Origin of the sequence: Bradyrhizobium barranii subsp. barranii (genome assembly GCF_017565645.3) — a bacterium.
GTDB classification, from domain to species: domain Bacteria; phylum Pseudomonadota; class Alphaproteobacteria; order Rhizobiales; family Xanthobacteraceae; genus Bradyrhizobium; species Bradyrhizobium barranii.
Window position 1 is genome coordinate 6,646,445 of the sequence record NZ_CP086136.1, and the last position, 913,160, is coordinate 7,559,604.

Genomic DNA, 913,160 nt, shown 5'->3' on the forward strand with positions numbered 1-913,160 from the left:
ACCGCTGCGGCGGAGATCCTTACCGAGAAAGGCAGCGACACCTTCCGGATGAGCGACATTGTCGAACGCACCGGCATCGCATTCGGCTCGCTCTATCAATATTTTCCGGACAAGAGCACGGTGATCGGGACGCTCGCCGAGCGGTGCAATGTCATCGGCCGCGAATGCGTCCAGCGCGACCTCGCCGAGATGAAGAAGCTGTCCGACCTGCACGCTGCGCTATGCCGCATCACCGATGGCTATGACCGGATGTTCCGCGAGCATCCCGTGATGCATCACATCTGGATGGCGACGCAGGCCGACCGAAGCTTGCAGAAGATCGACGAGGAGGATGTGGCCTTTCTCGCCGGCCTCTTGCGCGAGGCGCTCAAGCGCGTCGCGCCGAAACAGCCCGCCGCCGCCCTCACCTCGTTTTCGCAACTGGCGATGATCCAGATCGCCGCCGCGGTTCGTCACGCCATCGCCTTGCCGCCGGCGGAGGCGCGGCGTAAGCTCGAGCTGTTCAAGCGAATGCTGCCGAAAGATCTCTCCGCGCTCGGCTGAGGTTCAGCGAAAGCACCCTTCGCGATCCGATTTGCCCGAACCGCCACTCCGTTGGTATGTTTCGTGCAGGCGGCGAAGCCATCCTCCATCTCATGAACGAGACAATGCCCAACCCGATTTTCCCGAGTTCACGACCCGATCGCATTCGCAACCTCCTCGCCGACCTCGTCGGCTTCGACACCGTCAGCGACCGCACCAATCTGCCCTTGATTGCCCATATCGAGAGCTATCTCGCTTTCCTCGGTGTCAAGGGCGAGCGCATCGTCGACGACACCGGCCAGAAGGCCTCGCTCTGGGTCACCATCGGACCGGAGGACCGTCCAGGCCTCGTGCTGTCGGGACACACAGACGTCGTGCCGGTCGTGGGCCAGGACTGGAGCCACGATCCGTTCAAGCTGGTCGAGCGCGACGGCAAGCTCTACGGCCGCGGCACCACCGACATGAAGGGTTTTGTCGCGGTGTGCCTCGCCATGGTGCCGGAGATGCTGGAAGCGAAGCTGACGACGCCGATCCATCTCGCCATCTCCTATGACGAGGAGATCGGCTGCGTCGGCGTGCGGCCGATGCTGCGCGAGGTCGCGAAGAAGAAGATCAAGCCGCTCGGCGCCTTCATCGGCGAGCCGACCGAGATGAAGGTCATCACCGGCCACAAGGGCAAGCACGGCGTGCGCGCGACATTCCGTGGTCTCGCCCGCCACTCCTCGATCGCGCCCGACGGCGTCAACGCGATCGAATACGCGGCCGAGCTGATCACCGAAATCCGTCGCCGTGCCGTGAAGCTTGCGGCCGCGCGATCGAATGACAGCCTCTACGACGTTCCGCATTCGACGCTGCTCACCAGCATCGTGCATGGCGGCGCCGCGCTGAACATCGTGCCCGATACCTGCACGGTGGATTTCGAATGCCGCGGCATCGGCATCACCGAGTCGCGCGAGGTGACGGATGCGATCGTCGCCTGGGCCAAGGCCGAGCTCGAGCCGGAGATGAAGGCGAGACATCCGGAGTGCGGCATCGATTTCGAGGAGATCCTTGATTATCCCGCGCTCGACACGGCGGCCGACGCCGCCATCGTCACACTGGCAAAAAGCCTCGCCGGCCGCAACGACCACGCCAAGGTCGCCTTCGGCACCGAGGCGAGCCTGTTCGCCAGCATGGCGGATATCCCGTCGGTGGTGATCGGCCCCGGCGCGATCGCGCAAGCGCATACGCCCGACGAGTTCGTGGCGATGGCGGAGCTGGAGAAATGCGCAGGCTTCGTGGAAAGGCTGATCGCGCATTGTGTGAAGGGCTGACCCGTAGGGTGGGTTAGCTTAGCGCAGCGTAACCCGCCACTTCTGTTGCGCCGTGCGAATGGCGGACAATGATGCGCCTTTGCCCACCCTGCGGGAGCTGATTTACCCGACAGGCAAGGCTCCCTTCTGCTAGGCTCCAGACTCTCGCCTAACCGAAGGGAGAACTCCATGAAGGCCATCGCACTGGGCGCACTCGGGGCCACGCTGGTTGCGGCCGCCGCTCCCGCCGCGCCGCTCAACGCAACGACGATCGGCTCTGCCGAAATCTCCGACGTCGACCAAGTCGGTCTGATCTGCAACGAGTATTATGGACGCTGCTGGCGGACCCGGGGACGCTATGTCCTGCGCTACTTTGACGACCCCAGCTACTTCCCCGGCAGGGGCTACAACTACTACGCCGGTCCCGGCTATTACGATCGCGGATACGGCGGCTACTACGTCGGACCGAGGTTCACCATTCGCGCCTGGTAGCAGGCCAATCACCATCAGAGCGGCACTCGACGCCGTCGTGTCGAAGAAGAAGGGCATGAACAGCGAGCGCAGGATGTCGACATTGATGGCGTTCATCGCCGCAACCGTTCAGAGCGTAGCCCGCATGAGCGTTAGCAACATGCGGGACCGCCGTCCCGGGTGTCGCTGCGCTCACCCGGGCTACGGGAGCACGCGTTCCTCATCGCTCCTGCAACGCCAGCCGCACGCCGACAGCGCAGTAGATGGTCCCGACCACCTTGCCCTGCCATTTCACCACGGCCGGATGGCGGCGCAGGAGATTGCCCAGACGACCGGCGCCGACGGCGAACACCACGGTGCTGACGAGACCCAGCAGCACGAAGACGGTGCCGAGGATCGCAAGCTGAAGTGCGATCGAACCGTGCTCCGGCCTCACGAATTGCGGCAGGAACGCAAGGAAGAACAGCGCGGTCTTGGGATTGAGCACTTCGGTCAGCACGGCCTGCCGGAAGGCCCGGCCCGCGCCGATCGCGGGCGCGCCGCCGTTCAGCTCGACCGGCGCCTTGTCGAGCATCGCGCGAATGCCGAGATAGATCAGGAACGCAGCGCCCGCATATTTAACGATGCTGAACAGCAGCGCAGAGGTCGCGATGATCGCCGAAAGACCGACGATCGCCATCGAAGTGTGGATCAAGTCACCGGCCGCAATCCCCGCGCCGGTCGCGATGCCGACCTTCGTTCCCGAGCTAACCGCGCGCGCCATGGTGAGCAGCGTCGCAGGCCCGGGAATGAAGACAAAACCGAGTACGATGAGGATGTAGGTGATGAGGGTGGCGTGATCGATCATGTGGCTGGCCGTTCTTTCACTGATGTCGCTACGACAGCGGTGTCATGCCCCGGCTTGATGTTTAGCCCGGACAGATCACTGACGGGTGTTCGGAGACATAGCTGACACATCAACATTGGCTGGATTGGTCCGATTCGGGAGGCCGTCCATGCCTTGGAGCGAGGTGTCAGTGATGGATCAGCGTCACGAGTTTGTGCGGCTGGCTTTGCAGGAGGGCGCCAACCGGCGCGAACTGTGCCGTCGGTTCAACATCAGTCCTGACGTCGGCTACAAGTGGCTGGCGCGCTGGCAGGCCGGCGATCGGGAGCTGGCCGACCGCTCCCGGCGCCCGCATGCGATGCCCAAGCGGAGTGAGGCTGCGGTCGAAGTAGAAGTCCTGGCTGTACGCGACAAGCATCCGGCTTGGGGAGCACGGAAGATTGCCCATTGCCTGAAGCGGGGCGGGCAGACGGTGCCTGTGCCATCAACGGTGCACCAGATCCTGTGTCGGAACGGCCGGGTCAAACCGAGTGAGAATGCGCCGCCCAATCCGGGCCACCGGTTCGAGAAGGAAGCTCCCAATCTGCTGTGGCAGATGGACTTCAAGGGCCACCTGCCGCTGGCCGACGGGACACGATGCCATCCGCTGACCATCGTCGACGATCACTCGCGCTACGTGCTGTGCCTGAAGGCATGTGCCGACGAGCAGCGTCTCACCGTGCAGAATCACCTGTCGACGACGTTCCGCTGCTATGGCCTGCCAGAGGCCTTCTACACCGACAATGGCTCACCCTGGGGCGATACGTCCGGCATTCGTTGGACCGGACTGAAGGTGTGGCTGCTCAAGCTTGGCGTCAGGGTGGTGCACGCCAGGCCATGCCACCCACAGGCCCGCGGCAAGAACGAGCGCTTCCATCGCACCCTGAAGGCCGAGGTGTTTGCAATGCGCCGCTTCCGAACTCTCCCGGAAGTCCAGCGCGCCTTCGACGCCTGGCGGCCGGTCTACAATCTGGAGCGGCCTCACCAAGGCCTCGATATGCAGGTCCCTGCCGATCGCTTCCGGCCAAGTGCTCGCCCCATGCCGGCCCGCGTTCCGAACGTCGAATACGACAGCGGCGAGATCGTGCGCAGGGTCTCATCGACAAGACCCTACATCTCCTTCAAGGGACGCTTCTGGAAAGTTCCCCAGGCCTTCGCCCGCGAACGCCTTGCCATCCGGCCACTGGTTCGTGACGGCCACTACGGAATCTTCTTCGCCAGCTGGCAGGTCGCATCGATCGACTTGACCAATGGCCAACCTGTCAGTGATGTGTCCGAACAGGTGTCAGCCATGTCTCCGGACTAAACACTTGACCGGGGCATCCAGTACGCCGCGGCTCCTCTGCGTCCACGCGCTGTCTCTGGGATACTGGATTGCCCGCTTTCGCGGGCAATGACACCGAAAGTGTGGAGACGGCGAACCACAAAGCGAAAAGGCGCGGCCATCAGCCGCGCCTTTGTGGGTCTACACGGCGCCGGCCTTCTGTGCGTATTCCCATGACGCCTTCGACAGCGGCACGGTGCGCTTGGCTGACTCCAGCGCCTTGGCATTGGCCGCGGTGCCATCGCGAACGCGGCCGGCGATGCCTTGGGTGATGCCGGCGAGGCGGAACAGGTTGTAAGCAAAATACCAGTTGAGATCAGGCACCGTCATCTTGGTGACGTTGCAATAGATCTGCGCGGCCTCTTCCACGCTCGGGATGTTGAGCGCCTTGAGGTCGGCGCCCTCCAGGCCCGGCATGATCCACTGCATCAGGAGATAGGTGAAGTCGGCCATGGGATCGCCAAGCGTCGACAGCTCCCAGTCGAGCACGGCCTGCACGCGCGGTTCCGTCGCGTGGAAAATCATGTTGTCGAGGCGATAGTCGCCGTGGACGATCGAGACGCGCGCCTGCTCCGGCACGGTTTTGGGCAGCCATTCGGCGACCTTCTCGAACTCCGGAATGTGCTGGGTCTCGGACGCCCGATACTGCTTGGTCCAGCGGTCGATCTGGCGCGCGAAATAATTGCCGGGCTTGCCGAATTCACCGAGGCCGATCGCGACGGGATCGTACATGTGGAGTTTTGCCAGCGTCTCGATCTTGCTGGTGAAGATTTTTCGACGATCTTCCGGCGTCTGGCTCGGCAGCGTCGGATCCCAGAACACCCGGCCGTCCTCCATCGACATGATGTAGAAGGCGGCGCCGATGACGCTGTCGTCCTGGCACAGCGCATAGGCGCGCGCGACCGGAAAGCCCTGTTTTCCAAGGGCTGCGATGACGCGGTATTCGCGGTCGACCGCATGCGCCGACGGCAGTAGCTTGCCGAACGGCTTGCGACGCATCACGTAGGAGCGGTTCGGCGTGTTCAGCCGGTAGGTCGGATTGGATTGGCCGCCCTTGAACTGGAGCACGACCAGCGGGCCTTCATAGCCTTCGACGTTGTCGCGCATCCAGGCCTCGAGCCGCATCTCGTCGAAGCGATGACGCTCCTCGACCGGCTTGGTGCCCGAGAACTCTTCGTCTTTCCTGACGCCGTCAGCCACGGTGACGCTCCCTCTTCAGTCCTGACCATTCAGGTCGAGCATGATCCTAATCGGTAACCGCTGACGCACTTGCGTCAAGCGGTCATTCCGAATGCGGATCATGCCCTGTCGTTTCTTCAGATAGGGAGCGCCGCGCGGCCCTCCCTCTTAATGACTGGGAGAGTTGGCATACTTCCGAACTTCGAGCCTGGCAATGGCGCGATTGTGCACCTCGTCCGGACCGTCGGCGAGCCGCAGCGTGCGGATACCGGCGTAGTCCTTGGCAAGACCCGCTTCGTCCGAAACGCCCGCGCCACCAAAGGCCTGGATCGCCTCGTCGATGATCTTCAGCGCCATGTTGGGTGCTGCGACCTTGATCATGGCGATCTCGGCCTGCGCGGTCTTGTTGCCGACCTTGTCCATCATGTCGGCGGCCTTGAGGCAGAGAAGACGCGTCATCTCGATGTTGGTGCGGGCCTCGCCGATGCGCTGCTCCCACACGCTGTGCTCGACGATCTTCTTGCCGAAGGCGGTGCGCGACATCAGACGCTTCACCATCTTCTCCAGCGCTTCCTCGGCCTTGCCGATGGTGCGCATGCAGTGATGAATACGGCCGGGACCGAGGCGGCCCTGCGCGATCTCGAAGCCGCGGCCCTCGCCGAGCAGGATGTTCTCCTTCGGCACGCGCACATTCTCGAGCAGCACCTGGGCGTGGCCGTGCGGCGCATCGTCGAAGCCGAACACCGGCAGCATTTTCTCGACTTTGATGCCGGGGGTGTCGAGCGGAACCAGGATCTGCGACTGCTGCTGATGCTTGGCCGCCTTGAAATCGGTCTTGCCCATCAGGATCGCGATCTTGCAGCGGGGATCTCCGACACCGGACGACCACCATTTGCGACCGTTGATGACGTAGTGATCGCCATCCTTCTCGATGCTGGTCTCGATGTTGGTGGCGTCGGACGAGGCGACCGCCGGTTCCGTCATCAGGAACGCCGAGCGGATCTCGCCGTCCATCAGCGGACGCAGCCATTTGCGCTTCTGCTCCTTGGAGCCGTAGCGCATGAACACTTCCATGTTGCCGGTGTCGGGCGCCGAACAATTGAACACTTCCGAAGCCCAGGAGATGTGGCCCATCTGCTCCGACAGCAGCGCGTATTCGAGATTGGTCAATCCCGCGCCGCGGAATTCATCGTCCTCATGCTCGTTCGGCGGCATGAACATGTTCCAGAGGCCTTCGGCCTTCGCCTTCTTCTTGAGGTCCTCCAGCACCGGAATGACCTTCCAGCGCTCGCCGCTGTGATCCTGCTCGTTATAGATCGGCACCGCCGGACGCACGTGCTTGGTCATGAACGACTGCACGCGGTCGAGCCATTCCTTCTGCTTGGGGGACAGATCGAAATCCATGGGACGCTCCTCGGTCTCTCTTTGCAAAGCTGTTTTGCGCCGGACTGTCCTCCCGCCGCACGCGGTCCGCAAGCACGAATGCCTGCGGACGCTTCGGAACCCGTCCGCGCGCTGCGAACGAGTCTCGATTGCGGATTGACTTTCTCCGGCCTTCAAACGATAGTTTCATACAAGTGTTTGAATTGCAACTCCCTCCCCGAGGGGCATCCATGGCCAGCGATCATACGAGGTCTGCCATTCTCGCCGCCGCCGAACGGCTTTATGCCGATCGCGGCTTTGGCGACGTGACGCTGCGCGACATCGTCGCGGAGGCCAACGTCAACCTCGCGGCGGTGAATTATCATTTCGGCTCGAAGGACGAATTGATCGCAGAGCTGTTCGTCTCACGCTCGATCGCCACCAACCGCGAACGCCTGCGCGAATTGAAGGCCGCGGAAGAGCAAGGCGGCGGTCGCGCGCCGATCGAGGTGATCTTGCGCGCGCTGGTCGGCCCGACCTTGCGCGGCTGCCTGGGTCCGGAAAACCAGCGCTCCACCGCGGCGCGCTTCATGATCCGCGCCTCGATCGAATCCGTGCCGCCGATCCGCCGCATCAAGAACCGCGAGATCGACCATCTGCGGAAATTCGCAGGCGCCATGCGGCGCTCCCTGCCCGACCGCAGCGACATCGATATCTATTGGGGCCTGAACTTCGCGCTCGCCATGGCGCACCACACCATCCGCGAGAGCGAGCGGCTGACGAAGCTGTCGGAAGGCAAATGCGATCTCGACGACGTCGAGGACGTCGTCGCGCGCGTCGTCAGCGTCGCGACGATGGCGCTGACGGCGGGGCGGACCGAGACGAAGGCGCCGTCACGGGTTGTCGCACGTTAGTCAAATAACCGTAGCCACGCCGGCGCTGCGCTCCCTCGCCCCGTTCTTACGGGGAGAGGTAAAGTAACCGCCAGTCCCTCACATCATCGCGATGCAGTCGATCTCGACGTCGAAGGGGCCGAACCATTCCGGGGTGCAGACGAAGATGCGCGCCGGCGGATGGATCGGGAAATAGCGCGCATAGATCGCGTTGAAGACGGCGAAGTGTTTGGTCGAGGTGCAGTAGACGTTGCACTTCATGACATTGTCGAGCGAGGCGCCTGCCGTCTCGAGGCAGAGCTTCATCTGCTCCATGATGATCTCGCTCTGCCGCGCGATTGGCATCTCCCCGATCTCGCCCGTCTCGGGGTCGAACGGCGGCAGGCCGGCGACGAAGATCATGTTGCCGGCGCGCGTGACCGGCGAGGTCGGCGCCTTGACGCGGTCGAGAAAGGACGAGATCGGTTCGACGCGGAGCGCTTCGCGTTTCATCGGCGGCCACCTTCGGTTCGAGCGAGACTGGCGCCTTGCTACATTATTCTGCAGCCGGCATGCTTCGCTAAAGCTCGAAGTGTGGTTGCAGGCCTAAAGCGCGATGAGATCGCGCTCTAGTTTTTGCTTGAGCATGATCTCCGCGCAAACGCGTTCCGCGTTTGTCGCGAGGGAAAACCGCTACGCACTTTTCCGGATCATGCTTTAGACCCGCTGCGGCATCTCCTCTGCCTCTTCCTTGGCGAGCAGCAGCAGCATCTCGATGCCCATCTCGCCTTCCTGCGGCGAGCGGATGAACTTTATCTCGTCGGCGCTTTGCCGCAGCGCTGCAATGATGGCGACGGCCTGATTGGCCGTTGCTGCCTCGGTTGCCAGAACTGCCTTCTGGTTCTTGGCCTGAAACCCGATCGTGTAGGACATTCGTTCCCTCCCGGACTTACGTGGGGAGGATGGCATCAGAGTCGCGCGCAAAGCGGAAGCCTGTGCGAGTACGGACCGGGTTTATCTGGGGATTGCGCGCAAGCCTCAGGCAAGGCCGAACATGGCGCGCGCGTCGTCCGCGGTCGCAACCGTCGCTCCCAGGCTGGTCAGGATCGCTTTCGCATGCGCGCCAGCATTGGTCTTCGCCGGCACGCCCCTGGGAGGATCAGGAAGCGAAGCTAGATAATCCCCTGCTGCTTCAGCTGCTCGATCTTGCCGGCATCATAGCCGAGCTTGCCGCCGAGCACCTCTTGGGTGTGCTCGCCCAGCAGCGGCGGGGCGCGGTAGTTCTTGATCGGGGTCTCCGAGAGGGTCAGCGCGTTGCGGATCAGCGAGAGATCGGGCTCGAACGGATGGTCGACCTTCACCCGCATGCCGCGCGACTGGACGTGCGGATCGGAAAACACCTGCTCGAAATTGTTGATCGGGCCCGACGGCACGCCGGCCTCCTCCAGCTTGTCCAACCAGTAGGCCACCGGCTGCTTCAGGAACAGGCCGGCAAAGATCGCCATGATTTCCTTGCCGTGCACGACGCGGTCGTTGTTCTTGACGAAGCGCTTGTCGTTGGCGAGCTCGGGCTCGCCGAGCACGGCGCAGGTGCGCTGGAACTGGCCGTCATTGCCGACCACCAGCATCAGCTCGCCGTCGGTGCAGCGGAATACGCCGGCCGGCATGCCGCCATTGCCCCAGGTGCCGCGGCGCGGCGGCATCTTGCCGTTGACGAGGTAGATCTGCAGCCAGTGCGACAGCGATGCGATGACGGTATCGAACAGGCAGACGTCGATGTGCTGTCCCTGCCCGTCATTGGCGTCGCGATGGTACAGCGCCGAGAGAATCCCGATCGAGGTGTTCATGCCGGTCATGTAATCGACGATAGACGGGCCGACCTTCATCGGACCCTCGCCGGGCTCGCCGTCGATATGGCCGGTGACGCTCATCAGGCCGCCCATCGCCTGCAGGATCGCGTCATAGCCGGCACGCGGCGCGTAGGGGCCGGTCTGGCCGAAGCCGGTCACCGAGCAATAGATGATGCCGGGGTTGATCGCCTTGATCGTCTCGTAGTCGAGGCCATAGCGCTTGAGATCGCCGACCTTGTAGTTCTCCATAAAGACGTCGACGTCCTTGGCGAGCGCGCGGATGATCGCCTGCCCCTCGGGCTTGGCGATGTTGACGGTGACCGACTTCTTGTTGCGGTTGGCGCAAAGGTAGAACGAGTTGTTGTTGTTGGCCTTGCCCTCGGGGTCGGTCAGATAAGGCGGGCCGAAGGCGCGCGCGTCGTCGCCGGTGCCCGGCCGCTCGATCTTGATCACCTCCGCGCCGAGATCGCCCAGCATCTGGGCCGACAGGGGCCCGGCAAGCACGCGGGTGAGATCAAGGATCTTGATGCCTGAGAGCGGCAAGGCCGACATGTCGATTTCCTCCGGGAACTGATATTGGCGCGGCGGCCTTAAGCCCTGGCCGCGCTCCCTGCGGATACACCATTTTGGAGTTCTGAGCACTGCGTTCGGGGCATACGGCTATCCATCGCCCGGCAGCAGGAGCGGCCCTGCGGCGGGCGAATTTCCGCGCCACGGCTATCGCGCCTGCGCCGGCGCTCCGCCACGGCGATCCGCGCCGCTGATGACGGCTAGAACCTGACGCTGATTCCACCGCGCACGGACTGGAAGCGAGGATGCTGCTCGTAGCTCGCGCCGACGTCGGGCCAGTCGAAGCGGGACGTGCCGAAATCGCTACAGCGATATTCCAGGCGCGCCGTAACCCGATTGGTCAGCGCCGCTTCTCCGCCGACGCCTGCGGTCCATCCGGTCTTCGAAATGTCGGCATCCACCGTGGGAACTGCCAATGTCGACGTCCACCGGTACTTCAGCTCGGTGAACGCCAAGCCACCCGTCACATAGAGCAGCAGGCGCTCAGTCGGTGTAAAGCCGAGCCGTCCGCGAACGGAGGCCTCCCACTCCTTGCGCGCGTCGTATCGGAAAAACGGGATGTTAAATCCGCCGTTCACCGGGCCCACGTCTACATCGGCCTCAAGGCCAACAACGAGTCTGTCCAATTGATGGTTGTAGCCCACATGGACACCGCCGAAGCCGCCGTCCGCGCGGAACCCATGCGTGAAGCCGGTCGGAGGCCCGCCCAAGAAGAATTCGACAGTGCGATCCGGGCTCCACGCGTAACCACCTTGGACACCTGCATAGAAGCCAGTCCATGCGAAGGGTGACACGGCGACAGAGCGCACTGCCTTAACGGGCAAGTCGGCAGCATCCGCAGCGACGGCGGAGCAGGCCAGCGCGGCGAGGCAGATCAGCGTGCGTTTCATTGCAAATTCCAGCCCATCGGATTGACGATTCCAACTCTAGCGGGTTCCCCCCGCTTTTGCTGTGGCGGCCGGGCGACACTCGGTGAAAACGAATAGGAAGCGACCGGCAACTCGCGGCAACCGACGTGCCGCCGACCTCACACCACACCGGCTGCGGCCACCTGCGGTCGGCGGCGGCCGAGCAGAACCAGGATCAGCACCGCTGCGCAGGAACAGACGAAGGTGAGACCGAGCGCGCCGCGGCTGCCGAACTGGGTGAGCAGGCCGGCAAGAACGGGCGGCGAGATCGCGGAGGCCAGATTGAGCGGCAGCGCGATCATCGACGACGCCTTGGCGAACTCGGCCTGATCGTAGAACACCAGCGGTATCGTCGCCCGCGCCACCGCCATGGCACCGCTGCCGGCGCCATAGAGCAGGATGAAGACCGCGACCGCCCAGGTCGCCCCCTCGCTCAGCATCAAGAGCAGCATGGCAACGGGCAGCGCCGTGCCGGCGACAAGCCCCGTCGTGATGCCGTCCCAGCGCCCGCCGCCGAGGAAATCGAGCCCGCGGGCGCTGACCTGGATCACGCCGAGCATCGAGCCGAAGGCGATCGCCTGCGCCGGCGCTAGCCCCTCGGCCCGCAGCAATTCGATGAAAACGGCACTCAGGCCGAAAGTGACGAAGGCATTGACGGTGATCGCGGCGACGACGAGGCCGAACGTGCTCCGCGGAATCGACAGCGCATTGGCCTGTGTTGCGGGAGCGGTGCCCCCCTCCTTCGCGACGGCCCGGCGCGGAGTTGCGAAAGCATAAAGCGGAAGCGAAACGAGAAACAGCATGGCGGCGTAGACGAGGCAGGTGCCGCGCCAACCGAAATGGCCGCTCAGGAACGAGGTGGTCGGCCAGAAGATGCTGCCGGACAGTCCCGTCACCAGCATGAGCGCGCCAATCGCGCTCTTGGCCTGTCGCCCGGCGACCTCGTTGAGCATGATATAGGCGCCGGTCGACAGCGTGGCGCTGCTGCCCATGCCGAGGATGACCCAGGCCACGAAATAGAGCATCGGCTCGTGCGCAAAATACAGAAGGACATAGCCCGGCACGGCCACGACGGTGCCCACCATCATCACCTTGCGTGCGCCGTGCCGCGCAAAAGCCTTCGCTAGCCAAGGCGCGCAAAGGCCCATGGTGACATAGAGCGTCGAGGTGCCCGCAAACACCATCGGGAGGCTCATGCCCAGATCGGCCGCGAGGTCGCGGCCCACGATCGGCGGAAGGCCGATCGTGCCCCATCCAATGAGCTGGGTGATTGCAAGCACCAGCAGGACCCCGATGAGCCTGCCGTCAGATTTCAAGAACCGCATTCCGATCGTCGCCTGCCCCAGCTGCATGCGTGCGCACAGACACGTCATAGCGGGAACCTTGATAACGGAAGTCTTGGCGCAGCGGAACGCCGGCCGCCGAATGGCAGAAGACGGCCGGGAGCATGTCAGCAGGAGGCAGTAGCCCCTACCCCGCGAGCCCGAGCAAGGATCGCGCCTCGGCCGCGGTCGCGACGCGCCGGCCGTGGCGCGCGACAGCCTCGCCGGCGATGGTCACGAGCTCAGCATTGCTGGCGGCCAGGCGGGTCTTGTCGATCCTGATATTGTCCTCGAGCCCGGTGCGCACCGCGTCGGCGCCGCGCGCAAGCGCCCAGCCCATGACCTCGGCCTGATGGCGTCCGATCCCGGCCGCCGTCCACGTCGCTTTCGGGATCAGCCGCTTCAGCTCTCCCAGGAGGATGTCGAGGACATGCTCGTCGGCGGGCATCGCGTTCTTGACGCCCATGACGAATTGCACGTGCGGACGCGAGTCCATCAGCCCTGCCTCGATCAGACGCCGCGCACCGTGTAGATGCGACAGATCGAAGATCTCGATTTCCGGGCGGATGCCATTTGTCTTCATGCCGGTCGCGAGAGTCTCGACCAGGGCGGCGCCGTTCTCATAGACGATCGTCGGAAAGTTCACCGATCCTGTCGACAGCGAGGCCATGTCCGGCTTCAGATAAAGCGATGATCCCCGCGCCGAGGGATCGCGGCCCCGCCCGCCGGTCGAGAACTGAACGATCATCCCCGGACAATGCTTTTTGATCCCCTCCTGCACCTGCGCGAAGCGCGCGGGGTCGGAGGACGGCGTCTCGTCATCGTTGCGAACATGGATATGGGCAAGCGCGGCGCCGGCCTCGAAGGCCTCCTGCGTCGACTCGATCTGCTCGGACGGCAAGATCGGCACCGCGGGATTGTCCTTCTTGCGCGGAACGGAGCCGGTGATGGCGACAGCAACAACAACGGGGTTCATCCCTTGACCTCATGATGATCGCGCTTGCGCGCACAAAGATTCAAATTGGCAATCTCGTAACGCATCGAGCCCTGCCGCTGCAAACATCATCGATCGCAGCGGCAGGCTCCTTGCGTGCCCTTCAGGTCGGAATTGCGGCCGCACCGCTCGCCGCCTCCGCACGCTGCCGCTCATAGTCGGCCCGCGGCATCGGAACGGCCTTGGGATTGCCGAGATCGTCGATACTGACCCGAAAGGTCTCCCGGGCCGTGACGGCCGCCAGCGCCGCGATGACAGTGATACCGAAGGCGATCGCTCCCACCGTCAAGGGGATATTGTCCGAGCCGGGAGGCGCCACGGTCGCAAACAGGGCCGGAAGCAACGCGGTGATGGTCGTTCCGATGTTCTGCGAGATCGCCATCGCCGACACCCGCGTGCGGGTCGGAAACAGCTCCGGGTAGAAGCTCGGGAAGATCGCGTTGTAGCCCTGATAGACGACGCCCCACATCAGCAGCGACACCAGGATCGCCAGCGGCACATTCCTGATGCTGATGGCATAGAGATAGACGAAGGCAAGCAAGCCTGAGAGCAGCGCGCCCACGATGATCGGAGGCTTGCGACCGACCTTGTCGGAGAGATTGCCGACGAAGGGAATGACGAATATGGCCAGCATATTTCCGAGGACCGGGATCCACAGATAGACGTCCTTGGCAAAACCGATGCCATAGGCCGGCTGCACCGCGTAGGCCGCTGTCGCAACGACCGGGATGACGTTCATCAGAGCCATGCAGATGACCCTGAGCATGTCGCGCCAGCTCAGCTTAATGGCCTGAACAATGGGCGACCGCGGCGTTTCTCCCCGTGCGCCCTCTTGCGCAAAGGCAGGGGTTTCGTCGACTTCGCGACGAATGATGTAGCCTGCGACAATGACGAAGAAGCTGAGCAGGAACGGAATCCGCCATCCCCAGCTATTGAATGCGTCGGTCGGCATGTAGGCCGCCAGCGGCAGGAACACGGCTGCCGCGAGGATTTGTCCGGCCTGCACGCCCTGAAGGGCGAAACTGGCATAGAAGCCGCGCCGGCCGAACGGCGCATGCTCCAGGATCATCGAGCTCGCGCCGGAGATTTCACCGGCCACCGCAAATCCCTGCACAAGGCGCAGGATGACGAGCAGGATCGGCGCCAGGATGCCGACCTGCTGATAGGTCGGTAGAAAACCCACCGCCATCGTCGAGATGCCCATCAGGAACATGCAGACGATGAGAACGGTCTTGCGGCCATGGGTGTCGCCCCAATGTCCGAGAACGAAAGCCCCGATCGGCCGGGCCACATATCCCACACCATAGGTCGCCAGCGATGCGACGATGGCGACGGTGGGATTTTCCGACGGGAAGAAGATTTGCGGGAAGATCAGCGACGCGGCGGTCGCGTAGATGAAGAAGTCATAATATTCGAGAGCCGAACCGATCCAGCCGCTGGCAGCGGCCTTCCTGGACTGACTCATGTGACGGATCGTGCGAGTCGTGGTCATCGCAGAAAATTCCTCCACTGGGTTTGCTGACGTCCCGTTGTCGGGCTTCGCTAGAAATTGGGCAGCATTCTCCGGGCGCTCTGCCGACTTCCGCGAGCGCTTGTCACTGCCGATGGGTATCCGATTGGTCGCGACAATAGGCTTTCGCCGGGCTAACACAATTACCCAGTTATGCGATAAACCTAACATGATGTTATTTTCGCCGGACTTGAACAGAGTTGGCGATTGTGCGCCGATCAGCAGCGCTCCGGCGGAGACGCGTCGTCGACATCCGACGCAGAGACGACCAGATATTTTCAGACCGTCCGTTCAAAACACGCTTTTCGCCACAAGCGCACGCTGGGCTCGCTTCTCCCATGCCAGCAAGATTGCCCGCATCAGACAGCGCGACTGTGTGTGGGAGACCGGCCGCCGCCGTCTGCCACGAGAAGAGCTCCCGTGACGACTACACCTTGTTTGGCGTGGGCATCAAAAATCAGGCGGCCCTCTTCAAGCGCTTGAAGCGCTCCATCCGGAAGGGTGCGGGATCTACGCAAGGCGTCGAACCGGTCACGAGATCGGCCATCAGGGCGCCGGCGCCAGGACCGATACCGAAGCCGTGGCCCGAGAAGCCGGTCGCGAGATAGAAGCCTGGAACGGAGCCGACCGGAGCGATAACTGGAACGGCATCCGGCGTGACATCCATCAGGCCAGCCCACATTTGCGTGATCTTGGCGTCGCGGAACGCCGGGAAGGCTTCGCACAGATGGGTGACGCCGCCATGGACGAACCGCAGCGACGGATCGGGATCAAGAATGCGGACATGCTCGAAAGGACTAACCTCATCACTCTTCCAGCTGCGGGCCATTTTCACCTCGCGAACGAACTGACCGCCGATGCGAAGCGTCAGTTCGTTCCAGCTCTTGATGAGCGTCGGCGTATAGTCGCAGAACAATCGGAAACTGTCCGGCGTAATCGGGGCGACGTTCGCGTTGCGCTGGGCGACGGTGAACCCGCCATCCAGACGGCGGCGGAAAGCGAAGTTGCCCGCACCAACGGCAAAATCCGGAACGCCCTCGATCGAAGAAACGCGGGCGACGCTGCCGAGGATCTTCAGGACCGGAAGATCGATGTCCATGTTGCCGGCGAAGAGGCGCGACCAAGCCCCTCCCGCCAGCACGACGGACGAACAGCGGATCTCGCCGCGCTCGGTGACACAGCCGCTCACCCTGCCCGCCGATCGCTCGATGGAACGGACCGCGCAGTTGGTGAGGATATGCACCCCTTTCGCGGCCGCGCCGCGCGCGATTGCAGGGACGGCGATAAACGGCTCCGCCTTGCCGTCGCTCGGCGTATGCAGCGCGGCACGGAACGGTTTCGCCATACCCGGCATGAGCGTCTTCAGCGCCTCGCCCCTTACGAAGCGAGAGTCGAGATCGAAAGACTTGGCGTGTTTCAACCACTCGTCATACATCGCAACGTCGGCATCCGTGTCGCAGAGATAGGCGATGCCGGCCTGCCGAAAGCCGGTTTCGCCGCCGATACGCTCGTTCATGCCGCGCCAGAGCCGAACACTCTCGATCGCGAGCGGCAACTCGGCCGGATCGCGCCCCATTTGGCGTACCCAGCCCCAGTTTCGCGACGACTGCTCTGCTCCGATCAATCCCTTTTCGCACAGGGCAACGGAGACGCCACGCTCAACCAGCGAAAGCGCGGTCGACACGCCGATGATGCCGCCGCCGATCACGACGACGTCCACATACGCAGGCAGCTCCTGCGGCGCGACGACAAGATCGGGAATAATCCTGGACACGTGGTCCTCCTTGAAACGGGTACGCGGAAGGCGAGCCGGGCCGGATGTGCCGCCCGGGCTCAGTGTCCCGGACGGTCGAGGAAATCGCGCAGGCGATACCAGCCGGCAAAGAGCGGCACGAACCAGGGCTTGCCAGAATAGAAGGGCACGGCCGTGAATGTCTCGCGATCGAAGGCCGATGGCATGTTCTGCTCGCCGAGAATTTTGCGTGCTGTCTGGTAGCCGAGAAAGGTCATCAGCGCGACGCCGTTGCCATTGCAACCAGCCGCGAAATCCGCGCCGTCGCGAGCCCCGAGATGGGCTATCTTGTCGACGGTCATGGCCACGCGCCCGCTCCAGGCATGAGTGATCTTCACGCCCGCAAGCTGCGGCCAGATGGCCAGCATGCGCGCATAAAGCCGCTTCGCGGCCAGCTTGTCGGGCATGTCGAAGACGCCCGGGCGTGAACCGAACAGAAGCCGTGTCCCGTCAGGCGACGGCCTGGCGTAGATCAAATCACGGCGTGTGTCGGACACCATGCGGGCCTGCGGAACGAGCTCGGCCAGGAGATCGGCCGGCAGCGGCGCGGTGGCAATCTGATAGCTCTTGACCGGCACGATACGGCTGGCGAGGCCAGGCGTCGCATCGGCGGCGGTGTAACCGTTCGTGGTTGCGACCACGTGGGCAGCCCGGATGGCACCTCGAGCGGTCGGCACGATCTTCTCTCCTTTCGCACCATCCTGCACCATACCCGCGCGCGCATGCGAGCGCAGCATGACGCCGGCGGCGCGCGCCCGGTCGCGCAGCGCCTTGTGATACTTGCCCGGATGCAGACCGCCATATTCGTCGATCACCATGCCGCCGTGATAATAGTCCGAACCGATCGCCGATCGCTGATGCGCGCGATCGAGGAAATGTACGGTCACGCCGGTCTGTTCCGCCAGAAGCATGCCATGCCGCTTCAGGGTTTCGTAATCGCCCGCGGCGTGGGCGCCGAAAAAGCGGCCGCTGAGCGCAAGCCCCGCATCCAGCTTCTCCGTCTCGACCAGCATCTTCAGATACTCGAAGCTCTCGTTGCTCTCGCCGATCAGGCGCGAGAAGAGCACGGGATCGATTCCCTTGATCGCACCACTAACCACCAGCTTCTGGCCACTCGACACCATCCCGCCCGAACGCGTCGAGGCTCCCTCCCCGATCCGGTCACCGTCGATGACGACGACAGAGCGCCCGGCGCGCGCCAGACGAGTCGCTGCATTCAACCCGGCATAGCCCGAGCCGATGACCACGACGTCGGCTCGCTCCGGCAGCGGATCGAGATCGGTCTCCGGTTCCGCGGCCTCCCACCAGTAAGGCGTCTCCTTGAAGTCCTTGGCGTAGATGTCGTCAAAACGAGGCATGATGTATTGGGCCTTCCGGCTCACCTTTCATTTTCATTGCACGTGGGATGGCCGCACCACGCAGCGCGTCCGCCCCGGTGGTGCGATCAGAGAACCTGACCGAGGAATTCGCGCGTGCGCGGGTCTCGCGGATTGTCGAAGAGTTCCGCAGGAGGCGCACTTTCCACGATCAGACCACGATCGGTGAAACAAACGCGTTGCGAGACTTCCCGGGCGAACTTCATCTCGTGCGTCACGAGAATGCAGGTGAGGCCCTCCTCCACCAGTTCGCGGATCGCGAACAGCACGTCCTTTACCGTTTCGGGATCGAACTGCGCCTTGTACATGCGCTGCGACCAGAGCTCCGCGCGCGAGCCTTTGCGACTTGGGGGGCAATGGCAAGCTGGCTATCTACGCGCGCAGCAGCGTAATGACGTTCTTGTTCGGGCGAAACTGACGCGAGCGATTAGCAAGGGGGCGCGCGCGTGTGGAGATGATGTGGAAGTCGTGTTCGGATATCTGGATGACGCCGCCTGTTATCCGAACGAAGCGCTCGCTCCCATTTGATTGACTGGTTTCGCTTCGGCTTTCGCTCTGCGATCCTTGGCTTGTCAGAGAGCCGCATGTTTTCCAGTTGCACGAGGTCAGCAAAGAGACTGGCGAAATCACTAACGTCCAACTCAAGCGCATTCCCGCTTCGTCGTCTCCGCCGCTGATATGAACGTATTGCCAGTTGTGCTCAAAAATCGTTTTCCAACGCCGCAGCCGTCACCTCGTCGAACAGGATCGCTTCCGGCTGCATCGCGAGTGCGCGGGCGATTGCCACGCGCTGCTGCTGGCCGCCGGACAGCTGCCCCGGGTAGCTGTCCGCCTTCTCCGAGAGCCGCACCTTCTTCAGGAGCTTGCGGGCCCGCTCCTCGACTTCGGCGCGATCGTGTCCGAGAACCTGGATCGGCGCCATCATGATGTTTTCCAGTGCCGTACGATGCGGGAAAAGATTGTACTGCTGGAACACCATCGCGACCTGATGGCGCAGCACCCGCATCTGCTTTTCCGACCTCATTTCATGCACACGGTGTGCGCCGACGCGGACAAAGCCTTCGTCCACGGGAATCAGGCCGTTGATGCAGCGCAGAATGGTGGACTTTCCCGACCCGGAAGGACCGATAATGCAGACTGCCTCGCCCTTCTGCACGAACATCGAAATGCCCTTGAGAACAGGGACGTCACCGAAGGACTTGCGGACGTTGTCGAGCTCGATCAGCGCGTCGATGCGGTTCACAGGCTTTCTCCCTTCACGGCGCGTTCCAACCGGCGCGCGACGACCGCGATCGGATAGCAATAGGCGATGAACAGGAAGAGGATGGTCAAATAGAAGTAGACGATCACGCGCTCGTTCTCCATGGCGAGCAAAGTATTCAGAATTGTCAGCACGTCCTGGATACCGGTCACCGTGGCGAGCGCTGTCGCGATCATCAGCAACGCGTAGGAATTCATCCAGCCCGTGATCATGCGCCGCAGCGCCTGTGGCATGATCACGTGGCGATAGATCTGGCCGGTGCCATAGCCGAGCGAACGTGCCGCTTCCCACTGACCGCTGTGAATGGACTGAACGGCGCCCCGGATCACCTCGGAGAAATTCGCCGCCGTCGGCAGCGCAAGGCCAATCACGGCCTTCACGAATGGCGGGAACGCAATGGTCGTGCCGAAGACATGCATCTCAAACGGCAGGAAATAGAGCGTTGCAAAAAGCAGAACGAGCCAGGGTGAATTGCGCAGGAAATTCATCAGCAGAAGAGACGGGACCCGGATCGGTCCGAACCTGGCGAGCGTCGCAAGACCCATGATCGTACCGAGCACCGTCGCCAGTGCCATGGAGGCGATCGAGAGAATGATATTGAGGGCAAAGCCGCCCGTGATCGGCCAGCCGGATGCCGAGCCGGTGAGAAGCAGAGGAAGCCGCGCCAGCACGCGGCTCCAGTGCGCCGAGCCGCCCGCCGCCGCATCGACCCCGATCCAGACGGCCACGCCAAAGGCGATCAGCAGCAGAACGGCGCGCTTCTTTCCGTCATAGGAGAGCATGGAGCCCGCGATCAATGCCCCCTCCCGTAACCTGGGAAGGCCATGAAGGCTTCGAGCCTCGCCATTGCAAATGTGAGGATCGACACCAGCACCACATATATGAGGAGGACCAGAATCATGACCTCCAGCGTGCGGAACGTGTCATTGTAGATCTGCCCGGCGTAGTACATCAGTTCCGGCACGGTGATGACGGATGCCTGCGACGTCGTCTTGAAGAGGTTGGTCAGGATGTTCGTCAGTCCCGGCAGGCAGATGCGGGTGGCGATCGGCGCCTCGATGCGCCAGAAGCGGGCCCATCGGCCGTACCCCAGCGACCGCGCCGCATCGATGATCGACCGCGGCATGGTTTCGATGCCGGAGCGGAAGGCTTCGGTCGCCAGCGCCCCGCCGAAGAGGCTGAGCGAAATCGCAGCACAGGCGAAGGCACTGAGAAGCGGAACCGATAATCCCGTCGACGGATCGGTCACCCTGAGGCCGAGGTTCGAGAAGGTGAAATAGGCAAACAACATCTGCAACAGCGGCGGCGTGTTGCGGAACACCTCGACGAACAGCTCGATCAGGGCATCGAGCCAGAAAATCCGCAGCGTGAGCCCGAGGGCCCCGAGCATCCCGATGAGGATGGCGGCCGCCGATGAGAGCGCCGCCAGATTCAGCGTGTTGACAACACCGGTCAGCAGCCATTGCTGGTACGCAGGATCCGCGAGCCAGGAATAGTCGAGTCCGAACAAAGGCCGCTCCGTGTGCGTCAGTTCTTCTTCGCGACCGCAGCCTTCGCCCGCGCGGCGATGTAGTCGGAGTGCGGCATGCCGAACTCGGTCTCCCACGCAATCAGCTTGCCTTCGGCCTCGGCCTTCGCGATGGCCTTGTCGACGGCTTCGTGGAATTCCGTGTCTCCCTTGCGGAGGCCGCCGGCCATCGGCTGGAATTCATACGGCGCCACCGCGATCTTGTAGCTCGCCCAATCGGGCTCCTTGAGCTTCTGCTGAAGCGTCATGTCGTCAAAGACGAAGCCGATGCAACGATTGTCCTTCAACGCGCGATAGGCTTCCGGCTGGGTCTTGAAGGCCACGAGATTGATGCCGAATTCCTCGGTCATCTTCTTGTTGTAGTAGGAGCCCTGGATACCGCAGACCGACTTGCCCTTCAGCTCTTCCCACTTGGAGACCGTCGCTTCCTTGGCCGCCAGCACGGACGGGCCGGCAGCGGAAACGTATTCCGTCGTGAAGTCGATGACCTTGGCGCGCTCGGCCGTGACGCCGAGCGTGGCGAAGATCGCATCGATGCGGCCGGCGGTCAGGAATTCGATGCGATTGGACGCGACGACAGGCACGAGCTCGATCTTGTCCTCGGAGCCAAGGAGCTCCTTGGCAACGTACTTCGCAAGCGAGACCTCGAAGCCGACGATGTCGCCCTTGTCGTTCAGAAAACCATAGGGCACGTAATCATTCTTCACGCCGACGACGAGCTTGCCGCGCGCCTTGACGTTCTCAAGCGTGCCCGCCACGGCGGCGCTACCAGCGAAAATGGCAGCGAGCGCAACAGCGGAAACGCCCATCATCGTTTTGAAGCCTGTCATCCTGTTCCTCTGGATAAATCACGGCCTTCCAGCGCTGTTGCCACAGCGCCGCGTCAGCCATCAGCTTTGCGAATGCAGAAATCAGGTCGCTCAAAAAATATGCATCAATCTCAAGCGACCTAATTTTCATCATTGGAGACGCATCCTTCTCAATGTACAAGTTATTGAGACCGCTTTTTTCATGATGTGAGATTATATGCCGGTGATCGCCCAACCGCCCTCCGGTGGAGCCCAGTTGCTCGACCGGACCGTCATCCTGCTGGATCTCGTCGCCGATGGCGGCGTCGAGGGCCTATCGCTCAAGGACCTGGCGGCCCGCTCCGGGCTAAACACCGCCACCTGTCACCGCATCCTCAACACGCTGGTCGGTCACAAGCTGCTTGCCCGCGACGACAAAAAACGGCGCTACAGGTTGGGTGCACGCATGGCGATCTACGGCGTCCGCGCGGCTCGCGGCCCCGGCATCATCAGCCGCTGCGAGATCGCGCTGTCCCGGCTCAGGCGCCGCACCGGCGACACGACCCATCTGATGGCCCGCTTCAACCACGATTCCGTTTGTCTCGACCGGCGCGACGGCGAATGCATCGTGCCGACGCTGACGGGATCGATCGGCGGCTTCGTCCCCCTCGGCGTGGGCCCGGGCTCGATCGCAATGCTCGCATTCCTGGACGAGGACGAGCAGGACTACATCATCCGCGCCAACCTCGGGCGCTACGCGTCCTATCGCAACCTCACCGAGAACAAGGTTCGACAGCTGATCGCCGACACCCGTCGCCGCGGTTACGCGGTGGATGTGGGCGAGCTCATTCCCGGCATTGCCGGAGTTGGATTGCCGATCATGACGCCGGGCGAAAAGCCGGGCGCGGCGCTCAGTTTCACGCTGCTCTGCGCCAAGCTGACGCCGGGCGTCCTCGAACATTACGGCGCCCTCCTGAAAGAGGAAATCGACGCCATCGTCGGTCAGTAGGAAGGATCAGGGTGGCGTGGCGACGGCCGGAAACAGGTTAGCGGATCTTGTTCACGTAGGGATGATGCGCAGTCGTGGCGCGGTACTCGCTCAGGATCACAAGCGCACGGGCTTGATCGTATCCCTAGCTTCCCAGCGCATTCTCGCCGGCTTCGCGACCGGGCACGCTGACATGCACCTCATGCCCCTGACGGATCGCCAGGGAGGCGGCAGCGACCGCGGACTCGAACGCGGCTTCCTTGGTCGCGTATTTGCTTTTGACGTCGCCGTCATGCAGCACGCCCCATTCGTCCTCGACCGGCACGATCGCGTATTGAGCAAGGCCCATGGTGCAACTCCTCGATATCCAGCGCTGCGTGACCTGCGGATGGGCCGCCGTCACCCGCCACACGGTGTTGCCGCTGTCGTCGGCGAAGAGCAGTGCGCCAGTCTTGTCGATGGCGACAGCATCGGATGACCCGCGATTTGCGCGGTGGAGCGCACGCGCACGGCTTGTTGCACGGTCGGCCTCGTGTGGCTTTTCGCCCTACCCGACCGGCCAACTCTTGCTTGCGGTGAAGGTTCCTACTCTCGCGCCGCCACCGGCGCGCCGGCCTGATACGCCGCATAGGCGCACTTCAAGCCATCGTGAAGCGAGGTCGTGGCACGCCAGCCGAGCTTGGCGAGACGGCTGACGTCGAGCAGTTTGCGCGGCGTTCGATCGGGACGCGAGCTATCGACTCTGATATCGCCGCACGCATTTGTCGCGGTATCGAGTTCGACGTCGGTATTGACGCAACACCTCACCACCGCAGTAGCCGCGGCCCGAGCGCGGCCCCCGCCAGAGTGCACACCACGATCGTTCCACCATACCAGAGCGCGACAAAGGGCAGCGAATCGTCGGTGCAGTGAAGCGCGTAGCCCACTGCGCTGATGCTGCCAGCGACAAGACCGGCGAACGCCCCTGCGCGGCGCAGGTCGGTCGGTGCCGCCTGACGCACCGCCCACATCGTTAGCGCAAATGGCACAATGGCGATGATCGGGATCGACACCAGACATTCCAACCACGCGTCACCCGCAACCATTCGGTCCCAGTGCGACACCGGCGCCGAACCGATGCTGATGAGCGCCAGCGCCGCGATCAGCAGAAACGGCAGGACGACGACCGCCATGCTGTGCTTCAGGACATGACAGCTCGAAATTTCATGGCCGCAAAATTCCACGGGCGGGACGGATTGAGAAGCCCCCTGGTTCTGAATTCGGCGACGGTCGGCGATCAGTTACATCACGCCCTCGTGAGGATCGACGCGTGTGAGCCGAGAGCGCGAGTCTCTTGGTGACAATTCACGCGTCCGCTTTCTGGTTTGGATGTGGCACACGGCGTTGACACCGCCTAAGCGCTACCATCCAGCGAGCTGTGGCGGCACGAAATTTTCCGCCTTGATGGCTTCGCATCGCGTTGGGAGGCCCGGAAGCGGAGGCAACTTTGCTCCGCTTCCTATCGATGCCGGAATGGGCGCGCTGGCCTAAATCGAAGAGTGATCACGGTCGCAGCGGCTGCATCGCGCTCGCAGTTTTGGCCGCGCGCACCAACTGAAGGAACTCGGAGCGATAGCCGTAAGGATCGTCGCCGCGCGCGGCCGAGGCGATACGGAGCACGTCGTCATAGCCGAACCGGCCGGTGTGCTTTCCGCCACGTAGAATCTCGCCGAACGCGGCAACACTGGTTGCAAAGCGGGCATCGAGTGGCGCGTCCTCGAAGCGGCCATGTTCCGATGCGCGATCGACGGGGGTGCTGACCAGCACGCTTTGATCGGATCGCGGCAGCTTGTAGCGGATCTTGACGAAGGCATATTCGGCCGGCGACGGTGAGTCGCTCGCCGGGGCTTGCGCACCGTATCTGAGATCGTCGACCACGCGAGGCCCGCCGACAGGCACGATGTCGTAGAGCGCCGTCACGGTTTGCCCCGAGCCGACGTCGCCGGCATCGACTTTGTCATTTGAGAAATCGTCGCGATTGAGAAGTCGCGTCTCGTAGCCGATGAGGCGATATTCGGCGACGGTTGCCGGATTGAACTCGACCTGGATCTTCACATCCTTGCCGATCGGAAACAGCGTCGAACTTGCCTCTTCGACTAGCACCTTGCGTGCCTCGTTGATCGTATCAATGTAGGCAGCGACGCCGTTGCCGTTCTGCGCCAGCGTCTGCGCCAGCGCGTCGTTGTAATTGCCGGCACCAACGCCGAGCACGGACAGGAAAATGCCCTTTTCACGTTGACGCTCGACGAAACCTTTCAATTCATCCTTGTTCGTAATTCCGACATTGAAGTCGCCGTCGGTGGCGAGGATGACACGATTGACGCCGCTGGCGTCAAAATTCTGCTCTGCAAGCGCATAGGCTTGCCTGATGCCTTCGGCACCCGCCGTGCTGCCACCCGCCTCGAGCCGATCGATCGTCGCCAGGATTTTCGCTTTCTCGGACACGGAAGTGGGCTCGAGCGCCGTGCCGGCATTTCCGGCATAGGTCACGATCGCGATGCAGTCCTCGGGTTTCAGCTGGGTAACGAGCATGGCGAGCGACTGCTTCACGAGCGGCAACCGGTTCTGCGGCCCCATCGAGCCCGATGTATCGATCAGGAAGACGAGATTCGCGCGCGGTCGGCTCGTCTGTTGCAGCGCATAACCTTTGACGCCAATGCGAATGAGCTTGCGGCCTTCCGCCCAGGGGTTCGGAAACACGGCAACGTTGGCCCGGAACGGTTCGCTCGCCGATGCGGGGGCTTCATAGGCATAGGGAAAGTAATTGATCAGCTCCTCGGTGCGAACGGACGCGGCCGGCGGCAGGACATTGCGGTTGAGCTGTGCGCGGACGAACGCGTACGACGCCGTATCGACATCAATGGAGAATGTCGAGACGGGTGCATCGCGCGCGAGCTTGAAGGCGTTTTCCGGCGCATTCGCAAACTTGTCGCGGCCGACAGGCTCGGACGCAGCAGGAGCGTGCTCGCGCTGGTCCCGAAGGACTTCGACCTGCGACAGCAGCTGCGCAGACGGCGCGCGCGCGTGCATTTGATCGTTCCGGCTTCTAAGAGCGTACATTTCTGACGGTGCCCCCGGCATGAGACCCTGCACCCGGCCGGGCGCCGCCGTGGAAGATGCCTGAGGAGCGAACCGGCCGGCGATCTGATTTTCCACGCGCGGCTTGGCGGGAGGCGGCGCCGCGGCAGCCGAAGGCGCGGCGGCTTCCTGGCTGGGCTTTCCGGCCTGAGTGGCGGTTTGGGTTTGCGTTTGCGGCTGGGCCTGGCTTTCGCTTTCCTGCTTTGCTTGCACTGTCGAAGGAGCTTGAGCGACGTCGTTGCTCGCCACCTTCTGTTCGACGGGTGCAGCGACGTCCTGCGACTGCGGCGACCGCATGAGATGGAGATAGGCGCCCGATCCGGCAACAATGGAGGCCAGGCTGGCGGCCAGGAGATATCGCGTACGCTTCATGACAGTCCTCTCGCGTAACGGCCGCAAGGACGCGGCGGTTCGCTCGATGAGACGGATGTCGGTCGGCATTCCTTGGCTGTCGTCGGCATTTTTTTCCTCGGCGCTTTTTTGATCGAAGCGCAGCAGCGCCTGTTGCACAGCCGAGGCACGCGCGTCCGGCGCAGGCGGCGGAGGCTCGGGCAAACGCATGATGTCGTGATCAGTACTCATCGCCAATGTCCTTCGCGAGACCCGCCTGTCGCCTCACCTCGTGCATGCGGCCGGAGATGGTCGACTCGGAGACGCCCAGGGCTGTCGCCGCCTCCGCGTGCGTCATGCCTTCGCCGACCACAAGCACGACCGTTTCCCGCAGCAGCGGCGAAAGCCGCGCCAGCTCGCTCGCGAGCCAGCTGCGACGAAAGAGATCCCGGCCATCCGGCGGCGCCGCCATTTCGGCAAGAACGGCGAGATGGCCCTTCAGGCGCGTCAACGTCGAATGACGCCGATGGTGGTCATGGCAGGCGTTGCGCACGATACCGACCAGCCAGGTTGTGAACTTCGCCTCCCCCCTGAAAGAAGCGATCCGTTCCACCAGCGCGCAGCAGACATCCTGACAAATGTCCTGCGCGTCAGTCCGGGAGCCGGTCATACGCCACGCAACGCGGTGCATCAGGTCGTAGTGACGCCGCAACAAGGCTTCGAATGCAGCACGGTTGCCCTGCGTGGCCAGACTGACGAGGTCGTCATCCGTGGCGCCGCCATCCGGCGGCTCAGTCACCTCTGCGGTCATAAGCTGAATGGCGCCCCCCATGCCCTTTCCTCAAAGCCGACAGGATTGAGCAAAACAATTGGGACCGTTACCCGGTCCCCCGGGCAGTCCCGTCCTGGACCGCGACCGCATGCGCTTTATCATAGTAGTTCCACCCATAAGCCGGGGCGCCGGGAGGAGATTTTCCGGGCATTCACGAATTGAGACGAACGAGACGCCGGAATCCTTGGCCAGGTTTGAAAAAATTTCCGGACCGCGCAACACCAGGGCCTTACAGCGCTCTGTGGCGGCAGCAACGCAAGCATCGTGGCGGCGAACACGATCCGGGCGACCATGCCCAGGATTTTCAGGCGGGTCGGCGTGGCCCGGTCCAATTAGCCTCGCTTCAGCCGGTCGCACACCGGCGAAGGCCAGGAGGGGGGTCGCCAACCGGGATTCTGACTGGTTGCCTTTCGCGGTTCTTATCCAGTGCGGGGAATACGAAAGCTATCAAGAGAGACGCGAAACAGCCGATCGGGAAGCGAGCATCAGAACGTGTAAAGCAGCCGATTTGTCAGACTGAAATCTGACCCCTCTCGCAAAATCTTCGAAAAATTTGGAGCGGGTGAAGGGAATCGAACCCTCGTATTCAGCTTGGAAGGCTGCTGCTCTACCATTGAGCTACACCCGCATCACTGGCTCCCTAACACGACCGGGCGGCAGTCTCAACTGCTCCGGACCGGACTTTCCCGCCTTGCGGACAGGCTAGAGAGCTGGCCCCGCAAATTCGGACAGTAGCTTGAGTGGATTTTCTGCCTGACAGCGGCGAGGATTCTTGCTGCGAATCAGGAGCGAAGATGACGAAGAAGAGCCGCCGGACGCATTCTCCGGCATTCAAGGCGAAGGTTGCTTTGGCTGCGGTCAAAGGCGACAAGACACTGGCGGAGCTGGCGCAACTGTTTGATGTTCATCCGAACCAGATCACGATCTGGAAAAACCAGCTCCTGGAAGGCGCCGCCGGCGTGTTTGGGCATGACAAGACATCGGCCGAGACGCCGGTCGATTTGAAGGCGTTACATGCCAAGATCGGCGAGCTGGCGTTGGAAAACGATTTTTTGTCCGGCGCGCTCACCAAGGCGGGCCTGCTGAGCGCAAAGCGATGATCGACCGCGATCATGATCTTTCTATCGTGCGCCAGGCGAAGGTCCTGAAGCTGGCTCGCAGCACGGTCTACTATGAACCTCGGCCAGTTTCGGCCGAGGACCTTGCCTTGATGCGTCGGCTCGATGAGCTGCATCTCGATTATCCCTTCGCGGGAGCGCGTATGCTGCGATCGTTGCTGCGGCGGGAGGGCGTATACGCCGGTCGCCGCCACATCGCGACGCTGATGAAGCGCATGGGGATCGAGGCGGTCTATCGTCGCCCGAACACGAGCAAGCCGGCTCCGGGTCACAAGATCTACCCGTACCTGTTGCGCGGATTGAAGATCGAGCGGCCCGACCATGCGTGGGCAATGGACATCACCTACATTCCGATGCGGCGTGGCTTCGTCTATCTCGCGGCGGTCGTCGATGTGTTCAGCCGACGGGTCCTGGCCCATCGCGTCTCGATCACAATGGAGGCGGCCTTCTGCGTCGAAGCGGTCCAGGAGGCGTTGGCGAAGCACGGCAGGCCCGAGATTTTCAACACGGATCAGGGCAGCCAGTTCACCAGCCTCGAGTTCACCGATGTGCTGCTGGACGCGAAGATCGCCATCAGCATGGACGGCAAGGGCGCCTGGCGCGACAACGTGTTTGTCGAGCGGCTCTGGCGCACGGTCAAATACGAAGAAGTATATCTCCGCGCCTACGACAGCGTGTCCGAGGCGCGAGCGTCAATTGCCAAGTATCTGGCCTTCTACAATCAGGGACGCCCTCACTCGAGCCTTGACGGGCGCACGCCCGACGAGGCTTACTTCGGCACGCAAGCTATGGTGATGGCCGCATGACCGTCGCCGACGGTTTTGTCGTCGCTCTGGTCGGGCTACGCCCTCCCGACGCAACGACAAAACCGTAAAGCCCCGCGTTCAGCATAACCCGGCAGGAATCCACTTAAATCCAGCGGGGCGCTGTCCAAACAACCGGGGCCAGCTCTCTAGTTCCCACCCCGGGGCGCCCCTTAACGGCGGCGGGATTTCGTCCTATATTCAGAGTCCCGAAACCAACGAAAGGAGGTGATCCAGTGTCTTATCTCAAGCGCTGTCACCTCGCTGGGATCGCCCGCTAGGCTTTGACGAAAGGCTTGGCATCGGGGCGCTCTCAGCCCTGGACCAGCGAGCAAGAAATCGGGCGCGACGGGGCCTCCCCGCCGCGCCTTTTTCGTGGGTGGCGCCTGCATGGATGAGCTCCGCTCAGGCCGGCGGCTTGCCTGCAAGCACCTCGCGGATCTTCTGCGACAGCTCCGATTTCCGGTACCGCTTCCTGAGCAGTGCCAGGCCGGGATCGAGATGTCCTTCGTGGACGATGGTGTCGTCGGTATAGCCGGAGGTGTAGAGCACGCTCGCCCCCGGCCGGCGGAGCCGGACGGCTTCGGCCAATTCCCGTCCGTTCATGCCGCCGGGCATGATGATGTCCGTGAACAGGAGATCGAATTTGACGCCCTGGTCGACCAGCGCAAGCGCGGCTGCGCCGTCGCTGGCGGCGAGCGTGCGATAGCCGAGGGTGCCGAGCTGGGCGATGACATAGCCCTGCACCAGCGGATCGTCCTCGACCACGAGGATCGTCTCGTGCCCGCGTGCCGCCGCGGGCGGCTGAACCGGCGCCGTCCTGGCCGGCGCCTCGCCCTTCGACCGCGGCAGGAACAGCCGCATCACCGTGCCGCGCCCCTCCTCGCTCTCGATGACGACGGTCCCGCCGGTCTGGCGGGCAAAGCCGTAGACCATGCTCAGCCCAAGTCCGGTGCCGCGGCCGACGCCCTTGGTGGTGAAGAACGGCTCGAACACGCGCTCGCGGATATCTGCCGGGATGCCATGACCGGTGTCGGCCACCGCGATCATCACGAAGGCGCCGCGCATGACATCGCCGTCGCCGGCACCGCTGGTGCCGTCGAGCTCGCGGTTTGCGGTCTCCAGCGTGAGCCGGCCGCCGCCCGGCATCGCGTCACGCGCATTGACGGCGAGATTGACGATCGCCGACGAGAGCTGCGACGGATCTGCCATCGCGGACCAGGCGTCGTCCGCGAGCCGGGTCACGATCTCGATATGCTCGCCGAGGATCGGCTTGAGCAGCTTCGCGGTTTCGACCACGAGTGCGTTGACGTCGATGTCGCGGGGCTCCAGCGGCTGGCGGCGCGCGAAGGTCAGGAGCTGCGAGGTGATCTCGGCGCCGCGCGCCGCCGCATCGTCGATCAGTTGTGCGATCGCGGCGAACTCGGGCTTGTCCGCAAGCCCCTCCTGGATGATCTCGATGGTGCCGGTGATGACCGTGAGCACGTTGTTGAAGTCGTGAGCGACGCCGCCGGTGAGCTGACCGATCGCGTCCATCTTTTGGGATTGGCGCAGCCGCTCCTCGGCCTCGTGCTGCACCGTGAGGTCGGTGGCCGACCCGCGATAGCCCATGAAGCGTCCGTCCGCCGCGAAGATCGGCTGGCCGTTGACGTTGAAATGATGCATGCGGCCGGCCACGTCGCGCCCGCGATACTCGAACTTCCGGAACGGCTCGTGGCGGTCCAAGGTCGCCACGTGCGCGCGCCATTTCTCAGGCTCGGCGTCGCGGTCGGAGGCGGCATCTGTGCGGTGCTTGCCGACCAGCGCCTTGTTGTCCATGCCGAAGGCGCCGGCCCGGTCGGATACGTAGGTGAAGCGATGATCCGGTCCGGTCTCCCAGAACCAGTCGGACGCGGTCTCGGCATAGTCGCGGAAACGCTCTTCACTGGCACGCGCGTCCTCTTCGGCGCGCCGGCGGATATTCAGGTCGCGCTCGAGATTTGCGTTGGCCTCGCGCAGCTCGCCATAGGCGCGCTCGAGGTTCGCGCACATCGCGTTGAAGGCGTCGATCACCTTGTCCAGCTCGTCGGGATCGCGGGGCGGCCGGCGCTCGAGGTGCAAAGGCGGCGGCGGCCGCGACAGGCTGTATTGGCCGACGAACTCGGCGATGGCGGCCAGATGCCGCGTCACCAGCAGATGGAACATGTAGATGATGAACAGCGAGACGACAAAGGTCTTCGCGGCCTGGCTTGCCAGGATGACCAGGGCCCGGTTCAGCAATTGCTGATAGACCTCGGCCAGCGTCGCCTCGACATGGAGCACGCCGATCGGGCGTGACGTCCCCTGGACGCTGTAGTACAGCGGATAGTCGCGTGTCACGGCTGAGCGGGTGCTCGGCTCACCGACCGCGACACGGATCGGATTGGGACGATCGGCGATCTCGCGCACCTCGGCGGCGCGGATGTCGGGCAGCCGCAGGATGCCGTCGAGCTGGAGCTTGAGCTGGTTCTGGTCGAGATTCCACAGGCTCTCGCCGAGGCTGCCGGTCGTGCTGCGGCCGATCTCGTCGAGCCGCGTCTCGATGACACCGACCTCGCGGTCGTAGTCGAGATAGAGCTGAAGGGCGGTCAGCATCAGCGTGACGATCGAGGAGAACAGCAGCACGGCGGCCAGCAGGCGCGGCCCGACGCCGCTGCGCGACCAGTTGAAGATCCGCGACAGCAGCGCTCCGATCATCCCTGGCGCAAATGCAGCGCCGATCCCGTTCAAATCCTGCTTCGCGGCCGCCGGGGGACCGGCGCGACTGCTGCGCTTGGAGTCCTCGTCGCCTGCGTTGCCCATGCACCACGTCCCCGGAATGGCGGCACCCTGCTCCGGACGGCGGATCGCAGCCGCGAGCAATTCGACAGTTGAAATTCTCTCATCACGCGACCTGCGTGGCGATCCTGCCGGCCCATGGGCGGCTTGGCGGGGTCTTGTCTTGCGCCCAGCAGCAGGATTCTCGCGCAAACTATCACTTCGCGTACTGGAATGACATTGGTTAAATTCCGCAGTCGTCTGCAAGACAAGCGAGCGGTGCGGCCGCCACACGGGTGCCACCCCAGGTGGATCGCGGCCATCCGAATCCAATGGGAGCAATGCGAGGTAAAGGAGGCGCGTCATGTGGCGGATCATCGTCGCCTGCCTGTCATTGCTCGCCGCCGGTCCGTCGCACGCGCAGGAGCTCATCCGGCTGGCGCGGATCGCCGACATCCCGGATCAATATGTCGGCGGCGAGATGCTGCGGGCCGTCTACGCCAAGCTGAATATCAAGCTGGCGTTCGAGGACGTCCCCGGCAAGCGCGCGCTGGCGCTGTCGAGCGCCGGCGAGGTCGATGGCGAGATCCAGCGGATCGGAACACTCTCCAGCGACTACCCGACGCTGATTCAGGTGACGCCGGCGATCAACTACATCGAGCCGACGGTCTTCGCGACGAAACTCCGTTTCGACGTCGCCGGCTGGAATTCGATCAGGGAGTACAGCATCGGCATCGTCCGCGGCGTCGGCTCCTCAGAGGCCAGGACGCGCGGCATGGCCCGCGTCACCGCGACCACCAGCCTCGAGAACATGATCAGGATGCTCGACGCCGACCGTTTCGAGGTGATGGTCACCGACCTCTTCAGCGGGCTCGTCGCGGTGAGGAAACTCAATCTGCAGACCAGGATTGTCCCGCTCTCACCACCGCTGGAGCGCATCCACATCTACCATTATTTGCACGAACGCCATCGCGATCTGGTGCCGAAGGTCGGCAAGGTGATCGCGCAGATGGAAGCGAGCGGCGAGCTGGCAACGCTGCGCGAGGCGCTGGTCAAACAGGTCCTGAGCACGCCGTGACGGCGCCGGGTCAGCTCGCGCGAAGCCGCTCACGCAGGGCAACGGCGGCAATCAGCATGCCGACGCACCAGGCCATGACCGCCCGATGAGGCTCGTCTCCGAGCAGCACGGTGATGATGCTCGTCAGCAGGCACGGCGCGATTGCCTTCCCCGTCCGGCTCATCAGCGCAAGCAGGAACGGCATCGCCGCGATCGATATTTGCAGGACGTCCATGTCGAAAGACGGTGGCGCCGAAGACTTCAGAAGCCACATACATTGAGCGCGCGCGGGCGTTTTCCGCGGCGGCTTTCGACGATCCGCTCGCCGCCGTTCTCGGCCGAGCTGCCGTAATAGCGGTGGTGGCCGGACTGGTCGTGCAAATCCGCGGCTTCCGACTTTCCCGCCCGACGCGCGTCGCAGATGATCTTGATGGTCGACATGGCCGCCTCCGAAGTGTTCTTGGTGGCCATCAGTCGCCTCGGCTTTGGGCAGCGTTCACCTCCGAGGGCGGCAATCGGGTTTCAGGACGGTTTCGTCGCAACTTACGCGACGCAATATGTTAGTCTCCGGGATTGTCGGTATCGACCGCGCTCATACATACTTCGGACTACGAGCTCAAAAACAAACGAGGTGATGATGCTTTACGCCATCCTGGCCTATCATGTGGAAGACGAGATTTTGTCCTGGACGCCGGAGCAGGACGCCGCGGTCGTGGCCAAAGTGATCGAGGTTCAGGCACCCTTGAGGGCAAGCGGCCACCTTGGGCCGGCCGCTCGTCTGGATGAGACCCGAAAGGCGCACACCTTGCGCGGCCCCGGCGCGGGCATGGTGCTGGACGGCCCGTTTGCCGAGACCAAGGAGCAGCTTCTCGGCTTCCACCTCGTCGACTACGATACCGATGAGGAAGCGATCGCGGCGGCGCGGAAGCTGCGCGAGATCAACCCGTCGGCGGTCTACGAAATCCGTCCGGTCAAGCTTTACGTGCCGGCCGACGGGTTCGGCGCGACAAAGGGATGAGCCGCCGCCTCACGCATCTGGTTCGGCCCGCCTGACGTAGAAGCGCTGGATCAGCAGCCCGCCAAAGGCGATGAACCACACGTAGGGCGCGACGTGCGGCGCGAAGGCCGCAACGATCGTGCCCGGAATGAACACCAGCAGCGGAAACATCGAGGCCATGATCTCGTGGCGCCAGCCGCCCAAAATCGTCCACCACAGCCAGGCATTGAGGCCGGCGATCGCGGTCAGATGCAGGCCGTAGAGCACGGCCACCGCGCTGCTCATGCTGTAATTGGTGTAGAGGCCGTTGGTCACCGGCAGCAACACAATCGACAGCAGGAAGAACAGGTTGAGGATCACCATGCCGCGGCTGCCCACGGGCTGGCGTGCGAGCCGGCGGTGGTGGCTGATCCAGAACACGCCGGCGATGATAAAGCTGAGCGCGAGACCGGCGAGCTTGCCGGAATAGACATGGGCGAGATCGCTCCAGCTCGGGGCACTGGTGAACACCGCGGCCTTGGGCAGGTCGTAGGCGAGCAGCGTCATGGCGACGCCAAAGATGGTGTTGCTGAGCGACTCCAGCCGCCGCATCTCGAACTGGTCGGGCTTGAGCTCGGTCATGCCGGTTGCGTGGTTCTCGGGCTGGAACTTCGGGCCGTGTTGTCCCTAGGTCTTAACATTGGTTCCGTCCAGCCGCATTGCGATTCGCGCCGGGATCGCCGACTCTCACCCTTTCACCGGGGCGATTCGTGGCGACATATCTGGACACGCTCAATGCGGAGCAGCGCCGCGCCGTGGAGCATGGCGTCGCCGACGGCGCGACCGTGGGCGCCCCCCTGCTCGTCATCGCCGGCGCGGGCTCCGGCAAGACCAGTACGCTCGCCCATCGCGTCGCGCACCTGATCGTCGCAGGCGCCGATCCACGACGCATCCTCCTGATGACGTTCTCCCGCCGCGCCGCGGCCGAGATGGCCGGCCGGGTTGAGCGCATCGCCCGAAAGGTGCTGGGCGAGAACAATGCCGCGATCATGCGCGACGCCCTCACCTGGGCCGGCACGTTCCACGGCATCGGCGCGCGCCTCCTGCGCGAATATGCCGAGCGGATCGGCGTCGATCCAGCCTTCACCATCCACGACCGCGAGGATTCCGCCGACCTGATGAATCTGGTCCGGCACGAGCGCGGCCTGTCGAAGACCGAGAGCCGCTTTCCCGCCAAGGGCACGTGCCTGTCGATCTACTCGCGCTGCGTCAATGCCGAGATGGAGATCGAAAAAGTGCTTGGCCAGCATTATCCTTGGTGCGCCGGCTGGGCCGCCGAACTGAAGGGCCTGTTCGCGGCCTATGTCGAGTCCAAGCAGGCCCAGCACGTGCTGGATTACGACGACCTGCTGCTCTACTGGTCGCAGATGATGAGCGATGCGCTGATCGCCGAAGAGATCGGCGGCCGCTTCGATCACGTGCTGGTCGACGAATATCAGGACACCAACCGCCTGCAATCCTCGATCCTGCTGGCGCTGAAGCCGGATGGACGCGGGCTAACCGTGGTCGGCGACGACGCTCAGTCGATCTATTCGTTCCGCGCCGCCAGTGTTCGCAACATCCTTGATTTTCCGCAAAGCTTCTCCCCCCACGCCGAGATGATCACGCTCGACCGCAACTATCGCTCGACGCAACCCGTGCTGGCGGCGGCCAACGGCGTCATCGGGCTTGCGCGCGAACGCTTCACCAAGAACCTGTGGACCGACCGCAGCTCGTCGCAGAAGCCGCAGCTCGTCACCGTCCACGACGAGGCCGACCAGGCCCGCTACATCGTCGAAGAGGTGCTGGCCAACCGCGAGCAAGGCGCGCTGCTCAAGCACCAGGCGGTGCTGTTCCGCACGTCCTCGCATTCCGGTCCGCTGGAGATCGAGCTGACCCGCCGCAACATCCCCTTCGTCAAGTTCGGCGGACTGAAATTTCTCGATGCCGCGCATGTCAAGGACGTGCTGGCGCTGCTGCGCTTTGCCGAGAATCCGCGCGACCGCGTCGCCGGTTTCCGCATCCTGCACCTGTTGCCTGGCGTCGGTCCTGCCACCGCGCAGCGCGTGCTCGACCAGATGGCGGAGAGCACCGATCCGCTTGCCGCACTCGGCCAGCTTGCGGTGCCGCCACGCACCGGTGCCGAGTGGACCGACTTCGTCCGCACGGTCGGAAATCTGCGTTACTCGGAATGGCCCGCCGATCTCGAGCGCGTGCGGCTCTGGTATGAGCCGCATCTCGATCGCATCCACGAGGATTCCGAGACGCGCCGCGCCGATCTCATGCAGCTCGAGCAGATCGCGAGCGGCTACGCTTCGCGCGAAAAATTCCTGACCGAGCTCACGCTCGACCCGCCGGATGCGACCAGCGACAAATCAGGTCCTCCGCTGCGCGACGAGGACTATCTGATCCTCTCCACCATCCATTCGGCCAAGGGCCAGGAATGGAAGTCGGTGTTCGTGCTCAACGTCGTCGACGGCTGCATGCCGTCGGATCTCGGCGCCGGTACCTCGGCCGAGCTCGAGGAGGAGCGCCGCCTGCTCTATGTCGCGATGACGCGCGCCAAGGACGATCTGCATCTCGTCGTGCCGCAGCGCTTCTTCACCCACGGCCAGCAAGCCAAGGGCGACCGCCACGTCTACGCCTCGCGCACCCGCTTCATCCCGGAATCCCTCGTCTATCTGTTCGAGCGCACCGCCTGGCCGAAAGCGGCTTCGGCTGCGGCCCGCACGGCAGCGCAGGGCCCGAAGATCGATATCGGGGCGCGGATGCGGGGGATGTGGCGGTAGGTGGATCCGAATCCCAGTACATCGATCCCTCGGATTGGCGCGGATCCTGCTTTCGCTGGTTGGTTTGGTGAGCTAGATCATCTGGAAAGAGGTGGCTTTTGCCAGAGGATCGCTTGTCACTGCGGCTTCCGTCGCTCAATGCCCTGAGAGCCTTCGAGGCTGTCGGCCGCACCGGCAGCATCAAGGCGGCAAGCGATGAATTGTCGGTGAGTCCGACCGTCGTCTCCCGACACATCCGCAAGCTCCAGCTCGATCTCAATGTCGCGCTGGTTGCGGCGCACGGACGCGGCCTGCTGCTGACGGCCGCCGGCGAAGCATTCCACGCCCGGGTCACCCGCGCCTTCGACATCCTGCGCCAGGCCAACGAAGATGTTCGTCCGGCCAGCCGCCGAACCCTAACGATCTGGTGCATTCCCGGCATAATCAATCAGCGCCTGCTCGCCTGTTTGCCCGCGCTCATGGCCAGTCTGCCGAACTACGACATCGCCCTGTATCCAACGCTGTCGCGTGCGGACTTCACGCGCGGCGAGGCTGATGCCGAGATCGTTCACATGAACATGATGATCAGCCGCCCGAAGGTCAGGACCGAGCTGATCGCGGCGCCGAAGATTCATGCCGTCGCAAGCCCCGCGTTCAGGGCGCGCCATCCCGTCGTCACTCAGGCTTCCGATTTCCTGAACCTGCCGCTGATCCACGAAGCCTCAACGCTCTATTGGGAGCAATGGTTCGAAAATGCGGGGGTCACCGACCTGCCGATGTTGCGAGGACCGCACCTCTGGCATGCCCATCTGACGATCGAGGCCGCAAGACAGGGACAAGGCGTCGCACTCGCGAACACGCTGCTCGTCGAGGAGGACCTCGCCGCAGGCAGACTGGTCGATCTTAGCCCTCACCCCGTCAGTCTCGGCGGTTACTACTTCGTCGCTGTTGCCAGACGTTGGGGCGACCCCGAACTGGTGGTGCTGCGCCGCTGGTTGAAGGAAGCATTCCAGGGGGGCATCGCCAGGACAATCGATGCGGCGGCTCGTTCTGAATAGGCCGCCTGTCCAGCGACAACGCCGACGCTCATCGTCGGCACACCGAACGCACTGATTGCAACCGTCGGCCACCGGCGGGTCAATCGTTCAAAAAACACACCATACAGATGCAAATTAGATGATTGTTGCGATTTTGGCTCTCGGCCAATCTGCAGGGATACACGGATCTCCGCACGTTCTGCCGCCGTAGCCAGAAGACGAGAATGACCAGCAACAATTTCATAAGTGTGTCAGCTTCCGCAGGAGTTGATCACGATTTGAAGATCGAGAGGCTCGTCAAGTTCTACGGAGACTTCGCGGCGCTGAACGATGTGTCCCTCACCGTCAAGCGCGGAGAATTTCTGACGCTGCTGGGGCCCTCGGGCTCAGGCAAGACCACGCTGCTGATGTCCATCGCCGGCTTCGTCCAGCCCGATCGCGGCGACATCCTGCTGGGCGGACAGAGCATCCTGCGACTCCCTCCCGAGCAGCGGAATTTCGGTATGGTGTTCCAGGGCTACGCCCTGTTTCCGCACATGACCGTGTACGACAACGTCGCGTTCCCGCTGAAGGTGCGCAAACGGCCTGCCGCCGAGATCAAGAGCAAGGTCGATGCCGCCATCGATCTGGTGCAGCTGAGCTCGCAAGCCGGCCGCTATCCGCGCCAGCTCTCCGGCGGCCAGCAGCAACGCGTCGCGCTTGCCCGCGCGATGGTCTTCACGCCTCACCTGCTTCTGCTGGACGAGCCGCTGAGCGCGCTCGACAAGAAGCTGCGCGCAGAGCTGCAAGACGAGCTGAAGCGATTGCACAAGCGGATCGGCCTGACCTTCATCTACGTCACCCATGACCAGGACGAAGCCCTGTCGATGTCAGACCGGATCGTGGTGATGCGAGACGGCAAGATGGTCCAGCAGGGATCGCCGACCGAGCTGTACGAGCGGCCCGCGACAAGCTTCGTCGCCAACTTTCTCGGCAAGAGCAATTTCCTCAAGGGCAGCGTGGACAATCACGTGGCCGGCGGCTTCGTGCTGACCCATCAGGGCGTGCGGATCATCCAGGCGAGCGACGACTGCAATCGCCCGGCGATCGGCCAGCCCGTCGTGATCGCCCTGAGGCCGGAGAAGATCACGCTCGCCGGCAAAACCGGTCAACCCGACAATACGCTCAAAGGCGTCGTCTCCGAGTGGAGCTATCTGGGCTCACAATTCCGGCTCGTGGTCGCCACGCCGGAATTCGGCGACGTCGTCGTGATGATGCCGACCTGGCGACATGGCGAGCCGCCCGTCGCCGGCGACGCCGTAACGATCGGTTGGGACCACAGCGCCGGGACGCTGGTCACCGATGCCTGAACTGCAGTGCCGCAACAGTCGAAACAAACGAATGGGGCTTCCGTCATGAACGAACGCAATTCAATTTTCACCCCGACCCGGCGCGCCCTCCTGAAGGGAGGCGCCAGCCTTCTCGCCGCTCCCGCAGTGCTCGCCGCCGGCGCTGCCCGCGCAGAGGCGCGCAAGGAGGTCGTCGTGGTCAATTACGGCGGCGCCGCCATGAAGGCTTTCGACGAAGCCTATGTGCAGCCGTTCGCCGCGCAGGGCGGCCGCATGGTGCTGGACGGCAGCGGCCCCCTCAACGGCAAGATCCTGACAATGGTCCAGTCGCGCAACGTCACCTGGGACATCTGCGATTGCGGCGTCACGACGCTGGCCGAGCTCGGGCCGCGCAACGCCCTGGAGAAGATCGACTACAGCATCGTCGACAAGAGCAAGGTCGCCACGGAATTCGCCTACGAGAATGGCGTCGTGAACTACATGTTCTCCTCCGTGCTCGCCTGGGACACGGCCAAGGTCAAGGAGACGCCGACCCTCGCAGACTTCTTCGACCTGAAGAAATATCCCGGCCGCCGCATGGTCCGCAAGGATTCCCAGGCCATGCTCGAGCTGTGCCTGATCGCCGACGGTGTCCCGCTCGACCAGCTCTATCCGCTCGACGTCAAGCGCGCCTTCGCCAAGCTCGGCACCATCAAGAAGGATGTGCTCTACTGGAACAGCGGCGCCGAAAGCCAGAGCCTGATGCGGGACGGCGAATGCGTCATGGGCCTGTTGTGGCACACCCGCGCCAACGTCCTCAAAGCCGAGACCAATAACCGCATCGCCTACACCTTCAAGGACGGTCTTCTGCAGCCCGGCTTGTGGGTCGTGCCGAAGAACAATCCGGCCGGCCCCGAGGCCTTCCGCGCCATCGCCTCCATGCAGCAGCCGGAGGGGCAGGTGAAACTTCTGACTGCGATGGGCAACGGTCCCTCCAACCCGGCGGCCCAGTCCATGGTGCCGGAAGCGCTGCGCGCGACCAATCCGGCCGATCCCGCAAACGCAGCGGTTCAGGCCAGGATCAACGCGGCCTGGTACATCGAAAACCATTCCAAGACCTTCCAGGCCTATCTGGATTTCATCTCCTCCTGACGTCCGTTACCGGCGGCGTGGCGCTCCTCGGCGCCGCGCTGCCAAAACCTCGCCAAAACCGCGCAAAGCCCCGAGCGCCCGGGTCCGATATCGATGAGCTCTCCTGCAGATCAGCTGACGCCCTCGCCGTCCCGTCCGGGCTTCGGCGTAACCGCGCGCTACTGGCTGCTGATCCTGCCGGCCCTGGCGCTGATGATCGTTTGTTATATCTACCCGATCTCGAAGGTGCTCTGGTTGAGCGTCACCGAGCCGCGGCCGGGCCTCGACAACTACGCCATGCTTGCGACCAGCGCGTCGATCCAGCGCATGCTGGCGACGACGGCGCGCATCAGCGTCATCAGCACGCTGATCACGCTCGTGCTCGCCTACATCGTATCCTACGCGCTGGTCCATACGAGCGAGCGGGTCCGCCGCTGGATGTTCCTCGGCGTTCTCGTGCCGCTGTGGATCTCTGTCCTGGTGCGCGCCTTCGCCTGGTTTGTGCTGCTGCGGCGCGAGGGTCTCATCAACAACATCCTGATCTCAAGCGGACTGGTTGACGCTCCGCTCAGCCTGATCTGGAACGAGACCGGTGTGCTGATCGGCATGGTCCACTACATGCTGCCCTTCGGCATCCTCCCCATCTACGCCAACATGCGCGACATCGATCAACGATGCGTTGCCGCAGCCCGGGGCCTCGGTGCCAGCCGCGCCGTCGCGTTCCGCCAGGTGTTCCTGCCGTTGTCGATGCCCGGAGTCGTCGGCGCCAGTATCCTCGTGTTCATCTTCTCCCTTGGCTTCTTCGTGACCCCGGCCATTCTCGGCGGCGGCAAGACTCTGATGATCGCCGAATATATCAAGGTCCAGATTCTCGAGATCGTCCGCTGGGGCGTTGGCAGCATGCTGGCCGGCACCCTGCTCATCATCATCGGCGGGCTGCTTGTCGCGCTCGCCCGCGTCGTCGATCTGCGCAAGCTGTTCGGGTCCATATGAGCACCAGCAGCACCGCATTCGAAGGCTCCTCGCCCATGACGCGCTCGATCGCATGGGCGATTATCTGCTTTCTCGTCCTGCCCATCACCATCGTCTTCGCGGTGTCGCTGACCGATCGTCCCTATCTGTCGCTGCCTCGCGACGGCGTCTCGCTGCAATATTATCGCAACCTGCTGACCAGCCAGGCCTGGCTGACGAGCATCCTGCACAGCCTCGTCATCGCGATCTGCTCGACGGTCATCGCGACGGTCGCCGGAACGCTCTGCGCTATCGGATGCTGGCGTCTCGGCAACCGTGCCAGCAATATCGTCCGCCTCGTCATGCTGATGCCGATCATGGTGCCGACCATCGTCTACGCGCTCGGCATCTATCAGGTCTGGGTGGACCTCAGGCTGATCGATACCTACACCGGCGTGATCATCGCCCATGCGGTGACCGGCATGCCCTATGTGATCATCACCGTCTCGACGGCACTCGCCGGCTTCGACCCCAGGCTCGAACAGGCGGCCCTCAACCTCGGCGCCAGCATTGGCCAGACGCTGCGCATGGTCATCATTCCGAACATTCTGCCGGGCATCATCTCCGGTGTGATCTTCGCCTTCATCCACAGTTGGGATGAGCTGGTGATCGTGCTGTTCATTGCCGGCCGCGGGGTTTTCACGCTTCCGCGGCGGATGTGGGACGGCATCAACGAACAACTCGATCCCACCATGGCCGCAGTCGCCGCCGTGCTCATCCTGATCACGGTCAGTCTTCTCTTCATCGATATCGCAGTCCGGGCGTACCGCTCGCGTTGAGCCCGCATGCGCCACACCAACCACTTCCCGCAGGAGACCCTCATGTCGATCATTTCCGAGCCAGAATTTCGCTACAACATGCTGATCAAAGCGTTTCCGTCGCGCGCCGAACCGGCCTTCGAGACGGAATCGGAGCAGGTCGGCGTTTGGGGGCGCCGCTGGGGCTGCAACAACGACGTCGGCCAGATCCGGATGGTGCTCATGCATCGCCCCGGCGCCGAGTTGAATATCGTTGACGCGAACAAGCGCCTGCCCGAGATCGGCGCCTTCGGCGACCCCGAGCAAGGCTGGTACTGGCGCGGCGACGTGATCCCGGATCTGGCCGCACAGCAGAGCCAGCATGACGCGCTCGCTCAGGCGTTACGCGAGGAAGGTGCGGAGGTCGTCTATGTCGATCAATGCGCGCCGGGCAAGATGAAGACCGTCTACACGCGCGACAGCGTGATTGCCGTCGACGGCGGCGCCATCGTCACCCGCCTCGGCCCCCCCATCAGGCGCGGGGAAGAGCTGCCGGTCAGCCGTACCCTGGCCAAGCTCGGGATGCCGATCCTCAGGACGATCTCCGGCACGGGACTCATGGAAGGTGGCAGCTTCGCCTTCATCACGCCCAAGGTCGCGGTCGTGGGGCTGTCGAGCCGCGTCGACGAGGAAGGCGCACGCCAGCTCGAGGAAGTGTTGCGCACGCAGGGCGTGGAGCTGCTGCGCGTCCAGCTGACCGGCTATCGGCTGCACATCGACGGCATGTTCGTGATGATCGACCGCGATACCGCCTTCGTGAACCCGACGTTGCTGCCGTTCTGGTTCCTTGAAAAATTGAAGGAACTCGGGATTCGTCAGATCGAGGTCTGTCCCGATGACCAGAACTGGGTGATCAATTGTCTCGCCGTACGCCCGGGCCATGTCATCGTGCCCGAAGGCATTTCGCCGCGGACCATGGAGAAATTCGCCAAGGCCGGCATCACCACGCGCGTTGTGGCTTACGACAAGGTCGCGCTCGGCGGCGGCGGCATCCACTGCTCGACCTCGCCGCTGATCCGCGATCCGCTCTGACTGTCATGAGCACGAGGCGGCAACGACATCTGCCGCCTCGTGACCGCGCTGAGAGCAAGGGTCTACCAAACGGAAACCAAGCATTTCCGAAACCCGCCTTGTGACCCGGCGGCCATCCACTAGATGTCGTCGATCCTCCCCACAGAGACCTGATCGATGACCGCACCGCTCGAATTCGGACTGGATACCTTTGGCGACGTCACCAGGGACGCGAGCGACGCCATGCTTCCCCATGCGCAGGTGATCCGCAACGTCGTCGACGAAGCCGTGCTGGCCGACGAGCTCGGCATCGACTTCATCGGCCTCGGCGAGCACCACCGATCTGATTTTGCGATCTCCTCGCCCGAGACCGTGCTCGCCGCGATCGCGTCGCGCACCAGGCGCATCCATCTCGGCTCGGCCGTGACGGTGCTGAGCTCGGACGACCCCATTCGCGTGTTCCAGCGCTTTGCGACTCTGGATGCGCTCTCCAACGGACGTGCCGAGGTGATCCTCGGCCGCGGCTCCTTCACCGAGTCCTTTCCGCTGTTCGGCTTCGACCTGCGCGCTTACGAGGCGCTGTTCGAGGAGAAGCTCGACCTGTTCACGGCACTCTTGTCGCAGCAGCCGGTGACCTGGGAGGGCAAGCTGCGTCCGCCGCTGAAAGATCAACTGGTCTATCCGCCGGTCGAGAATGGCCGGCTTAAGACCTGGATCGGCGTCGGCGGCAGCCCGCAATCGGTGGTGCGCGCCGCGCATTACGACCTGCCCCTGATGCTCGCGATCATCGGCGGCGATCCCGCGCGCTTTGCGCCTTACGTCGATCTCTATCATCGCGCCTTCAAGGAGTTCGGCCGCCCGGCGCAGCCGATCGGCGTGCACTCGCCCGGTTACGTCGCCGAGACGGACGAACAGGCGCGCGAAGAGCTGTGGCCCGACTACAAGGCGATGCGCGACCGGATCGGCAAGGAGCGCGGCTGGCCGCCGATGGGCCGCGACGAGTTCGTCAATGAGGCCGAGCACGGCTCGCTCTATGTCGGCTCGCCGGAGACCGTCGCGCGCAAGATCGCCAAGACCGCAAAGGCGCTTGGCATTTCGCGCTTCCAGCTGAAGTATTCGGCGGGGCCTTTGCCGCACGAGAAGCTGATGCGGAGCATCGAGCTTTACGGGGGGAAAGTGGTGCCGCTGGTCAGGGAGATGATGGGGTGACTTACGCTCTGAGCCAGTCCGCCTACGCCCTCCGGGCTACGGCGCGACAGCCTTCGCTAGCTTCGCGTGACGGTGACTTGGTCTGGCTTGCCCAGCCGTAGCTCGCGAAGCGAGCGAAGGCTGGTGGGGGAGGCAGGACTCGAACCTGCGAAGCCATGAGGCGGCTGATTTACAGTCAGCTCCCTTTGCCACTCGGGACACTCCCCCGCTCGACGGCAGCACAATCGGGCCGGACCTTGCCGGCGACCGAAGACGGCCATGGAACGTGAAGGCCGCGACAGCCCGGATGGGGGCGCGACCGGGCGCGTTTATGGGCGATGCGGTGGGGCAAAGTCAACCGAGGCGAACAGCTAAAATCGCCCCCGAAGCCACCCAAATTGCCATATTCCGGGACCCGTGACACAAGCGAGCCCATGAAGGATCGAAAATTTACCCCAAGGGGCCCCCGCGGCGGGGCTAAGCCCTTCAACAGGCCCGGAAAATCAGCCGGCCGGCCGGCCTGGCGCGACCGCGATTCGCAGTCCGACGGACCGGTCATCCTCTATGGCTGGCACACCGTGACCATGGCGCTGGCCAACCCTCAGCGGCAGATCCGCAAGCTGACGCTGACCGAGAACGCCGCAAAGCGGCTTGCGGACGAGAACATCGCGACCCGCGTCGCGCCCGAGATCGTCCGGCCCCAGGAGATCGACCGCCTGCTGTCGCCCGACGCCGTGCACCAGGGCCTGCTGGCCGAGGCCGACGCCCTGCCCTCGCCCGACATCGAGACCCTGGACCAGGAAGGCATGGTGCTGGTGCTCGACCAGATCACCGATCCGCACAATGTCGGCGCCATCCTGCGCTCCGCAGCGGCGTTCGCGGTGAAGGCGATCGTCACCACGGCACGGCACAGCCCCGAGGCAACCGGCGTGCTGGCCAAGGCCGCTTCCGGCGCTCTCGAGCTGGTGCCAATGGTGACCGTGCAGAACCTCGCCCGCGCACTCACTGCGCTGAACGAGCGCGGCTTCCAGACCGTTGGGCTGGACAGTGAAGGCAGCGAGGACCTCTCGAACGTCACGCTGCGCGAGCCGCTCGCGCTGGTGCTTGGTGCCGAAGGCAAGGGCCTGCGGCAACTGACCCGCGAAACATGCAGCGTCGTGGCGCGGCTCGACATGCCCGGCGAGATCAAGAGCCTCAACGTCTCCAACGCCGCTGTGCTCTCGCTCTATGTCGGCGCGAGCCGGCTCGGGCTGATGAAGCGGTAGAGCGTTTTCGAGCGACGTGGATACCGGTTCGCGTAAAGAAAACGCGTCAAACTAAGAATCCAAGCAACAAAACGCCCATCCGCATCGCGCGGACGGGCGCTTCGTCAACTCAACCAATCAAACGATCAGTAATAGCGGCGCAGCACGCGGTGGCCGCCGTAATACGGCGCGCGGTGGGCGTAGCCGTAGCGCGGACCGTAGCCGTAGTGCGTGCGCGGCAGATAGCCGTAGCGCGGGCCATAGCCGTAGCGATACGGACGGTAGTACGGGCGCTGATAGGGATAGGCGGCGGGGGCACGATAGCCATAGCCGTTGCCGTAGCCATAACCACGGCCGTAGCCGTAGTTAGCGGGCGCGACGACCGCGTCCTCACGATAGGTCGGGTACGGCGCGAATGCGCCCGGTCCGGTGTAGGTCGGCCCCTGGTTGACGTAGTAATACTGCGTGGCCGGCTCGGCGAGGTGCTCAAAGCCCCATCCGCCATAACCCGGGCCATAGCCCCAGCTACCGCAACCCGTGTTGCAGCCGCTATAGACCGGCGCAACCGGTGCGCACGTGCTGAAGCCGCAAGCCGCGGCGGGCGCGGTGGCGACGAACATCACGGCAGCCGCCGCAACCAGTCCCGAAATCATCTGACGCATTACTCTCTCCTGTTGATTTTCGTATCTTGGATTTTTTCTTGAATTTTTGACGTTTCTTAAGTTGGCGGCCTTCCGGGCGCCTGTGCATGCGGCCGCGGCCGAGGACGCCGCGGACGGTCGTTGATCTCAGGCGCAAAGATCACCGGCGGCGGATTGACGGGCACGTCCATCTGCGGCGGCAGCGGCGCCGATTGCACACCCCAGCTCTGGTGATAGCTCTCGGCGGGCCTGGGCAATTTGCGGTTGGCGGGCGGCTCGACCTCGAGTCGGCCGTAGCCGGGCCGCAAGCCCATGGTCGGATAATAATGGCCGACGTCCTCGGGCTGCCGCTCGGCGATGTAGCGCCCGCCATAGATGGTCGGCTGCACCTGGACGTTCTTGCCGAGACCCCAGACACCCTCGACCACGCTGTAGGACGCGTCGATGTTGTCGATGATGATGGGCACGCCCGGGCGGCCGGGAACGACGATATCGAAGCCGCCGCCGGCAAACGCCGTCGCGGGCAATCCGATCAGAAAGGCGGCGAGCGCGAGAGCGCGCATGGAAGGATCCCGGTTTATCCGACGCTCAACCTATCCGATCGCCACGCGGAGAGGGTTAAGGCCCGCTCACCAATTTCCGGTAAGCCTAACGTGCAAGGGGCGATAGCGGCTCAAATGCCGCAAGCTGCGCTAGCGAAGCGTTAACGGGACACAAACCCGCCGCACATGCTGGATCGCACGAGGTTGCGTGACACAAACCGCACATCCTCCGCGGGCTCACGTCGATGTGACCCCACATGCGAGAATCCGCGGAACGACTGCCGGATGGCGCGCTTAGCACAGGTCTCAACAACATGGAGCAAATGCCATGACGAGCCTGAAGCTTCTTGGCTTGGCCGCGATCGTCGCGTCCACGCTGGCAACACCGGCCTTCGCGCAAACCACAGTCGACAATTCGGGCCGCTGTACGGGGCTCTTCCAGGATCCCAATTGCCAGAATCTCACCCCCGGCAATCCCACCACCGATCGCGCCTATCGGCGCCGGCACATGGCCCGCGGCCAAGTGAATCCGAATGACGAAACTCGATCGGGCTTCTGGCCGGTCGACACCGCAGGCGCCGTTGCTGGCGCCGCCGTCGGTACCGCGGCAGCCGTTGCATCCGCGCCGTTCCGCGGCTGGGACAACTCCTACGCCTATGACACCTCCGGTGGATATGTCGGCGGCCGCAGCGAAATGGGCTGGTACGGCAATTGGGATACCTATGCGGCCCGCAACGGCATCGTTTGCCGGCCCGGGACCTGGTACAAGGGAGCGGACGGCCTCCAGCACATCTGCCAGTAACACGGCACAAGTCGGGTGAAGAGGATCAGGCGGCCCTACGGGCCGCCTGTTTCATGGCGGCGAAACGCACCTCTGGAAGCATGGAATGCCGAAAAGTTCACTTCGCGGATATGAGGTGACACATGAAACGACTACCCGGCACCGCCGCCATCGTCCTAGCCTCCGCAACACTGCTCGCCCTGACCGGCGCCGCGCACGCGGTCGATCACGGCAAGGCCGCCAGTGACTACGGTTTTGCGAACGCCTCCCTCGAACTCTATTGCAAGGGTATCCTGACCGTGGCCGATGCGAAGGAGAAAGCCAAGCTCGACCGGATGTACCGAAACAATTCACGCTGGAAAAAGGACTACGCCGAGGGTTACGACCACATCGCGGTCGCTAATGCTTTAGCGCGGCGCGTTCGCTAACTTCTTAGCGACCCTTTCTCTTCATGATCTCGTCTATCATCATGAGCGTATCTTGATACGCTTGATCCATCACCGGGCGGCAAGTGCCCTCGAATTGATCACGCAACACTTTGATGTTGTCGCACTTGCGCGACATCTCGTTTGTCATCTTGTCGTTGGCGATAGTAGCCAAGGCTCCAACCGCTTCTTTGGAAACGCCAGCCTGCGCACCTATGCGAATGCTGCGACCGTGCAACACGCCTGCTGCAGTCTTGAGTTTGCCGAGCAAAGGGTCGCTTGGGTCTTTTTGCTCACGACAGACGGCATCAATAGTCGCGTAATTCGCGCAGTTGATTGCATCGTCTAGAGGCGCCGCCTGAGCGTCGGCGGCTGCGAGTGCAGCGGCGATGGCGAGAAAGCGTTTCATGTCTCGTCCTCACTCCAAAGGGACGTATTTGGTTCCGAGACCGCGCAAGGCTTTGACAGCTTTGGAGCACCATCGTTTTGTCAGCCTTAGTCTTCCAAGAATTGATTGACGGTTGCGTCGACGATCATCCGCTCTTTTGGTCTGACATCCTTCGCCCGTACCTCCAACGGGGGCAGTCTGGTTTCACAAAGCGTTCTCCGGCTCTACACATTTTCTGCCAGGCGGCGGTGCGGACAAGAGCGCAAGCCAGTCAGACTAGACCTACACCCCGACTGCGGCTATATCGACGCAAACGCTGCCCGACCGTGCACCCCAACGTGCCGACCGGACAAGTTTCTTCTCGTTAACTGCTTATAATTGTTTGGTTTTGCCGGCTTAGCTCAGCGGTAGAGCAGCGGTTTTGTAAACCGAAGGTCGGGGGTTCAATCCCCTCAGCCGGCACCAAATAATTCATATGGTTCAATATGATATAGCAGTCACCAGTTTGACACGTCGGAAGTTTTGCCCGAAAAAGCCACCGGGAAGCCACGGAAAAAGTTAAACGCCTGCACCCTTCGGAGCGGGCTTCGGCAGCGGATTGCAGTCTCGGCCTGCGCATCATTGGCCGCCTGCTGAGTCACACTCAGGCTGCCACCACCGCGCGCTATTCGCATGTCGCGACCGATCCCGCGAAGCGCGCTGCAGACTTCATCGCTGGACAGATCCCCGACGGATGATTGGCAGAAGGTAAACAGCCTGCCACGTTTGGAGCGAGTTCTACACGCTCGTTCTGGTGGGGCACGGCGGCATTCCGAGTGGCCCTTCCTATAAGATCATCGAAAGCCCGATTAGTTCAACGGGACTACTCTCACTCAACAGGCCAATCGGCCGTGCTGCGGTTTCACATCTGCGAAAGTAGAAACCAGTCGCGAGCTGTGGAATTGGGGGCGGATGGCTGAGTCGTTCGGCAACAGTTTTACTGTCGTTGAGGTAGCCTCGGACGATACGAAAACTGAGATCTGGATTGCGCTGGCTAAGCCGAGCTAGGCGCTGACCTTGGTACTCGCGGCCGTGCCTGAAGGCTGGACGGCGGAAGCGTTGACGGCTGAGCAACAGCGGATGTTCCAAGAAATCGAACTTGATCCTGGTGATGTGTAAAGGTTGACCAAGCCTAAGTAGGCTTGCGCCGTTCGCCTTCGGCTTTATTCACCCCCCTCAGAAGCTCTTCGATATAGGGGGCGATGTCGCCAATTGCCGCCTAAAACTCGGCTTCGGAAATGCCCTGCCCCTTGGCAGCCTCGATGAGACGCCGCGTGAGTTCTGCTACATCCTGCGACGCGCCCGCAGTCTGGTGCTGCCCCACAGCGTGCTGTTCTCCACCCAGAAATCGATTAACTCGCGGGCCTTGTCTGACATGTGACGTTCCCTGCCGATATAGGGTTAGCGCCGTGGGGCAAATAGAGCAAGTAGAACGCCCACTCTACTGCAGCGGCGCGGGCTTGTTACTGACGGGCGCCAAGTAGCACGACCTCGTCATCCGAGGCCCGCTCTGCCCAAACGGTGGGCGCGCGGTCTATGCGCAGCGTACCCCGAGCGCCTGACGCGCTACCGATCAAGAATGGAAGACAGGGCCACCAAGGCATTCGAGCGAAAGCACGGGATCAAGCGGCCGCGCAAAAGCAGAAAGATTTCCATCGGGCGTCGCCATCTGCGGAGAGAAACGACACGCGCCGAGATCCGAGATCTAGTACCCGGAATCAGAGCTGAGTGATACGGCGGCCTTTGAAACGGCGTTGACGGACCTTTTTCTTGGTCCAGACGAAGGGCTCGGCTCTGTCGTTGTATGCGTTGACGTAGGCATCGATGTGTTCCTGAAGCTGCTTGAGGCTCGTGAAGGAGGTGCCGCTGAGCGACTGCCCCTGCAAGATGGAAAACCATACTTCGACCTGATTGAGCCATGACGCACTTGTCGGCGTGAAATGAAATTGCACGTTGGGGTGGGCCTTGAGCCAGTCCTCGTTCTTTTTATGGGTGTTGAGGTTGTCGAGGATGACGTGAAGCTTGCGGTTCGGAAAAGCCGCGGTGACGCTGTTCATGAAATCGAGAAACTCGACGCGGCGCCGGCGTTTTGAATGGGTCGCGATGATCTTTCCGGTGGCGACTTCGAGCGCCGCAAACAATGTTGTGGTGCCATGCCGCTTGTAATCGTGGCTTTGGCCGGTCAAGGCGCGGCCATTGGGCAACTTCAGATAACCCTGCGCTCGCTCCAAAGCCTGGATCGAGGGCTTCTCGTCCACGCACAGCACAATGGCCTTCGCCGGCGGCGCGACATAGAGGCCGACAACATCGGCGGCTTTGGCCGTAAAGTTCGGGTCGTTGCTCTCGCACCAGGACTTGCGAGCCACCAGGTCAATCTTGTGGCTGCGCAGGAACCGCCAGACATATTGGACATCGACATCGCCCAGCGCCTCGGCCAGCAGGGGGCCGGTCCAGCGCGCAAACCCTTGCGGTGGCGGCTTATCCAGCAGCTTCAGAATCCGCTTGTCGGTCGTCTTCGTATAGATCGGCTGCTTGCCAGGCCGCGGCTTGTCTTGCAGCCCTTCAAGGCCATGGTCGGCATAGCGATGCCGCCAAAGGCTGACAATCCGCGGCTGGACCCCAACTTCCTTGGCGATCGACCGGGTGCTGCGCCCATCCGCCGCCAACAGAACTATCCGCGCCCGCTTCAAATCGCGCTGCAACGTCACCGGTGAGCGACAGCACGCCTCAAGCACCTTGCGATCTTTCCTCGAAAGGTGGACTTCTCTTGCTTCGGGTATCATCCCGACCTTGAATCACGACTCACGTTCCAAGAAAAGTGGGTACTAGTTTGGAGTAAGACAATGATCCGTGCGGCCGGCGATCTTGGCATTTCCGAGTTTACCCTGCGAAAGATATGTAAGCGCTGGCTGGTCCTGGTCCCGCCCGCGGGCACTTCAACCACAAAGATCTCAAGAAGCGGCCGCGCAAGCCGGCGCTGCCGCCGATCAGCGCGAGCGAGCCAGCAGACGTTGCCACCTGATTTTGGAAGCTACTTGCAGCCGCCGTAGTACTGCGAGGGGACAAATGTGCCGTTCATGATCGAGTGGCGGCTATGTACCGATCGACCGTCTGTATGACTGATCGTCGTGGTCTGAATTGCGCCTGTGGCCAGTTTTTCTTGAAATGTGATGGCCTGGTTACCGTTGAAAACGTCTAGGTCAGAAACGCCGGCGTTGCCGATCAGCACAGCTTTCTTGGTTAGTGTGTCCAAGACAAACTCGAGCCTAAAGCTCTCTTGCTTTATTCCAGATGGCGATGCCATCGCCTCGTATCTACATACCCAGCGCAGGCTATCAGCACGCGCATTCAGGAGCCCGGCGCCGAAGGTGATCGCAATCGTCAGCGCAGCCAGCATACAATTGAGAGTCTTCATTCCCCTGCCCCAGTTTTGCAGCGCTAGTAGACAGTGGCGCAATTCATACACGGCTATCCCTGCGCGACCTCCCTCAGACATTTGCCTGCATAAGCTCGCAAGCACCATCTGCTGTGGCTCATCCAATAGTCGAACTCGACTGTCGAATGACTTCGTGGTTGCATCCCCAAACTAATAACACTATTTGGGGGACCAGGGATGAAACAGCTTATTTTGACGGCGGCGTTCTTGCTGACCGCTACCGCGGCCGACGCGCAATATTTAACTGGTACCGGCTCTAACCCGAGCACGCACACATCGTCTGGCTACACCCGCAGCAACGGAACTTACGTGGCGCCTTACGTCGCTACAAATCCCAACGGCACGCAGCGTGATAACTTCGGGACCAGCGGCAACTACAATCCGTCCACGGGTCAGAGCGGTCATCGGACGCCTCGATATTGAGTGCGACCGGCGGGCGGATCGCTCGATAAATGTTGCTTCGTCGCGAACCAACTAAGCGGGGCACGCGCCCTCCGCAATGAGCCGACAAGCCTTGTTGGGCTTCGTGGCAGCCAATCCCCTTCGGCCTTGCGTACGCGTCGAGGTTGCGAGACAATGCTCGTCGATTGGGGGGAGTGATGGGCAAATCGCGCTCAAGTGTCTTAATTTCGCTTGTACTTCTTACGTTATCTACTCACGGCCACTCTGCCGAAGTCAAAGTCGGCGTGGGTAAATCTGGGCAAGCGACGATCTGGATCACTGGAGAAATTGTTCCAGGCGACGCCGACAAGTTTTTGCAGTCAGTTCGCCAAGCCAACGATTCCGGGAAGTTTGTCGCGAACGTGAGGCTGGATTCTCCAGGCGGCAACTTGCTCGAAGGTGTAAAGATCGCCGACGCTATCAGGTTTGGCAAAACGTCTACCAACGTTGGCAAAACAGCGGTTTGCGCCTCTGCGTGTTTTCTGATGTTCGCTGCCGGTTCGACCAAGAACGCCGGCTACGGCGCACAAGTCGGCGTCCACGGAGCTTCAGGAGAAAATGGCGAAGAAACTGCCGCGTCAGGTGCTGCAACAGTATCCATGGCGAAAATCGGAAAGGAGCTCGGCGTCCCAGCCGCCATCATTGGTCGGATGGTCGTTACGTCTTCGCAGGATATGGTCTGGCTGAGCCCTCAGGAGCTTCAATCAATGGGCGTCACCATGATGGGCCGTCCATCTCAGGTCACTCCGCCCGTCGCCAATCTGCAGCAAACTCCGCCAAATGCACCTTTGTCGTTGTCCCCATCAGGCAGTGGCGTCACCGCTTCGCGGACCTCCAAGCCTGATACTGCCCCTACTTGGGCGGAAATGGTAAACAAGGCGATGGACCGATCGGCGAGTCAGAATAACGGAAAGCCGCTCCTTCATCGCTCCTGCCAGCCTGAACTAAAGGTGTGCAACATCGGTTTGAGCTACGTCGATAATCAAGGCAAAGTCGCCTTCTTGAAAACGGTCGAGGACATGAACGGCAAGGTCATCGTGCGTGAAGCATGCACCTTGAATGAGTTCAAGGATGTCCGAATCTGCGTCGACTGGGACACCGGTATCTCTCATCGTGACATGAAAGACAGCAGCGGGACTTGGTCCAAGGTCGCGGATCAATAAGTCTTCGTGCCTGTCGGGTCACGGCTAAAGCTAAGCTTGAAGAGACATTCCTGCAAAGCATACCCCTAGGAAAATCCCAGGTCATTCGTTACCGCGGAGCTTCCGAAACTGGATGACCCGACGCCAGCCTGCCGGGCGCGGCTCCGTCCGGGACGGCCGGGGGGATCGTCGTCAAAAGGCGTCCACTCGACGTCTTCCATCCCGTAGGCGATGTACCACCAGCGCTCGGTGAGCGAGGCGCCAGCCCATGGGAATTCCTCTGGCTCGGATTCCTCGTCCTGCGGATCGCCAGCGTCGAGGGGTACCGACTTGGCAGGGCTGTCCCATACCACCCCGCCGTTGGGGAGCTCAACGTATTCGCACTCAGGCGCATTCGTGCATTCGTCATCACGAACGCTAGGTCGTCTTCGTCATCGGCGACGAATAACCCGACCAGGTCGCGGGTCTCGATTATGCGAACGAGGTAAGCCGGCACGCGCTGGGGTATTCCATGAGGGAGCTACCATGCCCGCTAACTCCCAATGTGCCAATGCCCTGTGACCGCTTGCGTTCGCGCTAAAGTTGCGTCAAGCTCATTGTAGGACTGGGAGGACGAGCGTGGCACCGGACTGGCACGAATACGCAAGGGGCATCGAGAAGCAGCTTGAGCAACTGAGGAAAGATCTCGAGCCCCTTGAGTCGGGAAGGATGACGCTAGGTGAGCGCGAGGGAAGCGGCGCCTGGGTAGACGTCACCCAGGAGGCAATTGATCGCAATAAGCAGGTGATTGCGACGTACGAAGCAATTCTGAAAGACGTCCGAGAGAATCGGATCAAAGGCTAACCTCCGGACGGTCCACCTCTCTGCCCATGCTGATTTGCTGAGAGCCATCCCCTTCCGGGGGCCCCTTAGCCCGTCTTATTCGCGAGAGGGCGCCTGAGAGGCTGGCGAGCGTGGTGTAAAGCGCTGATGCGGCGTAGGATTCGGTTGCGAAGCCACCCCATCACCTTCAACCGCGAACGCCACGCCCGCCATGACCGATGATACGATTTCAGACCACTATCGAGAAGCAAGAATTCAACACAAATAAAACCTCTGCCTCGCGCTCGATCTCTTCATGCTTGATAGTCTCGTTTCGGAGGCTGATCACCTACCGCGTCTAATAGGCCGCTCGCGCCGGTTTCTTTGGACGCGGCACGACCGCGACTCCACGTTTCGGCACAGAAATGATCGGGAGTCACTCAATCTTTCTTCAACTTAACCCGTCTTATTCGTAAGAGTGCGCCTGAGGGGTAAAGCGCTGATGCGGCGTAGGATTCGGTTGCGAAGCCAACCCCATCACCTCCAACCGCGAACGCCACGCCCGCCATGACCGACGATACGATTCCGCCCTTCTCGTTTCCAGCCATTCACGCCAAGAAAGTCACAGCTGCCTTCGATGGTGGACGCCTAACCTCGAATGGGGGCGTGATGCTTCTGGCGATGGCCGAGCGGCGTCTCGGTTTGGCCAACAATCTGGCCCGGGTGTTCCCGGATCGGCGCGATCCGACGCGGGTCGTGCACAGCCTGGTCGATATGCTCCGCGCTCGCATGTTCGCGATCTGCTGCGGCTACGAGGACGCCGACGACCTCGATCATCTGAGGTCCGATCCGGCATTCAAACTGGCCTGCGGACGGCTGCCGGACACGGGCCGGGATTTGTGTTCCCAGCCGACGCTGTCGCGGCTGGAGAATGCGCCGCGCCTGCGCGACGTGATCCGGCTGACCTACATTTTGGTCGACGCATGGATGGATAGCTACCCGCGCGAGCCGGCATCCGTCACGCTCGACATCGATGATACCTGCGACGTCGTCCACGGCCATCAGCAGCTCTCGCTGTTCAACGCTCATTATGACGAACGCTGCTTCCTGCCGATCCACGTCTACGACACGGAGAAGAGCCGGCCCGTGGCCGTCGTGCTGCGGCCCGGCAAGACGCCGGGCGGCGTCGAGGTGCGTGCCCATCTGCGCCGCCTGGTACGGCATATCCGGACGCGATGGCACAACACGCAAATTACGTTCCGTGGCGACGGGCACTATGCCCGGCCGGAGGCCATGGCGTGGTGCGAGACCAACGGCATCGACTACATCTTCGGTCTGTCCGGCACCAAGCCTCTCGCCAGAAAAGTCGACGAGGTCGCCGACGACATCCGCACGCGACGCGCCATCGAGAACCTGCCGGTTCTGCGTGGCTATACCGAGACGCGCCACAAGGCAAAGTCCTGGGATCGCGAACGGCGCACTGTCGCCCGTATTGAGGCGACGATGCTCGGCCTCGACATCCGCTTCGTCGTCACCAGCCTCGATGTCGGCTCGGCCGAGTGGATCTACGACAGCCTGTATTGCGCGCGCGGCCAAGCCGAGAATCTGATCAAGCTGCATAAGACGCAGCTCGCCTCCGATCGCACCAGCTGCCGTTCGGCGCTCGCCAACCAGGTCCGTCTCGTGCTCCATACGGCCGCTTATTGGCTGATGCTGACCGTGCGCGACGCCATTCCCAAAGCCCGGGAATTGGCCGCTGCCGAGTTCGCGACGCTGCGTCTTCGTCTCTTGAAAATCGCTGCCCGTGTGGTCGAGACCACGAGCCGCATTCGCCTTGCGTTTGCCGCGGCATGTCCCGAAGCCGACCTGATCCGCGGCTTGCCAGGCGCGTTGCTGCCGCTCGGTCCTTGACCGGCGGGGCGTCCGCCCCCCGTTCGCCCAACCTATACCTCAAGCGCGTTGCAAAGTACGGGTCGTCAGGCGGTGAAAAGCCGAAGGCAATCCTGTGCGCCTCGTCAGACAAGATGTGCGGCCGCATCAATCGGGCCAAAAAGCCGCACTCTCACGAATAGGACGGGTTAGGGCGCCGAGCAAATCTCGCCGGGCCGGACCAGCCTACTGCGTCGTTGACTCAGCCACAGAGGTGCCCCCACCATCCGGGTAGGCCCCATGACCCACTCGCAGCCCATGTCCATTCGATTCGGCGTTCTACTTCTCGGCGCTGTGCCCAGAGCTGGCCCCGGTTGTTTGGACAGCGCCCCGCTGGATTTAAGTGGATTCCTGCCGGGTTATGCTGAACGCGGGGCTTTACGGTTTTGTCGTTGCGTCGGGAGGGCGTAGCCCGACCAGAGCGACGACAAAACCGTCGGCGACGGTCATGCGGCCATCACCATAGCTTGCGTGCCGAAGTAAGCCTCGTCGGGCGTGCGCCCGTCAAGGCTCGAGTGAGGGCGTCCCTGATTGTAGAAGGCCAGATACTTGGCAATTGACGCTCGCGCCTCGGACACGCTGTCGTAGGCGCGGAGATATACTTCTTCGTATTTGACCGTGCGCCAGAGCCGCTCGACAAACACGTTGTCGCGCCAGGCGCCCTTGCCGTCCATGCTGATGGCGATCTTCGCGTCCAGCAGCACATCGGTGAACTCGAGGCTGGTGAACTGGCTGCCCTGATCCGTGTTGAAAATCTCGGGCCTGCCGTGCTTCGCCAACGCCTCCTGGACCGCTTCGACGCAGAAGGCCGCCTCCATTGTGATCGAGACGCGATGGGCCAGGACCCGTCGGCTGAACACATCGACGACCGCCGCGAGATAGACGAAGCCACGCCGCATCGGAATGTAGGTGATGTCCATTGCCCACGCATGGTCGGGCCGCTCGATCTTCAATCCGCGCAACAGGTACGGGTAGATCTTGTGACCCGGAGCCGGCTTGCTCGTGTTCGGGCGACGATAGACCGCCTCGATCCCCATGCGCTTCATCAGCGTCGCGATGTGGCGGCGACCGGCGTATACGCCCTCCCGCCGCAGCAACGATCGCAGCATACGCGCTCCCGCGAAGGGATAATCGAGATGCAGCTCATCGAGCCGACGCATCAAGGCAAGGTCCTCGGCCGAAACTGGCCGAGGTTCATAGTAGACCGTGCTGCGAGCCAGCTTCAGGACCTTCGCCTGGCGCACGATAGAAAGATCATGATCGCGGTCGATCATCGCTTTGCGCTCAGCAGGCCCGCCTTGGTGAGCGCGCCGGACAAAAAATCGTTTTCCAACGCCAGCTCGCCGATCTTGGCATGTAACGCCTTCAAATCGACCGGCGTCTCGGCCGATGTCTTGTCATGCCCAAACACGCCGGCGGCGCCTTCCAGGAGCTGGTTTTTCCAGATCGTGATCTGGTTCGGATGAACATCAAACGCGCCAGCTCCGCCAGTGTCTTGTCGCCTTTGACCGCAGCCAAAGCAACCTTCGCCTTGAATGCCGGAGAATGCGTCCGGCGGCTCTTCTTCGTCATCTTCGCTCCTGATTCGCAGCAAGAATCCTCGCCGCTGTCAGGCAGAAAATCCACTCAAGCTACTGTCCGAATTTGCGGGGCCAGCTCTGAAGGCCGATTGCACAGGAAGCGCGACCGGCAGCGGCTCACGACCTCGATTTGGACTTAGGAAGTTGGGGGTCTAGGGCGTTTGGGATGATGGGTCATTTGGTTCTCTGCCAGGTCCGATTATCAGGCGGTAGCTGGGACCCGAGCAGAATGCCATTTTTCAATTGTCTCGCCGCAGACGGCGCACTCGAAACTACTGAACTCTCGCTCGCAGGCCATGCGTTCGGTACGGCGATAAACCGCACTTGCACGCGTGTGTCCCCACGGCCCCGTCCCGAAACCGAAGAATGCTCGTGCTTATTTAACGAGCCGCTATGACGGCTCAGGAACCTTCTCAGGTACGGAGCATTTTCAAGTCGCTTCTGGCCTATGCCCCGTGGGTCGGAAGCTAAGTGAAAGCACGGCCCCAGCTTGCCAATGGTTGGGGTCGTAGCTTTTTGGCGCCAAGGATCACTCAGAGAGCGCGAGCAGTGTGGCGCTGCCTATGTCGGAAGGCATACAGACCCGATTGCCGAATCTTCCTAGACCTCAGTAAACCTCGGCGACCCCATTACCGCCAAGGCTTCCAACGGCTCTGGCATCTAGTTGTGCTGGGGCCGTTTTCGCGACCTGTAACAACGCGCGCGAGCTACTTCGGTCGTGGTGGGGACAACGCCCGCCGTTTCACACTGGCGGGCCACCTGCACCAATGAATCGACCCCAGGCCGGGGACAGCATCTAACGGCCAAAGGTCCGGATGGTTTTGGCGGATACGGTGTTATCTAGATTGATGCTTGAGATGATCCTGATCACGCTGAGTACAGGCCTCGTCTTGATCGCGGCTATCGTCGCAATCTTCGAGGGCGTGGCTGAGGTGGAGCTTCGGCGGCGATTGAGCGAGTACCTCGGTTGACGACCTCTTCGCCCCGCCCGTCCAAGCTGGCGGCCTGTTCTCGGTTGCCCGGAACGTTCTCACAGCGCTTTTGGTACTGGCCTGTTTCCGACCTCAGTGGCCTCGTTTGAAAACCGCAGTGGCCTAGTTTGCCTTAAACCTCGGCTTTCTGCGGCTCGGTAGATTGGTCTAATATGGGGTATGCCGATCGATCTTAACGACTATTACATCGCCACTTCTCGCACGAGTAGCAGTCCCGAACGGTGGGGTTGGGAGATATGCCGGAAGAGCCAACCGTTGGGCATTAAAATGACCGCAGACGGTTTCCAGTCCGACACTGCCGCTCAATTTGCAGGAAAGAAGGCGCTGGCCGAGTTTCTTTCTGAACTCGAAAAGGAAGACAGGCGTCTGCGGAGAAAGTAGGGCCGCCTCACCTGGCGGCCTTAACCGAACACCGAGCCGCGCGGTAACGCCGATCGCCAACCCTAGCGGGCTCGCTTGGTGGTTTTCTTAGCTTTCTTTTCGACCCGCACGCCTTTGAATTTTGTCGCGGCTTTCTTCGCTGTTTTCGGCTTCTTCACAGCCATGAACTCGCCGGACGTCCTGTCGCGTTTGGTATAGCCGGTAGCGCCCCCGATCGTCGTTTTGGTCTGCGAGCGTTTCTTCACCGCGCCCTTGCGGGCGTTGTCGCCAGTCGGTTTATTGACTGCCATGTTACCTCCGCTGACTGCCCTCACTATAAGGCGCAGCTGTGACAAGCAGTTCCAAGAGCTGGAACGAATTGGCCCAGTTCAAATTGAATCCCGGTTAGTTGCGTGAGTTGCTTATGCGTCAATTCCGATGGCTTTTGTCGATCGCTCCGAACAGCGACGAGACTATCTACCTGGTCGCAGACAACTCCGGCCGCAATGGCAGCGCATGGTGCAAAGCAGACTTGGAGGGGGCGGTGGAAATCGTCATCCAGGATCTGCTTACCGGAAAATATCGCCAGCCGATCCGGGTAGTCGCCTTCAACACGGCCGAACGCTGGTCGGAAGATGTTTCCGAGGACATTGCCCGCGAGATCCAGCGTCGTTGCAATCTTCAACTGACCGATGTGCCGTCGAATCTGCGCGAGTTTGTGGATCGCTACTCACCACAAGACCTGCAGCAATTCAGTCTTCGCCTGGTGTAACCGTGGCGTTTCAACGAAAAAAGCCGGAAGCGCTGGGCGTCAAGGCGCCCTTCCCCGGCTTCATCGAGCCGGCCCTGGCAGCCTCGATCGACCGCGTGCCATCCGGCGAACGTTGGATTCACGAGATCAAGTTCGACGGGTATCGCGTCCAGGTGCATCTCGCCAACGAAGCAGTGAAGATTTTCACCCGCCGCGGTCACGATTGGACCCGCCGCTTCAAGAAGGTCGCCGACGACGCCTGGCACATCAAGGCGAGCTCGGCCATCATCGACGGCGAGGTCGTGGTGCCGGCCGCCGATGGCAGCACCGATTTCTCCGTCTTGCAGAACGAGCTAAAGGGCAACTCGAACAAGATCGTGCTCGTCGCATTCGACCTGCTCTACCTCAACGGCCGCGATCTACGGAAAGTCCCCCTGCTCCAGCGCAAGGCCGCGCTGAAGAAGATCATCGCCGGCAGCGACGTCCAATTTAGCGAAAGCTTCGAGATCGACGGCCGCGAGATGTTCACGCACGCCTGCAAGGTGGGGCTCGAAGGCGTGGTCTCGAAGGTGCGTGACAGCATCTACGCGAGCGGCCGGGGCAACAATTGGGTCAAGAAGACCTGCGCCCAACGCGAGACGCTGACGATTGCCGGCTTCGCGCTCGATGATGGCAAATGGGACGGCATTTATCTCGCACGGCGCAAGGGCGACGACCTGATCTATGCCGGCAAGGTCGACCACGGCTTCGATAAGACATCGGCGGCCGAGTTGCATAAGAAGCTTCAACCGCTCGTCCGCAAGACTCAGCCATATGCCAAGCGGATCGCGCACAGGGGGATCTGGGTCGAGCCGAAGCTGCTTGCCGAGATCGAATACCGCGCCAAGTCCGCCGAAGGGAAGGTGCGGCACCCGTTCTTCAAGGGGTTGCGCGAGGACCTATAACGGCGGCGATCGGTGGCCAATTTTTTTTCCACGCCCTCTTGAAACCAAAACCGGCTTTGCTAATTTTTTTGTCGCCATCTGACGATGGCGTCCGGGCGCCTGACGGGCCCGGGCCAAGAGACGGGCACCGGTTGTGTCCGGTGCCGCTCGTAGACATCTTGCTCTTAGGAGGATTTGGCTATGCGCACCTACGATTTTGCCCCGCTCTGGCGCTCGACCATTGGTTTCGACCGCCTTTTCGACCTCGCAGAAACCGCTCAGCGGGCCAGCGAGGACAACTATCCACCCTATAACATCGAACGTCTGGGCGACGACCGCTATCAAATCTCTTTGGCGGTTGCGGGTTTTGCGCCCGAGGATATCGTCATCACCGCCGAGCAGAACGTGGTGACGGTCGAAGGCAGCAAATCCGACAAGACCGAGCGTGATTTCCTCTATCGCGGTATCTCGCACCGCGGTTTCAAGCGGCAGTTCAACCTCGCAGAATATGTTCAGGTGAAAAGCGCCGCGTTCGACAACGGCTTGCTGACCATCGAACTCGTTCGCGAGGTCCCGGAAGCCATGAAGGCCCGCCGGATTGCGATCGGCGATGTCTCGGCCGGCAACATGCGTAAGCTGGAAGCCAAGGCTGCCGCATAGTGCTGCTGCCCTTGGAGCCGTGCGGCGCATCGTGCGGCTCCATCCATTCGTCAATGAAAAGGAGAGGACCATGCGGCCGACGACCGCCGATGACAACGTTTTCGACTTCAACGCCCTGCTTCATCCCGGCACTGTGTTTGAAACACCCCGAGACGTCGTGAAGCATCCTTGCCTGACAAAAGCGGAGAAACGCGCCATTCTGGCCTCATGGGCGTCAGATGCATCCGCCATCGCCTCGTGCCCCTCTTTGCGCGCGCCGATCGCGCACATCGCAACAACATCAGCCGCTATCGCCGGCTGCTGCGCACTAAGCTCTCCACTCTGGAGCGACAGTATATTGAACGGCGACTTTCCGAGGAGGAGGCTGCTCTGCAAAGCCTTTCCGCTTCGACCTTCCCGATCGTCCTCAAGGAGCCACGGCCTGGTCGACCACTGCCAACGAGAGGTTTGCTGCTCGTGCCGCAGGATGACTTCACGCTCTAACTGAAAGAGGCCGCCAACCGAGGGGTCTTACTTCACGTCCATCGGGTGTGCGGGCGCTTCTTGACGCGCCAGTACCCGACCAACGCGCGCCACTCGAAGGCGATGACTATGATGCCCATCAGAGCTGTACCGAGCCCTGCCATTATCAAAATCATTTGGAGCATCGAACCACCCGCGTGACATGTCGATGTTCCTAAGTATCAAAGTGAACAAATGTTCCGAACTCTCATCTGGGCGGCTGCAGCCGGGGCCGTCTCTCCGCCCTTGTCGATCGGAATAGCGTATGCGTTCGTCGCCCTCGATCGTGCCGGCCGACCGCCTCGATCGCGACATCTATCTGGTGCTTGAAGACTTCGGCGCGCGTGCCGGTTGCGCCTGGCGCGAGACGGATGAGGCGGACACCGGCCTCGAGACCGTCCTGCAAAATCTCCTATCGCTAGAGCCATCCCGGTCCCGATGGAACGAGAACCGGCATGCTCTCAGTCTTTCGTGAAGGCGCGTGAGCCTCAGGCTTCCTTGAAGCGGTAGCCGACGCCGTAAAGTGTCTCGATCATCTCGAACTCGTTGTCGACCACCTTGAACTTCTTGCGCAGCCGCTTGATGTGGCTGTCGATGGTGCGGTCGTCGACATAGACCTGGTCGTCATAGGCGGCGTCCATCAGCGCGTTGCGACTCTTCACCACGCCGGGCCGGGTCGCCAGCGCCTGGAGGATCAGGAATTCGGTGACGGTCAGCGCCACCGGCTCGTTCTTCCAGGTGCAGGTGTGCCGTTCGGGGTCCATGCGCAGCAGGCCGCGGTCGAGCGCCTTGGCATTGTTCTCCTTCGGCGCGACGGTCGGGTCCTTCGGCGCCGAGCGGCGCAGCACGGCCTTGACGCGCTCGACCAGCAGGCGCTGCGAGAACGGTTTGCGGATGAAGTCGTCGGCGCCCATCTTGAGGCCGAACAGCTCGTCGATCTCTTCGTCCTTGGAGGTCAGGAAGATCACCGGCAGGTCGGATTTCTGCCTGAGACGGCGCAGCGTTTCCAAGCCGTCCATGCGCGGCATCTTGATGTCGAGAATGGCAAGATCGGGCTGGGTGGTGCGGAAGCCGTCGAGCGCGGAGGCGCCGTCGGTGTAAGTCATGATGCGGTAGCCTTCCGTCTCCAGCGCGATCGAGACGGATGTGAGAATGTTGCTGTCATCGTCGACCAAAGCGATTGTGGGCATGAGCCTCTGCTTTCTGCTTTCCGTTTGGGTCGTGGCTTTAAACGGCGAGCAATCCACTGATGTGCCGCACACATGGGTGCCGAAGTCGGCGGTCGAACCTTGTCGCCGAGCAATGCAAGCTGGGCTGAGGTGTGACCAAGTTCTACAAAGCGCGGCAGATTCGCCCCGTTTCGCCCCTTAACCTGACCCCCATTTACACGAAAAAAGACCTCCCTTGCAACCACCTGACCCTAGAAAGCTGATGCAACCGACCTCCGATTTCGACGCTCGGGCCAGTACGCCTATCCGGTCCGGATTGTATCCTTCAACCCCGTCGAGGGGCGCTCGCGGGATGCGACTTCCGAAGTCGCCGACGCGCTGGCCCAGCGCGCAGCCGACACCACGCCGAGGTCCCGTCTGCATTGCAAGACTTCATCGCCACTAACACCACAAGGCGCTTCGACATGCAGTTAGCGCTGCCTTTGCGCGGGCTCGCCTGATGTCCAGCGACGAAAAGCCGCTGGCCCGTGGCAGCGCTACAACGTGCGTCAACTGTGACGATCACGGCCGGGTTTGCGAGAACCACCCGGACCGCCCTTGGGACGGCCCACGCCACGAAATCAAATATGACGGCTATCGTCTGCACGTCGAGCGCCAGGGCAAGACCGTGCGTCTCTTCACCCGCAACGGGCACGACTGGACCAAGCGATACCCCTGGATCGTCGAGGCCGCGCCGAAGAACCGCGAGCAGCAATTCGCCATCGACGGCGAGGCTGTGGTGCTCGGCGTCGATGGCGCCTCGGACTTCAATGCCCTGCACTTGCGCAAGCATGATCACGAGGTTCAGCTCTATGCGTTCGACATCCTCGCGCTTGGCGGCGAGGACCTGCGCCAGCTGCCATTGAGACCGATCTGGCGCGGCTGCTCCGCGGCCGGCCTGATGGCATATTCGTCGCGCCGTTCGAGGCTGCCGAAATCGGCCCGGATCTATTCGCCGCCGCCTGCCGCATGGGCCTCGAGGGCTTGGTCTCGAAACGCCGCGACCGGCGTTATGGCGCCGGCCGCTCGAAAGACTGGATCAAGGTGAAGAACCGGACCCATCCGGCAATGACGCGAGAATTCTGAGCGTTCGGTCGCGCGCCTCCTGCCCAATCGGGGCCCAGCGGTTCAATTGCCCCTTTCCGTCCATCCCCTTTCTGGGCCCTTCGGTCGGCTGCGGGCAGCGTTCAGTCTCTCGGCCTCTGCTTCAGCGGTGGAGTGCGACAAGCCAGACAGAGGCTTCCCGCCTTTTCCGATCGCAGGCACATCCAGTGAAAGATCCAGTACGGTGAACCGGCCGGTTACCGGTCGCTCATACCAAACAACGTACCGCGCCTTCATTTCGATCATTCTAGACCCCCTCGGCAGCGGATCGATCCTCGAATAGATCAACGTATCGCGCATGGAGAATCACGTAGCCCTTGACACCGTCTAAAAGCACCTTGACCTGAGTGGCCGTCGCTCCCTGACCAACAACGATGCCTTTCTTACCGCTAAGACGCGGTCCAGCCGAAGCAGCAATGACGATCCGTCGACCAGCAAGAAGCTCGTCCTTGGCGGTCAATAGGTCCGCAGATCGCGGCAGGTTACGGTTTGTGCTCCGAGGCATGGTTCTAAATTAACGCAGCACCGTTGGGTTAGAAAGCCCGTGTGGCGCTAGCCTCAGGCCATCCATCCGCGGCAGCCCCTGTCGTAAACCGGCAGGGGTTGCTTATTGGTGGTAGGCCCGCCAGTGAACCAGCGGGCCTTTGAGTTGGCATCCCAAAGAGGAAAGGGTGACATCCGTTCTTCAAAGGGTTGCGCGAGGACCTGTAATGGCGGCGATCGGAGGCAAAATTTTTTCAGCCCCCTCTTGAAACCAAAACCGGCTTTGCTAATTTTTTTGTCGCCATCGGACGATGGCGTCCGGGCGCCTCATGGGCCCGGGCCAAGAGACGGGCACCGGTTGTGTCCGGTGCCGCTCGTGGACATCTTGCTCTTAGGAGGATTTGGCTATGCGCACCTACGATTTTGCCCCCCTCTGGCGCTCGACCATTGGTTTCGACCGCCTTTTCGACCTCGCAGAAACTGCTCAGCGGGCCAGCGAGGACAACTATCCACCCTACAACATCGAACGGCTGGCGGAGGATCGCTATCAGATCTCGCTGGCGGTGGCGGGTTTCTCGCCCGAGGATATCGCCATCACCGCCGAGCAGAACGTGGTGACGGTCGAAGGCAGCAAATCCGACAAGACCGAGCGTGATTTCCTCTATCGCGGTATCTCGCACCGCAACATCAAGCGCCAATTCAGCCTCGCCGAATATGTCCAGGTGAAAAGCGCCGCGTTCGACAACGGCTTGCTGACCATCGAACTCGTCCGCGAGATTCCGGAAGCCATGAAGCCTCGCCGGATTTCGATCGGCGATGCCTCGGCCGGCAACGTGCCGAAGCTGGAAGCTAAGGCCGCCGCCTAGCGCAGACGCCATTGGAGCCGCGCGACGAATCGTGCGGCTCCCATCCATTCGTCAATGAATAGGAGAGGACCATGCGGCCGACGACCGCTGACGACAACGTTTTCGATTTCGACGCTCTTCTTCATCCCGGCACGGTGTTTGAAGCACCGAGAGACGTGCTGGATCATCCGGCGCTGACGTTGAGCGAGAAACGCGCAATCCTGGCATCATGGGCGTCCGACGCGTCCGCGATCGCCTCTTGCCCGTCGATGCGCGCACCTGCCGGCCTCAAGAAACCGGTATCGATCGACGAGATCTTGGACGCGTTGCGCGCCCTGGACGGTGGCCCCCGGACGCCACCCGGCGGAAAGCCTTACCGTCTCCGTTCGACCGAACGTACGGCCGCCGCTGCGTAGGTTCGGAGGCCCCGATGATGATGATGATGGACGAGAACCTGGCACGCCTTCGTGCCCATCGCAACAACATCAGCCGCTACCGCCGGCTCCTGCGTACCAAGCTTTTGCCTTTGGAACGGCAATTTATCAAAAGGCGGCTTTCCGAGGAGGCCGCCGCTCTGCAAAGCCTTTCCGCTTCGACCTTCCCGATCGCCTTCAATGAGCCAAGGCCTAGTCGACCGCTGCCGATTGCAGAGGTGATGCCATGAGCACGAGCGTCGATCTGCTCGTTCGCGGCAGCGCGAAAATAATCGCTCACTACCGTTGGCTGCTGCAACGGGCAAGGGACAACGGCGAGCGGGCCGCGTATGAACGACGCATAGCCGAGGAGGAACGCCTGGTCCAACAGCTCTTGCAATCGATGCCCGGCACAATACAGAACTAACAGCTCCACCCGCTTGGCGCCCCCAGCGCCAGGCGGGAACGATCCTTAAGAGGATGATGGATCGTGTCGCCCCGTCGCGCGCGGCCATTGGAGGCCGGATAGGTCCCCTGCGGCCGGGCTCGGACTCCCGCGTGGCCAGAGATCCCCGCCGCCGCAAGCGTTGCACCCGACTTCGATCCGCCCTTGGTCACGCCTCGCCTGCCCCTCGAGCACTTCAGGCAGGATGGGCAAGGGGACGCGGCCCTATCCTGGATCAATGAGGGGCCGAACCGGGAAGTCACCCCGCCCGAACTCCGGCAGGCTATCGGTCCCGACGTCCTTCAAAAACTGGAGCACAGACAGGCCTGTCGCATCAGGAGATACTCGACCGCTTATTCGCGAGCTTCCGACAGCCGTGGAGCAATAACGCCCGACAGACATCTTCCGACTCCATCGGCGTGATAACATAGTAAGGCTCGAAGAAAAGGCGGCCCGCCTCGGCGGACCGCCCAAGAACTCACCGCAGTCCGGCTCCGTAGAGTAGGCGCTCTCGCCGGACCTCTTCGGCGTTATACGGTTGGGCTGAAGGATCGTAGCTCTTCCATCCAGCTTTCTGCCAAGCCACGCTCCGGTCGCGCAGATTGACCGCGGATTGGTTCAGGAGCGCTTCGTATCGCGCGCGATCGGCATCGGGGACGCGTGCCGAAACAAGTGTGCCGCCCCTTCGCACGCCTTCGGCGTAGAGCGGAGCTTCCTCATCGGATACACCAGCCTGCGTCAAAGCCCCAACCACGCCACCCGTGGCACCGCCGGCAGCGGCACCCAGCGCGGTCGACGCGAGCCAACCGGCCGCGACGACCGGACCCAAGCCCGGGATCGCCAACAGCCCGAGGCCTGCGAGCAGACCGGCAGCACCGCCGAGACCCGCCCCGACGCCCGCTCCCGTTGCAGCACCTTCGGCACGATCGTCGACCCCGTCGCGGTCACGATCGACCTTCTTGTCCTTGCTGTACCAGTTGTCGGAGTTGTTAGCGACGATGCTCAAATCCGAGTGCGGCACGCCCGCCGCTTCCAGGCTTGTCACGGCGCGTTGCGCGTCAGAATAGTTGTCGTAGAGACGTGAAATTGTAACGGTCATATGGAATCCTTGTCGTTTATCGCTCCTGAGCGATCGGTCACTTGGCTGCGTTCACGTTGCCTTGGAAGTCCAAACTGACATCGGTCGAGGCGCCGCCCTTGCTCGCCTTTCCGCGCCACACGCCATTGTCGTCCTTTTTCAACGAAGTGACGTTTGCGTAGCCTGCTTCCTCAATCTTTGATTTGGCCTGCCCTTCGGTAAAACTGTTGGCGCCCGACACCGGCTTGGCGGAATTGTTCTGGCCCGAGCTATTGACCGCGCTATTGTTCGGCCGATCCGTGGCCGGCGGATTCTGGGCAAACGACGGACCTGCCAGAAGCGAGGCCGCGGTCAGCAGCAGAAGAACTTTCTTGTTCATATCATCCTCCATTGTGGCCGGTCACAACACGCCTGCCGCGACGATGTTCCTATTTTTCCCGTTTCGGGTCGAACGAAACACGCCAGCGCCGGTCTCTCGATCCCGGCGGCCGCAATGGACAGCGCTAAGGCTCTACTCGTCGGCGGCAGAAAGGAGGTTTATGTTTGTGATGCCTCTTGCGCAATCGACGGTCTGATGCACCGTCCAGTCCTGGCAAGACTGTCGCAAGGTCTTGCGCCGAGCCGTTTGGACAAAGGCACAAAGCCCTTGGCAATATCTCAGCCGGGTTCAAGCACCAGCATTTGAGCCTGACTAAGCAAACGGCGAACGTCAAGACTGCACAGGGGGTGGCTCGATAAACGGTTTGCGGGGTCCGACGACGTTATCGCGAAGCAGACCGATCTCGATTACCGCTTCGGCGAACGCGCGATTCTTAAGGTATAACGCGTCCGCACCTTGGACTGCGTCGTTGGAGGTTTCCGCTATGCACAGGACAGTGAGCGCGTCGGCTCGTTTCTTCTCGGCCTGTATAATGACAAGGGGCTACTCGACCATGTCGGCTTCACGTCAGCGTTTGAGAAGGAAGACAGAGAAGCGCTGAGGCCAAGGCGACAGTCCAAGGCGCAAGACAAACGAGCGGTATCGAGCTGACATCACGTAAGGCGGTTTAGACCTGGTCCAGAACCGAGAAGGGCGCATCGATACGCGATCGAAGGGTGGGAGTCGAAAGCGTGGCCTCCGACAGAGCTTCGTAACCGTCTACTGCTTCGCGTCTTCGTCCTGGCGGTCTTTCAAGTCTTGCGCTATCTGATCAACCGACGTCTCGCTTGCAAGCTCATCCGGCCCACCATCCTCGATGTCCTCGACATCCAATTTCTTCGCGATGCGCTGCAATATGCGCAACGACTGGGTCGCCTCCCTCTCTGCAAGGAGATTGATCTGCAGCTCCAGGTGATCGCGCCGTTCCAGAGTTCGGTCGATCAGGCTTTGGCGGATCAGCACGCAGGAGGTGAGGAGAACGGCTTCGAGCGCGAGGATCGTCGCGAGCAGCGGGAACGGATATTCGTCGAAAGCGTGATGCGGAAAAAAGTGGCTGAGGATGATCCAGCCGATCACGAACGCGCATTGAAGAACGATAAACTGAATGGTGCCGACGAACCAGCCGATCCAGTGAAACAGACGGTGATGAACCGCCAGAGTTTCTTCATCCTGCTTTTCAAGGCGAAGGATTGCGTCGATGCTTTGGGCGGCGGGCCTCGCTGACTGAGTGCCCGCCCGCATCAGTCTGCGACCTCTTCTGCGGCCCGTCGCGCCGACTTCCGCGTTTTGTCGACGCTCTTGTCGGCCGATCTTTCAGCGCGCGCCCTCGCCTCGCACTTGCCGCGCAGATCCTCGATCTCGTCGTCCGTCAGGTGTTCGATACCAACCAGTGAATTCCGAGCCGCGCCGACCCGGATCAATTCGTCGAGCTTGACCTGGATCGCGGCGCTATCGCGGTTTTGAGAATTCTGGATGAGAAACACCATCAGGAACGTGACGATGGTCGTTCCTGTGTTGATCACCAGCTGCCACGTATCGGAGAAACCGAACAGCGGTCCGGTTACCGCCCATACGATGACGATGCCGGCCGCGAGAATGAACGTTGAAGCCCGGCCTGCCGCCAGCGAGGTCTTGTTGGCAAGGTCGCCGAAAAACTTCGAAACCGCGGACGGCTCTTTAGCTTTTTCCTTGGCCTTCATGAATGGCGCCCCATGTCAGCGTGTCAGCCGGCGGGACAAATCGGTAGTGCGCCCGAAAGTTCCATCGCCAGGGAACCAACCCCTTACATGCTCATTATTGCGGCAGACGGCGCGCGGCGCGGTCATTTGCGGAGCGAATTGATGATCGATACTGTCGTGGTTGCACCGAGGGGGCCCGCGGGCTCGCCGGGAACGGGCGTGTCCTGGCCTTCCATCATCGCGGGGGCGATCGCCGCATGCGCGATGACCCTCGTGCTTCTCGCCTTCGGCACCGGACTTGGCCTTAGCGCAATCTCGCCGTGGGCAGGCTCAGGCGTTTCGGCCACCACTTTCAAAATTACGACCGGGCTTTATCTGATCGTCATCGCCATGATCTCGTCGTCGATCGGCGGGTATCTCGCCGGGCGTCTGCGGACGGCATGGGAGGGCGTGCACGCGGATGAAGTGTACTTCCGAGATACGGCGCACGGGTTTATCGCGTGGGCTTTAGCTTCGGTACTCGGCGCCGCCGTGCTCGCCAGCCCGGCGACCAGCCTTATCGGCGGCACCGCAGCCGGAGCAAGCCAGGGAGCCGTTACGAGCGCCGCTCAATCAAGCGGTCCGATGGACGGTTATGTCGATACTATCCTGCGAGGCGATCCCGCTGCACAAAACGCTAACCCCGCCGAAGCCCGCGGCGAGGTAGTCCGCCTTTTCACGCGAAGTTTTCGCAACGGCGGCGAACTCAAAGGCCCGGACCGCGATTACACCGTCAAGGTCGTGGCCGCGCGGACGGGCCTGAGCCAGCAGGACGCGGAAAAGCGGGTCAATGAGGTCGTCACGCAGATCAAGGCCGACATCGATGCCGCACGCAAAGCAACCGCTTCGCTCGCATTCTGGATCACGGCTTCGCTTCTTCTTGGCGCCTTTTGCGCCAGCCTTGCAGCCACCGAAGGCGGCGGCCTTCGCGACGGCACCTGGAAACGCCGTCGATAAGCGAAAGGAAACATCATGCCCATTTTACTCTGGCTCCTTGGAATTCCGATCCCGCTGATCATCTTGATTCTTCTATTGCGGTAATGGGCCATTGCGTCAGTGGCGCGCGACCGAGGCGCCGCTGACGCTCGCGTCAGAACTTAAGCACGGTTCGAAGACCGAAGACTTCCGCGTTTTTAAGAGCCTTGCCGGGAAAAGCGGAGAGCGGGCCCGTCGCGCCGCCGCCCGGTCGCACGATGAACTGAAAGTTCGGCTGCAGCGTCCATCCGGCACGCAGCTCGTACTGGTACACGGCGGTGACAAGGCCTTCGAAACTGCGCGGGGGCCAATCAGGCGTCAGTAATCTTCGGAAGTCGAAATCGAGGGCGCGGGCGCGGGGCGAGACGTGAGCGTACGCCATTGCTAAACCGAACTTGTCCTTCGGCCGCCCGTCCGATAGGCCGACGAATTCTAGGCCCGTGTCCGCGTAATAATCGATGACGTTCCGGTCAGGCGGCCTGTATGAAGCGCGCGCGAAAACGCCGATGGCGCGATCGTCGTCCGCACCGACACGATATAGTTTCTGCTCAAACACCGAATATACCCCGAAGTCTCCGCGCATGAGTCCCGGCATTCCGCTCGACGCGGGGTCCGCAAGCGAGACCCCCATCCAGTCGAAGCGCTGATCGCTAAACATCCTGAAATGGCGCCATGCGCCTAGCTTCAACTTTCCGTCCAGTCCCGGGTCGCCTTTTTTCCGTTCCAAAGAAATTGCATTTCGCCGAGCGCGAGCGGCGGGTCGTTGATGCGAAAGTTGACACCATAGCGGTTGCGGAGCTGCGGGTCGTCCGCGCCCGGCCCTGCCGAGTCGCCGTTGAAGATCGCGCCCAGCACCGTCAGATTATCTGTGATGTCGGCGCGCAGCCGGGCACCGAGAGCAGCCAGCGGCGGCGAAGGACCGCCGCTCGGAAGGTAGCGAAAGTCCTGCCGGCCAGCCGAGCGACGCATTCGTGAACACTTCCGTGTATTGCGCGGTCATGAATTCTGTATCGGCCGCGAGCTGCCCCGCACGAAGGGCAAGCATGGTCCCCCATTTGCGTTCGAACCAGGCTTCGTAAAGGCGGGTCGACGGCAACGCCTCGATGCCGCTGACATCCATGAAGTTTAGCAGCGCGCCACGCGATAAGCCGCCGCCGTGGATCTGGAACATGTTGGCATGGAAGGTCAGATCGCGCACGCCCGCGAGCTTTCCAAACTCGACGTCGACAGCGAGATTCAACCGGCCTTCATAGACGGAGCCTCGTTTCAGACCGCCCGACGGATTGCCCAGCGTTTCACCTATGTAGGTCGCCGCAAACTTGATTCCCCGCCCTTCGAGCGGCTGCCCTTGATAATATAGCGCTGACGTAGATCTCAGAGTGAATGGCGGGTCACGGCAGCCTCGATGCGGGGACTGTCGGAGGTGTCGCCAAGCTTTGTGGCGAATGTCTGAAATTCACTGTCAAGGGAATGGAACCAGGCGCCCGCGGCCTGGAGGGGACGGAATAAAAAAACGCCCCGTATTGCGGGGCAGTTTCTAGTTCATCGTAAGTGTTAGGCTGCTTCAGCCTCCTGATTGATCGCTGTCTTTGCGATTTCAGTCAGAGCCTCGTCGGTCGCCTCTTCCTCTTCGAGGGTTTCCTCAAGGAGTGAGACGGCATCGTCGAGGCCAAGCTCTTCGGCCCAAGCAATCATCGTGCCGTAGCGAGAAATCTCATAGTGCTCGACGGCCTGAGCGGCGGCAAGGAGGCCGGCGTCGAGAGCGGGCGAGCCCTTATATTCTTCCATGATCTCGGCGCCCTCTTCTGTGATACCGACGATCGCGGCACAGGTTTTACCCTGCGGTTTCTTCTCGATCACCGCGAACACCTTCTCCAGTCGCTCGATCTGGCCCTCCGTCTCGGTGCGGTGTTTTTCGAATGCTGCTTTCAGTTCTTCGTTCTGAGCTGCCTTTGCCATCTTCGGCAGGGTGGCCAGGATTTTCTTCTCAGCGAAGTAGATATCCTTGAGAGTATCGTGGAACAGGTCGTCGAGAGTCTTCGGCTCTTTCGCCATTTGCGCTTCTCCATTGTTTTGAGTTAATCGCATCACCGCTGTGAAGCTCGGCGGCTAACGGGGCTGCCTTTGAGTCGTTCCAATTCCGGTCGCCCGGCTTCCGCCATTTGCCTCAACCGCTTCTCTACATCTTCGGTCTAGGGTCGCGCCAAAAGCCGCCGCATAGTCAGACCTCCTGCCACATAAACCATTTTTCATTCATCGTCCCCCACCTCGGGGCGAGGCGACCGCGATAAACGCAATCTCCTTCGCACTTTAACGTTGGCTTTCCAACATATTGAAGTTCGCTTGCAACTGGCCTTGAGACCAAGCGTTCCACGTCTGCAGGTGCCAGCCGCATGAGGGTGACATGAGCAAAGAACCCGCATTAACTCCCGATGATTTTCCGATCGAAGCAGACAAGCAAAAGCTACGCAAAAGGCGAGCCCATAGCGACCGCCGACACGGACGAACTTGCGGATCAGCTCGCTGAGAGATTGAACGAGCAGGCTCACCGGGAAGAGCAGGATCGCTGGTCGGCGTGACAGGCACTGGTAGCGCGCATGCGCGCGGACGCTTCGCATGGCAGCCGGGCGGTGCTCGGAAGTGTTCGGGCCCCATGATGATCGCCCGCACGTCTCGGTCCAAAAGTGCACACAGCGCATACCCCTGTTTGAACGTTGGGCCGAACCACGTTTAGGAACGGCAGAGCTTGCCTTGGCATTGCCAGTGTATGCCGGAACGTCCGGCATGCTCATTGCCCGGGCAAGCGGCCCCGGTCTCCCTCCTCTCGGGCCGGCGTCGTGCTCGTCCCTTTGTACCCAGGAACTTTGATCCTGAACGAAGGTTGATCGCGCGATTATCCTCCAGAGGACGACTTTCATGAAAAAAGCAGCCCTTGCATTTGCCGTGCTCGCAGTCTTTGCCTCACCCTCCTTTGCGCAGTCGGTCGGCGAGAAGACCGGCGTGAATTCCACGCTTGGAATTGCGCCGAAGACCGAAGACTTCATCAAGGAAGCCGCCATGAGCGACATGACGGAGATCGAAGCGGCCAAGATCGCGCAGCAGAAGGGCAATGCGGACGAGAAACAGTTTGCGGAAATGATGGTGAAAGACCACACCAAGACGAGCAGCGAACTCAAATCGATGGTCCCCGACACCCTGAAAGCCGCGATCCCGGCTTCGCTCAATGACGCGTCGCAGAAGAAGATCACAAAGCTGCGCGAGGCCAAACCCGAGGATTTTGCGTCGGAATACGACGCCATGCAGGTGAGCGCTCATAAGGATGCGGTCTCGCTGTTCGAGCGTTACTCGAATGGCGGCGACGATGCCAAGCTGAAGGACTGGGCTGGTAAAACCCTGGCGGCACTGAAGCACCATCTCGAAATGGCGCAGACGCTCGACAAGAACCGTAAATAGGTCAGGCAATCACGACACAAACGGAAAGCCCGGCCGAAGCCGGGCTTTTGTTACTTTACGGCTTCTGGCCGCCCTGCTGGCCGCCCTTTTCGCCGCCTTGCTTGTTTTGGCCCGGGTCCTGGTTTTGCTGGCCCGGCTTCTGATTCGGGTTCTGACCTTGCTGGCCGCCCTGATTGCCCTGCTGGTTCTGCTGTCCAGGGGTCTGCTGCTTGTTGGGATTCTGCTCGTCTGCCATGTGAACGTCCTTTCACTTCGTGGATGATGACAATCATGCGCGAAGGTGCTCGTTCCTATTCATGGGATTAACGAGACAAGGATGCTCACCGCTCAGCCGGGCTGACATGCCGCGTCATCCTCGCGGCTTCTCGCGCTCCATGACGACGTCTTTTGCCTGCTTGTCTTTTCTCAGGCCGAGATAAACGGGGGTGCCGCATCTCGCCGGAGCTCGTCCACTCGGTAAATTTTACCTCGGCAACGAGTTGCGGCTTCACCCAGGTGGTGACCGCTTCGTCCTTCACCTTTTTGCCGAAAGGAGATTTGGCGGCTTTGAGCTTGATGAGCCTTTTGTGCAGCTCTCCGAGTGTTTCGTGGCTGAAGCCGGTCCCGACATGGCCGATATAACGCCAGCCATCTCCTTCCCGCAGCGCAAGTGTAAGTGCGCCGAAAAACGGTCTCGTCCTCCGCGGCGCCGTAAATCCCGCGATCACCACTTCCTGGCGTTTCGAGGTTTTGATCTTCAGCCAGTCGTCGGTTCGCGCGCCTGATAGGTACTTGCTGTCGGCGCGTTTTGCCATGATGCCTTCAAGACCCTTGCGCTCGGCCTCCCCGAAAACTTTCACGCCCGAAGTCTTTCGGTCGCGACTGAACCCGATGAGCCTGTGCTTCGGCAGGATACCCTTAAGGCGCTTCTTCCGCTCCGTGAGCGGCAGGCCACGAAGGTCTTCGCCATCCTGAAACATCAGGTCGAAGGCAAAGTACTGCAGCTTTGCTTCATGGCGCAGCGCATTCTGCAGGAGCTGAAAATGCGATACGCCGTCTTTGCCGATCGCTACGAGTTCTCCGTCGATGACGGCATCGCCTTTGACACCTTCGAGGGCCTGGGCGACTTCGATATAGCTATGGCTGATGATCTTGCCGTTGCGGCTGTAGAGAGTAACCTTGCCGCTGTCGATGTTTGCGACCATCCGGAAGCCGTCATACTTGTCCTCGAATATCCAGCCCTTATCGTCGAACGGCGCGTCGGTCAGTGTCGCGAGCATGGGCTGGAGCCGCTTCGGCAATGTGGATACGCGCGCCACTAGGATTCACCTTCTTCGAGCACGTTACGAAACGTGACCGAGTAGCGCAGGCTTTCGACGCCGGGACTGCTGTGCTGCCATTCGGTGCGCGATGGACCGCCGAGAAGGTATATGGAGCGCGGCTCGGCAACGAGAGTGTTCCTCTCGAAGCCCTTTTCAGTTCGTCTGCGCAGCCTGAGGGTGCAGGAAGAGAGCACTGAAATGCCTGCAACATCGCCAAAGACGGGGCGATCCTTGTGCCAGCCGATGCCGGCGCCGGGCGAGTACGCCGATGGAATAATTGAGCCAAAGAGCTCGCTCATCATCCAGAACGCCGTCCTTCTTCTGATCAACGTGCTGGGCGTATGGCGCTGGCTACCGCGCGCCGGTAAGGAAGCAGCCGCGTCCCAGACCGAGGAAGCGATCCGCTTTTGGCTCAGGCCTGTTTCCTATCCGAGATTGCCCAGCGTGCCAGCGCGGCTTCTCCTGCTTCGGTCAAGGCGCCGAGCGTTGTCTGCCCCTTCCTTGCACACTGGACAAGGCTGTCCGCGATGAAAGATCTTAGTTCATGATTGACGCCGTCCGGCCTGCCTTGACAGAGCCGTTCGAGAACGGCTTCCATGCTTGCCAGTGTGCGGCGATCGAAGCTTTCGAGGATCATGGCGCTTCTCCTATTCCGGCTAAACGAACTCCAGAGCCGGACGTTCCAATTTCGGAACTGACCTTCCAAGATCGGGAACCAAGCTGCATCGCGGATTATTGGACCTGAATGCCTCGCAAACTTAAGGTTTTTCAGACGTCACAGGGCTTTTCGACCTCGCGATTGCGGCGTCGTCGATGAAAGCTGCAGCGAGCGGCACAACGTTCGATCGGGATTCGCTAACTGCAGCTCATCGCAATCTGCCGCTCGGCACGCATGTTCGCGTTACTGACCCTAAGAGCAGCAAATCGGTGGTCGTTCGTATCACTGATCGCGGACCATGGATTCGCAGTCGCGTCATCGACCTCTCGCTCGCCGCCGCGCGTAGCTTGGGGTTTACCAACCGTGGCGTCGCCCAGGTTCGTGCTGAGGTGTTGTCACAGACGTCCATTGCCCAGCGAAAACACGCAGGCACGGGGCCTGTGATTTCAGGCCGGGCCTTGCTTTTACCGCTTCACCCGCGTCGGCACTGTGGTCCGCTTCGGTTCAAGATGCGAAGAACTCAACCTGAGCAAATCTAGTCCGCCGTGCCTCACTGAGCGGACCTCAACGAGGTGCGACGCTACTTCGCTGACGGGTCACAACCCGACTACCCCACCTCAGCGACGATGTGGGCTTGTGGTCCGCAGGTGTACCCTCGGCCGACTAGCCGAGGCGCCGCCTATCCCGTGCCTGCCTCAGCAGGTCCCACTTTACGATATCAAAGGGAATGTAAGCGTTGTTGTTGTACCCGCGTCGCTGCTGGTCTGGTCGACGGTACCGCCAATTTGTCTCGCCAGAGAGGTAATCAGCTTAAGGCCCGACCCGTTTTCGTTAGGATGTTGAATGCCGCGACCGTTGTCTGTCACTGTCAATCGGGCCTCGCCGTAGCCGACGCCTCCCACTAAACTTACGCTGATCCTGCCTCCCTCTGCACCGAACGCATGTTTGATGCTGTTCATCGCAGTCTCATTTAAAATGAGGCCAACCGGGAGGGCGCGGTCGATCGCCAACTCGAGTTCGTCACACTCGACGTCTACTTCAACCTCATCCACCTGATTCCGGATCGCGCTGCAAAGAGCCCGGATGTAATGGGAAAGTCTGACGATCTGCCCTTCTTGGCGAGGGGCAAGCTGATCATGTGCGAGCGAGATGGCGTTGATGCGGCTGGCCACGTGGTCCAGAGCGCGGTGTGATTCTGGATCAAGATAGCGGCGCTTCTGGATGGAAATCGAGGACAGGACGAGCTGAAAATTGTTCTTGACCCGATGTTGCATCTCTCGAAGCAAGATCTGCCCCTTTTTAGCTTCCGCGACCGCAGCCATAAGGCTTGCATGTTCGTCCGGATGCGCACCGCGACGGAGCACAGCACCTATCAGCGCGGCGGCGGCGGTCAGAAACTCGGTCGTATCCTGCGAGAAGTCTCTCGGCTTTGTACTGTCCACCTCCAGCACGCCCCATGCGGCGCCGCCGATGAGGATCGGGACGTTGCTGACAGCCACAATGCCATGCTCCGCCAAGAACTCGGAACGAACAAATTCGTTCTGATCGGCGAAATCTCTGATGCTGACAGGCTCGGCCGTTTGGAAGGCGCGGCCAGGCGGCGAGCGGAGGTCGGCCGACAGCGTGGCGGTGCGGACGGCACCATCCTTCCAGCCGACTCCCACAATCAACAGAAGATCGGACGTGTCTGGACGATATTGAAGCACCTTAACATGGTGGATTTCCACGGCGCGGGCAATTTGCAGCACGGCTTGGTCCAAGAAGCGTTCTGCTCCGGGGTCTTCAACCGAAAGACGACCGATATCGACCAAAATGCGGATGTGGCGCCGGAGTTTGTCCAGCACATCGCCCTCAGTGTGTTCGGTCGGGTGGTCCTCCATTCGTTTCTAACGTCGGGCCTCATGAATTGTGCCTAAGCGCCGAGACCATACAAGCTGGCTTGGTCGCTAAAGGAGCCGCGATCCGCAATTTAGCCCTCAACTGGTCGACCGAAAACGGCTTGCCGATCGCCAACGTACCTTTGGGGGCTGCAAAAAGAGATGGGATTTCGAGTCGGAAGGCTTGCTGCGAGCTTCACAGGAACCTCCGCTCCGATGCGGGTTTGGTTCTTGAGACAAACAGCGAGAGCGAAAATGGGAAACAGTGGCGTCGGAATGCTACTCGGCGATACCTCAGTGACGGCGCTCTGGATGATGTTTATTGGCGCCTTCATCTTGGGTGGCACAATTCTGTATGGCGTTATGAAGACGGGAAGGTTGCGCCGCAGCGAGCGTGCGCAGCTCGACCGAAACACAGAGATGGCGCAGCGCCGGGATGACCCGGAGAAAAGAGCCGCTCGTTAGCAATCGGCGTGTCGACCAGTCAAACGTAAGATTTAGGAACTTGGGCCGGAGTGGCGCTAGGGCGTATAATCATAGCCCGCGATGTCCGTAATTCGCTAACGGCCGCGGGGAAGCCAATGCGCGAGGTAGGCTTTAGGCACAGCTGGACCAAAGACCGCAATGATATCGACGGTCGCTGGGGATTCCAACGCTCATATGTAAGCCGTATTGATAAAGCAACAGGTAGATGCCCGTCAGATCCAGTTCATGGCCCTCACGTCAGCGAACATGAGTTGCGCAGTGTCGACCTCGGCAAACTCGCCGGGCACCTGGCGGCACGGAATACTTCCAGTCTGTCAAGTCGGTCGAAACGACGCGTTCATCAGAATGTGGACGGAGTTCAACGAACAACGGGACACGACCACCAACGATCAAAAGGAGGCGACTTACATCGGCTTCAGGATGCGGGCTCAGGCGGTCAGCCAAGCCGGCACGGTCGATGTCGAGGCGGTCCGGCAAGCCATGTACGGACAACGCGTAAGGGGCGCCAAGTGGTTTTGAGCTGGTGATGAATACCAATCATCATCTCTCGAAGCCGGCGGCGACGGGTACCTTCGAGGTCGTTTGGCAGTCCGCCAGCCCGATCAAGGCATCCGTGCGGAGCCGATATCTTCCGGAGAGCGCGAGACGCACCGCCGATTGGACATTTCTCTGGGTTTGCGGTGGATGTGCTGAGCCTTCATTCAAGGACTGGTGATTCTTACATCGCTAGTTGCGTCAAAATCTCACGCCACAGTTAGTGCGCTGACCAGTGCCACGTTCTTGGTCTTCAGATGAGATGTAGTCCGCCTGGGGTCAAAACTAATCGTCGCGGGCTTTCCCAAAAAGGTCGGCTGTGTGCCAAATCGGACGTTGCGCCGGCCTTTCTGTAATTCGGCGCAGCGTTAACCTCACATTCGGCGTTACCCAGCCAGCATCAGCGTGGACTTTGAATATCGTATAGCGTCAATGTTGAAAGCGCATGGGGTTAAGTTGCTTCACCCAGTGAGACCTATCTATTCAGCGACGCTTGTTCATCGCCTGTTCCAAACCCTGACGAAGAGACTTCGGAGTGTAAGGCTTCACGACGAGTATTGCGCCCAATCGCGCGGCTTCAGATTTCAATCCGCTGCCACCTGTCGCGAGAACTAGGCAAAGATCGGGCCGGCGCGCATAGACATTCCTTGCGAGCTCTAGACCGGAAACTCCTGGGAGTCCGACATCGGTAAGTAAGATGTCCACGGGGTGCTCATCCAGGATCTTCAAGGCCTCTTGAGCCGTGCTGGCCTCTTTTACGTTGCATCCAAGATCGTTTAGCATCTCTGTTGTCGTCAGGCGGATGAGGTCGTCGTCTTCGACGAGCAACACGGTCGCGTCCTTGAAAGACTTTTCGTTGGCCGAGTGTTGCGATCCCTGAGCGACGCGCCTTTGAGCTTGATTAGCCAGCAAGTGTCTGATTTTCCGCGCGAGCGCCTCGCGCGTGTAAGGTTTGGCCAGGAGTTCCACCCCGGGATCGAGCCGCCCGCCGTGCACGATGGCGTTCTGAGTATAGCCGGATGTGAAAAGTACGGCGACGTTTGGCAAACGCTCCTTGGCTTTTCTTGCGAAGTCCGGGCTACGCAGGCTGCCAGGCATCATGACGTCGGTGAAGATAAGGTCTATTGGAATGCCGCTGTCGACAACGACGAGTGCGCTCGCTGCATCTCGCGCCTTGACCACGCGGTAGCCGAGCTCGGTAAGCATCGAGACCGCGACCTCGCGAACCTCATCGTCATCCTCAACCACGAGGACAGTTTCCTCTCCGCCTTGAACCTCTCCGGTCGGAGCCCCCACCAGAGTATCTTCGGATGCCATCTCTCGCGGGAAGTACAGCTTCACCGTGGTCCCGGCCCCTACCTCGCTGTAGATTTTCACGTGTCCGCCGGACTGCTTGAGAAAGCCGTAAACCATGGCGAGGCCCAAGCCCGTACCCTTGTCCTCCGCCTTGGTTGTGAAGAATGGCTCATAGACCCGTTCCAGGATATCCGGCGGAATTCCGGTGCCTGTATCGGTCACCGCGATCATCACGTATTGTCCCGCAGACAACTCGTCATGCTGGCGGACATATTCGTCGTCGAGGAAGGCATTACTTGCTTCAATCGTCAGCCGGCCTTCGCCGTTCATCGCGTCGCGGGCGTTGATCGCAAGATTCAGGACCGCATTTTCCAGTTGATCCGGGTCGATGAGGCTATTCCACAGCCCACCTGCGACGACCGTCTCGACTTCGATCTCCCCACCGAGGGCGCGACGAAGCATCTCATCCATGTTCTTGATGAGACGGCCCGCGTTCACTACCCTTGGCTCCAGCGGCTGTCGCCTTGCAAAGGCAAGCAGTTGAGAGGCAAGTTTAGAACCTCGGGCCACACCTCCGAGGGCGTTTTGGACAGAGCTGGCCCCGCAAATTCGGACAGTAGCTTGAGTGGATTTTCTGCCTGACAGCGGCGAGGATTCTTGCTGCGAATCAGGAGCGAAGATGACGAAGAAGAGCCGCCGGACGCATTCTCCGGCATTCAAGGCGAAGGTTGCTTTGGCTGCGGTCAAAGGCGACAAGACACTGGCGGAGCTGGCGCAGCTGTTTGATGTTCATCCGAACCAGATCACGATCTGGAAAAACCAGCTCCTGGAAGGCGCCGCCGGCGTGTTTGGGCATGACAAGACATCGGCCGAGACGCCGGTCGATTTGAAGGCGTTACATGCCAAGATCGGCGAGCTGGCGTTGGAAAACGATTTTTTGTCCGGCGCGCTCACCAAGGCGGGCCTGCTGAGCGCAAAGCGATGATCGACCGCGATCATGATCTTTCTATCGTGCGCCAGGCGAAGGTCCTGAAGCTGGCTCGCAGCACGGTCTACTATGAACCTCGGCCAGTTTCGGCCGAGGACCTTGCCTTGATGCGTCGGCTCGATGAGCTGCATCTCGATTATCCCTTCGCGGGAGCGCGTATGCTGCGATCGTTGCTGCGGCGGGAGGGCGTATACGCCGGTCGCCGCCACATCGCGACGCTGATGAAGCGCATGCGGATCGAGGCGGTCTATCGTCGCCCGAACACGAGCAAGCCGGCTCCGGGTCACAAGATCTACCCGTACCTGTTGCGCGGATTGAAGATCGAGCGGCCCGACCATGCGTGGGCAATGGACATCACCTACATTCCGATGCGGCGTGGCTTCGTCTATCTCGCGGCGGTCGTCGATGTGTTCAGCCGACGGGTCCTGGCCCATCGCGTCTCGATCACAATGGAGGCGGCCTTCTGCGTCGAAGCGGTCCAGGAGGCGTTGGCGAAGCACGGCAGGCCCGAGATTTTCAACACGGATCAGGGCAGCCAGTTCACCAGCCTCGAGTTCACCGATGTGCTGCTGGACGCGAAGATCGCCATCAGCATGGACGGCAAGGGCGCCTGGCGCGACAACGTGTTTGTCGAGCGGCTCTGGCGCACGGTCAAATACGAAGAAGTTTATCTCCGCGCCTACGACAGCGTGTCCGAGGCGCGAGCGTCAATTGCCAAGTATCTGGCCTTCTACAATCAGGGACGCCCTCACTCGAGCCTTGACGGGCGCACGCCCGACGAGGCTTACTTCGGCACGCAAGCTATGGTGATGGCCGCATGACCGTCGCCGACGGTTTTGTCGTCGCTCTGGTCGGGCTACGCCCTCCCGACGCAACGACAAAACCGTAAAGCCCCGCGTTCAGCATAACCCGGCAGGAATCCACTTAAATCCAGCGGGGCGCTGTCCAAACAACCGGGGCCAGCTCTGACCCGCATCTCGGCCCGGGCATTACCAGCGATATCTTTCCTAAGCAGTTGCAGATTTCCGCTGATGACCTGCAGCAAGTTGTTGAAGTCGTGGGCAACGCCGCCAGTAAGTTGGCCGATCGCTTCCAGCTTCTGGGATCGGATCATCGTTGCTTGCGCCGCCTGGAGCGCGGCTTCCGCCTCACGCCGTTCTGTAATGTCCCGGGTCACTTTGGCGAATCCTACGAGCTTCCCGTCGTCGTCTCGAATCGCGTCGATCACGACATGCGCCCAAAAGCGAGTGCCGTCCTTTCGTACCCTTTGACCTTCATGCTCCCACCGTCCGTCACGGGATGCGGTCTGCAGGCCTGTTCGCGGGAGGCCCGCGGCGCGATCCTCTTCCGTATAGAAATTGGAGAAGTGGCGACCGATGATCTCTTCGGGAGCGTACCCCTTGATGCGCTGGGCTCCAGCGTTCCAACTCGCCACGTTGCCTTCCACGTCCAGCATGTAGATGGCGTAGTCCGTCACACTTTGGACCATTAGCCGGAACTGCTGCTCGCTTTCGCGTAATTTGGCCTCGGCAGCCCTTCGCTCGGTCAGATCCCGAGTGATCTTGGCGAAACCTACAAGCTCGCCCTTAGGCGAGCGGATCGCGTCAATGATGACATGGGCCCAGAACTGCGTGCCGTCCTTGCGCACCCGCCAACCCTCTCGCTCGAAGCGTCCGGTTCGCTCCGCCTCCTCCAGCGCCAACGCAGGCACTTTCTGCTCCCGCTCGGTCTCCGTATAGAATGTCGAGAAGTGGTGCCCTATGATCTCCTCGGCCTCATAGCCCTTAAAGCGCTTCGCCCCCGGGTTCCAGCTGGTGACATGCCCGTCGCGATCCAGCATATAGATCGCGTAGTCGGTGATCGCCTCAACAAGTAGCCGATAACGCCCCTCGCTGGATTGTGCAGCATCGAAGCGGTCTGATTTTTCCATTCGGGTCCTATCCAGCCCGCCGACTGCTGGAGGGTTGAGGTAAAACAATACTAAGACGGTTGAGTTCCATCTGGCCTTCGGTCATGCAGCTGACTTCTGGCCTTTGTCCACGGTCACACGGCGTGTAAGGCGTGGCTCATTAGCTCGCAACCAAAGGCGGATTGGTGCGAGTTTGACGAACGCCGGATAGCTGGCTGCGAATTTGAGCATATTGGTGCGCGACATTGGCGGGGCTCAGGCATCACCTTCTCGACCAGCGACAACAGCGACGCAAACACACCGAGCAAACCTATTCACTGACGTGGTGGCAATGATGATAGAGGTCGCCAACTGAGGCGGCCTTACGCCTTGTCCCTCGGGGAATTTGCGGATCTGCGTCGCTGTCGCCAGCAGTCTCGTCCGCGGCCACGTGTCTCATGCAGCCAGCCCCCGAGTCCGCTCGATACCCGCAACCCGACGTTCTGGTCCGAGGACGAACGTTGGCGCGATCCGCAGCGGCCCATTCCCCTCGGCCCTGATGGGCGACGAGAGCGTCCTCCGTCTCTACGAAAATAAGCGGATTCAGGCGGCTGCGGATCGGGCCGCCAGCGGCCGCTATCGTCTCCTCGCGACACCGCCAAGCAACGCGCCGATGTCCTCCGCGGAGATCGATCGGAGACCGCTCCGAGCCGATCGGATCGATTGCTAGCGGCCTCATGAAGGAACTATTATTCGAATACGGAGCGCTGATCTCGGCACACTTACGCGCAGCTCCGATTCTTCTCGTCGGCGCGACTTAGTATACAATGCAACCTAAGATACCCCATATTCTGAAATGCAGATGCGCGAATTTTCGGGGGCCGCCGGTAGCTATGGACGAAGGTCGGAAGGATCTGACCCACCCCCGTCCACGCGTCTACCCCGCGCTCACCCTCAAAACGTTGCTATGGGCTCATAACTGGCCTGCAAAATGCCGGGTCGGCAGTTGCCGGCGTCGTGCAATCGGCGTGCGACGCCCACGCTTCTTGAGCGTGGAAATTCAACGTGCCGGTCGATTGCAGGAAGTGCGTCATTCAAGCTGGCCATGGTGGCCGCCATCCTACGTTCCGGGATTGAGCTGAGGGATGCCGTTTACGAGAAACAGTGGCTGCTAGTTCAGAAACTTCACAGCGAGACGGCGCTTATCGCGCCACACAACCGAACAACTCAAGTCGAGTCCAACGCTTGGAATACGCAAACCGAAGGTCGCTGGCATTAAAGGCGCGTCAAGCGTCTGAACGATTGCGGACGAAGCTGTGAGATGGCGTACCTTGCAGCGCAAAGGAGAGCCATCAATCACGATCTGGCCTATACAGGCACTGATTTTTCGCCCGTCCGCCACGTCTCGCCGCCTCCCCGCTCTAGCGCGCGGGAGATATTGGTTGGCGATTCCAGTCTCAAATGAGGCTAGACCATGGTTTCATTGCTAGGCCGCGAGCTTTTTCTCCATTGCGGCCAACGCCGCTAGCGCGTTGTCCTGTGCCGTGACCGCCCGTCGCTCGCCCGCCTTGCCATTGCCCCAACCATTCGCCACGGCGATCTCACGTGCGGTGTCGCCGTCCAGCGAGCGCTCCAACACATCGCAGTGATCGCCAAGCGCAGCAGCAACACGGGGCATCGAGGCCGGCGAGAATGGCGTATTCAGGGCCGGCGAAGCTGCTCTCCGAAGCGCAGGCATTCCGTAAGCGACGTTCGCGTCCCACTCGCAAAGGTTTGGCGTGGGGATTGCAGTCTGTTGATCAACGTGTTTGCAAATCGTTGGCGGGGGGTATGGAGGCGGCAACGACGGAGAATTACGAGGTGCGGCCGAACGACCAGGGCAGGAGCTCGTCGATCCGGGACTGCGGGTGACCGGTTGCGATCGCTTTGAGCGTCGCTTTCATCCAGACGTAGGGCTCCACGCTGTTGATTTTGCAGGTGGCGATGAGCGAAGCTATGCGCGCCCATGAACGACCACCTTCGTCGTGACCAGCAAATAAACTATTTTTACGCGTCAGAGTCAGCGGCCTGATTTGATTTTCGACGGGATTGGTGTCCATCTCAACGCAACCATCGTCGAGAAACAAGGTGAGGCCATCCCAATGGTTCAGGAGATAGGCGATCGCCTTGCCCATCTCGCTGCCCGGCGACAGGCGAGCGGCTTGCTCGCGCAGAAACCTCTCGAGTTCAGCGACGAGCGGCCGTGATCGCTCGTTACGGGTCGTTTGCCGAGCCGGGGCGTCGGCGCCACGGATCTCCTTCTCGATCGCATAGAGTGCGGCGATGCGCGCGAGAACGGCTTCGGCGATGGGTGAGCCGGCTTTCGGAGTCGCTGCGATGATCTTGCGCCTTGAGTGGGACCAACATGCGGCCAGCCGCAGCGGCACGCCGCCTTTGCGCTTGGGCCGTGCGAGCCGATGATAGCCCTGGTATCCGTCGACCTGAAGGATGCCGTCGAAGCCCTCGAGGATGCGCTCAGCATGGTCACCACCGCGTCCTGGCGCGTAGTGGTAGACCACGATTGGTGGATCAGCGCCGCCGTGGCCGCGATCGTCGCGCAGGACAGCCCACAGATAGCCGGTCTTCGTTCGGCCCCGGCCCGGATCGAGCACAGGCGCCCTGGTCTCGTCTATGAACAAGCGGCCCGATTGCTTCATCACGACGCTCATGCGCTCGACCAGCGGCGCGAGGTGGAAGGCGACCGTTCCCATCCAGTCTGCCAGAACGGCGCGATCGATGAAGATGCCATGCCGAGCCAGAACCTGCGACTGACGATAGAGTGGCATGTGCTCGCTGAACTTGGCGACCGCCACCTGCGCCAGCAGCGCCTCGGTGGGGATGCCACCCTCCACGAGATGGGCGGGCGCCGGCGCCTGAGCAACACCGGTGCAGCCCTTTGCGCAGGCGTAGCGCGGTCGCACCGTCTCGATCACACGATACTGGGCGGCCATGACATCGAGACGGCGGGAGCGATCCTCGCCGATCTGGACCATCCGGCCGCAGCCGCAGGGACACTCGAGGTTCTCGGGTTCGATCACCTGCTCGATGCGCGGCAGGTGCGCGGGAAAGGCACGGGCAGCGCGCCTGGTCCGGCGGCTGGACGGCGCCGTGCCGGCGCGGCGCGCACGATCGTCCTGGCGTTCCTGGACTTCGGCGATGGCAATCTCGATGTCCTCGAGAACCAGTTGCATCTGATCGGGATTGAACTTCTCCGAGCGTTTACCGAAACGTGCGCGCTCGTACTCCTTCACGAGCAGTTCGAGGCGTTCGACGCTCTCTTTGGACGCAGCCAGTTCACTCTCGACATGAAGGCGCGCCGAGCATTCATCGTCTGCGCGACGACGCTCGGCTTCAATCATCGCTTCCTGCGCGCGGAAGAGCGCGCGCACATCGGCGGGCAGCGCTGCAAGACGGGCGGGATCAATGGGGGACGGCGGCACATCCGCAAGCTATCATCCCAAAGCCCCGCGCGAAACAGGTTGTCGGGTCTGAGTCAGTTCGCCGCAGCTGGCGTCGCGACAATCCGTTCGCCCACTCGCTTCCAGTTCAGCCCTTCAAACGAGGGGATTGAGGAATGTCCCTGATAGTGAGTCTGACGAATCATTTCCGGAGGTGGTCGAGGTTGGGGACCCCCACCATCCTTTGTGGGGGCGCTCATATCGAGTGATTAGGAAGATCGGTCAGCGAGGCCGAGGCATTCCCGCTTCGTATGAAGTTGAGTATCGCGCAGGAAGCAGTCTTCTGATTCAAGCAACCGCAATCGAATATTATGAGCAAGAGGCAAATCAGATTAAGCTGAGTATGGAGGCTCTACTCGAGCTTTTATCGACAGCGGATTGTCCCGACGCACATGAGCATGGATCCAGCCGATCTTTGGTCGACGCTGACGCCCGCGCTCCGACGCCAGATCGTCGAAGACGTCGCCGCAATTTTGGCGGAGATCCCTCATGAAGTCCGAGCTGGTCACACCAAGCCACTTGGCGCGCAAAGCCGTAGTCTACATCCGGCAGTCGACGCCCCATCAGGTCGTAAGCAATCAGGAGAGCCTGCGCCTTCAATACGCGCTTCGCCAGCGCGCCCGCGAACTCGGATGGCGTGAGGCGGCCATCGACGTGATTGATGCCGATCTCGGGTTGAGCGGCGCGTCTATAGCACAGCGTAACGGCTTCAAGGAACTCGTTGGCCGTGTTGGCCTGAGTGAAGTGGGACTCATCCTGTCGATCGACGTGACCCGCTTGGCGCGTAATTGTACCGACTGGTATCCGCTCCTGGATATCTGTGGTCTACGTGGCTGCCTGATCGCCGACCGCGATGGTGTCTATGATCCGGGCACTCCCAACGGACGGTTGCTTCTCGGGCTGAAGGGTTCGATCTCCGAGCTTGAGCTACATACGATCCGCAGCCGGCTGACCGCCGGCCTGCTGGCCAAAGCCGAACGCGGCGAACTTGCGGTTATGCTGCCAATCGGGCTGATGCGGGACCCGAGCGGTGTGGTCGTTAAGGATCCCGACATGGCCGTGCAAGGGCGGCTCGGTCTCGTCTTCCAGTTATTCCTGCAGCTGCGCAGCGTTGCCAAGGTCATGCGAGCGTTGAACGAGCGTGACCTGGAACTGCCGCGTCGTGATCGATATGGCGATTTGTGCTGGACGCGCGCGACGCTGGCTGCCGTCGCGGCGATCTTGAAGAACCCCGCATACGCGGGCGCCTTTGTCTATGGACGAACCCGCTTCCGGCCGCCGAAGCGGGAGGGGGCCCTGCCACAAAAGGCTCCGCGGCCGATGGAGGAGTGGCGGATCGTCGTTAAAGATCGATATCCAGCCTATATCGACTGGCCAATTTATGAAAAAATCCGATCCGTCATCAGAGATAACCGAGCCGAATACATGCGCATCAAAACCCGCGGCGCGCCTCGCAATGGCGAGCTCCTGCTCCACGGCATTGCCTGGTGCGCACGATGTGGCCATAAGATGTACGTCCGCTACAAGGGCGGCGGCGAATATGTATGCAATCACCTGCGTACCCAGGAAGGTCAGCCAACCTGCCAACACATCCGCGCCGCCCATATCGATGCAGCCGTTGGCGACGCATTCCTAACCGCACTAGCGCCGGCCGAACTCGATGCCTTGTCGCGCTCCCGCCGGGTGCAGCAGCAGACGAACAATGCGCTACGCTCCAGTGCAGAACGAGAGCTCGAGCGCAAGCGATACACGGCGGCGCTCGCCGAACGGCAGTTCAACCGAGCTGATCCAGATAATCGGTTGGTCGCCTCGGAACTCGAGCGTCGATGGGAAGCGGCGCTAAACGACGTGCGCGCCGCCGAAGAGGCGCTTGCCCGACAGACGCCGCCCAAAGCCATCACACAAGTGGCCATAAGCAAGGAGCTCAACGACAAGGTCATCAGCCTCACCGGCCGCCTCCCGCAGATATGGGGTGACGAGACTATCTCGGATGCGCATCGCAAGGCGTTGTTGCGATGTCTCATCGAAAAGGTCGTTCTCGACCGCGGTGAGCGCGACTTGGCCCTGGCTAGGATCGTCTGGCGGGGAGGCGCCGTGACGGAGCTCGAAGTGAAGATGAGCGTCAACTCCGTCACCAGATTGACGCGAGGCACAGAGATGCGGGAACGCCTTCTGACGCTCGCTCGCGACGGCGTCCCAGACGACAAGATCGCCACAATCCTTACTCGGGAAGGTCACCGCTCTCCCCGTTGCGCCGATAAGGTGCTGCCTATCACCGTTGGGCGGCTCCGTCGTGCCGCCGCCATCAAGGTAACTGCCCAGCGCAGCCGATGGGAGCATGACGACTCATACCTCAGCCCGCCCGAACTGGCCCGAAGGCTCGAGATTCCAGTAAACTGGCTCTATGTTCAGATCCGAACCAAGCGTTTGCTAATTGATCGCCAGCCCAGCGGCGCCTATCTCTTCCCGAATACACCATCCGTTCTTCACGCCATCGGAGACCTTCGAAACCACGTCATCGCGCAACTTGATCTAAGAATCTGTCAGCCTAACAAGGAGGGGCATCAACATGGGTGATCGAACAGCGCTTCGAACTGCACGCGCGTCAGATGCATGACGCCGTCGCTGATCTGCGGCCACTCGAAACGACCATCGCGGCCAAGGCGCTTGTAGACCAAAACGAGGCCCGTGCCGTCCCATAGCAAAATCTTCAGCCGGTCGGCGCGCTTCGAACGAAAAACCACGATCAGGCCCGAATGCGGATCGAGCCCAAGCGTGTTTTGCACAAGACCGGCCAGCGCGTCGTGCCCGCACCGGAAGTCAACAGGACGCACAGCAAGCACAATCCGCAGTCCCTGCGCCGGAATGATCATGCGCCGCGCTCGATCGCAGTCACGATCTCCGCGATCCGCACCGCCGACACGTCCGCATCCAGGCGGACCGAAACCTTGCCAATCGTAATCTCGACGGGCCCCTCGCTCTTGCCTGACGCCACTGGATCGCTCAGCTCGATCGACACGAAATCCGCCGCGTCGTCCGTGACCAATGCGAGCCGGCCAGCACGCGCCAATCTGCGCCACGTCGTCAACTGCTGGGCCTTCACACCATAACGCCGTGCGACATCACATACCCGGGCGTCGGGCTTCATGCTCTCGAAAACAGCGCGCCCCTTGATCTCCGCAGACCATAACCGGCCTCCAGAACGCGTCCGGCGCGTAAGCTTCCCCACAAAGCCATCAGCTTCGGCTTCCTCCCCCGATTGTTCCATCGCCTTCAGTCTCCTCTCGGCTCTCTGACAAGCCAAGGATCGCAGAGCGAAAGCCGAAGCGAAACCAGTCAATCAAATGGGAGAAAAGCTCCGCTTACGGCATTCCGACGAGTCCTACCGGCCATAAACGGCGCGCCACGCGCAATGCCAACCATGTAGCGCGGCACCCGACACGCCGGGTATAGGCCGGCGTTAACCCAGGACTCGTCGAAGCTGTAGACCCCGCTAACGCCAAGCCGGTGCAAGAGCGCAAAGCATGGCCTTCCAGTAGCTTTGTAGATGGTACTCGGAAGTTGGCCTGTGGCGGGCAGCGCCAGATGGCGGGCCGCGTCCTCCTGCTGTTCGGCTTCCGAATGGCGACGTTTGCCACGCTCGTGCCGCTAGTGCGCTCCGCAGAATGCCAACGCCCGTCGCCGCCGAGCCATTGATCAATACGGCCATCCTTGAAACGGATACGTTGCCGGGTTGCCCGGTCAATATCAGTCGGGCTAACGGGACCGTATGGGCCCGCGGCGATTGCGTCCTAAGCTAGCCCTAGCAGTTCAGCAGGCGATGGGCGCACCTCCAGAAGCAGTCCGCGCCAAAGCCGCAAGGCGGGTTGTCGTTGTGATATTCCGGTGTTGGAGGCGCGGCGTAGTCTTGCAGCAGGCGCAAATCTGAGCTCCTGCCTGCGCGGGCAAGACGGGTTGGATTGGAGTATGTTTCATAAAAACCTCAACGTAACGTGACTTGCTGATCTGGCCGTTTGTGCGGCTCTTCGTTTCGTCGACGTCTGCGCGCCGATCGAGTGTTGGGTGGGGTGGCTTCAAACCCTCGGGCGGTTCGTCACCATACCGGTATGGGCACTTGGGGACGCGACGCCGCAGGTTTTCTATTTGTGTCACCGGCCAAAAAATTATCTCGAAATCTGCGGGATAACGCGTCTAATTGTGCGGCCGGAAGTTGAGGCCCACGGTGGGAGAGATCGAGATGGCCCCTACCCCCGCCTTGTCATGCCCTCCGCTTCCGCAGCAACTTGCTCACATCTACTATCGGCGTGTTGTCCCGCTCCGGCAGTGCGCGCGGCTGTCTGGTGCCTGCATCCAGACCACGCCGGATGGTTGCCCGCACCGCACGCTCGCCGTCCAGCGCAATCAACCCGCAGCCGTGCGCGGCATCAAATAGTCCATGTTCAGCCTCGCCACGGTCTAGAGCACCGGCGCCGACGAATGTGCCTAGCGTGAAGGCTGTGCGATTCAGCAGCGTGCCGCGCGTACCGGGTGCGGCGCCGGCTAGCGCGGCAAGCTCTGCGCGCACAGCGGCGTCAACGTAGCGGTCATGGCTTTGCGGCTGATAAGGCTGGCTCGGGCGCGGCACATATGGGCGGGGTCGGATAAGCGTCACCAGCCATTCAGGCGCGTCGGCAGGCGGCATGTCGACATCCAGCGTATAGCCCGGATTGCCAGCAACCAAACAATAGCCACCAGTTCCACGTACATCCCAGCCGTGCGGCAACCTGCCCGGTGAATTACCCAGCCCGACATGACGGAAATAGAAGTGCCTGCCGCCGGAGCGCGTGCGCACGGTCGTGGTCGGCGGCACGTCGTGCGGCAGGTCGGATTCGGTGGCGCCCTTGTGCGCGTCCATGTCCAGCACCCACAAACCCGTGCGCTCGCCGGTTGGCATGCCGACAAGGGCATCGGGCCAATCGGTAAACCAGCGATTGATGATGTATGGGAAGACGGTCGCGGACTTAAAGCCGTTCGACGTATAGGGCCGCTTGTTCTCAGGCCGACAGGGGAATACCGGGAGGCGTGCCGCGGCTAGGGATAGGGCTAGATTGAGCATAGTTGTCCAATCGAAAAAAACGTGGTGATGAGGTGACGACTGGTGACGACTTTTACCATTTTACTTTGCTACGCGCTCGCGTAGGGCCGATTATGGAAAAAGTGATCACTTTTCATCACTCATTACCCTGGCTGTCGTGGTGATTTTCGCGCTCGGCTTTCGTAAGCTGAACGCCGAAATGCATTACTCCACGCTTCGTTGATTTTTTAGCGAAGCCACGATTTTCCAGCGCCTTTCCCAGGGCAATGCGGCTGCCGGGCTTCTCGCCTGCTGCCTCGGCGTATTTCGTCCACGACTCGAACAAATCTGCCTGAAACTCCGACAGACTCCGACTGCCATCGTCGACGCGACACATATCGCGCAGCCACTGCCCAAAGACATCTTGCTCTGCGAAATACGCTTCGGTCGCTTCCACGATTGACGTCGGCCGCACCAGTCCGTTTTGCTGCCAATCAAGACAACCATCAATCATCCATCGCAAAATTCCGGACGCCTCATCGCGAAGCTTGGACTCGAGCTGGCGATCAGGTTTTTCGGGCTTCTGAATGAACGGAATGATGTTGAACCGTCGACGGGCTGCGTCGTCGACATTCTGGAGCCGCGGCTGGTGATTGCCGACGATACACAGCTTGAACAGTGGCATGAAGGTGAAAAAGTTTTGGCGCATGAACCGCGCCGTGATCGGATCGCCGCCGGTCAACGACTTGATGCGGCTTTCCGCCCAGTTCTTACCAGCCTCAGTTTCGCTGGCGGTCACCAGGCGCGCGCCGCGAAGCATGGCAAGATCGGTCGGATGACGATCGCCGCGGGACTCAACGAACGTATCCATTGATGACGTAGTCGCGTAATCCAGCATGATGTGCGACACGGTGTTGAGGAAAACCGACTTGCCGTTTCCGCCGGGACCGTAAGCAAAAACAAGCGCGTGCTCGCGCGTGTCGCCGGTCAGCGAATAGCCGCACCATTGTTGCAGAAAGCGGATCATCTCCCGGTCGCCGCCCGTCGCCTGGTCAAGGAACGCGAGCCACCGCGGACAGTCGGCCCTATCGGACGGAGCAATGGAAGTCACCTTGGTGATGCAGTCGGCAGGATCCGCTGCGCGCAGCTTGCCAGTGCGCAGGTCAACTGTACCGTCCGGCGTTCCCAGAAGGAACGGGTCGATGTCCCAAGCACGGTAGGATCTGGCTAGCATAGGTTCGTTCTTCGCAAAGTTCTCTACGCCACTTGCGAACGACCTCTTCCTGATACTTGCAAGCACCTTCGCACTCGTGCAGGTCTTAGACATCTCGCGCGCCATCACCCGCGCGTAATGGGAGGCGATCCCCGTTTCGTCCTTGCACCAATGCGATCCGGTCCATTCAAACCATGCGCCAGCCGTGTGGCAATAGCGTAGTTGGTTCCGGTAACTGTTGGCGAACACCTTAGCGACCGCGTCCTCGGTCGGCTGTACACCTGCATCTGGCTCACGCCGATTGTCGTTTGCACCGAACCCGGCGTTAATAACATTGTCGTTAGATATGGCAGTGCTGTGCATCGTGCAGTCGCCCCTATAGACTGAGTTAGCTTGTGTTGACACGTTGGCATTCGCCCATGATCAGAGTTGCAATTGACTTCACCATGTCGCGGTTGAACGATGCACCCTGGGCGAAGGCCCGATAGTCGCCATCGTTTGCGCGAAGGATGCGAACACCGAAGAGTGCGAGGCCGGGCAGAACCTCAACGTCGGCTCGGGCAAGATCAGCGCCTAGTCGCGCGTGTGTAGCGACTATCCTCATCAAAATAGTCATCTCCCATCTGAAACATTTTCGTCAGTTCGCGGTCGGTCTGGACGGGGTCGTAGTAAAGGTTGTAAGAACCAGGGATCTTGATCGGCTTGGTGTCGCGGTGGAAGTTTAGTTGCGGCGTCATCCTCACCTCCATGTCTGTGAGTACTAGTGCGAGTTTTGGGACGGGACACTAAAAGCGCGACGAACAAAATATGTGTGGGATTGCTCCTTCGGAACGATGCTCTCGGCTAGAGGCCGATCGAGCTAAGCGGCGCCCCTCAGGCGACGCTTATTCTCAAACAGGTTTGAAAAAGCCAGCCGCCCTCAGTTCGGACTCTTCCACATGACGAGGATAGAGCTGGCCCCGCAAATTCGGACAGTAGCTTGAGTGGATTTTCTGCCTGACAGCGGCGAGGATTCTTGCTGCGAATCAGGAGCGAAGATGACGAAGAAGAGCCGCCGGACGCATTCTCCGGCATTCAAGGCGAAGGTTGCTTTGGCTGCGGTCAAAGGCGACAAGACACTGGCGGAGCTGGCGCAACTGTTTGATGTTCATCCGAACCAGATCACGATCTGGAAAAACCAGCTCCTGGAAGGCGCCGCCGGCGTGTTTGGGCATGACAAGACATCGGCCGAGACGCCGGTCGATTTGAAGGCGTTACATGCCAAGATCGGCGAGCTGGCGTTGGAAAACGATTTTTTGTCCGGCGCGCTCACCAAGGCGGGCCTGCTGAGCGCAAAGCGATGATCGACCGCGATCATGATCTTTCTATCGTGCGCCAGGCGAAGGTCCTGAAGCTGGCTCGCAGCACGGTCTACTATGAACCTCGGCCAGTTTCGGCCGAGGACCTTGCCTTGATGCGTCGGCTCGATGAGCTGCATCTCGATTATCCCTTCGCGGGAGCGCGTATGCTGCGATCGTTGCTGCGGCGGGAGGGCGTATACGCCGGTCGCCGCCACATCGCGACGCTGATGAAGCGCATGCGGATCGAGGCGGTCTATCGTCGCCCGAACACGAGCAAGCCGGCTCCGGGTCACAAGATCTACCCGTACCTGTTGCGCGGATTGAAGATCGAGCGGCCCGACCATGCGTGGGCAATGGACATCACCTACATTCCGATGCGGCGTGGCTTCGTCTATCTCGCGGCGGTCGTCGATGTGTTCAGCCGACGGGTCCTGGCCCATCGCGTCTCGATCACAATGGAGGCGGCCTTCTGCGTCGAAGCGGTCCAGGAGGCGTTGGCGAAGCACGGCAGGCCCGAGATTTTCAACACGGATCAGGGCAGCCAGTTCACCAGCCTCGAGTTCACCGATGTGCTGCTGGACGCGAAGATCGCCATCAGCATGGACGGCAAGGGCGCCTGGCGCGACAACGTGTTTGTCGAGCGGCTCTGGCGCACGGTCAAATACGAAGAAGTATATCTCCGCGCCTACGACAGCGTGTCCGAGGCGCGAGCGTCAATTGCCAAGTATCTGGCCTTCTACAATCAGGGACGCCCTCACTCGAGCCTTGACGGGCGCACGCCCGACGAGGCTTACTTCGGCACGCAAGCTATGGTGATGGCCGCATGACCGTCGCCGACGGTTTTGTCGTCGCTCTGGTCGGGCTACGCCCTCCCGACGCAACGACAAAACCGTAAAGCCCCGCGTTCAGCATAACCCGGCAGGAATCCACTTAAATCCAGCGGGGCGCTGTCCAAACAACCGGGGCCAGCTCTCTGTATCGTAATAATCAGGCACGGGTCATGTCCCCGCCGCAGGGGAATGGGCAGCTGCAAGCGAGATCGCATACGTCTATCGGATCGGTTGACCGATACCTGCCCCCAAGAAACGGGGGTCCTAACGCCGCCGGTTATCAGGGGCTAGCGCTATCGCCTAGAGCCGCGTCCGAATGTAGTCTGACCGGTTGCTCGAAAAGAAGTGCCACTTGATCTGGTTCGCCAAGAATCGCTGCGGCACAACCCAACATGGTCAATGCCCCGGCAACATCCCATAGCGTTACATTTTCTAATGTCGCATTTCCCGACTTTGCCCAAGCCAAGACCGCAGTGATCATCGCGTCTGAGAAAAATAGAATACTGAGCGCTGGTAAGACGAGCTGGGAATCCAGCAGGAGTATCATCAAGAATGCAGGAGCTGCGACCAGTATGCTGAACACCGCGCATGTGCAAAATGCTTGCCGCCAAGAAGCATTCCTGTTTGTCCAACTTGCACGAGAAAGGATCATTTGATCCTCCTGCATAGGAGCATTTTTTAGCGCCACTCACCTGCTGAACTACTCTGGTCTAGCTGATCGTTTTCCGACGTCTCCCCATCAATGTTTTGTCCTATGCCGCTGACTCTCAATTAACGTAAGAATGCCAGCGGTCACCACGGCAATAACGACGACGGCTGCCAGCGCCTCGACAGAGGCCAAGGTCCCGTACCACTTGTTCCAAAGCTCAATCACGTGCTGGCTTCTCGCGAGAGTGCACCCACGATCGACAAGATCTGCTCTCCAAGAAGAACGAACTGGGCGATCAAAAAAGCAATGCTACTCATCGTCGCGCGGTTTTTCACCGCGCGGCAAGGTGACTTATGTGGCAATCTAAGCTGAGCTTCATTGCGGAACCGGAACTAAGAACCTAGCGTTCCCACAGCTCAACATCAGCGCGCGGATAGCCACGAACCACAGCCCCACGAGCGCGAGCACGGCGCCGATGACATAGCTCCGCATGCGTCCCTCCCTATTTGCAGAAACGGTGCGCGAGCGCGATCGACAGCCGGCCATGGCCGCGGCTTCGCGCAAGCTTCTCGGCTGCGGCCTCATTGCCGCCAGCCTCGGCCAGCAGGACCCGCGCGCCGGCACAGAACGCCGGCAGATCCGCGCACTGGAAGCCGGTGCCCATGGCGACGTAACGCGCGCCGCCGAAACAGGCGTATGGATCGAGATCGGCGGCAGGCGCCGGCGCGGCCGACAATGCGCCCCCCGAAGGCGGCCGCGAGCGTGAGCCGCTTCAACCGAGCACCACAAACAGCAGTGCCGCAGTGAACGGGAACGCGCACCACATGCCCAGCGCTGTGGTCAAGCTTCGTAGATCGCCTCGAAGGTCGGGGGTCCAATCCCCTCAGCCGGCACCAGCGCTTGAGGTGGAAACCTCAGCTTGCATTCTTTGGCGCACCGCTTTGCTGAAAGTGCTCCGCACCACTGATTTCGACCCAGCCATGTTTCGACTGCTCGAAAACCGATCTTAGCGGAGCCGGGAAATTCGGATCCGCCATCGCGCCGACGGCGACGCCGATCATCCCTGGCAGATTGTCCGCCTTCCAGTAGACCGTCGAACCGCAATGGGTGCAAAAATAGCTGCGGACGTTGCCGCCGCTCGCGGCCTTGCGAACGTATTCGCTTGGGGTCCCCGAGATCGTGACGGCCTCAGCCGCGTAGAAGGCGCCGACGCCGAAGGGCGCACCGGTTCGGCGCTGGCAGTCCATGCAGTGACAAGCAACGACCGCGCGGGATGGCCCCGCGAGCGACAATGCAACGGCGCCACAACTGCATCGGGCATCGATCATCGCGCCTCCGAACGTCGCGCTCACTCCGTCCCCACCTCGAACGCCAGCAGCACGTTGCCGGCGACGCCGCTCCATTGGCCGTAGCCGGAATTGGTGTAGAGCATGCCGCCGGCGATGACCGGTCCGGGACCGTCGATCGCGCCGCCATGGGCGGGGACGCCGTTGACGGCCTTGTAATCCTGCGCGGTGTCGAACTCCCAGAGCAGCTTGCCGTCGCTGGCATAGGCCCGCAGGAAGCCGCTGACGCCGCCGGAGAACACGACGCCGGGGATCAGGCTCACCGCCGCCGAAAGCGCGGGGCTGCATTGGAGTCGATCGCCACAGGCGACCGGAGGCACCTCCATCACGACTGTCCCGCTGGCGAGGTCGAGCCCGAACAGGCCGCCGCCTTGCGTGGAGTCGAGACGCCTGGTGCCGTCACGCAGGAAACGCACGTCGGAGTTCGCCACATAGATGCGATCCTGATCGGCGGCCGAGCCCCATTCGCTGCCGCCGAGCGCACCGCCCTTCCCGATCCGCGTCTGCCACAGGATCTTGCCGCCGTCGTCGGGATCGAGCGCGTGCACGACGCCGGATTTCTGTGCGATGGCAAGAACGCGCCTGCCGTCGCGCAGAGTTACCAGGATCGGCGACTGGCCGAAATCGTGGTCGGGTCCGTGATCCTCGGGACAATTGGTCTTGTCCACGCCGTAGCATGCCACGACATAAGCGTCCTTCGGCGTGGCCTGCTGGCTCCAGAGCAGCTTTCCGGTCGCAAGGTCGAAGGCGAGAATCGCGTCACTCGTCGCGGATGGCGGATTCGAATAGGAATTGCTGGTCGCGACATAGATCGCGCCGCGCCTCACATCGATCGTCGGCGCCGACCAGATCGCGGCACCGGACGGGCCGAACAGCTGCACGCCCTTCGCGTTCTTGTCGGTCGGATGCGGCACTTCTGGGATCGTATAGGCTTGCCAGACCGGCTTGCCGGTCGCGGCCTCCAGCGCCACCACGCTGCCGCGGAAGGTGCAGCATTCGTAAGAGGCTTGCGAGCCGGCGGCTTCCTCGAGCGAGGACACCGGCACGTAGAGCATGCCGGAATGCAGCACCGGCGCGCCGGTGATGCGCGCGGCCGGATGCTCGTCGACCTTCGTCTTCCAGATCAACGCCCCCGTCAGCGCGTTCACGGCATAGGCGTTGGCACGCAAATCACCGAAGAAGATCGCGAACTGATCGGAGCCGGGAAGCGGTGCGACCGTGATCGCGGCGCGCACCGCCGCATCGATCGCGAACGTCCACAGCGTGCAGCCGGTTCCCGCGTCGAGCGCATGTACCTTGCGGTCGGTGCCGCCGATGAACAGCAGGCCGCCCATGATCGTCGGCGGCGCAAAGGACACCGAGGCGCCGGGAAACGCGTAGGCCCATTTCAGCCGCAGGCGCGGCACCTGCGCCGCGGTCAGCCCCGCCATGTCGGCCGGCTGGAAGCGGCTGTTGTTGAGATCGACGCCCCACCCGTTCCAGCGTGGACCGTCGAGCGGTTGCGGAAAGCCGCTGATCTGCTGCGTGCAGCGGCCCTGCCCGTCAGACGCACTGTTGATTGCGGCCTTGCCTGTGACGAAAGCAGCAATCGCGCGACGCTCGTCGTCGCTGCGCTCCTTCGCCATCGCGGCCATGCTGCCGGAGGTCAGCGTCCCCAGCACGTGATCGAACGACATCGCCTGCATGGCGCCGCGCGCGGGCGCGCGGCTCTGGGCATCGCCGGCATCGTGACATTGCGCGCAATGCGCTGTGTAGAGCGCGGCGCCGTCCTGCTGCGCCAGTGCCGGCGTGGAGCACCAGATCAACAGAGCCGCTACGGCAAAACTCGGCCTCATGGCGTTCTCCGGCATCGTCGACACGCGACCCAAAGATCGCGTCACACAACCTGAAGTGTATCGCCATTGCGATCGCGGACGCAATGGAGTTCCGCCTGCGTCCGTCACGTCGCCGTGGCCATGCGGATACGATCGGGCAGTTCATCCAGACGCCATAGGGCAAGGCTCTTGTCGCGCCAGCCGCCGCTGCCCTCCTCGCAACGCTCGTTGATCAGCGCACGCGGCGACGGCCAGTTGAATGGTGCCTTCTCCATGTTCAGCGCGCGCCAATCGCCATCCGCGCAATCGCGATTTGCATCCCATTCTGGAAATGTCGTGACCAGCAGGAAGCCCGCGCCGCTTTCGGCAAAGCGGGCCACGGCGCGGGCGATGTTGTCGAAGCTCAAATGAACCAGGCAGTCCCGGCACAGAATGACATCCGCGCGCGGCAGCGCATCGCGCGTGATGTCGGCAACGAGAAACCGGCCGGACAATTCGCCGCCGGCCACACGCCGCCGATTGGTCTCGATCAGCGACGGGACGATGTCGATGCCGGTGTAGTCGAGGTCGAGCTTGATGCGGCCGATCCAGCCGGCATCGCCGCAGGGCGCATCGAGCAGCGAGCGCGCGTCGAGCCGTTGCAGCAGAGGAGGAAGCTCCTCCCGGATCGCGGCGGTCGCCGGGTCCTCCGAGCCGAGGCCCGAGACTGATGTGGCCGCGCCCCACAGGTTGGTCCGCTCGATCCGCTCGAACCGCGCGGCGAGATCGAGGCCGTCAAAGCTCTCGCGGTCCGCAACGAAGCGCTCATGGGCGAGCACGGGTGGACGATTGGGGATCATCGGGCGGGACTCGTGTCAAGATTCCGTCGCAAGCACACTATACAGCCGACGCGTCGCCTCCGAAATCTCCCTGGCGCGAGTTCGCTGATGATTACCCGACGAACGGCCATGACCGGCATCGCCGCGCTGCTGACGTCTATCCCTGCACACGGTGCACCAGGCGAACAGTTCAGCGTCACCTCCGGCAATGACAGCCTGCCCGTATCACGTTACGCGGCGACGGTGGCCGGGAAGCGCCCTGCCGTGATCGTGCTGCACGGGTCCCGCGGCATCGAGCTTAGGCTCCGCGCCTACGAGCGATATGCCGATGCGCTGTCCGCCAAGGGCATCGACGTCTATTTTCTCCGCTATATGACACCGGCCGATAAGGCCGCGCTGACGCCGAAGTCCAGCACGCATGAGAGCCGCGATGCCTATGACACGACGCGGTTCGACGATTGGGCCAACACGGTCTCCGCCACCGTGACGGCCATCCTGGGCCGGTCCGACAGTTCCGGGCGCATCGGCCTGCTCGGCTTCTCGCTGGGCGGCTACGTCGCCGCCGACACCGCCGCGCGGGACACGCGTATCACCGCGCTCGCGGTGCTCTATGGCGGCATGCCCGACGCTATGGCCGCCAAGGTCAAGCACCTGCCGCCCCTGATCGCATTGCATGGCGAGGCGGACAGGAACGTGCCGGTCGCGAAGGGACGGCAACTGGTCGAGCTCGGCAAGTCGGTCGGCGCCGAGGCCGAATTCGTGCCCTATCCAGGCAAAGCCCACGGCTTTGATTTCTCCGGCACCGACCCGATGACATCCGATGCGATCGATCGCGTCACACGGTTCTTCCAGCCAAGGCTCGCCGCCTGATCGAGGCGGGTCACGAAGATGGCTCCTGACCGCAGATTGGATCAGAGTTCAACATCAGGTAGCCTGCGCATCCGATGCGCTCGACTACCAGCAAAGAGAAGGCCAAAATCGTTGCCGGCGCCGTGACGGCCGTCGTCATGACGGCCATGCTGTTGGTGTTCGCGCTCGGCCTCTTGCTTCCGCATTAGGCGCGGCGAGCGCGGCGGACGAGTGCCGCCGCACACACTTACGCCGCGCGCACGGTCCGCAAGAATTTTCCGACTTCGTCCTTCAGCCGGTTGCTGTCGGTCGCCAGCATCTTGGCGGTCGAAAGCACCTGCGAGGACGCCGAACCGGTCTCGGCCGCGCCGCGCTGCACGTCGGTGATGTTGGTGGAGACCTGCTGGGTGCCGTGAGCGGCCTGCTGCACGTTGCGTGAGATCTCCTGGGTCGCGGCGCCCTGCTCCTCGACGGCCGCGGCAATGGTGGACGACACCTCCGATAGCCGCTCGATCGTCGCGGAGATGTCGCGGATCGCGTTGACGGATTCCTGGGTCGCGGTCTGGATTCCGGAAATCTGCTGGCTGATCTCGCCGGTCGCCTTCGCGGTCTGCTCGGCCAGCGTCTTCACCTCGGAGGCGACGACCGCGAAGCCGCGGCCGGCCTCGCCGGCGCGTGCCGCCTCGATCGTGGCGTTCAGCGCCAGCAGGTTGGTCTGGCCGGCAATGGTGTTGATCAGCTCGACGACATCGCCGATCCGCGTCGCCGCGATCGAGAGCTCGCTGACCCGCTCGGTCGTGGTGCGCGCCTGGGTGACGGCTTCGCCCGCCATCCGCGCGGATTCCTGCACCTGCCGGCTGATCTCGTTGACCGAGGACGACAGCTCCTCTGTGGCGGTCGCCACCGACTGCACGTTGCCGGTGGCTTCACCCGAAGCGACCGCGACCACCGAGGTCAGCTCCTGCGCGCGGTGCGCGGTGGTGGCCAGCGTCGAGGACGACGCTTCGAGCTCGGTGGACGCCGAGCCCACCGTCTCGATGATCTCGCCGACCGCGCGTTCGAAGCCGTCGGCCAGGTTGACCATGTCACGGCGGCGCTGCTCGGCAGCCTGCTTCTCGATCTCGAGCTGCGCAGCCTTGAGGCGTTCGACCTCGAGCGCGTTGGTCTTGAAGACTTCGACGGTCCTGGCCATGTCGCCGATCTCGTCGCTCCGCTCCTTCTCGGGCACCTCGGTCTTGAGATCGTTGCGGGCGAGACCCTCCATGGCGAGCTTGAGCCGGGCGATCGGCCGGGACATCGCATTGAGGCCGATGAACAGCGCGATTGCGATGCCGACGATCAGGCCGCCGGCGCTGACGCCGATCACGGTCCAGGTCGCGGATCTGGCGTCGCGGTTGATGGCTTCCTTGCGGTTGCTGACCGCCTGTGCGGACTCGGTCACGAACTGGACGATGCGTGCGAGGGCCGCGTCCAGCACCGGATCGCACTCCTTGTGCGCACGTTCGGCGGCCTTGGCATTCTCCTCCACGCTGCTTGCCTGCGCGCCGGCCTGGAGTACCGGATCGCAGCTGGCGAACGCGGCCTTCAGCTGGTCCCCGATGCTCTTGACCTGGCTGGCGCGCGACGGGTCGTCCTGCACGGCCGCATCGAGGTACTGACTGATTTCGGTGCGGTTCTGGTTCGCGATCTTGAGACGGCCAGCGTTGCCCGCCTCCGTCGCTTCGGTGAAGACCGCATAGAGCGCGGCATGATAGGTCTCCGCGCGGCGCTGGGCCCGCGTCAGGTTGAGCGCCGAGGATTGCGCGGCGGAGAGTTCGGTAAATCCGTCGACAGTCGCCGAAAGTTCACGCGCGGCGAAGCCGGCGACGGCGAGCACGCGCATCCCATCACCGCCACGATTAGTGCGACCTTCCACCACGATTTTCAGATTGTTCAAAAAGCTCATAACAGCCGCCCCAATGCTTCTGCCGACGCATAATCCCAGCAACGGGCATTGGAACCGGCGGACGTTAAGATTTGATGCCAAATCCCCCGAGTAGTCTTACGGAAAAATAACTATTCGGGGGGTCGGCGTACGCCTCGTGTAAGCTTCTGCCTGTTTTGGGGGCGTGATCCGGACATGACCGGCCGGAACCGGTCGCCGGCGTCAGTCGTTGTCGGCCCATGCGGATCAAGGAAGAAAACCGAAACATGTTTCTGCTGGCGACGGTGACGCTGTGCTGTGTCGCCGTGGCCGGCACCGTTGCGCTGTTCAAGCTGGCACCAGGGCCGGCTCCGGCAACGCAGGTCGCCGAACGCGCGGCGATCGACGTTACGGCTCCGACACCAGTCCGGGTGGTGGGGGCGCCGTTCGAGCCCAACATTAACCCGCGCGAGCGATAGCGCTCACGTCGGCGATGCCTCTGCGCCTGCCTCGGGCCGGCCTTGGGCCCGCGCCAATTCCTCCACGAACGCGATCACCTCCGCCCGCCTGTCGGGCGGCAGCGACAAGAACGCACGGACGAGCCTCAGGCCCTGCGCTTCGTCCGACTGGTCTGGTTTGACGTCCATTCCTCACTGTCGGGCGGGCGGGAAAAATATGCAATCCCCCGCCGGACACCTCCTTGATTCGGCCGGCCAGCTTTGCTGGAATAGCTCCAACAGAGGTGGACCATGAAGTGGATCAGCGAGCGCGACGCACTGATCGCGCAGACAATGGCCTTCGTCCAATCGGTAACCGGCAAGAAGGGTGACTTCCATCCGCCGGAGAGACCGACGGCTGCACCGGACGTGCCGGTGGGGAGCGTCACCGTCGAGACCGTGGCGGTCGAGACATTGGCGGTCGAGATCAATCCGCCGCCAGTCCCGCTCGCCCCAGCCGTCATGATCCCGCCAGCACGGACAGGCGGCGATTTCCGCTCCGAGATGCAGGCCCGCATCGCCAATTTCCGCAAGCATCAGGAGCGATTCGAGCGTGAACGGGAGGAGTATTGCGCGGCGACCCTGACCAGGCTCCGCGCGGCCATTCGCGACCCCTCCCTCCGTCCGCCAGCCGAAAACTAGGGCCGACGGTCGATCGGACACCTACAGCCAGGACCAGACCAACCAGAGATTGGCCGCACAGGCGCTGAGCAATCCCAGCGTCAGTGGCAACAGCATGTGCCCGCAGCAGGTCTTGAGGTCGGTCGTCATGGCCGAAAACATCCGCTGATTCCGGCAAATGAGTCCCAGGGATTCTTTTTTTGGGGATTCAGGACTCGTTAAAGACTCAGGGCCCGCGGCCCCGATCACGCCCCCGTGATCGCCCCGGAACCCCTTGCCCCATGAAGCCGTTAACGCGCTTTCCGGGAGCGGGAAGAATGCCCTACGCCCTGTTCTGCAACGACGCCCAAATCAGCAAGGCCTATCCCAGCGAGGCCGACGTCTGGCAGCTCGCGCAGCAAAGCGGCCTCGTCGTGGATGTCAGCACCGACGACCAGCGCCACGGGCCGCGCCGGGTCCTGGACAATGATTACGAGATCAAGCCCTGCCGGGCCGCCCAGGGCGAGGACCCCGCCAGGAACAAGGCCGAGGCCGAGCAGCAGTCGAGGATGGAGCTTGAGCTGAATTCCTGAGGTTCGGCCGCAAGCCCAGGGTATCTCAGCAAGGGATCTCTCAGGGGGTCGCGGTCGCCAGCGAGGCCTGCTCGCCCGCCAGCACCACGCACGCCTTGCGACGGTGCAGCCCGCGGATCGCGCCCGTTACCTTCAGCACCTTGCCGGATGGGCAGGAAGCGTCCTTGACGAAGGCCACCTCATAGGGTGCCAGCATCAGAGGCTCGGATTTGAGGATTGTCTGTGCAGCGCACGGCAGGGAGATGAAGCACGAGAGCACTACTGCCGACACAAAGATACGCATGTCCGTCGTCCCACCAGCCCGGTAATTCTCATACAACGCCTTCCGGAGCGCGAGTTCCGTAGGCGGCAAAAATTATTTTTGCTTTACGCCAGTCCCATGACGCGCGTGAGAACGCGCGCGCCAGACCGTTTGCTTGCAAATGACGCGCCAGATGGTTCACGCAAAGCAAACAACAGGCAGGCAAACAAGGGCCTGGCAAACGAAAGGCCGGCGTGAGCCGGCCCTTGTCAGGTCGTGGTCGCTGTTGAGCGTCAGTAGCGCGAGGCCGCCGGTCCACCCCAGCCGAAGCGGTAGTTCACACCGACCTTGACGGTATGCTCGTCCTCCCGGCCCCGGACGCCGACGACGTCGGCCGGACCGGAGGTGAACGTCGTGCTGCCAAAGTTGTAGTACTGGTACTCGGCCTTGGCCGACCAGCTCGGTGCGAACATGTATTCGAGGCCGGCACCGACAGTATAGCCGTCCTTGTTGTTGCCAGTGGCGGTGAAGGGCTGCGCCACGCCGGCGACGTTGACGCCGAGGCCGCCATTACGCCAGGCGTAACCGCCCTTGGCATAGACCAGCGCCGGTCCCCAGGTGTAGCCGATGCGGCCGGTCACCGACCCGAGCTGGTCGGTGTTGGACGTCACCTGCGTCCCCAGCGGGAACGTGACACCGTTGTTGTTGGTCGGCAGCCAGGAGTACTGGGCCTCGATGCCCACCACCCAATTGGGCGCGAACTGGTAGTCGAAGCCGCCCTGCACGCCGCCCAGGAAGCGGGCGTCGCTCGACTGGAAGCTGCTGTCACCGGCGAACGCGCCGCCGACATGGCCGCCGATGTAGAAACCGGTCCAGTTGTAGATCACCTGCGGCGGCGTATAGGCGGGCGCCTTGGTATAGGTGCGCGGCTGCATGTCGGCCGCGGCGGCCGGTGCAGCCAGCGCCAGCAGAGCGACGGCGCCCAGCAAAATCGTCTTCATGATCATCCCCGTTCTTTCAAATTCGACACTCAGGAAACAACGTGGCGTGAATTAGGTTGCTTCGCGGCGATGCCGGAACGTTGATCGTCTGTAACTGTGACGGGTTGGCAACAACGCGATTTTGTTCCGTCACACCTGCTTGCACCGACTGTTTTCGTCGTCTGCGCAAGGCGGGCTGTAACGATCTGTCGCAAGGCAAACCAGCCCCGTTCAAAGCTCGCCAAATTGTGATCCAGCGGCTCCGGCGGCCCCTGTCCTAGCACCTGCCGATGAAGGCCGGCTTTGCGCTACCGCGCCATCTTTTCCAGTTCCGGAAAGGGTGCGTAAACCGCACCGGCGCAGAGCTCGCCGGCGCGATCGACGATGCGGTCGCCCCGCCCGTTGACGAACACGGCGGCCCGTTCGCGCATGCCCTTGTAGCTGCCGTCGGTCTCGCGTGGCGTGAAGTGCAGGCAGGCGACGTAGAACTGCCGTCCGCCGATCTCGCGGAGCACCGGATCGGCCATGGTGGCCTCGCGCACGCCGACGGGATTGTTGAGGTAGGCGCGCACCAAGGCCAGCGTGTCACTGCGAAAATTGTCGGGAAACGGCTGCGGCCCTCCCGCCTGGGTCCCCTCCATCAGGGATGGACGATCACCGTCGCTGCCGAAACATGCCGCGAGCGCCAGCGGCAAGACCAGAACCAACGCCAAGATCACCGCACGCTTCGCCAATCGCCCCACAGGCCACGCTCTCCGCTCGATCAGACTCGGAGGATGTTCTAGCTCCAAGGTTGCACGAAGGGAATTCGCTCCTGCTCGTAGGCTGCGCAAATAACGCACCGCCCCGCCGCCGGCGCCTGCGCTTTCGCGCTGACGCCGAGACGACGGGCCGGGCCTGAATTCCGCACGCGGCAGCGGGCAATGCCAGGGATGCCGCCGCGCCGGATCAGTCGTTAGCTGCGCTTGTCGATGGCCGCCGGCTTGGTCACGTCAGGCTGCGCCTTCAGCGACTTCTTGGCCGACAGATGCTTGTGGTGGTGACGATGCGTGCGCACGGCCTTGTGCTCATCGGGCGTGACCGCGGCATTGGCGTTCATCGCCTTCGACTTGGTATCCACCTTGGCGTCCGCCTTGACGTCGGCGGCCTTCGTGTCGGCCTTGACGCCGGCCTCGGGTTTCACGGTGGTGGTCGACACCTTGGTCTGGCTCTGGTCCGCCTTGATCACCGGCGTGGTCGTGGTGGTCTTGCCGGCTTCAGCGGCGAAGGCCGGGGCTGCGATTACGGAAGCGGCGAGCAAGGCTGCGGAAATGGTCTTCAACATGGTTGGTCTCCTCTTGGAAGGATCTTGAGGCGGCGCCCTCTCGCCTACTCTTCGATCGTGGGTGGGAGCCTAGGCGGCGCGCGCTGAACCCAGTCTGAAGTCCCTTGCAGGCTTCTGTTCATCTCGATGACAAGTTTGTCATCTGCGGAGGGGCGAATAGATCGCGCGAAGCGGGAATGTTTTTGCCCTCTGGGTGTTCCGGTCTTTGGGCAATCGTGTAGGATCGCCACGTTCCATACGGGAGAAGATAGATGCGCAAACTTTCCATGCTTCTGGTACCGGGGCTTGTCTCGATGGCGTTGGCCGCCGGACCGATGCTGACCAGCGCCTACGCCGCGGGCAGCGACGAGCCCTCGCCGCCGCCGAAGTCGGACAGCTCGGCCAAGAAGGGGAAGAAGAAGAGCTCCTCCATCAGCGATCCCAAATTCCTCGCGGCCTATCGCACCGCCTACACCACGATCTACGACGGTCACGACTACACGAGCGCGATCGGCCAGCTGAAGTCGCTCGAGCGCGACGACGTCGCCGACGTCGCCAATTTGATCGGCTACTCCTATCGCAAGCTCGGCGACTACCAGTCATCCAAGGTCTATTACGAGATCGCGCTGAAGGACGATCCGAACCACGTCCGCACCTGGCAGTATTACGGCCTCTGGCAGCTCGAGCAGGGCAACCGCGAACAGGCGCAGTACCACCTGAACAAGATCGCCTCGCTCGCCGGCACTGACAGCTCCGAGTATCGCTCGCTCGCCGCGGCGCTCGACAAGCCGACCGGCGCGACGCTCGTCTACTGAGACATCGCATCCTCGAACGAAACGAACGGGCACAACCTCGGGGTTGTGCCCGTTCCGCTTTCTCGGTTAGCCTCTCGCATCAAGTGCTCCCCTCGCAAATTGGTGCGCAATGGATACGTGGCTGCGATCCGCGATCGACTACATCGGCTCCTGGATCGAATTCCAACAGACGACATTCCAGCAGCCCGGCGTCATCGTCGCATTTGCCCATCGCGGCGAAATCGTCGCCGAGCACGCCTTTGGTCTTGCCAATCTCGACACCGGCGAAAAACTCACCCCGCGCCACCGCTGCCGTATCGCCTCGCATTCGAAGAGCTTCACTTCCGCCGGCATCATGAAGCTGCGCGACCAGCGCAAGCTGCGGCTCGACGACACGGTCGGCCAACATGTCGGCGGCCTGCATCCGCGCGTCGCCGAGACGACGATTGCGCAGGTGCTCTCGCACAGCGCGGGGCTGACGCGCGATGGCGCCGATTCCGGGCAGTTCATCGACAACCGTCCCTATCTCAACGCCAGGGAGTTGCTCGCGGAATTGAAGCTGCCGACCGCGATCGAGCCGGGGACGCGCTTCAAATACTCCAACCACGGCTTTGGCCTGCTCGGCCTCGTCATCGAAGCCGTGTCGAAGGAGCCCTACGCCGCCTGGATCAAGCGCGAGATCATCGAGCCCGCAGGCCTGCGCGAGACTGAGCCGGATGCGCCGCTTCCCAAGGGCGCATCGTTCGCGCGCGGCCACACGCGAAAGGTGCCCTTGGGCGAGCGTTGCGTGATCCCCGGCGACAATCCGACGCACGCGATGGCGTCCGCTACGGGCTTCGCCGCCACCGCCGGCGATACGGCCCGCTTCTTCGCGCAGCTTGCGCCCAACGCCAGGAAGAGCGTGCTCTCAGTCGCAAGCCGCCGCGAAATGACCCGGCATCACTGGCGCATCCCGCAGAGTTTCGAGGCCTATTACGGCCTTGGCATCAACGCCGGCAAAACCGACGGCTGGGACTGGTTCGGCCATGGCGGCCATTTTCAGGGTTACATCTCCCGGACCTGCTCCATCCCCGCTTGCGAGCTCGCGATCAGTATCCTCAGCAACTCCATCGACGGCGCGGCGCCGTTCTGGATGGACGGCGCGATGCAGATCCTGCGCGTGTTCAGGACTCGCGGCGCCCCCGACCGCCGCGTGCGCGACTGGAACGGCCGCTGGTGGACGATCTGGGGCGCAACCGATCTCGTCCCCGCGGGCAACCGCGTGCTGGTCGCCAATCCGCAGTTCATCAATCCGTTCATGGATGCCGCCGAGATCGAGGTCACCGGCCGCGACACCGGCAAGCTCGCCTGGGCTGCCGGCTATTCCAGCCACGGCGAGCCGGTGCGCCGCGTCCGTGACGCGCGCGGCAAGGTCAGCGACATCTGGATCGCCGGCGCCAATATCAAGCCGGAGCGTGTCGTGGCGCGCGAGATCGCGCGGAGATATCCGCCGCGCAAGCGGCGGCCTACTCTCGGATGAGAGCCTCGACCTCGCTCCGAAACGCCTGCCGCGAGCCGTCGCGCGAATAGAACATGTGGCCGCCGGGATAGACGACGAACTTGACCCGCTGCGTGGCGAACGCCGGAAGCTGGTCGAGCACCCGCTTCGATCCGAAATAGGGCGTGGCGAGATCGAATAGGCCGTGCGCGACCAGCACGTTCAGCTTTCCGTCGGTGGCAAGGATCTGGCGCAGCTCCGACACCGACTGGGGCGGGTTGATGCCGCGGCCGAAATCCCAATTGCCCTCGACGGCGCCGTTGAGGACTTCATAGGAGCCATCCGGCCGCCAGTTGAGCTTGCGCGTGAGAACATCGACCGCCGCACTCGTCAGCGGCGCCTGGAGCGCATCGCCCGAGGGATCGCCGAACCGGGAGCTGCTCGAATCCGGATAGGGATCGAAGCCTCGCACCGAGGCGTCGTAGCGCCCTGTCACCTTGCCGTTCTTGCGGTCGAACTCGCGGCGGAATTCACCGACGTCGAAACGGCCGGCGAGCCGGCGGCTCACGGCCTGGTCGATCCCGGTGAGCTCGGCAACCTTGTCGGCAAGGCGATTGGTGGCCTCCTTGTCCGCCTCGCCCTTGACGAGGTCGGCCAGGAACTCGCCCCGCGCGTAAGCCTCGACGTCGGCGAGATCGGCGCGCTTGACCGGCCCCTTGGCTTCGCGCGCCACCGCGACATAGCTCGGCAGCGTCGCGACATATTGCAGGAGGCTGGTGCCGGTGAACTCGCGGAAGTCCAGGAGCGGCGACACCAGGATCAATCCCCTGACGCCGACGCCATGCTGGAGCTGCAACTGGCGCACGACCTTCGGCCCGCGAATGCCGCCATAGCTTTCGCCGCCGACATATTTCGGCGAGGTCAGCCGGTCGTGCTTCTCCAGCCAGCGGCGGATCACGAGCGCGATCGAATTGACGTCGCCGTCGACTGAGTAGAAGGACTTGCGCGCGTCCTCGCCGCTGGCAACGAAACGGCTGTAGCCAGTGCCGACGGGATCGATGAAGACGAGATCGGTGAAGTCGAGCCACGTCTCCGCGTTCGGCTTCACATCGGGTGAGGCGGACGGCGACAGGGCTTCGCCATCGAGCGGCAGCCGCCACGGACCCGCAGCGCCGAACTGGAGCCATGCCGAGGACGCACCGGGACCGCCGTTGAACAGGAACGTCACGGGGCGCGTCGCGCGGTCGGCACCATCGAGCTCATAGGACGTATAGGCGATGTCGGCGAGCGGCTCACCCTTGCCGTCGAACACGCGGATCGAGCCGGCAGTCGCGGTAAAGTCGAGTGCACGGCCCGGCAGATCGAGCGTCTGCTTGGTGGTCGAATCCGACGGAAGGCGATGCGGCTCGGCGGCGGACGATGAACCCTGTGACGCGCCTGGCGTGTTGCCGCCGCGCCCACCACCCTTCTGTCCCGCTGGGGCCGCCGTCTCGGCGCGCGGCTGCGGCGGATCGTCCGCGCGGGCAAATCCCGCGAGCGCGAAAGTCGACACCGCCAGTACCAGGGTCGCGCGGCGGAGCGCCGGCAAACGCATGACCATGATCGTTCTCCTTGTCCGGCTGCGAGAGCCGGCGAGCATCGCAAGGCTAGCGAGAAATTGCGACAGTTTGGGGGATAGCTGGCCCGGCGGCGCCTGAAGAAGCCGGGCGAGCACAAATCGACCCGGATTTGCCCTGAATCGGGATGGACGCTGTTTGCCTTGAACAGCGGTCCTTCTCGACAATGGAGGCCCAGGTCGTATAGACGAGCCCGGCGGAACTTTCTCCAGCCAGCGGCCCTGCCCGGAAGCCATGACCAAGCCAGCGCGATACAACCGGATCGCCTTTGTCGCGAGCCCAAGCAGCGAGGCGCAAACCGCCTTCGGCCAGCTCACTCGGGACTATGGCAATTGCGACCCGAACGACGCCGATGTCGTGGTCGCGCTCGGCGGCGACGGACTGATGCTCCAGACGCTGCACCAGAACATGCACTCGGGCAAACCGATCTATGGCATGCACCGCGGCACCGTCGGCTTCCTGATGAACGAGTACTCGACGGTCGACCTTCGCGACCGTCTCGAGGCGGCGCAGGAATCCGAGATCAACCCGCTCCTGATGCGCGCGACCGACGTGAACGACCGCGTCCACCTGCATCACGCCATCAACGAGGTCGCCCTGTTCCGGCAGACCTACCAGGCCGCGCGCCTGCGTATCCTGATCGACGAGCGCGAGCGCATGGCTGAGCTGATCGCCGACGGCATCATGGTGGCGACGCCCGCCGGCTCCACCGCCTACAATCTGTCCGCGCAGGGACCGATCCTGCCGATCAACGCCGCGCTGCTGGCGCTGACGCCGATCAGCGCCTTCCGCCCGCGCCGCTGGCGCGGCGCGCTCCTGCCCAATACGGCTTACGTCGTGATCGAGGTGCTGGAGGGCGACAAGCGGCCGGTGGCGGCGGTGGCCGACCATGACGAGGTGCGCGACGTCCGCCGCGTCGAGGTGCTGTCCGACAAGACCATCTCGATGCGCATGCTGTTCGATCCCGGCCACAGCCTGGAAGAGCGCATCCTGCGCGAGCAGTTCGGCTATTGAGCGCCGGCGCGGATCACTGGCCGCAAGGCTGAATCGATTCCAGGCCGCCCGCCATGGCGGGATCACCGAGCAGATCGAAATCCCTGACGACGGGAACGAAGCTCTTCGTCTCCGACGTCATCAGATAGATCGTGACAAGCAGCGATCCCTGCGGCGCCGCGTTCGCACGACAGAATTCCTTGGCTGCCACGCCGAGCCCCATCGACCCGCGTTTGCCTTGCTTCCCCTGCTCGACCATCGACGCACGCAGCGCTTCGAAGCGTGCAGCATCGCCCGGCGACAAGCGATAGGCGTAGGTCGAGGAGCCCAGCGGCGGCGCAGGCAGGCCGGCGCGATCTCGCGCGTCGCTCATCTCCATCATGGCGAAGCTCGTCTTGGTCTCGGCCTCGCCGGCCACTTTGGTGACGACGTCGAGCTTGACGCCGCCCGAACGTGGCCGCAGCGCGTCAGGCAACTGCACGGCGACGCGCAGCATCGACAGATCCGTCGTCCTGGCATCGATGCGGGCAAGCGGCGGGATCGATGTCAGCGGCACCGAGCTGCAACCGGCAGGCATGAGCGCAGCCGCGCTCGCAAGAACACGCGCCAGGCGGTTCATCGCAGGCATCTCCAATCTGGACTTGAAGGATTGGCTAGGCCGATTTCCGGCCGGCCCCGCGCGGCTCCAGCGCGTCGTCCGCGCTGTCAGGGACATATTCCAGGATATCACCGGGCTGGCAGTCGAGCACGGCGCAGATCCGCTCGAGCGTGTCGAAGCGGATGCCGCGCACCTTGCCCGACTTCAGCAGGGAGACGTTCGCCTCCGTGAGCTCGATGCGCGCGGCAAGCTCGCGCGACCTGATCTTGCGCCTGGCGAGCATGACGTCGAGGTTGACGATGATCGGCATGGTCAGATGATCTCACTGTTCTCGTGCCACATGCGAACGGCATCGGCCATCACGGTCGCGAAGGCGACGAGCGCGAGGCCACTCAGCACCGACAGCACATGCGACTGCTCGATGCCGAACATGACCACGAGCTGGCCCGGCTGGTTGGCCCGCGTCAGGTTGATCGTGGTGAGCATCTGCACCAGCGGCGACATCAGCGCGTTGGCGATCAGCGCGAGGCCCATCCGGCGGATGCGCCAGGCGTTGTCGGTCACGAAGACCTCGCCGCGCGCGAAGCGGGAGAACAACATCGAGAGCTGCAACAAGGCGTAGAGAACAGGCGCAAGTCCGATCAGGCTGATCAGGGCGCCGGCGAGGCGCGTACTGAAATTGAGCGTGAAGGGCCGCGCCCCCAGCGGGGACTGGGTCGCGATCCAGTGCCGGAGCATCTCGTCGCTCGACCAGAGCAGCGGCACCGCAAGCACAGCGCCGGCGACGCACAGGAGCGCGCCGACGGCCACGATCCGTCCGATGCGCCGCAACCGCGGCTCGACCGGCGCAGGAAAAGGAAACGCGACGACGCTCATCGGACTAGTACCCACTTTTCTTGGAACGTGAGTCGTGATTCAAGGTCGGGATGATACCCGAAGCAAGAGAAGTCCACCTTTCGAGGAAAGATCGCAAGGTGCTTGAGGCGTGCTGTCGCTCACCGGTGACGTTGCAGCGCGATTTGAAGCGGGCGCGGATAGTTCTGTTGGCGGCGGATGGGCGCAGCACCCGGTCGATCGCCAAGGAAGTTGGGGTCCAGCCGCGGATTGTCAGCCTTTGGCGGCATCGCTATGCCGACCATGGCCTTGAAGGGCTGCAAGACAAGCCGCGGCCTGGCAAGCAGCCGATCTATACGAAGACGACCGACAAGCGGATTCTGAAGCTGCTGGATAAGCCGCCACCGCAAGGGTTTGCGCGCTGGACCGGCCCCCTGCTGGCCGAGGCGCTGGGCGATGTCGATGTCCAATATGTCTGGCGGTTCCTGCGCAGCCACAAGATTGACCTGGTGGCTCGCAAGTCCTGGTGCGAGAGCAACGACCCGAACTTTACGGCCAAAGCCGCCGATGTTGTCGGCCTCTATGTCGCGCCGCCGGCGAAGGCCATTGTGCTGTGCGTGGACGAGAAGCCCTCGATCCAGGCTTTGGAGCGAGCGCAGGGTTATCTGAAGTTGCCCAATGGCCGCGCCTTAACCGGCCAAAGCCACGATTACAAGCGGCATGGCACCACAACATTGTTTGCGGCGCTCGAAGTCGCCACCGGAAAGATCATCGCGACCCATTCAAAACGCCGGCGCCGCGTCGAGTTTCTCGATTTCATGAACAGCGTCACCGCGACTTTTCCGAACCGCAAGCTTCACGTCATCCTCGACAACCTCAACACCCATAAAAAGAACGAGGACTGGCTCAAGGCCCACCCCAACGTGCAATTTCATTTCACGCCGACAAGTGCGTCATGGCTCAATCAGGTCGAAGTATGGTTTTCCATCTTGCAGGGGCAGTCGCTCAGCGGCACCTCCTTCACGAGCCTCAAGCAGCTTCAGGAACACATCGATGCCTACGTCAACGCATACAACGACAGAGCCGAGCCCTTCGTCTGGACCAAGAAAAAGGTCCGTCAACGCCGTTTCAAAGGCCGCCGTATCACTCAGCTCTGATTCCGGGTACTAGCTCCCATTTAATTGTATATTTTTATCGTCTTACAATAAAAAATGGCAGAATTACGATATTAACCCCTTCCCTCGTCACTTACTCCGCGAAATGCCGGCAGCAACCCTTCCTTAACCCCCGCCGCGATATGGTTAACGAAAGTTGACCGCTCCGGCCCAGGCGTCATGTTCCGCATCGATTTCAACAAGCTGCGCTTCCTCGTCTGCGACGACAATCCGCACATGCGCCGCATCCTGCGGACGCTGCTGCACTCCTTCGGCGCGCGCGAGGTTTACGAGGCCGAGGACGGCGCCACCGCGCTGGAAATGTACAGCCATTACGTGCCCGACATCGTCATCACCGACTGGGCGATGCCGATCTTCGACGGGCTCGAGCTCGCGCAGATGATCCGGCAGCCGGAATCCAAGGGCAATCCCTACGCGCCGATCATCATGCTGACCGGTCATTCCGAGAAACGCCGCGTCACGGTCGCGCGCGATGCCGGCGTCACCGAATTCCTGGCCAAGCCGATCTCCGCCAAGGGCCTCTACCAGCGCATCCTCAACGTCGTCGCCAATCCCCGGCCCTTCATCAAGACCAAGACCTATTTCGGTCCGGACCGACGCCGCAACACCAACTCCGCCTATATGGGCCCCGAGCGCCGCGTCGGCGAAAAGCACGAGGTGCTCCAGCAACCCTCGCTGCTCGACAAGGCTCGTTCCTCCATCTAGCGCAACGTTTCGATCGGGGCAGACATCATGGCGAAGAACGGCGCAAAGGACATCGAGGTCACGGCCTTCGCCACGCACCAAGTGATCACGCAGCCCAATCCGCTGCGCAAGGTTCTGCGCCGTGTCGAAGAAAAGGACCTGGACGATCCGGTCGCCCGCGCCGAGCAGGCGCTCGCGGGCCTCTCCAGTGAGTTCAAGGACTGGATGACGACCGAGGTCAATCGTCTGTCGGCCGCTTACGTCGCTGTTCGCCATGAGGGCTTCACCAAGGAGCGGCGCGACGAGCTGTTCCGCGCCGCGCATGACATCAAGGGCGACGCTGCGACGTTCGGCTATCCGGCGGCGGCGGGAGTTGCGGAGAGCCTGTGCCGCGTCATCGAGCACGCGCCCGATCTCGACAAGGTGCCGGCCGAGCTGTTCACGCACCACATCAACGCCATCCTCGCCATCGTGCATGAAAACACCAAGCTCGACAGCATCAGCGTCTCGGCCGAGCTCAGCCGCCGCCTGCGCAAGGTCGCCGACGACTACCTCGCCCACGCCAACCGCGACCGCCCCGAGCATCTCGAGGTGATTTTGGCACCGAGCATCGTGCCGGCGGAGTAGCGGCTCCCGCTCTCTCCTCTCGTTATTGCGAGCGCAAGTGTCGTAGGGTGGGCAAAGTGACTCGTCCGCCGTAGCTCGAAGAGCGAAGGCGGAAGCGTGCCCACCTACTAATATAAGCCGTGCGGATCAATGGTGGGCACGGCGCTACGCGCCTTTGCCCACCCTACGGCGTCTCGCTACGCCGCGATCAGGTCGTCATAGATCGGATCGAGCGCGTCATCCGCGACGAGCTCGTCGCAGAACAACCTTGCCTCTTCGCGCGCGGATTCCGTGGCGAAGCGGCGGAGCAGGACCATCAGCGGTTCGGTCGCGCCGCGGTCGGTCTCGCAATGGGTGAGCACGCGCTCGACCATGCGCCGGCGCAGCCGCGCCGCGCCATCATCGGTATCGACAAAACCTTGCTCGTGGCAGGCATCGAGTGCGACCTGGAACGCCGCGAAGGTCGCCTCGGGAAGTCCGGCGCGGCGGAGCAGCGCGTGCAGGCTGTTGCCGCCACGGTCGTGCAGCAGCGCACAGACGCGTGCCAGCGGCAGGTCGGCGAGTTCGGCGAGTGCCGCGTCGAACAGATCGAGATTGCTCGACAGCAGCGCGCGCAGGATGAGGCCGGCGGTGAGCTGGCCCGTGATGCGCAGGTGGCGCACGAGGCCCTGCATGTCCTCGCCGCGCGAGCGCGCTGCGATGTTCATGGTCGAGCGGTCGCGCGCCTCGACCGTGATGCGCTCGGCACGATCGGCGCTCAGCCAGTTCCGCGCCACCACGAATTGTGCAAGGGTCTCGGAGAGCTTGGCCACCAGAGCGGCGCGCGTCGCGGCCGGCAGATCCTCAAGCACCAGCATCGCCTCGCGGATCGCGGCGAGATGGCCGTGGCGCTCGACGATGCGATTCCAGGAGAACGGCGCGAGCTCGGCGTGGGGATTTTCGATCAGCTCGAGGGCTGCCGCCGCGCAGCCGACTTCGGCGATGGCGGCGCAGACCGACACCGGCAACGCGATGCGGCGGGCGACCGCGCATTGCACCTCGTCATTGCCGGTTGCGACGATGTCGACGAGATCGGCGTCGATCAGCAGCGGCGAATGTTCGAGCACGGGCAGCGCGACGGTCGGCTGGTCCGCCGACAGCGCCCGCACGATCGACGCCGGCGCATCCGTGCTGCGCGCAAAGGCCTCGGCCATCGCCTGCCGCACCAGCGGCGAGGGATCGTCGAGCAGCATCAGGAGCGCGCCTTCGGCCGCGATACGGTCGTCATGGGAAAGGTCTGAGATCAGCCAGGCCCGGGCCAATGCCCGCGTCGCCTCGGCCCGCTCGCCGGCGGGCGCCGTCCTGATCCAATTGATGAACTGCCGAACAATCATGCTGCTTCCGGCTTACACAACAAACGAAAACGGTGACGGCTTGTCACCTGCAACACAAAATAAACCACGACGCTTAACAAAGCGTTCACCATAACTGGCTGGTTTTATTGACGTTTTGTTAAGGGAACAAAGGCGCCTGCCACGCGTCCGGGACACGAGAGCGGGTTATTCGCGCGACGATCAGCTCGAGAACGTACCGCTGCGATCGCTGAAGAGATCGAGCGGTTGCGGCGGGCGCACGTCAGGCGTCGCCGATGCGATCGAAGCAAGCGAGGCGTTGTTGCCCCACAATTTCTGCACCGTGGTCGAAACCGGCTGCGTGGTATCGCCGGGCTGATAGATCGAGCGGAATGCGGGCGTGATCGGCGTGTTGTCCGCAGCCGTTGACGACGACGTCGCACTCACCGGCGTCACGCCGCGCGCCTCCGGAAAGGTCTGCAGATAAGCGGCGTTGTCGATGACAGGCGCGGTGGGCTGCACGCCGTTGGCACTTGCGACCTGCGTCGTGGATGGCGAGTCGCCATACATCGCCATTGCGCTGCGGGTCGTTTTCGAATTCGCCGCGCTGGCGTAGCGCGCGTCGAGCACCGAATAGACCTCGGAGACGCTGCGTGCGCGGCCGTCCCTGGCGTAGAAGATCGAGCGGTTGGCGGAGGCCGCATTAGGAAACAGCCGCGCGCCGACCGCTTGCGGATTGTCCTCGGCATTGGCGATCAGCTTTGCGGCGCCGCCGAGACCCATGAAATGCGCCATGTAGAGTTCGCTGTCAGACGGCCTGCGGCCGAGCAGTCCGGTGAGCTTGAAACTGTTCGACTGCGTCAGCGCTGCGGCCATGGTGGAGGCGGCTTCCGGATCGTCGCGCAGCTTCATGATCGACCGCTTCATGGCGGGATCATCGACCGCGTAGCCGCCCGACGACGTCCTGGTGATGGCGTCGGAATAATTGCCATAGCCGAGCTGGGTGCCCGCCTCCTTCACCGTACCCAGCCAGGTCTGGTCGATGAACTGGTAGAGCCCGTGGGCGGACGACGTGGTGGCTCCCGCCGTCGGATCGAAATCCGATTCCATCTTGGCGGTCGTCAGCATGTACTGGAAGCTGACGCCCGTCCGGTTGGAGACCTGCTTGATCGCGCCGGCGACGCGTGCCCGCGACGGATCGAGACCCGTCGTCTGAGAGGCGCTGGAATTGTCGACCGACATGATGGAGTGCCCGCCCCGTGCGGCGTTGAGCGACGCCGGCAATTCGGCGCCTGTCGTCTCACCGTGGGACACGTATGGTTAATGCGGGGTTAATCTGGCCGTTCGCCGTCATTCCGGCCCGAACCCGGCGTGACGACGGGCTATTTCTTGTAGACGGCGTCCGGATCGAACAACCTGTCCGCATCGACAAAGACCAGCTTGGCGCCGCCGCCCTCGGCCTCGACCTTGCGGTAGAAGCAGGACCGGCGGCCGGTGTGGCAGGCCGCGCCGATCTGCTCGACACGGATCCAGACCGCGTCCTGGTCGCAATCGGTGCGGATCTCGACCACGCGCTGGGTCTGACCCGACGTCTCACCTTTTCGCCACAAGGCATTGCGCGATCGGCTGAAGTACCAGGCCTCGCCGGTCGCAATCGTCTTGCGCAGCGCCTCGTCGTTCATGTGCGCGACCATGAGCACATCACCGGTGGCAACGTCGGTCGCCACGCAGGTCACGAGGCCGGCAGCGTCGAACCTGGGCAGGAAGGCGAGGCCTTCCTCGATCTCATGGGAGTGAGCGGACACGGGCGTCCTCGCTTGGAGCATGACGCGGACATAGACCTTCGCGAGGTCAGCGCGTCGTGCCTCGCACCAGGGACAGGAAACGTGCTTGCTCCGCCGGATTGTCGCGGAACATGCCAGTGAAGCGGCTGGTGAAGGTCGAGGCACCATGCTTGGCAACGCCTCGCACCGACATGCAGGTATGCTCGGCCTCGATCAGCACGGCAACGCCGCGGGGCTTGAGGATCTCGTCGATGGCCGCCGCGATCTGCGCCGTCATGTGCTCCTGGGTCTGGAGCCTGCGGGCGAAGATGTCGGTCAGGCGCGCAAGCTTCGACAGGCCGACGACGCGTTCCACCGGCGTATAGGCGATGTGCGCCTTGCCGTAGAACGGCATCATGTGATGCTCGCACTGCGAGGTGAACTCGATGTCGCGCACCAGCACGAAGTCGTCATAGCCGGCCGTCTCGCCGAAGGTGCGGTCGAGCACCTCGGCCGGGCACTGGTGGTAGCCCTGATAGAGCTCGTCGAAGGCCTCGACCACACGGCGCGGCGTGTCGAGCAAGCCTTCGCGCGCGGTGTTCTCGCCGATATAGGCGAGCAGCGTCTTCACCGCCGCTTCCGCCTCTGCGCGCGCGGGGCGCGGCTGGTCGGCGCGGACGGCGGCCGCGAGGAATTCGGCAGGGTCAAGCTCAGCCGGGCGGCTCTCGGGTTGGCGGTCGGAGGGCTTGCCCGGGCGGATGGATTTGATCGTAGCGTCCATGTCTACTCCGTTCGACGGCCTCGCGGCCGGAGTGTCACCGGCAGACGGGGCGGCAAGCCGCCGGACGCCTGAAGAGAACAGTTTTGACGAAAAAGGCCCTTTGGGTCATCACGCTGGCAGCGCAGATCTGGACCGCTGCTGCCGCACCGCTGGACTGTTTTTCCGCCAGTTCCGTCCCTATATAGGACCGTGGGCGGCGCCCGCCAAGGCCGATCCGGTGCGGAAGTGTTGGACTCCATCACATGCTGAACGACATCTATAACAAGCGGATCATCGAACTGGCCGGGAATATTCCACGCCTCGGACGGCTGCCGGACCCCGACGCCACTGCCACCGCCCACTCCAAATTGTGCGGCTCGACCGTGAAGATCGACCTCAAGATGGAGGGCGACAAGGTCACCGACTTCGCCCATGACGTGAAGGCCTGTGCCCTCGGACAAGCCTCTTCATCCATCATGGCAAGTCGCGTCGTCGGCTCGACCGCGAGCGAACTCCGCGAGTTACGCGAAACCGTTCGCAAGATGCTCAAGGAGAACGGCGCGCCTCCTGAAGGCAAATGGGAAGAGATCAAGTTCCTCGAGCCGGTCCGCGACTACAAGGCGCGACACGCCTCGACCCTCCTGACCTTCGATGCCGTGGTCGATGCCATCGGCCAGATCGAGGCGAAAGCCAAGCAGCCGGCCGCGGCGCAGGGCTGATTTGGTCGAGGTCATTCCGACGCCTGCGCCGGCGCGAACCCGGTCGCGCTACGATATCTGAATTCCGGCTTCGTCGCTTTGCGAACGCCCCGGAATGACGATCAGGGAAATCCTACTTTTGCGAGCCTGCGCTTTGCGCCGCACCGGTCGGCACCAAGGCTTCCGCCGTCTTGGTCGATTTGACGGGCTGCGGTTCCGCTTCCGCACCGAACCTCGCCTGCGTCTTCGGTGCAAGTTCCGCCACCGCGGGCGCCGCGACGTCCACATGCGGCAGCACGTCGGCCACCAGATTGGTGGTCACGAGATTGGTGAGCTTCAGCTCGCCAGCATCCAGCTCGTGCAGATCTTCCCACGGCGGCACGCTGAGCGCGAGCGAGAGCAGGTCGCCGGCGCCGCCCATATCGAACGTGTATTTGGCGAGCCGGCCGATGTCGCGCTCCACGATCATCAGGTCCTGCGCGCTGTAGCTCGCCGCCTTGGCATCGTCGGCACGATCGCCCATCCAGATCTGGTGGACCCGGACGTGAGCTGCTTCCGGCACGTAGCGCTTCTTGCCGGCCAGCAGCAGGAACACGCACATGGATTCGCAATAGGCTTCGGGCGCAACCGCCGGACGGGCCGACTGCCCGCTGCGGTTCTGAACGCTGATGCCGACGGTGGTCGAAAGTCCAAGATTGCGGAAGCGCCGGCCGAGCGTGATCGCGTCGTTGACGGAACCGCCGCTGGAGTCGAGCACCACGGTCGCGCCGCCAAGCTGGCGTCCGCGCGAAAACTCCTCGAAATCCCTCGGCGTATCTGCGGTGATGATGCCGACCGCGCTGACCCAGCCGCGGCAGTTCGGGTCGCAGGCGACCCAGTTGAACTTCATCGGCAGCTTGCGCTCTTCGAGGGCGGCACCAGCATGAGCCGTTGTGCCGGTCGTGGCGACAGCTCCGAAGAGCGCGGCGCCAAGCGCGGCTGCCCCAAGCAACAACCAGCCGCGACGGTCGAGGGAGTTCAGAAGTCTCAATCTGGTTCCTTCCCCAAGCCCCAAAGGTTCCCCAACAGTCCTCGGTAGCGCCCTCTGAGTCCATCATACGGGCGTATGTTTCTACACACGGTCGTCATAAAAATGGTATCCGGGGGAATACAGATCGTCCACAGGTACTTGCTGCACTGCTCCCAAAAAGCACGGGAAATATGGCGCAGAAACAACAACTTGCGGTTCCCTGCGCCGGAACCGCGCAATACCTCGCTCACGATCGCAGCACAGCGCCCATGAAGCATTCAACCTGCGAGCACTGTTCCACTCCCATCGAGGGCGCGCTCCGGCTCCCGCGCCGATTCGGCCGCGCACTGATCTGGCTCTACCGCCACACGCTCTCGCCGCTGGTCGGCTACAATTGCCGGCACCTGCCGACGTGCTCGGTCTATGGCGACGAGGCGATCGAACGGTTCGGGCTGTGGGCCGGCGGCTGGATGACGCTCGCGCGATTGCTTCGCTGCAATCCTTTCGGCACATCGGGAATCGACAACGTGCCCCTCAGCGCACCGCAAGGCGCGCGCTGGTATCTGCCTTGGCGCTATGGCAGGTGGCGCGGCGTCAACGCATCCTGAATATCACCAGGAAACGCCGCGGCGCTTCGCGCATCGCTGCCTTGAATGGAACCGGAACTTCCCCCTCGCGTTGTTGTGATGCTCCCACGGGAGGAAACAAGAATGCGCTGGAAAATCAGCCCACATTTTCACTTCAGGCTTGGTCCACATCCTGGTTCCAGAGGGCATCACGACCCAAGAACCCTCGACATGATTGCCATCATTGCGCTGCTGACGCTCGTGGTCGGCTCCGGCTGGTATCTGGCGACGAGCCTTGCCACGGCGCCGAGCACCACGGCCTTCATCGTGCCGAGCCAGAGCGTGCACTGGTAGGCTGGACGTTAGAGACCGAGCACCAGCCGATCTGCACCGGGTTTGGCGACATATTATCAGATGGCGTTCGCGTTCGTACGGCTGGTTGTCATCGCCCGGAGCGCGTGACACCCGCCTCAACAGGCAACCTAACGAAACCAGAAAAAGCGCCCGGGCGGTGGCGGGATCGACTCGGGCGGACGCAGCCGCTTCGGACGTGGCGGCTTTGGCGACGGCTCGGCGGACGAGGTGGTCTCCGCAGCCGGCGCCGTCTCGCTTCCCGGCACCCTCACCGACAGCAGCAAGTTCGATTCATGCGTCCGCCAGCGATAGCCGACGCCGAAATCGATCGGCTGGGCGCGCGTGAACAGTTCGGCGTAGCGCTCCTGGTAGCGGCCGGGGAATTCGTCGATTGGTCCGAGATAGCGGCCGAACGGGAAGAACCGCCACTGTTGCGCATTGTAGTTCGCAAGCGGAATGCCGGAATCGTCCTGGATGATGGTCGCGCTGTTGGCCAGCAGCCAGTTGCGAGCGACGGAGAAGTCGCCCTTGTGCAGGAGATAGGACGCGCTCTTGAGCAGGCTGTTGCCGGGCCCGAGCGTCTCGCAGAATTTCAGAAATCCCGTGTTGCGCGCGCTGGCATTGGAGAGATCGGTCGAGAAATAGTACAGCGTTCGCGCCTCGCCTTCGCTTCCGGCAAAGGTGATGCGGACACCGCGCGTCGCGTTCCGTCCCGGATTGTCGCCTCCCGTATGCACCCCGCCCTTGTCGTCGAGCGCGATCATCTCGACATTGCGGATGGTCTTGCCGGAGCGCGCGAGGAAGACATAGAGGATCGGCAACGTGCCGTTGACCTGGTTGGCGTGCAGGTCGACCTTCATGTGCTTGGTGATGAAGAAGGAGAAGCTCAGGATCGAGCCGAGCGAACGCTCGACATTGTAGAGCGCGGCACCGACCGAGCCGCGCGGCAGCCGCGTCAGGTCAGGCACCGCGCCGACCGGCTCCAGCGCGCCGAGCACGTAGGTGCTGGCCTTGGAGTAGAACGCATCGGCGTAGAGGAAGTCGGGGCCGCTGAACAAGTAGAACATGGTCGGCCGGGGCGCGGCCAGATTGACGTCGGCCCAACTGCGGATCTTCGAGAGCTGCCGCTGCTCGAGCTGGGCGAAGGCGCCGTCGAAGAATTTTGCGTGGCGCTGCCAGCCCGGGTCTTTGGTGAGCGGCACCAGCGGCGAGTCCGGCGAAGGCTGCATGCCCGCGAGAAAGCGCGCGGTATCATCGAAGGTGACGTCGGCGGCACGTGCAGACGAGACGGCCGCGGCCAGCAGGGCAAGAGCGACGGCCGCAATTCTCATGGGTCGAAACATGTCTATTCGCGGTGTGATGACGTACCAGCGGCGACCGGCCGCCTGCGGAAAACAGCATAGATCAACAGGCCCGAGAGCATGAGCAGCATCCCCGCCAGCGACTGCACCGGCCGCTCGGTCAACAGGTAGTACATCATGAACGCGGTCACGAGCAGGAAAACGAGCGGCGTGAACGGGTATCCCCAGGCGCGATAGGGCCGCGGCAGGTCGGGATCGGTGATGCGCAGCTTGACGACGCCGGCGACCGTGAAGAACGAGCAGAACAGCAGCGCGAACTGGATGAAGTCGAGCACCGCCTCGAAGCTGCGCGTGAACAGCAGCAGATTGGCGACGGCAAGCTGAAACAGGATGGCATAGGCCGGCGCGCCGCTCACCGATCGCTTCGAGAACACGCGCAGGGCCGGAATGTCCTCGCCCATCGTCATCATCACGCGCGGGCCGATCCACATCATCGCGCTGATCGAGGAGATCAGGCCGACGCAGATCATCGCACCGACGATCCGGCCGCCGAGGCTGCCGAAGATCGCGCTACCGGCGACGCTGGCAACGTCGAGCTGGCCGGCCAGCGCACTGACCGGCGTGGAATAGAGAAACACCGCGTTCAGCGCGACGTACAGAACCAGCACGATCAGCGTGCCCGCGAGCAGCGCGCGCGGCAGATCGCGCTGCGGCATGTTCATCTCGCCGATGATGTAGGTCGCGGCATTCCAGCCCGAGAACGAGTACATCACGAAGACGAGGCCAATCGCGAAGGGTGCGCTGACGATATGCGCGAGATCACCCGGCTGTGGCGTGAAGACAATCGGCTGCGGCGTGCCGATGACGAAGCCGGCGAGCAGGAAGGCGACGATCAGCACGACCTTGAGGATGGTCGAGATCAGCTGGAAGGTCGATGAGTGCCTGACGCCGGTCAATTGCACGATCGAGACCAGCCACACCACGCCGATGGCAAGCGGGATCGGCGGCAGATCGGGGACGACCGATTTCGCGTATTCGCCGAACGCCATCGCCGCGAGCGCGACGGGCGCTGCGAAGCCAACCGTCGCCGAGACCCAGCCGGCGAGAAAGCCGAAGGCGGGATGATAGGCGCGGCCGAGGAAATTGTACTCGCCGCTCGAGCGCGGAAACATGGCGCCGAGCTCGCTGTAGGAGAACACCCCGCACAGCGCGACGATGCCGCCGATGGTCCAGAGCAACAGGATCGAGAAGCCGGACGGGATGTCCTTGACCTGGAAGCCGAGGCTGGTGAAGACGCCGACCCCGATCATGTCGGCAACGACGATGGCGGTTGCGACCAGAACGGAGACCCCCGGCCCGCCCGTCAGCCGGCCGGTCCAAGGTGCGGGTCCCGCATCTGATGCCGTCATCGGGGTCCTCAACCTCAGGCGTCACGTGTCGTTGGGAGCATCGTGCAGTCTGGTCCAGTCAATTCAAGCAGGGTTAACAAGGGTTAAATGAGGCACACGAAATCGGTATTGCGGCACCTTTGTGCACGATCCTGGGCAATAAAGCCCCGGAAACACCGGAGAATCCCGTTTCGCCCCCCACAATCAGGACACGATTGCATGGTCCTTTTGAGCATTCCGGATTTGGGGAAGTTTCTCCGGACACTTAACGTCGCCTAAACGCCAGTCGGCTCAATTAGCTTCAATATCGCCGCTGGGCTTGTGGACATGACTTGGGGTCATGGGTGGATGGTCGGGGCCGCTCCGAAATTGAGAGCTGACATTCGTGCTGATCGGACGCTGTCCGGCGCGCGCAGTGCTGCGCTCCGGATCGCGCTGGTCTCAGCCTTGGTGCCGCTGTCGCTCACGCTGGTTCAATGCGGCAGGGCCCCCAACCCGGCGGCGCTCGCGGCGAACTCGCAGGCCAACGTCCAAATCGTCGCGAAGACCAATCCTCAGGTCGCAAGCAGCGACACGTTCGAGGATCGCTTCCCCGCCCCGCAATTCAAGGAGCGCTTCCCGTCGGCGAGCGAGAGTCTTCTGCAACGGCAGATGTCGGACTTCTCGCCCAAACGCGCCGTCCAGCAGCAGCCTCAGCCGGAGCAGGCGCCGTACAAGGTCGCCTCACTCGCACCGCAAATCCCCTACCAGCGTCCGGCACGTGAAGACCTGACGACACTCGTCAGCATGAAATCGTCGGCCTTCCCCTATTTTGGCAACAACCCCGCCTCCGACGCGCCATTCCTCAACATCTCCAAGGGCGATCGCCGCGGCCACCGCAGCTATTCCGGGCGCGTCTACTGGCAGGACGAGACTTACAGCGACAGCCGCGTGCTGATGCACGTGCCCGAGCATTTCGACGTGCGCAAGCCGGGCGTGATCGTGGTGTTCTTCCACGGCAACGGCGCAACGCTGGAGCGCGACGTGCGCGACCGCCAACTGGTACCGCAGCAGGTCACCGATTCCGGCGCCAACGCCATCCTGCTGGCGCCGCAGATGGCGGTCGATGCCGCCGATTCCAGCGCCGGCAAGTTCTGGCAGGCGGGCGGCCTCAAGCGCTTCATGGAAGAGTCGGCGGCCCATCTAGCCCGGCTCACCGGCGATCCCAACAACGCCCGCGCCTTCGCCAACATGCCGATCGTGATCGTCGGCTATAGCGGCGGCTTCCTGCCGACGGCCTGGAGCCTCGAGGTCGGCGGCATCAGCGACCGCGTCCGCGGCGTCGTCCTGCTCGATGCCGTCTACGGCGAAATGGACAAGTTCGCCTCCTGGATCGAGAGCCACCGCTCCGGCTTCTTCGTCAGCTCCTACACCCGCTACACCGCGCGGCGCGACCGCGAGCTGATGAGCATGTTGCGGCAAAAGGGCATCAGCGTCTCCGAGGACATGGACGGGCCACTCCGTCCCGGCAGCGTGGTGTTCGTCGAAACCGGCGACGGCATCACGCATCGTGATTATGTGACGCGCGCCTGGACCCGGGACCCGCTCAAGGACGTGCTGGTGAAGATGTCGGCGACGCCGTCGTTGGCGCTGACGCGCGTTGCGTCCACCAATCCAGCCGCATCGAGCCGCTAGCCGATATTGCGCGCGCCGGCATTTGGCCACGCTGCCCGCAATTGCCGCAGGCTTTGATCAAAATGTGATGTTGATGGCCGACATCCCCGGGAGCCACCGGATTGCTTCCGCTGGCAACGATCATAATTTGCCGGCCAAGTTTTAGCTTGAATTCTGCGGGGACAGACGGTGCGTCAGGGACTCTACAAGGTCGACTTCCACACGGTTCATGGAACCGGCTGCGGCGTCGTCTATGTGACGGATGGCAAGATGCGCGGCGGCAATTCCGCCTTCGCTTTCATCGGGACCTACATCGGCGAAGGCGACAGCATCAAGGTCAAGATTTCGACCCAGCGCTACAACGACGATCCGTCCTTCAAGCCGCTGTTCGGGCACGACAGGATCACGCTGACGCTGGCCGGCCGGACGGCGACACGGCGGAATTCGAAGGCACCGCGCTGCAGGTGCCGGGCGTTGCCTTCAGGGCCGTGCTCAGCCGGATCAGCGACTAGCCGTCCGGCTTCCAGACCTCGGCTCTTGATCTTCAGGTATTGATGGTCAGGTCTTGATGTTCAGGTCTTGGGCAGCTTCGGAATGCTCTCGGCGAAGCCGTTGAAGCAGGCCAGCCGCTCGTCCTCTTCCTTGAAGAAGCGGCAATCGGCGTAACCCTTGGCCTTCGCCGGTTTCGGCTTCGGCTGCGGCGCGATCACGGCGTCGTAGCAGTTGAGGCGGTCCTTGGTGCCGTCATCGAGGTCGAGGCAGGCCTGGAGCCGTGCCGCGATCGACTGCGGTTTGCCCTTCGGCGCCGCGGCCGGCTTGGCCGCGGCCTCTTTGGTCCCCTTGGGCGTGACCTGCACCAGCGGCTTGTCCCCCACCATGGGTGGCTTGTCGGTTTGTGCAAACGCGGAGGCTGAATAGAGCACCGCGGCAACCGCCAGAATCATCCTCATGTCAGTCAACTCTCTTTGGTCCCCATGCCTCGCCTTCTAGCGCTCCCGCGCGTGGTTTGCCAAGCACCTTGCGCATAGGAAAACGCACCCTTCAGGCCGTGGTGGCAGCAGCCGGCCGGGGTCGGGTCAGAACCACGAGGATCAGCGCCAGGACGACGAAGCCGACCGCGACGAAACCAAGCGGATGCAGCAGTTCGCGGGCGAACAGCAGCCCGCCGATGGCGGAGCCGACAGCCTGGCCGACATAGAGGACGGAGGTGTTGAGCGCGACGGTCGCCGATGCGAGCGGCGGCGCAGCCGCGACCAGCCGCACTTGCTGCATCGAATTGGTCGAGGCAAAGCCGAGGCCCCAGATCGCGACCGCGAGCGCCATCAACACCAGGCTCCCCGCGCCGAGCGCCCAGCCGGTGATGCCTGCAAGCAGCAGGCAGGTGAACAGCAACGACGTCCGATAGGGCCCCCAGGTGTCGACGATGCGGGTCGCGATGACGACGCCGAGGAAACCGCAAACGCCGTAGATGCCGAACACCATGCCGATTGCATCCGGGCTCGCCTCGGTCAGCTTCTTGAGCAGCGGACCCATGAAGGTGAACACCACAAACTGACCGGACATTTGCAGCATCGTGATCGCAAGCAGCAGCAGGATCGTCCTGCTGCGGCCGACCGCGCTCCAGGTCTTCAGGTCAACAGGCGTGCCCTTCAGGCCCGCCGGCAGGCGCAGCAACAACAACAGGAAGCTGATGCAACCGAGCGCGCCGATCCCGCCATAGGCCGCGCGCCAGCCATAGCGGCTGGCGATGAAAGTGATCAGCGGAAGACCGACGGCCGCAGCTAACGACCAGCCGAGAAAGATGTAGGCGATGGTGCTGCCGCGCCGCTTCACCGGCACGATCAGCGCCGCCGTGCCCGCAGCCTGCGGCGTGTAGAGCGCGCCGACCGCCAGCATCAGCAGGCGAATGATGAGCAGGCTCGTGTAGTCAGGGGCAAATGCCGAGGCGAGATTGCCAAGGGCGAGCACCGCAAGCGTGGTCGCAAGCAGCGTCCGCCGCTCGATGCGGCTGGTCAGCCACGCCGTCAGCGGCGAGCCGATGCACAGCGTAATCGCGCCGAAGGTGATCAGGAGCCCCGCAGCATGGATGGTGATGCCGAGCCCGGTTGACAATTCCGGCAGCATGCCCGCCGGCGCCAGCACCGAGCAGCCGGTGACGAGATTGCCGAGCATCAGGGCGGTTGGCGTGAAACGGCCGGCCACGGGCGGATTTTCCATGCAAGTGCATGTAGAGCAGGCCTGCGACCAGTTAAAGGGCGCGGTGCGAAATAGTTGGAGCATCGCCCAAGCTTTTGCGCGCCACTTTCTTGGAAATGCCGGATTGCACAGGCCGAATCGCCTGATATATCGCTCGTTCCCGCTTACCTGCGCTCGTTCGCAGGAGTGAGCCTCAGGAGAAAAGCATGACCGACCAGCCCAAATCCGAATCCGGCTTTCAATACAGCCTCAGCAATCTGAGACCCGTGACCCCGCCCGAAAAGATCACCCTCACCTTCCCCGACGGCGCCCGGCGCGAATACGCCAAGAGCATCACCGGCCTCGAGATCGCCAAGGGCATTTCGCCGTCGCTGGCCAAGCGCACGGTCGCGATGGCGCTCGACGGCGTGGTCGCCGATCTCGACGATCCCATCGAAGCCGATGCCAAGATCGAGCTGATCAACCGCGACGATCCGCGCGCGCTCGAGCTGATCCGCCACGACTGCGCCCACGTGCTCGCCGAAGCCGTGCAGACGCTGTGGCCCGGCACGCAAGTCACCATCGGTCCCGTGATCGAAAACGGCTTCTACTACGACTTCTTCCGCAACGAGCCGTTCACGCCGGAAGACTTTGCCGCGATCGAGAAGAAGATGCGCGAGATCATCGCGCGCGACAAACCCTTCACCAAGGAAGTCTGGGACCGCGAGAAGACCAAGCAGGTGTTCCGCGACAAGGGCGAGGCGTTCAAGGTCGAGCTGGTCGACGCCATTCCCGGCAACGAACCGATCAAGATCTACTACCAGGGCGACTGGTTCGATCTCTGCCGCGGCCCGCACATGACCTCGACCGGCAAGGTCGGCAACGCCTTCAAGCTGATGAAGGTGGCCGGCGCCTATTGGCGCGGCGACAGCAACAACCCGATGCTGACGCGCATCTACGGCACGGCGTTCGCGAAGCAGGAGGACCTCGACGCTTATCTGAAGCAGATCGAGGAAGCCGAAAAGCGCGACCATCGCAAGCTCGGGCGCGAGCTCGACCTCTTCCACTTCCAGGAAGAAGGTCCGGGCGTCGTGTTCTGGCACGCCAAGGGCTGGACCATCTTCCAGCAGCTGATCGCCTATATGCGCCGGCGCCTCGCCGGCGACTACAGCGAGGTCAATGCGCCGCAGATCCTCGACAAGTCCTTGTGGGAGACCTCGGGCCATTGGGGCTGGTATCGCGAGAACATGTTCGCGGCGCAGTCCGCCGGCGACGAGGCCGAGGACAAGCGCTGGTTCGCGCTGAAGCCGATGAACTGCCCCGGCCACGTGCAGATCTTCAAGCACGGCCTGAAGAGCTACCGCGACCTGCCGCTGCGCCTCGCCGAGTTCGGCGTGGTGCATCGCTATGAGCCCTCCGGCGCCATGCATGGCCTGATGCGCGTGCGCGGCTTCACCCAGGACGACGCGCACGTCTTCTGCATGGAAGACCAGCTCGCTGACGAGTGCCTGAAGATCAACGATCTCATCCTGTCGACCTACGCCGACTTCGGCTTCACCGGCGATCTCACGGTGAAGCTCTCGACCCGGCCCGAGAAGCGCGTCGGCACCGATGCGATGTGGGATCACGCGGAGCGTGTGATGGCGACGGTGCTGCGCGAGATCCAGTCGCAGAACAATCACATCAAGACCGAGATCAATCCGGGCGAAGGCGCCTTCTACGGGCCGAAGTTCGAATATGTGCTGCGCGACGCCATCGGCCGCGACTGGCAGTGCGGCACCACGCAGGTCGACTTCAACCTGCCGGAGCGGTTCGGTGCGTTCTACATCGACCATGACAGCGGCAAGAAGGCGCCGGTGATGGTGCATCGCGCGATCTGCGGCTCGATGGAGCGCTTCATCGGCATCCTGATCGAGCACTATGCCGGCAATTTCCCGCTCTGGCTGTCCCCGGTGCAGGTGGTGGTCACCACCATCACCTCGGAGGCCGACGAGTATGCCAAGCAGGTGCTGGAACAGGTCCGGCGCGCGGGGCTTCGGGCCGAGATCGACCTGCGCAACGAAAAGATCAACTACAAGGTCCGCGAGCACTCGCTGGCCAAGATTCCGGCACTGCTCGTGTGCGGCAAGAAGGAGGCCGAGACGCAGTCGGTCTCGGTCCGCCGGCTCGGCAGCGACGGCCAGAAGGTGATGACAACGGTGGAGGCGCTCGCCGCCCTCGTCGACGAGGCCACCCCACCGGACGTCCGGCGGGCGCGCGACGCGGCCTGATCCCTGAAATCGATCTAAACTCGCTTTCGGTTGCGGGCGTGCATGCTTATCTCGGCATGGCACGCCGGACGACCAGCCGAAGAGGACATCGTAGTGCCCGACGCCATCGAACTCCTGAAGACCCGTCGCTCGGTCAAGCCGCGCGAGATGACCGGGCCCGGCCCCTCCCCCGCCGAGCTCGAAACCATCCTCACCATCGGCGCGCGCGTGCCCGACCACGGCAAGCTCGCGCCCTGGCGCTTCATCATTTTCGAGGGTGACGCCCGCGAGCGGGCCGGCGAGGTCATCGCGACGGTCTTTGCCCGCAAGAATCCGGACGCACCGGCGGCGAACATCGAGACCGAGCGCAAACGCCTCACCGACGCGCCGCTGGTGATCGGTATCGTCAGCTTCACCAAGCCGCATCCGAAGGTGCCGGCGTTCGAGCAGGAATTGTCGGCCGGCGCCAGCGTCATGAACATTGTCACGGCCGCGACCGCGCTCGGCTACGGCGCGTGCTGGCTGACCGGCTGGTTCGCCTTCGACCGCGACGTGCTGGACGGCCTCGGCCTCAAGCCGGACGAAAAGCTCGCCGGCCTCGTCCATATCGGCACGCCGACCAAGCCAAGCGAAGACCGTCCGCGACCGTTCCTTTCGGAAATCGTGACGCGTTTTTAATCGATGTATTGTTGACGCCTCCAGCGTCTTGCGGCTTTGATCCCGGCGAGGGAGGAAGCCCGGATGAAGCGTCGTGAATTTCTGGTCGGGGCCGCGCTGCTGGCCGGCACGATGGGGCGCAGCCGCTCCGCCGACATCCCTGCCCCGTCGGCCGACGGACTTGAGCGCATCACCGCGTATTTTGACAACGAGGTGACGCTTGGCCGCCTGCCGGGCGCGGTGGTCCTGGTCCAGCAGCACGGCAAGCCGGCGTATCTGAAGAACTTCGGCGTGCGCGACACCAGGACCGGCCTTGCGATGACGCCGGACACGATCTTCGCCATCCACTCCATGACCAAGCCGATCACGTGCCTGGGCGCGATGATGCTGATCGACGAGGGCAGGCTCGCGCTCACCGACCCCGTGTCGAAATACGTCCCGCTCTTCGCCGACACCAAGGTGGGCCTGGAGCCGGAGGGCACCTCGAAGGTCGAACTCGAGCCTCCGATCCGCCCTGTCAACATCGAGGATCTGCTGCGGCAAACCTCGGGCATCAGCTACGACTATATCGGCGCCCCATGGGTGATGCAGGTTTACCAGGCCGCCAATATTTTCGAGGGGCCCTTCAACAACAGGCAATTCGCCGACCGCATCGCCAAGCTGCCGCTCACGCGCCAGCCCGGAACGCTGTGGCGCTACGGCCATTCCACCGACGTGCTCGGCGCCGTCATCGAGATCATCTCGGGCCAGACGCTGTATGAATTCCTCAAGCAGCGCATTCTCGATCCGCTCGGAATGAACAGCACCAAATTCGTGCTGAAAACGCCGGAGGAGCGCGCCCGGATGGCGCGGCCGCTGCCGAGCGACCCGGTCCTGCTCGCCGGCGAGCGCGACCGCCTTGACCATCCCGAATGGGAATCCGGCGGCGGCGGGCTGCTCTCGACCATCACCGACTATCAGCGCTTCTCGCAGATGCTGCTCAATGGCGGCGAGTTCGAGGGCAAGCGTTACCTCAGCCCCGCCGTGTTCAAGGCCATGACGACCGATCACGTCGGGCCCGGCTCCGGCGTGGGACGCGACTATTTCTATTTCCCGGGCGACGGCTATGGCTACGGCATCGGTGTGCGCACCGATCCCGGTAACGCGAAGCCGCCGCCGGCCGGATCGATCGGCGAATTGAAATGGGACTCAGGCAGCGGCACCTATTTCGGCGTCGATCCCAAGCTCGACATGGTCTACCTCCTGATGCAGCAGACCCAGAACGAGCGCAGCCGCATCACGCCCGCCTTCAAGGAACTGGTCTACGGCTGCTATCCCGAAGGGCTACGCCGCCCGTGAGGCGCGCTGGCCGAAATCGGCCAGCAGCTTTGCGATCTCGGCGGCGGGCCGCGCCGCGCTGAACAGAAACCCCTGCACCTCGTTGCAGCCTTCGGCGCGCAGCCAGTCGAGCTGATCCTCGGTCTCGACGCCTTCAGCCGTTGTGGTGATGTTGAGGCTGCGGCCGAGGCCGGAGATCGCGCGCACGATCGCGACGCAATCGGGCCGCTGCGCCAGATCCTTCACAAACGAACGGTCGATCTTGATCTTGTCGAACGGGAAGCTACGGAGATAGCTGAGGCTCGAATAGCCGGTGCCGAAATCATCCATGGAGATGCTGACGCCTAGCTCGCGCAATTGATGCAGGATGGCGAGATTGGCATCGGTCTCCGCCAGGAAGATCGACTCGGTGATCTCGAGCTCGAGCCGCTTCGGCGACAGGCCGGACTGCGCAAGCGCGGAAATCACGACCTGGACCAGGTTGCGGCTGCGGAATTGCGCCGGCGACAGATTGACCGCGACCTTGACGTCGACAGGCCATTTCACCGCCTCCGCGCAGGCCTCACGCAGCACCCACTCGCCGAGCTGGGTGATGAGGCCGATGTCTTCGGCGACCGGAATGAATTCCGCCGGCGAAATCATGCCCTTGTCGGGATGACGCCAGCGCAACAGCGATTCGAAGCCGGAGATGCGGTCGGACGCGATCGACACCAGCGGCTGGTAGTGCAGCTCGAATTCGCCATTGGCGAAGGCGCGGCGCAGATCGAGCTCCATGTCTCGGCGCTTCTGCGCCTGGAGGTCCATCTCGCGCTCGAAGAAATGGTGCACGCCGCCGCCATCGGACTTCGCCCGGTACAGCGCCATGTCGGCGTTGCGCATCAGCTCCTCCGACGTCGTGCCGTCGCCGGGCGACAGCGCGATGCCGATGCTGGCGCCGATCACCATCTCCTGGCCGTCGAGGTCGTAGGGCGCCTTCAGCATGTCGATCAGCAAGGTCGCGCAGGCGCTGGCTTCGTTCGGCGAGACGTCGGCTGCCAGGATCACGGCGAACTCGTCGCCGCCAAGCCGGGCCGCGAGATTGCCGCCGCGGACCGCGGTGGTGAGGCGTTCGGCAACTTGCTTCAGCAGGCGATCCCCCACCGGATGCCCGAAGGAATCATTGATGTTCTTGAACAGGTCGAGATCGATATAGAGCACGCCGACCCGTTTTCCGCCGGCCTGATCGAGCGCCTGCTTCAAGCACTGCTGGAAATGTTCGCGGTTCGGCAGATCGGTGAGCCCGTCATGGTGCGCCATGTGGGCGATCCGCGCCTCGGCCTTGCGCCGCTCCGTGATGTCGACCACCGCGACCAGATAGCCGTCGCGATCGTCGAAGGCGACGCGGCGGCCGAAAGTGAGCACCTCGATCTCGCTGCCGTCGGCACACAAATGGCGCCAGTTGCGCGAGGAATGATAGGTGTCGCCGATGCGTTCGAGCGCCTCGGCGTGGCTGTCCCACTCGTCCTCGGGCCAGATCTCGTGCAACTTCATCCGCAGGAAGGTGGCGCGGCTGTAGCCGTAATGCTGGACCGCGGCATCGTTGACGCTGAGGAATTCCTTGGTCTGTGCCTCGAACACCCACATCGGCATCGGGTTGTTGTCGAACAGAAGGCGAAACGAGGCGTCGCGCCGCTTCAACGCGGTGACGTCGGAGATCGTCAACGAGACCAGATCGGCGAAGGCGGTGGCACTGAGCCGAAGGTAACGTCCGTCGTCTTCGATCTCGAGCTGCTCGCCGCGGCCGCCGGAGACGACCTTGAGCAGGAAGTCCATGATTTCGGGCGCGGCCAATAGCGTGTGCCCCTCGCCGATCCGCCGCCACAACAGGCCCGCGCTCGCGACCTTCAACAGCGCACCGGCGCTCTTGTTGTGATGCACGATCTGGAGATCGAACGGCTTGCCTGCGGCATCGCGCAGCGTCGCCAGCGAAACCACCGCGTCATCGGTCGACGAGAAGATCGCGTCCAAGAGATTGTACTGCGCGCCGCGCTCGTTGATGTAGGCGCCAACCAGCGTGGCGCCCCAGCGCGAGGCGGTCGGCAACGCCAGCACATCGTAGATCCGGACCATGCCGTCGCGCACGCAATGCGCGCTGGCCTGGTGCGGACGTCCGTTCTCGAGCGCGCTCGCCACAGCCTCCGACAGCGCCGTGGCGCAATCGGGCGAGAGCTCGGCGACCGGGATATCCCAGCGCTCCTCGCCGAGCCATTTCTGCACGTAACGCCCGCTGCGCGACAATTCGAGCGCGCCATCGTTCTTCAGCAGCGCGATGTGGTCGGCGAGCCGTCCGAGGCTCCCAAGCATCACGTCCTCATAGCGCGGCAGCCGTTCGCCCGGCTTCAACGCGGCACGCCATTTGCGTTGAAGCACCGGGATGTCGTCAAACATTTCGGCGGCCGGTTTTCCCGGCATCTTCTTCGCGGCAGTCATTGCAGTCCCCAACGCACTTTCCCTGGGGCATCCAATGCAGTCGCGCTTAATGCCGTGTAAAAAGGACGCAGCCGCGGGTTCCATTCGGCGATTATGACAGTTTTAAGTCAGGTGTTGGTTAGTGCGCGTTAGAGACTATGACGGTTGCCTAAAATGCGATGCGTGCGCGTGAGAGTGAAGTTATGGCGCACAGCTGCTTCATCCTCGTCATTGCGAGCGCAGCGAAGCAATCCAGACTGCCGCCGCGGAAAGATTCTGGATTGCTTCGCTGCGCTCGCAATGACGGAGTGCATGGATGGCAGCGTTGCTCCTCTCATGTCCCTGACGCGGTGCGGCACGCAGTGACGCTCCGCAGAGCCGGGGCACGAGAGCGTCGTTGAGTGACTGACATGGGCTCGCATCCTCGCGGCGCATTTCGCCCGAGCTTTGCCTGATCGCCTCACCCTCAAATGAAAGAGGGCGCAGGGAAGACCGGGAGCCCGCTGGCACCCGAGGTCCACTGTGCGAAATTGTGGTGAGAAATCTGCACAGCGGCATACAGGTGTAGCCAGGACATCCCGGCCTTCCCTGCGCAGTGGTTGGAACGGCTTATGTCGTGCTCTCCCCGGGGAGCGATGCACTATTGCCCCCGTCGCCTTGCAGATGGCTGATGCGCGCGCCCGGCTGGGCAACACGCACCACCACAAGACTTGGCGCACAGACCCCGGGCGCCAGGACGACACGATTTGGCCGTACGTGGATCACATCGGTCGTGCGTGCGATGTGCTTCGCTCACGGCTGCCCGCCCTGCGATCACCTTCGCACCAGTGTGGCCCACGTCCACCGCCGCCCGGCCCGCGTTCGTGACGATCGCGATACGCCCCTCTTCCTTGGGCCGAAGTGAGGCAACACATACGCCGTTTCCGAATTCTTATAAAGCGAATTATTTTCGTTGAAGGCGATTGACAGCGTTCTGCCCTGAGTTCGGTGTTTTGCCCGTCGGGCAAAACTCGGCAAGCACGATCACCGACAGCGATCGGGCGCGAGAAACCTTCTTACACTGTCCAGAAATACCGACCAGGCCGGCTCGGTCCCCAGCAAGATATGATTGGGACTCTCGAGCGGAACGAATGTTGCGCCTTTAATCCGAGCAGCGAGTTCCTGCCCCTCCGTGAACTTTACGCTCGCGTCGGCACGAGCGTGCAACACCAGGGTCGGCGTTCGTACATCCTGCAGCAGATGCCGCACATCGATTTCGCCGAAGATATTCGTAAGCCTGAAGGCGTTCTGCGGCGACGTCGTAATCCGCTGCAGATCGTTGAACCACTGCGCCTGCTCGGCATTTGCTTCAGGAATGAAGAGGGACGTGAATATCTGGCGAAACACCGGACTTTCTTGCCCCCACCCCTCGAGGACCAGAGTTGTCAATGCCTCCCGGCGGGCCACGTTTGACGGGTCCTGATGGCGCCAACCCTTTGCGTATCCGCCATAAAGAACGAGATGACTGACACGCTCCGGGTGCTTCACGGCGTAGGCTATCGAGATCGCGCAGCCCTGAGAAATGCCAAGCAGGGGAAAACGTTCGAGCCCCGCCGCATCGACGACCGTCTCGAGATCACGCACGAAAGCGTCGAAGGAGATGTCGAAGACATCCCAGTCCGACAAGCCCGTACCGCGTTCGTCGTAGCGCAGGAACGTGTTGTCGCGGCTCAACGCCTCGATCCAGTGCTGCCAGACCGGGCTCGCAAAGTCGAATTCCAGATGATTGAGCCAATTGGCGGCTTTCACCAGCGGCGGCCCGGCGCCGACCGACGCATAGGCGATGCGCACCCCGTCGCGCGCGGTGCAGGTTCGAACGTTCTGCTTGAGCTGCCTCGGCGAAGCCGCCGGCTCAGCGGCGGCCACATCCTCGGGTGGCACCCGATGCTGCGACCGATGTCGCAGGAGTTGCTGGTAGAGCGCCCTCGTCTCCTGATCCGGCTCGACGTTGAGCTCTTTGCGCAGGATCGCCTCGCAGCGCTTGTATTGCCGCAACGCCAACGCGGTCTGCCCCTGCTCGGAGTAGAGCCGCATCAAGGCGCAATCCACCTCTTCCTGCAACGGATCGATCGCCAACAAACGGAGCGCCAACGCGATCGCCTCCTCCCGTGCGCCGATAAGCTGTAATTCCTGCAGCAGCGTATGGAAGGCAGAGGTGGCGACGGCGCGCAACCGGGTCCGCTCGCCCAATAACCACTCGTCGAAAAGATCGGACCGCGCGTTCAGTCCCTCGAGAAAGGGGCCGCGATACAACTCCGCTGCACGTTTCAAATTGGCGATGGACGGATCGGATACCGCATCCTTGAATTCGACGACGTCGGTCGTGACGGCGCCGATATCGAAGCCAAGCAGGTCGTGATCGGCGGACAGCGGCAGCTCGGCGCAATCATGTCGCAGCATGCTGATGCATTGGCGCAAGCTTTGTCGCGCCGCGTCCTCGTGACTGTCGGGCCAGAGCAACGCCGCAAGCCGCTCACGAACATGGACGACCCCAGGGTTCATGGCCAGAAATGCCACGAGGGCCTGCGCCTTCTTGTTGCGCAAGGTGACCGGCCCGCCCCGGTCCATGGAAAACGAACCCAGCAAGGTCAACCGCAGCATTCCCACCCTCTCGGCATCAAATGGCGCAATTCTAGCAGCCTCGACCGCGTTTTTGACGGTTTTTTCACGCCTGCCCTGACGAGCCGCTCACCGCCGTCCTCTAGAAAGGAGACAACGCGCTACCCGGCGCACATTTAAAAGGCACAAACACGTGACCCTGATTTCCCTATCCACATCAAGCCTCGCGGCGCCCTTCGGGCGCCGAGGCATTCCGCTGCTTCTCGCGAGGTTCCGGCGCCTGCTGAACGGTTGGATCGCCGCCGCCATTGCCCATCACGAGCGCCGGGCGGCGCTCGTCGCCCTGCGCCCGCTGGACGACCGGGCGTTGAAGGATGTGGGTCTCTATCGCGGCCCGTTCGATGACCGCATCGAACGCGCTGCACGGTCTCGATGGAGCCGCTTCCGGCAGGCGTGAGACGACCACATCAGTTCAATTCGATCCTCGCCAAAGACCAGGAGAAGATGATGTCTATCACGATTCAAAACGGGCCAGGTACAGCACCCACTCGCCCCTTCGCGCTGGCGATGAAGTCCGCGGCCCTCGTCTACGGGACCAGTGCCTATTTGATCTTTCTGGGCACGTTCCTCTATGCCATCGGCTTCGTCACGCAATATATCGTGCCCAAGACCATCGACACCGGCGCGCCGACCTCGCTAACCAACGCGCTCGCCATCAATCTGCTGCTGCTATCGACCTTCGCGGTTCAGCATAGCGGCATGGCGCGGCAGGGGTTCAAGCGGCTGTTCGCGCGCTTCGCTTCGCCGGTCATCGAGCGCTCCAGCTACGTGCTGCTGGCAAGCCTGACGCTCTTGCTGCTGTTCTGGCAATGGCAACCGATTCCGACGGTCATCTGGAACATCGAGTCTCCCGCCTTGGCCGGGCCCGTGATTGCGGGCGAGTTCCTGGGCTGGCTGATTGTGCTCTACAGCACATTCCTCATCAGCCATTTCGAACTGTTCGGCTTGACACAGGTTATCAGCCATTTCGCCGGCCGGCTCACCGCGCCCGTCAAGTTCAAGACGCCGGGCCTGTATCGCCTCATCCGCCACCCGATCTATCTGGGGTTCATCATCGCCTTCTGGTCAACACCGGTGATGACGCTCGGACACCTGATGTTCGCATCAGTGACAACGGCCTATATCTTCGTCGGCATCTGGCTCGAGGAGCGCGATCTGGTGGCGCTCTTCGGCGACGAGTACCGAAAGTATCGGGAACGCGTCGCGATGCTGTTGCCGGGCCTTTTCTGAACAGATTGGAAAGGCACCATCGTGACCGGACAGGATTTGATCGATCGTGCAAAAGCCTTCGTCGCGGCAGTCGCCGCGGCGAAGCCCCGCCAGACCGTCGAGGCCTTTTATGCCGATGATATCGTGCAGGAGGAATTTCCAAACCTTCTCCTGCCGCAGGGCGCAGTGCGCGATTTCATCAACTTGCGAGCGTCTTACGACAGATCCCGTTACATCCTTGCCTCGCAATCGTTCGAAATCGTCAACGCCCTTGCGTCAGGCAATTGCGTGGTGATGGAGACGATCTGGACTGCAACACTGGCGGTCGGCGTCGGCAAGCTTGCTCCCGGCGACACTATGCGCGCCCGTTTTGCGCAGTTCTTCGAATTCCGTGACGGGCTGATCTTCAGGATTCGCAACTACGATTGTTTCGAGCGAATCTAGTCCGTAGGGTGAGTTACGCCTGTCGACTGAGCTTCGCACGGCCGAAAGGCTAATCCACCCTGCAGGCCGTCATGCCAACCGTTCGATCACGAGATCGAGCAGCGCGCGCAGGCGCGCCAGACGCCTGAGATCGCGGTGATAGCCGACAAACGTGTCGCGGCCGGGCGGCGTTGCGCCGATGTCGAGCGCGACGAGACGGCGATCGCGGTCGCCGAGGGGGCGTGGCAGCACGGCGAACCCGCCGCCGCCGGCACACAGCTCCGCCTGCGCCTGGCGGTTGTTGCTGCGCGAGGCGATCTCCGCATTCGGCAGCGTGCGCTTCAACCAGATCGCATCCGGCATGTCGGCGAATTCGGCATTCATGGTGACGACGCGCGCGCCGCTGCCGTCGCCGGCGCGCGGCGGCTTGCTGCCCTTCCTGCCATACAGCGCGTAGGGAATGTGGAGCAGTTTTCTCGAGATCACCTCGGGCTCGCTGAACGGCATGATGCGGAAGACGAGATCGGCCTCGCGCCGCGGCAGGCTATAGAGGCGCGCATCGGTCAGGAGCTCGACGGTCACCTTGGGATGGCGCTTGCCGAAGGCGGCGATCACCGGCGACAGCATCACCGTACCGAACCAGTCCGACGACGACAGCCGCAGCATGCCGTCGAGCTGCGTCTCCACACCCGAGGCGTGGCGCTGAAGCGCGAGCGCCTCCTCCTCGATCCGCTCGGCGTGGCGCAGCACGGCGGCGCCCTCGTCGGTCAGCACAAAACCATCGGCGGTGCGCTGGAACAGCGTTTGTCCCAGCGCGGTTTCGAGCGCGCGAAGCCGCCGCCCCATCGTCGGCTGGGTCTGGCCGATCTTGCGCGCGGCAGCCCCGAGCGTGCCTTCGCGCGCAATCGCCAGGAAGATGCGCAGATCGCTCCAGTCCATCGAAATGACCTCATACAGAAATGCACGATCATCGTACATTCTTGTTCCTTCTCATGCAAAATTTCATGAGCATATTGGAAGCCGACAACGGAGCAAGACGATCATGACGAGACAATCGACGATGCGGGCTGCGATCCTGGAGACCCACAACGCGCCACTGCGCGTCTCAACCGTCTCCACGCCCGAGGTCGGCCCGCGCGAGGTGCTGGTGCGGGTGCATGCGAGCGGGGTCAATCCGCTCGACACAAAGATCCATGCCGGTGCGGCGGAGCATGCGCGTCATCCGCTGCCCGCCATTCTCGGAATCGATCTCGCCGGCGTGGTCGAGCAGACCGGGCGCGACGTGACGCGGTTCAAGCCGGGCGACGAGGTCTATGGCATGACTGGCGGCGTCGGCGGCGTGCCGGGATCGCTCGCCGAGTTCGCCGCGGTCGATGCCGACCTGCTGGCGCCCAAGCCCGCCAATCTCAGCATGCGCGAAGCGGCCGCCCTGCCGCTGATCTTCATCACGGCCTGGGAAGGCCTGATCGATCGCGCGGCGCTGAACGCCGGCCAGAAGGTATTGATTCATGGCGGTGCCGGCGGCGTCGGCCATGTCGCGATCCAGATCGCGCGCGCCATCGGAGCAGACGTGTTCGCGACCGGCTCGGCAGCGCAGCGCGCCACCATCGAAGGCTTTGGCGCTGTGTTCATCGAACGCGACACTGCGATCGAAGCTTACGTTGCAGAGCATACCGGCGGCCGCGGCTTCGACATCGTCTACGACACCGTCGGCGGCAAGGTGCTCGATGCCTCCTTCGAAGCCGTGCGCCGTTTTGGCCATGTGGTGAGCGCGCTGGGCTGGGGCACGCACGCGCTTGCGCCGCTGTCGTTCCGCGCCGCCAGCTATTCCGGTGTGTTCACGCTGCTGCCGCTGCTATCAGGCGAAGGCCGCGCGCATCACGGTGAGATCATGGCGGAGGCGACGCGCCTGGTTGAAGCCGGCAAGCTCGCGCCGCTGGTCGATGCAAGGCGCTTCACGCTGGAGAGTGTTGGCGATGCCTACGCTCTGATCCGGGATCACGCCGCCAAGGGCAAGCTGGTCGTCGACATCTGAGGTGGGGCTCGTAGCCCGGATGGAGCTGTCTGCTGCACCCGCTGCTAGTCCTCGCTGGCCGCCGCGGAGCGGTTGCGCAGGTAAGCCTGCGACAACAGGAAGAACAGTGCGCGCTCGCCATGATACTTGGCGGACGGCCGGGTGCGCTCGAAGCCATCGGCAAATATCTTGCCGGACTGGCACACCTGCCATCGCCAGCCAAACCGCTTACGCCTGGTGATGATCACTTCAAACATGCCGACGGGCTTGGTCCCCTGCTTCTGCCGGTCTCGCAAGTCATGCGCCTGCTCCGGCCTCCCCCGTTAGACGGATGCCCGACATATAGCGCAGCAGGACGGAAAGAGAATAAAATTGATTATCGGAAATCCGTATCTTCCACCGGCTATGACGAAGTCGCGACGCTTGCGGAATAAGCCTGTGCTGGCGGTGTTAATCGCTTCCTTCAACGCTGCTTGCAACGCTGCTTGCAACGCTGCTTGGTAGCGCTGGCAAAGGTATTCAAGTCGGAACACAAGACGCGTATGCCCGGTAAGCGAACGCTCACCGGGCATTCACGCCGCAGCTCAGCGGCCGACTCGCGCCTGGAGATGCGCAGGATAGCGGTCGCCCTGCACGGCGACCTTGGACAGCGCCCCTGCAATTGCAGTGAGATCCGCGTCCGACAGCGTCACCGCAGCCGCGCCGAGATTTTCCTCGAGCCGGTGCAGCTTGGTGGTGCCCGGGATCGGCACGATCCACGGCTTCTGCGCGAGCAGCCAGGCCAACGCGATCTGCGCCGGCGTCGCTTTCTTCATTGCGGCGATCTCGCCAAGCAGATCGACGAGGGTCTGATTGGATTTGCGTGCGCTGGATGAGAAGCGCGGCACGATGTTGCGGAAGTCGCTCGCATCGAACGTCGTGCTCTCGGTGATCGCGCCGGTGAGAAAACCCTTGCCGAGCGGGCTGAACGGAACGAAGCCGATGCCGAGCTCTTCCAGCTTCGGCAGGATCTCCTGCTCCGGCTCGCGCCACCACAGCGAATACTCGCTTTGCAACGCGGTCACGGGCTGCACCGCATGGGCGCGGCGAATGGTCTGCGCACCCGCCTCCGACAGGCCAAAATGCAGCACCTTGCCGGCCTGGATCAGATCCTTGACCGCGCCCGCGGTCTCCTCGACCGGCACGTCGGGATCGACGCGGTGCTGGTAGAACAGATCGATGCGATCGGTCTTGAGCCGCTTCAGGGCAGCCTCCGCCACCGCCTTGACGTTGGCCGGCCGGCTGTCGAGCCCGGCCTCGACCTTGCCGCCCTTGAAGCCGAACTTGGTGGCGATCACGACCTTGTCGCGGAATGGCTGAAGCGCCTCGCCGAGCAGCTCCTCGTTGGCAAAGGGCCCATAGGCCTCGGCGGTGTCGAAGAAGGTCACACCGCGCGCGACGGCGGTCCTGATCAGCGCGATCGCCTGCGACGTCTCGGTCGCCGGGCCATAGCCGTAGCTCAGGCCCATGCAGCCGAGGCCGAGGGCCGAGACCTCGAGGCCGCTCTTGCCCAGTTTTCGCATCTGCATCGTCAGCTCTCCGTGAAGTTCATGTTCGGCGGCGAATTTAGGCCACGCGCCGGCCCGCGATTAGATGATAAAAGCGGTATGTACTGATGAGATGGATTCATGAATGATCCGCACCAACGTCAATGACCTCCTGGCCTTCCTTGCGGTCGCGCGCGAGCGCAGCTTTACCCGCGCGGCAGCCCAGCTCGGTGTGTCGCAGTCGGCGCTCAGCCACACTGTGCGCGGCCTGGAGGAACGGCTCGGCCTGCGGCTGCTCACCCGCACCACCCGCAGCGTCGCGCCAACGGAAGCCGGCGAACGTCTGCTCCGCAATGTCGGGCCGCGCTTTGTGGAGATCGACGCAGAGCTGTCGGCGTTGACCGCGCTCCGCGAGACGCCGGCGGGCACCGTCCGCATCACCACCGGCGAGCACGCCGCACAGACGGTGCTGTGGCCGGCGCTCGCAAAGCTGCTGCCGCGCCACCCCGATATCAAGGTCGAGCTCGTCATCGACTATGGCCTGACCGATATCGTCGCCGAGCGCTACGACGCCGGCGTGCGCCTCGGCGAGCAGGTCGCCAAGGACATGATCGCGGTGCGGATCGGACCGGAGATGCGCATGGCCGTGGTCGGCGCGCCCGCCTATTTCGCCGCGCGGGGCAAGCCGAAGCTGCCGCAGGATCTCACCGAGCACAATTGCATCAACCTCCGCCTGCCGACCTATGGCGGGATCTATGCCTGGGAGTTCGAGAAGCGCGGACGCGCGATGAAGGTGCGGGTCGACGGCCAGCTCGTGTTCAACACCGGCCTGCTCAGGATGAATGCCGTGCTGGCGGGACTTGGCCTTGCCTATATCCCCGACGATCTCGTGAAGCGCGAGATCGCCGACGGCCGGCTGATCCGCGTGCTCGCCGACTGGTGCGCACCGTTTGCGGGCTATCACCTCTATTATCCGAGCCGTCGGCAGCCGACGCCGGCGTTCGCCGTGCTGGTGGAGGCGCTGCACTATCGGAAGTGAGGGGGCGCGGCCCTCCTCCTCGTCATTGCGAGCGCAGCGAAGCAATCCAGAATCTTTCCGCGGAGGTACTCTGGATTGCTTCGCTGCGCTCGCAATGACGATGTGGAAACAGCTGCGCGTCGAAACTGCGCTCTCGTGCCCCGGACGCAGCGCAGCGCTTCTTCAGCGGTGCGCTGCTGAGCCGGGCCCATCTATCGAGATATGTGCTTGTGGCTTCCTGGGTCCCGGCTCTGCGGAGCGGCATTGCATGCCGCACCGCGCCCGGGACACGAGACTAGCGCGCGACGACTTCCACTTCGCCGTCGACGCCGTTGACGACGTTGAAGCCGCGCTCGTAGACCTTGCCCTCGTTCTTGGCGATGGCGCGGTATTCGCCTTCGGAGAGCACGACGCGCGGGAAGGCGCCGATCGATTCCTTGATTACGTCGCCGCCGGGGGTCAGCACCGACCAGGCGGTGTTGGCGAGCGCCTCGCCGCCCCTGTCGCTGACGAGCTTCAGCGTGATCACGGCGGCGCGGTGGGTGATCGTGACGTCGGTGAGCTTGCCGGCCTGGACGCGGATATCCGAGCGCACCACCGAATTGGCGTCGCCATAATTGGAGACGATGTAGTAGGTGCCCTCCGGGATCAGCACGACGTCGCCGGCGGCGACGTTCGGCACGAGCGAGGCGCGCTCGCCGGACTCGAACTGGCTGCCCTTGTAGATCGCGAACGAAATCTGGTTCTGCGGAATGCGGCTGGTGCCGACGCGCCCCTCGATGCGCAGGCCGCCGGCCGGCAGCACGAAGGATTCGCGGTCGGTCTCGGCCTTCAGGCTGACGGTGCGCACCGCACTGACGAGGCCGAAGGCGACGTGCACGACGTAATTGCCCGGCGGCAGCACGATGTTCGGCGTGGCGTTCCGATCCTCGCGGATCAGCTTGAAGGTGCCGTTCTCGTCAGGACGGTCGGCAAACACGCGCCAGACCAGGCCGCTGGTGATCGCGGGTGTGTCCTTGCCGTATTTCGCGGTCAGCGACAGAACGCCCTGGCCGGGCACGGCCGCGTTGAGCGGCGGGGCCGCCGGCACGGTGCTGACCGCAGGCGGCGGCATGCTGGGCGTATTCGGCTGAAGCAGGGTCGGCGGCAGGCTCGGCGGCGCAGCGCCCGGGCCTGAGGGGGGCGCAAGGCTGACGGCGCCGCCGGGGTCGGGCACCGAGGCGGGCGGCACCGGGGGCGGACGATCGGAGAAAAGCTGCGCCTGGGCAGCATTTTGGCCAAGGATATAGAGGCAGGCAGCAACGATCAGCGCCGGCAGCAGCGATGTGCTGCGCCGCCATCCGATGATGCCGTCACCCCCGAGAGTCATGCCACCTGCTTTTCACCGAAAACGCGGCAAATTCAAGCCTCCGAATCCCCGGGGAATACGGCCGGATACAATTCTTTGGAACCCGGTTGACGCCTGCGTGATTAAACGGGAGGCAGCCGGTCCTCGCCACACTCCTGCCCCCTGCTTCCCGAACGGTATAAACCATGCTTTGCCCTCGTTCTGGCGGAGCGGAAGTACGGCGCCTACTCTGCTGTGAGGGCTGGCCCGGGGTAGGAGGGTTTCGGTGCTTGATATCTTGAAGGGTCGGGGCGCGAACGGCTCCAATGGAGAGAAGGTCGGTCTTGGCAGCGTGCGACGGCCGGTCATCGGCCTGGCGCTCGGCGGTGGCGCGGCGCGCGGCTTTGCCCATATCGGCATCCTGAGAACCCTGGCCGCCAATGGCATTGTGCCTGACGTTGTGGTCGGCACCTCGATCGGCGCCGTGGTCGGCGGCCTCTATGCGGCCGGCCGGCTGGATACGCTGCAGGAGTGGGGACGCAGCCTGCAGGGGATGCGCAACATCCTCGGCTATCTCGACATCCGACTGAGCGGCTCCGGCCTGATCGGCGGTGAGAAGCTGGCAACCCGGCTCGAGGACGCGGTCGGCCAGACCCTGATCGAGGATCTTCCGATCAAGTTCGCCGCCGTCGCAACCGAGGTCCGTACCGGCCACGAGATCTGGCTGACGCGCGGCCGCGTGGTCGACGCCATGCGCGCCTCCTACGCCCTGCCCGGCATCTTCTCGCCCGTCCTGATCGGTGACCGCTGGCTGGTCGACGGTGCGCTGGTGAATCCGGTGCCGGTCTCGGCCGCCCGCGCGCTCGGCGCCGAAATCGTCATCGCCGCAAATCTTTCCAGCGACATCTTCACCCATTCCACGACGATCTATTCGCACGGCGCGGTGCCCGAGACGGTCCCGCCCGCGGCCGAGGCGACCACGGCGAAGCGGCGCTTTCCGCGATTGTTCTCGCCCGAGAAAACCATGAAGCGCGAGTTCTTCGGCGGCGCCGGACGGCCGGGCATCTCCTCGGTGATGGTCGACGCCTTCAACATCATGCAGGACCGCATTACCCGCGCGCGCCTCGCCGGCGATCCGCCCGATCTCCTGATCACGCCGCGGGTCGGTCATTTCGGCTGGTTCGACTTCCACCGCGGCGAGGATCTGATCGCGCACGGCACCCGCGCCGCCGAGCGCGCACTGGAGTCGATCCAGGAGGCGATCGAGGTGCTCGCGCCGGCGCCCGCGGGCAACGCGCCCAAGACCGCCGAGCCCAAGGCAGACGAGTAAGGCCGCTCAGGCCGTCTTGATGTAGTCGCGCAGGGCTTCCTGCTCGGTCTCGTATTCCTGGACGCGGCGCTTGACGATGTCGCCGATCGAGATCAGGCCCACCACCTTGCCACCGTCGACGACCGGCAGATGGCGGAACTTGCCGGTGGTCATCGTCTCCATGAGTTCGGCGACCGTGTCGGTCTCCTTGCAGGTCACCACCTTGCGGGTCATGACCTGAGAGACCGGCTCCTCCAGCGCGACGGCGCCGCGCTCGCCGATCACGCGCACGATGTCGCGCTCGGACAGGATGCCTTCGAGCCGGCTCTGGTTCATCACCAGCACCGCGCCGATCTTCTTCTCGCCGAGCAATTTGACCGCGGCAGCCAGCTTGGCGTCGGGCTCGACGCTCATGATCTGGTCGCCCTTGGTGTTGAGAATGGAACGTACCGTCATTGTCGGCCTCCCTGAATCGGATCCGTCCGCATTTCGCGGACCGGACTTGTTCGTCGAGTCTTCAACTAACAGTTTAGGCGCCGGTTGCACGCTGAGGCGCTTTGCGAAGCATCGCCGCTAGCGGCTTGTCGCTTCGGAACATTCTTCTCGGGAATGATGGATGAATTCGGGCGGCGCCGCAAGCGCCGCTTCAAATGCGGTTCGAAATGTCCTGTGATGACGCATCCGCAGCATCGTTTCGCACGCGCGGCACGGGATCGAACAGCGCGAACAGCAGAAGGCCCGCGAAGAAGCCGCCGATATGCGCCTGCCAGGCGACGCTCGTGGTTTCGGAATCGACGCCGATCGCGCCGACGCCGAAGATGATGTTGACGCCGAACCAAACGGCGAGGAAGCCGACCACCCGCCCGTCACGCAGCGCGCGCGACAGCGGCAGTGCCGGAACCCTTGCGGCGGTATCGGCGTCTGATCGGTTGAACGACAGGAAGCTGCCGCGGACAAAGGCAAAGCGGATCGCCGCCGCCATCGCGCCGGACACCGAGGCCGAGGCGCCGATCATCGGCGCCACCGCGTGCTCATGGGTGACGAGATGGGCGAGCGCGCCGGCCGCTGCCGTCACCGCGAGAAACAGGAAGAACCTGATCGCGCCGAAGCGCCGCGCCAGCGCGCTGCCAAACGGCAGCAGCCACAGCACATTGAAGCCGAGATGGGTCAGATTGGCGTGCAGCAGCGAATAGGTGACGAAAGTCCAGACCTTGGCGCCGGCCCCACCGGGGATTTGCAGATTGAGCAGCGAGGAATCGTAACGCTTCGGGATGAAGCCGAAGACGTCGATGGTCCAGTTCTCGAGTTCCGGCGGCAGCAGCACCCGCAGATGGATCACCGCCAAAAGGAGGATATAGGCGGTCAGCGCGACCGGCAGCGTCAGGATCGGCTCGCGCGGAGCTTCCTCGACAACGGCCGGTATCTCCGGCGGAGAATCTTGCGGGGAATCCAAGGCAGCTTCGCTTTCAGGCGCGATCGGAGCGACAGGCTTAACGACAGCCTTGGAGATAGTCGCCTTTGCCGGCCTTGCGCAAGTGCACAAAAGGAAAAGGCAGGGCCCTGGGAAAGCCCTGCCTGTCCGTGTCGGTCTTCCGGTACCCAGAGGAATAAGGTGTATCCCCACCCCTCCCCGCGGCCCGCGACCAAACTGTTTGACGCCCGTGTACAGGCCCCGCCGAGAACCTGGATGAAAGCGGCGAGGCTTGCGACCGCGATCACCATAGCAGCCGGGCGCCGGACGGAAAGCGCATAGTTAATTTAACGTTAACGAAGCAAAGACAGCCTCCGGGGCCCGAAAACGCCTCCACGGCATGGACGCTGCAAATCCCCTCCTGCACAACAACGAAAGGGATCGCGGGTGCACTGAAGCGGGACAGGTTTGTCCCGCGAGCTAGCGCCCCGGGGTAAGCGTTCAGTCATGAAACATCCGTCGAGCCGCGCGTTCTTCGCGTATTGGGACAAGAAGCGCGGCACTGCGCGGGCCCCTGATCGGGCCGATATCGATCCGGCCGCGGTCCGCGGCCTGCTCGGCGATATCTTCGTGCTGTCCTGCGAGCAAAACCTCGGCTTCCCGTTCCGCGTCGCCGGCACGCGCGTCTGCGCGCTCGCGGGGCTCGACCTCAAGGACCAGAGCTTTGCTGCGCTGTTCACCGAGGCCAGCCGCAGCGAGATCGAGGAGATCACCACCATCGTCGCCGACGAGACGTTAGGTGCGATCGCCGGAATCACCGCCGCGCGCGAGGATGGCAGCAAGGCGCATCTCGAGCTGCTGCTGCTGCCCTTCAACGCCCGCCCGCATACGCCGGTGAGTGTCACCGGCGTGCTCGCACCATTCAACGACGAATGCGGCGCGTTGTCCGCATTCACCCTCACCTCCTGGCGCTATCTGCATCAGCCGGAGAAGCTGCTGCCGCGCGCAATCCGCAAATTGCAGATCGCACGCGGGCTGATGGTGTATGAGGGGCTGAGGTAGTTTTCGTTTCGACGAGGGCGAACGCCGCGACCTCGATACAGTCTCTCACCGGGATGACACAGCCATGTCCGACATCATCAGTTTCGGTACGCTTCAGCTCCGCTTCCTGCACAGCAAGGACGACACCGGCGGCAGCGTCGACATCTTCGAAATGACGCTCCAGCCGAATGCGCGAATGCCGATCCCGCACTATCACGACCGCTGGGACGAAGCCATCTACGGGCTGTCCGGCGTATCGACCTGGACGATCGACGGCAAGCAGAACGATCTCGGCCCCGGAGAATCGGTCTTCATCAAGCGCGGCATCGTGCACGGTTTCACCAACCGTTCGACGGGACCGGCAACATGCCTGTGCATCCTGAGCCCCGGGGTGCTGGGCCCGCAATATTTCACGGAGATGGCCGCACTCCTGTCGGCCGGCGCACCACCCGATCCCGCGAAGATGAAAGAGACGATGCTGCGCTACGGACTGGTGCCCGCGCCGGCAGCGTGAGCCAGGCTCGCGATCCATCATTGGAACCTTACCTGCTGCAGGACGTTTAGCTGTTTGCCGGGCATATGCCTGCACGGCAACGCGGCTCGGCCGGAGACGGTGCGTTTGCTCGCCGCCGGGCCTCCGTCGAGGGACGATTCCCCGTGATGGAGCACGCGACCAGAGTTGGTAATCGCCTGTTAGCTGCATTACCGCCGGCCGACTTCGCTTTGCTTGCACCGTATCTCCGGAAAGTACCGCTCCAGCACGATGCAGTCCTGGTTCGATCGGGCGACCGGGTCGAGCACCTTTGCTTCCCGTGCAGCGGCGCGATCGCTCTCATCATGGAGTTGCCGAACGGACAGGCAGCCGCAACCGCCGTGATCGGCAACGACGGCGTCGTCGGCCTCATGACGGCGCTCGGCCCCGTCCGCTCCCCCCTGACGGCGGTTGTCCGCGTGGCCGGGACCGCACTGCAGATCTCGCCCGCGCGATTTCAAGCGACGCTCGAACGCAGTCCCGCCCTCGCAAGCGCGGTTCAGATCGTCACCAGGGCGATGATGACGCAATTCCTGCACGTCGCGGCCTGCAATGCACTGCACTCCGTCGAGGCCCGCCTCGCCCGCTGGCTGCTTCACATTCACGATCGGACGGAGGGCGGTGGTGACGTCCTGCACCTGACGCAAGAGACGTTGTCGGAATTGCTCGGCGTCCGGCGGACCACCGTCACGCACGTCGTGAGCGCACTTCGAACCTCAAGAGCCCTGAAATCCAGTCGGCGCGGCCAACTCGAGATCGACAGGCCGCGGCTCGAGGTCGTCGCCTGCGAGTGCTACAAGGTGATGAGCCGCAGGATCGATCGGATCGTTTCGCAGGATGCCGTCAGGCGGCTTCACACCGCGCCCGCGCGGAACGGCTGCCCGCCCCCGGACTTCCCGTTCGCCAAGACCGATTCATAGACCCAGGCCTCTCTGGCGAACCACTCGTGCGTCGCCGCGCACATCCCGCAATATGTGCGCGAAAAGAACACCGTACTGCACCGAAATCTTTCGCGATCTATCTCGATGCCCGTCGGAATGGCGTGGCCCGTTTCCGGGCACTTGATCATCACCATACCCATCCTGACTTCCTCCAGCTTGGCATCACCTCACGGCAAGGCTTCTCACGGCAAGGCTTCGCCGCCTCGGCCGGACTGCGTCCCTTCTGGCGAAGACGCTCGTCCAGCCGATCCACGCGGCCAGTAGCCTCGATTCAAGCAGCCCTATGCAGAACCAGGTTGAAACTCTTCTTGATCGGCTCGGCCGTCTCGGTTGCGACCTTCTGGGCGAGGTCCCAAAGCTCCCGGTTTTGGCGAGAAGCCGCTTCAAAGGTCTTGCGGCTGTGGGTGGTGGAGAGGTTCACGACATCCGCAAACGACCTCGCATCCGCAAGCTGGGACAGGAACTCCAGCGCGGAGCTGGTATTGATGTTTGATATTTCGATGACCCTGGTGCCGTAATCGGCGGCACGCGTGGCATTGGTCGAACAGGCTTCGCGGAGCGCTTCGGTGACCTCCTCGGAAGCCGCCCTCATCCGCTCTAAATTTGCCTTGGCCCGGGCGGCGCCCTGCTCGGCGAGATCGCCGAAGATCGCCTGGAAGTTGAAAAATGGCAGGTCGAACCTGGGCATTGCACCGCCATTCGCCGTCCCGTTCAGCGCAGTGGCGTTCGTCTCGGCTTTCAGATTGGCATCATTCATGGTCATTCATCCCCTCACGCGAAACCAGATAATGGATTGAAGACTCCCAGAAGCTCCCAGGTGCGGACCGCACCGGGAAACCAGTGCCCCTACTCTCAAATGGAGGGATGCTGCTGCCGATATGCCGCTTTCACCCCCTGCCGGAACCAACTATGACCAACCAAAATCGGGCCTTCGGTTCGCTTTCGGACTCTCGACTTGAATAAATTCGATTCAAGCGACGGCGCGCCACGGGCGGCGTTTTTACTTCTTCGAAGTTGTCGCGATTACTCCCGCCAACTTGAGATCAGTCCGGCAAGCGGTTCGGAGACGCCGCCGCCGGTAGCCTTCCGCTGGGGGCGCGGCGAGGATTCGGCCGTTTCCAGATGGCGCCCTGTCATTGATTGATTGCGAGTTGATGGAGCCGCTCCGCAGCGCACCGCATTGAACGATACGTCGCATCGCCAATGCGGCGTTGCGCTGCGTCCGAGGCACGAGACCGGTGGCATCTCGTCAATGTCAGACACCACCTCGCATTCCCGCGGCGGATTGTCCGCTCACGGCATCGCCAGATGCCAGGCGCCGTTCAGAAAGCCGTCGCCGGTGATGTCGCCGGGCTTCTGGTCCTTGGCGAAGGTGTAGAGCGGCTTGCCCTTGTAAGCCCACTGCCTGGATCCGTCGTCGCGCGTGATGACGGTGTAGCCGTCGGCCGCGGCATCGCTCGCCTCGGCCTTCAGCACCGGCCAGTTTGTCGCACACGGTCCGTTGCAGGCCGACTTGCCGTCCGCATCCTTGTCGAAGGTGTAGAGCGTCATGCCCTTGGCGTCGGTGAGCACGTTGCCCTTGTCGGACTTGCCGGTCTTGGTCGGCGGCGCGGCGAAGGCAGCGGGGATGATGGCGAGCGATACGGCGAGCGTGAGCGCGAGGCGGATCGAGGACGTCATGGGTTCTCCTGTCATGCAATTGGCTTGCATGGGGTAGGACGCCGCGCAACGCTTCGTATTCCTGAGACGGCGGCAAAGATATTTTTCGCTGCGCGCATCGTCGCGACGGAATAAACTGGAATGGGTGAGACCGACCAACGGACCGACATGAGCAAGCCGTATTGGCGTCCCGCGCGCGCCACCGACCTGGTCGCGATCAGCGCGATCGCAGCGCGGATCCATCCCGATCTCCCTGAGAGTCCCGACGTGTTCGCGGAGAAGATGCGGCTCTGTCCCGATGGCTGCCGTCTGCTCATCGCCGACGAAGAGATCGCCGGCTACGGGCTCGCGCATCCGTGGAAGCAGCACCGCATTCCGCCGCTCAACGGCTTCCTGCAACAACTGCCCGATGATGCGGATTGTCTCTACGTGCACGACGTCGCCGTGCTGCCCGATTTCCGCGGTGGCGTCGCGCGCGATTATATTGCCGATATCGAGAAGCTGGCGCGCGCATCACACATCACAACGCTCGCGCTGGTCTCGGTCTACGCCACGCGGCCGTTATGGGAGCGTCTCGGCTTCCGGCCCGTCGCGGCGGATGCGGAGGCGCGCGCAAAGCTCGCCTCCTATGGCGAAGGCGCGACCTACATGCTTCGCGACCTCGCTGCGACATAACGTCCCCGCCCGGCTCACGCGGGCGTGAAGCCGTCGCTCGAACCGCCTTCGATAACCCCCCGTCGAAGGTGTGCGCGGGCCGTTCCGGTCTCGCCGATCCGAGACTGGAGAATTTCCATGAAACTCACATTGTCGAAAGTTGCTTTGATTGCACTCGCTGCGGCGGCCGCGTTCACGCGACCAGTGCCAACGCGGCGCAGGTCCGGACCTATGGCTGCGATTCCGCCTTCTTCGAGGGCTGCGGTATCCTGGTCGAGACGTCGACCCCGGGTGGCAGAAGCCGCGTCAACCTCACTCACGACACCTCGCCCATCTACATGAAGCAGACCGACCCCCGCTACAGCTCGTCGATGCGTGATGCCGGTGGTGGCGGCGGAGGTGGTGGTGGTGGTGGTGTCGGCGGTGGCGGTGGCCGCTGAGTTCGCAGCTGACTTCTCAGATGATGTCGCCGGCGCAATCCGGCGGCATCATTGCAGTCTGCACGGTCAGGCGCAGTTCAGCCCCGATGCTTTTTCTTCGCCTTCTTTTTTCCAGGCGCGCCCTTCAACGTCCACGGCGTGACCGCCGGCTCGGCATGGCCAGGCTTGTTCTTGTGCTTCTTTTTCTTTCCGAACGAAGGAGCATCGTCGAATTTCGGCCTGCGCTCGCCGTGAGCCTTGTCGCGTGGCTTGAATCCAGCTGCATCGCGCGGGCGATCGTCGCGACGTTCGCGATGATCGCTGTCGCCGCTCTCGCGCCGGGGCGGCTTTGACCGCTCCTCCGAAGGCGCCTGCCGCTGCGGCGCATCGGTCATCGGCTCGAGGCGGATATTGTCTTCCTTGTCCGGACGCTTGATCTTGGCAGCGAAGGATTCCGCGACCCGCTCGGAAATTTCGAACTCGGTCGTCGTGTCCATGATCTTGATGGCGCCGATGTCGCCCTTGTCGATGCCGCCGCGGCGGCAGATCATCGGCAAGAGCCAGCGTGCTTCCGCATTCTTTCTTCGTCCGATGTTGGCCCGGAACCAGACGCTGCCGTCCGCCATGCCGTGTTTCGCCGACGATTTTCCTGATTTGGGTCGGGCTCTTTCGGGGCGATCATCGCCGCGCGAAGTGCGGGCATCGTCGCGCGGTGCGCGGACATTGTCGCGCCCGCGATCGTCGCGCGGCCGGCCGGCTCGCTCGCCGGGATCGATGATGTCTTCGGGAGACGGCAGCCGCGCGCGATAGAGCCGCGCGAGTGCGGCTGCGATATCCTCGGCCGACCGCTCGGCCAGCAGCGCCTGCGCCAGCACCAGATCGTCGGTGGTCGTCTCCTCGGTGAACAACACGTCCTTCATGCGGTCGTGATCGAGCTTGCGGATTTCCTCAGCTTGCGGCGCCGTTCCCCAGACCGCGTCGATCCCCGAGACATTCAGCAGCATTTCCGCACGTCGCCGCCGTACAGGCGGCACCAGCAGGACGCTCGTCCCCTTGCGGCCCGCCCGCCCGGTGCGGCCGGAGCGATGCTGCATCACCTCGGCGTCGTTGGGCAGATCGGCATGGATGACGAGATCGAGGCTCGGCAGGTCGATGCCGCGGGCGGCGACGTCGGTCGCCACACAGACGCGGGCGCGTCCGTCCCGGAGCGACTGCAGCGCCGTGGTCCGCTCGTTCTGCGTCAATTCGCCTGACAGCGCGACCACGGAGAAGCCGCGCTCCAGCAGCGCTGCCTGCAAATGCCTGACGTGATCGCGCGTGCTGCAGAACACCAGCGCGCTCGGCGCCTCGTAGAAGCGCAGCACGTTGACGACGGCATGTTCGACATCACCGGGGGCGACCCTGATGGCACGGTACTCGATGTCGGCGTGACCGCCTTCATCGCCGGCGACCTCGATTCGAAATGCCTGCTGCTGATATTGCTTGGCCAGCGCCACGATGCCGCGCGGGAACGTCGCCGAGAACAGCAACGTGCGGCGTGTCTCCGGCGTGGTCTTGAGGATGAATTCCATGTCCTCGCGAAAGCCGAGATTGAGCATCTCGTCGGCCTCATCGAGGACGACCACTTTCAATTCCGTGATGTCGAGACGGCCGCGACGCAAATGGTCGCACAACCGGCCGGGCGTGCCGACGACGATGTGAGCGCCCGCCGCAAGCTCGCGCTGCTCGCGCCGCGGATCCATGCCGCCGACGCAGGAGACGACCCGCCCGCCGGCATGCCCATACAGCCATGCCAGTTCGCGCTGAACCTGCAAGGCGAGCTCGCGGGTCGGCGCCACGATCAGGGCGAGCGGCGCCCCCGCCTGCTCGAACCGCTCGGCATCGCCAAACAGATCCTTGGCCATGGCGAGGCCATACGCGAGGGTCTTGCCGGAGCCGGTCTGGGCCGAAACCAGGAGGTCGCGGTCGGCGGCTTCATCCGCGAGCACGGCGAGCTGGACGGGGGTGGGTGAATCATAGTTCCGCTCGGCCAAAGCGTGGGCGAGCGGCGGGGTCAGGGCCGGAAAGGACACGGGATGGAGAACCTTGGTTAATGTCAGGCGCGGAACGGTGAACCGGCGGACCTGAGTTGCGTGCGCGGCAAACGGCCCGGCCGCACGCTGGATGTGATCAGGGCGCTCTTTACGCCAAGTGCTCTGGAATCACCATGCCTATGATGCATGGCTTGACGGAAAGAACCGCGCCTGAAGGTTGCAGCGGACGTTCGCGGCCACCTCCGTTAACCTGAAGCCAACCGGCTTAGAGGGAACGACTGCGTGACGCCTTCCGCCAAACGCGCCTGCGGCGATTGCACGCTTTGCTGCAAGGTCATGGCCATCCAGGCGCTGGCCAAACCGGCTGGAAGCTGGTGCCGGCACTGCAAACCCGGCCAGGGCTGCGCGATCTATGCCGAACGCCCGGCCATCATGGGCCAGCGCATGATCCTCGTCACGCCGGACCGCGAGTTCGATCGCGGCATCGTCGGGCCGGACGAGCGGATCGTGCGGGAGCTGGAGGGGACCAAGGTCGTGGGCGCGACGGTGGTGAAGGAACATCAGATCAGCCATGGCTGGTTGGTGAACGTCCCATCAGCCGATGCTAGATTGGTCCGGTAACCTGGCAGAGTTAAGTTCAGGCAAAGCAGCACGGGGAGCACGACGATGCGATTGGCAGTCATTTCCGATATCCACGGCAATCTCGCTGCGTTGGAAGCGGTGCTGGCCGACATCAAGGCGCGCGGCGTCGATCGTACGGTCAACCTCGGCGATTGCGTCACCAGCCCGCTGTGGCCAAAGGAAACTTTCGAGGCTCTCCAGTCGCTGTCGTTGCCGACGGTGCGCGGAAATCATGATCGCTGGATTGAGGAGTTTCCAGACGACAAGCTCTCGCCGGCAGGTCTGTTTGCGCGTAGCGCATTGACCGCGGAGCAGCGCCGCGCACTTCACAGCCTGCCCTCCCAAATACGGCTGGACGACGGGATCCTGGCCTGCCACGGCACACCCGACGACGATACGACGTGCCTGCTCGAAGAAGCGCTCGAGGACGGCCGCTTCGTGCCGGCGCGTCGCGACGTGCTGACCGCGCGCCTTTCGAGCGCGCCAACGGCGCGTGTCGTGCTTTGTGGTCACAGCCACCGCCAGGCGGCTCTTCAGGGCCCGGGCGACCGCCTGGTCCTCAATCCCGGCAGCGTTGGTTGCCCGGTGTTCGCGGACATTCCTTTTGCCGCAAACCTGGAGCATCGCTCGCCTCACGCCCGCTACGCGATCCTCACGAAACGAACAAGAGGCTGGCAAGTCGAACTGCTGGCCCTGGAATACGACTGGGAAGCCGCGTCCGCGCAGGCGCTCGCCAACGGCCGCCCGGAATGGGCGGAGGCCATGTTATCAGGACATGTCAAATAGCTGGCCTTGCCACGTCGGTCATTTGATCCCAAATCGTGCCTCACAAGAGCGCAAAGGGGGAAACATGGCCGACAGCATATCGCTTGCCGACAAGCTCGCGACCTTTGGGGATTATTGGTCGCCGCGCACGGTCACGACCTTCAACGATTGCGACGTGATGGTGGTGAAGGTGAAGGGCGAGTTCACCTGGCACAAGCACGATGACACCGACGATTTCTTTCTCGTCCTGAAAGGCAGTCTGGACATTGAATTGCGGGATCGCACAGTGACGCTCGGTCCGGGCGAACTCTATGTCGTGCCCAAAGGTGTGGAGCATCGCCCGGTGGCACGCGAGGAGGTTCACCTCCTGCTCATCGAGCCCACCGGCACCCCGAACACGGGCGACAAGGCCACAGCCGCAGCACGCAAGCTCGCATAGAGGACAACGCGCTTGGCGCGCGTCTAATCTCTGGAGGTCGCCAGCTTGCTGAAGCGGCCGACCAGCCTCGCCCTTACCCGTGCAACTGTGTCCCTCGCCGCGCGGCTCAGGGCGCGGATGGCGCGCCAGGCGTCAGTCGCCTGCAGCCACGCCTTCACCTCGGAGAACTTGCCGTACGCCCAGGCGAACGCCGGAATCCGCATCAGCTTGTCGCGCGTAAGATGGAACAGGCGCTCGACCAGCACGAGCTTGAGCAATTCGCCGACGATGAAAGTCACGGCGGCGCTCACGATCTGACCTGTTGCAGCGAGGTAGGCCGCCACCGGCTTGATCGGCTCCAGAATGATCACGGGCACGGAAAACAGGGCGAGCGAGGGATAAGGGGACAGCGACCTGATCCAGGTGCGCAACCACTTGAATTCGAAATGCCGCCCAATCCAGCGCGCCATTGGCCGCGCGACGGCCATGAAGACGGCATCCACCAGGAAGTAGATGGCCGCCAGGATGTAAGTAACGGGTTTCAGGATTCGCTTCACGATACCTCTCCCGTGAAGTGAAAGTCGGAACCTGGGCCTAAGTTTCACCTTAACATGGATAGATCGGGGATTCCCGATGGAACTTTTTGGGCGCCTCAGATCTCGGCATAGATTTCCAGCAAATTGCCGTCGGGATCGCGAAAGAACAGCGTCCCGTGTCCGAACGACTGGTTCGTCGGCGGTGACAGCAGCGCCACGCCCTGCCGCACCAGTTCATCGGCACACTGATCGACCTCGGTCGCGGACACCTTGAAGGCCAGTTGCAGCGAAGCGCTGCCCGCCGGCGTCGGCGCGTCGGCCGCGGTCCGGCTCGGTCTCGCCAGCGCCAGCGTGTTGCCGCCCAGGCCGTACTCGATCCAGTTCGGCGAGAGCTCGCGCAGCAGCGGAAAGGCGAGGACGTCCTCGTAGAACCGGCGCATCGCCGCCATGTCGCGCACGAAGATGACGGTGTAGTCGATCGCGCGAATGGCGTTGAAGGGGGAGCGCCGGTTTGGTTCAGGTGTCTGTTTGTCTGTCATATCGTCGTTCATTCCAAACTCTGACTTGTAGCCCGTATGAAGCGCAGCGGAATACGGGGAGCCACGGGCTCGAACCCGGATTGCGCTTCGCTCCATCCGGGCTACGGATCATCTATCGCAGCAGGCCACCGCTATAGTGCAGCTCATGAAGCGGCGCGCCATCATGCCGCGCGATCGTCTCGACGCCATGGAAACGATCGAGCGAACCCTCGACCTCGTTGCGGTAGACCATGCCCGCCTGCTCGAACAGGCGCGGTCCCCGATAAGGCTCCTCGACGCTTACGCCCAACAGCGCCTGGCGCAGGAATTTGTAGATCTCGAGCAGCGTGGACCGATCCGTGATGTCCGCGCGGGCGCCGCCGCTGTAGCTCATCGACCAGATGACACGGTCATCCCGTGACACGGTCTCTTGGCCAACGAAAAACCCCATCCCGAAATAGATATCGCGATAGGCATAAGGTGGCGCGCGATGCTCGAGCTGCTTGGAGCCGGCGAGCAGCGGCGCGGCCACGGTCGCGTCGTCGTCCAGCCCCGCATAGGTGCGCCGCTTGGCTTCGACCAGGAACGCAGCGAGATCGGGTGGAATGGACGGCATTGTCTAGTCCACCAATTCCGGCCACGGCACGATGGTCGATTTCACCGTCTTCATCGCCATCGCATCCCTCACTGCCTGCGCGACGCCCGCTTCCGTGAACGGATAGATCGTCTGCATCTTCAGCCAGGGATATTTGTCACGCGTGCGGTAGAGCATGTCGACGCCGAGCGGCAGATCGTTGCCGGTAAAGCCCCAGGATCCCAGCACGTTGAGGTCCTTGGTGCAGATGCGGTGCCAGGAGGTCTCGATCGAGCCGGCATCGGTGAACTGACCCATCTCGACATAGGTGCCGCCGTCGCGCAGCATCTCGATGCCTTCGGGGCCGGCTGTCGGATGTCCCGAGCAATCCATCACGAGATCGGCGCCGAAGTGACCTACGATCTCGCGGACGCGCGCGATGCGCTCCTGCGGCGATTTGATCTCCTCGATGTTGACCGTCGCCTCCGCGCCGAACTCGCGCGCGAGCTTGAGCCGCGGCTCCTCCGGCGCGCCGACGCAGATCACGCGCCCCGCTCCCATCTCCTTGGCGGCCGCGACCGCGAGAATGCCGATCGGACCCGAGCCCTGGATCACCACCGTGTCGCCCCAGGAAAAACCACCGGCGCGACTGGCGCGGTTGAAGGCGCGGATGCAGGAGGTCAGCGGCTCCGAGAGCGCGCCCAGCCGCAACGACATGTCGTCGGGCAGCTTGTAGATCTTGGTGCCCGGCAGCATCTCGAGATCGACATAGACATATTCGGCCCAGCCGCCCCACATGTGCGGCGCCTTGTCGAAGCCGAGATAGCGGCCGTAATAGACCGGCGTCAGGCACTTGTTGGCGGTCTGCGGATAGTGGATGCAGTAATAGCAATGGCCGCAGGGCATCAGCGGCGGGATCATCACTTTTGATCCGACCTTCAACGGCTTGCTCATGAAGTCCTCGGTGAATTCGTCGCCGCATTCGACGATGATTCCGCCGAGCTCGTGGCCGAGCGTGAACGGCCAGGGTAACGGCTTCGGCCAATGCCCTTTGAGAATGTGCAGATCGGTGCCGCAGACGCCGCAGGCGCCGACCTTGATCAGCGCAGCCTTTTTGCCGACCTTCGGCCATGGCACGGTCTTGATGACGGGCTCCGAGCCCGGTCCTGCGTGAGTGCAGACGCGGATCTGGTCCATGGGTGTGTCCTCGCGGCCTGCTTGTTATGATTGATTGGTGCGGCCGACGATCAGCCTATGACAGCCGTGGGGCGTTGCAAATACCGAGGTGCATACCTCAAATGCACCGGGGCAGAAGGTTCACTGTTCTCTCAACTTGCGCGAGGAGGGGCTCTCTCAAGACCTTCGCTGGTCATGCCCTGCTCGCTCAGGAGCCAAACCGCAGGACTTGCAGTTTCGCTGAACATGGTCGCCAACACGTCCAGACCGCTCGTTTCACGTTTCAGGCTGCGCACGGTCGCACGATGCACCACACGTCGAAATGCAACCGTCGGCGTCGTGTCGCGCTCGTCGCGGATCATCACCCAAGTGCTCAGCTTATCGTCGATATAGGAGACTGTGGTTCGCCTCAGGGCTTCGAGGTCAACCTCGCTGGCCTTCATCACTTCCGAGGCATCCGGATCGTCCAGCAGCGCAAGCAAGAGATGCTCCAGCGTCGCAAACTCGTGCTTTCGCGCTTTGGCGTAAGTGAGAGCCCTGTTCAGAGTCAGATCGAGCTCGCGGGTAAATCCCGAAGGCCATTTGATGCTCGCACGCGGTGGCTGAGCCGAGGCCGTGTCAGACGCCGTCGGTCCGCGTCGGATCGCGGCAGCAAGCGTATTCCAGTCAGCCAAGCCAAACAGCTCGGCGGTCAGCTCAAGGCTTTCGGCGACCGAAATCTTGAGACCTTTGGAGGCGAGAGAGGCGCGCAGCGTGCGCGCCATAGCTTTAGCATCGCGAAAGTCGCGCATGGCTTACTCCTTTGCTTGAACACTTCGGGAAGCCAGTGCTTGCGTTGCTGACCCGTTGTTCGGCAAAGGGGCCAAGACGATGCATGCGATACGTTCACCATCCCGTAAAGGGTGCAAGCGGCAGGTCGTATCCACCTGAAAGAAAGGTGGCTCGACGGCCGCCAAGTGTCAATACTGACGACTCGCGCAAACCCGTAAATGCCTACACCCGGACGCTGGGTTAGGATGAGACGGCTCCTAGCCCGTATGGCGCAGCGTGGAATGCGGGACAGGCGGTCCCGGATTACGCTTACGCTCCATCCGGGCTACGATCGAGGATGATGCCGATGCTACGTGACTATCAGCCGACTGATGCGGAAGCGATCGTGCGCGTCGCTCTCGCGGCTTTCGCGCAATTCGAGCAGGATTATTCCGACTGGCCGTTGTTTACGACCCATGTCGCGAAAATGCCGGAGCTTGCCAAAACCGGCGAGATCATCGTCGCCGAGGATGGCGGCCAGATCGTCGGCGCCGTCGCCTATGTCGGTCCGCAAGCCCCGAAGCCGGCCTTCTTCGATCCGGCCTGGCCGATCATCCGCATGCTGGTGGTTGATCCGGCCGCGCGCAGCAAGGGCATCGGCCGACAATTGACCGAAGAATGCCTGCGCCGCGCCGAGCGCGACCGGTCGCCGGTCATCGCCCTGCACACAACGCCGATCATGACGGTCGCATTGCCGATGTATCAGCGGATGGGATTTACCAGGGTTCGCGAGGCGCCGGATATTCTGGGCGTGCCCTATGCGGTTTACGTCAAGGCGCTGGGGTAGGATGGCGTCGGCGTTGATTCTTTGACAGTCGTTGCGAATGACAAACTGGACGAGCCGAACCTGCGCGGCAAATGGCATCGACATCCATTATTTACGGACCGGGGACGACAAGCCTGCGCTGATTGCGCTGCATGGTCTGACCGGAAGCGGCGCCTGCTGGACACCGCTGGCGCGCGCTCTCGAGGACGGCTACGACGTCATCATGCCCTCTGCGAGAGGACATGGCGCGTCGAGCGCACCGTCCGGCGGGTATCGGTACTGCGATCTCGCAGACGACGTCATCGGCCTCATTGACGCGCTCGGGCTGACTGCCCCGATCCTGCTCGGCCATTCCATGGGCGGCATGACCGCTGCCGTGGTTGCGAGCGAGATGGGTACGGCCATTCGCAGCGTTATCCTCGCCGATCCGACCTTCCTGCCACCGGAGCGCCAGCGCGAGGTTTACGAGAGTGATGTCGCCGAGCAGCATCGCCGGCTTCTGGGGCAGGACAAGGATGAGGTACTGGCCGAGGCCCGGCGGCGGCATCCGCACCGCTCATCCGAGCTGCTTGACCTGATCGTTGATGCGCGGCTGCGGACCGAGATCAGCGCCTTCGAGGTTCTCACGCCGCCGAACCCGGATTATCGCGAGCTTGTCAAAGCCATTGCCGTGCCGAGCCTGCTTGTCATCGGAGACAATGGCGTTGTCTCCGTCGAGACGGCGCGGGAGCTGCAGGGGCTCAATCAACACCTCCGCCATGAGGTGATCGCGAATGCGGGCCATGGGTTGCCATATGACAAGCCGGATGAGTTTGCTGCGGTGGTCAGGTCGTTTCTGGCGACGGAGATCGCGTGACGCGCTGCTTCGTAGCCCGCATGGAGCTCTGCGGAATGCGGGGTCGGCGGTCCCGGGTTGCGGGCTACGGACATACACCCAAGTGTCTTGAGCGGCCGGCGGCGAACGTGTAAGGCCCGAACAGTCCCACCCAGGTGATCGCTTGAACCCCCTTCCCCAAAATCCTGTTGTCGCGTCCGGATCGTTCGCGGCGATGAAGTCGGTGCCGTACCGGCTCCAGTTCATCGCCTACGTGCTGGCGATGATGGCGGACAACATCGAGCATGTGATCAGCTATTGGGTGGTGTTCCAAAAATTCCATTCGCCGACGCTGGGGGGCTTTGCCGTGCTGTCGCACTGGCTGCCGTTCCTGCTGTTCTCGGTCGCGGTCGGCGGGCTCGCCGACCGGTTCGATCCGCGGCGCATCATCCAATGCGGCATGCTGCTGTTCATCGTGGCCTCGGCCGGATGGGGCTTCTTCTTCATCACCGACACCATCCAGATGTGGCACGCGATGTTGCTGCTGGTGATCCACGGCTGCGCCGGCGTGCTGTGGCAGACGCCGAACCAGCTTCTGCTCTACGACCTCGTCGGTCCCGCGGATCTTCCGAGCGCGGTGCGCCTGAATGCGATGGCGCGCTATCTCGGCATCCTGGTCGGACCTGCCGTCGGCGGCGTCATCATGCTCACGCTGGGCACCTCGCACGGCATCATCTTCAACACGCTGTTCTACCTGCCGATGCTGCTGTGGCTGTTCTGGGCGCCGGTGCGCGACAAGAGCGTCGCGGTGCGGCGCTTCGCCATGCGCGGCCTTGCCGACATCGTGCTGACGATGCGTGCCATCGGCACGCAACCGGTGCTGACCGCAATGACGTGGCTCGCCGGCCTCACCTCCTTCATGATCGGCAACGCCTATCACGCCCAGATGCCGGGCTTTGCCGGCGATCTCGGCCACGGCGATCCCGGCGTCTCCTACAGCGTTCTGCTCGCGGCCGACGCCGCAGGTGCACTGCTCGCCGGCATCGCGCTGGAATCATGGGGACGGTTGAAGGGCACGCCGCGCACCGCGATCATGCTCGCCATGCTGTGGAGCGTGGCGCTGCTCGGCTTCGCCGCGGTGCGGATCTATCCGGTCGCGATCGTGCTGCTGTTCTTTGCCGGCTTCTTCGAGCTGTCCTTCAACACCATGGCGCAGGCGCTGGTGCAGTTGAACGCACCGCACGACATCCGCGGCCGCGTCGTGGGTCTTTACAACATGGCCGGCCTCGGCATGCGGGCCTTCAGTGGCATCACCGTCGGCCTGTTCGGCGCGGCGATCGGCATTCACTGGTCGCTCGGGCTCTCGGCCGCGGTGCTGCTGGCGCTGCTGTGCCTTCTCTACGGACGCGCGACGAGGAAGACAGCCGGTTGACTCTCGTCCCTCTCCACCGCACCTTCGAGAGAGGGCTTGGGGAGATGAGACGTTGCGCAATCGCTGGGGCATTCTTGCGATCCTGTTCGTCGTGCGCCTCACCATCGCGTTCCAGTTCCAGAGCGTGGCCGCTGTCGCGCCGTTGCTGCAACAGACTTTTGGCGTCGGGCTCGCCGATATCGGCATCCTGATCGGACTCTATTTCACCCCCGGCATCGTGCTGGCGCTGCCGGGCGGCGCGATCGGCCGGACTCTTGGCGACAAGCCGACGACGATCGCAGCGCTGCTGCTGATGACCGCGGGCAGCCTCGTCATGGCCACCACCGACATCTGGGGCTGGCAGATGGCGGGGCGGCTCGTCTCCGGCGCCGGCGGCGTGCTGCTGACGGTGCAGCTCACCAAGATGGGCACCGACTGGTTCGCCGGGAAGGAGATCGCGACCGCGATGGCGATCTTCGTCAACTCCTGGCCGGCCGGCGTCGCGATCTCGCTGCTGGTGCTGCCGGCGATCGGCACGGCCTATGGCGCGAGCGCGGTGTTCCTGGCGGCGGGCGCACTCACGGCCATCGGTATTGTGCTGGTCACGCTCTATCAGTCGCCGCCGGGTGCCACAGTCAGCGCGGCCGGCCCAGGCCGGCTCGATCCCCTCGCGCTGCTGGCGGTGATCGTCGCGGGCCTGATCTGGGGACTCTTTAATGTCGGCTTCGCCATGATCTTCTCGTTCGGCCCCTCCCTGCTCGCCGAGCGCGGCTGGAGCATTGCGGCGGCAGGCTCCGCGATCAGCCTCGTGATGTGGCTGTCGGTGATCTCGGTGCCGGCAGGCGGCTATCTCGCCGACCGCTTCAAGCGTCCGCTCACGCTCGCGACCGCAGCCAGCCTCATCGTGGCCGGGCTGCTGGCCTGGTTGCCGCGATCGGATGCGGTGATCACGGTCCTCGTCCTGATCGGCCTGATCGGCGGCCATCCGGCCGGCCCGATCATGAGCCTGGCCGCCCGCGTGCTCGCGCCGGAAACAAGGGCGATCGGCATGGGCGTGTTCTACACTCTCTTCTATGCCGCGATGATGCTGGGACCGGCGGTCGCCGGCCGGCTGGCCAAATGGGCCGGGACGGCCGCGGTGGCACTCGACCTCGGCGCGCTGACGGTGCTGGCCTGCCCGCCGCTGATGTGGCTTTTCGAGCGCATTGTGTCTGTCCGTAATCGACGCGCCCAATCCTAACGCGGCGTTAACCCTGTGCACCTTAGGGTCGTCCCGGACTCCGCCAGGCGGGGGGTCGGGTTGTGAAAATGGCGTTGGCGAACAAAAAATTTCTTCCGGCCGCCGAGGAACGACGGCGTTTCCAGCGGGTGAAGGTTCACCTGCTCGGCCGCTACATGCTGCCGGACCGCCGGGAATTCCCCTGCCAGGTGATCAACATGTCGCCGGGCGGACTGGCGCTTCTGGCCCCCGGCATCGGCAATGTCGGCGACCGCGTGGTCGCCTATCTCGACCATATTGGGCGGGTCGAGGGCAAGATCACCCGCATCATCGACAACGGTTTCGCCATGACGGTCGGGGCGACGCCCCGCAAGCGCGACAAGCTGGCGGCCCAGCTCACCTGGCTTGCCAACCGCGACATCCTCAATCTGCCGGAGGATCGCCGCCACGACCGTATCGTGCCGCGCAACCCGATCGCGGTGCTGACGCTCGAGGACGGCACCAAGATGACCTGCCGCATCATCGACCTCTCGCTGTCCGGTGCCGCCATTGCCGCGGAGAACCGCCCGCCGGTGAAATCGATCGTGCTGCTCGGCCGGGTCCAGGGCCGCGTGGTCCGAAACCTCGAGGACGGCTTCGCGCTGGAGTTCATGCACGAGCAGCCGATAGAGACTCTCGAAGAGAGCGTTACCGCGCGGTAAAGCGCAAGGACGCTAAAACGCCTGTATTTCCAGCCCTGAAGGCGGCCTCCGCGATGCGGACGCCGCCTTTTTCGTGTCCGGCGACCGCCTCGCGCGGGTTAACGCGAGGGCTGCGAGCGCGTGCAAACAACAGTTCCGCCAGCGTTTCCGCGTTAATAGATAAAATTTGAATCAATTGAAGTCATTTCAAATCTTAGTCGAATTCGATTCAAGTATAGATCGAATTAATCGCGCCTTTTACTTGTATTCGTCTCGACTTGACTTGGCCGACTTAGCGGCAACTCAAAAGCTCCATGCGAAATGTGGTCCCAACAAGAAACGGGGGCCGCAATGTTGGACTTCAGGGGACAGGGGAAAGGGCTGGCACTGGCTGCCATGCTCTTCGGGATCAGCGCGGCAGCGCAGGCCGGCGAAGGCCGTCTGCTCTACGCGAGCCTCGGCGACACCACGCGTGCGCCGATCGGCTGGGTCGAGTTCTGTGCGGATAATGCCGCTCAGTGCCAGGGCGCGCCGACGCAACCGCGCGACATCGTGATGTCGCAGGCCGCATGGCGCGACCTCGTCAAGGTCAATCGCTGGGTCAACGAGACCGTCAAGCCTTTGACCGACCAGGAGCACTGGGGCGTGATCGAGAAGTGGTCGCTGCCGACCGACGGTTACGGCGATTGTGAAGACTACGTGCTGCTGAAGCGCAAGATGCTGATCGATGCCGGATGGCCGCGCGAGGCCCTGCTCATCACCGTCGTGCGGGACAAGAAGGGCGAAGGACACGCGGTGCTGACGGTGAAGACCGACAAGGGCGAGTTCGTTCTCGACAATCAGAATGAGAACGTCGTTGCCTGGACGGAGACCGGCTACCGCTTCGTCAAGCGCCAGTCACAGAGCGACCCCAATGTCTGGGTCTCACTCGGCGACACCAAGCCGGCGGTCTCCACCGCCAGCGCCAAGAACTAGCAGTCAGGAAAACGAGTTACGCGGCCCGGTCACATCCCCACCCCTCCCCGTCCCAGACCGGTTCGCGCGCGGCCAGCCATCCCCCAATGGCTGGCCGCAACTTTTTTGGGGAGAGCAATCAGCCCTGCGACGACCAGGGCACACGCGCGGCGGTGAAATCGCGCCACGTGCGTTGCAAAGCGGGCTGCACGCCGATCGACGCACGTGCCTGCCAGCCGGCGATCGCCGCGGCCGCGACGGCGCTGTCGGGTTCAGTACCGAGCCCATCGAGCAGCGATGCCGTGACCGCCATGTCGTTGAATGCGCCAAGCTCCTCCTGCAAGGCTGCGAGCCTACGCGAGAAACGTCGCGCCGACTTGCGATCCTCGTACAGCGGCAGCAGGAACTCGCTGAGATAGCGCAGCCGCTTGGTCGCGAGCCGCACCCGGTGCAGCTCCTCGGCGGGAAGCGACTTGAAGCGGCGGCCGCGCTTGAGCACCTTGGCGTATTGCTCCGACAAGATGCGTCGCGCGAAGTCGACGACAGGTTCGGCGAGCTGGCCGAGATCTTCGGCGGCAACGTCGTTGCGCCAGCCTCGCGTCTCGATCCAGTTTCCGAGGCCGATCAGGAACACGGCGCAGCGGCGATCGTCGAGCGCATCATGCGCCTTGCGATAGGCGTCCGACTGGCGCTCGGCCGCAGCCCGGCCCAGCGCATCGAAGCCGGCGACCAACGGACAGGCCTGTGCGATCGTCGGCAAGGTATCGAGCTGGAACACGTCCCAATCACGGGCGGCGGAGAGGTCTTGCGCCAGCCATTTGACCTCCGACCGCAGCGCGTCGAGATTGCTGAGCGCGCCGACCGATCGCATCAGGTCGAGCGCCGATCGCAGCCGGCGCAGCGAGACGCGGAGTTGATGCACGCCTTCCGGGTTGCGCCCGTCCTCGGCCGCCGGCAGCGACTGGAGCAGATGGAGGAAGCAGGAGCGCAGGATCGTCGCGAAGGCCTCGTCGAGCGTGACCGACGCATCGAGGCGAAGTTTTCGCGGGCGACGTGCCGGAGGCGGCTCATCGGCGGCAAGATCAAAGCCGCGCGCCGACTTGGTACGGATGGACGGCTTGACCGCGCCCTGCTCCGCGAGCCGCAGCGCGACCTCGTAGATCGTGCTGGCGCTGCCGCTCTTCAGCTCAAGCTCGATCTCGCTCACCGGTAGCGTGCGATCGCCAGCCGTCAGCTCGCCTTGATCGAAGGCGATTTCGACCGTGCCGGACGGCAAGTCGATCATCCTCGCATGACGACGGATGTTAGCTGTGAAGACGGCTTCGAGCGGCTGCGCCAAGAGGTGGCTACGAAGCTCCTCCGGAATGAAGGGCATCGCCAGAGCGAGATCGGGCGCAAGCGACGACACGCTCGCCTCCCACTCGCCACGGCGCAACGGATCGTCCTCGGCGTCCGTCTTCACGGTCTGCACGAAGCGCGCGCCGCTCTGGCGGACACGCAGGCTCAGGCCATTGCGCCGAAGCAGGCGCTCGGCCGTGTCGTAATAGACCGACTTGAGATGCTTGCGCGTGCCCTTGTTGCGCGCGTTGGCCGTGATGACCGGCGCGGCGTTGAAATGCGCCATGCGATCGGCATCGACGAGCAGCTTGAGCTCGATCTCACCGGCAGGACGCGCAGCAGTGCCGGACTGGGCTGGCTCCGGTGCAGGCGTCGTGTCTTGCGATGGCGTCTGATCAATCACAGCGCCCTCGACGATCGCATGTTCCGGGTCGGGCTCGGCTGCGTCACGTTGCCTGAGGAAGCCGGCGACGACTTGCGTTCTCTTGTTCCTGTCCTTGAGGACAGGATTCCCCTCCGGCGCGCTCATGGTTTTGCGAGCCGGGGTAGCGTCTGATTTCAACATTTCCGGTGACATGACGGTTTGATGACAGAGCGCAGCATATAGCTCGTCAGGCCCGCAAGGAATAGCAACGTTACGTCGCAACGCATCATCGTCCACATGCGCCATGCGCGACGCTAAAGATCGGGCAGGACTGTCATAATTCGTCCGGCGTGACGAATTAAATTGCCGCCGCGTACAGTAAGTGATCGAATTGATAGCGAATCTCGTCGTTCTCGAAACCGAGATGAACGCGTCAGCGAGCTTGACTCATGCTAGCAGAAAAATTCTTTCTGGTTTTGGAGACGCTCAGAAGTCACGCCTCCGATGGTGACAGGCCCGAGATTGTGACAAGCCCCGCGCGGCCTCCTGCGCTCCCGGAGATCGCAAAAGGCTCTCGACCAGGAAAGCCGGTTCCTGACGAGCGCGGCTAGAAGCGATTGAATTTCGCGGGCTCACACCTGCCCAGCGCGCATCAATGCGCGAGCCTGTTCTTGTAGATCCTTCCGTCCTTCATGATCACCACAAAATTCTTCGCGGGATCTTCGACCAGCTTGATGTCGTCGAGCGGATTGCCGTCGACCAGCAGGAGATCGGCGAGCGCGCCCTCCTCGACCACGCCGAGCTTGCCGGGATAGGGATTGCGCAGGCCCGACAGATTCAACAGTTCGGCATTGGTCGACGTCGCCATCGCCAGCGCTTCGGCCGGCGTGTACCAGCGCGTCAGCGCGGCCAGCATCGAGCCCTGCTTGTCCGCCAATGCCTTCGAGAACAGGACGTCAGTGCCGAACGCGGTCTTGATCTTGTACTTCTTCGCCAGCGCATAGACGCGGTCAGTGCCGGCAACGACCTGCCGCATCTTGTCCTGCTCCGACGGTCCCAGCGCCGCGGCGCCGGAGATATCAAGGAATGGTTGCGTGCTCAGCCAGACGCCCTTCTCCGCGATCAGCTTCGCGCTCGCCTCATCCATGAGATGTCCGTGCTCGATGCATCTCACGCCGGCCGCGATCGAGCGCTGGATCGCGACCGGCGTATAGGCGTGCGTGGCGACGTAGGTGCCCCAGTTGTCAGCGGCTTCGACGGCCGCGCGCAATTCGGGCTCGGTGAAGGTGGAGACGTCGAGCGGGCTGAAGGGCGACGCGACGCCGCCACCCGCCGTGAGCTTAACCTGCGAGGCGCCCTGCATGAGCTGCTCGCGCGCGCGCACGCGAACCTCGTCCGGGCTGTCGGCGACCAGGCTGCCGCCGATCAGCTCCATGCGGCTGAGCATGCCGCCGATGGTTCGCGGCAGATCGGTGAGCTGGCGGAAATCGCCATGACCGCCGGTGATGGTGATGATGGCGCCGGACGGATAGATGCGCGGACCGGCGACGAGACCCTCGTCGATGGCCCGCTTGAGGCCGAAACTCGGCCCGCCCATGTCGCGTATGGTGGTGAAGCCGCGCATCAGCGTCGCTGTCGCCTCGCTGGCGGCGAGCAGATTGTTGTAGCCGACATCGCCGAGGGCCGCGGCCGGCGTCGGACGCACCAGCATTGCGTGCCAATGCGCGTCGATCAGTCCCGGCATCAACACCCGGCCGCCGCCGTCGATCACTTGGCCGGTGGCCGCGATGTCGGTGGTGGAAATCTTCTCGATCGTCCGGTTCCTGATCAGGACGTTGGACGCGGCCGAGAGCGCGGCGTTCTTTCCGTCGAATATCCGGACGTTGCGGAACAGGACGCCGGAGTCTTGCTGGGCTTCTAAGGGCAACGGGCTGCCGAGGCTTCCAATCGACACAAGCAATGCGGCGGCTCTGAAGAGTCCGGCCGGCGTGGTCCAACCCCACATGTCCAATCTCCACGCAGATCCGGGCGAACGCCAGCCAGCTGACGCCGCGCGATGCAGCTATGGATTGATGCCTGCAAACCGCATCGAGTCAATTTGCAACCACAGGGAGGTTTTGCAAATCAGCCATACGGACGCGAAGAGAAGCGTCCCCATCAAGTTGGATAGGCGAATGGGTAAGTGCACCTGTCGCACTCGCGTCGAACTCAAATTAAAACGCACTATCGATTTCGACCCGCCAGCAACGGTAGATTGCAACTTTCTCGCTCGGGAGTACGATCCTGCTCGGTCTACGCGATTTGAGCCACTGGGCAGGAGGGGCTTGCGGTCGTCTGTAGAATTCAAATGACGAGGCGTAACATGGTGGCGCAAACGAGTGACGGACGCATCCTGCTGGCCAAGAAGCTCGGCGGGCTCATCGCAATCATCTTGGGATGCCTGCTGACGGCCGTAGGAGTGACGTTCGAATACAGCGGCATGACTTTCGTCGGCGTGTTGTTGCTCGTCCTCGGAGCCGTCCTGCTGGTGCTCAAGATCATGAGGCGAAATCAGGAACGTCCGTTCTGACAGACGGCAGGCGGTCACACGCCCAGCACGTCGGCGAGCCGCAGCTCGTCGGCGGCGGGATCCTTCAAGAACAGCTCGGCCTCGATCTCGTCCAGATGCGACAGCATCTGCACGCGCGCAGCCTGCTTGTCGCGCTTGCGGATCGCGGCGACGATGCCGGCGTGATGATCGGTGCCGCAGGCCGGCGTGTCGTGGCGGCGGTAGAGCAGGATGATGAGCGAGGAGCGCGCGATCAGCTCTTTCAGGAAGCCAAGATAGATGCTGTGGCCGCTCATCTCGGCGACGAGACGATGAAACTCGCCGGAGAGCCGAACCGAGGCGCGCGCGTCACCGCGCAGCTCCGCCTCGCGCTCCTCGACGAGATGCTGATGGAGGCGATCGATCCAGGCCGGTGACACCGCATCGATCGCGTGATCGACGATGGTCGGCTCGATCAGGCGGCGCGCCTCGAACACTTCACGGGCATCGCCGGGCGTCGGCCGCGCGACGAAGGCGCCGCGGTTCTTCTCGATGTTGACGATGCCTTCATGTGCAAGCTGCTGGAGCGCCGTGCGGACCAGCGTACGGCTCGCGCCGTAGATCTCGCCGATCTCGTCCTCGCCGAGCTTCGTACCGGGCAGCAGGCGATGCTCGAGGATCGCGGCGGTCACCCCCTCCCTGATACGGCTGACGCGATCGCTCGCATCTGGCGCGTCGGATTTCGTGCGAGTCTTGGCGGCCATCAGTTCGAAGGGTTGGGTGTGAGGGCTCGATCGGCGACGTTCGGCCTTGAATGTTAGTCGACGACCTGTATCCAATCACAGGCGAAAGTTTATACAATCCGCGCCCGTTTTGTGTGCAGCGAGGCAGACGGGCGCTGGGACGGCCGAAGGCGGCGGATTTGATCTAACGACCTGACTCTGCTGCACAGTTCTGGAATTCAGCCGGCCAAGGGCGGTTGGCACGGACCTTGCGGAGAGACGGGAGCATCGCCCCTCCCTTGGACACGCCATGGCCACTCCCGCCGCTCTCGAACTGGTCGCCGTCACCAAGCGCTACGACACGACGCTGGCGGTCGACACCGTCAATTTGAAGATCCCGGCCGGGACCTATTGCTGCCTGCTCGGCCCCTCCGGCTGCGGCAAGACCTCGACCTTGCGGATGATCGCGGGCCATGAGGCGGTCAGCAAAGGCGACATCATCCTCGGTGCGCAGAACGTGACCGACCTCGAGCCCGCCAAGCGCGGCACGGCGATGATGTTCCAGTCCTACGCGCTGTTTCCGCATCTGACCGTGCTCGACAATGTGGCGTTTGCGCTCAAAATGCGAGGCGTCGACCGCGCGACCAGGCACAGGCGCGCCGGCGAATTGCTCGAGCTGGTGGCGATGACACCCTATGCGGGCCGGCTCCCGGCCCAACTCTCCGGCGGCCAGCAGCAGCGCGTGGCGCTGGCTCGCGCACTGATCACCGAGCCGCAGATCCTGCTGCTCGACGAGCCGCTCTCCGCGCTCGATCCGTTCCTGCGGGTGAGGATGCGCGGCGAGTTGAAGCGCCTTCAGCGCGAGCTCGGCATCAGCTTCATCCAGGTCACCCACGGCCAGGAAGAAGCGATGGCGCTCGCCGACCACATCGTGGTGATGAACCAGGGTAGGATCGAACAGCAAGGCACCGCGCGCGAGATCTTCCACCGCCCCCGCACCGAATTCGTGGCGCGCTTCATCGGCGGCCACAACGTCCTCAGCGATGCCGGAAACCTCATCGCCGTGCGCGCCGATCAGCTCGGCATCGCGCCGTTCGCCGAGGGCGCGTTCGGCGCGCCGGCGCTGCTGACCCAGACCGAGTACCAGGGCTCCTACATCGCCGTCTCGCTCACGCTCGACGACGGCACCGCCCTGTTCTCCCACCTCCCCGAGGCCGCCTTCGACGTCCACCCCTTCCGTCCGGGCGATCGCGTGCTGGCCACCTGGGATCCCGCCAAGGCGCAACGCCTGCAATAGCGCCGATCGATCACTGGAATGCGCAACAGAGGAGTGACTGATATGACCGAGACCATCAGGACGAAAGGCGTCAGCCGCCGCACGCTGCTCAAGGGCACCGCAGGTCTCGCGGGCCTCGCCGCCGGCTCCGGCGCCATCACCGGCTTCCCCTACGTGAAATCGGCCGATGCGAAGGTGCTGCGCTATCTCGGCACCGCCGTGAACGAGGGCGACGACATCTCCAAGCAGTGCCTCAAGGACACCGGCATCAAGATCGAATACATCACCGCGACCACCGACGACGTCACCAAGCGCGTGATGACCCAGCCCAACTCCTTCGACGTGCTGGACACCGAATATTTCTCGCTGAAGAAGATCGTGCCGTCGGGCAACATCCTTGCCCTCGACGCCAGGAAGATCAAGGAATTCGACAACATCACGCCGGTCTTCACCAAGGGCGAGACGCCCGGCGGCAAGAAGATCGGCGGCCAGGGTACGGCGCCCTGGAAGGTGCTCTATCTCGAAGGCAAGGACTCCAAGAAGTTCGCGACGTCGGCGACCGAGTTCGTCACGCTGATCCCGACCGTCTACAACGCCGACACGCTCGGCATTCGTCCCGACCTGATCAAGCGGCCGATCAGCTCGTGGTCGGAGCTGCTCAATCCCGAATTCAAGGGCAAGGCCTCGATCCTCAACATCCCCTCGATCGGCATCATGGATGCCGCGATGGTCGTGGAAGCCACCGGCAAGTACAAATATGCCGACAAGGGCAACATGACCAAGGAAGAGATCGATCTCACCATGAAGGTGATGACCGAAGCCAAGAAGGCGGGGCAATTCCGCGCCTTCTGGAAAGACTTCAACGAGAGCGTCAACCTGATGGCCTCGGGCGAGACGGTGATCCAGTCGATGTGGTCGCCGGCGGTGACCAAGGTGCGCTCGATGGGCATCCCCTGCACCTTCCAGCCGCTCAAGGAAGGCTACCGCTCCTGGGCTTCGGGCTTCTGCGTCTCCAAGGGCGTGTCCGGTCCGAAGCTCGAATGGGCCTATGAGTTCGTCAACTGGTTCCTGTCCGGTTATGCCGGCGCCTATCTCAACCGCCAGGGCTACTACTCCGCCGTGCTCTCCACCGCGAAGGCGCATATGGAGCCGTACGAGTGGGCGTACTGGATGGAAGGCAAGCCGGCCGAGAAGGACATCAAGGCGCCCGACGGCTCGCTGCTCGAGAAGGCCGGCGCGGTACGCGACGGCGGCTCCTACGAGGACCGCATGGGCGGCGTCGCCTGTTGGAACGCGGTGATGGACGAGAACGACTACATGGTCCGCAAGTGGAACGAGTTCATCGCGGCCTAACGTGATGGACACGTCAGAGGACATCCTGCAACAGGCGTCCCCGGGATTGATCCCGGGGTCGGGCACGGCGCGCGCCGCGAAAGCGACGCGCCTGTCGCCGTCCTTCATCTCCTGGCTCCAGGCCGGGCCGATGATGCTGGTGTTTCTCGCCTTCTTCCTGATCCCGCTGGTCTTCGTCGTCATCGTCTCGTTCTGGGACTACAACGAATACCAGCTGCTGCCGGCCTTCTCCGGCCGCGGCTACACCGACACGTTCGAGGGCTGCATCGCGCAGCTCCCCGATCTCTGCACCATCGCCAAGACCTATCTGAAGACGCTGAAGCTGTGCTTCCTGGTCTGGGTCATCACGCTCTTCATCGGCTTCTGGGTCGCCTACTTCCTCGCCTTCCACGTCAAGTCCAAGACCTGGCAGATGGGACTGTCGCTGCTCTGCACGATCCCGTTCTGGACCTCCAACGTCATCCGCATGATCGCCTGGATCCCGCTGCTCGGGCGCAATGGCCTCGTGAACTCCGGACTGGTCAAGAGCGGATTGATCAACCATCCGCTGGAATGGCTGCTGTTCTCCGAATTCTCCGTGGTGCTGGCGCTGGTTCACCTCTTCACCTTCTTCATGGTGGTGCCGATCTTCAATTCGATGGTGCGCATCGACAAGTCGCTGATCGAGGCGGCCTATGATGCCGGCGCCACCGGCTTCCAGACCCTGGTCAACGTCATCATCCCGCTCTCCAAGCCCGGCATCGTGATCGGCTCGATCTTCGTCATCACCATCGTGATGGGCGACTTCATCACCATCGGCGTGATGGGCGGCCAGCAGATCGCCGCCGCCGGCAAGATCATCGAGACGCGGGTGAACGCGTTGCAATTCCCGGCTGCCGCCGCGAACGCCGTGATCCTGCTCATCATCACCTTCCTGATCATCACCATGATGTCGCGCATCGTCGACATCAAGAAGGAGCTCTAGAGCATGAAGGAGGGACGCCTGCGCTCGTTCTACGTGCTCGCGATCTTCTTCGCGGCCTATGTGCTGTTTCTCTACGGCCCGATGATCGCGATCTACGTCCTCTCGTTTCAGGGGCCGCAGGGCGGCCTCACCTTCCCGATGAACGGCGTGTCGACCTTCTGGATCGCAAAACTGTTCCAGGGCACCGGCATCGTCGATCTCGGCGCGGCCTTCCGCCGCTCGCTGCTGCTTGGCCTGATCGTGATGGTTGTGACCGTCGTGCTGTCGGTCGCCGCCGGCATGGCCTTCCGCCGCAAGTTCAAAGCACAGGGCATTCTATTTTACTCGGCGATCGCGAGCCTGATCGTGCCCTCGATCATCACCTCGCTCGGCATCTCGCTTGAATTCCGCATCATCGACGACCTGATCAAAGCGCACTGGAACGAGAATTTCGAGACCTCGATGGGCCTGCTGACCTCGGGCTTAGGTGCGCACCTGACCTGGACGCTGCCGTTCGGCCTGCTCATCATGTTCGCGATCTTCAACCGCTTCGATCCCAGGCTCGAGGAAGCCGCGCGCGATCTCGGCGCGACGCCTTGGCAGGCCTTCCGTCATGTCGTGCTGCCGATCATTCTGCCCTCCGTCATCGGCATTGGCCTGTTCGGCTTCACGCTGTCCTGGGACGAGCTTGCCCGCTCCAGCCAGGCGATCGGGGCGGTGAACACGCTGCCGCTCGATCTCCAGGGCCTCACCACCACCGTGACGAATCCCGACATCTACGCGCTCGGCACCGTGATCTCGGCGGTGTCGTTCACCGTGATCGCCCTTGCACTCGGCACCATCCACATGCTCAACAAGCGGCAGGCGGCCAAGGGCTCGGATGCCGGCCAAGGGCTTGTCTGACAAGGGGCTTGTCTGAACTGATGCGGCTGCACGTCGTCAATCCCAACACCACCGCGTCGATGACGGCGAAGATCGCCGCAGCGGCACGCAGCGTCGCCCTGCCCGACACATTGATCGACGCGCGCCAGCCCGCGATGGGCCCGGTCTCGATCGAGGGCTTTTACGACGAAGCCTTCGCCGTGCCCGGCATGCTCGGCTGCATCCGCGACGCCGACCGCGACGGCACCGACGCCCACATCATCGCCTGCTTCGACGACACCGGCCTCGACGCCGCGCGTGCCGCCGCGAAAGCGCCGGTGATCGGCATCGGGGAAGCCGGCTTCCATATGGCGAGCCTGATCGCGGCGCGCTTTGCCGTGGTGACGACGCTCGGTGTCTCGATCGTGCCGATCGAGCATAATTTGCGGAAATACGGCCTCGCCGAGCGCTGCGCGCGTGTCCGCGCCGCCGAGGTCCCGGTGCTCGCGCTCGAGGAGCGCAATACTGATGCCCTCGGCAAGATCTCCGCGGAGATCACCGCCGCGGTCCGCGACGATCGGGCGGAAGCCGTCGTGCTCGGCTGCGCCGGCATGGCTGATCTCGCCGCCGAGCTAGCCGCCACACATGGCCTGCCCGTGGTCGACGGCGTCGCCGCGGCGGTCGCGCTGGCAGAATCACTGGTGCGGCTGGGACTGAAGACCTCCCGACTCGGGCCCTATGCGGCGCCGCGCTCGAAGACCTATTTGGGGCCGTTTTCGTCGTTCCAGCCTTGATCCCGGCTCTTTTCGGGGACCTTCAGGGGCCTCAAGACCAGCTAATTGCTGGTTTTTTGCCGTTAGCCTCTTTTTGGTCCCATTTGTTGCCGAATGGTAACACTTTCGGGATGTCCCGGCGACCTCTGGTTGCCGCACTTCGCCACTCACCAAGTTTCAATTTGGGTTTTGTCAGCGATGATCGATCTCGCCCAGGACAGGCCGTCCAACCCCCTCTTTCGCCTTGGCGCCCAGCCGATTGCGCTGACCGCCGCAGCCCTCCTGCTCCTCATCGCCGGCGTGACCTCGATCGCGATCTGGCGCGCCTCTACCGGCGCAACTCCTGAAACCGACCGGGTGGTGGCGTCGCGGCAGCTCCAGGCCCGCACGGCCCAGGCATCCGAGCAACTCGTCGAGAAGACCAAGGGTCTGGAGGCGACCCAGCAGGAATCGATCGACCAGCTCCAGGTCGTGCAGGACCAACTCCAGACCATGAAGCGCCTGATGGCGGCGCAGCAGGCCGACACCAAGCGCCTGTCCGAACAGGTCACGACGCTGAACGAGTCCATCGACGGCCTTCGGCAGTCCTTTGCCAGCGTCCGGGCCACGGAAGCGGAGACACCCTCGGTTACCCGCAGGAAACTGTCGCGCCGTGTCCACGCCAGCGCCCGCAAGCGTTCGCGCGGCTAGCCGGGTCAGGGTCCGCGACTTAAATTTTTCCACATGTGAACTGGATCACATTCCCCCGTATGATTCCGCGCCATGCTCCCGGTTACCGGATGGCGTGAGCCGATTTCAATGTCCGGGGCTGGCAAGGTCGTTGACGGTATACTGCGTCAACGGCCTTGTTCTTTAGTGGGTCCAGTCTTTTGGCAGATCTGGCTTCCTAGTCTGGCTGAGCCTCGCGGCCGCTATTCGCAGACATCCACGCGGCGGACACGCCAGCCTGCCGGCGTCATGACCCGCTTCCGCACCACGTAACAGCCGCCGTAACCGCCGTCGTCATAGCCGGTACCATAGTAATAGGGATCGCCGTAGCCGTAGCCGTAATAGCCGCCGTAGTAGCCGGCGCCGGCGATACCTGCCCCGATCGCCACTCCGGGCCAGAAGCCGCCGCCACGCCAGTGGCCGCCATGGCCCCAGCCGCCACCATGGCCCCAGCCGCCGCCGCCGTGGCCCCAGCCACCGCCACCATGACCGAAACCGCCCCGCGCCTCAGCCGCCTGCGGCGCCGACAAGCCGACTGCCGCGACGGCCAGCGCCGCCATCATCATCTTCCGCAACATCACTCGATCCTCCGCGTGGAGACGTTCCACGCTCAAAGCGGGACCAAGCTAACGTCACCCGCGCCTTCCTGACAGCCTCACTGTCTCACTTCCGCGCGAGCATCAGCAGCCGCGATCGAAGCACGTGAATCCGAGGGAAGCTGACGCCGCGGCGCGAGCGGACCGCTATGCGGCGGCCGCCATCTTCTCGGCGGCCCACATCTATTCTCAGCCGATCCGCTTCAGGCCTTTCTTGAAGCGCGGGCCGTTGGCCACGTAGAACCTCGCCGCACTCCCCATCTTCTGCACCTGGGCGTCGTCGAGCGTGCGGATCACGCGCGCGGGCGAGCCGATGATCAGGGAACGTTCGGGAAATTCCTTGCCCTCGGTGATGACCGAGCCCGCGCCGACGATGCTGTTGCGGCCGATCTTCGCGCCGTTCATCACGATCGAGCCCATCCCGACGAGCGCGCCCTCCTCGATCGTGCAGCCGTGCAGGATGACGTTGTGGCCGACGGTGCAGTTCTTGCCGATGACCAAGGGAAAGCCGAGGTCGGTGTGGCAGGTCGAGCCATCCTGCACATTGGCGCCCTCGCCGATCTCGATCCATTCATTGTCGCCGCGCAGCACGGCGCCGAACCAGACGCTCGCACCCGGCTTCAGGCGCACGCGGCCGATCACGGTCGCGGTCTCGGCGATGAAGTAATTCCCGTCGGCGGGAAGATCGGGTGCCTGTCCGTCGAGCTCGTAGATCGCCATGGGATTCTCCTGTCGCGTCAACCCCAGCCATAGCGAAACGGCGACGCTGAGGCAAAGGGCCGCCGCGCCACGCAGGGGACGCAGAGTATCCCGTGCAACGGAAGCGTCAGACCAGAACGCCGGCGGCGCGTAGCGTCATCAGGAAGAAGGTGCCGCTCATCATGCTCCAGAAGCCGGCGATGACGGTCGCCATCATCACGAATTCGACGCGGCGGCTTTCCACCCGCATGCCACGCAACGTGTTGCGCATGATGATGAAGGGCGCCGCGAAGACCAGGAACGGAACCGCGGCAAACGTCTTCGGCGCCACGCCGTCCTGCAACAGGCCAAAACCGGCGGGCCGCTGGGCAAACGCCTGGTATCCGTTCACGAGCGCTCCCGCGAGCGCGAAACCGATGCAGATCGAGAACAGAGAATTGAAGGCTTCAGGTGTCATCGGAACGGTCCGCCCTTACGCAACGCCGGAGCCTTCCTGTGACAAAGAGTGCCGGTTAACGCTACATTATCCTTAAGGGAAGGTTAACGTCGGTGGCCCATCCACGCAGGGCCCTCCCCCGTCCCGGCGGCCGGGAACGCTCCGCGAATTCGCCGCCGCATGGCATATTCGCCGCTGATTCGTCGGCCACCGGCCGACTTCCCGGTTCGACTTGCGCAAGCTCATGACGATGTTTTCGGCAGCTCCCCTTAGGTCCTCCAGGACGCACCCTCGGGCGCATGTCGTCCCGATCGTGCTCGGCGGCACTGCGGCGCTGGGCGCGGTGGCGCTCGTCGCCTACTTGCTATGGCCGACCTGGGGCTCGGGCGGCGCGAATGCTCCGGACCGGCTGCCGGTGAGTGTCGGCGGCACGCTGTTCAACGTTCCCACGACCGCGATCAGGATGAAGATTCAGCGGCACTCCGGGCCGCAGGAGCGCATCGATCTCGACTTCCTCTACCCTTCGCTTGAGCCGCCGGGCGCGCCGAAACATGTCACGGCCGACACCGTGGAAGAGGCGATGCAACCGATCGACCGTGTCTTCCTGTCGATATCGGCGCATCACGATGCGCTGGCGCCGGAGCAGCGAACAGCCACGATCTATCCGCGCTATCTCGACCAGGCCGCGACCAGTGCGGCGGACGGCCTGACGATGCGGATGTTCCGCGCCGACACGCCCTATGGCAGCGAGGACTTCTATTCCGCCGCAAGCCCCGCGCTGACCGCACGCTGCACGCGCGATGCCGCCACGCCCGGCATGTGCCTTTCCGAACGCCGTGTCGGCGGCGCCGATCTCACCTTCCGTTTTCCGCGGAGCTGGCTGTCGCAATGGCGCGATGTCGCGGAAGCGCTGGACCGGCTGTCAGCGCAATTGCGCGGACCGAAGGGCTGACCCCCGATCGCTTTGCGCCGCATTGACCGGCTGATAGGCTCGTCGCCAACAACATCAAGCGCGGTGATCGACGTGACCGATGCAGCAGCAAACCTGCCTCCGGGCGCCCAATTGTTGGGGCGCGAATGGCTCGGCTTTGACGAGGGCGGGCGGGCCTTGATCCGCTTCCAGGCTCAGCCCGCGTTCACCAACAGGCATGGCACGATCCAGGGCGGCTTCCTCGCGGCGATGCTGGACTCCGCCACAGGAATTTGCGCGCTGGCCGCGCTTTCTCCTGACCTGACCGTGGTCACAAGAAGTCTGGATACGCGCTTCCTGAAGCCTGCAGCGGTCGGAGCCATCACGGCACGCGCGCGCGTTGTCGAACGGACGGATCGCGATATGGTCGTGCAGGCCGATCTCGTCGATGCGAACGGCATCACTGTCGCTGATGCCACGGCGCGGCTGCGCATTCTCGCGAAGAAATAGAACTACGGAACCGCGGAGCTAACGTTCGTCATTGCGAGCAGAGCGAAGCAATCCAGAATCCCTCCGCGGAAAGATCCTGGATTGCTTCGCTTCGCTCGCAATGACGGAGAGAGAAACTATTCCTGATCGACGAGATCGTCCTCGAGGATCGCCATCTGGAATTGGAACGAGCGATCATCATCCTCGTCATCGACGAAGAGCACGCCGATGAACTCCTCGCCGATATAAACCTCGGCGGAATCATCCTTCTTCGGCCGCGGCACGACGCGGATCTTGGGATTGCCGAATACGCGCTTCAGATACGCGTCGAGCTTCCTTACTTCCTTGACGTCCACGGCAAGTCTCCAATCGAAATCTGGGTTGGCGGGGTTTTAGGACGAGACGCGACGAACCGCCAGCATGAATTGCCAAAGAATTTGGGGACGAGCAGGGCCGGAGAATCCGGCCCTTTTCTCTCGCTCAAAGTCCCATCGCGTTGATCATCTGATCCATGGTGCGCGACGGCTCGGCGCAGCCGGCCTCACCAACGATCTTGGCGGGCACACCGGCAACCGTGACGTTGTGCGGCACCGGCTTGACCACGACCGAGCCGGCGGCAATGCGCGCGCAATGACCGATCTCGATGTTGCCGAGGATCTTTGCGCCGGCGCCGATCAGGACGCCGTGACGGATCTTCGGATGGCGGTCCTCGTTCTCCTTGCCGGTGCCGCCGAGCGTGACGCCGTGCAGGATCGAGACGTCATCCTCGATCACCGCGGTCTCACCGCAGACGAAGCCGGTGGCGTGGTCGAGGAAGATGCCGCGGCCGATGCGCGCGGCGGGATTGATGTCGGTCTGGAACACCGCAGACGCGCGGCTCTGGAGATAATACGCAAAGTCCTTGCGGCCCTTCAGATAGAGCCAGTGCGCGAGGCGATGGGTCTGAATGGCGTGAAAGCCCTTGAAGTAGAGCAAGGGGTCGATGAAGCGCGACGTCGCGGGATCGCGGTCGTAGACGGCGACGAGATCGGCGCGGAAGGCGTTGCCGAGATCGGGAGCCTCGCGCAGAGCCTCGTCATAGGTCTGGCGAACGAGATCACCCGACAGCGCGGAATGATCGAGCCGGTCGGCGAGACGATGGATCACCGAATCTTCCAGGCGACTGTGATGCAGCACCGTCGAGTAGATGAAGGTCGCAAGCTCCGGCTCGCGATGGACGATGTCCTCCGCCTCGCCGCGGATCCGATCCCAGATCGGATCGAGCGTTGCGAGCTTTCCTCCCGGACTGACCTGATGCACTGCCATAGGATCTGCTCTTTCGAATTGGCTCATTTTGCTGGCTCTATACCACAGTCTAGCCGACGAAGTCCCGACGGGCTTGCCTGAGAGTGAACAGTGAGTTGCTCCGCGAAAGCACGCCAACGCCTTGAAACACAACAGTTTCTTCTGACGCCCCCAGGCGGCGAGGTCGGCTGAAAATGGTCAGGATTTTGCCAAATTCAAGCCGGGCAGCGTCAAACTATTGGTGAATTCCGCCTCGACGGCTATCGCGGGCATGGTCGGGAACACGACGGAGCGGATTTGAGCATCACCACCGATCAATTGCGCGCGGGCGCCGCGGGCTCGCTTTGGCTGCGGCTGGCGGCGGTGGGACTGCCCCTCCTCTTGATCGCGCCGGCGTTCTGGAACGGCTATCCGCTGTTGCAATGGGATACCGGCGGCTATCTGGCGCGCTGGTACGAAGGCTATCTGGTCCCGAGCCGCTCCACCGTGTTCGGCCTCTATCTGCACTACGGCGAGAATTTCGGCTTCTGGATCAATCTCGCGATCCAGTCGCTGGCGACGCTGTGGCTGTTGCAACTGACGCTGCGCGTACTCGGGTTGATGCAGACGTCTCGCTTCGTCGCGATCAGCCTCTGCCTGATCCTGTCGACCGCGCGGCCCTGGCTCGCGAGCATGCTGCTCACGGACATCTTTGCAGGGCTGTCGATCCTGTCCCTGTTCTTGCTGGTCGTCGGCGCGAGCCGGACGTCGGGCCTCGAAAAGATCTCGCTGTTCGTCTTCACCGCCTTTGCCGCCGCAACCCACAGCGCCACACTCGGCGTGCTGCTCGGGCTCTGCGCCGCCGGCTGGATGGTGCGGCCGTTCCTCGGCGCGCGCCTGCCGCTCGCCGGATTGGCGCAGGCGAGCCTCACCATCGTCGCGGGCGGCCTGATGCTGGTCTCGGCAAACCACGCGCTGTCGGGCAAATGGGCCTGGACGCCCGGCGGCTATGGCGTCGCTTTCGGACGCATGATGCAGGACGGTATCGTCGCGCGCTTCCTGAGCGATCATTGCCCGCGCGAGCGCTACAAGCTCTGTCCCTATCGCGACCAATTGCCAGCGACCGCCGACGAGTTCCTGTGGGGCAAGAGCATGTTCAACACGCTCGGCCGCTTCGAAGGCATGAACGACGAGATGGGCTATATCGTCGTGCATTCGCTCGCCGACTATCCGGCGTGGCAGGCCGGCGCGGCGTTGCGGGCGATGGGCCAGCAATTGCTGCATGTGGCCACCGGCGAAGGCACCAGTGTCTGGATCGGGCACACCTACGGCATCATCGAGCGCTACATCCCGGCGCAAGTCGCGCCGATGCGCGCGGCGCGGCAGCAGAATCACGGCCTCGATTTCGATCACATCAACTGGCTGCACGTTCCCGTCGCATTAGCCTCGATGCTGGCGCTGGTCGGGTTGCTCGCGCATGCGCTCGCAAGCCGCAGGCCGACGATCTGACGCTGCTGGCGGCAACCGTCACGCTGGCGCTGCTCGGCAACGCCTTCATCTGCGGCGTGATCTCGGGCCCCCACGACCGCTACGGCGCGCGGATGGTGTGGGTCGCGACCTTCGTGGTGCTGATGGCGCTGGCACGTCGTTTCGGTGACGACTTGCCTGACGACGAGACCTCAGCCGCGGCGTGACAGGAAGTCGAGCACGCCGGTCTTGTAGACCTTGTCGCCGACCGCACGCATGTGGTCGCGGTTGGGGATGTCGAGCACTTCCGATCCCGGGATGATGGCGCCGAGCGCGCTGGCGGATCCTGCGACGTCGTCGGCGCTGCCGACCGCGATCAGCACGGGCACGTCGATGCGCGCGGCCTCTTCCTTCGTCATGAGGTCGCGGGTGCCGCGCAGGCAGGCGGCGAGCGCACGACGGTCGGAACGGGTCTGATCGGCGAAGGCGCGAAACGTGCGGCCGACCGGATCGGTGACGTCGTCGAGCGTGGGCGCCTCCAGCGCCTTCGCGACGTTCTCGCCGGGCCCGGTGCCCTCGATCAGGCCGCCGATGCCGATGCCGCCGAGGATCGCCGAGCGCAGGCGCTGCGACTCGTTGAGGGAGAGCCAGGCCGTCATCCGCCCGCCCATCGAATAGCCCATCATGTCCGCCTGCGGAATCGCGAGATGATCCATCAGCGCGAGCACGTCGCCGGCCATGGTCGGGATCGAGTACTGCGTGGGATCGTAGAGCTTTGCGCTTTCGCCATGGCCGCGATTGTCCAGCGCGATGACACGGCGGCCGTTCTTGCGCAGTTCCGAGACCCAGGTCGGATAGACCCAGTTCACGTTCTTGCTCGAGGCAAAGCCGTGCACCAGGATGATCGGATCGCCCTCGCCTTCGTCGAGATAGGCAATTTCAACGGCGCCGTTGTGAAAGCTCGGCATCAGCAGTTCCGGAAGTCGTTGTGGGGGAGAGATTGATCTTAGGCGGTAAGCGCCGCGTCCGCCAGAGCGGATTGGGCTGCCGCCCGGCGGAGCCGCCGCGCCCGCCTGCGATCGCACCAGGCCTGGGTCAGGCGCTCCGTCGCCGCCTTGATCGAGGACAGCAGGCCGAACAGCGTCAGTGCCGCGCCGAACAGCCAGAGCGCCAGATCGAACATGCCGCCGACGAGCAGCAGCGCGCCGCGGCCGAGCAGCTTCATGATCGCGCGGGTCTTGCCGCCCTCCGCTTCCGCAAGCCGGGCCGCGCGCGCGACGTCCTTCGGGCCTTCGGCGATGCGCAGCGTATCCATGGCGCCGCGCGTGCCGGTCTTTTCGGCAACGCGGGTGACGTCCTTGCCGAGCCGGACCAGGGCACCGACCTTCTCGGCGCGGAACGCGGCCTTGATCGCGCTCGCGGTCTCGCCGGGGCGGAACACCGAACCCTTGACGACGGCGTTCTGGAGCATTGTCGTATCGACCACCTCACGCGCCGACCGGCCGGCCCATGCGGCAAGTCCCTCGCCGAGACGTCCGACCTTGCGGGCATCCTTCACCAGCGTCAGTCCAGCGCGCACGGGCGCGGCGCCGCCGACCGACACGTAGGTCACCGCCGTCACCGCAAGGCCGGCGGTCGCAAGGCCGAGCACCAGATGGTCGGTGTCCTCGCCCATGGCGAGACGCTTGCCCTCGCGCACGACGTCCCTGATGTCGCCGATCACGAAGAGATCGCCGGCGACGGTTCCGGACAGGCTCGCGACATCGTCGGCGTTGCCGGTGACGAGGCCGGTGGCGAACCGTTTGGCGAAATGCTGCGTGGAATTTTCTTCCTTGACCGCATCGCTGACGCGGTTGAGGAGGTCGTCGGGCAGCGCGATGTTACGTTCACGCACCAGCGCGACAAAACTGTCGGCGAGATCAGCGTCGCCGGCGGCGAGCGCGGCCTCGATATTGTCCTGAACCAGGCGGTCGTTCTGCCGCAGCAGCGCATCGAGCTTGAGCTCGGAGAGCGCCGCCGGATCGTCCTGGGCGGAGAGGAGCGCGCCGGCCTCGCGGGCATGCGGCGCTACCTGCGCGAGCATGAAGCTGCATGCTGCAATACCGGTCAACGCCGTGCTGATTCGCAGCCACTTCATGCCAAGAGTCATACCAAGAGTTGTGCCAAGAGCCTGGACGATCCCGAGATCATTGCGCCTGTTGGTTCGTCTTTCGTCGCAATTCCGCGCGTCCAAAGACATAGTATGCCAAAATTGCGACACAACGTCCCCGACGAAAGAAGGGCTTCTCTCAGGCCGCAAGATTGTGTCGAATTTGCATGAGCAAATGAGCATGGGGCAATTGCGAACCTTTCGGTTCCGCTGGACTAGCAATCATCTGCACCCAACAGTATGGTCCGCGGCGCCTCAAAGATGCCGCGTCAGTGTTTGATTGTGTCTGCCGCCATTGCCACTCCAGGATGAACTACGATGTCCGACCATGTCGTCCCGCACTTCCATAACGATGCCGGTGTCCCCGTCATCGAGATCGGCTCGCAAGAGTTCATGTGCGTCGGCGCCAATCCTCCGTTCGATCATCCGCACGTCTTCCTGGACCTCGGCAACGACAACGAGATCATCTGCCCCTATTGCTCGACGCTGTACCGTTTCGCCGCCGACCTGAAGCCGGGCGAAGCCCGTCCGCCGGAATGCGTGCTGAAGGACAAGGTGGCCTGACCGCCTCTCACGGTCAGGGGTGGCGCTCTCCCGAACGATTGTCATCGCCGGTGCCGGCATAGGTGGACTGACGGCCGCGCTTGCGCTCGCAGCCCGTGGCTTCCGCATCGTCGTGCTGGAAAAGGCCGAGCGGCTCGAGGAAGTCGGCGCCGGCCTGCAACTCTCCCCCAACGCCAGCCGCGTGCTGGTCGAGCTCGGCCTCACCGAGGGGCTCAAGCGAAGCGCCGTCACGCCTGAGGCGCTCTGCGTCATGAGCGCGCGGGCCGGCGGCGAACTGCTGCGCATGCCGCTCGGCGAAGCCGCTTCCGCGCGGGCCGGCGCACCCTATTGGGTGGTGCATCGCGCCGACCTGCAATCCGCGCTGGCCGGTGCGGTCTCCGACCATCCCGATATCGATCTGAAGTTAGGTGCGACCTTCGAGGATGTGGCGCCCCACGCCAAGGGGCTGACGGTCGTCCATCGCAGCGGCACGATACGCCGCAGCGATCTGGCCAGCGCACTGATCGGCGCCGACGGTATCTGGTCGACGGTACGCCAGCATCTGTTTCCCGAGGTGCAGCCGCGCTTCTCCGGCCTGATCGCCTGGCGCGGCACGCTCGATGCCACGCAACTGCCGAAGGATTTTACCGCGCGGCGGGTCCAGCTCTGGATGGGTCCGAACGCCCATCTCGTGGCTTATCCGATCGCCGGCGGGCGCCAGATCAACGTGGTCGCGGTGCTGCCGGGGACCTGGAACAGGCCCGGCTGGAGCACGCCGGGCGACCCCTTCGAGGTGATGGACGCCTTCGCGGCACCGCGCTGGCCATCGCAGGCCAGGATGATGCTCACGGCCGTCGACAATTGGCGCAAATGGGCGCTGTTCGGCGTGCCCGACGGCTGCCCCTGGAGCCAAGGACCGGTCGGCCTGCTCGGTGACGCCGTGCATGCGATGCTGCCATTCGCGGCCCAGGGCGCCGGCATGGCGATCGAGGACGCCGCCGTGCTCGCCCGGCATCTGAGCCTCGAGGCTGCCGAGAGCGCGGCCGGTATCGCGGCGGCGCTGAAGCAATATGGCCGCGCGCGGCAGGCGCGGGTGCGGCGGGTGCAGCGGACGGCGCGGCAGCAGGGCCGCATCTATCATCTCGGTGGGCCGCTCGCGATCGCGCGCGATGTTGCGATCCGCGCGCTCGGCCCGGAGCGCATGCTGGCGCGACAGGACTGGATCTACGGCTGGCGGCCCTGAGGCGGGCGCAATCGTGTCAACTCAGCGAACGGCGCTACCGGATTTCGGGGCGGGCTTGATGTCCGGCCGCTGTGGAGCAGAGGCCGCCGGCGTCGCACCGGGCGGCGTTTCCCGGCACTTGTTGCGGCGCCATGCGTCCTCGGCAAGTTGCGACTGCCCGCGCACCGCGATGTAGTCGTTGCGATAGGCGAGCTCGGATACGACAGCGCCGCCGGTCCCGGTCTCCGCCTTGTCCATCAGCTTCTGCAAATCCGCGGTGCGGGTAGCGAGCGCCTTGCGCTCGCCCTCGAGCTGCTTGCAGTCGTACAATTCGTATTTGCCGGGGTCGGCAAAGGCCGGAGCGACCGTCTCGCTCATGCTGGCGCAGCCGGACAGTGCGCCGCCCGCAAGCAGCACAACGAGCGCGCCGCAGAAGCGCAGCGGAGAGGGAAGCGAAGCAGCCATGCCGGATAAATAGTCCCCGTGGATTGAGAATGCCTAAAGCAACAACAGATGTCCGGATTGAGGCTTTGCCTTGCGCAGCCGGCTCGCTTAAGGAAGAACCGCCCATCCGGCCCGCGAAACGCGCCAATTCCAGACGGCCGGAGGTGGACTTAACTAGTTGATCTCGTTGGATCAAGCGGGCATGGCGGAATTGGTAGACGCAAGGGACTTAAAATCCCTCGGCGCGCAAGCGCTGTGCCGGTTCGACCCCGGCTGCCCGCACCATCGGAGCTGACGGGGCGAGCCTCCGCCCAAAGGCGGACGGCAGACCGATGCAGTCACGAACCGGCTGGAGCCCCCGCGGGGGCAAGGCGCGGTCCTTTTCCGGCGGACACGGCGGCATGCGTTATGACTGCACACCGTCCGTCTGCAGCCGCCTCGGTCCGGCGCGAAAGTCGAGCAGCAGGATCCAGAAACTTGTCAGCGCAATGATGAGGAGGATGAAGCTGCCCTCGAATGCCGTCCCAAGAATCGAGATCAGTGCCGGAAAGGCGAGACCGACGGCGAGGAACGCGGCAAGTGACAGGGCCGGAAGATCGACGACGAGGATCGCGGCATAAAGCGCGAGCTCGAAGAAGGCATATTCCTTGAGGCGCGGCGAGCTGAGATAGAGCGCAAACATCGCGAACACCGTGATGCGCATGGCGACGCGGGGATGATCGATCAGCCAGCGATCCAGTCGCGCAAGAAGTGATCCGCCGTCCTGCGCCGGCTGGCTCGCGACCACGCGCAGGATGGACAAGGCGAACGGCACCAGCACGAGCGCGAGTGCTGCGAATGCATAGGTCGCGAACGTCGCCGCCTTGCTGTCACCGAGGCCGGCATGATCCATGAGGTCGCGCGCCGCCAGCAGCAGCGACGGATTGATCTCGAAGAGATCGACGAGATGCTGGTCGGGGATCTTTCCGCCCATCGCCAGTTGCCAGCTCGCGAACAGCTCGGGGTACATCAGCCGCGATATCAGGATCGGCAAGGCGAAGCTGAACGCCGCAACCGCGATCAGCGCGAGCTTGCGACCGCGTGGCAGCGGCAGGAAATAGAGCGCGGCCAGCACGGGAAAGAACACCAGCTTGAACGACGTTACGAGGCCGAGCAGCGCGGCGCCGGCGAGCCGCGGCGGAAAACTGCGATCCTCGGGCGCGCCGGACGCAGCCGGAGAAAGCAGGAGTCTCAGCGCAATCGCGGTCAGCACGCCGCTCAGGATCGCGAAGTTGCCGGACGCCTGCACCCATTCGAAACCGACGAACGCGCCGAGCGTGCAGAGCACCCTCAGCGCAACATCGCGCGCGCCCGCGCGCGTTCGGCCAAGACCGGGCAAGAGGAGCCCGCAAAGCACGGCGAGGACAGGAAAGATGCCCTTGTAGTGATCGACCAGAAGTCCACCCGCGCACAACGGGCGGAAGACATCCAGCGTCACCGGCAGATAGGGATAAGAGAGCTTGGTGCCCTTCAGGTTCTTGACGAAATAGGGATCGAGCCCGCTGGCATAGGCATCGACCGCCGCGCAATTGACGCGAGTGTCCCAGCCATATTTCATATCGAGCACGGCGTCGTTGGCGAGATTGCCGAGCACCAGCAGTGCGGTCAGTGCGATCAGGCAGGCGAGCCAAAAGTTCCGCCGCGAAGCCATGTCGGCCGAGGGGTCCAACCATCGTGCTGCACCGGTGACATCGGACACAATCGGATACCTTGTTGGGCCGGGTTTCTCCGCCAACGCGGCGCCAGGCCGTGCCACCATGGACAGGATGGGTTGCGGATTCATCTCCCCTGTGCGTTGCGCTCGCGCTTATGGTGAATCCCTGGTTGCCAGCCGTCCGTCTGGACGGCGGGAACCGGTTCCCTGTCGCCGCGACCGGCAGATCCGCCGCCCCCTACCGCGACGAGCGGGCGGCAAGCCAGGCATCGAGTGCTTCGCGCGTGTCCCGGGTCGCCGCCATGCGTGCGAACTGCTCGCTCTCGATGGCGAGGCCTTCCGAGATCGAGACGTTGAGGCCCCGCGTGGCGGCGGTGATGACGCGGGCGACCGCCAGGTGCGAATGCCGCGTGATGCGGTCTGCCAGTGCGAAGGCTGCGTCCAGCAGCTGCCCGTGCGGCACGACGTGGTTGACCAAACCGATCTCATGAGCCCGCTGTGGTGAAAAGGAATCTCCTGTCAGGAGATATTCGAGCGCCCGCTTCCGGCCTGCGAGCCGTGGCAGGCGCTGCGTGCCGCCGAAGGTCGGCGTGATTCCGATCGCGATCTCGGGCTTGGCGAAGCTCGCCCGCTCGCTCGCGACGGCGAGGTGCACGGCTTCCGTGATCTCGCAGCCGCCGCCGAAGGCGATGCCGTTCACGGCGGCGATGATCGGCTTCGAAAACGCCTCCATGCGCGCCGTCATCGCCTGCCCGCGCCGCACGAAGGCCTTTACCGCCGCGTCCGGCCCGCATTTCACGCTCTCCGAGAACTCGGCGATGTCGGCGCCGGCCGAGAAGGCGCGGTCGCCCGCCCCGGTCAGGATCACGGCGCGGATATCGGCATCGTCCTCGATACGATCGAGGATCGCCATCAGGCGGTCGACGAGGCCGTAGCTCAGCGCATTGAGCTTGTTCGGGCGATTGAACGTCAGCAGCGCGACAGCGCCTCGCGTTTCGGAGAGTACGAGATCGGACAAGTGCAGGCTCCTTCCAGGTCGAATTCCAGGTCGAACAGGCGCGGAAGTCAGCCACAGCGATCTTGTCGTGTATACTCACTAGGCAGTATACATTGGCGATGTCAGGCAAAGGCGACACCACGCGCGAGCAGATCGTCATCGCGGCGACGCGCCTGTTCTATCAGGGCGGTGAGCATGGACGCGGTCGCCGAGAAGGCCGGCGTCACCAAGAAGACGCTCTATTATCACTTCACCAGCAAGGACGAGCTCGTCGCCGAGACCATCGCGGCCAGGGACCAGCCGACGCTGGAGCTCTATATGCGCTGGTTCGCCGAGACCGAGGGCACGGTGGCCGACAAGGTCCGCGGTCTCTTCACAAGGCTCGGACGCTCCGTGGATACGCCCCGATGGCGCGGCTGCGGATTCCTGCGCACCATCGCCGAGCTCGCAAACACGCCGGCACATCCCGCGGTCAAGGCCGGCGCGGCGCACAAGAAGCGTTTTGAAGCGTGGCTCGAAACCGAATTGCGCGAGCATGGCGTTGCCGGTGCACCGGCGCTCGCGCGCCAGCTTGTGATCCTGCTCGACGGCGCCACGACCGTGATGCTGATCCATCGCGATCTCGACTATGTCGACACCGCGGGACGCTTGGCGCTCGGCCTGGTCGAGCAGGCCCGTAGCGCACGATGATGGACGAGGCGGCCCTTCCCGAGCCGGCGACATCACCAATTCTTGTGCACCCGCCTGTCAGCCATCCCGAAACATGGGTTGTGCGACGCAGCATAACCGATAGAAAAGCCTCTGATTTTCAGAGGTGAGCTTTGTCCGACGTCAATGCCGACGATTGGGTGTCCTCGGGACACCGGCCTATGGGTTTTCCAGAATTCGTCATCGTGATCGCGTCCATCATGGCGCTGAATCCGCTTGCGATGGACATGATGCTGCCGGCGCTGCCCAACATCGGGGCAGCCTTCGCCATTCCCAACGCCAACCATCTTCAGCTGGTGCTCTCGACCTTCCTGATCGGCTTCGGTGCCGGGCAGTTCGTCATGGGCCCGTTGTCGGACCGCTTCGGCCGCCGCCCGGTGCTGCTCGGCGGCATGGCGGTCTATGCGGTGGCAAGCGTGCTGGCGGTCGCCGCGCCCTCGTTCGAGACGCTGCTGCTGGCGCGCGCGCTGCAAGGGCTCGGCACGTCGGCGACGCGCGTGATCGCGACCTCGATCGTGCGCGACTGCTATGTCGGCCGCCGGATGGCGAGCGTGATGTCGCTCGCCATGATGGTGTTCATCGCGGTGCCGGTGATTGCGCCCTCGTTCGGGCAGGCGGTGCTGCTGGTCACGCAATGGCGCGGCATCTTCGTCGTACTGATGCTCTACGGACTGCTCGCGCTCGCATGGAGCGTGCTGCGGCTGCCTGAAACCCCTCCGGAGTCCGAGCGCAGGTCGCTGGCGCCCGCAGACGTGCTCTCGGCGTTCCGGCAGACCGTGACCAACCGCCAGACCATCGGCTATGCAACGGCCGCCGGCAGCGTGATAGGCGCGCTCTTTGCCTATGTCTTCTCGGCGCAGCAGGTCTTCACCGGCGTCTATCATCTCGGCCATTATTTCCCGATTGCCTTCGCCGCGATCGCGGCCGGCACCGCGATCGCCGGCTTCCTCAATGCGAAGCTGGTCGGACGGCTCGGCATGCGCGTGATCTCGCACAGCGCGCTGACGCTCTACACCGCGGTTGCGGGCGTGATGCTGCTGACGGAAACTCTCGGCATGCTGCCGCTCTCCTTGTTCATGGTGCTGTCCGCCCTGATGATGTTCTCGTTCGGCATGATGGTCGCGAACTTCACCGCGCTGGCCATGGAGCCGCAGGGCCACATCGCCGGCACCGCCTCCTCGCTCTACGGCTCGATCACGACGCTGATCGGCATCGTCGTCGGAATGGCGATCGGGCAGAGTTTCGACGGCACGCTGCTGCCGTTCTCGGTCGGCTTCTTCCTGTCGACGCTGGCGGCGCTTGCGATCGTGCTGGTGGTGGAAAAGGGACGGCTGTTCAAGCCGCATCATCGTCCCATCGCATGAGGAACTTCCCGGCCGCATCGATGTTGTACTGCAGCAATTCGAAAGGCCGCCTCATGGAACCGGAACATCGCGAAGACAGCACCACCCCGGATCGGGCGGAAACGGAACGCTCGACGCCGGGCGCCGACCGAACTGCGTTCACTCCCCCCTTCGCGAGCGAAGGCCTTGAAGGAATCCGCGACAGCCACTGCTGAGCGCAAAGCCTAGTCCGTCGGGCGCTTGCTGGCGCTGAAGTCCTGCGCGGCGCTCTCGGGCGTCGCGCTGCTCGTTCGCGGTGGCACGATCAGCACGACCACGTCCCGCGTCAGGCCGGGCTTGCCCCATAGCGTCACCTGCACGGTGAACTGGCGCCTGACGAAATGCTCGGCGCGCGCGGACACGGACTCCATCCACCTGCCGCAATAGTCCTGGCCGCTGAAACAGAGCGCGGCCCAACCGCGATCCAATGTCGTCTTTCGCGGCATGCCCCATGTGTACTGAAATTCGAACGGCCGCGCGTAGTACGGATGGTCCGGACTGTAGAACGCGGTCGCAAAGGCCAGCGAATCGTCGCCACTGACGGCGCTGAGCGGCTCCCCGGTCAGCTCGTGCCATTCGCGAGTAATCTCGTTGGCTACCTGCGCGTAGAAATTCCGGCCCTCTTCGTAGCCGTGATTGTTGCGATAGACGGCGTGAATCGGAGCGGCGACGAAGACAGCGGCGAGCCCAACGATTGCGGTGATGACCGTGACATTGACGGTGTAGAATCTTTCGATCGGGTAGCGCGTGCCGCAGACGATCAGCACGACGAACAGGAACAGCCCTTGCAACGCCCATAGCGACGGCAGATCGGTGCCCATCGCCAGCGACGTCAGGACCGGCAGTACGATCGTGCCGATCGCAACGTAAAGAAGAAGCCGCAGGCCGGAACTCATCGCGGCGAAGTCGGCAGCAAATTGTTTCAGCCGTGTGCCGGCGATGATCACCCAGAAGACGGCCGCTACGCTGATGGCCGCCACGAGTCCGAGCAGGAAGTTCTGCACCTCGCCGAGTGAGCTCACGAAGTTGCCGTTGGCGTGCGCCATCGCGTAGGTGAAGGCCGACGCCCCCGTCGTCGCGAGCCAGTAGATGTGCGGCGACAACACCGCGAGCCCGACCACGACCGATATCCACGGCGAAGCGGACGTGAAATAGGCGCGGCGCGCGGGATGAGCCAGCGCGGCAAATGCAAAGCTCGCCACGAGGAAGACCGAATAATATTTGCCGACCATCGCCAGCGCCGTGGTGCATCCTACCGCGACCGCCCAGGCCGCGCTGCGGGTCTCGAACGCGCGCAGAAAACACCAGGTCGCGAGCGGCCAGAGCGCAAGCAGCACCGCGTTGGCGTTGAAGCGCTGAGCGTGGAATTGATAGGCCGGCGTCAGCATCAGGAGCAGCAGCACCAGGATGCGCTTGTGCCCGGTCACGAACTGCCGTGCGATCCGGTCGACGAAAAACAGGGCGAGCCCGGCATTGGCCATCGCCATCAATTGCAGCGACCAGTCGCTGAGCGGGAAGACGGCGGTCCACACCGCCGTAACCCAGCCCATCAGCGGCGGATGCTTATGGTAGCCCCACGCGAAACGGCGCCCGAGCGTCCAGGCCTCGAGGGTATCAGGGTGCAGGCCGCTGCCGGCATAGGCGACGGCCAGATAGATCGTCCAGAGCGCGACGAAGCACACAATGAGAAGCGGCACGGCCCAGCCCGTCTCGACGCCGTCGAGCCAGCGCAGGAAAGGCCGCCGCCATCGCGCCGGCGCGCGATCGGACCGCTCGGCCATCGCCCGAAATGTAAAATCAATCGACACGGGACTCAAATGCAGGAAGGAAGTGATGTGCGAACTGCGCACATCTATTTCAAGTCAGAAACAAATAGCAATAAATGGACACTGGAAGAGTTAAAAGCTGACGCGAGGCTGACAAACGAAAACGGCGCCGCTGATGACAGCGACGCCGCGCAACAATCGGGGAAGGCGCGCTGGCGCGCCCTCGCTTTACTCGGTCTTGTCGATGTTCCAGAACACCGGCGTCGCGGGGCCGTCGAGCACGCCGGTGAGCGACTTCCGCCACGCGCTCGGCGCCAGATACTGGCCGAGCGGCACGTAGATCACCTGGTCATAGGCTTCCTTCTGGATCTCGGTCGCGATCTTCTTCTGATCGTCGAGCGAGGCGGCGCGGACGAAGTCGTCCTTGAGCTTCTCGATCTTGGCGTTTTCCGCCCAGCCGAACCAGCCCTTCTTGCCCTGCCCGCCGATCGACAGATTGGCGATCGGGTTGGACACGTCGGCGCTGACCCAGTTGGTGAAGAACATGTTCCAGCCGCCCTCCTTCGGAGGCTTCTGGCTGGCGCGCCGGCTGACCACCGTCTGCCAGTCGGTCGCCTGCGCGTCGACCTTGAAGCCGGCCTCGCGGAGCAACTGCACCGCGACCGTCGGCTGCGCCTTCAGCGTCACGACGTCGCCGGGCACCATGACCACGACGGGCGTGCCGTCATAGCCCGACTCGGCGAGCGCCTTCTTGGCTTCGGCCATGCCGTTGCCCTTGACCAGCGATTCCGAGCCGACGTCGGTCGCGAACGGCGTATCGCAGATGAAGAACGCACCGCAGATCTTGTAGTATTTGGGATTGCCGACGAGCGCGTCGAGCACGTCCTTCTGGTTCATAGCCAGAAGTGCGGCACGGCGGATCTTCGGATTGTCGAAGGGCGGATAGAGGAAGTTCATGCGCCCAAGGGTCTGGTAGCCGAACTTGTTCAGCGTCTCGGTCTTGAGGTCGGCATTGCCTTCAAGGACGGGCAGCAGATCCCACGGCGGCACTTCCATGAAGTCGATGTCGCCCGATTGCAGCGCGTTCACTGCGGTCTGCGCATCCGGCATGGTGATCCATTCGACGCGATCAACCTTGACCACCTTGCCTCCGGCAGTCCAGCTCGACGCCTCCTTGCGCGGCACGTAGTCGGTGTTCTTGACGTACACCGCCTTCACGCCGGGCTGGAATTCGCCCTGCACGAACTTGAACGGGCCGGAGCCGATCTGCTCGGGGATCTGCTTGTCCGGCGGCGTTTCGGCGAGACGCTTCGGCATCATGAAGGCGACGCGCGAGGACGGCTTGCCGATGGATTCGAGCACGAGGCCGTAGGGCTCCTTCAGCTTCAGCGTGATCGTCTTGGGGTCGGTCGCCTCGATGCTCGCAGTAAACTGCATCATCTGCTGGCCCATGCCGTCGACCGCGGCCCAGCGCTTCAGCGAAGCGGCGCAGTCTTCCGCCGTCACCGGCGTACCGTCGTGCCACTTCAGGCCGTCGCGCAGCGTGAAGGTGTAGGTGAGCTTGTCGTCGGAGATCTTCCAGTCCGCCATCTGCGGCTGGATCTTGAAGTTCGAGTCCGTCGCGATCAGCGTGTCGTAGACCATGTAGCCATGGTCACGCGTGATGTAGGCGGTGGTGAAAATCGGATCGATGATGCGCAGATCCGAATGCATCACCGCGGTGATGGTCTTGCTGGCGGCGGCAAGTACAGGCGAGGCCATCGCCGTCGAAAGCGCAACGACCGATAGCGCAAGTGTGGAGGCGAACGCGCGACGCCCCCGGCGCATCAAGCTCAACATAAAAGTTTCTCCTGACGTGAAACTGTTCAAAGGCAGGTTATTGGTTGAGCATTCGGTTCGTTCTTTAGGCGAACTAACCTCATGCGATGCCTTTGTCTTTCGAGACTTGCAGACAGTGCTGAGCGCGTCAATCCGGTTTCGCTGCAGCCCCAAGCGGCGCGCTCACGGGCTCCACAAAGATCGGTTTGGCTCTACAACGCTTTCCGCCAGTCCCGTCCGCGCCAATGCAATGCGCGTTCCATCTTTCGAAGCTTGAGAGACATTAAGATGAATCCAGCCAATCTTCCCTTCGATTCCGAGGCGATGCTTGAGGGCCTGCGCACCTGGGTGGAATGCGAGAGCCCGACCTGGGACGCGGGTGCCGTCAACCGCATGCTCGATATCGCAGCGCGGGATATGGCGATCATGGGTGCGACGATCGAACGCATCGGCGGCCGACAGGGCTTCGGCGGCGTGATCCGCGCGCGCTTTCCGCATCCGAAACAGGGCGAGCCGGGCATCCTGATCGCCGGCCACATGGATACCGTCCACCCGGTCGGCACCATCGAGAAGCTGAAATGGCGGCGCGAGGGCAACAAGTGCTACGGCCCCGGCATCTACGACATGAAGGGCGGCAACTATCTCTCGCTGGAAGCGATCCGGCAGCTGGCACGCGCTTCCTTCACCACGCCGCTGCCGATCACCGTGCTGTTTACGCCCGACGAGGAAGTCGGCACGCCCTCGACGCGAGACCTCATCGAGGCGGAAGCCGCGCGCAACAAATATGTGCTGGTGCCCGAACCGGGCCGCGCCGACAACGGTGTCACCACCGGACGTTACGCCATCGCGCGTTTCAATCTGGAAGCGACGGGCCGGCCGAGCCATGCCGGCGCGACATTGTCGGCCGGACGCTCGGCGATCCGCGAGATGGCGCGGCAGATCCTCGCCATCGACGCGATGACGACGGAGGACTGCACCTTCTCTGTCGGCGTCGTGCACGGCGGACAATGGGTCAATTGCGTTGCCACGACCGCCACCGGCGAGGCGCTGTCCATGGCCAAGCGCCAGGCCGATCTCGACCGCGGCGTCGAGCGAATGCTGGCGCTGTCGGGCACGTCCAATGATGTCACGTTCAAGGTGACGCGCGGCGTCACGCGCCCCGTATGGGAGCCCGATGCCGGCACCATGGCGCTGTATGAAAAGGCGCGCGGCATCGCCAAATCGCTCGGCACTGAGCTACCGCATGCGAGCTCCGGCGGCGGCTCCGACGGCAACTTTACCGGCGCGATGGGCATCCTGACGCTCGACGGCCTCGGCGTGCGCGGCGGCAACGGCCACACGCTGGAAGAATTCATCGAGGTCGAGAGCCTGGTCGAGCGCGGGCGCCTGATGGCGGGCTTGCTGGCGACGCTGGAGTAAATTGAATCAACTTTGCACTGCACAATGCGTTGGCAGTCGCGGTTTAAATTTAGCCTTGTCTAAAAATGAGGCGCATCGTACTGCTCGATTGTCCACGCGACGATGCGGGAGAGATCGCAACGAGAGTTCAGGCTTTCGTTGCGGCGCCGACGGAGCAACCGCCCCGGAAACTCTCAGGCAAAAGGACCGTATCGTCAGGACGATCTGGAGAGAGGCGGCACGATCTTGGGATCGTGACGTCCACCGAAGGGGATAGTCCGGAGCTGACCTCGCCGAGGTCCGCGCCGGATCAAGCTCTCAGGTAACCGTGACAGATGGGGCGCCGCCAACGGCCTTTGGCCGGCGGTTAGCCGACTCTAACTCACGGGAGCCCCGAACCTGCCATGACCCATATCGCCATCATCGGCGCCGGCATCACCGGCGTAACGACCGCCTATGCCCTGCTCGAACGCGGATACAAGGTGACGGTGGTCGACAAGCACCGCTACGCCGCGATGGAGACGTCCTTCGCCAATGGCGGACAGCTCTCCGCCAGCAATGCCGAGGTGTGGAACAGCATCGCCACGATCCTGAAGGGCCTGCGCTGGATGTTCCGGCGCGATGCGCCGCTGCTAATGAACCCGCGGCCGAACTGGCACAAATATTCGTGGATGAGCGAGTTCGTCGCCAATATCGGCAACTACCGCGCCAACACGGTTCAGACCACGCGGCTCGCGATCGAAGCCCGCAAGCATCTGTTCGAGATCGCGGAGCGCGAAGGCATCGACTTCGATCTCGAACGCCGCGGCATTCTGCACATCTATCACGACAAGAAGGGTTTTGAATCCGGACTGCAGGTCAATGCGCTATTGAAGGAAGGCGGGCTCGATCGCCGCCCGGTGACGCCGGAGGAGATCCGCGCCATCGAGCCGACGCTGCGCAAGGACTATTTTGGCGGCTTCTACACGCCGTCGGATGCGACGGGCGATATCCACAAGTTCACGCGTGGACTTGCGGAAGCCTGCAAGCGGCGCGGCGCGACCTTTATCCACGAAGTCAACATCGATTCCATTGCCCAGGCAGGTGGCGGCTTCGTCATCGGCTGGGCTGATCTTTCGGCCAGCGACACTGTCGCATCCGCGCGCGGCATGCTGAAGGCGGATGGCGTCGTGATCTGCGCCGGCGTGGCCAGCCGTCACTTCGCCGCCCTGCTCGACGAGCGCGTCAACGTCTATCCGGTGAAGGGCTATTCGATCACCGTGCAGCTCGACACTGCCGCAAGCCGCAATGCGACGCCGACCGTGAGCCTGCTCGACGAAGCCGCAAAAATCGTCACCAGCCGGCTCGGCGCGGATCGTTTCCGCGTCGCAGGCACCGCCGAGTTCAACGACTTCAACCGCGACATCCGCGCTGACCGCGTGCAGCCGCTGGTCGACTGGGTGCGCAGCAACTTCCCCGGCGTCGAAACGTCCAAGGTCGTGCCCTGGGCCGGGCTGCGGCCGATGATGCCGAACATGATGCCGGTGGTGCGCGCAGGACGGATGCCGGGCGTGTTCTTCAACACCGGCCACGGCCATCTCGGCTGGACCTTGTCGGCCGCGACCGCGCAGATGATTGCCGGGACCATCGACGGCTGGCGCGGGCTCAACGCACCGCCGACCGCCCCCTCACTCTGCGAGTTCCGTCATGCATCCTGAGTGGTCGATATCGGAGGCTCGGCGGCCCCTTGCGACCGCCCTGCCCTTGGCACACAATTTGCCCCGAAACGTCGGCTTCCACGGCCGGCTTTCCAGCCCGAGTGACAGGCGTGCATGATAGACAGAACCGATTCCACGGGGGCCTCCCGGCCCCACAAGTTCCGCAGCCGGAGATAGGTGCATGCTAGGTTATCTCATTCGCCGCGTTCTGGCCGCGGTGCCCGTGATGGGCGTCGTCGCACTGTTCGTCTTCCTGCTGCTGCGGCTGACGCCGGGCGATCCCGCCGCCATTCTCGCCGGCGATAACGCGACGCCGGAACGGCTGGAACGCATCCGCGACTCGCTCGGCCTCAACGAGCCGCTGATCGTGCAATTCATCACCTGGGTGAACAAGCTGCTGCACGGCGATCTCGGGACGTCGCTGATCTCCAACCTGCCAGTCATGAAGATGATCAGCCAGCGCGTCGAGCCGTCGATCTCGATCGCGCTCTCGACAATCATTCTGGCCGTCATCGTCGCCGTGCCCCTGGGCGTCATCGCGGCGTGGAAGCACGGCACCTGGATCGATCGTTTCGTGATGGGCCTCTCCGTGCTCGGCTTCTCCGTGCCGGTGTTCGTGGTCGGCTATCTCCTTATCGAGGTCTTCGCGATCGACCTTCGCTGGGGGCCGGTGCAGGGCTTCCGCAGCATCTTCAACGGCTTTGGACCGTTCTTCGAACGCATCATCCTGCCGACCTGCGCGCTCTCCTTCATCTACATCGCGCTGATCGCGCGCATGACGCGTGCGGCGATGCTCGACGTGCTTGGTGAGGACTACGTCCGCACCGCCCGCGCCAAGGGCATCAACGAGGTCGCCGTGATGATGCGCCATGCGCTGCGCAATGCCGCGGTGCCCGTTATCACCGTGATCGGCACCGGCTTTGCGCTGCTGATCTCCGGCGTCGTCGTCACCGAGAGCGTGTTCAACATCCCCGGCATCGGCCGCCTCACGGTGGACGCGGTGTTGGCGCGCGACTACCCAGTCATCCAGGCGATGATCCTGCTGACGTCGCTGATCTATGTCGTCGTCAATCTCCTGATCGACGTCGCCTACACGCTGCTCGATCCCCGGATCCGGTACTAGGGCTAAGGATAACAACAAAAATGTCCGTCGATAGCCTTCCCCAGTCGTCCATTCCGATCACGTCGCCGCTGCGGCCGCGTTTCGGATTCCTCACCTCGACGCCGATCATCGCGGCGGCCACGATCCTGCTCGCGTTGATCGTGCTGGTCTCGATCCTGGCGCCGCTGATCGCGCCGCACGATCCGGTCCAGCTTGCGCCCTCGCAGCGGCTGAAGCCGGCCTCGGCGCAGTTCCTGCTCGGCACCGACGCCTATGGCCGTGACCTCTTGTCGCGCGTCATCTATGGCGGCCGCATCTCGCTCCTGATCGGCATCGGCTCGGCGATCCTGTCGATCGTCATCGGTCTTGCGATCGGCCTCGTCTCCGGCTTCTTCAAGCTGGTCGATGCCGTCCTGATGCGCGTCATGGACGGCCTCATGGCGATGCCGAGCATCCTGCTCGCGATCGCCGTGGTGTCGCTGTCCGGCGCCAGCATCTGGACCGTGCTGGTCGCGATCACCATCCCCGAAATACCGCGCGTGGCACGCCTGGTGCGCTCGGTCGTGCTGTCCGCGCGTGAGGAACCTTACGTCGAGGCCGCGATCTCGGTCGGCTCCAGCCTGCCGAAGATCATGTGGCGACATCTGATGCCGAACACGATCGCGCCGCTGATCGTCCAGGGCACCTATGTCTGTGCCTCCGCGATCCTGACCGAGGCCATTCTCTCCTTCCTCGGCGCCGGTATCTCGCCGGAGACGCCGACCTGGGGCAACATCATGGCCGAGGGCCGTCAGTATTTTCAGCTCAAGCCGACGCTGATCTTCTGGCCGGGCCTGCTGCTTTCGATCGCCATCCTCAGCATCAATCTGATCGGCGACGCCGCCCGCGACGCCCTCGATCCCCGCATGAAGCAGCGGGAGGGCAAGTGATGACGGATCAAGTGATGACCAACCCAGTTCTCGACATCAACAACCTCGTCGTCTCCATCGGCAAGAAGCCGAAGGGCGCAAACATCATCGACGGGATCTCGATCCAGGTGCATAAGGGCGAGACACTGTGTCTCGTCGGCGAAAGCGGCTCGGGCAAGTCGGTGACCTCGCTCACCACGATGGGCCTGCTGCCGAAGGGCACGCTGGTTCCGACCGGCGGCAGCGTCAAGCTGGTCGGCGAAGAGATTCTCACCGCGACCGATCGCCGCCTGCGCCAGCTCCGCGCGACGCAGATGGCGACGATCTTCCAGGAGCCGATGACCGCGCTCAATCCGGTGGTGCCGGTCGGCCGTCAGATCGACGAGGTCCTGCGCGCCCACACCGATCTCGACGCCAAGGCGCGGAAGAAGCGCATTCTCGACATGATGGAGCAGGTCCGCCTGCCCCAGGTCGAGCGCATCTTCGCCTCCTATCCGCATCGCCTGTCCGGCGGCCAGCGCCAGCGCATCATGATCGCGATGGCGCTGGTGCTGGAGCCGAAGCTGCTGATCGCCGACGAGCCGACCACCGCGCTCGACGTCACCACGCAGAAGCAGATCCTGACGCTGATCCGCGACCTCCAGCGCGATCACGGCACCGCCGTCCTGTTCATCACCCACGACATGGGCGTGGTTGCCGAGATCGCCGACCGCGTCGCTGTGATGCGACAGGGCCGGCTGGTCGAGACCGGTCCGCTCGAGACCGTGCTGCGCAACCCGACCATGGAGTACACCCGCAATTTGCTTTCTGCGGTGCCGAGCCTGGTGCCGCGCGCGGCACGGCCCGAGACCAAGGAGCCGGTGGTGCTGGAGGCCAACGAGCTCGGCAAGGTCTATAAGGAGCGCGCCTTCTTCGGCAAAGGCCGCGAGGTCGTCGCCGCCGACAAGGTCACGCTGACGCTGCGCAAGGGCCGCACGCTCGGCATCGTCGGCGAGAGCGGCTCGGGCAAGTCGACGGTGGCGCGGTGCATCGTGCGCCTGATCGATCCGACCTCCGGCGGCGTGCGCCTTGCCGGCCGCGAGATCGCCGACATCTCGCGCCGCCTGCTCCAGCCGCACCGGCAGAAGATCCAGATCGTGTTCCAGGATCCCTACCGCTCGCTCAACCCGCGCATTACCGTCGGCGAGAGCATCGCGGAAGGCCCGATCAATTACGGCACCTCGCATGCCGATGCGATGAAGCGGGCGCGCGAATTGCTCGAGCTCGTCGGCCTGCCCGCGGACGCAGTGACGCGCTATCCGCACCAGTTCTCCGGCGGCCAGCGCCAGCGCATCGCCATTGCGCGTGCGCTCGCGCTCGACCCCGACGTGCTGGTCGCGGACGAAGCGGTCTCGGCACTCGACGTCTCGGTTCAGGCGCAGGTGCTGGAACTGCTCGACGAGATCCAGAACCGGCTCGGCATCGCCATCCTGTTCATTACCCACGATCTCCGCGTCGCAGCCCAGATCTGCGACGAGGTCGTGGTGATGCAGCACGGCCGTGTCGTCGAACAGGGCCTGGCCGCCGAGGTGCTGACGCATCCGAAGGAAGCCTACACCAAGGCGCTGCTGGAGGCCGCACCGGGCCGCGGCTGGGATTTTGCGAACTTCAGGCCGGTGTCGGAAGGCGTCGCGGCGACGGCTTGATCCGCATACTCCGTCATTGCGAGCGAAGCGAAGCAATCCAGACTGCCGCCGCGGAAAGATTCTGGATTGCTTCGCTTCGCTCGCAGTGACGGGTAGCGACCATCATCATTCGAAAATGACTTAAAGCCATGCGCGGCGGCATGGGCTCCTCGCTTGCCCCCGCCTCGAAGCCAAGGCTAACGTCGCGCACTTTCAAACGCTGGACCAGAATTAATGACACGTATCGCCGTCGGCGGCTTCCTGCACGAGACCAACACGTTCGCCCCGACGAAGGCGACTTTCGCGGACTTCCAGCATGGCGGCGGCTGGCCGGCCATGACGGAAGGCGCCGACGTATTGAAGGTGATGCGCCGCATCAATGTCGGCCTCGCCGGCTTCGTCGACAGCGCCGAAGCCAATGACTGGAACCTCATTCCGACGATCGCCTGCGGCGCAAGTCCGTCGGCGCATGTCACCAGGGACGCCTTCGAGCGTATCGTGAAGGTGATGGTCGACGGTATCGCCGCCGCCGGCCCGCTCGATGCGGTCTATCTCGATCTGCATGGCGCGATGGTGACCGAGCATCTCGACGACGGCGAAGGCGAGATTTTGGCGCGCGTGCGCCGCGTCATAGGCAAGGACGTTCCGCTCGTTGCCAGCCTCGACCTGCACGCCAACGTCACGCCCGAGATGATGGAACACGCGGATGCGCTGATCGCCTACCGCACCTATCCGCATGTCGACATGGCCGAGACCGGCCGCGCCTCCGCAAGGCACCTCGCCCTGCTGCTGCAGACCAGGCAGCGCTTTGCAAAGTCGTTTCGCCAATTGCCGTTCTTGATCGCGATCAGCTGGCAATGCACCAATGACTTTCCCACCAAGGGCATCTACGAAAAACTGGCCGCGCTGGAGAGCGACGCCGTTCCGACGCTGTCCTTCGCACCCGGCTTCCCCGCTGCAGACTTCCGCGACTGCGGCCCGAGCGTGTTCGCCTATGGCAAGACGCAGGCCGATGCCGACCGCGCGGCCGATGCGATCGTCAAACTGATCGAAAGCCACGAGGACGATTTCGACGGCAAGATTTGGTCGCCCGACGACGGCGTGCGCCATGCGATGGAACTCGCCAAGGGCGCCAGCAAGCCGATCATCATCGCCGACACTCAAGACAATCCGGGCGCCGGCGGCGATTCCGACACCACCGGCATGCTGCGCGCGCTGGTGCGCAACAAGGCGAGCGCCGCGACCGGCGCGATCTACGATCCGGCCTCGGCCAAGGCCGCGCATGCGGCCGGCGTCGGCGCCACCGTGACGCTGTCGCTCGGCGGCAAGTCCGGCATTCCCGGCGACGAGCCCTATCGCGAGACCTTCATCGTCGAGAAGCTCTCCGACGGACGCTTCATCGCGCCCGGCCCCTACTACGGTGGCCGCGAGATGGAGATGGGTCCCTCCGCGTGCCTGCGCATCGGCGACGTCCGCGTCGTCGTCTCCTCGCACAAGGCGCAGCTCGCCGATCAGGCGATGTACCGCTATGTCGGCATCGAGCCGACCGCGCAGAAGATTCTGGTCAACAAGAGCTCGGTGCACTTCCGCGCCGATTTCGAGCCGATCGCGGAAAAGCTGATGATCTGCGCCGCGCCCGGCGCGATGCCGGGCGACACTGCCACCCTGCCCTGGACGCGCCTGCGGCCGGGCATCCGCATCAAGCCGAACGGCCCCGTTTTCACGCCCCCATCACGCTAACCGGACAGGACACATGCCCACGATCGACCGCATCGACGGCTTTGCCGACGAACTCACTGCTATCAGGCGCGACCTCCACGCCCATCCCGAGATCGGCTTCGAGGAAGTGCGCACCTCCGGCATCGTCGCCGACAAGCTGAAGAGCTGGGGCATCGAGGTGCACCGCGGTCTCGGCGGCACCGGCGTGATCGGCGTCATCAAGGGCAAAGGTTCGGGCAGCAAGCGCATCGGCCTGCGCGCCGACATGGACGCACTGCCGATGGAAGAGAACACCAATCTGAAATGGAGTTCGAAAATCCCCGGCCGCTTCCACGGCTGCGGCCATGACGGCCACACCACCATGCTGCTCGGCACCGCGCGCTACCTTGCCGAGACCCGGAATTTCGACGGCACCGTGCATTTGATCTTCCAGCCGGCCGAGGAAGGCCTCGGTGGCGCCCGCGCGATGATCAAGGACGGGCTGTTCGAGAAGTTCCCCTGCGACGAGCTCTACGGCCTGCACAACGCGCCCGACCTCAACCACGGCGAGATCGCGATCCTGCCCGGCCCCGCAATGGCGAGCGCCGACTTCTTCGACCTGCGCATCACCGGCTACGGCGCGCATGGCGCGATGCCCGAACGCTCCAAGGACGCGGTGATCATCGCGACCACGCTGGCGCAGGCGATCCAGACCATCGTCAGCCGCAACGTCGAGCCGCTGCAGGCCGCCGTCATCTCGATCACGCAGATTCACGCCGGTTCCGCCTACAACGTCATCCCTGGCGAGGCCCATCTCTGCGGCACCATCCGCACCTTCTCGGATGAAGTCCGCGCCCTGATCGCCGAACGCATCCGCACGATCTGCGCCGGCATCGCGAGCGCCTATCAGTGCGTGATCGAAGCCGACATCCGCGACACCTTCGGCGTGCTGGTCAACCAGGTCGAGCAGTCCAAGGTGGTCGAGGAGGTCGCGCGCACCGTCGTCAACCCCGCCAACGTGATCACCCGCGCCCAGCCGAAGATGGGCAGCGAGGATTTCGCCGACATGCTGCAAACCATCCCCGGCGCCTATTTCTGGATCGGCCATGACGGCTCGGTGCCCGTGCACAATCCCGGCTTCGTGCTCGACGACAAGATCCTGCCGATCGGCGCCAGCATGTTCGCCCGGATCATCGAAACGCGCATGCCGGTAGGTTAGCAATGCACAAAAAGAGCGTCGAAGAGGCCGTCACCTCGCTGCACGATCTCTCCGCGGTCGATCTGATCGCGGGCTATCGCGCCAAGCAGTTCTCGCCGAGCGAGGTGCTGGAGGACGTGCTTGCGCACGTCGCTGCGTGGGAACCGCATCTCAAGGCGCTCTACGCGTTCGATCCCGACAGCGCGCGCGAGGCCGCGAAGGCCTCGACCGCGCGCTGGAGTGGGGGCGAGCCATCAGGCGCGCTCGACGGCGTGCCTGTGACGGTAAAGGACAACATCGCGACCAAGGGCGTGCCGGTGCCGCTCGGCGCTGCGAGCGTGAAGCTCGTGCCGGCCGAGAAGGACGCCCCGCCCGCTGCGCGACTGCGCGAGGCCGGTGCGATCATCTTCGCGAAGACCACCATGCCCGATTACGGCATGCTGTCCTCGGGACTCTCCAGCTTCCATGCGCTGGCGCGCAATCCCTGGGATCTCTCCAAGAATCCCGGCGGCTCCAGCGCGGGCGCCGGTGCGGCGGCCGCGGCCGGCTATGGCCCCTTGCATCTCGGCACCGATATCGGCGGCTCGGTCCGCCTGCCTGCGGGCTGGTGCGGCCTCGTCGGCCTGAAACCTAGCTTCGGCCGCGTGCCGATCGACCCTACCTATGTCGGCCGTGTCGCCGGTCCCATGACCCGCACGGTCGACGATTGCGCGCTGATGATGAGCGTGATTGCAAAGCCCGACCGGCGCGACGGCATGAGCCTCCCCGCCGAGCCTCTCAACTGGAAGGGACTGGAGAAATCCCCGCGCAAACTGCGCATCGGCCTGATGCTCGATGCCGGCGTCGGCCTGCCGGCAGAAAGGCCGGTCCGCGATGTTGCGGTCAAAGCCGCAAAGGCGTTCGAATCCGCAGGGAGCGTCGTCACCGAGGTCGACGGCATTTTGACCCGCGAGATGCTCGACGGCCTCGACAATTTCTGGCGCGCGCGGATGTGGGACGATCTGGCCAAGCTGACGCCGCCCGAACAGGCAAAGGTGCTGCCCTACATCTTCAAATGGGGCGCATCCGGCGCAAAGCTCTCGGGTGTGGATGTCATCCGCGGATTCAACCAGACCATGGCGATCCGGGCGGCCGCTTCAAAACTATTCTGCGAGCTCGACTACGTGATCTCGCCGACCGCGCCGAACGTGAACTATGCGGCGGACTGGGCTTCACCCACCAACGATCCCATGCGGCCGTTCGAGCACATCTGCTATACCGTGCCGTGGAATATGTCGGAGAACCCTGCCGTCTCCATCAATGGCGGCTTCGACGCCAACGGCTTTCCTATCGGCGTGCAAATCGTCGGCCGCCGCTTCGATGATATCGGCGTGCTCGGCATAGCCAAGGCTTTCGAGGGCTTGCGCGGTGCACAGAAGCCCTGGCCGAGCCCGCCGGCAAAGTAGGCATTCTGTCATGGCCGGGCTTGTCCCGGCCATCCACGTTCTCGTACCGGCCGCCACATGCCCAGTCCGCGCAAGACGGATGGTGGCGACCATGCATGACGTCTCTTCGAGACAGAATTCACGGCAAGGAAGGAAACCACCATGGCGTATGAGACCATCAAATACGAGGTCGCCGAGCAGATCCTCACCATCACGCTGAACCGGCCCGACAAGCTCAACGCCTTCAACGCGCAGATGCAGGCCGAGCTGATCGACGCGTTCGACGCCGCAGACAAGGACGACGACGTCCGCGCCATCATCGTCACCGGCGCGGGCCGCGGCTTTTGCGCGGGCGCCGATCTTTCCTCGGGCGCGGATACCTTCGATCGCGATGCGCGGCGCGGGCCGGTCAAGCGCTTCGCGGACGGCAAGGTCGATTACAGCGATCCGCAGGTGCGCGACGGCGGCGGTCAGGTGACGCTGCGCATCTTCAAGTGTCTGAAGCCCGTCATCGCCGCCGTGAACGGCCCTGCCGTCGGCATCGGCGTCACCATGCAACTCGCGATGGACATCCGCATCGCCTCGGATGCCGCGCGCTTCGGTTTCGTGTTCTCCCAGCGTGGCATCGTGCCGGAGGCCGCCTCGAGCTGGTTCCTGCCGCGCATCGTCGGCATCTCGCAGGCGCTGGAATGGTGCTATTCCGGCCGCGTCTTCTCGGCCCAGGAAGCGCTCGCCGGCCGCCTCGTCAGCAAGGTCGTAGCTCCCGATGATCTCTTGCCGACCGCCCGCGCGCTGGCCAAGGAATTCGCCGCCAAGACCGCGCCGGTGTCGGTCGCGCTGATCCGCCAGATGATGTGGCGCATGATGGGCGCCGACGATCCCATGGAAGCCCACAAGGTCGACAGCCGCGGCATCTACGCACGCGGCCGCTCGGACGACGTCAAGGAAGGCGTGGTGTCATTCCTGGAGAAGCGCCCGGCGCAGTTCAAGAACAAGGTGTCGAGCGATATGCCGGATTATTTTCCGTGGTGGAGCGAGCGGGAGTACAAGTAGAGGGATCGTAGGGTGGGCAAAGGCGCTCTTGCGCCGTGCCCACCATCTATCAGCAATCGAAACCAGAATGGTGGGCACGCTTCGCTTTGCCCACCCTACGGCACCGTCAATCCATCACGAGCGCCACACGCCCGATCGCCTTGCGGTCGATCAACAGCCGCATCGCCTTCGCGTAGTCGTTCAGCGGCAAACGGTGCGAGACGTTGGGGCGCAGCTTCCCCTCTTCCGCCCATTGCAGCAGCGCCTTCAGGCGCACCTCGCCCAGCGCGGGGTTCTTCCGCACCGCCTCACCCGCACGCACGCCGAGCACGCTGGCGCCCTTGATCAGCAGCAGGTTGGTCTTCGCCGAGCCGATACCACCGGTAAAGCCGATCACCAGCAGCCGCGCGCCCCAGGCGATGCAGCGCATCGAGTTCTCGAACACCTCGCCGCCGACGGGATCGAACACGACGTCGGCGCCACGGCCGTCGGTGATGCGCTTGACGGCATCACGAAACAGCTCGCGATCGTAGCGCACGAGATGATCGGCGCCGCGCGATTTCGCAATGGCGAGCTTCTCGTCGCTGGAGGCGGTCGCGATCACGGTCGCGCCCAGCATCTTCCCGATCTCGACTGCGGCAAGCCCCACGCCGCCGCCGGCACCATGCACCAGCAACACCTCGCCCGGCATGACCCGGCCGCGATCGATCAGCGCGTGATAGGCGGTGCCGTGGCCGGCGAGATAGGTCGCACCTTCCGCATAGTCGAACGTCGACGGCATGGGCGTTAGCTGCGTCGGCGTCACCACCGCTTCGTCGGTGAAAGCGCCATGGCGCATCTTGACGATGACCTTGTCGCCGACGGACACGCCGCTTGCCTCTGCGCCCACCTCGGTGACGTCGCCGGCGGCCTCCATGCCGGGCGTGAACGGCAGCTCCGGCTTGAGCTGATATTCGCCGGCCGCCATCAGCACGTCCGGAAAGTTCAATCCGGCGGCGCGGATCGCAACGCGCACCTCACCCGGTTTGACGGCGCGCGACGGAAATTCCTCGAGCCGCAACGTCTCGGGCGCGCCGAGCGCGCGGCAGACGACAGCCCGCACCATCAGGCCGCACTCGCCTTGCTGCGTTCGAGCGCCTCGCGGATCAGCGGCAGGCGGTCGTTGCCGAAGTACATGTCGGTCTTGCCCACGAAGATCGTCGGTGAGCCGAAGCCGCCGCGTGCCACGACCTCTTCCGTGTTGGCCTTGAGCTGGTCCTTGATTGCCTGCTCGGAGATGCCGGCAAAGAACTTCTGCTCGTCGACACCGACCTTCCTGCAGATCTCGGCGAGCACGGCGTCCTGCGAGATGTCCTTGTCGCCGCCCCAATAGGTCTCGAACACGGCAGTGGCGAACGGCACCATGTCTTTCCCCAGCCAGATGCAGCCGCGCATGACCTTCACGCTGTTCACCGGAAACACCGTCGGCGGCATCTTGATCGCGAGGCCGGCCGAGCGCGACCAGTCGGCGAGGTCCTTCTTCATGTAGCGCGCCTTCAGCGGCACCGGCGTCTCGCGCTGCGCGTAGACGCTCGGATTGACCGTGTTGAAGATGCCGCCGACCAGGATCGGCCGCCAGATGATCTCGGCCCCCAGCTCCTTTGCCAACGGCTGGATGTTGTGGAAGGCGAGGTAGGTCCAGGGGCTGGAACAGTCGAAGAAGAATTCGATCATGGCGTTTCCTTTGCGTCTTGTTTGTCGTGCTCTATCCCCGTCATTGCGAGCGACTTGTCCGCCATAGCTCGAAGAGCGACGGCGGAAGCGAAGCAATCCAGAATCTTTCCGCGGAACCAGTCTGGATTGCTTCGTCGCTTCGCTCCTCGCAATGACGATGGGGCGAGCAGCCTACTTCTTTCCCAGCACTTCCTTGGCACGCTGGCCGAACATGATCTTGCGTGATTCCTCGTCGAACGGCTCTTTCACGAACTTGCCGATCGCAAGCCCCGCCTGCACGGGCGGCCTTGCGCGCACCTCGGCGTACCAGCGTTTCACGTTCGGATAGTCGTCGAGCGTAAAGCCCTGCGCCTTGTGGGTCATGGTCCAGGGGAAGCAGGCGATGTCCGCGATGGAATAGTCGCCGACAACATAGGCGCCGGTCTTGGCCAACTGCCGGTCGAGCACGCCATAGAGCCGCGCGGCCTCGTCGCGGTAACGCTCAATCGCATAAGGGATCTTTTCAGCAGCATAGAGCGCGAAATGGCCGTGCTGGCCGAGCATCGGCCCGAGGCCCGCCATCTGCCACATCACCCACTGGATGGTCGTCGAGCGGCCGCGCAGATCGCTGGCCAGGAAGCGGCCGGTCTTTTCCGCGAGGTAAATCAGGATCGCGCCGGTCTCGAACGCCGAGAACGGCGCACCACCGTCGGCGGGTGCGTGGTCGACGATCGCGGGAATGCGATTGTTCGGGGAGACCGCCAGAAATTCGGGGCCGAACTGCTCCCCGGCGCGGATATTGACCGGCTTCACGTCATAGGGGAGCCCGAGTTCCTCCAGCATGATCGAGATTTTCCAGCCGTTCGGCGTCGGCGCATAAAAGAGGTCGATCATCGCCCTTCCCTGTCGTCGCCAATGGAATAGAGAGCGACTTTTGTTGTTCTGTACCTTGACGTTAAGACATGGCAGGAAGGGGCGCAACACAACCTGCCGGGAGAGCCGCCATGCTGTTTCCAACCACGATCGCCGGCTCCTTGCCGAAGCCGGAATGGCTCGCCGAGCCGAACATGCTCTGGGCACCCTGGAAGTCGCAAGGCGACGAGCTTCTCCGCGCCAAGCGTGATGCGACCATGCTCGCCGTCAAGGTCCAGGAGGATGCGGGCATCGACATCGTCACCGAGGGCGAGCAGGCCCGCCAGCATTTCGTGCACGGCTTCCTCGAGAAGATCGACGGCATCGATTTCGCCCACAAGGTCGAGATGGGCATTCGCAAGGACCGCTACAAGGCGATGGTGCCGCAGGTGGTCGCGCCGCTTCAGCTCAAGGGTCGTGTCCATGCCGACGAGGCGCGCGTGGCGCGCACGCACACGAAGAAGAAGCTGAAGTTCACCCTGCCCGGCCCGATGACCATCATCGACACGATTGCGGACCGTTACTACGGTGATCGCGTCAAGATGGCCTTTGCCTTCGCCGATCTCCTCAACGAGGAAGCCAAGGCATTGCAGGCCGACGGCGTCGATCTCGTGCAGTTCGACGAGCCCGCCTTCAACGTCTACATGGACGAGGTCAACGACTGGGGCATCAAGGCGCTGGAGCGTGCCGCGCAGGGGCTGACCTGCGCCACCGCCGTGCACATCTGCTACGGCTACGGCATCAAGGCCAACACCGACTGGAAGGAGACGCTCGGCGCACAGTGGCGGCAGTACGAGCAGATCTTTCCGGCGATCGACGCGAGCCCGATCCAGCAGGTCGCGATCGAGTGCCGTAATTCCAAGGTGCCGCTCGATTTGCTGGCGCTGCTGAAAAACAAGATCGTGCAGGCCGGCGTGATCGACGTCGCCAGCGACACGGTGGAGACGGCCGAGGACGTCGTGCAGGTGATCGACGCGGTGTCGAAGTTCGTGCCCAAGAGCAACATCATCGCCACCACCAATTGCGGCATGGCCCCGATGCGGCGGGAGATCGCCGAGGCCAAGCTGATGGCGCTCGGCGCCGGTGCCGCGCTGGCGCGCGAGAAGCTGGGGTGATGGTGCTCCGAACGGCACTCGTCGTCACGGCTCTTGCGGGGATCACATTCGCTGCGCGCGCGGAGGATCGCTCCGTGCTGCTGAATTGCAAGGCCATGGTCGAGCGTGCGTCAAAGGATACGGGTACGGCAACCGAGGCCGAGCTCACCCGCTGCCGCCAGATCATGCGCGAATGGGCGCTGCGCGATGCGCGGACGACAGTGGATGAGCAGGGGCGGCCGCTGAAATAGCCACACGCTCGCTGCTTTCCCCCCTTGCGGGGACGGTCAGGCGCGGTGCGCGCTGGGGTGCAATGTGACCTCATAGCCGGCGCTCATCGCGCGCAGCGTCGATGGCGGGGTCAGCAACCGCGCATCGTCAAGCTCTCGCGCGCCTTCAACATAACCCGCCGTCGACCACAGCAGCGCCCCGCCCTGCATCAGCAGAAAGCTTTCCTCGCCCTGCTGCAGCATCGCGCCGTCTGGAAGCTGGTCGAGCGGCACCAGCAGCGCATGAAGCCGCTTCTTGCCGTGATCGAGCCGCTCGTGGTGCAGCACCGTGTCGATATCGTGCATGCGGACATCACGGACGCGGTTGCCCTTCTCCCACGCAGCCCGGAAGCGATTGGCATCGTCACGGCGGCAGTAGAAGCAGGGGCGATGGCCGGCGGCGAGCGCGGTGGCCTCGTCGAGGAAGAACAGCTCGGTCCAGCTGTGCGTCGTCATCACCTCGCGACGGCGGCCGCGGAATTCGCAAACACAGGTGAGCCAGGCCGGCGACGACCACCGCTTCTTGAGCAGCGTCCTGGTCGCGGGATCATGGATGATGCCGCGATTGCCGGTGAACAGGCCCCGGTGCGGCGTGGCGATGATGTCGCCGGTCGGCGTGACACGGTTTTGCAGGGGCATGGCCACCTCCACCTGTCATTGCGAGCGAAGCGAGGCAATCCAGAAATGCGTCTGCGGAAATAGTCTGGCTTGCTTCGTCGCTTCCCTCACGCCGCGCCGTCGCGCAGCGGCGGGTGGTAGGACAGCGCGGTGTCCCAGGGGAAGAAGATCCAGGTGTCCTGCGAGACCTCCGTAATGAAGGTGTCGACCAGCGGGCGTCCCTTCGGCTTGGCGTAGACGGTGGCGAAATGCGCATCGGGCAGCATGTCGCGCACCAGCCTGCCGGTCTTGCCGGTGTCGACGAGGTCGTCGACGATCAGAAGCCCCTTGCCGGTGCCGCCGCCGAGCTTCATCGCCGCCTCGGACATGCCCTTGAGGACCTGGAGCTCGCCCTGCTTGTCGTGGTCGTAGCTGGCGATGCAGACCGTATCGATGATGCGGACACCGAGCTCGCGCGCCACGATCGCGGCCGGCACCAGCCCGCCGCGGGTGATCGCGATGACGGCGTGGAACGGGCCGACCTCGTTGAGCCGCCAGGTCAGCGCCCGGCAGTCGCGGTGGAACTGGTCCCACGAAACAGGAAAGGCCTTGCCGGCCCGCTCCTGCGCGCTCAGTTCCGGTGCTTCGCCAGCCATTGTTGTCTCCTGCCAATCTTCATCCGGCAGCCATTCTGCTACCGGGTGATGTTCAATCCCGCCAGCATTTCCTTCACCGCCGCCATCGCCGCTGCCAGCTTGTCCGCGTCGCGCGAGCGCACCACCAGATTGGTGTTCGGCTTCTGATCTTCGTCCATGAACGGATAGCTGCCGATGATGGTGTCGGGATGGGCGGCGGCGATCGCGCGCAACGGGCTGCCGATGTCGCCCTCCCGCGCATTGGCGCGGACCGATTCGGACAGCATGCGCACGCCCGACTTCAGCTTGGGCGAGACGATGTCCATCATGGCCTGCATGATCGAGGGCACGCCGGCCATCACGATGACGTTGCCGATCTTGAAGCCGGGGGCGAGGATGGTCGCGCTCTGGATCAGCTCGGCGCCGTCGGGGATGCGGGCCATGCGCAGGCGGGCCTCGTTGAGGTCCTGCTCGCTCCAGCGCTCGCGGAAGCGGGCGACGACCTCGGGATGGTGGTCGATGCCGACGCCGAACGCCTTGGCGACGCTGTCGGCGGTGATGTCGTCATGGGTTGGCCCGATGCCGCCGGTGGTGAAGACATAGGCGTAGCGATGCCGCAGTGCATCCAACGCCGCGATGATGTCGTCCTCGTCGTCGGAGACGACCCGGACTTCCTTCAGGTCGATGCCGATATTGGTCAGGTATTCGGCGATGAAGCCGATATTCTTGTCCTTGGTGCGGCCGGACAGGATTTCATTCCCGATGACCAGAATGCCCGCCGTGACGATGTCGCTCATACCTTAAGTCCCTCACCTGTCGGCCCGACTTTGCCGAGGTAACGCGTTGAAGTCACGCGGTTTTGCTGCCGAAATAAGCAGTCCTCAGCCATTTTTTGAGGCACCCTCCCGGCTGTCCCCGGCAAATGCCACAACTCCATGCTTATCGCGCTGGCCCAGCCCTTGCTACCTCCTCAGAGTCATGCACTCTTGCCGCATGGCCAGGACGTTGCGGTCTTCACCAAGGCCTGACGACCTGTCGAATGGCGCAACGCCTTGCGGAGACAAGTCGGGATCTATGGCAGTCGCGTTTGATGAAATGAACATTCCCGGCGGGGACCTTCGCCCCGCCTATCAGGAGCTGGCGCGCTGGCTCAAGGAGACGCCTCCCGAGGCGCTCGAATATCGCCGCCAGGAGGCCGAGCTCCTGTTCCGCCGCATCGGCATCACCTTTGCCGTCTATGGCGATTCCGAATCCACCGAGCGCCTGATCCCCTTCGACGTGATCCCGCGAATCATGTCCGGCAAGGAATGGGCGCTGCTGGAGAAGGGCCTGAAGCAGCGCGTGCGCGCGCTCAACATGTTCCTGCGCGACATCTATCATGGCCGCGACATCCTGCGCGCCGAGGTCGTGCCCGACGACCTGATCTTCCAGAACCCGGTGTTCCGCCCCGAGATGAACGGCCAGCAGGTGCCGCACGACGTCTATGTGCACATCGCCGGCATCGACATCGTCCGGGTCGATGCCGAGGACTTCATCGTGCTGGAGGACAATGCCCGTACCCCGTCGGGTGTGTCCTACATGCTGGAAAACCGCGAGATCATGATGCGGTTGTTTCCGGACTTGTTCGCCCGCCACAGGGTGGCGCCGGTCGAACGCTACCCGGACGAGCTGCTCTCCGCGCTGCGATCGGTGGCGCCGCAAGGCGCCTCCGGTGAGCCGACCGTCGCCCTGCTCACGCCCGGCGTCTACAACTCGGCCTACTACGAGCACTCCTTCCTTGCCGACAAGCTCGGCATCGAACTGGTCGAAGGCCGCGACCTCATCGTCAAGAACAACGAAGTGTTCATGCGAACGACTGAGGGGGTGAAGCGGATCGACGTGATCTATCGCCGCGTCGACGACGATTTCATCGATCCCCTCACCTTCCGCCCCGACTCCGTGCTCGGCGTGCCCGGGCTGATGTCGGCCTATGCGGCCGGCAACATCACGCTCGCCAACGCGGTCGGCACCGGCATCGCCGACGACAAGGCGATCTACTCCTACATGCCGGACATCGTGAAATTCTATCTCGGCGAGGAGCCGATCCTGAAGAACGTGCCGACGTGGCGCTGCCGCGAGCCGAAGGACCTTGCCTATGTGCTCGACAATCTCAGCGAGCTCGTCGTCAAGGAAGTCCACGGCTCCGGCGGCTACGGCATGCTGATCGGCCCCGCCGCGACGAAAGCGACAATCGAGGCCTTCCGCGAAAAGCTCAAGCGCGAGCCGGAAGGTTTTATCGCGCAGCCGACGCTGGCGCTCTCGACCTGCCCGACCTGTACGGCAAGCGGCCTCGCGCCACGCCACGTCGACCTGCGGCCCTTCGTGCTCACCGGCAGCAAGAGCACCACGATCGTGCCCGGCGGGCTGACACGGGTCGCGCTCAAGGAAGGCTCCCTGGTGGTGAATTCGAGCCAGGGCGGCGGCACCAAAGACACCTGGATCCTGGACGAGTAGTCAGATGCTGTCGCGTACCGCCGAAAACCTCTACTGGCTCGCCCGCTATGTCGAACGGGCCGAATATCTCGCGCGCACCATCGATGCGACGCTGCGCGTCACTGCGCTTCCCGCCGCCTATATCGGCAAGACCAATGAATGGGACTCGGCGCTTCTCACCGCCGGCGTCGCCGCGAGCTTCTATCAGCAATACGAAGTCGCCAACGAGCACAACGTCGTCGACTACCTCTCGTTCTCGGCAAGCAATCCATCATCGATCAGGAACTGCATCGAGGCGGCGCGGCTGAACTCGCGCTCGGTGCGCACCGCGCTCACCAGCGAGATGTGGGACACCATCAACTCGGCCTGGATCGAACTCCAGGAGGTCTGGAGCAAGGGCACCTCCACGCGCGAGGATCTCGCAAAATTCCTGCGCTTCGTGCAGGAGACTTCGCTGCGCTTCGACGGCTCGGCCTACCGGACCATGCTGCGCAACGACGCCTACTGGTTCTCGCGGATGGGCGTGCATCTGGAGCGCGCCGACAACACCGCGCGCATCCTCGACGTGAAGTACCACGTGCTGCTGCCCGAGGAGGAGCATGTCGGCGGCCCGCTCGACTTCTATCAGTGGAGTTCGATCCTGCGCTCGGTCTCGGCGCTGACGGCCTATCACTGGGTCTATCGCGAGACGCTGAAGCCGTGGCTGATTGCGGACCTGCTCATCCTCAACGACACGCTGCCGCGCTCACTGGCAAGCTGCTACGGCAATCTCGTGCGCAACCTCGACCAGATCGGCGTCGCCTATGGCCGCCAGGGCCCCGCCCAGCGCCATGCCCGCGGCATCCGCAACCGGCTAGAACACAGCAATATGAACGACATTTTCCAGCACGGCGTGCATGAATTCATTCAGGAATTCATCACGGACAATTCCAGGCTGGGCGAAATCATCACAAAGCAGTATTTGATCTAATGTCCCCCGGCTGACGAAAACGGGATATCGTCATGGCCGGGCTTGTCCCGGCCATCCACGTTCTTGCTTTTGCGCGGCGAGGAAGATCGTGGATGCCCGGGACAAGCCCGGGCATGACGAGCTTCTTCGCAATAGGCAGCGGGTCCAACCACTAACTTCACGGTCCACCATGCGCCTGCGAATCCTGCACACCACGACCTATCGCTACGAGCCGCCGGCCACCAGCGTGATCCAGATCCTGCGCATGACGCCCGGCAGCCATGACGGGCAATATGTGGCGGAGTGGCAGATCGACGTCTCGACCGACACCAAGCTCGACACCCATGAGGACGCCTTCGGCAACGTCACCCATGTGCTGTCCTGCGGACCCGTCGGCGACATCAAGATCACCGCCGAGGGCCTGATCGAAACCCACGACACCGGCGGCGTGCTGCGCGGCGCCGACGAGCGTTTTCCGGCCGGCATGTTTTTGCGCGCCACTGACCTCACCACCGTCAATCCGGCGATGACGACGGTCGCGCGGCAGTTGCGCAGCGAGGCCGAGAGCGACACGCTCGGCTTCCTGCACACGCTGATGACGCAAATCAGCGATCACATGACCTTCGACGAGGATCCGACCAACAGCGGCACCTCGGCGGCCGAAGCGTTCACGCTCAAGCGCGGCGTCTGCCAGGACTACGCGCATATCTTCATCGCCTGCGCCCGCAGCGGTGGCGTGCCGGCGCGCTTCGTCTCCGGCCATTTCCTGCGCTCGGACGGCACGGTGCACCAGGATGCCGGCCATGCCTGGGCGGAAGCTTACGTCGACGGTCTCGGCTGGGTCGGCTTCGATCCCGCCAACTGCATCTGCACCACCGACGCCCATGTCCGCGTTGCGATCGGGCTCGACTATCTCGGCGCAGCCCCCGTGCGCGGCACCCGCTATGGCGGCGGTGCGGAGACGCTGACGGTCGCGGTCAAGGTCGAGCAGGCCGGCCGCGGCGGGCAATCGCAGTCGCAGTCACAGCGGCAGAGCTAGGCGCGGCGGTATCTCGTCACGAGGCATCCGCGGCGCAATCACGTCGCAGCGTTACAGGTGTAATCGACGACGGCCCGCGCTGAAACCGTCCCGTAGCGCCATCTCTTCAACCTCCGTTGTGATCCGTTTCCGCAACAGAGGTTGAGACAGATGCGGCTTCACGAAAAGAACAAGAAGCATTCCGTGCCCCTGCGCGATCCCCACCAGGACATGCTTGCGGGGATCCGGGAGTTGGCTCCCGAGATCAAGGCCCGCGCCGCGGAGATCGAAGCCGCACGCCGCGTCCCGCCCGACCTCGTGGAACGGCTGCGGTCGATCGGACTCTTCCGGATGTTCGTTGCGCGGAGCCATGGCGGGCTGGAGCTGGATTTTCCGGCCGGACTGGAGGTCATCAAGGCACTGGCCCGTCTCGACGGCTCGATCGGCTGGATCGCGACTGTCGCCGGAGCCAGCAGCCTCTTCGTCGCAGCGTCACCCCCGGAATTGTACCAGCGCATCTATCAGGACGGACCCGATACGGCGATCTGCGGCTCATCCCAACCGGGTGGAACGGCAGAGCGCGTGGCCGACGGTTATCGCGTCAAAGGTCGTTGGCCGTTCGCCAGCGGTTGCACGCACGCCGACTGGATCGGCGGGTTCTGCATTGTCACCGAAAACGGCAAGCCGGTCCCCGGCCCGCAGGGCAAGCCGCTGCTTCGCGTCGTTGTGTTGCCGGCGCGCGACTGGGAGATCGAGGACACCTGGCACGCGGCGGGGCTCAAGGGCACCGGCAGCCATCACGTCACGCTGCGGGAGACGCTGGTTCCCGAGGCCAATTTCTTCGATCTCGATGCCGCCCCGCGCCAGTCGGGTCCGCTCTATCGGGCGCTGCGCCAATGGCTGCCATTGGTGCACGGCGCATTCACGGTAGGCATGGCCGAGGGCACCGTCGATGACCTGCTCGCGCTGGCGGGCACCGGAAGGCAGCAATTGTACGCGGCCGTGCCGATGCGGGAGTCCGAGATCTTCCAGTACGATCTCGGCCGGATCTCCGCCGACCTCGGGGCCGCGCAAGCGTTTCATGAGGTCCAGGCCGCCAGCCACTGGCGTCACGCGCTGGCGGGAACGCTGAACGACGAAGACCTCATGATCGAGGGGGCCCGGTCCGCGACCTGGCTCGCCACGACCTGCGTCGGCATCGCGGATGCCTGCTTTGCGCTGGCCGGCGCCAGCGTGGTCTATGACCGCTCGCCGCTGCAGCGGCGCCTGCGCGACCTTCACGTCGCAGCTCAGCACGCTCACGCGCAGCAGCGGCAATATGTCGATGTCGGCAAGCTGGCCTTGCGCCGCTCGGCCGGGCATGCCGGCTGAGCGCTCGAGCCGTGCTACACTCGCGGGATCAGACCTGCCCCCGCGAGGTATCCCATGGCGACCGTAAAGCTGCTTTCGGACGATGAACTCTCCGCCGAGGCGCGCGCCGTTTTCGACGATATCCGCAAGGTGCGGAAGTCGGACTTCGTCAACAATTTCTGGCGCGCGCTGGCGCATGATCCGAAGACGCTGCGGCGGACCTGGGAGAGCATCAAGGAGGTGATGGCACCCGGCGCGCTCGATCCCAAGATCAAGGAAATGCTCTATGTCGCAGTCTCGATCGCGCATGGCTGCAGCTATTGCATCCATTCGCACACCGCGGGCGCACGGGCCAAGGGCATGACCGAGGCCGAATATGGCGAGATGCTCGCCATCGTCGGCATGGCCGCGGAGACCAACCGGCTGGTCACGGCGCTCGGCGTCCCCGTCGACGAGGCGTTTCTCGTCGATGCCGCTGACTGAGCGGCAGAGATAGCTGTTTCGTCGGAGAATGACGACCTCCCCCGGGGAATCGGGGGTTTCATGCCTCCCCGAAATTGGCTAGTAATTCCGCGCAAACGCGTTCGGGGACGGGAAATGACCTATTGTTGCGGAATCCTGGTTCGGGACGGTCTGGTGATGATCGCCGACACCCGAACCAATGCCGGGCTCGACAATGTCTCGACCTTCCGCAAGCTCCACATCTTCTCCAAACCCGGCGACCGCATCATGGCGATCGCCAGCGCCGGTAACCTCGCCATCAGCCAGTCGGTGCTGTCGACACTGACCGAAGGCCTGGAGGACCCCACCACGGGCGAGGTCGAGACGCTGATGAACGCACCGACCATGTTCCAGGCCGCCCAGCGCATCGGCCGGGCGATCCGGGCGGTGCACGCGACCGAAGGACCGGCGCTGCGATCCGAAGACGTCTCCTTCGACGTCTCCTTCCTGTTCGGCGGCCAGATCAAGGGCGCGCGCATGCGCCTGTTCATGGTCTACACCGCCGGCAATTTCATCGAGTGCACCACGGACACGCCCTACCTGCAGATCGGCGAGCACAAATACGGCAAGCCGGTGCTCGACCGCGCCATGCATTACGACGTCGAGCTGTACGAGGCGCTGAAGACCGGCCTGATCTCGATGGACTCGACCATGCGCTCCAATCTCGGCGTCGGCCTGCCGATCGACGTGCTGGTGGTGCGCAGCGATGCCTGCGATGCCGATCTCAACCACCGCATCGAGGCGGGCGAGCCCTATTTCCACGACCTCCGATCGCGCTGGTCGGCGGCCTTGCGCGCGGCGCATCAGAACATTCCGCGGCCGCCCTACAAGAACGAAAAAGAACCAAAAACCTGACAGCCAACTTGAAGAGAGAAAAGGCAGGAAACGATGAGTGAAGCAAACAAGATCGCAGTGGTGACGGGCGCGGGCACCGGTGTCGGGCGCGCGGCGTCGCTGGCGTTGATGAACATCGGCTTCACCGTGGTGCTGGTCGGGCGCCGGCTCGACATGCTCGAGGAGACCGCAAAGCTCGGCCCCGCAGGCAAGAGCCTGTGCGTCACCGCCGACATGACCAAGCCGGACTCCATTGCCGCGCTGTTCGACAAGGTGAAGGCGACCTACGGCCGGCTCGACGTGCTGTTCAACAATGCTGGCATGGGCGCGCCGGCGGTGAACTTCGAGGATCTCAGCCTCGAGCAGTGGCAGGCGGTGGTGAACACCAACCTCACCGGCCCGTTCCTGTGCACCCAGCACGCCTTCCGCATCATGAAGGACCAGAGCCCGCGCGGCGGCCGCATCATCAACAACGGCTCGATCTCGGCGCACGCGCCGCGGCCGTTCTCGGCGGCCTACACCTCGACCAAGCACGCCATCACGGGCCTCACCAAGGCCTCCAACCTCGACGGCCGCATGTACGACATCGCGGTCGGCCAGGTCGACATCGGCAATGCCGCCACGCCCATGACCGATCGCATGGTCAACGGCCCCGGCGTGCTGCAGCCCGACGGCACGACCAAGCACGAGCCGCGCATGGACGCCAAGGCGGTCGGCGACGCCGTCGCCTACATGGCCGGCCTGCCGCTCGATGCCAACGTGCTGACCATGACCGTCATGGCGACCAAGATGCCGTTCGTCGGACGGGGCTGAAGACCTCTCTTCCCTCTCCTCGCTTGCGGGGAGAGGGCCTGACTCAAAAAACTGAAAAACAACCCCATGCACAGTAGGCGTCAAGGCGCCGCGAAGTCTCCCCGCAAGCGGGGTGAGACGGAATAAGTCCTGGCCCCGCCTCGACAATCGTCCTTACACGCGCGCAGAGGCGGGAAACAGCGAGAAAGCATGTCACAATCCCGAACTAAGGTATGATCCACCTAGGGTAGAGCCATAATCCCGGCCATTGCCCGGCGGCTCCGCAAATCGTTCGGAACGGTACAAATGGGTTTGGACATATATCATCTTCACATCGACGATGACGTCACTGATTTTCCTGTCATCATCGACGTCGAGCAGGCTCAATTTCAAAAGATCGTTCAATTCAGCCGCAAGAAAACAAATCAGTACATCGACTTTGAGCGGCTTCTTTCCGATCACGGATTCTCCGCGCAAGACTACTACCAAGCGCTTCATCAACGGGAGATGTCGGGAATCGGAAAATTCTCCGACAGCTTTTATTTCTGCCCCACAGGCGAATTGGATCCGATGAACCCGACCCAGACGGGTCTATACTTTACCGACAAGAGAAGCTTTTTCGCGCCGAGGCCGCAACTGCCGCCAAATGTCTTGAAGAGATTGAAGACCTTCAAGATCAAGCAGTATCCGATGGTCGATCGATTGGAGGATGTCGTCTACACTAAGCAGATCGGGTATCAAAGAAACGCTGTCGCCGACGCCTTTTTCAATGGATTCCTCCCGGACGGGATGTTCGTTGAAAAGTCGTACGCGCAGAGAATATTCGAACTAACGATCGCTGAGGCACAGCAGAATTTCCGAACCAGCTTTCTCGACAACTGGGACGACCAACGCAGTCTCGTCGTGGTCTCCTGGTGAGAGATCACGCCTCCACGGCAAGATTCTGGATTGCTTCGCTGCGCTCGCAATGACGAGAGGGAGAGAGCGGAGCCCCTACTCCAAGCTCTCCACCTGCCGCAGGCTCGGAAACAGCTTCATCCACAGCAGCGCGACCGCGACGGTGCAGACGCCGCCGAGCACGGCCGCAGGCATCGCGCCGAGCAGCGCGGCTGCGACGCCGCTCTCGAACTGGCCGAGCTGGTTGGAGGCGTTGATGAAGAGGAAGTTCACCGCGCCGACCCGGCCGCGCATCTCGTCGGGGGTTGAGAGCTGCACCAGCGAGAAGCGGATCACGACGCTGATCGTGTCGGCGGCGCCCAGAATGGCGAGCGACAACACCGACAGCCACATCCACGACGACAGCGCGAACACGACCGTGGCGACGCCGAACACGATCACAGCCTGGAACATGCGCAGGCCCACATGCCGCGAGATGGCGTGACGCGCGAGCACCATGGTCATCAGCAGCGCACCGACCGCGGGCGCGGCGCGCAAGATCCCGAGCCCCATCGGGCCGGTCTGGAGGATGTCGCGGGCATAGATCGGCAACAGCGCGGTGACGCCGCCGAACAGCACGGCAAACAGATCGAGCGAGATGGTGCCGAGGATCGCCGGATTGCTGCGGATGAAGCGGACGCCGGCGAAGATGTTGTCGGCGTCCGTCCCCTCCTTGGAGACCGCCTGCGGACGCGGCCGGATGAAGCCGGTCAAAATCATCCCGAGAATCCAGAACAGCAGCATCACGGCATAGGCAAGATGCGGCGCGACCGCGTAGGCAAAGCCGCCGAGCGCCGGCCCGGTGATGGTTGCGACCTGCCCTGCGCCGCTCGCGACTGCGGTTGCGCGCTGGAGCGATCCCTGCGGCGCGATCAGCGGCAGCAGCGCAGCGGTGGTCGGGCTCTCGAAGGCGCCGGCAATGCCGAGCACGAAGGTCGCGATGAAGATCTGCACCTCGCTGACCAGGCCGAGATAGGTGATGATCACGAGATAGAGCGCGGTCGCGGCTTCCACGAGCTGGCAGAGCTGGACCACGCGCTTGCGCTCAAAACGGTCGGCGGCGTGGCCGGCGACGAACACCAGAAGCGCGGTGGGCAGGAACTGCACGAGGCCGACCATGCCGAGGTCGAAGGCCGAGCCGGTGAGATCGTAGATCTGCCAGCCGATCGCGACCGCCGCGATCTGGCTGGAGAAGCGCGACAGGCTGCGCGAGAGCAAGAAGAACAGGAAGGCGCGGTGGGAGAGAAGTGCGCGGGCGGTGACCGGCGGATTCGAGGATATCGGCTGCTCTGTCATCGCCTCTTGGGTCACGCTTGGACCGTCCGCCCCCTGATTTCGACCTGCCCCGCGTGGCTGACGCAGGCCTGCTTGTCAACAGCGGGCGGCTTCCGCGGCCTTCCGGCATTGCGTTTGCAACGCACGCGCGGCCATAATCATTGAGGGTTTGGGGACATCATGCTTCGGCTGCAATCGGCACTCGGCGTTTTCGCATTGCTATTGATCGCTTGGGTGCTGAGCGAGAATCGCCGCGCGGCCTCGGCTCGCCAAGCAGCGATCGGGCTTGTCGTAACCTTTGTCACCGCGGTCGTGCTCCTAAAGGTGCCCGTCGTCGCGCGCGCCTTCGGCGCCATCAACGACGCGGTCGGCGCGATCTCCGCGGCCTCGCGCGCCGGCTCCTCCTTCGTGTTCGGCTATGTCGGGGGCGGTCCCCTGCCCTTCGATCTGAAGGTGCCGGGCGCCGATTTCATCCTGGCGTTCCAGGCGCTGCCGATCGTGCTGGTTATGAGCGTGCTGACGACGCTCTTGTTCTATTGGCGCGTGCTGCCGCCGGTCGTGCGCGGCATGGCCTGGCTGCTGGAGCGGACGCTGGGCGTCGGCGGCGCAGTCGGGCTCTCGACCGCGGCCAACATCTTCCTCGGCATGGTCGAGGCGCCGCTGTTCGTGCGGCCCTATCTGGCGCAGATGACCCGCAGCGAATTGTTCCTGGTGATGACCGGCGGCATGGCCGGCATCGCCGGCACGGTGCTGGTGCTCTATGCGACGCTGCTGGCGCCGCTCATTCCCGATGCCGCCGCGCATTTCGTCATCGCCTCCGTGCTGGGCGCGCCGGCCGCGATCCTCGTCAGCCTGATCATGGTGCCGGAGACTTCCGACAAGCGCACCGGCGGCGCGCTGGAGGATCCTGAGATGGACGTCTCCGGCCCGATGGATGCGATCGTGAAGGGGACGAGCGCGGGGATCGAACTGCTGATCAACATCGTCGCCATGCTGCTGGTGCTGGTGGCGCTGGTCTATCTCGTCAACGCCATCCTCGGCCTGCTGCCCAATATCGGCGGCGCCGCGATCTCGCTGCAACGCCTGCTCGGCCTCGTGATGGCGCCGGTGTGCTGGCTGATGGGATTGCCCTGGGACCAGGCGGTGACCGCCGGCAGCCTGATGGGCACCAAGACCGTGCTCAACGAGCTGATCGCCTATGTCGACTTCTCAAAACTGCCGCCCGATACGCTCGATCCGCGCTCGCGCCTGATCATGCTCTACGCAATGTGCGGCTTCGCCAATTTCGCCAGCCTCGGCATCATGATCGGCGGCTTAGGCGTGATGGCGCCGGAGCGGCGCGAGGAGATCAACGCGCTTGGGCTGAAATCGATCGTGTCGGGGACACTGACGACGTGCCTGATGGGGGCGGTCGTGGGGGTGTTGAGTTAGGCTCTCTCCACCCGTCATTGCGAGCGAAGCGAAGCAATCCAGACCGTCTCCGCGGAAAGATTTCTGGATTGCTTCGTCGCCAGCGCAAAATTGCTTCGCAATTTTGTCGCGGGCTCCTCGCAATGACTGCGGAGAAAGCGCGTCTACGCCTTCAACTCCACCGTCCTGAACTCCGCCGGCAGGATCACCTCCAGCAGCTCCACGTCATCCGAATAGTCCAGGATCATGTGCTTGATCTTCGGCGGCTGGGTCCAGGCGCTGCCTTCCTTCATCAAGGTCTCGCCCTGGCCGTCCATGTAGGTCTTCACCCAGCCCTTGAGCACGTAGACCATCTGGAATTCGACGTCGTGGAAGTGCAGCTTCGACACCTCGTTCGGATCGCAGGGGCCTTGCAGGCGGATCACGTGGGCTTGCGCGAGGCCGTGGCTTGCTTCGGCGATGCCGAGGTCGCGGTACTTGGCGTAGGCGCGCAGGCCGTCGGCCTTGAAGTCTTCCTCGCGGTGATGGCTGATGGCGATGCGCTGCTTGGGACGGGCGGCCTTTTTCGGAGCGGCCTTCGCCGGTGTCGTGCGCGCCTTTGCCTTCACCGCCTTGCGCGCCGAGGATCGTGCCACGGCCTTGGCTCCGCTCCGCTTCTTCACCGCGGCCTGGGCTGCACTGCGCGATTTTGTTTTCTTGGCCATGGGCCGCCTCCCTGTTGTTATAGGCGGAGGCTAGCACAGAACGAGATATCGTAGGGTGGGCAAAGCGAAAGCGTGCCCACCATTGCCAGATGCAATCGTGGAGAGATGGTAGGCACGGCGCGAGCGCGCCTTTGCCCACTCTACGATGCCGGCGCGCTGTTCAATGCAGCCGGAACACGCCATCCACGGCGCGCAGCTCGGCCGGCTTGATCAGCTTGGAATGCGCGACGGTCACCGAATGGAGCGGACCGTCGAGCTTCTCCTGCCAGAACGCCAGGAAATCCTTCAGCGCCGGAAATTTCGGAAACATGTCGTAGTTCTGCCAGACGTAGGTCTGGAGAAGCGAGGGATGATCGGGCATCCGATAGAGAATTTGCGCCGTCGTCAGCCCGTAACCCAAAAGCTGTTTCCGGAAATCTTCGGAAACGCCCCCACTCCGCAAGCCCATGCCAACCTCCTTTGCAGGAGCGCATTCAAGGGGCGGCTTGGTCGGTGTGCGCCTTACGAGCCACCCGGTACTGATGCGCTCACATGAGAGAAATGTGACGCAAACTGACAATCCATCTCAAGCCTAAAAGTTTAACAAGCTGTTGAAATTCAATGCTTTAGCAGCAGAGGCGGCTCCGTGCTAATACGGTCACCGGGCGGGTTAACGATGGTAAAGAGATTCTGGCACCCGGGCCTTCAGAGTGCCGATTTTTCTGCTAGAAGCCCTTGCCCCCGCAAAATTCCTGTCCTATTTCAGCGTCGCCTGTGCTAGCACTCGCTGGCACAGACTGCTAACGCCAAAAAATTCCCATACCGTGCAACTACTTAGGAGGACTGCATGAAATTCCGTCCGCTTCACGACCGCGTCGTGGTCAAGCGTATCGACGCAGAAGAGAAGACCGCCGGCGGCATCATCATCCCCGACACTGCCAAGGAAAAGCCCTCGCAGGGCGAAGTCGTCGCCGTCGGCCCCGGTGGCCGCGACGAAGCTGGCAAGCTGATCCCGATCGACCTGAAGGTCGGCGACCGCGTGCTGTTCGGCAAGTGGTCCGGCACTGAAGTCAAGATCGACAACGTCGACCTGCTGATCATGAAGGAAAGCGACATCATGGGCGTCCTCGACGTCCCCGCTTCCAAGAAGAAGGCGGCCTAAGAGCCCCCTCTCCCCACCAGCTAAACACCTAAGGAAAAATCCAGATGTCAGCTAAAGAAGTCAAATTCGGCGTCGATGCACGCGACAAGATGCTGCGTGGCGTCGACATCCTCGCCAACGCCGTCAAGGTGACGCTCGGCCCCAAGGGCCGCAACGTCGTCCTCGACAAGTCGTTCGGCGCTCCCCGCATCACCAAGGACGGCGTCACCGTCGCCAAGGAGATCGAGCTCGACGACAAGTTCGAGAACATGGGCGCGCAGATGGTGCGCGAAGTCGCCTCCAAGTCGGCTGACGCGGCCGGCGACGGCACCACCACCGCAACCGTGCTCGCGGCTGCGATCGTTCGTGAAGGCGCAAAGTCGGTTGCCGCCGGCATGAACCCGATGGACCTGAAGCGTGGTATCGACCTGGCCGTGGAAGCCGTGGTCGCCGACCTCGTCAAGAACTCCAAGAAGGTCACCTCGAACGACGAGATCGCCCAGGTCGGCACCATCTCCGCCAACGGCGATGCCGAAATCGGCAAGTTCCTCTCCGACGCCATGAAGAAGGTCGGCAACGAGGGTGTCATCACCGTCGAGGAAGCCAAGTCGCTCGAGACCGAGCTCGACGTCGTCGAGGGCATGCAGTTCGACCGCGGCTACATCTCGCCCTACTTCGTCACCAACGCCGACAAGATGCGCGTTGAGATGGACGACGCCTACATCCTGATCAACGAGAAGAAGCTCTCCTCGCTGAACGAGCTGCTGCCGCTGCTCGAGGCCGTGGTGCAGACCGGCAAGCCGCTGGTCATCGTCGCCGAGGACGTCGAAGGCGAAGCGCTTGCGACCCTCGTCGTGAACCGTCTGCGCGGTGGTCTGAAGGTCGCGGCCGTCAAGGCTCCGGGCTTCGGCGATCGCCGCAAGGCCATGCTGCAGGACATCGCGATCCTGACCGGCGGCCAGGCGATCTCGGAAGATCTCGGCATCAAGCTCGAGAACGTCACGCTCAACATGCTCGGTCGCGCCAAGAAGGTGATGATCGACAAGGAGAACACCACGATCGTCAACGGCGCCGGCAAGAAGGCCGACATCGAGGCGCGCGTGGCCCAGATCAAGGCGCAGATCGAGGAGACCACCTCGGACTACGACCGTGAGAAGCTCCAGGAGCGTCTCGCCAAGCTCGCAGGCGGCGTCGCGGTGATCCGCGTCGGCGGCGCGACCGAGGTCGAGGTGAAGGAGCGCAAGGATCGCGTTGATGACGCGATGCATGCGACCCGCGCGGCTGTCGAGGAAGGCATCGTCCCGGGCGGCGGCGTCGCCCTGCTCCGTGCTTCCGAGCAGCTCAAGGGCCTGCGCACCAAGAACGACGACCAGAAGACCGGCGTCGAGATCGTGCGCAAGGCGCTCTCCGCGCCGGCCCGCCAGATCGCGATCAACGCCGGTGAAGACGGTTCGGTGATCGTCGGCAAGATCCTGGAGAACAAGACCTACGCTTACGGCTTCGACTCCCAGACCGGCGAGTACGTCAACCTCGTCACCAAGGGCATCATCGACCCGACCAAGGTCGTCCGTACCGCGATCCAGAACGCAGCCTCGGTTGCCGCGCTCCTGATCACCACGGAAGCCATGGTCGCCGAGCTGCCCAAGAAGGGCGGCGCCGGTCCGGCGATGCCCCCGGGCGGCGGCATGGGCGGCATGGACTTCTGATCCAGCCGTTCAGATACGATACGGAATGCGAAACCCCGGCAGCGATGCCGGGGTTTTTGTTTTGGGGCGGCGCCCCGATGCAACGCCTTGTGGCGATCTGCGAGCGCACCTACAATTCAAAGGTGTATCCTTCGGATCACTAATGCTGCAGGATCCCGTGGAGCCCTGACGAGAATTGCAATGCCGCACCGCAAGATACGTCCGCTGCTGGCAGCCCTTGTCATCATCTCCGCTGCGGGCCTTTCCGCGCCGACGCCCGTAGACGCGGCGGACAACAATGACGCGATTGGGAAGATGGAAGGGACGTGGCCGGATTGGCTTCCGCGAGCCGAGCAATGCCCCGCTGACTCCATGCCGGCGAACGCGGGCGCACCTGCTTTTTCGATCGAAGGATGCTCGGCTGCGGCGGAGCAGTGCCTTGATCGCTGTCGGGCGGGCAACGCGAGCGACTGCTACGCAGCCGCACTCGTCGTCCAGCGGATGATCAAGACCGGGCCGCTCTCCGATGCGCTGTTTCTGAGGGCCTGCAAGCTCGGCGTTGCTTCAGGCTGTACGAACGTTGCCGCCAGCATGGAAGACAGCGGCGACTATGCCTGTCCCAATCGGACCTATGAACTGGCATGCGGCCGAGACGATCCCTGGGCATGCACGATGATGGGATTTCACTTGATCAAAGGTATCGGCGTCGAAAAGAACAACGACCGGGCGCGGCGTTTCTTGGCGAAATCCTGCCGCTTTGGCGACACGGACGAAGCCTGCGCAAACGCGAAGGCCTTTCTGAAAGAGATTGGCGACTGAAGGGCTCGGCCCGACGACCTTCGGGAAACGAACCTTGCGGACGAATGAATTCCGGGCTCGGCGCTACGCGCCGCCCCGGAATGACGGCGGCGCCCCTCACCACACCTTCCCCAGCCGCTCCATGTGCGGCTCGCCGTCTTCGTCGAGCGACCAGATGATCCGCGTCACCTTGCCGATGAGATTGTCCATCGGGATGAAACCCATCACTGACATCAGCCGGCTGTCGGACGAGTTGTCGCGGTTGTCGCCGAGCGCGAAGAAATGGCCGGGGGGCACCGTGAAGACGTCCGTGTTGTCGAGATAACCGTTGTCGACGCAGTCGTAGGTTATGTAGGACGCGCCGCTCGGCAGCGTCTCGCGCCAGCGCTTGACCTTCGCGCCATCATCGGTGCCGCAGGCAGAGCCCGCGGGCACCTCCTTCAGAGGGACGCGCGTCACGGGGCGATCGTTCAGGATGAGTTGCCCCTTCCGCATCTGGATGCGGTCGCCTGGCAACCCGACCACGCGCTTGACATAGTCGGCCGAAGTCCCCTTCGACGAGCGGAATACGACGACGTCGCCGTGTTCCGGATCGGCGGCCCGGAAGCGGCCCGAGATCCATGACGGCGCGAACGGAAAGGAATAGCGGCCGTAGCCATAGGCATATTTTGCGGCGAAGACGTAGTCGCCGACGACCAGCGTCGGGGTCATCGAGCCGGAAGGAATGTTGAACGGCTGATACAGGAAGAAGCGAAACAGGAACGTCGGCGACCACAGCACCGGGATCAACAGGATCAGGACGACGATCGCTTTCCATTCCCGCGGCCGGGCCGTAGGGCGGATCGTTTGCTGAAGAGTGGTCATTCGCTTGCCATGATCGAGATTGTGGTCGTCACCGTGAGATTACGCAACCTTTGCGCGCGTGCAATACCCACTCATGGTTTGGTCGCACAGGCGCGCGCACGCGTTCATCGCAAGCGTCGACAATGGAGATGTGAAGGGCCGCCCGTGGGCGGCCCTTCTGCTTCATGCGCTCTCGGGCGCCTTCAGGCGCACGAGCCGGGTCAGGAGGGCATCGAGGCCCTCGCCGTTGCCGGCATGGAGGTCGATGCGGCCGACCTTCTCGACCAGCCGCTCCAGCGACTCCAGCTCCTTGAGCCGCAGCAGCAGGGGGTTCTCCTCCATCAGGCGGGCGGTGTTCAGGAGCGAACGCGTCGCCGCGGTCTCCTCCTGCCGGCGGATCAGGTTCGCCTTCGCGACCCGCTCCGCCTCCACCACCTTGTTCACCAGCTCCCGGATCTCGCCGGGCAGGATCACGTCCTTGACGCCGAGCTCGGTTACCTCCACGCCGGACTCTGCGACGCGTGCCCGCACATAGTCGCGCAGCTCCGCGTCCAGCGCCGCCTTCGCAGACAGCACCTCGTCCAGCGTCCGGCCCGCCACCGCCTCGCGGATCGCGAACTGCACCAGCCGGTACAGCCACGCATCCACGTCGGGCACGGTCGCAACCGTGCGCTCGGGATCGACGATCCTGCGGAACGCCGTCAGCGTCACCCGCAGCGCGATGCGATCCCTGGTCAGCATCTCCTGCGCGGTGATCTCGACCGCCTGGGGCCGCAGGTCGAGGCGCTTCACCTCGATCTTGCGGCCGACGGTCCAGAAGGCGTGCCGGCCGGCCGCAAGCCGCTCCACGAGCCGGCCCTCGACATAGAGCAGGCCCGCCTCGTGGTTCTCGACCACCGCTTCCATCACGACAGCCGAGCGGTTGCGCTCGATCATGGTCAGGCGCCGCGCGCCAACCCGGGGATCGGCGGACACATCGATGCGCTCGACATCGATGCGGGTCGCGACCTTCCAGTAGACGCGCGCCTGCCAGGGCGTCATCAGATGCACGGGCCGGCCGTCGAGGCTGACGATGGCGATCTCGTCCGCCTTGGTCTCGATCGCCTCGAACAGCTCCGCGGCCAGATCAGGCCGCGCAGCCTTCAGCACCGCGTAGCGATCCGCAGAGAATTCGCTGCGGACCACGTCGAGCACCTCGGCCTTCAGCTCGTGCAGGGGATCGAACAGCCGGTGCTTGCCGGGCGCGAGCACGCGCACGAGCTGTCCGTTGCGCGTGAGCAACGCACGCTCGCCATCCTTCACCGTCACGTTCAGCATCAGCAAATGCCAGGTCATGGCACGCCTCCATCATATTGCCTCCGGCTGAACGCGGCCGGATAGCGGGTTTCGATTGCAAAGGACGTGAGGACGCGAACGACGCTTCCCGGGAAAGCGGCGGGCCGGGGCTTGAGCTTGCGCGATGACGGGCGCACGCGCGCGATCGCTCGACGCGTGTCGAGCGGTCATGCGGAGCCACCCGGCATCAGCGCAAGCGGTATCGACCCGCGGCGCAAAGCCGGTCTCACAGTGTCTAGGTTCGGACGGAATGCCTTTCGGCAAAACGGCCGGACTGCGACTGAAGCGCGCGTCCGGTCCTCGTCAGAGGTATCAGCTTTTCAGGCTGAAACGGAGCGCTGGAGCGGGATTCGAACCCGCGACAGGATGAGTAACAGTCATCTGCTCTACCAAACTCCTTTGTGCAAGAGACCGGAATCGAACCGATGCCTTCGGGTGTTCAGCCCGACGCTCTCCATGAGCTACGTCCTGCGTTTGCCCTTCATTCGGCGGAACACGAAACCGCAGAGCGGCTCGCGCCAGTCGGGATCTCAGAGAGCCCGAACCCATGGCCTAGCGAAGGAGGGCGCTAATAGACGAAGCACGTTCGGGTTGCAAGGGGGAAAGCCAAGATTTTTCGTCACGCACTCCGCACTGTGACGCGATGATCACAATGCGATGTGACGTCAACCGTGCGACGTTTCCTGAAAACACGCCCTCACCCAGTCGATCGTGACACGCGTCGCGGGATCGCGCTTGAGGTGGTTTTGCACCAGCAGCCAGGCGTCGCGCCGCTTCGGCAGCAGCGTGGCGCGCAGGCGGCGATCGCCGAGCAAGTCCGCGCAAACATACTCCGGCAACACGCCGGCGGCCCGATGCGCGCGGATCAGGTTACGGATGACGCGAACGTTGTCGGTGACGCAGCGCGCGCGGGCTTGCTTCATGCGCAGGAATTGCATCTCGGGAATGGCACCGAGTTCGTCCGGATAGGCGCACAGCACCGGCTCGCCCTCGGTCGCAACAGGCTCGAAATAATAAAGCTTGACGTCGCCGAGCCTGGAGATCGCGAAGTCACCCTTGTCGGGTTTGCGCAGCCGGATGGCGAGATCGGCCTCCCAGCGCGAGAACTTGACGTTCTCGCTCGAGGTGAGGAATTGCAGCGTCAGGCCGGGATTGGCGCGCAGGAAGTCGCTCGCGCGCGGCGACAGCACCTCCTCGGCGAACGTGTTGGTGGAGGCGATGCGCAGGCGGCCCACCGGACCTGCCAGGCTCGCGCCAACGCGACCGATCTCGGCGGCATGTGCGGCCATCGCCTCGACATGCGCCAGCACCGCCTCGCAACTCCGCGTCGGCCGGCGGACGCCGTCCGCGGCCTCGAACAGACGCAAACCGAGCGCACGCTCGATGCGCGAGAGCCTGCGCCCGACCGTGGTTTCGTCGATGCGCAGCCGCGCGCTGGCGCCCGCGTAGGTGCCCTCGTCCCTGACGGCAGCGATGATGCGCAGATCGTCCCAGTTCATTGCGTCAGGTTATACCGGCCGGCAGCAGCCTGCAATATCGCAGCCACCCGCTGCAATATCCCTGCATATCGGCAGGCCTTCCCGGGGCTATGTTCGTTGCGCCTTTTGCCCCGGAGATTTCCAGACCATGACGACCGCAAAGACCCTGCTGCAGCTCGCCGGTGCCGATCTCAACCCGCCGCGTCTTGGCGACGCCGCGCTGGTGCTGATCGATATCCAGAACGAATATCTCGCGGGTCCCCTCGCTTTGCCCGACGCCCGGCTCGCGATCGCGCGGGCGGCTGCGCTCCTGGCACGGGCACGCGAGAGCGGAGCCGCGATCATCCATATCGCCCATCGCGGCAAGGCCGGCAGCCTGTTCGATCGCGCCGCCGACCGCGGTGCCATCGTCGCCGAGCTGAGCCCCCGTGCCGGCGAGCTGGTGATCGAGAAGGAGTTGCCGAATGCGTTTGCCGGCACTGATTTGCAGGCGCGCCTTGCCGCAACCGACAGGAAGAACATCGTACTGGCCGGCTTCATGACGCATATGTGCGTCAGCTCCACCGCCCGTGCCGCGCTCGACCTCGGTTTTCGCACGACCATCGACGCCGATGCCTGCGCCACGCGCGACCTGCCCGACGGCCGCGGCGGCACGCTGGACGCCCGGGCCATCCACGAGGTTGCACTCGCCGAGCTGTCCGACCGCTTCGCGATCATCGCGCGCGGCGATGCGCTGAAATAACGGAGCAACGCGATGCTGCAGCTCTATTTCTCGCCGATGGCCTGCTCGCTTGCGAGCCGCATCGCGCTGATGGAGGCCGGCCTCGATGCGCGTTATCATCTGGTGCATCTCCGGACCAAGGCGGTCGCCGACGACGACGGCGATTTCCGCGGCGTGTCGCCGAAGGCCGCGGTGCCGGTCCTGGTGCTGGAGAACGGCGAACGGCTGACCGAAAGCGCGGCTGTGCTGCAATACATCGCCGATGTGAAGCCGGAGACGGGTCTCGCGCCCCGGTTCGGCGATCCCGACCGCTACCGCCTGCAGGAATGGCTGAGCTTCATCGGCGCCGAGATCCACAAGGCATTCCTGTTTCCGACCTTCTGGTACGAGTCCCATGATTGACGTCGGCGCCGGCCGGCGAAAGGCTGGGCAAGTCGTAATCATGGGGAGCGAGTACAGATGAAAGTGATGTCTCAGCAAGCAGCGGAAACCCGGATGGATGTAGCCAAGGCAATTTACGTCTCGGTGGAGTTGAGCCAGTCAACTTGGCTGGTGACTTCATTCGTGCCGGCCATCGATACCAAGATGGCGCGGAAGGGTCTCCCAGCCGGCCAGATCGGACGGCTGCTCAGCTTGCTCAACGAGCTCCGCGCCAGGGCGCACCGTAAGACCGATTCTTGGCTCCCCGTGATCGTTATCCAGGAGGCAGGCCTTGATGGGTTCTGGGTCCATCGCGTCTTGGCCGACGAAGGTGTTGAGAGCCATGTGGTGGATGCGACATCGATAGCGGTGCCCAGAAAAGCACGCCGAGCTAAAACCGATCGTATCGACGGAGAAACACTCGTCCGCGCACTTATGTCGTTCAAACGGGGTGAGCCACGAACATGTGCGATGGTTCGGATTCCATCCCATGACGAGGAAGACCGGCGTCGGCTCGTCCGGGAAAGGAAAGCCCTGGTTGTCGAGCGACTGACGCACGTCAACCGGATTGAGGGACTTCTGTTCGCACAAGGTATTTCGGGCTACCGACCACTGAATCGCGATCGACGATCTCGCCTCGAAGAGCTTCGCACTGGCGATGGTCGGCCGCTCGCACCTTTCTTGAAAGCCCAGATATCGCGAGAACTTGACCGTCTTGAATTGGTGATCGAGCAGATCAAAGTGATCGAGGCGGAGCGCGATAAGCTTCTGGCGTCCGAACGGAAAGAGGCAAATAGCGCCATTTCCATGCTCGAGAACGTGCGTTGTATCGGACCTGAGTTCGCATCTCTGCTCTGGACGGAAGGCTTTTACAGGCACTTTGACAATCGCCGACAAATCGCGGCTTACGCGGGATTAGCACCAACACCGTGGCAGAGCGGATCCGTTGATCGTGATCAAGGAGTGTCGAAAGCTGGCAACCCGCGATTACGCACCACGATGATACAGCTGGCCTGGCTCTGGCTGCGCCATCAGCCTGATTCTGCGCTAACCCGCTGGTTCCGGCAGCGAGCAGCATCGAGTGGTTCTGCCCAGCGCAAGAAAATCGTTGTCGCACTCGCCCGCAAACTACTCGTTGCTTTGTGGAAATATGTGACGGTTGGCGTCGTGATTGACGGGGCGAAGCTGAAGAATGCGTAGAAACTGCTCCACATCGTCATCTACTGAAGCCTGATCAGCTTCAGCAGATCCAGGCGGGCGAACCGGAAGTCTTCTTTGGCTTAAACAGCCGAGTATGAGGATGGTAGCGCCTTCCTGAGCCCAGCCCATCGAATGCGGGAATGTGGTGCCGCTGCTTGGCGCAGCGACCGGATATAAGGTTGTCCCGGCTGTTTACCGGTCGAGGAAAGACCTGGGTTCACCTGGATACTGGAGGCCAAACTAATGGAGCAAAACAATGGAGAGCCGATGGCTTGACCAATCATCATATAAGGACGACGGCTCGCTCGCCAAGCCGCGTGCACGGATCGCACAGACATTGGCGGTGCCATCAGAACATCTCGCGGACCGCGAATTCCTCGTCGGTGACAGCTTCACCGTCGCGGATGCCCATCTCGCCTGGGCCCTGCTGCTGCTCCGTCCCGCGGGCGTCGACATCGCGCAATGGCCAAGCCTGTCGGCCTATCTCGCGCGCATGCAGGCGCGGCCCGCCGTGCGGGATGCGATTGCGACCGAGATGGAGCTGCGCAAGACGGTGGCGGCAAACCCGGCGTGACAGGATGTCACGGTCGCCAAATCTGACGGGTCCACAGCGAGGGCATTGATACCGACGCGGCATGCGCTAATCTGGGGGATATTTTTCGAAATTTCCCCTGGAAGGCATTCATGCGTGCTCTTTCTGGAATTTTGCGTCAGTTTTTCCTGACCCTCCTCGTTCTCTGGCTGAGCTTTGGGCTGAGCCTTGCCCCCGCATCGGCGGACACGCGGGTCGCGCTGGTGATCGGCAACGGCGCTTATGTCTCTACGGCGCAGCTACCCAACCCGTCGCACGATGCCGAAGACGTCGCAGCCTCGCTCAAGCGCAGCGGTTTCGAGGTGTTCCAGGGTATCGACCTGCGCCAGGCCGACATGCAGGACCTGACCATCCGCTTCGCGCGCGCCGCCAGCCGCGCCGATGTCGCGATGTTCTATTACAGCGGCCATGCGATGCAGTACAACGGCGTGAACTATCTAATGCCTGTCGACGCCGTGCTGACGGATGAAGCAGACCTCAAGCGCTTCGTGCGGGTCGACGACATCGTGAACGATTTGCAGCAGGCCAAGAATTTGCGCATCCTCGTGCTCGATTCCTGCCGCGACAATCCGCTGGCCGAAACCTTGAAGCGCTCTGCCGGCTCGACGCGCGCCGCCTCGATGGGACGAGGCCTGTCGAAAGTCGAGGCGCCGCGCGGCACGATCGTGTCGTTCTCGACGCAATCAGGGCAGGTCGCGGCCGACGGCACCGGCCGCAACAGCCCCTACACGACCGCGTTCCTCAAGCACATCGAGGAGCCGCAGGAAATCGGCGACGTCTTTCGCGACATCAGCAGCGACGTCTATGACTCCAGCGGCAAGACCCAGCTACCAGAGCTGTCGCTGTCGATCATCGGCAAGTTTTACCTGAACGGACCTGTAACGGTCACGGTCGCGCCGACGGCACCCCAAGCTGCACCGAAGGCCGATCCCTGCGCGGCCGCCGAGGCGCACTGGAAGGCTGCTGAGGGCATCGACACGCTGGGTGCCTTTGAGGATCATCTCGCGAGATTCCCGAACTGCATCTTCGCCACCCTCGCCAAGGCACGCATTGAAGGCCTGAAGCAGAAAGTGGCGGTCGCGCCTTCCGGTAACGCCAGAACCACCGGCAGCAAGGATTTTGACGGCAGCTGGGACGTGACGTTGAACTGCCCGGCTTCCGGCAAGGCGCAGGGCTTCACCAGGCCCCTGGTCGCCACCGTGACCAATGGCGTGTTTCACGCCGAGGTGCAGGGTCCGGGCGGTGTCAATCGGCTGGAGATCGACGGCCAGATCCCCGCGGACGGCAAGACGACCTTGAGCGCGCGCGGCACGACGGGGGCGAGCACCTACACACTCAACAACCTCGCGCCCGGCTCTCCTTACGCCTTCACGGTCGATGCGCAGTTCGATCGCACCCGAGGCAGCGGCAAGCGCAACGAGGCGCGGGCCTGCAACCTGGTTTTCGTCAAGCGCTAAGCCGCGCGATGATCGCGCGGCCTCGCGCGCACGCCCGCTCACACGCCCGTCTGGCTGATGAACTTGGTGTTGAAGTAGCCTTCCATCGCCTCGGTGCCACCTTCCGAGCCATAGCCGGAATCCTTGATGCCGCCGAACGGCACTTCGGGCAGTGCCAGACCAAAGCTGTTGATCGACATCATGCCGGCCTCAACCGCCGAGCCGATGGCAGCCGCCGTCTTGGCCGAACTGGTGAAGGCGTAGGAGGCAAGACCAAAGGGCAGCCGGTTCGCCTCCTCGACCACGTCGTCGAATGTCGAGAAGCGGGAGATCAGGGCGAGCGGGCCGAACGGCTCCTCGTTCATCGCGCGCGCATCCTTCGGCACATCGCTCACCACGGTCGGCTCGAAGAAATGGCCCTTGTTGCCGACACGCTTGCCGCCGGTCTCGAGCCTGGCGCCCTTGCCGACGGCATCCTGCACCATGCCTTCGATGGCGGTGACGCGGCGCGGATTGGCGAGCGAGCCCATTTTGGACTCGGGATCGAGGCCGTTGCCGACCTTGAACGCCTTGGCGCTGTCGACGAATTTGTCGACGAATTCGCGGAACACGTCGTCCTGCACCAGCATCCGCGTCGGCGAGATGCAGACCTGGCCGGCGTTGCGATATTTCGCCGCCGCCAGGATCTTCGCGGCCGACGCGACGTCGGCATCCCCAAACACGATCGCCGGCGCATGGCCGCCGAGCTCCATGGTGGCGCGCTTCATGTGCAGGCCGCAAGCGCATTGAGCTGCTTGCCGACATGGGTCGAGCCAGTGAAGGAGATTTTTCGGATCACCGGATGCGGGATCAGATATTCGGAGATCTCCGACGGCACGCCGTAGACGAGGTTGATGACGCCATCGGGCACGCCCGCATCCGCAAACGCGCGGATCAACTGCGCAGGCGAAGCTGGTGTCTCCTCCGGCGCCTTGACGATGATCGAGCAACCGGCAGCGAGCGCTGCGGAAAGCTTGCGCACGACTTGGTTGATCGGGAAATTCCAGGGCGTGAACGCGGCGACCGGGCCGACCGGCTCCTTCATCGCGATCTGGTAGATGCCGGGGCCGCGCGCGGGGATCAGACGGCCAATAGGCGCGCTTGGCCTCTTCCGCGAACCACTCGATCACGTCAGCGGCGGCCATTGCCTCCATCCTGGCCTCGCCCAGCGTCTTGCCCTGCTCCATCGTTAGCAGCGGCGCGATCTCGTCATTGCGCTCGCGCATGATCGCGGCGGCCTTGCGCATGATCCGGCAGCGCTCGAAGGGGGCAACGTTACGCCAGACCTTGAAGCCGGCGGAAGCGGCGGCGAGCGCCTCGTCGAGATCGGACTGGCCAGCACGCGCGACGGCGCCGATCACCTCCTCGGTCGCGGGATTGCGCACCTCGATCGCTTTGCCCGAATGGGCCGGGCGCCATTTGCCGGCAATGAAAAGCTGCGTATTCGAATAGGCCAACGGAGTCTCCTTTTAGGTCGAGCTGTGACAGATGGCGTCCGCGGCGCGCGTCATCTCCGGTCCGAGATAGAGCCGGAAGCGCGGTTCGGCGGCGAGCGTGCGGAAGTCCGCCATCCGCGTCACCCCGCCGCCGGCGACGAACAGGAATTGCCCGGCGATCTCGGCGAGGATGTCGAGGTGCCAGCCAGCTGTCGGATGCATGCAGAGGATGACCAGCCTGCCCTCGTCGCGCAGCTTGCGGAAGAAATCGAGCATGAAGCCGATATAGCCGTCCTGCAGGTTGAACTGCGGTTCGTCGAACAAGTGAACCAGCGGCGTTTTTGTCGGCGACGGCGCCAGCAAGGCGGACGGAATGCGCTTGCGAAACCGCCTGACCTGATAGGACTGGTGATAGTGGATCGCGAGCCGGTCGCGCTCGCGGTATTTGACACCGTGGATATCGGTGCCCGCGACCAGCACGCGGCCCGAAGTCGGCGCGTTGGAACCGGTCATCATCTCGAACAAGGTCGTCTTGCCGGCGCCGTTCGGCCCGACCACGCCGACGATACCCGGCTCCTCCAGCGACAGGTTCGCCTGAAGCGTGAACGTCGGACGGCGGATGACGCGGCCCCTGGTGTAGACCTTGCGAACGTCATCGAGGACGAGCAGCGGTGCGGCCACTTATTGTACTCCCAACAAGCGCTGACGAAGGGCGCGGTCATCGCGCAAGGTCGCGGCCTCGCCGGACCAGACGATCCGGCCGCGATCGATCACCGCGGCATGGTCGGCCACCGACAGCGCGATCTCCGCATTCTGTTCGACAACCAGCGAGGCGATCCCCTCCTCTTTCATGCGCAAAATGGTGGCGAGCACGTCGCCGACGATCTTTGGCGCAAGACCCTGGCTCGGCTCGTCGAACAGGACCAGTCCCGGCGAGCCGACCAGCGCGCGCGCAATCGCGACCATCTGCATCTCGCCGCCCGACAGGTTCTCGCAGTCACGCTCCATGAGATATTCGAGCGGCGAGAAGATCGCGGCCGCCTCCTTGACGCTCCAATTGTGAAAGCGCGTGCGCTTCTGCGCGATCGTGAGGTTGCGCGCCACCGACAAGGTCGGGCACAGCCGCCGGTCGTCGGGCACCCAGCCGATGCCGGCGCGCGCGATCTCGTGGGTCGGATCGCGCGTCACGTCATGCCCGTCGAAGCGAACCGCGCCGCGGCGCGGGCGGGTCAGACCGAGAATCGAACGGAGCATGGTGGTCTTGCCGGCGCCGTTGGGCCCGAGCAGTGCAAAGACCTTGGCGTGCTCGATGGCGAGGGAGGCGCCGAACAGCGCCTGGGTCTCGCCGTAGAAGGTATCGACGCCGTCCACTTCGAGGATCATGCGAACTTCCCGAGATTGGAGCGACGTACCCATTCGTTCTGCTGCAGCTCGTGCGGCGTGCCGCGCGCCACCACCTGGCCCCAATGGATGACCGAGATGCGATCGGCGAGCGAGAACAGGAACTCCATGTCGTGCTCGATGGCGACGATGGTCAGCCGGCCCTTCAGGCGCGCCACCAGAGCGGCCAGCCGCTGCACGCCGTCGGAGCCGAGGCCGGAGGTCGGCTCGTCCAGGCACAGCACGCGCGGGGCCTGCGCCAGCGCGACCGCGATCTCGAGTGCGCGGCGGTCGCCATAGGACAGGTCCTTGGCGCGGACATCGCCCTTGTCGGCAAGCCCGACCGCGGCGAGCGCTTCGGATGCCTGCTCGGCAAACCTGCGGTCACCGGCTGCGGCACGGGCGATATCGAGGCCGCGGGCGCGAAACGCGGGCAGGCCCATCATGACGTTGTCGCGGGCGGAGAACTCGTCGAACAGGGTCATGATCTGGAACGACCGGGCGATACCCTTGGCGGCGATGCGGTGCGGGCTCAATCCCGTGACGTCCTCGCCGCCGAGCAGGACTCGGCCGCGGCTCGGCTTCACCCGGCCGGTGAGGACGTTGAAGAAGGTGGTCTTGCCCGCGCCGTTCGGGCCCATCACGCCGTGAAACTCGCCCTCGGCAACCGCGAGATCGACGCTTTCCAGCACGACGCGATCGCCGAAGCGGACGTGCACACCCGCGGCCTCTAACATGCTCATCGCCCGCCCCCGACCAGCAGTCGCATCGCGGACGAGCCGCGCCGCCGCAGCGCGTTGAGTGAATGCTGCTGCACGGCGGCCGAGAGCGCGCCGGCGATGCCTTCCGGGCGGAACAGCACGATCGCAATGAACAGCAGACCGAAATAGAGCATCCAGGCATTGGTCAGCGCGCCGATCACGTCGCGCGCGGTGAGGAAGAGAAACACGCCGATCACCGGCCCCCAGAAGCTGACGAGCCCGCCACCGACCAGCGTCATCATCACGACGTAGCCGGATTGATGCAGGCTCATGACATCGGGGAATGCGGCGAGTTGCGCCATCGCGAACAGTCCGCCGGCAAAACCGGACACGGCCGCCGACAGCGCGAACACCGATGCCTTGTAGAGCCACACGTTGTAGCCGAGATGGGCGGCGCGAACCTCGCTCTGCCTGATCGCAGCGACCACGCGGCCATAAGGCGAGTGCACCAGCCGCCACAATACGGCGGTACCGACCGCGAAGACCGCGAGCACGAAATAGTAGAACGCGACATTGTCGGTGAGATCGAACGACACCAGCCCGAAATCGGCCGGCAAACGCTTGATCTTGAGAAGCCCATCCTCACCGCCGGTGATCCGGTGCGACTTAATCGCCAGCGTCCAGAAGATCTGGCCGAATGCGATCGTCATGAAGGCATAGTAGATGCCGCGCCGGTGCGAGATGAACAGCGCCACCAGCACGCCGGCAAGCCCCGCGACCACGGCAGCAGCAGCGAGGCAGATCCAGAGATTGGCGACGATGTCGAGCTGGCACAGCCCGAACGCATAGGCGCCGATGCCGAAATAGGCGCCATGTCCGAACGAGGGAAGTCCGGCCGTGCCCAGCACCAGGTTGAACGCAAGCGCGTAGAGCGACCAGATCAGGATCTCGATCCCGAGATAAGGATAGAGCCCGACCCGCGTGATCCAGAGCGGCACCGTTGCAAGCACCAGCCAGAGCACCAGCATCGTCGGCGTGACGAGGCGCGCGGCGTCGGATGAAGAATTTGCTCCCACAATCATTCCCTAGGCCTCGAGCACGCTTTTCTTGCCCCACAAACCGCGCGCACGGAACGTCACGACGGCAACGAGCAGGATGTACATCGACAACAGCGACCATTCGGACGCGTAAGCGCCGGCAAGGCCGACACAGAGCCCGACCAGCAACCCCGCCACGACCGCGCCCCAAAAGCTGCCGACGCCGCCGAGCACGATCACCAGGAACGCGGGGATGACGGCATCGACGCCCATATGCGGACGAATGCCCCAGATCGGCGCAACGATAATGCCCGCGATCGCGGCCAGCATCGTGCCGAACACGAAGACCAGCAGCCGCAATCGCGACAGGTTGATGCCGAGCGCGCGGACGATCTCGCTGTCATGCGCACCGGCCTTGACCGTCGCCCCGAACGACGTCTTTTCGATCAACAGCCAGACCAGGCCGATGATCCCGGCCGCGATGCCCGCCGCGTAGAAACGATAGGTCGACCAGATCAGATCGCCGAACAGGAAGCCGCCATTGATGGCGGACGGCACCTGCAGCACATAGTCGCGCGTCCCCCAGACCAGGCGGATCAGCTCCTCGATCACCATCGCCGCACCGAAGGTCAGGAGCAGTCCGTACAGCGGATCCTTGCCGTAGGTCCGCCGCATGCAGAGCTCGATCAGCATGCCGACGAGACTCACGATCACGGGCGCGATCACGAGCGTCGCGGCATAGCGCCAGCCCAGCGGCAGCGTGAGCCACGCTTTCGCAAGATCGGCCGGCAATGGCGGGCGCGGTCCGGTGAGCTGCATGGCGACATAGGCCCCGAGTGCGAACAGGGACCCATGCGCGAGGTTGATCTGCTCCATCAGCCCGACAATGAGCATGAAGCCGAGCGCGATCAGCGCGAACAAAAGGCCAAGCGTCAGGCCATTCAGGAGATGCGGAAGAAGGTCGAACAAGGTTTTGACTCTCGCAACTGGCATTGCTCCCCCAAGCCCTCGAAGGCCCGGGCTGCGGCGCGCGACATACGCGCCGCTCGTTCCACGACGCGAAGCACCGTCTCTAGGAATCGACGGTCGGCACCTGCTCGTAGGGCGTGAGCTTGCACTTGCCGGGTGCTGCGTCATCGGCGGCCGATTTGGGCTCCGTCCAACTGATGATCTCGAACAGATCGGTGTTGTCGGCCGGCTTGGCATTGCGCCGCGCCAGATAGATCGTCTGCTGCATCTGATGCGTCACGGGATCCATGTAAGCGTCGAAGTGCTGCATGCGATCGGTTGCCGAGACCTTGAGGTTCTCGATCTCCTTGATGATCTTGACGTTGTTGGTCGACCCTGCTTGCTCGATCGCGCGCAGCAATTCGCGCGTCGACATGTAGCCGTTGTAGGAGACGTTGCCTGGCACCGGGATCGGGCCGTTCTTGTTGGCGGCCTGCCATTTCTTGACGAACTCAGCGACGCCGGGCAGTTGCAGCTTGTGATACCAGGTGGTGCCGAACACGCCGAACAGGCTGTCGGGCGCGCCCCAGACATCGGGCCAGTCCTGCTGGTTGTTGATCCAGGCCGGCTTGCCGTCGAGCTTGAGCTGCGCCACCTGCTCGCGCAGCGCCTTGATGTCGTCGCCGCCGATCGCAGTCGCGACCACGTCGGGTTTTGCCTGCTGGATCTTCAGGAGGTAGGCGGTGAAGTCGCGCGTGTTCTGAGGCACAAACAGATTGTCGATGATCTTGCCGCCGGCAGCCTCGACCTGCGCCTTGGTCGCGGCAGACGTGGTGTGACCCCAGACGTAGTCATTGGTCAGCAGCATCCAGTTCTTGCCGACGGAATCGACCGCGTTCTTGACCGACGCCTTGGAAAAATGGGTGCCGTTGCCGTCCCAAACGAATTTCACGCGCGAGCAGTTCTCCCCGGCCTCGCTCGGCGCGGAGGAATTGGTGTTCATGTAGATCACGCCGTATTTGCTGGCGACCTGGGTGATGGCGTTGGCGACGCCGGAATGCAGCGCGCCGATCAGGATGGTGCAGTCCTCGCGGGTGATGAAGCGTTCGGCGACGCGGCTGCCGGTGGCCGGGGTCGTCTCGGTATCCGCAGTGATGAACGAGACCTGGCGGCCGAGCACGCCGCCTTTGGCGTTGACCTCGTCGATCGCCATCTTGATGCCGCGGAAATCGTCCTGGCCGCTGTTGCCGTATTGGCCGCTGGCGTCGCAGGTCAGGCCGAGCTTGATCGGCTTCGCGCCTTGCGCCCACGCATGATTCTCTTTCCACGGCCCAAAGAAGCTGCCGGTGCCGCCGATGACGCTGGCCATCAAACTGCCCTTCAGAACGCTTCGCCGTGAGATCTGACGCCCTCTCATCGTTTCCTCCCGTTTTCGAAGTCTTTTGCTTTTTTCTGCGATTAGAATATTCATTCCAATTCTTATGTAAAGTGGAATATTTGATCCAAACGGTGAAATGCCGTTAAACAGGCGACCGATCCGGAGACCCGAGACGATGAACAAGGCACAAGGCGCGATGAGCTACGACGAGCTGCGCGGCGCCATTGCGCAGCGGCACCGGGCGCTATCCGGCCGGCTGCAGCAGATCGCGGAGTTCGTGCTCGATCACCCGACCGATGTCGCGCTCGGCACCGTGGCCGAGGTGGCGCAGCGCTCGGGCGTGCCGCCCTCGGCGATCGTTCGCTTCGCCCATGCGCTCGGCTTTGGCGGCTTCACCGAGATGCAGCAGGTATTCCGCTCACGCCTCGTTGCCGGCGTCGCGCCGAGCTACAAGGCGCGGCTCGCCCGCATGAAGAGCGAGGAGAAATCGGTACTCGGCCGCCAGCCGGCCGCGGTGCTGTCCCGCTTCGTCTCGGAGGCGCAATCGTCGCTGGTGACGCTGAGCCAGTCGGTGCATGCGCGCGAGCTCGACGCGGCAACTGCGATCCTTGCGAAAGCGCGCGACATCTATCTGCTCGGCCTCGGCGGCTCGTTTCCGGTTGCGACCCACCTCGCCTACGTGCTGCGCAAGCTCGGACGCCGCGTCGTCCTGCTCGACGGCACGGGCGGCAGCATCCACGAGCAGTCGCATGCCGCAACCACGGAGGACGCGCTGGTCGCGATCAGCTTCCGGAACTACTATCCGGATACGGCGCGGCTGTTTCCCGAACTCGTTGCGCGAGGCGTGCCCACGATTTCCATCACCGACAGCCTCTTGAGCCCGATCGTCGAAGGCGCGAGCGTCGTGTTCGAGATCCAGGACATGCCCGAGCCGGCGCTGCGCACGCTGGTCGCACCGATGTGCCTCGTGCAGGCCATGGCGATCGGGCTCGATCTCGCGGCGGACTGACGTTTCATAACAGGAGAAGATCATGGCTGCACATGACGGGAAAGTATTGTCAGGACAGGTGGCGTTGGTGACCGGCGCGGGACGCGGGCTCGGACGCGCCTTTGCAGAGAAGCTCGCCGCGCTCGGCGCCGATGTCGCCATCCACGGCATGCGCGAGAACGGGCCGGCGGAGTATGGCGAGGGCACCACCCTCACCGCGGTCGCCGCAGAGATCGGCCAGCAATTCGGCGTCCGCAGCCAGCGCGTGCTCGGCGATCTCACCAAAGGCGATGACATCGCGCGCGTGATTGCCGAGACGGAAGCAGTCCTCGGCCCGATCGATATTCTCGTGCACAATGCCGGCGGCGACATCGCAGCCGTCGGCGGCAAGCCCGACCCGAACGACGCGGTGAACATCAAGGAGGCCGATGTGCGCGCGGTGCTGGAGCGCAACCTGCTCTCGACCATCCTGACCTGCCAGGCGGTCGCAAAGGGCATGATGGATCGGCGCCGCGGCCGCATCGTCACGCTCGGTTCGGTCGCCGCCTTCAAGGGCCGCACCCAGGGCTCGATCTACGCGGTGTCGAAGGCCGGCGTGACCCACTACACGCGATGCCTGGCCGACCAGCTCCGCGCCTACGACATCGCCGTCAACTGCATCGCGCCCGGCGATACCCGCACCGGCCGTTTCCTCGGCACGCGCGCGGTGGACCCTGACAGGATGGTCGAGACCGGCACGCTCGACCGCATCGCGACCGTCGACGAGGTCGCGCGCGTCGTCGAATTCTTTGCAGGTCCCATGGGCGCCTTCGTCTCGGGCCAGGTGCTCAGGATCGACGGCGGCGGACAATGCTGGCCGGGCTAAATCAGAAAAGAAAAGGGCCGCTGCAAGCGGCCCTTTGAGATCATCGCGAATTGACTGAGATCACTCGACCCGCGCCAGCACCGCGAGCTTGCGGATGCCCTTGTTACGGTAGGCGTCGAGGAACGCGTAATAGTCCTTGAACGACACGCAGCCGTTGGAGTCACCGTTCGGCCCGAGCATAAAGGTGTGGGCGAGCAGGCCGTCGCGGCCGTAGATCGCGCTCTCGCCGCCGATCGGGGTCAGGCGCAGCGCCGGCACACCATGGAACAGCGCTTCGCGCGGCTTCAGCATGTAGATGTGCGGCGGCGTCACGCCGCGCATGCGGACACGCGAGGAGCGCGGATCGTCGAGATTGGAGCCAAGGCCGGAATGCGCCTCGAGCTTGGTACCGTCGGGCAGGTAAACCATCTTGGCGGTGATGTCGTAGACCGCCGTGTCGCGCTCATAGGGCGCCGAACCGCCGAGCATGGGGTTCTGCTCCCGCGGCGCGATGGACGCGGTCACGCTGGCATCAGCCGAGGCATAGGCCAGCAGCCCGCCGGACGGCTCGCGCTTGCCCCAGAGCTTCTCGACCATCGACTGGCGCGGACCGGTGATCGACATCACCGCGGCCTTGGCGCGATCGGCAAACGATTTCGGCTTCGCCTCGGGTGCCGGCACGATCTCGGCCGGATCGGCCGAAGCCAGTTGCATCTGCGCATCCGGTGCGCGCTTGGCCTTCTCCGCGGACTTGTCAGCAATCTTGGCCGGCACCGCCGGCTTCAGCGCGTCCGCGACCTTCGCGATCACGCTCTGCTTGGGGGCGTCCTTCGACGCTTCCTTGGCGACGGCGACCTGGGTTGCGGGCGCGGCGCTCGCGTTCGACGCAACGCCCTGGGTCGCGGCCGCGGCAAAGCGCTCGTTGAACATCTCGCGCGAGATCGGGGCTGCGACCTGAAGCCGGTCGGGCAGCAGCGCAAAGGTGTCCCTGATGGCCTCGCCAGCCTCACGCAGCGCCACCCTGGGCGCGCGCTTGATCACGGGCTCGTCGTAGCCAATGCTGCCGACGGTCGGATAGACGCTGGCGCCGAGGACGTTGCTGTAGATGGTCCAGCCGGCGCCCATCACGACGCAGCCGATCGCCGCGGCGCCCAGCCAATTGGTGGTGGTCATTTTCCGGGAAGGCTTCCGAAGAGAATTCTTGGACTTCCGTGCCGCGTTACTCTGCGCAGCGATACTCGTACTCATTCGCCTTGCGTCCAGGACGGTGTCACTCAGTCCCCCTTCGAAGTGCCGCTGGTCACGATCCGGGAACAGCATCTCGCAGGAGGTCGGAGCGTCATTAAGGCGACTTTTAGTTAAATGCAGATTAAGTTCGGGCAGATGTGAGGCACCGCGTTAACGCTGTCCCATTTCGAGAAAAAAGTCCGCAGAACTACGGACTTAGCAGCATCTGTTAACTATAATTCTCGGCCGGTTCGGCGCGTTCGACGGACGTCACAGGCCGCCCCTCTAAGGCCATCCAACCAAGTCGTTTTCGTGGTCTTCAATACCCGGACAATAGCGGGGAAGCGTTGCGCGAGGCTGGTGCGCGCTGCCCTCTCCAGCGGGTGTCAGCAGGGTGGCGGCAGAGCCTGTCCCACATCACACATCGCGCACAGAGTGCTCACGCGGCACGGCGCCCTGACTGAAAGTTGATCGCGTCGGACTGGAAAAGACCGCACCGAGGAAATAGCTGCGAGAGCGGCACTTTTCAGCAGCCTCTGCGTGTGATACGGTACCGTATCAACATCGCTTTGAACTGTGCCAAGCACGCAAACGGAGGCTGGCATGAGAGGGATCGCGGGCGCCGGTATTTTCGCTCTGGCGTGGTTGTTTCAGCTGACCGGGTCTGCGAATGCACAGCCGGCTGTCAACGTCGGCTGCACGGCATCGCCATCGGCTGCGGGCACGCAAGTGTGGCGCTGCGACAACGGCATCACCATCGTTGCGGAAAACGGCGCCAGATTTGAACTTAAGGACGCCAACCGCGACGGACATATTGACTCCGTGGAGTTGAGCAGCAAGGCGCTGCTGATCGAGGTGCCCAAGAAGCCCGGCGGCAATCCCTTCAAGGTGCTGACGCCGCAGGCGATCGCCGCAGTGCGCGGGACCAAATGGGCCGTCGATGTCGCTGAGGCCAAGACCGCGGTCTTCGTTGCTGACGGCCGTGTCGGTGTGAGCCGCAGGGCTCGTGGACGCGGCGTCGTGCTCGGACCGGGCCAAGGCGTCGATGTCGAGGCAACCGGCCCGTTGACCGTCAAGACCTGGGGCCAGCCGCGCGTCGACGCGCTGATGGCAAGACTGGGTCAATAAGGCCTGGACAATTAAGGCCCGCGCAGCAACGCCCGGGCGACAAAGAAGATTGCAGTACGTAATGACTAGACGCGTTCAGATCCTGGTGGCACTCGTCCTCACCGCGCTGTGGGGTGCCGGCATCTATGCCGGCCACGCCAACGGTCATCTGCGCTTTCTTGATCGGCTCGAGGCGACGCTGACGGATTGGCGGACCCAGGTCCGCGGCGTGCAGGCTCCGCCCGATCTCGTCACCATCGTTGCGATCGACGACACCGTCGTGAAACGCGGCGGCAGCTATCCGCTGCCGCGCGCCGATCTCGCGCGCGTCGTCGACACCATCGTGCAGTTCAAGCCGAAGGTCGTCGCGATCGACCTGCTGCTGGTCGACCGCAGCGCTGCGATCGGCGACGCGACGCTGGCCAACACGCTCGCCACCGGTCCCATGGTGCTCGCCGCTGCGGCGATCTTCCCGACCGCCAGCGAGACCGTAGAGCCGGGCACCCAAGGTCCCCTCGCCGCGCTGCCACAGGCCGAGCGCTTCCTGCTGCCGCTGCCCGCCTTCGCCGATCACGCCGAGGTCGGAGTCGTCAACGTCGCGACGGGGCAGTCGGGCTCGCCGCTTTCGGTGCCGATGCTGTTCCGGACCCGCGACAAGGTCGAGCTGTCGTTTCCCTTGCGCGTCGCGACGCGCGCGCTCGACAAGCCGCTGACGATCGCGCCGGATCATCTCATGCTCGGCGATCGCGTGGTGTCGACTGACAGCGATTTCGCGCTGCCGATCACCTATTACGGCCCGCGCCGCACCATCCGCACCGTCAGCGCCCAGAGCATTTTCGACGGTACGCTCAATCGCGCGGCGATCGAGAACCGCATCGTCGTGATCGGCGCCGCGGTCGCCGGCGGCGGCGACTTCTATCCAACACCGTTCGATTCCCTGATGCCCGGCGTCGAGGTGATCTCGACCGCGATCACCCATCTCGTCGCCGGTGACGGCATCGTGCGCGACCGCAAGGTCCACATCGCCGACGCGCTTTTCGCGATCCTTTTGCCGATGCTGCTGGTCGGCCTGCTCGCCTGGCGGCGCAGCGCGCCCGGCATCGTCGCGGCCGCCGCGGTGATGATCGCCTGGGCCGGGCTCAATCTGTTCGCCTTCACGCACGGCGTTTGGCTGAACGCCGCGACGACACTTGCCGCCGCGGTGCCGCCGGTCGCGGTCTTTGCCGGCGTGCAGCTGTGGGCCGGCGGCCGCCGCACGCAATATTTTGCCGCCAAGAGCAGGTCGCTGGCGCAATTCCAGGCGCCCGCCGTGCAGGAATGGCTGACGCGCGATCCGAATTTCCTGTCCAGGCCGGTCCGGCAGGATGCGGCCGTCGTCTTCATCGATCTCTCCGGTTTCACGACGCTCAGCGAACGGATCGATCCGGACGAGCTGCAGCATCTGCTGAGGGCATTTCACGCGCTGATCGACAAGGCCGCGGTCGATTGCGGCGGCCTGATCACCGGCTTTCTCGGCGACGGCGCCATGATCCTGTTCGGACTGCCACACGCGATGCCCGACGACGCGGCGCGCGCGCTGCAATGCTCGATCGACCTGTATCGCAGCGTCGATCGCTGGATCGCTTCGCTGCCGCCTGCCCTTCGCGGCCAGCTCGGTTTCAAGATCGGCGCGCATTTCGGCCCGATCGTCGCCTCCCGCCTCGGTGAAAGCCACCAGCACATCACGGCGACGGGCGACACGGTCAACGTCGCGAACCGCTTGATGGAGGTTGCCGCCCAGAACTGTTCGCGGCTCGCGCTGACCGATACGCTGCTTGATGCGGCCGACTTCCACGGCGCTCCCAACGGCATTCTGTCAGGTCCCCTGCTCACCCAGGTCCGCGGCCGCTCCGGCGTCGTGACCGTCTGGTTCTGGCGCGACCAGAATGGGCCGGGTCAGGCCGCCACCAGGGCCGAGATGATCGACTGATTTTTGGGGCCGCTTACCGCGCCTCGGGCGGCGGCGAGCGGTCGAGCACGTCGCCCTTGGCGCCTTCGAGCAGATCAATGCCGTAGGTCTCGACCACGAGCGGCCCGCGCTTGCGCTGCAATTGCGCAATTTGCGTCACCTTCGCGAAGAGCTCGTCGAGGGCGGTATGGCCGTCCGGGCGCAGCTCGTCGACAGAGATCAGCTTGCCGGCAAGCAGCTTTGGATCGGGCTCGGGCATGTTGACCCAGCGGATGCGCTGGTTCTGCTGCAGCACGCAGGTGCCGCGCGGCAGATAGAAGGCGAGCCAGCCCGTGGTGCCGTAGTCCTGCGCGAGCACGCAGGTCGCGCCACTGCGCGCGCGCACCGCTTCGATCTCGGCGGCGAGCTCGCGCCAGCCGACGCCGACGCTGCGCACCGTCGCGTCGCGGCGATAGCCCGACAGCCAGCCGGTGTTGGCCTGCACGATCAGCGCCGCAAACATCACGATGCCCACGGGCGCGGCCCAGCGCAGGCAGAAATCCGCGAGGCGCCGCGCGCGTGGTTGCCACGGCACGAGATTGGCGGCGGCGGCCGCGGCAACGATGAAGGGCGGATAGACCGGCGCGAACCAGTTGGCCTCGACGCGGGCATGCAGCGAATGCCAGACGAAATAGACGACGATGGTCCAGAACAGCGTCTCGATCAGCACACGCGAGGCCAGCGCGCCGGCCCGGCGCCAGGTCAGCGCGTGCAGGCCCATCGCGCCGAGGATGAAGACGAGCGGCGTTGCGAAGGCGACCTGGGTCGGGATCAGCTCGGCGATGAAGACGGGACGGAAGTCCTCGATCTTCGCGCGGCCGAGCTGCTTTACGAACGAGACCCATTGATGATCCGCATTCCACAGGATCACCGGTGAGAACAGCGCGAACGCAACGAGACCGCCGAGATAGGGCCAGGGCGAGAGGAACCAGCGCCGCAGTTTCGGCACGGCCGCAAGCCAGATCAGGATCGCGGCGCCAAAGAACATCGCGGTGTATTTCGACAGCAGCGCCGCGCCGACCGCCGCGCCGACAGCGAGCCACCAGACGCCGCGGCCGGTCTCCAGCACCTTGGCGAGGAAGAACAGCACGAAGCTGGAGGCAACCAGCAGCGGCGCATCCGGCGTGACGATCAGCGTGCCGACCGAGGCCATCATCGTCACGTTGAGCAGGATGGCGCTGGTCGCCGCCACCCGCACGCCGCCGAACAGGATGGCGGCGGAGCGGTAGATCGCATAGCTCATCGGCAGTGCGAGCAGGATCGAGAACACGCGGACGCCGAGCTCGGTGTCGCCGGCGATCATGGTGCCGGCGCGGATCACATAGGCGACCATCGGCGGGTGGTCGTAATATCCCCCGGCGAGGTTCTTCGACCACATCCAGTAATAGGCTTCGTCGAAAGAGATCGGCGTGAACGCGGCCGCAACCAGCCGCAAGCCGACCAGCGCAACGATCACCAGCGCGGTATTGCGGACAATCCGCGCGTCAGCCCCGCCCATGTCGAGCTATTTCTTGCGCCAGACGAACAGTCCGGACATCGCGTAGTTCCACACCACGCCCATCAGCGCGCCGGCCATGCCGGCCAGCCACCAGATCGGCTCCTGGTCGTAGACCGAGAAGGCGACGCCGACATTGGCGAGCAGGCCGACGCTGCACACGATGTAGAAGGCGATCAGGCCGCGCAGCAGCGCAAAGCCCTTCAGCCGCTGGTCGCGATAGGTGAGGAAGTTGTTGAGGGCGAAGTTGCTGGTCATGGCGACGATGGCGCCTGCGGCCTGCGCCTCCGCGAACGGCGCCTTGAACAGCTGAAGGGCGATGAACAGCGTCGTCAGATGCACCACGAGGCCGATGCCGCCGACCATCGCGAACAGGATGAAGCGCAGCGAGACAGCATCGTTGGTGAACTTGGCCAGCACCAGGCCGAGAAAATCCAGCGCGACCATGGAATCGAGCTTGCTCTCGCCGTGCTGGCGCTCGCCGAACGTGTAGGGAATTTCAACGGCTCGCAAGCTACCGTTCGCGCTCGCGACGAGGTCGAGCAGGATCTTGAAGCCGTGCACCGACAGTTTCGGAGCCAAGTCCTCGAAACGGTCGCGGCGAACCATGAAGAAGCCGCTCATGGGATCGGCGATCTCGACCCGCAGCGCCTTCCTGGCGAGTTCGGTCGCAAGCGCGCTGGCGCCGGCGCGCTGCTTGTTGAAGCCTTCGCTCTTGTAGCCCTCGATGTAGCGGCTGCCGACGACGAGATCGGCCTGGTCGCTTGCGAGCAGCAACAGCATCTTCGGCAGTTGCGTCTCGTCGTGCTGGAGGTCGGCATCGATCACGGCCACATAGGGCGCGCTGGAGGCCAGGATACCCTCGATGCAGGCGCCCGACAGGCCGCGGCGGCCGATGCGGCGGACACAGCGCACGCGGTTGTCGCGCTGCGCCAGCGCGCGCACGACGTCCCAAGTGCCGTCGGGCGAATTATCGTCGACGAACACGACTTCCCAGGCGACGTTGGCGAGCGTCGCCTCCAGCCGCCGGTACAGCACCGTGACGTTGTCGCGCTCGTTGAACGTCGGGACGATGACCGACAGTTCCGGCGCCTCTTGAGCCTGCGGGGGAGTGCCGGAGCCCGGTCTGATCGCTTCATTCATGACGGCAGCGTATATCCGCCGCGTCCTGCGCTGCCAAGACGTTGCGCTGCCAAGATCTACCGAGCCGGGGGTCTGTGGGGAAAGGCCCAAAAAGGGCCCAAAAATGCCAACGACCCCGGAACGGCGGACCGCGCGTACATCCGGCGCAAGCCCAAGCTATTCCAAGGTCGTTCCAGCGCCGGAGGTTTCGCTCAACGTCGCCGTTACAAGCTAGATAGGTACGGCAAAACCGCTTCGCAAGGGGGCATAGCGGCCCTTTTTCAGATCCTTGCTAGTTCGGGACTTCCTTGATCACCGGCCCACGCGGCACGGGGGCGGCCGGGACAGCGGGCGCCGTCGCCGGAGCCGGCTCGGCCTTTGCCGGCCTGGGCGGCTTGCCGTACTGGCCGATCGGCCCCAATACGACGGCGACCGCGAGCACGACCGCCGCGACGATCGCGCCTAGAATGCCACCCACCGACTCAGACGACATGGAAGCGCCCATCCCTGTTCCAGATGCGTCCAGCAATACCATGGATGCGCGCGGAGCTGGAAGAGCCCCCGCGGAGGGGCGAGTAGCGAATGGCTCGTCGCGAATGAGGAGCGCCGGCTTACGTGCCCTCTTCGCGATGGGCCATTCGCGACGGCCCTACTTTGCGGGCGGCCTGTGCTTGACGAAGGCCGTCACGATGTCCTTCTGCGCCGACTCGACCGCCCTGTTCGCGGTGGCGAGATGGGCGCCGGCATCGATGTTCGGATACTGCGTGGTGAGATAGTCGAGCAACGCCACCCGGTAATATTGCCGCTCCGACGGACAGGCGCCCGCGACCGAGCGGCCGAAATCCTGTTCCGACATTCCCTGATTGGAGTCGCGCGAATATTCCCGCGCCAGGCAATGCCAGTAATCGTCGCGGCCCTGCATGGCGAGCTTCTGCGCGCCCTTGGCATCGTCGTCATCGTCGGCCATGGCACCAAACGTCATGGCAGCAGATGTCATCATGACGATCGCCGCTCCCACCATCAGCATCCGCATTCTTGTTCTCCTTTTGCGCGGGTCCCGTTGCGACCTTAGACGGGACGGCGCAACTGGCCAATCACATCTGGTTTGATTAGGATGAGGTCCCTCCCTGTCGATGCGAGACCCTCCCGTGGCCAAAGCAAAAACCGCGTCCAAAAAATCCGGCAACATCTTCATCGGCGTCGGCGGCTGGACCTTCGAGCCCTGGCGCGGCGTGTTCTACCCGGAGAAGCTTACGCAGGCCAAGGAGCTGTCCTATGCCGCCTCGAAGCTGACCTCGATCGAGATCAACGGCACCTATTACGGCTCGCAGAAGCCGGAGAGCTTTCGCAAATGGGCCGGCGAAGTGCCCGATGGTTTCGTGTTCTCGGTGAAGGGACCGCGCTTCGCCACCAACCGCCGCGTGCTCGCCGAGGCCGGCGATTCCATCAAGCGGTTCTATGATTCCGGCGTGCTGGAACTCGGCGACCATCTCGGACCGGTGCTGTGGCAGTTCGCGCCGACGAAAAAGTTCGACGGCGCCGATTTCGGCAAATTCCTCGAGCTGTTGCCGCGCAAGCTCGAGGGGCGCGCGCTGCGCCATGTCGTCGAGGTCCGCCACGACAGTTTTTGCGCGCCGGACTTCGTCGCGTTGATCCGCGAGTTCGAGACGCCTGTCGTGTTCGCCGAGCACGGCAAATATCCGGCGATCGCCGACGTCGCCGGCGATTTCGTCTATGCACGGCTCCAGAAGGGCAATGACGAGATCAAGACCTGCTATCCGCCGAAGCAGCTCGATGCCTGGGCCAAGCGCTTTCAGGACTGGGCCGAGGGGAGCGAACCCGACGATCTGCCGAAGGTCGACAAGGCCAAGCCGAAGAAAGAGCCGCGCGACGTGTTCGCCTATGTCATCCACGAGGGCAAGGTGCGCGCACCGGCCGGCGCCATGGAACTGATCGCACGGGTGAGCTGAGGATGGTTCATGGCAAAGGCGAAAAAGCTCTTCACCATCGGTTATGAACAGACGCCGCCCAAGGCGGTGCTCGACGAGCTGGTAGAGGCCGGCGTCAAGCTCGTGGTCGACGTGCGCGCGGTGACCTCTTCGCGCCGGCCCGGCTTTTCGAAGAAGCAGCTGTCCGCGGGCCTCGATGAGCGCGGGATCGCCTATGTCCATCTCGCCGCGCTCGGCACGCCGAAGGAAGGCCGCCTCGCCGCGCGCAGCGGCCAATACGAAGTGCTGGAGAAGATCTATTCAAAGCACCTGAAGACGCCGCAGGCCAGGGAAGAGATGGACGAGCTCTCGGCGCTGGTGATGAAGGCCGGTCCGGTCTGCCTGCTCTGCTACGAACGCGATCACACCCACTGCCACCGCCAGATGATCGCGGAGATCATCGAGGAGCGCGATGGCGTGGCGGTGAGGAATTTGGCGGGGCGGCAGGTGTAGCGGCCTTCGGGCGGGAGGACGACTTTAACCGTAGCCGTCATCCTGAGGTGGCCGCTTCTTTAGCGGCCCTCGAAGGACGACGGGCGTGCCCAGATGTAGCATCTCCGCCGTGCATCCTTCGAGGCTCGCAAGGGCTCGCACCTCAGGATGACGGATCTGGCGCGAGCTTCGTCTTGGCGCGTGGAGAGAGTTCACCCCTCGCCCGCCAGCCGAAACGTCCCTTCCATCATCTGCACGCAGCTGCCGCCGACATGAGCGGACGTGATCTTGCCATCCTGCTTGCGCACGCGCGTCCGGAGGATGCTTGGCCGTCCCATGTCAAAGCCCTGGCCGACGGTGAGCTTCAACTCGCCATCGCGCGTGGGATCGAGATCGGCAAACAGCGCGGCCGCGGCGACCGTCGCGCTGCCGGTGGCGGGATCCTCGACGAGGCCGCTGGCGCCGCGCATGAACATCCGCGCCTGCCGATCGCAAGGCGCCTCCGCTGGCGGCACATCGCGCGTGTAGAACCATACCGAGCGGGCGCCGTCCCGCGGCAAGACCTTGCCGTAGGCCGCCGCATCGGGCCGGGCGCGCTTGAGCGCCTCGCGCGAATGCAGCTCCATCACCAGAAACGCATTTCCGACGCTGACGATCTGCGGCGCGTGGCTGTCGACCTTGATGTCATCCGCACCGAGCGAGACGCAGCTTGCAGCTTCAGCGGCAGACAATTGCGACAGCCGCGCCAAAGGCTGGGGCGCGGTGAGCTCGGTTCTGACCACCCGGCCCTGCTCTCTCACGATCTCGACCGGCACGAGCCCGGCCTTCTCCTCAAACAGCAGGCGCGGCTTCAGCTCTTTTGCCATCGAGGCCAGCACGAAGGCGGTGCCGACATTGGGATGGCCGGCAAAGGCAATCTCCAGCACCGGCGTGAAGATGCGCACCTCGGCGTCATTGGCCTTGTCGCGCGGCGGCAGCACGAAGGTCGTCTCGGAATAGTTGAACTCGGTCGCGATCGCCTGCATCTGCTGCGTCGTGAGCCCGCCGGCATCGAGCACCACGGCGAGCTGGTTGCCGCCGAAGGCGCGGTCGGTGAACACGTCGACGGTGATGTAGCGGTGCTGCATCTTCACTTCCTCATGAAAGTCGCGGCCTCAACCGGCCGCATCGCCGGCAGTCTACAGGCCGGCGATATCGCTCGTCATGCCCCAAAATTCGGAGCATTCGGAGCAATCGCGCGAGGAGATCAGAAGGGAAACTCAGAAGCGAAACGGCTGATGCGGCGATGCGAGCACCTGCGCGCGCTCGCTGTTATCGACGATCAGCGCATCGAGAAACTGCCGGTTTTTCATGTAAGTCTGCGACGCCTCGAACTGCGTGTGCGGCCAGTCGCTGCCCCACAGCAGGCGGTCGAGGCCGTAAGCCTTGCGCAGCAGCGGATAGGCCTCCTTCGCAAAACTCTCGCCGCTCGCGCCGTTGCGATACGGCGCCGAGATCTTGACCCAGACATTTCGCGTCGCGCCGAGCTTCAGCACCGACTGGAAGCCGGGATCGGCGACGCCGAGTTTCGGATCCGGCAACGCATAGTGATCGAGCACGACGGTGACACCATGGTCGAGCAGCTGCGGCGCCAGCAGTGCGAGGTCGGACGCGTTGCGCTGGAGCTCGACTTGCCAGCCCATCGATTTCACGTTTCCGAGCAGCGCCTTCCATTCGCCGGCAGCGAGATCGGGTAAGGACTGGCCGACGAGATTGAGGCGGATACCGACGACGCCGGCGCGATCAAGCGCGCGCAGTTCGTCCGCGGTCACGGAAGGATCGACCACCGCGATACCACGCAGGCGTCCGCCGGAAGTCTTCAGGCTCTCGACCAGATAGGAATTGTCGGTGCCGAGAAAGCTCGGCTGCACCAGCACGCCATTGCTCATGCCATTGCGGTCGAGCTGCTCCAGATAGAGCGCCAGCGGCGCATCGTAATCGGGGGCATAGCGCCGGCCGGGCGCGAGCTTGAGGCCGCGGTGGAAGACATGGGCATGGGTATCGATTGTCGGCAAGCTCGTCTCACTCTTCGCTCGGCTCGCGACGGCCGTGGCCGACACGAGGGATACAAGGCCTGTGCCGAATTGGCGGCGCGTCAGGCCACGCTCGCGGGATATCATGGTGACTGCTCCCCATCCGGCGTCAGGCGCGCGTCGCCGCGGCTTGTTCGAAAACCTTGCCGCGGGTTTCGGGCAGCAGCACCACCGCGATCAGCACCAGCGAATAGGCGAAGGCCGCATCGATGCCGATCGCCGGTCCGAGCCCGATATGGTCGCTGAGATAGCCCACGAGGAAGGGGAACGCGGCGGAGACGATGCGGCCGAAATTGTAGCAGAAGCCGACACCGGTGCCGCGCACGCCGGCCGGATAGAGCTCGCTGAACAGCGCCGCCATGCTGGCGGGAATGCCGGCCGAGAAGAAGCCGAGCGGAAAGCCGAGCACCAGCATCTCGCCGTTGGTCAGCGGCGCGAAGATGTAGATCAGCACGGTGACGATGCAGGCGCTGGCGAAGAAGGTGACATTGGCCCTCCGGCCGATGCGGTCGCTGATGATGCCGCTCGCGATGCAGCCGCAGAAGAAGGCAACGATGATGACTGCGAGATAGCCGCTGGAGCCCAGCACCGACAGATGCCGCACTTCGCGCAAGTATGTCGGCAGGAACGTGGTCAGGGCCGCGTAACCGCCGTGGGCGCCGATGCCAAACAGGCCTCCGATCAGCGTCGAGCGCAGCACGTCACGATGGAAGATGCCCGAGAGCGTGGCGAAGAATGGCGTCTTGTCGGCTGCGACCGCGCGCGGCGGCTCCTTCAAGCCGCGGCGGATGAAAATGATGAGGAGCGCGGGCAACAGCCCCAGCGCAAACAGCAGCCGCCAGGCGATGTCGGCGGGTGCATAAGTGAACACGAGGGCCGAGAGCAGCACGGCTGCGCCCCACCCCACGGCCCAGGCGCTCTGCACCGAGCCCAGCGCCTTGCCGCGATGCTCGGGGCGGATGATCTCGGCCATCAGCACCGCGCCGCAAGCCCATTCGGCGCCGAAACCGAGGCCCTGGATCGCCTTCAGGATCAGGAGCTGGGTGAAGGTCATCGCGAACGCGCAGGCGAAGGTCGCGAGCGCAAAGGTCGCAACGGTAATCTGAAGTGCCTTGACGCGACCAAAACGGTCGCCGAGTGCGCCGCCGAGCCAGCCGCCGAACGCGCCGAAGAACAGCGTGACCGAGCCAAGCAGGCCAGCGTCCGCCTTGCTGATGCCGAACGCCGCGATCAGCGCGGGGATGGCGAGGCCGAACATCTGCACGTCGAGCGCATCCAGCGCCCAGCCGCCAAAGCTTGCCCAAAACGTCCGCTTCTCAAGCGGCGAGCATTCGCTGTACCAGTTCGACATTGTTTCCCCCTGAATTCTTTGTTGTTTGATGTTTGGTGCTGGAAGCCGCCGCTCTCAGCGGATCTCGGCGTGGTAGCGGAACCGGTCGGCCGGCCCCCGCGACCTGCGCCATTCGATCGGCCGCCGCTCCAGATCGAGCGCGAGGCGCTCGATCACGATCAATGGTGCGTGCGCTTCGAGGCGCAGCAGGCGCGCCTGCATGTCGTTGGCGGTTTCGACCGTCAGAATTTCCTCGGCCGACACCACCACCTCCCCGCAGCGCTCCTCGTAGAGCGGATAAAGCAGGTCGCCGAATTCGGCGGTGTCGATCTCCAGGATCGGCGCGAAGCGCGATTGCTGGAGCCAGATTTCTTCGGCGAGCAGCGGCACATCATCGATCAGGCGCAGACGCGACAGGCTGATCACGGGCTCGCCGACAGGGATGCGCAGCGCCGACGCAACCGCCGAATTCGCCAAAACGCTCTTGCGCCGGATGATGCGGCTCTTCGGCACGCGCCGCTCGCCGCTCTCGGACTGGAATCGGAAGAAGCGGAATAGCGAGGAGTTGAAGCGCGCCCGGCGCACGAAGGTGCCGCGGCCCTGCTGGCGCTCCAGCACGGTATCGGCAACGAGCTGATCGATCGCTTTGCGCACGGTGCCGATGGCGACGCCGTAATGCGCCGCGAGCTCGGCCTCCGACGGGATCGGCTCGCCCGGCCGCCATTCATTGCGGTTGATCCGCGCGGCGAGGTCGTCGCGCAGGCGCTGGTAGCGTGGCAGGCGGTCGTCGTGCGGAGCTGCATTCATATAATCATGTAGATGACTAGATGAGATAGGAGTCAAGAACTACCAAGGTACCGCAATCGAGAACCGCCCCCCGGGGGGACGCGAGGTCGGGCCGGCGGACGTTGCCAACCCGACCTCGCCTTGCGCGTTAGTTCGCTCACTTCGGCGTGCAGGGCGGCTGCTTGTAGGGCGCTGAGGCAAACGCGCCCTGTGCTGGAGCCCTCACGCAATCCGCAGCCGCCTGAGGCGGGGCACGCCGCGGGGCGACGTCGCGAGCGGCTGCGGCCTGGGTTTGATAGACGGCGGCGGCGATCAGGGCGGCCGAGACAAGGGTCAATCGGGTCATGGGTTCTCTCCGCGTGGCAAACGGAAGCCGAGAGGTTTCGGCGTCCTGACAATATGAGCGGAAATCGCCGTGAGATATTTCATCACGCGCCTTCAACGAAACGCGAGCCCCTCACCCCAGTTGAAACACCGCCACCTTGTGCTCGTAGCCGCGAACCGCGACCTCGCCGAGCGCGACGGCGTCCTCACCGTCGTCGCCGAGCGCCTCGCGGACGGACGCGGAGATCAGCAGGTGCGAGCCGAACTCCTTGTTGAGTGCCTCCAGCCGCGAGGCGAAGTTCACGGTGTCGCCGATCACCGTGTACTCCTTGCGCCGGGGCGAGCCGATATTGCCGGCAACGACCTCGCCAAAATGGATGCCGATGCCGATCCGCAGCGGCCAGCTCGTTTGCGCGTTGATGCGGTCCATCGCGGCCAGCATCTCGCGGCCCGCGGCAACCGCGCGGTGCGCGGCGTCGGAAGCCTCCAGCGGCGCGCCGAACAGGGCGAGGAAGCCATCGCCCAAAAACTTGTTCACGATGCCGCCCTGACGATCGAGGATGTCGACCAGCACGGCGAACGCACCGTCGAGCCGGTCAACCACCTCCTGCGGGGTGCGCAACCGCGCGCTGGCGGTGAAGCCGCGGAAATCGACGAACATCACCGCGACGCGGCGAAGGTCGCCGCCCGCGCTGGGCCCCGCCGCCATCAGCCGTTCCACCACCTGCGGCGAGACATGCTGGCCGAACAGGTTGGTGACGCGATCACGCGCGGTGGCGGCCGCGATGCTCGCGGCAAATTGCCGCCGCAGCCGCGCGCCGACGGAGCCGGCGAGCACGCCGCAGATCAGGATGATGGTGCTGCGCACAGCGTGAAAGTAGATCAGCGGTTCGCCAGCCTCGCTGGCCGAATTGTAGTACAGCGCGACGGCCAGGAGTTCGGCTGCGGCCACAAATCCCGTGAAGGTGGACAGCCAGAAATCGAGCCGCAGCGTCGAAAGAATGATGAAGATGAAATAGGCCAGTGGCAGCACGAAACCGAGCGCGGGCCCAGCGCCCATGCTGCGAATCTGCAGAATCAGGATGATCGTCGGCAGCGACGTTTCGATGAGAGCGCCGATATAGCGCCTGATCACCGGCAGGTCGCGATCGAGCTTGAGGTTTCGCCTGATCTGGCTGTGGACCCAGACCTCGAAGAGGATGAAGCCCCCCAAGAGCATGTATTCGCGGACCAAGCCCTCCGTCCCGCGCCAGACCCGGTTCACGATGGCAGGGTCGATCAGGTAGGTTGCGGTGAGGAACAGGATCATGACGCAGCCCGTCGTGATCAGCGCCCTCACCCGCAACAGCTCGGTCCGCAGCACCTCCCGCGTCAGCTCGCGCTCGAACTCGTCCGACATCACGGCATGCTGCCGGGTCTTCCTGCTGGCAAACCTGACCATTTCTCCCCTCGATTCAGGGGCATTGTGCCTCAATCCAGCGTGCGGCGGAAGCGCGTCACCGCGATGGTCATGGCGACCAGCATCAGGATCGCCAGCGCCAGCGCATCGAAGCGCAAATTCTGCATGGTCGCGCCCTTCAGCATGATGGCGCGGACGATCCGCAAGTAGTGGGTCAGCGGCAGGCATTCACCGAGATATTGCGCCCAGACCGGCATGCCGGCGAATGGGAACATGAATCCGGAGAGCAGAATGCTCGGCAGGAAGAACATCATGGCCATCTGCATGGCCTGGAGCTGGTTCTGCACCACCGTCGAGATGGTGTAGCCAATCGACAGATTTGTCGCGATGAACAAGGTCGACAGCAGCGCGAGCAGGAACAGATTGCCGAGCAAGGGCACGCCGAACAAGCCGACACCGATGCCGATGATGAGGAAGGCCTGAAGGAAGCCAACCAGCACATAAGGAACGATCTTGCCGAACATCACCTCGACCGGCTTGATCGGCATCGACAGCAGGCTCTCCATGGTGCCCCGCTCGACCTCGCGGGTGACCGAGAGCGCGGTGAAGATCAGCATGGTCATGGTGAGAATGGTGCCGACGAGGCCCGGCACGATATTGAGGCTGGACGACGCGGCCGGATTGTAGCGCGCATGCGCGCGGATCTCGAACGGCATCTCGGGCGGATTGCCGATATAGAGATCGTGCGCAAGCGCGGTCTGCACGACCATGCCGAGCGAGCCGAGCGCGGCGCTGGCCGCAACGGGATCGGTGGCGTCGGCCGCAACCAGCAGCGCCGGCCGGTCGCCGCGCCGGACCGCCCGCTCGAAGCCGCGCGGAATCTCGACGCCGAACAGCACCTTGCCCGATTTCAGCAGGTTGTCGAAATCGTCGACATCGTGCACCTCGTAGATGAAGCGGAAATAGGCGGTGTTCTCCAGCGCCTTCAACACCGAGCGGGCAAGATCCGAATCCTCCTGGAGCAGCACCGCGCTCGGCAGATTGTGCGGCGTGGTGTTGATGGCATAGCCGAACAGCAGAAGCTGCATCACCGGCAGCATCACGATCATCGCGAACGAGACGCGGTCGCGCTTGAGCTGGATGAACTCCTTGACCAGCATCGCATAGGAGCGCTTCCAGAAGCCGAAGCGCTCGCGGATCTCGTGCGCGGGTGCGGGATGATCGGCGGCGCTCATTGGAAATTGTCCTTGGAACGGCTCATCAATTCGATGAACACGTCTTCGAGCGAGGGCGATGATTTGTGCCAGTGCAGGCCGCCCTTCTCGCGCCATGGCGCGATGCTGGCCTCGAGTGCGGCGACGTCGCGCCCGGAAACGTGCAGCGAAGTGCCGAACGGCGCCACCATATCTACACCGGGCTTGCCGGTGAGCGCGGCCGTCAGCCCGTTGAGCTCCTCGCCCGTCACGGTGTAGGTCGTCAGGGCGGACTTCGCGATCACCTCCTCGACCGTGCCGTGCGCCAGGAGATGGCCGTAGGCGATGTAGGCGATCTCGTGGCAGCGCTCGGCCTCGTCCATGTAGTGGGTCGAGACCAGGACGGTGAGGCCGTCGGCCGCGAGCGCATGGATCTCGTTCCAGAAGTCGCGACGCGCCTTGGGATCGACGCCGGCGGTCGGCTCGTCCAGCAGCAGCAGTTTCGGACTGGGCAGCGTGCAGGCCCCGAGCGCGAGCCGCTGCTTCCAGCCGCCGGAGAGCTCGCCCGCGAGCTGCTCCTCGCGCCCCGACAGCCCGAGCCGCTTGATCATGTCGCGCGCGGCGCCGCGTGCATCGGCGAGGCCATAGAGCCGCGCGACGAATTCGAGGTTCTCGCGCACCGAGAGGTCCTGGTACAGGCTGAAGCGCTGGGTCATGTAGCCCACCTGGCGCTTGATCTTTTCGGCATCGCGCCGGATGTCGTAGCCGAGGCAGGTACCCTCGCCGCTGTCGGGCGTGAGCAGGCCGCAGAGGATGCGGATGGTGGTGGTCTTGCCCGAGCCGTTCGGCCCGAGGAAGCCGTAGATCGAGCCGCGCTTCACCTGCATCGACAGATCGTGCACGACCTCGCGGCCGCCAAACGACTTGGTCAGGCCCTTGACGTCGATCGCGATGCCGTTGCCGCCGCTCATCGCTTGTCCGCCACCGGCGTTTTTGGATGGAGATAGACGTCGATAGGCTGTCCGACCCGCAGGGCATCGGGCCGCGAGGGGCGCGCCTGGATCAAATAGACCAGCTTGTTGCGCTCATCGAGGCTGTAGATGACAGGCGGAGTGTATTCGGCCGAGGTCGCGATGAAATAGATCTTTGCGATGAGATCCGCCGCGCAATTGTCGCAAGAGATGCGCACCGTGTCGCCGATCGCAAGCTTCGGCAACTCGGTCTCCGGAACGAAGAAGCGCAGCTTCATGTTGCCGGGCGGCATGATCGAGAGCACCGGCCGCTGCGCCGCCACCATCTCGCCCTCGCGGAAATAGATCTGCTGGATGGTGCCAGCAACGGGCGCAAAGCCCCTGCGCCGCGCCATTCGCGTCTCCGACGTCGCGACCCGCGCTTCGGCGACACGCAAGGACGACACGGCGGAATCGAGATTGGCCTGCGTACCGGAGCCAGTCTTGTTCAGCGAGGCCGCGCGATCATAGGTCTGCTGCGCATTGGCCAGTGTCGCCTTGTTCTGGTTGAGGTCGGCAAGCTGGAGATCGTCGTCGACGGAATAGAGGGCATCGCCGACCTTCACCTCATCGCCCTCGCGGACATTGAGCTTCGTCACGCGGCCCGCTTCGTCCGGGCTGACGAAGATCATGTCGGCCTCGACCCAACCCTGAAATCCGGGGTCGCGCTTGTCCTTGCAACCGGCAAGGCCGGTTGCAAGCACCAGAACCGCGATCGAACAAAGCCGCGACAGACGCACCGAAAACAGGGTCGTTTGCCGCGGCAGATGCTGCTGTCGACCCCTCACCCTGAGGAGCCGCGAAGCGGCGTCTCGAAGGGCGAGGAGCCACAGCGGAGCCTGCATCCTTCGAGACGCGCGTTCCGCGCTCCTCAGGATGAGGTGAGAGATGCTTCATGACGACCTCATGTCGTCCTCCGTTCGCCAAAAATCAGATCGAGATGGACGCGCAGCATGTCCTGGGCGTCGAGCGGCGCGTGCCGCGCAAACAGGCTCTGCCAGATCACCGCGATCATCGCGGGTGCGACCAGGATCTGCGGATAGCGCGCGAGGTTCTTCTCGCGGATCTCGCCGCGGGCAATGCCGAGCTCGATCAGCGCGCGCATGCCGGCGATCCCGCGCGAGACGACCTCGCGATAGTAGAAATCGGCGACGGACGGAAAGCGCGGCCCTTCCGCCACGATCAATCGCACGAGATCGCCGCGCCTCGTGCCGATGACCTCCTTGAGGAAGTTACCGGCAAAGGCCTCGACGAGATCGCGCACGGAGCCCGTCGGCGGCGGCAGAGCATTCAGCTTCGCCACCACCGGCACGATCACAGTGCGCACCAGCTCCTCGAACATCGATTCCTTGTCCTTGAAGTGCAGGTAGATCGTGCCCTTGGCCACGCCCGCCCGCTTGGCGATGTCGTCGAGCCGCGTCGCGGCAAAGCCGCGCGCGATGAACTCCTCCATCGCCGCTTCCACGATCGCCGACCGACGCTCGGCCGCACGCGTGGCACGGTTCGAAGCGGGCGCAGCGTCGGCGGGCGCACGGCCCTTCGCATCGGCGCGAGCTGCGGTTGGCGTGGCTGCTTTGGTGGGCTTCTTTGTCACCCCCTATTTATGACTGACCGGTCAGTCATAGTCAAGGCAGCGATCCAACCCTATGCAGCCAACAAATTAGTATTGACTAATGCATTAGCGTTTGCTAATCGAATATCCATGATCGAAGCCGCCCCAAATCCCGTCACCACCGTGATGCGTGCCCTCGCCGATCCGACGCGCCGTGCCGTGTTCGAGCGCGTGTTCGAGAGCAAGGAGATCAGCGTGGCCGAGCTCACCCGCGGCAGCGGCGTGACGCAGGGCGCGATCTCGCAGCATTTGAAGTCGCTGAAGCAGGCCGGCCTCGTCGCCGAGCGCGCCGAGGGCCGCAACGTCTATTACCGCGCCGCGCCGCAAGGACTCGAGCCGCTGGTCACCTGGATGGACCATTACGGCGTGTTCTGGCGCGAGCGCTTCCAGAATCTGCGTGACCTCTTGAAGGAGATCGATCCGTGAGTGCAGCCGAGTTCAGAGCCGGGACAAAAGACAGCGTCCAAGACATTGTTTTGGAGGAGGTCTTCCCTCACGCGCCCGAGACGATCTGGAAGACGTTGACCAGCGCCCAGTTGATCGCGCGCTGGCTGATGCAGCCGACCGGCTTCGAAGCCGCCGAAGGCAAGGCCTTCACCTTCCAGACAACGCCGGGCGGCAACTGGGACGGCGTCATCCATTGCCGCGTTCTCGAAGTGATACCGAACCGGCGCCTCGTCTACGCCTGGAAGGGCGGTGACGAACGCAACACCGGCTACGGCGCGCCGCTCGATACCGTCGTGACGTGGTCCCTCACCCCGGTCGAAGCCGGCACGCGGATCCGCCTAGTGCATGCGGGCTTCGTCATGCCCAGGAACGAGTCGGCCTACACGGTCATGAGCGGCGGCTGGAAGAAGGTTGTCCGCCAGCTCGACGAGATCAGTGGCGAGAAGTGAGTGGGAGATATTTCGATGACCAGGCCTTTTACCGGCGGCTGCGCCTGCGGCGCGATCCGCTATTCGATTCTCGGTGAGCCGCTGTTCAGCAATCACTGCCAGTGCCGGGACTGCCAGCGCGAAAGCGGTAGCGGTCACGGCTCGTACATGACCTTCGCGCGCGAAGGTGTCACGCTGACGGGCGAGGCGAAGCATTGGGACATGATCGGCGACAGCGGCAACGTGAAGACGCGCGGTTTCTGCACGCAGTGCGGCTTGCCGGTCTACATGACCTTTGCGGCGATGCCCGACATCTTCACCATCCGCGCCGCAAGCCTCGACGAGCCCGCCCGCTACAAGCCGCAGGTGGTGACCTACGCAGCGCGTGGGTACGATTGGGATCGTCTCGATCCCGACCTGCCGAAATTCGCAGGCATGCCGCCGGGGTGAGGCGGCTGTATTTGGAGTGTCGAAGTCTCGGCATCGTCAAGGCCGGACTGTCCCGAATGTCATTCCTGACGCAATGCTCCGGTCCGCGCATCGCGCGGTACCCGTTGCATCGCCAATGACAGCAAAAGGATTATCCCTTGGCATCGCAGGCCCAGGCGCGGATCACGCATTCCTTGCCGCCGTATTTGTAGCACTCGCGCGTGGCGGCATTGAGCGAGGCCGAGATCTTCGGCTTCACGGCATAGCCATAGGCGCCGCACGGGTTGGCCATATCGACCGACATCGCGGCGCAGGCGCGCTTCATGGTCACGGTCGTGCAGTCGCCCTTGCACTGCTTCTGCGCCGCGGCACGGGCCTCGCGCTCGGCGCCGTAATCAAAAGCCTGGCCATAGGCCCCGCACTTGCCGACCGCAAACGCACCGGCAGCATGCGCATCCGTGATGTAGCGAGCGCCGGCGACACAAACCGACAGCGCAAAGAAAAACATCGCGCAACGGCGCGCGACGACATTCGAAGCCATGGAAAAACCCCTCCCCCCAAGGCAGGTGGAAGGGACTCTAAGCGGTGGTCGTTTCCAGATGGTGAACGAGGGGTTGAAAACGGACGAATGAGGCACGGCCGCAGGCTCAGACCTCATCCTGAGGAGACCGCGTAGCGCGTCGTCTCGAAGGATGGCCGCGAGCGCGATCCGAGCCCTCACGGTTCAAGACCGCGCCTTTTCAATTGCAGCTACGTTTTCTCGGCCTGCCCAGCCACGTACAGGAAGAGAACAACTCCGCTTGGCGCTCTTGCCGAAGGATCAGAACTTGTGCCAGAATTCAACCATAGGATGTTGCGGGAGGCAGATATGCTTTCTACCAACGATCGAATTGTATTGGGCACCTTAATTGTTCTCATTCTTTGGCTCTTTCTTTTCCTCCCGGTCTATCACGAGTCCTTCGAAGGCATAGTTGTCGTCTGGGATTTCGTCAGCGCCGTAATTTGTGCTGGGATCGTGCTGTTGCTGCTGCCGAGTTTGTGGGCCCGCATCCATGGGTTATTCGAGGTCTTTTCCGACCTCGCCGCTCCGATCTTCGTGCTGATTCTGGCAAGCGTTATCTATTCGACGGCGCAAATGCGCGAGGTTCTGTGGATCAAGTTTGCACCGGGCATCGATCCGAACGACCCGCTCGCGCCCTTCAGTCTCATGGCTGGCGTCTTCGGAACTGATCTGTGGGCAACGAGTTCGATGCTGCTGTTAGTCATCGCCCTCGGCGTATGGGGACCAGCCCACTTCTACCCGTATTCCGACGTTGTCTCAGCATTTCGGCTGTATCCCCACGCGCACCGAATAGCGGATCGCCTGCTCGAAGTCATGTCGCAAGCAAACCGTTTCGGCTTTGCTTGGCTGCTGGCGCCACTGCTTCCGGTTGTTATTTTCTACAACGCACTTGTGCCAACCTTTCCGCTGAAGGGTGAGCTGTTTTACGTGGGGTGGGAAATACTCTTCTATGGGCTGTTGCTGGCCTCTATATTTGGCCTCGTCTTCCTCTACACTCTGCTGGTGTACCTTACATCGCGAGACCGATGGCGTATCGATTTCGTCGTCAGAGCTTTTCCCTACTTGCCTTTGATCCCGTTCGTTACGCTATTCAAGAATTTCCCTCGGCTATCGGAAAGCTTTCTCAGTATCAAACTGAACCGCCAACTGTTCGAAGCGGCTCTTTTCTCGCTGTTTGTCCTGGCTATCTTTGCGTTTGTTCTGTTCTGCATCGTACCGATCGTCTACTTGGCCTCCGGGCTCAACATTATGAGCGTGGTGCAAAATGAGATTTTCACGGTAAATGTATTCTTGGCCGCCAGCTTGTCGTTTTCGGCGACGCTGTTCGGTCTGGCCCGTGAAAAGAAGCGATGGCACGGACTTCACGTCATCATCGGCGCGATGCTCGCGTTCGCGTATTTCGACCTTGACGACAACCACGCTATTCGCAGGCTTGCCGGCCAATCGACAGCTGGAACCTACGTGAAGCCATTAACTCTCGAGGACGGGTTTCAAACCTGGATAGCATCGCGCTCTGATCTCGACCGTTTCGAGGACGGCACCTACCCCGTCTACGTGGTGGCAGCTGAAGGAGGTGGCATCTACGCCGCATACCATGCCGGCATGTTCCTCGCCGCAATACAGGATCAGTATCCAGAATTCGCGCAGCACACATTTGCGATCAGTGCAGTCTCCGGAGGCGCTTTGGGCGCCTCGATATTTTCATCCCTCGTCAAGGCAAGAACACGAGTCGATGCGGCCAGAGCGCCTCAGAATTGGTATTGGGACAATGCACAGAGCTTTCTCCAGAAAGACTTCCTCTCCGATCTTATAAGCGCAACTCTCTTCTTGGACGCGCCTGCGCGGATTCTGCCTTGCTGGAATCTCTTATGCCCCGGAGCAAGTTTGAATCGAGCGCGCGCGCTCGAGCGCTCCATCGAAAATGCTTGGCCGGCAGCGGCACAGGATCGGAAGTATCCAAATCCGTTCAAGTCCGGCATTCTCGGCTCTTGGGATCCCAAAAGTGTGGCTCCGGCCCTGCTCTTAAATTCGACCGAAGTCGAGACTGGCGAACGGGTGGTCGTTGCGCCGATGAGCTTGCAGAGCAGTCAAACGCCGGGTCTCTATAGCCTATCTGACAGGAATCCGACGCTCGATATCCCGCTCAGTACCGGTGTTGGATTGAGCGCGAGTTTTCCATTCGTAAGCCCAGCTGGTTGGTATGCAGCGACAGCTCCAACGGGAGAGAGAATACGTACTGAGAAGCGTCGGCTTGTTGATGGTGGTTATTCCGACAATTCGGGAATTGCTACGGCGCTCGATATCATCGCGCGACTTCAAGCATGCCCTGCCACTCGTCCGGTCGACTGCAAGCCTAAAGCGCGATTCATTCTTCTAGCCCTGGTTAGCCCTCCCGCCGACGACGGATTTGACAACTCTACCTACTCCTTTGGTGAATTGGCGACCCCACTGCGAGCCCTGGATAGCATTCGCTCCGAACGCGGCCGGCGCGCCGTTGCGCAGGCTCAACTATTTATGGACCAAAAGACTTGCGCCGACGCCGATCAAGAAAACCATAGTGCATCGTGCACCGAGGGGAGAGTGCGCAAGGTGATCCTCGCGACGGACGATGTGCGCGTCCCGCTCGGATGGGTGCTGTCGGATCGATCCGGTAGAGCGATCGAATGCAGTTTCGGCTTGGAAGCTCATTGTCCTGCAGCACCAATTGGCAAGAACACGGCTAGCATGCGCGAGAACAACAAGAGGATCGCGCTCCAGACGGAAAGGAATTGAAAACCGATCGAATGTCCGAATCTTCTCCGCCCACCAACGATGCTGCGCATCTTGGAACGGGAGCCATTTCTCCGCCGCGGTGAAGAGAATAGCAGCGACCTCCTACGGGCACCACTACCCGCGTCGTGCCGCTTCCAGCGCCTGCGGCGTGTCGATGTCGAGGAAGGCGCTCTCGCCATCCACGGGGACTTCGGCCAGCGCCTCGGTGTGCTTGGCGATCAGATGGCGCGCGCCGACGTCGCCGTCGAGCGTCATCAATTCCCTGAAGAAGCGGCGCGACCACAGCACGGGATTGCCGCGGCGCCCGTCACTGACGGGCACGACGATGAGGTTGCCGCGGTCCGGCGCAAAGCCGTCGATGAGACGGTCGATCAGGCCAGCATCGATCAGCGGCATGTCGCCCAAACAGACCACGGCGCCGTCGCAAGCCTCGGGTACGGCCGCGATGCCGGCCTTGACCGAGCTCGCGATGCCGCCGGCGAAATCCGGGTTGCGGACGAACTTCACCTTCAAGCCTTGCAGCGCCTGCTCGACCAACTCGGTCTGGTGCCCGGTGACGACGATCACCTCGGAGGCCTTGGAGGCCAGCGCCTGCTCGGTCGCGATCCGCACCAGCTTCTTGCCGTCGAGCTCGGCGAGCAGCTTGTTCGGTCCGCCCATCCGGGTCGAGCGGCCCGCCGCGAGCACGATGGCCGCGACCTGGCTGTTGCCCTCGATCGCGGGTTCTGCGCGCGGCTGCGGCCGCGTGACGATCTCCATCAGGAGGCCGCCGACGCCCATGCCCATCAACTCGGAACGCGTCACCTTGATGCCGGCGAGCAGCCGCATCAGCACCCAGTCAAAACCGTTCTCGACCGGCGAGCGCGCGCAGCCCGGCGCGCCCAGCACCGGCACCCCGCCGGCACGCGCGATCAGCAGCAAATTGCCGGGGTCGACCGGCATGCCGAAATGCTCGATCTCGCCGCCGATCCCAGTGACGGCCGCCGGAATCACGTCACGGCGGTCGGCGATCGCGGACGCCCCGAACACGATGACGAGCTCCGCACCAAGCCCGAGCAATTCCTTGATCGCGGCCGACAGCGCCAGCTCCTCATGCTGCACGCGCCGCTCGGCAATGATGCTGGCGCCAGCCGGCGCGAGCCGCTCGGCGGTGACGCGCAGCGTCTTGTCGATCACCTTCGACGAGAGGCCCGGCAGCAGCGTCGAGACCACGCCGACGCGCTTGATGACGTAGGGCGCGATCTTCAGTACGTCCCCGCCCGCCGCCTTCACCGCGGCATCGCGCAAATTGCCTTCGACGCCGAACGGGATGATCTTGACAGTGCCGACCATCTCGCCCTCGACCACCGGCTTGTAGGCGGAGAGCGTCGCAAAGGTGATGGCCTCGTCGACATTGTTGATGCGGTCGACCGCGGCGCGGTCGATCACCAGCACGCCCGGACGCGCGGCGAACAGATTGGCGCGGCCGGTGAAGGCGCGCTCGACATGAATGCCCTCGCCGCCGACGGCCAGCGCGATGCTGGCGGCGGCGACATCCTCGGAGACGTCACCCTCCTCCATGCGCACCACCACGACGTCCTTGATGCCGGCGCGCGTCAGCGCCTCGACCTCGGCCGGGCCGATCGTCGTGCCTTTCTTCAGCACCAGCGGACCCTGGCGCAGGGTGTGGACGGTCACCCCGCCGATCGCATCCTTGGGGCTCGCCGGTCCGAATTTCATGCCGCTTCTTCTTTTTCTTTTGGAGGCAGGCGCAGCACCGCCGTGATCTCGGCCATGATCGACACCGCGATCTCGGACGGCGAGACCGCGCCGATCGCAAGCCCAATCGGCGCGTGGATGCGCGCGATATCGCTGTCCTTGGCGCCCTGCGCGCGCAGCCGGTCGCCGCGCTTGGCATGCGTCTTCCGTGAGCCGAGCGCGCCGATATAGAAGCAGTTGCGCTCAAAGGCGTGCAGCAGCGCGGGATCGTCGATCTTCGGATCGTGCGTCACTGCGACGAAAGCCGTGTAGGCATCGACATTGAGCGGCGGCAGCGCGGTGTCGGGCCATTCGGCGACCAAGGGAACGTCAGGGAAGCGCTCGGGGCTCGCAAACGCCGTGCGGGGATCGACCACGGTGACGTCATAGCCCAGCGAGCGCGCCAGCGGCGCAAGCGCCTGGCTGATATGGACCGCGCCGACGATGACGAGCTTTGCGGTCGGCGCGTAGACGTTGAGGAACAGCTTTTTGCCGCCGGCTTCGACACTGGCGCTCTTGCCCATGCGAAGCTGCTTGTCCAGTTCGGCACGCAACGGGTCCTTGGCGAAATCCGCGGATTTCACCAGACGCTGCTCGCCGCTCTCGGTGTCGGTCACCAAAATCGCCGGCCGGCGCGCGGCGCGCTCGGCATTGAGTTCGTGCAGGATTGCGAGCTTCACGGCTAACCGACCTTCTCGACGAAGACGCGAATGGTGCCGCCGCAGGACAGCCCGACATTCCAGGCCGTCTCATCGGCAACGCCGAACTCCAGCATCCTGGGCTTGCCGCTCTGGATCACGTCCATGGCCTCGGTGACCACGGCGCCTTCGACGCAGCCGCCGGAGACCGACCCCAGAAACGTGCCCTCATCGTTGATTACGAGGCTCGAGCCCGCCGGGCGCGGCGCCGAGCCCCAGGTCTCCACAACGGTGGCCAGCGCGACGCCCCGGCCGGCCTTCTGCCAATTCTCCGCCGCTTTCAGAATATCCTCGTCGCGATCGAGCATGGCTTAACCTCTCAAGCTGCGGAACGGATCAGGCTGCGGTGATGCGGCGGCAGCGGCCGGGAGAGCGTCGTGATCAGCTCCTGGATCGAACTCAAATTATGTACCGGGCGGAATTCGTCAACGTGCGGGAGCATCATTTTGATGCCCTGCGCCTTGGCCTCGAAGCCGCCGAACCGCAATAGCGGGTTGAGCCAGATCAGCCGGCGGCAGGACCGGTGCAGCCGGTCCATCTCGAAGGCGAGCCTGGAATCGGCCTCCCGCTCCAGCCCGTCGGAGATCAGCAGCACGATGGCGCCCTGGCTCAGCACGCGCCGCGCCCACAATTTGTTGAAGTTGTGCAGCGAGGCCGAAATCCGGGTGCCGCCGGCCCAGTCCTCGACCGAGGCCGAGCAGCTCGCCAGCGCCTCATCGGGGTCGCGCTGGCGCAGCGCCCGGGTGACGTTGGTCAGCCGCGTGCCGAACAGGAACACCGAGACGCGCTTTCGCGCATCCCCGATGGCGTGCAGGAAATGCAGGAACAGGCGGGTGTACTCGCTCATCGAGCCCGAGATATCGAGCAGCGCGACGATCGGCGCCGGCTTTTCGATGCGCCCGAGGCGATGGATGTCGATGATGTCGCCGCCGGTGCGCAAGGACGCGCGCAGCGTGCGGCGCAAATCAAGACGAAGCCCGCGGGGATCGGGCCGCTGCCGGCGCGTCAGAAGCTCGGCCTGCGGCAGCCGCATCCGCTCGACGGCGCCGAGCGCTTCGGTGATCTCAGCCGCGCTCATCTGCGCAAAATCCTTCTTCTGAAGGATCTCCTTGTCGGAGACCGACAGGCGCAAATCCTGCTCCTGGTGCTGCGGCGTCTCCGTCATCCGCGGCTGCGACATCGCCTCCTGCACGCGGCGGGAGCCGGCCTGCGGCTTCTTCTTGGCCTGCTCCGGCAACGGCACCGAATCCAGCATGTGCTTCCACTCTTCCGAGGCGCGGAAGAACAGGTTGAAGGCCTGCCTGAAGATCAGCGCATGCTCGTGGCGCTTGACGAAGATCGCCTCCAGCGTGGTGAAGACGTCGGCGCGGTTGCCGATGTCGATCACCTGCAGCGCGCTCATGGCATCGATGACGGCGCCTGGTCCCACCGGCATGCCGGCAGAGCGCAACGCGCGGGCGAAGCCGACGATGTTGTCGGCGAATTGCTCGGTCTGGTCGGGCGCAAGGTGGTTGATGGCCATGGTCTCGTATCCATCCCCTCGTCATTCCGGGGCGCGCCACTTGGCGCGAGCCCGGAATCCATACTCCCGATCGTGGTTATGGATTCCGGGCTCGACGCTGCGCGTCGCCCCGGAATGACGGGAGTACTAGTGACGCAAGATCAATTCTCGCTCGTCGCTTCCTTCAGCACCTTTTGCAGGGTGTCGCCCTGCATGCGGGTGATGTCGTCCTGGTACTTGAGCAGCGCGCCCAGCGTGTCGCCGACCACTTGCGGGGTCAGCGAGCGGGCGTCGAGCTCCGACAGCGCGGTGGCCCAGTCGATGGTCTCGGCGACCCCCGGTGACTTGTAGAAATCCTGATTGCGCAACGCCTGGACGAAACGCACGACCTGCTGCGACAGCTTGGCCGAGATGCCGGGCACGCGCGTCTTGACGATCGCGAGCTCGCGCTCGGCTTCGGGATAGTCGACCCAGTGATAGAGACAGCGCCGCTTCAGCGCGTCATGGATCTCGCGGGTGCGGTTGGAGGTGATGATGACGATCGGCGGATGCGGCGCCTTCACGGTGCCGAATTCGGGGATGGTCACCTGGAAGTCGCTGAGGATTTCGAGCAGATATGCCTCGAACGCCTCGTCGGCGCGGTCGAGCTCGTCGATCAGGAGCACCGGCGGCCCGGCGACGTCAGGCTCCAGCGCCTGGAGCAACGGCCGCTTGATCATGTAGCGGTCGGCGAAGATATCGGACGAGAGCTGATCGCGGTCGGTGTCGCCGGCGGCTTCCGCCATCCGGATCGCGATCATCTGCGCGGCGCTGTTCCACTCGTAGACGGCGGAGGAGACGTCGAGGCCCTCGTAGCACTGCAGGCGGATCAGCTTCCGCCCCAGCGCCGCCGACAGCACCTTGGCGATCTCGGTCTTGCCGACGCCGGCTTCGCCCTCCAGGAACAGCGGCCGGCCCATGCGCAGCGACAGATAGGTCACCGTCGCCAGCGACCGCTCCGCGAGATAACCGCGCGAAGTCAAGAGTTCGAGCATCGCATCGACCGATGCCGGCAGGGCCGTGAGAGTCATGAAAAAGCCAGTCTCGCTACGCCCTCACCGGGGACAAGTTTGGGCCGAGGCGTGAGGTTCACTCACTCCTTGGCGTTGGCGGCATCGAGGGCACGCCGCGTCAGCACCCCGATGAGATGCGCACGGTATTCGGCGCTGCCGTGGATGTCGCTGTTAAGGCCTTCCGCCGGCACCTCGATGCCATCGAGCGCCTTCGCGGCGAAGCGCTTCTTCAGGGCTTCCTCGAACGCGGTGACGCGGAACACGCCTTCGGAGCCGGCACCGGTGACGGCAACGCGCACGTCCGAAGGACGCCGCGCCACGAACACGCCGACCAGCGCATAACGCGAAGCCTGATTGCGGAACTTGATGTAGGCCGCCTTCTTCGGCAGCGGGAACATCACCTTGGTGATGATCTCGTCGGCTTCGAGCGCCGTCGTGAACAGCCCCTGGAAATACTCTTCCGCCTTGAGGCGGCGCTTGTTGGTGACGATGGTGGCGCCGAGCGCGAGCACCGCGGCCGGATAGTCCGCGGTCGGATCGTTGTTGGCGAGCGAGCCGCCGATCGTGCCCTTGTGGCGCACGGCGGGGTCGCCGATCTGGCTGGCAAGATTGGCCAGCGCCGGGATCGCCTCACCGACGATCGCGGAGCTTGCGACCTCGGCATGCCTGGCGGTGGCGCCGATCACGAGCGCGCGGCCCTTCATCTCGATCGTGTTGAGCCCCTCGATGTGGGAGAGGTCGACCAGATGGGGCGGGCTCGCGAGACGCTGCTTCATGACGGGAATCAGCGTGTGGCCGCCGGCGATCACCTTGGCGTCTTCGTTCTTCACCAGGAGGTTGGCGGCCTGCCGCACGGTCCCGGGGCGATGATATTTGAATTCGTACATCTGAATGTCCTGATCGCAGAATGCGCGCGCGGTTAGGCGAGATCGGATTTCGCCATCGCCTTGGCGCCGGCGGAGATCGAAGCGACGATGTTCTGGTAGCCGGTGCAACGGCAGAGATTGCCATCCAGCTCCTCGCGGATGGTGTGGTCGTCGAGCTCGTGGCCCTTGCGATGGACGATGTCGATCGCCGTCATGATCATGCCCGGCGTGCAGAAGCCGCACTGCAGGCCATGGTGCTCGCGGAAGGCCTCCTGCATCGGATGCAGCGGAGCGCCGTCGGCGGCCAGTCCCTCGATCGTCTTGACCTCGTGGCCGTCGGCCATCACGGCCAGCGTGGTGCAGGACTTCACGGCCTTGCCGTCGAGATGCACGACACAGGCGCCGCACTGCGAGGTGTCGCAGCCGACATGCGTGCCGGTCAGGCGCAGATTCTCGCGCAGGAACTGCACCAGAAGGGTGCGGGGATCGACGTTGGCCGTGACAGGATTGCCGTTCACGATGAGGGAGATTTTTGCCATAAGCACTCTCTATCAGCGCCCCGACGGGTCCCGTCGAAGCGGTTCTTATAATTATTCCAACCCATCATATGGGCCATTATGCCCGGGGGCAACATCGCCCCGGACGCAAGGCGCCATGCCGAAAGGCGATAGCCTTCAGCCCTGTACCGCCTTGGCGAAGTTCGCGAAAAATTCGTCGGCCAGTTTCTTGGCGGCGCCGTTGATGAGGCGCTGGCCGAGCTGCGCCAACTTGCCGCCGATCTGCGCCTCGACCTCGTAGGAGAGCAGCGTACCGCCGTCCTTCTCCGCGAGCTTGACCACGGCGCCGCCCTTGGCGAAGCCGGCGACCCCGCCCTCGCCTTCGCCGGAGATTTTGTAGCCGTTCGGCGGGTCGAGGTCACTCAGCGTCACCTTGCCCTTGAAGCGCGCCGACACCGGCCCGACCTTCATTTTCGCCGTCGCGCGAAAGCCGCCGTCGTCGGTCTTTTCCAGCTCCTCGCAGCCGGGGATGCAGGCCTTCAGCACCTCGGGATTGTTGAGCTTCTCCCACACGGCCTCGCGCGGCGCCGCAAGCTGGACTTCGCCGTTCATCGTCATGGCCATGGGGTACCTCCCGGATGCTTCACTATATGCTGCTCAAGTAACGCACGGAGGCCGCAAAGGAAAGGGCACCCCCCGGCCACGTGCAATGCATATTCGCAACTGCAAAAAGCTTTGCGCCGATGGTTTGGGATTGGCAGAGCCGGGGCATGGTGATTAGGTCCCGCGCAACATGAGCACAGCCCTCTCCCCCCTGCTCGCGCCGATGCTGTCGAGCGCAGCCATGCGCGCGGTCTGCGACGACCGGTCAACCCTCCAGAACATGCTCGATTTCGAGGCAGCCCTGGCACGCGCCGAGGCCGCCACGGATGTGATTCCCGCATCCGCGGTGGGCCCGATCGAAGCCGCGTGCAAGGCCGATAGCTTTGACATGGCCGCTCTGGGCGAGGCCGCGACGCGATCCGGCAATCTCGCGATTCCCCTGGTCAAGGCGCTCACGGCCAATGTCGGCAAGGCCGATGCGGAGGCCGCGCGCTACATCCATTGGGGCGCGACGAGCCAGGATGTCATCGACACCGCGACCATGCTCACGCTTCGCGCCGGCATCGATGCACTCGATGCCGATCTCAGCCGCGCCATCAAGGGCTTTGCCGCCCTGGCGCGGAGCCATCGCAACACCGCCATGGTGGCACGGACCTGGCTCCAGCACGCGCTGCCGATGCCGTTCGGCCTGAAGGCTGCGGAATACGCATCGAGCCTCGCCCGCGCCCGCTGCCGCCTGCGGCGGCTCTCCCGCGAGGGCCTTGCGCTGCAATTCGGCGGCGCGGCCGGCACGCTCGCGGCCCTCGGCGACAAGGGGCTCGTCGTTGCAGAGCGATTGGCGCAGGAGCTCAACCTGCCGCTGCCGGAAGCGCCCTGGCACACCCATCGCGACCGGATCGCGGAAGCCGCATCATGCTTTGCGATTCTCGCCGGAAGCTGCGGCAAGATCGCGCGCGACGTCTCGCTGATGATGCAGACCGATGTTGGCGAAGCGTTCGAGCCTGCCGGCGAAGGCCGCGGCGGCTCCTCGACCATGCCGCACAAGCGCAATCCGGTCGCGGCCGCCAGCGCGCTGGGCTGCGCAACCATGGCCCCGCAGCTCGCCGCGACGATCTTTGCAGCCCAGGTGCAGGACCACGAACGCAGCGCCGGCCCTTGGCACGCGGAATGGCCGACGCTGCCGCAATTGATGCTGGTCGCCTCGGGCGCGCTCGCCGCCATCGTCGACATCGCGGAGGGCCTCGACGTCGATGCCGCGCGCATGCGCAGCAACCTCGATGCGACGCATGGGCTCATCATGGCGGAGGCGGTCACCTTTGCGCTGGCCGACAAGATCGGCAAGAGCGATGCGCATCATCTGATCGAGGCCGCCAGCAAGCGCGCGGTCGCCGAGAAGAAGCATCTGCGCGATGTGCTGTCGGCCGATTCGCAGGTCACGGCGCATCTTTCGCCGGAAAAAATTGCGGCATTGTTCGAGCCGATGGCCTATCAAGGGGCTTCCCAAGCCCTGATCGACCGGCTGCTCGACAGCCTCGAGCGCGACTGAAACGGAGACGCCCAGCATGCCCATGATCGATGCCGACGGTTGCCTGATCAACGTCTCCGTCGAGGGCCGCGACGGCGGGCCGACGCTGATGCTGTCTAATTCGCTCGGCTGCACGCTGCAGATGTGGGAGCCGCAGATGAAGGCGCTGACGCAGGTGTTCCGCGTCATCCGCTATGACCGCCGCGGCCACGGCAAGTCCAACGTTCCGCCTGCCCCCTATACGATGGAGCGCTTCGGCCGCGACGTGCTGGCAATCCTCGACGACCTCAACATCGAGAAGGTGCATTGGTGCGGCCTGTCGATGGGCGGCATGGTCGGGCAATGGTTAGGGGCCAATGCGCCGGAGCGCTTCGGCAAGCTCATCCTCGCCAACACCTCCTGCTACTACGCCGAGCCGACCAAATGGCTGGAGCGCATCGACGCCGTGAAGAAGGGCGGCATCGCGGCGGTGGCCGATGCCGTGATCGCGGGCTGGCTGACCCAGGATTTCCGCGAGCGTGAGCCGCAGATCACGGCGAAGATGAAGTCGATGCTGCTCGCCTCCCCCGTCGAGGGCTATCTCGCCTGCTGCGAGGCGCTGTCGACGCTCGATCAGCGCGAGATGCTCGCCAAGATCAAGAGCCCGACGCTGGTGATCGCCGGCCGCCACGACATGGCGACGCCGATCTCGGCGGGTGAATTGATCCGCTCCAACATTCCCGGCGCCAGCATGACCATCATCGACGCCGCTCACATTTCCAATGTCGAGCAGCCGCACGCCTTCACCGACGCGGTGGTGGGTTTCCTGACGCAACGCTAACCACGGCCGTCATTGCGAGGAGCGTAGCGACGAAGCAATCCAGACTGCCTCCGCGGAAAGATTCTGGATTGCTTCGCTTCCGCCTTCGCTCTTCGAGCTTCGGCGGACAAGCCGCTCGCAATGACGAAGGAGGAAATACAAATGGACGACCAGAAACGCCGCGATGCCGGCATGAATGTGCGCCGGAAGGTTTTGGGCAATGCCTGGGTCGACAAGTCGATCGCGGGCCGCAACGCCTTCAACACCGACTTCCAGGACATGATCACGCGCTACGCCTGGGGCGAGATCTGGACGCGGCCGCATTTCGACGAGCGTACGCGGCGCGTGCTCGTGATCGGCACCATGGTCGCGCTGGGGCAATGGGACGAATTCCGCCTGCATGTGCGCGCGGCGCTCGCCGAGGGCGGCTTCACCCCCGACGACATCAAGGAAATCCTGCTTCAGCAGGCAATCTATTGTGGCGTGCCGGCGGCGAACCACGCCGTCAAGGAAGCCTCAGCCATTGTGCAGGAGCTCGGCCTGCTCAAGAGCTAGCGGCGCGGCGGTCTCGACGGTCTCCCGAACGTCCTTGGGCGCCGGCGCGGGCCGTTCGATCACCACCACGATGGCAGCGCCGAGCAGCAGCAGGAGCTCGGTGGCATGCAGCCGGAGCGCGGCCATCTCGCCGACCTTCGAGGCCATCAACATGCTCGTAAACGAGATGAGGCTGCCGATCGCAAGCGCAATGCCGAGCGCCTCGTCGCTGCCGCCATTCTTGCGGACGCGGGGAATGCAAAGAAGCGCGAGATAGATGGCAAAGAACGCCACCACCGTCAGCCGGCCCAGCGCCAGTAGCCAGGCGGCACGCACTGTGCTCATCCCCGCCATCTGAAGATGGTCGCTGAGGAACAGCGCCACCGCGACACTCGGCCGCTCGTAGAGGCCGTGCACCGGTGCCACCATGATGTTGAAGGCCACGAGCGTCCAGGCCGGGATGAAATAGGCCGCCAGCAGGGCGCCGTTGACCGAACCGATCCGCCAATTCCTGAACATGCCGCTTCCCGCTTCGCTCGCTGCGCGCCTTCCATGGAAAGGCTTTGCCGAGGAGCTAACTCGCATCAGACCATGGCGGCAATTTAAACCCTTTGTTTACCTTAACTGGCCCGCCGGTCGTCGCGCCCACGGAAAAAGGCCCCGCCTCCCGGCGGGGCCCTCTTCGCGTCTAGGCTCCGAAACTACTTGTCCTGACCGTGCTGGCCGCCCTGTTGCTGGCCGGGCTTCTCGCCCTGGCGCTGCGGATCCTGCTGCTGCTGTCCGGGTTTCTGCCCGCCACCCTGCTGCTGCCCGGGTTTCTGGCCGGGGTTCTGAGTCTGCTGGCCCGGATTCTGATCTTGCTGCTTCGACATTTGGGGGAACTCCCTTGTTGGACCTCAGAGAAGAGACAACGGCCGGGATTTAGTTTGGTTGCTTTGCGGAACCCGGTTCCTCGCACCTGCGGAACCGAAATGACGTCCGTAACGAAATGACCACTGTACAAGCCTTTGTGCCGAGGCATGGCCAGTTGCAGCCGCCAGTTCCCTCCTGTTACAAAACGGGAAGAATGCTTAGGGGCTGCCGGGGCCCGAGAAGAAACTCGCAGAAACTCTCTCTCGAAGAGCTCCCTTTGAGCCGCGTCAGGTGGTAACGGCAGCCCATGGATTATTTCGCCCAGCAGCTCATCAACGGTCTCGTTCTGGGCTCGATCTACGGCCTGATTGCCATCGGCTATACGATGGTCTACGGCATCGTCGGCATGATCAATTTCGCCCATGGCGATGTCTTCATGATCGGCGGCTTCATCGCCCTGATCACCTTCCTGATCCTGATCTCGCTCGGCCTGACCGCGATCCCGGTGATCCTGCTGGTGGTGCTGCTGGTGTCGATGGCGATCACCGCGCTCTATGGCTGGACCATCGAGCGCATCGCCTACCGGCCCCTGCGTCATTCCTTCCGCCTCGCCCCGATGCTGTCGGCGATCGGCATGTCCTTCGTCCTGACGAATTACTCGCAGGTGGCGCAGGGCGCCCGCGTCAAGCCGATCCCGCCGTTCATCACCGGCGGCTATACGCTGCACGAAAGCGCGGACGGTTTTGTGATCCAGCTCTCCAACATCCAGATCATGGTGGTTCTCACCACCATCGTGCTGCTTGGGATCTTCACCTGGCTGGTGTCGCGCACCCGGCTCGGCCGCGACATGCGGGCCTGCGAGCAGGACCAGACCATGGCGGCGCTGCTCGGCGTCAACGTCGACCGCACCATCTCCATGACCTTCGTGATCGGCGCCGCACTCGCCGCGGTCGCGGGCCTGATGTACCTGCTCTATTACGGCCTGGTGGATTTCTTCATGGGCTTCGTCGCCGGCATCAAGGCGTTCACCGCGGCGGTGCTCGGCGGCATCGGCTCGCTGCCTGGCGCCATGCTGGGCGGTCTCGCGATCGGCCTGATCGAGACGTTCTGGTCGGCCTATTTCTCGGTCGAGTACAAGGACGTCGCGGCGTTCTCGATCCTGATCGTCGTGCTGATCTTCATGCCGACCGGCCTGCTTGGCCGTCCCGAAGTCGAAAAAGTCTGACGGTCGCCGCGTGACAATTCTCTCGAGCAATACGACCAAACCTGCAACGGACATCCCCGCTCTGCTGAAGACGGCCTTCGTCAACGCCCTGATCGCGCTGGTGCTGTTCTCGCTGATGGTCGGCGTCCGCACCGAAGCGGGTTCCGACGGCCAGCTCACCTATTGGACCCGCTTCGGCGAGGTCGCCTCGCTCGTTGCCGCCGTGTTCGGCGGCTCGATCGTGCTCGGGCTGTTGCGACAGTGGATCGGTTCCAGCGGCACCGACAAGCTGGTGCCGCCGGCTATGCGCAGCGGCATGTCGTTGCTGGGCCGTTACTTGGCGCCCGCACTTCTGATCTTCACGGTGCTTGTGCCGGTGATCTTCTATGATCAGCGCTATATCCTCGACCTCGCGATCCTCGTGCTCACCTATGTCATGCTCGGCTGGGGGCTGAACGTCGTGGTCGGGCTCGCCGGCCTGCTCGATCTCGGCTACGTCGCCTTCTATGCGGTGGGCGCCTATTCCTACGCGCTGCTGGCGACCAATTTCGGCTGGTCGTTCTGGGTCTGCCTGCCGCTCGCCGGCATCCTCGCCGCGTTCTGGGGCGTGCTGCTCGGCTTCCCCGTGCTGCGCCTGCGCGGCGACTATCTCGCCATTGTGACGCTCGCCTTCGGCGAGATCATCCGCCTCGTCATCATCAACTGGCAGAGCCTCACCGGCGGCCCCAACGGCGTCTCCAGCATTCCCCGCCCCTCGTTCTTCGGCATCCCGCTGGACAACAGCGACAACGGGCTCGCCGCCAGGCTCGGCATCGAATATTCGCCGACCCAGCGCATCGTCTTCCTGTTCTACCTGATCCTGGCGCTCGCGCTGCTCACCAACTGGGTGACGATCCGGCTGCGCCGCCTGCCGATCGGCCGCGCCTGGGAGGCCTTGCGCGAGGACGAGGTCGCCTGCCGCGCGCTCGGCATCAACACCACGACCACCAAGCTCACGGCGTTCGCGACCGGCGCCATGTTCGGCGGCTTTGCCGGTGCGTTCTTCGCGACGCGCCAGGGCTTCATCAGTCCGGAATCCTTCACCTTCCAGGAATCGGCGCTGGTGCTCGCCATCGTCGTGCTCGGCGGCATGGGCTCGCAGCTCGGCGTCGCGCTCGCTGCGCTCGCCATGATCGGCGGCTTCGAGCTGTTCCGCAGCCTCGAGACCTACCGCATGCTGGTGTTCGGCATGGCCATGGTGCTGATCATGATCTGGCGGCCGCGCGGCCTGATCGGCCATCGCGCGCCGACCGTGTATCTGACCAAGGCGCAGGCGATCTCCTCCGACCTCGTCAAGGAAGGGCACGGATGAGCGGCGACAAGATTAGCGACAAGATTCTTGGCGTCGATCGGCTGACCATGCGCTTCGGCGGCATCGTCGCCGTGCAGGATCTTTCATTCGCTGCCGAGCGGAAGAAGATCACCGCGCTGATCGGGCCGAACGGCGCCGGCAAGACCACCGTGTTCAACTGCATCACCGGCTTCTACAAGCCGAGCGGCGGCGCCATTCGCCTCACCCATGACGACGGCAAGGTGATTGCGCTGGAGCGGCTGAACGATTTCCGCATCGCCAAGCAGGCCAAGGTGGCGCGCACCTTCCAGAACATCCGCCTGTTTCCCGGCATGACAGCGCTGGAAAACCTGATGGTGGCGCAGCACAACGCGTTGATGCGCGCCTCCGGCTTCACCTTTCTCGGCCTCATCGGTGCGCCCGGCTACCGCGACGCCGAAAAGCGCGCGATCGACCTCGCCACCGACTGGCTGAAGCGGGTCAATTTGCTCGACCGCGCCGACGATGCCGCCGGCAATTTCGCCTATGGCGACCAGCGCCGGCTCGAGATTGCGCGCGCGATGTGCACCGAGCCCGCCCTGCTGTGCCTGGACGAGCCCGCCGCGGGTCTCAACGCACGCGAGAGCGCAGCCCTGAGCGAGCTCCTGCTCTCGATCCGCAACGAGCTCGGCACCTCGATCCTGCTGATCGAGCACGACATGTCGGTCGTGATGGAGATCTCCGACCACATCGTGGTGATGGACCATGGCGTCAAGATCGCGGAAGGCTCTCCGCGCGAGATCCGCGACGATCCCAAGGTGATCGCGGCCTATCTCGGCACCGACGAGGAAGAGGCCGTGGCCGTGATGGAGAGCGGGTCGTGACGTCGGCGTCCGCTCCCCTACTCTCGATCCGGGGCCTGCGCGCCGCCTACGGCAAGATCGAGGCGCTAAAGGGCGTCGATGTCGAGATCAGCGCCGGCGAGATCGTCGCGCTGATCGGCGCCAACGGCGCCGGCAAGTCGACGCTGATGATGACGATCTTCGGCAAGCCGCGCGCCCGCGCCGGCCAGATCCTGTACGAAGGCCGTGACATCACCGAGGTTCCCACCCACGAGATCGCCCATTTGCGCATCGCGCAATCGCCGGAAGGCCGCCGCATCTTCCCGCGCATGAGCGTGGCGGAAAACCTCCAGATGGGGGCGGATGCCACCGGATGCACCGACGCCGAACGCGAGGCCACGCTGCAACGCGTGTTCACGCTGTTCCCGCGCCTGAAGGAGCGCTACGCCCAGCGCGGCGGAACGCTGTCCGGCGGCGAGCAGCAGATGCTGGCAATCGGCCGCGCTCTGATGAGCCGCCCCCGCCTGCTGCTGCTCGACGAGCCCTCGCTCGGACTGGCGCCGCTGATCGCGCGCCAGATTTTCGATGCGATCCGCACCCTGAACCGCCAGGACGGCCTGACGGTCCTGATCGTCGAGCAGAACGCCAACCATGCGCTGAAGCTCGCCCATCGCGGTTACGTCATGGTCAACGGCCTGATCACGCTGGCCGGCACCGGCGCCGAGTTGTTGCAGCGCCCCGAGATTCGCGCCGCCTACCTGGAAGGCGGCCGGCACGGCTGAGGTTGCCCGACGGCGGAGCCCGTGCGGCCGAATGTGGCGAGATATCTCCGCCAATGCCCGTATTTTGCCGGTGACTTCTCCCGAGATTCATTCAAGAATGGCGCCGGTTTAGACCGGGCGTACCCGGCAACTTCCACAGTCGACCACCCGCGAGGTATCTCATGAAATCACTGAAGCTCATCGGTCTGGCATTCGGCGCGTCGATCGCGCTATCGAGCGCGGCTTTCGCGCAGGATGTCACCGTCGCAGTCGCAGGCCCGATGACCGGCGGAGAGTCCGCCTTCGGCCGCCAGATGAAGAACGGCGCCGAGATGGCCGTGGCTGACATCAACGCCGCCGGCGGCGTCAACGGCAAGAAGCTCGCGCTCAACGTCGAGGACGACGCCTGCGACCCGAAGCAGGCGCGCTCGATCGCCGAAAAGATCGCCGGCGCGAAAATTCCGTTCGTGGCCGGGCACTATTGCTCGTCGTCGTCGATCCCCGCCTCCGAAGCCTATGCCGACGGCAACGTGCTCCAGATTACCCCCGCCTCGACCAATCCGAAGTTCACCGATAGCGGACTCTGGAACGTGGCGCGCGTCTGCGGCCGTGACGACCAGCAGGGCCTGGTCGCGGCGCAGTACATCGCCAAGAACTACAAGGGCAAGAACATCGCGATCCTCAACGACAAGACCACCTACGGCAAGGGTCTCGCCGACGAGACAAAGAAGGCGCTCAACAAGGCCGGCATCACCGAGAAGATGTACGAGTCCTACAACAAGGGCGACAAGGACTTCAACGCGATCGTCTCGCGCCTGAAGCGCGACAACATCGACCTCGTCTATGTCGGCGGCTATCATCAGGAGAGCGGCCTGATCCTGCGCCAGATGCGTGACCAGGGCCTCAAGACGATCCTGATGGCCGGCGACGCGCTCGCCGACAAGGAGTACGCCTCCATCACCGGTCCGGCCGGCGAAGGCACGCTGTTCACCTTCGGCCCGGATCCGCGCAACAAGCCGACCGCGAAGAAGATCGTCGACGCCTTCAAGGCCAAGAACATCGACCCCGAGGGCTATACGCTCTACACCTATGCGGCGATGCAGGTCTGGTCGCAGGCGGCAAAGAAGGCCGGCACCACGGACGCCAAGAAGGTCATGGCGGCGATCAAGGCCGGCAAGTGGGACACCGTGATCGGCCCGATCGAGTATGACGCCAAGGGCGACATCAAGCAGCTCGACTATGTCGTCTACAAATGGGACGCCAAGGGCGGCTACGCCGAGATCAAGGGCAACGGCACCTAAGACAGGATGCCTGACCTTTTAACCGGATCAATCCAACGCCCCGGTTCGCCGGGGCGTTTTCTTTCGCCGTGCGGTCACACGGCTGCGGAGAGCTCGCCGCCCGCCGCGGCCTGGGCCTTGTGGAGCGCTTGCAGGAGATCGTTCGGCCGAAATGGCTTTTGCAGACATACCACGTCGGCCAGACCAGGCGCCTCGCCCATGAAATCCAGCGCGGTCATGCCGGAGACCGCGACAATCGGGAACCCGGGAACTCGCTCGCGAATGGCCGCCATGACGTCGACGCCGCTGGTGTCGGCCAGGAAAATATCGACGATCGCGGCATCGAAAGCGCCCTCGCTGAAGGCTTTCAGGCCCGCTGCGCCGCTCTCGGCTTCGACGACGTCAAAGCGGTTGACCCGAAGCACGATCGCGACCATCGCGCGGACCTCCTTCTGGTCGTCGACAACGAGAACACGGCGCATGGGAACAACTCCCGGATACGTATCATTATTTGGTTCAATTCACCGCAAGTGCCCGGCAAGGCAGTATGGGTCTGTCCCGGTAAATCACCTCTTACCAGCTACCTGTTCCAAGTCCCACCCCAAGTTAAATAAGCTGTAACCTTCGGTTGAGTCGCATGCGCTTTCTGTCAGGATGCGCGCCCGGAGCGGGCTACCATGCGGGTAGCGGCTTCCCGGCCGGAAGAGATTGACGTAGGAGGTCATCATGCCGGCTTACGAGAGATCGACGTGCTAGCGCCTAACGACCGAAGCACATTCCTGTCGACCTTGCCGGCTACGCGAAGCGATCGCAGGGCTGCGTTGGCGATCGTCGGCATCTCCGCGATCCTGTTCGCACTGGCGGTACCGTTTGCGGGCTTGCCGCTCGCGCAGGTGCCGGCCTTCGTGGCGAGCTACCAGTCGGCGCTCGCGGTCAGCGACATCATCACCGCCGTTTTGCTGCTGTCGCAGTTCGCCGTGCTGCGCAGCCGCGCGCTGCTGCTGCTGTCGATCGGCTATATGTTCACGGCGGGCGCCGCGGTGACCCACGCCCTCACCTTCCCCGGGCTGTTCGCCCCGGCCGGATTGTTCGGTGCAGGCCCGCAGACCACCGTCTGGCTCTACATGATCTGGCACGCCGGTTTCCCGCTGTTCGTGCTGGCCTATGCCTGGCTCAAGGACGGCAACGGCGGCAACAGGGTTGCGGGCGCGACGGCTCCCGCGATCGCACTTTCCGTCGCCGGCGTGTTCGTCGCGTTGACCGTCTTCGCCTGGCTGGTGACTGCGCAGCACGGCCTGCTACCGGTCCTGCTCAAGGACGGCCACTACACCCCCACCATGATCGGCGTGGTGTCGTTCCTGTGGTCCCTGAGCTTCGCGGCGCTGGTCACGCTGTGGTTTCGCAAGCCGCACACGGTGATCGACGTCTGGCTCATGGTCACGATGTGCGCCTGGCTGTTCGACATCGCGCTGTCGGCGATCGTCAACGTCGCGCGTTTCGACCTCGGTTTCTATGCCGGCCGTCTCTACGGCCTCTTTGCGTCGAGTTTCGTGCTCGCGGTGCTGCTCATCGAGAACGTGCGGCTCCAGGCCAACACGGCAGGCATGGTCGGCGCGCTGCAGCGGCAGTCGAGCTCGGAGCGGAACTATTATGCCGAGCGCGAGCGGCTGTTCAGCGCCGTCGTCGAGTCCTCCAACGACGCCATCATCACGAAGTCGCTCGACGGCACCATCACGTCCTGGAACAAGGCGGCAGAGCACGTCTTCGGCTACTCCGCCAGCGAGGCGATCGGCCGCCAGGTCGATATCATCATGCCCGAGGGGCAGCGCGAGGAAGTCGCCGAAATGCTGGCCCGCACCCGCAACGGCGAGGTCATCGACCAGCACGAGACCGTGCGGCTGCACAAGAGTGGCCAGCCGATCGACGTCCTGCTGAGCCAGGTCCCGCTGCGATCGACCGACGGCAAGATCATCGGCGCCTCCAAGGTCGCTCGCGACATCACCGAGCGGAAGCGGGCGGAATCCGCCCTCAACCGCGAGATCGAGGAGCGCCAGCGCATCTTCGAGACCTCGCAGGACCTGATCCTCGTGACGGACGGTTACGGCAATTTCATCCAGATCAGCCCGAGCGTGAAGGACATCCTCGGGTACAAGCCGGAGGACATGATCGGGCACAGCGCCATCGAGTTCATTCACCCCGATGACCTCGACAACACCCGCAACGAGATGCGCGCGGCGCGGCGTGGCGCGGTCAAGCGCAGCTTCGAGGCGCGCTACTACCACTACGATGGTCACGAGGTGACGCTGAACTGGATGGGCACCTGGTCGGAACCGGTGAAGCGCCATTTCTTCATCGGCCGCGACCTCACCGAGAAGCAGGCCGCAGAGGCCCAGCTCAGGCAGGTCCAGAAAATGGACTCCATCGGCCAGCTGACCGGCGGCGTCGCCCACGATTTCAACAACGTGCTGACTGTCATCACCGGCACGATCGGCATCCTCGCGGATGCGGTGGCCGACCGTCCCGAGCTCGCCGCCATCACCAAGCTGATCGACGACGCCGCCGAACGCGGCGCGCAACTGACCAAGCACCTGCTCGCCTTTGCCCGCAAGCAGCCGCTCCAGCCGCGCGAGATCGACGTCAATGCGCTGGCGCTCGAGGCCGCCAAGCTGCTGCACCCGACCCTCGGCGAGCAGATCACCATCATGCCGCAGCTCACCGGGGATGCCTGGCCGGCGCTGGTCGACCCGGGCCAGCTTTCCACCGCGATCCTCAACCTCGCGCTGAACGCGCGCGACGCCATGCCGGACGGCGGCACATTGGTGCTGGAGACCCGCAACATCTTCCTCGACGACGGCTATGCCAGCATGAATCCCGACGTCGTCGCCGGCAGCTACGTGATGATCGCGGTCAGCGACACCGGCACCGGCATTCCACCGGACCTGATGGAGCGGGTGTTCGACCCGTTCTTCACCACCAAGGAGGTCGGCAAGGGCACCGGGCTCGGGCTCAGCATGGTGTTCGGCTTCGTCAAGCAGTCCGGCGGCCACATCAAGATCTACAGCGAGGAAGGCCACGGCACGAGCGTGAAGATCTACCTGCCGCGCTCGAGCGGCGTGCAGGAGAGCGAGTACGAGTCGCTCCAGAACGTGCCCATCGCCGGCGGCGACGAGAAGATCCTGATCGTCGAGGACGACGCGCTGGTGCGCCAATATGTCGTGACCCAGATCAAGAGCCTCGGCTATGCCGCGCTCGAAGCCGCCAACGCGGCCGAAGCCCTCACCATCATCGATGCCGACAAGGGCATCGACCTGCTCTTCACCGACATCATCATGCCGGGCCACATGAACGGCCGCCAGCTCGCGGACGAGGCGGTGCGGCGGCGTCCCGACCTGAAGACGCTGTTCACCTCGGGCTACACCGAGAACGCCATCGTCCATCACGGCCGGCTCGATTCCGGCGTGCTGCTGCTGGCCAAGCCCTACCGCAAATCCGAGCTTGCCAAGATGCTCAGGACCGCGCTGGCGAGTTGAGCGCGCGGCATCGGTGCGCTATCGCTGATGCCTGAAGCGCATGGAGTGCCGGCCTTGAAAAACCTGCTTACCGATATCGCCGGCGTCCGCGTCGGCCATGCCGAGGATGCGAAAGTCGCCTCCGGCACGACAGCGATCATCTTCGATGCCCCGGCGGTCGCGGCGATCGACGTGCGCGGCGGCGGGCCCGGCACGCGCGAGGATGCGCTGCTCGATCTTGCCAGCACGGTCGAGCGCGTCGATGCGATTGCGCTGTCCGGCGGCTCCGCCTTTGGCATCGAGACCGGCGGCGGCGTCCAGGCCTGGCTTGCCGAACAGGGCCGCGGCTTCCGGATTCGCGAGGCGGTGATCCCGATCGTGCCGGGCGCCATCGTGTTCGACCTGCTCAACGGCGGCGACAAGGCCTGGGGCCGCTTCGCGCCCTATCGCGATCTCGGTTACGCGGCAGCTGTGGCCGCGGGCCACGACTTCGCGCTGGGCAGCGTCGGCGCAGGCCTCGGCTGTACCACCGCGACCTTCAAGGGCGGGCTCGGCTCGGCTTCAGCGGTCCTGCCCAACGGCATCAAGGTGGCCGCCATCATGGTCGTCAACGCGGTCGGCAGCGCAACCGTCGGCGAGGGACCGTGGTTCTGGGCGGCGCCGTTCGAGGAGAACGGCGAGTTCGGCGGGCGCGGCCTGCCATCCAAATTCACGCCTGACATGCTGGCGATGCGCATCAAGGGCGGCCCGGCCGCGAGCGCGCGCGAGAACACCACGATCGGCCTCGTCGTCACCGATGCGACGCTGACCAAGGCCCAGGCCAAGCGGCTTGCGATGATCGCGCACACCGGATTTGCCCGCGCCATCTATCCCGTGCATGCCCCGACCGACGGCGACGTGCTGTTTGCGGCTGCGACCTGTGAGAAGCCGATCGAGCCGCTGGTCGGCCTCACCGAGCTCGGCACGGTCGCCGCCAACGTGGTCGCGCGCGCGATCGCGCGCGGCGTGTACAGCGCGACGGCGCTGCCGTTTGCGGGAGCATTACCGGCGTGGAAGGACCGCTTCGGCGCGTAAGCGGCACGCGCCTCTCACCGTATATCGCGCGTCATCGGCCGGCGAAGACCGGGCGATCCAGTATCCCAGAGACAGTTGTGATTGAACCGAGAAGCCGCGGCGTACTGGATGCCCCGGTCCCGGCTCCGCCAAGGCTACGCCGGGGCCACAAGGGTGCTCGGCCGCCGAAGCTTTAGCGAAGGCGGCAAGCCGGGGCATGACAGCGAGTGGGCGTCAGACGCTCATCGACATCGACGAGCCGGCGGTCGCTGAGGCGCCTTGGCCCTGCCCGCCTTGCCGCTGCATCAACTGCGCGAACAGATCGTAGGCCGAATTGCGAGAGGAGCTGGAGGCGCCCGGGACGGTCGTCGACATCTTGAAGCCGTCGGCATAGGTGACGGTGGTGGTGGTCGAGCCGTCCGCAGCGGTCGTCGTGGTCGAGGTCGACCCGCCGCTCGACTTCGAGGCGGAATCCGATCCATCGCCGGAGCCGCTGGCACCGTGGGCATGGCCGTGATGGCCGCTCTTCAGCGCCTTCGACATCTCATCCAGGCTGACGCTGCCGTCGGAATTCGTATCCATCTTCGAGAACACGTCGTCGGCCTGCGCGAGGTTGGTGCCGCCGGCCCCGAGCGCGTTCTCGAATTCGGACTTGGTGATCTTGCCGTCGCCGTCCCCGTCGATCTGCGAGAACAGGTCCTTCAGCGCGGCGTCGCGGCTCGTCGAGGTCGAAGACGTCGAGCTCGAGCTGGCCGTGCTGCCGGTGCCGCTGGACGACTGGTTCTGCGCGGCGAACAGCGCGTTCATCGTCTCCGGCGAGATTTGCGGCGTTTTGCCCGCGTTGACCGACGAGGTCGCGCCGCTGGTCGTGCTGCTGCCGCTGTCGATCGCGAACGGATTGATCGGCGCGTTCTGCGAAGACCCCGTCTTCTGGGTCGAGGAGGACGATTTCGAGTTCGTCAGCGACTGGATCGCGTCGAGCGCGCTCGATACGGCACCAAGGGCAAACAACATTGCACAACTCCAACCGATGCGGCACGCCGCAGCCAATGTTCTGGCGGTGATGTCAGCAAGCGTCGTGCCAGCGCAAAAAGCTCAATGAAATCCGCCTTCGCGACGCCTGGCGCGGCTCCGGAACACCGGCAATTCATGCCGGTCGCGGCAGAAATTTCCGCCCACAGGAAGCACGCCACCCCTGCATTGCCCGGCTGAGAGGCCCATGTTAGGCGAGCATCATCTTTCACGGCCGCCACGGGACACCGCGCCATGACCCAAGCCTTCACTCCCCGCCCCCTGGCCATCGCGCCCTCGATCCTGGCCTCGGACTTCTCCAAGCTCGGCGAAGAGGTGCGCGCGGTGGACGCGGCCGGCGCCGACTGGATCCATCTCGACGTGATGGACGGACATTTCGTGCCCAACATCTCCTACGGCCCCGACGTCATCAAGGCGATGCGCCCGCACACCAAGAAGATCTTCGACGCGCATCTGATGATTTCGCCCTGCGACCCCTATCTCGAGGCCTTCGCCAAAGCCGGCTGTGACCACATCACCGTGCATGCGGAAGCAGGTCCCCATCTGCACCGCTCGCTCCAGGCGATCCGCGCGCTCGGCAAGAAGGCCGGCGTCTCGCTCAACCCGGGCACGCCGATCAGCGTGCTCGAATACGTCATCGACCTCGTCGACCTCGTGCTGGTGATGTCGGTCAATCCCGGCTTCGGCGGCCAGGCCTTCATCCCGTCTGCGATCGGCAAGATCCGCGACATCCGCGCGATGACGGCGGGACGTCCGATCGACATCGAGGTCGATGGCGGCGTCGGTCCCGATGTCGCGGGTCCCCTGGCCGCGGCGGGCGCCAACGCCTTCGTCGCCGGCACCTCCGTGTTCAAGGGCGGCACGCAGGAAGCGTACAAGACCAACATCGCCGCGATCCGCAACGCCGCCGCAGGCGCACGCGGCGAAGCGATCTGAAGCACAAGCAACATATTTGCTGAAAAGCTGCGGGTCTTACGGGCGTTGCGACGCGCAATGCCTAAATTGCACCTTGATCCGTACTCCTCCGGGCTTCCCTGATTCGTGCAAATCACCGCTAGTGATTCTTGCCTGTTTTCGCGGGAGCACATCATGACGACGACCCTGGTTTGGACTGGCGTGGCGTTGTGGCTTGGTTTCAGTGCGTTTGTTGTGTTTGGCCCATCGGCCGGACCGGCGAGGGTGCCGGCACGTTCGGCCCGCATCGTCCGTCGCGACTGGTATCGGGCCTGAGCCCATGCAGATCGCGCTCGTGAAGCGTCAAGCGAAGCGCAGGTGCCGCATCCCGCGGCGCCCGCATCCTGACCTCGACTATTTCTTCGGTCGGCTCGAACGCACCGAAGGCGAGAGGCGCGACGACACCGGGCCCGAGATGGCGGACCCGGATCACCCGCTCCGGTCACCGCGCCGGCATTGAATTCTGTTCTGGACCACGCCCGATGAAACCGCACTGCCCGAACTGCCTGAAGGAAATGACCAAGGCATCCGCGTCGCGTAACCTCTTCAATTGCGAGCCCTGCCGCGAGATCATCCAGTATTTCGGCGGCGGCGCGGATCACGGCGAGCCCGGCCCGCAATTCTGCTGGCCGATCCGCCGCAAGCGCTCCGTCCACGCCGCCCACGCGGCGTGATCTTTCCTAGCCCCACACGACGCCGGCGTCCGGTTTCGCCGCAGCCATCCGCGGCGGCCGCACCACGGTGACGGTGCAGGCCGCCTCCGAGGCCACCTTGGCCGAGACGCTGCCGAGCAGCGTGCGGCGGAACGAGCTCTGCCGTGCGCCGATGATGACGTGGTCGACCTGATTGATCTCGGCGAATTCCAACAGCGCCGCGGCGGGGTCGACGGCCTCCAGCACGTGAACCGACAGCCGGCTCTCGTCCAGCTTGAGCGGCGTCGCCCAATGCCGGAGCGCGACCAGGCGGTCGATATGCTTGTTGGAGCCCTGCTCGTCGAGCGTCCGGTCGATCGCGATGCGGTTGAGCTTGAGCACGTTGACGCAGGCAAGCCGCGCCGACGGCAGCGTCGCGAGAATGCGCTCGGTCGTCACGCGCAGCGCCTCGTTCAGCTCGCCCGCGCCTTCCACCGTGTCGAGCGCGACCGCGAGGATCGGGCTGGAGGCGATTTGCGCGGCCACGTCCGATTTCGCGCGCGGCGCCATGACACCCAGGTTGAAGCGCCGCCGCCAGGCGACGCTCAAGGGGTCGCGCTTCAGCCGTTCCGAACGCGCGGTGAGCTTGACCTGCTCCGGATGAGCGAGATCGAAGGCGAGCTGGGACGCGGTCGGATAGCGCCGCACCGGCTCGATCTCGAGACAGCGCAGCACCACCTCCTGAAGCCAGGGTGGATAGTCCGCGCGCAATTCGCGCGGCGGGTGCGGATCGCGCCACAGCCGGCGACGCATCGCGCGCAGCGTCTCGCCCTCGCCGAAGGGACGCTCGCCGGTGGTGAAGAAATAGAGCAGCACGCCAAGCGAAAACAGATCGCTGCGCGGATCGTCCCGTACCCCCAACAGCCGCTCGGGCGCCATGTAGGGCGCGGTGCCGTAAGGCAGGCGGAATTCCTCCTGCAACAGGTCCGGCAGATGGTTGTGGTGCGACAGGCCGTAATCGATCAGGACCGCCTCGCCGCTATCGCGGAACATGATGCTGCTCGGCTTGACGTCGTGATGAATCACGTTCTGCCGGTGCAGATCGGCCAGCGCGGCGGCGATCTTCGCGACGAGCTGCCGCGCCTCCTCATATGGGAGCGGCAGGTCGGGCAGCCGCTTGTAGAGCGTGGTCCCGGGAATGCGCTCGATCACGGCGTAGGCCTGGTGCGCGAAGTCACCGGTGCCGAAACACGAGGGCACGTGCGGGCCGGCGAGCCGCGGCAAGATCATCATCTCCATCTCGAACGAGACGATCGCGGCGGGGTCCTCGCCCTCCGACACCCGCGGAATCTTCATCAGCAGCGGCACGTCGATGCCGGGATGGGTGACGGTCCACAGCGTCGCCATGCCGCCGGCATGGACGCATTCACCGATGGTGTAGCCGTCGATCTCGGCGCCTGATTTGACCAGGGGTTGCGGCATCGCCGTCAGCGTCCCTGCGACAGCCGGTCGGCGAGCCAGGGCGGCAGGCCGTTTTCGCGAATCTTGTCCGCCGCGCTCGCAATGTCATAGGGCGCGCGGCAATAGGTGATCTGGCACGACACGGTGTCGAACAGCACGAAGGCTGCGGATGGATCGCCATCGCGAGGCTGGCCCACCGAGCCGAGCACGGCCAGCCATTGCCGCCCGCGCAGCAGCGGCACGGAAACGTCGGTCTTGGGCACGAGGCCCGTCATCTTCGCCGTCACCGACATCGAATAGAGCGCCGGGCGATGGATGTGGCCGCAGAAGGTGACATGGGCGGGCGTCGATATCAGGCTCTTGGCGGCATCCGCCGTCGAACGGACATAGTGCCAGCGCTGCGGGCTCGAGGCCTCCGAGTGGACGTAAAGGCGCTCCTTCTCATCCACCAGCATCGGCAGCTCGGCGAGGAACCGCCGCTGCGCGACGTCGAGACGCCCGCGCGTCCATTCGATCGCGATCTGCGCCTCCGCATTCATGGCTTCGGTCGTGGTGTTGACCGCCTCGTCATGATTGCCGCGGACGGCGATGGCGCCCTCCCGGACCAGACCCATCACGGTATCCACGACCCATTCCGGATCGGCGCCATAGCCGACGAAGTCGCCGAGCAGGACGAACCGCTCCGCGCCCTTCGCGCGGGCAACCTTCAGGCAGGCCTCGAACGCCTGCCGGTTGCCGTGGATATCCGAGAAGACAGCGAGAAGCACGCACCCTCCACCCCAAAGGCCTTATCGGAAGCCGATAAGGCCAAATTGAGGGACGTCAAGAAGATGCGCCAGTGCGGGTGCGTTTTCCAGCGTGCCCCTGTGGCGATGGTGAAGAGCCTATTGCTCGTCCTTCGGCGGCATCCGGCGCGGCGGAATCGGGGTGAACACCGCGCCTTGCGCGCCGGCGGGTGGTGCCAGGAATTCGCCGGTCGAGGAATCGCCGCCGCTGGTCTCCAGAATGGTCTTGGGCGTCACATATTCCCGGACCATGTCAATGAGACTGCCATCGCCGCCGCCGAAATCGGCGGCACGGCCGCCTTGCGGATGTCCCAGCGCGATCTCGTTCTCCGCCGCATGGGTCTTGTCGGCCAGCCTGTCATTGTAGGGCACACGAAAGGCGCGCGGGATGCCGCTCGGGCGATTGTCGTCATCCAGCTGCTCGACCCAGAGATAGATCGAGCCGGGATCGCCTTCCAGCGAATGCGGCTCGACGATGCGGGCCTTCAGCAGCTTGAAGGAGGTTGGCAGCCGGTCGGCGCTGGCCCAGCCGAGCAGTCCGCGCATCTCGGTGAAGCTGACGACATAGAAGGCGCTGGTCACGACCACTGCGACCGCCTTGAACGACCAGTGTAGCCGCGCATAGACCAGCACGACCAGCAGCAGCGCGCCGATGACGGCGTAGGCAACCGACAGCGTGAGGATGACCGTCTGCAGGCTAGTCACGGCGCACCCTCACAGCGTTCTTGCTCACCCCCGTCCGCGGGTCGAGATCGGCGCCGTTGCGCCAACTGCTGCGGAACGTCTCCAGCAGCGATTTCGGCCGCTGATCCACATTGACGACCTTTCCTTCCGCATCGAGCCGGAACCGCACCGCGGTCTTCTCGTCGCCGGTGTGATCGAGCGTGAATTTGTTGTCGAAGACCACCTGCGCGGTCGGATTGAGCTTCTGCACCTTCACATTGGCCTGGACCGGTTCGCCGGTCGTCGCCACGAAATGTGAGACGTTGACGGTGTATTCGCCGGCGAGGATGCCGCGCACCGTGACGATCTCCTCGCGGATCGGCGAGGCGATCTTCTTACCGTTGACCATGATGAAGTCGTTGGCCCCGCCCCGGTCGTCGCGATCGAGCGTGAGGAAGCCGGCTTCGCGGTGGCGGTACCAGGCGATGTTGCCGGCGGGATCCTGCACGAACAGGTCGAGATCGTCTGGATGGCTGTCCGGCCAGTCCAGCGTGATCATGAACTCGGCCTTGGAATCGATCTTGCCGTCCTTGGCATCGGGCGACACCGCGAGGAGCGCGAGGAAGAACAGGAAGGCGATCACCTGGAGCGCCTTGAACAGCATCACGCCCAGCGGATCGAACGGCTCCTCGCGCGGATAGAGACCAAAGTCATCCATCATGACGCGGTTCCAGTGCCTTTGCGCTCCAGCACCGGCGTCACATAGGTCTCGGTCAGCACCACAGCATCCGAGAACACCCGCTGGGTCGCGGCATCCAGCATGTAATACTGGATGCGGACCAGGATCGAGCCGACGAGGCCTGCGAGCGTGGTGTACATCGCGACCGCCATGCCGTCGCTCATCAGCCCCATCGAGGAACGCATCGCGACCTTGTCGGCGGCATCCAGCCCCGCGATCGGCGCCAGCATGATGATGAACCCGATGATGGTGCCGAGCAGGCCGAGCTTCATCAGCGTGTCCGAGACGAAGGCACCGAAGCCGTTGGAGCCGCGCAGCCGGTCGGCCAGCGTCCGCAGCAGCAGCGTCTGGTCGACCGCCCGGTAGTCCTGCGCGGACGCTTTCGTCACGAGGCTCTCGATGTGGTCCCGCACCAGCCCGCGTGGCAGCGCGGCCGCGCTGCCGTCGAGCACCTTGCTGCCCCCGGGCGCCGCGAGCACCGCCCGGCACCGCCGCGCCTTCACGGGCGATCGCCCGTGTCCGCAGGAAGCAGTGGCCGCAGGTAAGGACATAGAGCAGCGCGATCACGCTGGAAATGTAGGTGCGGTCCGAGGTCAGCATCAGGCGGATCAGGCCGAAGCGCCACAGCAGCACGACGGCGAAGATCGACAGTCCGGTGAAGATCATCCAGAACAGCAGCGCGCTGCGCTCGGATGGGTCGGCAGCAGACCCCGCGATCGGTCCAATCGTCATCGAACTCATGCTGCACTGCTCCTGGCTTGCAGGGATTGGCCTGCAACGATTCCACCCCGATTAGATCAAAGCCGCCGCGTCCAAAGAGCCATGCCCAATCCGGCTTGGGAAATTTGCCCGAGCTGCAATCCGGCCCCAACCCCGCAATTGGCAAGGCGCGGCGGCGTTGTTAGGCTGACCTTACCAAACGTTGAGGGTGATCGCATGCGCCTCGTGCTTCAGCTTGTCGCCCGTCTGCTTCTCATCGTCGCGCTCTGCCTTGGCGCTGCGACCGTCTGGGCCACGTTCGACGCCTATCGCAACGTCGAACGGGCGACCGCGGCCTCGGCGCAGCGGGTCGCGCAGGCGCTTCAGGCGCTGTACTGGCACGAGTTCTTGTTGCGCAGCAGCAGAACGCGCGAGCAGCTCTTGCCGGTTCCGGAGTGGCGCACCCTGGAGACGATGAAGCTGATCTCGCCCGGCGTCTGCGTCGAGTTCCAGCCGGCCATCGCATTCGAAAGGCCGCTGTGCGGCCAGAGCGTGGGGCTAGGCAAGACGCCGCCGCACTGGTTCACCGCGATCGTACCCATCTTCCTCGGCAGCCACGCCGAAGTGATAAGGCCCGTCAGTCCCCGCGCGGCAGCCGCCGGAACGGTCGTCGCGACGCCGGATGCCGCAGCGGCCATCTCGCTTGCCTGGGAGTATCTCCTCAACGTGGTTGATGTCGCGCTTCTGATGGCGGCGGCGATCGCGCTCTTGGCGTCGCTTGCCATCGCGCACGCGCTGGCGCCGGCGCGCACCATCGTCGCCGCGCTCCAGCGCATGGCGCGGGGCCAGTATCGCACGAAACTGCCGCGCTTCCGCTCCATGGAGCTGGCGATGATCGGCAGCGCCGTCGGCGAGCTCGGCGGCCGGCTGGAGGAAGCCACCGAACAGCGCGCGGCGCTGACAAGGCGGCTGATCGAGATCCGTGACGACGAACGCCGCGCGCTCGCCCGCGAGCTGCACGACGAGTTCGGCCAAAATCTCTCCGCCATCCTCGCCTTCGCCAACACGATCGAGACAGCAAGCGCGAAGGAGAGCAAGGATAACGGAATCGCGCAGGACGCACGCATGATCTCGCAGGCCACCCATCATCTGATGGCCTCGCTGCGCGATGCGCTCAAACGCCTGCGCAATCCCCTCCCCGAGGAGCTTGGGCTCGAGGCCAGCCTGGTCAATTTGGTGGATAGCTGGCGCTCGCAAAGCGCAGCGCAGCCGACCATCCGGCTCGATCTCAGGGGCGACCTCACCGACATCAGCGGCCCGGCCGCCACCACCGCCTATCGCGTGGCGCAGGAATGCCTGACCAACGCACTGCGCCACAGCTCGGCGCGCGAAATCTCCTTGCGCATCGAGCGGCGCGCCGGTGACGACGACGCGTTACTGATCCGTGTCGAGGACGACGGCGGCGGCGACGCGGCACGCGTGGCGCAGTCGACCGGCTTCGGTCTCACCGGCATCCGCGAGCGGGTCGCGGCGGCCGGCGGATCGCTGTCGATCCTGCCTGCGCGAGGAGGCCTCAGCGTCGCCGCCACCATCCCGCTCGCAGCGTGAGGCCGACATGAGCGAGGTCGCGGCAACAGGCATCTCCGTGCTGCTGGTCGACGACCATCCGATCGTCCGGCAAGGCTACCGGCGCGTGCTGGAGAGCCAGGGCGATCTCCATGTCGTGGCGGAGGCCGACAACGCGGCCGACGCCTACGGCGCCTTCAAGGCGCACGACCCTGATGTCGTCCTGCTGGATATCTCGATGCCCGGCGCGAGCGGGCTGGAGGCGATCCGCAACATCCGCGCGCGCAGCCCGCGGGCGCGCATCCTCGTCTTCACGATGCACAACGAGGCCGTGCTGGTGAAAGCCGCCTTCAGCGCCGGAGCCAGCGGCTTCGTCACCAAGAGCAGCGAACCCTCCGTGGTCGTCACCGCGATCCGCAGCGTTGCGCGCGGCGAGCGCGCCATGAGCGACGACATCGCGCACATTTTGGCCGAGGACAGCCTGTCGGCGGGCTCGGCGCTGGACCAACTGGGTGAGCGCGAGATCGAGATCCTGCGCCAATTCGCCGGCGGCGCGACGACTGAGCAGATTGCTGCTCATCTCAATCTCAGCGTCAAGACGGTGCAGAACTATCACTATTTGATCAAGACCAAGACCGGCGCGCGCACCGACGCGCAACTCGTGCGGCTGGCAGCGAGCTGCGGGCTGACGAGGATCTAGAGCTTGGCGGCTGGACGCCTATCTGGTTCCGGCCGGCCGCCCCAACGAAGGTCTCCAGTCGCTCTCGGATTGTGCTAGGCTCGATCGCAGCCACGGCATCCGGCACGAGACCGCCGGTGGATGTCTGTTGGGCTCCGATCTTGACGCGAGCCTCCCGGCTCTTTCGAAGCCGCCCTCGTTCCCGTTGTATGTTTTGCATGACAACAGGAGACGCTTCCATGAACATCAGGGACAGTCTTCTTGCCGCACTGATCGCCTTCAACGTTTTCGCGACCGGAACCACCGAGAGCGCAGCAGCCGACGCGAAAGACCAGATCACCATTCTTTATGACGCCTTCGGCACAAATGACGCGATGACAAAGGACTGGGGTTTTTCCGCCCTTGTCGAAGTCGCGGGAAAACGCATCCTGTTCGACACGGGTAACGACCCCGAGATCTTCGCGGCAAACGTGAAGGCCAGGGGCGTCAACCTCTCGGACCTCGACTTTGTCGTTCTTTCGCACCGCCACTCCGATCATATGGCGGGCTTGTCCTACGTCCTGAGCGTCAATCCGACCGTCAAGATCTACGCGCCGAAGGAAGGATTTGGCATCTACGGCTCTTCGCTGCCTTCCACCTTCTTCCGGAAAGACGAGGCCCTGCCACCGGAGATGCGGTACTACGGAGGCAAGCCCCCAGCGGTGATGAAGTTCGGCTCGGCATGGGCCACCGCAAACTTCGAACTGATCGATCAGACGACCGAGATTGCTCCTGGGATTACGCTGATTTCGCTGATCTCCGACGCGCCCGGGACAAGAGAGCTCAAGGAGCTGTCTCTGGCCGTCAACACCGCAGAAGGCGTAGTCCTTCTGGTCGGTTGTTCGCACCCCGGGATCGAGCGCATTGTCGAAGCGGCGACCGGGATCAATCCCAAGATTCATCTCATCGTGGGCGGATTTCATCTGGTCGTGGCGCCTGACGAGGCAATCGCGAAAGTCGTTACCGCTCTGAAGGACAGGTTCAAGGTCGACACCGTAGCACCGGGACATTGCACCGGTGAACCGACTTTTGCCGCGCTCAAGAAGGCGTTCGGCGACAGCTATCTTTATGCCGGCCTCGGCACGTCGATTCCGGTTGGAACGAGTGGGAATGTCCGACGCGGGGAAGGTCCAACGCTTGACGACCTTGCGACATATCGGAAACTGGCCGGGCGCGAAGACCCGTTCGGCATCTTGCGGTCTCGCGGCCAGCGGTCGGGATCCGCGCTCTAGCGCGGCGGCGCGCAGTTCGCGCCTTTATCCAGCGCGTGAGGCGAGCGGAATGGAACCGACACCGTCGCGCTTTGGTTAGCAGCAGAGTGAAGGAGTTGCGCCATGAGTAAGGCCATGCACCGAACGGTCGTCGATCCTCCGCTCCTCACCGTGGGCGAGCTCATCGACGAACTCTGCCGCTTGCCGGATACGGCCGTCGTCCACTTCCGCTGCCCCGCACTCGACCAGGAGCTTACATTCTACCGCATTCGGAAGCGGTCGAAGGACGCTGTCGAAATCGCGGTGAACACATATCCGGAGAGCCCGCCGGTAGTCCCATCCGCCAACGGAAGGCAATCGACCCACTCGCCTGCCCTTCGCGAGGAGGCCCTTTTGCACAAGGCGAAAGGCTGAATCGACGGTTACACGCTTTGGCGGGACCGTGTCGGTCTAGGCCGCCTTCAACCCGCGCAGCACCAGCGCCAGGGTCGCATCGACACGGGCGGGCAGGTCGGCATCCTTCCACTCGTCGGCGTGGGCCGGGTGGTGAAAGCGGACGGTGGCATCGAAGATGGCGCGGGCGGTGGCCTTGACGTCGCCCACCTCGAACACGCCCTGCTTCACGCCGTCGGTCAGGATCGACGCGATCTGGTCGATCATGGTGTCCTTGTGGCACTTGACGGCGGCGCAAGCCTCGCGCGCCAGCGTCAGATAGGTGTCGAACATCTCGGGATCGTCGAGCACACGCGAGCGCTTGGCGGCGAACAGCGTGCGCAGCCAGCGGTCGAGTCGCGCCGGCGCCGGCCCCTGCTCCTCGGCGATCGCCAGCAACGGCGCGTCGATGCGATCCAGCCAGCGTTTGGCGACGGCCTCGCGCAGCGAGGCCTTGCTCGGGAAATGGCGATAGACGCTGCCGTGGCTCACATCGAGCGCACGGGCAACGTCAACCACGGTGGCCTTGGCAAGTCCGTAACGTCGCAGAACGTCCTCGGTGACTTCGAGGATCCGCTCCGGCGTCAAGATCACGGCTTCATTCATGCCAGCACCATGTTCCCGTTGAGGGCTCAGTTACCCGGCGATGGAGCTGCTTCCGAAGCGCCCGTGCCGGTCGTTTCGGAAAGCTCTCGCCTTAATGAGGCAGTTTTGCAGCCTGCGCCGCGATCTGGCGCGCAACCAGTAAATTGAGCCAATGCCCAATCGTTCCGGTGAAGTTGATGATTTCGGTCGTCATTGTCTTAAGTCTCCATTCGTCCGCGGTCCCCACCTCCTTATGTCCCGCGATCCGCAAGTGTTTCGGACCTCGGGCTCCCCGGGCGGGTCGCCGCGGGACGCCCAATCGGAGCGTCCGAGAACGGATATACACGTCCCGCTGACAGATTTCAATATCTGTCAGTCAATGATCCGTGATTGACAGTTAATTTTTGCGGGCGGCGTCTCCTCGACCTGGGCTAGTTCCTGGGGCGGTGGATAGCTCGCCGATCCCCCTCGCCTGGGGTGTCCAGATCGTTTGTTTCGCCCTGCCCGCTCTGCTAAATCACGGCGTAAAAAGCATTTTGGCCGGTCGCCGCCCCCTTGGGCCGCCCGCCCACCTTCCTGGAGCAGTCTGATGATCCCCCGCTATACCCGCCCGGAAATGGCCTCGATCTGGGAGCCGCAGACCCGGTTCAAGATCTGGTTCGAGATCGAGGCGCACGCGGCGGACGCCCTCGCCGAACTCGGGACCATCCCCAAAGAGGCCGCCAAGACGGTATGGGCCAAGGCCAAGGACGCCACTTTCGACGTCGCCCGCATCGATGAGATCGAGCGCGAGACCAAGCACGACGTCATCGCCTTCCTGACCCACCTTGCCGAAATCGTCGGCCCCGAGGCGCGCTTCGTACACCAGGGCATGACGTCCTCGGACGTGCTCGACACCTGCCTCAACGTCCAGCTCGCCCGCGCCGCCGACCTCCTGCTTGCCGATCTCGACAAGGTGCTGGCCGCACTCAAGAAGCGCGCCTTCGAGCACAAGATGACGCCGACCATCGGCCGCAGCCACGGCATCCACGCCGAGCCTGTGACCTTCGGCCTCAAGCTCGCTTATGCCTATGCCGAATTCACCCGCGCCAAGGAGCGCCTGATCGCGGCGCGCAAGGAAGTCGCGACCTGCGCCATCTCCGGCGCCGTCGGCACCTTCGCCCAGATCGACCCGCGCGTCGAAGAGCACGTCGCCAAGGCGATGGGCCTCGTCCCCGAGCCGATCTCCACTCAGGTCATCCCGCGCGACCACCATGCGATGTATTTCTCGACGCTTGGCGTGATCGCCTCCTCGGTCGAGCGCATTGCCGTGGAGATCCGCCACATGCAGCGCACCGAGGTGCTGGAGGCCGAAGAGTTCTTCTCCGAAGGGCAGAAAGGCTCGTCCGCGATGCCGCACAAGCGCAACCCGGTGCTGTCGGAAAACCTCACCGGCCTCTCCCGCATGGTGCGCGCCTATGTGACGCCGGCGCTGGAAAACGTCGTGCTCTGGCACGAGCGCGACATCTCGCACTCCTCCGCAGAGCGCATGATGGGCCCGGATGCCACCGTGACGCTCGACTTCGCGCTGGTGCGCCTCGCCGGCCTGATCGACAAGCTGCTGGTGTACCCCGCCAACATGCAGAAGAACCTCGACCGCCTCGGCGGCCTCGTGCATTCGCAGCGCGTGCTACTGGCGCTGACCCAGAAGGGCGCAAGCCGCGAGGACGCCTACAAGCTGGTGCAGCGCAACGCCATGCCGGTCTGGCGCGGCGAAGGCGACTTCCTCCAGCTCCTGAAGAAGGACGCTGAAGTGAAGAAGTATCTCACCGACGCCGAGATCGAGGAGCAGTTCGACCTCGGCTATCACCTCAAGCATGTCGACACGATCTTCAAGCGCGTGTTCGGCGAGAGCTGAGCGCGCGTCCGCAGAAGCTGCCGGGTGGTTAGCCGCAGGCATCACCCACCATTCCTCGTGACACGGCGGTGAGTTACGCTACGCTAACCCACCCCACGAACAAGAAACGGATCCCCTCATGCCCATCGTCAACCGCGTTGCCGCCCTCTCCGACGAAATGGCCGCCTGGCGCCATGACTTCCATGAGAACCCGGAGCTGCTCTACGAGGTCCATCGCACCGCCGGCATCGTCGCCGATCGCTTGCGCGAATTCGGCTGCGACGAGGTGGTGACGGGCATCGGCCGCACGGGCGTCGTCGGCGTGATCCGCGGCCGCAAGTCGGCCTCCGGCAAGACCATCGGGCTGCGTGCCGACATGGACGCGCTGCCGATCATGGAGACGTCGGGCGTCGCCTACGCCTCCAAGGTTCCCGGCAAGATGCACGCCTGCGGCCATGACGGCCACACCGCCATGCTGCTCGGTGCCGCCAAATATCTCGCCGAGACGCGCAATTTCGACGGCACCGCGATCATGATCTTCCAGCCTGCGGAAGAAGGCGGCGGCGGCGGCAAGGCCATGGTCGAGGACGGCTTGATGACGCGCTGGAACATCCAGGAGGTCTACGGCATGCACAACATGCCGGGCCTGCCCGAGGGCCATTTCGCGACCACGCCCGGCGCGATGCTGGCCTCGTCCGACAACATCCAGATCACCGTCCACGGCAAGGGCGGCCACGCCGGCGCCGGTCCGCACAAATCCGTCGACAGCGTGCTGATCGGCTCGCAGATCGTCAACGCGCTGCAGTCAATCGTCGCGCGCAACGTCGATCCGCTGAAGTCCGCCGTCATCTCGATCACGCAATTCCACTCCGGCACGGCCTTCAACATTATCCCTGAAGTCGCCGAGCTCGGCGGCACCGTCCGCACGCTCGATCCTGAAGTGCGCGATCTCGTCGAGCGCCGCATCGGCGAGGTCGCCGAGAGCGTCGCCCGTGCCTATGGCGGCTCGGCCGAGACCAAGTATACGCGGATGTATCCGGTGACGATGAACCATGCGCGCGAGGCCGGCCTTGCCGCCGACGTCGCCCGCGACATCGTCGGTGCCGAGCGTGTCAACGACAAGTTCATCCCGATGATGGGCGCCGAGGACTTCTCGTTCATGCTGGAAGCACGTCCCGGCGCGATGATCCTGGTCGGCATGGGCGACGGCAACGAGTGCCATCACCCGGCCTATGTCTTCAACGACAACATCCTCGGCCACGGCGCCTCCTACTGGGCTCGCCTGGTAGAGACGCGGATGCCGGCGGGCTAGCGCCGCTTCGCGGGAGCCGTGGCCCCGGCGCCATTCGCGCCAAAGGGCCACGCCACGCGGAGCCCGTCATCGAGCCGCAGAGCGTTGGCCCGTTGGCTCATCCGCCTCCAGCGGACGAGATGCGGTCTCGTCTGAGGCGAGAGGCAGGGTGAACTGGAAGAAGGCGCCCCGCGGCTCGTTTGCGCCGGCCCACATCCGCCCGCCGTGCGCCTCGATGATCGAGCGGCAGATGGCGAGACCCATCCCCATGCCTGTGGGCTTGGTGGTGTAGAAGGCTTCGAACAGGCGATCCACGTTCTTCGGATCCAGCCCCGGACCGGAATCCCGCAAGGTGACGTGGACGCCGTCGGATGCATCCCGACCGGTGCTGATCAGCAACTCCCGTCCCCCCTCGCCGACCGCGGCCATCGCCTCGATCGCGTTGACGATCAGGTTGAGCACCACTTGCTGAACTTGAACCCGGTCGGCCTGAATCGGCGGCAAGCCCTCGGCAAATTGCATTCGCACCGAGACGCCGTTCTTGAACGCTTCGCTGCGTGTCAGCGCGATGACCTCAAGCACCGCCGGGTTGATCTCCAGAGTCTCCTTTTGCGGGGGCGCGTTCCTGATGAGCGCCCGGATCCGGCCGATGATGTCGCCGGCTCGCATACCGTCACCGGTGATCCAGTCGAGGGTCTGTCGAACCCGCTCCAGGTTTGGCGGTCGCGCCTCCAGCCAATTCAGCCCGGCCTCGGCGTTCGCCACGATCGCGGCGATCGGCTGGTTGACTTCATGGGCGATCGAAGCGGTTAGCTGTCCCATCGTGGTGACGCGATTGGCGTGCGCGAGCTCCATCAGCGCTTCACGGTAGCGCCGCTCGTGTTCGCGGCCTTCGGCTTCCGCCCGCTTGAGAGCCGTCAGATCAAGGACAAAGCCGACGCCATGATCCGTACCTTCTCCGAACATGGTCCCGCCGATCAGCACCGGAACACGGCTTCCGTCCTTCCGCACATACTCCTTCTCGAATGGCTGGGCCGTCCCGATCCGCTTCAGTTCCGCCACGGTATGCAAGTCGCGGTCGCGCCATTCCGGCGGCGTGAGGTCGGTCCGATGCAGGCGCCCTGCGGCGAGATCTTCCCGGTCGTATCCCACGATGCGCAGGAAGGCATCGTTGGCCTCGAGAATGCGCCCCTCGACTTCCCAGATGATGATGCCGATGATGTTGGCATCGAACAGGCGCCTGATCTTGATATCCCGTGCTGCAAGATCACTCTGGAGCTGGATGTTCTCCTCGGTCGCCTCCCGCCGCCGTTTCGCTTCGAGCCGCGCGAGCGCCAGCGCCGCTGCGGCCAGCGCGACGACGAGCACAACGGCGCCGGCGATCAGCCAGGTCCAGCGTTGCTCGAATGCTTCTGCGCGCGCCTCCCGGCCGGCGAGCCGAAAGCGCTCGTGATCCACCATCTGGTCGATTTGCGAGCGGATCTCGTCCATGCTGCGGATCATTGCCAGCGCGGCCAGCCCGGACGTGCCGGCCGTCTTCAGCAGCTCGTCGATCTCGCGCAGCGTGGCTGTAACGGTCAGCGCCAGATGTCCGGCCCGAAGGCCCTGCAACGGATCATCCGCCACCAACATCTGCAGCGCCTGAGCCTCGCGCCGTACGCTTTCGTCAGAGACGCCGTAGGCCTTGAGATAGGCGGGGTCGAGGGTCATGAGATACCCGCGCCTTTCAGTCTCCAGTTCCGCGACGATCGCCCGCAGCCGATCAAGCGTTTCGAGGACCTGGCGGCTATGCTCGATGAAGTGATGAGCTGCTTGCCGCTCCTGCCTCGTGTGACCGCGCGTGTTCTGGTGCCGACGCCAGAGCATGATGGGACAATAGCACGGATAAGGAGGTCGGGAACCCGACATTCATCGGATACGCCAGAGGTCGGGCCGTGATGTCGCAGGACTGCGGCACCGTGCGTGTGCTATGGATGAATGCCCTTGGTTGATTCAAGGAGCATCATCATGGCACAGGGTGAAAACTCATTGAGCCATCCGGCGAGCCGCCGCAGTTTCATCAAGGGACTGGGGGCGGCTGGCGCGGGCCTGACCGCGCTGCCGCGATGGGGCTTTGCCGAGGATTCCGCTGCGGCTAACGCCAACGCCGCGATCGACTGGAAGCAATTTGCGGGACAGACGATCGCACTTTCGGGTGCGATCCATCCGTGGTCGAACGCGATCGCGCCGCTGTTGCCGGAGTTCACCATCCTCACCGGCATCAACGTCACCATCGATTTCCAGCTGGAAACCACCTACCTCGGCGCGCTGCCGATCAGGCTCGCTCGCGGCAGTAGCACGCCCGACGTCTTCATGTTCACGACCTATGGCCAGGGCATCACGAACGGATGGGTGGAGCCACTGAACGGCTATTATTCCATGAAGTCGCTGACCGACCCCGCCTGGTATGACGAGAGCGACCTGCTCAAGACGGCCCGCGCCTTCCCGCTGTGGTCGGACGGCGAACGGTACGCGGTCCCGATTACCTCAGAGGCGACGACCCTGTTCATCAACAGCGATGCGCTGGCAGCCAAGGACCAGCCGGTACCCCGGACTTTCGACGAGCTGCTTGTCACCGCCAAGGCGGTCAAGGGCAACGGGATGTCGGGGATCGCGATGCGGGCCCAGGCGAGCGGCAATTCCTCCCCGCCAGCCATGGGCTTCCTGTTCTCCTACGGCGGGGCCATGGTCGAGCACAACAGGGTCGTTTTCGCGAGCCCGGAGGGGATCGCGGCCGTCGAGATGTACGGACAGTTGCTCGGCCAGGCCGGGCCTGCCGGCGTCGGCAGCTACGAATGGTACCACGTGCTGGACGACTTCCTGCAGGGGCGGACGGCCATGGCGATCGACAGCAGCAACTTCGCGACCGACATTTCCAATCCAGCGAAAAGCCGTGTCGCCAAGCAGGCCGGGTTTGCAACCTTTCCGCATCTCGCTGGTCGCGGCCCCGTCCCCTTCATGTCGCACTGGCAGGCGTGCATCAATTCCAAATCGCGAAACAAGCGCGCGGCTTTCCTGTTCCTGCTCTGGGCGACGAGCAAGGCGACCTCGCTGCAGACTGCTGCAGCAGGGCTGGCGACGACACGCGTGTCGGCCTGGTCGAGCGAGGGCTTCAGGAAGGCGTTCGGTTCGCAGGCCGCCGAGGCGGCGCTGATCAATTTGCAGAATGCCGATGTCGACCGCGCCAAGGCGATTCTTTTCCATCCGCAATCGAGACTGATCCTGGACGCCTTCATGATCGGCGTGAATGAAGTGGTCAACGGGGCGAAATCGGCCAAGGATGCGATGACGGGCGCGGCCGAAAGGGCCAATGCGGCGATCCGCGGGTAGCGGCGAGGCGTCGCCCGATCGGAACAGGTGGCCACGCGGACAAGTCGCCGACTCCCGCTGCGCGGCGATTACCCCTGATATTGCAGCACGTGCATTCCGGCATTCCAGTCCGACACGAACATCAGCCCGTCGGGCCGCACATAGGAATCGCAGGTCTTGGCTGCGAGCGCGACGTTCGGGCGGGGGTCGACGAGTTTTTTCGGTGTCGGCGGCACCCAATACGCGATCTCCTTCGGCGCAAACTGATCCCTGACGTCAAACACCCTGACGCCGGCATTGTTGTAGGTCGCGAAAATCGTCTCCTCGCTCTGGAAGGAGCCGGGGCGGTTCTCGTGCAGATTATGCGGACCGAAGGTGCCCTTCGCACAGAAGTCGCGATCGCGTGGCGTCGGCAGCGTCGCGATCGGCACCGGATTTTGCGGCGCGCGCACGTCAAGCACGAATGTGTGAAACAGGCCCTTGGCGCATTGATCCGCATTGGCTTCATCCGCGACGATGGCGAGCTGGCGCTTGGGCAGCGGCAGCGGCGTATGCGTGCCGCCAGCGAAGGGCGGCGACCAGTTGATGTGCGAGAGCAGCTTCGGATTGGCGGGATCGCCGATGTCGTGGATGGTGAAGCCGCCGTCGCGCCAGGCGGCATAGCCGCGATCGCCCGCCGTGATCATGTGATGCAGCGCAAAGCGCTTGCCCTTGGGCGTCGCCGGCTCGCCGGCCGCGCGGTTCATGCCCGGCAGCCACCATTTCGCGACGATCTCCGGCTTGGTGATGGTCTTGAGATCGACCACGCAAAGGATGTGGTCGGTGAAGCCGTCGAAATGCGCCGACACATAGGCGTAGCGGCCGCCGGGCCACCACAGCCGGTTGATGCCGAAGCCCGGCATTTCGAGGAACGCGACCTCGCGCATCTCGCCCGGTTTCGAGATGTCGTGGATCGACAGGCCGGAGCGGAATTTCTTGGCCTTGGTGATGCTGTCGGCGAGCGAATTCTCGAAATAGCCGCGCATGCTGTCGTAGGACTGCATCGCGACGATGTTGGCGCCGTTCGCAAGCAGCAGCAGGTCTTCCGCCACCTGCAGATGGTGGGTGCGGGTGTATTGCCCGGCAGTGAAGAAATTGACCGGTTTCAGTGCGCGCGGATCGGATGCGTCCAGGATCGTCACGCCGTCGCTGAACATGTGTCCGACATAGACGTGCTGCCGGTTGAACATCACCTGCACGGTGTCGGGCCGGCCGCCGACATCGCTGTACGAGATATGCTTGATGCCCTTGCCGATGCCCTCCGGCGGAATGTCCGGCTCTGACGCCCATACCGGCCGTGGCAATCCGGACAGCGCAGCGGATCCGAACACGGCCGACAATTGTTGAAGGTGACGGCGGCGAGAGAGTTCAGGCATCGGCTTCCCCCCATTTTTTGAGAGGATGATGCGCGCTCGCGGCGAGGCGCGCAAGCCTCGCGTGCCCTTACCTACGCCTGCACCACCTCGTGCCGCATCACGAATGGATCGAGCAGCGTGTGCACCTCGCCAGCGACGAGTTCGTGCTGGTCTGCCGGCAGGCCCGCGAGCGTCACAGTGGCGATCGAGCCGTGGCTGCCATGCGCGCCGACCTTCACCTTGCAGTCGATGCCGCGCGCGATGATCGGCGACAGCACCTTGGTGAACACGCGCTGCGCGGCATCCCAGCGCAGCTGTGGCTTGAACACCTTGCCGACGCCGGTCACCGGCATCGGATCGATCGGAATGACCTGCACCGGAACGGCCGCGCGCTCCGGCGTTCGCGCACCCAGGACTCGAGCTCGCCCGGCTGAATGGTCGCGCCCGGCTTCAGCTGCACATAAGCGACCGGCAATTCACCGGCATAGGCGTCGGGCTGGCCAACCACGGCGGCGAAGCCGACGGCGGGATGGCGAAACATGATCTCTTCGATCGGCGCCGGATCGATATTGTGGCCACCGCGGATCACGAGATCCTTGGCGCGGCCGGTGATCCAGAGGTAGCCGTCGGCATCGAGACGTCCGAGGTCGCCGGAGTTGACCCAGACCTCGTCGACGAACGCGCCCTTGTTGTGCTCGTCGTTGAGATAGCCGCCGAACACGCCGGGCCCGGCCATGATGACGACGCCGATCTCGTCGGCTGCGCAGTCGCGGATCAGGCGGCCGTCAGCATCGAGCTGCACAATGCGCACGCGCGCGTAAGGCATGGGAAGGCCGACCGAGCCGAGCCGGATCGGCCGGCTGGGATAAGCGAGCGTGTGCACGCTCGAGGTCTCGGTCATGCCGTAGACCTCGACCACCGGCAGCTTCAGCTTCTCCTGGATCGCCGAGCCGACGGCGACGGGAATCGCCGAGCCGCCGCCGGCGGCATATTTCAGGCTGGAGATGTCCGCATTGCCTTGCGGCACCGCAAGCGTCGCCGCCAGCACCGTCGGCACGCTCGACAGCGCCTCGGGCTTGAAGCGCTCCACCAGCCCCCAGATGTTCTTCACCGAATTCGGGTTGCGCCAGCCGCTCGGCGACAGCACGACCAATGAGCCGCCGGCGGACAGCGTCAGCAACACCTGCGTCAGCGATCCCCCGACGTGGAATAGCGGCATGCCGAACAGCATGTTGGCGCCGGGCTTCGACTTCAGCAGCAGATTGAGCGCCCAGGCCTGATAGACCTGATTGGCGTGGGTGTGCCGCACGAGCTTCGGCGTGCCGGTGGTGCCGCCGGTGTGGAAATAGGCCGCGATGTCGCCACCCGGAATCTTGCGCCCGCTGATAAGCCGGTCGGACGGCTGCTGCTTGATCAGATCGTTGAAGGCGAAGATGCCCTTGTCCGGATCGCCTCCGCCGAACACCTGCACGATCGCCTTGAGATGTTTCAGCTGCGGGCGGATCTGCTCGACCTTCTGCCAGATGTCGGTGCCCGGCATCGGTCCGAGCGCAACCAGAACCTTGGTGTTCGCGGCCTCAAGGATCTCCGCGATCTGGTGCGGCTCAAGCAGCGGATTGACGGGATTGGCGATGCCCGCGGCCTCGGCGCCGAACAGCGTCACGAAGGCGTCGGGCACCAGCGGCAGCATGAAGCTGACGACGTCGCCCTTCTCGACGCCGAGCGCGTGAAACATGTTGGCGGCCTGCGTGACGCGCGCGACGAAATCGCGATAGGTGACCACGAGCGGCGTATCGGCCGGATCGGCGTTTTGCAGGAACTGGATCGCGGCCCCGTCGGGGTTGCGCGCCGCACCGAGCCTGATGGCGTCATAGGTGCTCTCGGCCGCGACGCGATCGGCGTAAGGGACCTGCTCGAAGGCCCGGACCTCTGCGTCCGTCGCGAAGTCCGGATAGTCGTTGCCGATGAACCGATCGAGCGCGTGGATGCCCGCCATGGAATTCCGTCCTCCCTCAGATGCATTTCCCCGCCCCCTGTCTTTTGACATTTTGGTCGGCGAGGCGTCGACCGATAGCCGATCGAGCGCGGACAGAATGATGGATGATTGAGCGTTCGTCCATGGCCGAACGGCTACGGCCGTAGCACGCGTCTTCGAGGCCATTGAACCTCCCCGCCCGATCCGGGGACCAAGAACATGCATCGGACTCCCCTGCCAGCGTCCTGCCGCAAGACTTGAGGAAATCATGACCACGCCCCCGCGGGATCGCGTCACACGGCTGATTGTCGCGCTCGCCGTGACCTCGGCGATCATGACTTCAGCGGTCATGATTTCGGCGATCATCCTGCCTCGCGCGGCACTCGCCGAGGACGGCCAGTTCGACAAGATGCGTGCCAGGATCGCCGCCTTCGTCGCCGACAAGATGGAGAAGCTGGGCGGCTCGCGCATTATCTACAAGGTCGATACCGACGGTTTGCGCGAAAGCGTCGTCACGGATTTGCGCGACGATGTCTACAAGACCCTGCGCGAGGGCAAGATCGCCTTCTCCGGTCTTGCGATCCGCGACGCCGGCGTGGAGGTGAAGATCGCGGATGCCAAGGGCCGCGAACAGCTCGCACGCAAGCTCGCGTCGGCCGCGGAGGGATTGCCGTCGCATGCGCTCACGGTGACCGATGGCGGCGACGGACTGGTCAGGCTCGCGCCGACCGATGCCGCATCCGCGGCCCGGCTGCGCGATCTCGTCGAAGATTCCATCGCCATGATCGAGCAGCGCCTCAAGGATGCCGGCATCAACCTCGCCGGCGTCCTGCCGGATGGCACGGATCGCATCCGCATTTTCATCCCGGGTATGATGGAGCCCGCCCGCGTGACCGCGGTCTTCGCCGGGAAGGTCAAGGTCAGCTTCCGCCTGATCGACGTCTCGATGCCGGCGGAGCAGGCGCAATCCGGCACGCCGCCCACGGGCACCGAGGTCCTGCCCGGCTTCAAGGACGAGCGCCATTACCTAGTCGCCAAGGACAGCGCGCTCGACGGCGACGACATCAGCTATGCCGGCCCGGGATTTGCCAGCGGCACGAAAGACCCGATCGCCTCGTTCCGCTTCAACGGCCGCGGCACGCGGCGCTTTGCCCACGTCACCGAGGAGAACATCGGAAGGCCCTTCGCCATCGTGCTCGACGGCAAGGTGATCTCCGCCCCCGTGATCCGCGAGCCCATCACCGGCGGTTCGGGCCAGATCTCCGGCAATTTCACCCTGGAGGAAGCCAATAGCGTCGCGATGCTGCTGCGCGCCGGTTCGCTGCCGGGGCACCTCGACCTCGTCGAGCAGCAGGTCGTGCAGCCCGCCGCCAAGCCGTAAGGCTGGTCGCCCTGCGCCCCGCCCCGTCGGGGCGCCACGGTCCACGACGCCGAAGCCCGCGCCCCGGGGGGCCCGAATCACGGGCGCGCGACGGCCATGCGCACAACCAACGGGCAATTGCCGAAACGCCCGATCAGGCTAAAATTTGCCTCTTGCGGCATGGCGGCCGAAGGCTTCATTTCAAGCGGTCGTCATTCGATTTCGGCTATACGTGTCGAGCATACCGACCAGGACTGAAGGCCTTACGCGGGGTTAGTACATGCCGTCCGGCAGCGCAGACATTTCCTCGATCCTCGACCGCATTCTGGATGCGGCGACGGACAACCTCAGGATCGCAAAGATCCTGGTCCAGATGGGCCTCGATCCCAACAACGTCACCTACGACGCGATCTTCAACCGGTTGCTGGAGATCTTTGTCCAAAACATTACGCTGGCCAATCTGTTCGCCGCGGTCGGCGCCGGCTTCTTCGTCGCCACCCTCCTGATGCGGACGATGGTGCCGCTGCGCGTCGCCAACATGGTCGGCTGTGCATTCTTCGCCGTTTTCGGCGCGCTCTCGGCCAACGTCTCGACCTTCCTCCTCTATCTGTTGCTGCTTCCGATCAACGCCCTGCGCCTGCGGCAGATGCTCAAGCTGGTCAAGAAGGCGCGCCATGCGGCCGAAGGCGACATGTCGATCGAGTGGCTCAAGCCGTTCATGACCGAGCGCAGATATCGCAGTGGCGATACGCTCTTCAAACTGGGCGATCCCGCCAAGGAGATGCTCCTCACGGTCACCGGCAAGTTCCTGGTCAAGGAGATCAATGTGGAGATCGGGCCCGGAGCTCTCATGGGAGAGCTCGGCTTCCTCACGCCGGACAACCGGCGCACCGGAACGATCGAATGCGTCGAGGACGGACAGGTGCTGACGATCACCTATGACCGCTTGCTCGAGATTTATTTTCAGGACCCGCAGTTCGGCTATTACTTCCTGGTGCTGACCAGCCAGCGCCTGCTGCAAAACATCGACCGCTTGCAGAAGCAGCTGGCGAGCGAGCGGTCAACGACCACGAACCGGATCGCGTGACCGGCGCCGCGGCTCAGCTCAGCAGCAGCGCCATTCCCGGATCGCCCTTCTCCATCGCGCGCCGGTAGGCCGGGCGGGCACCGACGCGGCCGAGATATTTGATCACATTCGGGCAGCGCGACAGGTCATAGGGCTGGAAGTAGCGCATCGTGGTGAGCGAGAAGCCCATCATGATGTCGGCGGTGGTGAAGGTCTCGCCCGCCAGATATTCGGCGTCGCGAGCACGTGCATCGACCAGGTCGAAGGCGCGGTCGGTACGCCCTCTGCTCGCGACCAGCATCGGATTGTCCTCGGCGAGCTTGAGCCGGTTCAGGATCATCAGCCGGCCCATGCCGGCCTGCAGCGTGCCGTTGGCGAAGTGAAACCAATACAGGAACTGCGCGAAATCAGGATGATCAGGACGGAGCGCAAGGCGCCCGTCGCCGTATTTGGCCATGATGTAATCGACGATGGCGCCGGACTCGGCGAGCACGAGGTCGCCGTCGGTGATGACGGGCGCGCTCCCGATCGGGTGCAGCGCCTTGTAGTCGGGCGGCGCCAGCATGGTGACGGAATCGCGCGCGTAGCGCTTCAGTTCGTAGGGAATTCCCAGTTCCTCGCAGAGCCAGACGATGCGCTCGGATTGCGACTTGCCGAGATGGTGGACGGTGAGCATGGCGTCTCCTGCGACCGTGAGTTGGACCTGCCGCGACGCCGCATCTTAACCCGTCATTGCGAGCGCAGCGAAGCAATCCAGACTGCGACCGCGGAAAGACTCTGGATTGCTTCGCTGCGCTCGCAATGACAATGGGGAGAGAGCATGCCCTGACACTTTGCTCGCGTGCCCCGGACGCAGCGCAGCACGAAGTGATGCGCTGCAGAGCCGGGGCCCATGTTGCGGTCGGTACCGTGGCCTCCTGGGTCCCGGCTCTGCGCAGCAGCGTTGCACGCTGCAGCGCGTCCGGGACACGAGACCTACCCCGCCTCGTCCGCCACCATCCGCGCCACGACGCGGTCGCGGCGGATGAAGTGGTGCCAGAGGGCAGCGACCACGTGAATCGCGATCAGCGCCAGCAGCACATAGGCAAAAAGGATGTGGCGGTCCTCATAGGCGCCCGCCGCCGCACGGTCGGGAGAGGTGAATTGCGGCACGTGAAACAGGCCGAAGAAGTCGGAATAATCCGGCGTACGCGCGCCGGAATGCGCCCAGCCCAGCATCGCGACCAGGATGACCACGAGATAGAGCGCGCCGTGGCTGATATGGGCCGCGATCTTCTGCCAGCGCGAGGTTTCGGGCGGCATCGCGGGCGTCGGGTTGACGGCGCGCCAAGCCAGGCGCAGCACGGTCAGCAGCAGGATCACATAGCCGATATCGGCGTGGATCGAGCGGTAAAAGAAGCGGTCGGGACGCGCCGGGATGTGGTTCATCCACCAGCCGAAGCCGATCATGGCGAGGATGGCCAGCGCCAAAATCCAGTGCAGCCACCGGGAAACGCTGCCCCAGCCGTTACTGGTATTTCTGATCATGTCGGCTCTCCGGAGTTTTGCGGATATGTCCCCGTCCGCAGCGCAGCTGCTGATAGCGGGAACTTGCGGCAACCGTGAAATTGAATCGTTCCAAATTGGTCCCAAACGGCCCCGCCGCAAAACCGCCCCAAAAACCGAATGGTAACCATGGTGCCCTTAAGGTAGCGACGTGACCTATTCTCCGACGATCCTGGTGTTCGATTCCGGCCTTGGCGGACTCACGGTGCTCCGCGAGGTCGTGGCCGCGCGCCCGGACGCGCATTTTGTCTATGTCGCCGACGATGCCTTCTTCCCCTATGGCCACCACAGCGAGGACGAGATCATCGCCCGTGTCGTGCCGCTGATGGGCGAACTGATTGGCACGCACGATCCTGACCTCGTCGTCATCGCCTGCAACACGGCGTCCACCCTGGTCCTATCTCACTTGCGCGCCGCTTATTCCCTGCCCTTCGTCGGCACCGTGCCGGCGATCAAGCCCGCCTGCGCGCAGTCGAAGAGCCGCCGCGTCTCGGTGCTCGGCACCAAGGGCACGGTGAAGCGCGAATACACCAAGGCGCTGATCCGCGATTTCGCGCTGGGTTGCGAGGTGACATTGGTCGGCTCGCCCGAGCTCGCCTCGCTGGCAGAAGCCGCGCTCAGCGGCCATCCGATCAGCGACGGCGACATCCTCGCCGAACTCGCCCCCTGCTTCGTCGGTGATCCCGCGGACGCGACATCGCGCACCGACACCGTGGTGCTCGCCTGCACGCACTATCCGCTGCTGCTCGACCGGATGAAGACGCTCGCGCCCTGGCCGGTCGAATGGATTGACCCCGCGCCCGCCATCGCCCGCCGCGTCTCCGACCTGCTCGGCGCGCAAATCGGCGGCATCGCGCAGTCCGGCGCCGAGATGATCTTCACCTCGAACCGCGTGCATGGGCTTTCGGCCACGCTGACGCCGTTCTTCGGCGGACGCGCACTGGTCTGACCTTGCGCCTCGACGGCGCGCTGCTAGGTTTCGCCGTCGCCATCTTCGCAGGTTCATCCCCATGCCGGTCCCCGCAACGCCGCTCAATCGCCTCCGCCAATTGTGGAGCGAAGGGCGCCCCGCCTTCGGCGCAATCGCGACAATCCCGAGCGTGCAGACCGTACAGATCATGGCGCGCTCGCTCGACTGGATCATCGTCGATCTCGAGCATGGCCCGATTGGCTTGACCGAAGCGCATGCGATGATTGCGGCCACGACAGGCACGCCATGCACGCCCCTGGTGCGGATCGCGGCTAACGAGCCGTGGCTTGCGAAAGCGCCGATGGACATCGGCGCCTTCGGCATCAATTTCCCGATGATCACCAATCGCGCCGAAGCCGAGAAGGCGGTGCGCAGCGTGCGCTATCCGCCGCGCGGCGATCGTCTCTGGGGTCCGTTCCACGCGCCGTTCCGCTGGGGCCAGTCGATGCCGGACTACATGGCCGGTGCCGACGACGAGATGATCTGCATGATCACCATCGAGCATGTCGAGGCCGTCAATCGCATCGACGAGATCATGGCGACGCCGGGCATCGACGTCGCGGTGATCGGCCCCGGCGATCTCGCGACGTCCATCAACAAGCGCGGGCAGATGGACGATCCGGAATTGCTGGAGCTGGTCGCCCGCGCCGAGGCCGGCATCCTCAAAAGCGGCGTGCCGATCGGCGGCGTCGCCCGCACCGCAGACCAGGCCAACGCCCTGGTCGACCGCGGTTATCGCGCGATCGCGCTGGGTTTCGACTGGTCGCTGTTCCAGCGCGGCATCATGGCGGCGTTCGAGGGAATCAAGCGCTGAACGAGCCGATCGCGGCCTTGCCGGGAACTGCGACGCTGCTAGGGTCGGCGGTTCCAGGGAGGAAGAACCATGCTCAAAAAGACTTTGCTCGCTCTCGCCTTCACCAGCCTCGCCGTTGCGGCCTTCGCCCAGCAGACCGGCATCAAGCGGACCCCACTGCAGAAGGTCGAATTTCCCGACGGCTACAACACCGTCACCGCCATCGCAGAGGTCCCGGCGGGCGGCGCGGCCGGACGCCATACCCATCCTGGGGTCGAAACCGGCTACGTGCTCGAAGGCGAGCTGAATCTCCTCATCGACGGCCAGCCGGAGAAAACCCTGAAAGCCGGGGATTCCTACCAGATCCCGGCAGGCGTCGTGCACGACGCCAAGGCTCATGGCGACAAGGCCATGAAAGTGCTTGGAGTTTATATCGTCGACAAGACCAAGCCGCTGGCCTCGCCGGCGCCCTGATGCGGCAAACCGACCGGCCCCAGGCGGGTTGGTTCGTGCTAGAGCACGCGGCGAGCGGGCCACCCGCTCACTGCACATATTTTAGTCCGCAGGAACCGAAAGACCCATGCGCGGGACGCCCAAGACCATTTCGCTGCCGCGCCGCCTGATTTGCGACCTCATGCGGGCGTCGATGGACGTGCCATTCGTCTCGCTCTCCCGCCCCCTCAATATCCGCCCCCTGCTGGAGGCGCGTGCCGGAGCGATGGCGCCCTCCGGCTGGGCCGCAATGTTCGTCAAGGCCTTTGCCCTGGTCGCCAGGGACGAGCCGGTCCTGCGCACCGTCTACGCCAAATGGCCCTGGCCGATGCTCTACGAGCTGCCCAATAGCGTGGCGTCGGTGGCGATCGCCCGGGTCCAAGACGGCGAGGAATGCGTGATGCCGCAGCGAATCGCGGCTCCCGAAGCCATGGCGCTGGCCGCGGTGGACGCCGAAATCCGGCGTGCCAAGACGGCCCCGGTCGAAGAGGTTCCCATGTTCCGCAAGGTCATGCGGGCCACCCGCCTGCCGCTGCCGCTGCGGCGGCTGTGCTGGGCGGTCGGGCTGAATTTCGGCCGGCAGCGCGGCAACTGGTTCGGCAGTTTTGCCGTGAGCTCGGTGGCTGCCTATGGCGGCGGCGAGCTCCATCCCATCACGCCGGGCCCGTTCATCGTCAGCTATGGGGTGGTCGAGGGCGACCAGACCATCCATGTCGTGATCCGCTGGGACCACCGGGTCACCGACGCCGCCCCCATTGCCCGGGTCCTGACCCGGCTGGAACAGGTCCTTAACACTGAAATCGCTGCCGAATTGCGCGCGGCCGGGCCGAAGCCGATCCGGGCGGTCCGGACATGATTTCGGGGCTATTCGCATTGACAGAACGGCCCAAACTCACCTAAAAGCCGCCTGCTCGCGGGCCGATTTTGGCCCGCGAAGCGTTTCGCGACCCGTGGTCCTCTCCCTTAAAGCTTTGGGGATCGGACCTGTCAGTGCCGGGCCCAGCCCGTCACACAGGAGGGCGCGTTTCCTCAAACCATGTACCTGAAGAGGACGCGATGACTAAGCGCAGTGAGGCGAAGTACAAACTCGATCGCCGTATGGGCCAGAACATCTGGGGCCGCCCGAAGAGCCCCGTCAACCGCCGCGAGTACGGCCCCGGCCAGCACGGCCAGCGCCGCAAGGGCAAGCTCTCCGACTTCGGCGTGCAGCTGCGCGCCAAGCAGAAGCTGAAGGGCTACTACGCCAACATTTCCGAGCGCCAGTTCCACGGCATCTATGTCGAGGCGAGCCGCCTCAAGGGTGACACCGGCGAGAACCTGATCGGTCTCCTGGAGCGTCGTCTCGACGCGGTCGTGTACCGCGCCAAGTTCGTCTCCACGATCTTCGCCGCGCGCCAGTTCATCAACCACGGCCACGTCAAGGTGAACGGCCGCAAGGTCAACATCTCGAGCTACCAGCTCAAGATCGGCGACGTGATCGAGGTCAAGGAAGCCTCCAAGCAGCTCGCCCACGTGCTCGAAGCCAGCCAGCTCCCCGAGCGCGACACCCCCGACTATCTCGAAGTCGACCACGGCAAGATGACCGCCAAGTACGTGCGCATCCCGGGCCTCTCCGACGTGCCGTTCCCGGTGCAGATGGAGCCGCATCTGGTCGTCGAATTCTATTCGCGCTAATAGTTCGGCAGAACGACATTCAAAGGCCCCGGTTCACCGGGGCCTTTTTGTTTGAGCCGGCGATTCCCATGTCTCAGGCCATCTGTGCTATGATTGCACATCGCGGAGTTGAGCATGACGCGTCTTCTGGAAGAGGCCTTCAGCAAAGTTTCCGGCCTGCCCGATTCAGAGCAGGACGAACTGGCGCGGACCCTGCTTGAGCTTGCCGGGGTCGATCAGCCACCAATCCAGCTGACGGCGGCGGAAGAGGCAGATCTCGCCGAGGCCGAAGCCGAAATCGCCCGCGGCGAGCTGGCCAGCGCCGACGAAGTCCGCGCGATGTGGGCTAAGCACGGCCTGTGAAGGTCCGCTATACGAAGCGGGCGCTCGCCCAAATCGACCAAATTCTGACCTACATCGAGGCGCACTCGCCCCAAGGCGCAGGCCACGTGCGCGGCCGCATTGTCGCTCTCATAGCATTGCTAGAGACCTACCCCCACGCAGGGCGAACGACTACGCGTGCATACGTCCGTCGCTTGCCGGTCAACCCTTATCCCTATCTGATCGATTATCGTGTGACCTAGACAGAAATCGTTATTATGCGGTTTCGTCACGCCGCCCGGCGTCCACCCAGAGCTCGCTGACCGCGAGCGAGTGCCATTCCCCTCAGGGAGCAAGTTGATGCTCTATACCCCTCCCCCGATCGATCCCAAGGCGCCGCCGGTGCGCATCAATCTGCTTTCGGACACGCAGACCAAGCCGACGGCTGCGATGCGCGAGGCGATGGCGCGGGCGGAGGTCGGCGACGAGCAGGTCGGCGACGATCCGACCGTGAACGCACTGTGCGAGCGCGTCGCCGCGCTGCTCGGCAAGGAAGCCGCGGTCTACATGCCCTCAGGCACGATGTGCAACGTCACCGCGACGCTGGTGCATTGCCGTCCCGGCGACGAGATCCTCGCCCACGAGAGCGCGCACATCATCGCCCGCGAGGGCGGCGCGCATGCCGCGATCGGCGGCTTCCAGGTGACCCAGCTCAAGGGACCCGACGGCCAGTTCACGCCGGAGACCTTTCGCAAGGCACTGCATCCGCGGACGCGCTACCAGCCGCCGCAGACCGTCGTCAGCGTCGAGCAGACCGCCAATATCGGCGGCGGCACGATCTGGAAGAAGGCAGCGCTCGACGAGATCGTCGCGATCGCCAAGCAGCACGGCCTCGTCACCCACATGGACGGTGCGCGCCTGCTCAACGCCACCGTCGCAAGCGGCATCTCCCCGCGCGACATGACGGCGGGGTGGGATTCGGCGTGGATCGATTTCTCCAAAGGCCTGGGCGCGCCGATCGGCGGCGTGCTGGCGGGCTCGCGCGCCTTCATCGACGCGGTCTGGCAGTGGAAACAGCGCCTCGGCGGCTCAATGCGGCAAGCCGGCGTCTGCGCGGCCGCCTGCATCTACGCGCTCGACCATCACGTCGACCGTCTCGCCGACGACCACGCCAATGCGCGCGCGCTCGCCCGCGGGCTGTCGCAGATCGCAGGCGTCGAGGTGCAGGAGCCCGAGACCAATCTCGTGTTCTTCAAGCCTGATGGCGCCGGAATTGCCGGCGACAAGATGGTCGCCGCACTGCGCCAGCGCGGCGTGACGCTCGCGATGATGGACGGCCGCATCCGCGCCTGCACCCATCTCGACGTCAATGCGGCCCAGGTCGAAGAAACGATCGGGTATGTCAGAGAGATCGTGCGCGGGGCGTAAGTCCGTAGCCCGGATGGAGCGCAGCGAAATCCGGGGTCCTCGCCTCGCGGAAAGATGTTGCCGGATTGCGCTTCGCTCCATCCAGGCTACGAAGGCGGCCAGCTACCGCCCCATCGCCTGATAGATCAGCGTCTTCAACGCGAGCTGAATCCGGCCGCGCTGCGACGGGGTCTGCACCATGAAGATCCCGAACAGATCGTCTTCGGGATCGATGAAGAAGAAGGTGCCGCCGACGCCGTCCCAGCGATATTCGCCAAGCGGCCACGATGTCCCTGATGGCACCGAGGTGCGCACCGCGAAACCGAGGCCGAAGCCGGAGCTTCCGCCCGGATAGTAATTCTGATCGCGCGCGATCTTCGTCCCGGGGCCGATATGATCCGACGCCATCAGCGCGATGGTCTCCGGCTTGAGATAGCGCCGGCCTTCATAGCTGCCGCCGTTGAGCAGCATCTGCGAGAAGCGCGCGTAGTCACCGACCGTACCAACAAGGCCGCCGCCGCCCGACTCCCACCTCAGCGGTTTCCGGGGATCGCGGACCTGCGTCATCGGACTGATCGCGCGATCCTGCGGCATCGGCTCGGCGATGCGCGGCCACTTGGCAGGATCGGCGACATAGTATGCGGTGTCCGTCATCCCGAGCGGATCGAGCAGCCGCTCCTTCTCGAACGCGAACAGCGATTTCCCCGATATGACCTCGACGATGCGGCCGAGCACGTCCGTGGAGTGGCCATAGTCCCAGTTCGTGCCGGGCTGTTCGGCGAGCGGAAGCGTGGTGATCTTCGCGACGAGTTCGGCGTTGGTCAAAGCTTTGTTGTCGAAGAGACCGGCGTCGGCATAGAGCTTGTTCACCAAGCCCCCGCCATAATAGCCGTAGGGCAGCCCGGCAGTGTGGCGCATCAAATCCTTGATCGTCACGGGGCGACTGAGCGGCTCCAGCGCCAGCGCAGCCTTGCCGTCCTCGGCCTTCGTCTCGACGCCGACCTTCATCGCGCCAAAGGCCGGAATGTACTTTGCGACGGGATCATCGAGCGAGAGCTTGCCCTGCTCGACCAGCATCATCGCCATGACTGTCGTGACCGGCTTCGACATCGAATAGAGCCGGAAGATCGTGTCCGCGCTCATCGAGATCTCGGTGGCGACATCGCGGACGCCGAAATTCTCGTAATAGACCGGCTTGCCGTGCTGCTGGAGCAGCAGGATCGCGCCCGGAAAGGTGCCGGCTGCGACCTCGCTCCTGATGTAGTCGGAAACCTTTGCCAGACCTTCTGGCGAGAAAGTGTGGGCGCGCCCCTCGGAGCCCGCCTGCGCACCACCTGCACCGAACAAAAGAACGAGCGCCGCGATCAGCGCGCGGCGCCCGAACATGTCACTACTCCATTGCTTCATAAACCAACTGCTTCAATGTCCGCTGCACGCGCTGGCGCTCGGTCGGGGTCTGCTCCAGCAGCACGAAGAACATGTCCTGCTTGGGGTCGATGACGAAATAGCAACCGGAGGCGCCGTCCCACTTCAATTCCCCGAGATCGCCGGGCGGCGGCGGCTTGGCGTTGCCGGGATCGGTGCGGACCGCAAGGCCGAGGCCGAAGCCGAACCCGTCGCCGGGGAAATAGAAATAGTCGCGACTGACCCCCGAGGTCGGGCCGACCTGGTCGGTCACCATCAGCTTGAACGTCTCGGGCTTGAGGATGGTCTTGCCGTCGAGGCTGCCGCCATTGAGCAGCATCTGCGCAAAGCGCTCATAGTCCGCCATGGTCGTAACCATGCCGCCGCTGGCGAATTGAATCTTTTTGACAACCGTCGGATCATTGATCCGGCCGACACGAAAATCGGCGTCATTCGGCACCGGCTGCGCCAGAAGCTTCTGCTTCTCGGGCGCGGTGACGAAGAAGCCGGTGTCGACCATGCCGAGCGGATCGAGCAGCTTCTCCCGCTCGATCTCGAGCAGAGGCTTGCCGGTTGCGACCTCCATGACTCGCGCCAGAATGTCGGTGGAGTGGCCGTATTGCCACAGCGCACCCGGCTGGTTGTGCAGCGGCAATTTTGCGATGCGCTCGGCGAACTCGGCGAGATCGAAATCGCCGTCGTAGATCTTGGCGTCGCGATAGGCCTTGCGGACCAGGCTGTCGCCGTAGAAGCCATAGGTGACGCCAGACGTGTGCGTCATCAGATCCTTCACCGTCATCGACCGGCTCAGCGGCACGAGTTCGAGCGACTTGGTGCCGTCGTCGGCCTTCTTCTCGACGCCGACCTTCACATTGGCGAAGGACGGAATGTATTTCGAGACGGGATCGTCGAGCTTGATCTTGCCGTCCTCGATCAACTGCACCGCAACGACGGAGGTGATCGCCTTGCTCATCGAGAACAGGCGGAAGATGGTCTGGTCCGTGATCGGCGCCTTGCTCACCACGTCCTGCACGCCGAAGGCTTCGCGGAAGACGGGCTTGCCGTGCTGCTTGATCAGCACTGTCGCGCCGGCGATCTTGCCGGTCGCGACCTCGTTCTTGAAGAACTCGCTGACCTTGGCGAGCTTGTCCTGATTGAAATGCGCGCCGGCCGGAATCTCGTAGGTGCCTTCGGCGCGCGCGAGCGACATCGCACCCAGCGACACCAGTGCGCCGCAAATCAACGCACGCAGTCCGAAATGTGAATTCATATCCCCTCCCCGGAAGGTGGCCGAGCGGAGTGTACTGACCACGTCATCAGGCACAAGGGCTGCTGTACCGCGCCAGAACGTCCGTGTGGAGCGCGGCGCTTGTCTCCGAGAAACAACAGAATATGACGTGGGCGACCAGCGGCGCAGCCGGCAGGGCTTCGATGGTCGCATGGACCGCAATCTTCGCGGCCTGGTCGGCCGGAAAGCGATATACCCCGGTCGAGATCGCGGAGAAGGCTAGAGAGTTCAGTCTATTGGCCTGGGAGAGCTCAAGCGCACGGCGATAACAGGAACGCGGCGAATCCGCCTCGCCGCGGCTGCCGCCCTGCCAGACGGGGCCGACTGCGTGGATCACATGTCCAGCGGGCAGACGGTAGCCCTTCGTGATCTTGGCATCGCCGGTCGGACATCCCCCGAGCGTCCGGCACTCGGCCAGAAGCTCGGGACCGGCAGCGTCGTGGATTGCGCCATCAACGCCGCCTCCGCCAAGGAGAGACGAATTTGCGGCGTTGACGATGGCGTCAACGCCGAGTGTCGTGATGTCAGCGACGATAACCTCAAGCTCGGCGCCGCCGATGCGGCGCGTCAGCTGGGTCACGTGTCAGGCCGCGACGGCGACGCCCTTCTCGGAGAGCAGCTGCTGCAGTTCGCCGGCCTGGAACATCTCGCGGACGATGTCGCATCCGCCGACGAACTCGCCCTTCACATAGAGCTGCGGAATGGTCGGCCAGTTCGAGTAGTCCTTGATGCCGTTGCGCAGTTCGGCGGATTCGAGGACGTTGAGGCCCTTATAGCCAACGCCGATATGGTCGAGGATCTGGACGACCTGGCCGGAGAAACCGCACTGCGGAAACTGCGGCGTTCCCTTCATGAACAGAACCACGTCGTTCGACTTGACTTCATTGGCGATGAATTCCGCGATGCTCATATCCGTGTCCTTCTGGGGCGGAGCCCTCAACAATCACTCCGGGCCGGCTCAGCCGATTTAACCCGATACCTGCCTATATATGTAGCCCAAACCGTTGTGCATCCAAAGTAAAATGGCGGCCACAGCGCTTGAACACCCCCTGGGCGGCCGGTCCAGGCCACGCCGGCCCCATTACATGATGCCACGAATATCATCGCCGGGGAGGACTTTCATACCGTAACGGAGCCCCTATCTAGGACGAACCCAGGTTTTGGAACCGGGCAACGCCAACAACGTTCTCTTGTCCTGTCTGGAGAAAAACGTGACGAAATCAGCCTCCGCTACGGCCACCCCGCCGCTTTCGTCACCGTCGGCCGACCCGCGCGGCCTCGCCCAGGGGCTGGAAGAGGCATTTCTCGCCGTCCGCAACGAGACCGAGCGCCGGGCCGAGCCGCTGTCGCCCGAAGACCAGCAGATTCAATCCATGCCGGATGCGAGCCCCACGAAATGGCATCGGGCCCATACCACCTGGTTCTGGGAGCAATTCCTGCTCGGCGAGCACTGTCCCGGCTACCGGCCCTTCCACCCTGATTTCGCTTTCCTGTTCAATTCCTATTACGTCAGCGCCGGCCCGCGCCATTCCCGCAATCACCGCGGCGACATCACCCGCCCCAGCGCCGATCAGGTCGGCGCTTATCGAACATATGTCGATGCGGCCGTCGTCAAATTCTTCCGCGAGGTCGGCCCGGACAAGCTTCGCGAGATCGCGCCGCTCGTCGAGGTCGGGCTCAATCACGAGCAGCAGCATCAGGAATTGATGTTCACCGACATCCTGCATGCTTTCGCGCAGAACCCGATCCCGCCGGCCTATGATCCGGACTGGCGCTTCCCGGCTTCGACACGCGCGGGGGAGGATTGGCTGACGCTGAACGAAGGTATCCACAGCGTCGGTCACGTCGACGACAGTTTTCATTTCGACAATGAGAAGCCGGCGCATCGCGCCCTCGTCGGTCCGGTCAGGGTCGCACGCAATCTCGTCACCAACGCAGAGTGGCTCGCCTTCATGCGCGACGGCGGCTACCGGACCGCAACGCTGTGGCTGATGGACGGCTTTGCCACCGTCAACAACGAAGGCTGGGACGCCCCCGGCCATTGGCGCGAGATCGACGGCCAGTGGCACACGATGACGCTCGCCGGCCTCAAGCCGGTCGATCTGGACGCGCCGGTCTGCCACGTCAGCTATTACGAGGCCGATGCGTTTGCGCGCTGGGCTGGGAAGCATCTGCCGACCGAGATGGAATGGGAGGTTGCTGCGCGTGCCGGCCAGCTCAACGACGCCTTCGGCATCGTCTGGCAGTGGACGCGTTCTTCATATTCGCCCTACCCCGGCTACCGCGCCATCGAAGGCGCGCTCGGGGAGTACAACGGCAAGTTCATGATCAACCAACTGGTGCTGCGCGGCTCCTCGCTTGCAACTCCCGAGGGCCACAGCCGTATTACCTATCGCAATTTCTTCTATCCGCACCATCGCTGGCAGTTCACCGGACTGCGGCTCGCCGATTACGTCTAGTTTTCATCCGACGATAAATGCGCGCCGGACAGCGCGTTCAGGAGAGTATCATGAATGTGCACGCCAGCGCTTTGGCCGAAGCCCATCTCCCCGACGAGCAGACCACCGCCTTCGCCCGCGAGGCCATCGAGGACCTCTCGCAGCAGCCGAAAAAGCTGTCGCCGAAATATTTCTACGACGCGACCGGCTCGGAGCTGTTCGAGGCAATCACGCGCCTGCCGGAATATTACCCGACGCGCACCGAGCTTGCGATCCTGAAGGAGCGCAGCAGCGAGATCGCGAAGATCATTCCGCAGCATGCGGCGCTGGTCGAGTTCGGCGCTGGAGCAACCACGAAAGTCCGCCTGCTGCTCGATCACTGCAGGTTCGCGGCCTATGTGCCCGTCGACATCTCCGGCGACTTCCTGAAGGCACAGGCCAACGGCCTGAAGCGAGACTTCCCGACGCTCGGCATCTATCCGGTGGCGGCCGACTTCACCACGCCGTTCGAGTTGCCCAAGGCAGTCGCATCGATGCCCAAGGTCGGCTTCTTCCCCGGCTCGACCATCGGAAATTTCGAGCCGCATGAGGCGCAGGCCTTCCTGAAGAGCGCCCGCAAGATCCTGGGCAAGGGCGCGCAGATGATCATCGGCGCCGATCTCGAGAAAGAAGAGCGCGTCCTCCACGACGCCTACAACGATGCCGCCGGCGTCACCGCCCGCTTCAACCTCAATGTGCTCGTGCGCATCAACCGCGAGCTCGGCGGCAATTTCGACCTGTCCGCCTTCACCCATCGCGCGATCTACAACCGCGAGCGGCACCGGATCGAGATGCATCTGATCAGCAAGAAGAGCCAGACCGTGCGCCTGCTCGGCACCAGCTTCTCGTTCCGCCCCGGCGAGAGCATCCACACCGAGAACAGCTACAAATACAGCCTCGAGCGTTTTGCTGCGCTGGCGCAGGGCGCGGGCTGGCAGGTTCGCGAAAGCTGGACGGACGCGGCGAAGATGTTTTCGGTGCACGCGCTGGAGGCGGCGGAGTAAACGCTCCGGCACTTCCCGCTCGACTGGCCGTCCAGAGAGCTATGTATTTCAGAGCGTTTTCCTGCGGCGCATCCTTCGAGACGCCCGCCTTCGGCGGGCTCCAGCGCGCGGCAGCAGTTTCAGCGGGCGCCTATGCCGATTAGCCTCATCCTGAGGAGACCGCGCAGCGGTCGTCTCGAAGGACGAGGCGCTCGCTCAGACCGCTCCAAATTCAATGCTGCTCTGCCTCCTCCGGCTTCGACCCCAGCGACACCGACTCCCATACCGCGACCACGATCATGATCACGGTCGACGCGACCGACAGCCAGAGCGGCGAGAGATCGGCGGCGAACCACCACAGCACCAGTAGCAGGATGATGCCGATGCCGTGGGAGAGCTGGAGGAAGCCGCGGATCGCGTGCTTGAACAGGACGGTGCCGACCAGGAACACCAAGGGACCACCGACCGTGCTCACGATGGTCCTGATATCGGAATGGCCGGTCGGATGCTTCAACACCAGCTCGTCCGACACCGCGGTCAGGATGATGCCGGCGACGATCGGCATGTGCAGATAGGTGTAGGCGAGCCGCGCCAGCCGGCCGGATTCCGCGGACTTCGAGATGCGCTCGGAGCCGGCCTCCGCGCCCTTGTGGAAATAGACCCACCACATCGCGATGGCCCCGGCCAGCGCCGAGACGAAGGCCAGGATGTTGTCCGCGGTCCACTCCAGTTCGGCAAAGGTGGCGCCGTTGACGACGACGGCTTCACCGAGTGCGATGATGATGAAGCCGGCGCAGCGCTCGGCCATATGGCCGCCCTCGACGGCCCAGGCTTCGACCGACGAGAAGCCGAGCTTCGGGACCCAGAAGCGCACCGCGGGCGAGACGTATTCGATCGCGAGCGCCGCGATCCAGAACCACAGCCGCGCCTCGTCATGGGCGAGACCGCCGAGGATCCAGAAGATCGCGGAGCCACAGAGCCAGACCAGAATGCGGATCGCGTTGTGCCGGACGGCCGTTCGATGGCGCGGGGTCGCGAGCAGCCAGAAGGCGGTGCGTCCGACCTGCATGGTCGCGTAGGCGATCGCAAACCACAGGCCCCGCCCCTCGAACGCGGTCGGGATCGTGGTCGACAGCACGAGGCCGCCCAGCATCATCAGGAAGATCAGGATGCGGACCGGCGTCAGGTCGGGGTTGAGCCAGTTGGTGACCCAGGCTGTGTAGACCCACACCCACCACACCGCGAGGAACAGCACCGTGACGTGCACCGCGCCGAGCGGGGTGAAATGGTGCAGCAGCGTGTGCGAGACCTGCGTGACGGCGAAGACGAAGACGAGGTCGAAGAACAGCTCGGCATTGGTGACGCGGCTGTGCTGGTTCGGCGCGATGACGCGAAACATCGCGCCGCGAGGATTGTCCGCAGCCATCGTCATCCCCCCGTCACGCGATCAGATCAGGCCCCCGGTACCCCGGTTTGCAGCGCCAGCGCATGCAGCACGCCGCCCATCTGGCCTTGCAGGGACTGATAGACGATCTGGTGCTGCTGGACGCGGGACTTGCCGCGGAAGGATTCCGAAATCACGGTCGCGGCATAGTGGTCGCCATCGCCGGCGAGGTCACGGATCGTCACCTCGGCATCGGGGATCGCTGCCTTGATCATCGCCTCGATATCGTGGGCGTCCATGGGCATTCGGGTCTTGCTCCTGTCTCGGCTTCGAATCGCTTGCCGGGGTCCCCGGACCGGCAGGGCCAAACTTAGCGTGAACGGCCTTCTACGTCACGCATTCCGGCACTATATCCCTGATCCCATCCGGATAAAGGCACGACAAAGTGCCGCGCGCGCAAGATTGATCGAAAAGGCGTGAAATCATGAAGCTTCCAGGGCCCGACCACCCCATCACCATTACCCAAAATCCCCGGCGCGTCCGCGTCACGGCCGGCGACATCGTGATCGCCGAGACCAGCAAGGCGCTGATCTTGAAAGAGGCGAAATATCCGGCGGTGCAATATGTGCCGCGGGAGGACGCCAACATGGCGCTGCTGGAGCGCACCGACCGCGTCACCCATTGCCCCTACAAAGGGGACGCGAGCTATTACAGCGTCAAGGCCGACGGCAAGACGCTCGACAACGCGATCTGGACCTACGAGACGCCCTTCCCCGCGATGACGGAGATTTCCGGCCATCTAGCCTTCTATCCGGACAAGGTGAAGATCGAGGAAGTGGGGTAGGCTCATCGCGCCGGAGGCGATCGCAGGTCGCTTCCTCTCAGTCGACACAAGGCTCAGGATGCCGCGCAAAGCCGCAAGACTGATTGGGGTCTCGTTGCTGGGCGTGGCCGGTATCCTCATTGTGGTGGCCGCCGCCGGATTGGGTTTTCGCGCCTATCGCCAGCATCTTGCTGCCGAAACCCTCGCGATCCGCTCACCGAAGGGCGTGCAGGAAGGAGGGTTCGTCGACATCGGCGGAATCAAGCAATGGATTCAAATCCGCGGCGAGGATCGGGATAACCCGGTCCTCCTGTTCGTCCACGGCGGGCCCGGAGGCTCCAGCTGGCCAATGTCGTCGGGTTGGCGCCCCTGGGAAAAGCACTTCACCATCGTGCAATGGGACCAGCGAGGCACCGGCCGCACGTATGGCGCCACCGGAGACACGCTGGCGCCAACCATGACACTGGAGCGCATGACGCAGGACGGCGTCGAGCTGGCCGAGCATCTGCGCACGCATCTGCACAAGGACAGGATCGTCCTGGTCGGGCATTCGTGGGGTTCGTTCCTGGGAATTCACATGGTGAAGCAACGCCCGGATCTGTTCTCGGCCTATGTCGGCACGGGCCAGGTGGTTGGCAGGACGACCTTCGAGAAGGCATTCGAGCTCACGATCGCGCGCCTGCAACGGCTTGCGGCATCCGCCAACAATCGTGAAGCCCTGGCGGAATTGGCGCCGGTCGCTTCACAGCCGACCCTCACCCCGGAAAATCGCCTGATTGCGGACAGATGGAGCAACGCGCTGGGTCTGCCGCCCGCCGGCGGCTTCCAGCTCGCCGGCCCCATCCCGCCGCTCTTCATGCCGGATGTCTCGCTGCTCGACTTGTACAACTGGCGCAAGGGCGTCGCCTTCTCAGCCAAGTATCTGACCGGACGGAACGGGCCGATGTTTCAGAGCGACATGGCCTCGATGGGCTTCAGATCTTCGATCCCCATGTTCTTCATAGAGGGCGACGCGGACGGCGTGACGCCGGGCGAACCCGCCGAGCAATATTTCAAGGAGATCACGGCCCCGCATAAGGAGTTTGTGTGGGTTCGCGGCGGCGATCATTTCATTCCGTTCGATCGTCCTGATGAGTTCCTGGCCGAGCTGATGGCCCGCGTCATGCCATTCGCAGGCAATTGAGGGCCGGCGCCTCAGCCCCGCGATTCGAGCGGCAGCCCGGCTACGCCCTGAAGATCGTGAGCCCCAGTATCAGCAGCACCAGGAAGATCACGACGAAGATATAGAACAGGAAGCGGGCGACATCGGCCGAGGCGGCCGAGAGGCCGGTGAAGCCGAGCACGCCGGCCACGATCGAGATCAAGAGAAAGATCAGCGCCCATTCAGGATCGTCATAACCAACTCCGACTAAAATGCCGCATGTTTTGCGGCCCTCAACCCATTCGCGAACGCTAACTTCGCTGCGCGGAACTGGTTCCTGAGGGCGCTCCGCGGGCAAGGCGCGGCACAAACGGCGCTTGCTGAATCCGGTTCCCGGCGGCACAGTCCGGCCAGGGCAGGAGCGCAATCGGGGCGACCATGATGACGATGTCACATTCCGCGACGATCGGCGCGGAGGCGCACGCCGCGCCGAAAGCCAAGACGCGCAATCTGTCGCTCGATCGGACCCGCACCTTTCTCACGCTGGTGGTGCTGCTGCACCACGCGGTCATTCCCTACACCTATTTCGGTCACACCGACCCGGCGTCCTGGATCGGCTTCGACGTCGTCGTGCTCTGCACCGACAGCTTCTTCATGGCGATGTTCTTCTTCCTGTCGGGACTGTTCACGTGGTCCGGCATCGCGCGCAAGGCGCCACAGGTTTTCCTGCGCGACCGCCTGTTGCGGCTCGGGCTGCCGTTCGTGATCGCGGCCTTCACGGTCATCCCGATCGCCTATTACGCGATCGCGCTGCGGCACGATCCCGAGCTGACCTTCGCTTCGTTCTGGTGGAAGACGATCACCGTCGGGCCGTGGCCGAGCGGGCCGATCTGGTTCGTGTGGGTGCTGCTGGCGTTCGACCTGACCGCGAGCCTGCTCTACCGGGTCTCAGCCCACCTGGTCGATCCGGTCAACCGCGTTTCGGTGCGCGGATTTGAGCAGCCGGCCGTGTTCTGGCTGCTGCTCGCCGTCGTCACTGCCGTCGTCTACGTGCCCGCGCTGGTCCATTTCGGGGCCAACAAATGGTTCGAGTTCGGACCGTTTTCGGTGCAGGCGAGCCGCGTCCTGCTCTACTTCGCCTATTTCTTCATTGGCGTCAGCGTCGGTGCCGCCAACTTCGATCGCGGCATCCTCAGCGCAGAGGGCCAGTTGCCGAAGAACCGATGGATGTGGGTGATCGCCACGCTGGTCCCCTACTGCCTGATGTGGTGCATGATCTACATCAAGCGCGCAATCCTCGGGAATCCCAACGTGCTGCCGGACTGGTATCAGGCGATCTACGGCACGTTCGTCGTGCTGTTCTCGGCCGCGATCCTGCTCGCGATCCTCGCCTTCTTCCTGCACCAGAAGTCGCCGGGGCCGAACCTGCTCGACCGCATGCAGGCGGACGCCTACGGCATGTTCCTGGTGCACTACCCGATCGCGCTGTGGATCCAGTATGTGCTGTTCGACTATTCGTGGCCTGCGATCTTCAAGGCCGGGATCGGCTTCGTGCTCACGGTGATGCTGAGCTGGGGACTGACGGCAATGTTGCGGAAGATTCCGGGCGCGTCGCACGTGTTGTGAGGCCGAGGCCTCTCCGTCCGTCATTGCGAGCGTAGCGAAGCAATCCAGAGTCTCTCCGCGGAGACAGTCTGGATTGCTTCGTCGCTTTGCTCCTCGCAATGACGGAGTGTGTGGCGGCGCCTTACGCCGCCTTCCCGCTCATATATTCCGGCAGCCAGCGCTCGAACGATTTCCGCAGGCTATCGATCGTGACCGGCGCCTCGCCCGCGATCGCGATCGCATCGCCGCCGGTGGTGCCGATGCGCACGCAGGGCACCTCGCAGCCGCGCATCTTGGCCAGCACGCGGCCGGCTTCAGTTTCCGGCACGGTGACGAGATAGCGCGCCTGGTCCTCGCCGAACCAATAGGCCTGCGGCACGAGCGCCGCCGGCGCCGCCAGCAGTTTTGCGCCGATGCCGCTCGCCATTGCCATCTCGGCGAGCGCGATCAGGAGGCCACCGTCGGAGAGATCGTGCACCGCGGTCGCGGTGCCCGCATGGATCATGCCGCGCACGCAGTCGCCGTTGCGCTTCTCGGCCGCGAGGTCGACCGGCGGCGGCGCGCCCTCCTCGCGACCACAGATGTCGCGCAGGTAGACCGACTGGCCGAGCCAGCCGTGGGTTTCGCCGACCAGGAGGATCGCCTCGCCCTCGGCCTTGAAGGCCAGTGAAGCGGACTTGGTGAAATCGTCGAGCAGGCCGACGCCGCCGATCGAAGGTGTCGGCAGGATCGCGCGGCCGTTGGTCTCGTTGTAGAGCGAGACGTTGCCGGACACGACCGGGAAGTCCAGCGTGCGGCAGGCCTCCGAGATGCCCTTCAGGCAGCCGACGAACTGGCCCATGATCTCGGGCCGTTCAGGATTGCCGAAATTGAGATTGTCGGTGATCGCGAGCGGCTTGCCGCCGACCGCGGTGATGTTGCGCCAGGCTTCCGCCACCGCCTGCTTGCCGCCCTCGAACGGGTCAGCTTCGCAATAGCGCGGCGTGACGTCGACGGTCAGCGCCAGACCCTTCGGCCCGTCCTGCACGCGCACCACGGCGGCATCGCCGCCGGGACGCTGCAAGGTGTTGCCGAGGATGACATGGTCGTATTGCTCCCAGACCCAGCGCTTGCTGCACATGTCGGGCGTGCCGATCAGCTTCTCCAGCGCGGCACCGACGCCCATCGGCGCCGGCACCTCGCGCGCGTGCACGACCGGCAGCGCGGCAGAGGGACTATGCGGGCGGTCATAGAGCGGCGCCTCGTCGCCGAGCTCCTTGATCGGCAGATCGGCCATCACGTCGCCGCCATGCTTGACGACGAAGCGCTTGCTCGGCGTCGTGTAGCCGACCACGGCGAAGTCGAGGCCCCACTTCTTGAAGATCGCCTCGGCTTCCTTTTCCTTCTCGGGCTTGAGCACCATGAGCATGCGCTCCTGGCTTTCCGAGAGCATCATCTCGTAGGCGCTCATGCCGGTCTCGCGCGTCGGCACCGCGTCGAGATCGAGGTCGACGCCGAGGTCGCCCTTGGCGCCCATCTCGACCGCCGAGCAGGTCAGGCCCGCCGCGCCCATGTCCTGGATCGCGATGACGCAGCCCTTCTCCATGATCTCGAGGCAGGCCTCGAGCAGCAGTTTTTCGGCGAAGGGATCGCCGACCTGCACGGTCGGTCGCTTCTCCTCGGACTTGTCGTCGAACTCGGCCGAGGCCATTGAGGCGCCGTGGATGCCATCGCGCCCCGTCTTGGAGCCGAGATAGACGATCGGCATGTTCACGCCGGAGGCGGCAGCATAGAAGATCTTGTCGGCGTCGGCGAGGCCCACGGCCATCGCGTTGACGAGGATGTTGCCGTCATAGCGGGTGTGGAAGCGCACCTGGCCGCCGACCGTCGGCACGCCGAAGGAATTGCCGTAGCCGCCGACGCCGGCGACGACGCCGGAGACGAGATGCCGCGTCCTGGCATGCTCGGGCGCGCCGAAGCTCAGCGCATTGAGGCAGGCGATCGGACGCGCGCCCATGGTGAAGACGTCGCGCAGAATGCCACCGACGCCGGTGGTCGCACCCTGGTAGGGCTCGATGTAGCTCGGGTGGTTGTGGCTCTCCATCTTGAAGACCACGGCCTGGCCGTCGCCGATGTCGATCACCCCGGCATTCTCGCCGGGGCCCTGGATCACCCAGGGCGCCTTGGTCGGCAGGCCGCGCAGATGGATGCGCGAGGATTTGTACGAGCAGTGCTCGTTCCACATCGCCGAGAAGATGCCGAGCTCGGTGAAGGTCGGCTCCCGCCCGATCAGCTTCAGGATGCGCTCATACTCGTCGGGCTTGAGCCCGTGGGCGGCAACCAGTTCGGGGGTGATCTTGGGTTCGTTCTTCATGGATTCGGGGCTTTCGGCGGCGTTTTGCCGTTCTTAGGAAGATCGGGGGCCTACGAAAAGCCCTTTATGGCCCATTTTCCCGCTGTCCCACGTTTTGCGGGCAGGCGGTCGGCGGGAACGGGAATTGCAAGGCGCTGACGGATCGGATTTAAGGACTAAAGACCCGTAATTGAAGGCCCATTTCCTTGCACGAATTGACCAAAGTCCCGTCCACCCGCCGCCCAGACCTGCACGTCGCCACCGATGGCGAGTTCACGGGCTGGCGGACCTGGATTCGCGACAGTTTTGAGAGCCATATCGGCCCGTTCTGGCACAAGATCGAGGACGACGGCAGCGTCCGCTCGGCGTTCCGGGTCGAGAAAAAGCACCTCAACGGCTCCGGAAACGTCCATGGCGGCTGCTTCATGGCCTTCGCCGACTATTGCCTGTTCGCGATCGCCACCCACGAGCTGGATGGCCCGGCCGTGACGACGAATTTCGCCTGTGATTTCCTCGACGCGGCCCGCGAGGGCGAGCTGGTCGAATGCGTCGGCGAAGTGTCCCGCGCCGGCGGCTCGCTGATCTTCCTGCGGGGCAAGCTGACCTCGGCCGGGCGGCCGCTGTTTACCTTCTCCGGCACGATCAAGCGGGTGAAGCGGAAGCCTGCACTCCAGGCAAACGCATAGCTCGACGCCTTCCCTTTTCGCGCCCCCTCGCCCAGACTTGCGACAAGCGCGTTGGCGCGGGGGAGCAGGAACAAGGTGCCGAAGAGCACATCGTCGGGCCGCACGGCGGCCGCCGCATCATCGTCGCCATCCATCATCGCCACCGGCGCGCGCAACTGGCGCGACTATGCGCTGCTGTTCGCGCTCGCCTGCTGCTGGAGCTCGACCTATCCGCTGGCGAAGCTCGCGCTTCCCACGATCCCGCCCATCACCTTCATCTCGGCGCGCTCGCTGATCGCGTTCGCCTTCCTGTTCGCGATGCTGTGGATGCGCGGCCTCAAGCTCCCGACGGATGCGAAGGCCTGGAAGCTGTTCGCAGTCCAGCAGCTGATCAACTCGACCTTTCCGTTCCTGGTCATCACCTGGTCGCAGCAATATGTCCCGGCGTCGAACACGGTGGTGCTGGCCTCGACGACGCCGATCTTCGCCTTCCTGATCACGTCGCTGATCACGCGGCACGAGCCGGCCACGCTGCTGAAGCTCGCGGGCGCAATTCTCGGCCTCGCCGGCACGATCGCCATCGTCGGGCTGGACGCGCTACGCGGCTTCGGCAGCGAGATCGTGGCGGAGATCGCGATCCTGCTCGCCACCATCTCCTTTGCCTGCGCGACCATCTTTGGCTTGCGGCTCTCCGAATACGATCCGATGGTGGTCGCAACCGGCTCGCTGCTGTTCGGTGGCCTCGTGCTGCTGCCGCCCTCGCTGATCATCGACCAGCCCTGGACGCTGCACCCGACGCCGACGGCGATCGTCGCCACCATCGTCATGGGCATCGTCTCCAGCGCGCTAGGGCTGATGCTGTTCTACGTCTGCCTCGGCCGGCTCGGCACGCTGACCACGAACGCACAAGGCTATCTGCGCATTCCGATCGGCGTCGGATTGTCCGTGCTGCTGCTCGGCGAGAGCGTGCCGTCGAACCTCGCGCTGGGACTTCTGCTGGTCATGGCCGGCGTCGCCGCGATGACGTTGCCGGCGGAACGGCTGAAGCTGCGCAAGGCATGATCCGGAAAAGCGCGCAGCAGTTTTCCGATAAGATCATGCTCAAACAATAAGACCGCTCAGGTCGAAATCTGCTTCTCGGCGATCGAGAGCCAATCGGCCTGGGCGTCGCGCAGATATTTGGGCGCGCGCCGCATCTGGATCAGGAGCTCGTTGAAGACCACGCGCGCCTCGGCGCTGCGGCCGAGCATCTGGAGCAGCATGCCGTAGCGCACCCGGGCCTCGGCGCCGGGGAAATAGCCGGCGACGGCGTGATATTCCTCCAGCGCCTCGTCGAGCCGGCCGACCTCGGCGAGCGCGCGGGCGTAGAGCAGATGCGCATCGGCGGAATCGAAGTCCGGCCATTGCTTCTGAAGATCGTCCAGCGTCGCCAGCGCATCGGCCGGACGCTTGGCGGCAAACTCGGCTTGCGCCTTGCCGAAGGCATAAGCGGGGTCGTGGCCCATCGGCAGGCTCAGGATGTGACCGTAATGCTGCTCGGCCTCGCTGAAGCGGCCAACCTTTGCGCATTCCTCGGCCAGCGCCGCACGGTTGGCGATGGTGTCGGTGGCCGCCAGCCGGTCGCACAGCTCGCGATAACGCTTCTCCGGATCGAGCCGATTGGCAACGCGCTGACGCGCCTGTCGCGCACCGGGACTGGAAAACCATTCAGGGACGAGTTCGACCGCGATGTAGGCGAGCGCGCCGATCAGCGGCACCATCAGGATGATGAAGGCCCAGGGCTGCAACCGCCCGGTTCGCGACGCGTGATAAATCAGCGTGATATCGAGCAGCAGAACGACCAAAGTGACGGGCATGTGACATCCGGAGCACAACGACAGCGCACGCCTCCTGATATCGCAACCCGTGCGGCGAAACAACTTTGAGTTGTTTCCATCCGCGCGGAAATCAGCGACCCCGGACGCGCACGCCTTGATGGCGACGAGGAGTCAGTCGTCTCAAACACGATTGAGGTTCATGAGACAGCAAGCCCAAAACCGCTATGACTTGCTATGACTTGGGCGGCTGCTACTTGGCGTCGTCCGCGAGCATCTTCCGGTACTTCTCGACGTCGCGCGTCACGAGCTTCTGGAGCACTTCGGGCGTATGCTCGTCGGGATCGGGCGCAACGGTCGACAGATCCGCAAAACGCTTCTTCACCGCGTCGGTTTCCACCGCGGTGCGCGCGGCTGCATTCAGCTTGGCGATGACGGCCTGCGGCGTGCCCTTGGGTGCGAACAGGCCATTCCAGCCCTGCGCCTCGAAGTCCGGCAGGCCTGCCTCGGCAGACGTCGGCAGATCGGGCAGCGTGGCCAGCCGCACGGTCGAGCCGACCACGAGCCCCCGCACCAGCTTCTCGTTGATCGACTGTGAGACGGAGGCTGCGGCGTCGCAGACGCCGTCGATCTGGCTGCCGACCGCGTCGGTGAGCGCAGGCGCCGCGCCGCGATAGCCGACCAGCGTCGCATCGATCCCGGCGGCCGTCACGAAGCTCTTGCAAATGAGGTAATTCGACGAGCCGACACCGGCGTGGCCGAGATTGATCTTGCCGGGGTTCGCCTTGGCGTAGGCGACGAACTCTTTCAGGTCCTTCGCCGGGAAATCCTTGCGCAGCGCGATGATGCCGAACGTCTTCGCGACCATGGCGATCGGCACGAAGGATTCAGGCGTGAACGGCAGTTTTGGATAGATCGTGTAGGTCGCGGCATTGGTGCCGGCGTTGCCGATCGCGATGGTGTAGCCGTCAGGCTCGGCGCGGGAGGCGCGCGCCAGCGCGGTCGAGCCGCCGGCGCCGGCGACGTTCTCGATCACGATGGTCTGGCCGAGTGCGATGCCCATCTGCTCGGCGACCGTGCGCGCGATCACGTCCGACGTGCCGCCGGCCGCGAACGGCACGATCATCGTGAGCGGGCGCTTGGGGAAATCCTGCGCGAAGGCGGCGGTCGCGAGCGAAAACGTCGCGAGCGACAGCGCCGCGATCGCGGCGAGAGCCCGCTTCGCCACGAACGAGATCACGCGGCCTTTTCCAGATGGGCAGTGAGACCGGCGAACAGGCCGCGGCCGTCGGTGCAGCCCATGATGTCTTCGACGTGGTTCTCCGGGTGCGGCATCATGCCGAGCACGTTGCCCCTGTCATTGACGATTCCGGCGATGGATTCCGCCGCGCCGTTGATGTTGCTGATATCATCGACCACACCCTCGGCCGAGCAGTAGCGATAGAGCACCCGCCCGTCGCCTTCGAGCCGCTTGATGGTCTCTTCGTCCGCCTCGTAATTGCCCTCGCCATGCGCCACCGGCACGCGGATCACCTGGCCCGCATTGTAGCCGCGGGTGAACGGCGTGTCGGAACGCTCGACGCGCAGATGCACGTCGTGACAGATGAATTTCAGCCGTGCGTTGCGCATCAGGACGCCGGGCAGCAGGCCGGACTCGCAGAGGATCTGAAAACCATTGCAGACGCCGAGCACGAGACCGCCCTTGGCCGCATAGTCGCGCACCGCGTCCATCACCGGCGACCGCGCCGCAATCGCGCCGCAGCGCAGATAGTCGCCGTAGGAGAAGCCGCCGGGCACCACGACGAGGTCGGTGCCCGCGGGCAGCGACGTCTCGGCGTGCCAGACCATCGCGGGCTCGCTGCCGGAGATCAGCCTCAATGCGCGCGCCATGTCGCGCTCGCGGTTGATTCCGGGAAAGACGAGGATGGCGGCTTTCATGGTTCGGGTTCCGACGGTGATGGGAATCGGGCTGGCCAAAGGGCCAATTCGTCAGGAGACATAGCCATTTGACGGGGATTTTACCAGTGCTAGCCTCGCCGGGCGGCCTTGTACACAGGCCATAGCCACGGCAATTTTGCCTGACGATTTTGCCCGGGATTGAAGCCATGAACGTCCCGTCGCTGCCCGCCTCCCTCTCCGAACCGGTGTCTACTCAGGGCGTCATCGCTGCCGGCGCCTATGTCGACGGCCGGCGTGTCGCCAATATCGCCATCAGCGAGGCTTCGAGCTGGCGGGCCAAGCCCGGCCACGTGGTGTGGATCGGGCTGCACGAGCCTGACATGGCGTTGCTCGGCGCCGTGCAGAAGCAGTTCGACCTGCACGACCTTGCCATCGAGGACGCCAACAACGCCCATCAGCGGCCGAAGATCGAGCAATATGGCGAGGCCCTGTTCATCGTGGCGCGGACGGCGCAACTGCTCGAGGGCCGGATCGCCTTCGGCGAGACGCACATCTTCGTCGGCGAAGGCTATCTGGTCTCGGTGCGCCATGGCGCCTCGACATCCTACACGCCCGTGCGCGAACGCTGCGAAAGCTGCCCACGGGCGCTGGCGCGCGGCGAGGACTACATCCTCTACGCCATCCTCGATTTCATCGTCGACAACTACTCGCCCGTGCTGGAGAGCATCCACGAGGAGGTCGAGGGCATCGAGGACGACGTGCTCTCCAAGCCGATCAGCAAGGCGCAGATCGAGCGGCTCTACATGCTGCGCCGCGACCTATTGCGGCTCAGAACCGCGATCGGCCCGCTGGTGGAAGTCTGCCGCCGCCTCGAGCATGACGAGCTTGCGATGGTGCGCGCGACGATGCAGCCGCTGTTCCGCGACGTCACCGACCACGTCAGGAACATCCAGGAGCGCATCGATTCCATGCGCGAGGTGCTGGCCTTCGCCTTCGAGGCGAGCCTGCTGGTCGGACAGGCGCAGGAGACCGCGGTCTCCAAGAAGCTCGCCTCGTGGCTGGCGATCCTCGCCGTGCCCACCGCAGTCGCCGGCATCTACGGGATGAACTTCAAATACATCCCCGAGCTGCAATGGGAGTACAGCTATTTCGTCGTCATGGGGATGATGGCGCTCGCCTGCCTCGCATTGTACTGGCGCTTCCACCGCGTCGGATGGCTGTGAAGCGCCGCGCGGGTTAGACGATCTCGACGCGATAGTTCTCGATCACGGTGTTCGCCAAGAGCTTGTCGGCCGCCTCCTTCAGCGCCGCTTCGGCCTTGGCCTTGTCGGCGCCGGCGAGCTCGATGTCGAACACCTTGCCCTGGCGGACGCTGGCGACGCCGTCGACGCCGAGCGACTTCAGCGCGCCTTCGATGGCCTTGCCCTGCGGATCGAGGATGCCCGTCTTCAGGGTAACGGTAACACGTGCCTTCACGTCAAATCCCTCTTAGCTCTTCACCAGCACCGGGCCAGTGCCCTGCGGACGCTCGTTCTCCATGAGGATGCCGAGGCGTTTTGCGACTTCGGTGTAGGCCTCGAGCAGGCCACCGAGATCCCTGCGGAAACGGTCCTTGTCGAGCTTCTCGTTCGACTTGATGTCCCACAGACGGCAGCTATCCGGCGAGATCTCGTCGGCGACGATGATCCGCATCATCTCGTTCTCGAACAGCCGGCCGCACTCCATCTTGAAGTCGACGAGGCGGATGCCGATGCCGAGGAAGAGGCCGGTAAGGAAGTCGTTGACACGGATGGCGAGCGCCATGATGTCGTCGATCTCCTGCGGCGTGGCCCAGCCGAACGCGGTGATGTGCTCTTCCGACACCATGGGGTCGTTGAGCTGGTCGTTCTTGTAGTAGAATTCGATGATCGAACGGGGCAGCTGCGTGCCCTCCTCGATGCCGAGGCGCTGCGACAGCGAGCCGGCGGCAACGTTCCGCACCACCACTTCCAGCGGCACGATCTCGACCTCGCGAATCAACTGCTCGCGCATGTTGAGGCGGCGGATGAAATGGGTCGGCACCCCGATGTCGTTGAGGTGCTGAAACAGGTACTCCGAGATCCGGTTGTTGAGGACACCCTTGCCCTCGATCACCTGATGCTTTTTCGCATTGAACGCGGTGGCGTCATCCTTGAAGTGCTGGATCAGGGTACCGGGCTCCGGGCCTTCGTAAAGAACCTTTGCCTTGCCTTCATAAATACGACGCCGACGGCTCATGGGGATGTACCGTGTTTTGTTGAAATCCATGTATTTGGTGTGCTCCGGTTACCAGGTTACGACCCACAGCGGAGCTGCCGTGAACGGCTGGGAACCCGTCTATAACCCCTTGGAAACAGAACGGGAACCAAGCCTTCAGGCAACCTATCCGATTGGCTGTCCCAGCACAATCGATCCGGCCGCCCGGCATCAACTTATACCGTCTTGCCTGCGGCTTAACGGCTCGTTGTTTTGCCGATTCGTGCCCCCTATCTAGGCATGCGCCGGGGCCGTCGCAACGATGGCCACCGGATCCAGTCAGCAGGGAATTGGAAAAAGGCATGAGCAGTTTGGACAAGCGCGAGGAAGGCTTCGAGAAGAAGTTCGCCCTCGACGAGGAGCAGAAATTCAAGGCGGAAGCCCGCCGCAACCGGCTGCTCGGCCTTTGGGCCGCCGAGAAGCTCGGCATCACCGGCGAGGCCGCCACCGCCTACGCCAAGGAAGTGGTCGCGGCCGATTTCGAGGAGGCCGGCGATGCCGACGTCCTGCGCAAGGTCATGGCCGATTTCGCCGCCAAGAATGTCGCCATCACCGAACAGGCGATTCGCGCCAAGATGAGCGAATTGATCGCCGTGGCCGCGGCCGAGGTGAAGGCGGGCAAATAGGCGAATAGGGAGCGGCGAGTAGCGAATGAACCCCATTCGCTACTCGCGATTCGCCATTCGCGTCCCTCACCCCTCCTTGAAGCCGTATTCCGGCACATTGCCGCTGGCGCCGTAATATTTGTACGGCAGAAACTTGCCGCTCATGGTGATCTTGACGCGGTCGCCCTTCGGGTTGGCAACGCGCTCCATTGCCATGTCGAAGTCGATCGCCGACATGATGCCGTCGCCGAACTCCTCCTCGATCAGCGCCTTCCACGCCGGACCGTTGACCATCACCATCTCGTAGAAGCGATAGATCAGCGGATCGGTCGGCGGCATCGGCGTGCCGGTGCCGCGCATCGGCACCTCGTTGAGCATCGCGGTCTCGGCCTTCGACAGGCCGAACAGCTCGCCGGCATTGGCGGCCTGCGGTTTCGTCAGCTTCATCTGGCCGAGAATCGCACCGACGATCAGCACCTCGGAATAGCCGCCGACCTTGTCGCAGATGTGTTTCCAGCTCCAGCCGTTCTCGCGCTTGATGTCGAGCAGCTTTTCGGTGAGGTCTTCGCGTTTCATGTCAGGGTCTCCCTTGGCCAGGCATCGTGTCACGTCGTTTGTGCCGCTTTGGGAGGCACGAAACGTGCCAATAAATGAGGCTTGAGGCGTCACCGCCTCGACCTCCCCTCACGCGGTAAAGCCTCCGTGAACCGCTTGATCGCCTCCAGCACCGGCTCCTGGTCGCCGGCAAAGAACCAATGGTCATTGCCGTCGAGCTCGACGAATTCCGCACCGGTGATCCGGCTCGCGATGTCGCGCCCGGCTGCGATCCGCACGGCCTTGTCATCCCGCCGATGCAGCACCAGCGTCGGCACCGCAATTTGCGCCAGAAGGTGCCGCACGTCGGCGTCGCGAAAGGCCTCGAGCACGGCGGAGATGCCGCCGGGACTGGACGCCGCGCGCAACAACCCCGCCCACCAGGCGCGCGCCTGCGGATCATTGGCCAGGCTCGGCGCAAAGGCTTCGATCCCGACCGGGCCGCCCCATTGCGCAATCAGGTGCTTGCTCCAGGCGTCATACTGGCTGGCGCGCAGCGCGTGCGGATAGTCCTCCGACCAGCAGCCCTTGGCCAGCGCGCCGAACAGAATGAGCCCGGCCACACGGCGGGATTCCTCGACCGCAAATTTGATGCAGGCCGGCCCGCATTCGGATGCGCCAAACAGCACGACGCGGCGCGAGTCCGCCGCCCGCAGCACCGTGCCGATATCTTCCGCGGTGACGTCGATGCCAGGAGCCGATCCCACCCGGTCGGACAGCCCGATGCCACGGCGATCGAAAACGATCAGCCGCCCAAGCCTCATCAATGAGGCCAGGAACGTCCGGCTCGCAGGGTTCTCCCAGGCGCGCTCCACATGCGACACGAAGCCGGGCATGACCAGGATGTCGAGCGGACCGCTGCCATAGGTCTGATACGCCAGATGCACGCCGGCGCCCTTCACGTAGCGTGTCGCTGGAAGAGCATCACGCAGCGGCGCGGCCGCGCGGCTCATGAGCGCCTCGGTCTCGGCTTCCGGCGCGACCCCAAGCTCGTCCCGAAGCCGCTGCGCTAGTGCGGCGTGGTGCCGTTCCGCCGCGCTTCGGTCGCCCGCCAGCAGCAGGCTGCGGATCAGGTGCCGGCCATACACCTCGCTGAGCGGATCGAGCTCGACCAGACGGCCCGCATGCAGTGTCGCGGCGAGATGATCGCCCGCGGCATTCCTGTCCTGCACCAGACGCTCGAGCGCCTGCACGAGCCGCCCCCGCAGCGCCTCGCGGCGAAAGAACACCCAATCGTCGAACTCAGGACAGTCGTCCGGAGAAAAGCCCGCCAGGAAGTCGCCGCGATAGATCCGGCAGGCCTCTTCAAACGCACCGCGATCGCAGGCGCGCTCGAACAGATGCGAGTCGATCTTCAGCTCGACCTCCGGAGACCAACGCAAGCTTGTGCGGTCGGTCTCGAAAACCGCCTGGCCGAGCGTGAGCTCGACGCGGTGAAGCAGACGCCGCAATCGCGCAAGGCCGGTCTCGCGGGACGTCTCGGGCCATAGCAGCGTGGCAATGACGTCGCGCGCGACGGGGCCTTTGGCTTCCGCGAGATAGACCAGCAGCGCTAGCCCCTTGCGTAAGGCCAGCTTGATCGGGCGGTCGTCGGCATGGACCTCGGGGAACCCGAACGTGACAAGCGAAAAGGCCGTCATGGAGATCCTCCCTCCCCGGTCGGCGCCCCCGGGGGACGCGCAGGGGACGGTCCAGCGATAGCAGTCAGGCCAGATCGAGCCCGCTCGCCAGCGAGCGGTTCAGGCTCCTGAATGCGGCACCGCCGCCATCGGCACAATAGGAAAAACCATGTTCGCGCGCCTCGCAATCCTGCTCTACGCCATCGTGAGCTACGCCGTCTTCACGGCTTCATTCCTCTACGCGCTCGGTTTCGTCGGCAATTATGTCGTGCCCAAGTCAATCGACAAGTCGATCGACGTCGGCGCGCCTGCGAATTTGGGTGAGGCCATCGTCGTCAACATGCTGCTGATGAGCCTGTTTGCCATCCAGCACAGCGTCATGGCACGCCCGGCCTTCAAACGCTGGTGGGCGGGAAGCCTTCCCATCGCCTGCCAGCGCAGCACCTATGTGCTGCTCTCCAGCCTGATCCTCCTGCTGCTGTTCTGGCAGTGGCGTCCGATCCCGGCGCCGATCTGGCAGGCCAGCGGAATGATAGCGTGGCTCCTGACCGGCGTACATTGGCTCGGCTGGCTGATTGCGTTCGCCTCGACCTACATGATCGATCATTTCGATCTGTTCGGCCTGCGCCAGGCTCTCGTCGCGTTGCGCGGAGCCGAGATATCAGGTCAATCCTTCCGGACGCCGCTGCTCTACAAGATCGTGCGGCATCCGCTCATGCTGGGCTTTCTGCTCGCGTTCTGGGCGACGCCCGAGATGACCGCCGGCCATCTGCTGTTCGCGATCGCGAACACGGCCTACATCCTGGTCGCCCTGCAGTTCGAGGAGCGGGACCTGATCGCCGAGTTCGGCGCGACCTACCAGGACTATCGCCGGCGCGTTCCGATGCTGTTGCCGCGCATTTTCGGAGCGCCCCGATGAAAGCGGTTCTGTGCAATTCGTTCACTGGCCCTGCGGATCTGCGCCTCGGTGAGATCGCTACGCCGCGGCCTGCCAGCGACGAGATTCTCATCGACGTCCATGCGGCGTCCGTGAGCTTCATGGACCAGTTGCTGGTCTCGGGCCTCTACCAGATGCGGCCGGCGACGCCCTTCGTGCCCGGCACGGAAGCTTCCGGCGTCGTCGTCGCGGTCGGCGACAAGGTCACGATGTTCGCACCCGGCGATCGCGTGGCCTGCAGTGAATGGACCGGCGGCTACGCCGAACGGATGATTGCGAAGGAATCGAAGAGCGTGCGGCTGCCTGATGGCGTCGCGTTCGAAGCCGGGGCGACGGTGCTGCATAATTACGGCACGGCCTATTACGCGCTGGCCGAGCGGGCACGGGCTCAGCGCGGCGAAACACTGTTGGTCACGGGCGCGGCCGGCGGGGTTGGACTCGCCGCCGTCGACCTCGGGCGTCATCTCGGCCTGCGCGTCATCGCCGGTGTCGGCTCCGACGACAAGGCCGACCTGGTGCGCGGTTACGGCGCCAGCGAGGTCATCAACTATCGCAGCGAGGACCTGCGCAGCCGGATCAAGTCGATCACATCGGGAGACGGCATCGATATCGGCTTCGACAATGTCGGCGGCGCGATTTTCGAGCAGATGGCCCGATCGATGAAGTGGGGCGGACGGCTGATGCCGATCGGCTTCACCAGCGGCGAGATTCCACAGATCCCGATGAACCTGCCTCTCCTGAAAAATTACGCCATCATCGGCGTCTTTGTCGGCGCCTGGGCGGAGAAATTCTCCGCGGAGGCCGCGCGCATGAATGACACGCTGATGCAATTGCTGGCCGACGGAAAGATCCGCCCGCACATCGACCGCGTCCTCCCTTTGGAGGAGGCCGGCGACGCCATGCGCGCCGTCGCCAATCGCACGGTTCACGGACGAATTGTCCTCAAGATCAGGTAGACTGCGCCCGACGAGGAAGAGAGGATAAAACCGATGACCGAGATCATCATCGACAAGCGCTTTTGCGGTCCTCCGAACTCCGGGAACGGCGGCTATGTCTGCGGCCGGCTGGCCCGCCACATTCCCGGCGGCGCCGAGGTGACGCTGCGCGCACCGCCTCCCCTGGACAAGCCGCTCGATGCTGTCGCTACGGACGACGGCACATGGGAGCTTCGCGACGGCGCCAAGGTCGTCGCGACCGGGCGCGCGACGAGCGTCGAGCTTGCGCGCGTGGAGACAGCCAGCTTGCAGGAAGCACGCGCGGCCGAATTGCTGGCGCTGTTCAAGCCGCACGAGCATCCGCTGCCGAACTGTTTCGTCTGCGGTCCCGCAAGAGCGAAAGGCGACGGCCTGCGCATTTTCGCCGGATCGCTCGGACGTCGGGCGCAAAGCCCCGTTCTCGCGGCGAGCTGGACGCCAGATCCAAATCTGGCCGCCGAGGATGGCCTGATCGCGCCAGAATTTCTCTGGTCGGCGCTCGATTGTCCCACCGGCTTTGCCTGCAATTGCGATCAGCAGAGCAGCGCATTCGACAAGACGCCGCTGCTACTGGGGCGGATGTCGGCGCGGATTGAAGCCCGGCCGCGCCCCGGCGACCACTGCATCATCACAGCCTGGCCAACCGGCCGCGACGGCCGCAAGCGTACGGCCGAGGCCGCGCTCCACGATGAAACCGGGAAGTTGCTGGCCGTGGCCCGTATGACATGGATTGCGGTGGAACGCGAGGTGCAGCTCGGGCGTACTTCGTAGGGTGGGCAAAGGCGCGAAGCGCCGTGCCCATCACTCTCAGCTCCGTTGAGCGACATGGTGGGCACGCTTCCGCCTCCGCTCTTCGAGCTACGGCGGACAAGTCGCTTTGCCCTACCTACTTCTAATCACGCAACACATCCGTCGCCGCACCTTCGGCCTGCACCAATCCGCATTCTCCTGCACGCCCGCGGCCGCGCTTGCGACGGTTTACCTTGCGTCAAGCACGCCCGGCAATCGATGGCTGTCTTAAAAGGCTTGTTAGGAGCGGTCATCGTTGTTGGCGCCCGGAATACGGGGACGCTTTGCAATGCAATCGGACGAGGGACTCTACAGTGCGCCACGCTGGCGCCTGACACGCTGGCTCGCCGAGCCGGGGCTAGGTGTTCCCGACGACATCCGCGCCGCGCTCATTGTCCAGCTCTATGGATCGCTGCCGGTTTTTGCTGCCGGCGCCGTCAACACCATTGCCGTCGCCGCCGTGATCGCTGGCCGCAAGCAGACTGCACCATTCATTGTCTGGCTGGTCATGGAGATCGCGATCTGCCTGGCCCGCCTCGCCGTGCTCGTCAGCGCGCATCGCAGGGCGCGTGCCCACCGCCCGACGCCGACCGACCTTCATCTCCTGCTCGCGGTCGCCTGGAGCGCCAGCGTTGGATTTGGCGTCGTTGCCAGCCTGGCCAGCGGGGACTGGGTCGTCGCCATGCTGGCCTCGCTCTCGGCGGCGGCGATGGTCGGCGGCATCTGCTTCCGCAATTTCGGCGCGCCGCGGCTGGCCGGGACCATGATCCTGCTGAGCCTCGGTCCCATCATCCCTGGCGCTGCGTTCGCCGGCGAGCCGCTGTTCTACATCGTCTACCTCCAGGTGCCGATGTATCTGGCCGCGATGACGGCCGCCGCCTTCCGCCTCAATCGGATGCTGATCACCACCATGCGCGCCGAACGCGAGAACAGCCATCGCGCGCATCATGATGCACTCACGGGGCTGCTCAATCGCGCGGGCTTCGTCGAGGCACTCAGCGCCAGACTTGGAGCCCACGCCGAACGACGGTTCGCTGTGATGTTCTTCGATCTCGACGACTTCAAACCGGTCAACGACACGTTCGGACATGCGGCGGGCGACGAGGTGCTGAAAGCGGTGGCCGGGCGCGTGCGCCGGGCGCTGCCGGACGGCGCGGTGGTCGCCCGGATGGGCGGTGACGAGTTCGTCGTGCTCGTCGACGGCGTCACGGCCGAAATGGCCCAAGAGGCGGGATACCGCCTCATCAGCGAGGTTGCCGTCTCCTATGAGCTCGGCGGCGAGGTGCGCGCCGGTGTCGGCGCCAGCGTCGGCATTGCGATGTCGCCGGATCATGGCGCCGAAGTCGAGGAATTGCTCGCGGTCGCCGATGCAGCACTTTACGAGGCGAAGTCAGGCGGCAAATCGCGTTGCTGCCTGGCCTCGGTCGAGACCAACCTCGCCGCGTTACGTCGCCTCCAGCAGAGCGGCCCGAAAACCCCGGTCGCAAGCGCCGCCTGACGCAGTACGACTAACCCACCCCACAAACGCGATCTCGTAGGGTGGACAAAGGCGCGTAGCGCCGTGCCCACGACTTCTGTCTTGGCTTTGTCGAGCGACATGTTGAGCACGCTTCCGCCTCCGCTCTTCGAGCTACGGCGGACAAGTCGCTTTGCCTACCCTACGAGACCTACGCGCTTGGCTCGATCATCCCCTGCAGCCGCACCAGCTCCGCCTCGAGATCGCGCTCCACGTCCGCTGCCCGGATCTCCAGCACGCGATAGTCGCGCGCCTCCAGCCACGTCCGCCGGCCCGCACGATCAGCCGCGATGGTCTCGCCCTCGCCCGGGTTGACCAGCTCGATCGCGACCCGGTGTGGGAACGAGACGAAATCGGGAATGTGCCGGCCGACCGGGGTCTGGCGCTTGAACCCTCCTGCGAAGCGGCGGTCGCGGGTCAGGGCCTGCCAGAGCAGGCGCTCGGCATCGGTCGGGTTGCGGCGGAGCAGGCGGGCGAGGCCGCGCACGGTCGATCCGCTGTCGGGCACGCCGCCGCCCTGGCCGTGCTCGGCCAGCAGCGCGCGCAGACGCGTGGCCTGCTCGCCGTCGAGCACGCCGCCCTTGGCCGGGCCCTTGCGCCCTTCCGCGATCGCCATCACCACACCATGCAGGGTGTGCATGTCCTGCTTGGTCGGCTCCATCCGGCTGAAGATGTTGCGCAGGTTGACCAGCATGGTGTCGCGCTTCTCGGCCGGGCGCAGGAATTCGACCCGGTCGAGCTCGCGGATGAGGTTGTCGAAGAAGGCCTGCATCTGGTGCTGCGAGGCGCGCTCGGAGCGCTCGGGCATGCTGTGCGGCAGTTCGCCTGACGTTGCCCGCTTGAACCATTCATAGCCGACCAGCAGCACGGCCTGGGCGAGGTTGAGCGAGGCAAAGCCCGGATTGACCGGGAAGGTGATGATGCGATTCGAGAGCCCGACCTCCTCGTTGGTCAGCCCCCAGCGCTCGCGGCCGAACAGGATGCCGGCCTTGCCCCCGGTCGCGACGTGACCCGAGATCTCGGCCGCAGCTGCCTCCGGCCCGACCACCGGCTTGGCCTGGTCATGGGGACGCGCGGTGGTGGCGAACAGCAGGTCGAGATCTGCGACCGCCTCGCCGACCGTGTCGAACAATTCGACCTTTTCCAGAATATAGTCGGCGCCGGCCGCGGCGCGCTGGGCGGCGATGTTGGGCCAGCCGTCGCGGGGATTGACGATGCGCAATCGGCTGAGCGCAAAATTGCCCATGGCGCGCGCGGCCATGCCGATGTTTTCGCCAAGCTGCGGCTCGACCAGGATCACGATGGGACCGTCGAGGGAAAGGCCCGCCTTGGTCTTGTCAGTCCCCGACATCTCGCTTCGCTTTCACACTGGTTCTCAAGGCCTTGGCAAGGCGCTCTTCAGGAGTTGATTCAAAGCCGGCCCAAGGGGGCGGCTGCCCGTTCGCTTGTCGTTTGCCTGTCCTGACGAAATTCTCAAGGGAAATAACGGGTTGGATTCGACTTTTGAATCTCTTCTGAAGCCTGAGGCCCGCCCCCTGCGGCAGGGCCCGCCCGCCCCGCATCTGGGCAAGCTGGATGAGCTAAAAGTGCATAATCCCTTGGCTTTCGCCCGCTGCAGTCAGGTGCTATGAGGCGGCGGATATTCCCGTTCGCGCCCCCGGGCGCCCGTTCCCAAGAGGCTTCTCCGATCATGGCAAAAATCAAGGTGTCCAACCCCGTCGTCGAACTCGATGGCGACGAGATGACCCGGATCATCTGGCAGTACATCAAGGACAAGCTGATCAACCCGTACCTCGATGTCGAGCTGCTGTATTTCGACCTGGGCATGGAGTACCGCGACGAGACCAACGATCAGGTCACCATCGACGCCGCCGAGGCGATCAAGAAGGTCGGCGTCGGCGTCAAGTGCGCCACCATCACCCCGGACGAGGCCCGGGTGAAGGAGTTCAACCTCAAGCAGATGTGGAAGTCGCCGAACGGCACCATCCGCAACATCCTCGGCGGGGTGATCTTCCGCGAGCCGATCATCTGCAAGAACGTGCCGCGCCTGGTTCCCGGCTGGACCAAGCCGATCATCATCGGCCGCCACGCCTATGGCGACCAGTACCGCGCCACCGACATCAAGTTCCCGGGCAAGGGCACGCTGTCGATGAAGTTCGTCGGCGAGGACGGCACCGTCATCGAGAAGGAAGTGTTCAAGGCGCCCGGCGCCGGTGTCGCCATGGAGATGTACAATCTCGACGACTCCATCATCGACTTCGCCCGCGCCTCGCTGAACTACGGCCTGCTGCGCAACTACCCGGTCTACCTCTCGACCAAGAACACCATCCTCAAGGTCTATGACGGCCGCTTCAAGGACATCTTCCAGGACATCTACGACCGCGAATTCAAGAAGGAATTCGAGGCCAGGGGCCTGACCTACGAGCACCGCCTGATCGACGACATGGTGGCCTCGGCGCTGAAATGGTCCGGCGGCTATGTCTGGGCCTGTAAGAACTACGACGGCGACGTGCAGTCCGACACGGTCGCGCAGGGCTACGGCTCGCTCGGCCTGATGACCTCGGTGCTGCTCACCCCCGACGGCAAGACCGTGGAAGCCGAAGCCGCCCACGGCACGGTGACCCGCCACTACCGCGAGCACCAGAAGGGCAAGGAGACCTCGACCAACTCGATCGCGTCGATCTTCGCCTGGACCCGTGGCCTCGCCCACCGCGCCAAGCTCGACAACAATGCCGAGCTCGCCAAGTTCGCGAGCACGCTGGAGAAGGTCTGCGTCGACACCGTCGAGGAAGGCTACATGACCAAGGACCTCGCGCTCCTGGTCGGCGCCGACCAGCGCTGGCTCTCGACCACCGGCTTCCTCGACAAGGTTGCCGAGAATCTCACGAAAGCGTTGGCGTAAGCCCGCGCATTATTTTCGTCTGATCGGGGTTAGACATCATTATGGGCCGCGCCGAGGCGCGGCCCATTTTTTGAGCCCCCTCGCGCGGAGATGCGACCATGTCGATCAAGCTTGCCGTCCCCTGCCTGATGCTGCTGGCCGCCATGGCCGGACCCGCCGCAGCCGCGGAGCCGCTCCCCGACGCCATCGCCGCCCCCGGCGAGACCGTCGTGCTCAGCGTCCATGCCGAAGGCGCGCAGGTCTATGACTGCAAGGCAGCCGCCGACGGCAAGCTTGCCTGGGCCTTCCGCGAGCCGGTGGCGACGCTGCTCGCCGAGGGCAAGACCGTCGGCCGCCACTATGCCGGCCCGAACTGGGAACTCGCCGACGGCAGCGCCGTGGCCGGCAAGGCCATCGGCAACGCGCCGGGCGCAACCGCCGCCGATATCCCCTGGCTCAAGCTGGAGGTCGCCTCCCGCCGCGGCAGCGGCATCCTGACGCCGGTCACCACCGTCCAGCGCATCAACACCCACGGCGGCAAGCTCGACGGCGCATGCGACACGGCCGGCGAATTCAAAAGCGCGCCCTACTCGGCCGACTACATTTTCCTGAAGAAGGGATGACCGCCTAGCGGTCGGTGTCGTCGCGCTCCGCCCGCGCCAATTCTGCCGCCGCAAGATCGCCGGTCTCCTCGAGCCGTGCCTTCGCGGTCTGATGGACGTGGGCGCCGAGCGTCGGCATGCGCTCGATCAGCGCGTGAAAATCCTGGGCGTCGAGCACGAGCAGCCGCGTCTTGCGCGTCGCCGTCACCGTGCCGCTGCGCTTGGTCTTATGTAGCAGCGCGATCTCGCCGAAGAAGGTGCCGTCGGTGAGGCGCACCTGCTGGCTCGGCAGCGCGATCTCGACCTCGCCGGCAGTGATGAAATACATCGACGAGGCGGTATCGCCACGGCGCACCAATATTTCGCCCTGCTCGATGGTGCGGGCCCGGAGCAACCGCATGATGTCGGCGATCTCCGCGGCCGAAAGATGCGAGAACAGCGGCACCCGCGCCAGCATGCCCCAGGTCACCACGAAATCGCGCCGCCTCACCTCCTCGGCGAAGGCGGTCGAGATGATCGCGACCGGCAGCGCGATCATGGCAAAGCCTGAGATGATCGCGAACACCGAGATGAATTTACCGAGCGGCGTCACCGGCACGACGTCGCCATAGCCGACGGTGCCGAGCGTCACGATTGCCCACCACATCGCGTCCGGAATGGTGCCGAGCTTGCTGGGCTGCACATCACGCTCGATGGCGTAGAGCAGCGAGGCGAAGGTCAGTACCACACCGATCAGGATGACGATGCAGCCAATCAGCGCACGCCGCTCGGCATGGATGGCCGCGAGCAGCGAGCGCATCGCCGGCGAATAACGGATCAGCTTGAAGAACGGCAGCACGCCGAGCCCAGCCAGCGTCGCGTGCCGGCCGGTGGCCAGCACGATCGCGGCCGGCAGGAACGCCATGAGGTCGATGATGCCGAGCGCGGAGAAGGCATAAGAGAGCCGGTCGGACAGCGCGGAGCCGTTGCGCTGGGTGTGCCCCGCAACGGTCCACAGCCGCGCCAGATATTCGAGCGCGAACACGATGACGGCGAGGACGGCGACCGCGCTGAACAGCGTGTCGAACCGCGCGTCGAGCTCCGGCACCGAGGCGAGGATCATCGCGACCACGTCGAGCACGATGACGCTGATGATCACCTGGATGAAGCGCGACCCGATCGAGTAGGCGAGCGGATCGTGCTCCAGCAATTCGTACAGGCGATCCCTTAGGTTGGGATCGGCCGAGCCACGTCCTCGCGGAACGAGGCGCATGGCCGTTTATGCGCCTGCCATCGCTTTTTCGATCGCCGCGAGCGCCTCGGGCGCTTTGGCGCCATCGGGACCGCCAGCCTGCGCCATGTCGGGCCGGCCGCCGCCGCCCTTGCCGCCGAGCGCCTCGGAGGCGACGCGCACCAGGTTCACGGCATTGAAGCGCGCGGTGAGATCGGCGGTGACGCCGACCACGATCCCGGCCTTGCCGTCTTCGGTGACGCCGACGATGGCGACCACGCCGGAGCCGATCTGCTTCTTGCCGTCGTCCGCAAGGCTCTTGAGATCCTTCATCTCGATGCCCTCGACCGCGCGCGCCATCAGCTTGACGTCGCCGATTTCGCGCACGCCTGCGGCTGCGCCGTTCCCGACGGATGTACCACCGCCCATCGCGAGCTTCTTGCGGGCGTCGGAGACCTCGCGCTCGAGCTTCTTGCGCTCCTCCATCAGCGCTGCGATGCGCGCCGGGACGTCGTCGATCGAGGTGCGCAGCTCGTTGGCCGCGGTCTTCGCCAGCGCCATGGTCTCGTTGGCGTGCCTGCGCGCATAATTGCCGGTCAGCGCCTCGATGCGGCGCACGCCGGAGGCCACCGCGCTCTCGCCGGTCAGCGTGATCAGGCCGATGTCGCCGGTGCGCTTGACGTGCGTGCCGCCGCAGAGCTCGACCGACCAGCCGAGCGCGTTGGCGCCGCGCTCCCGCGCGGTCCTGCCCATCGAGACGACGCGGACCTCGTCGCCGTATTTCTCGCCGAACAGGGCGCGCGCCCCGGCCTCGCGGGCCTCGTCCACGCCCATGACGCGGGTGGTGACCTCGTCGTTCTCCAGCACCACGTCGTTGGCGATGTCCTCGACGCGGGCGAGTTCTTCCGCCGTGATCGGCTTCGGATGCACGAAGTCGAAGCGCAGGCGATCCGGCGCGACCATCGAGCCGCGCTGGGCGATGTGATCGCCGAGCACCTGGCGCAGCGCCTCGTGGATGAGATGCGTCGCCGAATGGTGCGCGCGGATCGAGGAACGCCTGCCGTGATCGACCTCGAGCTGCAGCGCAGTGCCGAGCTTCAGCTCGCCGCTCTCCACGGTGCCGACGTGAACGAAGAAATCGCCGAGCTTCTTCTGCGTGTCGGTGACGCGGAACTTGATGCCGCCCTCGCCGGTCAGCACGCCGGTGTCGCCGACCTGACCGCCGGACTCCGCATAGAACGGCGTCTGGTTCAGCACGATCGCACCAGTGTCTCCGGCCTTGAGGCTTGTGGCTTCCTTGCCGTCCTTGACCAGCGCGGTCACCACGCCCTCGGCGGTCTCGGTCTCGTAGCCCAGGAATTCGGTGGCCCCGAGCTTCTCGCGCAGCGGGAACCAGATCGCTTCGGACGCCGCCTCGCCCGAACCCTTCCAGGACTCGCGCGCCTTGGCCTTCTGGCGCTCCATCGCGTCGGTGAAGGAGGCCTGGTCGACGCCGATGCCGCGCGACTTCAGCGCGTCCTGCGTCAGATCCAGCGGGAAGCCGTAGGTGTCGTACAGCGTGAAGGCGACGTCGCCGTCGAACATGTCGCCCTTTTTCAGCGACGCGCTCTTCTCGTCGAGGATGGCAAGGCCGCGCACCAGCGTCTTGCGGAAGCGGGTCTCTTCCAGCCGCAGCGTTTCCTCGATCAGGTTTTCAGCGCGCATCAGGTCGGGATAGGCTTGGCCCATCTCGCGCACCAGCGCCCAGACCAGGCGATGCATCAACGGCTCCTTGGCGCCGAGCAACTGCGCATGGCGCATCGCGCGGCGCATGATCCGGCGCAGCACATAGCCGCGGCCCTCGTTCGAGGGCAGCACGCCATCCGCGACCAGGAAGGCGGAGGAGCGCAGATGGTCGGCGATGACGCGGAACGAGGCGACGGTCTGCTCGTTCGGCCCGCTGCCGAGCGCGGACGCGGTCGCATCGATCAGATGGCGGAACAGGTCGGTCTCGAACACGCTGTCGACGCCCTGCATGATGCAGGCCATGCGCTCCAGCCCCATGCCGGTGTCGATCGAGGGACGCGGCAGATCCACGCGCTCCTCCTTCGTCACCTGCTCGTACTGCATGAACACGAGATTCCAGAATTCGAGGAAGCGGTCGCCGTCCTCTTCCGGCGAGCCCGGAGGTCCGCCCCAGATGTGCTCGCCGCGGTCGATGAAGATCTCCGAGCACGGGCCGCACGGCCCGGTGTCGCCCATCGCCCAGAAATTGTCCGAGGTCGGGATACGGATGATGCGGTCGTCGGAGAAGCCGGCGATCTTCTTCCACAGGCCGGCCGCCTCGTCGTCGGTGTGGTAGACGGTGACGAGCAGCTTGTCCTTTTTCAGCCCGAACTCCCGGGTGATCAGGGTCCAGGCCAGCTCGATCGCGCGCTCCTTGAAATAGTCGCCGAACGAGAAGTTGCCGAGCATCTCGAAGAAGGTGAGATGGCGCGCGGTGTAGCCGACATTGTCGAGGTCGTTGTGCTTGCCGCCGGCGCGCACGCATTTCTGCGACGTGGTGGCGCGCTGATAGGGCCGCTTCTCGACGCCGGTGAAGACGTTCTTGAACTGCACCATGCCGGCATTGGTGAACATCAACGTCGGATCGTTGCGCGGCACCAATGGCGAGGACGACACGATCTCGTGGCCGTTCTCGGCAAAGAAGTTCAGAAAGGTCGACCTGATCTCGTTGACGCCGCTCATGTTCATCCAATCGGGTGTGCTTGGACCCGCGATACGCCATCCAAACCGGGCATTTGGGCTGATATCTGCGGGTCAAAGCGCTTTTAGACAAGGCCAGCTGCGCTGTCCAGAAACTGTGCAAGGAGATCAGTGAGTTGCCGCAGGCGCGCAATCCCGTTTGCAATCCCGTTGAAAGCCGCCAGGTGCGCGTTGACAGGCTTGGCCGGGCTGTGGTCTGTACCCATCTGTATCGTACGGCCACGTCGGGAGAGACCGGCTTTGGTGCCGGCGCCGAAGGAGCAACCGCCCCGGAAACTCTCAGGCAAAAGGACCGCGTGGCTTTGACGACATCTGGAAAGAGGCGCCGACGGGCATAGCCCGGACGACGTCCGCCGACGGGATAATACTCTCAGGCACAGCGACAGATGGGGCTTCGACTGGTTGCTACCGGGGAATCGTCCCCGGGGAACCGCCGAGGGCCCCGTGATGCTTGCGCGCGACGACCAAGATTCCCTCAAACGTACGCCCCTTCATGGGCTTCATGTCTCCCTCGGCGGCAAGATGGTGCCGTTCGCGGGCTATGACATGCCCGTTCAGTACCCCGCGGGCGTCCTGAAAGAGCACCTCCATACCCGTTCCTCCGCCGGCCTGTTCGACGTCTCCCATATGGGCCAGCTCGCGCTTCGGCCGAAGTCGGGCAAGGTCGAGGACGCTGCCCGCGCGCTGGAACGGCTGGTGCCGCAGGATATCGTGGCGATTGCCCCGGGACGGCAGCGCTATGCCCAGTTCACCAATCCGGACGGCGGGATTCTCGACGATCTGATGGTCGCCAATTTCGGCGACCACCTGTTCCTGGTCGTCAACGCCGCCTGCAAGGAAGCGGACGAAGCGCATCTGCGCGCGCATCTCTCGGACGACTGCATCATCGATTCGCTTCAAGACCGCGCCCTGATCGCGCTGCAGGGCCCGAAGGCAGAAGCCGCGCTGGCGAAATTGTGTGCAGAGGCCCCCTCCATGAAGTTCATGGATGCCGGCCCGCACAAGGTCGCCGGTCTCGACTGCTTCGTCTCGCGCTCCGGCTACACCGGCGAGGACGGGTTCGAGATTTCGGTCCCCGCGGCCGATGCCGAGCGCCTCGCCAAAACGCTGCTGGACAATCCCGATGTGATGCCGATCGGCTTAGGGGCCCGCGACAGCCTGCGGCTGGAAGCCGGGCTCTGCCTCTACGGCCACGACATCGACACCGCCACCACGCCGGTCGAGGCCGCGCTGGAATGGTCGGTGCAGAAGAGCCGCCGCAGCGGCGGCGCGCGCACCGGCGGCTTTCCCGGCACTGATGCGATCCTCGCTCATTTCGATCACGGCGCAAGCCGCCGCCGCGTCGGCCTGCGCACGGAAGGCCGCGCGCCGGTGCGCGAGGGCGCGCTGCTGTTTGCGGATGACGCCGGCGGCGAGCCGATCGGAAAGGTCACCTCGGGCGGCTTCGGCCCGAGCCTGAATGCGCCGGTCGCGATGGGCTATGTGCCCACGGCATCGAGCGCGCTCGATACAAAACTCTTCGCCGAAGTGCGCGGCCAGCGGCTGCCGCTCACGGTCGCCGCCATGCCTTTCGTGAAAAACACCTACAAACGCTGAGGACTGAGAAAATGACCACGACGCTGTACACCTCCGACCACGAATGGCTGGCCATCGACGGCGATGTCGCCACCGTCGGCATCACCGACTACGCGCAGTCGCAGCTCGGCGACGTCGTATTCGTCGAGTTGCCGAAGGTCGGCCGCAGCCTGAAGAAGGCGGAAGCCGCCGCCGTCGTGGAATCGGTGAAGGCCGCCTCCGACGTCTACGCGCCTGTCACCGGCGAAGTGCTCGAGACCAACGACGCGCTCGCCGCCGAGCCGGCGCTGGTCAACTCGGACGCGCAAGGCAAGGCGTGGTTCTTCAAGATCAGAATGGCCGACAAGAGCGAGCTCGGCGGCCTCATGGATGAGGCCGCCTACAAGGCACATACGGCGTGAGATGAAGCGAACTCTGACCTCATATTCGGTGTCATCACCCGCCTTGTGCGCACTGCGCACTGGGGCGGGTGATCCAGTACGCCGCGGCTTCTCGGCTCAAGCCGTGACGCCTGCGTTTACTGGATGCCCCGCCTTCGCGGGGCATGACGGCGACAGCGAAATCTAAAGCGAGGACCCATGATGACCGCGCACCGCAAATCCAATGGCGACGCCGCCGCCACCTTCGTTCGCCGCCACATCGGCCCGTCGGCGCGCGACGTCACCGCCATGCTGGAGGCCGTCGGCGCCAAGAGCGTCGACGCCCTGATGGCGGAGACGCTGCCGGCCTCGATCCGGCAGACCGCTCCGCTCGATCTCGGCAAGCCCTTGAGCGAGACCGAGGCGATCGCGCACATGGCCGAGCTCGCGCGAGAGAACCAGGTCTTCACCTCGCTGATCGGCCAGGGCTATTCCGGCACGGTTTTGCCCGCGGTGATCCAGCGCAACATTTTGGAGAACCCGGCCTGGTACACGGCCTACACGCCCTATCAGCCCGAGATCAGCCAGGGCCGGCTGGAGGCGCTGCTCAACTTCCAGACCATGATCTGCGACCTCACCGGGCTCGACGTCGCCAACGCCTCGCTGCTCGACGAGGCGACCGCCGCGGCCGAAGCCATGGCGCTCGCGGAGCGCCACTCGCGGGTCGAAGCAAAAGCCTTCTTCGTCGACAAGGACGTGCATCCGCAGACGCTGGCGGTGATGCGCACCCGCGCCGAGCCGCTGGGCTGGCCCCTGATCGTCGGCGATCCCCTCGCCGATCTCGACAAATCAGACGTGCTCGGTGCGCTGCTGCAATATCCGGGCTCCTCGGGCGCCGTGCATGACCTCAGGCCCGCGATCGCGACGTTGAAGGCCAAGGGCGCGCTCGCGATCGTTGCCGCCGATCTCCTGGCTCTGACGCTGCTCGCCTCGCCCGGCGAGCTTGGCGCCGACATCGCGATCGGCTCGGCGCAACGTTTTGGCGTGCCGATGGGTTATGGCGGCCCGCACGCGGCCTATATGGCGGTGCGCGATGCGCTGAAGCGCTCGCTGCCCGGCCGCATCGTCGGCCTCTCCGTGGACTCGCGCGGGATGCCGGCCTATCGCCTCGCGCTGCAGACCCGCGAGCAGCACATCCGCCGCGAGAAGGCGACCTCCAACATCTGCACCGCGCAGGTGCTGCTCGCCGTGATCGCCTCGATGTACGCGGTCTATCACGGCCCCGAGGGGCTTGCGCAGATCGCGCGCAACGTGCATCGCCGCGCCGCCGTGCTCGCAGCGGGCCTACGCAAGCTCGGCTTTGCGCCGCAGTCGGATAGCTTCTTCGACACGCTCAGCGTGGACGCCGGTGCCAAGCGCGCCGAGATCGTCGCGCGCGCTACCGCCGAGAAGATCAACCTCGGTGTTGGCGAAACCGCGCTCCGCGTCGCGCTCGATGAGACCACGACGCCGGCGACCGTCGAGGCGGTCTGGCGCGCGTTCGGCGGCACGCTTGTTTACGCCGAGATCGACGCCACCACGCGCGAGGCGCTGCCGGAGGCGCTGAAGCGCACCACCGCCTTCCTCACCCATCCCGTGTTCCACGCGCATCGCTCGGAAACCGAGATGCTGCGCTACATGCGCAAGCTCAGCGATCGCGACCTCGCGCTCGACCGCGCCATGATCCCGCTCGGCTCCTGCACCATGAAGCTGAACGCGACCACCGAGATGATGCCGCTGACCTGGCCGGAGTTCGGGTCCTTGCACCCGTTCGCGCCGCGCGAGCAGGCAAAGGGCTATCACGCGCTGTTCGCGCGGCTGGAAAAATGGCTGTGCGACATCACCGGCTATGACGCGATCTCGCTGCAGCCGAATTCGGGCGCGCAAGGAGAGTATGCCGGGCTGCTCGCGATCCGCGGCTATCATGCCGCGCGCGGCGAGACGCACCGAAAAATCTGCCTGATCCCCTCCTCCGCCCACGGCACCAACCCGGCTTCGGCCGCGATGGTCGGCATGGACGTGGTGGTGGTCGCCTGCGAGAAGAACGGCGACGTCGACGTCAATGATCTCCGCGCCAAGGCCGAGAAGCACTCGAAAGATCTCGCCGCGGTCATGATCACCTATCCCTCGACGCATGGCGTGTTCGAGGAGCACATCCGCGAGATCTGCGACATCGTGCACGGCCATGGCGGCCAGGTCTATCTGGACGGCGCCAACCTCAACGCGCAGGTCGGCCTATCCCGACCCGGCGATTACGGCGCCGACGTCAGCCATCTCAACCTGCACAAGACCTTCTGCATCCCGCACGGTGGCGGCGGCCCCGGCATGGGCCCGATCGGCGTGAAGGCGCATCTCGCGCCGTTCCTGCCCGGTCACCCGGCGACGCAAGCCGAAGCTCCGGTCGGCCCGGTCTCGGCCGCGCCGTTCGGCTCGGCGTCGATCCTCACCATCTCCTACATCTACATTCTGATGATGGGCGGCGACGGCTTGAAGCGCGCAACCGAAATCGCGATCCTCAACGCCAACTACATTGCCGCGCGCCTCGATGCGCACTTCCCGGTGCTTTACAAGAACGCGAAGGGCCGCGTCGCACATGAGTGCATCGTCGATCCCCGCCCGCTGAAGACGACCTCGGGCGTCACCGTGGACGACATCGCAAAACGCCTGATCGATTACGGCTTCCATGCCCCGACCATGAGTTTTCCGGTGCCGGGCACGCTGATGATCGAGCCGACCGAGTCGGAATCGAAGGCGGAGCTGGACCGGTTCTGCGACGCCATGATCGCGATCCGGAAAGAAATCGCCGAGGTCGAGGCCGGCCGCTTCACGATCGAGGCCTCGCCTTTGCGTCACGCCCCGCACACCGTGCACGACATCGCGGACGACGATTGGAAGCGCGCCTACACCCGCGCCGAGGGCTGCTTCCCCGCAGGCACCTCGCGCACCGACAAATATTGGTGCCCGGTCGGGCGCGTCGACAACGTCTATGGCGACCGCAACCTGGTGTGCTCGTGCCCGCCGGTGAGCGACTACGCGGAAGCGGCGGAGTAAGGGATCGTAGCTTCGTAGGGTGGGCAAAGCGACTTGTCCGCCGTAGCTCGAAGAGCGAAGGCGGAAGCGTGGCCACCACCTTTGTGCGCGTTGGAATATGGTGGGCACGGCGCTTGCGCGCCTTTGCCCACCCTACGGCCCCGAACGCATATCTAGGGTGCAACCAGCGAATGGTTCTGTCGGTCCCAACGCCACAGCCGTTCGTTGGTCAGAAGCGTTCCGCCCCACCAGCGTCTGATCGGGTTTTGGCGGCAGAAATCCTCCCGGCCTTCAAGGACCGCTTCCCCAAATTCGGTGAGCGATAGCCGGCTTCGGCGAAAGGCGGCGTTGCGGCCTCGCGCATCGTGCGGGGCCAGCGTCGCGAGTTTCGGATCGAGACCCGTGATCACCGGCATTGGGCCGGACCCAAGCCCTTCGAGCAGCGGGCCCAATTCCCATTGATCGAACACGCGCGTTTGCAGCGGACCGTCCGGTTGAAACAGCTCCTTGGTACGGTTGTGCCCCCGCGCAATCAGGTCGAGAAGCCGTGCTTCCGTCGTACCTAGTCCGGTGATTGGTGATGGCAGTTCTGCCAGCAATTGTTCCATCGCAGGCTTCAGGAAGGGCAGCCTGGGGAAATCCCTGCCGAGCAATCCGAAACAGAGCTCCGGCGTTGGCGCCCGGTAGGCTTCCCAGGCCATGTTAGCGATCTCGAAGTCGCAGTCCGCGACCTCCAACTCCCGCACCATACGATCGCGAAGCGCCGTGCCGTCCGCTCCGCGCAGGTCGAAATTGACACGTCGCAATCTCAGACGATCGGTGATCGATGGATGGGACCGCAAATAATCGAGGATCCAGATCAGTTGCAACTGACTATTGGGCTCAGGGTCGAACCACAGCTCGATGAGATCGACGCCATAGGTCTCGCAAAACCAAATCAGGCCTGTCTCCTTGTGGGCGAGACCGGTCTGAGGCAACCGGCCAACAAGATCGGACCAACGCACCTCCGGATCGCCTCTGACATAGCCTCCCGTCAGGTATTGCTCGAGGTGATGCGAGGTAGGCAGTGGCCCCGAAACGAAGCGAAAGATGAACGGCACGACCATGTCGGCGCGATCCGCATGGGCAAGACCGACGCCGGACGAACTGGTCAGGATCACGCGTTTCATCGCGAACGCCCCCAAAACGAAACGGACACTGACGACGTCGGCAACTCAACGTCCTCAGCGCCCGCTCCTCGCGAAAATTTTTCGCGTTAGGTCTTACTCGTCCGCCGGCTCCTCGCCGTCGGCGTCGCGCTCGGGGATGCCGGCGAGAATCTGCTCGGCAATCAGGCCGGAGTTCTGGCGGATCGAGGTCTCGATCTTGGCGGTGATGTCAGGGTTGGCCTTCAAAAACGCTTTCGAGTTCTCGCGGCCCTGGCCGAGGCGCTGGCTGTCGTAGGAGAACCAGGCGCCGGACTTTTCGACGATGCCGGCCTTGACGCCGAGATCGAGGATCTCGCCCATCTTGGAGACGCCCTCGCCGTACATGATGTCGAATTCGACCTGCTTGAAGGGCGGCGCCAGCTTGTTCTTCACCACCTTGACGCGCGTGGTGTTGCCGACCACTTCGTCGCGCTCCTTGATCGCGCCGATGCGGCGGATGTCGAGACGGACGGAGGCATAGAATTTCAGCGCGTTGCCGCCGGTCGTGGTTTCCGGCGAGCCGTACATCACACCGATCTTCATGCGGATCTGGTTGATGAAGATCACCATGGTGTTGGATTTGTTGATGGAGGCCGTCAGCTTGCGCAGCGCCTGGCTCATCAGACGGGCCTGGAGACCCGGCAGCGCGTCGCCCATCTCGCCCTCGAGCTCGGCCTTCGGCACCAGAGCCGCGACCGAATCGACCACCAGCACGTCCACCGCACCCGAGCGCACCAGTGTGTCGCAGATCTCCAGCGCCTGCTCGCCCGTGTCCGGCTGCGAAATCAGGAGCTCGTCGATGTTGACGCCCAGCTTGCGCGCATAGACCGGGTCGAGCGCGTGCTCGGCGTCGATGAAGGCGCAGATTCCGCCCTTCTTCTGCGCTTCCGCCACCGTGTGCAGCGCCAGCGTGGTCTTGCCCGAGGATTCCGGCCCGTAGATTTCCACGACGCGCCCCTTCGGCAGACCACCGATCCCGAGCGCAATGTCGAGCCCGAGGGAACCCGAGGACACCGCCTCGACATCCATCGACCGGTCGTTCTTGCCGAGCTTCATCACCGAGCCCTTGCCGAACTGGCGCTCGATCTGGGAGAGCGCGGCGGCCAGAGCTTTACTCTTGTCCATGGAAGATCCTTCGACGATACGCAGGGCAGTGTTGGACATTGGGTCGTGCTCCTTATGGCGAGGATTCGCTAGAGGGACAAACGATTGGCGGGGCGGGCCGGCGATAAAAGTAATGCACCCTATTTGTTCCAAGTTCGCAATATGTTCTTTCGCGGATTTTGGCGCTGGCCTGTTTCCGGCGACATTGCCCTGGTTTGAAATGACACGTGGCCTGTTTTGTTCTGGGCAACCATACGGTGTATTCACGGGCGGAACACGCCGTCATATATTACCGAAGTTTCCCGGTTTTGGCACGATCTGCATAGACGCCAATTCTAACCGGACGCATGCTCACCCCTCTAGATTGTGGAGGGTGAACCATGATCGAGCGGCTCATCCAGGCGGGCATTGTCGCGGTAGGCGCCATCAACACCGGCCTAATCGTCTGGCTGATCCTGATGATTTGAGGCCGCCTCAGTTGGCGGCCTCTTTTCCATCCAGCTTCTCATCGATGTAGGCCCGCGCTCCCTTTGAGGCCGCTCTAGTGGGAGCCATTCCTGCGAAGCGATCTCCTTGCCCGATCCTGGGATAAACAATCCATTCCCATTTTTCTTCGGTGAGTGGCCGGCCATAAAGCCGCCGTCCGGTGCGGTCCTATAGTGGCCCTACTTCGCATCTGCGAGTGGCCGGCATCTAACCGGCGGGTTTTTCTTTGTCCTCGTGCGGCTGCTCGCCACGGTTTTCGGCAGTCTGCTCCGGATCCCCGGGCTTCTTCCCGGCCATGTTCCCAGGATTGAAATGGTACTTGCCGTCCGGATTCTCGCCGGGCTGCTTCTCATTTGGATTTTTATTGTTGTCGTCGGCCATAAGGCTGTTCCTTTAGAGGGAGGAACAACATGCAACAGGGCGGGCAATCCCTTAGTTCCTACCAGTGGCCTACTTTGCAATCCCGAGTGGCCTATTTCGGCAGTACCCGGATGCTGGCCTGGTTTCCGAGCGCGGTGGCCTAGTTTGATTTTCGCGGTGGCCCGATTTGGATTTGAAGAACGGACCGCAAACGAATGTGTTCCGCTAAGCGAACATGAGGTGTAGAGTTCCGTAGAACTTCTGTGCCCCTTGAAAGTTTTAAGCAGAGCGAACTTTGTGACAGGAGGAAGTCATGAAGCGCTTCCGATTCAAACCGGATAGAGTGCTTGGAGAGCGGCTCATCAAGGAAGCCAGACTAGCGCGAGAAAAGGCAGAACAATTGCAGGCGGCCCCAGAGCAAGAGGCTCTTTTGAAGAAGGCCCACGAATCCGATGTCGCCGCCCGCATTGAGGAATGGTTGAAATCATCCGGCTTGCAGCCGCCGAAGTAAGCCCGTCGCGTTGACTCCGCTGGTTCTCGAAACAGCGGGCCAGCGGGCCATGCAAGATCATCTGGTTCAACTTGAGAAGCTGCGGAAGGACGCGGCGGAGTGCGCTCTCATCCGCGACCGACGCCGCTAAGCGCGAACTATTCGACCGCCTCGCAAGTCATCTTACAGTCCTGGCCGACCAAGTTAAATGGCGATGCTCGAACGGAAGACCGGTTAAGGCCGCCTCAGTTGGCGGCTTCTTTGCCAGCTTCCCGGCGAAGCTTTCGCAAAAGGATTTCGATGTAGCCTTCCAAGTCAGCCACGCTGTCAGCCGACAATCCCTCCGGGAAAAACGCGCAAGCTCGCCATTCATAGAACCACGGAAAAGAAGTGCCCTAATCCGCCTCTGCGCGTGTGAAACGATCTCGTCTCCTGCCCGTATCTATTGGGCTGGGGGATTTCAATGCCCAGTTCGACGCAGCGCCGCCACGCATCCATTTGAGCTTGGTCGCGTTGTGCCGTTGAACCTTCTCGTCATCCATTCGGACTGATCAATATCCGGGATTTTGCTAATCCCTCTCGGGGCTGGAACGCCGCCGCCTGCGCTTCATTTCAAGCGGGCGGCGTTTTCATTTCATTTGTGGCCTGATCTCCACTGAGCGGCGCCGATAGTTTCACACGACTGTCATGGCACGTTCCTAGCATTGTCATGCGACGGGGGTCCGGCGCGCGGCTCTCCGTCCAACCTCGGCCTAGACCACCAGATGGGCGGAGAGCTCGCCGACCTCCTGAACCATGGCGGCACGCCCGGGTTAGCTCGGCATGTGTCGCATCTGGTATTTTTCGCCTTCCTCGCCGTGACCGGGATCGGCTTCGTATTTCTGGTCACGATAACCCGCTTTGTGGGCGGATGAAGCAAGGCCGCCTCAGTAGGCGGCCTGACGGGAACGGCTCTCGACCAAGGGATTGAGATTCCGGTCTGTGGCGCGACACTCTCGCGCCATCCACCCGGAACGGTCCATCGTACAATGCGCGCGTTGGCGATGGGCCGGGTCTCGTGAGGCCGCCTCGGTTGGCGGCCTCTTTCGTTTCGTGAAGTCTTCCTTCCGCCAAGGAAGCCCCTCCGTACCGACTGGTTGATCCCGATAGATCATCTTGAAGATGCTCGCCGGATCCATGCCGCGCCCGTTCTTTCTGCTTTGGCGACACGCCCAGCTCAATAACATGGCGCTTAGTTGCGGCGGAGCGTGCTGTCCGCATTTGAGCCGTTGTGTCCCAAGTTGAATTCGTCAGTGTCCTAATTCGTAAAAGTTCCGAATGGCGGGACAAATTGAGGACTCGCTAATCCCCTGATCCGAGCGCACACCATCACCGCCCGGATCGTGGCTACCATCGGTGACGAGAACGCTCCATCACAGCGCTCCCGCCCCCTCGAACAGGGAGCAGCGCCTTGCAAAGACGGCAACGCATCAGACAATCCGTATCTCTTCAGGACAGGCTGCGGGTCTTCGCTGACGATATCCGCACCCGGGCGGCAGAGCTTTCGCCAGGCGTTCTGAAGGATGATATGCTGAGGAAAGCCCGTCAGGCTGACACTGCATGTCACCTCGAAGAGTGGGTCAATTCCTCGGGTTTGCAGGCACCGAAGTAAGCTGAGCATCAATGGCTCAGTATTTTTTCGACCTCAGGTCGGATGGCATCTTCTCGCAGGACAAAGATGGCGTCGAACTGCTGGACGCCGAGGCGGCACACGATATGGCGCTCGGCGCACTTGTCGATGCCGCCCGCGATGCGATCATGGAAGGTTCGACGGGCCAGCATTTCGCGGTGGAAGTTCGTAACGGAACTGGCCGTGTTCTCGAAGTCACCGCCATTTTCAATTCCAGGATTTTCAGCAAGCAATGATAACGCCGCCTCAGTGGCGGCCTCTTTCACTTGAAGACGTCGTCTTCGCAATCAGCCGAAAGCTCGCGTCAAAGGCCGATAATCTGGCTAGACAGGCGAATAGTCCTTCGGCAATCCCGTAACAAGTACTGCCCCCACGACGTTCTTTCTTCGAGACAATACTGATTCTCAGAAATTCGCGGTACGTGGTGGCCCGATCCCCGCTGCGGCGTCCCGCAACGTGACATAAAACCTTGGCACAGGTTGTGCACACTCATCGTCACCGGGGTTTTGCATCCACCTCTCCGGGGCTGGAAAGCCGCCGCCCGCGCGATATTTAAGCGGGCGGCGTTTTTATTGATGTCCTAATCCGACAGTCCCGTTGTCCTAATTAGGACAGCGCTGGGATTTTGGTGCTGGGCCAACCTCCTGGTCCAAAGCGAATTTCGAAGCGGCTTGATTTTGAAAAGTTCACTTTGGAACTGAAGGTGGCTCGTCTGCATATTAAGTTCACTTGAACTCAAACCCTGCGGTTAGGACCCGTAAAGACGAGGTTGTGTCATGAAGCAGCGCCGTCGTTTCACGCAGACCGTGTCACTGGAAGAACGACTTGCCGGAGAAGCGAAACGCCTCCGCGAACAAGCTAAAGCCCTCCCTCACGGTCCTCAACGAGAGGACCTCCTCCGCAAAGCCAGACAGGCTGAGACCGGCTCGCACATGAGCGAGTGGCTGAGATCGCCGGGGCTTCAACCGCCCAAGCCAGCCTAGAAGCAGACGCGCCTGAGGTATCGCGTTGCCGGCACAGATCCGGATTCTGTCCCGGCGTGGTCATTCGCGTTGGCGGCATCAACGCTTGAGGATGAAGGTTTTCCCAATTTCTGCGGCTGGCCCGATGAACCTTGGCACGGGACGTGCAGACAAAACGATGTCGGGATTTTACAATTTCCCTCCCGGGGCTGGAAAGCCGCCGTCCGCGCTTCATTTAAGCGGACGGCGTTCTTGCTTCTGAAGCCCAACAAGCAACCTGTCCCGACTTGATGTTCCGAGTGTCCCAATTGGGACAGCACCCGGGTTTGGGCGTGGTCTGTTTCCGACCTCACTGTCCGATTTTGAAACGAGCCGTGGCCGGATTTGAAGTCGTTCAATTGTCGTGAGGTGAGACAGCACGTCGCGGCAGGACGCAGTCACCCTCCACCTGTCACCGAGCGGCCCTTGGCAATCTACCGGTGATTGAAAACGCCATCACGCTCGCGCCTCGCTTCCCTCTTGGAAAGAAGCAACGCGGCAGAGCTTCGCGAAATCCTTCAGGCGCTCCGCAAGAAACTGAACCAACGCCGCCTCGATTGGCCGCCCCCGTCTTGATCCGTCACCGCGTTGGCGCGGCTGCTGCGGCGACAGAAACCGAGGGGAACCAGAACACTCTTTCACCAAGGCGGACAAGCGGCCGCTTCGAAACGTCGCGGCCTGCGGGAACAAAGTTCATGCGAATGGACGATGACCGCATCGAGATCGTCTCCCTAGCATTCACGCGCCTCGTTCGCTCGGTTCGATTCAAGATGCTCTGCGAACAGGCTCAAACCGAAGAAGGGTCTGCCACTTCCAGCCACGACCGCTTCGATCAACGAGGTACGATGAATGGATCAATTGTACGCCGAGCGGTTCGATAGCTCCCAGAGTTCGGAACACCGCCCATTCATTTCGGTGGCAATACCCACCTTCCGCCGACCGGAGATGGTGCGCCGCGCGATTGAAAGCGTGCTGCAGCAGGAGCACGCCGACTGGGAAATGGTGATCAGCGACGACGAAGGTCCGGAAGGCGCGACTTGGAGCATCCTGTCCGAGCACGCGCGGAGCGACCCGCGCATTCGCGTTATCGAGAACCACCGCGGCCGCGGCCAGGTTGAGAATACCAACAACGCGATGCTCGCATGTCGCGGCGACTGGATCAAAGTGCTGCACGACGACGACTGGCTCACGCCAGGATCGCTTGCGACTTTTGCGGAATTGGCGAGGACGTACCCCGCCGCTGCGTTCATGACCTCCACATCTCATCTCGTTCAGGACAGCGGCATAAGGTACCGGCGAGGACGCCAGGTTTATCTGTATTCGGGCCAGCAGTGCCTGGCGGATCTCTATCTGGCGGGCAAGACCCGATTGCTTGGGATTGTCCCGTCGACCCTGCTGATCAACGGCAAGGTCATCCGGGCCGGTTGCCTGATGCGAAACTACAAGTCGATCAGTTGGGGCGTGGACCAACTGTTCTTTCTCGATCTCGCCTGCCAGGGCGACATGGTGGCGATCGACGACGGTCTTGTGTTCTACGACACGACCAACCACGCGAGCATCACGGCATTGGGATCGTTCCCTCAGATCGACCAGGAGACCATCGAACTCAAGCACCTCGCCTGGAGCCTTCTGGAGGATAAGCGCGGACTTCCCGATCCTGAAACGATGGTGCGTGCATTGCGGGTTGCCCGGCTGCGCACACGGATCCGTCAGCAGCCCCTGAGCGCAACGATCCGCGATGCGCTTCAAATCTTGCGCCCCTCGGTTTTGAAGGCGGCCAACCTGGCGATCCGAGCCTGGGCGCGCGCACCGGGTGCGATTGCAACCTTACCGGGGATCGCTCATTGCACGGATTTCCTGTGAGCTCATTCGGCGGTCCCGGTGTCAGAGTTGCCACAGGTGCGTTTGAGACACCGAGATAGGTGACCGAAAATCAGTCCCTCCCAAAGCCGCTCCCGTCTCCCGATCCGGAGCGCACCGAGGAAGCCGGACGGGAGTATGCCGCGGCCCATCGGTCGCGGGAATTTTTGGCAATGCGGCGGACTTGACTGCCGCGCGCCCGCATAGACATCGGGCGCAGCTGTTTCGATGATCGCCAGGCCCTTGCGCTCTCGGTCGACATCATCCAACCGATGCCACCCATCCGAATGAAAAAATCTGCCCTGCGAGGGTGCCGGTCAGGCAATACGCACGTCTCCGTGGTCTGCCAATCCAAGACGATAAGGAAACCGTACCGGCCCTCGATATGCATTTGCGCATGCGAATGCGGGGTAGGAAAATTTGGCAATTATGTGCTGAAACGAACAGAGGCGCGGTGAGGGTCGACTAAACTCGGATTCGCTTGGTCTTTGCCAAGGGCCAAGCATCCCCAAGCGGCCCCGGCCTTCACCCCTATCAAGCCCCACCGGCCGGGGCCGTCTTCAGGGACGAGCCTGTTTCCTGGCGTGGTGGCCTTTGATTTCGGGAGTGACGCGATTTGTGGCGCAGAACACAACCTGACGACGAATAGCTGTGGTAGGATGCGAGGCATTGCAACGCCAAGGGTCGTCAGCGCCCCGCGTGGGAACCGTATTAGGGTTGAGCTGTTGACCTGTTTCATAGATGGGCTCAATTATGATCGACGCTGCTAAATGCGAGGAACTCGCAAATCATTACAAGGTCCTCTCTCAATCGTCCGGGGTTTCGGCGGACAGGGCCTTCCTGTTAAAGAACATCGCCCGGAGCCTCACTGGCGTGGCGAGCCAATTGGACAGGCTTGCCGCCCTGACGAGAGACGAAGCAAGGGTCACGCCGCCACAGATGTAGGCGGACGCAAGGCGGATCGAGACCGTCCGTAAAGACAGCTATGATTGACCTGGTTCAACGGCGCTCGGCGTCCAGGTCTACGATTGCCCAACCTGCAAGCGGCGGTCCTGGCATTCTCGCCGGCCAACGGGACGCCAACCACGCCCGGGGATTGGGACAGTACCCGGATTCCAGCCGCCGAAATAATTAGGAACGGTCCTCCCAAGGCGGGGTTGGCGGCGATACTCTCTCTGAGAGGCGGCGCCATGGTCCGGTACTTTTTCGATATCCGAGACGACACCGGCCTCTATGCCGACGATGAGGGACTGGAGTTTCGAACCCAGCGCGAAGCAGAGATCGAGGCGACGCAGACATTGAGCGGCCTTGCGCGCGACCTGGCGGGACACGAGGATCGAACAGACGTTGCGATCGAAGTCCGCACCGACGCCGGGCGGGTGTTCCAAGCCGCCCTCATCTTCGAGCCGCCGACAACGAAGCAATAGGCCACCACGGCTCGCCACATTGGGCGTGCACGTCGCGACGGACCGAGGCCGCCTAATCGGTCCATTCCGCGGAGCGCTCGCCCCGCCTCATCTGCGATCTACCTCACTTTGCCCCATCTCGGTCCGCCGCGAGGACGGCGGTTCGTCGTCATGCCTCCGATCGAACTTGAATTGAACGCTACGGTGTGTAACGCTAATATAAGTAGCGTTACTCTGCGTACCGTTCGAACAACCTCAGGAGGCACGATGAAGGCAATCCTCAAGATCGCTCTGGCGCTGTCTGTCCTCGCCGGCTCGGTGCCGGCGCAAGCCCAGATATCGAATGCCGCGACGGCATCGGGCGCCCCGAAGGTCGGCGCAAAGGTGACGAGGAAGTCTCAGTTGCACGACGGCTGCCACAGCCGGCACGCCCAGATGATTGGCAAGCCCTGTCGTTAGAAGCCCTGCCGCTCGGCAGAGCCAGGGTGCGCCCCGGAGCCGTTGCGCAGCATTTAAGGTATCCAGATACCACAGCTAAGCCATTGATCGCACAACGAAATCGCCCGACCCCCTACTGTGCATGGGGTTGTTTTCCATGTTTTGAAAGGGCGCGGCGGCGTCCTGGGTGCCCACCCAGGATCGAAGCGCCTGCTTTAGCCCGGTCCGGCCTTGGCTGCCGTCCGCCGGTACGCCTTACAGCAGCGCCAGCAGCACGAGGCCGATCACCAGCACGACGAAGCCAGCCGCCGTCGCGGCGGCGAATGACCGCTCTACGTTATCCATGATGCCACCCCGCTGCCGGCGCACCACGTTTCCCCCATGGCGTCGCCGACGATGCGAAATCTCGCCGAGGGGTGTGGCTCCAGTGGTGCGATCGGGTGGCCAAATTGGGACGCGTGCGGGGCCAGTCTGCGGCCTCCCGACGCGGATTTCGGTGCCGGCCGTCAGGCACCCGTAAGCCTGGTCTCCTAGTCTGGCTGTGCCCGGTGGACCAACACCGGGCCTCCATACACAGTCGAGGACCCCGCTCTGCCCCGAGCGGGGTTTTCTGTTTGCGGGCGCGGACGCGCGGCAGGTTGAAAGCCGATCTGCCGGCCCTGTCAGGCTGTCGTAAGCTCAACCGGCTAGGGTCGTGGGGCTACGGTGTTGCAGCCCAGCACCTCAGCCTCCAATAACCTTTCACCCGCTTGGCTCTCCCCAAGCGGGTTTTTTTATGCCTGCCGGCCGCCTCACCGAGCCCTCTCCTCTCGCGTCAGCCGCAGCGAGAAGGCGCGGATCGCAGGCGCCGCGAGCAGCACGATCGGCAGCATCGCGGCCCACGCGACGAGCCACGACACCATCCAGTGCGCGAGGAAGACCTTCGCGCCAGGAGCCGGAAAGCTGGCGATGCCCGCCGCGATCAGCGAGGTCAGGCCGGACTGGATGACACCGAAGACGAAATGAGAGTAGCGGCGGGGAATGCCGAGCATGACGCGCCCATGTTGTTTGCCGTCATGAGGCCAAGCAAGGCATATGCCGCAGCGCGCATGGAGTGGACTTCGACGCACACCGCCGGCGCTGGATCAGTGCCGCGAATCGGACAGCGGCGCGCGCCGCCTCGCTTCAGTGCAATCGGGCCGGCTCGATAGTCCTTCGAAACGCCAGAACGTGACGACGCTGGTCTCGCCGCACTCTTCGCAGACGAGCTTCTCGTCACCGAGCATGAAACGCGCGCGCTTGAAGCTCGATGAGGACGCGGGATGCCGGCAATGGGGACAGGTCAGCGAGAAATTCCGTGCACCCCAGCGCAGCACAAGATGTCTCAGCCAGCTCACACCTTCCCCTTCGTGACATCGCGTTCGAACCGTCGTCCACAAGCAGAGCATAGATACATGACACGCAAAAGTGGAAAAGTATCGACCACACCTGTTCGCTTCGAATGGCGGCAGCAACGCGCGCCGCTTTGGGTTCCACAAGATACGGGATGGGATCCGGACCGCGCTTCGCAGCGATGTGTCAAATGCGCGGATCTCGCGTTCCGGGGTTCTCCGACCATGAACAGAGTTCCTCGGCGCGGATGGTTGCACGGCAAGACCGTATGAATTTGCCATGCCTTGCCCGGATTCCGTGCACGGTTTTCGGAACCTAATTTCGTTTGTTTCGAACCGCGCGCGGTTCCAAAGATTACCGTGAACTATCCAAGGCTTACCGCCAAATTTCGCTTGTCGCAGGATAGAGTGACGCCCAACATGTTCACGGTGAATGGAGGGTGAATCGTGGAGATGACCATGAATCACAGGGGCGTTGAGTTCACCGTCGCCAAGACGGCGCTTCCCGGAGTCTGGCAGTGGCAGTTCCGCATCGGTGACGAGATCAGGACGGGCAAGACCGAGACGAAGATCGAACTGTTGGCGATCCGGCGCGTCCAGCTGCGCATCGATCGGGAGCTGAAGGCGATCGGGCGCAAGACCGCATGAATAGACCACCCGAGCCGGATGCCGGAGCCACGCGCGCCCGCGAGGTGACGTCCGTAGCGGCCCGGAATTGATCTGTCCCTGGTTTGGGACTGCACTGCGCGCGCCCATGGCCCGGGAGGCGGGACCATCATGTGACCGGTGCCAGCCATGCCGCTCTACTTCTTTCGAATTCGGAACGGCCGCTATTCCGGCTGCGCGGACCAGGCGACGGAATTTGCTGATCGCGATGCGGCCTGGAAGATGATGACCAGCATCTGCGCCGACATGGCCGCCGGCCTCGCGCGCAAACTCAACGAAAATTCCGAATGGCACATGGAGCTGCTGGACGAGACCAAGGAGCCCGTGTTCCGGATCCGCATCGTCGCGGAATCGTTCGAGGAGACTTGAGGCCTAGTCGGCGCTGGGCAGCCGCCGCATGGTGAATTCGATGTCGCCGCCCGGCAGTTCGCGCCAAGTCTCGACCGCGCTCATATAGCCGGCCTTGGGGTAGCGGGCGAAGAATGCCTCCGCCCTCGCCCGCGCCGCCGGGCGCGGCAGAGTGAAAGTCTCACGCAAGAAGCCGTCGCCGCCGCGCTCGCCCGGCTTGCCGCCCATCTTGCGCCGGCGCGCCATCCGCTCGGCGAGGCCCCGCGGACGATCGGCCATGCCGTTCCTCCTCAACGCAATACGCTCTCGGAGATGTAGGAAGCAGGCCGGCCGAAGAGGAGTCCCGGCCGGAGGCATCAGCCGCCTCCGATCGGGGACAAGGTCAATTGGCGGTCGTGCCGGACTTCTTCTTAGGCGCGCTGGTTGCGGCCGATGCCTTCGGCGCAGCCGCCTGCTTCGGCGGGTCGGAACGCATGTTGCCCCAGGGATCGTTGGACGCCTTGGAGTCCGGAATCTTCTTCAGCGTTTCCTTGTAGGCCTTGTCACGCTCGGCTTCCGCGGCCTTTTCCTCGGGGGTCTTGCCCGGACCTTCCTGCAGCAAATTGAGATTGGGCATTTGCGCGTAGGCCGGTCCCGCCAGCACGGCCAGCAGCACCGCCGCCATACGGAAAAGCTTCATCATTGACTCCTTGATCATCCATGAAGGGCGGGTCAACCGCGCCTTGTCGTTCTTGTCAACGGCCCGCTAGGCCGAATGGCGCGCTAGAGCCGGTCCGATCTGCACGATTTCGGCGCCTGCAGCCAGTCGTCCCAAATCGGGCCGCATCTGGTGCACCCGTCCAGCGCGAGACCCAGCGCTATCAACCCAAACACAAGGACACACCGACGCAACATCGCCAACCGTTCCCAAGCCCGGTATCATATCGGCCCAAGTCAGGCATTTTCAAGCCGACAGAGCCGACCGAAGACCGGGTGGCTTTGCCGCGCCGATGCGCGCAGAATGGCCGAAACATCCAGCAACACGGGGGGACCGACAGCAATGCCATCGCAGCCAGAAGCCGGGTTCGGCATCGCTGAGGCCAGACGCATACTCGGCGAGGTCTTTGCGCCCTGGGTCCAGGATCTCAACCTCGCCGTCGAGCGCCTCGAGCACCTGCCGCCGTCGGACGTGGCGGACTGGCAGCCGGGCGCGCTCCTGCGCATGCCATTCTCGGAGCGGCTCTGCCGCAACGGCGGCGTGGTGTGCGGCCAGGCGCTGATGGCGCTTGCCGATACCGCGATGGTGATCGCGAACCTCGCCGCCAATCGCGGCTATCGTCCGATGACGACGGTCGACCAGACCACGCATTTCATGCGCGCGGTCTCCTCCTCGGATGTGCTCGCCGACGCGCGTGTGGTGCGGCTCGGACGCACCATGAGTTTTGGCCGTGTCACGCTGCTTTCGGCCTCCGACAACAAGCAGGTGGCGATGGTGTCGAGCGCGTTCGCGATGCTGCCGGGCTGAGCATCATCCAAAAAGAAGAGAGCCGCGTGAGCGCGCAAGGCGCTCCGCGGCTCTCCAATCAATTTCGCATCGAAGCGAGGGACTGAAGCGCGATTGCGTCCGCGCTTCGGTCAGCTTCAGGAATTACTAGCCGAGAATTTCGTCAGCCGCGGTGACGACGCTGACGGTCGGATTCTTTCCGCAATAGGCACCGAACTTCTTGGCGTTCTCGATGAACACCTCGGTGTCGATGATCGCGTTGTCCTCGTCGCCCTTGTACCAGCCGTCCATCCAGGTCAGCACGACCGCGATGTTGTCTTCGCCGCTCTCGAGGAACTGCTTGCAGGTCATGGTCGAGAGGTCCCACTTGACGGCGTGGGCGGGCATCGATGACAGCGAGAGCGCTGCAGCGAACAGAAGCGAAAGCGTGGTCTTCATCAATATCTCCATCGGCGCGTAACGCCATAAAGGAAGGGCTTGTGAGGGAAGTCGGCGGGAAGTGACTCACCGCTCCAACGTCGTAAACGAAGTCTGAAGCGCTGTGCAAGTAGCGCCAGTATTGAGTTTATTTCAACGTAATTTCTATGCACTACTTCACAATCATCGTTATGGATTAATGCCGATGATCGAGAAACGTGCAGCGCAGCGTTACCGTGTTTTCAAGGGTGGAACGATCACCTTTGAAAGCAGCGGCATCGCGTGCACGGTGCGAAACATGTCGGAAGGCGGCGCGGCGATCGAGCTCGATTCCCCCGTCATATTGCCGAAATCATTCACGCTCTCGATCGCGCGCGACAATTTCGTACGGAATTGCCACACCGTATGGCGCAATGACAGGCGCATCGGCCTCGCTTTCGTACGATAGCACGCACGATGTGAACAACCGTTCGCATCGCATACACAACGCAGCATCATGCTTGCTTTATACGACGTCGACGACGCCAGCGCAGGCTCGCGATGGTCAGCACGATGATCGCGAGCGCAATTGCTGACGACGACACCCAGAATCGTCCGCCCGGACGATCGATGGTGCGCGACCACAGCGACGGCCCTTCACCCGGCCGCGCCAGGCGAAATGCAACGACGCTGTCGCCGATCGAGGTGCCGACCTCGGAGTGGCCGCCCGCGCCGATCGCGACATATTGCTCGCCCTTCCAGAGATAGGTCATGGGTTTGGCGACGCCGGGCACCGGCAGCCGGCCTTGCCACAACTCTCGGCCGCTTCGCGCATCGAAGGCGCGCAGATAGGCATCCATCGCGCCGGTGAAGACGAGACCGCCTGCGGTGACCGCGAGCCCGTTGACGAGCGGCGCGCCCCACGGCAGCGGCACGCCGAGCGGCGCAAGGTCTTCCGTGGTGCCGACCGTCGAACGCCAAAGGATCTTGCCGGCCTTCAGATCGACTGCGACCATCTCGCCCCAAGGCGGCTTGTTGCAAAGAAGCCCGAGCGGCGACATCACCACCGCGCGCGACATCGCGAACGGCGCGCCCTTCTGCTGGCCGAAATCATGACCGGGAGGCGGATCGAATCCAGCCGCCTCCGCACGCGGGATCAACTTGATGAGATGAACGGCGCGGGCGGTGTTGGCGTAGAGGATCTGGTTGACCGGGTCGAAGGCTGCGCTACCCCAGTTGACGCCGCCGCCGGTGAAGGGAAACTCCGCCGTGCCTTGCGTCGAGGGCGGGGTGAACAACCCCTCGTTACGTGCCTCCGCGAACTGCCTTTCGCAAGCGGAGCGACCCAGGCCAGGGAGGAGCGAGAGCGCATCCTCAGTCGAGATTCTTTGCGATGTCAGCGGCGGCACATGCGTCGGGAATGGCTGCGTCGGCGATAGTCGTTCACCTTCCGCGCCGCCTTGCGGCACCACGCGCTCTTCCACCGGCCACACCGGCTTGCCGGTATCGCGGTCGAGCACGAAGACAAATCCCTGCTTGGTCGGCTGAATCACGACATCGCGCTGGCCGTCTCCGGTGTCGATACGCGTCAGCGTCGGCTGCGACGCCAGGTCGTAATCCCAGACGTCGTGATGCACGGTCTGGAATGCCCACGCGAGCTCGCCGGTCTCGATGCGCAGCGCGACCACCGAATTGGCGTGCTCGTTGTTGCCCGGCCGCTTGCCGCCCCAAAAGTCCGGCGACGGCGAGGATGTCGGCAGGAAAACCAGCCCGCGCGCCGCGTCGACCGACATCGGCGCCCAGACATTGGCATGACCGGCTTCGACACCGTCGCGCTTGAGCGGCTCGAAGGTCCAGCGCGGCTGGCCGCTGCGCGCATCGAACGCGCGCACCACGCCGCTCGGCGCGTCGACGCGGCGGTTGTCGCCGATCGCGGAGCCAATCACGACGACACCGCGGCCGACCGCCGGCGGCGAGGTGATCTGGAATTCGCCGGGCCAGTCCAGCTTCATGCCGATATCGGGCCTGACCTCACCGCCAGTGCCGAAACCGGCGCAGGGAATGCCTGTCTTTGCATCGAGCGCGATCAGGCGGACATCGTTCGTGCCCATGAAGATGCGCGATCGGCAGGCGGCATTCGCGGGCGCCTCATCGTCGATCCAATGGGTCACGCCGCGGCAGACATAGCGGTTGGCGGGCCGCTGATTGGTCGCGATCTTTGGATCGAAGCGCCATTTCTGCGCGCCCGTGCCGGGATCGAGCGCGATCACCTCATTGAAGGGCGAGCAGAAGATCAGGCTGTCCTCGACGAACAACGGTGTCGCCTGGAATTTGGTTCGCCGCATCACCTCGGGCGGCCGCGCCGCGAGATCGCCGGTATGGAATTCGAAGGCCCGAACCAGATTGCCGACATTGTCGGGCGTGACCTCCCGCAAAGGCGAGAAGCGTGAGCCGCCGGGATCGCCACCCCAGCTCTCCCAGGCGATGCCTGGCCACGAGGAAAACAAGAGGAGCACGATGGCGGCGGCCGACTGACACAGACGGCTCGCCAACGCCCCCCTCATTTATTTGGGCTTCTTGGCAGGTTCAGCCGGACGGGCTCCGCCCCACGGGTCGTACTTCTCCTTGGGCTCCGGAATGCGCTCGAGCGCGGCCTTGTAGGCCTTTTCGTCGACCTTGGGCTTATTGTCCGACTTCGCTTCGTTCGGCTGGCCTCTGCTGCGGCCCTGCGCCTGCGCCGACGCAACCGTTAGTGCGAGCACGGCGGCCGCGATGACCAAAATCCGCATTGATGCAATCCCCCTCGTCTGGGGCACAAATTAGCCTGCAATCCCGTAATAGCAAATGCCGGGGGGCCGGGATTTCGGCAAATCTTGATCGGCCGGGACTTTGCCAGATCGCATTCCTGCCTATCTGTTGGCCCGCAGGGGACCTTCACGGATGTTGCGGATTGTTGCTCATGCGGCGCTGCTGGCCAGCGCGCTCGCACTCGGTTCTTGCGGCTTCGCCGACAGCCGCGCGCCGGTGCCCGAGTTCATGCGCCTGAAGGAAGCCGAGCAGCCGCCCCCCGAAGCGCCCCCTGACGTCAAACGCGTGGTCCGCGAGCAGATCAACGTGGTCTTCCTCAACACGTCCTATCCGCGCGAGGTGCACGTCGCCCCGCCCCATCGGGAGGTGCGGGGACAGGGCTGGACCGCCTGCGTCCGCGCGCAGCTCACCTCCGCCACCGGCTCCACGCTCGGCACCCAGATTTACATCGTGACGATCTCAGGGGGAAACGTGGTCGATCGCCGCCGCGCGGAAGCGGACGACATCTGCGGGACGGAAACCTACGAGCCGATCTAGGAACAAATCACGCCGACACGCGCTCCGGTTCCGGGAAAAACCTGTAGTTCGACCCGGAACGATCACCGCCTCCCCTTCTTGTTACCCCCAAGGGCAGTTTCGGAGGAGGACACGATGAGGACATTCACGATCGCACTACTGGCTGGCGTCGGCGCCCTCGCTGCGGCGAGCGGCGCGAAGGCCGCCGACATCTACACGACCAGCGAATACGCCAACGCTGAGCTCGTTCAGGAAGTCCGGCTTGTCTGCGATGACGCTGGCAATTGCTATCGCACCCGTGGCGGCTCGCGCGTGATCGTGCGCGACTCCTACAACGCCATGCCGCGCGATCGCTATTACGAGCGCCGCACCTATCGCGACTGGGACGATGGTCCGCGCGGTGGCGTCGGCATTCGAGCGCCCGGCGTCAGCGTGGGCGTCGGTGTCGGCGGGGACCGCTGGTAGTCACTGAAGCTGTCACAGGGCAGGACCGGACGAGATCCACTCGCCCGGTCCTGTCCATGTCAGGTTTCGAGCGGATCGGCCGGCGCGACGAAGCGCGTTGACGACGGGAGCTGCGCGATGAAGCGGGCGAGCACCATGCCGGCAAACATCGCGGCGACGAAGATGAAAGCGGACGCCGAGCCGAATCCGAGCGCGGTGAGCGCAGGGCCCGGACAAAAGCCGGCGAGCCCCCATCCGATTCCGAAGATGGCAGGACCGGCGACAATTCTCGGATCGATGTCCTTTCGCGTCGGAAGGTAAAAGCGGTCCGCGAACAACGGTCGCGCGAGTTTCAAGACACGGCTGAATCCGATGAAGGTTACCGCGACCGCACCTGCCATCACGAAAGCGAGGCTCGCATCCCACGTTCCGGCGGGAATGCCGGCGACGTCCAAAAAGTTCAGCACCTTGGCCGGATTCGACATGCCGGAGACGATGAGCCCGATACCGAAGACGAGGCCGATCGCGAATTGGATGAGGATTGCCATCGTCGTCAGCCCCAGTGCCGCATCACGAAGACAGTGGCGATGCCCGCCGACATGAAGGTGATGGTCGCGACCAGCGACCGCAGCGACAGCCGCGACAGGCCGCAGACGCCATGGCCGGACGTGCAGCCGCTGCCCCAGACCGCACCGAAGCCCGTGAGCAATCCGGCGACGATCAGCACCGGCGTTCCCGCCGCGATCGTTTGCACCGGCAGGCTTCCGCTGACAATGCGCACCAGGATGGGCGCGGCGACGAGGCCGGCGACGAAAGCGAGCCGGCCGGCGAACTCGCGGTCCTCGTAAGGCGGAAACAGCCGCGCCGCGATGCCGCTGACACCGGCGATCCGTCCCGTCGCCCACATCAGGAGCACGGCGGACAGGCCGATCAACGCGCCACCGAGGAGCGACGCCATCGGCGTGAAAGGTGTGGCGATCATTGTGATCCTCCAAGTCGAGAGCTTCCATCATGGCACGCCGCGGCGGCCCGAATGCTCAATGAGACGTTAATATTACCATTCGAATTGAAGCGGCGTCCCAACGGAATTTTCCAATCTTTGCGCTAAGCATGACCGTTCTGAACGGGGAACGACGGGACGTGGTCGATATCGCGCATCAGGCAGCGATCAATCCGGCATCGGCAAGGGCTGCCGCGGCAACGCGCGCGCTCGTCCCCCTCACGTCCATCGATCCCGGCCAATGGCGCGCGCTCGCCCAGCGCGTGATCGAGCCGAACGGCTATTACCTGCCGGACTGGGAGCTCGCCGTGAGCGAGGCCGCACGCGGCCGCACCGACGCCTCGGCGCTACCCGCATTCGACGGCTCGTCGGTGCGGCTGATCGGGCTGATGCCGGTGGTCTCGCTCTGGCGCGCCTGGAAGATCCCCCTGCCCGCGCTGGTGAGCGCGCATCCCTATGGCACCCTGTGCAGCCCCCAGATCGACCGCGACGCGCCGATCGAAGCGGCCACGCGCCTGTTGCAGCAGGCGCGCGAGGCCGGCGCGCATGCGCTCGTGCTCAACGACGTTGCGCTCGACGGCGCGGCGATGAGTTCGCTCAATGAGGTTCTCAATCGCGACGGACTGAGGCCGCGTACCCTCTCCTCCTACATCCGCGCCAGCCTCGACGCGACGCAGGACGGTGAAACGCTGTTGCATGGCGCGCTCGGCGCCAAAAAGCTCAAGGAGCTGCGTCGCCAGCGCCATCGCCTCGAAGAGCACGGGCCCGTCGCCTTCGAGGTCGCGCGCAAGCCCGACGAGATCGGGCCGGCACTCGAAACATTCCTGCAACTCGAAGCCAGTGGCTGGAAAGGCAAGCGCGGCACTGCGCTGATCCAGCATGCGGGCGATGCGACTTTCATTCGCCGCGCCGTTCCCGCGCTGGCAGAGACCGCGCAGTGCGAGGTCATCACGCTGCGCGCCGGCACGTCGCCGGTGGCAGCCGGCATCGTGCTACGTCACCAGGACCGCGCCTTCTTCTTCAAGCTCGGTATCGACGAACGCTTTGCAAGATATTCGCCGGGCGTGCAGCTCACGCTCGACCTCACGCGGCATCTCTGCGCCGATCCGGCCATCGCCAGCGCGGACTCCACGGCGAGCGCCGACCACCCCATGATCAACCCGATCTGGCGCGGGCGCTTTGCCATCGGCGACGTGCTGATTCCGCTGCGGCGTCACGATCCTGTCGTCGCGCTCATTCACGCGGCGCTGGTTGGCCTCAACGTCGCGCACGACGGCGCGCGACGCGTGGTGCGTCTGCTCCGCAAATAAGCGAAATCTACTCTGCCGCCTGCGCGTTGATCTCCGCCGAGACCTCGCGAATGGCGCGGGCGAGCAGGTTCGGATCCTGCGCGCCGGAGACGGCGTATTTCTGCGCGAACACGTAGGTCGGCACGCCGGAAATGCCCTTCTCGGCGGCCTCCTGCGCATCGGCCGACACGCGCGCGACGTCCTCGTCGGTGGCGAGGCGCTTGCGCACGTCGTCGGCATCGAGGCCGACATCGGCGGCCGCCTGCACCAGCACGTTCACGTCAGTGAGGTCGCCGCCGTCGCGGAAATACAGCTCCATCAGCCGCTGCTTCATCTCAGGCGCCTTGCCGATCGCCTCGGCCCAGAGGATCAGGCGGTGACAGTCGGTCGTGTTGGGCTGGCGCGCGACCAGCTCGGGCTTGTAGACAAGGCCCTCCTCGCTTGCAGCCGCGACGACGCGGCCGGCAATGCCCTTATAGGCTTCGACCGAGCCGAACTTCGTGGTGAGATAGTTCTCGCGGCTGATGCCCTCGCGCGGCACCCACGGATTGAGGAAAAAGGGACGGAAATTGAGTTTGACGGGAACGTCGGGAACGAGCGCGAGCGCGCTCTCGATCCGGTGCTTGCCGATATAGCACCAGGGGCACACCACGTCGGAGACGACATCGATCTGGAGCGGTTTCAACGTGCTCATAGCGCCTCCTTCGGGCGATGCGGGTTTGACCCAAGATAAGCCGAAGATAAGCCGAACCCGCCCCGAGGCAAGGGCGCTAGGTCATAGCTGCTGCCATCTGCTTGAGCCGCTCGGCGGTGCGCTCGTCCGCCGGGAAGAACGTCTCCAGCGCCAGCTCCGACAGCGTGATGTCGACAGGTGTGCCGAACACCATGGTGGTGGAGAAGAAACTTAGTATCTCTCCGCCATGGCGCAGCTTGAAGGGAATCGCGACATTATCGCTCGACAGCGGCCCCGAGCGCGCCGGGATGGGATAGCTCTTGAGGTCGTTATAGAGCTTGATCAGCTCGGGATCGGCCGTTGCCTCGCATTGCCGGTGCAGCCGCTCCAGCAGGTGCCCGCACCATTCCGCGAGATTGACCGTGCGCGGCGCCAGCGCTTCAGGGTGAAACGCGAGCCGCAGCACGTTGAAGGGCTGGCCGAGCAGCCGCTGCGGGATGCCTTCGAGCAGCGGCGCCACCATGCGGTTGGCGGACACCAGATTCCAGTGCCGGTCATAGGCCAGCGCCGGATTGGGCTCATGCGCCCTGAGAACGAGGTCGATCGCCTGGCGAGCTGATTTCAAGGCGGGATCCTCTAGCGGGCGCTGCGGAAACGCCGGCGCATAGCCGGCCGCGACCAGCAGCACGTTGCGTTCGCGCAAGGGTACCTCGAGACGTTCGGCGAGCCTGAGCACCATGTCGCGCGAGGGCGCAGCGCGGCCGGTCTCGACGAAGCTCAAATGCCGCGCGGAAATCTCGGCCTCGCCCGCCAGATCGAGCTGGCTCATGCGGCGGCGTTGCCGCCATTCGCGCAAATGGTCGCCGATATGGACGGGCTGGCTGCGTTCGGCCTGTGCCGTGGATGCATGTGCGTTCATGCTCGAAAACCTAGCATGCGGATTTCAGCCCTTCCATTACCCGCGAGGTAATGAATATTGGCATGTAACCATCTGAAATCGCTTAATCTCTTTTCGCAGACTCTGCTCGACACCAATACCGGACCAGCAAAGTTTGCGAAGAAGGGGGCAACGTCGCCCGCATCACGTGCGAGCTCGCCGCAGCGCAAGTGACCGCGATGAGGCATGCGCACGCTGGAAGTAAAGATTTGGAATTACCTGCACCGCCAGAGGACCGCCGACTATGAAACGGCCGCCCCGGAAACCTTGTCGAAAAGGTGCGTTCGCTCCAGATCGATGGCGACATCTATTGGGCAATCGGGCGCCGCAGAAACACCGACTTGCATCTGCGCCGTGAATGGAAATGCGCCCACGGTTCCAATCACGAGAGTATGCGGCCCGAGCGGCTCCACGTCTTTTACCATCATGCGGACGGAGGAGCCCGATGGCGCATCTTGCCGCAGCACGTGGTCGGGCCGCACGCCGAGCACAACCGGCTTGCCGATGCTCCCTGCATAGGCCGCCTCTCGGGATTTCGGCAATCTCAACGCCGTACCCGAGGGTTCGGTGAAGATCAGTGCACCGTCGCGAGCGGCAATCTCCCCGTGGATAAAATTCATGCTGGGCGCGCCCATGAAGCCCGCGACGAAGAGATTGCTTGGTTTCTCATAGATCGTGATCGGATCAGCCGCCTGCTCGATGCGGCCGCGATTCATCACCACGACCCGATCGGCCATGGTCATAGCTTCGACCTGATCGTGTGTGACATAAACGATCGTCTTGGCGAGACGGCGATGCAATGCCTTGATCTCGGTCCGCATCTCGATGCGGAGTTTGGCGTCGAGGTTTGACAATGGCTCGTCGAACAGAAACACGTCCGGGCTGCGCACGATGGCACGGCCGATCGCCACGCGCTGACGCTGCCCACCGGAGAGCTGCTTGGGCCGACGGTCCACGTATTGCTCGAGGTCGAGAACCCGCGCGACGTCCTCGACGGCTTTCGCGATCTTGGCGCGCGACTCGCCCCGCGCCTTCATGCCGTAGCCGATATTCTCACCAACAGTCATATGCGGATAGAGCGCATAGTTCTGGAACACCATCGCGCAATTACGCAAGCCTGGGCGCACCTGCGTCACATCGCGATTACCGATACGAATGGTTCCGCTGGTGACCGTCTCCAGTCCCGCTATCATGCGCAACGTCGTGGTCTTGCCGCAGCCGGACGGTCCGACAAGCACGACAAACTCCTCGTCGGCCACACTCAGATTGAGCCCCTCGATGATCTTGTAGGGCCCATATGCCTTGCTGACGTTCTCGATCTCGACGTGCGCCATGGATTCCTTTTTCCGTCCCCTATATCGACGGCCAACAAAACCCGGATGATGCTCACGCATCATCCGGGGCAGTCTCCGCGGGAAGCTAGTTCTTCGGTGAGAGGCCCATCGCCGCGCGATAGGCGGCGAGCTGCTTCGCGCGGCCGAACTCATCGGTCAGGCGATTCCATTCCTTCGCGACCGCGTCCAGCGCGGCCTGCGGCGTGGTCTGGCCGGCCAGCGCCTTGCCAAGCTCAATCTCCACAACCTCGGTGTAGGAGAAATAGCCGGGCAAACGCATGTCGAGCGCAACGTTCTTGCCGTTAATGGAGTCGGCCTGGGCGCCGAGATATTCCTTGGCTTCCGTCGGCGAGAAGATCTTGCTCCACAACTCCAGATTCGTGGTGTGCGACTTGCGGTATGGGTTGACACCCGTGCCACCGGTAATCGCGGCCTTGCCGGAGACTTCAGGGCTTGTCAGCGTCTTGACGAAATCCCATGCCGCCTGCTGGTTCTTGCCCACCTTTGGCACGGCAATCTGCCAGCCTCCGAACGCCATGAAGGGTGCCGGCAGCACTGCCGGAAACTTGTCCCACTTCTTGGTTTTGGCGTTCCATATCTCGTCAGAGCCGGGCAGCACTGCAGAGCCCACCTTGCCGGAAATCTTCGATTGCTTGGGGTCGGCGGCGATCACGCCGGTGTCGCCCCAACCGATCGACTCGGCCACCTGGCCGCCGGCCACGGCGGCATTGACTTCGCCGAACGAAAAGTTCAGCGCATTGGGCGGGCCAAGCTTGGAAGCGCGAATATATTCCTCCAATCCCTTCACCCAGCCCGGATTGTTGATCTGGGCATCCATCGTTTCGGGGTCGAAGAACATCGCGCCCGGATAGTTCGGATTGTTGGTATAGGCCGCCGCGTGGCTGAAGAAGAACCAGAACTGCTGGCCACCGCGACGGAAGGCCTCCGCCGTGCCCCAGAGTCCCTTGTCGGGGCGCTGAAAGAACTCCGCGATGTCGAGATATTGCTTCCAGGTCTTTGGCGGCGCCAGGTCGTAGCCGTACTTGGCCTTGAAGGCGTCCTTCTCCTTGGGGTCGCTGAACAGGTCGGTGCGATAGGTGTAGGTGTGAACGTCGCCGTCCATCGATTGCGAATAGATCTTGCCTTCCCACACCATCAGGCGCTCACGGTAGGCCGGCTCGACATCGTCCCAATCCTTGCCGGACTGCATCTCTTTCGGCATCTCGCTGAGATAGGTGACGAAGTCGGGCAGCCAGGCCGGCGCAAAGCTGACCAGATCGAACGCCGCGTCCGATCCGGTAAGCGACGTAACGATCTTCGGGTAGAGCTCCGACCAGGGGAACTCGACCACATTGACCTTGCCGCAGGTCTTCTTGGTCCATTCGTCCGCGCCGAGCTTGAGCGCGGAGGCGATATACGGTCCGGTCTGCGACGCCACAGTCAGGGTGACGCCGGAGTAATCCGGGCTACAAGCAGCGTTCGCCTGGCTCGCGGTGCAAGCCATCGCGAGCGAGGTGGTCAGCATCAGAAACGCCCGTCGCAACATCGTCCAGTCCTCCCTACATAGGTTTTTGCTATTTGATCGCTCCGAGCAGCAGGCCCGACCGCATCATGCGGCTGAGCAGACCTGCCATGATCATCATCGGAATGATGGCGACGAGCGCCGCGGCCGAGATCGCCCACCATTCGTCGCCGCGCTGGCTGTTCTGTCCCGCCACCAGGATCGGCAGCGTCTGCCATCTGGAATTGGTCAGGAACAGCGCGAACAGGAACTCGTTCCAGACGAAGGCGAGCGTGATCATGAAAGTCGCCAGCAGTCCGTTCATCGACATTGGCACCACGATGCCGAGGAAGATGCGCCAACTTGGCACGTTGTCGACCATCGCGGCTTCTTCGACCTCGATCGGAATGGCCTCGAAGAAGTCGCGCATCAGCCAGACCACGATCGGCAGCGAGAACGCGACGTAGCACAGCGTCAGGCCGACATAGCTGTCGATGAGCTGGAAGCCGAGCCGGCCGATTTCGCTGTAGAGGAGATACAGCGCGAAAGCCGTGACGATCGGCGGAAACATGCGCTGGCTGACGAACCAGAACAGGATGTCTTCATTGCCGAGGATCGGCCCCGGCAGCGGCAGGCGGTTGGCCAGGATTGCAGCGACAAGCGCGATCGGGAACGCCAGCAGCAGCGCCTGCGCGCGGGTGAAGCCGAGCGAATGTTGAACAGCAGATAGCCGCCGAGCGCGAGCAGGAAGAAGATCAGGCCGGCGCCGAAGCCGTACCCTGAACTCGAACCGCACCAGCGCATAGGCCGCCATTGCGCCGACGGCAGTCGCGATCGCCGCCGCCGACAAGCCAACGATTGTCGAGTTCAAAAAGGTCCGGAAGAACTCGCCACGGATACCCTGATAGAGATCAATGAAGGGCTGCAGGGTCGGCGTGAAATCGACGAACGGAATATAGGTCGGGCCGCCGACCACGCCCGGCGGGGTCTTGAACGCCGTCACGACCACCCAATAGAGCGGAAACGCCGTGATCAGGCACCATGCGAAGACACCGGCCGCGACCAGGCGGCGGCTCCAGCGCGACAGTCCGGTAAGGCCCTGCCCGCTCATCGGCGCTTCTCCAGATGCGGCCACAGCAGCGCCAGATAAGTGACGCCAATGATCGTGATGGCGATCAGGAACAGGAAGCTGAGCGCCGACGTGTAGCCGAGATTGAACTTCTTGAAACCCTCCTGATAGGCGAACAAGGTCAGGGTCTCGGTGTCCACACCCGGTCCGCCGCCCGTCATCACGAATACGGTGTCCATGATCTTGTAGCTCTCGATCAGGCGGATGAAGACGACCGCGGCGGAGATCGGCAGCATCATCGGAAAGGTGATGCCCCAGAACTGTTGCCAGGCGCTGGCGTTCTCGAGCTCGGCCGCCTCGTAGACATCTTCGGGGAGCGTTTGCAGGCCAGCCAGCATCATCAGGATGACGAACGGGGTCCACTGCCAGATCTCAACAGCGATGATGCAGGCGAGCGCCCAATGACCGTTGGTGAGGAACGGCAGGTTCGCCATGCCGAACATGGACAGGAACTGGTTGAGCGGCCCCATGGTCGGATTGAAGATCATGCGAGCAACAAGCGCGACGGCAACCGGGGCCAGAAGCATGGGCAGCAGCAAGGCCACGCGAAATAGCCGTTCGCCCGGAACGCGCGCGTTCAGCGCGAGCGCAACGCCAAACCCGATCACGTATTGCAACCCGACGGCAATGAACGCGATCAGCGTCGTCGTGAAGATCGCATTCCAGAAGCGCGGCTCTTGCAGGAGCGTAGCATAATTGCCGAACCACACGACCCGCGGCGGGATCGGCGGAATCAGGCGATAGCTGAGGAAGCTCGTGGTCAACGAATAGATCAGCGGAAAGATCGAGATCGCCAGTACGACGAGCACCGCCGGCCAGATGAAGACATGCTTGATCGGATCGTTCCGCATCATGAGCAGATCATCCCTTCAACAGGGCTTCAATCTCGGCGCGCCGCGGCATGGCAGGCGCAGTCCCCGCGCGCGTCACGGAAATCCCCGCCGTGGCGGAACCGAGGCGCGCCGCTTCCAGGGGATCGGCGCCGCCCGCAAGCGCTGCAGCGAAGCCGCCGACGAATGCGTCGCCCGCGCCCGCGGTTTCGACCACCTTGCCGGCGGCGAACGGGGGCACGTGTAGCGAGCGGTCTCGCCCGTGAAACAGCGCCCCGCGTTCGCCGAGCGTGATCAGCGCGGTGCCCGCTCCCTTGGCCACCAACGCTTCGCCGGCGCGGCGGGCGCCGGCAAGATCGCTCACCGCGATCCCCGTCAGCGCTTCCGCCTCGGTCTCATTGGGAACGACGTAGTCGCACAAGGCAAACAGGCCATCGTCGAATTTGACCGCAGGTGCCGGGTTGAACACGGTGATGCTGCCCGCAGCGCGCGCGATCTCGAGCCCGCGCTGCGCGGCCGCGACCGGTTGCTCGAGCTGGGTCACGAAGACGCGGCTGGTGCGGATCGCATCCGCCGCCGCATCGACGTCGGTGGGGCTGAGACCGTCGGCCGCTCCGCTCACCACGATGATGGCGTTGTCACCGCGTGTCTCGTGGACATAGATGAAGGCCGCGCCGGTCGGCGCCTCCGAAGTCCTGGCGACGCGCGGTCGAATGCCCTCGGTTTCCCACGTCTTGATGGCAAGATCACCAAACGCGTCGCGGCCGATCCGGGAGATGAAGGTCACCTCTGCGCCTGCGCGCGCAGCGGCCACGGCCTGGTTCGACCCCTTGCCGCCTGGTCCCATGGCAAATCCCGAACCGGCGATCGTTTCACCGATCGCGGGCATGTTGCCGGCCCGGAAGGCCAGATCGACGACGAAGATGCCGAGCACTGCGACGCCAGTCTTGCTCATGGTCGTCACTCTCCGTCCGGCGCGATGACGCCCTTGGAAAACAGGAAGCAGCCGTAGAAGCGCCGCTCTCCCGTGGCGATCACGCAGTAGGCCGTCTTGGCCTTTTCATAGAAGGCATGGCGCTCGACCCCGACCAGCGGCCAGGAGCGTCCCTCGGCGCGGTCGATCGCGGCCTGCACCTCGCGCTGCACCGGCGGCACCTCCTGGGGCTGGCCAACAATCTCCATGCGGATTGCGGCATCGTCGACGAACGTATCGAGCGGCAGCACCGAGAGGATGGCTTCGATCGCCTTTGCCGTACTGACGTTGTCGATGCGAAGCAGCTCGCCGAACACGGTCTGGCGCGCGATGGAGTCGGCAGGAAAATTGGTGTCGCACACCACGAGGCGGTCCCCGTGCCCCATTGCGCGCAAGGCATAAAGTACGTCGGCATTGAGCAGTGGATTGATGCCCTTGAGCATGTTGCGTCCCTCCCTTGTCTTCAAAAAATCGCCCGAACTCTGATGGTCCGGATGCCAACCCGTATCACCGCAAGGTGACGTCTTTAGTCCCCATAGGGAATCCAGATGTTCTTCACCTGCACCGCGTGGCGGAGCAGGATCGGACCTTCGCTCGCCACCCGGTCGTACCAATCGAGCGCCAGCCCGTGGTCGACCAGCGTGCGCTTGAGGTTGCCGATCGACAGCCGCTCCGCGGCAGTCGAGGCCTCCTGCGAGCCGAACACCCAGAGCGCATCGACATCGTCATGCTCGGCAAGGACCTTTGCGAGCGCATCGCGCTCGCCGGTGACGATATTGACGACGCCTGCCGGCACATCCGACGTCTCCAGCACCTGATAAAAATCGGTCGCTGCAAGCGGATGCCGCTCGCTTGGGACGGCGACGACGCGGTTGCCCATCGCAATCAACGGTGCCACCAGGCTGATGAAGCCCAGCAACGGGGCCTCGTCCGGACAGGCCACCCCGACCACGCCGATCGGCTCGTGCATGGCAAGCGCCACGCCGCGCAACGGCGGTGCATGGATCGTCCCCTCGTATTTGTCGGCCCAGGCCCCATAGCTGAACAGCCGTTCGATACTCGCCTCGACCTCCGCGCGCGCCTTGGCGGGCGAAACGCCGGTCATATCACCGATGCGCCGGGCGAACTCGTCGCCACGCGCGGACAGATTCTCGGCAAGGTAGTAGAGGATTTGGGCGCGATTATGCGTCGTCGCCCGCGCCCACCCCTCGGCCGAGCGCGCAGCGGCCACCGCGTTACGGATATCCTTGCGATTGCCCTCGCCGGCTTCGCCGAGGTGCTTCCCCTTCGGCGACAGCACCGCGCGCGAATAATTTCCGTCGGGACGAACCTGCTTGCCGCCGACGAACAGCTTGGCGGTCCGGTCGATCGACGGCGTGCCAAATCCGGCGCCGTCGTTAGAAGCCGCCGGGGATGGCGGCGGCACCTTCGCCCGCGCCTTCCGCCCGCTCCAGGCTTTCGGCTTGAGATATTCGTAGAGACCTTCCCGGCCGCCCTCGCGACCGAAGCCGGACTCGCGATAGCCGCCGAAGCCGACGCTGGCATCGAACAAATTGGTCGCATTGACCCAGACCACGCCGGCCTGAAGCTTCGGCGCGATATCGAGCGCCAGCCCGATGGTCTCGCTCCACACGCTGGCGGCAAGGCCATAGCGCGTGTTGTTGGCGAGCATCACCGCCTCGTCCGGCGTGCGGAACGTCATGGCGACCAGCACCGGGCCAAAGATCTCCTCGATCGCCACGGTCGATGACGGATGCACGTTCCAAAGCAAGGTCGGGGGATAGAAGCATCCCTCAGCGGGGATCGGCCCCGGCGCCTGATACTTCTCAGCGCCCTCCTTGACGCCGGTTTCGACCAGCGCCTTGATCCGCTCGAGCTGCACCGGTGCGACCACCGCGCCCATGTCGATCGCCTTGTCGAGCGGCGGACCCACGCGCAGCGTCTCCATGCGGCGGATGAGGCGCTTGCGGAATGTCTCTGCGATCCCTTCCTGCAGCAGAAGCCGCGATCCGGCGCAACAGACCTGGCCCTGGTTGAACCAGATCGCATCGACCACGCCTTCCACGGCGCCATCGATGTCGGCGTCGTCGAACACGATGAACGGTGACTTGCCGCCGAGCTCGAGCGTCAGCGACTTCCCGCTGCCTGCGGTCGACTGACGGATCAACCGCCCGACCTCGGTCGACCCCGTGAAGGCGATCTTGTCGACACCGGGATTTTCGACCAGCAACGCGCCGGTGGCGCCATCACCCGTCACCACATTCAACACGCCGGGCGGCAGGCCGGCTTCCGCCGCGAGCTCGGCGAACAGCAGCGCGGTGAGTGACGTGAACTCTGCCGGTTTCAGCACCACGGTGTTGCCGGTCGCCAGCGCGGGCGCGATCTTCCAGGCCAGCATCAGCAGCGGAAAGTTCCAGGGGATGATCTGGCCGATCACACCGACCGGGACATGGTCGGCGAATTCGCGGTCCTGCAATTGCGCCCAGCCGGCGTGATACAGGAAGTGGCGCGCGGCGAGCGGCACGTCGAGATCGCGGGTTTCCCTGATCGGTTTGCCATTGTCGATCGCTTCCAATACAAACAGACGAGCATGACGTTGCAGCATGCGCGCCAGCGCATAGAGATGACGGGCACGACCGTGACCACCGAGCTTTGCCCATGACGACTGCGCCGATCGCGCGGCGCCGACGGCAGCCTCGACATCCGCTGCGATGCCTTGCGCGATCCTGGCCAGCGTCTTTCCGGTGGCCGGCTCGATCGTCGCCAGATGCTTGCCCGAAGCCGGCGCGACGAATTTACCGGCAATGAAATGCCCAAACGTCGCGTCGTGCCGCTTCAGCCAGGCGCGCGCCTCGCCGTCCGCCTCGGGAGCGGGACCATAATCCATGGTCTCAAAGTAATGTGCGATACTCATGCTCAGCCCACGGGATGACGGTTGAAGGCCGAGTAGCGGCCGGTGACGTGATGCTCGAGCTGGCGCTCGATGTCGGCGAGCAGGCTCGAGGCGCCGACGCGGAACAGATCCGGCTCGAGCCAATCGCGTCCCAACTCCTCCTTCATCAGGAACTGGTAGTTGAGCACATCCTTCGCCGTCGAGATTCCGCCGGCCGGCTTGAAGCCGATCTTGAAGCCCGTGCGCTCCTCATAGACCCTGATCATGCGCAGCATCGCGAGCGTCACCGGCAGCGTGGCATTGACGCCTTCCTTGCCGGTGGAGGTCTTGATGAAGTCCGCGCCGGCCATCATGCAGACCATCGACGCCTTGGCGACGTTGCGCAGCGTTTTGAGGTCACCAGTTGCCAGGATCGTCTTCAGATGCGCATCGCCGCAGGCTGCGCGGAAATCCCGGACCTCGGCGTAGAGAGCGCGCCAATCTCCGGTCAGCACATGCTCACGCGTGATGACGATGTCGATCTCCTGCGCACCGTCCCTGACGGACGCCTCGATCTCCTTGAGTTTCAGATCGTGCGGCACGAGGCCTGCCGGAAATCCGGTCGAAACCGCAGCGACCGGAATGTCATACCCATCGAGCGCTTCGACCGCGGTTGCGACGAAGCGGTGATAGACGCAGATCGCGCCCGTGTGCAGCCGGCGCCCGCCAAAACCGAGTGCCTCGAGGAGGTCACTTCGTATCGGGGCCCTCGCCTTGGCGCAGAGGCGTTTCACCCGCTCCGCCGTATCGTCGCCGTTGAGTGTCGTCAGGTCGATGCAGGTGATCGCCTTGAGCAACCACGCCGCCTGCGCGTCCTTCTTGACGGTGCGCCGGCCCGGCAGGCTCGCAACGCGGCGCTCGGCGGCGGACAGATTGATCCGGATATCATCGACCCAGTCCATCTCGAGCGCGCGGCCGCTGTTGCGCGCGATCGGATGCGGATGGTACGCCGCGCAATGCTAGCGAATCGGCTGAAACGGCAGATAGACTGAATGTGCCGATTGCAACATGCGATCCTCCCATCCCTTGGCCGCCGGCGCTTCTGCTGCTCCCGTCGCCGACAGCGAAACGCCTTTCGGGCCAAATGTTATTATTGTAACAAATTGACGTTGCCAAACTCACATCATTGTAAGATCATTGTCAACCGGATAAGCAAGCTCGGTGACGAAAATGACTGAAACACCGACCGCACGCCCCAGCGAGACCCGCGTCCAACGACTGCAACGGCTGCGACGCGCCGTCGAGACGAGCGGCGCACTGCATCTGAAGGACGCCGCAGAGCTGCTGAAGGTGTCGGAGATGACGGTCAGGCGCGACCTTGCCGGGCCCGAGGTGGCGCTCGCCCTGCTCGGCGGCTACGTCGTCAACGCGGCGTCGCCGACCGGGATCAAGTACACATTCGAACAGGAAATCGACCAGCACACACAGGACAAGCGCCTCGCCTGCCGATCCGCAGCCGCCTCGATCAAGGAAGGTGACACCATCTTTATCGATTGCGGCACCACGATGCAGTCGCTGGCGGATTGCCTGCCTGAGGACATGCCTCTTTCGGTGATCTGCTATTCGCTGAACGTCGCCTCGATTGTCACCCACCGGCCAGCGACGCAGGTGATGTTGATGGGCGGGCTCTACCATCCGTCGTCGCAGTCGTTCTCGTCGGATGACGGCCTGTCCTACCTGCGGCGGCTCGGGGTCAACAAGGCTTTCATCTCGGCCGGCGGCCTGCACTGGACCCGCGGCGCCAGCTGCTCGAATTTTCACGAAGTCGCCATCAAGCAGGCCGTCATCGCTACCGCGATGGAGAGCATCCTCGTGGTCGACGCCAGCAAGCTCGGCAGCCTCAAGCCGGCGTTCTTCTCCGACGTCAGCTCATTCTCGCGGATCATCGTCGGCGGCTCCGTGTCGGCAGACACGCGCAAGCACTTCCGCAGCCTTCCCGTCGAATACGTCACCAGCACGGCCTGATCCGGACGGGGGCTGGTTCGCCCGGATCAGGCTTGCTGAGCGATGCGCGGTCTCGGTGGATCGCGCATCGCTGTTTCGGGCTAGTTGCAGGCGGGCTTCGCCTTTTTGCAGGCATCCGTCAGCTCGGCCGGCGGGTCCTTCTTGAATACGGTCTTGTAGGACTCCAGCACGTTCGACTGCGTCACCGGCAGCGACTGCACACCGATCCAGCCAGGCGTTTCCTTACCCAGCAGCGCGTTCATCATCGCCATCGCCTCGGCGACGCCCTGGTCGTAGGGACGCTGCGAGCCGGTCGCCTTCAGCGGCCCGCCCTTGGCAATCTCGATCGCCGATTGCAGACCGAGGTCGACCGTCGTCATGGGAATATCGATGCCCTGAGCCCGCATCGAGCTCAGCGTGTCGAGCGCCGGTTGATCCCACACCGCGTACAGTCCCTTGACGTCGGGATTGCCGGTCAGGAAGTCGCCCGCGATCTGCGAGACCTTCGGCGGATCGGTGAAGTCGACCTGCTTCATCTTGATGTCAGGGCGGTTTGCTTTCATCCACTCCCGCACGCCCTTGGTGCGCTCGTTGGTGCTGAAATAGTCGACGCCGAAATTGACGAGACCGATGGTGCCGCCCTGCGCCACGCAGGATGCCAGGATCTGTGCCGCGATCTGGCCATTGCCCTGGCTATCGGCCGAGACCATCGTCGCATATTCCTCGGGATGCTTCAGACCAGTCGGGATGCTGTCCATCAGCACGAGCTTGATGCCGGCTTTGGCGATCTTCTTGTAGGTCGGCGCGGTCGCGGTGAAATCGACCGGAATCGAAATGATGCCGTCCGGATGCTGCTGGATCGTGTTCTCGATATCGGCGATCTGCTTGTCCACCTGATATTCGGCGGACGCGACGCCCGTCACCGTCACGCCGTACTTCTTCAGCGTATCGGTGATGCCCTGGATCTGGAGCTGCGACCAGTCGAGGTTGACCGTCTGCATGGAGATGCCGACCTTGAAGTTCTTCTCCTTGATCTTGGCGGCGTCGGCTTCCGACAGCGCGAGCACCTCGGGGGAAGCCGCCTTTTCGCCGTGGGGTCCCTGGCCGACGATCGACTTCGGCCCGAGCTTCGCGAGATCGACACCCTTGACGCAGGTCGCGGGCACTTCGGCGCGAGCCGACGGGATCATCGAGAGGGCGGCAGCGGCCACCAACGCAGTCAAAGGCAAGGTTTGTCGCAAGATTGGCTTCATTGTTTCCTCCATTTTTTGGTCGCCGATTCACCGGAGGGCCAGCGACCTTGCCCCTACCCGCGCAGCGCAATGAACTTGTTGTTCATGCGCCGCGCCTGACGTCGACTAGCGTTTCGTGAAAGCAACCGCGGCAACGATGATCGCCCCCTTGATCACGAGCTGCATCGGCGAGCTCACGCCGAGCAGAACAAGGCCGTTGTTGAGCGTGCCGATGATCAAGCTGCCGAACAGTGTTCCAAGGATGTAGCCGCGCCCGCCGAACAGGCTGCAGCCGCCGAGGATCACCGCGGCGATGACGTCGAGCTCCATGCCCTGCACGACATCTGGCCGCGCGGCATGTGAACGCGCCGACAGCACCAGCGCCGCTAATCCGGCCAGCGTGCCGGTCAGGACAAAGGCCGCAGTCGTGATCCGTTTGGTGTTGATGCCGGAATAGAGCGCCGCGGTCGGGTTGCCGCCGACCGCCATAGATGCGCCGGCCGAACACATTATAGTGCAGCAGCAGGATGCCGATAATCATCGCCGCCATAGTCCAGGCGATCGGAACCGGTATGCCGAGGAACGTGCCTTCTCCAAAGATCGCGAAATAGGTCTCGTTGGTGATGATCACCGGCTTGGTGTTGGTCACCATCATCGCCAGTCCCCGCGCCATGCTCAGCGAGCCCAGCGTCACCAGGAACGACGGGATCGATAGCTGCGTGGTCAGGATGCCATTGAGCAGCCCGACCAGCGCGCCGGTACCGAGCCCGGCCACGGCACCCACGATCCAGCTGTTGTTGATCTGGCTCATCGCGAGAGCGGCCGCCATGCCCGACAGCGCCAGCGTCGAGGCACCGACAGATCGATCTGACGCGCGATGATAATAAAGGTCATGCCGACTGCGATGATCGACACCAGCGTGGTCTGGCGCCCGATGTTCAGGAAATTGTCGACCGAGAGAAACCAGGGCGAAGACAGGCTGAACACGACCAGCAGGATCACGAAGGCGATGTACAGCATGTACGGCCGCTCGCCCCGCAGCAAATTCTGGAGAATCTTGCGGCGGCGATCAGATCGGGTCGACGAAGCGACCACGTTGGGAGCAGTCAGTTCGGTCATGCGGGAAGCTCTTGCAAGTGGCCCGGCCCGGAGGCCTGGTACATCTGGAGGAGATGATGCAGCTCTTCGGCATCATCGATCTCGCCGCGCGACAGCGTACGAGCCACACGCCCGTTGACGATCACGGAGATGCGGTCGCAGAGCTCGATCAATTCGACGAGATCGGACGAGACGACCAGGACCCCGCTGCCGTCGCGGACGGCATTCCGGATCACGGCATAGATTTCCTCGCGTGCGCCCACGTCGACGCCGACCGTCGGTTCATCCAGGAGCAGCACGCGCGGCCGCGGATCATTCCATTTTCCGAACACGACCTTTTGCTGGTTGCCGCCGGAGAGCGTCCTGACCAGGCTGAACGCGCCCGGCGCTTTCACCGAAAGCCTGGCGACCGCGGTTTCCGCACGCCTGGCGGCGGCGCGTTGCTGCATCCAGCCCCAGCGCGAGAAGTGGGGAATTCGCGGCAAGGTGACGTTTCGCTCGATCGAATGGTCCAGGACCAGACCCTGCACATGCCGGTCTTCCGGCACCAGCGCGATGCCCTGCTCGATCGCATCGGCAGGCCCTCTCGGCAACCATCGCCGGCCCTCGATCTCGATTGCGCCGCTCTCGAGCGGCCGGAGGCCAAACACTGTCTCCAAAATCTCCGTGCGGCCGCTGCCGATCAATCCGGCGAGGCCGTGGATCTCGCCCTTCAGCACGGACAGATCGACGGCGCGAAGCAGGTCGTTGGACACGTCGGACAGCGACAGAACCGGCGACGGATCCAATTCACGCTTCGCGACAGGTTCGGTGCGCGGGCCCGTGGGTGCCGATCGATCGGTTCCGACGATCGCGTTCACCAGCCGCTTCATGTCGGTCTCGGCGGTGACAAACGTGCCTGCGTTAGCGCCATCGCGCAGCACCGTGACGCGCTGCGAGATCTCGAACACCTCATTGAGCCGATGGGTCACATAGATCACGCCGACTCCGCGGCGCGTCGCCTTCCCGATCGCATCGAACAGAATCTGGACCTCATCCGATGTCAGCGAGGAGGTCGGCTCGTCGAGGATCAGAAGCCGGACCTCGCCCATCAGCGCCTTGGCGATCTCCGTCATCTGGCGATAGGCGAAAGGCAGCGAGCCGACAGCCGCACTCGCATCCAGGGGAATGCCGAGCGCGTTCAGGAACGCCACGGCCCTGGCCATCAGCGCGCGCTGCCGGACGAAGCCGAAACGCGCACGCGGCTCACGGCCGAGCAACAGATTGTCCGCAACGCTCAAGGATTCGACGAGGCTGAGATCCTGATAAACGACAGCGATCCCCGCCTCGCGCGACTTCGCCGGGCTGTCGAATTCCACCGGCCTGCCGGCGATCTCGATCGTGCCGCTGTCGAGGGCATGAACACCACTGAGAATCTTGATCAGGGTAGATTTTCCCGCGCCGTTCTCGCCCAGTAGCGCATGGACCTCGCCGGCGCGAACCTCGAGGTTGACGTCACGCAGCGCTCGCACGCCGCCGAAGCGCTTGTTGATGCCACTGACCATCACAAGCGAGGCCGACGACCGAGGTTCTGCTGCAACCGAACCGGACAGTTCCAAACTTTCCTCCCGTCGCCCCGCAAGACGCTGGTACGATGGTGACATATTGTTATTTTTGCAACTTATCCTGTTATAATTCTATCATCTCCGCCGACCTGTCAATGGCGGATCACGTCGCGGGGCCGGATCTAGCCCTGCCCTATCTCGATTTGTGCGGTTGCGAACGTCAGTACAGACAGCCGGCCTTCCCAGCGCGGATCTGTTCAACATCAGGAACGGACCAAAGCTTCACGACGCGCTCCATTCGGTCCTGGCGGCAAGCACCCGATCATCCAAGCGAGAGGAGGCAGGTCCCGCGATCGATCAGCGCAAGCGTGTGCCGACAGAAAGGTAGACGCATAGGCGACGCGTGACAGCCATGGCGATGAGGCGGCCTTAGCCAAGCACACTAGACCGCGCGCGACACTTCGCTCCAATTCTGTGGATGACAATCCCTGCGATACGTCGTGCTCGTCGCGTCATTCCCGCCGCGCGGGATTACGTTCCTCGCCCTCGATCGTGCCGGCCGACCGCATCGACCGCGACATCTATCTGGTGCTTGAAGACATCGGCGCGCGCTGGTTGCGCCCGGCGCGAGACCGACGAGGCTGACACCAACCTCGAGATCATCCTGCAAAATCTGCGGTCCGGCCAGTACGCCTATCCGGTCCGAATTGTATCCTTCAATCCCGTCCAGGGGTAATCGCGGGATGCGACTTCCGAGGTCGCCGACGCGCTGGCTCGGCGTGCAGCCGACACCGACGCTGAGATCTCGTCGGCACTGCAGGACTTCATCGCCGCTAACGCCACAAAGCGCTTCGGCATGCAGCCAGCGCTGCGCCTTCGACTTCGGACAGGTTATAATGCCTTTTGCTGCCTTTCATTCGATGGAAGCACGCTGCGTGTGCCAATCCGTCACTGACTGGAAGGAATACGCGGCGCGAGCAAGCGTATCTTCGGACAGATGCGGGCCGACGAGCTGCATGCTGAGAGGCAACCCGTCCGCCGCCATGCCGTTCGGTAGCGTGATGGTCGGGCTGCCCGAGAAGTCGAATACCGCCGTGAAGCGCAGGATGCTGAGCAGCACGTTCGGATCGGCGCCGTATTCGCCCATCTTGGTCAGCGTTGGGATCGGCACGGGCATGGTGGGAATCAGGAGCAGGTCAATGTCGCCGAACAGCGCCGCGAGGCTGCCGCAGAACTTCAACCGCTCATGATGGATCTGAGCGATCTCGACGCCGCTGATCGATCTGCCCTGCTCGATCAGCTGCGCCAGATCGGGACCGTATTCCGACTTCCGCGACGGATAGGTCTCGAGATGCGCCTCCGCGGTCTCGATGGAGCACATCGGAATCCACATGCTCACGAGCTTCTCGTAAGCTGGGAACTTGACCTCACGAATATCGGCGCCGAGGTCCGCAAGCGTACGCTCCGCTTCCAGCAAGGCGGCGACCACCTGCGGATCGATCCCGTCCTGCGTGTAGCTGCGGTCCACGCCAATCCGTAAGCCCCGCACGCCCTCACCGATCCCCGCCAGATAGTTCGGCACCGGCGCCTGAAGGGCGGTCGGATCATTGACGTCTGCGCCCGCGATGACGCCGAGCATGGCCGCGGCATCGGCTGCGCTCCGGCACATCGGCCCGACATGGTCGAGAGAGTCAGCCAGCGGGAAGACGCCATGGCGGCTCACACGTCCCCAGGTGGGCTTGATCCCAGTCAGCCCGCACGTAGCCGACGGAAACCGGATCGAGCCGCCGGTGTCGCTGCCGATCGAGCCAAAGCAAAGTCCCGCCGAAGTGGCCACGCCCGATCCGCTTGAGGAGGAACCGACCCAGTAGTCGGTCCCCCAGGGATTGAGCGGCGCCTGGTCGTCGGGATGATGGCTCGTATAGGCGCCCTCGGTCATTTTTAGCTTGCCGAGCGTGACGGCGCCGGCGTGTTCGAGCCGGTCCACGATCGTCGCGTTGAAGGAGGGGACGAACCTAGCGTGGATCGCGGTACCTCCAGCGGTCGGCGCGAAAGTGGTGTAGCAGAGATCCTTCAATCCGATCGGCACGCCGTGCAGCGGCCCGCGCCAGATGCCCTTGGCAAGCTCGGTGTCACAGCGCTTCGCCTGCACCATGGCTCGCTCGGCGAGGACGAGCGCGTAGCCGTGAAACTTCTGATCGAGCTTCGCGATCCGGCCCAGCATCACCTCGGTCACTTTCGAAGGTAGAAGTTCGCCGCGGCGGAACAGCTCGGAGATTTCGATGATCGACTTGTAGTGAATTGGATCTGCTGACATCTGACAGTCCTGCTGTTGTCGGAAACGGCTTCGCCCACCCGGCGCCGCAGACGGCCCGGTTTCGTGACTGCGCTACTCAGGGAGCGCCTAGAACTGCACGCCGCGCGTGAGGGCACCGTCGACCACGAGGTTGGTCCCCGTGATGAAACTCGCTGCCTTGCTGGCGAGGAACACCGCACCATTCGCCATTTCCTGCGGCGTGCCCATGCGGCCGGTCGGATTCAGCGCCAGCGCGGTCTTGTACAGCTCGGGATTGCCGTCCTTGATCTGACTCCAGACACCGCCCTCGAAATAGGTGTTGCCCGGCGACACCGAATTGGCGCGGATGCCTTTGCTGGCAAGCTGGAAGGCGAGACCTTGCGTATAGTGGATGATCGCGGCCTTGAACGTGCCGTAGGGGCCGCTCGCGAAGTCAACCTCCCGCCCTGAAACGCTGGAGATGGTCACGATCGCCGCGGCCTTGCTCTTCTCGAGATACGGCATCGCCGCATTGACCAGCCGCACGGTGCCCATCATGTCGGTGGAGAATTCCTTCTCCCAGCTCTCCTCGTCCTGTCCGATCGACAGCGCACTGACATTGGCGACCACGACGTCGATGCCGCCAAGCTTCGAGGCCATGTCCTCGACCCAGGCCTTGAGCGCCGGGCCGTTGGAGACATCGACCGAACTACCGAAGGCAGCGACGCCCTTCGCCTTGATCGCGGCGACTGCGCTATCGACGTCGGCCTGGTTGCGCGCGCAGATGCCGACATCCGCGCCCTCCGCCGCGAATGTATCGGCGATCGCCCTGCCGATGCCCTTGGTGCTGCCGGTGACGAGAACCTTCGCTCCCTTGAGTCCCAGATCCATGTCCATTCCCTCCCTATTGACGACTTGAAAACATGCCATGCGGCCGTTCAGAGCAGGAGCTGCTCGCGGACATTGTCCTCGTTAACCTCGCCACCCGCCAGCGACTGCGCGATCTTGCCCTTCTCCATGATGTAACAGCGCTCGGCGATTGCCAGGATCGTGTCGAGGTTCTGCTCGACGAAGATGATGGTGGTCCCGAGCTCGTTCCGGAACGATCTCAGTGCCTCGCAGATGTGCTGGACGATCGAGGGCTGGATACCCTCGGACGGCTCGTCCAGGATCATCAAGGACGGATTGCCGATCAGCGCGCGGCCTATGGCGAGCTGTTGCTGCTCGCCGCCCGACATCGTGCCTGCGGCCTGCCGCCGGCGTTCCTTCAGTCGCGGAAAATACTCATAGACGAGTTCAGGCAGTTTCTTGCCGCCGGGACCGCCGATCAACTCGCCGACCTGCAGGTTTTCCTCGACGGTCATCTGCGGAAAGACATCGCGTCCCTGCGGGATGTAGCCGAAGCCCGCCCTCGCCCGCGCGTCGGCTTCGAGCTTTGTGACGTCCTGCTCCATGAAGCTGATCGTGCCACGCCAGGTTTGCAGCAAACCGATCAGGCACCGCATCAGAGTCGACTTGCCGACACCGTTACGGCCGATCACGCCGACAATCTCGCCGCGGGAGACCGACATGGTGACGCCCTGCAGAATCGGCGTCGCACCGTATCCCGCCCATAATTCCGATACGTCCAGAATCCGGTCAGTGGGCTTGGGTTCAGTGAGCATGGGTCTTACCGAGATAAATTTCCGCGACTTTCGCGTCCTGCAAAATGCTTTCGAGATCGCCGCGTGCGAAAATCTTGCCGAGATGCAGCACCGTGACGCGCTGGGCGACCTGGCGCACGAAGGCCATGTCATGCTCGACGACAAGAACCGTCATGCCCTCTGCATTGAACGACTTGATCAGCTCGCCGGTCTTGAAGGTTTCCTCCGGCGACATGCCGGCAGTCGGCTCGTCCAGCAGCAGGAGCTGCGGCTTCAGCGCCAGCGCCATCCCGATCTCGAGCCATTGCTGCTGGCCATGCGACAGCGCACCCGCGAGCTTATCGCTGTCCGGCCCCAGGTTGAGCAGGGTCAGCAGGCGATCCTCCTCGGCGATGCGTTCCGCGCCGGACAGTCGTGCCTGGAGCGCAGTCTGGATGTTTTGCCGAACCGGCAGCTCCTTGAACACGCTCGGAGCCTGCATCTTGATGCTCATGCCTCGCTGTACGCGTGCGTAGGGACGCTCCTTGGTGATGTCGACGGTATCGAACACGATGCTGCCCTGGCTCGGCGGGTAGAGACCCACGATCAGCTTGAACAATGTGCTCTTGCCGGCGCCATTGGGTCCGATCAGGCAGTGGACCTCGCCGGCGTTGACCGTGAGGTCGACGTCGGCGACTGCGGTCAATCCGCCAAAACGCTTGGATACGCCTTTGACTTCGACCAGCGCCATGATCAGGTCTCTTCCGACTGCAAGCGACCAGCCTCCGCCATGACGCGGCTATCATCGCGCCGCCGACGCCCGCTCCACCAGTCGCCAGCAAGCTTGCCGATGCCGAGCACAAAACCCTGCGGCGCCAGCATCACCGTGGCGAGCAGCAGCGCCCCCATCAGCACGAGTGCTGCCTGCTGGCTGTAGACCGTGATGGTCTGAAAGCCGAACAGCAGCAGGAACGATCCGACCAGAGTTGCGGTCAGATCGCTCCGTCCGGAGAAAGCCACCCATACGATGGGCATCGCCGCCGCAGGCAGGCCGATGCTGGACGGCGTGATGAATTGGCCCCAGGACGTATACAGCGCACCACTCAGCCCTGCGAGGCCGCTGCCGATCACGAAGGTCAGGAGCTGGTATTTCCGGACGTCATAACCCAGCATCTCGGCGCGCTGCGGGTTCTCGCGCGTCGCCACGATGACGTTGCCGATGCCCGAATTCACGAGCATGCGCAGCGCGAGATAGACGATCACGATCAGCGCGATCATGACGTAGTAGAGCGCCGATCCCTCGATATAGAAGTCGCCGACGGCGAGCGGGTCCATGCCCTTCATGCCGTTGAAGCCATTCAGCCGCGCCGGGCCGATGTGCCATTCCGGCCCCGCCGTCTGGCCGAGGAAGAAGGCAAGCACCAGCGTCGCAGACAGCGTCACGATCCCGAAGAAGATGCCGTTGATGCCACCCCAGATCATGAAATAGCCGAGGATGCCGGCCGCCACCATCGCAAGGACAACGGACAGCGCAAGCGCGGCGATCGTTGCGGTGCCGCCGCCCATGTTAATCGCGAGCACGCCATAACCGTAACCGGCGATGCCGAAGAACAAGGTCTGGCCGAACGACAGCATCCCGCCATAGCCCCACATCAGGCAGAGGCCGAGCGCCATGAATATCCAAATCAGGAAATAGGCGAAATTCCCCACATCATAGGAGTCGGCGAACAGCGGATATGTCAGTGCGCCCGCGAGCACTGCAAGGAAGCAGGACCAGAAGATCTTGCCACGTCCGAGCGTCTGCGGACCTTCCAGCAGCTTGAACATCACAAATTCCCTTTAGCGCCCACGACGAACCAGAACGCTGGAGAGCCCCTCGGGCAACACCCGAATGATCAAAATAACGGCGACCAGCATGCCAATCTGTCCGATGATCTGGCCGTAGCTCGCGTTCAGCGCCATCCGGATCATCGCCAGGAACACAGCGGCCGGCGCTGTTCCGAGCAGCACGTTTGCCCCTCCAATGACGACCGTAACGAAGCTTTCGACCACGAAGGTCGCCCCCATGGTCGGGATCAGCGTCATCGTTGGCGCGTAGAGCGCCCCGCAAAGTCCGGCAAGGCCGGTGCCGATCCCGAAGCTGATCGAATAGATTCGGCCCGTTCGCGCGCCCAGCGCCTTCGCCATCGCCGCATTCTGCATCGTCGCCCGGGCGATCACACCAAAGCGCGTCTTCATGAAAACGATGTAGAGACCGCCCAGCACGGCCACCGCGCAACCGAACAGAACCAGACGATAGGTCGAAAACGTATAGCCGCCGATTGCGAAGCTTCCCTCGGGCGTTCCGATGCCCCGCACGGCTGAACCGACAATCAGGAGCATCGATTGCGTCACGATGAGGCTGAGCCCCCAAGTGGCGAGCAGAGAATCCAGCGGCCGCTTGTAGAAGCGCCGCACGATCAGGAACTCGACGGCGACACCGATGAGCCCCGCCGTCAGCGCGGCCAGGATCTGGGCAATCGCGAGCGGAACGCCCAGATTCACCAGGCCGACGGTGACATAGGCGCCGCACATGATGAACTCGCCATGCGCCATGTTGATGACGCCCATCATGCCGAACACGATGGCGAGACCTGCGGCCGAGAGAATGAGGAACGCGAACACGTCGGCGAACTGATAGAATACCGAGAATACTTCAGCCGACATCTTGGTCCCTTTGTCGATCCCGGCGCCGCATCGTTGCGGCGCCGGCCTTTTCCAAGAACGCAACTCTCAATACGAGCAAAATCCGTGCCCGTCGGGCGTCACGATTTCTTCGGGAGATGGCTCGGCGTGTATTGGTCCTTGTCGTTCTTCTTGGTGAGATCGCAACCGATTTCGCCAAGCCAGTACGGCTGGATCGTCCCATAGTCCTTCTCGACCTTCACCTCATGCTTCGGCCCGACCGAGATCAGGCGCATGCGGTGCGAGGTGTGCTGGCTCTTCGGATCGATGCACACCTTGCCTTCGGGAGCGTCGATGCATGCATCGCCGGTCGCGATGACCTTGCGCATGTCGTCGAGCTTGATCGACTTCGCCTTCTCGACCAGCGCCTTGTACATGTAGAGCGCATTATAGGCATTGTAGCCCATGTCGTTGATGTAGAGCTCGTCAGGGAATTTCGCGTGCCAGCGCTTCTTGAACTCGGTAGCCTCCGGCGTGTCGATCTCCTCGAACCAATTCGCAGTCGCATGCATGTTGTTAAGCGCCGGCGGCTTGAACCGCTTGTGCTCGAAGCCGAGCATGACCTTGATCGACGATCCCATCGGCAGATTGAGGTTGGCCGCAGCCGCCTGCTCGAAGAACGAATCCTGGGCAGCGCCGACATTGATCGTAAGCAGCCAATCCGGCTTCGCTTTCTGAATGTTCTGGATCGTCTGCGCGAACTGCGACACGCCGAGGGGAATGAACTCCTCACCGACGACCTCGCCGCCGAGATCCTTCATGATCTTGCGGTTCCACTCCGCCGAAATCTGACCGAAATTGTAATCGGCTGCGATGACATAGACCTTCTTGCCGAACTTCTCGACCATCCACGGGATCAGCGTCGAGAATTGCTGCTCGGGCACCGCGCCCATGCTGATCATGCTGGCGTCGCAGACGCCGCCTTCATACTGATTGGTGTAGAAGTACGGTGTCGAGGTGCGATCGACGATGGGACGCAGCGCCTCGCGCGAAGCCGAGGTGATGCCGCCGATCAGCACGTCGACCTTGTCGCGGTTGAGCAGTCGACGGCCGAACTCCTGATAGCGCGCGTTGTCGCCCTGCGGATCGAGGTGAATCAACTCGATCTGCCGACCAAGGATACCGCCGCTCTTGTTGATCTCCTCGACGGCCAGCTGAGAGCCGTGCAGCTTCGGCATGCCCATGAAGGCGAGATCGCCCGACACGTCCTCGAGCAGACCCACCTTCAACGGTGGTTCCGCGGCCCGAGCAACGGTCATTGCCGCTGCGGTACCGAGCATGGCGCCGAGCAAAACCATCCCTAACTTGCGTCCCGAACTCATCGTGATATCCCCTGTTTCTGAAAGCGACTGGATGTCATGGCTTGAGGTAATTCTTCAGGATCGATGCTCCCATCGTGTATTTAGGGTCGACCATGTTGCCGAGGCGCATCCGCCCGGCTTGGCTGAGCAGCATGTAGGCGTCGATCTCGTCGAAGCCGTAGTCGGCCGCCATCCAGCGCACGAGCTCGCGATAGGCGATACGCGCCGCGTCCTCGAGCGGACGCGCGCTGCCGATCGTCATGATGAAGTCCTTGGTCTCGAGCCGCGGCCAGGCAAAGCTCCAGTTCTTGATCAGGTCGACCTGCAGCGTGACGGTCGCGCGCTGCTCGAGCGCTACGCCGGAGAGCTCACCGTCGCCTTGCGTCGCATGGCAGTCGCCGACGTAGAGCATCCCGCCGTCGGTATGCACCGGGAAGTAGATGATCGCGCCGGGGGCGACGTCGGGCAGATCCATGTTGCCGCCGTGGTAATCCGGCTGCAGCGAGGAGATCGCCTCGATCTCCGGCGAGACGCCGATGGTACCGATGAACGGCTCGTAGGGCAGCGTAATCTTGTCGTTCCAGCGCACGCCGTTCCTGTCGACATGCAGCTTCTTCACGCGCTCCGGCAATGGCGGATTGAGCAGTGCCGTCGAGCTTGTCCCGACGAGTCCGCCGAACTCAGGAATAATGCAGGTCGTGCCGGCCGGCTGCTCGCCGCGGGTCTCGACGTCGCGGATGTAGATCGCGAGGCAATCGCCCTTCTTGGCGCCCTTAACCGCGATCGGCCCGCATTGCGGGTTCAGATAGGGAAAGTTCAGTTTGGCGGTGGGGCTGTCGCTCTCGCTGGTGAGCACACCGCCGAACGCATCCTCCGTCTCGACAACCACCACTCCGCCGGGGTCGATCGACAGGGTCGGCTTTGCATAGGGACCGTAGACGTAGTGGAAGCCGCCCTGCTCTTCGATCGTCAGGCTATGCGTCGCCCCGGTCGCGCCTTTGGCGACCGCACGCTTCGCCATGATGGAATTCTTCAACCAGTCTTCTGCGGGCATATGATTGGCTCCTCAACTCAGATCCCGGGATGACGCTTGTGCCAGTCGGTAACTCGCTGGAACGCATCGCCCGCGCGAACGAGGCCGGCCTCATCGAAATGACGACCGACGAACTGGAAGCCAACCGGACCGCCATTCGCGGCGAAGCCGCCGGGTAGCGTCACGGTCGGGCTTCCCGTCATGTCGAACGGGCATGTGAAGCGAAGCAAGCCTGCGATCAGCGAGGCGTCCTCGCCGAGCGACGCCATCTTGCTGAGCGTGGGCGCGGCGAATGCCTGGGCCGGCACTGCGAGGAAATCGACCGATTCGAACAGAAGGCGGACGGCGCCACGAAACGCTTCGCGCCGGAGCACGATCTTCTGATAGTCCATGCCGGACTGCTGCCGACCGAGATCGAGCAGGCCAGCGAGTGCCGGGCCGTACTCGTCCTTGCGCGCGGGATACGTGTCCTCGTGCGCGACGGCGACCTCGATGCCGCAGAGCGGGAACCAGTCGTCGATGACCGCCTTGGGATCGGGGAACGTGATCTCCTTGATCTTCGCGCCGAGATCGGCCGCTACACGCAGACCCTCGGTCAACACCTTGGCCGCATCGCCATCGGTGCCTTCGCTGGTCCAGCGCCGGTCGACACCGATCGTCACCCCGCGAAGGTCGCCGGACAAACCGGCGAGATAGTCAGGCACGGGCAGCGGAACCGACGTCGTGTCCTTGGGGTCCTGACCCGCGATCACGCCGAGGATGGCGCCGCAATCGACCGCGCTCCTTGCCATCGGGCCGATATGATCCAGCGTCGCCGCAAGCTCGAATGCGCCGTAGCGGCTGACGCGTCCCCAGGTCGGCTTGAGCCCGGTGACGCCGTTAGCCGCGGACGGAAAGCGGATTGATCCGCCCGTATCGGTGCCGAGCGAGCCGAAGCAGAGGCCCGCCGCAGTGGCGACGCCGGAGCCGCTCGAGGATGCGCCGGGCCAGAGATCCGCGTTCCACGGGTTCTTCGGCGGATCGATCTTCGGGTGATGATCGGCGTAGGCGCCTTCGGTTTGCTGCAGCTTGCCGAGGATGATGGCGCCGGCATCCTTCAACCGCGCAACTACCGTTGCATCCTCGGAGGGACGGAAATCTCGATGAATGGTCATGCCATGGGCCGCCGGCGCGCCCTTGGCCCAGCAGAGATCCTTGACCGCCACTGGCACACCATGCAGCGGCCCCTTGATCTTGCCGGAAGCGATCTCCTTCTCGGCCGTGGCAGCGTCCGCGAGCGCCGAGTCAGCTATCACATAAGCGAAACTCTTGAGCTTGCCGTCGAGCTTCTCGATCCGCCAGAGCATCGCTTTGGTCGCTTCGACCGGCGACAGCTCCTTCGCCTGGATCTTCCGCCCGACGTCGACGAGTCCGAGATAGTGGAGATCTGTTGCCGCCATCGTTCTTCATCCTCACGCTCGATGTGACGCGCGGTCGTCCCCGCGCATGCGTCACCCTTCTGGCGACGCGGACGCATCGCCAGCTTCCTTGGCGGCAAACGAAAAAAGCCACCCGTCCCTCCCGAATGAGGCGACGAATGGCTCAAATGCCGCGGCTATGATCTATCGCTTAGGGGCCGCAATCGAACGAAGCACTTAGTGCAAGGAGCTGGACGTCATCGGCCAGATCGGCGCACGCGAGGTTCGACAGGTAGCCCTGTAGGAGAAAAGTCTAAGTAACTGCCCATCGCATTGTCAACGATGCTCTCTGCCTAAATTTCGATAGTGCTGCGCAGCAAAACGGCAAGCCACTTGCACTGTCATCGCCGATGATGATTTCATCTTCGCGTTGCACTACCGAAAGTCGTCAATGACAAAACCGTCTGTTCCCGTTGGCATCATCTGCTCGCAGTCCGGGCCATATCAGGCTATGGGCCGCGAGATCCTCAAGAGCGCGATGATGGCGGTCGACGAGATCAACAACCAGACGGAGTTCGGCTTCTCGATTGCCGCTCATATCCGCGATCCTCGCGGCATCATCTCCGAATACCATACGGTCTGCGACGATCTCATCCGCAATGTCGGCGTCGAGCACATCATCGGCTGCTACACGTCGGCGTCGCGCAAACAAGTTCTGCCGATCGTGGAGCGCACCGATCGCCTGCTCTGGTATCCTGCGCGCTACGAGGGCTTCGAGTGCTCCGACAACGTCATTTATGTCGGCGCCTCGCCCAATCACAACGTCCTGCCGCTCGTCCGGTACGTGCTCGACAATCTGTCACGGGAGATCTTCTGCGTCGGCTCCAATTACGTTTGGACATGGGAGACCAATCGCGTCACCCGGGAGTTGGTCAGCGCGGCAGACGGCCACATCCTGGCCGAACGGCTGCTCGAACTCGGCGAAAGCGCCGTTGGGCACATCGTCGACGAGATCGTCCGCCGCAAGCCGCCGATCGTCTTCAACACGTTGGTCGGAAGCTCGAGCTACGACTTCATTCGCGCCTTCCACGCCGGCACCAAGGCCGCCGGGCTCGAGATTCCGATGCTGAGCTGCAGCCTGTGCGAACCGGAACTGTCGATCGTCGGACCGGCGTCGGCCGGCTGCATCACGTCATCGGCCTATTTCGAGAGCATTCGCCTGCCGGAGAACCGCGCATTCGTTGCACGCTGGAAGGCGCGCTATGGCGACGACAGCAGCCCCTCGGTCGACGGGCAGTCCGCCTATGTCGCCGTCTATCTGCTGGCGCGCGCGTTGCAGCGCGCTGGCACATCGAACATCGCCGAGGTGCGGCGCGCCGCGGCCGGCCATCGCTACAATTCGCCGCAAGGACCGGTCTGGATCGACGGCGGCAACAATCATTGCGTCCTTACACCGCGGCTTGCCGTTTCCAATCCGCGAGGACAGTTTGATATCTTCTGGGAAGCCGACGCGCCTGTTAAGCCTGATCCTTACCTGACGCAGCTCGACGTTGCCGTCAGCCCTTCGAGGGAGACCTCGGCGGGCGACGCATTGCCGAATGCGCCGCATTTGCGGGTTGTAAAATGAGCAGACCGTCTTCATTTTCGCTGCGCGGGCGTAGGGCAATCGTCGCCATCAAGGACGAACGCGACGCAACCATCGTGCGACGCCAGTTCGAGCGTCTTGGGGTCGACAGCATCGCGTGGGAGCCGACAGAGGCGATCGACTTCGCGCCGGATCTGGCGTTGATCGATGACGAGTTCCTGCCTTTGACGCAACCGGCACGACGCGCGTTCCTGGGACGCTGCCCGGTCATCGCCCTGCTCGGCACCGAAACGCCAAGCCGGCTGAAGCTAGTGTTCGAGCTCGATCCGGCCTCGTTCCTGGTCAAGCCGTTGCGCTCGGCCGGCATCTACGCGGCGCTCGTCATGGCAATCGAGCGAAGCGAACGCACCAGCGAATTGAAGCAGCAGGTGCTCAAGCTCGAGCAGCGTCTTCGGTCGCGTCGCGTCGTGCTCGCCGCCGTTCTCCAGGTGATGCACTCGCACGCGCTCGCAGAACCAGCCGCCTTTGCGCTGATCCGCAAAGCCGCCATGGAACAACGCAAGACGATCGAAGAGCTTTCGGCGGAGATTACCGCCAAGGGCATGCTCCCGCGCGCAACCGGCTAGCTCACTTCCATACGTGTGTATTCCTCACCGCACTTCGCCTGACCTACCGGCAATGGTGGGGCGTAGGCTGATCTACGCCGAATGGCTCAAGTTTCGCGAGGACATCGTGACCGGGTTCAGAGTTGCGGAGGCGAGCTTTGAGTCCAGTCTCTACAGTCTGTACAAGACCTGAGCGGAGTCTATTCACGAGCTTGCCGGTCGAAATAGTGCCCTGCCCCGAACGGGGCGGCGTCAGGGAGAGCCTGTTTCGGCCAATGGCAGACCGATGATCCGCGGCGCGCCGACCTCGCGGGGCAATGGCGCGCCGAGCACAAGTGAGAGCCGATACGAGGCGTCGGTGAGCCGGGACGCCAGCGCCTGGAGGTCGGCCTGACGGATGCGTTCGATTGGGCCGCTCACGGTCATGGCGCCCACCAGCGCTCCGTCGTGGCCAAAAACGGCGGTGGAGAGGGAGGCCGTCACAGCGTCGTAGATTCCGGAACTGACGAAGACCTGCACGCCGCCATCCGTGCGGTCTGCCCAGCGCGCCGTCCGCAGCACTTGTCCCGTCGAGGTCAAATCGAGTGGCGCGAGATTTGCGGGCCGCGCGACGTCGCGCACGAGCTGCGGCGAATCCACCCGAAACAGACAAAGCCGGCTATCGCGTTCACGCACGTGGAACGCACTGCTCTCCAACGTCTCCTGGCTTAGCCGCTGAAGGACCGGCAGCACATGCTGTTCGAGATTGAAATTGGCCCGATAGGTGGTGCCGAGCTGGAATGTCTTCGCGCCGAGTGCGTAGCGGCCGTCGCTGAGGCGGACGACGTAGCCGGCTTCATCCAGCGACACCAGCGAGCGCATCACGGTCGGTTTCGCCAAGCCCGTGATCTTGGCGATGTCGGCCAGGCTGCGCGACCCGGCTCCAGCGAAGGTATCCAGGATCGCCAACGCCCGTTGCACGGCGGCGACCCCTTGCGTCTTGGGCATCGAAAATCCCTGTCCTGCCGATTTTCGGTCTGACCTCGGCTAGTCACCGTTACACTATGCGTAACGTCGTTCCATTTTCAATGGGGTTGATATGGCCGTAGGGTTCAGGATCCTTTCCCGCAAGCGCGTTGTCGCAGGCGAATGGGTCGAACGGGCTCGCGCCCTTCCGGTCGCCAACATCAGCGATGTGATGTCGCGCATGGCCGCGGGCGGCGCCACGCTCCGGCCGATGCATGCGGCTGGCGGCATGGCCGGTCCCGCTTTGACCGTGAAGACGCGCCCCGGCGACAATCTGATGGTCCACAAAGCGCTCGACATCGCGGTTGCCGGCGACGTCATAGTGGTCGATGCGGGCGGCGACCTCAGCAACGCAATCTTCGGCGAGATGATGCTCGCGCAGGCCGCCCGGCGCGGCGTCGCCGGCATCGTTATCCATGGCGCGATCCGCGATGCCGCTGCGATCCGGGCAAACCCCCTTCCCGTTTTCGCGGCGGGTGTCACCCATCGCGGTCCGTACAAGGACGGTCCGGGCGAGATCAACGGACCGATCGCGATCGGCGGCATGGTCATCCAGTCCGGCGATTTGGTGCTGGGCGACGACGACGGCGTGCTAGCCGTCGCCATCGACGATTGCCGAGCGGTGATCGAGGCAGCCGAAGCCAAGCAGTCTGCCGAGACCAAGCAAATGGCGGCGATCGAAGCCGGTACGCTCGATCGTAGCTGGGTCGACGCCTCGCTCCGACGTCTCGGCTGCGAGATGCCAGAGGTCTAGCGATGGCCGGGCGTACGATCTCCGAGAAGATCCTCGCTCGCAAATCCGGGCACGATGCGCACGCCGGGGACCTCGTGGTCTGCGAGGTCGATTGCGCGCTCGGCACCGACGGTTCGGTCCCGATGGCGCTCGACTATTTCAAGGCGATGGGCGGAGAGAACGTGCGCGATGCCGCCCGATTGGTCTTTGCGCTCGACCATTACGTGCCGCCGACAAGCCCGCAGACGATCGAGCTGCACCGCGTGATGCGGGACTTCGCCAGGCGGTTCAGCGTCACGCTGCATGAAGCTGGCGAAGGAATCGGTCACCAGCTCATCGTGGAGACGGGCCGCGCTCTGCCGGGTGGTCTGGTCGTCGGAGCCGACAGCCATGCCGTGACATACGGGGCACTGAATTGCTTTGCGACCGGGATAGGCTCGTCCGATCTCGCCGCGGTCATGCTGTGTGGCCGGATCTGGCTGCGCGTGCCGGATTCGATCCGCGTCGTCCTGACCGGACAACTGCCGAGCGGCGTCTATGCGAAGGATATCGCACTGGCCCTCGCGGGCATGCTCGGCGCTGACGGTGCCGCCTATCAGGCACTCGAATTCGCAGGACCGGGTGTCGCCACCCTCGCGCTGGAGGACCGCCTCGTCCTGAGCAATCTTGCGGTCGAGATGGGCGCGAAGACCGGCATCTTCCCGGCCGATGCTGAAACCGTCGCCTATCTGCAGGGCCGCACCGGCCAGGCTTTCGAACCGGTCGCAGCGGATCCGGATGCGCACTACAGCCGGACCGTGGAGATCGCGCTCGACGCCCTCACGCCGCGGATCGCGTTGCCGCATCTGGTGGATCAGGTCGTGGCGCTCGAGGATGCGGCCGGCACGCCGGTACAGATGGTCTATCTCGGCACCTGCACCGGCGGCAGGTTACGCGACTTCCATCAAGCCCTCGCGGTGCTCGAGGCGGGTGGAGGCGTCGCGCCCGGCGTGCAGCTCGTGGTCACGCCGGCATCGCGCGAGGTCCGCGACGCCATGGCGGCCGATGGCACGCTCGACGCCCTGGTCGGCTTCGGCGCCACCGTGGTCGAGCCGGCCTGCGGCTCCTGCTGCGGGACCTGTGGGGTGATCCCCGGCGACGGGGTTTCGGTGATCTCGACCGCCAACCGGAACTTCAAGGGCCGCATGGGCAACGCCAAGGCATCGATCTACCTCGCCTCCCCGGCAGCTTGCGCAGCCGCCGCGACCCGCGGTGTCGTGACCGATCCTCGCGAGGTGTCACGATGACAGCCCTGCGAGGACGCGCGCGACTTGTCGGCGACGACGTCAACACCGACTCGATCATCAGCTCGACCCGCAAGCGGGAGAGCCTCGACCCCGCCGTTCTCAGGCAATTCCTGTTCGAGCATGTCGATCCGACCTTTGCAGCTTCTGTGCAAACCGGAGACATCCTGGTGGCGGGCAAGAATTTCGGTTGCGGCTCGGCCATGGAAGTCGCTGTCACGACCGTGCTCGGCGCCGGCATTCCGGCGGTGCTGGCCCGAAGCTTCTCGCGCACCTACTACCGCAACGCGATCAACAACGGCCTGCTGCCGCTCGTCTGCGATACCGGCGGGATTCGCGAGGGCGACATCCTGATCTCCGACGGCACCGGCGCGATCCGCAACGAACGCAGCGGCGAGACGCTCAGCCCGGAGCCGCTGCCGCCGATCATGCTGGCGATCCTGCGCGCGGGCGGCCTCGTTCCCTACATGCGTCAGAACGGTGACTTCAAGCTATGACGATCACAGAGACTCCGAGCGCCATTGCCTCGACGGGATACCGTCTTCGGCTTCCCGGTCCAACCGAAGTGCCCGAGCGGGTGCGGCAGGCGATGGCTCGGGTGATGGTCAACCATCGCGGACCCGAATGCCGGACTGCAATCGGCGAGGCGGAGGAGATGATCCGCCCGATTCTGGGCACGACGAACCGCATCCTGTTCTTTGCGAGCTCCGGAACCGGCGTTATGGAGGCTGCGCTCGTCAACGTGGCCGGACCGGGCCATCGGATCCTCGTAGTCGAGCATGGTCAGTTCGGTGAGCGTTTCACCACGATCGCCAAGGCCATGAACATCACCGTCGACACGGTCGCGATCGAATGGGGCCAGGCGATCGATGTCGCCGCGGTGGAAGCCCGATTGCGCGAGCACGCCTATCGCGCCGTCGTCGTCGTGCACAATGAGAGCTCGACCGGGATCGTGGCCGATCTCGCGGCGCTCGGCGCACTGGTGCGCGACCGGCCAACACTGCTCATCGCAGACTCCGTCAGCGGCCTCGGCGGCATCGCGATGCGGCAGGACGAATGGGGCGTCGACATCGTCGTCTCGGCCTCGCAAAAGGCCTTGATGTGCCCGCCCGGCCTCGCACTTGCCAGCGTCAGCGCCAAGGCGTGGCGCGTGATCGGGCAGGACGAGCAGCGATCGGCCTTCTATTGGGATTTCCGTCGCGCGCTGAAATCTGCGGAGCAGAACGAGACCGCGTTCACGGCACCGGTGAGCCTCATCTATGGCCTGCGTGAGGCCTTGACGATGATGCACGAGGAAGGCTTCGCCAATGTGCTCGCGCGCCACAAGAAGCTCTCCGCCGCGCTGCGCGCCGGCGGCGCGGCGATCGGACTCGCAGATTTTTGCCGCGATGAGCCACGCTCGAACACGGTCGTGGTTTTCAAGGTCCCCGACGGGCTCGAAGGCGGAGCCATCGTGCGGCAGCTCTACCAGGATCACCGCACGGTGATCGCAGGCGCCCGCAACCGTCTCTCCGGCCGTGTCATCCGGTTTGGCACGATGGGTGCTTTGAGCGCGGGGACCATTCTGACCGACCTTCTGCATCTCGAGGACGCACTCACGAAGTTCGGCCTGCCGATCGAACCCGGCGCCGGGCTCAAGGCGGCCACCGAGTACCTCGCCGCAACCGCATGAGCAATCGCTGAAACCACGAGGGCGAACCACGATGAGACCTCCTGCCTCCATCCTCGCCCGAGTCGTGACGCTCGCGGCATCGCTGTTCGCGGCCGGGCTGGCCTCGGCCCAGCAGAGCGTCGTGCTCTATTCGGCCAACGACGACACCGTGAACAAGCTTGTAGCCGAAGGCTTCGCCAAGGCGACCGGAATCAAGGTCGACGTGGTCTCGACCGGATCAGGTGTGCTGGTGCGCCGCGTCGCGTCCGAGGCCGCCAATCCGCAGGGCGACGTGATCTGGGGCGTCAGTGCGACGCTGCTGCGGCTGGCGAGCCCGCACCTTCAGGCTTACGCGGCGAAGGGCCGCGAAGCCGTGCCGGCGCAATTTCGCGATCCAAACGACCTTTGGCTTGGCACCAACATCCAGGTCGTCGTGATCGGCCAGAACACCAAGGCGATCGACAAGGCCAGCGGGCCCAAAGCCTGGGCAGACCTCCTCGATCCGAAATGGAAAGGCAAGCTCGCCTTTACCGACCCTGCCAATTCCGGATTCTCATATGCGGCCGCGACCACGCTTCTCTCGCTGTGGGGCGCGGACGACGCAGCCTGGACCAAGATGGACGGGCTGCTTGCGAATGCGAAGGTACTCAACCGCTCGACCCAGGTCTTCGACGGGATCGGCAGCGGCGAATATCCGCTTGGCATCACGCTCGAATATGCCGGCTTCCTGTGGGCCCATAACGGTGCGCCGGTGAGCGTCGCCTATCCGGCCGAGGGCACCTATGCGGGCGTCGAGGGCGCGGCCATCCTGAAAGGCGGACCGAACCCCGAGCCTGCCAAACGGCTGGTCGACTATCTGGCCAGCAAGGAAGTCCAAGAGATGTTGCTGAAGGCGACGTTCCGGCGCCCTGCCCGTCAGGATATCGAGCTCGAGGCAGTCGCACCGGGGATGCTGCCGTTCTCGGCGGTCAAGGTGCTGCCCTATGACGACACCAAATGGGAAGCGGCCCGTCGCGACACCCTCGCGCGGCTGAAGACCACGATCCAGAACACGCGCTGATCCGATGACCGCGATCCGGATTGAAAACCTGACCCGCACCTTCGGCGCGGTGCGGGCCGTGGACGACATCTCGCTCGACATCAAGCATGGCGAGCTGTTCACGCTGCTTGGGCCGTCAGGCTGCGGGAAGACGACGTTGCTGCGCATGATCGCAGGCTTCATCGACGTCGAATCCGGCTCCATTTGCTTCGACGGCCGGCGCATCGATGCTCTGCCCGCGCATCGCCGCGACACCGGCATGGTGTTTCAGAACTACGCGATCTTCCCGAACCACACCGTCGCCGAAAACGTGGCCTATGGGCTGAAGGCCAGGAAGGTTCCGGCTGCCGAGATCGCATCGCGCGTCGACAAGGCGCTCGAGCGGGTGCGCCTTGCAGGTTACGGTCCGCGGTCACCACACCAGCTCTCCGGCGGTCAGCTGCAACGCGTGGCAATCGCCCGCGCGCTCGTGATCGAGCCCGCCGTGCTCCTGTTCGACGAGCCGCTGTCCAACCTCGACGCGCAGTTGCGCACCGAAATGCGGATCGAGGTCCGGCAGCTGCAGCAGGCGCTCGGCCTGACTGCGATCTACGTGACGCATGATCAGGAGGAGGCACTCGCCATCTCCGACCGTATCGCCGTCTTGCGTCACGGCAAGATCGAGCAAGTGGACACGCCGGAGCGCATCTATCGGATGCCGCAGACTGCCTTCGTCGCCGAATTCCTCGGCTCGACCAATTTGGTGCCGGGCGTCGCGGGAGCTTTCGACGGCCGTAACACTCCTGTCGCAGCAGCCGGAACGGAATTCACGGTCAAAGGCGAGGTCGCAGCGCCGGGCGCGCCGGTGTTGCTGTCGGTCAGGCCGGAGGCCCTGCAGCTGCGAGACGGTTCCGGTGGCTCGCTTGTGCATGCGCGTCTGGCGCTGCGTGAATTTCTCGGCCCGGTACAACGCCTCCACGCAACCCTGCCGGACGGCACCCAGATTCGGATTGCGGCGCTCGGCGGCCAGGCGCTCGATCTCTTGCCCGGCGCGCCGCTCACCCTTGCCTACGACCCTGCCCAGATCACGGCGTATCCAGCGCCATGAAACGCTTCGCCACGATCGTGACGCTGGCGGCGTTGGTGCTGCTCGCGGTGTTTCTGCTCTACCCGCTGGCGCTCGTCCTGGATGCAAGCTTTCGGATCGACGGCACGGGCGGCCTGACGCTTGGGAACTATGCGGCGATTGTGAAGAGCCGCTACTATCTCGGCAGCATCGGCAACAGTCTGCTTTGCGCCGCGCTCGCGACGGCCTTCGCATGCGCGATCGGCATCCCGCTCGCCTTCTGTCTTGCCCGGATCGACATACCGGGCCGCGCGCTGCTGCTGACGCTTGCGTCCTTGCCGCTGGTCCTGCCCTCGTTCGTCAGCGCCTACGCCCTCGTGCTGCTGTTCGGCCATGCTGGCGTCGTCACCACCGCTCTGCGCGGGATCGGCATCCCGATCGGATCGATCTACGGCGTGCCCGGCATCGTCATCGTGTTCACGTTGACGCTCTATCCATACGTCGTCATGCCCGTGCTGGCCGGATTCCAGGCAGTCGACGCCTCGATGGAGGAGGCAGCCCGCAATCTCGGCGGCTCACGGCCCTATGTGATCCGCACCGTGCTGCTGCCCATTGTGATGCCGGCGATCCTTGCCGGCGGACTATTGGTGTTCATTGAGGCACTGGAGAATTTCGGCGTGCCAGCGGTGCTGGCTGAGGACCGGCCGTTCCTGGCCGTCGACATCTTCAAGCTGTTCGCCGGCGAATCTGATGCCAACCCGGCCGCGGCGGGCGCACTCAGCGTGCTCCTGATCGCCTGCACGGCGATCGCGCTGCTCGTTCAGCGGCACTACCTCGGCAAGCGCCGGTTTTCGACCAATGCCCGCAGCGCGCCCGCGAAGCTGCCTCTGACGCCGGGACTGCGGCTCACGGCCACGATCGTGAGTTGGGGCATTGTGATTGCCTCGCTGCTGCCGTTCGCGGCCGTGTTGATGATCTCCCTCCTGCGCTTTCGCGGCCCTGTCCTGACCTGGGAGTTCGGATTGGGCAATTACGCCACCCTATTGTCGGGCTCCTATCGGCCGCTGCTCAACACGCTGACGCTCGCCAGCATCGCGGCCGTCGTCACCATGCTGATCGGCGCCCCGATCGGCTATGTCGTGGCCCGGCACCGCTCGCGCCTGTCGGGATTGCTCGATTTCGTCGGCATGGTGCCGTTTGCAGTCTCGGGCACGATCCTGGCGATCGGGCTCATCATCGCGTTCAACAGCGGTCCCTTGATTCTGACCGGCGGCTGGCTGATCCTGGTCATCGCCTATGTCGTCCGCAAGCTCCCCTTCGCGATCCGGTCGTCCTCGGCAATCGTGCACCAGCTCGATCCCTCGCTCGAGGAAGCCTCGATCAATCTCGGGGTCTCGCCAAGCAAAACCTTCGCGACCCTGACCGTGCCGTTGATGGCCAGCGGCCTTGTCGGCGGGCTGGTGCTGGTCTGGATCACCGCGGCATCCGAGTTGAGCGCGACCATTGTGCTCTATGCGAGCGGCTGGGTCACCACGACCGTCGTGATGTACCATGCCATCGAGGGCACCGGCGCGAGTCTGGCGGCCGCCGCGGCCGCGGTGCTTATCCTCGTCACCGCAATCCCGTTGCTCCTGATCAATCGGCGCATCAACAAGCAGGAATCAACCGTGATATGACGGCAGGACAGGACGGTATGAACGAAGCAGCCCCGACGCTCCCGAATTTCCGCAGCGACAATGTCGCGCCGGTCTGCCCCGAGATTCTGCGAGCGATCGCCGAGGCCAATCGCGGCCCGGCCGCCGCCTATGGGGACGACGATTATTCGAGATTGTTGAATGCGCGCTTCTCGGAGCTGTTCGAGACCGCGGTCACCGTGTTCCCGGTCTCGACCGGTACGGCGGCCAACGCCTTGTCACTCGCGAGCTGCGCGCGGCCCTATGGCGCCATCTATTGTCACGAAGAGGCGCATATCCACACCGCGGAAGGCGGCGCGACCGAAGCCTTCACAGGCGGCGCGAAGCTCGTCGCCATGTCCGGCCGAAACTTTCGGATCGAGCCGTCGAGCCTGCGCCAGGCGCTGGGCCAGGCGGCCTGGGGAGTCCGCAATCGCTCCCAGCCCGATGCGGTGTCGATCACTCAGGCCAGCGAATATGGAACAATCTATCCCCTCGCCGAGATCGCCGAAATCGGAGCAATCGCCCACGACAGGAATCTGTCGCTGCACATGGATGGCGCCCGGTTCGCCAACGCGCTGGCGCGGCTCGATTGCAGCCCGGCCGACATGACATGGCGCGCCGGCGTCGACATCCTGTCCTTCGGGGCGACCAAAAACGGGGCGATGTCGGCGGATGCGATCGTGGTGTTCGACCAGGATCTCGTCGAATCCCTGTCCTATCGGCTTCGCCGCGCCGGCCAGACCTCGTCGAAGATGCGCTTTGCGTCTGCACAGCTGCTCGCCTACGTCGAGGATCGCCTTTATCTGCGGCTCGCGGCGAAGGCCAATGCCGTGGCCGCGCGTCTTGGAGCGGGTCTCGCTGCGCTGCCTGACGTTCAGCTCATTGCGCCGGTGGAAGCCAATCTGGTTTTCATCAACCTGCCCGCTTTGGCCATCAACCGTCTTGCAGCGAGCGGGCTGCAATTCGCGCGACGGGGCCAGGACGTAATCCGGTTTGTGGCTCGCTTTGACAGCACCGAACAGGATGCTGACGAGGTCATCGCGCTCGTCCATCGAGCGATCGCAGGAGGCTGAGAGCGATCATTCCTTAACCGATCATTCTGCAGATAGTTGCCCCGCCCACCGTCACCCACGCGTCTACAGCCTTCCAATTTTCGATTGCAGCTCCTGCGCAACAAGAGCATCGCTTGGCAAGCGACACACGCTCAACCAACTGCCACGCCCGTTAGGGCGCGTGATGTCTTGCCGGTAGAGCCTGCCGGAACGCTTCTTCAAATAACCGGCCCATCTTTCTAGTAGAGCGATGGTCTCGGGACTGCGCACGGTGACCAGCCTGCGCGCGCCTCGCGAACAGCATCGAACACCTTAGGACTGTCGCGAACGGGCGTATTTTTTACCCGCGAGGTAATCGAATTGGTCCCCGCCACGGCGCATCTTCGGTCGCAACAGGAGATGACCATGATCGCGCTGCTGCTCTACCGGACCATCGCAGACCACCTTGTTCCCTGGGCCGTGACGCTCGCGACCCGCATGCTGGCACGCAGCCTCAACATGCCCGAGCCGCTGGTGCATTCGACCGGCGACTATGTCGTCGCGCAGGTCACAGCCTTCGAGCACGGCGTCGGCAAGAGCCTCTGCCCGTTCCTGCTCCGCGCCTGGTGGCGCGGACGGCACTGAATTCACCCCCCAAGCCCAACCCAAACATGGAGACCACGATGATCGACACATCCACCTTCCTGCGCCGCGCGCTTCTCGCCGACGCCATCTTCAGCGGCGTCGCCGCCCTCGGCTTCACCTTCGGCGCCGGCGCGTTCGCATCGCTGTTCAACCTGCCTGAAGCGCTGCTGCGCGAAACCGGCCTGTTCCTGATCGCCTACACCGCGCTGGTCGGCTGGCTTGCCTCGCGTGGCTCCGTGGCGAGGCCGCTCGTGCTGCTGGTCGTGGTCGGCAACGCGGCCTGGACGGTCGGCAGCATCGCGCTGCTGTTCTCGGGCGCGGTGTCGCCGAACATCAGCGGCGAGCTCATGGTCGTCGCGCAGGCGGTTGCGACCGGCGTGTTTGCCGAGCTGCAATATGTGGGATTGCGGAAGAGCGGGAGTGTGGTGGCGGCGTGAGACCACGTCACTCGCTGTCGTCGCCCGGTTCGACCGGGCGACCCAGTATTCCGAGACAGTAGACGGATGCGGATGGGCTGCGGCGTACTGGATGCCCCGCTTTCGCGGGGCATGACACCGCGGCTAATGGCTATGCCCCCGCGCGACCGTTCTTCTTGCCAACGGCATGGCCGTTGAGCTTCTTCTTGCCGGCCTTCGCGCCCGCCTTCTTGGCCTTGGCTTCCGTGCGCGCCTTCACCTTGGTGCGTTCGGCGCGGGCCTCGGCGCGCAGCTTCTTGCGCTTGGCCTCGCAGGAAGGGCATTTGCAGCCGATCGGCTTGAGATAGGCTTTGAAGTAGTCGGTGCCGTAATCGTAGTTGATCTCGTCGCCCGGCTCGATGTTCCTGATGGCGCGGATGAAGACCTTGCGCTCGCGCGGCCGGACGTCGGACTCGGCGTTGGGGCGGCAGGAATGGTTGATGTAGCGGGCGAGGTTCTTGCGCACCGACCCGTCGATGGTCCAGCGGTTGTTGAGCTCGAACAGATATTTGTTCTCGATCTCGTCATGCGCGGGAATTCTGGAGTCCAGGATCGGTCCGAAATAACGGATGATCCGGGTCCCCTTCTTGATCGGCATGGTGGCGAAGAGGCCAAGTCCGGTCTTGGAACGGCCGACGCGATAGGATTTGCTGGAAGCGATGGCTGGCATGATCGAATGAGATATGTCGCGGACGAAGCGCGGTAGGCGCAGCGGAAGGCGCCCTTCTAGAACGATTCCGCGCCGCTGTCAGGTACATCCCGCCTCTGTTTGAACCTTGCCCACAATGAAGACGTCTGATGGAGGGAGTTCCCTCTGTATAAGGCGTCGTCATGAGGCGTATCGCGTTCCTTTGTCTGACCGTGCTGCCGACTTGCCTGAGCGCGGGTCACGTCGCCGCCCAATCCATGGGCAGCACCTATTCCTCCACGGCGCCAAAAGACTGCCGCCAGATCGGCAAGCCCAGCGAGCTCGACGGCAGCACCACACGGGTCTGCCCGGGAAAAAACGGCCTGATCGTGCTGATCGCCGAGGATGATCTGCGCGAAATCGTCTCGGTCGGCCGCAACCGCAAGGCCGCAGCGGAGGAACCGGCGGCAAAGGTCTGGTTCGCGCCATTCAATTCGTCGGAGGCCACCGTCGAATGGCGTAGCGCGGGCACCAAGCCGATTGCCATGATCCAGCGCTGGCACATCGCCGATGGCACCGATCCCGACAAGCAGGGACGGCCGAACACCAAGGCCATGCTCGTCGTGACGCGGCTGCCGCCGGGGCCGGTCTGCCACGTCGCCTATGTCGATGCCATCGCCAACCCCACCGCCAATGAGCTTGCGCGCAAGGCGGCCGACGATTTCGCCCGCAGCTTCACCTGCGGCAAGGACGAGGTGAAGATTGTCGGCACGCGTGGACGCGCGGTCGAACTCGCGACGATGCGCTAGGGCAGCGCCCGCCCGAAGGCGCTATGCCGGCAGCTTCGCCGTGATGGGCGCCGTCAGCATCGCCTCGAGCAACTGTTCGGTCGTCGTCCCCTCGGGCAGCCGCCCCAAAATGTCCTCGAGACGGCCGTCGAGCAGCAGCATGGTGAAGCCGTGCACCATCGACCAGGCGCGCGCGATCGCGGCGCCCTGGTTCAGCGTCAGTGCGTCGCCGCTGATCTGCTCCTGCCGCATCATGCCGATGGCATTGGCAAGGCCGGCGAAGGAGGCCTCGGCCGCCTCGTGCAGCGAGGGCCTGGAATAGTCCAGCCGTTCGGTGCGGAACATGATGCCGTACATGCCCGGATGGGCCTGCGCATATGCGACATAGGCCTTCGGCCGCGCCAGCGCGCGCTCCAGCGGCGTGGTGGCGGCGTCGCAGGACGAGGCCATCGCCGCGTTGAACTGGCGGAAGCCGACGGCCGCGAGCTCGCTGAGCAGGCCGGTGAGATCGCCGAAATGATGGGTCGGCGCGGCATGCGAGACGCCCGCCTCCCGCGCCACCGCCCGCAAGGTCAGGCCGGAGAGCCCGTCGCGCTCCAGCACCCGTTCGGCGGCCTGGAGCAGCGCCTCGCGCAGGGCGCCGTGATGATACGGCGTCTCCGTCTTCGCTACTGCCGGACGGCGTGCGGAACGCGCCTGCGCGCTCGCGGCCGACGATGTCTTGCGCGGGGTACGCGGCTTGCGCGCTGTTTCGCTCGTGGTGTCGCTTTTGGCCATTTGCAAGCTATATGACGCAATATTGACAGTGTAAAGATTTCACTTGACGAATGCGGCGATCGGCATTATTCGATCTTTACGATGTAAAGATAGGGAGGGATACGCCGTGCAGCACGACGCCGTCACCGAGCGCCGCCATAACCTCGGTCCAATTCCATTCGAAGCCGATGCGCCATTCCTCAAAATCGTCGGGGAATTGCCGCGCGATCTGAATGGCGTGCTCTATCGCAACGGTCCCAATCCGCAGTTCGATGCGCCCGGTGCGCACTGGTTCGTCGGCGACGGCATGCTGCACGCCTTCCACCTCGAGAACGGCCGTGCCAGCTATCGCAACCGCTGGGTCCGCACGCCGAAATGGCTGGCCGAGCACGATGCAGGCCGCGCGCTGTTCGGCGGCTTCGGCCGCAAGCTGCCGGATGCGCCGCCAAACCTCACCGACGGCGGCGTCGCCAACACCAACATCATCTTTCATGCCGGCAAGCTCTTGGCGCTGGAAGAAGCGCATCTGCCGACCGAGATCGAGCCGGGCACGCTGGCAACGCGCGGCTATCACAATTATCAGGGTCGCGTCGCCGGCAGCTTCACGGCGCATCCGAAGGTCGACCCGGTCACCGGCGAACTCGTGTTCTTCGGCTACAACGCCGCGGGTCCGCTGACCCCTGCCCTCTCCTACGGATCGATCGACGTAACAGGCAAGGCGACGCGCTTCGAACGTTTCGAGGCGCCCTATGCCAGCATGGTGCACGACTTCATCGTCACCGAGAACCACGCGCTGTTTCCGATCCTCCCGATCACCGGCAGCATGGAGCGCGCGATGAGCGGACGGCCGCCTTATGCCTGGGAGCCGGACAAGGGCGCCTATGTCGGCGTGATGAAGCGCAACGGCACGGCCAAGGACATCGTCTGGTTTCGCGGTGAAGCCTGCTACGTCTTCCACATCATGAATGCGTGGGAGGACGGCAACCACATCATCGCCGACGTCATGCAGTTCGAGGAAGCGCCACTGTTTCCGCATCCCGATGGCCGACCGACGGATCCGGAGAAATCACGCGCCCGCCATTGCCGCTGGACGTTCGATCTCTCAGGGAAGACCGACCGCTTCCAGCAGACCTACCTCGACGATCTCACGGGCGAATTCCCCCGCATCGACGACCGCCGCGCGGGATTGAAAAGCCATCACGGCTGGTACGCCTGCGCCAATCCGCGGCTGCCGATGTTCGGCGCGCTGTCGGGCATCGTCCATGTCGACGGCAACGGCAGACGGCTCGGTCATTATCTGCTGCCGGCCGGCGATACCATCTCCGAGCCGGTGTTCGTCGAGCGCGCGACGGATGCAGCGGAAGGCGACGGCTGGCTGTTGGCGGTGGTCTGGCGCGCGCGGGAGAACCGCAGCGACCTCGCCGTGTTCAACGCCACCGATGTCGAAGCCGGTCCCGTTGCGCTGGTGCAGCTCGGCCACCGCGTGCCCGACGGCTTTCACGGCAATTGGGTGGGTGCGCAGTAACTCTCGCCTCGTCATTCCGGGGCGCGACGACGTCGCGAGCCCGGAATGACATCGCGGATGTCACCAAAGAGGCCTGCACATGCCCTCGATCACCACAGATTGCCTTGCCGTCCTCGCCTTGGCCTGCGCCGCGCTCGCACTCCGGATGATCCGGCTGCGACGGAGCGGCCATGTCATCTTCAACGGCGGCATCTTGCTCTCGGTCGGCCTCCTGCTCGCCGCCGCGCTGCCGATCCTGTCACGCCTGCCCTGGGCGGAATTCGCCGACGAGGCGTCCGACCAAGCCATTGCAGCACTTCATTTTTTGGAAGTCACCTACGTTATTTTGACACTGTAAAGATTTCGCTTGACCCGGTATCGCTCCTGATTTACTTATCTTTACAACGTAAAGATTGGCCAGACCGAGGCGGCTCATGGCGATTTTCCTGATCCTCGCGCCCTACGGCGCCTACACTTTCCTGATGCTGGTGACGTCGGCCACGATCAGCGTGTTCGCCGCGTCTGCGATCTGCCTCGCCACCATCACGGTCGATGTCGCGCGCGGCCGCTCCGTGAAGATCCTGGCGATGGGCTCGGCGATCGTATTCGCCGCAATCGGCCTCTACCTCGCGCTGATCGACCCGAAGCTCGGCACGCTGGGCGTCAAGCTGTCGGTCGATATCGGCATCCTCGTCATCTCGCTCGGCTCGATGCTGGTCCGCCACCCGTTCACGCTGCAATATGCGGTTGAAACGGTCCCGGCCGAGACGGCGGCGATGCCCGGCTTCCTCACCGCCAACTACGTCATCACCGGCGCCTGGACCGCCGCCGCGCTGTTGATGATGGCCGCCAACATCGCGCTGCTCTACGTCCCCGGCCTGCCGCTCTGGTCGGGCCTTGCGGTCGCCTTCGCCGCCCGCAATAGCGCGATCTACTTCACAAAATGGTATCCCGAGTATCGCCAGATCAAATATGCTGCGCCCGCCGCCGCGCTGCCCCACCCCCATTGAAGACAGGACAGACGATGAAAGACGTATTCCGCCGGCTCGTCTCTGATTTCCTCTCCACCATCGTCTTCCTGGTAATCTATCTCGTGACCGACAACGTCATCCTCGCGACCGCAGTCGCGATCCTTGGCGCCATCGGCCAGGTGGTCTGGTCGCGGGTCAAGGGCCAGACGCTGGGCTACATGACCTGGGCGAGCCTCGGCCTCGTCATCGTGCTCGGTGGCGCAACGCTGCTCACCCACGATCCGCGCTTCGTGCTGGCGAAGCCCGCGATCGGGCATGTCGCGATCGGCATCATCATGCTCAAGCGCGGCTGGATGCTGCGCTATCTGCCGGCGATCGTGACCGAGACCATTCCGGAATACGTTACCGTCGCGGGCTACGCCTGGGCCGCGCTGATGTTTGCGCTCGCCGCGGGGACCGTTGCGGTTGCCATGACCGGCGACATGAAGTTGTGGGCCTTCTATATTTCGGTGGTCCTGATCGGCGCGAAGATCGTTGCGTTCGCGATCCAGTACGTGGCCTTCCGCCTGCTCATCGGCAGCCGTATTCGCGCAGCCCGCGCTTAAGGGCGCGTCAAAGAGAGCGTTAGGCACGTCCCCCGAGTTAGGCTATAGGCGTCCCTGGCTCACCTTGCGGATTGTCGCGAGGTGCCGGGAAAAAGTTGGGAGACACGAATGGCCGTGGACGGCAACTGGACTCTGACCATGACGACGCCCATGGGCGAGCGCAAGGCCACGCTGACCTTGCTGAACTCCGGCGGCACACTGACCGGAACGCAGGGCGCCGACGGCAATTCGGCCGAGATCTTCGACGGCACCATCAGCGGCGACGCCGTCAACTGGAAAGTCTCGATCACCAATCCGATGCCGTTGACGCTCGAGTTCATCGGAACGGTCTCTGGCGACAGCATGAGCGGCGAGATGGGCATCGGCCCGATGGGCAGCTTTCCGTTCACGGGCGCGCGCGCGTAGGCACGTTGCGAACCGTGCGCGTGCTCCGTCTCATCGCGGCAACGATCCTGTGTGTCGCGACGCAAGCGGCGCGCGCGGATGACACCGAACCGGCGTGGCGCGCAAGCGCGCTCGCCATGGTGCCGGCGGGCTATGTCACCGGCACGGCCTACCGGACCGAAGGATCGACCGGCACCCTCGCCGTCTATCCGGCCTCGTCGAACGATCCGAAGACACCGGCAAGCGTGTTCGCTGCGCGCCAGGCCCTCGTCGTCACGCTGACGCCGGATGCGACGCGCGCGGTCTCGGCCGAGCTGAAGCCGCGCAGCGCGCCGGATCCTGATAACGACGATACCGATTTCGCAAAGCTCCACGCCGATCTCGCCGCCAGGCGCGCAACGCTGCCCGATGGGACCGAGCCGTGTGATCTCGGCGCCTGGTCCATCGACAAGGATCCTGATGGCCTCAACGTGCGCGCCGAGCCCTCGGCGAAAGCGCGCGTGCTCGGCACGCTGCCGCCGCCCTATCGTCTGAAGCTTGGCGGTGCCGAGAACACGCCCGACGGCGGCTGGCTCACCGAATTCCGCATCATCGGCTTCAAGGATGGCTGGTTTCTGATCGAAGGCGCAAAACCGCCGGGCAAGGACTACGAGGACGACAAGAGATATCCGCGCAGCGCGCCAAAACCCTATGCGGGGCGCGGCTGGGTCGCGTCCAACAAGGTCGGCGCGTCCTACGCCAATGGCGCGACGCGCATGGGCGGACTTTTCCAGGCGCCGTTCGTCGATGCGAAATGGATGCCGGCCCAGCGCGAGCTCGGAGGCCCAATCGACACCGACGGCGGCCCGAAGCGCATCTTTGCCTGCAGCGGACTTTGGGGCCTCGTCGAGAGCCAGGACGGCGTCCGCGGCTGGTGGCGCTCGCTGTGCTCGAACCAGGTTACGAATTGCAGCTAACGGGCTGCGGTCATTGGCCACGGGGCCAAGGCGCTCAGGTCGTTGACCACAGCCGGCTTCACGAGCAGGATACAGCATACAACTAAAGATTTTTATTGATCTCAACACACTTGCAGCAGAAGGGGAATTTGCATGGTCTCCCTCCCCGCTCGCAATCGCATCCACCTGTTCCTGACCTCCGCCGTGGCCGCGCTTGCTGGAGCAGCGCCGGCGAGTGCCGATATGCTCGAGCCGCAGTCACCGGCGTGGCAACTGAGCGAGCCGTTCAAGAAGAGCGCGGATGCCCGCACCAACATCAGCGGAGCGGCGTGCGCGACCACATCCCCGCCCCTCAAATCCTGCCTCGTCGTCAACGACGAAAAGAAATACGCGCAGTTCTTTGCGATCGAAGGCACGACGATCAATCCCGGCAAGGTAATCCGCCTGCTGAGCGATCAGGCCAGCGGCGATCCGGATGCCGAGGGCACCGCTTACGATGACGGTTATTTCTACGTGGTCGGATCGCACGGCCGCAAACGTCATCATCCCGACGACAGCAATCCGACGAGCTATCACCTCTTTCGCTTTCCCGTCGACAAGCTCACTGGAGAGCCACCCTTCCCGATCTCCGCGGACGAGGTGATCGGCGTCGAAGCATCCGTGACGCGCCTGCGCGGTGCAATCAAGGACGCACTGCCCGCGGATTACGACAAGCCTCTCGGAGACAACGGCGCCAACATCGAGGGCATCGCGGTCAAAGGGGACCTAATGTATCTTGGTTTCCGTGGTCCGTCCAAAGGCGGCAATGCGTATGTTCTCACGGTCGACGCAAAGGCCGTCTTCACCGAGAACATGCCGCTCAAGGCCAAGCTCATCGACCCTCCGCTGCCGCTTGGCACAACGACCGGTATCAGGGACATCGCCGCCGTGTCAGGCGGCTTGCTTCTCCTGACTGGGCCGGTCAACGAACAGCAGATCGCGCCCGCCGTCGTCTTCTACGATACCAGCAGCGGCAAGCTTGGACCGACCCACACGCTCAGCGTCGCCGACAGCACCGCCAAGGCAGAGACCCTGCTGGTGCTCAGCGACATCAGCGGCGAGCCATGGCGCGTGCTCGTAATGTTCGATGGGCCCGAAAATGGCGCGCCGACGCAGTATCTGGTGCCGCGCTAAAGCGCACCATCAGCGGCGGACCGCCGTTCAACTGCGCGGAGCGCTAGCCCAGATTCAATTCCTTGAAGAAGTCGTTCCCCTTGTCGTCGATGATGATGAACGCCGGGAAGTCGACGACTTCGATGCGCCAGATCGCTTCCATGCCGAGCTCGGGATATTCGAGCACCTCGACCTTCTTGATGCAGTGCTCGGCGAGGTTCGCAGCCGCACCGCCGATCGAGCCGAGATAGAAGCCGCCATACTTCTTGCAGGCCTCGCGCACGGCAGGCGCCCGGTTGCCCTTCGCCACCATCACCATCGAACCGCCGGCGGCCTGGAACTGGTCGACGAAGGAATCCATGCGGCCCGCGGTGGTCGGGCCGAACGCGCCGGAGGCGTAGCCCTCGGGCGTCTTGGCAGGACCGGCGTAGTAGACCGGATGGTTCTTGAAATAGTCCGGCAGCGGCTCGCCCCTCTCGAGGCGCTCGCGCAGTTTGGCATGCGCGGAGTCACGCGCGACGATCATGGTGCCGGTCATCGAGACCCGCGTCTTGGTCGGGTACTTCGAGAACGTCGCCAGGATATCCTTCATCGGCTGGTTGAGGTCGATCTTGACGACCTCGCCGCCGAGCGACTGCTCGACCTGCGGCAGATATTGCGCGGGGTTGTGCTCAAGCTCTTCGAGATAGACGCCATCCCTGGTGATCTTGCCGAGCACCTGCCGGTCGGCCGAGCAGGACACGCCGAGCCCGATCGGCAGCGAGGCGCCGTGGCGCGGCATGCGGATCACGCGCACGTCGTGGCAGAAATACTTTCCACCGAACTGCGCGCCGACGCCGAGCGACTGCGTCATCTTGTGGATTTCCTGCTCCATCTCGACGTCGCGGAAGGCGTTGCCGTCGGGCGAGCCGTGGGTCGGCAGCGCGTCGAGATAGCGGACGGAGGCGAGCTTCACCGTCTTCATGCACAGCTCGGCCGAGGTGCCGCCGATCACGATGGCGAGGTGATAGGGCGGGCACGCCGCGGTGCCCAGCGTCAGGATCTTCTCCTTCAGGAAGGCGAGCAGCCGGTCCTTGGTCAGCACCGAGGGCGTGGCCTGGAACAGAAAGCTCTTGTTGGCAGAGCCGCCGCCCTTCGCCATGAACATGAACTTGTAGGCGTCGTCGCCCTCAGCGTAGATCTCGCACTGTGCCGGCATGTTGTTGGCGGTGTTCTTCTCCTCGTACATCGACAAGGGCGCGACCTGCGAGTAGCGCAGATTGCGGCGCAGGTAAGCGTCGCGCGCGCCTTCCGACAGCGCCGCCTCGTCGTCACCGTCGGTGATGACGTTGCAGCCCTTCTTGCCCATGATGATCGCAGTGCCGGTGTCCTGGCACATCGGCAGCACGCCGCCGGCCGCGATGTTGGCATTCTTCAGGAAGTCGAGCGCGACGAACTTGTCGTTGGGGCTCGCCTCGCCGTCCTCCAGGATCGCGCGGAGCTGCTTCAGATGGCCGGGGCGCAGATAGTGGTTGATGTCGCCGAAGGCCGCCTCCGACAGCGCCCGCAGCGCCTCGCGCGACACCACCAGCATGTCCTTCCCCAGGACCTTCTCGACCCTGATACCCTCGGCCGTGATCTTCTTGTAGGGCGTCTCGTCCTTGCCAAGCGGGAACAGCGGGGTGTGCTTGTAGGGCGGAACGGGTTTTGCGGGATCGGGGAAGGCGGTGGGAGCGTTCATGGGCAAATCTCGGGGTTTTGGAGCCCTCGCGGGCCTCTAAGCGTAGAAGCGTTCTAAGCTTTTTTGCCGCGAATGGAAGGCGTTCTGGCGCGGCCGAGGCATCCCGATTCGGCGTCACGACGGCCCTTTTTGGTTGCCGTCGGCCGGACGCAAGGTGGCGACGACCGTTCCCGGCAGGCTCTGGGTGCACCCCTTGCGCTCGGCGCGCGACGAAGGTTGAATGCGCGGCCTAAGGGGCTTTTCATCATGATTTTCAAACTGAACGTCCGCGGCGCGATCCTGGTCGCCGCCGCCATCACCGGCCTTGTGACCCTCGCCTCCCCTGCCCGCGCGGATCGCTGCGATGACAGCGCCAAGGAGCTGACGAACCAGGTCGAGCGCCTCAAGGTGAATTTCCGGGCCGCCAACATCGTCTACCTCTCGCACCCCGCGGCCAAGGAGCTGTCCGTGGGTTGCCGCGGCGACAAATATTCCATCGAGCTCTATGCCAAGGGCGATCGCAAGCCGACACCGGAGTTCTTTTCACTGGTGGGGTCGATGGCGGCGATCGTCTTCACCGTCACGAAGGACGACACCACGACGGGCGCGACACGCTGCCTGAAGCGGATGGGACTGTTGCGCGGCGACAAGGTCGTCATGCGCTACCGCCGGCTCAACATGGAATGCACCCGTACCAAGACGGATGCGTCCATCGCGATCACGCGCGGCAAGGACGAGTAGACGGCACTCGCTCTTTCCACACGCTCCGTCATTGCGAGCTCCGCGAAGCAATCCAGAATCCCTCCGCGGTGACAGTCCTGGATTGCTTCGCTGAGCTCGCGATGACGAGGAGCGGTTCGTCCGCTCCCTCGTACAGCGCAAGGAGGCACAAAAAAGGCACATCCCACCGCACCAACTCCCTCGCATTTTAACGATTGGCTTGACGGAAGCTTCGCTCCTCGCAGCGCAAGGTCGATTGTTTCCATGTGTGAGGATTTGTGGATGAGCGTCTCTACCGTTGCGCCGCCGCCGATCGCGATCGTGGTGCCGAGCTACGACGCGACCAAGCAGCAGGACGACCAGAAGACCAAGGACAACGACCCGACCTACAAGCCGCCGCCGCCCGCGCCGCTGCCGCCGGGTCAGGGCACGCGGATCGATCAGCTCCCCTGATCAGGCCGGTCAAAGATGAAACGCCCGATCCGGTCGATCGGGCTTTTCGCGTGTCCAGCCGCATCTTCGCCGGATAGCGGGACCAACATCGTGCGCGGCTGACCTGCGCATGATCGCAAAATTGCTGTTGCAGAACACGATCACCGCCGCGGCCATGGGCGCGCTGCTGTTCGCTTGCGCCGGAACGATGCACTGGCCTTCGGCCTAACTGTTCCCGCGCCACTTCCGTCCGGCCCGTTCCTCCCGGCATCTCGCTCAGCGCCCGCCAGGGCTGCGAGAGCGTCTTCAAGTGTGATCCGGCTCATCAAATTTCCACATCCGGCGTGCTCATCTGTGAGGCTGAACGAGCCCATCCATCCGTTCATGGACACGCCTATGGAACTGAATGAAAAGCTGCTCTCGCTGGTGACGGACATCTACGATGCAGCGCTCGACGATTCCCGATGGGCGGCGACACTTGGCAGCATCGTCGACATGGCGGGCGGCCAGAGCGGTGGTCTGGTCTGGATCGGGGCAGCCGGCGAGGCCGTGATCTCGCATGCCGTCGGTGTCGAACCCGCCTATGTTCAGTCCTACATTGAAACCTACGAGCCATTCGATCCGTCGCGCAGCGTGCTCCACGCCGCGGTCGGCCAAATCCAGACGATCAGGGACTGGATCGACGTCGACGAATTCCGGACGACCACATTCTACAACGAATGGGCGCAGCCGCAGGGTCTCGAGGACGCCGCCAACATCCTGCTCGGCAAGTCTGCCGAGGGAATATCCCGCCTCTCGATCATGAAGGGCGGCGAGCCTGTCGATCGCAGGATGTATCAGACGATCTCTCACCTGACGCCGCACATGCAAAGGGCCATGCTCGTCAGACAGAAGTTGCAGCAGCAGAATGCATTGGAGACGACGTCGGTCCGCACGCTCGACTCTCTGCGCACCGCCGTTCTGCTGCTCGATGCCGACGGTCATATCACGCACGCCAATGCGAGCGCGCGAGAGATTTTGGACGAGGCCGACGTCCTTCGTTCGGTCCATGGCCGGCTCGTGACGTCGGACCTGAATGCCGATCGGATGCTGCGGCAGGCACTGGCGGGCACGGCACTCGGCGACCGGTCGATGACGGGCGCGAGCATCTCGCTGCATCTGACGGCCCGCAACGGTTCGCATTATGTCGGGAATCTCCTGCCGCTCACCGCTGGACGCCGGCAAATGTTCGGGGCCAGCTATGAGGCCTGCGCCGTCCCGTTCGTCAGCAAGGCAGCGCTCGAGACGATCGTCGCGCCCGACATCATCCGGAAGCTCTTCAAGCTGACACCAGCCGAGCTGCGCGTCTTCCTGGCCATCGTCGAAATCGGCGGGGTTCCTGACGTGGCCAGAAGCATGGGCATCGCCGAAACGACGATCAAGACCCATCTCACCAGGATCTTCACGAAGACCGGAACCAAACGACAGGCGGATCTGGTTCGGCTCCTGGCGGCCTTTACATCGCCCATCAAGATCTGAAGCCAACCCTGTCGCACCGGACGCATGTTTACCCGAAGAATGCTATCAATGCGCCGGCGTGTGACGGAATCAGATCGAACATGATCGCAAAACTGCTGTTGCAGAACACGATCACCACCGCCGGCATGGGCGCGCTGCTGTTCGCTTGCGCCGGGACGATGCATTGGCCTTCGGCCTGGGTGTTCCTCGCCACCTGCGCCCTGCTCGGCCCGCTCTGCGGCTGGTGGCTTTATCGGGTCGATCCGGCGCTGCTCGCCGAACGTCTGCGGCCGGTCCTGCAAAGGGACCAGCCTGCCGCCGACAAGGCCTTCATGATCGTCTTCGTCATTGCGATGCTGGCCTGGCTGGCCGCGATGGGGCTCGACCGGCGCACGCAATCCTCCGACATGCCGGTTGCGTTGCAGGCGCTCGGTCTGGTGCTGTTCGTCCTCTCGACGCTGTTCATCCTGTGGGTGTTCCGCGAAAACTCGTTCGCCGCGCCCGTGGTGAAGCTCCAGGCCGAACGCGCACAGCGCGTGGTCTCGACGGGGCCTTACGCGCATGTGCGCCATCCCATGTACAGCGGCATGATCCTGTTCTTCGCCGGCGTGCCGCTGCTGCTGGGCTCGTGGTGGGGCCTCGCGATGGCGCCGGTCATCGTCGTTTTGTTTGCTGTCCGCATCGGCATCGAGGAGCGCACGCTGCGCGAGGGCCTGCCGGGCTATTCCAACTATATGACGCGCGTGCGCTATCGCCTGCTACCCGGCGTGTGGTGAGCCGCTATCCGGACCAGCTAATTGTCCAATTCCTTGTAGCGCCGGAAAATGCCTTGCTCGTTGAAGGGAATGCGGCGCTCACTTTCGAGATAGGCCTTGATGTTCGGCCGCGCGGCGATGCGGTCGTGCAGGCTGACGAGGCCCGGGATATTTCCCTCAAACGCCTTCATGCGCTTGGGAAAGGCGTAGCGCAGCCCATCGACGATCTGGAACAGGGAGAGATCGACGTAAGTCAGCCTGCGACCGGTGACATAGGCACCGCCATTACACGCGATGAGCTCCTCGAAATAGCCGAGATATTTCGGCACGCGCTCGTCCCAAAACTCGGCCGTGCGCTTCTTCGCCGGCGCCTTCTGATCTTCATAGTACATCGAAGGCCCGACCGGGTGATGGGTGTCGTGGATCTCGGTCACGAGGTCGGTGATGGTGAGCTGAAGCTGGTGCACCCAAAGCTTGCCCGCTTCCGCCTTCGGCGCGAGCCCATGACGGGCGCCGAGATAGAGCAGGATGTTGGCGGTCTGGCCGATGACGAGCTTGCCCGCTTTCAGGAACGGCGGCGCAAAGGGCGGCGTGCCGCCATGCGCGTCCATCATCTTCATCATGGCGCTGGTGCCGCGCGCCCCCCGCGCGACGTCGATATAAGCCGCCCCCGCCTCCTCCAGCGCCAGCCGCACATATTCGCCGCGGCCCTGGATCTCGGGCCAGTAGTAGAGCTCGTATTTCATGGGAAGGGTCCGTGAGCGTGGAAGCGGTCGGACCAATGTAACATGCGGCCGAAGGTTCCGTGAGAGCGAGACGGAACGGCGGCACCACATACCCCGTCGTTGCGAGCGCAAGCGAAGCAATCCAGAATCTTTCCGCGGAGACAGTCTGGATTGCTTCGCTACGCTCGCAATGTCGCGGGGAGAGAGCTGCGCGCCCTAAGTCAATTCGCCGCGAAACAAAAACAGCAGGCCGTCGCCGCCGGTGCTCTTCAGATCGGCCTGCGAGCAGCCGCCGTCAGGACCGCGCGAGGGGTGAGAGCTGTTCCAGGACTTTGACGGCTCGTCGTCGCGCAGGCCTTTACGATCGGCATGGCCGACGACCGCCGCGCCCTGCGTGCTCGACGTCCAGTTCCTGCAGGTCTTGTCGTCGCCCGCGGCAAAAGCGGTGCCGTCCGGTTGCGATCCCGTGAGGATATCGTGCCGGTTCGGCGTGTCGCCGGCGCCGTTGATGACCTCGCCCTTCTCGCTGAGCGCTGTCTGCTTGGTGAGGTTATTGGCCGCGCCGTGCAGGTCGGCAACGTCCTTGGCAATCACCGCACCCTTGGCATTCTGCCACGGTCCCTTGCCAATGCGGTCCTTGGCATTGACGGCGGGCTTGCCGTCAGCAGCCTGCGTCGGGAGATAGGCGCGCCAGGTCTTGGCACCGGCACCGCCGGCCTGCGCCAGCTTCTGGCACTGCGCATCGGCTCCCTCCAGGCCGCCGAGATCGGCTCCCTTACCCGGCCCGCTCGAAGTCACAAAGAAGGTCATGTCGGCTGACTGCGCCTGCACCGATGGACTCGCGAAGAGCGCGAGCGCAGCGCCTGCTGGCACGATGACCCTGGCAAGAATGCTCATCCTATCCTCCCGATTTTTCCGGCGATTGCGCCTGGCTGGACGGTCTTTGATCCGCTGACATGAACCCGTCACGACAGACATTATTCCAGCGGCCATCCGCCGCACGCGCATCACCTCGAGCGGCGGCGCACGACCGGTCGCCCCGAGGACCATGTCGATTAATTGCTTCCCGAGACCGTAGTGCCGGGCGAGCATACCAACGTGGGGCCGATCCTCAAGAGATCGCCCAGGAGAGGACGCGGGAGTCTGCTGTGGGGCCGTTCAGGGCGGCATCCGCGATCACATCGGGGCTGCCGCCGGGCGCGGCGCGAGGGGAGATCGTCATGCACTGGAACACCGTCCGCCCAATCGCGGCAATTGCCGGCTATGCCGCGCTTTGCTGCCTTGCCATCAGTCCGGGCCGCGCCTCGGCCGCGGAATTGCTCAAAGCCCGGCTTGCGCAAAACCTCGGACCGATCTCCGGCCTTGCGATCGTCGCCAAATCGAAGGGGATTTTCGAAAAGAACGGACTGGACATCACCGTCTCGAACTTCACGTCCGGCAAGCAGTGCCTGGACACCGTGATCGGGGGCGGCGCCGACATCGCGACGACGGCGGAGGCGCCGGTCACCGCTTCGGCGATGGCAAACCAGCCCATCGCCTTCGTCGCCGGCATGGAATATTCCGACCTCAAGACGGTCGTCGCGGCCAAGGGGGAAGGCAGATCTTCGCGGCAAGCGAATCGGATTCACTGCCGGCACCGGCAGCGAGGTCTACCCCCGTGGGTCGGTCAAAATCCCCCGGGTATGGTCACTTGAAACTCCCCCACCTGATGATCGCCGTCAGCGCCGCTGAACAGCAGTAGCCGGTCAGGCAGGACGTTTATGTTCGACCCCTTTAGCCAGCAAGGGGCCGGGGAGTTGAACGTCTTGAAGCGACATCTGCAAAGCACCGTACTTACATTACTTGATCGCAACACCAGCCAGCGCGAGATTCACCGGCTGACGGGTGTCGATCGCAAGACGATCCGGCGTTATCAGGCGCTGCGGGCCGGTGCGGAGGCAAATTCCCCCGGGGAAGTGACCACCGGCTCGGTGAGCGCGGACGGCCAAATTCCTCCACCCCGACCACCGGCTTTTGGGACATCGGAAGCGACGGTCACCAGCAGCCTGGCCCGTTCGGCTTGCGAAGCGCATCGGACGTGGATCGAAGAACAGGTCCGGCTGAAGCGGAACGCGCAGGCGATTTACCAGGACCTGGTTGATCAATTTGGCTTTCCGTCCAGCTACCAGAGTGTCAAGCGGTTTGTGCGCCGGTTGCGGCACGCTGATCCTGAGCAGTTTGATCGTCTTGAGTTCCTCCCCGGCGAGGAAGCTCAGGTCGACTATGGCGAGGGCGCGCCGACGGTTGATCCGAAGAGCGGGCGGTACCGTCGTCCCCGCCTGTTCGTGATGACGCTACGCTACTCGCGGCGCAGCTTCCGGCGGGTAGTCTGGAAGTCCAGCCAACAAGTCTGGGCGCAGCTCCACGAAGAGGCGTTCCGGTATTTTGGCGGGGTCCCCAGCTATGTCGTGCTCGACAACCTGAAGGAAGGCGTCCTCAAGCCGGATTTGTACGAGCCCCAGCTCAACCCGATTTACAGCGCGATGCTGGCTCATTACGCCGTGGTCGCCGATCCCGCGCGCGTGGCCGATCCAAATCGGAAAGGATGCGTCGAGAATGCGATTCAACATACCCAGGGCACTGCGCTGGCCGGACGGCGCTTCGAGACGCTGGAGGCGCAAAACGAGTTCTTGAGGCACTGGGAGGAGAACTGGGCTTCCAAACGCATCCACGGCAGCACGCGCCGTCAGGTCGAGGCGATGTTCCAGGAAGAGAAGCCGCACCTGCGGCCGCTGCCTGTCGCTCCCTTCCGCATCTTCACCGAAGTCGTCCGGACTGTCTGCGACGACACCACCGTACGCGTCGACAACAGCTATTACGCCGCGCGGCCCGCGCCGATCGGCAGCCAGGTCGTCGTGCGCATCTACACCACCACGATCGAGATCCGTGATCGCCACACCCGTGCGCTGCTGCGTGTTCATTCCCGGATGGCGCACCCCGGTTCTGTCGTCCTGCCGACCAGCGAACGGCCGTTCAACCCGTCGCGGCAAACCGCCGTGCTGCTGGCGAGCGCCGAGCGCATCGGACCGCAGACCAGGGCCTTGTGCCAGCAGGTGTTCGACACCGAAGGGCGCCCCGGACAGCGCGCGATGTGGGGCATTGTCGGGCTGGGCCGGAAGTATCCGGCGCGGCTGGTCGAGCAGGCCTGCGCGCACGCCATCGACAACCGCATCTACCGCTACAAGCACGTGCGTGCGACCGTCGAGCGGTTGTTCGAACAGGCGATCGAGCAGGTTGGAGTGACGCCACAGCCGGCATCGCCGCTCACCCAGGATCATCCGCTGATCCGTACCCCCGCGGAATACGGCGACCTCTTCAGCCGCGCTGTGCGGCGCGACGCCGACGACAATGGTCGGCAGGCCGAGGCTCACGACGATCACGCCACGGCAATCCGCGCTCGTGTCGCCTGCGCAACCCCGGCCAACTCCGGCGCCACGAGCGCTCCCGCTGCACCTTCTCACCTTAAACTGGAGACCTAGCCACATGATGACCATGCCGGAAATTGAGCGTTGCCTACGACAGCTGCGCCTGTCGGGTGTCCGCGACACGCTGCAGACGCGCGTGCTCCAGGCGCAGGGCGCCAACCAGCCCTTCCTCGAGACCTTCTCCCTTATCCTGCAGGATGAACTGGACCGTCGTCAGTCCCGTCTTATCGAGCGGCGATACCAGCAATCCGGGCTCGACGAAAAGCTGACGCTCGCCGAGTTCGACTGGTCCTTCAATCCCAAACTGCCACGTCAGACCTGCTTCCAGCTCCACACCCTGGCGTTCATTGCCGCTGGCGAGAACGCTCTGCTTGTTGGCAAACCTGGCACCGGGAAGTCGCACATCGCCAAGGCGATTGCCTATCAGGCGATCCTGCAAAGCCACAAGGTCCAGTATCTTGAGACCGACGACTTCTTCCACCGCTACGCCCTGAACTCTCCGGCACAACGCGAGGTCCGGCTGCGAACCATCATCGACTGCGATCTCCTCGTGCTGGACGATCTATTCCTCGCACGCGCCATCCCCGACGACGCCGGCACTTTGCTGCAGACCCTGATCCATCAGCGTTACAAACTGCGCCGCAGCGTCATCGTCACCTCCAATCGCGTCGTGCAGGATTGGGGGGCATACCTTGGGGACAACACTATGAGCACGACGATCCTCGATCGCCTTATGCATCATTGCCATCTGCTTGAGTTCGACGGACGCAGCTATCGGCTCAAAGAAGCCGCTGAAGCTCTTGCCCGGGAAACAAACTCAAACTAACAGTCCCTTGTCCTGCCTCGCGGGTGGAGGAATTTGACTGACCACACCCGGAGGAATTTGAAGTGACCCGCGGGGCTACACGGCGACTTTGCTGAAGTCGGCGGGATTGACTCCCAAGGATGTCACCCTCGTCAACCTGCGGCCGCAGGAGATGCTGCCGGCACTTGCAGCAGGAAGTATCGACGCGATCGACACTTGGGAACCCCACATCGCCAACGCCAAGAAGGCCCTTGGCGAAGCCGTCGCTGAGCTCGATACAACGGGCACTTACTCCGAGACGTTCAACATCGTCGTCACGAGACCCTATCTGGATGCCAACCCTGCGCTGGTTGAGAAGTTCATCGCCTCACTGATCGACGCCGAGGTCTGGATGAAAGCACACCCGGATGAAGCGATCACGGTCGTGGCGGACGCGGTCGGCATGAAGCGGGACGACCTCGCTCCGATCTGGGCCGACTATGTTTACCGGGTCCGTCTCGACGACCGGCTGATCGAGATTCTCAAGACCCACTCCGCATGGCGCCTCGAGAGCGGCAACCATCCTCCGGGAGCGGTGATGCCCGACTTCAGCAAGGTCGTCGTCGCCGAGCCGCTGAAGAAGGTCGACCCCGCACGCGTCACGCTCTCGTGGAAATAGGCACCCGCACAGCCATGCAGGACCGCACTTCAGCAGGACAAGAAATTGCTCTCCGCACCGACGGTCGCGGTCGGCGGCCGGATTCAGCTCGTCTTCGCCGCCTCAATATTCTGATCGGGGCGCTTTCGCTTCCCCTGTTCGTCGGCCTCTGGGAACTGGTCTCTCGTTCCGGGGCCGTCAACATGGTGCTGTTTCCGCCGCCGACAGTGGTAGCTGCGGCGGTCCTTGAGTGGATACGAAGCGGGCAGTTCCTTGGCGATCTGCTGGCCAGCCTCTTTCGCGTCACCACGGGGTTCATCTTAGGCGGCGCGCTCGGCATCCTGCTCGGTATCCTCACCGGCCAATTCCCTGTTGTTTCGAGCTTACTGTCCCCGCTATTCCATATCCTGCGGCCAATTCCGCCGATTGCTTTCGTGCCGATTGTCATCCTCTGGTTCGGCCTGTCGGAGGCGGGAAAACTGTTCCTCGTCGTATGGGGCGTGTTCTTCACGGTTTGGCTTTCGACCCACATCGGCGTGCAGAAGGTCGACCGCGGCCTGATTCGGGCGGCGTTGATGCTCGGCACGCCCCGGCGGCAGATGCTCCAGGAGATCGTGCTGCTGGGCGCGCTTCCCTACATCGTGGTCGGGTTGCGCACCGCCGTCAGCATCTCGTTTTACACGCTTGTCGCGGCCGAACTCGCAGGCGCTTTCGCCGGCATCGTCTACAGGATCGAGATTGCGCAGCAGAATTTGCAAACGGGCCAGGTCATGGGCGGGCTCGCAGCGCTCGGGTTGATTTCGTTCACTGCCGACCGGCTGTTTTCGGCTCTTGCGGAATGTACTGTCTGGTGGCGTTGATGTCTGGAGCTCGATCGACCATGAAACTGGCTCTGGCAAGTTCGCCAGCCTCCGTCGAATCGGCGCGGAAACAACCGGCCATTCAAGTCTCAGACCTGAGCATCGTTTTTGACACCCGCCGCGGGCAGACCATCGCGGTGGATCGCGTGTCCTTCGACGTGGCGCCTGGCGAGTTCGTTTGCATCGTCGGGCCCTCCGGTTGTGGCAAGTCGACGGTGCTCAATACGATCGCCGGACTGGAAGTGCCGTTTGAGGGCGACATCCTGGTAGAGGGCTCGCGTGTCTATAGCCCGCGACCCGATGTCGGCATGGTGTTCCAGCAGCCGCATCTTTTCCCCTGGAAGTCTGTCCGCAGGAACATCGCCCACGGCCCCAGGATGCTTGGGAAGTCCAGGATGGAAGCGAATGCCATCGCCGACGATCTGATCGCGATGGTCGGTCTCAAGCGTTTCGCCGACGCCTATCCGAACACGCTGTCCGGGGGCATGCAACAGCGCGTGGCGATCGCGCGAGCGTTGGCCAATCAGCCCCGCGTGCTGCTGATGGACGAGCCCTTCGGGGCCCTCGATGCGCAGACCCGGGCGGTGATGCAAGACAATCTGCTGGAGCTGCGCGACCGGATCAAGGCGACGATCGTGTTCGTCACGCATGACATAGATGAGGCCATCGTGCTGGCCGACCGTGTTCTCATCATGAGCGCGGGACCCGGCCGCATCCTGCGCGAAGTCGCGGTCAAGCTGCCGCGCCCGCGGTCGAGCTCTGTCATGGTCGAGCCAACCTATCTTTCCCTCAAGAAGGATTGTCTCGACGTCATCCGCGCAGAAGGGTTGCGGGCGTTCAATCAGTCGGACGCGAGCTGATCCCCCGGAACTTGGAAATCGCGAAGCAGCCCGCAGCGCGCTGGCATGGTTCTTGAATAATCGATGCCGGGTCTCACCGTGGAGCCGGCGATGCCCAGGGCGAATAGCGCGATAGCGGCAGGCGTGATGCTGGCCGAGTCGGACAATCTCGTCAGGCCGCTGCCCGGCTTGCTGGATGGTCTCAACCGGGCTGATTGCAATCGGCTGCGCGCGATCGGACGCGAGAAGGCCCTGGAAGCCGGCCAACTGGTTTGGTCTCAGGGCGACACACAGGCTGGGATCTACCTGATCAGCGAGGGACGCATACGCAGCTACTATGCGGCGCCGTCGGGGCGCGAGGTCACGCTCGCCTACTGGTTTCCCGGCAACTTCGTCGGCGGCCCCGATATATTCGGAACGGGCCCGCACATGTGGTCATCGGTTGCGGCCGAACCCAGCCTGTTGACGTTCATGCCGGGACTGGCGCTGCGGCGGCTTGCGCTGGAATCGCCGGCGATCGCCGTCGCCTTGCTCGATGCCCTGGCATTCAAGGCGCGATGCTATTCGGCGATGGCCCAGATGCTCGGGACGCGCTCGGTGACCGAGCGGCTGCATAGCCTGTTGATCTTCCTGTCGCACGTCTACGGCGTGAAGCGCGACGGCGAGGTCGTCATCGGGATGCCGTTTACCCACGGCGATCTCGCCAATCTCATCGGATCCACCCGCCAATGGGTGACAGTACAGCTCGCGCGGCTCCAGGAGGAAGGCGTGATCAGGTACGACAGATCCGTTATTTCGATCCTGGATCTTTCGACGCTCGAGCAAGAGATGGAATAAATTCCGTCCGTCAGCCACCAGACTTCAATTCGAACGCCGCTCGGCCTGCACTGGCCTCGAACCGCCGCGCCAGTCCGATCAACGCGCGATCATGCCAGCCCGGCGCCAGAAGGGTCACGCCCATGGGCATGCCGTTCGGCAATGTCGCGTTCGGAACCGCCACGCCGCAGAGATCGAGCAGATTGGCAAAGTACGAGTAGTAGCCGAGGCGATTGTTGAGGGTGATCGGATCGCGATCCATCTCCTCCAGCGTGAACGGCCGCGGTGCGGTCGGGACCACCAGCGCATCGATACCCGCAAAGATCGCCTCGGCGTCGCGGCGAAGCCGGTGCAGCCGGTGAATGGCACCAAATGTATCGATCGCTGAATAGCCGGCGGCCGAGCCCAGCACGGTCCTCGTGACATCAAGCAGGGAGCCGGAATCGATGTCCATCAGCGAAGCGCTGGCCGAGTGCCGCTCCGCGACCCAGGGCCCGCTGAACATCAACTCGCCGGCCTGGCGGAACGGCGCGAAGTCCACCTCGATCGCCGTTCCTCCGATCTGCGTGAAACGCTCGCAGGCGCGCTCATAGAGCTCGCCGCATTCCGGCATGCCGAAGCATTCGAGATCGGCGGACGCGATGCGGCCGAAGCGGAAGGATGGCACCGTCCCGCTGGCGAAAGAAAAGGCCCTGGGCAGGCGGCTGTAGGGATCTTCGAAATCGAACCCTTCGATAATTTCGAGGATTGCCTCGCCATCGCTGACGGTATTGCAGAACACCGAAACGCAATCGATCGTCGGGCAATTCGGCACCAGCCCGCGCGATGACACCAGCCCAACGGTCGGCTTGATTCCGACGATGTTGTTGAAGCCGGCAGGTATGCGGCCGGACCCGCCGGTATCGGTGCCGAGCGCGAACGCGACGTGCCCGGCCGCGACGGCGACCGCGGACCCGGAACTGGAGCCGCCCGCAATATAGCGCGCATCGGCAACCGACGCGCAGGGGCCATAGGGCGAACGCGCGCCGGACAGGCCTGTGGCGAACTGATCGAGATTGGTCTTTCCGAGGCAAATTGCGCCGGCCGCGGTGAGGCGTTCGACGCTGTGCGCGGAATGCCAGGGCGTGTAGCTGAACGCCGGGCATGCGGCAGTGGTCGGCATTCCCTCGACATCGATATTGTCCTTCACACCAAAGGGAATGCCGAGCAGCGGAAGATTTTCGCCTGTCCGCGCGCGCGCCACGAGCTTCCGGCATGCTTCAAGCGCCTCCTCCCGCGGGCGGAGATAGATCCAGCAATTGCGGTCGCGCTCGGCCTCGATCCGGTCATACGCCGTTTCGATCGCCTCCAGCGGCAGGGACGAATTCCTGGCAATGGTTTCGTGATTTGTCCTGGAGCGCGCGACAGACTGGCTCACCGAATATCTCCCTCTCTAACCGGCGGGCGCGAAATTGCGGGAGCTCTGCGCGGGCAACAAGCAATTAAGTGCTTCGCGCAAAATGGTCGGCCGTATCAGGATATAAGCGGCTCAAAGAAAAAGGGCGCCGTGCCGAAGCACGACGCCCTTGTCTTTAATCTGCGTACGATCAGTTGGTCTGCTGGATCGCCGACAATTCCCAGCCGCTGCCCGGACGCCGGGCAAAGGTCCAGATCTCGGTCGCCTCGCCCGGCTGCTCGCTGCCGGCGACAACCGTACCGCTGTTGCGGTCCAGCGTCTTGTCGGTGAGGGCGAAGCGCAGCGCCACCGTGGCGTATTCGGTCTCGCCTTCGCGCCAGGCCTCCGCGAGGTCGCCCTGCAACAGCTTGACGTTGGTCACCTTGTTGACGACGTTGCGCGCGCGGTTCTGGCCAAGGTCCTGCTCGAAATAGGAGACCATTTCCGGCGTCGCGAGCGTGTGCAGCTTGGCCACGTCCTCGTTCGACCAGGCGGCCTGGACATCGCCGAGCAGGCGCTCGAACGCCTCATAGTCATCCGGCTTGATCTCGAGCGGCGCGTTGTTGGCGCCGCCGAAGCCGAAGCCGCCGAGACCACCGCCAAGTCCACCACCGCCGCTACCGCCACCGAGGCCGCTGCGATAGTTCGGCTGGGGTCCCTGACCGCTGCCTGCATCAGCATTGGCATAGGCCGCCTGCTGCGAGTGGCGGCGCTGCCACCAGGACATCGCCAGCCGCACCACCAACACCACGAGCGCGATCTGGATGATCAGGCCAATGATTGACGACAGGCCGCCGAGGCCACCGAACAGGCCGCCGCCGAACAGCATGCCGAGCAGGCCTGCGCCGAGGAAGCCGGCCGCAAGGCCGCCCATGAAGCCGCCGGCGCGGCCGAACAGGCCGCCACGCGCGGGTGCGGCGGCAGCCGAATTCATGCCGGCACCCGGCTGGGTATAGGTGCGGTTGAACTGCGAGGTCGAGCCCGGCGCGGTCGTGGTCGACGGCGGCGCCGAATAGGTGCGCGAACCGCGCGAACCCGACGACATGCCACCACCGACGCGGGCGTCGGCGGACGAAATCACCAGCGCAGTCGGCAGCGCAAGCGCCAGCATGACGGCGAGGGTCTTGAAGAGAGTGCGGGAGCGTTGCGAGAAAGTCATGTGCGTTTCCCAAATCCCCGGCATGGGGACGTGCTCCTAAGATGGGCAGACTTCCCGAAAAGTGAAGCCGGTTTCGGAACTTATGGCTGCGGCCCTCAGTCGCGGGGATGTGGCAAAAGCCCATATTTGGCGGGGGTTTGGCCGGGGAGCCGGAGGAACTGCGGTCGCGGGTTACCGGCGGATTTACGACAGGAATGCCGCTTTTTCCTCGTCATTACGAGGAACTCTCGCAAATCGACAGTGGTAGTCGCCGTCATCCCGCCTTTGCCATCGTCTCCTTTACGGCCGCCACGAGCTGGCTGAGCGTGAACGGCTTTGGCAGGAAGTCGAATTGCTGGCCTTCCGGCAGGCTCTTCTCGAAGGCGTCCTCGGCGTAGCCGGAGACGAAGATGAACTTGATGTCGGGATTCTTCTCGCGCATCGCCTTCAGCAGCGTCGGGCCGTCCATCTCAGGCATCACGACGTCGGAGACGACGAGATCGATCGCACCGCTCTGCTCCTCCAGGGCCTCCATGGCCTCGACGCCGTTCTCGGCCTCGACCACGGTGTAGCCGCGCGAGCGCAGGCCGCGTGCGTTCAGCGCGCGCAGGCCCTCTTCGTCCTCGACGAGAAGGATGGTGCCCTGTCCGGTGAGATCGGTCCGCGGCTTGGCCTCCGCCGCCGCAGGTGCGGTCTCCTTCGCGGCGCCATTGGCCGCGCCGACCACTGCTGCGGGCTGCTCCTGCACCTCCGGCTCGGCGTGATGGCGCGGCAGGAAGATATGGAACGAAGTCCCCTGCCCCGGTTCCGAGTCGACGTAAATGAAGCCGCCAGTCTGCTTGACGATGCCGTAGACGGTGGAGAGCCCGAGGCCGGTGCCCTTGCCGACTTCCTTGGTCGAGAAGAACGGCTCGAAAATCTTGTCGCGGATATCGGCGGGGATGCCGGTGCCGGTGTCGGCGACCTCGATCCGCACATAGTCCGCGGCCGGCATGCCCTTGTAGGCGAGCTTGGCCGCTTCTTCCGCGGTGACGTTGGCGGTGCGGATGATCAGCTTACCGCCGTCGGGCATGGCGTCGCGTGCGTTCACCGCGAGGTTGACGATCACCTGCTCGAACTGGGAGACGTCGACCTTCACCGGCCAGAGATCGCGGCCGTGGATGGTCTCGTGCTTGACCTTCTCGCCGATCAGCCGGCGCAGCAGCATGGCGAGATCGGACAGCGCATCGCCGAGGTCGAGCACCTGCGGCCGCAACGTCTGCCGCCGCGAGAACGCCAGCAACTGCCGCACCAGCGTCGCCGCGCGCGTCGCGTTCTGCTTGATCTGCATGATGTCCTGGAACGACGGATCGGTCGGCTTGTGCGCGTTCAGCAGGAAGTCGTTCGCCATCATGATGGCGGAGAGCACGTTGTTGAAGTCGTGGGCGATGCCGCCGGCGAGCTGGCCGACCGTCTCCATCTTCTGCGACTGGTTGATCTGGTTCTCCAGCGCGCGCCGCTCGGTGGTCTCGAGCATGTGCACGATGGCGGCTTCGGCCTCGTTCTCGGCCGCATCCACCGGCGTGACGAAGAACTGGCCCCAGCGCTCCTTGGTTCCCTCGAGCGCCACCTCGACCGGCGCGACGTCGGCCTGGCCCTCCGCGGCCTGGTTGATGGCCGTGATCAAAAGTTGCCGGTCGCGCGAATTGACCGCGCGGAAGATCGACTTGCTGGCGCTGTCGAGCCCGAGGGCCTGCCCGAGCTTGGCATAGCGCGCGTTGGCGCGCACAACGTTGCCGCCGCGGTCGACGGTCGCGATCGCCATCGGCGTGTGGTCGAAGAAGCGCATGAAGCGCACTTCGGCGGCGCGGTCGGGATCGCTGCGCTCGTCGCGGGCGCGGCTGATGACGAGCGTGCGCGACGGCCCCGGCGCGCCGTCGGCGCCGAAGGCGAGCTTGTGATAGAGCCGCACCGGCATGGTCTTGCCGGTGCGCATGCGCAAGTCGATGTCGAAGACTTCCGTCTTCACCTCGCCCGGCACCGCCACGATCGCGGTGAGCAGCGAGGCGCCGTCGCCGGAGACGATGTCGGTGAGCTTCAGCCCGCCCGAGCCGATCTCGGCGAGATCGTAGTCGAGCCAGTTAGCCAGTGTCGCGTTGACATAGGCGAGCTCGCCTGCCGGATTGACCGAGAAGAAGCCGCAGGGCGCGTGATCGAGATATTCGATCGCGTGCTGGAGTTCCTGGAACACGTCCTCCTGGCGCTCGCGGTCGCGGGTGATGTCGGAGATCGACCACACCGCGTATTTCGCCTCGCGCTTCCCGGTGCCGAGCGGCCGTACCCGCATGCGCAGCCAGCGGCCCTGGCTGCCATCATGGCCGGAGATGCGCACCTCTTCCTGCTGCCGTTTTCCTTCGCGCGCGGCCTTGAGCAGGCGGAACACGGCTTCGGAGACGTCGGGGTTGCCGATGAAGACGCGCTCGACGGGCCGCACCTCCTGCGGTCCGCTTGCGCCGGTGAGCGTCAGATAGGCGGCATTGGAATAGACCACGTGGCCGCGGGGATCGGTCACGGCCAGGCCGTCGAAGGCGTGGTCGGCAATGCGCCCCATCACGGGATCGTCGAGACTGCGGTCGACGAAGCGGATGATGCCGGCGGCGAAGGCGAACAGGTTGAACAGGCCAACCATCGCCAGCACGGCGAGGATGCCGAGGATATAGGGCTGCGCCTGCGCGCGCCCGAGCGTCATCAGCCCGACGGCGACGGCGACGAGGCCGGCAGCCACCAGCAGCACCAGCGCAATGCTGCCCGAGCGCGGCGACGGCTCGTGCGCCGCAACGGGCTCGCGTGTGAGGTCGTGGTCGGTCTCGGCGGTCATTTCAAGCTGGCACAGCCTGTCGGCAGAGAATCAACGCGCTACGGGGCGCGTGGGGTCCTCCCTGCCTGAATCGGACCCGCAGGCGCAAGGGCAGCAAGGGCGAAAGGTACGCTGATTCCCAGATTACGGCCATTTCCGGTACTTTTCGGGCATTTTATCCGCGTCCGGCGCCGAATCCCTGCTTCAGCCGCATGACGTAACCGATGACCTCGGCGACCGCATGGTAGTGCTCGGTCGGGATTTCCTGGTCGATTTCGACGGTGGCGTAGAGCGCGCGGGCGAGCGGAACGTTCTCGACGATCGGGATGTCGTGCTCGCGCGCGATCTCCCGGATCTTGAAGGCGAGATTGTCGACGCCCTTGGCGACGCAGATCGGCGCGGACATGCCGCGCTCGTAGGACAGCGCGATCGAATAGTGGGTCGGGTTGGTGATGATCACGGAGGCCTTGGGAACCGCCGCCATCATGCGCTTCTTGGAGCGATGCTGGCGCAATTGCCGGAGCTTGCCCTTGATGTGCGGGTCGCCTTCGGACTGCTTGAACTCTTCCTTGATCTCCTGGAGCGACATCTTCTGCCGCTGGAACCAGCTGCGATACTGGAAGAAATAGTCGCCAATGGCGATGATCGCGAGCGCCGCGACCACTGCGCCGAGCAGATGAATGGTCAGGCTGGTGCTGGCGCCCAGCATGGCTGCAGGATCGAGCCTGACCATCGCCTCCATGCGATGACGCTCCGGCCAGAGGACCACGGTCATGACCGCCCCGAGCACGATCAGCTTGCCGAGCCCCTTGAGGAAGTTCGCGGCCGCCTGCTTGCCGAAGATGCGCTTGAGGCCCTCGGCCGGCGACAGCTTGCTGAATTTGGGTTTGAGGGATTCGGCCGACCAGACCAGGCGATGCTGGAGCACGTTGCCGGCAATCGCCGCCAGCACCAGCATCAGCAGGGGCACGCCGATCGCCGCGAGCACGGCGACCTCGATCTGCTGCATCAGCGCGAGCAGAGCCCTGCCGTCGGTCTTGATCATCCAGGAATTGGCAAGCAGGTTGCGCATCGGCGTCACCAGCCCGCTGCCCACCGAGCCCGAGAAGGTGGAGACCACAAGCGTGCCGCCCGCGATCATGAACCAGGTGTTGATCTCCTGGCTCTTGGCGACGTCGCCGCGTTCGAGCGCCTCTTCGAGACGCTTTTGTGTCGGGTCTTCTGTTTGACTGTCGGGATCGTTGTCGTCTGCCATCGATCACCTATTTGAGCGGCATCATCTGGTGCATCACACCGATGAAATAGTCGAGATACGTGCCCATCATCGCGGTGAGCACCACGGCGAGCACCAGGAAGCCCACGAAGATCGACAGCGGCACGCCGACGAAATAGACCTGCATCTGCGGCATCAGCCGCGCCAGCACGCCGAGCCCGATGTTGAAAACGAGGCCGAACACCAGAAACGGCCCGGAAAGCTGCAAGCCCAGGCTGAACGCTGCGGCAAAGGCGCGCGTCGCCAGTGAAGCGACGTCGCCGCTCGATACGGTCTCGCCGGGCGCGAAGATCGTGTAGCTGTCGTTCAGAGCGGCGATCACCAGATGATGGCTGTCGGTGGCAAACAGCAGCGTCACCCCGAGCATGGTCAGGAAATTGCCGACCAGCACGCCCTGCTGTCCCTGTGTCGGATCGACCGAAGTGACGAAGCCGAGCCCCATCTGCTGCGCAATCACGGCGCCCGCGACCTGAAGAGCCGACAACGTCACGCGCGCGGTCGCCCCCAGCACGATGCCGATCACGATCTCGTGCAGCATCATGACCAGCAGCGGCGCGATCGAGCCCATGTCGACGTGGTAGGCGTTGCGATGCAGCGGCAGGATGATCAGCGTGAGCAGCAGCGCGATCGCCAGCTTGATCCGCGTCGGAATGTTGGTCTCGCCCAGCCCCGGCAACAGCATCACCATCGCACCGACCCGGGCGAAGGCGAGCATGAAGGAAGCGGCGAGCGCCGGCAGCAGCGAGACGTCGATGCGCATGACGGGCGCATTGTGCCTCAGCCGCCGATGATTCGCGACGAGATCCGCATCATGTGGGAATGGAGTGCGTCGGCCATGAACGGCAGCGCCAGCAGCATCGTGGCGAAGATGGCCAGGATCTTCGGCACGTAGATCAGCGTCTGCTCCTGGATCTGCGTCAGCGCCTGGAACAGCGACACGACGACGCCGACCACGAGGCCGACCACCATCAGCGGCGACGACACGATCACGATGGTCCAGATCGCATCACGCGCGACGTCGAGGGTTTCAGGTCCGGTCATTGCATAATTCCTTGTTCATTTCTCGCCTCCTCACCGCTGTTCCGAGCGGTGCAAAGGTCTATCCCCGTCATTGCGAGCGCAGCGAAGCAATCCAGACTGCCGCCAGCGGAAAGATTCTGGATTGCTTCGCTTCGCTCGCAATGACAATTGGGGCGAGCGCGAGCGCCAAAAATCAGATCGGCATCTTCATGATGTCTTCATATGCCGCGATCACGCGGTCGCGGACCGAGACCAGCGTGGACACCGCGACGTCGGTGTCGGCGACCGCCGTCACCACGTCCATCACGTTGGCCTTGCCGGCGGCCATCGCCACCGTCTGCGCGTCGGACTTGCGGCCGGACTCCATGACGCTGCCGACAGCGTCTTTCAGGAGCGACGCGAAGGACTGCCCGCTCGCTTCGCTGCCCTTGCCGGCGCCGCTGTTCTCCAGCACGCGGGCGAGGTTGGCATAAGCATTGGCTGCGATTGTCGGTGATGCCATGGCTTAATTGTCCTGTTCAGCTCTTGAGGATGTCGAGCGTGCGCTGGATCATCCGGCGCGTCGCACTGATGATGTTGAGATTGGCCTCGTAGGACCGCTGCGCGTCGCGCATGTCGGTCATCTCGACCACCGAGTTCACGTTGGGATATTTGACGTTGCCGGTCGCATCGGCGGCCGGATTGCTCGGTTCGTATTTGGTGCGGAAATTCGACTGGTCCGGCTTGATCCTGCCGAGAGTGACGACCTGCGCGTCGAGCGTGCGGTCCAGCGCGGAGGAGAAGGTCGGCACCTTGCGCCGGTAGGGATCGCCACCTGATGTCTGCGAGGTCGAATCCGCGTTCGCGATGTTCTCCGAGATCACCCGCATGCGCCCGGCCTGCGCGCGCAGGCCGGAGGTCGCGATCGCCATCGAGCGGGCAAAGTCGCTGCTGTCATTCGCCATGATGCGCTTCCCTCAGCTCTTGAGCATGATCTCCGCGCAAACGCGTTCCGCGTTTGTCGCGAGGGAAAACCGCCCGCACACTTTTCCGGATCATGCTCTAGCCTTTGCCGATCGCGGTCTTGAGCAGATGCAGGCTCTTGGAATAGAGCGAGGTCGCCGCCGCGTAGTCCATCTGGTTGCTGGCGGCCTTCATCATCTCCTCCTCGAGATTGACGGCGTTGCCCGCGGGACGGGTCTCGAAACCCGCATTCCTGTTCTGGTCGAAGCCCGAGGCCGCGCCGGATGGCGTCATGTGGGAGCCGCTGGTGCGGGTGAGCGCCAGGGGGCCCATCGAGCCGGTGACGGCGCCTGATTTGTCGAGCTTCGGCTCGACCAGGTCGCGCGGCCGGAATTTGGGCGTGTCGGAATTGGAGACGTTCTCGGACAGGACGCGCTGGCGTTCCTGGTGCCACTGCATCTTGGTGCGAAGCGCCGACAGCACCGGGAGGTCGTTGATGGACATCGTTGCGGCTCCTTCCGCCTCTCGGACCAAAGGCCCGAAGCTAGGCAGAATTTGCCGCGTGTATGGTTAACAGGTGGTTAAAGATGGCGTCGATGCATGTCCCTTGACGGAACACCATTTTGCGCCCCCCGTGATTCTACGCATCCAAAAGCGGCATTAACCCAACCGTTTGGCGGGCCATGCACAGGCCAAGAAGTCGTTTTGGATCGAGCGATTCATAGGTTATTAAGAGCTGGGGACGGCAAAACTTGCCGTGGGACGTTAAGAAATCGCAGTTTGGGGCATCCCACGCCGATGGTCGGCGCGTCTGACCATGGGCACGAGAAAAGCGCCATTTGTCGGGGACAAGTATGCAAGGCAGCCCAATCACCTTCATCGTGGCGTTCATCGTCGTTCTGGCGTTGATCGGCGTCGCCGCATGGTTGGTTCGCCGATTCGCCAGCAGCCGGCTCGGTGCCAACACCCAGCGCGGCCGGATGCCCCGGCTTGCCGTGATCGATGCCGCCGCGGTCGATGGCCGGCGCCGCCTGGTGCTGGTCCGGCGCGACAATGTCGAGCATCTCCTGATGATTGGCGGTCCCACCGACATCGTCGTCGAGCCCAATATCGTGCGCGCCGCGCCCGGCCGCGACCAGCTTCCGCAGCGTTCCAATGCCGCCGAGCCGCCGCGCCTTGCCCCGATGCCCGATACCAGCAGCTGGACCGACGAAGCTCCGCGGCCCGAACTGCTCGATCATCCCGAACCGCAAATGCCCGAGCCGCCGCCGCGGCCGCGCCCGTCCTTCGCCGACGAGGTACGCCGGCCCGCTCCCGCGCTGGCCGAGCGCCGCAACGAACCGCCACTGGCCGGCTTTCCGCCTGAGCCGATCCTGCCGCCGCGCCCCGAGCGCGAGGCACGCCCCGAGCCGGTTCCGCCGCGCATCGCCCGCAGCGAGCCTCCGCTGATGCCACGTCCCCCGCGGCAGAGCGAGCCGGTGAAAGTGCCCCCGGTGCGCGCCGAGCGCGCGGCCGCGCCACCGCCTCCTCCGCCCGTGCCGCAGGCTCCGCCCGTTCCGCCGCCGGCCCCCGCTCCTGCCGCGCCCTCGAACGCCGAGCAGAATCTCGCCGAGATGGCGCAGCGGCTCGAAGCCGCGCTGCGCCGCCCCGCCGGCGAGACGGTCGCGCCTCCGGTTGCGCCGGAGCCGCCCGCGCCGCCGCCGCCCCCCCGGGCCGCACGCAGCGAGCCGCCGGCCCCCCCGGCTCCGCCCGCAAAGCCGGCCGCGGAGAAGACCAGCTTTGAAAATCTCGAAGACGAGATGGCCTCGCTACTCGGCCGTCCGAAGCCGTCTTCGTGAGGCTGCCGGCCCTCCCGCGTAGAGTTGTTTTTCTTTCTGTCCTGATCGCCGCGGCTTCGCTCGCGATGCCTGCGCATGCGCAGGACATCAGCATCAATCTCGGCGGTCAGGGGGGCGGCGTCACCGAGCGCGCGATCCAGCTCATCGCGCTGCTCACGGTGCTGTCGATCGCGCCGTCGATCCTGATCATGATGACGTCATTCACGCGCATCGTGGTCGTCTTGTCGCTGCTGCGCACAGCGATGGGCACGGCGACCGCGCCGCCGAACTCGGTGATCATCGCGCTCGCGATGTTCCTCACCTTCTTCGTGATGGGACCTGTCCTGCAGAAGTCCTACGACGAGGGCATCCGCCCGCTCGTCGCCAACCAGCTTGGCGTCGAGGACGCACTCCAGCGCGCTTCCGTCCCCTTGCGCGGCTTCATGCAGAAGAACGTGCGCGAGAAGGACCTCAAGCTGTTCCTGGATCTCTCCGGGGAGCCGCCGCCGGCCACGCCGGATGACCTCGCGCTCCGCATCCTCGTCCCCGCCTTCATGATCTCCGAGTTGAAGCGCGCCTTCGAGATCGGCTTCCTGCTGTTTCTTCCCTTCCTGATCATCGACCTCGTCGTCGCCTCCGTGCTGATGTCGATGGGCATGATGATGCTGCCGCCCGCAACGATCTCGCTGCCGTTCAAGCTGATCTTCTTCGTGCTGGTCGATGGCTGGTCGCTGGTGGCGGGAAGCCTGGTGCAGAGTTACGGGGGCGGATAACTGCCGCTCCATCCGCCGTCATGCCCCGGCTTGACCGGGGCATCCAGTACGCCGCGGCCTTTCGATTTCATCACTGCGGTCTCTGGAATACTGGATCGCCCGATCAAGTCGGGCGATGACACCGAGAACGTGGCGTACAGTGAGACGGCGTCGACAGCGCCCCTACCCCTTCACGTCATACTGCTTGCTGAGGTGATCGCCGATCTGCACCAGCATGGCGACGCTTTCGGGGAAGCCCGGCTTATCCGTCGCGGCCTGGTCGGCATCGGCACGGAATTCCCAGCTGTCGCCGTCGCGGACGATCGAGATGACGAGGTCATCCGGACCATCGGCATGGACCTTCAATTCGGCCCGCGCCATGGCGATGAGTTCGGCTTCGGTCTTGGCAGGCTTGCTCATATCGACGCTCTCCCGGCATGAAGACGCGCAGGTTGCCGCTTCAACGGGCACCTGTCGAGAGGCCTCGTGGTAGCAGGGTTCCTACCGCGTCATCTTGATCTGGCGCACGACGGGGATCGTGGGCAGCGAGCCGGTGTGGTCGGCCTCGTCCTTGGCTTGCGGCGCGGCCGGCGCGCGGGCGGTGGCGTCGGGGAAGCGCTGCTTCATCTCGCGCAGGAAACCATCGAGCGTGTCGGCGCTGGCAGCGAGCTTGGCGATCTCGGCGAATTCGGCGCTGGAGGACGCTGCCGGCTTGCTCGCGATGTCGAACGCGACCCGGTCCGCACTCTCGCTCATCAGCGGCGCATATTTCTCGCGGAAGCGCGACAGGCCGATCGAATCGTCGGCGAGCGCATAGCCGACGGCGGCACGGATGATGTCGCTCTTCTCCACCGCGTTGAGTGGCTTGAAGTCGCGAAAGCGGTCGCCGTAATAGAGCTCGATCTGCTCGGCGGATTCGCGCCAGCGCCGCGCCGCCCAGAAGATGTCGGAGCGCAGGCGGAGCACCTCGCGTCCGGAGACGTTGGAGACGATGTCGAGCGCGAGATCGTGGCGGCCGACGTCGCTCTGCGCGCGCGCCTCCAGCAGCAGCCGCTGCTGCCGCAGCTCGCCGGAGAGATCGCTGATGCGGCTCGCGCGCAGCGCCGAGATCGCCATGTCGGGCTTGCGGTTGGCGAGGTAGATCATGGACAGGCGCGCGGCGACCTGGGCGCGGGCTGCGCCTTCGAGGCGATGGTCGACCTGGTACTGCAACAGCTCGGCGGCCTGGTCGAGCAGGTCGATCGAGGCGAGACGGTCGGCGAGTCGGCGGATCAGCTCGTCGCCGCGGCGGCCGATCGGCGTCAGCTCGCGGAACTCGTAGAACATCCCGAGCGCCTCGACCGGCGGCAGCTCGTCGCCCTTGGGCCCCAGGAATATCTGCGTGAACAGGTCGGAGGCGAGGTCCTGCGCCTGACGCGAGGCCTCGGCGTTCGGCTGGAGCCTTGTCGCCGTGCGCGCCGCTCTGAGCGCGTCCCGGTAGGGCCCGTTCTCGGCATATATCTGCGACAGCATCTGGAGCGTCTTGACCTCGATCGAGTCGCCCCGCCAGGTCATCGACAGCGTCTCGAGCTCACGCAGCGCGTCTTCCTTGCTGATCTCGTCGCGCTTCTGCCGCAGCGCCACTTCGAGCTGCTTGGCCTCGGCCGCCGCCTGACGATCGTTCGAGGCGACCGCGAATTTGTAGTCGTCGAGCGCGTCCTTGTCGTGGCCGAGCGCCTCGGCGAGCCGGCCGCGCAGCACGGCGAAGCCGGGCGCCGCCTCTGGCGATATGCCGACCACCTCGATCTCGCTGCGGCGCTTGGAGGCGCCGGCATAATCCTTCACCTCGAGCGAGGCGCGCATCGCCTCCATCGTCACGATGCGCTGGATGTCGATCGGTAGCGAGGCGATGGCGAATTCGACGTTCTTGAACTTCTCGCGCGCATCCGCCCACTTGCCCTGGCGCGCATAGGCGAGCGCCTTCCAGAGCTGGGAATCGTGGCTGTTGCCGATCACGGGATTGGCGAGGTCCTTCAAGCCCTGCGCTGGCCGGCCGATCAAGATGTTCGCGATCGCATGCATGATCAGCGCGCCGCTCTCCTCCTTGTTGAGGGGATCGGCCAGCATCAGGTCGGTCACCGACTTGGCTTCGTGGTACATGGCGCGGGACATGTAGAACTGCGCGAGATCGAGCCGCGGCAGCGAGCGCTGTGCCGGCTCGACGGCCGCGATCGCCGTGATCAGGCTGCCCTGGCGCGTCCAGAAATCCTCCGACTGGCCCTTGCGCCAGCCTTCCGGACTGAAGACCGGCCGCACCGCGGTCGGTGCCCGCTCGGCGGAGATATCAACCGGCGACAGCGTCAGTCCACCCTTCTTGCCGAGAATGACCTTGTCGGATCCGACCTCGACGCCGACCTCGTCGGAGTTCGGCCGGATCGCGATGCCGTGCGCGGATTCCAGCAGCGAAAGATCGACGAGATCCTGCCGCTTGATGAAGCCGCGCACCGGCCGTTGCCCGGTGACGACATAGAGCGTGTCACCGGCGTCGGGATCGGTCAGCTTGTGCAACAGGCCCGGATTGGCGAAGGGGATCGCGATATTGGCGAGCGCGGGGTCGGTGATGTTGCGCGACATCATCAGCGGCAGCGGCGTCGCCTGGATCTTGTCGGCGAGCGTCAGGAGCCAATTGGTCTCCTTGCCGACCTCCTCACTCGTCAGCGAGTAGACCAGCGGCCGGGTGAGACGGATGCGGACCGCCTGCCCCTTGTCGAGCGGCATGCGGCTGACCTCGCCGATCATCGCACCGCCCCGGCTGCGGATCGCCTCGACGTCGATCGGCTTCGGCGTATCGAACACTAGCCACACGGTATCGCCGCGGCGGAACGCCGCCGCAGGCGTTGCCACCTGAAGCGGGAAGATCACGCGCAAGCCATCGCTGTCGCGGCGGACATCGACGCTGGCCACGGTGGGCTGCGGCGCGGCCGGCGCCTCGGCGGGTGCGGCCTTGATGCTTTCCTTGACCGGCTCTTTCGCAGCCTCCTTCACGACCTCCTTGGGCGCTTCGGACACTGCGGGCTTGGCGGGCGCGACCACAGCTTCCGTTGCCGGCGCCGCAGGCTTCGACACGTCCTTGGGCGGTTCCGCAGCATGCGGTGCTTCCGCCGCGGGAGCCGGCGCGGGCTTCGGTGCCTCGACCGGCGGCATCGCCGCCTGAGCTTCCGGCTTCACCTCGGACTTGGCTTCGGGCTTGGCTTCGATCTTGGCTTCGCGCGCGATCGTCTCGGACGTCGGCGGCGCGATCTCGCGATGGACCTCCTTCGGCTTCTCGGCCGCCGGCTTTTCCGGAGCCGGTCCATGGCCTTGGGCCGCAGGCTTCGCCTGCGCGATCACCGCCTCAGCCGTCGCGGCGGTCTTGCCCTTGTCGGGTTGGAAGGAGATGTCGACGACGTAATTCTTCTCGTCGCGGAAGGAGTGCACGTCCGAATCGCCGATCAGCGCGATCTCGACACTGGTCTGGTCGATGTCGGACTTCTGCTTGATCGAGGCGACATTCGGGGGCGCGGCTACGACGGCGTCCGCCAGATCGAAATTGAGGCCGGCATTGAACGCGAGCGTGAGCTTCTGCTCGTTGAGCACGGAGGACACGCCGACGCCGTCGGGCATCTCGAACACGAAGCGCACGAAAGTCGGCTGCACCGAGGCGCGCACGCGGATCTGCGGACGCTTTTTGGTCTCTGCCGCGGCGCGCTGGGCGCGCAAGGCACGTTCGGCGACACGCGCACGCTCGGCCAGTTCCTTGACCACGTCCATGGGCAGGCTTGGCGGCGGCCCCTTCCAGCCCTCCGGCAAGAGGTCGATGAAGGTGCGCTCGCCGGCGTTCATGGTGTTGACGGTGACGCGCCGCGCCAGCGACAGGCGGATGGCGCTGCCGTCGGGATCGCGGCGGGCAGAATTGACGTAGTCGGGCGCACCTTCCGGAACGCGATCGACGGGAACGTCGACCGCCCGGTCGAAGCGAATGATGAGAATGGAGCCGGCCGTCGTCACCTCGGAGGGAACGTCCTCGCCGAGCTTGATCACCAAACGGGCAAAGCCGCCACTGGCCGAGAAAGTCGCCTCGCCCCGGACCACATCGGCGGCGCGGGCGGGCGCACCGAGGCCGATGAGCAGGCAGGCCGCCAGCACGGGCGCCTTGCGGACATGATGCGACAGCCCCCGCGCCAAAGCGCGGGGTCGCAACATAAATCCAGCGGCAGCCTTCTGCGCCATTGGCGGCGTTTCTTCCAATTCGGCGGTCCATGCCGGCACTGGCGCCGGCCCGTGCCGTCGACTGTAGGTTTTGCCAATTAAGGACTTGTTAATGCTGTAATGACGAATTCACCCGGCACAGTGCGTCGCGACGCCTGCTTGCGGGCTCGGGCGTTCGTGCTTCGAATCTGGAGAGCAAGTGGTTAAGGAGGTGTTAACACCCCGTCGTCCGCACCCGTCAGGAATGCTAATCAAACCCCGCGATTGGCCGGCAAGGCATTCAACTTGCCTCGCGCTTCGCGAATTGACTGCAAGGTCAATCGCTTTTCCGAGATTCGGCTCTCGATGTACTCACGCTCGAGATCGGTCAGCTGTGTGTTCAACAACCGCTGATAGCGGCGAATGCTATCGTCGTGAGCTTGAATGAGCGCGAACCTTGCATCCATATTCACCTCCGATTCGTTCCGCCTCACCGAGCCAACTCAGTCGTAATCGACGCCATAACGCGCGAACTCGTCGCCGATGTTCTTCTGAATTGTCCTTGCAGTCGAAATGTCAGATTTTCCGCCGATCGCATCGCCTTGCTTCAGCTTGGCAAGCCCGCGACCAAAAAGCGCGCTCGCCAGTTCGGGGGCGACTCGCAAGGCAGCATTGTAGTCATCGATCGCCGCACCGAACTCACCCATCTTCAGGTGGATCAGCCCACGCGAGTCGTACACGGCAGCGCTGGTCGATCCCGATTGAAGCGCTCTGTCGCAATCCTCCAGCGCTTCTCGCGAGGCGCTGAGAACCGCGCGGGTCCAACATCGTCCGCTCCATGCCGCCCGCGAGGCGGGCTGGAGACGGATTGCCTCGTCGTAATCATGCGCCGCGCGCTGGTGGTCGTTTTTCTTCAGATAGGCTCCGGCGCGGTTGACGAAGGCAGCGCCATAGCCGGGATCGAGCTTGATCGCATCATCAAAGGCTTCGATCGCGAGCTCATATTCACGTCTCCTCAAGTGAGCCACGCCGCGGTTGTTGAAGGCCTTTGCGTATGTCGGATTGAGTGCGATCGACTGATCGAAGTCGCTGATGGCGCTGTCGTAGTCGCCCTTTGCCGTGTAGGCGTTGCCGCGATTGTTATACGCGATTGCCAGAGCTGCCGACGAATCTGGACGCGCCTGTATGAAAGTCGTGCAGGCGCCGATCCGGGCATCGAGCGAGGTGGTACCCGTCCCGTTGCACAGTTCGATATTGCTGAGATAGCTGTCCTTCACCCCGGAGTTCTGGGCCGCGACCGGCAAGCCGACCCACATCAGGACGACAAGCGCCAGTCCGCCTTCGGCAACGGAGGATCCTGGTTTCATGTCAGGCTCCCGATCTTCTGAGATCTGGCGATTGCACCGGCTCGGACCAATTCTCTAGCAGCCGCGACAGATGTTCAGATTGAGCCTTTGCTCGGCCCTTTGCTCGGGTTGGCGTGGCCCCGCTGCGCCGGGCTTCTTCGTATATTTGGTCTTGCCCTCTTCGATCAGAGTGGAAAACCTGGTGGTTCCGTCGTCCGAGATTTCGACGTGAGGTGTAGTGCCTCGAATGCCCATCGTCGCGACCGGCGTTTCGATCTTCATGTCACCGGTCTTCGCAACCTGGCCGGCAACAAAAACGAACGTACCCTTGGTCAGGTTGAAGGCTGTCGAATTGGACTTTCCACCCGGCTCGTAGACGTATTCGTCCAATGTCATGCGGGCGTTGCTCGACAAGTTGAACGAAGTTCCATCGACGAAATTGATGCCGACCCGACTGTCGGCACCGGTTCGAACCACATCGCCCAAATAGACGGGATCACCGACTTTCGTCTGGATGGATTCGGCCCCGACGTTTGCCTGGACAATGGCGGCGCCCGCATGCTCGATGATGACCGAGCCATCGGCTGTCACAACTTTCCCGATTGGCTTTGACGACGAGTCCAGCACGGCACGCCGCGGAGAATCGTCCTGCGCCTGAACCGGGCGGGGTGACGAAGCGGCCAGCGCAAGGACGAGACCTGCCACGAGAACAATCGCTGCACGAGTGCCCATGGCTTCCTCCTTTTCGAAGATATGATCCTCGAGCATCCGAACGGCTCCGACAGCGCCGACGAAAGCCATCGGGGATAATGGCAGACCAGCAACAGCAAACCACGACAGCCAAAATGGTTATTCCGGGGTAATCCGAATGGCTGATCGCCGTGTCCAAAAGAGTCACTATCCGCGCCAGGCAATTTCAAACAGCTTTTAGCGCTGAAAGCGGTACCGTCGGGCGAAACGTCAGCAATTCTGCCGTGATCAGCCTGGGCGGAATTCTCAGAAACGACAACTTTTTAGCGGGCATAGCTGAGGTTGCCGGCACAAAATTGTTCCCGATCGCGTGACGCGGCAAGCCGGCCAAGACGCGGCGGCATAGGGCGACGCCTGAGGCCGACCGCTAGGGCAATCGAGGTTGAAAAATGGCCGTCACGTCCACTGCAGAGCACGGGGGCGAGCGCGAAGCCGCTGCGGGCCTGCATCGCCGCGTGAAGACGGCGAAGAGCAATCCTCCTGATGTACCCGCTATTCAATCTCATGAGCGAGCCTCTGCCGGCCGTTTCGGGATGCTGTCGCTCACGGCATTGCTCTTCTCGATGATCAAAGAGGTCAGGGCCGCAGACCCGAACGCAACGTTCCTGGACGACGATACGATTACATACAAGGACTTTGCACACGGCACGTTCGAGCTCACGACCAAGGAATCAATCCCGCGGCACATCATCGTCGAGGACCCCGGACAAACGGTCGTGCTGAGCAAGGTCGGCTCCGGGCTTACCGTGAATCAGCTCGACAACAGCGCGACCCGCATGGAGGAGCTGCGGGTGGCCCAGCAGGAGGCGCTCGAAAATTTCTCGAAGGGATTTGGCAAGAACGGGTCCGGCACGCCTCTGTTCGTCGAATCTCTGCCGCTGGAGCCGATCAATTTCATAGCGCCCGCGGCGCCAAGCGCACTGCTGCCGTTGCAGCCGATCATCGTCACGGTGCCCGACATCATCACGCCCGTGCGGACGCCGCCGATCTTGAATGTGCAGGCGGGCCCGCTTGAACTCGACACGGTCGCGTTCGACGTCTTCGCCGCAACGAGGGGAACCTTCAGCGCCAGCAGCTCCAGCGCCGCGCTGACTTTCGGCATCAGCGGAGGCGCTACGGGCGCTACCGCGCTGGAGGGAGCGATCTACGACGTATCGAAGACCAGCTCTTATGGCACGCTTTATCTGAACAGCTCGACTGGCGCCTATGCCTTCGTTCCCAACAGTGGCGCGATCAACGCGCTGAAGACGCCGACCACCGATAGCTTTGTGATCACCGTGTCCGACGGGTCGCTTTCGGCTCAACAGGCCTTCACGATCAACATCAACGGAGCCGACGACGCGGCGATCATCTCCGGCACGACGACCGGCTTGTCAATCGAATCCGGCGGCGTCGCCAATGCCCCATCCGGCCCACCTGTCACAACCGGCCCACCCGTCACAACCGGCAAGCTTTCGGATATCGACGTCGACGACCCCGCCAACACTTTCGCGGCTGTCAATTCCCCGACGAAGAGTGCGCACGGCTACGGCACTTTTACGATGACCGCCGACGGCGTCTGGAGCTACACGCTCGATCAATCCAACAGCGCAGTGCAGGCTCTGAACGTCGGCAAGACGCTGACAGACACCTTCACGGTGACCAGCATCGGCGGCACCCCGCAGTTGATTACCATCACGATCAACGGCTCCAACGACGCTGCCATCATTTCCGGGACGACGACCGGCACCGTGACGGAAGCCGCGTGTTGGAGGCCCGGGACTCCGATCGCGACCGGCAAGCTTGCAGATACGGATGTCGACAATACTCCCGACAGCTTCACGCCGGTGACCTCGCCCAGGGCGAGCGACCACGGTTACGGCTGCTTCCGGATGACGGCTGACGGCGTCTGGACCTACACGCTCGATGACACCAATTGCGCCGTCCAGGCGCTGAACGCCCACGACACCCTGACCGACACCTTCACCGTGACCACCGTCGACGGCACCGCGCAGGTGGTGACGATCACCATCCACGGCACGAACGATCCGGCCATTATCCACGGCTGCATCACTGGCTCGGTGACCGAGCCCGATTGCAGGGAACACGGCAAGCCGACGGCGAGCGGCAGACTGACTGACACCGACGTCGACAACGCGCCGAATACATTCACGCCGGTCACTTGTGCGACACGGAGCGCGGGCGGCTACGGCACTTTCACAATGACCGCCGCCGGTGTGTGGACCTACACGCTCGACACCGCCAACTGTGCCGTGCAGGCGCTTCCTTCCTGCGAGACTTTGACCGACACCTTCACGGTCACGACCATCGATGGGACGGAACAGACCATAGCCATCACAATCCACGGCGCCGACGATCGCGACCATTTCGGCCACGCGGCAGCTCTCAATGCCGCCGATCCGCCCCACGCCACCGCGCCGCCCGAAGACAATGCGGCTGCGAGAGCCTTTGCCGCCGGTCCGACGATGGCTGCGGGCACCCATGACGCGAACACGGATGGCATCGGCGCCTCCGGCGAAAGTCCGGATCATGGCAAGATCGGCACAAACGGCGGTCGCGACACCTCTCATGACGGGCACGAACAGACCCTTCTTGCCGGCGGCTCCAGAGACGATCATTTCGTCTTTGCCTCGACGTCGAATTCCAGTGCAGCGCGCCCTGATATCATCTCTGGTTTCAAGGCAGACTCTGAGCGGGGCGACCTGATAGCGCTCGGCGCGCTCACTCTCTCCGTTCTGGCACTCGACCCCTCCAGCACGACGGTGCCCGCACATACGATCGCCTGGCTCTACGACAGCTCGGCGAACCAGACCATCGTTTACGTCAATCCGACGGATCAAAGCCTGAGCATCGGCGATTCCAGCCTGGTGGAAGTCCATCTCGATGGCTTCTCCACCGTCCAGACGTCGGATTTCATGCTCGCGCTGGAAACGTCGGGTCATGCGATGGCAGCCGAGCCGGCCAATCTCGAAACGGGCGCGGACAACGACGCGACCGTTAGCCCGACGACGGTGACCAGCCTCTCATCAGGCGAAACCGTCCATGAGCGAGCCGCCCTGATCGACGGAGACGGGCCCGGGCAAGCTGCGAAGGCGAGCGGGTGCAGGTTAGATGTCGATTGCGAACGGGTTGTCCGGGTCGGGCACACCCAGTTCGTTCAGCCCGACGATGCGAACACGCGATCGGACGCGCCAACCGGCGAGAACGTGGCCTCCGCGGTGAGCCACGTGCAGCCCGTCAACCAGCTTCATCCCACGGCAGTCGCGGAGAATAGGTTCGTATTCGACAAGTTGACACCGTTCGACAACGGCAAGGGGATCGCGCCCGCTCCAGAGAGCGTGGCCGCCAAGGACAGCGGCCCGGTCACGCCGTCCACGGTCGACCCAAGCATGGAGTCCGGCCCAGACTCCATCGAGACGTCACACCACGAAAATCACTTGCGCGAGCATCATCATGGGGACCCGATAGCCGAGAACGGCCTTCCTCGAGTTGCTTCGGTTCACCTCGGGGACTCATTTCATTTCAAGCAGCACGGCTCTGACGGTTCGGGTGACATTGCGCCCGCGCCCTGGCACGCGGCGGTCGAACCCTACGCCATCAAGGATGGCGCTTTGCATGGCCACCATTCAGAGCTCAGCGCAGGATGGGACGATCCTTCGGACCCGTCCGATCATCACGAACATGCTGGCGTCGTCCACGGATTCAGGGCGGCGTCGATGCCTGATCCATCCCCGCCGCATATTGATCCGGCTCACGGCGCAGGCTCAGCTCACGCCCACGTGCCGCACGATCTGATCGTGTGATGTCCGCAGGGCAACTGGATCTTCAGTGTTGTTTTCCGGTGCCATCCGATGCGGCGGAGCTGTCCCGCTCGGGACAAGCATCGTCAATGTCGCCATCCTCTTCTTGCGGCGGCAATGCATGCTGATGGTCAAGCGCGGATGTCCAGGCCAACGTCATCGCCGCGATGAGCAGCCGATTGACGGCTTCGATTGCGCGTTCTGCTACGGACGAGTAATTCATGGCTTCCGCCCGCGCGGCTGATTGCCGATGGCGGGAGCCTAGGACGAACTCTCCAGCACCACTGTACTCCAGTTCACAGTTGCACGCGTCAACTCATCGCAGCCTCAGAAGATGCCGCTTGCTTCAGCTGCATCTGCAACGCGAGCCGACGAGCTTCGTGCGGCAAGGACGTCAAGCTCGCGGCGATCACCCCACTCCCCGGCGCGTTTGACCTGCGTACTTGGTTGCCGAGTAGGCTCGCACAACCTCAGAGGTGTTGCGGTCCATCAACGACTCTGAATCAAATGTGATCATTGCGATGCGAATGCGATTGGTCAACTTTTTTGGGGGAGCAATCAATGAGCGGAGAAGCCAACTGCATTGTATGTAGCCAGGCAAGAGCGGTCGTAGCCGTCTTTCCAATCGCGCGGGGCTATGCACTAAAGGTATACGAGTGTTCCTGCTGCCACAGCACCCTTCATCTCGTGACTCGCACGACGAAGGCTGCGCTGATCAGGCAGCACTGCGAGACCCTCCTTCCCGTCGAGAAGCCGCTGAGCGCGACGGGTCCCAGGGTTCAACAGCGGTTCGCGAACTAGACACGCAAGGCGTCTAGCCGCGTACAGGCCGAACGACCGCGCGATTGCGCGCAGGCTGCCGCAGCGCGCCGCGCCTCCGGAGCCTTCAATTCGGCTTTTGCGTCGGCTTGCCGTCGATCTTGGGGAGATCGCCGGCCGCGGCCGATTGATCGCCGCCGCCATTGGCCCGGCGGGCCATCTCGACCGTCAGCCGCTCGGCGGCCTCCGGCGACATCACGCCCATGATGTCCGACATCTTTCGCGGCGCGATCTGCGAGGCGATCTCGATCAGCACGCCCATCTCGAGCCGGTCGAACACCCGTGCGGCGTCCTTGGGCTTCATGCCCTCATACATGGTCACGAGGCCCTTCATGCGCTGGGCTTCGGCGGCCTTCTGCTCGGCCTGGGTCGCGGAGATGCGGGATTCCACCGCCTTCATCTCCTCGACCTTGTTTTCGATGCGCTTCTCGGCCGACTTCAGCAGGTTCTCGCGGATGTCGATCTCGCGCTGGCGGGACTCGATCTCCTGGCGGCGTGCCTGCAAGCGCTCCAGGATCGCGCGCTCGGAGGCCGAGACCTGCGGCTGGGCCTCGTCCATCTTGACCACGGTGCCCTCGGGTTTGGTCTCGGGCGCGGCGGGCTTCGGCGCCTCCTTCGGCGCGCCGTGGGTAGATCCCGTGATATCGGGGTCTTCCCGCCCCGTCGGAAAGTTCAGATTCTCCTGCGCCCAGGATTTTTTGATCTGGCTCGGCTGGTAGTCGAAGACATAGCCGCCATTGATCACGAGGCCCACGACCTTGAGCGTGGCGAGCCCTGCGACGGCGACCAGGACGACTGGAATGACGCGGATGTTACGAAAGGATTTCATACCCTGACTTTATGCCGCAAGGCCGTTGGATCGTCGTCGCTCGGAGAAGGCTTCGGCCGCAGCCGCCACCGCCTTCGCCGATGAGGGCTTGGCCGCGGGCACCGCGGCCGCTTCCGGGCTCGCCGCAGGGCGCGCGGCGATCGCGATCTTGGACAGGCGCCGCACGACGTTGTCGGCTTCGCCGAGCTGCTTGTAGAGCTGGTCCGACATCTGCGTCGCCGCCGCAAGCTGGCTGCCGAGGTTCTCGTTGACGTCGCGCACCGCGAGCTTCAGCCCGCCGATCGCGCGCTCGGCGATCTCGGTGGCGGTGATCAGCTCGCCGATGACCGCCTTCAGCGAATGCTCGTCCGCCTTCAGCCGCGTCAGCCGCTTGTTGAGCATGACACAGTAAACGATGGTCAGCATCAGCAGGATAGCCACCAGCGTCTCGATCGCCATTCCCAGGGAGTGGTTCATGGGGCCTCCATCATCTTGTTCTGCTCGTCCACCTTCTCGAACATCGCAAGTGTCGTACTTGGCTTGCGCAGGGGTTTCGTCACCCGTATCGCGACGCGGTCGCCGACCCGGCCCATCCGCCCCTCGGTCAGGGTGACGTCGCCGCAACGCACGGTCACGTTGGCATCCGCGCGCATGTCGAGCGGCAGGGTGTCGCCGACCTTGAGCCGCATCAGCTGCTTGAGCGGGATTTCGGCCTCGTAGAGTACGGCATCGACCGCGATCTCGGCCTGGTTGATCTCGGTGGCGAAATGGCCCTCCCAGATCGTGTCGCGGCCGAATTTTTCGCCCATGAACATCTGGAGCAGGACGCCCCGGATCGGCTCGATGGTCGCGTAGGGCAGCAGCAGCTCGATATTGCCGCCGCGATCTTCCATGTCGATGCGCAGGCGCACCAGGATCGCGGCGTTGGCAGGACGGCTGATCGCGGCGAAACGCGGATTGGTCTCGAGCCGGTCGATCGTGAAGGTCACCGGCGACAGCGGCCGGAACGCCTGTTCGGCATCGACCAGCACCACCTCGACCAGCCGCTTGACCAGCTCGGTCTCGATCGTGGTGTAGGGCCGGCCCTCGATGCGGAGCTGGCTGGCGCCGCGGCGGCCGCCGAGCAGCACGTCGATCATCGAATAGATCAGGCTCGAATCGACCACCGCCATGCCGAAGTTTTCCCACTCCTCGGCCTTGAACACCGAGAGAACGGCCGGCAGCGGGATCGAGTTCATGTAGTCGCCGAAGCGCACCGAGGTGATGCGGTCGAGCGAGACTTCGACGTTGTCGGAGGTGAAATTGCGCAAGGAGGTCGTCAGCAACCGCACCAGGCGGTCGAAGACGATTTCGAGCATCGGCAGACGCTCGTAGGAGACCATCGCTGAATCGATGATCGCGCGAATGCCGGAATGGTCGTCGAGCGTGACGTCACCGACCGCGAAGCCGAGAAGATTGTCGATCTCCTCCTGCGACAGCACCCGCTCGCCGGAATTCTTGCCGGCGCCGAGATCGCGGCTGCCGTCCTCGACCATGGCCGCCCATTGCAGGGCCATGGTCTCGGATAGTTCGTTTTCGGCAGCAGCCTTCGCGGCCTCGGCGGGATCCTCGGAATCAAGCGAGGCCTCCCATTGGGCGGCAATTGCATCCTGGTCTGGTTGGTCGGTGCCTGCCATGATCCCTAGCCCGTCATGCTCACTGGATCACGACTTCCTTGAACAGCACTGCGCTGACCTGGACCGGGGCGACCGCCGCGTTGACGCGCTTGGTCAGCTCTTCCTTGAGGCGGAAGACGCCGGCGGACCCGTTGAGGTCGGAGGAACGCAGCTCGCGCACATAGGTCTGGAAGATGTCGGTGATGCGCGGCATCGTCGGCTTGATCGCCTCGATCTGCTTCTCTTCCTTGAGCTCCAGCACGATCTTGAGCTTGAGATATTGCACGCGCTCACCGGGCGCGCCGGCGAGGTTGACCATGATGTCGGGCACGTCGACGAAGGCCGGCGGCTTCGGCGGCGGCGCCGCCTCGGCGTGATGCTCGTCGTCGCCATGACGGAAGAAGAAGAACCAGGTCGCGGCACCGCCGCCGAGGACGGCGAGCAGGCCGACGGCCATGATGATGAGCTTGAGCTTGTTCTTCGGCGGGGCGGCTTCCGCGCCTTCGGCGGCTCCGCCGCCTTCCGCTTCATTGTCTGCCATGGTCGATAGGCTCGCTCATCTCATAAGGGGTCGAAAGAGCGAAGCCTCCTGGCAGACAGTGACGCGATACAAATGCCCCAGCGCAGTGCGCTCCTCTTACACGCAAACGCTACGGTAATAATGGTTAACGGAATCTTTCGATTGGGCCTCCACTAGGAAAAATCTGCCGGGCAAACATGGCTAACAGAACCTTTCTGCCGCCTCCCCGCACCCCTCAAGAATATACCAAGACACTAAAATTACACAGTTTTTGGAGTTGGCACGGCTTTCGCTGAGAGAGGACCGAGGCCGGAGGGTTTGGGAGAACCTGGCGGTCTCGTTCACGGGTCGGCCAAGGCGCTTGGGAGAGCGAGGTGGCAGGCTCACTCAGGGGAGATTTCCGATGCAGAACGCGCTTCTGATCGGCTTGTCACGGCAGATGACGTTGGAACGGCAGATGGATGTCATCGCCAACAACGTCGCCAATGCCAACACCAACGGCTTCAAGGCCGACCATTCGCTGTTCGAGGAGTTTCTCAACTCGAACGCGCGTGAGGACAATTTCATCGCGTCCGACCGCCGGGTCTCCTATGTGCAGGACCGCGGCACCTTCCGCGACGTCGGCCAGGGGCCGATGGAGCCGACCAACAACCCGCTCGACATGGCGATCGACGGCAACGCGTTCTTCGCGGTGCAGGCCAATGGCGGCGAACGCTACACCCGCGACGGCAAATTCTCGCTCAATAGCACCGGCCAGCTCGTCACCTCCGACGGCAACCTCGTGCTCGGCACCGGCGGCCCGATCACCTTCCAGCCCACCGACCACGACATCAATGTCGCGCCCGACGGCACCGTCACGGTGCTCGAGGGCACCGCCAAGACCGACTCGATCCGCGGCAAGATCCGCATGGCTGCGTTCGACGATGCGGCGAAGCTGACCAAGCTCGGCGCGAACCTCTATGACGTCGGCTCCGCGACCCCGCAGGCCATCACCAGGTCGACCGTGCGCCAGGGCTACATCGAGAAGTCCAATGTGAACTCGGTCGGCGAGATGAGCCGCATGGTCGAAGTCATGCGCAGCTACACCGCCATCGCCAACCTGCTCCAGCAGCAGAGCGACCTCCACAAATCGGCGATCGAGAAGCTCGCCGACGTTCCGGCCTGATTAGGGGATCACTGACATGCAAGCGCTCCACACCGCTGCGACCGGAATGGCGGCCCAGGAACTCAACGTCCAGGTCATCTCCAACAACATCGCCAACCTGCGCACCACCGGTTTCAAGAAGCAGACGGCGGCGTTCCAGGACCTGATCTACGAGCACGTCCGCCGCGTCGGCGCGCAGGCCTCGGACCAGGGCACCATCGTGCCCGTCGGCGTCGACATCGGCGGCGGCGTCAAGACCGTCGGCACGCCGCGCAGCATGACGCAGGGCACGCTGTCGCAGACCGGCAACGACCTCGACCTCGCGATCTCGGGCGAAGGCTTCTTCAAGATCCTGATGCCCGACGGCACCTTCCAGTACACCCGCGACGGCACCTTCCAGATGGACAACCAGGGCCGCGTCGTCACCGCGCAGGGCAACCCGGTGCAGCCGACCATCAGCATCCCGAACAACGCCTCCGGCCTCGCCGTCAACGAGCAGGGCCAGGTCTCGGTGACGCTGCCGGGTTCGTCGACGTCGGCCGTTCAGGGCCAGATTGGCGTGACCCGCTTCATCAACAAGGCGGGCCTCCAGCCCGTCGGCAACAATCAGTTCGTCGAGACGCCCTCTTCCGGCCCGCCGCAGGACGGCACCGCGAACTCCGAAGGCTACGGCAAGGTCACGCAGGGCAGCCTGGAGCAGGCCAATGTCGACGTCGTCTCGGAGATGAGCGACCTGATCGCCGCGCAGCGCGCCTACGAGATGAACGCCAAGGTCATCAGCGCCGCCGACCAGATGATGCAATCGACCACGGCGCTGTTCCGCTGAGGTGATGACGATGATCCGCACCACCCTCGCCACGATCTCCGCTCTCCTGCTGCTGGCGCCGCCGGCGCAGGCCGCCGACGATTTCATCGCAGCGCCGACGCTGCGCGCGAGCGTCACCGTGACCTCGGACGTGGTGCGGGTCGGCGATCTCATCGACAATGCCGGCTCAACCGCGCTGATCCCGGTCTACCGCTCGCCCGATCTCGGCACCACCGGCGCGCTGCCGGTCGCGCATGTGCTGTCGGTGCTGCGCGCAAAGCAGGTGATCGGCGTAATGACCGGCGACATCAAGGAAGTCCAGGTCACCCGCCTCGCCCGCACGCTCGCCAACAAGGACCTCGAAACCGCGGTGGCCTCGGCGCTCGAGCGCCGCTTCGGCCTTGGGGAAGCCGCCAACATCGCCGTCACGTTCGACCGCGGCGTCGCCGACATGCGGCTCGACGCCTCCAACACCGGTGCGCTCCAGCCAGTCGCAACCCGCTATGACGCCCGCAACGGCCGTTTCGACATCGCCTTCGAGATCAACAACGACAACAATGCGGCGCCGACCAAGCTGCGCTTCACCGGCACCGCGATCGAGACGGTGGAAGTGGCCGTGCTGACGCGCGACATCGACCGCGCCGATCTCCTGAAGTCCTCCGACATCGCGCTCGAGCGCCGGCCGAAGGCAGAGGTCACCGGTGAGGCCGCCTCGCGCGAGCGCACGCTCGGCATGCAGCTCCGCCGGCCGATGCGGGCGGGTACGCCGATCCGCGTCGCCGACATCGTCAAGCCGGACTTCGTGTCGCGCGACCAGAGCGTCACCGTCATCTACCAGGTCCCCGGGATCTACCTCACCACGCGCGGCAAGGCGCTCGAAAGCGGCGCCGAGGGCGACACCGTGAGCGTGCTCAATCTCCAGACCAAGCGCACGCTGGCAGGCATTGTCACCGGTCGCGGCCAGGTGACGATCCAGGGCGCGAGCCAGTCCGCGCCGATGGCGCCCGCGGTCGAGCAGACCTCCTCGCTCAAGCGCGACGAAACGCCCACCCCCGCGGCCGCTGCTGCAGCGCTCGCCCAGAGCCTGGTCCAGGCCCCCGCGTCTCCAGCCCAAGCCGCTCAAGCTCAGATCGCCCAAGCCCATATTCCGCAAGTTCGCGTCCCGCAAGCTCCAGCCAAGTCAGAGTAAGTCATGTCCAGGTTGAGTTCGGCTTCCCGTCTTCGTCGCGTCGCGATCTCTGGTCTGCTGCTGGCAGTTTGCGCGCTGGCGAGCGGCTGCTCCTCGATCGACCGCCTGTCGCAGATCGGCGAGCAACCGAAATTGTCGGCGATCGACAATCCGACGACGCAGCCCGGCTACAAGCCGGTGCAGATGCCGATGCCGAAGCCGGAAGTCGCCTCCTACAATCCGAACTCATTGTGGCGCAACGGCAGCCGCGCCTTCTTCAAGGACCAGCGCGCGACCCATGTCGGCGACCTCCTGACTGTGACCGTGAACATCACCGACAAGGCCAACATCGCCAACGAGACCCAGCGCAGCCGAACCGCCAAGGAGGATTCGGGGATTACCGATTTCATCGGCAGCAAGACGGTCACGCAGCCGCTCAAGATCCTGCCCGGCCGCCTTCTCACCACCGACTCGACATCCTCCGCCGACGGCAAGGGCTCGGTCAATCGCACGGAGGCCTTGCAGACCAACGTCGCCGCGGTCGTGACCCAGGTGCTGCCGAACGGCAACCTCGTCGTCGAAGGCAAGCAGGAGATCCGCGTCAACTACGAGATCCGCGAACTCATCGTCGCCGGCATCGTCCGCCCCGAAGACATCCAGAGCGACAACACCATCGATTCCAGCAAGATCGCACAGGCCCGCATCGCCTATGGCGGCCGCGGCCAGATCACGGACGTGCAGCAGCCGCGCTACGGTCAGCAGGTCATGGACGTGCTGTTGCCCTTCTAAGCCTCTCCCGAGCTCCCACATCGTGTTCGCGAACCTAGGCGCGAACGACGATGTACTACGCGGCCCTCGCTAGCTCCCCTGGCGAGGGCCGCATGTATTTTGTAAAGCCGATTGGGACGACTGACGGCGGGGATTGCCGTAGGAGCCCTCACGTAAACTCCGCCTCCACCACGCCCAGCCCGTCCAGCTCCATCCGCACCTTGTCGCCGGCCTTCAGCCACAGCGTCTTCACCAGGCTCCCCGTCAGCACGAGTTGCCCCGCGTGCAGACCCTTGCTTTCGGCGGCGAGGTGGTTGGCGAGCCAGGCGAGTGCGTTGTGGGGATGGCCGAGCACGTCGGCGCCGGTGCCGTGGCTGACCTCTTCGCCATTGACGATGGCGCGGCCCTTGACCGCCTTCAGATCCGGCACCGACGAGCGCGGCACCGCCTCACCCAGCACGCAGCCAGCGGCGAAGAAATCGTCGGCGATCAACGTCGGCGCACCCATCGATTCCCACTTCACATAGCGGTCGTCGACGATCTCGATCGCGGGATGATAGAACTCAACGGCCTCGCCGACCCATTCGGCCGTGAACGGCGCCTCGCCGGCGGCGAGGTCGCGCTTCAATCGCACCGCGATCTCGCACTCGACGCCGACACGGACATAGTTGGCAGCCGCGAGCTTGGCCCCGCTCTCATGCACGCCCTTCTGGAACACGCTGCCGCCGCAGGGATGCGGGATGCCGATATAGTCCTGCATCACCTGACTGGTGCAGCCGATCTTGTAGCCGACCAGCGGCCCGACATGCGGCAACAGGAGATCGTGCAGCGCGCGCTGGACCTGATAACCCTCGGCTTCGTCGGCCGGCGGATGGTCCAGGGCCGCGAGCGGCGCGCGGTTACGGCGCGCGAGTGCAATCGCCTTTGCGGCTTTGAGAATCTTGTCCATCGGCGCCGGCTCCCACGCTACGCAATTGAGGTCGGCACTTCAGCATCCCCGCCGCGGCGTGACAAGCGCGGGCCAAGGGACGGGCCAAGGGCGGCCTCAGCCCTTGACGAGACCGAGCCGGATCAGGCTCTCGGCCGTCGCGAGGATCGCCTCGTCGTTGGAACGGGCCTGCCAGCCGAGCAGCGACCTCGCCTTGGCGCTGGTGGAATGCCGAACCCTTCCAAGCATCGGCACGACCGCGCGCAGCAGCGGAATCCGGTTCGCGGCCAGCCGCACCAGCCAGTCCGGGGCGTGGCGCCGCGGAACCCGGCGCGCCCTGGGTCCGAGTTCCCGCCGCAGCACCCTGGCGATATCGAGGATCGACATCGTCTCGCCGGAGACCGCGATGAAGCGCTCGCCTTTCGCTTCGGGCGCCGTCATCGCGCGCAGGTGCAAATCGGCCACGTCGCGCACGTCGACCACACCGAAATAGACCCGCGGCACCGCCGGCATGGCGCCGTCGAGCAGCGATTTGACGATCTCGATCGAGCCGGAGAAGTCCGGCCCGAGCACGGGGCCAAAAATGCCGGCGGGATTGACGACGGACAATTCGAGCCCACCGCCCTCGCGCGCGACGAAATCCCAGGCCGCCCGCTCGGCCAGCGTCTTGGATTTGATGTAGGGCTGCACGTCGGCGCCGTCGAGATTGGTCCAGTCGGTCTCGTCGAACGGCCTGTCGCGCGCCGGATGGCCATAGCCGATCGCGCCCAGCGACGAGGTGACGACGACCCGCCTGACGCCGGCCTCGCGTGCGGCATGCAGCACCCGCAGCGTGCCGTCGCGGGCCGGGATGATCATCTCGTTCTCGTCCTTGGGAACACTGGTCGACAATGGCGAAGCGACATGGAGCACGTAATCGCAGCCGGCGACGGCCTCGCGCCAGCCGTCGTCCGCGGTGAGATCGGCGGTGAAAAAGGACAGGCTTTCCGGCGACGCAGCTCCGCCCTCGCGCAACATGGCGAGCACGTCGGCCTGCCGGTCCGGGCGACGCACCGTGGTCCGCACCTGATGGCCGGCGGCCAGAAGCTGCAGGACGACATGGATGCCGACGAAGCCGGACCCGCCGGTGACCAGAACAATGCTCATTGCCGAATTCCCCTCATTGCGCAGGCTGGGCGAATTGGTTCCGCCACCCTGCTCAAGGCCGCATCTGGTCACTATCTCCCGGGGAACAAGTAGAATGGATTTCGAGACCGGTATGGAAAACCTGACCAGCGTTTGCGACGGCGACTGCGATTGCAGCCCCGACGCTGCCCTGCTCGCCGACTTCAAGCGCGCCATCCATGCACTCGGCGGCAAGTGGAAGCTGGAGATCCTGTTTGCACTGATGAACGGCGCCGTTCGTTTCGGCGCGTTGCGGCGATCGATCGGCGGCATCACCCAGCACATGCTGACCACGCAGCTGCGCGAGCTCGAGCAGGACGGATTGGTGTCGCGAACCGTCTTCGCGGAGAAACCCTTGAGGGTCGAGTACGAGTTGACGGATGCGGCCTACGGCCTGTTGCCGGCATTTAAGGAAATATTGAGCTGGTCCAGGCTTTATGGCGATGCGCGCCTTGCGGCGTCGCAGCAAGCCTGATTGCAGCCAAGCCTGATTGCAGCGATGTGTGAAGCTGCCGGATCGTTGCCTCAGCCTTCGAGTCGATCTCGTTGATGCGACTCGCAAAAGCTCCCTCACCTGAAGTGAAGGCTGTTTCTCATCCGAACTTACGTGAGCTCGGAGGAAGTGACTCTAGCCCATTGATCGTGATTCACTTTTCGCGATCGCTGATGCGCGTCGCGGCAAGCGGCAGACAAAATGCTGATCACGGCGCTCAAGCTGCACCGTGAGCCCAAAAACAAAGAGCCGCATCGCTGCGGCTCGGACTCTATTCGTCGCGGTAGGCCTTCTCGCGTTTCTCGTGGCGCTCCTGCGCTTCCACCGAGAGCGTCGCGATGGGCCGGGCTTCGAGCCGCTTCAAAGAGATCGGCTCGCCGGTGTCCTCGCAATAGCCGTAGGTGTTGTCCTCGATACGCTGGAGCGCGGCGTCGATCTTGGCGATCAACTTGCGCTGGCGGTCGCGGGCGCGGAGTTCGATGGCGCGGTCAGTTTCGGACGATGCCCGATCGGCGAGATCGGGGTGGTTCACGTTCTCCTCCTGCAGAGCCTGCAGGGTGAGCTTGGACTCTTTGAGGATCTCATCCTTCCAGGCGAGGAGCTTCAAACGGAAGTACTCCTTCTGCCGGTCGTTCATGAAAGGCTCTTTTTCGGTCGGTCGGTAGTTTTTCAACTTTTCCAAGGGCGGCCTATCTGTCTAAGCAACGACTCGCAACGGAACGGGGTCCGTTAAGCCGGGCTTATATAGCGGCCTCCTGTGACAGACAATATTTCCCTGATCGTTCGGTTAGCGCCCCCAAGCCCTTGCACAGGAAGGTTTATCCTGGAGAACCCGGGGGCGGCCGAAGGCCTAGTAACCGACCGTGAAACGCTGCCTCGGATGGGCCGGCCGCTCGATCTCGTCGGCGAGCGCAATGGCGTAGTCGGCGAAGCTGATCCAGCTTTTTCCGTTCGCATCTGCGAGAAGCTGATCGGTCCCGAGCCGGAACTTGCCGGTTCGCTCGCCCTCGATGAAGAGGGCCGACGGCGAGATGAAGGTCCAGTTCAGGTCCTTTTCCTGTCGCAGCAGCTCAAGGAAAGCCCCGCCCGCCTCCGCTTCGGCCTTGTATTGGGCGGGAAAACCGGGGGTTGTAACCAGTTTGACGCCGGGAGCGACTTCCAGGCTGCCGGCACCGCCGATAACGAGGTAGCGACCAACGCCGGACGCCTTCGCCGCGCCGATCAGCTTGAGCGGATCGCTGGCCAGGAAGTGCACGGAACTCACGGCGACGTCATGCCCCGCCCACAGCCTGGCAAGGCCAGCCTGGTCGAGCACGTCGCCCTTGGTGGGCGTGACGTTCGGCAGGGTCGCGATCTTCTCGGGGTTCCGGGCGATCGCCGTGACCGCATGGCCGCGGCGCGACAGTTCCTCGGTGATCTCCGACCCGGCCCGGCCCGAGGCGCCGGCGACTGCGATTTTCATGGAAGGCTCCTTTGCTTCTTTTGGTAACTAACGGTTACTAGATATCGCAAAGGATGCTGGTGTTAAGAGAGCACTTTGTGCTTACCTGATTACGCAAGAGTAACCGGGACCCGTCACCGGCGCGCGAGCCGGCAAGGGGCCAAACGGATCGTGAGGAGTTGACGATGAAGCCAGACGTCTATGCAGCGAACTGCCCCACGCGCCAGATCCTCGACCGCGTCGGCGACAAATGGGCGGTGCTGATCCTGCTGCTGCTGCGCGAGGAGCCGATGCGCTTCAATCAGTTGCGCCGAACGATTGAAGGCATTTCGCAGAAGATGTTGAGCCAGGTTCTCAAGTCGCTCGAGCGCGACGGCCTGATCAAGCGTCACGCCATCGCAACCGTACCGGTGACGGTGGAGTATTCGATCACGCAGCTCGGGGTGACGCTCGCGGCCGCCGTCGATCCCCTGCGCGATTGGGCCGAGCAGAATCTGAAGGACGTGCTCGCCGCCCAGCGCCGCTACGACACGCAGCAGAAGGACGAAGCGGCCTAAGCCTGCCCGGCCTTGGCCAGCTCGACCTCGACGCGCAGCTCGATCTCGGACAGCAGGGAATCCAAACCAGGATCGCCCGAGGATGATTTCAGGTTCGCCGCGGCATCGCGCAGCCGCATCACGGTCGAGGCGTCGAGATTGCCGGACAGTAATCCCATCTTGAGATCGTCGAGCACGTCGAGCGCGGTCCTGCCACGGGCGACCGAGCGCTTGCGGCGCTCGACCGGATCTTCCTCGATGCCTTGCAGTGCGAGCAGCCCATCGATGTTCGCGGCCGCCTTCGGTGCGGCAGCGCCCCGCGTCTCCTGCGCCGACGAGGTGTCGGGCAGCACGAAGGTGCCGGAGCTCGTCCGCCTGGCCTGGCTGGCCGGCGTACCAAGCGTGGTGCCGTTCGGTCCGTAGATGCGCATCGCAGGAATCCGGGTGATCGATGCCGTCACCTTCGCCGTCTTATGGTTAACGGCGCGTAAACGGCCCGGCAAAATCTGCCGAGAGGCGGCAGTTTCGCTCCTCAGGGAGAACGCTCCCTGACATCGGTGGAAACAGGTTTATTCAACCTATTCAATCGCGTAACCCCGCTGCCCCGCGTTGGCACAGCACTCGCAAGGAAAGCGTCGGACCAGCTCGTCATGGGAGTGTCGAGGATGGTCCGAGATGTGAGGAGCCTCGGGGAGCAGAGGATGCCAGGCGTTCGTTGGGTGAGGATTGTTGGGGTGGCCTGCGCCGCGCTGTCAGCGCTGGCGCTCTCGGTCACGTCCGCAAGCGCGACGTCGCGCATCAAGGACCTCGCCAATATCGAGGGCGTGCGGCAGAACCAGCTCATCGGCTACGGCCTCGTCGTCGGCCTCAACGGCACCGGCGATACGCTCAACAACATCCCTTTCACCAAGCAGTCGCTGCAAGCGATGCTCGAGCGCATGGGCGTCAACATCCGCGGCGCCACCATCCGCACCGGCAACGTCGCCGCCGTGATGGTCACGGGCAATCTGCCGGCCTTCGCCACCCAGGGCACGCGCATGGACGTCACAGTCTCCGCGCTGGGCGACGCCAAGGATCTGCGCGGCGGCACCCTGCTGGTCACGCCCCTGCTCGGCGCCGACGGCAATGTCTACGCGGTCGGACAGGGCTCGCTCGCGATCTCCGGTTTCCAGGCCGAAGGCGAAGCGGCGAAAATCGTGCGCGGCGTTCCGACCGTCGGCCGCATCGCCAACGGCGCCATCATCGAGCGCGAGATCGAATTCGCGCTCAATCGGCTGCCGAACGTGCGACTCGCGCTGCGCAACGCCGACTTCACCACGGCCAAGCGGATCGCGGCCGCGATCAACGACTATCTCGGCGTCAAGACCGCCGAGCCGATCGATCCCTCGACGGTGCAGCTTTCGATCCCGCCGGAGTTCAAGGGCAACGTCGTCGCCTTCCTCACCGAGATCGAGCAGCTCCAGGTCGATCCTGATCTCGCCGCCAAGATCGTCATCGACGAACGCAGCGGCATCATCGTGATGGGCCGCGACGTTCGCGTCGCCACCGTCGCGGTGGCGCAAGGCAACCTCACCGTCACCATCTCCGAGAGCCCGCAGGTCAGCCAGCCCAACCCGCTGTCACGCGGGCGCACGGTGGTCACGCCGCGCACCGGCGTTAGCGTCGTCGAGGACGGCAAGAAGTTCGCCGTCGTCAAGGACGGCGTCTCGCTTCAGCAGCTCGTCGACGGCCTCAACGGCCTCGGCATCGGCCCGCGCGACCTCATCAGCATCCTCCAGGCGATCAAGGCCGCCGGCGCGATCGAAGCCGACATCGAGGTGATGTGATGCAGACCAGCATGATCAATACCCCGCACGTCGTCACCTCCTCGGCCTTCTCGGTGGAGAGCCGCAACGGCCGGCCCGACTTCGAGCTCGCCGCCGCGTTGCAGAAGGTCTCGCCGCAGCAGCAGTCGAAGGCGCAGAAGACCGCCACCGATTTCGAGGCGATGTTCCTCAACAGCATGTTCTCGCAGATGACCTCGGGCCTGAAGGGCGAAGGTCCGTTCGGCGACACCCCGGGCACCGGCGTGTGGCGTTCGATGCTGACCGAGCAATATTCCAAGAACTTCGCCAAGGCCGGCGGCGTCGGTGTCGCCACCGAAGTCTACCGCACCCTCATCATGCAGCAGGCGAAAACAATCCGCACGGCATAAGGTCAACCGAGATGAACCACTTCAACGCCTCACGTCAGCCGGTGCAAGCGCAGCGCCCCAACACCGCACCCGGCAACGCCGAGGCGCGCAAGGTCGCCGAGCAGCTGATGGATGCGATGAACGCCCTGCTCGGACTGGTCGAGCGCGAGACCGAGCTCGTCCGCGCTGGCCAGGTCCGCGAAGCGATGACGCTCGAGAGCAAGAAGCAGGAGCTGTCGCGCAACTATGTCAGCGCCGTCAGCGAATTGAAGACGAACCAGGCCCAGCTCGCGAAATCCGCGCCCGAGCTGCTCTCGACGCTGCATCGGCACCACGATGCGTTCCGCGCGATGCTCCAGGTCAATCTCACCGTGCTCGCGACCGCACACGCGGTCTCGGAAAGCGTGGTGCGCGGCGTCAACGCCGAGATCCAGAAGCGCAACGTGCCCAACACCTACACGGCGGCGGGACGCCGCGCGGCTCCAGGCCCACGCCACATCACCCCGCTCGCGGTCAGCCGCTCGCTCTGAGCGCGCGCGAAAACTCCCCGCAATTTTACGAAAAACCGCGCGGCGATATCGTCGCGCGGTTAGGCACGTTTGCTTACCCGGTCTTCAATCCTGGTGTTCCATGGTTGCGTATTGAGAGGGGTTGGGATTTGACTCAGACGAGGCAACCAGGAGGCTGCCATGAGTACAGATTTCAGCATCAGGCCGGTGGGGATACCGGCCCCCGTGCAGATCATAACGACGTCCAATGCGGCGGCGAACGAGGCCGTGCAAACCGATTTGCCGGTGAGCCAGACGGTCGCCGCGAGCGATACGAGCGCGGCTGCGCGCAATGATTTGCAGAGCACCAACGACAGCGTTTCACGCCAGGTGGTTTTCAACCAGCCCGCCGCGTCCTTCGTGTTCCAGGTTGTGAACGAAAGGACCGATGCGGTTGTCGATCAGTTTCCGGACGAAGCGATGCTGCGGCGGCGGGCCTATTTCCACGCACTGGATATGAAGTCCGAGCCCCCGCGTCCACTCAGCACCGATCGCAGCGCCTGACGTTCACGCCGCGGGTCGCGACGGCCGTATCGAGGTCGTTCGAACCGGTCGCGTTACGACCGTCCCGAAAGACCGGCGGCGATATTGCGATTGATCTCGATCAGCGGGCGGAAGTGATCGAGCTGCGGGCTCATCAGCAGCGCAGCAGTCTGGCTCAGCACGAACACGCTGATATTGGCGATCCTCTGCCGAACGTCGAGCGGCTGCGGATTGGTGTCGCGCATCGCCTCGCTCAGGAAGATGGTCCAGAGCTTGCGGTTGAACATCAACGCCTGCGTCGTCTGCTCGTTGAAGGGATCGGCACTGTTGATGGCGTCCTGCAGCTTGTTGGCGGCCTTCAGGAGCGTCTGCGCCTCGATATCGCGAGGAGACGCAGTGGTCGTGGCTACACGCGCGTAGGCCGAAGCAGCAGAACTCGACATCGATCACCCTGGAGGTTTCCTCGCCCGTTGTACAGGCTTAAGGATCTCTTTCCCAACCCTAGGCAGCACCGCTTAAGATTTGCTTACGTGAGAGTGCGGACGAGCTCCGGACAATTACGGGTCGCGGCATCCACCTTCACCTCAAGGCTAAATCCGAGTGCGCGCACTGTAAACGATTGCATCCATCATGCGCTGATCTGAGCTAATCGACAGTTAGCGATCTCGCTCAAAACAACGGCGAAGCCTAGGCTTCGCCGTTGAATGATTCATCGTGTACGTCAGCGTCGCGGTTAGCGGAGGAGCTGAAGCACGCTCTGCTGCGACTGGTTGGCGAGCGACAGCGCGGAGACTGCGATCGACTGACGCGTCGAGAGCGCCTGGCTGTTGGCCGCTTCCTCGTTGGTGTCCGCAAGCGTCAGGCTCGACGAGCCGGTCTGCAGCACGTTGATCAGGTTCTTGCTGAAGTCCTGACGGATCTGCACGATCGACAGGTTCGAACCGAGCGTCGACGCCTCGGCACGCAGCGTGGTGCTGGCCGAGTTGAGCGAAGTCAGGATGGCGTTCGCCGATTTCGAGTCCAGGAAATCAACGCCCGAGGTCAAGGGAGCAAGGTTGAGGCCGGCGTCGTTGAAGGTGACGCCCTGAATGTTCAGCGTCGAACGCCCGGTTTCGTTGAACACGAGCTTGAGCGTATCGCCGTTCAGCAGATTCACGCCGTTGTAGGAAGAGTCCTGCGCCGTGGTGTTGATTTGCGCGAGCACGTTGTTGTACTGCCCGACCAGATTGGCGCGCGTGGCTTGCGAATCCGGGTCGACGGTGGGCGCCTGCGCGATCAGGCCATAGAAGGGCTGGCCGCTCGCCGCGGCCGTGCCGCCGATTGCGCCGATCGTCGAGGACGCCGAGTCGTTGGAGGTCACGATGTTGAGATGACCGGTCGTGTCGATCGTTGCCTGCAGGTTGTTCGCCGCCAGCGCCGCGTTGAGTTGATTGAGCGTGGAAACCTGCCCGACGCCGGCACCGAAGGTGATGCTGGTGGCGGTGCCGCCGCCGGTCGGACCGATCGTCAACGTCTTGCCGCTGAGCGGGGGCGGAACGCGGGCGGTGGTGCCGGCAGTGAGGCCGAGCGCCGTGAGCACGTTGCCCGAGCCGGAGATCGCCAGATCCTGGCTCGTGCCGGTGCTGAGCACGAGCTTGCCGCCGAAAACTGTCGAGGCCGTGCCCGTACCCGTGATGCCGTCGATCGCGCTCAGTACCGACTGCACCGTGAGTGTGCTGCCCGCACCGATGCCGATCGTGACGTTGCCGAACGAGTCGGTGGTCGAGGTGGTTTGCGCGGTCGAGAAGGTGATCGTCTTGCCGTCGACAGTCAGGACCGAACCGTTGGTGATGGTCGTACCGAGATCGTCCGAACCTGCACCGGCGGTACCGACCAGCTTGGTCGCGCCCGTGATCGGCGCCGCGCCGCTCGTATCGTCATTGTTGACGACGGTGCCGGTGACCGTGTTGTTGGTGTATGCCGTGCCCAGCAGGTTGTTGGCGGTCGCACCGGGGACCGCGGCCGACGTCACGTTGGATTTGGGCGAGTACCCCGTCGGGCTCTGCAGTACCTGGCTGGCGATCGATTTGGCGCTGTCGACCAGCTTTTGCAGCGAGGTGATGCCGGTGTTGGCGGCCTGCAGCACCTGCACGCCGTTGCTGATGCCATCCAGGAGATTGCTGATGTCGCTGGCGCGATTGTCGAGCCCCTGTGCGGTGAAGAAGTTGGTGGGGTTATCAAGCGCCGTGTTCACCTTCTTGCCGGTCGAAAGGCGTCCTTGCGTGGTAGCGAGCAGGTCGGCTGTCGACTGCAGCGACAACAGGTTCTGGCGGACTGATGCCGAGAGAACGATGTTGGACATTGGCAGATCTTCCTCTTGGAGCGCGACGCGTACGGATCGGAGCCCGCCGGTCTGGCAAATGGGCTTTTGTCTAGTTCTAGACGCACTCCTTTAAATTAAGGTTAATGGCGGCTTAAGCCACAGGGTTAACAAGGTATTAACCGGCCAGGGTTCCCTGAAACCCGGCTCACGCCGCGTCACGCGCAAAAAAACGGCGGGGCAAAAGCCCCGCCGTAATGCCTTGTTTGACGATTTTCGTCGCGTATCAGCGCAGGAGCTGCAACACGCTCTGCTGCGACTGGTTGGCCAGCGACAGCGCCGAGACCGCGATCGACTGGCGGGTCGACAGCGCCTGGCTGTTGGCCGCTTCCTCGTTGGTGTCGGCCAGCGTCAGGTTTGACGAACCGGTCTGCAGGACGTTGATCAGGTTCTTGTTGAAGTCCTGACGGATCTGCACGACCGACAGGTTCGAACCCAGCGTCGATGCTTCCGAACGCAGCGTGCTGCTGGCGGCATTGAGCGAGGTCAGGACCTTGTTGGCCGAAGCGTTGTCCAGGAAGTCGGTGCCCGAGGCGAGGGTCGAGATGTTGAGACCCGCGGTGTTGAAGGTCACACCGGTGATGCTCAGCGTCGACTTGCCGGTTTCGTTGAACGTCAGCTTCAGCGTGTCGCCGTTGAGCAGGTTGACGCCGTTGAAGGAGGCATCCTGCGCGGTCGTGTTGATCTGCGCGAGCACGTTGTTGTACTGCGCAACCAAGCCTGCACGCTGCGTCTGCGAGGTCGGATCGGCAACCGGAGCCGCGATGGCAGCGCTGTGGAACGGACCGGTGGCGGTAAAGGCCGAGCCGCCGAGCGTGCCGATCGTCGAGGAGGCCGCGTCGTTCGTGGTCGTGATGGAGATCACGCCGGTCGAGTCGATCGAGGCCTGCAGGTTGTTGGCCGCCAGCGCCGAATTGAGCCCGTTCAGCGTCGAGACCTGGCCGGTGCCGGTGCCGAAGGTGATGCTGGTGGGCGTGCCGCCGCCGGTGGCTGCGATCGTCAGCGTCTGGCCCGAGATGGCGGGCGGGACGCGGGCGGTGGTGCCGGCCGTGAGACCGAGCGCGGCGAGCACGTTGCCCGAACCCGCGATCGTGAGATCCGAGGTCGTGCCGGTGCTCAGCGTGAGCTTACCAGCCGCGACGGTCGAGGCGGTGCCGGTGCCGGTGATGCCGTCGATCGCGCTCAGCACGCTCTGCACCGTCAAGGTGCTGCCCGTGCCGATGCCGATGGTGACGTTGCCGGCGGTGTCGGTGGTCGAAGTGGTCTGCGCGGTCGAGAACGTGATGTTCTTGCCGTTGACCGTCAGGACCGAGCCGTTGGTGATGGCCGTAGCAAGGTCGTCGGACGTCGCGCCCGCGGTGCCAACCAGCTGGGTGGAAGCGGTGATGTTGACCGCAGTGCCGGTGTTGTCGTTCAGCACGGCGGTGCCGGCGACGGTGCTGTTGGTATAAGCGGTACCCAGCAGGTTGCTGGCGGTCGCGCCGGTGATGGCGGTCGAGGTCACGGTCGACTTGGTGGAGTAGCCCGTCGGGCTCTGCAGCACCTGGTTGGCGATCGACTTGGCGCTGTCCACCAGCTTCTGCAGCGAGGTGATGCCGGTGTTGGCTGCCTGGAGAACCTGAACGCCGTTGCCGATGCCATCGAGCAGATTGCCGATGTCGCTGGCGCGGTTATCAAGGCCCTGGGCGGTGAAGAAGTTGGTGGGATTATCCAGAGCCGAGTTCACCTTGCGGCCAGTCGACAGACGGGACTGGGTGGTGGCGAGGAGGTCGGCGGTGGACTGGAGGGAGAGCAGGTTCTGGCGAACCGATGCGGAGAGAACGACGGACATACTGTTACCTTTCTGGTAGCTACGCGTCCTATCTGACCAATTGATCAGACGACCGCCGGACCGTGCGTCCAAGCCTCTAACAATCCGTGAAATGAAACCCGCAGTTTTTCCCGCCGCGACGCCGGAAGCCCCCTTCGAGGCCGCGGCAGACGGCTGGACATGCCGCTATCGGCCTTGAAATTGTTGCATTTTCCGTCCCCGGCGCCGTCGTTTACGACCTGTTAACCATGTTGCGCAAGGATCGGCTCCAAATCACGAACGATCGCCCTCATCGCACGAACGCCGCGACGGATCGTTGTAAAAGGGTTGATGGAGAACAGGCATGGCTCTCAAGGTTGAGCTCAAACCGCACGAACGCATCATCGTCGGCAATTCGGTGATCACCAACACCGACCAGCGCGCCCGCCTCCTGATCGACGGCGACAACGTGCCGATCCTGCGCGAGCGCGACATCCTCACGCCGGAGACCGCCGACACGCCGGCCAAGCTCGTCTATCTCGCGGTCCAGCTCATGTACATCTCGCCGGATCCGCAGAGCCAGCACGGCACCTACTTCAACCTGGTGCGCGACATCGTCACCGCGGTGCCGAGCGCCTGGCCGATCATCGAAAGCATCAACAACAACATCATGAGCGGCGATCTCTACCGGGCGCTGAAGGATGCCCGCAAGCTGATCGCCTATGAAGAGAAGCTGCGGGACCAGTACCAAGCGACGCATCCCAAGGGTGACGTCAGCTCGGCCGCCTGATCGGCACGCATCAGCCTGCCCAAATGACAACGGCCCCGGATCATGTCCGGGGCCGTTGTCGTTTCACCTGCGTTCCTGGTCACTGCGCCGCCAGCGGCGGCGCCTCGACCTCGATCAGACCACCGCCGATCCGCCGCGCGCCGAACTCCAGCACCGCAGCCACAAGCGCGTCGATGTCCGTCTCGTCGGTACGGTGATTGACGATGGCAGCGCGGATCGCGAACCTGCCGTCCAGCGTCGTGCTCGAGGGCGCCGCAACGCCGGACTCCTGGACATCGGCGACGATCTCGCGATTGACCGCATCGTCGGCGCGGTAGCGGAAGCAGACGATGTTGAGGTTCACCGGCGCCAGCAATTCCAGCCGCGGCTCGGCCAGCACGCGCGTCTCCCGATACTTCGCCAGCGCGCAGCTTCGCGCGATCACCGCGCCCAGCCGGTCGGTGCCGAACGTCTTCAGCGTGAACCAGGTCTTCAGCGCGCGGAAGCCGCGCGACAGGTCGGGGCCGAGATCGCAGGGCCAGACCGCGCCCGCCGCAAGCCCCCTCGCCTCGCGGCGCAGATAGGCCGCCGGCTGCGCAAAGGCCTGCCGGTGCTGCTCGCCGTCGCGCACCAGCAGGAAGCCGGCGTCGTAGGGCACCTGCCCCCATTTATGGAAGTCGAGCGCAATGGAATCGGCGAGCTCGATGCCGCCGAGCATGGGCGCGAGCTCGGGCGAGAAGATCGCGAGCGCCCCGAAGGCGCCATCGACGTGAAACCAGATTCCCTCCTCGCGGCACAGCGCAGCGATGGCCTTGAGGTCGTCGATCGCGCCGATATCGACCGTGCCGGCAGATGCGACCACCAGGAACGGCTTGAAGCCGACCTCGCGGTCGATCGCGATCTGCGCGCGCAGCGCGGCGACGTCGATGCGATGATCGGCATCGACGCCGATCTTGCGCAGCGCATCGGTGCCGAGCCCGGCAATGTCCATCGCCCTGGAGACACAGCCATGCGCAGCCTGCGACGTGTAGGCCGTGAGCAGCGCGCCGTCATTGCCGATGCCGTGCTGCCGCGCCAGCGTCCCGAGCGCAGCGGTGCGCGCCACCAGCACCGCCATCAAATTGGCCATCGACGTGCCCGTGACGAAGATGCCGCTCGCAATCCCCGGGAAATCAAACAGGCGCCGCATCCACGCGACGATCTGGCGCTCGACTTCGATCGGCATGTGATCGCGTCCGCCGAGATTGGCATTGAGGCCAGCTGCGAGCATCTCCGCGAGCATGCCGACCGCGGTGCCGCCGCCATGCACCCAGCCCATGAACCCGGGATGGACATTGCCGGTCGCATAGGGCGCGACATGCTCGGCGAATTCGCGATAAACATCGGCAAGGTCGCTCGCCTCGCGCGGCACGTCGGCCTTCAATGCCGCGCGGATGCCGTCGGGAATCGGCTGCCACACCGGCCGCGCGCGGACATTGGCGATGCCGTCGATCGCCTCGTCCAGCATGCGATGGGCGAGCGTGCGAAATTCGCTCCAGTCCTGCGGATCGAGCGAAGCCTGCACGACGGAGCTTTGCGCGTTGCGGATGATCTCGTTCATGCTGCGCTCGCCTTGCCCTCTCCTGCGTGCCGCGACAGCATCGCCGTGAACGCGGCAAAGATCTTGCGCATCTGCGGCGGCTTGTACGGAAACACGACCGGCGGATCCATGTTGTGCACGACGGCGGTGTTGTCGGCTTCGAAGACCAGCAGCTCGCGGTTCTGGTTCTCGGCGCAATCGAAGATGAAATAATCGAGGCCGACGCGCCGGCTCATCTCGTCGAGCGCGGCCTTGTGGCGCGCGGCGAAGGCGTGGTCGAAGTCCAGCATGAAGACGGCCTCTTCAGCCCGCTTCTCCTCGCTGAACGCCATGTAGGCGTTGAGATACCAGATGTCCCAGCGATCGGCGATCGCCATGTGGCAGGCGTAGGGCTTGCCGTCGACCATGGCGAGACGATATTTGCGATAGAGCCCGTCGGGGCTCGCATAATCGACGAAGCGCGCGACGAAGAAATCCTGCTCCTCGCGCTCGGCGAGATAGGCCGCGAGTGCCGGCGCATCGTCGAGCTTCGCGAGCCCGACACCGGCATGCGTGCCGCGCGGCCGCGCGATCATCGGAAAGCGTAATTCGCCGGCGATGTCCTCGCAAGCGATCCGGCCCTGCGCGAGATCCGTCAATTGCGCGCGCGTCGCGTGGATGGTCGATGGAATCTCGAGACCAGGGATGCCGGCCAGCAGCCGATACAGCTTGTCGCGATCGAGGTTGCCGATGAGATCGGGGCGATTGAGCAGCGGCCGCGGCCAGCGCGGCGCAGCCTTTTCGATCAGGGCCAGTGTTTCCCGGCATTCCTCGGAATCGGATGCAACCACGATGGCAACGTCGTGATCGGGCAACGTTTCAGGCAAGCCGACATCCTTGGTCACATAGAGCGTCAGCAGCTCGAAATCGGAGCCTTCGAGCAGGAATTCGATCGGCGTGTTGCCACCCATGTCGATGTCGGCCGCAAGGGCGAGCACGCGCAAGCCGGGCTTCGGAGCCGCAGCGGGCGTGCGAAACAATTGATGGAAGGTCAGCACCTCCGACTGGATCGCCAGCCCCGCCGCCTTGTCGCCGAGTAGCTGGACGATCAGCGATAGGTCAAGGCCTTCGCCCGCGTGCGCTGCTCCTTCCGTGATCCGCGTGACGAGCTGATCGCGCAGTGGCTGCAGATCGACACCTTCGAACGCCTGGCGCGTCAGCTGCGCAAAGCCGATGCGGTCGGCATAGTTCGGCACGGTCACGCCGATCGGCGCGGAAACTGGATGCTGCATCTCATACCTCGAACGCGGACTTTTCCGGTGCGGTTGCGGCTGCGCCGCGGTCAAGCAGCAGCTCGATCTTCACCAGGACATGGGCGATGCGATCGAGCAGGTGCTGCACATTGCGTCGTGCCTGCGCCATATCCGGCGACCAGGCCTCGGTCACGAGCCGGGCGCCGACGCAGAGGCGCAGCACGGCTTGCGGCGCATCGTCCTGCCGCTCCAGCCGGACCGGCTGGCCGATCAGGCTGCGCTGGACGGCGATCTGCCGGTCCGCCGCGCTGCCGCTGATTTCGTCGTTCATGTCACGCCGCAGCGCCCGATGGACGGCGCCGGTCTCGGCCATCGAGACCGGCTTGCCGTCGCGCAGCAGCATGAACGGAAAGATCGTGGCCTGCGCGAACTCCTCGTCGTCCCCGGCAGTCTTCTCGGTCGCCGTTGGAACGGGTTGAAGCGACGGCGACAGCGCGATCATGCTGTCGATGCCGGCGGCAAGCTCGGCCAGCGCCCTGACGCGGAAAGCTCCGGGCACGGCGTAGTAGCTGCCGATCTCCGCGAGCGCCGCCTCCCAGCGCAGCCATTGTCCGAAATTCGGCCGGCGCTCGAAGCGTGAGCGCAGCGCCGTCCAGGCCGTCGGCCAATCGCAGCGGCCGGCATAGTCGAAGAAGCCCGGCGCAATCCCTTCAATCCGGTCGAGCGACCGCGAAAACCCTTTCGGCACCAGCAGCGCGCCGCTGAAGGCAGGGCCGCCGAAGAATTTCGAGCCGGTGATCAGCACCATGTAGCCGCGATCGAGATAGGAGCGCAGCCGGCGGCGGCCGAGCCGCGCCTGACAGGCGTCGACGACGACCTGAACCTTGCGCGGCCAGCGCCGCGCGATCTCATCGAGACAGGCCACGCCCGGCGCGCGCCAGCCGAGCTTCGAGGAATCCATGATCTGAAGCAGCACGGGCGCACCTTGCGCGATCGTCGCTTCGATCGCCTCCAGCACCGCGGCATCGGTGTCGGCGCGCATCGCGATCCCGGGCCCGGCCCGAAGCAGCGGCAACGTCACGCTGGCGCCGGCGAGTCCGGCAACCGCGCCATCCTTGCGCACGGCAAGGCCGCTCGCGGTCATGGAGCTGAAATGGTGACCGCGCGCGGTATGGGCCGTGCCGCTACCGGTCTGGTCGGCGCCGACCACGATAGTCACTGGCGGGGCGCCGAGCACCGCACGGGCCAGGAACAGGGCGTGAAGCTGGGAATCGGTGCCAGACGGCGAGAACACGACGTCGACGCGCGGCGAGAGCTGGAGATGGCCGCGCAACTCCTCGCGCATGGCCTCGCCGCGCGCATCGAAGGCGATCTCGACCTCGTCGAACAGGCACCTGTGCATCAGCTCTTCGCGCGCCAGCGCGGCGCGGTCATAGGCGGATTGCGAGATCGTCGATGCCGTCGAGGAGGCGAAATTCCAGATCTCCGGTTCCGGCGAGGCTGCACAGCCATAGGCGTTGACGCGATCCCCTGCGTCGAGCGCCAGCCGCGGATCTCCGCCGGAGACGAGAAGCGTGTCCAATGGTGTGAAGAGATCGCGCAGGCGGTAGCGCGAGCCGCCGTCGAATGTGCGCTCGGGGACAGACAGACCGGATGCGCCGGCGCTCATCCCGGAAGGCTCACGCCGCATCGGCAGCTGCCGCGGGCGCGGCTGCGAATTGCGAGGCGATGTCGCCGTGGAACACCGACGGCCCGACGTGATCCAGCGAGCTCTCGATGTCGGCCCAGATCTCGCCGTCGATGTCGGTCCAGCGCTTGCAGAAGGCGAAGTCCTCGGAAAGATAAGTCCCCGTCGCCGGATCGATCATGCATTCGAACAGCGCGAAGCGGTTCTGGCTCGCCGCCAGCGTGTCGTGCGAGTGCTCGCGGAAGAATTGCAGGCCGGCATAGTTGGGGTGGCGGCACATCGCCTCCAGCACGTGGCGGCGGATCATCAGGAAGCCGGTGCCGGCGTAGCGCACGCGGGTAAAACCGTTGACCACCACGATGCGGTCGGGATCCTCGATCTCGAGCACATAATCGAGCGCGGCCGCCGGCACATCCGTGCGGCCGGACTCGATCGCCCGCCTCGCCTTGTCCCAGTTGACCCGCTTGATCGGATAGCAGCCGGCGACGACATCCGCGCCGCATTCGATCAGCCGGAACACCTGCTCGGGCTTGAAGCCGATGTCGGCGTCGATGAACAGGAAATGGGTCGCCTTTGGATCGTCGAGGAACATCGCGGCCAGATTGGCCCGCGCGCGCGTGATCAGCGCATCGCCGTCGCGCATGAGCACCTTGAGCTCAAGATTGGACATGCCGTGCACGGCGCGCTGGAGCGCGAAGATCGAGCTCGCATAAATGCTCGAGACCTGCCCGCCGAAGCACGGCGTGGCCACCACCAGCTGCATCTTGTCCGACATCGACGGCCCCCGCCCCGCTCAACTCCTCTCCAAAAGGTAAAGAGGCATGGTTAACGGCGTCTTAATGCGCCGTTACAGGAACTTGACGAGCGACAGCTGCGCGAGTTTCGAGGTAACCTGGTAGGACGCTTGAAGCGCATTCTGGAGCGACAGGAGCTCGCTCGCCACCTGATCCGGCGAGGCCGATTCCGCCTGGTCGATGATGGACTGGAGCTGCGCCTTGGCCTGGGTCTGGCGCGTGCCTGCGTCCTTCATCGTGTTCTGGGCCATCGCGAGGTCCGTCTGGATGTCCTCGATGTGCTGCTGGCCGGGCTGCTTCGTCAGGGACTGCGTCACCCGCAGGCTCAGCGCGGAGACCTGACCGCCCGCATACTGGCTGGTCGGCGAGGTCGAGAACGTCCCGAACACGGCGATCGCCTGCAATTGCTGGCGGATCGCGTCCTCGTTGGCTTGCGCGCCATATTGCACCGTGACTGAATCATCCACCCGCGCCATCGCCGTGGAGCGCGGCGAGCCGGGCCCGTCATTGCCGGTGTACCATTTCACGGTATTGGCCGAGCCGTTGACCAGCGTCGTCGCCGAACTTGCCGGTGAAGAACCGACGCGCAATGGCGGCTGCGTCGCGGTGACCGGCGTCGAGCCGAAACCGAGCGCGTTGAGTGCGCCCGTGTTCGAGGTCGTGATGTTGAGGCTCGCCGCGTCGTCCGTGTTGATCGTGATCGAGCCGCCATGCACGGTCGAAGGCTTCGACGTGCCCGTGATCTGGTCGATCTTGCTCATCAGCGTCTGGATGCTGTCGCCGACATTGAGCTGGTTGCCGGTCGCGCCCGAATTGACGAAGGTCAGCGTGGTGCCGTTCACGGTGATGGTGTCGCCGGCGGCGAAGCCCGGCGAGATCGAATTCGAGGGGCTGGCGCCGGACAGCGCCGTTGCTCCGCTGATCGGAGCCGGCGGCGCCGCCTGGTTGTTGACGGGCGCACCGATCGCGGAGCTTGCGGTGTTGAAGAAATTGTCGCCGGCCGTGATCGCGGATGCCGCGACGAGCGACGTGTTCGCGAGCTTCGTGATCGCGGTGTTCAATGCCGTGTTAAGATTCGTGGCGGTGTTGCCGGGAGTCGTCGCGTCGATCGCGAAGCTGCCGATCGGCGTCGGCGTGGCCGAGGACGCGGTCAGGTCGACCTGCCCGGTGGTGCCGTCCGGCAGCGTGAACTGGACGCTCAGCTTGTCGCCGTCGTTCGGGTTGAGGCCGTTGAGATCGACCGAGAACGACACCGGCGAGCCGCTCGGGCCGGTAACCGTCGCACCCGTCAGCGTCGAGGACACCGCCGCGATCTTCATTCCGAACGGCGATCCGGCGACGTCCTCGGATACCCGCGCCGAGCTCGGCGTCGGCTGCGTCTGCACCAGCCGCCCCATGCCGTTGGCGCCGAGGTCGGCGGCCTGGCGTTCCGCCATGACGGTCTTGAAGCCCGCCTGCGTGGTCGTGCCGTTGATGATGTCGCCGGCATTGGCAACCGACTGCGTGTTGAACGCCGTCCCGGAGAACAGATAGCGGTTGCCCGACTGCGTGTTGAGAACACCGACCATCGAGCCGAACTGCGAAGCGGCCGTGTTCTGCGCGACGGTCTGTCCGTTGACGTTGAGATCCTGCGCGGTGCTCGCGGAGCCGGTCTGCACCGTGTTGCGGATCGTCGTGAGCGACTGGAGCGCGGTATTGGCGAGGTTGATGTTCACGTTCACATTCGTGATCGTGTCGGTATAGGCGGCGATGTTGGAGAGCTGCGAACGCCCGGCGATCGCAAAGCCCTCGTTGGCGCCCATCCCGGAATAGTTCTGCGACAGCTTGCCGGTCGCGAGCTGCGTCGACAGGTCGGTAAGCTGCTGATTGATGTTGCGGATCTGCGCGCCGAGGACCGACGAAGAGTAGTTGATGCTGCTGATCGACATCTTTCAGAACCCTGTACTGGTTACACTTGAGCCTGGATCAACGTGTTCATCATGCTCTGCACCACCGACATGACGTGGGCGTTGGCGGCATAGGCATTCTGAAGCTGGATCAGGTTCGACATCTCCGAGTCCAGGTTGACGCTGGAGGTCGAGTCGAACTTGGCCTGGAGCGTCGAGACCACGACGCTCTGGCCCTGCTGGAGCTGGGTGGCCTGGGTCGAGGCGTTGGCCTGGACGCTCAGGAACTGCTGGAGGTAGTTCGAGACGCTGCCGGTGAAGGGCTGGTTCGCCGAGCCGAGGCCGGTCGTCGGCGAATAGGAAAACACCGCATTGGTGAGCTGCGAATAGAGATAGTCCGAGCGCGTGGTATCGCCGGCGGGCGTCACCGGCGAGGTGTTGTAGACGGACAGCCGCGTGGGATCGCTGACCAGCTGCGTGTTCACGGCGATGCGCCCGGCAAGGCCGGTCATCTGCGAGCCCGAGGCGGTGATCGCACCGGTGTAGAGCGCCTGCCCGCCGTCGGTGAACACCGCCAGCTGCGGGCTGCCCGAGGTCAGCGACGAGATCGTCTTGGTGGTCGAGGCCGAATTGACCTGGGCAAGGCCGGTATTGTCATCGGTCACCCGCAGCGTCGTGGCCGTCGCCGGCGACGGAGCGGCGGAGAACGTCAGGTGCGAGCCTGAGAGCGCGGTGTTGAGCGCAGCGGCGATCGCATTCATGCCGCCGGAGAAATTGACGCCCACCCGCATCGGGTTGGCATTGGTGGCGTTCTGGAGCGGCAGCGCCGCCGGGTCGGTCACGTTGACGAGCGTGATCTGGCGCTGGGTGTTGGTCGCCGTGTCTTTGTAGGTGATGTTGACCGTATTGCCCGGCTGCGCACCGGCAAGGTCGAGATCGAATCCGGCCTGCGGGCCCGAGACCGCGCTGCCGGCCGTGGTCTTGTCCGACAGCGCGCTCGACATCGTCGCGGCGAGCTGGTCGATCTGGTTCTGCGCCTGCACCAGCGTCTGGTCGCGCAGCTTCAGGTCGGCCGCGATCTGGCCGGAGGAGACCACGTTGTTGGCGACGACGTCGAGCTGCGAGCCGTTCGGCAGCTTGATGTTGAGCGCACCGACGCCGGACTTGGCCGGATCGATGTTGTAGAGCGAGGTCGCCGAAAGGGCGCCGGCGGAGGCAAAGGTGAATTGCGAGGCGAGCCCGGCGCCGACGAGCTGGATGCCTGTCGTGGTGTAGATATTGGCCTGGTTCGAACCGTCGGTGGTGACGCGAACGTCGACATATTTCGACAGCGTGTTGATGGCCTGGTCGCGCTGGTCCATCAGCGTCGCGGCGGACGGGTCGTTTGCCGACAAGCCCTGAAGCTTGGTGTTGATGTCGGCGACCTGCTGCATCGCCGCGTTGGCCTGCTGTGACGAGGTGCCGAGATCCTGCTCGACGTTGGAGCGCAGCGACTGGATGCCGTTGGTGGTGACGTTGAGCTGCTTCGCCAACGCCTGCGCCGCGCCGAGGGCAACCGTCTGCGCCGACGACGAGCCGGCGCTGGTCGACAGCGCCTGCAACGCCGTGGTGAATTTGTTCAGCGCGGTTTCGAGCGTGCCGCTGTTGCCGGGCGTGCCGTAGACACTCTGAAGCTGCTTCAGGATGTTGGCCATCTGGTCGGCGTAACCGCTGCCGCCGGTCTCGGTGCGCAGCTGGTTCTGCACAAAGGTGTCGAGCTCCCGGCTGACGCCGGTCGTCATCGCCGTCGAGCCGAAATCGCCGGTGGTGACCTCGATCTGGTTCGGCCTCTGGACGACGTAACCCGGCGTCTGCGAGTTGGCGACGTTCGAGGAGACGATCGAGAGCGCGGCCTGGTTGGCACGCAGACCGCTCATCGCACTGGCGAGGGCTGAACTCAAACCCATATCACTAGCCGCCTTTGGTTACGTCACGCGCCGATCAGCGCAACACGTTCAAGAGATCCTGCACCATCGAATTCGCCGTCGTGATCACCTTGGTGTTGGCCGAATAGGCCTGCTGGGTCACGATCAGCTTGGTGAATTCGTCGGCGATGTCGGTGTTCGAGCCTTCCAGCGATGAGCCGCTGATGCTGCCCGACGCGCCGTCGATCGCTGTGCCCGACTGTTCGGTCGCGGCGTAGGCGCCGCCGTCGAGGGCCTTGAGGTAATTGGTGCCGTTGAAGTGCGACAGCGTCACCTGGGCGAGGTTGAGGTTCTGGCCGTTGGAGAAGGTGCCGACCACGAGGCCGCTGTTGTTGACGGCAACCGAGCGGAGCTGACCGGCGGCGTAGCCGTTCTGCGTGATGGTGTTGATCGTCACCGCGCCGCTGGTGCTGGCATATTGCGTCAGCCCGCCCGAGGACATGTTGAAGGCGACCGAGCCGAGCGACTGGCCGCCGACGCTGACGTTGTTGATGGTGATGCCCGATCCGCTCGGCGAGGTCAGCGAGCCGTCGCTGGCAAAGGTGAAGGCCTGCCCGGTGTTGACCCAGCCGACCGTCGTGCCGGTCGCATTCGGATCGGTCTGGTAGAACAGGTTCCAGGTGTCGGAATGGCCGGTGCCCAGCGAGACGCTGTCGGTCTTGGCCCAACGCAGCTGCAGGTTCACCGGCGTGCCCGCGGCGTTGTAGGCGGTGACCGCACCGCCGCTGATCGATTCCTTGGTGAACGTGGCGATGTCGTTGCCGATCACGCCGCCGGTGCCGGCAGTGCCGCCACCGCCGCGGTTCTTGGAGATGGACGACGTGAAGCCGAGCGCGGCGAAGGCGCTGCTGTTGTTGGGGCTCGTCACCGTCAAGGTGGGATTGGCGATACCGGTATTCAGGGTGATCACGCCGTTGCTGATCGAAGAACCGCTCGCACCGCTGAGCGTGTCGATCTGGCTGAGCAGAGTCGCTATGGAGTCGGTGATGTTGATCTGGTTCGGAGGGGTAGCGTTGGAGGCCACGAAGGTGATCGTATTGGCAGCTCCCGTGCCGTTGACCTGGATCGTGTTGCCGACCACGAAGGGCGTCGAGAGGACTTCCGCCCCGCCGGGCGTCGCGGTGCCGCCGAGCTGTGTACCACTCGTAATCGCGGGAGTGGACAGCACGTTACCGCCGCGCGTCACGCTGCTGACGCCGAGCAATCCTGCCGCAGTGCCGCCGATCGTCACGTCGGCCGTGGTGCTGGTCGTGATCTGGATGTTGCCGCTGGCATTCATAGTCACGCTGGAGGCGGGAACGCCGGCTCCAGACGCGATCGCGCTGAGGACATCCGACATCAGTGCGCTGGTGGGCGACTTCAGACCAATCGTAGTGACCGCCGGGGGGCCCGCAACCGTCGAAACGCCCGAGACGGTGTTGTCGAAGTTGATTGTTTGGCCGTTGACCGTCAACGACTTGCCGGCCAGGTTGGTGAGAAGGCTGGTGTTGAGATGCGTGGCCAAGCCCGCATCGAGAGACGTGCTGCCAGTTGCCACCGCCGAAGCGTTGTCCTGCAGCGCCACCGTGCCGGTCGCAGTCGTCGCCGTATAGGCCGAGCGCAGATTGCCGGTGGCCGCCGCGCCGGAGACCGTCGCATTCGAATAAGGCGGCGGCGGCGTGCCGACGATCAGCGGGTTGGCGGCGAAATCGGACGGGTTCAGGCCGCCGGCCGCCAGCAGCGTGCCGCTCGCCGCGGTCGAGCTCGCCCCCGTGTTCGGCACGCTCGGCAGGTTCGCGGCGTACTGGATCGAGGTTGTCGCCTGTGCCGGGATGAAGTTGTTCTGGAATTTCAGGACGGACGCCACATTGCCGGTCGGGTTGCCGGTCTTGGGGTCGACCGTGACGCCCATCAGGTAGTAGCCGGCACCGTTGACCAGGTTGCCGTTGGAATTGAGCTGGAAGTCGCCGCGGCGGGTGTAATAGGTGACGCCGCTGAACTGCGGCAAGTTGTCGACGACGTTAGTCGCCTTCTGGATCGAGAAGAAGCCGTCGCCGGTGATCGCCATGTTGGTCGCGACGGAGGAGGACGAGATCGTACCCTGGGTGGTGATGGTCGCCTTGGCGTTGGCCGTCACACCGCCCGCGACCTGCTTGCTCGGGACCGAGGCGTCGGGGATGAGATCGACGAAGCTGGTGCCGATGCCCTTGTAACCGGTGGTGGATGAGTTCGCGATGTTGCCTGAAATGTTCTGCAGCGCGTAGGACTGCGCCTGCAGGCCACCCACCGAGGTGTTCATTGCATCGAAGATACCCATAACTTTGTCTCCAGATCCGATCTCGGCGGCCGGTCGACCATGGCCGCAGTCGGAAGAGACAGTCGCAAGGGCTATGCCAATGCGGGTATTCTCAGGAAATCAATGACTTGAATGGGAAGGCCCCGGTCGGATGACCGGGGCACAATTGCCGGGCCGGCAACAATTGCCGGGGCATCGGGTCATTCCGGGGCGGCCCGCAGCACCGAACTCAGGTTCGCAATTGCGCACCTGAGAAGCTCGAGATTCCGGATTCGATGCTCACGCATCGCTCCGGAATGACTTCAGCGAGACCTACGTTGCCGACGCGGCGGCCGGGTGGAAGACCAGCCCGAAACCGTCGATGCAATAGCGCAATCCGGTCGGCTTCGGACCGTCGTCGAAGACGTGGCCGAGATGGCCGCCGCAGCGCCGGCAATGCACTTCGGTGCGCACCATGCCGAAGGTACGGTCCTCCGTCTTGCCGACATTGCCTTCGATCGGCTGGTAGAAGCTCGGCCAACCCGTGCCGCTCTCGAACTTGGTGTCGGATGCGAACAGCGGCAGGTCGCAGCCGGCGCAGGCGAAGATGCCCTTGCGGTGTTCCTTGAGCAGCGGGCTGGAGCCCGGCCTCTCGGTGCCCTCCTTGCGGAGGATTTCATATTGCTGCGGCGTGAGCTGGGCGCGCCACTCGGCGTCCGTCTTCTCGATCTCGAATTTTTGCGCGGCCTTCTCTCCAGCCTCGGCGGGCGTTCCTCTCAACCAGCGGAAGGCCGAAAGGCCGAACAGGCCGGCAACAGTTGTCAGCAGGATGCGGCGGTCAAACATCTGATTCTCCGTGCGCGGGGGAGTCCACGCTCTGAGATACGGGCTCTAACGGCCGACGTTACACGTCCGGGCGGGGTTTTTCTCAACTTATCGCGAGACACCCTGTTCCTACGAGGCCGGTTCCACATCCTCGGCCACAGGTTTCGGCGGAGGGGCCGGCTGCGGCCGGACGCTGGGCGGCGGACGGCGAGGACCAGTGCCGGCGGCCCGGTTGGCTTCAGCGAGGCGCGCCTCGCGTTCCCGGTCCTTGACCCGCGCACGCTCGCGGTAGCGGGCGAGCGAGCCTGCGGCGGCGGAACTCGCCCTGCCCCAAACTCCCACCAATTGGCCCGCGACCCGCCCGGTCGTGCCGCCCGCCCAGACCAGTTCGAACGGCGAGAACAGCCGCCAGCGCTCGTCGCCCCACAAAATGCTGCGCGCGATCAGCTGCCCGGCCATGGCCGAGGTGTTCATGCCCTGGCGGCCGAACCCGCTCGCCACCCACAGGCCTTTGCGCAACTGGCCGATCTGCGGCATGCCGTGCACGGTCTGGCCGGTGACACCGCCGAACATGTCGGTAATCTCGACATCGCCGAACTGGGGGAAAATCGATCTGATCCGCCGCCTGACCGCGCCCGCAAAGCGCTGCGGACGCGCGGCCCAGGTGGTCTCGGGGCTTTCCCACATCAGCCGGTCGCCGTCGACGACACGGAAATGGTCGATCCCGTCGGAATCCATCACCGATCCCTTGAACGCCACGATCTCGTGCACGCGCTCGCCGAGCGGCGCGGTAATCCCGGCATAGCGCCAGACCGGCAGCAGCGTCTCCGACAGGCGCCTCAAGGGCGCGCCGAGGTGGATGTTGCCGGCGAGCACGATGTGGGTGGCGCGCAGCCGCGCCGAGGGCGTGACGATGCGCTTGCGGATGCCGGAATGATCGATGCTGACGACCGGCGTATCCTCGAAGATGCGCGCTCCCGCTCGCCGCGCCAGCGCCGCGAGGCCGTGCACATATTTGCGGCCGTCGAGCTGGAACGCCCGGGGATAATAGACGCCGTGGAAGTAACGGTCGGTCTTGAGCGCCTCGCGGACGCGATCCACCTGCCAGCCCTCGACCTCCGTGTCGAAATCCTCGTGGAGCATCTGCAACCGGCTGATCAGCCGGTCGCCGGCATCGACGTTGGAGACCTCCAGCACGCCATCGCTCGGGCCAATGCCGGGCATGTTCTCTTCGGTGGCGTTGGCCCGGACGAACTCGGCGCCCTCCTTCGCCAGCGTCCACAATTCGCGCGCGTCCTCGAAGCCGATGCGCTCGATCAGATCGGCGAGCGGCAGCGCAAAGCCCGGCATCACGGTGCCGAGCTGGTTTCCGGAGGCGCTCCAGCCGACATGGCGGCCCTCGAGCACCGCGACGCTGGCTCCGAGCCGGGCTGCCTCCAGCGCGATGGAGAGCCCGGCAAGCCCGGCCCCGATCACGCAGATGTCGGCATCGAGATCAAACGACAGTCGCGTGCGTTCACGAAAGCCGGCTTCTTCCTGGGACACGCTTGTGAAAGTCTCGCTCATGTCGTTTCCTTAAAGGACCGATCGGGCCCTTGTCACCTTGTCCTCAACCGGCGCCTGTAGATTATTCTGGACGCGTAACGATTCGAGAATGCCATGCGCCGTTTGATGCTGCTGCGTCACGCCAAGACCGAGACTGACGCGCCGAGCGGCCGTGACCAGGATCGTCGCCTCGACGACCGCGGCCACAAGGACGCCGCGCAGATCGGGGATTGGCTCGCCACCCATCCCCCCTTCCCCAAGGCCGTGCTGGTGTCGCATGCCGTCCGGGCCCGGCAGACCTGGGACATTGCCTGGGAGACGATGAAGGACCGCGTCGCAGCGCCGCAGGTGGAGGTCCTGCCCGAACTCTACGGCGCCGATCCCGCCCAGATCCTGGAATCCATTCGCACTGCAACCGTTCCGGCCAACCCGAAGCAGTTGCTGCTGGTGGGCCACAATCCCGGCATGCACGAGGCCGCGCTAATGCTGATGGGCGGCGGCGATCCGGCCGGCGCCAAGGCGCTCGCTCACAATCTGCCCACGTCGGGGCTTGCGATCTTCGACTTTGACGTCAAGGATTGGGGTGACGTGGCCTACCGCCGCGGCAAACTGGTGCTGTTCGTCAGCCCCAAGCTGCTTCGATCGGGTTGAGACGCGCGGGGCGCGCCGTCTCGACCGGTTGATCCCAGCTTGGTCAATTGGGAGGCGCAGATGTTCAAGTCCATCCTCGTGCCCATCGACCTCGCCGACACCGATCTGGCCAAGCCGGCGCTCGCGACCGCGATAACGCTGTCGCAGACCTGGAGCGGATCGATACGACTGCTCAACGTGCTGCCGATGACGCCGGTGATGCTCGCCGAATACGTCCCGGCCGATTTCGACGAGCAGCAGCGCCAGACCTCAGAGGAAGCGCTCGCCATCGTCGCGCGGGAGTCAGGCATCGAGACGGGGCGCATTTCCAGCGTGGTGCGACAGGGCGGTATCTATCATGAGATCCTGGAGGAGGCCATGCACATGAAGGCCGACCTGATCGTGATGACCTCGCACCGGCCGGCGATGCGCACCTATTTCCTCGGCTCCAACGCCGGGCACGTCGTGCGCTACGCCAAGTGCTCAGTGCTGGTGGTCAGGCACTGAGCGCCACAACAAACGCTGTCATTGCGAGCGCAGCGAAGCAATCCAGAGTCTTTCCGCGGTGGCAGTCTGGATTGCTTCGCTCCGCTCGCAATGACGACGCGGAGGCATTGTCACCACGCCCGGACTTGCGGGCGTGGCGGCCGAACAAAGATACCGCGTCAGCTCTGCCTTGAACTGCCCATAGACGGCGTCCTCGATCTGGCTGCGCGTGATCCCGATGTCGCGCAAGGCGTGGTCGTCGAGCTCGTTCAGCGTCTTGACGGCAGAGCGACGCTCCAGGCGATCGAACAGCGCATGGGCGGCGTTGGCGAGCGTGCTGAAAAATCCGCCCGACGAGGATGGGCGTAAACTCCGCCCGGCAGTTTGCGAGATCGTGGTCATCTTTCTTCTCCGGCCTACAGTCCGCGCGGCGAAGCAGGTGCCGTTGGCGCGGACGCTGTGAGCGCCTGCACCTCATTTGCCATCGGATTGCTCTCGCTCTCCTCGGCTCAATCGCGGAACTTGATGGAACTTAAATGCTCCAGTACGCTACTCGGAGCAAGTAAAACATTGCTCTCGGTGCAATAATGTCCAAGTTCGAATACGTGAAGCTTGCCGATGCCATTGCGGCCGATATCACTAAAGGCACGTTAAGGCCCGGCGACCGGCTGCCGCCACAGCGCAACTTTGCCTATGACCGCGGCATCGCGGTCTCGACCGCGAGCCGGGTTTATACGGAGTTGCTTCGCCGCGGGCTCGTCGTCGGCGAGGTCGGCCGCGGCACCTTCATCTCCGGCGACATCAAGCGCGAGGTCGAGGCGTTGAGCGAGCCGCGCGACGCGCGGATCGATTTCGAGGTCAATTATCCGTTATTGCCGCAGCAATGGGCGATGATCGCCAAGAGCCTTGCCGGGCTCGAGCGCGTCGATGCGCTCGAATCCGCCCTGCGCGTCTCGACCAGCACCGGCACCAAGAGCGCGCGCAATGCGGCCGTCGCCTATCTCGCGCGCAAGGATTTCACGCCGCAGGCCGAGCAGATCGTCTTCACCGCCAACGGCAAGCAGTCGCTCGCCGCCGCGCTCGCCGCCCTCGTTCCCACCGGCGGCCGCTGCGGCGTCGAGGCGCTGACCTACCCTTACGTCAAGAGCATCGCCGCGCGGCTCGGCGTGACGCTGGTCCCGATTCCGATGGACGAATACGGCGCGCGTCCCGATGCGATCCAGAAGGCGCATCGCGAAGCGCATCTGTCGGCGCTGTATCTCCAGCCCATCATTCAGAACCCGCTCGGCGTCACCATGAACGCGACGCGGCGCGCCGACATCATGCGCGTCGCCGAGAAGCTCGATCTCACCATCATCGAGGACGCCGTCTACGGCTTCCTCGCCGACGACACGCCGCTGGCAGCGCTCGGGCCGGACCGTTGCATCGTGATCGACAGCCTGTCCAAGAAGGTCGCACCGGGCCTCGCGCTCGGCATCCTCGTCACCCCGCCGCATCTGCGCGAGAGCGTGATGAGCGCAGTCCGGACCGGCGGCTGGATCGCCTCGGGCCACGCGCTGGCGTCCGGGCAGCGGCTGATGGCCGACGGCACCGTCGCCGAGCTGACGCGGCTGAAACGGATCGACGCTGCGCGCCGGCAGCAGACCGCGGCAAGGCTGCTTGCCGGCTACCAGATCGCGGCCGACGCCCGCTCCTATCATTTGTGGCTGACGCTGCCACCACACTGGCGCTCGCAGACCTTCGTCGCCGCAGCAGCCCGGCGCGGCATCGCACTGACGCCATCCTCGACGTTTGCAATTGCCCACGGACATGCACCGAACGCGGTGCGGCTCGCGCTCGCCCCGCCCTCGCTCGAGCAGCTCGATTCCGGCCTGCGCACGCTCGTGTCGCTGCTCGGCACCAAGGAAGAGGATTTCGACTCGACGGAGTAAGCCAGAGCGTTGCGAGCGAAGTGATACCGGTTCGAAAACGCGTCACGACAAAGATCCGGCCCTTCGCCGCTCAGGCCGTCGCCCATTCCGCGATAAAGCCCCTCGCCTTGTACGGCTCGATCTTGTCCCATTCGTGCAGGACACGCCGGCGAAACTCGACATCGGTGTGCCAGAGCGCGCGCGGCGTCGCAAAGCTGTCGACGGTGAGCAGCATCTTCTCGGCTTCAGGCCAGTGCCGGTGCAGCGTCATCGGGTAGCGGCGCGCCGTCCAGGTGTTGCCGAGGCAGATCACGCTCCGGATGTTTCGCAGTCCAAGCGCTGCATCAATGATCGGCAGCGAGAAGATCACGTTCTCGCCGGTGTTCATTGCGCGATGTTCCTCGAGGATGAGGTCCGCCGGAATGCCGGCCGCGACCATCGCTGCCTTGATGATGGTGCACTCAGATTGCTCCGAGCCCGGCGTCACACCACCGCTGACAATCGACCTGCGGAAAAGGCCCTCGCGCCACAGCCTCGCGGCGGTGTCGGCGCGCAAGCCAACGTCCTCGCGGGTGCCGAACATGAACAACAGATCGGCCGGCCGCAGCGGCGTATCGATCAGATGCGTACGGTTGATTTCGACGATCTCATCCGCTGTAGGCTGGCGCCTGTTGCGATCCATGGTTGGCATGACAGCACGATGCGACACCGGCGCAGGAGCACGAAGTCACGTTTGATTGCGGCCGATTGCACCTAAGGCAGCAACGCCTTCGGCACACGATCAAAACTGTAGCTATGCGGCTGGTTGCGCCGCACGAAGCCGCCGACCTGCCAGGCGAACAGTGCGGCAAAGCCGATGATGAACAGGGCGCCGGCGAACTCCCCGATCATGAGCGCGCGGATCAGAAGCCCCGTCATCGCCACCGTCAGCACCGCCAGGAAGGCCAGCACCGCCGCATAGGTCTTGCGGCCGAGGCCTGCGGTCAATTCGGCGCGGCTGCCGGCTTGCGCCATACGTGCGTGCAGTTCGATGATGAAATCGCGAAAACCGTTGTCCTGCGGCGCCATCAGCGCCGCGGTCTGCCAGCTCGTCGACAGGATCCTGACGCGGCCGCCGCCGGTGTGGCTGACATCGGCGCGAAAGCGGTGCTGCTGCATCGACACCGGGCGAAACGACAGCCGGATCGCCGAGATCTCGTCATAGCGCCACAGGCCGGAGCGGCCGGCGATGTGCCAGGACAGGCCCTCGTCCGTCAGCTCGAAACGATGCGCCGAGCCGATCAGCGACGCCTTGTAGGCGTAGCTCGTGACCGACGGGCCTTGCGCTCCCGAAACCTGCATCCCCACAATCAATCCCGTCCGCGCAATCCTGCCTGCGATCGGCTTGCGCGATCGCCCTCGCCCATCCTACAAGCGGGGCATGGCTGAGACGACCTTTTTTCCGCGCCGCCTGATTCTCGGTGCCGCCGTGATCTCCGGCGTGCTGCTCGCGCTCGCGGTGCACATGCTGGGCGCGCGCTACGGGCTCGACCTCGGCGGGCTCTGGCATTCCGACACGCACGAATTCATACCCGCGGGCGCAGCGATCGCCTGGTGGCTGATTGCCACGGTCGGTTTCTCCGGCGGCTATTTCACGGCGACATTGATGCAAAGCGCCGTCTCCGGGCAGATCCCGCAGCGGATGCGGCAATTCCTGATCGCGGTCGGCGTGCTGCTGCTTGCCGGTGCGGGCCAGGTGGCCGCGGCGCCGAGCCCGATCCCGTCCGTCTCGGGCGTGCTCGCCGGGCTGGCCGCGCTATGTCTTGGCGCCGTGATGGCGTTTTGCGGCGCGCATTTCGCGCTGCGCCGCGGCTAGACATCAGGCCGAGGCGAGCAGCCGCGGCCGGTTCAGCATCAACGCGACATCGGATGCGGGCCGCGGCTTGCTGAAAAGATAGCCCTGCGCCTGGGTGCAGCCCTCGCGCCGCAGCAGCTCGAGTTGCGCGTCGTTCTCGACGCCTTCCGCCGTGGTGACGATGCCGAGGCTGCGCCCGAGGCCGGTCACGGCGCGGATGATCGCCATGGAATCCTCGCGCGTCGCAAGCTCCGACACGAAGGAGCGGTCGATCTTGATCTTGTCGAACGGGAAGCTGCGCAGGTAGCTCAGCGACGAATAGCCGGTGCCGAAATCGTCGAGCGAGATCCGTACGCCCATGGCCCGCAGCTCGTGCAGGGTGGTCAGCGTCGCTTCGCTGTTCTGGAGCAGCACCGATTCGGTGATCTCGAGCTCGAGCCGCCGCGCCGCGAGCCCCGAGGCTGCCAGCGCATCGGTCACGGATGCGATCAGGTTCGGGCTCTTGAACTGCACCGGCGACAGGTTGACGGCGACATCGACGTCGTCCGGCCAGGTGGCGGCGTCACTGCAGGCGCTGCGCAGCACGAACTCGCCGAGCTGGACGATGAGGCCGGTCTCCTCGGCCACCGGAATGAAGTTGATGGGGGCGATCAGGCCGCGCTGCGGATGGTTCCAGCGCAACAGCGCCTCGAAGGCGACGACGCGGCCGCTGGCGACGTCACGGATCGGCTGGTAGTACGCCTCGAACTCGTCGCGCAGCAACGCCGCGCGCAAGTCCATCTCCAGCAGCCGCCGCGCCTGCGCGCGCGCATCCATGCCGGTCTCGAAGAAGCGATAGGTACCGCGGCCGTCCGCCTTGGCGCGGTACAGCGCGAGGTCGGCGTTCTTCAACAGCTCGTCCGGATTATCGCTGTCCTGCGGCGACAGCGAGATGCCGATCGAGACGCCGATCACGAACTGATGGTCGTCGATCTCGTAAGGCGCAGAGATCACCTCGACGAGGCGGCCGGCAAGGGCTCGCGCCGCGGCTTCCTCGGAGCGCCCGATCTGGACCACGGCAAACTCGTCGCCACCGAGGCGCGCCACGGTGTCGCTCGCGCCGACAGTGGCCTTCAGCCTGCGACCGACTTCCTTGAGCAGCGCATCGCCGATGGGATGGCCGAGCGAGTCGTTGATGTCCTTGAAGTGATCGAGATCGAGGCACAGCACCGCGAGCTGGTCGCCCGACTTCGCCCGGCCCAGTCCCTGCTCGAGCTGCTCGTGGAACAGCACGCGGTTCGGCAGATTGGTCAGCGCGTCATGGCGCGCCATGTGCGAGATCTTGGCCTGCGCCTCCAGCCATTCGGTAATGTCCTCGAAGGTCGCAACCCAGCCGCCGCCCTGCATCGGCTGGTTGACGACGCGGATGGAACGACCGAACCGGGTGACGACCTGGCTGGTCGTGCGGCCCTCGCGCGCGTCGGCCACGAGGCGCGCGAAGAATTCGCCCGCATCGCCCTGCCACTGGCCCTTGGCCTGCTCTTCCCGCAGCACGTCGACGAGCAGGCGGCCGGCGAGCGGAATGTCGGTGCGGCCGAGCAACGCTGCGTAGCGCTCGTTGAAGAGCTGGATCTTGCCATCCGCATCGAACATGCACAGTCCCTGCGACATATTCTCGAGCGCGGTATCCAGCACGACCTGCTGGCGTCCCAGTTCGCCCTTGGCGCGGCGGTCGAGCAGAGCCGCCGCGAGCGCGATCGCGATGATCGCAGCGGCGGCGCTGGCGGTCAGGATCGACAATGAGGCCGGCGGGATCGACAGGCCGCTGATCACGACCGCAGGATCCGGCGTCAGCTCCACGGCGCCCATGGCGGTGAAATGATGCGAGACGATGGCAAGCGTCAGCAGCACCGTCGCGCCGAGCGCGCCCGCAAGGCTGTCGCGCCGGCCCGCAACCACCAGGGCAAGCGACCCAAGGACGATGCCGAGGATGATCGAGACCGTCACCGTGCCGGTCGTCCAGCCGATGTGCGCGGGAATCTCGAGCGCCATCATGCCGGTGTAATGCATGGCGGCAACGCCGCCACCAACGACGGCGCCGCCGAGCGCAACCAGGCCCGCCCGCGTCACCGACACCGAGATGCTCAGCCCGATGAAGGTGACCGCGATCGCGAAGATCAGCGACAGGACCGTCAGCGGAATGTTGTAAGCGCCGCCCGCACCAGGACCGTAAGCCTGCATCGCGATGAAATGGGTTGCCCAGATGCCGCCGCCGGCGACGACGGCATCAAGCGCGACCCACGATACGCGAGCTCCCCCGCGCGCCGCACGCGCGCGGTGGAACAGGCTGATCGCCGCCGCGCTGGCGAGCAGACACACCGCTCCGCCGAGTGCGACCAGACGCCAATCATGCTGATCCGTCAGGCAGTAAAGAACTTGATACATTGCCGGCCCCTATTCCAGCCGCACTAGAGCCGGCAGAGATGGACAGTCGGTAACCGGCTATGTGCCGGTTTCGGGAATGGTGAACAGAGAATGTGTGGGATCGCTCACATTGAGTGCCCTTACGTCCTTGCGTCAGGTGCATTTGCGCCGAGGCCGATCACGGCGGCGGCGAGCAGCAGGACGGCCGCCGATATGATTAGCGACTGGTGAAGGCCCATCATGAATGCACTATCCGAGGCCACCAGCGAGCCGAACAGCGCAACGCCGAGCACGCTGCCGGTCTGCCGCGTCGCGTTCAGGACGCCGGCGGCGATGCCGGAGCGGGCCTTGTCGACGCTGCCGAGCAAGGTGGAGGTCAGCGGCGGCACCAGCAGGCCAAGTCCGCCGCTGATCGCGATCATCTGCGCAAAGATCGCCCAGTAGCTGGTCCCGGCTTCGGTCCAGAGCAGTCCGAGACAGCCGAGCGCCGAGATACAGGCGCCGGCCACGATGGTCGGGCACGAGCCGATGCGCTCGGCCAGACGCGGCGCCAGCAGGTTGACGGGCAGCACCGCCCCCATCATCGGCACGAAGGCGAGCCCGGTCCACCAGGCCGACAGCCCGTTGATCCTCTGGAAATACAGGCTCAGCACGAAGATCAGGCCGTAGATCGCGATGTTGACGAGGAGGCCGACGATCGTGGTCAGGGTAAACAGCTGGTGACGGAACAGCGACAGCGGCAGCATCGGCTGCACGGTGCGGCTCTCGCGCCAGACGAAGAGCACCGCGAATGCGGCTGAGGCGACGAATGCTGCGATCACGGCTGGATGGCTCCAGCCGAGCGCGCCAGCTTCGATGATCGCGCCGGCAAGCGTGCCCAACGCAGCGATCGCGGCGAGCTGGCCGGGCAGATCGATCTCTCGCGCGCGCGACCGCGTGGTCTCGCTGGCGTAGCGCCAGCTCAGCCACAAGCCGGCAAGACCGATCGGCAGGTTGACCAGGAAGATCGCGCGCCAGCCGACCAGCGTGATCAGTGCGCCGCCGACGAAGGGACCGGCAGTGAGCGCCAGGCTGGCGCCGGCGGCCCAGACCGCCACGGCGCGGCCACGCGCGCGGTCGTCCGCATAGGCATGATTGAGCAGCGCCAGGGAATTCGGCACCAGGATCGCCGCCGCCAGCCCCTGGACCAGCCGCGCTGCAATCAGCACGGCCGCATTGGGCGACACTGCGCAGGCGAGCGAGGCCGCGGTGAAGATGGCGAACCCCGCCATGAAGATGCGCTTGGCGCCGATGCGGTCGCCGAGCGCACCGGCGGTCAGAATGAAGGCGGCAAAGGCGATGGTGTAGGCGCTGACCACCCATTGCAGCTCGGCGACGCCGCCGCCGAGCGATTTGCCCATCGCATCCAGCGCGGTGTTGACGATGGTGACGTCGAGCTGGACCACGCCATAGCCGAGGCTCATCGCGGCAAGCGTGAGGGAGGTCGCAAGGCGCGAGCCGGCACGCTGCGCGCCGGCTCCGTCGTCGAGGGGTTCATATTTGATGGTGCTGGCTCGCATGCTGCCGCCTCGGTTGCAGCCCCATGCGAAACATACGCTACCAGCCCGCCGTCATGTTTCGACAATGACCGAATGATAGATGCGTCATACGCGAACGCCGCGCGGGATGACCGCGCGACGCCGGCAACGCCCGGCCCTAGCTCGCCGCGCGCAGGTTGACCTTGCTCTCAGCGAGCGTGGTCAGCTTCCTGTCGATCGCCTTCTCTTCTTCCAGCGTCTTGGCGAGCACGGTGGCGCAGTCGTTGCGGCCGAGCTGCTTGGCCCAGGCGATCAGGCTGCCGTAGCGGACGATCTCGTAATGCTCCGCGGCCTGGGCCGCATTGATCAGGGCGGCGTCCAGCACCGCCTTGTCGGCGACTTCACCGGCGGTCTCGTCGGCTTCCTCGATGATGCCGTCGATCGCCGGGCAGTCGACCGCCTTTACCTGCGCGCCGTGCATCTTGAAAACTTCCTCGAGCCGCTTGACGTGCTGCCTGGTTTCTTCGAGGTGCGTCAAAAAGCCCTGCTTCAGCTGCGGATCGGTAGCCTTATCTGCCATTTTCGGCAGCGCCTTGGTGAGCTGCTGCTCGGCATAATAGATGTCCTGAAGCTGGTGCACGAACAGGTCGTTCATGGTCTTGATGTCTTTTGTGAACACTCCCATCGTTCCGATCCTCTCGGTTTCGGGAACACGGAGGCGTCGGCTCGCACGAAAAGCCGATGATTCCGCCATGTTCGATTGCTGATGGAGCGCTAACCGGCGCACGGTACCGACGGTCCAAAAAAGCTCGCATCGCTTGCGTTGGAACAATGCCGACTGCGGGCGGACACGAAATCATGTCAAGATGCGGACGCGCGTTCCAGGCAGGTGCCCCGACTCATATGCTTAACGCGCGCCCGATATGAACCACATATGACAAAAGCGGCGGTCCACGCAGAACCTATCGGTCGAACGCAGAACCTATCGTTGTCAAGGGCTGCACAAGTCGCTGTTTTTGCCTTAAATGAGCTACATCATGCCTAGCGGTCGAAGCCCATTTCGGGCAGTGATCGCACCCGACCGGCCAATGTCTGGCCGATCGGTCTTGCCCCCCGCCGGGAGGATGAATGCACGGACTGCTGCCCGCGCTGAAGCGCGGCTTCAAGAGATGGATCGGCTGGCGACGGCTCGGTGTTGCTGCGAGCGTCTTCATCATCGCCTTCGCGATCACCACGCTTGCGCGCACTCTCAAGGACATCGATACCGGCGTCATCCTGACCGCGTTGACCGAGATTCCCCGCGGGAATATCGGGCTGGCGGCGATCTGCGTCGTCTTCGCGTTCTGTACACTGACCTTCTACGACTATTTTGCACTGCGAACGATCGGCAAGAAGCATGTGCCCTATCGCATCGCAGCACTCTCCAGCTTCACGTCCTATTCGATCGGCCACAACATCGGCGCCACCGTTTTTACCGGCGGCGCGATCCGCTTCCGGATCTATTCGGACTACGGGCTGAACGCGATCGACGTCGCGAAGATCTGCTTTCTGTCAGGCCTGACCTTCTGGCTCGGTAACATCTTCGTGCTCTCGATCGGCATGGTCATCCATCCGGATGCCGCCTCTTCGATGGATCAACTGCCGTCGTCGATCAACCGGCTGATCGGGCTCGGCGGCCTCGCCTCGATCGGCGCCTATCTGGTCTGGCTCTGCATGGGCGAGAAGCGCCGCGAGCTCGGCCAGAAGGGCTGGAAGGTGGTGCTGCCCTCGGCGCCGCTGACGCTGGTCCAGATCCTGATCGGCGTGGTCGATCTCGGCTTCTGCGCGACGGCGATGTACCTGCTGATGCCGGCCAATCCGTCGATCGACTTCATGTCGCTGGCGGTGGTGTTCATCCTGGCGACGCTGATCGGCTTTGCTAGCCACGCGCCCGGCTCGATCGGCGTGTTCGATGTCGCCATGCTGGTCGCGCTGCCCGAATTCGGCCGCGAGCAGCTTCTGGCGACCCTGCTGGTCTTCCGCATCCTCTATTTCGTGATCCCGTTCGGCCTCGCCATCTCCATCATGGGCGCGCGCGAGCTCTGGATGAACGTGGTCGAGCCCTGGCAGGAGCGGCGGCGGCTGGCCGAGGCCTGCGCGCAAGGCAACCTGCCCAAGCAGGTAGCAGCGATGGAACGCGAGCGGTCGTTGCGACAGGCCAGCAAGCGGTAAGGCGGGCGGGCGACCGTCAGACAGAGGTTGCGGGCGGCGCAGCAATGCTCTCTTATTTCCGCCTCAACTTTGCCGTTGAACACGCGGGCCATGATCCCTTTTTCCTTTCGTACCCTTCCCGCAGGCCTCCTGCTGCTTGCCGGGATTCTGACGTCTTTGCCGCTCGAGCGCGCCGCCGCGCAGGACGCCGGTGCGATGCAAATATCCTGGGAGGTGCGCAACCGCTTCCGCCTGTTCCGCGAGGAGCGCGACTTCCAGCTCCATGTCGAGAACGCGCGTAACCGCACCATCCTCGCCGCCGAGCAGTCGCTGGAGCTCCAGAGCGAGGGCCGCGGCTGGGCCCGCAACATGGTCAACCGGCTTTGCATCGACCTCCAGGGCCGGGTCAACCAGCCCTGCACCCGCGACAACGTCAAAGAGAATTACCTCACCCCGACCGATCATCCGGTGACCGTGCGCCTGACCGGCGCAGTGCCGGTTGGCGCCACCTGCGCCTGGTCGTTCGACGACGGCGACGGGCCGCAGACCTCGACTTTCGATTGCGCCGAGCCGATCAACCTGCGCGTCCGCTACGGCAAGCAGACGGTCGCGAGCGTCGACGTCTCCTCCGGCTCCGATCCGACCCAGCGCGTCCAGGCCGAGATCCAGGTCCGCGACATCTTCGTCGCCGGGCTCGGCGACAGCATCGCCTCCGGCGAAGGCAACCCGGACCGGCCGCTGGCGCTGTCGGACGAGGGCTTCTGCTTCCGCTCCTATCTCGGTACCGCCGGTGCGCAATACTACCGGCCGAGCCGTGCCGGCTATAAAGGTGGCCGCGCCTGCGAAGCACCCGACACGCTCGCCAACTGGCAGCATTACAGCGCGCTCTGGTTCAACTCGCCCTGCCACCGCTCGCTCTACAGCTACCAGGTCCGCACGGCTCTCGCGCTCGCGGTGCGCTACACCCACATCGCGGTGACCTTTCTGCCACTCGCCTGCACCGGCGCCAGCATCGGCGACGGTCTGCTGGGCTCGCAGCGCGCCCGCGAATGCCCGCCCGGCAAGACGGGCGTCTGCAACACCAGCGTGAACGCCCAGGTCGCCGAGCTGCGTGAGGCGCTCACCGCGGCGAAAAAGCGCCAGCCGGACCGCACGCTCGATCTCGTGCTGCTCTCGGTCGGCGCCAACGACGTCTATTTCTCCGGCCTCGTCGCCGACGTCATCGTCGACACCGCGACCGAGCGCGCGCTGTTCCGCCGCTCCGGCGTAATGGCGAGCATCGACGATTCCCGCGATGCACTGGCGCGCGAGCTGCCGCAGAATTTCGCCAAGCTGCGCGAGGCGCTGAAGCCGCTCGTCGGCGGCGACCTCTCGCACGTGGTCTATGTCTCCTACGCCAATCCTGCACTCGCCGACGGCGGCGTGCCCTGCCGGGGCGGCCGCGCCGGCTTCGACATCCATCCGTCCTTCAACGCGGATCCGCAGCGCCTCGCCCGCGTCTCGACCTTCGTCGACACCGAATTCCTGCCGCAACTAAAGGGGCTCGCCACCTGCACGCGCGGAGCGCTATGCCGCGATCCCGAAGCCGACCGCATGACCTTCGTGGATTCGCACCAGGCGGCATTCGGCGATCACGGCTTCTGCGCCCATTCCGGCAACGATCCCGAATTCGACCGCACGTGTTTTGCCGAGAACGGCCAGAGCTTCAATCCCGATATCGTGAGCGCGGCGAGCCAGCCGATGCTGTGCGGCCGCGGCGCCTCGGAGTATCGCGCCTACCTGCCGCGCGCGCGCTGGATCCGCGATGCCAATGACAGCTATTTTGCCGCGATGACCTATCCGCAAGGTCTGCCGGCGGCGAGCCAGCCGACCGACATCCACGACGCCACCTGGGGCGTGCTCTCCGCCGTCTACGGCGGCGCCGTGCATCCAAGCGCGGAAGGCCACGCCGCGATGGCGGACGCCGCACTGCCGGCCGCGAGCAGCGTGCTCAGCCTCGATGCCGTGCCGCCCGGCGTGACGCGCGGACTGTTGGCGCCGCTGCTGGGCACGCAGCAGTAGCCAACGCGAAGACATCGTGGCCCGGACAGAGCGCAGCGAAATCCGGGAGCGTGCCGGGCAATGATCACTTCCGCTTCGATTTGCCGAAGTCGAACCTGAACGGATTTCCTTTCGCGATATAGGCATGTGATCCGATCCCGCTGTTGCCCGCGCAATAGCGTGGAGCCGCGTGATCGCCCGGCGGCTCAGGTACTTCCACACACGCGGAGACGGCACAGATGAACTTTGTCGGCTCATCGTTCTCGGTGCGGCAGAGCCCGCCGTTCTCCACCTTCCAGCGATTGATAAAGATGCTTCCGGCACCCTCTGCCGACGGATGCGCGAGGTCTGCGCCTTCAGTCGGCGCGGGAATGGAGATCACGACGATGCGCCCGTCCGGGCTATAATATTCGCCTGCACGACCGTCTGGTTTGCCGTCCCGGCCAAGCAGCACCATCGTGTTTCCGACGATTCTTGAGGTTGCTTCGGCATCGCTCAACCCGGCCGACCGCGGTGTCCTGGCGGAGTCCTGCGTAAGCAGCGACGATGGGAGAGTGTCCGGCTGAAGAAGCTCAGGTTTTGGAACGGGATCGAAACTCGGAAAGATCGTTCCGTTACCTTTGATAAGTTCGTACTTTCCTTTGATCAGATCATGATCAATGAGAGCGGTCACCGTCCCGTCTGTTCCCGGCAAAGTCACAAGACCAACCGCCTCGCCGTCCGCGGCCTTCGTCGGATCGGACCGCCGGGCAAAGGTAAGCTTGAGCTCGTGATCTTGACACTGCTCGTATTGATGGCTCTCACAGAGCCGACCTTCCTTGAGCGACACAACGACGAGTTCGCATCCGCCAGCTTCGCCGTACAGCTTGATATCCTTCCGGGTTACTGCGGACGGATCCCACCCGCGGCAGCGATATTCGAGCCGTTCCGTCATGAAGTAGCGGAAGGTCGGGATTAGCTTGCTATCGCCAACCGATCGCAACGTATTACCGACGAGAACCTTGAACGCGTCTGCGCCGCGAAGGGTTACTGCGTTGTTCGCATCCAATGCGGCCGCACCGAAACCGTCCGTCGCGAACACCATTGCACCCAACAGCAGGGCGATGAGGGCCCGCTGCCACGATTGCGCCGCTGCGCGACGCTTCAAGAGAAACACGACGTGCGTCAGCAATCTTTCCTCCCGTGCCAATACTGGATGCTAAACGCGACTGATCCACAAGTACAGATTGCAGATGTGGACGGCCCCCCGCTTGTCAGGATTATAGCAGACTTCTGGCCAGATCGCTTGCTATCAGATGTCCGGCCTGTTTGCGCGGACAAAGCCCGCTGGCCAAGATGGTGTTCGCTACGCACGCTCCAAGCACATAGGCGACATTCGTGATGCCAGTGTAATCTACGGAAGCTCGCGCGTATCGACCGATCGGTCCACCTTCCATCTACTGCGTCCTGCAAGTTCGTGGGTTATCCGGCGAGCAATCTCGACCGGTACACCGAGTTCAGATCAGATGGGCATGGCGGCTACCGGCCGGTTGTACACGCCACCCGATATCATCAAGCGCCAGGCGATACGGGCGAACTTGTTGGCTAAGGCCACCGCGACCAACTTCGGCGGCTTTCGCTCCAGCAGCGAAGTGAGCCAGGGTGTCGGCTTATGACGGCCCTTTCGAATGTGCCTCAGCAGCGCAGTCGCGCCGACAATCAACGTCGATCGGAGCATTGAATCTCCGGCCTTTGTGATACCGCCATATCGTTGCCGGCCGCCAGTTGAGTGATCCTTGGGTGTCAGTCCGAGCCAAGCCGCGAAGTCGCGGCCTGATCTGAACGTCTCCGGCGGGGGCGTCTTCATGCTTAGCATGGACGACCCAATCGGACCGACGCCGGGAATCGTCGCGATCCGCCTGCTGACATCATCCTCACGATGCCACTTCATCAGCTTGGCTTCGATCTTTGCCAGGCGGGCTTCGACCGCGGCATACTCCTCCGCTTGAAGGCGGAAGAGATCCCGCGCCATTTCCGGTAAGTTGTCATCCTCGAGCACCCGCTTGATAAGAGCCGTGACGTTCTGCCGACCGGCGGGGCCAACGATGCCAAACTCAGCCGCATAACTCCTGAAGGCATTAGAAAGCTGGGACTTCACGCTGACCAGGCGTTCCCGCACGGTCATCAACATGCAGGCCGCTTGCCGTTCTTTTGACTTCACCGGTACAAACCGCATACTCGGCCGGGTGACCGCCTCGCACAGCGCCTCGGCATCGGCCGCGTCGTTCTTGCCGCGCTTTACGAAAGCCTTCACATATTGGGGCGGGATCAGCTTCACTTCATGACCAAACGACTGCAGCAGGCGCGCCCAGTGATGCGAACTGCCGCAGGACTCGATGGCGACGAGGACCGGCGGAAGGCGCTCGAAGTAGCGGATCATCTCGGCTCGCCGAAACTGCCGCCGGACAACTACCGCCTCGTTCTCGTCAACACCGTGAAGCTGGAAGACCGACTTGGAAGTATCCATACCGATACGAATGGGAAGATTCATCAGACTTTCCTCTCATCTAGCTATGACGCCGGAGCGCCATAGAACCGTGGGGATGAGAGGCCGTCCACACCAGCACCTTATTGTCTTGCTTCCTGGGAGACTTGCCCGCCTTGGCGAGATTGGAGTTCGCCCTCTCCGCGTTCGCTGCCGTCGCCCGCAAAGGCGGGCGATCCAGTACTCCGTGACAGCGGTGATTGAATCGAGAGGCTGCGGCGTACTGGTTTCCCCGCTTTCGCAGGGAATGAGAGTGGTGTGCGGAGCACGACCTCGCACATCACCATCGCACATTCTCGTCACCTCACGATCGTTCCCCGCACCTGCCGTTCCATCGATCCAAAAACGGCATCGATCGATACTCCCTTGAACTTGGACACTTTGCCGCGCGCGCCTCTAGGAGTCGCAGTGAGGAAACATTTCGAGTTCTAAGGAGGCGCGTGATGAGCGCAGTGGTGTCGTCCGCAGCGGACGTGAGGAGGTCTCGCGTCAGGCTGTTCATCGTGACCATGTTGTTCCTGGTCACGACCGTGAACTATGCCGACCGCGCCACGCTGTCGATCGCGGGCCCCGCGCTCTCGAAGGAGCTTCATCTCGATCCCGTCGCCATGGGCTGGATCTTCTCGGCCTTCGGCTGGTCCTATGTCGCGGCGCAGGTGCCGGGCGGCTGGCTGCTCGACCGCTACGGCTCGCGCCTCGTCTATGCCTTCAGCATCATCGTCTGGTCGCTGTTCACGATGATGCAGGGCTGGGTCGGCTTCCTCAGCGCCGGCGCTGCCATCACCGTGTTGTTCGCGCTTCGCCTGCTTGTCGGCGTCGCGGAAGCGCCCTCGTTCCCCGCCAACGCCCGCATCGTCGCCGCCTGGTTTCCCGGCAATGAGCGCGGCACCGCATCGGCCTTCTTCAATTCGGGACAGTATTTCGCCACCGTGATCTTCGCGCCGCTGATGGGCTGGATCGCGCATGATTACGGCTGGCGCTTCGTGTTCTTCGTGATGGGTGGGCTCGGCGTCATCATGGGCCTGGTCTGGATCAAGACCGTCTACGGCCCGAAGGAGCATCCCGGCATCAACGAGGCCGAGTTCGATTACATCAAGGAAGGCGGCGCGCTGGTCGATCTCGATGCGCCCAAAAACGATCTGGTGCAGGAGCGTGCGCCCGAGTCCGGCTCCGGCTGGGATCACATCCGCCAGTTGCTCTCCAACCGCATGATGCTCGGCGTCTATCTCGGCCAGTATTGCATCAATACGTTGACCTATTTCTTCCTGACCTGGTTCCCGGTCTACCTCGTCAAGGAGCGCGGCCTGTCGATCCTGCAAGCTGGCTTCGTCGCGACGCTGCCCGCGCTGTGCGGCTTCATCGGCGGCGTGCTCGGCGGCGTCATCTCCGACGCCATTCTGCGCAAGACCGGCTCACTCACGATGGCGCGCAAGATCCCGATCGTCGGCGGCATGCTGCTGTCGATGTCGATCATCGCCTGCAACTATGTCGACGGACAGGCGCTTGTGGTCGGCTTCATGGCGCTCGCCTTCTTCGGCAAGGGCATCGGTGCGCTCGGCTGGGCGGTCGTCTCCGACACCTCGCCCAAGGAAGCCGGCGGCGTCTCCGGCGGCCTGTTCAACACCTTCGGCAACCTCTCCTCGATCAGCCCCCCGATCGTTATCGGCTACATCCTGGCCGCGACCGGCTCATTCAACGGCGCACTGCTGTTCGTCGGCGCCAATGCGCTGGTGGCCGCGTTCGCCTATCTCGTGGTGGTCGGCAAGATCGAGCGGGTGGTGCTCAAACGTTCCTCCTGAGGGCTCCCACGGGAGCTTGACCAGGCAACTCAACGGCGGCTCCTCAGCCGCCGTCTTTGTTTTGGGGATGATCGATGCTAGAAGTGCCGGGGAAACGCCTTATCCATCTAAGGCATGTATCGATGTTCGACCTCAACCAGCTCCGCTGTTTCGTCACGGTGGCCGAAGAACTGCATTTCGGCCGCGCCGCCGCGCGGCTGAACATGACCCAGCCGCCGCTGTCACGGCAGATCCAGGTGCTCGAGCACATCATCGACGCGCCCTTGCTCGAACGCACCAGCCGCTCGGTGCGCCTGACCCCGGCTGGGCGCAGCTTCCTGCCGGAGGCGCGGCGCATCCTGAAGCTCGCCGAAAGCGCCTCGCAGGTCGCCCGCCGCATTGCGCTCGGCAAAACCGGCTCGCTGAAAATCGGCTTCACGGCGGCTGCCGCCTACGGCTTCCTCCCGGAGCTCGTCGCCGCCTGCCGCGCCAAGCTGCCCGAGGTCGATTTCTCGCTGAAGGAGATGGTGTCCGGTGATCAGTTCGAGGCGCTCAGCTCCGGCCAGATCGACGCCGGGCTGTTGCGGCCGCCGATAGCGCGCCCCGAAGTGGCCAGCCGCCGCGTCGTCGCCGAGCCCCTGCTCGCCGCGATCCCGAAGAAGCATCCGCTGGCGAGCGCCGAGACCATCACCATCAAGGACTTCGACAACCAGCCCTTCGTGATGTACTCGCCCTATGAGAGCCGATATTTCCACGATCTGCTGGTGGCGCTGTTCACCCGCGCCGACGTGCTGCCGCGCTATGTGCAGCATCTGAGCCAGATCCATTCGATCCTCGCCATGGTCCGCGCCGGCCTCGGCCTTGCCATCGTGCCGGCCGCGGCTGCGAGCCTGAAGATCTCCGACGTGCGGCTGCGGCCGCTGAAGCTGCGCACCCGCGTCCCCGTCGAGCTGTTCATGGTCTGGCGCCGCGACGACGAGAATCCGCTGCTCTCCGCGCTGGTCAAAATCGCCGGCGAATTGTCCTCCGCGGAGGTGGCGGACGATTGATGCTCAATCCGCATCGGTCGATATAGGCTTTGGCTTGGACGCGCATCGAACGGTCTCCTAAACAACGGCGCATGGACGCGCAGGCTTCGGCCCGCGTCCTCCACAACACGCAAATGCAAATTAAGGGAGCAGCGCCCATGAGCAAGATGACCCCGCAGGAAATGGCCCAGAAGATCGGATCGGGCCTCCTGTCCTTCCCCGTCACGCCCTTCAAGGCGGACTATTCGTTCGATGAGGCGACCTACCGCGCCAACATGGACTGGCTGTGCGGCTATGACGTCGCCGGCCTGTTCGCCGCCGGCGGCACCGGCGAGTTCTTCTCGCTGACGCCGACCGAGGTTCCGCAGGTGGTCAAGATCGCCGTCGACGAGACCAAGGGCCGCGTGCCCGTGCTCGCCGGCACCGGCTACGGCACCGCCACCGCGCGCGAGATCGCGATCGGAGCGGAAAAGGCCGGCGCCGACGGCCTGTTGCTGCTGCCGCCCTATCTGACCCATTCCGAGCAGGACGGCCTTGCCGCCCACGTGGAAGCGGTGTGCGCCGCCGTGAAGATCGGCGTCATCGTCTACAACCGCGACAACGCCATCCTGCAGCCCGATACGCTGGCGCGCCTCGCCGAGCGGTGCCCGAACCTCGTCGGCTACAAGGACGGCATCGGCGACATCGAGCTGATGACCCGCGTCTACACCAAGCTCGGCGACCGCCTCACCTATATCGGCGGCCTGCCGACCGCGGAAACCTTCGCACTGCCCTATCTCGACATGGGCGTGACGACCTATTCCTCGGCCGTGTTCAACTTCGTTCCGGAATTCGCCACCAACTTCTACGCCGCGGTGCGCAAGCGCGACCATGAGACGATCCATGCCGGCCTGAAGAACTTCATCCTGCCGCTGATCGCGATCCGCAACCGCAAGAAGGGCTATGCGGTCTCGATCATCAAGGCCGGCATGAAGGTGATCGGCCGCGATTCCGGCCCGGTCCGCCCGCCGCTGACCGATCTCACCGAGCAGGAGGTTGCGGAGCTGACCGCGCTGGTGAAGAATCTCCCCGCCATCCGATCGTCACAACAAGCTGCAGAATAACAGACAACAACAGGGAGGAGCGTGCGATGGCCCAGACTGAGGTCTCCGGCGCACCGGTCGTCACATCGATGCAGGTGATCCCGGTCGCGGGCCGCGACAGCATGCTCCTCAACCTGAGCGGCGCACACGCGCCGTTCTTCACCCGCAACATCGTCATCCTCACTGACAATTCCGGACACACCGGCGTCGGCGAGGTGCCGGGCGGGCAAAAGATCTGGCAGACGCTCCAGGATGCCCGCGATCTCGTGATCGGCAAGACCGTCGGCGCGATGAACAACATTCTCGCCGATGTCCGCACGGCCTTTGCAGACCGCGACGCGGGCGGCCGCGGCAAGCAGACGTTCGACCTGCGCGTGATGATCCATGCGGTGACGGCGATCGAGTCCGCGCTGCTCGACCTGCTCGGCCAGCACCTCAACCTGCCCGTCGCGGCGCTGCTCGGCGAAGGTCAGCAGCGCAAGAGCGTCGAGACGCTCGGCTATCTCTTCTTCGTCGGCGAGCGGCGCAAGAGCAAGCTTGACTACGTCAGCGGCGAGACCGGCAAGCCCGAATGGTTCAACCTGCGCCACCACGAGGCGATGACGCCGGAGACCGTGGTGCGGCTCGCGGAAGCCACCCACGACCATTATGGCTTCGCCGACTTCAAGCTCAAGGGCGGCGTGCTCCGCGGCGAGCAGGAGATCGAGGCCGTCACCGCCATCGCAAAACGCTTCCCCGACGCACGCGTCACGCTCGACCCCAACGGCGCATGGTCGCTCGACGAGGCGATCAGCCTCTGCAAGGACATGCACGGCATTCTTGCCTATGCCGAGGATCCCTGCGGCGCCGAAGCCGGCTTCTCGGGTCGCGAGATCATGGCCGAGTTCCGCCGTGCCACGGGCCTGCCGACCGCGACCAACATGATCGCGACCGACTGGCGCCAGCTCTCGCATGCGCTGCGCCTGGGCGCGGTGGACATTCCGCTGGCCGATCCCCACTTCTGGACCATGCAGGGCTCGGTGCGCGTCGCCCAGACCTGCCGCGACAACGGCCTGACCTGGGGCTCGCACTCCAACAATCACTTTGACATTTCGCTCGCGATGTTCACCCATGTCGGCGCCGCCGCGCCCGGCAAGGTCACCGCGATCGACACCCACTGGATCTGGCAGGACGGCCAGGCGCTGACCAAGGAGCCGCTCCAGATCGAGGGCGGCAAGATCGCCGTGCCCGAGCGGCCGGGCCTCGGCATCGAAATCGACCGCCCGGCCATCGAAACCGCGCATGAGCTTTACAAGAAGCATGGACTCGGCGCCCGCGATGACGCTACTGCCATGCAGGACCTGATCCCCGGCTGGACCTTTGACGACAAGCGTCCCTGCCTCGTGCGTTAAGAAAATCTCGGAGGACTACATGACTGCGATCCTGAAGAACTTCATCGGCGGCGAATGGGTCGACGGCTCCGGCGTCACCAAGAACATCAACCCCTCCAACACCAACGATCTCGTCGGCGAGTACGCCAAGGCCGACAAGGCGCAGACCGAGAAGGCGATCGCGGCAGCCAAGGCCGCCTTCCCCGCCTGGGCGCAGTCGACGCCGCAGGTGCGCTATGACGCGCTGAACAAGATTTCTCTCGAAATCCTCGCCCGCAAGGAAGAGCTCGGCCGCCTGCTCGCCCGCGAGGAAGGCAAGACGCTCCCCGAGGGCATCGGCGAGGTCGCCCGTGCCGGCCAGATCTTTGCATTCTTCGCCGGCGAGGCGCTGCGCCTGATCGGCGAAAAGGGTGCCTCGGTGCGTCCCGGTCTCGACGTCGAGCTCACCCGTGAGCCGGTCGGCGTCATCGGCATGATCACGCCCTGGAATTTCCCGATCGCGATTCCCGCCTGGAAGATCGCGCCCGCGCTCTGCTACGGGAACACCGTGGTGTTCAAGCCGGCTGAGCTGGTGCCGGGCTCGGGACATGCGCTGTCCGAGATCATCACCCGCTCCGGCATTCCGGCCGGCGTGTTCAACCTCGTGGTCGGCTCCGGCTCCGTGGTCGGCCAGACCCTGCTCGACCATCCGGATGTGGCCGCGATCTCCTTCACCGGCTCGGTGCAGACGGGACGCAAGATCGCGCAGGCCTGCGTGCTGTCGAACCCGATGAAGAAGTTCCAGCTCGAGATGGGCGGCAAGAATCCGCTGGTCGTGCTCGACGACGCCGACCTCAAGACCGCCGTCGAGGTCGCCGTCAACGGCGCCTATTTCTCGACCGGCCAGCGCTGCACGGCGTCCTCCCGCCTGATCGTCACCGAAGGCATCCACGATCGTTTCGTTGCGGCGGTGGCCGAGCGCCTGAAGGGCCTGTCGGTGGACGACGCGCTGAAGGCCGGCGTACATATCGGCCCCGTGGTCGACCAGAGCCAGCTCGACCAGGACCTGCGCTACATCAAGATCGGCCAGGACGAAGGCGCAAAGCTTGCCTTCGGCGGCGAGCTGCTCAAGCGCGAGACGCCCGGCCACTACCTGCAGCCGGCGCTGTTCACCGAGGCCAACAACAACATGCGCATCGCGCGTGAGGAAATCTTCGGCCCCGTCGCCGCCGTCATCCGCGCCAAGAACTACGAGGAAGCGCTAGCGATCTCCAACGACACCGAGTTCGGCCTCGCCTCGGGCATCTGCACGAGCAGCCTGAAATACGCCTCGCACTACAAGCGCAACAGCGAGTCCGGCATGGTGATGGTCAATCTGCCGACCGCCGGCGTCGACTATCACGTGCCGTTCGGCGGCCGGAAGGGTTCGAGCTACGGCGCCCGCGAGCAGGGCTCCTATGCGCGCGAGTTCTACACCACGGTGAAGACCGCCTATACCTATCCGGGCTAACCACGGGGAAGATATCGTAGGGTGGGCAAAGCGAAGCGTGCCCACCACTTACCTTCGGTGTGAAGCATGGTGGGCACGGCGCGTTGCGCCTTTGCCCACCCTACGACTTCAGCTTCTGAGGCAAAGCAGATGGACCAGGACGTCGCAGCGAAAGAGCAGCCCCGCTACATCAAGCTCAACGAGCGCGACAATGTCGCGATCGTGGTCAATGATTTCGGGCTTCCCGCCGGCTCCCGCTTCGCCAGCGGGCTGACGCTGCGCGCCTTCGTGCCGCAGGGGCACAAGACGGCACTGGTCGACATCGCGCAAGATCAGCCGATCATCCGCTACGGCGAGGTGATCGGCCACGCGTTGTCGCCGATCCTGGCCGGCGAATGGGTCGATGAAGCGCGCATCCGCATGCCCGAGGCCCCCGCCCTCGACAAGCTGGAAATCTCGACCGCCGTCCCCGCGCCGCTGCCGCCGCTCGAAGGCTTCACCTTCGAAGGCTTTCGCAACACCGACGGCTCGGTCGGCACCAAGAACATCCTCGGCATCTCCTCCTCCGTGCAATGCGTCAAGGGCACGATGGAATACGCCGTGAAGCGCATCCGCGCCGAACTGCTGCCGAAGTACCCGAACGTCGACGACGTCGTGCCGCTGACGCACGCCTATGGCTGCGGCGTCGCCATCAATGCCCCCGATGCGGTCGTTCCGATCCGCACGCTGCAGAACATCGCGCAGAACCCGAATTTCGGCGGCGAGATTTTGGTCATCAGCCTTGGATGCGAAAAGCTCGCGCCCGAGCGGCTGGTGCCGGAAGGCGTCAGCGATGCCATCGTGCGCATGCAGGACGAAGCCTTCGACGGCTTTGGCGCGATCGTCGATGCGATCATGACCCAGGCTGAGGCTCGCCTGAAGATCCTCAACAAGCGCACCCGTGAGACCTGCCCCGCGGCCGATCTCGTCATCGGTCTGCAATGCGGCGGCAGCGACGCGTTTTCCGGTGTCACGGCCAACCCTGCACTCGGCTTCGCCGCCGATCTCCTGGTGCGTGCCGGCGCGACCGTGATGTTCTCGGAAGTGACCGAAGTGCGCGACGCGATCCAGCTCCTCACGCGACGCGCCATCAACGAGGACGTCGGCCGCGCGCTGGTGCGCGAGATGGCCTGGTACGACTCTTATCTCGCCCGCGGCGGCGCCGATCGCAGCGCCAACACCACGCCCGGCAACAAGAAGGGCGGCCTCGCCAACATCGTCGAAAAGTCACTCGGCTCGATCGTCAAGTCCGGCTCGTCTGCCATCACCGGCGTGCTCTCGCCCGGAGAGAAGGCGACGCAGAAGGGCATGTTGTTCGCGGCAACTCCCGCATCCGACTTCATCTGCGGCACGCTCCAGCTCGCCTCCGGCATGACGCTGCAGGTGTTCACCACCGGCCGCGGCACGCCCTATGGCCTGGCGGCTGCGCCCGTCATCAAGGTCGCGACGCGCACCGAGCTCGCGCGCCGCTGGAAGGATTTGATCGACTTCGATGCCGGCGGCATCGCCACCGGCGAGAAGACCATCGAGGAAACCGGCTGGGACCTGTTCCGCCTGATCCTCGACGTCGCCAGTGGCCGCACAAAGCCGTGGTCGGATCGCTGGGGCATCCACAACGACCTCACGCTGTTCAATCCGGCGCCGGTGACCTGAGGCCGGGCCAACCGGCCTCACTGACCGTCGATCAGGTGCATGTCGCCCAGCGTGACGGGCAAGCTGCGCGTGATGAGATCCGTGATCGCCGCGCGTAGCCGTTCGCTCGCAGCCGGCCCCTCGAACGTCGCGTCGATCGGCCCGCTGGGTCCGGCGAGCCGCATGGTTCCGGTGTTATCGAGCGGCGCGGCCGCCCGCTTCTCGATCACGTCGAACGACTTGCCGTCGATCACGCGCACCTCGTAGAGCGCGTGGATCAGGCCGTAGTCCGCAAGCAGCGTCCGATATTGGGCGAGCCCGATGCCCTCGACGTTGCGGCCGTTGCCGAGCTTCGATCTGGCCCGGGTGATGACGATGTACGCATCCAACCCCTGCGGCGCGACATCGCTGCGAACCAGCTCCTTGAACGGATCGCTGCGCAGGAGATTGACGGGCGCAACCGCCGAATCCCTGATCGCGGCAAACGCGGCGCGTCGGTAGCTCACCGCCTGCACGCGAAAGCGTCCGCCGAGCAGCTTCGTCGCCTGCTGGACGATCAGCTCGTCCAGCCCCCAAGCGCTGATCGAGAGGCTTTGCCCGGCGTTGCCGAGCGCGATCAGGCCGGCTTGCGTCAGGCTCATCTCCTCGCCGATGGCCGAGACGATGCCGACGGTCTTGATCGCCTGGAGCCGGGTCGCGCGCGTCTCGAACGCCGCGGCCGCGCCGAGGGCGATGCAAGCGATCGCCAGGCCAACCCATAGAAAAGCAATGCGGCGCATGGTGACCTATCGAATCCTGAAATCGAACGAATAGGACGCACCGAGGCCGATCGTCGTCTGGTTCGACGATCCCCGCAGCTTCACGAGCGGGCTGTCGGCGGCGTCGCCCAGCAGCTTCTCGTACTCGACATAGGCATGGACTTCCCACTGCGGATTGATGCGATAGGAGATCTGGCTGCCGAAGCCGACCGAATGCGCACCGCCCCGAGCGTCGTACATCGGCAGCCCGGACGCCACGGACTGCACGGCGTCGACGCCGAAATAGGGCGCGGTCGCCTTGGTGCTTTTCCAGGTGAAGCGCGGGCCGGCCGAGATCGTGAGCCTTTGGATCAGAGGCACGATGACGTCGGCGGAGACATCGGCGACCGTGCCGGTATGACCGCCCATGCCCTGGCGCAATTCACTGCGCAGGCGCAGCCAGTCGACCGGAAAATATTCGACGAACCCACCGAGCTCGTATGCGGCCTTGACGTCGCCAAGGCCGGTCAGCTCGGCATATTTGTCGCTCTTGCGCGACGCGACGTATTTGAACGCAGCGCCGGCGCGAATATTGCCGACGTCGAGCAGCGCGATGCTGGCGCTGTCGCGGGGCCCGCGAAACTGGTCGACCGATCCGGCACGGCGAATGGAAAAGATCGGGATCGGCATGAGCTTCCCGTTCTTCGATCCGACGAAATCCGGCGTGTACTCTCCGCCGATGCCGACCATGACGGTCCAGTTGCCGGAAGGTGACGGCAGCATCGGCACGTCGAACGGCGGGGCTGGCAGTGTGAACGCCGTCTGCGCCGATGCCGACGGTGGGATTGCCAGGATCGCGCCGAACGCGGCGAGGAAGGCGGTCAGCAAGGTTTGCTGCGCTCTCGCCGCAGGATCGAGAGCGGCTTCGTCAAAATGCTTCATTTACAGGGCCCCGGACCGGCCTTGCTGGCCTGGTCGACTCGTGTGGTTAGGAGCCACAGCATGTGGTCCGGCAAAATTGCCCCAAGATTGCAAGGGGCAAGCAGCGGCCCGATCCATTCGCGGCGCATGCCGGGCGCGCCGCCGGATCAATATTGCCCGAACATTGCCGGGCCGCGCTCACGCTCCCAAACTTTGCGCGCTAGGGCCGGTCGGCGCCCGCGTTCCTGCCTTTTATTCGCCAAGCTCGCTGCCTTAATGGGAACCCTGCGCACGAGCCGGAACGCCAGACTTCGGCCAGGGAGCGTCACGCTCAGGGTCTTGTTGCCCCAGCAGAGTCAAGGACGTCCCGTGCGCTCCCTCGTAATCGAAGACGAACCGCAGATCGGCGCCTATGTCAGCCGCCTGCTCGGACAATTGCACGGCATTGTCGACGTCGTCGGCTCGATTGCCGATGCCCGTCAGGCGCTGGACAATTTCAAATATGATCTCGCTATCATCGACCGGATGCTGCCCGATGGAGATGCGCTCCAGGTGGTGACGGCGCTGAGCCGATCGGCGGACCGTCCCGCGATCATCATGCTGACCTCCAAGGACGCCAAGGAGGATGTCGTCGACGGTCTCAATGGCGGCGCCGACGACTATCTCGGCAAGCCGTTCGAGCCGCAGGAGCTCATTGCGCGGGTGCGCGCTGTGTTGCGGCGGCCCCGGCAGCTCGCGCCCTCGGTGCTGTCGCTCGGCAATGTCGAGCTGCATCTCGGCAGCAACGAGGCGGTGGTCGCCGACACGAAAATCCTGCTGCGCCGGCGCGAGGCGCTGATCCTCGGAGCGCTCCTGATGCGCCGCGACCGCGTCATCACCCGCGCCGCCCTGATCGAGGAGATCTACGGCTTCGACGACGAGATCGAATCCAACACGCTCGAAGCGCAGGTCTCGCGCTTGCGGAAGAAACTGACCGAGCTCGGCGGCGATGTCGAGATCCGCAGCATGCGGGGCATCGGCTACATCCTGCGGCTGGCAACACCGCGATGACGTCGATTGCCCGAACGTTTGCGCTGTCGCTTGGCATCGCCGCGACGACGATCTTCCTGATCATGCTCGGTGTCTTCATCTGGCGTTACCCGATGGAGGAACGCGAGTTCAGGGCTTGCCGCATTGTGGTCGCCGTTCTCGATCGCGCCACGGTGATCGAGGGGCAAAACCTGACGGTACGCCCGACTCCCGCCCTCGAGGAGCTTAAAGCGGACAGCCCGAACCTCTGGTACGTCTTGTCCGCGGGCGATCTGGTCAGCGAATACGGGAGCGAACGCCGGCCCACCCTCCCCTTCGCGTTTCCCTATCACGGGCCGATCGGCTCGTCCGTCTTCAGCACACTCGACCAGAAGAACACCTTTTGTCTCGCCGTCGTGCAACGGGGCCCGTTGCAGCTTACGATGATGGTCGGCGAACCCAAGGTTCGCTTCGGCCGGATTGCAAGGAACTTCCTTGTCCGCAGCATTTTCGCGATCATCACGCTGGCGCTGGCCTTTGCGGCGACGGTCGCCATCGGCTCAATGCTGGCCGCACGTTTCGTCTCGCGCGGCATCGAACGGGTGGCGCGTCGCGCGCTCGCGATCGACCCATCGGCCCCGCAGGGCCTGATATCCCTGTCCGAAGTCCCCACCGAGCTGAAGCCGCTGGTCGCGGCGCTGAACCGCGCCTTCGGCGAGATCGACGCCTACATCAGGATGCAACGCCGCTTTCTCGGCAACGCCGCCCATCAGCTGCGCACGCCGCTCACGCTGCTGCGCGCGAAAATCGAGGACGTGCCCGAGCCGGCGCTGAGGGTGGAATTGGTGCGCGACGTCCGCCGCTTGACGTCGCTGGTCTCCGCCATGCTTGACCTGGCGCGATTGCAAAATCACGCGATCGAGAAGCGACCGATCGATCTTGCCGAGATCACGCTGGACGTGCTGGCCGATTTCAGCCCCTCGGCGCTGGACGCCGACATAGAGCTTGCGCTGGAGCACGCCGAAGAAGGTCCGTTCCTGGTGCAGGGCGTCGACGCCGCGGTACGCAGTGCGCTTGCCAATCTCGTCGGCAACGCGCTCATCCACGCCCATGGTGCGCGGCGCATCGTTGCGACGGTTAGCCGCGGCGACATCTCGATCGACGATGACGGCGCGGGCCTGCCCGACGGCGCGGAGCAGAGGTTGCTCGAGCCATTTCAGACCGGCAACAGCGCGGGCGACGGCGCCGGCCTCGGCCTGTCGATCGTCCGCGAGATCATGGCCGCGCACGACGGCGAGTTGGTCATCTCCTCGGCGCCGGGCCGCGGCACGACGATGAGCTTGCGCTTTCCCGAGGCCACCGCGACGACCAGATCGCCGCACCTCGATCTGCAAACGGGCTGACAAGTCGTTTCGAGCCTTCCGCGAAACCGTCCGGAAACATTGGCGCGGAAAACTTCTTCCGCGTTTCACGCCTGTCGCATCATGCAATCAAATAGATCCGCCGGCGGCGGTCGAATGTTCGCACACAAGCGAACCTGGCGCGGTATCGCCGCGACCAAACCTCCGATTGCCATCTTCCACGGAGATTTTCCAATGCGCGTTCTTTCGATGATTGCCGTTGCCGGCGCCATGATTGTGAGCTCGGCCGGCGCATTTGCCGGCGAGCTTCCCTCTTACGAAGTGAAGTCGTTTCCGATTTCGACGACCCAAGTGCAGGTTCTCGGCGGCGCCGGGGTCGAGGAGCAGTCGGCTGCGCCCGCGATGATCGTCGCCGGCATGCCCGCCTCGCCCGCGCAAATGTCGGTGCTGTCGCCGCGCGTCAAGCGGCTGGCGAGCGCCAACGCCACGAGCGAAGAACGCTGAGACAGTTTCCGACCCCGGCTGCCCTTGCCGGGGTCGTCGCTCTCGCCGTCAGCGTGAGATGTAGCCTGCCGCGATCGGCTTGAACCGATAGATCAGATACGGCGTCTTGTTTTCCGCCTTGCCGCCATGGAACATGGCGGCTGCGGAGACCTGAGACGCGGACACGTACATGTACCCGTCGGGAGAGGCAGTAATTCCGTCCGGCCACACCATGTCCGGATCGCTCAGGTAAGTGCGAAACTTCCGGTCGGCTCCTATGATTCCAATCGATTTGGTCTCGACTGCAGTCAGGTAGATGTTGCCCGCATAGTCGATCGACAGGCCGCCATTGTTCGGCTTGTCCGAGTAGCGTTCCACCCGCGCGCTCAGCTCTTCGGCGGGCAGCTTCTCGTTGCCGAGGTCGGTGGCCTTGATGCGGTACAGCGACCGGCCGCTGAGGGGCGCGAAATAGACCCATTCGGACCTGGCATCCATCGTGATGCCGTCGCAGCCGACCTTGATGAGTGAAGGCTTGCCGTCCTTGCCAGGCACCGTCAGATCATTGCCATCCACGGTGATCGGCACATTTTCCGGGACGGTGGATCGATCGCCATCCAGCACGCGCCGGGCGGCACCCGTATCCATGTCGATGACAATGATCGCAGCGTGAGAGCCATCGCCACCGGGCCCGATGTTTTCGTCGGCGATGTAGAATTTCCGGTTCTTCTGGTCGATCACGATGTCCTGCGGCTGCGAGCCTTTCACGGTCACGGGCTCCGGCATGTAGTAGATGCGCTCCAGCCTGTTCGTGCGCGTGTTCCAGCCGACCAGCTTCGGCGTGATCTGCGTCCGGAATCCCATGTCGATGATCCACACGACACCGCTTTCGTCGGAACGAAGACCCAGGACGTTATCGAGGTACTGATCGGTGCCTTTTCGTGGCGTATTCCATTCCGCATTGGGAAACGGCTCGAACGTCGTCGGCGATGTCAGCCGCGCCACACGAACGTCGGGACTGAAGAATGGATGGTGACTGAAGATCAGCTGATTGTCCGGCGTAAACGCAATGTTGCCGACCGACTGAGGGAGCTTCGCGAAGATTTCCGCGTTGCCGCCTCCGCTCTCCGCACAGGCTGCGCCCGTGACGATTGCCGCCGACAGAAAAATGACAAGTCGAATTCCTCTCCTCACGCTTCGCACCGCTCCCTCCCTTTGTTTTCCACGGTTATTCCGGCGCGCGTGCGCCCGGTCCGCGCCGGCAACCGCCGCAGGATTTGAATGCAGAGACCCAATGCGAGCCGAAGCGGCCTCTCGTTCACCGCCTCGCCGATATCGATCTTTGCGAGAGCCACGATGCGCGCTAATTTGCGGACTGACAATTACGCACAGGCCAGTCCTCTAGTATCACGGAGTGAACCATGCAGAAGCTCGGCAGCAAGACGTATGATTGTGCCGTGGGATGCCCCGTGGAGGCCACCCTCGATCTGATCGACGGCAAGTGGAAGGGCGTGATTCTCTATCACCTGCTCGACGATACGATTCGCTTCAACGAGCTCAAGCGGCGCCTGTCCCGGATCACGCAGCGCATGCTGACGCGCCAGCTCCGCGAGCTCGAGGCGGACGGCCTCATTCATCGCGAGATCTATGCGGAGGTCCCGCCGCGGGTCGAGTATTCGCTGACGGCGCTTGGGCGCTCGCTCGAACCGGTCGTTCGCATGCTCTGGACATGGGGCAATCAGTATCTCGCGACGGAAGCGGCCCGTGCCGGCGCGGTCGACGGCGCCGTTTCGCTCTCGCCGCGGGTCAGACGGAGCCTGCCGGCAGGCCGCGCGTAGGCGGGCTCCTGCGTATCCACGATGCCTTGCGGCGACTGCAAGTAAATCGCACACGTCGATCAAGACGGCGTGGGCCTACGCCGCGACGAGACACGATTCTCCATCCTCACATGAGGCCATCCGCGCACCGCCATCAAGCGGCGCGCGCTCTACTTGTATAAATACTAATTCCAAATCTGATGATTGAGGGACCATTGCGCCCCTCCCGCACTTCAAGCCATCGACTGCGCTTGTTAGTCGTCCGCCCCGCAAATGATGGGGTCGCGAATGACTACATATCTCAGAACGACGGCAGGATTGATCGGCGGCGCGCTGCCGCTGTTGGCAGGCCTGATGGATGCGGCGCCGGCCGAGGCGCAATCATCGACGCAGGAATTGCCCGCCGTCGTGGTCGAGCAATCGTCGCGGCCGGCAGCGCGCACACGTCCGTCTCCCTCCCGTCAGGCCGCACAGGCGGCAAGCCGCCGTCGTCAAGCCGAACGGGCGCCGTCGAGCGTCGATACACAAGCGGCCGGCGCGAGCACGGGCGCGGAGACCGCGACAGGCCCCGTCCGCGGCTACGTTGCGACCCGCAGCGGCACCGGCACGAAGACCGACACCCCGCTGCGCGAGACGCCGCAGTCGATCACCGTGGTCACCGCCGACCGCATCATCGACCAGGGCGCGACCACGGTGCAGGATGCGCTGCGCTACGTGCCGGGCGTGTTCGCGGACGCCTACGGCGCGGACTCGCGCGGCGACTATCCGCGCATCCGCGGCCAGGACCCGAACATCTATCTCGACGGCACCCGTGTGGTGAACACCTGGAACTTCAATGAGTGGCGGCCGGAGCCATATACGCTGGAGCGCATCGAGGTGCTGCGCGGTCCCTCCTCGGTGCTTTACGGCGACACCTCGACCGCAGGCCTGTTGAACCTGGTCTCGAAGCGCCCCCAGGTCGAATCCGCCAATGAGATCGGCGTCCAATACGGTAGCTTCAACCGCAAGCAGGTGCAGCTCGACTCGACGGGCAAGCTGACCAAGGACGGCGAGTGGCTCTATCGCTTCATCGGCGTGTTCCGCGACAGCAACATGCAGACCGACTACGTCAAGGACGACCGCATCGTGCTCGCACCGTCGCTGACCTGGCGGCCGACCAACAACACCAGTTGGACCGTGCTCGGCACCTATCAGAAGGACACCACGGGCTCCTCCACGGCGTTTCTGCCGCATGAGGGCACGCTCTATCCTGGCCCCAACGGCTTCATTCCGGTGCAGCGTTTTGTCAGCGAGCCGGGCTTTGACAAATACCAGACCGAGACCGGCGCGATCAGCAGCCTGTTCGAGCACAGTTTCAGCGATGGCCTGAAGATCCGGCAGAACCTGCGTTACGCCCATGTCGAAGGCATCTATCGGTCGATGTGGCCGGATCTGAATTTTGTCGATCCGAGCGATCCGAACTATCCGTTTCTCGATTCCAGCAGGCGCACCATGGCGCGCAGCGTGTGGAGCCGGGAGACCGTCAAGGATAGCCTGACCTCGGACAGCAATGCCGAGCTGAAATTGCATACTGGGGCGGTCGCCCACAAGCTGTTGTTCGGAGCCGACTACCGCGAGGCCAGGGAGCGCGCGCAATCCGGCTTCGCTACTGACCCGACACCTTTCGATCTCTACACGCCGGTCTACAACGGCGTGACCGCCCCGGCGATGTCACCCGAACCGAACCTCCGCCAGAGCCAGTTCGGCCTCTACGCTCAGGACCAGTTGCGGCGCGGACCATGGCTCGCGGTCCTCGGCCTGCGCCACGACTACGTCACCAGTGACACGCAGGGATTTCCGGTCGAGAACTATCAGGCGACAACCGGCCGTGCCGCGCTGATGTACGAACTGCCGTTCGGCCTCACGCCCTACGTCACCTATGCGCAATCGTTCAACCCGATCTTCGGCGCAGGAATCTGCGCCGCCGTATGCGCGCCTCAGCGTGGCGAAATGGTGGAGCTCGGCTTCAAGTACAATCCGACACCGCGCAATGCGATCAACGGTGCGATCTTCGACATCACCGAGAAGAACCGGCTGGCAAGCGATCCTGACAATCCCCTGCTCTCGATCCAGACCGGCAAGGTCCGTATCCGTGGCGCCGAGCTCGAGGTGCTCACGAGCCTGACTCCGGATCTCGACCTGATCGCCGCCTACACCTATATCGATGCCCGCGTCGAGAGCGGCGACAATGCCGGCAAGCATGTCGAGACCGTACCGGATCACCAGGCCTCGCTATGGGCGAAATACCGCCTCGCCTGGTTTGGCCTGCCGGGCATCACCGTTGGCGGCGGCGTGCGTTACATCGGCCAATCCTGGGACGGCACCGACACCATCCGCACGCCGGACTACACTTTGTTCGACGCCATGGTCCGCTATGACAACGGCCCCTGGCGACTTCAGGTCAATGCCAGCAACCTCTTTGACAAGCGTCACCTCACCACCTGCCGGATCGGCGGCGACTGCTTTCTCGGTATCGGCCGCACGCTGCTCGGCAGCGTGACGTACAAATTCTAGAGCATGATCCGGAAAAGTGTGTAGCGGTTTTCCGCACAGATCATGCTCAAACAATAATCTAAAGCGCGATGACGATTCATCCCAATCTCATCGCGCTTTAGGAACGACCGCTAAGTCATGCTGCCGGGCATGAAGCAGCGCACGCGCGGATGGCCATCGACATAGTGCTTCCACACCATGGTTCGACCGATCTTGTTCGGCTCGGTGATCACCGCGCCGTCGGGCACGACGACCCATTCGTCGTCGATGCGCACGCGATAGTGGCCGCTATCGGATTCCCAGTCGACGTCGGCTATGACGTAGCCGTCGGCATCTGAGCAGCATTGCCCGTATTTGCTGTGCAAGCTCTCGAACCAGGGTTTTAGCGGCGAGTTGGCATAGCGGCCGTCGTCGCGCGCCAGCGCCGAGGTCGCAAGCAGCGCCATCGGCCCCAGCAGCGCCGCCGCGCATAGTCTAGCCCGTCTTATTCGCGAGAGGGCGCCTGAGAGGCTGGCGAGCGTGGTGTAAAGCGCTGATGCGGCGTAGGATTCGGTTGCGAAGCCACCCCATCACCTTCAACCGCGAACGCCACGCCCGCCATGACCGATGATACGATTTCAGACCACTATCGAGATAGCAAGAATTCAACACAAATAAAACCTCTGCCTCGCGCTCGATCTCTTCATGCTTGATAGTCTCGTTTCGGAGGCTGATCACCTACCGCGTCTAATAGGCCGCTCGCGCCGGTTTCTTTGGACGCGGCACGACCGCGACTCCACGTTTCGGCACAGAAATGATCGGGAGTCACTCAATCTTTCTTCAACTTAACCCGTCTTATTCGTAAGAGTGCGCCTGAGGGGTAAAGCGCTGATGCGGCGTAGGATTCGGTTGCGAAGCCAACCCCATCACCTCCAACCGCGAACGCCACGCCCGCCATGACCGACGATACGATTCCGCCCTTCTCGTTTCCAGCCGTTCACGCCAAGAAAGTCACAGCTGCCTTCGATGGTGGGCGCCTAACCTCGAACGGGGGCGTGATGCTTCTGGCGATGGCCGAGCGGCGTCTCGGTTTGGCCAACAATCTGGCCCGGGTGTTCCCGGATCGGCGCGATCCGACGCGGGTCGTGCACAGCCTGGTCGATATGCTCCGCGCTCGCATGTTCGCGATCTGCTGCGGCTACGAGGACGCCGACGACCTCGATCATCTGAGGTCCGATCCGGCATTCAAACTGGCCTGCGGACGGCTGCCGGACACGGGCCGGGATTTGTGTTCCCAGCCGACGCTGTCGCGGCTGGAGAATGCTCCGCGCCTGCGCGACGTGATCCGGCTGACCTACATTTTGGTCGACGCATGGATGGATAGCTACCCCCACGAGCCGGCATCCGTCACGCTCGACATCGATGATACCTGCGACGTCGTCCACGGCCATCAGCAGCTCTCGCTGTTCAACGCTCATTATGACGAACGCTGCTTCCTGCCGATCCACGTCTACGACACGGAGAAGAGCCGGCCCGTGGCCGTCGTGCTGCGGCCCGGCAAGACGCCGGGCGGCGTCGAGGTGCGTGCCCATCTGCGCCGCCTGGTACGGCATATCCGGACGCGATGGCACAACACGCAAATTACGTTCCGTGGCGACGGGCACTATGCCCGGCCGGAGGCCATGGCGTGGTGCGAGACCAACGGCATCGACTACATCTTCGGTCTGTCCGGCACCAAGCCTCTCGCCAGAAAAGTCGACGAGGTCGCCGACGACATCCGCACGCGACGCGCCATCGAGAACCTGCCGGTTCTGCGTGGCTATACCGAGACGCGCCACAAGGCAAAGTCCTGGGATCGCGAACGGCGCACTGTCGCCCGTATTGAGGCGACGATGCTCGGCCTCGACATCCGCTTCGTCGTCACCAGCCTCGATGTCGGCTCGGCCGAGTGGATCTACGACAGCCTGTATTGCGCGCGCGGCCAAGCCGAGAATCTGATCAAGCTGCATAAGACGCAGCTCGCCTCCGATCGCACCAGCTGCCGTTCGGCGCTCGCCAACCAGGTCCGTCTCGTGCTCCATACGGCCGCTTATTGGCTGATGCTGACCGTGCGCGACGCCATTCCCAAAGCCCGGGAATTGGCCGCTGCCGAGTTCGCGACGCTGCGTCTTCGGCTCTTGAAAATCGCCGCCCGTGTCGTCGAGACCACGAGCCGCATTCGCCTTGCGTTTGCCGCGGCATGTCCCGAAGCCGACCTGATCTGCGGCTTGCCCGGCGCGCTGCTGCCGCTCGGTCCTTGACCGGCGGGGCGTCCGCCCCCGTTCGCCCAACCCATCCCTCAAGCGCGTTGCAAAGTACCGGTCGTCAGGCGGCGAAAAGCCGAAGGCAATCCTGTGCGCCTCGTCAGACAAGATGTGCGGCCGCATCAATCGGGCCCAAAAGCCGCACTCTCACGAATAGGACGGGCTAGCAAGTCGCATGTCATCTCCGCGGATCGCAATCAGCGCCGGGAGGGACAGACACCGCCGTCCGCCTTCCGCACGGTGGCGGCGGGCGTGGAGACGGCGACTCGCTCCCCAGCGGCTTTGCGACAGCTATGCAAATCCGGCGCCAGCGTGCATTCCGGAGAACTACGGCCGCACGGTGTTGCCCCGGCCGGCGCGCACGTCCTGCATGTTCAACGCGCCGGCAATTTGCCGCAGCTGTTTTGGAGGCTTTCCTTGTTCCGCGAGGACGTGTACGAAACGGCCGCGGACGCGCGCCGCATCGTTTAATCAACTGTTTCAATTAGAGAAATCAGGTGTTGGCGTGACTGGCATTGGACCGTCAGCGCTATGAGTTCGAGAGAGTTGCTTCCTGGCCAGCAGGATCCGACCGACTTGCCCGCAAGCGAAGTGCAGTTTGCACTCGTGATTTCGCGCATGCTCGAGACGGTGAAGGACGACGCGGATGCCAGGCGGCAGATGGTCTACGACCTCGCCCGCTACAAGCTCCAGGAGCAGTTCACCTACGCCGACGCCCGGAACATCGACCAGATGAAGCGGGCGCTCGAGGTCGCGATCGAGGAGGTCGAAAAATTCTCGCGCGACGAGGCGCCCCTGGAGCGCTTGCCGTCACAACAGCTCACGTCGTCAAAGGCGACTGAGACAGGCGGCCTCCTGGTGTCCGGCGACGCGACCGTCCTGCGATCGAGGATCGAGATATCTCGCAGCAAGCTGCCTGCGATCTCGGGCCCGCTTCTACCGGTGATCAAGCGTACGGCGGCCATCCTGCTTGCCGTTGGCGCCGTCATCCTGATCGTCTCGCAGCGAGACAACATCGCCGCGCTGCGCCGGCAGATTTCGTCCCAGGCCCAGGAGATCGCGCAGGTATCGCCCAAGCCGGAGACGACGATCACGGTCGCCAAACCGGAGATGGTCACCCCTGCCCCGCCTCCCCCGACGCGCGTATTGCCAACCGACTACGGCATCTACGCATTGATCGACGACAAATCGCTGGCGGAGTTGAATGCAACAGGCGTGATGGCGCCGGACATGCGCATCGCGATTTCACCGGAGTTCAAGAAGCCCGATCGCCCGCATCTGCCGAACGGCCGCGTCAAATTCATCGTGTTCCGGCGGGACGCCGCGAACGTGATCCCCGAGCGCGTCGAGGTTCGGGTCGTCGCGAAGATCGCCAGGGAGTTTTCGACCGACGCCGCAGGCAAAAATCTGGGCGGCGGAGAAGATGTCGGGGTGATCCGAAACTTCGCCTATCCGTTCCGGGTGTCGCCGATCCCGGGGAAGCCCGAGATGTACGAGCTTCACACCGGTGATTCAGGGCTCGAGCTTGCGCCGGGACATTACGTCCTGAGCCTGGGATCGCAGGCCTATTATTTCCAGGTCGACGGCGAGATCACCGATCCCCGGCAATGCCTCGAGCGGGTCGTCGCCGGCAACGGCACGTTCTACGCGCCCTGCAAGAAGGCACGAACGTATTGACGGTCGTCGAGACCGTCGTTGCTGAGGCACGCCCGGGCCACGCACTCAACTGTCATCGCCCGACTTGATCGGGCGATCCACTATTCCAGAGACAGCGCGAGGATACGGAGGAGCCCTACTGCTTCGGCGCTGGCGCCATCATCGCGCCGCCCTTCTTCGCCGCAGGCGCGGGCGCAGGCTTCGTCGTCGCGGCGGTCGCCTGTGCCGGAAGATATTTGGCGACGATGGCAGGATCGACCTGGGCGATGTAGGCGTCGGGAAGACGCGTCCAGGTCTCGTCCTTGCCGAACAGGGAAATGCCGAGGAAGCCGCGCATGGTCAGCGTCTGCCCGTCCGCGCTGACCGACATCTTAGCCTTCCAGATGTTGCCGTCGCGCGGATTGACCACGTTGCCGCCGTCATACTTCAAGCCGTCGCGCTTCATGTCGCGGATGAAGGAGAGCCCTAGCACCGGCGCGTTCTTGCGATCGTCGGTGCATTTCGCACAGACCTCATTCGGGTCGTCGCCGGGGCGCGGAAAGGTTTTTGCGATCACGCCTTCGAAGATGCCGTTGTGGTCGACGAAGAGAAACCATCCCACCGTCTTGCCGTCCTCGATCTTCTGCCAAAGACCCGCGGCGGTTGGCTGCTGCGCCTGTGCGGCTACCGGCCCAACCGCGCCAAGCGTCAGCGCAACAGCGAGCGCGAGGAGCGAGAGCAGCCGAAAGCTGGAAAAGAGAGTCCGCATTATGATCACCTTGCTAAGCCGCCACTGCAATGGCCGCAGACTACGGCGATTTCGCGAACGGTTCCAGCACCAGAAACATGGGGCATTGCCTACCGAACCCGGTGCCGTCAGTTGACACCGAGCTTCTTTTGCAGACTGGAGGACGAGGTCGTGTACTGGAACACGAGCCGCTTCTCCGGATAGACGTAGCGATGGGCTTTTTGCGACATCAGCGCGCCCTCGTGGAAGCCGCACAGGATCAGCTTGATCTTGCCAGGATAGGTGTTGATGTCGCCGATGGCGAAGATGCCGGATACGTTGGTCTCGAACGCGGACGTCTCGACCGGCACCAGATTGTTCTCCAGCGCGATGCCCCAGTTCGCGACCGGACCGAGCTTCATGGTCAGCCCGAAGAACGGCAGCATGGTATCGCAGGAAACTTCGCTCACGCTGTTGTCGTTGCCCTTGACGGTGGCGCCGGTCAGCTTGCCTTCGGTACCGGACAGCGCGGTGACCTGTCCGAGCCGCAGATCCATCTTTCCGTCGGCCACCAGCGCGCGCATCTGCTCGACGCTATGGGGCGCGGCGCGAAAATCGTCGCGCCGGTGCAGCAGCGTGATGCGCTTGGCGAGCGGATGCAGATTGAGCGTCCAGTCGAGCGCGGAATCGCCGCCGCCGACGATCAGAACGCTCTTGTCGCGGAACGTCTCCATCTTGCGCACGGCGTAGTGCACCGAGGTGCCTTCATAGGCCTCGATGCCCGGCACCGGCGGACGCTTGGGCTGGAACGAGCCGCCGCCGGCCGCGATCACCACCACCTTGCATTCGAACACCTTGCCCGCGTCGGTGGTGCAGCGAAACAAGGGATCGCCGATCTTCTCCACCGTCTCGACCATCTCGCCGAGATGGAAGGTCGGATGGAACGGCTTGATCTGCTCCATCAGCGCGTCGGTGAGGCCCTGCCCCGAAACGTGCGGAATGCCGGGAATGTCGTAGATCGGCTTTTCCGGATAGAGCTCAGCGCACTGGCCGCCGACCTTGTCGAGGATGTCGATGAAATGCGCCTTCATGTCGAGAAGGCCAAGCTCGAAGGCGGCGAACAGACCACAGGGGCCGGCGCCAATAATCAGCACATCGGTTTTGATCACGTCGCTCATGTCGTCTCTTTATCGATCGTTATCGGTTGGACGCCGCCCGGGGGCAGAAGTGACCCTGCCTGTCTAGCCAACGGGGATGGATCAGGGAAGGCATAAAAGCGGGAGCACCCCGCAGCCGAGCCCACTTGCCGGGTCAGGATAACTGGGCTGTAACGGGATGCGATATGACGGAGATCAATCGGTGAACGCACCAAGCCGCCTCGATACGACGCCGCGCCTGGAGGACTATCCCTATCGCCTCGGCGACAATGTCCGCTTCGGCGATCTCGATCCGAACCATCACGTCAACAACGCGGTCTACGCCACTTATTTCGAGACCGGCCGTGTCACGCTGATGAAGAGCCCGGAATACGGGCTGACGCCGCCGGGCCTCGCCTGGATCATGGTGCGGCTCGACATCCATTTCCGCGCCGAGCTGCACTGGCCGAACACGATCGAGCTCGGCCTCGGCGTGGTCAAGCTGGGACGGACGTCGGTGACCTTCGAACAGGTGGTGTTTTCGGAAGGAAAGTGCATCGCATCGGCGATGTCGGTCGGCGTCATGCTCGACGAGGCGACGCGGCGGCCTGCACCGCTCACCGCTGAGATCATCGAGAAGCTCAGACCCTGGCACAAGCGCGGTATCGAGGTCGCGCCGCCGAGCGCCTAGTATAGTGAGGGACGATCAGGCCTGCCGTTCCGGCGTCGCCACGACGAGCCCGTCGAGTTCGTCGGAGACCTTGATCTGGCAGGACAGCCGCGAGTTCGGGCGCACGTCGAAACCGAAATCGAGCATGTCCTCTTCCATCGGCGTCGGGCTGCCGACCTTCTCGCGCCAGGCTTCGTCGACATAGACATGACAGGTTGCGCAGGCACAGGCGCCGCCGCATTCGGCCTCGATGCCGGGAATGCTGTTGCGGATGGCGGCTTCCATCACGGTCGCGCCGTTCTCGACTTCCACCGTACGGGTTTCGCCCTTGTGGTCGACAAAGTTAATCTTGGCCATGTGTGCTCGTGCTGCCGCGATGTTGCGAATGAAGGAGGGTCCGGGCTGTCCTATAACGGGTCGATCCGCCCGGCGCCATAGGGTTTTGAAGCGACGTGAATCCCGCTTCGCGGGAAGAAAACGCGTCAAAACAAAAGACTAGAGCGCGGTTTCTCGCCCTGTCGCCCTAGGGCTTCAGGATCGCCTCGATGGCGGCGCGAGCCTCGGTCACCGCCTCTTTCAACGCGGCGAAGGCGTGGGGCTGGCCATGGCCGGTCTGGACCGCGGTCTCCAGGCTGGCCGCGGCATCGGCCACCGCAAAGGCGCCGATTCCGCGCGCCGAGCCCTTGAGCTTGTGGGCGAGTGCGCCGGCCTCGGCCGGCAGTGCTGCCATCGCCGCGACCAGGCGGACCGCCTGCTCGGCGAACATCGCGAGCACTTCCTGTTCCAGCTCAGTGTCCCCGAGCGTCATGCGCGAGAGGTGATCGAGGTCGAGCGGGCTGTCGATGGGTGCAAGCGGGGGCGAAGGCATCCAGTCCATCCGTTGCAGTTCAGGCGTCATGGCGCAGGCCCCGGCATCGCGCGATGTCCGCCGATCCGGCGGTCAAGCTCCCCCCACCGAAGCATGGAAATGGTTAACGAAGTGTTTGGGCCGTTTTACGCAAATCCGCCCGTTTATTGACGAAAAGTTGCCGCAATCCGGCGAGTCCGGTGGAGAATTCCATTTATTGCTAAGGCGTTACGGCGCTATCCTGTTAACGATGATTAAGATTGTCTTAATCCCGGGCATTTCATTCGCGACGCTCTGCCAATAGGATGTTGCGGAAATTGGCGGACAAGCCGTCCGGGTGGGGACGGCTGGGAATCCGCGTAAGCGGCATGATCCGGTCTGTGGGCTTGCGTAGCGCGCTGGGCTCGCGGGGGGACGCGTACAAGTAACGAGGGCTCGGACTGAACATGGCGAACACTCCGAAAAAGGTCAAAGACCCGACAGAAGTTGCGCTTTCTGCGATCCAGGAAGCCCTGAACATTAGCGACACGGCCGCGGACACCAGCCGCAACGCCTCGATGCGCAACGAAACGTCGTCTCCGGTGGGGCCGCCGGCTCCCCCGATCTTCGACGAGCCGACCTTCGAGCCGCGTCCTGCCGCCAACGAGCGCGCCACCGTGTTCGATACGATCGAGGAGCCGCGCAGCTCGCGCCGTGCCGCCAACGACGACCGCGAGACCATCGGCCGGTTGCTCCAGGCGCTTCAGAAGGGCCGCCCTGCCCGCAGCGTCTACACCTTCGCCACCATCTTCGCCGGCGTCTGGCTCGCAGCCTGCGCCGCGCTCACCGTCGGCTTCCTGCCCTCGATCCAGGCTGCCATGGGCCAGAGCGGCGGCGTGCTCGTCATCGCCGGCCTGATCGCGATGTTCTTCGCGCCGATCATGCTGTTCTACTTCCTGGCGAGCCTAGTCTGGCGCGGCCAGGAAATGCGCATGATCGCGCAGGCGATGGCGCAGGTCGCGATCCGCTTCTCCGAGCCCGAGGGCTCGGCGTCCGATTCCATGGTCACCGTCGGCCAGGCCATCCGCCGCGAGGTCGCGGCGATGGGCGACGGCATCGAGCGCGCCATCGCGCGCGCCGGCGAGCTCGAGACGCTGGTCGCCAACGAGGTTGCGGCGCTCGAACGCGCCTATTCCGACAACGAAGTGCGCATCCGCTCCCTGCTCCAGGACATCGCGCACCAGCGCGACAATCTGGTCGGCCAGGCCGAGCAGGTCCGCAGCGCCATCTCCGGCGTGCAGATCGATCTGCGCCACGACATCGCGCTGATCTCGGACGCGATCGCCTCGCGCGTCGACGAGGTCGCCAAGAGCATCACCGGCGCGCTGGAAGAGCGCGGTGCCCACATCACGGGCGCACTGAGCAACGCCGGCGACAACATGATCCTCGCGCTCGGCGAGCGCGGCGGCGACCTGCTCGACCGCCTCGAGGAGGCCAGCAACGAGACCACGCGCGCCGTGCTCGACGCCAGCGAGCGGCTGACCACCAGCCTCAACTTCAAGACCGGCCACGTTCACGACGAGTTCGTCGACCTCGCCGACCGCGTCCACGAGATGCTGAACGAGCGTATCGACCGCATCACCGGCGAGTTCGAGCAGCGCTCCGCCGCGATCGTCGACGGCATCTCCGAGCGCACCGAGCAGGTGCACGACAGCCTGAAGAATTCGTCGGACTCGCTGCTGCTCGAGCTCGAGCTGCGCTCCAACGACCTCTCCGCCAAGATCGACGATGCCGGCAACCGGCTCGCCGGCCACATCATGACCTCCGGCGACAAGGCGAGCGAGGCGCTCGACGCCACCGTCAACACGCTGGTCGCCAAGGTGGTCAGCCAGACCGAGACCGCGCACGACTCGCTGTCGCTGCAGATGAGCGCGTTCGACGAGCTGGTGAAGAACCAGGGCACCGAGCTGGTCGAGAGGTTCGCCCGCGACTCCGGCACGCTCGGCGCGCTGATCACCCGCCACATCTCCGAGTTCGACCGCACCGTGAAGACGTTCGGCGGTGAGATCGTCGATCGCATGGGCCAGCGCACCCAGGACATCGCCGAGAGCCTGAAGACCTATGTCGACAATTTCGATACCCGCTTCACCTCGAACGGCGGGGCGATCACGGCCGTGCTCGACCAGCGCCTGGTGCAGTTCGAGACCACGGTCGGCGAACGTGTCACCAACCTCGACGCCTCGCTGAACGACAAGATCGTCAGCCTCGACGGCACGATCGAAGGCCACATCAGGACCTTCGACGACCAGCTCGTCGGCCGCGTCGCCGCGCTCGAGCAGTCGTTCGACACCCGCGCCAAGTCGGTGACCGAAACCATCGACGGACGCCTCAACACCCTCGCCTCGTCGCTGACCGACGGTGCCGCGCAGGCGATCCAGTCGATCGACTCCCGCCTTACCCACCTTACGACGTCGCTCACTGACGGCGCATCGCAGGCCATCGAGACGATCGACACGCGCCTCAACTATCTCGCGACCTCGCTCACCGATGGCGCATCGCAGACCATCCAGTCGATCGATACGCGGCTGACGCACCTCACGACGACGCTCTCGGGCGGCGCCTCGCAGGCGCTCGAATCCATCGACACGCGCCTCACCTACCTGACGACTGCGGTAACGAACGGCGCCTCGCAGGCCGTGCAGTCGATCGACACGCGCCTCACCCTGCTGACGTCGACGCTCACGGACGGCACCGCGCAGGCGATCGAGGCGGTCGACCGCCGCATCACCGGCGTCGCCGAGATGATCGACGGCCGCAGCACGCACCTGACCGACACGGTCACGGCGCGCTTCCAGGACATCCACCAGGCCATCGAGACCAAGGTCGGCTCGGTCGCCAACGACATCGACGTGCGCGTGGCGCAGTTCGAGGACCTGCTCGGCTCGCGCGTCGAAGCCGTCGTCGGCCGCATCGAAAGCAGCGGCCGTCAGGCCAGCGAGGACATGCTGTCCCGCGCCGAGATGATCTCGACCGCGATCCGCTCGCATGTCGAGGACGCCGAACGCTCGCTCACCAACCTCGTCGTCAACACCAGCGAAACGATCCAGACCGGTGCGCGCACCGCCCAGCAGTCGCTGATGACGGTCTCCTCCGACGTCAACGCCCAGCTCAAGATGACCTCCACCGAGGTCGAGCGCGCGCTGACCGCGGTCGGCACCGGTGCTGCGAACTCGATCCTGAGCAGCGCCCGCGAGGCTCAGTCGACCCTGGTCGCGGCCTCGGGCGATGCCTCCAACCAGATCAAGGGGCTCGCGGTCGACGTCGAACGCACGCTGTCGGCGGCCGGTTCTGCCACCGCAGCCTCGATCCTGGCCGGCGCCCGCGAGGTGCAGACCACGCTCGTCACGGCGTCTTCGGACGCGGCCAACCACGTCAAGACGCTCACCGCCGACGTGCAGCGTTCGCTGTCGCTGGCCGGCGCCACCACGGCGGAATCGATCACCGCCGGCGCCCGCGATGCGCAGAGCGCGCTGATCGCGGCCTCGACCGAGACCGCCAACCAGATCAAGGCGCTGTCCTCGGACGTGCAGCGCTCGCTCTCGATGGCCGGCACCTTGACGGCCGAGACCATCATGACCGGCGCCCGCGAAGCCCAGACCACGCTCGTCAACGCGTCCTCGGATGCGGCGACCCAGGTCAAGTCGCTCGCGGTCGAAGTGCATCGGTCGCTCTCGCAGGTCGGCCAGTCGACCGCCGAGACGATCACGACCAGCGCCCGCGACGCCCAGAGCACCCTGCTCTCCGTCTCGGCCGAACAGACCAGCCAGGTCCGCTCGCTGGCGGCCGAGATGCAGCGCGCGCTGGCGACCGCCGGCGGCGCCACCATCGAGGCGCTCACCAGCGGCGTACGCGAGGCCCAGGGCACGCTGATCACCGCCTCGACGGATGCGGCAAGCCAGATCAAGTCGCTGACCACGGACATCGAGCGCACGCTGACCTCGGTCGGCGCCGACACCGCCTCGACCATCCTCAACAGCGCGCGTGAGGCGCAGACCTCGCTGACGTCGACGTCGGCGGATGCCGCAAGCCAGATCCGCACGATCTCGACCGAGATCGAGCGCGTATTGAGCACGGCCACGACCAACGCCACCAACGACATCCAGACCAGCGCGCTCAACGCCCAGAACGCGCTGATCAACGCCTCCAACGAGGCAAGCTCGCGCGTCAAGTCGAGTTCGTCCGACGTCGAGCGTTCGGTGCTCGCCGCCAGCAGCAGCTTCGGCCAGGCCATGACCGGCAAGACCGACGAGATCGTCACCTACGTGCAGCAGCAGGCCGACCGTCTGTCGAACATGATCGACGCCAAGCGCGGCGCGCTGGTCGATGCGATCGGCTCGAAGACCAGCCAGCTCACGCTCGACATCGACCGCGTCACCTCGGATGCGCTGAAGTCGATCGAGACGCGCGGCCATGCGTTCTCGCAGACGATGATGGGCAACGGCTCCGAAGTCGCCCGCACCATCAACGCGGCGAGCGAGATGGCCACCGGCGCGGTCGGCAAGTCGCTCAAGGACCTCGAGCAGGCCTCCCGCTCGGCGATCGACCAGTCGCGCCAGGTCTCGATCGCGGCCGTCACCGAGATGCAGGAGACCAGCAAGATCCTGCGTACCGACACGGTGGCCCTGTTCGAGCGTCTGCGCGAAGGCAATATCCTGCTCCAGGAGGTGCTGACCGGTGCGCACGACAACCTCAACTCGCTCGAGCGGGCGCTGGTGACGCGCGTCGCCGACTTCGTCTCGGCGATGAACGACGTCACCTCGCGCAACGGCGCTGCGACGCAGAACCTGGAAGACCAGCTCAACGTCTTCAACACGAAGACCACGCGGGCGCTGCAGGACCTCGGCGAGCTGTCGACCCAGTTCGACGCGCACGGCAAGGCGCTGGTCGAGGCCGCGCAGGTCGTCGAGGTGAGCAACAAGAACACCACCGCTTCCCTCGCCGAACGCAAGCAGGCGCTGGAATCGCTCGTCACGACCATCGACCTGCGCACGGCCGATCTCGACCAGCGTCTGTCGCGGTTCACCGGCCTGCTCGATGAATCGCTGGCAGCCGCCGAAGAGCGTGCCCGCGACATCGCCCGCGTCGTCGCGGAGACCGCCGGCGCAGGTTCCGCCGCGATCACCCGCCAGTTCGAGGCGGTGCGCGTGGCGTCCGAGGAGGAGCACCGCCAGACCATCGAGGCCATGCACGACATCTACCGCCAGACCACGGACGAGGCGGATACGATGTTCAAGCAGTCGACCGAGAAGTTCACTAACCTCGTCTCCAGCATGAAGCAGATGGCGTTCGAGATGCACAACGAGCTCGAAGCCACCCGCAACGAGCTGCGCCGCGGCGTGCTCGAGATGCCGCAGGAGGCCGCCGAGAGCACTGCGCAGATGCGCAAGGTGATCGTCGACCAGATCGAGGCCCTCGCCGAGCTCAACCGCATCGTGGCCCAGCATGGCCGTGGCCTCGACGTCTCCACGACGGGCCGCGCCAGTGCGCAGCGCCAGGAAGAGCCGTTGCTGGCAGCCGTCGGCACGCGCAACACCGAGACCCGCGGCCGCGACACCGGCAGCGCCTCGACGCTGCCGCCGCCGGACCTCGGCATGCCCGCCCCCTCGCGCCGCACCGAAGCGCCGCCGGTCGCACCCGCGGGCAACGACCAGGGCCGCGACGGCTGGCTGTCGGACCTCCTGAACCGCACGGACGCCAACCAGGGTGCTCCGACCGGACGTGAGGCCCCGCGTGGCCGCGCGGCACCCGCGCCGCAGCCACAGGCTCCGCAGGGTGGCAGCAATCCGCTGGAGTCGCTGTCGCTCGACATCGGCCGCCTGATGGACCGCAACCTCGCCTCCGAGATGTGGGACCGCTACCAGCGCGGCGAGAACAAGGCCTTCACCAAGCGTCTCTACACGCCCGCCGGCCAGAAGGCCTTTGACGAGGTCGCCCGCAAGTACCGCGCCGACCGCAACTTCAAGGGCACGGTCGACCGCTACGTCGCCGAGTTCGAGCGTCTGCTCGACGAAGTCGCCCGCGACGGCCGTGGTCCACAGGAGTTGCGCAGCCACCTGACCTCGGAGACGGGCCTGGTCTACACCCTGCTCGCGCACGCGGCGGGTCGGCTTGGGTGATCAGCCCGTAGCGACAACGAATAGCGAATGAGAACGGAGGCCTCACGGCCTCCGTTTTTATTTGAGCCCGTCATTGCGAGGAGCCCTTGCGACGAAGCAATCCAGACTGCTTCCGCGGAGACGATCTGGATTGCTTCGCTACGCTCGCAATGACGAGGTGAGGTCCGTGTACTAAACGCCTACTGCCGCTTGCGCTCGTTCGACGGCGCCGGCCTTGGCGGCTCGGCCGGCGGCGGAGCGGCCGCCGGGGCGCTGTTGCTGGCGCCGAACAGCACGCGGGTCGGGTTGCGGTCGAAATTGTTCACGGCGCGGCTGATGTCGCCGAGGGTGCGGCGGCCGTCGGTCATCAATGCACCGGAGCGCTTGTCGAAATCCTCGGCCAGCTCGCGGATCGACTTCACCGCCTGGAACAGCTCGCCGCCGTCCTTGCCGCCGGCGAGCGTGTTAAGGCCGAACATGAGGCTGTCGGCCTTGTGCATGACGCCGTCGACCTTGGCCATCACGCCATCGATCTTCTCGGAGTTGCGCGCGAGCGAGTTGGTGAAGGTCTCGAGGTTCTTCAGCGAGTTCTTCACCGACTCCTGATTGTCCGCGACGATCTTGTTGATGTTCTGGAGCGTGCCGCGGATCGCCTCGGTGACGTCCTGGAGCTTGTTGGGATCGGCCGTCAGCGACGGGATGCCGTCCTCATCGAGCGGCGGCGGAGGCGCCGCCTCCTCGCCGCCCTTGAGCGAGATCGCGGCGACGCCGGTCAGGCCCTGGAATTCGAGGCCGACCAGGGTGTCCTTGCGGAGCGGGGTGTTGTTCTCGACCATGGCGAGTGCGACAACCCGCCGCGGGTTGTCGAGCTTCACCGAGACCACCTCACCTACCCGGATACCGTTGAAATTGACGCTACCGCCGTTGCGCAGGCCCGCCGCCGGGCCCTCGAACACGACGCGCAGGGGGCTGCGCTGCTTGGTGGTGTGCAGCGACTGGAACCACAGCACGAAGCCGATCGCCGCGGCGATCACCGCCAGCGTGAACGATCCGATCAGTACGTAATTGGCCCGCGTTTCCATCAGCTACTCCGGCACCTCAGCCCATCACCGCACGGGCGCGCTTGCCGTGGAAATATTGTCTCAGCCAGGGATGCTGCGAGGCCTGCATGTCGGCGATCGACCCTGCCGCAATGATCTTACCGTTCCCTAAAACGGCGATGCGGTCGCAGGCTGTGTAAAGGCTGTCGAGGTCGTGCGTTACCATGAAAACGGTCAGGCCCAAAGTACGCTGGAGCGTCCTGACCAGCTCATCGAAATCGCCGGCGCCGATCGGATCGAGGCCCGAGGTCGGCTCGTCGAGGAACACGAGATCGGGATCGAGCGACAGCGCGCGCGCCAGCGCCACGCGCTTGATCATGCCGCCCGACAGTTCCGAGGGAAAGCGATCCGCGACTTCCGGCTTGAGCCCGACCATGGTGAGCTTGGCCAGGGTGATCTCGTCCATCAACCGCTGCGAGACCCGGAGATATTCGCGCATCGGAAACTGGATATTTTGCCGCACAGTCAACGAGGAGAACAACGCGCCCTGCTGAAACAGCACGCCCCAGCGGCGCTCGACGCTGCGGCGCTGCGCGGTGCTGGAGGAATCGAGGTCGACGCCGAACACCTCGATGGAGCCCGCGACCTTCGGCACGAGGCCGATGATGGTGCGCGTCAGCACCGACTTGCCGGCACCGGATGGGCCGACGAAGCCGAGGATTTCGCCGCGCTTGACATCGAGGTTGAGGCCGTCGAGCACGCGCGTCGCGCCGAACTGCACGGTGATGTCGCGAACGCGGATGATCGGATCTTGAATCGCGTTTTGAGTTTCTTGCGCCATCGTCACATCCCGATCGAGGCGAAGAAGATGGCGAACACGCCGTCCATGACGATGACGAAGAAGATGCCCTTCACCACGGAGGCCGTGGTGTGCTGTCCGAGCGATTCCGCGCTGCCCTGCACGGCGAGCCCCTCGACGCAGGCGACGATGCCGATCACGGCCGCCATCACCGGCGCTTTGACGATGCCGACGATGAAATGGTCGATCGAGATGGCGTCGCGCAGGCGCAGCAGGAAGGCTTCGGGATCGACGCCGCCATAGAGCCAGGCGACGAGGCCGCCGCCATAAAGCGCGGCCATGGCGCCGAGGAAGGCGAGGATCGGCAGCGCCAGCACCAGCGCCAGCATGCGCGGCAGCACCAGGACCTCGATCGGGTCGAAACCCATCGTGCGCAGCGCGTCGATCTCCTCGCGCATCTTCATCGAGCCGAGCTCGGCCGTGTAGGCGCTGCCCGAACGCCCCGCGACCATGATCGCGACCAGGAGGACGCCGATCTCGCGCAGCACCAACACGCCGAGCATGTCGACGACGAAGATATCGGCGCCGAACCTGCGGAAATGAAAAATGCCCTGCTGGGCGATAATGCAGCCGATCAGGAACGTGATCAGCACGATGATCGGCACCGCGCGCCAGCAGACCTGCTCCATGTGGTGCACGGTCGAGGTCAGGCGGAACGAGCGCGGGTGGATCAAGACGCGAAACCCCGCCGCGAGCACCGCGCCGAGCATGTCGACGAGGCCCGCAACCGTGCCAGCGACCCCGGCCACGGCCCGGCCGATCTGCTCCAGCATGCCGGTGATGGTGACCGCGCTGCTGTCGACGACCGGCGTCGCCCTGACCCGCCGCACCTCGTCCACGAGGCTCGAATAATTCGCCGAGAGCCCCGCGATCTGCGCCTCGACGGCGCCCTGGGTCAGGCTGCGGCGCAGCCGCTCGATCAGCCAGGCGCCGAAGGTGTCGAGCTTGGCGACCTCGGAGACGTCGATGAAGATGCTTTGCGAACCGCCGGCGAGCTTCTCGGCGTCAGCCACCATCCGCTCCAGGACCGGCGCGAAGCTCGCGGTCCAGGTTCCGGTGGCGCAGAGTGCCAGCGCGTTGCCCTTGGCAATCCGTTCCAGCTTCGGATCGCCGCTCAAGGTGTCCGCTCCCGTGCCGGGGCGCGAGAAACGGGTAGAATCAGATGGTTGCGCACACGCCCTTACCCGGAGAAGGTATCCCCAACTGGTTAATGTTAGTTGCTAGAGGTAACTAGCAGGTTCAGATTTCGCCAGAGTTCAAAATGACTTCCAGCAAAGTTCCGGCCCTGGCCGCGCGAATCGAGCGCTTTCCCATCGCCGGCAGTTTCACCATCAGCCGGGGCGCCAAGACCGAGGCCGTGACCGTCGTGGCCGAAGTGAGCCGGAACGGCCTCACCGGTCGCGGCGAATGCGTGCCCTATCCCCGCTATGGCGAGACGCCCGAGGCAACCCTTGCCGCCATCCAGGCCATGCAGGAGGCCGTCGCGGGCGGCCTCTCGCGAGAGGCCCTGCAAGCCGCCATGCCGCCCGGAGCGGCCCGCAACGCGCTGGATTGCGCCCTGATCGACCTCGAGGCCAAGGCGACCGGCCTGCGGGCCTGGAACCTGCTGGACCGCCCGGTGCCGGGCGAGCGCACCACCGCCTTCACGATTTCGTTGGGCACCCCCGGGGCCATGGCGGTGGCGACCGCCAGGGCCGCGCACCGGCCATTACTCAAGATCAAGCTCGGCGGCGACGGCGATCCGGAGCGGATCGCGGCGGTTCGCAAGGCCGCCCCCGAATCCGAGTTGATCGTGGATGCCAACGAGGCCTGGACCGAGGCCAATCTGGAGCAGAATCTCGCCGCCTGCGACGCCGTCGGCGTCACCTTGGTCGAGCAGCCGCTGCCGGCCGGGAAGGATGACGCGCTGGCGCGGATCAAACGGCCGCTCGCGGTCTGCGCCGACGAGAGCGTGCATGACCGCCCTTCGCTCGCGCCGCTCCGCGAGCGCTACGACGCCGTGAACATCAAGCTCGACAAGACCGGCGGCCTCACCGAGGCGCTGGCGATGGCCGATGCGGCGCAGGCGCTCGGCTTCGAGATCATGATCGGCTGCATGGTCGCGACATCGCTGTCGATGGCCCCCGCAATGCTGGTGACGCCGCAGGCGCGCTTCGTCGATCTCGACGGCCCGCTGCTGCTCGCGCGCGACCGCGATCACGGCCTGCGCTATGACGACAGCCTGGTCTATCCGCCGGAGTCCTCGCTCTGGGGATGAGCCTTGAGTCGATGCCGCGCCGACCAGATCACCAGCGCGCCGGCCGCGGCCATCGCGGCCATGACGTAGTACAAGCTGTCGCCGATGCGGGCGTAGATCGCACCTGACGCGATCGATGTCGCTGCACCCAGCAACCCGTTGCAGGCGGCATAATAGCCCTGCCCCCGCGCGATCTGATGCGATGGCACGCGCTGCACCAGCAGGTTCATGGTGCCGACGATGGTCATGCCGAAGGTGAGGCCGTGGCCCAGCTGCACGATCACGAGCAGCGCGAGCGGCGGCTCCTGCGCGGTGACGATCCAGCGCACCACGGCGCTCGCGCCGCCGATCGCGATCAGCGTGGACGGATGCAGCGAAAACCGCGGCGACAGCGCGAAGACGATGATCTCGGCGATCACGCCCAGCGTCCAGAGGCCTGCGATCGTCAGCCCGCCGAAGCCGTGGAGCTGCCAGTTGATGGCCGAGAACGTGTAATAGGCGACGTGGCTGCCCTGGATCAGCGCGGCCGAGGCGATGACGGCCCAGAAGCCGCCATCGCGCAGCAAGGCCTTGCCGGCATGCGTCTCCGTCGTCCTTCGCCTGACATCGTCGAGCGGCTGCAGCAGCAGGCTGGCGGCGACCGCAACGACGGCCCACGCGACGATGATCCAGATCAGATCGCGCGCCGCGATGTGGTCGACGAGAAAGCCGCAGGCGAGCGAGCCCGCGGCGAAGGCCGCCGAGCCCCACAGCCGCAACGGTCCGTAATCGAGCCCGTAGCGGGCGACGCCGCGCAACGCATAGGCATCGGTCAGCGGGGTCGTCGGCGTCCACATCATGCAGGTCAGCGCATAGATCAGGAACAGCGCCAGCGGCTGCTGCTGCAATCCGACCGCCGTGAACCCGATCGCGGTTGCCAGCACCGACACCATCATGCCGGCGCGAATGGCATGTCGCCTTTCGGCAAGGGCGGTGATCTGCGGCAGCGTGGTGAAGCGCGTGATCGCCGGCAGCGCGTTGATGAGGCCGATCCAGCTTGCGTCGATGCCGATCGCCTTCAGCCAGAGCGGAAAGAACGGCAGATGCGTGCCCGACACCGCGAAGACCGCCGAATAGAACAGCGCCAGACTCACGGCGAATCGCCGCTTCACGGCGGCTTGCGTGGGGATTTGTGATTCGCCTGCCATCAAACCAATTGCGATTCGGTCGATATCGTGGTGATCGTTACAGTAACGCGTAGTGATTTGCGCGACGAGATTGTCATGGCCAACGAAGCATTCGCCCTCTCGCCTATGTCTGCCCGTGCGGCCGAGCCGAACGAGCAGGATTACGACGCGATCCGCGAAGCCTTCATGGAGACCGCGCGCGGCCGCTGGTTCCTCGGCGAATATGCCAAGCGCAACCGCAATGCGGATACCCGCATGGTGCTCGATGCGGTCGCGAAAATCGAAGAAACCCTTGCGGCACAGCGACTACCGGTCGTCGAGGATCGCCTGCCCGAGGCGCTGGTCGAGATCCGCCGCGCCATCCGCGAAGCCGAGACCATCGCGATCGCCGCCTTCGATCCTGCGGCGATCGAGGCCAGCCTCGCGCCGATTCCGCGCGGCGTGCGCATCATCAAGGAGATCTCCTGGCGCTGGCGCGAGATCGGCGCCGACGGGCGAATCTGCGATCTCATTGATTCGCAGCTCGCCTCCATCGAGGCGGCTTGCGGACAGCTATCGACCATCGACCCCCGCGTCGAGCTCAAGGCTGCATTCGATCTGCTCAGGGATCGGGTCGAGCAGCTTGATGGCGACGGCGACACAGCGCCGCAAGCGGCGGTGCATCCCGCCCCTGCGCCGGTGCATGAAGCGCCCGTCGCAGAGGCCGCGATGGCCACCGAAGCACCCGTGGATTTTACGGAGGCGCCGCCGGACATCGCAGCGACTCCCGCGCCTGAAGCAGCGGTCGAGGCCAGCACCGCCGAAGCACGCGCCGTTGGCGAGGAGGCATTGGACGTTGCCACCGAGCCGGAGCTCATCGCCGGCAATCACGTCGGACCCGAAGAGGAGGTCGCAGAGGCCGCCGCCTTCACCGAGGTGACTGACGGGGTCTCGCTCGACGCCGCCGCGGAAGCCGAGGACGAAGCCATACTCGATGCCATCGCGCTGGAAATGGCCGCACCCGATCCGGAGTTCGACGAGATCACCGAACCGATCGAGCTGGAAGCGGCCATTCCGGAGCCGATGGCCGCGGAGGTCGCAGCCACGATTGCCGCAGAGCTTCCGGAGCCGGTCGCAGCCGAGCCGGCCGCCCTCGCAGTCGTGGAGGAGCCCGCCGAAGACGCGCCGATCGCGATGGACTCGCTCGCGCGCCTCACCGACGCCATTGCGGAGGCCGCCGCCGAAGTGATGGAGCAGCCGGCCCCGGCCATGGCGGCCGCCGCGACATTCGGCGCAGCCCCGACCGCGACGCTTCCGATGCCCTCGCCCTTGTCCGCGTCCTTGCCCGAGCCCTCGCTCGGCGTCACCATCCTCGCCAGCGGCATCCTGCAAAAGCCCCGCGCGGCGGCCAACGACCCCATGGCGCCAATCCGCCGCATGACCCAGGCCGAGAAGATCGCGTTCTTCTCGTAAGGGGCGCGCGCTCTCCACATCGTCATTGCGAGCGCAGCGAAGCAATCCAGAGTCTTTCCGCGGAGAGATTCTGGATTGCTTCGCTGCGCTCGCAATGACGGAACAAGGTGAATCACCGCACCCTCTCTCGTGTCCCGGACAAGCTGCAACGCGTAGGCAGTTGCGGCGCAGAGCCGGGACCCAGGCTGTTGCACGGGTGCTCTCGCAAACCTAGCCGCGCTACGCGAAGGGGGCCTGCCCGGTCGATGCGTCGACGCCGCCGTCGACTGGCAGATTCACCCCATTCACGAAGCTGGCGTCGTCGCTTGCGAGAAATGCGATGACGCTCGCGACTTCCTCGGACCGGGCTCCGCGCCCCAGGGGGATACGTTCCACCAGCTTCGCGAACAATTCCGGATATTGCTCCATGATCGGCGTCGTCAGGTCGGTGAGGGTCAATGATGGGCACACCGCATTGATGCGCACGCCTCTCGGGCCAAAGTCGAGCGCCAGGCTGCGTGTGAGATTGCTGACGGCCCCCTTCGTGGCGTTGTAGAAGCTCAAGCCCCGATCGCCGCCGAGCCCGCTGAGAGACGACACGTTGACGATCGAGCCGCCGCTTTCGATCAGGTGCGGAAGCGCGGCGCGCGTCATGTAGAGGACACCGTCGACATTGACCGCGAAGAGATCTCGCCACAGCTGGACCGGCGAGCTCAGGAAATCGATCAGTGCACCCGTCCCGGCATTGTTGACGAGGATGTCGATCCTGCCGAATTGCCGGACCACGTCGGCGACCAGGCGCTCGACGTCTGCGGCGATCGAGACGTCGCCGGGCCAGATCATGCAGTGATCGGTGCCGAGTTCGGCAGCGACTTCAGCCAGCTTGACCTCCCGGCGCCCGTTCAGCACGACAATGGCGCCTTCGCCGTGAAAGCGCCTTGCGGCTGCGGCGCCGATGCCGCTGCCGGCGCCCGTGACGATGACGACTTTATCCTTGAACCGATCATTCATGCCAATAACTCCATCCGAACCCGCAAGGTCCGGACAAGAGCTAGGACTCCGGAAAGACAGCTTGGTTTCAGCCGAACCGGATTCGGTTACGATTGAAATCTGTCGCGCGAAGCGTTCCGCGAGGCGATGCGAGGCCGATCACCCGCAGTTCCAGACCGCGCCGATCGGGGTCCGCGTCCAGCACGGCCCGAAGCTGCCGCCATTGTAGCGGCCGCCGCCGAAGCCGGGCCGGCCGAAATAGCGCCATTCGCCATCCCAGCCGTAATATTGGGGCACCGGGTCGATGTACCAATGGCGGCGGTCGCTGCGCGACATGCGCCGCATCGCCTCCTTCTGCTTGTAGAGCGGAATGCTGTTGCTCAGCGGCTGGCGATAGCCCGGCAGGAAGCCGTAACCATGCCAAGCCTGCTTGGGGCGTTTTTGAGATGACGCAGCAGACGCGATGGCGGGCAACAGCGACAGGACGACAGCAATGGATAGACACATAAGGCGCGACATGGATCGACCATAGACAGTCGCTTGCCCGAAGGCCATTCAAATCCGAGTGCGAGACTTTTCGCCGCTTCGACTCATTGGCTTCTCCCGATAAGCTCGCATAGCGCAGCATGAGGGCTGCGCGTGAAACTTGCATATTCCGGAGTGAGCGGATGTCTGAAACCGCGCGCGTCGGCGCTTTCGCCATCGTTCCGAGCAACGACCTTGCCGCTGCGATTCCGTTCTGGGAACGCCTCGGCTTTGCGCGCGCGGGCGGTGACGCCGACTACGTGATCATGACCGGTTGGGGCTGCGAGGTGCATCTCACACGAGCCGGCAATGGCCCGTGGCGCGTGCCCGAGCACAATCCCTTCGGCGTCTTCATTCGCACGCCCGACGTCGAGGCCATCGCCGCGCGCGTGGACGATCTGGTCATCCGCCCCGGTGGCCTGCTGCGTCACCGCGAATGGGGGATGTATGAGGTGGGCATCAACGGACCTGACGGTCTTCTCGTCAGGATCGGCTGGCCGTCAGAGCTGACGCATCGCCCTAGCTGATCATGCCCTTCCGGATCAGGAAGCATCCATACCCCCTGCTGTCGCCGACCTGCACGACACCAAACCCCGTCGCCGCCGCGCGATAGAATTCCGGACGCGAGAGCTTGCCGGGACTGACGGCGCGGCCAACCGCGCGCCCGATTTCCGCCAGCACCGCGCGCTGCACGTCGGGGACGCGATCGGGATCGTCGACCGGCGCCATCACGCGCACCGGATCGGGATCGGTTCCAAGCGTGATTCAGATCACGCAGCTTACCATGGTGACTGCGATCACGGACCACGGGCTCGAACGCGACCAGGCTTCCTCGCAACCAATCTCGCATCGAGATGAGTGCCAGAGGAGCACGCCATGTTCCGCCTAAAGCCTTTCCTGATGACGGCTAGCCTCGTGGGAAGCCTGTTCGGCTTCGCCAGCGGCCCTGCTTCCGCGCAGGTCGCCCCGGTCCAGCCTGCCCCGATCGCGCTGCAAGGCCCGGAGCAGCGCGTGGCGCTGGTGATCGGCAATTCCAACTACAAGAACGCGCCGCAGCTCCAAAACCCCGACAATGATGAGGAGTCGATGGCGCAGTTTCTGAACTCCGCCGGCTTCGAGGTGGTCGCCGCGACCGACCTGACCCAGAACGACATGCTCCGCGTCGTCCAGGACTTTTCCGCCAAGGTTTCCGCGCGGGGTCCGAACACTGTCGCCATGGTCTACTACGCCGGTCACGGCGTGCAGCTCGCCGGCGAGAACTATCTCGTCCCCGTCGATGCCAAGGTTTCGAACCCCACCGAGCTCGTGAGCAACTCGGTGCGCCTGGTCGACGTGATGTCGACGCTGGAGACGATCCCGAGCCGCATGCGCATCGTCATCCTCGATGCCTGCCGCAACAATCCGTTCCCTGATGTCAACGACGCCGGCCGCGGCTTGGCCATCGTCGATGCGCCGAACGGCTCGATCGTCGGCTACTCGACCGCGCCGGGTGCGGAAGCACAGGACGGCACCAACGGCCACAGCCCCTATACCCAGGCCTTCCTCAACGTCGCGCGCGAACCCAACGTGCCGATCGAGCAGCTGTTCAAGCGCGTGCGCCTCGAAGTGAACCAGACCACCAGCGGCGCGCAGATCCCGTGGGAAAGCTCGTCGCTGACCTCGGACTTCACCTTCTTCGGCGACACCGCTGTCGCCGCCAACCGCGCGCCGGTGAATGCGCCTGTCGTGCAGGTGGCCTCCAACCTGCCGAGCCGCTCGACGCGCCAGGCCTATGACTACGTCGTGTCCGAGGGACGGCAGGAGTACTATCAGGAGTTCATCCAGATGTACCCGCACGACCCGCTGTGCGACCACATCCGCTGGCTGCTCAACAACCTGCTGATCACACAGGCCTGGCACAAGGCGGTGCTCGCGAACTCCCCGCTCGGCTACAAGAGCTTCTATGACAGCTACGGCAACAGCCCCTATGCGCAAGTCGCGCTGAAGCTCCAGGTGCAGCCAAAGCTGATCCCCCTGATGCAGGCGACCAAGTTCCTGGCGCCGCAGAACATTGCTCCGACGTTCAAGGTCAGCAATCTCGGCCAGCCCAAGTACATGCCGCTGATGCAGCAGGGCAATGGCGGTGCGCAAGTGAACGGCAACCTGCCGGTCGTGCAGAAGCCGGTGGACAGTAACGTCATCGGCAAGCTCGGCAGTGGCGGTCAGGGCGTCAACTTGCCCTCGGGCAACAACCAGCCGAACGGCACGCCGTCGCAGACCCCGGGCAAGATCGTCACCCTGCCTGCGCCGACCAACACGACCAACACCAATGGCGGCACCGGCAAGATCGTGACGCTGCCCGCGACCAACAATACGCAGAATGGCGGCAGCAACAATAACGGCACGACCAAAGGCACGCCTGGCAAGATCGTCAGCATGCCGGTGAATGTCGGCAAGGGTGGCACGACCGTCGATACGAAGCCGGTCGTTCAGACGCAGAACAACCCGATCCGCGTCAACACCGGCGTGAAGCTCAACAACAACCCGGTGAACAAGGTGCAGGTCCAGAACAACCAGCAGAACAACCGCCCGCAATTCAATGCGACCAACCGTGTGGTCAACAACGGCGGCAACAACTTCCGGCAGTCGATGAACCAGGCGCCCTCCATGGGCGGCGGCAACAATCACCGCGGCTTCATGCGCTGATCGCCACAAGCGAAACGACAAAGGGGCAGAGCGGCGACGCTCTGCCCCTTCCTCATGTTAGAAGGTCCGAAACCTAAGCAACCAGCTCGGCAAACAGATCCGCATCGACATTGCCGCCGGAGAGGACGATGACGACGTTCTTCCCGGCGACGTCGAGACGTCCTGCCAGCAGTGCGGCAAGACCGACAGCACCGCCCGGCTCGACCACGAGCTTCAGCTCGCGATAGGCAAAGGCCACGGCCGCACCGACTTCCTTGTCGGATGCCGTCACGCCGCGCGCCAAGAGCTTGCTGTTGATCGCAAAGGTCATCTCGCCGGGGATCAGGGCCATCAGCGCATCGCAGATGGTGCGGCCCGCAGGCCCATGCGGCTCGCGGTGGCCGGCGGTCAGCGAAATGCCGTGATCGTCGAACGCCTCGGGCTCGGCCACCACGATCTCGGCGAGCGGATAGCGCGCCTTCACTGCCGTGGCGACACCCGCGATCAGGCCGCCGCCGGAGGCCGGCGCCACCACGATGTCGGGGCTGAGGCCGAGCGCAGCCATGTCCTCCGCGATCTCACGACCTGCGGTGCCCTGCCCCGCGATCACGAACGGATCGTCATAGGGCCTGACCAGCGTCGCGCCGCGCTTCTCGGCGATGCCGCGCGAGATCGCCTCGCGGTCGTCGCGGTCGCGATCGTACAGCACGACCTCGGCGCCGTAGGATTTGGTGCGCTCGCGCTTCGACAGCGGCGCATCCGCGGGCATCACGATGGTCGCGTGCATGTCGAGGATCTTGGCAGCCGCCGCCACGCCCTGGGCGTGGTTGCCGGACGAGAACGCGACGACACCGCCGGCGCGCTTGTCCTGCGGGATCGAGGCGACCTTGTTGAAAGCGCCGCGGAACTTGAAGGAGCCGGTGCGCTGGAGCATCTCCGGCTTCAGGAAGACCTTTGCGCCGACGCGCTCGTTGAGCACGGGAAAGGACAACAGCGGGGTGCGGATGGCGAAGGGCGCGATCACGCGTGCTGCTGCATCGATATCGGCAGGGCCGATCGGGAGGAGCTGTTCGGTCATGCCTAACGTTATCGCGCCGGACGAGGCGCGGGGCAAGACACCTGCGCGCGATGAACCTTGGTTTTCAGGCTACGAAACTAACCTGCTCCGCCCCATTCCTGCCTGGAAGCACCGCGCCAACCGCCTTGATGCTGTCCACAAATGCCCTCGCCGAGGCCTCCCAGGTGTAATTGGCGGCGAATTCGACGCAGTCCTGCCGGGACACGTCGAGCGCCGCGAAGCAGGCGTTGCGCAGATCGTGATCGAGGGCGCCGACCGGTGCATCGCCGATCACGTCGCGGGGGCCCTTCACCGGGAAGGCCGCAACCGGCAGGCCGCTGGCTAGCGCTTCCAGCAGGACCAGGCCGAACGTGTCGGTCTTGCTGGGGAACACGAACACGTCGGCAGCAGCATAGATTGCCGCCAGCGCCTCGCCGTGCTTCTCGCCCAGGAAGATCGCATCCGGATAGGCTTCTTCCAGCGCGACCCGCGCCGGGCCGTCGCCGACGATCACCTTGGTGCCGGGCAGATCGAGATCGAGAAACGCCTCGAGGTTCTTCTCCACCGCGATCCGGCCGACCGAGAGAAACACCGGCGCCGGCAGGCAGAGGTCGATCCCACGGGGGTGGAACAGGCTGGTGTCGACGCCGCGCGGCCACAGCACGACGTTGTCGAAGCCGCGTTCGCCAAGCTCGCGGGCGAGCGCCGGCGTTGCCGCCATCACGGCGCGGCTGGGCGCGTGAAATCGGCGCAGCGCCCGCCAGATCAGGGATTCCGGAACCGGCACGCGGGCGCGGACATATTCGGGAAAGCGGGTGTGGAAGCTGCTCGTGAACGGCAGCTTGCGCTGGCGGCAATAGCGGCGGACCATCAGTCCGATCGGCCCCTCCGTCGCGATGTGGATGCTGTCGGGGCGCGCCTCTTCGATCAGCTTCGCGATCCGCGCCGGGCGCGGCATGGCGAGCCGCACATCGCGGTAGCTCGGCATCGCAAAGGTGCGGAACGATTGCGGCGTCAGGAACGTGAACTCGACGCCGAGCCCCTCGGCGGCGTCTGCGAGCTTGGTCAGCGTCCGAACCACACCATTGACTTGCGGGTGCCAGGCGTCGGTCGCGACCAGGATGCGCATCAAGCGGCCCTTGCTGCGACCTGCGGGACCTGTGCCGGCTTCCGCGCCTGATCCGCCCAGGTGATGATCTCGAAATGACCATCGTCATGCTCGACCAGCGCCGTGCAGCTCTCGACCCAGTCGCCGCAATTCATGTAGCGGATGCCGCCCTCGTCGCGGATCACGGCATAGTGGATGTGGCCGCAGATCACGCCGTCGGCGTCGTGACGCCGCGCCTCGGCGGCGAGCGCCTGCTCGAACGCGCCGATATAGTTGACGGCGTTCTTGACCTTCTGCTTGGCCCATTGCGACAGCGACCAATACGGCACCTTGAACATGCGCCGGAAGAAGTTGACGAAGCGATTCATCTGGATCGCGAAGTCATAGGCCTTGTCGCCGAGATGGGCGAGCCAGCGCGCGTTCTGCACCACGAGGTCGAAGATGTCGCCGTGGATGACGAGATAGCGCTTGCCGTCCACGCCGGTGTGGACGGTGTTCTCGACCACGTCGATGCCGCCGAAATGCGTGCCGTAATAGTTGCGCAGGAACTCGTCGTGATTGCCGGGAATGTAGATGACCTTGGCGCCCTTGCGCGCCTTGCGCAGCAGCTTCTGGACCAGGTCGTTATGCGATTGCGGCCAGTGCCAGCTCGATTTCAGCGCCCAGCCGTCGACGATGTCTCCGACGAGATAGATCGTGTCGGCATCGTGGTATCGCAGGAAGTCGAGCAGCAGGTCGGCTTGAGAACCGCGGGCTCCGAGATGAACGTCGGAGATGAACAACGTGCGAAAGCGCCTTTCAGGGCTCTCGTCACTCACATCGTAACTTCCCATGCGACAGCCTGTAACAATATCCCGTGACAGGGGGATGACCAATGAACCTTTGAGGCACCCTCGGATACGAATCAAACCTCGCCTCGCCCGTCCCGCGAATATCAGTCGCATGCGACAATCAGGCGACATGACGCCGCAACGGCCTCCGCAAGACCCCGGAACCGATGGCTGATCAGGTTAACGGCAGCGGTCCCGCGCGCCGCTGGCGGCCCGGATCAGTAAAATTTGTGGAAATGATGGACCGGCCCGTGGCCGTGACCGACGCTGAAGCGGTCGGCGGCCGCGATCGCTGCGCTGATCCAGGCCTTGGCGTTCCGCACGGCGCGCTCGAGATCCTCGCCCCTGGCAAGCCCCGCCGCGACGGCCGAGGACAGCGAGCACCCCGTGCCGTGGGTGTTGCGGGTGGCGACGCGCGGCGCCGCAAGCGCGATCGTGTTCTCGGCCTCGACGAGATAGTCGATGCTTTCGGCGCCCTCGCCGTGCCCGCCCTTGATCAGGACCGCGCGGCAGCCCAGCGCCAGCAGCCGGCGCCCCTGGCTCTCGATCTCGGCCTCGCGTGTCGCGACGGGCTCGTCGAGCAGAGCCGCGGCCTCGGGCAGATTAGGCGTGATCACCGACGCCAGCGGCATCAGCTTCTTGCGCAGGGCTTCCACCGCCTCCGCGGCGAGCAGGCGATCGCCGGAGGTTGCGACCATCACGGGATCGAGCACGATATGCCCTGGCTTCCAGCGCGACAGCGCGCCCGCGATCGCATCGATGCTGGCGGCCTGCGCCACCATGCCGATCTTCACCGCGCCGACCTCGAGATCGGAAAACACGGCATCGATCTGCGCGGTGACGAATTCGGCGGGCACCGCGTGGATGCCGGTGACGCCTTTTGTGTTCTGCGCCGTCAGCGCCGTGATGGCGGAGGCGCCATAGACGCCGAGCGCGGCAAAGGTCTTCAGGTCAGCCTGGATGCCGGCGCCACCGCTCGAATCGGAGCCGGCGATGGTGAGCGCCACGGGCGTCGTCATGGGGCGATTTTCCGCGTTCTTGAGGCCATCGCCCGTCCTAGCGCGCATGCCCGGTGGCCCGCAAGTTCGCTTGCTAAATCCGGCCGGTTTTGGCCTATTAGCCGCCAGATATGCCTTCGGAGTGACTGCAATGGTTCCTTTTTTCGTCCAGATCAAATGCAAGCTCGGCCAGTCCTACACGGTCGCCAACGCGCTTGCCGAAGCCGAGATCGCCTCCGAGATCTACTCCACGGCCGGCCATTACGATTTGCTGGTGAAGTTCTACGTCGATAAGGACACCGACATCGGCCACTTCATCAACGAGAAGGTGCAGGTGCTGCCGGGCATCCAGGACACCCTGACCATCATCACTTTCAAGGCGTTTGGCGCGAGCTAGGGTGTGCACTCACAGAGGGCCGGATGGGAAGTACGCTTCCGAGACAGCGCAGCGGACCAATTGTGCTCAAAGTGAGTTCTTCGGATTTTAACCATCGCGCACATCATCCAGCGCTCGACACCCTCTTGCGCCGGCAAGGCTCGACGCGCTTCATCGATGACGGCCGCGTCGAACTCCACAACAATACGGTCGAACGACTAATCCGCGGCATCGACCCGCTTGCCTATCTCAACGAAGTCCTGACGAGAATCGTCAACGAACATCCAAGTCGCGGCATCGACCAGCTACTGCCCTGGGCCTATCGCGAGCAATCCCTCAAAGCCGCGGCCTGAGAACGACGCTTCGCGAACAGGCCGTCGCGCCAATGTCCGGTCAAAAAACGGATAGTCTCCAAGCGGTTGGGGCCTTTGCATCGTAGCCCACGCGCTTAGGTCCGCGGAGGAACAATTCGGCGGCCCGATCGCGTGCACCTATGCCGCGCGCAAAGTGTGAAATATTTCATTGAACATACAACCCTGGAATGCTCTTTTCGCACGGATCGTGAGCGCCGGGGGCCGGCAATGCCCAAAGGACCGCTTGTTTCGATAGCAGTTGCTGCCTGGGTGCTTTGCACAGGCGGCTTAGCCTGGGCAGTTCGCCCAGCACCGATAGACCCCGCTGCCATCCTCCGTAACCAAGTCGACAAGATTGGTCCGGGTTCAGTTGTCTTTAATCCTCCGACGGAAATGACGGTCGGCTATCACGAGCCAATAACCGTCCAGCCGCTCCAACGTCATGGCGCGGCTCAAACTGAACAGATCGAGGTTGGCCGCTTCATGCGGGCTCGCCTATTCGGTGAAGGATTCACGGCAACAACGAGTGGCGATGACGCGCAAGCCGAGTGGCTTTATGCTGAGCTTCCAGCGAGGTCGGGCGACCAGACCGGTGCGCCGCGCGACAAAATATATCTCTTCGTTTCGCGAGTTCTGGGCAGCACGGAGGAGGTCTGGCAGGCAATCTTCGCATCCGATCGCCTAACTTATCGGCCACCCCGTCTCGTCCTGTACACAAGCGCCACCTACGCAGCCTGCGGATTAGCCGAGAAAATCATGGGACCATTTTATTGTCCTGATGATCAGAAAGTCTACCTCGACCTTTCGTTCTTCCAAGAGATGCAGACTGAACTTCACGCCTGCGATTCGAGCGGCGCCGACTGTCAACTTCCTCAGGCCTATGTGATAGCCCACGAAATCGGACACCACGTTCAGAACTTGCTGGGAATTATGCCAAAAGTCCGCGAGCTTCAGGAGAGCATGGAAACGGAGGCGGAGAGAAACCAGTTACAAGTTCTTCTCGAGTTGCAGGCCGATTGTCTCGCCGGCATTTGGGCGCGTAAAATTAAAGAGAAAGCGAAGATCAACGCGAGCGACATAGCAGCGGCAATTCGAACGACAGAAGCACTAGGCAATGACACCCTGCAGAAAAGTGCCTTGGGGTACGTAGTGCCTGACTCGTTCACTCATGGCAGCGCTGCGCAGCGCCATCATTGGTTCGATGTCGGTTACGCAACTGGATTGGTGAAGAGCTGCAACACCTTTGCTGGAGCGCGGCAATGAGGCCCGACCTTCCCAACTCTCAACAGCCGAAGTCCGACGACGACTGCATACTACCGAGCGGGGCCGCCGGGGAGCCCCACTGGACGAAGAGAAACTCCGCGACGAACGCCTGCCCGGTCTCTTGCATTTTCATTTTGAGGGGAGTGCCGTGCCCCAGCATTGGTTAAAATACTTGGCTGTTTGGTCAATTGCCTTCGCAACGAGCTTCGGGAGCAGCTACGCGCAACCGATCGTCGCCGAGCGAGACGTCCTTCAGATCTGCGAAGCGTTTTCGCGGAAGGCCCCAGAGCGAATGCCGGCAATTGTTCAGCCGGAAGCTGCCAAAAATTTCGTTGGGAGATACGCTCGCTTTTCGGACCGGCTACGAGGCTGCCTATCGGCATCGGAGCGCGAGCGCGAGCCAAATAGCGTGACTTTTTTGATTCAGAACACACAGTACGAGAGTTACTGGAAGTTCCTCACTGATTCCAACTCAGTTCAATGGATTTCTATCGAGAGGTTTAGGCCCGTCACGCTGGCAGATGATGAGCCATGGCGCGCGCCTTTTGATGTGACAGCAGCCCCGATCAGGCCAACGATTAAACCCGGCGGCACCAAAATAGACCCGGATATCCAAGGCGGCGCGATTCAAGACTCCAGAATCGACACACGTATCGTTGAGTTTTTCTATGCAACGAACCGCAAACAGTCGGACACTCCCCCCGATGTCGAAGGCCATCCCCAGCCCGCACTCACAAGCGATCGACCTCCTGTCTACAGCTTAAACGGCTGGACTGCTGTCAGCGGCTACACAGGCGAGCGCAACCCTGATCTGAGTGTCGGGATCGTTCGCGTCCGGGTGCCTGAAGGACACCACATCGGAAACATAGAATTGCCCTCGAGCCTTAAGCTCTTCGGATTTAGGTTGAGAAGAGACACACTTGACCCGACGAAGCATTTTACTATTCGCAGCATCGAGAAAACAGACGAAGCGAAATGGATAAAAACGCTAGCGTCAACGAAGAAGAAAAAGGCTCTCGTGTTTGTCCATGGTTTCAATACCAAATTCCGCGACGCCGTCTTCCGGGCAGCGCAGATAACTTGGGATCTTCAGTTCAGAGGCACCACAATCTTATTCTCATGGCCGTCTCGCGGGGATATCGCGGACTATCTCTATGACAAAGAAAGCGCGTTGGCTTCGCGCACGGCCTTTCTTCGCGTGATCGACGATCTTTACAAAGCCGGATATGACAACATCGATGTGATAGCTCACAGTATGGGGAACTTGATCGCAGTTGAGGCCCTATCAAATAGCGCCGCGACACGATCACCCACGGCTATCGCGCAGTTGATCATGGTCGCCCCCGATGTCGACCGAGACATGTTTGTTCAAGACATTTCCGGCGTTGCAAAGGTCACTAAGGGGCTTACACTTTACGCATCCAAGAACGACAAGGCCTTGCAGCTATCGAAGCGTATTGCCGGAGGTATCCCGCGCGCAGGAGATGTACCTGATGCCGGGCCAGTTGTTTTGCCTGGACTTTGGACGATTGATGTCAGTCTAATTGGAGATGAACTGTTCGGACTAAATCATAACACGTTCGCCACAACACGAAATGTGCTTAACGATCTTGCGATACTACTTATGGAAGGCAAGCCTCCACCACGGCTAGTTGAAATCCGGGGCTTCCCTGAGCCTCCCCAAAAAGCCGCGTACTTCCGCTACATACCCTAGACTAGGGCGCGTTTTCATAAATCGCGACGCGTAGATCAGTCCCCTTCGATGTCCACTATGGCTCGGCAGCGGCGCAAAGGCGGATTCACTTATGGTCCGAGTTGGGGCCATTTAGCTGACATCGGTCCGAACCGCGGCCGAGCCCGTTAGCGGCCATGAGCACTCGCTTGCTATCGTTGCAGGATGTCTCCCAAAATTCCGACAGCTACTGACGCGCGGCCGACAGCGGTGACGAATGGTGGTGCGCGATCATCCATCGACCGTCGCGCTTCACAAGCACGAAAGTAAAGCGTGATGGCCGGGGTGTATCGTTCTCTGCAGCTCGAGCAAAATTGTAAAATCCGATTCCCAAGACGGATGTCTCGCTGAGGACGAGCGTTCGTATCTCGACAATCGAGTTCTTGCGACCGCTTCCCGGCAATTCCTGAAAATATTTCCGTATTCCCTCTTTCCTTCGGAAATTGCCGGGCTTGTCGTTCCAAGCAAAACCGCGTCGGGGGCGTATAGACCTACGAGCGCGTCGCGGTCGTTTGCACTATACGTCGCTGACCATTGATCGATCACAGCGTTGGCCTCTTCTGCAGGCCCCGCAAACGCAACCGTTCCAGAAGCGCCAAACAAGAAACAAAACGCCAGCGCCAGAAATTTCATCATAGCCTCCAGGTTTCATCGAGTTTTGTAACATACTTGAACAACGTTCGCCTTGCACCACAGGTATGGAAGGTCAGTAGCGGTCGTAAACCGTTGCCCTGTCCGACGACAGCTTTGGGTCGTCAGATTCGGAAGTGCGTTAGCGTTTGAAGCTGGTCAGCCTGTTCTCCAATAGCGGACATGACTACGGCACTCGGCGGTTGCGGCCAAATGGGGCGATATTTATCGCCTTAGGAATACACCCCCTAGCTGGCTTGTTTCGGCCGCGGCGGCCCGTCCACCGGCGGCAGCGATTTGATGTAATCCGCCATCGCCGCGAGATCCTCGTCCGGCAATTGCGAGGTGTTCTTGATCACGCGCGTCATCGCGCCGCCGACGCTGTCGCCATCGGGCAATTCGCCGGTCTTGAGGAAATAGGCAATATCCTTCGCGCTCCACTCGCCGAGACGCTTCTGTGTGATGTTGGGCACCCAGCCCTCGCCCTCCGGATTGGGTCCGCCGGCAAAGCGTTCTCCGGAGATGATGCCGCCAAGCGCGTTGCGCGGGCTGTGGCATTCGGCGCAATGGCCGAAACTGTTGACGAGATAGGCGCCGCGATTCCATTGCGGCGACTTCGTGCCGTCGGCGACGAAAGGTTTTCCGTCCATAAACAGGAATTTCCAGATGCCGATGTTGCGCCGGATGTCGAACGGAAAGCGCACGTCGTGGTCACGCACCTTGCCTGCAACGGGCGGCAGCGTTTTCAGATAGGCGAAGAGGTCGAGCACGTCCTCGCGCCTGGCGTGCTGATAGGACGTGTAGGGAAAGGCCGGGAAATAATGCTGTCCATCCGGCGAGACCCCGTGCATGACCGCGTTGACGAAATCGGCGTCGGTCCATTTGCCGATGCCGTAGGTCGGATCGGAGGAGATGTTCGGCGCGTAGAACGTTCCGAACGGCGACTTGATCGCGACGCCGCCGCCGAGCCTGGTGCGATCGGGCTGGTCGGGGACGGCATGGCAGGACGCGCATCCACCGGCGTTGAACATCACCTCGCCATTGGCGAGATTGGGGACATGGGCAGGCGCGGCGGCACCGGCCGCCACCACCGGCGCGCTGAGCCACCAATAGACGCCCGCAGCAGCGACCGCGGCAAGCAGCGCCACGACAATTGTTCGTTGCAACATGCAGATCCATTCATTGCTTGCCGCGAACTTATGACCGATGTCCACGCGGCTCCAGCCACGAAGAATTTAGCCCGCCCCGGCCGGATTCGGGAATAAACTGAAACGGCCAATGTTGAAAGGTTGGCAGGGCCAACGAGGCCTCAGGGAGAATGTCATGAACAAGACCGTCATCGCCATGGTCGCGCTGGGCGCCGCAGCTTTTGCAGCCCCCGCCGGCGCCGAAAAGCTGAAAGCAACGCTCGACGGCAAATCCGAGGTGCCAGCAACCACCACCAGCGGCGCCGGAACCGCCGATCTGGACTATGATGCCGCCAGCAAGAAGCTGTCCTGGAAGGTCACCTATTCCGGCCTGTCCGGCCCCGCCACCGCCGCCCACTTCCACGGGCCGGCCGAGGCTGGCAAGAACGCCGGCGTCGCGGTCGCGATCCCGAATGCAACCTCCAGCCCGGTCGAGGGCTCGGCGACGCTGACCGATGCGCAGGCCGCTGATCTGCTCGCCGGCAAGCTCTACGTCAACATCCACACCGCGGCCAATCCGGGCGGCGAGATCCGCGGCCAGGTGACGAAGTAACCTCAAGGCTGCTTCGTACGCGAAGGCCGGGCGCCGGAGGGAGCGTCCGGCCTTTTCGATTCCGCACGCCGCGAGGTGGCCGCGCACGCTCATTCCGGCATGCCGGCAACCCGGAGCGCTTGCGTCAGCTTTTCGACATCTTCCCGTCGGCGGTATCGCCGTGTGTACGCATCGATACGCTTATTGGGACATAGTTGCATCGCACGGTCGCAAATCCGCCGGGCTTCCCCAATCCGGTCTGACGCCGCATGGCATGCCGCCAGAATGAATTGCGCAGGCGGAAAGATCGGTATCAGCCTGATGGCGGCTGCCGCGCAAGCCAAGGCGTCATCATGACGGTCTGCAAGAAAATGAGCATAAGCCAAGCCCGTCTGGGCGTTGGCGCCCCCATGCGGATGAAGCGGGTTCAAACGCAATGCGGTGTTGAATTGCTCGATTGCGGCGTCACCACGACCAAGCCAGAGTTCGCTCCAACCGTTCCAATGTCGTGCGATGACGAGGTTTGGGTCCAGCTTTATCGCGCGCACGAGAAGAGCATCGCCTTCCTCGACCTCGCCTGCCACCTGGGAGAGCGCGTGTCCGGCCATCGCGAGCACCGACGGATCATTCGGGTCAAGCTCGACCGCCCGCCTCGCCAGCCGCGCGGCTTCGCTGTGTTCATGGGCTTCATCAGTGATCCAGTCGAAAACATTCCTCAGGACATAGCAACGGGCGCCGAGCGCGTATGCACGCGCGAATTCGGGATCGATCTCGCGGGCAGTTTTTGCGAGCTCTATAGCCTCGATGCTTGCTTCCTCGGTGAATTTGAAGAAGGAGGCAAATGCCCGAAGATAATAGTCGTAAGCCTGAAGGTTGTCGGTCGGCTGGCGTTGGGCGCGCTCGATTTCGGCGCGCTCCAGTCGCGGGGAGATTGCGCCGATGACGCTGCTCGTCAGCCGATCCTGCAGGTCGAAAAGATCTTCGATCTCACTGTCAAACCGGTCCGTCCAGAGATTCAGGCCGGTCGTCGCGTCGATCAACTGACCGGCGATTCGGACTCGATTGCCGGCCTTGCGCACACTGCCTTCGAGCACGTAGCGAACGCCCAGCTCCTGACCGATCTGTTTGACGTCGATCGCCCTGCCCTTGTAGGCCAGAGTCGAATGTCGCGCGATCACGAAAAGAGACTTCGAACGCGACAGTCCCGAAATGATGTCCTCGACCATACCGTCGGCAAAATAGTCCTGCTCCGGATCCGGGCACAGGTTGGCGAATGGAAGGACCGCGATCGAGGGTTTGTCGGGGAGCGAGAGCGCAGGTTTCGGCGTCTCGGCTCCGCCGTCGGCGGCCGCTGCGCCCTCGGCGGCAAGCGTTTCCCGGACCTGACCCACGAAGCGGAAGCCTCTGCGTGGCAGTGTTCTTATCAGCCGCTGCTCTTCGCCAGAATCCCCGATCGCGCATCGCGCACTGTTGAGGCGGGTCGTCAGCGCAGCATCGGACACGCAGCACCCCTGCCAAATGGCATCGATGAGTTCATCCTTGCCTACGACGCGCTCCCGATTGCGGATCAGGTAATCGAGGAGATCGAACACCAGTGGCGTAACTGAGATCCGATCCGCTCCGCGATGCAGCTCTCGCCGACCGGCGTCGAATGCATACTCCTCAAAGAGATAGCGCACGGTGCGAATCCCTTGGGTGAGCCCTCCGGGGCGACCGGGGTGGGCTTTTGGGCCCGCTGGACGTCGCAAGAATAAGCTGCCGGTAGGAAAAATGTAAGCTGTCGGTCAAGCACGCGCGTCGGTCTTCGGGCACCTTCTCGGGGTGAAAAACACCCTCCGAAGGCACCGCAATGACCCTGATCCAAGGTACAATGTGGCCGGAACGGGCGTCCATATCGTCCCGGCATGTCCGCAGCCTGATCCGGAAGTACTGGGATGTCTTTCAGGCACGTCGCGATCGCCAGAGATTGCGCGGCACGTTGTCCGGCTTGAGTGACCGGGAGTTGATGGACATCGGCACGACGCGCGGCGAGATCGACTACGTTGCCTCCAGCCGCGATATCGACCCGCGAGACATCGTGAGCCATTCGCGCGGAGCGTAAGTCGGGAGCCATGCGACCTGCCAGGAGATACCAGCCTGACCAACGGCTTGGCACCTTGGCTCGCGCGAGCGGCGGCATGGCCGACCTCAATACCTTGCTTGGGTTCGGCAATGTCGGGGCTACGCCTTCAAGCCGCGTTCAGCGCCTGCGCGAGATCGGCGATCAGGTCCGTCGGGTTTTCGATGCCGATCGACAGCCGGATCGTGGAATCGAGCACACCGATTTTCCGGCGGATGTCGGCGGGAACGCCGGAATGAGTCATGGTTGCGGGCAGGCTCGCAAGCGACTCCGTTCCACCGAGACTCACCGCCAGCTTGAGGATTTGCAGCGCGTTGAGGAATTTCACCGCCGCGTCCTTGCCGCCGACGATGTCGAACGAGAAGGTGGAGCCCGCCCCCAGGCATTGCCGCGCGAACACCATTCCGGCCGGCGAAGCCTCTTCGAGATGGCCGAGATAGTGAACCTTGGCCACCTTGGGGTGATCGCGCAAATAATCCGCCACGAGGCGCGCGTTGCTGTCAGCCTTTTCCATGCGCAGGCTCAGCGTCTCGAGCGAGCGGTTGATCATCCAGCAGGAATGCGGATCGAGCTGGGTGCCGATCGCGCCCCGGAGCGCTTTGATGCCCTTCACGATCGCCTTCGCGCCGAGCGCGGCACCCGCGATCAGGTCCGAATGACCGCCGACATATTTCGTGAGCGAGTACAGGGAAATGTCCGCACCATGCTCGATCGGCCGCTGAAACACCGGTCCGAGCAGCGTATTGTCGCAGGCGATGATCGGAATGTGTCCCTGGGTCTTGCCGATGGCGTCGGCGACACGGCGCATCATCGCGACGTCGACCAGCCCGTTGGTCGGGTTGGCCGGAGTTTCGATCAGAATCATCGAGACCCGGCCCTTGCGCATGGCCTCCTCCGAGGCCTGGCTGACCGCCGCTTCATCAACGCCATCGGCGAAGCCGACGGCGCCGATCGACAGGCGCGCAAGCGTGTTCGTCAGCAGGGTTTCCGTCCCGCCATAGAGCGGTTGGGAGTGCAGGATGACATCGCCGGGGCGGACGAACGCCAGGATCGTGGTTGCAATCGCCGCCATGCCGGATGAGAACAGCGCGCAGCTCTCGGTGCGCTCGTAGATCGCGAGCCTGTCCTCGACGATTTCGCTGTTTGGGTGATTGAAGCGCGAATAGACCAGCCCCGCGCCCATCCCTTCCGGCGGCTCGCGCCGGCCGGCGACGAAATCGAAGAAGTCCTGCCCGTCGTCGGCCGTCTTGAACACGAAGGTGGAGGTCAGGAACACCGGCGGCTTGATGGCGCCTTCCGACAATTGCGGATCGTAGCCATAGGTCAGCATCAGCGTTTCAGGATGCAGCATATGGTTGCCGATGTGCGTCTTCGACGGGAACGGTTTGACCATGGCCTGCCTCGCTGTTTTGATTCAGATTCTCGCCGCGAATTGGAACTCTGCGATCGAAGCACACGACTCGGATGCGCCTGCATCCGACAACTCTCGTCAACGTCGCAGCGGCTGCGGTTGAAGATAAGCTCATACGTGGCGCCCCGACAGCGATCAGCCAGGCCTCGCAAACAAATTTTGCCCTTGGTGTGGTTCGACGAATCGATGCCTCGGTAACCGAGGCACCTCAACGCAATGGTCCAAGCCTCCCCCGCTGCTGCCCTACCTTTGACGGGCCGCCCGCAAACATCCCCGATTCCGTCCATCCATTTTCGTGTTACCGCCACAAACAGCACTCACGAAGGCGTGACCGCGTATGGGGAGAAAAAAGTGCGCGCAAGGAGACCATGGAAAGTCGTGGGGGCCAAACATCACCACTCAAGTGTCGAGCAACTTCAGCTCGATCTGGCGGCGATCAACCGGTGCATACACGTGCTGGAAAAGGCGGACGTCGATCCTCAGGACATTGAGGTACTGACCGTTCATGCGCTGACGCTCGCCGAACAGATCGATGAGGTGCGCTGGTTGAACCCAGCGAAGGCTTTGGGGTGGTTACTCGAAAAAGAGACTCGCAAGCCTGCCGCTCGAAAAGCTTCGGGAGCCGGCTGAGCAATTGCGCTCGCCTTCGATCCGCCCAGATGCGCGTCCGACCGAAAACGCGTACGAGTCAACCGAGGCGCCCGCGCACAACGCAAAAAGGGCGGATGCCGTGCGCATCCGCCCTCACTTTTTGCCGGCTCCGCGTCAGCTGTTCTTCACACGAAAGGTCTCGTGACAGCCGCCGCATTCCTTGCCGACCGCGGGAAAAGTCGCCTTGAGCGAATCCAGGTCCTTGATCTTGCCCTTGGCCTCGCCGACGACCTTGGCGAAGCTTGCGATCTTGGCGTCGAAGCCGGCCTTGTCCTCCCAGATCTTCGGCGAGGCGCTGTAGTCGCCCTCGGGCTTCTGGCCCTTTGCGCTCGCCGGGAACAGGTTCGGCAGCTTCTTGGCGGTATCCGCGAACTGCGCCAGCGCGCTATCCACCGTGGCCTGGTCGTAAGGCTTCTCGCCCTTGACGATCGCCGCAACCGCGCCGGCGTTCTTGCCGTTGCCCTTCATGAGGGTCTGGACCTCCTTGACGGAGTCCTGCTGGGCCCAAACCGCGCCCATGCCGAGCAGCAGCGCGCCCCCAACAACCAACACTCGCTTCATTCGCAAAATCCCTTTCCCTGAGACAGGATCGTGCTGACCCCACATTGGGCCAACACCGATTGGCAGAGTTCATTCCATCCAAAGCGCGGCGATAGATCGTCGCACTATGGATTATTTGGTCGAGCTCGAGATTAAAGGCTGTGACGGCGGTGGTGCTCGTTGACCGCGATCCACACCCGCTCCGGGGTGGCCGGCATGTCGATGTGGTCGATCTTGTATTCGCGCCAGAGCCCGTCGACGATGGCGTTGACGACGGCCGGACAGGAGCCGATCGCGCCGGCCTCGCCCGCCCCCTTCACGCCCAGCGGATTGGTCGTGCAGGGAACGTTGCTGGTCTCGAACACGAAGTCCGGACCATCCGCCGCGCGCGGCAGCGCGTAGTCCATGAAGGTCGCGGTGATCAGTTGCCCGTCAGTGGCGCCGTAGACCACCTGCTCCATCAGCGCCTGGCCGATGCCCTGCATGGCGCCGCCATGCACCTGGCCCGCCAAAAGCAGCGGATTGAGCGTCTTGCCGAAATCGTCGACGATCACGTAGTTGACGATCTTGATGATGCCGGTGGCCGGATCGATCTCGACTTCCGCCAGATGCGTGCCGTTCGGATAGGTGCCGTCGGCGCTGGCAAAGGTCGCGCTGCCGTTAAGCTTCGATGGATCGGCGCTCCCGCGCTTGGCGAGATCGGCGAACGACATCGAACGGTCGGTGCCGGCGATCCGCACGACGCCTTCGGAGAGCTCGAGGTCGCCGGCACTGGCTTCCAGCGCCTGCGCCGCGATCTCCTTCAGCTTTTGCCCGAGCTCGCGCGTGGCGCGCTCGACGCTGACGCCGCCTGACGGGATCGAGGCCGAGCCACCGGTGCCGAGCCCCGTGGCGATCTCGTCGGTGTCGCCCTGGCGCACGTGCACGCGCTCCGGCGGCAGGCCGAACTGCTCGGCGACGATCTGCGCATAAGCCGTCTGGTGGCCCTGCCCGCTCGACTGTGTGCCGATCAGGACGGTGACGTCGCCGTTGGGATCGAGCCGCACATTGGCGGTCTCCTCGCCCATCACGCCGCAGATCTCGACATAGCTCGCAAGGCCCATGCCGCGGATCAGGCCATTCTTCTTGGCCGCCTTGGCGCGCTTGGGAAACTCCTTCCACTCGCCGATCTCCATCGCGCGCTTGAGATGCGCGGCGAAGTCGCCGGAATCGTAGACCTTGCCCGTTGCGGTCTTGTACGGCAGCGCCTTCGGCGGAATGAAATTCTTGCGCCGGATGGCGTCCGGCGTCATGTCGAGTTTTCGCGCACAGGCGTCCACGAGGCGTTCGATGACGTAAGCCGCCTCGGGCCGCCCCGCGCCGCGATAGGCATCGACCGGCACGCTGTTGGTAAAGATGGTGCGCACCCGGCAGTGGAAGGCCTGGATGTCGTAGAGGCCCGGCAGCATGCCGGCGCCGCCATGCGGAATGTAGGGGCCGAAGGTCGACAGATACGCGCCCATGTCGCCCATCAGGTCGCAATCCATCGCGAGGAATTTTCCGTCCTCGGCCAGCGCCATCTTGGCGGTGGTGACGTTGTCGCGGCCCTGCGCGTCGCCCATGAAGTGCTCGGTGCGGTCGGCCGCCCATTTCACAGCTTTCTTGAGCTGCCGCGCGGCGACCGCCATCAAGGCGTATTCGCGGTACGGAAACAGCTTGGTGCCGAAACCGCCGCCGACGTCCGGGCAGATCACCCGCATCTTCTCGGTGGGGATGTTGAGCACGTTCTGGCAGAGGATATCGCGCAGGCGATGGCTGCCCTGGCTGCCGACGGTCAGCGTCAGATGATCGCGCTTGGCGTCGTATTCGCAGACGGCCGCGCGCGCCTCCATGAAGCTCGCGACCACGCGCGGATTGACGATGTTGATTTCGGCCACCGCATGCGCCTTCGCAAAGGCAGCCTCGGTCGCCGCCTTGTCGCCGATCGAGACGTCGAACAGCACGTTGCCGGCCTTGTCCGGCCAGACCTGCGGCGCGCCCTTCTTGACCGCGTTGACGACGCCGGTCACCGCCGGCAGCGGGCTCCATTTGACCTCGATCGCCTCGATCGCGTCGCGCGCCTGGTCGATGGTCTCGGCGACCACGAAGGCGATGGAATCGCCGACATGGCGCACCTCGTCCTTGGCGAGGATCGGGTAAGGCGGGCCGGTGAAGGGATCGGTCTCGAGATTGAACAGGCAGGGCAGATTGCCGAGATCCTTCACATCATCGGCGGTCAGGATCAGCGCAACGCCCGGCAGCGTACGGGCCCGGCTCGCATCGATGGTGTACTTGGCATGCGCGTGCGGCGAGCGCAGCATCAGGCAGCGAAGCGCGGCCTGCGGCGCATAATCATCGGTATATTGGCCCTTGCCGCGGATGAGCGCGTCATCCTCCTTGCGCAGCACGCTTTGGCCAACGCCGAACTTGATGGGAGCCGCCATTTTCTTATCCCGTCCTCATGGTTGTTTTGCGGGCATATTGCCGTGGAAAAAGTGGCAAGGCAAACGGCTTTAGGCGTGCACAGGCCGCGAAGACTCGCCCGGCGCCTCGCCTGTCAGAGCGGGATGCGACGAAAACGCCGCAGCCCGGTCATTTCCCTGTGAGGAACGGTCCGGTTGATGGCACGATAGTTGCCGAACTCGTCCCGCGGTGCACTCCTAAGAAGTAGTCGCGCTGACTGCCGCTTGTTCGCAAAGCGTATCTCCGCTTCCGACGGTTGATCACCTATTCACGCCCCGCCTCCAAAGATCCGTGGCGCGATCTCTCAGCGTATCGATAGCGCGTTCAGGCGAGATGTAGTCGATCTCGCTACGCGTCAAGCCGATATCCATCAGCTCCCTGTCACTCAGGTCCTGCAATCCGAGCCCTGGGCGCGGCCGCCGCTCCTGAAACGCAAGCCAGTATCGCTTGATCAGTCTCAAGACGATGGAGAGGTCGAGGCGAAGCCTCGCGGCATCGCGCTCAATCTCGGATGCGCTGTTCGTCTGTTGGGGTGGCATCGGATGCTCCTGCTGTTGTGCCGGCAGGGAGCGTGGCCAAACAAAAGGCCCCGTCCGATGCCGGCGGGGCCTGGTGGAAAAGATGTCGTCGTCGAATTCCTAGCGCGCGACTCCTTCCACGGCCCAGCCGAAGCGGGTCATGTGGTTGCGGTTGAAATGGCGCGACGATTTGATCATGCGGCGCCAATACCACGGCAATCGTGCAAAATCAAGGGATGTGCGGAGGTCGGTTGCACCTTGGAGGCGAGTCCCTCGCTCCGACGAATTCGCTCATTCGACGCGACGGTTCATGTCCCCTACGCGAGGGGCATTCCAAAGCGGACGTTTACGACCGCTCCGAGAGGGCGGCCATTGCCCCCTGGGACATTCTCAACAGCCGGCCGACCTGGACGAGCCGGCCGGCTGCGCGCATCAACGGACGTGCGTCGCTTAGGGACGAACGCGGATAATCGTATTTCCCTTACGTCGCTCGGTCGAATTTAAGGCGGCGACGGCATCGTCGAGGGTCGAGACGTTGCCGATGTTAGTCCGCAGTCGTCCGTCCCGCACCCACTCGACGATCTCACTCAGTTGGGCACGATCAGCCTCGACGACGAAGTCGATCGCCAGCCCGTTGGAAGGCGGCGCCTCCGCCGGACCGACGATGGACACCAGTGTTCCCCCGGCTCGAATGAGTCCTGTGGACCGCTTCTGGATGTCACCACCGATGACATCGAACACCAGATCGACTTCGCCGATGTCCTCCAGTGCGTCGTTGTCGAGGTCGACGAACTCCTTCGCGCCGAGGTCGAGCACTGTCTGACGATCGGCGGCACGTCCGGAGCCGATGACGTAAGCTCCGGCCGCTCGTGCGAGTTGCGTCACCATAGACCCGACTGCGCCTGCCGCCCCGTGTGCCAGCACGCTCTGCCCCGCCTGAAGGCGACCGTGCTGGAACAGCCCTTGCCACGCGGTGAGGCCGGAGATCGGCAGGCTCGCGCCCACGGTAAAGTCGACGTCGCCCGGCAGCGGCGCAAGGTTGCGCGCCTCGATTGCCACGTACTCGGCCAGCGTGCCGTCGCGATACCAGTCCGCGAGGCCGAACACCCGTTGTCCCACCGACAGCCCCGTCGTTCCATATCCAAGGGCAGAGACCACTCCGGCCAGCTCGTGCCCAGGGATCGATGGCGTTCGGTTGCGATCAAGGCGATCGGCCCAGCTCGAGGGCCACGCAAGCTCAGTCGGGATAAATCTCGACGCATGAACCTGGACGACGACATCGTTTATCGCTGCCTGCGGCTCGGGCCGGCGCACCAGCTTCATACCGGCCGTTCCCGCGGCTTGCTCCGTTACAACGATCGCCTTCATGGGATTTTCTCCTTGGTCTCTTCGGTGGAAATGTGAGGGAGCGCGCACGCGCCGGCTTTCCACAAAATGCTAGGCAGTGTGGAACTCCTGTCTCCGTGTCGGCGATTGAGTTGTCTGCACTGATCGGAACTCCCGCTATGCCCGATGGATCGGGCTCGCTCCGATCCATGGTCGTAGCGAGTAGATGCGTTGCGCCTGGCTATAAAAAAGTACCAAGATTGACGATTCTGGCTGTACCAACCGATGCCATGATGTCGGCCTTGAGACTGTGAGCCGACGAGAATCGCAAAACTGGGCTTGGCAAGTCGCTGCCGACACCAACCGACTGGACTTATTCAGTCAGCTCACGGGGCGAACAACCTCAAGGAGCGATCGGTCCAGCGATGATGAACTCACCGACGCCATACACAAAGCTTCACGCAGGTGAGCGATGCGCGGTTCTGAGCTCCGACTGAGACTGCCTCGTGATGCCCCGCTAAGGTCGACTCCAGGCCCTTAGCCGAAGTGCACTGACGTCTACTGCAGGTCCGCCTTTCGTGGGCAGAGCGGACCTGACAAACCTGTTGGCTCACTCCTAGCCACGCACCAGCGAGACCAACCAGCTGCGGCCGAACAGGATGAGGATCGCGAGCGCGTAGACGATGGTGCCTCCGACGGCCAGCAGCACCAGCATCAGCTCATCGCGGAAGTGCATCGAGCCCAGCATAGAACCGCTGAAGCGCGCGATCAGCCAGAACGTGGCGGCGAGGATCAGTCCGGTCAGCAGGAATTTGGCGAGCGACAACAGCCAGGCGCGGTCCAGCACGAGAAAGCCGCGCCGCACGGCGAAGAACAGCACCAGCAGCAGATTGGTCCAGACACCGACGGCGGTTGCGAGCGCCAGGCCGATCTGGGCGAGCGATCCCATCAAGGCCACCTTCAGGGCGACGTTGACCGCGATGCCGGTCAGCGAGGCGCGCACTGGCGTGGCGGTGTCCTTGCGGGCATAGAAGGTCGCGACTGCGCTGCGGATCAGCACGAAGGGGATCAGGCCGATGGCATAGGCCGCGAGCGTGGCGCCGGCGGCGGCGGCATCGGCCTTCGAGAACGCGCCACGGGCGAACAGCGCACGCATGATCGCGTCGGGCACAGTGATGAAGGCCGCCACGAATGGGATCGAGAACAGCAGCGTGAAATCGAAGGCGCGGCGCTGCGCCTTCATCGCACCGTCATGATCGTTGGCGGTGATCCGCCGCGACATCTCCGGCAGCAGAACCGTGCCGATCGCGATGCCGATCACACCGATCGGCAGCTGGTTGAGGCGGTCGGCATAATAGAGCGCGGACAGCGCGCCTGCCGGCAGAAAGGTCGCGATGATGGTGTCGGCGAACAGCGCGACCTGCGTGCCCATCGATCCCAGCGTCGCCGGCCCAAGCGCCTTGAAGAAGCTGCGGACGTCTTCGTCGAGCTTCAGCGGCGCAAAGCGCGGCAGGCCGCCATGGCGCGCGAGATCGCCCGCGAGCAGGAAATATTGCAGGAAACCGGAAATCAGGACGCCCCAGGCGGCGGCGTGGCCCGCGCTGGGAAACCAGGCGGCGAGCGCCAGCGTCATCATCATGGAGATGTTGAGGAAGATCGATGCCGCCGCGGCACTGGCAAAGCGCTGCATCACGTTGAGCATGCCGCCATAGAGCGTCACCAGCGTGATCAGCAGCAGATAGGGAAAGGTGATCCGGGTCAGCTCGATCGCGAGCTTGCGCTGCTCGGCGTCCTCGGAAAAGCCGGGCGCCAGAATGCTCATGGCCTGCGGCATGAACAGCCAGGCGACGATCAGCAGCACCACCTGCGATGCCAGCAGCAGCGTGAAGATGCGGTCGGCGAACAATTTTGCCGCCCCCTCCCCGCGCTCGCCATGGACATGCGCATAGGCGGGCACCCAGGCGGCGTTGAAGGCGCCCTCGGCGAAGATCGCGCGGAAATGATTAGGCAGCCGCAGCGCCACGAAAAAGGCGTCGGCCACGGGGCCGGCGCCCAGGATCGCCGCGAGCATGATGTCGCGGGCAAATCCCGTCAGCCGCGAGAGCAGCGTGTAACCACCAACCGTGAAGATGCGTCCGAGCATGCGTCTGTTTTAGAGACTTATCGAACAGAGGTCGATTGCATCTTGCGATGTGCGTTGCTGTGCCCTCTCCCCTTGCGGGAGAGGGCATCGCCGCGATCAGACACAAGCGCATTGGGGTGAGGGGTATCTCTCCGCTTTTTGCGCGGAGAGATACCCCTCACCCGTCTCGCCGCTAGCGCGGCGAGCCACCCTCTCCCACAGGGGGAGAGGGGAAGAAATCAGCCCGCGATCGCGCCGCGCACTGCGGCGATGATTCGCTCCTGGTCGGCTTCCGTCAGGTAGGCGTGCATCGGCAGGCTGATGACGTCCTGCGACAGGTTCTCGCAGCCCGGCAGGCCGCCGTCGGCGACCGGATACTGCTTGTAGGCGGTCTGCTGGTGCATCGACTTGCCGTAATAGATCGCGGTCGGCACGCCCTGGGCCTTCAGCGCGGCGGCGAAGCCGTCGCGGTCGGTGCCCTCAGGGAGACGGATCGTGTACTGCGCCCAGACCGAGGTATTGCCCGGCGCAAGCCGCGGCACGGTGACGACGTTGGACAGGCCACGCGCGTAACGCTCCGCAACCTTGTTGCGGGCGGCGATCTCGTCGTCAAAAATCTTCAGCTTCTCGATCAGGATCGCGGCCTGCATGGTGTCGAGCCGGCCGGTCAGGCCGAGGCGGACGTTGTCGTATTTGTCCACGCCCTGCCCGTGCACGCGGATGCTGCGCAGCGTCGCGGCGAGCTCGTCGTCATCGGTGAAGATCGCGCCGCCGTCGCCGAAGCAGCCGAGCGGTTTGGCCGGGAAGAAGCTGGTCGCGGTGGCGAGCCCGAAGGTGCCGAGCTTGCGGCCCTTGTAGCTCGCACCAAACCCTTGGGCTGCGTCATCCAGCACGAACAGGTCTTCGGCCCTGGCGATCTCGGCGATGGAATCGTGGTCGGCGGGCTGGCCGAACAAATCGACCGGAATCACCGCGACCGGCTTCAGGCCGGCCTTGCGGGCGGTCGCGATGCCGCGCTTGAGCGACTCCGGGCTCATGTTGAAGGTGGCTTCATCGACATCGACGTAAACAGGCGTCGCGCCGGTGCGCGCCACCGGCGACGCGGTTGCGATGAAGGTGAAGGACGGGCACAGCACGGCATCGCCGGGGCCGACATTCTTCGCCATCATGACCATCAGGATCGCATCGGTGCCGCTGGCGCAGCCGATCACGTGCTTGGCGCCGCTATAGGCCGCAAGCTGCTTCTCGAGCTCGGCGACTTCAGGACCATTGACGAACTGGCAATGGTCGAGGACGCGCTTGACGGCGGCATCGAGCGAGGCGCCGAGCCGGCGGCGCTGCGAGGCGACGTCGACGAAGGGAATGGGTTCGGAACGCAGATGCTGGTTCATGGCGCCTTGCGGGTTTTGAGCGGTCGACATGGAGAAGAGATCAGCCCGCGACGCGGCGCGGGCCCTTGCGGGCAGCCGACGAGGCCGCGGGCCGCGACGGCGTTTCGAGGCACTGCGTGGCGATCTCGAGACTGGCGACGCCCTCGTCGCCGGTAACCGCCGGCGTCTCGCCGTTGCGGACGGCCTTCAGGAACGCGATCAACTCGGCACGGAGCGGCTCGTCGTGGCCGACCGGCAGATGCCGCATCGAATAGCTGCCGTCCTGCTTGAAGCCGAAGCACTCGGTGACCTGGCGCGTCAACAGATCGCCCATCACGTATTTGCCGCGGGTCGCGACCGTGACGCTGCGCGCCTTGAACGGCGTCAGCCAGTTAGTGTTGATGTGCGCGAGCACGCCATTGGCGGTGCGGAACTGCAGGAGCGCGATGTCCTCGCGCTCGGCGACCGCGCTCGACAATTGCGGCTGCACCTCGACGATGTCGGATTCGGTGAACCAGCGGATCAGATCGATGTCGTGCACGGCGAGGTCGATGACGACGCCGACATTGGACATGCGCGGCGGGAACGGGCCGACGCGGGTGATCGCGATGGAGAGAATATCTTCGCCAGCGATCGCCTGCTTGACGGCGGCGACCGCCGGATTGAAGCGCTCGACATGGCCGATCATCAGCGTCACGCCGGCCTTTTGCGCGGCGGCGACGATCTCGCGACCTTCCGCGACCGTGGAGGCGATCGGCTTCTCCACCAGCACATGAACGTTCCTGCCGATGCAGGCGAGCGCGACCTCGTGATGCAGATGGGTCGGCGCGGCGATGGTGACGGCGTCGACACCTTCGGCGAGGAGTTGGTCGAGCGTCTCGAAACCCTGGCAGCTGGCAAGCTCGGTGGTGCGCGTCAGATGCGCCGGCGACGGATCGACCACACCGACGAGGCTGACGCCTGGAAGACCCGCGAGCACGCGCGCATGGTTGCTGCCCATCACGCCCGCGCCAACGACGCCAACGCGCAAGCCGGCCTTTGCCGGTGCAAACCCTTTGGAACTCATCTGAGTAAACCCCGATTCAACGCAAATCCCCGGGCCGCTTCTAGCACGGGCGCCACATTTGTGGCGAATGTCAGCCGAATTGACCGGACACGATTTGATTCAAAAAGTTACACGTTCCCCGGGCCTTAGCGCCAAAAGCTTGCGCCTTCCGGCCCGGGTCGCGTGATTCGGAGCTTGCTGGTTACGACCTTTGATAGTCGTCTTCAATCCGGATGATGTCGTCTTCCCCGAGATAGCTTCCGGTCTGGACCTCGATGAGTTCCAGCATGATCTTGCCGGGGTTCTCCATCCGGTGCACCGCGCCCATCGGGATGTAGATGGACTCGTTCTCGTGCACCGTCTTGACGGTCTCGTTGACGGTCACCCGGGCGGCACCGCGGACGACGATCCAGTGCTCGGCGCGATGATGGTGCTTCTGCAGCGACAGCCGCCCGCCCGGCTTGACGACGATGCGCTTGACCTGGTGGCGCTCGCCGTTGTCGACGGACTGGTAGCTGCCCCAGGGCCGGTGCACCTTGAGATGCTCCTCGGTGACCTTCGGTGCGACCGCCTTCAGCTTCGTCACGAGGCGCTTCAGGCCGTTGGCATCCTTCTGGCGCGAGACCAGCACCGCATCCGCGGTGGCGACCACGACGAGATCGTCGACGCCTTCGAGCGCGACCAGCGCTGCATCTGTGGTGACGTTGCAGTTGCGCGAGTCTTCGAACACCGCACTGCCATGCGAAGCATTGCCTTGCGCGTCCTTCTCCGACAACTCCCACACCGCGTGCCAGGAGCCGACGTCGGACCAGCCGCAGGACACCGGCACAACCGCTGCGCGCGAGGTCTTCTCCATCACCGCGTAGTCGATCGAGATCGCCTTCGCCGCGCCGAACGCCTCGGGCTCCAGCGTCACGAAGCCCAGATCGCGGCCCGCATTGGTCACTGCATTGGACACCGCCTCGATGCTCGCCGCGTCGACCTTGCGGTATTCGTCGAGCAGGACCGTGGCCGGGAACATGAAGTTGCCGCTGTTCCAGAGATAGCCCGAACTGACGTAGTCGGCCGCCTTCACGGCATCAGGCTTTTCGACGAAGCGCGCGACCGCGTGCACCTCGCCGGAGATCACCTCGCCCGGGCTGATATAGCCGTATTCAGTCGCCGGCCGCTCCGGCTTGACGCCGAAGGTGACGATGCGCCCAGCGCTCGCGGCGGTGAGGCCTTCGCGGCACGCCGCGACGAAGGCGGCGTTGTCCTGCACCACGTGGTCGGCGGCGAGCGCGAGCACGATCGCGTCACTGGCGCGGTTCTGTGCGAACACCGCGCCCGCGGCGATCGCGGGGCCGGAATCGCGCCGCATCGGCTCGAGGATCACGTCGGCCTCGATGCCGATCTCGGCGAGCTGCTCCAGCACCATGAAGCGATAGGACGCATTGGTGATGACGATCGGACGATCAAACAGCGAGGCATCCGACACGCGCAGCAGCGTGTCCTGGAAGGTCGAGCGCGTGCCGAACAGCGGCAGGAACTGTTTTGGGCGCACCTCGCGCGAAGCCGGCCACAGCCGCGTGCCGGCACCGCCGCACATGATCAGGGGGATAATGCGTTTGTCCATCGTCATTTCAAACCTTGAAGTAGTCCCGATACCAGGTGACAAAATTGCGGACCCCGAGCGCGATCGGCGTTGACGGTGCAAAGCCGGTGTCGCGCGTCAGATCCTCGACATCCGCGAACGTTTCCAAGACGTCTCCCGGCTGCATCGGCAGCAATTCTTTGATTGCCGTCCGACCCAGCTCCTGCTCCAGAAGTCCGACGACATGCATCAGCTCTTCCGGATGGTGGTTGCCGACATTGTAGACCTTAGACGGCGCATTTGCGGCAGCCGGGTCATCCGCGGGCACCCGATCGATCAGCTTGGATACTACACGGGTGACGTCGTCAATATAGGTGAAGTCGCGACGCATTTTGCCATGGTTAAAGAGCCGGATCGGACGCTCCGCCATGATGGCGTTCACGAACAGAAACAGGGCCATGTCGGGCCGGCCCCACGGGCCGTAGATGGTGAAGAAGCGCAGGCCCGTGACCGGCAGCCGGTAGAGATGGCTGTAGGACTGCGCCATCAATTCGTTCGCCTTCTTGGTCGCGGCATAGAAGCTCACTGGATGGTCGGTCCGGTCCTGCACGGCAAATGGCAGTTTAGTGTTGGCGCCATAAACGGAGGATGACGAGGCGTAGACGAGATGACGACAAGAGTTGTTGCGGCAGCCCTCCAGCACGTTGAGAAAGCCCTGGAGATTGGAATCGGCGTAAGTGTGCGGATGGTCGATCGAGTAGCGCACGCCCGCCTGCGCCGCGAGATGCACGACTTTGTCAAATCGATGTCGCGCAAACAGCGCCGAGATGGTCTCGCGGTCGGCGAGATCGGCCTCGACGAAGGCGAAGCGGGAATCGCTCCGAAGCAGGGCCAGGCGCGCCTGTTTCAGCGCCGGATCGTAATAGCTGTTGAGATTGTCGAGCCCGACCACGGGCCGGCCCTCGGCCAGCAGCTGCCGGGCGACGTGAAAGCCGATGAACCCGGCGGCTCCCGTGACCAAAATCGCCTGATCCGTCATCCTGTTCCCAAGCGATCTGTTGCCACGCGATCCCCAAGCCGGCCCCGCGGCGCCTCTTTAGCCGCGGTATCGAGGCCGTCGCAATAGCCTCGCCGCTATTCGTCACCGCTCCAGATAAGCGCTATTGCAAGATCGGCGCCAAGACCATACCAAAGCGGCCGAATTCGACGCCTCGCGTCGGGTTGCCTCAAATCTTCGCAAACCCTGTTCATGCGGGCGAGATGCGCCGAATCCTGCTGTCGACGGCCAAAATCCTGATTTCCGGAGCGCTGCTCTACCTGGCGCTGCGCAAGGTCGATCTGTCCGAACTGTTTTCACGCCTGACCGCGACCAGCCTGCTCTGGATCGCCATGGCGATCGCGGTCACGTTCCTGCAAATCTTCGTCGGCGTGGTCCGCTGGCGCGAGGTCAGCGCCGAATGCGGCGCGCCGCTCGAGCTCGGCCGCGCGATGCGCTACAACGTGATCGGTGCGTTCTTCAACCAGACGCTGCCCTCCGCGATCGGTGGCGATGCGGTCCGGCTATGGTTGGTTGCGCGCGCCGGCGCCGGATGGCGTGCGGCCACCTACTCGATCTTCGTCGACCGCGCGATCGGCCTTGTCGCGCTGGCGATCGTCGTCGTCGCGAGCCTGCCCTGGAGCTACGAGCTCATCACCGATCCGCACGGACGCTCGGCGCTGCTGCTCGTCGATTTCGCCGCGCTCGCGGGCGGCGTCGGTTTCCTGATCTTCGGCGCGCTGAAATGGTCGTGGCTGAAGACCTGGTGGGCCACCCATCACATCCACGCCTGCGCCGTGATTGCTAACCGCGTGATCTTCAACGCCAAGCGCGGACCGATCGTCGCAATTCTGTCGCTTCTCGTTCACGTGCTCGCCGTCGTCATTGCGTGGTGCGTGGTGAAGTCGATTGCCGCCCCCGTCAGCTTCGGCCAAACATTCCTCCTCATTCCGCCGATCATGCTGATCACCCTGATGCCGATCTCGATCGCCGGCTGGGGCGTGCGCGAGGCGACGATGGGCCTGGCCTTCGGTTTCGCCGGGCTTTCCGCCAATGAAGGCGTTAACGTCTCGCTGCTATTCGGCGCCGTGCTCTTCATCGTCGGCGCGATCGGCGGCCTGGTCTGGATCCTCAGCGCGGAGAAGGCCGCGAAAGGGTCGGCGCCGCTCGGGGTGCCGCAGTGAGCCCAACCGTCGACGCTGTTGCCGTCATGTCGTCGCTGCTTGCCGTCGCGGTCGCCGCGCTGATGTCGGCGATCATCACCTGGACCAGCCGTCCCCTGCTCCAGCGCTATGCCCTGGCGCGACCGAATGCCCGTTCCTCGCATCGCATTCCGACCCCGCAGGGCGCCGGCATCGCGGTGATCACCGCCACGCTGCTGGTCGCATCGGCCTGGGCCGCCTGGGCGAACGTTGCGATCCCGCCGGCGCTAGTCATTGCAACGATCGTGATCGCCCTGGTCGGATTCGCCGACGACATCGTGTCGCTGCCGGTGTTGGCGCGGCTGGCGCTGCAAGCAGCCTGCGTCGGCGCGGTCGTGTTCACCGCGTCCGAGACTGCGCGCATCGTGCCGGCACTGCCCCTTCCGCTCGAGCGTGGCCTCATCCTGCTCGCCGGCGTCTGGTTCGTGAACCTCGTCAACTTCATGGACGGGCTGGACCTGATGACGGTCGCGGAAGTCGTGCCCGTCACCGCGGCGCTGCTGCTGCTGGGACTGCTCGGTGATCTCTCGTGGCCGGCGGCGCTGATCGCCACGGCAATGTGCGGCGCCATGCTCGGCTTTGCGCCGTTCAACCGTCCGGTCGCAAAAGTGTTTTTGGGCGATGTCGGCAGCCTGCCGATCGGCCTTTTGCTCGGCTGGTGCCTGCTGGAGCTCGCCTGGCATGGGCAGCCGGCTGCGGCACTGCTGCTGCCGGCCTATTACCTCGTCGATTCCACCATCACGCTGTTTCGGCGCATCGCGCGCCGCGAACAATTCTGGTCGGCGCACCGCTCGCACTTCTACCAGCGCGCTACCGACAACGGCTTCACGGTCCGCGGCGTGATCGGCGATGTGTTCGCGCTCAATCTATTGCTGGCTGTGCTTGCCATCATCACGGTTCGCGCAAGCTCGACCTCGGTCACATGGCTCGCGCTTGTCGCGGGCGCGATCGCAATCGGATTCGTCCTGCACCGCTTCTCCCGACCTCAGGCGTCCTGAGCCGACAGCGCGAGCCGCAGGCCCTCGTCGAGGGAGACCTGCGGCTGCCAGCCGGTCGCGATCGCCTTGGCGAGGTTGAGCTCGAGCGAGCCGATCAGGCTGTCATGAGTATCTTGCCGGCCCATCACGCTGAGCAGCGTTGAGAGCAGTTCCGGCGGCATGCCGAACAGCCGCGAGGTCTTGCCGGCAGCCTTCGCCAGCCGCTCGATGAATTCGGGCGTCGAGACCTGTTCCGTGTCCGCGACCAGGAAGATCTCGAAATTGCTCGTGGGATCGGGGTGAGCCAGCCGGCGCAGGATGAACGACGACAGATTTTGCACGGCCAGGAACGCACGCTGATTGCGAATTGCGCCAAAGGGCAGCGGCAGTCCCAGATTCACGGCGCGCGTCAGCAGCGCGAAATTGCCCTTAGCGCCAGCGCCATAGACCAGCGGCGGCCTAATCACCGAGATATTCATGTCGCTGTCGCGCGCCAGCGTCCTCAAGCCCGCCTCGGCGGCGGCCTTGGACATGCCGTAGAGGCCGCGCGGCGTGAGGATGTCCTCTTCGCTGAACGGCGCGCGGCCATCATTGCTGCGGCCGTGCACGAGAACGGTGCTGACGAAGATGAACTGGCGAACGCCCGCCGTTGCCGCGGAGCGCGCCAGGTGCAGCGTGCCGGCGATGTTGACGTTGCGGTAGAGCTGGACCGCGTGCTCCTCGTGCTTGTGATGCACGCGCGCGGCGAGATGGACCACGGCGTCGACGCCTTCGAGCGCCGCCTCCCAATCGGTATCGGGCCCGATCGATCCGATCGCGACCTCGTCCTCGATTCCCTCCGGCCTGCGCGCCGCGCGGCGGACCGACCATCCCTCGCGCGCGAGCTCAGGCGCGACGTGGCGGCCGACGAAGCCGCTCGCCCCTGTCACCAGCACGACCGGTTTCCGCTCGCTCATCGTTGCTCCGTCAGATCGGGGTTGCGCAACAATTCGTCGATCAACCCGGCATAGGCGTTCATCGCGGTCGTCTGGTCGAATCTCGCTGCCGCCTTCACCGCGCGTTCGGCCATGGCGGCGGCGTCGCAACGTGATGCCGCGCGGATTGCGTCGGCGAGCTGATCGGCGCGGCCCGGCGTCACGACCCAGCCGAGCCCGTTCTCCGCCACCGTCAACGCGGCCTCGGCCTCCGGCTCGGAGACCAGCGCCACCGGACGGCCGACCGCCAGCAGATTGTAGAACCGGCTCGGCACCGACACCCCCGCCACGTTCTTCCGGTACGGAATGATCCAGAGATTGGCAGCCGCCAGGAACGCCTCGAGCTCGGCATCCGCCACCCGCGCCACGAACGACACATTGGGCAAGTTCGCCTCGGCCTGCAACTGCTTCAGCCGCTTGAAGCCGATGCCCCAGCCGGACAGCAGGAAGTGGATGTCCGGTTCGTCCTTCAAAAGGCGTGCCGCCTCGAACACGATCTCCGGATCATGAGTGAAGCCAAGATTGCCCGACAGGCCGACAATGAATCGCGCGGAAAGCGCCTTGCGGAACGGATTGTCCGGCGCCAGGGGACGTGCCGCCGGTACGAGCGTCGCCCAGTTCGGGATGAAGCGGATCTTGTTCCGCGTCATGCCGGAATAGCTCAAGAGCGGCCGCTCCGCATCGCGGCCGATGGTGATGACGGCATTGAGCGCGCGGAACATCAGGCTGTTGGCCGCGCGCATCGTTCGCGTCACGAACGAGCCGGGCTTCAGGATTTCCGCCATCACGAGAACATCGGGGAAGAGGTCGTGCATGATCAGCGCCGAGCGCGCGCCCTTGCATCTTGCCGCGGCCGCGACCGCGTAAGGCAGCATGAACGGCGCGGTCACGGTGACCACGACGTCACCAGCCCTAAGCTCCCGGATCAACGCGAAGAAGGTGCGCGCCGCGAACAGCAGCTCGGAGGCGCCACGTCGCACCAGCGCGGCCTTTCCCGCCATCCGGTTCTTGATGGCGATCACGCGCGGCTTGCCCGGGCCGGTTTGCGAGGCCGGCAATTCGCCGGGCGAGCCCGACAGCACGATGACCTCGTGGTTGACGGCGACGCGGCATGCGATCTCTGCCATGATCGCGGCGGTCGTGCTCGGATCAGGCGGATAGTGCTGGCTCGCGACGACGATCTTGCCTTGAGACTGCATGGTCAGGCCGCGGTCGACCCGAATTCAGGAACCGCATCCTTCAGGATGGTCTTGATCGTGGCCCGATCGTCCCGCGCGATCGCCTGCTCCAGCGCCGCGATCCATTTGCGCAGCGTCTGCATCGGCGGCTCGTTCGGCTGCGCGGCCATGATGCCGGCGACACCGATCTCACGGGTCGGCTCCTCGGAGGCGAACAGGATTTCGTGCAGGCGCTCGCCCGGCCGCATGCCGGTGAACACGATCTCGATGTCGTAGCCGGGCTGGAGGCCCGAGAGGCGGATCATGCGCTCGGCGAGATCGACGATCTTCACCGGCTGGCCCATGTTGAGCACGTAGACCGAGACGTCGGGACGCTGCGTTCCGAGCGCATGCGTTGCCGCCGTGATGACGAGATCGCAGGCCTCGCGGATGGTCATGAAGTAGCGGACCATGTCGGGATGCGTCACCGTCACGGGGCCGCCGGCCTCGATCTGGGCCTTGAACTTCGGCACCACCGAGCCGTTCGATGCCAGCACGTTGCCGAACCGGACCGAGATCAACCGCATCGGCGGCCTGGCACTGCCGCTAGCTGCGGCAAGATCGTGGTCGAGCGCCTGGCAGTACATCTCGGCGAAGCGCTTGGTGAGGCCGAGCATCGACACCGGCTCGATCGCCTTGTCGGTCGAGATCATCACCATGGCTTCGGCGCCGGCGCCGTGCGCCGCATCGGCAACGTTGATCGAGCCGAAGATATTGGTCTTGACGCCCTCGCTCCAGTCGCGCTCCAGGATCGGCACGTGCTTGAGCGCGGCGGCATGGAACACGATGTCCGGCTTGAACTCCGCCATCAGGCGGATGATGCGCTCCCGGTCGCGGATGTCGGCGATCCGCCCCTCGATCGCGGCCGCAGCGCCCTGCGCAGCCAGCGTCTCCGTGACCGCGTAGAGCGCCGGCTCGGAATTTTCCACGATCAGCAAACGTGCGGCGCCGAAGGCAACGACACGCTCGCAGATCTCGGACCCGATCGATCCGCCGCCGCCGGTGACGATGACAGCCTTGCCCTTGATCAGCGCTTCGAGCCGCGCATAGTCGATCTTTTCGCTCGGCCGCAGCAGGAGATCCTCGACCGCGACGGCCGTGAGGCGCGGCGCGTCGCCGCTCTCCAGCGAGGGCATGCGGTTGACGATCACGCCCAGCTTGCGCGCCCGCATCAGGATCGATTCCGGATGGGCGTCCGGCTCGAACGCGGACGGCGTCATCACCAGGCGTGCGATCGGCTTGTCGCGTTTGGCGAAGTCGCCGATGACGTCCTCGATGTCGTCGATGTCGCCCAGCACCGGCACGTTACGGATGAACTGGCCGCGATCGGATCTCGACGGCGACAGCACGCCCACCGGCCAGATGCGCTTGATCGCCCCGCTCTCGATGCCGCGCAGCAGCACCTCGGCATCCGCGGCGCGGCCGATCAGCAGCGTCGGCGCGGCATCCTCGCCCCTCGCATGCCGCCGCACCCGCGTATAGCGGAAATAGCGATAGGCCATGCGCAGCGCGCTGAGGGAGGCGATTTCGAGGAACCAGTAGAGGACGATCGTCACCTTGCCGAGGAAGAAGGCGCCGCGGACGTTGGGGGCGACGAAGATGTAGTCGAGCGCCAGGAGGGCAACCGTCAGCACGGTCGCGACGCGGATGATGTTCAGCGCGTCAGGCAGCGAGATGAAGCGCCATTTCGTCGTGGTCAGATTGAAGAGGAAGAACACGACCACGCTGAAGGCGAGGAAGTAGGGCAGGATCCGGAACAGCAGCGGCAGCCGATCGAAGAAGCCGTCGCCGCCCTCGAAACGCACGTAGAAGGCTGCGAACAGCGCCGCCGTGGTCGCCAGCAGGTCGTGGAGCGCGATCAGGAAATTGCGCAAGGTGAGATGCGAAAGACGCGTCATCCGCCGACCGATGAAATCCCAGTTAGGTGCAACCTGACCGCGCTGATAGCCCATCTCGACAAGACTTGCCAGTACAAGACTTGCCAGCCGCGCGGCCGTTCAGGAACCAGCTTCCCCCACCTTCGCATCGACGCGTCTGGCCCGGATCACCATGCCGCCGGCAACGCCGACGCCGATGACATACATCCAGCCCTCGTGGAAGTCGAACAGATGGGAGTTGAACAGCGAGGTGAAGACGTTCTGCACCACGACCAGTAGGCCAACCCAATAGGCCAGCCCATCGCCGCGGAACAACAGGAGATGCAGGATCCAGGTCGCGTAGAGAACGGCGATGCCGATAACGCCCCATTGCACGGCGACATTGAGCGTCTGGTTATGCGGATTGCCGATCACCTCGGCGGAGGCCTGGTAGCCGCTGCCGGTCTTGACCTGCTCGAACAATCCACGCGTCGAACCGGTGCCGTGCCCCTTGATCGGCGCCTCCGCGAAGAAGCCGAGCGATTTCCGCCAGAATTCGAGCCGCAGGCCCAGCGAGGTCGGCTCGCCCTTTTCGACATAGCGCGTGTAGTCGCTGGCGAAGGTGTCCGCGGTCTTGCGCAATTGCGGCGAGGCCTGCCAGGCGAGAGCGGCGCCGGCGAGCAGAGCGGCCGAGATGATCGCGATGCTGCGCCAGCGCAGGTGCAGCAGTGCGAACACGCCGAACATGATCGGAACGGTGACCAGCGCGGTGCGCGACACCACCACGAAGGCCATGTTGACGAAGAAGCTCAGAGCCAGCGCGATCAATAGCCCCGCGAACCAATAGCGCTTCTCGCGCAGCAGCATCACGATGGGATAGGCGAGCGCGACCGCGCACAGCGCGAATTCCTGGCTCTGGTCGATGTAGTTCTTGACGAAGATGCCGCGCTCAAGCTGATCGGGCTTGAGCGTCAGGTTGGGATAGAAGGCCACCAGCCACGACATCACCGAGAGCAGCGCGCAGGACACCAGGAACGCGATGAACATCCAGTGCCCGCGCGGCGAGCGCTCGAAATGATAGAGGAAGACCGGCAGCACGAGCAGCTTGACGGTCGGATTGACCGCATAGAGACGCGCGCCCCAGGCCGCATCCGACCACAGCGTGCCCACCAGCGCGAGCAGGACGAGCGCGATCGGCGCGGCTGCGATCGGGCGCTTCAGCGATTGCAGGAATGCGCGGACGTCGAGAAACGGCACCATGCAGAGCAGGAACACAGCGTTGAAGATCGCCGTGAGCGAGGTCGACCAGGGCAGCGACGCCACGGTCAGGATTGCGAACAGGTCGGCCGTCTCGTACCACGCCGCCGGGCTGCGAAAGCGCCGCCACAGCGTCTGGCCGGTCGTCTCCCGGGCGAGCGTCGTCGCTTGGTCCGTCACTTGCCCCCTCCCCGCGCGCGATGGACCAGCGCGGTCGTGCTGAAGCCCTGGAGGATGTCGACCAGCACGACGGCCCCGCCGGCGGCTTCGACGACCTCGTGGCCGACCACCTGCTCGCGGGTGTAGTCGCCGCCCTTCACCAGCGCGCTCGGCTTGATCCGGGTGATCAAATCGATCGGCGTATCCTCCTCGAAGATGACGACGAGATCGACGGCTTCGAGCGCCGCGAGCACTTCCGCACGCGCCCGCTCGTCCTGAACCGGGCGATCGGCGCCCTTCAGCCGCCGCACCGAGGCATCGCTGTTGAGGCCGACGATCAGGCGATCGCAGGCTCCGCGCGCCGCGGTCAACACCTTGACGTGGCCGGGATGCAGGATGTCGAAGCAGCCATTGGTGAAGCCGACGCGCAGGTCCTGCCGGCGCCATTCCGCGAGCTGTGCGTCGAGCGCATCAGGCTCGAGCACGATCTTCTCCTCGGCCGCGAGATAGGCATGCGGCAGGATCTTCCGCCGCAGCTCGGCCGCGCTCACGCTGGCCGTGCCTTGCTTGCCGACGGCGACGGCAGCGGCCGCATTGGCCATCCGCAACGCCGTGTCCCAGTCCGCACCCGCCGCGAGCGACACCGCAAGCGCGGCGGCGACGGTGTCACCGGCGCCGGAGACGTCGCGCACCTGCACGGGGACAGCCGGAACATGAACGGCTTCGCCATTGCGCGGCACCAGCGTCATGCCGTGCTCGCCTTGCGTGACCAGGATCGCCTCGCAATCGGCGAGCCGCATCACATCCTCGCTGGCATCGACGATGCTCTGCGGCGTGTCGGCGCGGCTGCGGGTCGCCTCCGAAAATTCCTTGCGATTGGGCGTGAGCAGCGTGGCGCCGCGATAGATCGCCCAGTTCAGGCTCTTGGGATCGACGATCACGGGCTTGCCGAGCGTTCGCGCGGCGTCGATAGTGTGGCGGATCACCCGCGCGGTCAGTACGCCCTTGGCGTAGTCGGAGAGCAGCACGATGTCGGCGCGCGCGATCTGCGGCAGGATTGCGTCGATCAGCCTGGTCTCGATGTCGTCGGAGGCAGGCACCGCCTGCTCCCAATCCGCGCGCAGCATATGCGTGGAAAAATGCTCGGAGACGAAGCGGACTTTTCGCGTGGTCGGCCGCGACGGATCGCACACCAGCGCGCTTTCGATGCTGTCCTGCTCATCGAGCGCGGCCTTGAGCCGTGCACCGGCATCGTCCTCGCCGACGAGGCCGACGAAGATGCAGCGCGCGCCGAGGGACGCGATATTGCGCGCGACGTTTCCGGCGCCGCCGATATGGATCTCGCTGCGCTGGGCGGCGATCACAGGCGCCGGTGCTTCCGGCGAGATCCGCGACACCTCGCCATAGACGAACTCGTCCAGCATGATGTCGCCGATGCACAGCACCGTACGGCCTGAGATGGCTTGCGCGAGGGCGTCGAAATCGAGAATGGGCGTCGGCATGGTCCTTGAAGCCTCAGCGGAAGCGGTCTGGCCGGTCGAGATAATCGCCGACATAGGCTTTCACCGCATCCTCGAGCGTCGTGAAGCCGCCGTTATAGCCGGCGCGGTGCAGGCGATCGACCTCGCTCTGGGTGAAGTATTGATAGCTGCTGCGGATCTGCTCGGGCATGTTGACATATTCGATGTTGGGCCTGGTGCCGAGCGCGGCATAGGCAGCGAGCATCAGATCCCTGAAGCTGCGCGCCTTGCCGGTACCGACGTTGAAGAGACCGGACACCGACGGCGTCGCCAGCAGCCACATGACGACGCGGACGACGTCGTCGACATAGATGAAGTCGCGGCGCTGATCGCCGTCGGCAATGCCCTCGCGGTGCGACTTGAACAATTGCACGACACGGCCGGCCCTCACGTCGTCGAAGCGGCGCGCCAGCACGCTCATCATCGAGCCCTTGTGGTATTCGTTGGGGCCGAACACGTTGAAGAATTTCAGTCCGGCCCATTGCGGCGGCAGCTTGTCGCCGCGCGCGACGCGCTCGGCGACGGCGAGATCGAACAGGTGCTTGCTCCAGCCGTAGAGATTCATCGGCCGCAGTTTCTTCAGCGCGGGCAGCGAGGCGTCGTCGTCAAAGCCTGCATCGCCGTCGCCATAGGTCGCCGCCGAGGACGCGTAGATGAGCGGCACCGCATTCGCCGTGCTCCAGTCGAGCAGGCGCATCGACAGGCGGAAATTGGTCTCGATCACGAGGTCGCCGTCGGTCGCGGTGGTCTCGGAAATCGCCCCGAGATGGATCACGGCATCGAGCTTGCGGCCCTCTAGCCAGTCGAGCAACTCCGCCGGCGGGACGATATCCACAAGCTGGCGCTTGGCGAGGTTCCGCCATTTGCCGTCGCTGCCGAGCAGGTCGCAGACCACGACGTCGCTGCGGCCGGCCTCATTCAGCGCAGCCACGACATTCGATCCGATAAAACCGGCCCCGCCGGTCACCAGCAACATTCAACCTACCCTGCCCAGGTTTTGCCCTGCCCGATTTCACGGCCCAGTCCTGCCCTAGCGCATGATCCACCAAAGTGTAAGCGGTTTTGGATCGGGCGCTGTCCCGGCTTTACCTGCCGCCCCGGAGCGGGTAACCGAACCGCCACATCAGCACGTTCCGGTCCTATTAACGAATGAACCAAGATTCGCAATTTGATCGAGATGCAGATCGGAGCGACACACGCCCGATCCTGATCATCCCCTATATGTGGATCGGCGATTTCGTCCGGAATCACACCGTTGTCCGGGTCCTGAACGAACGCTGGCCCAACCGGCCGGTCGATCTCCTGACCACCTCCCTCTGCGCCCCCCTGGTCGATTACATGCCCGGCGTGCGCGATGGCATCATGTGGGACCTGCCGCGCAGCCAGCTCGCCGTAGGCCGCCAGCTCGGCCTGGCGAAGCTCCTGCGCGAGCGGAATTACGGGACAGCTCTGGTGCTGCCCCGGACCTGGAAGGCGGCCATCGCGCCCGCGCTGGCCGGGATTCCGGAAAGGGTCGGCTTCGTAGGCGAGTTCCGGTTCGGCCTACTCAACCGCTGGCGCTGGGGCGAGAAGAAGCTGCCCCGCTTCATCGACAAGAACGCCGCCCTGGCCCAACCCGATGGCGCCCCCCTGCCCGCGGAATGGCCGGTGCCGCAATTGCGGGTCCCGGCCGAGGACGTCGTCCGCTGGCGGCAGGCAAATGGCCTCAGCGCCGGGGCGGCGGTCGCGCTGGCCCCCGGCTCAGTCGGCGTCTCAAAGCGCTGGACCTATTATCCGGAGGCTGCCCGCTTGCTGGCCGAGCGCGGGCTGGAGGTCTGGGTGGTTGGCGGCCCCGCCGAAAAGGGCCTCGCCCAGGAGATCGTCGCCGCCGGCGGTCCGGGCGTGCGGGACCTCACCGGCACCGATCTGCGCAACGGCGTCCTTGCCATGGCCGCGGCCGGCGTCGCCATCTCCAATGATTCCGGCCTGATGCATATCGCAGCCGCGCTCGGCACACCCACCATGGGCATCTTCGGCCCGACCAGCCCCTATCTCTGGGCCCCCCTCAACGGCCTCGCCGCGACCGTGGTCCAGGACAAGAGCGTGCTCTCATGCCAGCCCTGCCAGAGCACGATCTGCAAGATGAACGACCACCGCTGCATGCGGGATATCGCGGCTTCCGAGGTCGTGGCGATCGCGCAGCGGGTGCTCGGAGTGTGAACTCATTGACGCCATGCGTTGGTCGGGCAACTGGCAGCGAATCCAACAGCAGGTCTTTCCGTCCGCCAGCTTTAGTCAGTGACGTTGTCAGTTCATTCGCGGGATAAGGCTGCGTCGCTGCCGCTTGTGAGGGCTGAACCAAGATCACGTCGACAAAGACGAATCTTCATCGAGATTCGAACAAGAGGTTCGCTCCTCAAACGTCGCTCGATACATGCCTCTTGGACATTTTACACAGTTATGGAGGTAGCCCCATGCCGATCGTTCAATTCACTCGCTTCAAGACCGACAAGCCCGAGGAAATGATCAAGATCGTCAGGCAGGCGAAGAAAATCTTTGAGAAACACGGCGCCGAATTTCTTCGGCTCTCCCGCTTCCACACTGGCCAGTGGGCAGGAGAGTTGCTGGTTGCGACGCGCTATTCCAATTGGGAAGTTTACGGCAAAGTGCAGGAAGCCGTGGCAAACGACCCGGAGTTCGCGCAAGTGCAGGCTGACGGAATGAAGATTTCCCAACTACAGGGCCGCAACATCGCCGTTAGCATCGATCTCTAGCCCGTCTTATTCGTAAGAGGCGCCCGAGAGGCTGGCGAGCGTGGTGTAAAGCGCTGATACGGCGTAGGATTCGGTTGTGAAGCCAACCCCATCACCTCCAACCGCGAACGCCACGCCCGCCATGACCGACGATACGATTCCGCCCTTCTCGTTTCCAGCCATTCACGCCAAGAAAGTCACAGCTGCCTTCGATGGTGGACGCCTAACCTCGAATGGGGGCGTGATGCTTCTGGCGATGGCCGAGCGGCGTCTCGGTTTGGCCGACAATCTGGCCCGGGTGTTCCCGGATCGGCGCGATCCGACGCGGGTCGTGCACAGCCTGGTCGATATGTTCCGCGCGCGCATGTTCGCGATCTGCTGCGGCTACGAGGACGCCGACGACCTCGATCATCTGCGGTCCGATCCCGCATTCAAGCTGGCCTGCGGTCGCCTACCGGACACGGGCCGGGATTTGTGTTCCCAACCGACGCTGTCACGCCTGGAGAATGCGCCGCGCCTGCGCGACGTGATCCGGCTGACCTACATTTTGGTCGACGCATGGATGGATAGCTACCCGCGCGAGCCGGCATCCGTCACGCTCGACATCGATGATACCTGCGACGTCGTCCACGGCCATCAGCAGCTCTCGCTGTTCAACGCTCATTATGATGAACGCTGCTTTCTGCCGATCCACGTCTACGACACGGAGAAGAGCCGGCCCGTGGCGGTCGTGCTGCGGCCCGGCAAGACGCCGGGCGGCGTCGAGGTGCGTGCCCATCTGCGCCGCCTGGTACGGCATATCCGCACGCGATGGCACAACACGCAAATTACGTTCCGTGGCGACGGGCACTATGCCCGGCCGGAGGCCATGGCGTGGTGCGAGACCAACGGCATCGACTACATCTTCGGTCTGTCCGGCACCAAGCCTCTCGCCAGAAAAGTCGACGAGGTCGCCGACGACATCCGCACCCGACGCGCCATCGAGAACCTGCCGGTTCTGCGTGGCTATACCGAGACCCGCCACAAGGCAAAGTCCTGGGATCGCGAACGGCGCACTGTCGCCCGTATTGAGGCGACGATGCTCGGCCTCGACATCCGTTTCGTCGTCACCAGCCTCGATGTCGGCTCGGCCGAGTGGATCTACGACAGCCTGTATTGCGCGCGCGGCCAAGCCGAGAATCTGATCAAGCTGCATAAGACGCAGCTCGCCTCCGATCGCACCAGCTGCCGTTCGGCGCTCGCCAACCAGGTCCGTCTCGTGCTCCATACGGCCGCTTATTGGCTGATGCTGACCGTGCGCGACGCCATTCCCAAAGCCCGGGAATTGGCCGCTGCCGAGTTCGCGACGCTGCGTCTTCGGCTCTTGAAAATCGCCGCCCGTGTCGTCGAGACCACGAGCCGCATTCGCCTTGCGTTTGCCGCGGCATGTCCCGAAGCCGACCTGATCTGCGGCTTGCCCGGCGCGCTGCTGCCGCTCGGTCCTTGACCGGCGGGGCGTCCGCCCCCGTTCGCCCAACCCATCCCTCAAGCGCGTTGCAAAGTACCGGTCGTCAGGCGGCGAAAAGCCGAAGGCAATCCTGTGCGCCTCGTCAGACAAGATGTGCGGCCGCATCAATCGGGCCCAAAAGCCGCACTCTCACGAATAGGACGGGCTAGCTGGGGCGCCGCCCCGCAAGCCACTCAAGCGCGGAGGCCGCCGGACAAATGCGGCGGCCTTTCCAGCTCTGACAGATCGCACTTGTCATCGCGCTACGCTGCGCTTTGCCTCAAGCAGACGAGCGCTCTGCAGAGCCTATTGACTTAGATCAACAACAGCTTCGCCAGTTCGCCGCACCCAAATACTGCTCAAGACCGATACGAAGGGGCGCGTCTTGCTGCGCCCCCATCGGCGTCGAAGAGGCTGATTTGGCAGTATTGACCATTTAGTCGGAGAGTTTCATGAGGACCTTCAATCCTTTGGTGACGTTGGTACTTCTCGTGACGCAATCGGCCTCGATTCAGGCTGCGGATTTGAACGGAGCTTGGACAATCGACGCCTCGGCCTGTGGCCAAATATTTACGAAAGAGAACAACAGGCTTGCCTTCAAGAAAGATGCTGATCTCCACGCGGGCGGTTTAATCGTCCAGGGAAGGCAAGTAACCGGCACATTTGAAAAATGCACGGTCAAATCGTTGCGCGATGACGGGCCGAATATGCGAATAATCGCGTCGTGCTCGGACGGCGTCGCGATTTCAGACGTCGCATTCGACCTGACATTCTCCGGAGAGAATAATATCACACTCAGCTCCAAGGAGCCGGTGCCAGTGCAAATGCCGTATGTGCGCTGCCCAATGTGAAGTCGACCGCGACGGTCTGAAGGAACCTGGATGGATGATCCGGGTATCGCAACTGCGGCCGATGATGACATCGTGCCGCTGTTTTGCCCGACGTGTCAAACGGCCTCGTAAAATCCGCAACGCATTGCACCGGCCGTCAACCCGTTGATTCCGCTGGCACCGGCTACTTTGCATGGGGTTGTTTTCGAGATTTTTGTTTGCTGTCGCGAAAACGGCAGTTCAGAGCAGCGGACGATAAACGTCACCGATCCGCGCCGCTTCGGCATCGAGGCTGAACTTCGCCAGCACCCGTGCCCGCCCCCGCGCGCCCATGGCGAGCGCGGCGTCCGGGTCGCGCATCAGCGGTTCGAGCGCGGCGGCCAACGCATCAGCGTCACCAGTCGGGATCAGCACACCTGTCGAGCCGTCCTCGACCACGAGCGCGGCCGCACCGGCGCGCGCGGCGACGAGCGCGCTGCCGGCCGCCATCGCCTCGATCAGCGTCAAACCAAAACCTTCGTTGCGCGAGGTGAAGGCGTAGATCGTCAGCCGCTGATACCAGCGCTGCACCGCTTCGATCGGCAGTTCACCGGTGATGACGATGCGCGACTGCAGGCCGGCGGCCTCGATCCGCTTCTTCAGATCGTTCGCAAAGGGAGTCTGCTCCGGCTTGACTTGGCCGACGATGATTGCAGTGAAATCCGGATAGCGCGGCAGAAGGCGACACATCGCATCGACGAACACATCGGTGCCCTTCTGCGCGCGCACCCGGCCGAAACAGCCGATCGCGTAGCGGCCCGGCAGCGCGGCTTCCGCAAAGGCCGCGGCGCGATCGTTCGGCGGCGCATAAACGTCGGTGTCGACGCCGTGTGGGATCACCGTCGCCTTCACCTTCAGGAACGAGGCCGAGATGTCTGATGTCGCGATGATCGCGTCCATGCGCCGGATCAGCCAGCGCGTGATCCAGCTGTGATGCCGCTGCGCGGCCGACGTGAACACGAGTTTCAATGGCCAGCCGAGCGCGCGCAGGAGCACGCCCGCGATCATCTCGTTGTTGCGCCGCGCATGCCAGATCAATGGCGTCTTGCGGCCCCATAGTTTGAGGAAATCGGCAGCGCTTAGTCGCGAAATCCCCTCCGGCGCATCCGAGCCGAACCACGCCGCGCGATAGAGCTTTGCCAGCCGTGGCGCCACCATCCGGTTGGTCGCGGTGACCCCGGAATAGCGCCTGTGCAGATTTGGCACGATCACTTCCAGATCGCCGGGGGAATTCGCCACGTCATGCTCCGTTACGGAAGCCCCCTATACGCAACATTAAGCATAGTGACCAGTTCAGGGCTGCCGAAACCCCCTCTTCACCGCGCAAACGTTAACGTGGCACGTTGATCGAAGACGGGTGAGATCATGACTGTGCTAGTCACCGGCGGCGCCGGCTATATCGGAAGTCACACGGTCCTGGCGCTGGCGGAAGCCGGCGAGGACGTCGTCGTGATCGACGATCTCTCCACCGGTTTTTCCGCCTATCTGCCCGAGGGCGTGCCGCTGTTCATTGGCGACGCCGGCGACGAGAACCTGGTCGAAGGCGTGATCGCCCAGCACAACATCGAGAGCATCATCCATTTCGCGGGCTCCGTCGTCGTGCCGGAGTCGATGCGCGATCCGCTCGGCTACTACCGCAACAACTTCATGACCGCGCGCAACCTGCTCAACGTCGCCGTCAAGCGCGGCATCAGCCGTTTCATCTTCTCCTCGACCGCGGCCGTCTACGGCAATCCGGACCTGGTACCGGTGCCCGAGCACGCGCCGACGCGGCCGCTGTCGCCCTACGGCTCGTCGAAGCTGATGACCGAGATCATGCTGCACGACGTCGCCGCCGCCTATGGCATGCAATACGTGACCTTGCGCTATTTCAACGTCGCCGGTGCCGATCCGCAGGCGCGCATCGGGCTGGCCACCGTCGGCGCCACGCATCTGCTCAAGATCGCCGTCGAGGCCGCGACCGGCCAGCGCGCCAAGATCGACGTGTTCGGCACCGACTATCCGACCCAGGACGGCAGCTGCATCCGGGACTTCATCCACGTCTCGGACCTCTCGCAGGCCCATCGCTCGGCACTCGCTTACCTGCGCAATGGCGGCGCCTCGACGACGCTCAATTGCGGCTATGGCCGCGGCTATTCGGTGCTGGAGACCATCGACGCCGTGCGCCGGGTTTCGGGGCGCAGCTTCGCCGTGCAATACGCCCCGCGCCGGCCCGGCGACATCATGACCATGGTCGCCGACACCAGCCGCATCCGCGGCCTGCTCGACTGGAAGCCGCAATACGACGACCTCGAGACCATCGCGGCCCACGCGCTGGCCTGGGAGGACAAGCTGTTCCGCGAGCGCCATGGCGAGCTCCGCCACGCCGTCTCGGCCTAGATTCCATCCCAGCGCAAGCCCTTAATTGGGCTTGAAAAGCGCGGCTTTAGCGGGCACAGAGGCCCTTCGATCCCTGACGCGCGGGCAGGCTTTTCCTTGCCCCGTCAATGGACACCGGATGGCCCAGTTTCCAAAGAAAATCACCGACGATCCCTATACGGCGGCAATCCTGATTCGCCGCCTGGTCACGGAACAGGGGATCATCTACTGGCGGCGTTACCTCGTCGCCTTCGCGCTGATGGCGCTTGCCGCCGGATCGACCGCGGGCGCGACCTACGTGCTCGGCCAGGTCATCAACCAGGCCTATGTCGACAAGAACATCCCGGGCATCGCGATGTTCTCGGGCATCACGGTGATCCTGCTGTTCATCAAGGGTGTAGCGACCTACGGCCACATGGTGATCCTGACCAAGATCTCCAACGCCATCCTCGCCACCAACCAGCGCCAGCTGTTCGCCAAGCTGATGCGCGAGAGCGTCGGCTTCTTCTCCGAACGGCATTCGTCTGAATTCCTGGCGCGGCTGACGGCCGGCGCCAAATCCATCACCGACGTGCTCAACATGCTGGTCAACGCCGTCGGGCGCGACCTCATGATGCTGCTCGCCATGATCGGCGTGATGGTGTGGCAGGACCCGGTGATGTCGTTCATCGGCCTCGTCGTGGTGCCGCCGGCGATGCTGGTGCTGCGCAAGCTGGTCAAGCGCATCAAGGGCCTCGCCTTCAACCAGTTCACCGGCACCGCCGACATCTTGGAGACGATGCAGGAATCGCTCCAGGGCATCCGCACGGTGAAGGCATTCACGCTCGAAGACACCATGCAGAAGCGCATCGACGAGAACATCGCGATCGTCGAGCGCAACGCCAACAAGATGGCCCGCGTCGCCAACCGCTCCAACCCGCTGATGGAGATGCTCGGCGGCTTCGCGGTCGCCGGCTGCCTGCTCTACGGCGGCTACAGCGTGGTTGCGCTCAACGCCACGCCCGGCGCGTTCTTCTCCTTCATGACCGCGTTCCTGATGGCGACCGAGCCGGCCAAGCGGCTGGCGCGGCTCAACATCGATCTGAACAGCCAGCTCGTCGGCGCGCGCATGTTGCTCGAGGTCGTCGACAGCCCGGCGAGCGAACATTCCGACGACGACAAGCCGGCGCTGAAGCTGTCCGAAGCGAAGATCGAGCTGCGCGATGTCAGCTTCTCTTACCGGACCGGCGAGACCGTCCTCAACCGCATGTCCTTCGTTGCCGAGCCCGGAAAAGTCACCGCGCTGGTCGGCCCCTCCGGCGGCGGCAAATCGACCGTGCTGGGGCTGCTGCTGCGCTTCTACGAGGTGACGCAAGGCGACATCGTGATCGACGGTCAGTCGATCGGCGCGATCTCGCGCAAATCGCTGCGCGCGCAGACCGCCTATGTCGGCCAGGACGTCTATCTCTTCCGCGACACCATCCGCAACAACATCGCCTTCGGCAAACCCGGCGCGACCGAAGAGCAAATCATTGATGCCGCGAAAGCCGCCTGCGCGCATGATTTCATCATGAGCTTCCCGCTCGGTTACGACACGCCGGTCGGTGAGCACGGCACGCAGCTCTCCGGCGGCCAGCGCCAGCGCATCGCGGTGGCACGCGCGCTGATCAAGAACGCGCCGATCATCCTGCTCGATGAAGCCACCGCCGCGCTCGATTCCGAGTCCGAGCGGCAGGTGCAGGAGGCGATCGAGCATCTCTGTCAGAACCGCACCACCATCGTGATCGCGCACCGCCTGCACACCATCATGCACGCCGATGCGATCCTGGTGGTCGAGGGCGGCGAGATCGTCGAACAGGGCCGGCACGACGAATTGCTCCGCCGCTCCGGTCGCTACGCCTCGTTCTTCCGCCTGCAACATCACGACGCCGGCGCTCTGGCGCCGATCAGCGCAACCGCATAGAGTTCCTCATCAACCTCAAGAGCAGCGAGATCGCTCCATGAACGCCGCCTCCTACGTCATTCCGCTCCCGCCCCAGGCTTCGCTTCCCGTCGTCGGAGAGAGCGGCCGCTACCCGGTGCGCCGCATCTGGTGCGTCGGCCGCAACTATCTCGAGCACATCCGCGAGATGGGCAACGACGAGCGCGCCCCGCCGTTCTTCTTCGCCAAGCATGCCGACATGCTGGTGCCCGATGGCGCCACCATTCCCTATCCGCCGCTGACCAAGGATCTGCATCACGAGGTCGAGCTGATCGTCGCGATGAAGAGCGGCGGCCTCAACATCCCCGCCGACAAGGCGCTCGACCATGTCTACGGCTATGCCGTCGGCATCGACCTCACCCGCCGCGACCTCCAGATCGCCTCGCGCAAGAAGGAGCGTCCGTGGGAGATCGGCAAGTCGTTCGACGGCTCAGCGCCCTGCTCCGCGGTGCAGCCGGCCTCGAAGATCGGCCATCCCGCCAAAGGCAAGATCTGGCTGACGGTCAACGGCAAGGAAGCCCAGAAGGGCGATCTCACCGAGCTGATCTGGAACGTGCCCGAGATCATCTTGCAGCTCTCGCAGCAGGTGAAGCTCGCCGCCGGCGACATCATCATGACGGGCACGCCGGCCGGCGTGTCGCAGCTCCAGCCCGGCGACAAGCTCGAATGCGGCGTCGACGGCGTCGGCACGCTGAAGGTGAGCATCGGCCAGCCGGAATAGGCTGAATGACATCTGGAAATCGAAAGGCCCCGGACACGTCCGGGGCCTTTTGCATTTCTACCAGGCCTTCACCGGCCGATTGGCGTGGCTTGCCTGCGGCACACCGCGATTGAGCGACATGTGCGAATGCACGCACAGCCAGCTGTCGCCATTTTTTGAAAACACCATCGTCGCGCGGCCGGGGCGCGGAAACGCGCTGCCATCGGGATGGTAGCCCGTGCTCGTCCACGGCACGACCACCGTCGCCATCGTGCCGTCGGGGGATGCCAGGATCGAGACCTGATCAAGGACGAAGCGGAAGTCGGTCGTCCTCGGCCAGACGTTATTCCATTGCGTCGTAACCCACTGGTCGAGCCCCGGGATGACGTCGTTATGCGTACCGAAAGCGAGCACGTCCGGGTGAAACAGCGGCCGCGCCGAGGCGTAGTCGACCTCGCGGACATGGCCTGAGAAGGTATCCAGCCACGCGCGGAAGAATTGCACGATCTCGGTGTTCGCAAGTGGCAACGGGGCCATTGCCTGCTCCATGTTTGGCCGCTAAATCGCGGCGACCTTGTTGCCATGGACTGAAGTGTGCGGCAAGATTCGCGGTCGAGGCTGAAGGGTCCGCCGCAGAGACTGCATCAGAAAACGAGAGGATGTCTCGGATGTCGAACACGATCACGGAGCTCGAGGGGCTGCTGATGCAGCGCTCGCTCACCGACCCACAGCTTGTGGCCGCAGCGGAGAAGGCAGCGGACTTCCGCATCCTCCCCGATGCAACCGTCATCAAGATCGGCGGCCAGAGCATGATCGATCGCGGCCGTGCCGCGGTCTATCCAATCGTCGAGGAGATCGTCGCCGCCCGCAAGGCGCACAAGCTCCTGATCGGAACCGGCGCCGGCACCCGTGCGCGGCATCTGTATTCGATCGCCGCCGGGCTCCGGCTGCCGGCCGGCGTGCTGTCGCAGCTCGGGGCTTCCGTCGCCGATCAGAACGCCGCGATGCTCGGGCAGCTGCTGGCCAAGCACGGTATCTCCGCCGTCTCCAGCGCCGGGCTGTCGTCCGTGCCGCTGTTCCTCGCCGAGGTGAGTGCGGTGATCTTCAGCGGCATGCCGCCCTATAGCCTGTGGATGCGGCCCGCGGCCGAGGGCGTGATCCCGCCCTATCGCACCGACGCCGGATGCTTCCTCGTCGCCGAGCAGTTCGGCTGCAAGGCGATGATCTATGTGAAGGACGAGAACGGCCTCTACACCGCGAACCCGAAGACGTCGAAGAACGCCACCTTCATCCCGAAGATCTCGGTGGCGGAGATGAAGGCCAAGGACCTGCAGGATTCGATCCTCGAATTCCCGGTGCTCGATCTCCTCACCTCGGCGCGCCATGTCCGGCAGGTGCAGATCATCAACGGCCTCGTCCCCGGCAATCTCACCCGCGCGCTTGCGGGCGAGCATGTCGGCACCATCATCACCGCGAGCTGAAGAGAGCACCGTCATGGCTGATACCAACCAGATCAAGCACGTCGCCTCGCCGCTCGCGCGCCAGACTCTGCTCGACAGCGATCTCACCCGCCCCGTTGCCGGCAACCGCCCGATCAAGCTGCTGCCCTGGCTGCAGGTCATCAAGATCGGCGGCCGCATCATGGACCGCGGTCACGAAGCGATCCTCCCGCTCGTCGACGAGCTGCGGTCGCTCTTGCCGGAGCATCGTCTGCTCATCCTGACCGGCGCCGGCATCCGCGCCCGCCATCTCTACAGCGTCGGCCTCGATCTCGGCCTTCCCGTGGGTTCGCTCGCACCGCTCGCCGCCAGCGAGGCCGGTCAGAACGGCCACATCCTGGCAAGCCTGCTCGCACCGGAGGGTGTCTCCTATGTCGAGCACCCGACCATCGCGAGCCAGCTCGCCATTCACCTCCAGGCGGCGCGCGCTGTCGTCGGCAGCGCGTTCCCGCCCTACCACCATCATGAATTCCCGACCGCGCGCATCCCGCTGCATCGGGCCGATACCGGCGCCTTCCTGCTCGCCGACGCGCTTGGCGCTGCCGGGCTCACGATCGTGGAGGACGTTGACGGCGTCTACACGACCGATCCCAATGGCGCGGATGGCAAGAAGGCCGAGCTGCTGAAAGAGACGAGCTTTGCCGATCTTGCGAAGCTGAAGGGCACACTGCCGTTCGATCCCGCGCTGCTCGAGGTGATGGCCAACGCACGACACATCGCGCGCGTGCAGGTGGTCAACGGCCTCGTTCCCGGCCGGATCGCGGCGGCGCTGCGCGGGCAGCATGTGGGGTCGATCATCAACACCGGCGCCAAGCCGGTGTGAGGCAGCGGCAACGTCCGTAAAAACAAAACCCCGGAGCCTGCTCCGGGGTTTTTCGTAGGGCGGATTAGCGCAGCGCCGACATCACGATGAGACCGAGGATCAGCGCCGTCAGCGAATATTTCAGCGTGTAGTAGACGTTGCGGTTCCACTCCTTGACCTTGCGGCTGCCGAGATGGATCTCGTAGAGCTTGCCGAATACCTTGTTGAGCACGCCGACGCTCTCGCCGTCCACGTTCTGGGTCGCGGAGGCCTTGACGATGTGATGGCTGACCCAGCGATTGATCGCGGTCATGAAGCCGTACTTCATCGGGCGCTCGACGTCGCAGAACAGGATGATGCGGTTGACGTCGGTCGCATTCTCCGCGCTGTGGATGAAGGTCTCGTCGAACATGAAGGCCTCGCCGTCGCGCCAGACGCATTCGACGCCGTCGACGAGGATGCGGCACTTGTACGAGTTCGGCGTGACGAGGCCGAGGTGATAACGCAGCGAGCCGGCAAAGGGATCGCGGTGCGCGCCAAGCTTGCCGCCCGGCGGCAGCATCGCGAACATCGCGCCGTGCACGCTCGGGATCGATTTGAGCAGCTCCACCGTCTTCGGGCACAGCGTGTTCGCCGACGGCAGGAAGTCGTCATACCATTTCAGATAAAACCGCTTCCAGCCGCTCTTGAAGAACGAGTAGAAGCCCCAATCGTTGTTCTTCGCGGCCGCGCGAATAAAACCTTCGTCGAACAGGCGCACCGCCTCGTCGCGAATGGTCTCCCAATTCTCGCTGAGTGGCTTCAACTCCGGAAACTGATCGACCGGGATCACCGGCTTATTCGGCACGGCCGAGCCCGCATACATCAGCACGTTGTAGGGCGCGAGATAGGTCGAGTGATCGCCGAGCTGGCGGGCGAAGCGCAGTCGCTGCTTGCCGCGGAAGTGAACGTAAATGGTCGAAGCCGCGAGCACATAGAGAATGACAAGTTGCGGCGCAAAAAGCTGTTTCAGCATTTCCCCAAATCCCGAGTGACCCAGCTGGGGACGTGATCTACTCCGACCCGGCCCGAGCTGCAAGATATTGGCGTGCATCCTGAGGCTGTTCCGCAGGTTGTGATTGGGACGTCCCGAGCGCGCCGCGCACAATTTGAAATCGTAGCTGACCCGCCGCCAATACCCGCGTTGCGGTCGGTTTGCGGCGTGCTATCCTGGTTCCAGGGTTGGAAAATCGGGGTGCGTCTTGGGGATGTGGCGGTCGTTGGCGGGCTCCGCGCTCGCGCTGGTTCTGCTTGGAATATTCGCACCCGTGAACGGCCAAGGCACTTCGCCGTTACCCCAAGGCGGCAAGCCTCCGGATCCGGAGCTGCGCGGCCAGTGGCTACGGGTCGGGCAGACATTCGCCTGCAAGGTCGAAGCCGGTAAGCGCATCACCCCGCCCGATCCCGACGTGCTTAGCTTTGCCTGCCAGCGTATGGGCGCGCTGGGCGTCGGCATCTCGGAGACCTCGCTCAAGGCCGTGCTCGGCGAGCCGCACCGCAGGCTGCCGCAACCGAACAACGCGACGGCCTATGTCTGCTTCCTCGGCAAGACCGGCGAGTTTCCCTATCTTGCCGCCATCGTGAAAGCGAACCGCACTGTCGCACTCCAGATCAGCGGCGAGACACCGGTCGCCGCGTACAGCTTCAACCGGGTCAATCTCGGCGACAGCACCGACAAACTGATGGCGCAGTTCGGCGGCCCATTCCACGTCGGGCCTAGCGGGCTGGAGAAAACGGAGCTCTGGACGTACGAGCCATGGCCCTTCTCATTCGAGGTGCGGCAGGACCGCGTCACCTCGATCCGGATCAGCGATCCGACCATCAAGTAGATTCGATTGTGTTCGATCAAGCCCGCGACAGCGCCTGGAGACCCTTGAAGGTCAGGCGCTTCGGGTCGGTGACGCCGGCGAGATAGAGCCGACGGATGAAGGCGATGACGGCGTCGCGGTCGCAATCGGTCAGCGCGACGACGGCGTCGACCGCAATCTTCTGGGCTTCCATTGGGCTCACCTCGGCCTTGCGAGTAACCCCGGCCGAGACAGGCTAGGACTCATCCGTTAAATCGGCGTTAACCGTTCTGGAACCGTCGCCGATTCAGCCCGGCGGCCGTATACGCAAAACAACGCATTGGCAGTCGCCGCGCGGCCGCAATGTCTAGCGTGCACCGAGGCTCTTCTTGAGCTGCGCAAAGTGCTTCTTCAGCCGGGGCACGGCGAAGTCGGTGAAGGCCCGTACCTTCGGCACCGCGAGCCGGCCCTGCGGGCAGATCAAATGCGCGGGCATCTCCGGATCCTCATCGCCGGCCAGCACGATCTCGAGCTCGCCGCTCGCGACCTGCTCGGCCACCTGGTACGAATACATCCGCGCCACGCCGCGCCCGGCAACCGCGGATGCCACCGCCGCATAGGTGCTGTTGACGACGAGTCGCGGGATGAACTGGACTGTCCTGGCTGCCGATGAGCCGGCCTGTGGCGCAAAGGTCCAGGAATTGGGCAGGTGCGCCATCGCCACGATCTGGTGCTTGGCGAGATCGCCGGGTTCAGCGATGCGCGGGTGCTGCTTCAGGTAGCGCGGCGCAGCCACCACGACGCGGCTGATCTCGCCGACCCGCATCGCCACCATCGCCGAATCCGCGAGAGGCCCGATGCGAAGCGCGATGTCGACGCCCTCCTCGATCAGATTGACCGAACGGTCGAACAGCAGGAGCTTCGCCGACACCGTCGGATAGGCATCGAGAAATGCATCGAGGATCGGCCGCAGCACCATCTCGCCCGAGACCACCGGCGCCGTGATCGCGAGCAGGCCGCGGGGCGCCGTGCGCGGTCCGGCCACGATGTCGTCGGCCTCCTCCAGCTCGGTGAGCACGCGACGGCAGATCGCAACATAGCGCTCGCCCTCCTCGCTCAGCTTGATCGATCGCGTCGTCCGGTGCAGCAGCTCGGCGCCGACCCGCTCCTCGAGGAAAGCGATGGCGCGGCTGACCGCCGCCGGCGAGCGGCCGAGCTTGCGTCCTGCGGCGGCCAAGCTGCCCTCGTCCACCGCAAGGACGAACACCTTCATCGCATCCAGACGATCCATGCCTACCCGTCGCCCCATCAAATTCCAGTGACAAGCTAGGCGCTCGCCCCCGCCGCGACAACCGCCGCCAAAGGCCGGTCCGGCATTCGTTCGCACCACGTAACAGTGTCTGCCGGACAACGTGTATTCGCAGCCGGGCCGCCGCGGCGTACCTCAGTACGCGAGCCAGCCGCTGCTGGCGCAGGTTCTGAAAGCCAACAACAGGAGTCAGCCATGGGTATCGAGCAGAAGGTCGCCATCATCACCGGTGCATCGCAGGGCATCGGCGCCGCCCTGGTCCAGGGTTTTCGCGATCGCAACTATCGCGTCGTCGCAACGGCGCGTTCCGTCAAGCCGTCGGGCGACGATGACATCCTCGCCGTTCCCGGCGACATCGCCGACCGGGCCACCGCGCAACGCGTGGTCTCGCAGGCCGTCGCGCGCTTCGGCCGCGTCGACACGCTGGTCAACAATGCCGGCATCTTCGTCGCAAAGCCGTTCACGCAGTACACGGCCGAGGACTATGCGGCGGTGATGGGCACCAACGTTGCGGGCTTTTTCCACATCACGCAGCTCGCCATTGCGGAGATGGAGAAGCAGGGTTCGGGTCACGTCGTCCAGATCACGACCACCCTGGCCGATCAGGCCAATTCGAACGTGCCGTCGGTGCTGGCCTCGCTGAGCAAGGGCGGGCTGAACGCCGCGACCAAGTCGCTCGCGATCGAATACGCCAGGCGCGGCATCCGCGTGAACGCGGTGGCGCCCGGCATCATCAAGTCGCCGATGCATCCCGTTGCGACGCATGCCCAGCTCGGCGCGCTGCATCCGGTCGGCCACATGGGTGAGATGTCCGACATCGTTGGCGCCGTGCTCTATCTCGAGCAGGCAAGCTTCGTCACCGGCGAGATCCTGCACGTCGACGGCGGCCAGAGCGCCGGCCACTGAGCGCGGAGAAACACCATGCCGATCGTCACCATTCAAGTGACCCGCGAAGGAACGACGCCGGGAGCGGCGTCGCTCACGGCGGAGGAGAAGGCCGCGCTGATCAAGGGATCGAGCCAGTTGCTGCTCGACGTGCTCGGCAAGCCGCTCGAGTCCACCTTCGTCGTGATCGAGAAAGTCGACACCGACAATTGGGGCTGGGGCGGCCTGCCCGTGCGGGACTTCCGGCGCCGCCGCGCCGCAAAGACAGGATGATCCGCGCGCCACTGTGTGCGCAGGAGGATGACATGACCGAACTCAATGTAAACACTGGGCACCACGCCCGGCCGCATCAGCGGCCAGGATCGGAATCGCAATCGAATTCGCGGCAGGCTTGGCGGTACGCCGTGGCGGGATTGTGCGCAGCACTGGTCGGGCTTGGCCTCGCCCGCTTTTCCTACACGCCGCTGATCCCGGCGCTGATCGCCGCGAAGTGGTTCAGCGCATCCGACGTCGTCTATCTCGGCGCAGCCAACCTCGCCGGTTACCTCGCGGGCGCGCTCGCCGCACGCGCACTAGCCACCCGCATCGGCGCAGTCCGCGCACTGCGGGCGATGATGCTGCTTGCCACCCTCTCCTTTTTCGCGAGCTCTACCCCGGTGTCGTTCACCTGGTTTTTCGCCTGGCGCTTTCTGTCGGGCCTGACCGGCGGAATCATCATGGTGCTGGCGGCCTCCGTCATTCTGCCGCACGTATCGGCCGCGAGGCGCGGCATCGTCGGCGGCGTGATCTTTGCCGGCGTCGGCCTTGGCGTCGCGGCATCGGGCACGCTGGTGCCGTTGCTCCTGCAACAGGGCTTGCAGCAGAGCTGGTATGGCCTCGGCATGCTCTCCGCCGTGCTCACACTCGCGAGCTGGTGGAACTGGCCTGCGGAGGCCAAGAGCGATGCCGCGCCTTCGCGTCACGCGAAGTCCCATCAGGCCTCGCCCGCCGTGCGCGCGCTTCTGGTCCAGTATGGCCTCAACGCGGTGGCGCTGGTGCCGCACATGGTCTTCATCGTCGACTTCGTGGCGCGTGGCCTCGGCCAGGGCATTGCCGCGGGCGCGCGCTACTGGGTGCTGTACGGTCTCGGCGCCATCGTCGGCCCGCTCGTCACCGGCCATCTCGGTGACCGCTCGGGATTTGGACCGGCCCTGCGCGCGGCGTTCCTGATTGAAGCGGCCGCCGTGCTGCTGCCCACCGTCAGCACCGCGCCTCTCTCGCTGATCGTGTCGAGCGTCGTGGTCGGCGGCTTCACACCCGGTATCGTACCGCTGGTGCTCGGGCGCATTCATGAGCTCGTGCCGCACTCGACCGAGCAGCAGCGCGCGACATGGAGCCACGCCACCACGAGCTTTGCGCTGTTCCAGGCGGCGGCAGCCTACGGCTTCTCCTGGATCTACGCGCAGACCGGCGGCGACTATCTGGTCCTGTTCGGACTTGGCGGCGCCGCCGTGGTGCTCGCGCTTGCGATCGATCTTGGGCTCGCGCTCACCACGCGCAAGGCATAAAGCGGGCGGCGGCGTGATCAGGAATACTGCATCACGCCGTCGTCGATCTTGCCAAAGCGCAAGGAGACGATGTCGAGCGCGTAGTTCTGGTACAGCCGCCATGGCTGCTTCGAGCCCTGCTTCGGCATCTTCGCGACCGAGCGCTGCACATAGCCCGAGGTGAAATCGAGCGACGGCTGCGCGGTGATTTCAGGGTCGTCATTGTGCGGCATGCACTGACGGAAATTGTGCCGGTCCATGTAGTTGATGAGCCGGCAGACATATTCGCAGGTGAGATCGCATTTCAGCGTCCAGGACGCGTTGGTGTAGCCGAAGGCTGACGCCATGTTCGGCACGTCGGCATACATCATGCCCTTGTAGGTCAGCGTGTTGGCGAAATCGATGGCGCGGCCGTCGACGCTGATTTCGAGACCGCCGACGACCTGGAGCACCAGCCCCGTCGCGGTGACGATGATGTCGGCCGCAAGCTCGCTGCCATCCTTCAGGCGAATGCCGTCGCGCGTAAAGGTGTCGATCTCGTTGGTGACGACGGCGGCGCGCTGCTCGCGGATCGCCTTGAACAGGTCGCCGTCCGGCACGAGGCAGAGCCGCTGGTCCCAGGGATTGTAGCGCGGCGTGAAATGGGTCGCGACGTCGTAGTCGGGGCCGAGCGCCATCTGCACCCCCTTGAGCACCAGCTCCTTCACCTTGGCAGGCCGGCGCCGGCTGAGCTGGAAGAAGAACATCCCCCACATCACGTTGCGCCAGCGGATGACATGATAGGCAAGCCGCGTCGGCAGATTGCGGCGCAATTTGTTGGCCACGGGGTCCTGCGCAGGACGCGACACCACATAGGTCGGCGAGCGCTGGAGCATGGTGACCTGCGCCGCCTTCTTGGCGAGCTCCGGCACCAGCGTCACTGCGGTTGCGCCCGAGCCGATCACGACGACGCGTTTTCCCGCGCAGTCGATGTCCTCGGTCCATTTCTGCGGATGCACGATGCGGCCGGCGAAATCTGCCACGCCCGCAAACTCCGGCGTATAGCCCGCCTCGTATTTGTAGTAGCCCGAGCACATGAACAGGAAATTGCAGGTGAAGCGCACGAGCTCGGTTGCGCCCTCGCCCGTAATGCGCTCGGCCTCGATGGTCCAGCGCGCATCCGGCGTCGACCAGGACGCGCGCTTGACGCGATGGCGGAAGCGGATGTGCGTCTCGATGCCGTTCTCGGCTGCTGTCTCGCGCACGTAATTCAGGATCTGCGGCCCGTCGGCGATCGCCTTCGGATCGGTCCACGGCTTGAAGGAATAGCCGAGCGTAAACATGTCGCTGTCGGAGCGGACACCGGGATAGCGAAACAGGTCCCAGGTCCCGCCGATGCAGTCGCGCCCCTCGAGAATGACGTAGCTCTTGCCCGGGCACTTGCTCTGAAGATGATAACCCGCGCCGATGCCGGACAGGCCGGCACCGACGATCAGCACGTCGAAATGTTCTGCGGCTTTCGCCATGGCGTTCTCCCCGGCACAGGATGGGCGACGCCGTGCCGAATTGCAACCGTCAGGCGGTGGCAGCACCGTAGACAAGGGCTGTGTCGAAATACTCGTAGAATTCCACTGCCTTGCCATCCTTGAAACGCCAGAAATCGACCTTCGGGGTCTCAGCGATCTTCCCGGTCCTTTTGTTGGTCCAGGCACATGAGCCGCGCGCGAAAACAGCGTCGCCCTGCGCGACGTATTCATTCATGGTGTAGTGCTGCATGCTCCAGTCAGCCAGCAGACCGTCGAAATAGCCACGCAGCTGCGCGCGGTCGTCATAACACTTGGCAAAGGGCACCGCCGGAGCCCCCTGCGGAAGCGAGTCGAATTTGATCTGCGGGCCGATGACGCTGTCGAACCAATAGTCGACGCTCCCGCCTTTGCTGTCGTTCCACCGACGATAGGCTTCTTTGAGCAACTGAACGTTGGCTTCGCTGGACATCGCATTCCCTCCATATGCATTTGACAATGAACGTGGGAAACGCGGCCACCCGCTTCAGAAGTGGCGGGCTTGTTTTGGCTCTACCTCCGAGCGTAGCACAATGAGTCTACAAAAAAAGGCCCCGGATCGCTCCGGGGCCTTCTTGTCGCAGCTGGATGCGATCTCAGTAGCGGTAGTGGTCCGACTTGTACGGACCTTCTTGCTTCACGCCGATGTAGTCGGCCTGGTCCTTGCGCAGCTCGGTGAGCTTGACGCCGATCTTGGCGAGGTGCAGGCGCGCGACCTTCTCGTCCAGCGACTTCGGCAGCACGTAGACTTCCTTCTTGTACTTGCCGTCCTTGTTGTTGGCGAACAGCTCGATCTGCGCCAGCGTCTGGTTGGTGAAGGAGGCCGACATCACGAAGGACGGATGGCCCATCGCGTTGCCGAGGTTCACGAGGCGGCCTTCCGACAGCATGATGATTCGGTGCTTGTCGGGGAATTCGATCTCGTCGACCTGCGGCTTGATGTTGGTCCACTTCAGGTTACGCAGACCCGCGATCTGGATCTCGTTGTCGAAGTGGCCGATGTTGCAGACGATGGCGCGATCCTTCATCGCGCGCATGTGCTCGATCGTGATGATGTCCTTGTTGCCGGTCGCGGTGACGAAGATGTCGGCGCGGGGCGCGGCGTCTTCCATGGTCACGACCTCGTAGCCTTCCATCGCGGCCTGGAGCGCGCAGATCGGATCGACTTCCGACACCATCACGCGGCAGCCGGCCTGGCGCAGCGACGCGGCAGAACCCTTGCCGACGTCGCCGAAGCCCGCGACCATCGCGACCTTGCCCGACATCATCACGTCGGTGCCGCGACGGATGCCGTCGACCAGCGATTCACGGCAGCCATAGAGGTTGTCGAACTTCGACTTGGTGACGCTGTCGTTGACGTTGATCGCCGGCCACAGCAGCGTGCCGGCCTTCTGCATGTCATAGAGACGATGCACGCCCGTAGTGGTCTCTTCGGAAACGCCCTTGATGCTCTTGGCGATCTCGGCGAAGTAGCCCTTCGGCTTCTCCTTGAGCTGCTTCTTCAGGAGCGCGAAGAAGACTTCCTCTTCCTCGGAGCCGGGCTTGTCGAGGAACGCGGTGTCGCCGTTCTCGGCGCGCAGACCGAGATGGACGTACATGGTGGCATCGCCGCCGTCATCGAGGATCATGTTCGGGTGACCGTCGCCGTGCCAGTCGAACAGTTTTGCGGTGTAGTCCCAGTATTCGGCGAGCGTCTCGCCCTTGACCGCGAAGACGGGAATGCCGGCGGCCGCGATCGCAGCCGCGGCGTGGTCCTGCGTCGAATAGATGTTGCAGGAGACCCAGCGAATGTCGGCGCCGAGGGCTGCCAGCGTCTCGATCAGCACGCCGGTCTGGATCGTCATGTGCAGCGAGCCGGCGATGCGCGCGCCCTTCAGCGGCTGCTTCGGGCCGAACTCCTCGCGGGTGGCCATCAGGCCGGGCATCTCGGTCTCGGCCAGCGAGAGTTCCTTGCGGCCGAAGTCGGCGAGCGAAATGTCCTTGACGATGTAGTCGGTGAAGCCGGGCTTCGCATTCATAGCGGAGGTCCTGTTGTTGAATTGGTCGTTCCGGGTCGCCTTAGAAAGGCGAACCCGGAATCTCGACATTATGGATAAGGATCCCGGGTTCGCCGCTGTCGCGGCGCCCCGGAACGACGTTGGTGATCAGAGCGCGCGCTTGAGCGCTTCGACCAGGTCGGTCTTCTCCCAGGAGAAGCCGCCCTCGTTGTCGGGCGTGCGGCCGAAATGGCCGTAGGCCGAGGTGCGCGCGTAGATCGGGCGGTTGAGGTCGAGATGGCTGCGGATGCCGCGCGGGGTGAGATCCATCGCCTTGGCGGCGGCCATCTCGAGCTGGTCCTCCGACACCTTACCGGTGCCGTGGGTGTCGATGTAGATCGACAGCGGACGCGCGACGCCGATGGCGTAGGCGAGCTGGAGGGTGCAGCGATCGGCGAGACCGGCCGCGACGATGTTCTTGGCGACGTAGCGCGCCGCGTAAGCCGCCGAACGGTCGACCTTGGTCGGATCCTTGCCGGAGAACGCACCGCCGCCATGCGGGGCCGCGCCACCATAGGTGTCGACGATGATCTTGCGGCCGGTCAGGCCGGAATCGCCGTCCGGACCGCCGATGTAGAACTTGCCGGTCGGATTGATGTGCCAGATGGTCTTCGGCGTGATCCAGTCCTTCGGCAGCGCCTCGCGGACATAGGGCTCGACGATGTCGCGGATCTGCTTCGACGAGATGTCCTCGACCAGATGCTGGTGCGACACGACGATCTCGCGCACGCCGACCGGCTTGCCGTTCTCGTACTGCACGGTGACCTGGCTCTTGGAGTCCGGACCCAGCACCTTCTCGCGGCCGGAGTGACGCGCTTCCGAGATGAGGCGCAGGATCTTGTGGGCATAGAAGATCGGCGCCGGCATCAGATCAGGCGTCTCGTTGGTGGCGTAACCGAACATGATGCCCTGGTCGCCTGCGCCCTCTTCCTTGACCTCGCCCGGCTGCAGCGCATCGACGCCCTGCGCGATGTCGGCCGACTGCGGATGCAGCAGGATTTCGATGTCGGCCTTCTCCCAGTGGAAGCCGTCCTGCTCGTAGCCGATGTCCTTGATCGCGGCGCGCACGACGCCTTCGATCTGCTCGTTGGTAACGGATGCGGGACCTCGGGTCTCGCCGGCGATCACCACCTTGTTGGTGGTCGCGAGCGTCTCGCAGGCCGCACGGATCTGCCACGGATCGATGCCGGCTTTCGGCCCTTCGCGGTAGAACAGATCGACGATTTCATCGGAGATCCGGTCACAGACCTTGTCGGGATGACCCTCGGACACGGATTCGCTGGTGAAGAGATAGGACGCGCGCATCAGTAACCCCTTGTTCCGCCGTTAACATGGCGGGCGTTTGCGATGTTTAACCTTGGATTATGTCAATCACGCCGTCGCGAGATGACGTAGGACTCGTCGAGAAACCAGAGCCCGTTGTACTTCCGCAGCACGTCCCGGGCGGCATCCAGAGTGCGGCCGTTTTGAGTCATTTCTGTCAATCGGTCGTCCTCGATCTGCGCCACATACACCGCCGCATTCCACGCTGCAAAGGCCGTCGAGGATCCGATGGTACCCGTCACCTCGTTGGGCAGCGCTTCCATATCATACCTGAAGATCGAACGGTTGTCCGCATAAGCATTAAAATTTAGGTCCCGGCCCAACGACCCAAGCTCGTACTTCACGGCGCGCAATAGCTCATGACGGCTGACCGCGAAAGGATTTTCTCCAGGCCAGATCGCCTGGATCATTTCCATGCCGGGATCGTGACCATGGGAGTGGATTCCGATCAGCCGCCCGCCCGGCCGAAGCGCCCGCGCCAGCGGTGCAATGATCCGCTTTGCCCGGAAATTGACCGAGGACAGGGCGCGGTAGGGCTGGGATGCAATGACCAGGTCGAAATTGGCCTCGGCCTGGCCCGGCCGCGGAATGGTCGAATCCAGCAGGAACCTGTGGTCCTCGCGGTAGAGCACCAGGACGACGGGCCGCTCGTAGAGCGGCATGGCCGTGCGTGGGCTGATCGCGGCGCGCCAGTTCTGCTCCAGGAACGGCCTCAACTCGGCGATCTGCTGCTCGAACTCGCCTGACGAGGCGCCACGTAACGGAACCTCGTGCCAGACGGTGGCCGCCGCCGCCGCAGGCGATGCCGGCGTGAGCCAAGGCGCCTCGGAGTAGAACATGTTGGTGAACACGAACACCGACGCCGGATGCTCGAAAATGCGGTCCGGGACCCTCTCCAGCGTCAGCCGCAGGTCCTCGAGACTGAGCTCCTTGCCGGCCACGTAGAACGGCATGTGCGGGTAGCGCTGGTGCGTTGCGCGCAGCACCCGGGCCAGCACCGTGCCGTCGCCGACGCCTGCGTCGAAGATGCGCAGCGCCGGCGGGCGCGGATGGATGCTGGCGAGTTCCAGCGCGACGCGCTCGGCGACCACCCTCTTCTCGCTGCAGGTATGGACGAACAGCAGGTATTTTTGCCGGTTCTCGAAGAAACGGAAATTACCGCGCGGATCGCGTTTTTCCGGGGGTACCTGGAGTCCCCGCGGCGGCGGCAGGCCGCCCGTCGTCGATGCGGCGATATAGGCCTGGATCCGCTCCAGCGTGTCGATCGTGATGCGCTTTCCCTCGCGCAGGCGATGGACCAGCTTCCCATCGTTCACCGCGCGCCGGCCAAACGTCGATTCCGCCATGTCCGCCTTGCGGCAGAACTCGGTGATTTGGCTAAGGATTTCGTCGTTCTTCATGAGTGGGAAAGCGGTGGGCAGAACTGTTGGGACCAGCGTCGTAGCAAAATCTGCCCACTGAGGGAATACCCTCTCTTGGCTTTACCCCACGTCCAATGACGAGCGCGTGAACCCCGGCGCACCGCCGAGCAACAAACAAGCGCTTCTCCTTCAAGGGACCATCGCCATGCGCCGCCTGCTCGTCGCGCTCTGCCTGCTCACAGCAACCCTGTGGGCCGCACCCGCCTTCGCGCAGGCGCGGAGCCAGCTCGGGCCGCTCTGCACCACCGACACCACGCCGCCAGACCAGATGATCGACGCCTGCAACAAGATCGTCGCGCTGAAGGTGTTTCGCGGCGAGCAGCTCGCGACGATCTATTTCTGGCGCGCGGTGGGCTGGAACAAGAAGGGCGACTATTCGAAGGTCATCGCCGACACCACCGAGGCGATCCGGCTCCAGCCGAGCCAGGCGGTCTACAATCTCAGGGGATCGGCCTATTACGACAAGGGAGACTACGACATCGCGATCGCCGATTTCGACGATGCGCTGAAGCTCGGCCCGCCTGATGGCACGATCTTCCACAATCGCGGCAACGCCTGGCGCGGCAAGGGCGACTACGCCAAGGCGATCGCCGACTACGATGCCACGATCAAGCTGCAGCCCAAATCGACGTTCTCGTTCCAGAATCGCGGCATTGCGAAGGAGGCGCTCGGCGATCTCGACGGCGCGCTTGCCGACATCAACCAGGCGATCCGGCTCGACCCGACACTGCCGCAGCCGCTGATCAATCGCACCGCGATCTGGCGCGTGCGGGGCGATCTCGATCGCGCCATTGCCGATGGCAGCGAGGCGATCCGGCTTGCGAAAGAGAAACCGCCCGTCAACATCATGACGCCGCCGAACAGCGTGCTGATATCAGGCTATATCCACCGCGCGCTGGCCTATGAGGCGAAGGGCGACTACGCCCATGCGCGCGACGACTACAAGGCGACGCTGGCGATCGTGGCTTCCGATGCCGGCAGCAAGGCCAACCAGGCCACCGCCAAGGTGCGGCTGTCGCTGGTGACGGATGCGCTCACACCCATCCCGCGCGATCCGCCGTCACCGGCGACGCAGCCGGCCCCGCATCAAACGGGCGCGGCGCCTGCGCCCTCGCCTGCCCCGGTGACGCTCGGCAAGCGCCTGGCACTGGTGATCGGCAACGGCGCCTATGCGCATGTCAAGGCGCTGCCCAATCCGGCCAACGATGCGCGTGCCGTCGCCAGGAGCCTGCGCGACATCGGCTTCACGGTGTCGGAGGGCATCGATCTCGACCGCGCAGCGATGCAGAAAGTGAGGCGCGACTTCCTGCGCGAGGCGGCGCGGGCGCAGGTCGCGTTGGTCTACTATGCCGGCCACGGCGTGCAGGTCGACGGCCGCAACTATCTCATTCCCGTCGACGTCGACCTCAAGCCGGGCGCGGGCATGACGGAGGCGATGATTGACATGGACACGATCATGGCCGGCCTCGACGATCAGGTCCGCACCAACATTTTGATCTTCGATGCCTGCCGCAACAATCCGATGGCGCAGCAGGTCGCAGCCGCCGGCACCAACCGAGGCATCGAGGGCGCTTCGGGCCTCGCAGCGCCAACAAGCCTGGGCGCCGGTGCAACGCTGGGCGCGGGCACGCTGATCGCGTTCGCCACCGCGCCGGGCCAGGTCGCACTCGATGGCGAAGGCGCCAACTCGCCGTTCTCCGCCGCCCTCTCCCGCCATCTCGGCACGCCGGGGCTGGAGGTTCAGCAGATGCTGACGCGCGTGCGGGCGGAAGTGGTCTCGAGCACGAAGAACAAGCAGGTGCCGTGGTCGAACTCGTCGCTGCTGGGCGAGGTTTATCTGGCGGAGAAGTGAGGGCGGGTAAGCGCACTGGTTTTCGAGGGTGTGACGCTGCCCGCCACTCACTCGGTGTCATCGCCCGACTTGATCGGGCGATCCAGTAATCCGAGACGCCAGTGATTCACCGAGAAGACGCGGCGTACTGGATTCCCCGCTTTCGCGGGGAATGACAGCAGCCATGTGGCAAACTTAGTTGCCCCACACTTCCTTGGCGATCTCGACCGCAAGGCCGAGCTTGGCCCACTGCTCTTCCTCGGAGAGGATGTTGCCTTCCTCGGTCGAGGCAAAGCCGCATTGCGGGGACAGCGCGAGCTGCTCCAGCGGTGCAAACTTGGCGGCCTCTTCGAGACGACGCTTGATGTCATCCTTTTTCTCGAGCTCGCCGAACTTCGAGGTGATGACGCCGACCACGACGACCTTGTTGCCCTTGGGCAGGAAGCGCAGCGGCTCGAAGCCGCCGGCGCGGTCAGAGTCGTATTCGAGGAAGTAGCCATCGTAATTGGTGCCGGCCAGCATGGTCTCGGCCACGGGCTCGTAGCCGCCCGAGGAGATCCAGGTCGAGCGGAAATTGCCGCGGCAGACATGCGTCGTCACCACCATGTCGGCCGGCTTCTCGGCCAGCGCGTAATTGATGACGCGCGCATAGATCTGCTGGAGACCCTCGGGATTGTCGCCACGCTCACGCGCCTTCTGCAACTCGTCCTGCGAGCAGAGATACGCCCACACGGTGTCGTCGAACTGAAGATAGCGGCAGCCGGCATCGTAAAACGCCTTCACGGCCTTGCGGTAGGTCTTGCCGAGGTCTTCGTAGAACGCGTCGAGATCGGGATAGACGTCCTTGGAGATCGCCTTGCGGCCGCCGCGGAAGTGCAGCACGGCCGGCGAGGGGATCGTCATCTTGGCGGCGACGTGGGCCTGGTCGGCGGACTTCTTCAGGAAGCGGAAGTGATCCAGCATCGGATGGTCGTCGGGGAAATCGAGCTTGCCGATCACGCGGACCGCGTCATGCCGCGTCTCGACGCCCGCGAACTGGATGCCCGTGTCCGGGTGAAACATTTCGCAGCCGGTGAGCTTGGCCAGGAAATCGAAATGCCACCAGGAGCGGCGGAATTCGCCGTCGGTCGCGAGCTTCAAGCCGATCGAGGCCTGCTTGTGCACGACCTTCTCGATCTCCATGTCCTCGATCTTGCGCAGATCGTCGACCGAGATCTCGCCCTTCTCGAGCCTGGCGCGGGCTTCCTTGATCTTCGCGGGACGCAAGAGGCTGCCGACCTCGTCGGCGCGGAAGGGGGCTTTGGTTCGCTGCATTTTCTACTCCCGGGATATTTTAGTGGGCCGCCGCCCCTGCGACGCCGAGGTGGCGTTCGAGGACCGACGGGTCGGCCTTCAGCGCGGCACTCGGGGCGTCGTGGACGATCGTTCCGCGCTCCAATATCACAACACGGTCGGCGAGCCCCAGAATCTTTTGCGCGTTCTGCTCGACGATGATCGAGCAGATGCCGCCCGCCCGGGTGATGCTGCCGATCGCCTTCAGAAGCTCCTCGACGATGATGGGGGCGAGGCCCTCGGTCGGCTCGTCCAGCAGCAGAACCTTCGGGTTGAGGGTCAGCGCCCGGCCGATCGCCAGCATCTGCTGCTCGCCGCCGGAGAGCTGGTTGCCGAAATTGCTCCGCCGCTCCTTCAGCCGCGGGAACATCTCGTAGACCCTCTCGACCGTCCAGGGGCCGGGCTGCGCCACCGCGGTCATGTTCTCTTCCACCGTCAGCGAGCGGAAGATATTGCGCTCCTGCGGCACCCAGCCGATGCCGGCCCGCGCCCGCTGATCGGGCCGCAAGCTCGTGACATCGGTGCCGGCCAGCGCGACCGAACCGGAGAAACGGCGGGTCACGCCGACGATGGAGTTGATCAGCGTGGTCTTGCCGGTGCCGTTGCGGCCCAGCAGCGCAAGCACCTGCCCCTCGGCGAGGCGCAGGGACATGTTGGGCAGCACCACCGCCTCGCCATAGCCGGCGCGAAGTGCGTCGATCGCGAGCAGGTCAGACATTGACCGCCTCCTCGCCGAGATAGACGGCCTTGACCTGCGGGTCGCGCGCGACCACGTCGGGTGGACCTTCTGTGAGCAGCGCGCCCGAGACCAATACCGAGATGCGGTCGGCGAAGGAAAAGACGAGGTCCATGTCGTGCTCGATCAGCAGCACGGTGACGTCGCGCGGCAGGCTGCCTACGACGGCGAGAATGTCGTGGCGTTCGCTCTCGGGCACGCCGGCGGCGGGCTCGTCGAGCAGCAGCACGCGCGGCTTGACGGCGATCGCGACCGCGATCTCGAGCAGGCGTTGCTTGCCGTAAGGCAGCGTCACGGTCTCTTCGTTCATGACGTCGAGCAGATGGAAGCGCCTCAGGAGATCGGCGATCTCGCCGTTGACGTCGCCCCGCGTGCCCATCCGCCGCCACCAGTCGCCGCCATGGCCGAGGCGCTCGGAGACGGCGAGGCCGATGGTCTCGAGCGGGGTCAGGTCGGGATAGAGCTGGTTGATCTGGAAGGTGCGCGACAGGCCGCGCAGCACGCGCTTGTGCACCGGAAAATCCGTGATGTCCTGGCCTTCGAGCAGGATCCGGCCCGAGTTCGGCTTGAGCACGCCGGTGAGCTGGTTGATCACAGTGGTCTTGCCGGCGCCGTTCGGGCCGATCAGCGCGTGGCGGGCGCCCTGCTCGATCTTGAGCGACAGGTCCCGCGTCACGCGCAGACCGCCGAACTGCTTTTCGAGATTTTGGGTTTCGAGCGCGATGGTCATGCGTCGCTCTCCGGCACGGCAACGACGGCCTTGCGTCCGGCAACCTGCTTGATGACCAGGTTCGGCACGTACAGCATCCAGCGATGCAGGCGCTGGCGGCCGACGAGCACGATCACGACCAGCACGAGACCGATCCAGAACTGCCAATATTGCGGGGTGATGGTGGAGAACAATTCCTGGAGCATACGGAACACCACCGCACCGACCAGCCCGCCATAGAGATATCCGGTTCCGCCAATCACGAGCACCAGCATCAAATCGGCCGAACGCTCGAAGGCGAACACGTCGAGGGAGGCGATCGCCGTGGTCTGGGTGAACAGCGCGCCCGCGATGCCGGCATAGAACGCCGCGAGCGTGTAGATCGCGATCAGGCGGCGGTTGACGGGGATGCCGATGGCGGCGGCGCGCAGCGGATTGTTCTTGATCGCGCGCAGCGACAGGCCGAACGGCGAATGCACGACGCGGCGGGCGAACAGGAACAACAGGAACAGCACCGCCAGCGAGTAGAAAAAGCCGGTCTTGCCGAACATGTCGAACGCAATCTCGCCGAAGATCGGCTGCATCTCGATGCCCTGAAGGCCGTCGGTGCCGCCGGTGATGTTAGAGAAGCGCTCGGCGAGCGCTTCAAGCAGCAGCGCGATGCCGAGCGTGACCATCAGCCGGGTCAGATCGACGCCGCGGATCACCAGGAAGCTGGTGGCGAAACCCAGCACCATCGCGGCAAGGCCGGCGACGATCAGCGCGAGCACGGGCTCGTTGATGATGCCATGCAAGGCGAGAAGCCCCGCGGCGTAGGCGCCGACGCCGAAGAAGGCGGCGTGGCCGAGCGAGACGATGCCGGCATAACCGAGGATGAGATCCAGCGACATCGCAAACAGCGCCAGCCGCAGGATGTCGGTCATGATCAGATAGCGCGTGGGAAATGCGAAGCCGCAGGCCAGCACGACCAGCCAGAAGGCGACTTCGCCATAGTGCCAGCGTGCCTGGCGCCGGGCGTGATAACCGACGTCGGAGGAAGCGCTCATCGGCGGCCTCAACGCGCGGCCGTGCGGCCGAACAGGCCGTTCGGGCGCCAGATCAGGATCACGATCATCATGGTGTAGATCACGAAGGGGCCCATCTTCGGCACGTAATATTTGCCGGCGACGTCGCCGATGCCGAGCAGGAGCGAGGCCAGGAACGGCCCGGTGATCGAGGACGAGCCGCCGACGGTGACGACGATCAGGAAGTAGATCATGAACTTCAGCGGGAAATACGGATCGAGGCCGAGGATCTCGGCGCTCAGCGCGCCGCCGAGGCCGGCGAGCCCGCAACCGAAAGCGAAGGTGAAGGCGAACACCTGCGGCACGTTGATGCCAAGGCCGCTCGCGGCACGGGGATCATCGACCGCGGCGCGCAGCCGGCTGCCGAACCGGGTCTTGGCCAGCACCATCTGGAGACCAATGGTGAGCAGGCCGCAGATCACGATGATCATCAACCGGTAGCGGCCGATGCCGACGCCGAACACGTCGAACTGGCCCTGGAGCGCAGCCGGCAAATTGATGAACACCCGCGACGAGCCCTGGATGTAGTCGACGGCCGCGACCGACATGAACGTGAGACCGATCGTGAACAGCACCTGGTCGAGATGGCTGCGCGCATAGAGATGGCGGTAGAGCGTTCGCTCCAGCACGATGCCGATCGCAGCCGACGAGACGAAGGCGAGCGGCAGCGCGGCGAAGAACGGCCAGCCCATCCGATTGACCAGGACCATGCAGACATAGCCGCCGGCCATGGCGAAGGCGCCGTGGGCGAGGTTGACGAAGTTCATCAGGCCGAGCGTGACCGCAAGCCCGCAAGCGAGCACGAACAGCAGCATGCCGTAGGCAACGCCATCGAACAGGTTGGTGAGGATAGAGGTCATCGTCTCAGCTTGGAGTTATCGTCATGGCCGGGCTTGTCCCGGCCATCCACGTTCTTGTCCGGGCTTTGCGTGGATGCCCGGGACAAGCCCGGGCATGACGCAGAGTGTAGCTCACGAGATCCCGGGGTCGCGCTAATGCGCGCCCCGGGATGCCCCGCTTTCGCGGGTCACTTCTTGGTCTTGCCGAGATCCTTGACGGCTTCGAAGGTCGCGAACTCGACATTGTAGAGCTCGCCGTCGACCTTCTCGACTTTGCGGATGTAGATGTTCTGCACGATGTCGCGGGTCTCGGGGTCGATCGAGATCGGGCCGCGCGGGCTTTCCCACTTCTGGCCCTTCATGGCTTCGACCAGCTTGGTGCCATCGGTGTCGCCGTTGGTCTTCTTCAGCGCCTCGTAGATGAGGTGGATGCCGTCATAGCCGCTCACGGCCATGAAGCCCGGGCGGTTGCCGAAGGCCTTCTTGTAGGCCGCGACGAAATCCTTGTTCATCTGCGAGGGATGCGCCGCGGAATACAGATGCGCGGTGACCGTGCCGAGCACGGCGTCGCCCATGTTGTTGAGCAGGTCGTCGTCGGTGACGTCGCCCGGTCCGATCACCTTGATGCCGGCCTTGTCGAGGCCACGCTCGGCATACTGCTTCATGAAGTTGCCGCCCTGGCCGGCCGGCACGAACACGAAGATCGCGTCGGGCTTGGCGTCCTTCATGCGCTGGAGGAACGGCGCGAAATCCGGATTTGCGAGCGGCGTCTTCACCTCTTCGACCACCTCACCGCCGCCGGCGGTGAAATTCTGCTTGAAGAAGTTCAGCGCGTCGTTGCCCGGCGCGTAGTCGGAGGTGAGCGTCGCCACCTTCTTGATGCCGTTCTTCACCGCCCAGTCGGCGATGATGGTCGACGACTGCGCCAGCGTGAAGCTGGTGCGCACGATGTAGGGCGAGCGCTCGGTGATGATGGAGGTGCCGGCCGCCATCACGACTTCCGGGATCTTGGCCTGGGTTGCGAGCGGCGCGGCCGCGAGCGCGGCCTGCGTCACGCCGAAGCCGGCGATGAAATTGACCTTGTCGTTGACGATCAGCTCCTGCGCGGCCGTCTTGGTCTTGTCCGGAATCGCGGCGTCGTCCTTGAGGATGATCTCGATCTTCTTGCCGGCGACGGTGTCGCCCTTCTGCTGCATGTAGAGCTTGATCGCGTTCTCGATCTGCTTGCCGGTCGAGGCCTGGCCGCCGGTCATCGGCAGGATCAGGCCGACCTTGACGGTGTCCTCGGCCTTGGCCGGCACGATGGCCGCGAGGCCGGCGATGGCGGCCGCTGCTGCGGTCCAAGAGACCTTGTAAGAAAACGTCTTCCGTTCGAACATCAGATGTCCCTCCCCTTCATTCCTGACCTCTTGTGCGCCGGACCGAGTGCCCGGTCCTTGGCTCAACCTTAGCTCACGCACGCGCGATGTCGCGCCACATGGCGTCTTTCGCGCCCTTATTGTCAATCGGACGTTTGGCGACCATTCGGCGCAAGCCGCGCGTCCCGATTGCCGACGACGGGAGCGATGCCGTGGTTACGTCGGGGTAACCCGAGCCCCCGATCCTGGCCGCTCCTATTTGTACGATTGTACAAATAAAATGGACCTGTCAACGAAAAAGCCCCGCCGCCGACCAAGCCAGTTTGTCGCGTGCCCCTTGCCACAGTCTAGAAAGCGACCAGACGCGTGGATGGAGGATTTCGTCTTTCTTTTGCAGAATTCGGACACCGGCGAGTCTTCGGTTCAGCGCAAATCGGTAGCTAATTACCTACCTCGAATAAGTCTATTTTACCTTGTTGAAGACTACTCTTCCCGCGCCAGCCTAACCCGGCGTCCAACCTGACTGAATTCGCGCGCGCACAATGCTCAAGCCCTTCCGCTCCGTCCTCACCCTCTTTGCGCTCGCCGCGGGGCTGTCCGGCTGCGGCACCGTCAACGAAAAGCTCACCGCCGGCATGGGCGACTACGTCCCGCAATGGGCCGGCGGCCTGCCGGCCGACGCACCGCCGCGGCCCGGCACGCCGCAATACGACGCCTACATGAAAGAGCGCGAACGCAAGCGGCTGCTGCCGGCGGCGGATCGCGAGAAGGAAGAGCAGGCGCAGAAGGGTGCGACGGGGTCCACGTCGGGCGGCGCGGTGCGCTGAGGCACAACAACGATCTCGCTGTCATTCCGGGACGCCTCGCAGAGGCGAACTATGGTGCGCAATTGCGCACCCGAGAATCTCGAGGTTCCGGATTCGCGCGTCGCGCGCTCCGGAACGACGGGCAATCAATCCATGAACACCACGGTCTTGCGGCCGTTGAGGATGACGCGGTCGTCGAGGTGGTAGCGGATCGCGCGGGCCAGCACGCGCCGCTCGATATCGCGGCCCTTGCGGACGAGATCCTCCGGCGTGTCGCGGTGGCTGATGCGCTCGACGTCCTGATCGACGATCGGGCCTTCGTCGAGGTCGCGCGTGACGTAATGGGCGGTAGCGCCGATCAGCTTGACGCCGCGCTCATGGGCCTGGTGATAGGGCTTTGCGCCCTTGAAGCCCGGCAGGAACGAGTGGTGGATGTTGATGCAGCGGCCGGAAAGCTTGGCAGAAAGATCATCCGACAGGATCTGCATGTAGCGCGCGAGCACGACGAGATCGGTTCGGGTCTCGGCGACGAGATCGAGGATCTGCGCCTCCTGCTCGCGCTTGGTCTCCTTGGTGACGGGCAGATGGTGGAACGGGATTCCGCCGAAGTCGAGCCCGGCATAGACCTCGCGCGGATGGTTGGAGACGATTGCGGTCGGGACCATCGGTAGCTCGCCGGTGCGCCAGCGATAGAGGATGTCGACCAGGCAGTGGTCGGACTTCGACACCAGCAGCATCACCTTGCGATGCGCGGCACGGTCGCGCATCTGCCACTCCATGCCGAAACGCTCCGCGATCGCGGCAAAGCCGGTCTGGAGCGCCGACAGCTCCACGGCGAGATCGGCCGCGGTGAACACCACGCGCATGAAGAACTTCTTGGTCTCGATGTCGTCGAACTGCTGGGCATCGAGAATGTTCTGTCCGTTATGGGCCAGGAAGGTCGACACCGCTGAGACGATGCCGGGACGATCCGGACAGGACAGGGTCAGGACATATTGATGATCGGGCATGGCTCTTGATGAAGGTTTGGGCAGCGACTGCGGAACGACCCGCGATTTGCGCCCTGCTCTATCACCGACCCCGCCCTCGCGCCAATCCCAAGACTTGATCCCAAAGACTTGCGTCAGCATAAAGCGCGGAGTCAGGATGAACGGACCATTGCAATTTACCGCCGGAGCACACCCATGGCCGACCGCTTGAACGGCTACCGCATCCTGATCCTGGAGACGCGCGAGGAGGCGCAGTTTTCAAAGCTTCTGGCGGAGCAAGGTGCCGATGTCGTGCAGTGCCCGATGTTCACTATTCACGACGCGCCCGATCCCGCCCCGGTCGAGGCCTGGATCCGCCGCGCCATCGACCAGCCCTTTGACGATCTCGTGCTGATGACGGGCGAAGGCCTGCGGCGGATCATGAAGCTCGCGCGGAGCCGTGGTCTCGACCAGGCTCTGGTCGCAGCCCTCGCCAAATCGCGAAAATTCACTCGCGGCCCGAAGCCCGGCAAGGCGTTGCGCGAGATCTCCCTCGATGCGCAGCAGACCACGGAGAAGCCGACCACCGAGGGCGTGATCGAAATACTGGGCAGGCTCGACTTGAACGGGCGACGCGTCGGCCTTCAGCTTTATCCGGACAAGGACCACAGCGCACTGACCGGCGCACTTGCCGCGCAAGGCGCCGATGTCGATACGGTGCTGCCTTATGCCTACGACTCAAAGGCGGCGGACGCCAACATCGTCGCCGCCATCGACGACATGGCCGAGGGGCGGATCGATTCCATCGCGCTGACCAATCTTGGCCAGGTCCGCCGCCTCGTGGAAGCCGCGAAGGCACATGGCAGTGAGGCGAAGTTGCGCGCAGGGTTGGAGCGGACGCTGATTGCGTCGGTGGGTCCCGCGGTGTCGGGAGAGCTCGCCGCCCATGGCCTGCGCACGGACATCGCACCGGCGGAAGACCACTATTTCATGCGCCCGCTGATCTCGGCGATGGCGGCAGCGCTCGCCGAGAAACGGCCGAAGGTGGCGGGTTAGTCACCAGCCGACGATGCTTAGCTCGCCACCTGCGAGGCGGCCGACATCAACTCCTGAGGGCTCGGAGCCCCGAACATGCGGTGGCCGCCTTCAGGAACCTCGGTAAAGGTCCAGCGCACGATCCCCTCGCGATCGAGCAGGAACTGGCCGAACAGCTGGCCCTGGCCGGTTGCCGCCATGCGCTGATCGGCCTCCATCATCTCGTAGCCGTCCTTGTTGTTGAGGTACTCGGCAGCCGCCAACCGATTCATCGACCCCGACGTTTCGCCGGGCACCTCCACCTGCATGCTCTTGACGACGTCCATACCCACCTTGCGCGGCCACTCGGTTTCGTTCTCCGTAAACTCGATAGTGGGCAGGCCGAACGCGCGGTGCGAGACCCGCTCGGGGTCGGACGCGGCGAGCAGATTGGGCAAGGGATGATAGCGGAAGTAGAGCCGCGCGCGCTCGATGGGCGTGTTCACGACCGTGAGACTTTCGACGCCCTTGTCGCGCAGGGCTGCGTCAAGTTGCGCCTGTGCCGCGATGTGGCGCCGACAGAACGGGCAGTGCAGCCCGCGAAACAAGCCGATCAATATCGGGCTATGCCCGCGAAAATCCTGGAGCGCGATCGTTCCATCGCGTGTGATCGCGTCCAGCACGATGTTCGGTGCGCGATCGCCCGGTTGAAGCGGTCCGTCGACATGAAGTTCTGACATGGTTGAACTCCTTCATATGACCTAGTCAAGAAATGGCAGTACGATCAGCCCGGCGGGATCAAGCCCGTGGCGGGCGCAGACATCATGCGCCAGCGCGAAATATCGGTCGGCCTCGGGCATGTCGCCTCGATCAAGGCTCAGCGTGGCGAGACCATCATAGCATGGAAAGAGCTGCTGCGGTTCGCCGGTTTCGTTCGCCACCTCGATTGCCTCATTGTAGCAAAGGGCGGCCAGATCGGGGCGGAAGTGGCATTGATGGATTTGCCCGAGAACGATCAGGGGCACAGAGAGATGTTCGCGCTGATCGAGTGCCCGGTCGATTTCGATCGCCTTCTCGGCAGCCGGCACGCCTTCCTCGGTACATCTGTCCGTGAAGGTGCAACACGCAACGGCAAAATTGGCAAGGAGGCGTGCCTGGAAGCCGAGATCCCCGATCCGACGCGCGACATCGAGTCCACGCCGGCAGACCTCCACGGCTTTCGCCGGGTCGACAATCGTGTAGAGCACACCGAGATTGGTGTAGCCGCGGCAGGCTACGTTAAGGAAGCCGGCTGTTTCGGCGGCCGCAACACTTTGCTCCACCTCGCGCACTGCCTCCTCGTGTCGTCCAAGCCGCGCCAGCGCAACGCCCTTGGTGTTGAGGGCCTCCGCAATCGCACGTGCGGCCTCGGGCCCACTCTGCTCGTCCGCGTCCGCCGGTACGGACCGTGCATAGCCGAGCGCCTCGTCCGCCCATCTTGCGGCGGCGACGTGATCGCCGGTCCGAAACGCGAGACGGCCGCGCTCCTGCAGGAGATGCGCCCACTCGATGGGCGCGTCGGTCCCTCCAAGCAGGTTGGCCGCCTCGGCGTAATGCGTCTCTGCCTTGATCCGCTTGCCGGCGTCCCACAGCAATCGGCCAAGCTTGCGAAGAATTCGTGCTTCGCCGATACCGTCCTGTAAGGCGCGGTGCCCCTCCAACGCGCTCTGATAGTGCTCCTCGGCTGTGTTCCGGCGGCCAGCCGCGCCACAAAGGTCCGCAATCCGCTCGTACAGGACCAGACGTTCCGGCTCCCGTTCGCCGCCGGTCAACAGTACGGCGAGGGCCTGTTGGTAGAGACGGATGGCATCATCGTTCGCATAGCTCGCGCGTGCCCGATCGCCGGCCGCGCGCAGATAGCGTGCGCCTTTCGGCTTGCTCGCGCTCAGACTGAAGTGATGTCCGAGCAGTATGAGATCTTCGAGGCGCTCGGGCTCATGGCCATAGAGCCTCTCCAGCGCCCCGCCGATCCGTCCATGAAGCTCGATCCGGCGCTGCAGAAGCAGGTTTTGATAGATCACGTCCTGAAGCATGGTTTGCGTGAAGCGGTAGGTTCGCAGTGAAATCGAGTTCGCGCCCGCGATCTCCTCGATGATCTCCGCGTCGCACAGAAGCTCGAGCCCTGCTTCAACCCTTGCTGGCTCGGTTGCCGCCGCACCGAGTGCAACCGCATCAAAACGCGGGCCGATCACGGCGGCCTCCTGTGCCAGGCGGCGCACCTGATGCGGCAACCGGTCGAGACGCGCCAGCAACAACGCCTGAATGCTTGCCGGAATATCGGCGGCCGCTTCATCCGACTTGATCCGCCACTGCGCGCCGTCGCGCTCGAGGGTGCCGACTTCGATGAGGCCGCGTATGATCTCCTCGAGGAAAAGCGGATTGCCGCCGGCGCGATCGAGGATTCGACCGAACAGACCTCCCGGCGGTTCACGCCAACCGTGACTGAAATAGGCCGCGAGCAGCTCTTGTCCGTCGGCGTCGCCAAGCGGGGGCAGCCGAAGGGTTGTGTGACTGATCCTGCTCGAACCGAACTGGTCCAGTTCCAGCATCGGCCGATGCGTAAACAGCAGCATCAGCCGCGTCCGCTCCAGTCGGTCCATCAGGAACCGCAACGCTTCAAGCGAGACCGCATCGGCCCAATGCAGATCCTCGACGATGATCAGCAGTGGCGACAGTGCCAGGCGGCGTTCGAAGACGGTGCGAATCGCGAAGAATATCTGCCGGCGGAGCTGTTCGGGCTCGACATGCCTGAGGGCGGCGTTGGGGTCGCCGAGGCCGAGGACGTGCAGATAGAGGGGCATCAGGCGGTCGGCCTCGTCGGTCGCGAGGCCAAGCTCCGACAGCGCTTCGGCGACCTTCGCCTCCGCCTCTACGGCGCCCGCCTTCTGCGCGATGCCATAGGCGCTACGCAGCACGGCGGCGAGAGTGCCGTAGGATTGTTCGCCGAGCGGCGAGCACGCCGCGTGCCGGATCGCCACGCCGGCGAATCGATCCTGGTCGCGGATGCGCGCGACGAACTCGCTGACCAGGCGCGTTTTCCCGATGCCGGCTTCGCCGACCAGCCGCACCAGTTGAGCCGCGCCGCCGCACGCGCGATCAAGGCTGCCGATCAGGCGCGCAAGCTCGGCGTCGCGCCCGATCAACGGCGCATTGAGGCCCAGCGTGTCGAGACCGCGCGCCGCACGGGGCGTGTCGAGCGGCTCCTTCAGACGGTGGACCAGCACGCTGCCCATCTTGCCCTTGAGCGAGACCTCGCCAAGCGAGTCATAGGAGAACGCATGCCGCGTCAGACGGTGGGTCAACGGCCCGACCAGCACCTCGCCCGGAGCCGCCATCGACTGTAGTCGCTGGGCGGTATTCACCGTGTCGCCGGTCACCGAATAGGATTTGGAAACACCCGCCCCGAGCCCGCCCGCGACGACGTGCCCTGTGTTGATGCCGACATGGAGCAGCAGCGGTGAACCGGCATACGCCTCCGCGCGTTCGCTGAGGCGCGCCGTCCGGCCGATCATGTCGAGGGCAGCGCGCATCGCCCGCTCCGGGTCGTCCTCGTGCGCCGCCGGCGCACCAAACAGAGCCAGCAGCGCATCGCCGATGAATTTGTCCACGAAGCCGCCAAAGCTTTGCACCGCGGCCGTCAACTCCTCGAACAATTCGTTTTGAAGCGTCTGCATGACCTCGGGGTCGAGCCGCTCGCTCATCGCAGTGAAGCCGCTGAGGTCAGCAAACAGCACGGTGATGGTGCGGCGGTTCGCCTCGCTGTCGATCTTGTCCGACGGAGCTCGAAATGCGGCTTGAGCCTCCTCCGCCGGCACGAGCGGCGGAGAGGAGGACTGGATCGGGAGCGTCGTCTGGCTCGTCCGCGCCGATGTCTGCCCGCCTGTGGGGACCTCAGCGACGAAGGCACCGCATTTCGGGCAATAGGCGAAATCCGGCGCGCATGGAAAGCCGCAGCCAGGGCACGCGTTCGGCTGCTTCGTGCCGCACTTCGGGCAGAAGGCAAAGCCGCTCTGGACCTCTAAACCACAGCAAGAGCAGTTCATGGGTCAAGACCTCGCGGAAGCCGCGATGGCGCGAGTTCCTGGACCTGCCGAATGGGCCCAGGAACCAGGCAAGCATGGGCTCGTCACACGGGAAGAGCAAGCGGTGGTTGATCACCCGCTCCGTATCGGCTAGGCGACGAAGCGATGCTGCGGGCGCACTGGCGCACCGCAAATCGTCGGCAGGCATGGCGGCATGCGGTAGCGCCAATTGACAGAGGCATGGCCGGGGCTACCCTGCCAACAGAAGAACAAAAATAAGGGGGAATCGCCGTGAAACCCGTCATCGCATCTTGAGCACATCCGCACTCGCGCCATTCCGCATCCGCAATTATCGCTTCCAGTGGCCGTCCGATCTGCTCACCTCGTGGGCGTTCGAAGTGGAGACGCTGGTGCTCGGCTGGTACATCATGGTCGAGACGGGCTCCGTGCTGCTGCTCACCGTGCTTGCGTCGCTGCAGTTCGTCGGGACCCTGGTCGCGCCGGTGCTCGGCATGATCGGCGACCGGATGGGTCATCGCGACCTCCTGGTCGTGATGCGCCTTGCCTATACCGCGCTCTCGTCGACCATCATGGTCCTGGCGCTGACCGGTCATTTGTCGCCGCTGAGCGTGATGATCATCGTCGCGCTCATGGGCCTGATCCGCCCCTCCGATCTCGGCGTTCGCGGCGCGCTGCTTGCCGAGATCATGCCGCCCGAGCAACTGGTGGGCGCCATCAGCGTTGCGCGCACGACCCAGGACAGCGCCCGCATCGCCGGAGCGCTGACGGGCGCAGGTCTGTTCGCCGTCCTCGGCATCGGCCTCGTTTATGTGGCGATCGCCTGTCTGTATCTCGCGGCCGCACTTCTCATGCTCTGCCTGACCCGGCCGAAAAGGACCGTCACGACGAGCGATCTTCCGGCGAACAGCCACGCGGTCTCGCGATTGCTGGGCGACCTCAAGGAAGGGATCGTCTATGCCTGGAACGGCCCGGGAATGCGCGCGGCGCTGTGCGTCGCCTTCCTGGCCAATCTCACCGCATTTCCCTTCACCGGCGGACTATTGCCCTACATCGCGCGGGACATCTTTCATACCGACCAGACCGGCCTCGGCTATCTCTCGGCGAGCTTCGCCGTGGGCTCGCTGATCGGCTCCATCACGCTCAGCCTGGTCAGCGGACTGCGCATTGCCCGGCTTCTCATCGGCGCAACGCTGGCCTGGTACGCCATGCTGCTGGTGTTCGTCGAGATCAGGACCATGCCGGTGGCGATGGCCTGCCCCGTTCTCGCCGGCATCGCCCAGAGCATGTCGATGATCTCAGCTGCCGTGATCCTGATGCGGACGGCGAGCGCACACCTGCGCGGCCGCGTCATGGGCGTCCGCATGATGGTGATCTACGGCCTGCCGCTCGGATTGCTCGCGGCCGGTAGCCTGATCGACATCATCGGCTATTCCGCGACGGGCTCGCTCTACGCCGCCGCAGGCTTCATCGCGATGCTGGCGATCGCGATCCGCTGGCGCGCCGACCTCTGGCCGGTCCACGCGCCGGCAAATGCGCGCTAGTCCCCGTAGCCGCGCAGCCGCTCGACATCCAAAATGGTGACGCCGCCATATTCGAGCCGCAGCAGCCCCTCCTTCTCCAGCCGGTTCAGCGCGCGGTTGGCGTTCTGCCGTGACATGCCCGAGAGCGCCCCGATCTCCTCCTGGGTGATTTCCAGATGCGCGGTCGACTCGGGATAGAGGATCGGATTGAACAGCGAGGCGATGCTGCGCGCGAGGCGTGCGGTGGCATCCAGCGTGCGGTTGACCTCGAGCATGCCGATGAACTGGCCGAGCCGCTCGTTGAGCTGACGCACCAGGAAGCGGTTGAAGCCGACGCTGTTCTCGAACAGCCACATGAAGCCGCTGCGTTCCATCAGCGCGACGCGGCTGTCGCGCAGCGCGACCACGTCGTAGCGGCGCGGCTCGTTCTTAAGCACGCTGCCCTCGCCGAACCAGGCCCCGGCCGTCAGCCCCGCAAGGCTCGTCTCCTTGCCGTCGCGCGAGACCCCGCCCATCCGTGCCAGGCCGCTCACCATGCCCGCCCAATAGCTGAACGTATCGCCGCGCATGAACACGGTCTCACCGGTGCGGTAGGACCGTTCCGTGATCCCGGTGCGGGCGACCTCGATCTCCGCGTCCGTGAGCTCGCGCGACCAGGCGGCGACCCGCTTCAGTTGATCCTCTGAAATCATGATGCCGAAGCCAGCCGCACCGTTCGCCACCCAATCTCTCTGCTGCACTGCAACACGACCACTTCGACCACCATCCGACGAAAGAAAGGCCACTCCCGCCTGAAAAAACTTTGTCGCAGAATTGTCAGGCGGGAGACATTTCAAAATAGCGCTTTCCCCTATTGAGGACCACCTTGGGCGATGCGGCTTTTGATCCCGATCGGGAGCAAGAGTGGCGCGGCGCCGGTCGAGACCAATAGCTGCATGGCCTCACCGGCACGGCCGTACTAGGATCGCCCGACAGGAACGGATGAAGAGCGCCGCTGAATGCGCCATCACCGGGAGGGATTTGTTTGGTGGCTACCAGTCTCGAAGTGCGCGGCGTGTCCTTGCGATTCGGCGGCGTCCGTGCGCTGACCGATGTCAGCTTTGCCATCAATGACGGCGAGCTGTTCTCGATCATCGGCCCCAACGGCGCCGGCAAGACCTCGATCGTGAATTGTATTTCCGGTCGCTACAAGCCGACCGAGGGCCAGCTGTTCTACCGCGGCCGCGACATCACAGGGCTGACGCCGAACGCGCGCCCCACGCTCGGCATCGGCCGCACCTTCCAGAATCTGGCGCTGTTCCACCACATGAGCGTGCTCGACAACATCATGGTCGGGCGCCATCACCTCCTGAAGAACAATTTTCTCACGGGATCGCTGTACTGGCTCACCGGCGCGCGCAAGGAGGAACTCGAGCACCGCCGCAAGGTCGAGGAGATCATCGACTTCCTCGATCTCCAGTCGGTGCGAAAGGCGCAAGCCGGCACCCTCTCCTACGGCCTGCGCAAACGCGTCGAGCTCGCCCGTGCCATGGCGCTGGAGCCGCGCCTCATTCTCCTCGACGAGCCAATGGCCGGCATGAACTTCGAGGAGAAGGAGGACATGGCCCGCTACATCGTCGACCTCAACGAGGAGTTCGGGATGACGGTGGTGATGATCGAGCACGACATGGGCGTGGTGATGGACATCTCCCACCGCGTCATGGTGCTCGATTTCGGCCGCAAGATCGCCGAGGGCGATCCGGCCGCCGTGCTCGCCGATCCCCACGTCAGGCGCGCCTATCTCGGCGAGGAGGACGAGGTGCTGGTCGACCCGGACGATGCTCCGCCAGCGCAGGAGAGTGCGGCATGATGGATTACGCGGGCCGCGTCGCGCAGGCCGACACCTATCCGAAGATGCTGCGGCTCAATGCCAGGGAGCACGGCAACGAGATCGCGTTGCGCGAAAAGGATCTCGGGCTCTGGCGCGTCTTCACCTGGAATGACTACCATACCCGCGTACGCGACTTCGCGCTCGGCCTCATCGAATTGGGCCTGGGGCGCGAGGACGTCATCGGCATCATCGGCGACAACCGGCCGGACTGGGTCGCGGCGGAAGTGGCAACCCACGCCATCGGTGGATTGAGCCTTGGGCTCTATCGCGACGTGCTGGACGAGGAAGCCTCCTACCTCCTCAACTATGGCGAGGCGCAGGTCGTTTTCGCCGAGGACGAAGAGCAGGTCGACAAGCTGCTCGCGCTTGCCGAGCGGGTCCCGCGGCTGAAGCACATCATCTATTCCGATCCGCGCGGCATGCGGAAATACGACGATCCCAGACTGATGTCGGCGGAAGCGTTCGCCGAGCTCGGCCGCGCCACGCGTGAGCCGGAGCTCTACGATCGCCTCGTCGATGCCACCAAGGGCGAGGATGTCGCGATTCTCTGCACAACATCGGGCACCACCTCGCACCCGAAGCTCGCCATGCTCGCCGCCGGCCGCGTGCTCGGCCATTGCGCGACCTATCTCGCCTTCGATCCGAAAGGGCCGGACGACGAATACGTCTCCGTGCTGCCGCTACCGTGGATCATGGAGCAGGTCTATGTGCTCGGCAAAGGCCTCTTGTGCCGGATGAAGATCAACTTCGTCGAAGAGCCTGACACGATGATGAACGATCTGCGCGAAATCGCGCCGACGTTCGTGCTATTTGCGCCGCGCGTCTGGGAATCCATCGCCGCCGACGTCCGCGCCAAGGTGATGGACGCGACGCCTTTCAAGCAGCGCCTGTTCGACATCGGCATGAAAAGCGGCCTCGCCGCGCTCGCAGACGGCAAACGTTCGAGCTTTGCCGACGCAATCCTGTTCCGCGCGCTCCGCGACCGCCTTGGCTTTACCCGCCTGCGTTCGGCCGCGACCGGCGGCGCGGCACTCGGCCCTGATACCTTCAAGTTCTTCCAGGCCATGGGCGTGCCGCTGCGCACGCTCTACGGCCAGACCGAACTGCTAGGGGCCTACACTCTGCATCCCGAGGGCAAGGTCGATCCCGACACGACGGGCGTGCCGATGGCCGACAGCGTCGAGATCCGCATCGACAATGCCGACGTCCACGGCGTCGGCGAGATCGTGGTGCGGCATCCCCACATGTTCCTGGGTTATTACAAGAACCCGGAAGCGAGCGTTGCCGACATCAGGGACGGCTGGATGCTGTCGGGCGACGCCGGCTACTTCAACGATAACAAGCAGCTCGTCGTCATCGACCGCATCAAGGACCTGGCCGAGACCTCGCGCGGCGAGCGCTTCTCGCCGCAGTTCATCGAGAACAAGCTGAAGTTCTCGCCCTATATCGCGGAGGCCGTGGTGCTAGGGGCCGGCCGCGACGCGCTCGCGGCGATGATCTGCATCCGTTACTCCATCATCTCGAAATGGGCGGAGAAGAGCCGGCTCTCGTTCACGACCTACAGCGACCTCGCCTCGCGGCCCGAGGTCTACGCGCTGCTCAAGAAGGAAGTCGAGACCGTCAACGCCACATTGCCGCCGGCGCAACGCATCTCGCGCTTCCTGCTGCTCTACAAGGAGCTCGACGCCGACGACGGCGAGCTCACCCGCACCCGAAAGGTGCGCCGCAGCGTCATCAACGAGAAATACGAAGGCATCATCAACGCGATCTACCGCGGCGATGCCGACATCCCCGTCGACACCGTGATCCGCTTCCAGGACGGCACCACGCAACGCGTGCGAACGACGCTGCGCGTGGTGGATCTCGGCGGGCATGGGCATATGGCGGAGGCCGCGGAGTGAGCCTGCTTCGAACCGAGACCGCGCTGCCAGCCGATGCGCCCTCTCCCCCTGTGGGAGAGGGCATCTCCGCCGCTGGCCACACCCTCGCCCGGGTGAGGGGTCCTCTCTCCGCACCGTCGCTGCCAAGAGAACCCCTCACCCGGCTTCGCTTCGCGAAGCCACCCTCTCCCACAAGGGGAGAGGGTGCACCGTCATCGCTTCTGCATTTTGCGCGGACATCGACATGAACACCGCCTTCCTCATCCAGCTCCTGGTCAACGGCCTCGTGGTCGGCACGCTCTATGGCGTGGTCGCGATGTCGTTCGTGCTGATCTACAAGGCGACGCAGGTCGTCAACTTCGCGCAAGGCGAACTGCTGCTGGTCGGCGCCTGGGTGTGCTGGGCGCTGCTTGCGAAGTACCAGGTGCCGTTCTGGATCGGCATGCCGATGACGCTGGTGTTCATGTTCGTATTCGGCATCGCGATCCAGGTCCTGATCCTGAGACCGATGATCGGCGAACCCATCATCTCGGTGATCATGGTGACGATCGGCCTCTCGACCGTGCTCCAGGCCACGCTGAAATGGATGTTCGGCGTCAATCCGCAACCGTTCCCGCGCGTGTTCGAGAGCCAGTCGGTCAGCCTGCTCGGGCTTCAGATCCAGACCGTCTATGTCATGAGCCTCGTGGTCTCGGTCGCGATGATGATCGGCATGGCCTGGTTCTTCCGCGCCTCCAAATACGGCCTCGCGATGCGCGCCACCGCGTTCAACCAGCAGGTCGCGCAGTCGCTCGGCATCTCCGTCAAGAGCGTGTTCGCGATGGCGTGGGCGATCTCCGCGACAGTGTCGGCGGTCGCGGGCGTGGTGGTCGCCGTCGTCAACGGCGTGTCCTCGGGACTTGCGGCCTACGGCATCAAGGTGTTCCCGGCGGCGATCCTCGGCGGGCTCGATTCCGTCGGCGGCGCCGTGCTCGGCGGCATCATCGTCGGCTTGCTCGAGAACATCGCGCAATATGTCGACAGCGAGTATCTGCACTGGGGCAATCTCTACGAGATCGCACCGTTCTACGTCCTCATCATCGTGCTGATGATCAAGCCCTACGGCCTGTTCGGCACCCACGACATCGAGCGGATCTGATCCATGGCCGGCCCTGCCCTCATCCCTGCTGGTGATTTCCGCACCTCGTACGCGGCGGACACCACGATCTTCCCGACCACGACCAGCCGCAACTTTGCGATCATCGGCGTGCTGTTGCTCTGCCTCGTGCCGCAACTCCTTGGCGGGTACTGGCTCAGCATCCTGATCCAGATCGGCATCTTCTCGATCGCGGCGCTCGGCCTCAACATCCTGGTCGGCTTCACCGGCCAGATCTCGATCGGCCATGCCGCCTTTTTCCTGCTCGGCGCCTTCACCTCGGCCTACATCTCCAACAACGCGCCGATCCCGGTGTTCTTCGCGATCCCGCTTGCGGGCGTCGTCACCGCGCTGGTCGGGCTGATCTTCGGCATCCCGGCGGCGCGACTGAAGGGGCTCTACCTCGTCATCGCAACGCTGGCGGCGCAATACATCCTGCTCGACTTCTTCTCCCGCGCAGAGTGGTTCACCGGGGGCTCGGTGCCCGCCAGCGCCAATCCGTTCTCGATCTTCGGCTTCACGCTGCGCGGCGACAGACAGTATTTCTATGTCGTGCTGGCCTATGTGGTCGCGAGCTACGTCCTCGTCACCAATCTGATGCGCACACGCGACGGCCGTGCGCTGGTGGCGATACGCGACCATTATCTCTCCGCCGAGATCATGGGCATCAACCTCACCAAATACCGCACGCTGTCGTTTGGGCTGGCCGCCTTCTTCGCCGGCATCGCCGGCGCGCTTTATGCCCACTACCAGCTCGTGGTCTCGCAGGAGGGTTTCGGCATCGAGCGCTCGATCCTGTTCCTCGCCATGATCATAATCGGCGGCACCGGTTCGATCATGGGCACGCTGATGGGCACCGCCTTCGTAGTGCTACTGCCCGAGACGATGGAATTCATCAGCCTGTACCTGAAGGGCGGCGCGATCGACAAGGCGCTGTCCCTCAACACCAACATCACCTTCCTGCGCGAGATCGCGATCGGAGTGATCATCATCGCGTTCCTGATGTTCGAGCCGGACGGCCTTGCCCATCGCTGGCGACAGATCAAGGCGTACTGGAAACTCTACCCGTTCTCGCATTGAGCACAGGCAACTCGCTAACCAACTAATAAACAGGAGGAGGCAACCAATGAAGACAAAATCCCTTTTGAGCACTGCATCGCTCGCGCTGGCGATCGCCGCATTCTCGGCCGGCGCGCAGGCGCAGATCGCGATCGGCCATCTCGCCGATTATTCCGGCGGCACCTCCGACGTCGGCACGCCCTACGGCCAGGCCGTCGCCGACACCTTCGCCTGGGTCAACAAGAACGGCGGCGTCGGCGGCAAGCAGCTCAGCGTCGATACCAACGATTACGGCTACCAGGTGCCGCGCGCGATCGCGCTCTACAAGAAATGGTCGGCGCCGGACTCGAAGGTCGCCGCGATCATGGGCTGGGGCACCGCAGACACCGAAGCGCTGACCGGCTTCCTCGCCCAGGACAAGATCCCCGACCTCTCCGGCTCCTATGCCGCAGCCCTCACCGATCCCGAGGGCGTCAGCGGCAAGGCCAAGCCTGCGCCTTATAATTTCTTCTACGGCCCGAGCTATTCGGACTCGCTGCGCGCGATGCTGATGTGGGCGGCCGAGGACTGGAAGGCCAAGGGCAAGCCCGGCAAGCCGAAGTTCGTGCACATGGGCGCCAACCACCCCTATCCGAACGCGCCGAAGGCCGCAGGCGAAGCCATGGCGCAGGAGCTCGGCTTCGAGGTGCTGCCGCCGCTGGTGTTCGCGCTCACACCGGGTGACTACAGCGCGCAGTGCTTGAGCCTGAAATCCTCGGGTGCCAACTACGCCTATCTCGGCAACACCGCGGCTTCCAACATCTCCGTCCTGAAGGCTTGCAAGACCGCCGGCGTCGAGATTCAGTTCCTCGGCAATGTCTGGGGCATGGACGAGAACGCCGCCAAGACCGCCGGCGATGCCGCCAACGGCGTGATCTTCCCGCTGCGCACCGCAGTGAGCTGGGGCGGCGATGCGCCCGGCATGAAGACGGTGATGGAGATCTCCAAGATGTCCGACCCCACCGGCAAGGTCTACCGGCCCGTGCATTACATCGCGGCGGTCTGCTCGGCGCTCTACATGAGGGAGGCGCTCGACTGGGCTGCCAAGAACGGCGGGGCGACCGGCGAGAACGTCGCCAAGGGCTTCTACCAGAAGAAGGACTGGGTGCCGGCCGGAATGGACGGCGTCTGCAATGCCTCGACCTGGACCGACAAGGACCACCGCGGCACGCTGAAGGTAGACCTCTATCGCACCAAGATCGCGGGTGCGACCGACGGCGACCTCAATGATCTCATGGCCAAGGGCACGATCAAGCTCGAGAAGGTCAAGACCGTCGAGCTGCCGCGCAAGCCGGAATTGCTGGGGTGGTGAGCGCTATCTCCGACGTCATGGCCGGGCTTGTCCCGGCCATCCACGTCTGACCACTCGGCATGAAGAACGTGGATGCCCGGGACAAGCCCGAGCATGACGACAGTAGCAGATTGGCGGCATACCCAATGACCGAAATCATCGACGCAACACGGTCCTCCCCGACCGTCGTGCCCGCACCGCCCCTCCTCGCCGTCCGCAACATCGAGGTCGTCTACGACGACGTCATCCTCGTGCTGCGAGGCCTCAGCCTCGACGTGCCCAAGGGCGCGATCGTGGCGTTGTTGGGCGCTAACGGCGCCGGCAAGTCGACGACGCTGAAGGCGATCTCGGGGCTGCTCAAGACCGAGGACGGCGAGGTCACTCGCGGCGAGATCCTGTTCGAGGGCTCCGCTATCGCCGGCATCGATCCCGACAAGATCGTGCGTCGCGGCATCTTCCAGGTGATGGAGGGCCGGCGCATCGTCGCCGACATGACGTCGCTCGAAAACCTCAAGCTCGGCGCCTTCACCCGCAGGGATCGCGAGGTCGATGCCGATCTCGACATGGTCTTCAACTATTTCCCGCGCCTGAAGGAGCGCACCGGCCTTGCCGGTTATCTCTCAGGCGGCGAGCAGCAGATGCTTGCGATCGGCCGCGCTCTGATGGCGCGCCCGAAGATGATCTTGATGGACGAGCCCTCGATGGGCCTGTCGCCGCTGCTGGTGAAAGAGGTGTTCTCGATTATCCAGAAGATCAACCGCGACCTCGGCGTCACCATCCTGCTGGTCGAGCAGAACGCCCGCGCCGCGCTGTCGGTTGCGAGCCACGGCTACATCATGGAACAGGGCAAGGTCGTGCTCGACGGCACCGCGGACGAACTGCGCGACAACGAGGACGTCAAGGAGTTCTACCTCGGCGGCGCCGGCGATCAGCGCAAGAGCTTCAAGAACCTCAAGAGCTTCAAGCGGCGCAAACGGTGGCTGTGAAACTCAGCTCAGCACCTGCTCCGCTTCCGTGACTGCGCAGAGAACATGATAGAACGACGACGCAGGAATGGTGTCGACCAGCGATTTGCCGTCGCGATCGAACTGGTCGTACCAGCCGCCCTTCACGGGATGGCTGAGATAATGCCGTTCGAGCCGCACCAGCGCCGCGCGCGCCTCGTCCGCAGCGCCCGCCTCGCCGGACTCGGCCTGCGCGATCCACGCCTTGGCCATCTCTGTCTGCGGCCACAGCCGGCGCGTGCTGCGACGGATGTTGCCGTTGGCATCGCCCTCGTCGACCAGGCACCCCGTGGCCTCGTCGCGATAGCGCAGCGCGGTGGCGAGCAGTTCGGCGCGACGCTGTCCGGTCGGGCAACCCGTGATGCGTTCAAACCCTTTCAGCAGCCAGACCCACTCGGCCTGATGGCCAGGCTCGACGCTGACGGGCTCGATCTTGGACCAGTCCTCCTCGAAATACTCCGTCAGGATCCGCTTCTGCTTGTCGTAGAGATTGGCGAGGAACAGCGCGAAGAACTCGCCGGCGCGGTTCTGGAACGACAGATCGTGGGTCGCATCGAAGCACGCGATCATCGCCTCGAACAGATGCATGTGCGGGTTTTGCCGGCGCGGCAGCGAGACCGGCAGGCCTTCATGCACGCCGCCATGCGGCGAGCGCAGATGGCCGTCGAGGAAGGCGAGCAGCGCATCGATCTCGGCGCGAATTTGCGCATCCTGGTCGAGCCCGTAGGCGGCCGCGAGCGCAAACAGGATGAAGGCGTGGTCGTAAGCATCGCGTCGGCCGTCCAGCACGGCGCCGTCCGGCGTCAGCCGGTGCACGTAGCCAGGCCGGCCGTCGGGCGCCTTCGCTTTGCTGAGCAGATGCTCCAGCCCCTTCAGCGCGATGGCGCGCCCCCCAGGGTACCAGCCCATCTGCGCCGCCTTGGCGTAACAATAGATCTGGCGCGCCTGCACGAGCACGCGCCGCGGTGCGGCCGTGTCGGCCGTGCCGTCACGGTGCAGCCGGTCGACGAAACCGCCTGCCGCATCGTCCCAGCCGACGGACGACCACAGCGGCAGCGCCTCGTCGATCATGCGGCGCTTCAGGCGCGCGACGACGTCCGCCGCCTCGTCCGCCACAATGATGCCTTCGTCCGCCATCGCGTCCTCTCCACGCCTCGATACTGGCCGTCTGATACCCATGCCGGCGGCGGCGTGCAACGGATGCCAACCCGGAAAGACCAGCCATGACCGCCCATTACGACGCCCGCGAGACGCGCGAACCAGCCGTGCGCGAGGCGGAGCTGTTCTCCCGCCTGCCGGACGTGCTGCGCGGCGCAATGGCCGCACCCGCCTACGCCGAGCGGCTGAAGGGCATAGATCCGGCCGCCGTGACCTCCAGGGCGGCGCTGGCGGGCCTGCCGGTGCTGCGCAAGTCGGAGCTGCCGGCCCTGCACAAGGCCTCAGCGCCCTTCGGCGGCTTCGTGCCGGCAGCCCCGGGATCGTTCGCCCGCCTCTTCACCTCTCCCGGTCCGATCTTCGAGCCTGAAGGGCGGCAGGCCGATCCCTGGCGCGGTGCGCGGGCGCTGTTCGCGGCAGGGTTCCGTCCCAATGACATCGTGCTCAACACCTTCAGCTACCACCTCACCCCCGGCGGCTTCATCTTCGATGCCTCGGCCCGCGCGCTCGGCTGCGCGGTGATCCCGGCCGGCCCCGGCAATACCGAGCAGCAATTCGAGCTGATCGAGGCCTACCGTCCGGTCGGCTACAGCGGCACGCCGGACTTTCTGAAGATTCTGCTCGATGCCACAGCAGGCTCGGGGCGCGACGTCTCATCGATCAAGCGCGCGCTGGTCTCGGGTGCGGCCTTCCCGCCCTCGCTCCAAGCCGAAATCAAGGCACGCAGCATCGACGCCTACCAGGCCTACGGCACCGCCGACCTCGGCCTCATTGCCTTCGAGACCGAGGCGCGTGAGGGCATGGTCGTGAACGAGGATCTGATCATGGAGATCGTCAAACCCGGCACCGGCGATCCCGTCGCGCCGGGCGACGTCGGCGAGATCGTGGTGACCTCGCTCGATCCGAACCATCCCTGGATCCGTCTCGCGCTCGGCGACCTCACGGCAGCGCTGCCGGGCCCGAGCAAATGCGGCCGCACCAACATGCGCATCAAGGGCTGGATGGGCCGCGCCGACCAGACCACCAAGGTCAAAGGCATGTTCGTCCGCCCCGAGCAGGTCGCCGAGATCGGCAAGCGCCATGCCGCGCTCGGCCGCCTGCGCCTCGTCGTCGTGCGCAAGGGCGAGGCCGATGCGATGACGCTGCGAGCGGAAACTGCGGCCGCGAGCGACGCCTTGCGCGAGGAAATTGCAGGCACCTTGCGAGCGGTAACGAAACTCGGCGGCAATGTCGAATTGGTCAGCCCGGGCGCGCTGCCGAACGACGGCAAGGTGATCGCGGACGAGCGGTAAGCGCTCAAATTCCAATTCCCTGGTAACAGGGAATTCTGCGCGAGACCGGTTCAAATAGGCAGGCGCGACGGCCGAGATTCTCGCGCTCTTTGGTGGCACGGACGTGCGTCGGTCGTTGTTGGCGGCGGGGATATTAAGGCATGTAAAATCGGAGCCGTAAGGCGCGCTCCTCGGTCAGGCAGAGGAACGGCCTGTCCGGATGACCCGTTAGGCAACCCCTGTACATTCGCCTCTCAAGTGCGTCGTCGAAAAGGCCGAAAATGGCGAGTAGCACGAGCCCCACACCGCCCGCCATCCCAATCGAACAAATTGCTGCGCGACGCACGCGCGAGGCACGGAAAAATTCCTTACCCACGATAATTCAACACGATTCGGGTCAATCAATCCAAGGTCCGGATGCACCCGCCCATGGGTTTTGGGCGGGTTGATTAGACTTCACATATGGCGCAAAGCAAACTCCCATGACAGATTACATCATCGAGGCATTTCAGGGGTTGGGGCACCTTTCCGTCACATCGGGTGCTGTTCTCGCGCTGTTCTTCGGGTTGGCGGCGCTGATAGTCTTTCCTAGGACGATCCTTATCGTTGCGGCCGGCGCATCATTTGGAATTGGGGCGGCCCCGATCATTCTGGTGGCCGGCACAGCGGGAGGAACGCTGGCGTTTCTGTTAGCCCGCTATATCGCGTCCGGGTGGTTTCGACGAAAGCTCGAACAACGATCTAAATTGGAGGCGATAGCCGAAGCTGTCGACAAGGAAGGATGGCGCATCGTCGCTCTCATGCGACTGGGTGCTCCGGTGCCGAGCGCGTTACAAAACTATCTTTTCGGGCTTACAAGAATCCATCCGATGTCGTTCATCTTGGCCACCCTGGTATTCAGTGCCCCGCAGGTCTTCCTGTTCACCTTCCTCGGCGCCACCGGCCGAGCGTCCTTACTCGAGGACAAGCCCGTCGAACTCACAGTTGTGCCAATCTTGGTGACAGTTGCGATCATCGCCCTTATTTCGTGGCGCGTCCAAAAACTGCTGAGATTGCGCGGTCGATCGGACGGCCCCAACAAGGGCTGTCATTCCATCCGCTAGCATCGAGAGGGCGCAACTCTGCTTCGAGTCCTTGACAAACCACTTGAAGGGCTGTGAGGAGAGATCACAACTTTTCAGGGGCGGCGGATGACAGCGACAATGGCGCGCCCGGCGGTCTTTTTCGACCGCGATGGCGTACTCAATCACGATCACGGCTACGTCTTCGAGGCGACCAAGTTCGAGTGGAAAGACGGCGCCCGTGAAGCGGTTAAGCTCGTCAACGAGGCGGGCTATTTTGCCTTTGTCGTCACCAACCAGTCGGGTGTGGCGCGCGGGTTCTTCGAGGAGAGCGACGTCCAGACTCTCCATCGCTGGATCGCGAAGGAGCTGGCGGTGATCGGCGCGCACATCGACGCATTTGAATACTGTCCCGACCATCCCGAAGCCGCCATCGAGCGCTATCGACGCGTAAGCGACCGTCGCAAGCCCGCGCCCGGCATGATCACCGATCTCCTCAAGCGCTTTCCGGTGGCGGCCGAAAGAAGCATCCTGATCGGCGACAAGCCAAGCGACATGGAGGCGGCCGAAGCTGCGGGCATTCGGGGCCTATTGTTTCAGGATGGAAACCTCGAAGCGTTCGTGCGGCAAGCGCTCTCCTTGCGCTGAGCGTGAGCGATTCAACCCAAGTCTAGCACGCCGACAAAGCTGATCGAGGTGACCGACATCAAGCAGCTTGCGACGCAAGGCGCGTCATTTTCGGAGAGTGATGCTGATCATCCATGTCAGCGCACGCATTGCGGCAAGCGGAGCTATCAACCAAACGAGGCCGTAGCTATCCAGCAGCGTCGCCGTTAGAGGTACCTGAGTCACGTAATACGCGTAGAGGCAGCCTGCCACCTGCGTGGCAATGTTCACGGGATCGTTGCCCCTCGCAAGGACTGAAATTAAACCAATTAGTGAACCGGCGATCACGGTCGCCAAGACAGCGTAAAAGAGTCCCCCCTCAGCATAGCCTGACAGGCCCACACCGGCCGGTTGCGAACCCGTCGTGTATGTGATGGCGGGATAAATCACTGCGAACACTTTCGTGGCCGGATAGCAAGGCTGCGGAGCAAGAAGTCCGCTGAAGGTCGGCCGCACTATGCCGCAACGTTGATCGGGATCCGAAAATATCTGCACATAGTATGGAATTCCAACCGCCATCCTGAATACGCCCGTTCGCACGATCCAAATTGCCTTCTTCAACACTCCACTGAGTCCGCTCTCCGACGGCTCTCCATCGGCGGTTGATGGCGAGCCAAGCGGGGACGATGAGTCCGAACCGGGCAGCGGAACCGCGAGCGACCGTCCCGGGGGACTCGCAAGCGTCGGGCCGGTGCTCTTAACTTCGCAAAATTGGCTCAGAGCCAGGGCCAGGTAGATCGTTCCTCCTGCCGCGATCGTCACGACCGCGCTGCGCACGAGGCCGAATCCAGAGAGCGCCAACGTCAATCCGAGCACTAGCACATAGAGAAGCGCCGGTGCTTTCTGAACAGTTGCGACATCAAGCCAAAGAACGATCACGCTCAGCGCCGCGCAGGCCCCGAGGCTGATCTTTTCACGCTTGAGCAACCCCCGCGCCAGCAGATAGCAACCGATGATGGGCAGACTTGAATAGACGAACGAATAGTACTTGTTACCAAGCAGACTGAACAATTCGACCCGCCTCAGGATCTTCTCCTCGTAGCACAGGCTCTGATCCCACGCCTCGCTCGCGGACAGGCCGCCCGCCTGCGCAAGCTTGTAAACGCAGAAAGCGATCATGGCGCCCGCCAACACCAGCGGAATCCACAGGGGCACCTCGTCGGAAAATGAGAGGCTTGCTGACGCAAAGACCTTCTCGGTAGCGATCGCAGCAATCGGCAGAACGACGAGCGTCAGTAGAAACAAAAGCCAGTAAGTTGGAGATCCGAGCGTGGTCATCCACGCGTAAGGAACTTCCTGAGGAAAGAACAATCGGCCGAGCTGTTCTTGTCCAACAGGAAACGGAATTAGCGCCGCGGCACCCGAGGTCGCGATGTAGGCGGAGACCGCCACACCGACGGCCAGATTGCCCCGTCGCATCTTCCTGAAGTTCATGAAATCGCTCTAGCACTACATTCGTCGGACAAACGGCGTCAGATCCTTCATCAATTCGGGCGGGTTCGCGAGAAGCCCCGACCACAACGGACGAACTGCATCATCGTTCCGTTGAGCTCCCCCGGGCCGATCCACTTGCTTAGCGCGGCTTCGATAGTCGGTAGGGCCCGAGATACAGCACGTCCAGACCCGAGCAGAAATAGGTGTGCAGCGCTTCCAGCGGCGCATTCACGGTCGGCTGCTCGTTGATGTTCAGGCTGGTGTTGATCAGAACCGGTAACGAAGTGGCTTTCGCGAACTCGCCGATCAGTCGGCTGTAGAGCGGATTGCTGTCCGCATGGACGCTCTGGATGCGCGCGGTGTTGTCGACATGGACCACCGCAGGCATGGTCTCGGCGACTTTCTCGTTAACCGGGAACGTCACCACCATGAAGGGCGCGTCGAATGTGTCCTCGAAATATTCGGCCTGGCGCTCGTAAAGCACCGACGGGCAGAACGGGCGAAACTCCTCGCGATATTTGATGGTGAGGTTGATGCGGTCCTTCATGCCCGTATGGCGCGGATCGGCCAGGATCGAGCGGTTGCCGAGCGCGCGCGGACCGTACTCCATGCGCCCCTGGAACCAGCCGACAGTCTTCTGCTCCGTCAGGTCGGCGACGCAGCGCGACACGGGATCGTCGAGCAGCTCAAACCGCGCCCCGATCTTGTCCAGCGTCTCCTTGATCGTGTCGTTGGAATATTCCGGTCCCCAATAGGCATGGGTTAGCGGTGCGATCGTGTGGCCAGCTTCCGCGCATTTCATCATCGCGGCGCCCAGCGCCACGCCCGCATCATGCGGCACCGGCGGAACGTAGAGACGCTTCACGGACGGCTCGGCCGCGATCTCCATGTTCATCTTGCAGTTCAGGCCGACGCCGCCGGCGATGCAGACGTCGCCGCAACCGGTCTCGGCGATCGCGGAGCGGATCACCTCGGTGGTGACGATCTCGAGCTGCTTCTGGCCGCTGGCTGCGATGTTGGTGAACCGCTGGTCGAGCGGCGCACCACGCAGGCGCCGCGGCCCCAGAATCTCCTCCATCTTCTCGGTGAAGATGCGCTCCTGCCGCGTCGAGAAATCGCTGCTAAAGATTTCTGCGTCGCGCCGGCGCTTGTCGAGCTCGGGATCGAGCTCGTAATTGATGCCGGCCGGGCGTAATAATTTCGCAAACTTGTCGAGATAGTCGGGGCTGCCATAGGACGACAGGCCCATGACCTTGTACTCGTCATTGGTCATCTGATAGCCGAGATACTGGGTCAGCATCCCGTAATAGAGCCCTAGACTGTTGTTGCGGCCGAACCGCGTCAGCACGCGGAAGTCGTTACCGCGGGCATGGGCGACGAGACCGGAGCTGGAATCGCCGGAGAAATCGAAGCAGGCGACGGTCGCCTCGGAAAAACCGGATCCGTAGAACGAGCTCGCGGCGTGACAGAGGTGATGGTCGTAGAGCTCGATCTTCGGGCTGTGACCGAACTGGTACCTGAAATATTCGGTGAGGCGCTGCGTGTAGTTCGTGTAGGTCTTCAGCGGCGAGCAGATCCAGTCGACGTCGCGCATGGTGATGCCGGCCTGCTTCAGGCAGAAGCCGATCGCCCCACGCGGCAGCTCGCCGCGCGCGTGCTTGGCCAGTGTGAACCTTTCCTCTTCCGCGGCAGCAATCAGCTCACCGTCGCGCAACAACACGGCAGCGCCATCATGGTGACCATGCTTGATCCCCGAGCTGATTCCGATCACGTACATTCGTTTACACCTCGAAAACGCTTCTCAAGAAGTCCCCCTACAAAGAAGACCGACAAGAAACTCAGATCCTGCGGATGGTATGGTCGAGTTCTACCGCGACGTGCTCGCCTTACAGACCGAGGTGAGAACCGCTTGCGACCGAGTGGACACGCACGTGTAGATGGGACGAAAACGGCCTGGCCGGTTGCATAGTTACCAACGAGGCTTCGAGCCTGCAAGGGCGCAAATCCGCCGTCTTTTGGCGCGTATCGAGGGTTAGAGGATCGGGCTGCGTCTTCGAAACTCCCAAATTGGAGAGCGCGGGGCATACATCGATCGTTCGACTATGTCCCGAGCACTGCAACGGAGCGCACTGCCTCACTCAGCGAGCTGTTTCTCGACCCCGAAACTGACCCGCGTCGCCGACAGCTGATCGGCGAGCGAGATCGGCCATTCGCCGCCCGGTTTGAAGGCTTCGGCGAGCGCCACCAACTCCTCGAGCTGTCCCTTTTCAATGGTCAGACCCTTCCAGCCCCCCTTTGCGCCGGTGACCTCCAATCGCTTGTAGTCGTCGAGCACGAGAACTTTTCCGTCCACAAAGATATCGAAGCGCTCCTTGGGGAACTCCTTCGAGCCCAGCGAGGTATAGGTCAGCGTGCATAGCGAGCCATCGGCGTAACGCACCGTGGCGACGAAATTGTCGTCGCGGCGCCAATGGCCGCTGGCCGGTACAATCGACCGGGCCTGAACCTCGACGGGCTGGCTGCCGGTGAGCGCATTGAAGAGATCGTAGATGTGGCAGGCTTCGCCGATGTTGCGGCCTCCCCCATGCGGGCCATGCACCCAATGATCGGAGGGAATGTAGCCGGCATTCATGCGGTAGTTCACAATCATCGGCGACAGGCGCCCCTTGATCGCTTCGCGGGCCGCGGTGACAGCCGGCGCGAACCGCCGGTTGAATCCCGTCATCAGGAGCGGTCCATTCGGGTTGTCCGCGTAGAACGCCTCGATCGCGTCCAAGCCCTCTTCGGTCATCGACGTCGGTTTCTCGACGAAGACATGCTTGCCGGCCTTCAGCGCTGCCAAGGTCATTTCGGAGTGCAGGTCGTGCCGTGTTGCGATGAGGACGAGATCGACCTGCGGGTCATCGAGAACAGCCTGAAAATCGGTGCTCGCGGTGCTGAAACCAAAGCGCTCGGCGGCCGTGCGCGCAGACAGGCCGGTGCGGCTCACGACACTGCGAAGGTCGAACTTGTCGCCAAGCTTCTTCAGGTTCGGCAGGTGCATGCCCTGCGCAAAGCTGCCGGCCCCGACGACCGCGATCTTGATGCGGCCATCGACGGGCTTCGGAGGGGCAATCTGCAGCACGGACCGCACGGCCTCTTCGCGGTGCGGATACTGCAGCAGAACCAGCAGCGGCTTCTCACCCTCGCCCGCCAGCCGGCCATACGCCTCTTCGGCACGGTCGATCGGATAGGGCTCCTGCAACATGTTGTCGAGCCGAACGCGCCCAGCCGCGAGCAGCCGGAGATATTCGCCCATGTTGCGGTTCTCGGTCCAGCGGACATAGGCGAGCGGGTAGTCTCCGCCCTCCTCCTCATAGACGGGATCGTAGCGTCCGGGTCCGTAGGAGCAGGAGATCAGGACATCGAGCTCCTTGGTGTAGATGTCCGATCGCGCCATGTTCAGGCCGACGTCGCCGACAATCACCACGCGCGCCTTCTTGCGGCAGGACTGAAAAGCCTGAGCGAGAATATCGCTGGAGGCAGAGGCAGCCGTGATGATCGCGACGTCGGCGCCGAAGCCATCGGTCAGCTTGATAATGCTATCGACCAGATTGCCGTCGTTCGGATTGATGCCGTGATCGAGGCCATTTTCCAGCGCGGTCGCAATGCGCTTGTTGTCCACGTCGGTGCCGATGACGCGGCATCCATTGGCGGTCAGGAGCTGCGCCGTGATCTGCCCGAGAATTCCGAGCCCGATCACGACGACTGTCTCGCCAAGCGTCGGCTGCGCGCGACGCACGCCCTGCATCGCGATGGCCCCGAGAGTCACCGTGGCGGCGGCGTCGAAGGAGACCTGCTGCGGGACGGGAACGCACAGATTGACCGGGACGTCGATGACCTCGGCGTGGTTGGCAACGCCCGCGCCGGCGCAGGCAACGCGATCGCCGACCGCGATTCCGTCGACCTCCGATCCGACCGCGATGACGGTGCCGGCGGCCGAGTACCCGGTCGGCAGTCCCGCATCGAGCTTGCCCTTGACCTGCTTGTAGACGCGCGCCACGCCCTGATCGCGCATGAGTTGAAGCACGCGCTTGACATGGTGCGGCTGCTTGAGGGCGCGGCGATACAGCGGGAGGCCTGACATCTTGACGCCGGCCATCTCGGTGCCGACGCTCACGCACGAACGCTCCACCCGGACCAGCACGTTCTTCGGGCCGGCGACGGGCGCCGGGACGTCCTGCAGGAAGACCTTACCCGACCGGACCAGAAGCTGCTTCACGACCATACTCCGCGCGTGTCGATTACCACCTTGCCGTTCAGTTCGGCCGGCGCGATTTCGTTGTAGGCACGATGATTGACCAGCATGACGACGATATGCGCCTCGGCGAGAGCCTGGGCGAGGTCATGCACCATGCGCACGTTCTTGTGCGTGGCAAGCTTTCCCGGCAACAGCTCGGCGAATGGTTCTGACACCAGCAGTTCGCAGCTGTTCCACTCAGCCACCTCTTCGGCGATCTCGAGCGCCGGGCTTTCGCGGAAATCGTCGACGTCGGGCTTGAAGGCGAGACCGAGCGTCAGCACCTTCGGGTAGGCGCCCGCCGACCGCGCGCCGGCGATGGCGGTCTTGATCTTCTCGAGAACGTAGGACGGCTTGCCGTCGTTGACTTCACGCGCGGTGCGGATCAGGCGGGATTCCTGTGGAGCCGCCTCGACGATGAACCAGGGATCCACCGCGATACAATGGCCGCCGACGCCTGGGCCCGGCTGCAGAATATTGACGCGCGGATGATGGTTGGCGAGCCGGATCAGCTCCCAGACGTTGATGCCCAGCTTGTCGCAGACGATCGATAGCTCGTTTGCGAAGGCAATGCCGACGTCGCGGAACGAGTTTTCGGTCAGCTTGCACATCTCCGCCGTGCGGACGTTGGTCTTCAGCAGGCTGCCTGTGCAGAAGATGCGATAGAGCTCCTCGGCGCGCGCCGAGCATTTGGTCGTGATGCCGCCGATCACCCGATCGTTCTCGACCAGCTCGACCAGCACGCGTCCGGGCAACACACGCTCGGGGCAATAGGCAATGTGAACGTCGCAATCCTCGACATCCGAAGTGGGCATCTGCAAATCGGGGCGCAGAGCCGCAAGCTGCGCGGCCATCCGTTCCGTCGTCCCTGGCGGAGAGGTCGATTCCAGCACGACGAGATCGCCGCGCTTCAGGACCGGCGCGATGGATGCAGCCGCGGCCTCGACATAGCTGAGGTCCGCCTTCCCATCATGAAATGGCGTGGGGACGGCAATGATGAAGGCATCCGCCGGCGCAGGCTTCGTCGCCGCGCGCAACTTTCCGACCTGAACCGCGCGCGCGGTCACCGCATCGAGGTCAGGCTCCACGATGTGAACCTGGCCACGGTTGATCTGGGCGACGACCGCCTCGCTGACATCGATACCCACGATCGAAACACCGCGCGAGGCGAGTACGACCGCAGTTGGGAGCCCTATATAGCCGAGCCCGACCACACAAATGGCTTTTAGCTTTACGTCGCTCACAGTTGATCCTCGATCACCTTGCGAATTCGCTTTGCGGCGAGGCCGTCGCCGTAAGGATTAATCGATTGCGCCATCCGCCCATAGTGAACGCGGTCGGTCAACAACCTGGTTGTCTCTTCGACAATACGCTCCCGGGACGTGCCCACGAGAATCACGGTTCCAGCGTCGACAGCCTCGGGACGCTCGGTGGTTTCGCGCATCACCAGGACCGGCTTGCCCAGCGACGGCGCCTCTTCCTGCACGCCGCCGGAGTCGGTGATGATGAGACGCGAACGCTCCATCAGATAGACGAATGGTTCGTAGTCCAGGGGGTCGATCAAATTAATCCGCTTCTGTGCACCGAGCACGCGCTGGACGGGCGCCAGAACGTTGGGATTGGGGTGGACAGGATAGACGATCTGCACGTTATGCTGTGTGACAATGTCGAGCAGCGCATTGCAGATATTTTCGAACCCGTCACCGAAGTTCTCCCGCCGATGTCCTGTCACGAGGATCAGCGGAAGATCGGGATCGAGGTAGCTGAACCGGCCTCGCAGTTCGGCGCCCGCAGAGGGCGCACTCCTCAGCCGCTCCACGGTTTCCATCAGCGCATCGATGACGGTGTTGCCGGTCAGGTGGATATGGAAAGGATCGACCGCTTCCGCGAGGAGATTTTGCCGCGACCGCTCGGTTGGCGCGAAGTGAAACCGGGTCGCAAGGGTTGCGACCCGGCGGTTCATCTCTTCCGGCCACGGCGCGGACAGCGAGCCGGATCGCAGACCTGCTTCCACATGCCCCACGGGCAGCCTGCGGTAGAACGCAGCCAGCGAACCGGCGAGCGTGGTCGAGGTATCGCCGTGGACCAGGACCAGGTTTGGCTTCTCCTGATCCAGCACCTGCCCGATCCCGGTGAGAAGCTTGGCGGTAAGTTGGTCCAACGCCTGGTTGGGCGACATCAGGTTGAGGTCGTGGTCGGGCTTGATCGCGAAGAGATCCAGCACCTGATCCAGCATGCCCCGATGCTGACCCGTCACACAGACCCGCAGATCGAGGCTTTGGCTGCGCCGCAGCTCGGTCACGACCGGCGCCATCTTGATGGCCTCCGGACGCGTTCCAAATATTGCAATGACTTTTCGCATCTTCGGGTTTGCTGTCCGCCTCAACGCTCACCCCGGGGAGCCCCGGCGGCGCTGTGTAACCAGTCACGCGGAAATATACAAACTCAAAGGGGGCCGGAACCGGGCGAATCGCCCGAAATCGACCACCCAAAAAAAGCGTTAAATTCCAAATAGTTGGAGAAGCATTGCGGCAGCCTGCGCAGCTAGCCCGTCTTGTCCTGAGCGAGATCGCGATCCGACCGGTCCGATTCGTGTTTCCCAGGGCACAAGCGTTGCAAAGCTTCCAGCATGCTATCGGCCAGCGCTGTGCGCTCGTAGCGCTTGCTCCCGGTAGCGGCGTTTGCCGCAAGCAAACGCCGGCGTGCCGGATCTCGTGCGAGCTCCGCGATGGCGCGCACCAACTCCTCCACGCTGTCGGGCTCGATGATCTTCGCTGCATCCAGCGGCTCGAGTAGACGCTCCAGCTCGCCCCGTACGTTCGCGATGATTGGCGTGCCGGTCGCCAGGGCCTCAAAAACCTTCGATGGCAACACTGTCCTGAACAATGGGGTGTTCTTCAGCAATACCAGCGTGAAGTCGCTCAAATGCCAGTAGTCGATGGTCTCATCGTGCGACACGGGACCGACAAACAGCACATTCCGCAGTCCCCGACGTTGGGCCTGTTGTTGCAACTCCTCGCGCTCCGCACCGGACCCGACGATGATAAATTGCGCCTCGGGAACGCGGGTCAGGCACTCGTCTGCCGCGTCGAGGATAAGCTGTAGCCCATGCGCCATGCCGACAGTGCCGATGTATGAAACGACTACCTTGTTCTCGGTTCCAAACCTCTCGCGCAACGACGATGGCGCGCATCCGGGGGCGAGTTTGGATGTGTCTGCACCATTGGTGACTACGACGATCTTGTCGGCATCGATTCCCCGCGACATCAGCACGTCGCGGGTCGTATGGGTGACCGTAACGATGAGATCCGAGTGCCTGTAGAGAAAGCGCTCCACACGCCGGACAAGATTGACCACCCGTCCTTCCTTCATGGCGCCAACGGCGACAATCGAGTCTGGCCAGAGATCGCGCACTTCGAACACGAACGGCCTGCGGTGAACGCGGCTCGCAATCCATCCCGCGATAGCGGCAAATATGTGTGGCGACGTCGCAATAACGACGTCCGGTCGAGCAACAAAAGGCGATGCAAGGCTCGCCGTCAGCACAAAGCTCAGGTAGTCGAGAATTCGCAAAATTGCGCCACGATTGGGAAACACCAGCGTCGGGACGCGTAAAACGTCTACGTTGTCGTACATTTCACGTTTGTAGAGCGATTGCCGATAGCCGCCGAACACCTTGCCATCCGGGTGGTTTGGAAAATTGGTCAGCATGGTGACCTGATGGCCGCGCTCGATCCAACGCTTCGCATGCGTGCTGCAGCGGATAGACGGCGCGCTCGCCTCAGGCGGATAGTGATCGGTGACGAAGAGGATACGCAAATCAGAGCTCGAACCGGGTTTCGACTTCCATGGGTAGCCCGCCGGTATAGCTCCAGGCAAGGACCGGTCGCAAGATTCGGTGCCCAAAACTCGGCGCGTAGTACCCGTCGTTCAGCAGGAATTGCGACGCTCCCCTCGCTGACACACGAAGCCGCGGCTCCCCTGGCACCTCGATCGACCAGCCTTGCCCGTCCGGGCAAATATGACCGACCAGCGGGTGCAGCGGAAAACGACCGATGATCGTGTGGTTTCCCTCGCCCGTAACACGGTCCCGAACAACTAGCGAAGTCGGCGACACCGTGACGCTGCGGCAGTGGACTGGTCGGCCAGGGAGCCAGCGGTACCCATCGTGACTGGCGGAGGCCGACTGGATGTGGCCGGTCACGGATACCGATCTGCCGAATGGATGCGCACGCCGCCCGACGCGAAAGCTGGCCCACACTTCGGTTGAATTCTCTGCATCGATCTCGACAGTCGCGTGGGCGCCGGTCGAACGCTCTTCATCTCGAATTGCATCGTGGGCGTAAGACGAAGTCCCGGAGTTGGTGATCAACCGACGATCGCCAAACGACACTTCGAGCGAGAGCGTGTCTGCATGCGCATGCCCTGGCAGGTAGGAGGGGCCGACTTCGGCCGTGTCGAGGATCGCGAGCCAGGGACCGGAGCGCAGCCGCACGTACCCGCTGTCAGCCAGCCGACCGGTCGCCTCGCTCCGCAAGACGTGCAGCGATGCCCCATAGTCCGCAAGCTGCCTGTACGTCCTCGCGATGCCTAACGCCGCGTCATTGAAGAAGGCGATTTCCCCGTCCGGATGGACCATTTCACCCAGCCAGGCCAGCATACGCTCGGCCAAAGCCGGCCATTGCGCCGCCGCTTCAGCAAGCTCGTGCGGATAGATCCTCGAAAGCTGAATGAGATCCAGGACATCCTCGAGCAGGATGGCGTGATACATCGGACTGAGCTCAAAGTGGCCGCCGTCCGACAGCACCTGTTCGCGCCACTCCCGTTGCAGCAGATCCAGGCCGGTGCGTCGCCATCGGTCTGCTTCGCCCCCCGAGAAATAGCAACCCGCGAACACAAGGGCTTTCGCGTTCGCGAGCAGATGGTTGCCCAGCAGATGATACTCGAGCGAGGAGTTCAGCGCGCGCGTCTGCGTTGCCAAGCTGTCGCGCACGGCGGAGCCCAGATCGTTGCCCGCCAGCGCCCATGCGACCCAGTTCACGATGCGCAGCGATATCGTATACGGTTCCCAGCCGTTTCCCGTCATGGGACGATTTTCGGCAATCCAGGCGTCGATCAGGTCGCGATGCCATGACGCACGGGCCTCGCTTGCCTCTGCGCGCAAATCGTCGAAATAGTGCAGGTTGTACAGCCACAGCTTCGGCATTGCCGGATTGTTCCAGCCGGCACCGTCCGGCAGCTCCGCCACCTGCCCAAGAATCCGGAAGCGTCGGGGGGACACCATGGTGGCCGGCCGGCCCGCAGCATTCCGCCATCTCGCCGTCGGCGTGCGCAAACCAGGTGCGGGTCCATGCGCGATGCTGGGCGGAAGAATTCGGCGCTTGACGCGATTGATGATCTGTTCGGAACGCAAGTGGCGCACCGTTCGGATTAGGCGCGCGGGATCCCCCCATCGTTTCCCAAACATTCCATGTTCCGGCTGTGTTTCGCCCAAGCGCTGATACCATTTCCGGTGCCGAGTTCAATAGCTCGGCCTGCACGAGACGGTGCGCTGGCTTGCCGGGAGATTTTGAAGGCCGAGGGAGCCTTGCCCTGCCGGTGCAGAGGCTGCGGAACTCCGGCAGATCGGCAATCGCCGGCGCCTATTCTTGTGCCAGGCTCATGGGGGGGATACAGTTGTGCCATGATGAGAGTGCTCCCATGAACAACAGGGTTGTCCGCGATTTCTGGAACGAGGCCGCCTGCGGCGAGGCCGCTTATGCCGTCGGCATCGACGCCTCAAATCGCTTCTCCAGCCAACGCGAGACGAGGTACGAGCTCGAGCCCTTCATCAAGCCCTTCGCCCGCTTCGAAGAGGGCCACGAGCAGGCTGTACTCGAAATCGGCGTTGGCATGGGTGCTGACCATGAACGATGGGCGCGCAGCGGACCCGCCCGCCTTTGCGGCATTGACTTGACCCCGCGCGCCGTCGACCTGACGCGCGAACGCCTCGCCCTCGCCCACCTTGAGTCCGAGCTCCGAGTGGCCGACGGGGAACGGCTTCCTTTTCCGGATGCGACGTTCGATATCGTCTACAGCTGGGGCGTTCTGCACCACAGTGCCGATACAACGCAGGCGTTCAAGGAGGTTGCCCGTGTGCTGAAGCCCCGGGGCACTGCGCGGATCATGATCTACCACAAGTGGTCGATCGTCGGTCTCATGCTCTGGCTTCGCTATGGACGATTGTCGTCCAGCCTTGCCTCGATCTATGCGAACCACCTCGAAAGCCCCGGCACCAAGGCCTACTCGACGAAGGAGGCGGCCGCGATCGTCGAGGCCAGCGGCTTGCAGATGGTCAAGATGGAAGTCGAACTGAGCCCGGGTGACTTACTTTCCGGCGCAACGGGCCAGCGTCATCGCGGACGTCTTCTGTCGATCGCCCGGCGCCTTTGGCCGCGTGCGCTCCTGCTTGCTGTGGCGCGCCAGCTCGGCCTCTACCTCATGATCGAAGCGATCCGCCCCTCAGAATAGGTTGCCGGAATATCTTGCTCGTGGCCTTCGTTGGAGTTGGAGCGCCGGTTCCGCGGGCCATCCGGAAGATGGGACGGCGGCGAGGTGCCTCGCTCCAATTCGTTGCGTCAGAGATCGGCGGAAAGGCCGGACCTGACGCTGTTGAGAAGCAGCCAGACACAGACAAATCCGGCACTCGCACTCTGAATCCACGCCAGACCAACGGCACCGAACTGTCCAAACAGCGCAACCGAGAGAGCGGCCTGCAGGGTCGCCGCGCAGAGCCAGGCCATGACCTGCGACCAGGGAAATCCGCTCGCCGACAGGAACTGGGAGGCTGCGGAGGCGACGCCGATGAAGAATACACCGGGAAGCAGCGCGAGGATGATGGCCACGGCCGGCTCGTACGCTTTCCCGAATATGATTGTGACGATCGGGCTCGCCAGCACGGCGCTGGCTGTGCAGACCAGCGCCATCAGCAAGGTGATCTGTAGCAACGCGACCTTGTACTGCTGCATTCGCGCCGCACCTTTCGCACGCACGAGCGCGGGAAACAGCAGAAGGCCGATCGTCGAGGGCAGGATCAGCAACGCGTCGGCGATCTGTGCCGCAATCGACCAGTAACCGATATCCGCAAACTCGCCGAATTGCCTGAGCACCATGACGCTCATGCGGCCCATGACGAAGCCGAGCAGAGTCGCGATATGAGCCCGCAGCGCAAATGCGATACCGTCCCGGAACAGGCCGAAGTCGAAGCGCCGCGGAATGTCGACGCCCTTCGCCAGGACGGCCCAGGCGGCGACGCAGGCGACGAGCGAGGCGATGACCGCAGCAACCAGGAAGCCCCCAAGCCGTGGAGCAAGCCAGCATGCGAGCAGCGCCGCACCGATGGCAACGACGCCGTTGAGGATGATCAGACCGTTGAAGGTCCTGGGGCGATTAAGAGCGACCGCGATGTTGGACAGGTAAAGGAACAGGAGCAGCGACGGTGTCAGCGCCGTCACGATGGCGACGAACATGACGTTTTGTTCGGAACCGCCGATCGCCAGATCGACTGCAAGGACGCCCGCCGCCGCCGCAACCCCGGCCAGGATCGCAAGCCACAACGAGTTGGCCATGATCTGAGCGAGCAGCGCCGGCGTCCGCGCAATCAAGTACGTGTTGCTCGACTGAATGCCGAGGGAGGCGATCTGCAGGGCAATCGCAGCGAGCGTCACGATGTAGTAATAGTGCCCGCGCTCGGCGGGACCGAGCATGCGCGCCGTCAGGATCGCCACGCCGAACGAGCCGAGGATAGCGAGGCCCCGCGCCAACAGCATCTCAGCATAGGTGTGGATCAAGGAGGGCACGAGGTATCGTTCCCGTCCGGCATGATCGTTACCGCCAGCCTCGCCGGCAAGGCTCCCTGCCTGCGCCACACCAGCCGATGCGATGGCTCGACAACGCCGTAGCTCGGCGAGATCAACGTGGGCTCGATGGTCAGCTCCCAACCGCCACCAGATGCCGAAAGGGAGAACAGACGTCCCGCTGAAGCAAGGCGGACCGCGGCGCCGCTGCGGTCGACGCGGACGGAAGGCGCCAGATGCAAAGGTACGGCGATCTCGTGTTCGCCTTCGCCGTCGATGGTATCGACGATCTCGACACGGCCCGATCGCCTGTCCAGGCTGATTTCCCGCGCAACGTCGACGCCGAGGCGCCGGTAGCCCTGATGCCTACCGGCAAACAGGTCCTGCTCGTCGCCGGTCCGCCAAGTCGTGCATTCGGCCTGCGCATCGTCCTGGAGGTTCCAGAGATTGCCGGGGTCGAAGCGGTTCATCTCCGCGCCATCGATCCCGGGCGTGTTGTGGGACGAGGTCGAACGAAACTCGTTTCGCTTCTCGAACGAGGCCGTATAGACGAACGAGCCGCGGTCGATGACGACCGGCGCGCCAGCGAGCCAGGCTTCAAACGACAGCGCGTCGTTGTGTCCGTGGCCGCCGCGGCCGGCGAGGCCGACCGGGCCGCAATCAATGAATACGTGATGATCCCCGGCGCGCATGACATACGCGCCGCCGTGCGGGAATGCCATCGACGACGCCGGCGAGCGAACGGCTGGCGCGAATGATGCGGCCAAGTCGGGTCCGACCACCCAGACGAGTTCGGAGCGAGGCCCCTCCGCTTGCGCCGCCAGATCGCTATCGCCGAATGCCAGTGCAATCAGACTGACCAGATAGCGATGGTCGCCGAGCTTCTGCCCACCGAATGGCAACGCTCTTGCGTCGTCGGCATCCCCCCACAGCGGGCTGGTGCCGTCGGGGCGCGAATAGGCCGCGGCAAATCGCGCCATCGCGCGCAGCCGCTGGACGTAACTGTCCGTCAGGCTGGCGCCGCAGGCCTTGCGGAACAGTGCCGGCCACACGAAGAGTTCGCAGACCAGCCGGTGATAGGGCACCGACGCCTCGAAATCGACCCCGTCGGCGAAGACCTGCTTTTCGATTTCCTCTTGCAGCCCTCGCCAGCCGGCATCTTGCCAGCGACCGGCATTCCCCACGTCGCCGAAAAAGTGGCCGGCCATCACCAGGCCGGCAAGATCCGCGGTGTAGTGGTTGCCGTTGACATCGGCTTTCTCGATGTGCCTCAGCGTGAAGTCGCCGTGGAGGTAAAGGCAGGCCAGAAACTTCGCGCGAAAGTCCTCGTCGCGCCACGAGGGGCTGTTCGCGAATACATGAAACAGCCAGGTCCAGATGAAGAGCCGCATCGCGGCTTCCATCGTGCAGGACCAGTTCACGGTGTAGCCGAGCGGATTGCCATCCATCCACTCCTGCAGGATATCGCGGGCGGCGACGGCATATTGCTCGTCGGCATCCAGCAGGTAGGCCTGTCCCGCCGGAATCAGCCATTGCAGTCGTGAAATCTCCCAGGGCACCTTGACGTCGCTGGGACGATCGCGGTTCACGTAGTCGATCGATCGCGCGAAGCCTCCCGGCCACCCCATCCCCACCCGGTAATCGCGGGCCCAGTCGATCGGCCTGCCGAGCGCGACCGGCCCGGTCCCGAGCAGGTCGACTGTTCGTGCGCAAGCAAGGCGTGCGGCGTCGCGAATCCGCGCGCTCTCGCCCGGCTCGACGCGGTCGAGCGCCGCGGAATCCATCGCCGATGTCCAGGCCGGATACGGGCGCTGGCGCAGCCGTGTCCATAATTCATCGATGGAGGAGGCCCGCGCCATCGCAAGCAGCCGCCCGCGCGAGAGGCTTCGCTCCCGCATCGGCGCAAGCCAGCGGTCGAGCTCGCGCTCCCCCTCCTGCCAGGCGCGGCTGGCAACGTAGGTCGGAGATTTGCCGAGAATCCTCCTGGCGCGGCGCGCCGCGTCAAGCAACCGCATCGGACAACTGCGACGTATCGACCGCCTTGCGATCTATCCACAAATCATACCAGGCGGTCAGATTGTAGATCGCCCAGAGATACAGGCTGGTATCGGTCCGCCCGGTGAAGTGCCAGTCGAACAGCTTCTCGATATAGGAGGCATTCAGGAAGCCGCGCCGCATCAACCCCGAAGAGAACACCGACGTCCGGACCGCACGGCCGAAATCGCTGCGCATCCAGTCACTCATCGGCGCGCCGAAGCCCATCTTCTTGCGATAGATGATGTTGTCGGGGATCAGGCCCTCGACGGCCTTCTTCAGAAGATATTTCGGCTCGCCGCCCTTGGTCTTCCATTCCTCGGGAATGTCCATCGAGAACTCGACGAGCTTGTGGTCGAGGAAGGGGACGCGAGCTTCCAGCGACTCCGACATACCGATCTTGTCGACCCGCATCAGCAGTAGCTCGGGCAAGCGCAGCCTGAACTCGCTGTGGATCATGCGCGTCAGCGGATCAAGGTTGGGGAACTTGGCATCCAGGGGATCCATGAAGCTGCGGACGATATTGAAGCTGTCGAGCTTCAGATATTCGGGATCGAGCAACCCCGCCGCGTCCGCGTGATCGTCGTTGGCGGCCGCGATGGCGGCGGAGTCAACGAGCTGGCTCTTCATCAGATCGGGGAACACCATCGCGCCGGACCAGAAATGCTCGCGGCTTCGGGCCGCGCGATCGATGACGTCAGCATAGACCGGTAGCTTCGGATGAATCCCCGAAAGCAGATTGGCAGTGCCCGCCGCAAGGCGCTGTGCCGGCTGCGGCAGATACTTGCGGAACGGCGCCCAGTATTTGTGATACATCTTCAGGTACGTCATGTAGCCCGAATAGCCGCAGAACTGCTCGTCCGAGCCTTCGCCGACCTGGACCACCTTCATGCCGTTGTCGTGCGCGAGCTTGGAGACGAAATAGAGCGGGATGCACACCCAGTCGGCGATCGGCTCGTCCTGCGAGTGCAGCATCTGCGGCAGGTAGTTGATCATGTCCTTCTTGCTGATCCCAATCTCATGATGATTTGTGCCGAACTGACGTGCGATCTGATTGGCCTGCTCGTATTCGTTCAGATGCTTGTAGTCGCTGAATCCGATCGTGAAGGTCTCCACGGGGCGGCTGGAGAATTCGCTCATCAACGCCACGTTGGTCGATGAATCGACGCCGCCCGACAGGAACACGCCCATCGGCACGTCCGACATCATCCGCTTCTCCACGCTGGCGCGGAGCCGGTCGCGAATGCCGCTGACGTAGAACTCCTCGAGCGCCGCCTCCGAAAGATTGGCGGTCTCGCCCGGGTCGATGCCGCGTCCGGGCATCGCGTCCCAGTATCGCGAGATCGTCGCCTTGCCGGAACGATCGATCGTCATGCTGCATCCGGCCGGCAGCTTGTAGATGCCGCGCATCATCGTCAGCGGCGCCGGTGTCGTCAGGAACGAAAGGTAGTGGTACATCGCGTATGGGTCGATCTCGCGCACGAAGTCGGGATGCTCAACCAGCGCCTTCATCTCCGATGCGAAGGCGAAGCATCCCTTAATCCGGGCGAAATAGAGCGGTTTGACGCCGATGCGGTCTCGCGCGAGCGACAGCAGCCCCTTGCGCTCGTCCCAGATCCCGAAGGCGTAGTCGCCCTCGATCCGCTCGAGCAGGCCGTCGAGGCCCCACTCCTCGTAGCCGTGCACCAGCACTTCTGTGTCGCTGTGATCGGTACGGAACTTGTGCCCACGGGCGACGAGCTCAGGCCTGAGCTTGGCGTGATTGTAGATTTCACCGTTGAAGGTGATGATGACGGTGCCGTCCTCGTTGCGCATCGGCTGCGTCGCGGCGACGTTGAGGTCGACGATCGAGAGACGGCGGTGGCCGAGCCCGATTTTGCGGTCGTCCGAGACCCAGCCGTCTCCGCCGTCCGGCCCGCGATGCGCCATGGCGTCGCGCATGCGATCCAGGACGCTACGATCGACCCTGCCGGCGTCGCCGTAAGATAGCAAACCCACTATTCCGCACATTCAGAACAATCCCCTTGGTTCGGAGACGAGATCATGCCGCGTCGCGATCCGGCCGGCGCACGAGCAACCCGTTACGGGCCATCGCGGCGAGAATAGCATCGACATGCCGCTTCCAGGTATAGCGATTCAGGACCTCGGCGCGGGCCGCCTTCGCCACTCCGGCGGCCGCCGGCATGTCGTCCACGACCCGCCGCAATGTGTCCTTGAAGGCCTGCGCATTGCCCGGCTCGTAAAGGAATCCGCAAGGTGCTCCCGCCCCCGGCGGCAACGCCCCCAGCCGCGTGGCACCGCGTCCGGCGATGACATCCTCGATCTGGCCGAGCGCCGATGCGACGATCGCCTTCTCCATCGCCATATACTCGAACAATTTGGTCGGCGATCCAAAAAATCCGGAGCCGTCCGCGTTCGGCACGTGAGGCGAGAGCAGCAGGTCCGCGCAGGCCAGATATCTGGGGGCTTCCGATTGCGCCACCAGGCCCGTCAGCGTGACAAAGCGCGTGATCTCGGGTGGTCCGACCAGCCGACGCACCTCGGGCATCTTCAGACCGTCGCCCACCAGCATGAAATGCAACTTGCTCCGCTCGAGCCAGGCGGCGTCGTTGCGCGCGAGGTCACTGATGCATTCGGCGAGAAACTCGATGCCATGCCACTGCCCGAATGTTCCGATGAACCCGGCGACCAGCGCATCTTTCGGGATGCCATGCTGCCGCTTCAGATCGGCGAGATCGTCCGTCGAGAATCTCGTGGAATCAAAAGCGGCCGGATCGACACAGTTGGGATAGACGAGAATCCGGCTATCGGGAATTCCTCTCCGCTTCAGCTCATCCCCCAACTCGTCCGAAACGGTGACGATCAAATCCGCAGCCTCCAGCGCGACTGCTTCTGCTTTCTCTGCGGCCCCGTGCAGGCGGAGCCGCGTTCCCCAATTCGCGGACGCCCAGGCCTCGGATCCGTTGAATTCGACGACGACCGGCACGTTCAAGCGGCGCCCCAGATGAGGCCCGGTAAAATCGTGCAGAGAAAATCGTTGATAGATGAACGACCATGGATTGGAGCTGTGCAGCGGAACGATTCTTTTCTCGATCGCCTCCGCATACGGATAGAAATTCAGCTCTGCCGGCATCGCAAGCAGCCCATCGGGCTGCAACTTCAGCCAGCGCGCGCCTGCGCGATCCGTGGGCAGCGACTTGAGACTTGCGTAGTCCACCTCGAAGGCGTTGTCGAGAAATCCCCCGATGACGCCCGCCGTGTGACCGACCGAGCCGCCGACGGCCGCGCCAAGCGAGATGTTGGCATCGAGATAGAGAATGCGCGCGCCGCCGCTGGGTGGGACCCGACGGGGCATCGGCAACCGTCTCATCGCCTCTCCCTCGCGCAAACGGCGGACAAGAGCACGGCGGGACGATAGGGTATCGACGCCGAGCTGCAGCAAGTTCTGCAGCCCGCCAAGCCGCCCGAGAGCCTCGACCCGCAAATCGGGCCAGACAACCGCAAGTGAGCCGACCCGGGTCAATGCAGCCGCGATCGAGAGCGGTGCAATCAGCGCCGTGGAAACCTCGCTTTCCAGCGCGATGACCAGCTTATCGGCACGGAGACTGCGCAACTGCCGAAGCGCCGCGACGGGCGACAATTTGCGCAGGTTCGCCGCGTCATAGTAGCTGTCCACCGGTCCGCAGACCTCCGTGATTCGATCGGCAAACGATCTCGTCACGGGATGGAAGCTCATGACGATCAGCTTGGGTCTTGTGGAAAGGTCAGGACTCATTAGTTTCGCGGACGGGTTGGACATCTGGGTCAGGCTATACTAGCAATAGAGCGTCAAGACCAGCGCCCAGGAGCCTCCCGCAAGGTTCGCGCGCCGCAGGCCCAAGCCATTCAGTTCCCGTCATTTTACCGGGACTCCGAAGACCCCGCCCCCCCCCCCGCTAAAGCCCCGCGAATACGGTCCACGTGCTTACCGTCCCCCTTGGTCGCCGAGACGCACTGTCTCGCGCCATCGCTGGTACTGGCGAAACGACACATCAAGCCATCGTGCGAACAGCCGGACGCCAGGCAATTGAGCTGCCCCGCCATTGCCTGGATATCGTGACGCACGTCGATGCCAGTGCACCAGGCCGTGCTGTTCGGCAGATCCTGACCGTGATCCCGACGGAGCCCGGTAACTTTGCGCGGCTGTTGACGAGGTCTTCAGCAAACCACCTCAACCGCCGCACGCGTTGAACTTCCCTAGCTGTCAGGATACGTTGCTCTGGGGTTGTTGAAGTGAGATCGGGAGTAATGGCCGAGTCCGTCAATTCAGTGCATCGCGGGCTTGCCGGCCTGTTCGATCGAGACCAAAAGCGTCCGCTACTGCTCGGGCTTCTGATCTGTCTTCATATCGTAATCTGCGACGCCTCACTTCGCATATCATTTCCGTTCTATCGATCGGAATATGTGATGTACGACCCGGCGGGACTTACAAACGCGATAGCGGCGACAGCGATCTTCTGCCTCATTGCTCCGCTCTTCGTTTTTACCCGCTTCAGCTTCGGTTATCTCTGCGGATTCTACCTGTTCACCATGGTGGCCGGCTTTCTCTGGCTGAACTCGTTCTCGAAGCTTCAGTACGACCATGTCGCCGCAGGTATCTCCGCGGGCTTGTCTTGCCTGACCTTCCTGCTGCCTGCCCTTCTCATCACCCCCCGGATCGGCCGCCCTTTCGAGATCTCGGAGCGAAGCTTCGAACGCATCCTCCACGTCATCGTCGCGTTCTGTCTCGCAACGTCGATAGCAGCGGCCACATACGGCTTCCGCGTCGTCGCGATCAACGACATCTACCAATATCGCGCCGAGCTGCAGTTTCCGACTGCGCTGAACTACGCCATCGCATCGACCATGACCGTACTGATCCCGTTCGCCTATGCGTGCTTCGCCCTGCGGCATCGATACTGGATGGCAGCGGCGATGCTCGCCATCGCGATCTCATTTTATCCGAGCACGTTCACCAAGATCGCGCTGTTCACGCCGGCTTGGCTGCTTTGCATGACGCTGCTTTCGATATTCCTCGGACGGATCGCAACGATCCTGTCCCTGTTTCTGCCGGTTCTCGCCGGCGTGCTTCTCATCATCACAATCGGCGAGCCGATGAGGCGCTATTTCGGCATCGTCAATGCCAGAATGCTGAGCGTTCCGTCGGTAGCAATGGATGTCTACAACGAGTACTTCGCCCAGCACGAGCTGACCCATTTTTGTCAGATCTGGCTCCTGAAGCCCTTCGTTAGCTGTGCACTGAAACAGCAAATCTCCGTCGAGATGAACAGCACCTACCCGCTGGGTTTCCTCAATGCTTCCTTGTTCGCCACGGAGGGCATCGCATCCGTCGGCCTTTGGGCAGCTCCCCTGGTGACATTCGCCTGCGGGCTGGTCATTGGTTTCGGCAACCGGCTATCGGCAGGCCTGTCGGAACGCTTCATCCTCATATCCGCGGCCATCGTGCCACAGGTCATCACAAACGTCCCATTCTCGACGCTGATACTGACCCACGGCCTCTGGCTTCTGTTCCTGCTCTGGTACTTGACCCCGCGAACGCTGTTCGGCGGTCCTGCCGAACCTTGAGGCCCGGTCGCGCCCAAGCTCGATTCGCCATGGCGAAATCGTTGAAGCGGGACGAACCTTCGTAGCAGTCTAGGCCCGCCGGCTGGCCGGCTCGAACCTGCCGGCTCTTGCCAGGGTGAGAAGAATCTCAACCATGACGCCAAACAGCAAGACAAGAAAAATCTTCACCGGAAAAAGATATAGTTCGGCGTAATGAAAAAGAGCCGCCTGCCCGAGAAAAGTGGCAACAAACACGGCACTCACGCTGAATACCGCATCGTAGGAAGACCAGCCTGCAGAGTAGCGCACAAGTGAAAGCCGCGCCCAGGCGAAAACGCCAGAAACGACGATGAGAAGGTAGATCATATTGTAGGTGGTGAGCGCCTTCATCACCTTCTTCAGATAGATCGTGATCACTTCGATCGGATGGTGAAGGACAATCTCGAAATACTTCCGCTTCAGTATCGAATAATATTCAGCCGACAGATACAGCGTGCCGGGGCTGACCTCCTTGACGGCCCGGACACCGTCGTCATCGTTCCACACGATTCCGAACGGGTTCTCGACGACACCCAGACCGATATACAGATTGTGCCACGCCCCGTGCTGCTCCATCCGGGTGGACGGCGCGATATCGAAGACGGCATCGCGAGCGCGAAGGATGGAGTACGGCGTCAAGATCGTCAGAACGGTTGTGACGACAACGACGAGATGGGCCAGCCCCACATGCCGCATCTTCATGAGTGAACAAAAATAACTGACGCCAAGGGCGAGAAGAGCGGCCACAACCCCCATAAGCCCGATCGCCTCGCGGAAAACCATTCCGACAGCCAGACCAAGCAGACCGGCGAACATCCATAGCCACCAGCTGGTGCGCGATGGGCCGGTGGATGGAATTCCGAGAATCGCCAACGGCAGCAATGCCACCAGACAGGCGACACCCAGGTGGCCTGGATGTGGCCCAAGCGAATGATGCTTGTTGGCGATCACGGCCCCGACGGTCAGGACGAGAAACGACAGAAACGGCAACCGCAGACGAAAAAGCAGACCCGCCAGACTTACAAGTCCGACATAGTTCAGGATCGTATTCACTCTCGAGACGTCGTTTTCGGTTACGACCGTACCGCTGAGGGCAGCATAGAGATCCAGAACCAGAGGCGGTCCTGGATCATCCCCCGCCGAGAGGTCCGCGATAGGCAAGAGACGTTCCCCCTGACAAATGGCTAGGATGGCCTTCGTTGTTCGCGCACAATCGGCGCTTTTCACCCATATGGCGGCAGAGGACCAGGAATGCTCGAGCTTGCCAGCCTTGTTCAGGGAAAGAAGGAAGGCCGGAACGAAAAAAAGCATCAGAGCCGCCAGGAGCAGCGTGACCGGAATCGGCCGGCGGTCCAGTCGTGCAATGAGCTCGCGCAACGGTTCAGCCCCCTTTCAAGATACACTATTGATGACTGGCGCCGCACTGCGGCTCGCGGCTGCTTTGACGATAGACGTAGGCGATCGCGCCTCCGGCGCTGCCTTCCGCAATATACTGATTATCGATTCTCGGCCCGGGCACGATCTCGCGCGGTGGTCGCGTTCGTACCCGCAGTGCAGGACGTTCGAAGACCTTGCATCGTGCAGGTGACGAGAGATACCCCCGATAGCGTTCGATGATCGGACCGACACTTTGCGCGAGCTCTGCCTGACGCACCCTACGATTGTCGCTCGCCGGATACCATGCATCGCGAAAGCTGAACAGGTAGCTGAGATTTGGTCCGGCCCGCTGCTGGATCTCTGCGCTCAGCAACTGCTCTGCCGTCTCGGGATTCACGTCCGTCCGGAACCAGTGCTCGAACAGCTCATTCTCGTAGTGGCTGGGATCGGCGCTCCTGGCCTCCGGCTCCATGTTCGGAATGAAGCTCATGGCAACCCGGTAGAAAGTCAGAACGACATCGTAGCGATTGTTCGTTCTGACCTGCAGCATCGGCGCAATACCCGCGTCATCCAATACCAGGCTCGCCCGGCTCGCCGTATCGGTGTCGACAGCCTGCAACGCCCGGACGATGGCGATGGACTCCATGTTGTAGGCCCGCCAGGTCGAGAACGCGGTCCGCTCCGCCCGCACGACGACGAGAACAATGAGAGCCGAACATATCCACAGCACCGGTGCAGGAAGCGACAGCCGCCTGGTGTAAGACGGCGCGATGACGGAAAGGGCAGCGACAACGCCGAACAGGAGTACCGGATAGCTGACCGTGCGCTCCCAATCCCGAGCGCTGAACATCACGCCGGTTACGATCTGCTGATTGCTCAACACCAGGGGGATGGCCAGACAACCCAAGGTCAGAAAAGCCAGCGGCTCCCTGCATCCTCGCAAGATCATCCAGAAGCCAAAGGCGGCGCTGAAGACGAGGCTGCCTATAACCGCAGGCGTTATGATCGGCAAACGCGTCGGGTAGGTAAGGCCGGCGAGCATGCCCGACGTTGTCTGACCGCCATTGTGATCCCAATAGACCGCACTGAGCGACACCAGTGCCGCTCCGAGCAAACCGGCTGCAATCGGGATGGCCGAGATCTGCCTGAAATATCCCTGCACTAGCAGGAATCCGGCGGCGATAGTCGCCACCGGCAGCGTCACGAACGTGTACCCGATCGGAAGCAGCGACAAGGTTATGACCGCGGCCACAAGAGCTGCCCGTTCTCGGAGTCCGGTGACGACGGCGAAACGCGCGAGAAGCCCGAGGCTCAGGAACATGAGCACAAAGCTGACCTGCGGCTCCGGCGTCCTGAGGATTGCGAGAAAGCTCGTCTCATAGGACGGGACAAGCCTGGGGTGCACCAACCCCACGATCTGGGAAAACCGCGAGATATTGAACTGGCCCGACGTCCAGAGAATCAGATTGCCCAGCGAAAACATGTCATTCGCAAAAACGAGCAGCAGTGCCGCCAGCACCCTCGCGGAGCGGCTCGACACGACCTGACTGACGGCGAAATAGGCGGCGCAGCTCGCCAGGAACGGAAACACAAAATCCGATGCAGCCAGCGTCGCGTCCAGCGAGGATCCGCAGATGCGATAAATGGCGCTGAGCGCAAAGCCGGACAGCGCGCGCGTCGACCTCAACGTTCCCAGCAACCAGCTCAGAACGTAGGTGTCCTCATCATAGGCACCGTGAAAGTACCGAAACTCGCCAATCTCGCTGGCGAATTGCAGGTGCGGCCAAAGCCCCAGGAGTCCGACGAAGGTCGCGACCAGGCCGGCTGCCAACAAGTCAGCTCGCGACAAAGCGCAAGGCAATGGACGGTTCTTTGTCACGTCGACTTCCAATTGAAGGCAAGAACGTCGGAGGCGAATGCGGACGATCGCTCAGTTCGCCCCTTCTGCAGTGATTGCCTCGTGCATGGGCCCTTTCACCGAACTTAGCACATTCGCATCCATAAATCGCAAGCCGTGGGGCGAAGAACCGGTCAGCTGCCGGCCGCGAGCGCCCGTTTCAGGTCCTCCTGCACCGCAAGCAAGCCCGAGACGTCCCACCCCGGTAACGCTGCGTCCGTCGCCCCCGTCACCTGAGACAGGAACGCTCCAAGCTCCAGTCGCAAAGTGCTGGCCATCACCGACATACGCGGATCAAGCGCGTGCGGCTGGCCGTTGATCGTCATCAGCCCATGGGCGCCGCTAAAGTCGACCGACGCGTGACCGGATTTGGTCCGGATCTCCAGCAGCCGTCGACGCGCTGTCGCTCTGGTGTCACAGCGAAATTCGTGGCGCCCTCCCTGGTCGTCGCGGAATTCGATATGTCCCCGACAGCCATCCGGACTTTCCTGCGCTGCGCCAATCCGAAGGCCGGCCTTCGGGGCAAAGACCCGGAAGATCGAAAGGGCATGAGGCATCAAGTCGTACAGCAACCCCGTCTCCTCGTGCCGGGCCTTCGTCGCGCCATGTCGCACTTCGTTTTCGACGTCTTCCCATATCAGCGTCATATCTGCGCCGTCGGCGCCGGCGAATTCCTCAGACAATTGATGAAAGGCCGGAAGGTAGGCGAATTCCGTGCCCACCGCGAGAATACGCTTCCTGTGCTGAGCTGCTGCCACCAGCGCCCGTCCGCTTTCCGGATCGACGCCGACCGGCTTTTCGACAAGAACGTGCAGACCATGTTCGAGCGCGTCAATCCCGTCGCGTATGTGATCGCGTGGCCGGCTCGATATGATCGCCGCTTGCGGTTGCCGATCGGCAAGCATGGCCTCGGCAACCGTAGCCACCACCGTCAGGCCTGCGAGCTCGGAGCGCGCGGCGGCCCATGTCCGCACTTCATCGGGCTGGCTGCGGGCAGCCAGAACGACACCTTCCGCAGAACCGCGCGCGGCGACGACGACCGAAAGCCAGGTCCGGCCCCAGCGACCGCCGCCAACGACCACAAGCGGAATGGGCAAGGCCGCCGCGCGCCAGAAGTCAGCCAGTTGCAGAGCAATCGTGGTCAGATGCGTCCCTCCCGCTTCAGGCCGGCGGTTTCACGCCGCTGAGGTAGTATTGGGCGCCGAACGGAAGATGCCCCAAAAACGAGTCGAGGCGGCTGAGGAATTGGCCGGCGGGCGGCACCGAAATGATCGTTTTCGTTTCGACCTTGGCAAAGCCGGCGTCCGCAAACATTCGCCGCAGCTTCCCGGGCCGCAACAACACCGCGTCCTTGTCGATGTCGCAGGTCTTCACAATGTACTGTGTCGCCGGGTTATAGGGATTGTGCTCGAATACGAGCACCAGCCCGCCGGCCTTTGTCACGCGAAATATCTCCGCGACGAACCCCGTCCATTGCGGCGGCGGCACATGATGCATGACGCATACGGTGAACACGATGGAGAATTGCCCGTCGCGATAAGGCAGTCGGGCTCCGTCAAACGTCGAATAGTGCACGAAAGGATGCCGCGCCGCTGCAAGCTCGACGCTCTGCGCCGATACGTCGATGCCGTGCAGTTCGCGGAACTTTCCTTCGAGGCCGGGATGATACGCGCCGAGCCCGCAGCCGAGGTCCAGAACATCCAGCTCTGTCTGATCAGGAAAATGCTCTCTGCCGAGCCGCAAGATGTGCTCGCGCTTGATGTCGATGTAGAACGAGTGCTCACGCCCGGCAAAGGCAAGCGCCGAATTGATCTTGTCCTCGTAGTCGCCGGCGACGTTGTCAAAATCCGTCGCGACCTGTGCCTGCGTCACCTGAGAGGTCTTCTGTTCGGTCATTCCGACTCTCCCGTTGCAACAGTCTGCTCGCGCCTGCCGCGGACGGCAAACACCCAGCCGCGCAGCAGGAAGAAATTCAGCACGGGTATGATCATGCAAACGCCAATTGCACCGGTCAGATAGGGCCAATGCAGCAGGTCGACGCTAAGCGCCATCACGCACCAGGAAACCAAAAGCCCGGCCAGGGACATAACCACGAAGCGAGCAACCTGGTCGAAGGAATGGCCATCGACCCGGAAGGTGAAGCAGCTCTGCATCAGGTACGAGATGGCGACCGAGATGACGTACGCGCACACCGACGAGAGGACCGGCGTCATCATGCGCGAAAGCACGAACGCGTTCGTAAGCACGAAATACGCGAGCGTGGTCGTCACGCCGGACACGCCAAAGCGCATGATCAGGCGCATGGAGGATGACGTCATCAGTGCGAATAAGCCGGACGTGGTGCCGGTGCCGTTCATCGGAGCAAATTCCGTTCGACGCTGTCGATCTGCTCGTCGAAATTGATCAGGTCGGAAATGATCGTCGGCGGCCGCAACCGGACCTGATCGTAAATTCGCCCGACATAGATACCCAGCACGCCGAGGAAAAGGCTGTTCAACCCAATCCCGAACAGGATGAGGATCTGCGTGGTCGTGAATCCCGGCGGAACGATCTGGTGAGAGAACAACCTGACGACGAGATAGAAAGTCGCGAGCAGGACAGCGGCCAGCGCGATCACCAAGCCCATATAGAACGATACCCGCAGAGGCAGGCTCGAGTGCGCGATGATGCCGTCCATGGCCAGACGCACCAGGCTTCCAAATCGAAACTTGCTCTCGTTGTGCAACCGCGCAGCGCGATCGAAGGGAATGCCGGTCTGGCGCCTGGCGAGCGAGGAAATGAGACCGCGCAGATACATATGCGGCTCGTGAATCGGACGGAGCCGCTCGATCACGGACCGGTCAATCAGGCGGAAATCGCCACCATCCGGAATGAGATGAGGCCCGCCAATCCGCCGCATGAAGCGGTAATAGGCCCGCCTCGCGCGCCGCAGGAGCAAAGTCTCTTTCCGGCTCCTGCGTACCCCGACCACGACGTCAAAGCCTTCGCGCCATTTTTGCAGAAAGGGACCGAACATCGACGGCGGGTCCTGAAGATCCGCGTCGATCTGGATCGCGGCCGCTCCGCGCGCCAGCCGATAGCCGGTCAGAACGGACTGCTGAAAACCGAAATTCCTTGCAAAGCGGGCGATCCGCACGCTCGGATCGTGGGCGGCAATGCTGGAGAGCTTCCCGAAGGTGGAGTCGGTGGAGTGATTGTCGGTGAACAGAATTTCGAACTGATAGTCCTTCAGCTCCGCCGTAACCCGCTTCAACTCCGAATATGTCCGATCGACGTTGTCTTCTTCATTGAACACGGGAACGATGATCGAAATGAGGGGCCTGCTCAAGGAGTCAGGTCCCCCATTTGCGGATTCGGCATTCACCCCTGACGTCGTCTCAGCCATCAAAGCCATTCCCGTCGCGCGCAGCACTAGGCCCGCTCAAACTCCTCTGGCGAAAATAGGTCGATGATCTGGCCGTCATATCCCTGCTTGCGCATGTACCCGTGAATTTCACCGGAGATGTGCCAGGCCAGATTGAGAAGCGGCACATCCCGGTTCGGGCGCTTGTCGAAGTCGTTGTCGGAAAGAATCGGGACGCGGGTGCCCGGGATGTAGTTTCCGATCTTCATCGAGCCTGGCTTCTCGTAGACCGCTTGCAGGGTGGCCTGATCGAGATCGAGCAGCTTCACCAGGATAGCCGCGCGGCCCGGAAAGGCCTTGCCGACGAGTGGACCATGGCGAGAAACGGCCGCTTCGATTTCGGCGCGCTTGCTCTTCTGCCACGCAGGTATCCGCTTCGCCATGTCGAGCAGGCGCTGCTCGAAGCCGCCTTCCGCGGCCCCCACCTTGGCGAGTTCGGGAGCAGCCTGCTCCTCACCGTCGCCTCGCCGCATCATGACGCGGATGTTGCCGCCATAGCGTGCCGGGAACTCCAGTGCCTCGATCCGAGCCTGAAGCGATTTGGCGATGTACCGGAAGGACGTCAAACCATAGGTGCGCGGATGCTCGTGATAGAAGGTATCGAATTGATATCGATCGAGCACGGAGCCGAGATAGTGGTTCTCGATGACCAGCAGCGTGCTCGGCCCCATTAGCGCGCCGACGGCCGAGAGAACGCTGCGCAGATCCTCGATATGCGCGAAAACATTGGTGAACGTGATGATGTCCGGCAGACCACCGCTTGCCGCAATCTTTTCAGCCAGCGAAGGCGCGAAGTAGTCCTGATAAACCGTGTGGCCGGCCTGTTTCGCGTCTGTGGCGGCGCCGGTCGGCTCGACGCCAACGGTTCTCGCGCCTCGTTCCCTGAAGATCGACAACAGGCTGCCGTCGTTGCACCCCACGTCGAGCACCAACAGACCTTTAAGTGAACCGACCTGCTTTTCGCATCGCTCCACCAGCTGACGCATTCCGTTCAGCACATCTGCGGTGTGCCGTGCTCTGTAGTGGTACGTACTCGGAAACAACGTCCGTTTCGGAACCTGATACGCCTGGTGAGCCGTCTTACAGGTCGGACAGAAGACGATATCTATCGGATATGTTTCAGGAATCGCCGGATTCCCGACCGGCACGAGATCGTCGCACAGCGGATGGCGTCCAAGATCCAGAACATCCTTGAGTTCGGACCCGCCGCACACCTCGCAACCTTTGATTGTACGCGCCATGGATAGTTCCAAATTGGGGGGGGGGGGGGGGGGGGGGGGGGGGGGGGAAGCAAGTCGCCTTATAAGTGAAGTCCGCGACATTGCAAACGTGCCATTTGATATCCACCGCCGCCCAGTGAAACCAGTGCTTCTCGCGACAGGACCGGTAGTCAAGTGCTGGCCACGCTTCTTCGTGTCCCTATCGTCGCCACGCATGTTAGGGCTATAAGAATCGGCAGCAGCAGCGTTGAGATTATGACGATATACCGTCCCGACATCGATGGGTTACGCGCGGTCGCCGTATTCCTGGTCCTTGGTTTTCATGCCTTTCCGGAAGTTGTCCCCGCCGGTTTTGTCGGAGTTGACATCTTCTTTGTCATTTCTGGATTCTTGATCACGGGCATCATTCTGGCAAATGACTTTTCATTTGCGGGCTTTTACGCGCGCAGGGCGCGTCGTCTGTTTCCGGCATTGCTGTTAGCCCGTCTTATTCGTAAGAGTGCGCCTGAGGGCTGGCGAGCGTGGTGTAAAGCGCTGATGCGGCGTAGGATTCGGTTGCGAAGCCACCCCATCACCTTCAACCGCGAACGCCACGCCCGCCATGACCGATGATACGATTCTGCCCTTCTCGTTTCCAGCCGTTCACGCCAAGAAAGTCACAGCTGCCTTCGATGGCGGTCGCCTGACCTCGAACGGGGGCGTGATGCTTCTGGCGATGGCCGAGCGGCGTCTCGGCTTGGCCGACAATCTGGCCCGGGTGTTCCCGGATCGGCGCGATCCGACGCGGGTCGTGCACAGCCTTGTCGATATGTTCCGCGCGCGCATGTTCGCGATCTGCTGCGGCTACGAGGACGCCGACGACCTCGATCATCTGCGGTCCGATCCCGCATTCAAGCTGGCCTGCGGACGGCTGCCGGACACGGGCCGCATGGATGGATAGCTACCCGCGCGAGCCGGCATCCGTCACGCTCGACATCGATGATACCTGCGACGTCGTCCACGGCCATCAGCAGCTCTCGCTGTTCAACGCTCATTATGACGAACGCTGCTTCCTGCCGATCCACGTCTACGACACGGAGAAGAGCCGGCCCGTGGCCGTCGTGCTGCGGCCCGGCAAGACGCCGGGCGGCGTCGAGGTGCGTGCCCATCTGCGCCGCCTGGTACGGCATATCCGGACGCGATGGCACAACACGCAAATTACGTTCCGTGGCGACGGGCACTATGCCCGGCCGGAGGCCATGGCGTGGTGCGAGACCAACGGCATCGACTACATCTTCGGTCTGTCCGGCACCAAGCCTCTCGCCAGAAAAGTCGACGAGGTCGCCGACGACATCCGCACGCGACGCGCCATCGAGAACCTGCCGGTTCTGCGTGGCTATACCGAGACGCGCCACAAGGCAAAGTCCTGGGATCGCGAACGGCGCACTGTCGCCCGTATTGAGGCGACGATGCTCGGCCTCGACATCCGCTTCGTCGTCACCAGCCTCGATGTCGGCTCGGCCGAGTGGATCTACGACAGCCTGTATTGCGCGCGCGGCCAAGCCGAGAATCTGATCAAGCTGCATAAGACGCAGCTCGCCTCCGATCGCACCAGCTGCCGTTCGGCGCTCGCCAACCAGGTCCGTCTCGTGCTCCATACGGCCGCTTATTGGCTGATGCTGACCGTGCGCGACGCCATTCCCAAAGCCCGGGAATTGGCCGCTGCCGAGTTCGCGACGCTGCGTCTTCGGCTCTTGAAAATCGCCGCCCGTGTCGTCGAGACCACGAGCCGCATTCGCCTTGCGTTTGCCGCGGCATGTCCCGAAGCCGACCTGATCTGCGGCTTGCCCGGCGCGCTGCTGCCGCTCGGTCCTTGACCGGCGGGGCGTCCGCCCCCGTTCGCCCAACCCATCCCTCAAGCGCGTTGCAAAGTACCGGTCGTCAGGCGGCGAAAAGCCGAAGGCAATCCTGTGCGCCTCGTCAGACAAGATGTGCGGCCGCATCAATCGGGCCCAAATGCCGCACTCTCACGAATAGGACGGGTTAGTAACCACGACCGCGCTGAGCTTCGGCTGGGTCTTTTTGACGCCCAGCCTTTTCGAAGCGCTGGGGAAACAAGTGGCCGCTGCAGCCTTATTCCTACCCAACTTGCTGTTCTGGACCGAAACGGGCTATTTCGATCTTGCCGCATCGACAAAGCCGCTCCTGCATCTCTGGTCGCTCGGGGTCGAAGAACAGTTCTATCTGGTCTGGCCGGTATTGATGCTGATCGGCGTGAGATTCCGTCTCCGAATGGAATGGATGCTTCTCGCCATTACTCTGCTGTCACTTCTGCACTGCTGGAGTCTCAGCCATTTCGGCCACACCTCTGCAGCTTTCTACTCGCCGCTTGCGCGGGCTTGGGAATTGTCGGCGGGCGGTTTGTTGGCGGTGATGAGAACGGGAAGCGCCAAGTCTGCCAACTCTACAATCTTTGTCATCGTTGGAGTGTCGATGATCGCGCTCGTCGCCTTCCTTGGCATCGGCCAGGCGGCTTGGCCGAACAAGTTCGCGTTGGCGATCGTTGCCGGGTCGATGCTTGCGATCCGTTACGGCGCAACATCGAGACTTGCGACGCGGACGCTGGGTAGCGGCTTGATGGTTTTCCTGGGCAGGATCAGCTACCCGCTCTATTTATGGCATTGGCCAATCCTGGTTTTCGCCTACATCAAGAATGGCACTACACTCGCGCCATGGCAGGCATCGGCGTGTTTGGTTGCGAGCATCTGTCTAGCAATCCTGACTTACCTGGCGGTCGAAGTGCCGCTCAAGAAGCATCTTCGACTTTCGCCTCTCGCGCGGGGCGCTGTCGCGTCGCTTGCCGTTGTCGGACTGGCCGGCTTTTCAATTGCATTTGCGCATGGAATCCCCAGCCGGCTACCCGACGCATTGCAAGCCGCTCTCGCCTACGAACGCTATGATTTCAAGACGGATGCCTACAATCCAGGGTGCTGGCTCGGAAATGAGGAGGATACTTCCAAGCTGCTGCCGGTATGCCTAAAGACAAATCGAAACGACGCGATCGTGATCTGGGGAGACTCGCATGCTGCGCGGCTTTCGCCTGGTCTTCGGGAGGTTTTCGGTTCGGAGCGCATTTCGCAGCTCACGAGAAATGGCTGCGCCCCCCTGCTCGGACTTGGCGAGCCCGTCGTCGGGATGTCGCGACGGCAATGCGGCGGTCTTCGAGCTAATTCGGAAACATCCTGCCCAGACTGTCATCTTATTTGGTGCCTGGCAGAATTATCCGAACGATTGGAAGACCGGCTCAGCGTATGCAGCCATGCTTGAGGACACGATCGCGAAGATAAGGGCAGCCGGCGTAGCCGAAATATTTGTCCTTGGGCCTGCTCCGAGATTCGATCCGAGCCTTCCCTCGCGCCTGCTGCAATCTTGGCTGCAGTACAGATCGGATATGTTGCCAGGCCGCTTGCAAATTGACCTCAGCAAGACACTTGCCATCGAGAACGGAATTGAACGCGTCGCCAGAGAGAATGGGACGCGGTACATAGAGCTGGCCCCGCAAATTCGGACAGTAGCTTGAGTGGATTTTCTGCCTGACAGCGGCGAGGATTCTTGCTGCGAATCAGGAGCGAAGATGACGAAGAAGAGCCGCCGGACGCATTCTCCGGCATTCAAGGCGAAGGTTGCTTTGGCTGCGGTCAAAGGCGACAAGACACTGGCGGAGCTGGCGCAACTGTTTGATGTTCATCCGAACCAGATCACGATCTGGAAAAACCAGCTCCTGGAAGGCGCCGCCGGCGTGTTTGGGCATGACAAGACATCGGCCGAGACGCCGGTCGATTTGAAGGCGTTACATGCCAAGATCGGCGAGCTGGCGTTGGAAAACGATTTTTTGTCCGGCGCGCTCACCAAGGCGGGCCTGCTGAGCGCAAAGCGATGATCGACCGCGATCATGATCTTTCTATCGTGCGCCAGGCGAAGGTCCTGAAGCTGGCTCGCAGCACGGTCTACTATGAACCTCGGCCAGTTTCGGCCGAGGACCTTGCCTTGATGCGTCGGCTCGATGAGCTGCATCTCGATTATCCCTTCGCGGGAGCGCGTATGCTGCGATCGTTGCTGCGGCGGGAGGGCGTATACGCCGGTCGCCGCCACATCGCGACGCTGATGAAGCGCATGGGGATCGAGGCGGTCTATCGTCGCCCGAACACGAGCAAGCCGGCTCCGGGTCACAAGATCTACCCGTACCTGTTGCGCGGATTGAAGATCGAGCGGCCCGACCATGCGTGGGCAATGGACATCACCTACATTCCGATGCGGCGTGGCTTCGTCTATCTCGCGGCGGTCGTCGATGTGTTCAGCCGACGGGTCCTGGCCCATCGCGTCTCGATCACAATGGAGGCGGCCTTCTGCGTCGAAGCGGTCCAGGAGGCGTTGGCGAAGCACGGCAGGCCCGAGATTTTCAACACGGATCAGGGCAGCCAGTTCACCAGCCTCGAGTTCACCGATGTGCTGCTGGACGCGAAGATCGCCATCAGCATGGACGGCAAGGGCGCCTGGCGCGACAACGTGTTTGTCGAGCGGCTCTGGCGCACGGTCAAATACGAAGAAGTATATCTCCGCGCCTACGACAGCGTGTCCGAGGCGCGAGCGTCAATTGCCAAGTATCTGGCCTTCTACAATCAGGGACGCCCTCACTCGAGCCTTGACGGGCGCACGCCCGACGAGGCTTACTTCGGCACGCAAGCTATGGTGATGGCCGCATGACCGTCGCCGACGGTTTTGTCGTCGCTCTGGTCGGGCTACGCCCTCCCGACGCAACGACAAAACCGTAAAGCCCCGCGTTCAGCATAACCCGGCAGGAATCCACTTAAATCCAGCGGGGCGCTGTCCAAACAACCGGGGCCAGCTCTCTGCTTCAGTTCAGGGCCAGCGCCGTCATTTCCAAGGTTGCCGAAATAGAACTTAGCGGAGGCCAGCTTGTTCGAGCCGAAAGCTTCGATCCCCGCCGTCGGTGCTGGCGACGCACCAATGACCCCGTCTCCGTTCAAGTCCTGATGAAAACTGCTCTCGAAGGACACCAACGAAGCGTTTGTCCCTGACACACCACCGATCAAGTTGGAAATGTAGTTGCCATTGCTGTCGGTGCTCCATACCGAGTAGTTATCGGCGCTGTCCACTTTCCACGCTACCTGATATCCGGAGCCGATCTGCTCGACGCCGATAGGACTCCAACCGCCCGCCTGGCCCGCTCCACAAATGGAGAACTGTTGTATTTCAGTTCTGGGCCCGCGCCGCTACTAATGTTGTCGAGATAGAAATTACTGCCGACCTGGACCAGCTTGGTCGAACCGAAAGATTCGATCACCGCTGTCAGTGCCGTCGACGCTCCAATTACTCCGTCTCCGTTCAAGTCCTGATGAAAACCGCTCTCGAATGACACCAACGAGGCGCTTGAGCCCGACACGCCGCCGATCAGGTTAGAAATGTAATTGCCATTGCTGTCGGTGCTCCACACCGAATAGTTGTCAACGCCGCCCACTTTCCAGGCGACCTGATAGCCGGAGCCGGTCTGCTCGACGCCGATCGGGGTCCATCCGCCCGCCTGGCCGTCCACGAATGGCGAACCGTTGTATGTCAACTCCGGGCCTACGCTGCCGCTGCCGACCTCGCCAAAATAGAAATTAGAACCCACCTTGACCAGCTCTGTTGATCCGAAGGACTCAATCACCGTTCTCGATGGTGAACCAATGATACCGTCCCCATTCAGGTCTTGGTGAAAAGCGCTTTCGAATGACGCCAACGAAGCACTTGAGCCGGAGACGCCACCGATCACGTTGGAGATGTAGTTGCCGTTGCTATCGGTGCTCCACACTGAATAGTTATCGACGCCAATCACCTTCCAGGCCACCTGATAGCCGGAGCCGATCTGCTCAACTCCGATCGGAGTCCAGCTACCAAACTGCCCGGCTACATAAGCCGTGCCCTGATATTTCAGCGTTGGCCCTGTGCCGGCGCCAACCGGGTTAAGATTGTAGAGGCCGCCCGACTGGACAAGCGCAGTCGTGCCCATTGCTTCTATCGTGACAGGGATCAACGACGAGCTGGCGACCGTGCCATCTGCAAACTGAAGGTATTCAATGCCCGTGTCGGTATCCACGCCATCGGGCGATGGCACCACGCAAATCCGTGACGGTGAACGTCTGCGTGCTCGCATTGAACGAAATAGAATAGTTCGCCCTATTGCCCGAATACACCGCCGTATCGGTACCGGCGCCACCAATAATGGTGTCGTTGCCGCCACCGCCAGTGATCGTATCGTTGCCGGAGCCGCCGTTCAGTGCGTTGGCGATGACGTTCCCGATGATCGTGTCGTTGCCGGCCCCGCCGGTGGCGTTGTCGATGTAGGATCGCGCGTCGTTGTTGTAGAGATAGGCGTTGTAGACATTGCCCGAAGCGGAATGGCCGTTGCCGAGATTGGCCAGTTGCACCGACGAGAACAGTGACGACGCGCCGGGATTGAGATTGATGCCCAGGTTCGTCGTGTAGTTTGACAGATCGTAGGTATCGACGCCGCCGCCGTCCCACACCGTCTCGTAGATACGGTTGGCCGAGCCTCCGACGCCACCGCCCGGCGCGAGCTGTCCGACGCCGTTGATGAACTCCTGCCCCGTCGCCGGGTTCCAGCTGTAGACCGTGCTGCCGCTCTGGGTCGTGTAGTTCGCGCCGTACATCGTTTGTAGCGCGAGGATATCGTTGGCCATGTAGGTCTGCGGATATCCATACGCCTCGTTGGTATACCCGCTCGTGGTCGAAGCACCGACATAGCTGCGATAGCTCATGACGGTATATTCGCTGTCGTCGTGGGCCGTGGGAACTGCGACGTTAGCGACGCCGCCAGTTTCCTGACTGTGCTTGAGGCCAAGTGCATGACCGAGTTCGTGCAGCGCGGTCGTGAAATAGTAGTTGCCGAGCTGGGCCAGCGAGTAGTTATACTGTGTTCCAAACCACACATCGCCGCCGGATGCATAGTTGCCGGGGTAATAGGCATAGGAGGTCGGATTGGCTGAGGGCGATTGCGCGATCATGACGTCGGCGCCGTTGGTGCCTGCGTACTGGATGCTGGCGTTGGTGTAGCCAAGGATCAACCCGATCGCGTAGTTGATCGCGGCCTGCATCTGGCTGGGCGCTGAAGCAAAGCCTGAGGTCGTCGGCTCGCTGTTGCCGCCCGTGTATGGATTCGCGTAGTCGCCAGGCGCGTCGGGAAAGCTGTAGGTGATGGTGCCCGACCATTTGTAGCCTGACAGCATACCGTCGATATCGCTGTTATTGGACTTGCTGATCGTGACTGCGTTGGCCATTGGACTCTCCAGAGCAGCTAGGCACGCTCGACGTAAGGCGCAGAATGCTCATTCTAGCTTCAGAGGTATACGTTCGGTTTAATTTTAGCGGTCGCGGCGCCACCTCGGTCATAATACCTGCCATGTATCGGATTCCGTAATTATACGGACCATGGGTGGAAGCCAGATCTCGGTTTCGGCGTAGGGAAGTCATGAGAATATACCTGTTCGCGGCTGGCCTTTGTGGGGCTCTGACAGCGATGGCCGAGCTGCATCCGCCGCTCTTCGGAAGAAGAGTGCCTGTCACGGTCGGAAAAGCCGGCGCTGATGGGAGCAGCAAGGCTGGTCCAATGCGTCGGTGAAGGTGCAAACGCCGGGGTCCGGCCGACCGGTCTTGCGTCCGATATCGAGCGCGCCATCCTCGCCTCATCGTCCTGCTCAAATCGTATCTCGCGGTCTGCGTCGGGCGCGCGCCTGAATCACGCGATCTCCTCGCAGGCGCGCATCTCCGAGATTCTGGTGCTGCCGCGCTAGACGGTCCGTCACCTGACTTTCAAGCCTACCTCCGCCAGCAATTGATCCGTTGATTTATATCGCTTTACGATATATTTTCGCCGCCGTCCGGCCTGAGCGGCCGGCTCCGTCATCATTACAATTGCGTTATTCTCCGATCGGACCAAGATGCCACGCTCCATCCCCGCCAATTCCCTGCCGCGCCTCGGCGACTTCACGACAGACCGGCGTGTTCTGATGCTGGTCGCCATGGCCGTCTTCGCCGGCGGCGCGGCGACGGCGTGGCTGTTGCTGCATGCCATCGCGCTCGCCACCAATGCGGTATGGCTGCATACGCTGAGCGCGCAGACGCTCTCGCTGTCGGGCTTGAAGCCCGGCGTCTGGATGGTGGCGGCCCCGGCCCTCGGCGGCCTCGTCATCGGCTTGATGGCGCGCTTTGGCTCAGAGAGGATTCGCGGCCACGGCATTCCCGAGGCGATCGAGGCCATCCTCATCGGCGGCAGCCGTCTCCAGCCGAAGGTCGCCGTCCTCAAACCGCTGTCGTCGGCGATCTCGATCGGTACCGGCGGCCCGTTCGGCGCCGAGGGCCCGATCATCATGACCGGCGGCGCCGTCGGCTCTCTCTTCGCGCAATGCTTCCACCTCACCGCCGCCGAGCGCAAGGCGCTGCTGGTCGCCGGTGCGACCGCGGGTATGACGGCGATCTTCGGAACCCCGGTCGCCGCCGTCCTGCTTGCCGTCGAACTTCTCCTGTTCGAGCTGAAGCCGCGCAGCCTGATTCCCGTGATCGCCGCCTGCGTGGTCTCGTCGGCACTGCGACCGTGGCTGATCGGCAGCGGCGCGCTGTTCCCGTTCGCCGGCCAGCTCGATTTGCCGTGGTGGGGACCGCTTGCCTGCGTCGGCATTGGCATCGCGGCAGGCTTGCAATCGGGATTGCTGACCACCCTCCTGTACAAGGCCGAGGACATCTTCGGCCATCTCCCAATTCACTGGATGTGGTGGCCGGCGATCGGCGGATTGCTCGTCGGTGCCGGCAGCCTGATCGAGCCACGCGCGCTCGGTGTCGGTTACGATATCATCGGCGACCTGCTCAACGACAACATTGCGGTATCGGCCACGGTCCTGATCCTGCTCGTGAAGTCTGCGATCTGGATCGTTGCCCTGGCATCGGGCACCTCCGGCGGCGTCCTCGCGCCGCTTCTCATTTTCGGCGGCTGCGCCGGCTGGCTCGAAGGACAGCTGCTGCCGGGCCCGCATGGTGCGTGGGCACTCATCGGCATGGCCGCAATGATGGGCGGCACCATGCGCTCGCCGCTGACCGCGATCCTGTTCGCCGTCGAGCTGACCGGCGAATTTGCGATGATGGGACCGCTTCTGATTGCCACGACCGCTGCTTATGCGCTCACCGTGTTACTGCTCAAGCGCTCGATCCTCACCGAAAAGATCGCGCGGCGCGGCCAGCACGTCGTGCGCGAATACGGCATCGACCCCTTCGACCTGCTTCGCGTGAGCGAAGTGATGGTGAAGGATGTCGATACCCTGCCCGCAACCATGACCGTCGGCGAAGCGGTATCGTTTTTCTCCCACGGGGAACGACGTCACAAGTCCTATCCGCTGATCGACGCCGGCGGAGGGGTCTCCGGTCTCGTCGGCCGCTCGGACGTGCTGCGGTGGCGCGCGGAAAGCGCCGATGGTCGCGCCACCCTGTTCGACTGCGCATCAGACCGCTCGCTCACGCTCGGCTATCCGGACGAGCCCGTCTCGCATGTTGCCGATCGGATGGTTCTGGCCGACGTCGGGCGGGTGCCGATCGTCGAGCGCGCGACCGGGCATCTCGTCGGCTTGGTTGCCCGCAAGGACCTCCTGCGCATTCGCGCCACCGCGAGATCGGTCGAGACACGGCGGTCCGCTTTCTTCGGCCCCGTCCGCCGTGAGCCGTCACGTCACGCGACCGTCCTCGACGACGCGCCGACAACCTGATCGAGCTGGTCGAGCGAGAATTTGCGCAGGTCTCTGCCCTCGCGCAGCGCCTTGTACCAGTCGACGGTGAGCCGCAACCCCTGCGTCAGATCGAGCCGCGGCGTCCAGCCGACCTCACTCCGTGCCTTGGCGCAGTCGAGCCTGAGATAGGCGGCCTCGTGCGGATGCGGGCCCGCGTCGGCGGTCCAGCGCGCACCCTCGCCCCACTGCGCGATCAGATGTTCGACCACGGCTCCCACAGGCACCTCGCTTGCGGCGTCAGGGCCGAAATTCCAGCCGCCGATGAAACGCCCGTCGGCCGCCAGCCGCTCGACCAGCGTCAGATAGCCCAGCACCGGATCGAGCGCGTGCTGCCAGGGCCGCACCGAGTTGGGATTGCGAATCCGCAACGGCTCGCCCGCAAGGAACGCCTGCATCGCGTCCGGAACGAGACGGTCGCGCGCCCAGTCGCCACCGCCGAAGACATTGCCGGCCCGCGCGGTCGCGACGCGCGCCGCACCCGGAGCCTTGAAGAAGCTGTGGCGATAGGAGTGCGTCACCAGCTCGGCGCAGGCCTTGCTGTTGCTGTAGGGATCGTCGCCGCCGAGCCGATCGACCTCACGGAAGGCGACGCCCGCCCCGTTGTTCTCGTAGCACTTGTCGCTGGTGACATTCAGGATAACCCGCACCGAACGCAGCTGCCGTGCCGCCTCCAGCACGTGCACCGTGCCCATCACATTGGTCGCAAAGGTCTCGACCGGCTCCTCGTAAGACGGGCGCACCAGCGCTTGCGCCGCCATGTGAATGACGATGTCGGGCTCGGCCTCAGTCATTGCGGCGCGCAAGGCGGAGAGATCGCGAATGTCGGCGATGCGCTGCCTGATCTCGTCGGCGATGCGCGCCGTCACGAACAACGAGGATGGATGCGTCGGCTCGAGCGCGTAGCCGTAGACGCTGGCGCCGAGGCGGCGCAGCAACAGCGAGGCCCATGCCCCCTTGAAACCGGTGTGCCCGGTCAGAAAAACCTTCTTGCCGCGCCAGAATGCGGGATCCGTCACCAGACTCTCCATTTGGCGCGGTGGTTCGCCCATTCGCCCTCGAGGAAGTTGCGATCACGCAGCGAATCCATCGGGTGCCAGAAGCCGGGATGCACATAGGCGCGGAGATCGTCCCCACTCACGAGCTGCTCCATCGGCTCGCGCTCCCAGATCGTCTTGTCGCCTGCGATGAGCTCGCCGACCGACGGCGACAGCAGGAAGAAGCCGCCATTGATCCAGCCGCCGTCGTCGTTCGGCTTCTCCTCGAAATTGACGACCCGATCACCCTCGATCGCAACCGCGCCGAAGCGTTTTGCAGGCCGCACCACCGAGACGGTGGCGCGCCGCCCATGCGCCTTGTGGAAAGCGATCTCGGCGGCGAGGTCGATGTCGGCAACGCCGTCGCCATAGGTCAACGCAAAGAAGGGCTCGTTCGCGACGTAAGGAAGCACCCGCTTCAGCCGCCCGCCGGTCTGGGTGTCCTCGCCGGTGTCGACCAGCGTGACGCGCCAGGGCTCGGCGGTTTCGCGATGCACCTCCATCCGGTTTTCGGCCATATGAAAGGTCACGTCGGACATGTGCAGGAAGTAGTTCGCGAAGTACTCCTTGATCATGTAGCCCCGGTAACCAAGACAGATCACGAAGTCATTGAAGCCATAATGACTGTAGATCTTCATGATGTGCCAGAGGATCGGACGGCCGCCGATCTCGACCATCGGCTTCGGACGGGTGCTGGTTTCCTCGGCGATACGGGTGCCGAGACCTCCGGCAAGAATTACGACCTTCATTGATCTCTCCAGTCGGGAACACGCATTCTTGGCAACTTCTATACAAACCGGCGGCAACCGGGAAAATCCATCTCAGCGAGAGGTTTAAAGGCAATATCTCAGCTTGAGCAACCCTCTTGGCATTTCCCGTATAGCCGCATGACGCTGACAGCCTCTCCGAGAACCGATCGTGCCGTTAAATGGCTATGAGACTGCCGAATCTTCGTGGGCTCGGGGGCAGCGCTTCATCGGGTAGCACGCCTGCGAAAGGCCGCTCGAGGCTAGCGCCAAGGACGGGTCAGCTGACAGACAATTCACCGGCAGCCGGCGCCACATCGCTCTGTTCGAGCGGTCCGGCACGACATCATTGTACTACTCTAAGGTGCCGTTGACGCTAGCGTCAACCTTGGCCTGCTCAGCCGAGCCAATTCGTTACCAGTGCGCCCCGTGCAGACCAACAAGACCTCGGTGCAGGACGTCATCAACATGCTAGGCCTCGCCAAGCGACCGAAAACGCGAATCTGCCAGGCCACAACCAGCGAATATCCGCGAGCGCGCCGAGAAGGTCATCGAGCCCTCGGGCTCGCGCTCCAAGCTGGTGTTCAAGCCGCTGCCTGCCGCAGGACACCCGCGCCAGCGCCAATCCGCTGGCACTGCACGGTGTCCTCATCACCAGCAGACCGCGCCGAACTCGGCGGGCTGCGCAATTACCTGGTCTTCAAGCGTCGCGCTCACGGCGCCAACGCCGCAAAGTTGCGGAGCGCGATCGACGGCTATGTAGAGCAGCTGAATTCTAGGCTACGGCCGCTTTGGAAGCCGTGAAGCTCGGTCTTCGGCTAAGCAGATCGGTGACTGCTGGTAAGCTCTTACACAATTCGCGTACATCCGCTTCTCTATCAGGTAGTCGAAAAGGCTGAACACGGCGAGTAGCGCAAGCCTCACGCCCGCTACCATCGCAGCCGAACAAATCACCGCGTGCTGCACCGGCGACGTAATGGAGAACTTCTGACTAAAGCAGCCTGCTGTTTGGACCGATAAATAGCGGGTTCCGATTGAGTATGAATTCAGTGTCCGCCCGCACTCGAGGAACGTCCAAGCAGTATCTTCGTTCCGCGCGCGGAACTATCTGCAAATGGCGCAATTCCGCAGATTCGAATGAATGCTCCAAAATCGAACTAGCGCACCTCCCGATTGATGTTTGCTAGTGTGGCAACTGTCGGAATTGGCTCAACGCCCCTCACGCGCGGACAGCAACCCGTAAATTCCCCAGGAAGGCACGCCGGCGCGAGCAGGCGGGTCCCGGCTTACGCGCCGTTCAAGGCACCAGTGCATCAGCGGTAGCCGGTAGCGCGCGGGCAGAAGGCCCATCAGGCACACTCGCCGTCCTGGCCCTGCGCAACCGTGCTTCATCAGGCTGCCGCAGCGTTTCGTATTGATCTCCTGCAGCACGCTGCCTCACGTGCTGCTCAACACCCCTCTCTCGGTCGCCATGCTCACCCACGGCACCGCGATTCTCTTCCTGCTCCGGTACGTGATGCCGCGAAGCATCTTCGCGCAGCAGGCAGCTACCGACTAGCGCTTTCCCGCATTCTGCATCACGTCCGCGGTCAGCCGGACGAAATCCGCAACGAACGCCTTCACGCGCTGCTCGACGTCAGGCAGCAGCCTCCGGACGGTCGCAGGATCCGCTGATTGCGCGGCCTCTGCCATGTGATCGGCCAAGGCCGCAGAATCGCGAATACCGAAATACCGGGCGCGGCCCTCGGTCTGTTCGCGATGCACATCGAGGTCAGACAGCAGCATCGGGACACCAAACGACTTTGCCTCCTCGACGGTGGTGCTCCACCCCTCGCACTCCGACGGATTGATCAGCGCCACCGATGCGCGCAGGAGCGCGTAGACATGGTCCAGCGGAATCATTCCGAGGTGCCGAAAATTCTTCTCCAGGCCGCGCGCATCGACCTCCCGCATCATCGTGTCGAAAAGATCGGGCTCGCGGAAGTCCAGCGGGCTCCCCGACGCCGCGACCACGACGTCCAGCCCCCGGCGTTTCAACAGGCCGAGCGCATCGACGACGAGTTGATGATTTTTGTGACGCCAGAACTGGTTTGGCAGATAGAAATAGCGCCGCGGCAAGCCGTAGCTTGCGATCACCTCGGACGGATTCGTGGTCAGCAGGCCGGCCGGCGGCTCGGTCGCGAACCGGACCACGGAGACACCGTTCGACAAGCTTGGATAAAATCGTTTGAGGTCGCCGAGCGCGGTGGCACTGCTCAACATGATGTGGCGGCCGGACGCAAGCTGGACCCGAAAGCCGATATCACGCCGCCAATAGGCGCTCCTGGAGAAAAGATGCGGAAGCAGGCGGTGCTGGAAATCCGGAAACCAGGCGACCGCCGGTAACGGCAGGCGCCAGCCGAAGAAGCGCGCGGATTCGAACACCAGGTCGATCTTGCGAATCCTGAACTCGGCGACGGCGGGTCCGTCCAGGCCAAAGGCGATCGCGCGGGCGAGATCCGTCGCACGGGCAAGACCAGTCGCTGCGTGATCGAACACCGGCGAGCGCACGACCTCGACGGCGGGAATACCTGCCAGCGCCGCAATCTCCTCGGCATCATCGGCCGTTCCAGCAAACAGCACGGGCGTCACGGCGCCGGGCGCGTACCTGTTGAGCGTATCGAACAGGTTGCGTTGATAGTTGTAGCCTCCCGCCCATAGGCGGCGTGGAATGTTGGTGAATGCGATCCGCACCGGCGCCGCCTCAGGCACGGGCCTGGCCCCTGAACCATTCAACGTAGTCGGCGAGGCCCCGCTCCAGCGGAATGCGCCAATCGAAATTCATATCGCGTACGCGCCCGTTGTCAGCCAGCAGACTCGTCGGATCCCCCGGGCGCGCGACGCCGGAAAACTGCAGGGCCGTGCTGCTCCCCCAATGCCCGATCAGGCCATTGGCAATCTCGGCCACGCTCACGCCGCGCCCCGAGCCGCCATTGATCACGCCAAAATCGTTCTGCCACGGCGCTTCCGCGACGCGCGCCAGCAAGCGAACGACGTCGCGAACGTCGGTCCAGTCCCTGATCTCAGCCCCCGTCCCTCCGAGATTAAGCGTGCGCTGCTCGCTCCGCAGCCGCGAGCAGATATCCCAGAGCACCTGCTTGCGAAGGTTGGGACCGTAAACCGAGAACAATCGCACGACCATGCAGCGAACGTCGAAACTCTGGACGTAGCTGTGACACAGCTGCTCCATCATCCGCTTGTGGTGGCCGTAGGGCGACATCGGCGCCAGCGCCGCGCTTTCGGGAATCGGACCGGTGTGATCGGCACCGTAGACCGCCGCGCTCGACACCACCACCAGCCGGCTCGCGGGCGCAAAGCTTCGAAGCCATTCAAGCAGGCGCGCCGTACTGGCTACGGTCCGCGAAAAATCCTCGAACGGACGCTCTATCGACAATCCGACGGACGATCCACCGGCGAGGTGGAAGACGTGCGACGGCAGTCCGTGCGCAGCAGCGAGCGCATTCAGGTTGGCCGCGTCGACCTCGCCATTGATCCAGGTCTGCAAGCCGAGCCCCCGCGCATCGCCCGGATCGAGTGCACCATGACCGACACCATGCACCGCATGCCCGCTGCCCGCCAGCTCGCGGACGAGATGGCGGCCGATGAACCCGTTCGCGCCGGTAACCCACATCGACATCGCTAGACCTTGTGACAGACGAACGAATAGAGCCGGCCAGGCCGGTGGTCGAAGCGCTCGGCAAACGAGAGCAGGGAGGCGAACACGCGCTGCGAGGCAAACGCGGCGCGCCACAGCGGAGCAACCGGAATCTTCCGCGTCAACTTCTCGACCGCCGCGGATCGCAGCGTCTGCGCCGTATACGGGAACAGATTGATGGGGCTTTGGAGCGGCGCCAGCGTCTCGACGGCAAAGCCGGCCGATTTCAGCGCGCCGGTATAGCGGTCGAGCAGGTAGGCATGCTCGCCGCCGTAGAGGTGATGCAGCGGGTGCTGATCGAGGAATTGCTGAAGATCGCTTTCCTTGCTGATCACGTGCTCGCGCGCGGCGATCAGCATGCCGCCGGGGCGGAGCACACGAAACATCTCGCGGCAGGCACCCTCGAGATCGCGCGTGTGATGCAGCACGGCACGCGCAAACACGACATCGAACGTTCTGTCGGCGAACGGCAGGCGCTCGGAGAACTCCTCGACCACGCGGATCGGCAGCTTCGCCTGCGCCGCGAGATCGCGGATTGCCGCAGCGCCAACGATCGCGCTGCCATCGGGCTCGAGCGCGGTCACCTCAAATCCGCTCCGGGCCAGTGCATAGCTCGCAATGCCGCGACCGGCGCCGACGTCAAGTGCCGAGCCGGAGCGACCGGACAGCAACGCCGCAACAGCCTGCCATTCGGTGCCTCGAAAATAGCGCTCTGCAGCCGCAGCCAGCGGATCGTCATAGAAGGCGTCACGCACGAGCTGGCCCTGATCCGGCTGATTGCGCAGCCAGAGCACGGCTTCTTCCCACGTTCGGAATTGTCGATCACCGGTCATCCGAGCGGAGCTCCCGTGCGAGAGCCTGTCGTTCCGCCGAGTCGTTAGCATTCAGCATGCGAATGACGCGCGCCGGGTTTCCTGCAACGAGAGCATAAGGCGGAACGTCGCGCGTCACGACGGAGCACGCAGCAACGACGGCGCCCTCCCCGATCGTCACTCCCTTCAGAACAGTGACATTGAATCCGATCCACGACTTGTCGGCGACCACCACCGGTGCGGTGGGAACGTGAGTCCAGGCCTTCTGGTTGCGGGCCCAATCACGTACGTCGTTGCGTCGCAGATCCCACTCTAGACTATGCGAATCGTGATCGACGATGGTGGCGCCCCACGATACCAGCACGTCATCTCCGATTGAGACGCTGCGAAAGCAGATCAGATTGGACAGACCAATATAGGTCCGGCTGCCAATACGAATGTCAGCCCCTCCGTCCTCGAAAATGATATTGGCATGAACGATAGACTCGTCGCCAATCGTCAGCCGGTTGCCCCGAACACGACGCAGCCGCCGCCAAGCCACCGACGTTCCCCGCCCGAGCGTGACCGTGCCGGATCGCCAGCTTTTCCACCCCAGCAGGATATCCAAGCCGCGGATTGGGAGTGAAGCAGCCATCACACCAGCCTTGCCCTCGCAACATCGGTCACAGCGCGGCCGACCGCTGTTGCGCCATCACTCATGAGCGTCACGGCAAATCCACCGACGTGCATGCTTGCTCCTAGAGACGGCTCACGAGGCTTCTAAATAGAGCCCACTGCTGCTGTTTACTATACAAATCTCGGACCGCGGCTCGACCTCGTTCGGCCTTGGCCTTGATCTCAGTCCAGTTGTTTAGGGACGTCTCGATCTGGGCAAGGCAGTCGCTGCCGCCCGCATAAGTCACGATTGTCTCGGAATCCATTCCCCCAGGATAGCGCCCGGCGTCCGACACCAGCAACGCGCCACATCCCATCGCCTCAAAGCAACGCATATTGCCGCGATCGCTGCCCGACATGTCGATCGCGCCGTTCAGCACAATCTTGGCCGAGCCGAGCAGGTCATAGAGATCTCTCCCGAACACCGGCGGCTGGGCAATTTTGGCGACCGCCTCTGGACGCCGGTGCTGTCGCAGCGGCAGCAATCGTCCAATCGCGCTCTCTGCGAGCCTGGTCAGGCGCGACGCATCGAGACAAAGCACGATGTTGCGACCGCCCGCGAGACGCGCGACCTGCTCCAGCGTCCTCGCACGTGCCCGATGGTGCCTCGAGTAGCCGCCGACGAAGACGACATCGATCGGACGTTCGCCGTGGCCATACTCGTCCATCACCGGATCATGCGCCGGAAAGAACGACTCGGCTCGGCATCCTTTGTCGCGCCACATGTCGAGAATCGACGGAAAGTTCCCAAGCACGGCGGCATAGGCCGTGAAATCGGCGTTTCCCGACGGCGCCGCGCGCCAGCACAATGCGGTTTTCACGCAACCCGGCAGCTTGGCGACGAACGCGCTCGGGTAGCGCACGGGATCGAGGTTGTAGAACACCTCGGTGGCGTGATGCTCGATCTGCGCAAGCAGGATGGCCTCGAGCGTCGGCTCGCCCGACATACCCTGCTCACGCGCCCAGCGGCGCTGCAGGACCGCGTCGTCGCCGTTGGTGAAGAAGGCCTCCGGCGATCCATCGAGCACCGGCTGCAGGAAATGCGATGCACCGAAACGATCATTTAGGAACACGTCTCGACGTTCCGAGAAACTTTGGGTGCTCATCGCGAGCTGGTTCAGCCGCGGCAGATAAGATGGGTAAAGGCCGTAATTTTGGAAAAGGCGCATCGTTCAGGCGTACCTTGCCAACATCCATTTCATGTTCAGATACGGCCAGATCCGCCCGACCGCCTCCCAGTCCCACGTCTTCGACGCTGTCAGACGGCCGACCGCTTTGCGCAAGGCAGCTTCATTCACCAGTTCGGCAAACGCCGGCACATCTTGGTCGAGCAGATCTGCCATCCAGCCGGCCAAAGGTCCGTTCAACCATTCGGGCATCGGCGAATTGAAGCCGACCTTGCGGCGCGCCGTCCTGATCGATTCCGGCATCAGATTGGCCATCGCCCGCCGGGCGACCGCCTTAGTATAGCCGTCTGCCGACTTGCTGCTCTCGGGAAGTGCCATCGTGTAGGTCACCAGGCGCCAGTCCATGAAGGGCATGCGGACTTCGATGCCGTGGGCCATCGAGAGACGATCGAAGTTGCGCAGGATGGTGGGCAGCACCGTGCTGTGAAACATGCGGTACAGCCGCCGGTTCAGGCCGCCCCATTCACGCGGCAGCACATCCTCCTCGGCGACCAGCGGAAGCAAGGCGGGAAGATCGCGCAGGCCGCCACGCAGGAAATAGACGCCCTTGCGCTTCAGGGCCAGCATGCGCAGGACATCCACGCCGCACCGCGCCAGCGACGATCGCGAAGCTAGGTCTTCCGTCGCGTTCCGGATCCGAAACCCTAGCGCCTGTCCTTCCTGCATATAGGCGCCCATCAATTCGTCGGCCCCGTGGCCGTCGAGCGACACCGTCACCTCGCTTTGCCTCAATTGCCGATAGATGAGCCACACGGCGCTGGGCAACCCGATATAGACATCGTCGAGGTCGTCGAGAATCCGGTCGAGGTCGGTCAGCGCGTCGCCCTGCCCGATTTCGAGGAAAGTGGGCTCGACCTTCGCCCAGGCCGCAGCCTCCTCGGCCATCGGCCTCTCGTCGTTCGAGGCGCCCGGGAACGTTGCGACGAAAGCATGCCGCCACGCGGTGCTATCGCGCGGCCCCATCCCGGCCCGCTCGTGCGCGGCCATGGTGCAGATCACCGCCGATGAATCGAAGCCGCCGGACAAGCAGGTTCCGATCGGCACGTCGCTGCGCATCCGCAAGGCCACGGCATCCTGGAACAGTTCGCGGAAACGATCGACACGCTCGGCTTCAGTGACCGGCACGGCCGGCAGATGGTCTACGGTCCGCCACCACCGGCGGACACTGACCTTGCCCTGGCGCAGCCACATGCAATGACCGGCCTGCAGACGGCGAACCTGCCGAAACAAGGTTCGTTCACTTCCCTCGATCCCGAAGGCGTCGAGCAACAGCCGGCGCGCCACGTCCATGTCGACGGAAGCATCGATCAGTCCGCTGCGCACCAGCGCCCGCTGCTCAGAGGCAAAAACAAATCGCTCCGGCGACATCGCATAGAGCAACGGCTTGATGCCGAAGCGATCGCGCGCGAGGAACAATTCGCGCGTGCTTGTGTCGAAGATCGCCAGGGCCCACATGCCATTGAAGCGCGGCAGCATGTCTTCCCGCCAGGCTTCCCATGCGGCCAGGATCACTTCGGTATCGGACTGGCTGCGGAAGACCGCGCCTTGCGCCTCGAGCTCGCGGCGCAGCTCGAGAAAATTGTAGATCTCGCCGTTGAAGACAATGACGTAGCGGCCGTCCGACGACAACATCGGCTGATAGCCGCCCTCGCCGGGATCGATGATCGCAAGGCGCCGGTGGCCGAATGCGAGAGTCCGGTCCGCACTGAACCAGATCCCTTCGCCGAACGGACCACGATGCGCGATCAGGCTGGTCAGCCGCGAGATGTCGGCCGGCTCGACCGCATTGCCGCGCAAATTGACGATTCCGGCGATTCCGCACATATCCTAGATGGCCTTCAGGGGCACGAAGCGACTGACAATGGCCCGCAGGTCCTGCCAGCAGGCATTTCGATACGGTCCGAGCTGCGACGCGGCAACTTCGACGACAAAGATGATCGCAGCTGTCAGCGACGAGACGACGCCCACGGACCACCAGGACGGCGCAAGCTGGAACAGTGCACGGTCGAGACCGTAGCGCAGCGCCAGCGCCGTCGCGATTCCGATGCCAAGCGGTATCAGTACGCAATGGACGACGCGCGACCAGATGCCGGGAAGATCAAAACTGCGGCGCAACAGCACGACGATGGTCGTGATCTGCGCGATCATGCCGGCGCAGGCGCTCCAGCCTGCGGCTTGCCATCCGAAGCTTGGCAGGACGATCGCACTAGTGACGAGGGTGACGACACCGGTAACCAGCGCGATGAGCGCGTTGGAGCGCGAGCGTGCCTGCGCCAGCAGATAAAAGCCGAACACGTTCGCACTGGATCCGAGGATGCCGGCAATCGCCAATACGACGAGCACCCGCGCAGCCTCGGCCGCGACCTCGGCACCGGTCCAGACATGCAGCAGCGGACCGGCCACGGGGATCAATGCGCCAAGGGCACTTGCGGCCAGGACGTTCAGAATCCACGACGATCGGAACAGTAGATCGACCTTGCGATCCTCGCTCTCCTTCTGCAACGTGCTGAAGAACGGAAACAGGATCTCCCCGACCTTGAGGATGCCGATATAGGTCGCCTCCTGCAGACGCTGCGCAACACCGTAGAAGCCGACGAATTGCGGTTGCAGCAGCGCGCCAAGCAAATATCGATCGGCCTGCCCCGCAAGCAGCGCACCACCCTGCGCGGCGACTTGCCAACCGCCCAGCCGAACCAATTTGCCGAGCGCCTCGCGGTGCAGCGCGGGCGGAGCGAGCCATTGGCCCATGCCACGGGACCAGACCAGAGCCATCAGCAGACCGGTTGCAAACCCGAGCGCCTGACAGCCGAGAAAAGTCGAGGCATGTGGCGCGGCGGGGATGAGCAGCAGCATCGAAAGCGTCGAGATCAATGTGCTGACAATGCCGATCGAGGCAATCCGGCGATAGTCCTGCCGCGCGGTGAACAACGACACGAAGACCGCCGACACGCATTGGCACAACCAGCCCGCACTGGCCAATGCGAAGGCCAGTCCAAGATCGTCGGCCGCGGGACCTGCCAGATGAAAGCCGAGACGCGCCAGCGGGGCTCCGGCAACCCAAAAGAAAATGGTGATCAGGCCGCCAGCAGCAGTCGCGACCGCGATCGCCGTTGCAAACAGGCGCCGCGCATCATCGCGGTCGGATGGCTCCAGTCGCAGCGCAAGCTCTCGCGCCGTCGACAGTCCGAGTGCGTTGCTGAACACGAGCGCGGGCGCAACGCAGGCGGTCACAAGACCCGCGACACCGAACGCGGCGAGACCGAGGCGAGCGATCACGAAGGGCAGGATGGCCAGGTTCAGCACCACGGCCACGACGAAGGCCACCGCATTCCACGCCGAATTCCCCAGCAGATCGGGCGGTCTTTTCTTTAACGCCATGCCAGCCACCCGGCCTTCACCCCGCAACGCCTTCGCTACCGCGCCGATCAGGGCTCCCCCTGGGTATCGCGAAACCGGGCTAGCAGCCAGCACGCGGAATGTCGATAGGTTCGCAGAACGGCAGCCGCCCGGCGGCGCGGGGCAGATTCGATTGCCCTTTCAGGCCTATCGGGCGTGTGGTTCGATCCGGGAAAGGCGCGGTTCAGAGGCCGTCCGACTCGCCGTTTTTCGGCGTCGAGCGGGGCGTGAACGGGGCAAATGACGGTCCGTTCGTGGTCGGGACGATCATCTTGCTCTCCGCACCCGCGGAATTGGTCGTCGCGGGGGCGGAGGGCCCGCATCCGGCCGTTACAGCCCCAGCACCTCGCTGCGCTCGCCGAGCTTGAGCGTCACCTCGCGCGGCTCGACCGCGGTCAGCGACCGGCCACCGAGCGATTCGCCTTGCCGCAATCGCACGACCTTCTGGTCGATCCGATTGAGGAAGATCGCGATTGTGTCGCCCTCGCCGACCACGGCGCCGACCAGCAGCAATGGCGACGGCGCCTCGACCGGCACGGGCGGTGGAGGCGGCTGCGCCTCTTCCACCGGAGCCGCGGCAACGGCGCGGGGCGGCGGCCGGCGCGACGCCGAGAAGATCGGGCGCTCCTGGGTGACGGTCAGCGCCGAGAACGGCACCGACCACAGCGGATTGCCGCGGGGGATCGGCTTGCTCGCAGTCTGCGACGGCCGCGCGATCGGCCTCATGGTGCCGACATCAAGGCTTTCGGCGGCGCTGGGCGCGGCATCGCCGGACAGGATGTCCATGCGTGACCAAGTGGCAGCCGCGGTCTCGGCAATGCCCAGGATCATGCTCAAAATCCAACATGACGCGGCAGCCGCGCCCAAGATGACCAATCCCGTCGGTTTCAGCCCCCGGACATCTTTAATTCCCTTGCGAATGGTTGCCACGCCAGCACGCGGCAAGCCTCGCCCACCAGACTAGCCCGTCCTATTCGTGAGAGTGCGGCTTTTGGGCCCGATTGATGCGGCCGCACATCTTGTCTGACGAGGCGCACAGGATTGCCTTCGGCTTTTCGCCGCCTGACGACCGGTACTTTGCAACGCGCTTGAGGGATGGGTTGGGCGAACGGGGGCGGACGCCCCGCCGGTCAAGGACCGAGCGGCAGCAGCGCGCCGGGCAAGCCGCAGATCAGGTCGGCTTCGGGACATGCCGCGGCAAACGCAAGGCGAATGCGGCTCGTGGTCTCGACGACACGGGCGGCGATTTTCAAGAGCCGAAGACGCAGCGTCGCGAACTCGGCAGCGGCCAATTCCCGGGCTTTGGGAATGGCGTCGCGCACGGTCAGCATCAGCCAATAAGCGGCCGTATGGAGCACGAGACGGACCTGGTTGGCGAGCGCCGAACGGCAGCTGGTGCGATCGGAGGCGAGCTGCGTCTTATGCAGCTTGATCAGATTCTCGGCTTGGCCGCGCGCGCAATACAGGCTGTCGTAGATCCACTCGGCCGAGCCGACATCGAGGCTGGTGACGACGAAGCGGATGTCGAGGCCGAGCATCGTCGCCTCAATACGGGCGACAGTGCGCCGTTCGCGATCCCAGGACTTTGCCTTGTGGCGCGTCTCGGTATAGCCACGCAGAACCGGCAGGTTCTCGATGGCGCGTCGCGTGCGGATGTCGTCGGCGACCTCGTCGACTTTTCTGGCGAGAGGCTTGGTGCCGGACAGACCGAAGATGTAGTCGATGCCGTTGGTCTCGCACCACGCCATGGCCTCCGGCCGGGCATAGTGCCCGTCGCCACGGAACGTAATTTGCGTGTTGTGCCATCGCGTCCGGATATGCCGTACCAGGCGGCGCAGATGGGCACGCACCTCGACGCCGCCCGGCGTCTTGCCGGGCCGCAGCACGACGGCCACGGGCCGGCTCTTCTCCGTGTCGTAGACGTGGATCGGCAGGAAGCAGCGTTCGTCATAATGAGCGTTGAACAGCGAGAGCTGCTGATGGCCGTGGACGACGTCGCAGGTATCATCGATGTCGAGCGTGACGGATGCCGGCTCGCGCGGGTAGCTATCCATCCATGCGTCGACCAAAGTGTAGGTCAGCCGGATCACGTCGCGCAGGCGCGGAGCATTCTCCAGCCGCGACAGCGTCGGCTGGGAACACAAATCCCGGCCCGTGTCCGGTAGGCGACCGCAGGCCAGCTTGAATGCCGGATCGGACCGCAGATGATCGAGGTCGTCGGCGTCCTCGTAGCCGCAGCAGATCGCGAACATGCGCGCGCGGAACATATCGACCAGGCTGTGCACGACCCGCGTCGGATCGCGCCGATCCGGGAACACCCGGGCCAAATTGTCGGCCAAACCGAGACGCCGCTCGGCCATCGCCAGAAGCATCACGCCCCCGTTCGAGGTTAGGCGCCCACCATCGAAGGCAGCTGTGACTTTCTTGGCGTGAACGGCTGGAAACGAGAAGGGCGGAATCGTATCGTCGGTCATGGCGGGCGTGGCGTTCGCGGTTGGAGGTGATGGGGTTGGCTTCGCAACCGAATCCTACGCCGCATCAGCGCTTTACCCCTCAGGCGCACTCTTACGAATAAGACGGGTTAAGTTGAAGAAAGATTGAGTGACTCCCGATCATTTCTGTGCCGAAACGTGGAGTCGCGGTCGTGCCGCGTCCAAAGAAACCGGCGCGAGCGGCCTATTAGACGCGGTAGGTGATCAGCCTCCGAAACGAGACTATCAAGCATGAAGAGATCGAGCGCGAGGCAGAGGTTTTATTTGTGTTGAATTCTTGCTTCTCGATAGTGGTCTGAAATCGTATCATCGGTCATGGCGGGCGTGGCGTTCGCGGTTGAAGGTGATGGGGTGGCTTCGCAACCGAATCCTACGCCGCATCAGCGCTTTACACCACGCTCGCCAGCCTCTCAGGCGCCCTCTCGCGAATAAGACGGGCTAGTTACGATGCGCCCCCGCCATCAAACCGGCACCGGTTTGATCCCAAGCCCGACTGCTGTCCATCAGCTTCCTGCCATGTTGCAACGTGTGAGAGTGTTGCCCAACGGCCACGATCATTGAAATTGCACGCGGAACAGTTGGGAACCCGGCGCAAATAAGCCTTGCTGCCATCGGCCGTATAGATCTGCGCCTTGATGCTGCTGCCGCTGCTGTCGCCGCCGGTCTGGCTGAAATCGTACCAGGTCACGACAAAGCCGCCATTGGGCAGCGCCGAGATGGTTGGCTTGAGCTGGTCGGAGGCCGTCGCGGTGTTGACCAGGAATTCGCTGCTGACCTTGCTGCCATCAGCCGCAAACATCTGCGCCTTGACGCTGGTCGCTTCGTCATCGCCGAGCGTTCCGCTCAGATCTTCCCAGGTCACCACAAACCCGCCATTGGCCAGCCCCGTGATGGTTGCGTTGTCCTGGCTGCCGCCGGTTTTCGAGTTTTTTTAACGGCCGCCGAGAGCCAGGGAGGCCGAGGCGTCAGACGGTCGATGCTCGCGGCTTGGCGCCCATTCCGGGCCTGGGCGATCTCTCTGCGCGTCATCTTGGTGGTCACGGCGTCGCGGAGCGTTGCCGGAGGCGGAATGGCCGTTGCCGAGATTGGCCAGTTGAACCGACGAGAACAGTGACGACGCGCCGGGATTGAGATTGATGCCCAGGTTCGTCGTGTAGTTGGACAGATCGTAGGTATCGACGCCACCGCCGTCCCAGACCGTCTCGTAGATGCGGTTGGCCGAGCCGCCAGCGCCGCCGCCCGGCGCGAGCTGCCCGACCCCGTTGATAATCTCCTGCCCAGTCGTCGGGCTCCAAGCATAGACCATGTTGCTGCTCTGCGTGGTGTAGTTCGCGCCGTACATTGCCTGGAGTGCAAGGATATCGTTGGCCATGTAGGTCTGCGTATACCCGTAGGCCTCGTTGGTATAGCCGCTTGTCGTCGATGCACCGACATAGCTGCGATAGCTCATGACGGTATATTCGCTGTCGTCGTGGCCGCTCGGCACCGCAACATTGGCGGGGCCGCCAGCCTCCTGGCTGTGCTTGAGCCCGAGGGCGTGGCCGAGTTCGTGCAGCGCGGTCGTGAAATAGTAGTTGCCGAGCTTGGCCAGCGAGTAATTGTATTGGGTCCCGAACTACACGTCGCCGCCCGACGCATAATTACCGGGGTAGTAGGCGTAGGAGGTCGGATTGGCTGAGGGCGATTGCGCGATCATGATGTCGGCGCCGTTGGTCCCTGCGTACTGGATGCTGGTGTTGGTGTAGCCGAGGATCAACCCGATCGCGTAGTTGATCGCGGTCTGCATCTGCGCCGGGGCAGAGGCAAAGCCTGAGTTCGTCGGCTCGCCGTCGCCGCCCGTGTATGGATTCGCTTAGTCGCCAGGCACGTCCGGAAAGCTGTAGGTGATCGCGTCGGACCATTTGGAGCCCGACAGCAGGCCGTCGATCTCGGCGTTGTTGGTGGCACTAACGGTGTCAGAGGTGGCCAATGTACTCTCCGGGGTGACGCGTCGCGCGTCATTCCGGGCACTGGCGGCTGATTCTAGCTCCGGGGGTAAACGTTTGTCTTAAGCTTGTGTCCGTGCCTGGCCCCCTTCCGTAAGGCTGCACTGGCCATCAAATTCCGTAGTCATACGGTGCCGAAGACAGATTGCGGGTTCCGCCTGAGACTATGTTTTGTAAGGGAAGTGATGAAACTCGGCCCATTGTCAGCCGGACTGATCGGTGCCCTGGCGGTGCTCGCCGGGCCGGATCGTCTGCCCATCGGAGAACAGCCTGTCATGGTCGGGAAAGCCAAGGCGGACGACAGCGCCAAGGACAAGGCGGGAGGCACCCCCTCCATGCCCATGGGCCGCGATCCCTCCGCGGCGGTGGCGGAGGAATACGAAGCCGCCCGCCGGAAGGGAACGCGGGAGGCGCTCGAGCTCTTCCTTGCGCGGCACGGTGATGATCCGCAGTCCGAGCAAGCGCGCGCCGAGCTGAAGCGCCTGTCGCGCTGACCCCTTCGTGCAGCGCAGCAAGCCGCGTCAGGCATTGCATTTCGACAGGCGGCATCCGCGCAGGCCCAGACTTGTCGCATGATGTTTCAGCACTATGGTATCCCCGCAATCTGTCCTGGAGCCTCTCAAGATGCCCTTTCCGCATGCCTCGGAAGCCCTGTCGCGCTTCACCGTGCTCGATCTGACCCGTGTCCGGTCCGGACCCACCTGCGTGCGGCAGCTTTCGGACTGGGGCGCCAACGTCGTCAAGATCGACGCGCTGACCGAGGATGCCGGCGGCGAGCAGCCCGGCGGGCCGCGGCGGGGTTCCGACTTCCAGAATTTGCACCGCAACAAGCGGGCGATGACGCTGAATTTGAAGGACGAGCGCGGGCTCGCCGTGTTCAAGCGCTTGGCCGCCAAGGCCGATGTCGTGGTCGAGAATTTCCGTCCCGACGTGAAGAAGAAGCTCAACATCGACTATGAGACCCTGCGCGAGATCAATCCGCGTATCGTCTATGGCAGCATCTCCGGCTTCGGCCAGGACGGGCCCTACCACAAGCGCCCCGGCTTCGATCAGATCGCCCAGGGCATGGGTGGGCTGATGTCGATCACGGGCGCGCCGGGCGAAGGGCCGATGAGGGTCGGCATTCCCGTCGCCGACCTCACGGCCGGCTTGTTCTGCGCCATGGGCATCCTCACCGCGCTGCTCGAGCGCGAGGTGTCCGGCAAGGGCCAGTGGGTGCAGACCTCGCTGCTGCAAGCGCAGATTTTCATGCTCGACTTCCAGGCCGCGCGCTGGCTGATGGAGAAGGAAGTCGCCAAGCAGGCCGGCAACAACCATCCGACCAGCATCCCGACCGGCGTGTTCAAGACCTCGGACGGTTACATCAACATCGCCACCACGGGCGGACGGATCTGGGAGCGTTGCGCGCAGGCGATCGGCGCGCCGGAGCTCTACAGTGATCCCGACTATGCGACCGCGCCGGCCCGCTCCAAGAATCGCGACGCGCTCAACGCCAAGATCGAGGAGCGCACGGTCACGAAGTCGACCGAGACCTGGGTCCGCGAGTTCAACGATGCCGGCGTGCCCTGCGGACCAATCTACGCCATCGACCAGATGTTCGAGGACGCGCAGGTCAAACATCTCGGCATCGCGCAGGACGTGCCGAACGACGAGGACCGCCACATCCGCCTGGTCGGCCAACCCGTCACGCTGTCGCGCACGCCGAGCAAGATGGTGGCGCGGCCGCCGGAATTCGGCGAGCACACCGACGAGGTCTTGAAGGAGTTCGGCCTCAGTTCAGACGAGATCGCGACGCTCCGGAACGCCAAGGTGGTGTGAAGAACGGCTGCGTCTCAACAGCCGGCGTTTCGCATCCGGATCGCCGCGGTGATCACCATCGACCGCGCATTGACGGCTTACGCAACCATCTAGATCTCGCGCAAACGCTCGAAGCGCGTGCCGACATAGCGGCCGGCAGCATCGACGACACGACAAGCTCTCCGCCGTCATGGTAGAGCAGCACGACCTTTGGCTCCGCCTCGAACTGTCCGGTCGGTGGGTCGCCCGGCGCGCCCTGCGAGGCATAGAAGGGCTGCGATCTCGCCACCTCGTGGGTGAACTGGTTGAGCGGCGGCGAGATCAGGCAGTCCGACGGGATCAGTGACGAATCTGGAAGCACGATCGCTTTCGGTCGTTTCATGCCCTCCATGATCCTGTATCGCTGAATTCCCGAGGAGCCTTGCTTGGCAAAGCGTTGGCCTTAGGTGCCAATGCTCTCCTCGGGCAACGTGATCGGAATCCGCGGGAGCACGATGCCTCTTGACTTTTTAGCATGCGCGGCAACGAGCCCCGCCTCAGCCATCTGGAGATGATCAGGCAGCTGATACGGCTGGGCAGCGTCATGTTCACCTCATAGCCGAGATCCTGCAAGCTTCGTCACCCGGCTCATCGGATTGCCGCCCTGATTGACGAAGCCGGTCATCAGCTCTGCGCCGAACACGGTGTCGCGCCAATGCGAGTCCACCGTCCCCTCCCCGCCCGTGTTTTCAACGGGAACAGGCAGCGACCCCGCGCTCCGGCATTCTGCGGGCGCAAGCGGTTCGGTCCCGCCTGACCGAGAATCCTCCCCGGGCCGTAAATGTCGGTGCCTTGCGCCGTGATACGCCGATTGTTGAACCTCTCGCCGCCGACAATGACATCAGGCAGATCGCCAACGATCGCGTGTGTCCAGCGGTCTGCAGCAAGCTTGAAGGCGGCCTTCTGCTTAGGCGTCAGCCCGCCCAGGAATCGAACTTCGTCGTGTAGCCTCCGGCAACTACAGCGGCGGCCGCGTGTGAAATCTCCTTGCCCTTCCGGGCCCGATAATGCTCAACAGCCATGACGTCCTCCAAAAAAGAACAGATCAACAAAATCTAAGATTGTATTTTGGTGCTGATTAGCGTCGCTGACAAGCGTGGGAAGCGTCACGGGCTCTGACCGTTTCACGATGAAATACCGAAAGTGCGGCGTCAGCGCCGGGCTTTCGACTCATCGTCACCGCGATCAGGAGGACCACCGCAGATGCTGAGCTCCAGATCAGGGATGCGCTCAGTGAATTTTCGCCAACTTCGCTCTCACGATGTCGAACGAGGTCGGTTGCTGCTAACCGCGTGAGCTTCGCTCAGGGGCCTAATCGAGTCGGATCAATGCAACGACGACCTGCATCGTGCCAGCGTGAAGGAAATCGCAAGCACCAAAAGCCCCGGCGAGCCGGGCTTTGGCATCTCACGTCATCGCTGAGCCGCTGCGATCATCGTTCTTACTGCAACCCAGACGGATTGGTTGTGCTGCCGATTGGCGTGATCGTTCCGCCTGCACCGTTATCCGAGAAGCGATTGTTCGAATGCGAGTTGACCGTGCCCGACACGCCAGCGGTATTGAACGAACGGTCATTGTTGGACGGGTTGACCGTTCTTGCTTGATGCCGATCGCGTTGAAGGAAATCCTCATGGCGTCAATGTTAATGCCGCCGCCCGAGATGGCAATACCGGCAACCGAGTTGCTCGACACGACCGAATTGCTGAGAACGGCGGCGCCGCCACCGACGCCGACACCGTTGGCTGCATTGATCAACCTGACATTGCTGAGCGTCGCCCTGATCAAGCCCGCCGCCGCGCTTGCAATCGCAGACCGCTGCCTCCCATATCGCGAATCGTAATGTTCACGACATCCCTGTGCCGGGCTAGGCGAAATTGCCGTTGATCAGGCAGTCCTCGACGTAGACGAAGCTCCCCTCGCGAGCGGTGATAGTCATGTAATGCACTATTCCCAACATCGCGATCGATTCAAGGGCGAAACTGCACCCAGCGACATGGGCTTCGAACTTTATCGGACTTACGCGACACCTATACTGATGGCGTTTCCAATCCGCTTGGCTCACACGGCAGGCTTCGCCTGCCGCGGCCACCCGACGCAGCGCAGCAAGCGGTCGATCACAGGCCAAAACAACAGCACAATCGCCAAGGTTGTGATCGAGCCAACCAGGCCGTTCGACCAGAACACCTTGAGGTTGCCGCCGACCCCGATCATCGACAGGCGGAAGGCATCCTCGGCGCGGTTGCCGAGCACGAGCGCGAGGGTGAACGGCGCGAGCGGGATGCCGATCTTCTTGAAAACGTAGCCGACGACGCCGAAGCCCAGCATCAGCCAGATGTCGAACATCGCGTTCTGGATCGCAAAGGCGCCGATCGCGCAGGACACCACGATCATCGGCGCCACCGCGGCGAATGGCACCCGCAGGATCGAGGCGAAGATCGGCACCGTCGTCAGCACCAGCACGAGGCCGACGACATTGCCGAGATACATCGAGGCGATTAGACCCCAGACGAAATCCTTGTGCTCCACGAACAGCAGCGGACCCGGATTGAGTCCCCACACCATCAACCCGCCGAGCAGGATCGCGGCCGTGCCGGAACCGGGAATGCCGAGCGCCAGCATCGGCAGCAGCGCCGAGGTGCCGGAGGCATGCGCCGCGGTCTCCGGCGCGAACACGCCCTCGATGCGGCCCTTGCCAAAGCTCTCGGGATCCTTGGCAAAGCGCTTTGCGAGGTTGTAACCCATGAAGGAGGCCGCGATCGCGCCGCCCGGGGTGATGCCGAGCCAGCACCCGATGAAGGAGGAACGCAGCAGCGTCACCCAGTATTTCGGCAGGTCCTTCCAGACGCTGAGCACGACGCGGAGCGAAATGCTCGCGGCGTGTCCACGCAGCGCCAGCCGCTCCTCCATCGTCAGCAGGATCTCGCTGATGCCGAACAGGCCGATGACTGCAACGAGGAAGTTGATGCCGCGCAAGAGCTCGGCCGAGCCGAAGGTCATGCGCAGATTGCCCGACACCGTGTCCATGCCGACGCCCGCGAGCAGAAGACCGAGCGACATTGAGATGACCGTCTTGTGCTTGGCCTCGCGCCCCAATCCGACGAAGGAGCAGAAGGTCAGCAGATAGACAGCGAAGAACTCGGGCGGGCCGAACTTCAACGCAAAGGAGGAGATCATCGGCGCGAGGAAGGTGATCAGCAGCACCGCGACCAGCGAGCCGATGAAGGAGGACGTGAACGCCGCGGTCAGCGCCTCCGCCGCCCTGCCCTGCTGCGCCATCGGATAGCCGTCGAACGTGGTCGCGACCGACCACGCCTCGCCGGGGATGTTGAACAGGATAGAGGTGATGGCGCCGCCGAACAGCGCGCCCCAGTAGATGCAGGACAGCATCACGATCGCCGAGGTCGGATCCATCGTGAAGGTGAGCGGCAACAGGATCGCAACGCCGTTGGGACCGCCGAGCCCGGGCAGCACGCCGACGAAGATGCCGAGCACCAGCCCGAACATCATCAGCACGAGCGTCTTCCACGTCAGCAGGACGGCGAAGCCATGAAGCAAGAGACCGAAAGCTTCCATCGTGAGCGCCTAGTAGCCGAAGGCCGCTTCTAGCGGCCCTTTCGGCATGATGACGTCGAAGGCGATGTCAAAGGTGACGAACATGATCGCCGTGAACAGGAAGGCAGTGAGCAGCGACTTCCACAGCGCGATCTTGCCGACGAGTCGCATGAAGCCCGCGATCAGGAGGAAGCTCGCGACGTAGAGGCCGAGGAACTGCATCACCAGGCAGAACAGCAGCGTCGGCACGAACACCGCCATCACACGGCGCGCTTGCGCACGCGTGACGAAGCTTTCGGATGCCGCGCGATGCGCCACGAAGGCCGCAATCAGGCCATAGAGGCTGCCGCCACCGAGGATGACGGAGAGATAGAACGGGAAATAGCCGGGCTCCGGCCCGGTCGAATCCCAGGACGCGCCGGTGCGCCAATTGTCATAGCCAAGCGTTGCGGCCAACGCGAGCAACAGCAGGCAGACGAATATCTCGATCGTGCCCGAGGAGACGACGGAGGGTGAGCCGTCTTCAGGCGCGGTCGGATCGTCGACGATGATTTCAAGATCGGTTTGGGACATGAGCTGATTTGCAAAAGCCGGGAGTGATGTCACCTCGCCCCGCTTGCGGGGAGAGGCAGAGGCCGCGTCCGCGGCCGTTTTCTAGAACGCCGAAGCGCCGGGTGAGGGGGACCCTCCGCGAGTCTGTCTGCCATTCTCTTCCGGGAGGGAAGCCCCTCACCCATGCCCTCTCCCCGTAAGAACGGGGGGAGGGCAAAGAGAGACGGCTACTTCGCGACGAATCCGGCTTCCCTCATCAGCGACTTGTTGGTGGCGTCGTCTTCCTCGAGGAATTGCACCATGTCCTTGCCGGTGAGGAAGATCGGCTTCAGCGCCTGCTTTTCCATGTAGTCCTTGTATTCCGCGGTCTGCGTCACCTTGTGGAACAGATCGACATAGAACGCCTGCTGCTCCGGCGTGACCTTGCCGGGCAGGAACATCGCGCGTAGCATCAGATACTGGACGTCAACGCCCTCCTCCTTACAGGTCGGGATGTCGGCCCAGGATTGCGTGTCCGTCACCTTGCTAGTGTAGGAGATGCGCTCCTTGTCGAACACGCAGAGCGGGCGCACCTGGCCGGCACGCCAGACTTCGAGATTTTCGCTCGGGTTGTTGACGTTGGATTCGGTGTGGTTGCCGACGAGCTGGGTCGCGGCCTCGCCGCCGGATTTGTAGGGCAGATAGGAGAATTTCGCGCCGGTTTTCTGCTCGAGGAAGACGGTCAGCACGTGATCCTCGCGCTTGGAGCCGGTGCCGCCCATCTTGAACGGCGAACTCGCCGCCTTCGCCGCCGCGACGAATTCCTTCACCGTCTTCGGACCTGCGCTGTTGTCCCACAGCACGAACTGGTCGAGCGCGATCACCGAGACCGGCGTCAGCTCGCGCCAGTTGAACGGGATCTTCGCCGACAGCGGCAGCATGTAGATCAGCGAATAGGCGATCAGCACCTTGTTCGGGTCGCCTTCGCTGGACTTCATGTACATCAGCGCTTCCGCGCCCGAGGCGCCGCCCTTGAGCGAGACGACGATCGGCTGCTTCATCAGATTGTTCTTCTGAATGGCGGCCTGCATCATCCGCGCCATCTGGTCGGAGGCGCCGCCCGCGCCGGCGGCCACCACGATCTCGACGGGCTTGGTCGGCTCCCAGCCGGCAAAAGCCGGCGCGCCACAAAGCGCAGCGGCCAGCACGACCGCGGCCTTCATTCCATGTCCCACGTGCGTCTCCCCAAGTTTTCGCCTATGTTATTGTTCGGATTGGCAATTCGCGAAGCAATGCGAATTGCATTGTGCGGGCGAATGCCGGCCAGTTCAAGCCGGCCCGGCGCCGCTCGGCTTATGACTTTGGAATGAGATCGATTGCAAGCTCGACCGCCAAAATCTGGGGACTGGAATAGAAGGCGAGCCCCCAAATCAACGTTGCAGTTCGGGTTGCCCCCTACGATCGTTCGGGAATGACCTGCTGTTTGGCGGTGAGAGATAATGTGTCACAGCTTTGTGCCACAAAGCCTACGAGATCATCGGGCGGATGGGCCAGCACGCCGGATGCAACCGATATGATCACTGGTCTCCAGTCGCTTCAGTGAACAACGGGCGCGTTTCCTCATTTCGCAGATGCCGAGAGCCTATGGTCTATTTCAATCGAAATTCCACCGGAGGAAAATCAGAGGTAGGTCTAAGCACTTTGGTATTCGCTGTTGTCGTATTCGCGTTCGTTGTCACAAGCCTCATGATCGCGCCGGGCGCGGATGGGCTGTTAGGTGCATACCTCGCCGCCCTAATGCTCGGCATCGCCTGCAACGACGCCCGCCACTACCTCATTCCAAACGAGCTGACCGCCGCGGCTTTCGGAATTGCTTTGTTACGCGGATCAATCTTATTCAATGCGAGTGCATCATCCATGCTGTGGCTGGTCTTTCGCGCCTCAGCGGTAAGTCTGCCGTTGCTTCTTCTCTTGTTGTTCTACCGCCACTGGCGCGGCCGGAACGGATTGGGACTTGGGGACGTAAAGCTTGCCGCAGTTGCCGGTGCCTGGCTCGAACTCCCAACGGCGGCCGCGGTGATCGAATTGGCGGCACTTTCGGCGATTGCCGTCTACACCGCCAATGCTGTCGTGCGACGGCGGTCGCTGCGAGGTACGGCATTCCTGCCGTTCGGACTTTTTATGGCGCCCGCTATTTGGATCGGCTGGCTGAGCGAACAATTACTTTTGCGCTGGGGCTATTTCTGGCCGGGTTGACCTCGTCGCTTGCAAGGTCGGTGCCTCGGCGGTCCCGTGGCCGCGAGTTGAGCGATCGAGACGCGGAGACGTAGTGTTGCGCGCTACTTGCCCTTCCAGCTCGGTGTACGCTTGTTGAGGAAGGCATCCATGCCCTCGCGGAAATCTTCGCTCATATAGGCCTTAAGGATCAGGTCCTCGCCCTCTTCGCGCGACAGCGTCCGGCGGATGCGGCGCACGGCCTCCTTGGTCGCTTCAAGCGTGAGCGGCGCATGGCTTGCGACGAGCTTGGCGGTCTCGTCGGCACGGCGCTGCAGCGTCTCGACGTCGGGCACAACCTCGTTGAGCAGGCCGAGCGACAGCGCTTCCTGCGCCTCGACGAGGCGCGCCTTGAAGATCAGATCCTTGGTGCGCGCAGGTCCCACCAGCGAGACGACGCGGCTGATGTTCGACATCGACAGGCAGTTGCCGAGCGTGCGTGCGATCGGAAAGCCGATGCGCGTGGTTTCGGTGCCGATGCGGAGGTCGCAGCAGGCCGCGATGCCGGCGCCGCCGCCGGTGCAGGCTCCCGCGATCGCCGCGATCACGGGCACGCGGCACTGCTCGAGCGTGCCGAGCACGCGGTCGATCCGGGCCTCGTAGTCGAGCGCGTCCTGCGCGGTCTTAAACGCACGGAACTGAGAAATGTCGGTGCCGGAGGCGAACGCCTTGTCGCCGGCGCCGGTCAGGATCAGCGCCTTGATCGAGCGATCGGCGTTGATCTCCTGGCAGATCTCCGCCATGCGGTCATACATGGCGAAGGTCATTGCGTTGCGCGCCTGGGGGCGGTTGAAGGTGATCCGCGCGATGCCGTCCGTGACGGAGTAGAGCAGGTCTTCGTTGGTCGTCGTCGGTGCGTTCATCGCGCGCTCACTTTCTGGGTTAGTTCAGGCCACCTGAGCCTTTAGGCCACCTGAGCCTTGGCCATCGGCACCGCGTCGCGTCCCTTCAGGACGTCCATGGCCGCCAATACGCCGCCGCTCCGGTGCGGAATCTTTGCGAGATCCAGGCCCATCTCGACGCCGGCGAGTGTGCCCATCAGCATCAGGTCGTTGAAATGGCCGATATGGCCGATGCGGAACACCTTGCCCTTGACCTTGTTCAGGCCCGTGCCGAGCGACATGTCGAAGTTCTCGAGCACCACCTTGCGGAAGGCGTCGGCGTCGTGTCCATCGGGCACGCGCACGCCGGTCAGCGCCGGCGAGTGTGCGGCGGGATCGGCGCACTGTGTCTCCAGGCCCCAGACCTTGACCGCGGCGCGCGTCGCGGCGCTGTGGCGCTTGTGGCGGGTCCAGACATTCTCCAGCCCCTCCTCTTCCAGCATCTTGACCGCTTCACGCAGGCCGTAGAGCAGATTGGTCGCGGGCGTATAGGGGAAGGTGCCGAGCTTGTTGAAGGAGATGACCTCCTGCCAGTCCCAGTAGGAGCGCATGCCGGGGTTGGCCTTCGCCACCGCGAGCGCATTTTCCGAGACGGCATTGAAGCCGAGGCCCGGAGGCAGCATCAGGCCTTTCTGCGAGCCGGCGACCGAGACGTCGATGCCCCAGGCATCGTGCTCGTATTCCATCGAGCCGAGGCCGGAGATGGTGTCGACCATCAGGAGGGCCGGATGCTTGACGCGGTCGAGCAGCTTGCGCACCTCGAGCGGCGGCGTCACGCAGCCGGTCGAGGTCTCGTTGTGAACGACGCAGACCGCCTTGATCGTGCGCTGCTTGTCGGCGCTAAGGCGCTTCTCGATCTCGGCGAGGTCGGCGCCATGACGCCAGTCGCTCGGGATGAAGTCGACGTCGAGCTTGAACTTGTCGGCGATGCCGCGCCACAGCACGGCGAATTGGCCGGTCTCGCACATCAAAACCTTGTCGCCCGGGGCGAACACGTTGACCATCGCCGCTTCCCAGGCACCGGTGCCGGACGAGGGGAAGATGATCACGGGCTGCTGGGTGCGGAACACCCGCTGCATCGAGGCGAGGACCGCAAAACCGAGCTCGGCGAACTCCGGACCGCGATGGTCCAGCGTCGGCATGTCCATCGCCCGCAGCACCCGGTCGGGCACGTTGGTCGGTCCTGGAATCTGTAAGAAATGCCTTCCAGTGTGCACGGTCATCGGCGTCCTTCCCGGTCTAGCCTTGGTTTTGATGGGCGCCGAATAGCACCATTTGACCGGCTTGTCCCCTCTCCTTAAGACGCCTCCCATGCATAAGCGGCGGGCCTCCGCCGCCCCTACTCCGCGGCCACCACCTTTCCGACCGGCAGGCGCCCCTCGGCCTCCGTAAACGCGCGCTCCGGATGCATCAGGAAGGCGGAGAAGCCACCGAGCAGCAGCAGCCCCATCGACATCAGGAACGGCAGGTACCAGTTACCGGTCGCATCGATCACGAAGCCGGCAACGAGCGGGGAGACGATGGCGGCGAAGGCCGAGCCGGTATTCATGAGTCCCGAGGCGGTGCCGGAATATTTCGGGGCGATGTCCATCGGGATCGACCACATCGGGCCGATCACCAGCTCGGCGCAGAAGAAGCCGGCCGACAGGCACAGCGCGACGACCGTGATGTCGTGGACGAACAGGATCGGAAACAGCGAAAGCAGCGCCCCGGTAAATCCCGCAACGGTGACGCTCAGCCGCGCCAGGCGGACATTGCCGGTGCGGTCGAGGATCTTGTCCGAGAGCACGCCGCCGACGCTGTCGCCGACCACGCCGGCGAAGAACACGCCGGAGGCGAACAGCGCCGAGTTCTTGATATCGAGATTGTAGTTGTTCTTGAAGAACAGCGGCAGCCAGTTGAGATAGAGCCACAGGCACCAGCCGTAGCAGAAATAGGTCAGCGTCACTGGCCACATGCGGCCGAGCAACGGCCCCCACGGCACGCGCGGCCGCTCGCCGGTCGGGCGCGGCGGCAGTGCGGCGAGCTCGGCCTCGGTGATGGAGGCGTGCTCCTTCGGCTCGTTGCGGAAGTACCAGACCCAGACGACGCCCCAGACCAGGCTGACGAGACCGAGCACGACGAACGCGCCGCGCCAGGTCAGCCAGAGGATCAGCAACGCCACCACCGGTGGCGTCACGGCATTGCCGAGCCGGGCGAAGGAATGGGTCAGTCCCTGCGCAAAACCGCGGCGGTTCGCGGGCGTCCAGTATTGCATCGCGCGCGTTGCCGTCGGAAAGGTCGCGCCCTCGCCGAAGCCGAGCGCGAAACGCGCGACGAACAGTGCGGCAAGGCCGTTGACGAAGCCGGTCGAGATGGTCGCCGCCGCCCAGATCATGCCGCACCAGAACAACGTCTTGCGCGGCCCGAAGCGATCGCCGACCCAGCCGCCGATCACCTGAAACAGCAGATAGGGATAGGCGAAGGCGGAGAAGACGAGGCCAAGCTGGGTGTTCGACAGACCCAGCTCCTTCTGGATCTCGCTCGCGGCGGTGCCGATGTTCACCCGGTCGACATAGGTGATGAAATACATCGCGCAGAGCATCGCCAAGACGACATGCGTGGCCTTGAACCGAATTCCCATCTCCACCCTCCCTGACTGTTTTTTATGATTGGCCTTGCGTGTCCCGCGCGACCTAGGTGCCGACCACTTTCAGATGCGGCGAGGCATTGCCCTGCGGGCGCTGCTCCAGCAGCTTCATCGCGGCGTCGACACCGCCGGAGCGATGCGGCACGCCCGCAACCGACAGGCCCATCTCCACGCCGGTCAGCGCGCCGAGCAGCGTCAGCGCGTTGCATTCGCCGAGATGGCCAATGCGGAAGACTTTTCCGGCTACCTTCGAGAGCCCGGAGCCGAGCGACATGTTGTAATTGTCGAGCACGATCTGGCGGAACTGATCGGCATCATGGCCGGGCGGCATCAGCACCGCGGTCAGCACCGGCGAGAACTCCGAGGGCTCCTGGCAGAGGATCTCGAGGCCCCAGTGACTGACGGCGGCACGCGTCGCGGCAGCCAGCCGCTGATGGCGCGCGAACACGTTGTCGAGCCCCTCTTCGAGCAGCATCGCGATCGCCTCGCGCAGGCCGTAGAGCAGATTGGTCGCCGGCGTGTAGGGGAAGAAGCCGTTGGCGTTGGGCTTGAGCATCTCCTCCCAGTCGAAATAGGAGCGCGGCATCTTGTTGGTCTTCGCAGCAGCGCGGGCCTTCTCCGAGATCGCATTGAAGCCGAGACCGGGCGGCAGCATGAAACCCTTCTGCGAGCAGCTCACGCTGACATCGACCTTCCACTCGTCGTGGCGGTAGTCGACCGAGCCGAGCGAGGAGATGGTGTCGACCATCAGCAGCGCCGGATGCGAGGTGCGGTCGATCGCGGCGCGGATCTCGGCGATGCGGCTGGTCGCGCCGGTCGAGGTCTCGTTGTGCACGACCATGACGGCCTTGATCGCGCGCGCCTTGTCCTCGGTGAGCTTCGCCTCGATCAATGCGGGATCGGCGCCGCGGCGCCAGTCGCCGGGCACGAAGTCGACCTCGATGCCGAGCCGCCCCGCCATCTGCTGCCACAGGGTGGCGAAATGGCCGGTCTCGACCATCAGCACCTTATCGCCTGGCGACAGCGTGTTGACGATCGCGGCCTCCCAGGCGCCCGTCCCCGACGAGGGGAAGATCACGACCGGACCCGCCGTTTGGAAAATCTTCTGGCTGCCTTCGAGCACGGCGCGGCCGAGCTCGCCGAATTCCGCGCTCCGGTGGTCGATGACCGGCATGTCCATGGCGCGCAGGACGCGCTCGGGGACCGGGCTCGGGCCGGGAATCTGAAGGAAATGGCGTCCCTGGTGCATGAAAACCTCCCTGTCGGCGGGCTCTCGCCGGCTTCGGAACTATTTTGCATTCATTTTTTGTCTTTTCAATCGAATTTTGGTATTTGATTGTGAACATCGACGCGATCAAACAGGCAAACTATTGTGCTGCAATGAAATCCACGATTCCCGACACCGGGGTTCCGATCGCCCCACCAGCCGCGAACGGCGGCGACCGCCAGGAGCCCTCGCTTCACGGCGAGATCCTGCTGCGGCTGCGCGACTACGTGGTCGAGGGCAATATTCCCGACGGCGCGCGCGTCCCCGAGCGGCAGCTCTGCGCGATGCTCGGGATCTCCCGCACGCCACTGCGCGAGGCCCTGAAAGTGCTCGCCTCCGAGGGCCTGATCGAGCTTCTGCCCAACCGCGGCGCGCGCGTCCGCCAACTCAGCCAGCGCGACCTCGAGGAGCTGTTCGACGTGATGGCGGGGCTGGAGAGCCTTGCCGGGCGCCTCGCCTGCGAGGCCATTACGGATGAAGAAATCACCGCGATCGAGCAGCTGCATTACGAGATGTACGGGCACTATCTGCATCGCGACATGCACGGCTATTTCCAGACCAACCAGCGCATCCACGAAAGCATCGTCGCGGCCGCGCGCAACGAGACCCTGAAGACCGCCTACGCCAACTTCGCAGGCCGCATCCGCCGGGTCCGTTACTCCGCCAACTTCGCCCGCAAGCGGCAGCGCTGGGCGGAAGCAATGCGCGAGCACGAGACCATCCTCGACGCGCTGCGCCGCCGCGCCGCCAGCGAGCTCAGCGACATCCTGTTCCAGCACCTGCGCAACAAGCGGGCGGCCGCGATCGAGCACCTGACCGAGCCCCAAGAGGACGCACCGGCCTCGCCCTGAGGGGCGACCGACTTGCTCATTTTGAATTCATAATATAATCGGTCGTGTGAAATAATGAATAACTCAGCAAGGCTGGGCCTCGCTGGGTCAATCCGGGACCAGGGATGACAAACGCCTCCTCGCTCGAACGGCGCCTGCGCGCGGAAATGACCGGCGACGTCCTGTTCGACGGCTTCAGCCGCGGCCGCTATGCCACCGACGCCTCGTTCTACCAGATCGTGCCGGCCGGCGTGGTCGTGCCCAGGACCATGGACGAGGCCCTCAAAGCGCTGGCGATTGCCCGCGACGAGGGCATCAAGGTCACCCCGCGCGGCGGCGGCACCTCGCAATGCGGCCAGACCGTCAATGACGGCCTCGTGGTCGATCTCTCGAAGCACCTCAACCGCATCCTCTCGCTCGACGTCGCGGGCCGCACCTGCGTGGTCGAGCCCGGCATCGTGCTCGACGACCTCAACCGTCAGCTCAAGAAGCACGGCCTGTGGTTTCCAGTCGACGTCTCCACGGCCTCGCGCGCCACGATCGGCGGCATGGCCGGCAACAATTCCTGCGGTGGCCGCTCGCTTCGCTACGGCACCATGCGCGACAACACGCTGTCGATGGAGGCGGCGCTCGCCGACGGCACGCTGGGCCGGTACGGCGAGGTGTCGCGCGATCTCTCCGATCTCGATGCGAACGACGGCGCGCGCGCCCTGTTCCGCGACATGCTCGATCTCGGCGCCCGCGAGGCCGACGAGATCGCCGCGCGCTTTCCCAAGGTGCAGCGCCGTGTCGGCGGCTACAATCTCGATGCGCTGACGCCGCGCAATGCGCGCAACAACATGGCGCATCTCCTGGTCGGCTCCGAAGGCACCCTCGCCTTCACCACCAAGGTCGAGCTGAAGTTGTGGCCTGTGATCCGCAACAAGGCGCTCGGCATCTGCCATTTCGGCAGTTTCCACGAGGCGATGGACGCCGCCCAGCACCTGGTCAAGCTCAAGCCAATCGCGGTCGAGCTGGTCGACCGCACCATGCTCGCGCTCGGCCGCGACATCGCGATGTTCAGGCCGATCATCTCCGCCGCCATCAAGGGCGATCCGGATGCCGTTCTGGTGGTCGAATTCGCCGAAGAGGACCAGGCCGACAATCTGGTGCGCCTCAAGCAACTCGGCGAATTGATGGGCGATCTCGGCTTCGGCTGGAATAACGACAAGCGTAAATGGGGCGGCGTGGTCGAGATCACCGAGCCCGCGCCGCAAAGTGGCATCGCCGATTTCCGCGCCGCCGGCCTCAACGTCATGATGTCGATGAAGCAGGAGGGCAAGCCGGTCTCGTTCGTCGAGGACTGCGCCGTGCCGCTGCCGCACCTGGCCGACTACACCGCGCGCTTGAGCGAGGTTTTCGCAAAGCACGGCACCAGCGGCACGATGTATGCGCATGCCTCCGAGGGCTGCCTGCACGTACGGCCCGTGCTGAACCTGAAACTGGAGAAGGACGTCAAGGCGATGCGCGCGATCGCCGAGGAAGCCTTCGCGCTGGTGCGCGAGTACAAGGGCTCGCATTCCGGCGAGCATGGCGATGGCCTGGTGCGCTCCGAATTCCACGAAACCATGTTCGGCGAGCGTCTCGTCGCCGACTTCAGGGAGGTGAAGAGCCGCTTCGATCCCGAGGGCGTCCTCAATCCCGGCAAGATCGTCGATGCGCCCCGGATGGACGATCGCTCGCTGTTCCGCTTCAAACCCGACTACCGCGTCAACGAGTTGAAGACGATGCTGGATTGGTCCGCCTATCCCGGCGCCGGCGGCGGATTCCAGGGCGCGGTAGAGATGTGCAACAACAACGGCGCCTGCCGCAAGCTCGAGGGCGGCGTGATGTGCCCATCCTATCGCGCGACGCGCAACGAGAAGGACGTCACCCGCGGGCGCGCCAACAGCTTGCGGCTCGCCATCTCAGGTCAGCTTGGTCCCGATGCGTTGACCTCCGACGAGATGATGGAGACCCTAAAGCTCTGCGTCTCCTGCAAGGCCTGCCGCCACGAATGCCCGACCGGCGTCGACATGGCCAAGATGAAGATCGAGGTGCTCGCCGCCCGCGCCGCGTCCCATGGCCTGACCCTGCGTGACCGCCTGGTCGGCTACCTCCCGCGCTATGCCGGTCTCGCGTCGCGCTTCGCGCCACTCGCCAATTTGCGCAACCGCAGCCCGTTGCTGCGAAAGCTGTTCGAGCGCTTTGCCGGCATCAGCGCGCGCCGTGCCCTGCCCGCCTTCCGCAGCGACGTGTTCGTGCCGCCCGCGGAAGCGGTCGGGCCGGAGACCGGCCGTGAAGTCGTGTTGTTCACGGACACTTTCAATCGCATCTACGAGCGCGAAAATTTCGACGCCGCGCTCCGCGTGCTCGCCGCGGGCGGTTATCGCGTGCATCTGCCCAAGCCGGCGAGCGGCAGCCGCCCGCTCTGCTGCGGCCGTACATTCCTCTCAGCCGGTCTCGTCGACGAAGCCAGGGCCGAGCTCGACCGCCTCGTGGCGGCGTTCGCGCCCTTTGCCGCCCGCGGCGTGCCGATCGTCGGCCTCGAGCCGAGCTGTCTGCTGACGCTGCGCGACGAGCTCACCTCACTGCGCAAGGACAACGATGCCAGGGCGGTCGGCGCCCACGCGCTGACTTTCGAGGAATTTTTGGTGCGCGAAGCGGAGGCCGGAAGGCTGCAACTGCCGCTCGGCACCGTCGCCGACAAAGCCGTCGTGCACGGCCATTGCCACCAAAAATCCTTCGGCGCCTTCAAGCCGGTCGAGCAGGTGCTGCGCCTCATTCCAGGCCTGAAGGTCGAGACCATCGAATCGAGCTGCTGCGGCATGGCCGGCGCGTTCGGTTACGGCGCTGACACCTATGATGCCTCGATCGAGATGGCTGAGCTGTCGCTGTTGCCCGCGGTGCGGCGCGCCGACCAAGCTACACTCGTCGTTGCCGACGGCACCTCCTGCCGGCATCAGATCCACGACGGCGCCCAGCGCGAAGCGCTTCACGTCGCGCGCGTGCTGGCGATGAGCCTCGACCGCGCCGGAGCAAATTCCACTTCTCACCCTAAAAAGGAAACCAGCCATGGCTGACCTCTCGCTCGACACCGCCCGCAAGATCCTCGACGCCGCCTTCGCAAAATCCACCGAGCTGAAGCTCAAGCCGCTGGTCGTCACCATCCTAGACGCACGCGGCGTGCTCAAGATCGCCGCGGCGCAGGACGGCACCAGCCTGATGCGCGCCGAGATCGCTCACGGCAAGGCCTATGGTGCGCTCGCCATGGGCATGGGCTCGCGCGCCTTGTTCCAGCGTGCGCAGGAGCAGGCCTATTTCATCGATTCCGTGAACACCATCGCCAAGGGCGCGCTCGTGCCGGTCCCCGGCGGCGTGCTGATCATGGATGGCGCGACGCTGCTCGGTGCCGTCGGCGTGTCTGGCGACACCTCCGACAATGATGAGGCTTGTGCGGTCGCGGGAATCCAGGCGGCGGGGTTGAAGGCAAACGCTGGATAGCGCTCGTCCGCGGCGAGGCAAAGCAAAAACGTGCGTCGATGCTGAAAGTTCGCCGGCGGCTGATGTCATCCTGTTTGAAGCATGAAACGGGAATTAACAACTTACCGCCAAGCTGCAGGCGGCCCGACCGCCTTCTAGGCGTGCCAGTAAAGGCCGGCCTCTCTCAGAAATTCCGCTCCTCGCTCGAGCCCACAATGTTATTGTGGAGGTTTAGCCGCGCAACGTGGTTCTCGCCGCCATCTATGCGGGATTTTGTGACCACTAATCATTGCTAGAGCAGTAAATATCGAGCCAGACGACGCGCGGCAAACTGCTCATCTGTTGAATGGTCATCAGCCGGCCGGCAGATAAGGCAGCGGCATGCACAGAACTAAAAGAGCGCATTCAAAGCCGCGGATTAAGACGTAAATCGCCGCCGCGATCTGAACGATCAGGTTCAAAGATGGCCGGCCCGTAAGCTCACTATTCCAGTCGAGATTTTTCACCCACCTTTTGTCGTTTCGTCCGTTGTCTCGCAGTCTTGTCCCACGCCACGACTGCCTCTTCGATAGCGTCCATTCGTATGAGAACCATTTCGATGAAATCACCTTGGGGCTCAACGTAGAGTGCGCGCTGGTAGATCTCGCTGCGCAAACTTGGCACTATCTCTGAAGCAACCCGATTGCCGTGCGCCGCCATTTTTACGGATCCATCAACTGATCTATATAATCCGCAACCGACAGTTCCGCCGGTGGCTGCAATTTCACGAGATCCTCGGGCTTAAGACGAGTGTACCGTCTTAGCGTTTCCCAATCCTTGTGACCTGTGACAAGCGCAACCCTTTCGATCGGCAATCCAGCTTCGAAGAGTCGTGTTGCCGCTTCGCGGCGCAGATCGTGAAATCGTAGGTCCTCGATGTGAAGAACCTGGCACGCCCTGGCAAAGGCGGCGCCTGCGCTGGTTGCTCGATAAGGAAAAACCCGCCCTTTGCCTCGGGTCACAATCCTCTGCTCGAGAACTAGCTGCCAAGCGTCAAAGCCTGTCGCGTTCAGCATCGGTATAACTTGGTCATTGTCGTCTTGATCCTGGGGGGCCTTGCGGGCTCTGATCTTGATCAAGCGCTTTCTCATATCAACATCAGCCCATTCGATTCGGAAGATTTCGCCTTCGCGCATCGCCGTAGCAATTGCGAACGGAATAATGCGATCCATGGGGATGTACTGGCGTGGACTGGCTGCGAAGAATTCGATCAAACGCTGAATCTCTTCAACGGTGGGACGCCGCGTTCTTGCTCGACTTTTTCTCATCAGACCGAGCTTCTTTAGGGCTACGCGAGCTAAGTCAAACTCGTCGTGACGCAGCGGCGCGCCGTGCACGGCCTCAGCATAGGTCAGGATTGCGCTTATATCGGAGAAGTTGAACTGAACCGTACTTGCCGAAGCTCCCCCCTTTGCTCGCGAACGACCATATTCAACGAAGTTTGCTCGCGTGAGTTCTGAAAGCTTCAGTTTACCCAAAGTGGGCCGAATGCTTTCGAGGAAGAGCTGTCTGGTTCTCCCAACCTTCTTCCCAACTTCCAGCATGTCCTGAAGGTAGAGATCAATAAGCTCTTCCAACGTTCGCTTGTCCCAATCGGATGGTGCCTTTGCGGTAAGATCGATTTCACGTTCCAGGGCTAAACCCCAGGTCTCCGCGTCTTCCTTTTTGCGAAAGGTTCTCGTGGCGTACTGTCCCTTTCGACGGACTTGAATGCGCCAGTTGCTCGAAGGGAGCCTAATAAGTGTCGCCATGATCGTCCCCGCAGCTGCCGTTACAAAAATCGCGTCCTCCGCACATCAATTCGCAACCCTTTGTCCGCACTAGAGATGTCCGCACGGGCCGCTCGCGTAGGCGAGCTGGGTTGTAATTCCGCAGGCCCCGGGTTATCTCCAACGAGATCACGAAGCGTTCTTTCATCCTTGTTGGGCCATAAGTTGCAATCCGCTCCCTATCGCTTTTCTGTGGCTCCGATGATGGATTGGACCGACCGGCATTGCCGGGTGTTCCATCGTCACCTGACCCGGCGGGCGCTGCTTTATACGGAGATGCTGACCACCGGCGCCATCATTCACGGCGATCGAGAGCGGCTGCTCGGGTTCGACGCGATCGAGCATCCAGTGGCGCTTCAACTCGGTGGCTCGGATCCGCGCGACCTCGCGCAGGCCGCCCGGATTGGCGAGGATTTTGGGTATGACGAAATCAATCTCAATGTGGGCTGTCCCTCCGATCGCGTGAAGGACGGCCGCTTCGGCGCCTGCCTGATGGCGCAGCCAGAGCTTGTGGCGGTTTGCGTCGAGGCGATGAAACGCGTGGTCAAAGTGCCCGTCACGGTGAAATGCCGCATAGGCATCGATGACCAGGATCCGGAAGTCGCGCTGGATAAATTGGCGCGCGCCGTCGTCGCTTCCGGCTGCGATACCCTGACCGTGCATGCCAGAAAGGCCTGGCTCGACGGCCTGTCGCCCAAAGAAAACCGCGACATCCCGCCGCTCGACTATGATCGCGTCTACCGCCTCAAGCGCACGATGTCGGATGTGCCGGTCATCATCAATGGCGGCATCCCAGGCATTGACGAAGCGAAAGCGCATCTTGCGCATGTCGACGGCGTGATGCTCGGCCGTGCCGCGTATCAAGAGCCGTGGCGGCTTCTCTCCGTCGATCAAGACATTTTCGGCGAGGTGGCGCCGCATGCGACCATGCAAGACGCGCTCGAGGCGATGATGCCCTATATCGAGCGACAACTCGCGCGGGGCACACGGCTGCATGCTATCACGCGACATTTCGTCGGGGCATTTCACGCTGTGCCCGGCGCACGCGCCTTCCGCCGACATTTAGCGGAAAACGGGACGCGGCCCGGAGCTGACGTCCGGGTATTAGAAGACGCGATCGCCAAGATTTCCCAGCGACAGGCAGCCTAAGTTGGCCTTTCATTCGCCCAAGCAATAGCAGTGCGCCGGTTATACTGAAATCGCAGAGACAGTATAACCGTGGTGAAAGCCCGATGTGCTTGCGGGTTGACGCTGTCAAATTATTCCCCTTTGGATCTCGACTACGAAATTTGGATCAAAAGTCGGATTTTCCCATGCGCGCTGCGTCTGCAGCTATGGACCGCGGCCCTTGGCGTTAGAGACGACCCTCGTCATGCCAAAGTTTTTTCGAAGCATTCGTGGGTATGGCCGAAGATCCAAGCATCTGCCAGCCGCAGCGTTTTCTTTCCTCTCAATCGACTGGGGCCCCATGAGCGCCGTCAAGTCACTACGGTACGCTGCAGCTAAAATCTCTTCGTCCGTTAGTTGCGCGTAGTCGCGAGAGTGTTGGGCATCCGGCACCGGCGCGTGATGGGTGACAATCACCAACTTGCGGTCGCCCCTCGACTTACCCATTTCAGCCTCTAGAAACGCTCGCGATTGCCGGTGACGGAACAGCGCATTTGCCGGACGAAAAGGTCGCTTGTGGCGGTCGGTCCGGATCTTCTTGAAGTCGTTCATTCGCTTGTCCGCGATCGCCATTGCGCGTACATGTCGCCCCGCAGCATGAAGTCGGTCCACAACGTCGCTCCTGCGAACGTTACGGCCAAAAGGGATCGCGCAATTTTGAAGCACGTAGATCTTTGTGCCTCGGGCGGCGTCCATAGCCTTCTCTACTGTCCGAGCCTCGTCCGCCCCGTAAGCCTCATGGTTGCCCAGCACGTAAATGGCCGGCTTATCCGGCACACGCTCCTCAAGCCAACGGACGCCACGCTCGGCACGCGGGATCAGTTCGCCTGCCATAATCAACACGTGGAACTCTGGCCGCTCCGCCGGCGGCGCAAGATCCCAACCACGGGTCAATATAACATGGAGATCACTCATGACCCACAAACGCATGGTTCATGCCCCAATCCTAGAGAGCAGCCGTTACAGCCGACACGAGCTGGATAGAAGTTTCTAGGCTCCTCTGGAGCGCTTGTAGGTCCGAGAGGCGGACCTCCTCCATCACCAAAGCGCGCGGCTCCAGGAGCTCTTTGACGAGCTGGATCAACGGCGTCTCTTGGATGCCTCTTTCATTCAAATGAAGGTTGGTTCTGATTGCGCCACTCGGCGTTAATCTCGTAGTCACCTCGATTGGGATCGACTGCAGCACGATGCTCAATGGGATCTCGATAGTTGCAAGAACTGCGTCAGTCCCTGCGATACGATGCCCGAATCTGTGCATACGGCTTGTGGGGCCAAAGCCATTTTGAGCGGAAGCCTCGCCGAAAGGCTCAATTTCTAGCCATTCTCTGAAAGCCATAGCAAAGCTCCTTTTTGGGTAACCGGAGCGTTCAACAGCGTTGGTCCCGACGCGCCTGTAACGCCATACCCGATCTCGGGAGGAATGCCCCCTGTCGAATCGTACAGGTGCGTCCAAATCTGAGCTGACCTACCTCGGAGGTGCCGGCTTCATTATCGACAAGGGGGTCGTATTGGATGTGCAGCCTTTCGGCCAAGTCCGACCGCCACCTCTCGGGACAGGCGATCGAGCTCAAGCACCTTCGATTCGCGGCACTCGCATATGAATGCGGCAGCTTCCGGAAGGCCGCCGAGCTCCTTCCTGTTCAGCATTCTGCATTGAGCCGTGCGGTGGCTCAACTCGAGGCCCAGGTTGGAGCGGCTTTATTCGAACGTTCGACAACAGGCGTACGACCTACCCTCGCTGGCCTGCATTTCTTGAAACACGCAATCTCAATTTTGGAGCAACTTGACGCACTTCTCGAATCGACAAGCGGCTTGGCACGTGGCCAGTCTGATCAACTTCGGGTAGGCTTATGCGCGTCGGTCGCCCCTGGCCGCCTCGGAGAACTCCTTGCCGGCTTTCGGCAACGTTGCGCTCCTACTAACCTAGTCGCCACAGAGCGATCTACGACAGGGTTACGTAGATCTCTTCAGAGCAGCGATTCAGATATTATAATTGGATCAGGACTGCCCGACTCGTCAACCGTCCACGCGCACGCGCTGTGGCGCGAGCGGGTTTTCGTTTTGCTCCCGACAGATCACGCGCTTGCTTCCCGCGAAGCTGTCTTCTGGACGGACCTTCGCGATCAAACCATTTTGCTCGTAACGCCCGATCGTGCCGGCAGCGTGGAGGAAATGTTAGAATCCAGAATCCAGATGCGTGGGATCATCCAAAACGTGCAACGGCATCACGTCAGTCGGCACCTCATTCACAAGTTCACAAGACTGGGATTCGGCGTGAGCTTTATCCTAGACTCCGACGTGGCCACTGTTGGAGACGACGTTGTTTATCGAGAATTGCACGACGAGCAGGGTCAAGTGGACGTCTGCTTTTATGCGCACTGGATGCCCAGCAATAGGAAATTCGCATTACGTCCATTTCTGACGTTTTTAGCCGAGCGCTACCCGTCGCCAACCGAGCGATAGACGCGCTTTGACTTCGCAAAGCCTCTGTCTGCGGCCATAAATCGCGCCAGCATTGGCGCGACCAGTTTGATTGGATCAATCGCCTGGCCTGTTTCGCGCGCCAAGGCTTCAGCGTACGCAACCAAATCCCGGTGCACCGAAGCAGGTAGTTCCGTCATGACTTTGACTGGCTTATCGTCCGACAACGCCGTGATCTTAAGCTTCGACACCAGACACCTACCCTCTATACAGCTCAAGAACGAGATCTCGATTGACGATGACACGCACCGGGAAACCGGACCGGATGGTCAACGTTGGTTGAATACCGAGGCTGCGACGGACGATCTGTTGGCCTGTTTGATTGAGGGAGTCGCCTGCACCGCGCCGCATCGCCTGGAGGATCGCGCTGTCATTGCTGTTCGTATTTGAGCCCGCGCCGGGCTCGGTGCCGACGGCTAGTAGGGTCGAAAGAGCCGCGGCTTTGAACAATTCGCCCCAGTGATTATTGACCTCGTCTTCAAGCCCCGAATAGCCCGCGGTATCAGCCCCCTGTTCACGCTCCAACACCATCGAACGGCCATTCGGCATGATCAGCCGGGTCCAGACAAGCAACACGCGCGACTGACCGAAGGCAACCTGGCTGTCATAAACGCCAATCAGGCGCGCTCCCTGCGGGATAAGCAGAAAGCGCCCGGTGGGCGAATCGAACACATTTTCGGTCACCTGTGCGGTGATCTGGCCCGGAAGGTCCGACCGTATCCCTGTGATCAAGGCACCTGGAATGACAGTTCCCGCCTGCACGACATAGGGTGATGCCGGCTTGGTGACGCGATCGGGGCTTACTGTACGGCGATCAACGAATGCATTGACGAATGCGAGCTTCCTGTCCTGACCACCCTGCGAAACTCCCTCGTCGCCATTGGTGGCCGAAATTGATGAAGCATTCCGGTCGCCACCCTGGGCCGCGGCAGCAGGCGGGCGCGCATCTCTTGCATTGGCCGAAGCGAACAAATGGCTTACGCGGGCCGCTTCGGTTTCTTGATCCCGGCGCTGCTGTTCCGCATCGAGAGCCGTAGCTCCAATCGTCGGCGACTGACCTTGGGCGGCCAGAATAGGACGCCCAAGGTCTCCAGGAAGAGGTGGACCAAGCTGGGGAATACCTTGACGCGTCAACCCCATGTAGTCCTTCGGCAGCGTCGCAATGCCATCGGCAATATCGTGATGCTCAGTGGCGTAGAGCTCATCCGCCGGCTGATTTCGGGAACGATTGTTTTGCAACGACCACAATACAGCGCCGCCAATGACTACCAGCGCGACCGCAATTCCTCCTGCGAGAACCTTGCGCGATAGCCGTGTTACGCGCGGATGCTCCGCTCTTAGGCGGAAGCTTCTCGACGGGTCGTCCTGTGTTTGCCTCGAAATCGATCGATCCTGATCGCCTTCAATCTGCGAATTCATGACGACGACCTCCCGTCAGTCCTGACAATTCGGACCTTCTGCTGGTGTTCGCCCCCGAGCCGCAGTTCTGCCGCTGCAAACAGCCGATCCACAATCAGTAAATTGCCGTGTGCGCGGTAGTTGACCAGCTCGGTCTTTCCGTCAGGGCCAATGACGAACAGCGGCGGCATCTCGCCTTGGACAATCCCTTGCGGGAATTCGACATAGACCTTGCGGCCATCGTCATACGCACAGAGCGGCCGCCAGGGTGGACTGTCCCCCTCGATCGCGTAGCGAAGCACGCGTTGCGCTGGATCTGGAAGAACCGGTGTGAGGGAAGCCTCGCGCGATTTTTCGCGCGCTGTTTCTGGATAATACCAGGCGACGGAGGGCATGTAGGGCCGCTCGCGGGAGCGAAGCTCGATCAAATACGCGCGCCGGTCGGTATTAATGACAGGGTTGGTCTCGATTGCCGCCCGCGTCGGCTTCGCGAGGATGTGGACACGACGGGTGTCGCCGCTTCCACTTTCGGTATCGCCTACAACCCATCGCACCGTGTCTCCTGCCGCGATAGGCCCCGATCCTGTCAGTTGCTCCCCTTCTTCGAGCGCAATATCCGTGATTTGTCCGGGAGAGGCGTACACCTGATAAAGCGCTCCCGGGCTGTAAGCGTAGATCTGAGCCGCGTTGAAATATCCCCGCTTGCGCGGCTCGACTCGCGCCGCATTGTTTGCTGTTTCAACACGGCTCACCGGTTCAGCCTCCTCCTTCCCTCCTGACTTCCCGCCGAGAGCTGGCTTCCAGGCAGGCGGGACGTGAAGCGGGTGCGGTCTGTTGTCGACCGGTGCTGGAGGCGCAGGCAACGCCGGCAGCTCAGCGTCATAGTTGATTTTCGGCGGAATATAGGTCGCGCAACCTCCAAGGGCCGACGAGCAAACCAGCAGGGCCGACACGATCGCGCGCTTCGAGATCAAGGCGCTAGCGGTGGTTGGGTTGTTAGGCTTCGAGGAAATGTTTGACGTCGTCTTGGTCACTGACCCAGCTCCTTCGACCAATTGATGGCGCGTACATACACGCCGAGCGGATTCTTGCGCAGCCGTTCGGCGTTGCGCGGCGTCTCAATCACAACGGTGAGAATCGCGGTCCAGCGCTCGGTCGAACTCAACGAGCCGTAGTCGTAGGTGCGTTGGACCCAAGCGACTCGAAAGCTGTCCGGTGAGGCACGGATGACGCTGGAGACATCAACCGAGATTTGCGCCTTGCCCAACTTAACGAACGGATCGTTGTTGCGCGCGAAGTCATTGAGCGCGGCCGCGCCCCGATCGGTCGTAAAATCATAGGCGCGCAACCAATTCTGGCGGAGCACGATGCCGTCGGCGGGTAGGCCTCGGACATCTTCAACAAAACGCGCCAAATGGTAGGCGATCTGAGCGTCGGTGGGTTGATAGTCAATGTTGGCCGGGGCAACCCTTTGCGCCTGACCGAGCCGATCGACCTCGACCACCCAGGGCGTGATCGATCCTTGACTCGATTGCCAAACGAGACCACCCGCAAGACCACTTGCTAGCGTGAGGCAGCCAAAGGCCATCAACCGCCAGTTCTTGGCCTGGACGCGCGCAGATCCAATGCGCTGATCCCAGACCTGAGCAGCTTTTTGATAAGGCGTGACGGGTTCGGGCATGCGCCCGTAGTGAACGGACGGTCGTTTGAACATGAAATTTCCTCCTGAGATCAAGAGTTTCGTCTTAGCGTTGTAAGAAGTTGGCTGAGTTGTCAGTGCCAGTAGTTGGTGGATCGACGCCGCATCAGTGCTCTCCTTCGGAGAGATCGACTGAAGTGCCGGCTCCGCCGGGATCGCTGGAGCGAAGGGCATGCCCGGCCGCGGATGCGCCATGCCGAATTGTCTGGGCCTGCTTCGCGCGCCGTGCGAAATCTGGTTGCCGATCCGCTGAACTAGCTGCGGCCCGCTCGCCTGCTTGCCCATCGCTGGCGAATGTGCTCGCCATCCGGCGCAACGGATTTGTCACGGCTGACACACCGGTCTCGGCGGCGCCTGCAGCGTTGCCGCTTCGATAAGCAGCGGAGACCCCGCTTAGAGCGGCGCTTCCTCCGCGCGCAGCACCTGCGATCGCACCACCGGCGAGGCCTACACCGCCAGCGGCAAGGCCAGCGCCCGCGGCAACAGCACCGCCAACAGCAAGACCCGTCCCAATCGCCGCGCCGGCGCCAAGCTGCGGTCCGCCTGAGACCAAGCCGTTTGCGATTCCTGGCCCGAAGATACCAAGCCCCAACAAGGTGAGCGCCGCGAGAACAAGAGTCATCGCCTCTTCGATCGTCGGCTGCCCGCCACTGAATCCGGACGTGAACTGCGAGAACAAGGTCGAGCCGATACCGACGATGACGGCCAGGACTAGTACTTTGATTCCGGAAGACATCACGTTGCCCAGGATCCGCTCTGCTGCGAAGGCGGTTTTGCCGAAGAGGCCAAAAGGAATGAGCACGAAGCCGGCAAGTGTCGTCAGCTTGAACTCAATCAGAGTGACGAAAAGCTGGATCGCCAGAATGAAAAAGGCGAGGAGAACCACGGCCCATGCAAACAGCAGAACGACGATCTGGACGAAATTCTCGAAGAAGCTGATGTAGCCCATCAGGTTCGAGATCGAGTCGAGCAGCGGCCGGCCGGCGTCCAGGCCGACCTGAGCAATGCGACCCGGTCGTAGGAAATCTGATGCCAATAGGCCGGTCCCGGATGCTTTCCGTCCAAGCCCAGCAAAGCTTTCAAAAACAATGCGTGCGAGGTTGTTCCAATTGCCAATCAGGTAGGCGAAGACGCCGACGAATAGTGTCTTCTTCACCAGGCGGGCAATAATATCCTCGTCTGGCCCCCAGCTCCAGAACAGGGCAGCAAGAGTGACGTCAATCGCAGCAAGCGTTGTTGCGAGATATCCGACGTCGCCCCCCAATATGCCGAAGCCGCTATCGATATAGCGTGTGAACGTCTCCAGAAATTGATCGATAACACCAGTGCCAGTCATCGCCTGCTCGCGTCTGGAATTGTAACTGAGGGATAACCTTGGGATAGGCGGCTCTGGTCCTTTGGTGCGGCCCCTGAGCTGCCAGGGTCGAAATCTAAGGGACCATTTTTGTCACCGAAGAAGCGGCGCCGGTTCTCCGCCCAAATGCGCAGGCAATGTTGGTAACCCATCGTGTCGTTCGTCGTGACGCTGCGGCAGCTAGCAACGTCAGAACCATCCAAGCTGGTCGTCTCTTCAGCCGTTGCCGGCGAGGAAGGGCCTTCGCCACCACGAAGCTGGATCGCGCAAGCTGCGGCGAGCAACACTCCAACTGCTGCAACCAAGACGGCTCCAGAGGGTCTTGCGTCACTCATTGGTGGAACATCCGCACTTCCTGGGGTTGGTAGCCCTGACCCGGCGTCAGGAACCGTCGGAGTTGTTCACGTCCCTGGTCTTGAGCTGCGGCGCGCTGCGCCCCTTCGAGGCTCTGCGCCCTGCCCTGGGCTGCCACAGTGGCGGTGAGGTCAGCAAGTTGCTGTGCCTGGAGCGCGAGAATCTGATTGCCGGCCTGAGTTGCCTGCAGCGCGCCGCTGGCCCCCTGGCTTGACGTTACAAGCGCAGCGGTCTGGACGCGGTTGGTGTCGAGGTTGCCGACTACACCTGCCTGCACCCGGAGTGCGTCCTGCAGGCCAGCCACAGAATTTTGCCAGCGCGATTCAGCGTTGGTGAACAACGCCTGGCTGGACTGGTTGCTGGATGCCGGCCTATAGCTTGTCGAGAAGGCCTGATCAATCTGTTGTACGTCGTATGCAATGCGTTGGGCTTGGGCCAGCAGCTGCTGGGTCCGCTGGATCGATGACTGCAGCTGTTGCAACGACGAGTACGGTAGGTTGGCCAGATTCCTGGCCTGATTGGTCAGCATCTGCGCCTCGTTCTGCAACGAGGTGATCTGATTGTTGATCTGCTCGATCTCACGCGCCGCGGTTAGGACGTTCTGAAGGTAGTTGTCAGGATCGAAGACAATCCACTGCGCCCGCACCGGCGCCGTGATACCGAGCGTGAGGGTAATCATGCTGGCGGCGAGCAATGAGCTAAGTCTTCTCATAGCGGTCTCTCCAAATTGCCGAGTTCGGGGATCAGGTCGATGGCCCAGGCGAGACCACGGTGCTGGAGCCAGGCGGGCACGAAGCCATCCCGTCCATGTTCCGCGAGCACTCGCTCCATGGCGGCTTGGTCAGTCTTGGAAGAGGCCGCCGCGAAGGCGAGCGCCACTTCACCAAGGCCCAATTCGAACATCCGGTTGCCGCGGCGAGACTGGCAGTAATAGTCGCGCTTCGGCGTGGCCCGGCTTAAAAGTTCGATCTGCTGCGGATTTCACGGATCGTGAGCATCGATTTCGCGCGATCGTGAGCACTGAATTCAGACGATCGTGAGCAGCCCGCTACGGCCGATGGGAGATAGAGTCAGTGTTCTGGTTGGCCGTCAAGGGTGATGGTTTTGGCGCTGCGTTTTCGCATGCTTTCTCCGGTGAGCTGGAGGCGGTGGGCGTTGTGGACGAGGCGATCGAGAATGGCGTCGGCGACCGTGGGGTCCCCAATGGCTCCATGCCAGGTGTCCACGGGGAGCTGACTTGTGACGATGGTGGATGCGCGGCCATGGCGGTCCTCGAGGATTTCGAGCAGATCGCGGCGTTCCGCGGCGGTGAGCACCGATAGTCCCCAATCATCCAAAATCAGAAGCTGAGCGCGGCCGAGGCTTTTGAGGAGCCGAGCGTAACGTCCGTCTCCGCGCGCGAGCGCGAGCGCCTCGAACAGCCTTGGAACGCGATGATAGAGGACTGATCGGTTGTCGCGGCAGGCCTTGTGGCCGAGCGCGCAGGCTAACCAACTTTTGCCCAGGCCGGTTGCCCCGGTGACGAGCAAATTCTCGTGGCGATCGATCCAGCGACCTTCGACGAGTTTGGCGAAAACGGCGCGGTCGATGCCCCGCGGGGTGCGCAGATCGACGTCCTCGACGCAAGCAGTCTGGCGCAGTGCGGCGATCTTGAGGCGCGTGGTGAGCCGCCTGGTGTCGCGTTCGGCGGCTTCGCGGTCGACCAACAGGCCGATGCGATCTTCGAACGGCAGGGCTTCGAGATCGGGCGATCGGCGCTGCTCCTCGAAGGCCTTGGCCATTCCGGTCAGGCCAAGCTCGATCAGCCGTTCGTGGGTTGGGTGGTTAAGCATGCCGGGTCTCTCCTTGCTTCAGTGGAAGTAGTCGCGTCCGCGGATATTGCCGTGGCGCAGGGGCTGGTGCTCGAAAGATTCGTCGAAGAACGTGCGATCGAGGCCGTTCTGGAGGATCGATCTAATCGAGGCGACGGAGCGCGCCTTGATGAGGATGCCCCTCCGGCAGGCTGCGTCGAGGCGTTCGGCGCCGTAGCTTTTGACGAGCGCCAGAATGCCAAGGCAGGTTCGAAAGCCTTGTTCTGGATGGGGCCGGGCGTCGATCACGGCCTGGAAAAACGCTGCTGTCGAAGGACCGATCCGCTCGCCGGCGGCGATCACCGCGGCGGGGGTCCATTTGCCGTAGCGGCGATGGGCGCTCGGCATGTGGTCGGCGATGGTGGTGTGTCCGCGTCGGTTGGGCGCGCGGGCATGGCTGGCGATCCGCTGGCCCTTGTGGAAGATCTCGACCGTCCGATCGTCGATACGGGCATCGACCAGCTCGCCAATCAGACGATACGGCGCGGAGTACCAATGGCCGTCGACCTCGACATGATAATCGGGAGCGAGGCGGCAGCGCTTCCAGCGTGCGAAGGCATAAGGCTGATCTGGCAGCGGGGTTAGCTTGGGTTTGTCGAGTTCGGCAAACAGTTCGGCGCGGCTTGAGCCGAAGCCACGCATTTGACGAGCATTGAGTTCGTCGACGAGTGTCTTGATGGCGGCGTTGAGCTCGGCCCGGGAAAAGAAGCGCTGATTGCGCAGCCGGGCCAGAATCCAGCGCTGGGCGATTTGCACCGCGACCTCGACCTTCGCCTTGTCTTTTGGGCGCCGCGGCCGTGCGGCGAGAATGGCCGTGCCGTAATGGCTCGCCATCTCGGCATAAGTGCGATTGAGGCCGGGATCGTAGCGGTCGGGGTTGCTGACGGCGGCTTTGAGGTTGTCGCAGACCACGAACGTCGGCGTTCCGCTCAAAAAGTGAACAAGTTGACGTGGGCCCGGATCCAGTCGGCCAAGCTCTCGCTGGGGCAGGCCTCGGCGTAGGTGTAGTTCGAAGCGCCCATCGCCGCGACGAACAGCTTCATCGGCTGCACTTCCCCGGTCAGCGGATCGACGATGTCGATGGTGTCGCCGGCGAAATCCACGAACACCTTCTCGCCGCCCAGATGAATCTGCCGCATCGAAGGTCGGACCCGCCCCTTCCAGGCCTCGTAGGTAGTGCAGAACCACGTGTACCCGAAACCGTCGGGATTAACGGCGCGATACTCCTCCCAGAGCAGGCGACGGGTTACGTTGCGCCGGCGGAGCTCTTTATCGATGTAGCTCCAGTCGGGCACCGGCCGCTGCGGGCTCTGAGACGCTGGTCGTGGGGCCGGGAAAAGCAAAAGCTCCAGGTCTTCATCGGTCATTCCCTCCGGAAGCGGCCAGCTCAACCCAGCAGAGCGGGCGCGGCTCAGGTAGCTGTGCACAACGCCGTTGCTGACGCCCACGCTCCGCGCGATGGCCCGCTCTGGCAGGCCTTGAAAATGTTTTAACCGAAGGACTTCCTTGATCCGGCGCATCGACAATCTCTGGGTAGGCATTGGACTTCCTCGTTAACCACGAGGTCATCCCTAAGCCGGTTGAGTTGTCGGCCGAAGCGCTACAAGGCTCCGAAAGCCTTGCTCACGATCCCGCGAAATCGTTGCTCACGATCGTCTGAAATCTCTGCTCACGATCCCCTGAAATCCGCGCTCACGATCCCGCGAAACGCGCAATCTGCCGGTCATTGAGGCCGAAGCGCCGGTAGATTGCTGATATCTGCGGCTCGATTGCCCGTTCATTGGGGAGTAACAAGCGCGTTGGACAGCTTTCAATGTCGCCGGCGCGATTGCGGAGCCATCGATATCGGAAAGGGATTGGGTGGCGAAGATGACGGACGCATTCTTCTTTCGAAGCGTCTTCAGCCACTCGCGAAGCTTGCCGGCGAACCCCTCGTCGTCGAGGGCAAGCCAGCCTTCGTCGATAATGAGAAGGGTCGGCCGGCCGTCAAGACGGTCCCCGATGCGATGAAAAAGGTAAGACAGCACGGCCGGAGCCGCGCTCGTTCCGATCAACCCCTCGGTCTCAAACGCTTGGACCGAGGCCTCGCCAAGGCGCTCGAATTCGGCGTCGAGCAAGCGGCCGGACGGACCACCCAAGCAATAAGGTTGTAAAGCTCGTTTGAGGGGGGAAGATTGCAGAAGGACTGACAAGCCCGTCAGGGTGCGTTCTTGCGCCGGTGCTGACGCGAGGGAGCTCAGTGCCGACCACAGGTGATCCTTGACCTCCGGCGTGATCTCGATCTTTTCCCGGGCCAGGATCGCACTGATCCATTCGGTGGCCCATCCTCGCTCCGAACGATCATCGATCCAGGCGAGAGGTTGTAGGGCGACTGAGTTTTCGCTCTCGTTGGACAGCGCACCACCCAGATCATGCCAATCGCCACCTATCGCGAGCGCTGCCGCCCGGATTGAACCACCGAAATCGAACGCAAAGATCTGGGAGTTCGGATAGCGGCGGAACTGCAACGCCATCAGGGCCAGCAGCACCGACTTGCCCGCGCCTGTCGGTCCCACTACGAGAGTATGGCCGACATCGCCGACGTGGAGGGAAAATCGGAACGGAGTCGATCCTTCGGTCCGACCGTACAGCAACGGCGGACCCCTGAAATGCAGATCTCTCGCCTCGCCCGCCCATACCGCCGACATCGGAATCAAATGCGCAAGGTTGAGGGTAGAGACCGGCGGCCGCCTCACGTTGGCATAGGCATGTCCCGGTAGGCTGCCGAGCCAGGCCTCGACGGCATTCATCGTCTCGACCATGCAGGTGAAATCCCGCCCCTGGATGATTTTCTCGACCAGCCGCAACTTCTCGTCGGCTCTCTCAGGGGCACGATCCCAGACCGTGATAGTTGCCGTGACGAAAGCTTGTCCGATCTGATCTGACCCCAGTTCCTGCAGCGCGGCGTCGGCGTCCATCGCCTTGTTATGGGCATCGGTATCAAGCAGCGCCGACGCCTCGTTGGTCATCACCTCCTTGAGAATGGCGCCTATCGATTTTCTCTTGGCGAACCACTGGCGTCGAATTTTTGTCAGCAGCTTGGTGGCATCGGTCTTGTCGAGCATGATCGCCCGGGTCGACCACCGATACGAGAACGCCAGGCGATTGAGTTCGTCCAAAATTCCGGGCGTGGTTGCGCCAGGAAAGCCAACAATCGTGAGGATCCGGACGTTGGCTGATCCCAGCATTGGCCCCAGCCCGCAAGTCAGCGGCTGATCAGCCAACAGGGCGTCGATGTACATTGGAATTTCTGGCACGCGAACGCGATGACGCTTGGTCGAGACCGTCGAGTGCAGGAAAGTCAGCGTGTCCTGATCGTCGAGCCAGCCGCACTCGGGCATGAACCCTTCGACGAGCTGCAGCACGCGATTGGTTTGGTCAATGAATCCGTGTACGACCTCGCGCGCGTCAGTTCCAAGGGCACGATCGCGGCCCTCGTAGAGCAGACGTTCCGCCTTGGCGGCTCCCTCCTCCGGAGGCAGGTACAAAAACGTCAAGAAGTAGCTGGACTCGTAGTGCGCACCGGCTTCTTCGAACTGTGCTTTACGTTCGGCATCGACCAACGCCGATGCCACATCCGGAAACATGTCGTAGGGATAAGTGCCCGCAGAATGACGCTGCGCCTCAAAAAACACGGCCCAGCCTGAGCCGAGGCGCCGCAAAGCGTTGTTCACACGGCCGGCGATGGCAACAAGTTCGGACGGCACGGCGCTATCGAGGTCGGGTCCTCGAAATTTCGCCGTCCGTTGGAACGAACCGTCCTTGTTCAGGATGATTCCTTCGTCGACCAGAGCGGCCCACGGCAAGAAGTCGGCAAGCCGGACGTTGGAATGGCGGTATTCGGCGAGATGCATCATGACCGACGGCTCAGACGTTGAGATGACTGGGGATACGCAGATGGCGGCGCACGACATCAACAAAGGCAGGGTCGCGCTTGGCCGCCCAGACAGCGGCCATGTGACCGATGAACCAGAGGACGAGACCCGCGATCCAAAGCCGCAGTCCCAAGCCAAGGGCTGCGGCCAGCGTGCCGTTGATAATCGCGACTGACCGTGGCGCGCCGCCCATTAGGATCGGCTCAGTCAATGCACGGTGAAGGGGCGCGACAAAACCCACGACCGGTTCATCCATCAGATCACCACGCCGCCGCCGAAGGAGAAGAACGACAGGAAGAAGCTCGAGGCCGCGAAAGCGATCGACAGACCAAACACGATCTGGATTAGTCTACGGAACCCGCCGGAAGAATCGCCAAACGCAAGGGTCAATCCGGTTACGATGATAACGATCACCGCAATGATCTTGGCGACCGGTCCCTCCACCGATTGCAGGATCTGATTGAGCGGCTGCTCCCACGGCATATTCGAGCCGGCTGCCCATGCCGGTGCCGTTGTCATGAGAATCGCACTAGAGGCGGCAAAGGATACGACTTGAAGAGAACGAAGTGGTAGACGCATGTCAGTCTCCTGCTGATGAAACGCTGTAGTCGCCAGCGGCCCCAAGTCCCGTGACGAGGGCTAGCTCCACGAGGCGGCGATCAGCACCGCGTCCTGCGAGCACAGCGACCACATTGATTGTTTCGGCTATAAGAGCGCGCGGAACCGCGATGACGGCTTCCTGAATGAGTTGCTCGAGCCGCCGTAACGCTCCAATCGCGGTACCAGAATGGATCGTACCGATGCCGCCGGGATGACCAGTGCCCCAAGCCTTGAGCAGGTCGAGTGCTTCGGCACCGCGGACCTCGCCGATTGGGATGCGGTCAGGCCGCAGTCGGAGTGAGGAACGAACGAGATCAGAAAGCGTGGCTACGCCATCCTTGGTCCGAAGGGCTACGAGATTGGGAGCTCGACACTGAAGTTCTCGGGTGTCTTCGATCAGCACAACGCGATCGGAAGTCTTTGCCACTTCGGCCAAGAGCGCGTTCGTCAATGTTGTCTTTCCGGTCGACGTGCCACCGGCAACGAGTATGTTTTTCCGAGACGCGACTGCGATCCTGAGTGTCTTGGCTTGCGCGGAGGTCATGACGCCCGCGACGACGTAGTCGTCGAGCGTGAAGACCGCGACCGCCTTCTTGCGAATGGCGAACGCCGGAGCCGCAACGATCGGAGGCAAGAGACCTTCGAACCGCTCGCCCGTGCTCGGAAGTTCAGCCGAAACACGTGGCGATCCAGCGTGCACCTCTGAGCCAACATGGTGCGCTACCAAGCGAACAATACGTTCGCCGTCTGCCGCCGATAGTGTTTCCCCGGTATCAGCAAGCCCGCTCGACAGCCGGTCGACCCACAACCGCCCATCGGGATTGAGCATCACCTCGATGATCGCGTCATCTTCCAAGTAGCGAGCGACGGCGGCGCCCAGCGCGCTACGAAGCATTCGCGCACCCCGCGAAGTCGCTTCCGAATGATAAGAATGGACTCCCACCGCCGCCCCCACCGAGCGAAAGAGCGCCCTCAGATGGGGTGATTAAAAGAGCCACCAATCGAATTAGCGCAACAAGCGCTCCTTGGTCGTCGTAGGTTGGCGTAGGAAAAGAAAGACCCGCGGGAGAACTGGACGTCTGTTCGCGTGAGCAAGGCGGACGCGCCTACCCTAGACGTTCAGGTCCGAATCTGACCCTTAGCAAACCTTGAGACCGGCCACGACAATCGCTTAGCGTACTCGCTGGGCCGAGCCATCGCAGCTTTATATCGCATAGTCGCCAGAAGCTACGGTTCGATGCCATCATGACGAAGGCAGAGAACCGAGCGGCCGCCGGGCCTGGCACCAAGAGCGCATGCGTCAGCGCGCGGAAGAAGCGTGGGCCGAGGCGACCTAGCCGAGCTTGGCCGGCTTCGCCACTACCTCATCTTCGGTAGAAAGGACAACCGCGCGCATCGCGAGAAGCTGATGAAGGCCATCGACGACTACGTCGAAGAGATGACCGGCGATTGGACCTGGCTGCACGCCCAGAACCACAAGTGGTTGAAGAATCGCTGGCAAATCGGCCCCCGTGCCTTGGGGGCCGCACCCAAATCAATTAGCTAGGGACGCTTTAAGGCGCCCTGCTTGGCGATGGCTGCTTCACCCATCTTGTCTATCGTGTCGGCTATGTTGACCCGAGCTATGGCGGAATCTGGGTGATGACGGTGTGAGGAAGGCGGCGTATCGAGGCGGGTGACGAGCCTGCCAGAACCTCTCGAGGAGAGCGATACGCCATGACCGAGACTACCAATGTTCTTGCTTTCCGTCAGCCGTCCGCGGTTGATGATCCACTGACCGATATCGTTCGTGCCGGCGCGCGGGACCTGCTTGCCAGGGCGATCGAGATCGAGGTTGGCGCGTTTCTGGCCAGCACGGCCAATCTGACGCTGCCCGACGGTCGAGCGCGCCTGGTCCGACATGGGCACGGTCCGGTGCGCGAGATTGCGACCGGCATCGGTCCGGTGGAGGTCGCTCGTCCCAAGGTCCGCGACCGCGGAGCGAGCGGGCCAGGCGACCGCCTCCGCTTCAGTTCGGCAATCCTGCCGCTATGGGCGCGGCGGACGAAGAGCCTGGATGCCTTGATCCCGGTCCTCTATTTGCGCGGCATCTCGACCGGCGACTTCCAGGAGGCGCTCTCGGCGCTGCTCGGCAAGGATGCGCCGAACCTGTCGCCTTCGGTGATCGCCGGCCTGAAGGCCGATTGGCAGGTCGAGTACGAACGCTGGCAGAGACGCGATCTGTCGGCGCGTCGCTATGTCTACATCTGGGCCGATGGCGTGTACCTGCAGGCCCGCATGGAAGATCACAGCGAATGCATGCTGGTGCTGATTGGCACCACGCCGGAAGGCAAGAAGGAGCTGATCGGCTTCCAGGTCGGCGTGCGCGAGAGCGCGCAGAGCTGGCGCGAACTCCTGATCGACCTGCGGCAACGCGGGTTACGGATTGCCCCGCAACTCGCCATCGGCGACGGCGCCCTCGGCTTCTGGAAGGCACTGGACGAGGCCTTTCCCGGCACGCGGCACCAACGATGCTGGTGCCATAAAGTGAGCAACGTACTCGACAAGGTCGCCAAATCCGTGCAGGGCCCCATGAAGAACGACCTGCGGAACATCTATCTGGCCCCACACCGGGCCGAAGCTGAAACCGCGATCGACGTCTTCGTCGAGAAATACCACGTCAAATACGGACGTGCGGTGGAGTGCCTGATCAAGGATCGCCATGCGCTGCTCGCCTTCTTCGACTTCCCTGCTGAGCACTGGATCCACCTACGCAGCTCGAACCCGATCGAGAGCGTCTTCGCCACGGTGCGCCACCGAACGGTGCGGACCAAGGGATCGCTGTCGCAACAAACTGCGAAGCTGATGGTGTTCAAGCTCATCGACGCCGCATCGAAGACCTGGCGGCGATTGAAGAGCACGAACCAGTTGCCGAAAGTCATCGCCGGTGTAAAGTTCATCGACGGAATCGAAGTCATTCCGAACACTGAAAGCCACGCCGCCTGATCAGGCCGCGTCACCCAAAATCAGCCATAGCTCTGTTGACCCTACGTTGCGCCTCAAGCTTTTGCGCACATTCTTCATCGCCGTGGCACTCCTGCCTGAACAGTTCAAGCATTGTCGTAAACTGAAATCCCGGCCGCGTCGCAATGTAGGCGATACAACCCAGACTGATCGCGAAGCCAATGCAAATGAACAGCCGTGACGGAATTTGTTCCCGCGCTCGTTTGATGGCACTGACGCGCGTCGGTCGTTGTCGGTCGCGGGGACGCTACGAAATGTAAAATCCGAGCCGCAATGCACGTTTTTCAGTTAGGCCGATTGGCGCGTCCTGATAAGCCCTGACGAAACTCCTGTACAATCTCTTTTCTATCACATCGTCGAACAGGCCGAAAACGACGAGTAGCGTGAGCGCCACTACGCCCGCCATCCCGACCGAATAGATTGCTGCGTGCCGCATGCACGGTGTTCCACTGTCGCGAAGAATGCATAGAACTTAAAACACTACTCGTGCCCCAAGTAATACAGCGCTTTATAGCGCCATTCTTCCCAGAATTCCGCGATGGGAAGGAGATGGGAAGCGGCTTTGAAGGCAACTGACCTCGGCTCGGTAGCGGTTGGCCATGAACTCCAGCCCTGCCCGCTCCTCAAGGATCCGGCTGGTCCGGCGCAGCTCCAGGCAGATGCGCTCCAAGCGCGAGCTCGTCAACGTCGTGCTGATGCCACCCCATGGAGCAGATCAGACTCCGGCGCGCTTTAACGCTGGGCGAAATATCGGCCATACTCGCGCTATGGCTGCTCTCGATGAGATCGAACGAAACGCGGCACAGGCGCACTTGAAGCGCCTGGAAGGGCTCGTTGAGGATGTACGGAAGGCGCTAGCTGGCTCGAGGAATGCCAGCGAGAAGGTGGCGTGGCTCAAGGAAATGCTCGCCGCTCAAGGCTATCGCGTCGATGGCCATTAGGCCCGCCGGCGTGAACATCGGCCCCTCCATCATTCTGATTTCCTCTTTTCCACACCCACGACACCAGTAGTGGATCTGGTGCGCGCATCGTCCGATCATCGTCTTACCCAACTCACGCTCGTGCTGCATTGCTATCGCAATCGGCGATGTTATGTTCGGCGCAGAACCGGGCTTTTTCGATGCGCACAATCGCCGTCGCCGTCTTGCTTGCCCTGATCGCCGCCCCCGCGCTGGCGCAGGACCATGTTCAACAGTATGGCGAACAGCCCAAGGAGAAGACGGCGTCGGAGAAGGCGGACGACGATCGGGCTGAGGGCACCTATTAACTCTCTCTCAACAATGTTCCGGACCAGAAGTCGGTCGATCCGTGGGGAACTGCCCGCGGCGATGATGCGTCGAAGAAGTCGGCCGCGCCGGCCAGGCCGGCTGTGAGCGGTCGTCCAAGGCCAAGAGCCGCAGCACCGCCAATTAGCAAAGATGTGTGAAACGGCGGGCTCGCTTCGTCCGCACCACGACGCGCAGTAACTCGAGCGTGCTCCAGGGGCCCAAGGAATTGATAGCCTGCGAAGCGCTTCCGGCGCCGCTTGTCAGGTCGAGGTCAGAGGTTCAATCCGATGATAAACCGGATGGCAAAGAAGGAGCCGGCGGCGACAATAGCCGTCGCGCTAAGCGCGAACACAACTCTCCAAGTCTCATCCATTCGGCGCCTCGTATAAGACGACCCCGTGGCGGCCCCATCGGGCCGGGGGCGTGATGATGCTGAGGCCTCCGGACAGGCTCTTGCCTCGTGGGACCGAGACCGTCGCCGCAGAACGAAAGTCGGCCGCAGCCGGTATGTTCCCAGCCAAATTCTCATTTCTGCTGCTTGTGGCCCAATCCCCACAGTGCTTCAACTAAGGGCCGCAGGCTCCGTCTGGTCCGGCTCCTGCGACCCTTGCCGCGGCGTTCCGCACGATCGACGCAGCGAATTGCGACGAATCATGTTGCTTGCCATCCGGACACCTCTGTCAGAGTGCGCCCCGGTGGCTCGGCCATCTGAGGCGGCTTAGAAAGCGAGTATGAGCATCGCCACCAGCACGACGTTAAATGCTCCCAGCGCAATCATGGCGGCATCAAAGACGCGGGTTAAGTCGATCATGGTGCCCCTCCATCCACGCTTGCTCGGTAGAAGATGCTCCTGTTCGCAACCGGGGTCAGAGCTGGCCCCGGTTGTTTGGACAGCGCCCCGCTGGATTTAAGTGGATTCCTGCCGGGTTATGCTGAACGCGGGGCTTTACGGTTTTGTCGTTGCGTCGGGAGGGCGTAGCCCGACCAGAGCGACGACAAAACCGTCGGCGACGGTCATGCGGCCATCACCATAGCTTGCGTGCCGAAGTAAGCCTCGTCGGGCGTGCGCCCGTCAAGGCTCGAGTGAGGGCGTCCCTGATTGTAGAAGGCCAGATACTTGGCAATTGACGCTCGCGCCTCGGACACGCTGTCGTAGGCGCGGAGATATACTTCTTCGTATTTGACCGTGCGCCAGAGCCGCTCGACAAACACGTTGTCGCGCCAGGCGCCCTTGCCGTCCATGCTGATGGCGATCTTCGCGTCCAGCAGCACATCGGTGAACTCGAGGCTGGTGAACTGGCTGCCCTGATCCGTGTTGAAAATCTCGGGCCTGCCGTGCTTCGCCAACGCCTCCTGGACCGCTTCGACGCAGAAGGCCGCCTCCATTGTGATCGAGACGCGATGGGCCAGGACCCGTCGGCTGAACACATCGACGACCGCCGCGAGATAGACGAAGCCACGCCGCATCGGAATGTAGGTGATGTCCATTGCCCACGCATGGTCGGGCCGCTCGATCTTCAATCCGCGCAACAGGTACGGGTAGATCTTGTGACCCGGAGCCGGCTTGCTCGTGTTCGGGCGACGATAGACCGCCTCGATCCCCATGCGCTTCATCAGCGTCGCGATGTGGCGGCGACCGGCGTATACGCCCTCCCGCCGCAGCAACGATCGCAGCATACGCGCTCCCGCGAAGGGATAATCGAGATGCAGCTCATCGAGCCGACGCATCAAGGCAAGGTCCTCGGCCGAAACTGGCCGAGGTTCATAGTAGACCGTGCTGCGAGCCAGCTTCAGGACCTTCGCCTGGCGCACGATAGAAAGATCATGATCGCGGTCGATCATCGCTTTGCGCTCAGCAGGCCCGCCTTGGTGAGCGCGCCGGACAAAAAATCGTTTTCCAACGCCAGCTCGCCGATCTTGGCATGTAACGCCTTCAAATCGACCGGCGTCTCGGCCGATGTCTTGTCATGCCCAAACACGCCGGCGGCGCCTTCCAGGAGCTGGTTTTTCCAGATCGTGATCTGGTTCGGATGAACATCAAACAGTTGCGCCAGCTCCGCCAGTGTCTTGTCGCCTTTGACCGCAGCCAAAGCAACCTTCGCCTTGAATGCCGGAGAATGCGTCCGGCGGCTCTTCTTCGTCATCTTCGCTCCTGATTCGCAGCAAGAATCCTCGCCGCTGTCAGGCAGAAAATCCACTCAAGCTACTGTCCGAATTTGCGGGGCCAGCTCTGGGCGCCCATAAGCGAGCTCTCATCCAGCCGGCCCCCCTTGGATAGATCAACAGTACTGCAAATCGAGCGCCACCGCGCCAAGCGCACAAAAATTCATAACGTTACAAGGCGCCTTACGCCGCGCGCCACCTGCAGAATGAAGGAGGCCGCCAACTGAGGCGGCCTTACTGTCGGTGCCTGCGCTCGGCCCGAGCATCGATATAGATGATCACCGCGAATGTGGCACTCACAGCCAAGACGCCGACCGAGGCAGTAATGAACAGCACCGTCATCATCGCCGGGTCAGTATCCCTGCGTGGGCAGTGTGCCGGCAATTCACGATTGATTAGCGTCTGGTACAAACTAGGACACGGGCTAAATCAACTCAGGACCAGTGCCCGCCAACGGAGGCGGCGTCAAATCGTCAGGATTGATCAGCCAATAGTGGCGGGTATGACAAGGCTGAGACAGTCCATGACGCACCGCCTCTCAGCAGAGGAATCGCTCGCGTCAGTGATAAAAACCGGCCAGCGCGGGAACCGGTGGGTCAGCGCTTCGCTGCGTTGCCAGCTAATTCCATCGCGAGATCTAGGGCTGCGATTCCAATTTGGTCGGTCGGACGAGATCTACAGCGCTGGTCCATCCAAGCAATTATCGCTGTAAAGTCACCGCCTCCGACAATTTCTCTATCGCCGCTAACATTCAGACCACTGATGGAGCCTACAGCCCAGGATTCGAAGGCGCCCTTTACTACCGCATTCTTGGTTCTGTTCGTCCACGTCGAGCACGACTGCGAACCTGCGCCGACGATGGTCGCCCCGGCGCGGAGGGGATTGGTTGGCAGTAGTAGCAAGGCGACGACCACCAATCCCCTCATCATCAGAACCGGTAAGCTGGATGTAGAAGACCAGCCTACCGATCTAGGTCGCTCTTGTCAGCCGCAGTAAGACCGTGACAGCGTGCAGTGGGTCAACCACCGAGAGCAAGCAAAACCGGCTAGAGGCTTGCAAGGAGCCAGAGTATTCCTAGCGAGGATTTGCGTCCTTCGCGGCCGGCCGACTTGGTGGGGGCTCATTAAGATCACGAGCCCAAGGGGCAGCCGAGTGGGCCGCCGGCTTAGACGTGGCCTGACCAGTGCTCAGACAACCCGAGGTAAGCGATCCGAGAACGACCACACACGCCGCTGATATCATCGCCTGAAAACTCACGCTCGACGCCCAATCAAAAATCGCGCCGACCTTGTGAGCCGGCTGGAATTTGGACTGCAGATTGCGCCGGGTGACCGGCCGCCGACCGTTATAGCATGAAGATCCACCAGCGGGAACCCGAGCTGCGAAAGCACCACGGAGCGACCCGCCACACCTCCTCAACCCCTGTCCCGACAAAAACGATGCGCGAGCGCGATCGATAGTCGGCCGTGGCCGCGGCTTCGCGCAAGCTTCTCAGCCGCAGCCTCGTTGCCGCCGACCTCGGCCAGCAGGGCACGTGCGGCGGCACAGAACATCGGCAGATCCGCGCGCCGGAAGCCCGCGCCCATGGCGACGTAACGCGCGCCACCGAAACCGGCGTAGGGATCGGGATCGGCGGCATGCGCCGGCGCGGCCGACAAAGCGACCCCGGCGGCGGCCACCAGCGCGATCCGCCCGCGCGAAATGCTCTGGAACCTGCGAATAGCCCGCGGCACGTAGCTTGGCCTCAATCTCCCCCTGCGTCAGAGCGAACGCGGGAGAAAAAGCGCATATCGTTACAACAATGGCAATGATTGATCGCATCGTTCGCCTCCTTGCTCCGCCGAGGATGCGATGCCTCCTATGTGCGACGCCAATCGTTGTGCCTGAAGCAGATGAATATGAGTCAGAAATTCTTGGAGGCCGCATCGTCTTCGCACGCCTCGGCGCGCCTAGCGTTCAGGACAAACGAAAAAGCCCCGGACGATGCCGGGGCTTTGACGTTTGGCCGTGAGACCAGATCAGTACTTCGCGACGACCGGACCGGTCCAGTTGAAGCGGTAGACCAGCGAGGTCGAGATCGTCTGGTTCCAGCTGTTGGCGCGGATGCTGTTGCCGACCGGAACGTTGCCGGCGTCGAACAGCTCGTCCTGGGTCTTGGCGTTGTAGAAGGCCGAACGATATTCGGTCTTCATGAACCAGCCGGGCGAGCTGATGCCGAAGAAGTTCAGGCTATTCTCGACGCCGCCACCGATGAACCAACCGTTGCGGTTGTAGCTGTTGAGGTGGGCACCGACGGGAACGCCGGCGAGGTCCGTGAAGTTGGTCTGGCCGAAGTGGGCGCCCGAGTAACCGCCGTTGACGTAGGTGAGAACGTTCGGGGCGGCCAGCCAGCCGAGGCGCACACCAGCGGCCCACGACGTCTCGAGCTTCTGGGAGCCCGTGATCTGATTGAGCGGATCCTGGATGGTGGCGCGGATGCTGCCGAACTGACCGTCAGCGAACACGCCAGCGACCCAGGTGCCGCTGAACTGCCAGTCGTAACCGGCGCCCACGGTGCCGAACCAGCCCGAGCCGCCCTGGCGCTGGGTGATCGTCAGCGGCGTACCGGAAACCGTATCCACAACGCTCTGGTCAGCATTAGAGAGGCCGCCACCGCCACCGCCGAAAATGTAGAAGCCGGTCCAGTTGGCGACCGGCGCCGGCATCGGAGCCTTCACGTAGGGACGGGCAGCCAGGTCAGCGGCCGAGGCCGAACCGGTCATCGCCACAACCGCGGCGAGAGCGAGCAAAGTCTTTTTCATTGTCGAAAATTCCCCAAGTGGAAGCGTCGTCGATGTCTGCGAGGTAATCTAGACGTATCGGCCGATAATGCTGTAGCTGGAAGGCCACAGTGACGGACAAACGCTCTGGAAATGCTGGCTGGCAACGAAGAAAACTTAGCCGATTTATTCCGCGACAATCCAGCGGCTATCGCCACTTATCTATCTGATAACTTTGAAGAAAATGATATACTAAAGGCTAAGACGGCGCTCAGCCTCGTCACGCGAGCTCATAACGTACAGCTCCTGGCACGGGACGCGGGCCTGCGACGCGACACCCTCTACAGGACGTTTGGCGGTCGAATCGACCCGAAGCTCGGCCGGGTTCTTAGGCTGCTCGAAGCGCTGAACGTAAAGGCCCGAATTACGCCTGCGTCCGGGATCGCCAGCCCGAGCGCGATCGCTACACGAATCAGTCAAGCCTTCGCTTTCGACGATCCGACTGACACCATCCGGGAGCTGAGCACCGTCGTCAAATCGCAGAACGTCACCTCGCTCGCGCGCGAACTCGGCATTATGCGGACGACGGTCTACAAGACGTTCGGAGGAACCGTGGATCCGCAGCTAAGCCGGGTCCTAAGTCTCTTTGAGACTTTCCGGGTCAGGCTGGAGGTCGTGCCGTCGACTGAGTCCAAGGTCAGACCACCCCGTCCGAAGCTTGGTCGACCGCGAAAGACCCTGGTCGAGCGGCCTTAGCATTTCTCAAGTTGGGCCCGTTCCCAGCACCTATCTGCGACCGGGCTGGTGGACTCGTAGGGGAAATTATTTCAAGCCAGAAAACGGCAAAGAAAACCCGCGGACCTCGCATGATGTGCAGGACCGCGTACCACGTCCCGCGACCAGGCGGCGGCGAGTACCTCACGGTAGTGATCCGCGAGCTTAGCAATGCCGAGCCAGTCTGGGCGGCACCCTTCGACACCTCGCCAGCCTCGAAAGCGAAGCCCCTGAGATCGACTTCGCTCAGCCACCTCAGCTTATTGTCAATGCTCGTGACCGGGCCCTAAATTTCCCGCACCGCTTCCTTCGCCTCGTAGGTCACCCTTGGGGGTTTAGGCGCAGCCCCTTTCGCCCGCTCGACGCGAGGCTCATCAGCACGCTTGCGCCAGAGATCGTCCGCAATAGCGTCCAGATCTTCTTTAGTCGGAGTCCACCGGTTCTCACGTTCTCACTTATCTCGGTTACGGCTCGCCGCACGCCCTCGTACCAAGGCGCGTGCGTTGCTGTTCGGCGCCGCTTGTCGCATGGGTCTGGAAGGCTTGGTGTCGAAACGGCGCGACTGGCGCTATGGCTCCGGCCGGTCGAAAGACTGGATCAAGGTGAAGAACCGTGCACACCAGCGATGTCTCGAGAGTTTCGATGACTGATAGCGAGTTCGTCCGCATTATCCGCACTCGATCGTCGCCGACTGCGACACTTCGAGGCGCGATTCAGCGACGGCACCGAAGCAGGTTCAGGATCTAGCTCGAGCTGAGCGCGACAAGATCTGATGTCCTGGTTCCGCGCATTCGACGGCCCTATCCCGGCATGAAGAACACCTTCCAGCTATTCACGAATTTACGCGGATAAGGCGGCTGTGCTATTCAACTTTCATGAATAAAGTTCCCGAAGCGCTCGCTCCAGACGGCGAGCCGTTCGTCGTTGAGGGCTACTATGACGGCGTGCCCTACAGGTTCGTTGACGGTACGGCGATCGACGCGGTCGTGCGCGGAGAGGTCGTTAGGTTCGAGTCCTTTGAAGAGTTCGTGCAGCCCTCGGCTAAACCGGGCGCCAGATATCGGGGCAGCCTCGTCTTTGCAGCTCAAATATGTGTCTGTTGGGTCTCGGCTTTCTTCGTTCGAATCTATTATTCCTACATCCTCGATGTGCACCCCCCGGCGTTCGGTCAGGCCGCTAACCTGATCCAGATCTTGCCCTTTGTTTGTCTGGGCTTCGTGTTCCTGTTCGCCCGAATCAGTTTCGGGTATTTCGCTTGCTATTATTTTTTCAGTGTTCTTTTGACCTATGTGACGCTCACGGAGGCAACTTCAAGCTGGGAGATGCTGGCCGCTGCCGCAGCGTTATTTCTGCCGGCGATGTTCCTGCCGCTACGCCGGCCTCCGGTCCCTGAGCTTTCAGTTGGTTTGCTGCGAAAGCTGTTGATTGGCGCTCTCGCGCTTAGCGCAGTGGTTCTTATCGCGGCAGCGCAATATCATTTCAAATTCGTCAGTTATGAGAACATCTACTTGCACCGGTCGGGGATCGTGCTGCCGACGCCACTCGCGTATCTCATGGGCATCGTGACTGGCGCTCTGCTCCCGTTTACCTTCGCGTGCTTCGCGTTCTCAAGGCGGTGGTTAGGAGCCGGCGCCGCTCTTGCGCTCCTTTTCCTAGGCTATCCAATAATGCTCACAAAGATGAATCTTCTCGCCCCGGCCTGGATGTTGTTCCTGTTGCTGCTGTCTATGTGGAACGGGCCGCGCGCAACCGTGATGCTCTCGCTGCTCATCCCAATGGTGGTTGGGCTGCTGTCGATTTCCCTAGTCCTGGTCCCCGGGCTACCCGATGACTATCTCCCTATCTTTGGGCTCTTCAATTTCAGGCTGATCGCGGTTCCGGCTATTTCCATAGACCTCTACGACCGCTTCTTTGCTACCCATCCTCTTACGTATTTTTGCCAGATATCATTTTTGAAGCCCCTCCTTCATTGCCCCTACAGCGAGCAACTGGGCGTCGTGTTGGAGCGCGAATATCGGTTTGGTACACTAAACGCCTCTCTGTTTGCCACGGAGGGGATCGCGTCGGTGGGGCCGCGGTTAGCGCCGCTCAGCGTCTTCGGTTGTGGCTTGGTACTCGCCTTCGGCAATGCCTGCTCATCTCGACTCCCCGCTCGCTTCGTAATCGTCTCTGGTGGGATGGCTGTGTTAGCGCTGCTCAACGTTCCCCTGTCTACCGCACTACTGACGAGCGGACTTGGAACTCTCTTCTTGCTCTGGCTGGTGATGCCGCGAGCCTATTTCGATCGGCCTGCCTCGGGGCCATGTTGATAAGCTAGCGCCCTACCCATCCGGCATAACGCGCGTGTGGAAGCGCCCAAATGGTTCACACACGCCACGCGAAGCCGCCATGCAGGTGCTGATCCTGGTGGCGGAAGGTGGTGGCCCGACGATGTTTGCCCGCATCGGAGTCATGCGAGCGTTGAACCGCCACTATGTCCCGGAGCTCAACCCGAAGGGCAAAGAGCCCCATTGGGGGAGCTATGGCGGAATCTGGGTGATGACGGTGTGAGGAAGGCGGCGTATCGAGGCGGGTGACGAGCCTGCCAGAACCTCTCGAGGAGAGCGATACGCCATGACCGAGACTACCAATGTTCTTGCTTTCCGTCAGCCGTCCGCGGTTGATGATCCACTGACCGATATCGTTCGAGCCGGCGCGCGGGACCTGCTTGCCAGGGCGATCGAGATCGAGGTTGGCGCGTTTCTGGCCAGCAAGGCCAATCTGACGCTGCCCGACGGTCGAGCGCGCCTGGTCCGACATGGGCACGGTCCGGTGCGCGAGATTGCGACCGGCATCGGTCCGGTGGAGGTCGCTCGTCCCAAGGTCCGCGACCGCGGAGCGAGCGGGCCAGGCGACCGCCTCCGCTTCAGTTCGGCAATCCTGCCGCTATGGGCGCGGCGGACGAAGAGCCTGGATGCCTTGATCCCGGTCCTCTATTTGCGCGGCATCTCGACCGGCGACTTCCAGGAGGCGCTCTCGGCGCTGCTCGGCAAGGATGCGCCGAACCTGTCGCCTTCGGTGATCGCCGGCCTGAAGGCCGATTGGCAGGTCGAGTACGAACGCTGGCAGAGACGCGATCTGTCGGCGCGTCGCTATGTCTACATCTGGGCCGATGGCGTGTACCTGCAGGCCCGCATGGAAGATCACAGCGAATGCATGCTGGTGCTGATTGGCACCACGCCGGAAGGCAAGAAGGAGCTGATCGGCTTCCAGGTCGGCGTGCGCGAGAGCGCGCAGAGCTGGCGCGAACTCCTGATCGACCTGCGGCAACGCGGGTTACGGATTGCCCCGCAACTCGCCATCGGCGACGGCGCCCTCGGCTTCTGGAAGGCACTGGACGAGGCCTTTCCCGGCACGCGGCACCAACGATGCTGGTGCCATAAAGTGAGCAACGTACTCGACAAGGTCGCCAAATCCGTGCAGGGCCCCATGAAGAACGACCTGCGGAACATCTATCTGGCCCCACACCGGGCCGAAGCTGAAACCGCGATCGACGTCTTCGTCGAGAAATACCACGTCAAATACGGACGTGCGGTGGAGTGCCTGATCAAGGATCGCCATGCGCTGCTCGCCTTCTTCGACTTCCCTGCTGAGCACTGGATCCACCTACGCAGCTCGAACCCGATCGAGAGCGTCTTCGCCACGGTGCGCCGCCGAACGGTGCGGACCAAGGGATCGCTGTCGCAACAAACTGCGAAGCTGATGGTGTTCAAGCTCATCGACGCCGCATCGAAGACCTGGCGGCGATTGAAGAGCACGAACCAGTTGCCGAAAGTCATCGCCGGTGTAAAGTTCATCGACGGAATCGAAGTCATTCCGAACACTGAAAGCCACGCCGCCTGATCAGGCCGCGTCACCCAAAATCAGCCATAGCTCCCATTGGGGCCGTCGCAAGCTGAAGAGGGATCAATGATTGTGAGGTCTGCCGGTATATGAGCCGGCAGACCTAATAGTTCGCTTCGAATCATTGGCAGCTGCAACTGCCACTCATCTGTAAGCTGCTTGATTTACAGCTTTTCCCAGCATCGTTTCCAACGCAGGTTCCGGAGCACGCATTGTTGCGTTTGGCACAAGTCGAACTCCGCTTTAGGGCGTCCTGCTTGGCGATGGCTGCTTCGCCCATTTTGTCTATCGTGTCAGCTATGTTGATTCTACGTTGCGCCTCGAGCTTTTGCGCACATTCTTCATCGCCGTGGCACTCCTGCCTGAACAGTTCAAGCGTCGTCGTGAACTGAAATCCCGGCCGCGTCGCAATGTAGGCGACACAACCCAGACTGATCGGTAAGCGACGTTCGCGTCCCACTCGCAAAGGTTTGGCGTGGGGATTGCAGTCTGTTGATCAACGTGTTTGCAAATCGTTGGCGGGGGGTATGGAGGCGGCAACGACGGAGAATTACGAGGTGCGGCCGAACGACCAGGGCAGGAGCTCGTCGATCCGGGACTGCGGGTGACCGGTTGCGATCGCTTTGAGCGTCGCTTTCATCCAGACGTAGGGCTCCACGCTGTTGATTTTGCAGGTGGCGATGAGCGAAGCTATGCGCGCCCATGAACGACCACCTTCGTCGTGACCAGCAAATAAACTATTTTTACGCGTCAGAGTCAGCGGCCTGATTTGATTTTCGACGGGATTGGTGTCCATCTCAACGCAACCATCGTCGAGAAACAAGGTGAGGCCATCCCAATGGTTCAGGAGATAGGCGATCGCCTTGCCCATCTCGCTGCCCGGCGACAGGCGAGCGGCTTGCTCGCGCAGAAACCTCTCGAGTTCAGCGACGAGCGGCCGTGATCGCTCGTTACGGGTCGTTTGCCGAGCCGGGGCGTCAGCGCCACGGATCTCCTTCTCGATCGCATAGAGTGCGGCGATGCGCCGAGAACGGCTTCGGCGATGGGTGAGCCGGCTTTCGGAGTCGCTGCGATGATCTTGCGCCTTGAGTGGGACCAACATGCGGCCAGCCGCAGCGGCACGCCGCCTTTGCGCTTGGGCCGTGCGAGCCGATGATAGCCCTGGTATCCGTCGACCTGAAGGATGCCGTCGAAGCCCTCGAGGATGCGCTCAGCATGGCCGCCACCGCGTCCTGGCGCGTAGTGGTAGACCACGATTGGTGGATCAGCGCCGCCGTGGCCGCGATCGTCGCGCAGGACAGCCCACAGATAGCCGGTCTTCGTTCGGCCCCGGCCCGGATCGAGCACAGGCGCCCTGGTCTCGTCCATGAACAAGCGGCCCGATTGCTTCATCACGACGCTCATGCGCTCGACCAGTGGCGCGAGGTGGAAGGCGACCGTTCCCATCCAGTCTGCCAGAACGGCGCGATCGATGAAGATGCCATGCCGAGCCAGAACCTGCGACTGACGATAGAGTGGCATGTGCTCGCTGAACTTGGCGACCGCCACCTGCGCCAGCAGCGCCTCGGTGGGGATGCCACCCTCCACGAGATGGGCGGGCGCCGGCGCCTGAGCAACACCGGTGCAGCCCTTTGCGCAGGCGTAGCGCGGTCGCACCGTCTCGATCACACGATACTGGGCGGCCATGACATCGAGACGGCGGGAGCGATCCTCGCCGATCTGGACCATCCGGCCGCAGCCGCAGGGACACTCGAGGTTCTCGGGTTCGATCACCTGCTCGATGCGCGGCAGGTGCGCGGGAAAGGCACGGGCAGCGCGCCTGGTCCGGCGGCTGGACGGCGCCGTGCCGGCGCGGCGCGCACGATCGTCCTGGCGTTCCTGGACTTCGGCGATGGCAATCTCGATGTCCTCGAGAACCAGTTGCATCTGATCGGGATTGAACTTCTCCGAGCGTTTACCGAAACGTGCGCGCTCGTACTCCTTCACGAGCAGTTCGAGGCGTTCGACGCTCTCTTTGGACGCAGCCAGTTCACTCTCGACATGAAGGCGCGCCGAGCATTCATCGTCTGCGCGACGACGCTCGGCTTCAATCATCGCTTCCTGCGCGCGGAAGAGCGCGCGCACATCGGCGGGCAGCGCTGCAAGACGGGCGGGATCAATGGGGGACGGCGGCACATCCGCAAGCTATCATCCCAAAGCCCCGCGCGAAACAGGTTGTCGGGTCTGAGTCAGTTCGCCGCAGCTGGCGTCGCGACAATCCGTTCGCCCACTCGCTTCCAGTTCAGCCCTTCAAACGAGGGGATTGAGGAATGTCCCTGATAGTGAGTCTGACGAATCATTTCCGGAGGTGGTCGAGGTTGGGGACCCCCACCATCCTTTGTGGGGGCGCTCATATCGAGTGATTAGGAAGATCGGTCAGCGAGGCCGAGGCATTCCCGCTTCGTATGAAGTTGAGTATCGCGCAGGAAGCAGTCTTCTGATTCAAGCAACCGCAATCGAATATTATGAGCAAGAGGCAAATCAGATTAAGCTGAGTATGGAGGCTCTACTCGAGCTTTTATCGACAGCGGATTGTCCCGACGCACATGAGCATGGATCCAGCCGATCTTTGGTCGACGCTGACGCCCGCGCTCCGACGCCAGATCGTCGAAGACGTCGCCGCAATTTTGGCGGAGATCCCTCATGAAGTCCGAGCTGGTCACACCAAGCCACTTGGCGCGCAAAGCCGTAGTCTACATCCGGCAGTCGACGCCCCATCAGGTCGTAAGCAATCAGGAGAGCCTGCGCCTTCAATACGCGCTTCGCCAGCGCGCCCGCGAACTCGGATGGCGTGAGGCGGCCATCGACGTGATTGATGCCGATCTCGGGTTGAGCGGCGCGTCTATAGCACAGCGTAACGGCTTCAAGGAACTCGTTGGCCGTGTTGGCCTGAGTGAAGTGGGACTCATCCTGTCGATCGACGTGACCCGCTTGGCGCGTAATTGTACCGACTGGTATCCGCTCCTGGATATCTGTGGTCTACGTGGCTGCCTGATCGCCGACCGCGATGGTGTCTATGATCCGGGCACTCCCAACGGACGGTTGCTTCTCGGGCTGAAGGGTTCGATCTCCGAGCTTGAGCTACATACGATCCGCAGCCGGCTGACCGCCGGCCTGCTGGCCAAAGCCGAACGCGGCGAACTTGCGGTTATGCTGCCAATCGGGCTGATGCGGGACCCGAGCGGTGTGGTCGTTAAGGATCCCGACATGGCCGTGCAAGGGCGGCTCGGTCTCGTCTTCCAGTTATTCCTGCAGCTGCGCAGCGTTGCCAAGGTCATGCGAGCGTTGAACGAGCGTGACCTGGAACTGCCGCGTCGTGATCGATATGGCGATTTGTGCTGGACGCGCGCGACGCTGGCTGCCGTCGCGGCGATCTTGAAGAACCCCGCATACGCGGGCGCCTTTGTCTATGGACGAACCCGCTTCCGGCCGCCGAAGCGGGAGGGGGCCCTGCCACAAAAGGCTCCGCGGCCGATGGAGGAGTGGCGGATCGTCGTTAAAGATCGATATCCAGCCTATATCGACTGGCCAATTTATGAAAAAATCCGATCCGTCATCAGAGATAACCGAGCCGAATACATGCGCATCAAAACCCGCGGCGCGCCTCGCAATGGCGAGCTCCTGCTCCACGGCATTGCCTGGTGCGCACGATGTGGCCATAAGATGTACGTCCGCTACAAGGGCGGCGGCGAATATGTATGCAATCACCTGCGTACCCAGGAAGGTCAGCCAACCTGCCAACACATCCGCGCCGCCCATATCGATGCAGCCGTTGGCGACGCATTCCTAACCGCACTAGCGCCGGCCGAACTCGATGCCTTGTCGCGCTCCCGCCGGGTGCAGCAGCAGACGAACAATGCGCTACGCTCCAGTGCAGAACGAGAGCTCGAGCGCAAGCGATACACGGCGGCGCTCGCCGAACGGCAGTTCAACCGAGCTGATCCAGATAATCGGTTGGTCGCCTCGGAACTCGAGCGTCGATGGGAAGCGGCGCTAAACGACGTGCGCGCCGCCGAAGAGGCGCTTGCCCGACAGACGCCGCCCAAAGCCATCACACAAGTGGCCATAAGCAAGGAGCTCAACGACAAGGTCATCAGCCTCACCGGCCGCCTCCCGCAGATATGGGGTGACGAGACTATCTCGGATGCGCATCGCAAGGCGTTGTTGCGATGTCTCATCGAAAAGGTCGTTCTCGACCGCGGTGAGCGCGACTTGGCCCTGGCTAGGATCGTCTGGCGGGGAGGCGCCGTGACGGAGCTCGAAGTGAAGATGAGCGTCAACTCCGTCACCAGATTGACGCGAGGCACAGAGATGCGGGAACGCCTTCTGACGCTCGCTCGCGACGGCGTCCCAGACGACAAGATCGCCACAATCCTTACTCGGGAAGGTCACCGCTCTCCCCGTTGCGCCGATAAGGTGCTGCCTATCACCGTTGGGCGGCTCCGTCGTGCCGCCGCCATCAAGGTAACTGCCCAGCGCAGCCGATGGGAGCATGACGACTCATACCTCAGCCCGCCCGAACTGGCCCGAAGGCTCGAGATTCCAGTAAACTGGCTCTATGTTCAGATCCGAACCAAGCGTTTGCTAATTGATCGCCAGCCCAGCGGCGCCTATCTCTTCCCGAATACACCATCCGTTCTTCACGCCATCGGAGACCTTCGAAACCACGTCATCGCGCAACTTGATCTAAGAATCTGTCAGCCTAACAAGGAGGGGCATCAACATGGGTGATCGAACAGCGCTTCGAACTGCACGCGCGTCAGATGCATGACGCCGTCGCTGATCTGCGGCCACTCGAAACGACCATCGCGGCCAAGGCGCTTGTAGACCAAAACGAGGCCCGTGCCGTCCCATAGCAAAATCTTCAGCCGGTCGGCGCGCTTCGAACGAAAAACCACGATCAGGCCCGAATGCGGATCGAGCCCAAGCGTGTTTTGCACAAGACCGGCCAGCGCGTCGTGCCCGCACCGGAAGTCAACAGGACGCACAGCAAGCACAATCCGCAGTCCCTGCGCCGGAATGATCATGCGCCGCGCTCGATCGCAGTCACGATCTCCGCGATCCGCACCGCCGACACGTCCGCATCCAGGCGGACCGAAACCTTGCCAATCGTAATCTCGACGGGCCCCTCGCTCTTGCCTGACGCCACTGGATCGCTCAGCTCGATCGACACGAAATCCGCCGCGTCGTCCGTGACCAATGCGAGCCGGCCAGCACGCGCCAATCTGCGCCACGTCGTCAACTGCTGGGCCTTCACACCATAACGCCGTGCGACATCACATACCCGGGCGTCGGGCTTCATGCTCTCGAAAACAGCGCGCCCCTTGATCTCCGCAGACCATAACCGGCCTCCAGAACGCGTCCGGCGCGTAAGCTTCCCCACAAAGCCATCAGCTTCGGCTTCCTCCCCCGATTGTTCCATCGCCTTCAGTCTCCTCTCGGCTCTCTGACAAGCCAAGGATCGCAGAGCGAAAGCCGAAGCGAAACCAGTCAATCAAATGGGAGAAACGCTCCGCTTACACTGATCGCGAGGCAGATGCAAATGAACAGCCGCGACGGCATTTGTTCCCGCGCTCCTTTGATGGCAGGGACGCGTGTCGGTCGTTGTTGGTCGCCGAAACACTACGGCGTGTAAAATCCCAGCCGTAAGGCCCGCTCCTCAGTTAGGCAGGCCATTGGCAGGTCCCGGTGAGCCCTTAGGCAATTTTTGTACAATCGCATCTCGATCGCATCGTCGAGCAGGCCGAACATAACGAGCAGCGCGAGCGCCACTCCGCCCGCCATCCCAACCGAATAAATTGCCGCGCGCCGCACCTGCGACGCACGGGAAAATTCTTTGCCCACGGAAATTGACTGCTACCAACGACTGCACGAGCGTAAAATACTACTTCTGCCCAACGTCTTCGGGTCAATCGCCGATCTGGAGGAGCGGGCATAAAAAACCCGCCGACCGCGTGAGCCGGCGGGAGTTTGGACTGTAGATTACGCCCGGGTGTCCCGGTCGTGGACGGGTTATATCACGAACGCCTTTGCGCTAAGCGTCAGCGCGCATGATTTCGGAATGCTCTACCGCAAGCGTACGATAGTGCGCGGCCATCTCCCGATAGTGCGCTCGGGAAATTGCATCCTTTGCCTCGTCCGCACGCTTTTCAAACATGGCCGCGCGGTCTCGAAGGTCTACGGGGTTGGCCATCAACGATCTCCTGAGGTCCAACTGCCCACCCAACCATAACTATATGGACGCTAGCGGCGTTGGAGCCAGTCGAAATCTCGTGACATCACGGGAATGGGTTTGGTCGAACCGCGGATGAAGCAGACCGCCGGCGGGTCAGCGCTTCGCTGCGTTGCCAGCCAATTCCATCGCGAGATCTAGAGCTGCGACTCCAATTTGGTCGGTCGGACGCGATCGACAGCGCTGGTCCATCCACGCAACTATCGCTGTAAAGTCACCGCCTCCGACAATTTCTCTATCGCCGCTAACATTCAGACCACTGATGAAGCCAACAACCCAGGATTCGAAAGCGCCTTTTACTACCGCGTTCTTGGTTCTGTTCGTCCAAGCCGAGCACGACTGCGAGCCGGCACCCACGATCGTGGCGCCGGCGCGGAGCGGATTGGTTGGCAGTAGTAGCAAGGCGACGACCGCCAAAACCCTCATCATCAGAACCGGTAAGCTGGGTGTAGAAGACCAGCCTACCCATCTAGGTCGCTCTTGTCAGCCGCAGTAAGACAACCCGAATGCTGGCCACTGCCGGGCACGCTTCCGGTGCAGTCGACGGCGGCGCTTCATTGGTCCCGCTCCGCCAGGATGCGGCGGATCTCGGCCTTCCTGACCAAGGAATGCGGCTCAGCTCTGGTCCAGGTTGCTAAACTAACGGACAGTCCACCGCTGATTTGGTAAAAATCCCATCCCCTTCCGGGCGAAGCTTGCGCCCGGTTCATGTCGTGGGGGTGCTTCCGGAGACCTGAGTGCGCGTTTCGCGGGATCGTGAGCGCGGATTTCAGGGGATCGTGAGCAGAGATTTCAGACGATCGTGAGCAACGATTTCGCGGGATCGTGAGCAAGGCTTTCGGAGCCTTGCAGCGCTTCGGCCGACAACTCAACCGGCTTAGGGATGACCTCGTGGTTAACGAGGAAGTCCAATGCCTACCCAGAGATTGTCGATGCGCCGGATCAAGGAAGTCCTTCGGTTAAAACATTTTCAAGGCCTGCCAGAGCGGGCCATCGCGCGGAGCGTGGGCGTCAGCAACGGCGTTGTGCACAGCTACCTGAGCCGCGCCCGCTCTGCTGGGTTGAGCTGGCCGCTTCCGGAGGGAATGACCGATGAAGACCTGGAGCTTTTGCTTTTCCCGGCCCCACGACCAGCGTCTCAGAGCCCGCAGCGGCCGGTGCCCGACTGGAGCTACATCGATAAAGAGCTCCGCCGGCGCAACGTAACCCGTCGCCTGCTCTGGGAGGAGTATCGCGCCGTTAATCCCGACGGTTTCGGGTACACGTGGTTCTGCACTACCTACGAGGCCTGGAAGGGGCGGGTCCGACCTTCGATGCGGCAGATTCATCTGGGCGGCGAGAAGGTGTTCGTGGATTTCGCCGGCGACACCATCGACATCGTCGATCCGCTGACCGGGGAAGTGCAGCCGATGAAGCTGTTCGTCGCGGCGATGGGCGCTTCGAACTACACCTACGCCGAGGCCTGCCCCAGCGAGAGCTTGGCCGACTGGATCCGGGCCCACGTCAACTTGTTCACGTTTTTGAGCGGAACGCCGACGTTCGTGGTCTGCGACAACCTCAAAGCCGCCGTCAGCAACCCCGACCGCTACGATCCCGGCCTCAATCGCACTTATGCCGAGATGGCGAGCCATTACGGCACGGCCATTCTCGCCGCACGGCCGCGGCGCCCAAAAGACAAGGCGAAGGTCGAGGTCGCGGTGCAAATCGCCCAGCGCTGGATTCTGGCCCGGCTGCGCAATCAGCGCTTCTTTTCCCGGGCCGAGCTCAACGCCGCCATCAAGACACTCGTCGACGAACTCAATGCTCGTCAAATGCGTGGCTTCGGCTCAAGCCGCGCCGAACTGTTTGCCGAACTCGACAAACCCAAGCTAACCCCGCTGCCAGATCAGCCTTATGCCTTCGCACGCTGGAAGCGCTGCCGCCTCGCTCCCGATTATCATGTCGAGGTCGACGGCCATTGGTACTCCGCGCCGTATCGTCTGATTGGCGAGCTGGTCGATGCCCGTATCGACGATCGGACGGTCGAGATCTTCCACAAGGGCCAGCGGATCGCCAGCCATGCCCGCGCGCCCAACCGACGCGGACACACCACCATCGCCGACCACATGCCCAGCGCCCATCGCCGCTACGGCAAATGGACCCCCGCCGCGGTGATCGCCGCCGGCGAGCGGATCGGTCCTTCGACAGCAGCGTTTTTCCAGGCCGTGATCGACGCCCGGCCCCATCCAGAACAAGGCTTTCGAACCTGCCTTGGCATTCTGGCGCTCGTCAAAAGCTACGGCGCCGAACGCCTCGACGCAGCCTGCCGGAGGGGCATCCTCATCAAGGCGCGCTCCGTCGCCTCGATTAGATCGATCCTCCAGAACGGCCTCGATCGCACGTTCTTCGACGAATCTTTCGAGCACCAGCCCCTGCGCCACGGCAATATCCGCGGACGCGACTACTTCCACTGAAGCAAGGAGAGACCCGGCATGCTTAACCACCCAACCCACGAACGGCTGATCGAGCTTGGCCTGACCGGAATGGCCAAGGCCTTCGAGGAGCAGCGCCGATCGCCCGATCTCGAAGCCCTGCCGTTCGAAGATCGCATCGGCCTGTTGGTCGACCGCGAAGCCGCCGAACGCGACACCAGGCGGCTCACCACGCGCCTCAAGATCGCCGCACTGCCAGACTGCTTGCGTCGAGGACGTCGATCTGCGCACCCCGCGGGGCATCGACCGCGCCGTTTTCGCCAAACTCGTCGAAGGTCGCTGGATCGATCGCCACGAGAATTTGCTCGTCACCGGGGCAACCGGCCTGGGCAAAAGTTGGTTAGCCTGCGCGCTCGGCCACAAGGCCTGCCGCGACAACCGATCAGTCCTCTATCATCGCGTTCCAAGGCTGTTCGAGGCGCTCGCGCTCGCGCGCGGAGACGGACGTTACGCTCGGCTCCTCAAAAGCCTCGGCCGCGCTCAGCTTCTGATTTTGGATGATTGGGGACTATCGGTGCTCACCGCCGCGGAACGCCGCGATCTGCTCGAAATCCTCGAGGACCGCCATGGCCGCGCATCCACCATCGTCACAAGTCAGCTCCCCGTGGACACCTGGCATGGAGCCATTGGGGACCCCACGGTCGCCGACGCCATTCTCGATCGCCTCGTCCACAACGCCCACCGCCTCCAGCTCACCGGAGAAAGCATGCGAAAACGCAGCGCCAAAACCATCACCCTTGACGGCCAACCAGAACACTGACTCTATCTCCCATCGGCCGTAGCGGGCTGCTCACGATCGTCTGAATTCAGTGCTCACGATCGCGCGAAATCGATGCTCACGATCCGTGAAATCCGCAACCTGAGCGGCTTTTGCTGCTTCTGCGCTTGGGATCGCGTCAATCGTACTTCTTGCCACGACGCTGGACACATGGACTGACGGGTTGCTGTGTAGATCGCCTGGAGGCACATCTTGCCGATGTTATTCCGAAATCCTCCCTGAAGTCACCGATGGTAGCGGTCACCCGTTCTTCGAACGACCCATAATCCGAGTTGGCCGGTAGAATAATGAAAGTGGATAGAGACTTCATGCGAAGCGTCGACACGATCGTTTGTCGATGTGCGAAATCGACGCTCCTGTAATTAAAGTATCCGATGCCCTCCTTACGACTGCCATCGCAGTAGCTCTCATCAGTATCGAAGCCCTCCAAGCAGAGTGCGTACAATTCGGTTGAAACTGGCTTCAGTTTGATCAAACTATCGAAGATGCCAATATAGTTGTCGTATTCGTCCTTGGTCCGCGGCCGAATGGCAACTAGGTGATTGGACCCAGTTCGGCCGCGGATAAGGACGAAGGCGTTGGTCAATAGACGTGATCGCCCCGTCCGCACAAAAATACTAGGCTGCGCCTCGCCACGGAGTTGGACAGGTTGGCTGAGGAAGCCATAAAACGAAGCGGTAGCTTCGCTCGATACGAGTGATGCTATTTTCTCAGGGCTTCCCCACTACAGAGGGTCCTGATGAACGATGTCTTCCGGAATCTCACGCAGAAAGCTCTGCCCTTTTTGTAGACGGCGTCCGAGTGTCTCGACAAAACCTTCAAAGCGTTCCCGGCCTTTCAATTGCGCGGTTGCCTGCGCGTCGTTGGGCAATGGCGGCGTGATCGTCAACCAAAAGCGAATGAATAAAGCTAGTGTCTCGGCGGTCAAACCGACGTCGCGCTCGAGCCTCTGCATCTGGCGTGAAAGATGATCAAGGCGGCGTGTAAATGCTGCCTCCCTCCTGTCGGCGCCGTCTGGCGACAGAAACGAGGCCACTGCGGCTTCCACGATCGCCGACCTAGAGAGTTTCTTGCGATCGGCAAGATCCGAGATCTGCTTGAGCAGCTCAGGAGGGAAATAGACGTTCATACGGTTGCGCATTGAACCTCACAGCTCCATACCGTCATTTGGGTCCATGGTCACCTGGCGGGCTAGGCCGCGCATTTGCTGGCGTAGTAGACGAGACTGGCGGATCGCATCATCGTCATCGTCAAGAACTGCCGTAAATTCCTCCGCCGGGGTCGGTTCAGTCACCTCCTTGGCGATTGCAACGTGATCGGGAAGTTCTGGTTCAAGACGGAGCCCGCTGTTGGCCGTGTCCTCCGTGGCACCGCCGGCAAGGGTGGCCGACCCCGCCGCTGTCGTAGGAAGCTGACTCGTGGACCATCCGTCTATTCGCAATGACCGGCCGGCGGTGCTTGGGTCGGGCGGTGGCATTACCCGCTCGGTGAACCGCCGATCTTCGTAGTAGCGCACCTTCTTCGCCCGGATTGGCGCTATGCCTGCGACCATGACGATCTCATCTCCTGGCGGAAGCTGCATCACCTCGCCAGGGGTCAGTAGCGGCCTCGCGGACTCCTGCCGTGAGACCATGAGGTGCCCAAGCCAGGGGTTCAGCCTATGCCCGGCGTAGTTCTTCGTCGCCCGCATTTCGGTCGCGGTACCCAACGCATCGGACACACGTTTGGCGGTGCGCTCGTCATTCGTGGCAAAGCTGACGCGGACGTGGCAGTTGTCGAGAATGGCATTGTTGGGTCCATAGGCCTTCTCGATCTGATTGAGCGATTGCGCGATCAGGAAGCCCTTGATGCCGTAGCCCGCCATAAAGGCGAGAGCGGACTCGAAGAAATCGAGACGCCCAAGCGCCGGGAACTCGTCAAGCATCATCAGGACTCGATGCCGCCGATCACTGACGTGCAAATCCTCGGTCAGGCGGCGGCCGATCTGGTTCAGAACCAAACGGATCAATGGCTTGGTTCGCGAGATATCGGAGGGCGGCACCACGAGGTAGAGCGAGGCGGGACGGGCATCGGCAGTCAGATCAGCGATGCGCCAGTCGCATCGGCGCGTCACCTCGGCCACCACGGGATCGCGATAGAGACCCAGGAAGGACATCGCGGTGGACAGGACGCCCGAGCGTTCGTTCTCCGATTTGTTTAAGAGCTCACGCGCGGTCGAGGCGACTACGGGATGAACGCCCTGGTCGCCGAGGTGCGGCGTCGTCATCATCGCCTTCAAGGTCGCCTCGATCGGCCGCTTCGGGTCGGACAGGAAGCCAACCACGCCGGCTAACGTCTTATCCGCCTCGGCATAGAGGACATGAAGGATGGCGCCAACCAGAAGCGAGTGACTGGTCTTCTCCCAGTGGTTCCGCTTATCGAGCGAGCCTTCGGGGTCGACCAGTACGTCCGCGACGTTCTGGACATCGCGAACCTCCCATGCCCCGCGTCGAACCTCCAGGAGCGGATTGTAGGCTGCAGATTTTGGGTTGGTTGGGTCAAACAGAAGGACCCGGCCCTGCCGCGCGCGGAAGCCGGCGGTCAGCTGCCAGTTCTCACCCTTGATGTCGTGCACGATGGCCGAGCCGGGCCATGCAAGCAGCGAGGGGACGACCAGGCCAACACCTTTGCCAGACCGCGTAGGCGCGAAGCACAGCACGTGCTCTGGACCGTCATGGCGGAGGTAGTCACGGTCAAGTTTGCCAAGCACCACACCGTCCGCCCCGAGCAGGCCAGCCGCCCTCACCTCCTGCGCCTCCGCCCAGCGAGCCGAGCCATAGGTCTCGACAATCTTGGCTTCACGTGCCCGCCGGACCGACATAAAGATCGCCACTGCAATCGAAGCCAAACTCCCCGAGGCCGCGACAAAGGCTCCCTCAACAAACACCCCGGGCGCATAGGCGTCATAGACAAACCACCACCAGAAGAAGACCGGGGGGTAATAGACTTTGAAGCCCGAAAGCTCGAGCCAGGGCCGACCAAGCTCTGGCTGATAGCCCAACCGCCAAGCGGTCCACTCGGTCGCGCCCCAGATGGCCAGCAGAACGATCGAGCCGACCACGAAAATCTGCCCCCAGAGGATTTTGGTCCCGGACATTTTGCGCAACCTTCACAAGTCAATTTGAGAGTTAGCTAGAGGCCCAAGCCGCGTTTGCGGCCAAAACCCCATTCGATGCCGCCGCTGTCCTTCACGACCCCGGAGACATGCTGGCCGAGCCGGCTTTCGAGTTCGCGGGACCAGGGCACCAGTTGAAACCCGAGCCCATTGTCGATCATGGCGAACCGTCCCGAGGTCAGCGTCAGCCGCTGGCGATACGTGCCGGCCACATGCTCACCGGAAGCGGCCTTCACCTGAGGCAGGCCAGTGTCGGCCGAAACCCTTGCGCCCACTCCGTCCAGTTCGCGCCTGCGCAGCGTGTCCAGGAGGTCGCGCTGCAGGATGACGCGCCGGCCCTGCCGCCGCGCCAGACCTTCCTGAACCAGATGCTCAATCCGAGCCTCCATGGCATCGCGGGTCTCGCGGCCAAAGCCGCCCATGGCTAGCGGCAAATGCTCGCGCTCGACCAATCGGTGATCCAGCCATGTCGCGCCTTTCGCGTCGACCTGCGCGCCGAGATCGAAATCGGAACGGGTCGCGAGCACCAAAGTGGGACTGGGATCGTCGGCTTGACCGAAGCGCCGTACCTCGACAATTCCGCCGATTGGCGGAGCATTTTCGAAGGCTTCGATCCCGCGAAGGCGGAAGTGGTGCGCGCGACCGTCTGTTCCGTCGATCACGGCGTAAGCCTCGCCGGTGAACTCGTCATGCAATCCCCGATCGACCAGCCGCCCGATGATCGGGTTCGCTGGCCGTCCGCCTTCGATGACGAAGTCCGAAACACCTCGTGCTTCCCGACGCTCTGTGAAGGCACGGTGCATGGTCTTGATGATGTCGCCGCGCATGCCGAGGTCGCGCAGGCTGCGCTCGGCCTCGAGCCCCACCATCCATTCTCCGGGCGCAGCTGGCGCGGCAAGGCCCATCTTCTTCAGATGCTGTAGGCGGCCCACCATCAGGCGCCGGATTTCGGGATCCGAGCTGCCAGGGGGGTCAGGGCGAAGATCGACATAGCCGGCTTCGTCGGCGGCCAGCCAGATCTCCTGATCGAGCCGGGTCCATCGCTCTGCAATCACTTCCCTCTCCAGTGAATCGCGGATTTCGTGCTCGGGCTTCGGACCTAGTACCCACTTTTCTTGGAACGTGAGTCGTGATTCAAGGTCGGGATGATACCCGAAGCAAGAGAAGTCCACCTTTCGAGGAAAGATCGCAAGGTGCTTGAGGCGTGCTGTCGCTCACCGGTGACGTTGCAGCGCGATTTGAAGCGGGCGCGGATAGTTCTGTTGGCGGCGGATGGGCGCAGCACCCGGTCGATCGCCAAGGAAGTTGGGGTCCAGCCGCGGATTGTCAGCCTTTGGCGGCATCGCTATGCCGACCATGGCCTTGAAGGGCTGCAAGACAAGCCGCGGCCTGGCAAGCAGCCGATCTATACGAAGACGACCGACAAGCGGATTCTGAAGCTGCTGGATAAGCCGCCACCGCAAGGGTTTGCGCGCTGGACCGGCCCCCTGCTGGCCGAGGCGCTGGGCGATGTCGATGTCCAATATGTCTGGCGGTTCCTGCGCAGCCACAAGATTGACCTGGTGGCTCGCAAGTCCTGGTGCGAGAGCAACGACCCGAACTTTACGGCCAAAGCCGCCGATGTTGTCGGCCTCTATGTCGCGCCGCCGGCGAAGGCCATTGTGCTGTGCGTGGACGAGAAGCCCTCGATCCAGGCTTTGGAGCGAGCGCAGGGTTATCTGAAGTTGCCCAATGGCCGCGCCTTAACCGGCCAAAGCCACGATTACAAGCGGCATGGCACCACAACATTGTTTGCGGCGCTCGAAGTCGCCACCGGAAAGATCATCGCGACCCATTCAAAACGCCGGCGCCGCGTCGAGTTTCTCGATTTCATGAACAGCGTCACCGCGGCTTTTCCGAACCGCAAGCTTCACGTCATCCTCGACAACCTCAACACCCATAAAAAGAACGAGGACTGGCTCAAGGCCCACCCCAACGTGCAATTTCATTTCACGCCGACAAGTGCGTCATGGCTCAATCAGGTCGAAGTATGGTTTTCCATCTTGCAGGGGCAGTCGCTCAGCGGCACCTCCTTCACGAGCCTCAAGCAGCTTCAGGAACACATCGATGCCTACGTCAACGCATACAACGACAGAGCCGAGCCCTTCGTCTGGACCAAGAAAAAGGTCCGTCAACGCCGTTTCAAAGGCCGCCGTATCACTCAGCTCTGATTCCGGGTACTAGTTCGATCGCAACCAGTTCCTCGGCCTGCGAACGAAGGCCACGGCTGATGTAGTCGCGGGAGATCACGAGGTCGGCCCCCTCCTCATCGACTCCCCGAACGAGAAGATGGATGTGAGGGTTGTCTGTGTTCCAATGATCGAGGGCCGCCCAATCGAGCCGCGTACCGAGATCAATCTCCATCTGCTTGGCCAGGTCGCGGGTGAACGCTCTGAGGTCGGTCATACCGCCGGCATCTTCGGGCGAGATGATGAACCGGAAATGGTGGCGGTCGTCCTGACACCGCTCGGCAAAGGCCGCGCCATCCGCACGGTCGCCGGAAGCATCGAACATACTGGCGGGCTCACCACTTCGGGTGACGCCGTCGCGCTTCAGGTACGAAAGAGGGGCCGTCAATGGCGCTGAGCGGAAGGATCGCCCCTTGTGGCGAACAACACGCGCCTTCACGACAACACGTCGGGTCGGGCTGGACAACCGGCTTCGGCTGAAGGCTAGCCTGCCGCGGCCAAAGGTCGAGCGCCCATAGGCTGCTGACCGTCTGCCGGAGGCAGCCTGACCCGAGATGTGTCCAGCCTTCTTGGCGGCACGTAACACCTGGCTGATGAATGTTTTGAGCTTGGGCGCGCGCGTGCTGCGGATACGCCCAGGCCGGACACGCAAGTCGCTATCGCGAACGGTCATATCCGGCCCTCAAATGGCGCAAAAGCACCCACAGTGCCGAAGATGTCTTTGATTGCATTGCCCAAAACGCAGAGCGCGGCACGCGTACCGACGGACCGGCACGCCAGAACCCAAGCCATGCCAATGGCTTGCGGTTCGACCGGTGAGCCCCCTTTATCTCGCCATCGCCCGTCGTATCTCCTACCGATCTCCAAGTCTCCGCAGACTTCTTCGAGCAGCACATGACTATTCGCAAGATTGCGTAACGGGTCATCGCCCCTCTCCCGCATCAAGCCTTGCGACAAACATTCCGGTTGGCTTCGGAACGATCACCGACGGCGTGTGCAGTCTTGACGCGGTCGGTTGCTGCCGGCCGGCGCCCATTCCGTCAGATTGTGCAGGAAAGATCGGCGAAGCCAACCATAGACGTGCATCGGCAGGCGACGTCGAAGCGGATGCGGCGTCCAACTCAGCAACAATCCTGCTCACATAGCCTCGCGTCTCAACCGGCAAAGTGTCGCCCGCAAGATGCTGTTCGTAACGCACCGGCCCGGCGTCGTAGGCTGCGAACGCACCCGGAAAGCCGTAGTGGTCAAAGAGCTCTCTTAGATATGCCGAACCAGCCAGTATGTTGTCGTGCGGGTCGTACGGATCATTTCCCAGAGCATAGCGCAGGCGAAGTCCGGTCCACGTCGCTGGCATGATCTGCATCAGCCCTATTGCGCCCTTGTCCGATTTGGCGCGCGCATCTCCAGCGCTCTCGATCCGCAGGATTAATTGAATCCACTGCACGGGAATGGCGAACCGCTGCGCGGCTTCGCCGACGAAATGCTCGAACCGGCCGGTGGTCTGGCCCCTCGTCGGATGCGCGACCTCTTGTTCGTCGGCGCGTGCAAAACGACAGTCTATCGACAGTGCGAACAGCAGTGGCACGACGGCCCAAGTGCTCACCCACCATAACCCCAAGCATGCCACCGTGCTCGCGACCGCCCAGGGTAAAGCTGCTTCGCACCGGCCGTTCGGCCGCCCTGGACTGCCGCTGCGCGCGACGGCATTACAATTTTCGGTCGGGACGGAGGAATGGTGCCGCAACTGATCGAACAGACGAATGACAGATCGAAAGTATGGAAGGACCAAGATCATTCCTCCCAGGTCCACACGGGGCGCGCACGGCCGATCACAGCCGATGCGGGTAGAACGCCGAAGTAGCGGCCATCCAGCGAGTCGTCAGACTGCCAATTCATGAGGAAGAGTTCGCCCTCGCCGACGGCTCGACAACCCTGCCAGTTCGGCAGAGGTCGGCCTCGCCCGTCGCGTTCTCGTGCCTCACCCATGACGATGGCGTCGACCGAGATTGAGACACCGTGCCTGCAAACCGTTTGTCCGGGCAGCGCCAGTACCCGCTTGAGCATGGGGACGCCGATTGGCAGATAGCCGTTCAGATCAAGAATGGTCGCAAGCGGCTCGGGTGGCCGAACCGCCACCAACTCTGTGACGTAAAACTCTTCGACGGATCGCAAGCGGTAGAGCCCAATCGCGACACTCGGCGATGCGTTCCAGATGTAGAGCGGGCTTATGTCTGCGATCACCGTTATGGCAAGCGCAGCCACTCCCGCAGATGTCATGGTCAGTGTCTTCAGGCCCCCCATCATCGCATGATCCTCTGCCGATGGAGCCAAGCCTGATGACGAGCCTTCGTATACGCGCGCGGGCTTTCGTTGACCGAGAGCCGGTTGTGAACGTGCTGCCAATGATCAGGGGCGACATCCGCCGGATTGATGCTAAGAGCCTCAATGGCGTCGATCGCCTGCAGCACCCGTTCGACTTTTTGCCAGCCGACCAGCCGCAGCAAACTCTCCGCCCCGGGCTTCACATAGGGCACGGTCGAGCAGCGCTGTCCCGGCGCGACCGCTCGCAAGACATCGACGCGCGAAATGAGTGTTCCAAAGTCGTTGGACGTCCAGCGGACGAAGGCAAAGATGCTGCCCGGCGCGAAAGACAGGATGCGCCGCGATTGATCGATCCTCTGCTCCTCAGCGATGCGACCGAAGCGAACACGATTCTCGATACGCTTCTCGAGCCACAGCACCTCTACTTGCGTGAGATCGCTCATGCAGCGGCTCCCTCGGTTTGGAGGCCACACTGTCGTTGACGAACGAGCCCATCACGGGCTTTGGAGCGGTCCGTTAGAAGAAATCCGAAGTATTTCCAGTTAGTAGAGTTAGAGCGCCAGGAAAGCGCGGAGAAACAAGCCCCTGGGCCCGATTCCGGTCCCTGATAGCACGAGGATCCGGTCCCCGATGGCACGAGGGTCGTGGTCCCCGATGGCACGAGCTGATTCACAGATTGTCCTCCGAGTTTGGAATGAGACCGCGCTTGCGAAGTCTCGCAAATAGCGCCGCCACGGCGATGGGCTTGAAGTTCGACAGTTCAGCCCCGCTCTGATCGCGCGTGGGGACTAGCTCGTAGCCGGGCATCTGCTGGCTGACCACTTCGCGCACATCGTATGCAAAGTGCTTGAGCGGAGAGAGGCCGCCGGACCTGGCATGGAGATGCACAAGGTCAAAGCTCCAGCCACTGCCTGATGACCGCCGTGCTGGCGGACGAGACGATAGAGCCATCGGTCAACTCCGCCCGTCAGATCGAAATAAGCGCGATCAACCGCCAGCACGAACGCATCATCGATGACGCCGGCATAGAACCAATCCGGCAGGATCAGTTCGAGCCCGAGTGGACGGCCGTTTGCATCGGCTGTCCCCCGCCACTCGTTGATCCACGAGAAACGATGACGCCGCCGCTCAGTCGGCTGACGGATCGACGTCATCACCGTCGTCGACTGCAGCCTGTCGAGACCGGCCTTCAGCCAGGCATAATCTCGCGCACTCGTCCCACGGCCCACAAACGTCAGAATCTCGTAAGGCGTTGCAGCCATCAACCGAGAGGTCCTTAAGCCGGCATCACGAGCTTCGACAATCTGGGACGCGGCCCAGATCAGTGCGTCAGCATCCCAAATAGTGGCCATGCCGTGCTCGGGCACGGTTTCGACGCGAATGGAGATTGACCCGGCACGAAAATCGATCGGCACAATCCGCTGCGTCTTTGCGAGCGAGAAGAACGGATATGCCTTCAGATCCTGCGCATCGCGGCGCGCCAGATCGCCGGGCAATGCCCGAAAGAGTTCGAGCTGATCGCGCTCGGAACGGTGTTTGTGCCGCATGATCTTTGCTTCCGACATGAATCAGCGGCGTTCCTGGCCCGCATACGGGCGTAAGCCTGACTGCTTCTTGGCGGGCAACACCGTCCCCTTGCCGGGATCGGACGTCGACGTCTTGGCGCCGCGATCGGCCCAGGCTTTCAGATCGTCCAAAGCGTAGACGACACGTCCACCGATCTTCCGATAAGTCGGCCCAGTCCCGTACGTCCGATGCTTCTCTAGCGTGCGACCGGAGAGCCCGAGATAGCGCGCGGCCTCCGGGGTTCGCAGGAAGCGCGGTGGTAGACCAGCCATCAGATCGGGCATTTGAGAACTCCAGGGTGACGCTCGCAGCGCGCGGCGGTGCCGGCTTGTGTGCGGTCATCATGGAGAAGGGCGATGTCGGAGGGGGATGCCGGAGATTGATCGGGCCGTTTTCGATCCCCCTAGAGAGAGGCGCTAGAAGTCTTTGCGCACCGGTCGCAATAGTTTGCGATAGCCGCCGCGCATTAACGCGGCGCCGCTCTGCACCAGACGGATAGTTCGATTGCGAAGATCGTGCGTTTTCCACGCACGATCGGGGACCCGCTTTTGGCCAAAGAGTGTTGCTGCGACGACGCGATAGGTGCCGCCGGCACCATGAACGTCGAGCGCACGCAGGGCGGCGCTCAAGCGCTCGCGCTTCTGCTGGGATAGCTCATGAAAGGCCTGGCCGGCCGGCCGTCCATTCATGGCGCGCCACAACCGTCGCGCTGCGTAGGCCCGCGCCTCGAAGTCGCGATCGAACGGCAACTCGGTCACGTAGTGGGCGCCGATACTCGGCGGTTCCCTCGACCAGACGCGATGGTCGACCGCGCCAATGCGCAGCACCGCGTGCCAACCATCATTCTCGCGGCGCAGCTGCCCGGCCGCAAGTTCAAGGGGTCGCGGAGATACGGCCATTTGATCGAGAGATGGCGGCGCTACTGCGATTGGAACGACTGTCGGAAGAACCTCGGGCGCCCAATAGATGGTCTCTTCCCCGAATGACCGCCGAGGGTCATGGGCGAAAGCAGATACCCCACTTCCTCCTGAATTCGGGCGTCACTTGACCGTCCTGGCTCCTCGCAATCATCGCGTCGTAATCGCGTTGATAATCCGTATTGCGACGCAGGCATTCCCAGGCGATGTCGGTAATTTCTGCATCTTGAAGGCTTCGGTAGGACTCCGGCGAGCGCCAGTCAAACTCAGGCATGACTTCATTCCATTGCACGCAACCAACAGAGATTGCGGCGCAATAATTGTGATCGATTCGGTTGTGGGAAGTCCCTATTTGAGCACCATGTGGTGCTCCAGGTGCACCACGGCTCAACGGGAGAAAGGGATTTTTAGCCAAGTCTTCGCGGGGATGGATTTCTTCTAATTTGTGCCCTTGCCACGAAATAGACGCCCCTGTTCGGACATCCACTTAGCGCGAGAAAGATGACTTCGGTAAGCGTTGAGGGCGCGGTCCGGCTCACTGTCTGGATCAATATGTAAGACTATTCGGGCTACTTCCCGCCAGTCAGCCCCCTCACCTTCCGCCTGCAGAAGCCGAACGTAAGTTATTGCGTGCTGCTCATCGTACGATGTCAGCGCGGGTTCGGTGGGAGCCAAGTCAGCCACGTTGGGATCGAGCGGCGGAGTCTGCATGATCTCACGGTTAGAAGACTAAGCCGAGTTTACTGGTGTAACGGCTCATGAAAACGCGCTTTGTTAAGTATATCGAGGTGCAATATACTGAGCAAGCGGCATCCTTTCTCGCATGGATCTGCGGGAGACATTCGCCACAAACTTGCGTCGTCTACGCAATGGCAAGGGATGGTCTCAGGACGAACTTGCGTTGGAAGCCAAGATAAGCCGGAGTTATTTGAGTCAGCTTGAAAAGGGCGTGTACCACGTCAGCATCAAGGTCATTGGTCGTCTCGCCGATAAGCTGGATGTCGAACCTGATGAGTTTTTAAAGCGAACCACTAAAAGAGCTCGCGCCAAATAGGCGCCGCTTGATTCGCGAGCCGGGCCGGAGGCCCGGCGGGCCCCCGGACGCAAGTATGCGTCCGCGCCGCCGATCTGGCTTGCCGGTCGGCGGCGACGCACCCCCTTAGGAGGAAAGCCGCGCAGCCCTACCGACTGCGCGACTTATCCCATTAGATGGCACGCTCCATCAAACGCTTTGCCTTGCCTTCGAGTTCAAGACGCGCGTCCTGATGAACCTTGCCGCGCGCGAACGCAGTAATCCCCTGCACGAACGAAGATGCTTTCGGGCTTGCGGCGTTCCTCGCACAAGACTGTCTCGATGATCTTCGTGGCGTCGGACTTAGAGAACCCACCCTTACGCAGGAAAGTCTCGCGATCCTCGTCGGTCCGGGCAATGATCCGCTCCCGTGCGGCCTTGATTCCCGCCACGAACGGCCCTGGCGAGGAATTGGCAAAGCGGGTCAGTGCTGGCGCAGCTTCATGGGCAAACCGCTGCGCCGCGAATTTCGAATGCCGGATCGTGATCTCCTCGAAATTCTCCACGCCCCACAGGTTACGGTTCATGCAAACCGCTCGGAGATAGAAGCTCGCGATTCCCAGTGTTTTGCTGCCGACCTCGCTATTCCAGCAGTAAAATCCCCGGAAATACAAATCCGGTGACCCATCCGCCAAACGTCCTGCTTCGATTGGATTCATATCGTCGACCAGAACCAGAAAGACGTCCCGATCGCTGGCGTAAAGCGTCGTCGTCTCCTCGGTGATGTCGATCAGGGGATTGTAGGTCATGCTTGACCAATCTAGCACACCCGGGACCTTCCAGCGCGTATCACCCGTGCCAACGCCCGCGATCTTCATGACGGCAGCCACAAGCTCATGGTCCCAGATGCGGCCGTAGTCAGGTCCGGTGACTGCGCGAAGCTCGATCCATCCGTTTTCGGCCTCCAAGGTTTTCACGAGCTCGGCGCGATGGGACAGCAGGCCGTGTTGCAGGTTGATGGCCGATAGCGCGGCATGAAGTTGCCGCATGTAAGAGGTCGGTGCGCCGACGAGCGTGCACAATTGACCAAAGCTCCAATGTGTCGGCGCCACGGACTCGTCACGTCCCGGCACAACCAGAGCCAACCGCTCGGGATTGTCCCGACTCGCTTCCACCTTGATGGCCCGGCTTTCCACGGTTCGCGCTTGCGCACGCTCTGCGCGACCGCGTACCACGTCATAGAGGTCCGGGAGGTTCAGATAGCGTTCGTCATCTGGCCGAGCAAACCACTCGGACGATACGCGGCCGATCCGCTGGCCACGCGATACATCCACCCGGAAGCCCGCGGTGGCAGGCGGCTCGTTCTGAGACACAGACATCATGTTCACGGTCTTATTCCTTTGGGCCGAGGTTGAAGCGCAGCGCTGCGCTGCAACCCTGCCCGTCGGCGAGACCTGGGGTAGCAAGGGCCAGGGCGGCAGGACCGGAGGGGACTCCCCACCTTTTGCAAGAGCCATTTTCTCGCAAGTTCGGCCAAACATTTGCAGCTTCCCGTTCTCACCTTTTGGGCAGGGTGAAGAGCGCAACATCGCGCTCGAAGCCCTGCCTCGCGGCGAGCAGCGGGTGTGCAAGCGGAGCGAGTGCCTTCGCGGGGAACCGGCTGCAGGGAGCGTGGATATCTGTCGCCGATCGCGTCAGTGAGAAGCGACCGAAGCTGGGCGGAAAGCACTCCGCAGCGCGCTGAGGGCGGAGCCCTAAGCCTTCGCCGCGCGAGCGCAGCGACGCGCAAAACAACGCCGGCACGGCGACAACACTCATAAGTGCCATCGCTCGCTGATGTGAAGAACGACTGGTTACATCCGGGCCTGTCGTCGTCGCGACGCTACGCAATTTGGAAGCTTCGCGTCTCGCCGACGGCAGGATCAGGCCGCCGCGGACTGCGGCGGTCGGCCGTTGTCGAAGAGTTCGCCGGTCCTGAGCATGGCACAAGCAACGCCAATCAACCTGCTGCCGATTGATCGGAGCGCGCGGGCATGGGAATGTCCACGCTTGCGTAAGGCGGCATATCGATTGCGTGTTTGGAAGTCATGCAGCACCGCAACGCGTGCCCAATGATAGACAGCGGTCCTCAGACGGTGCGGACAAGACTGCCTCATGACCACGACAATTTGCTTACCGCTGCGTCTCGTGACGGGCACGACGCCCGATAATCCCCGAAGCGCCTGAGCGTCTCGACGAACGATCGCATCGTGTCCTTCGGACAGAAGTGCCGCGAGGACGATCGTTCCGATTCCAGGCATCGACCGCAAGATCTTGGGATCGGCGTGAGGCGCGATGCCGGTCGCTGATGGAAGTTCGGCCACCGCCGAACACAGGCGCTCGAGTTCCTTCATGGCGAGCTTCATCTGCTGCATAACCAGCCGCAGACGGCCTAGAATGAGCTCGCAATGCGCCACGCAGGCTTCCGTGACACCGGATGCAACAGATATCGGTGTGCTGCGGAGATGATTGAGCAAGGTGTCCGCAGTCCACCTCTTTACCCTGCTCTCCTTAAGGCGCCTTGCGATCGTCGACATCCTCACGGCCCGCGCCCTTGCCGGTGTGGGGATCAGATCCCAAAGATCCAAAATCCACCAGTCTTCCGCGAGCTCGAGCATTTGCGGGAAATAGCGCCAGAGCTGATGACGAAAGCGGTTGGCCAGGCGATTGCGTTCGGCGGACAAGTCCTCCATCATGCGCGACCACTCACGTAGCTGAATGATCGTCGGATGCACTGGCTCCAGGAATCGATAGAAACGGCTATCGGTCCGCAGAGCATCAGCGAGCACGAAAGCGTCGAGCCGATCATCCTTGGCGCCTGCCATGGTGAAGCGATCTCGAAATCGATCAAGCTGCTTTGGATTTAGCGCATGAACCAGGAAACCCGAATCCATCAGGCTCTCGACGACGGGCCCGTGCGGGACCTCGATGCCAATCGCGATCCGGCCTGGCTCGGCACCCGTCGTGCGCTGAATCCAGTCTGCCAGTTCAGCCAACCCGTCACCGCTATGTTGGAACGAACGATGGCCGAGTTTTGCTCCTTGGGCATCCAAAGCGTAAGCGTAGTGTGTCGCCGATGCCCAATCGACACCCACGTAGGCAGCTATGTCTTCATTCATTCCCTTCCCTCCTTCGCAGTCGGGCAGCTGCGATCTTCGCCGGCCCTGTTCTGGCGCTCAAAGGCGCAACTCCCCACGGGGCGTCGAACGCAGCTCATCCGTCGGGGCACTCGTCCCCTCTGGGCGCTCACGGCGCAGGATCGCCAGGTGGCTCCCAACGAATCAGCCCGTAGGCCAACGATAGCCCCGTGAGGAGCATTTTGATTGGAACAGGGATCACCCGCCCAAAAGGGGCGCGCTAATCGAGCGCGCGTCTGCACGCGCCCTGACGACCTTGGTCGTCAAGAGATCATGGCGCGGAAGTCCGGGGATACCGGTCCTGTCGGCACGCGTCAGCGTGCTTCACCCTTGCCCGCGCGAGGGCCGAGCCCTTAGCAATTCTCTTGAAGAGAAATGCTCTCCCCTGCTTCCCTGCATAGCGGCAAAAGAAACGCAAAAAAAGCCCCGCCTCCGGAGGAGGCGGGGCCGAGGATCTCCGGGGGGATCAGTCGCCGTTGTGGCGAGACCAGATCAGGATGAAGCCCTCCCCGCCTTCGACTTTCACCAGCGAGGCGTAGATCGGCGCCGGAAAGCTCGGATCGTCCAGCTTGACCGAGAGGTATTCGCGATCGCTGTCGCGGGCGGTCTTCTTCCAGGCCGCGCCGAACTCGGTCACGCCGGCAAAGATGCGGTAGTCGGGCGCCTTGTCGTTGTCCTTCTCGAAGGCGGCGAACCTGGCCTTGATGTTCAGTGTCAGCGTCTTGATCGAGCCGATGTAGCCGTTGTCCGCAGCGGTGAAGGTGCCGATGATAGCCATGGTAGTCTCCGTTGGTTGTTCGGGCCGCGTCCATCGCGGCCTCGATGGCGATCTTTGGCCCGGGGAGCGATCGGCCCGCAGCCGTCAGGCCCGCAGCACAGCGGAGGACGGCGATAAGCCTGCTTTTTTGTCTTCCGCGAGGAATGCCGCCTCTTCGCGGCAGGGAAAAAAGCAGGCGCAGCCGTTGCGGGAAGGCGATCGAGGCTCTTGCCGGTCCTCGGGCCTGATCAGCCCATTCGAGGTTGCGTTGGCCGCGCCCTTGAACGATCTGTCGGAAACAACATGACGGCCGGTGCTGGTGCTGCACAAGGACACCGCGGGATCAGTCGAACACTTGCTGACGATTGCGTATCAACGGCGGGAAAGACGTACCCGGCGCGAACATTGGCGCTCCCAAAAACATTCACTGCTGCTGGATCAAAGACACGTCGGGGGTCACGGCTCGATAGCAATCTCGACACCGTCGTCACTCCATAATTAAGTCGTCCGACCTCATCCACATCATCGCGGAAAAAGGTCGAGCGACACTGCACAGTTCTGGATGACGCAAGGCGACGGATACCAGGATTATGCCCCCTCATCCAAGTCGGAGGCTCTCCGAGCAGCCGCCGCTTTACATCTATCGAAAATGGCCGCGCGCCGATCAGGCGCGCCGCCGAAATTTTGGAATGAGCCGGGCGGCACTCGCGGTCCCAATCCAAAATGTTACTCGGCTGCTTGCGAGAAGCCGTCACTCACGCTGGTTGATGTGTCTGTCCGCTCTTGCGGCTTCGCTGCCCTCAAGAACGTAGGCAGCCAATCGGTCGCCGCCAGCAGCTGCTCAGCAGCTTCGCCATATCAACTTTCTTCATATCAGGTACCCATGTGTTGACGGGGCATCAGGTTGTCCGCGCCACCACGGATCCTCATAACTGCCGCACTTTCCGCAGGCCCGCGGTCGAACCGAGGTCGGCCGAGCACGCGGTAAGTCCTGTATCAATCAAAGCCGGTCCGTCGCAGTGCGCATTCCCAATTCCAACACTCGAAATCGATCCGATACCTCAATGCACGGCCGCCAGCGAATCTGTCGGATGGGCCATTGATGATGCATCCAAAGCAGTTGACTGCCTGCTAGCGGGCCCAACCGACAACCGTGCGCCGAGACTTTTAACTATTTCCACCTTTTGGATTTCATCGATCAAAATTGCCTTTCCTCGAGCCTGCGCTCCAAGCCCTCCTTTTCGCGCGCTAATCTGGCCTATCACCGCTAGGCCGCGCCGCGCACTAGAGAGACAACATCTCCCACTGTAGAAGTCCCTGTGTGATCGGCGTCCACTCTCACTCCACGGACGAAATCTAGATCTTCCAAATCGGACGTAGTTCTTCTGAGATCGGCTCTTATTGCACCAAGCGGCACCCAGCAGTGAGATCAGACCTCCCACTTTCACCCCGCTCTCCGCTGCCTGCCCGCTATCCACCCGCTGGAACCTGGCCCGCGATGATGAGAGCAGACATGGCCGCAGCCTATCTGGACTTTGGAAACACAGGCGAGCTCGCGCGCGCAATCGGTCGAGGGCATGCACCGCCACCCGTCAGCTGGCGCGGAACAGGACGGCTGCGGCAGCCAGTTTGGTCGAAGGCGATCATGGACCAGTTTGCAGCGCCGATCGGGACAAGACATCTTCGAGAAGCGGAGGACCTATTATGCCTCGTATGATGTCATTTGATACAGCACCAACACTTCCTCGATATTGTCGACGAAAAATACTAGCGAACAATAGGATAGCCTATTATTTCGAGCCGCCAACCTGGGCTCGTCGACAGGGCTGCGGTTTAGGCCCTGAAGCGTTAGGAAGCGATTACGCCAGTGCCGTCGAGCGGGTGGATAAAGTTCTCTTGCCCGCGTTCGAAAGTTGGCGCTCGCGGGGCTTAAGTGACATGATCGCCGCCTCTCCCGAACCGGGCACGTTCGATTGGCTAGTCAGCATCTTCCAGGCTCACCAGAAGTGGGACGAAATCGACAGCAACACTCAGCGTCAGTACAGGAAAAGCCTCGCACTCTTCGCCAATCACGAGTTGAAAGATGGAAGTCGTGTTGGGTCGAAGCAATTGTCCGATTTCACAAAGGCCTTCGTCGACGCAGTCTATGGAAAGCTGCTAGTAGTAACAAAAGTAGGTAGCAATGGAGAGGTAATCGTCCGCGAACGTCGACGTTATGCAAATGTGGCCATGGCGAGCTGCCGGCGCGCCTGGTTCGTTGGCCAGCGCGCCCAGGAAAAGATGGTACCGGCGAGCAATCCATTTTCACGGATGGGACTAAAATCAAGTGCACCCGGACGGCCAATACGGCCCACGCCGACCGCAACGTGGGATGAACTTGTCGCTTTCAGAGCCGCCGCGACAAAGCTTGACTACCGCTCGATCGGAACTGCTGCTTTGTTGGCATGGGAGTGGTTACAGCGGGAGCAGCACGTCTTCGGCGCCTTCGACATTTCGCACTATCGCCCAAGCGAGCGACCAAATAGCGTCAGGATCGTGCATCCAAAGAATGGAGAGGAAGCCTGGTGGCCGCTGCTAGACGAAACGGACGCCCCTCTCTTTCCCGAACTTATGGAAGAGCTCGACGAGATTAAAAAGACCTCGCTCTCGGGCCTGGTATTCCGACGCGACCATGCCCATCGCCGGTCAGCAACCCCGCTTCCATGGATTACCCCACGCAAAGACCTGCGCTATCTGCGCAGCGTGGTAAAGAAGATAATCGCGGAGGCTGGCCTTCGTCAGGAACTTTCCTTTACTTCCTTCCGGCACGGAGGATTCACCGAAGGCGCCGACAGCGATCTCACGGATGCAGAGTTGCGCGCCGCTGGCCGTCATAGATCGAGCCGCCAACTGCCAACCTACGCCAAGCGCACCGGAAAGCAATTGATCAGAGCCACCAAGAAACGTCGCGAGGAGCGGGCAAGATCGCTCTTTGTTCGACTAAATGCCAATCATCCCTTGGAATGAAGGTGTATCGGGCGACCGCGGCATCTAACGAATGTAAATGAAATGATCGCCTATTTTCCCGTCCAGACCGGCTTCCTCTTCTCGCCGAACGCCTTCAGGCCTTCCTTCGCGTCCTCGGTCATTGCGAGCAGCGCGATCTGGCTTTCGGTGTAGGCGATGCTCTCGTCGAACGACATCGAGGCGATGGCGCGCATGGCATACTTGCCGCGACGGATCGCGGTCGGAGATTTGTCAACGATGCGGCCGATCAGCCAGTCGACCTTGGCATCCAACTCAGCTGTGGGCACCACGTAGTTGAGCAGGCCCGCAGCTTGCGCCGCTCTCGCGTCGAACGGCTCGCCGGTGAGAGCCCATTCGTTGACGAGTCGCGGCGGCGCGATGCTCTGCAACAGGCTCAGCACCTGCATCGGGAATACGCCGACCTTCACCTCCGGCAGGCCGAAGATGACGTGATCGGCCGCAATCGCCATGTCGGTCATGCACAACAGGCCCATGCCGCCGGCCATGCAGACGCCACCGACCCGCGCAATCGCCGGCTTCGTCGCGTTCTGCGACAACCGCAGCAGATCGGCATAGTCGACATTCGGCTTGGAATGATCCATCGCGAACGCCGCGCCGGAATTCTGCAAGTCGGCGCCGGCGCAGAACGCCTTGTCGCCTGCCCCCGTCAGCACGATGACGCGGACGTCCTTGTCGTCATGCGCGTCGCGATAGCCTTTGGTGATGCCGGCGATGACCTCGCCGTTCAGCGCGTTGCGCTTCTCCGGCCGGTTGATGGTGATCCAGAACGCCTGCCCACGCTTTTCGGTGATGATTGCTGTGGTGTCGGTCATGGTACGCTCGCTTCCTTGCTCCCGTTTGCAGCCATTTGCGGCAGCTCGGGCGGCAGGCGCAAGGGCAATCTGTAGCGAGGCCTTGCTTTAGCGCCTCGACACAAATTGGCAGGCGAGCGAAGCGTGCGCTCAGGCCGAGACCGTTTTCCTGATCCAGACCTTGTTGTCGTGGAATGCAGCTCCCCCGATCGGCGCGATCGTATCGGCTCCAGTCAGCACGTTGATGCCGCGGCCGCCGATATGATTCTTGTTCGGGTGAACGGATTCCGCGATCAGCACGCCGCGCCGCACGCCGTCGAACAGCGTTGCGAGCAGCGTGGTTTCGCCGCGGGTGTTGCCGAGCGTCACGGCGTCGCCGTCGGCGATGTCGAGCGCGGCCGCATCCAGCGGATGGATCATCACGCTCGCTCTGCCTTCGCGCGCCTGCGAGGACGGCGTCTCGTTGAAGGTGGTGTTGAGGAAGCTGCGCGATGGACTGGTCGCGAGCCGGAACGGGTGGGCTTGATCGGTATGCTCGATCACCGCCCAATGGTCCGGCAGCGACGGCATCTTGTCGAAATCGCCCATCGTCTGGCCGAACGGCGGATGCGCCCAATCGGCCTTGAAATGGAATTTCTTGTCGGCATGGGCAAAGCCGTCGAGATAATGCGAGGTCCTGAAGTCCGGTTGCAGGTCGCGCCAGATGTCGGCTTCGAGACCAGCGATATCGCCGTGGTTGCTGAGCTTCAGCGTCGCGTCGATCAATTCGCGCGGCGTCATCTCGAAGCCCGGATGCTTCGCGCCAAGCCGCGGCGCCAGCGCCTGCATGACCTGATGGTTGGAGCGGCATTCGCCGCGCGGGTCGATCAGCTTCGGCCCGACCGAGATGTGCTGGTGGCCGCCGCCGTAATAGAGATCGTCATGCTCCATGAACATGGTCGCCGGCAGCACGATGTCGGCCATCTCGGCCGTCTCGGTCATAAACTGCTCGTGCACCGCCACGAACAGATCCTCGCGCGCAAACCCCTGACGCACCAGCGCCTGCTCCGGTGCCACCGTCATCGGATTGGTGTTCTGGATCAGCATCGCCTTGATCGGCCCCTTGCCGAGCAAGGCTTCGGCGTCGCCGGTAAGAATGCGACCGACCTGCGACTGGTCGAGCGCCCGCGTGGTCTTATCGATCGCGTCGTGGCCCTCGATGAGGGATTCATTGAAATGCCACAGCGCGTAATTGTTGAAGAAGGCGCCACCGCCTTCATACTGCCAGGCGCCGGTCACCGCGGGAACGCAGAGCGCCGCATGCATTTGCGTGGCGCCGTTGCGCGAGCGGGTGAAGCCGTAGCCGAGCCGGAAGAAGGTCCGCTTGGTCTCGCCGACCAGTTTCGCGAAGGCCTCGATCTCGGACACCGGCACGCCGCAGATCGCGGACGCCCACTCCGGCGTGCGCGTCTTCAGATGCGCCTCGAGCTCATCGGGGCAGTCCGTGTACTTGTCCATATAGGCGCGGTCGGCGTAGCCATCGCGGAACAGGACATGCATCACGCCGCACGCGAAGGCGCCATCGGTGCCGGGCCGCAGGATGATCTTGATGTCAGCCTGCTTCATGGTCTCGTTGTCGTAGATGTCGACAGCGGCAATCTTGGCGCCGCGCTCCTTGCGAGCACGGGCAGCATGCGTCATCACGTTGACCTGCGTGTTGACCGGGTTGGTGCCCCAGATCACGACGAGATCGGAGAGCGCCATCTCGCGCGGATCCACGTCGGCAATCTTGCCGGTGCCGATCGCGAACCCGATGCGCCCGACATTGGCGCAGATGGTCTGATAGAAGCGCGAGTATTTCTTCACATGCGTGAGGCGATTGAGGCCGTCGCGCATCACCAGCCCCATCGTGCCGGCGTAGTAATAAGGCCAGATCGATTCCGCGCCGTACTCGCGCTCGGCCTGGTTGAAGCGATCCGCGATCTCGTCCAGCGCCTCGTCCCAGGAGATCCGTGCGAACTGCCCGGAGCCCTTCGGCCCGGTGCGGCGCATCGGATACATCAGCCGCTCGGGGTGATGGATGCGCTCGGCGTAACGGGCGACCTTGGCGCAGACGACGCCAGCCGTGTAGGTCTGCTTTTTCGAACCTCGGACGCGGCCAATGCTGCGGCCTTCGATCACCTCGATATCGAGCGCGCAGGCCGAGGGGCAGTCATGCGGACAGGTCGAATGGCGGATTTCGATCTTGGCGTGCTGGTTCATGTCCAAATTCGTAACACCAAAATAACGGGCAGCCGAGGGCATTTATCCGGCAATGCCCATGCGATTTGCTCAAATCGCGCGCGCCCGCGGTTCCTGCCGCGCTTGCGAAATGCTGCGGGATCACACCGAAAACCGCCCGATATTCCCTGTTCGACCAGCTTTGTGAGGCGTCGACAGTCCACGTTCCCTGCCGCTACAGTGCCAGCCAACAAGAAAGACATCAGGGAGGTGGGCATAATGGCCCGACGTTTTATGCTGGCGCCGGCCGTAAGCCTGTTCGCCGCACTCTCGGCATCCCCCTCATTCGCACAGGATTACCCGACCCACGCCGTCCGGATCGTGGTGCCCTTTGGCGCCGGCGGGCCGGCGGACGTCGCGGCTCGGCTGATCGGCAACGTACTCCAGGAGAGCTTTGGCCAGCCCTTCGTGGTCGAGAACCGCACCGGCGCGGGCGGCGTCATCGGCACGGTCGAAGCGGCAAAGTCGCCGGCCGACGGCTACACGCTTTTGATGATGTCCAACACCCAGACCGCGAATGAATCGCTCCTGACGCCGGACAAGCGCAAATACGAGCTGATGCGCGACCTCGCGCCGATCGCGCCGGTGAACTACTCCGACCTCGTCATCGTGGTGAACCCGCAGGTTCCGGCGAAGACTCTTCAGGAGTTCATCGCGCTCGCCAAATCGCAGCCGGGCAAGCTGAACTACGCCACCTCCGGCCAGGGCACGCCCTATCACATGGCCGGCGAGCTGTTCAAAGCCATGGCCGGCATCGATGTGGTCCACGTGCCCTATCGCAACAGCGGCGAGGCGCGCAGCGGCGTGATCGGTGGACAGGTGCAGATGATGATCGACGCCGTGCCGGCGATGGCGCCGAATATCGACGAGAACCAGGTCCGCGCGCTCGCGACCACCGGCAAGGAGCGCTCGGCCGTGCTGCCGAACGTGCCGACCGCGGGCGAAGCCGGCGTCGCAGGCTATGAGGCGACGATCTGGCTTGGCCTGATGGCCCCGGCCGGCACGCCGAAGCCCGTCATCGACAAGCTCAATGCCGCCGTGAACGCAATGGTGAAGCGACCGGACATCGTAAAGCTCTGGACCGAGCAGGGTGCCGTACCCATGTCCATGACACCGGAGGAATTCGACAAATTCCTTCGCGGCGATATCGAGAAATGGGCCGATGTCGTCAAGAAGTTCGACAAGTCCTGAGGCCGTAGAGCGATCATGCCGACCATTCAATTTCAGCTCAACGGCGCGGCGATGACCGTGGAGGCCGATCCCGACCAGACGCTGCTCGATGTGCTGCGCGGCCGGCTCGGCGTCACGGGCGCGCATTTCGGCTGCGGAGCCGGTGAGTGCGGGGCCTGTTACGTCATGGTCGGCGACCGCGCGATGGCCTCCTGCGACATGCCGATGTGGTCAGTGGCGGACAAGAACGCCGTCACGGTGGAGGGCCTCGGCACGGCCGAGCAGCCGCATCCGCTGCAACGCGCCTTCGTCTCCGAGCAGGCGATGCAATGCGGCTATTGCGTCTCGGGGATCCTGATCAGCGCGGCGGCGCTGCTGAAGCGCAATCCCTCGCCGACGGAGACCGAGGTCAGAGCCGCGCTCGATCGCAATCTTTGCCGCTGCGGATCGCATAATCGCATGGTCCGCGCCGTGCTGCGCGCGGCAGCGGAGACAGCGACGTCATGAGTATGCCGTCCCCCGTCCCGAAACTGCCGGTTAGCCTCGCGGCCAATCCAAAGCTGTCGTCCTGGGTGCGGTTCAGCGGCGAAGGCGGTGTCGCAATTTCGCCCGGCAAGGTCGAGATCGGCCAGGGCATCGTCACGGCGCTGGCGCAGATCGCCGCGGACGAGCTCGACGTCGATATCGGCAGGATCGAGCTGATCCGCGCCTCGACGGCGACCAGCCCGAACGAGGGCGTCACCTCGGGCAGCCTTTCGGTCCAGCAGTCCGGCCGCGCGCTGCGACACGTCTGCGCCGAGGTCCGCCAGCGCTTCCTCGCAGCTGCATCGGAGCGTCTCGGCGTCGATGCGGCGCTGCTCGATATCGATGACGGCACGATCTCGGGTCCCGGCAATGTCAGGACCAGCTATTGGGAGCTGGCTGGCGACGTCTCGCTCGACCGCGACGCCACCGCGGGTGTCGTGGCGAAGCCCGCTGCCACACGCGGTGTCGCCGGACATTCGGTCCAGCGGGTCGACATTCCCGACAAGGTGTTCGCGCGACCGCGCTTCATTCACGATCGCGCACTGCCGGACCTGGCACACGGCCGCGTGCTGCGGCCTGACATCTCGGGTGCCAGACTGATCGCGCTCGACGAGACGGCGGCGCGCGCCGTTCCCGGTCTCGTCGCGATCGTCCGCGACGGCGGCTTTGCCGGCGTGGTTGCCGATACCGAGGCTGCGGCGGAAGCCGCACTGAAAGCCTTGCGCAAGGGCGCAGCCTGGTCGGCCGGCGAGCTGTTGCCCAACGAAGACGATCTTGCAGGCTTTCTGAAGAGCCAGCCGGTCGAAACCACCGTCATCGACACCAGAGCAGCGTCAACGACGAAGAAAGCTGCGCGCACCCTCCGCCTGCAATACACCCGTCCCTACATCGCACACGCCTCGATCGCGCCGTCCTGCGCCATGGCGCAATGGGACGGCGAGCGTGTCCATGTCTGGACCCACAGCCAGGGCGTCTATCTGCTGCGCGCCGATCTTGCGATCGTGCTCGAGCTGCCGGCCGAGAACATCGTCGTCGAGCATATGGAGGGGGCCGGCTGCTACGGGCACAATGCGGCCGACGACGTCGCGCTCGATGCCGTGTTGCTGGCGAAAGCCGCCGGCGGCCGCCCGGTGCGGGTGCAGTGGTCGCGCCATGACGAGATGTCTCATGCGCCGTTCGGCGCAGCGATGGCCATCGAGATCGAGGCCGACCTCGATGCGGACAGCGAGATCGTCGGCTGGCGCCATGCAATCTGGAGCAACGGCCATGCCGCGCGCCCGGGACGCGCGGCGCAGCCGGCGCTGCTTGCGGCGACCGAGATCGCGAACCCCTACCCGCGCATGATCTCGACGAATCCACCGGCCGCCAATGGCGGGGGCGGCGACCGCAACTCCGTTCCACTCTACGACCTCCCGGCCTGGACCATCACGAGCCACCGGGTGCTGACGATGCCGGTGCGCACGTCGGCACTGCGGACCCTGGGCGGGCAAGGCAATGTGTTCGCGATCGAATCCGTACTCGACGAGATCGCGGTCCTGCGCGGCGAGGACCCGATCGCGTTTCGCCTGCGTCATCTCCGCGACGAGCGCGCCAGCGACGTCATCCGCGCCGCGGCACGGCGCGCGCAGTGGAAACCGCAAAAACAGTCTGGCATCGGCTATGGCGTCGGCTTCGCCCGCTACAAGAACACAGGCGCCTATTGCGCCGCGATCGCGGAGATCGAAGGCAACGACGACATCCGTGTCAGGCGGTTGACGCTTGCGGTCGACGTCGGCGAAGCCATCAATCCGGACGGCGTCATCAACCAGATCGAGGGCGGTGCGATCCAGGCCACGAGCTGGGTCCTGAAGGAGCGCGTGCGCTTCGATTGCACGCACATCACGTCGACATCTTGGACGGACTATCCGATCCTGACCTTCAGAGAGGTGCCGGCGGTGGATGTCGAAATCATCCAGCGGCCGGAGATCGAGCCGGTGGGCGCCGGCGAAGCCGCGCACGGCCCCGTGACGGCGGCGATCGCCAATGCGGTCTACGACTGCCTCGGCGTGCGCGTGCGCGACCTGCCGATCACGCGCGATAGGATCATCGCAGCCATGGAGCTTGCATCGTGACGACAGTGACCATTTTGAGCGGCGGCGCGGCGCAAGGCCTGGTGCGCGGCCTCGGCGAGCCCTTCAAGACGCAGACCGGCCTCAGCATCGACGGCGAGTTCGGCGCGGTCGGCATCATGGCCGACAAGCTGCGCGCGGGGACGCCGGCCGATCTCGTGATCCTGACGCAGGCCCTCCTTGCGAAGCTCGCCGCGGAGAGGCTCGTCGTCCCCTCCTCGATCGCAGATATCGGCCGGGTCGAGACCGCGCTGGCGGTCCGTAACCGCGATCCGAAAGTCACGGTGAAGACTGAGGCCGATCTCCGCGAGGTGCTGCGATCCGCGGATGCCATCTACGTTCCGGACACCAAAGCCTCGACCGCGGGACAGCATGTCGCCAAAGTGCTGGATCAACTTGGGATCGCCTATGAGGTCGCATCGCGTCTCAAGATCTTTCCGAACGGAGCGACCGCGATGCGGGAGCTTGCTGATTCCACCGCAACTCAGCCGATCGGATGCACCCAGGCGACCGAGATCATCGCGACCGACGGCATCGCGCTGTCAGGATCGCTGCCGCCGGGCTGCGAGCTCGTGACGATGTACACGGCTGGCGTGACGGCGCGGGCCGCACATCCGACAGAAGCGGCCGCGCTTATCGCTCTATTGACCGGCGCAGACCGGAAGGAGCTGCGCCGGAGCATGGGCTTTACCGGCTAGGTGCCGACGGCCGCCTTATTTGTGCAACTGGGTGAGACCGGTCGGCGGCCCATCGACGGCGGTCCAGCCGCCGTCGACGAACAGCGTGCTGCCGCTGACATAGCTCGCGGCATCAGAAGCAAGATAGGCGACCGCCGTCGCGACCTCGTCGGCGCTGCTCCAGCGGTTGAACACGGTATGGCCGGCATAGAGATTGTAGATATCGGGCCGCTGCTTGAACGGGCCGGTCAGCGCGGTCTCCGCAATGCTCGGCGCGATCGCGTTGACGTGGACGCCGGCGTGGCCGACCTCTGAGCAAAACCCTTCACCAGCAGGCCGATCGCCGCCTTGGTCGAGCCATAGACGCCAAGACCGGGCTCGATGGTCACCGCGCGCACCGAGGAGCAGGCGATGATGCTGCCGCCCTTCTGCTCGACCATGATGCGGCCGAAGGCCTGGAAGAACCAGACGGTGCCCTTGATGTTGAGGTTGAGGACGCGGTCGAGATCCTCCTCGGTGTAGTCGAGGATGGTCTTGCGGATGTTGAGCCCGGGCGTCGTCACGGCGATGTCGAGCCGCGAGAATTTCTGCATGACGATCTTGGCGAGCGCATTGACGTCCGCAGCACTCGCGGCGTCGCAGCTAGCTGCTTCCGCCCAGCCGCCCTTGTCGCGAATTCCGGCTGCCGTCGCCTCGGCGGCGTCAAGCGCACGATCTGCGCAAACGACGCGGGCGCCGAGCCCGGCCAGCGCCTCGGCCGACGATTTGCCGATGCCCGAGGCGGCGCCGAGCACCACGGCGGTCTTGCCGGTGAGATCGAAGAGCTTGCGATAGTCAGTCACGAACGGATTCTCCCTGTTGCTGCTATCCCTTGTAGCCCATCAGCAGGCGGGGCAGCCACAGCGAGAACGCGGGGACGTAGGTCACGAACATCAGAGCTGCGATCAGGGCAGCATAGAACGGCAGGATGGTGCGCATCACCGCACCCACCGAGATGCCGCCGATGGCGCAGCCCACGAATTGCGTCGTTCCGACAGGCGGGGTGTTCAGCCCCAGCGCGCAGTTGATCAGCATCAGCATGCCGAACTGCACCGGATCCATGCCCGCCTTCATCGCGATCGGCAGGAAGATCGGGGTGCAGATCAGGATGGTCGCCGCCATGTCCATGAACGTGCCGAGCACGAACAGGATGACGTTGATGAGCAGGAAGATGACCCAGGGCTGCGAGGACACCCTGCTCATCAAGTCACCGGCGAAGTCGGCGACCTCGTAGAGCCCCATCAGATACTGGAACATGGTGGAGACGCCGATCAGCAGCAGCACCACGCCCGTCGTCTTCACGGCCTTGGCGGCAGCCCGCAGGAAGTTCGGCAGGGTCATGGTGCGGTAGATGAAGAAGGTCAGCAGGATCGTGTAGGTGACCGCGACGGCAGCGGACTCAGTTGCGGTGAAGACACCGGACAGGATGCCCGCCAGGATGATGCCGACGATCAGAAGTCCGGGCAGCGCGGCTGCGAACGAGCGGAAAACCTCGGCCCAGCCCGGGAACTTGCCGGCCGGATAGCCGCGCTTCACCGCGACCGCGTAGGCGGCGACCAGCATGCACACCATCAGCACGATCGCCGGCAGAAGTCCGGCGGCGATCAGCGCGCCGATCGAGACCTTGCCGCCGGCAGCGAGCGCATAGATGATCATGTTGTGGCTGGTCGGCATCAGCGCTCCGACCAGCGAAGCGTGGGTGGTGACGTTGACGGCGTAGTCGGTGTCGAACCCTTCCTTTTTCATCATCGGGATCATCACCGCGCCCATCGCCGACACGTCGGCCACGGGCGAGCCGGAGACGCCGCCGAACAGCGTGCAGGCGACCACGTTCGACATGCCGAGCCCGCCGCGGATGTGCCCAACGAGATTCTTGGCGAGCTGCACGATCTTGTCGGCGACGCCGCCATGCAGCATGAGCTCACCGCTGAAGACGAAGAACGGAATGGCGAGGAAGGAGAAGATGTTCATCCCCGACATCATCTGCTGGAAGATGACTGCGACCGGCAGGCCTTCGTAGAGGATGGTGCAGATCGCGGAGAGACCGATCGCGAAGGCAACGGGTACGCCGAGGATCAGGAAGCCGAAGAAGGTTGCGCCGAGAATGATCAGTTCCATGAGGGGACGACCTCTTCGCCGCGTAGGAGCGCAATGATGTGCTCGATTGAAAAGGAGACGATCAGGACGCCGGAGGCGATCAGCGGGACGTAGCGGATGACCTCGGGGAGCCCGAGATTGGGGATCTTCACGGTTCCGACCGACGCTCCGAGGATCCAGCCGTTATAGGCCATCGCAATGCCGAACAGCGCGACCAGAACGTGGATCACGAGCTCGATCTTCTCTCGCAGATGATCCGGAAGCATCACCAGCAAACTGTCCATGCCGATGTGTCCGGCGTCGCGAACGCCAACGGCGGCGCCGATCAGCGTGACATACAGGATCAGGACCAGCGCAAGGTTCTCCGTCCAGGTCGGGCTGGAATTGAGCACGTAACGTCCGAACACCTGGTAGAACACGATGGTGACGATGACGAGCAGGCCGGTCACGGACAGATACATGCCGAGGCGAGCAACGACGGCATTGATCCGCGACAGCAAGCCGGTCGACGGTCGGCCGGTTACCTCCTGCTCGTGGCTTGCGACATGTGGGTCTGTCATCGGCGTCTCCTTGCGGGGGTCCGGCGCCGCCTCGCGGCGACGCCGGACCCGACGCTGTGGCCCTACTTCGTGTCCTGGATCCGCTTGACGAGGCCCTTCAGCTTCTCGTCGCCGGCGAACTTGTCGTACACCGGCTTCATCGCATCGACGAATTCCGCTTTGTTGGCGATCGTTACGACCTGCACGCCGGCCGCCTCGACGGTCTTGCGGGAGGCCTGCTCACGCTCGTCCCAGAGCTTGCGCATGACGGGCACCGATTCCTTGGCCGCCTTGCGGACCATCGCCTGATCCTCCTTGCTCAACGTGTCCCAGACCGTCTTGGACATCACGAGAACTTCCGGCGCGAGCGAGTGCTCGGTGACGTTGTAGAACTTGGCGGCCTCGAAGTGACGCGAGGATTCGTAGGACGGCCAGTTGTTCTCGGCGGCGTCCACGAGGCCGGTCTTGAGCGCGGTATAGACCTCGCCATACGGCATCGGTGTCGGGTTGGCGCCGAGGCTCTGGATCATGCCGACCCAGAGGTCGGACTGCTGGACGCGGATCTTCAGGCCCTTGAGGTCGGCGAGCGATTTGACCGGCGCCTTGACGGTGTAAATGGACCGGGCGCCGCTGTCGTAATAGGCAAGGCCGATCAGGCCCGCGGGCGCCATGGACGCCAGGATTTCGTCGCCGATCGGACCATCGAGAACCGTGCGCATGTGCTGCGTGTCCCGGAACACGAAGGGCAGGCACAACGCGATGGTCTCGGGCACGAAGTTGTTCAGCGGCGATGCGTTGATCCGCATCATGTCGAGCGCGCCGATCTTCAGCTGCTCGATGGTGTCCTTCTCCGAGCCCAGGGCTCCGTTGGGAAACACCTTCACACCGAGCTTGCCGCCGCTCGCGGCTGCGAGCTGCTTGCCCATGAACTTGACGGCTTCGACGGTCGGATAATCGGCGGGGTGGATGTCGGCCGAGCGGAAATCGCGTGCGGTCGCCAGCGGCGCTGAGACCGCCAGTACGGCGGCTGCGATGATGCCGGTGAGTGTCTTCATCTGGGGCTTCCTCCTGAGTTAATTATGTCGTTGTCGGGCCGATGCTGCAGGCCGCCTTGGGTCGCTCCACTTCGGGTGTAAAGTCAAGCGTTGCAAACGCACCACCTTGGTAGGATTGCGCGGCGGAGTCGAGCGGATTTGACTGGTGAACGATCACGGCGAGGAAAGGTGCGAGCTTCATCGCGCCCTCTCCGGCGGGGACTTGCGCGGCAGGTGCCGGCTTCCCTTTAATCCCGCCTCGCCGTCGGCCAATGCCGGACGCGAGGTGACGATGCTCGTCATATCCATGGACGTTCCTCTGGTTTTAGAATCGACCGCTATTGGTTGCGGCTTGGAGGTGCAGACGTGACGGTCGCCCCATCCTTGCGATGCGCGCTGATCAGCGCGATGTCGCCAACGTCGTCCCTAGGGCGGGCGGCATTCTGAGTCCAAGCCAAATCCGGCATCGATCAATGCTGGAGTTGCATCGATCGATCATGCATCACTTCGAGGGCGCGATCGACGAATGCCCCGTTTTTCCGAAATCGCCTGCACCGGGGCGTTACTTGACGCCAGAGGTAGAGCCCGCCCAAGATGCGCCGAAACGGAACATCGCGAGGGAAATGCCCATGCCGCGGAAGCTGATCGATATTTCCGTGCCGCTCAGAAACGACGTGACGGCCGATCCGCCGGGCAATCACCCGACGATCCAGTATATTGATCACCAGCAGGGCCTGCCCCGCATGCTGCAGTTCTTCGACGGCCTCAAGGCGGAGGATTTGCCGGATGGCCAGGGCTGGGCGGTCGAGCAGGTCTCGCTGTCCACCCACAACGGCACGCATCTCGACGCGCCCTGGCACTTCCACCCGACCATGAATCGCGGCGAGCGGTCTGGACGATCGACGAGGTGCCGCTCGAATGGTGCCTGCAGCCCGGCGTGAAGCTCGACTTCCGCCACCTGGCCGATGGGTACGTGGTGACTGCCGACGACGTCGAGAAGGAGCTGAAACGGATCGGGCACACGCTGTCGCCGCTGGAGATCGTGGTCGTCAACACCAGCGCCGGCGCCAAATTCGGCCAGGCCGATTACGTCAACTCCGGCTGCGGCATGGGCTATGAGGCCACCATGTACCTGCTTGAACGCGGTGTACGGCTGACCGGCACCGACGGCTGGAGCTGGGACGCGCCGTTCGTCTACACCGCGAAGAAATATGCCGAAACAAAAGATGCCGGCCTGATCTGGGAAGGTCACAAGGCGGGACGACACATCGGCTATTGCCATCTCGAGAAGCTGCACAATCTCGACAAGCTGCCGTCGACTGGATTCACGGTCTCATGCTTCCCGGTGAAGATCGAGCGAGCGTCCGCAGGGTGGACCCGAGCGGTCGCCATCGTCGACAATCAGGTCTGAGGCCTCACTCGCCGTCCAGGCCGCTCGCGGCGAGGTCGCGCAACGCATCGGTATCCAGCACGACGATGGCGCCGTGCTCGAGACGGACCCAGTTGCGGCCGGCCCAGGCGCGCAATTGCTTGTTGATGCTCTCGCGCGTCATCCCCACCATCTCGCTGATCTCCTGCTGCGTGATGGCGAGCGTGCCGCTGCCGGAGTCGAACTTGCGCTCTTCGGTGAGACCGAGCAGCGCGCTCGCAAGCCGGCCCGGCAGATTTTGCAGGATCACCTGCTCGACCTGCTGGCTGGTCCAGCGCAGGCGCGCGCAGAGCAGCTCGATGAACTTCATCGCTAGCGCCGGCTGGCTCTTCACGAATGGCAGGAAGTCGCGGCGGTCGATGATGTAGAGTTCGCAATTGGTGTTGGCAGTCGCGTCGGCCGAGCGCGGCGCGCCATCGAGAACCGCGATCTCGCCAAAGATTTCTCCCGGACCGATCAGATTGAGAATTGCGTTCCTTCCATCCGGCGACGAAGAGGAAATCTTCACTGTTCCCGTGATCACCGCGAACAGGTTGTTGCCGGGATCGCCCTTGGCGGCGATCGTCGCACCGCGCTTCACCGTGGTGTGCTTGGCATAGCGGCAGAGCTGATCGAGCGCATCTGGCTCCAGATCCGCGAAGATCGGGTGCTTGCGCAGGACCGATAATTTGTTGCCCGCCGCTTGTCGGGGGTCGCCGGTCTTGTCCTGAGGCACGCCGCTCGGCTCCTAAGACTGCGAGGCACTGGAGTTCCTGCGTAGTCAACGTTAGCAGGCTTTTCAACCGGAAAGCATGTGCACGGTTTGAGCCAAATACGGCGAAAATGCCGCGGTCGGGCGCCAAGGCGGCATCCGGGGGATGAGCCAATGTGTCCCGGTCGATGCAGAGTTGCAGCTATCGCGCGCACCATTGCGTTGAGGCGCTGCCGAACGGCCGCGAGCTGGCCGTGGAAGCCTCCGCGGCAAGCACGGTAAAACGCGATTGTGATCTCGGGACCGTCAGTGCTTGGCGTCCGAATCGGGGCGACCTGCGCTGGTTTGCCGGTCTGCCCATGCCAAGGCCCCGGCGAATGTGACAAAAACGACCACGACAGCGATCGTCACCAGCAGTGCGTCAGTCGGCATGATGCCCTCCCCTGTTATTTTGGGCATTATTGGCGGCGCACGACCGCCGTCATTGATTGGGATCAAAATTGGCGAGCGCCGGATCAGGCCGCAGCCAAGGCCTCGACCTTCGCCGGATCGAGCAGGCTGATGCCGCCATGAACGATCTCGATCACCCCATGTCGCTCCAGCTTGGTGAAGGTGCGACTGACGGTTTCGATGGTCAGGCCGAGATAATCGGCAATGTCCTGACGACTCATCGGCAGCTGAACCGTGTCCGACGCCCCCTTCAGCGAGAATAGCCGCTCGCGCCAGGCGAGCAGAAACGTCGCGACTTTCTCGTCCGCCGATCGGCGGCCGAGCAGGACCATGTGGTCGCGCGCCTGGCTCAACTCGCGAATCGCCAGCTCGTTGATCCGCCTGAGGAGGTGCGGCCGGCTCTCGACGAAGCGGCCGAAGGGCGCCTTCGCGAACTGGCACACTGTGACGCCACCGATCGCATCGGCCGAAAAATTGTGACGGCCGGAAATATTCATCCCCAGGAAATCGCCTGGTAACGCGAATCCCACGATCTGCCGCCGACCGTCGGGCAACAGCTTGTAGAGCCGCATGACGCCGTCGAGGAGATTGTAGAACGAGGTCGTGCTGTCCTCCTCGGAGAAGACGGTCTCGCCCCCGTCAAAGAGGACGCGGCGCCCCAGATGCTCGAATTCCCTGAGCTCGGCCGGGTCCAGCGACGAGCACACCGCGAAGTCGCGGACCGCACAATCGCGACAGAAATGCCCGTTCGGCTCAATCGTCACCACGGAAGCCTTCATCTACCGCTCCAAGCACCGGCTTGCCCCGCATCAGGCCGAGCCCACCGCGCGGGCTGCATTTTACTGCACTGCGCCAAAGCCGATTGACCCAGATCAATTTTGGCGGGCATGGCCGTCTTGTGCTGTTGCTAGACCGCCTGCACCGTCCAGCCGATCAGCTCCTTTGCAATGCGGGCGAAAGCTGTGTCGAACGCTGCGACCGCCGCGGCCGGCTCGACCTTGTCAAGCGTCTCGCTGGTCTCGACGAGGCGCGACGCCACCACTTTGCCGTTCTTGTCGACGATGCGTGCCGACAGTCCGATCTCGACCCGAGCCTCGCCTTCCGTGGCGATCCGGAAGCGCCTGATGTCGATCAGGAGCTGGTAGTCCGCCTGCCCGAGATCGCTCGTGCGCAAGGGCGCGTGGGCGATGTCGTAATTCTCAAAGCTGTCGATCAGCCGCGCCTGCACCAGTTTTGGAATGCTGTCGGCCCAGAGGAATTCCGCAAAACCCGGATTATCCCCGCTGGGTGCAAACAACATCCGCTGGGTCTGGAGCATCGCGACCGCGGTCGGCTCGGGAATCGCCAGTGACGCCGAAAGCGTCTTGCCGGCCGGCCCAAGATTCTGCGGCGTGCGCAGGTCGTAGGTGATCTTCTGCGCCGGCGTCCCGCCGCCGGTCATCTTTTCGAGGCCTGCCAGAATACCGTCGATTTTGCCGGTGTTGCGCGCGAGCCCGTCGGAGAATGTCTTGAGGTTCGCGATAGTGTCCTTCAGCGGACCGGAATTGTCCTCCAGCACGGTGTCGACCCGTCGCAGCGCATCGCGCGCAGCCTGCGTCATGCTCTGGCCTGCACCGGCCTCGGCGATCAGGGTCACGGGCTCGCCGGCCTTGGCAACGATCATGCCGCCCTCCAGCGTCACCACCGGCACGCCGGTCAGCCCCTGGAAATCGAGCCCGACCTTCGTGTCGGTACGCACGGGTGTCGTCGAGGCAACCGAGATCGTCGCATTGACGAAGCGCGGATTATCCGGCGCGAGGCCGATCTGCGTCACCTCGCCGACCCGGATGCCGTTGAACAGCACACCGGCACCGACCAGCAGGCCCGGCACCGGCCCCTGGAATTGCACATGATAGTTTGCGCGCGGCCCGATGCCGCCTGTGTTGTTCAGCCAATAGACGAAGCCGAACACCGCGAGGATAGCGGCCAGCACGAAGCTGCCGATCAGCACGTAGGGAGCGCGGGTTTCCATGTCTCATCTCATCTCGTGTTGCAGCATCTGAGAGCGCTTGCCGTGGAAATAGGCGCGCACCCAGGGATGCTCGGATTGCAGCAATTCGCGCATCGGGCCGATCGCCACGATCTTGCCGTCGGCGAGCGCGGCGACGCGGTCGCAGACCGTGGTGAGGCTCGCAAGATCATGGGTGACCATGAACACGGTGAGGCCGAGGGTCTTCTGCAGCGTCCCGATCAGCGCGTCAAAATCGCCGGCGGCGATCGGGTCGAGACCGGAGGTCGGCTCGTCCAGGAACAGGATCGGCGGATCGAGTGCAAGTGCGCGGGCTAGCGCCACGCGTTTGGTCATGCCGCCCGAGAGCTCCGACGGATATTTGTCGGCGTCCTGCGCTCGCAACCCGACCATCTCGAGCTTGGCGATGGCGATCTCGTCCATCAGCTCCTGCGACAGCACGAGATTTTCGCGGAGCGGAAACTGCACGTTTTGACGTACCGTCAGCGAGGAGAACAGCGCACCTTGCTGGAACAAAATGCCCCACGTCGTGGCCGCGCCTTCGGTGCGGCCACCGATCGGCCGTCCCATGACTTCGATGCTCCCGCCCTGGCGCGGGATCAGGCCGATGATGGTGCGCATCAAGACCGACTTGCCGCCGCCGGAGGCACCGACGAGCCCGAGGATCTCGCCTCGGCGGACGTCGAGCGACAGATGGTCGAGCACGGTCTGGCGGCCGAAGCCGACCACGAGGTCGCGAACGCGGATCGCGAATACCTCTTGCGATTCGTCCATCGTCACATTCCGATCGAAGCGAAGAAGATCGCGAATAAGCCGTCGAGCACGATCACCAGGAAGATCGATTTCACCACCGACGTGGTCGTCTGCCGCCCGAGCGATTCCGCGCTGCCCTTCACACGCAATCCTTCGCTGCAGGCGACGATCCCGATCACCAGAGCCATGAAGGGCGCCTTCAGGATGCCGACCTCGAAATGGGTGACGGAGATGGCCTCATGCAGCCGCGCGATGTAGATCGCCGGTGCCATCCCGCCGTAGAACTGCGCAACCAGTCCTCCGCCATAGAGCGCCGCAACCGCCCCAATGAACGCGAGGATCGGCAGCGCGATGACGAGGGCTGCCACTCGCGGCAATATCAGGACATGGACGGGATCGAGGCCCATGGTCGAGAGCGCGTCGATCTCCTCGCGCATCTTCATCGAGCCGAGCTCGGCCGTGTACGCGCTCCCCGACCGGCCGGCGACCATGATGGCGACGATCAGCACACCCAGCTCGCGCAGCACCAGGATGCCGACCATGTCGACAGTGTAGGACTCCGCACCGAACCTGCGGAAATGAAAGAACCCCTGCTGGGCGATGATGGCACCGATCAGGAAGGTAATGAGAACGACAATCGGAATGGCCTGCCAGCCGATCCGGTAGAGCTGATAGACAAGCGATGTCAGCCGCAGCGAGCGTGGCCGGCGCAGCACGCCGATCACGGCGATGAACAATGCACCCAGCATTTGAAGAAAGATCGTGACGTCTTCGCGCGCGCCAACCGTAGATTTGCCGAGATCGCCGAGCCTGAGCAGAATCGGGTTTGGCGCGGCCGCAACCGCCGGGGGGTGGCGGTTGACCTGACGCACCTCATCCATCAGGCCGCTGAAATGATCGGCAACGCCGACGAATTCGGCCGATCTGCCGGATGATGCGGCCCGTCGCGACAGCTTCTCCAACACCCAGGCGCCGAGCGTGTCGAGCGCGCTAACGCCGGACATGTCCAGCGTCACGGCACTGGATCGATCGACATCCGCTCCGACCGATCGGGACAGCGTTTCGAGCGCCGACACATTGGCTGCCGTCCACGGCCCTTCCGGGCGCAATTTCAGCACATCGCCGGAGGGCGTTGCCAGCAACAGCGGTTCGGAGTTCACGCTTCCACCTCATCGGGACAATTGGTCCCCATTCAGCCGCCACTTCTAGGCCAGCCCGTGGCGGCCGGGTTGACCTGTCTCAACACCAGGGCCACGCGCCGTCCCTTGACGCAAATCAAGCGCGGCCGCGCCGCCGGGCCTTAGGGTCGCTTCCATTCAAGGGAGTTCTCAAATCCATGTTCAACAGCGACAGGATGAGCGAAGAACTGCGAGCGCTGAAGGTTGACGTCACGCGTCTGCTGAGCACCGCAGGCGAAGAGATGTTCGACAGCTCGAAAGACCGGGCCGAGGCTCTGGCCGATCAGATCAAGGCCGCGCTTGCCGAGCTCGGAGAAACCGTCAGCGACGAGCAGGAGCAGCTTCAGCGCCTCATTGTGGAACGCCCGGTCACATCGCTCGCCTCCGCTTTCGCACTCGGCGTCGTCGTCGGCGTCATGCTGAGGAGACACTAAGTGAATACCGAGAATGTCGTCAAACATCTGCGCGTGCTGTGGCGCGCGGACAGGATCATCGCGGACATCAAGCTGCGCCATCTGTTGATCGGTCTCGGCCTGCGGGCCTTCGCGGCCCTGATCGCGACATTCGGGCTCCTGATGCTGGAGCTGTCGGCCTATTTCGCGCTGGTCCAGATCTGGAGCGCAATTGCGGCGGCTGCCATCCTCGGCACCGTCAATTTCGCCATCGCGGCGGTTCTCTTCGTCGTTGCCGGCCGTCCTCCATCCGGCCGCGACATCGAGCTCGCCAATGAAATTCACGGCGCATCCATCGAAGCCTTGCAGCTCGAGGCGCGGGCGCTCCAGGCCCAGGTGTCAGGCGCGGTCCATCATCCGCTCAGCACGATTGTGCCGGTGCTGGTGCCGCTGATCGCGATCATCGTCAAGAGTCTGCGGAAAACGGCCACGGAATCCGCCGCATCGCGCGAAGCGCACTCGTGATCGGAACGCTCAGAGCTTGAGCCTGACGTCACAGAGGTCGGGCTCGGTCGAATCCGGCTTCACGTCGAAGCCGAGCTGGCGGCACATCTCAAGCATTGTGGTGTTCTCCCTGAGAACATCACCCGAGATGGTCTTCAGCCCCTCCGATCTCGCATAGTCGATGATCAACTGCATCAACGCCCATCCGAGCCCCCTGCCCTTGAGGTCGGAGCGCAGCAGGATCGCATATTCGCCGCTCTCATAGACCGAGTCCGAATGGAGCCGGACCACGCCGACCATCTCGCCGGTCGCTTCGTCGAATGCGATGAAGGCCATTGCGCGGGCATAATCGAGCTGGGTCAGGCGCGCGATGAACTCGTGGGTGAACTCCTTCATCGGCGCGAAGAAGCGCAGGCGGAGGTCGTGCGCCGTGACGTGACGCAGGAATTCGTGGATGGTCGGCTCGTCCTCGGGACGCAGGGGCCGTACGAAGATGCGCCAGTCATCCTTGAGCGCCAGGCGGCGCTCCCACTGCGACGGATAGGCCCGGACGGCGAAATTGGCCGGGCCGGAGCCGGCGAATTTGCGCTGCGGCGGCTCCACCGCGACGCGGGCGTCGACCGCGGTCACGCCGGTCTCGTCCGCAAGCAGTGGGTTGATGTCGAATTCACGGATCTCGGGAAGGTCGGCGGCCATCTGGGCGAGCTTGACCAACACCATCGCGACGGCGTCCGGCTCGACCGCGGGTACGTCGCGATAGGCCTGCAGCAGCCGTGATACGCGCGTGCGGCCGATCAGGTCGCGGGCGAGTTGCAGATCGAGCGGCGGAAGCGCCAGTGCCTTGTCGTTGATGATCTCGACCGCCGTCCCGCCCCGGCCGAAGACGACAACGGTGCCAAAGGTGGGATCGTCGGCAAGACCCAGGATCAGCTCGCGCGCCTTCGCCTTGACGACCATCGCCTGCACGATGACGCCCTCGATGCGGGCTTCGGGACGGAGCTTCCTCGCCCGCGCGAGAATGTCGGTGGCAGCCGCGCGCACGGCCTCCGGCGTGGTCAGATTGAGGACGACGCCGCCGACGTCCGACTTGTGGACGATGTCGCGCGACATGATCTTCAGCACGACTGTGACGCCCTGCGCGAACATCTCGCTGGCGTAGGCGACAGCCTGCTCGACATCGGTTGCAGCACGGGTCGGTACCATCGCGATGTCATAGGCTCCGAGCAGGTGCTTGATCTCGATGGGCTCGAGCCATTTGCGGCCGTCCGCGATCGCAGCGGCGACGATCTGCCTGGCAGCCCGGGCGTCAGGCACGAACGTGTCGGGCATCGCGGGAGGAACCTGGCTCAGCTCCTCTACGACCTCGCGATGCCTCACGAGATGCATGAAGCCGCGCACCGCATCATCTTCGGTCGGATAATTCGGAATGCCCGCGCCGGAGAGCGCCTGAACGATGTTCTGATCGGCTCCAACCCAAGCCGCCAGCACGGGCTTCGCCCATCGACGCTGCTTCTCGCGATATTTGCCGACGAGCTCCGTCACGGTCGCGGCGATGTCGGCCGCCGGGGCGATCGCGGTCTGCACGTTGAGGACGAGGACGGCATCATTATCAGGGTCTGCGAGCAGCACCTCCAGCGCCGCCGCGTACCGCGATGCATCGGCATCACCGACGATGTCGACGGGATTTGCACCGGACCAGGTCGGCGGCAGCACTGCATCGAGGCTCTTGCGCGTCTCAGCCGAGATGGATGCCGGGATTCCACCAAGGTCCACCAACCGATCCACGGCCAGGACACCGATGCCGCCGCCATTGGTGAGGATGGCGAGACGCTTTCCCGCCGGCGGTTCGACGCGACCGAGTGTCTCGGCGCAATCGAACAGCTCGCGCAGATCGGAGACCCGCAGGACGCCCGCACGGCGGAACGCGGCATCATAGACGGCGTCGGCGCCGGCGAGCGCGCCCGTATGGGTTGCCGCCGCTTTGGCACCCTGCGCCATGCGGCCGGACTTCACCACGACGACCGGCTTCACGCGCGCCGCGGCCCGTGCCGCCGACATGAACTTGCGCGCGTCCTTGATGGCTTCGATATAAAGCAGGATCGCGCGGGTCTTGGGGTCCATCGCGAAATGGTCGAGCAGGTCGGCAATATCGACATCGATCTGATCGCCGATCGTGACAATTCCGGAGAACCCGACGCCGCGCTGCGCAGCCCAATCCACCATTCCGGCCGCGATCGCGCCGGATTGCGAGATCAGCGCGAGGTTGCCCGCCCCCGGCATGTGCGCGGCAAAGCTGGCATTGAGGCTGACGCCGGGCATCATGATGCCGAGGCAGTTCGGCCCAATCAGCCGCATGCCGTATTTGCGTGCCGCCGCGATCGCGGCCTCGTGCAGGGACCCAGGTCCGTGACCGAGGCCCGCCGAGACGATCAGCGCGCCGGCCGAGCCACGACGTCCGGCCTGGTCGATAATACCGGGGACCTCGCGCGCCGGCGCGGTGATGACCACGAGCTCGGGCACGAAGTCCAGCCTGTCCAGACTGCCCACCGCGGCGATGCCGCCGATCTCGGCATGGCGCGGATTGACGAGGCCGAACCGACCCTTGAATTCGGCCTTGTGAATATTCTCAAGAACGGCGCGGCCGACGGAGACCGGGCGGGCGCTCGCGCCGACAAGCGCAACCGAACGCGGCGACAGCAGATTCTTCAAGCGATAGGTTGACATGAAAGCAAATGCGCCCGGTCGGTGGCGGTTCCGATGGTTGGCGATCAGGCCGATAAACTGGCGATGCGCCTAGTGCGAGATAATAACCCAGCACGGCGGCTGGCCAATGACGGTCTTTGTCACACCACCCCAGACGATCTCGTTCAGGCGTGAATGATGGTAGGCGCCCATCACGATCGCATCCATGGCATGGGAATTCGCCCAGCTCCCGAGCACCTTGCCGATCGAGCTGCCGCCGCCCTTCGTCGTTTCGAACGAGGCGTAGACCCCGTGTTCCCTCAGATGGTCGACGAGCGCGGTTCCGGATTGCACGATGGCATCGGTCTTGTCGTCCGCCACCGTGACCACCCGGGCGGATGAAGCAGCCTGAAGAATGGGCAGCGCGTCGCCGACGGCCCGCGCGGCACGGGCGGAGTGATCCCAGGCGATCATGACGTTCTCGAACTCCGGTCGCAGCTCGTCCACATGCTGTTCCGGGCAGAGCAGCAGCGGCCGGCCGGATTCGAACAGGAGCGTTTCGATGATGCGTTCCGTTTGACTGTCATGCGGCCTCACGGGGACCAACGTCAGATCGCTGAAGCGCGCATGCTCGGCCAGGATCGACGCCATCTGGTCCGCCGGCACCTTACCCGATCGGCTTTGGGCACGAATGTTGGCGCGGGAGGCTGCATTGGTGAAGGCGTTGAGGAGTTGCTGCACGTCGCTTAGCTCACGCGAACCGCTCGCCTCCGGGGGATCCAAATCGCCAGGGATGATGACCTTCGGCCGCACGAAAACATCTTCCTCGAGCGCGAGCGCGGTGATCCTGGCGCCGAGGTCGGCGGCGACAGCCACGCATGTCGCGATCGCGGCGAGGGCCGGTCCGCGCGGTTGGCCGACAAGCGGCAGAAAGACATCCTTGATGGGCATCGGGATTCTCCTTACCGGTTAGGATAAGCCACCTTTCGCCGGGAAGCTTGATCCTCCTCAAGGCGGGAACACCGCGCAGCCAGCCGACGACAGGCTTTGACCGATGTCAAGGACTGGCCCCGATCCGCCTCTAAGGATTAGCCTGCTGCCTCACCGCTGACGCATCTGGAAATGCCTGCTGAGATGACAGACGATTCTGCAATCCAGGAACGGGTCTTCGAAGCTCTAAACGCGCGTCCTGGCGTAAAGCGGATCGACACCCACGCAGCGTCGGTGTTTCTCGACGGAACGCGCGCCCTGAAGATCAAGCGGGCTGTCAAGTTTCCATTCCTCGACTATTCGACGCTCGAAAAGCGCGAGGCGGCCTGCGAAGAGGAGATCAGGATCAACCGGCCGCTCGCGCCGCAAATCTATCACCGCGTCGTGGCGATCACGGAGGAACCGGATGGATCGATCGAGATCGACGGTGGCGGCCGGCCGATCGAGTATGCGGTCGACATGTCCCGCTTCGACGAAAACCGGACGCTGGACCATGTGGCAAAAGCCGGCCCGCTGGATGCAGAGCTCGCTCCGGCCATCGCGAATGCGATCGCAGCATCGCATGCGAGGGCGCCCGTCGCGGATGGCGCCGCATGGATTGCCTCCATTCCTGCGCTGATCGATGGCAACAGCACCGGGCTGCGCAGCGGTGGCCATTTCGAAGCAGCAGAGGTTGATCAGCTTGACAAAGCCTCACACCGGGCATTCCTGCGCGTCCGCGCTACACTGGAAGAACGCGCGCGCCACGGTTTCGTGCGCCGCTGTCACGGCGACTTGCATCTCGCCAATATCGTGCTGATCGACCGGCAGCCTGTCCTGTTCGACGCGATCGAATTCGACGCGCAGATGGCGACTGTGGACGTGCTCTACGATCTTGCGTTCACGCTGATGGACCTGCTGCGCCATGACCAGTCGGCCACGGCCAATGCCGTCCTGAACCAGTATCTGATGACGGCGCCCGACGAAACGCTCGACGCCCTGGCGGCGCTGCCACTGTTCATGTCCATGCGCGCCGCGATCCGTGCGCAGGTGGCGCTGGCGCGACTGAGGCGGCTTGATGCCGACGGCCCCGGCACTCTCGACGAGGCGCGCCGCTATTTCGAGCTCGCCCGGGCTTTGATTCATCCCCCCGCCCCTCGCCTGATCGCGGTTGGCGGACTGTCGGGCACCGGCAAATCCGTGCTCGCCCGCGCGCTGGCGCCCGTCGTGGCGCCACATCCGGGCGCCGTCGTGCTGCGCAGCGACGTCATTCGCAAGCAGCTGTTTCAGGTGGGACACACCGAACGGCTACCGCCGTCCACGTACCGGCCTGACGTGACGGCGCGCGTCTACGGGGTGCTGATGCAGCGCGCCCGGCAGGTTCTGGCGCAAGGCCACTCGGCAATCGTCGACGCCGTCTTTGCGCGCGAGACCGAGCGAGACGAGATGGCCGCCCTGGCACGCGAGTGCAGCGTACCGCTCAATGGACTATTCCTCGTCGCCGACCTCGCCACCCGCCAGGCGCGAATCGGCGGCCGCCGGGGCGACGCGTCCGACGCCACGCAAGAGGTTGCCGCGCAGCAAGAGCACTATAATATCGGCCATGTCGGTTGGGCGACCATCGATGCATCCGGGACACAAGCGCAGACGCTCCAGAATTGCCGGGACGTAATCGCTGAGGGCAAATAAGGCAATCTGATTGGCGCGGGCTAGGATGGCGCGACCCACCACGAGTTCGATGGCGACCGCTCGCGCCAAGCCTGCGGCGCGGCGCAATGTTCTGCCCGGCCGCCTCAGCCCCGGCATGGCCTGCGACACCGCGTTCCGGATTATCGCCCGCCGCCACCTCGATGCCGTCCTCGCCCAGCACGATGGCACCTGCCACGGCGATCCCGAGGCGCTGCATCAGATCCGGATCGCACTGACGCATCTGCGCACCGCCATCCGCTTCTTCTCGCCCATGGTCGACGATGCCCTGCGGCCGAATGTCTGGGCCGAACTGAAATGGCTGAACAGCCAGCTCGGCATGGTGCGCGACCTAGACGTGGCGATCGAGCGGGTTATCGCCGAAAGCGGAGGCGAGCTTGACGTGATCGCCGAGCTTCAGCATTGGGACGAGAAGCGCGCCGAGAGCCACCGCCTGCTGGCGCGCGCGCTGCAATCGGCGCGGTATCGCCGTCTTGTCGAGCAGACCTCCGCCTGGATCGAGAGCGGTCCTTGGTCGACCCGGCGCAGCAAGGAGGCCATCCGATTGCGCCGCTGCCCGCTTGCCGACCACGCGACGGCGCAGCTCACGGAATGGGAAACGACGCTGCTCAGGAAGGCGCGGAAACTGCGCAAGCTCGACGTCGGAAAACGGCACAAGCTGCGGCTCCTCAACAAGCGGCTGACCTATTCGATCGAATCGCTAGAGGATTTGTTTGCAGACGAATCGCTGACCAAACAGAAGTCGATCCTCAAGCAATTACGCAAGGCGCAGAAGTCCCTCGGGCAATTGAACGACGATGCGCGAGGCCAAACCCTGGCAGCGTCGCTGAACGAGGCCGTCCCCGAGGCGGGCATTCGCTTCCACAACCGGAAGCGCCAAAAGAAGCTGTTGCGGACCGCCTCGAACGCTTACCGGAAACTGGACATGGCCAAGCCGTTCCGCTCCTCCGACCTCGCCCCGAATGCGGAGCCCGAGGATTAGGTGCGGACCAGCTTGACTTGGGTCAAATCAGCTTCCTGCCGGTGACCTAAGCTCCACACATCGATATTCGTGTGAACTTGCGGAGCTTCCCCATGCGCGCCCACCAGATCATGACCCGCTCGGTCATCTCGGTTGCCCCTCACACCAGCATCGTCGAGGCGGCAAACATCATGTTGAAGCGGCACGTCAGCGGCCTCACCGTGGTCGACGATGCCGGCAAGCTGGTCGGCGTGGTCTCCGAGGGCGATTTCGTTCGCCGCAGCGAAATCGGCACCGAGCGCAAGCGAGGCCGCTGGCTGCGGTTCATCCTCGGCCCCGGCAACTCCGCCAGCGATTTCGTCCACGAGCACGGCCGCAAGGTCTCGGAGGTGATGACCGCCTCGGTCGTGACCATCACCGAGGATACGGCGCTCGCGGAGATCGTTGATCTCATGGAACGGAACAACGTAAAGCGGCTGCCGGTGGTGCGCGGCGACAAGGTCGTCGGCATCGTCTCGCGCGCGAATTTGTTGCAGGCGGTGGCGGGGCTCGCCCGCGAGGTACCGGATCCGACGGCCGACGACGATCACATTCGCGGCCGTATCACCGACACCATGGAGAAAAACGACTGGTGCCCGTTCGGACTGAACGTCATCGTCCGGGACGGCATCGTTCATCTCAGCGGCGTCATCACCGAGGAATGCGCGCGTCAGGCCGCCGTCGTCGCGGCGGAGAACGTCGAGGGCGTCAAGAAGGTGCACGACCATCTGTGCTGGGTCGACACTGTATCGGGCGTCTATCTGAATTCGCCCGAGGACGACGATCTCGCCAGGGCCAGTTAGGCGCGAACCGAAGGCGACTTAGCGGGGAATGACGGCCGTGGCTTCGATCTCGACGCGCGCCGCCTTCTCGACGAGGCGGACGACCTGCACCAGCGCCATCGCAGGATAGTGCGCACCGAAGGTGGCACGGTAGCTCTTGCCGAGCTCCCTCAGGTTCGCCAGGTATTCGTCCATGTCGACGACGTACCAGGTCAGCCGCACGAGGTGCTCGGGCCGCGCACCCGCCTCGGCTAATATCTCGGCGATGTTGCTCAGGGCTTGGCGCACCTGTGCGACAAAGCCGTCCGCGAGACGCTCCTCGGCGTCCCAGCCGATCACGCCGCCGGTGACGACGATGCGTCCCTCGGCGGCCATGCCGTTGGCATAGCCTTTCGGTAGCGGCCAGCCGGACGGTTGGAGCACCTGCGCCCTGGAGCCGGTTTCGCTCTCGGCTGCTGTCGGCAGCACCGCGAGGTGCGGGCCTTTCGGCGTCGTCACGGACAATTCTTCATCCTTCTCTTATTCCGCCGCAACGCCAGAGGACGTCGCTGCAGCCTGCGCCAACTGCCGCAGGGCAAATCGCTTCAACTTGCCGGTCTCGGTCTTCGGCAGTTGCACCACGAACTCGATCGCGCGCGGATATTTGTAAGGTGCAATCTCACGTTTGACATGCTCCTGCAACTCCGCTGCGAGTTGAGCGTCCGGCGTCACACCTGGGGCGGCGATGACATAGGCCTTCACGATCATGCCACGCGCCTCGTCCGGCGCACCGACGACGCCGCACTCGGCTACGGATGGATGCGTCAGCAGCGCCGCCTCCACATCCGTGCCCGCGATGTTGTACCCGGCTGACACGATCATGTCGTCGGAGCGCGACTGGTACCAGAAGTAGCCGTCGCTATCCATCAGATAGGTATCGCCGGTGATGTTCCAGCCGTTCTGGACGTATTTGCGCTGCCGCTCGTCGGCGAGATAGCGGCAGCCGGTCGGGCCGCGCACCGCGAGCCGCCCCATCGTGCCCGGCGGCAGGTCATTGCCGTCGTCATCGACGATTTTTGCTTCGTAACCCGGCACGGGTTTGCCGGTTGCGCCGGGACGGATCTCGTCCACGGTCGCGCTGATGAAGATGTGCAGCAGCTCGGTCGAACCGATGCCGTCCATCAGCTTGATGCCGGTGGCCTTGAGCCAGGCATCGAATGTCGGCTTGGGGAGGGTCTCGCCCGCAGAGACGCACTTTCGCAGCGAAGAAATGTCGCGACCCGCGAGCTTGCCGATCATGGCGCGATAGGCGGTTGGCGCGGTGAAGCAGACCGAGGTCTTGTATTGCTCGATCGCCGTCAGCATGTCGTCCGGTGTCGTCTTCTCCAGCACGACGAAGGAAGCGCCGATATGCATCGGAAACAACACGCCGCCGAAGCCGAAGGTAAAGGCGAGCGGGGCTGAACCGACGAAGCGATCCTTCTGCTCCGCCCTCAAGATGTTGCGCGCATAACCGTCGCAGACCGCCAGCATATCCCGATGGAAATGCATGGTGCCCTTGGGATCGCCCGTCGTGCCCGACGTGAAGGCAATCAGGCAGATGTCATCGGCGGCGGTATCGACCGCCTTGAACTCCGGGCTCGCATCAGTAATCAGCGCCTCGAGCGAGTCCGACGCGCCGTTGCCCCAATAGACCACGTGCTTGAGGCCGGGCGCCGCCGCTTTCGCCTTCTCCATCTCCTCCGAGAGTTTTCCATCGCAGAGCGCGAGTGTAATCTCCGCCTTCTGGATCGGATAAGATAGTTCCTTGGCGCGCAGCAGAGGCATGGTCGCCACGACGATGCCGCCAGCCTTGATCACCGCGAGATAGGTCGCAACCATCATCGGATTGTTGGCGGAGCGCAGCAGCACGCGTCCGCCGGTTACGAGACCAAGCTTGCGAACCAGCACGTCGGCGATGCGGTTCACGAGCGCTTGCAGCTCGCGATAGGTGTAGCTGACGGCCGGACTGATGACGCACGGCGCGTCGCCGTGGCCCTGCTCGACCCAGCGGTCGAGAAAATAGCTGACGCAGTTCAATCGCTGCGGATAGTGCAGCTCCGGCCGCGTGAAGATGAATTCGGGCCAGAACTCGCGCGGCGGCAGATGCTGCCGTGCGAATGTATCGACGTGGGCTGTCGCGGCGTTGCCGTCATACGAACCCGACTCTTGAGCCTTAGCGGCGTTGGCCATCGCACGCTCCTTTCAGCATGGAAAGCACCCGGCAGCATCATCTGGAAAACATTTTAGGCTTAAAACAATTCGGCGCAATAGCGGATTTTGGGCATCCCATGCATTTTCCGGCGGCAAGGTGGGACTGGCGGGGTGCCCCGCTGGCGGACTACGGCCGGCGGCGACCGGCCGATTTCTGCGCCGACGCCTTTGTCTTGGCCAGGAGCCGCATCAATTCGCGGACATCCTTCGGAGTCAGGTCGGCGAACAGATCGGCGATCCAGGTCTCGTGCTCCGCAGCCATCCTGCGAAACTCGGCGCGACCCAGCTTTGTGAGGCGGATCACCTGGACGCGGCGGTCCGTCTCCGAGGTGCGCCGGTCGAGATGGCCCGATTCCACCAGCCGTTCGACGAGGCCGGTGACGTTGCCGTTGGACACCATCATGCGCTTGGAGACGTCGGACAGCGTCATGCCATCGGGCGCCTTGTCGAGCTGCGCCATCAGGTCGAACCGGGGCAGCGTGACGTCGAAGCGCTGTCGCAGGCGGCCACGGACTTCGCCTTCGATCAGGGTGGTGCAGGTGAGCAGACGCAGCCACAGCCGAAGCTCTTCGGCGTGGTCCTCCGGCGTCTCGACGGCTTTGGTCTCGGAATCGAGCATCTCGATGCAGTCACTCATGGCCGGCCCTGGCGCCAGCACGGATTCCCCAACGTTTTGAGCTTCAAATAAATCGGCCCCGGCCGCAAGCCTAAAGCTGCAACAATCGACCGCACCGAATTTCTTTAGGCTTCAAATAACTGGCGCGCCGCTTGCATGCGCACTGCCCGCAGGATGGCCACGCCTTGAGCTTGCTTGCCGCGGCCGCCATCATCGGCATAAGCTTGGATTGGAGTACGCGGCTTGCTGCGCAAGCCCGATCGTCACGGGGACACATCATGAAGACGCAAACGACCTTGGCCGCTGCCGCCCTGCTGCTCGGCACCGCGGTGAGCCCTTCCCTCGCCCAGGAGAAGATCAAGCTGGGCGTGGTCGTGACCCTGTCGGGCCCCGCCGCCGCGCTTGGCCAGCAGGTCCGCGACGGCTTTGCGCTCGCCGTGAAGGATCTCGGCGGGAAGATGGGGGGCCGAGATGTCGAGGTGATCGTCGCCGATGACGAGTTGAAGCCCGACGCAGCGGTCACGAAGGTCAAGGGCCTTCTGGAGCGCGACAAGGTCGACTTCGTGGTGGGCCCGATCTTCTCCAACATCCTCCAGGCGATCCACCGCCCCATTACGGAGTCCAAGACGTTCCTGATCAGCCCCAACGCCGGCCCATCGACTTTCGCCGGTAAGGACTGCAACCCGTTCTTCTATGTGACGTCGTACCAGAACGATCAGGTCCACGAGATCCTCGGCAAGGTGGCGCAGGATCGCGGCTACAAGCGCATGTATCTGATGGTGCCGAACTATCAGGCCGGCAAGGATTCGGTGGCGGGCTTCAAGCTCGACTACAAGGGCGAGATCGTCGAAGAATCCTACATCCCGCTGAACACGCAGGACTTCCAGCCGGAACTTTCCAAGATCTCGTCGCAGAAGCCCGATGCGCTGTTCACGTTCATGCCGGGCGGCCTCGGCGTCAATCTCGTCAAGCAATACCGGCAGGCCGGCCTTGCCGACAGCATTCCGGTGCTCTCGGCTTTCACGGTGGATGAATCGACCTTGCCGGCGCAGCAGGATGCGGCCGTCGGCATGTTTGGCGGCGCGAACTGGGCGCCCAATCTCGACAATCCCCAGAACAAGAAGTTCGTCGCGGCCTATGAAGCCGCCTACAACGTCGTGCCCGGCACCTACGCTTTTCAGGCCTATGACGCCGCGATGCTGATCGACAGCGCGGTCAAGGCCGTGAAAGGCGATCTCTTGAACAAGGATGCGGTTGGGGCTGCGCTGAAGAAGGCCGACTTCACCTCTCTGCGCGGCGCCTTCAAGTTCAACACCAACGGCTATCCGATCCAGGATTTCTATCTGACCAAGGTCGCCAAGCGTGCGGACGGCAAGTTCCAGACCGAGATCGTTCAGAAAGTCTTTGAGAACTATGGCGACCGCTATGCCAAGGACTGCAAGGCGGCAAACTAAGCCGCACCGCATTACGGGAGGACTACAATGAAGAGCGAAATCACCGGCATCACGCGGGCTAATGAAGGGATCCAGGGCATTTCCTGGAACATCCTCGGCCAGACCTATGTGCCGAAGAGCAATACCGAGCACAGCTTCTCCTGGCACGCGACATTGCCGCCGGGCACATTCGTGCCGCCGCACATCCATCCCGACCAGGATGAGTATCTCTACATGCTCGAGGGCAAGCTTGACTTCGTGCTCGGCAATTCGGAGTCGCAGGCGACCCCGGGCGATCTGATCCGCCTCGGCATGGGCGTGCCGCACGGCATCTTCAACAAGTCGGAGCAGACGGCAAAGGTGCTGTTCTGGGTGTCGCCGACCCGCAAGCTGTTCGACCTGTTCTGGGGCCTTCACAACATGAAGGAACAGAAGCCGGAGGACGTGGTGGCGATGGCCGCCGAGTTCAACATCCACTTCCTGCCGCCGCCGCCCGGCGGCTAGGAGCTAGTCTTAAGCGCGCACCGCCGCCAGACCCGGCACGGCGGCGAAGCCGGCCTTGGTGGCATAGCCGCGCACGATCGCCTCGCGCTGGGAATAGCTCAGCACGTTGTCGACGTTGTCGAAGCCATCGGGCGCAAGCTGCTCGACGGCGTCGATGACGCCCTCGGGGCCGCCGCGCCGGTTGGAGCGGACGATGTCAGCGGTCATCGGCAGACGTTTCTTCTCATATTCAAGCAAAGCCTGGCGCGGATGCTCGGCGCGCACCAGCGCATCGGCAAGGCAGCGCGCGTCGAGGATCGCCTGAGATGCGCCATTGGAGCCGACCGGATACATGGGATGCGCGGCGTCACCGAGCAGCGTAACGCGCCCGGACGACCAGTAAGGCAAGGGATCACGGTCGCAGGTCGGATATTCGTAGAATTCCGGCGTTGCCGAGATCAGGCTCTTGACGTCGATATAAGGCACCGAGAAGCGCGCGACATGCGGCATCAACTCCTCGCGCCGGCCGGGCCGCGACCAGTCTTCCTTCCGGGGCGGCGGGGCATTGCCCTCGCCGACCTTCACCAGCACCGCCCAGTTGGTGAGACGGCTCGCCGGACTCGATCCCTCTGCGATCGGATAGATCACCACCTTGGCGTTGAGGCCGCCGGCCACGATCATCGACTTGCCGGTGAGGAACAGCGGCCAATCGCGCGCACCGCGCCATAGCATCAGGCCGTTCCAGCACGGCGGTCCCTCGTTCGGGAACAGCGTATCGCGAACGCGTGAATGGATGCCGTCAGCGCCGATCAGGATATCGCCGCGCGCAGTATGAATGTGCGCGCCCGAGCGGTCGAAGAAATAAGCGGTGACGCCGCCCTCGTCCTGCGTGAAGGCGCCGAGGCGGCAGCCGGTGTGAATTGCCTCCGGCCCGAGCCGCTCCTCGACGGCGCGATGGATGACGCCCTGAAGGCGGCCGCGGTGAATCGAGAATTGCGGCACGTCATGGCCGGCGTCGATGCCGCGGGCCTCGCGCCATACCTCCTGGCCGTGGCGATTGAGGTAATAGAGCTGGTCGGTGCGGATCGCGACGTCGTCGAGCTGCTGGAGGAGACCGAGGCCGGCAAGCTCCCGCATCGCATGCGGCAGCGTGTTGATGCCGACACCGAGCTCGCGGATGGTGTCGGCCTGTTCGAAAATCTCGCACCCGATGCCGCGCGAGCGCAGCATCAATGCCGTGGTGAGACCACCGATACCGCCACCGACGATAATCGCCTTCATCGCCCTTACTCCACTCGAAAATACGCCAGGCAATGGGGCTAAAGTCGCACGGGCGGTCACTCCGCCGCAAGCGGCTTTGTCGCCTCCGCCTTGAGCTCGGCCCGGGTCTTGGGCTTAGCCTTAATTCTCAGCTCCTCGAGATCCCGCCGGTCGCGCACGTTGTTGCGGAAAATCTGATCTTTTCCGGGCAGGTATTGCGGCGCAAGTCACCGTTGCTGGCTTCCCGCAGCAAGTCCGGGGCTCAGTCGCCCCTGAAGACCGGCTTGACCTTGTTGGCGAATGCTTCAAAGGCGCGCTCGAAATCCGCCGTGGTCATGCACAGCGCCTGAGCAACCGCTTCCGCTTCGATCGCCTCTTCAATCGACATCGCCCATTCCATCGCCAGCATCCGCTTGGTCATGGTGTTGCCGAAGGTCGGGCCTTCCGCAACCTGCTTGGCCAGCAACTGCGCCTGGGGCAGCACCTGCTCGGGCGTGACGATGCGGCTGAAGAAGCCCCAGCGCTCGCCCTCCTCCGCCGTCATGAACCGGCCGGTGTAGAGCAGCTCGGAGGCGCGGGACTGTCCGATGATCCGCGGCAGGATCGCACAGGCGCCCATGTCGCAGCCGCCAAGGCCGACCTTGTTGAAGAGGAACGCGACCTTCGCGCCGCTCGCCGCAAGCCGCATATCCGATGCCATCGCGATGATCGCGCCGGCGCCGGCGCAGATGCCTTCGACCGCGGCCACAATGGGTTGAGGGCAGGCCCGCATCGCTTTGACGAGGTCGCCGGTCATCCGCGTGAAAGCGGTCAGCCCCTTGGTGTCCATCTTCACGAGCGGGCCGATGATCTCGAACACATCGCCGCCGGACGAGAAGTTACCGCCGGCGCCGGTGACGATGATGGCCTTGACTGCATCATCGAAAGCGCAGGCGCGGAAGAAATCCGTCAGTTCCCGATAGCTCTCGAAGGTCAGTGGATTCTTCCGCTCGGGACGGTTGAGCGTCACCGTGGCAACGCTGTCGACCACCGCCAGCAGGAAGTGCTGCGGCGAATAATCCGCGAGCGGCACGGTCACAGGATTGGCTGGTCTGCTCATGCGATCTCCTAACTATGTTTGTTCCGCGCTACTAGATTTCGCCGCCTGCGACTGCAATCGCCTGCCCGGTGATCGCACCAGCGCCTTCGCCGCACAACCAAAGCACTGCGTCAGCCACCTCTTGAGGCGTGATCAGCCGTCCCTGCGGATTGTGCTTCGCGAGCTCGGCGATCGCCTGCTCGCGGCTCCTGCCGGTCTTCTTCATGATGTTTTCAATGCTGCCGGCGACCAGATCGGTGTCGGTGAAGCCCGGACACACCGCATTCACAGTCACATTGCTTCCGGCCGTCTCGAGGGCAAGAGAGCGCACGAGACCGACGACGGCGTGCTTCGCCGCCGTATACGCGCTGACATAGGCGTAGCCCTTGAGCCCTGCCGTCGAGGCAATCGCGACGATGCGGCCATAGGGACGATCCTTCATGCCCGGCAGAACGCCCTGGATGGCATGGACAACGCCCATGAAATTGACGTCCATCATGCGCGCAAACAGGGCAGCGTCCGATTTCGCGAACGGCGCGGATTCTGCACTTCCCGCGTTGGCGATCAGGATGTCGATCGGCTTTCGCGCGCTCGCTTCAGCGATAGCGGCTTTCAGTGATAATTCGTTCGAGACGTCGGCGATCGCAGCAAAATGCGCGGCACCTGCGCCGACCGCCTCTTCTAGAACAGCGACGTTCCGGCCGAGCACCGTCACGGTTGCGCCTGCTCCGACAAGAGAGGCTGCGACGGCGCGGCCGATGCCGCGACCGCCACCGGTCACGAGCGCGTGCGGCGAGTGCGGCAATCCGGACATGCGCTGGCTCCTTGGCTCTGCTGATCGTTCCTCGATATATTTTAACCTTCAAGTTTTTGCAACGAAGCTGCCGTAGCGCCGCGAACGCCTTCGCGCGAGAGACCGGCCCGAAAATTGCTTTAAGTATAAAATTATCGCTTCCCATCCCCTACAGGCCTGTTAGCATCGACCGGCCGAGCAAAAGGATGTCGCGTGTCGCAGCCTGCGCCAATGATAACAAAAGACGGCCGCTTCGCCTATGAAGCCGCGGGCGATCCGGACGCGACACCCCTGATTTTCCTGCATGGCATTGGCGGCGCGGCACGGGCCTGGCGGCAACAGCTTGCGAGATTCAGCACCCAGTTCCGCGCGATTGCATGGGACATGCCGGGCTACGGCGGATCGGCGCCGCTCGCCAGCGTCAGCATCGCGGCCCTTGCCGATGCGCTCCAGCAATTCATTGAGCAGCTTGGTGCAACCAAGCCAATTCTGGTCGGCCATTCGATCGGTGGCATGATCGTCCAGAAATGGCTGGCGCAATCCCCGAAACTGGCCCGCGCGGTCGTCCTTGCGCAGACCAGCCCGGCCTTCGGCAAGGCCGATGGCGATTGGCAGAAATCGTTCATCGCGGCGCGGCTTGGGCCGCTCGATCGCGGCGAGACCATCAAGTCGCTGGCTCCCTCCCTGGTGAAGGAGCTTGTCGGCGACGATCCCGATCCGAAGGGAATGGAGCTTGCGCGCGAGTGCATGGCAAGCGTGCCCGAGGCGAGCTATCGCGCCATGATGCTGGCTTTGATGGGCTTCGATCAGCGCAGCACACTCAAGGACATTTCCGTCCCGACGCTGTTGCTGTCCGGCTCCAAGGACAACAATGCGCCTGCCCCCATGATGGCAAAGACAGCAACATTCATTCCCTCTGCCGAATATGTCGAGCTGGCTGGTGTCGGCCATCTCGCCAACCTTGAACGCGCTGACGCGTTCGACGAAGCCCTCGGCCAGTTCCTGAATTCCGTCGCGACCAAAACGTAGGGTGGCTGCGCAATGACCATGCAAGTCAGAAAGAACATCGGCGCAACCGACAAGGTCGCGCTGGATACGCCGATCTTCGATCCCGTCGCATTCCGCCTGAACGACGAGCAGGCCGGCATCATCGCGCGCGCCCGCGAGATCGGCCAGAGCGTGTTCGCTGGTCGCGCGGCGACTTACGATCGCGAGGCGATCTTCCCGACAGAGAATTATCGCGACCTGCATCGCGTCGGCCTGCTCGGCATCGCGGTGCCCAAGAAGCATGGCGGGCTCGGCGCGAACTATCAAACTTACGCACTGGCGGCAGCGGAAATCGGCCGCTATTGCGGCGCGACCGCCCTCACCTGGAACATGCACGTCTGCTCGACCCTGTGGTCAGGTCCGCTCGCCGACGATCTCGACATGGACGCGGAGACCCGCGCCGAGCACGAGCGGCGGCGCGCGGTTCATTACAAGCGTATCGTCGAGGATGGCGCGATCTACTCGCAGCCCTTTTCCGAGGGCGGAGCGGCCGCGGCCGGCGGCGTCGCGTTCGGCACGGAAGCAAAGCCCGTAAAGGGCGGTTGGATCGTCAACGGCAAGAAGATCTTTGCATCGCTGTCCGGTCATGCCGACTACTACGGCGTGCTCTGCACCGAGATGGAGGAGGGCGAAAAAGCCTCGCGCCGCAACACCCTTTACCTCGCGATCTCCGCGAAATCGGACGGTGTCTCGGTAGTCGGCGACTGGGATCCGCTCGGCATGCGCGGCACAGTCTCTCGCACGCTGCTGTTCAAGGATGTGTTCGTCCCTGAGGATTCCGCGCTGATGCCGCGCGGCGTCTATTTCCAGGCGGCGATGCGCTGGCCTCACATGTTCCTGACGCTGTCGCCGACCTATATGGGCCTGGCGCAAGCCGCCTATGATTTCACCGTGCGCTATCTTCGCGGCGAGGTACCGGGCATGCCGCCGGTCAAGCGCCGGATGTACCCGACCAAGCAGATCGCGGTCGCGCAGATGCAGATCAAGCTCGAGCAGATCAAGGCGATCTGGTTCCAGGCCGTCACCGAGGCCCACGCCAATCCAAGCAAGGAGCAGGTGCTGCGCGCCTATGCCGCGCAATATTCGGTGATGGAGGGCGCCAATGAGCTCGCCGCGCTCGCGATCCGCACCTGCGGCGGTCAGGCCATGCTCCGCTCGCTGCCGCTGGAGCGCATCTATCGCGACAGCCGCTGCGGCTCGCTGATGCTGCCCTGGACCGCCGAGCTCTGCCTCGACCGGATCGGGCGCGAGGCGCTGTACGAGGCCGGTGAAACGGACGACTGACCGTGGACCTCTGTAGTCTGATCGATCGCAACGCGGCGTTCGCGCCAGACAAGACGGCGATCGCCTTCGAGGGTGAGCGGCTGAGCTACGCCGCACTCGCCGCGCGCATCGAACGGACCGCCACGGCGTTGAAGCAGGAGCTCGGCGTCGGCCGAGGCGACCGCGTCGCAATCCTGAGCCTGAACCGGCCGGACTATCTGGTTCTGCTCTACGCATGCGCGCGACTTGGTGCGATGCTGGTGCCGCTGAACTGGCGGCTGGCGGTTGCCGAGCAGCGCTTCATTCTCACCGATGCGGGCGCAAAGGTCCTGGTACTCGAGCAGGCATTTGCCGGAGTTCTCCCGGAGCTTGCGCCGGGGACGGCCGTCATCGGCCTCGATTTCGCGCCGTCGCGGGGCGTGACATTCGAAGACCTGCTGGCTCGCAGCGAAGGCGGCGGCCGCAATCCGCACACTGATCTCTCCTGCCCGCTGCTCGTCGTCTACACGTCTGGAACGACGGGACGGCCGAAGGGCGCTCTTCTGCGGCAAGAAGCCTTGTTCTGGAATGGCGTCATGAGCCAGCACATGCACAACATGACGTCAGGTGATCGCGTGCTGACGGTGCTGCCATTCTTCCATGTCGGCGGCCTCAACATCCAGACCACGCCGGCGCTGCAGCTTGGTGCGACCGTCACAATCCACGCCCGCTTCACGCCAGATACTGCGCTCGCGGCCATTGAACGGGAACGACCGACCCTGACAGTGATGGTGCCTGCAATCCTCCAGGCCGTGAGCGAGCATCCCGCCTGGACAACGACCGATCTCTCGTCGCTCAAAGCCGCCTCGACCGGCTCGACCATCGTGCCACCGCACCTGATCGATCGCTTCGTGGCGCGCGATGTTCCGGTGCTTCAGGTTTATGGATCGACGGAAACTTGCCCCATCGCAGTCTACACCCGGCTTGGCGGCGATCTTTCGCGCGCGGGATCGACTGGACTTGCCGGCCTGTGCTGCGAAGCGAAGGTGATCGATCAGGCCGGCAATGAGGTCCCTGCGGGTACGCCGGGCGAAATCGCCGTGCGCGGGCCCAACGTGTTTTTCGAATATTGGGGCAATGCGGATGCCACGCACGATGCGCTGCACGACGGTTGGTATCGCACCGGCGATATCGGCCTGTGCGATGCCGACGGGTATTTCTGGGTCCGCGACCGCAAGAAGAATGTGATCATTTCCGGCGGCGAGAACGTCTATCCGGCCGAGGTCGAGCGCGTCCTGCTCGAACATCCCGATGTCAGCGAATGCGCCGTGATCGGCCGGCCGGACCCGCGCTGGGACGAGGTGCCGATCGCCTATGTCATCGGGCGGTCCGGCTCCCGGCTCGAAGTGGACGAGCTGAGAGCGCATCTTCAGACGCAGCTCGCCCGTTACAAGGTTCCGCGCGACATCGTCTTCGTCGACGACCTGCCGCGCACGGCACTGGGCAAGGTCCAGCATTTCCTGCTGAAGCAGCTTGATGCGCAGTCGCGCGCGCAAGGAGAAGCATCTTGAAGATTGCAGTTCTGGGTGGGGGAAACGGCTCTTTCGCGGCCGCGGGCGATTTTGCGCTGTCGGGGCATGAGGTCCGGCTCTGGCGCCGCGACACCGATCAGGTGACGGCGCATCGCGCGGCCGGCTCGCGCATCCTGGTGAAGGATCATAATGGCCGGCACGATGTGAAGCTCGCGCTGGTGACGACCGACATCGCCGAAGCAATTGATGGCACCGAGCTGATTCTGTGTCCCGCCCCTGCCTTCGCGCAGCCGGACATTGCTCGCTTGCTCGTTCCGCATCTGCGGGACGGCCAGGTCGTGTTCCTGCCGCCCGCCACATTCGGCTCTATGATCTTCGCCCAAGCCGCGCGGGATGCCGGAAACCACGCCAAGGCAAGTTTTGCCGAGACCGGCACGCTGCCTTGGCTGACCCGCAAGCACGGGCCGTTCGAGGTCGCGATTACCATCCGCGCCAAGCGGTTGCCGGTCGGCGTGTTTCCGCTCGATCGGGCCGCGCATGCAATCGAAGTGATCGGACGCGCTTTCCCTGATGCGATCGAGCCCTGCGGCGATGCGCTCTCCGGCGCGCTGATGAATGCTGGGCCCATTATTCACCCGCCGCTGATCGTGATGAACGCGGGCCCGATCGAGCATTTCGAACGATGGGACATCCACAAGGAAGGAACGCAGGCCGCGATCCGCCGGGTGACCGACGCGCTCGACGCAGAACGGATCGCGGTGCGCGAAGCGCTTGGCTATGGCGCACCGCATTTCCCGCTGGCCCACCACTACGCCAAGGAGGGCGAGATCTGGATGTATGGCCGTGGCTCGCACGACCGGCTGACCGATTCCGGCGACTGGCGCGAGCGGATCGTGCTGACCGAGCACCGCTATATGCGTGAGGATCTGCGGCTTGGGCTGTCGCTGCTGGTCTCCGCCGCCGCCCTGGCGGGCACGCCCACACCGTTGGCCAAGGCCTTTCTGGCCATCGGCGGTGCGATTTGCGGCGAGGATTTTGCGCAGCGCGGCCGAACGCTCGAGACACTGGGGCTTGGCAATCTCGGCAAAGCCGAGCTCCAGGCGCTTCTTCGCAGGGGATTTTGACCGATGACCAGCCGCGCCAACATTGCCTGCCTCGGGGCCGGCCGCATGGGGCGCGGCATCGCCGTCGCGTTCGCCTACGCAGGGCATATGGTCACGATGATCGACATCAAGGGCCGTTCCGCGGAAGATTTCGCCAAGCTGGAGGCGGACGCGCTCGACGAAGTCAGGAAGACCTTTGCCAGCCTGTCGAAGCTGGGACTGCTGACCGAGGCAGATGTCGATCCGCTTATCGCACGGGTCTCGGTGCTACCAGCCAGCCGAAGCGGCGCAGCGTTGTCCGGCGCCGGAATGGTTTTCGAGGGCGTTCCGGAGGTCGTCGAGCTCAAGCGCGAGGTGCTGGGGGCGGCTTCAAAACAAGTCGGCCCTGATACGATCATCGCTTCGACCACGTCGACCATCCTCGTCGACGATCTCTCCGGTGCAATCGTGAACCCTCGCCGCTTCCTCAATGTGCACTGGCTCAATCCGGCCTATCTGATCCCCCTGGTCGAGATTTCGCCCGGCAAAGCCACCGATCCCGCCATCATCGATGAGGTCAAGGCGCTGCTCGAAGCCATCGGAAAGGTCCCCGTGGTCTGCGCGGCGACGCCCGGCTTCATCGTCCCGCGCATCCAGGCGCTGGCGATGAACGAGGCCGCACGCATGGTCGAGGAAGGCGTCGCCAGCGCCGAGGAGATCGACAAAGCGATCCGTTACGGCTTTGGCTTCCGCTATGCCGTGCTCGGACTGCTCGAGTTCATCGACTGGGGCGGCGGCGACATCTTATACTACGCCAGCCGGTATCTCGAAGGCGCGCTCGGCAGCGACCGCTATCGCGCGCCGGACGTCATTTCCCGCAATATGCAAGAAGGCCGCATCGGCTTGCGAACGGGTGCCGGCTTCCTCGATTATTCAGGCATGGACGTCGACGCCTATCGCGTTAAGCGGCTTCAGGCCATGGTCGACCTGCTCCGGCATTTCGGCCTGGCGCGCCCACCGGTCCTCGACCGCAGCTAGCCGAAGACGTCCTGCAGCACGCCTTCGCGAACGACCGCGACGCCGTCGAGTTCGATCGTCGTTCCCATCATCGGCAAATCAAAGTGGCCCGCCGTGTAGCGGCCGGCAAATTCGTTCGCGCCGGTCGAGAACAGGAAATTGCCGGAGACGGCACGAATTTCAGTGCCGTTGGTGTCGCGCTGGTCATACATCGAGAGGGCTTCGTAGCGGGCCCCCGGATTCATGCCGAAACCGACATGCGAGACCGCATAGGCCTCGCGATCGCCCCACGCCGCGAGATAGGCGCGCATCATCGCCGCATCCGTGCCCTCGCCCTCCAGCTCGACAACATAATCGTCCTTCAGCGTCATTTTCACCGGGGACGCCAGGTAGCGCTTGAAGGTCAGATTGATGTCACCGGGGGCCATCACCAGGGTCCCGTTGATCGTTCCGCTCTTGGGAAAGCTAACCACAATGCCACCCGGCCAGTGCGCCAGCGTGCCCGGCTTGTCGGTCCAGCCCCACACGCCGACCGTGGACGCACCGACCATGTCAACGTCGAGCGCCGTGCCGGCTTTCGATGTCACGCGCATCCGCTTCGTCCCACGCAACAACTTCGCCGCCGCGCGAACGCGCTTCTCGAGCGCGGGATCCGGCACCATCCGCTCCAGCGCTTCCGGGTGTTCGTTGGAGATCACCAGTATCCGCGCGCCGGCCTTGAGGATTTCCGGCGTTTCCACCGCATGCATCAAGCCCTCGATGGTGCAATCTACCACAAAGCCGGCCTGCTGGAGTGCGGTGATGACCGGACCAAGCCGCTGGATTGCCTCGCTTGCCCCGGTCGAGCGAACCGGCACGATATTCCGGTTACGCGGCGTCGGCATCACCACATGAAACGGCCGCGCGCCCATCCGCAGCAGGGCGAGCTCCGCCAAATGAACGTTCAGGGCACGCGATTGGGTTTCCGAGAGGATCGCCGCGGTGTCGCCGGCCTTGACGGCGCAGCGCTCAAAGATCTCGCAAAACGCGTCGATCCATTTTGCCTCGATGCGATCCGCCAGCATGGTCCACTCCCGGTCTTCTGGTTTCTTTGTTCAGTCAGATCACGCTTCGGGGAAGCCCCGCAAGAGATACGATCGCAGGGCACCCAGCAAGCCGTTCAGGATCAACCCCAGCAGCGAGATCGTGATCAGTGGTACGAACATGTCGACGCCCTGAAAGGTTCGGGCCGCCGTCACCAGCACATGCCCCAACCCGTCCGTCGACGTGATCATTTCGGCCAGAAACACCACGATGCAGGAAATGACAAGGCCGATCCGGCAGCCGGTCAGGATCGAAGGCATCGCTGCCGGCAAAACCACCTTGAACAAGATCTCATAGCGCGGCGTTCCCGCCGCCATGGCCGACCAGATCAGCTTCTGCTCCACAGCCGATGCGCCGTAGTAGGTGGACAGCAGAATGGGAAAGAGAGCGTCCGCCGCCACCAGCGTGATCTTCGATCCGTGGCCGAAGCCGAGCAGAAGCAGCAGCGCCGGATAAAGTGCGACTTTAGGCAACGGCGCCAACACGCGCACGATTGGCCGAACCACGGCATTGATCGTTGGATTGGCGGCCGCGGCGATGCCAATACTTACGCCGAGCACGACCGCAATCGCAAAGCCGGCAAACAGCCGGATCAGGGTCGCCGCGATCTCCTGCTGAAACGTCCACGTCACGAGTTGCTGGAGCAACTGCTGAAGACATATCCCGGCGGTGGCAGCAAGACCACAGGCGCAAAGCCGAATGATACGAGGCCTTGCCACACCGCGATCACCAGCACAATTGGCACGAGCCCAAGAACGACGTTTGCTGAGAGAAGACGCGATGTCATGAGAAGCTCAGCGGCATGTCGAACTGAGGCTCGGACCAGCGCACCAGCCGTGCGCGGACCCGCTCGAAAATAGCATCGAGGCAAATTCCCATCGCCCCCACGATGATGATCATCGCGAAGACGGTGTCGTATTGGCCCATGTCCAAAGCGTTGAACAGAATGTTGCCGGCGCCGGACTGGCGGGCGATCATCTCGCTGGTGATCATCGTGATCAGCGCCAGCACGAGACCGGTGCGACATCCGGTCAGTATCTCCGGCAATGCCGCCGGCAGCACGATCCGCACCAGCCGTTGCAGCGGTGACAGTCCCATCGCTGCGCCTGACCACAGCATCTTCTCTTCGACGGCTTGGGCGCCCTCAAAGCTGTGATAGATCACGGGGAGGCTGACGCCGAGGAAGATCACAAGCGTCTTCGTGATGTCCCCGACGCCCAGCCAAAGCATGATGATCGGCATCAGCGCCGCTTTCGGCACCGGATAGATCACCATTAGAAGCGGGTTGAAGAAGGCCGCGACGGCGCGGCTACGCCCCATCAACAGACCCAGCGGGATCGAAACCAGCACGGCTACACCGAACCCGATCGCCATGCGGCGAAGCGAGGCCAGGATGTTGATCAGCGACTCCTTGTCGCCAAGGATGTCCGGGATCGCGCGGATCGCCTCGATCGCCGTCGGAAAACTGTCATTCTTCAGCGCGAGCGACGCGACCTGCCACACCGCCAGCAGCCCGATGCAAGCGAACACCGGGGCGGCACGTCTGGCGGCGGCAGCAGGCGATATCATGACGGCGATCCGGTCTCGTCGACCTCGTCGAACATGCGCTCGATGTCGACGACGTATTTCTGATAGCGCGGATCGAGCAACAGCTCGTTGCGGCGACGCGGCCGAGGCAGATCGATGTCGATCACCTGCCGAATGCGGCCGGGAGATTTCGACATCATCACGACCTTGTCCGACAGGAACACGGCCTCGTCGACCGAATGGGTCACGAACAGCACCGTCTTGCGGTCGCGCTCCCAGATGTTCAGGAGATCATTCTGGAGACGTGTACGGGTGTGCGCGTCGAGCGCGCCGAACGGCTCGTCCATTAGCAGAACTTCAGGGTGGTAAGCCAAAGTCCGGGCCAGCGCGACGCGCTGCTTCATGCCACCCGAGAGCTCCTTGGGATAAAAGTTCTCATAGCCTTTGAGGCCGACCATCTCGATCAAGGCCCGGCTCTGTGCTCCGGCCTCGGTGGCAGGCATACCTTGCTGGCGCGGGCCATACATCACATTGCCCAGCACCGTCTTCCAGGGAAACAGAGCGAACTCCTGAAACACCGGTCCGCGATCCGGACCCGGCCCCGTGATCGTCTGTCCCTTCATCCTCGCCACACCGCTGGTCGGGCTGACGAAGCCGCCGACGATATAAAGAAGTGTCGACTTGCCGCAGCCGGACGGACCAAGGATGGCGACGAAGGCTCCTTCCTCGATCGTCAGCGAGATGTCCGATAGCGCCAAATGATCCTTGCGCGCCGAGGTCTGGAAAACCTGGGAGACGCGGTCGATCTCGATGATCGCAGAAGCCGGCCTTTGTGGCGTCACCGGATTCACCCATTCGCTCGATCTCGAAGGCACTACCCTCATTCCGTCTCTCACTTGATTCACGCGCGAATGTCACGCAACCGATCCGCTGATGTCCTCCATCAGCTGATCGAGCTTAGCAAGAAACTTGCCAGACAGGCGGTCATTCTCGCCCGGGAGCGGCGCATCATTCGAACCAAGGCCATTCTGCAGGGCCCTCATGTGTCACGGCTCCGCCCGGCGCCTGTCCGACCAGCCGCGCATACTTTGCGAGCGCACCTGCACGGTGACGGGGCGGCCTCGGCTTCCAATCGCGTCGGCGCGCCGTGAGTTCCTGCTCGTCGACCAGCATATCCATCCGCCGGTTTGCGGCATCGATCCGGATCCTGTCGCCGTCGCGAACAAGCGCCAACGGACCGCCGACAAACGCTTCGGGGGACACGTAGCCGATGCACATGCCGCGAGTAGCGCCGGAGAACCGTCCATCGGTGATCAGGGCCACTTTCTCGCCCATACCCTGGCCGTATATCAGCGCGGTAACGCCGAGCATCTCGCGCATGCCCGGGCCGCCGACTGGCCCTTCATTGCGGATCACCAGCACCTCGCCGGCCGTGTAGGCGCGGTCACGGACCGCTTTGACACATGCCTCCTCATCTTCGAAGACGCGCGCAACGCCCTCGAAGTGCTGACTCTTTAAACCTGCGACCTTGATCACCGCACCGTCTGGACAGAGATTGCCCTTCAGAACCGCCACGCCACCATCAGGCATGATCGGCGCACGAGACGCGTAAACGACTTCACCATCGGGAGCGTTGGCCGCGCCATATTCTTCGGCGAGCGTGCGCCCCGTGACGGACAAGCAGCTCCCATCGATGTGCCCGCTCTGGATCAACTCGCGGATCACGACGGCCGCGCCGCCGATGTCGTAGACATCCTTCGCAGTGTACTTGCCGCCCGGCCGCAAGTTTCCAATCAGCGGCGTCCTGGCAAAGACCTTGCCGACGTCATCAATCGTGAATGCGATCCCGGCCTCATTCGCGATCGCCGGCAGATGCAGCGCTGCGTTGGTCGAGCCGCCCGTGGCGGCAACAATCGCCGCGCCGTTCTCGAGGGATTTCCGAGTCACGAGGTCGCGCGGCAGCGGGCCGCCACGTTCCAGCATCTCCATCACCAGTCGCCCGGCGCGGCGCGAGATCTGTGCACGTTCGGCATAGACACCGGGTACCATCGAGACGTTGGGAATGGTCAGCCCCATCGCCTCCGACACCATCCCCATCGTATTCGCGGTAAACTGGCCGGCGCACGCGCCAATGGTCGGCAGGCAGGCGCGCTCGATCCGCTCGAGCGTGGCGCCGTCGATCTCTCCGGTCATGAAGCTGCCGACAGCTTCATAGGAGTCGAGCACCGTGAGAGTCCGCCCGTCCACCCGGCCCGGCAGCGAACTGCCGCCGTAGATGAAAATGGACGGTACGTTGCAACGAACCATACCCATCATCACGCCGGGAAGCGTCTTGTCGCATCCGCCGTACCCGATCAGCGCGTCATAGGCGAGACCATGAACGACGGCTTCGATCGAATCGGCAATCAGCTCGCGTGAAAAGAGAGAAAACTTCATTCCCTCGTGATTCATGCTGATGCCGTCGGAGACCGACACGGTGGAGAATTCGCGCGGCGTGCCACCAGCCTCCTCGATTCCCGTCTTGGCCGCGGCCACCTGGAAGTCGTGGGTCATATTGCAGGGCGTCTGCTCGCCCTTCATGCTGACGACGCCCACCATCGGCTTGGCGATCGCTGCGTCGTCGAGCCCCATTGCGCGCATGAAAGCGCGGTGCGGGGCCCGGTCGAGGCCGTCAGTCGAGACCCGTGATCGCAACTTCTTCATGCGCGCATCTTTTTCATGCAACGTCCGGGATGATCCGGGACGCCGCGCCCCTTGTTCGGACAATTCGCCCGTTGCCTATTCCAGCGGCGCGACGATCGTCGCGTGCTTGAACTGCATGGCATCCAGCTTCGGCAGCATTCCGGTCTCCGCGTAGATGTCCAGCATCTTCTGGATCGCGGGGAAGTTCGGCGCCGCACCTGGATCGCGGCCGAAATCGTTGTCCTTGAGCAGATAGGTCTCGAGCACCGGAATAGGCGCCTTCAGAACCTCATTCACGACCTTTAGCGTCTCTTCGCGGTTGGCCAGCGCTTTCTTCATACCTGAGGTAATGTCACGCACGTAGGCCTTCACCAAGTCGGGGTTCTTGTCGACGAAATCAGCGCGGCAGGCTTCCAGGATGTGCACGATGTTCGGCATCGCCTGCGACAATGAGAACAGCTTTCTTGTGCCACCCTTCGCCTCCGCACGTGCGGCAAAGGGCTGGTTCATGTTGACCGCGTCGACACGGCCCTGGCGCAGCGCATCTTCGGAGACGGCAAAGCCGACCTCGACCAGCTTGATGTCCTTGGCCGGATCGACGCCATTCTGCTTGAGCAACAGGTTGAAGGGGCCTTGCGTGCCACCGCCGATCACGGAAATGCCGACCGTCTTGCCCTTGAGATCGGCGATCGTCTTGATCGGCGAGTCATCCATCACCGCCCAATAGACCGAGAAACCGCCGGGCTTCTCGAAGACGTGCTGCGCCACGATGTAGGCCTTGAGATTGCCGCCGACCACACCGTTGGCCAGCGAGAGCGGCGCTTGCGTCGCGCAATCCAGCGCGCCGGCCGCCAATGCCTGCGTCATCGGCGCGGTGCCCTGAAATTGGGTCCATTCGATGTTGTAGGCCTTGCCGATATTGGGAAACTCAGCTGGCCTGCGCATCATCCAGTACTTGGATTCCTCGGCCGGGATGGTCCAGCCGACGCGAATGGTCTGCTGTGCCCATGACGGGGCTGCCCCCGCGCTCGCAGCCGCGGCCGCTCCCAAAGCCAGGATCCACTTCGAAACGGTTCGCATCGTGCCCACTCCGCTGCTCCGGCGCCGACCAGCGCCGCCCAACCCGACCACTCAAATGTTTCATGGTTCAAACAATCAGGCAAGCCATGCGAGCCGGACGGTTTCGCTGTCCGACCTGCAATGTATGGTAAGGCGGCGTTTGCGCTGCGACAGAAGGAGGCAACCTATGGCTGATGCGAGCAAGACAAACCCGCAGGGCGTCGAGAGGCTCGGCTATCTCGGCCTTGGACTGATGGGAACGCCGATGACCCGGCGCCTGCTCACAGCCGGCCATCAGGTCGCTGTCTGGAATCGTTCGGAGGGCAAGGTCGCTCCGCTCGTCGCGGCCGGCGCCAGGCGCGCAGCCACGCCCCGCGACATGTTGACGAACGCGGATATCGTCTTCATGTGCGTGACCGATGCCGCCGCCGTCGAAGAGGTAATCTTCGGACCCGAGGGTCTTGCAGCGGCTTCCGGCGCAGGCAGGCTCGTCGTCGACTTCTCGTCGATCCATCCCGACGCCGCACGCGATCTTGCAGCGAGGCTGAAAGACGCGAATGGCGCGGGCTGGATAGATGCGCCGGTGTCCGGCGGCACCAAGGGCGCAGAGGAAGGCACGCTCGCCATCATGGCCGGCGGAGAAGCTGCTGACATCGAGCGGGCACGGCCCTATGTGCTGCACATGGCACGCAGGTTCACCCACATGGGCCCGATCGGGGCTGGCCAAACCACAAAACTCTGCAACCAGGTGATCGTCGGATGCGCGATGGCCGTTCTGGCGGAAGCAACGCGCCTTGCCTCGAATGCGGGGATTGACGCAGGCCGGCTGCCCGAAGCGCTCGCCGGCGGCTTTGCGGATTCCATCCCGCTTCAGCTCTTCGTGCCGCGCATGGTCCAGGGCATCCACTCGCCGCCGCTTGGCCATATCGCGACAATGCTCAAGGATCTCGACACGGTCGCCGATGTCGCCCAGGCGACGTCAACGCCGGTGCCGATGGCGCCCCTCGCGGGACAGATATTCAGGCTGGCCAAGGCTGCACGCGGCGCCGACGCAGACGCTTTGGAAATCTACAAGCTCTCGGCAACAGACCGCTGAGCCGACGAGCGTCCTTGAATTGCCTTATCGCGACTTCTTGCGTTCATCATCAGCCAGGAACCGGCCATACCCCCCGCGCGCAAACAGCAGGGGCTCCTTGGCACTGTAGGCGTAGGCCTCGACCGCGCCGAGAAAGATCACGTGGTCACCGCCATAATAGCGATTGACCGATCGGCATTGAAAGTTGGCGACACTCTCGGCAAGGACCGGCGCGTTCCCGAGGCCCGGGGTCCAGTCGACCCCGGCGAACTTGTCTTCGGTCGATTTTGCAAATTTGTTCGCAAGCGTTTGCTGCGACGTGCCGAGTATGTGAACGGCGAAATGGCTGGCGTTCTGAAACACGGGGAGGCTTGAGGAATAGAATCCGAGGCTCCAGAGGACCAGAGGGGGATTCAAGGAGACTGACGCGAACGAATTGCAGGTGATACCATAGGGCTTACCATCAGCGGCCATGGCCGTGATGATCGTTACGCCCGTTCCGTATGTGCCTAGCGCGTTGCGAAAATCACGAGGATCGATCGGCGAACTGTCGCTGGCGAGTTCATTCGCTGGATCGGAAATGGCCGGCTGCTTCGGCAGATCATTCATCGGCCGGCCTCACAGCGTGAGATTGTCGGACGGCAGGCCCAGAGCCACCCGTCCGTAATTGGTTCCGGCCGCATCGAAGTTGAACGCAAGATGCGAGTTTATCGCGTGCGCATCGCGGAACTGCCGCTGCAACACGCCCGTCGTGAACAGACCGCGCGCTCCGCTCGCCGCAAACAGCATCGAGACCGCGTCGGTGCACAGATTCACGGAAAATGCGCCATCGCGACGATATCTGGTCTTGGTCGCCATATCAGGAATACGGCCGCGCCTTGCATCTTCCATTGCATTGACGCAGGCCGAACGCATGATCAGGCGCGCAGCGTCGATCTTGGCCGAAGCCTCCGCGATCTTGATCTGCGTGCTTTGAAAGTCGCTGAGCTTGGCGCGGTTGTAGGTCGAGATGCGATGACGCGCGACCTCCGCATAATCGTCGAGGCATGCTTGAGCGTTCCCCAGCGCGACGCCGGAGAGGACGTAAGGAAACAGCGAGAACACGGGTAGCGCATACAGCGGATTGGGATTGACCTTGCTTCCCGGCGTCGGGCCGCCGGCAAGATCGCCAACCGCGACCGTCATATAGTCGGCCACGAAAGCGTCCCTGACTTCGACATCGCAGGAGCCGGTACCGCGCAGTCCCGTGACATTCCAGGTGTCGAGCACCTTGTAGTCGACTTTCGGCAACAGGAAGATTCGGTACTCGATCCCGTCTGCTTCGTCGTCAGAATAGACAACGCTTGCAAGCATGTTCCATTCGCAGGAGCCAACGCCCGAGGAAAACGGCCAGCTGCCGTGCAACCGGTAGCCGCCCTCGACCCGCGTGGCGCGTCCGGCAGGAAAAATGAACGAGGACGCGATCAGCGCGTCCGGATCGCGGTCCCAGACCAGATCCTGCGCCTTTTGCGCGAACATGCCGAGCATCCAATGATGGCTCGCCAGGTTAGCGAGATTCCACGCCACTGATGCATCCGCCATTCCCAGCAGTTCGGCGCAGTCGACGAGAGCGACATAGTCAAGCTCGGCGCCGCCGATGCGCTTCGGCTGCAGCATGCGGAACAGGCCAGCGTCGTGGAGATCCTTCTCGGTTTCCGTCGGAAGATGCCGCAGTTCCTCCGTGCGGGCAGCCCGCTCTCGCAGCCGCGGCACGAGCGCCCGGGTCCTCGCGATCATGGCCGCATAGGCGCGTTCGCCGGCTTCCTGCCCCGTCGGCTGGCCCATGCTCGGCTCTTGACCAGGCGCCATTCGAGTCCCTCGCTTTCACATAGTTATGCGGCGGGAACTTCGCCAAATCAAGCTGGGCAGCGCTTACGTTGCGTGGTCGCCCCGCACCCCGGCTGTTCACAGGAATGCGATGTCGCGTATACCGTCTTCTCAAAGCAGCTATCCGCAAGCTTAGCGATGCCTGGCTCCATGGAGCTGACCGCTCAGGCTTAGCCTGATGTCGATGGCTTGCCTGATCCAAAGACGCCCTTCTGAGTGAATTCCGAAATCTGGCGCTCGTCGTAACCGAGCGTATCACGCAGGACGTCTTCGGTATGCTCGCCTAACAGGGGCGCAGCGACGGGATCAATCGCTCCCGTCAGGCTCATATTGATCGGAGGTTCGATATTGGGGACCCACTCTGCAGTACGGTGCGGAATCCTGTTCAGGCGATGGCGCTCGCGGGCCTCGGGCGCATTGAACCCCTCCTCGACCGTTCGGAGATAGCCGACCGGGATATTGGCCAGCTTCATCTTCGCCATCCAGTTCTCGAGGGTATCGCTCGCAAAGACCTCTGCGATGGCTGCCCGCAGGAGCTCCTTGTTCTCAGAGCGCGCTTTGCGCGACGCGAACTGCGGATCAGTGATCAAATCGGGCCGGTTCAGCACCTCGACCACCAGCCGGCGATAGAGCCGGTCGTTGGCGCAGGCCATGTAAAGCGGCCCATCGGAAGCTTCATAGACACCAACAGTGGGGGACCCGTTCGGCGAATTGCCGAACCGGCCAGGGTTTTCGCCGTTGATCAGATAGGCCATGCCGTAGAAGCCGGTCATGCCCATGGCGACGTCGAACAGGGCGACCTCGACATGCTGCCCACGGCCGAGCCGATCGCGCGCCAACAGCGCCAGCAGGATGGCGTTGCAGGCGGACATCCCCGTCGCCATGTCCACGATCGGGGGGCCGGTACGAACCGCAGGCCCGTCGGCAAACCCATTGAGGGACATGAAGCCGCTTTCCGCCTGCGTGATGGGATCGAAGCCGGGCCGCGCGGCAAATGGTCCTGAGCGTCCGTAAGCCGAGATCGAGCAATAGACCAGCCGCGGGTTGAGCGGCGCGACCGCCTCGTAGTCGAGGCCGAATTTCTTCATGACTCCACTTGAAAAATTCTCCACGACCACATCCGCCTTCCGGATCAGGTCCAGCGCGATCTCGCGAGCCTGCGGCACGGTCAGGTCGAGCGCGATACCGCGCTTGTTGCGGTTCAGGCTCAGATAGGCGGCGCTTTCGCCGCCGATTTCGGCGTGCTCGTAGGCGCGCGTATCGTCGCCGCCATCCGGATTCTCGATCTTGATGACGCGTGCACCGAAATCGGCAAGCGTCTGCGTGCAGGCCGGCCCCGCCACGACCCGCGTAAAATCGACGACCAAGAGACCGTCGAGCGCGGTAGGCGCGCCCGTCGCCCGCAACGAACGTTCCGGTAATTGAGGCTTGGTGGGCATCGACGGCGCTCCCTTACATCGGCTTATGGTTGCCGAATTTCCTGCAAGAGCAAACTTAAAGCCCGCCACCACCAACTTCGCAAGTGCTTCACCCGCATCGCTTCAATACGCAAAAAGGGCCCGGCAGCCATCAAGCTGCCGGGCCCCCGAACATTTTGGGCGTACGAGGCCACGCCGTGTCTGGCATTGGCCATCCTACGCCGAGAAGAGCACGTTCCGCATCACGGGAAACCCCGCTCAGCGAAGCCACTTCCGCCAATAGAGCGTGTGCGCCCAGGCCCAGGGCACCTCTGGCTCGAAGAGCCGATAGCCCGCCTGGATGAAGTTATTCGCAGAGACCGGATTGTCAGTCGTATCAGAGACAATGGCATCTCATCCGACACGCCGCCCCCTCGCCTCGATCACACGCATCAACCTGCGCTGCAGTCCCCGCTCCCAATGCCGTCGCAGCACGCCGACCCTCGAGAAGTAGCGCCGTTTCGAATGTGCGTCGACGGTATGACGCCGGCAAATGCGACCGCCTCATCGCCATGTTAGGCAAGCCACCACGCTCCCAGCTCGAATTGCGGCATGGCCGCCGCGTCGAAGAACGTCGACCGATGCAGATCAGCCAACGTATCGACGAGGTCGTCATCGGGTGCATCAACGATGCGAATTTTGTACGGCCCGTTTGCGGGAAATAGCGTGCGTGCAAGTGCAGAGATGTCGGCACCGTGGGAGCTCACTTGCCCAGCACGACCCTAACGCCTAGCAAAACGGCCCCCATCAGTCCGGTCGCGATCACCGTGATAACGGCTTTGAAGGTGTAGCTCTGCGCCTGCTCCACGCTCTTTCGCCACCTCCGCACGTGTTGGAGATCAGTCCTTAGCTCCTTCCGGTCGTCGTGTTCGATTCCGAAGGAAGTTAGCACCGATGCGACGGCCTTCAGTACGAAGGCATCGATGCTCTCCTGTTGCAGCCTGTGTTGCTCGGCAAGCGTCTCAGCCACGATCGCCCTGATTTCATCATCTGGTTGATGATCCTTGCAACGTTCTCGAGACCTCGCTTGGCGAAGTAGAAGGATACAATCAGTCTCGGTCAGCATCCGCGCCTTAGACGTCTTCCGTCGCGCGGGCGGGCGGGCCGGCTCGCTCGCGAGCTCGCCTTCGATCTCATCGCTCAAGAAAACGTCTCCCACAACACGATTGCAACCAGGCCCGCGCGCGAGTGCGAGCGATATCAGTTAGGCGGTCATCATCTCTCCACGAAAAAGAAAAAGGCGGCAGATCGCGTGACCAAGCGCGATCGTTTCGGGCGCGAACCCTATGTCCGTGAGCCCCGAGACCGCGCCGGCGCGGGCAACGGACCCGGCGCCGCGCCGGTCGGCGTTCCTTGAACGTGGTCTAGCGAGTGCGTGGCCGGATGCGCGGCCACCGTCCGATCTCAAAATCGAGACGAAAAACCCGCGGCGGGTGTTTCCAGCGCGGGTGACCAAACTCGTCTCGTTGATGTCATTTGCCAGTGTTTCGACATGTCAAACATCCCTCGTTCGACCACACCGTGCCGGAACTTAGCCGAAGAGCGGCGCGTTTATTCCTTCAGTCAAAGGACCGTGCGCGCGATGAGCCATGCTGTACTGGTTGTTGACGACGATCCCGGCGTCCTCGACGTCATCGTGGGCATGCTGGAAGATCTCGGCTGCGAGGTGACAAGCGCCCAAAGCGGCCCGGATGCGCTTGATCGGCTCAGGCAGAACGAGAACATCTCCATCCTCATCACGGACATCAATATGCCGGGCATGGACGGTCACGAACTGGCCGAACTGGCGAAGCGGCTACGCCCGGAATTGAAGATCCTGCAATTATCGGGGCGCGAACCGCGGCGCGGGGGCCTGCCAATGATCAGGAAGCCGTTTTCGTTCGAGGAGCTCGCCGACACCATGCGGCGAACCACCGGCGTTCGCTGAACGCCAGAGCCCAAAAGAAAACCCGCGGCGGGAGCTCCCGCGCGGGTCGAACCAAACTCATGTCGATGATGCCATTCTGCCGGTGTTTTGCCCGACGTGTCAACGCGGCGAACGCGGAAGAAGGAGTCATTCCTCCCAGCTTGATATGTGGTGCGCAAGGGGCTTGCTTCAAGTCCCCCGCTCTGCCGTAGAACCCCCGACCCAATGAGCATCCAAAGCAGCGACGCGAGGGGGTCCACATGCCTGTATTGCTTCCGTCGTCCCGGCCGCGCGGCCGTACCGAGCGGGCCGGCGCCAGCCGCGCGAGTCACCATGCCGTGCTGATCGCCGGCGGCGGCCCGACCGGTTTGATGCTGGGCGCCGAGCTCGCGCTCGCGGATGTCGACGTCGCCGTGGTCGAGCGGCGCCCGGATCAGGAGCTCGTCGGTACGCGGGCCGGCGGATTGCACGCGCGGACCATCGAGATCCTCGATCAGCGCGGCGTCGCGGAGCGCTTCCTGCGCGAGGGGCAAGTCACCCAGCTCGCGGGCTTCGCCTGGACCAGGCTCGACATCGGCGATCTCCCCACCCGGCACGCTTATGGCCTCGCGCTGCGGCAGAGCCACATCGAGCGCATCCTGGCCGACTGGGTCGAGGAGCTCGCGGTGCCGATCTATCGAAACTCCGAGGTGATCGGCTTCGTTAAGGATGCGACCGGCATCGACGTTGCGCTCGCCGGCGGCAAGACATTGCGCGCAAGCTACCTCGTCGGCTGCGACGGCGGTCGCAGCCTGGTACGCAAGAAGGCCGGCATCGATTTCGTCGGCTCCGATCCGACGCTCAGCAATCTCATGGCCGAAGTCGAGATGCGCGACGAGCCGGTATGTGGTCTCCGCCACGACGCCATCGGCTTTCATGGCCTCAGCAAGGCGGAGAGCGGTCGCGTGCTGGTCGTCGTGACGGAAGCGACGCTCGACCGCACCGGCGAACCCGGCCTGCGCGATCTCAGCGATGCGCTCGTCGCCGTGTACGGCACCGACTTCGGGCTCCAAAATCCCGCCTGGATCTCCCGCTTCACCGATGCGGCGCGGCAGGCCGTGTCCTATCGCCGGGAGCGCGTGCTGCTCGCCGGCGATGCCGCGCATATCCATCACTCCGTCGGCGGGCAAGGCCTCAACACCGGCGTGCAGGACGCGGTCAATCTCGGTTGGAAGCTGGCGCAGGTGGTCAGGGGCATTTCGCCCGACGGCCTGCTCGACACCTACCACGCCGAACGTCATCCCGTCGCTGCGCGCGTCTTGCGCAACACCATGGCGCAAATCGCCATGCTCCGCCGCGGCGAGGCCGGCCTCAAGGCCGCGCGCGATGTGGTGTCCGACCTGCTCGCCATGGAGGAGCCGCGCAAACGTTTTGGCGCGATGATGAGCGGACTCGATATCCGCTATGATCTCGGCGAAGGACACGAGCTGCTCGGGCGCCGGATGCCCGATCTCGACTTGATCGTCGAGGGCCATCCGCAGAGATTGTTCACGCTGCTGCACGGAGCGCAGGCCCTGCTGATCAATTTCGGCAAGTCCGGCGGGTTCGACATCGCACCCTGGGCAGATCGCATCAGAGTCATCAACGCCAGCCACGACGGCGCGTGGGAGCTCCTCGCCATCGGGCAGGTCGCCACGCCCGAAGCCGTGCTGGTTCGGCCAGACGGGCACGTGGCGTGGGTCGGAGATGAAAGCCAACGAGGGCTCGAGGACGCGCTGACCACCTGGTTTGGACCGGCTGCTGCGGCGTAGCGCGCGAACGTCAGAGGCGCCATACAAACAAAGCCCGCGGGATTCCGCGGGCTTGATTGGCATCAGGTTTTCGAAACACGGCTCAATATCCGAACGTTACGCCGCTCGCTGCTCTCCGAAGGCAAAGGTCACACGTTCGAATCGTGTCGGGGGTCTAGTGCCCCGTCCACTCCCTCGTGCATCTGTCTTTTGCCTTTTTCCCCTAGAGTTAGACCCCAATAGCGGGATTGGCCCTAGCTGTTCGTCTAGATCGCTGTTCGGAGGGTAGGACGGCTACCTTTATTAGAAACCAAAATTGAGGTTTACACCCTGAAATCCTCTCAGGTAATAGACTGCAATCCAGTTGAAATATTTGGAAACGTTGCAGCTTCTGGTGGCCTCATTGGAGATGATAGGTTCGGAGGGAACGAGCTTTCGCGGGGAAATCGTTCAACTTCGAGCGATTGCTGTCCTGAGCGTTCTGCTGTTTCACTTGAAAGTGCCGGGCTTTCAGGGCGGCTTCGTCGGAGTCGACGTCTTTTTCGTCATCTCCGGCTACTTGATCACTCGCAATATCCTCATGGACGACGCTGGCGGTCGCTTTTCCTTTAGCGCGTTCTACTTGCGACGAACGAGGCGCATCTATCCAGCCCTGATCTTCACGGTGCTTATGACGTACCTGTCGGGCGCGTTGTGGACGGCGCCTCTACTGTTTCTCGATATTGCGAAGGAGTGCACGCATGCGCTGCTGTCGATCGCAAACATCCAATATTGGAGAGAAGCAAGCCATTACTTCGCAGCGAAGTCGGACGAACTCGCTCTGCTTCACTGTTGGTCGCTGTCGCTTGAAGAGCAGTTCTATCTTATTTGGCCCGCACTCCTGATCACCGCGGCGCGCGTTGGATGCATAAGATCGGCAATCGTCCTGTTGTCGCTTGCATCCTTCTTGGCCACGATATGGGTTGGCCCCATCGACAGCTCTGCCGTATTCTTCTTGATGCCGTTTCGCATGTTCGAGTTCGGTTGTGGCGCCTTGGTGCTTTTCGCCGGTCAAACGCCACGCCGCCAATCGGTCCGTGAATTGCTTTCGGCGGCTGGCTTCGCTGTGATCTTGTCCAGTGCCCTTTTGTTGCAGCCAGACACGTCACGGCAAGAATTGCTCGTTATGATCCCATGCCTTGGCGCTGCTGCTGTGATTTGGACCGGAGATACAACCTTCGTTTCTCGCGCTCTACGCTCTCAGGCGCTAACCGCCATCGGAACAATCTCGTATTCACTCTATCTTTGCCACTGGCCGATCATTTTCTACTCGCGCTTCATCTTTGGTGAGGCGGCCGACACTGCTGGAGGCAATATAGTCATGCTTGTGACGATGCTTTTCGTCGCTACCAGCATGTACTATTTCGTGGAACGTCGCTTCATCGTTGCTGGAGGCGCAGCCTCTGGAGCGCCGTTGAAGACATTGATGAAATTCAGCGCGGCTATTCTGGCATTTGCGATTCTGACTCACGCAACATTCATTCTGAAGGGTTTTGCATGGCGGGTGCCTGAGTCGGTTTTGGCGGATGGAAGGCTCGACAGTTCTCCCACTACTGATCAAGTCGTTTGGCCGCCGGGCCTACCGATTGTTGACTTGGCTGGAGACTCCCATGCTGAAATGTACGTGGCGGCAATGTTGCCGTTAGTCGAGAGCCTAGGTGGAAACCTTCAGTACGTTGGCACTGCCGGATGCCCGATTGTCAAAGGAGCAGCCATCAGATCGCGACGACGCGTGGATTGTCTTCGGGTTCGCGATGAGCAAATCGCTCAACTTGAGACCCAAACGCACCCGCTGATATTCATCCAGCGGTGGGAAACCTATGACGATGCGGGCATCGATTACGACCAACCAGGCATGTGGCCGAACGATGCTGGATCGTTCGCCAAGCTCGAAGCGGCCCTTTCTGAGACGCTACGCGTGTTAACGCCTGTTCGGCGTGTAATGATTGTGGGCGCCCAAGTTCCTGCCGGCTGCGAGATCAATCGGCCGCGGTTACTTCAAGGGCCGCTGCCTCATGTGCCACCTCCTCCATGTGCGCCCATGTCAAAGGTGAACGCGGTAGCGGCGGGCGCAGCCATCAATGCAATGCTCGCTCGTGTGCAGTCTAAGTATCCCGGAAGGGTCGACTTGCTCAAACCGGTCGATTATCTCTGCGACCAAACGTGCCCAACGTATCACGCAGGCCATTGGCTTTATTGGGACGCTACGCATTTTACCTTGGCCGGATCGACTTTCATGACCGATAGGGCTGCCTCAACATTTCGCACGTTCATCCTGGGTGGATCGAACGCGATGTCTTCAGGCGCACCAACTGAGAACTGATCTATTTCGCCTTCGCGCTCGACGAGGTCCGTCCTCTCGCATACTTCGTCGTGCGCGTGGTGCACGTTGTCGATCACGTATGAAGTAACAGGAGTAAGATTCGGGTTCATGCACGAGCTCTCCTGTGTCCGACAAGTACACGCTGGGATGTGCGCCAACTTAAACTTGCGAAAAATGACGGATTTTTTTGTGGGGGCATCAGATAGGTTAACGCTTGCAAGTTTCCCCCATGCCGCGCGTGCGTCGGCAAATTGTGGTCACAGCACTGTCACAACGGTCACATCAATTCGGCTTGCCTCGACTTGACCTTTGGGGGGTACGCCCCCTAACATATTGTAGTGATCGCCAGTGTTTTCAGGGACTTTTGAGACTTGCACTAGAGAGACGCCAAGCTCACCGAACCGATCGCCTTGCCCTCCAATGCAGCCGTTTCACCTGGCGAGCCGACGTCTAGAGCCGGGCTCTGTGGTCTGTATGCAAGCGCGTCGGCCATCCAGCGCGGCCAACCGGTCAATTCCGCAATGCCTTGAGCTGGGGGATCTGGCTCAATCCGCCGTTGGCGCGGCTTCTGTCGGTCAGTGCTCATGTATTCTCCTGCGAACGCAGCCAAAGCTCTTCGTGAGAGACGTCGAAATCGCCCGTCGCGCCGATGCTTCCAAGAACGCTTAGCGGTTCGCGGAGCACGGATTCCTCAACATGGGCGTCGAACGTTTGACCGTCGCCGGGATGTACAATGACCCGCTCGATGCGATGAATAAACTCAAGGGGCTTACCGTCTTCATTCGCGATGGGCTGCAACGGCTTGCCCCATCCGCGATCGAGAATGGCATTGGCGGCCGAGACACGTGCATGCGCTGGAGCATTCTTGTCGAGCATGATCTTCACGAGAGTATTCACGGCGTGTACCGTGTGCGTCCGCGCCAAGGATTTGATCTCAGTCATCGTTCGCTGCTTCAAAGTTCTGCGAGCCGCCTCCCTCGCCAACGCCACTTCAGAGCGCTTGTTCACCAATTCGGCCATCTGAAAAAACCCTTTGCAATCAGGTCCTGTCCTGGATCGGGAATAAAAAAACCCGCGGCGGATGAATCTCCGGCGCGGGTGCGAGCAAAATCGTCTCAATGATAGTATTATGCCAGTGTGTTGCCCGACGTGTCAAAGACGCCAAAGCGGCTCCGGGTGCAGGTCGCGCCGGCGCCGTCATTCCAACCGCAAATCGGCGACGTCGGTTTTTGGGATTTGAGCAGAAATTCTCTGCTCAACCAGAGTATTGCCGGTTTTGACCCAACTCGGACCTCGACAGCTACGGCCGCGCGACCAGTGTTGCCAGACGATTTCTCATGGCTCTCAACTACTTCTTGTAGCCGACGTAATAGGTGCCGATTTCGGCGCCCGTACTGTCCTTGATCGGTTCGTATCCGGTTATGTAGGGCGTACCCAGTATAGGCACCTCGCCGTAATAGCTCTTCCCCGCCTTGATCGCTTCAAGTGCTGGCCCGGCCAGGACGGTGCCAACTGCTCGGCCGCTTCCATCGGGTTTTGGCACGCTTGTGGACACTCGGACGTATTCGCCTCCGTCTTTTGCAAACAGCGTGGCCGTCATCCCTTTGCCGTCCTCGCTTCCAACCGCGTCGACGATGTCAAAGTTGTTATTGATCTTAGTCGTGCCGAAATACAGAGCGGGTGCGTCTTTACCCCCAACAGCTTCCCTTCCTTCGAGCTTGGGGGCTCCTAATTTCGCCGTCATAGCTTTTAAGGTTTCCATCGATTTCGTTACTCTCGGATCCGCTTGGGCGTGCCCGGTGCCCGGCATTACTGTAGAGGTTGCAACAAGGCATGCGGCGGCGATAATGCCGACCAGAAAGGTTTTCCGATCCATTGTAAGCTCCTGATGTGAAATGCGGCATTTTCCTTCACGCGCACATCACGCGGTGTGCACGTCATTCGCGCCTCGGTTTTGACTGCGATTGAACAGACCAGAGATTACAGGTCTAGGAATTTGCCCGCCGACGGCATCAGCGCTGCCGCTAAGATAATTGGCGAGTACAGGACTGTCGGCACGTCCTCATGGCAGCTCGCAAGAGAAGTTACATCACTTCTGCCTTGCCGCAAAGCGCGGTCGCGGCCCGCGCGTTGGCACACGGTTCACTCTGCTTCAAGGTCCTGCGTTAGATTTGTAGTCGGGGTACCCGAAACTGGCGAGCCCGTCGGCACTCGAGCAGTCACAGAAGTGCGCTGTGTTGGGCAGACCGGACATAGGCGACACGGTCGCTGATCGATGCGATTGACCGAGGCGGTCCTGCACGCGGATGGCGCGTTGTCGCATGCACCATCCGCACCCCACAATCGATCTCTTGCGAAGAAACGAGCGTTAAGCCTTCAAGTCGGTGATCCGCATAATCGCGACCACATTCCCATCGTTGAACGCCTGTTCTTTTGTTTCCTTGTTGCAGGTCAAGACAAAATTCTTCTTGCCCGTAAAGGTCTTTCCGTCCTGCTCAAGCCGAAGCTCCCCTTCGGTGATATGGCAGATCATGGCATTCATCATCGGGGGCCCCATGGTCTTCGCCCCCGGCTGCATAATGATATCGCGCATTGAGACGGTCTTAAAACCTGGGATCAAGGATGGTGTTTCGCCTTCATATTCACGCACCACGACACCTGGCCAAGGCGTCGTATCCTTGTAGCTTGTGGCTTGAGCGGCGGCTGGCTTGACCATGGCAGCCGAAACTGCAGCCAACGCGATTCCCAGAGCGGACCTTCGATCGATCTTGCTCATCGCTTTCTCCCGACGTTACCGAACGAGCCGCCGCATAAGCAGCGCGCAAAGTTCGTGGTGAACGGTGGTACGAAACCGAAAAAGAACGGTCTCTAAGAGAGCGTGCTTGCCGACGGCACAAGTGCTGCTCGTTTGCCCGGACGGTGATTTCGGCACGTCCCGCTTCAAGGGGCAGTGGCATTCTACGTCACCTGACGCATCCGGGAAACAGGTGGCGTCACACGAAGACACTGTGGCCCCTAAGCAATGTCCGGAATTGGCCCTTAATGCACAGGCCAACCTGACGTCTGTTTGCCCATTGATGTGAATACAGACATCATTACGACTAGCGACCCCCCTCACTCGAAATTACCTTTGGCCGGGCGAGCGGCAAGGAATAATGGTCTCCATGTGCTGGTGTGGACGGCCTCTCATCCCCACGGTTCTATGGCGCTCCGGCGTCATAGCTAGATGAGAGGAAAGTCTGATGAATCTTCCCATTCGTATCGGTATGGATACTTCCAAGTCGGTCTTCCAGCTTCACGGTGTTGACGAGAACGAGGCGGTAGTTGTCCGGCGGCAGTTTCGGCGAGCCGAGATGATCCGCTACTTCGAGCGCCTTCCGCCGGTCCTCGTCGCCATCGAGTCCTGCGGCAGTTCGCATCACTGGGCGCGCCTGCTGCAGTCGTTTGGTCATGAAGTGAAGCTGATCCCGCCCCCAATATGTGAAGGCTTTCGTAAAGCGCGGCAAGAACGACGCGGCCGATGCCGAGGCGCTGTGCGAGGCGGTCACCCGGCCGAGTATGCGGTTTGTACCGGTGAAGTCAAAAGAACGGCAAGCGGCCTGCATGTTGATGACCGTGCGGGAACGCCTGGTCAGCGTGAAGTCCCAGCTTTCTAATGCCTTCAGGAGTTATGCGGCTGAGTTTGGCATCGTTGGCCCCGCCGGTCGGCAGAACGTCACGGCTCTTATCAAGCGGGTGCTCGAGGATGACAACTTACCGGAAATGGCGCGGGATCTCTTCCGCCTTCAAGCGGAGGAGTATGCCGCGGTCGAAGCCCGCCTGGCAAAGATCGAAGCCAAGCTGATGAAGTGGCATCGTGAGGATGATGTCAGCAGGCGGATCGCGACGATTCCCGGCGTCGGTCCGATTGGGTCGTCCATGCTAAGCATGAAGGCGCCCCCGCCGGAGACGTTCAGATCAGGCCGCGACTTCGCGGCTTGGCTCGGACTGACACCCAAGGATCACTCAACTGGCGGCCGGCAACGATATGGCGGTATCACAAAGGCCGGAGATTCAATGCTCCGATCGACGTTGATTGTCGGCGCGACTGCGCTGCTGAGGCACATTCGAAAGGGCCGTCATAAGCCGACACCCTGGCTCACTTCGCTGCTGGAGCGAAAGCCGCCGAAGTTGGTCGCGGTGGCCTTAGCCAACAAGTTCGCCCGTATCGCCTGGCGCTTGATGATATCGGGTGGCGTGTACAACCGGCCGGTAGCCGCCATGCCCATCTGATCTGAACTCGGTGTACCGGTCGAGATTGCTCGCCGGATAACCCACGAACTTGCAGGACGCAGTAGATGGAAGGTGGACCGATCGGTCGATACGCGCGAGCTTCCGTAGATTACACTGGCATCACGAATGTCGCCTATGTGCTTGGAGCGTGCGTAGCGAACACCATCTTGGCCAGCGGGCTTTGTCCGCGCAAACAGGCCGGACATCTGATAGCAAGCGATCTGGCCAGAAGTCTGCTATAATCCTGACAAGCGGGGGGCCGTCCACATCTGCAATCTGTATTCGATCACCACCAATCAGGCCGCCATCGCCGGGCTCTTCCGTGTGGTCCGTCGCTACGAGGGCAACTTGCCACCAATGCCGGGCGTATTTCCGGATTACCCGGCACCGGTCATTCGCGACGCAGGCGGGGGCGAACGGGAGATTGTGATGATGCGTTGGGGCATGCCGCCACCACCGAGCAAGCCCGGCCCGCCCGTCACCAACATCCGCAACACCTCGTCGCCGCACTGGCGCGCATGGCTCAAGCCGGAGCATCGCTGTCTCGTGCCCGTCAACAGTTTTGCTGAGTATGCGCCTGAGCCGAATCCGGAAACAAAGAAGAAAGACGTCGTGTGGTTTGCGATAGACGAGACGCGGCCGCTGTTCGCGTTCGCCGGTATCTGGACAACTTTCAAGGGCGATCGCGGTACGAAGTCAAAGCCCGTGCCTGGACCTCATCAGGTCTATGGTTTTCTCACGACGGCGCCGAATGCCGTTGTCGAGCCCATTCATCCAAAGGCAATGCCGGCGATCCTGACGACGGCCGAAGAACGAGATGTTTGGCTGCGGGCGCCATGGGACGAGGCTAAGGCGCTCCAACGGCCTTTGTCAGATCAAGCGCTTAAAATCGTGGCGCGGGGCGCAGACAAGGAGGATAGACCTTCAATCGCCGATGCCACTTCCGTTCAATAGTGAACTTAGGAACTACCTGCACGCGATAGGAATAAAACTGCTCAAACCGAGCTGCGATGACGCCCGAGAGATTGTTCGAACCAATTAACAAATGATACAGACTCTCCTCGGCCCGAGGCGTAGAGTTGAAGTATCACCGCACGGCACTTGGCATCGGTCGGTGATGAGAACGCTAGTTGCGCTCCCGCCCCACTTTACCGAGGGAGCAGTGCCATGCTGAAGCGACGTCGTTTCAAACAGTCCAAAACTCTCCACGAGCGGCTCGCAGACGAGGCCGCACGCCTTCGCGAGGAGGCCCAGGTGCTTGCGCCGCGACGCCGCCGTGAGATCCTGCTGCGCCGGGCGCGACAGGACGAGACGGCGATCCAGATCGAGTCCTGGCTGCATTCGCCCGGCCTGAGGCCACCGACATGAGCCGGCAATACCGCGCCTATCTGGTCGGCGAGAACGGCGTGTTTCGCTCCGCCGAAGCATTCGAGGCCGACTCCGATGCATCTGCGCTTCGCGTCGCACAACAGTTCACGCGCCGGGGCAACGTCGAGGTCTGGCAGCTCGACCGGAAGATCGGGCTGCTGTTGGCGCAAGCCACGCCGCCCGTCGCAGCCTGACCGGCAGCCATGCGCCTGAACCGCCGCACCGGAAGGTGTCACTCCTCCGCAAGCTTGCGCTCGATATAGGCGTCCACCGTCTCCGCGAAGGAGCGCTGCACCCCGACCGCGGCACCGTGCTGGTCGAGCGCGTCGCGCTGGAGCACGCGCAAGCCGCGCCCGCGGAGGCTGGCCGGCGCGGTGTTCAGGTATTGATCGATGGCGCCTTTGGCGAGCGGAATGGCCCTCGGATCGCCCCTTGCGATCAACAGACGCAAGAGGCTCTGGCAATCGGCCAAACCGGGCATGGCTCAGCCTTCAGCGTTGCTGCGATTTCGGCTTCGGTCGCTTGACCGGCTGGGTGTGCGTGCCGAACAGCGCCAGCAGAAACGCGACTTCTTCCTTCGAACCGACCTGGATCATGACTTGTCTCCTTCTCGCTCCGTTGGTCGAGGCGAACGGGCGCGGCGTTCAGGACAATCGGGTTTCAGCAATGTTTCAGGCGTGTTTCGTCGAGACCGAAGACGATCTCCGGTTGCCTGCTGAAGGTCTGCCGGCGATGCAAAAGGGCCTGCCCCAGTGTTTTTGTCGGACCAGCCCTAACTCCTGAAAACGGCCCCGGCGCGGGACGGGGGGCTGGGGGGCGCCGGAGCCGCCATTCCAGGCCGGCCATCGGCGGTGGGCCGACCACAAAACTAATTCCAGTTTGGAGCAAGAAGTTCCAAAGGGGACCTGGCAAAGCGAACAGCTCAATACTGAGGACGCTTCAACAGCTCCGGCAATCGCGAGATTGCCGTTGCGATCCGTCGCGCCTCGTCGCGCGATAGATACTGGTGGGCATATTGGTAGCCCCACGAGTGCAGGTCATCGCGATGAAGAACGCAGCAGATCGTGAAGCCGTTCGCGTCCTTGACCCGGAAGCACTCCTCTTCCGCGATCATGACCCACGGCGCCGGAAACCGCCTGAGATTGTCCATCCATGATCACGGGCGTGCGTGGCCCCGTTGCTGCTCAATTCCGTGCGGTACGAGGCGGCGCTTGGCAAGACCAGTCCGCAGCGTTGCCGGCGGCCGGCGCGGAACGAACAGGCTGTGCACGAGAATAGGCTCGCTGTCGCCGAGCCGTGTCCGCTCCTGAACCAGGCCGCTCATCACGACGCGCATCTTCATGATCTCTTCCGCCACGAAGGTGCAGTCCTCGTCGCGATTGATCTGCGCGTGCATGATGGCCTCGGCCTCTCGCATGCTGACGCGTAACGCTCTGACGATGTTGCGGATTTCATTGATGCGGTTGTCCACGGCCGATCTCCATCTGACGACGGGACAATAAGAACAAATCATGAACAATGAGTCAATACGATCTTCACTTCGGGTTCATGGTGCCCTGCCTCAAGCTGCGGCCAATAACGGCACGTAGGTAGGAAACATGTCCTTTGACCCGATGGCCGCTGCGGTTGACTGGCTTGATGCCTACCGCGCCGGCGACATCGAAACCATTTTGGGAATGTACGCCGATGATGCGATCGTCCATTGCGCCTGCGGCGGCATGAAGAGGATTTCGACCCGGCAGGGCCTGCGCGCCTATTGGGTCGACCGCCTCAGGGATTATCCCGCTTCGCATCTGGACGATCTCCATCCGTCCGAGGATGGAGCAGCCATTTCCTATACCGCGCGCGATGGCGTCGTGAGCGCGGTCCTCACCTTCAACGCGTCCGGCAAGATTGCTTCGTTGACGTGCGGGCCTTTGAACTAGCTAGGGCGTGTACTCATAAAGGAGCAGACGTCGGCTTTTGGGGTCTAGCAGAAATTCTTTGCTCAATCAGAGTATTGCCGGTTTTGACCCTCAACAGACATTCACCTCGTTTGCCTTCGTTCGGACGTGTCCTTTGGCGGCTCCGGCCACCATTAGGACTGGCATTCCCCGTTCGACAAGCGCACAGTTGACCATCGCAGCACGGTCCTTGGCGTTCATCTGTGATGAGACCGCCAGTAGCGCTCCCGCCCAACTCAAGCAGGCGGGGAGCCAGCGATGAAGGACTTTCACACTTCGGTCGAAAAGCTTCGGAGGGATGCGGCCGATGCCGCCGTGATCCGTGACCTTGCAACCGACAGGGTCAAGCGCGAGATGTACGACAAGCTGAATATTCATTTCAGCAGGCTGGCGGACGAAGTTGAGCAGGCCATAAGGTCCTTTGGACCGGATTAAGGCCGTCCAGCAGAGCGGACTTTTAGTGCGGAACCCGCCCCTTGGTGTGGGAGTTCCTAAGCCACCACAGAACGGCCCTCGGCTTTTATCTGTGACGAGAACGCCTACTCGCGCTCCCGCCCCACTCAAACAGGGAGTAGCGCCATGCAACAGCAGCGACGCCGTTTCAAACAAACTAGGACGCTTGAAGAACGCCTTGCCGAACGGGCGAAGCGGCTGCGCGAAGAAGCCAAATTGCTTCCTCCTGGTATCGGCCGTGAGTATGCGGTCCGCAAAGCAAGGCAAGCAGAGACCGGCTCGCACATCACGGAGTGGCTAAATTCGCCCGGACTATAGCCTCCAAAGTGAGCGTTGAAGCAGCAACCGGCTTGTACTATCCCGATGGGATGTCAGAGGAGGATGTTGCACGGTTCCGCGCTCAAGCCGATGAGTGCCGCCAACAGGCGGATTTATGAGTACACGCTTTGGCCGCGTTCATTTTTTTGCGTCACGGCATCGTTTACCTGACGCTTCAAATTTTATCCAAATGCGGCGGTGCGGATTCGGCGGAATGAAATCTCTCCGCGCCAAGCTGGGACATGTCCCTTGCGAGGGCGCATGGGCAAGCTGGAGATTTCGTCGATGTATTACGTCGCCGCCGCATTGCTGGTGCTGTCGGGACTGTTCTACTCCGCGAGCCATCACGAGCTCGGCCAGTTCGGTGCGAACGTGTGCAGCTATGGCAGCACGTTCTGCGACAACCCGGTGGTCGTCTTCACCGGCGGCGCGCTGGCCGCCGCCTGGGGCATGTTCGTCAGCATCAAGTAGCAGCACGCCCCCGGCGCGAATGCGCTCGACGCGTTACGTCGCCAATTCCTTGCGGACGGCGGCGGCTGAATTGCCGACCTTGTCGACGGCCTTCTGCAGCTCCTCCTTCGATATGCCGAGCGCGTGCGTCCAGTACTTGACCTCGTGGGCCTCGTGCATGTTGATCTTGCTGCGGTCCGGTTGCCCGCGCTTCGTCAGATTGTCCATCGCGTTTCCTCCCTCATGGAAGAGCAAACGCCACCATGGACCGGCCGTTCCAAACGGCAGGACGAGACTCATACGTCGAGGCTCACGCGTCGAGGCTCATACGTTCAGCCACAGCATCGAAGCGAGCACCGCTGAAAACAGAAACAGCCCGACAATTGCAATTCTGAAAACCAGATCGGCGGCCAAATGTGCCCCCTTTTGTCGTTGCAAATTCTTTGCTCGTACCGCGCGCGGCCTCGCCTTGGGCAAGGCAGGACCGCACCGTGACTTTGCTGCCGGGGCGGGTTGGAACGGCCCGTCAAACGGCACCGCAACGCGCTCATCCAGCGTTGGTTCCAAATTTTCGGAAGGCGCGAATCAGAGCAACAACGTTAACCCCGCCGGGCGGAGGGCGCCACTGGCATGAGAACCAGACCGTCGAGCAAGTGCTGCCTGATCGCCGACGGCTTTCTGTGACCAGGGATCGGCCGACCGTCGGCGACATGTTCTGGCGCGCGGGGCTGGCGACCGTTTTGAACGGAGGGAAAAGGAAGAGCCCGCAACCGGTGACGGTGCGGGCTCGAACGATCTCTGTGATGGTACTACTCTACAAGTGTTTTGCCCGACGTGTCAAAGGATGACGGGGTGTTGGCATCAGCAGACGGCGCGGCGCCGGCCGACGCAGGAACTTTGCGGCCATGACGCGCTTGAAGCACACTTCGCAATTCCGGAAGCCGGAAGGTCAGCCCCTGTCAAACCGATCGAAGCAGCACGCCGCCAAGCACGCCAGCGCCGAAGCATCGGCGAAGTCCGGGCCGGGGCTGCTGCAACGGCTGGGGCCCGGGCTCATCACCGGCGCAGCCGACGATGATCCGTCGGGCATCGCCACCTATTCGCAGGCGGGTGCGCAATTCGGCTACGGGCTGCTCTGGACGGTGTTTCTGACCCTGCCGTTCATGATCGCGATTCAACTCGTCAGCGCGCGCATCGGCCGGGTCACCGGCAAAGGGCTCGCCGCCAACGTCCTGCAGCTCGCGCCGCGCTGGATCGTGCTGGGGCTCGTCTCGCTGCTCGTCATCGCCAACACCTTCAACATCGCCGCCGACATCGCCGCGATGGCGGAGGCGCTCTCGCTGGTCATCGGCGGGCTCAATCACGAGCACGCCCTGATCTTCGCGGCGGGCTCGACCCTGCTCCAGGTGTTCGTGCCCTATCGCCGCTATTCGCCGGTGCTGAAATTCCTGACGCTGACGCTGTTCGCCTATGTCGCCACCGCCTTCACCGTGAAGATCCCGTGGGGCACCGCGTTGCTCGCCGCGGTATGGCCGAAGGCGACGATCAGCGCCGACTATTTCCTGATGGTCGTCGCCGTGCTCGGCACAACCATCAGCCCCTATCTCTTCTTCTGGCAGGCCTCGCAGGAGGTCGAGGAGATGAACCAGGGCAAGCGCGACAAGCCGCTGCGCGACCTTCCAACCGGGGGCGGCCCCGAGATCGCGCGCATCAAGGCCGACACCATCGTCGGCATGCTGCTCTCCAACAGCATCGCCTTCTTCATCATCCTGACCACGGCGACCGTGCTGAACGGCAATGGCGTCACCAGGATCAATTCGGCGACGGAAGCGGCCGAAGCGCTGCGTCCGCTCGCCGGCGACTTCACCTTCGCGCTGTTCGCGCTCGGCATCATCGGCACCGGCCTTCTGGCGATCCCGGTGCTGGCGGGCTCGGCGGCTTACGCCGTTGCGGAGACTTTCGGCTGGCACGCCACGCTGGAGGCGAAGCCGGAAAAAGCGGTCGGCTTCTACACCATCATCGCGGCCGCAACCATCATCGGCTTCGGCCTCGGCTTCACCGGCATCGACTCGATACAAATGCTGGTATGGAGCGCGGTGCTCAACGGCATCGTTGCCGTGCCGGTCATGGCCATGATGATGCTGATCGTCTCGAGCCGTGCGATCATGGGCCGCTTCAAGGCCCGCTCACGGCTGGTCGCGCTGGGCTGGCTCGGCACCGCGATCATGGCGCTGGCCGTCCTCGCTCTGCTCGGCTCGTCCGCGATCGGCTGACCCGACCGGCGGCAGCGACGCCGAGCTCTGCGACGCCAAGATCTGCGACACAACGACGATGATGAAGGCCGCGACCACGGCCCGCACGCTGAAGGACCGTATTACGGCGTCACGGGATTGACGGTCGGAGATGTCTTCGGCCCCGGCCGCTCCGGCTCGACCGGCGACTTCGGTGCGGTGGGAAGCACCTTGGCGCCGGCGGCATGTGCGGCCTCGCCCGTCGTCGCATACATCGCAACATGAGCCGGCTGAGTCTTGGCGCGGTTCCACGGCCCGTGATCGACGATCACCATCGCAGCAATCGTCAAGCCGGCCACGATCAGCGCGATCACGCCGGGATGGCGAAGCGCCGAGGACATGGAGTTTGCGAAGCGATGTGTTGTCATCGAAGGACCCGTGCTGTTTCCTCTCGCGGGTTAACTCAAACGCATCCTGCGAGTTCCGCGCTTCGCTTAAGCAAGTTCCGAGCCACTGCGCGGAACTGATCGTCCCGATACGATCACTTTTTCACGTCCGGGCGCGCATCGCCGACGAAGCTGTCGCGGTTCGGCATTTTGACTGCCGAAAGCGATTTGGCATCGAGTGTCGCATCGGCTCCCACCAGCCCGTTCAGGTTCAGGATATAGGCGGACACCGCATAGACGTCCTCGTCACTCAGCGACTGCGGCGCGTTCTGCGGCATGGCGCGGCGGATATAATCGAACAGCGTCGGCGCATAAGGCCAATAGCTGCCGACGGTACGGATCGGCTTGGCCGTTGCGATCGTGCCCTGCCCACCGGCGAGCCGGTCACCCAGGCCACCCTCGCCTTTATCGCCATGGCAGGAGGCACATTGCTGGGCGAACACCTCGCGCCCATGGCTGACCGAACCGCCTCCCTTCGGCAGATTGCGGCCGTCACGTCCGACATCGATATTCCAGCCCGCGATCTCCGCAGCCGTCGCAGGGCGACCGATGCCGTAAGGGCTTTGCGCCTGCGCTTCGCTCGCGAAGGCACCCAGCGCGATTGCGACGGCAACGCCGCAGGTCTCACGCCAGCGCATTGGTCACCTCGCCGTCGGCCGCAATGCGCCAGGGCCAGATCGCGTTGTTGTGGTAGAAATAGTTCTCGCCGCGCACCGCGAGCAGCTCTGCCAGCGTCGGCTGCACATAGCCGGTCTCGTCGACGGCACGGCTCTGGATCACGGCTGGCTTGCCGTCCCATTGCCAAGGCAGGCGGAAGCGCGTGAGGGCGCGCGTCAACACCGGCTCCTGCAATCGCGCATCCTGCCAGCTCCTGCCGTCATCGACCGAAACCTCGACACGCTTGATCTTGCCATGTCCGCTCCAGGCGATGCCGGTGATCTCGTGGAAGCCAGGCGCGCTCAGGCGTTGGCCGCCCGAGGGGCGCGTAATGATCGACTTCGCTTCCATGTAGAAGGAAAATTCGCGCGCCGTGCCGTCGGGCAAGAGATCGGTGTATTTCGAGGTCTCTTCGCGCGAATAAGTGGGCTCCGCGGTCACGTGCAGGCGGCGCAGCCACTTCACGCTCATATTGCCTTCGAAGCCGGGCAGGAACAGCCGCAAGGGATAGCCCTGCTGCGGACGCAACCGCTCGCCGTTCTGGCTATAGACCAGCAGGGCGTCCTCGAGGCATTTCTCGATCGGAATGCTGCGTGTCAGCGCGGCGGCGTCAGCGCCTTCGGCGACGACCCATTTGGCGTCCGGTTTCAATCCGGCCTCCTGGAGCAACAGCTTCAGGCTCACGCCGGTCCATTCGGCGCAACTCACCAGACCCACGAGGTCCGATGCCGTCTTGCCATAGGGCTTGGTGTAACCGGGATTGCCGGAGCATTCGAGGAAGTGGATGCGCGACTCCGACGGGAAGCGCCTGAGATCGTCCATCGTGAAGATCAGGGGCCGTTCGACGAGGCCGTGCAGCATCAATCGATGCTGCGCCGGATCGATGGTCGGAACACCGCCATGATGCCGCTCGTAGAACAGTCCATTCGGCGTGATGATGCCGTCGAGCTCCTGCAATGGCGTCCGGCTGGAGGCCGATATGTACTGCTTGAGAGTCTTCGAGATGTTCTTGACGATGCCCTTCTCGAACGGTGACGGCGCGCCATAGGGCTGGGCTCCCATCGGCTCGCCCGGCGCCTTCATCCATTCGGGAATGTTGGGCGGAAGGTTGTCCGTCTCCGCCGCGGCCGACGTACCAGCGCCCAGAACGGCGCCGCCCGCCACCGCGGTGCCGCCTTGCAGGAAGCGACGGCGTGTAGTTCTCGCGGATTTTCCGGCGGCGTCGATCGTGCTGCTCATTGCGGATCCTCGGCTGAAGCGCGCCCCGCATCAAACCCTCCGCGAAGGGCGTTTGCAATCCGCACCTATTTCAAAAACAGGCGATTTCGACCAGGACTGGTCTAGATCAGCCAGCCGCAACAGCCATTCCGTTCTTCGCGATGCAAAACAGCTCTCGGCGTCACTCGCCCGGTGCGATCGCGTTACTCGGCGTCGGACGGTCGGTAATCTGCTGTCCGAACAGGCTGCCGATCAGCTCTACCGCAGTGCGCGCGGTGCGACCGCGCTCGTCCAGGAACGGATTGAGTTCGACGATGTCGACCGATCCGACCACGCCTGAATCATGAAGCAGCTCCATGATCAGATGCGCCTCGCGATAGGTCGCTCCGCCCGGCACCGTGGTGCCGACTCCCGGCGCCACACACGGATCGAGGAAATCGACATCGAAGCTGACATGGAGCACGCCATCGCACGCCTTGACGCGCTCGATGACGCGCCGGATCAGCACAGCAACGCCGAACTCGTCAATCTGACGCATGTCGACAACCCTGATCCGGCGTGTGCGCATCAATTCCCTTTCGAGCTTGTCGATCGAACGCGCGCCGAACAGGTCCAGCCTGTCGGGATCAATCGAGGCGCGCGGATCATCGCCGAGCAATCCGTCGAGGCCGGGCTCGCCACACAAGAACGCCGCCGACATGCCGTGCATGTTGGCGGTGATCGTCGTCTCGGGCGTGTTGTAATCGGCATGGGCGTCGAGCCAGAGCACGAACAGCTCGCGTCCACGCTCCTGCCAGTGGCGCGCCATGGCATTCACCGAGCCCATCGACAATGTGTGATCGCCGCCGAGGAAGATCGGCAACGCCCCGGTCTGCGCGATCTCATGGCCTCTGCGGCTCAGCAGACGCGTCCAGCGCTGGATTTCGCGATAGTGATTGGCCTTTTCGGGCGGCCTGTCAGCAAGGTCTCTGACCTCCGCCACGGAGAGATCGCCATAATCGACGACTTCGAAATCAAGGCTTTCGAGCAGTGGCGCAAGGCCGGCGGTGCGAAGCGCTGCGGGGCCCATCAAGGTGCCGCGCTGCGAAGCGCCCATGTCGATGGGCGCGCCGAGCAAGGCGATGCGCCGGGCTCGATCCGGCATGGTCCGATCGGTCACGGCAATCTCCTGAGATCAGCAAGCCTTCGCCAGCCTAACAGAGATTCGCATCTGTCGTTTCCCGGGATTACGGGACGAAAGGGCCCGCGCGCCCGGAACAAATTCCGGGACGCCGCATTTTCTCTGCAGGGCCGGCATCCGCCGTTCAAAACGGCGCCTGTCGCGGATAGCCAAAGGTCTCTCGACCCGCTGTTCAAAACGAGCGCACGCGCGGATAGCCAAAGGTGCCGGCCTCCATCTCTTCGCCAATTCCGGAGGTCGCGATCTTGAGCACGGACATACCGCAGCCCAATCCCCCGCCCGGCATGGCCGAGCGTGCCATCGACGCCGCAACCGACGTGTCCCGCACCATCGGCGAGGTGGCAGGCGGCCTGCACGCCGCGGTCGATCGCCTCACTGGCGCAATCGACGAAGCACGAAAACCCGGCCGGCCGCTCGCGACTGTCGCAGCAATCACGCGCGAAGCGCCCTTGGCCAGTCTGTTCGTCGCCTTCCTCTTTGGCGTGGCAGTCGCACGCCGGCGCTAGCGGTCGGAGTTGAAGCGATTCAGGCCGCGCTGACGGCTTCGAGTTCAGCCGGCAGGAATTGCCTCTCGAAAGCCTCGGCAGGCATTGGCCGGCCGAAGAAATATCCCTGCCCTTCCTCGCATCCCATGCTGACCAGGAAGTCGGCCGTGGCACGGTTCTCGATGCCTTCCGCCACGACAGTGAGCCCGAGCTGCTTGCTGAGACCGATGGTCGAGCCGACGATCGCGGCGTCGTCGGAATCGGCGAGCAGGTCAAGCACGAACGACCGGTCGATCTTGAGCCCGTCGAGCGGAAACTTCTTCAGATAGCTCAGGCTCGCATAGCCCGTGCCGAAATCGTCGAACAGAACGCGGACGCCGAGCTGCTGGATCCGCTCGAACATGTCGAGCACGCGGCTTTCGTCATGCAGCAGGATATCCTCGGTGACTTCGAGCTCGAGCAGCGACGGCGTGAGCCCCGTCTCCGCGAGCAGCGCCGCAACGGAATGCGCGAGGTCGCCGGACTCGAGCTGCGACGGCGAGAGGTTGATCGCGACGCGCACGCTATTTCCGGACAATTCCCAGGCTCGCGCCTGCCGACAGGCGGTCTCCATCACCCAGTTCGCGATCCGCTCGGACAGGGACGAGGTGTTGACCACCGGCATGAATTCCCCGGGCGAGACATAGCCGCGCGCGGGATGCCGCCAACGGATGAGCGCTTCGGCCCCGAGCAAGCTGCCGTCGACCAGCCGAACCTGTGGCTGGTAGAACAGTTCGAACTCGCCGCGATCCGCGGCAAGCGCCAGCTCGCTCTCCAGCGTCAGCCGGTTCTCCAGCTCCTGCCTGATCGCACTCTCGAAGATCACGTGGCTGCCGCGCCGTGTCATCTTTGCCTTGCTCAGCGCCAGATGACCATTGCCGAGAAGATCGTCGGCGTTGTGCCCACCTTCCGGATAGACGGCGACGCCGATGCTGATCCTGACGCGATGTTGGCGCGCGCCCGTTGCGAGCGGCGCTTCGAACGCGCGCGCGATTCGCTCGGCAAACTCCACAATCGGCTCGCCAGCCTCCGTACAATCAAGCGCGATGGCGAACTCGTCGCCGCTGAGCCGGGCTACGACCGCCTTGCCACCGACCTTGGTCCGGAGGCGCTCCGCGACGGCCCGCAGCACGAGGTCGCCGGCCGAATGTCCAAGCATGTCGTTGATCTGCTGGAAGCCATCGAGGCCGAGCACAAGCAGCGCGACGTCGGACGATCGCGGCTCCGCCGCGGCGATCAGATTGGCGAGGCTCGCATGCAGCATGTTGCGGTTGGCAAGACCGGTCAACGCGTCATGTTCGGCGAGATACCTGACGCGTTCGGCTTCGCGCTTGCGGACCGAGATGTCGCGCAGGATCGCTCCGTACTGGAAGCCGTCCGTGCCCTGCCAGCCCGAAAAGCTCGCTTCGACCGGGAACGTCTCGCCGTTCTTCCGCCGCCCCTGGAACTCGACGACGACGGCACCGCCGGGCACCAACAGCGCCTGGCGCGCAGCATCGCGCATGGCAAATGCCTTTGCGCCACCGCCGGCGGGCTCCGCACAGAGCGTTTCGAACGGACGCCCGATCATTTCGGTCGGCATGTAACCGAAGATCGCACTGGCGCCCGGATTCCACACCGTGATCCGGTGATCTTCGTCGGTGCAGATCAGACCGTCGCCGAGCGACATCGCGATACGATGAAAGCGGCTCTCGGCAATACGTCCCAGGAGACTACGGAAATCGATCTCGTCGAGTGCAATCGCCGTCAGATAGGCAATGATCGCAATGTGAAACAGCGACGTGTCGATGATGAGCGGCCAGCTTGCCTGCACGAGCGCAGCGGCAAGTTCCACACCCGCTCCTGCGGCGACGAGGATGGTGACACGGACGCCCGGTGCGGAACGGCGCCACGAATACATCATCGCCAGGCAGATCAGGCCTAAGCCAATGATCATGCCGACATCGGACGTCCAGTGCAGCATCCGGTTCTGGAGGATCGATTCCGCCGCCAGGGCCTGGAGGACGGGCCCAGAGACGATCTTGCCGTTGGGAACACTGAACCGGTCGCCCAGTTCGAGCGCGGTAGCACCGACGATGATCTTCTTGTCTCTCAGCTTGTCCAAGGTCGCGGCATCGCCGCGCAGCACGTCAAAATAGGAGACACTTGGGATGGAGGCCGCACGAATGCCGAAATCGATCAGGAAGGGGGGCCGCCGATTGGCGTCCTGCCCGGCCAGCACGACGGCCATCGACGGCATCACGGCATCACCAAGCCTCTCTCCGACCGGATAGCGGCGCACGAGCCCGTCGGATTCGATCGCAACATTGACGACGGCCGGCCACGACTGGTTGCTGAACGGCTTCAGTGGACGATTGATGTGAACCGCGCCACCATTCGGCGTCGGCTGCTTGAAGGAGGGCAGGATCGTCGAACCGCCGACCTCCCGAAGCGCGGTGACGAGGGCTTCGTCAGAGGCCGGATCCGATGGTGTGCTGAAATCGACGTCGAAGGCGACGTCCTGTGCCCCTGCCGCCTCGAGCCTGTGCAACAGCTCCGCGTGGAGCCGGCGCGGCCAGGGCCATATTCCAATCTGGTCGATCGAGGGTGCGTCGATGGCCACCACGACGACATTGCCGCTGGCCGTACGCGATTGCCAGGCGAAGCGCAGATCGGTGAGCGCGTTGCGAAGCGCGCCGTGCCACCCCGTGGACAGCACGACCGCAAGCGCGATCATGACAAGAATATGCGGCCGATGGCGTTTCACTTTGCTCCCCTGCACCGGCGGTCCCTGCCGCCGGGCGCTCCCCTATGCCGACGACACGGTCCTAGCGATGGCCTCTGCCCCAATACCAACCGTAGTGGTGGCCATGATTGCCGTTACCGTTGTTGCCGTTATTCCCGTTTCCGCTGTTCCCGTTGCCGTTGTTGCCATTATTGCCGGTGCCGCCGCTTCCGTTGCTGGTCGTACCAGTCCCGTTGCTTCCGCTCCCAGAGCTTCCGCCGGATACATCGCTGGTCGAACCAGCGGTGGTCGCAACGGTCGTCGTCGTATTTGACGACGTCGACGTTGCACTGGCCGTGGGTGCACTACTGCTCACCGTAATCGCCGTGACGTTGGAGCTGTTGGCGGCCGTGGTCGTCGTGCTCGCCTTCGTATCGCTCCACACCGTCTCGGTCCCGGTGCTGGCGTTCGCATTGCGCACGTGCCCCGTTGTCACGGCGCCGTGGGCGAGCCCGTTCGTGACCTTGTGGACGTTCAGCTTGACCTCGCCGAGCGAACTGGAGATGCGCACGACGCCACCTTTGGGCGTCTGACCGCCGGCCGCTTGATGCGATTGCGCCGGCGCGCCGGCCGCCTTGGTCCCCTTGTCGATCGGACCGAGCGCATGGATCGCATGGCCACTCGCCGCATTGCGCGGTGCCGACAGGCCCGATTTCGGCACCGGGACTCGCTCGATCGTCGAGGCGCGCGGCTTGCCGTGCTCGATCGGATTGAAGGTGCCGGCACCACTCAGGCTGAGGCCGGGCTTGCCGTGCTCAAAGGAGGTGGCGGCCTGTCCCGGCATGACCTGTGCGATCTGTCCGGACTTGAAGTCGGAGACTTCAACCTGGCCGCGGAGCACGCCGACCTTGGTGCTGCCAGCATTCACGGTGACGCTGAATTGCGTTCCCTTGACCACGGCGGCGAGATACGGCGTCTCGACCTCGAAATGCTTGACGTTGCGCTTCTCGACCTCGAGCAGGATCGAACCCGCCTGCTGGATGATGGTGGTCGAGAGCCCTTCCTTCTTCTCGGCCGGCAAACCGACCACCGAGTTCGGGGAGATCAAAATCGATTCCTCGCCGCGGACGAGTAGCACGCGTCCGTTGCGTCCGGTGCGAATGGTATCATCGGCCCTCAGCGTCCCTTCCTGGGTCAATGACACAGGCTGCGCGCCGTTGGCGGCAAGCCAGACCTCACCCGAGGACTTGCTGACTGACCAGACGCCATCGTCCGCGGCAGATGCGAACGAGGCCGTACCCAGGATCAGCGCGGCCACGAAGGCGCACCGCATTCCAACTCTGCCCAGCATCACGATCCTCAGTCCCGCATTACAGCCAGTGCTGAGGCGTATCCGAAATCACTCAAGAGAGAATTAGCGGGAAGCGGCAAGTCCAGTGGCTGCATTAACCATTCATTGACCATAAAAAACTAAGAAAAATCATGCAGCTAACGAACTCTTACCGGCTCTTGTGCACTGCTCCGTTAAACTACGGGGAGCGGCTCGTTGCGCGCATTGAGAAGCGGCATCTCCTTATGGCACTGGCGCTGGCGGCACCGATTTTCACGGGAATTTCGCAGGCGTTCGCCCAACAGGCGAACCAGCCCGGCTTCGATCCGCGGCAGCCCGAGAAATACTTTGAAAACCAAACCGAGCAGGAATCGCTGAGCCGTCCTCCGGTCACGCTGCCGGCGGTCGGCCGGCCCAACACAGGCGGGGATACGAAACCGCAATTCGTGTTGCGCGGGATCGATGTCAGCGGCGCCCAAGCCATTCCCCGCGATCGCATCGCCGCAGCCTATCAGCCCTATCTCGGCAAGAAGGTCTCGCAAGCCGACCTCGCCGCGATCGCCGGCGCGATCAGCGATCTCTACCGCGCAGACGGCTTCCATCTGAGCCGGGCGATCGTGCCGCCGCAGGACATCGCCGACGGCCGCGTCCGGATCCAGGTGATTGAAGGCGCCATCGTGCAGGCAGAGCTGAAAGGCGACGGCGCCGAGCAGTTTGGCGTGAGGCCGATGCTGGGGCCGGTTCTCGCCGAGCAGCCGTCGCGCCTGGCAACGCTCGAACGTCAGCTCTTCCTCATCAACAGCGGGCCGGGCATCCGGATCACCGACACCGCGCTCGAGGAGATCGGCGGTGCCACCGGCCGCTTTCGCCTCATCGTCCATTTGAAAACCTGGCACGTCTTCTCGTCCTTCGGCGTGGATAATTTGGGCTCATCGTCGGTCGGCCCGTGGCAGACCTACGCGACCGGCGCTTTCAACTCCTACCTCACGCCCGGCGATACGCTGGCGGTCAACCTGTCGACCATTGCCAACGACCCGCGTGAGCTTGGCTTTGCGCGATTATCCTATGACGCGCCCGTCGGCGTCGACGGCGTGCGCCTCGGCGCTTCCGTCCTGTACAGCGCGGTCCGGCCGGGTGACGCCCGCCGCCTCGACAGCGACATCACCACGACAGAGGCGTTCGAGCTGCGGGCAAGCACCGTGCCCTTCATGTCGCAATCATCGGCGTTGACGCTGACCTTGGCCGGCACCTTCAGCAACGTGTCCGAGCACGATCTTTACGGCCCCTGGTACAACGACCACATCAGGACCGCGAGCCTGACCGCCGATTACCGGCTCCAGGATCGCTTCGGCGGCACCAATTTCGCGACGCTGACCTACCGCCAAGGTCTCGACATCTTCGGTGCCTCGCATTTCGACGACGATCTGCTGTCGCGCGACGGCGCCGCGTCGAACTTCTCGGTGCTGAACCTCTGGTTCACGCGCTACCAGACCCTCAACGACGCCTGGTCGCTCAAGCTGTCCGCGGCCAGCCAGACGGCATCGCGGCCGCTGTTCATTTCGCAGCAGTTCTATCTCGGCGGCGCGGCTTTCGGCCGGGGCTATGGCGCGGCCGAGATCAGCGGCGACAACGGTCTTGCCGGCTCGCTCGAGCTGCGCTTCGACCAGAAGCTCAATTTCCGCTACTGGACCGGCTATCAGCTCTACGCCTTTGGCGACGCCGGCGCAGTCTGGAACGACGGTTACCGCCTGAGCGACGGCCTGTCGCTGACATCGGCCGGAGCCGGCGTGCGGTTCTTTCTGCCGGATGATCTTCAAGCCGATCTCGGCGTAGCCGTCCCCTTGAGCTACCGGGCGCCAGACAACGAGCGCCGCAGCCCACGCTTCCTGTTCACCCTCTCGAGCGTATTCCGGCTCTGCCCTGAACGCGGCAGGGGCGGCTGCCTCTAGCTGCCGCGCTTTGAGCACACCCGGCATGCGGCCCTTTTGCGGCCTTGCTCACAGACTTGCCTAAATTTAATCCCGTAACCTGCTCACGATCGCTCGATCCGGGGGCTTGCAATGACCATTTTCAGTCGAAAGTGATTGGGACGGAACCATGAAGAGGGTGTTTGCAATCCTGGCCTTTCTCTGCGTGCTCGGCGTCGGCCAGTATTTCGTGGTCAGCCGGTTCGCGATCCGACATGAGATTTTGACCCTGTTCGATGCCTCGCGCCAACGGCCGATCTCGGTCGAGATCGCGGTGCGGCGCGACTACGAGACCAAGGCCAATCTCGGGCTCTGGAAGCTCCCGCTCGCCATCATCAGCAACGGCAACACCGTCAAGGCGACCGAGTATTCCTTCCTCGCCAACGTGCTCGCGGCGCGCGGTTATCTCGTTGCCAGCATCCAGCAGGACCTGCCGAGCGATCCGCCGTTGATGACCCATGTCGGTCAGCAATATGTCGGGCGGCGCGAGGTCTATATCCGCTGCGAGGCCAACATCCTTTTCGCCCTGGCCGAACTGAAGCGACGGCAGGAAAACACCGACTACGACCACATCACCCTCGTCGGCCATTCCAACGGTGGCGACGTCTCGATGTATGTCGCCCATCAGCACCCGGAGATCGTGTCGAAGGTGATCACGCTCGACAATCTGCGGGTGCCCTTCGTGCTCAGCGACAACCTGAAGATCCTGTCGTTCCGCTCCAAGGATCCGCATTTCCAGACCGACCCGGGCGTGCTGCCGACGCCTGAAGAGGCCAAAGCGCGCGGCATCGACATCGTCCATACCGGTGCTCAGCACACCGAGATGAGCGATCGCGGTCCCGATGCGGTCAAGGAGAAGATCCAGGCGACACTCGACCGCTTCTTGCGTGACAGTGCCAGCAGCTCGCTCGCGCCGGCTGACACCAGAAGCCCGATGATCATGAACCCCGGCGACTACTAGCCGGGCCCCCTTTGCGGCAGATCAAGGCAGCTCCAGACTGGCGACGATAGGAAGGGCCTCACCATCCCGGAGGGGCACGTGTCGCACTCCATCGAAAGCCTCGATACGAAACGTCTCGATACGGCAGGCCTTGGCCTGCCAGCTGCGAGGACACCGGCAATCGCGCGGTATCTCTATCGTGCGACCCGCAAGCTGCTGCGGTCGATCATCGCCCGCATCGATCTCTCGCAATTTCCGGGATCGTGCTGCGGCTGAGCGCGGCGTCACGCAGGATCAATTGGCGGGCACGCGGCGCACACCGGAACTCAGGACTTTCCCTTGCCGGGCTGCATGAAACTCCCGGTCATCTGGCGCATGTGGTCGCCGGCGCTGGTGAACTGGCTGCGCAGGAAGTCGGACTGGATTCGCATCGCTTCCTGAAGGTCGGTGGCATGCACGAGCTTGCGCGCGTGCTCGAACGCCGACTTCATGTTCTGCTCAGTGAACGCGAGCGCCTGCTTGGACACTTCGGTACCCGCTCCGGGAACCGACGTCATCGACTTGGTGGCAGCTTCGAAAAACATGCCGAACGCCTGTTCCGCCTGGTCGATCGTCTTTTCGGCCAGGTCGCGCAGTTCGGCCGGGACTTCGAGCTTCGGTTCGATCATGGTCATACTCCTCCCCGTTTTTCCCAACTGAATACCACACTTGCCGGACCGCATTCCAGCGGCAGCCTGGGGGCAAACGTCGCCCGGCGGTCCGCTCCGGCAGGAAAACGAGGGACGAGGCGTAAGGCCGGCGCGCGGCCGGGGGGCAGGATAGGGGGTGCTCGGGAAGGGTTTCTTCGGTGCCGAGGTCTTCGACCAGCTTGATGACCTCGAAACGCTGTCGAGGCCCGAGCTTCAGGAACGCGCGAAGCAGGCGCAGACTTTCAACGGTGCTGCTTGCAGGCGCGCCGAGCTTGAGGTGCAGTTCAGCCGCGAAATTGAGGTTTTTCATCTCGCACCTATGACAAGCATCAGCCCTCGTGATCAGACGTCGAGTTCTCGCTCGAGAACCGAACACCATGACCGGACGCCATGGTGGCCCTGAGATCTCGGCCGGGGCACCCGGTGGGTTAACACGCTGAACCATATACTGGCTCAACCGAACAGGTTGCAATTATGTCAAGAAACAACCCTTCCGGCAAGCCCATCCGTCGCCGTAGCGATGCTTCGTCCGCATCGCACCACGGCAATTCCGGATAACAGGAATATGGACCGTCGTCACCCACCTGCGTCAAGAAGCGGCATCACTCACGCACACGGCCGAGGTGGCTGTCAATCGATGCGGCGTTTCGCCGTGTTTCCGGTGTGAACGAGGCCAGATTAAAGTTTCTTCAGCGTATACACGTAATTGTTGAGTCCGACCTCGGCGGTTGTATCGTCGGCGAAATGAACGTCGAGCCGCGCAGCCGGCCTGCAGCGTCTTGATCCGTCCGCCAGTGAAGCCCCCCTTTGAGCTGCTCGGCTTGGACTCGGTTCCCCGCACCAGGGTTCATCGGTTCGAAGATATCTCCGCCAATGAACCGTCGTTCAAGATTGAACGACCAAGCGGTTGCGATGCGGCCACGCGGACCACGGGCGCCATGGCTGACGGACTTCTCAATTCGGGCGCGCCTCAGCACCAAAGGACGACAGCATGCTTTCCCGCTGCGATCTCATCAAGGGCGGCGCGATCGCGCTTCTCACTTTCTCGATACAAGGCGCATGGGCGCAGGAGACCAGGATGAATCTGTTCAAGATCGTCACCATCAAGGACGAAATCGTCGTCGGATTGTCGACGGAGGAGCTCCAGGCGCTCGGCGGCAATGATGCGAGCGCGGTTGCGCATGCGCTGGCGCAGAAGGGCGATCTCACGGTCTGGCAGTACAACGTGCATCGCGGCCCGAACGGCGAATTGCAACAGGCGCCGACCGCGAAGATCGGGCTCTTGGCCAACGCGTCTCTCCGTGTCGAGCCCTACACGACGCCTTACCAGATCGTGCCGCATCCGTAACAAGAGGCCCGGGCGCGCCTGCGGCGAGACCCGCAGGCGCACCACGACTCTCAACGCTGCTTGGCGCGCCGAGCCCGGCCTTCCGTCGCAAAGCCGTAGATCAGCGCTAGCCGGTCCAGGCATTCGCGAAAGCGCCGCGCGAAATAGTCGTTCCAGCGCTGGGTACGGACAGCGCGCCGCTCCCCGATCTGATCCATGGTCAGCCCCAGCACCAGGACGTCGTGCACCAGCGCGGCGCCGTCGGTACCGAGTTCGCGCTCGACCCGGTTCAGGCGCAGCACAGCCTGGCGCTGGTCCTCGGTGACGGGCTCGCGCGAGCGCGTGCCATCGACATATTCGCGCGTCGGGTCCACCGCCTGGGGCCCGCGCTCCGCCCTCTCCCAGTCGTCCTGGAAGGCGCGTCCGCCGCGATATTGCGCCTCGTCGATCTGGTGATGCGCGTGCAACCGGCCGAGCGGATCGCCGCGGATCGAGCGGACGGCGACGATCTTCTCGCCGGCATCGAGCGCCAGCGGATTGTCGACCTCGACCTCCGCCACCTCGGCATTGAACGGCACCTCGCGCGAGCGCCGATCGTAGATTCCAGTCAATCTGTAGGACTTGTTGCGTCGTGCACCTGCCACTCGGATACTCCTCGCAAAATTGGATGGATAGTGGTCCCGTCAGGCGGCTGAGATCAGCCTCAAGACGACGGGACCGGCGGCGCGAGCAGCCGCGGCCTCAGACCTTCGCGTCAGGCGAGCATGCGGCGTGCAATAGCTGGAGCCCGGCTGGCGCGGATGGCCGCAGAAGGCGATCCCCTCCCCGTCCTTGTCGCCACCATAGGGATAGCGGCAGTCGTCGCGCCCGAGTTCGCCTAGCGCGACCAGGCGGGGCTGGACGCCGACACAGCGCAACTTGACCCGCGCGGGTTTCATTGCGGATTTCGGTGGCAAGTTCAGGTTCGGCACCGCCGCACGGGGCGGCCCGATGAGACAGGCTCCTGACGGCAAGGACGGCACGATCGATGGACTCGTCATCCGCGACGGCGCCGCGAGTCCCAGCCGCTTGGCGCGGCCGGCCACCGCGTTGCGTGTGTAAGCCGTTCCAAACCTTCCGTTTATCTGTCTTCCGATCTCCGCATAAGACATTCCCTTGAGAAAATAGTCGCGAAGCGCGTCGGAGTGCTCCGACGGCCAATGACCCGGTTCCATGCTGCTGTCCTGTGATGCGCCTCCTCCGATCGCTCGATCGCGAGGCGGGGCGTACATTCCGTTATTCCGAAGCAACTATCAAGCGACAATTCTGATATTCATAATTGCATCAATTCCGAATTTCGGATTACAAGAGGCGGGACGATGGGCAATCGAGGGAATCACCATGTTGGACGTTGCAATGATCGAGCGGGGCCTGGAGAAGACGGGCAAAAGCAAGGGCGGCCTGGCGGCGGCCATGGGCGTGCGGCCCGGCGCGGTGTCGGAGATCCTGGGCGGCGAGCGCCTGGTGAAGGCGTCCGAAATCATTCCCATCATGGAATATCTTGAGCTCAATCTCGCGCCGATCATGGGCCGCGTCGGGGCCGGCGCGGTGATCGAGCCCGATTATGAACAGGTTCCCCCGGAAGGCCTCGGCGATATCGCGCTGCCGTTCCCGATCATGGAAGAGACCGTCGCCTTCGAGATCGTTGGCGATTCGATGCTGCCCAAATACGAGAGCGGCGACGTGATCGTCGTCTACAAGGACCAGCGCCATCCGCTGTCGAGCTTCTACGGCGAAGAGGCCGTGGTCCGGCTCAAGACCGGTGAACGCTATTTGAAGACCATCGAACGCGGGAAAACTCCCTCCGTCGTCAATCTCAACAGCTTCAACGCCAAGCCGATCGTCGGCGTCAAGCTCGAGTGGGTCGGCGAGATCTGCCTGTCCATGCCCAAGGGCCAACTCGAGCGGCTGCGCGCCAAGTCGGCACGCCCTCGCAAGAAGAGCAAATAGGCGCCGATTTCCGATTTTTGGAAATCTTCCTTGACTTAATTCTGTTTTTCGGAAATACTCTGCCGCGTTCCCGGCTACGGGGCGCGGCAGGATCGTTTCATGCAGTATTTCGTCGTGATGATCGACTATGGGCGGCGCGGACGCGAGGCGGTCGTCGATCCCGAAATCACAAGGCGCGAGGTCATCTCCCGCGTCGCTTCGGGTGAATATCGAAACATCTCGTTCATCCACGAAATCGCGGAGAATGCGGTGGAGGACGTGACCGAGGCGATCCTGACCGAGGCCGCCCTCCCCCAGGTTCCGCCTGAAGAAGTCGACCTCCAGGCGATCCGTCTCGATCACAACCGCGATCTGCGCAAGCACGAGAAAACGTGACGCAGCCCAAATGGGCAGCGTCACGTCACTGCCCGGCCGGATATCACACCGTGAGAACGGTCGATCCCGTGGTCTTGCGCGCAGCGAGATCGGCATGCGCCTTGGCGGCATCCTTCAGCGGGTACGTCTGGTGCACCTCGATCTTGACTGCGCCGGACTTCACGACGTCGAACAGCTCGTTCGCCATCGCGACCAGGGCCTCGCGCTTGGCAGCGTAGGTGAACAGCGTCGGACGGGTGACGTAGAGCGAGCCCTTCTGCGCGAGCAGACCGAGGTTGAGCGGCTCGACAGCGCCGGAGGACGCACCGAACAGCGCGGCAATACCGAGCGGCGCAAGACAATCCAGCGACTTCAGGAACGTGTCCTTGCCGACGGAATCATAGACCACCGGCACCTTCTTGCCGCCCGTGATCTCGTCGACGCGCTTCACGAAATCCTCGCGCGTATAGATGATCACATGATCGCAGCCATGTGCCTTGGCGAGCTTTGCCTTCTCGTCGCTGCTGACGGTGCCGATCACTGTCGCGCCGAGATGTTTTGCCCACTGGCTCAGGATCAGACCGACGCCGCCGGCCGCGGCATGGAGCAGGATGGTGTCGCCGGCCTTCACGCGATAGGTCTGCCGGATCAGATATTGGGTGGTGAGGCCCTTCAGCATCATGGCCGCCGCGGTCTTGTCATCGACACCATCAGGCAGCTTCAACAGCCGGTCGGCCGGGATCAGCCGCGCCTCGGCATAGGCGCCGAGCGGCGAGGCACCATAGGCAACGCGATCGCCGGGCTTCAGATCGGTAACGCCGGCCCCGACCTCCTCGACGACGCCGGCTCCCTCGCTGCCGAGACCGCTCGGCAATTGTACCGGATACACACCGGAGCGATTGTAGATGTCGACGAAGTTGAGACCGACGGCCGTGTGGCGGATGCGCGCCTCGCCAGGTCCGGGCTTGCCGACACTGACCTCCTCCCAGACCAGGACTTCAGGACCGCCGGTCTTGTGAAAGCGAATGGCATGCGTCATGGGCGTTGCTCCCTTATCGTTGCAGTGAAGGTCCGTGGAAAACGGATCGGCCTGTGAAATAGGAATTCGGTCGGCCCGTTACAGTACAGAGACGTAACAAGAATGTCACAGCGAACGACAAACGCCTGCCGTTCCGCCTCTGTTCGAAAGAGTTGATGACGGCACCGGCGCGTTCCGGCAGTAGCCTTTTCGCGGGGTTTGGTGGTCGCCTGCGAAGGAGAGCCGAGATGCCAGCTTATGTACAGCATCATCAGGACATCGAAATCGCGCCTGTAATTTGTCCCGCCTGCATGGGGTTCCTGCCGATGTATGTCCGCGAGGTCGAACCGCATTGGGGCCTTGCCAAGATCGACTTCGTCTATGAATGCGCGGACTGCGGCGCCGAAGTCCGGCAGACCATCCGCAAGCCGGAACTGCGGCACTGACCGCACGATCAGCCATCGCTTAAGTATTTGCGCTGAACGGAAAAAGCGACGTTCAGCGCGGGTCAGGCCGTCCCAAACGAGGCTTGTTCTTTGCCGGGAACGCAGGCAGAACAAGCCTCAAGCAAGACCTTTGGGAGCGCCCTTTCGTGGCTGAACAGAAGGCCTCGACCTCGATCGAGGCAGTGGAGAGCGGCCTCGCCGCGCAAGGCTATATCGCGAGCCGGCAGATCGCGACCGCCGTCTATTTGTCGCAGCAGATCGAGAAGCCGATCCTAGTCGAAGGCCCCGCGGGTGTCGGCAAGACCGAGCTTGCCAAGGCCATTGCTGCCTGGCGCGGCATGAAGATGATCCGCCTGCAATGTTACGAGGGCCTCGACGAGGCCAAGGCGCTCTACGAGTGGAAATACGCAAAACAGCTTCTCTACACCCAGATCCTCAAGGACAAGCTCGGCGAAGTCCTCGGCGGCGCGCAGACGCTGCATGACGCACTCAATCAGCTCCACGATTTCGGCGACGTGTTCTTCTCCAAGGAGTTCGTCGAGCCGCGGCCGCTGCTGCAGGCGCTGGAGCAGCCGGGCGGTTGCGTGCTGCTGATCGACGAGATCGACAAGTCCGACGCTGAATTCGAATCGCTGCTGCTTGAGATCCTGTCCGACTTCCAGGTCACGATCCCGGAGCTCGGCACGGTCGCGGCGATCACGCCGCCGACGGTGATCCTCACCTCGAACAGCGAGCGTGACCTCGGCGACGCCCTGAAGCGGCGCTGCCTGCATCTGCATATCGGCTTCCCCGAGCAGCGGCTCGAAGAACGCATCGTCGAGAGCCGCGTCTCCGGTATCTCGCAGGCGCTGCGCCGGCAGATGGTCGGCTTCATCCACGAGATCCGCTCGCTCGACCTGAAGAAGCTGCCTTCGGTCAGTGAGACCATCGACTGGGCGCGCGTTCTGGTTCTACTTCAGGCCTCGGAGCTCGATACGGACATCGTCAAGGACACGCTCAATGTGCTCCTGAAGTACGAGGCCGACATCGAGGCAGCAACGCCGCAAGTTACGACCTTCATTGCCAAGGCGGCACGGTCCAACGTCTTCGGTTGACGCCGATGCGCGAGAATCTCCATCGTTTCTTTCGAGCGGCGCGCGGTGCCGGCGTGCATGTCTCGCCCGCCGAAAGCATCGATGCGATGCGCGCGGTCAACCAGGTCGGCTTTTCCGACCGGGCCATCCTGCGCGATGCGCTGCTCCTGACGCTCGCCAAGTCGCAGGACGAGAAGCTCGCCCTCGGCGACTGCTTTGATCTCTTCTTCAGCCAACCAGAGCCGCGGCAGGATCAACCCGAGGCCGACGACAACGACGACGCATCGCAGGACGCGGATCAGACCCCCTCACCCGGCTCGGCCAGTGAAGCAGGCGAAGGCCAGGCTTCCGAAGCATTAGGCCCGCTTGCGCAGATGCTGCTGTCGCAGGATCGCAACGCGATCGCAGCCGCGATCGCCAGCGCTTCCGGTGCGGCTTCGCTGTCCGACATCCGCTATTCGACTCAGCGCGGCATCTTTTCCAGCCGCATCCTCGACGCCATGGGCCTTCAGCGCCTGCGCGACGATCTCGACGCGCTCACCGCGACCAATCCGTCGCTGGCCGAGCGTCTGCGCGGCGCGCTGGACGCGTTACGCGAAGCAGTCCGCGACACGGTCTCGCAAGGCCTTGCGCTTTATGCCCGCGAAGAGGCCGAAAACCTCCGCAACGAGATCCTGCGCAACGCGCCTCTCGCCCGCATCGAGCGGCGCCAGGTCGCGGAGATGCGCGCTCTCATCCGCCAGATCGCGCGGCGCCTGCGCGAGCGCTACTCGAAGCCGCGGAAGCGTCAGCGCCGCGGCCATCTCGACGTGCGTCGCACACTGCGCCGCAACGCGGCCTGGGGCGGCGTGCCCTTCCTCACCGCGTGGAAGCGCAAGCATCGCGATCGGCCGAAGATCGTCGCCATCTGCGACGTCTCAGGCTCGGTCGCGCAGGTCTCCGATTTCTTCCTGCTCCTGATCCACTCGCTGCACGAGGTGGTCGACGACGTCCACTCCTTCGCCTTCTCCTCGCATCTGATCGAGGTCAGCGAGATCCTGGAAAAGAAGTCGCCGGAAGAGGCGATGGCCGAGATCATGTCCAAGGTCGGCTTCGGCTCATCCGACTACGGCTCTTCGCTCGTCGATTTCGAGAAGGGGTTTATGAGCACGCTGACGCCGCAGACCACGGTGATCGTGCTCGGTGACGCCCGCAGCAACAATCTCGACCCGCGCGCCGACATCCTGCGCCGCATCTCCGAACGCTCGAAGCGCGTGGTCTGGCTCAATCCCGAAGGACGGCTCGCCTGGGGCTTCGGTGATTCCGAGATGCCGCGCTACGCGACCTTCTGCACTGTCGTGCGCCAATGCGCCACCGCACAGCAGCTCGAACGCGCCGTGTCCGACATCGTGGCGACTTATCAGTAGACGGCAATCACGTCCGCCGCTGGCGTCAGGCGGCAGTCAGCTCGGCCTGGACGAGGTTGCACTCCCGAAAGTGATGCGCAATTTCGTCGAGCGCGCGCTGCTCCCATTCCTGGGCCTGCGCGAGCCAGAACGCCCGTCGCTCCGAATCCAGCGCCGCGCGCTCTCGGCAGAGGAATTCCTGACTGCGAATTGCCATCAGCCTGTTCATGCACTCACACTCCTGTCGTGTGAAGCCAATCCCCTACGAATCAACGTAGCAGAGTCCAGTCAGAGTCCAATCGCCCTCGCTTCACGATTTCTGTGCATATCGCGACGCGCAATGGGACAGTGATGCTTCCCGTGCACTGCGGTAACTCTCGCCGCACGATCAAGCGCACATCATCAATTAGTGATCGGAGACCGGGACGATTTTCGTGCGCGAACGATCTTAACTGTTGTGGCGCAATGAAGTGCGGCAATTCGTGAAGAGAGGTTCTAAACAGCTTACCGAATTCCCGACTCATTGTCGTCGCATGGTGTTCATGCGGCGTCGCTAACAGGGGCTCGCCAACTTGGACTATCGCTTGAGGCAACATGAGCAACGACATCGACTTCGATCTTTCGCCGGACCAATGGGAAGCGCTGAAAGCGCTTCGCAACCCCGTGTCGAATGGTCGCCTCTCGAAGGCCTATCTCGTCGAAGGTCTCGTCAAGCTCGGTCTCGTTGTTGTCAATGACGGCGTACCTTCGATGACGCCAACCGGACGCAAGGTGCTGGTGCGCGGATCGTGCCGGCTACTGGATCTCGTGGCGTGACGAGACTGTCCGCGCGCAATAGCTCTGCATGATCGCCTGAAAAATAATCTCTTGCGTTCCCCCTGACAGGGCGTCGCGGGGACGACCTCAATCCGCCAGCGTAACGATCAAAGGCCCATTGCGGGTTGCGACAACCGTGTGCTCGTACTGAACGGTAGGCGCCTCGGGGCTGCTGTAGAGCGTCCAAGGATCGTCATCACCGTTCTCGGCCCACTCCGCGCCAAGCGACAGGAACGGCTCGACGGTGAACACCAGGCCATCGCTCATGATGCGGCGCTCGGAGCGATCGGGCCATGTCGCGATCTCCGTCGGCTCCTCGTGGAGCGACAAGCCGACACCGTGACTGGCTAGGTTCTTGACGAGCATGTAGCCGTTTTTCCGCGCAAACGTCCCGATGGCTTGACCGATGCCGGCAATCGGCTTGCCGGCTCCAACCTGCAGCAGGCCCATCCACATCGCCCGCCGACCATCCCTGCAAAGACGTTCGATCGAACGGGTCGCGGGCGGAACGGCGAACGAGGCTCCCGTATCGGCAAAGAAGCCGCTCTTCTCGGCCGAGACGTCGATGTTGACGAGGTCGCCACGCTCGATCCGCCGGGCCCCCGGGATGCCATGAGCGATCTCTTCGTTCACGCTGATGCAGGTTGCGCCAGGAAAGGCATAGGCCAGTTCCGGCGCCGAACGCGCTCCGGCGGCCTCAAGGAGCTCTCGTCCGATCCGGTCGAGTTCCGCGGTAGTCATGCCGGGCTCGAGCGCCTTCCCCATCGCCTCAAGGGCATTGGCGACGATACGCCCGACCTCTTTCAGGCAGATCAGATCGTTCTCATTCGAGATTGTCATATCAGGCTCTTGCGAAAGCCGGGACATAGCTGTTGCGATGCCGACTTGCAAACGGAAGAGCGCGCGCAGGAATCCTTGGATTTTGCGGCGCCCTGGATGACTTCCAAGACCAAGCCGCGACAATCTGGCACGGTTGTTGCTCCTTTTTGACGTCCAAGACGCGTCAAACCGGGGGAGTCCACAATGTCGACCATCACCGCGGCACCTACCGCCGAGCCGAAGCCGCTCTACACCTCGCTGTTCGTCCAGGTCCTCGCCGCGCTGGTGCTTGGCGTCATCCTGGGGATGGCCGTTCCGGACTTCGCCATCGGGCTCAAGATCCTCAGCGATGCCTTCCTTAAGCTGATCTCGATGATCGTGGCCCCGATCGTGTTCTGCGTCGTCGTGCACGGCATTGCCGGCGCCGGCGACCTCAAGAAGGTCGGCCGGGTCGGCGTCAAGGCGCTGGTCTATTTCGAGGTGATGACGACGGTCGCCCTCGTGGTCGGTCTGCTGCTCGCCTATCTCTTCGGTCCCGGCCACGGCATGAACATCGATCCTTCGACGCTCGACGCCAAGGCGCTCAACACCTATGCCGACAACGCGCACAAGCTGTCCGGCGGCGGCATCGGTGCCTTCCTGATGAACGTGATCCCCAGCACCTCGTTCGATGCGCTGTCGCGCAACGACGTGCTCCAGGTGCTGTTCTTCGCGGTCCTGTTCGGTGTCGGCCTTGCGCTCGTCGGCGGTGAGAAGGGCGCGCTGGTCACATCGATCATCGACGCGGCCTCCACCGTGCTGTTTCGGGTCATGGGGCTGATCGTGCGGGTCGCGCCGCTCGGCGTGCTCGGCGCGGTCGCCTATACCGTCGGCAAATACGGTGTCGGCTCGCTGAAGCAGCTCGTTTCGCTGGTGATGCTGTTCTACGTCTCGGTTGGCATCTTCGTGCTGGGCGTGCTCGGCGGCGTGATGGCGCTCGCCGGAATCAACATCCTCAAATTCCTCGCTTACCTGCGCGAAGAGTTGACCATCGTGCTCGCGACCGCGTCCTCCGATGCCGTGCTGCCGCAGATCATGGAGAAACTGGAGCGGATGGGCGTGAAGGATTCCGTCGTCGGCCTCGTCATCCCGACCGGCTATTCCTTCAACCTCGACGCTTTCTCGATCTACCTGACGCTCGCCGTCGTCTTCATCGCGCAGGCGACCAACACGCCGCTGTCCTTCGGCGACCTCCTGCTGGTGCTCGGCGTCTCGCTGATCACGTCGAAGGGCGCGCACGGCGTGCCGGGCTCGGCGATCGTGATCCTGGCCGCGACGCTCAACGCGGTGCCGAGCATTCCCGCCATCGGCCTTGTGCTGGTGCTGTCGGTCGATTGGTTCATCGGCATGGCCCGCGCGGTCGGCAACCTCGTCGGCAATTGCGTGGCGACGGTGGTGGTCGCCGCCTGGGAAGGCGACCTCGACCGCGCCAAGGCGGCCAAGGTGCTGGAGGGCGGCGAGCTGGTGGACGTGACCGCGGGATAGGCCGCGGATCAATCATTCCACTGGACGAGCGGCGTTCCATACGCCCTCCTCCAGACCGACAGGAAGCGCGGAAACCAGGAGTGCGCCACGGCGCCCTTATAGGCCCAGGTGCGATACTTCAGGCCCTGCTCCGAGATCAGCTCCTGATAGCCGCCATGGACCTCGGTCGCGGTCCGAATGGCCTTCAATATCCCCTGCGCGCAAGCCCGATAGGTATCGCTCCCTGAGGCTTCATCAAAATCCAGCATCCGATCCGCGAATTCGACATTGAACGTCGGCCACGACGAACGCCCCTGATAGGCCGGCGCCGCGATCTTGTGGATCATCTTGTTCCGTGGATTATCCGCGGACACCAGGAAGTGGAACGTGCTGGGGATGCGAAAGCGCGGCTCGGCGATGATCAGATCCGTCGTAGCCGCAAACAGCGCCCGCTCGCTAGCATTGTTCATGTCCCAGAAGCCGCGATGCACGCTGACGAAATCCAAGGCCACCAAGGACACCGGTGCGCCCGCCGGGCCGTCAAGCGAATGCCTGATATAGCCGTCCTTGCCGAACAAACGGAGCAGATCTCTCTTGTACTGCGCAAGGTCGCGACCGAGCAGCCGCTTCAGTTCGTTCTCGTCGACGATCCCGAGCTGCACGCCCCACACAAACGTCGTGTAAACGCAAGCGTTGGTGACGAAGCGCCTGCGCTCGGCCCTCGTATCCGTTGCCGCAGAGCGAGGCCCGCCGGCATCGCACAGCAAATATCTGGTGCCATCAGTGTCAAATGGCTCCAGTTCGCTCGCAAGCCGGAGGATCGCTCGCTTCAGGTCTGCGCCATACTCGGCCAGCAACAGGCGGCCGGCATGTGCGCATTGCGACATCGCCAGATAGGAAGACGCTCTCTCGTCGGCACCTATCATCTGCTGGAGACCGGCGAGAATGCCGAGCAGCGTGTCCGAGGGCCGCGAGAAATAATTCACGCCGAGGTACCGCCCGCGCCCCGCAGGAACGATCGTCGTCGTGACCACGTCGGCGCGAACCGCCTCCAGCAGGAGGCGAACGCTCTTTTCGAGCAGGCGAGCCCGACGGACTGCGTCCTGCGCATCCATGATGGTTTCAGGGTCCAGGACGTCGGGGTAAAACCAGGCGAAGTCGCGCGGGTAATAGGCGGAGGCGTGCGGCGCTCCCGTGACGAGGAAGGCCTCGGTCACCGAAAAGGCACTGTCCATCGAGTGCCGGTAGAGGTCTTCGATGTCCGACAACGCATGATGCGATTGTCTCAGGAAGCGATCACCGAGAAAATTGACCGCCTGAAGCGCGTTGGCGACAAAGGTCGCAGCCATCCCCTGTTAGAACCGGTTCTCACGATGTGATGGAAAAGAGATGTCGCTGTTCATATGCGTCAATCGGCTGATGTCTCGTGACCCCGTGATGGCGGCCACCATTTTAAACATGACTGATTCGTATCTCTACCCGGTGACTTGCGGGCTTCAGGCAATCAGTTCGCGCCGGCACGGCCCTCCTGCGGCCTGAAATTCTCGATCACCCGCAGCAGCACGCGCGCGCCGGCGTCGGCATCGGCGAGCTCGACGTGCTCGTCCGGGTGGTGGCTGATGCCGCCGCGGCAGCGGACGAAGATCATGCCGACATCGGCGATATCGATCATCGCCATGCCGTCGTGCCCTGCCCCGCTCGGCAGCTCGAACACCGACGCGCCTTCGGCAGCGATCGCCTGCGCGATCTGATCCTTCAGCCAGGGTGCGCAAGGCGCAGTGCGGTTCTCGTGCGTGACGTCGAGCTGAAGCGCCAGTTGCCGGCGCTTGGCGATGGCCTCGATCTGGCGGACGACGTCGGCGACCGCGCGTTTGCGATGCATGTCGGTCGGTGCCCGCATGTCGATGGTGAACGACACTTCGCCCGGGATGACATTGGTCGCGCCGGGCCTCGCCTGGATATAGCCGACGGTGCCGACCAGCCCGTCCGCGTCGGTGCGGCAAAACTGCTCGATCGCGCCGATGCATTCGGCCGCGCCGGCGAGCGCATCACGGCGCAACGCCATCGGCACGGTGCCGGCGTGACCGGCCATGCCGGTCAGCCGCGCAGCAAGCCGTGTCGCGCCCGCAATCGCGGTGACGACACCGACGGATAGGTTCTGTGCTTCCAGCACCGGGCCCTGCTCGATGTGCAATTCGAGATAGGCGAGCAGTTCACGCCGGGCCCGCGCGGCCGCGCCGATGTGATCGGGATCGAGGCCGAACGCGACGAGCGCATCGCGCATCGACACGCCGTCGCGGTCGCGCGCGTTCAGGACGCTCTCGTCGAAGGTGCCCGCCACCGCCCGGCTTCCGAGCAGCGTCGAGGCGAAACGTACCCCCTCTTCATCGGCAAAGCCGATCACCTCGATCGCAAACGGCAGGCGCTTGCCGCGGCGGTTGAGATCGGCGACGCAGGCAATCGCCGTGGTCACCCCCAGCGGCCCGTCCCATTTCCCGGCATCGCGCACCGTGTCGTAGTGCGAGCCGAGCATCAGGCAGGGCGCCCCCAACTGCTCGCCTTCGTAGCGTCCGCAGACATTCCCGATCGCATCGAGATGCGCGCTCATGCCGGCTTCGCGCATCCAGCCCAGGATGAGGTCAGCGGCCTTGCGCAGCTCGTTGGTGAGATAGATGCGGGTGAGCTTGTCGCCGTCTTCCGAGATCGCGGCGAGCTCATCGATCCGTCGCACGATCTCCCCGCCGAGCGATGCATTCTGAACGGCGTTACCAGCAACCATCTCGGCGAGCTTCCCATCTCTTGGGACCGCGGCAGCGGTCCTGGCGGCAATCGATACAAGTTCGGTGCCAGCGAAAAATCACGAACGCGATTCCGATCCGCGCGTGGGTAGCATGAATGCGGGTTGCCGGCAGACCGCAGCTCCCGTCACGCACACACGCGAGCTGGCCTGCTGCTCAACTCCATTGCATACAACTACTTTATTTTGCTCAATAATTAATCTGCGGATCTTCTCGGCAGGATTCTGAGTATTCATAAACATTATATTTTTCAATGGCTTCATATCAGTTGACCGCTCCGTGGCCTCTGGCACGAAGCTTGCGACATCTTATCCCCAGGCTCCGCCAGACCGGCGCGGCCGCATTAAGGCGGGACATCCGCCAAGGGGAGCGAGCAATGGATTTCGGCAAGATTTCACGACGTCATTTGTTGCAGGGCGGCGCGGCGCTGACCCTCGGTGCGGCAGCGGGCGTCCGTCCCGCCTTCGCGGCCGATACCACCATCGGCTTCATCTATGTCGGCTCGCGCGACGACTACGGCTACAACCAGGCGCATGCGCAGGGCGCGGCGGCACTGAAGAAAATTCCGGGGCTGAAGGTCGTCGAGGAAGAGAAGGTGCCGGAGACCGACGCGGTCGAGAAGACGATCGAGTCCATGATCAACCTCGACGGCGCCACCCTGCTCTTCCCGACCTCGTTCGGCTACTACAACCCTCACATGATCAAGATGGCCACCAAGTTCCCGAAGCTGCGCTTCGAGCACTGCGGCGGCCTGTGGAGCGACAAGGATCCGAAGAACGCCGGCAGCTATTTTGGCTATATCGACGAGGCCCAGTACATCTCGGGCATCGTTGCCGGCTACACCTCCAAGAGCGGCAAGCTCGGCTTCGTTGCCGCCAAGCCGATCCCGCAGGTGCTGCGTAACATCAACGCCTTCGCGCTCGGCGCCAGGCTCGCCAATCCCAAGGCCACCACCCAGGTTATTTTCACCGGCGATTGGTCGATGCCGGTCAAGGAGGCCGAAGCCACCAACAGCCTGATCGATCAGGGCGTCGACGTACTCACCTGCCACGTCGACGGTCCGAAGACCATGGTCGAGAACGCGGCGCGCCGCGGCACCTTCGTCTGCGGCTATCACACCAACCAGTCGCCGCTGGCGCCGAAGGCGTATCTCACGGGCGCCGAGTGGAATTGGGAAGCGCTCTATCCGAAGTTCGTCAAGATGATCGCCGCCGGCGAAAGCATCCCGAACTTCTATCGCGGCGGACTCAAGGAAGAGATCGTCAAGACCTCGCCCTACGGTGAGGCAGTCTCCGCCGAAGCGCGCAAGCACGCCGACGAGGTCAAGGCCAAATTCCTGTCGGCGGAGGGCTACGCCATCTTCAAGGGCGGGCTGGTCGACAACAAGGGCAAGACGGTGATCGCGGCTGGCACCGATCGCGGCCAGAAGGATCCTGAGCTGGAGAAGATGGACTACCTGGTCGAAGGCGTGATCGGAGCGACTTCGTGACAACGGAAGCCGCGGATTCCACTGAAGCGGCCGAGACAATTGCCCCGGCCCCCGATCCCGGCTTTCTCCAGCGCCACGGCGCGACAATCGAATACATCCTGATCCCGGGCGCGGCGCTGGCCGGCGCGCTCGTGATCTTCGGCATCTTCGTCGCGATGTTCGGCAAGAACCCGCTCGACCTCTATTTCTACATGTACTACGGCGCTTTCGGCACCTGGTTCTCCTGGCAGAATACGTTGACGCGTGCTGCGCCGCTGATCCTCACCGCGCTCTGCACCGCACTGCCGGCACAGCTCGGCATGGTCATCATCGGCGGCGAAGGCGCGCTCCTGATCGGCGCGTTGTCGGCGACCAGCGCCGCGCTGGCGCTTCAGGGCATGCCGCCGCTCGTCGTGCAAATTTCCATGGTCATCGGCGGCGTGATCGGCGGCGGCCTGTGGATCATGCTGTCGGGCGCGCTGCGCCAGTATCGCGGCGTCAACGAGACCATCTCGAGCCTGCTGCTCGTCTACATCGCGCTCGCGATCCTCAATCATCTTGTCGAGGGGCTGATGCGCGATCCCGCCAGCCTCAACAAGCCGTCGACGCGCGAGATCGGCGCCGCCAACATGATCGGCAGCATTCCCGGCACCGACGTGCATTGGGGCCTCGTCTTCGGCCTGATCGCCGCGATCGCCGCCTACATCCTGATCTATCACACCGTGTTCGGCTTCGCTGCGCGGGTCGCCGGCGGCAACATCCGCGCCGCAAAGATCGTCGGTCTCGGCGTCAGCAAGCTGATCCTGACCGTCTGCTTCCTCGCCGGCGGCGCCGCGGGCCTTGCCGGCATGGTCGAGGTCGCCGCCGTGCAGGGACGCACCAACGCCAACCTTGCGGCGGGCTACGGCTTCACCGGCATTCTCGTCGCCTTCCTTGCCCGGCAGAATCCGCTCGCGATCATTCCCGTCGCGATCCTGCTCGGCGGCATCAGCGCGAGCGGCGGCCTGCTGCAGCGCCGCCTCGGATTGCCCGACGCATCCGTTCTGGTGCTTCAAGGCATCATCTTCGTCTTCGTGCTGGCCAGCGATGCACTTTACGGCCGCATTGGATTCTTGAAGGGAAAATCCTGAGATGGCAGACGGATCGATCGGTCTCTGGACTGTTCCCCTCGCCGTGCTCGGCGGAGCCATCCGCGTCTCGACGCCGTTCCTGTTCGTGAGCCTGGGCGAATGCATCACCGAGCGCTCCGGCCGCATCAATCTCGGCCTCGAGGGCACGCTGGTGATGGGCGCGATGAGTGCCTACGGCATCTCGTATCTCACGGGATCGCCCTGGCTTGGCGTGCTCGCCGCCGGCATCACGGGTGCACTGCTGGGGGCGCTGCACGCCGGTATCTGCTCGCTGCCGCGCGTCAACGATATCGCGGTCGGCATCGCGCTGATGCTGTTCGGCACCGGCCTTGCCTTCTATCTCGGCAAGCCGCTGATCGAGCCCACCGCGCCGCGGCTGCCCGCGATCGATTTTGGCTGGTGGAGCGACATCCCGCAGGTCCGCGCCGCGCTGCGCGTCAACGTCCTGTTCCTGATCGGCGTCGCGCTCGCGCCAATCCTCTATTGGGCCTTCCGCACCACGCGCTGGGGCCTTTTGATCCGCACCGCCGGCGAGAGCTCCGATGCCGCGCGCGCGATGGGCCATTCCGCGTCTGCTAATCCGCCTGCGCGCGACCATGGTCGGGGGCTTCCTCGCCGGCATCGGCGGCTCGTTCCTGTCGCAGTTCTATCCCGGAAGCTGGAACGAAGGCCTGTCCTCGGGACAAGGCATCACCGCCGTGGCGCTCGTGATCTTCGCGCGCTGGGATCCCCTGCTCTGCCTGTGGGCCTCGCTCGCCTTCGGCGGCGCCGCAGCCTTGGGGCCCGCACTGCAATCGGTCGGCGTCACCTCCGGCTATCACCTCTTCAACGCCGCCCCCTACATCCTGACGCTGGCGATCATGATCATCACCTGCTCGCCGAAACGCACACTGACCGGAGCCCCGGCCGAATTGTCGATCACCCGCTAGAGAGCGAAATCATGCCCGAGCGCTATATCAAGTCCGAGCCCTACGCCTGGCCCTACAATGGCGATCTCCGCCCGGAGAACACCGCGCTCATCATCATCGACATGCAGACCGATTTCTGCGGCATCGGCGGCTATGTCGACAAGATGGGCTACGACCTCTCGCTGACGCGGGCGCCGATCGAGCCGATCAAGAAGCTGCTCGCGGCGATGCGCGCCCAAGGCTTTCACATCATCCATACCCGCGAGGGCCATCGCCCCGATCTCTCCGACCTTCCCGCCAACAAGCGCTGGCGCTCGCGCCAGATCGGCGCCGGCATCGGCGATCCCGGCCCTTGCGGGCGTATCCTCGTTCGCGGCGAGCCGGGCTGGGACATCATCGAGGAGCTGGCGCCGCTGCCGGGCGAGCCGATCATCGACAAGCCCGGCAAGGGCTCGTTCTGCGCCACCGACCTGGAGTTGATCCTGCGCGTGCGCGGCATCGAGAACATCGTGCTGACGGGCATCACGACCGACGTCTGCGTTCACACCACCATGCGCGAGGCCAACGACCGCGGCTTCGAATGCGTCCTGCTGCACGATTGCTGCGGCGCCACCGACAAGGGCAACCACGAGCACGCGCTGAAGATGATCAAGATGCAGGGCGGCGTGTTCGGCGCTGTCTCGACGTCGGACGCCTTCATCGGAGCTATTTCGTGATCATCGGCGAAACGCCGCCGCCCGCAGGCGCCTTCGGCGTCGACGCCATCGCCATGACCATGCGCTTCGGCGATTTCCTCGCGCTCGACAATGTCGAGCTGAAGGTACGGCCGGGCTCGTTCCACGCGCTACTCGGCGAGAACGGCGCCGGCAAGTCGACGCTCGTCAAATGCATCATGGGCTATTACCACGCGACCGAAGGCGACATCCTGGTCGGCGGCCGCGAGCAGGCGATCGCAAATCCAAAGGACGCCCACGCGCTCGGCCTCGGCATGGTCTACCAGCATTTTACCCTGGTGCCGGCCATGACGGTCGCGGAAAACCTCGTGCTGGCCCGCGACGATGTGCCGGCCGTGGTGAACTGGCCGAAGGAGATGAAGGAGCTCGAGGCCTTTCTGGCGCGGATGCCGTTCAAGGTGCCGCTCGGCGCCAGGGTCTCCGACATCTCCGCCGGGGAGCGGCAGAAATGCGAGATCCTCAAGCAGCTCTATCTGAAGCGCCGCTTCCTGATCCTGGACGAGCCGACTTCGGTGCTGACGCCCGCGGAGGCCGACGAAGTGCTCGGCATGCTCCGCGATATGGTCGTCAAGGGCGAGCTGACCATCCTGATGATCACGCACAAATTCCGCGAGGTCATGGCCTTCGCCGACGACGTCACGATCCTGCGCCGCGGCAAGCTCGCAGGTGCCGGCAAGGTTTCCGAACTCACCCCGGATGCGATGGCGCGAACCATGATCGGCGCCGAGGAACTGACCGTGCAGCCGCCGCGCACCGGCGAAGCCGGCCGGGCCCGGCTGGAATTGGCAAAAGTCCGCGCGCTCGACGACGCAGGCGCCATCGCCGTGCATGACGTCTCACTCACGGTCCGCGCCGGCGAGATCGTCGGCATTGCCGGCGTCTCCGGCAATGGCCAGCGCCAGCTGGTCGAGGTGTTGGCCGGCCAGCGCGAGGCGGAGAGCGGGGAAGTCCGCGTCGCCGGCGATTCCTATCATGCCAGCCGCGAAGAAATGCGCCGCCACAAGATGTCGCTCCTGCCCGAGGAGCCGCTCAAGAACGCCTGCGTCGGCGGCATGAGCGTCGCCGACAACATCGCCTTCCGCGAATTCGACCGCACGCCCTTCGCCAGCGGCGGCTGGTGGCTCAACCGCGGCGCCTTCCGGGACGATGCGAAGAAGAAGATCGCCCAGTACAAGATCAAGACCCGCACCCCGGACACGCCGATCGCGGCGCTGTCAGGCGGCAACGTCCAGCGCGCCGTGCTGGCGCGCGAGCTTGGCGGCAACGTCGAGGTGCTGATCGCGGCCAATCCCTGCTTCGGCCTCGACTTCGCGGCGGTGGCGCAGATCCACGCCGAGATCATGGCGGCCCGCAACCGTGGCGCCGCCGTGCTGACCTCGACGAATTGCTCGAACTCTCCGATCGGCTGGTGGTGATGTTCCACGGCGAATTCGTGTATGAAGCACGAACCAGCGAAGCCGATCTGACCGTGGTTGGCCGGCATATGGCGGGGCATTGACCAGGGACGAGCGATGAGCGGCGGATCCGAGCGCGACGAACACTTCCTCCGCCTGTCCTTTACGGTCGCCCGCCGCTCGCTCACCCATGGCAACCATCCGTTCGGCTGCGTCGTCGTCGATGCCGAGGGCAACGCGCTGATCGAGACCGAGAACGGCTACATGCCCGACCACGACGGCACTGCGCATGCCGAGCGCCTCGCGGCCACGCAGGCCTGCCGTAGGTTCGACCGCGAGGTGCTGGCGAAGGCCACGCTCTATTCCTCCGCTGAACCCTGCGCGATGTGTGCCGGCGCGATCTACTGGGCCGGCATCGGCCGCGTGGTCTACGGCCTCAGCGAGCACCGCCTGCGCGGCGTCACCGGCAACCATCCGGAGAACCCGACGCTCGACCTGCCCTGTCGCGAGGTCTTTGCCAGCGGCCAGCGATCGACGGAAGTCGTCGGGCCGCTGCTTGAGGACGAGGCCGAGGCGCTGCACGACGGCGTGTGGACCAAGTAGCGAGCTCAACAACTCGACTTCGTAGGGTGGGCAAAGCGAAGCGTGCCCACCGATAACTAACTATCTGGGAAGATGGCGGGCACGGCGCATTGCGCCTTTGCCCACCCTACGCTCGGAAACGCTAATAACGCCGCGCATTCCTGCGCGGCGTTATTCAAACCTGGAGACATTCAGTCGATCAGAACTTCACAGTGACGCCACCGTACACCGTGGACTCGGTGCAGCTGTTGGTGCTCTGGCCGGTCGCGGCGACCGTGCAGACGCCGGGCATGGCGTTGTGGTCGAGGCCGAACTTGTTCTGCCAGTAGCGATAGGCAACCCAGAGATCGACGAAGTGCGAGTACTTGTCACCCCAGGCGGCCTTCGAAGCGTCGAAGGTCAGACGGATCGGTTCGCTGTTCAACTCGACTTGGAAGCAGTAGAGAACCGGCCAGGGCCGGAGAGCGCGGGAAGGCCGTTCGAGTCGCCCTTCGCTCCGTACCAGCCGGCGCGGCCGCTGATCGACCAGAACTGCATGTTCGGCGGCAGGAAGCCGAGGTCCATGTAGTAGTTGATTTCGACGGCCCAGGTCGGGTTGTAGCTGACATTGCCATCGGAGTTACAGCTCACACCCGGGAGGGGGCCAGCAAAACCGCTGCCGCACTGAGTGAAGGCGTTGTGGTTGGAGAACTCCCAGTACATCAAGGGCGCGACGTTGATGTAGCCCTTGTAAGGAAGGTCGAAGGCGAACTGGAGACCGGCAACGACGTCCCGCTTCGCGGGCGCCAAGAAGGTGTTCTCGGAATTGCCATCCATACCGACTTCAAACGAAATGTTCTGCAGCGGCCCCATGGTGAAGGCCTTGGTGTTGAAGAGCTGGTTCCAGCCGAAGGTCGAGCGGAACAGGCCGTAGATCTCGGTCGCGCCGGCGCAGTCGGCTGCACCGAAGGAGGAAGACAGACCAGGTGCGATACAGGGCGAAGCAGGGTCGTTATGACCCGACTTGAACATCGAGATGGTGAAGAAGTTGGTGCCGTAGGCCCAGAGGTCGAAGTGCGTGAACGAATAGACCTGCTTGGCGGTCGTACCGTTGATGCTGCCGTTCGGATTGACGCTCCACATGCCGGGGTCAGTGCCCTTGGGCATCCAGGAGAACGTGACGCGGTTGTCGATCACCAGGAAGAACGGGACGTCCGACGCTTTCTTGGCAGCCTTGACCGGCAGGTCCGCTGCCTCAGCCAGCCCACCGGTAGCGAGTGTAGCAATCGACAGCGCCGCGGCTGCGATTGCCTTGAAACCAAACGACATCCTGAATACCCCCATATGTGGAACGGCCCGCGAGGCAAGAGCTTTTTTCAGTCGATTTCACACATTGGGACGGTGCGGTCATATGTCCGGCCTTTGCGCGCGGCACAATATGGCCGCTGGCCTCGATGAGATCCGCGGAACGAGGAGCCAAATCAAGTTTACGCGCTTGAGCGCATTGGGGGCAGTAGCTTCACTCGTTTCGGGATTTCGTCCCAAGGGTTCATCGCCTGTTGTTGCACCTTGCCCTCTGCCGGCCTGCGCCGGTCAGATCGTTTTGGCGGTCACTGCGTCACCGCGGTAACCGCCAATGGGTCGGGACGCCGATAAATTCCGCCCTTGTTCAGGAGCGCCCAGATGATCCGCGCCGTCTTATTGGCCTGCGCGACGGCGGCAACCTTGAAGGGCCGTCTGGCGAGAAGGGCCTTCAGCCACGGCCGCGCCCGAGCGTCGTTTCGGACGACGCGCAAGACGGCCGTTGCCCCGACAACGAGGAGAGAGCGGAGTTCCGGATTTCCCATCTTCGATATTCGTCCCAGCCGCTCTTTGCCTCCGCTTGAATGAGACCGCGGCGTCAATCCCAGCCAGGCGGCAAAGTGGCGAGCCGACTTGAACCCGCCGGGATCCGGCACAAGCGCCTTGATGGTCGCCGCCGTAATGGCGCCGACGCCAGGATTGTGGTCAACCGACGCATGTCCTCGTCGCGCTTGGCCTCCACGACGATTGCGCGCTCGAGCCTCTCGATCTGGTCGGCTGAAGCTTCAATCTCGTCGGCAATAGCCATCAGCGCGAAGCGCGCTGCTGCGGGCAGGCGAGCATCTGTCTCATCCCGTATGATTGCGACCAGCGCCTCAACCTTTGCCAGGCCGACGGTGGCGATGATCCCCAATTCTGCCAGATGCGCGCGCAACGCGTTGACCGCCTGCGTTCGCTGCCGCACTAGAAGAGCGCGGGTCTTCAGCACCATCGCGGCAGCCTGTTGCTCAGCCGTCTTAATCGGCACGAAGCGCATGGTCTTTCGGGTCACCGCTTCGCTGATGGCCTCCGCGTCCGCCGCATCCGTCTTACCACGCTTGACGAAGGGTTTGACATAAGCCGGCGGAATGAGCCGGACCTCATGACCGAGAGCTGCGATCTCGCGTGCCCAATAGTGGGCGCTACCGCATGCTTCCATTCCCACCAGGCATGGTGGCAGCTTCTCAAAGAAACGCAGAACTTCGCTGCGCCGTAGCTTCCGGTTGAACACGGGTGAGCCCTCGGCATCCGCCCCGTGAACCTGGAAAACGTGCTTGGCCAAATCGAGCCCGATGGTGATAACCTGTTTCACGGAACGGTCCCTCCTTTGTGGCGTTCGAACAACGACCACGTTCTAGCACTTTGATGCTGTTGGAGCGGGCCGTTCCACCACATCAAGTTTGGACACGTAAAAATGAACGCCCCTTGGGTGCGACACTTGCGCCGATCTCCCGGAGTGAGAAGCCTCAACTTCTTTCAAGGCATGCCGCTTGTTTCGGCAGGAGGCGGCCTTTCAACGCGGGAATTCGAGGATTTTTTCCGTTTCGCTGTTGCGTGCGGGCGGTGACGCGATGCCGAACATTCCCGTTTGATTTCATTTGTCTTTTGTGGCGGCGCAAGAATGCAGACACAATTGACGACAGCGACCGTTGGCCCGGTCGGGACTTGCATACGCGCGCCGGCGCGACTTTGCTCAACTTCACGTCAGGCCTGCACAGCGAGTTCCGATTTGGTTTGAGCCGTCACAAATTTGCAACAGGCGTCTCTCGCAGGTGGCCGCCGCAATGGCTCTTCCGAATGTCGGTTGGCGACGATCATGGACTGACAAGGGCCGCGACTCGCGACACTGACCGCCTGCCAAAGCGTTGAGCAAGGGATGACGCTTTTTCACATCTTACGCGACGGTTCAAACTAGCCCACAATTGAGGCACTTCACCCCGTGCCAGCGCATCAGCGAATGTTAGATCAGACGTCCAACGACCTGCATTCCGGCGAGCCCCCTCTGCTTCAGACGATCGGGCTCACCAAGCGCTATGGTGATTTCCTCGCCAACGACTCCATCAGCATCGAGATCCAGCCGAAACAGATCCATGCCCTGCTCGGCGAGAACGGCGCCGGCAAGTCGACGCTGGTCAAAGCGATCTACGGGCTGATCCAGCCCAGCGCCGGCGAGATCCGCTGGCAGGGCCACCCCATCGTGCTGTCGGGTCCGTCAGAGGCGCGCAGCCGCGGCATCGGCATGGTGTTCCAGCATTTCTCGCTGTTCGACAATCTCACGGTCGCCGAGAACGTCGCGCTCGGCCTCGACGGCAGGGAATCCTTCAAGGACATGTCGGCGCGGCTGGAGCAGGTGTCGAAGACCTACGGCCTTCCGCTCGATCCCAGGCGCGAGGTCTGGCAACTCTCGGTCGGCGAGCGCCAGCGCATCGAGATCGTCCGCGCGCTGATGCAGGATCCGAAATTCCTGATCCTGGACGAGCCGACCGCCGTGCTGACACCGCAGGAGGCCGACCAGCTTTTCATCGTGCTGGAACGCCTCAAGGCCGAAGGCCGCGCCATCCTCTACATCAGCCACAAGCTGGAGGAGGTGAAGCGGCTCTGCGACACCGCCACGATCCTGCGCGGCGGCAAGAAGGTCGAGACCTGCAATCCCCGGCTCGAGACCGCGGCCTCGCTCGCGCGGATGATGGTCGGCGGCGAGATCAGGGAAGTGAAGGCACCGGCAGGCCGGAAGACCACCGTGCCGCGACTCGTCATCAACGACCTTTCACTCGCGCCGAGCGAGGCGCATGGCGTGCGGCTCGAGCACATCTCGTTCGAGCTGAAGGGCGGCGAGATCCTCGGCATCGCCGGCGTCGCCGGCAACGGCCAGGACGAGTTGTTCGCCGCGCTCTCCGGCGAGCGCCTGTCGAACGACCCCGGCACCGTCGTGATCGAAGGCATCGCCGCCGGCCACCTCTCGATCACCCGGCGCCGCAAGCTGGGCGCGGCCTTCGTCCCGGAGGAACGGCTCGGCCACGGCACCGCGCCGCGCATGAAGCTGTCGGAGAACGCGCTACTGACCGGGCACGCCGCCAGCGGCATGGTCCATCACGGCTTCATCGACACCGCGGCGACACTAAAGACCGTGGACCGCGCCACCGAAACGTTCGACGTGCGCAAGGCCAAGCGGGATCCGGAAGCGGCGAGCCTGTCCGGCGGCAATCTGCAGAAGTTCATCGTCGGCCGCGAGATCCTGCGCAACCCCGCGGTGCTGGTGGTGAGCCAGCCGACCTGGGGCGTCGATGCCGGCGCCGCCGCCGTGATCCGCCAGGCGCTGCTTGATCTCGCAACCGCAGGCGCCGCCGTGCTCGTCACCAGCCAGGATCTCGACGAGCTCGCGGAGATCGCCGATCGGATCGCCGTGATGTTCCACGGCCGGCTGTCGGCGCCGCTTGCAACAAGCGAAGCCACGCGCGAAAAACTCGGCCTGTTGATGGGGGGCAGCAGCCTGGAGCCGAAGGAGGCCGCGCATGCAGTTGGTGCTTGAGAAGCGCGTCGAGCGTTCCAACACGATCGCGCTGGTCTCGCCGCTGATCGCGATCGGCCTCACGATCGCGACCATGACCGTCCTGTTCGCGATCCTCGGCAAGAATCCACTTCTCGCGCTGCAAGCCTATTTCATCGCGCCGTTGACCGACGACTATTCACTGCAGGAGATCGCGGTGAAGGCGACGCCTCTGGTGATGATCGCGATCGGGTTGTCGCTCTGCTATCTCGCCAATGCCTGGAACATCGGCGCCGAAGGGCAATTCCTGATCGGCGCGGTGGCCGGGAGCTGGATCGCGGTGAAGACGCAGGGCACCGATGCCGGCGCCTGGGTGCTTCCGGTCATGCTCGTGCTCGCCGCCGCGGCAGGCGCGCTCTATGCGCTGATCCCAGCGATCTGCAAGGTGAAGTTCGGCGCCAGCGAAATCCTGACCAGCCTGATGCTGGTCTATGTCGCCGACCTCTTCCTCGACTATCTCGTGCGCGGCCCCTGGCGCGATCCGCACGGCTTCAACTTCCCGACGACGGCGGAATTCGATCCTGTGGCGACAGTCCCGCTGCTGATCGAAGGCGGCCGGCTGCATCTCGGCTCGATCATCGCCCTGCTAGTCGTCGCGGCAGCCGCGATCCTGCTCGGCCGAACCATCAAGGGCTTTGGGATTCGCGTGGTCGGCGCGGCGCCGCGCGCGGCCCGGTTCGGCGGCTTCAACGCCAACCAGTTGGTCATCCTGACTTTCGCTGTGTCGGGCGCGCTCGCCGGGCTCGCCGGCATCATCGAGGTCGCGGGTCCGGTCGGGCATCTTCAGCCCGGCATCTCGCCCGGCTACGGCTTTACCGCGATCATCGTCGCCTTCCTCGGCCGGCTGAACCCGCTTGGAATATTAATTGCAGGCCTTTTCCTCGCATTGACCTTTATCGGCGGCGAGCAGGCGCAGATCGCGATGAAGATCCCGTTGGACGTCACCAAAGTTTTCCAGGGCATCCTCCTGTTCTACGTCCTCGCCTGCGATTCCCTCATTCTCTACCGCTTCAAGCTGGTGCTCCCGAACCGACAGGTGCCCCGTGGAACTGGTTGAAGCCATCATCCTCGCGGTGCTCGCCGCATCCACGCCGCTCCTGATCGCGGCGACCGGCGAGCTCGTGACCGAGCGCTCCGGCGTGCTCAATCTCGGCGTCGAGGGCATGATGATCGTCGGTGCGGCCTGCGGTTTTGCGGGTGCGTGGCTCACCGGATCGATCTTCATCGGCGCGCTGTTCGGCATCGTCGCGGGCACGCTGATGTCGCTGGTGTTCGCGCTGATGACGCTCGGGCTCGCCGTCAACCAGGTTGCAACGGGTCTCGCGCTGACCATCCTCGGCGTCGGCCTGTCCGGCCTGATCGGCGCGGGCTTCGTCGGCGAGCGCATCACGCCCGCGATGCACCTCTATATTCCCAGCCTCACGGACATGCCGCTGATTGGCCGGGTGTTGTTCGGCGAGGACGCCTTCGTCTATTTCTCCATCGCACTCGTCATCGGCGTCTGGTGGTTCCTGTACCGCACGCGGGCGGGTTTGATCCTCCGCGCCTGCGGCGACAACCATGTCTCCGCGCATGCGCTCGGCTACCCCGTGCTGCGCATCCGCACCTTCGCCGTGATATTCGGCGGCGCCTGCGCAGGCCTCGCCGGCGCCTATCTGCCGCTCGCCTACACGCCGTTCTTCATTCCCGGCATGACCGCGGGCCGCGGCTGGATCGCGCTGGCACTGGTCGTGTTTTCGTCCTGGCGGCCGGGCCGGCTCGTGGTCGGCGCCTACCTGTTCGGCGCGGTGACGATCCTGCAACTGCACGCGCAGGGCTGGGGCGTCGGCATTCCCTCGCAGTTCATGTCGGCGCTGCCTTACCTCGCAACCGTCATCGTTCTGGTCCTGCTCTCACGCGCGCGCACCGGCGGCTCGACCGCGCCGGCCGCACTCGGCACCGTGTTCGTGCCCGACCGCTGAATTTCATTTCCGCGGCGTGCGCGATGGGGCGCGTACGTTGCGGATCGTGGCTGTCCCCTGATGTTTGGAGATTGATGATGAGGAAATCACTTCTTGCGCTGGCTGCCGGGCTTTTGCTTGCCGGAAGCGTCAGTGCAGCCTCCGCCGCCGACAAGCTGAAAGTCGGTTTCATCTATCTGGGTCCGATCGGAGACTTGGGCTGGACCTACCAGCACGACCTCGCGCGCCAGGCCCTGGTGAAGGAGCTGGGCGACAAGATCGAGACCACCTATCTCGAGAACGTGCCCGAAGGTCCCGACGCCGAGCGCTCCATCGAGCAGCTCGTCCGCGCCGGCAACAAGCTGATCTTCACGACCTCGTTCGGCTACATGGACCCGACGCTGAAGGTCGCCAAGAAATATCCGAACGTGCATTTCGAGCACGCCACCGGCTACAAGCGCAACCCGAACATGTCGACCTACTCGGCCAAATGGTGGCAGGGCCGCTACATCCAGGGCCTGATCGCGGCCAAGATGTCGAAGTCCGGGGTGCTCGGCTATATCGGCTCGTTCCCGATTCCGGAGGTCGTCTCCGGCATCAACGCGACGATCCTCGCGGCGCAGACCATCAACCCGAACATCAAGGTCAAGATCATCTGGGCCAACACCTGGTTCGACCCGGGCAAGGAGGCCGACGCCGCCAAGGCACTGATCGACCAGGGCGCCGACGTGATCATGCAGCACACGGATTCGCCCGCGGCGATGCAGATTGCCAGCGAACGCGGCAAGCTTGCTTTCGGCCAGGATTCCGAGATGATCAAGTTCGGGCCGAAGACCCAGCTCACCTCGATCCTGGACACCTGGGGCCCTTACTACATCGAGCGTGTCAAGGCCGAGCTCGCCGGCACCTGGAAGTCCGAGGACAGCTGGGGTGGCCTCGACAGCCATATGTTTGCGATGGCGCCCTACACCAACATGCCTGACGACGTGAAGAAGCTCGCCGAGGATGCCCAGGCCGCGATCACAGCGGGCAAGCTGCATCCGTTCAAGTGCCCGGTCGTTGGGCAGGACGGCAAGCCGGTCGAGTGCAAAGGTGGCGATCACCTCGATGACGGCCAGATTCTCGGCATGAATTTCTATGTCAAAGGCATCGACGACAAGCTTCCGGGCAAGTAGCACGCTTCTTGCATTGCCTAGATCACCTGCTCCTCCCGGAGGAGGTTCGGAGGGGGTGGCCAGAAGCACCCGGCACTTGTGGTCGCCCCCTCTTTCTTTTTTGCCCGGATTATCCCGCCTGCATCGCCCGCGCCGCGGAACTGTGGCGGCGAATGAGATCGGGAACATCCAGTCCCGGGATCGCGCCGTCGATCACGGCCCATTGTCCCGCCACCATCACCCTGTCGGCCCGATGCGCCCCGCACAGCACCAGCGCGGCCAGCGGATCGCCGTGACCGGAGAAGCGTAGCTCGTCGAGCCTGAACAGGGCGAGATCGGCGGCCTTGCCGACGGCGATCTCGCCCAGCTCCGGCCGGCCGACGCAGGCCGCCGAGCCCTTGGTGGCCCAGCGCAGCGCATCCTTGTGGCTGACCTTGGCCACTCCGTAGCGCGCCCGCTGCAGCAGGAACGCCGCCCGCACCTCCTGCATCAAATTCGATCCGTCGTTCGAGGCCGAGCCGTCGACGCCGATGCCGATACCGACACCGGCCTCCTCCATCTCGCACACCGGGCAGCAGCCCGACGCCAGAATCTGGTTGCTGCACGCGCAATGGCTAATGGTCGTCTTCGCCTTGCCGAGCCGCTTCATTTCCTCCGCATTGAAGAAGATGCCATGGGCGAGCCAGGTCCGCGCATTGAGCCAGCCGCATTGCTCGAGATAGTCGAGCGGGCGGCAGCCATACATCTGCTGGCAGAATTTGTTCTCGTCCTCGGTCTCGGCGAGATGGGTGTGCAGTCGCACGTGCAGCTTGTCGGCGAGATCGGCGGTGGCGCGCATCAGGGACGTCGTGACCGAGAATGGTGAACATGGCGCCAGCGCGATCTGCACCATCGCATCCGCGCCGCGCTGGTGATGCTTTGCAACCACCCGCGCGCTGTCGGCGAGGATCGTGTCCTCGTCCTGTACGACGCTGTCAGGCGGCAGGCCGCCGTCGCGCTGCGACAGGTTCATCGAACCGCGCGTGAGCAGCACCCGGACACCGAGCCGTTTTGCGACTGCGACCTCGATATCGACGGACTCCTCGAGTCCCGCCGGGAACACATAGTGGTGATCCGTTGTGGTGGTGCAGCCCGAGAGCAGGAGCTCGGACATCGCCACGGTGACGCCGAGCTCGAGTGCTTCAGGCGTCATCCTCGCCCACACCGGATAGAGCGCCTGGAGCCAGGGAAACAGCTCGCGGTCCATCGCCACCGGCAGCGCCCGCGTCAGCGTCTGGTAGAAATGATGATGCGTGTTGATCAGGCCCGGCAGCACGACATGCTCGCCCGCGTCGAACACCGCGACATTCGCCGTCGCAGGCCTGCCGCCGGCCGGCACGAGCTCGACAATCCGGCCATCACTCACCACGATCCCGCGCTCGGCACCATCAGCGAGGATGGCGAGGGGATCCCTGATCCAGATCGGCTTTGCATCGCTCATGATCGTGGTCTCCTCACATCCGCTGATGACAAGGCCGGCAAGGCGGCCGCCGGCCCGATCACCTTCATGCTACGACTTGCTTGTTGCGACTTGGCTCCGGTCTTGCAAGACTCATCTGTACGATTCACGGGCGAAAAGCTTTGGCGCAGCCATGGATTTGAATACCATCACGACGGTGGCCCATCCGCAAACGCGCGCGCAACTGCCCGCCTGGGCGGAAGGTGATGCTTGGCTCGCGGGCGGCACCTGGCTGTTCTCGGAGCCGCAGGTCCACCTGAAGCGGCTGATCGATCTCACTGACCTGAAATGGCCGGCGCTGACGATCACCGACACCCATCTCACCATCTCCGCCACCTGCACCATCACGCAGCTCGACGGTTTCGCCTGCCCGCCCGACTGGCTCGCAGCCCCGCTGATCGGCCAGTGCTGCCGGGCTTTCCTTGCTTCATTCAAGATCTGGAAGACCGCGACGGTCGGCGGCAATCTCTGCATGTCGTTGCCGGCGGGACCGATGATCTCGCTCACATCAGCGCTGGACGGCGTCTGCACCATCTGGAAGGCCGGCGGCGGTGAAGAGAAGATACCCGTCGTCGACTTCGTCATTGGCAACCAGCGCAACCGCCTGACGCCAGGCGACCTGATCCGGCAGATCGATATCCCGATTGCCGCGCTGAAGCGCCGCACGGCCTTTCGCCAGATCTCGCTGGCCCCGGTCGGCCGCTCTGCGGCGCTTCTGATCGGCAGCCTGGATAGCGATGGCACGCTGACGCTGTCGGTGACCGCATCGACGGTGCGACCGATCCAGCTGTCCTTTCGCAAGGCCCCGGACGCGGGCGCGCTTCGCGACGCGATCGCGCAGCAGATCCCGGATGATCTGTACCACACCGACATCCACGGCAAGCCGATCTGGCGCAAGCATATGACGCTAAGGCTCGCCGAGGAGATTCGCGGCGAGCTCCTGGGAGCGACGCCGTCATGAGTTTCGAGGTCAACGGCAAGACGTTCCCGCAAGAGCCGCGCGCCGGCCAGTGCCTGCGCACGTTCTTGCGCGAGCTCGGCCATTTCGGCGTGAAGAAGGGCTGCGATGCCGGCGATTGCGGCGCCTGCACCGTGCTGCTCGACGGCGAGCCGGTGCACAGCTGCCTGATCCCGGCGTTCCGCGCCGAGGGGCGCGCCGTCACCACGATCGAAGGGCTCGGTGGCGACCATGGCGCGCATCCGATGCAGCAGGCCTTCCTCGACGCGCAAGGCTTCCAATGCGGCTTCTGCACCGCCGGCATGATCCTGACCTGCGCCTCGCTGAACCAGGCGCAGCGTACCGACCTCGGATCGGCGCTGAAGGGCAATATCTGTCGCTGCACCGGCTATCGCTCGATCGAGGACGCGCTGCTCGGCAAGACCAATGTCGAGGAGAGCGTCGAGCCCGGCGCCGCCTTCGGCCGCAGCCTTCCGGCGCCCGCAGGCCCCGATGTCGTGCGCGGCAAGGCGCACTACACCTTCGACACGCAGATCGACGGACTGCTGCACATCAAGCTGCTCCGCTCGCCGCACGCCCACGCGAAAATCGTCGCGATCGACAAGTCGGACGCGCTATGCGTGCCCGGCGTGCACGCGGTCCTGACGCATGAGGATGCACCTTCGGTCCTGATCTCTACCGCGCGGCATGAGAAGGACTGGATGGATCCGGAGGATACCCGCATCCTCGATGACGTCGTCCGCTTCATCGGCCAGAAGGTCGCCGCCGTCGTCGCCGAGAGCGAGGCCGCCGCCGAGGAGGCGTGCCGGCGGCTGAAGGTCGATTACGAAATCCTGCCCGCGTTGATCGACCCGGAGCAGGCGATGGCGCCGGGTGCACCTGTCATTCATCCTGACCGCACCACAGCGAACCGCATCGCCGATCCCCAGCGTAACCTCGCGGCGGAGACCCATGGCGAATACGGCGACGTGGCGGCGGCAATCGCGACGTCTGCCGTCACCTATGAGGCGACCTTCTACAGCCACCGCGTGCAGCACGCGGCGCTGGAGACCCATGGCGGCCTCGCCTGGCTCGATGCTTCAGGCGTGCTCAATGTCCGTACCTCCACGCAGGTGCCGTTCCTGACCCGCCGCGCGCTGTCGGACATCTTTGAGCTCCCCTTGGACAAGGTCCGCGTGTTCTGTGAACGCGTCGGCGGCGGCTTTGGCGGCAAGCAGGAGATGTTCGTCGAGGACATTCTGGCGCTGGCTACGCTCAAGACCGGACGACCGGTCAAGCTGGAGCTGACCCGCGAGGAGCAGTTCATCGCGACCTCGACGCGGCATCCGATGCGGGTCCACATCAAGGCCGGCGCCGATGCCGACGGCCGGCTCACCGCGCTCCAGCTCGAGGTGCTCTCCAACACCGGCGCCTACGGCAATCACGCCGGCCCCGTGATGTTCCACTCGCTGTCCGAGTCCATCGCTGTCTACAACTGTCCGAACAAGAAGGTCGATGGCTTCGCCGTCTACACCAACACGGTGCCGTCGGGCGCGTTTCGCGGCTATGGCCTGCCCCAAACGCAGATCGCGATCGAAGCCGCGATCGACGAATTGGCACGGCAGCTCGGTATCAACCCCTACGACATGCGCCGGCGCAACGTCGTCAAACCAGGCGATCCCATGCTGTCGCCGCCGCCGTCCGAATTTCATGACGTGCTCTATGGCTCCTACGGGCTCGACCAGTGCCTCGACCTCGTCGAACGCGCCATGCAGGCCGACGGCCCGCAGCCGGACCTGACGCCGGAGTGGCTGATCGGCGACGGCGTCGCGCTGACCATGATCGACACGGTGCCGCCGGCCGGCCATCTCGCGGATGCGATGATCGTACTCAACGACGACGGCGGCTTCGACCTCACCGTCGGCACCGCCGAGTTCGGTAACGGCACCAGCACCGTGCACCGGCAGATCGCGGCGACGACGCTCGCAACCACCGTCGACCGCATCCGCCTGCGCCAGTCCGACACCGCCCATGGTGGCCACGACACCGGCGCCTATGGCAGTGCGGGCACCTTCGTTGCGGGCAAGGCAACGCATGCGGCCGCGATGCAGCTCGCGACCGAACTGATCGCTGTGGCCGCCAGCGCCTGGCTGTGCGACGCCGCGAGCTGCACGCTCGACGACGAAGCAGTCGTCAGCGGCGTGCGGCGCATGTCCTTTGCCGAGCTGGCGAAGCTTGCGCGCGAACGCGGGCAGCCGTTCACGGCCAGCGGCAATTCCGAGGGGACGCCGCGCTCAGTCGGCTTCAACGTCCAGGGCTTTCGCGTTGCCGTGAACAAGGGCACCGGCGAGATCAAGATTCTCCGGAGCGTGCAGGCGGCGGACGCCGGCGTCGTCGCCAATCCCATGCAGTGCCGCGGCCAGGTCGAGGGCGGCGTCGCGCAGGCGATCGGGGCGGCGCTCTACGAGGAGATGGTGATCGACGCTACCGGCCGCGTCACCAACCCGAAATTCCGCGACTACCACCTGCCCTCCTTCGCAGACGTTCCGCGCACGGAGGTCTTCTTTGCCGAGACCTCCGACACGATCGGGCCGCTCGGCGCCAAGTCGATGAGCGAGAGCCCCTACAATCCGGTCACCGCTGCGCTCGGCAATGCGATCGCTGATGCCACCGGCATCCGCTTCACCGCGCCGCCGTTCAAGCCGGACCGGCTGTTTCCGGCGCTGCACGAGAAGTTTGGGAATTAACTTCCGCGATAGGTCGAGTAGCTCCACGGCGTGACCAGCAGCGGCACGTGGTAGTGGCTTTCCGGCTCGCTGATCGCAAAGCGCAGCGGGATCTCGTCGAGGAACGGCGGGTCTGACAGCGGCACGTTGCGCTCGGAATAATATTTGGCAACGCTGAAGCGAAGCTCGTAGCGGCTGATCGGCAGCGGACGGCCGCCGATCAGCGGCTGGTCGGTGCGGCCATCGGCATTGGTCACGGCGCGCGCGATGACGCGGCTCTCACCGAGATTCGCAAGCTCGACGAGCTCCACCGGAATGCCGGCTGCAGGCTTTCCGGCGTGATTGTCCAGCACATGAGTTGAGAGCCGGCCGTGCACTTTCAGCTTGTCGTCGGCGACGACAAGCTGATCGAGCCGCAGCGCGGAGATGCGGCCGATCTCCTCGATCGCGCGCCGCGTCTCGGTCTTGGCGATATTGCGCAACCGCGTCTCGAAGTCGCGCAACACGGAATCCCTGGTGTGACGGCGCACACAGACGATATAGGGGAAGCCGAATTTTTCGCGGTACGCATTGTTGACGCGCTCGAACGCGGCGTATTCTGCATCTGAGAGACGGTCGAGGCCGGCGCTGTTCTGCTCGTCGGTCGACTCCACCGTGAGGCCCGCGGCACGCTGGGTCTTGTTGGCGAGATCCGGATGCGCCCGGATCAGCGCGAGCTGCACGTCGGGTTCGGCAGCCTGGATCGCCGCCATCAGCGCTGAGTGCAACCGGTTGATACCGGCGAACGGCCGCTGCTCGGCGAGTTTCTCCGCAATCCAGGGCGAATATTCGACGACGTTGGCAAGGACCGCGATAAAGCCGGCCTTATCAGCAGCATTGAGATCGGCGAGCGAGATTTGCGCCATCGTCCTCACCCGATCTCGAAGGCGTCGGCGGCAAGATGGGCAAGCTTGTCGTGCCAGTGCTGCGCGATCTGCAATCGCGTCGGCACCCAGACGCGATCGCGCTTGCCGATATAGTCGAGGAAGCGGATCAGTCCCGCGGCACGGCCGGGCCGGCCGGCAAGACGGCAGTGCAGCCCCACCGACATCATCTTCGGCGCGGTCTCGCCCTCGGCATAGAGCACGTCGAAGGCGTCCCTCAGATAGGTGAAGAACTGCTCGCCTTCGGCAAACCCCTGCGGGTTGATGAAGCGCATGTCGTTGGCGTCAAGCGTATAGGGAATGATGAGCTGCTTGCCGTTCGCGCCTTTGACCCAATAGGGCAGATCGTCGGCATAGGAGTCGCAGAGATAGAGGAAGCCGCCCTCCTCCATCAGGAGGCGGTTGGTGTTGATCGAGGAGCGCCCGGTGTACCAGCCGAGCGGCCGCGAGCCCGTCGCCTCGGTGTGGACGCGAATGGACTCGGCGATCTCGGCGCGCTCCTGCGCCTCGGTCATGTCCTTGTGCTCGATCCATTTCAGGCTGTGGCTTGCGATGTCCCAGCCTGACTCCTTCATCGCCGCGACAATCTCGGGATTCCGCTTCAGCGCGGTGGCAACGCCGAACACGGTGGTCGGCCACTTCCGCTCGTTGAACATCCGCCACAGCCGCCAGAAGCCGGCGCGCGAGCCATATTCGAACATCGACTCGATATTGGCGTGGCGCTGGCCCGGCCAGGGCTGCGCGCCGAGGACGTCGGACAGAAACGCTTCCGAGGCGCGATCGCCGTGCAAGATGTTGTTCTCGCCGCCTTCCTCGAAGTTGACGACGAACTGCACCGCGACCCGCGCGTTGTCAGGCCATTGCGGATGCGGCGGGTTGCGGCCGTAACCACGGAGATCGCGCGGGTAGCGAGTATCCGTCACTCAGACTTCCTCGAAGCGGATCGGCAGGGCACCCTTCCAGAGCACGCTCTTGCCGAGGGTCGCAAGATTCTCGAGGCCCGAGGTCAGCGTGATGAAATGGTTGCCGGCGAGCTGGCCCATTTTGCTGGCGAAGTGTACGCCGCCATAGGCGAGCAGGATCTCGGTCTCGCTGATGCCGCCGGGATAGAGGATGATCTGACCCGGCGCGGGATAGCTGGTGTGGTTCTCGTAGCCGACGCCGAAATCGAGATCGCCGAGCGGCATCCAGACGCCCTCGCCGCTCCAGCGCACATGGATGATGTGGCTTTCGAACGGCAGCGCCTTGCGGAACGCAGCGACGGTCTTGGGTGCCAGTTGCTCCTCGAAGCGGGCATCGAAGGTGAAGTCGCCGGCGCGGATAACGAGTTTGCTCATCTCATCTCTCTGGATCGGGGGCCAAAGGCCCACGGGGAACTTTCAAGCAAAGAGCATTCCATCGGGCTTCGCGCAAGTGGCGCGGCCCGTCATCTGCGGTCGTAGGACCAGCCGAAAATACCGCTCCGACGCACCTCTGGCTCGGGCTCGGCGGCGGGCGCGGCCGAAGGGGGCGCCTCCTTCAGTTCCGCCTGTGGCGGAGGTGGAGGCGGCGCCGGCAGATTCTCGCATTTCATGGAGTAGACCAGCTTGCCGTCCGCGGTCCGCCCGATCGGGGCGCAGGGGTCTGGATGCGCTGCGGAGGTCTTTGGCGTGAGCTTAACCTGCGCGGCCGCCGGCGAGGCGATCAGGAGAAGGACCAGCAGATATTTCGACATCGTTGTCGCCTGAGAACTCAATTTGCCTCATTGAACCGGATTGCCGGGGGCAAGTCCACCGGCGCTGCGGGCGCGATTGCCGAATATTGGGCCGGCGCTAGAAAATTTGCTCGCCCCAACGTGATGGCCGCGCTTCGGATCGTGAAACCGGCCCGGCTGATATCCGGCAGGACACATCGCCATGTCAGCCACGAGCGCGAACACAGGAGACATTTTTCTCACAGCCTGAATCGCCGTCACGGGAGAAACAATCATGCGAAAGACCTTTGCCATTCTCGGCGCCACCCTGATTGCCGCCGCCACCATCCAGACCGCCGCCGCGAGCGACCGCCACCACAGAAGCAAGGCACAACCGGCCCCGATCACCCAGTCGGTCCGCGACTCCAACGCGTTCTGGCCGTCGCAGCCGACCACACCCGACTGGCAGCGCTACGCCAACGGCGCGCTGTCGGCACCGGCGGGACGGTGATGCGGGCGTAGAACGCGGTTGCTGCGACGTCTCTCGTGTCCCGGACGCGCTGCAACGCGCAAGCGTTGCTGCGCAGAGCCGGGACCCAAAAGCGACACGGTACAATGCGGAGAGTAGAATGCGGAGATATGGGCCCCGGCTCTGCAGCACACCGCAAGAGCGCTGCGCTGCGTCCGGGGCACGAGACGGAGTATGGGGCAGCGGCGGCGTCCTCCAAGTGCCATTGTCATTCCCCGCGCAGGCGGGGAATCCAGTACGCCGCGGCCTCTCGGCTCAATCACAGCCGTCTCTGGAATGCTAGATCGCCCGGTCAAGTGTTTAGTCCGGAGACATGGCTGACACCTGTTCGGACACATCACTGACAGGTTGGCCATTGGTCAAGTCGATCGATGCGACCTGCCAGCTGGCGAAGAAGATTCCGTAGTGGCCGTCACGAACCAGTGGCCGGATGGCAAGGCGTTCGCGGGCGAAGGCCTGGGGAACTTTCCAGAAGCGTCCCTTGAAGGAGATGTAGGGTCTTGTCGATGAGACCCTGCGCACGATCTCGCCGCTGTCGTATTCGACGTTCGGAACGCGGGCCGGCATGGGGCGAGCACTTGGCCGGAAGCGATCGGCAGGGACCTGCATATCGAGGCCTTGGTGAGGCCGCTCCAGATTGTAGACCGGCCGCCAGGCGTCGAAGGCGCGCTGGACTTCCGGGAGAGTTCGGAAGCGGCGCATTGCAAACACCTCGGCCTTCAGGGTGCGATGGAAGCGCTCGTTCTTGCCGCGGGCCTGTGGGTGGCATGGCCTGGCGTGCACCACCCTGACGCCAAGCTTGAGCAGCCACACCTTCAGTCCGGTCCAACGAATGCCGGACGTATCGCCCCAGGGTGAGCCATTGTCGGTGTAGAAGGCCTCTGGCAGGCCATAGCAGCGGAACGTCGTCGACAGGTGATTCTGCACGGTGAGACGCTGCTCGTCGGCACATGCCTTCAGGCACAGCACGTAGCGCGAGTGATCGTCGACGATGGTCAGCGGATGGCATCGTGTCCCGTCGGCCAGCGGCAGGTGGCCCTTGAAGTCCATCTGCCACAGCAGATTGGGAGCTTCCTTCTCGAACCGGTGGCCCGGATTGGGCGGCGCATTCTCACTCGGTTTGACCCGGCCGTTCCGACACAGGATCTGGTGCACCGTTGATGGCACAGGCACCGTCTGCCCGCCCCGCTTCAGGCAATGGGCAATCTTCCGTGCTCCCCAAGCCGGATGCTTGTCGCGTACAGCCAGGACTTCTACTTCGACCGCAGCCTCACTCCGCTTGGGCATCGCATGCGGGCGCCGGGAGCGGTCGGCCAGCTCCCGATCGCCGGCCTGCCAGCGCGCCAGCCACTTGTAGCCGACGTCAGGACTGATGTTGAACCGACGGCACAGTTCGCGCCGGTTGGCGCCCTCCTGCAAAGCCAGCCGCACACACTCGTGACGCTGATCCATCACTGACACCTCGCTCCAAGGCATGGACGGCCTCCCGAATCGGACCAATCCAGCCAATGTTGATGTGTCAGCTATGTCTCCGAACACCCGTCAGTGATCTGTCCGGGCTAAACATCAAGCCGGGCGATGACAGCGAGTGCTGCAGACGCACCAATGGCCGACGCGCTGACAGTCGCAGACCCTTTGGCGATGGGCGGGCCGTCGCTCTCGGTCATCGTGTTCGTTCCTGTTGCGTCGCGACAGGATAACTCGCTTCCGCTTTTTTGGCGGCATAGCGAACCTTGCCCGGACTTGCCGGTAGGTCAACCGAATGACCCCAACCGGACTTTGGCTGCGGGCCTCACGCATGCGCTACGCGGTTCGGGATGAACCCTGCATGACACGCTTGACCACCATGGCCGCGATCCCCGCGAGCACGGCCTTTGCCTGCGGGGACGCAAGTATGTCGATGATCGGGTTCGACGGTTGGGCTTGCTCGTGAGGCTGGGCATCGCCACTGGCGAGGATATCCCGGAGCTGACCGGGCCTCCCATGCAGATCGGTGAGCACCTCGCCCAGTTCCTTCGGTTCGGGGGCCACTTGTCCCGGTAGCGCCACGCCGCGCGCGGCGGCTCGCTCCTGCAGCATCTTCACGAACGCCGCCCGTTCTTCCGGCGAAAGCTTGCCCAACGCTTCTATCGCTGCCTGCGCGTACTGGTCAGACGGCACGGCGTGTGACACATCACCATACCGTTTGAGAACCTCTTGATCGGAATAACCCTCCGACGGATTTCCTTGTTCGTATCGATCAACGAAATCCCGATACTCTTTCTGGAGTTGCCCACCGCCCAGTAACTCGTCAAGGATACCCATGTACAGCTCCTCCTTGCGTGATTTAGCTCAGGCTGCTTGCCACAGACAACCACACGTTTCCCTTGCGCGACATACGAGCGATATCGGCGTTACGCAGAAGATACAGGCGAAGAGTGCGGTCGCTCCGATAGTTGCTACTTCCAAGGTAAACCCACGTTGAGAGTATTGACCTAGGTCAAAGGGTCATGGCGGCCGTGCAAACTGAAAGTTTTGCTTGTGAGGCGTGAGTGGACATTCCACGCGCGTGTCGCAATGATCGCTATTGTCCCTGCTGAAGCTTTTGGGTCCGGCCAAATGTGCGGTGCGCGATGGCAAATATTCGCAAGGGTCACCGTCGCGCGGTCCCCGCCCATCCTTTTGCTCTCCACAGGACCCGGTGACCGATGCGGATGGTCGCTCTGCGACGCCCGGCAATCCAGAGGAGCAAAAGATTCGTTTTTACGCCGGAGCAGCTGCCTTCGCCTGATCCGACGCATCAGGTTGCGCGGAGGTCACGTGAACGACTGCTTCCAAGGCTGCACCGAACGACCCGCTTGCTACCAACGCGTTGGAAGCGTTTCCCACCGTTTCTGCGGCTCCCGTTCCCAGCAAAGCGAACAGGATACGGGTTGCGCCAATCCTTTTACTGAGCCCTCGAACGACGTGCTGAATCTTGGCGGTGGACGGCTGACTCAGATAGCAGACGCATACAAGCGCGGTGTTCGCCAATTCGAGCGAAAGCAATTTCGACATTGATGAAGCATCAGCCTTTTCCGCAATTGCCTGAATCCCGCGGTACCGCAGAAGCTGCGCCAGCACAAGCGCCGTCGCCTCATCGAGTCGCCCGGCACCAGGGATGCAAACGACCGAAATAGACGAGGTCGGCGGCTCCGGAATCGAAGCGTGCTCGGAGCCTGCTCGCTCGAATGTAATGGCAGCTCCGGGGCTTGAGCTTAGATCCGGGGAACTGGGTTCTGTTGCTTCCACGTCATGGCGTGCCCCCAGCTCAGCGACCAATTCTTCCACCGTTGAGACTACCCGATTTAATCGGTCCTGATCGAGGTGACCCAATTGACGGTCGGCCTCCGCGAGTCTCAGGCCTTTCAAGAGGATGTCGTCATAATAATTCTCAAGCGACGAGTCATTCAGGTATTCATGTGCCTGTTCCACCGCTTCAATGGGATCTCCCGCCAGCATTCGTTGATAAGCCAGTTGCGGCGGCGTCAGCGGTGGTCGGTCGCCAAGCATAACGTCAAGAAATTTGAGGCGATCGACATGCCGCCCAAGGACGACGAGACAAATTGTTAAGGGCGTGGCCAACACCAGTCCGACCGGCCCCCAAAGCCACGTCCAGAATGACGCTGACAGGATAATTGCAATCGGGGAAAGACCCGAGCTATGCCCAAAAATCAAGGGTTCGAGGACCTGTCCTGCGAGCAACTCAAGCACGACGAACAATGCCGCCGTAAGTATCAGCATCTGCCAGCCCGTGCCCACCGCCGCCGCGAGAATGAGAGGGAATACCGCAGATATCAATGCACCGATATACGGTACAAATCGCATAATCATCGCGATCAGACCCCATAGCGGAGCCGAGGGGACACCGATGAATTCAAGACCTAAGCCTATTGCAAGACCGAACACGCCATTGAACGCGATCTGGGTAAGAAAGAGCTTGCTCAGACGCTTACCGGCGTCGTCCAGGGCCGCAGTCGTGCGTTGAATATCCGCGGATCCGGCCAGTCGGACAAGCCGATTCCTCAGATCTTCCCGCTGCAGCAGGACAAAGACAACAAAGATCACGACGATCCCTGTCGTCGTTAAAGGTGAAATCAGTGGCTGGATGATTGCGCCAAACGTCGACAGAGCACCAGGATCGGGTTGCCTTACCTCAACGGGTATGGGTATCGGCTTGTCTGAGGGCTGTCTGGTGAGTTCGCCGTCAGTAGGTCGACCGGCCCCATCTCGATTCTGCAACTCTGTCTTCAATTCTTTCAGAACTGTCGACGCCTGCTCCAATGTTCCAGAGCCGCCGCCCATTAAGCCGCGCAAGCTTTCGATCTTGTCACTCAATGTTTGTTGATAGCCTGGCAGCTTGGTGGCGAGCCGGGTCGCCTGCGAAACCATAAGACCGCCTAGACTAAATATGATCGAGAATCCGATGAAGACGACCACCAGCACAGAAATCGTGCGCGGAATTCGCCAGGAACGTAAGCGCATCACGAAGGGCGCCATAACGAAACTCAGGAGAACTGCTAACGCGAAGGGAACAAAAATGTCACGACCGAAATAGAGCGCAGCAATTATCAACGCTGCGACGGCCATATTCGTCAGCACAGTCCCCCGCGGCTGTGCCAATCTCATTTGAGGAGATTTCTCTTCCATGGCGCGTCTTCCATGGCGCGGCTCATTCATCCCATACGTGGGTGAATTCTCCTTCGCGACACCATCCTACACCGAACGAACTTGTTCCGACAGCCCGAGCATGCCGTTCAATGTCGCTAGCTCGTCTCATAGCGCGCGGGTTGACGCCCTCTCGGGTATTTTGCCGTCGGGCAACACAGAGACGCGTAGCCCGGACGGAGCCAACGGGTCGGCGCGAAGCCGCCGCACGATGACACGCTCCGTGCAATCCGGGCTACGGCGAGAACAGGCGCCTAATAAGGCTGATAGTAGCCACGCGGACCGTAATAGGGACCGCCGCCATAATATCCCTGACCACCATAGTAAGGACCCGGGCCGTCATAATAGCGATTCTCGTAGTACTCTTGGCGCCGGCTCTCTGCGATCGCACCTCCGATCAGACCTGCCGCCACGCCCATGAAGGCAAGCCCTGCCGCATTTGGACCCCGGCGATAGTAGCGGTGGCGGCGGGCGGCGCTGAAATCGGTCGCAACGGATCTGCTAGACGTCGCAGAGTTCGCGCTGACGGTCGGCGAACCGGCCGGCGCCGCAGACGAGGGCGAGACGGAAGCTGTCGCCAGAGCCAGACTCGCAAACGCAGCCAATGCGGTGTTGCGGCCAAACCTGGAATTTACGGGCCTATCGCTCATCTCACCGTCCTTTGCTCTCGCTCAAAGTCAAAATATGAAACGATCCACAACGTGCAAACCATTGAAAAGTTTCGTGATCGCGGCAATCTGCCACGCTTCGAACGATTGTAAACCGAACGACCAGATGCAGCTTGAACCACTCAACCTGAGCGGATAATGAACAGCCGCGCCGTTTTTCGGTCGCCGTAAGCGTTTCACGTGAACCAACGCATCAACCGACGCCGTCGGGATCGATGCATTTTCGCAGGTTCAACGTGACTGACGCGTCCTTTTCCTCAAGAGAAATCAGATGATTGCGGTTCGCAAACTGCCGGCGCGCTATGCGCCGATCGTGATGCCATTTGTGCTGTCCATCCTCATGACGGCCGTGGTGTCGGTCATTTCGACGCTCCGGAGCCTCGGCGCGACGCCGGCGTTCCTCGCGACCTGGCCGGGCGCCTGGGCGCTGTCATGGCTCGTCGCCTTTCCCACGCTGCTGATGGTGCTGCCACTGGTCCGACGGATCGTGGCGTGCGTCGTCGCTTCCCCATCTCAACCAGGCCGATAGCCGGCGCGGACGGCGGCACACGAAGCACGCCGTCCCGCTTCCATGATTGCTCCTGCGGGAGTGATCCTACGACAGCGCCCCGAGCACGCCGCGCGTTGCCTTGTCGATCTCCTCGACATAGCGGCGGCGGGCAAACGTCTCGGTGAGGAAGCCGACCACCTTGCGGCTGTCGGTGGAATCGACCACCGCCAGCATCTCGGCTTCCGCCTCGTCGAACACGGCCATCGCCGACTTCACGTTCATTTCCGGGATCAGCACGATCTCGGTCAGGCGGGCAAGCTCGATCACCTGGATGTCGTCGGCGATGCTGTCGAGATCGCTGGAGAACAGGTCGGGCAGCAGGACGAGGCCGACATATTCGTCGGCATTGTTGACGATGACGATGCCGGGCCGCGAGCCCAGCGCGAATTCACCGCGCACGGCGGCGATCGTCGTGGTCGATGGCACCTTGCCGACGTCGGAGCGCATCAGCCGCTCGACCGTGAGGTTGCGCAGCCAGCCGACGTCGTTGGCGCTGCGGATGGTCTCGCCGCGCAGATGCAGGCGCCAGGTCGAGAAGGAATGGCCGAACATGAAGCGGACGCAGATCGAGGTGACGATGCAGCCGGCCAGCACCACGGCGGTGACGTCGACATTGCGAGTCATTTCCAGCACGAGGAACGACATGGTCAAGGGGCCGCCAACGATGGCGACGCCGAGCGTCGCCATACCCGTCAGCATCGCGACCAGCGGGTCGATCACGAATTCCGGGCTGATGAGCAAAAGAACCGCAGCGAAGAACTTTCCGATCAGGCTGCCGACGAACAACGAGGCAAAGAACAGACCGCCGCGGAAACCCGAGGCGAGCGAGATCAGGCAGGCCGTCACCTTCAAGGCGATGATGATCGCGATCAGGCCGATCGTCATGTCGTGAAACAGATCGAGCACCATGGCGCCGTGGCCGGCCGCGAGCACCTGCGGCGTGACGATGGCAAAGCTGCCGACGATAAGGCCGCCGATCACCGGGCGCAGCCAGACCGGCAGCCAGACAAACAGGCGCTCGAACATCGAAGACGACCGCATCACGGCGATGCCGACGCCACTGGTAATGAGCGCAAGCCCGATCAATGCCAGATATTGCTCGACGCCGACCGCGCTGACCTTCGGTATCTCGATAGAGTACGGCGCGCCGCCGAGCCATTGCGCGGTCAGCGCGCCAGCAAGCGAGGCCGCCAGGATCGGCGCGGCGCTGCCGACCGAATAGACGCCGACGATCAGCTCGCAGGCATAGAACGCGCCGGTGATCGGCGCGCCAAACGCCGCTGCGATCGCAGCGGCGGCGCCGCAACCGACGATCAGGCGCAAATCGTTGCGGCGCAGATTGAAGAACTTGCCGAGCAGTGAGGCGATACCCGAGCCGATCTGGGTGTAGCCGGCCTCGAGGCCGACCGAGGCGCCGCAGCCGTTCGAGATCAGCGTCTGGCTCGACACCACCATGCTGTCGCGCATCGACAGATTGCCGCCGCGTAGCGCGTTCGCCTCGATCGGGTCGACCGCGTTGGAGATCTTCAGCCGCCGCCGCCACCACTCCATGATACCGAGCGCCAATCCGCCGAGCGCGGGCGCGATCAGGGCCGCCCAGGGGCTGACCCGGGCGTGCGCGGATAGGCGAACGTCGACGGGAATGCCGTAGATCATCATATGGGCAATCTGCGCGATCTCGGCCATCAGCGTCACGATGGCACCGGTAAACGTGCCGATCACGAGCGCCAGCGGGATCAGGTAGAACTCGTTGCTGCGCAAGAGCGCGCGCAGGCGAACCATGACGCGGTTCGATCCCTTGCGATCGGCGATGTGTCTGATCCGCGCGAACACCTTTTTGCCCGCCCTAACCTTCCGACATGCCGTAGCCGGCCATGCGCTGGCTGACACGTTCGATCTCGGCACTCGACAGCAGCGGCGGTTTTCCGATCTGGAGGCAGCCGTGATACTGCCGCGCCAGCGTCTCGACCTCGACGGCGAGCCACATCGCCTTGTCCAGCGTCTTGCCGACCGCAATCATGCCGTGATGGTCGAGCAGGCAGGCGAGCCGGCCCTCCAGCGCCCGCAGCGCATGCTCAGACAGCTCCGCCGTTCCGAAGGTGGCATAGGGTGCGCAACGGATACTGTCACCGCCGGCGGCCGCGATCATGTAGTGCACAGGCGGAATCTCCATGCCCATGATCGCCAGGATGGTGCAATAGGTCGGATGAGCGTGGACGATGGCGTTGACGTCCGGCCGCGATTTCAGGATGTCGCGGTGGAAGCGCCACTCACTGGAGGGCTTCTGACCGGGGGCATGCGAACCGTCCATCGCCATGAACACGATCTGGTCGGGCGTCATGGCGTCATAGGGCACGCTGGTCGGCGTGACCAGAAGCCCGTCCAGATGCCGGACGCTGATATTGCCCGAGGTGCCCTGATTGATGCCGAGCGCGTTCATGCGGCGGCACGCGTCGATTATGGCCTGTCTCTTGTCGAGCTCGTCCGCTGTCATCGATATCTCGACTTCTTGGCGATGGGCGTTTGTTAGACCGGGAGTACGTCAAAGCAATATGGCAGTGCAAGCGAAAGCGACCCGGATCAGGTACCGTCTTGCCGGCGGCCCCGCCAAGCCACGAAATATCACTTAAAATCAATAAATTAGCCGATTGCCGCAGGTCCAGGGCAACGCTAAGGCAGGCTCGCCCGGACGGCCGCGATCCCGTTGATCACGAACTGCACCGAATAAGCTGCGAGCAGCATGCCAAGCACGCGTGAGAGCACGGCATTTCCGGTGCGCCCGAGGGTGCGCGCGATCAGGCTCGCGGAGACGAAGCACAGCATGCAGAGCAGGCAGACGGAGACGACGACCGCGATGATGATCGCGAGCTTGGCCCCATAGCCGGCATTGCCCGTCAGCAGCAGCGTGGTCGCGATCGCGCCGGGACCGGCCATCATCGGGATGGCCGAGGGAAACACCGCGACGTCGGAGGCGTGCTCCGAGGTCGCCTTGTCGGCCTCGCGCGCCTCGCGATGCGGACGGTCGCCGAAGATCATCTGGTAGGAGACGCCGAACAGCAGCAGTCCGCCGGCGATCTGGAAGGCGGGGATGCCGATCCCGAGTTGGCGCAGCAGCCAGTTTCCGGCCAGCGAGATCACCACCAGGATCGAGGCCGCGATCAGCGGCGCGCGCAGCGCGATCGTGCGCTTGACCTTTTCGGGCATGCCTCCGGTCGCGGCCAGGAAGGCCGGCGCAAGGCCGACGGGATCGACCACCAGCAGCAGCGTCACGAAGGCGGACAGGGCGAAGTCGAGCATGCGGGTGGGTCTCACGCGAGGTGCAGCCGCAATCCATAACCGCTGGAGGAAGCCTTCGCGAGGAACATTTGCCCCCGCAGAGTCTTGGTCGCGCGAGGATTGAGGAGGGCATCGCCCTTCCCGTGTCGCCTCAAGAGGAGGATTTATGGCTAAACGAGCAAAGAAACGGGCGAACGCGAAAAGGACCGCGGCGCGCCGTCCGCGTCAGGCACCGAAGATGTTGAGCGACCTGTTCCTGGAGACGCTGAAGGACATCTATTACGCCGAGAACAAGATCATCAAGACGCTGCCGAAGATGGCCAAGGCCGCGCATTCCAAGGACCTTGCCGCCGCCTTCAACAAGCATCTGCGCGAGACGCAGGGCCAGGTCAAACGGCTCGACCAGATCTTCAAGATGCTGGGCAAGCCGGCCCGCGGAAAGCCCTGCGAAGCGATCAACGGCATCACCGACGAGGGCGCCGAGATCATGAAGGATTTCAAGAACGCCCCTGCCCTCGACGCCGGCCTGCTCGCAGCCGCTCAGGCCGTCGAGCACTACGAGATCTCCCGCTACGGCACGCTGCGCACCTGGGCCGAGGAACTCGGCATGCCGGACGCGGCAAGGCTGCTCCAGGAGACGCTGGACGAGGAAGAGGCGACCGATCACACGCTGACCGAGCTCGCGACCTCGGTCATCAACCTCGAAGCGGAAGACGAGTACCGCGCCGCGGCCTGATCGGCGCGACGCGCCCAACTGTTGCCTTTGATGCCGCGGAATATCCCCGCGGCGTCGAAGCGTGCCACTGCAAGGGCCTTTTCCGGTTGGAGAGGCCAGGCATGCTCCAAACGCGCGATGCTGGAATTTTGGGGAACCGTCCCCATATGCTCGTTTTCCAACCGCAGCGCCTTCCCCGAGTTTTGCCATGCAACCCAAAAATCCCCTCGACTGGATGCTGTCCGAAGCCCTGGACTCGCTGACCCGCGCCGAACGGCTGCGCCAGCAGTTCGGCCGCCAGGAAGCCTGCTGGGAGCCGCCGATCGACGTGCTCGAAACCGAGCATGAGCTTTTGATCCTGGTCGCGCTTCCCGGCGTCAATCCCGATAATGTCGAGACGGTGATCCTCGACGGCGTCCTCGTCATCTCCGGCCAGCGCACGCTTCCGCCGGAGCTTCGCAACGCCCGCATCCACCGGCTCGAGCTGCCGCAGGGCCGCTTCGAGCGGCGCATCGCGCTTCCCGTTGGCCGCTACGCCATCAGCCGCTTCGTGATGGACGGCTGCGTCGCGCTGCGCCTCGCCAAATCCTGAGGTCGATCATGGCCACCGAACAGATGAATAACGCACAGACCAATTCCACCGAGTCCGATGTGAAGATTCCCGAAGACGCGCTGATCGTCATCCCGGTGCGCGAGATGGTGCTGTTCCCCGGCGCCATCGCGCCGATCGCGATCGGCCGGGCGAAGTCCATCGCCGCCGCACAGCAGGCGCTGCGCGAGCAGCGGCCGGTCGGCATCGTCCTGCAGCGCAGCCCCGAGATCGAGGAGCCCGGGCCGGACGATCTCTACCGGGTCGCGACCATCGCCAACATCGTGCGCTACATCACCGCGCCCGACGGCACCCATCACATCGTCTGCCAGGGCGTGCAGCGCGCGCGCATCCTCGACTTCCTGCCCGGGACACCGTTCCTGGCCGCGCGCTTCCAGCAGATCCCCGAGCCGAGCACGAGCTCGCCCGAGATCGAGGCGCGCGCGCTGAACCTGCAGCGCCAGGCCATCGAGGCGATCGAGCTGCTGCCGCAGGCGCCGCCCGAGCTGGTCGCGATGTTCCAGAGCACGACTGCGCCCGGCGCGCTGGCCGACCTGGCGACCTCGTTCATGGACATCAAGCCGCAGGACAAGCAGGAGGTGCTGGAGACCATCGACCTCGCCTTGCGCGTCGAGAAGGTGTCGAAGCACCTGGCCGAACGGCTGGAGGTGCTGCGCATCTCCAACGAGATCGGCCAGAAGACCAAGGCCTCCTTCGACGAGCGGCAGCGCGAGGCGATCCTGCGCGAGCAGATGGCGACCATCCAGCGCCAGCTCGGCGAAGGCGACGGCAAGGCGGCCGAGGTCGCCGAGCTGACGGCTGCCATCGCCAAGGCCAACATGCCGCCGGAAGCGGAGGCGCACGCCAAGAAGGAGCTGCGGCGCTACGAGCGCATGCCCGAGGCTGCCGGTGAGTCCGGCATGGTCCGCACCTATCTCGACTGGCTGATCGAACTGCCCTGGGCGCTGCCCGCGGAGAAGCCGATCGACATCACGGAAGCGCGTCGCATCCTGGATGCCGATCATTTCGGCCTGGAGAAGATCAAGGGCCGGATCATCGAATATCTGGCGGTGCGCAAGCTCGCTCCGCATGGCAAGGCGCCGATCCTGTGCTTCGTCGGCCCGCCCGGCGTCGGCAAGACCTCGCTCGGCCAGTCCATCGCACGCGCGATGGATCGCCCCTTCGTGCGCGTCAGCCTCGGCGGCGTGCATGACGAGGCCGAGATCCGCGGTCACCGGCGCACCTATATCGGCGCACTGCCCGGCAACATCATCCAGGGCATCAAGAAAGCCGGCACGCGGAACTGCGTCATGATGCTGGACGAGATCGACAAGATGGGACGTGGTGTGCAGGGCGATCCATCCGCTGCCATGCTGGAGGTGCTCGACCCCGAGCAGAACGGGACGTTCCGGGACAACTACCTGGCCGTGCCGTTCGACCTGTCGCGCGTGGTGTTCATCGCGACCGCCAACATGCTGGACCAGATTCCGGGTCCGCTGCTGGATCGCATGGAGCTGATCAGCCTCGCCGGCTATACCGAGGAGGAGAAGCTGGAGATCGCGCGCCGCTACCTGGTGCGGCGTCAGCTCGAGGCCAACGGTCTGACGGCCGAGCAGGCCGAGATCGAGCCGGAGGCGTTGAAGCTGGTCGTCAAGGGCTACACCCGCGAAGCCGGCGTGCGCAATCTGGAGCGCGAGATCGGAAAGTTGTTCCGGCATGCGGCGGTGCAGGTCGCCGAGGGCACGGCCGCGAAGGTCGTCGTGACGCCGAAGGACATCGCCACCGTGCTCGGCCAGCCGCGCTTCGAGGGCGAGATCGCGCAGCGGACCAGCATTCCGGGCGTCGCCACCGGGCTCGCCTGGACGCCGGTCGGCGGTGACATCCTGTTCATCGAGGCCTCGCGCGTGCCCGGCCGGGGCGGCATGATCCTGACCGGCCAGCTCGGCGACGTCATGCGCGAGAGCGTGCAGGCTGCGATGACGCTGGTGAAGAGCAAGGCCACGCAGCTCGGCATCGATCCGTCGGTGTTCGAGAAGAGCGACATCCACGTTCACGTGCCGGCGGGCGCAACCCCGAAGGACGGACCGAGCGCGGGCGTTGCGATGTTCACGGCGTTGACGTCCCTGCTCACCAATCGCACGGTGCGCAGCGACACCGCGATGACGGGCGAGATCTCGCTGCGCGGTCTGGTGCTGCCGGTCGGCGGCATCAAGGAGAAGGTGGTGGCTGCGGCCGCCGCCGGATTGAAGCGGGTGATGCTGCCGGCGCGCAACAAGCGGGACTACGACGACATCCCGAAGAGCGCGCGGGACAACCTCGAATTCATCTGGCTGGAGCGCGTCGACGAGGCCATCGCCGCAGCGCTCGAGCCGGCCGATGCCAAGGTCGAAGCGGCGGAGTGAAGGCGATGAAGAAAAGGGTTCGCGATGCGCTGGCGGCACCAGGGCCGCGGCTTCAGCCCGTTCCGGTCCGGGTGAAGCGCCGCAAGGGTTGAGCCCTCCGTCTCAAGCCCTCGCGGCAGCCCCAAACAAAAGGCCCCCTCCTAGCCGAGGGGGCCTTTGCGTTGTTAGCCCACCGCGTCCTTGGCGGCCTTGACCGGGCGGGCGCGGACGATCTTCCGGGCCGGCTTGGCCTTGAACATCATCTCTTCACCCGTGAACGGGTTGGTACCCTTGCGCGCCTTGGTCGCGGGCTTCTTGATGACCACGAACTTGGCGAAGCCCGGCACCAGGAACAGGCCGTTCTTCTTGAGCTCCTTGTGACCGACGTCGGTCAGCGTCTCCATGACGCTCTTGACGTCGCGCTTGGAAAGCTCGGTGGCGGTCGCAATCTTTTCGATCAGCTGCGATTTGGACATTTGGGTTGGCATCGTGTCTCCTCTGATTCGTTGCCGGTTGCATATTAGACCAACCGTTGAAGGCCCAGAGCCTTCTGCACAGTTTTGTCGCGATTTTACGGGCTTTTTTGGCCCTCTGAGGCAAAAAACCCTGCTTTTCAGCGGCTTCCAGAGCGGAAGGAGCCTCCGGCAGCGGTTTTTGCCTTGTTTCAAAGGCCCGCACGCCGCCTTGCTAAAGCTGATTCGCTGCTTTCGACAAGCGACGACCGGCCTCTTTGTGAGAGGCCGGTCGCGATTCACCCTGAAAAATAAGGCTAGACGCGCTCGATGATGACCGCGGGAGCCATGCCGCCGGCGGCGCACATGGTGACGAGACCGCACTTCAGGTCGCGCCGTTCGAGCTCGTCGAGCACGGTGCCGATCAGGATCGAGCCGGTGGCGCCGATGGGATGGCCGAGTGCGATCGAGCCACCATTGACGTTGACCTTGGCGCGGTCGAGCTTGAGGTCGCGGATGTACTTTTCCGCCACCACCGCAAAGGCCTCGTTGATCTCGAACAGGTCGATGTCGTCGATGGAGAGCCCCGCCTTCGCCAGCACCTTGCGCGTCGCCGGCACCGGCGCGTTCAGCATCAGGGTCGGCGAGTCCCCCATGTTGGCCATCGCGACGACGCGAGCGCGCGGCTTCAGGCCGTGCGCCCTGGCATAAGCGGGCGATGCGAGCAATATCGCGGCGGCACCGTCGACGACGCCGGACGAATTGCCGGCGTGATGCATGAAGTCGATGTTCAGGTCCGGATATTTCTGCAGGATGAGGCCGCGATAGGTCGTGCCCTTGTCGTCGAGCGCATAATCGGCGATCGCGGAGAATGCGGGCTTCAATGCGCTCAGCCCTTCCATCGTGGTCTGCGGCCGCGGATACTCCTCATGGTCGAGCGCGAGGCTGCCGTCCTCGCGATGCACGGGCACGAGGCTCTTCTTGAAGTGACCGCCGGCAATCGCTTGCGCTGCGCGCTTCTGGCTTTCGAGACCGAGCGCGTCGACGTCGCTTCGCGTGATGCCTTCCAGCGTCGCGATCGCGTCGGCGCAGACGCCCTGATGCGACTGCGGATGCCGCGCACGCAGGCGCAGATTGCCGGAGTCCATCATCATCGGACCGCCGCCGCGGCGTCCCTCCATCGACATCATTTCGCAGCCGCCGGCGATGACGAGATCTTCGGTGCCCGACATGATCGAGGCCGCCGCCATGTTGACGCTGGTGATGCCGCTTCCGCAGAAGCGGTCCAGCGTCACCGCGCTGGCGCGCACGTCGTAGCCGGCATCGAGCGCCGACATGCGGCCGAGGTCGCCGCTTTGGGTCGCGACCTGCGCGCTGCAGCCCCAGACGATGTCGTCGACGTCGGCGGTGTCGATGCCGGTGCGATCGGCGAGCGCGCGCAGCACGGTCGCGCCGAGCTGCTGCGGATGAATGCCCGAGAGTGCTCCCTTGCCGGCCTTGCCGACGCCCCGCGGGGTCCGGCAGGCATCGATGATCAGCGCGTCAGCCATTGGCGTTGTCCTCTTGTTTATGGGTTTTGATGTCGTTTCTGAATAAGGGGAAGAGTGGAGTCAACGTGCGGTGCCGCGCGGCCTCCTTGCAAAAAACTGAAAAACAACCCCATGCACAGTAGAAGCGCGGGTTCCGCATGGGGCGCGGTGATACCGGTGAAGCGATTGGCCTGTCAGGCTAAACGGCCGTGGCCGCGCGATCTTGCGTCACCTCGCCCCGCCTGCGGGAAGAGGTCGGATTTTACGCGCGGCGGAAAATCCGGGAAAGGGAGAGAACGCTACGCCCCCGCTGCGTTCTTCGCGATCACGTTGCGGTAGAAGGTCGCGCTGAGCTTTGGCGTGCGCACCTGCGTATCGAAATTGACGTGATAGAGCCCGAAACGCTTGTTGAGCCCGAACACCCATTCAAAGTTGTCCAGCAGGCTCCAGAGGAAGTAGCCGCGCACCGGCACGCCCTCGGCGGTGGCGCGCTGGAGCTGCGCGAGATAGTTGCGCAGGTACATGATGCGGTCGGTATCGTAGATCTTGCCGTCAGGCGTCACTACGTCGTCGCCGGAGGTGCCGTTCTCGCTGATGTAGATCGCATCCGTCTTCCAGATCTTTGCGGCCAGCTTCGGCACCCAGTAGATCGTCTCCGGCGCGACGCGGAGCCAGTTCGAGTTCATGTGCGGGAACGATTTCGGGATCGGCAGCGGCATGAAGCCCGCGCCCTGGTCGGAAGGCACCACGTAGTTCTGCGGCGCGTAGATGTTGAGGCCGAGGAAGTCGACCGGCGAGGAGATGATCTTCAGCTCGGCGTCGGTGTATTTCGGCGCATCGGCGCCCGCGTATTTCAGGAAGGCGTCGGTATACCGGCCGGTCATGATGACGTTGAGATAACCGGCATTCATCTCGCGTAGCGCGATCTCGGCCGCACGGACATGCTCGGGCGTGTCGATTGCGGGAACGCAGACGTCGATATTCTCGGCCGGCCCGACCCTGGTGCCGGGGCGGCCGTGCGCCCGCACCGCCTGCACCGCGAGCCCGTGCGCGAGCGCGCTGTTATGCCTGACCTGGTTGACCTCCACTTGCGGCAGCGTCACGCCGGGCGCGTCGATGCCGAGGCCATAGCCGAACTGGACGAAACGTCCGCTCTCGTTCAGCGTGAACACGTTCTTGACGCGATCGGTCAGGCGCTCGGCGACATAGCCCGCATAGTCGCCAAAGATCTTGCACGTCTCGGTCGAGCGCCAGCCGCCGAAGCGATCCTGGAGCGATTGCGGCAGGTCCCAGTGATAAAGCGTCAGCCACGGCTCTATGCCGTTCTTGAGGAGCTCGTCGACGAGACGATTGTAGAAGTCGAGCCCCTTCGGGTTCGGCTTGCCGTCGCCGTCCGGAAACACCCGCGGCCATGCCACCGAGAAGCGGTAGGCCTTGCAGCCGAGCTCCTTGATGAGCGCGATGTCCTCCTTGTAGCGCTGATAATGCTCGACGGCGCGATCGCCGGTGGTGCCGTCCTCGATCTTGCCGGGGATGCGCACGAACTTGTCCCAGATCGAAGCCCCCCGCCCGTCGACGTCGACCGCACCCTCGACCTGATAGGACGAGGTCGCCGTGCCCCAGACAAAGCCCGCCGGAAAGCCATCCATGCCTCGCGGCGCCGGTGCCGGCTTAACCTCGGCGGCCTCCAGCGGATTTGCGATACCGGCTGCGGACAATCCCGCCAGCTTGGCAAACTGGCGACGCGAGACCTTGTCCGACATTGATACTGCCCCTTCAGACGATTGTTGCGGCGGCACAATGGCGTGTCGGAAGCTGCTTGAAAAGCGGGAGTTCCGGGACTTGTGGATGCAAAAATGCAGAAGAACGCCCCGGATTTACCCCCTGCCCTTCTTTTTGCCCTTCACGCCCTGAGCCGCGTCGAAGCACGCCAACAGCGAATTGATCACGGCTCGCGAGCCCAGACCATCCACCACGAAGTCGCGGTCCTTGCCGTTGGGCGGTATGATCTTCAGCTTCGCGCTGCGAATGCAGGAGCGATCGTCCGAAACCATCGATAGAACGATCCGACGCGCCACCATCGATGGCAAGAACGCATACGTTCGTTCACAAACGCGGTCCCGAGTGATTGCGAGTCCTGCTGCGGACATACCGCTAGCCTGGCAAGCAGGCGACGCGAAGCCTTGTCCGAGATAATGTTGCATCGGGCCGTTGCGCCAACGCGCCGGCTCGCTCGATCAGCGCGAGCGCTTGGGCAATTTCGGAAGCTTGTCGGGATTGAACGCGGGTACCTGCTCGGTTCGCTCACGCGCCGGCGGCTGCTGTTCCGTGAGAATGAGCGTACCCTGGAGGATCATTCCCGGCATCTGCGCTGCCTTCGCCGTGTAAGTCGCGACCTTGCCGGGGCAGTTTCCCTCGATGTCCAGCGTGAGCTCGTCGTCGATGCCGAAGACCGTTGCACGTCCGTCGGTATGACGCTTCGTCGACACGGTGGCGGTGAAGCGATCTCCATCGACCTTGCAGGAGCCGTGATAGGTCATCAGGCTGTCGCAGCCCCAGATTTGTCCGTCTGCGACATGGACGATCCCGGTACCCTGGTCGAGTGGCGTCTTGTACCACGCCGCGTAGGTGCCGTCCTTCAGCATGGGAGCAGTCTCCCTTGACATTCCCTCGCGAATAATCCGCATGATTAGCGCTAAGAAACGGTTAATCGCGCGGCCCGTGCGAATCCGGTCTGTCCCTTCGCAACTCGGCTTCCAGTTCCTCGATGATGCTGTGAAGCAGGCAGGCGGCAAGCGGATCGGTGACTTCGCGCTCCAGAAGCCTGTAACGCGCGATCTGGAATTTCCGCTCTCGCAACTGGTGCTCTGTCATCGGACGGGCCCTCCATCAAACCTACCCGGAAACAGCCAAGTCGTTTCGTTACAATTTTCAGATCATTTGCTATGGTTTCTGATCGGTAAAGGAACGCGGCGCCGAGCAAGTCGCAGGGTTTGCAATGTCGATCGTTCAAAGCTATCGCGCCTTCGCCCACAACAATGCCTGGGCGAACCACCGGTTGCTCCGCGCGTGCGCCGAGCTGAGCCAAGGCGAATTTGAGGTCGAGCGGACGGGCTTCTTCCCGAGCTTGCTGCGGACGTTGAACCACATTTATGTCGTCGACCTCTTTTACGTCGATGCGCTCGAGGGCGGATGGCTTGGGCCGAAGGCCTGGGAGGATCCGATCCCATTTCCAGCTCTCGCAGGGCTCTCGGAAGCTCAAGCATCGATGGACCGGCGCTTCATCGGCGTCTGCGATGCTCTGACACCCGCCTCCTTGAACGAAGACGTGCGGATCAATCGAGATCCCAGTGTCCAGATAGAGCGACGCGACCGGCTGCTGATGCATCTCATTCAGCATCAAATTCACCACCGTGGGCAGGCGCATACGATGTTATCGGGAACACGCATCAAGCCGCCGCAGCTCGACGAGTTCTTTTCAACCGCCGAAGCGCCGTTGAGGGCATCCGAGTTTGCCTATCTGGGCTGGACGGAGGAAACCGTTTGGGGGCCGCCCAACTGAGCGAGCCCGCGCTACCGATTGCGGTTCCGACCTGCTCCGACCGAGGCGAAGACAACCTCCATCAGCCATGCAACACCGGCGTCCTTCATCGCAGCCTTGGTTGCGATGGCGCAGATCGTATCCGGTTTACGGGCGAAAGGCAGCTCGACGAACATCAATCCGAAATGCCCGGCGTGCTGCTGCACCAGACGCCGCGGCAATGCGGCGATCAGTTCGGACCCTGCAAGCTGGACGAGCGCCATCATAAAGTTCGGGACAGTCAAGGCAATGCGGCGCTCGAGACCGCGCTTTGCCAACATCTCATCGACGAAGCCGCGCGGCTCGCCGCTGAGAGACACCAGCAGATGCTGCGCTTGCGAGAATGCCGCGGGTGTCGGAGCTCTGGCGAAGGCGTGTCCCTTGCGCATGGCCAGCACGAATTCCTCGTCGTAGAGCCTGCGCGCCTCGAAACGCGGCGATACCGCCGGCAGCGGCAGCATCGCGACGTCCAGCTCTCGTCTTTCGAGCATCTCGAGGCACTCGTGCCAGGGTTCGCCGATCGCGCCGCCGCGGGGCGCGGGCATCACATGGATCAATCCGATGTCGATGTGGGGCGCCCTACTCGCGATCGAACCGAGTAGCTGCCCCGTTGTTGAGGCGAGAACAGCATCGGGCGCGCCGATCGTAAACCGGCGATGGCTTTTTGCAGGGTCGAATGGTCTAGCCGAGCCAACCAGTTGTTCGACGCGTGCGATGATTTCAGCGATCGGGTGGTCGAGCTCCAGGGCCCGCTCTGTTGGAACGACGCCCTTCGGCGTTCGCAGGAACAGCGGGTCGTTCAAAACAAGGCGCAGCCGGCCAAGCGCGTGGCTGACAGCGGACGGCGTCAGGTTCAGTCGCGCGGCCGCGCGCGCGACATGGCGTTCTTCCAGGACCACGCGGAAGACCACAAGGAGATTCAGTTCGACCCTGGATAGATCAATTTGGTTCAGCATGTTGCTGAAATCATATCGCTGGATTCATCGAGATCAAGGCCTCAAGGAATGCGCAGAGTGCAATCAGGAGCCTCGAAATGATCAGAAGGTCGAAAGGGGTGAGCAAAGGCCATGGCTCGCCGGACAACCAGGACTCGCCGCACAGAATGTCGAGGCGCTCGATGATGATGGCGGCGGCGGCAATTCCTGCTTCCGGTCAGCTTCCGGCCAATGCAGCCGCCGGGGACGACGCGACAGCCGGTCTCATCAAGCTCGCCGGCGAGAAGAATGCCGCTTTCATGCGTGGCGACATGGGCCGCTGGTCGCAGCTGGTCCGAATTGCCCCGGATTTCACGCTGATGCAGCCCTTCGGTGGCCCTGCCAGCTTCGGATTCGACAGCAGCACAAAACGGCTGGCTGACCTGGCGCAATATTTCAGGAACGGGGAAACCGGACTGGAGGTCTTGCAGACCTATGCCTCGAACGGGCTCGTTGCGCTCGTCATGATCGAACGCCAGCGCGCGGAGGTCGGCGGCCTGCATGCCCAGGACTGGTCGCTGCGCGTCACGGAGATCTATCGCAAGGACAGCACGGACTGGCAGCTGGTACACCGCCATGCAGATCCGCTGGTCCGGCGCATTTCCTTGCAGCAAGCGGCGATCCTCGCCCGAGGCTGGGCGGAGTAAAGGCGATGTCTTTCGCCCTCCAGAGGCGGCCGGGCTTGCGTGTCGAACTCAGAACGTCATCCGCATGCCCGCATAGAACGCACGGGGCCTTGCCGGGCTCAGCGATCGCGGGTCGTTAAATTCCGCACCGCCATTGGTGAAGTTGGGCAAGGCTTCCCTGTCGAAGAAGGTGCCAAGGGTCGAGTAGCGGTTGTCGAAGATGTTGGCAACGCGACCGTAAATCTGCAGGTTCTTGGTGATCTGGTAGGAGGTGTGGAGATTGAACACCGCGTAGGACGGCAGCTTCGGAAACTGGTTGGACTCATCGCCGACGAAATACTGGCTCGAGACAAAGAGCGCGTCACCCCCGACCTTCCAGACATCGGTAACCGCATATTCGATGCTTGCCTTAATAAGGTGGCTAGGGAGGCGCGGAATGTGATTGCCCGGCAAGACCTGGATGTTGCCGGCGTCGGCGAACGGGCTCTCTGATCCAAGCGTCAGCGCGTCGAGGAAGCGCGCGTCCAGGAACGCATAGCTCGCCTGGAACTGAAGCACATTCGACTTCAGGCTCACCTCGGCTTCGATACCCTGCCTGCGCGTCCGGCCGACGTTCTGGAAAAAGCCGAAGCCCGTCAGGCCGGGAATCGGGGTCGCGAGGATGTCGTCGTAGTTGGTGGCACGGTAGGCACCGATTTTCCATCCGAGGGAGCCGATGTTCAATTCCTTGGTGCCGCGGAAGCCCGCTTCGAAGGTCTTGGATACAACTTGCTGCAGTGGGGGGTCAGCGATCAGAAACTGCCCGATGATGCACGGCCTCGCCGGATCGGCGCAGCCGAGCTCGAGTGGCGTGGGCACCCGGTTGGCTTCGGAATAGCCGGCATAGGCAGTCACTTCAGAGGTGATCTTGTAGGTGCCGCCGATGATCGGATTGAACCGATCATAGGTATGATCGCCATTGAGTGCGGTGCCGAGCTGGTCCATCAGCGTGACACGGGCCGCATTGAATCGCCCGCCTGCCGTCACCGCAAAGCGATCGTCCACGTTGAACGTGTCGAGCGCATAGAGCCCGTGATATTGGTTGACGGTGCGAAGCGACACGGGACCAACCGATGTCGGGTCACCGGAGGGACCCAGGAATATGCCGCTGCCCGTGACGACATAGTTCGTGCCTATGGTTCCTAATTCAGCGCTGCCGGTGAAGCGCGTGCTGCTGACATCATAGCTCGCGCCAACTACGAAGCGGTTCTCATGACCGAACAGCTGGTCGGTGTTGGTTGCCTGACCGGATACGCCAAACGTGATCGATTTCGTGCTGGTGCGATCGATCTCGCTGAGGATGGCGTCTGGCGCAAAGGTATTGGCGAGCTGAACGCCATTCAGGCCAAAGGCCGGGACCGTATCATTGCCAAAGCACAGGAGCGTTGGATCGGCACATGCCTGGGCGTCGGTCGGGTTTCCATCCACGGTGCTCTGTTTGAAGCTCCGCACATGCGCCGTGCCCTCAAAGGTCCAGGTCGGCGTCGCATCCACCTTGCCGGTCAGGTTGAGATAGCCGACCTTGTTGGAGATGGTTTGCGGCGTTGTGTAGGTCGCCCCCCAATATTGCTGGAGCAATTCGGCCGGAACAGTGCTGGGTCCTGCCAGGGAATTGTTGGCGACGCCGCCATTGAGGTGAAACTCGTTGCCTTCAAAGCGATACCCGACATCGCCATAGAACCGCCGGACATCCGATTGCGAGAAATTGCGGAAACCATTGTCGTGAACGCCTTCGAGCGCTCCGTAGACCGACCAATTATTGTCGACCTGCTTGCCCCATTGTGCAGAGCCCTGGATGCGGCCGAATGAGCCGCCCATGATGTCGATTTCGGCCCCTTGATAGTTGAAGCCGTTCTTCATCTGCAGATCGATGGCACCGCCGAGGGCATTGAGGCCGTATGCCGGATTGTTAGTTACGACCAGCGCCGATCGGATCGCGGCCGTCGGGATCAGATCCCAATTAACAGTGTCGGAAAACGCCTCGTTGATGCGTACGCCGTTCTGGTAGACGGCGAGGCCCTGCGGCGTGCCGGCCAGAGGTGAAGCGACGAAGCCGCGAAACTGCACATCGGGCTGGAATGGATTGCCGGTCACTTCATTGATGCTGAGACCAGGCACGTACTGCTGCAGGGCAATGGCGATATCCGGCGAGGCGGTACGCCTGATCTGGCTGGCATCAACCGCATTGATCGCGGACGGCACCTTGTCGACATCGAGACCTCGGCCGGTGCCCGGTGAGGTCGGGTAGACGTAAAGGCGTGTCTTCGGAGCGGCGGACGCCGGCGCCCCTACCCGTGCGACCGGCCGCGTTGGCGCACTGCGCCTCACGGCCGACGGCGGTGGTGCCGTGATCTCGACCGCCGGCAGATTCTGGACGTTGGTTTCCTCATCCTGCGCGGCTGCGGCGGGGCCTGCAAGGACCAAGCCCGACACCAGCCCCGTCGACACCGAGGCTATCAACAAACGACGCTTGAACCAAAGAGGCTTGCCCATCCCTGCCTTCCCATCCGTGACCACCGGCTGTTTTGATTTTCGCCGTTTGGTTGAGATGAGTGTATTCGGCGGCAGTGAGTCCGCCAGCCACAAAAGGTCTGGCACTATCCGCACCCGTTTTCCCGACCAAATCGGGAATTTTTCCCGATGCAATCAGGACGCCGCCGTCGGAACCAGCGCCTCCACGGTCAAGCCGCCGTCGTTGGAGACGACGTTGAGCGTGCCGCCCAGCGCCAGAATGCGCTCGCGCATGCCGACGAGGCCGAAGCCGAGCTTCTGGCCCGGCTCCATGCCGCGGCCGTTGTCGCTGACCCGCACGCGCGCATAGCCGCGGCCTCCGGCCTGCTCGACGGGCTCGATCACGACATTGACCGACGTCGCGCCGGCGTGGCGGAACACGTTGGTGAGCGCCTCCTGCACGATGCGGTAGATGGTGAGGTCGGCCGTCTCGCCGGTGACCCCGAGCGTGGCGGAGATCACGGTTTCGATCGCGACGTCGGGATGCGCCTCCCGCCACAGCCGCGAGAGCGATTCCAGCGCCTGGCGCAGGCCGAGCTCGGCAAGGCCGACGGGCCGGAGCCGCTCCAGCACGCGGCGGGTGAACTGCTGGAGCTGGTTGATCTGCTCCAGCAAGGCGCTGCCGTGCTTCCGGACCGAGTCGGCATTCGGCGCGCGCCCGTCCGCGAGCTTCGCCAGCGCGCTCGCATGCGCGCGCAGCGAGAACAGATACGGCCCGAATTCGTCGTGCAGCTCGCGCGCGATCTCCTTGCGCTCGACGTCCTGGAGCGACACCGCGCGCTCGGCCAAAAGCCGCTTTTCCTCCACCGCCTCGCCGAGCGCCGCCGCGAGATGATTGAGCTTGCCGCAGATCGCGGCCAGCTCGGGCGCACCGCCCGGCGTGGCGCGCGCGTCATAATGCCCGCCCTCGATCGCGGTCATCGTCTGCGCCAACGACTGCAGCGGCGCAAGCGCGCGGCCGACCACCGTCATCATTACCAGGAACAGCGCGAGCGCGATCACCGAGCCGACCTCGAGCTGGGTCACGATGGCGTCCCATATCTCGGCGATCTCGTCGTCGGGATGCGCAGTGATCACCAGCGAGCCCGGCTTGCCATGGACCGAGACCGGCACGCTCACCGCGGTCTGCTCGGGATGAACCAGGCTGACGAACCAGGCCGGCGGTCCACGCGCGTCGTCGTCGGAAGGCCGGGGCGGCGTCAGCGGGTTACCGCCGGCGTCCTGAAGCGCGATGCTGACATGGCGCAGGCGGCTCAGATCGCGCGCGATCTGGTTCAGCCTGGCATCCGGATCGGGCGCCTCGTTCAGATCCGCAACGATCATTTCGATGAATTCGCGCGCGAGCCGGATCACGCTCTGGTCCTCGGCCTGCACGCGAGGCCCGGCTTCCGCGACCTGGCGGCCGATATTGACGGCGAGCCCCAGCGCCAGCAGCAGCGCCAGCAGAAGGTTGATGCGCGCGCGCAACGATAGATTTTGCCACATTGGTGCCGCCCGTGCCTCGCGAAGGTTGGCCCGCGCCTGTCCGATGACGTTGACAGAGGCGAAGCGCCCGATATCTAATCGAAAGCGTACAGCAATCCCGGCCGGGTTGCATGAGGCGACATGAGACGCGCGCAGCGTTCTTGTTCGGATCATGCGGCGGAAAAGCAGGCCGAGGCTGTCACGGGGAACGCCTATGCGCATTCTGATCGTCGACGATCATCCCATTGTCGCCTCCGGCTGCCGTGCCGTGCTGGCCGACGAGGGCGAGATCGAGATTTTGGAGGCCGCCGACGCCGAGGACGGCGAATGCGTCTTCATTGTCGAGCGCCCCGACCTCTGCATCATCGACATCAACCTGCCGACCGTCTCCGGCTTCGAGCTCGCGCGCCGCATCCTCGAACGCGCGCCCGAGGCCCGCATCATCATGTTCAGCATGAATGACGACCCTGCATTCGCCGCGCGCGCGATCGAGTGCGGGGCCAAGGGCTACGTCTCCAAGACCGGCGACCCCGACGACCTCGTCGAGGCGATCCGCGCCGTCGGGGGCGGCGGCACCTATCTGCCCACCGCGATCGCGCGCAGCATCGCGTTTGCAGGACCGACGCTAGCACAAAGCCCGCTGTCGAAGCTGAACGCGCGCGAGATGGAAATCCTGCGGCTCCTCAGCGCCGGAAAGAGCCTGTCCGAGATCGCGTGGCTGGTGCAGTCGTCCTACAAGACTGTCGCCAACACCTCCTCGATCATGCGACAGAAGCTCGGCGTGAAGACCTCGGTCGAGCTGGTGCGGCTGGCGATTGACAGCGGCGTCGCCTGACGCGCACACCGCCACCAATTCGGTCACACAAGCGTTGCAATCTTGATGTGGTTAGATGCCACGGAGCATAACGGCATGACGATCCAGACTGTCTCGACCAACACTTCCTATGGCGGCGTGCAGGGCGTGTACCGCCATGCCAGCCAGGCGACCGGAACCGACATGGTGTTCTCGGTCTATGTTCCCCCGCATGCTGCCGGCGCAAAGCTGCCCGTGGTCTGGTATCTCTCCGGCCTCACCTGCACGCATGCCAACGTCACCGAAAAGGGCGAATTCCGCAAAGCCTGCGCCGAGCTCGGCCTGATCTTCGTCGCGCCGGACACCAGCCCGCGCGGGCCCGACGTGCCGGGCGACGCCAACAATGCCTATGATTTCGGCCTCGGCGCCGGCTTCTATGTCGACGCGACGCAGGAGCCGTTTGCGCGCAACTATCGCATGTGGAGCTATGTCACCGACGAGCTGCCCAAGCTCGTGGCGGAGAATTTTCCGGTCGACGCCAAGCGGCAATCGGTGATGGGCCATTCGATGGGCGGCCACGGCGCGCTGACGGTCGCGCTGCGCAATCCGCACCGCTATCGCGCGGCAAGCGCGTTCGCGCCGATCGTGGCGCCCTCGCTCGTGCCCTGGGGCATCAAGGCGCTGACCGGCTATCTCGGACCGAACAAGGAGACCTGGCGCAACCACGACACCGTGGCGCTGATCGAGGACGGCGCGAAATATTCCGGCTTCCTCGTCGACGTCGGCGAGGCCGACAATTTCCTGAAAGAACAGCTCAGGCCCGAGCTGCTCGAGGCCGCCTGCACCAAGGCGGGCATCCCGCTGACGCTGCGGCGGCAGGCGGGATATGACCACAGCTATTAT

The 913,160-nt window shown here is 63.5% G+C and carries 842 protein-coding genes, 6 tRNA genes, 47 pseudogenes and 3 riboswitches (2 of these 898 running past the window's edge); of the genes and pseudogenes, 401 read left to right on the plus strand and 494 right to left on the minus strand.

All coding sequences use genetic code 11. The features are described from left to right. The 3 genes from J4G43_RS32435 to J4G43_RS32445 form a co-directional block, all read left to right on the plus strand. Window positions 1-543, plus strand: partial view of a TetR/AcrR family transcriptional regulator gene (locus J4G43_RS32435; protein WP_208087437.1) — the 3' portion only. It extends 108 nt beyond the left edge of the window; only the last 543 of its 651 coding nucleotides appear in the window; the start codon falls outside the window, past its left edge; its stop codon occupies window positions 541-543. Between the two features lie 104 nt (window positions 544-647). Continuing rightward, a complete protein-coding gene (gene argE, locus J4G43_RS32440) occupies window positions 648-1,835 on the plus strand; it encodes an acetylornithine deacetylase (RefSeq protein WP_208087438.1) in 1,188 nt (395 codons plus the stop codon). 168 nt (window positions 1,836-2,003) lie between these two features. Further along, window positions 2,004-2,306 (plus strand): hypothetical protein, encoded by a 303-nt coding sequence (locus tag J4G43_RS32445; protein ID WP_208087439.1) that lies wholly within the window; start codon window positions 2,004-2,006, stop codon window positions 2,304-2,306. A 199-nt stretch (window positions 2,307-2,505) separates the two neighbouring features. On the opposite strand, the gene J4G43_RS32450 is transcribed toward J4G43_RS32445, so the two are convergent. Beyond that, window positions 2,506-3,132 (minus strand): LysE family translocator, encoded by a 627-nt coding sequence (locus J4G43_RS32450; RefSeq protein ID WP_208087440.1) that lies wholly within the window; start codon window positions 3,130-3,132, stop codon window positions 2,506-2,508. 148 nt (window positions 3,133-3,280) lie between these two features. On the opposite strand from J4G43_RS32450, the gene J4G43_RS32455 reads away from it, so the two are divergent. Then, window positions 3,281-4,456, plus strand: a complete 1,176-nt coding sequence (locus J4G43_RS32455; RefSeq protein ID WP_208083680.1) for an IS481 family transposase — start codon at window positions 3,281-3,283, stop codon at window positions 4,454-4,456. A gap of 159 nt (window positions 4,457-4,615) precedes the next feature. Here J4G43_RS32455 and J4G43_RS32460 read toward each other — a convergent pair whose 3' ends face one another. Both J4G43_RS32460 and J4G43_RS32465 read right to left on the minus strand, forming a co-directional pair. Then, on the minus strand, window positions 4,616-5,674 hold the full coding sequence (locus tag J4G43_RS32460) for a phosphotransferase family protein (RefSeq protein WP_208087441.1): 1,059 nt from the start codon (window positions 5,672-5,674) through the stop codon (window positions 4,616-4,618). A 147-nt stretch (window positions 5,675-5,821) separates the two neighbouring features. Continuing rightward, window positions 5,822-7,057, minus strand: coding sequence for an acyl-CoA dehydrogenase family protein (locus J4G43_RS32465; RefSeq protein WP_208087442.1), 1,236 nt, complete (start codon window positions 7,055-7,057; stop codon window positions 5,822-5,824). 209 nt (window positions 7,058-7,266) lie between these two features. Here J4G43_RS32465 and J4G43_RS32470 point away from each other — a divergent pair, with 209 nt between their 5' ends. Further along, a complete protein-coding gene (locus J4G43_RS32470) occupies window positions 7,267-7,929 on the plus strand; it encodes a TetR/AcrR family transcriptional regulator (protein WP_208087443.1) in 663 nt (220 codons plus the stop codon). Between the two features lie 78 nt (window positions 7,930-8,007). Here the strand turns inward: J4G43_RS32470 and J4G43_RS32475 are convergent, their stop codons facing one another. The 15 genes and pseudogenes from J4G43_RS32475 to J4G43_RS32545 form a co-directional block, all read right to left on the minus strand. After that, window positions 8,008-8,400 carry a RidA family protein gene (locus tag J4G43_RS32475; RefSeq protein ID WP_208087444.1) on the minus strand — a complete coding sequence of 131 codons (393 nt, stop codon included), beginning with the start codon at window positions 8,398-8,400 and terminating at the stop codon, window positions 8,008-8,010. 204 nt (window positions 8,401-8,604) lie between these two features. Continuing rightward, window positions 8,605-8,820, minus strand: a complete 216-nt coding sequence (locus tag J4G43_RS32480) for a hypothetical protein (RefSeq protein ID WP_208087445.1) — start codon at window positions 8,818-8,820, stop codon at window positions 8,605-8,607. Between the two features lie 239 nt (window positions 8,821-9,059). Further along, complete coding sequence (locus tag J4G43_RS32485) at window positions 9,060-10,289, minus strand: CaiB/BaiF CoA transferase family protein (RefSeq protein ID WP_208087446.1); 1,230 nt, start codon at window positions 10,287-10,289, stop codon at window positions 9,060-9,062. A 218-nt stretch (window positions 10,290-10,507) separates the two neighbouring features. Beyond that, complete coding sequence (locus J4G43_RS32490) at window positions 10,508-11,197, minus strand: outer membrane protein (RefSeq protein WP_208087447.1); 690 nt, start codon at window positions 11,195-11,197, stop codon at window positions 10,508-10,510. 137 nt (window positions 11,198-11,334) lie between these two features. Further along, on the minus strand, window positions 11,335-12,540 hold the full coding sequence (locus J4G43_RS32495; protein ID WP_208087448.1) for an MFS transporter: 1,206 nt from the start codon (window positions 12,538-12,540) through the stop codon (window positions 11,335-11,337). A gap of 145 nt (window positions 12,541-12,685) precedes the next feature. Next, window positions 12,686-13,513: a 3-oxoadipate:acetyl-CoA acetyltransferase gene (locus J4G43_RS32500; protein WP_208087449.1), complete on the minus strand. Its 828-nt coding sequence runs from the start codon at window positions 13,511-13,513 to the stop codon at window positions 12,686-12,688. Between the two features lie 121 nt (window positions 13,514-13,634). Beyond that, window positions 13,635-15,023, minus strand: a complete 1,389-nt coding sequence (locus tag J4G43_RS32505; RefSeq protein ID WP_208087450.1) for an MFS transporter — start codon at window positions 15,021-15,023, stop codon at window positions 13,635-13,637. A gap of 475 nt (window positions 15,024-15,498) precedes the next feature. Further along, on the minus strand, window positions 15,499-16,815 hold the full coding sequence (locus tag J4G43_RS32510; protein WP_208087451.1) for an NAD(P)/FAD-dependent oxidoreductase: 1,317 nt from the start codon (window positions 16,813-16,815) through the stop codon (window positions 15,499-15,501). 59 nt (window positions 16,816-16,874) lie between these two features. Then, window positions 16,875-18,080 carry an NAD(P)/FAD-dependent oxidoreductase gene (locus tag J4G43_RS32515; protein WP_249814664.1) on the minus strand — a complete coding sequence of 402 codons (1,206 nt, stop codon included), beginning with the start codon at window positions 18,078-18,080 and terminating at the stop codon, window positions 16,875-16,877. A 197-nt stretch (window positions 18,081-18,277) separates the two neighbouring features. Beyond that, window positions 18,278-18,517, minus strand: coding sequence for an ATP-binding cassette domain-containing protein (locus J4G43_RS32520; protein WP_408581369.1), 240 nt, complete (start codon window positions 18,515-18,517; stop codon window positions 18,278-18,280). A 413-nt stretch (window positions 18,518-18,930) separates the two neighbouring features. Next, a pseudogene (locus tag J4G43_RS32525) lies at window positions 18,931-19,452 on the minus strand (amino acid ABC transporter ATP-binding protein); the annotation flags it as partial. Further along, complete coding sequence (locus tag J4G43_RS32530) at window positions 19,449-20,267, minus strand: amino acid ABC transporter permease (RefSeq protein ID WP_225005245.1); 819 nt, start codon at window positions 20,265-20,267, stop codon at window positions 19,449-19,451. The pseudogene J4G43_RS32525 and the gene J4G43_RS32530, both read right to left, overlap by 4 nt. Further along, window positions 20,264-20,980 (minus strand): amino acid ABC transporter permease, encoded by a 717-nt coding sequence (locus tag J4G43_RS32535; RefSeq protein ID WP_208087453.1) that lies wholly within the window; start codon window positions 20,978-20,980, stop codon window positions 20,264-20,266. Before J4G43_RS32535 ends, J4G43_RS32530 begins: the two co-directional genes overlap by 4 nt. Before the next feature lie 17 nt (window positions 20,981-20,997). After that, complete coding sequence (locus tag J4G43_RS32540; protein WP_224517324.1) at window positions 20,998-21,756, minus strand: transporter substrate-binding domain-containing protein; 759 nt, start codon at window positions 21,754-21,756, stop codon at window positions 20,998-21,000. A gap of 7 nt (window positions 21,757-21,763) precedes the next feature. Then, a complete protein-coding gene (locus tag J4G43_RS32545; RefSeq protein ID WP_208089620.1) occupies window positions 21,764-21,961 on the minus strand; it encodes a hypothetical protein in 198 nt (65 codons plus the stop codon). A 63-nt stretch (window positions 21,962-22,024) separates the two neighbouring features. Between J4G43_RS32545 and J4G43_RS32550 the strand changes: the two genes are divergently transcribed. Further along, a complete protein-coding gene (locus J4G43_RS32550; protein WP_208087455.1) occupies window positions 22,025-22,795 on the plus strand; it encodes an IclR family transcriptional regulator in 771 nt (256 codons plus the stop codon). Between the two features lie 124 nt (window positions 22,796-22,919). Here J4G43_RS32550 and J4G43_RS32555 read toward each other — a convergent pair whose 3' ends face one another. The 6 genes and pseudogenes from J4G43_RS32555 to J4G43_RS32580 all read right to left on the minus strand — a co-directional run bounded on the left by J4G43_RS32555 (window position 22,920) and on the right by J4G43_RS32580 (window position 27,681). Then, window positions 22,920-23,123 (minus strand): hypothetical protein, encoded by a 204-nt coding sequence (locus J4G43_RS32555; protein WP_063986285.1) that lies wholly within the window; start codon window positions 23,121-23,123, stop codon window positions 22,920-22,922. A 236-nt stretch (window positions 23,124-23,359) separates the two neighbouring features. Continuing rightward, a pseudogene (locus J4G43_RS32560) lies at window positions 23,360-23,527 on the minus strand (GDP-L-fucose synthase); the annotation flags it as partial. 50 nt (window positions 23,528-23,577) lie between these two features. Beyond that, window positions 23,578-23,934 (minus strand): annotated as a pseudogene (locus tag J4G43_RS32565) (DUF1109 domain-containing protein); the annotation flags it as partial. A 382-nt stretch (window positions 23,935-24,316) separates the two neighbouring features. Further along, window positions 24,317-26,473 (minus strand): vWA domain-containing protein, encoded by a 2,157-nt coding sequence (locus J4G43_RS32570; RefSeq protein WP_225005248.1) that lies wholly within the window; start codon window positions 26,471-26,473, stop codon window positions 24,317-24,319. Continuing rightward, window positions 26,463-27,053, minus strand: a complete 591-nt coding sequence (locus tag J4G43_RS32575; RefSeq protein WP_208087457.1) for an RNA polymerase sigma factor — start codon at window positions 27,051-27,053, stop codon at window positions 26,463-26,465. The genes J4G43_RS32570 and J4G43_RS32575 overlap by 11 nt, the downstream gene beginning before the upstream one ends. Window positions 27,054-27,607: 554 nt before the next feature. Further along, a tRNA-Gly gene (locus J4G43_RS32580) sits at window positions 27,608-27,681 on the minus strand. 166 nt (window positions 27,682-27,847) lie between these two features. On the opposite strand from J4G43_RS32580, the gene J4G43_RS32585 reads away from it, so the two are divergent. Then, window positions 27,848-28,977, plus strand: a protein-coding gene (locus tag J4G43_RS32585) for an IS3-like element ISRj2 family transposase (RefSeq protein WP_129557670.1) whose coding sequence is annotated in 2 segments (ribosomal slippage) — window positions 27,848-28,100 and window positions 28,100-28,977 — 1,131 coding nt in all. Because the reading frame shifts where the segments join, the coding sequence is not laid out codon by codon here. 402 nt (window positions 28,978-29,379) lie between these two features. Here the strand turns inward: J4G43_RS32585 and J4G43_RS32590 are convergent. Then, window positions 29,380-31,794 carry an ATP-binding protein gene (locus J4G43_RS32590; RefSeq protein WP_208087458.1) on the minus strand — a complete coding sequence of 805 codons (2,415 nt, stop codon included), beginning with the start codon at window positions 31,792-31,794 and terminating at the stop codon, window positions 29,380-29,382. A gap of 319 nt (window positions 31,795-32,113) precedes the next feature. Here J4G43_RS32590 and J4G43_RS32595 point away from each other — a divergent pair, with 319 nt between their 5' ends. Next, entirely contained in the window at window positions 32,114-32,827 is a 714-nt protein-coding gene (locus tag J4G43_RS32595) for a substrate-binding periplasmic protein (protein WP_208087459.1), read from the plus strand. A gap of 10 nt (window positions 32,828-32,837) precedes the next feature. Here J4G43_RS32595 and J4G43_RS32600 read toward each other — a convergent pair whose 3' ends face one another. Both J4G43_RS32600 and J4G43_RS32605 read right to left on the minus strand, forming a co-directional pair. Continuing rightward, window positions 32,838-33,041 (minus strand): hypothetical protein, encoded by a 204-nt coding sequence (locus tag J4G43_RS32600; RefSeq protein ID WP_208087460.1) that lies wholly within the window; start codon window positions 33,039-33,041, stop codon window positions 32,838-32,840. A 26-nt stretch (window positions 33,042-33,067) separates the two neighbouring features. Further along, complete coding sequence (locus tag J4G43_RS32605; RefSeq protein WP_014494462.1) at window positions 33,068-33,277, minus strand: hypothetical protein; 210 nt, start codon at window positions 33,275-33,277, stop codon at window positions 33,068-33,070. 166 nt (window positions 33,278-33,443) lie between these two features. Between J4G43_RS32605 and J4G43_RS32610 the strand changes: the two genes are divergently transcribed. Then, a complete protein-coding gene (locus J4G43_RS32610) occupies window positions 33,444-33,824 on the plus strand; it encodes a YciI family protein (protein ID WP_208087461.1) in 381 nt (126 codons plus the stop codon). A gap of 9 nt (window positions 33,825-33,833) precedes the next feature. On the opposite strand, the gene J4G43_RS32615 is transcribed toward J4G43_RS32610, so the two are convergent. Further along, entirely contained in the window at window positions 33,834-34,424 is a 591-nt protein-coding gene (locus tag J4G43_RS32615) for a TMEM175 family protein (protein ID WP_208087462.1), read from the minus strand. 128 nt (window positions 34,425-34,552) lie between these two features. Between J4G43_RS32615 and J4G43_RS32620 the strand changes: the two genes are divergently transcribed. The 8 genes from J4G43_RS32620 (at window position 34,553) to J4G43_RS32655 (ending at window position 44,092) form a co-directional block, all read left to right on the plus strand. After that, a complete protein-coding gene (locus J4G43_RS32620; RefSeq protein ID WP_208087463.1) occupies window positions 34,553-36,610 on the plus strand; it encodes an ATP-dependent helicase in 2,058 nt (685 codons plus the stop codon). Between the two features lie 113 nt (window positions 36,611-36,723). Then, complete coding sequence (locus J4G43_RS32625; protein ID WP_208087464.1) at window positions 36,724-37,647, plus strand: LysR substrate-binding domain-containing protein; 924 nt, start codon at window positions 36,724-36,726, stop codon at window positions 37,645-37,647. A 257-nt stretch (window positions 37,648-37,904) separates the two neighbouring features. Then, complete coding sequence (locus J4G43_RS32630) at window positions 37,905-38,975, plus strand: ABC transporter ATP-binding protein (RefSeq protein ID WP_225005249.1); 1,071 nt, start codon at window positions 37,905-37,907, stop codon at window positions 38,973-38,975. A 45-nt stretch (window positions 38,976-39,020) separates the two neighbouring features. Next, a complete protein-coding gene (locus J4G43_RS32635) occupies window positions 39,021-40,085 on the plus strand; it encodes an ABC transporter substrate-binding protein (RefSeq protein ID WP_208087466.1) in 1,065 nt (354 codons plus the stop codon). 93 nt (window positions 40,086-40,178) lie between these two features. Next, the gene (locus J4G43_RS32640) at window positions 40,179-41,057 is read left to right on the plus strand and encodes an ABC transporter permease (protein WP_208087467.1); all 879 of its coding nucleotides are present in this window, start codon (window positions 40,179-40,181) and stop codon (window positions 41,055-41,057) included. Continuing rightward, on the plus strand, window positions 41,054-41,854 hold the full coding sequence (locus tag J4G43_RS32645; RefSeq protein WP_063982540.1) for an ABC transporter permease: 801 nt from the start codon (window positions 41,054-41,056) through the stop codon (window positions 41,852-41,854). The genes J4G43_RS32640 and J4G43_RS32645 overlap by 4 nt, the downstream gene beginning before the upstream one ends. A 42-nt stretch (window positions 41,855-41,896) precedes the next feature. After that, window positions 41,897-42,904, plus strand: a complete 1,008-nt coding sequence (locus J4G43_RS32650) for a dimethylarginine dimethylaminohydrolase family protein (RefSeq protein ID WP_208087468.1) — start codon at window positions 41,897-41,899, stop codon at window positions 42,902-42,904. Between the two features lie 156 nt (window positions 42,905-43,060). After that, the gene (locus J4G43_RS32655) at window positions 43,061-44,092 is read left to right on the plus strand and encodes an LLM class flavin-dependent oxidoreductase (protein ID WP_208087469.1); all 1,032 of its coding nucleotides are present in this window, start codon (window positions 43,061-43,063) and stop codon (window positions 44,090-44,092) included. Window positions 44,093-44,213: 121 nt separating this feature from the next. Here J4G43_RS32655 and J4G43_RS32660 read toward each other — a convergent pair. Next, window positions 44,214-44,299, minus strand: a tRNA-Tyr gene (locus J4G43_RS32660). Between the two features lie 206 nt (window positions 44,300-44,505). On the opposite strand from J4G43_RS32660, the gene rlmB reads away from it, so the two are divergent. Continuing rightward, a complete protein-coding gene (gene rlmB, locus J4G43_RS32665; RefSeq protein WP_085405379.1) occupies window positions 44,506-45,336 on the plus strand; it encodes a 23S rRNA (guanosine(2251)-2'-O)-methyltransferase RlmB in 831 nt (276 codons plus the stop codon). 125 nt (window positions 45,337-45,461) lie between these two features. Here the strand turns inward: rlmB and J4G43_RS32670 are convergent, their stop codons facing one another. Next, window positions 45,462-45,977: a hypothetical protein gene (locus tag J4G43_RS32670; protein WP_208087470.1), complete on the minus strand. Its 516-nt coding sequence runs from the start codon at window positions 45,975-45,977 to the stop codon at window positions 45,462-45,464. A gap of 56 nt (window positions 45,978-46,033) precedes the next feature. Beyond that, the gene (locus tag J4G43_RS32675) at window positions 46,034-46,519 is read right to left on the minus strand and encodes a hypothetical protein (RefSeq protein ID WP_071912719.1); all 486 of its coding nucleotides are present in this window, start codon (window positions 46,517-46,519) and stop codon (window positions 46,034-46,036) included. 307 nt (window positions 46,520-46,826) lie between these two features. Here J4G43_RS32675 and J4G43_RS32680 point away from each other — a divergent pair, with 307 nt between their 5' ends. Both J4G43_RS32680 and J4G43_RS32685 read left to right on the plus strand, forming a co-directional pair. After that, window positions 46,827-47,300: a hypothetical protein gene (locus J4G43_RS32680; RefSeq protein ID WP_208087471.1), complete on the plus strand. Its 474-nt coding sequence runs from the start codon at window positions 46,827-46,829 to the stop codon at window positions 47,298-47,300. A gap of 122 nt (window positions 47,301-47,422) precedes the next feature. Beyond that, window positions 47,423-47,707 carry a hypothetical protein gene (locus J4G43_RS32685; RefSeq protein WP_208087472.1) on the plus strand — a complete coding sequence of 95 codons (285 nt, stop codon included), beginning with the start codon at window positions 47,423-47,425 and terminating at the stop codon, window positions 47,705-47,707. A gap of 4 nt (window positions 47,708-47,711) precedes the next feature. Here J4G43_RS32685 and J4G43_RS32690 read toward each other — a convergent pair whose 3' ends face one another. Further along, a complete protein-coding gene (locus J4G43_RS32690) occupies window positions 47,712-48,113 on the minus strand; it encodes a hypothetical protein (protein WP_208087473.1) in 402 nt (133 codons plus the stop codon). A 369-nt stretch (window positions 48,114-48,482) separates the two neighbouring features. On the opposite strand from J4G43_RS32690, the gene J4G43_RS32695 reads away from it, so the two are divergent. Beyond that, a tRNA-Thr gene (locus J4G43_RS32695) sits at window positions 48,483-48,557 on the plus strand. Between the two features lie 1,292 nt (window positions 48,558-49,849). On the opposite strand, the gene J4G43_RS32700 is transcribed toward J4G43_RS32695, so the two are convergent. Next, window positions 49,850-50,914 carry an IS630-like element ISRj1 family transposase gene (locus J4G43_RS32700; protein WP_026192128.1) on the minus strand — a complete coding sequence of 355 codons (1,065 nt, stop codon included), beginning with the start codon at window positions 50,912-50,914 and terminating at the stop codon, window positions 49,850-49,852. Between the two features lie 248 nt (window positions 50,915-51,162). Then, window positions 51,163-51,546 (minus strand): hypothetical protein, encoded by a 384-nt coding sequence (locus tag J4G43_RS32705; RefSeq protein WP_141378678.1) that lies wholly within the window; start codon window positions 51,544-51,546, stop codon window positions 51,163-51,165. A gap of 198 nt (window positions 51,547-51,744) precedes the next feature. Here J4G43_RS32705 and J4G43_RS32710 point away from each other — a divergent pair, with 198 nt between their 5' ends. The 4 genes from J4G43_RS32710 (at window position 51,745) to J4G43_RS32725 (ending at window position 55,862) form a co-directional block, all read left to right on the plus strand. Further along, a complete protein-coding gene (locus tag J4G43_RS32710; RefSeq protein WP_080588541.1) occupies window positions 51,745-51,990 on the plus strand; it encodes a hypothetical protein in 246 nt (81 codons plus the stop codon). A 176-nt stretch (window positions 51,991-52,166) separates the two neighbouring features. Beyond that, the gene (locus tag J4G43_RS32715) at window positions 52,167-53,171 is read left to right on the plus strand and encodes a COG3904 family protein (RefSeq protein ID WP_028169917.1); all 1,005 of its coding nucleotides are present in this window, start codon (window positions 52,167-52,169) and stop codon (window positions 53,169-53,171) included. A gap of 597 nt (window positions 53,172-53,768) precedes the next feature. Further along, window positions 53,769-53,993: a hypothetical protein gene (locus J4G43_RS32720; protein ID WP_014494445.1), complete on the plus strand. Its 225-nt coding sequence runs from the start codon at window positions 53,769-53,771 to the stop codon at window positions 53,991-53,993. A gap of 525 nt (window positions 53,994-54,518) precedes the next feature. Beyond that, window positions 54,519-55,862 (plus strand): IS1380-like element ISBdi2 family transposase, encoded by a 1,344-nt coding sequence (locus J4G43_RS32725; RefSeq protein ID WP_208087474.1) that lies wholly within the window; start codon window positions 54,519-54,521, stop codon window positions 55,860-55,862. 464 nt (window positions 55,863-56,326) lie between these two features. Here the strand turns inward: J4G43_RS32725 and J4G43_RS32730 are convergent. Next, window positions 56,327-57,452, minus strand: a pseudogene (locus J4G43_RS32730) (IS3-like element ISRj2 family transposase). A gap of 1,159 nt (window positions 57,453-58,611) precedes the next feature. Here J4G43_RS32730 and J4G43_RS56075 point away from each other — a divergent pair. After that, on the plus strand, window positions 58,612-58,833 hold the full coding sequence (locus J4G43_RS56075; protein WP_038937311.1) for a DUF3622 domain-containing protein: 222 nt from the start codon (window positions 58,612-58,614) through the stop codon (window positions 58,831-58,833). Between the two features lie 62 nt (window positions 58,834-58,895). Here the strand turns inward: J4G43_RS56075 and J4G43_RS32735 are convergent, their stop codons facing one another. Beyond that, window positions 58,896-59,123, minus strand: coding sequence for a hypothetical protein (locus tag J4G43_RS32735; RefSeq protein ID WP_038937310.1), 228 nt, complete (start codon window positions 59,121-59,123; stop codon window positions 58,896-58,898). 113 nt (window positions 59,124-59,236) lie between these two features. Between J4G43_RS32735 and J4G43_RS32740 the strand changes: the two genes are divergently transcribed. The 6 genes and pseudogenes from J4G43_RS32740 to J4G43_RS32765 all read left to right on the plus strand — a co-directional run bounded on the left by J4G43_RS32740 (window position 59,237) and on the right by J4G43_RS32765 (window position 62,122). Further along, window positions 59,237-59,584 carry a hypothetical protein gene (locus J4G43_RS32740; RefSeq protein WP_208087475.1) on the plus strand — a complete coding sequence of 116 codons (348 nt, stop codon included), beginning with the start codon at window positions 59,237-59,239 and terminating at the stop codon, window positions 59,582-59,584. Window positions 59,585-59,586: 2 nt separating this feature from the next. After that, window positions 59,587-60,507, plus strand: a complete 921-nt coding sequence (gene ligD / locus J4G43_RS32745) for a non-homologous end-joining DNA ligase (protein ID WP_071911132.1) — start codon at window positions 59,587-59,589, stop codon at window positions 60,505-60,507. A 180-nt stretch (window positions 60,508-60,687) separates the two neighbouring features. Further along, complete coding sequence (locus tag J4G43_RS32750) at window positions 60,688-61,146, plus strand: Hsp20 family protein (protein WP_208087476.1); 459 nt, start codon at window positions 60,688-60,690, stop codon at window positions 61,144-61,146. A 70-nt stretch (window positions 61,147-61,216) separates the two neighbouring features. Beyond that, window positions 61,217-61,405 (plus strand): annotated as a pseudogene (locus J4G43_RS32755) (hypothetical protein); the annotation flags it as partial. After that, on the plus strand, window positions 61,315-61,629 hold the full coding sequence (locus J4G43_RS32760; protein WP_376707392.1) for a hypothetical protein: 315 nt from the start codon (window positions 61,315-61,317) through the stop codon (window positions 61,627-61,629). The pseudogene J4G43_RS32755 and the gene J4G43_RS32760, both read left to right, overlap by 91 nt. A gap of 283 nt (window positions 61,630-61,912) precedes the next feature. After that, on the plus strand, window positions 61,913-62,122 hold the full coding sequence (locus J4G43_RS32765) for a hypothetical protein (RefSeq protein ID WP_208089621.1): 210 nt from the start codon (window positions 61,913-61,915) through the stop codon (window positions 62,120-62,122). A gap of 13 nt (window positions 62,123-62,135) precedes the next feature. Here the strand turns inward: J4G43_RS32765 and J4G43_RS32770 are convergent, their stop codons facing one another. Then, on the minus strand, window positions 62,136-62,837 hold the full coding sequence (locus tag J4G43_RS32770) for a response regulator transcription factor (protein WP_208087477.1): 702 nt from the start codon (window positions 62,835-62,837) through the stop codon (window positions 62,136-62,138). A 478-nt stretch (window positions 62,838-63,315) separates the two neighbouring features. Here J4G43_RS32770 and J4G43_RS32780 point away from each other — a divergent pair, with 478 nt between their 5' ends. The 6 genes from J4G43_RS32780 (at window position 63,316) to J4G43_RS32805 (ending at window position 66,568) form a co-directional block, all read left to right on the plus strand. Further along, the gene (locus J4G43_RS32780) at window positions 63,316-63,903 is read left to right on the plus strand and encodes an ATP-dependent DNA ligase (protein ID WP_321576278.1); all 588 of its coding nucleotides are present in this window, start codon (window positions 63,316-63,318) and stop codon (window positions 63,901-63,903) included. Between the two features lie 946 nt (window positions 63,904-64,849). Beyond that, window positions 64,850-65,308, plus strand: a complete 459-nt coding sequence (locus tag J4G43_RS32785; RefSeq protein ID WP_208087478.1) for an Hsp20 family protein — start codon at window positions 64,850-64,852, stop codon at window positions 65,306-65,308. A gap of 71 nt (window positions 65,309-65,379) precedes the next feature. Continuing rightward, on the plus strand, window positions 65,380-65,703 hold the full coding sequence (locus tag J4G43_RS32790) for a hypothetical protein (protein WP_208087479.1): 324 nt from the start codon (window positions 65,380-65,382) through the stop codon (window positions 65,701-65,703). 14 nt (window positions 65,704-65,717) lie between these two features. Next, entirely contained in the window at window positions 65,718-65,951 is a 234-nt protein-coding gene (locus tag J4G43_RS32795; protein ID WP_309248049.1) for a hypothetical protein, read from the plus strand. Then, window positions 65,948-66,127 carry a hypothetical protein gene (locus tag J4G43_RS32800; RefSeq protein WP_208087480.1) on the plus strand — a complete coding sequence of 60 codons (180 nt, stop codon included), beginning with the start codon at window positions 65,948-65,950 and terminating at the stop codon, window positions 66,125-66,127. The genes J4G43_RS32795 and J4G43_RS32800 overlap by 4 nt, the downstream gene beginning before the upstream one ends. Window positions 66,128-66,310: 183 nt before the next feature. Continuing rightward, window positions 66,311-66,568 carry a YidB family protein gene (locus J4G43_RS32805; protein WP_375791336.1) on the plus strand — a complete coding sequence of 86 codons (258 nt, stop codon included), beginning with the start codon at window positions 66,311-66,313 and terminating at the stop codon, window positions 66,566-66,568. A 55-nt stretch (window positions 66,569-66,623) separates the two neighbouring features. On the opposite strand, the gene J4G43_RS32810 is transcribed toward J4G43_RS32805, so the two are convergent. The 4 genes from J4G43_RS32810 to J4G43_RS32825 form a co-directional block, all read right to left on the minus strand. Then, window positions 66,624-67,244, minus strand: coding sequence for a general stress protein (locus J4G43_RS32810; RefSeq protein ID WP_208087481.1), 621 nt, complete (start codon window positions 67,242-67,244; stop codon window positions 66,624-66,626). 37 nt (window positions 67,245-67,281) lie between these two features. Next, window positions 67,282-67,602, minus strand: coding sequence for a PepSY domain-containing protein (locus J4G43_RS32815; RefSeq protein WP_208087482.1), 321 nt, complete (start codon window positions 67,600-67,602; stop codon window positions 67,282-67,284). A 759-nt stretch (window positions 67,603-68,361) separates the two neighbouring features. Then, the gene (locus J4G43_RS32820) at window positions 68,362-68,883 is read right to left on the minus strand and encodes a DUF1003 domain-containing protein (RefSeq protein WP_208087483.1); all 522 of its coding nucleotides are present in this window, start codon (window positions 68,881-68,883) and stop codon (window positions 68,362-68,364) included. Next, window positions 68,883-69,341, minus strand: a complete 459-nt coding sequence (locus J4G43_RS32825) for a low affinity iron permease family protein (protein WP_208087484.1) — start codon at window positions 69,339-69,341, stop codon at window positions 68,883-68,885. The genes J4G43_RS32820 and J4G43_RS32825 overlap by 1 nt, the downstream gene beginning before the upstream one ends. Window positions 69,342-69,482: 141 nt before the next feature. On the opposite strand from J4G43_RS32825, the gene J4G43_RS32830 reads away from it, so the two are divergent. Next, window positions 69,483-70,316: a hypothetical protein gene (locus J4G43_RS32830; protein WP_208087485.1), complete on the plus strand. Its 834-nt coding sequence runs from the start codon at window positions 69,483-69,485 to the stop codon at window positions 70,314-70,316. A gap of 133 nt (window positions 70,317-70,449) precedes the next feature. Here the strand turns inward: J4G43_RS32830 and J4G43_RS56080 are convergent. The 3 genes and pseudogenes from J4G43_RS56080 to J4G43_RS32840 form a co-directional block, all read right to left on the minus strand. Beyond that, a pseudogene (locus J4G43_RS56080) lies at window positions 70,450-71,303 on the minus strand (carbohydrate porin). Next, window positions 71,197-71,574 (minus strand): carbohydrate porin, encoded by a 378-nt coding sequence (locus J4G43_RS55165; protein ID WP_249814667.1) that lies wholly within the window; start codon window positions 71,572-71,574, stop codon window positions 71,197-71,199. The pseudogene J4G43_RS56080 and the gene J4G43_RS55165 overlap by 107 nt, the downstream one beginning before the upstream one ends. A 314-nt stretch (window positions 71,575-71,888) precedes the next feature. Next, window positions 71,889-72,389 carry a YciE/YciF ferroxidase family protein gene (locus J4G43_RS32840; RefSeq protein WP_014494395.1) on the minus strand — a complete coding sequence of 167 codons (501 nt, stop codon included), beginning with the start codon at window positions 72,387-72,389 and terminating at the stop codon, window positions 71,889-71,891. 861 nt (window positions 72,390-73,250) lie between these two features. On the opposite strand from J4G43_RS32840, the gene J4G43_RS32845 reads away from it, so the two are divergent. Further along, entirely contained in the window at window positions 73,251-73,787 is a 537-nt protein-coding gene (locus J4G43_RS32845) for a DUF4142 domain-containing protein (protein ID WP_014494394.1), read from the plus strand. A 55-nt stretch (window positions 73,788-73,842) separates the two neighbouring features. Here J4G43_RS32845 and J4G43_RS32850 read toward each other — a convergent pair whose 3' ends face one another. The 4 genes and pseudogenes from J4G43_RS32850 to J4G43_RS32865 all read right to left on the minus strand — a co-directional run bounded on the left by J4G43_RS32850 (window position 73,843) and on the right by J4G43_RS32865 (window position 75,725). Further along, window positions 73,843-74,022: a hypothetical protein gene (locus tag J4G43_RS32850; protein ID WP_014494393.1), complete on the minus strand. Its 180-nt coding sequence runs from the start codon at window positions 74,020-74,022 to the stop codon at window positions 73,843-73,845. A 114-nt stretch (window positions 74,023-74,136) separates the two neighbouring features. Then, window positions 74,137-75,085 (minus strand): annotated as a pseudogene (ligD, locus tag J4G43_RS32855) (non-homologous end-joining DNA ligase). Continuing rightward, the gene (locus tag J4G43_RS32860) at window positions 75,085-75,390 is read right to left on the minus strand and encodes an alpha-ketoglutarate-dependent dioxygenase AlkB (RefSeq protein ID WP_014494391.1); all 306 of its coding nucleotides are present in this window, start codon (window positions 75,388-75,390) and stop codon (window positions 75,085-75,087) included. The pseudogene ligD (J4G43_RS32855) and the gene J4G43_RS32860 overlap by 1 nt, the downstream one beginning before the upstream one ends. Before the next feature lie 110 nt (window positions 75,391-75,500). Continuing rightward, window positions 75,501-75,725, minus strand: a complete 225-nt coding sequence (locus J4G43_RS32865; RefSeq protein ID WP_014494390.1) for a hypothetical protein — start codon at window positions 75,723-75,725, stop codon at window positions 75,501-75,503. Window positions 75,726-75,901: 176 nt separating this feature from the next. On the opposite strand from J4G43_RS32865, the gene J4G43_RS32870 reads away from it, so the two are divergent. Then, window positions 75,902-76,285, plus strand: a complete 384-nt coding sequence (locus tag J4G43_RS32870; RefSeq protein WP_080593881.1) for a septal ring lytic transglycosylase RlpA family protein — start codon at window positions 75,902-75,904, stop codon at window positions 76,283-76,285. A 171-nt stretch (window positions 76,286-76,456) separates the two neighbouring features. Here the strand turns inward: J4G43_RS32870 and J4G43_RS32875 are convergent, their stop codons facing one another. After that, a complete protein-coding gene (locus J4G43_RS32875) occupies window positions 76,457-77,626 on the minus strand; it encodes a sensor histidine kinase (protein ID WP_208087486.1) in 1,170 nt (389 codons plus the stop codon). A gap of 252 nt (window positions 77,627-77,878) precedes the next feature. Between J4G43_RS32875 and J4G43_RS32880 the strand changes: the two genes are divergently transcribed. Both J4G43_RS32880 and J4G43_RS56085 read left to right on the plus strand, forming a co-directional pair. Further along, the gene (locus J4G43_RS32880) at window positions 77,879-78,088 is read left to right on the plus strand and encodes a hypothetical protein (protein ID WP_014494388.1); all 210 of its coding nucleotides are present in this window, start codon (window positions 77,879-77,881) and stop codon (window positions 78,086-78,088) included. 366 nt (window positions 78,089-78,454) lie between these two features. Next, window positions 78,455-78,628: a transporter substrate-binding protein gene (locus tag J4G43_RS56085; RefSeq protein ID WP_208087487.1), complete on the plus strand. Its 174-nt coding sequence runs from the start codon at window positions 78,455-78,457 to the stop codon at window positions 78,626-78,628. A gap of 498 nt (window positions 78,629-79,126) precedes the next feature. Here J4G43_RS56085 and J4G43_RS32885 read toward each other — a convergent pair. Further along, window positions 79,127-80,530, minus strand: a pseudogene (locus J4G43_RS32885) (response regulator); the annotation flags it as partial. 88 nt (window positions 80,531-80,618) lie between these two features. Between J4G43_RS32885 and J4G43_RS32890 the strand changes: the two are divergent. After that, window positions 80,619-81,748, plus strand: a protein-coding gene (locus J4G43_RS32890) for an IS3-like element ISRj2 family transposase (RefSeq protein WP_085967151.1) whose coding sequence is annotated in 2 segments (ribosomal slippage) — window positions 80,619-80,871 and window positions 80,871-81,748 — 1,131 coding nt in all. Because the reading frame shifts where the segments join, the coding sequence is not laid out codon by codon here. 182 nt (window positions 81,749-81,930) lie between these two features. Here the strand turns inward: J4G43_RS32890 and J4G43_RS32895 are convergent. The 3 genes and pseudogenes from J4G43_RS32895 to tnpC (J4G43_RS32905) form a co-directional block, all read right to left on the minus strand. Beyond that, a pseudogene (locus J4G43_RS32895) lies at window positions 81,931-82,857 on the minus strand (PAS domain S-box protein); the annotation flags it as partial. A gap of 1,444 nt (window positions 82,858-84,301) precedes the next feature. Further along, window positions 84,302-84,493 carry a hypothetical protein gene (locus tag J4G43_RS32900; protein ID WP_039227892.1) on the minus strand — a complete coding sequence of 64 codons (192 nt, stop codon included), beginning with the start codon at window positions 84,491-84,493 and terminating at the stop codon, window positions 84,302-84,304. A gap of 175 nt (window positions 84,494-84,668) precedes the next feature. Further along, the gene (gene tnpC, locus J4G43_RS32905; RefSeq protein WP_224517700.1) at window positions 84,669-86,213 is read right to left on the minus strand and encodes an IS66 family transposase; all 1,545 of its coding nucleotides are present in this window, start codon (window positions 86,211-86,213) and stop codon (window positions 84,669-84,671) included. A 588-nt stretch (window positions 86,214-86,801) separates the two neighbouring features. Here tnpC (J4G43_RS32905) and J4G43_RS32910 point away from each other — a divergent pair. Continuing rightward, window positions 86,802-88,889 carry a recombinase family protein gene (locus tag J4G43_RS32910; protein WP_049810452.1) on the plus strand — a complete coding sequence of 696 codons (2,088 nt, stop codon included), beginning with the start codon at window positions 86,802-86,804 and terminating at the stop codon, window positions 88,887-88,889. Here J4G43_RS32910 and tnpB (J4G43_RS32915) read toward each other — a convergent pair. The 5 genes from tnpB (J4G43_RS32915) to J4G43_RS32935 form a co-directional block, all read right to left on the minus strand. After that, the gene (gene tnpB / locus J4G43_RS32915; RefSeq protein ID WP_060907863.1) at window positions 88,877-89,185 is read right to left on the minus strand and encodes an IS66 family insertion sequence element accessory protein TnpB; all 309 of its coding nucleotides are present in this window, start codon (window positions 89,183-89,185) and stop codon (window positions 88,877-88,879) included. The genes J4G43_RS32910 and tnpB (J4G43_RS32915) overlap by 13 nt on opposite strands. Continuing rightward, a complete protein-coding gene (locus J4G43_RS32920; RefSeq protein ID WP_026192391.1) occupies window positions 89,182-89,580 on the minus strand; it encodes a transposase in 399 nt (132 codons plus the stop codon). Before J4G43_RS32920 ends, tnpB (J4G43_RS32915) begins: the two co-directional genes overlap by 4 nt. A gap of 990 nt (window positions 89,581-90,570) precedes the next feature. Then, the gene (locus J4G43_RS32925; RefSeq protein WP_208087488.1) at window positions 90,571-91,407 is read right to left on the minus strand and encodes a bifunctional DNA primase/polymerase; all 837 of its coding nucleotides are present in this window, start codon (window positions 91,405-91,407) and stop codon (window positions 90,571-90,573) included. Between the two features lie 115 nt (window positions 91,408-91,522). Beyond that, entirely contained in the window at window positions 91,523-92,941 is a 1,419-nt protein-coding gene (locus tag J4G43_RS32930) for a phage/plasmid primase, P4 family (RefSeq protein ID WP_014494383.1), read from the minus strand. 203 nt (window positions 92,942-93,144) lie between these two features. Continuing rightward, window positions 93,145-93,315 (minus strand): hypothetical protein, encoded by a 171-nt coding sequence (locus J4G43_RS32935; RefSeq protein WP_014494381.1) that lies wholly within the window; start codon window positions 93,313-93,315, stop codon window positions 93,145-93,147. A gap of 300 nt (window positions 93,316-93,615) precedes the next feature. On the opposite strand from J4G43_RS32935, the gene J4G43_RS32940 reads away from it, so the two are divergent. Next, window positions 93,616-94,745, plus strand: a protein-coding gene (locus J4G43_RS32940) for an IS3-like element ISRj2 family transposase (protein ID WP_085967151.1) whose coding sequence is annotated in 2 segments (ribosomal slippage) — window positions 93,616-93,868 and window positions 93,868-94,745 — 1,131 coding nt in all. Because the reading frame shifts where the segments join, the coding sequence is not laid out codon by codon here. A 283-nt stretch (window positions 94,746-95,028) separates the two neighbouring features. Here J4G43_RS32940 and J4G43_RS32945 read toward each other — a convergent pair. From J4G43_RS32945 to J4G43_RS32965, 5 genes are all read right to left on the minus strand, one after another. Continuing rightward, window positions 95,029-95,400, minus strand: coding sequence for a hypothetical protein (locus tag J4G43_RS32945; protein WP_225005250.1), 372 nt, complete (start codon window positions 95,398-95,400; stop codon window positions 95,029-95,031). Window positions 95,401-95,899: 499 nt separating this feature from the next. Continuing rightward, on the minus strand, window positions 95,900-96,133 hold the full coding sequence (locus tag J4G43_RS32950; protein WP_208087489.1) for a hypothetical protein: 234 nt from the start codon (window positions 96,131-96,133) through the stop codon (window positions 95,900-95,902). Window positions 96,134-96,311: 178 nt separating this feature from the next. Continuing rightward, on the minus strand, window positions 96,312-96,725 hold the full coding sequence (locus tag J4G43_RS32955; RefSeq protein ID WP_208089474.1) for a GFA family protein: 414 nt from the start codon (window positions 96,723-96,725) through the stop codon (window positions 96,312-96,314). Between the two features lie 20 nt (window positions 96,726-96,745). Next, a complete protein-coding gene (locus J4G43_RS32960; RefSeq protein WP_208087490.1) occupies window positions 96,746-98,578 on the minus strand; it encodes an outer membrane protein assembly factor BamB family protein in 1,833 nt (610 codons plus the stop codon). Window positions 98,579-98,682: 104 nt separating this feature from the next. Further along, a complete protein-coding gene (locus J4G43_RS32965; RefSeq protein ID WP_208087491.1) occupies window positions 98,683-99,396 on the minus strand; it encodes a class I SAM-dependent methyltransferase in 714 nt (237 codons plus the stop codon). 87 nt (window positions 99,397-99,483) lie between these two features. Between J4G43_RS32965 and J4G43_RS32970 the strand changes: the two genes are divergently transcribed. Beyond that, on the plus strand, window positions 99,484-100,245 hold the full coding sequence (locus tag J4G43_RS32970; protein ID WP_225005254.1) for a dienelactone hydrolase family protein: 762 nt from the start codon (window positions 99,484-99,486) through the stop codon (window positions 100,243-100,245). 226 nt (window positions 100,246-100,471) lie between these two features. Here J4G43_RS32970 and J4G43_RS32975 read toward each other — a convergent pair. Then, window positions 100,472-102,169 (minus strand): annotated as a pseudogene (locus tag J4G43_RS32975) (methyl-accepting chemotaxis protein). Between the two features lie 218 nt (window positions 102,170-102,387). Here J4G43_RS32975 and J4G43_RS32980 point away from each other — a divergent pair. Further along, window positions 102,388-102,606 carry a hypothetical protein gene (locus J4G43_RS32980; RefSeq protein ID WP_225005256.1) on the plus strand — a complete coding sequence of 73 codons (219 nt, stop codon included), beginning with the start codon at window positions 102,388-102,390 and terminating at the stop codon, window positions 102,604-102,606. A 3-nt stretch (window positions 102,607-102,609) separates the two neighbouring features. Here J4G43_RS32980 and J4G43_RS32985 read toward each other — a convergent pair whose 3' ends face one another. Beyond that, window positions 102,610-102,774, minus strand: coding sequence for a hypothetical protein (locus J4G43_RS32985; RefSeq protein ID WP_208087493.1), 165 nt, complete (start codon window positions 102,772-102,774; stop codon window positions 102,610-102,612). Window positions 102,775-102,876: 102 nt separating this feature from the next. Here J4G43_RS32985 and J4G43_RS32990 point away from each other — a divergent pair, with 102 nt between their 5' ends. Continuing rightward, window positions 102,877-103,266, plus strand: coding sequence for a hypothetical protein (locus tag J4G43_RS32990; RefSeq protein WP_208087494.1), 390 nt, complete (start codon window positions 102,877-102,879; stop codon window positions 103,264-103,266). A gap of 296 nt (window positions 103,267-103,562) precedes the next feature. Continuing rightward, window positions 103,563-103,817 carry a hypothetical protein gene (locus tag J4G43_RS32995; protein WP_028150218.1) on the plus strand — a complete coding sequence of 85 codons (255 nt, stop codon included), beginning with the start codon at window positions 103,563-103,565 and terminating at the stop codon, window positions 103,815-103,817. A gap of 40 nt (window positions 103,818-103,857) precedes the next feature. Here J4G43_RS32995 and J4G43_RS33000 read toward each other — a convergent pair whose 3' ends face one another. From J4G43_RS33000 to J4G43_RS33015, 4 genes are all read right to left on the minus strand, one after another. Beyond that, window positions 103,858-104,100 carry a DUF6719 family protein gene (locus tag J4G43_RS33000; RefSeq protein ID WP_038935984.1) on the minus strand — a complete coding sequence of 81 codons (243 nt, stop codon included), beginning with the start codon at window positions 104,098-104,100 and terminating at the stop codon, window positions 103,858-103,860. Between the two features lie 251 nt (window positions 104,101-104,351). Continuing rightward, entirely contained in the window at window positions 104,352-105,059 is a 708-nt protein-coding gene (locus tag J4G43_RS33005) for an outer membrane protein (RefSeq protein ID WP_071917379.1), read from the minus strand. Window positions 105,060-105,346: 287 nt separating this feature from the next. Continuing rightward, window positions 105,347-105,781, minus strand: a complete 435-nt coding sequence (locus tag J4G43_RS33010; RefSeq protein ID WP_208087495.1) for a hypothetical protein — start codon at window positions 105,779-105,781, stop codon at window positions 105,347-105,349. 212 nt (window positions 105,782-105,993) lie between these two features. Further along, window positions 105,994-106,362, minus strand: a complete 369-nt coding sequence (locus J4G43_RS33015) for a His-rich protein BRANT (protein ID WP_208087496.1) — start codon at window positions 106,360-106,362, stop codon at window positions 105,994-105,996. Between the two features lie 251 nt (window positions 106,363-106,613). Between J4G43_RS33015 and J4G43_RS33020 the strand changes: the two genes are divergently transcribed. Further along, the gene (locus J4G43_RS33020) at window positions 106,614-107,156 is read left to right on the plus strand and encodes a tetratricopeptide repeat protein (RefSeq protein ID WP_028150223.1); all 543 of its coding nucleotides are present in this window, start codon (window positions 106,614-106,616) and stop codon (window positions 107,154-107,156) included. A gap of 109 nt (window positions 107,157-107,265) precedes the next feature. Further along, window positions 107,266-108,654: a serine hydrolase domain-containing protein gene (locus tag J4G43_RS33025; protein ID WP_208087497.1), complete on the plus strand. Its 1,389-nt coding sequence runs from the start codon at window positions 107,266-107,268 to the stop codon at window positions 108,652-108,654. Here the strand turns inward: J4G43_RS33025 and J4G43_RS33030 are convergent. Then, on the minus strand, window positions 108,641-110,212 hold the full coding sequence (locus J4G43_RS33030; protein ID WP_208087498.1) for a S10 family peptidase: 1,572 nt from the start codon (window positions 110,210-110,212) through the stop codon (window positions 108,641-108,643). The two genes, J4G43_RS33025 and J4G43_RS33030, sit on opposite strands and share 14 nt — an antisense overlap. A 250-nt stretch (window positions 110,213-110,462) precedes the next feature. On the opposite strand from J4G43_RS33030, the gene J4G43_RS33035 reads away from it, so the two are divergent. After that, on the plus strand, window positions 110,463-111,242 hold the full coding sequence (locus tag J4G43_RS33035) for an NAD kinase (protein ID WP_208087499.1): 780 nt from the start codon (window positions 110,463-110,465) through the stop codon (window positions 111,240-111,242). A 13-nt stretch (window positions 111,243-111,255) separates the two neighbouring features. Here J4G43_RS33035 and J4G43_RS33040 read toward each other — a convergent pair whose 3' ends face one another. From J4G43_RS33040 to J4G43_RS33050, 3 genes are read right to left on the minus strand one after another with little or no spacing between them, the layout of a single operon-like run. Beyond that, complete coding sequence (locus tag J4G43_RS33040) at window positions 111,256-111,840, minus strand: hypothetical protein (RefSeq protein WP_208087500.1); 585 nt, start codon at window positions 111,838-111,840, stop codon at window positions 111,256-111,258. A gap of 34 nt (window positions 111,841-111,874) precedes the next feature. Beyond that, window positions 111,875-112,129 carry a helix-turn-helix domain-containing protein gene (locus tag J4G43_RS33045; protein WP_049807677.1) on the minus strand — a complete coding sequence of 85 codons (255 nt, stop codon included), beginning with the start codon at window positions 112,127-112,129 and terminating at the stop codon, window positions 111,875-111,877. A gap of 2 nt (window positions 112,130-112,131) precedes the next feature. After that, window positions 112,132-112,695: a DUF2975 domain-containing protein gene (locus tag J4G43_RS33050; protein WP_208087501.1), complete on the minus strand. Its 564-nt coding sequence runs from the start codon at window positions 112,693-112,695 to the stop codon at window positions 112,132-112,134. 50 nt (window positions 112,696-112,745) lie between these two features. On the opposite strand from J4G43_RS33050, the gene J4G43_RS33055 reads away from it, so the two are divergent. The 3 genes from J4G43_RS33055 (at window position 112,746) to J4G43_RS33065 (ending at window position 115,139) form a co-directional block, all read left to right on the plus strand. Next, complete coding sequence (locus tag J4G43_RS33055; protein WP_011084514.1) at window positions 112,746-113,810, plus strand: IS630-like element ISRj1 family transposase; 1,065 nt, start codon at window positions 112,746-112,748, stop codon at window positions 113,808-113,810. A gap of 177 nt (window positions 113,811-113,987) precedes the next feature. Next, window positions 113,988-114,533 (plus strand): response regulator, encoded by a 546-nt coding sequence (locus J4G43_RS33060; protein ID WP_008549760.1) that lies wholly within the window; start codon window positions 113,988-113,990, stop codon window positions 114,531-114,533. Between the two features lie 27 nt (window positions 114,534-114,560). After that, window positions 114,561-115,139: an Hpt domain-containing protein gene (locus J4G43_RS33065; protein ID WP_166092296.1), complete on the plus strand. Its 579-nt coding sequence runs from the start codon at window positions 114,561-114,563 to the stop codon at window positions 115,137-115,139. Between the two features lie 176 nt (window positions 115,140-115,315). Here the strand turns inward: J4G43_RS33065 and J4G43_RS33070 are convergent, their stop codons facing one another. From J4G43_RS33070 to folE, 4 genes are all read right to left on the minus strand, one after another. Beyond that, window positions 115,316-116,491 carry a DUF2336 domain-containing protein gene (locus J4G43_RS33070; protein ID WP_208087502.1) on the minus strand — a complete coding sequence of 392 codons (1,176 nt, stop codon included), beginning with the start codon at window positions 116,489-116,491 and terminating at the stop codon, window positions 115,316-115,318. 180 nt (window positions 116,492-116,671) lie between these two features. After that, window positions 116,672-117,691, minus strand: a complete 1,020-nt coding sequence (locus tag J4G43_RS33075) for a lytic transglycosylase domain-containing protein (protein WP_225005258.1) — start codon at window positions 117,689-117,691, stop codon at window positions 116,672-116,674. Between the two features lie 140 nt (window positions 117,692-117,831). Beyond that, a complete protein-coding gene (gene hisI, locus J4G43_RS33080) occupies window positions 117,832-118,254 on the minus strand; it encodes a phosphoribosyl-AMP cyclohydrolase (protein WP_028150232.1) in 423 nt (140 codons plus the stop codon). Window positions 118,255-118,300: 46 nt separating this feature from the next. Next, window positions 118,301-118,993 (minus strand): GTP cyclohydrolase I FolE, encoded by a 693-nt coding sequence (gene folE, locus J4G43_RS33085; protein WP_063982517.1) that lies wholly within the window; start codon window positions 118,991-118,993, stop codon window positions 118,301-118,303. Window positions 118,994-119,235: 242 nt separating this feature from the next. Here folE and J4G43_RS33090 point away from each other — a divergent pair, with 242 nt between their 5' ends. Continuing rightward, window positions 119,236-119,691 (plus strand): iron-sulfur cluster assembly scaffold protein, encoded by a 456-nt coding sequence (locus tag J4G43_RS33090; RefSeq protein ID WP_014494348.1) that lies wholly within the window; start codon window positions 119,236-119,238, stop codon window positions 119,689-119,691. 112 nt (window positions 119,692-119,803) lie between these two features. On the opposite strand, the gene J4G43_RS33095 is transcribed toward J4G43_RS33090, so the two are convergent. Further along, a complete protein-coding gene (locus tag J4G43_RS33095; protein ID WP_085405346.1) occupies window positions 119,804-120,700 on the minus strand; it encodes a COG3904 family protein in 897 nt (298 codons plus the stop codon). 248 nt (window positions 120,701-120,948) lie between these two features. On the opposite strand from J4G43_RS33095, the gene yidD reads away from it, so the two are divergent. Continuing rightward, window positions 120,949-121,287 carry a membrane protein insertion efficiency factor YidD gene (gene yidD, locus J4G43_RS33100; protein WP_063982515.1) on the plus strand — a complete coding sequence of 113 codons (339 nt, stop codon included), beginning with the start codon at window positions 120,949-120,951 and terminating at the stop codon, window positions 121,285-121,287. A 102-nt stretch (window positions 121,288-121,389) separates the two neighbouring features. Then, window positions 121,390-121,599, plus strand: coding sequence for a hypothetical protein (locus J4G43_RS55675; RefSeq protein WP_071912677.1), 210 nt, complete (start codon window positions 121,390-121,392; stop codon window positions 121,597-121,599). 128 nt (window positions 121,600-121,727) lie between these two features. Here the strand turns inward: J4G43_RS55675 and J4G43_RS33105 are convergent, their stop codons facing one another. Further along, window positions 121,728-122,942, minus strand: a complete 1,215-nt coding sequence (locus J4G43_RS33105; RefSeq protein WP_208087503.1) for a hypothetical protein — start codon at window positions 122,940-122,942, stop codon at window positions 121,728-121,730. A gap of 2 nt (window positions 122,943-122,944) precedes the next feature. After that, complete coding sequence (locus J4G43_RS33110; protein WP_166092232.1) at window positions 122,945-124,309, minus strand: APC family permease; 1,365 nt, start codon at window positions 124,307-124,309, stop codon at window positions 122,945-122,947. Window positions 124,310-124,636: 327 nt separating this feature from the next. Between J4G43_RS33110 and J4G43_RS33115 the strand changes: the two genes are divergently transcribed. Continuing rightward, on the plus strand, window positions 124,637-125,962 hold the full coding sequence (locus J4G43_RS33115; RefSeq protein ID WP_208089478.1) for an alpha/beta hydrolase: 1,326 nt from the start codon (window positions 124,637-124,639) through the stop codon (window positions 125,960-125,962). A 168-nt stretch (window positions 125,963-126,130) separates the two neighbouring features. After that, window positions 126,131-126,496, plus strand: a complete 366-nt coding sequence (locus J4G43_RS33120) for a GrlR family regulatory protein (RefSeq protein WP_225005272.1) — start codon at window positions 126,131-126,133, stop codon at window positions 126,494-126,496. Between the two features lie 17 nt (window positions 126,497-126,513). Here J4G43_RS33120 and J4G43_RS33125 read toward each other — a convergent pair whose 3' ends face one another. Together J4G43_RS33125 and J4G43_RS33130 are read right to left on the minus strand one after the other, a co-directional pair. Further along, on the minus strand, window positions 126,514-126,891 hold the full coding sequence (locus tag J4G43_RS33125) for a hypothetical protein (protein WP_028150242.1): 378 nt from the start codon (window positions 126,889-126,891) through the stop codon (window positions 126,514-126,516). Window positions 126,892-126,982: 91 nt separating this feature from the next. Continuing rightward, window positions 126,983-128,158, minus strand: coding sequence for an MFS transporter (locus tag J4G43_RS33130; RefSeq protein WP_208087504.1), 1,176 nt, complete (start codon window positions 128,156-128,158; stop codon window positions 126,983-126,985). 185 nt (window positions 128,159-128,343) lie between these two features. Between J4G43_RS33130 and thrS the strand changes: the two genes are divergently transcribed. From thrS to J4G43_RS33145, 3 genes are all read left to right on the plus strand, one after another. Next, window positions 128,344-130,386 carry a threonine--tRNA ligase gene (thrS, locus tag J4G43_RS33135; RefSeq protein ID WP_071912667.1) on the plus strand — a complete coding sequence of 681 codons (2,043 nt, stop codon included), beginning with the start codon at window positions 128,344-128,346 and terminating at the stop codon, window positions 130,384-130,386. 93 nt (window positions 130,387-130,479) lie between these two features. Further along, entirely contained in the window at window positions 130,480-131,043 is a 564-nt protein-coding gene (locus J4G43_RS33140) for a nitroreductase family protein (RefSeq protein WP_028154760.1), read from the plus strand. A gap of 63 nt (window positions 131,044-131,106) precedes the next feature. Further along, window positions 131,107-132,360 carry a serine hydrolase domain-containing protein gene (locus tag J4G43_RS33145; protein ID WP_208087505.1) on the plus strand — a complete coding sequence of 418 codons (1,254 nt, stop codon included), beginning with the start codon at window positions 131,107-131,109 and terminating at the stop codon, window positions 132,358-132,360. On the opposite strand, the gene J4G43_RS33150 is transcribed toward J4G43_RS33145, so the two are convergent. Beyond that, a complete protein-coding gene (locus J4G43_RS33150) occupies window positions 132,346-134,808 on the minus strand; it encodes a putative bifunctional diguanylate cyclase/phosphodiesterase (RefSeq protein ID WP_208087506.1) in 2,463 nt (820 codons plus the stop codon). The two genes, J4G43_RS33145 and J4G43_RS33150, sit on opposite strands and share 15 nt — an antisense overlap. Before the next feature lie 1,002 nt (window positions 134,809-135,810). Continuing rightward, window positions 135,811-137,427: a bifunctional AfsR/SARP family transcriptional regulator/alpha/beta hydrolase gene (locus J4G43_RS33155; RefSeq protein WP_208087507.1), complete on the minus strand. Its 1,617-nt coding sequence runs from the start codon at window positions 137,425-137,427 to the stop codon at window positions 135,811-135,813. Between the two features lie 151 nt (window positions 137,428-137,578). Between J4G43_RS33155 and J4G43_RS33160 the strand changes: the two genes are divergently transcribed. From J4G43_RS33160 to J4G43_RS33170, 3 genes are all read left to right on the plus strand, one after another. Then, window positions 137,579-137,842, plus strand: coding sequence for a DUF1127 domain-containing protein (locus J4G43_RS33160; RefSeq protein ID WP_085405337.1), 264 nt, complete (start codon window positions 137,579-137,581; stop codon window positions 137,840-137,842). Window positions 137,843-137,952: 110 nt separating this feature from the next. Then, complete coding sequence (mddA, locus tag J4G43_RS33165) at window positions 137,953-138,675, plus strand: methanethiol S-methyltransferase (protein ID WP_225005771.1); 723 nt, start codon at window positions 137,953-137,955, stop codon at window positions 138,673-138,675. Between the two features lie 21 nt (window positions 138,676-138,696). Further along, entirely contained in the window at window positions 138,697-139,098 is a 402-nt protein-coding gene (locus tag J4G43_RS33170) for a nuclear transport factor 2 family protein (RefSeq protein WP_038944930.1), read from the plus strand. A gap of 69 nt (window positions 139,099-139,167) precedes the next feature. Here the strand turns inward: J4G43_RS33170 and J4G43_RS33175 are convergent, their stop codons facing one another. Then, window positions 139,168-140,016: a LysR family transcriptional regulator gene (locus tag J4G43_RS33175; RefSeq protein ID WP_208089480.1), complete on the minus strand. Its 849-nt coding sequence runs from the start codon at window positions 140,014-140,016 to the stop codon at window positions 139,168-139,170. A gap of 103 nt (window positions 140,017-140,119) precedes the next feature. On the opposite strand from J4G43_RS33175, the gene J4G43_RS33180 reads away from it, so the two are divergent. Next, window positions 140,120-141,112, plus strand: coding sequence for a zinc-dependent alcohol dehydrogenase family protein (locus tag J4G43_RS33180; protein ID WP_321576279.1), 993 nt, complete (start codon window positions 140,120-140,122; stop codon window positions 141,110-141,112). A 44-nt stretch (window positions 141,113-141,156) separates the two neighbouring features. Here J4G43_RS33180 and J4G43_RS33185 read toward each other — a convergent pair whose 3' ends face one another. After that, window positions 141,157-141,387, minus strand: a complete 231-nt coding sequence (locus tag J4G43_RS33185) for a hypothetical protein (protein WP_014494328.1) — start codon at window positions 141,385-141,387, stop codon at window positions 141,157-141,159. A 288-nt stretch (window positions 141,388-141,675) separates the two neighbouring features. Continuing rightward, the gene (locus J4G43_RS33190) at window positions 141,676-142,659 is read right to left on the minus strand and encodes an aldo/keto reductase (protein ID WP_208087508.1); all 984 of its coding nucleotides are present in this window, start codon (window positions 142,657-142,659) and stop codon (window positions 141,676-141,678) included. Between the two features lie 103 nt (window positions 142,660-142,762). Here J4G43_RS33190 and J4G43_RS33195 point away from each other — a divergent pair, with 103 nt between their 5' ends. Further along, a complete protein-coding gene (locus tag J4G43_RS33195) occupies window positions 142,763-143,656 on the plus strand; it encodes a LysR family transcriptional regulator (RefSeq protein WP_208087509.1) in 894 nt (297 codons plus the stop codon). Window positions 143,657-143,930: 274 nt separating this feature from the next. Here the strand turns inward: J4G43_RS33195 and J4G43_RS33200 are convergent, their stop codons facing one another. Beyond that, window positions 143,931-145,004: an RgsD C-terminal domain-containing protein gene (locus J4G43_RS33200; RefSeq protein WP_208087510.1), complete on the minus strand. Its 1,074-nt coding sequence runs from the start codon at window positions 145,002-145,004 to the stop codon at window positions 143,931-143,933. Window positions 145,005-145,248: 244 nt separating this feature from the next. Here J4G43_RS33200 and J4G43_RS33205 point away from each other — a divergent pair, with 244 nt between their 5' ends. Next, window positions 145,249-146,292: a patatin-like phospholipase family protein gene (locus tag J4G43_RS33205; RefSeq protein ID WP_208087511.1), complete on the plus strand. Its 1,044-nt coding sequence runs from the start codon at window positions 145,249-145,251 to the stop codon at window positions 146,290-146,292. Between the two features lie 6 nt (window positions 146,293-146,298). Here J4G43_RS33205 and J4G43_RS33210 read toward each other — a convergent pair whose 3' ends face one another. Together J4G43_RS33210 and J4G43_RS33215 are read right to left on the minus strand one after the other, a co-directional pair. Then, window positions 146,299-146,727, minus strand: coding sequence for a CBS domain-containing protein (locus tag J4G43_RS33210; protein ID WP_208087512.1), 429 nt, complete (start codon window positions 146,725-146,727; stop codon window positions 146,299-146,301). Between the two features lie 190 nt (window positions 146,728-146,917). Continuing rightward, window positions 146,918-147,724 carry a rhomboid family intramembrane serine protease gene (locus tag J4G43_RS33215; RefSeq protein ID WP_135216656.1) on the minus strand — a complete coding sequence of 269 codons (807 nt, stop codon included), beginning with the start codon at window positions 147,722-147,724 and terminating at the stop codon, window positions 146,918-146,920. A 465-nt stretch (window positions 147,725-148,189) separates the two neighbouring features. Here J4G43_RS33215 and J4G43_RS33220 point away from each other — a divergent pair, with 465 nt between their 5' ends. From J4G43_RS33220 to J4G43_RS33230, 3 genes are all read left to right on the plus strand, one after another. Beyond that, window positions 148,190-148,744 carry a PAS domain-containing protein gene (locus J4G43_RS33220; RefSeq protein WP_208087513.1) on the plus strand — a complete coding sequence of 185 codons (555 nt, stop codon included), beginning with the start codon at window positions 148,190-148,192 and terminating at the stop codon, window positions 148,742-148,744. 64 nt (window positions 148,745-148,808) lie between these two features. Further along, the gene (locus J4G43_RS33225; RefSeq protein ID WP_208087514.1) at window positions 148,809-149,237 is read left to right on the plus strand and encodes a cupin domain-containing protein; all 429 of its coding nucleotides are present in this window, start codon (window positions 148,809-148,811) and stop codon (window positions 149,235-149,237) included. 146 nt (window positions 149,238-149,383) lie between these two features. Next, window positions 149,384-150,175 (plus strand): Crp/Fnr family transcriptional regulator, encoded by a 792-nt coding sequence (locus J4G43_RS33230; RefSeq protein ID WP_210387686.1) that lies wholly within the window; start codon window positions 149,384-149,386, stop codon window positions 150,173-150,175. A gap of 292 nt (window positions 150,176-150,467) precedes the next feature. On the opposite strand, the gene J4G43_RS33240 is transcribed toward J4G43_RS33230, so the two are convergent. Continuing rightward, window positions 150,468-150,959: a phasin gene (locus J4G43_RS33240; RefSeq protein WP_225005274.1), complete on the minus strand. Its 492-nt coding sequence runs from the start codon at window positions 150,957-150,959 to the stop codon at window positions 150,468-150,470. Between the two features lie 530 nt (window positions 150,960-151,489). Further along, window positions 151,490-151,876 (minus strand): COG4315 family predicted lipoprotein, encoded by a 387-nt coding sequence (locus J4G43_RS33245; RefSeq protein WP_063982498.1) that lies wholly within the window; start codon window positions 151,874-151,876, stop codon window positions 151,490-151,492. A gap of 147 nt (window positions 151,877-152,023) precedes the next feature. On the opposite strand from J4G43_RS33245, the gene J4G43_RS33250 reads away from it, so the two are divergent. Both J4G43_RS33250 and J4G43_RS56090 read left to right on the plus strand, forming a co-directional pair. Next, a complete protein-coding gene (locus J4G43_RS33250; RefSeq protein ID WP_208089483.1) occupies window positions 152,024-152,530 on the plus strand; it encodes a GNAT family N-acetyltransferase in 507 nt (168 codons plus the stop codon). Between the two features lie 117 nt (window positions 152,531-152,647). Beyond that, window positions 152,648-152,949 (plus strand): annotated as a pseudogene (locus J4G43_RS56090) (hypothetical protein). A gap of 77 nt (window positions 152,950-153,026) precedes the next feature. Here J4G43_RS56090 and J4G43_RS33260 read toward each other — a convergent pair. Next, window positions 153,027-155,000, minus strand: coding sequence for a DEAD/DEAH box helicase (locus J4G43_RS33260; RefSeq protein WP_208087515.1), 1,974 nt, complete (start codon window positions 154,998-155,000; stop codon window positions 153,027-153,029). A 243-nt stretch (window positions 155,001-155,243) separates the two neighbouring features. Here J4G43_RS33260 and J4G43_RS33265 point away from each other — a divergent pair, with 243 nt between their 5' ends. From J4G43_RS33265 to J4G43_RS33275, 3 genes are all read left to right on the plus strand, one after another. Continuing rightward, window positions 155,244-155,582: a hypothetical protein gene (locus J4G43_RS33265; protein ID WP_208087516.1), complete on the plus strand. Its 339-nt coding sequence runs from the start codon at window positions 155,244-155,246 to the stop codon at window positions 155,580-155,582. A 45-nt stretch (window positions 155,583-155,627) separates the two neighbouring features. Then, the gene (locus tag J4G43_RS33270; protein WP_208087517.1) at window positions 155,628-156,368 is read left to right on the plus strand and encodes a metallophosphoesterase family protein; all 741 of its coding nucleotides are present in this window, start codon (window positions 155,628-155,630) and stop codon (window positions 156,366-156,368) included. A gap of 64 nt (window positions 156,369-156,432) precedes the next feature. Beyond that, window positions 156,433-156,786 (plus strand): cupin domain-containing protein, encoded by a 354-nt coding sequence (locus J4G43_RS33275; RefSeq protein ID WP_028154742.1) that lies wholly within the window; start codon window positions 156,433-156,435, stop codon window positions 156,784-156,786. A 23-nt stretch (window positions 156,787-156,809) separates the two neighbouring features. Here the strand turns inward: J4G43_RS33275 and J4G43_RS33280 are convergent, their stop codons facing one another. From J4G43_RS33280 to J4G43_RS33300, 5 genes are all read right to left on the minus strand, one after another. Next, window positions 156,810-157,322: a hypothetical protein gene (locus J4G43_RS33280; protein ID WP_085398442.1), complete on the minus strand. Its 513-nt coding sequence runs from the start codon at window positions 157,320-157,322 to the stop codon at window positions 156,810-156,812. 95 nt (window positions 157,323-157,417) lie between these two features. Beyond that, window positions 157,418-157,840 (minus strand): VOC family protein, encoded by a 423-nt coding sequence (locus J4G43_RS33285; RefSeq protein ID WP_208087518.1) that lies wholly within the window; start codon window positions 157,838-157,840, stop codon window positions 157,418-157,420. A gap of 112 nt (window positions 157,841-157,952) precedes the next feature. Next, window positions 157,953-158,435, minus strand: a complete 483-nt coding sequence (locus J4G43_RS33290) for a DUF5680 domain-containing protein (protein ID WP_208087519.1) — start codon at window positions 158,433-158,435, stop codon at window positions 157,953-157,955. A gap of 3 nt (window positions 158,436-158,438) precedes the next feature. Further along, a complete protein-coding gene (locus J4G43_RS33295; RefSeq protein ID WP_208087520.1) occupies window positions 158,439-159,590 on the minus strand; it encodes a zinc-binding dehydrogenase in 1,152 nt (383 codons plus the stop codon). Window positions 159,591-159,721: 131 nt separating this feature from the next. After that, the gene (locus J4G43_RS33300; RefSeq protein ID WP_208087521.1) at window positions 159,722-160,360 is read right to left on the minus strand and encodes a Clp protease N-terminal domain-containing protein; all 639 of its coding nucleotides are present in this window, start codon (window positions 160,358-160,360) and stop codon (window positions 159,722-159,724) included. A gap of 326 nt (window positions 160,361-160,686) precedes the next feature. Here J4G43_RS33300 and J4G43_RS33305 point away from each other — a divergent pair, with 326 nt between their 5' ends. From J4G43_RS33305 to J4G43_RS33330, 6 genes are all read left to right on the plus strand, one after another. Next, on the plus strand, window positions 160,687-161,166 hold the full coding sequence (locus J4G43_RS33305) for a GNAT family N-acetyltransferase (protein WP_085398449.1): 480 nt from the start codon (window positions 160,687-160,689) through the stop codon (window positions 161,164-161,166). Window positions 161,167-161,203: 37 nt separating this feature from the next. Then, window positions 161,204-162,001 carry an alpha/beta fold hydrolase gene (locus J4G43_RS33310; protein ID WP_085398447.1) on the plus strand — a complete coding sequence of 266 codons (798 nt, stop codon included), beginning with the start codon at window positions 161,204-161,206 and terminating at the stop codon, window positions 161,999-162,001. A gap of 193 nt (window positions 162,002-162,194) precedes the next feature. After that, complete coding sequence (locus tag J4G43_RS33315; protein WP_063982486.1) at window positions 162,195-163,391, plus strand: MFS transporter; 1,197 nt, start codon at window positions 162,195-162,197, stop codon at window positions 163,389-163,391. Between the two features lie 52 nt (window positions 163,392-163,443). Continuing rightward, window positions 163,444-164,610 carry an MFS transporter gene (locus tag J4G43_RS33320; RefSeq protein WP_208087522.1) on the plus strand — a complete coding sequence of 389 codons (1,167 nt, stop codon included), beginning with the start codon at window positions 163,444-163,446 and terminating at the stop codon, window positions 164,608-164,610. Window positions 164,611-164,678: 68 nt separating this feature from the next. After that, window positions 164,679-165,290: a PilZ domain-containing protein gene (locus tag J4G43_RS33325; protein ID WP_063982484.1), complete on the plus strand. Its 612-nt coding sequence runs from the start codon at window positions 164,679-164,681 to the stop codon at window positions 165,288-165,290. Window positions 165,291-165,620: 330 nt separating this feature from the next. Beyond that, complete coding sequence (locus tag J4G43_RS33330; protein ID WP_028154093.1) at window positions 165,621-166,244, plus strand: transglutaminase-like cysteine peptidase; 624 nt, start codon at window positions 165,621-165,623, stop codon at window positions 166,242-166,244. A 118-nt stretch (window positions 166,245-166,362) separates the two neighbouring features. On the opposite strand, the gene J4G43_RS33335 is transcribed toward J4G43_RS33330, so the two are convergent. Both J4G43_RS33335 and J4G43_RS33340 read right to left on the minus strand, forming a co-directional pair. Further along, window positions 166,363-168,126 carry a CYTH and CHAD domain-containing protein gene (locus J4G43_RS33335; RefSeq protein ID WP_208087523.1) on the minus strand — a complete coding sequence of 588 codons (1,764 nt, stop codon included), beginning with the start codon at window positions 168,124-168,126 and terminating at the stop codon, window positions 166,363-166,365. Between the two features lie 451 nt (window positions 168,127-168,577). Continuing rightward, entirely contained in the window at window positions 168,578-169,930 is a 1,353-nt protein-coding gene (locus J4G43_RS33340) for a metal-dependent hydrolase family protein (RefSeq protein WP_208087524.1), read from the minus strand. A gap of 357 nt (window positions 169,931-170,287) precedes the next feature. On the opposite strand from J4G43_RS33340, the gene J4G43_RS33345 reads away from it, so the two are divergent. Further along, a complete protein-coding gene (locus tag J4G43_RS33345) occupies window positions 170,288-170,494 on the plus strand; it encodes a hypothetical protein (RefSeq protein WP_063982481.1) in 207 nt (68 codons plus the stop codon). 14 nt (window positions 170,495-170,508) lie between these two features. Here the strand turns inward: J4G43_RS33345 and J4G43_RS33350 are convergent, their stop codons facing one another. Beyond that, entirely contained in the window at window positions 170,509-171,216 is a 708-nt protein-coding gene (locus J4G43_RS33350; protein WP_208087525.1) for a GntR family transcriptional regulator, read from the minus strand. Between the two features lie 268 nt (window positions 171,217-171,484). Here J4G43_RS33350 and J4G43_RS33355 point away from each other — a divergent pair, with 268 nt between their 5' ends. The 6 genes from J4G43_RS33355 (at window position 171,485) to J4G43_RS33380 (ending at window position 177,070) form a co-directional block, all read left to right on the plus strand. Then, window positions 171,485-172,471 (plus strand): ABC transporter ATP-binding protein, encoded by a 987-nt coding sequence (locus tag J4G43_RS33355; RefSeq protein ID WP_063982479.1) that lies wholly within the window; start codon window positions 171,485-171,487, stop codon window positions 172,469-172,471. 42 nt (window positions 172,472-172,513) lie between these two features. Further along, entirely contained in the window at window positions 172,514-173,803 is a 1,290-nt protein-coding gene (locus J4G43_RS33360) for an ABC transporter substrate-binding protein (RefSeq protein ID WP_208087526.1), read from the plus strand. 4 nt (window positions 173,804-173,807) lie between these two features. After that, window positions 173,808-174,767, plus strand: a complete 960-nt coding sequence (locus J4G43_RS33365) for an ABC transporter permease (RefSeq protein WP_038945489.1) — start codon at window positions 173,808-173,810, stop codon at window positions 174,765-174,767. 3 nt (window positions 174,768-174,770) lie between these two features. Beyond that, window positions 174,771-175,649 carry an ABC transporter permease gene (locus tag J4G43_RS33370; protein ID WP_208087527.1) on the plus strand — a complete coding sequence of 293 codons (879 nt, stop codon included), beginning with the start codon at window positions 174,771-174,773 and terminating at the stop codon, window positions 175,647-175,649. Window positions 175,650-175,669: 20 nt separating this feature from the next. Next, a complete protein-coding gene (locus J4G43_RS33375) occupies window positions 175,670-176,401 on the plus strand; it encodes an aspartate/glutamate racemase family protein (RefSeq protein WP_208089484.1) in 732 nt (243 codons plus the stop codon). A gap of 177 nt (window positions 176,402-176,578) precedes the next feature. Continuing rightward, the gene (locus tag J4G43_RS33380; protein ID WP_208087528.1) at window positions 176,579-177,070 is read left to right on the plus strand and encodes a hypothetical protein; all 492 of its coding nucleotides are present in this window, start codon (window positions 176,579-176,581) and stop codon (window positions 177,068-177,070) included. 221 nt (window positions 177,071-177,291) lie between these two features. Here J4G43_RS33380 and J4G43_RS33385 read toward each other — a convergent pair whose 3' ends face one another. The 3 genes from J4G43_RS33385 to J4G43_RS33395 form a co-directional block, all read right to left on the minus strand. Next, a complete protein-coding gene (locus J4G43_RS33385; protein WP_208087529.1) occupies window positions 177,292-177,666 on the minus strand; it encodes a hypothetical protein in 375 nt (124 codons plus the stop codon). 207 nt (window positions 177,667-177,873) lie between these two features. After that, entirely contained in the window at window positions 177,874-178,404 is a 531-nt protein-coding gene (locus J4G43_RS33390; RefSeq protein WP_028150041.1) for a gamma carbonic anhydrase family protein, read from the minus strand. Between the two features lie 106 nt (window positions 178,405-178,510). Next, window positions 178,511-178,840 carry a DUF6949 family protein gene (locus tag J4G43_RS33395; protein ID WP_014494286.1) on the minus strand — a complete coding sequence of 110 codons (330 nt, stop codon included), beginning with the start codon at window positions 178,838-178,840 and terminating at the stop codon, window positions 178,511-178,513. A gap of 223 nt (window positions 178,841-179,063) precedes the next feature. Here J4G43_RS33395 and J4G43_RS33400 point away from each other — a divergent pair, with 223 nt between their 5' ends. Together J4G43_RS33400 and J4G43_RS33405 are read left to right on the plus strand one after the other, a co-directional pair. Next, a complete protein-coding gene (locus tag J4G43_RS33400; protein ID WP_208087530.1) occupies window positions 179,064-179,771 on the plus strand; it encodes a hypothetical protein in 708 nt (235 codons plus the stop codon). Between the two features lie 63 nt (window positions 179,772-179,834). Further along, window positions 179,835-180,239, plus strand: a complete 405-nt coding sequence (locus tag J4G43_RS33405) for a PaaI family thioesterase (RefSeq protein ID WP_208087531.1) — start codon at window positions 179,835-179,837, stop codon at window positions 180,237-180,239. Window positions 180,240-180,355: 116 nt separating this feature from the next. On the opposite strand, the gene J4G43_RS33410 is transcribed toward J4G43_RS33405, so the two are convergent. Next, window positions 180,356-180,574, minus strand: a complete 219-nt coding sequence (locus tag J4G43_RS33410; RefSeq protein ID WP_007602550.1) for a DUF3126 family protein — start codon at window positions 180,572-180,574, stop codon at window positions 180,356-180,358. A 124-nt stretch (window positions 180,575-180,698) separates the two neighbouring features. Next, window positions 180,699-181,523, minus strand: coding sequence for a serine O-acetyltransferase (gene cysE, locus J4G43_RS33415; RefSeq protein WP_014494283.1), 825 nt, complete (start codon window positions 181,521-181,523; stop codon window positions 180,699-180,701). A 276-nt stretch (window positions 181,524-181,799) separates the two neighbouring features. On the opposite strand from cysE, the pseudogene J4G43_RS33420 reads away from it, so the two are divergent. Beyond that, a pseudogene (locus J4G43_RS33420) lies at window positions 181,800-183,175 on the plus strand (hypothetical protein). On the opposite strand, the gene J4G43_RS33425 reads toward J4G43_RS33420, so the two are convergent. Together J4G43_RS33425 and J4G43_RS33430 are read right to left on the minus strand one after the other, a co-directional pair. Further along, a complete protein-coding gene (locus J4G43_RS33425; RefSeq protein ID WP_166091920.1) occupies window positions 183,161-183,916 on the minus strand; it encodes an alpha/beta fold hydrolase in 756 nt (251 codons plus the stop codon). The pseudogene J4G43_RS33420 and the gene J4G43_RS33425 overlap by 15 nt on opposite strands. A gap of 38 nt (window positions 183,917-183,954) precedes the next feature. Further along, complete coding sequence (locus J4G43_RS33430) at window positions 183,955-185,085, minus strand: hypothetical protein (protein ID WP_208087532.1); 1,131 nt, start codon at window positions 185,083-185,085, stop codon at window positions 183,955-183,957. Window positions 185,086-185,415: 330 nt separating this feature from the next. On the opposite strand from J4G43_RS33430, the gene J4G43_RS33435 reads away from it, so the two are divergent. Continuing rightward, entirely contained in the window at window positions 185,416-185,661 is a 246-nt protein-coding gene (locus J4G43_RS33435; RefSeq protein ID WP_008562814.1) for a zinc-finger domain-containing protein, read from the plus strand. Window positions 185,662-185,680: 19 nt separating this feature from the next. Continuing rightward, window positions 185,681-186,883, plus strand: coding sequence for an FAD-dependent monooxygenase (locus tag J4G43_RS33440; protein ID WP_208087533.1), 1,203 nt, complete (start codon window positions 185,681-185,683; stop codon window positions 186,881-186,883). 21 nt (window positions 186,884-186,904) lie between these two features. On the opposite strand, the gene J4G43_RS33445 is transcribed toward J4G43_RS33440, so the two are convergent. Next, window positions 186,905-187,327, minus strand: a complete 423-nt coding sequence (locus tag J4G43_RS33445) for a twin-arginine translocation pathway signal (protein ID WP_166091883.1) — start codon at window positions 187,325-187,327, stop codon at window positions 186,905-186,907. Window positions 187,328-187,502: 175 nt separating this feature from the next. Here J4G43_RS33445 and J4G43_RS33450 point away from each other — a divergent pair. Next, window positions 187,503-187,591 (plus strand) — tRNA-Leu (locus J4G43_RS33450). Window positions 187,592-187,712: 121 nt separating this feature from the next. Here the strand turns inward: J4G43_RS33450 and J4G43_RS33455 are convergent. Together J4G43_RS33455 and J4G43_RS33460 are read right to left on the minus strand one after the other, a co-directional pair. After that, the gene (locus J4G43_RS33455; protein WP_225005275.1) at window positions 187,713-189,044 is read right to left on the minus strand and encodes a hypothetical protein; all 1,332 of its coding nucleotides are present in this window, start codon (window positions 189,042-189,044) and stop codon (window positions 187,713-187,715) included. Window positions 189,045-189,237: 193 nt separating this feature from the next. Then, window positions 189,238-190,017 (minus strand): crotonase/enoyl-CoA hydratase family protein, encoded by a 780-nt coding sequence (locus J4G43_RS33460; RefSeq protein ID WP_208087534.1) that lies wholly within the window; start codon window positions 190,015-190,017, stop codon window positions 189,238-189,240. 174 nt (window positions 190,018-190,191) lie between these two features. Between J4G43_RS33460 and J4G43_RS33465 the strand changes: the two genes are divergently transcribed. Together J4G43_RS33465 and J4G43_RS33470 are read left to right on the plus strand one after the other, a co-directional pair. Next, window positions 190,192-190,686 carry a TetR/AcrR family transcriptional regulator gene (locus tag J4G43_RS33465; protein WP_321576281.1) on the plus strand — a complete coding sequence of 165 codons (495 nt, stop codon included), beginning with the start codon at window positions 190,192-190,194 and terminating at the stop codon, window positions 190,684-190,686. A gap of 179 nt (window positions 190,687-190,865) precedes the next feature. Further along, window positions 190,866-192,068 (plus strand): multidrug effflux MFS transporter, encoded by a 1,203-nt coding sequence (locus J4G43_RS33470; protein WP_408581370.1) that lies wholly within the window; start codon window positions 190,866-190,868, stop codon window positions 192,066-192,068. A gap of 203 nt (window positions 192,069-192,271) precedes the next feature. Here the strand turns inward: J4G43_RS33470 and J4G43_RS33475 are convergent, their stop codons facing one another. Beyond that, window positions 192,272-193,867 (minus strand): glycosyltransferase family 39 protein, encoded by a 1,596-nt coding sequence (locus J4G43_RS33475; protein WP_225005772.1) that lies wholly within the window; start codon window positions 193,865-193,867, stop codon window positions 192,272-192,274. 213 nt (window positions 193,868-194,080) lie between these two features. Further along, the gene (locus tag J4G43_RS33480; RefSeq protein WP_063982465.1) at window positions 194,081-195,691 is read right to left on the minus strand and encodes an ABC transporter substrate-binding protein; all 1,611 of its coding nucleotides are present in this window, start codon (window positions 195,689-195,691) and stop codon (window positions 194,081-194,083) included. A gap of 267 nt (window positions 195,692-195,958) precedes the next feature. Here J4G43_RS33480 and J4G43_RS33485 point away from each other — a divergent pair, with 267 nt between their 5' ends. The 9 genes from J4G43_RS33485 to J4G43_RS33525 all read left to right on the plus strand — a co-directional run bounded on the left by J4G43_RS33485 (window position 195,959) and on the right by J4G43_RS33525 (window position 207,812). After that, window positions 195,959-197,089, plus strand: a complete 1,131-nt coding sequence (locus J4G43_RS33485) for a M20/M25/M40 family metallo-hydrolase (protein ID WP_208087536.1) — start codon at window positions 195,959-195,961, stop codon at window positions 197,087-197,089. Window positions 197,090-197,184: 95 nt separating this feature from the next. Continuing rightward, window positions 197,185-197,288: riboswitch (glycine riboswitch) on the plus strand. 3 nt (window positions 197,289-197,291) lie between these two features. Further along, a riboswitch (glycine riboswitch) is annotated at window positions 197,292-197,405 on the plus strand. A 67-nt stretch (window positions 197,406-197,472) separates the two neighbouring features. Continuing rightward, window positions 197,473-198,765, plus strand: coding sequence for a D-amino acid dehydrogenase (locus tag J4G43_RS33490; RefSeq protein ID WP_208087537.1), 1,293 nt, complete (start codon window positions 197,473-197,475; stop codon window positions 198,763-198,765). A gap of 181 nt (window positions 198,766-198,946) precedes the next feature. After that, window positions 198,947-199,888 (plus strand): ABC transporter permease, encoded by a 942-nt coding sequence (locus J4G43_RS33495; RefSeq protein WP_208087538.1) that lies wholly within the window; start codon window positions 198,947-198,949, stop codon window positions 199,886-199,888. A gap of 20 nt (window positions 199,889-199,908) precedes the next feature. Continuing rightward, window positions 199,909-200,796 carry an ABC transporter permease gene (locus J4G43_RS33500; RefSeq protein WP_028150021.1) on the plus strand — a complete coding sequence of 296 codons (888 nt, stop codon included), beginning with the start codon at window positions 199,909-199,911 and terminating at the stop codon, window positions 200,794-200,796. A gap of 14 nt (window positions 200,797-200,810) precedes the next feature. Then, on the plus strand, window positions 200,811-202,460 hold the full coding sequence (locus tag J4G43_RS33505; RefSeq protein WP_208087539.1) for an ABC transporter ATP-binding protein: 1,650 nt from the start codon (window positions 200,811-200,813) through the stop codon (window positions 202,458-202,460). 213 nt (window positions 202,461-202,673) lie between these two features. Further along, window positions 202,674-204,179 (plus strand): M81 family metallopeptidase, encoded by a 1,506-nt coding sequence (locus J4G43_RS33510; protein WP_208087540.1) that lies wholly within the window; start codon window positions 202,674-202,676, stop codon window positions 204,177-204,179. A 13-nt stretch (window positions 204,180-204,192) separates the two neighbouring features. Beyond that, entirely contained in the window at window positions 204,193-205,356 is a 1,164-nt protein-coding gene (locus J4G43_RS33515) for a M20 aminoacylase family protein (RefSeq protein WP_208087541.1), read from the plus strand. Window positions 205,357-205,358: 2 nt separating this feature from the next. Then, entirely contained in the window at window positions 205,359-206,780 is a 1,422-nt protein-coding gene (locus J4G43_RS33520) for an amidase (protein ID WP_208087542.1), read from the plus strand. Between the two features lie 141 nt (window positions 206,781-206,921). Next, entirely contained in the window at window positions 206,922-207,812 is an 891-nt protein-coding gene (locus J4G43_RS33525) for a crotonase/enoyl-CoA hydratase family protein (RefSeq protein ID WP_208087543.1), read from the plus strand. A gap of 106 nt (window positions 207,813-207,918) precedes the next feature. On the opposite strand, the gene J4G43_RS33530 is transcribed toward J4G43_RS33525, so the two are convergent. The 3 genes from J4G43_RS33530 to J4G43_RS33540 form a co-directional block, all read right to left on the minus strand. Then, complete coding sequence (locus J4G43_RS33530) at window positions 207,919-208,896, minus strand: NADPH:quinone oxidoreductase family protein (protein ID WP_208087544.1); 978 nt, start codon at window positions 208,894-208,896, stop codon at window positions 207,919-207,921. Continuing rightward, window positions 208,896-209,504, minus strand: coding sequence for a 2-hydroxychromene-2-carboxylate isomerase (locus J4G43_RS33535; RefSeq protein WP_063982457.1), 609 nt, complete (start codon window positions 209,502-209,504; stop codon window positions 208,896-208,898). The genes J4G43_RS33530 and J4G43_RS33535 overlap by 1 nt, the downstream gene beginning before the upstream one ends. Window positions 209,505-209,675: 171 nt before the next feature. Further along, window positions 209,676-210,377, minus strand: coding sequence for a glutathione binding-like protein (locus J4G43_RS33540; RefSeq protein WP_208087545.1), 702 nt, complete (start codon window positions 210,375-210,377; stop codon window positions 209,676-209,678). A gap of 110 nt (window positions 210,378-210,487) precedes the next feature. Here J4G43_RS33540 and J4G43_RS33545 point away from each other — a divergent pair, with 110 nt between their 5' ends. Beyond that, window positions 210,488-211,510, plus strand: coding sequence for a methionine synthase (locus J4G43_RS33545; RefSeq protein ID WP_063982455.1), 1,023 nt, complete (start codon window positions 210,488-210,490; stop codon window positions 211,508-211,510). Continuing rightward, window positions 211,510-211,740: a hypothetical protein gene (locus tag J4G43_RS33550; RefSeq protein ID WP_063982454.1), complete on the plus strand. Its 231-nt coding sequence runs from the start codon at window positions 211,510-211,512 to the stop codon at window positions 211,738-211,740. Before J4G43_RS33545 ends, J4G43_RS33550 begins: the two co-directional genes overlap by 1 nt. 36 nt (window positions 211,741-211,776) lie before the next feature. Here J4G43_RS33550 and J4G43_RS33555 read toward each other — a convergent pair whose 3' ends face one another. The 3 genes from J4G43_RS33555 to J4G43_RS33565 form a co-directional block, all read right to left on the minus strand. Beyond that, window positions 211,777-212,397, minus strand: a complete 621-nt coding sequence (locus J4G43_RS33555) for a hypothetical protein (RefSeq protein ID WP_208087546.1) — start codon at window positions 212,395-212,397, stop codon at window positions 211,777-211,779. An 86-nt stretch (window positions 212,398-212,483) separates the two neighbouring features. Then, window positions 212,484-213,011: a xanthine phosphoribosyltransferase gene (gene gpt, locus J4G43_RS33560; protein WP_028150009.1), complete on the minus strand. Its 528-nt coding sequence runs from the start codon at window positions 213,009-213,011 to the stop codon at window positions 212,484-212,486. A gap of 38 nt (window positions 213,012-213,049) precedes the next feature. Next, a complete protein-coding gene (locus tag J4G43_RS33565; protein ID WP_208087547.1) occupies window positions 213,050-213,787 on the minus strand; it encodes a competence/damage-inducible protein A in 738 nt (245 codons plus the stop codon). Between the two features lie 277 nt (window positions 213,788-214,064). Between J4G43_RS33565 and J4G43_RS33570 the strand changes: the two genes are divergently transcribed. From J4G43_RS33570 to J4G43_RS33605, 8 genes are all read left to right on the plus strand, one after another. Further along, the gene (locus tag J4G43_RS33570) at window positions 214,065-215,483 is read left to right on the plus strand and encodes a circularly permuted type 2 ATP-grasp protein (protein ID WP_208087548.1); all 1,419 of its coding nucleotides are present in this window, start codon (window positions 214,065-214,067) and stop codon (window positions 215,481-215,483) included. Window positions 215,484-215,487: 4 nt separating this feature from the next. Next, window positions 215,488-216,432, plus strand: coding sequence for an alpha-E domain-containing protein (locus J4G43_RS33575; protein ID WP_028150006.1), 945 nt, complete (start codon window positions 215,488-215,490; stop codon window positions 216,430-216,432). 169 nt (window positions 216,433-216,601) lie between these two features. Further along, the gene (locus J4G43_RS33580) at window positions 216,602-217,450 is read left to right on the plus strand and encodes a transglutaminase family protein (protein WP_166091716.1); all 849 of its coding nucleotides are present in this window, start codon (window positions 216,602-216,604) and stop codon (window positions 217,448-217,450) included. A 150-nt stretch (window positions 217,451-217,600) separates the two neighbouring features. Further along, a complete protein-coding gene (locus tag J4G43_RS33585; RefSeq protein ID WP_208087549.1) occupies window positions 217,601-218,800 on the plus strand; it encodes a flavin-dependent monooxygenase in 1,200 nt (399 codons plus the stop codon). Between the two features lie 54 nt (window positions 218,801-218,854). Then, the gene (locus tag J4G43_RS33590; RefSeq protein WP_028154692.1) at window positions 218,855-219,262 is read left to right on the plus strand and encodes a carboxymuconolactone decarboxylase family protein; all 408 of its coding nucleotides are present in this window, start codon (window positions 218,855-218,857) and stop codon (window positions 219,260-219,262) included. A 114-nt stretch (window positions 219,263-219,376) separates the two neighbouring features. Beyond that, window positions 219,377-220,135, plus strand: a complete 759-nt coding sequence (locus tag J4G43_RS33595; protein ID WP_028154691.1) for a proteasome-type protease — start codon at window positions 219,377-219,379, stop codon at window positions 220,133-220,135. Between the two features lie 33 nt (window positions 220,136-220,168). Then, window positions 220,169-220,927 carry an SDR family oxidoreductase gene (locus J4G43_RS33600; RefSeq protein WP_028150002.1) on the plus strand — a complete coding sequence of 253 codons (759 nt, stop codon included), beginning with the start codon at window positions 220,169-220,171 and terminating at the stop codon, window positions 220,925-220,927. 285 nt (window positions 220,928-221,212) lie between these two features. Further along, window positions 221,213-221,824 carry a hypothetical protein gene (locus tag J4G43_RS33605; protein WP_208087550.1) on the plus strand — a complete coding sequence of 204 codons (612 nt, stop codon included), beginning with the start codon at window positions 221,213-221,215 and terminating at the stop codon, window positions 221,822-221,824. A gap of 75 nt (window positions 221,825-221,899) precedes the next feature. Here J4G43_RS33605 and J4G43_RS33610 read toward each other — a convergent pair whose 3' ends face one another. After that, complete coding sequence (locus tag J4G43_RS33610; RefSeq protein WP_208087551.1) at window positions 221,900-223,138, minus strand: MFS transporter; 1,239 nt, start codon at window positions 223,136-223,138, stop codon at window positions 221,900-221,902. 159 nt (window positions 223,139-223,297) lie between these two features. Here J4G43_RS33610 and J4G43_RS33615 point away from each other — a divergent pair, with 159 nt between their 5' ends. After that, a complete protein-coding gene (locus J4G43_RS33615; protein WP_208087552.1) occupies window positions 223,298-224,548 on the plus strand; it encodes a NupC/NupG family nucleoside CNT transporter in 1,251 nt (416 codons plus the stop codon). Window positions 224,549-224,691: 143 nt separating this feature from the next. On the opposite strand, the gene J4G43_RS33620 is transcribed toward J4G43_RS33615, so the two are convergent. Both J4G43_RS33620 and J4G43_RS33625 read right to left on the minus strand, forming a co-directional pair. Continuing rightward, window positions 224,692-225,231, minus strand: a complete 540-nt coding sequence (locus tag J4G43_RS33620; RefSeq protein ID WP_208087553.1) for a cupin domain-containing protein — start codon at window positions 225,229-225,231, stop codon at window positions 224,692-224,694. A 160-nt stretch (window positions 225,232-225,391) separates the two neighbouring features. Continuing rightward, entirely contained in the window at window positions 225,392-225,679 is a 288-nt protein-coding gene (locus J4G43_RS33625) for an usg protein (RefSeq protein ID WP_014494242.1), read from the minus strand. Between the two features lie 378 nt (window positions 225,680-226,057). Between J4G43_RS33625 and J4G43_RS33630 the strand changes: the two genes are divergently transcribed. From J4G43_RS33630 to J4G43_RS33640, 3 genes are all read left to right on the plus strand, one after another. Then, on the plus strand, window positions 226,058-226,372 hold the full coding sequence (locus J4G43_RS33630) for a co-chaperone GroES (protein WP_008139213.1): 315 nt from the start codon (window positions 226,058-226,060) through the stop codon (window positions 226,370-226,372). A 44-nt stretch (window positions 226,373-226,416) separates the two neighbouring features. Next, window positions 226,417-228,057 carry a chaperonin GroEL gene (gene groL / locus J4G43_RS33635; protein ID WP_071912538.1) on the plus strand — a complete coding sequence of 547 codons (1,641 nt, stop codon included), beginning with the start codon at window positions 226,417-226,419 and terminating at the stop codon, window positions 228,055-228,057. Window positions 228,058-228,237: 180 nt separating this feature from the next. Continuing rightward, window positions 228,238-228,855 carry an SEL1-like repeat protein gene (locus tag J4G43_RS33640; RefSeq protein ID WP_208087554.1) on the plus strand — a complete coding sequence of 206 codons (618 nt, stop codon included), beginning with the start codon at window positions 228,238-228,240 and terminating at the stop codon, window positions 228,853-228,855. A gap of 96 nt (window positions 228,856-228,951) precedes the next feature. Here J4G43_RS33640 and lepB read toward each other — a convergent pair whose 3' ends face one another. The 5 genes from lepB to J4G43_RS33665 all read right to left on the minus strand — a co-directional run bounded on the left by lepB (window position 228,952) and on the right by J4G43_RS33665 (window position 232,511). After that, entirely contained in the window at window positions 228,952-229,698 is a 747-nt protein-coding gene (gene lepB, locus J4G43_RS33645; RefSeq protein ID WP_208087555.1) for a signal peptidase I, read from the minus strand. Window positions 229,699-229,860: 162 nt separating this feature from the next. Further along, window positions 229,861-231,012: a slipin family protein gene (locus J4G43_RS33650; RefSeq protein ID WP_208087556.1), complete on the minus strand. Its 1,152-nt coding sequence runs from the start codon at window positions 231,010-231,012 to the stop codon at window positions 229,861-229,863. Window positions 231,013-231,351: 339 nt separating this feature from the next. After that, window positions 231,352-231,410, minus strand: a tRNA-OTHER gene (locus J4G43_RS33655). A gap of 4 nt (window positions 231,411-231,414) precedes the next feature. Continuing rightward, window positions 231,415-231,484: transfer RNA gene (locus tag J4G43_RS33660), tRNA-Phe, on the minus strand. A gap of 193 nt (window positions 231,485-231,677) precedes the next feature. Next, window positions 231,678-232,511 (minus strand): LysR family transcriptional regulator, encoded by an 834-nt coding sequence (locus J4G43_RS33665; RefSeq protein ID WP_208087557.1) that lies wholly within the window; start codon window positions 232,509-232,511, stop codon window positions 231,678-231,680. A gap of 127 nt (window positions 232,512-232,638) precedes the next feature. Between J4G43_RS33665 and J4G43_RS33670 the strand changes: the two genes are divergently transcribed. From J4G43_RS33670 to J4G43_RS33690, 5 genes and pseudogenes are all read left to right on the plus strand, one after another. Beyond that, window positions 232,639-233,232: a cysteine hydrolase family protein gene (locus tag J4G43_RS33670; protein WP_208087558.1), complete on the plus strand. Its 594-nt coding sequence runs from the start codon at window positions 232,639-232,641 to the stop codon at window positions 233,230-233,232. A 12-nt stretch (window positions 233,233-233,244) separates the two neighbouring features. Continuing rightward, a pseudogene (locus J4G43_RS33675) lies at window positions 233,245-233,601 on the plus strand (glutathione S-transferase N-terminal domain-containing protein); the annotation flags it as partial. 69 nt (window positions 233,602-233,670) lie between these two features. Continuing rightward, a complete protein-coding gene (locus J4G43_RS33680) occupies window positions 233,671-234,831 on the plus strand; it encodes an IS110 family RNA-guided transposase (RefSeq protein WP_018273816.1) in 1,161 nt (386 codons plus the stop codon). A 286-nt stretch (window positions 234,832-235,117) separates the two neighbouring features. Next, window positions 235,118-235,405: pseudogene (locus J4G43_RS33685) on the plus strand (glutathione binding-like protein); the annotation flags it as partial. Between the two features lie 110 nt (window positions 235,406-235,515). Beyond that, window positions 235,516-236,880, plus strand: coding sequence for a caspase family protein (locus J4G43_RS33690; protein ID WP_208087559.1), 1,365 nt, complete (start codon window positions 235,516-235,518; stop codon window positions 236,878-236,880). 38 nt (window positions 236,881-236,918) lie between these two features. On the opposite strand, the pseudogene J4G43_RS33695 reads toward J4G43_RS33690, so the two are convergent. The 7 genes and pseudogenes from J4G43_RS33695 to J4G43_RS33725 all read right to left on the minus strand — a co-directional run bounded on the left by J4G43_RS33695 (window position 236,919) and on the right by J4G43_RS33725 (window position 243,769). Next, a pseudogene (locus J4G43_RS33695) lies at window positions 236,919-238,355 on the minus strand (NAD-dependent succinate-semialdehyde dehydrogenase). Between the two features lie 12 nt (window positions 238,356-238,367). Continuing rightward, entirely contained in the window at window positions 238,368-239,015 is a 648-nt protein-coding gene (locus tag J4G43_RS33700) for an ATP-binding cassette domain-containing protein (protein WP_208087560.1), read from the minus strand. Then, the gene (locus J4G43_RS33705) at window positions 239,016-239,717 is read right to left on the minus strand and encodes an ABC transporter ATP-binding protein (RefSeq protein WP_208087561.1); all 702 of its coding nucleotides are present in this window, start codon (window positions 239,715-239,717) and stop codon (window positions 239,016-239,018) included. Beyond that, window positions 239,714-240,457 (minus strand): ABC transporter ATP-binding protein, encoded by a 744-nt coding sequence (locus J4G43_RS33710; protein WP_208087562.1) that lies wholly within the window; start codon window positions 240,455-240,457, stop codon window positions 239,714-239,716. Before J4G43_RS33710 ends, J4G43_RS33705 begins: the two co-directional genes overlap by 4 nt. Further along, window positions 240,454-241,497: a branched-chain amino acid ABC transporter permease gene (locus J4G43_RS33715; RefSeq protein ID WP_208087563.1), complete on the minus strand. Its 1,044-nt coding sequence runs from the start codon at window positions 241,495-241,497 to the stop codon at window positions 240,454-240,456. The genes J4G43_RS33710 and J4G43_RS33715 overlap by 4 nt, the downstream gene beginning before the upstream one ends. A gap of 3 nt (window positions 241,498-241,500) precedes the next feature. Continuing rightward, window positions 241,501-242,421, minus strand: a complete 921-nt coding sequence (locus tag J4G43_RS33720; protein WP_085404354.1) for a branched-chain amino acid ABC transporter permease — start codon at window positions 242,419-242,421, stop codon at window positions 241,501-241,503. A 103-nt stretch (window positions 242,422-242,524) separates the two neighbouring features. After that, complete coding sequence (locus tag J4G43_RS33725) at window positions 242,525-243,769, minus strand: ABC transporter substrate-binding protein (RefSeq protein ID WP_208087564.1); 1,245 nt, start codon at window positions 243,767-243,769, stop codon at window positions 242,525-242,527. Between the two features lie 184 nt (window positions 243,770-243,953). Here J4G43_RS33725 and J4G43_RS33730 point away from each other — a divergent pair, with 184 nt between their 5' ends. Both J4G43_RS33730 and J4G43_RS33735 read left to right on the plus strand, forming a co-directional pair. Beyond that, window positions 243,954-244,787, plus strand: a complete 834-nt coding sequence (locus J4G43_RS33730) for a MurR/RpiR family transcriptional regulator (protein ID WP_071912511.1) — start codon at window positions 243,954-243,956, stop codon at window positions 244,785-244,787. A gap of 22 nt (window positions 244,788-244,809) precedes the next feature. Continuing rightward, window positions 244,810-245,631, plus strand: a complete 822-nt coding sequence (locus tag J4G43_RS33735; protein ID WP_208087565.1) for an SDR family NAD(P)-dependent oxidoreductase — start codon at window positions 244,810-244,812, stop codon at window positions 245,629-245,631. A 60-nt stretch (window positions 245,632-245,691) separates the two neighbouring features. Here the strand turns inward: J4G43_RS33735 and J4G43_RS33740 are convergent, their stop codons facing one another. Next, window positions 245,692-246,783 (minus strand): DUF2778 domain-containing protein, encoded by a 1,092-nt coding sequence (locus J4G43_RS33740; protein ID WP_208087566.1) that lies wholly within the window; start codon window positions 246,781-246,783, stop codon window positions 245,692-245,694. 657 nt (window positions 246,784-247,440) lie between these two features. On the opposite strand from J4G43_RS33740, the gene J4G43_RS33745 reads away from it, so the two are divergent. Next, complete coding sequence (locus tag J4G43_RS33745; protein ID WP_208087567.1) at window positions 247,441-247,965, plus strand: FecR domain-containing protein; 525 nt, start codon at window positions 247,441-247,443, stop codon at window positions 247,963-247,965. Window positions 247,966-248,026: 61 nt separating this feature from the next. Continuing rightward, window positions 248,027-249,913: a CHASE2 domain-containing protein gene (locus tag J4G43_RS33750; RefSeq protein ID WP_208087568.1), complete on the plus strand. Its 1,887-nt coding sequence runs from the start codon at window positions 248,027-248,029 to the stop codon at window positions 249,911-249,913. A 13-nt stretch (window positions 249,914-249,926) separates the two neighbouring features. Here J4G43_RS33750 and J4G43_RS33755 read toward each other — a convergent pair whose 3' ends face one another. The 4 genes from J4G43_RS33755 to J4G43_RS33770 all read right to left on the minus strand — a co-directional run bounded on the left by J4G43_RS33755 (window position 249,927) and on the right by J4G43_RS33770 (window position 253,581). Continuing rightward, a complete protein-coding gene (locus tag J4G43_RS33755) occupies window positions 249,927-251,429 on the minus strand; it encodes a glycosyltransferase family 39 protein (protein WP_208087569.1) in 1,503 nt (500 codons plus the stop codon). Between the two features lie 6 nt (window positions 251,430-251,435). Next, window positions 251,436-252,569, minus strand: a complete 1,134-nt coding sequence (locus J4G43_RS33760) for a glycosyltransferase family 2 protein (protein WP_208087570.1) — start codon at window positions 252,567-252,569, stop codon at window positions 251,436-251,438. Between the two features lie 271 nt (window positions 252,570-252,840). Continuing rightward, window positions 252,841-253,041: a hypothetical protein gene (locus J4G43_RS33765; protein WP_208087571.1), complete on the minus strand. Its 201-nt coding sequence runs from the start codon at window positions 253,039-253,041 to the stop codon at window positions 252,841-252,843. Window positions 253,042-253,197: 156 nt separating this feature from the next. Next, window positions 253,198-253,581, minus strand: a complete 384-nt coding sequence (locus J4G43_RS33770; RefSeq protein WP_208087572.1) for a hypothetical protein — start codon at window positions 253,579-253,581, stop codon at window positions 253,198-253,200. Between the two features lie 100 nt (window positions 253,582-253,681). Here J4G43_RS33770 and J4G43_RS33775 point away from each other — a divergent pair, with 100 nt between their 5' ends. Together J4G43_RS33775 and J4G43_RS33780 are read left to right on the plus strand one after the other, a co-directional pair. Continuing rightward, window positions 253,682-254,518, plus strand: coding sequence for a DUF72 domain-containing protein (locus tag J4G43_RS33775; RefSeq protein WP_208087573.1), 837 nt, complete (start codon window positions 253,682-253,684; stop codon window positions 254,516-254,518). 9 nt (window positions 254,519-254,527) lie between these two features. Beyond that, the gene (locus J4G43_RS33780) at window positions 254,528-254,989 is read left to right on the plus strand and encodes a DUF488 domain-containing protein (protein ID WP_208087574.1); all 462 of its coding nucleotides are present in this window, start codon (window positions 254,528-254,530) and stop codon (window positions 254,987-254,989) included. Window positions 254,990-255,180: 191 nt separating this feature from the next. On the opposite strand, the gene J4G43_RS33785 is transcribed toward J4G43_RS33780, so the two are convergent. The 10 genes from J4G43_RS33785 to J4G43_RS33830 all read right to left on the minus strand — a co-directional run bounded on the left by J4G43_RS33785 (window position 255,181) and on the right by J4G43_RS33830 (window position 264,676). Then, the gene (locus J4G43_RS33785) at window positions 255,181-256,095 is read right to left on the minus strand and encodes a PhzF family phenazine biosynthesis protein (protein ID WP_208087575.1); all 915 of its coding nucleotides are present in this window, start codon (window positions 256,093-256,095) and stop codon (window positions 255,181-255,183) included. 132 nt (window positions 256,096-256,227) lie between these two features. Further along, entirely contained in the window at window positions 256,228-257,127 is a 900-nt protein-coding gene (locus J4G43_RS33790; RefSeq protein WP_208087576.1) for an amidohydrolase family protein, read from the minus strand. A 22-nt stretch (window positions 257,128-257,149) separates the two neighbouring features. Next, entirely contained in the window at window positions 257,150-258,391 is a 1,242-nt protein-coding gene (locus J4G43_RS33795; RefSeq protein ID WP_208087577.1) for an MFS transporter, read from the minus strand. A gap of 54 nt (window positions 258,392-258,445) precedes the next feature. Beyond that, window positions 258,446-259,177 carry a GntR family transcriptional regulator gene (locus J4G43_RS33800; protein WP_208087578.1) on the minus strand — a complete coding sequence of 244 codons (732 nt, stop codon included), beginning with the start codon at window positions 259,175-259,177 and terminating at the stop codon, window positions 258,446-258,448. A gap of 136 nt (window positions 259,178-259,313) precedes the next feature. Then, window positions 259,314-259,502, minus strand: a complete 189-nt coding sequence (locus J4G43_RS33805) for a hypothetical protein (protein ID WP_208087579.1) — start codon at window positions 259,500-259,502, stop codon at window positions 259,314-259,316. A 111-nt stretch (window positions 259,503-259,613) separates the two neighbouring features. After that, window positions 259,614-260,921, minus strand: a complete 1,308-nt coding sequence (locus tag J4G43_RS33810) for an adenylate/guanylate cyclase domain-containing protein (RefSeq protein ID WP_208087580.1) — start codon at window positions 260,919-260,921, stop codon at window positions 259,614-259,616. Between the two features lie 29 nt (window positions 260,922-260,950). After that, on the minus strand, window positions 260,951-262,114 hold the full coding sequence (locus J4G43_RS33815; RefSeq protein WP_208087581.1) for an ABC transporter permease: 1,164 nt from the start codon (window positions 262,112-262,114) through the stop codon (window positions 260,951-260,953). Beyond that, entirely contained in the window at window positions 262,111-263,043 is a 933-nt protein-coding gene (locus J4G43_RS33820) for an ABC transporter ATP-binding protein (protein WP_208087582.1), read from the minus strand. Before J4G43_RS33820 ends, J4G43_RS33815 begins: the two co-directional genes overlap by 4 nt. Next, entirely contained in the window at window positions 263,040-263,870 is an 831-nt protein-coding gene (locus J4G43_RS33825) for an HlyD family secretion protein (protein WP_408581371.1), read from the minus strand. Before J4G43_RS33825 ends, J4G43_RS33820 begins: the two co-directional genes overlap by 4 nt. Before the next feature lie 116 nt (window positions 263,871-263,986). Beyond that, window positions 263,987-264,676, minus strand: a complete 690-nt coding sequence (locus tag J4G43_RS33830) for a TetR/AcrR family transcriptional regulator (RefSeq protein WP_094184412.1) — start codon at window positions 264,674-264,676, stop codon at window positions 263,987-263,989. Between the two features lie 108 nt (window positions 264,677-264,784). Between J4G43_RS33830 and J4G43_RS33835 the strand changes: the two genes are divergently transcribed. Genes J4G43_RS33835 through J4G43_RS33845 form a run of 3 tightly spaced genes read left to right on the plus strand, consistent with a single transcriptional unit; the run spans window position 264,785 to window position 266,019 of the window. Continuing rightward, window positions 264,785-265,120 carry an ArsR/SmtB family transcription factor gene (locus J4G43_RS33835; RefSeq protein WP_011088398.1) on the plus strand — a complete coding sequence of 112 codons (336 nt, stop codon included), beginning with the start codon at window positions 264,785-264,787 and terminating at the stop codon, window positions 265,118-265,120. Further along, window positions 265,117-265,590 carry an SRPBCC family protein gene (locus J4G43_RS33840; RefSeq protein WP_166091501.1) on the plus strand — a complete coding sequence of 158 codons (474 nt, stop codon included), beginning with the start codon at window positions 265,117-265,119 and terminating at the stop codon, window positions 265,588-265,590. The genes J4G43_RS33835 and J4G43_RS33840 overlap by 4 nt, the downstream gene beginning before the upstream one ends. 15 nt (window positions 265,591-265,605) lie before the next feature. Next, window positions 265,606-266,019 (plus strand): GFA family protein, encoded by a 414-nt coding sequence (locus tag J4G43_RS33845; protein ID WP_208072035.1) that lies wholly within the window; start codon window positions 265,606-265,608, stop codon window positions 266,017-266,019. 130 nt (window positions 266,020-266,149) lie between these two features. Here the strand turns inward: J4G43_RS33845 and J4G43_RS33850 are convergent, their stop codons facing one another. Continuing rightward, the gene (locus J4G43_RS33850; protein ID WP_028158473.1) at window positions 266,150-266,539 is read right to left on the minus strand and encodes a DUF4189 domain-containing protein; all 390 of its coding nucleotides are present in this window, start codon (window positions 266,537-266,539) and stop codon (window positions 266,150-266,152) included. Window positions 266,540-266,866: 327 nt separating this feature from the next. Between J4G43_RS33850 and J4G43_RS33855 the strand changes: the two genes are divergently transcribed. Continuing rightward, window positions 266,867-269,332, plus strand: a complete 2,466-nt coding sequence (locus J4G43_RS33855) for a patatin-like phospholipase family protein (protein WP_208087583.1) — start codon at window positions 266,867-266,869, stop codon at window positions 269,330-269,332. A gap of 114 nt (window positions 269,333-269,446) precedes the next feature. Here J4G43_RS33855 and J4G43_RS33860 read toward each other — a convergent pair whose 3' ends face one another. The 8 genes from J4G43_RS33860 to J4G43_RS33895 all read right to left on the minus strand — a co-directional run bounded on the left by J4G43_RS33860 (window position 269,447) and on the right by J4G43_RS33895 (window position 276,307). Next, complete coding sequence (locus tag J4G43_RS33860) at window positions 269,447-271,051, minus strand: NTP transferase domain-containing protein (protein WP_208087584.1); 1,605 nt, start codon at window positions 271,049-271,051, stop codon at window positions 269,447-269,449. Then, window positions 271,048-271,749 carry an XdhC family protein gene (locus J4G43_RS33865; RefSeq protein WP_208087585.1) on the minus strand — a complete coding sequence of 234 codons (702 nt, stop codon included), beginning with the start codon at window positions 271,747-271,749 and terminating at the stop codon, window positions 271,048-271,050. Before J4G43_RS33865 ends, J4G43_RS33860 begins: the two co-directional genes overlap by 4 nt. A gap of 2 nt (window positions 271,750-271,751) precedes the next feature. Then, entirely contained in the window at window positions 271,752-272,075 is a 324-nt protein-coding gene (locus J4G43_RS33870) for an XdhC family protein (protein WP_208087586.1), read from the minus strand. 11 nt (window positions 272,076-272,086) lie between these two features. After that, complete coding sequence (locus J4G43_RS33875) at window positions 272,087-273,289, minus strand: vWA domain-containing protein (protein ID WP_208087587.1); 1,203 nt, start codon at window positions 273,287-273,289, stop codon at window positions 272,087-272,089. A gap of 140 nt (window positions 273,290-273,429) precedes the next feature. Continuing rightward, window positions 273,430-274,338 (minus strand): AAA family ATPase, encoded by a 909-nt coding sequence (locus tag J4G43_RS33880; protein ID WP_014494196.1) that lies wholly within the window; start codon window positions 274,336-274,338, stop codon window positions 273,430-273,432. A 62-nt stretch (window positions 274,339-274,400) separates the two neighbouring features. Continuing rightward, window positions 274,401-275,207 (minus strand): FAD binding domain-containing protein, encoded by an 807-nt coding sequence (locus tag J4G43_RS33885; RefSeq protein WP_014494195.1) that lies wholly within the window; start codon window positions 275,205-275,207, stop codon window positions 274,401-274,403. 32 nt (window positions 275,208-275,239) lie between these two features. Continuing rightward, complete coding sequence (locus tag J4G43_RS33890; protein WP_208087588.1) at window positions 275,240-275,725, minus strand: (2Fe-2S)-binding protein; 486 nt, start codon at window positions 275,723-275,725, stop codon at window positions 275,240-275,242. Between the two features lie 135 nt (window positions 275,726-275,860). Then, complete coding sequence (locus J4G43_RS33895) at window positions 275,861-276,307, minus strand: SRPBCC family protein (protein WP_063982407.1); 447 nt, start codon at window positions 276,305-276,307, stop codon at window positions 275,861-275,863. Window positions 276,308-276,476: 169 nt separating this feature from the next. Between J4G43_RS33895 and J4G43_RS33900 the strand changes: the two genes are divergently transcribed. The 3 genes from J4G43_RS33900 to J4G43_RS33910 all read left to right on the plus strand — a co-directional run bounded on the left by J4G43_RS33900 (window position 276,477) and on the right by J4G43_RS33910 (window position 279,165). Continuing rightward, entirely contained in the window at window positions 276,477-277,832 is a 1,356-nt protein-coding gene (locus tag J4G43_RS33900; RefSeq protein WP_208087589.1) for a 3-carboxy-cis,cis-muconate cycloisomerase, read from the plus strand. A 16-nt stretch (window positions 277,833-277,848) separates the two neighbouring features. Further along, on the plus strand, window positions 277,849-278,631 hold the full coding sequence (gene pcaD, locus J4G43_RS33905) for a 3-oxoadipate enol-lactonase (RefSeq protein ID WP_166091455.1): 783 nt from the start codon (window positions 277,849-277,851) through the stop codon (window positions 278,629-278,631). A gap of 141 nt (window positions 278,632-278,772) precedes the next feature. Beyond that, window positions 278,773-279,165 (plus strand): carboxymuconolactone decarboxylase family protein, encoded by a 393-nt coding sequence (locus tag J4G43_RS33910; RefSeq protein WP_039152041.1) that lies wholly within the window; start codon window positions 278,773-278,775, stop codon window positions 279,163-279,165. Here the strand turns inward: J4G43_RS33910 and J4G43_RS33915 are convergent. Together J4G43_RS33915 and J4G43_RS33920 are read right to left on the minus strand one after the other, a co-directional pair. Next, complete coding sequence (locus J4G43_RS33915) at window positions 279,127-279,663, minus strand: hypothetical protein (protein ID WP_166091451.1); 537 nt, start codon at window positions 279,661-279,663, stop codon at window positions 279,127-279,129. The two genes, J4G43_RS33910 and J4G43_RS33915, sit on opposite strands and share 39 nt — an antisense overlap. Window positions 279,664-279,845: 182 nt before the next feature. After that, window positions 279,846-280,016 carry a hypothetical protein gene (locus J4G43_RS33920; protein WP_208087590.1) on the minus strand — a complete coding sequence of 57 codons (171 nt, stop codon included), beginning with the start codon at window positions 280,014-280,016 and terminating at the stop codon, window positions 279,846-279,848. 287 nt (window positions 280,017-280,303) lie between these two features. Between J4G43_RS33920 and J4G43_RS33925 the strand changes: the two genes are divergently transcribed. The 5 genes from J4G43_RS33925 (at window position 280,304) to J4G43_RS33945 (ending at window position 285,413) form a co-directional block, all read left to right on the plus strand. Next, on the plus strand, window positions 280,304-281,221 hold the full coding sequence (locus J4G43_RS33925; protein ID WP_028147449.1) for an ABC transporter permease subunit: 918 nt from the start codon (window positions 280,304-280,306) through the stop codon (window positions 281,219-281,221). A 10-nt stretch (window positions 281,222-281,231) separates the two neighbouring features. After that, window positions 281,232-282,551, plus strand: a complete 1,320-nt coding sequence (gene livM / locus J4G43_RS33930; protein ID WP_321576282.1) for a high-affinity branched-chain amino acid ABC transporter permease LivM — start codon at window positions 281,232-281,234, stop codon at window positions 282,549-282,551. Next, window positions 282,548-283,393 (plus strand): ABC transporter ATP-binding protein, encoded by an 846-nt coding sequence (locus J4G43_RS33935; RefSeq protein WP_063982403.1) that lies wholly within the window; start codon window positions 282,548-282,550, stop codon window positions 283,391-283,393. The genes livM and J4G43_RS33935 overlap by 4 nt, the downstream gene beginning before the upstream one ends. Continuing rightward, window positions 283,390-284,133 (plus strand): ABC transporter ATP-binding protein, encoded by a 744-nt coding sequence (locus J4G43_RS33940; protein WP_208087591.1) that lies wholly within the window; start codon window positions 283,390-283,392, stop codon window positions 284,131-284,133. The genes J4G43_RS33935 and J4G43_RS33940 overlap by 4 nt, the downstream gene beginning before the upstream one ends. Window positions 284,134-284,294: 161 nt before the next feature. After that, window positions 284,295-285,413, plus strand: coding sequence for a branched-chain amino acid ABC transporter substrate-binding protein (locus J4G43_RS33945; RefSeq protein WP_028147453.1), 1,119 nt, complete (start codon window positions 284,295-284,297; stop codon window positions 285,411-285,413). Between the two features lie 74 nt (window positions 285,414-285,487). Here J4G43_RS33945 and J4G43_RS33950 read toward each other — a convergent pair whose 3' ends face one another. Next, a complete protein-coding gene (locus J4G43_RS33950; protein WP_071912455.1) occupies window positions 285,488-285,874 on the minus strand; it encodes a response regulator in 387 nt (128 codons plus the stop codon). Window positions 285,875-286,069: 195 nt separating this feature from the next. Here J4G43_RS33950 and J4G43_RS33955 point away from each other — a divergent pair, with 195 nt between their 5' ends. Both J4G43_RS33955 and J4G43_RS33960 read left to right on the plus strand, forming a co-directional pair. Continuing rightward, a complete protein-coding gene (locus J4G43_RS33955) occupies window positions 286,070-288,922 on the plus strand; it encodes a PAS domain S-box protein (RefSeq protein WP_208087592.1) in 2,853 nt (950 codons plus the stop codon). A gap of 54 nt (window positions 288,923-288,976) precedes the next feature. Beyond that, window positions 288,977-289,975, plus strand: a complete 999-nt coding sequence (locus tag J4G43_RS33960) for a P1 family peptidase (protein WP_071912452.1) — start codon at window positions 288,977-288,979, stop codon at window positions 289,973-289,975. Between the two features lie 213 nt (window positions 289,976-290,188). On the opposite strand, the gene J4G43_RS33965 is transcribed toward J4G43_RS33960, so the two are convergent. Further along, window positions 290,189-290,968, minus strand: a complete 780-nt coding sequence (locus tag J4G43_RS33965; RefSeq protein WP_208087593.1) for an EF-hand domain-containing protein — start codon at window positions 290,966-290,968, stop codon at window positions 290,189-290,191. Window positions 290,969-291,220: 252 nt separating this feature from the next. Here J4G43_RS33965 and rpe point away from each other — a divergent pair, with 252 nt between their 5' ends. The 3 genes from rpe to J4G43_RS33980 all read left to right on the plus strand — a co-directional run bounded on the left by rpe (window position 291,221) and on the right by J4G43_RS33980 (window position 292,614). Then, window positions 291,221-291,922: a ribulose-phosphate 3-epimerase gene (gene rpe / locus J4G43_RS33970; protein ID WP_135215441.1), complete on the plus strand. Its 702-nt coding sequence runs from the start codon at window positions 291,221-291,223 to the stop codon at window positions 291,920-291,922. A gap of 298 nt (window positions 291,923-292,220) precedes the next feature. Beyond that, on the plus strand, window positions 292,221-292,400 hold the full coding sequence (locus tag J4G43_RS33975; protein ID WP_028147458.1) for a hypothetical protein: 180 nt from the start codon (window positions 292,221-292,223) through the stop codon (window positions 292,398-292,400). Window positions 292,401-292,422: 22 nt separating this feature from the next. Continuing rightward, window positions 292,423-292,614 (plus strand): hypothetical protein, encoded by a 192-nt coding sequence (locus tag J4G43_RS33980; protein ID WP_014494175.1) that lies wholly within the window; start codon window positions 292,423-292,425, stop codon window positions 292,612-292,614. 6 nt (window positions 292,615-292,620) lie between these two features. Here J4G43_RS33980 and J4G43_RS33985 read toward each other — a convergent pair whose 3' ends face one another. The 5 genes and pseudogenes from J4G43_RS33985 to J4G43_RS34005 all read right to left on the minus strand — a co-directional run bounded on the left by J4G43_RS33985 (window position 292,621) and on the right by J4G43_RS34005 (window position 296,898). Then, window positions 292,621-294,054, minus strand: coding sequence for a serine/threonine protein kinase (locus tag J4G43_RS33985; RefSeq protein WP_208087594.1), 1,434 nt, complete (start codon window positions 294,052-294,054; stop codon window positions 292,621-292,623). 5 nt (window positions 294,055-294,059) lie between these two features. Further along, window positions 294,060-294,800 carry a metallophosphoesterase family protein gene (locus J4G43_RS33990; RefSeq protein WP_208087595.1) on the minus strand — a complete coding sequence of 247 codons (741 nt, stop codon included), beginning with the start codon at window positions 294,798-294,800 and terminating at the stop codon, window positions 294,060-294,062. Window positions 294,801-294,917: 117 nt separating this feature from the next. Continuing rightward, window positions 294,918-295,523 (minus strand): hypothetical protein, encoded by a 606-nt coding sequence (locus tag J4G43_RS33995; RefSeq protein WP_208087596.1) that lies wholly within the window; start codon window positions 295,521-295,523, stop codon window positions 294,918-294,920. After that, window positions 295,516-296,202 carry a DUF2135 domain-containing protein gene (locus J4G43_RS34000; RefSeq protein ID WP_028147462.1) on the minus strand — a complete coding sequence of 229 codons (687 nt, stop codon included), beginning with the start codon at window positions 296,200-296,202 and terminating at the stop codon, window positions 295,516-295,518. Before J4G43_RS34000 ends, J4G43_RS33995 begins: the two co-directional genes overlap by 8 nt. Then, window positions 296,199-296,898: pseudogene (locus J4G43_RS34005) on the minus strand (MotA/TolQ/ExbB proton channel family protein). The gene J4G43_RS34000 and the pseudogene J4G43_RS34005 overlap by 4 nt, the downstream one beginning before the upstream one ends. Here J4G43_RS34005 and J4G43_RS34010 point away from each other — a divergent pair. The 5 genes from J4G43_RS34010 to J4G43_RS34030 all read left to right on the plus strand — a co-directional run bounded on the left by J4G43_RS34010 (window position 296,801) and on the right by J4G43_RS34030 (window position 300,828). Then, window positions 296,801-297,016, plus strand: a complete 216-nt coding sequence (locus J4G43_RS34010; RefSeq protein WP_225005892.1) for a hypothetical protein — start codon at window positions 296,801-296,803, stop codon at window positions 297,014-297,016. The pseudogene J4G43_RS34005 and the gene J4G43_RS34010 sit on opposite strands and share 98 nt — an antisense overlap. Before the next feature lie 140 nt (window positions 297,017-297,156). After that, complete coding sequence (locus J4G43_RS34015) at window positions 297,157-298,527, plus strand: sensor histidine kinase (RefSeq protein ID WP_208087597.1); 1,371 nt, start codon at window positions 297,157-297,159, stop codon at window positions 298,525-298,527. A gap of 7 nt (window positions 298,528-298,534) precedes the next feature. Beyond that, window positions 298,535-299,185, plus strand: a complete 651-nt coding sequence (locus J4G43_RS34020; protein WP_208087598.1) for a response regulator — start codon at window positions 298,535-298,537, stop codon at window positions 299,183-299,185. A gap of 218 nt (window positions 299,186-299,403) precedes the next feature. Next, complete coding sequence (locus J4G43_RS34025) at window positions 299,404-300,435, plus strand: MBL fold metallo-hydrolase (RefSeq protein WP_208089489.1); 1,032 nt, start codon at window positions 299,404-299,406, stop codon at window positions 300,433-300,435. A 102-nt stretch (window positions 300,436-300,537) separates the two neighbouring features. Next, window positions 300,538-300,828: a hypothetical protein gene (locus J4G43_RS34030; RefSeq protein ID WP_071912433.1), complete on the plus strand. Its 291-nt coding sequence runs from the start codon at window positions 300,538-300,540 to the stop codon at window positions 300,826-300,828. 36 nt (window positions 300,829-300,864) lie between these two features. Here the strand turns inward: J4G43_RS34030 and J4G43_RS34035 are convergent, their stop codons facing one another. Further along, entirely contained in the window at window positions 300,865-301,452 is a 588-nt protein-coding gene (locus J4G43_RS34035; protein WP_028158450.1) for a TetR/AcrR family transcriptional regulator, read from the minus strand. A gap of 568 nt (window positions 301,453-302,020) precedes the next feature. Between J4G43_RS34035 and purB the strand changes: the two genes are divergently transcribed. Both purB and J4G43_RS34045 read left to right on the plus strand, forming a co-directional pair. Next, complete coding sequence (purB, locus tag J4G43_RS34040; RefSeq protein ID WP_208087599.1) at window positions 302,021-303,328, plus strand: adenylosuccinate lyase; 1,308 nt, start codon at window positions 302,021-302,023, stop codon at window positions 303,326-303,328. Between the two features lie 118 nt (window positions 303,329-303,446). After that, complete coding sequence (locus tag J4G43_RS34045; protein WP_085404318.1) at window positions 303,447-304,619, plus strand: M20 aminoacylase family protein; 1,173 nt, start codon at window positions 303,447-303,449, stop codon at window positions 304,617-304,619. Between the two features lie 66 nt (window positions 304,620-304,685). On the opposite strand, the gene J4G43_RS34050 is transcribed toward J4G43_RS34045, so the two are convergent. After that, on the minus strand, window positions 304,686-306,464 hold the full coding sequence (locus J4G43_RS34050; RefSeq protein WP_321576283.1) for an ATP-binding protein: 1,779 nt from the start codon (window positions 306,462-306,464) through the stop codon (window positions 304,686-304,688). 141 nt (window positions 306,465-306,605) lie between these two features. Here J4G43_RS34050 and J4G43_RS34060 point away from each other — a divergent pair, with 141 nt between their 5' ends. After that, window positions 306,606-307,967, plus strand: a complete 1,362-nt coding sequence (locus J4G43_RS34060; RefSeq protein ID WP_208087601.1) for an ABC transporter substrate-binding protein — start codon at window positions 306,606-306,608, stop codon at window positions 307,965-307,967. Between the two features lie 68 nt (window positions 307,968-308,035). Here the strand turns inward: J4G43_RS34060 and J4G43_RS34065 are convergent, their stop codons facing one another. Both J4G43_RS34065 and J4G43_RS34070 read right to left on the minus strand, forming a co-directional pair. Then, window positions 308,036-309,361, minus strand: coding sequence for an LVIVD repeat-containing protein (locus tag J4G43_RS34065; protein WP_208087602.1), 1,326 nt, complete (start codon window positions 309,359-309,361; stop codon window positions 308,036-308,038). Between the two features lie 71 nt (window positions 309,362-309,432). Next, window positions 309,433-311,336 (minus strand): annotated as a pseudogene (locus J4G43_RS34070) (acyl-CoA synthetase). Window positions 311,337-311,583: 247 nt separating this feature from the next. On the opposite strand from J4G43_RS34070, the gene J4G43_RS34075 reads away from it, so the two are divergent. Together J4G43_RS34075 and J4G43_RS34080 are read left to right on the plus strand one after the other, a co-directional pair. After that, the gene (locus tag J4G43_RS34075; protein ID WP_208087603.1) at window positions 311,584-312,696 is read left to right on the plus strand and encodes a SecDF P1 head subdomain-containing protein; all 1,113 of its coding nucleotides are present in this window, start codon (window positions 311,584-311,586) and stop codon (window positions 312,694-312,696) included. 259 nt (window positions 312,697-312,955) lie between these two features. After that, window positions 312,956-313,762, plus strand: coding sequence for a Crp/Fnr family transcriptional regulator (locus tag J4G43_RS34080; protein WP_071912420.1), 807 nt, complete (start codon window positions 312,956-312,958; stop codon window positions 313,760-313,762). A gap of 13 nt (window positions 313,763-313,775) precedes the next feature. On the opposite strand, the gene J4G43_RS34085 is transcribed toward J4G43_RS34080, so the two are convergent. Beyond that, a complete protein-coding gene (locus tag J4G43_RS34085; protein ID WP_208087604.1) occupies window positions 313,776-314,417 on the minus strand; it encodes a glutathione S-transferase family protein in 642 nt (213 codons plus the stop codon). 299 nt (window positions 314,418-314,716) lie between these two features. Next, window positions 314,717-315,268: a cytochrome b gene (locus J4G43_RS34090; protein ID WP_208087605.1), complete on the minus strand. Its 552-nt coding sequence runs from the start codon at window positions 315,266-315,268 to the stop codon at window positions 314,717-314,719. Between the two features lie 169 nt (window positions 315,269-315,437). On the opposite strand from J4G43_RS34090, the gene murI reads away from it, so the two are divergent. The 8 genes from murI to J4G43_RS34130 all read left to right on the plus strand — a co-directional run bounded on the left by murI (window position 315,438) and on the right by J4G43_RS34130 (window position 320,943). Then, a complete protein-coding gene (gene murI, locus J4G43_RS34095) occupies window positions 315,438-316,235 on the plus strand; it encodes a glutamate racemase (RefSeq protein WP_208087606.1) in 798 nt (265 codons plus the stop codon). Window positions 316,236-316,296: 61 nt separating this feature from the next. Next, complete coding sequence (locus tag J4G43_RS34100; RefSeq protein WP_028147477.1) at window positions 316,297-317,070, plus strand: HpcH/HpaI aldolase family protein; 774 nt, start codon at window positions 316,297-316,299, stop codon at window positions 317,068-317,070. Between the two features lie 69 nt (window positions 317,071-317,139). Then, window positions 317,140-317,523: a cupin domain-containing protein gene (locus tag J4G43_RS34105; protein ID WP_085404308.1), complete on the plus strand. Its 384-nt coding sequence runs from the start codon at window positions 317,140-317,142 to the stop codon at window positions 317,521-317,523. Between the two features lie 106 nt (window positions 317,524-317,629). Further along, complete coding sequence (locus J4G43_RS34110; protein ID WP_208087607.1) at window positions 317,630-318,397, plus strand: acyltransferase; 768 nt, start codon at window positions 317,630-317,632, stop codon at window positions 318,395-318,397. 200 nt (window positions 318,398-318,597) lie between these two features. Next, window positions 318,598-319,215, plus strand: a complete 618-nt coding sequence (gene rpsD, locus J4G43_RS34115) for a 30S ribosomal protein S4 (RefSeq protein ID WP_071912408.1) — start codon at window positions 318,598-318,600, stop codon at window positions 319,213-319,215. A gap of 114 nt (window positions 319,216-319,329) precedes the next feature. Further along, a complete protein-coding gene (locus J4G43_RS34120) occupies window positions 319,330-319,557 on the plus strand; it encodes a hypothetical protein (RefSeq protein ID WP_028147480.1) in 228 nt (75 codons plus the stop codon). Further along, window positions 319,554-319,778, plus strand: coding sequence for a type II toxin-antitoxin system RelE/ParE family toxin (locus tag J4G43_RS34125; protein WP_208087608.1), 225 nt, complete (start codon window positions 319,554-319,556; stop codon window positions 319,776-319,778). The genes J4G43_RS34120 and J4G43_RS34125 overlap by 4 nt, the downstream gene beginning before the upstream one ends. Before the next feature lie 97 nt (window positions 319,779-319,875). Next, window positions 319,876-320,943, plus strand: coding sequence for a threonine aldolase family protein (locus tag J4G43_RS34130; protein ID WP_208087609.1), 1,068 nt, complete (start codon window positions 319,876-319,878; stop codon window positions 320,941-320,943). Window positions 320,944-321,045: 102 nt separating this feature from the next. Here the strand turns inward: J4G43_RS34130 and J4G43_RS34135 are convergent, their stop codons facing one another. Genes J4G43_RS34135 through grxD form a run of 4 tightly spaced genes read right to left on the minus strand, consistent with a single transcriptional unit; the run spans window position 321,046 to window position 324,524 of the window. Then, entirely contained in the window at window positions 321,046-322,308 is a 1,263-nt protein-coding gene (locus J4G43_RS34135) for a serine hydrolase domain-containing protein (protein ID WP_208087610.1), read from the minus strand. Window positions 322,309-322,312: 4 nt separating this feature from the next. Continuing rightward, window positions 322,313-323,596, minus strand: coding sequence for a serine hydrolase domain-containing protein (locus tag J4G43_RS34140; protein WP_208087611.1), 1,284 nt, complete (start codon window positions 323,594-323,596; stop codon window positions 322,313-322,315). Window positions 323,597-323,642: 46 nt separating this feature from the next. Then, a complete protein-coding gene (locus J4G43_RS34145; RefSeq protein ID WP_208087612.1) occupies window positions 323,643-324,194 on the minus strand; it encodes an O-acetyl-ADP-ribose deacetylase in 552 nt (183 codons plus the stop codon). Between the two features lie 3 nt (window positions 324,195-324,197). Continuing rightward, window positions 324,198-324,524 carry a Grx4 family monothiol glutaredoxin gene (grxD, locus tag J4G43_RS34150; RefSeq protein ID WP_085404302.1) on the minus strand — a complete coding sequence of 109 codons (327 nt, stop codon included), beginning with the start codon at window positions 324,522-324,524 and terminating at the stop codon, window positions 324,198-324,200. A gap of 250 nt (window positions 324,525-324,774) precedes the next feature. Between grxD and egtB the strand changes: the two genes are divergently transcribed. Next, complete coding sequence (gene egtB, locus J4G43_RS34155) at window positions 324,775-326,073, plus strand: ergothioneine biosynthesis protein EgtB (RefSeq protein ID WP_208087613.1); 1,299 nt, start codon at window positions 324,775-324,777, stop codon at window positions 326,071-326,073. 50 nt (window positions 326,074-326,123) lie between these two features. Continuing rightward, window positions 326,124-327,095: an L-histidine N(alpha)-methyltransferase gene (gene egtD / locus J4G43_RS34160; protein ID WP_208087614.1), complete on the plus strand. Its 972-nt coding sequence runs from the start codon at window positions 326,124-326,126 to the stop codon at window positions 327,093-327,095. A 211-nt stretch (window positions 327,096-327,306) separates the two neighbouring features. On the opposite strand, the gene J4G43_RS34165 is transcribed toward egtD, so the two are convergent. Then, window positions 327,307-328,500, minus strand: a complete 1,194-nt coding sequence (locus tag J4G43_RS34165) for a low temperature requirement protein A (RefSeq protein WP_208087615.1) — start codon at window positions 328,498-328,500, stop codon at window positions 327,307-327,309. 26 nt (window positions 328,501-328,526) lie between these two features. Continuing rightward, a complete protein-coding gene (locus J4G43_RS34170; RefSeq protein ID WP_028147489.1) occupies window positions 328,527-328,763 on the minus strand; it encodes a BolA/IbaG family iron-sulfur metabolism protein in 237 nt (78 codons plus the stop codon). A gap of 179 nt (window positions 328,764-328,942) precedes the next feature. Here J4G43_RS34170 and J4G43_RS34175 point away from each other — a divergent pair, with 179 nt between their 5' ends. Further along, window positions 328,943-329,302: a DUF427 domain-containing protein gene (locus J4G43_RS34175; protein ID WP_014494138.1), complete on the plus strand. Its 360-nt coding sequence runs from the start codon at window positions 328,943-328,945 to the stop codon at window positions 329,300-329,302. A gap of 58 nt (window positions 329,303-329,360) precedes the next feature. Beyond that, window positions 329,361-330,464 (plus strand): alpha/beta fold hydrolase, encoded by a 1,104-nt coding sequence (locus tag J4G43_RS34180; protein WP_208087616.1) that lies wholly within the window; start codon window positions 329,361-329,363, stop codon window positions 330,462-330,464. Between the two features lie 40 nt (window positions 330,465-330,504). On the opposite strand, the gene J4G43_RS34185 is transcribed toward J4G43_RS34180, so the two are convergent. Then, window positions 330,505-330,696: a DUF1328 domain-containing protein gene (locus J4G43_RS34185; RefSeq protein ID WP_208089490.1), complete on the minus strand. Its 192-nt coding sequence runs from the start codon at window positions 330,694-330,696 to the stop codon at window positions 330,505-330,507. A gap of 164 nt (window positions 330,697-330,860) precedes the next feature. Here J4G43_RS34185 and J4G43_RS34190 point away from each other — a divergent pair, with 164 nt between their 5' ends. Next, entirely contained in the window at window positions 330,861-332,048 is a 1,188-nt protein-coding gene (locus J4G43_RS34190; protein ID WP_208087617.1) for an acyltransferase family protein, read from the plus strand. Window positions 332,049-332,169: 121 nt separating this feature from the next. Here the strand turns inward: J4G43_RS34190 and purL are convergent, their stop codons facing one another. Further along, window positions 332,170-334,380 (minus strand): phosphoribosylformylglycinamidine synthase subunit PurL, encoded by a 2,211-nt coding sequence (purL, locus tag J4G43_RS34195; RefSeq protein WP_208087618.1) that lies wholly within the window; start codon window positions 334,378-334,380, stop codon window positions 332,170-332,172. Between the two features lie 185 nt (window positions 334,381-334,565). Here purL and J4G43_RS34200 point away from each other — a divergent pair, with 185 nt between their 5' ends. Beyond that, complete coding sequence (locus tag J4G43_RS34200) at window positions 334,566-335,045, plus strand: PaaI family thioesterase (RefSeq protein ID WP_167768114.1); 480 nt, start codon at window positions 334,566-334,568, stop codon at window positions 335,043-335,045. Between the two features lie 75 nt (window positions 335,046-335,120). Next, window positions 335,121-336,086 carry a DMT family transporter gene (locus J4G43_RS34205; protein ID WP_208087619.1) on the plus strand — a complete coding sequence of 322 codons (966 nt, stop codon included), beginning with the start codon at window positions 335,121-335,123 and terminating at the stop codon, window positions 336,084-336,086. A 56-nt stretch (window positions 336,087-336,142) separates the two neighbouring features. On the opposite strand, the gene J4G43_RS34210 is transcribed toward J4G43_RS34205, so the two are convergent. From J4G43_RS34210 to purQ, 3 genes are all read right to left on the minus strand, one after another. Then, the gene (locus tag J4G43_RS34210) at window positions 336,143-336,880 is read right to left on the minus strand and encodes a tetratricopeptide repeat protein (protein WP_208087620.1); all 738 of its coding nucleotides are present in this window, start codon (window positions 336,878-336,880) and stop codon (window positions 336,143-336,145) included. Between the two features lie 211 nt (window positions 336,881-337,091). Beyond that, window positions 337,092-338,078, minus strand: a complete 987-nt coding sequence (locus J4G43_RS34215; protein WP_208087621.1) for a tripartite tricarboxylate transporter substrate binding protein BugD — start codon at window positions 338,076-338,078, stop codon at window positions 337,092-337,094. Next, the gene (gene purQ, locus J4G43_RS34220; RefSeq protein WP_208087622.1) at window positions 338,075-338,776 is read right to left on the minus strand and encodes a phosphoribosylformylglycinamidine synthase subunit PurQ; all 702 of its coding nucleotides are present in this window, start codon (window positions 338,774-338,776) and stop codon (window positions 338,075-338,077) included. The genes J4G43_RS34215 and purQ overlap by 4 nt, the downstream gene beginning before the upstream one ends. Window positions 338,777-338,943: 167 nt before the next feature. Here purQ and J4G43_RS34225 point away from each other — a divergent pair, with 167 nt between their 5' ends. Further along, window positions 338,944-339,960, plus strand: a complete 1,017-nt coding sequence (locus J4G43_RS34225; protein WP_063982359.1) for a magnesium and cobalt transport protein CorA — start codon at window positions 338,944-338,946, stop codon at window positions 339,958-339,960. A gap of 13 nt (window positions 339,961-339,973) precedes the next feature. On the opposite strand, the gene purS is transcribed toward J4G43_RS34225, so the two are convergent. Together purS and purC are read right to left on the minus strand one after the other, a co-directional pair. Beyond that, window positions 339,974-340,213 (minus strand): phosphoribosylformylglycinamidine synthase subunit PurS, encoded by a 240-nt coding sequence (purS, locus tag J4G43_RS34230; protein WP_014494125.1) that lies wholly within the window; start codon window positions 340,211-340,213, stop codon window positions 339,974-339,976. A 12-nt stretch (window positions 340,214-340,225) separates the two neighbouring features. Further along, window positions 340,226-340,993: a phosphoribosylaminoimidazolesuccinocarboxamide synthase gene (gene purC, locus J4G43_RS34235; protein WP_172782948.1), complete on the minus strand. Its 768-nt coding sequence runs from the start codon at window positions 340,991-340,993 to the stop codon at window positions 340,226-340,228. A gap of 320 nt (window positions 340,994-341,313) precedes the next feature. Between purC and J4G43_RS34240 the strand changes: the two genes are divergently transcribed. After that, a complete protein-coding gene (locus J4G43_RS34240; protein WP_014494124.1) occupies window positions 341,314-341,637 on the plus strand; it encodes a DUF1476 domain-containing protein in 324 nt (107 codons plus the stop codon). A gap of 66 nt (window positions 341,638-341,703) precedes the next feature. Here J4G43_RS34240 and cynS read toward each other — a convergent pair whose 3' ends face one another. Continuing rightward, complete coding sequence (gene cynS / locus J4G43_RS34245; RefSeq protein ID WP_014494123.1) at window positions 341,704-342,192, minus strand: cyanase; 489 nt, start codon at window positions 342,190-342,192, stop codon at window positions 341,704-341,706. Between the two features lie 89 nt (window positions 342,193-342,281). Continuing rightward, the gene (locus tag J4G43_RS34250) at window positions 342,282-343,850 is read right to left on the minus strand and encodes a bifunctional AfsR/SARP family transcriptional regulator/alpha/beta hydrolase (RefSeq protein ID WP_208087623.1); all 1,569 of its coding nucleotides are present in this window, start codon (window positions 343,848-343,850) and stop codon (window positions 342,282-342,284) included. A gap of 148 nt (window positions 343,851-343,998) precedes the next feature. Between J4G43_RS34250 and mddA (J4G43_RS34255) the strand changes: the two genes are divergently transcribed. The 4 genes from mddA (J4G43_RS34255) to J4G43_RS34270 all read left to right on the plus strand — a co-directional run bounded on the left by mddA (J4G43_RS34255) (window position 343,999) and on the right by J4G43_RS34270 (window position 348,027). Next, a complete protein-coding gene (mddA, locus tag J4G43_RS34255; RefSeq protein WP_208087624.1) occupies window positions 343,999-344,748 on the plus strand; it encodes a methanethiol S-methyltransferase in 750 nt (249 codons plus the stop codon). Continuing rightward, window positions 344,745-345,722, plus strand: coding sequence for an NADPH:quinone oxidoreductase family protein (locus J4G43_RS34260; protein ID WP_208087625.1), 978 nt, complete (start codon window positions 344,745-344,747; stop codon window positions 345,720-345,722). Before mddA (J4G43_RS34255) ends, J4G43_RS34260 begins: the two co-directional genes overlap by 4 nt. Before the next feature lie 33 nt (window positions 345,723-345,755). Further along, entirely contained in the window at window positions 345,756-346,511 is a 756-nt protein-coding gene (locus tag J4G43_RS34265; protein WP_208087626.1) for a PaaI family thioesterase, read from the plus strand. Between the two features lie 307 nt (window positions 346,512-346,818). Continuing rightward, window positions 346,819-348,027 carry a GGDEF domain-containing protein gene (locus tag J4G43_RS34270; RefSeq protein ID WP_208087627.1) on the plus strand — a complete coding sequence of 403 codons (1,209 nt, stop codon included), beginning with the start codon at window positions 346,819-346,821 and terminating at the stop codon, window positions 348,025-348,027. 169 nt (window positions 348,028-348,196) lie between these two features. Here the strand turns inward: J4G43_RS34270 and J4G43_RS34275 are convergent, their stop codons facing one another. Further along, window positions 348,197-349,396 (minus strand): TrmJ/YjtD family RNA methyltransferase, encoded by a 1,200-nt coding sequence (locus J4G43_RS34275; protein WP_208087628.1) that lies wholly within the window; start codon window positions 349,394-349,396, stop codon window positions 348,197-348,199. 339 nt (window positions 349,397-349,735) lie between these two features. On the opposite strand from J4G43_RS34275, the gene J4G43_RS34280 reads away from it, so the two are divergent. Both J4G43_RS34280 and J4G43_RS34285 read left to right on the plus strand, forming a co-directional pair. Further along, complete coding sequence (locus tag J4G43_RS34280; RefSeq protein WP_208087629.1) at window positions 349,736-350,947, plus strand: NADP-dependent isocitrate dehydrogenase; 1,212 nt, start codon at window positions 349,736-349,738, stop codon at window positions 350,945-350,947. A gap of 98 nt (window positions 350,948-351,045) precedes the next feature. Continuing rightward, on the plus strand, window positions 351,046-351,549 hold the full coding sequence (locus J4G43_RS34285) for a DUF3455 domain-containing protein (protein ID WP_208087630.1): 504 nt from the start codon (window positions 351,046-351,048) through the stop codon (window positions 351,547-351,549). A 4-nt stretch (window positions 351,550-351,553) separates the two neighbouring features. Here the strand turns inward: J4G43_RS34285 and J4G43_RS34290 are convergent, their stop codons facing one another. Together J4G43_RS34290 and alaS are read right to left on the minus strand one after the other, a co-directional pair. Further along, window positions 351,554-352,780, minus strand: coding sequence for a cyclic nucleotide-gated ion channel (locus J4G43_RS34290; RefSeq protein ID WP_208087631.1), 1,227 nt, complete (start codon window positions 352,778-352,780; stop codon window positions 351,554-351,556). Between the two features lie 6 nt (window positions 352,781-352,786). Then, window positions 352,787-355,465, minus strand: a complete 2,679-nt coding sequence (gene alaS, locus J4G43_RS34295) for an alanine--tRNA ligase (protein WP_208087632.1) — start codon at window positions 355,463-355,465, stop codon at window positions 352,787-352,789. 233 nt (window positions 355,466-355,698) lie between these two features. Further along, window positions 355,699-355,787: riboswitch (glycine riboswitch) on the plus strand. 143 nt (window positions 355,788-355,930) lie between these two features. Here alaS and gcvT point away from each other — a divergent pair. The 3 genes from gcvT (at window position 355,931) to gcvP (ending at window position 360,507) form a co-directional block, all read left to right on the plus strand. Further along, complete coding sequence (gcvT, locus tag J4G43_RS34300; protein WP_208087633.1) at window positions 355,931-357,079, plus strand: glycine cleavage system aminomethyltransferase GcvT; 1,149 nt, start codon at window positions 355,931-355,933, stop codon at window positions 357,077-357,079. A gap of 11 nt (window positions 357,080-357,090) precedes the next feature. Next, complete coding sequence (gene gcvH / locus J4G43_RS34305; protein ID WP_028158405.1) at window positions 357,091-357,459, plus strand: glycine cleavage system protein GcvH; 369 nt, start codon at window positions 357,091-357,093, stop codon at window positions 357,457-357,459. 180 nt (window positions 357,460-357,639) lie between these two features. Then, a complete protein-coding gene (gcvP, locus tag J4G43_RS34310; protein ID WP_208089491.1) occupies window positions 357,640-360,507 on the plus strand; it encodes an aminomethyl-transferring glycine dehydrogenase in 2,868 nt (955 codons plus the stop codon). 152 nt (window positions 360,508-360,659) lie between these two features. On the opposite strand, the gene J4G43_RS34315 is transcribed toward gcvP, so the two are convergent. The 3 genes from J4G43_RS34315 to J4G43_RS34325 all read right to left on the minus strand — a co-directional run bounded on the left by J4G43_RS34315 (window position 360,660) and on the right by J4G43_RS34325 (window position 363,644). Continuing rightward, window positions 360,660-361,655: a hypothetical protein gene (locus J4G43_RS34315; protein WP_208087634.1), complete on the minus strand. Its 996-nt coding sequence runs from the start codon at window positions 361,653-361,655 to the stop codon at window positions 360,660-360,662. 93 nt (window positions 361,656-361,748) lie between these two features. Beyond that, window positions 361,749-362,837 (minus strand): recombinase RecA, encoded by a 1,089-nt coding sequence (gene recA / locus J4G43_RS34320; protein WP_208087635.1) that lies wholly within the window; start codon window positions 362,835-362,837, stop codon window positions 361,749-361,751. Between the two features lie 633 nt (window positions 362,838-363,470). Further along, window positions 363,471-363,644 (minus strand): hypothetical protein, encoded by a 174-nt coding sequence (locus J4G43_RS34325; RefSeq protein WP_166091088.1) that lies wholly within the window; start codon window positions 363,642-363,644, stop codon window positions 363,471-363,473. 292 nt (window positions 363,645-363,936) lie between these two features. On the opposite strand from J4G43_RS34325, the gene J4G43_RS34330 reads away from it, so the two are divergent. The 6 genes from J4G43_RS34330 to J4G43_RS34360 all read left to right on the plus strand — a co-directional run bounded on the left by J4G43_RS34330 (window position 363,937) and on the right by J4G43_RS34360 (window position 370,508). After that, complete coding sequence (locus J4G43_RS34330) at window positions 363,937-364,134, plus strand: hypothetical protein (protein WP_063982347.1); 198 nt, start codon at window positions 363,937-363,939, stop codon at window positions 364,132-364,134. Between the two features lie 743 nt (window positions 364,135-364,877). Further along, window positions 364,878-365,027 (plus strand): hypothetical protein, encoded by a 150-nt coding sequence (locus J4G43_RS34335; protein ID WP_166091055.1) that lies wholly within the window; start codon window positions 364,878-364,880, stop codon window positions 365,025-365,027. Window positions 365,028-365,775: 748 nt separating this feature from the next. Further along, entirely contained in the window at window positions 365,776-366,018 is a 243-nt protein-coding gene (locus J4G43_RS34340) for a DUF6894 family protein (RefSeq protein ID WP_208087636.1), read from the plus strand. A 1,614-nt stretch (window positions 366,019-367,632) separates the two neighbouring features. Continuing rightward, complete coding sequence (locus J4G43_RS34350) at window positions 367,633-368,646, plus strand: glycosyltransferase family 2 protein (protein WP_063982345.1); 1,014 nt, start codon at window positions 367,633-367,635, stop codon at window positions 368,644-368,646. A gap of 1,187 nt (window positions 368,647-369,833) precedes the next feature. Then, entirely contained in the window at window positions 369,834-370,070 is a 237-nt protein-coding gene (locus J4G43_RS34355) for a DUF6894 family protein (protein WP_063986255.1), read from the plus strand. Between the two features lie 246 nt (window positions 370,071-370,316). After that, entirely contained in the window at window positions 370,317-370,508 is a 192-nt protein-coding gene (locus tag J4G43_RS34360) for a hypothetical protein (RefSeq protein WP_085404274.1), read from the plus strand. A 770-nt stretch (window positions 370,509-371,278) separates the two neighbouring features. On the opposite strand, the gene J4G43_RS34365 is transcribed toward J4G43_RS34360, so the two are convergent. Next, complete coding sequence (locus J4G43_RS34365; RefSeq protein ID WP_208087637.1) at window positions 371,279-371,518, minus strand: DUF2798 domain-containing protein; 240 nt, start codon at window positions 371,516-371,518, stop codon at window positions 371,279-371,281. A gap of 93 nt (window positions 371,519-371,611) precedes the next feature. Continuing rightward, complete coding sequence (locus J4G43_RS34370; RefSeq protein WP_148312138.1) at window positions 371,612-371,863, minus strand: hypothetical protein; 252 nt, start codon at window positions 371,861-371,863, stop codon at window positions 371,612-371,614. Window positions 371,864-372,316: 453 nt separating this feature from the next. Here J4G43_RS34370 and J4G43_RS34375 point away from each other — a divergent pair, with 453 nt between their 5' ends. Then, a complete protein-coding gene (locus J4G43_RS34375; RefSeq protein WP_208087638.1) occupies window positions 372,317-372,505 on the plus strand; it encodes a hypothetical protein in 189 nt (62 codons plus the stop codon). 147 nt (window positions 372,506-372,652) lie between these two features. Next, entirely contained in the window at window positions 372,653-372,892 is a 240-nt protein-coding gene (locus J4G43_RS34380) for a DUF6894 family protein (RefSeq protein WP_208087639.1), read from the plus strand. 3 nt (window positions 372,893-372,895) lie between these two features. Here J4G43_RS34380 and J4G43_RS34385 read toward each other — a convergent pair whose 3' ends face one another. After that, window positions 372,896-373,150, minus strand: coding sequence for a hypothetical protein (locus J4G43_RS34385; protein ID WP_208087640.1), 255 nt, complete (start codon window positions 373,148-373,150; stop codon window positions 372,896-372,898). Window positions 373,151-373,253: 103 nt separating this feature from the next. Next, the gene (locus tag J4G43_RS34390; RefSeq protein WP_081369444.1) at window positions 373,254-373,550 is read right to left on the minus strand and encodes a hypothetical protein; all 297 of its coding nucleotides are present in this window, start codon (window positions 373,548-373,550) and stop codon (window positions 373,254-373,256) included. 360 nt (window positions 373,551-373,910) lie between these two features. Between J4G43_RS34390 and J4G43_RS34395 the strand changes: the two genes are divergently transcribed. Further along, entirely contained in the window at window positions 373,911-374,375 is a 465-nt protein-coding gene (locus J4G43_RS34395) for a PaaI family thioesterase (RefSeq protein ID WP_135214651.1), read from the plus strand. A gap of 126 nt (window positions 374,376-374,501) precedes the next feature. On the opposite strand, the gene J4G43_RS34400 is transcribed toward J4G43_RS34395, so the two are convergent. Continuing rightward, complete coding sequence (locus tag J4G43_RS34400; protein ID WP_208087641.1) at window positions 374,502-374,792, minus strand: HdeA family protein; 291 nt, start codon at window positions 374,790-374,792, stop codon at window positions 374,502-374,504. Between the two features lie 178 nt (window positions 374,793-374,970). On the opposite strand from J4G43_RS34400, the gene J4G43_RS34405 reads away from it, so the two are divergent. After that, complete coding sequence (locus tag J4G43_RS34405; protein ID WP_225005279.1) at window positions 374,971-375,219, plus strand: PilZ domain-containing protein; 249 nt, start codon at window positions 374,971-374,973, stop codon at window positions 375,217-375,219. 46 nt (window positions 375,220-375,265) lie between these two features. Here J4G43_RS34405 and J4G43_RS34410 read toward each other — a convergent pair whose 3' ends face one another. Together J4G43_RS34410 and J4G43_RS34415 are read right to left on the minus strand one after the other, a co-directional pair. Continuing rightward, window positions 375,266-377,314, minus strand: a complete 2,049-nt coding sequence (locus J4G43_RS34410; RefSeq protein ID WP_208087642.1) for a pyrroloquinoline quinone-dependent dehydrogenase — start codon at window positions 377,312-377,314, stop codon at window positions 375,266-375,268. Continuing rightward, entirely contained in the window at window positions 377,315-377,539 is a 225-nt protein-coding gene (locus J4G43_RS34415) for a hypothetical protein (RefSeq protein WP_063982337.1), read from the minus strand. A gap of 151 nt (window positions 377,540-377,690) precedes the next feature. Here J4G43_RS34415 and J4G43_RS34420 point away from each other — a divergent pair, with 151 nt between their 5' ends. Next, on the plus strand, window positions 377,691-378,095 hold the full coding sequence (locus J4G43_RS34420; RefSeq protein ID WP_208087643.1) for a hypothetical protein: 405 nt from the start codon (window positions 377,691-377,693) through the stop codon (window positions 378,093-378,095). Window positions 378,096-378,209: 114 nt separating this feature from the next. Next, the gene (locus J4G43_RS34425) at window positions 378,210-378,539 is read left to right on the plus strand and encodes a hypothetical protein (protein WP_208087644.1); all 330 of its coding nucleotides are present in this window, start codon (window positions 378,210-378,212) and stop codon (window positions 378,537-378,539) included. A gap of 59 nt (window positions 378,540-378,598) precedes the next feature. Here J4G43_RS34425 and J4G43_RS34430 read toward each other — a convergent pair whose 3' ends face one another. Together J4G43_RS34430 and J4G43_RS34435 are read right to left on the minus strand one after the other, a co-directional pair. Beyond that, window positions 378,599-379,066: a DUF6691 family protein gene (locus tag J4G43_RS34430; RefSeq protein WP_208087645.1), complete on the minus strand. Its 468-nt coding sequence runs from the start codon at window positions 379,064-379,066 to the stop codon at window positions 378,599-378,601. 5 nt (window positions 379,067-379,071) lie between these two features. Next, complete coding sequence (locus J4G43_RS34435; protein ID WP_028158390.1) at window positions 379,072-379,500, minus strand: YeeE/YedE family protein; 429 nt, start codon at window positions 379,498-379,500, stop codon at window positions 379,072-379,074. Between the two features lie 158 nt (window positions 379,501-379,658). Here J4G43_RS34435 and J4G43_RS34440 point away from each other — a divergent pair, with 158 nt between their 5' ends. Then, window positions 379,659-380,828, plus strand: a complete 1,170-nt coding sequence (locus J4G43_RS34440) for a GNAT family N-acetyltransferase (RefSeq protein ID WP_208089493.1) — start codon at window positions 379,659-379,661, stop codon at window positions 380,826-380,828. Window positions 380,829-380,835: 7 nt separating this feature from the next. Here J4G43_RS34440 and J4G43_RS34445 read toward each other — a convergent pair whose 3' ends face one another. The 10 genes and pseudogenes from J4G43_RS34445 to deoC all read right to left on the minus strand — a co-directional run bounded on the left by J4G43_RS34445 (window position 380,836) and on the right by deoC (window position 392,018). Then, window positions 380,836-381,501, minus strand: a complete 666-nt coding sequence (locus tag J4G43_RS34445) for a DsbA family oxidoreductase (RefSeq protein WP_208087646.1) — start codon at window positions 381,499-381,501, stop codon at window positions 380,836-380,838. 76 nt (window positions 381,502-381,577) lie between these two features. Continuing rightward, the gene (locus J4G43_RS34450) at window positions 381,578-382,399 is read right to left on the minus strand and encodes a helix-turn-helix domain-containing protein (RefSeq protein ID WP_085404264.1); all 822 of its coding nucleotides are present in this window, start codon (window positions 382,397-382,399) and stop codon (window positions 381,578-381,580) included. Window positions 382,400-382,659: 260 nt separating this feature from the next. Further along, window positions 382,660-383,751: an ABC transporter ATP-binding protein gene (locus tag J4G43_RS34455; protein WP_208087647.1), complete on the minus strand. Its 1,092-nt coding sequence runs from the start codon at window positions 383,749-383,751 to the stop codon at window positions 382,660-382,662. A gap of 85 nt (window positions 383,752-383,836) precedes the next feature. Further along, on the minus strand, window positions 383,837-385,276 hold the full coding sequence (locus tag J4G43_RS34460; RefSeq protein ID WP_321576352.1) for an extracellular solute-binding protein: 1,440 nt from the start codon (window positions 385,274-385,276) through the stop codon (window positions 383,837-383,839). Between the two features lie 49 nt (window positions 385,277-385,325). Next, window positions 385,326-386,363: pseudogene (locus tag J4G43_RS34465) on the minus strand (carbohydrate ABC transporter permease). Continuing rightward, complete coding sequence (locus J4G43_RS34470) at window positions 386,360-387,235, minus strand: carbohydrate ABC transporter permease (protein WP_208087649.1); 876 nt, start codon at window positions 387,233-387,235, stop codon at window positions 386,360-386,362. Before J4G43_RS34470 ends, J4G43_RS34465 begins: the two are co-directional and overlap by 4 nt. Before the next feature lie 7 nt (window positions 387,236-387,242). Then, the gene (gene rbsK / locus J4G43_RS34475; RefSeq protein WP_208087650.1) at window positions 387,243-388,166 is read right to left on the minus strand and encodes a ribokinase; all 924 of its coding nucleotides are present in this window, start codon (window positions 388,164-388,166) and stop codon (window positions 387,243-387,245) included. 5 nt (window positions 388,167-388,171) lie between these two features. After that, entirely contained in the window at window positions 388,172-388,627 is a 456-nt protein-coding gene (locus J4G43_RS34480) for an RbsD/FucU family protein (RefSeq protein WP_014494077.1), read from the minus strand. An 83-nt stretch (window positions 388,628-388,710) separates the two neighbouring features. Then, entirely contained in the window at window positions 388,711-391,098 is a 2,388-nt protein-coding gene (locus J4G43_RS34485; RefSeq protein WP_208087651.1) for an aldehyde dehydrogenase family protein, read from the minus strand. 2 nt (window positions 391,099-391,100) lie between these two features. After that, complete coding sequence (gene deoC, locus J4G43_RS34490; RefSeq protein ID WP_208087652.1) at window positions 391,101-392,018, minus strand: deoxyribose-phosphate aldolase; 918 nt, start codon at window positions 392,016-392,018, stop codon at window positions 391,101-391,103. A gap of 268 nt (window positions 392,019-392,286) precedes the next feature. Here deoC and J4G43_RS34495 point away from each other — a divergent pair, with 268 nt between their 5' ends. Next, window positions 392,287-393,081, plus strand: a complete 795-nt coding sequence (locus J4G43_RS34495) for a DeoR/GlpR family DNA-binding transcription regulator (protein WP_166342548.1) — start codon at window positions 392,287-392,289, stop codon at window positions 393,079-393,081. An 80-nt stretch (window positions 393,082-393,161) separates the two neighbouring features. On the opposite strand, the gene J4G43_RS34500 is transcribed toward J4G43_RS34495, so the two are convergent. From J4G43_RS34500 to J4G43_RS34515, 5 genes and pseudogenes are all read right to left on the minus strand, one after another. Next, window positions 393,162-394,313 carry a substrate-binding domain-containing protein gene (locus J4G43_RS34500; protein WP_166342549.1) on the minus strand — a complete coding sequence of 384 codons (1,152 nt, stop codon included), beginning with the start codon at window positions 394,311-394,313 and terminating at the stop codon, window positions 393,162-393,164. 105 nt (window positions 394,314-394,418) lie between these two features. Next, window positions 394,419-394,781: an ABC transporter permease gene (locus J4G43_RS55170; RefSeq protein WP_249814669.1), complete on the minus strand. Its 363-nt coding sequence runs from the start codon at window positions 394,779-394,781 to the stop codon at window positions 394,419-394,421. 40 nt (window positions 394,782-394,821) lie between these two features. Beyond that, window positions 394,822-395,121 (minus strand): annotated as a pseudogene (locus J4G43_RS55175) (ABC transporter permease); the annotation flags it as partial. After that, on the minus strand, window positions 395,100-395,411 hold the full coding sequence (locus J4G43_RS34510; RefSeq protein WP_225005281.1) for a DUF2304 family protein: 312 nt from the start codon (window positions 395,409-395,411) through the stop codon (window positions 395,100-395,102). The pseudogene J4G43_RS55175 and the gene J4G43_RS34510, both read right to left, overlap by 22 nt. Beyond that, window positions 395,408-396,988: a sugar ABC transporter ATP-binding protein gene (locus J4G43_RS34515; RefSeq protein ID WP_225005282.1), complete on the minus strand. Its 1,581-nt coding sequence runs from the start codon at window positions 396,986-396,988 to the stop codon at window positions 395,408-395,410. Before J4G43_RS34515 ends, J4G43_RS34510 begins: the two co-directional genes overlap by 4 nt. Before the next feature lie 420 nt (window positions 396,989-397,408). On the opposite strand from J4G43_RS34515, the pseudogene J4G43_RS34520 reads away from it, so the two are divergent. Beyond that, window positions 397,409-397,814, plus strand: a pseudogene (locus J4G43_RS34520) (hypothetical protein); the annotation flags it as partial. 33 nt (window positions 397,815-397,847) lie between these two features. Here the strand turns inward: J4G43_RS34520 and J4G43_RS34525 are convergent. The 9 genes from J4G43_RS34525 to J4G43_RS34565 all read right to left on the minus strand — a co-directional run bounded on the left by J4G43_RS34525 (window position 397,848) and on the right by J4G43_RS34565 (window position 407,328). Next, window positions 397,848-399,251, minus strand: coding sequence for an amidase (locus J4G43_RS34525; RefSeq protein WP_208087653.1), 1,404 nt, complete (start codon window positions 399,249-399,251; stop codon window positions 397,848-397,850). A gap of 87 nt (window positions 399,252-399,338) precedes the next feature. Next, complete coding sequence (locus J4G43_RS34530) at window positions 399,339-400,100, minus strand: SDR family NAD(P)-dependent oxidoreductase (RefSeq protein ID WP_208087654.1); 762 nt, start codon at window positions 400,098-400,100, stop codon at window positions 399,339-399,341. Between the two features lie 47 nt (window positions 400,101-400,147). Further along, window positions 400,148-400,873: an ABC transporter ATP-binding protein gene (locus J4G43_RS34535; protein WP_135214633.1), complete on the minus strand. Its 726-nt coding sequence runs from the start codon at window positions 400,871-400,873 to the stop codon at window positions 400,148-400,150. Beyond that, the gene (locus tag J4G43_RS34540) at window positions 400,863-401,582 is read right to left on the minus strand and encodes an ABC transporter ATP-binding protein (RefSeq protein ID WP_208087655.1); all 720 of its coding nucleotides are present in this window, start codon (window positions 401,580-401,582) and stop codon (window positions 400,863-400,865) included. The genes J4G43_RS34535 and J4G43_RS34540 overlap by 11 nt, the downstream gene beginning before the upstream one ends. Window positions 401,583-401,584: 2 nt before the next feature. Continuing rightward, the gene (locus J4G43_RS34545; RefSeq protein WP_208087656.1) at window positions 401,585-402,658 is read right to left on the minus strand and encodes a branched-chain amino acid ABC transporter permease; all 1,074 of its coding nucleotides are present in this window, start codon (window positions 402,656-402,658) and stop codon (window positions 401,585-401,587) included. Between the two features lie 12 nt (window positions 402,659-402,670). After that, the gene (locus J4G43_RS34550) at window positions 402,671-403,537 is read right to left on the minus strand and encodes an ABC transporter permease subunit (RefSeq protein WP_028151201.1); all 867 of its coding nucleotides are present in this window, start codon (window positions 403,535-403,537) and stop codon (window positions 402,671-402,673) included. A gap of 98 nt (window positions 403,538-403,635) precedes the next feature. After that, complete coding sequence (locus tag J4G43_RS34555; protein ID WP_084795064.1) at window positions 403,636-404,853, minus strand: urea ABC transporter substrate-binding protein; 1,218 nt, start codon at window positions 404,851-404,853, stop codon at window positions 403,636-403,638. Window positions 404,854-404,911: 58 nt separating this feature from the next. Then, complete coding sequence (locus J4G43_RS34560) at window positions 404,912-405,910, minus strand: acetamidase/formamidase family protein (RefSeq protein ID WP_208087657.1); 999 nt, start codon at window positions 405,908-405,910, stop codon at window positions 404,912-404,914. A 17-nt stretch (window positions 405,911-405,927) separates the two neighbouring features. Beyond that, a complete protein-coding gene (locus tag J4G43_RS34565; RefSeq protein ID WP_208087658.1) occupies window positions 405,928-407,328 on the minus strand; it encodes an amidase in 1,401 nt (466 codons plus the stop codon). 409 nt (window positions 407,329-407,737) lie between these two features. On the opposite strand from J4G43_RS34565, the gene J4G43_RS34570 reads away from it, so the two are divergent. Together J4G43_RS34570 and J4G43_RS34575 are read left to right on the plus strand one after the other, a co-directional pair. Then, entirely contained in the window at window positions 407,738-408,913 is a 1,176-nt protein-coding gene (locus tag J4G43_RS34570; protein ID WP_208087659.1) for a transporter substrate-binding domain-containing protein, read from the plus strand. Next, a complete protein-coding gene (locus J4G43_RS34575; RefSeq protein WP_208087660.1) occupies window positions 408,910-409,497 on the plus strand; it encodes an ANTAR domain-containing response regulator in 588 nt (195 codons plus the stop codon). The genes J4G43_RS34570 and J4G43_RS34575 overlap by 4 nt, the downstream gene beginning before the upstream one ends. Window positions 409,498-409,728: 231 nt before the next feature. Here J4G43_RS34575 and J4G43_RS34580 read toward each other — a convergent pair whose 3' ends face one another. Beyond that, window positions 409,729-410,424, minus strand: coding sequence for an IclR family transcriptional regulator (locus J4G43_RS34580; RefSeq protein WP_249814671.1), 696 nt, complete (start codon window positions 410,422-410,424; stop codon window positions 409,729-409,731). A gap of 130 nt (window positions 410,425-410,554) precedes the next feature. Between J4G43_RS34580 and J4G43_RS34585 the strand changes: the two genes are divergently transcribed. The 10 genes from J4G43_RS34585 to J4G43_RS34630 all read left to right on the plus strand — a co-directional run bounded on the left by J4G43_RS34585 (window position 410,555) and on the right by J4G43_RS34630 (window position 420,021). Next, complete coding sequence (locus J4G43_RS34585; protein WP_208087662.1) at window positions 410,555-411,235, plus strand: RraA family protein; 681 nt, start codon at window positions 410,555-410,557, stop codon at window positions 411,233-411,235. 2 nt (window positions 411,236-411,237) lie between these two features. Further along, complete coding sequence (locus J4G43_RS34590; RefSeq protein WP_208087663.1) at window positions 411,238-412,500, plus strand: 3-isopropylmalate dehydratase large subunit; 1,263 nt, start codon at window positions 411,238-411,240, stop codon at window positions 412,498-412,500. Continuing rightward, entirely contained in the window at window positions 412,497-412,994 is a 498-nt protein-coding gene (locus tag J4G43_RS34595; RefSeq protein ID WP_208087664.1) for a LeuD/DmdB family oxidoreductase small subunit, read from the plus strand. The genes J4G43_RS34590 and J4G43_RS34595 overlap by 4 nt, the downstream gene beginning before the upstream one ends. Beyond that, window positions 412,991-414,169 carry a pyridoxal-phosphate-dependent aminotransferase family protein gene (locus J4G43_RS34600; RefSeq protein ID WP_208087665.1) on the plus strand — a complete coding sequence of 393 codons (1,179 nt, stop codon included), beginning with the start codon at window positions 412,991-412,993 and terminating at the stop codon, window positions 414,167-414,169. Before J4G43_RS34595 ends, J4G43_RS34600 begins: the two co-directional genes overlap by 4 nt. 31 nt (window positions 414,170-414,200) lie before the next feature. Continuing rightward, a complete protein-coding gene (locus J4G43_RS34605) occupies window positions 414,201-415,208 on the plus strand; it encodes an extracellular solute-binding protein (RefSeq protein WP_208087666.1) in 1,008 nt (335 codons plus the stop codon). A gap of 4 nt (window positions 415,209-415,212) precedes the next feature. Continuing rightward, window positions 415,213-416,274, plus strand: a complete 1,062-nt coding sequence (locus tag J4G43_RS34610; RefSeq protein ID WP_208087667.1) for an ABC transporter ATP-binding protein — start codon at window positions 415,213-415,215, stop codon at window positions 416,272-416,274. Beyond that, window positions 416,271-417,908 carry an ABC transporter permease gene (locus tag J4G43_RS34615; protein ID WP_208087668.1) on the plus strand — a complete coding sequence of 546 codons (1,638 nt, stop codon included), beginning with the start codon at window positions 416,271-416,273 and terminating at the stop codon, window positions 417,906-417,908. The genes J4G43_RS34610 and J4G43_RS34615 overlap by 4 nt, the downstream gene beginning before the upstream one ends. A gap of 17 nt (window positions 417,909-417,925) precedes the next feature. Beyond that, window positions 417,926-418,981, plus strand: coding sequence for a threonine aldolase family protein (locus J4G43_RS34620; protein ID WP_208087669.1), 1,056 nt, complete (start codon window positions 417,926-417,928; stop codon window positions 418,979-418,981). Window positions 418,982-419,365: 384 nt separating this feature from the next. Continuing rightward, the gene (locus J4G43_RS34625; RefSeq protein ID WP_208087670.1) at window positions 419,366-419,584 is read left to right on the plus strand and encodes a hypothetical protein; all 219 of its coding nucleotides are present in this window, start codon (window positions 419,366-419,368) and stop codon (window positions 419,582-419,584) included. A 38-nt stretch (window positions 419,585-419,622) separates the two neighbouring features. Beyond that, window positions 419,623-420,021 (plus strand): hypothetical protein, encoded by a 399-nt coding sequence (locus J4G43_RS34630; protein WP_208087671.1) that lies wholly within the window; start codon window positions 419,623-419,625, stop codon window positions 420,019-420,021. Between the two features lie 130 nt (window positions 420,022-420,151). On the opposite strand, the gene J4G43_RS34635 is transcribed toward J4G43_RS34630, so the two are convergent. Further along, complete coding sequence (locus J4G43_RS34635; RefSeq protein WP_208087672.1) at window positions 420,152-420,709, minus strand: SET domain-containing protein; 558 nt, start codon at window positions 420,707-420,709, stop codon at window positions 420,152-420,154. 161 nt (window positions 420,710-420,870) lie between these two features. Between J4G43_RS34635 and J4G43_RS34640 the strand changes: the two genes are divergently transcribed. Further along, window positions 420,871-421,476, plus strand: coding sequence for a hypothetical protein (locus tag J4G43_RS34640; RefSeq protein WP_208087673.1), 606 nt, complete (start codon window positions 420,871-420,873; stop codon window positions 421,474-421,476). Between the two features lie 21 nt (window positions 421,477-421,497). On the opposite strand, the gene J4G43_RS34645 is transcribed toward J4G43_RS34640, so the two are convergent. After that, window positions 421,498-422,232, minus strand: a complete 735-nt coding sequence (locus J4G43_RS34645; RefSeq protein WP_208087674.1) for a TetR/AcrR family transcriptional regulator — start codon at window positions 422,230-422,232, stop codon at window positions 421,498-421,500. A 106-nt stretch (window positions 422,233-422,338) separates the two neighbouring features. Between J4G43_RS34645 and J4G43_RS34650 the strand changes: the two genes are divergently transcribed. The 7 genes from J4G43_RS34650 to J4G43_RS34680 all read left to right on the plus strand — a co-directional run bounded on the left by J4G43_RS34650 (window position 422,339) and on the right by J4G43_RS34680 (window position 427,783). Beyond that, the gene (locus J4G43_RS34650; RefSeq protein ID WP_208087675.1) at window positions 422,339-423,736 is read left to right on the plus strand and encodes a carotenoid oxygenase family protein; all 1,398 of its coding nucleotides are present in this window, start codon (window positions 422,339-422,341) and stop codon (window positions 423,734-423,736) included. Between the two features lie 73 nt (window positions 423,737-423,809). Beyond that, entirely contained in the window at window positions 423,810-424,073 is a 264-nt protein-coding gene (locus J4G43_RS34655; RefSeq protein ID WP_135214613.1) for a hypothetical protein, read from the plus strand. 76 nt (window positions 424,074-424,149) lie between these two features. Then, on the plus strand, window positions 424,150-424,725 hold the full coding sequence (locus J4G43_RS34660) for a hypothetical protein (RefSeq protein WP_208087676.1): 576 nt from the start codon (window positions 424,150-424,152) through the stop codon (window positions 424,723-424,725). A 14-nt stretch (window positions 424,726-424,739) separates the two neighbouring features. Further along, window positions 424,740-425,291, plus strand: coding sequence for an inner membrane-spanning protein YciB (locus J4G43_RS34665; RefSeq protein WP_085404236.1), 552 nt, complete (start codon window positions 424,740-424,742; stop codon window positions 425,289-425,291). A 108-nt stretch (window positions 425,292-425,399) separates the two neighbouring features. Next, complete coding sequence (locus J4G43_RS34670; RefSeq protein ID WP_071912259.1) at window positions 425,400-425,696, plus strand: hypothetical protein; 297 nt, start codon at window positions 425,400-425,402, stop codon at window positions 425,694-425,696. A 14-nt stretch (window positions 425,697-425,710) separates the two neighbouring features. Further along, complete coding sequence (locus tag J4G43_RS34675) at window positions 425,711-426,631, plus strand: SH3 domain-containing protein (protein ID WP_208087677.1); 921 nt, start codon at window positions 425,711-425,713, stop codon at window positions 426,629-426,631. A gap of 132 nt (window positions 426,632-426,763) precedes the next feature. Beyond that, window positions 426,764-427,783 carry a DUF3616 domain-containing protein gene (locus J4G43_RS34680; protein WP_208087678.1) on the plus strand — a complete coding sequence of 340 codons (1,020 nt, stop codon included), beginning with the start codon at window positions 426,764-426,766 and terminating at the stop codon, window positions 427,781-427,783. A gap of 43 nt (window positions 427,784-427,826) precedes the next feature. Here J4G43_RS34680 and J4G43_RS34685 read toward each other — a convergent pair whose 3' ends face one another. Beyond that, on the minus strand, window positions 427,827-429,482 hold the full coding sequence (locus J4G43_RS34685; RefSeq protein WP_208087679.1) for a fumarate hydratase: 1,656 nt from the start codon (window positions 429,480-429,482) through the stop codon (window positions 427,827-427,829). Window positions 429,483-429,728: 246 nt separating this feature from the next. Here J4G43_RS34685 and J4G43_RS34690 point away from each other — a divergent pair, with 246 nt between their 5' ends. The 5 genes and pseudogenes from J4G43_RS34690 (at window position 429,729) to J4G43_RS34710 (ending at window position 432,886) form a co-directional block, all read left to right on the plus strand. Next, window positions 429,729-430,202, plus strand: coding sequence for a hypothetical protein (locus tag J4G43_RS34690; protein ID WP_071912253.1), 474 nt, complete (start codon window positions 429,729-429,731; stop codon window positions 430,200-430,202). Window positions 430,203-430,463: 261 nt separating this feature from the next. After that, window positions 430,464-430,634, plus strand: coding sequence for a hypothetical protein (locus tag J4G43_RS34695; protein WP_208087680.1), 171 nt, complete (start codon window positions 430,464-430,466; stop codon window positions 430,632-430,634). Between the two features lie 109 nt (window positions 430,635-430,743). Beyond that, a pseudogene (locus J4G43_RS34700) lies at window positions 430,744-430,839 on the plus strand (isoprenylcysteine carboxylmethyltransferase family protein); the annotation flags it as partial. Window positions 430,840-431,009: 170 nt separating this feature from the next. After that, window positions 431,010-432,131 (plus strand): helix-turn-helix transcriptional regulator, encoded by a 1,122-nt coding sequence (locus tag J4G43_RS34705; RefSeq protein ID WP_208087681.1) that lies wholly within the window; start codon window positions 431,010-431,012, stop codon window positions 432,129-432,131. An 80-nt stretch (window positions 432,132-432,211) separates the two neighbouring features. Further along, entirely contained in the window at window positions 432,212-432,886 is a 675-nt protein-coding gene (locus tag J4G43_RS34710; protein ID WP_208087682.1) for a methyltransferase family protein, read from the plus strand. 17 nt (window positions 432,887-432,903) lie between these two features. On the opposite strand, the gene J4G43_RS34715 is transcribed toward J4G43_RS34710, so the two are convergent. Both J4G43_RS34715 and J4G43_RS34720 read right to left on the minus strand, forming a co-directional pair. Beyond that, window positions 432,904-433,611, minus strand: a complete 708-nt coding sequence (locus tag J4G43_RS34715) for a glutathione S-transferase (protein ID WP_208087683.1) — start codon at window positions 433,609-433,611, stop codon at window positions 432,904-432,906. Between the two features lie 200 nt (window positions 433,612-433,811). After that, a pseudogene (locus J4G43_RS34720) lies at window positions 433,812-434,487 on the minus strand (lectin). Between the two features lie 323 nt (window positions 434,488-434,810). Between J4G43_RS34720 and J4G43_RS34725 the strand changes: the two are divergent. The 7 genes from J4G43_RS34725 (at window position 434,811) to J4G43_RS34755 (ending at window position 441,032) form a co-directional block, all read left to right on the plus strand. After that, window positions 434,811-435,284, plus strand: coding sequence for an ABC transporter substrate-binding protein (locus tag J4G43_RS34725; protein ID WP_225005286.1), 474 nt, complete (start codon window positions 434,811-434,813; stop codon window positions 435,282-435,284). 66 nt (window positions 435,285-435,350) lie between these two features. Continuing rightward, a complete protein-coding gene (gene istA, locus J4G43_RS34730) occupies window positions 435,351-437,108 on the plus strand; it encodes an IS21-like element IS1631 family transposase (RefSeq protein ID WP_100214066.1) in 1,758 nt (585 codons plus the stop codon). A 4-nt stretch (window positions 437,109-437,112) separates the two neighbouring features. Next, window positions 437,113-437,880 carry an IS21-like element IS1631 family helper ATPase IstB gene (gene istB, locus J4G43_RS34735; RefSeq protein WP_038952109.1) on the plus strand — a complete coding sequence of 256 codons (768 nt, stop codon included), beginning with the start codon at window positions 437,113-437,115 and terminating at the stop codon, window positions 437,878-437,880. Between the two features lie 106 nt (window positions 437,881-437,986). After that, complete coding sequence (locus J4G43_RS34740) at window positions 437,987-438,517, plus strand: ABC transporter substrate-binding protein (RefSeq protein WP_249814675.1); 531 nt, start codon at window positions 437,987-437,989, stop codon at window positions 438,515-438,517. A 14-nt stretch (window positions 438,518-438,531) separates the two neighbouring features. Continuing rightward, entirely contained in the window at window positions 438,532-439,356 is an 825-nt protein-coding gene (locus J4G43_RS34745) for an ABC transporter permease (protein ID WP_210387382.1), read from the plus strand. A gap of 20 nt (window positions 439,357-439,376) precedes the next feature. After that, window positions 439,377-440,216, plus strand: coding sequence for an ABC transporter ATP-binding protein (locus tag J4G43_RS34750; protein WP_208087686.1), 840 nt, complete (start codon window positions 439,377-439,379; stop codon window positions 440,214-440,216). A 90-nt stretch (window positions 440,217-440,306) separates the two neighbouring features. Then, entirely contained in the window at window positions 440,307-441,032 is a 726-nt protein-coding gene (locus J4G43_RS34755; protein WP_208087687.1) for a Crp/Fnr family transcriptional regulator, read from the plus strand. A 10-nt stretch (window positions 441,033-441,042) separates the two neighbouring features. On the opposite strand, the gene atzF is transcribed toward J4G43_RS34755, so the two are convergent. The 9 genes from atzF to flgB all read right to left on the minus strand — a co-directional run bounded on the left by atzF (window position 441,043) and on the right by flgB (window position 450,159). Further along, window positions 441,043-442,428: an allophanate hydrolase gene (gene atzF, locus J4G43_RS34760; RefSeq protein ID WP_208087688.1), complete on the minus strand. Its 1,386-nt coding sequence runs from the start codon at window positions 442,426-442,428 to the stop codon at window positions 441,043-441,045. A gap of 169 nt (window positions 442,429-442,597) precedes the next feature. Then, window positions 442,598-443,629 (minus strand): Tim44 domain-containing protein, encoded by a 1,032-nt coding sequence (locus tag J4G43_RS34765; protein WP_208087689.1) that lies wholly within the window; start codon window positions 443,627-443,629, stop codon window positions 442,598-442,600. 229 nt (window positions 443,630-443,858) lie between these two features. Beyond that, window positions 443,859-446,441 carry a cell cycle histidine kinase CckA gene (cckA, locus tag J4G43_RS34770; RefSeq protein ID WP_208087690.1) on the minus strand — a complete coding sequence of 861 codons (2,583 nt, stop codon included), beginning with the start codon at window positions 446,439-446,441 and terminating at the stop codon, window positions 443,859-443,861. Window positions 446,442-446,595: 154 nt separating this feature from the next. Beyond that, window positions 446,596-447,675 (minus strand): flagellar biosynthesis protein FlhB, encoded by a 1,080-nt coding sequence (gene flhB / locus J4G43_RS34775; RefSeq protein WP_208087691.1) that lies wholly within the window; start codon window positions 447,673-447,675, stop codon window positions 446,596-446,598. Window positions 447,676-447,682: 7 nt separating this feature from the next. Then, complete coding sequence (gene fliR / locus J4G43_RS34780) at window positions 447,683-448,453, minus strand: flagellar biosynthetic protein FliR (RefSeq protein WP_028148497.1); 771 nt, start codon at window positions 448,451-448,453, stop codon at window positions 447,683-447,685. A gap of 17 nt (window positions 448,454-448,470) precedes the next feature. Beyond that, entirely contained in the window at window positions 448,471-448,734 is a 264-nt protein-coding gene (fliQ, locus tag J4G43_RS34785; protein ID WP_014494021.1) for a flagellar biosynthesis protein FliQ, read from the minus strand. Window positions 448,735-448,906: 172 nt separating this feature from the next. Further along, complete coding sequence (fliE, locus tag J4G43_RS34790) at window positions 448,907-449,215, minus strand: flagellar hook-basal body complex protein FliE (protein ID WP_008142413.1); 309 nt, start codon at window positions 449,213-449,215, stop codon at window positions 448,907-448,909. Window positions 449,216-449,231: 16 nt separating this feature from the next. Continuing rightward, window positions 449,232-449,657, minus strand: coding sequence for a flagellar basal body rod protein FlgC (gene flgC, locus J4G43_RS34795; protein WP_028148498.1), 426 nt, complete (start codon window positions 449,655-449,657; stop codon window positions 449,232-449,234). Window positions 449,658-449,754: 97 nt separating this feature from the next. Further along, a complete protein-coding gene (flgB, locus tag J4G43_RS34800; protein WP_063982288.1) occupies window positions 449,755-450,159 on the minus strand; it encodes a flagellar basal body rod protein FlgB in 405 nt (134 codons plus the stop codon). 350 nt (window positions 450,160-450,509) lie between these two features. Here flgB and J4G43_RS34805 point away from each other — a divergent pair, with 350 nt between their 5' ends. Then, window positions 450,510-451,493: a flagellar biosynthetic protein FliO gene (locus J4G43_RS34805; RefSeq protein WP_208087692.1), complete on the plus strand. Its 984-nt coding sequence runs from the start codon at window positions 450,510-450,512 to the stop codon at window positions 451,491-451,493. Then, window positions 451,490-452,245 (plus strand): flagellar type III secretion system pore protein FliP, encoded by a 756-nt coding sequence (gene fliP, locus J4G43_RS34810; protein ID WP_063982286.1) that lies wholly within the window; start codon window positions 451,490-451,492, stop codon window positions 452,243-452,245. The genes J4G43_RS34805 and fliP overlap by 4 nt, the downstream gene beginning before the upstream one ends. A 162-nt stretch (window positions 452,246-452,407) precedes the next feature. On the opposite strand, the gene J4G43_RS34815 is transcribed toward fliP, so the two are convergent. The 5 genes from J4G43_RS34815 to J4G43_RS34835 all read right to left on the minus strand — a co-directional run bounded on the left by J4G43_RS34815 (window position 452,408) and on the right by J4G43_RS34835 (window position 458,544). Further along, entirely contained in the window at window positions 452,408-452,644 is a 237-nt protein-coding gene (locus tag J4G43_RS34815) for a hypothetical protein (protein WP_028148501.1), read from the minus strand. 81 nt (window positions 452,645-452,725) lie between these two features. Further along, complete coding sequence (locus tag J4G43_RS34820) at window positions 452,726-456,472, minus strand: tetratricopeptide repeat protein (RefSeq protein WP_208087693.1); 3,747 nt, start codon at window positions 456,470-456,472, stop codon at window positions 452,726-452,728. 230 nt (window positions 456,473-456,702) lie between these two features. After that, window positions 456,703-456,897: a hypothetical protein gene (locus J4G43_RS34825; RefSeq protein ID WP_135214595.1), complete on the minus strand. Its 195-nt coding sequence runs from the start codon at window positions 456,895-456,897 to the stop codon at window positions 456,703-456,705. 36 nt (window positions 456,898-456,933) lie between these two features. After that, window positions 456,934-457,797 carry a tetratricopeptide repeat protein gene (locus J4G43_RS34830; protein ID WP_063982282.1) on the minus strand — a complete coding sequence of 288 codons (864 nt, stop codon included), beginning with the start codon at window positions 457,795-457,797 and terminating at the stop codon, window positions 456,934-456,936. 54 nt (window positions 457,798-457,851) lie between these two features. Next, complete coding sequence (locus J4G43_RS34835) at window positions 457,852-458,544, minus strand: FecR family protein (protein ID WP_208087694.1); 693 nt, start codon at window positions 458,542-458,544, stop codon at window positions 457,852-457,854. 371 nt (window positions 458,545-458,915) lie between these two features. On the opposite strand from J4G43_RS34835, the gene J4G43_RS34840 reads away from it, so the two are divergent. Beyond that, a complete protein-coding gene (locus J4G43_RS34840) occupies window positions 458,916-462,329 on the plus strand; it encodes a VCBS domain-containing protein (protein ID WP_208087695.1) in 3,414 nt (1,137 codons plus the stop codon). A 22-nt stretch (window positions 462,330-462,351) separates the two neighbouring features. Here the strand turns inward: J4G43_RS34840 and J4G43_RS34845 are convergent, their stop codons facing one another. The 5 genes from J4G43_RS34845 to fliL all read right to left on the minus strand — a co-directional run bounded on the left by J4G43_RS34845 (window position 462,352) and on the right by fliL (window position 466,149). Then, window positions 462,352-462,549: a hypothetical protein gene (locus J4G43_RS34845; RefSeq protein ID WP_071912220.1), complete on the minus strand. Its 198-nt coding sequence runs from the start codon at window positions 462,547-462,549 to the stop codon at window positions 462,352-462,354. Window positions 462,550-463,212: 663 nt separating this feature from the next. After that, window positions 463,213-463,974 carry a MotE family protein gene (locus J4G43_RS34850; protein ID WP_208087696.1) on the minus strand — a complete coding sequence of 254 codons (762 nt, stop codon included), beginning with the start codon at window positions 463,972-463,974 and terminating at the stop codon, window positions 463,213-463,215. 9 nt (window positions 463,975-463,983) lie between these two features. Then, a complete protein-coding gene (locus J4G43_RS34855) occupies window positions 463,984-464,430 on the minus strand; it encodes a DUF6468 domain-containing protein (protein WP_063982280.1) in 447 nt (148 codons plus the stop codon). Further along, window positions 464,427-465,629 carry a flagellar motor switch protein FliM gene (gene fliM / locus J4G43_RS34860; protein WP_071912214.1) on the minus strand — a complete coding sequence of 401 codons (1,203 nt, stop codon included), beginning with the start codon at window positions 465,627-465,629 and terminating at the stop codon, window positions 464,427-464,429. Before fliM ends, J4G43_RS34855 begins: the two co-directional genes overlap by 4 nt. Window positions 465,630-465,648: 19 nt before the next feature. Continuing rightward, on the minus strand, window positions 465,649-466,149 hold the full coding sequence (gene fliL / locus J4G43_RS34865; RefSeq protein WP_208087697.1) for a flagellar basal body-associated protein FliL: 501 nt from the start codon (window positions 466,147-466,149) through the stop codon (window positions 465,649-465,651). Between the two features lie 382 nt (window positions 466,150-466,531). On the opposite strand from fliL, the gene flgF reads away from it, so the two are divergent. The 4 genes from flgF to flgH are packed head-to-tail and all read left to right on the plus strand — an operon-like array spanning window position 466,532 to window position 470,034. Then, entirely contained in the window at window positions 466,532-467,293 is a 762-nt protein-coding gene (gene flgF / locus J4G43_RS34870) for a flagellar basal-body rod protein FlgF (RefSeq protein WP_135214589.1), read from the plus strand. A 16-nt stretch (window positions 467,294-467,309) separates the two neighbouring features. After that, window positions 467,310-468,098: a flagellar basal-body rod protein FlgG gene (gene flgG, locus J4G43_RS34875; RefSeq protein ID WP_208087698.1), complete on the plus strand. Its 789-nt coding sequence runs from the start codon at window positions 467,310-467,312 to the stop codon at window positions 468,096-468,098. Between the two features lie 10 nt (window positions 468,099-468,108). Further along, the gene (flgA, locus tag J4G43_RS34880) at window positions 468,109-469,266 is read left to right on the plus strand and encodes a flagellar basal body P-ring formation chaperone FlgA (RefSeq protein ID WP_208087699.1); all 1,158 of its coding nucleotides are present in this window, start codon (window positions 468,109-468,111) and stop codon (window positions 469,264-469,266) included. 3 nt (window positions 469,267-469,269) lie between these two features. Continuing rightward, window positions 469,270-470,034, plus strand: coding sequence for a flagellar basal body L-ring protein FlgH (flgH, locus tag J4G43_RS34885; RefSeq protein WP_208087700.1), 765 nt, complete (start codon window positions 469,270-469,272; stop codon window positions 470,032-470,034). 148 nt (window positions 470,035-470,182) lie between these two features. Here the strand turns inward: flgH and J4G43_RS34890 are convergent, their stop codons facing one another. Beyond that, entirely contained in the window at window positions 470,183-470,962 is a 780-nt protein-coding gene (locus tag J4G43_RS34890; RefSeq protein WP_208087701.1) for a 2-keto-4-pentenoate hydratase, read from the minus strand. A gap of 96 nt (window positions 470,963-471,058) precedes the next feature. Next, window positions 471,059-472,087 (minus strand): SDR family oxidoreductase, encoded by a 1,029-nt coding sequence (locus J4G43_RS34895; protein ID WP_208087702.1) that lies wholly within the window; start codon window positions 472,085-472,087, stop codon window positions 471,059-471,061. A 94-nt stretch (window positions 472,088-472,181) separates the two neighbouring features. On the opposite strand from J4G43_RS34895, the gene J4G43_RS34900 reads away from it, so the two are divergent. Next, window positions 472,182-472,580, plus strand: a complete 399-nt coding sequence (locus J4G43_RS34900) for a winged helix-turn-helix transcriptional regulator (RefSeq protein ID WP_208087703.1) — start codon at window positions 472,182-472,184, stop codon at window positions 472,578-472,580. A gap of 289 nt (window positions 472,581-472,869) precedes the next feature. Here the strand turns inward: J4G43_RS34900 and dksA are convergent, their stop codons facing one another. Further along, complete coding sequence (gene dksA / locus J4G43_RS34905) at window positions 472,870-473,280, minus strand: RNA polymerase-binding protein DksA (RefSeq protein ID WP_208087704.1); 411 nt, start codon at window positions 473,278-473,280, stop codon at window positions 472,870-472,872. A 168-nt stretch (window positions 473,281-473,448) separates the two neighbouring features. Next, window positions 473,449-474,060 carry an NAD(P)-dependent oxidoreductase gene (locus J4G43_RS34910; protein ID WP_208087705.1) on the minus strand — a complete coding sequence of 204 codons (612 nt, stop codon included), beginning with the start codon at window positions 474,058-474,060 and terminating at the stop codon, window positions 473,449-473,451. Window positions 474,061-474,224: 164 nt separating this feature from the next. Here J4G43_RS34910 and J4G43_RS34915 point away from each other — a divergent pair, with 164 nt between their 5' ends. Further along, the gene (locus J4G43_RS34915) at window positions 474,225-474,596 is read left to right on the plus strand and encodes a winged helix-turn-helix transcriptional regulator (RefSeq protein WP_071912203.1); all 372 of its coding nucleotides are present in this window, start codon (window positions 474,225-474,227) and stop codon (window positions 474,594-474,596) included. Here the strand turns inward: J4G43_RS34915 and J4G43_RS34920 are convergent. Continuing rightward, window positions 474,593-475,006 (minus strand): flagellar assembly protein FliX, encoded by a 414-nt coding sequence (locus tag J4G43_RS34920; protein WP_063982271.1) that lies wholly within the window; start codon window positions 475,004-475,006, stop codon window positions 474,593-474,595. The genes J4G43_RS34915 and J4G43_RS34920 overlap by 4 nt on opposite strands. A gap of 270 nt (window positions 475,007-475,276) precedes the next feature. Here J4G43_RS34920 and J4G43_RS34925 point away from each other — a divergent pair, with 270 nt between their 5' ends. The 4 genes from J4G43_RS34925 to J4G43_RS34940 all read left to right on the plus strand — a co-directional run bounded on the left by J4G43_RS34925 (window position 475,277) and on the right by J4G43_RS34940 (window position 477,800). Continuing rightward, window positions 475,277-476,401 (plus strand): flagellar basal body P-ring protein FlgI, encoded by a 1,125-nt coding sequence (locus J4G43_RS34925; protein WP_028148517.1) that lies wholly within the window; start codon window positions 475,277-475,279, stop codon window positions 476,399-476,401. Continuing rightward, window positions 476,401-476,769, plus strand: a complete 369-nt coding sequence (gene flgJ, locus J4G43_RS34930) for a flagellar assembly peptidoglycan hydrolase FlgJ (protein ID WP_028148518.1) — start codon at window positions 476,401-476,403, stop codon at window positions 476,767-476,769. The genes J4G43_RS34925 and flgJ overlap by 1 nt, the downstream gene beginning before the upstream one ends. An 11-nt stretch (window positions 476,770-476,780) precedes the next feature. After that, window positions 476,781-477,278 (plus strand): hypothetical protein, encoded by a 498-nt coding sequence (locus J4G43_RS34935; RefSeq protein ID WP_028158316.1) that lies wholly within the window; start codon window positions 476,781-476,783, stop codon window positions 477,276-477,278. A gap of 159 nt (window positions 477,279-477,437) precedes the next feature. Next, window positions 477,438-477,800 carry a hypothetical protein gene (locus J4G43_RS34940; RefSeq protein WP_028148520.1) on the plus strand — a complete coding sequence of 121 codons (363 nt, stop codon included), beginning with the start codon at window positions 477,438-477,440 and terminating at the stop codon, window positions 477,798-477,800. A gap of 53 nt (window positions 477,801-477,853) precedes the next feature. On the opposite strand, the gene flaF is transcribed toward J4G43_RS34940, so the two are convergent. The 3 genes from flaF to J4G43_RS34955 form a co-directional block, all read right to left on the minus strand. Further along, a complete protein-coding gene (gene flaF / locus J4G43_RS34945) occupies window positions 477,854-478,222 on the minus strand; it encodes a flagellar biosynthesis regulator FlaF (RefSeq protein ID WP_014493991.1) in 369 nt (122 codons plus the stop codon). 290 nt (window positions 478,223-478,512) lie between these two features. Further along, window positions 478,513-480,120: a flagellin N-terminal helical domain-containing protein gene (locus J4G43_RS34950; protein WP_208087706.1), complete on the minus strand. Its 1,608-nt coding sequence runs from the start codon at window positions 480,118-480,120 to the stop codon at window positions 478,513-478,515. Between the two features lie 244 nt (window positions 480,121-480,364). Then, window positions 480,365-481,969 (minus strand): DUF1522 domain-containing protein, encoded by a 1,605-nt coding sequence (locus J4G43_RS34955; protein WP_063982267.1) that lies wholly within the window; start codon window positions 481,967-481,969, stop codon window positions 480,365-480,367. A gap of 322 nt (window positions 481,970-482,291) precedes the next feature. On the opposite strand from J4G43_RS34955, the gene flbT reads away from it, so the two are divergent. Further along, the gene (flbT, locus tag J4G43_RS34960; RefSeq protein WP_071912194.1) at window positions 482,292-482,717 is read left to right on the plus strand and encodes a flagellar biosynthesis repressor FlbT; all 426 of its coding nucleotides are present in this window, start codon (window positions 482,292-482,294) and stop codon (window positions 482,715-482,717) included. A 79-nt stretch (window positions 482,718-482,796) separates the two neighbouring features. On the opposite strand, the gene J4G43_RS34965 is transcribed toward flbT, so the two are convergent. From J4G43_RS34965 to J4G43_RS35005, 9 genes are all read right to left on the minus strand, one after another. Continuing rightward, window positions 482,797-484,296: a pyridoxal phosphate-dependent decarboxylase family protein gene (locus tag J4G43_RS34965; RefSeq protein WP_208087707.1), complete on the minus strand. Its 1,500-nt coding sequence runs from the start codon at window positions 484,294-484,296 to the stop codon at window positions 482,797-482,799. Continuing rightward, window positions 484,293-485,546: an ATP-grasp domain-containing protein gene (locus J4G43_RS34970; RefSeq protein ID WP_208087708.1), complete on the minus strand. Its 1,254-nt coding sequence runs from the start codon at window positions 485,544-485,546 to the stop codon at window positions 484,293-484,295. Before J4G43_RS34970 ends, J4G43_RS34965 begins: the two co-directional genes overlap by 4 nt. Window position 485,547: 1 nt before the next feature. Continuing rightward, entirely contained in the window at window positions 485,548-487,197 is a 1,650-nt protein-coding gene (locus tag J4G43_RS34975; RefSeq protein WP_208087709.1) for a hypothetical protein, read from the minus strand. Continuing rightward, window positions 487,187-487,969 (minus strand): methylenetetrahydrofolate reductase, encoded by a 783-nt coding sequence (locus J4G43_RS34980; protein ID WP_208087710.1) that lies wholly within the window; start codon window positions 487,967-487,969, stop codon window positions 487,187-487,189. The genes J4G43_RS34975 and J4G43_RS34980 overlap by 11 nt, the downstream gene beginning before the upstream one ends. Window positions 487,970-488,041: 72 nt before the next feature. Further along, the gene (locus J4G43_RS34985; RefSeq protein WP_208087711.1) at window positions 488,042-489,916 is read right to left on the minus strand and encodes a flagellar protein; all 1,875 of its coding nucleotides are present in this window, start codon (window positions 489,914-489,916) and stop codon (window positions 488,042-488,044) included. A gap of 20 nt (window positions 489,917-489,936) precedes the next feature. Beyond that, entirely contained in the window at window positions 489,937-491,820 is a 1,884-nt protein-coding gene (flgK, locus tag J4G43_RS34990; protein WP_208087712.1) for a flagellar hook-associated protein FlgK, read from the minus strand. 34 nt (window positions 491,821-491,854) lie between these two features. Next, entirely contained in the window at window positions 491,855-494,134 is a 2,280-nt protein-coding gene (locus J4G43_RS34995; protein WP_166342621.1) for a flagellar hook-basal body complex protein, read from the minus strand. Window positions 494,135-494,425: 291 nt separating this feature from the next. Then, window positions 494,426-494,938, minus strand: a complete 513-nt coding sequence (msrB, locus tag J4G43_RS35000; protein ID WP_166090468.1) for a peptide-methionine (R)-S-oxide reductase MsrB — start codon at window positions 494,936-494,938, stop codon at window positions 494,426-494,428. Window positions 494,939-495,046: 108 nt separating this feature from the next. Continuing rightward, window positions 495,047-496,483: an NAD(P)/FAD-dependent oxidoreductase gene (locus J4G43_RS35005; protein WP_208087713.1), complete on the minus strand. Its 1,437-nt coding sequence runs from the start codon at window positions 496,481-496,483 to the stop codon at window positions 495,047-495,049. A 93-nt stretch (window positions 496,484-496,576) separates the two neighbouring features. Between J4G43_RS35005 and J4G43_RS35010 the strand changes: the two genes are divergently transcribed. Beyond that, the gene (locus tag J4G43_RS35010) at window positions 496,577-497,113 is read left to right on the plus strand and encodes a SixA phosphatase family protein (RefSeq protein WP_038956013.1); all 537 of its coding nucleotides are present in this window, start codon (window positions 496,577-496,579) and stop codon (window positions 497,111-497,113) included. Between the two features lie 60 nt (window positions 497,114-497,173). Next, entirely contained in the window at window positions 497,174-497,599 is a 426-nt protein-coding gene (locus J4G43_RS35015; RefSeq protein WP_071917342.1) for a universal stress protein, read from the plus strand. A gap of 18 nt (window positions 497,600-497,617) precedes the next feature. Here J4G43_RS35015 and J4G43_RS56095 read toward each other — a convergent pair whose 3' ends face one another. Next, window positions 497,618-497,980: a DUF1127 domain-containing protein gene (locus J4G43_RS56095; RefSeq protein ID WP_225005290.1), complete on the minus strand. Its 363-nt coding sequence runs from the start codon at window positions 497,978-497,980 to the stop codon at window positions 497,618-497,620. Between the two features lie 185 nt (window positions 497,981-498,165). On the opposite strand from J4G43_RS56095, the gene J4G43_RS35025 reads away from it, so the two are divergent. Next, complete coding sequence (locus J4G43_RS35025; RefSeq protein WP_014493975.1) at window positions 498,166-499,509, plus strand: aminotransferase-like domain-containing protein; 1,344 nt, start codon at window positions 498,166-498,168, stop codon at window positions 499,507-499,509. Window positions 499,510-499,579: 70 nt separating this feature from the next. On the opposite strand, the gene J4G43_RS35030 is transcribed toward J4G43_RS35025, so the two are convergent. Beyond that, window positions 499,580-500,179, minus strand: coding sequence for a YdcF family protein (locus tag J4G43_RS35030; RefSeq protein ID WP_208087714.1), 600 nt, complete (start codon window positions 500,177-500,179; stop codon window positions 499,580-499,582). Between the two features lie 62 nt (window positions 500,180-500,241). Further along, window positions 500,242-500,829 (minus strand): hypothetical protein, encoded by a 588-nt coding sequence (locus tag J4G43_RS35035; RefSeq protein WP_063982254.1) that lies wholly within the window; start codon window positions 500,827-500,829, stop codon window positions 500,242-500,244. A gap of 79 nt (window positions 500,830-500,908) precedes the next feature. Between J4G43_RS35035 and J4G43_RS35040 the strand changes: the two genes are divergently transcribed. Continuing rightward, window positions 500,909-501,343 (plus strand): hypothetical protein, encoded by a 435-nt coding sequence (locus tag J4G43_RS35040; protein WP_028148540.1) that lies wholly within the window; start codon window positions 500,909-500,911, stop codon window positions 501,341-501,343. Between the two features lie 3 nt (window positions 501,344-501,346). On the opposite strand, the gene J4G43_RS35045 is transcribed toward J4G43_RS35040, so the two are convergent. The 3 genes from J4G43_RS35045 to J4G43_RS35055 form a co-directional block, all read right to left on the minus strand. After that, the gene (locus J4G43_RS35045; RefSeq protein ID WP_208087715.1) at window positions 501,347-503,746 is read right to left on the minus strand and encodes a bifunctional diguanylate cyclase/phosphodiesterase; all 2,400 of its coding nucleotides are present in this window, start codon (window positions 503,744-503,746) and stop codon (window positions 501,347-501,349) included. 119 nt (window positions 503,747-503,865) lie between these two features. After that, the gene (locus tag J4G43_RS35050) at window positions 503,866-505,284 is read right to left on the minus strand and encodes an MFS transporter (protein ID WP_208087716.1); all 1,419 of its coding nucleotides are present in this window, start codon (window positions 505,282-505,284) and stop codon (window positions 503,866-503,868) included. Window positions 505,285-505,420: 136 nt separating this feature from the next. Further along, window positions 505,421-505,927 (minus strand): YciE/YciF ferroxidase family protein, encoded by a 507-nt coding sequence (locus J4G43_RS35055; protein ID WP_208087717.1) that lies wholly within the window; start codon window positions 505,925-505,927, stop codon window positions 505,421-505,423. A 443-nt stretch (window positions 505,928-506,370) separates the two neighbouring features. On the opposite strand from J4G43_RS35055, the gene J4G43_RS35060 reads away from it, so the two are divergent. Together J4G43_RS35060 and J4G43_RS35065 are read left to right on the plus strand one after the other, a co-directional pair. Continuing rightward, window positions 506,371-507,453, plus strand: coding sequence for a lysylphosphatidylglycerol synthase transmembrane domain-containing protein (locus tag J4G43_RS35060; RefSeq protein WP_063982249.1), 1,083 nt, complete (start codon window positions 506,371-506,373; stop codon window positions 507,451-507,453). A 90-nt stretch (window positions 507,454-507,543) separates the two neighbouring features. Continuing rightward, window positions 507,544-509,493 (plus strand): SGNH/GDSL hydrolase family protein, encoded by a 1,950-nt coding sequence (locus tag J4G43_RS35065; RefSeq protein WP_208087718.1) that lies wholly within the window; start codon window positions 507,544-507,546, stop codon window positions 509,491-509,493. 64 nt (window positions 509,494-509,557) lie between these two features. Here J4G43_RS35065 and J4G43_RS35070 read toward each other — a convergent pair whose 3' ends face one another. Beyond that, the gene (locus J4G43_RS35070) at window positions 509,558-510,643 is read right to left on the minus strand and encodes a hypothetical protein (RefSeq protein ID WP_208087719.1); all 1,086 of its coding nucleotides are present in this window, start codon (window positions 510,641-510,643) and stop codon (window positions 509,558-509,560) included. A 330-nt stretch (window positions 510,644-510,973) separates the two neighbouring features. After that, a complete protein-coding gene (locus J4G43_RS35075; RefSeq protein ID WP_208087720.1) occupies window positions 510,974-512,002 on the minus strand; it encodes an IS110 family RNA-guided transposase in 1,029 nt (342 codons plus the stop codon). A gap of 437 nt (window positions 512,003-512,439) precedes the next feature. On the opposite strand from J4G43_RS35075, the gene J4G43_RS35080 reads away from it, so the two are divergent. The 6 genes from J4G43_RS35080 (at window position 512,440) to garD (ending at window position 520,414) form a co-directional block, all read left to right on the plus strand. Next, window positions 512,440-513,795, plus strand: coding sequence for an MFS transporter (locus tag J4G43_RS35080; RefSeq protein ID WP_208087721.1), 1,356 nt, complete (start codon window positions 512,440-512,442; stop codon window positions 513,793-513,795). A gap of 122 nt (window positions 513,796-513,917) precedes the next feature. Then, window positions 513,918-514,823, plus strand: a complete 906-nt coding sequence (locus J4G43_RS35085) for a LysR family transcriptional regulator (protein WP_208087722.1) — start codon at window positions 513,918-513,920, stop codon at window positions 514,821-514,823. Window positions 514,824-514,960: 137 nt separating this feature from the next. After that, window positions 514,961-515,905, plus strand: a complete 945-nt coding sequence (gene kdgD, locus J4G43_RS35090; RefSeq protein ID WP_038952797.1) for a 5-dehydro-4-deoxyglucarate dehydratase — start codon at window positions 514,961-514,963, stop codon at window positions 515,903-515,905. 26 nt (window positions 515,906-515,931) lie between these two features. After that, entirely contained in the window at window positions 515,932-517,275 is a 1,344-nt protein-coding gene (gene gudD / locus J4G43_RS35095) for a glucarate dehydratase (protein ID WP_208087723.1), read from the plus strand. Between the two features lie 19 nt (window positions 517,276-517,294). Next, on the plus strand, window positions 517,295-518,743 hold the full coding sequence (locus J4G43_RS35100) for an aldehyde dehydrogenase family protein (protein ID WP_208087724.1): 1,449 nt from the start codon (window positions 517,295-517,297) through the stop codon (window positions 518,741-518,743). A 129-nt stretch (window positions 518,744-518,872) separates the two neighbouring features. Further along, window positions 518,873-520,414, plus strand: a complete 1,542-nt coding sequence (gene garD / locus J4G43_RS35105) for a galactarate dehydratase (RefSeq protein ID WP_208070531.1) — start codon at window positions 518,873-518,875, stop codon at window positions 520,412-520,414. A gap of 17 nt (window positions 520,415-520,431) precedes the next feature. Here the strand turns inward: garD and J4G43_RS35110 are convergent, their stop codons facing one another. Continuing rightward, window positions 520,432-521,172: a hypothetical protein gene (locus J4G43_RS35110; protein ID WP_135214561.1), complete on the minus strand. Its 741-nt coding sequence runs from the start codon at window positions 521,170-521,172 to the stop codon at window positions 520,432-520,434. Between the two features lie 6 nt (window positions 521,173-521,178). Beyond that, window positions 521,179-522,072: a MipA/OmpV family protein gene (locus J4G43_RS35115; protein WP_208087725.1), complete on the minus strand. Its 894-nt coding sequence runs from the start codon at window positions 522,070-522,072 to the stop codon at window positions 521,179-521,181. Between the two features lie 348 nt (window positions 522,073-522,420). Here J4G43_RS35115 and J4G43_RS35120 point away from each other — a divergent pair, with 348 nt between their 5' ends. The 3 genes from J4G43_RS35120 (at window position 522,421) to J4G43_RS35130 (ending at window position 524,924) form a co-directional block, all read left to right on the plus strand. Beyond that, window positions 522,421-523,101, plus strand: a complete 681-nt coding sequence (locus J4G43_RS35120) for a response regulator transcription factor (RefSeq protein WP_071912145.1) — start codon at window positions 522,421-522,423, stop codon at window positions 523,099-523,101. Continuing rightward, window positions 523,098-524,462, plus strand: coding sequence for a sensor histidine kinase (locus tag J4G43_RS35125; RefSeq protein WP_208087726.1), 1,365 nt, complete (start codon window positions 523,098-523,100; stop codon window positions 524,460-524,462). The genes J4G43_RS35120 and J4G43_RS35125 overlap by 4 nt, the downstream gene beginning before the upstream one ends. Before the next feature lie 192 nt (window positions 524,463-524,654). Next, window positions 524,655-524,924, plus strand: coding sequence for a hypothetical protein (locus J4G43_RS35130; RefSeq protein WP_225005293.1), 270 nt, complete (start codon window positions 524,655-524,657; stop codon window positions 524,922-524,924). 48 nt (window positions 524,925-524,972) lie between these two features. Here the strand turns inward: J4G43_RS35130 and J4G43_RS35135 are convergent, their stop codons facing one another. Beyond that, entirely contained in the window at window positions 524,973-526,094 is a 1,122-nt protein-coding gene (locus tag J4G43_RS35135) for an L-dopachrome tautomerase-related protein (protein WP_208087728.1), read from the minus strand. Between the two features lie 227 nt (window positions 526,095-526,321). Between J4G43_RS35135 and J4G43_RS35140 the strand changes: the two genes are divergently transcribed. Together J4G43_RS35140 and J4G43_RS35145 are read left to right on the plus strand one after the other, a co-directional pair. Continuing rightward, window positions 526,322-526,738 (plus strand): winged helix-turn-helix transcriptional regulator, encoded by a 417-nt coding sequence (locus tag J4G43_RS35140; RefSeq protein ID WP_208087729.1) that lies wholly within the window; start codon window positions 526,322-526,324, stop codon window positions 526,736-526,738. 267 nt (window positions 526,739-527,005) lie between these two features. After that, window positions 527,006-529,270, plus strand: a complete 2,265-nt coding sequence (locus J4G43_RS35145; protein ID WP_208087730.1) for a TonB-dependent siderophore receptor — start codon at window positions 527,006-527,008, stop codon at window positions 529,268-529,270. Window positions 529,271-529,380: 110 nt separating this feature from the next. On the opposite strand, the gene J4G43_RS35150 is transcribed toward J4G43_RS35145, so the two are convergent. Then, window positions 529,381-529,695 (minus strand): hypothetical protein, encoded by a 315-nt coding sequence (locus tag J4G43_RS35150; RefSeq protein ID WP_166353267.1) that lies wholly within the window; start codon window positions 529,693-529,695, stop codon window positions 529,381-529,383. Between the two features lie 489 nt (window positions 529,696-530,184). Between J4G43_RS35150 and J4G43_RS35155 the strand changes: the two genes are divergently transcribed. Further along, on the plus strand, window positions 530,185-531,528 hold the full coding sequence (locus J4G43_RS35155; protein ID WP_208084195.1) for an IS1380-like element ISBdi2 family transposase: 1,344 nt from the start codon (window positions 530,185-530,187) through the stop codon (window positions 531,526-531,528). Between the two features lie 579 nt (window positions 531,529-532,107). Further along, entirely contained in the window at window positions 532,108-533,208 is a 1,101-nt protein-coding gene (locus J4G43_RS35160) for a hypothetical protein (protein ID WP_225005294.1), read from the plus strand. Window positions 533,209-533,323: 115 nt separating this feature from the next. Here the strand turns inward: J4G43_RS35160 and J4G43_RS35165 are convergent, their stop codons facing one another. Beyond that, window positions 533,324-533,935: a DUF2147 domain-containing protein gene (locus tag J4G43_RS35165; RefSeq protein WP_028148559.1), complete on the minus strand. Its 612-nt coding sequence runs from the start codon at window positions 533,933-533,935 to the stop codon at window positions 533,324-533,326. 107 nt (window positions 533,936-534,042) lie between these two features. Continuing rightward, window positions 534,043-535,071 (minus strand): NAD(P)/FAD-dependent oxidoreductase, encoded by a 1,029-nt coding sequence (locus J4G43_RS35170; protein WP_166090213.1) that lies wholly within the window; start codon window positions 535,069-535,071, stop codon window positions 534,043-534,045. Window positions 535,072-535,252: 181 nt separating this feature from the next. Between J4G43_RS35170 and J4G43_RS35175 the strand changes: the two genes are divergently transcribed. Beyond that, window positions 535,253-535,720, plus strand: a complete 468-nt coding sequence (locus tag J4G43_RS35175) for an acyl-CoA thioesterase (RefSeq protein WP_208087732.1) — start codon at window positions 535,253-535,255, stop codon at window positions 535,718-535,720. Window positions 535,721-535,735: 15 nt separating this feature from the next. Here the strand turns inward: J4G43_RS35175 and J4G43_RS35180 are convergent, their stop codons facing one another. Both J4G43_RS35180 and J4G43_RS35185 read right to left on the minus strand, forming a co-directional pair. Then, a complete protein-coding gene (locus tag J4G43_RS35180; RefSeq protein WP_014493954.1) occupies window positions 535,736-536,056 on the minus strand; it encodes a 2Fe-2S iron-sulfur cluster-binding protein in 321 nt (106 codons plus the stop codon). A gap of 166 nt (window positions 536,057-536,222) precedes the next feature. Beyond that, window positions 536,223-536,597 carry an Hpt domain-containing protein gene (locus J4G43_RS35185; protein WP_208087733.1) on the minus strand — a complete coding sequence of 125 codons (375 nt, stop codon included), beginning with the start codon at window positions 536,595-536,597 and terminating at the stop codon, window positions 536,223-536,225. A gap of 395 nt (window positions 536,598-536,992) precedes the next feature. Here J4G43_RS35185 and J4G43_RS35190 point away from each other — a divergent pair, with 395 nt between their 5' ends. Then, on the plus strand, window positions 536,993-542,701 hold the full coding sequence (locus tag J4G43_RS35190) for an apolipoprotein A-IV repeat region-like domain-containing protein (protein ID WP_208087734.1): 5,709 nt from the start codon (window positions 536,993-536,995) through the stop codon (window positions 542,699-542,701). Between the two features lie 179 nt (window positions 542,702-542,880). On the opposite strand, the gene J4G43_RS35195 is transcribed toward J4G43_RS35190, so the two are convergent. From J4G43_RS35195 to J4G43_RS35205, 3 genes are read right to left on the minus strand one after another with little or no spacing between them, the layout of a single operon-like run. Continuing rightward, window positions 542,881-543,762: an MlaD family protein gene (locus tag J4G43_RS35195; protein WP_208087735.1), complete on the minus strand. Its 882-nt coding sequence runs from the start codon at window positions 543,760-543,762 to the stop codon at window positions 542,881-542,883. 16 nt (window positions 543,763-543,778) lie between these two features. After that, entirely contained in the window at window positions 543,779-544,561 is a 783-nt protein-coding gene (locus J4G43_RS35200) for an ABC transporter ATP-binding protein (protein ID WP_208087736.1), read from the minus strand. Window positions 544,562-544,563: 2 nt separating this feature from the next. After that, entirely contained in the window at window positions 544,564-545,697 is a 1,134-nt protein-coding gene (locus tag J4G43_RS35205; RefSeq protein ID WP_038944308.1) for an MlaE family ABC transporter permease, read from the minus strand. A gap of 143 nt (window positions 545,698-545,840) precedes the next feature. On the opposite strand from J4G43_RS35205, the gene dgcA reads away from it, so the two are divergent. Further along, window positions 545,841-546,836 (plus strand): N-acetyl-D-Glu racemase DgcA, encoded by a 996-nt coding sequence (dgcA, locus tag J4G43_RS35210; protein WP_208087737.1) that lies wholly within the window; start codon window positions 545,841-545,843, stop codon window positions 546,834-546,836. Here the strand turns inward: dgcA and J4G43_RS35215 are convergent. Then, window positions 546,806-548,002, minus strand: a complete 1,197-nt coding sequence (locus J4G43_RS35215; protein WP_208087738.1) for an MFS transporter — start codon at window positions 548,000-548,002, stop codon at window positions 546,806-546,808. The genes dgcA and J4G43_RS35215 overlap by 31 nt on opposite strands. Before the next feature lie 75 nt (window positions 548,003-548,077). Here J4G43_RS35215 and J4G43_RS35220 point away from each other — a divergent pair, with 75 nt between their 5' ends. Then, window positions 548,078-549,433, plus strand: coding sequence for a hypothetical protein (locus J4G43_RS35220; protein ID WP_208087739.1), 1,356 nt, complete (start codon window positions 548,078-548,080; stop codon window positions 549,431-549,433). A 219-nt stretch (window positions 549,434-549,652) separates the two neighbouring features. Here J4G43_RS35220 and J4G43_RS35225 read toward each other — a convergent pair whose 3' ends face one another. After that, window positions 549,653-550,423 (minus strand): meso-2,3-butanediol dehydrogenase, encoded by a 771-nt coding sequence (locus J4G43_RS35225; RefSeq protein ID WP_208087740.1) that lies wholly within the window; start codon window positions 550,421-550,423, stop codon window positions 549,653-549,655. A gap of 138 nt (window positions 550,424-550,561) precedes the next feature. Then, window positions 550,562-550,921, minus strand: a complete 360-nt coding sequence (locus J4G43_RS35230) for a hypothetical protein (RefSeq protein ID WP_071912117.1) — start codon at window positions 550,919-550,921, stop codon at window positions 550,562-550,564. Between the two features lie 149 nt (window positions 550,922-551,070). Between J4G43_RS35230 and J4G43_RS35235 the strand changes: the two genes are divergently transcribed. Next, on the plus strand, window positions 551,071-551,454 hold the full coding sequence (locus J4G43_RS35235) for a VOC family protein (RefSeq protein WP_208087741.1): 384 nt from the start codon (window positions 551,071-551,073) through the stop codon (window positions 551,452-551,454). Here the strand turns inward: J4G43_RS35235 and J4G43_RS35240 are convergent. After that, window positions 551,447-551,656 (minus strand): RbsD/FucU domain-containing protein, encoded by a 210-nt coding sequence (locus J4G43_RS35240; RefSeq protein WP_225005296.1) that lies wholly within the window; start codon window positions 551,654-551,656, stop codon window positions 551,447-551,449. The two genes, J4G43_RS35235 and J4G43_RS35240, sit on opposite strands and share 8 nt — an antisense overlap. Before the next feature lie 147 nt (window positions 551,657-551,803). Here J4G43_RS35240 and J4G43_RS35245 point away from each other — a divergent pair, with 147 nt between their 5' ends. After that, window positions 551,804-553,612, plus strand: a complete 1,809-nt coding sequence (locus tag J4G43_RS35245; RefSeq protein WP_208087742.1) for a caspase family protein — start codon at window positions 551,804-551,806, stop codon at window positions 553,610-553,612. A 73-nt stretch (window positions 553,613-553,685) separates the two neighbouring features. Here J4G43_RS35245 and J4G43_RS35250 read toward each other — a convergent pair whose 3' ends face one another. The 4 genes from J4G43_RS35250 to thiD form a co-directional block, all read right to left on the minus strand. Beyond that, window positions 553,686-554,669 (minus strand): threonine/serine dehydratase family protein, encoded by a 984-nt coding sequence (locus tag J4G43_RS35250; protein WP_028153337.1) that lies wholly within the window; start codon window positions 554,667-554,669, stop codon window positions 553,686-553,688. 64 nt (window positions 554,670-554,733) lie between these two features. Further along, window positions 554,734-555,777 (minus strand): glycosyltransferase family 4 protein, encoded by a 1,044-nt coding sequence (locus J4G43_RS35255; protein WP_208087743.1) that lies wholly within the window; start codon window positions 555,775-555,777, stop codon window positions 554,734-554,736. Then, window positions 555,777-556,589: a UDP-2,3-diacylglucosamine diphosphatase gene (locus J4G43_RS35260; protein ID WP_028153339.1), complete on the minus strand. Its 813-nt coding sequence runs from the start codon at window positions 556,587-556,589 to the stop codon at window positions 555,777-555,779. Before J4G43_RS35260 ends, J4G43_RS35255 begins: the two co-directional genes overlap by 1 nt. 215 nt (window positions 556,590-556,804) lie before the next feature. Continuing rightward, the gene (gene thiD, locus J4G43_RS35265) at window positions 556,805-557,605 is read right to left on the minus strand and encodes a bifunctional hydroxymethylpyrimidine kinase/phosphomethylpyrimidine kinase (protein ID WP_208087744.1); all 801 of its coding nucleotides are present in this window, start codon (window positions 557,603-557,605) and stop codon (window positions 556,805-556,807) included. A 130-nt stretch (window positions 557,606-557,735) separates the two neighbouring features. Between thiD and J4G43_RS35270 the strand changes: the two genes are divergently transcribed. From J4G43_RS35270 to J4G43_RS35285, 4 genes and pseudogenes are all read left to right on the plus strand, one after another. Continuing rightward, the gene (locus J4G43_RS35270) at window positions 557,736-557,981 is read left to right on the plus strand and encodes an Lrp/AsnC ligand binding domain-containing protein (RefSeq protein WP_014493934.1); all 246 of its coding nucleotides are present in this window, start codon (window positions 557,736-557,738) and stop codon (window positions 557,979-557,981) included. A gap of 122 nt (window positions 557,982-558,103) precedes the next feature. Next, a pseudogene (locus tag J4G43_RS35275) lies at window positions 558,104-558,313 on the plus strand (transposase domain-containing protein); the annotation flags it as partial. 156 nt (window positions 558,314-558,469) lie between these two features. Next, window positions 558,470-559,576 (plus strand): KPN_02809 family neutral zinc metallopeptidase, encoded by a 1,107-nt coding sequence (gene ypfJ, locus J4G43_RS35280; RefSeq protein ID WP_225005298.1) that lies wholly within the window; start codon window positions 558,470-558,472, stop codon window positions 559,574-559,576. A gap of 148 nt (window positions 559,577-559,724) precedes the next feature. Further along, entirely contained in the window at window positions 559,725-561,290 is a 1,566-nt protein-coding gene (locus J4G43_RS35285; protein ID WP_208087745.1) for an alpha/beta hydrolase, read from the plus strand. A 205-nt stretch (window positions 561,291-561,495) separates the two neighbouring features. On the opposite strand, the gene J4G43_RS56100 is transcribed toward J4G43_RS35285, so the two are convergent. Both J4G43_RS56100 and J4G43_RS35290 read right to left on the minus strand, forming a co-directional pair. Beyond that, window positions 561,496-561,711: a nuclear transport factor 2 family protein gene (locus J4G43_RS56100; RefSeq protein WP_408581376.1), complete on the minus strand. Its 216-nt coding sequence runs from the start codon at window positions 561,709-561,711 to the stop codon at window positions 561,496-561,498. A 475-nt stretch (window positions 561,712-562,186) separates the two neighbouring features. Beyond that, on the minus strand, window positions 562,187-563,107 hold the full coding sequence (locus J4G43_RS35290) for a c-type cytochrome (protein WP_208087746.1): 921 nt from the start codon (window positions 563,105-563,107) through the stop codon (window positions 562,187-562,189). 154 nt (window positions 563,108-563,261) lie between these two features. Between J4G43_RS35290 and J4G43_RS35295 the strand changes: the two genes are divergently transcribed. Beyond that, window positions 563,262-563,678, plus strand: coding sequence for a CHRD domain-containing protein (locus tag J4G43_RS35295; protein WP_166099426.1), 417 nt, complete (start codon window positions 563,262-563,264; stop codon window positions 563,676-563,678). Between the two features lie 89 nt (window positions 563,679-563,767). Here J4G43_RS35295 and J4G43_RS35300 read toward each other — a convergent pair whose 3' ends face one another. Next, entirely contained in the window at window positions 563,768-565,336 is a 1,569-nt protein-coding gene (locus J4G43_RS35300) for a winged helix-turn-helix domain-containing tetratricopeptide repeat protein (protein WP_208087747.1), read from the minus strand. A 170-nt stretch (window positions 565,337-565,506) separates the two neighbouring features. On the opposite strand from J4G43_RS35300, the gene J4G43_RS35305 reads away from it, so the two are divergent. Then, window positions 565,507-565,758 carry a DUF1127 domain-containing protein gene (locus tag J4G43_RS35305; RefSeq protein ID WP_085405857.1) on the plus strand — a complete coding sequence of 84 codons (252 nt, stop codon included), beginning with the start codon at window positions 565,507-565,509 and terminating at the stop codon, window positions 565,756-565,758. A gap of 127 nt (window positions 565,759-565,885) precedes the next feature. Here J4G43_RS35305 and J4G43_RS35310 read toward each other — a convergent pair whose 3' ends face one another. After that, window positions 565,886-567,169, minus strand: a complete 1,284-nt coding sequence (locus J4G43_RS35310) for a cystathionine gamma-synthase family protein (RefSeq protein WP_208087748.1) — start codon at window positions 567,167-567,169, stop codon at window positions 565,886-565,888. A gap of 234 nt (window positions 567,170-567,403) precedes the next feature. On the opposite strand from J4G43_RS35310, the gene J4G43_RS35315 reads away from it, so the two are divergent. After that, the gene (locus J4G43_RS35315) at window positions 567,404-567,817 is read left to right on the plus strand and encodes a hypothetical protein (protein ID WP_208087749.1); all 414 of its coding nucleotides are present in this window, start codon (window positions 567,404-567,406) and stop codon (window positions 567,815-567,817) included. 135 nt (window positions 567,818-567,952) lie between these two features. On the opposite strand, the gene J4G43_RS35320 is transcribed toward J4G43_RS35315, so the two are convergent. The 9 genes from J4G43_RS35320 to J4G43_RS35360 all read right to left on the minus strand — a co-directional run bounded on the left by J4G43_RS35320 (window position 567,953) and on the right by J4G43_RS35360 (window position 579,852). Next, window positions 567,953-568,399 carry a c-type cytochrome gene (locus J4G43_RS35320; RefSeq protein ID WP_028153044.1) on the minus strand — a complete coding sequence of 149 codons (447 nt, stop codon included), beginning with the start codon at window positions 568,397-568,399 and terminating at the stop codon, window positions 567,953-567,955. A gap of 131 nt (window positions 568,400-568,530) precedes the next feature. Beyond that, window positions 568,531-570,840: a xanthine dehydrogenase family protein molybdopterin-binding subunit gene (locus J4G43_RS35325; protein WP_208087750.1), complete on the minus strand. Its 2,310-nt coding sequence runs from the start codon at window positions 570,838-570,840 to the stop codon at window positions 568,531-568,533. A 279-nt stretch (window positions 570,841-571,119) separates the two neighbouring features. Further along, a complete protein-coding gene (locus J4G43_RS56105) occupies window positions 571,120-571,398 on the minus strand; it encodes a YjiS-like domain-containing protein (protein ID WP_208087751.1) in 279 nt (92 codons plus the stop codon). Window positions 571,399-571,827: 429 nt separating this feature from the next. Beyond that, window positions 571,828-572,745: an NADP-dependent oxidoreductase gene (locus J4G43_RS35335; RefSeq protein ID WP_208087752.1), complete on the minus strand. Its 918-nt coding sequence runs from the start codon at window positions 572,743-572,745 to the stop codon at window positions 571,828-571,830. 574 nt (window positions 572,746-573,319) lie between these two features. Next, window positions 573,320-574,846 carry a murein biosynthesis integral membrane protein MurJ gene (gene murJ / locus J4G43_RS35340; RefSeq protein WP_208087753.1) on the minus strand — a complete coding sequence of 509 codons (1,527 nt, stop codon included), beginning with the start codon at window positions 574,844-574,846 and terminating at the stop codon, window positions 573,320-573,322. A 218-nt stretch (window positions 574,847-575,064) separates the two neighbouring features. Continuing rightward, window positions 575,065-576,216, minus strand: coding sequence for a DegT/DnrJ/EryC1/StrS family aminotransferase (locus J4G43_RS35345; RefSeq protein ID WP_208089498.1), 1,152 nt, complete (start codon window positions 576,214-576,216; stop codon window positions 575,065-575,067). A 40-nt stretch (window positions 576,217-576,256) separates the two neighbouring features. Next, window positions 576,257-577,261 carry a Gfo/Idh/MocA family protein gene (locus J4G43_RS35350; protein ID WP_208087754.1) on the minus strand — a complete coding sequence of 335 codons (1,005 nt, stop codon included), beginning with the start codon at window positions 577,259-577,261 and terminating at the stop codon, window positions 576,257-576,259. 181 nt (window positions 577,262-577,442) lie between these two features. Then, window positions 577,443-578,855 (minus strand): mannose-1-phosphate guanylyltransferase/mannose-6-phosphate isomerase, encoded by a 1,413-nt coding sequence (locus J4G43_RS35355; RefSeq protein WP_208087755.1) that lies wholly within the window; start codon window positions 578,853-578,855, stop codon window positions 577,443-577,445. A gap of 7 nt (window positions 578,856-578,862) precedes the next feature. Beyond that, window positions 578,863-579,852, minus strand: coding sequence for an SDR family NAD(P)-dependent oxidoreductase (locus tag J4G43_RS35360; protein ID WP_208087756.1), 990 nt, complete (start codon window positions 579,850-579,852; stop codon window positions 578,863-578,865). Between the two features lie 221 nt (window positions 579,853-580,073). On the opposite strand from J4G43_RS35360, the gene J4G43_RS35365 reads away from it, so the two are divergent. Both J4G43_RS35365 and J4G43_RS35370 read left to right on the plus strand, forming a co-directional pair. Then, window positions 580,074-581,033: a lysylphosphatidylglycerol synthase transmembrane domain-containing protein gene (locus tag J4G43_RS35365; protein ID WP_166099473.1), complete on the plus strand. Its 960-nt coding sequence runs from the start codon at window positions 580,074-580,076 to the stop codon at window positions 581,031-581,033. 26 nt (window positions 581,034-581,059) lie between these two features. Beyond that, on the plus strand, window positions 581,060-582,049 hold the full coding sequence (locus J4G43_RS35370) for an MraY family glycosyltransferase (RefSeq protein WP_175618479.1): 990 nt from the start codon (window positions 581,060-581,062) through the stop codon (window positions 582,047-582,049). On the opposite strand, the gene J4G43_RS35375 is transcribed toward J4G43_RS35370, so the two are convergent. The 6 genes from J4G43_RS35375 to rfaD form a co-directional block, all read right to left on the minus strand. Next, window positions 582,037-582,984: an NAD-dependent epimerase/dehydratase family protein gene (locus tag J4G43_RS35375; protein ID WP_208087757.1), complete on the minus strand. Its 948-nt coding sequence runs from the start codon at window positions 582,982-582,984 to the stop codon at window positions 582,037-582,039. The two genes, J4G43_RS35370 and J4G43_RS35375, sit on opposite strands and share 13 nt — an antisense overlap. Continuing rightward, window positions 582,981-584,201, minus strand: a complete 1,221-nt coding sequence (locus tag J4G43_RS35380) for a glycosyltransferase family 4 protein (protein ID WP_166099479.1) — start codon at window positions 584,199-584,201, stop codon at window positions 582,981-582,983. The genes J4G43_RS35375 and J4G43_RS35380 overlap by 4 nt, the downstream gene beginning before the upstream one ends. A gap of 2 nt (window positions 584,202-584,203) precedes the next feature. Next, a complete protein-coding gene (locus tag J4G43_RS35385; RefSeq protein ID WP_208087758.1) occupies window positions 584,204-586,117 on the minus strand; it encodes a nucleoside-diphosphate sugar epimerase/dehydratase in 1,914 nt (637 codons plus the stop codon). 99 nt (window positions 586,118-586,216) lie between these two features. Then, window positions 586,217-587,512 (minus strand): O-antigen ligase family protein, encoded by a 1,296-nt coding sequence (locus J4G43_RS35390; protein ID WP_166099485.1) that lies wholly within the window; start codon window positions 587,510-587,512, stop codon window positions 586,217-586,219. Further along, window positions 587,509-588,993: a D-glycero-beta-D-manno-heptose-7-phosphate kinase gene (gene rfaE1 / locus J4G43_RS35395; protein WP_208087759.1), complete on the minus strand. Its 1,485-nt coding sequence runs from the start codon at window positions 588,991-588,993 to the stop codon at window positions 587,509-587,511. The genes J4G43_RS35390 and rfaE1 overlap by 4 nt, the downstream gene beginning before the upstream one ends. A 13-nt stretch (window positions 588,994-589,006) precedes the next feature. Beyond that, window positions 589,007-589,987 carry an ADP-glyceromanno-heptose 6-epimerase gene (rfaD, locus tag J4G43_RS35400; protein ID WP_166099514.1) on the minus strand — a complete coding sequence of 327 codons (981 nt, stop codon included), beginning with the start codon at window positions 589,985-589,987 and terminating at the stop codon, window positions 589,007-589,009. A 173-nt stretch (window positions 589,988-590,160) separates the two neighbouring features. On the opposite strand from rfaD, the gene waaF reads away from it, so the two are divergent. The 4 genes from waaF to J4G43_RS35420 all read left to right on the plus strand — a co-directional run bounded on the left by waaF (window position 590,161) and on the right by J4G43_RS35420 (window position 594,080). After that, complete coding sequence (waaF, locus tag J4G43_RS35405) at window positions 590,161-591,210, plus strand: lipopolysaccharide heptosyltransferase II (RefSeq protein ID WP_208087760.1); 1,050 nt, start codon at window positions 590,161-590,163, stop codon at window positions 591,208-591,210. A 254-nt stretch (window positions 591,211-591,464) separates the two neighbouring features. Continuing rightward, window positions 591,465-591,764, plus strand: coding sequence for a hypothetical protein (locus tag J4G43_RS35410; protein ID WP_028153513.1), 300 nt, complete (start codon window positions 591,465-591,467; stop codon window positions 591,762-591,764). A 121-nt stretch (window positions 591,765-591,885) separates the two neighbouring features. Continuing rightward, on the plus strand, window positions 591,886-593,229 hold the full coding sequence (locus J4G43_RS35415; RefSeq protein WP_208087761.1) for an IS1380-like element ISBdi2 family transposase: 1,344 nt from the start codon (window positions 591,886-591,888) through the stop codon (window positions 593,227-593,229). Window positions 593,230-593,681: 452 nt separating this feature from the next. Continuing rightward, on the plus strand, window positions 593,682-594,080 hold the full coding sequence (locus tag J4G43_RS35420; RefSeq protein ID WP_028153514.1) for a hypothetical protein: 399 nt from the start codon (window positions 593,682-593,684) through the stop codon (window positions 594,078-594,080). A 219-nt stretch (window positions 594,081-594,299) separates the two neighbouring features. Here the strand turns inward: J4G43_RS35420 and J4G43_RS35425 are convergent, their stop codons facing one another. Next, window positions 594,300-595,337 carry a glycosyltransferase family 4 protein gene (locus J4G43_RS35425; protein WP_208087762.1) on the minus strand — a complete coding sequence of 346 codons (1,038 nt, stop codon included), beginning with the start codon at window positions 595,335-595,337 and terminating at the stop codon, window positions 594,300-594,302. Window positions 595,338-595,463: 126 nt separating this feature from the next. On the opposite strand from J4G43_RS35425, the gene galE reads away from it, so the two are divergent. From galE to J4G43_RS35440, 3 genes are all read left to right on the plus strand, one after another. Then, the gene (gene galE, locus J4G43_RS35430; protein WP_028153516.1) at window positions 595,464-596,477 is read left to right on the plus strand and encodes a UDP-glucose 4-epimerase GalE; all 1,014 of its coding nucleotides are present in this window, start codon (window positions 595,464-595,466) and stop codon (window positions 596,475-596,477) included. Between the two features lie 118 nt (window positions 596,478-596,595). After that, window positions 596,596-598,398 (plus strand): ABC transporter ATP-binding protein, encoded by a 1,803-nt coding sequence (locus tag J4G43_RS35435; protein ID WP_166099532.1) that lies wholly within the window; start codon window positions 596,596-596,598, stop codon window positions 598,396-598,398. Between the two features lie 37 nt (window positions 598,399-598,435). Beyond that, a complete protein-coding gene (locus tag J4G43_RS35440) occupies window positions 598,436-599,137 on the plus strand; it encodes a fumarylacetoacetate hydrolase family protein (protein ID WP_208087763.1) in 702 nt (233 codons plus the stop codon). A gap of 57 nt (window positions 599,138-599,194) precedes the next feature. Here the strand turns inward: J4G43_RS35440 and J4G43_RS35445 are convergent, their stop codons facing one another. After that, entirely contained in the window at window positions 599,195-599,653 is a 459-nt protein-coding gene (locus tag J4G43_RS35445; protein WP_208087764.1) for a YybH family protein, read from the minus strand. Window positions 599,654-599,784: 131 nt separating this feature from the next. Here J4G43_RS35445 and J4G43_RS35450 point away from each other — a divergent pair, with 131 nt between their 5' ends. Further along, window positions 599,785-600,597: an amino acid kinase family protein gene (locus tag J4G43_RS35450; protein WP_208087765.1), complete on the plus strand. Its 813-nt coding sequence runs from the start codon at window positions 599,785-599,787 to the stop codon at window positions 600,595-600,597. A 13-nt stretch (window positions 600,598-600,610) separates the two neighbouring features. Further along, a complete protein-coding gene (locus J4G43_RS35455; RefSeq protein WP_166342736.1) occupies window positions 600,611-601,438 on the plus strand; it encodes an amino acid kinase family protein in 828 nt (275 codons plus the stop codon). 64 nt (window positions 601,439-601,502) lie between these two features. Here the strand turns inward: J4G43_RS35455 and J4G43_RS35460 are convergent, their stop codons facing one another. Beyond that, window positions 601,503-602,432, minus strand: coding sequence for an aspartyl/asparaginyl beta-hydroxylase domain-containing protein (locus J4G43_RS35460; RefSeq protein ID WP_208087766.1), 930 nt, complete (start codon window positions 602,430-602,432; stop codon window positions 601,503-601,505). A 232-nt stretch (window positions 602,433-602,664) separates the two neighbouring features. Between J4G43_RS35460 and J4G43_RS35465 the strand changes: the two genes are divergently transcribed. After that, on the plus strand, window positions 602,665-603,285 hold the full coding sequence (locus J4G43_RS35465; protein WP_208087767.1) for a hypothetical protein: 621 nt from the start codon (window positions 602,665-602,667) through the stop codon (window positions 603,283-603,285). Between the two features lie 16 nt (window positions 603,286-603,301). Here the strand turns inward: J4G43_RS35465 and J4G43_RS35470 are convergent, their stop codons facing one another. Beyond that, on the minus strand, window positions 603,302-603,457 hold the full coding sequence (locus J4G43_RS35470; RefSeq protein WP_014493894.1) for a hypothetical protein: 156 nt from the start codon (window positions 603,455-603,457) through the stop codon (window positions 603,302-603,304). 153 nt (window positions 603,458-603,610) lie between these two features. Further along, complete coding sequence (locus J4G43_RS35475) at window positions 603,611-604,534, minus strand: LysR family transcriptional regulator (protein WP_208087768.1); 924 nt, start codon at window positions 604,532-604,534, stop codon at window positions 603,611-603,613. A 213-nt stretch (window positions 604,535-604,747) separates the two neighbouring features. Here J4G43_RS35475 and J4G43_RS35480 point away from each other — a divergent pair, with 213 nt between their 5' ends. From J4G43_RS35480 to J4G43_RS35490, 3 genes are read left to right on the plus strand one after another with little or no spacing between them, the layout of a single operon-like run. After that, window positions 604,748-605,458 (plus strand): SDR family NAD(P)-dependent oxidoreductase, encoded by a 711-nt coding sequence (locus J4G43_RS35480; protein WP_208087769.1) that lies wholly within the window; start codon window positions 604,748-604,750, stop codon window positions 605,456-605,458. 15 nt (window positions 605,459-605,473) lie between these two features. Next, complete coding sequence (locus J4G43_RS35485; RefSeq protein ID WP_208087770.1) at window positions 605,474-605,710, plus strand: tautomerase family protein; 237 nt, start codon at window positions 605,474-605,476, stop codon at window positions 605,708-605,710. 32 nt (window positions 605,711-605,742) lie between these two features. Further along, the gene (locus J4G43_RS35490; protein ID WP_208087771.1) at window positions 605,743-606,984 is read left to right on the plus strand and encodes a YbfB/YjiJ family MFS transporter; all 1,242 of its coding nucleotides are present in this window, start codon (window positions 605,743-605,745) and stop codon (window positions 606,982-606,984) included. Between the two features lie 17 nt (window positions 606,985-607,001). On the opposite strand, the gene J4G43_RS35495 is transcribed toward J4G43_RS35490, so the two are convergent. The 5 genes from J4G43_RS35495 to J4G43_RS35515 form a co-directional block, all read right to left on the minus strand. Continuing rightward, complete coding sequence (locus J4G43_RS35495) at window positions 607,002-608,468, minus strand: flavin-containing monooxygenase (protein WP_208087772.1); 1,467 nt, start codon at window positions 608,466-608,468, stop codon at window positions 607,002-607,004. A gap of 49 nt (window positions 608,469-608,517) precedes the next feature. Then, on the minus strand, window positions 608,518-608,937 hold the full coding sequence (locus tag J4G43_RS35500; RefSeq protein WP_028151994.1) for a nuclear transport factor 2 family protein: 420 nt from the start codon (window positions 608,935-608,937) through the stop codon (window positions 608,518-608,520). 163 nt (window positions 608,938-609,100) lie between these two features. Then, the gene (gene ahcY / locus J4G43_RS35505; protein ID WP_208087773.1) at window positions 609,101-610,522 is read right to left on the minus strand and encodes an adenosylhomocysteinase; all 1,422 of its coding nucleotides are present in this window, start codon (window positions 610,520-610,522) and stop codon (window positions 609,101-609,103) included. Window positions 610,523-610,648: 126 nt separating this feature from the next. Next, window positions 610,649-611,845, minus strand: a complete 1,197-nt coding sequence (gene metK / locus J4G43_RS35510) for a methionine adenosyltransferase (RefSeq protein WP_166099577.1) — start codon at window positions 611,843-611,845, stop codon at window positions 610,649-610,651. 62 nt (window positions 611,846-611,907) lie between these two features. After that, entirely contained in the window at window positions 611,908-613,263 is a 1,356-nt protein-coding gene (locus tag J4G43_RS35515) for a hypothetical protein (RefSeq protein ID WP_208087774.1), read from the minus strand. A gap of 166 nt (window positions 613,264-613,429) precedes the next feature. Between J4G43_RS35515 and J4G43_RS35520 the strand changes: the two genes are divergently transcribed. Next, the gene (locus J4G43_RS35520; RefSeq protein ID WP_208087775.1) at window positions 613,430-615,136 is read left to right on the plus strand and encodes a caspase family protein; all 1,707 of its coding nucleotides are present in this window, start codon (window positions 613,430-613,432) and stop codon (window positions 615,134-615,136) included. A 174-nt stretch (window positions 615,137-615,310) separates the two neighbouring features. Here J4G43_RS35520 and J4G43_RS35525 read toward each other — a convergent pair whose 3' ends face one another. The 6 genes from J4G43_RS35525 to J4G43_RS35550 form a co-directional block, all read right to left on the minus strand. Next, the gene (locus J4G43_RS35525; RefSeq protein ID WP_208087776.1) at window positions 615,311-616,429 is read right to left on the minus strand and encodes a cobalamin-independent methionine synthase II family protein; all 1,119 of its coding nucleotides are present in this window, start codon (window positions 616,427-616,429) and stop codon (window positions 615,311-615,313) included. A 19-nt stretch (window positions 616,430-616,448) separates the two neighbouring features. Then, on the minus strand, window positions 616,449-617,165 hold the full coding sequence (locus J4G43_RS35530) for an ABC transporter ATP-binding protein (RefSeq protein ID WP_166099597.1): 717 nt from the start codon (window positions 617,163-617,165) through the stop codon (window positions 616,449-616,451). Next, on the minus strand, window positions 617,158-617,913 hold the full coding sequence (locus J4G43_RS35535; protein WP_208087777.1) for an ABC transporter ATP-binding protein: 756 nt from the start codon (window positions 617,911-617,913) through the stop codon (window positions 617,158-617,160). Before J4G43_RS35535 ends, J4G43_RS35530 begins: the two co-directional genes overlap by 8 nt. Further along, window positions 617,910-618,938 (minus strand): branched-chain amino acid ABC transporter permease, encoded by a 1,029-nt coding sequence (locus J4G43_RS35540; RefSeq protein WP_208087778.1) that lies wholly within the window; start codon window positions 618,936-618,938, stop codon window positions 617,910-617,912. The genes J4G43_RS35535 and J4G43_RS35540 overlap by 4 nt, the downstream gene beginning before the upstream one ends. 8 nt (window positions 618,939-618,946) lie before the next feature. Further along, window positions 618,947-619,816, minus strand: coding sequence for a branched-chain amino acid ABC transporter permease (locus J4G43_RS35545; RefSeq protein WP_007612509.1), 870 nt, complete (start codon window positions 619,814-619,816; stop codon window positions 618,947-618,949). A gap of 167 nt (window positions 619,817-619,983) precedes the next feature. Continuing rightward, the gene (locus J4G43_RS35550; protein ID WP_208087779.1) at window positions 619,984-621,174 is read right to left on the minus strand and encodes an ABC transporter substrate-binding protein; all 1,191 of its coding nucleotides are present in this window, start codon (window positions 621,172-621,174) and stop codon (window positions 619,984-619,986) included. Between the two features lie 521 nt (window positions 621,175-621,695). Between J4G43_RS35550 and J4G43_RS35555 the strand changes: the two genes are divergently transcribed. Continuing rightward, window positions 621,696-621,980: a hypothetical protein gene (locus J4G43_RS35555; protein ID WP_166099607.1), complete on the plus strand. Its 285-nt coding sequence runs from the start codon at window positions 621,696-621,698 to the stop codon at window positions 621,978-621,980. Between the two features lie 125 nt (window positions 621,981-622,105). Here the strand turns inward: J4G43_RS35555 and purU are convergent, their stop codons facing one another. Then, a complete protein-coding gene (purU, locus tag J4G43_RS35560; protein ID WP_166099612.1) occupies window positions 622,106-622,969 on the minus strand; it encodes a formyltetrahydrofolate deformylase in 864 nt (287 codons plus the stop codon). Between the two features lie 174 nt (window positions 622,970-623,143). On the opposite strand from purU, the gene J4G43_RS35565 reads away from it, so the two are divergent. Continuing rightward, window positions 623,144-623,983: a uroporphyrinogen-III synthase gene (locus J4G43_RS35565; RefSeq protein WP_166099615.1), complete on the plus strand. Its 840-nt coding sequence runs from the start codon at window positions 623,144-623,146 to the stop codon at window positions 623,981-623,983. 17 nt (window positions 623,984-624,000) lie between these two features. On the opposite strand, the gene J4G43_RS35570 is transcribed toward J4G43_RS35565, so the two are convergent. Both J4G43_RS35570 and J4G43_RS35575 read right to left on the minus strand, forming a co-directional pair. Next, complete coding sequence (locus tag J4G43_RS35570) at window positions 624,001-624,681, minus strand: redoxin family protein (protein ID WP_208070465.1); 681 nt, start codon at window positions 624,679-624,681, stop codon at window positions 624,001-624,003. A gap of 21 nt (window positions 624,682-624,702) precedes the next feature. Then, a complete protein-coding gene (locus J4G43_RS35575) occupies window positions 624,703-628,023 on the minus strand; it encodes an adenylate/guanylate cyclase domain-containing protein (RefSeq protein WP_208087780.1) in 3,321 nt (1,106 codons plus the stop codon). Between the two features lie 290 nt (window positions 628,024-628,313). Here J4G43_RS35575 and J4G43_RS35580 point away from each other — a divergent pair, with 290 nt between their 5' ends. Continuing rightward, window positions 628,314-629,564: an MFS transporter gene (locus J4G43_RS35580; protein WP_210387384.1), complete on the plus strand. Its 1,251-nt coding sequence runs from the start codon at window positions 628,314-628,316 to the stop codon at window positions 629,562-629,564. Here the strand turns inward: J4G43_RS35580 and J4G43_RS35585 are convergent. Further along, the gene (locus J4G43_RS35585; protein ID WP_208089500.1) at window positions 629,561-630,235 is read right to left on the minus strand and encodes a Crp/Fnr family transcriptional regulator; all 675 of its coding nucleotides are present in this window, start codon (window positions 630,233-630,235) and stop codon (window positions 629,561-629,563) included. The two genes, J4G43_RS35580 and J4G43_RS35585, sit on opposite strands and share 4 nt — an antisense overlap. A 335-nt stretch (window positions 630,236-630,570) precedes the next feature. On the opposite strand from J4G43_RS35585, the gene J4G43_RS35590 reads away from it, so the two are divergent. The 6 genes from J4G43_RS35590 to J4G43_RS35615 all read left to right on the plus strand — a co-directional run bounded on the left by J4G43_RS35590 (window position 630,571) and on the right by J4G43_RS35615 (window position 637,803). Continuing rightward, window positions 630,571-631,392, plus strand: coding sequence for an ABC transporter ATP-binding protein (locus J4G43_RS35590; protein ID WP_014493868.1), 822 nt, complete (start codon window positions 630,571-630,573; stop codon window positions 631,390-631,392). Further along, window positions 631,389-633,314: a long-chain fatty acid--CoA ligase gene (locus tag J4G43_RS35595; protein WP_208087781.1), complete on the plus strand. Its 1,926-nt coding sequence runs from the start codon at window positions 631,389-631,391 to the stop codon at window positions 633,312-633,314. The genes J4G43_RS35590 and J4G43_RS35595 overlap by 4 nt, the downstream gene beginning before the upstream one ends. A 223-nt stretch (window positions 633,315-633,537) precedes the next feature. Then, the gene (locus tag J4G43_RS35600; protein ID WP_208087782.1) at window positions 633,538-634,431 is read left to right on the plus strand and encodes a branched-chain amino acid ABC transporter permease; all 894 of its coding nucleotides are present in this window, start codon (window positions 633,538-633,540) and stop codon (window positions 634,429-634,431) included. Between the two features lie 3 nt (window positions 634,432-634,434). Then, window positions 634,435-635,508, plus strand: a complete 1,074-nt coding sequence (locus J4G43_RS35605; protein WP_071912027.1) for a branched-chain amino acid ABC transporter permease — start codon at window positions 634,435-634,437, stop codon at window positions 635,506-635,508. A 46-nt stretch (window positions 635,509-635,554) separates the two neighbouring features. Beyond that, entirely contained in the window at window positions 635,555-636,838 is a 1,284-nt protein-coding gene (locus J4G43_RS35610) for an ABC transporter substrate-binding protein (RefSeq protein WP_208070463.1), read from the plus strand. Window positions 636,839-636,963: 125 nt separating this feature from the next. Continuing rightward, entirely contained in the window at window positions 636,964-637,803 is an 840-nt protein-coding gene (locus J4G43_RS35615; RefSeq protein ID WP_135214483.1) for an ABC transporter ATP-binding protein, read from the plus strand. 3 nt (window positions 637,804-637,806) lie between these two features. Here J4G43_RS35615 and J4G43_RS35620 read toward each other — a convergent pair whose 3' ends face one another. Beyond that, window positions 637,807-638,958 carry an AGE family epimerase/isomerase gene (locus tag J4G43_RS35620; RefSeq protein ID WP_208087783.1) on the minus strand — a complete coding sequence of 384 codons (1,152 nt, stop codon included), beginning with the start codon at window positions 638,956-638,958 and terminating at the stop codon, window positions 637,807-637,809. A gap of 86 nt (window positions 638,959-639,044) precedes the next feature. Between J4G43_RS35620 and J4G43_RS35625 the strand changes: the two genes are divergently transcribed. The 3 genes from J4G43_RS35625 to J4G43_RS35635 all read left to right on the plus strand — a co-directional run bounded on the left by J4G43_RS35625 (window position 639,045) and on the right by J4G43_RS35635 (window position 641,956). Next, the gene (locus tag J4G43_RS35625; protein ID WP_208087784.1) at window positions 639,045-640,268 is read left to right on the plus strand and encodes a phenylacetate--CoA ligase family protein; all 1,224 of its coding nucleotides are present in this window, start codon (window positions 639,045-639,047) and stop codon (window positions 640,266-640,268) included. A 461-nt stretch (window positions 640,269-640,729) separates the two neighbouring features. Then, entirely contained in the window at window positions 640,730-641,350 is a 621-nt protein-coding gene (locus J4G43_RS35630) for a TVP38/TMEM64 family protein (protein ID WP_038957526.1), read from the plus strand. A 99-nt stretch (window positions 641,351-641,449) separates the two neighbouring features. Continuing rightward, the gene (locus J4G43_RS35635) at window positions 641,450-641,956 is read left to right on the plus strand and encodes a D-glycero-alpha-D-manno-heptose-1,7-bisphosphate 7-phosphatase (protein ID WP_038957525.1); all 507 of its coding nucleotides are present in this window, start codon (window positions 641,450-641,452) and stop codon (window positions 641,954-641,956) included. Window positions 641,957-642,040: 84 nt separating this feature from the next. Here the strand turns inward: J4G43_RS35635 and J4G43_RS35640 are convergent, their stop codons facing one another. From J4G43_RS35640 to J4G43_RS35670, 7 genes are all read right to left on the minus strand, one after another. Then, window positions 642,041-643,408 carry a hypothetical protein gene (locus J4G43_RS35640; RefSeq protein ID WP_208070457.1) on the minus strand — a complete coding sequence of 456 codons (1,368 nt, stop codon included), beginning with the start codon at window positions 643,406-643,408 and terminating at the stop codon, window positions 642,041-642,043. Between the two features lie 139 nt (window positions 643,409-643,547). Next, entirely contained in the window at window positions 643,548-645,185 is a 1,638-nt protein-coding gene (locus J4G43_RS35645; protein ID WP_208087785.1) for a carbamoyltransferase family protein, read from the minus strand. Between the two features lie 357 nt (window positions 645,186-645,542). Then, window positions 645,543-647,669 (minus strand): bi-domain-containing oxidoreductase, encoded by a 2,127-nt coding sequence (locus J4G43_RS35650; protein WP_038957522.1) that lies wholly within the window; start codon window positions 647,667-647,669, stop codon window positions 645,543-645,545. Continuing rightward, a complete protein-coding gene (gene wecC, locus J4G43_RS35655) occupies window positions 647,666-648,931 on the minus strand; it encodes a UDP-N-acetyl-D-mannosamine dehydrogenase (protein WP_208087786.1) in 1,266 nt (421 codons plus the stop codon). Before wecC ends, J4G43_RS35650 begins: the two co-directional genes overlap by 4 nt. Then, complete coding sequence (gene wecB, locus J4G43_RS35660; RefSeq protein ID WP_038957520.1) at window positions 648,928-650,001, minus strand: non-hydrolyzing UDP-N-acetylglucosamine 2-epimerase; 1,074 nt, start codon at window positions 649,999-650,001, stop codon at window positions 648,928-648,930. The genes wecC and wecB overlap by 4 nt, the downstream gene beginning before the upstream one ends. A gap of 230 nt (window positions 650,002-650,231) precedes the next feature. Then, window positions 650,232-651,506 carry a glycosyltransferase family 4 protein gene (locus J4G43_RS35665; protein ID WP_208070451.1) on the minus strand — a complete coding sequence of 425 codons (1,275 nt, stop codon included), beginning with the start codon at window positions 651,504-651,506 and terminating at the stop codon, window positions 650,232-650,234. Window position 651,507: 1 nt separating this feature from the next. Continuing rightward, complete coding sequence (locus J4G43_RS35670; RefSeq protein ID WP_162136821.1) at window positions 651,508-653,100, minus strand: heparinase II/III family protein; 1,593 nt, start codon at window positions 653,098-653,100, stop codon at window positions 651,508-651,510. Between the two features lie 143 nt (window positions 653,101-653,243). Between J4G43_RS35670 and J4G43_RS35675 the strand changes: the two genes are divergently transcribed. After that, on the plus strand, window positions 653,244-654,197 hold the full coding sequence (locus J4G43_RS35675; RefSeq protein WP_208087787.1) for a class I SAM-dependent methyltransferase: 954 nt from the start codon (window positions 653,244-653,246) through the stop codon (window positions 654,195-654,197). A gap of 107 nt (window positions 654,198-654,304) precedes the next feature. On the opposite strand, the gene J4G43_RS35680 is transcribed toward J4G43_RS35675, so the two are convergent. Genes J4G43_RS35680 through J4G43_RS35695 form a run of 4 tightly spaced genes read right to left on the minus strand, consistent with a single transcriptional unit; the run spans window position 654,305 to window position 661,331 of the window. After that, on the minus strand, window positions 654,305-655,525 hold the full coding sequence (locus tag J4G43_RS35680) for an oligosaccharide flippase family protein (protein ID WP_208087788.1): 1,221 nt from the start codon (window positions 655,523-655,525) through the stop codon (window positions 654,305-654,307). Beyond that, window positions 655,513-657,537, minus strand: a complete 2,025-nt coding sequence (locus tag J4G43_RS35685; protein WP_208070433.1) for an alginate lyase family protein — start codon at window positions 657,535-657,537, stop codon at window positions 655,513-655,515. Before J4G43_RS35685 ends, J4G43_RS35680 begins: the two co-directional genes overlap by 13 nt. Further along, window positions 657,524-659,566, minus strand: a complete 2,043-nt coding sequence (gene asnB, locus J4G43_RS35690; RefSeq protein ID WP_225005302.1) for an asparagine synthase (glutamine-hydrolyzing) — start codon at window positions 659,564-659,566, stop codon at window positions 657,524-657,526. The genes J4G43_RS35685 and asnB (J4G43_RS35690) overlap by 14 nt, the downstream gene beginning before the upstream one ends. A 31-nt stretch (window positions 659,567-659,597) precedes the next feature. Next, window positions 659,598-661,331 carry a glycosyltransferase gene (locus J4G43_RS35695; protein ID WP_208087790.1) on the minus strand — a complete coding sequence of 578 codons (1,734 nt, stop codon included), beginning with the start codon at window positions 661,329-661,331 and terminating at the stop codon, window positions 659,598-659,600. 671 nt (window positions 661,332-662,002) lie between these two features. Here J4G43_RS35695 and J4G43_RS35700 point away from each other — a divergent pair. Further along, window positions 662,003-663,160, plus strand: coding sequence for a hypothetical protein (locus tag J4G43_RS35700; protein ID WP_208087791.1), 1,158 nt, complete (start codon window positions 662,003-662,005; stop codon window positions 663,158-663,160). A gap of 69 nt (window positions 663,161-663,229) precedes the next feature. Here the strand turns inward: J4G43_RS35700 and J4G43_RS35705 are convergent, their stop codons facing one another. The 7 genes from J4G43_RS35705 to J4G43_RS35735 all read right to left on the minus strand — a co-directional run bounded on the left by J4G43_RS35705 (window position 663,230) and on the right by J4G43_RS35735 (window position 671,096). Next, on the minus strand, window positions 663,230-664,555 hold the full coding sequence (locus J4G43_RS35705; RefSeq protein ID WP_208087792.1) for a hypothetical protein: 1,326 nt from the start codon (window positions 664,553-664,555) through the stop codon (window positions 663,230-663,232). A gap of 25 nt (window positions 664,556-664,580) precedes the next feature. After that, window positions 664,581-666,386, minus strand: coding sequence for a hypothetical protein (locus J4G43_RS35710; RefSeq protein WP_208087793.1), 1,806 nt, complete (start codon window positions 666,384-666,386; stop codon window positions 664,581-664,583). Window positions 666,387-666,586: 200 nt separating this feature from the next. Next, complete coding sequence (locus tag J4G43_RS35715; protein WP_157789145.1) at window positions 666,587-667,549, minus strand: Gfo/Idh/MocA family protein; 963 nt, start codon at window positions 667,547-667,549, stop codon at window positions 666,587-666,589. Window positions 667,550-667,613: 64 nt separating this feature from the next. Continuing rightward, window positions 667,614-668,447, minus strand: a complete 834-nt coding sequence (locus tag J4G43_RS35720) for a class I SAM-dependent methyltransferase (protein WP_208087794.1) — start codon at window positions 668,445-668,447, stop codon at window positions 667,614-667,616. Further along, entirely contained in the window at window positions 668,345-668,809 is a 465-nt protein-coding gene (locus J4G43_RS35725) for a GtrA family protein (protein ID WP_038957506.1), read from the minus strand. The genes J4G43_RS35720 and J4G43_RS35725 overlap by 103 nt, the downstream gene beginning before the upstream one ends. After that, entirely contained in the window at window positions 668,806-669,780 is a 975-nt protein-coding gene (locus J4G43_RS35730) for a glycosyltransferase family 2 protein (protein ID WP_208087795.1), read from the minus strand. The genes J4G43_RS35725 and J4G43_RS35730 overlap by 4 nt, the downstream gene beginning before the upstream one ends. Window positions 669,781-669,863: 83 nt before the next feature. Beyond that, entirely contained in the window at window positions 669,864-671,096 is a 1,233-nt protein-coding gene (locus J4G43_RS35735) for a class I SAM-dependent methyltransferase (RefSeq protein WP_208087796.1), read from the minus strand. A gap of 234 nt (window positions 671,097-671,330) precedes the next feature. Here J4G43_RS35735 and J4G43_RS35740 point away from each other — a divergent pair. The 4 genes and pseudogenes from J4G43_RS35740 to J4G43_RS35755 all read left to right on the plus strand — a co-directional run. Further along, window positions 671,331-671,567, plus strand: a pseudogene (locus J4G43_RS35740) (acyltransferase family protein); the annotation flags it as partial. Window positions 671,568-671,676: 109 nt separating this feature from the next. Beyond that, a pseudogene (locus J4G43_RS35745) lies at window positions 671,677-672,931 on the plus strand (IS1380 family transposase). A gap of 241 nt (window positions 672,932-673,172) precedes the next feature. Then, window positions 673,173-674,634: pseudogene (locus J4G43_RS35750) on the plus strand (acyltransferase family protein). A 54-nt stretch (window positions 674,635-674,688) separates the two neighbouring features. Then, a protein-coding gene (locus tag J4G43_RS35755) for an IS3-like element ISRj2 family transposase (RefSeq protein ID WP_129557670.1) occupies window positions 674,689-675,818 on the plus strand; the annotation gives its coding sequence in 2 pieces (ribosomal slippage) (window positions 674,689-674,941 and window positions 674,941-675,818; 1,131 coding nt in all). A gap of 35 nt (window positions 675,819-675,853) precedes the next feature. Here the strand turns inward: J4G43_RS35755 and J4G43_RS56110 are convergent. After that, window positions 675,854-678,412 (minus strand): annotated as a pseudogene (locus J4G43_RS56110) (M10 family metallopeptidase C-terminal domain-containing protein). 306 nt (window positions 678,413-678,718) lie between these two features. Here J4G43_RS56110 and J4G43_RS35765 point away from each other — a divergent pair. Together J4G43_RS35765 and J4G43_RS35770 are read left to right on the plus strand one after the other, a co-directional pair. Continuing rightward, entirely contained in the window at window positions 678,719-678,925 is a 207-nt protein-coding gene (locus tag J4G43_RS35765) for a hypothetical protein (protein WP_208087798.1), read from the plus strand. 147 nt (window positions 678,926-679,072) lie between these two features. Then, window positions 679,073-680,884, plus strand: a complete 1,812-nt coding sequence (locus J4G43_RS35770; protein ID WP_208087799.1) for a chloride channel protein — start codon at window positions 679,073-679,075, stop codon at window positions 680,882-680,884. On the opposite strand, the gene rfbG is transcribed toward J4G43_RS35770, so the two are convergent. The 13 genes and pseudogenes from rfbG to J4G43_RS35840 form a co-directional block, all read right to left on the minus strand. Beyond that, window positions 680,848-681,921 carry a CDP-glucose 4,6-dehydratase gene (gene rfbG / locus J4G43_RS35775; protein WP_080584045.1) on the minus strand — a complete coding sequence of 358 codons (1,074 nt, stop codon included), beginning with the start codon at window positions 681,919-681,921 and terminating at the stop codon, window positions 680,848-680,850. The two genes, J4G43_RS35770 and rfbG, sit on opposite strands and share 37 nt — an antisense overlap. Then, the gene (rfbF, locus tag J4G43_RS35780; RefSeq protein ID WP_038957498.1) at window positions 681,918-682,688 is read right to left on the minus strand and encodes a glucose-1-phosphate cytidylyltransferase; all 771 of its coding nucleotides are present in this window, start codon (window positions 682,686-682,688) and stop codon (window positions 681,918-681,920) included. Before rfbF ends, rfbG begins: the two co-directional genes overlap by 4 nt. A gap of 1,551 nt (window positions 682,689-684,239) precedes the next feature. Beyond that, window positions 684,240-685,436 carry a glycosyltransferase family 4 protein gene (locus J4G43_RS35790; protein ID WP_208087800.1) on the minus strand — a complete coding sequence of 399 codons (1,197 nt, stop codon included), beginning with the start codon at window positions 685,434-685,436 and terminating at the stop codon, window positions 684,240-684,242. Further along, entirely contained in the window at window positions 685,429-686,361 is a 933-nt protein-coding gene (locus tag J4G43_RS35795) for an NAD-dependent epimerase/dehydratase family protein (RefSeq protein ID WP_038957496.1), read from the minus strand. The genes J4G43_RS35790 and J4G43_RS35795 overlap by 8 nt, the downstream gene beginning before the upstream one ends. A 2-nt stretch (window positions 686,362-686,363) precedes the next feature. Continuing rightward, entirely contained in the window at window positions 686,364-687,212 is an 849-nt protein-coding gene (locus J4G43_RS35800) for a class I SAM-dependent methyltransferase (RefSeq protein ID WP_063982146.1), read from the minus strand. Continuing rightward, window positions 687,202-687,825 carry an acyltransferase gene (locus J4G43_RS55705; RefSeq protein WP_063712108.1) on the minus strand — a complete coding sequence of 208 codons (624 nt, stop codon included), beginning with the start codon at window positions 687,823-687,825 and terminating at the stop codon, window positions 687,202-687,204. The genes J4G43_RS35800 and J4G43_RS55705 overlap by 11 nt, the downstream gene beginning before the upstream one ends. 103 nt (window positions 687,826-687,928) lie before the next feature. Further along, a complete protein-coding gene (locus tag J4G43_RS35810) occupies window positions 687,929-688,918 on the minus strand; it encodes a glycosyltransferase family protein (protein WP_225005305.1) in 990 nt (329 codons plus the stop codon). Between the two features lie 99 nt (window positions 688,919-689,017). Further along, window positions 689,018-690,856, minus strand: coding sequence for an asparagine synthase (glutamine-hydrolyzing) (gene asnB / locus J4G43_RS35815; RefSeq protein ID WP_063982144.1), 1,839 nt, complete (start codon window positions 690,854-690,856; stop codon window positions 689,018-689,020). A gap of 3 nt (window positions 690,857-690,859) precedes the next feature. Beyond that, on the minus strand, window positions 690,860-692,410 hold the full coding sequence (locus tag J4G43_RS35820) for a lipopolysaccharide biosynthesis protein (RefSeq protein ID WP_210387386.1): 1,551 nt from the start codon (window positions 692,408-692,410) through the stop codon (window positions 690,860-690,862). A gap of 348 nt (window positions 692,411-692,758) precedes the next feature. After that, entirely contained in the window at window positions 692,759-693,259 is a 501-nt protein-coding gene (locus J4G43_RS35825; protein WP_225005307.1) for a hypothetical protein, read from the minus strand. Between the two features lie 299 nt (window positions 693,260-693,558). Continuing rightward, entirely contained in the window at window positions 693,559-694,902 is a 1,344-nt protein-coding gene (locus J4G43_RS35830) for an IS1380-like element ISBdi2 family transposase (protein ID WP_060907906.1), read from the minus strand. Between the two features lie 460 nt (window positions 694,903-695,362). Further along, entirely contained in the window at window positions 695,363-695,719 is a 357-nt protein-coding gene (locus tag J4G43_RS35835; RefSeq protein ID WP_208087803.1) for a hypothetical protein, read from the minus strand. Between the two features lie 219 nt (window positions 695,720-695,938). Continuing rightward, window positions 695,939-696,889, minus strand: a pseudogene (locus J4G43_RS35840) (M10 family metallopeptidase); the annotation flags it as partial. A gap of 201 nt (window positions 696,890-697,090) precedes the next feature. On the opposite strand from J4G43_RS35840, the gene J4G43_RS35845 reads away from it, so the two are divergent. Continuing rightward, window positions 697,091-697,399: a hypothetical protein gene (locus J4G43_RS35845; protein WP_038957490.1), complete on the plus strand. Its 309-nt coding sequence runs from the start codon at window positions 697,091-697,093 to the stop codon at window positions 697,397-697,399. A gap of 130 nt (window positions 697,400-697,529) precedes the next feature. Continuing rightward, a complete protein-coding gene (locus tag J4G43_RS35850) occupies window positions 697,530-698,723 on the plus strand; it encodes a CaiB/BaiF CoA transferase family protein (protein ID WP_208087804.1) in 1,194 nt (397 codons plus the stop codon). Window positions 698,724-698,775: 52 nt separating this feature from the next. Here J4G43_RS35850 and J4G43_RS35855 read toward each other — a convergent pair whose 3' ends face one another. Beyond that, window positions 698,776-699,084, minus strand: coding sequence for a hypothetical protein (locus tag J4G43_RS35855; protein WP_225005309.1), 309 nt, complete (start codon window positions 699,082-699,084; stop codon window positions 698,776-698,778). A gap of 1,257 nt (window positions 699,085-700,341) precedes the next feature. Between J4G43_RS35855 and J4G43_RS35860 the strand changes: the two genes are divergently transcribed. After that, the gene (locus tag J4G43_RS35860; protein WP_225005310.1) at window positions 700,342-700,581 is read left to right on the plus strand and encodes a hypothetical protein; all 240 of its coding nucleotides are present in this window, start codon (window positions 700,342-700,344) and stop codon (window positions 700,579-700,581) included. Between the two features lie 218 nt (window positions 700,582-700,799). Here J4G43_RS35860 and J4G43_RS35865 read toward each other — a convergent pair whose 3' ends face one another. The 3 genes from J4G43_RS35865 to J4G43_RS35875 form a co-directional block, all read right to left on the minus strand. Next, window positions 700,800-702,314 (minus strand): tripartite tricarboxylate transporter permease, encoded by a 1,515-nt coding sequence (locus J4G43_RS35865; protein ID WP_208087806.1) that lies wholly within the window; start codon window positions 702,312-702,314, stop codon window positions 700,800-700,802. Window positions 702,315-702,323: 9 nt separating this feature from the next. Then, on the minus strand, window positions 702,324-702,866 hold the full coding sequence (locus J4G43_RS35870; protein ID WP_038957486.1) for a tripartite tricarboxylate transporter TctB family protein: 543 nt from the start codon (window positions 702,864-702,866) through the stop codon (window positions 702,324-702,326). Between the two features lie 206 nt (window positions 702,867-703,072). Then, window positions 703,073-704,047, minus strand: coding sequence for a Bug family tripartite tricarboxylate transporter substrate binding protein (locus J4G43_RS35875; protein WP_208089502.1), 975 nt, complete (start codon window positions 704,045-704,047; stop codon window positions 703,073-703,075). Window positions 704,048-704,468: 421 nt separating this feature from the next. Between J4G43_RS35875 and J4G43_RS35880 the strand changes: the two genes are divergently transcribed. Next, window positions 704,469-705,080 (plus strand): prepilin peptidase, encoded by a 612-nt coding sequence (locus J4G43_RS35880; RefSeq protein ID WP_080584039.1) that lies wholly within the window; start codon window positions 704,469-704,471, stop codon window positions 705,078-705,080. Window positions 705,081-705,163: 83 nt separating this feature from the next. On the opposite strand, the gene J4G43_RS35885 is transcribed toward J4G43_RS35880, so the two are convergent. The 4 genes from J4G43_RS35885 to J4G43_RS35900 all read right to left on the minus strand — a co-directional run bounded on the left by J4G43_RS35885 (window position 705,164) and on the right by J4G43_RS35900 (window position 709,857). Continuing rightward, the gene (locus J4G43_RS35885; RefSeq protein WP_166099830.1) at window positions 705,164-705,961 is read right to left on the minus strand and encodes an enoyl-CoA hydratase/isomerase family protein; all 798 of its coding nucleotides are present in this window, start codon (window positions 705,959-705,961) and stop codon (window positions 705,164-705,166) included. 41 nt (window positions 705,962-706,002) lie between these two features. Continuing rightward, on the minus strand, window positions 706,003-707,202 hold the full coding sequence (locus tag J4G43_RS35890; protein ID WP_166099835.1) for a pyridoxal-phosphate-dependent aminotransferase family protein: 1,200 nt from the start codon (window positions 707,200-707,202) through the stop codon (window positions 706,003-706,005). Window positions 707,203-707,318: 116 nt separating this feature from the next. Beyond that, the gene (locus J4G43_RS35895) at window positions 707,319-708,602 is read right to left on the minus strand and encodes an MFS transporter (RefSeq protein WP_208087807.1); all 1,284 of its coding nucleotides are present in this window, start codon (window positions 708,600-708,602) and stop codon (window positions 707,319-707,321) included. A gap of 52 nt (window positions 708,603-708,654) precedes the next feature. Beyond that, the gene (locus tag J4G43_RS35900; RefSeq protein WP_208087808.1) at window positions 708,655-709,857 is read right to left on the minus strand and encodes a pyridoxal-phosphate-dependent aminotransferase family protein; all 1,203 of its coding nucleotides are present in this window, start codon (window positions 709,855-709,857) and stop codon (window positions 708,655-708,657) included. A 131-nt stretch (window positions 709,858-709,988) separates the two neighbouring features. Between J4G43_RS35900 and J4G43_RS35905 the strand changes: the two genes are divergently transcribed. The 3 genes from J4G43_RS35905 to J4G43_RS35915 all read left to right on the plus strand — a co-directional run bounded on the left by J4G43_RS35905 (window position 709,989) and on the right by J4G43_RS35915 (window position 714,227). Beyond that, window positions 709,989-710,726 (plus strand): GntR family transcriptional regulator, encoded by a 738-nt coding sequence (locus tag J4G43_RS35905; protein ID WP_208089503.1) that lies wholly within the window; start codon window positions 709,989-709,991, stop codon window positions 710,724-710,726. Between the two features lie 104 nt (window positions 710,727-710,830). Then, complete coding sequence (locus J4G43_RS35910; RefSeq protein WP_208087809.1) at window positions 710,831-713,806, plus strand: FAD-binding and (Fe-S)-binding domain-containing protein; 2,976 nt, start codon at window positions 710,831-710,833, stop codon at window positions 713,804-713,806. Further along, window positions 713,799-714,227, plus strand: a complete 429-nt coding sequence (locus J4G43_RS35915) for a GlcG/HbpS family heme-binding protein (RefSeq protein ID WP_038957479.1) — start codon at window positions 713,799-713,801, stop codon at window positions 714,225-714,227. Before J4G43_RS35910 ends, J4G43_RS35915 begins: the two co-directional genes overlap by 8 nt. 332 nt (window positions 714,228-714,559) lie before the next feature. On the opposite strand, the gene J4G43_RS35920 is transcribed toward J4G43_RS35915, so the two are convergent. Next, complete coding sequence (locus tag J4G43_RS35920; RefSeq protein WP_208087810.1) at window positions 714,560-714,712, minus strand: hypothetical protein; 153 nt, start codon at window positions 714,710-714,712, stop codon at window positions 714,560-714,562. 195 nt (window positions 714,713-714,907) lie between these two features. After that, a complete protein-coding gene (locus tag J4G43_RS35925; protein ID WP_208087811.1) occupies window positions 714,908-715,996 on the minus strand; it encodes a tyrosine-type recombinase/integrase in 1,089 nt (362 codons plus the stop codon). 219 nt (window positions 715,997-716,215) lie between these two features. Between J4G43_RS35925 and dusA the strand changes: the two genes are divergently transcribed. Next, window positions 716,216-717,163, plus strand: coding sequence for a tRNA dihydrouridine(20/20a) synthase DusA (gene dusA / locus J4G43_RS35930; RefSeq protein WP_038957476.1), 948 nt, complete (start codon window positions 716,216-716,218; stop codon window positions 717,161-717,163). A 183-nt stretch (window positions 717,164-717,346) separates the two neighbouring features. Here the strand turns inward: dusA and J4G43_RS35935 are convergent, their stop codons facing one another. Beyond that, window positions 717,347-718,111 carry a metallophosphoesterase gene (locus tag J4G43_RS35935; RefSeq protein ID WP_166099871.1) on the minus strand — a complete coding sequence of 255 codons (765 nt, stop codon included), beginning with the start codon at window positions 718,109-718,111 and terminating at the stop codon, window positions 717,347-717,349. A gap of 16 nt (window positions 718,112-718,127) precedes the next feature. Beyond that, a complete protein-coding gene (locus J4G43_RS35940) occupies window positions 718,128-718,517 on the minus strand; it encodes a hypothetical protein (protein ID WP_208070371.1) in 390 nt (129 codons plus the stop codon). Window positions 718,518-718,693: 176 nt separating this feature from the next. On the opposite strand from J4G43_RS35940, the gene J4G43_RS56115 reads away from it, so the two are divergent. Next, the gene (locus J4G43_RS56115; RefSeq protein ID WP_208087813.1) at window positions 718,694-719,644 is read left to right on the plus strand and encodes a LysR family transcriptional regulator; all 951 of its coding nucleotides are present in this window, start codon (window positions 718,694-718,696) and stop codon (window positions 719,642-719,644) included. Here the strand turns inward: J4G43_RS56115 and J4G43_RS35945 are convergent. From J4G43_RS35945 to trbB, 14 genes and pseudogenes are all read right to left on the minus strand, one after another. Then, window positions 719,620-719,853: a DUF2274 domain-containing protein gene (locus J4G43_RS35945; RefSeq protein WP_084795049.1), complete on the minus strand. Its 234-nt coding sequence runs from the start codon at window positions 719,851-719,853 to the stop codon at window positions 719,620-719,622. The genes J4G43_RS56115 and J4G43_RS35945 overlap by 25 nt on opposite strands. Window positions 719,854-719,860: 7 nt before the next feature. Next, window positions 719,861-721,081 (minus strand): TraB/TrbI/VirB10 family type IV secretion system protein, encoded by a 1,221-nt coding sequence (locus J4G43_RS35950; RefSeq protein ID WP_208070367.1) that lies wholly within the window; start codon window positions 721,079-721,081, stop codon window positions 719,861-719,863. Continuing rightward, window positions 721,078-722,094 carry a P-type conjugative transfer protein TrbG gene (trbG, locus tag J4G43_RS35955; RefSeq protein ID WP_408581378.1) on the minus strand — a complete coding sequence of 339 codons (1,017 nt, stop codon included), beginning with the start codon at window positions 722,092-722,094 and terminating at the stop codon, window positions 721,078-721,080. Before trbG ends, J4G43_RS35950 begins: the two co-directional genes overlap by 4 nt. Further along, window positions 722,091-722,774 (minus strand): conjugal transfer protein TrbF, encoded by a 684-nt coding sequence (trbF, locus tag J4G43_RS35960; RefSeq protein ID WP_063982125.1) that lies wholly within the window; start codon window positions 722,772-722,774, stop codon window positions 722,091-722,093. The genes trbG and trbF overlap by 4 nt, the downstream gene beginning before the upstream one ends. 91 nt (window positions 722,775-722,865) lie before the next feature. Continuing rightward, window positions 722,866-724,095 (minus strand): P-type conjugative transfer protein TrbL, encoded by a 1,230-nt coding sequence (gene trbL, locus J4G43_RS35965; protein WP_208087814.1) that lies wholly within the window; start codon window positions 724,093-724,095, stop codon window positions 722,866-722,868. Beyond that, window positions 724,092-724,448: a putative entry exclusion protein TrbK-alt gene (trbK-alt, locus tag J4G43_RS35970; RefSeq protein ID WP_208087815.1), complete on the minus strand. Its 357-nt coding sequence runs from the start codon at window positions 724,446-724,448 to the stop codon at window positions 724,092-724,094. Before trbK-alt ends, trbL begins: the two co-directional genes overlap by 4 nt. Further along, window positions 724,445-725,179 carry a P-type conjugative transfer protein TrbJ gene (gene trbJ / locus J4G43_RS35975; protein ID WP_063982123.1) on the minus strand — a complete coding sequence of 245 codons (735 nt, stop codon included), beginning with the start codon at window positions 725,177-725,179 and terminating at the stop codon, window positions 724,445-724,447. Before trbJ ends, trbK-alt begins: the two co-directional genes overlap by 4 nt. Next, window positions 725,176-725,448: pseudogene (locus J4G43_RS35980) on the minus strand (conjugal transfer protein TrbE); the annotation flags it as partial. The gene trbJ and the pseudogene J4G43_RS35980, both read right to left, overlap by 4 nt. Before the next feature lie 89 nt (window positions 725,449-725,537). Then, entirely contained in the window at window positions 725,538-726,299 is a 762-nt protein-coding gene (istB, locus tag J4G43_RS35985) for an IS21-like element ISFK1 family helper ATPase IstB (protein WP_011090937.1), read from the minus strand. A gap of 18 nt (window positions 726,300-726,317) precedes the next feature. Then, window positions 726,318-727,858 (minus strand): annotated as a pseudogene (istA, locus tag J4G43_RS35990) (IS21-like element ISFK1 family transposase). Window positions 727,859-728,030: 172 nt separating this feature from the next. Beyond that, window positions 728,031-730,213 (minus strand): annotated as a pseudogene (gene trbE / locus J4G43_RS35995) (conjugal transfer protein TrbE); the annotation flags it as partial. 10 nt (window positions 730,214-730,223) lie between these two features. Continuing rightward, the gene (locus tag J4G43_RS36000) at window positions 730,224-730,487 is read right to left on the minus strand and encodes a VirB3 family type IV secretion system protein (RefSeq protein ID WP_038957466.1); all 264 of its coding nucleotides are present in this window, start codon (window positions 730,485-730,487) and stop codon (window positions 730,224-730,226) included. Beyond that, window positions 730,487-730,750 carry a TrbC/VirB2 family type IV secretion system protein gene (locus J4G43_RS36005; protein WP_232674470.1) on the minus strand — a complete coding sequence of 88 codons (264 nt, stop codon included), beginning with the start codon at window positions 730,748-730,750 and terminating at the stop codon, window positions 730,487-730,489. Before J4G43_RS36005 ends, J4G43_RS36000 begins: the two co-directional genes overlap by 1 nt. Window positions 730,751-730,811: 61 nt before the next feature. Beyond that, complete coding sequence (gene trbB / locus J4G43_RS36010) at window positions 730,812-731,726, minus strand: P-type conjugative transfer ATPase TrbB (protein WP_038957464.1); 915 nt, start codon at window positions 731,724-731,726, stop codon at window positions 730,812-730,814. A 513-nt stretch (window positions 731,727-732,239) separates the two neighbouring features. Between trbB and J4G43_RS36015 the strand changes: the two genes are divergently transcribed. The 4 genes from J4G43_RS36015 (at window position 732,240) to J4G43_RS36030 (ending at window position 735,101) form a co-directional block, all read left to right on the plus strand. After that, window positions 732,240-732,377: a hypothetical protein gene (locus tag J4G43_RS36015; protein WP_208087816.1), complete on the plus strand. Its 138-nt coding sequence runs from the start codon at window positions 732,240-732,242 to the stop codon at window positions 732,375-732,377. A 170-nt stretch (window positions 732,378-732,547) separates the two neighbouring features. Continuing rightward, entirely contained in the window at window positions 732,548-733,816 is a 1,269-nt protein-coding gene (locus J4G43_RS36020) for an IS256 family transposase (RefSeq protein ID WP_038952271.1), read from the plus strand. A 617-nt stretch (window positions 733,817-734,433) separates the two neighbouring features. Further along, entirely contained in the window at window positions 734,434-734,775 is a 342-nt protein-coding gene (locus tag J4G43_RS36025; protein WP_208072909.1) for a hypothetical protein, read from the plus strand. Window positions 734,776-734,954: 179 nt separating this feature from the next. After that, window positions 734,955-735,101, plus strand: a complete 147-nt coding sequence (locus J4G43_RS36030) for a hypothetical protein (protein ID WP_225005312.1) — start codon at window positions 734,955-734,957, stop codon at window positions 735,099-735,101. A gap of 1,015 nt (window positions 735,102-736,116) precedes the next feature. Here the strand turns inward: J4G43_RS36030 and J4G43_RS36035 are convergent. The 3 genes from J4G43_RS36035 to J4G43_RS36045 all read right to left on the minus strand — a co-directional run bounded on the left by J4G43_RS36035 (window position 736,117) and on the right by J4G43_RS36045 (window position 740,066). Then, window positions 736,117-737,246, minus strand: a protein-coding gene (locus J4G43_RS36035) for an IS3-like element ISRj2 family transposase (RefSeq protein ID WP_129557670.1) whose coding sequence is annotated in 2 segments (ribosomal slippage) — window positions 736,117-736,994 and window positions 736,994-737,246 — 1,131 coding nt in all. Because the reading frame shifts where the segments join, the coding sequence is not laid out codon by codon here. A 1,434-nt stretch (window positions 737,247-738,680) separates the two neighbouring features. Then, a complete protein-coding gene (locus J4G43_RS36040) occupies window positions 738,681-738,998 on the minus strand; it encodes a hypothetical protein (RefSeq protein ID WP_208087817.1) in 318 nt (105 codons plus the stop codon). Between the two features lie 285 nt (window positions 738,999-739,283). Continuing rightward, complete coding sequence (locus J4G43_RS36045) at window positions 739,284-740,066, minus strand: outer membrane protein (protein ID WP_038958616.1); 783 nt, start codon at window positions 740,064-740,066, stop codon at window positions 739,284-739,286. 111 nt (window positions 740,067-740,177) lie between these two features. Here J4G43_RS36045 and J4G43_RS36050 point away from each other — a divergent pair, with 111 nt between their 5' ends. The 4 genes from J4G43_RS36050 (at window position 740,178) to J4G43_RS36065 (ending at window position 744,680) form a co-directional block, all read left to right on the plus strand. Beyond that, window positions 740,178-740,780 carry a helix-turn-helix domain-containing transcriptional regulator gene (locus J4G43_RS36050; protein WP_166099952.1) on the plus strand — a complete coding sequence of 201 codons (603 nt, stop codon included), beginning with the start codon at window positions 740,178-740,180 and terminating at the stop codon, window positions 740,778-740,780. Between the two features lie 893 nt (window positions 740,781-741,673). Then, entirely contained in the window at window positions 741,674-743,107 is a 1,434-nt protein-coding gene (locus tag J4G43_RS36055) for a hypothetical protein (RefSeq protein ID WP_166099955.1), read from the plus strand. Window positions 743,108-743,186: 79 nt separating this feature from the next. Then, the gene (locus J4G43_RS36060; RefSeq protein ID WP_208087818.1) at window positions 743,187-743,348 is read left to right on the plus strand and encodes a hypothetical protein; all 162 of its coding nucleotides are present in this window, start codon (window positions 743,187-743,189) and stop codon (window positions 743,346-743,348) included. Window positions 743,349-743,411: 63 nt separating this feature from the next. Next, window positions 743,412-744,680 carry an IS256 family transposase gene (locus tag J4G43_RS36065; protein ID WP_208087819.1) on the plus strand — a complete coding sequence of 423 codons (1,269 nt, stop codon included), beginning with the start codon at window positions 743,412-743,414 and terminating at the stop codon, window positions 744,678-744,680. Window positions 744,681-745,230: 550 nt separating this feature from the next. On the opposite strand, the pseudogene tnpC (J4G43_RS36070) reads toward J4G43_RS36065, so the two are convergent. After that, a pseudogene (gene tnpC, locus J4G43_RS36070) lies at window positions 745,231-746,774 on the minus strand (IS66 family transposase). 588 nt (window positions 746,775-747,362) lie between these two features. Between tnpC (J4G43_RS36070) and J4G43_RS36075 the strand changes: the two are divergent. Further along, a complete protein-coding gene (locus tag J4G43_RS36075) occupies window positions 747,363-749,450 on the plus strand; it encodes a recombinase family protein (RefSeq protein ID WP_049810452.1) in 2,088 nt (695 codons plus the stop codon). On the opposite strand, the gene tnpB (J4G43_RS36080) is transcribed toward J4G43_RS36075, so the two are convergent. From tnpB (J4G43_RS36080) to J4G43_RS36095, 4 genes are all read right to left on the minus strand, one after another. Next, window positions 749,438-749,746: an IS66 family insertion sequence element accessory protein TnpB gene (tnpB, locus tag J4G43_RS36080; RefSeq protein ID WP_060907863.1), complete on the minus strand. Its 309-nt coding sequence runs from the start codon at window positions 749,744-749,746 to the stop codon at window positions 749,438-749,440. The two genes, J4G43_RS36075 and tnpB (J4G43_RS36080), sit on opposite strands and share 13 nt — an antisense overlap. Continuing rightward, the gene (locus tag J4G43_RS36085) at window positions 749,743-750,141 is read right to left on the minus strand and encodes a transposase (protein WP_026192391.1); all 399 of its coding nucleotides are present in this window, start codon (window positions 750,139-750,141) and stop codon (window positions 749,743-749,745) included. The genes tnpB (J4G43_RS36080) and J4G43_RS36085 overlap by 4 nt, the downstream gene beginning before the upstream one ends. 200 nt (window positions 750,142-750,341) lie before the next feature. Continuing rightward, window positions 750,342-750,563, minus strand: coding sequence for a hypothetical protein (locus J4G43_RS36090; RefSeq protein ID WP_208087820.1), 222 nt, complete (start codon window positions 750,561-750,563; stop codon window positions 750,342-750,344). A gap of 190 nt (window positions 750,564-750,753) precedes the next feature. Beyond that, entirely contained in the window at window positions 750,754-750,912 is a 159-nt protein-coding gene (locus J4G43_RS36095) for a hypothetical protein (RefSeq protein WP_157789193.1), read from the minus strand. Window positions 750,913-751,862: 950 nt separating this feature from the next. Between J4G43_RS36095 and istA (J4G43_RS36100) the strand changes: the two genes are divergently transcribed. Both istA (J4G43_RS36100) and istB (J4G43_RS36105) read left to right on the plus strand, forming a co-directional pair. Beyond that, window positions 751,863-753,404: an IS21-like element ISFK1 family transposase gene (istA, locus tag J4G43_RS36100; protein ID WP_060907903.1), complete on the plus strand. Its 1,542-nt coding sequence runs from the start codon at window positions 751,863-751,865 to the stop codon at window positions 753,402-753,404. 18 nt (window positions 753,405-753,422) lie between these two features. Then, window positions 753,423-754,182, plus strand: a pseudogene (istB, locus tag J4G43_RS36105) (IS21-like element ISFK1 family helper ATPase IstB). A 742-nt stretch (window positions 754,183-754,924) separates the two neighbouring features. On the opposite strand, the gene J4G43_RS36110 reads toward istB (J4G43_RS36105), so the two are convergent. The 3 genes and pseudogenes from J4G43_RS36110 to J4G43_RS36120 form a co-directional block, all read right to left on the minus strand. After that, window positions 754,925-755,341 (minus strand): ribbon-helix-helix domain-containing protein, encoded by a 417-nt coding sequence (locus tag J4G43_RS36110; protein ID WP_038958611.1) that lies wholly within the window; start codon window positions 755,339-755,341, stop codon window positions 754,925-754,927. Between the two features lie 6 nt (window positions 755,342-755,347). Continuing rightward, window positions 755,348-757,336 (minus strand): conjugal transfer protein TraG, encoded by a 1,989-nt coding sequence (locus J4G43_RS36115; protein WP_208087821.1) that lies wholly within the window; start codon window positions 757,334-757,336, stop codon window positions 755,348-755,350. A gap of 35 nt (window positions 757,337-757,371) precedes the next feature. Beyond that, window positions 757,372-758,457 (minus strand): annotated as a pseudogene (locus tag J4G43_RS36120) (DUF3363 domain-containing protein); the annotation flags it as partial. Window positions 758,458-758,499: 42 nt separating this feature from the next. On the opposite strand from J4G43_RS36120, the gene J4G43_RS36125 reads away from it, so the two are divergent. Continuing rightward, complete coding sequence (locus J4G43_RS36125; RefSeq protein ID WP_026192128.1) at window positions 758,500-759,564, plus strand: IS630-like element ISRj1 family transposase; 1,065 nt, start codon at window positions 758,500-758,502, stop codon at window positions 759,562-759,564. 4 nt (window positions 759,565-759,568) lie between these two features. Here the strand turns inward: J4G43_RS36125 and J4G43_RS36130 are convergent. The 9 genes and pseudogenes from J4G43_RS36130 to J4G43_RS36170 all read right to left on the minus strand — a co-directional run. Next, window positions 759,569-760,255, minus strand: a pseudogene (locus tag J4G43_RS36130) (type VI secretion protein); the annotation flags it as partial. Between the two features lie 249 nt (window positions 760,256-760,504). Further along, the gene (locus J4G43_RS36135; protein WP_225005314.1) at window positions 760,505-761,167 is read right to left on the minus strand and encodes a lytic transglycosylase domain-containing protein; all 663 of its coding nucleotides are present in this window, start codon (window positions 761,165-761,167) and stop codon (window positions 760,505-760,507) included. A 206-nt stretch (window positions 761,168-761,373) separates the two neighbouring features. Then, on the minus strand, window positions 761,374-761,886 hold the full coding sequence (locus J4G43_RS36140) for a S26 family signal peptidase (protein WP_038958605.1): 513 nt from the start codon (window positions 761,884-761,886) through the stop codon (window positions 761,374-761,376). After that, on the minus strand, window positions 761,883-762,347 hold the full coding sequence (locus J4G43_RS36145; RefSeq protein ID WP_208087823.1) for a DUF2840 domain-containing protein: 465 nt from the start codon (window positions 762,345-762,347) through the stop codon (window positions 761,883-761,885). Before J4G43_RS36145 ends, J4G43_RS36140 begins: the two co-directional genes overlap by 4 nt. A gap of 226 nt (window positions 762,348-762,573) precedes the next feature. Next, window positions 762,574-763,451, minus strand: a pseudogene (locus J4G43_RS36150) (replication initiator protein A). 21 nt (window positions 763,452-763,472) lie between these two features. Continuing rightward, window positions 763,473-763,754: a helix-turn-helix transcriptional regulator gene (locus J4G43_RS36155; protein ID WP_038958603.1), complete on the minus strand. Its 282-nt coding sequence runs from the start codon at window positions 763,752-763,754 to the stop codon at window positions 763,473-763,475. Window positions 763,755-763,886: 132 nt separating this feature from the next. Then, on the minus strand, window positions 763,887-764,369 hold the full coding sequence (locus J4G43_RS36160) for a DUF2285 domain-containing protein (RefSeq protein ID WP_080584124.1): 483 nt from the start codon (window positions 764,367-764,369) through the stop codon (window positions 763,887-763,889). Between the two features lie 97 nt (window positions 764,370-764,466). Continuing rightward, entirely contained in the window at window positions 764,467-764,661 is a 195-nt protein-coding gene (locus J4G43_RS36165; RefSeq protein ID WP_038958601.1) for a transcriptional regulator domain-containing protein, read from the minus strand. A 164-nt stretch (window positions 764,662-764,825) separates the two neighbouring features. After that, window positions 764,826-765,098 carry a DUF2285 domain-containing protein gene (locus J4G43_RS36170; protein ID WP_080584123.1) on the minus strand — a complete coding sequence of 91 codons (273 nt, stop codon included), beginning with the start codon at window positions 765,096-765,098 and terminating at the stop codon, window positions 764,826-764,828. A 112-nt stretch (window positions 765,099-765,210) separates the two neighbouring features. Between J4G43_RS36170 and J4G43_RS36175 the strand changes: the two genes are divergently transcribed. Further along, window positions 765,211-765,441, plus strand: a complete 231-nt coding sequence (locus tag J4G43_RS36175) for a helix-turn-helix domain-containing protein (RefSeq protein ID WP_038958600.1) — start codon at window positions 765,211-765,213, stop codon at window positions 765,439-765,441. Window positions 765,442-765,592: 151 nt separating this feature from the next. On the opposite strand, the pseudogene J4G43_RS36180 reads toward J4G43_RS36175, so the two are convergent. The 3 genes and pseudogenes from J4G43_RS36180 to J4G43_RS36190 form a co-directional block, all read right to left on the minus strand. Next, window positions 765,593-766,778 (minus strand): annotated as a pseudogene (locus J4G43_RS36180) (DUF932 domain-containing protein). A gap of 543 nt (window positions 766,779-767,321) precedes the next feature. Further along, window positions 767,322-768,557 carry an IS110 family RNA-guided transposase gene (locus J4G43_RS36185; RefSeq protein ID WP_208087824.1) on the minus strand — a complete coding sequence of 412 codons (1,236 nt, stop codon included), beginning with the start codon at window positions 768,555-768,557 and terminating at the stop codon, window positions 767,322-767,324. Window positions 768,558-769,041: 484 nt separating this feature from the next. Beyond that, the gene (locus J4G43_RS36190) at window positions 769,042-769,353 is read right to left on the minus strand and encodes a DUF736 domain-containing protein (protein WP_038958597.1); all 312 of its coding nucleotides are present in this window, start codon (window positions 769,351-769,353) and stop codon (window positions 769,042-769,044) included. Window positions 769,354-771,270: 1,917 nt separating this feature from the next. Between J4G43_RS36190 and J4G43_RS36195 the strand changes: the two genes are divergently transcribed. Beyond that, entirely contained in the window at window positions 771,271-772,338 is a 1,068-nt protein-coding gene (locus tag J4G43_RS36195; protein ID WP_208087825.1) for a site-specific integrase, read from the plus strand. Between the two features lie 50 nt (window positions 772,339-772,388). Here J4G43_RS36195 and J4G43_RS36200 read toward each other — a convergent pair whose 3' ends face one another. Together J4G43_RS36200 and J4G43_RS36205 are read right to left on the minus strand one after the other, a co-directional pair. Next, a complete protein-coding gene (locus tag J4G43_RS36200; RefSeq protein ID WP_208087826.1) occupies window positions 772,389-773,171 on the minus strand; it encodes an enoyl-CoA hydratase/isomerase family protein in 783 nt (260 codons plus the stop codon). A 129-nt stretch (window positions 773,172-773,300) separates the two neighbouring features. After that, window positions 773,301-775,391, minus strand: a complete 2,091-nt coding sequence (locus J4G43_RS36205) for a molybdopterin oxidoreductase family protein (RefSeq protein WP_208087827.1) — start codon at window positions 775,389-775,391, stop codon at window positions 773,301-773,303. A 237-nt stretch (window positions 775,392-775,628) separates the two neighbouring features. Between J4G43_RS36205 and J4G43_RS36210 the strand changes: the two genes are divergently transcribed. The 4 genes from J4G43_RS36210 to J4G43_RS36225 are packed head-to-tail and all read left to right on the plus strand — an operon-like array spanning window position 775,629 to window position 779,910. Further along, the gene (locus J4G43_RS36210) at window positions 775,629-776,600 is read left to right on the plus strand and encodes a Bug family tripartite tricarboxylate transporter substrate binding protein (protein ID WP_225005316.1); all 972 of its coding nucleotides are present in this window, start codon (window positions 775,629-775,631) and stop codon (window positions 776,598-776,600) included. A 15-nt stretch (window positions 776,601-776,615) separates the two neighbouring features. Beyond that, window positions 776,616-777,086 carry a (2Fe-2S)-binding protein gene (locus tag J4G43_RS36215; protein WP_208087828.1) on the plus strand — a complete coding sequence of 157 codons (471 nt, stop codon included), beginning with the start codon at window positions 776,616-776,618 and terminating at the stop codon, window positions 777,084-777,086. A gap of 2 nt (window positions 777,087-777,088) precedes the next feature. Next, on the plus strand, window positions 777,089-779,215 hold the full coding sequence (locus tag J4G43_RS36220) for a xanthine dehydrogenase family protein molybdopterin-binding subunit (RefSeq protein ID WP_208089506.1): 2,127 nt from the start codon (window positions 777,089-777,091) through the stop codon (window positions 779,213-779,215). Then, complete coding sequence (locus tag J4G43_RS36225) at window positions 779,212-779,910, plus strand: molybdate ABC transporter substrate-binding protein (protein WP_208087829.1); 699 nt, start codon at window positions 779,212-779,214, stop codon at window positions 779,908-779,910. The genes J4G43_RS36220 and J4G43_RS36225 overlap by 4 nt, the downstream gene beginning before the upstream one ends. A 15-nt stretch (window positions 779,911-779,925) precedes the next feature. Here J4G43_RS36225 and J4G43_RS36230 read toward each other — a convergent pair. The 5 genes and pseudogenes from J4G43_RS36230 to J4G43_RS36250 all read right to left on the minus strand — a co-directional run bounded on the left by J4G43_RS36230 (window position 779,926) and on the right by J4G43_RS36250 (window position 783,800). Continuing rightward, a pseudogene (locus J4G43_RS36230) lies at window positions 779,926-780,731 on the minus strand (SDR family NAD(P)-dependent oxidoreductase). A 22-nt stretch (window positions 780,732-780,753) separates the two neighbouring features. Then, entirely contained in the window at window positions 780,754-782,046 is a 1,293-nt protein-coding gene (locus J4G43_RS36235; protein WP_208087830.1) for a TRAP transporter large permease, read from the minus strand. Beyond that, window positions 782,037-782,585: a TRAP transporter small permease gene (locus J4G43_RS36240; RefSeq protein ID WP_208087831.1), complete on the minus strand. Its 549-nt coding sequence runs from the start codon at window positions 782,583-782,585 to the stop codon at window positions 782,037-782,039. The genes J4G43_RS36235 and J4G43_RS36240 overlap by 10 nt, the downstream gene beginning before the upstream one ends. A 62-nt stretch (window positions 782,586-782,647) precedes the next feature. Further along, complete coding sequence (locus J4G43_RS36245) at window positions 782,648-783,619, minus strand: TRAP transporter substrate-binding protein (protein ID WP_071911867.1); 972 nt, start codon at window positions 783,617-783,619, stop codon at window positions 782,648-782,650. A gap of 22 nt (window positions 783,620-783,641) precedes the next feature. Continuing rightward, window positions 783,642-783,800 carry a hypothetical protein gene (locus J4G43_RS36250; RefSeq protein ID WP_208087832.1) on the minus strand — a complete coding sequence of 53 codons (159 nt, stop codon included), beginning with the start codon at window positions 783,798-783,800 and terminating at the stop codon, window positions 783,642-783,644. A 427-nt stretch (window positions 783,801-784,227) separates the two neighbouring features. Between J4G43_RS36250 and J4G43_RS36255 the strand changes: the two are divergent. Beyond that, window positions 784,228-785,009, plus strand: a pseudogene (locus tag J4G43_RS36255) (cyclase family protein). Between the two features lie 4 nt (window positions 785,010-785,013). Here the strand turns inward: J4G43_RS36255 and J4G43_RS36260 are convergent. From J4G43_RS36260 to J4G43_RS36280, 6 genes are all read right to left on the minus strand, one after another. Then, on the minus strand, window positions 785,014-785,742 hold the full coding sequence (locus J4G43_RS36260; protein ID WP_028149678.1) for a Crp/Fnr family transcriptional regulator: 729 nt from the start codon (window positions 785,740-785,742) through the stop codon (window positions 785,014-785,016). A 282-nt stretch (window positions 785,743-786,024) separates the two neighbouring features. Continuing rightward, entirely contained in the window at window positions 786,025-786,150 is a 126-nt protein-coding gene (locus J4G43_RS55410) for a hypothetical protein (protein WP_256461316.1), read from the minus strand. A gap of 83 nt (window positions 786,151-786,233) precedes the next feature. Continuing rightward, on the minus strand, window positions 786,234-786,947 hold the full coding sequence (locus J4G43_RS36265) for a helix-turn-helix domain-containing protein (protein ID WP_208087833.1): 714 nt from the start codon (window positions 786,945-786,947) through the stop codon (window positions 786,234-786,236). 128 nt (window positions 786,948-787,075) lie between these two features. After that, window positions 787,076-788,179 (minus strand): ABC-type transport auxiliary lipoprotein family protein, encoded by a 1,104-nt coding sequence (locus J4G43_RS36270; RefSeq protein WP_208087834.1) that lies wholly within the window; start codon window positions 788,177-788,179, stop codon window positions 787,076-787,078. A gap of 3 nt (window positions 788,180-788,182) precedes the next feature. Further along, on the minus strand, window positions 788,183-788,950 hold the full coding sequence (locus J4G43_RS36275) for an ABC transporter ATP-binding protein (RefSeq protein ID WP_208087835.1): 768 nt from the start codon (window positions 788,948-788,950) through the stop codon (window positions 788,183-788,185). A 2-nt stretch (window positions 788,951-788,952) separates the two neighbouring features. After that, window positions 788,953-790,089: an ABC transporter permease gene (locus J4G43_RS36280; RefSeq protein ID WP_208087836.1), complete on the minus strand. Its 1,137-nt coding sequence runs from the start codon at window positions 790,087-790,089 to the stop codon at window positions 788,953-788,955. Window positions 790,090-790,265: 176 nt separating this feature from the next. On the opposite strand from J4G43_RS36280, the gene J4G43_RS36285 reads away from it, so the two are divergent. Further along, the gene (locus J4G43_RS36285; RefSeq protein WP_208087837.1) at window positions 790,266-790,541 is read left to right on the plus strand and encodes a hypothetical protein; all 276 of its coding nucleotides are present in this window, start codon (window positions 790,266-790,268) and stop codon (window positions 790,539-790,541) included. After that, window positions 790,542-791,024 (plus strand): phage holin family protein, encoded by a 483-nt coding sequence (locus tag J4G43_RS36290; RefSeq protein ID WP_208087838.1) that lies wholly within the window; start codon window positions 790,542-790,544, stop codon window positions 791,022-791,024. It abuts the gene before it with no gap. A gap of 9 nt (window positions 791,025-791,033) precedes the next feature. On the opposite strand, the gene J4G43_RS36295 is transcribed toward J4G43_RS36290, so the two are convergent. Together J4G43_RS36295 and J4G43_RS36300 are read right to left on the minus strand one after the other, a co-directional pair. Further along, the gene (locus J4G43_RS36295) at window positions 791,034-793,727 is read right to left on the minus strand and encodes a bifunctional acetate--CoA ligase family protein/GNAT family N-acetyltransferase (protein WP_208087839.1); all 2,694 of its coding nucleotides are present in this window, start codon (window positions 793,725-793,727) and stop codon (window positions 791,034-791,036) included. A gap of 69 nt (window positions 793,728-793,796) precedes the next feature. Beyond that, entirely contained in the window at window positions 793,797-794,636 is an 840-nt protein-coding gene (locus tag J4G43_RS36300; RefSeq protein ID WP_208087840.1) for a universal stress protein, read from the minus strand. Window positions 794,637-794,819: 183 nt separating this feature from the next. Here J4G43_RS36300 and J4G43_RS36305 point away from each other — a divergent pair, with 183 nt between their 5' ends. The 3 genes from J4G43_RS36305 to J4G43_RS36315 all read left to right on the plus strand — a co-directional run bounded on the left by J4G43_RS36305 (window position 794,820) and on the right by J4G43_RS36315 (window position 798,164). Beyond that, a complete protein-coding gene (locus J4G43_RS36305; protein ID WP_208087841.1) occupies window positions 794,820-796,343 on the plus strand; it encodes a bifunctional aminoglycoside phosphotransferase/ATP-binding protein in 1,524 nt (507 codons plus the stop codon). 25 nt (window positions 796,344-796,368) lie between these two features. Next, window positions 796,369-797,343 (plus strand): CHAD domain-containing protein, encoded by a 975-nt coding sequence (locus tag J4G43_RS36310; RefSeq protein WP_208087842.1) that lies wholly within the window; start codon window positions 796,369-796,371, stop codon window positions 797,341-797,343. A 92-nt stretch (window positions 797,344-797,435) separates the two neighbouring features. Continuing rightward, on the plus strand, window positions 797,436-798,164 hold the full coding sequence (locus J4G43_RS36315) for a CBS domain-containing protein (protein WP_208087843.1): 729 nt from the start codon (window positions 797,436-797,438) through the stop codon (window positions 798,162-798,164). 18 nt (window positions 798,165-798,182) lie between these two features. Here J4G43_RS36315 and J4G43_RS36320 read toward each other — a convergent pair whose 3' ends face one another. The 3 genes from J4G43_RS36320 to J4G43_RS36330 form a co-directional block, all read right to left on the minus strand. Further along, window positions 798,183-798,641: a RidA family protein gene (locus J4G43_RS36320; RefSeq protein WP_085405778.1), complete on the minus strand. Its 459-nt coding sequence runs from the start codon at window positions 798,639-798,641 to the stop codon at window positions 798,183-798,185. Between the two features lie 21 nt (window positions 798,642-798,662). After that, on the minus strand, window positions 798,663-800,354 hold the full coding sequence (locus J4G43_RS36325; RefSeq protein ID WP_208087844.1) for a benzoate-CoA ligase family protein: 1,692 nt from the start codon (window positions 800,352-800,354) through the stop codon (window positions 798,663-798,665). 148 nt (window positions 800,355-800,502) lie between these two features. Beyond that, a complete protein-coding gene (locus J4G43_RS36330) occupies window positions 800,503-801,012 on the minus strand; it encodes a MarR family winged helix-turn-helix transcriptional regulator (RefSeq protein WP_014493760.1) in 510 nt (169 codons plus the stop codon). 257 nt (window positions 801,013-801,269) lie between these two features. Here J4G43_RS36330 and J4G43_RS36335 point away from each other — a divergent pair, with 257 nt between their 5' ends. Further along, window positions 801,270-802,445 carry an ABC transporter substrate-binding protein gene (locus J4G43_RS36335; RefSeq protein WP_208087845.1) on the plus strand — a complete coding sequence of 392 codons (1,176 nt, stop codon included), beginning with the start codon at window positions 801,270-801,272 and terminating at the stop codon, window positions 802,443-802,445. Between the two features lie 27 nt (window positions 802,446-802,472). Further along, window positions 802,473-802,928 carry a cupin domain-containing protein gene (locus tag J4G43_RS36340; protein ID WP_085405775.1) on the plus strand — a complete coding sequence of 152 codons (456 nt, stop codon included), beginning with the start codon at window positions 802,473-802,475 and terminating at the stop codon, window positions 802,926-802,928. Between the two features lie 9 nt (window positions 802,929-802,937). On the opposite strand, the gene J4G43_RS36345 is transcribed toward J4G43_RS36340, so the two are convergent. From J4G43_RS36345 to J4G43_RS36355, 3 genes are all read right to left on the minus strand, one after another. Beyond that, a complete protein-coding gene (locus J4G43_RS36345) occupies window positions 802,938-804,188 on the minus strand; it encodes a flavin-dependent oxidoreductase (RefSeq protein WP_028156622.1) in 1,251 nt (416 codons plus the stop codon). 241 nt (window positions 804,189-804,429) lie between these two features. Beyond that, a complete protein-coding gene (locus J4G43_RS36350; protein ID WP_014493756.1) occupies window positions 804,430-805,266 on the minus strand; it encodes an enoyl-CoA hydratase family protein in 837 nt (278 codons plus the stop codon). Window positions 805,267-805,297: 31 nt separating this feature from the next. After that, window positions 805,298-806,059, minus strand: a complete 762-nt coding sequence (locus J4G43_RS36355) for an SDR family NAD(P)-dependent oxidoreductase (RefSeq protein WP_208087846.1) — start codon at window positions 806,057-806,059, stop codon at window positions 805,298-805,300. A gap of 210 nt (window positions 806,060-806,269) precedes the next feature. On the opposite strand from J4G43_RS36355, the gene J4G43_RS36360 reads away from it, so the two are divergent. Genes J4G43_RS36360 through J4G43_RS36380 form a run of 5 tightly spaced genes read left to right on the plus strand, consistent with a single transcriptional unit; the run spans window position 806,270 to window position 811,979 of the window. After that, entirely contained in the window at window positions 806,270-807,067 is a 798-nt protein-coding gene (locus J4G43_RS36360; protein WP_210387387.1) for an alpha/beta fold hydrolase, read from the plus strand. 12 nt (window positions 807,068-807,079) lie between these two features. Beyond that, on the plus strand, window positions 807,080-808,369 hold the full coding sequence (locus J4G43_RS36365) for an acyl-CoA dehydrogenase family protein (protein ID WP_208087848.1): 1,290 nt from the start codon (window positions 807,080-807,082) through the stop codon (window positions 808,367-808,369). 2 nt (window positions 808,370-808,371) lie between these two features. Beyond that, window positions 808,372-809,898 carry a class I adenylate-forming enzyme family protein gene (locus tag J4G43_RS36370; RefSeq protein ID WP_208087849.1) on the plus strand — a complete coding sequence of 509 codons (1,527 nt, stop codon included), beginning with the start codon at window positions 808,372-808,374 and terminating at the stop codon, window positions 809,896-809,898. After that, window positions 809,895-810,983: an NAD/NADP-dependent octopine/nopaline dehydrogenase family protein gene (locus J4G43_RS36375; RefSeq protein WP_208087850.1), complete on the plus strand. Its 1,089-nt coding sequence runs from the start codon at window positions 809,895-809,897 to the stop codon at window positions 810,981-810,983. The genes J4G43_RS36370 and J4G43_RS36375 overlap by 4 nt, the downstream gene beginning before the upstream one ends. 3 nt (window positions 810,984-810,986) lie before the next feature. Beyond that, window positions 810,987-811,979, plus strand: a complete 993-nt coding sequence (locus J4G43_RS36380; RefSeq protein ID WP_208087851.1) for a 3-hydroxybutyryl-CoA dehydrogenase — start codon at window positions 810,987-810,989, stop codon at window positions 811,977-811,979. Here the strand turns inward: J4G43_RS36380 and J4G43_RS36385 are convergent. The 6 genes and pseudogenes from J4G43_RS36385 to J4G43_RS36410 all read right to left on the minus strand — a co-directional run bounded on the left by J4G43_RS36385 (window position 811,976) and on the right by J4G43_RS36410 (window position 818,330). Next, complete coding sequence (locus J4G43_RS36385) at window positions 811,976-813,022, minus strand: 2,5-dihydroxypyridine 5,6-dioxygenase NicX family protein (RefSeq protein WP_028156630.1); 1,047 nt, start codon at window positions 813,020-813,022, stop codon at window positions 811,976-811,978. The two genes, J4G43_RS36380 and J4G43_RS36385, sit on opposite strands and share 4 nt — an antisense overlap. Before the next feature lie 39 nt (window positions 813,023-813,061). Beyond that, window positions 813,062-813,828 (minus strand): annotated as a pseudogene (locus J4G43_RS36390) (ABC transporter permease). Beyond that, entirely contained in the window at window positions 813,825-814,610 is a 786-nt protein-coding gene (locus tag J4G43_RS36395) for an ABC transporter permease (RefSeq protein WP_208087852.1), read from the minus strand. The pseudogene J4G43_RS36390 and the gene J4G43_RS36395 overlap by 4 nt, the downstream one beginning before the upstream one ends. Then, the gene (locus J4G43_RS36400) at window positions 814,607-815,452 is read right to left on the minus strand and encodes an ABC transporter ATP-binding protein (protein WP_208087853.1); all 846 of its coding nucleotides are present in this window, start codon (window positions 815,450-815,452) and stop codon (window positions 814,607-814,609) included. The genes J4G43_RS36395 and J4G43_RS36400 overlap by 4 nt, the downstream gene beginning before the upstream one ends. Window positions 815,453-815,576: 124 nt before the next feature. After that, entirely contained in the window at window positions 815,577-817,271 is a 1,695-nt protein-coding gene (gene ilvD / locus J4G43_RS36405) for a dihydroxy-acid dehydratase (RefSeq protein WP_208087854.1), read from the minus strand. A gap of 75 nt (window positions 817,272-817,346) precedes the next feature. Then, window positions 817,347-818,330, minus strand: a complete 984-nt coding sequence (locus J4G43_RS36410) for an ABC transporter substrate-binding protein (protein WP_085405924.1) — start codon at window positions 818,328-818,330, stop codon at window positions 817,347-817,349. Between the two features lie 166 nt (window positions 818,331-818,496). On the opposite strand from J4G43_RS36410, the gene J4G43_RS36415 reads away from it, so the two are divergent. Next, window positions 818,497-819,405, plus strand: coding sequence for an NAD(P)-dependent oxidoreductase (locus J4G43_RS36415; protein WP_208087855.1), 909 nt, complete (start codon window positions 818,497-818,499; stop codon window positions 819,403-819,405). A 24-nt stretch (window positions 819,406-819,429) separates the two neighbouring features. On the opposite strand, the gene J4G43_RS36420 is transcribed toward J4G43_RS36415, so the two are convergent. From J4G43_RS36420 to J4G43_RS36440, 5 genes and pseudogenes are all read right to left on the minus strand, one after another. Further along, complete coding sequence (locus J4G43_RS36420; protein WP_208087856.1) at window positions 819,430-819,993, minus strand: flavin reductase family protein; 564 nt, start codon at window positions 819,991-819,993, stop codon at window positions 819,430-819,432. Between the two features lie 9 nt (window positions 819,994-820,002). Continuing rightward, window positions 820,003-821,232 (minus strand): acyl-CoA dehydrogenase family protein, encoded by a 1,230-nt coding sequence (locus J4G43_RS36425; RefSeq protein WP_208087857.1) that lies wholly within the window; start codon window positions 821,230-821,232, stop codon window positions 820,003-820,005. 188 nt (window positions 821,233-821,420) lie between these two features. Next, a complete protein-coding gene (locus J4G43_RS36430) occupies window positions 821,421-822,689 on the minus strand; it encodes a CaiB/BaiF CoA transferase family protein (RefSeq protein WP_208087858.1) in 1,269 nt (422 codons plus the stop codon). Window positions 822,690-822,926: 237 nt separating this feature from the next. Further along, a pseudogene (locus tag J4G43_RS36435) lies at window positions 822,927-823,393 on the minus strand (GNAT family N-acetyltransferase). A gap of 17 nt (window positions 823,394-823,410) precedes the next feature. After that, window positions 823,411-823,752 carry a hypothetical protein gene (locus J4G43_RS36440; RefSeq protein WP_208089507.1) on the minus strand — a complete coding sequence of 114 codons (342 nt, stop codon included), beginning with the start codon at window positions 823,750-823,752 and terminating at the stop codon, window positions 823,411-823,413. A gap of 537 nt (window positions 823,753-824,289) precedes the next feature. On the opposite strand from J4G43_RS36440, the gene J4G43_RS36445 reads away from it, so the two are divergent. The 3 genes from J4G43_RS36445 (at window position 824,290) to J4G43_RS36455 (ending at window position 828,744) form a co-directional block, all read left to right on the plus strand. Continuing rightward, window positions 824,290-824,634, plus strand: a complete 345-nt coding sequence (locus tag J4G43_RS36445; RefSeq protein WP_208089508.1) for a response regulator — start codon at window positions 824,290-824,292, stop codon at window positions 824,632-824,634. Between the two features lie 239 nt (window positions 824,635-824,873). Continuing rightward, on the plus strand, window positions 824,874-826,403 hold the full coding sequence (locus tag J4G43_RS36450; RefSeq protein WP_208087859.1) for an FAD-dependent monooxygenase: 1,530 nt from the start codon (window positions 824,874-824,876) through the stop codon (window positions 826,401-826,403). A gap of 361 nt (window positions 826,404-826,764) precedes the next feature. Next, the gene (locus J4G43_RS36455; protein WP_208087860.1) at window positions 826,765-828,744 is read left to right on the plus strand and encodes an acyltransferase family protein; all 1,980 of its coding nucleotides are present in this window, start codon (window positions 826,765-826,767) and stop codon (window positions 828,742-828,744) included. 582 nt (window positions 828,745-829,326) lie between these two features. On the opposite strand, the gene J4G43_RS55710 is transcribed toward J4G43_RS36455, so the two are convergent. The 3 genes from J4G43_RS55710 to J4G43_RS36470 form a co-directional block, all read right to left on the minus strand. Beyond that, entirely contained in the window at window positions 829,327-829,686 is a 360-nt protein-coding gene (locus J4G43_RS55710) for a hypothetical protein (RefSeq protein WP_321576286.1), read from the minus strand. Window positions 829,687-830,092: 406 nt separating this feature from the next. Further along, complete coding sequence (locus J4G43_RS36465) at window positions 830,093-830,620, minus strand: Cache 3/Cache 2 fusion domain-containing protein (protein WP_208087861.1); 528 nt, start codon at window positions 830,618-830,620, stop codon at window positions 830,093-830,095. Between the two features lie 492 nt (window positions 830,621-831,112). Further along, entirely contained in the window at window positions 831,113-831,520 is a 408-nt protein-coding gene (locus J4G43_RS36470; RefSeq protein WP_208087862.1) for a hypothetical protein, read from the minus strand. A 466-nt stretch (window positions 831,521-831,986) separates the two neighbouring features. On the opposite strand from J4G43_RS36470, the pseudogene J4G43_RS36475 reads away from it, so the two are divergent. The 4 genes and pseudogenes from J4G43_RS36475 (at window position 831,987) to J4G43_RS36490 (ending at window position 834,578) form a co-directional block, all read left to right on the plus strand. After that, a pseudogene (locus J4G43_RS36475) lies at window positions 831,987-833,016 on the plus strand (IS110 family RNA-guided transposase). A 267-nt stretch (window positions 833,017-833,283) separates the two neighbouring features. Beyond that, window positions 833,284-833,970 (plus strand): SOS response-associated peptidase, encoded by a 687-nt coding sequence (locus tag J4G43_RS36480; protein WP_208089509.1) that lies wholly within the window; start codon window positions 833,284-833,286, stop codon window positions 833,968-833,970. 213 nt (window positions 833,971-834,183) lie between these two features. After that, window positions 834,184-834,384 (plus strand): hypothetical protein, encoded by a 201-nt coding sequence (locus J4G43_RS36485; RefSeq protein WP_208087863.1) that lies wholly within the window; start codon window positions 834,184-834,186, stop codon window positions 834,382-834,384. After that, the gene (locus tag J4G43_RS36490) at window positions 834,381-834,578 is read left to right on the plus strand and encodes a hypothetical protein (RefSeq protein ID WP_166100201.1); all 198 of its coding nucleotides are present in this window, start codon (window positions 834,381-834,383) and stop codon (window positions 834,576-834,578) included. The genes J4G43_RS36485 and J4G43_RS36490 overlap by 4 nt, the downstream gene beginning before the upstream one ends. Before the next feature lie 38 nt (window positions 834,579-834,616). Here the strand turns inward: J4G43_RS36490 and J4G43_RS36495 are convergent, their stop codons facing one another. From J4G43_RS36495 to J4G43_RS36505, 3 genes are all read right to left on the minus strand, one after another. Then, the gene (locus J4G43_RS36495; protein WP_014493719.1) at window positions 834,617-834,865 is read right to left on the minus strand and encodes a hypothetical protein; all 249 of its coding nucleotides are present in this window, start codon (window positions 834,863-834,865) and stop codon (window positions 834,617-834,619) included. A 441-nt stretch (window positions 834,866-835,306) separates the two neighbouring features. After that, window positions 835,307-835,498: a hypothetical protein gene (locus J4G43_RS36500; protein ID WP_224580834.1), complete on the minus strand. Its 192-nt coding sequence runs from the start codon at window positions 835,496-835,498 to the stop codon at window positions 835,307-835,309. Between the two features lie 42 nt (window positions 835,499-835,540). Then, a complete protein-coding gene (locus J4G43_RS36505) occupies window positions 835,541-835,855 on the minus strand; it encodes a hypothetical protein (RefSeq protein WP_208087864.1) in 315 nt (104 codons plus the stop codon). A 127-nt stretch (window positions 835,856-835,982) separates the two neighbouring features. On the opposite strand from J4G43_RS36505, the gene J4G43_RS36510 reads away from it, so the two are divergent. From J4G43_RS36510 to J4G43_RS36525, 4 genes are all read left to right on the plus strand, one after another. After that, window positions 835,983-836,309, plus strand: a complete 327-nt coding sequence (locus J4G43_RS36510; RefSeq protein WP_208087865.1) for a nuclear transport factor 2 family protein — start codon at window positions 835,983-835,985, stop codon at window positions 836,307-836,309. 276 nt (window positions 836,310-836,585) lie between these two features. After that, the gene (locus J4G43_RS36515) at window positions 836,586-836,762 is read left to right on the plus strand and encodes a hypothetical protein (RefSeq protein ID WP_208087866.1); all 177 of its coding nucleotides are present in this window, start codon (window positions 836,586-836,588) and stop codon (window positions 836,760-836,762) included. A gap of 144 nt (window positions 836,763-836,906) precedes the next feature. Then, window positions 836,907-837,098, plus strand: coding sequence for a hypothetical protein (locus J4G43_RS36520; RefSeq protein ID WP_208087867.1), 192 nt, complete (start codon window positions 836,907-836,909; stop codon window positions 837,096-837,098). 285 nt (window positions 837,099-837,383) lie between these two features. Next, the gene (locus tag J4G43_RS36525; protein ID WP_014493715.1) at window positions 837,384-837,569 is read left to right on the plus strand and encodes a hypothetical protein; all 186 of its coding nucleotides are present in this window, start codon (window positions 837,384-837,386) and stop codon (window positions 837,567-837,569) included. 33 nt (window positions 837,570-837,602) lie between these two features. Here J4G43_RS36525 and J4G43_RS36530 read toward each other — a convergent pair whose 3' ends face one another. Continuing rightward, on the minus strand, window positions 837,603-837,776 hold the full coding sequence (locus J4G43_RS36530) for a DUF3606 domain-containing protein (protein ID WP_071911790.1): 174 nt from the start codon (window positions 837,774-837,776) through the stop codon (window positions 837,603-837,605). A 677-nt stretch (window positions 837,777-838,453) separates the two neighbouring features. Between J4G43_RS36530 and J4G43_RS36535 the strand changes: the two genes are divergently transcribed. Further along, window positions 838,454-839,821: an NRAMP family divalent metal transporter gene (locus J4G43_RS36535; protein ID WP_225005319.1), complete on the plus strand. Its 1,368-nt coding sequence runs from the start codon at window positions 838,454-838,456 to the stop codon at window positions 839,819-839,821. A 101-nt stretch (window positions 839,822-839,922) separates the two neighbouring features. On the opposite strand, the gene J4G43_RS36540 is transcribed toward J4G43_RS36535, so the two are convergent. From J4G43_RS36540 to rocF, 4 genes are all read right to left on the minus strand, one after another. Next, complete coding sequence (locus J4G43_RS36540) at window positions 839,923-840,207, minus strand: hypothetical protein (protein WP_028153026.1); 285 nt, start codon at window positions 840,205-840,207, stop codon at window positions 839,923-839,925. A gap of 113 nt (window positions 840,208-840,320) precedes the next feature. Further along, window positions 840,321-840,863: a c-type cytochrome gene (locus J4G43_RS36545; protein ID WP_208087868.1), complete on the minus strand. Its 543-nt coding sequence runs from the start codon at window positions 840,861-840,863 to the stop codon at window positions 840,321-840,323. Continuing rightward, entirely contained in the window at window positions 840,850-842,121 is a 1,272-nt protein-coding gene (gene soxC, locus J4G43_RS36550; RefSeq protein ID WP_208087869.1) for a sulfite dehydrogenase, read from the minus strand. The genes J4G43_RS36545 and soxC overlap by 14 nt, the downstream gene beginning before the upstream one ends. A 160-nt stretch (window positions 842,122-842,281) precedes the next feature. Further along, complete coding sequence (gene rocF / locus J4G43_RS36555; protein WP_208087870.1) at window positions 842,282-843,259, minus strand: arginase; 978 nt, start codon at window positions 843,257-843,259, stop codon at window positions 842,282-842,284. A 266-nt stretch (window positions 843,260-843,525) separates the two neighbouring features. On the opposite strand from rocF, the gene J4G43_RS36560 reads away from it, so the two are divergent. Next, complete coding sequence (locus J4G43_RS36560) at window positions 843,526-843,786, plus strand: hypothetical protein (RefSeq protein WP_208087871.1); 261 nt, start codon at window positions 843,526-843,528, stop codon at window positions 843,784-843,786. 19 nt (window positions 843,787-843,805) lie between these two features. On the opposite strand, the gene J4G43_RS36565 is transcribed toward J4G43_RS36560, so the two are convergent. Then, a complete protein-coding gene (locus tag J4G43_RS36565) occupies window positions 843,806-846,550 on the minus strand; it encodes an EAL domain-containing protein (protein WP_208087872.1) in 2,745 nt (914 codons plus the stop codon). Window positions 846,551-846,611: 61 nt separating this feature from the next. Continuing rightward, entirely contained in the window at window positions 846,612-847,859 is a 1,248-nt protein-coding gene (locus J4G43_RS36570; RefSeq protein ID WP_208087873.1) for a FecR family protein, read from the minus strand. A 131-nt stretch (window positions 847,860-847,990) separates the two neighbouring features. Between J4G43_RS36570 and J4G43_RS36575 the strand changes: the two genes are divergently transcribed. From J4G43_RS36575 to J4G43_RS36585, 3 genes are all read left to right on the plus strand, one after another. Next, a complete protein-coding gene (locus J4G43_RS36575) occupies window positions 847,991-849,787 on the plus strand; it encodes a ShlB/FhaC/HecB family hemolysin secretion/activation protein (RefSeq protein ID WP_208087874.1) in 1,797 nt (598 codons plus the stop codon). Between the two features lie 148 nt (window positions 849,788-849,935). After that, a complete protein-coding gene (locus J4G43_RS36580) occupies window positions 849,936-850,766 on the plus strand; it encodes an alpha/beta hydrolase (RefSeq protein ID WP_063982042.1) in 831 nt (276 codons plus the stop codon). 78 nt (window positions 850,767-850,844) lie between these two features. Then, entirely contained in the window at window positions 850,845-851,021 is a 177-nt protein-coding gene (locus tag J4G43_RS36585) for a hypothetical protein (RefSeq protein ID WP_208087875.1), read from the plus strand. A gap of 50 nt (window positions 851,022-851,071) precedes the next feature. On the opposite strand, the gene J4G43_RS36590 is transcribed toward J4G43_RS36585, so the two are convergent. Both J4G43_RS36590 and J4G43_RS36595 read right to left on the minus strand, forming a co-directional pair. After that, window positions 851,072-851,413: a phasin gene (locus tag J4G43_RS36590; RefSeq protein WP_014493705.1), complete on the minus strand. Its 342-nt coding sequence runs from the start codon at window positions 851,411-851,413 to the stop codon at window positions 851,072-851,074. Between the two features lie 148 nt (window positions 851,414-851,561). Then, window positions 851,562-851,744 (minus strand): annotated as a pseudogene (locus tag J4G43_RS36595) (hypothetical protein); the annotation flags it as partial. A 681-nt stretch (window positions 851,745-852,425) separates the two neighbouring features. On the opposite strand from J4G43_RS36595, the gene J4G43_RS36600 reads away from it, so the two are divergent. Continuing rightward, window positions 852,426-852,782 (plus strand): hypothetical protein, encoded by a 357-nt coding sequence (locus J4G43_RS36600; RefSeq protein WP_208087877.1) that lies wholly within the window; start codon window positions 852,426-852,428, stop codon window positions 852,780-852,782. A gap of 50 nt (window positions 852,783-852,832) precedes the next feature. On the opposite strand, the gene J4G43_RS36605 is transcribed toward J4G43_RS36600, so the two are convergent. Together J4G43_RS36605 and J4G43_RS36610 are read right to left on the minus strand one after the other, a co-directional pair. Beyond that, on the minus strand, window positions 852,833-853,405 hold the full coding sequence (locus J4G43_RS36605; RefSeq protein WP_208087878.1) for a hypothetical protein: 573 nt from the start codon (window positions 853,403-853,405) through the stop codon (window positions 852,833-852,835). Window positions 853,406-853,444: 39 nt separating this feature from the next. Further along, window positions 853,445-853,975: a GcrA family cell cycle regulator gene (locus J4G43_RS36610; RefSeq protein WP_208087879.1), complete on the minus strand. Its 531-nt coding sequence runs from the start codon at window positions 853,973-853,975 to the stop codon at window positions 853,445-853,447. Window positions 853,976-854,141: 166 nt separating this feature from the next. Here J4G43_RS36610 and J4G43_RS36615 point away from each other — a divergent pair, with 166 nt between their 5' ends. Both J4G43_RS36615 and J4G43_RS36620 read left to right on the plus strand, forming a co-directional pair. Continuing rightward, complete coding sequence (locus J4G43_RS36615) at window positions 854,142-854,750, plus strand: S24 family peptidase (protein ID WP_028152904.1); 609 nt, start codon at window positions 854,142-854,144, stop codon at window positions 854,748-854,750. A gap of 99 nt (window positions 854,751-854,849) precedes the next feature. Further along, window positions 854,850-855,125, plus strand: a complete 276-nt coding sequence (locus J4G43_RS36620; RefSeq protein WP_071911765.1) for a hypothetical protein — start codon at window positions 854,850-854,852, stop codon at window positions 855,123-855,125. Between the two features lie 43 nt (window positions 855,126-855,168). Here J4G43_RS36620 and J4G43_RS36625 read toward each other — a convergent pair whose 3' ends face one another. Continuing rightward, the gene (locus tag J4G43_RS36625) at window positions 855,169-856,143 is read right to left on the minus strand and encodes a quinone oxidoreductase family protein (RefSeq protein WP_208087880.1); all 975 of its coding nucleotides are present in this window, start codon (window positions 856,141-856,143) and stop codon (window positions 855,169-855,171) included. Window positions 856,144-856,370: 227 nt separating this feature from the next. Between J4G43_RS36625 and J4G43_RS36630 the strand changes: the two genes are divergently transcribed. From J4G43_RS36630 to J4G43_RS36640, 3 genes are all read left to right on the plus strand, one after another. Continuing rightward, on the plus strand, window positions 856,371-856,568 hold the full coding sequence (locus tag J4G43_RS36630) for a hypothetical protein (RefSeq protein WP_208087881.1): 198 nt from the start codon (window positions 856,371-856,373) through the stop codon (window positions 856,566-856,568). Between the two features lie 146 nt (window positions 856,569-856,714). Then, complete coding sequence (locus J4G43_RS36635) at window positions 856,715-857,662, plus strand: AAA family ATPase (protein WP_014493696.1); 948 nt, start codon at window positions 856,715-856,717, stop codon at window positions 857,660-857,662. Between the two features lie 5 nt (window positions 857,663-857,667). Continuing rightward, complete coding sequence (locus J4G43_RS36640; protein ID WP_208087882.1) at window positions 857,668-859,047, plus strand: vWA domain-containing protein; 1,380 nt, start codon at window positions 857,668-857,670, stop codon at window positions 859,045-859,047. 25 nt (window positions 859,048-859,072) lie between these two features. On the opposite strand, the gene J4G43_RS36645 is transcribed toward J4G43_RS36640, so the two are convergent. Beyond that, the gene (locus tag J4G43_RS36645) at window positions 859,073-859,255 is read right to left on the minus strand and encodes a hypothetical protein (protein ID WP_028152900.1); all 183 of its coding nucleotides are present in this window, start codon (window positions 859,253-859,255) and stop codon (window positions 859,073-859,075) included. A gap of 365 nt (window positions 859,256-859,620) precedes the next feature. Here J4G43_RS36645 and J4G43_RS36650 point away from each other — a divergent pair, with 365 nt between their 5' ends. Further along, window positions 859,621-859,842: a hypothetical protein gene (locus J4G43_RS36650; protein ID WP_028152899.1), complete on the plus strand. Its 222-nt coding sequence runs from the start codon at window positions 859,621-859,623 to the stop codon at window positions 859,840-859,842. Between the two features lie 87 nt (window positions 859,843-859,929). Here the strand turns inward: J4G43_RS36650 and map are convergent, their stop codons facing one another. Next, window positions 859,930-860,682 carry a type I methionyl aminopeptidase gene (gene map, locus J4G43_RS36655; RefSeq protein ID WP_208089511.1) on the minus strand — a complete coding sequence of 251 codons (753 nt, stop codon included), beginning with the start codon at window positions 860,680-860,682 and terminating at the stop codon, window positions 859,930-859,932. Between the two features lie 183 nt (window positions 860,683-860,865). Between map and J4G43_RS36660 the strand changes: the two genes are divergently transcribed. Then, the gene (locus J4G43_RS36660) at window positions 860,866-862,185 is read left to right on the plus strand and encodes a dicarboxylate/amino acid:cation symporter (RefSeq protein WP_208087883.1); all 1,320 of its coding nucleotides are present in this window, start codon (window positions 860,866-860,868) and stop codon (window positions 862,183-862,185) included. An 8-nt stretch (window positions 862,186-862,193) separates the two neighbouring features. Here J4G43_RS36660 and J4G43_RS36665 read toward each other — a convergent pair whose 3' ends face one another. Both J4G43_RS36665 and J4G43_RS36670 read right to left on the minus strand, forming a co-directional pair. After that, entirely contained in the window at window positions 862,194-863,513 is a 1,320-nt protein-coding gene (locus J4G43_RS36665; protein WP_208087884.1) for a hypothetical protein, read from the minus strand. A gap of 155 nt (window positions 863,514-863,668) precedes the next feature. After that, window positions 863,669-864,943 carry an allantoate amidohydrolase gene (locus J4G43_RS36670; RefSeq protein WP_208087885.1) on the minus strand — a complete coding sequence of 425 codons (1,275 nt, stop codon included), beginning with the start codon at window positions 864,941-864,943 and terminating at the stop codon, window positions 863,669-863,671. Between the two features lie 395 nt (window positions 864,944-865,338). Here J4G43_RS36670 and J4G43_RS36675 point away from each other — a divergent pair, with 395 nt between their 5' ends. The 6 genes and pseudogenes from J4G43_RS36675 (at window position 865,339) to J4G43_RS36700 (ending at window position 871,199) form a co-directional block, all read left to right on the plus strand. Beyond that, complete coding sequence (locus tag J4G43_RS36675) at window positions 865,339-866,451, plus strand: BMP family ABC transporter substrate-binding protein (RefSeq protein WP_208087886.1); 1,113 nt, start codon at window positions 865,339-865,341, stop codon at window positions 866,449-866,451. After that, the gene (locus J4G43_RS36680; RefSeq protein ID WP_208087887.1) at window positions 866,448-867,560 is read left to right on the plus strand and encodes an ABC transporter permease; all 1,113 of its coding nucleotides are present in this window, start codon (window positions 866,448-866,450) and stop codon (window positions 867,558-867,560) included. The genes J4G43_RS36675 and J4G43_RS36680 overlap by 4 nt, the downstream gene beginning before the upstream one ends. A 1-nt stretch (window position 867,561) precedes the next feature. Then, window positions 867,562-868,489 (plus strand): annotated as a pseudogene (locus J4G43_RS36685) (ABC transporter permease). A gap of 11 nt (window positions 868,490-868,500) precedes the next feature. Continuing rightward, window positions 868,501-869,184: a biuret amidohydrolase gene (biuH, locus tag J4G43_RS36690; RefSeq protein ID WP_208087888.1), complete on the plus strand. Its 684-nt coding sequence runs from the start codon at window positions 868,501-868,503 to the stop codon at window positions 869,182-869,184. Beyond that, window positions 869,181-870,700, plus strand: a pseudogene (locus tag J4G43_RS36695) (ABC transporter ATP-binding protein). Before biuH ends, J4G43_RS36695 begins: the two are co-directional and overlap by 4 nt. 13 nt (window positions 870,701-870,713) lie before the next feature. Beyond that, window positions 870,714-871,199 (plus strand): nucleoside deaminase, encoded by a 486-nt coding sequence (locus J4G43_RS36700; protein ID WP_208087889.1) that lies wholly within the window; start codon window positions 870,714-870,716, stop codon window positions 871,197-871,199. Between the two features lie 178 nt (window positions 871,200-871,377). Here the strand turns inward: J4G43_RS36700 and J4G43_RS36705 are convergent. Both J4G43_RS36705 and J4G43_RS36710 read right to left on the minus strand, forming a co-directional pair. Next, window positions 871,378-872,486: pseudogene (locus tag J4G43_RS36705) on the minus strand (hypothetical protein). A gap of 281 nt (window positions 872,487-872,767) precedes the next feature. Beyond that, window positions 872,768-873,810 (minus strand): annotated as a pseudogene (locus J4G43_RS36710) (IS110 family RNA-guided transposase). Window positions 873,811-874,455: 645 nt separating this feature from the next. Here J4G43_RS36710 and J4G43_RS36715 point away from each other — a divergent pair. From J4G43_RS36715 to J4G43_RS36730, 4 genes are all read left to right on the plus strand, one after another. Further along, window positions 874,456-876,027 (plus strand): ABC transporter ATP-binding protein, encoded by a 1,572-nt coding sequence (locus tag J4G43_RS36715; protein ID WP_208087890.1) that lies wholly within the window; start codon window positions 874,456-874,458, stop codon window positions 876,025-876,027. Continuing rightward, window positions 876,011-877,102, plus strand: coding sequence for an ABC transporter permease (locus tag J4G43_RS36720; protein ID WP_208087891.1), 1,092 nt, complete (start codon window positions 876,011-876,013; stop codon window positions 877,100-877,102). The genes J4G43_RS36715 and J4G43_RS36720 overlap by 17 nt, the downstream gene beginning before the upstream one ends. Then, window positions 877,089-878,006 carry an ABC transporter permease gene (locus J4G43_RS36725; protein ID WP_208087892.1) on the plus strand — a complete coding sequence of 306 codons (918 nt, stop codon included), beginning with the start codon at window positions 877,089-877,091 and terminating at the stop codon, window positions 878,004-878,006. The genes J4G43_RS36720 and J4G43_RS36725 overlap by 14 nt, the downstream gene beginning before the upstream one ends. Before the next feature lie 77 nt (window positions 878,007-878,083). After that, window positions 878,084-879,160, plus strand: a complete 1,077-nt coding sequence (locus J4G43_RS36730) for a BMP family ABC transporter substrate-binding protein (RefSeq protein WP_063986211.1) — start codon at window positions 878,084-878,086, stop codon at window positions 879,158-879,160. A 109-nt stretch (window positions 879,161-879,269) separates the two neighbouring features. On the opposite strand, the gene J4G43_RS36735 is transcribed toward J4G43_RS36730, so the two are convergent. After that, window positions 879,270-880,619: an 8-oxoguanine deaminase gene (locus J4G43_RS36735; protein WP_208087893.1), complete on the minus strand. Its 1,350-nt coding sequence runs from the start codon at window positions 880,617-880,619 to the stop codon at window positions 879,270-879,272. A 151-nt stretch (window positions 880,620-880,770) separates the two neighbouring features. Between J4G43_RS36735 and J4G43_RS36740 the strand changes: the two genes are divergently transcribed. Next, window positions 880,771-881,598: an FAD binding domain-containing protein gene (locus J4G43_RS36740; RefSeq protein ID WP_208087894.1), complete on the plus strand. Its 828-nt coding sequence runs from the start codon at window positions 880,771-880,773 to the stop codon at window positions 881,596-881,598. Then, window positions 881,595-884,321 (plus strand): molybdopterin-dependent oxidoreductase, encoded by a 2,727-nt coding sequence (locus J4G43_RS36745; RefSeq protein ID WP_208087895.1) that lies wholly within the window; start codon window positions 881,595-881,597, stop codon window positions 884,319-884,321. Before J4G43_RS36740 ends, J4G43_RS36745 begins: the two co-directional genes overlap by 4 nt. On the opposite strand, the gene uraD is transcribed toward J4G43_RS36745, so the two are convergent. The 4 genes from uraD to J4G43_RS36765 form a co-directional block, all read right to left on the minus strand. Further along, on the minus strand, window positions 884,318-885,205 hold the full coding sequence (gene uraD, locus J4G43_RS36750) for a 2-oxo-4-hydroxy-4-carboxy-5-ureidoimidazoline decarboxylase (protein ID WP_208087896.1): 888 nt from the start codon (window positions 885,203-885,205) through the stop codon (window positions 884,318-884,320). The two genes, J4G43_RS36745 and uraD, sit on opposite strands and share 4 nt — an antisense overlap. A gap of 5 nt (window positions 885,206-885,210) precedes the next feature. After that, window positions 885,211-886,146, minus strand: a complete 936-nt coding sequence (gene puuE, locus J4G43_RS36755; protein ID WP_208087897.1) for an allantoinase PuuE — start codon at window positions 886,144-886,146, stop codon at window positions 885,211-885,213. Further along, complete coding sequence (locus J4G43_RS36760; protein ID WP_014493672.1) at window positions 886,147-886,560, minus strand: DUF3830 family protein; 414 nt, start codon at window positions 886,558-886,560, stop codon at window positions 886,147-886,149. Window positions 886,561-886,649: 89 nt separating this feature from the next. After that, on the minus strand, window positions 886,650-886,937 hold the full coding sequence (locus J4G43_RS36765) for a hypothetical protein (RefSeq protein WP_038934641.1): 288 nt from the start codon (window positions 886,935-886,937) through the stop codon (window positions 886,650-886,652). A 253-nt stretch (window positions 886,938-887,190) separates the two neighbouring features. Between J4G43_RS36765 and J4G43_RS36770 the strand changes: the two genes are divergently transcribed. Beyond that, the gene (locus tag J4G43_RS36770; RefSeq protein WP_208087898.1) at window positions 887,191-887,406 is read left to right on the plus strand and encodes a hypothetical protein; all 216 of its coding nucleotides are present in this window, start codon (window positions 887,191-887,193) and stop codon (window positions 887,404-887,406) included. A gap of 318 nt (window positions 887,407-887,724) precedes the next feature. On the opposite strand, the gene J4G43_RS36775 is transcribed toward J4G43_RS36770, so the two are convergent. The 4 genes from J4G43_RS36775 to J4G43_RS36790 form a co-directional block, all read right to left on the minus strand. Next, a complete protein-coding gene (locus J4G43_RS36775) occupies window positions 887,725-888,900 on the minus strand; it encodes an IS481 family transposase (protein ID WP_208087899.1) in 1,176 nt (391 codons plus the stop codon). 327 nt (window positions 888,901-889,227) lie between these two features. Continuing rightward, window positions 889,228-889,728, minus strand: coding sequence for a hypothetical protein (locus J4G43_RS36780; protein WP_208087900.1), 501 nt, complete (start codon window positions 889,726-889,728; stop codon window positions 889,228-889,230). Window positions 889,729-890,166: 438 nt separating this feature from the next. Then, window positions 890,167-892,092 carry an AI-2E family transporter gene (locus J4G43_RS36785; protein WP_208087901.1) on the minus strand — a complete coding sequence of 642 codons (1,926 nt, stop codon included), beginning with the start codon at window positions 892,090-892,092 and terminating at the stop codon, window positions 890,167-890,169. Window positions 892,093-892,364: 272 nt separating this feature from the next. Next, the gene (locus tag J4G43_RS36790) at window positions 892,365-892,760 is read right to left on the minus strand and encodes a hypothetical protein (protein ID WP_208087902.1); all 396 of its coding nucleotides are present in this window, start codon (window positions 892,758-892,760) and stop codon (window positions 892,365-892,367) included. Between the two features lie 289 nt (window positions 892,761-893,049). Here J4G43_RS36790 and J4G43_RS36795 point away from each other — a divergent pair, with 289 nt between their 5' ends. Continuing rightward, the gene (locus tag J4G43_RS36795; RefSeq protein WP_014493668.1) at window positions 893,050-893,307 is read left to right on the plus strand and encodes a DUF2798 domain-containing protein; all 258 of its coding nucleotides are present in this window, start codon (window positions 893,050-893,052) and stop codon (window positions 893,305-893,307) included. Between the two features lie 66 nt (window positions 893,308-893,373). Here J4G43_RS36795 and J4G43_RS36800 read toward each other — a convergent pair whose 3' ends face one another. The 3 genes from J4G43_RS36800 to J4G43_RS36810 form a co-directional block, all read right to left on the minus strand. After that, window positions 893,374-895,161, minus strand: coding sequence for a chloride channel protein (locus tag J4G43_RS36800; protein WP_166100381.1), 1,788 nt, complete (start codon window positions 895,159-895,161; stop codon window positions 893,374-893,376). Between the two features lie 13 nt (window positions 895,162-895,174). Further along, window positions 895,175-895,822, minus strand: coding sequence for an L-fuculose-phosphate aldolase (locus J4G43_RS36805; protein ID WP_208087903.1), 648 nt, complete (start codon window positions 895,820-895,822; stop codon window positions 895,175-895,177). Between the two features lie 176 nt (window positions 895,823-895,998). Further along, a complete protein-coding gene (locus J4G43_RS36810) occupies window positions 895,999-896,625 on the minus strand; it encodes a MarC family protein (RefSeq protein WP_208087904.1) in 627 nt (208 codons plus the stop codon). Window positions 896,626-896,770: 145 nt separating this feature from the next. On the opposite strand from J4G43_RS36810, the gene J4G43_RS36815 reads away from it, so the two are divergent. The 3 genes from J4G43_RS36815 (at window position 896,771) to lon (ending at window position 900,310) form a co-directional block, all read left to right on the plus strand. Beyond that, the gene (locus J4G43_RS36815) at window positions 896,771-897,340 is read left to right on the plus strand and encodes a YciE/YciF ferroxidase family protein (protein WP_208087905.1); all 570 of its coding nucleotides are present in this window, start codon (window positions 896,771-896,773) and stop codon (window positions 897,338-897,340) included. A gap of 187 nt (window positions 897,341-897,527) precedes the next feature. After that, window positions 897,528-897,911 (plus strand): Hsp20/alpha crystallin family protein, encoded by a 384-nt coding sequence (locus J4G43_RS36820; protein WP_014493661.1) that lies wholly within the window; start codon window positions 897,528-897,530, stop codon window positions 897,909-897,911. An 8-nt stretch (window positions 897,912-897,919) separates the two neighbouring features. Further along, complete coding sequence (lon, locus tag J4G43_RS36825; RefSeq protein ID WP_208087906.1) at window positions 897,920-900,310, plus strand: endopeptidase La; 2,391 nt, start codon at window positions 897,920-897,922, stop codon at window positions 900,308-900,310. A gap of 164 nt (window positions 900,311-900,474) precedes the next feature. Here lon and J4G43_RS36830 read toward each other — a convergent pair whose 3' ends face one another. From J4G43_RS36830 to J4G43_RS36855, 6 genes are all read right to left on the minus strand, one after another. Continuing rightward, window positions 900,475-900,777 carry an HU family DNA-binding protein gene (locus J4G43_RS36830; protein WP_014493658.1) on the minus strand — a complete coding sequence of 101 codons (303 nt, stop codon included), beginning with the start codon at window positions 900,775-900,777 and terminating at the stop codon, window positions 900,475-900,477. A 281-nt stretch (window positions 900,778-901,058) separates the two neighbouring features. Next, window positions 901,059-902,291, minus strand: a complete 1,233-nt coding sequence (locus J4G43_RS36835) for an acetyl-CoA C-acetyltransferase (protein ID WP_208087907.1) — start codon at window positions 902,289-902,291, stop codon at window positions 901,059-901,061. A 278-nt stretch (window positions 902,292-902,569) separates the two neighbouring features. Beyond that, on the minus strand, window positions 902,570-904,033 hold the full coding sequence (locus tag J4G43_RS36840; RefSeq protein WP_208087908.1) for a GH1 family beta-glucosidase: 1,464 nt from the start codon (window positions 904,031-904,033) through the stop codon (window positions 902,570-902,572). Between the two features lie 114 nt (window positions 904,034-904,147). After that, window positions 904,148-904,324, minus strand: a complete 177-nt coding sequence (locus J4G43_RS36845; RefSeq protein ID WP_208087909.1) for a hypothetical protein — start codon at window positions 904,322-904,324, stop codon at window positions 904,148-904,150. Window positions 904,325-904,507: 183 nt separating this feature from the next. After that, window positions 904,508-904,915: a hypothetical protein gene (locus tag J4G43_RS36850; protein ID WP_014493654.1), complete on the minus strand. Its 408-nt coding sequence runs from the start codon at window positions 904,913-904,915 to the stop codon at window positions 904,508-904,510. Window positions 904,916-904,976: 61 nt separating this feature from the next. Continuing rightward, window positions 904,977-905,144, minus strand: coding sequence for a hypothetical protein (locus tag J4G43_RS36855; RefSeq protein WP_208087910.1), 168 nt, complete (start codon window positions 905,142-905,144; stop codon window positions 904,977-904,979). Window positions 905,145-905,268: 124 nt separating this feature from the next. Here J4G43_RS36855 and J4G43_RS36860 point away from each other — a divergent pair, with 124 nt between their 5' ends. Beyond that, complete coding sequence (locus tag J4G43_RS36860) at window positions 905,269-905,832, plus strand: DinB family protein (RefSeq protein WP_208087911.1); 564 nt, start codon at window positions 905,269-905,271, stop codon at window positions 905,830-905,832. Window positions 905,833-905,843: 11 nt separating this feature from the next. On the opposite strand, the gene J4G43_RS36865 is transcribed toward J4G43_RS36860, so the two are convergent. Next, window positions 905,844-906,761 carry a LysR family transcriptional regulator gene (locus J4G43_RS36865; RefSeq protein ID WP_321576287.1) on the minus strand — a complete coding sequence of 306 codons (918 nt, stop codon included), beginning with the start codon at window positions 906,759-906,761 and terminating at the stop codon, window positions 905,844-905,846. 122 nt (window positions 906,762-906,883) lie between these two features. On the opposite strand from J4G43_RS36865, the gene J4G43_RS36870 reads away from it, so the two are divergent. Then, window positions 906,884-907,471: a Cif family virulence factor gene (locus J4G43_RS36870; RefSeq protein ID WP_225005322.1), complete on the plus strand. Its 588-nt coding sequence runs from the start codon at window positions 906,884-906,886 to the stop codon at window positions 907,469-907,471. A gap of 48 nt (window positions 907,472-907,519) precedes the next feature. Here the strand turns inward: J4G43_RS36870 and J4G43_RS36875 are convergent, their stop codons facing one another. Both J4G43_RS36875 and J4G43_RS36880 read right to left on the minus strand, forming a co-directional pair. Next, a complete protein-coding gene (locus J4G43_RS36875) occupies window positions 907,520-909,982 on the minus strand; it encodes a TonB-dependent receptor (RefSeq protein ID WP_208087913.1) in 2,463 nt (820 codons plus the stop codon). Window positions 909,983-910,135: 153 nt separating this feature from the next. Continuing rightward, on the minus strand, window positions 910,136-911,485 hold the full coding sequence (locus tag J4G43_RS36880) for a histidine kinase (protein ID WP_208087914.1): 1,350 nt from the start codon (window positions 911,483-911,485) through the stop codon (window positions 910,136-910,138). Between the two features lie 193 nt (window positions 911,486-911,678). Between J4G43_RS36880 and J4G43_RS36885 the strand changes: the two genes are divergently transcribed. Together J4G43_RS36885 and fghA are read left to right on the plus strand one after the other, a co-directional pair. Continuing rightward, window positions 911,679-912,299, plus strand: a complete 621-nt coding sequence (locus J4G43_RS36885) for a response regulator (protein ID WP_014493646.1) — start codon at window positions 911,679-911,681, stop codon at window positions 912,297-912,299. Window positions 912,300-912,374: 75 nt separating this feature from the next. After that, window positions 912,375-913,160, plus strand: the 5' portion of a protein-coding gene (gene fghA, locus J4G43_RS36890; protein WP_208087915.1) for an S-formylglutathione hydrolase. The gene runs 60 nt beyond the window's last position; 786 of the gene's 846 nt are visible here — the first part of the coding sequence; it begins with the start codon at window positions 912,375-912,377; its stop codon lies off the right edge, out of view.

Coding starts and splice junctions, on each gene's coding strand:
- J4G43_RS33520 (WP_208087542.1), top strand. CDS start 205,359: ATGCACAAAAAGAGCGTCGAAGAGGCCGTCACCTCGCTGCACGATCTC.
- J4G43_RS35250 (WP_028153337.1), bottom strand. CDS start 554,669: ATGACCGAACAGCTCCTCCCGATCGGCCCTGCCGATATCGATGCAGCA.
- J4G43_RS35950 (WP_208070367.1), bottom strand. CDS start 721,081: ATGAATTCGCAGATTGAAGGCGATCAGGATCGATCGATTTCGAGGCAA.
- J4G43_RS33340 (WP_208087524.1), bottom strand. CDS start 169,930: ATGTGGGGTTGGACCACGCCGGCCGGACTCTTCAGAGCCGCCGCATTG.
- J4G43_RS32670 (WP_208087470.1), bottom strand. CDS start 45,977: ATGCGTCAGATGATTTCGGGACTGGTTGCGGCGGCTGCCGTGATGTTC.
- flgB (WP_063982288.1), bottom strand. CDS start 450,159: ATGTCCATCAACGACCTCCCGGTGCTGTCGGCGCTTCGCACCAAGATG.
- rfaD (WP_166099514.1), bottom strand. CDS start 589,987: ATGTTGCTGGTGACCGGCGGGGCCGGTTTTATCGGATCGAATGTCGTG.
- J4G43_RS35220 (WP_208087739.1), top strand. CDS start 548,078: ATGGCCAACGAAGCATTCGCCCTCTCGCCTATGTCTGCCCGTGCGGCC.
- murJ (WP_208087753.1), bottom strand. CDS start 574,846: ATGCTCGGACGCATCTTCACGGTTGGTGGTTACACGCTGCTCTCGCGG.
- argE (WP_208087438.1), top strand. CDS start 648: ATGCCCAACCCGATTTTCCCGAGTTCACGACCCGATCGCATTCGCAAC.
- J4G43_RS33220 (WP_208087513.1), top strand. CDS start 148,190: ATGAAACATCCGTCGAGCCGCGCGTTCTTCGCGTATTGGGACAAGAAG.
- J4G43_RS32445 (WP_208087439.1), top strand. CDS start 2,004: ATGAAGGCCATCGCACTGGGCGCACTCGGGGCCACGCTGGTTGCGGCC.
- J4G43_RS34335 (WP_166091055.1), top strand. CDS start 364,878: ATGGGCGGAGAGCTCGCCGACCTCCTGAACCATGGCGGCACGCCCGGG.
- J4G43_RS34355 (WP_063986255.1), top strand. CDS start 369,834: ATGGTCCGGTACTTTTTCGATATCCGAGACGACACCGGCCTCTATGCC.
- J4G43_RS32475 (WP_208087444.1), bottom strand. CDS start 8,400: ATGAAACGCGAAGCGCTCCGCGTCGAACCGATCTCGTCCTTTCTCGAC.
- J4G43_RS35345 (WP_208089498.1), bottom strand. CDS start 576,216: ATGAACCAGCATCTGCGTTCCGAACCCATTCCCTTCGTCGACGTCGCC.
- J4G43_RS36345 (WP_028156622.1), bottom strand. CDS start 804,188: ATGAAGGCGATTATCGTCGGTGGCGGTATCGGTGGTCTCACCACGGCA.
- J4G43_RS35130 (WP_225005293.1), top strand. CDS start 524,655: ATGCGCGTTCTTTCGATGATTGCCGTTGCCGGCGCCATGATTGTGAGC.
- J4G43_RS32500 (WP_208087449.1), bottom strand. CDS start 13,513: ATGAACCCCGTTGTTGTTGCTGTCGCCATCACCGGCTCCGTTCCGCGC.
- J4G43_RS34705 (WP_208087681.1), top strand. CDS start 431,010: ATGGAACTGAATGAAAAGCTGCTCTCGCTGGTGACGGACATCTACGAT.
- J4G43_RS32480 (WP_208087445.1), bottom strand. CDS start 8,820: ATGTCCTACACGATCGGGTTTCAGGCCAAGAACCAGAAGGCAGTTCTG.
- J4G43_RS34275 (WP_208087628.1), bottom strand. CDS start 349,396: ATGTCGGGGACTGACAAGACCAAGGCGGGCCTTTCCCTCGACGGTCCC.
- J4G43_RS34925 (WP_028148517.1), top strand. CDS start 475,277: ATGCCAGGCGTTCGTTGGGTGAGGATTGTTGGGGTGGCCTGCGCCGCG.
- J4G43_RS33030 (WP_208087498.1), bottom strand. CDS start 110,212: ATGGTCATGCGTTTGCCGGCGCTCCGCCGCGCGACCCTGGTACTGGCG.
- J4G43_RS35035 (WP_063982254.1), bottom strand. CDS start 500,829: ATGCAGGTTTCGGGAGCGCAAGGCCCGTCGGTCACGAGCTACGCCTAC.
- J4G43_RS32795 (WP_309248049.1), top strand. CDS start 65,718: ATGATGATGATGATGGACGAGAACCTGGCACGCCTTCGTGCCCATCGC.
- J4G43_RS34600 (WP_208087665.1), top strand. CDS start 412,991: ATGACGATCACAGAGACTCCGAGCGCCATTGCCTCGACGGGATACCGT.
- purU (WP_166099612.1), bottom strand. CDS start 622,969: ATGCCCGATCATCAATATGTCCTGACCCTGTCCTGTCCGGATCGTCCC.
- J4G43_RS34170 (WP_028147489.1), bottom strand. CDS start 328,763: ATGCCCATGGACGCCCACGATATCGAGGCGATGATCAAGGCAGCGATC.
- J4G43_RS32470 (WP_208087443.1), top strand. CDS start 7,267: ATGGCCAGCGATCATACGAGGTCTGCCATTCTCGCCGCCGCCGAACGG.
- J4G43_RS34375 (WP_208087638.1), top strand. CDS start 372,317: ATGAATCACAGGGGCGTTGAGTTCACCGTCGCCAAGACGGCGCTTCCC.
- J4G43_RS35535 (WP_208087777.1), bottom strand. CDS start 617,913: ATGACCATCGCGCTCGAAACCCAAAATCTCGAAAAGCAGTTCGGCGGT.
- J4G43_RS36665 (WP_208087884.1), bottom strand. CDS start 863,513: ATGGCTGCGACCTTTGTCGCCAACGCGCTTCAGGCGGTCAATTTTCTC.
- J4G43_RS33945 (WP_028147453.1), top strand. CDS start 284,295: ATGAAATCACTGAAGCTCATCGGTCTGGCATTCGGCGCGTCGATCGCG.
- J4G43_RS35235 (WP_208087741.1), top strand. CDS start 551,071: ATGTCTGAAACCGCGCGCGTCGGCGCTTTCGCCATCGTTCCGAGCAAC.
- J4G43_RS35055 (WP_208087717.1), bottom strand. CDS start 505,927: ATGGGAGTGTTCACAAAAGACATCAAGACCATGAACGACCTGTTCGTG.
- J4G43_RS35420 (WP_028153514.1), top strand. CDS start 593,682: ATGAGGACCTTCAATCCTTTGGTGACGTTGGTACTTCTCGTGACGCAA.
- J4G43_RS35645 (WP_208087785.1), bottom strand. CDS start 645,185: ATGTACGTGATCGGAATCAGCTCGGGGATCAAGCATGGTCACCATGAT.
- J4G43_RS32680 (WP_208087471.1), top strand. CDS start 46,827: ATGACGAGCCTGAAGCTTCTTGGCTTGGCCGCGATCGTCGCGTCCACG.
- J4G43_RS34670 (WP_071912259.1), top strand. CDS start 425,400: ATGGCCGTGGACGGCAACTGGACTCTGACCATGACGACGCCCATGGGC.
- J4G43_RS35305 (WP_085405857.1), top strand. CDS start 565,507: ATGACCCTGATCCAAGGTACAATGTGGCCGGAACGGGCGTCCATATCG.
- J4G43_RS36190 (WP_038958597.1), bottom strand. CDS start 769,353: ATGGCTATCATCGGCACCTTCACCGCTGCGGACAACGGCTACATCGGC.
- J4G43_RS35850 (WP_208087804.1), top strand. CDS start 697,530: ATGCCCTTTCCGCATGCCTCGGAAGCCCTGTCGCGCTTCACCGTGCTC.
- J4G43_RS34385 (WP_208087640.1), bottom strand. CDS start 373,150: ATGGCCGATCGTCCGCGGGGCCTCGCCGAGCGGATGGCGCGCCGGCGC.
- J4G43_RS36815 (WP_208087905.1), top strand. CDS start 896,771: ATGGCTAAACGAGCAAAGAAACGGGCGAACGCGAAAAGGACCGCGGCG.
- J4G43_RS33180 (WP_321576279.1), top strand. CDS start 140,120: ATGACGAGACAATCGACGATGCGGGCTGCGATCCTGGAGACCCACAAC.
- istA (WP_100214066.1), top strand. CDS start 435,351: ATGTTCGACCCCTTTAGCCAGCAAGGGGCCGGGGAGTTGAACGTCTTG.
- fliM (WP_071912214.1), bottom strand. CDS start 465,629: ATGGCAGGCACCGACCAACCAGACCAGGATGCAATTGCCGCCCAATGG.
- J4G43_RS34390 (WP_081369444.1), bottom strand. CDS start 373,550: ATGAAGCTTTTCCGTATGGCGGCGGTGCTGCTGGCCGTGCTGGCGGGA.
- J4G43_RS36530 (WP_071911790.1), bottom strand. CDS start 837,776: ATGGACAATCTGACGAAGCGCGGGCAACCGGACCGCAGCAAGATCAAC.
- gcvH (WP_028158405.1), top strand. CDS start 357,091: ATGACCACGACGCTGTACACCTCCGACCACGAATGGCTGGCCATCGAC.
- J4G43_RS33525 (WP_208087543.1), top strand. CDS start 206,922: ATGGCGTATGAGACCATCAAATACGAGGTCGCCGAGCAGATCCTCACC.
- J4G43_RS36715 (WP_208087890.1), top strand. CDS start 874,456: ATGTTAGATCAGACGTCCAACGACCTGCATTCCGGCGAGCCCCCTCTG.
- J4G43_RS36785 (WP_208087901.1), bottom strand. CDS start 892,092: ATGGAAGAGAAATCTCCTCAAATGAGATTGGCACAGCCGCGGGGGACT.
- J4G43_RS33445 (WP_166091883.1), bottom strand. CDS start 187,327: ATGGCTGCTTCGCTTCCCTCTCCGCTGCGCTTCTGCGGCGCGCTCGTT.
- galE (WP_028153516.1), top strand. CDS start 595,464: ATGACTGTGCTAGTCACCGGCGGCGCCGGCTATATCGGAAGTCACACG.
- thrS (WP_071912667.1), top strand. CDS start 128,344: ATGACCGACCAGCCCAAATCCGAATCCGGCTTTCAATACAGCCTCAGC.
- J4G43_RS35685 (WP_208070433.1), bottom strand. CDS start 657,537: ATGCGGTTGCTTGACGCGGCGCGCCGCGCCAGGAGGATTCTCGGCAAA.
- J4G43_RS35880 (WP_080584039.1), top strand. CDS start 704,469: ATGGTCTATTTCAATCGAAATTCCACCGGAGGAAAATCAGAGGTAGGT.
- J4G43_RS32615 (WP_208087462.1), bottom strand. CDS start 34,424: ATGACCGAGCTCAAGCCCGACCAGTTCGAGATGCGGCGGCTGGAGTCG.
- J4G43_RS32860 (WP_014494391.1), bottom strand. CDS start 75,390: ATGATGAGCGAGCTCTTTGGCTCAATTATTCCATCGGCGTACTCGCCC.
- J4G43_RS33875 (WP_208087587.1), bottom strand. CDS start 273,289: ATGGCCATCAACCACCTTGCGCCCGACCAGACCGAGCAATTCGCCGAC.
- J4G43_RS32550 (WP_208087455.1), top strand. CDS start 22,025: ATGCCGGTGATCGCCCAACCGCCCTCCGGTGGAGCCCAGTTGCTCGAC.
- J4G43_RS33090 (WP_014494348.1), top strand. CDS start 119,236: ATGCTGAACGACATCTATAACAAGCGGATCATCGAACTGGCCGGGAAT.
- J4G43_RS36395 (WP_208087852.1), bottom strand. CDS start 814,610: ATGATATCGCCTGCTGCCGCCGCCAGACGTGCCGCCCCGGTGTTCGCT.
- J4G43_RS36850 (WP_014493654.1), bottom strand. CDS start 904,915: ATGCTGAAGGACGGCACCTACGCGGCGTGGTACAAGACGCCACTCGAC.
- J4G43_RS32545 (WP_208089620.1), bottom strand. CDS start 21,961: ATGATGAAAATTAGGTCGCTTGAGATTGATGCATATTTTTTGAGCGAC.
- J4G43_RS34680 (WP_208087678.1), top strand. CDS start 426,764: ATGGTCTCCCTCCCCGCTCGCAATCGCATCCACCTGTTCCTGACCTCC.
- J4G43_RS36590 (WP_014493705.1), bottom strand. CDS start 851,413: ATGATCGAACCGAAGCTCGAAGTCCCGGCCGAACTGCGCGACCTGGCC.
- J4G43_RS33070 (WP_208087502.1), bottom strand. CDS start 116,491: ATGATTGTTCGGCAGTTCATCAATTGGATCAGGACGGCGCCCGCCGGC.
- J4G43_RS33500 (WP_028150021.1), top strand. CDS start 199,909: ATGTCCGTCGATAGCCTTCCCCAGTCGTCCATTCCGATCACGTCGCCG.
- J4G43_RS35385 (WP_208087758.1), bottom strand. CDS start 586,117: ATGACGCGTCTTTCGCATCTCACCTTGCGCAATTTCCTGATCGCGCTC.
- J4G43_RS34250 (WP_208087623.1), bottom strand. CDS start 343,850: ATGACGGCCTTTTCGCTTGTCACGTTCGGGTTCCCCGAGGTCCATGCC.
- J4G43_RS33810 (WP_208087580.1), bottom strand. CDS start 260,921: ATGGTCAGGTTTGCCAGCAGGAAGACCCGGCAGCATGCCGTGATGTCG.
- J4G43_RS36790 (WP_208087902.1), bottom strand. CDS start 892,760: ATGAGCGATAGGCCCGTAAATTCCAGGTTTGGCCGCAACACCGCATTG.
- J4G43_RS33270 (WP_208087517.1), top strand. CDS start 155,628: ATGCGATTGGCAGTCATTTCCGATATCCACGGCAATCTCGCTGCGTTG.
- J4G43_RS32675 (WP_071912719.1), bottom strand. CDS start 46,519: ATGCGCGCTCTCGCGCTCGCCGCCTTTCTGATCGGATTGCCCGCGACG.
- J4G43_RS34685 (WP_208087679.1), bottom strand. CDS start 429,482: ATGAACGCTCCCACCGCCTTCCCCGATCCCGCAAAACCCGTTCCGCCC.
- J4G43_RS34485 (WP_208087651.1), bottom strand. CDS start 391,098: ATGAGTATCGCACATTACTTTGAGACCATGGATTATGGTCCCGCTCCC.
- J4G43_RS36200 (WP_208087826.1), bottom strand. CDS start 773,171: ATGACCGACACCACAGCAATCATCACCGAAAAGCGTGGGCAGGCGTTC.
- J4G43_RS32450 (WP_208087440.1), bottom strand. CDS start 3,132: ATGATCGATCACGCCACCCTCATCACCTACATCCTCATCGTACTCGGT.
- J4G43_RS35470 (WP_014493894.1), bottom strand. CDS start 603,457: ATGGAAGCCCAGAAGATTGCGGTCGACGCCGTCGTCGCGCTGACCGAT.
- J4G43_RS32970 (WP_225005254.1), top strand. CDS start 99,484: ATGATTACCCGACGAACGGCCATGACCGGCATCGCCGCGCTGCTGACG.
- J4G43_RS36420 (WP_208087856.1), bottom strand. CDS start 819,993: ATGAATGATCTGCCGAAGCAGCCGGCCATTTCCGATCCAGCGAATGAA.
- J4G43_RS33375 (WP_208089484.1), top strand. CDS start 175,670: ATGCGGCTGCACGTCGTCAATCCCAACACCACCGCGTCGATGACGGCG.
- J4G43_RS34290 (WP_208087631.1), bottom strand. CDS start 352,780: ATGCGCCTCGTTCCGCGAGGACGTGGCTCGGCCGATCCCAACCTAAGG.
- J4G43_RS34745 (WP_210387382.1), top strand. CDS start 438,532: ATGCAGGACCGCACTTCAGCAGGACAAGAAATTGCTCTCCGCACCGAC.
- J4G43_RS33920 (WP_208087590.1), bottom strand. CDS start 280,016: ATGTCGAAGCAGCAAGATCAGAATCCGGGCCAGCAGACTCAGAACCCC.
- J4G43_RS35855 (WP_225005309.1), bottom strand. CDS start 699,084: ATGAAACGACCGAAAGCGATCGTGCTTCCAGATTCGTCACTGATCCCG.
- J4G43_RS33750 (WP_208087568.1), top strand. CDS start 248,027: ATGACTAGACGCGTTCAGATCCTGGTGGCACTCGTCCTCACCGCGCTG.
- J4G43_RS36095 (WP_157789193.1), bottom strand. CDS start 750,912: ATGGCCAACCCCGTAGACCTTCGAGACCGCGCGGCCATGTTTGAAAAG.
- J4G43_RS32880 (WP_014494388.1), top strand. CDS start 77,879: ATGGGAAACAGTGGCGTCGGAATGCTACTCGGCGATACCTCAGTGACG.
- J4G43_RS33740 (WP_208087566.1), bottom strand. CDS start 246,783: ATGACCACCACCAATTGGCTGGGCGCCGCGGCGATCGGCTGCGTCGTG.
- J4G43_RS35045 (WP_208087715.1), bottom strand. CDS start 503,746: ATGTATCAAGTTCTTTACTGCCTGACGGATCAGCATGATTGGCGTCTG.
- J4G43_RS33045 (WP_049807677.1), bottom strand. CDS start 112,129: ATGCCGATCATCGTCAACCTCGACGTCATGCTCGCCAGGCGCAAGATC.
- J4G43_RS35910 (WP_208087809.1), top strand. CDS start 710,831: ATGACAAACGCCTCCTCGCTCGAACGGCGCCTGCGCGCGGAAATGACC.
- J4G43_RS33785 (WP_208087575.1), bottom strand. CDS start 256,095: ATGCAGCACCGCTACATCACCGTCGACGTGTTCACCGACCGCGCCTTC.
- J4G43_RS34605 (WP_208087666.1), top strand. CDS start 414,201: ATGAGACCTCCTGCCTCCATCCTCGCCCGAGTCGTGACGCTCGCGGCA.
- J4G43_RS34525 (WP_208087653.1), bottom strand. CDS start 399,251: ATGTCAGCAGATCCAATTCACTACAAGTCGATCATCGAAATCTCCGAG.
- J4G43_RS35770 (WP_208087799.1), top strand. CDS start 679,073: ATGCCACGCTCCATCCCCGCCAATTCCCTGCCGCGCCTCGGCGACTTC.
- J4G43_RS32635 (WP_208087466.1), top strand. CDS start 39,021: ATGAACGAACGCAATTCAATTTTCACCCCGACCCGGCGCGCCCTCCTG.
- J4G43_RS32780 (WP_321576278.1), top strand. CDS start 63,316: ATGTCCAGCGACGAAAAGCCGCTGGCCCGTGGCAGCGCTACAACGTGC.
- J4G43_RS33175 (WP_208089480.1), bottom strand. CDS start 140,016: ATGGACTGGAGCGATCTGCGCATCTTCCTGGCGATTGCGCGCGAAGGC.
- J4G43_RS33860 (WP_208087584.1), bottom strand. CDS start 271,051: ATGAAATTCGGACCGGCGAGCCCCAAGGATGCGATCGGCGGGGTGACC.
- J4G43_RS36170 (WP_080584123.1), bottom strand. CDS start 765,098: ATGCAGACTCCGCCGCTCGATCCCAACGTGGCTGACTTGGCTCCCACC.
- J4G43_RS35795 (WP_038957496.1), bottom strand. CDS start 686,361: ATGTCGATGTGGGTTACCGGCGCGAACGGGTTCATCGGCCGCCATCTC.
- J4G43_RS34135 (WP_208087610.1), bottom strand. CDS start 322,308: ATGTTCGGGCGCCGCGCGCTGATCGCGGCGCTCGTTCTTTTGTTCGGT.
- J4G43_RS33075 (WP_225005258.1), bottom strand. CDS start 117,691: ATGTCGGTCGACAATTCCAGCGCCTCTCAGACGACGGGTCTCGATCCG.
- J4G43_RS36610 (WP_208087879.1), bottom strand. CDS start 853,975: ATGGAACCGGGTCATTGGCCGTCGGAGCACTCCGACGCGCTTCGCGAC.
- groL (WP_071912538.1), top strand. CDS start 226,417: ATGTCAGCTAAAGAAGTCAAATTCGGCGTCGATGCACGCGACAAGATG.
- J4G43_RS33275 (WP_028154742.1), top strand. CDS start 156,433: ATGGCCGACAGCATATCGCTTGCCGACAAGCTCGCGACCTTTGGGGAT.
- J4G43_RS36430 (WP_208087858.1), bottom strand. CDS start 822,689: ATGCCCACCAAGCCTCAATTACCGGAACGTTCGTTGCGGGCGACGGGC.
- J4G43_RS35695 (WP_208087790.1), bottom strand. CDS start 661,331: ATGAGTCCTGACCTTTCCACAAGACCCAAGCTGATCGTCATGAGCTTC.
- fliQ (WP_014494021.1), bottom strand. CDS start 448,734: ATGACCGGACCTGAAACCCTCGACGTCGCGCGTGATGCGATCTGGACC.
- istB (WP_038952109.1), top strand. CDS start 437,113: ATGATGACCATGCCGGAAATTGAGCGTTGCCTACGACAGCTGCGCCTG.
- J4G43_RS33370 (WP_208087527.1), top strand. CDS start 174,771: ATGAAGGAGGGACGCCTGCGCTCGTTCTACGTGCTCGCGATCTTCTTC.
- J4G43_RS33295 (WP_208087520.1), bottom strand. CDS start 159,590: ATGGACCAGATCCGCGTCTGCACTCACGCAGGACCGGGCTCGGAGCCC.
- J4G43_RS35885 (WP_166099830.1), bottom strand. CDS start 705,961: ATGAACGCACCGACGACGACCAACGAAGACCTGCTCTACTCCGTCACG.
- J4G43_RS35575 (WP_208087780.1), bottom strand. CDS start 628,023: ATGAACTGCTCTTGCTGTGGTTTAGAGGTCCAGAGCGGCTTTGCCTTC.
- gpt (WP_028150009.1), bottom strand. CDS start 213,011: ATGGCTGGCGAAGCACCGGAACTGAGCGCGCAGGAGCGGGCCGGCAAG.
- J4G43_RS32985 (WP_208087493.1), bottom strand. CDS start 102,774: ATGGACGTCAAACCAGACCAGTCGGACGAAGCGCAGGGCCTGAGGCTC.
- J4G43_RS33195 (WP_208087509.1), top strand. CDS start 142,763: ATGATCCGCACCAACGTCAATGACCTCCTGGCCTTCCTTGCGGTCGCG.
- J4G43_RS36720 (WP_208087891.1), top strand. CDS start 876,011: ATGCAGTTGGTGCTTGAGAAGCGCGTCGAGCGTTCCAACACGATCGCG.
- purC (WP_172782948.1), bottom strand. CDS start 340,993: ATGAGCCGTCGGCGTCGTATTTATGAAGGCAAGGCAAAGGTTCTTTAC.
- J4G43_RS36795 (WP_014493668.1), top strand. CDS start 893,050: ATGATTGCGGTTCGCAAACTGCCGGCGCGCTATGCGCCGATCGTGATG.
- J4G43_RS35585 (WP_208089500.1), bottom strand. CDS start 630,235: ATGATTTCAGAGGATCAACTGAAGCGGGTCGCCGCCTGGTCGCGCGAG.
- J4G43_RS33390 (WP_028150041.1), bottom strand. CDS start 178,404: ATGGCGATCTACGAGCTCGACGGACAGGCACCCGATCTTCCCGCCGAC.
- J4G43_RS34715 (WP_208087683.1), bottom strand. CDS start 433,611: ATGAAATACGAGCTCTACTACTGGCCCGAGATCCAGGGCCGCGGCGAA.
- J4G43_RS34920 (WP_063982271.1), bottom strand. CDS start 475,006: ATGCGCATCTACGGACCGAACGGCACCACGCTTGGTACGCCGGCCAGC.
- J4G43_RS34175 (WP_014494138.1), top strand. CDS start 328,943: ATGAAGCTTCCAGGGCCCGACCACCCCATCACCATTACCCAAAATCCC.
- J4G43_RS33230 (WP_210387686.1), top strand. CDS start 149,384: ATGGAGCACGCGACCAGAGTTGGTAATCGCCTGTTAGCTGCATTACCG.
- J4G43_RS36215 (WP_208087828.1), top strand. CDS start 776,616: ATGCCGACCATTCAATTTCAGCTCAACGGCGCGGCGATGACCGTGGAG.
- J4G43_RS34610 (WP_208087667.1), top strand. CDS start 415,213: ATGACCGCGATCCGGATTGAAAACCTGACCCGCACCTTCGGCGCGGTG.
- J4G43_RS33630 (WP_008139213.1), top strand. CDS start 226,058: ATGAAATTCCGTCCGCTTCACGACCGCGTCGTGGTCAAGCGTATCGAC.
- J4G43_RS33690 (WP_208087559.1), top strand. CDS start 235,516: ATGCGTGCTCTTTCTGGAATTTTGCGTCAGTTTTTCCTGACCCTCCTC.
- fliR (WP_028148497.1), bottom strand. CDS start 448,453: ATGCGCATCGACGTCTCGCTGCTGCCGGCGCTCGCCGCTTCCTTCATG.
- J4G43_RS34210 (WP_208087620.1), bottom strand. CDS start 336,880: ATGCCCGTCACTTTGGTCGTTCTGCTGCTCGATATCACGCTGATTTAT.
- J4G43_RS32455 (WP_208083680.1), top strand. CDS start 3,281: ATGCCTTGGAGCGAGGTGTCAGTGATGGATCAGCGTCACGAGTTTGTG.
- J4G43_RS32980 (WP_225005256.1), top strand. CDS start 102,388: ATGCGGATCAAGGAAGAAAACCGAAACATGTTTCTGCTGGCGACGGTG.
- J4G43_RS34225 (WP_063982359.1), top strand. CDS start 338,944: ATGAACGTCCCGTCGCTGCCCGCCTCCCTCTCCGAACCGGTGTCTACT.
- J4G43_RS36510 (WP_208087865.1), top strand. CDS start 835,983: ATGTCCTTTGACCCGATGGCCGCTGCGGTTGACTGGCTTGATGCCTAC.
- J4G43_RS33705 (WP_208087561.1), bottom strand. CDS start 239,717: ATGATCCTCGAAGTGGACGGCGTCGATACCTTCTACGGCGAGACCCAG.
- J4G43_RS32825 (WP_208087484.1), bottom strand. CDS start 69,341: ATGAAGGCCAAGGAAAAAGCTAAAGAGCCGTCCGCGGTTTCGAAGTTT.
- J4G43_RS36515 (WP_208087866.1), top strand. CDS start 836,586: ATGAAGGACTTTCACACTTCGGTCGAAAAGCTTCGGAGGGATGCGGCC.
- J4G43_RS32465 (WP_208087442.1), bottom strand. CDS start 7,057: ATGGATTTCGATCTGTCCCCCAAGCAGAAGGAATGGCTCGACCGCGTG.
- J4G43_RS34840 (WP_208087695.1), top strand. CDS start 458,916: ATGGCCGTCACGTCCACTGCAGAGCACGGGGGCGAGCGCGAAGCCGCT.
- J4G43_RS34900 (WP_208087703.1), top strand. CDS start 472,182: ATGGATTTCGAGACCGGTATGGAAAACCTGACCAGCGTTTGCGACGGC.
- J4G43_RS35935 (WP_166099871.1), bottom strand. CDS start 718,111: ATGCGTTTGTGGGTCATGAGTGATCTCCATGTTATATTGACCCGTGGT.
- J4G43_RS33795 (WP_208087577.1), bottom strand. CDS start 258,391: ATGTCGAACTGGTACAGCGAATGCTCGCCGCTTGAGAAGCGGACGTTT.
- J4G43_RS35925 (WP_208087811.1), bottom strand. CDS start 715,996: ATGGCGACACTTATTAGGCTCCCTTCGAGCAACTGGCGCATTCAAGTC.
- istB (WP_011090937.1), bottom strand. CDS start 726,299: ATGCTTAACCACCCAACCCACGAACGGCTGATCGAGCTTGGCCTGACC.
- J4G43_RS33515 (WP_208087541.1), top strand. CDS start 204,193: ATGCCCACGATCGACCGCATCGACGGCTTTGCCGACGAACTCACTGCT.
- J4G43_RS34330 (WP_063982347.1), top strand. CDS start 363,937: ATGAAGCGCTTCCGATTCAAACCGGATAGAGTGCTTGGAGAGCGGCTC.
- J4G43_RS32790 (WP_208087479.1), top strand. CDS start 65,380: ATGCGGCCGACGACCGCTGACGACAACGTTTTCGATTTCGACGCTCTT.
- J4G43_RS33615 (WP_208087552.1), top strand. CDS start 223,298: ATGCTTCGGCTGCAATCGGCACTCGGCGTTTTCGCATTGCTATTGATC.
- J4G43_RS32655 (WP_208087469.1), top strand. CDS start 43,061: ATGACCGCACCGCTCGAATTCGGACTGGATACCTTTGGCGACGTCACC.
- J4G43_RS36060 (WP_208087818.1), top strand. CDS start 743,187: ATGCAGGTGCTGATCCTGGTGGCGGAAGGTGGTGGCCCGACGATGTTT.
- J4G43_RS33980 (WP_014494175.1), top strand. CDS start 292,423: ATGAAACCGCACTGCCCGAACTGCCTGAAGGAAATGACCAAGGCATCC.
- soxC (WP_208087869.1), bottom strand. CDS start 842,121: ATGAGCAGCACGATCGACGCCGCCGGAAAATCCGCGAGAACTACACGC.
- J4G43_RS33055 (WP_011084514.1), top strand. CDS start 112,746: ATGATACCCGAAGCAAGAGAAGTCCACCTTTCGAGGAAAGATCGCAAG.
- J4G43_RS36860 (WP_208087911.1), top strand. CDS start 905,269: ATGTCGATCGTTCAAAGCTATCGCGCCTTCGCCCACAACAATGCCTGG.
- J4G43_RS33250 (WP_208089483.1), top strand. CDS start 152,024: ATGAGCAAGCCGTATTGGCGTCCCGCGCGCGCCACCGACCTGGTCGCG.
- J4G43_RS36340 (WP_085405775.1), top strand. CDS start 802,473: ATGAAGAGCGAAATCACCGGCATCACGCGGGCTAATGAAGGGATCCAG.
- J4G43_RS32600 (WP_208087460.1), bottom strand. CDS start 33,041: ATGGACGTCCTGCAAATATCGATCGCGGCGATGCCGTTCCTGCTTGCG.
- J4G43_RS33855 (WP_208087583.1), top strand. CDS start 266,867: ATGCTTTCTACCAACGATCGAATTGTATTGGGCACCTTAATTGTTCTC.
- J4G43_RS32735 (WP_038937310.1), bottom strand. CDS start 59,123: ATGGCAGTCAATAAACCGACTGGCGACAACGCCCGCAAGGGCGCGGTG.
- J4G43_RS35565 (WP_166099615.1), top strand. CDS start 623,144: ATGGCCGACCGCTTGAACGGCTACCGCATCCTGATCCTGGAGACGCGC.
- J4G43_RS33360 (WP_208087526.1), top strand. CDS start 172,514: ATGACCGAGACCATCAGGACGAAAGGCGTCAGCCGCCGCACGCTGCTC.
- J4G43_RS36065 (WP_208087819.1), top strand. CDS start 743,412: ATGACCGAGACTACCAATGTTCTTGCTTTCCGTCAGCCGTCCGCGGTT.
- J4G43_RS32965 (WP_208087491.1), bottom strand. CDS start 99,396: ATGATCCCCAATCGTCCACCCGTGCTCGCCCATGAGCGCTTCGTTGCG.
- J4G43_RS36525 (WP_014493715.1), top strand. CDS start 837,384: ATGTATTACGTCGCCGCCGCATTGCTGGTGCTGTCGGGACTGTTCTAC.
- J4G43_RS56115 (WP_208087813.1), top strand. CDS start 718,694: ATGTGCAGCCTTTCGGCCAAGTCCGACCGCCACCTCTCGGGACAGGCG.
- J4G43_RS36195 (WP_208087825.1), top strand. CDS start 771,271: ATGATCGCCGCCTCTCCCGAACCGGGCACGTTCGATTGGCTAGTCAGC.
- J4G43_RS36325 (WP_208087844.1), bottom strand. CDS start 800,354: ATGGCCAACGCCGCTAAGGCTCAAGAGTCGGGTTCGTATGACGGCAAC.
- J4G43_RS32650 (WP_208087468.1), top strand. CDS start 41,897: ATGTCGATCATTTCCGAGCCAGAATTTCGCTACAACATGCTGATCAAA.
- J4G43_RS36415 (WP_208087855.1), top strand. CDS start 818,497: ATGGCTGATGCGAGCAAGACAAACCCGCAGGGCGTCGAGAGGCTCGGC.
- J4G43_RS35940 (WP_208070371.1), bottom strand. CDS start 718,517: ATGGCTTTCAGAGAATGGCTAGAAATTGAGCCTTTCGGCGAGGCTTCC.
- flaF (WP_014493991.1), bottom strand. CDS start 478,222: ATGTCGAGTTCTGCTGCTTCGGCCTACGCGCGTGTAGCCACGACCACT.
- J4G43_RS35725 (WP_038957506.1), bottom strand. CDS start 668,809: ATGAACGGCACCGGCACCACGTCCGGCTTATTCGCACTGATGACGTCA.
- J4G43_RS35845 (WP_038957490.1), top strand. CDS start 697,091: ATGAAACTCGGCCCATTGTCAGCCGGACTGATCGGTGCCCTGGCGGTG.
- J4G43_RS35600 (WP_208087782.1), top strand. CDS start 633,538: ATGAACACCGCCTTCCTCATCCAGCTCCTGGTCAACGGCCTCGTGGTC.
- gcvP (WP_208089491.1), top strand. CDS start 357,640: ATGACCGCGCACCGCAAATCCAATGGCGACGCCGCCGCCACCTTCGTT.
- J4G43_RS34850 (WP_208087696.1), bottom strand. CDS start 463,974: ATGAAATCCTTTCGTAACATCCGCGTCATTCCAGTCGTCCTGGTCGCC.
- J4G43_RS36045 (WP_038958616.1), bottom strand. CDS start 740,066: ATGAAAAAGACTTTGCTCGCTCTCGCCGCGGTTGTGGCGATGACCGGT.
- J4G43_RS33290 (WP_208087519.1), bottom strand. CDS start 158,435: ATGCCGTCCATTCCACCCGATCTCGCTGCGTTCCTGGTCGAAGCCAAG.
- J4G43_RS36775 (WP_208087899.1), bottom strand. CDS start 888,900: ATGCCTTGGAGCGAGGTGTCAGTGATGGATCAGCGTCACGAGTGTGTG.
- J4G43_RS33465 (WP_321576281.1), top strand. CDS start 190,192: ATGGACGCGGTCGCCGAGAAGGCCGGCGTCACCAAGAAGACGCTCTAT.
- J4G43_RS36645 (WP_028152900.1), bottom strand. CDS start 859,255: ATGAACAGGCTGATGGCAATTCGCAGTCAGGAATTCCTCTGCCGAGAG.
- J4G43_RS35900 (WP_208087808.1), bottom strand. CDS start 709,857: ATGCACCAGGGACGCCATTTCCTTCAGATTCCCGGCCCGAGCCCGGTC.
- J4G43_RS35700 (WP_208087791.1), top strand. CDS start 662,003: ATGTACGACCCGGCGGGACTTACAAACGCGATAGCGGCGACAGCGATC.
- istA (WP_060907903.1), top strand. CDS start 751,863: ATGCCTACCCAGAGATTGTCGATGCGCCGGATCAAGGAAGTCCTTCGG.
- J4G43_RS34530 (WP_208087654.1), bottom strand. CDS start 400,100: ATGGATCTGGGACTCAAGGGAGCGAAGGTTCTCGTCACCGGCAGCACC.
- J4G43_RS32685 (WP_208087472.1), top strand. CDS start 47,423: ATGAAACGACTACCCGGCACCGCCGCCATCGTCCTAGCCTCCGCAACA.
- tnpC (WP_224517700.1), bottom strand. CDS start 86,213: ATGATTGAAGCCGAGCGTCGTCGCGCAGACGATGAATGCTCGGCGCGC.
- J4G43_RS33545 (WP_063982455.1), top strand. CDS start 210,488: ATGCTGTTTCCAACCACGATCGCCGGCTCCTTGCCGAAGCCGGAATGG.
- J4G43_RS33190 (WP_208087508.1), bottom strand. CDS start 142,659: ATGCAGATGCGAAAACTGGGCAAGAGCGGCCTCGAGGTCTCGGCCCTC.
- J4G43_RS34420 (WP_208087643.1), top strand. CDS start 377,691: ATGTTGCGGATTGTTGCTCATGCGGCGCTGCTGGCCAGCGCGCTCGCA.
- J4G43_RS33335 (WP_208087523.1), bottom strand. CDS start 168,126: ATGTTGAAATCAGACGCTACCCCGGCTCGCAAAACCATGAGCGCGCCG.
- J4G43_RS36470 (WP_208087862.1), bottom strand. CDS start 831,520: ATGAGCAAGATCGATCGAAGGTCCGCTCTGGGAATCGCGTTGGCTGCA.
- J4G43_RS35040 (WP_028148540.1), top strand. CDS start 500,909: ATGGCTGAGACGACCTTTTTTCCGCGCCGCCTGATTCTCGGTGCCGCC.
- mddA (WP_208087624.1), top strand. CDS start 343,999: ATGTTCGCGCGCCTCGCAATCCTGCTCTACGCCATCGTGAGCTACGCC.
- J4G43_RS34365 (WP_208087637.1), bottom strand. CDS start 371,518: ATGCTCGGCATTCCCCGCCGCTACTCTCATTTCGTCTTCGGTGTCATC.
- J4G43_RS34020 (WP_208087598.1), top strand. CDS start 298,535: ATGAGCGAGGTCGCGGCAACAGGCATCTCCGTGCTGCTGGTCGACGAC.
- J4G43_RS36580 (WP_063982042.1), top strand. CDS start 849,936: ATGAAGAGGGTGTTTGCAATCCTGGCCTTTCTCTGCGTGCTCGGCGTC.
- J4G43_RS35370 (WP_175618479.1), top strand. CDS start 581,060: ATGTCGTCGCTGCTTGCCGTCGCGGTCGCCGCGCTGATGTCGGCGATC.
- J4G43_RS33200 (WP_208087510.1), bottom strand. CDS start 145,004: ATGACTCTCGGGGGTGACGGCATCATCGGATGGCGGCGCAGCACATCG.
- J4G43_RS33245 (WP_063982498.1), bottom strand. CDS start 151,876: ATGACGTCCTCGATCCGCCTCGCGCTCACGCTCGCCGTATCGCTCGCC.
- J4G43_RS33110 (WP_166092232.1), bottom strand. CDS start 124,309: ATGACGGCATCAGATGCGGGACCCGCACCTTGGACCGGCCGGCTGACG.
- J4G43_RS36835 (WP_208087907.1), bottom strand. CDS start 902,291: ATGGCTGACGCGCTGATCATCGATGCCTGCCGGACCCCGCGGGGCGTC.
- J4G43_RS36810 (WP_208087904.1), bottom strand. CDS start 896,625: ATGCTCGACTTCGCCCTGTCCGCCTTCGTGACGCTGCTGCTGGTGGTC.
- J4G43_RS33595 (WP_028154691.1), top strand. CDS start 219,377: ATGACCTATTGTTGCGGAATCCTGGTTCGGGACGGTCTGGTGATGATC.
- J4G43_RS33155 (WP_208087507.1), bottom strand. CDS start 137,427: ATGCTGCGGTTGACCTTGCTGGGTTCGTTTTCCATGGACCGGGGCGGG.
- J4G43_RS34535 (WP_135214633.1), bottom strand. CDS start 400,873: ATGCTCACTGAACCCAAGCCCACTGACCGGATTCTGGACGTATCGGAA.
- J4G43_RS36300 (WP_208087840.1), bottom strand. CDS start 794,636: ATGCCCATCAAGGATGTCTTTCTGCCGCTTGTCGGCCAACCGCGCGGA.
- J4G43_RS32690 (WP_208087473.1), bottom strand. CDS start 48,113: ATGAAACGCTTTCTCGCCATCGCCGCTGCACTCGCAGCCGCCGACGCT.
- J4G43_RS33605 (WP_208087550.1), top strand. CDS start 221,213: ATGGGTTTGGACATATATCATCTTCACATCGACGATGACGTCACTGAT.
- J4G43_RS33530 (WP_208087544.1), bottom strand. CDS start 208,896: ATGGTGCGGGCTGTCGTCTGCCGCGCGCTCGGCGCGCCCGAGACGTTG.
- J4G43_RS36650 (WP_028152899.1), top strand. CDS start 859,621: ATGAGCAACGACATCGACTTCGATCTTTCGCCGGACCAATGGGAAGCG.
- J4G43_RS34130 (WP_208087609.1), top strand. CDS start 319,876: ATGCTCTATACCCCTCCCCCGATCGATCCCAAGGCGCCGCCGGTGCGC.
- J4G43_RS36730 (WP_063986211.1), top strand. CDS start 878,084: ATGAGGAAATCACTTCTTGCGCTGGCTGCCGGGCTTTTGCTTGCCGGA.
- J4G43_RS32935 (WP_014494381.1), bottom strand. CDS start 93,315: ATGACGCCGCAACTAAACTTCCACCGCGACACCAAGCCGATCAAGATC.
- J4G43_RS33820 (WP_208087582.1), bottom strand. CDS start 263,043: ATGAGCGGCGGCAACGGCATCGCGATCGACGTCAAGGGCCTGACCAAG.
- J4G43_RS35005 (WP_208087713.1), bottom strand. CDS start 496,483: ATGAGCGAGACTTTCACAAGCGTGTCCCAGGAAGAAGCCGGCTTTCGT.
- flgC (WP_028148498.1), bottom strand. CDS start 449,657: ATGGCGAATGACAGCAGCGACTTTGCCCGCTCGATGGCGATCGCGACC.
- J4G43_RS33125 (WP_028150242.1), bottom strand. CDS start 126,891: ATGAGGATGATTCTGGCGGTTGCCGCGGTGCTCTATTCAGCCTCCGCG.
- J4G43_RS35540 (WP_208087778.1), bottom strand. CDS start 618,938: ATGAGCGCTTCCTCCGACGTCGGTTATCACGCCCGGCGCCAGGCACGC.
- trbJ (WP_063982123.1), bottom strand. CDS start 725,179: ATGAGAAGACTTAGCTCATTGCTCGCCGCCAGCATGATTACCCTCACG.
- flgF (WP_135214589.1), top strand. CDS start 466,532: ATGCAGAACGCGCTTCTGATCGGCTTGTCACGGCAGATGACGTTGGAA.
- J4G43_RS34570 (WP_208087659.1), top strand. CDS start 407,738: ATGACAAAACCGTCTGTTCCCGTTGGCATCATCTGCTCGCAGTCCGGG.
- J4G43_RS36620 (WP_071911765.1), top strand. CDS start 854,850: ATGCAGTATTTCGTCGTGATGATCGACTATGGGCGGCGCGGACGCGAG.
- J4G43_RS32725 (WP_208087474.1), top strand. CDS start 54,519: ATGACCGACGATACGATTCCGCCCTTCTCGTTTCCAGCCATTCACGCC.
- J4G43_RS35325 (WP_208087750.1), bottom strand. CDS start 570,840: ATGGCGGCTCCCATCAAGTTCGGCGTTGGCCAAAGCGTGCTGCGCAAG.
- J4G43_RS35455 (WP_166342736.1), top strand. CDS start 600,611: ATGGCTGATACCAACCAGATCAAGCACGTCGCCTCGCCGCTCGCGCGC.
- J4G43_RS36305 (WP_208087841.1), top strand. CDS start 794,820: ATGACAGACGATTCTGCAATCCAGGAACGGGTCTTCGAAGCTCTAAAC.
- J4G43_RS33285 (WP_208087518.1), bottom strand. CDS start 157,840: ATGACAGACAAACAGACACCTGAACCAAACCGGCGCTCCCCCTTCAAC.
- J4G43_RS36005 (WP_232674470.1), bottom strand. CDS start 730,750: ATGACAACGGCACCGGCATGGGCAGCCGGCTCGAATATGCCGTGGGAG.
- J4G43_RS33870 (WP_208087586.1), bottom strand. CDS start 272,075: ATGCTCGATCGCGACGAGGATATTCTGAAAGCGGCGGAGAATTGGCAG.
- J4G43_RS35640 (WP_208070457.1), bottom strand. CDS start 643,408: ATGAACTTCAGGAAGATGCGACGGGGCAATCTGGCCGTCGGTGTGGCG.
- flhB (WP_208087691.1), bottom strand. CDS start 447,675: ATGGCAGACGACAACGATCCCGACAGTCAAACAGAAGACCCGACACAA.
- J4G43_RS34435 (WP_028158390.1), bottom strand. CDS start 379,500: ATGATCGCCACACCTTTCACGCCGATGGCGTCGCTCCTCGGTGGCGCG.
- J4G43_RS33505 (WP_208087539.1), top strand. CDS start 200,811: ATGACCAACCCAGTTCTCGACATCAACAACCTCGTCGTCTCCATCGGC.
- J4G43_RS36425 (WP_208087857.1), bottom strand. CDS start 821,232: ATGGCGCCTGGTCAAGAGCCGAGCATGGGCCAGCCGACGGGGCAGGAA.
- J4G43_RS32495 (WP_208087448.1), bottom strand. CDS start 12,540: ATGCGGTTCTTGAAATCTGACGGCAGGCTCATCGGGGTCCTGCTGGTG.
- J4G43_RS35050 (WP_208087716.1), bottom strand. CDS start 505,284: ATGCGAGCCAGCACCATCAAATATGAACCCCTCGACGACGGAGCCGGC.
- J4G43_RS35335 (WP_208087752.1), bottom strand. CDS start 572,745: ATGAAGGCGATCGTTGTAACGGAGCAAGCCGCGGGAACGGCCGGTATG.
- J4G43_RS32840 (WP_014494395.1), bottom strand. CDS start 72,389: ATGGCGAAAGAGCCGAAGACTCTCGACGACCTGTTCCACGATACTCTC.
- J4G43_RS36670 (WP_208087885.1), bottom strand. CDS start 864,943: ATGGTTGCTGGTAACGCCGTTCAGAATGCATCGCTCGGCGGGGAGATC.
- J4G43_RS35865 (WP_208087806.1), bottom strand. CDS start 702,314: ATGGAAGCTTTCGGTCTCTTGCTTCATGGCTTCGCCGTCCTGCTGACG.
- J4G43_RS33575 (WP_028150006.1), top strand. CDS start 215,488: ATGCTGTCGCGTACCGCCGAAAACCTCTACTGGCTCGCCCGCTATGTC.
- J4G43_RS35820 (WP_210387386.1), bottom strand. CDS start 692,410: ATGGCGTTAAAGAAAAGACCGCCCGATCTGCTGGGGAATTCGGCGTGG.
- J4G43_RS32870 (WP_080593881.1), top strand. CDS start 75,902: ATGAAAGCTGCAGCGAGCGGCACAACGTTCGATCGGGATTCGCTAACT.
- J4G43_RS35530 (WP_166099597.1), bottom strand. CDS start 617,165: ATGTCTGACCTGCTCGCGATCGACGCACTTCGCGCCGGCTATGGCGAG.
- J4G43_RS35200 (WP_208087736.1), bottom strand. CDS start 544,561: ATGGCGCAAGAAACTCAAAACGCGATTCAAGATCCGATCATCCGCGTT.
- J4G43_RS34585 (WP_208087662.1), top strand. CDS start 410,555: ATGGCCGTAGGGTTCAGGATCCTTTCCCGCAAGCGCGTTGTCGCAGGC.
- J4G43_RS34090 (WP_208087605.1), bottom strand. CDS start 315,268: ATGATCAGAAATACCAGTAACGGCTGGGGCAGCGTTTCCCGGTGGCTG.
- J4G43_RS56105 (WP_208087751.1), bottom strand. CDS start 571,398: ATGCCACCCCAACAGACGAACAGCGCATCCGAGATTGAGCGCGATGCC.
- J4G43_RS34270 (WP_208087627.1), top strand. CDS start 346,819: ATGCAATCGGACGAGGGACTCTACAGTGCGCCACGCTGGCGCCTGACA.
- J4G43_RS35185 (WP_208087733.1), bottom strand. CDS start 536,597: ATGACGCCTGAACTGCAACGGATGGACTGGATGCCTTCGCCCCCGCTT.
- J4G43_RS33955 (WP_208087592.1), top strand. CDS start 286,070: ATGCGGGTAGCGGCTTCCCGGCCGGAAGAGATTGACGTAGGAGGTCAT.
- J4G43_RS35625 (WP_208087784.1), top strand. CDS start 639,045: ATGACCGCCCATTACGACGCCCGCGAGACGCGCGAACCAGCCGTGCGC.
- flgA (WP_208087699.1), top strand. CDS start 468,109: ATGATCCGCACCACCCTCGCCACGATCTCCGCTCTCCTGCTGCTGGCG.
- J4G43_RS35215 (WP_208087738.1), bottom strand. CDS start 548,002: ATGGCAGGCGAATCACAAATCCCCACGCAAGCCGCCGTGAAGCGGCGA.
- folE (WP_063982517.1), bottom strand. CDS start 118,993: ATGGACGCTACGATCAAATCCATCCGCCCGGGCAAGCCCTCCGACCGC.
- J4G43_RS33680 (WP_018273816.1), top strand. CDS start 233,671: ATGAAAGTGATGTCTCAGCAAGCAGCGGAAACCCGGATGGATGTAGCC.
- J4G43_RS33540 (WP_208087545.1), bottom strand. CDS start 210,377: ATGATCGACCTCTTTTATGCGCCGACGCCGAACGGCTGGAAAATCTCG.
- J4G43_RS33730 (WP_071912511.1), top strand. CDS start 243,954: ATGAACAAGGCACAAGGCGCGATGAGCTACGACGAGCTGCGCGGCGCC.
- J4G43_RS34110 (WP_208087607.1), top strand. CDS start 317,630: ATGCGCGGGACGCCCAAGACCATTTCGCTGCCGCGCCGCCTGATTTGC.
- J4G43_RS33590 (WP_028154692.1), top strand. CDS start 218,855: ATGGCGACCGTAAAGCTGCTTTCGGACGATGAACTCTCCGCCGAGGCG.
- cckA (WP_208087690.1), bottom strand. CDS start 446,441: ATGACCGCCGAGACCGACCACGACCTCACACGCGAGCCCGTTGCGGCG.
- J4G43_RS34545 (WP_208087656.1), bottom strand. CDS start 402,658: ATGTTCAAGCTGCTGGAAGGTCCGCAGACGCTCGGACGTGGCAAGATC.
- J4G43_RS36270 (WP_208087834.1), bottom strand. CDS start 788,179: ATGGAAACCCGCGCTCCCTACGTGCTGATCGGCAGCTTCGTGCTGGCC.
- gcvT (WP_208087633.1), top strand. CDS start 355,931: ATGCTTGCGCGCGACGACCAAGATTCCCTCAAACGTACGCCCCTTCAT.
- J4G43_RS35270 (WP_014493934.1), top strand. CDS start 557,736: ATGGTTCCTTTTTTCGTCCAGATCAAATGCAAGCTCGGCCAGTCCTAC.
- J4G43_RS33835 (WP_011088398.1), top strand. CDS start 264,785: ATGATCGAAGCCGCCCCAAATCCCGTCACCACCGTGATGCGTGCCCTC.
- J4G43_RS33790 (WP_208087576.1), bottom strand. CDS start 257,127: ATGATATCCCGCGAGCGTGGCCTGACGCGCCGCCAATTCGGCACAGGC.
- J4G43_RS32490 (WP_208087447.1), bottom strand. CDS start 11,197: ATGAAACGCACGCTGATCTGCCTCGCCGCGCTGGCCTGCTCCGCCGTC.
- J4G43_RS34975 (WP_208087709.1), bottom strand. CDS start 487,197: ATGCGGCGTGAGCCTTCCGGGATGAGCGCCGGCGCATCCGGTCTGTCT.
- lepB (WP_208087555.1), bottom strand. CDS start 229,698: ATGACCACTCTTCAGCAAACGATCCGCCCTACGGCCCGGCCGCGGGAA.
- J4G43_RS55170 (WP_249814669.1), bottom strand. CDS start 394,781: ATGGCGGTCGGCGGCAACCCGACCGCGGCGCTCTATTCCGGCATCAAC.
- J4G43_RS34825 (WP_135214595.1), bottom strand. CDS start 456,897: ATGGATGCAAGGTTCGCGCTCATTCAAGCTCACGACGATAGCATTCGC.
- J4G43_RS34265 (WP_208087626.1), top strand. CDS start 345,756: ATGACCGAGATCATCATCGACAAGCGCTTTTGCGGTCCTCCGAACTCC.
- J4G43_RS33470 (WP_408581370.1), top strand. CDS start 190,866: ATGGGTTTTCCAGAATTCGTCATCGTGATCGCGTCCATCATGGCGCTG.
- J4G43_RS32910 (WP_049810452.1), top strand. CDS start 86,802: ATGAAGTCCGAGCTGGTCACACCAAGCCACTTGGCGCGCAAAGCCGTA.
- J4G43_RS36205 (WP_208087827.1), bottom strand. CDS start 775,391: ATGAACCAGCACGCCAAGATCGAAATCCGCCATTCGACCTGTCCGCAT.
- J4G43_RS33780 (WP_208087574.1), top strand. CDS start 254,528: ATGGCAAAGGCGAAAAAGCTCTTCACCATCGGTTATGAACAGACGCCG.
- J4G43_RS32645 (WP_063982540.1), top strand. CDS start 41,054: ATGAGCACCAGCAGCACCGCATTCGAAGGCTCCTCGCCCATGACGCGC.
- J4G43_RS34360 (WP_085404274.1), top strand. CDS start 370,317: ATGAAGGCAATCCTCAAGATCGCTCTGGCGCTGTCTGTCCTCGCCGGC.
- J4G43_RS33065 (WP_166092296.1), top strand. CDS start 114,561: ATGGCGAAGAACGGCGCAAAGGACATCGAGGTCACGGCCTTCGCCACG.
- garD (WP_208070531.1), top strand. CDS start 518,873: ATGGACCAGGACGTCGCAGCGAAAGAGCAGCCCCGCTACATCAAGCTC.
- J4G43_RS36285 (WP_208087837.1), top strand. CDS start 790,266: ATGTTCAACAGCGACAGGATGAGCGAAGAACTGCGAGCGCTGAAGGTT.
- J4G43_RS36820 (WP_014493661.1), top strand. CDS start 897,528: ATGCAACCCAAAAATCCCCTCGACTGGATGCTGTCCGAAGCCCTGGAC.
- J4G43_RS33725 (WP_208087564.1), bottom strand. CDS start 243,769: ATGGCCAGCGTCATCGGCGGCACCGGCAGCTTCTTTGGGCCGTGGAAA.
- J4G43_RS33670 (WP_208087558.1), top strand. CDS start 232,639: ATGACGACCGCAAAGACCCTGCTGCAGCTCGCCGGTGCCGATCTCAAC.
- J4G43_RS33710 (WP_208087562.1), bottom strand. CDS start 240,457: ATGAGCATGTTAGAGGCCGCGGGTGTGCACGTCCGCTTCGGCGATCGC.
- J4G43_RS34950 (WP_208087706.1), bottom strand. CDS start 480,120: ATGTCCAACATCGTTCTCTCGGCATCAGTCCGCCAGAACCTGTTGTCG.
- J4G43_RS32920 (WP_026192391.1), bottom strand. CDS start 89,580: ATGGAACAATCGGGGGAGGAAGCCGAAGCTGATGGCTTTGTGGGGAAG.
- J4G43_RS33005 (WP_071917379.1), bottom strand. CDS start 105,059: ATGAAGACGATTTTGCTGGGCGCCGTCGCTCTGCTGGCGCTGGCTGCA.
- J4G43_RS34955 (WP_063982267.1), bottom strand. CDS start 481,969: ATGTCCGTCGTTCTCTCCGCATCGGTTCGCCAGAACCTGCTCTCCCTC.
- flgJ (WP_028148518.1), top strand. CDS start 476,401: ATGCAGACCAGCATGATCAATACCCCGCACGTCGTCACCTCCTCGGCC.
- J4G43_RS33015 (WP_208087496.1), bottom strand. CDS start 106,362: ATGTTGAAGACCATTTCCGCAGCCTTGCTCGCCGCTTCCGTAATCGCA.
- J4G43_RS35825 (WP_225005307.1), bottom strand. CDS start 693,259: ATGATCCTGGGCATTGCCGAGACCGCGGCTGCCACTTGGTCACGCATG.
- J4G43_RS35350 (WP_208087754.1), bottom strand. CDS start 577,261: ATGAGTTCCAAAGGGTTTGCACCGGCAAAGGCCGGCTTGCGCGTTGGC.
- J4G43_RS35460 (WP_208087766.1), bottom strand. CDS start 602,432: ATGCTGAAACAGCTTTTTGCGCCGCAACTTGTCATTCTCTATGTGCTC.
- J4G43_RS35255 (WP_208087743.1), bottom strand. CDS start 555,777: ATGCGCATCCTGGTCGCGACCGACGCCTGGCACCCGCAAGTCAATGGT.
- J4G43_RS34640 (WP_208087673.1), top strand. CDS start 420,871: ATGAGGCGTATCGCGTTCCTTTGTCTGACCGTGCTGCCGACTTGCCTG.
- J4G43_RS35635 (WP_038957525.1), top strand. CDS start 641,450: ATGGCGCGCCCGGCGGTCTTTTTCGACCGCGATGGCGTACTCAATCAC.
- J4G43_RS34565 (WP_208087658.1), bottom strand. CDS start 407,328: ATGGCGGCAACAGATCTCCACTATCTCGGACTCGTCGACGTCGGGCGG.
- J4G43_RS56075 (WP_038937311.1), top strand. CDS start 58,612: ATGCCGATCGATCTTAACGACTATTACATCGCCACTTCTCGCACGAGT.
- J4G43_RS36355 (WP_208087846.1), bottom strand. CDS start 806,059: ATGTCCGGATTGCCGCACTCGCCGCACGCGCTCGTGACCGGTGGCGGT.
- J4G43_RS34190 (WP_208087617.1), top strand. CDS start 330,861: ATGATGACGATGTCACATTCCGCGACGATCGGCGCGGAGGCGCACGCC.
- rpe (WP_135215441.1), top strand. CDS start 291,221: ATGACCCAAGCCTTCACTCCCCGCCCCCTGGCCATCGCGCCCTCGATC.
- J4G43_RS35100 (WP_208087724.1), top strand. CDS start 517,295: ATGACTGCGATCCTGAAGAACTTCATCGGCGGCGAATGGGTCGACGGC.
- J4G43_RS33610 (WP_208087551.1), bottom strand. CDS start 223,138: ATGACAGAGCAGCCGATATCCTCGAATCCGCCGGTCACCGCCCGCGCA.
- J4G43_RS32845 (WP_014494394.1), top strand. CDS start 73,251: ATGAAAAAAGCAGCCCTTGCATTTGCCGTGCTCGCAGTCTTTGCCTCA.
- J4G43_RS34845 (WP_071912220.1), bottom strand. CDS start 462,549: ATGAATTACTCGTCCGTAGCAGAACGCGCAATCGAAGCCGTCAATCGG.
- J4G43_RS35495 (WP_208087772.1), bottom strand. CDS start 608,468: ATGGCGAAAGCCGCAGAACATTTCGACGTGCTGATCGTCGGTGCCGGC.
- J4G43_RS34665 (WP_085404236.1), top strand. CDS start 424,740: ATGAAAGACGTATTCCGCCGGCTCGTCTCTGATTTCCTCTCCACCATC.
- J4G43_RS36625 (WP_208087880.1), bottom strand. CDS start 856,143: ATGACGCATGCCATTCGCTTTCACAAGACCGGCGGTCCTGAAGTCCTG.
- J4G43_RS36000 (WP_038957466.1), bottom strand. CDS start 730,487: ATGGATGAACCGGTCGTGGGTTTTGTCGCGCCCCTTCACCGTGCATTG.
- J4G43_RS33770 (WP_208087572.1), bottom strand. CDS start 253,581: ATGCGGATGCTGATGGTGGGAGCGGCGATCGTCATGATGACATCTGCT.
- J4G43_RS33895 (WP_063982407.1), bottom strand. CDS start 276,307: ATGGCCATGACGATGAACGGCGAAGTCCAGCTTGCGGCGCCGCGCGAG.
- J4G43_RS36245 (WP_071911867.1), bottom strand. CDS start 783,619: ATGAAGACACTCACCGGCATCATCGCAGCCGCCGTACTGGCGGTCTCA.
- rlmB (WP_085405379.1), top strand. CDS start 44,506: ATGAAGGATCGAAAATTTACCCCAAGGGGCCCCCGCGGCGGGGCTAAG.
- J4G43_RS35905 (WP_208089503.1), top strand. CDS start 709,989: ATGAAATCCACGATTCCCGACACCGGGGTTCCGATCGCCCCACCAGCC.
- J4G43_RS34025 (WP_208089489.1), top strand. CDS start 299,404: ATGAACATCAGGGACAGTCTTCTTGCCGCACTGATCGCCTTCAACGTT.
- J4G43_RS33480 (WP_063982465.1), bottom strand. CDS start 195,691: ATGTTGAGCTTGATGCGCCGGGGGCGTCGCGCGTTCGCCTCCACACTT.
- J4G43_RS33020 (WP_028150223.1), top strand. CDS start 106,614: ATGCGCAAACTTTCCATGCTTCTGGTACCGGGGCTTGTCTCGATGGCG.
- J4G43_RS32505 (WP_208087450.1), bottom strand. CDS start 15,023: ATGACCACGACTCGCACGATCCGTCACATGAGTCAGTCCAGGAAGGCC.
- J4G43_RS34405 (WP_225005279.1), top strand. CDS start 374,971: ATGCCGATGATCGAGAAACGTGCAGCGCAGCGTTACCGTGTTTTCAAG.
- J4G43_RS34105 (WP_085404308.1), top strand. CDS start 317,140: ATGCTCAAAAAGACTTTGCTCGCTCTCGCCTTCACCAGCCTCGCCGTT.
- J4G43_RS35025 (WP_014493975.1), top strand. CDS start 498,166: ATGTCCAAGTTCGAATACGTGAAGCTTGCCGATGCCATTGCGGCCGAT.
- J4G43_RS33225 (WP_208087514.1), top strand. CDS start 148,809: ATGTCCGACATCATCAGTTTCGGTACGCTTCAGCTCCGCTTCCTGCAC.
- J4G43_RS33910 (WP_039152041.1), top strand. CDS start 278,773: ATGGACGACCAGAAACGCCGCGATGCCGGCATGAATGTGCGCCGGAAG.
- J4G43_RS32850 (WP_014494393.1), bottom strand. CDS start 74,022: ATGGCAGACGAGCAGAATCCCAACAAGCAGCAGACCCCTGGACAGCAG.
- cysE (WP_014494283.1), bottom strand. CDS start 181,523: ATGGCAGTGCATCAGGTCAGTCCGGGAGGAAAGCTCGCAACGCTCGAT.
- J4G43_RS35085 (WP_208087722.1), top strand. CDS start 513,918: ATGTTCGACCTCAACCAGCTCCGCTGTTTCGTCACGGTGGCCGAAGAA.
- lon (WP_208087906.1), top strand. CDS start 897,920: ATGGCCACCGAACAGATGAATAACGCACAGACCAATTCCACCGAGTCC.
- J4G43_RS35140 (WP_208087729.1), top strand. CDS start 526,322: ATGCAGAAGCTCGGCAGCAAGACGTATGATTGTGCCGTGGGATGCCCC.
- msrB (WP_166090468.1), bottom strand. CDS start 494,938: ATGTTTGACCGCCGCATCCTGCTGACAACTGTTGCCGGCCTGTTCGGC.
- J4G43_RS36845 (WP_208087909.1), bottom strand. CDS start 904,324: ATGGTTTCGGACGATCGCTCCTGCATTCGCAGCGCGAAGCTGAAGATC.
- J4G43_RS33305 (WP_085398449.1), top strand. CDS start 160,687: ATGCTACGTGACTATCAGCCGACTGATGCGGAAGCGATCGTGCGCGTC.
- J4G43_RS34445 (WP_208087646.1), bottom strand. CDS start 381,501: ATGAGCACGTTGAAACCGCTCCAGATCGATGTCGTCTCCGACGTGGTG.
- trbF (WP_063982125.1), bottom strand. CDS start 722,774: ATGTTCAAACGACCGTCCGTTCACTACGGGCGCATGCCCGAACCCGTC.
- J4G43_RS32575 (WP_208087457.1), bottom strand. CDS start 27,053: ATGGGGGGCGCCATTCAGCTTATGACCGCAGAGGTGACTGAGCCGCCG.
- J4G43_RS34830 (WP_063982282.1), bottom strand. CDS start 457,797: ATGAAACCAGGATCCTCCGTTGCCGAAGGCGGACTGGCGCTTGTCGTC.
- trbB (WP_038957464.1), bottom strand. CDS start 731,726: ATGCTTCGTAGCGCGCTGGGCGCCGCCGTCGCTCGCTACTTGGAAGAT.
- J4G43_RS35545 (WP_007612509.1), bottom strand. CDS start 619,816: ATGACCTCTATCCTCACCAACCTGTTCGATGGCGTTGCCTACGGCATG.
- rpsD (WP_071912408.1), top strand. CDS start 318,598: ATGACTAAGCGCAGTGAGGCGAAGTACAAACTCGATCGCCGTATGGGC.
- J4G43_RS36780 (WP_208087900.1), bottom strand. CDS start 889,728: ATGGGTATCCTTGACGAGTTACTGGGCGGTGGGCAACTCCAGAAAGAG.
- J4G43_RS32700 (WP_026192128.1), bottom strand. CDS start 50,914: ATGATACCCGAAGCAAGAGAAGTCCACCTTTCGAGGAAAGATCGCAAG.
- J4G43_RS32715 (WP_028169917.1), top strand. CDS start 52,167: ATGGGCAAATCGCGCTCAAGTGTCTTAATTTCGCTTGTACTTCTTACG.
- flbT (WP_071912194.1), top strand. CDS start 482,292: ATGGCTCTCAAGGTTGAGCTCAAACCGCACGAACGCATCATCGTCGGC.
- J4G43_RS33850 (WP_028158473.1), bottom strand. CDS start 266,539: ATGGCTTCGAATGTCGTCGCGCGCCGTTGCGCGATGTTTTTCTTTGCG.
- J4G43_RS33975 (WP_028147458.1), top strand. CDS start 292,221: ATGCAGATCGCGCTCGTGAAGCGTCAAGCGAAGCGCAGGTGCCGCATC.
- J4G43_RS34050 (WP_321576283.1), bottom strand. CDS start 306,464: ATGCTCTGGCGTCGGCACCAGAACACGCGCGGTCACACGAGGCAGGAG.
- J4G43_RS35435 (WP_166099532.1), top strand. CDS start 596,596: ATGGCCCAGTTTCCAAAGAAAATCACCGACGATCCCTATACGGCGGCA.
- J4G43_RS36760 (WP_014493672.1), bottom strand. CDS start 886,560: ATGAGCAAACTCGTTATCCGCGCCGGCGACTTCACCTTCGATGCCCGC.
- J4G43_RS56085 (WP_208087487.1), top strand. CDS start 78,455: ATGTGGACGGAGTTCAACGAACAACGGGACACGACCACCAACGATCAA.
- J4G43_RS34555 (WP_084795064.1), bottom strand. CDS start 404,853: ATGGTTTTGCTCGGCGCCATGCTCGGTACCGCAGCGGCAATGACCGTT.
- J4G43_RS32815 (WP_208087482.1), bottom strand. CDS start 67,602: ATGAACAAGAAAGTTCTTCTGCTGCTGACCGCGGCCTCGCTTCTGGCA.
- J4G43_RS34495 (WP_166342548.1), top strand. CDS start 392,287: ATGACTGAAACACCGACCGCACGCCCCAGCGAGACCCGCGTCCAACGA.
- J4G43_RS36495 (WP_014493719.1), bottom strand. CDS start 834,865: ATGCCCGGTTTGGCCGATTGCCAGAGCCTCTTGCGTCTGTTGATCGCA.
- J4G43_RS32750 (WP_208087476.1), top strand. CDS start 60,688: ATGCGCACCTACGATTTTGCCCCGCTCTGGCGCTCGACCATTGGTTTC.
- J4G43_RS33815 (WP_208087581.1), bottom strand. CDS start 262,114: ATGAGCGCCGCCGATCATCCCGCACCCGCGCACGAGATCCGCGAGCGC.
- J4G43_RS36295 (WP_208087839.1), bottom strand. CDS start 793,727: ATGTCAACCTATCGCTTGAAGAATCTGCTGTCGCCGCGTTCGGTTGCG.
- J4G43_RS36870 (WP_225005322.1), top strand. CDS start 906,884: ATGATCAGAAGGTCGAAAGGGGTGAGCAAAGGCCATGGCTCGCCGGAC.
- J4G43_RS34480 (WP_014494077.1), bottom strand. CDS start 388,627: ATGCTCAAGGGCATCAATCCACTGCTCAATGCCGACGTACTTTATGCC.
- J4G43_RS33025 (WP_208087497.1), top strand. CDS start 107,266: ATGGATACGTGGCTGCGATCCGCGATCGACTACATCGGCTCCTGGATC.
- J4G43_RS32740 (WP_208087475.1), top strand. CDS start 59,237: ATGCGTCAATTCCGATGGCTTTTGTCGATCGCTCCGAACAGCGACGAG.
- dusA (WP_038957476.1), top strand. CDS start 716,216: ATGATGGATTGGACCGACCGGCATTGCCGGGTGTTCCATCGTCACCTG.
- thiD (WP_208087744.1), bottom strand. CDS start 557,605: ATGACGACGCCCGTGGCGCTCACCATCGCCGGCTCCGATTCGAGCGGT.
- J4G43_RS35180 (WP_014493954.1), bottom strand. CDS start 536,056: ATGGCCAAGATTAACTTTGTCGACCACAAGGGCGAAACCCGTACGGTG.
- fliE (WP_008142413.1), bottom strand. CDS start 449,215: ATGGCATCACCGACAATCGCAGCCAATGCTTATGCCAACCTCGCCCGC.
- J4G43_RS36250 (WP_208087832.1), bottom strand. CDS start 783,800: ATGAAGCTCGCACCTTTCCTCGCCGTGATCGTTCACCAGTCAAATCCG.
- J4G43_RS33890 (WP_208087588.1), bottom strand. CDS start 275,725: ATGGCAAAAATCTCCCTCATCGTGAACGGCAATCCTGTCACGGCCAAC.
- J4G43_RS34550 (WP_028151201.1), bottom strand. CDS start 403,537: ATGTCGGCTGAAGTATTCTCGGTATTCTATCAGTTCGCCGACGTGTTC.
- J4G43_RS33490 (WP_208087537.1), top strand. CDS start 197,473: ATGACCCATATCGCCATCATCGGCGCCGGCATCACCGGCGTAACGACC.
- J4G43_RS34380 (WP_208087639.1), top strand. CDS start 372,653: ATGCCGCTCTACTTCTTTCGAATTCGGAACGGCCGCTATTCCGGCTGC.
- J4G43_RS33550 (WP_063982454.1), top strand. CDS start 211,510: ATGGTGCTCCGAACGGCACTCGTCGTCACGGCTCTTGCGGGGATCACA.
- J4G43_RS33395 (WP_014494286.1), bottom strand. CDS start 178,840: ATGACACCTGAAGCCTTCAATTCTCTGTTCTCGATCTGCATCGGTTTC.
- J4G43_RS33760 (WP_208087570.1), bottom strand. CDS start 252,569: ATGAATGAAGCGATCAGACCGGGCTCCGGCACTCCCCCGCAGGCTCAA.
- rfbF (WP_038957498.1), bottom strand. CDS start 682,688: ATGAAGGTCGTAATTCTTGCCGGAGGTCTCGGCACCCGTATCGCCGAG.
- J4G43_RS32590 (WP_208087458.1), bottom strand. CDS start 31,794: ATGGGCAACGCAGGCGACGAGGACTCCAAGCGCAGCAGTCGCGCCGGT.
- J4G43_RS34755 (WP_208087687.1), top strand. CDS start 440,307: ATGCCCAGGGCGAATAGCGCGATAGCGGCAGGCGTGATGCTGGCCGAG.
- J4G43_RS33380 (WP_208087528.1), top strand. CDS start 176,579: ATGATCGATCTCGCCCAGGACAGGCCGTCCAACCCCCTCTTTCGCCTT.
- J4G43_RS35155 (WP_208084195.1), top strand. CDS start 530,185: ATGACCGACGATACGATTCCGCCCTTCTCGTTTCCAGCCGTTCACGCC.
- J4G43_RS33900 (WP_208087589.1), top strand. CDS start 276,477: ATGAGCACAGCCCTCTCCCCCCTGCTCGCGCCGATGCTGTCGAGCGCA.
- J4G43_RS32820 (WP_208087483.1), bottom strand. CDS start 68,883: ATGCGGGCGGGCACTCAGTCAGCGAGGCCCGCCGCCCAAAGCATCGAC.
- J4G43_RS32520 (WP_408581369.1), bottom strand. CDS start 18,517: ATGTACAAGGCGCAGTTCGATCCCGAAACGGTAAAGGACGTGCTGTTC.
- J4G43_RS35550 (WP_208087779.1), bottom strand. CDS start 621,174: ATGTTCGAACGGAAGACGTTTTCTTACAAGGTCTCTTGGACCGCAGCA.
- J4G43_RS34180 (WP_208087616.1), top strand. CDS start 329,361: ATGCCGCGCAAAGCCGCAAGACTGATTGGGGTCTCGTTGCTGGGCGTG.
- J4G43_RS34470 (WP_208087649.1), bottom strand. CDS start 387,235: ATGATGCGGAACGATCCGATCAAGCATGTCTTCATCTGGCCGGCGGTG.
- J4G43_RS32995 (WP_028150218.1), top strand. CDS start 103,563: ATGCCCTACGCCCTGTTCTGCAACGACGCCCAAATCAGCAAGGCCTAT.
- J4G43_RS34455 (WP_208087647.1), bottom strand. CDS start 383,751: ATGGCGCACGTCGAGATCGAGAACGTCAGCAAGGCATATGGGCCCTAC.
- J4G43_RS36310 (WP_208087842.1), top strand. CDS start 796,369: ATGGCGCGACCCACCACGAGTTCGATGGCGACCGCTCGCGCCAAGCCT.
- J4G43_RS35415 (WP_208087761.1), top strand. CDS start 591,886: ATGACCGACGATACGATTCCGCCCTTCTCGTTTCCAGCCATTCACGCC.
- J4G43_RS35765 (WP_208087798.1), top strand. CDS start 678,719: ATGGGAGCAGCAAGGCTGGTCCAATGCGTCGGTGAAGGTGCAAACGCC.
- J4G43_RS34615 (WP_208087668.1), top strand. CDS start 416,271: ATGAAACGCTTCGCCACGATCGTGACGCTGGCGGCGTTGGTGCTGCTC.
- J4G43_RS33950 (WP_071912455.1), bottom strand. CDS start 285,874: ATGCGCCGTGTTCTCGTTGTCGACGACCAGAAGGAGGTCCGCGCGATG.
- J4G43_RS36575 (WP_208087874.1), top strand. CDS start 847,991: ATGCAGCTAACGAACTCTTACCGGCTCTTGTGCACTGCTCCGTTAAAC.
- J4G43_RS36465 (WP_208087861.1), bottom strand. CDS start 830,620: ATGGATCGGAAAACCTTTCTGGTCGGCATTATCGCCGCCGCATGCCTT.
- J4G43_RS34560 (WP_208087657.1), bottom strand. CDS start 405,910: ATGCCCGCAGAAGACTGGTTGAAGAATTCCATCATGGCGAAGCGTGCG.
- J4G43_RS34015 (WP_208087597.1), top strand. CDS start 297,157: ATGCGCCTCGTGCTTCAGCTTGTCGCCCGTCTGCTTCTCATCGTCGCG.
- J4G43_RS36210 (WP_225005316.1), top strand. CDS start 775,629: ATGGCCCGACGTTTTATGCTGGCGCCGGCCGTAAGCCTGTTCGCCGCA.
- J4G43_RS34710 (WP_208087682.1), top strand. CDS start 432,212: ATGATCGCAAAACTGCTGTTGCAGAACACGATCACCACCGCCGGCATG.
- J4G43_RS36115 (WP_208087821.1), bottom strand. CDS start 757,336: ATGTCCGGGACCAAAATCCTCTGGGGGCAGATTTTCGTGGTCGGCTCG.
- J4G43_RS35075 (WP_208087720.1), bottom strand. CDS start 512,002: ATGAATCTTCCCATTCGTATCGGTATGGATACTTCCAAGTCGGTCTTC.
- J4G43_RS33925 (WP_028147449.1), top strand. CDS start 280,304: ATGGATTATTTCGCCCAGCAGCTCATCAACGGTCTCGTTCTGGGCTCG.
- J4G43_RS32555 (WP_063986285.1), bottom strand. CDS start 23,123: ATGGGCCTTGCTCAATACGCGATCGTGCCGGTCGAGGACGAATGGGGC.
- J4G43_RS33355 (WP_063982479.1), top strand. CDS start 171,485: ATGGCCACTCCCGCCGCTCTCGAACTGGTCGCCGTCACCAAGCGCTAC.
- J4G43_RS33600 (WP_028150002.1), top strand. CDS start 220,169: ATGAGTGAAGCAAACAAGATCGCAGTGGTGACGGGCGCGGGCACCGGT.
- J4G43_RS36055 (WP_166099955.1), top strand. CDS start 741,674: ATGAATAAAGTTCCCGAAGCGCTCGCTCCAGACGGCGAGCCGTTCGTC.
- J4G43_RS36520 (WP_208087867.1), top strand. CDS start 836,907: ATGCAACAGCAGCGACGCCGTTTCAAACAAACTAGGACGCTTGAAGAA.
- J4G43_RS34690 (WP_071912253.1), top strand. CDS start 429,729: ATGATTTTCAAACTGAACGTCCGCGGCGCGATCCTGGTCGCCGCCGCC.
- J4G43_RS33060 (WP_008549760.1), top strand. CDS start 113,988: ATGTTCCGCATCGATTTCAACAAGCTGCGCTTCCTCGTCTGCGACGAC.
- J4G43_RS34645 (WP_208087674.1), bottom strand. CDS start 422,232: ATGGCCAAAAGCGACACCACGAGCGAAACAGCGCGCAAGCCGCGTACC.
- J4G43_RS35315 (WP_208087749.1), top strand. CDS start 567,404: ATGGTCCAAGCCTCCCCCGCTGCTGCCCTACCTTTGACGGGCCGCCCG.
- J4G43_RS34460 (WP_321576352.1), bottom strand. CDS start 385,276: ATGCTGACCACCTCGCTCGCGATGGCTTGCACCGCGAGCCAGGCGAAC.
- biuH (WP_208087888.1), top strand. CDS start 868,501: ATGCCCGAGCGCTATATCAAGTCCGAGCCCTACGCCTGGCCCTACAAT.
- J4G43_RS36235 (WP_208087830.1), bottom strand. CDS start 782,046: ATGGAACTGATCATTCTCGGCGCAACCTTCTTCGGCTTCCTGATCCTC.
- J4G43_RS35485 (WP_208087770.1), top strand. CDS start 605,474: ATGCCGATCGTCACCATTCAAGTGACCCGCGAAGGAACGACGCCGGGA.
- J4G43_RS55710 (WP_321576286.1), bottom strand. CDS start 829,686: ATGACTGAGATCAAATCCTTGGCGCGGACGCACACGGTACACGCCGTG.
- J4G43_RS35615 (WP_135214483.1), top strand. CDS start 636,964: ATGACCGAAATCATCGACGCAACACGGTCCTCCCCGACCGTCGTGCCC.
- trbL (WP_208087814.1), bottom strand. CDS start 724,095: ATGACTGGCACTGGTGTTATCGATCAATTTCTGGAGACGTTCACACGC.
- uraD (WP_208087896.1), bottom strand. CDS start 885,205: ATGGCGCAAATCTCGCTCGCCGATCTCAATGCTGCTGATAAGGCCGGC.
- J4G43_RS32710 (WP_080588541.1), top strand. CDS start 51,745: ATGAAACAGCTTATTTTGACGGCGGCGTTCTTGCTGACCGCTACCGCG.
- J4G43_RS36015 (WP_208087816.1), top strand. CDS start 732,240: ATGAAGGCCATCGACGACTACGTCGAAGAGATGACCGGCGATTGGACC.
- J4G43_RS33565 (WP_208087547.1), bottom strand. CDS start 213,787: ATGAGCGACATCGTCACGGCGGGCATTCTGGTCATCGGGAATGAAATC.
- J4G43_RS35030 (WP_208087714.1), bottom strand. CDS start 500,179: ATGCCAACCATGGATCGCAACAGGCGCCAGCCTACAGCGGATGAGATC.
- J4G43_RS35835 (WP_208087803.1), bottom strand. CDS start 695,719: ATGTTTGCGGCTGATGGCAGCAAGGTCAGCAGCGAATTCCTGGTCAAC.
- J4G43_RS35555 (WP_166099607.1), top strand. CDS start 621,696: ATGCTCAAGCCCTTCCGCTCCGTCCTCACCCTCTTTGCGCTCGCCGCG.
- J4G43_RS34065 (WP_208087602.1), bottom strand. CDS start 309,361: ATGCCTGAACTCTCTCGCCGCCGTCACCTTCAACAATTGTCGGCCGTG.
- J4G43_RS36275 (WP_208087835.1), bottom strand. CDS start 788,950: ATGGACGAATCGCAAGAGGTATTCGCGATCCGCGTTCGCGACCTCGTG.
- J4G43_RS35015 (WP_071917342.1), top strand. CDS start 497,174: ATGTTCAAGTCCATCCTCGTGCCCATCGACCTCGCCGACACCGATCTG.
- J4G43_RS34725 (WP_225005286.1), top strand. CDS start 434,811: ATGCACTGGAACACCGTCCGCCCAATCGCGGCAATTGCCGGCTATGCC.
- J4G43_RS36770 (WP_208087898.1), top strand. CDS start 887,191: ATGCGAAAGACCTTTGCCATTCTCGGCGCCACCCTGATTGCCGCCGCC.
- J4G43_RS36400 (WP_208087853.1), bottom strand. CDS start 815,452: ATGAGGGTAGTGCCTTCGAGATCGAGCGAATGGGTGAATCCGGTGACG.
- rbsK (WP_208087650.1), bottom strand. CDS start 388,166: ATGAGCAAGACTGGCGTCGCAGTGCTCGGCATCTTCGTCGTCGATCTG.
- J4G43_RS32570 (WP_225005248.1), bottom strand. CDS start 26,473: ATGAGTACTGATCACGACATCATGCGTTTGCCCGAGCCTCCGCCGCCT.
- alaS (WP_208087632.1), bottom strand. CDS start 355,465: ATGAGCGGCGTCAACGAGATCAGGTCGACCTTTCTGAACTTCTTTGCC.
- J4G43_RS35060 (WP_063982249.1), top strand. CDS start 506,371: ATGCACGGACTGCTGCCCGCGCTGAAGCGCGGCTTCAAGAGATGGATC.
- J4G43_RS32800 (WP_208087480.1), top strand. CDS start 65,948: ATGAGCACGAGCGTCGATCTGCTCGTTCGCGGCAGCGCGAAAATAATC.
- J4G43_RS35895 (WP_208087807.1), bottom strand. CDS start 708,602: ATGGGAATTCGGTTCAAGGCCACGCATGTCGTCTTGGCGATGCTCTGC.
- metK (WP_166099577.1), bottom strand. CDS start 611,845: ATGCGCGCGTCCTATCTCTTCACCAGCGAATCCGTGTCCGAGGGTCAT.
- ilvD (WP_208087854.1), bottom strand. CDS start 817,271: ATGAAGAAGTTGCGATCACGGGTCTCGACTGACGGCCTCGACCGGGCC.
- J4G43_RS34045 (WP_085404318.1), top strand. CDS start 303,447: ATGCCCATCGTCAACCGCGTTGCCGCCCTCTCCGACGAAATGGCCGCC.
- J4G43_RS32595 (WP_208087459.1), top strand. CDS start 32,114: ATGTGGCGGATCATCGTCGCCTGCCTGTCATTGCTCGCCGCCGGTCCG.
- ahcY (WP_208087773.1), bottom strand. CDS start 610,522: ATGAATGCGAAGCCCGGCTTCACCGACTACATCGTCAAGGACATTTCG.
- J4G43_RS33000 (WP_038935984.1), bottom strand. CDS start 104,100: ATGCGTATCTTTGTGTCGGCAGTAGTGCTCTCGTGCTTCATCTCCCTG.
- J4G43_RS33310 (WP_085398447.1), top strand. CDS start 161,204: ATGACAAACTGGACGAGCCGAACCTGCGCGGCAAATGGCATCGACATC.
- J4G43_RS35620 (WP_208087783.1), bottom strand. CDS start 638,958: ATGGCGGACGAAGGCATCATTGTGGCGGACGAGGCGGCGGACGTCGTC.
- J4G43_RS32990 (WP_208087494.1), top strand. CDS start 102,877: ATGAAGTGGATCAGCGAGCGCGACGCACTGATCGCGCAGACAATGGCC.
- purQ (WP_208087622.1), bottom strand. CDS start 338,776: ATGAAAGCCGCCATCCTCGTCTTTCCCGGAATCAACCGCGAGCGCGAC.
- J4G43_RS32810 (WP_208087481.1), bottom strand. CDS start 67,244: ATGACCGTTACAATTTCACGTCTCTACGACAACTATTCTGACGCGCAA.
- J4G43_RS35915 (WP_038957479.1), top strand. CDS start 713,799: ATGGCTGACCTCTCGCTCGACACCGCCCGCAAGATCCTCGACGCCGCC.
- J4G43_RS33745 (WP_208087567.1), top strand. CDS start 247,441: ATGAGAGGGATCGCGGGCGCCGGTATTTTCGCTCTGGCGTGGTTGTTT.
- J4G43_RS35320 (WP_028153044.1), bottom strand. CDS start 568,399: ATGAAGCGAGTGTTGGTTGTTGGGGGCGCGCTGCTGCTCGGCATGGGC.
- J4G43_RS34315 (WP_208087634.1), bottom strand. CDS start 361,655: ATGAAACGCGTGATCCTGACCAGTTCGTCCGGCGTCGGTCTTGCCCAT.
- J4G43_RS33425 (WP_166091920.1), bottom strand. CDS start 183,916: ATGCCGAGCTTTCACAACGGCGCCGTTGAAATTGCCTATCTCGACGAA.
- J4G43_RS36085 (WP_026192391.1), bottom strand. CDS start 750,141: ATGGAACAATCGGGGGAGGAAGCCGAAGCTGATGGCTTTGTGGGGAAG.
- J4G43_RS36485 (WP_208087863.1), top strand. CDS start 834,184: ATGCTGAAGCGACGTCGTTTCAAACAGTCCAAAACTCTCCACGAGCGG.
- J4G43_RS33150 (WP_208087506.1), bottom strand. CDS start 134,808: ATGACTGCCGCGAAGAAGATGCCGGGAAAACCGGCCGCCGAAATGTTT.
- J4G43_RS34815 (WP_028148501.1), bottom strand. CDS start 452,644: ATGAGCAAGCCTGCCAAGACCGAAGCCGAACTCATCGCCATGGCGCGG.
- J4G43_RS33300 (WP_208087521.1), bottom strand. CDS start 160,360: ATGCGCGACTTTCGCGATGCTAAAGCTATGGCGCGCACGCTGCGCGCC.
- J4G43_RS34140 (WP_208087611.1), bottom strand. CDS start 323,596: ATGAATTCACATTTCGGACTGCGTGCGTTGATTTGCGGCGCACTGGTG.
- J4G43_RS33495 (WP_208087538.1), top strand. CDS start 198,947: ATGCTAGGTTATCTCATTCGCCGCGTTCTGGCCGCGGTGCCCGTGATG.
- J4G43_RS35290 (WP_208087746.1), bottom strand. CDS start 563,107: ATGTTGCAACGAACAATTGTCGTGGCGCTGCTTGCCGCGGTCGCTGCT.
- J4G43_RS56095 (WP_225005290.1), bottom strand. CDS start 497,980: ATGACCACGATCTCGCAAACTGCCGGGCGGAGTTTACGCCCATCCTCG.
- J4G43_RS32930 (WP_014494383.1), bottom strand. CDS start 92,941: ATGCACAGCACTGCCATATCTAACGACAATGTTATTAACGCCGGGTTC.
- J4G43_RS33735 (WP_208087565.1), top strand. CDS start 244,810: ATGGCTGCACATGACGGGAAAGTATTGTCAGGACAGGTGGCGTTGGTG.
- J4G43_RS33210 (WP_208087512.1), bottom strand. CDS start 146,727: ATGACGGTACGTTCCATTCTCAACACCAAGGGCGACCAGATCATGAGC.
- J4G43_RS36365 (WP_208087848.1), top strand. CDS start 807,080: ATGACCATGCAAGTCAGAAAGAACATCGGCGCAACCGACAAGGTCGCG.
- J4G43_RS33715 (WP_208087563.1), bottom strand. CDS start 241,497: ATGATTGTGGGAGCAAATTCTTCATCCGACGCCGCGCGCCTCGTCACG.
- J4G43_RS36240 (WP_208087831.1), bottom strand. CDS start 782,585: ATGACAGACCCACATGTCGCAAGCCACGAGCAGGAGGTAACCGGCCGA.
- J4G43_RS36600 (WP_208087877.1), top strand. CDS start 852,426: ATGCTTTCCCGCTGCGATCTCATCAAGGGCGGCGCGATCGCGCTTCTC.
- J4G43_RS32770 (WP_208087477.1), bottom strand. CDS start 62,837: ATGCCCACAATCGCTTTGGTCGACGATGACAGCAACATTCTCACATCC.
- J4G43_RS33115 (WP_208089478.1), top strand. CDS start 124,637: ATGGTCGGGGCCGCTCCGAAATTGAGAGCTGACATTCGTGCTGATCGG.
- J4G43_RS35165 (WP_028148559.1), bottom strand. CDS start 533,935: ATGCGGACTCTCTTTTCCAGCTTTCGGCTGCTCTCGCTCCTCGCGCTC.
- J4G43_RS33535 (WP_063982457.1), bottom strand. CDS start 209,504: ATGATCGAATTCTTCTTCGACTGTTCCAGCCCCTGGACCTACCTCGCC.
- J4G43_RS36185 (WP_208087824.1), bottom strand. CDS start 768,557: ATGAATGAAGACATAGCTGCCTACGTGGGTGTCGATTGGGCATCGGCG.
- J4G43_RS34890 (WP_208087701.1), bottom strand. CDS start 470,962: ATGGACAAGATTCTCAAAGCCGCAAAGGCGATTGCACTCGCGCGCCGT.
- J4G43_RS33885 (WP_014494195.1), bottom strand. CDS start 275,207: ATGTACGAATTCAAATATCATCGCCCCGGGACCGTGCGGCAGGCCGCC.
- J4G43_RS33475 (WP_225005772.1), bottom strand. CDS start 193,867: ATGGCCGAGCGGTCCGATCGCGCGCCGGCGCGATGGCGGCGGCCTTTC.
- J4G43_RS36805 (WP_208087903.1), bottom strand. CDS start 895,822: ATGACAGCGGACGAGCTCGACAAGAGACAGGCCATAATCGACGCGTGC.
- J4G43_RS35240 (WP_225005296.1), bottom strand. CDS start 551,656: ATGGCGCCGGTCGACGATCCCGATCGCGTCCCCGACGTGCAGCGCGCG.
- J4G43_RS35010 (WP_038956013.1), top strand. CDS start 496,577: ATGCGCCGTTTGATGCTGCTGCGTCACGCCAAGACCGAGACTGACGCG.
- J4G43_RS33585 (WP_208087549.1), top strand. CDS start 217,601: ATGCGGCTTCACGAAAAGAACAAGAAGCATTCCGTGCCCCTGCGCGAT.
- J4G43_RS34285 (WP_208087630.1), top strand. CDS start 351,046: ATGTCGATCAAGCTTGCCGTCCCCTGCCTGATGCTGCTGGCCGCCATG.
- J4G43_RS34835 (WP_208087694.1), bottom strand. CDS start 458,544: ATGCTCGAGGATCATATCTTCGAAAAGGAGGAAGCCATGGGCACTCGT.
- J4G43_RS35800 (WP_063982146.1), bottom strand. CDS start 687,212: ATGACCGGTGATCGACAATTCCGAACGTGGGAAGAAGCCGTGCTCTGG.
- J4G43_RS35170 (WP_166090213.1), bottom strand. CDS start 535,071: ATGAGCGACGTGATCAAAACCGATGTGCTGATTATTGGCGCCGGCCCC.
- J4G43_RS36445 (WP_208089508.1), top strand. CDS start 824,290: ATGAGCCATGCTGTACTGGTTGTTGACGACGATCCCGGCGTCCTCGAC.
- trbK-alt (WP_208087815.1), bottom strand. CDS start 724,448: ATGAGTGACGCAAGACCCTCTGGAGCCGTCTTGGTTGCAGCAGTTGGA.
- J4G43_RS34430 (WP_208087645.1), bottom strand. CDS start 379,066: ATGGCAATCCTCATCCAATTCGCGATCGGCCTCGTCTTCGGTATCGGG.
- J4G43_RS36855 (WP_208087910.1), bottom strand. CDS start 905,144: ATGACAGAGCACCAGTTGCGAGAGCGGAAATTCCAGATCGCGCGTTAC.
- J4G43_RS36540 (WP_028153026.1), bottom strand. CDS start 840,207: ATGACAACACATCGCTTCGCAAACTCCATGTCCTCGGCGCTTCGCCAT.
- asnB (WP_225005302.1), bottom strand. CDS start 659,566: ATGTGCGGAATAGTGGGTTTGCTATCTTACGGCGACGCCGGCAGGGTC.
- deoC (WP_208087652.1), bottom strand. CDS start 392,018: ATGGACTGGGTCGATGATATCCGGATCAATCTGTCCGCCGCCGAGCGC.
- J4G43_RS35150 (WP_166353267.1), bottom strand. CDS start 529,695: ATGGCGCTGCTTGCGACCTCGGCGCTGGCGCGCGACGACGGCCGCTAT.
- J4G43_RS35465 (WP_208087767.1), top strand. CDS start 602,665: ATGTGGCGGTCGTTGGCGGGCTCCGCGCTCGCGCTGGTTCTGCTTGGA.
- J4G43_RS36125 (WP_026192128.1), top strand. CDS start 758,500: ATGATACCCGAAGCAAGAGAAGTCCACCTTTCGAGGAAAGATCGCAAG.
- J4G43_RS33845 (WP_208072035.1), top strand. CDS start 265,606: ATGACCAGGCCTTTTACCGGCGGCTGCGCCTGCGGCGCGATCCGCTAT.
- wecB (WP_038957520.1), bottom strand. CDS start 650,001: ATGGCGCCGGTCGTGACCGAGCTGCGGCGCAGCCAAAGCCTCGATCTG.
- fliL (WP_208087697.1), bottom strand. CDS start 466,149: ATGGCAGACAATGAAGCGGAAGGCGGCGGAGCCGCCGAAGGCGCGGAA.
- J4G43_RS35830 (WP_060907906.1), bottom strand. CDS start 694,902: ATGACCGACGATACGATTCCGCCCTTCTCGTTTCCAGCCGTTCACGCC.
- J4G43_RS32865 (WP_014494390.1), bottom strand. CDS start 75,725: ATGATCCTCGAAAGCTTCGATCGCCGCACACTGGCAAGCATGGAAGCC.
- J4G43_RS36840 (WP_208087908.1), bottom strand. CDS start 904,033: ATGTCGGACAAGGTCTCGCGTCGCCAGTTTGCCAAGCTGGCGGGATTG.
- flgK (WP_208087712.1), bottom strand. CDS start 491,820: ATGGGTTTGAGTTCAGCCCTCGCCAGTGCGATGAGCGGTCTGCGTGCC.
- J4G43_RS36885 (WP_014493646.1), top strand. CDS start 911,679: ATGCGCATTCTGATCGTCGACGATCATCCCATTGTCGCCTCCGGCTGC.
- J4G43_RS33620 (WP_208087553.1), bottom strand. CDS start 225,231: ATGGCCAAGAAAACAAAATCGCGCAGTGCAGCCCAGGCCGCGGTGAAG.
- J4G43_RS36735 (WP_208087893.1), bottom strand. CDS start 880,619: ATGAGCGATGCAAAGCCGATCTGGATCAGGGATCCCCTCGCCATCCTC.
- J4G43_RS33570 (WP_208087548.1), top strand. CDS start 214,065: ATGGCAGTCGCGTTTGATGAAATGAACATTCCCGGCGGGGACCTTCGC.
- J4G43_RS33240 (WP_225005274.1), bottom strand. CDS start 150,959: ATGACCATGAATGATGCCAATCTGAAAGCCGAGACGAACGCCACTGCG.
- J4G43_RS34595 (WP_208087664.1), top strand. CDS start 412,497: ATGACAGCCCTGCGAGGACGCGCGCGACTTGTCGGCGACGACGTCAAC.
- J4G43_RS32945 (WP_225005250.1), bottom strand. CDS start 95,400: ATGATCCTTTCTCGTGCAAGTTGGACAAACAGGAATGCTTCTTGGCGG.
- J4G43_RS32925 (WP_208087488.1), bottom strand. CDS start 91,407: ATGCTCAATCTAGCCCTATCCCTAGCCGCGGCACGCCTCCCGGTATTC.
- J4G43_RS34660 (WP_208087676.1), top strand. CDS start 424,150: ATGGCGATTTTCCTGATCCTCGCGCCCTACGGCGCCTACACTTTCCTG.
- J4G43_RS34100 (WP_028147477.1), top strand. CDS start 316,297: ATGCCGGTCCCCGCAACGCCGCTCAATCGCCTCCGCCAATTGTGGAGC.
- J4G43_RS35260 (WP_028153339.1), bottom strand. CDS start 556,589: ATGGGAAGTTACGATGTGAGTGACGAGAGCCCTGAAAGGCGCTTTCGC.
- J4G43_RS35360 (WP_208087756.1), bottom strand. CDS start 579,852: ATGACGGATCAGGCGATTTTGGTCACGGGAGCCGCCGGGTTCATCGGC.
- J4G43_RS35145 (WP_208087730.1), top strand. CDS start 527,006: ATGACTACATATCTCAGAACGACGGCAGGATTGATCGGCGGCGCGCTG.
- J4G43_RS35445 (WP_208087764.1), bottom strand. CDS start 599,653: ATGGCCCCGTTGCCACTTGCGAACACCGAGATCGTGCAATTCTTCCGC.
- J4G43_RS34075 (WP_208087603.1), top strand. CDS start 311,584: ATGACCACGCCCCCGCGGGATCGCGTCACACGGCTGATTGTCGCGCTC.
- J4G43_RS35065 (WP_208087718.1), top strand. CDS start 507,544: ATGATCCCTTTTTCCTTTCGTACCCTTCCCGCAGGCCTCCTGCTGCTT.
- J4G43_RS36765 (WP_038934641.1), bottom strand. CDS start 886,937: ATGTCGAAATATCTGCTGGTCCTTCTCCTGATCGCCTCGCCGGCGGCC.
- J4G43_RS35595 (WP_208087781.1), top strand. CDS start 631,389: ATGATGGATTACGCGGGCCGCGTCGCGCAGGCCGACACCTATCCGAAG.
- recA (WP_208087635.1), bottom strand. CDS start 362,837: ATGTCCAACACTGCCCTGCGTATCGTCGAAGGATCTTCCATGGACAAG.
- J4G43_RS33935 (WP_063982403.1), top strand. CDS start 282,548: ATGAGCGGCGACAAGATTAGCGACAAGATTCTTGGCGTCGATCGGCTG.
- J4G43_RS34400 (WP_208087641.1), bottom strand. CDS start 374,792: ATGAAGACCACGCTTTCGCTTCTGTTCGCTGCAGCGCTCTCGCTGTCA.
- J4G43_RS33625 (WP_014494242.1), bottom strand. CDS start 225,679: ATGGGCTTGCGGAGTGGGGGCGTTTCCGAAGATTTCCGGAAACAGCTT.
- J4G43_RS35295 (WP_166099426.1), top strand. CDS start 563,262: ATGAACAAGACCGTCATCGCCATGGTCGCGCTGGGCGCCGCAGCTTTT.
- J4G43_RS34240 (WP_014494124.1), top strand. CDS start 341,314: ATGAGCAGTTTGGACAAGCGCGAGGAAGGCTTCGAGAAGAAGTTCGCC.
- J4G43_RS33765 (WP_208087571.1), bottom strand. CDS start 253,041: ATGTCGTCTGAGTCGGTGGGTGGCATTCTAGGCGCGATCGTCGCGGCG.
- J4G43_RS33365 (WP_038945489.1), top strand. CDS start 173,808: ATGGACACGTCAGAGGACATCCTGCAACAGGCGTCCCCGGGATTGATC.
- J4G43_RS34575 (WP_208087660.1), top strand. CDS start 408,910: ATGAGCAGACCGTCTTCATTTTCGCTGCGCGGGCGTAGGGCAATCGTC.
- tnpB (WP_060907863.1), bottom strand. CDS start 89,185: ATGATCATTCCGGCGCAGGGACTGCGGATTGTGCTTGCTGTGCGTCCT.
- J4G43_RS34940 (WP_028148520.1), top strand. CDS start 477,438: ATGAGTACAGATTTCAGCATCAGGCCGGTGGGGATACCGGCCCCCGTG.
- J4G43_RS36535 (WP_225005319.1), top strand. CDS start 838,454: ATGACGCGCTTGAAGCACACTTCGCAATTCCGGAAGCCGGAAGGTCAG.
- J4G43_RS33105 (WP_208087503.1), bottom strand. CDS start 122,942: ATGTTTCGACCCATGAGAATTGCGGCCGTCGCTCTTGCCCTGCTGGCC.
- J4G43_RS35125 (WP_208087726.1), top strand. CDS start 523,098: ATGACGTCGATTGCCCGAACGTTTGCGCTGTCGCTTGGCATCGCCGCG.
- J4G43_RS33640 (WP_208087554.1), top strand. CDS start 228,238: ATGCCGCACCGCAAGATACGTCCGCTGCTGGCAGCCCTTGTCATCATC.
- J4G43_RS32485 (WP_208087446.1), bottom strand. CDS start 10,289: ATGTCGGCCTTGCCGCTCTCAGGCATCAAGATCCTTGATCTCACCCGC.
- J4G43_RS35480 (WP_208087769.1), top strand. CDS start 604,748: ATGGGTATCGAGCAGAAGGTCGCCATCATCACCGGTGCATCGCAGGGC.
- J4G43_RS36675 (WP_208087886.1), top strand. CDS start 865,339: ATGGATTTCGGCAAGATTTCACGACGTCATTTGTTGCAGGGCGGCGCG.
- J4G43_RS34540 (WP_208087655.1), bottom strand. CDS start 401,582: ATGGCGCTGGTCGAAGTCAAAGGCGTATCCAAGCGTTTTGGCGGATTG.
- J4G43_RS35890 (WP_166099835.1), bottom strand. CDS start 707,202: ATGACCGTGCACACTGGAAGGCATTTCTTACAGATTCCAGGACCGACC.
- J4G43_RS36875 (WP_208087913.1), bottom strand. CDS start 909,982: ATGGGCAAGCCTCTTTGGTTCAAGCGTCGTTTGTTGATAGCCTCGGTG.
- J4G43_RS32900 (WP_039227892.1), bottom strand. CDS start 84,493: ATGCCCCGTGTTGCTGCTGCGCTTGGCGATCACTGCGATGTGTTGGAG.
- flgG (WP_208087698.1), top strand. CDS start 467,310: ATGCAAGCGCTCCACACCGCTGCGACCGGAATGGCGGCCCAGGAACTC.
- J4G43_RS34085 (WP_208087604.1), bottom strand. CDS start 314,417: ATGCTCACCGTCCACCATCTCGGCAAGTCGCAATCCGAGCGCATCGTC.
- J4G43_RS34350 (WP_063982345.1), top strand. CDS start 367,633: ATGGATCAATTGTACGCCGAGCGGTTCGATAGCTCCCAGAGTTCGGAA.
- J4G43_RS34510 (WP_225005281.1), bottom strand. CDS start 395,411: ATGACCGAACTGACTGCTCCCAACGTGGTCGCTTCGTCGACCCGATCT.
- J4G43_RS35525 (WP_208087776.1), bottom strand. CDS start 616,429: ATGCAGCGAACCAAAGCCCCCTTCCGCGCCGACGAGGTCGGCAGCCTC.
- J4G43_RS35195 (WP_208087735.1), bottom strand. CDS start 543,762: ATGGAAACGCGGGCCAATTACGTACTGATCGGATCGTTCACGCTGGCG.
- J4G43_RS33315 (WP_063982486.1), top strand. CDS start 162,195: ATGAAGTCGGTGCCGTACCGGCTCCAGTTCATCGCCTACGTGCTGGCG.
- J4G43_RS34985 (WP_208087711.1), bottom strand. CDS start 489,916: ATGTCGATCAGCAGCATCAACTACTCTTCGTCGGTCCTCGGCGCGCAG.
- J4G43_RS33985 (WP_208087594.1), bottom strand. CDS start 294,054: ATGCCGCAACCCCTGGTCAAATCAGGCGCCGAGATCGACGGCTACACC.
- J4G43_RS34820 (WP_208087693.1), bottom strand. CDS start 456,472: ATGGCGCAGAAGGCTGCCGCTGGATTTATGTTGCGACCCCGCGCTTTG.
- J4G43_RS33915 (WP_166091451.1), bottom strand. CDS start 279,663: ATGTTCAGGAATTGGCGGATCGGTTCGGTCAACGGCGCCCTGCTGGCG.
- J4G43_RS33650 (WP_208087556.1), bottom strand. CDS start 231,012: ATGACCTGGCATTTGCTGATGCTGAACGTGACGGTGAAGGATGGCGAG.
- J4G43_RS36030 (WP_225005312.1), top strand. CDS start 734,955: ATGCGCACAATCGCCGTCGCCGTCTTGCTTGCCCTGATCGCCGCCCCC.
- J4G43_RS36410 (WP_085405924.1), bottom strand. CDS start 818,330: ATGCGAACCGTTTCGAAGTGGATCCTGGCTTTGGGAGCGGCCGCGGCT.
- J4G43_RS35310 (WP_208087748.1), bottom strand. CDS start 567,169: ATGGTCAAACCGTTCCCGTCGAAGACGCACATCGGCAACCATATGCTG.
- J4G43_RS33330 (WP_028154093.1), top strand. CDS start 165,621: ATGTTGGACTTCAGGGGACAGGGGAAAGGGCTGGCACTGGCTGCCATG.
- J4G43_RS35110 (WP_135214561.1), bottom strand. CDS start 521,172: ATGCGCCGCATTGCTTTTCTATGGGTTGGCCTGGCGATCGCTTGCATC.
- J4G43_RS32605 (WP_014494462.1), bottom strand. CDS start 33,277: ATGGCCACCAAGAACACTTCGGAGGCGGCCATGTCGACCATCAAGATC.
- J4G43_RS35630 (WP_038957526.1), top strand. CDS start 640,730: ATGACAGATTACATCATCGAGGCATTTCAGGGGTTGGGGCACCTTTCC.
- J4G43_RS33350 (WP_208087525.1), bottom strand. CDS start 171,216: ATGGCCGCCAAGACTCGCACGAAATCCGACGCGCCAGATGCGAGCGAT.
- J4G43_RS33400 (WP_208087530.1), top strand. CDS start 179,064: ATGACGATGTTTTCGGCAGCTCCCCTTAGGTCCTCCAGGACGCACCCT.
- J4G43_RS35440 (WP_208087763.1), top strand. CDS start 598,436: ATGAACGCCGCCTCCTACGTCATTCCGCTCCCGCCCCAGGCTTCGCTT.
- J4G43_RS34910 (WP_208087705.1), bottom strand. CDS start 474,060: ATGAAAATCGCAGTCGCCGGCGCCTCGGGCCGGGCCGGGTCGGAGATC.
- grxD (WP_085404302.1), bottom strand. CDS start 324,524: ATGAGCATCGCGGAATTCATCGCCAATGAAGTCAAGTCGAACGACGTG.
- J4G43_RS35735 (WP_208087796.1), bottom strand. CDS start 671,096: ATGGCGCGTACAATCAAAGGTTGCGAGGTGTGCGGCGGGTCCGAACTC.
- J4G43_RS34620 (WP_208087669.1), top strand. CDS start 417,926: ATGAACGAAGCAGCCCCGACGCTCCCGAATTTCCGCAGCGACAATGTC.
- J4G43_RS35870 (WP_038957486.1), bottom strand. CDS start 702,866: ATGTCCCAAACCGATCTTGAAATCATCGTCGACGATCCGACCGCGCCT.
- J4G43_RS34165 (WP_208087615.1), bottom strand. CDS start 328,500: ATGGCTGCGGACAATCCTCGCGGCGCGATGTTTCGCGTCATCGCGCCG.
- J4G43_RS34060 (WP_208087601.1), top strand. CDS start 306,606: ATGGCACAGGGTGAAAACTCATTGAGCCATCCGGCGAGCCGCCGCAGT.
- J4G43_RS36740 (WP_208087894.1), top strand. CDS start 880,771: ATGGATTTGAATACCATCACGACGGTGGCCCATCCGCAAACGCGCGCG.
- J4G43_RS33555 (WP_208087546.1), bottom strand. CDS start 212,397: ATGCCCCTGCAAAACCGTGTCACGCCGACCGGCGACATCATCGCCACG.
- J4G43_RS34280 (WP_208087629.1), top strand. CDS start 349,736: ATGGCAAAAATCAAGGTGTCCAACCCCGTCGTCGAACTCGATGGCGAC.
- J4G43_RS34410 (WP_208087642.1), bottom strand. CDS start 377,314: ATGAGGGGGGCGTTGGCGAGCCGTCTGTGTCAGTCGGCCGCCGCCATC.
- asnB (WP_063982144.1), bottom strand. CDS start 690,856: ATGTGCGGAATCGCCGGAATCGTCAATTTGCGCGGCAATGCGGTCGAG.
- J4G43_RS36700 (WP_208087889.1), top strand. CDS start 870,714: ATGAGCGGCGGATCCGAGCGCGACGAACACTTCCTCCGCCTGTCCTTT.
- J4G43_RS32705 (WP_141378678.1), bottom strand. CDS start 51,546: ATGAAGACTCTCAATTGTATGCTGGCTGCGCTGACGATTGCGATCACC.
- J4G43_RS36350 (WP_014493756.1), bottom strand. CDS start 805,266: ATGAGCAGACCAGCCAATCCTGTGACCGTGCCGCTCGCGGATTATTCG.
- J4G43_RS36050 (WP_166099952.1), top strand. CDS start 740,178: ATGCTGGCTGGCAACGAAGAAAACTTAGCCGATTTATTCCGCGACAAT.
- pcaD (WP_166091455.1), top strand. CDS start 277,849: ATGCCCATGATCGATGCCGACGGTTGCCTGATCAACGTCTCCGTCGAG.
- J4G43_RS36490 (WP_166100201.1), top strand. CDS start 834,381: ATGAGCCGGCAATACCGCGCCTATCTGGTCGGCGAGAACGGCGTGTTT.
- J4G43_RS34855 (WP_063982280.1), bottom strand. CDS start 464,430: ATGAACCACTCCCTGGGAATGGCGATCGAGACGCTGGTGGCTATCCTG.
- J4G43_RS34120 (WP_028147480.1), top strand. CDS start 319,330: ATGACGCGTCTTCTGGAAGAGGCCTTCAGCAAAGTTTCCGGCCTGCCC.
- J4G43_RS35230 (WP_071912117.1), bottom strand. CDS start 550,921: ATGTCGCGCCTTATGTGTCTATCCATTGCTGTCGTCCTGTCGCTGTTG.
- purL (WP_208087618.1), bottom strand. CDS start 334,380: ATGAAGAACGAACCCAAGATCACCCCCGAACTGGTTGCCGCCCACGGG.
- J4G43_RS35570 (WP_208070465.1), bottom strand. CDS start 624,681: ATGTCAGAACTTCATGTCGACGGACCGCTTCAACCGGGCGATCGCGCA.
- J4G43_RS34970 (WP_208087708.1), bottom strand. CDS start 485,546: ATGCAGCATCCAGTTTCCGCGCCGATCGGCGTGACCGTGCCGAACTAT.
- J4G43_RS34425 (WP_208087644.1), top strand. CDS start 378,210: ATGAGGACATTCACGATCGCACTACTGGCTGGCGTCGGCGCCCTCGCT.
- J4G43_RS33130 (WP_208087504.1), bottom strand. CDS start 128,158: ATGGAAAATCCGCCCGTGGCCGGCCGTTTCACGCCAACCGCCCTGATG.
- J4G43_RS35115 (WP_208087725.1), bottom strand. CDS start 522,072: ATGAAGCATTTTGACGAAGCCGCTCTCGATCCTGCGGCGAGAGCGCAG.
- J4G43_RS33325 (WP_063982484.1), top strand. CDS start 164,679: ATGGCGTTGGCGAACAAAAAATTTCTTCCGGCCGCCGAGGAACGACGG.
- J4G43_RS34965 (WP_208087707.1), bottom strand. CDS start 484,296: ATGAACGAGATCATCCGCAACGCGCAAAGCTCCGTCGTGCAGGCTTCG.
- J4G43_RS33040 (WP_208087500.1), bottom strand. CDS start 111,840: ATGAACCGCCTGGCGCGTGTTCTTGCGAGCGCGGCTGCGCTCATGCCT.
- J4G43_RS32610 (WP_208087461.1), top strand. CDS start 33,444: ATGCTTTACGCCATCCTGGCCTATCATGTGGAAGACGAGATTTTGTCC.
- J4G43_RS32640 (WP_208087467.1), top strand. CDS start 40,179: ATGAGCTCTCCTGCAGATCAGCTGACGCCCTCGCCGTCCCGTCCGGGC.
- J4G43_RS34625 (WP_208087670.1), top strand. CDS start 419,366: ATGATCGCGCTGCTGCTCTACCGGACCATCGCAGACCACCTTGTTCCC.
- J4G43_RS36165 (WP_038958601.1), bottom strand. CDS start 764,661: ATGCCTGAGTTTGACTGGCGCTCGCCGGAGTCCTACCGAAGCCTTCAA.
- J4G43_RS36025 (WP_208072909.1), top strand. CDS start 734,434: ATGAACTCCAGCCCTGCCCGCTCCTCAAGGATCCGGCTGGTCCGGCGC.
- J4G43_RS36360 (WP_210387387.1), top strand. CDS start 806,270: ATGATAACAAAAGACGGCCGCTTCGCCTATGAAGCCGCGGGCGATCCG.
- J4G43_RS34415 (WP_063982337.1), bottom strand. CDS start 377,539: ATGCGGATTTTGGTCATCGCGGCCGCCGTGCTCGCACTAACGGTTGCG.
- J4G43_RS36160 (WP_080584124.1), bottom strand. CDS start 764,369: ATGGCCGTATCTCCGCGACCCCTTGAACTTGCGGCCGGGCAGCTGCGC.
- rfaE1 (WP_208087759.1), bottom strand. CDS start 588,993: ATGCCGACGCCCATTCTCGATTTCGACGCCCTCGCGCAAGCCATCTCA.
- J4G43_RS35380 (WP_166099479.1), bottom strand. CDS start 584,201: ATGCAGTCTCAAGGCAAGATCGTCGTCGCGAGCCAGCACTATCCGCCT.
- J4G43_RS55675 (WP_071912677.1), top strand. CDS start 121,390: ATGCGCTGGAAAATCAGCCCACATTTTCACTTCAGGCTTGGTCCACAT.
- J4G43_RS34995 (WP_166342621.1), bottom strand. CDS start 494,134: ATGGGTATCTTCGATGCAATGAACACCTCGGTGGGTGGCCTGCAGGCG.
- J4G43_RS35190 (WP_208087734.1), top strand. CDS start 536,993: ATGGCGAACACTCCGAAAAAGGTCAAAGACCCGACAGAAGTTGCGCTT.
- J4G43_RS32830 (WP_208087485.1), top strand. CDS start 69,483: ATGATCGATACTGTCGTGGTTGCACCGAGGGGGCCCGCGGGCTCGCCG.
- J4G43_RS33385 (WP_208087529.1), bottom strand. CDS start 177,666: ATGTTGCGGAAGATGATGATGGCGGCGCTGGCCGTCGCGGCAGTCGGC.
- J4G43_RS35225 (WP_208087740.1), bottom strand. CDS start 550,423: ATGAATGATCGGTTCAAGGATAAAGTCGTCATCGTCACGGGCGCCGGC.
- J4G43_RS34030 (WP_071912433.1), top strand. CDS start 300,538: ATGAGTAAGGCCATGCACCGAACGGTCGTCGATCCTCCGCTCCTCACC.
- J4G43_RS32875 (WP_208087486.1), bottom strand. CDS start 77,626: ATGGAGGACCACCCGACCGAACACACTGAGGGCGATGTGCTGGACAAA.
- J4G43_RS36220 (WP_208089506.1), top strand. CDS start 777,089: ATGCCGTCCCCCGTCCCGAAACTGCCGGTTAGCCTCGCGGCCAATCCA.
- J4G43_RS33665 (WP_208087557.1), bottom strand. CDS start 232,511: ATGAACTGGGACGATCTGCGCATCATCGCTGCCGTCAGGGACGAGGGC.
- J4G43_RS35500 (WP_028151994.1), bottom strand. CDS start 608,937: ATGTCCAGCGAAGCCAACGTTCAGTTGCTCAAAGAAGCCTATCGTCGG.
- J4G43_RS36615 (WP_028152904.1), top strand. CDS start 854,142: ATGTTGGACGTTGCAATGATCGAGCGGGGCCTGGAGAAGACGGGCAAA.
- J4G43_RS35475 (WP_208087768.1), bottom strand. CDS start 604,534: ATGGATCGTCTGGATGCGATGAAGGTGTTCGTCCTTGCGGTGGACGAG.
- J4G43_RS33755 (WP_208087569.1), bottom strand. CDS start 251,429: ATGGGCGGGGCTGACGCGCGGATTGTCCGCAATACCGCGCTGGTGATC.
- J4G43_RS55705 (WP_063712108.1), bottom strand. CDS start 687,825: ATGGCTGCTTCACTCCCAATCCGCGGCTTGGATATCCTGCTGGGGTGG.
- J4G43_RS34035 (WP_028158450.1), bottom strand. CDS start 301,452: ATGAATGAAGCCGTGATCTTGACGCCGGAGCGGATCCTCGAAGTCACC.
- J4G43_RS34590 (WP_208087663.1), top strand. CDS start 411,238: ATGGCCGGGCGTACGATCTCCGAGAAGATCCTCGCTCGCAAATCCGGG.
- J4G43_RS33035 (WP_208087499.1), top strand. CDS start 110,463: ATGACCAAGCCAGCGCGATACAACCGGATCGCCTTTGTCGCGAGCCCA.
- J4G43_RS34260 (WP_208087625.1), top strand. CDS start 344,745: ATGAAAGCGGTTCTGTGCAATTCGTTCACTGGCCCTGCGGATCTGCGC.
- J4G43_RS36450 (WP_208087859.1), top strand. CDS start 824,874: ATGCCTGTATTGCTTCCGTCGTCCCGGCCGCGCGGCCGTACCGAGCGG.
- J4G43_RS36315 (WP_208087843.1), top strand. CDS start 797,436: ATGCGCGCCCACCAGATCATGACCCGCTCGGTCATCTCGGTTGCCCCT.
- J4G43_RS33485 (WP_208087536.1), top strand. CDS start 195,959: ATGAATCCAGCCAATCTTCCCTTCGATTCCGAGGCGATGCTTGAGGGC.
- mddA (WP_225005771.1), top strand. CDS start 137,953: ATGAAGTCCGCGGCCCTCGTCTACGGGACCAGTGCCTATTTGATCTTT.
- J4G43_RS34080 (WP_071912420.1), top strand. CDS start 312,956: ATGCCGTCCGGCAGCGCAGACATTTCCTCGATCCTCGACCGCATTCTG.
- egtD (WP_208087614.1), top strand. CDS start 326,124: ATGAATGTGCACGCCAGCGCTTTGGCCGAAGCCCATCTCCCCGACGAG.
- J4G43_RS34895 (WP_208087702.1), bottom strand. CDS start 472,087: ATGAGCATTGTTCTGGTCACCGGCGGGTCCGGCTTCGTCGGCATCCAT.
- J4G43_RS36545 (WP_208087868.1), bottom strand. CDS start 840,863: ATGCGCTGGCGTGAGACCTGCGGCGTTGCCGTCGCAATCGCGCTGGGT.
- J4G43_RS36660 (WP_208087883.1), top strand. CDS start 860,866: ATGTCGACCATCACCGCGGCACCTACCGCCGAGCCGAAGCCGCTCTAC.
- J4G43_RS34765 (WP_208087689.1), bottom strand. CDS start 443,629: ATGCCGGGGATTTGGGAAACGCACATGACTTTCTCGCAACGCTCCCGC.
- J4G43_RS36630 (WP_208087881.1), top strand. CDS start 856,371: ATGCCAGCTTATGTACAGCATCATCAGGACATCGAAATCGCGCCTGTA.
- J4G43_RS33345 (WP_063982481.1), top strand. CDS start 170,288: ATGGTGGCGCAAACGAGTGACGGACGCATCCTGCTGGCCAAGAAGCTC.
- J4G43_RS32955 (WP_208089474.1), bottom strand. CDS start 96,725: ATGATCGATGCCCGATGCAGTTGTGGCGCCGTTGCATTGTCGCTCGCG.
- J4G43_RS36140 (WP_038958605.1), bottom strand. CDS start 761,886: ATGATGGGGGGCCTGAAGACACTGACCATGACATCTGCGGGAGTGGCT.
- J4G43_RS33510 (WP_208087540.1), top strand. CDS start 202,674: ATGACACGTATCGCCGTCGGCGGCTTCCTGCACGAGACCAACACGTTC.
- J4G43_RS34450 (WP_085404264.1), bottom strand. CDS start 382,399: ATGAACGCACATGCATCCACGGCACAGGCCGAACGCAGCCAGCCCGTC.
- J4G43_RS34635 (WP_208087672.1), bottom strand. CDS start 420,709: ATGCCAGCCATCGCTTCCAGCAAATCCTATCGCGTCGGCCGTTCCAAG.
- J4G43_RS34630 (WP_208087671.1), top strand. CDS start 419,623: ATGATCGACACATCCACCTTCCTGCGCCGCGCGCTTCTCGCCGACGCC.
- J4G43_RS36830 (WP_014493658.1), bottom strand. CDS start 900,777: ATGCCAACCCAAATGTCCAAATCGCAGCTGATCGAAAAGATTGCGACC.
- J4G43_RS35375 (WP_208087757.1), bottom strand. CDS start 582,984: ATGAGCGAGCGGAAACCGGTCGTGCTGGTGACAGGGGCGAGCGGCTTC.
- yidD (WP_063982515.1), top strand. CDS start 120,949: ATGAAGCATTCAACCTGCGAGCACTGTTCCACTCCCATCGAGGGCGCG.
- J4G43_RS36880 (WP_208087914.1), bottom strand. CDS start 911,485: ATGTGGCAAAATCTATCGTTGCGCGCGCGCATCAACCTTCTGCTGGCG.
- J4G43_RS33580 (WP_166091716.1), top strand. CDS start 216,602: ATGCGCCTGCGAATCCTGCACACCACGACCTATCGCTACGAGCCGCCG.
- flgH (WP_208087700.1), top strand. CDS start 469,270: ATGTCCAGGTTGAGTTCGGCTTCCCGTCTTCGTCGCGTCGCGATCTCT.
- J4G43_RS33775 (WP_208087573.1), top strand. CDS start 253,682: ATGCGAGACCCTCCCGTGGCCAAAGCAAAAACCGCGTCCAAAAAATCC.
- J4G43_RS32960 (WP_208087490.1), bottom strand. CDS start 98,578: ATGAGGCCGAGTTTTGCCGTAGCGGCTCTGTTGATCTGGTGCTCCACG.
- J4G43_RS34805 (WP_208087692.1), top strand. CDS start 450,510: ATGCAAGGCAGCCCAATCACCTTCATCGTGGCGTTCATCGTCGTTCTG.
- J4G43_RS33050 (WP_208087501.1), bottom strand. CDS start 112,695: ATGAGCGTCGTCGCGTTTCCTTTTCCTGCGCCGGTCGAGCCGCGGTTG.
- J4G43_RS34750 (WP_208087686.1), top strand. CDS start 439,377: ATGAAACTGGCTCTGGCAAGTTCGCCAGCCTCCGTCGAATCGGCGCGG.
- J4G43_RS35520 (WP_208087775.1), top strand. CDS start 613,430: ATGCGCCGCCTGCTCGTCGCGCTCTGCCTGCTCACAGCAACCCTGTGG.
- J4G43_RS34325 (WP_166091088.1), bottom strand. CDS start 363,644: ATGGCCGACGACAACAATAAAAATCCAAATGAGAAGCAGCCCGGCGAG.
- J4G43_RS32785 (WP_208087478.1), top strand. CDS start 64,850: ATGCGCACCTACGATTTTGCCCCCCTCTGGCGCTCGACCATTGGTTTC.
- J4G43_RS36640 (WP_208087882.1), top strand. CDS start 857,668: ATGCGCGAGAATCTCCATCGTTTCTTTCGAGCGGCGCGCGGTGCCGGC.
- J4G43_RS36075 (WP_049810452.1), top strand. CDS start 747,363: ATGAAGTCCGAGCTGGTCACACCAAGCCACTTGGCGCGCAAAGCCGTA.
- gudD (WP_208087723.1), top strand. CDS start 515,932: ATGGCCCAGACTGAGGTCTCCGGCGCACCGGTCGTCACATCGATGCAG.
- J4G43_RS35875 (WP_208089502.1), bottom strand. CDS start 704,047: ATGAAGGCCGCGGTCGTGCTGGCCGCTGCGCTTTGTGGCGCGCCGGCT.
- J4G43_RS34695 (WP_208087680.1), top strand. CDS start 430,464: ATGAGCGTCTCTACCGTTGCGCCGCCGCCGATCGCGATCGTGGTGCCG.
- dgcA (WP_208087737.1), top strand. CDS start 545,841: ATGACTTCCAGCAAAGTTCCGGCCCTGGCCGCGCGAATCGAGCGCTTT.
- J4G43_RS33435 (WP_008562814.1), top strand. CDS start 185,416: ATGTCCGACCATGTCGTCCCGCACTTCCATAACGATGCCGGTGTCCCC.
- J4G43_RS35355 (WP_208087755.1), bottom strand. CDS start 578,855: ATGGACAAACGCATTATCCCCCTGATCATGTGCGGCGGTGCCGGCACG.
- J4G43_RS34395 (WP_135214651.1), top strand. CDS start 373,911: ATGCCATCGCAGCCAGAAGCCGGGTTCGGCATCGCTGAGGCCAGACGC.
- J4G43_RS36385 (WP_028156630.1), bottom strand. CDS start 813,022: ATGCTGGCGGATCGCATCGAGGCAAAATGGATCGACGCGTTTTGCGAG.
- J4G43_RS36380 (WP_208087851.1), top strand. CDS start 810,987: ATGACCAGCCGCGCCAACATTGCCTGCCTCGGGGCCGGCCGCATGGGG.
- kdgD (WP_038952797.1), top strand. CDS start 514,961: ATGAGCAAGATGACCCCGCAGGAAATGGCCCAGAAGATCGGATCGGGC.
- J4G43_RS34000 (WP_028147462.1), bottom strand. CDS start 296,202: ATGATGGATGACTTTGGTCTCTATCCGCGCGAGGAGCCGTTCGATCCG.
- map (WP_208089511.1), bottom strand. CDS start 860,682: ATGACAATCTCGAATGAGAACGATCTGATCTGCCTGAAAGAGGTCGGG.
- J4G43_RS35410 (WP_028153513.1), top strand. CDS start 591,465: ATGCCGATCGTTCAATTCACTCGCTTCAAGACCGACAAGCCCGAGGAA.
- cynS (WP_014494123.1), bottom strand. CDS start 342,192: ATGAAACGCGAAGACCTCACCGAAAAGCTGCTCGACATCAAGCGCGAG.
- J4G43_RS36745 (WP_208087895.1), top strand. CDS start 881,595: ATGAGTTTCGAGGTCAACGGCAAGACGTTCCCGCAAGAGCCGCGCGCC.
- J4G43_RS35245 (WP_208087742.1), top strand. CDS start 551,804: ATGTTCCGCCTAAAGCCTTTCCTGATGACGGCTAGCCTCGTGGGAAGC.
- J4G43_RS35515 (WP_208087774.1), bottom strand. CDS start 613,263: ATGAAGAACGACGAAATCCTTAGCCAAATCACCGAGTTCTGCCGCAAG.
- J4G43_RS36155 (WP_038958603.1), bottom strand. CDS start 763,754: ATGCCCGATCTGATGGCTGGTCTACCACCGCGCTTCCTGCGAACCCCG.
- J4G43_RS36335 (WP_208087845.1), top strand. CDS start 801,270: ATGAAGACGCAAACGACCTTGGCCGCTGCCGCCCTGCTGCTCGGCACC.
- tnpB (WP_060907863.1), bottom strand. CDS start 749,746: ATGATCATTCCGGCGCAGGGACTGCGGATTGTGCTTGCTGTGCGTCCT.
- J4G43_RS35610 (WP_208070463.1), top strand. CDS start 635,555: ATGAAGACAAAATCCCTTTTGAGCACTGCATCGCTCGCGCTGGCGATC.
- J4G43_RS33430 (WP_208087532.1), bottom strand. CDS start 185,085: ATGAAGTGGCTGCGAATCAGCACGGCGTTGACCGGTATTGCAGCATGC.
- J4G43_RS32765 (WP_208089621.1), top strand. CDS start 61,913: ATGCGTTCGTCGCCCTCGATCGTGCCGGCCGACCGCCTCGATCGCGAC.
- J4G43_RS36175 (WP_038958600.1), top strand. CDS start 765,211: ATGGATCTGCGGGAGACATTCGCCACAAACTTGCGTCGTCTACGCAAT.
- J4G43_RS36265 (WP_208087833.1), bottom strand. CDS start 786,947: ATGAAGGCTTCCGTGGTGACGATTGAGCCGAACGGGCATTTCTGTCGC.
- purB (WP_208087599.1), top strand. CDS start 302,021: ATGATCCCCCGCTATACCCGCCCGGAAATGGCCTCGATCTGGGAGCCG.
- J4G43_RS34915 (WP_071912203.1), top strand. CDS start 474,225: ATGAAGCCAGACGTCTATGCAGCGAACTGCCCCACGCGCCAGATCCTC.
- J4G43_RS36500 (WP_224580834.1), bottom strand. CDS start 835,498: ATGATCGCGGAAGAGGAGTGCTTCCGGGTCAAGGACGCGAACGGCTTC.
- J4G43_RS36020 (WP_038952271.1), top strand. CDS start 732,548: ATGACCGAGACTACCAATGTTCTTGCTTTCCGTCAGCCGTCCGCGGTT.
- J4G43_RS33965 (WP_208087593.1), bottom strand. CDS start 290,968: ATGTTGTTTGCCCTTGGTGCCGTATCGAGCGCGCTCGACGCGATCCAG.
- J4G43_RS33805 (WP_208087579.1), bottom strand. CDS start 259,502: ATGACCCGATTGACCCTTGTCTCGGCCGCCCTGATCGCCGCCGCCGTC.
- J4G43_RS33145 (WP_208087505.1), top strand. CDS start 131,107: ATGAAGCGTCGTGAATTTCTGGTCGGGGCCGCGCTGCTGGCCGGCACG.
- J4G43_RS36110 (WP_038958611.1), bottom strand. CDS start 755,341: ATGCGCAACCGTATGAACGTCTATTTCCCTCCTGAGCTGCTCAAGCAG.
- J4G43_RS35080 (WP_208087721.1), top strand. CDS start 512,440: ATGAGCGCAGTGGTGTCGTCCGCAGCGGACGTGAGGAGGTCTCGCGTC.
- J4G43_RS33800 (WP_208087578.1), bottom strand. CDS start 259,177: ATGAATGCAGCTCCGCACGACGACCGCCTGCCACGCTACCAGCGCCTG.
- J4G43_RS35365 (WP_166099473.1), top strand. CDS start 580,074: ATGCGCCGAATCCTGCTGTCGACGGCCAAAATCCTGATTTCCGGAGCG.
- J4G43_RS36330 (WP_014493760.1), bottom strand. CDS start 801,012: ATGAGTGACTGCATCGAGATGCTCGATTCCGAGACCAAAGCCGTCGAG.
- J4G43_RS34340 (WP_208087636.1), top strand. CDS start 365,776: ATGGCTCAGTATTTTTTCGACCTCAGGTCGGATGGCATCTTCTCGCAG.
- J4G43_RS35605 (WP_071912027.1), top strand. CDS start 634,435: ATGGCCGGCCCTGCCCTCATCCCTGCTGGTGATTTCCGCACCTCGTAC.
- J4G43_RS55410 (WP_256461316.1), bottom strand. CDS start 786,150: ATGCCGACTGACGCACTGCTGGTGACGATCGCTGTCGTGGTCGTTTTT.
- J4G43_RS34980 (WP_208087710.1), bottom strand. CDS start 487,969: ATGTCGGACAAGATGCAGCTGGTGGTGGCCACGCCGTGCTTCGGCGGG.
- J4G43_RS33880 (WP_014494196.1), bottom strand. CDS start 274,338: ATGACTCTCACGGCCCTGCCGGCATCGGTCGATGCGATGCTCGAACTC.
- J4G43_RS35490 (WP_208087771.1), top strand. CDS start 605,743: ATGACCGAACTCAATGTAAACACTGGGCACCACGCCCGGCCGCATCAG.
- J4G43_RS34935 (WP_028158316.1), top strand. CDS start 476,781: ATGAACCACTTCAACGCCTCACGTCAGCCGGTGCAAGCGCAGCGCCCC.
- J4G43_RS36145 (WP_208087823.1), bottom strand. CDS start 762,347: ATGAGCGATCTCACGCAAGTAGAGGTGCTGTGGCTCGAGAAGCGTATC.
- waaF (WP_208087760.1), top strand. CDS start 590,161: ATGAACCAAGATTCGCAATTTGATCGAGATGCAGATCGGAGCGACACA.
- J4G43_RS35450 (WP_208087765.1), top strand. CDS start 599,785: ATGTCGAACACGATCACGGAGCTCGAGGGGCTGCTGATGCAGCGCTCG.
- J4G43_RS34500 (WP_166342549.1), bottom strand. CDS start 394,313: ATGAAGCCAATCTTGCGACAAACCTTGCCTTTGACTGCGTTGGTGGCC.
- J4G43_RS36570 (WP_208087873.1), bottom strand. CDS start 847,859: ATGCTGGGCAGAGTTGGAATGCGGTGCGCCTTCGTGGCCGCGCTGATC.